Raw genomic sequence first — 904,755 nt, 5'->3', positions numbered from 1 at the left:
CCTGGTCGACGGGCAGCCGGTACCCGCCGATGCGCCAGTCGACGCGGACGCCGTAACCGTGCTCCAACTCGTCAAAGGCGGATAGCGGACAAGCAATTGCGGACATTTCTGGCGTCAAGTGCGCGGAAGCTGCCCGGACGGGGAAACCCGATCGGACGGCTTTTTCGCGCGACGACCGATCGATCGGTATGAGCGTCGGCGGAGCCCGATCCCCGGTCGTCCGCGTAGCGACCACGGCGGACCACGTCGCGGTCAGCCGCGTGCTCGACGGGGCGCTCCTCGAGGTCGATGGGCTGCGGACTCGCCTCGAAGACGGGACCGTCCTCGTCGCGACCCTGGAGGGAACCTCGGACGCGGTCGTCGGGACCCTCGTGGTCGCGCCGGAGGGCCCGACGAATCTAGACCCGCCTGCGGACTGGCCCGACGCGGCACACCTGCGTGCGATCGCCGTGCGGCGCAAACGTCGACGATCCGGGATCGGCACCGCGTTGCTCGACGCGGCGCGGGAGCGGTGGTCGCCGCTCGTCGCCGACTTCGACGCCGACGTCGAACCGTTCTACGAGGCGCTGGGTGCCGAGTGCCAGGAGACCCCGGACGGGCGCCGATGGGCGCTGCTCCGCGCTCGGTGACCGCACGGGAGCGCCGACGTCGCGGAATCGCCGTCGACGGACGAGACGTTTTTGCCGGCGCGCCGCGAGGCGTTCCCCGTGCGCGAGTTCTCCGCGGAGTACCTCACGAACACCCGACGTGGGATGTGGGCCGACTCGCGAGCCACGCTCGCGGACCTCTCGCTCGCCGAGCGCGATCGGGTGCTCGACGTCGGCTGTGGCACGGGCGAACTCACGCGCGTGCTCGCCGAGGAGACCACCGGCGAGGTCTACGGCGTCGACGCCGATCCAGCGCTCCTCACGGTCGCACGCGAGTACTCGCCGGTCGTCGCCGGGGACGCGCTTCAATTGCCGTTCGCCGACGACGCCATGGACCTGGTCGTCTGTCAGGCGCTCCTGATCAATCTTCCAGACCCCGCCGCTGCCGTCGAGGAGTTCGCTCGGGTCGCGAGCGACGCGGTCGCCGCGATCGAACCCGACAATTCGGACGTGACCGTCGAGTCCTCTGTCGAGCAGGAAGCCACGCTCACGGCGGAGGCGAGGGCCGCCTATCGTCGTGGTGTCCCGACGGACGTGGCCCTCGGCGGCGCGGGGACGCGAGCCGCGTTCGAGGACGCCGGACTGGCCGACGTCCGGACGACGCGCTACGACCACGTCCGGACGATCGAACCGCCGTACGCCGAGGCGGACCTCGAAGCCGTGCGACGGACCGCCAGCGGTGCCGGCCTGGCAGGGGACCGCGAGACGCTGCTCGCTGGCGGACTCTCCGAGGCTGCGTACGACGACCTCCGCGAGCGCTGGCGGGCGGTGGGTCGAGCGGCAATCGAGCAGGTCCGTGACGACCGGTATCGCCGGCGAGAGGTCGTCCCGTTCTACGTGACCGTCGGCACCGTGCCTCCAGGGGCCGACAGGTGACCGCCACCCGGATGCTGTCAGATAGACGATCGTTCGGCGCACTTCCATTCCGGAACGTACGAGCGGTTCGATCGGAGGATTCGACGGTGGTTCCACGTGCGAAGATGGAATGATAGCAAACGGCAGCGAGCGCGTCTTTATCGTCCGAATTCACGGTACGTACCTGGGATCGACGCAATCGTTATGCCGTGGGAGTTGGTAGCCACGTCCAATGAGCTCCGTCGTCGCCGTCGTCGGGACGATCGCGGGGGCCGGGACGACGACGGCCGTGACAGCACTGGGCAGCGCACTCGGCGAGCAACGCCAGCGCGTCGCACTCGTCGACGCGACCGAGGAGGGATCGCGGCTCACCGACGCGATCGACCTCGACGGCGCCGGTGACCTGACAGACGCGTTGCGTCGGGGAACTGCCGTCGGCGACGTGCAGGCCGCGGGACCCCACGACATCGCCGCGTTCCCGGCCGACCCCGACACGAACTGGGGCGCGATCCGCCCGAACGCGGTGGCGACCCTCTACGACCAGCTCCGCGATCGATTCGACGTCGTCCTCGTCGACTGTGGCGCCACCCTCTCGCCCGCCCAGAGCGCCTGGCTCGGCCACGCAGACGCTGTGACGATCGTCACCGATCCCGACGTCGCGGGTGCCGTTCCGGAGACCGTCGCCCTCGCGGGGGCGTTCGACGTGCCGGTCCGAGGCGTGCTGGCCAACCGCGTGCCACCCAAGGAAGTAGACGACGCAGTCGAGGCACTGGAGTCGACCGACCAGCCCGTGCTCGGGGTCCTCCCGGAAGACCCGACGGTCGGCGCCGCCGCCGAGGCTGGCGCCTCCGTCCTCCGGACCGAGCCCGACAGCATGATCGCGACCTGTGCCTGGGAACTCGGGCTCCGGTTCCGCGACGGGGACCACGACGAACCCGTACTCCCGATGAGCGGCGGCCCCTCGCGAACCGCGAGCACCGCCACGGACGACGGTGAGGCCGACGACGGCCAGGCCAGCGAGGAGATCGGCGAGACGGAACGCGAGGAGGCTCACGAACGCGAACCCGACGATTCTGCCCCGACAAGCGACGACGGGAACGATCGAGATGGGCAGACCGACCGGGACGGCGAGAGCGACGCATCGGCCAGCGGTCCGGCGCGATCTGACACGGCCGACGTGGTGGCCGAGGAGTCGGAATCCGAACCGCCGACGTCGACGGGGGCATCGGGCACGTCGACGCAGGGACCTGCCAAATCGGCCGCCCCGGTGAGCGTCGAAGGGGCGGAGACGGTCGCCTCCCGGGACGCTGACGAGTCACGGGCGGGCGGCGCGAGCAACGATCCAAGCCAACCACGAGAGAGCGGTACTGACGAAGCCTCGACGGCCGACGCGGAGGAGACGACCGGTGATGCGGCGTCGACCGACGATACGATTCCGACCGACGACGACCCGTTCACCAACCCCGAAGCAAAGCCGGCGGAACCGCCGACAGATGAGGCGGCGTCGAGGACTCCCTTATCTGCCGAGAAGCAGCAATCGGGAGCCACCGACGACGGGAACGCGTCGGATGGCGATGACGATTCGAAGCCCCTCGACGGCCTGCTGGGCGACGTGAAGGAACGGATCGATGACGATCGGCAGTCGAGAGACGGTGGGCAGAGCGCCGACTCGGCAACTGACGGCTCTTCACTCGACCTGGAGACGGAGGCCGACGACGATTCCAACGAGGACGACGCCGAACTCAGCGACGAGGAGATCGAGGCGGTGTTCAAGGAGACGATGTCGCGCGTGCAGGAACGTCGTGAGCGAGAGGACGGCGACTAGACCACGTCGCCACGAACGGTGACGCCGTCCTGGGCTTCGCGCCAGGAGTGGACCGCTTTCGCGGCGCGTTCTGCCTCGTCGTCTTCCAGGCCGAGTTGTCCGAGCGCTTCAGAGAGTGGCGGGAAGGGGAGCGCCGATTCGCGGAGCTTCTCGAAGGCGGTGTCGCTCCGGACGCCGTCGACCCACAGGCAGACGCCACGAGGGTCGAGCAGTTGCTCGTAGGCGTCACGAGCGACCGCGCCGCGGAGGCGCTGGGTGACGTTGTCTTCGAAGCCGGTGTTACAGACCTCGAGGTGGATCGGCTCGTCGTCGCCGAGGAGGTGCGCCGCGAGGCAGCGCTCGGGAGCGGCGTAGCCGTTGGGGTTCGCCCGGAGGTGCTCGGGGTGCTCCGCAGCCCAGTCAGTGCGGACGGTCGAGCCGATCCCCTCCACGCCGTGCTCGGCTTCGATCGCTTCTGGGTTCGGCGCACCATCCTCATCGAGGTCGCTGTCGTCCTCGAGCAGCACGTCCTTGGTCAGGTAGACGTCCAGACGATCGACGGGGTCCACGCCCAGAGCGAGGTCGCCGTACACCCAGACCTCTCTGACGGGGACGGGCATGCGTTCCGTGGCGACGGCGTCGACGAGGCGTTCGACCCGATCGACGGCCGCGTCGCGATCCATGCCCGCCGATTGACCGGCGAACCGCAAAACCCTCTCGTCTCGACGGCGTCCGAGGGCGACTCGCCAGGAGGATCGGGACCGATTCAGTGTTACCCGACCTGGAGGAAGACGCCGATCATCGTGCGGGTGAACCAGCCGACGGTCGCGCCGATCCAGGTGAGGAACACGAAGTGCATGTAGGCGTTCGCGCTGTTCCCGCCGTCTGCAGCGCGGATCATCAGCGAGGAGATCATCGCGTTTATCAGGACCAGCATGATCAGCAGGAACTCGATCAGCGGGATATTGTAGATGTCCGGGTAGATGATGTTCCCGACGGCCATGTTGTCCGGCGTCTGGAGGCCCGCGGACATCGCCGTGAGCACGTTGACGACCTCGAGCCCGATGAAGAAGGCGAAGGCCGCGGCCGCGGTGATACCGTAGAGGAGACCGACGAACGTGACCGTCGACTGGGCGCGCTGCTCGCGGAGCTGGAGGACCTCCGAGAGGTTCTTGGAGATGAGTTCACCGAGCACCTTCGGGTCACCGCCCATCTCGCGGCCGACGACGTACATCTCGCTGAACTTCTGGATGAGGAAGGAGTGGGACTCTGCGGCGAAGTAGTCCCACGCCCAGAGCGTGTCGATCCGGATGTTCAGCCGCTTGTACAGGTTGTCGATGGTGTCGGTGAGCGGCCCGAACTCACGCGTTCGCAGCGTCGAGAGGACGTTCGAGGTCGTGGACTGCTTGACGCTCTCGCTGGCGCCGAGCGCTCGGATGAAGCTCGCGAACTCCTCGTCCCGGCTCCGGATGCGCTGTTCCTCTCGACGGATGACGATCCCCGGAACGAGCAGCGGCGTGATCGGGATCGCGACGTAGAACGGCAGCGGGATCGACGCGTGGATCGACGGCGGCAGCGGGGGAACGCCCAGCGCCGAGAGGATCGCGAGGACCACGATCAGCAACATCAGGACGATCGCAATCGCGAGGCTCGCGACGACCCGGAGGTCGTAGGGGAGTCGCTTCTCGTCGTCCTGGTACCAGACTGGGTCGTTGGGCGTCATCACCCGGACGGCGTAGAGGAACCCCAGCTGGACGATGAAGAACATCATGATCACCGCGGCGACCATCACCGTCGGGTTCGAGCCGGTGAGGATCGGGAGGACGACCGCGAACACGAGTGCGAACGTCATCGACAGGATCATCGAGAGGTAGAGGTCCTTCAGCACCTCCAGGTTGTCCAGGCTGGACCGGTAGTGCGTGACGTAGTTCCGGATGATCATGTCCTGCTCGGCCAGCAGGAAGTCGCCAAGTTCCTGCCCGGCGTTGAGCGTGTAGGCCAACCGTTCGAGGAAGTCGGCGAGCGCGTCGTTGGGTACCTGTCGGGCGCGCATCCGACACGCGTCGTCGAGGCTCTGGTTCCAGGTATCGACGAGTTCGACGATCCGCCGCATCTCGTCGGCGAGTGGGCCGTACTCCTGTTCGTTCGCGAGTTTGCGAAACACGACGACGCGGTCGATGTTCGTCGTCGAGAGGATCGTCATGTGCGTGACGAACAGGTGGAGCCGGTCGCCGATCGCCGCTTTGGCCCGGTTCTGTGCGAGTTTCGGGTAGATGACAGCGGCGACGACGCCGAGGAAGCCGAGCCCGGGAATCGGCAACCGGAGGACGAGCGGCAGGGGCACCTGGAGGGTCGCGACGAGCGTGAAGACGAAGAAGGACGCCGCGGGCGCGATGACGAGCAGCAGGTACCGCTCCATCGGCATGTCCATCTCCTCGTAGGAGTCGAGGATCGCCTGCGCCCCGAGCAGGAGGTTGCCCTTCGTCGCGCCGGGGTTGCTGCCACTCGTGGACATCGTTCAGCAGGTCACCTCCCCACCACGGCGGACGCACGGTTCGGCGGTCTGTCCCAGCATCGCGATCACGTCGTTCTGGCCATGTCGAACGGGAGGCCCTCGATGCCGTCGCGCTGGAAGTCGGCGATGGCCTCGTTGACCTCGTGGTAGCCGAGCACGTTCTCCTCGATCATCCGGCGGATGAGATCCGCCCGGAACTGGAGTTCGTCGTAGATTTCGCGGGTATCCTCGTACCCGAGCAGCGTCGCGATCTGCTCTTCGAGGACGAAGGAGTTGTTCATTCCCTGGAAGACGATCTCGTCGGACGCGGGATCCCAGTAGAAGGACTGCCGGGTGACGACGCCGTCCATCTCCTTGGAGTACCCCTCGATCTCCTGGACAGAGGTGACCCGGCGCAGCACGTCGTCGCCCTGCTTGACCCGGTTCTGGAACAGCGCCACGTCGGCGTTGTCCATGAACGTCTCGGGGACGTTGATCGGATCGCCGGTGAACCGCTGGATCATGGAGACGATGTCGCTCGCGTGGAAGGTCAGCATGACCGGGTGGCCGGTCTGGGCGGCCTGGAACGCCATCCGCCCCTCCTCGCCACGAACCTCGCCGACGATGATGTAGTCGGGGCGAGAGCGCAGTGCGGCGGCGACGAGGTCGAACATGTCGACGTCCGAGTTGCCGTCGCCGCCCTCGCGAGTCAGGAGCTGTTGCCAGGTGTCGTGGGGCGGCAGGACCTCTGCGGTGTCCTCCGCGGTGTAGATCTTCGAGTCCGCGGGGATGAACGACATGATGGAGTTCAACGTAGTCGTCTTCCCGGACGCCGTCTCCCCGACGACGAAGACCGTCTGCTCGTTCTCGAGGCAGAGCCAGAGGTACGCGGCGAGTTCCGGGGAGAGTGTGCCCCACTTCGTGATCTGGAGGACCGACAGCGGGACCTCTTCGCCCTGGCGGATCGTCAGCGAGGAGCCCTGTATCGAGACGTCGTCGGAGTAGATGATGTTGATACGCGAGCCGTCGGGCAGCGTCGAGTCGACGATCGGGTCGGAGTCACTGAGTGGATCGCCGATTCGCTCGCCCATGTTCCGCAGCCAGTTGTCGAACTCCTCGTTCGAGCCCCACTCGACGGTCGTCTCGAGCATGCCGAACGTGTCGTGATCGACGAAGCACTGCTGGGGCCCGATGACGTGAATGTCCTCGTTCGCGGGGTCGCGCATGACCGGTTCGAGCGGCCCGAACCCGACGATGTCCCGCGTCAGCTGGTACCGGATATTCTCGTAGGTCTTGCGGTCGACCGTCTTCGGCCCGCCGCTGATCCGGTCGACGAGCTGGTCGATCGTACCGACCTCTCGACCCTCGATCGCGACCGTCTCGGAGAGCAGCTGGTCGATCCGCTGGTCGTACTCCTCCTCGGTCTCGGGAGCGGGTTTCGTCGCCGAGCGTTCGAGTAGCCGACGACGGACGTCGTTGTAGAGCCCGAGTTCGGTGTCGTCGAGCGTCGGCTCGATCGCGTAGTACTTCGTGTCGCGACCGAGGTCACCGTAGACGTGACAGTAAATCGGACCACCGACGGGATAGAGCACGTTCGGCCGGTGGGTCTCGTACTCGCCAGTCGGTTCCTCGATCAGCTCCGGGAACTCGCCCGTGATGCGTTTGAACTCCTTGAGGTGCTGGGCCAGGTGCGGGCGTCGCCCCGCGACCTTCCGAAGCTCCGGCGTGATCTGTTTGGTTCCGTGATCTGCCATGTCAGGCCACACTCCTGCTCTCGATGACGATTCCGATGCCCGACCGGACGGAGTACCCGACCGAGTCACCGACCTGTTCGCCCATGCCAGTGAATCGCTTCACCGCGATGTTCCGACGGACGTCGTTGCCGACCTCGATCATCTGGAGTTCCAGATAGACGTCGGCGATCGACCGGAACGGTCCCATCGCCTCCTCGTCGACGGCAGTCGGGTCGACGGTAAGGATGACGATCTTGCCCTTCGCGACGATTTCCCGGAAGAAGGAGATGATCTCGAGGGCCGCCTGTCGCTCGTCGCCCTGCCGGACGAGGTGTTCGAACTTGGGGTCGTTCCGGAGGATGGCGTCGAACGTGTCGAGGATGATCACGTCCGATTCCCACATCGTCTCGGCGTCCATCAGCCGCTTCAGTAGCTGCATCCGCTCGCCCTCATCCTCCTCGTCCCCACGGAGCGCGCTCGAAGAGTCGATGTCGCCGTGGAGAAAGAGGAGGCGCTCGTCGAGCAGGTGATCCTCGACGCCGTAGTCCAGCGAGTGCATCTGGTCGATGAACCCCTTGACGGTGAGTTCCGTCGAGAGGAAGGTGACCGTGTGGCCCTCCTCGCAGATGCCGTACGTGAACCGCTGGGTGAGCGCGGATTTTCCGGCGCCGTACTGGCCCTCCATGATGGCGATGCTCCCACGGGGAATCCCGCCGCCCAGCTCCGCGTTGAGTCGGTCTCGGTCGTCGAGACCGAGCGGTACGAGGTTTCGTCCACTCATACGCGGAATCGCAACACCTCCTCGTCGCCGTTTGCCGTCACCTGCACCCGGTGGTCACCGGCATCGAGCGTCGTCGCGATCTCGATCCGGACGACGGAGCCGGTTCGCCAGTCGAGCGGCTCGCCCTCCAGCGACGTCACAGTGACGTCACCGTTGCCGACGTAGGCGCCGTCGACGAGCACGTCGACCTGGTCGGCTGTCGCGTCCAGATTCAACGATCCCGTGTTCTTCACGAGCACTGTCACGGTTCCGTTGCCGCCGGACTCGTTGTACACCGCGTCGCTGCCGGCGTCGGAGATGATCGTCAGGTCGGTCCGTACCTCCTCGCTGGTGTCCAGGCTCCGATCCGTGACGGAGCCGCTGATGCGATCGACCCCGGTGACGAGTGCGCCGGCGACCGTCGCCGCCACGAGCAGACTCGCGATGAAGATCACGAGGTGCGAGATCGAGACGCTAGCCATGCCGGATCACCCCGATCGCCCGGCGACGAGCGCTCGGGCAGACTGTCAGCGCGTGGAATGGATCACGCACTGGCGTTCACCTCCGTCGAGATGGCTGCAACGCCGGTCCCTGTAATCACCTTGACCCGGTCGGGCCGGACGGACTGGTTCACCGTCATCGTGAGCACCTCGCCGGGCAGGAACACGTCTGTCGTCGCGTCGCCGTCGATCGCCGTGGTCACGTTCGATCGATAGGCGCCGTCCACCAGCAAGGACACGCGACCGACGACGAGCTCGGAGGAGCCGGTGTTCGTGGCGTTGACCGTCAGCGTCGAGGTACCGCTATCGTAGGTCGCGTTCGCGATTCCGACGTCGGAGTTCGCCTGCATCAACTGGCGGTCCTCGCGATCCTCCTGGGCCTCCGAGACGCGCTCGTACCCGTTGTTCACCGCGCTGAAGGCGAAACTGAACGCGATCAGGCCGCCGATGAGGATCACGGCAGTCGCGCCGCTGACGCTAAACCCCATCCGAACCCACCTCCCCGGATGCGAGTTCGGTCACGTACTGGAGACTGCGGAGGTGGTCCTGCAGGTCGAGCGCTGCCGGCGGCGTCCCGGCCGGAGCGGTCTCGCCTTCCTGGTGCTGCTCCCCGAGGCCCTCCAGGTAGCCGAGGAGGTCGTCCCTGACGTCCGCAGTGAGCCACTCGATCGACTCGTAGTACCGGATCGCGTGAGCGGCGGTCGCGCCGTCGGCCGCCGAGACCAGCCAGTCCAGCCACTCGAGGACGACGGCGTCGCCAGCGTAGCCGTCTGGAAGCGCTTCGAGGTACGGCTTCGCGAGTTCGGCGTTCGAGAGGTCGGGAGCGGCCGCACCGTCGGTCGGAAGGAGGACCTTCTCGAAGCGGAACTCGTCTGCCCCGTTGCCGGTCGGCAGGTCCGCCGTCGGGTCGTCCACGAAGCCATCGCGGAACTGGCGGAGCCGTGCCCCGACGGCGTCGGTCCGTGGATCGACGAGTTCTCGCGCCGGGTCGTGGTCGGCCGACGGCGACGGTGCGACCGTCGAGTCTCCGCCTTCAGGAGGTCGGCGGGGATCGCCAGCACCGCGATGGATTCCCGACGGGGGTTCGTCCGGGTCGAACGACGAACCCTTGGCGTCGGAGGTGGATTCCTGCGCGTCGGAGGTGGATCCGTTTCCATCGACGGTGGAGCCGTCCGCGGCGTCACCACCTCCGGTCGAGGCCCCGGGGTCGAGTGAGGGTTCGGCGTCAGGTGACTTCACGGCGCCGGGTGAGCGATCCGATTCGGGTGCGTTCGCTGCTTCGGAAGGGTGCTCGGTTTCGGAAGGGTGCTCGGTTTCGGAAGGGTGCTCGGTTTCGGACGAGCGCTCGTTCGAGGCCGAGCACTCGTCCTCGGACAGTGAAGGCTCGGATTCGGGGGAGCGTTCAGATTCAGCGGAGCGCTCGGCGTCGGACCCGGCGCGGGTTTCCGTGTCCGCGGTCTCGACGTCTGCGGCTTCGACGGCGGCACGTTCCAGGATCGCTTCGACGTTCGCCCCGTCGTCGCCGGAAGCAGCACCGTCGCGAGCGATCGCGATACCCCCGAGCACCGCGACGAGCGACTGCACGTCGGCACCGACGCCAGCGACCTCGCCTTTGAGGTCGTCCAGACTCCGTGCCACGTCGGCGATGCTCGATTCCAGGTGGAGGTGATCGGACTCGAGTGCCTCGATGCGGGCCTCGAGTTCGTCGAGGTGATCGGGGTCGATACCTGCATTCGGAGGTGACCCGTCCGCGTCCCGGGGGTCGGCGCCGCCTGCTGCGGCGTCGGAGTCCTCCTGGTCGGCGGCGGAAAACGGCGGCGCGTCCTCGGCCTCGGAATCGACGACCGCGTCCAGGATCGCGGTGCCGCGTTCGCTCTCGGCGTCCGATCCGAAGACGATCGGATCGTCGTCCGGCCAGGGGCTCTCACCCGGTGGCACGCCGTCGGCACCGCCATCGGTGACTGGGCGGGCTTCCTCGGATCCGATCGCCGGGTCGGCGCGCGAGGTGGCCCGTTCGAACGCCGGCTGGTCCGATCGCTCGGTACTCGACGCTGGTCGTGCGCCGCGTGGATCGCCACCGAGGCGTGCCAGCACGTCGGCAACGCGGCCGACGACGCCGTTCGAGTCCTCGTCGCCCATTTCTACCACCCCCGATTATCGTGCATTGTAATGTTCGCGTGTTCGCAACGTCCGCGTTGGTTCCTCGTGGATACCGTCCACGTAGAGTCGTGGAACTTCGTACACCGGGAGTTCTTAAAGGTCTTATTGCCGTGTATGCGCGAACGGTAAGCCAGCGGCCCAGCGACCTACAGAAGACAGATGGTACCCCCAATTATCTTCGAAGATAATTTTGTCGTAAGCCTCAAGTGACCCCTCGATCCCGGGCCCAGCGGGAAACACGGCTCCCGAGTGGTCTGTGGGTGCGATCGACGCACTCGAAAACTGGCGAGACCGACGGAAACGGCGAGTGCACGACGAAGCAACAGTCTGACTGCGGTTGTAACGGCAGCGTTACTCGGTTCGCGGCGGGAACACGACGCCACCGTCGTCCCGAGCCGCTTCGAGGAGGTCCCCGATCGAGTCGTCCGTCGAGAGTCCCTGGTTCATCACGAACTGCTCGAGCGTCTTGACGGGGTACTGGACGGGAACGCTCGCGTCGGAGAGGAGGATGCCGAGCACGGCACCGGGCGGCAGGTCCGCGTCGACGGTCCGGGCGTACCACAGCAGGAGGTTGTTGAACGCCATCGTCACGTCGTCGGAGTGGAGGGTGTGGTGATCGATCGCCGTCCCGGCCTTGAGCGAGAGGTGGTAGCCGTACGCGGAGGGAGACTCTCGAAGCTGGCGCTCGTGCCAGTCCTGAATCGCGGTCCGGTCCAACGAAGGCGACTCGGGGGATGCGGTCGGTGCCTCACCGGTCGTCGCCGCTACTGACTCCTCGCGAGCCGACGCTTCGACGTCGGCATCGTCGACGGACAGTTCGGTCGGAACGTTCGGATCGGTCCCGTCGGGCGAGACCACGAATCGCCCTTCCCCGAGCTGTTCGACCCCGTCCTTGTCGGCGAGTTCGAGCTCCTGGGGCGAGAGAACCTTCCCCTCCTCGTCGGTGGGGTCCCCGTCGGGTGCCATAGTCGAGATATTCAGTCGGCACATATAGGTTTGCGGGCGGGGCCAGCGGAAGCGCGATCCCTGGCATCCAGTCGCTGTAACCCGCGCGACGACGACGCGTCGTTGCTCCCGCACTCTCACGCGCACCCCCAGGCACTCGTTCACACTCACGCCCGCAAGCCGATCGGCCGAGAGTCGCTAACCGGAGCACCGCCGACACGCCACGTCACGTTGCGCGCCGCTGCTCGATTAAGGATCTCGACGCCACGGTGCAAAAACGAAGTGCCGAAGAAGACGGGCAGGGTTGCCCGCGATCACCGCTGTGATCAGCTACGCGCTATCGTAGTTCGACGGTCTCTCCCGGGTCGGCGGTGGCGAGCGAGTCCGGAGCTCTGAGCGTGACCACAGTCTGGGACCCCTGTGGCGTCGTAATCGTCACCTCGGCCTCCTCACTGGGTTCGAGGTTCGCCGTGCTGTTCGTCGCCGAGAGATCGAGCACGATCTCGTAGAAGTCACCGGACTGACTCATCACGTTGTCGCTGCCGTCCTCCGCAGAGACGGCGGTCGTCGTGAACGTGTTACTGACGCCGTCGTTCGTTGAGTCGTTGTGGATGAAGTTCGTACTGTTCTCGTTGTTGTACTGGATCGTCAGCTCCTCGAGGTTTATCGCCTCGGCCCCGGCAGCTGGCTGGACGCCCACGTGAATTTCGGAGATGTTGTCTCCGGTTCCGGCGTTGTTCACGATCCCCGTCTGGGTCTGAACCTGCAGATTGTTCGCGACCTGCGCGGTCGATTCGGTCCCTGTATTTTCTGCCTGGTCCTGCAGGAAGCCTGCCGTGTTGATCAGTACGCCCGCGGCGATCGCGGCGACCAGCACCATCGCGATGAACACGATGAGGGTGCCGATCCCCACCTGACCGCGGTCATCTTCGTTTGGAATCAGTTTCATTGGTTGACCAGCCCTGTTGCGAGGGCGTACCTGCAACCGGATGGACGACAGTGTATAAATCCAGTGGCGATATTTTCTCTGTTGATAACCCGGAAGACCGATCCAGGAATCAGTATGTTAAGGCTATTGGCCATATCGAGTAGATGGAGGCGAATTTCGCGAGTATATTCGTCTCTGAGCGGCACTACGCGCACGATACCGAGTAAATCTCTGATCAGATAAATGAGATAGATCGTGGTCTCACAGGAGAGAATACCATCTCTGTCGTTCTCAATATCGAAAAACGGCTACCGACTTGACGTTATTCGGCGACGAGGCTGAAGACGATGAAGACGAAGCCGAGGGTCGTCACGAAGTAGTTGACCGTCAACAGCGACTGGGGGTTCTGGAAGTCGTTGATGAAGGCACTGATCGTGGTCGCCACAGCTGCACCGACGATGAGCGTGAAGCCGATCGACAGGTGGACCATGTGGCGGCGTTGCGTCTCGGCGTATGCGCGGATCGCCATGCCGACCATGGTGAGACCCGCCACAGCCAGGGTACCGCTGAACGCCAGATAGAGGAGTTCGATGGATTTCATCGTGACACCCGCGTCTGCGGGACTGACACGACCTGGGAAGGAGACCACCATAAATCCACGGCGGGAATTCTCTGCTGTGATAGCCGCCAGATCGACGGGAGCGTCTCAGCCGCGAAGGTCGCTCCAAACGTCATTGAGCGCGTTCTTGGCCTCCGTGCGCTCGGTGGTGTCGACGTCGAGATCGTCGTTGCCCAGTTCGACGACGATCTCGTCGACGTTCCGGCGGTACACCTTTCGCTGGCGGCCTTCGTCGGAGAACTCCTTCCCCTCCTGCTCTAGCAGTCCCAGCTCCTGGAGCTGCTCGACCCGCCGGTAGCTCGTAGCGATCGGAATGTCGAGTTCCTCGCTGAGCTCCTGGGCCGACTTGGGCTCGTAAGTCGTCTGCAGAATCTCGGGATTGTACTTGTTCCCGAGCGTGCTCAACAGCTCCACCGGATCCATATCGAACTACTAACCGGAAACGACTCAAATAAGTTATTGCCGCGTCCCAGGCGCTTGGACCGCCGTTTTCACCCACAATAACGGGATTCTCACGCCGACGAAATCGCTCTGGCGGCCAGCATCGACCGTTTCGGGACGTCTCAGTGGGGCGAATCGCCATCCGGTGACGAGTCGACCAGTGCGTCTTCGAGTCCCCACTGCTCCGCACGTGCTCGCGCCTCCTCACGAGCCTCGCGACGAATCGCGTCGACGCGTTCCTCGTCGGTGAGAAACGCCTGAAGAGCGTCCGCGTCGGTTCGCTCGCCGATGCCCCGATCGGCGGCAGCCGATCGCGTCCGGTTCGCGAGGTCCGCGTCTCGCACCAGCCGATCAGCGGGAAGGCCCGGCGGAATGCGATTGGCTGGCTCCTCGACGAACGGCACCGGACGATGGCGCTCGTAGAGTTCGACGCGGCAGGGCCCGGGGACCGACAGCTCCGCGAGCGCCTCCCGGCCGACCCTGCCGGTCCCAGAGTGTCGGGCCGCGACGGGAACGCCAGCCTCGAAGGCAAGCACGCCGACGCCCTCCGCATCGAGCAGGAGGACATCCTGGGGTTCGACCGTGGCGTAGCCGGTGATCGAGCCGTCGAGGGCACGCTCGAGGACGTCGCCGAGGTCGGAGACCACCTTCGACTGGAGCAGCTGCCCGCCATGTGCAGTCATGGCGGATCCGGTACCACGGCGCTGGCGAAGCGATCCGCGACAGCACCCGGGTCGCCAGCCTCGACCGTCAGCGTCCGTGCCGCTTCCCTGTAGGCCGATGCTGCGGACGAATCGGGCGCGTGCGCGAGGAGAGGTTTGCCAGCCTCACGCGCAGCACGAACCGCCTCGGACTCGGGCACCACGCCGAGCACCGGCCCGTCGAAGTACCGATCGCTCGACGCCGATACGCGCTCGACAGCACGGTCGTCTGTCACCCGATTGAACAGCACGCCCGCGCCTTCGGTGCCGTAGGAGCGAGCGTACTCCCTGACTTTCAGGCCGTCGCTCAGGGCGGGCACCGTCGGCTGGAGCACGGTGATCGTTCGGTCCGCGAGGACGATCGGCAACACTGCGCTCTTCGAGCCGAGCGCAGCCGGCGAGTCGAGCAGAATGACGTCCGTGTCGTCGGCGAGCTCGGCCACGACGTCCCGAAGGCGCTCGGGATGCGCCGCGCTGAAGCCGGCGAGGCTCGTGCCACAGGGGACGACCGACAGTCCGTGACGCTCGTAGACGGCGTCCTCTACGGGCAACTCCGGGTCCTCCACGAGGAGATCGTGTAGCGTCGTGTCGACGTCGGCGAGTCCTGCGTGGAAGAGGAGGTTCGCCATCCCGGTATCCGCGTCGACGACGGTGACGTCGTATTCCTCGGCAAGCGCCATCCCGAGCGCGAGCACAGACGTGGTCTTGCCGGTCCCGCCTTTCCCGCTCGCGACGGCGAAGGCCTCAACCATTGGCTGCTACTGTGGAATCTTTCAGGCAAAAGAGTTCGGATCGAACGCGAGACGCTCGGTCCACCTTGCGCACCAATCGGTTTACTCCTCGTCGATCGGTTCGAAGGCGTGCTCCCCAGTCGGGAATTCGCCCGACTCGACGTCGGCAACGTAGGCTTCGACGGCCGAACGGATCTTCGAATCGAGGTCCGCGTACTGCTTCGAGAGTTTGAACGACTCGCCGCTCAGGCCGATGACGTCGTTCGTGACGAGCACCTGCCCGTCGACGTACCGCCCGGCGCCGATGCCGATCGTCGGGACGTCGACGGCTTCGGTGACGGCTTTTGCCGCAGCCTCGCTCACCGTTTCCAGGACGATCGAGAACGCGCCAGCAGCTACCAGCTCCTCTGCAGTATCGACGAGCGCTTGCATGCCCGCCGAGACGTCCCGGTCCTTGCCCTGGACGAACGCCCCTCCGATCTCGTTGTTGCGCTGGGGCGTGTAGCCGATGTGGCCCTGGACCGGGATCCCGAGTTCCGTGCAGCGATCGACGATCTCGATCGTCGTCTCGCCGTAGGGAGCGGTCTCGAGTTTCACCGCGTCGGCGCCAGCCTCCTTCATAAACCGGCCAGCGTTCTCGACGGACTCGGCGATCGAGGTGCCGTAGGAGAGGAACGGCATGTCGCCGATCACGAGCGCATCGTCGACGGCCCGGTCGACCGCGGCCGTGTTCGAGAGCGCTTCCTCGAGGGTCACCGGCAGGGTGTCGTCGTACCCCATGTGGTTGTCCCCGGCGCTGTCACCGACGAGGATGGCGTCGACGCCGCCACGATCGACCTGGCGGGCGATCGGCGCGTCGTAGGCCGTCAGCATCGTGATGGGCTCTCCGGACTCGTAGCGGGTCTGGAGATCCCGAATCGTCGTTCGCGACACAGGTCAAATCGGGCGGGCCGATGTGATAAATCTCGCGTCGAAATTGCGAATCTGTGTGTCCTTCGATGCGTGAATATGTGCTGTAGTGATTGCTGCTGATGGCTAGACATCGAACCGCTTGGAAGCCCCCTCCCGCTCGACTCGGGCGGCTCGTTGCGCTCCTCGCCTCAGTCGCTTCGCTCCCTCGGCTGTGGTGCTTACTACGCCGGCCTTCGTCGAGCGGTCGGCCCCTTCCAGTCCCACCCACGGTGGCTTGACAAATGGAGTCAAGCCATGGTGGATCGTCGAGGCCCACGACGCCCCGGTGGGGTGTGAAAGCTCACGTCGCGAGGTCGTCGACGTGCACTCCGTCCCTGCGGCTGGCAGGATCGACTCCTGTGGGCATCCTTGCCGGAGTCACGGACAGCGGCCGGTCGGACCGGTGTCTCAAGAGTTATCCGCAGCGACCGGAAAGCGACGGTATGACGAAGTTCGGCTGGTTCGCCTCGCTCGAGGAGTTCTCCCCGCAGGAGTGCCTCGATCAGGTCGACATCGCGTACGCGAACGACTTCGACTCGATCACGGTCAACGACCACTTCCACCCGTGGTTCCACACGGGCGCGGACGGCGAGGAGGCCAACTGCGGGAACTGCTGGTCCTGGATGCCGATCGCGCTCGACCGCACCGAGGACATGGAGATCGGGACCGGCGTCAGCGCGCTGCTCCGGCGCTACCACCCCGCGAACGTCGCCCACCGTCTCGCGACGCTCGAAGAACTGTATCCGGGCCGCGTCTTCCTCGGCGTCGGCACCGGCGAGGCACTCAACGAGTCACCGCTCGGTAATCCGCTGCCCGACTACGGCGAGCGAGCCAAGCGCACGGCGGAGGCGATCCGACTGATCCGCCGCATGTTCGAGGAGGAGTTCGTCACCTTCGACGGCAACTTCTACCAGACCGACGAGGCGAAACTCTACACCGGTCCCGACGAGGCGCCGCCGATCCACATCGCCGCGAGCGGCCCGACCGCGGCACGGATGGCTGGCGACCTCGGCGACGGCCTGATCACCGTCTACGAGGACCCAGAATTCATCCACGACACGATTTTCGCGCAGGTCCGCAACGGCGTGGAGAAGTCCGAGCGCAACGAGCACTTCGACGACGTCGAGAAGACGATCCACATCCACGTCTCGCTGGACGAGGACTACGAGGCCGCTCTGAAGCCAGCGCTCCCCTGGCGGGGCACCCTCGTCGAGCGGTTCTACACCGACGACGTGGCCGACCCCCGCGTCATCCAGGAGGCCGGCGAGGAGGAAGTCAGCGAGGAGGAACTCACCGACGCCTACGTGGTCACCGACGACCCCCAGGACGTCATCGACGTCACCGAGACCTACGTCGACTGTGGGTTCGAGCACATCGTCTACCAGAGCCACTCTCCCGACCAGGAGGCCTTCGCGGAGTTCGTCGCCGACGACGTGATGCCCTCCTTCTAAGCGACGACGGGGTTCCAGTCCCGGTCCGTGCCGCTCTCCAGGGAGCGTCGTGTGAGGTCGACCGTCGGCTGAACACAGCCTACGGCGTCCACTGTGTAGCTGGCCACAATGGTCTTCAATTGCGGGCCCATCCTCGCGATAGAGCGGATGCCAGCGATACTCCTCGTGGGGTCGATTTCGGAGACTGCGACCGCGACGCTTGCCGACGGCGGCTACACGGTCGAGGGCGTCGACGAGCAACTGCTGGTCGACCCTGCAAACGGCGGATCCGACCTGCGGGGAGCAGTCACGGAGCGCGTCGAGGAGGTGGACTGCGCGCTCGTTAGCGTCTGCGACTGGGACCTGGACGCGATCGAGATCCTCAGCGATACCGTGCCGAACCTGCCGATACTGTACGCGGTCGATGCGGAGGCTGCGGGTGCTGCCGGCGCCGCACTCGCGGCTGGCGCGGACGACAGAGTACTACTGAACGGCGATCGCGACGGTGACCGGATTTCACGACGGCTGACCGGCCTCGTCGAGTCCCCGGAGCGGTCAAACGGGTCGCTTCCAACGGGACAGAGACGGTCGGCGACCGGCCGCGACACCCCCGGTCAGTACGACGGAATCCACGACCACAGGATCGGGGCGCTCCTCGAAGGCGCTCAGGACTTCATGGCTGCCAGTTCGGCCGACGCCGTCGCCGAGACCGCGGTCGAGACGGCAGAGCGAGCGCTCGGATACGGCATCGTCGGAGTCTTTCTGCAGGACGAAGACGGCGAAACCACCAGACTGGCCGCGAAGTCCGCCCGAGCGGACGAACTCCTCGAGGGCGTGGAGACAAAGCCACTCGAAGAGAGTCTCCTTCGGGCCACGCTGGAGAACGAGCGGACGGTCGAACTCGATGCCGAGGCGCTCGCGGAGCAAACCATCGAGTCGCTCGGCGGTGCAGTACTCTTTCCGCTCGGGAGCCACGGCGTCCTCGGGTTTGGGTCGACGGACGAGGACGCCTTCGGCGAGGGCGACCGTAGGGCGGGCGAACTCCTCGCAGCGAACGCCCGCAGCGCACTCGACCGTATCGAACGCGTCGAGCGCATCGAGACAATCCACGGCGTGATGCGCGAGATGCTCGACGCACGCAGTCCCGACGAGGTCGCTGATTACGCAGTCGATGCGGCGCGGTCGATCCTCGGCTACCGGTTCGTCACGTGCTTCATGCACGACGAGGAGACGGAGCGGCTCCAGCCCGTCGCCTGGACGGCGGAGACGGACGCCTTGACGGACGGCGATATCCCATCCCCTTCCCCGGGTGACGGTGCGATGGAAGCGTTCCAGTCCGGCGTCGTCGTTCGTAGAGATAGTGCTGGATCGTCGGGCGGGATAGACGGCGGTGCCGATTTGCCGTTCACGAGTAGACTCCACGTTCCCATCGAGTCCCACGGGACGATCCTCGTCGCTACGCCTGGGGACGAACCGTTCGACGAGTCCGACGTGCAAGTCGCACGCTTGCTCGCGACGAATACCGCAAGAGCGCTCGATCGAGTCGAGCGAACCCACGAACTCGAACGGCTCGAGACAGTCTTCGACACGGTCAACGACATGGTGTACGTCCACGACGAGGACGGCTACCTGCTCCACTGCACCCCCGTCCTGGCCGACAGGCTGGGGTACGACCGCGACGAGTTGATCGGCGAGAACGTCGGGACGCTCATCGACAAAGAAGCGGAGGCCGAGGGCGTCAACCTGATTCAGGAGCTGATCGGCGAACCGCCGGGGGCGACGAAGACCCAGCGACTCGATCTCTCGACCAGCGACGGCGAGGAGGTCCCCGTCGAGCTGGACATCAGTCTCCTCCCGGGCGAGGAGTACCGCGGCGTCGTCGGCTCGGTTCGAGACATCAGCGACCTGCTGGCCGTCCGGGAACGGCTCGACTCGCAGCAGGATCGCTTCGAGTACCTCTTCGAGAACATCCCCGACCCCGTCGTCGAGGGCTACCTCGATGACGAGGCGACGGTCGGATCGGTCAACACGGCGTTCGAGGAGACGTTCGGCTACGAAGAATCTGAAATCGCAGGGGAAACGCTCAACGACGTGATCGTCCCCGAGGAGAACCTCGATCAGGCCCGCGAGCTCGACGAGCGGTCGGCAGCGGGGAAGGTCAACCAGGCGGAGGTCGAGCGGGAGACGCAGTACGGACTCCGCGAGTTCCTCTTCCGGGGCGTCCCGTACGAGGCGCCCGATGGTCGAATGCACGGCTTCGGCATCTACACGGACATCACCGAGCAGAAGGAGCGGGAGCGTCACCTCGAGGTGCTCCAACGGCTCCTCAGACACAACGTTCGCAACGAGGTCAACGTCCTCCTCGCGGGAATCGACCAGCTCGAAGCAGCCCGGCAGGACGACTCGGGAGAAATCGACGACGAGCAGGAAGCCGAACTACTCGCGACCCTCGACGAGACCGCGCAGGACCTCCTCACCATGAGTCAGAAGGCCAAGCGAATCAGCCGAGTCATCGACGCCGAGACCGACAGACTCGGAGAGCTCGACGCGGCGGCGATCACCCGCTCTGTCGTCGAGCAATTCAGGCATCTCAACACCGACGCGACGATCGAGGCCGACCTGCCCCCGGAGTGCCCGATCCTCGGATCGGGAGCGATCGAACGCGCTATCGAAGAACTCCTCGGAAACGCACTCCAGCACGGGGGAACGGCTCCGACCATCCGGCTGACGCTCACCTGTGACGACGACGGTGCGGAGCTGACCGTCGCCGACGACGGCCCCGGCATTCCCGAGGCAGAGCGGAACGTCCTCGAGGACGGAGAAATTACGCCGCTCCAGCATGGAAGCGGGCTCGGCCTCTGGCTCGTCGCCCACGCGACCGCCGCCAGCGGCGGCACGGTAACCTTCGACGAAGCGGCCGACGGCGCCCGAGTGACGCTCTCGTTCCGACGGCCGAACGACGAGGGCTGAACGACGCGGTTGAACGCGAGCTACGACGCCTTTCTGCGAACGAGACGACGGCTGAACGCGAGATATGACCTCTGTACGCGACTCCGAAAGGGAGGGTTGAAGGGACTGGACGGGCAGGATCGCTCATGGCCGATACGTACACGCTCACCATCGAGTCGGATTCCGAGCACGAGGACGAGACCGTCGAGGTCCCCCAGGGTGCGATCGACGCACTGGCACAGGACGACGATTCGCCGACCGTGATGGCCGGTGACCTCGTGATGCTCGGCCTGGCCCAGCAGCTCCACGCCAACGTCTTCCACTCCGAGCAGGCGCCCTCCGAGCAGATCCAGCAGGCCAACGAGGACCTCGACGAACTCTTCGAGGATCGGTTCGGCATGACCTTCGAGGAGATGGCTGGTCACGAGCACTGAGGCGGCTACTTCAGAGAGCCAAGCGCTTTCGCCGTCGAGTCCCCGACGTGGGGCGGCCCGAGGAACGGGGGACGGCTTCGACGACTTTTTATAGCCCATAACCATCGTTTCCGACGAGACAGGCTTCGCCTGTTTCACTGATCCGTAGGAGCCTAAGGCGCACTACGGAGGTGAACAATGGCAGATCAGGAGATCGAACTGGCAGTTTCTCGCGCACTCGAGGAGTCGCCGGACCGGAACTTTACCGAGTCCGTCGACCTCGCGATCAATCTGCGCGACCTAGACTTGAACGACCCGTCGAATCGTGTCGACGAGAGCATCGTCCTTCCTGCCGGCACCGGCCAGGAGACGAAGATCGTCGTCATTGCTGAAGGTGAAACCGGCGTCCGAGCCGAAGAGGTAGCCGACGACGTCCTCTCCGGCGACGACCTCGCAGACCTCGGCGACGACGACGATGCGGCGAAGGACCTCGCTGGCGACACCGACTTCTTCGTCGCAGAGGAGGCGCTCATGCAGGACGTCGGGCGCTACCTCGGGACGATCCTGGGGCCACGCGGCAAGATGCCGACCCCGCTCTCTCCAGACGACGACGTCGTCGAAGTCGTCGAACGGATGAAGAACACCGTCCAGCTCCGCAGCGGCGACCGGCGCACGTTCCACGCGCTGGTCGGCGCCGAAGAGATGTCCGCCGAGGAGATCGCCGACAACATCGACGTGATCCTCCGGCGTCTCTACGCGGACCTGGAGAAGGGCCCCCAGAACGTCGACACGGTCTTCGTGAAGACGACGATGGGTCCCGCCGAGGAGGTAGTGTAGATGAGCGCCGAACACCGCACCGAGACGATCCCGGAGTGGAAGCGCGAGGAGGTCGACGCGATCGTCGACATGCTCGACCAGTACGACAGCGTCGGCGTGGTCGACATCACCGGCATTCCGAGCAAGCAGCTCCAGGACATGCGCCGTGGCCTCCACGGCACCGCCGCGCTCCGCGTCAGCCGGAACACGCTGCTCCGTCGCGCGCTGGAGGAGTCCGATCGCGGACTCGACCAGCTCACGGAGTTCGTGACCGGTCAGGTCGGGCTCATCACGACCAACGAGAACCCCTTCGGACTCTACCAGCAGCTGGAGGAGTCCAAGACGCCTGCGCCCATCGGCGCCGGCGAGGTGGCTCCCAACGACATCGTGATCGAGGAGCAGGACACGGGGATCGACCCCGGTCCGTTCGTCGGTGACCTCCAGACCGTCGGCGCGGCCGCGCGGATCATGGAGGGCTCGATCCACGTCACCGAGGACAGCACCGTCGCAGAGGCCGGCGACGAGGTCTCCGACGACCTCGCGAACGTCCTCGGCGAACTCGGCCTCGAACCCAAGGAGGTCGGTCTCGATCTCCGCGGCGTCGTCGCAGACGGCGTCCTGTTCGAGCCCGAGGAACTCGAGATCGACGTGGACGAGTACCGCGACGACGTCGCGACCGCCGCGGCGCGCGCTCGCAACCTCTCGGTCAACGCGACGTATCCGACGGCGACGACCGCAGGGACCCTCATCGCGAAGGCGCAGGGTGAGGCCAAGAGCCTCGGTCTCCAGGCCTCCATCGAGAGCCCCTCGCTGGCCGACGACCTCGTGAGCAAGGCGGACGCGCAGGTCCGCGCGCTCGTCGCACAGGTCGACGACCCCGAGGCGCTCCCGGAGGACCTCCAGGACGTCGAAGCCCCCGCACAGCCGGCAGCCGAGGAGGCCGCCGAGGCTGACGAGGCGGGCGACGACGAGGCAGACGACGAACAGGCAGACGACCAAGCGGACGCGGAGGCCGACGACGAAGACGACGGTGACGACGACGGCGACGCAGCAGCGGAAGGCCTCGGCGACATGTTCGGGTGATTACAAATGGAGTACGTATACGCAGCACTCATCCTCAACGAGACCGGCGAAGAGATCAACGAGAGTAACCTGACGGACGTGCTGGAGGCAGCGGGCGTGGACGTCGAGGAGTCCCGCGTCAAGGCCCTCGTGGCCGCCCTCGAGGACGTCGACATCGACGAGGCCGTCGCGGAGGCGGCCGCAGTCCCCGCCGGCGGAGCCGCCGCAGGTGGCGCCGCCGAGGGCTCGGCCGACGAGGCCGAGGACGAGGAGGACGAAGAGGTGGAGGAGGCCGACGAGGACCTCCCCGACACGACGGACGACGACGAGGAAGAGGAGGCCAGCGGCGAGGGCCTCGGCGACCTCTTCGGCTGAACTCCGTTTCGAACGCAGTTCCGACTACATCCTCGTTTTATTTGGATTCGATAGCTGCAGCGCTGGCCGTGAAGAACTGCTCGACCGCTACAGCAAAGCAGTAGGAAGCCCCCTCCCGCTCGACCGGCCGCGGCTCGCTTCGGTCCTCGGCTCAGTCGCTACGCTCCTTCGCCTGCGGTCCTTACTTCGCCGGGGCCGGATCGAGCGGTCGGCCCCTTCCAGTCCCACCCTGTGAAATGTGAACAGGTCGTCGCCCCGGTGGATCGACGAGCAAGCTGTGACTGGCGGTCAATCCCGTCTCCGTAGCTGGTGGGAAATCCAACGCATTTCGCGCACCCGACATTACTCGCCGGGTGGGAATGGAAGGGGCCGAGCGCTGGCGGCTGGTACCGAAGTAAGCACCGCAGCGAACGGAGTGAGCGAGGAGCGCAACGAGGTAGCTGCAGCCAGCGCTCGGGGGCTTCCAAGCGGTTCGCTGTCCGGGCAGTGCTTCGGTCACTTGAGACGAAGTTCCCTGGCGTCAGACGCACGCTTATTAGCCCCGGGGCCGTCGGATCCGGCCATGCCCGAGATCGAGATCACGGAGGACCAGCACGAGTACCTAGAGGCCCTCCGGGAGGACATCCAGCAGGACGTCGTGGGGAAGTACGCCCACGTCCGGATGGTCGACGCGGTCCAGTACCTCATCGACAACCACGAAGGCGAGATCAACGCGACGGTGACCGCCCCCTCCGCCGGTCCGGAGGTCTCTGCGGAAAACGCGCCGGCGGCGGACCCCGTGGAAGAGAGCAGCGAGGACGACGCCGAAGACGATGCGGAAGCCGACGACGAACCGGAGGAGGAAGCGGATGCGGACGAGAGCGAGGACGCGGAGGAAACAGCGGAGGACGGAGCCGAGGCCGACGACGATGCTGAAGACGACGCCGACGCGGACGAGGAGGACTCCGGCGGCACGACCAGCTCCCCGCCGATGGCCGCGGCTGCTGGCGGCGACGACGACGGGATGCTCTCGGCGATGATGGCGCTGATGGACACCCACGACGACAAGTGGGAGGAGGCGTCGGGCGACACCGGCTACGAGGTCGAACTCCCCGATGGCTCGACGGAGAGCGCGGGCACGCAGGACGACGTCCGGGCGTTGCTGTTCAAGCACTACGAGTAGCGGCCGGGCAGCCTCGCCGATGGGAAAATGCGCCAGCCCGTCGACCGAAGACGCCAGTGATCGTTTGAGTCATCCCAGTTTTTACCACGCAAACGGCGGAAGAACCGGCCGTGGAGCGCCGAACCTACCTCGCCGGGATGGCTGGCCTGATAGCAGGAACGGCGGGCTGTCTGGACCTCGGTGGCCAGTCCGATTCGGTGAGTGACGAGCCGTTTTCGAGCTATACCTGTCCCCCTGAGGGCATCGACGCCGAGGGTCGCGAACTGTGGTGTTCGCACACGGCAGATGCCGACGACCGGGAACTCGTCCTCGAACCGTCCGTCGAGCAAAGCCCGAACCCGAGCGAGGTCCGCTTGCACCTCACGAACGAGTCGGAGACGTCGATGCGGTTCAATCCAGCAAGTTGGTCGATCTGGCTAGAGCAATCCGGCGAGTGGCGCGCGCTGGAGCAAACGTGGGTCGGCGACGGCTTCGCCGATCTCGGTCCAGGACAGACCCACGAATGGGGGTTCGAGGAAGTCATCGAGCTCATCAACGACCGGTTCGATCCAGAACCAGCGACCTATTTGGCCGCCATCGCGACCCCACGCGGATCACCGGCTGCACTTCTCCGGATAACAGACGACTAGGTGGTTGGAGCGTTGATAGATCGATTCGACGATCACGGACGGTCGGACTACCGTCAGTTACCGTACGCAGCGACGTAGTAGGCGGCCAGCTTCCTAATCTGCGGGTGGGAGACGGCGTACGGACGGTGGGCTCGCACGACGTCGTACGCTTCAGAGAGGTGACGACGTTCCTCCACCGCGACGGTCGCGGCGACGACGGCAGTGCTGCGGGAGATGCCGGCCTTGCAGTGGACGAGGAGATCCCCCTCCTCGCGGTAGCACTCGCAGGCCGCGTCCGCGGCCGATCGGAACTGCTCCCAGGTGGCCTCCCTGCTGTCGGGCATCGGCCTGTGATGGGTGGTCGCCGGTGCCGGATCCTTGGCGACGGTCAGGACCGCGTCGAACGCCCGGTCGCAGTACGCCGGATCCGCGGCGTGACAGTTGCCGAGGTAGAGCGGTCGATCGCCGATCTGCCTGACGATCGACGCCTCGGGGTGACAGCCGAAGGGACGCACGTGTGGGCCCTCCAGTTCGCGACCGTCGATCCGGAACTCGATTCGGGGGTCGTCCTGGGACGCCATCGTGCGATTAGGGCAAATCCGCAGCGATCCGCTCGATCGACTCGCTCAGCACGTCCACGCCGATGCCGATCGAGTCCTCGTCGACGTCGAACGTCGCGGTGTGGTGCCCGCCTGGGTGGTCGGTGCCGACACCGACGTAGGCAGCGAGGCCGCCGTTGTCCTGCACGGCCTGCATGAGGTAGGTCGCGTCCTCGCTGCCGGCGAGGTCGTCGCGATCGAGGACGCGCTCGACGTCCGCGTGGCCCTTCGCGACCGCGCCGACGACGTCGCGGAGTTCGTCGTCGCTCGTGGCGGAGGGCGCACGGCCGTCCTCGGAGATCGTGAGGTCGCACTCGTGCATCGTCGCGGCGCCCTCGAGCACCGAGCGCGCGCGGTCGTCCACGTACTCCATCAACGGCGTCGTCTCGCCGCGGACCTCGACGACGAGACGCGCGTACTCTGGGATGACGTTCGATGCGGTGCCACCCTCCGCGATCCCGGCGTTGACCCGCGTGGGGCCGTCCGAGTGCCGGGGAATCGCGTAGAGGTTCTGGATCGCCGCGGCCATCGCCTGATTGGCGTTCCGCCCCTGCTCAGGGCGGCCGCCCGCGTGGGCTGGTTCGCCCTCGAACTCCGCCTCGACCTGCGCGACGGCGAGGAAGCCCTCGACGCCCGCGACGATCTCGCCGGTGGGGTGGTCGAGCCCGAGGTGGATCGCGAGCAGGGCGTCCACGTCGTCGAGGTGCCCGGACTCGGCGACGGCCTTGGCGCCGCCAACCTGCTCCTCGGCGGGCTGGAAAATTACCTTGAGCGTGCCCGCGAAGTCGTCGCTCTCGGCGATCGCCCGGAGCACGCCGACGCCGATGGCTGCGTGGCCGTCGTGACCGCAAGCGTGCATCGCGCCCTCGTTCTCCGAGCGGAAGCCCTCGGCGGCGGGGACGTGTTCGGGGTCGTCGGACTCGGCCCGCGGGAGGCCGTCGATGTCGACGCGGAGCGCGACCGTCGGGCCCTCGCCGCGGTGGAGTTCCGCGATCAGACCGGTGTGGCCGCCCTCGAGCTGGGAGACGATCGCCTCGTCGGCGCCCGCCTCTAGCGCTCGGTCGGACCACTCCGAGAGCGTTTCGTCGTCGGGCACCGCCATCCGCGCATCGCTCGCGAGCGCGTCGGGGCCGACGTGGAGGTCGTCCACGCCGATCTCGCGGCACGCTTCCACGATCCGCGCAGTCGTGTAGAATTCGCGCCACGCCGGCTCCGGGTGGCGGTGGAGGTCTCGCCGGAGGTCCACCAGTCGATCGATTTCCGTCGCTGTCGCCATGGCTGGGCGTCCGTGACGAATCCACTTAACGGCTCGCGAGCAGGCGGACTGCGACGAACGAGCGCCGAGCAGTCCCGTCCCGTGGAGACGAAATCCCCATACGCCGTGGGCGCGGAGCAGCCACCAGATGGAACGCGGGTCGATCGACCTGGCGACGCTCCCCGGCGGTCTGGACCTCTACGCGACGCTCGAGAGTGGGCAGTCCTACGGATGGATCCGAGAGGACGGCCGCTGCTACGAGGGCGACGGTCCGCCACGCTGGCGCGAACCGGCGACGGCGTCCGAGGACGCAAGCACCGACGCGCGATCGGACTCTCCGTGGTACGTTCGGGTCGTCGACGGCGACGTGCTCCGGGTGCGACAGCGCGGTGGCGTCACCGACGGGACGCTCGAGTGGGAGGGCAGCGCGGACCTGGAGGCGGACCTCCGACGGCTGCTCCGCCTCGACGACGACCTCCCCGCGATCCTCGAGAGTGCACCGGACGATCCGCTGCTCGCTTCCGCCATCGAGTACGCGCCCGGGATGCGCCTCGTCCGGGATCCGCCCTTCGAGACGTTGATCGCGTTCATCTGCTCGACGCAGATGCGGGTCGCGCGGATCCACGGGATGGTCACCGCACTGGCCCAGGCGTACGGCGAGTCCGTCGCGTTCGACGGTCGCACCTACCACGCGTTTCCGGAACCAGCCGCGCTGGCCGACGCGACAGAGGCGGAGCTACGGGACCTCGGTCTCGGGTATCGAGCCCCCTACGTCCAGGAAACCGCCGAACTCGTCGCCAGCGGGGAACTCGAACCGACGGACGCCCTCGGCGAGTCCTACGAGGACGCCCGAGAGCTACTGACCGGGTTCGTCGGCGTCGGCGACAAGGTCGCGGACTGCATCCTCCTGTTCTCGCTCGGCTACCTGGAGGCCGTCCCGCTCGACACGTGGATCCAGACCGCGATCGCGGAGTACTACCCGGAGTGCGACCGCGGAAACTACGCGGAGACCTCTCGGGCGATCCGAGAGCGTTTCGGCGGCGAGTACGCTGGGTACGTTCAGACCTACGTATTTCACTGGCTCCGCGTCGGCCCCGAAGACGTCTAGCGCCCCGAAGGAAACGAGTCTGCGACGCCACCGCCAGCGGCGTCCGTTGAGCTTGCTCCGCTCCTCGATCCGACGGCGACGCCACGTGGAACTACAGCTTCTCGAGGGATAGCGTGTACCCACCGGTCGCCTGACCGGACAACGAACCGGGCCAGAGCGTGTAGGTACCGTCAGCGGGCAGCGTGGTCTCGAAGCCGCTGTTGAGCGTCGACATGCTGCGGTCGTCGTTCTCCACGACGAGGTTGTCGTTGCCGTCGACCACGAGCAGCCAGCAGTCGAACGCCTGGGAGTCCTGCGTTGCCCGGATGCGATCGCCCGAGGAGCCGCTGAACTCGTGGGGCGTCGCGAGATCGTTGTAGATCGGATCGCGCGGACCGTCGGCGACGATCTCGTCCTCGACGGTGTCGCCGTAGGAGAGTCCACCGCTGCCGCCGTCCCCACCGACGATTGGCAGCGACGAGCAGCCAGCGAGGCTCGCGGCGCTCTCCGAGGGCGTCGAACCGTGCGGCCAGCACGGCAGCTTCCACACCTTCGTCTACGACGGTCCCATCTTCGACGCGCCGGTCCCGTTCGAGGTCGGGAAGACCGAGACCCGGCCGGTCGGCGACGGAGCATTCCACTACGCCGTCCTCAGGCTCGCGGAGTAGGCGGACACCTTCCGTGGACACCGTTTTTTGCCGAGCCCCCGAACGGGCAGGCATGAGTGAGCAGACCGAGGATCGTCGTCGCGCACACGTGTTCGTGACCGGCCGCGTCCAGGGCGTCTTCTTCCGGGCGACGACGCGGGATCGAGCCGAAGCGGTGGGCGTCGACGGCTGGGTTCGCAACCTCGAGGACGGCCGGGTCGAGGCGGTCTTCGAGGGGACCGACGAGCAGGTGACGGAGATGGTCGAGTTCTGCCACGAGGGCAGCCCAGCGGCGTCGGTCGAAGCTGTGGAGGTCGAGCGCGAACCGCCCGAGGGACTCTCGGGATTCGACGTACGGCGCTGACCGGACAGGTGCACGAGCCTGCCGATCAGGTTCGGCCCCGGAGACGACGAATCCGGATTCCGACCGGGGCCCGATCGGGGATTGGGTTTAAGCCAATCCCGACCCCTACCCGTGTGCATGCAACTCAAGTCGGCACTCCGGTGGAGCCTCTACGACCGCGCGCTGGCCCTGCTTCCCTTCCTTCTCGGCATCGGAATCGTCGCCGCTGGCGTCTGGCTCGGAGCGGGCGCCTTTCTGAGCGAAATCGCCTTTGGCGATCCCTCCGACGCCGGCCAGCCCGCGAGTATCCCGATGATCGCCGGCGGATTCGTCCTCGGGCTCATCGTCTGGCAGCTGGGTCGCTCGGCGGTGCGCCACCACACCATGCGAAAGGCGATCGAGAACCAGATCGACGAACTCGTCGACGAGGAGCGGATCGCGAGTACCGCCGCGAGCAAGGTCGACGATCGAATCGCCGACGTCGAGGCGGACGTCCAGCAGGTGAACCGCAAGACGACGCGGCTCGAACAGCAGGTCCGTGGCGACGAACTGGGCAGCGACGAGTTCGGGAGCGACGACGGGAGCGCCGCTGGCGGCGCAGAACCCGCCAGTGCTGCCGCGGCTGGTGGCGCTGCGTCCGTCGACAGCACCGTGGACGAGTCCGGACCGGATGCGATCGGGACTGATGCGACGAGCGAGGAGGCGGTCGAGAGCCATACCGCTGACGATACGGGCGACGACGCGCAGGCTGCAGGAACCGGATCAGCAGCTGCCGGATCCGACGATCCTGCGGAGACGGAGGCCGGTTCCGAGGCTGGCGAGGACGGACCGTCGGACGGTGTGGAGGAACCGACGAGCGACGACGAGTCCGAAGCCGACGACGAACCCGACGACGGCTTCGAGTGGGAGGGCGATACCGATGACGGCGAGTACTACCGGAACTCCTGAGACGACTCGCTCACGCCACCAGTCGCAGCCCGATCAGGCTTCCAGGATGTCGTCGGACTCCATCTCGGGGACGCGCAACTCGCCGTCGAGCGCCAGCGCCCCGTTCCCGCCGACGCGGATTTTCTCGCCGGCGCGAACCCGCACCGTGCCGGGCCGCTCGACGTAGTGACCCTGTTCGATCAGGAGTTCCTCGGGGAGGTCGCCGTCGAACGCGCCGACGTGGCGGAGGAACGCGCCGGTTGCGCCACTGGCCGTTCCCGTCACGGGGTCTTCCGGGACGCCAGCACCCGGCGCGAAGGCCCGGGCGTGGACGTGCGCCTCGCGCTCCAGCGTGTCGAAGGTGAACGGATAGATGCCGACGGCGTCGACCTCGTCGGCGATCTCGGCGACGGCGTCGAGGTCCGGATCGGCATCACCGAGCTGTGAGAGGAAGGCGACCGGGACGAGCAGCCAGGGAAGCCCGGTCGAGGAGACCGCGAGCGGCAGTTCGGATTCGAGGTCCGTGACCGCGGAGGGCCGGAGACCGAGCGCCGCCGCGAGCCGTTCGCGGTCGAGGTCGACCCGCCGGATCGTCGGGTCGTCCTGCGTCATCCAGACGGAGCCGTCGTCCTCGACAGTCACCTCGAGGACGCCGACGGGCGTCTCCACCTCGACCGTTCCAGCACCGATCGCGTCGGTGGCGGCGAGGCCCGCGAACGTGCCGATGGTCGCGTGGCCACAGAGGTCCACTGGCTGCGTCGGCGTGAAGTACTGAATCCGGTAGTCCGCGCCGTCGCCGTTCGCCAGGAACGCAGTCTCGCTGACGGACAGTTCGCGGGCGATCGCCTGCCGCTGGGGTTCGGAGAGACCCGCGGCGTCGGGCACCACGCCGGCGGCGTTCCCCGAGAGCGGTTCGTCCGTGAACGCGTCGACGAGCAGGGTACGCACGGTCTGCATACGCCGGGCGAGGAGGGCCGGACACAAGACGTTGCGGGGACGCTGCAAGTGGGACGGGGTCGACGGGGTGTTCGACGGTGCAAGAGGGGACCGGCCCACAGACGCGTGCAGGGGAGCCCAGGAAGCGCGCAGGATCGGAAGGTATACCGAAGTAGGAAGCGGGCGGGAGGGCCCGAACGTCAACGGGCGGAGGGGGCCGAACGTCGCACGAGTGGAGGGCGAGCGCGTCAGCGGGACTCACAGCACAGCGCTCAACGCTGCAGCCAGGCCGCGAGGTCGGCGACGACCGACTCGGAGACCTGGTTGGGGACGGCGTATGCCTGCGGGACCGACGGGCCCTGGCCGGGGAGAAACGCGTGGTTGAGCGGGTCGTAGGCGGAGAGCGCGACGTCGTCCGCGTCGCCGAAGGCAGATTGCCACGCCGCGAAGTCGTCTTCGACGGTGACCTGGTAGTCGCGACCGCCCTGGAGGTAGTGCTGGGGGACGTCGAGGCCTTCGGCCGTCGCGACCGGATCGTAGCCGTCGAGACTCCGCCAGAGCGCCCCGGGATAGCCCAGCAGCGACTCGTCGTCCTCGAAGTTGCCGGTGCGAATCTGCTCGGCTGCGCGCTGCCACTGGTTGCGCTGTTGTTCGATTCCCGAGGGCGTGTGTTCGCCGACGGACGCGAGGTGGTCGACCTGGTCGAGGAAGACGTCCGCGAGCGGACGCGTCGGCGCGGCGAGGCCCACCGCCCCGGCGACCCGACCGTCCCGGCGTGCAATCTCCGGCGCCATCATCGCACCGAGGCTGTGCCCGACGACCGCCACGTCGTCGGCGAGGACGTCGTCGCGGTTGCGGAACCACGAGAGGGCGTGAAGCGCGTCGTCGACGGTCACGTGATCGACGGTGTGCTCCGCAGCCGCCACGTTGCAGGCGAAGGTGCGTTTCTCGTAGCGCAGGACGGCGACGCCGCGGCTCGCCAGCCCCTCCGCGAGGTCGCGGTAGGGTTTGTTCGCGCCCACCGTCAGGTCGCGATCGCTCGGGCCGCTCCCGTGAACGAGGACGACCCCTGGCGCCTGCTCTGCGTCAGCTGGTGTCGTGACCGTCGCGCCAAGCTGACACCCGCCGGGTTCGAGCGTGTGCTCCGTCGCGTCGAAGCGCCCGGCATCGGCGTAGCTGGCGCGCTCGTACTCCCCAGCGATGATGGCGGACCGGATCTGGACGTCCTGCGTGACCGTGACCCGGAACGGCGCGGTCGTCCGTTCGAGCTGGAGCGTCAGGTCGACCGCATCGAGCCCCGAGCGGACGCTCGTCTCGACGCCCGTAATCTCCTGGAACGCGCCACCTGCGGCGTTGAACCCGAGGCGGAGCCGCTCGAGGATCGCCGGCGTCGCCCGCGACTGGTACGCCTCCACGAACAGCGCCTGACCGGCCTCGTACTCGCCAGCGAAGAGGTGGTCGACGAGCTGTCGGGCGGCAGCCTCCGGCGACTGCGGTTCGTCCTGCGCACTGCCGTCCCCGGTCGCGTCGCCGTCGTCCGCTGCAGGGGCGTCGGTGGAGCCGCCGGTGGAGTCGTTCCCGTCGTCGCCCGAGCCGCCACCACCGTCGCTCGAACAGCCCGCGATCGCGGCAGCGCTGGCAGCGCCCAGTGCCTGCAATACACGGCGTCTGGTCGGAGCCATACGCCCCGGTCGTACCGCCTGCCCCCTAAGAAGTGCAGCAGTGTTGCAGTCGCTGCAACTGTGTGGAACGATCGTCCTGAACACGACGGTGCCGCGAACTCCCCGTGGCGATCAGCCATCGTCCTGCGGGACTGTTTTCCATCCACGCGTTCGAGTGCGGACATGGACGAACTCGGCGGAATTTACGCGCGCTCCGTGCCCAGCCTCGACGCCACGGTCCAGCTCGGCGTCGCGAGCGGGAAGCTCATCCAGTGTTCGTTCCCGGCGACGCCCGAGGCGAACGCCGAATCCGAACACGAACTGCTCGACCGGATCGAGGCCTACGCCGAACAGGAGACCGAGGACGACTTCCGCGACGTCGAGATCGCACTGACGATTCCGAGCGACCAGCGCGCCGTCCTCCAGACGCTCCGGACGGTTCCCTACGGTGAGACCACCACCGTCGAGTCGCTGGTCCGACGGACGCCGGGACTCGATCCGGATGGCGACGACGCCGCGGCCACCGTGCAGTCGGCGCTGTCGGCAAATCCGATCCCGCTCGTGTTACCCGATCATCGCGTCGACGACGGGCGCGGCGCTACACCGGGGGCGGTGCGGCGGCGCCTCCGTGCGATCGAGGGGATCGAATCGTAGGGATCGATCGAGGAAATCGACGCTCGAGACCGATCGACGGAGTCGACGATCACGGATCGACCGCGAAATCGGCGGAGAAAACTGCGGCGGCGACTCCGCGCCGTCGACGGTTACTGGTCGAGTTCGAAAGCGACGGTGACCTCTGCCTGGTACTCGCGGTCCGCGACGGAGGCGACCTCCACGCCGAGTTCGTCGACCTCGGCCCAGTGAATGTTGTCGAGGGTGTCTTCGGCGCGGTCGAGCGCGTCGTCGGCCGCGGCGTCGAAGCTCTCGGGGCTGGTACCGATCAGGGTGATTTTCTTGAACACCATGGACCTGATACGTCGGCAGGCGGGCAAATAAAAGCTCGCGCCGGCGCGGTGCGTCCTCCGGCCTGTGCGGTCAGCGGCCCCGAAGCGATCCTTCTTGGTAGCGAAAGCCCGCGTCCCGGAATAGCTGGCGAGCTGCGTCTCGGTCGAGTTGGCCGTCCTCGCCCGGGAAGCCACCGGTGACGCTCTCCCCGTCCCACCGTAGCTCCTCGGAGACGTACGCCGTGTCGTGGAGCGGTGTCTCCGTCGCCATGGCGATGCCGTCGAAGACGGCCTCGACGACGTGATCGCGGTCGATCAGTCGGCCGAGCGCCGACCGGAACGCGTAGTTCGAGAGCGGATGGCGACGGGTGTTGATGCCGATCAGGTAGTAAGAGGGCGTGGGCGATTCGAGGACGCGGACGTCGCTTCGATCCCGTGCGTCGGGCACGTCATCCACGGGGACTGTTCCGTCGAGCACCTGGACGCGACCCTCGGCGATGTCGTCGAGGACGACGCCGATGTTCGGCGCGCTCTCCGCAGAGAGCGTCTCGTAGGCTGGACCGCCCGCGAACGGCTGGAGGGCGTTCGGGAGATCGGACGTGGTCCGGAGGAAGTGGTCGTCGAACCGCTGGAGCGTGAGTGACTGTCCCTCCTCCGCGCTGTCGAACCGAAGCGGGCCACTGCCGACGGGAGAGGACACAGAGGCAGTGATGGCCCTGGTGAAGTACTCGTGCTGGAGCGAGGAGCGGCTGTTCCAGACGTGTTCGGGGAGCACCGGAACCGTCAGCGCCGTGGGGGCGAGCCCCACCCGCGTCGGGTGGAGTTCGATCTCGACCGTCGTCTGGTCCACGTCGCTCACGCTGCGCACGAGGCTCGTCTGCTGGCGAAATCGCGGTGCAGGTACGGGCGAGTCGGTCCCGCCGAGCGCCGTGTCCTTGCAGAACCTGTAGGTGAAGGCCACGTCCGACGCGGTGAGCGGCGTCCCGTCGTGCCAGCTCAGGTTCGGGCGGAGATCGACCGTGATGGTGTTCGACTGGCCGTGTACGGAGTACTCCGCGGCGAGCCACGGCACGTACTGGTCGCCTACGCGCTGGACGATCGGATCGTAGAGGAGATCGGTGAGCCGGTCGTGCAGACGGTACTCGACGGCGAGGACGTTCCGGTTCCTCGTGACGTTGGGGCGCTGGAGGCCGACAGTCAGCGTGTCGAGGTCCCCCTCGGGGCGGTCGACCGTGAGGTAGGCGAGGGACGACGCGAAGCTGACGCCGCCGCTGAACGTGAGGTCGGAGGCGACGGCGGTCGTGTGCGGCCTGGAGACGACCGTCAGAAACGGCTGTTGTTCCAGGAGTTGTCGTTGCAGCCGCTCGACGAGCATCGCTCGATCGTCGGTCGCGAGATTGTCGGATGCGGGATTGTCGGATGCAGGATCGTCGGTGCCCGTCGCCGGGCGTCGCTGAGCTTCGAGGAGGTCGTCGGTCCGTGGCGAGGCGTAGCCGAAGGGGTTCTGCATCCCCAGTTCCGGCGCGAACTGCGAGTGGAGGAGCGCGCGCAGTTCGTCGGGATCGCGATGACCGGGTATCTCGGTGACGAACAGGTCGTAGTCGTGGTTGAAGAAGGCGTCCCGCAACAACTGGACCTCGTCGATCAGATCGTGGGAGACGTCGATCCCGACCGTTTCGAGGTGGTCGGCGAGCTCCCTGCCGAGCAACACGGCGCTTGGATCCCGATCCGCCGGGACGGTCTTGACGCTGAGCGAGATGGGATCGGCGGCATCGTAGGTGATCTGAGACCGGAGGCGAGAGAAACAGCCTGCGGTCGCGGCGGCCGCGCCACCGCTCGCCGCCGTCAGGAGGGAACGGCGAGACAGGCCAGTGGAGGGCATTGCTTCGGGAATATTCGGCACGGCATTTAGGTGTTGGGTCATCGTCACCGCTCCTGCCTGCGCTTTCGGATACCCCAGATCACCCACTCGAATCGGTACGGAGCGCCGCCCACGACCGTCCGTCGGGCCAGAAACCAGTCGCTCGCTCAGGTCGGCGTCGCCGGACCAGGCGGCGCGCGAACGACCTCGTAGTCCTCGCCGTCGATCGCGATAATCGCCCACTCCTCCGAGTCCCCACCTGCCAGCCGACGACGGAGCGTGCCGACCTGCTCGCTCGGCGTCACGTAACAGTGCAAGCCCTCGTCGTCGGGATTGGCCTCGCCGTCGGTGGCGGTCACGCGGACGACTTTCCAGTCACGTTCCGCACGGAACTCCGACCCCTCACCCACGACGGTGTACCCCAGATCGTCGAAAATCGATCGCGCTCTGGTCGCGAGAGACGCGGTAACACTCTCCATTCGTGTTACTTGTCGGCACGCACCACCCTAAAACTTCGCGTACGACGGTCGTCGAAAGAATGTGCGGGAAGTTCGGTGATACGCACGCTGAAACCGCTCGGGCGCGACGCGTAGCCAGTTCCTCACTCGTGGGCGGCGTCCCACTCGGTGGGCTTTCGCTGATTGCCGCAATTGTCACACTCGATCCGGCCCATCGTGTCCATCATCGCGTCGAGGCTCCCGCAGGCACCACAGACCCAGCCGTAGCGCCGCGCTCGCTCCGGATCCCGGTAGGCGACGTAGAACGGACCGCGAGAGCCCCGGTCGCCCTCGTCGGTGGCGACGTAGAGCGTCTCTCCCTCGCCATCGGTAACCGTGTCCATGCTCGATCGGTGGAGACACCTCGCAAAAACGCTTGTCGTCCCCGCCGAACCTGCGACGGACGGTCGAGCGGGAGGGGCTTCCAAGCGGTTCGCGGTCGGGTTTCGCGGCAAGCGTGGTCTTCGCTAATCGAGTCGCTCCTCGAGTTCGGACAGGATCGCAATCGTCGCCGGACGATGCAACGGTTCGTTGCGGTTGCCACACTGGACGTCCATCAGGCAGGCCGGACAGCCCCGAACCCCGTCACAGCCACAGGTGTCGACGTGCTCGCGAGTCCGGGCCACCAGCGAATCGGCGTGCTCGTAGATCCCCCGCGCGTACCCGATCCCGCCGTCGACGCCGTCGTGGATGAACCAGGTCGGCACGCCGGTTTCCGGGTGGGGATCGATGCTCAGCCCGCCGATCTCGGAGCTGTCGAGCCGGAGTTCCAGCGGCGCGAGTTCGATCATCGCGTGCTCGGCGCCGTGGAGACCGCCGAGGAAGGTGTACTGACGCTGGCCCCGTCCGTACTGGGCGGGTTCGGCGAGGAGGTCCTCGGGCGGCACGTCCTCCAGCGCCGTCTCTCGCAGCGATTTCGGCGCCTCGACCCACGTCAGCTGGGTTCGCAACTCGATTGGCCCGAGGCCGGTCTCCTGGATCGGACCAACGAGGTCGCCGCTCTGGACGTCGCGGCGCTCGTAGTGCGCGTAGTGGACGCTGACCGTGCCGACGCCGAACTTCAGGTGCCAGCCGTCGCCGAGGTCCCGGCTGGTTCGCTCCTCGACGTCGGAGACGGACTTCGTCGAGTGGGTCCTGGTGTAGACGTCCTCCTCGATCTCCGCGAGAGTCACGCGGGGCTGGGGCAGGTCCTCCTCGAACTCCACGACCTCGTACTCGGTCCCGTCGTGGATCACGACCGCACCCGGGTGGTACTCCCGGTAGGCGCGATCCTTCCCGATCGGCGCGACGTCGATTTCGCCATCCGCGCACTCGACGAGGAACGTCTCCGAGTCCGTCGCGTACATCGAGACGTCGGCCTCCGGACGCGGCGGGCCGTCGTAGCGGACCTCGCGGTCGAGGTCGCCGACGAGCACGCCGGCCTCCTGCCACATCGAGACGGCGCGGTCGAGGCGGTCGTCGGCGTCCTGAACCTCACCCGCCGGCAGGGCACTCGCACCGAACCACCGCTCGTCGTCGCGGTCGATCGGCAGTTCGTTCGCGGCAGCCAACAGGTGCCGCGCGTAGACAGCGTCGTTGCCGAGGTCGATCACTGCGTCCTCGACGTCGTCCTCGAAGAGGAACTCCGGATGGTCGAGGACGTACTGGTCGATGGCGTCCGCTCGGCCGACGAGCACCGAGAGCGCGTCCTCGGTGCCCCGGCCGGAGCGACCGAGGCGCTGCCAGAAGGACTGACGGGAGCCTGGGTAGCCCGAGAGGACCGTTGCGTCCACGCTCCCGACGTCGATCCCGAGTTCGAGCGCGCTGGTGGAGATCACGGCGTCGAGGTCGCCGGACTGGAGGCGTTCCTCGATCTGTCGGCGCGTCTGCTTACCGTGGCCGGCGTGGTAGGGCGCGACGGAGAGGTAGCCGCTACCGGCTCCGGATCCGCCACCTGCAGGGTGATCACTGGCCGCTCGCTCCGCGCCCTTCGCCGTCAGTTCCGTCCCCTGCCGGGAGCGAGAGAACGCGAGCGTCTGCACGCCGTGAAGCCCGAGGTGGGCCACGATCTCGCCGGTTGCAGCGCCCGCACGCTTGACCGCACCGAGGTACTCGTCCATGCCGTAGTCCTCGCCGAGGTCGTCTTCCAGCGGCGGCTTCCAGAACGCGATCTCCCGGCGACCGTGTGGGCTGCCGTCCGCGTCGACCACCGCGTGCTCCTCCCCGGTCAATCGGAGCGCGTGTTCCGCGGGATTCCCGATCGTCGCGGACGTGCAGACGATCCGCGGGTCGGCGTCGTAGAAATCGAGGACGCGGCGGAGACGGCGCAGGACCCACGCGACGTGCATGCCGTGGATCCCGGACGCGGCGTGGGCCTCGTCGATCACGAGCAACGCGCAGTTCCCGAAGCACTCCCGCCACTGCGTGTGGTGGGCGAGGTAGACGTTGAGGCCAGCGGCGTTCGTCATGACGACGTCGGCGTTCTCGCGGATTTCCGGGCGACGATGGCCGGGCGTGTCACCGTCGTAGACCGCGACCTCGAAATCGAGTCCGAGTCGTCGGTACAGGTCGGCGATCGAGGCCCGCTGGTCCCGAGCGAGTGCCTTCGTCGGGTAGCAGACGATCGCGCGAGCGTCGGGATCCGCACGCTTCCGGAGGGCGACGTAGAGTGCGTAGACGAGCGTTTTGCCCGACGCCGTCGGGGTGGCGACCGCGACGTTCTCGCCGTCGCGGAGTCGCTCGATCGCGTCGGCCTGGTGGGCGTAGAGGTCGTGGCCGAGTCGGTCGGCGAGGTCGCTCGGGAGAACGTCGGCGGCCGGAACAGTCTCGGCGGATTCGGCGGGCTGGGTCCGGGTGTGGACGATCTGGTCGTCGTAGTCCGGGAAGCGCGCCTCGAAGTGCGCGGGGTCGAGGATCTCCGCGTGTTCGCTCCAGCCACCGTTCCGTCGGTCGGCATCGGAGCCGTCGTACTCGGTCATTCGTTCTCACATCGAAGGCGGGACACCCTCGCCGCGGCGAAGGGAACCAGTAGCTCACGCGCCGTCGGCCCGCCGTGCATCCCGATCTTGGGCACGATCCGCTCTGCAGCCGGATGCACGATCTTCCGCTCGGGATGCGTACAGACGAGATCACCGCACCGGCGCTGGAATGCTGACGACGGAGCCGGCCCGAAGAGTTCCACGTCGGTTACGGTCTCGTCGTCGAAAACGATCGCGCCGCGTGCCTCGAGCGTCCGCCGGACCGTCGCTCGCTCACCGTCGCGCACCGCGAGGTGACTGACGCGGTAGTCGCCCCACGGCGGGACGGGGTCGCCGTTCGGGCGTCGCTCGAGGGCATCGGCGACGGCCTGGATCGTGGTGGGGTCGAGACAGCCTTCGGGCCCGGGGTCGAAATCGACGAAGCCGTGGTCGGCGGTGACCAGCAGAAGCGTCTCCCTGGCGGTCGCAGCGTCGAGGTCGTCGTAGAGTGCGCGGGCGAGTGCCGAACAGACCGTCTCGAGCACCTCGTGGTACGCGGCCGAATCCGAGCCGCTGGTGTGGCTCACCGCGTCGACGTCCGGGACGTAGACGTAGGTGTACGACGGCCCCGCGCTGGATTCGAGCACCGACCGGAGCACCTCCGCACCGTCTTCGATCCCGTCGTACGGGACCTGGGTCGCGCCGCGGAACGTGGCGTTCGCGTAGGCCGTCCCCAGCGTGCCAGCCGGTTGCACTACCCTGGTTTCGACGTCGGCAGCTTCCAGGGCCGGATAGATGGGTTCCGACCGAACGACCCCGCTCGGGGGAATCGGCGGCGTCGTCTCCTCGACTCCGTCGCGGACGGCGTGCGGGAACGCCTCGACGATCGCGTCGTGCTCGGGAAGCCGGACGTCCCATCCCAGGACCCCGTGCTCGGCTGGCGGAGCGCCGGTGTGGAGCGTCGGGATCGCGGCGCCGGTCGAGGACGGCAACACCGAGGTCAACGGCGTGACGGATCCCCGTTCGAGGAATCGGCCGACGAATCGACGATCGGACGCGTCCCGGTGGAACCGATGCCAGCCCAGCCCATCGATGACGAGGACGACGACCTGGGAGAGGTCGGGGTGGGAGACGTCGGAGTGGGCTTCCGCAGGTGAGGACGCGCCCACTGCACCGCCGAGGGTTTCGGCGGGGAGGGACGCGCTGACGTCGGAGACGCCGCTCGGATCGGGCTGACCGACGTCGACGCCGAGGACGCCGGCAGCAGTTCCCGGCACGCCCTCGATGCAGTAGCCCCCGTAATCGGGATGCACGATCTCGTCGCGTCGGCAGCGTTCGAGCAGCGCCGCGCTGGCGTCGGTTTCGTACATCTCAGAAGTCACCCAGGCTCCCCTGGGTCGTCTCGGCCGTCGGTTCGCGAACTGCTCCACCGGAGTCTCCTGCCGTTCGATCCGCCGCGTCGATCGCGTCGTAGACGTGCGCCAGTGCCCGCACGTCTGCCTCGCAGTAGGCTTCGAGCGCTTCCCAGTCCGGCTCGGTTTCCGGCGAGGGGTCGGCCTGCCACGTTCGGTAGACTCTGGCGACCTCCGCGCCGTCCAGGGGCAGTGCGTTGGCGTGTTTCGTCGTTTCACCGTCGTCGAAGCCCAGCGCCGTGGCCACGTCCTCGAGCCGATTCGTCCGCGCCGGGAACGACGCATTGCCGTCTCGAATCGCCCAGGCGTAGGGGTCGAACGTCCAGGCGTCGGCCCAGACGGTACGGTACTCCGGGCAGTGCATCTCGATCAGTTCGGCGAGGACGGGGAAGTCGAACGGCTGACCGTTGTACGCGACGAGTGGCCGCTGGGAACCCTGATCGACGCGCTCCGCGTACCACGCGCAGAACGATTCGAGCGCTTCGACCGGCCGGTCGGGATCGGCTGCCAGGAACGAGCGATACGGCTGATCGGCCTCCCTGTCGAGCACCCCGATCAGCCACGCCGTCGACGGTGAGAGGCCGTCGGTCTCTATGTCGACGAAGATCGGTTCGGGGCCGGGGAGTCGCTCGTCGGTCCTGCGGCGAACCCGTCCGGCTTCGAACGCCCGCGCACAGTTGACGATGCTCGTTGCCGTCGAGCGAGCGAGGTCGTCGAGATCCGCGAGGGTCGCGACGTCCGCCTTCGCGAGCGCTTCGCGGTCGGGGTACCCGGCCTCCCGGAGCGTCCGGGCGCGCTGCTCGCCGACGCCGTCGATCGCTCGCAGTCCGAGCGAGGCCGCTCGGAGGTCGCCACTCGACACGGTGCCGTCCACGCCGAGTTCCAGGCTCGCGATCGCCGTCTCGGTACTGCCAGGGCCCCCGGACGGAGCGCCGTCGATCGAGCCCGGGGCGACCCCGCGGACGGTCAGTTCGCCCCACTCGCCGTAGTAGTCGGTCGGGAGGTTCGTGGAGAGATGGGTGTAGGACCCCCGGAGCGCGTGGTCGGCGTCGCGTTCGCCGGTCGCGATCGCGCGGCGGTAGGCCGCGACGCCCTGGCGAACAGTTCGGAGCTCCGTGGGGCGGACCGAGAGATCGAGCGCGTCCGTGAGGACGTAGGTGTGCGTCGTGGCGTCGATTTCGCCAGCGGTTTCTAGCGCCGCGAGATCGGCGACCGACGCCGTCGATCCGGCGACGGCCACCTGCACGTCGCCGACCGCGCCGATCGACAGTTCGCCGCCGGCCTGGTCGGATCCGGGCGCGACGACCGGCCGGTCGAACTCGGGTAGCGCAGACCGAAGTCGAATTCTCGTGTTCGGGGTGGTCGCGAGGAGTGCGTGCGGATCGGTGGCCGCTATCGCGTCCCGTAGCTGCGCGGTCGCCAGCCCGTCGAGGGCGTCCGAATCGACGACTGCGAGGCGACCGTGCTGCATCTGTCACGCCGGAGGTGCTCGGTCCGGAAAAGTTGCTCGCGCGATCGCTGCCGACCGCGCGTTTTTCCGCCCCCGTCGCGTAGGCGTTCCCATGTCCGAAACCGCGACCGACGATCTCCCCGAGACCGACGCCGAGTGGCGCGAGCGTCTCGACGAGGACGAGTACCACGTGCTGCGCAATTCCGGGACCGAGCCCGCCGGCTCCGGCGAGTACGACGACCACTGGGAAGACGGCCAGTATCGCTGTGCTGGCTGTGGGGTCGTCCTCTTCGACAGCGACGCCAAGTTCGAGCACGGCTGTGGCTGGCCGAGTTTCTTCCAGCCCGCCGCGGAGGATCGCGTCGAGTACGAGGAGGACACCAGCCACGGGATGGTCCGGACCGAAGTCCTCTGCGCGACGTGCGACGGTCACCTCGGTCACGTGTTCGACGACGGCCCGGAGCCCACGGGGAAGCGCTACTGCATCAACTCCGTCGCGCTCGACTTCGAAGCCGAATAGCGCACGCCAGGACGTCACTAACGCCGCAAGGAACGGCTCGATAGTCCACTCGGCACCGTCCCACCCATTGGCACCGTCTCTTCCAGCTCGGCGGTCGTCGGGTGAGTCCCGCCAAACCCGGGTGGATCGCGACCGCTCGCGTCGACCGGATTCGGGTGCTGTAGCGACCTGGGGAAGGTCGGTCCGCGACGACCGAACTATGGTCGGACGGACGGTAGGAACCGGCATGGAACCCGAGCGCGCCGTCGATTCACACAGCCTCACTGGCGAGGGACCCATGTGGCACCCGGACGAGCAGGTGCTCTACTGGGTCGACATCCCCGACGGCGAACTGTTCCGCTACGATCCCGAAGCTGGCGAGAACGAGCTCGTCTACGACGACCCCGACGCCATCGGCGGCTACACGATCCAGGCCGACGGGTCGCTCCTGCTGTTCGAGGACAGCGGTCGCGTCGAGCACTTCGACGACGGCGAGGCCGCCGTCGTGATCGAGGCGCTTCCTGGCGAGGCAGAGTCCCGGTTCAACGACGTGATCGCCGATCCCGAGGGGCGCGTGTTCGCGGGAACGATGCCGACCGACGACCACCTCGGGAGTCTCTACCGCCTCGATACCCACGGCTCGATCGGGCGCGTCTACGAGGACGTCGACGTTCCGAACGGGATGGGCTTCGCACCCGACCGCGAGACGATGTACTTCGCCGAGTCCGAAGCCCGTCTCGTCCACCAGTTCGACTACGACGCCGACAGCGGCGCCATCGACGAGGTCGACCCCTTCATCGAGGTCGATGGCCCCGAAGTCCCGGACGGACTCACCGTCGACGGCGAGGGCGACGTCTGGATCGCGTTCTGGGACGGCGGGCGCGTCGGGCGATACGCCCCGGACGGCGTCGAACGCGAGGTCGTCGAGTTCCCCGCGAAGAAAGTCTCCAGTATCACATTCGGCGGCGAGGACTACGAGGACGCCTACGTCACGACCGCGCTCGGAGAAGACGGGAACGCGCGCGAGGAGGAGGGCGACGGTGCGGGCTCACTGTTCCGTTTCGAACCCGGCGTCAGCGGGGTACCGGAGTTCCGTTCGCGAATCGAACTGTAACGACTCCCCGTTCCAGCGGGATTACTGCTGTTCCAGGGTGAGGGTGTATGGGCCCTCACCGCCCGCGTAATTGTCGAGCGTGAATGTCGTCGCCCAGATGGTGTAGGTGCCACTCTGCTGGAGCGTGTAGTTGATCTCGCTGTCCAGCGAGTAGCCGTTGTCGTCGTTCACCGCGACGCGTTCCCCGTTGGGGCCCTCGAGGATCAGGTACGTGTCGACAGGATCGGACGTCATGGAGATGACCACCGAGTCACCGGCGGAGCCCTGGAACTCGTAGGCGTCGGCGTTGGCGTCGCGCCACTCGCCCGCGACGCCGTCGTCTTCGGTGAGTTCAGCGTTGACGGTCTGGCCGTAGGAGAGCGTGCCGACGACCGGCGACGGGTTCGAGTTGTCGGTCGTCGAATCGCCGTCGTCGCTGGTGCCCCCGGTGCTGTCGTCGGTCGTTCCACCGGTGCTGTCGCCAGTCGTGGAATCGGTGCCATCGTCGGTCGTTCCACCGGTGCTGTCGTCGGTCGTGCCCCCGCTGTCAGTCCCGCCCACCATGCCGGAGAGGTCGACTTCGCCGACCTGGTTGCCGTGACTGTCGTAGTAAACCATCACCACGTAGCTCTGGTCCTCGTTGTAGAACAGGTCGACGCGCTGGTACATCGAGTTGCTGTCGCTCGGCGCCTCGTACCTGACCTGGCAGACGTCGTTCCCCTCGCGGTCGGTCATCCCCTGCACGCTGGCGGAGACGTTCTCGTTCATCTCGCCGCCGCTGGCGGACAGTTCCTGGAACGCGTTCTGGTGACACCAGTCCGGCGTACCGGAGCCACCACCGCCACCGAGGATGCCCCCGGAGCAGCCAGCCATCGTCACGAGCACGATCACCGCACCGAGTGTCAGTAGCTTCCGTTGCACGGCAGTACCCAGCGAGTAGTGGGGCATAACAACGGTATCTAGGTGCTTCGTGTCTACCGATTATTCCACGCTATCGAGATCGAACGGTGGGAAGACGGGCCAGCGGCGGCCGATCGAGGCCGTCGCCCATCGGTGGCTCTGATCCCCGTCGCACTGGTACCGATCGGGCCAGGTACTCCGGCGTCTCGATCCGATCCCGCCGGTGGTTACGCCTCGGGGAGGTGCTCGAGTGCTGCGAGTAGTTCCGCCTCCGTCGTCCAGCGCGTCACGCGTCCGTCGCGGTCGAGTACGTCCACGAACTGCGAGGGGAGCGCGTCGAAGTGCTCGTGCTCCTCGGCTTCCGTCGGGTACTCCCGCTTCAACACGTGGACCTTCGACCGGTATTCGGGGCCAGAGACGACGCCGAACTCCCACTCGTGGCTGCCGTCGGTGTCTTCGAGGACCGGGACGATCAGGTCCGCGCGCTCGGCGAGGATCCGGAACTTCGTCGGCCAGAACTCCCAGGCCTCCGGGACGTCCTTCATGAGATAGGCGAACGCGTCGTCGCGGTCGTTCAGCCGAGCTGTGACGGCCTCGAGGCGGGCCTCCGTCTCGTCGCCGTCGTAACGACCGAGGACGAAGTAGCTCGTCTCGGCCTGGAGGATTCCCTGAAATACCTCGCCGAAGACGGCGCGCTTGATGGCCTGGTACTCCTCGGGCGAGAGGGTCTCCTTCTCGGAGAGACTGCGGGTCTGCTCGAAGACGGCGGCGAGATCCGAGTCGTCGGCCATCGGTCTACTCCGGTGCTGCGCAGGCGTGGGTAATAATTCCGCCGCGTCTCACTCGACGATCGTCGAGCCATCTCGAGACCGTAGCGGCCGAGATCGATCCGTTCGCAATCGTTTCGGTCGTCACCCATACAGTTATTGCGCGGCGGTCCCTTGCTTCACGTATGGCAGCGATCGATCCCGGCGCGGACGACGGTTCGGAGGGGTTCGACACCTGGAAAGCGATGCAGGTAGTCACCCAGGAGACCCGCGCGAGCATCGTCGCCGACGTCGTCGGCCACCCGGAGGGAATGCCCTCCGTCCCCGAACTGGACTACGTCAACCCCGACGTCCACCGGAGCGCGATCAGCGAGCACCTCGACAAACTCGAGGACGCCGGCATCGTGGGTAAAGCAGAGATCCCCGTCGGCGAGCGCTCCCGGGACCTACCCTACGTGTTCTACTACGTGACCGACGACGCCCGGGCGTTCTTCGATCGGAACGGCATCTTCGATCCCGACACGTGGACGGACCAGTACGCCAAGGTCGAGAAGACGGACGCGATCGAGCGGATCGAGGCGATGGAGCGGCCGTCGCGGGAGTAACGTGATCCAACCCTTCACCGAACGGGTTCGCACCGCGAGCGGTCCGGGGTAATCGAGCTATTACTTTCCGCGTCGGCGGGGCAGAGCGTCCATGGACCAGCGGGCGGACCGGGCCAGCGGCCCGGAAACGGACGCGACCACCGACCCCATCGTCGTGGACGGGTTGACGAAGACCTACGGCGACGTCACGGCGGTCGCCGACGTCTCCTTCTCGGTGCGCGACGGCGAGATCTTCGGCTTTCTCGGCCCGAACGGCTCCGGCAAGTCGACGACGATCAAGGCGATGCTGGGGTTGCTCCACCCGGACACCGGTACCGTCCGACTCAACGACCACGACGTCGCGACGGACGGCAAAGCGGCCAAACGCGACGTCGGCTACCTCCCCGAAGCGCTGGGATTCTACGACAACCTGAACGCGGTCGATACGCTCGAGTTCTTCGCGCAACTCCGGGGCGTGACGGACCCGGACGTGCACGCCGCGCTCGCGGAGGTCGGCCTCGAACACGCGAAGCACCGCCCCGTCGATACGTACTCGAAGGGGATGCGCCAGCTCCTCGGGATCGCACAGGCGACGATCGGGTCGCCGTCGACGTACGTCCTCGACGAGCCGGCCTCCGGACTCGACCCACGGTGGGTCCGGAACGTCCGTGAGAAGATCTTCGCGCTCCGGGACGCGGGTGCCACGATCTTCCTCTCCTCGCACATCCTCTCGGAGATCCAGCGCCTCTGTGACCGAGTCGCGATCATCGACGACGGTCGCCTCCTCGTCGTCGACACGGTCGCCGCCGTCGGCAACCACCTCGAGATCACGCCCCAGCTCGAGCTAACGGTGCCGGGGCTCGACGGCGAGATGCCGCAGGTGCTCTACAAGCTCGACGGCGTGGAAACCGCCCGCGCGGACGGCGACACGCTCCTCGTCACCAGCACACCGGGGACCCGAGCAACGGTCGTCGCTCGCCTGGTACAGGCGGGCTACACCGTCGCAGACTTCCGGACGCTCGAACCGTCGCTCGAAGAGGCCTTCGTACAACTGATTGCCGAGGGCGACGATGACGGCTGGACTGGCGGGCCGAATCGCGGTGGAATCGGCACGGGCTCGGCGGATCAGGGGCAGCCGAGTCCAACGACGACGCAGCACGACGACTACGGACGGCGGGAGGCGGATCGAGAGTGAGCGTCAACGTGGCCGCGATCCGCGCCGTCGCACGGAAGGAGTTCGAGGACCAGATCCGGAACCGGTGGATCCTCGCGGTCACCGTCATCTTCGTCGTGCTCACGATCGCTGCCTCCTACCTCACGGGCGGCCAGACGGCCGGCAACGAGGTGTTCGGCGGCCTGGAGGGCACCGTCGTCACGCTCATCAGCCTCTCCTCGCTGCTCATCCCACTGATCGCCATCATGCTCGGCTACGCGACGATCTCCGGCGAGGTCGAAAGCGGCGCGATGGGACTCGTGCTCTCCTATCCCGTCTCTCAGGGCGAGGTACTGATCGGGAAGTACCTCGGCCTCAGCGCGGTGCTCGTCGTCTCGACGATCGCGGGTTTCGGTGCCGGCGGGGTCGTCATCGCCGCGGTCGCGGGCACGGCCAACGCTGGGGCGTACCTCGTGTTCATCCTGCTCGCGATCCTGCTCGGCCTGCTCTACCTCTCCCTCTCGATCTCCTTCTCCGCGTACTGCAAGCGCCGCTCGACCTCGATCGCCTCGGGTATCCTCCTCTTCTTCTGGTCGACGATCTACGGGACGATCGTCCTCGGGATCCACCTCTCGACTGGCGGTTCGATCGAGGACTTCTTCGGCCCGGAGGTCACGTTCCCGGACTGGCTCTGGCGGTCGCTCGTGTTGAGCCCGATGGACATGCACCAGCAGGCCGTCCTACTGGCCTTCGGCATCACCGAGACGTTCGGGTACAACGTCGATCCCCCGGCGTTCATCACGATCGAGTACCTCGTTGCGGTGCAACTCGTGTGGACGATCGTACCGCTGGGGTTGGCGTACATCTTCTTCCTGCGACGGGACATCTGAGCCGAAGCGGATGGTTCGTCGGCGAGTTTCGACGCCGACCGATCAGTACGGCCCGATCTCGAACTGCCTGGCGAACGATCCGCTGCCGGTCCCGAAGCCAAAGAGCACCGACTCCATCGTCCACTCGGCACGCACGTCGATCGTCGTTGACTCGTCCGTGTCGAGGCGGACGGGGAAAACGCCCAGCACGCTCGCCTCCTCGAAGACGCCGCTGTCGCTCGTCCAGGGAAGCGTCGCCGTGTCCCAGCGGTTCGGATCCACAGGCATCGGATCCTCGACGCCCAGCGAGGCAGAACGCTCGACCGGGTCGCCGAAGCCCCAGTGGAGGAGGTCGCCGATACCCAGCGCCATTCCGACGAACGGGAGGCTGCTCACGATCCGACCGGTACCTTCGTTGATCCGCTCTTCCGCCGCGGAGGTTTCGAGCGGCTCGTAGGACACGATCGAGGTGCCACCCATCGGAACCCCAGTCCTCGCGGGGTGGTAGACCTCGACGGGCAAGCGTGGGCGTTCCTCCCGGTCACGGCTCATCGACCCCTCGTGAGGCGTGCCGACCGACGCGACGTCCATCTCGCGGGGGTGTTCGACGTCGGTATACGCGCCGTAGCTGACCAGTACGTCGTCTTCCGGGTAGGAGAGGCTGATCAGCCCGTCTGTCAGGTCGAACGCTCGGGTGCCGACGTTGCTGGGCTCCGCGGCGGTGGCGGCGTTCGTCACCTCGACGCAGATCGTCTGGAGGGCGGGATCGGGAAATCCGATCTGCCGCCAGACGGAGACGACGCCCAGCGGCCCGGAGCCGGAGTCGGCGATTTCCGGGCCGTAGAGTAGCTCTCGGCGGAGCGGCAGGTCCTCGCCGTGGTTCTCAGCCAGCGATCCGCCCTCGAACGTGAAGCCGTCGAACCAGTCGCCGGAGCGTGCGAGGACGTGCACCCTGTCGGCTGCGCCGATCGATTCGAGCGTGCCCGCGTCGAGCGTGACCCAGCCACCGTCACCCACCTCACTGGAGGCGAGTTGCTCGTCGTCCTCGTCGCGGTAGACGCGGACCGTGCCGCCAGCCAGTGCGTTCGCCCGGGAATCGACGAGCCGCGCGGCGAAGGGTGCGTCGGGTGGGGCCGTCTCCGCCGGCGTCGAACCGCCGCTGCCGACCTTCTCGAGTTCCAGCTGGAAGGCCCCGGTGTCGGCTGGTTCGCTCGTCGTCACGAGGATCTGGTACGCTTTCGTTTCGGGGAGTTCGTACGGCCCAATCCGGCGGCCTTCGGCCTGGCCGTCGGTGAACTGCTCGCTCCCGACGACCGACTCCGCCTCGAGCACCAGGGTCACACCGTAGTCTGCTGCGGTGCTCGGTGGGTAGACCCGAATCTCGACCACGTCGCCGGCCTCGCCCTGGAACGAGACGGACTCGTAGTGTCCCCGGAGGCCCTCGGGGTCGTCCTCGTCGACCTCGACCCAGGTGACGGTCCCGTAGGAGATCGAGTCGGTTTCGTCGTCGCTCTGCGTCGACCTCGCGAATGCTGGATCGGCGAGCGAGGTGCCGAGGATCGCGGAGCCAGTAACACCGAGAAGACCGCGTCGGGACAAACCCGAACCCGCGTTCGATTCGTCGTCGTTCCGGCGTCGCTCGTCGCCTTGATCGTGCTGTGTCACGCGTTTCGTTCGGATCTATTCAGGTATCGCTGATAAATATCGATGAAGCGGCATCGTTCAGGACGCGCACCGAGGTATCGAACGGAAAGCCACGGCCCGGATTTGAACCGGAGGAAGACGGTCGGCCTCGCTCCGCTCGGCCGCTGCGACTTCCGGGGTTCATATCCGGCGGTGGCTTGCGCTCCTCACGTTCGTTCGTCGCAGCAAGCCACGGCCCGGATTTGAACCGGGGATGGGCGGCTCTGCAGGCCGCTGCGTTCGGCCGGACTCTGCCACCGTGGCGCAGGTACAAATCCGAGACTGGCCGGCTTATGCGTTGCGATGAAAACCACGCGAGGGGATGGGCGGCTGTCGCACGCGAGCGAAGCGAGGGTGCGACGCTGTCGGGCGAGCGACAGCGAGTCCGACAGAACTGCAGGCCGCTGCGTTCGGCCGGACTCTGCCACCGTGGCGCAGTTCAAAATCGGTCAGTGGTCGGCTTATGCATTGCGATGAAATCCGCAAGCTGGAACCGAGGCCAGTCAGCTACCCTGCGTCGGCTGCTCCACGAAAATCGCGTAGCCGATGCCGCCGGTCGCCGGCACGCTGCCGACCGCGAGCGCCGTGGACATCGCCAGCGTCGAGACTGCGCCGAGGACGCCAGCGAGGGCGATGGGGAGGGCGATCACCGCGAGCAGGAGGTCGTAGCGGGAGACCGAACGCTGCACGTGACCACTGTCTGTCGCGAGCTAATTAAATATTATTACAGCGTCCTGGCCCGCGCGACCCGCTGTAGCCTCCGAATCTGCCAGCGACCTCAGTACTCCGGCGGCGCGTAAACGTTGATCGTGACGAGGGGCTGGTCGCCCGTCGCAGTGATCTCGTGGGGTTCGCCCGGTTCGATGAGGACGAGCGTGCCCGCCTGCAGGTCGTGCGTATCGCCGTCGATCGTCGCCTCGCCGCTTCCCTCGACCACAAACAGCCACTGGTCGCTCTCGGCGTGGCGGTTCGAGGGACCGCCCGTCGATTGGCCCGGTTCGAGCGTCATCGTCGCCGCCTGCGAGCGATCCGTGCCGGCGACGACGTCGAAGAAGCCGGTCTGCGCCGTCGTGTCGATTCGCTCCATGGGAGAACGGAGTGCAGCCAGCGCCCTGGCTCTTTGGCTGGGCGATTAGCACGGGGCGGATGGGAGGGAAAAACGCGTTACTTCCCCCAGAACGGGTCGCGCTTCCGGTGCTTCTCGAGGTACATGTTCAGCGCCTCGATCTCGTCGCCAGGGAGGTCGTCGGTGAGTTCCTGCTCGAGGATCTTCGCGTGCTTCTCGGGGATCAGCGTCCAGAGTTCGTCGCCCTCGTCGATCTGGCGGCCGACCGTCGGGCCGTCGATCGCGACGGAGACCCGGTCACCGCGGCGGGCTTCCGAGACGTCTTCGCCCTGCTCCTGGATGCCGGAGAGTTCGCCGATGCGCTCGGGTTCGCTCCCGGTGAACCGGGCGACGGTGGAGTTGTTCTTGAGCGTGCCCGCGACGACCTCGACGCCGACGACGGCGGGATCGGACTGCCGGAAGGTGTGATCGGGGAGGATCTGGAAGCGCGCGGGGCGGGTGATGTTGTCGAGGATCTGCTCCTGCTGGGCCTCCTCGCGCGCGGTGACGAACTCCTCGTACTCCTCGATGAGCTGATAGATGACGTCGTCGTCGAAGATTCGGACCTCGGCGTCCTCGGCCTCGCGCGCGGCGTCGTCGAGCACGTCGACGTTGAACGCCAGGATCGCGCGGTGCATGGGATCGTCGGCGGTCTCGGCGACGGCGACGTCCCGCGGCGCGACGTCGCCGACTTCCGCCCGGACGATCGGGATCTCGGCCTCCTCCGTGGCGTTGGCGATCGCCTCGAGGCTGCCGAGCGTGTCGGCCTTGACGACGACGCCCTCCTCGCCGGTCGCGACGGCGACTTCCGCGAGTTCCTCCTGAACCTCGGCGATGACCTCCTCGACCGGACGATCCCGGACGGCCCGCAGTGGCGCACCCGCCATCGCCTTCTCGAGTTCCGGCGCAGCGACCTTGATCCCGGCCGCGGCGGAGACGGAGTCGACCTGCTCGAAGCGGCTCTCGGTGCGAATCTCGGCGAGCGGTTTCGGTTGCAGAAGCGCACGGACGTCCGTGACGATCGGCTCGTCCTCGCCGCCGACGACGATCCGGTCCCCGGGCCGGAGCTGGCCGTCGTAGAGCACGACGTCGATCGTCGTCCCGAAGCCCTTCTCCTCCTTCACTTCGAGGACGGTGCCCACGCCAGGACCCTCCGTGTCGATCTCCATTGCCTCGCGCATGTAGCGCTGGGAGAGCCCCATCATCACCGCCAGCAGGTCCGGGATGCCCTCGCCGGTTTCAGCGGAGACCGGAACGACGCCGACGTTCGCCTGGAAGTCCTGCACGCGCCAGTACATGTCAGCGGAGAAGCCCGCGTCCGAGAGCTGGCCGATGATCTCGTAGAGGCCCTCGTCGAGCATCGAACGAACGCGGTCGGATTGGGCCTCGTATCGCTGCTGAATCGGTGCGCCCTCCTCGGGGCGCCAGCCGGGCACCGTGTCGACCTTGTTCGCCGCGACGACGAACGGCGTCTCCGTCCGGCGGAGGATGTCGACCGCCTCCTCGGTCTGGGGCTGGAAGCCGTCGTTGACGTCGACGACCAGGACGGCGATGTCCGCGAGCGCGCCCCCGCGAGAGCGCAGCGTCGAGAAGGAGTGGTGCCCCGGCGTGTCGATGAAGAGGAGCCCGGGCAGGTCGAAGTCGTCCGGATCGACCAGCGCGCCCGCGATCCCGGAGATCGTGTCCAGCGGGACCGCCGTCGCGCCGATGTGCTGCGTGATCGCGCCGGACTCCCCGGCCGCGACCGCCGAGCCCCGGATCTCGTCGAGGAGGCTCGTCTTGCCGTGATCGACGTGCCCGAGCACGGCGACGATCGGGGTGCGAAGCTGCTCGTCGCCGCCCTCCGGTGTGGGTGTATCTGCCATCGTGAACCCTCAGAAAGTGCTTGGTGGAATCGAGCCCTGCAGCGGCATTAACTCTTTTCAAGTGCTGATTCGCTATGGAAGGGAGTTGCTTGGGTCGTTGGCTTGAACGCGACCGCAAACTCCTACGGAAGCCCCCTCCCGCTCGACGCAGCTAACTCGCTGTGGTCCTCGCCTCACTCGCTTCGCTCGTTCGGCTGCGGTCCTTACTTCGTTACCTGCGACGAGCGGTCGGCCCCTTCCGGAGCCCCACCCAGGGAGATAGTCGAGTTAGCCAAAATCCCGGCGGGTGCGGTGGCGCGCGTTTCGCGGCTGTTTCAACAGCCGCGTAGCGTGCGAGGGACGAGTAGCGCAGCGAGCGGAGCGAAGCGAGCAACGCAGGAGGCTGGGGAGGGCCGAGGATGCGGTGGGTGGGACATCGAAAGGGGCCGGGCGGTCGGTCGTTCCCGGGCGAAGCAAGCACCGCAGTGAAGGAGCGAAGTGACTGAGCGAGGAGCACAGCGAGCCCCGGTATGTCGAGCGCTCGGGGGCTTTCGAAGGCGATAGTGGACGGAAACCCACAGCAGCCACCAAGAATTTCGCCACCGTATCGAACTCCAACACCACCTGGCGAACGTTCACTCGGGAGCGAAGAATGCTGTTTAAGTGGTGGGGCGCCGCTGTGATGAGTATGTACTTCGCCGGCGTCGATCTGGGCGCCACGAACACGCACGTCGCCGTCGCGGACGACGAGGGCGAGATCGTCGGCGAGGACGTCCGTCCGACGCCACGGGGGCCGACCGGGATCGCGGTGACCGAGGAGATCCTCGACGCGCTCCGGACCGCGGCAGGTCGGGCCGGCGTGGCACCCGAGTCGATCGCCGCCGCCGGCATCGGCTCGATCGGGCCGCTCGACCTCGCGGAGGGGACGATCGAGGACCCAGCGAACCTCCCGGACAACATCGGCACCATCCCGCTGACGGGGCCGATCGGCAACCTCATCGACAGCGACGAGGTCCACCTGCACAACGACACCAACGCCGGCGTCATCGGCGAGCGCTTCTTCAGCGACCGGAACCCCGACGACATGGTCTACCTGACGATCAGTTCGGGGATCGGCGCGGGCGTCTGCGTCGACGGCAACGTCCTCGACGGCTGGGACGGGAACGCCGGCGAGGTGGGACACATGATGCTCGACCCGATGGGCCACCTCACCTGTGGCTGTGGCTCCGACGGCCACTGGGAGGCCTACTGCTCCGGCAACAACATCCCGAAGTACGCGAAGTTCCTCCACGAGGACGATCCGATCGAGACCGACGTTCCCCTCGACGACCCCGACTTCTCCGCCGCCGACGTGTTCGAACACGCCGGCTCCGACGAGTTCGCCGATCACGTCGTCGACCAGGTCGCCCACTGGAACGCGATGGGCGTGACGAACGTCGTCCACGCGTACGCGCCGATCGTCATCTACGTCGGCGGCGCCGTCGCGATCAACAACCCCGAACTCACGCTCGAACCGATCCGCGAGCGCCTCGACGACATGGTGTTCACGAACATCCCCGACGTCACGCTGACGACGCTCGGCGACGACGTCGTCGTCAAGGGCGCCGTCGCGAGCGCGATGACGGGTGGCACCGGGGATCGCCGACGGCTCCGGACCTGAGGCCGCAGCGCCGACTCGCGAGCCACCTCGCCAACCGCTTCACCCGCTCCATCCTCGCCCGCATTCTCCCCGCCCGCTGCATTCTCACCCGCTTTCTCCTCCCCCGCTCCCCCACACGCTTTCTCCTCACTCCGCTTCGAGTTCAGCGAGCCGGTTCAGCGCGTACGCGACGCGGAGCGTGTCCGCCGCGTGGCCGCGGTCGAAGACGAGTTCGTCCGTCGAGCGGACGTGTTCGAGGACGTCCGGCGAGGCGTGCTCGGGCGCGGCGGCGATCCCTGCGTCCTCCGTCGCTGCCCACTGCATCACGCGGAGGTCGGTCTTCGAGTCGCCCATGACGAGCGCGAACGGATCGTCGATCCCGAGCACGTCGTAGGCCGCGTCGACGCCGTCGGGTTTCGTCAGCTCGCGACTCGTGAGTTCGGCGGCGTCTGCCTCGTAGTAGGCGACGTCGATGCGTTCGAAGAGGGAAGCGAGCGCGGGTGGCGCGTTGCCGAGGTCGCGATCCGGGACCGCGTCGCGAGATTCGAGGACGCCCCGGATCTCGGGGTCCGCGGCGGCGTAGGTCGCCCGGGCCCACTCGCCGGCAACGACGGGATCGAGATCGAGGTCGCCGTCGAGTTGGTCGGCGGCGACTGCGCCGAGCACGTCGAGTTGGTGGACGAGCGCGTCGTCGATGAGCGCCCTGGCTCGCTCGCTGCCCGTGGCCGCGTTGGGCTTGATCGTGACGTTGAACTCGTTGCCCTGGAGGTGACAGCCCCGCCGCGTTTCGGGAGCGGCGTCGGAGAACACCCGGGAGCGGACGCCCTCGAAGATGGCGATGACGGTGTCGTCGAGGTCCTCGTAGAGGAGCTGTTTCGAATCAGCGCCGTGGCCGGGCGTGAACACGCCGTTGCCGGACTCGTAGACGATCGAGCAGGTGCCGGAGTGGACGAGTTCGCTGCCCAGCCCCTGGATTAGGAATCCCTTGACGTTCTCGAGGGTCTGGCCCGTGCAGATGACGATCGGGACGCCGGCCTCGTGGAACTCGGTCAGGAGGTGGAGCACCTCGCGTGGAATCTCGTTGTCCGTGCTGCCTGCGGATCTGAGCGTCTCGTCGACGTCGAGCACGAGGACGTTGACCGGACGCTCGTACGTTCGCAGCAGGTCGAGCGCGGTGAACGCCTGATCCCGCGAGGCCTTCGCGGCGATGTCGGCGTAGACCTGCCCGGCCTCCTCCGTGATCGCGGCGACGTCCGGTCGGGTCGCGAGCGAGCGCGGGGCGTCGGTCGTGAACGCCTCGACGATCTCGGCCCGCTGCTCGGCGAGCGCGTCGCTGACCTCTTGCCAGTGCTGGAGAGCCACCCGCGAGTCCAGCGGCGGAAAGAGGTCGACGAACGCCTGGTGATCTCGGAGCCGCTCCGTGTCGAACTCCGAGTAGAGTCGATACAGGCGGTCGTACTGCTCCATGGTTTGACGGTGGGGGTCCGGGGCAAAAGGGTTGCCACCGGCAACGTTGCTCCGGATGTGAGTACCACGGGTGTGCACTCGGCCGTCTCCCCCACAGCCGCGTTTCCCGTTTCGAAGCGATCCGGCGACGACGGCTCCGAGCGGGGGATTCAAGCGACTGCACGACCACCTCGGTTGTAGATGCGGCTCGACGAGTTCCTGGACGATTTCGATCGAGACCTCGACGCCGAGAAGCGTCGCCTCGCCCAGGAGAAGTCCTACGCGATAACGGACCACCTCGAAGACGTTGAGACGCGATTCAACGACGTGCTCTCCGACGACACGCTCGTCGGCTCCACGTCCCCGGAGATCTTCGTCGGCCGCGCCGGCTACCCGAACATCTCGACGGGCGTGCTCTCGCCGGTCGGCGACGAGGACGACGCGGAAGCGTACGCGACGAGCGGGCAGTGGTACGACAGTGGCCTCGGCGTCAGCGACGTCCTCCAGAAGCGGACGGGCCTCCTCAACTCCCAGCGCCGCACCAAGGTCCAGGTCGACGACGTCTGGGACGGGTTCGTCGGCGCACAACGCGAGGTCGCGATCGCCGATCGCCCGGTCGGCGTCGAGATCGGTCTCGACGACCGCCCGGAGATCGACCTGACGACCGACGACGTCGCGACGCCCACCGGGCCGAACGCGAAGGCCGACCGCGTCGATCTCACGGAGAACCCGTACGTCCCCCGCCCGGTCAAGAAGACCCTCGAGGACGACGACTGGCAGGCACAGGGCGCGATGAACTACCTCTGGCAGCGCGGGTTCGACGTCTACGAGATCAACACCATCCTCTCGGCCGGCGCGCTCGGTCGCTCGGAGAACCGGCGACTCGTCCCGACCCGCTGGTCGATCACCGCCGTCGACGACACGGTCGGGCAGTTCATGCGCGGCCAGATCCGGAACAGCCAGTCGATCGACGAGGTGGAGGTCTGGTACAACGAGTACGTCGGCAACCGCTACTGGGTCGTCCTCGCGCCCGGCCAGTGGGAGTACGAACTCGTCGAGATGAAGGGCCCGGGGAGCGTCTGGAACCCCGACGAGTCCGAGTACTTCCTCGCATCCGCCAGCGAGGGCTACGAGGGGCGCACCGGCTACGTCGACGAGACCGCAGGCGCGTACTACGCCGCGCGGATGGGCGTCCTCGAGGAACTCGTCGAGCGCGATCGGCAGGCGAAAGCGCTCGTCCTCCGGGAGGTCACCGACGAGTACTGGGCGCCCGTCGGGGTCTGGCAGGTCCGGGAGGCCGTCCGGAACGCCTTCGGCGACGGCGTGATGGACCGGCCCGCGACGGCGGAGACGTTCCACGATGCGGTGAAAGGGGTGTCCTCCGAGCTGCCCGTCGGTTGGAATCAGCTACGGCGGAAATCGGAACTGGTGGCGGGCGTGCAGTCCCAGCTCTCTGCGTTCGAGTAGCGTAGCGTCGGTCCGGTGTCCTCGAAGCTCGTCTCGTTCACGCTATCGAACGATCCATCCGAGCGGCCGATATCAGGAGGTCGTCGATCGGTTAGTGCGAGCGTCGACTGTAGAGGGCACCGACGAGGACGGCCCCAATCCCGAGCACGCCGAGTAATCGCACGAGGCCGCCGAAGAATAGCAACGGCAGCGCAACGAGAGCCAGAAATGTCAGCGATAGACGGACGGCCGCAGATCCTTCGACGGTGAGGTAGACAGTGCCAGCGACGACGAGTCCGATGCCGAGCGCCAGCAGGAGTGAACTGACGCCGACCGAGTCCTGGAACGTCAGACCGACCACGGCAAACAGCAGGCCGACCAGTACGACACTCGATTCGGAGAGGGTCGGTTTCGTCCAGTTCGTCTGGAGGGCATCCATAGACCAAATATCAAATACTGAACCGATGAAGCTTCTGGTATCCGGCGTCGTGCCGGTACGTACCCACCGGCTCCCAGGAGACGTACACGAGCACCCCATCCGATCCGAACCGCCAACGTATACAGTCCCCTGGTGAGCAGGGCCTTCTATGAACCAGCTCTACGTCGCGGCGGGCGGGGCCGGCCTGCTCGTACTCCTCGGATTCTTCCTGCTCGTGCTCAAGCGGCATCGATCGTCGGGCGCGGCGGCCTCCAAACGTGCCCACGAACAGGCCCAGGAGCGCGAACCGCCCGTCGAGATCGGCGAGACCTACGAGTTCGCGATCACGGAGTTCACCGACCACCACTCCGGCAAGCAGGTCGCGGTCGGCAAGGTCGAGGGGTTCGTCCTCTTCGCCGGTGACGTCCCCGGCAGCGCGAGCGAGGGAACCGTCGTCTGCGCTCGCGTCGACTCGTTCAACCGCGGTCGGACCTCCGCGGACGCGACCGTGGTCGGCACCGCCTGACCGACCGAGTTACCGCTCGTTCTCCCTCGCGAGCGCCCCGTGCGGTTCAAGTCCCCGCGGGGCAACGCGCAGGTATGCCCGACCTCGACGCCCGAGCGGATCGCCTCGACGCCTATCTCGACGCAGCGGACCTCGAGGCGGTCTGGTTCGCACGCCCGAACGGCTTCGCATGGCTCACTGGCGGCTCGAACGTCGTCGATCGCGACGGCGACGTCGGCGTCGCCGCCGCGGGGTACGACGGCGAGTTCCGCGTCCTCACCGACTCGATCGAGGCCCAGCGCATCGCAGACGAGGAGGTGCCCGACGCGTTCGAGGTCGAGCGCTTTACCTGGTACGAATCGGATCTCGGGGCGGCGCTCGCGGACCGCTCGCCGTCGCCGGCGGCCGCGGACTTCGACGTCCCGGGCTTCGAGGCCCTCCAGGCCAGCGAACTCCGCCAGCCACTGACCGACGACGACGTCGAGCGCTACCGGGCGCTCTGTGCAGACACCGCCGAGGCCGTGGAGGCCGTGTGTCGCAGGCTCGAACCGACGACGGTCGAGGCCGACGGCGCGACCGACCTCACCGCCGAACTCCGCCGGCGGGGCATCGAGGCACCGGTCGCACTCGTGGGCGGTGCTCGCCGTGCGCAGGCCTACCGCCACTACACCGCACGGGAGGACGAACTCGGCGAGTACGCGCTGGTCTCCGTCACCGCCCAGCGCGAGGGGCTCTACGCCTCGACGACGCGAACGGTCGCGTTCGATCCGCCATCGTGGCTCGCCGAGCGGACCCGGAAAGCGGCACGCGTCGAGGCCACTGCGCTCGCGGCGACGCAGGCTGCTGCGACGGGCGAGTATCCCCGGAACGCCGATGGCTCCGGCACCGCCGGCGACGTGTTCGGCGCGATCCAGGAGGCCTACGCCGCCGTCGGCTACGAGGGCGAGTGGGAGCTCCACCACCAGGGCGGCGCCGCCGGGTTCGCCGGCAGAGAGTGGATCGCTACGCCCGAGGCCACCGACCCCGTCCACGCGCCGATGGCCTACTCCTGGAATCCGACGGTCCAGGGCGCCAAGAGCGAGGACACCCAGCTGGTGACCGCGAACGACGTCGAGCCATTGACGATCACCGGCGACTGGCCGACGACGACGGTCGAGTCCGTGGAACTGCCGGGCGTCCCGACCGTCGAGCTGGAGCGTCACGTACCGCTGTGATCGATCGGCGTTCGATCTGGCGGCACGCACGCGTCGTCGAGAACTGCGAGGCGGGTTGGCTCCTGGGCTGAAACGATCCCAGAGATCGGTTCGAGAACACGTCTTCGACGGGTTCGGTCAGTAGGAACGCCCACCTCTGGGCTACGGGCCACCTAGCTAAACGGCGCCCCCACGAAGCCGACCTGCATGACCACAGTCAAGATCATCAAACTGCTCGGCACCTCCGAGGAATCGTGGGACGACGCCGCGCGGGAAGCAGTCGCGACGGCCAGCGAGACCATCGAGGACGTCCACGGGGTGGAGGTAGAAGACCGCACGGCGACCGTCGAGGACGGCGAGATTACGGAGTTCAAGACGACGCTCGAGGTCGCGTTCCCCGTCCACCATCAGGAACCCTGACCGGCCCTACTGGCCGGCGCGGCCTGGGCCGCGATCCGGGCCGTGGTTGCTCCCCCGGTAACCAACCGTATCCGAATCTACAGCAATCGTCACCGATTCTCCAGCAACCGGTTCGACGTGGTAGTGGGTTGCTACCCACCCCGAAAATAGCTTCTTACATTCACCCCGGTATGGGTGGATTACCGCGAGGACGAGCCACGAATGCCACTGAAGCCCGAGATCCTGTCGGACGAGCAGTTTCTCCACGAGCTGGCCGGCATCACCGGTCTCGGATGGACCGCGTCGACGCTGGGGTTCATCGGCTCGCTGATCTGGTACGGCGACGCTCCCGGGGGTTCTCACCCGCTCGAGTCGCGAGTGCTGCTCTATCTGGGGATCTGCTGTTTCGTCGCGACGATCGGACTGGACGCCCTCAGGACTGTGCTCGACGACGCGGGCGAGTAACCCGCGACGCTGCAGGAAATCGGGACAGAGCCCAGTATCCTGCGCATAGTGAACTCCGCCGCTGCCGTAGCGCGCAGCCGACGATGCAATTTACGCGTGACGAGTCGCTCGAGCGACTCACCGAAACCGTCGCGAACGAGGAACCGATCATCGGCGCGGGTGCCGGAACCGGCATGTCGGCGAAGTTCGCGGAACGCGGCGGCGTCGACCTGCTGATCATCTACAACTCCGGGCGCTACCGGATGAACGGCCGCGGATCCCTCGCCGGCCTGCTTCCCTACGGCGACGCGAACGAGATCGTCGTCGACATGGGTCGACAGGTGCTGCCCGTCGTCGAGGACACGCCGGTCCTCGCGGGCGTCAACGGGACCGATCCGTTCCGCCAGATGGACGTCTTCCTCGAGGAACTCGACCGACGAGGCTTCTCCGGCGTCCAGAACTTCCCCACCGTCGGCCTCATCGACGAGGACAGCCAGTTTCGGCAGAACCTCGAGGAAACCGGGATGGGTTACGACAAGGAGGTCGAGATGATCCAGGCGGCGTCGGACCGGGGGATGCTCACCTGCCCGTACGTCTTCTCCGAGGAACAGGCCCGGTCGATGGCGGCAGCCGGCGCCGACGTGATCGTCTCGCACATGGGGCTGACGACCTCCGGGGACATCGGCGCCGAGACGGCACTCGACCTCGACGACGCCGCCGAGCGCGTCCAGGCACACCACGACGCGGCGACGGCAGAGAACGACGACGTGCTCGTGATCTGTCACGGCGGGCCGATCGCGTGGCCAGACGACGCCCAGTACGTGCTCGAGCACACCGACGGCGTCTTCGGCTTCTTCGGCGCCTCCAGCCTGGAGCGGCTCCCCACGGAGCAGGCCATCGAGGAACAGGCCCGCGCCTTCAAGGAGATCGACGTCACATGAGCGACCCCGAGTACCTCGTCGGCCCCGACGACGTCGAGAGCCAGGTCTTCGACTGGGGCGTGCTGAAGTGGCTGAGCACGCCCGCAGTGACCGGCGGCGAGCGCTTCAGCGCCGGCATCGTGAAACTCGAACCGGGACGGGGCCACGAGCGACACACCCACCCTGACAGCGACGAGATCCTCTACGTCGTCCGCGGGGAGGGCGAGCAGGAGGTCGCCGACGAGACGTTCGACGTCGAGGCCGGCGACCTGGTGTTCGTCCCCGAGGGCGTCGAACACGGGACCGTCAACACCGACTGGGAGCCGCTGCTCCTGCTGGCCGTCTACGCGCCGCCCGGACCCGAGGAGGTCCTCGGGGACCTCCCCGAGTGCGAGATCGTGCCGCCTGGCGAGATACCGACGACTGACCGCGGCCGGTCGGACGGCGGAAACGATCCGGCCGCCAGTGAGGGAGACGAATGAGCGTCGTCATCGTCGGCACGCTCGACACGAAGGGCGAGGAGATCGCGTTCGCCCGGGACGTGATCGAGGCCGAGGGGCTGGACGTCCACCTCGTCGACGTGGGCGTGCTCGGCGACCCGGAGATCGATCCGGATACCCCTGCGAGCGACGTCGCTGCGGCCGCCGGGACGACGCTCGAACAGCTCCGCGAGGACGAGGATCGCGGGGCTGCGATGGAGGCGATGGGCGAGGGCGCGACCGCCATCTGCCAGCAGCTCTACGACGACGGTGTCCTCGAAGGCGTGCTCGGCCTCGGCGGATCCGGGAACACCTCGATCGCGACGACCGCGATGCGCAGTCTGCCGGTCGGCGTGCCGAAGCTGATGTGCTCGACGATGGCCTCCGGCGACACCGAGCCCTACGTGGGTGCACGTGACGTTGCGATGCTGTACTCCGTCGCCGACATCGAGGGGCTCAACCAGCTCTCCCGGCAGGTCATCGCCAATGCCGCGCTCGCGATGGTCGGGATGGTCGCGAACGAACCCGACGTGGAGGTCGAGGAGCGGCCGACGATCGGGATCACCATGTTCGGCGTGACGACGCCCTGCGTGCAGCAGGCCCGGGGGCTGCTCGAAGACCGAGGGTACGAGACGATCGTGTTCCACGCCACCGGCACCGGCGGGCGTGCGATGGAGTCGCTCATCGAGGAGGGCGTCATCGACGGCGTGCTCGACGTGACGACGACGGAGTGGGCCGACGAACTGGTCGGGGGCGTCCTCAACGCTGGCGAGGAGCGCCTCGAAGCGGCGGGCGAGGCGGGGATTCCGCAGGTCGTCTCGACCGGCGCCCTCGACATGGTCAACTTCGGGCCGCGCGACTCGGTTCCGGAGGAGTTCGAGGAGCGGCAGTTCCACGTTCACAACCCGCAAGTCACGCTTATGCGGACGACCGTCGAGGAGAACGTCGAACTCGGGGAGATCATCGCCGGGAAGCTGAACGACGCCACTGGACCGACCGCGCTCGTGCTGCCGCTCCAGGGCGTCTCGGCTATCGACGCGGTTGGCGAGGACTTCTACGACGCCGAAGCCGACGGCGCGCTGTTCGATACGTTGCGGTCCGAGGTGGCCGAGAACGGCGTCGAACTCATCGAAGCAGATGCACACGTCAACGACGAGGCATTCGCCCAGCTACTCGTGGAGACGCTGGATGGATACATGCAAGAGGTCGGCGCGGCTCCGACGGACGGTTAGCTGTGAGACGTCGTCGATGGAACGGCGGTCGTCGTGGCCAGGCTCACGAACGGATTCGGTCCAGAGAACGTGACTGCGCGGCGTCCGTCAGTCGCTGATGAACTTGTTCCGGCTGGATAGGTGCCTATGTATCATATAACATTCAGTTTCATAAGACACCAAATTGGCGACTCTATGCCCAATTATTTCAATATATTTATTGTTATAAGCTACCTTTCTCGGTCTTCCCCCTTGACGTTCTCCTGACGTAATTCTAACAACGTTCTCCCACCGAATTCCGGATGTATCCAGTAGGAATACCCGTTCAATGGCTTGTCCTTGTCTCGATCGACGAGACGGTTGAGAATCTCCCTCGTCAAGCCCGTAAACGAGTATATCTCTCCGTTCTCTAGCCACTCAACGTTGTCTTGCTGACCGGTCTCTCCAGTAATCCGGGCCCGCCAATAATCGCTCTCGGGATCCCACTCTTTGGACGAATCCGCAGGAACCTTTGATTCTTGAAACACAACGATATCGCCCTCCGTCAATACTCCCCGGTCCAGAAGCGCTGGAAGGGTATACGTCACCGAGGTTTTCTTCTGCTTCTCTTCTTTTTCACGCCGCTTGGTCAGATACTCTTCTGCTTCGGGAATGGGGATCACCTGCTGGCTATTGAGGATCACTCTGTCTCGATGTTTGTATGCCTCAATCCTCGTACAGGTGATGTCCATGTTGTACTCCTCCCTGAGCCACATTGCTGGCGAGGTGATCTCCGGTCCGAAACTACCAGCGACAAGCAGGATCCTCGGCCTATCATCCAACTCAAAATTCGCCCATCCCTCATCGGTGTATGACACCTCGTCAAGCACATCCTGCGGAAGGAAATCTACGAACTCTTCGCCAACATCCTCTGGCGTAAGATCAGTACCGTTACGCTCGTTCCAGAAGTTCCGATAATCCTTCTGTACATCCTCTGCCGTAAGCGTCGCACAGTAGCTGGCGTATTTGATCGCCTGCAAATCGGTGGTACGATCGGCCTTGTCACGCTTGAGTTCGATCGTGACTAGCTTCCCCTCCAAATCGAGAGCTAGAATATCCAGGCGTTCTCGTAAGTCTTGGAACTTGGCATACTCTGAAGCGATCACCAGAAGTTCTTCGCCCAGAATTCGAGGCTCCTCGATCGCCCACTCCTCCAGATGCTCGCGTTCGAGAATATCCAACTGTGCGAAATCTTGCCCCGATAGATATTGGAGCTCGTCGGTGTCTTGATCAACGGAGAAGATCATCAGGCCAATCTTGAATGTCGATAGCAATAGGTATTTCTTCAGTACTAATATGGCTGCATTGTGGATTGTTCGGCCGAAGCGGAGTTCTGGGATGGATTTAGTCCCAGGTGATGTGGTACCTTCTATTCATCTACGCATTCGCTCTGTCCACACCCGGATGGTAAGCTGAACTCTTCTCTTGTTCGTGCTGCCTGTTATCACTTCCCTCCTACTAATGAACGTAGCTTGTCTCAGACATACCGATGGCAGAGAGTATTGACCTTCAAAACGAACTTCGAGAGTTGCGCGAGAGTTTGGAGGCCATTCCAGCTGTCGAAGAGCCACCCCAGCCACTGCTCCGAGTGCTGGGTTCTGCACGGTCTGAGCAGTCCTGGAACACGCTCCTGACCTATTTTCTCGATCCGGACCAGCCGCATGGCTTCGACGCCTCCTTGCTCACGCAATTCTTGGATTTAGTGGACGAACACACGGTAGCGCCTCTCGATTACTACTACCGGGACCTTCAGACGGTTCGTGTCGATAGTGAGGTTTCCTCTCCGCAGAACAACCGGCCAGATATTGTAATTCGTGTCCCAGACAAGTGGTTCGTCTGCATCGAATGTAAGGTAGACGCACCGGAGGGGCAGAACCAGCTTCAGAGATACCTCAACGACCCAAATATAGGCGGTGAAGAGAAAGAGGATTATCCTGATGATGGGGACTTCTACGTATTTCTCTCTCGCCGTGGGGGGAACCACGCTGGCTCCGATGGTTTTGCTGATCTGTATTGGGAGGACGTCGCTACCGTCCTTCAGACGGAGTTGAACAGAAACCGAGGGCAGTATCCAGAACTGAGTGTAAACCAGTTGGCCGATTTCCTCAATACAATACGTGGAGTCACAAACATGGAACCAGACGATTTCACGGAGACACAGAAAGAGAAGATCCAGCTACTCGCCGAGTATCGCGACGAAATCGACGAGCTATTCGGTGCAGCTGATTCGCTCCGAAGTTCTCTTGCCAGAAACGGCGAGTGGGCGCCACCCTTCCTTGAGATCGCCGAGGAACGGGATATCTGGTCAGAGGAATGGCACGCCCGGCCTGACAAGTATGGCTGTCTATTCCGTGATGGCTGGTATCTAGACGGAGAAGGCGATCCAACTACGGAAGTGTCTGATACCCGGGAAGATGGTGGTCATCGCCTTCATTTGATCCATCTCATACGGAATGAGAGCTCTTTCCGAGACGGGGAACTGACGATGAAACTTCGGTCATCCACCAATAACGACATCCGCTCGGAGTTTCATCGCCGTTTCAATAGCGATCGGTGGCAGGAACAACTGAAGCCAATGCTTGGGAAGCGGGACATCACCAATAAGGGGAACAAACAGGATTACACCACAAAGACCTACGACGTAAATCAGTCGCGTCTACCGGGAAGTTACTTCGAGACGCTTGCAACAGCTTTTGAGGAGCATCAGCAAGTTGCTGAAATCGCTGACCAGATTCATCAAGAGGCAGTTGGGGGTGCATCCCTGGATTGACCGACTTCTTCGTGGATTAACCATATGAACTATTCACCCATCTGCTACCACTGGCGATCCCACTCCCCTCTGTCAGAATTCAAATTCAACTCACCCAACGGGCTTGGGCTAGGTCACTTACGAAACCCCCTCTGTTGATGTCGTTCCCAGCGTAGCATATCCATATGGACGAACACATTGCACGGATTCAGGAACACCAGCTTCGAACAGTGTGGGAAAACGAGGAGCGCGGCTTCACCCGTTGGCTCGGGGACAATATCGAGTTGCTCGGGGCAGAGCTAGGGATCGAAATTGAAGACGCTCGTACCGAAGAAACCGTGGGAGACTTCTCTTCGGACATTGTGGCGCGAGAAATGAACACCGGTGAAACAGTCGTTATAGAGAACCAGTACGGGAATACCGATCACGACCACCTCGGCAAATTGTTAACGTATTCCTCTGGGAAGGACGCCGGGTTCTCAATATGGCTCGCTGAACACTTCAGACCCGAACATCGGAGTGTCCTCGAGTGGCTCAACGAAAGCGGTCCCAACGATGTGAAGTTCTTCGCGATAAAACCGCGGGTGCTCAGTATTGCGGACACAGATGAGCGTGGCTTCGAATTCGAAATTGTCGTGGAACCTAATGACTGGGAGCGCGAAATTACAGATGAATCACTTTCGGAAACGGAACGGAGCTATCGGGAGTATTTCGCAGACTTGGTAGAAGCATACTCAGAACGACGGCCACGCTGGTCGGAGCTAAAACCTGGTCCTCGAAATTATCTCACCTTCAGCGCAGGGATCGCCGGAGTTAGCTTCGGATGGGTCTTTCACCAAGGGCCAGAGTACTGCGTTGAGCTATATATACAGACCGCAGACGCCGAGCAGAATTTAGCTATCTTTGAGGCGCTGAAAGAGCAAAGAGCAGAGATCGAGTCCAACCTTGACACGGATTTAGTGTGGCAACGGTTGCCAGAAAAGCGTGCCTGCCGGATCAAATGGTCGAAATCAATTGATGGGAAGATCACCGAGTTAGATGGAGATCAACAGGGGCAACTGATCGAATGGGGGGTGGACGCTATGGATTCATTCCAAGATGAATTCGAACCTCGAATTGCATCATTGGACCTTAGCTGACTTGAGTAGTGTCCGCTCCCACCCCTCTGCTATTACCGCACTGTCCTGATTGTAACCCCTTCACTTGGTATAGAATAGGCAACGAACACCAGATTGCTTACCCCAATATCGGCTACAGCAGGCGATCCTCAACGACTATCTCCTCCTCAGCAACTCCGTATTCCCGTTTCAGTGCTAATTTTCTCTTCTGCAATTGTTCCAGAGTTTCCGTTCGAGCTCTCCGTTAGAATCCCCCGAAATAGCCATGCCCTGGTATGATGATGAGACTCAGTTAAGCATTGCGCACGGCTATGATCTCAGCTCAATCACCGAACAATGTTGGCGGTTCAAGGCCAACTAGGTGTATAAGACCTAGGTAGCCTCAGTCCGAGATGAACTTGTTGTCCCGCCAGTTGACGCCACTCTGTGCGGCGTCCTCGTCGGCGGGGCCCTCGACCACTTCGATGCTGGAGGGGCGCTCGTCGCCCTCGACGATGCGCCAGGAGTCGAGTTCGCCGTCCTCGCAGGTGATCGCGGTGAGGGTGCCCTTCTCGGAGATGAGTGCGATCTCGCGGAGTACCTGGAACATCTCGTACTGGAGCTGGGTGTTCTGGAGGACGGTCTCGCGGTCGCCCTTGAACGCGGCGTACTCGACGAGTTCGGACTCGATCTCCTCTTCTTCCTCCTCGCCCCAGGAAGGACCGCCCTGGCGTCGGCGGACCTCCTCGGGGTCCTCCTCGTAGACGCGGTTCTCGACGACGCTGGCCTTGAGCTGCGCCGTGGGCGTGTACTTGCTGATCGAGGTGTCCTCCGCCGTCGCGCTGAGAATGAGCGTGTTGTTTCGTCGGGTCACGTCGACGTCCGCTACCCCCTCCGGAAAGTTCGCCTCGTCCACGAGATCGTGGACGTCCTCGAGTGGTAGTTCGAGTGTGGAGTGGAGCCGGTAGACGCTCGCTGTGGGTTCCGATGACATGGTTGGGTGAAAGCTGCGGCGGGTAAGCAGTCGGTCGATACTACGGCTCGGGAACTTATAGTGGCTACCATTCGTTGCGGTCCAGAAACCTTCGGAAAAAGCAAGCAGTAGCGAGCCATTCGTTCACAAACTGCACGTTCGTGCACCGGCGGGCAGGCCGTCGGAACGTCGCACAGTCCCTCGATTGGCTCGGCTTACTCCGTGCACGAGACGGTGCCCACGGTGACCAATGAGGCGGTGTTCCGGCGACCTCGCGGGCCAGGACGCACGAACTCGGCAGCGACAACCGTCGCGTCCAGTTCGGACGGGCGCGAGCCAACTGGGCGCGTTCGAGCGTGAGGAAAACCTCGCCGTGTGAAAGAGCGGCCGCAGGTAATCGCGTCGTGTGAAGCGGTAAGCCCTGGTGAACGGTCGCGAGCCCCGAACCCGCCGGTCCGGTGTCGCACTGTCGATTCGCGATTCCACGATACGGACGGGGCCTTCAGAGCGGTCGAGAACGGGGTAACGGGTGCGATCAGAACGAAGCACGATCTGAGCGGGATACGGTGGGAAGGAAGCACGATCTGAGCGAGATACGATGGGGACGAAGCACGATCTAAGTGAGGCGCGATGGGAGCAAGGCAGCAGAGGTAGAGAACGTCGACTGCCGACGTCATCACCGCAGAGGACCCCGTGGCGTTCCTCGATCTGCCGGTTCCGCACTCGGCTACTCGCCGGCGACGGAGAGGACCTGGAGCAGCGAGTGGACGGGGACGCCCTCGATTTCGTCGACGCCGCGCTTGTCGACGAGCACCATGCAGGCGACCGGCTCGCCGCCCTCGCTGCGGATCGCCTCGACGGTCTCGGTCATCGTCGTCCCGGAGGTGATTGTGTCGTCGACGACGTAGCACTCCCGGCCGCGAATGCCGGCGAAGTTCCGGGAGAAGGTGCCGCCGTGATCCTCGATGTCGCCCTCGTCCCACTGGTGTTTCCGCGGGGCGTAGGCGCCGAGGTCGGTGTCGAGGATCCGGGCGACGCTCGTCGCGAGTGGGACGCCGGCCTTCTCGATGCCGATGGTGAGATCGACGTTCTCGGCCTCGCTCTGGAGCATGTCGGCCATCGCCGCGCCGAGGTGCTCCAGGCGAGTGCTGTCCCGGCCGAAGGCGCTCCAGTCGACGTGAATGTCGCCGGCGGAGGAGCTGACGGCGGGCGCCGTGCTCGCGTTGCCGCCACCGCGTTCGACCAGCCAGCTCGCGGTCTCCCGGGAGACGTTCAGTTCGTCCGCGATCTCGCCCTTGGAGAGCCCCTGCTCGGCTAGCTCCGAGGCGGAGTCGATGAGGTCGTCGACGTTCTTCATCTCGTCGAGAGTTCGACGGCCGTTTTTATAGTCGTGTTGCTGTCGTCGAACGCCTGCTCGAGATCGTCCGTGCCGTACACCCCGGTCACGACGGCGTCGATCAGCCAGTCCGGCAGCGCCTGTAGATCTTCGATCGCGGTCTCGAAGTGCCGCACGTGGGAGTTCACCGAACCGATCAGCGCCTTGTTGTGGAGGACGAACTCCTCGTGAAGCGCGCCGCCGTCGATCTCGAACTCCCAGGAGCCGGGGATACCCAGTAGCGCACCGACGCCGTTGGGTGCGAGGGCGTCGATCGTCTGGAACGCGTGCGGGGCGTAGCCGGTCGCCTCGTAGACGAGGTCCATCGGCTCGACGGCCTCGGGCAGTTCGTCGACCGGCGTTTCCCTGGAGTCGACGTACTCCGCGCCGAGTTCCTCGATGATGTCGATCGTGGGATCCGGCCGATCCCGACGACCCAGACAGTAGCTCCGCTCGATGCCCTCGGTGTGCTCGAACATCCCCAGCGTCAACAGCCCGAGACAGCCGTTGCCCAGCACGATCGCCGACTCGGGGTCCCACTCGAACGTCGAGCGGGAAGCGTAGGAGAGCTCCAGCGCCTTCTCCGTGATCGACAGTGGTTCGACCAGAAAGCCGACGTCGGCGAGTTCCGGCGGAAGCGAAACCAGGTACTCCGCTGGACTGGTGAAGTACTCGGCCATGAACCCGTGGGCGCCGACGATGCCCCGCTCGTGATACATGCCGTCCGGCGCCATGTCCGGCTCTCCGCGTGCGAAGTACTCGTTCGGTTCGTTGGCGGCGACGGACTCGGCGCTTGCGCCGCCGTCGCTCCTGACCCGTTCGGGCGCCCGTCGAATCGTCGGCACGACGACGTCGCCCGCCTCGAAGTCGGTGCCGTTGGGGTCCTCGACCACGCCCACGGCCTCGTGGCCGAGCACGAGGTGGTCCTCGCCCTCCGGGAAGCCGCCGTGGCCACCGCTCAGCACTTCGTGGTCCGTTCCGTCGACGCCGACCCGGAGCGTCCGGACGAGCGCCTCTCCCTCGCTCGGTTCCGGGCATGGCTTCTCCATCACGGTCGGCGTTTGCTCCCCTTCGCGAACTGCGACGACCTTCATGCGACAGTGATGCACATGCCAGGGGATAAACACTCGTATTCACTTCGTAGTAAATCGGCAATCCGTTGCGGGTACCGGAACGACGCCGCTCTGTAGGATCGATCGCTACGCCTCGGGGAAGACCGCGGACGCACTCAGCGCGAGTCGCGCCACTCCCCGACCGTCGCGATCGCTCGCTGCCCGATCTCGGCGACGTCGGGATCGAGGGCACCGTCCTCGGCGAGGTCGTCGGCGTCGAACCACTCCCAGGCGTCTGCGGGTTCCTCGTCCGATGCTGGATCGATCGTCCGTTCGTCCGCCGCGGCGTAGTAGACCAGATCGACGTGCTGGTGGCCGACCTGTGCGTCGGCACTGCCCGCCTCGCCGTAGATATTCACGTCGGCGAGCTGGAGGTGATGGGGCTGTGGCAGCGGTTCGACGGTGGGCGAGCCGACGTCGTCCTGTTCCGCGACGATGGTCGCGTCGAGCCCGGTTTCTTCCTCGACCTCGCGCAGGGCGGCTTCGTGGGGAAGTTCGCCGCGGTCGACGTGGCCACCCGGCGGCAGCCACTTTCCGATCCGAACGTGGCGGTGCAACGCGACCGCACCCTCGACCACGACGTACGTCGTCGCAGTGAAGTGCCGCGTCTGTTCCATGCGGAGAGGTGAGCAGTCGGGTCCGATGGGTGTTGTGGTCCGCTCGCAGCAGCAGGGAAACCCGCAGGCAGCGCGCGTGCCGGACCCGAACGACCACGCCGACCCCGCATCGTCACCGTCTTGCCCGGCGGGTGGGAATCGGAGATCGTGACCGAATTCCGGGCCGTCCTCTTCGACATGGACGGCGTCCTCATCGACACCGAGCCCCACTGGAAGGACCTCTGGCGCAACGAAGTCTTCCCCGACGTCGCGGACGGCGAGCCGTCGCTCGAGGATGTGACTGGCCGGAGCTACACGGACTCGATCCCGGACCTCCACGAGAACTACACGCTCGCGAAGGAGCCACAGCACTACGTCGACCTCGTCGAGCGCCAGGCCGACGACCTCTATGCCGAGGCTGCGGACGGCGCACCGGTGGTCCACGACCTCTTCGACGTCGTCCGCGACCGCGGACTCGCGGTCGGCATCGTCTCTTCCGCACCGCCGGACTGGATCGAGACGGTCGTCGACCGGTTCGGCCTCGGCCCACTCGACCTCTGCCAGAGTGCGTTCGACGCGCCGGGGCCCGGCAAACCCGAGCCCGACGTCTACGAGTACGCCGCCGCAGCACTCGGCCTCGACCCTGCCGAGACGATCGTCGTCGAAGACTCGACCAACGGGGTGCGCGCCGCGGCTGCCGCGGGGGCGACCGTGATCCGGTTCGAGATCGGGGTGGCAGCCGACGCGATGGACGAAGCGACCGCCGTCGTACACGACGCCGCCGAACTGGAAGCCGTGCTGATAGACCTCCTCGACGGCGTCCAGTAGCATCCGCGTCCGGTCGGTCCGACGATCGGCACCAGCGGCTTCATCAATCGTCAGCCGGGACGGTGTCCGGGCGGAACTCCCGACTGACTGCTTTCCACTTGCCGGTTGCGAAGCGGTGGTAGTTCACCGCCGCGGGGACGACCGTCTCCGCGAGGATCGACGCGTAGATCGCCCAGAGTCCCAGCGGCGTCCAGACCCCGGCCATCGCGAGCGGGATGGCGAACCCGTAGCGACCCAGCAAGTTTGCGTAGAAGGGCCATCGGGTGTCGCCACTCGCCCGGAGCGGCCCCGTCGCCGCGCCACTGACGCCCCAGAAAATGACGCTCAGCGACGCGACCCGCACGAACGTCGTCGCGAGTGGCAGCGTCGACGCCTCGTTGACGAAGGCCATCGCAATCGGTCGCGCGAAGATCACCGCGCCGATCGCGCCGATCGCGTAGACGGTGACAGCGTAGCGGAGGATGTCACGACCGTACGCGCCGGCCGCCTGCTCGTCGCCGGCCCCGAGTTCCTGACCGACGAGACTCGACGACGCGAGGCTGAATCCCCACCCCGGCGTGTTCAACAGGTTCCGGACCTGCCGCCCGATGACGTACGCCGCAACCGTCGTCTCGCCAAACTGTCCGACGAGGAAGAGGAGCGGGAATCGGGCGGCATTACCGGCCGTGTTCGAGAGGACGAGGGGGCTCGCAATCCGCCCGAGATCCCGGAGGATTCCCCGGTCGAAGATCGGTGCGTCTCGAAGTGACACCGTCACCGGGAACTCGCCGATTACCGGGAGGCTGCCACGGAGCAGCCCCGCGGCGAACGTTCCGGCGACGAGGACGTTTCCGAGCACCGTCCCCAGCGCAGCGCCGGTGACACCCAGCCCCAGACCGAAGATGAAGGTCGCGTTCAGCCCGATGTTCACGATGGCGCCGCCCCCGCGGACGAGCATCGGCGTCCACGCGTCGTCGGCACCGACCAGCGCCCGGGACCCGATGAGGTTGAGGCCGGCGAGTGGAACGCCGATCGAGAGAATCCGAAGGTAGGTTGCGCCGTATTCGACGGACTGGTCGCCCGCGCCACTGCCGACGAGGCCGATGAGCGTCTCCGGAATCGCTGCGAAGAGGACGGCGATCGGCATCGTAATCAGGACGGCTGCGACGGCGGAACTGGTGACGACGGTGCTCAGTTCGTCGTAGGCTTCAGCGCCGTAGCGCTGGGAGACCAGCGAGATCGTCCCCCCGGCGACGCCGCCGCCGAGCGCGAAGGCGAGCCCCCAGAACGCCCCGCCGAAGCCGACGCCGGCGATCGCAGCGGGCCCGAGCGCGATGCCGACCATCGCGACGTCGGCCACGGACTTCGACATCCTGGCGAGGCCGGTGACGATCCGGGGCCAGGAGAGGTCCGTCGCCCGCTCGATCCGCTCGCGATCGACCAGGTCGAGGGCGGCGAGCCGCCGGCCGACCGCCAGCAGGAGCCAGCGGAGGGGGTTGGGGACCGACACGGACGGCGGTAGCCCGGTCCCGTATTAAGACGTTGGCCCCGCGGAAAGGGCTGCAGGGCCACCCGCCGCCAGCGACGGGCTAATCGTCGTCGAGTTCCTCCGAGAGCTGTTCGTGTCCGCCGACGGCCGTCCACTCGCGACCGTCCCCAGAGACTTCCCAGTCGAGCCCCTCGATGTTGGAGCCGTCGTGGAGGATGAACGGCCCCGCGGCGAGCGTCTGGAGCGTGACCGCCGTCGCTCGCAGCACGTACGACGTGAGCACCAGGTACGGCGCCAGCGCGACGGTGAAGGCGAAGGCGACGCTGAGCAACACCGGCGAGAGCCCGAACATCGACACCTGCGGGAATAGCTGTGCGTCCAGCGCGAGGATCACGTACGACGTGAACACGATGACCGGGAGGCCGACGTAGAGCAGTCGACTGGAGAGGAGGGCGAGTTCTCGCTTGTAGTAGAGGGACTTGAAGTACTCGCGACTGGTGCCGATGTGGGTGAGCACGTCGACGACGCCCTCGAGCGCCTGTCGCTCCTCGTCGGAGAGCGCGTCCCCGTGCTCGTGTCGCAGCCCCCGAACCGCGTGAAGGTGGCTCGAGTAGTCGTAGTTCAATCCCGCGAGCAGAACGTCGAACGTTCCCCACTCTGCGGCCTCGAGTCGCCGGCGCGCCTGCAAGACGTCGGTGGATATCCCCGACGTGAGAGCCGCGACGTCTTCCTTGAGCCGTTCGTTGCCGCCGGCGTCGACGGTCTCTTCGAGGACCTCGGCCTGCTGGTCGAGGCCGTAGAGCACCGCAGTCAAGAAATCCGCAGGTCGCGCCGGGGTGACCTCGGCCTCGATGTACTCCTCGATGCGGCGATGGTAGTCGAGCGTCGCCTGGATGCGCTGCTCCTGATTCTCGAGATCGGTGATCTCCTCCGAGAGGGTCACCGAGTTGATCGAAACGACGATGGACACCAGGAGAATCGCACCACTGAGGAGCGCTGTGAACAGTTGCTGGCCTGCAGTCTTCTCGTCGAAGAGGTCGTGCACCTTGACCGGGTCCAGTAGCGCGAGCGCGAGGATGGTGACGAACACGGCCAGCATGAGCGCCAGCGTGACGGAGAGCCGCCGGCCCGTCATGAGTAACCACCGCTTCAGTGGATTGTCGGTGTCAGACGCCAGCGGTGGCGGGGACGAATCCGATTCCTGTGCCATCGCGGGATCACCCCGTGGAATCGGCGGCCAGAGCCTGGAGCGCGCGAGGGACCCGGTCGTTCGGAGGACGATCGCACGAGTCGGTGGACCCCGGATCGGAGGAGCGGTATCTCACGACCCGTGACTGTGGCGTGGCACTATGTATCTTCATCTGATACGTCGCTTCCGGCGTTCGGACACGTACCCGCCGAATTCGAGAAGCAGCGCTTTAACACCTGTGAGGACGGAACCGAAAGGAGACGTATAACAGAATAGAGCTGTCCGGAATTACGTGGGAAGCAGGTGGCGACGATCGGTCGCCACGGGGCACGGGGGACGTTGCGAGTTCCAGCGGCATCGATTCGTGGCTCCGTCGGTCGATGCAAGGTGCTCCCCGACGAGAGACCGGTCCTGGCGGACGCCCGTGCGCGGCGCACTCACGGAGTCGTCACCTTCTTGTCCCGCGCTCGCACAGTATCGCCAACACGATGGTCTCCGTCGTCGGTGCGCTCGAAGCCCTCTCCACGTACTCGTGGCCACTCGCCTGGCTCTCGATCGTCGCCTTCTTCGCAGGGGCGATACTCGAAGTCAGCGAGCGCCGCGCGCTCGCGGTGCGCGTGGCCGCTGCCGGCTGGATCGCTTTCGGCGTCTTCTGGCTCTCGAAGTTCCACTACTTCTACGTCGAGTTCGGGAGCCCACTCGAAGGGGTCCTCAGTCTCGCGGCGCTCCCGCTGACCTGGTACGCGGCCTACCTCCTGCTCAGCGGTCGCGATTCCCTCCTCGTCGTCTCGCGGGCAGTCGCGGCTATGGGCCTCATCTACCTCCCGGTGGCGACCATCGAGCCAGTCAAGGTCTTCCTCATCGAGTCCGTCGCCCAGCAGTCTGCCTGGGGGATGGAGCTCCTCGGGTACGACGTGACGCTCACCGAAGGTGCGAACGGCTACCAGGGCCGGTTCACCTTCGCGAGTCGGCCGGAGGACAGCTACACGACGTACATCGTCCTCGCCTGCACCGGCATCGGTTCGATCTCGATCTTCGGCGGGCTCACCGCGGCCGTTCGAGCCCCGCTACGCCGGAAACTGAAGGGCTTCCTCGCCGCCACCGGGATCATCTACGTCCTCAACATTTTCCGGAACGTCTTCGTCGGCATCGCGGCGCCCTTCGGCTGGTTCGACGGGAGCGTCTCCGAGACCATCGCGACGACGATGGCCGGGGACGTGCACACGTCCTTCTTCATCGCCCACCACCTGATCTCGCAGTCGCTGTCGGTGGTCGCACTCGTCGCCATCACGCTCGTCGTGGTGCGGGTCGTTCCAGAAGTCGTCGACCCACTCGAGGAGGTCCTGTTCGTGATCACGAACACCGAGTACGACCTCGCCGAGGCGATCGGCCAGCCCCGATCGGGAGATGGCGACTCGAGTGCCCTCGGCAGTGAGGATCCCGACGGGGCCGACGACCCGGGCAGTCTCGGCGGCGCCGACGATTCCGGTGGTCCCGGCGGCGTCCACGGCACCCGGACTGACGACGTCCAGCCTGACGGTGGGACCGCCGGGGAATCGCAGGATGACGACCCCTGAACTCGCCGACAGAGCAGCGTACGTCGCCGACGCAGACGCCCTGGTCTGTGCCGACCTTCACCTCGGCCGCGACGCGAACTCGAACGTCGAGTTGCCGATGGGCGAGGCGAGCCGAATTCCCGAACGCGTCAGTGCTTTGCTCGACCGCTTCGAGCCTGGAACGGTCGTCGTCGCCGGCGACGTCCTCCACGCCTTCGACAGCGTGCCGGAGGGCGTCACCGACGCGCTCGTTGCGGTCGAGGAGGCGGTGGCGGACGCGGGTGCGGAGCTCCTCCTCGTCGCCGGCAACCACGACGGGATGCTGGAATCGGTCACCGAGAGTCGGGTCGTCGAGGCCGCCGACCTCGGAAACGGGACCGTCGTGATCCACGGCGACGAGCAGCCGAGTGCTCTCGAACTGGCGGACCTCGACGCTGACCGCTACGTGATCGGTCACGAACACCCGGCGATCGTCATCGAGGGGCAACGTCACGCCTGCTATCTGGAGGGTCCGGCGCCCGACGGCGACGCGTCGGTGTTCGCACTCCCGGCGTTCAACCGCCTCGCACGGGGAACAGTACTCAACGGGAGTCGCACCGGGGATCCCGCGTCGCCGCTGCTCGCCGAGATCCGTCGATTCCGGCCCGCGGTTCGCGATCCCGAAGCCGACGAGACGCTGTGGTTTCCACCCTTCTCTGAACTCCAGGCGCTGCTTTAGACTCGCCGGTGCGTCGGCGAGAATCGGTTCGATTACCCCACGGCTCCCCGCGAACTGTGGCGACGGCAACGGCCCCGAGAGCGCAACAGGTATACCAGTTCGGGCAGGACAGTGTTTCCATGAAGGAGTACAAGATGCGCCGCGGCGAGTACCTCGACGAACGGATGCCCGACCTGGAGGGCGAGATCGAGGAGTACTTCGGACCGATCACCACCACGGAGTCCTTCAAGGGGAACGACCTCAACGTCGTCGAGGAACCCGACAACCCCGTGTTCGAGCGCATCGTCGTCGGCAAGACCGAGTACGGGTCCAAGAAGGACAAGATCGCCGTCGAGTTCCACGAGCGCGACGTCGCGGACCTCGGCCCCGAAGAACTCGAGGCCGCCGAGGAGGCCGTCTCTCTGAAGAACGATTTCCTCGAGGCCGCCACCGGTCGCGACGCCAAGTCCCGCCGCGAGTCCCTCAAGCGCCAGGTCGAGGACGATCCCGACCACGACTTCGATTAAATCGGCTCCTTCCGGCCGCCAGTCGTCCGACGACACCCCGATTCGCACGCGTCGACGCCCGACCCGACCACATCCTTATTCCATTCACCCCCGTACTTGCGCGCGTGTGTACGATCGCGTTCGCGTGGCAGGTGCTCGACGACGCGCCGATCGCCGTCGCAGCGAACCGCGACGAGGCGCTGGACCGCGAGTCGCATCCCCCGCGCGTACTCGAGAGCGATCCGACCGTACTTGCGCCACAGGACGCCGAGGCCGGTGGCACCTGGATCGGCGTCTCCGAGCGTGGGCTGTTCGTCGGGATCACGAACCGCTGGAACCGCGAGGACGGCGCCCCCGACCTCGCCGGTGAGCGCTCGCGCGGCCTGCTCGTCCGGGACGCCCTCCGCGCGGACGACGCCGCCGCAGCCGTAGCGCTCGTCCAGGAGCAGGTCGCCGAGTTCGAGTACGCGGGGTTCAATCTCCTCGTCGCCGATCGGGAGGAGGCGAGCTACCTCGAGTGGGACGGCGACCTCCGCGTCCAGGTACTCGACCCTGGCGTCCACGTGATCGTCAACCCCGGAAAGAACGAGGCAGACGAGCGAGCGGTGCGGCTCCGAGGGGAACTCGCGTCCGTTGCTTCGGGGGCGGGAAACGCTACGGAGGCGGAAGGCGTTGCGGACGCGTCGTCACCGTCGACGTGGCTCGACGCCGCGACCGAGCGGCTCCGGGACCACGACTACGAGGTGTGTCTCCACCACGATCGGTTCGGCACGCGATCGTCGTCGCTCGTGACGATCGGCGCCGACGGCGCCACGACCTACGACTTCGCCGACGGACCACCGTGTGAAACGGCGTACGCGCCGGTGGAGATGCCAGCGGTACTGCGCGAGGCCAGCGGGTAACCTCGACAGGAGGGGTTAAGTAACTCCGCGGCGGTCTGTGTGCATACGTATGCTCAGCGACCGCGACTTCTCGGGTGGTGAGCCGTGAGCGCGACGGCCGCCGAGACGGAGCTCTCGGAGGACGAGCTCGCCGGACTGGAACTCGTCCGTGAGACCGGCGGGATCCACCAGAGCGAGTTCTGGAAGGAACTCGACGTCTCCTCGCGAAAGGGGAGCCGGATCGTCGAGTCCCTCGACGAGAAAGGGCTCGTCGACCGCGAGGAGGCCGTCTACCAGGGACACAACACCTACTTCATCGCACCTGTCGCCCGCGACCTCGACTTCTCGCTGTTGATGGCCGGCGACATGCTCTCACCCTTCATCGGCGAGGAAGAGATCGATCCACAGAGCGACGCCTTCTCGCAGTGGATCATGAACCTCGCGTACGAGGAGTAGGACCTCAGTTCGGACAAGAGGACCTCAGTTCGAGCTTCTGGATCCCGATTCGAGAAGCGCAGACGAGCCAGGCGAGCGGTGAGGCTCCTGCGCAACGACGAGTTAGTAGTCGGGCAGGTCGTCCGGTGCCTCGTACTCGCTCTCCCAGTCGATGTAGTCGGCCTTGAGCACGTCACAGACGATCTGGCCCAGCTCCGCGAGTTCCGCGTTGATCGTCGACGCCCGCTCCCAGGTGTCGAGTTCGGGGTGGATGTCCCGTTCCTTCCAGTTCTCGGGGACGCCGGGCGAGTGGTAGCCGACGCGGTCAGCGAAGGAGTCCCAGAAGAAGTCGAAGTCCTCGAAGAGGCCGAGATCCTCGACGACGGCGAAGGTGTCCTCGTCCATGTCGGAGTCCTCTCGCCACGTGTCGAACGACTCCTCCCAGGCGCCGTCCTCGAGGAAATCGCCGATCTCCTCTCTGCGGTAGTCCGTGTCCGAGACGACCTCGACGTCGTCGTACTCCTCGGGGTCGATCGGCTCCAGTTCGGGCGGCGCGGGAGTGCTCACGTCGAGTGCCATACCCGAACTACGGCTGGTCGGCGGATAAGCGTTGGCGGCACAGGCTCCAGGACCGACCAGGAATCGGCCGTCTGTGCCTCCAGCGAACGGGGAATCGAGGCCGCCAGCCAGCCATTGCAACCACGCTGGAGGACAGCGGGAAACGGTGCTGGCAGTTCCGGCGACGGTCGGAACTGGTACGACCGCTCGATCGTCGGAGTTTCGGAGGACGTCGTTCGTCGAGCCCAACGTCGGCACGCCTAAGTCCCGTGCGGCTGAGATCCAGGGTATGAGAGGCCGGTCCTTCGCGCTCGCCGCTGGTGCCGGAATCGCCGCGATCGGAAACCGGGCGCTCGGGCGCGCCGGTGGTGCGCTCCCGCCTGCGCTCGCCGGCGACCAGGACTACTATCGCTGGCGCGGGATGGAGGTGGCCTACGCCGCGCTCGGCGATCCGGACGACCCGCCGGTGGTATTACTCCACGACGTCGGCGTCGTGGGCACGAGCAGGGAGTTCGCGGGCGTCGCCGAGGCCCTCGCCGAGGATCACCGCGTCTACGCGCCGGATCTGCCGGGCTACGGCCGCTCGGACCGTCCTCCGCTGACCTACTCCGCGAGCATCTACGAGGCGTTCGTCGGCGACTTCCTCGCCGAGGTGCCCGATCACGACGCCGGTCGGCCGGCAGTCGTCGCGTCGGGACTGACGGCGAGTTACGCGGCGCTCGCCGCTCCGCGAGCCGACGTCGAACGGCTCGTCCTCGTCACGCCTGCCGCCGACACCGACGGGCGATCCGTCGCCCGGCGCGCACTGGTGCGCTCGCCCGTGCTCGGCACCGCGATCTACAACTGGCTGACGAGTACCGCCGGCCTGCGGAACGGTGCCGTCGGCGACCGATACTACGGTCGTCCGGACCAGGAGTACGTCGAGTACTGCTGGCAGAGCGCCCACCAGCCCGGCGCGAGATTCGCCCCGGCGTCGTACCTGAGCGGCTACCTCGACCCGACGATGGACCTCGAGACGGCACTCGCGGACGTCGACGCCGACGTGACCTTGCTCTGGGGCCGCGAGTCGACCGACCCCTCGCTGGCCGAGGGGCGCGCGCTGGCAGAGGCGACGGACGCGCGGCTCGTCGTGGTCGACTACGCGAAACGGCTCCCGCACCTCGAGCACCCGACGGAGACGCTCGCTGCGCTCGAACTCGGGCTCGTTCCTGCGAACGCGTGAGAAGCGGTCCGGCAGTCGGCCCGGATCGACCCGTGGTCAGGCAGGACGAAACACGACCAGCGGTTCGCCCGTCGTCTCCCGCTCGCTGACGTCCACCCGGACCGACTGACCGACGGCCACCTCACCCGGGTCGATCTCGCGGTACTGCCCGGTGATCCGGACGTCGCCGAAGGAGGCGATCGCGACGACGTAGGGAGCGTCCTCCTCGAAGCTCGGGATCGGGACCTGCGTCTCGGTGAAGGTCTCGACCGTGCCGCTGGCCGGGAGCGGCTTCTCGTCGAGTTCGCCGCTGCCGCAGTGGGGACAGCGCCGACGCGGCGGCAGTGAGCCGTGGCCGTTCTCGCAGGCCAGGTAGTAGCCCTCGCCGTCGGAAACCGCGGCGAGCCACTCGTCGTACCCCTCGTCGCCGGCGGCGTCCTCGCCACCATCGGTCAGGATCCTTGGCGACGCATCGTCGCTCATGCGTCCACCTCCACGACGTGGACGAACGCACTCGCGACGGTGCCACCCGCGTTGTGCGCGACGCCGACGTCGACGTCGGCGACGGCGTCGCTGTTGACGTGGTCACCTCGGAGGAGCTGCGCGAGTTCTGCGATCTGGGCGGCCCCGGTCGCCCCGACCGGGTGCCCCTTCGCCTTGAGACCGCCCGAGAGATTGATCGGACGGTCGCCGGTGGCGGTCGTTTCGCCCCGGCGTGCGGCGCCTATGCCCTCGCCGGGCTCGTAGAAGCCCAGCGATTCGAGCGCGAGCACCTCCGCGATCGTGAAGCAGTCGTGAACCTCTGCGACGCCGACGTCGTCGGGGCCGATGCCGGCGTCCTCGTAGGCCTCGGCGGCAGCCTCGTCCGCGGCCGGGGAGCGCGCGAGGTGCTCGCGATCCTGCAGCGCGAGGTTGTCGCCGCCCTGGCCCGACCCGGTGATCGTGACCGGTGCGTCGAGGTCGTTCCGTTCGGCGTACTCGTCGCTCGCGAGGAGCAGAGCGCTCGCGCCGTCGGTGATCGGACAGGCGTCGTAGAGGCCCAGCGGCGCGGAGACCATCGGGGCCTCGAGCACGGTATCAACGTCGATGCGCTTCTGGTACTGGGCGTACTCGTTCTCGAGAGCGTTCTCGTGGTTCTTGACCGCGATCTCGGCGAGATCCTCCCGAGACCCGCCGAAGGCCTCGAAGTAGGCGTTCGCCATCAACGCGTACGCACCGGGGAAGGTCACCCCGGCGCGGACCTCGTAGAGATCGTCCGCGGCGATCGCGAGCGCCTCCGTCGCGCCGCCCGTCCCGAGGTTGGTCATCCGCTCGGCCCCGCCGACCAGCAGGAGGTCGGCCTCGCCGTTCCGGAGCGTCTGCACCGCGCTCCGGACGGCCGCTCCGCTCGACGCGCAGGCCGTCTCGTATCGCGTCGCGGGTGCCTGAATCCCGGCGGCCTCGGCCATCAGCGGGCCCTGGTGGCCCTGGTGCTCCGCGAGTTCCCCCATGAAGTTTCCGTAGTACAGCGCCTCCACGTCTCCCCTCGGAACGCCTGCGTCCGCGAACGCCTCCTCGCTGGCCTCCGCGAACATGGCTCGCCCGGTCCGCTCGGGCGTCGTTCCGAACGGCGTGAGTCCCACGCCGACGATGCGTACCATGGCCTCTCGTAGCAGAGGGGTCAAGTAAAGCGCTCCGGGCTTAATTCCCTGACATGAATTCGTGAATTGCCGTAACGCGTACAGTCTTACAGCGGAACGGAACGACATGATCGGTCGGACTCGATGGGTCCGACTGTGATCCCCCGCGATGTGACTCGCTCACCGAGCAACCGGTAGCGGCTGGCTCACCGACCCAGAAGCAGTGACTGGCTCACCGACCGACCAGCAGCGACTCGCCGGTCATCACCGGCGGCTGATCGATCCCGAGCAACGCGAGGATGGTCGGCGTGATGTCTGCGAGTCGTCCACCGTCCCGGACCCGGAAGCCACCGGTGCGGTCGACCGCGGCTGGATCGCCCACGTCGGCGTCGGGATCGGCCGGCGAGGGCGCTACAGAGACGAACGGCACCGGATTCGTGGTGTGGGCCGTGTGCGGGTCGTCTTCGGTCCCCATGTCGTCGGCGTTCCCGTGATCGGCCGTGATCAGGACGTGTGCACCGTGGTCCTCGAGCATCCCGAGCAGGCGGCCGAGTTGCTCGTCGACGGTCTCCACGGCGGCGATGGCCGCGCCGAAATCGCCCGTGTGACCGACCATGTCCGGGTTCGCGTAGTTGAGGACCAGCACGTCGGGGTCCTCGGCGTCGACGATCTCGATTGCCTGGTCGGTGACTCCCGCGGCGCTCATCTCGGGCTGGCGGTCGTAGGTCGGCACGTCCGGCGACTCGACGATGTTCCGTAGCTCGCCCTCGTAGGCGACCTCGCGACCGCCGTTGAGGAAGTAGGTGACGTGGGGATACTTCTCGGATTCGGCGGTGCGAAGCTGCGTGCGGCCGTTGTCGGCGAGGGTGCTCCCGAGGGTAGCTTCGGGCTCGTCCGGCGGGAAGGCCACGGGGAAGTCGAAGGTCTCGTCGTACTCCGTGAGCGTGGCGAGGTCGATCTCGGGCGGGTCGAGGTCGTACTCCCAGTCGGGCTCCGTGTTCGTGAGCATCCGGACGAGCTGGCGGGCGCGATCCGGCCGGAAGTTGAAGAAGACGACCGCGTCGCCGTCCTCGAGAGCGGGCTGGCCCTCGATCAGCGTCGGCTCGATGAACTCGTCCGTCTCGTCGCGATCGTAGGCCTGGCTGACGGCGTCGAGCCCGCTCTCGGCCTCGTACTCGGCCTCCCGAGCCACGATCGCGTCGTAGGCTTTCTTGGTTCGCTCCCAGTTCGTGTCGCGATCCATCGCCCAGTACCGACCCTCGAGCGTGGCGACGTCGCCGGTGCCCGCCTCGGCGACGTGGGCTTCGAGTTCCTCGACGTAGCCCGCGCCGGAATCAGGGTCGGTGTCCCGGCCGTCGGTGAAGGCGTGCGTGACGGCCGTAGCGCCCCGTTCGGCGGCGAGGTCGATCAGCGCGTGGAGGTGTTGCTGGGAGGAGTGGACGCCGCCGTCGCTGACGAGGCCCATGAAGTGCACCCGGCCACCTCGGTCGCGTGCGCCGTCAATGGCCCCGAGGAGCGCGTTGTTGTCGTCGAGTTCGCCCGCAGCGATGGCGTCGTTGATCTTCGTGAACGGCTGCTTGACGACCCGGCCGGCGCCGATGTTCAGGTGGCCGACCTCGCTGTTGCCCATCTGGCCCTCGGGAAGGCCGACGTCGCGTCCGGAGACGTTCAGCGTGCCGTAGGCGCCCTGTTCGGCGACGCGATCGAAGACCGGCGTGTTCGCTGCCTTCACGGCGTCGCGCCGGTCGTGGTCGCCCAGGCCCCAGCCGTCGAGGATGATCAGCGCCGCCTGCATGGTCTACGTCGAACTGCGGCCGCCCGCGGTAACTACGTGTCGCTTGTTCGGTGATGGCATTGAATGGCATCAGATGGTATCGGCCCGCTTGCCGGCGGTTTTGTCCCCGTCGCTCGAAGGCAGAACAGTTGTCGGGCGCTCCGGCCGATCCGCGGCAGCGAAGCATCGAATAGCCACCGCTCCAGTCGCGAGCGATCGACCGAACCAAGAGCGTCGACGCCGAACCGAAAGCCATGCCTTACTGGCTCCGGGAGCACACCGCCGACGTCGCGGTCGAGGCCGAGGCCCAGACGCTCGACGGCGTCTTCGCCGCGGTCGCTGACGGCCTCGCGTCGACCATGTGCGACTCCATCCCGGAGACCGGCGGCGACCGCTTCCAGCTTTCCGTCGAGGCCGAGAGCCGGGAAGCGCTCCTCTTCGACTACCTCGACCAGTTGATCTACGAGCGGGACGTGCGCTCGGTGCTCCCGGTCGAGAACGACGCGACCGTCACCGAGGACGGCGACCGGTGGGCGGTCGATGCGAGCGCTCGTGGGATCCCGTTCGACGACGTCGAGGCCCGAGAGATCAAGGCGGTGACCTACTCCGACCTCGCGCTGGAGGAGACCGCCGACGGGTGGCGGGCGTACGTCGTCTTCGACGTGTGAACGACCCTTCGATGCTGGCCGCGAAGAGTAAGGCCCTTATCCCGGACCACAAAATCTGTGAGTGAGCGCCGGTGGTCTAGTGGGAGGACCTGAGCCTTCCAAGCTCATGGCCCGGGTTCAAATCCCGGTCGGCGCATGTCGCGGCGTCGTGTCGAACAGCGTGAGACACGGCTCGAAGCGGCGGAGCCGCTTCGGTGAACGAACGTGAGGAGCGACTGCGCCCGCCGGGATTTGAATCCTGCCAGTGGCAGCCCGCGCAGGGCCAGGGGCCCGAGCAGGAACCGCTGGCAATGGTTCAATTCCCGGTCGGCGTCCTGGCGAGCGCATGCGAGCCAGGGTTCAGGAGACGAACGAAGTGAGTCTCCAGGCACACTCCTTCCAGTCGTTTGCCGACCGACCCTCGCAAATCCGACGGATTTGCTCAGTCCCGGTCGGCGTCCTGGCGAGCGCATGCGAGCCAGGGTTCAGGAGACGAACGAAGAGAGTCTCCTGGCGCACTCCTTCCAGTCGTTCGCCGACCTTCTGGCGAGCACCGCCAGCAGCGACTGCACCCGCGCGATCCTCGACTCCGGTCGGGAAGAAGTAGCTCAGTCGAGGTCGACGAAGCGCGCGTGCCCGTTCTGTTCGACGGTGATACGATAGCCCTCGTAGCTGAACGTGATCTCGATCTGGGCCTCGGGCGACGGTGGCGTCGAGAAGATGTGATCGAGGACGCCGTCGACGCAGTCGTGCATGGTCGCGAGTGAGGTCGGATCCCTGTCTTCGAGGTCGCCGACGTGCTCCGAGATCCGGACTGCGGGCTCCTCCACGTCGGTATCGAGTCCTCGATGGACGATCTGGTCGTCGGTATCGCTGTCCATACGTTCGGTATCGATCTCGAACACTTTGTTAGGCAGAGCCATTCCAGTGCCAGCGGGAAGCGAGCAGTCGTGCGAGAGGGTCTCGTCACCAGATCCAGCGACACGTAACTACCTCCTGATATGTTCATCCTGCGAGACGGATCGCGGTCGCGTGCTGCCGAGAGGACGGCGCAGCCGACGACGAATCCTTCGGCAGTTCCTCGGTGCCCCAGGCCCGCGTCGATCCGACGAACCGTTCTACGAGAAATGCGGAATGATCGTTTCGCGATAGTGCTCGATCGTCTCCGTGAAATCGCCCTCCGGAATGATGACGAGTTCGTCCACGCCCGCGTCGACGAATCGCTCGATCTGTTCGATGGCCGACTCCGGCGTGCCAGCGATGAAGATTTCCAGGATGTCTTCGTACGCCACCTGATCCACGATGTCCTCGATGGCCGCCGTTTTCTCCTCGCCGTGGTCCATCTGCCACATGATCGGCGCCTCCTCGGCGAGGTCGGGGTAGCCGAGCGACTCGAGCAGCGGCGGGCGAAGCACGAGGTTCGACGCCCGCTTATCGACCAGGTCCTGCTCGACTTTCGCTGGATTCGTTTCGGAGATGGCGCTCGGGATCATGAGCGAACAGCGGATGTCGCTCGGATCACGTCCGCTCTCCCTGGCCGATTCGAAGATGAGGTCGAGGTCTTCCTCGTACTTCTCCGGCGTGTGGATCCACGGGAGCCACCCGTCTGCTACTTCGCCGAGGAACCGCCGCATCTTCGGCCCGTACCCACCGTGGATGAGCGGCGGGTGGGGTTCTTGCGAGGAGCGAAAGCCGAGATACGCGTCGTCGAGCTGGAAGTACTCGCCGTCGTAGTCGACGCGGTCGTCCTCGGTCGACTCCCAGAGGCGGAGCATGACTTCGACGTGCTCTTTGAACCTGGTGAACGGCTTCGACCAGTCGAAGTCCTCGATCCCGCGGAAGTTGAACGCTTCCCCCGCTCCCATCCCGATTCTCGCTCGGCCGTGCGTCGCCTGATCGAGCGTGACCGTGGCGTGCGCGACGTGCGTCGGGTGGCGACGAACGGAGTCGGCCACGCCTGGCATCAGGTCGATCTCGTCAGTTTCGGCCGCCAGGACTCCGAGCATCGTCCACACTTCCCAGTCGGGTTGTGCGTCCGAGAACAGGTGGTCGGGGAGCGAGAGCAGGTCGAATCCGCTGCGCTCGACGGTTTTCGCTTCCCGAATACACGTATCAATATCCTCCCCGTGACTGTTGAGATGAACCCCGAATTCGATACGAGACTGCACGACCGCACTAGCAGCGGGCACCGATATGAGTATTCGGTTACACGACAATTTGGTTCGACGACGGTCTGCACGGAGCGGATGGGATAGTGACGATTCGCTGGTCGTCCCGGTTACCAACCTATCCGACCGGCTATCGGCGGAGAAGCAGCGATTTCGCGGCCGCAGTGGCGTTCGTGACGGCGGCTGGGGATCGTCGTGGGAGGGCCGAGCGTCACCAGTTCAGGGCGTTCTGTCGTCGCTGGACGAGTGGGGAGGGCCTACTGGGCAGGGAGACCGGCGGGTGGGAGGAGATCCACGATCGACTGTCGGAGCATCACGTCGCCAGCGTCCTCGTCGTAGTGCACGATGCCCGCTTCCGCGAGGAGCGGGAGGTGCTGGTGGACGAGCGTGATCTTGACCGACGTCGGGTCGGCGACGTCCGACTCTCGATCGACGATCTCGTTCGCGAGCGCGTCGAGGTCCAGAGAGGTGCGCTGTTTCAGCACGTCGATCGCAGTGCGTCGTCGTCCGTCGGCGAGCGCTCTGTAGAAGCGATCGAGGTCCTGTACGGCGTTCGAGGACTCCGATTTGGTGGGTGAGGTCCGAGACATTGGTTGGTGCTTCCGGCCCCGCCGGAAGCGTACTTCCTTCGAAGACCCATACGGGGGTAAGCACTGGCTGTGAAATATGAGGCGGCGCTAATCTGGGACCACCAGCGAGATAGCACACATCGGGTATCGGATCGTAACGGGTACCGATGCTTCCATGCGATCCGGTTTTCGGGTGGCTACCACCTGCTTTCCGTCAGAGGCTCCGTTGACGGAGGCTTTAATCTTCGTGACCGATATACTCGTATCGATGTCGACCAGCGCGCTAACCGACGCTCTGGAGGAGACGCTCGCGGTCTTCGAGGGGCACACCGACGGCGAGCCACTGACCACGAGCGAGGTCGCCGATCGGCTGGAGATGGGCCGCCGGAGCACGTACGACCGTCTCGACCGACTCGCCGAGCGCGAGTACATCGAGACGAAGGAGGTCGGCGCCCGCGGTCGGGTTTGGTGGTTGCCGAGGGACCCTGCTGGTGGCGACGCTTCCGAGGTGGGCGAGCACGACCCAGGGTCGGGGAACGCTGGAGACGGACGCGAACGAGTGGCCGCCGATTCGACCGGGGCGATGGGCGACACCGCTCGATCGTTCGAGGCGCTCGTCGACGCAGTCGAGGAGTACGCGATCTTCCACCTCGACCCCGACGGGGTGGTGACGACCTGGAACGCAGGTGCGGAGAGCATCAAGGGCTACGAACGGGACGAGATCGTCGGGCGGTCCTTCGAGACGTTCTACACCGACGACGACCTCGCGGAGGCCGTTCCCCAGAACAACCTCGAGGCCGCCGCACGCGAGGGGTGGATCGAGGACGAGGGATGGCGCGTCCGGAAGGACGGCTCTCGATTCTGGGCGTCCGTCACGATCACTGCACTCTACGACGAGGGCGACCTCGCGGGCTACGCGAAGGTGACGCGAGACATGACCGAGCGGCGGACGTTCGAAGAGCGGCTACGCCAGCAGCGCGACGACCTCGAGTCCGAACTCGACGAGGTCTTCGAGCGCGTGGACGACGCCTTCCTCGCGCTCGACCAGGAGTTCGACGTCTCCTACGTCAACGACAGCGCGACCGAACTGCTCGAGACGACGGTCGGCGACGCGGTCGGGGCGCCGGTCTGGGATCTGCTCCCCGACCTCGCCGACGAACAGCACCGATCGCGGATCGAGGAGACCGCAGCCCGCGGTGAGTCCCTGGAGTTCGTCTGTTACTGCGATCTGCTCGATCACTGGATCGAGGTCAGAACCTACCCTTCCGCCAGCGGGCTTTCCATCTACCTCCGGGACGTCACCGAACGCAGGCAGCGCGAGCAGGAACTCGAGCGACACGAGGCCATCGTCGAGACGGTCGACGAGGGCATCTACGTCACGAGCAATGGCGAGTTCACGATGGTCAACGACGAGTACGCCGAGATGACCGGCTACGACCGCGAGGAACTGCTCGGTGCGCCCGTCTCGATGGTCGCCGACGAGGCCACCATCGAGCGGGCCCGGGAGTACGAGCGGGAACTCGTCGAGGGCGACCGCGATAGCGCCAGATTCGAGGCCGACCTCGTGCGGGCGGACGGCGAGCGGATCCGCGCGGAGGCGACCTTCGCGGTGCTCCCTGACGAGGCGACGCCCAATGGGGACGGTGCCGAATCGCCGACGGAACGCGTCGGCGTCGTGCGGGACGTGACGGAGCGGGTCGAGCGCGAACGGAAACTCCAGCGCCGTCGCGAACGCCTCGAGGCTCTCGACGACCTGAACGCCGTCGTCCGGCAGATTACGACCGACGCCATCGAGCAGTCGACGCGAGCGGAGATGGAGGAGACGGTGTGTGAGGGACTGGCTGCGTCGGACTCGTACCAGTTCGCCTGGATCGGCGACGTCGACGTCGGCTCCCAGACCGTCTCCCTCCGGACGGAGGCAGGCGTCGAGGGATACCTCGACGGCGTCACGATCTCGGTCGATCCCGACGACCCTCATAGCCAGGGCCCGGCCGGACAGGCGTTCCTCACCGAGTCGGTCCAGACCTCCCGGGACGCACAGGCCGAGTCCCGGTTCGAGCCGTGGGAAGACGTCCTCGATTCCCACGGGTTCCGATCCTCTGCTGCCGTCCCGATCGTGCACGAGGAGTCGATGTACGGCGTTCTGAACGTCTACACCGACCGCCCCAGTGCGTTCGAGGGAGAAGAACGCGACGTGATCGAACAGCTCGGTACGGTGCTCGGCCACGCCATCGCCGCGCTCGAGCGCAAGCGGGCGTTGATGAGTGACGAGGTCGTGGAACTCGAGTTCCGACTGTCCGACGTATCGTCGAAGCTCGAGCTCGGTGGGCCAGACCGTGGGCACTTCGCGCTCGATCGGACGGTCTCGATCGGAGACAGCCAGTTCCTCCTCTTCGGCACTGCGGACGACCCCGGCGTCGAACTGCTCGAAGCGCTCGTCGCGACGTTGCCCCACTGGGACGGAGTCGACGTGTTCGACGACCACGGCGACGAGCGGCGCGTCCAGATCCGACTTACCGAATCACCGGTGCTGGCCCCGATCGCATCGCGAGGTGGCATCGTCGAGGAGTTCCATATCGAGGACGACGACATGCACTTCCGCGTCCAGATGGCTCCGGGGGGCGAAGTGCGGGAGATCATCGACGTCATCCAGGACCGATATCCAGCGGCGAAGATGCTCTCGCGGCGACAGATCGGTCGGCCCGACCACGGATCCGCCCGATTCGACCGGACCGTCGAAGGCACGCTCACCGAGCGCCAGCAGGCCGCTCTCGAAGCAGCCCACGCGATGGGCTACTTCGAGCGTCCGCGGCGGAATTCGGGTCAAGAGATCGCCGAGACGCTGGACGTCACGCCGGCGACGTTCCACCAGCATCTCCGGAAGGCAGAACGAAAACTCATCGACGCTGCGCTCGACGGGTCGATGGAGTGAGGAAAGCGCGGTCGCTCCAGACGGGTAGCGGCGGAACCGGTCGGATGCGAGCCGACGATCCGGTCGCTACTGACGACCCCGGGCGATCTTCCGCGGTCGATCGTCGGCCCGTTCAGCACAGCGAATCGGCACCGGGTGTACCACCAACGCTATTGTTGTGGCATGTAAGTTGCTACCAATGCGTGGCCCGGTGCGAATCCTCCACGTCGACGACGAGGTCGGCCTCGTGGAGCTCGCTGCGACGTTCCTCGAGCGCGAAGACGATCGGTTCGTCGTCGAGACCGCCACGGGCGCGAGTGAGGGGCTCGAACTGCTCGACGACGACGTCGACTGCATCGTCAGCGACTACGATATGCCGGGGACCGACGGGGTGGCGTTCCTCGAGGCGGTTCGCGAGGACTATCCAGAGCTACCGTTCTTGCTGTTCACTGGCAAGGGCAGCGAGGAAGTCGCGAGCGAGGCGATTTCCGCTGGCGTCACCGACTACCTCCAGAAGGAAACCGGCACGAGCCAGTACACGGTGCTGGCGAATCGGATCGCCAATAGCGTGGAGCAGTATCGCTCGATGCGGGAACTCGAGTCGAGTCGACGACGGCTCGACCTCCTCTTCGAGCAGTCGCCACTCGGCGTCGTCGAGTGGAACGAAGCCTTCGAGTTCGAACGGCTCAACGACGCGGCCGAGGAGATTCTCGGGTACGATGAGTCGGCGCTCCTCGGTGAATCGTGGACCAGGATCGTCCCGGAATCACAGGAGAGGGAGGTCAGCGAAGTGACGGAGGCCGTGCTCCGAGACGAGGGCGGCTATCACAACGTGAACGAGAACCGCCGAGCGGACGGGACGGTGATCGTCTGTGAGTGGCACAACCGCGTGATCACCGACGAGGCCGGCGACGTGGTCACCATGGTGTCGCTCTTTCAGGACGTGACGGAGCGCAAGGAGCGCGAGTGGCAACTGGAGCGCCACCGGGAGAACCTGGAAGGGCTCCACGAGGCCGCCAACCGCCTCTACGTGGCGGACTCGGCGGAGGAGTGCTACGACGTCATGATCGACGCCGCCGTCACGATCCTCGGGTTCGACTGGTGCACGCTGGCCGCACCAGCCGAGGACGACGAGGAGATGTTCGAGATCCAGGCCATCTCAGATGGCGCGCCGCTCGAACTCGGCGACAGGCCCTTCGGGGTCGACGAAGGGGTCGCGGGCCACGTCTACCAGACGAAAGAAGCGAGCGTCGTCCAAAACGCGCAGGATTCCGACCAGGGCGAGCCGACCAACGACGAGATTCGGGCGGCCCTGACGGTGCCGGTCGCCGACTGGGGAATCTTCCAGGCGGTCGCGACCAGCCGTGGCGCCTTCGACGAACAGGACAGACGGCACGCCGAGTTACTAGTCTCCTCGATGCTCGCCACGATCGATCGGCTCGAACAGCAGACCGAACTCCGCGAACGGCAGCGCGAGCTCGAGCGACAGAACGATCGCCTCGACGAGTTCGCAAGCGTCGTCTCCCACGACCTCCGGAACCCGCTGTCGGTCGCAGACGGTCGGCTCGAACTCGCCCGTGATGCGATCGAGGCCGAGCAGCGGACGGGTGACCAGCGGATTGGCGACGACTGGGCAGCTGTCGCCGAACACCTCGACGCAGTCGAACGCTCTCACGACCGGATGCAGTCGTTGATCGACGACCTGCTCGCGCTTGCCCGCCACGGTGAAACGCCGACGGAGCTGTCGCCGGTCCACCTCGCAACCCTCGTCGACGATTGCTGGGCGGCCGTCGAAACGGCGGACGCGTCTCTCGAGACCGATATCGACCTGCGGATACGTGCCGAGGACACCCGCCTGCGCCAGCTGTTCGAGAACTGCTTCCGGAATGCGGTCGAACACGCCGGGCCGTCGGTGACCGTCACTGTCGGCGAACTCGACGATTCAGACGGCTTCTTTATCGAGGACGATGGGCCCGGGATCCGGCTCGAGGAGCGCGAACACCTGTTCGACTTCGGCTACTCGACGTCCGAGGAGGGGACGGGCTTCGGGCTGAGCATCGTCGCGGAGATCGTCGAAGCCCACGACTGGCAGATCGAGGTTCTCGATGGGAGCGACGGAGGCGCACGCTTCGAAGTGAGCGACGTCAGGGTCGCCGAGTGAATCTCGGTCCACGCTCTCTCTCTTCTCTCTCACCCGCTCGCTCTTTCGCGCGTCGCTCGCTCACTGCGACGAGGCGATCGGGCCGTTTCCTGCAGTGTAGTCGGTGCCAGAGTCCAACGCCAGTCGCCGGTTCCGGCGCTCAGGCCCCAAGCCACGAGTCGACCGGCACCGGATAGCCGTTCGACCGACAGAAGGTAGCGGCGCGGTGGCGGACACGCCGCGACGACGGGAGCGACCCCGTCTCCTCGACCTGCTCGACGATCCAGTCCGTCACCACTTCGATTCCCTCGTCATCGTCGTCGGCGTCGATCTCCGCGAGTTCGTGGAGGGTGTGCTCGTAGGCCGAGCGCCTGGACTCCATGCGCTCGACGCCAGCCGCTTTGCTCGCCGCGTCGATACGCCGCATCGCCGACGCGACCGTCGGACGTCCGATGCGTCGTTCGACGCTCCGGGGCGACGTGTAGGTCCCCGGCGTCGGCAAGAGGACGTTTTCGAGGGGCTCCTCCCCGGACGACGTCTCGACCGTCCGGGTTCCGTGTGCCGCGACGAGTTCGCGTTCCGTCATGGGGTAGTCGGCAGTCTTGATTTCTTCGTCGAGGTCGGCTTCGACGAACGGTTCCGGTTCCGGTGGCTCCGGTTCGTCCGCGCGTGCGAGGGCTTCGCGAAGCTCCCTGTCACGCTGTCTGCGATCGGCCTGTCGCGCCTGTGCCTCTCGGCCCCGCTTGTCGTCTGCCATTTTCCGAACCCGAGGCACCGGCCCCGAATTAGTAGCCGGACGGTACCGAACCGCAGTCGGCGGTATGGTTCGTCGTGCCGTGGAAAGACACCCTTATTCGCCCGGGGACCCCGGTGCTTCCCATGTACGAGGTGGAGGTGAAGGTCGCTGCGGAGCACGACGTCGTCCGCGAGCGACTTCCCGACGACGCCGAGGCGCTCGGGACTGTCGAGCAGGTCGATACGTACTTCGACGCACCCCACCGCGATTTCGCCGAGACCGACGAGGCCCTGCGACTCCGCCGGGAGCGACGCCTGCACAGTGGCTCCGCGGCTGACGAAGGGCAGCCGGACGGAGACGGCGGGTGGACCACGGAACTCACCTACAAGGGTCCACTCCTCGAGGCCGAATCGAAGAGCCGCGAGGAACTCGAGACGGAGGTCCTCGACGGCGAAGCGATGGAGGGAGCACTCGACCGTCTCGGCTTCGAGCCGGCAGCGACCGTCGAGAAGCAACGGGAACGGTACGCCGTCGGCGAGTTCATCGTCTCACTGGACGCTGTCGCCGGGCTCGGCGAATTCGTCGAAGTCGAGACGGAAATCGAGGCGACCGACGGCGTCGACGCGATCGACGGTCCCCGTAAGGAGGCGCTTGCCGTGCTGGAGCGCCTCGGATGCGATCCCGGCGAACAGATCCGGACATCGTATCTCGGGCTGTTGCTCGCCGACGATTCCTGACCGTCCGTCGAGCCGCAGCGATCGATGAATCCTCACGGTCGATTCGACGGCAGAACTACGTGAATCCCTCACGATCACCCGACGATGTCGAACTTCCCGCCCGAGTACTGCCCGTACTGCGGGAGCGAGCTCGACGAGGTCGAACCCCCGACGTCTCATTACTGTGGGCGCTGTGAGGATTACGTCTTCTACAACCCGACGCCGGGCGGAAGCGTGGCAGTAGTCGATGGCGATCGGTTGCTGCTCGTCGAGGACTTCCGGTACGAGAACGAGTGGAAGCTCCCGAGCGGCGTGCTGGAATCGGGCGAATCACCAGCCGAAGGAGCGATCCGAGAGCTGGCCGAAGAAACCGGGCTCTCCGTGGCTCCGTCCGACCTCGCCTACGTGACGAACAACGCGGTCGAACCCGTCGAGGGGAAACACCACGCGAACGTCACCTTCGCGGCCCGCCGGGCCGCGACCACGGGTACCGTCGAGGCGGGCAGCGACGCGACGGACGCCCGCTTCTGGAGCCCCGTGGAGTTCGCCGATGCCGAGGCACGGTTCACCGACGTCCACAGACGGCGGTTCGGATCGGACAGCCTCGCCTGGCTCCACGAGACCGTCGAGTCCGCACTGGTCGAGAGCGAGTGAGCCCGCCACGCTCGGCACTCCGCCGGCGAAATCTCGGAACCGCCGTCCATCGTCGCCACTATCGCAAGCTATAGGCGAAGGGATGCGGAATGGCAGTGCAATGACCGATCGGAACATCCGCGTCGAAGCGATCGATCGCGACGCGGTCGAGGACCAGGAGGTGGAGATCGTCGAGCGAAAGGGCATCGGCCACCCGGACTCTATCTGCGACGGGGTCGCCGAGCACGTCTCGGAGGCGCTCGCACAGGCGTACCTCGATCGCGTCGGCACCGTCCTGCACTTCAACACCGACGAGACCCAGCTCGTGGCGGGCGAGGCCGCACCCGCCTACGGAGGCGGCGAGGTCCAGTCCCCGATCTACATGCTGATCGTCGGGCGTGCGACGAAGGAGTACCAGGGCACCAAGATCCCGACCGAACGGATCGCCCTGGAAGCCGCCCGTGAGTACCTCTCCGAGACCATCCCCGAACTCACGCTCGGCTCGGACATCGTCGTCGACGTCAAACTGGGCGAAGGCAGCGGCGACCTGCAAGAGGTCTTCGGCGAGGACGGCGCCTCCGTCCCGATGGCCAACGACACCAGTTTCGGCGTCGGCCACGCGCCGCTCACTGAAACCGAGCGTATCGTCTACGAGGCCGAGCACCGCCTCAACACGGAGTACGCCGACACCAATCCCGAACTCGGCCCCGACGTGAAGATCATGGGCAAGCGCGAGGGGGACCACATCGACGTGACCGTCGCCGCAGCGATCGTCGACGAGTACGTCGGCAACCTCGACGAGTACGACGAGGCCGTCCGCGGCGTCCGCTCCTTCGTCGAATCCGTCGCCGACGAGATCACCGACCGCTCCGTCGACGTGTACGTAAACACCGCCGACGACTACGAGGAGGAGTCCGTCTACCTCACCGTCACGGGAACGAGCGCCGAGCAGGGCGACGACGGCTCCGTCGGCCGTGGAAACCGCGCGAGCGGCCTCATCACGCCCAACCGCTCCATGTCGATGGAGGCCTCCTCCGGCAAGAACCCGGTCAACCACATCGGGAAGATCTACAACCTCCTCTCGACGGAGATCGCAGAGGACGTCGTCGCGGAGGTCGGCGGGATCCGCGACCTCCGCGTCCGACTCCTCTCCCAGATCGGCCGACCGATCGACCAGCCACACGTCGCGGACGTCCACGTCGTGACCGAGGAAGACGTCGCCGTCGAAGACATCGAGGCCGACGTCGTCGATATCGTCGACGAGCACCTCGCCGACGTCACCTCGATCACAGAGCGCGTCATCGAGGGCGAGCTCTCGACGTTCTGAGACCGTCGACGGCGGGTCGGGCCGCTGGTCGTCGGGAGGCGTCCGCCTGGAACCGCCGACGGCGCCGCGAAAGGAATTTAGTAGGGAGGCGACCACTTCCCAACGTATGACCGCCGCCGGGACGGCAATCTGCGACGCCTGCGACCGGGAGGGGCCGGTACAGCAGCTCGCGGAAGTGATCCTGCCCAGCGGCCCGATGACCGTCTGTCCGGAGTGTCGCTACCACGCCGAGGAGCTCGCAGCGCGCTCGACCGTCGACTGCGAGGGCTGTGGCGAGACAGTGACGGCGACGGATCTCTCGCGGACGGCGCTCCCCGACGGGACCGACATGATCCTCTGTTCGAACTGCCGTACGGACGTCTCCGCGGGCGAACGGCCCGGCGACGCAGACGGGCGCTCCGAGGCCGACGGGAGCGAGACCCCGGAGGACACCACGGCGAACGAAGCAGGCTCGACGCCCGACGACGCGTCGGCGGGAGCCGGCTCGGAAACGGGTCGCTCGAAAAGGGCCACCGGCAGTGGTGGACCCAGCACCGCGCACGATCCTGGTGCCACTGGCGACGCGTCCGCAAGTGCGGGATCGGATGCCAGGACAGGATCGAACGGCAAGACGGGAACTGACGCCTGCGGATCCGCGGCAACCGGTGAGGCCGTCACCGACGGTGCGACCGGCAAGCCCGCGACGACGCAAACCGCCTGCGACCAGTGTGGCGGCCTCTACTCGATCGAACTCTACCGCGTGACGACCGTCGACGGCCGTACCGAGCGGTTCTGCCCGGACTGCAAGGACGACGGCATCGAACAGGGGATCGTCAGCGACGTCGAACTCCGTCGCGCCCAGGCCTACGAGGCGCTCGGGCTCGAAGGCAGCGCCTCCAGCGACGACGTTCGGCAAGCGTACCTCGAACAGGTCAAGGAGGTCCACCCCGATCGCTCCGACGGCAGTCGTTCCGAGTTCATGCTCGTCCAGCAGGCCTACGAGCGCCTTCGAGACGACTGAGCAGCGGGATCGACGCTTCCAACTCCGTCGCCAGCCTCGACGAACGCTTCCGCATGGTCGGCATCGCCCGTAGCGACGGACGCAACCGCCCGGGTCGACGCCACCAGTCTACTCCTCGACCAGGTCCCGGACGTACTGGCCGACGTGGTCGTCCATCCGCCGTTTGAACCCGTGCTGGCGCGCGAGTCGATCGAGTTCTCGCGAGACCAGACTGCCGTACTGAAGCGCCTTCTTGTCGCGAATGGCGACCGATTCCGGGAGCCGGTCAGTCGCGACCCGTCGGAGAGCGACCTTCCGCTCCTCGTCGCGAACCAACAGTGCCTCCGGGAGCGCGAGGGCGGCGCGGACGACCCGATCGTCGAGCAGCGGTGCGATCGGCTCGACGCCAGCCGCGCGAATCGCGAGGACGTCACGGGGAAGCTGCTCGGGGAGCGTCCCGAGTAGTTCGTCGCGTGCGCCGGCGACGCTGTCGGCCTCTACCCGGTCGTCCTCGGGAGCCTTCGCGACCTTGGCGTAGCCGCCGAACAGTTCGTCGGCGCCCTGTCCGACCGCGAGCGTCTCGTGGCCGTCCGCCGCGACCCGTTCGGCGACGAGGTACAGCGGGATCGCGATCGAGACGTCCATCGGATTCGTACGGCCGGTGGCCTCCGCGACCGCGTGAACGGCCCGCTCGATCGCGTCGTGGGTGAGTCGCACCTCCCGTAGCTCGCGGTCCATCGCCGCGGCAGCGTCGCGGGCGGCCTCGAGGTCGTGGCTCTCCGGGAAGCCGGCGACGAACAGCGGTCCGTCGGTCCCGGTCGCGACGAGGCCCGAGTCGACGCCGCCGGAGAAGGCGACCGGCGTCGCGTCGTCGAGGGCGCCGAGCGCTGCGTCGATCGCGTCGCGGAGTTCGTCGACCGCGGACCCAGGGACCGCCGCCGCGGAGCCGCCGACGTCGCCGACGCCGGAGTTCGTGGGGAGGCGGAGTCGGTCCCGTCGGCCCGCCTCGTCCTGGATCGCACCGGCCGGGAACAGCACCGGATCGTCGAGCGCCGTCGGGTCGAACGCCCAGGCGTCGTCCGCCGGGATGCCGTCTGTCGGCGCGTCCGCTTCGATGTACAGCGGCTCGCGGCCGAGCACGTCCCGGACGAGCGCACGGTCCCCGTCGGATCCCGGGGAGCCGAGGTCGACGAGGCCGGCGAAGCCGTTGGCGCCCGAGAGCGGGTCGCCCTGCCGGACCGCGAGCTCGACCGCTGCTGGATCGTCCGCGCGTAGCGTCTCCTCGGCGGGAGGCTTCGAGTACTCGTCGTCGGGCGCTCCTCCCATCCGCGATCACCCGAAGAACGCCAGCCGGCGCTGGATGCGCCGAGAGACGCCGCCAGCGAGCTGGCGGAAGCTGATTCGCCAGGGCGTTCGCTTGCCGTCGATCTCGGTGCCGCCAGCGCGAATGGCGTCGAGAATCGAGGGCACGGAGCGCTCGGTCGCGTCGATCAGCGTGCGGGCCTGCCCGACCATCTCGCTGATGTGGGCGTCGCTCCCGGCGACCATCGGCAGCCCGTTCTCCTGGGCGAACCGCTTCGCCTGCCGGTTCGCGCGCCCGGTGAGCAGTCGAGAGTTGTAGACCTCGATCGCGTCGGCCATCGCGAGCTGGTCGAGCGTGATGTTCGCCATGACGCCGTGGCGGGCCTCCTGGAAGGGATGTGGGATCACCGCGATCCCGCCGGCGTCCCGAATCAGGTTCAGCGTGTTCTCGTAGGGGAGCCCCGGCTGGATCTGCTCGTCGACGCCGAGGCCCAGAATGTGGCCGGCCCGGCTCGTCACCTCGATGCCGGGGATGCCGACCATACCGCGTTCCTCCGCGAGCTCCGCTGCCTCCAGGCTGGCCTCGATCTCGTCGTGGTCGGTGACGGCGAGCGCGTCGAGGCCGACCGCGTCGGCCTGCTCGACGAGGAGGTCGACGGGGTCACGCCCGTCGTGAGACAGCTTCGAGTGCGTGTGGAGCTCGCACGACAGCACAGGTCGTCGTTGGCGTGCTGTCGCCAAAAGGGGATCGGAACGCGAGGGGCTGGGCCGTAGGCGTTCGTTACCAGGGATCGGGCGGCAGCGTCGATGGTTTCGGCTCGTCGGAGGTCCCCAGATCTCGCCCCGACGAAACGCGTCTCACTCCGGCGGCGCGTCCCACTCCTCGCCCTCGTCCGCCGGCTCGTAGCCGATCGTTTCCTTCGCGTACTCGAGGTCGTCGAGCCAGCGTCGCTCGTTCGCGCTGACGCCGTAGAAGTGGTCCCACTCGACGGAGTCGTCGACCAGACAGCACTCGACGAGTTGGGCGATGTCCCGGCGGGACTGCCAGAGCCCCTTCATGCGCGCGACCATCTCGTCGTAGTCCTCACTGCCACGCTCCCAGCGACCCTCATCGACGCCGCGCTCGGCGTCGCCGAAGGGATGGTCGTAGGCGGGATCGCGGACTGCGCCGATCCGGAGCCCGTAGAAGCTGACGTCGTGGACCTCCGCGAGGAAGCGCCCGAGGTCCTCGCCGTAGCTCTTGGTGAGTCCGTACCGGGAGTCCGGGCGGTGCGGTTCGTCGTGGCCCGCGACGATTCCCTGGTCGTGGTAGACCTCGGGCTGGTTGGTGACCTCGACCAGCCCGACGGCGTGATTCGAGGAGGCGAACAGGAAGGAGTCGACGTTTGCGTCCTCGGCCGCTTTCGCGACGTTGTGCAGTGCCTCGAGATTGTCCGTCTGGGCCTGGTTCCACGGGATCTCGCGAGAGCCCGCGCCGCCGGTTCCGGGGATCAGCGCCAAGTGGACGACGGCGTCCTGGCCGTCGAAGTGGGGTCGGATGTCGTCGTAATCGGTGACGTCCGCAGTGACGACTTCGCCTGGCGGCTCGCCGTCGTAGACGCCGTCGGGCTCCGCGACGTCGAGCAGCGTGAACTCGAAGCGGTCGTCGTGTTCGAGATGGTTCGTTATTGCTGTGCCGACCGTTCCGTGCGCTCCCGTGATCAGGACGTTCATGATTCGACGGTTCGGCTCCGGCGTTGATAGTTCCCGGTTCCCCCTCCGAATTCGCCGGTGAATGGTGGAGATTTGATTATAGCCGCCTTCGGAAGCCCCCTCCCGCTCGTCGAAGCTAACTCGCTGCGCGCTTCGCTCAGTCGCTACGCTCCTTCGCTGCAGTGCTTCCGTCGTTACCTGCGACGAGCGGTCGGCCCCTTCCGGAGTCCCACCCGTATAGCTTTTCGAGGTGGTCGATACCCGGCGAAGGTGCAGTGGCGCGCGTTTCGCGGCGGCGAAGCCGTCGCGTAGCGTGCGAGGGACGAGCAGCGCAGCGGTGAGCGGAGCGAGCCCGAGCAGCGCAGGAGGTTGGGGAGGCACGAGGTGCGGTGGGTGGGACTTCGAAAGGGGCCGGGCGGTCGATCGTTCCCGGGCGATGCAAGGACCGCAGGGAGCGAAGCGACTGAGGACCGCAGCAAGCCCCGGAATGTCGAGCGTTCGGGGGCTTTCGGAGCACATCTTATAGCCCCCATTCTCTCACCGCGCCATCACAGCAATCGTTCCTAGCCGCCTCGCACATGGGAAGCCATTTATTCGGTCTACGGCAACTTCCGCCCAAGAATGCCCCTCGCCGAGGCAGACCGGGAACTCGTCGTCGACGAACTGGGTCGGGAGCCCACTCGCGCGGAGGCCGCGCTGTTCGAGAACCTCTGGAGCGAGCACTGCGCCTACCGCTCCTCGCGCCCGCTGCTCGGAGCCTTCGACTCCGAGGGCGAGCGGATCGTCGTCGGGCCGGGTGACGACGCGGCTGTCGTCGCGCTGCCCGATCCGCTGGCTGAAGAAGTAGCGGATGCAGCCGGTGACCTCTCCGACGCGCCCAACGGCGACGTCTACGTCACGCTCGGCATCGAGAGCCACAACCACCCGAGCTACGTCGATCCCTACGACGGCGCCGCGACCGGCGTCGGTGGGATCGTCCGCGACACGCTCTCGATGGGCGCGTACCCAATCGCGCTCACGGACTCGCTGTACTTCGGGGACTTCGATCGCGAGCACTCCCGCTACCTCTTCGAGGGCGTCGTCGAGGGCATCGCCGACTACGGCAACGCGATCGGCGTTCCGACCGTCGGCGGGAGCGTCGACTTCCACCCGGACTACGAGGGCAACCCGCTCGTGAACGTGGCCTGCGTCGGCCTGACGAGCGAGGACCGCCTCGTCCGCGCGGCAGTCAACGAACCAGGGAACAAACTCGTGCTCGTCGGGAACTCGACGGGCCGGGACGGCCTCGGCGGTGCGTCGTTCGCGAGCGAGGACTTAGACGAGGACGCGGAGACGGAGGACCGCCCCGCGGTCCAGGTCGGGGACCCCTACACGGAGAAGCTTCTCATCGAGTGCAACGAGCAGCTCGTCGACGAGGACCTGATCGAGGCCGCACGTGACCTCGGCGCCGCGGGACTCGGCGGTGCCTCCAGCGAGATGGCCGCACAGGGTGGCCTCGGCGCGGAGATCGATCTCGAGCAAGTCCAGCAGCGCGAGCCAAATATGAACGCGATGGAGATCCTGCTCGCGGAGAGCCAGGAGCGGATGTGCTACGAGGTCACGCCGGAGAACGTCGAGCGCGTCGAGGCAGTCGCCGATCGCTACGACCTCGGCTGCTCGGTCATCGGCGAGGTCACCGAGGGCAACTACGTCTGCACCTTCGACGGCGAGACGGTCGTCGACGCCGACGCGGAGTTCCTCGGCGACGGCGCGCCGTTCAACGACTTCCCGATGGAGGAGCCCGAATCCCAGCCCCGCGACCGGCCCGAGGGCGTCGACCTCCAGGACGCGTTCGAGGCCGTGCTCGCGAGCCCGAACACCGCGAGCAAGGAGTGGGTCTACCGGCAGTACGATCACGAGGTCGGTACCCGGACCGCGGTCAAGCCCGGCGACGACGCGGCTCTGATGACGATCCGAGAGGCCGCCGGCATCCACGAGGACGGCGACGCGAGCGGACAGGGCGTCGGACTCGCCATCTCCGCGGGCGCCGCCCCCAACTGGACCGACGCGAATCCCTACGAGGGTGCCCGCGCAGTCGCCGTCGAGAACGCGACGAACCTCGCGACGACGGGTGCGACTCCGCTCGCGGCGGTCAACTGCCTCAACGGCGGGAATCCCGAGAAGCCCGACGTCTACGGCGGCTTCGGTGCGATCGTCGACGGCCTCGCCGACGGCTGCGCAGCGCTCGATTCGCCGGTCGTCGGCGGCAACGTCTCGCTGTACAACGACTCCGTGGCCGGCCCGATCCCGCCGACGCCGACGCTCGCGATGGTCGGCACGCGCAAGGGGTACGATACCCCCGGCATCGCCGCCGAATCGGAGGGCAAACTCCTGCTCGTCGGCGGTCCCGCACTCGACGAGGACGGAGACGCGATCGAGCAGTCCGACGCAGGGCAGGACCTCGGCGGCTCGGAGTACCTCGCGCAGGTCGGCGGCACCGATCGCTTCCCCGCCGTGCCCGACGATCCGTCGGCGACCGTCACGGCGATCGCCGAGGTGGCTCGTCAGGACGCGACCCTCGCGGTCCACGACGTCTCCCACGGCGGCCTCGCCGTCACCCTCGCGGAGATGGTGACCGAGGACGCCGGTCTCGACGTCGCGCTTCCCGGCGAGGATCCCGCGGGCGAACTGTTCTCCGAGGCCGCGGGCCGCGCGCTCGTCCAGACGACCGATCCGGCGGCGGTCGAGGCAGCATTCGACGGCATCGCACCCGTCAGCCGGATCGGCGCGGGCAGCGACGACGGCCGGCTCCGGATCGCCGCCGGCGACCACGAGATCGTCCTCGCAGCCGACGAGATTGCCGGCCAGCGGTCGACGATCGACCGCGCGCTGGACTAAGCCTCCCGTCTTCCGGTGGTGCGATCCCACCGGAGGACCCAATCGAGACGGGCGACGGGTTAAAATATCGGGCCTTCGTGTAATCGCACAATGTATTGGTCCCTCGGTGATCGCTCGTGACCGGCGCGCGCCAGCCCGTCGTGCTCATCGTGGAGGACGAATCGGATCTGGCCGACCTCTATAGCGCCTGGCTCGGCGATCACTGCGCCGTCAGGACGGCCTACGACGGCGACGAGGCGGTCGAAGCGATCGACGAGACGGTCGACGTCGTCCTGCTCGACCGGCGGATGCCCGGCCTCTCCGGCGACGAGGTGCTCGACGCCATCGGGGAACGGGGGATCGAGTCCAAGGTCGCGATGGTCACCGCGGTCGAGCCCGACTTCGACATCGTCGAAATGGGGTTCGACGACTACCTCGTGAAGCCGGTCTCGCGGGAGGACCTCGTCGACACCGTCGAGCAGTTGCTCCTCCGCGGCGAGTACGACGACCGGATCCAGCAGTTCTTCGCGCTCGCCTCGAAGAAGGCGCTACTCGACTCGGAGAAGACCGAACCGGAACTGCGCGCCAGCGAGGAATACGCCCGACTCGTCGACCGCCTCGCCGTCATCCGCGAGGAGAGCGACGAGGCACTGCTCCAGCTCTCCGAAAACGAATCGTATCGCCAAGTGCTCGAAGACCTCTCCTGAAGCGCGTCGAGCAATCACCCGGCAACGGCCCTCGCGACCCGTTGCCACTCCGACAGAAGAGATATGCCGAATCCTTCGGAAGCGACGGCCATGACCGAGGAAGCCCGCGCCTGGTGGGAGGCGACCGCCGACGACTTCCAGCGAGAGCTGGATCTGCCGGTCGAACTCAACTGGATGGGCCTGGGCACCCACGTTCCACGGACCGGCGAGCACGGACCAGCCGACCTCGATCTCCTGCCCGACGTCGACGGTGCAGAGGTCGTCGAACTCGGCTGTGGCGGCGGCCAGTGCACCGTCGCGCTCGCGAAGCGGGGCGCCGACGGTACCGGAATCGACGTCTCGCCTTCGGAACTCGAGCACGCCCGTGAACTGGCCACCGAACACGACGTCGCGGAATCCATCGAGTTCGTCGAGGGCGATGTCCGCGACCTGTCGATGCTAGAACACGACAGTTTCGACGTGGCGTGCGACGCCTGGGTCTTCCAGTGGGTCGACGACCTCCGTGCGTGCTTCGAGGAGGCACGTCGCGTCCTTCGGCCCGACGGCCGGTTCGTCTTCTCGATGCCGCATCCGACGTACGACCTGGTCGACCCGGAAACCCACGAGGTCGTCGAGAGCTACTTCGGCGAGCCGAGGCAGGTCGAGGACGTCGAGGGGATGGAGACGCCGATGGTGACCTACCGACACCGGATCAGCGACGTCTTCGCCGATCTCCGTGCAGCGAACTTCGCGGTGGAGCAGCTCCGCGAACCGGGCACCGACGCCCCCGAGGCGTACGAGGACGGGCCGTGGGGCGAGTTCACCGCCGACCTGATGGCGAAGCTGCCGACGACGCTGATCGTGGACGCACGGCCGGCGTGAGCGATCGGCTCGGGATCGGAGAACGTCGACAGTCAGCAGTCACTCCTTCGTCGGCGAGAGCGTCGTCACGTCGGTGATCTCGAAGCGCATCCCGTGCTGTGTCGGATCGGCGGTCAACTCCCAGCCGTGATCCCGCGCGAGCAGGCGCGCGAGTTCGAGTTCGAGGCCGACCGTCACGTCGCCGGCGTACGGGTCGAAGGGCGGATCGCGGACCCGTCGGGGGATCACGTCGCCGTCGTCCTCCACGTAGAAGCCCGAGAGGCGGCGAACCCGCGAACTCGTCGCCTGGAGGACGCCCAGGCTGATCGCGCTGGCGTCGCGTTCCGTCGCGTTCCGAACGAGCGCCCTGAACAGTTCGAGCAGGTGATCGTGGTCGGCCCGGAGGGTGCCGTCGTGGCTGACGACGACGGTCGGGGACTGACGTTCCGTCTCGTGGACGGCCGTCTCTAGCGTTTCACCGAGCGTGAGCCCGGTGCGGGCGCTCGTGGCGTCCGGGCGGCTCGCGTACGTCCCGGCGACGTCGACGAGTCGGCGGCCGCGATCCACGGCGTCGCGGGCCTCCTCGATCGTGCCGGAGTCGAACGTCTCCTCGACCTCGTCGAGCGTCGCACTGATCGGCCCGGAGAGGACGCCTTCGAGCGACGCGAGCCGCTCGTTCTGGCGTTCGAGTTCGGTCGCTCGCTCCTCGAGGAGCTGCTCGCGCTGCAGCCGATCGAGGACTGCCTCGGTGTTGGCCGCGAGGATCTCGGCGAGTTCGACGTCGGTGTCGTCGAACTGGCCGATCTCCGTGTCGCCGGCCATGAGGAGGCCATGATTCCCAATCGGGACGATCAGCTCGCTCCGGATCGGCGTGTCGGGGTTGTAGAGGTCCGCCGTCGTGGTCACGTCGTCGAACGACATCACCTCGTCACGCTGGTAGGCCGTCCAGGCGTGCCCTTCGCCGTCGCCGAAGACGGGCAGCCCACCGACGACGTCGTGGGCGCCTGCGGTGGCCGCGACGGGTTCGAGCCGGTTGCGTTCTTCGTCGAGCAACCAGATGCCGCTGATCTGGAGGTCGAGCAGGTCCGCCCCGGTGTGAACGGCGGCCGCACAGGCGCCGATCGTGTCCTCCGCGCGGAATAGCTCTCGCGTAGCGGCGTGGAGCGAGCGGACGATCCGCTCGTGATCGCGCCGTTCGGTCACGTCCCGGATGACGGCAGCGACCCGATCGTCGTTTCCGGGCAGTGGCGAGAGCCGGACCTCGACGACGCCGGGGCGACCCTCGGTGTCGGGCAGGGAGAGCTGCAGGCTGTGATCGTCCACGTCGCTCGTCCGGACGTGCTCGATTCCCGAGCGGAGCGCCTGGACGTCGGCGTCGGTGAGCTTGGTCGCCGTCGAGAGCGCGTCCAGACTCGTCCCGAGCAAGGTCGTCCGGCTCGCGTCGAGCAGTCCGGTGATCGCGTCGTTGACGAGCGCCACGCGATCCTCGGCGTCGAACGCGACGACGCCGTCGGTCACCGCTTCGACGACGGTCGCGTGGCGCGGACCGTCCCTGTCGGGGAGTCGGGCGTCCACGTCACGGAGGTACACCTCGATGCCGCCGTCGTCCGTCGGGTAGACCCGGACGCGATAGGAGGTCTCGGTATGGGGCCAGAACGACTCGAAAGCGATCGACTCCCGCTCTGCCATCGCGCGCTGCCAGTGGTCGGCGAAGGTCGTCTCGACGACGTCTGGCGCCACCGACCACAGTTCCGCCCCGAGCAGGTCCACGCGCTCGCTCCCGAGCAACGCGGCGGCGTGGCCGTTGCACTCGACGACCCGCCACTGGTCGTCGATCGCGAGAAAGCCCTCGGTCATGCGATCGAGGAGCGAAGAGACGCGCGAGGAGCGGGCGGGCGGGTGCTCTGGCATGGTGGCGATACCGCTGGGTTGTGCTGGAATTGGGGCACCCCCTACTTACGTCCGGTGGCCGTCCCACCCAGATCGGCAGTGAAAAGAGGGGGACGGCGGTGCAGCGATGCTGTATTACTATCGGCAATCGTCGAAAGCAATCAGCCGAACTGGTTCGCCATCGCTGGCGGGCCTCGCTCGTGCGAGTGACCGGAAACTCCCCATTGCCGACGGCTCGGAACCCATTGCCGACGGATCAGAACCCAGCGCCGACGGCTCGGAATTGGCCGTACCAGCTTGGCCATCGGAACCCAATCGACCCTGTCAATCTGGCCAACGGAACCCAGTCGGCCCTGCCAGTCTGACCGACGGATCACAATCGTCACCCTCCCTGCCGCCGGATCGCCGTGCTTCCTGCCGCCGACGATGACGACCTACCCTGCAATCGCGCGGCACACCCTTTTGAACGATGCCGACGAATCTGTCGCCAGTGAAGACGATCAAGGACAGCGTCCACGACCACATCGACGTGCAGGGTATCGCCCGAGCCCTGCTCGACACGCCGGCCCTCCAGCGGTTACGCCGGATATCGCAGCTTGGAACCGTGTCGCTGGTCTACCCGTCGGCGAACCACACCCGCTTCGAGCACAGCCTCGGCGTCTATCACCTCGCCGACCGGGCGCTCGCTCACCTCCCCGCTCGACAGCAGCGCGCGAAGCGGGTCCGTGCCGCCGCCATACTCCACGACGTCGGCCACGCGCCGTTCTCACACAACGTCGAGGAGTTGCTCGCCCGCCGGACCGGGACGTACCACGACGAGGTCCACGATCGTCTCGATTCGGGCGAGGTCGGCGACGTGCTCCGCGAGTACGACGTCGATCCCGCCGAGGTCGCGGACCTCGTCGCCGGCGAGGGTCGCTACGGCCAGCTCGTCTCCGGCGAACTCGACGTCGACCGGATGGACTACCTCGTCCGGGACGCCCACCACACCGGCGTTCCTTACGGGACGATCGATCACAGCCGACTCGTGCGCGAACTAACCTTCCGCGACAATCGGCTCGTGCTCGGGGAGGGCAACGTCCAGACCGCGGAGAGCTTGCTGATCGCCCGGGCGCTGATGAACCCGACTGTCTACCGCCATCACGTCGCCCGGATCAGCAAGTCGATGCTCCGGCGGGGAACGGAAGCGCTCATCGACGAGGGCGAGATCGACGCCGAGGCCGTCAGCGAGATGGACGATCCCGAACTGCTCGTCGCGCTCCGGAACTGCGAACCCGCCGCCATCTACGCGCGCCGCCTCGACGACCGGGAACTGTTCAAGCGGGCGGTCTGGGCCGAACTCGAAGACGTTCCGGAGCACGTCGTCGACGCCGACCACGAGACCGTCCGGGAACTCGAGGGACAGATCGCCCGGAAGGCCAGCGTCCCCGAGGAGGCGGTGATCCTCGACGTTCCCGAACGACCCTCGATGCCCGAGAGCAGTTCCCGGGTCGTCGTCAATGGCGAGGTCCGACCCCTCGCCGAGCAGTCTCCGCTCGTCGAGGCCCTCAGAGCCGCCCAGCACTCCCAGGGGCGATTGGGTGTCTACGCGCCCCAGACACGCACCGAAGCCGTCGGGCCCGCCGCCGTCGACGTGCTCGGCATCGACGTCGACGACGTACTCGTCACCGAGGTCCGCGGCTATCCCGCGACGCTCTCGGAGTTCACTGGCGAGGAGTAGCGGAGAGCATCCTCGGCCGGGGTTCGCCGACGCACGTTCCGGGGTTCGCCGACGCAAAACCCCTTGACCCAGCCGTACGCAGCTCGATGCATGCCAGCAAACGAGAGCGGCACGTTCGACATCGGCGGCGACCTGACCGTCCACCGGCTCGGCTTCGGTGCGATGCGACTGACCGGCGAGAATATCATCGGCCGGCCAAACGACGAGGCCGAAGCCCGCCGGGTGGTCCAGCGTGCACTCGATCTCGGCGTTGACGTGATCGACACTGCAGACTCCTACGGCCCCGGCGTCAGCGAGCGCATCCTCCGCGAGGCCATCGAGGCCCACGACGAGTACGACCAGGACGACGTCGTCCTCGCGACCAAGGCCGGTCTGCTTCGGGAAGCCGGCGGCGAGTGGCTCAAGCACGGCGATCCGGACTACGTTCGGAATCAGGTGCTCGTCAGCCGGGACCGGCTCGGCGTCGACACGATCGACCTCTACCAGTACCACCGGCCCGATCCCGACGTGGACTTCGAGGAGGCCGTCCAGACGTTCGCGGAACTCAAAGACGACGGGTTCGTCGAGCACATCGGACTCAGCAACGTCTCCGTCGAGCAGCTCGAACGGGCCCGGGACGTCGTCGAGATCGCGACCGTCCAGAACCAGTACAACGTCGGGAACCGCGAGGACGAGGCCGTGCTCGAGGCCTGCGAAGACGCCGGCATCGGCTTCATCCCGTGGTTCCCGCTCGGCGGTGGCGACCTCGGTTCGAAGGAGTCCGTCGTCGCCGACGTCGCCGAGGCCCACGACGCGACGCCCCAGCAGATCGCGCTAGCGTGGCTGCTCGAACACTCGCCGGTGATCCTCCCGATCCCCGGCACCTCCAGCGTCGAACACCTCGAACAGAACGTGGCAGCCAGTCAGATCGAACTGACGGACGAGGAGTACGCGCGACTGAGCGAGTAGGGCGCACCCGGCGAACGACGCACCGAGGGAAGGACCGAGCGGAGCGAGGGACGACGGGACGTGGCACAGCGGGCAGCTCCGCGAGCGTCGGGTACTAAGCACCGGCCGCCGAACGGGCGGGCATGGAGCTGTCGGGGACGATCCTGCGCGGACGGGACTTCGAACCGGTCGAGGGGACCATCTACGTCGAGGACGGCGAGATCAGCGCGATCGAGGAGGCGCCGTCGAGCGACGGCGTCGATTCCGACCGGATCGTCCTGCCGGCGTTCGTCAACGCTCACACGCACCTCGGAGACTCCATCGCCAAGGGGGCCGGTGAGGGACTCTCGCTCGAGGAACTCGTCGCACCGCCGGACGGACTGAAACACCGACTCCTCCGCCAGGCCGACCCCGAGGAGTTGATTGCGGCGATGGAACGCTCCCTTCGGTATATGCAGGCCGGCGGTACGGGCGCATGCATCGAATTTCGTGAAGGCGGCGTCGCGGGCGTCGAACAGCTGCGGGCGGCCGCCGACGCGGAGGGCGTCGACCTCGAGCCGGTGATCATGGGCCGGGAGGAGATCGAGGTGCTCGATACTGCCGACGGTTACGGCGCCTCCGGCGCGAACGACGCGAACTTCGAGGCCGAGCGCGCCGCAGCCCGCGAAGCTGGGAAGCCCTTCGGCATCCACGCCGGCGAGGTCGACGCGAGCGACGTCGATCCCGCGATGGATCTCGACCCCGACTTCCTCGTTCACATGGTCCACGCGACGGATGACCACCTCGACCGACTCGACGACCGCCAGACGCCGGTGGTCGTCTGTCCGCGATCGAACCTCGTCACCGACGTCGGGCTGCCACCGATCGCCGACCTCGCCGAGCGGACCACCGTCGCGCTCGGCACAGACAACGTGTTCCTCAACTCGCCGTCGATGTTCCGGGAGATGGCGTTCACCGCGAAGTGGACCGGTCTCCCCAGCGCCGAGGTGCTCGCGATGGCGACCTACCGCGGGGCGGAGATCGCGGGCCTCGACTGGGGCGTGCTCGAGGCAGGCCGACCGGCGAAGCTGTGCGTGCTCGACGGCGACACCGACAACCTCGCGGGTGCGAAGGACCCCGTGCGGGCCGTCGTCCGGCGCGCTGGGCACGCGGACGTGGAGCGCGTCGTGCTGTGAACGCTGCTGCTCACCTTCGTTCGAACGGTGACAACCTCGGTCAGGTGCTCCCTGGGGATTCCGGTTGCAGTGAGCCCGGTTACCCGGAGCGCCCGCGCCGGACGTACCGCCGGTTCGACCACAACTGGGCTGCGATCGCGACGGCGAAGGTCACCAGCGACGCGATCGCCCAGAGCAGCGGGTCGACGCCCGCCACCGGGTCGACGCCAGCGAGCGCGGTCGTCACGAGCCCGAGTGAGCAGACGCCAAGCGTGCGGTAGAGCTCACTCCAGCTGATCCCGAGCGCCGAGACGACCTCCATGTACCGCTCGACGTCGCGGACCCGGTCCCGCCGGTAGACTGTCCGCGCGTCGTGATCGTACCGGACGATCTCGAGTTCGTCGAGCATCGGGAGATGCGTCTGGTGGAGCGAGTTGTACACGCTCTCCCTGGCGGCGGCCGGCGGTGGCGACGCTCCCGTCTCGCGTTCGGCGACCGCCGTGGCGAGATCCGAGAGCGGGATCCCGCGGTCCTCGGAGGACCGCGCAAGCGCGCGGAGCGTCGCGCGACGGCGATCGTTCGCCAGCACCTCGTAGATCTCGGCTTCGGGGATCGTCGACGTTCGGAACATCCGTGTGGTACCTGGGCTACTGGAGCGGCGGTCCTCGACGGAGAACGCGAACCTGCACGCGGCGGCCCGGTCTCCCTCCCACCCCAGTGGCCCCATATCAGTGGTCCCCTATCAGTACGATCCGACTACGCCCGTCGTAGACGCCTGCTTCGTTCCACTATGAGTACTGCGGTTACCAGGAACCGTCCGTCCGAGGACCGCGATGTCGCCAGAAGGCTGTTGGACGGATCCGCCGACGGCCCGAGCGGGTCGATGCCACCTGGACGACGACGGTACTGCTTCCGACCGTTCGAGGCGGACCTGCGATCGGGGTGACGTGCCGACAGCCCTATTCGTGGGAGTGCGTCGGGGAGCGGGTGCGCCCGTAGCCGCCCGTAGCCCGTGACAACCCTGGACAGAGGGACGCATCCAGCTCGGTGAATCGGCCGTTCACCCGTCGATGCGCTCGTCGAACGGTCCGTTCGACCCAATCGACGGTCGCCGAACGCGACGTTCGGACTCGCGAGGCCGCGTCGAACGACGGGTTCGGTCCGTGGATCAGATCGTGTAACAAAGGTGGTGTCCTCCGTTGGACGATCCAACCCGACGGCCGGAACCGACCGTTCCGGTCTCGATCGGGGCCAACCATGACCGACAAAGAGACCGTCAATCTGACCCGACGACGGGTGCTCGGCGGACTCGGCGCCATCGGCGTCGCGTCCGCGGGTGCTGCCGTCGGGACGAGCGCGTACTTCACAGACGAGGAATCGTTCGAAGACAACGTCATCACGGCCGGATCCCTCGACCTGCTGGTCGACTACTACTCGTACTGGAACCAGGGGCGGGCCGGCACTGGTCTCGTCTCCGGCACGGCCGACGGCAACGCCGTCACCGCCGAGCTCGACGACGTGAAGCCGGGCGATAGCGGTCTGCTCGCCTTCTGTCCCCGCATCGAGACGAACCCGGCCTACCTCTGGCTCTGCGGCCAGATGACCGCCAACTTCGAGAACGGCTACACAGAGCCCGAGCCCAGAGACAACAACGGGCAGGGCGAACTCGCCGAGAGCATCCAGCTCACGGTCAAGTACTGCGAGATCGAGGAGAACAACGACGGCGGGTTCGGACCAGATTCCGTCTCCGACTGCAACGCGGTCTGGAGCGGAACGCTCGCGGAGTTCCTCGCCCGGATCCGTACCGGCGTCCCACTGGACGGCCACGGTCGGGTCCAGGACGGCGAGAACGGCGGCTTCTTCGAACCCGGCAACCAGGAGTGCTTCAGCGGCACCGGATCGGAGTGGGAGAGTCCCTGTGTGTGCATCGACTGGGAAATTCCCACCAGCGTCGGGAACGAGATCCAGACGGACACCCTCGAGTTCGACCTCGAGTTCTACGCGCAGCAGTGCCGCCACAACGACGGCACGAACAACCCGTGTTTGCCCCAGGGAACCGTAGGCACCGGTGACTTCTCCGAGATTTCCTATAACAAGGCGTTCTCGATGCAGGCCCTGTCACGGGCAGGATCGGGTCGCGGCGAGATACAAATTCATGGCGACAGCGGTGGCGTCGAAAACACCACGTTGTGGGGATCGAATCCCGGCGATACGTTCCCCGCCAACACCGATGTGGACTTCATCGCAACGGTCGATCCGGTAGCTGAAACCGCCTCGCTCACCGTCAACGGAGAGACCGTCACCGACAACGACGTCACGGATGGGACCGCGAATGGCGCGTCCACTGGAGAACCGGAGTGGCCGGGTGGTGTCCCCAATGAGGTCAATGTCGCGCTGACCGCCTCCAGCGGCGACGCAAATGTGACGACCGTGGTGAAAGAGGTCGATCTCAATGGAGCTTCAGTCAACCCTGACAATATCGATGCCACGGATGGGCTCACATTCCTGGCCATCGAAAACGTTCCAGCGACGAATACGGTGACAGTGGAGGGCACCCTCCGGTTCGAGGGCTCCACGAGTGACTTCGACGGCCAGGACTTCGTCGGGATCGACTGGCAGTAGAAACGTCACGGCAGTGGAATCGCCGACGAACGACCGGCCCACTCGGAGCACGGCGGTTCGACTCCGCCGGTGGGTTTCCCTACGAAGGGATCACCAATGACCGACGACGACACCACGATCGAGCTGTCACGGCGGACGGTCCTCGGCGGACTCGGCGGCATCGGCGTCGCCGCTACCGGGGCAGCGCTCGGGACGAGCGCGTACTTCACCGACGACGAAGCGTTCGAGGGGAACAGCCTCGCCGCGGGATCGCTCGATCTCAAAGTGGACTGGCAGGAGTGGTACAACGGGACGAAGATCGAAGCGTACCCCGACCCGGACAACGACGGAGTGCAGGACGCCTTCGCGTCCGAGCCCGGGCAAACGACGGCGAAGGGAGTCGGCTACGTCTGCGAGGACGGCGCCGATACGCCGGCGGACCTGGACCCGGAACACTCCCTGCGGACGACGGTATCGGGAGAGACGTTCGGATCGGGGCCGCCGCTCCCACTCGTGCACCTCACGGACTTGAAACCGGGGGACTGCGGCGGGCTCACGCTGAGTTTCCACCTCTGTGACAACCCCGGGTTCGTCTGGATGAACGGCACCCTCACCGAGAACGCAGAGAACGACGTCACCGAACCCGAGTCCGCCGTGGACGACTCCGACGGTCAGGGCGAACTCGCCGACGCCATCCGGACGCGGCTCTGGTACGACGCTGACTGTGACGGCGAGCGTGACGACGGCGAGGTGCCCATCACGCCCGAACTCAGCCTCGCGGAACTCCTCGGCGTGCTGGGCAGCGACCACGGCATCCCACTGGACGGTGCACTCGGAGACGACGGCGCCACGATCGCCCAGGCACCGTCGCTCGGCCCCGGCACGTGCCCCGAAACGCCCTACGACGAAGTGACGACCGGAACCGAGGAGTTCCCGAACGGGACCACGCGACAGCGGATGAATCCGAAGTGTTCGGATTTCGGCCTCGTCGAGGCCGTCAGGATCGGGTCCGACGAGCCCGGCGGTCCGTTGCCGGCGCCCGGCGCTTGTGCCACCTACGAGACTGACTACGGCGACGTCCGGGTCTGTCGGGACGCGGACGGCACGATCACGTCGTGGGAAACCGACGACTCGCCCGATGGGAGCTTCGACGCCAGCGGCGACGGTTTCTGCGTGAGCAAGGTCGTCGTCAAGGGCGGCAACCAGGGCGCGAACATCTACCACTACGACCGAGACGCCGACCCCGTCGAGCGCAGCAGCGGTGACGAGGGCTCGTTCGTCACCCCGACCGGCCAGGACTACAGTCACGTCAGTGTCTGCGTGGATCTGGTCGCCGAGGACGGGAACGGCGACGACGGCCGCGACTGCTTCGAGAACTCGACGACCCACTGCGTCGGTCTCGAGTGGTGGCTGCCGGTCGACCGCGGCAACGAACTCCAGACGGACTCCGTCGGGTTCGACGTGGGGTTCTACGCCGAGCAGTGCCGCCACAACGACGATCCACCACAGACCCAACGGATCGAACTCGGCAAGGACGCAGCACGGAACACCGGCTTCGAGGCGGTCTCCGACGGCGGCTACTTCGGATCGGGCTACTGGAAGGACGATCCCACCCAGACGAACCAGGACGGCGGCACCTACGAGCAACTGTACCTGACGTTCGACCAGAGCTTCGGCCCGTACTACGTCAGCGCCCTGGCGCCGTTCACCATCGGGGACATTCAGTCGATCAGGTACCGGACGAACACGCCGTCGGGCGTGTCCCAGAACTACTTCCTGGAGATCTACACCTCCCCCGACGGATCGAACGACGACGCGAGTTGGTACGGTCGACTCCTGCAGGCGCTGCCCGGTGACGCACTCAATCGGACCGTCAGTCCGGACACCTGGGTAACCTGGCGGACCGAATCGGGCACGAACCAGCTCACGTTCTACGACCACAACCACGACTACGACACCACCGATTCGACGCCGGGGGACGCACCGAACGCGTACCTCGGGCAGGACACGGGCGTGACGCTCGCAGACCTGCAGTCGACCGACGCCTTCGACTGGTCGAACTACGTGTCCGACGCCGACTCGACGCCCAAGAACTACCGCGACGAGGAGGTTCGGGCACTCCGGTTCGCTACCGGCTCCGCCTGGGAAGACGACCACGAGGGATGTCTCGACGCCATCGAGATAACCCTCGAGGACGGGCGGAGCGCGGTGGTCGACCTCGAACCATAGCCTGACCCACGATGGCACCTCGGCGGTTCGACTCCGCCGGTGGGCTTCCCCAGGAGGGGATCACAAATGACACGCGAACCAACGATCGAACTGTCCCGACGGTCGCTCCTCGGGGGACTCGGCGGCATCGGCGTCGCCTCCGCAGGAGCTGCACTCGGGACGAGCGCGTACTTCACCGACGACGAAGCGTTCGAGGGGAACAGCATCGCCGCGGGATCGCTCGACCTCAAAGTGGACTGGGAGGAGCACTACTACGACGGGTCCAGCGGGAGGGACCTGGTCAGCTACAGCGATCCCGGCGGAGGCGCCGTGGGGTTTCCGGATCCCGACGATCCCCAGGTCTGGATCGCAGAAGACGACGTGGCTGCCTTCATGAACGCGACGGCCGTCGAGGCGTTCCCGGATCCGGACGACGACGGCTCCCAGGAGACGAGCACGGATTCCTTCGAGTACGTCCCCTGCGAGATGGGCGCCGACGTGCCCGCGGATCTGGATCCTGCCGGCTTCCGGACCGACAACGACGACACGAGGGCCGGCGACGGGCCCGCACCGCTGATCGACCTCCAGGACGTCAAGCCAGGAGACTTCGGGGAACTGACGCTGAGTTTCCACCTCTGTGACAACCCCGGCTACGTCTGGTTGCGAGCGGCAAACGTCGAGTCGGCCGAGAACGGGCAGACCGAGCCCGAGGCCGCCGTCGACCAGTCGAGCGGCGGCGAACTCGCCGACCACGTCCAGACGGTCTGGTGGTACGATTCCCGCGGCGACAACGTCCTCCAGACGGGCTGTGACGAGACCCTGTACCTGATCGACAGCGTCGGCGGTACGGGCACCGCTTCCGAGCTGTTCGAGGTCGACCTGACAGGCGGGAACGCCGAACTGACCAGCATCTACGTGGCGGGCGGGGGCAACTTCGACCAGACCGACGCGATCGCCGCCACGCCTGACGGCGACGAAGTCGTCTTCTACGACAAGGAGTCCACGCACCTCGGAACGTACGACGTCGCGGCGAACTCGTTCACGGACGACGGCCCGGTTTCGGGCGACCCCGGCGGGGTCGTCCTCGCTGGCTACTCGCCGTCGGGAGCGCTCTGGGCGGCGAGCACCAACACCGACGAACTCTACACCGTCGATCGATCGGGCCCCTCGGTGACTGCCCGGGGCGACACGGGTATCGACCTCGAGGGCGCGGATCTCGTCTTCGCGTCGGACGGGACGATGTACATCTGGACGGCCGCCAGCGCCGACCAGGGGCTCTACCGGGTGAGCGACCCCGCCAACGACGCGACGGCCGTTCCGGTCGACGCCAGCAACGTCGGTGGGCTGGACGTCCGCATCACCGGACTCGCCATCCGCAACGGCGGGACCGGGAATCTCGTCGCGTCGGACCGGGACAACGACGAAATCGTGGTCGTCGAACGGACGGACGGGACGATCCAGGATCGCTATCCGATGACCCTCGGCGGCGAAGCCTACGAGTACGACTACGGCGACATGTCTGCCGGCCGATACTGCGGCGAGGTGTTCCGACGGGGGACGCTCCGGGCGGACCTCGACGCGCTCGCCAGCGGGACGGGGATCCCGCTCGACGGAAACCGTGCGACCCCGTTCGACGAACTATCGGAGGATCCCGGGAGCCCAGACAGGGAGTGCTTCACGCCAGAACTGACGCACTACGTGGGCTTCGCGTGGTGGCTCCCGCCGGACGTCGGGAACGTCGTGCAGTCCGACTCGATCGGGTTCGACCTGGGGTTCTACGCCGAGCAGTGCCGCCACAACGACGGCTCGGGAGCGCCCGCGGACGGTGGGACCTGACGTGCGCGCGTCGCCGCCCCGATCCGATCGACGACCGACGGGACCGCCGCTGGGACCAGCGGCCCCGACATCGGTGGCTCGGCCAGCAGTTCGGCGATGCGACCCGGGCGCTGCCAACGTACCGCCGGTGATTGTCTCTCACTCGCCAGTAGGAATCTGCTTACGCGAGGTAAGCTGCTGGTATCCAGCCTATAGCTAAAATGTATGCCGGCCAACTACTGTCCGATTCGAACCGTCCGTCGGGGAGGGGGGAGATGGGCATGAACACGACAACAGTCGCCAACGCTCGTTTCGATCCTGCCGGAGCGGAGCTCCGGGCAGTAATATCGCGACGGTGGCCGCGAACGGAGGTGATCCGATGACGCAGGACGGTCCCGAACTCACGCGGCGGAAACTGCTCGGCGGCCTCACCGCCGTCGGCGCGCTGGGCGGCGGCGCCGGTGCGATCACGGCGGCGACGCAACGAGACGACGCGACCGTGGGAGACGTGATCACCGCCGGAGCACCCGGGATCGAGATCGAGTGTCTCGAAGCGGACTGTTCGGTCACCGACGGGACGCTCTCGTTCTCGGTCGACGGACTCGTTCCGGGCTCGTCCGGGGAGCGAACGGTTCGCCTGCGAACGGTCGACAACGCGCTCCGCGTCTGGGTTTGGACTGCGTGTCCCGCGGCCGATGACGAACTCGCCGACGCGTTGCTGGTTCGGCTCTCGATCGACCGCGGCTGCGACGGCACTCCCCGCCAACTGTTCCCGGAGTCGCTTGGGGAATCGTGGGGGACGCTCCGGGCGTTGCAGACAGCCTTCGCCGACGGTCGCCGTCTCGACGATCCCCAGGACCCCTGTCTGTCCCCGGGGTCGGATACCTGCCTCCGGCTCGACTACCGCCTGCCCGAGGGCGCCCGACCGGAGCCCGGTGCGGACTCGACGGTCGACCTCGAATGCTACGCGGAGCAGTGCAGACACGTCTCCGAATCGAGCGTCCGGAATCCGTACGAGGACGTTGCGTGCGAGCCAGCGCCGTGCCCGGCGTGCGTGCACCTGGGCCGACTCGAGGTCGAGGGCGACCGCCTCGAGCCCGGCACCTACGAGTTCGATGAACTCGCCGAGCGGTTCCGCGACGACGGACACGCGTACGAACTCGACGTGCGCGACGTGACGACCAAGGACGGCGGGGAGCCCGTCTGCGTCGATCTGGCGCTCCGCCGAGACGACGCGCCGGACGCCAGGCTCTGCGAGGTACAGCTCAAAGGCGGGACCGACGTCTGGACGTACGGGATCGAGCCAGCGCGCGCGAGGACCGCCGAACCAGTCTGCACGGGGCCGATCGAGTCGGGAGCGAACGACCGAGAGCGGCGGCCGGCGATCAGCTACGTCGACGCGTCAGTCTGCGTGGACGACGCCGGTGACGGGGGTGATGGATCGTGAACCGTCGGCGGCTCCTTCACGGGGTCGGGCTCGTGGTGCTCCTCGCGCTCGTGGTGCCATTCGTGATCTACGCCGTCCCGGGCGTCGTCGGTGCCGAGCAGAGCTACGTGATCCTCTCCGGGAGCATGGAGCCGGCGCTGTCTCCGGGTGACGCGATCGTCGTGGACGATACCGCCCCGTCCGCGATCGAGGAAGGCGACGTCGTGACCTTCAGACGCGACGGGCAGGAGACGGGGTCACGCACCGGGTCGTCGACGTTCGAGAGGAGAACGGCCAGCGGTCGTTCGTGACGAAAGGGGACGCGAACGAGGATCCAGACCCACAACCCGTGCCCGCGTCGAACGTGGTCGGAACCGCCGTCCTGACGATCCCACTCATCGGCTACGTGATCCACTTCGCGAACACGCCACTCGGGTTCGCCGCGTTCGTCCTGCTCCCGCTCGGATTGCTGGCGGTCACCGAGGCCTGGTCGATCGCCAGGCGTTCGGGGTCGAGTGGCGGAGCAGCCAGCGGCGGATCGCCCGAACGCGACGAGCCGACGAGCGAGCGTGCGGGGTCGATCCATGGGTCAGCGACGGGCGACGGCGCTCACGCACGGACGCCCGTCGACGACGGCGAAGGCCCCGCGGCGGAACCGGGAGCGACCACCGGCGGACCGATGGCCGACGGAACCGGGGCGACGGGACGCGCAATCGGCCCGACGGACCTCGCGGTGACCCTCCTCGTGCTGGTACTGTTGACACCCTACACTGCGTACGTCGCCCTCAGGCTCCAGACGCTCATGGCGTTCGCCGTCGCCTACGCCGTCGGATTCAGCGCGCTGGCACTCGGCGTCCTCGAGGGGACGCTGTTCTACAGAAGCGTCCGCACGGGCGATCGATCGAGGACGGAGAAGAATGGAGAGCGGGAGGAAGAAGGTGAGGAGGGAGAGGAGTTGATCCAGCGAGAGTCCGACCCGCTCACCGGCGTAGCCGAAGCTCCCGACCCCGAAGCCGGGCAAGCGGACGAACCACCAGCGCACCTCGGTGAACCGTCCCTGCAGGAGCATGGGTTCCCGGGTGAAGGGCCCACAGCGGACGTGAGCGACGCCGCGCCACCGGCGGGGCGGGAGGAAATCGATGACTGAACACCGTCTCGTGGCCGTGGTGGTCGCCTGCCTCGTCGTCGGCGCTGCCGGCGTCCTGGCGGGTGGCGGCGCGGTCGCGCTGTTCAGCGACGAGGAGACGGTCTCGGGATCCTTCTCGGTCGCCACCGACTACGACTCCGGGACCCCCGCGACGAACGTCACGACGCCGGGGAACGCGTCGACGCACGAGAACGGGACGTCTGCGAAGAACGAGTCGACGACTGCGCCGGGGAACGGGACCCGAAACGGCACGCACGATCGAGGCACCAACGATACCGCCCTCGAGGTGGCCGCAGTCTCGCTGTCCGGCGACGGGGAACTGACGACCGGGGAGGCGGCCACGGTCACCGTGCGAGCCGTCAACCGAGCAAACGAATCCAGGGAACTGGCCGCGACGCTCAGCGTCGACGGAACGGCGACGGCGACGAATACGACGACGGTGTCGCCGAACGAGACCGCGTCGCTGACGCTCTCTCGAACGCTCGAATCGCCCGGCAACTACACGCTCGCCGCGGCAGGACGGGTCGCGGGAACGGTGACCGTCTCTGCGCCGGTCGCCGACATCGACGTCACGGACGCCTCCGTGGCCCAGGGGGAGGTCCAGGTGAACGAGACAGTTCCGGTCTCGGCGACCGTCGCGAACGACGGCGGAGCGAACGGATCGGTCGATCTGGTGCTGCGTGCAAACGGCACCGCGATCGACAGTCGCGCAGTGCGACTCGGGCCGGGCGAGCGCGACACCGTCGAATTCGACCCCGCGTTCGAAGCTGCCGGGAGCTACGACCTGACGGTCGACGGCGTCGACGCCGGAACCGTCCTCGTCGAGAACGATACCGACCTGAACGACTCCAGCTGAGCAGCGTCCGCCGACGAATCAGGATCCGTCCCGAATCTCCTTCGAAGAGGTGCCTGCTGGATGGAGTATCACCAGGACACTGAGCCGGGGAGCGAAGCGGCGGTGTGCGCCACCGAACGTGCCACCCGTAGTAACGGTTACTCGGAGCGATCGCTGTGGGCGCGAGGCGGCGGCCCGGGGCGACATCCGACGCTGTCGGCAACCGCTTCGGCCACGACGTCGGGCCCTTCGATAGCGTCCCAGTGCTCGTCGCCGCGCCGAATGGTCGCGTCCTCGAACGTGATCGCGACGGCGACGGACTGGCCAGCGGCAGGCACGGCGAATCCGTAGACGATCAGCCGGTCGGTATCGTCGCGGACGACCACTTCGATCGCGTCGTCGCCGGGCACCTCGTCGGCGTCGACCGACGCGAGCGGGCGAACGTCGAGAACGGTCGGCGACCCGACGATCGGCGTCGCCGGCGAGCCACAGTCCGGACAGCGTCCGTTCTCGACGGTGAACGGGACGTACTCCGTGCCGCAATCGAAGCAGCGGTCGGTGAGTTCGGACATTGTGGAAGGCAGTGTGGGTGGGTAGGGCCTTCTTTCACACAGTGATGGTATTAAACTACCGCTGCGTGGGTGCTTCGGGCCCCAACGACACGTCCGTGACGTGGAAGCCGCGTCCAGTTTCACCGTCGGATGACCGAAATTCGATATCGCGTTGTAGGATATAGTATTTAAAAGACCGCAGTTTCGGAGTCGATTTCAGCGGGAGAGGTGATTTCCCCAGGTCAGGCATCCAGCCCACTCGACGGCTACTCGAGAAGCCGATTTGAGGTCGATCTGCTCACCGGCGGGGAGTCCAGTTCGCTTCGGCGTTGGACGTCTCTTCGTCCTGTTCACGAGATCGCAGGAAAGGCCCTGGGCGGATTCGAACCGCGTCGAGACGTGCTCACTGCGTTGAGCGCGTCTCGTCTGGTTCGAACCGCTAGGCTACTCGCTGCTCACTGTCGTTCGCAGGAGTAGCCCTGGGCGGATTCGAACCGCCGTCAACGGCTGGCTTCCGCGCACGGCCGTAACCGAACACGTCCAAAGGCCGCTATGATTGGCCGCTACACCACAGGGCTTCGGTAGATGATTTCACTGCCGCATACAAGTGCGTTACTCCTTTGACGGATCGGGAACTGCGATCGAACCCGTCTCCGCCTTGCGATGACAGGATCGACAGAGAGTGATCACGTTCTCGAGGCAGTGAGCGTCACCCGGATCGGGGAATTCCCGTACCGGGACAATGTGATGAACGTCCGGATTTCGCCCCATGTCCACCTTCGACGTGCCACAAATCTGGCATTCGTATTCGTCCCGAACGCGGGCAGCGCGGCGAACAGCCGACCAGCCGTGTCCGTATTCCGGACAGGAGCCCGTCCACTGATGGTGATCGGGACCGACGATGTGTTCCGACAGCCAGTCCCCGTAGCAATCGAGGCCACAGAACACGCCGCGTTTTCTGCGATCCAGCAGTGATTGGAGCACGCGAAGTTCCTCACCACAGGCGGGACACGAGATCACCACGCGATCGATGGGCTCCATCGGATTGTCCGGCAGTAGACCATCAGTTGCGTCGATACAGGACGAACAGTACACGCCGTCTTTTTCTGAAGGGTAGAACTCGAACCGGTCGCCGCATTCGCTGCATCTCGTCGTCTCCATGGCGCCGCTCCAGTTGCCGTTGTTCGATCCTGCGTTCGGGTTGCAGTCGTCACAGTACTCGAGCCTCGCCTTCGGGTCGTAGAACTGCGTTCCGCAACCACTGCAGGTTCGGTTCGGGAGCGGTTCGTCGTGGATCTTGCTGTGGTGTTGCCGAACACCTGCTTCGGTGAAGGAATCTCGTCCGCACGTCGGGCACTCCATGGAGGAGCTTCGCTCCGTATTCGATCAAAAACGTGTAGCCAAACGACGCCGCCCGATCAATCCGCTCGTTGCTCGACTTCGAGGAACTCACAGCAGTCTGCCTCGGCGTCGAAGCAGTCCGGGCACTCCCCGCGACGGTCGATGATCGTGTCGAGCCGTTCGGCGACGGTATCGTCGATGACGCTCTCGAGTGCGCGGGCCTCGCCGCGGAAGTCCTCGACCTCGAGGACGTTGTGGAGGAATCGCTCGATGATGCAGTAGGTCTGGAGCGTGTCCTCGGCGCGGACGATGCCATCGTCGGTGAGCGTCGCACCAGCGTACTTCTCGTGGTCGACGAGCCCGCGGGACTCGAGTTTGCCGATCATCTCGTTGACGCTCGCCGGCGAAACGTCGAGCATGTCCGCCAGGGTGCCGGTCGCCGCGGGACCGTCCTCCAGCCGCTGGGCGAGGTAGATGGCCTTGAGGTACTGATCAGCGGTATTCATCTGCGCTCCTCCATTAGTTCGGTGACCTCCTCGACGCCCTCGGCCTCCTCCTCGCGAATCTCGCGGAGGGTGTCGAGGACGTGCTCGCGATCGACGCTGAACTCCGTGTCGCTGCCCTCGATGGCGGCGATGAAGTCGTCGTAGAACTTGTAGGCGGTCTCCTCGTTGCAGAGCTGATCGTAGAGCACACCGTCGGTGTCCCCCGGAGCAGTGTATCGTTCTTCCACGAGCGCTTCGATTTCCTCGAACCCGGTCGCCTCGGCGTCGAGGGCGTCGACGAGCGCGGCGAGCCGGTCGCGGTGCGTCGCGGACTCCTCGGCAGCGTCGGCGAGCAGGGCCTCGACCTCGTCGTCGAGGGCCGCCCGCTCCCCGGGATCGAGCTCCGCGAGGTGACGTTCGGCGCGAGCCTCGACGACCTCCTCCAGTACGACTCCGATCTGGAGGAGCCGAGCGAGCTGGTGGTCGGTCGCGACACGCTGCCCAAGACTCATACCCACCGGTCAGGATGCCGTCCACTTACCGCTTCCCCTCTCGCGTGTGGCTGGCGGCCGACAGATCGGCGGACACCTGTACGGGAGCCAGTCGTGCTCTGGGTCGAAAGACAGCGAAAACGTGCTGCAACGGATTTACCCGCCCGCTGGCACAAGCAAGATACGTGCATCGGCCCGAACTCGCCTCCGATCTCCAGTCGGCCTTCGACGCGGATCCCGACGTCGCTCGCGTCGTCGCACGGGCCGCCGGCGACCTCTCGGACTCGGGCGCCTACCGTGACGACGTGGGCTCCGCTATCGACGGGACACTGATCGTCGCGGAACTGCAGGACGCACCGGCCGACAGCGACCTGGTCGAGCGCTGGAACTGGTGGATCGGCTCGCTCGAACTGGCGTACGGGGATTACGAGCAGTTCCTCGTCAGTCGGTGATCGCCCACGGCAGTCGGCGGTGTGGGACGTCGACCGGCCACGGCGGTCGGCTGTGAGGAACCGTCGATCGGCCTAGCGACCGGTGGTGGAGCAGGGTCGATATGCAGGCGCGGCTGTGCCGACCAGTCAGCCGTCGACCTCGATCCGATCCCCGTTCTCGGGCGCAGTCGCGTCGAACCCGTCATCGGCTAGCTCAGCAGCGAACACGGAGCAACGGTCACCGTGGTTGATCAGAACCTCGGCGTCACGATACTGCTCGAGGAGGGACAGCAGGCCGTCGCGATCGGCGTGCGCGGAGAAGTCGTACTGCTCGACCTGGGCGGCGACGGGCATCACGCGGCCGTCGATCTCGGCGCTGCCGGTTTCGATCAGGTCCCGGCCCGGCGTTCCATCCACCTGATAGCCCGTCATCGCGATCTTGTTGACTGGACGATCGCGGATCGCGGGGACGTACGTCATCGCGGGCCCGCCCGAGAGCATCCCGCTGGTCGTGACGATCACGGTGTTCTTGTCGGCGATGCGCTCGCGCTGGCCGTCCCGACCGTCGACGAACCTGGCGTGGGAGACCGCCCTGCCGAGCGCGTCGGCGTTCCGGACGAACGCTGGGTGGTCCTGGAAGATATCGATGACGTGGGTGCCCATCCCGTCGACGTAGCAGGGGAGGTCGTACGCCTCGCAGATCATGAGCATCTCCTGGGTTCGGCCGATCGCGAACGCGGGCACGACCACGGTGCCGCCCTCCCAGAGCGTCGTGCGGACGCTCTCCACGAACCGCTCCTCGACGACGGACCTGGCCTCGTGCTCGACGTCGGAGTAGGTGCTCTCACAGAGCAGGACGTCGGCGTCGGGCCGGGCAGTCGATCCGGCGACGATCCGCTGGTCGTCGGTGTGGAAATCGCCGGTGTAGAGCAGTCGCGTCTCGCCGTCGTCGATCAGGACGTGCGCACTGCCGGGGATGTGGCCGGCGTCGAAGAAGGTCACCTCGTGGCCGGCAGCCTCGAAGGATTCGCGATAGCCGTGGGTCTGGGAGACCTGCGTGACGCGAGCGATCTCGGTCTCGGTGAACGGGCAGCCGTACGTGCCGCCGTGGAGCTTCAGGGTGTCGCGAGCGAGGGTCAGTGCGAGCGCCCGGGTCGGCGGCGTCCAGTGGATCGGTGGTCGACGATCGCCGGAGAGCAGCGCGGGAATCGTGCCGACGTGATCGAGGTGGCCGTGCGAGACGACGATGGCTTCCGGCTCGATCGATCCGACGGGGAACTGGGGCTGGGTAGCGGGCTGCATGCCGTAATCCAGTAACAGCGACTCGTTGACGAGGATCGCGCTACGACCGACCTCGCCTGCGCCACCGAGAAACCGGAGCTCCATCGGATCGAGAGTGGCAGCGCCGCCGTTTGGATTCGTCGGTCCGTCGGTACCGGGGCGAGGAGGGCCGAGCAGGGCTTGGTAGAACCGGAGCGCATCGTGGCTGAACGGTACGGACACCCCGCAATTGCAACCTCAGTCGTGCCACGCGGGGTCCATCGATCGGTCGCCGCAGGCACCGGCTATCGGCCATCCCAGCAAAGTACGACCACGATAACAAGGACCTGTCCATCGGTGCGACTGGGCAATGGTTCACGAATCCGAGCCCGACTGCACCGTCGACGACCGAGCGTTGCCGCGTGGCATCGAGAAGAGCGCTGACGATGTTCGGCACTAGCGGCGTCCGAGGTCGGTTCGGCGAGGACGTGACCGCCGATCTCGCGCTCTCGATCGGGCGCGCGCTCGCGACCCACGGAACCGAGCGGATCGTCGTCGGACGCGATCCGCGGCTGACCGGATCGCTCCTCGCGGACGCCGTCTCCGCTGGCGCCCGGGAGTACGGTGCGGACGTCGTCCGGATCGGCGTCGCGGCGACGCCGACGATCGCCCGAAGCGTCGGCTGGTACGACGCCGACGCCGGCGTGGCGGTCACGGCCTCGCACAACCCGCCCGAAGACAACGGGTTGAAACTCTGGACTGACGAGGGGATGGCGTTCGGCGAGGATCGGCGCCGTCGCATCGCCGAGATCGTCGAGGAGGGGGCCGGCGAGCCCGTGGCGTGGGACGAGACTGGCTCGGAGACGAAGCGAACCGACGCGACTGATCGCCACCGCGAAGCGCTGACCGACGCAGTCACCATCGAGGAGCCACTCAGCGTCGTCGTCGACGTCGGCAACGGCGCCGGCGGCGTGACGGTTGGAGCGCTCCGCGACCTCGGCTGTTCGGTGACCACTCTCGGCGGCCAGCCCGACGGCCGCTTCCCGAGCAGGCCCAGCGAGCCGACGGGGGCGACCTGCGAGACGCTCGCGGCGCACGTCGCCGGCACCGACGCTGACCTGGGGATCGCCCACGACGGCGACGCCGACCGGACGATGGCGGTCGACGAGCGGGGCCGGTTCCTCGCCGGCGACGAGTTGCTCGCGCTGTTCGCTGGGGAGGCCGTCGCGGACGGCGCCCGGGTGGTCGCGCCGGTCGGTGCGAGCCTGGTCGTCGACGACGTCGTCGAGCGGGAGGGCGGCCGCGTCGAGCGCTCCCGCGTCGGCGACGTCTACGTCGCCGAACGAGCGAGCGAACCCGGCGTCAGTTTCGGCGGCGAACCAAGCGGCGCCTGGATCTGGCCGAAGCAAACGCTCGCCCCGGACGGCCCGCTGGCAGCCTGCCGGCTCGCGGCGCTCGTCGCTCGCGAGAGGCCGCTCTCCCAGCAGGTAGCCGGTTTGCCGGCCTATCCCGTCGAACGCGACCAGATCGAGGTCGACCCGACGGCGAAAGAGCGGATCGTCGATGCGGTCGCCCGCCGGGCGAACGAGCGCTACGACGAGATCGACGAACGGGACGGCGTCCGCGTCGAGACCGACAGCGGCTGGTTCCTCGTGCGCGCGAGCGGCACCCAGCCACTGGTCCGGATGACCGCGCAGGGCCGCACGGAAGATCGCACCGTCGAGTTGACCGAGACGGCTCGGGAACTGATCACGGAGGCCCTGCAGACGGCCTGAAGCGGCCGGCGTCGCTCTCTCTCTCTCTTCACCTGGGTCTGCTTCCACTTACGAATCCGCCGCCGACCTCTCCGTTCGTCCGCCAGCACTCGCGACCGCCCCGCGGAATCCGCCGACTGCACGTAGTTACGAGTGTTTTACCGCGTTGGACGATTGCGGGCAGTTAATTGCGCGCCTCGCGGCCGGCCAGTATGGACGCGATCGTCATCGCCGCCGGCGAAGGGACCCGCATGCGACCGTTGACCGATCGTCGACCGAAGCCCCTGCTGCCGGTCGGCCGAACCACGCTGATCCAGCGGATCATGGACCAGTGCGTCGACGCTGTCGACCGGTTCGTCCTCGTGGTCGGCTACCGTGCCGAGGCGATCCACGAGACCGTCGGCGACGACCACCGCGGCGTGCCCGTCGAGTACGTCGTGCAGTCCGAGCCCCGTGGCACTGCCCACGCGATCGGCCGGGCGAGCGACCTGGTCGATCGACGGTTCCTCGCACTGAACGGGGACGTGCTCGTGGACGACGGCGTCGTCGACGATCTGGCGGCGGCCGGGGGAACCGCTATGGCCGTCCGGGAAGTTCCCGATCCCGGGAACTACGGCGTCGTCGAGACCAGCGACGACCGCGTCACTGGGCTCGTCGAGAAACCACGCGACCCGGCCTCGAACCTGATCAACGCGGGCCTCTACGCGTTCGAGCCCTCGATCTTCGACGCCATCGAGCGGATCGGCGCGAGCCCCCGCGGCGAGTACGAACTCACAGACGCCATCGTGCGACAGGTCGAGGCGGGTCACGACGTGCGTGCCGTCGAGCACGGCGGCACCTGGCTCGACGTCGGGCGGCCGTGGGAACTCCTCGCCGCCACCGAACACGTCCTCGACGACTTGGGCCGGGCGCGAGACGCATCGACGCTCTCCGGAACCCAGGATCCGCCGGACGTGAAGGGAGCAGGTGATACCCACGCAGTCCGGCAGATCGACGGCACCGTCGAGGCAAACGTCCACGTCGAGGGGCCCATCGTCGTCGAGGAGGGTGCCCGCATCCGGTCGGGAACGTACGTCGAGGGGCCGGTCGTGGTCCGTTCCGGGGCCGACGTCGGGCCGAACGCCTACCTCCGCGGCGCGACCGTCCTCGGCCCGGGGTCGCGCGTCGGCAACGCCGTCGAGGTGAAGAACTCGGTGCTACTCCCCGGCGCCACCGTCGGGCACCTCTCCTACGTCGGCGACTCCATCCTCGGGGCCGACGTCAACTTCGGTGCGGGGACGACCGTCGCGAACCTCCGGCACGACGACGAACCGGTCCGAATGACCGTCAAGGGCGAGCGGGTCTCGAGCGGCCGCCGTAAACTCGGCGTCGTCGTCGGCGACGGCGCGAAGACCGGGATCGACACCAGTCTGAACGCGGGCGTGACCCTCTCGACGGGAGCACGGACGGGGCCGAACGAGACGGTGCTCGAAGATCGATAGGAATCGTCGGCGGTCCGTCCGGCAGGCACCGACTGAACTCGTGGTTTCAGCGTTGCTGTGGGTAGAATACGCACGCAAAAATCTGTGGATCGGCGACCATTCGAGCCCGATTAAAGGCCAGCCCGTGTACTGCCACGCAGGTATCCGGCATGGGTGACAATGGAGCGACTCCGGCCTCGGTTCGCGTCGTGCGATCCCTGGCCGACGCACAGGGTATGGACCCGTCGGAGTTGACGTTCAGGCTCGGTGACGTCATCGACACCGACGCACTCGACGCGATGGCAGCTCACGACGGGAACGGGTGGGAACTATCGTTCGAAGTCGAGGACCACGAGGTCCGCGTCGTTCCCGGAGAGCCGATCGTCGTCGACGGAACGGAGTATCACTGATTGTAAGCGGCGATCGCGACCGCTGATCCGGTCACCAGGAGCAATGTCCACTGCGGGCGGGTCCGTGTGACGGATTGCTACTCCGCCGGATCCGCGATCGATTCGCGCTCGACTTCACACCGCGGAGCGTCCTCGATCGCCGATCGGCAGTGCTTACAGAGTGCCACCGAGACGCGCTTTTCTTCCGCTGGGAAGCGGACCGTCACCGGCGTCCCGGCTCGATCGTTACAGTTGGAGCAGGTCATTACCGGAGACGCGGTGGCCGACCAGTTGAGTATGAACCGCCTACGATCGGATTTGTCGTCGGAACGGCTGAGAGTGGAGCAATCGTGAGGATGCATCGACAGGAATCATCGGCCTGCCGACTGTCCGGGGCCCGATCCACCGGGCCTGAACGGCGCGGTTTGGCGATCGAATGAGGCAAATACGTCACTGTCACTCGAAACAGTACAAAGACTCATTACCGAGGCGGACCTCCGAATCGATACTGACGATCCATCCGACGCTTTGGACGATCGGGAGCGCACGCGATGGGCCGTTGCTGCCAGCATGTCCGACCGAACACCCCCCGGCGACCGTGGCGAATCGAACGATCGAGGCGCTTCAGGATCGCCGCAGACGTTTCAGATGAGCAATGACGTCGAGCCGAGCGTCCGCGTCGTCGAGGCAGTCGCCGAGGCTACCGGTTGTGATCCGGCTGCACTCCCGACGCTCTACGACGCCGTCGACGTGGACGCTTTGAACCAGTTGCTTCGGAACGTCGACGCAGACGAGACGCTCAGTATCCGGATCGAGTACGCCGAGCGGATCGTCGAAATCGAGGCAGGTGGACCGATCCGCGTCAGTCCTCAGTGACCGGCTCCGGCGAGGCGCGCCGCTCGAGGAGATCCAGGAGCGACTCCACGAACTCGTCCGGACAGTACTCGACGACGTCCCGGTCCTCGTGGTACCGACAGAGCCCGACGTCTTCGAGTCGAGGAAGGTGTACGTGCCGCAGCTGGATCGCGATTTCACGACGCGATCGACGATCCGACGAGCGGGAGGTCGGTCCGTCGAGAAGCACTTCGGCGAGCGCGTCGACGGTCACCTCGGAAGCGGACGCATCCGCGAGTTCTCTGAGGACGTATCGCCGCTGGGAGTCTGCGATGGCCCGCAGGAGCGCGTCGGTCGACGCCTCGGAATCGGTTCGGTTCATCGATCGGGGAGACACGACACCGCTATCTCGAACGGTGCTGGCCGAGTCGTTCCTTGGTAGCACGACGCATGCAACTCACTTAATTACTGGCACTCTTGGAGCCGGTGGTGGCCACGTGGTAGCAGCCGGTGGTGGCACGGGGTAGCTGCCGGCGGCGGCCACGTGCTGGCTACCGGCGGCGTCCGTCGACGAAGCCGACGAATGCAGGCCTGGAAACGAGGCGCTGTTGGTGCAGCAGGGACGGCGACGGCGCTGGCGCCACCTGGGGCTGCGAGCCGCGGACTGTCGGACCTCCACGAGCGGGTTACACGAACAGTAGCAAGTGCGTACTCAGGGTAGGCGATTACAACTGGCGCCCGGCGTCGCCGGCGTGATCAAGTACCTCACTCGTGCGCGGACCCCAGACTCGGCCCTTCAGCGCCTTCGAATTAACCAGAACGTACGTTGTGCCAACGCTGACTGGTAGCTACACCTAGGTACGTGGCACTTAACTGGTAGCCCCACTCGCACAACGACGATACCGTCCGGCCGAAACGTGCCACTACGTTTACGTGAGTAACTCCGGCCTACCGGTGTATGGACCGACATCGCCGCTCCACGCGGCAGCCTACCGGTACAGATCGGGGTCGACGACCGTCCAGCACCACTGACCGACGACCAGTCGCCGGCCCGTCGAACCGACGGCAGCGGAGGGAGGCATGACGATGGCGCTCGAGGCCGAGTGGGAGGCGGCCCCGGACGATCCGCATCCCGAGCGCGACCTCGGCTACCACGGTGCGACCTGGGAGGTCATCTCCGTCGAGCAACGAGGGAGCGAACACAAACTGTTTCTCCCGCCGGAAGAGGAGTGTCTCTGGCGAGAGGAGTTCGTCATCGCCGAAGCGGAGCTAGTCCGTGACCTGCACGACGCCCGGTAAGCGCGGCATCACTTCGGTGGCTCGGCGTCGCCGATTTGCCGAGTAAAACCACACGACGGCGTAGCTGTACGATCGTCCTACCGGTGCTAGCCGCGGTATTACAAAGGCCGCGACCTCCACAGGATAGGCCGACTCTCGTGGCGGGACGCCACGCAGGCTTATCCATGCACGTTGATCATTCTCGGCGGACGAGCGCGGGGCCGACGAGGCGGGGAACGATCGAGAAGCTGGCGCTGGTCGTGGGCTTTTTCGCGTTCGCGTTCGCGATCGTCACCGCGTATCGATCGCCAGCCACCGGGTACGAACAGTCGATCTACCGGGCGACGCCGACGGCCTACTGGGCCGGGATCGCGGTGGCGTCGCTGCTGGGGATCGTCGTCGCCGTCATCGCGACGCACCGCCGGCGTGACGCCGCACACTTGCTCGTGGCCCTCGCCGTGCTCTCGGTTATCGCACTTCCCGCGATCCGTGGGTACTACTTCTACGGCGCGGGCGACTCGATGACCCACCTCGGCTGGGCGAAGGACATGCAGGCCGGCACCTGGGAGCCCCTCCAGAGCCTCTATCCGGGCGTCCACGTCGGCGGACTCATGGTCGAGCACCTCACCGGAGTGACGTTGCGGCGGGCGCTCCTCTTGCTCCCACTGGTCGTCTTCCCGCTGGCGTTCGTGGTGTTCATGAGCCTCGACGTCTCCTTCGTGTCCGATCGGCCCTGGGCGGCGACGATCGGCCTCCTTTCCGGGCTCCTGTTCCTTCCGATCAACGGGATCACGGTCCACCCGATGGCCCATCCGTCCAGCCAGACGATCATGCTGGTCCCCTTAGCGGTCTTCCTGCTGTTCCGGCACCTCACGGCGCCGCGGGACCCCGTCTCGCTGTTCTCACCGAGCAGCGTCGCCTTCGGCATCGCCGGCCTCGCCGTCGTGTTCTATCACCCACAGGAGACGATGGATCTCGTCGCCATGCTGATCGCGATCGCCTTCGTGCAGTACGCCTACCGCCGGTGGTACCCGGACCATCCGATCGCGAGCCACCGTTCGATCCGTGCGCACACGGTGGTGCTCGGTATCGCGTTCCTCGTCTGGACGTTCCGGCACCCGCGGGCACGCGCCAGAACGGAATACGTCATCGAACAGATGCTCGGGGAAGGACCCCAGACCGTCCAGCAGGCCGGCACCTGGTCGTCATCGCTCCAGGCCATCGGCGGCAGCGTCGAGGTCCTGTTCCTCAAGCTCTTCGCCGTGACCGTCGTGTTCGGTCTGCTGGCCGGACTCCTCGGACTCCGGACCCTCTTCGGTGGCAGCACTGCGACCACCCGCGACGCGCTCATCACCTACCTCGTCGCAGGACTCATCCCACCGACGCTCCTGATGGGATTCGTCTTCGTCGCCGACCAGGGTGACCACTACTTCCGGTTCCTGGGCTTCCTCGCAGTCCCGATCACGATCCTCGGAGCGGTCGCGATCGCAGAGGGCGTCGAGAGCGTCGGCGTGCGGACTTCGGGTCGCACGATCGCCATCGTGCTCTGTGGACTGTTCGCGGTGATGCTCATCGCACAGGCAGCCGCCTTCCACCAGAGCCCCTACATGTACAAGACGAACCAGCAGGTCACGGAGGGCGCCGTGGAGGGCTACGAGACCACGTTCGAGTACCGCGAAGCGGAGATGACGGTGATGGGAATTCGCGGCGGACCGAAGCGGTACGTCGACGCGATATACGGTACGGAGGTCGCCGACTCGACGCCAGCCCTCTCGAGCGCAACGGGCGGGGTGTCAGGGCCAGTGTTCAACGAGAACCTGACCACGGCATACGACGAGGACGTCTACCTCGCGATGGACGAGGGCGACTACCAGCGCGAGGTCGAACTCTACCGCGGACTGCGATACAGTGCATCCGGGTTCGAGCGCCTCCGAACCGACCCGCAGATCGATCACGTAATGGCCAACGGTGACGTGGACGTCTACCGCATCGACGGGGAGACGGCCTAGCGACGCCGCGTCGATCCGTCGAACGTCCTCCGCCTCGTATCGGTTCCATCGACGGGAGCGACTTCTCGTGGTCGGGGCTGAACCGCGAAGCTACGGCCCTGGCGTCCCTCGAACCACAGAGACCGACTCGCGTCGCCAGTCAGCGATTACCGATTCCACGACGACGGGCGTCAGGGGGTGACGAGCGCGTGGCGATCGAACGGCGCGATCGTGACGATCTCGGCGGGAGTACAGATCCTGGGGGTATCCAGGAAGAGATCTCGGGGGGAGTTCTGGACAAGCGTGCTACTGTGGGCGGGAGCGCTGCTCGGGAGGGGACTGCCGCTCGTGGCGTGAACGTCGGTTCAGCCGGCAGGAATTCACGTCAGTTCGTCGTCGGTCGTCCGATCGGTGCCAGGAGTGAATCGATCGGAGCGACCAGCGACGGGCGTACGCGCTCGGGGAGCAGTGCGTCGATCCACCGGCGGCCAGTCACTCGACGACTGGTGCGCCCGCCTCGTCGTGGGCGGCAGCCTGTCCCTCACAGAGCTCCGAGAGCGTCATGCACTCCACGCAGCCGTGGACCGTGGCGTCGTTGCCGCCGAAGACCTTGCGGAACCGCGTGCTCACCGAGGTACCACACCGCTGGCATCGCCCCTCCGAGGGGTCGTCTGGCTGGGACATGGCAGTTCGGTGGGGATGGTGGTCTTTCGTTATGCAGTACTTCCCGGACCGAACGGTACGCTACGGCCGAATTACCGGCGGTTCGGCACACGGTTACCCGCCCACGGTATGGTGCGTACCTGGCCGGTTGGCGGTGGTTACTAGACCAAGCTGGACGGAATACCAGTTGATACCACTCGACAACCGGTTCGTAACGAAGGTAGCGCCGGCCGGACTTTCTCGCGATTCCTCGTGTCACGGCTGCTCGACCGTCACGCCCCGTACGCCCTGCCGCTGGTCGTCGGACGACTCGCCGACACCGTGACGACCCTGTATGGACTCCGTATTGCCGGCATCTACGAACGAAACGCCGTCGTGGCCGCGTTGATGGAAGATCTCGGTCGCACCGAGGGGATGCTCGTCGCCAACGTCATCTCGATCGCGATAGTGCTCCTTACCGTCGAGATAGGGGTCGCGCTGGTGGCCAGCGACGACGGGCCGGGAGAACTCCAGTTGAGCGAACGGGTCGTCGTGGAGGTCGGCTACCTGCCGGCGATCGGCCTCTCCTTCGCGGCGGCGACCTACAACGTGGGCGTCATCGCGATGGCCTGAGTTGCGTCACGATGCTCAGAGCGTCGGCAGTCGGTGACCAAACAGAACGGATTGTGTGACCGCCGTCACTCGACGGTGACGCTCTTCGCGAGGTTACGAGGCTTGTCGATCGGCCGATCGAGCAGGGCGGCGACGTGGTACGAGAGCAACTGGAGCTGCACGTTCGCAAGCAGCCCGGCGAGTTCCGGCTCCGTGTCCGGGATCGGGAGCAGTTCGTCGGCCGTTTCGACCACGCTGTGGGTTTCCTCGCTCGCGATCGCGACTACCGGGGCGTCGCGAGCCTGGACCTCCCGAACGTTCGCGAGCGTCTTCTCGTCGTGCCGGCCCGTGAACACCGCGACGACCGCGGTGTCGGGGGTGACGAGTGCCAGCGGCCCGTGTTTGAGCTGAGCGGCGGCGAAGCCCTCGGCGTGCTCGTACGTGATCTCCTTGAACTTCAGCGCGCCTTCGAGGGCGACGGGATGGGCGACGTCCCGTCCGATGAAGAAGTGGGACGTGCGACCGTCTGCGCGACGGGCGATCTGCCGGGCGTCCGAGCTATCGACGACCGTCCGTAACTGGTCGGGGAGCGCCTGGAGCGCCGCGAGGACAGCTTCGGTGTCGTCGCTTCCGGCACCCTCCACGTCGGCGGCAAGTCGCTCGGCGAGGAGGAGAAGGGTCGCGACCTGCGAGCTAAACGTCTTCGTCGCGGCGACGCCGATCTCCGGCCCCGCGCGGATGAACAGCGCGTCGTCGGTCTCGCGAGCGATCGTCGAGCCGACGACGTTCGTGACAGCGAGCGTCCGGACGTCCGCGTCGGCGATCCGGCGGAGCGACTGGAGCGTGTCGGCGGTCTCACCGCTCTGGCTGACGCCGATGACCAGCGTTCCGGGTTCGAGGGTCGCAGCGGTTTCGGCGTACTCGCCGGCGCGGTGGGCCGTCGCTGGGATCCCGCGGTGAGCGAGCAGCCGCTGGGCGTAGGCCGCGGCGTGATAGGAGGTGCCACAGGCGACGAGCTGGACCCGCTCGACGTCCGAGAAGCTACCGGGGGGAAAGGCCTCCAGTTCGACGGCGCCGCACTCGGCGTCGATGCGACCCTCGATGGCCCGCTCGATCGCGCCGGGCTGCTCGTCGATCTCCTTGAGCATGTAGTGGTCGTAGCCGCGCTTCTCGGCGTCCTCGGCGTTCCAGTCCACGGACTCGGGCGGCCTGACGACCATCGACCCGTCGACGTCCGTTACCGTGTGCGTCGAGGCCGTCACCGTCGCGACGTCGCCGTCCTCGAGGTAGACGACGCGGTCCGTGTGCTCGAGGAACGCCGGCACGTCGCTCGCGAGGAAGTAGCCGTCGTCGGCGATGCCGAGCACCAGCGGGGAACCGGACCGCGTCGCGTAGACCGCGTCGCGCCCGGCGACCATCGCCACGATCGCGTAGCTGCCGCGGAGCCGGTCGATGGCGGCCCGGAACGCAGCTTCGGGACCGTCGCCGGCCGCCAGGCGTTCCTCGATCAGGTGCGGAACGACCTCCGTGTCGGTGTCGCTGGAGAAGGTGTGGCCGGCTGCGACCAGCTCCGTCCGGAGTTCCTCGTGGTTCTCGATGATCCCGTTGTGTACGACCGCCACGTCGCCCGTACAGCAGGTGTGGGGATGGGCGTTCTCGTCGGTCGGGGGGCCGTGGGTCGACCAGCGGGTGTGGCCGATGCCGATCTTCCCGCTGGGCGTGCGGCGGCGGACGTCGGCGTCGAGGTCGCTCGTCTCGCCCGCCTGCTTGAAGACCTCGATACCGTGGCCATTCTGGAGGGCGATGCCGGCGGAGTCGTAGCCGCGATACTCGAGATTCTGGAGACCGTCGAGCAGGTCGTCGACGGCGTCGTCGCGTCCGGTGCGCGCGGTGATCCCGCACATGGTCAGGGCACCTCCATAGCCGGAGTCGTCGGGGGAAACGGGTTCGTGATCATCGTGGAATGGGTCCGCAGGCCGGTACACCGGCCCGATCGGAACGCGCAAAGCGTAACGCGGACCCCGAATTGTTATAGAGTCGTTTGCCAGATCGGTGCCGAGTGCTGGTGCACCTAACCGATTGCTACGGGGTCCTGCCACCGACAGCCGGTATCCCGATAGCACCTCGCTACCGGACCGAGGCGCTGCCACGTGGCGAAGATCCCGAGTCGGCTGGCAGCGTGGTGAACGCGAGTCACTGATCGAAGCGAAAAGCGGAGCGCGAGACGGCGGCGGGGTCCGATCGCCGTGCGGGGTGACGACGTCGAGCCGCTGCGGACGATGGCGGGGACCGAACCACCGGGCAAGGTGACGGGGACCGAACCACCGAGCGGGGTGGCGGGACAAAACCGCCGAACGGGGACCGCTCCGTCGGTTCCGCCGGCCGGAATCGCGTCCTCGGACTGCCGAGCGGGGACCTCGTGTGGTCAGGGCCGCTCCGCGAGGAGGTGTACTCCAGCGAGTACGACGGCGCCGGCGACGAGCAGACCGACGACGAATAGCTGTGCGGCCATCGGGGCAGTCCAGCCAAGAGCGAGTCCGGCCAGGACGCCGCCGATGCCGTACAGCCCGTAGTACGTGGACCAGTCACGCGATTCGGAGTCGTCTTCCGCGGAGACGAGGTGACCGTACACTTGCTCGGCGTGCGTGCCGAGTTCCACCGTGCCTCGGTCACCGTCGAAGTCGACGACGCCCGCGTCGTCCATGCGTGGGAGGTGACACTGGTAGAGACCCACATACACTCGCTTCCGCTCCTGGGCGTCGAGCTGGGAGCGGGGTTTGTCGTTCTCTACGGCGGCGATGCGCTCGGCGAGGTCGCCGAGCGTCGTTCCCTCCTCGTCTTCGTAGAGGAGGTGGAGGACGCGTCGCCGTCGCGTGTTCTTTAGGATATCGTATACGACGTCGAGGGAGAGCGGCTCCGGTTCTCCCTGCTCCGCCGTGCCGGCATGGTCGTCGTCCGACGTGGTCAGCTGCTCGTCTGGATCGATCGGCTCCGACTCGGACGCGGTCGAACTCATGATGGACACTGGTATCGGTAACTGCGAGTAGGGAGGGTCGTTTCAACTGCAAGCCGGCCCCTTCGGGAGGACGGAGTCCCCGTCGAGCCGACCCCAGTGCGTGCGCGTACCCGGAGTGGACGCGTCTGGGACGGAGGTCGCTGGCCGTTTCCGGCAGCAACGAGCCGTTGTAGCCCGGAGCACCGATGACGTCGTTGTAACATTGCACATACCACCCGTGGCGGTAGTCTCAATACCACCAACCTGTATTAATGCCCCGTACTGTTCATCTGGCCTACTGGCTGTAAATAGATCCTACTGGCCCTAGGACAGTAATGGAAAATGGCACCGATCCCGTGAAACTAAATACAACCCAACTACTGTTGCTCTGGCGATATTCGCCGCTTCGGCCCGCCTGTTGGCAGTAGTTTCTGGTTATCGATCGGTCCTACCACTCGGCGATCGATGCGGTCGAACAATCTCCAGATGAAATTCTGGGTGGAGAAGGGGTGTGGGGGTGTAGCAAGTGGATACCGGAGCGACGAGCGTCTCGATCGCTCGGAACTGCAACTGATCGGGCACGAGTGGATACTGCTACCCGTCGACAATCGATACGGCATTGCAGTGCGACCGTGGCCGTTGGCCATTGCGGAGATCACGCGCGGAGTTCGGTGACGGCGATAGCTAGCTCGCGCCGGCGAAGCTCCAGGTTCGGTGCGGCGAGGTCGAAGCTCCGAAAGAGGCAGCTCGATCAGGTAGAGAGTAAAGCTGCTCGACCGGGGGCGAAAGTGACACTGGTCGACCGAGGTGGCGAAAGCGACACTGGTCGACCGAGGTGGCGAAAGCGACACTGGTCGACCGAGGTGGCGAAAGTGACACCGGTCGACCGAGGAAGCGTGAATGGGAACGTAGCGTCTGGGCGGTCGAAGGGAGTGCTATCGAGCACCGCAGGACGGCCGATCCGCCGTGATCAGTGGTGTTCGTGGGCCGTCGAGAGCGTCGCTTCGATCCCGGTCTCGAGATCAACCCGCGGCTCGAACCCCAGCCACGATCGTGCACGATCGATCGCGGCGAGACTGTGATCGACGTCGCCGTCACGCGGCGGGGCGTATTCGATCGGCAGATCGTCGTCTACAGCGTCGACGACGCGATGGGCCAGTTCGGCGATCGACACTCGCTCGCCAGTGCCGACGTTATAGGCTCGCCCGGTGTGTGGCGTCGTGGCCGCAGCGATCGTGGCACGGACGACGTCGTCGACGTGGACGAAGTCACGGGTCTGCTCGCCGTCACCGTGGATCACCAGCGATTCACCGGCATCGACGCGTTCCATGAAGGCCCGGATCACGCCGGCGTTCGCGTCGGCACCGTAGACGTTGAAGTACCGCAGGACGACGACCGGGACGTCGAATCGGGCGTCGTAGACCCTGGCGTAGTTGTCCGCGGCGAGTTTGTCGACGCCGTACGGCGACTCGGGTCGCTTCGGATCGGTCTCGTGGATCGGAATCGAGGCGGGATCGCCGTAGATGGCGGCGCTCGAGGCGAGCACCACGCGGGCGTCTTCACGACGGGCGAGTTCGAGCACGTCCAACGTCGCGGCGACGTTGGTCTCGCTACTTCGCTGGGGATCGTCGAGCGAGTCCTCGACGCTGACCTGGGCTGCCAGGTGGACGATCACGTCGACGTCGGTCACCACCTCGGAGAGCAGCTCTCGGTCACGAACGTCGCCCTCGATCGTGGTCACTGTCTCCGGGAGCCCCGCCTCGCTACCGGCGTCGAACCGGTCCAACACGCGAACGTCGTTGTGTCGAGCGAGCGCGTCGACGAGGTGGCTGCCGATGAAGCCGCCACCCCCGGTGACGAGCACCGAGCCGAGGTCTGGAACGCGAATGGGTTCACCTGTCACGTCCGCCACGACGGCTGCTGCGTCGTCGGGCTCCGGTGCGGGATCGAGTTCGACGGATCCGCCGTCGGGTCGGCCGGGGTCGTCGGTCATCTGCCGACACTCGACCGCCCCACGGGCATTGTAATGAAGCGATTTACCCACCGAAGGCGCCGACGTACCGATCGATTCGCTCCCGGCACTGCTCGCGGTGGTCCTCGAGGATTGCAGCGAGCGAGTGATCCTCACGGTGCCAGAGACCAGGATGGACGAGGAGCTGCATCGCGTCGGGCACCTCGTCCTCGAAGGGTCGTTGAACGCGCCACTTCCCCGCAGAGTCAGAGACGTACTCTACGTCGAGGAAGTACCGCGGCTCGTAGGTGCTCTGGAAGGCCTCGAACGTCGCCCCCAGCGCCCAGTTCGGAGGCTGGTGGATCGACGTCGCCACGACCGATACGCTCCGGTGGAAGTCGTCGGCGATGACCCGCGAGAGCGCGGAACGGTCGTCGAGGACTCGTAGCTCGAGGTCGTCGACGACCGGTTCCGACTCCCAGTAGTAGTGGGGATCGAAATGCAGGCCGACGTCGTGGCCTGCCTCGACGATCGTCCGGACGTGACGGCGGTTCTCCGGAACGAGCAGGTCGTACAGCGGTGCGGTCACCTGCAGACAGTACGTCGATTCGATACCGAGGGCGGCCTCGACGCGAGCCATCTCCGCGGCGCGGGACAGGGAGAGGTCGACGTCGTGTCGGAGCGCGATCTGTCCGTCCTCGATCGCCCCGTCGAAGCCGACGAACTCGTACCCGCGAGCGAGGAGCGTTTCGAGCAGGCCAGCGTAGACGTCGAGTTCGTAGGGGATGCCGGCGGCGTCGTCCGGGGCCTGGCTCCAGGGGTCGGCGGTCCCCCTGTCCGAATCGATCGACCGTGCCGTCGATGCGGTCGCGATTGCGGGGTCGGCACGGCCGTCCCGCTCGCCGTCCTCAGACGTCATCTGGCGCCCCCGATCCAGTGAGGTGGTTGCGGTGTTCGTATCGGTCGACGCGGTCGTGTTCGCCGCGGGACTCGAACTGGACGCCCGGTTCGGGTGCCCAGTCCTCCGCGTCCCACTCGCGGACGAGCAGGGTCCCGTCGGGCGTCGCGACGACGAAGTCGCCGGCCTCGAACGTCTCGACGATGGTGCCCGGTTCGACGCCGAACGCGAAGTCGTCGGAAAAGGGGATCGCCTCCCAGATGTCCACGCGCGTGCCGTCGTCGAGGGTGAACGCGCCCGGGTAGGGATCGGTCACCGCCCGGACGAGGTCGTAGATGTCCCGCGTGGTGTTCCCCCAGTGAATCGCACCGTCCTCGGGGTTGCGTTTGGGATAGTAGGTCACCTCGCCGCGTTGCTCGCCGTACTCGATCTCCTCGCGGAGCACCGGCCCGAGGCTATCGAACAGCATCTCCTCGATCGCCATGGTCACCTTGTGGTAGAGCGTCTGAATGTCGTCGTATGTGGTGAGGTCGAACTTCTTCGTCGCCACCACCTCACCGGAGTCGGGGCCGGGATCCAGCTGGATGATCGAGAGCAGGAAGCGGTCGAGGTCCTCGATCAACGACCAGTTCAGGGGCGAGCGACCGCGGCCACGCGGCAGTCCGAACGCGCTGCCGTGGTTGCCGAGGGCGCCGTATTCGAACGTCTCGAGGATCTCGCCCGGCACGAGGCGCTGCCAGCCGTTGACGATCATGACGTCCGCGTCGATCGACTGGAAGTGATCGAGGTCTGCCGGGTCGTCCATGCCGTACTCCTGCGGGTAGTAGATCGGCAGGTCGTGGGCGTCGGCGGTCTCGGCGAAGGACCGGTACTTCGAGGAGCTGCCGCGCCGCGCCATCTCCGGCGTGATCGAGACGATCTCCGTGATGGGAGCGTCGTACTCGAGCAACGTCTCGAGCACCTCGTGCCCCGGCCTCGTACAGCTCGCGTAGACGATCTCGGCGTCCTCGGGGACGTCGAGCGTGCGGTCGCCTGGGACGTACATCTCGCCCAGCACTGCCCGTGGATACGGCTTTGTTACGGAGGTCGTAGCAACGTCGTAGGACTGTGCTACGCCGCCCTCGGTCGGAGACGGCACTTCGGACGACTCACCTGTTGCGCCGAAGTTTCGTCCGGATCCCGTGAAGGAACGGCGCGGGATCGTCGAGCCGCAGGTAGTCGAACCGCGGTTCGACCAGACAGGAGCCGGCGATCGCGGCCGCAGTCCCGACGAAGGAGGGACGATCGACGAGCGGCGACTCGTCGGATCGCACGCTCATGAGGTGGCCGAGTTCGCCGTGGAGCAGGTGGCTTCCGAGACCGGTCCGGTAGGACGGCTCGATCTCGTCGCCCCGCCCGGTCGCCAGGAGGTAGTAGTACCACGGAAAGTCGGCACCGGCCCGGACCGTCGACGGCAACGACTGCCAGAATCGGGGGTTGATCTCCGTCAGGACGTACTCGCCGGTCCGGGCGTCGCGCATGTACTCGATGCAGGCCAGGCCGTGCCACTCGAGTTCGGCCAGCAGGTCGTGGGCGACCGACGCGAGTTCCGGGTCGCGAATCGAACGGCGATAGACGCCACCGCCGCCCGTGTAGGAGTCCCCACGGATCTGGAGATGTTGAAAGGTCGCGACGGGGTCGCCGTGGTCGTACAGCGCCGCGACCATGTACTCGCCGTCCTTCGGGACGAACTCCTGGACGATCGGCACGTGGTCGAACGCCGCGACGGTCTCCGCCCGATCGGGTTCGACGGCGGGCGGGAGGTGTTCGATCGCTTTCACCACGTCGACGTCCTCGGGCGAGCGGTCGGGGAAATACGCGTCTGCGAGGACGTTGTATCGGGACTTGACGACGTGTCGGCCGCTCCAGTCGTCGACGTCGTCGAGCGACTTCGTCTCGGGGACGGGGACGCCAGCGGCCTCCGCTGCCGCCGCGAGTGCGAGCCTGTCGTGGACTCGCTCCAGCGCGTCCATCGGCGGCACGACGAGCGAGACGTGCGCTTCGAACTGCTGGACGTACCGGGAGAGGAGGTACCCGTCCTCCGGGCGGAGCGGGTAGATCGAATCGACGTCGAACCGCTCGGCGAGCGCCAGCAACGCGTCGCGATAGGCGAGAAAATCATCGCGTGGGTCCGGAAGCGGCTCCGTCCGCTCGACGAACCGGGAGGCAGCCGCCGGCACGCCGCCTTTCTCCGAAACCACGATTGGCTCGATGCCCTTCGCTGCGAGCGATCGCACACACGCGTACGTGCTCGCCTCTCGCCCCGTCGGCAGGAGCACCGACGTCACTGTCTCTCCCCGCTCATAGTCGACTCCAACCACAGCGTCGTAAAGAGTATGAACTACCATTTGGGCGCAGGCGGACAGTAGCCTCTCGCTACACGACGGCCGAGCGCGGGCGAAGACCCGGAAGCGATCGATCGGTGCATCGGTGAGGCTGACTCGGGAGCGACGTAGCCGGCGGCGTCGAGCGTTCGACGTGTCGCACCGAACCGTCGCCGATCACGTCATCGGATGGGACCACCGAGAGGGCGGCGCGGAGCGGGCGCGTTCGGCGACGGTGCCGACGGTCGCCACGTCGACGCCCTCGTCGTCGCGGTAGTCGGCGACGGCACGACAGAACGATTCGAGGCGGGACTCGTCGCGGTCGTCGATCACGTCGATCGGACGCAGCCGGCAGTGGAACACGCCGTCGTCGCTGGCTGCCACGCGTTCGAGGCCGCGGTGGACTGCGGCGAGCGTCGGATCGGTGATCGCACGGCTGTAGAGCCGGCCCGCTGCGCTCTGGGCGGCCGAACAGTCGAGGGAGGTCGGGAGGGCGACCAGTCCGTACTCGTCGACCGTCGGGCGAACGATCGGTGGCCCCGCGACCGTGGCGTTCGCAAGCCGACGGGCAGAGCGCGCGATCGGGAGCTGCGTCGCCCTGCCGGGGATCCGCCCCCGATAGCACTCGAAGCCCCACTCCGCGAGGACGGCGCGATGACCGACGGCGTTGCATGGGAACGTCGCCGTTCGCGGAGACGGCAGGTCGTCGGGCAACGCGTCGAAGAAACCCACACACTCCGCGCGGGCGAGGTCCGAGGACACCTCGTCGTGGCCGAACTCGACGTGGGAGAATGGCATGAACGCGAACTCGTGACCCGCCGGTGCGTCGACGGTCTCCTCCACGAGATTCGGAGCGAATCGGAGTTCGGGACAGTCCTCCCACGCCTCGCGCTCGCGGTCGAACCAGCCGGGTGAGAGCGGGTGGTGTTCGTGCACGCCGTCGCAGTGCTCGAGCAGGAGGTGCCCGACGACGCCCCAGGTCGCGGGGAGGTCGTGGTCGTCGAACCGGTCGAGCAACGTTCGCCATCCCGAGCGCGCTGCTTCGACGCGCTCGACCGGTGGCGACTGACGATCGATGCAGCTCCAGCCGAGTGCGGCGTCGACCGAAATAACCACGGTGCCCATTGGCATCGGGAGTCGGCACACCGTCGAATAAACCCAGGTGACCGTTCTGGGGCTGTACGAGACGATTACCGGACGATCAGCCGCCGGGACCGGTCGTAGTACGTTCCTACGGCATCGAGAGCGTCGATGCCGCACGAGGAGGAGCCGACTACCGAATCGACACCAGGGTCGCTGCCAGTGATCTCCTTGGCGTACCGGGTGCACTCCGACGGCCGCAGCGACCGGGAGCCGGCGTCGCGAACCACTGTGTAGCGGAGCACGACACCGCTCGGAACGCATCGTATAACAAAGCGGATGCTCCGGGTGACTCCGGCTACGCCCCGCTTCGACGGGGGACCACCAGCAATGACAAGCGTGTCTCCCAGTATGACGGACGCGACAGCATCGATCGACGACTGGCCGAGTGAGCGATGGAACCGGAGGCGATTCGCGTGACGGACGCAGCGATGAGCGAGGACGCGGAGATCGCTCCGACTGCGACGCTCTCGCCGGCCGGCGTGGAGGGCGAGCCACCAGTGCTCGGTGCAGGCGCGACCGTCCGCGGTGGGACGGTGATCTACCCCGACGTCGTGATCGGCGAGGGGTTCTCGACTGGGCACGACGCGGTGATCCGCGAGGCGACCCGGATCGGCGACGACGTCCTCGTCGGCACCATGGCCGTGATCGACGGGCACGCACGGATCGGGGACGGCACCAGCCTCCAGACGAACGCGTACGTACCGACACAAACGATCGTCGGCGATCGCGTGTTCCTCGGCCCAGGTGCGACGCTGACGAACGACGCCACGCCCGTCCGCGACGAAGCAACCGGACTCGAGGGGCCGACGCTCAACGACGACGTGACGATCGGTGCCAACGCGACGATCCTTCCAGGCGTCGAGATCGGCGAGGGTGCGTTCGTCGCCGCTGGCGCGATCGTCACCGAGGACGTACCGCCGCAGACGCTTGCGGTGGGGACGCCCGCCGAGCACCGTGCCCTCCCGACGGACCTCGAGGGGAGGAACCAGCTATGAGCGACGTGTTCACCGTCGATCGGCTGTACGGCACGCTCGCACCGGCGGAGCACCGCAGTCGGTCCTTCCAGAACGGCGAAATTCCGGTCGCGGTCTACGGCCTCGGCAAACTCGGACTACCCGTCGCCGCGACGCTCGCGGAGGCCTCCGGGAACGTGATCGGTGCCGACGTGGATCCGGCAGTCGTCCGGGAACTGGAGCAGGGCCGCTCGCACGTCGACGGCGAACCGGGACTCGACGAACTCGTGGAGCGCCTGGTGGAGGACGGATCGCTCAGCGCCGTCCAGGACCCGAGCAAGGCAGCGGCGAGGGCGTCGATCCACGTGATCGTCGTCCCGACGCTGCTCGACGACGAGAACGAACCCGATCTCGCGGCGCTGATCGCGGCCGCCTCCTCGATCGCTGCGGGTCTCGACCCGGGCGACCTCGTCCTGCTCGAGTCGACGGTGCCGCCGGGGACGACCGCGGAGATGCTGGAGCCATCCCTCGCTGCCGCGAGCGGGCTCGACCCCTCCGAGTTCGGCGTCGCGTTCTGCCCCGAACGCATCAGCTCCGGGCGCGCCCTGAAGGACATCCGCGAGGCCTACCCCAAGATCGTCGGCGGAACCGACGAGGCGGCGACCGAGGCCGCTGCGCTGATCTACGAGCACGTGACCGACAACGAGGTGATCGAGACGACCGACGCGACGACCGCGGAGGCAGTCAAAGTCTTCGGCGGCGTCTACCGGGACGTCAACATCGCGCTCGCCAACGAGTTCGCCCGCTACGCCGACGAGATCGGCGTGGACGTCGAAGAAGTCACAGAGGCCGCGAACACGGTTCCCGTCACCTCGATCCTCGAACCGGGCATCGGGGTCGGCGGGCACTGCATTCCGGTGTACCCGCACTTTCTCACGAAGCCCCACACCGTCGACGGCCCGGTGATCCCCGCGGCCCGCGCGCTCAACGACGACATGCCGGCCTACGCCGTCGACCGCCTCGCCGACGAACTGGCAGCCGAGGACGTCGACCTCGGCGACGCGACCGTCGTCCTCTTCGGACTCGCCTACCGTGGCGACGTCGCGGAGACGCGGTACAGTCCGTCGGTCGACGTCGCGGAGCTGCTGGCCCAGTTCGGTGCCGAGGTCCTCGCAGTCGACCCCGTGCTCGACGACGCGACGGTCGCCGACGTGCCAACCGAACTGGTCTCCGTCGCCGAGGCCGCAACAGCCCGGCCCGACGCCGCCATATACGCCACGGACCACGGCGCGTTCGAGCGAATCGACTGGTCCACGTTCGAGCCGATGGTCGTCCTCGACGGCAGGAACGCCCTCGACCTCGCGGGAACCGAGCACCGGCAGTGCCGGCTCGGCGACGGTAAAACACCACCGCCAGCGTCGCACTGGCTCGCGAACGACCCTCGGCGAACCCAACCGTGACGGACCCGAAGCGGGGCGTCGACAGCGGATTCGCCAGTGCCGCTCGCGACGACCCGGAGCGTGACGGTGGGCCGGGCGTGGACGGCGATCGACCGATCGCCGACGCGACCGAGACGGCCTCGCAGACGTCGGACGCCAGGCGGCGCGCCGACGGCACCGCGACGGAGCAGCAAGCCGACATCCGCGTCCTGAACCTCGTGACGAACCACCGGGCGCGCTTTTTCAACCAGCAGGTGGCGGCGCTGGAGGACCGCGGCGTCGAGTGCACCACGATCGCAGTGCCGAACGACCACCAGCCAGGCGACGGCCGCTCCGTGCTCGACTACCTCCGGCTCCTGCCGCCGACGATTCGGGAGTCCTTCGGCGACTACGACTTCGTCCACGCGAACAACGGTCTGACCGCACCGGCTGCGCTGCTACAGCCGTCGCTCCCGGTGCTGGTGTCGCTGTGGGGGTCGGATCTCTTCGGCCGCTACGGCCCGATTACCCGCCGATGCGCTGCGCGTGCCGACGAGGTCGTCGTCATGTCCGACGAGATGGCCGACGCGCTCCCCTTCGAGCCCACGGTGATCCCCCACGGCGTCGACCTCGACCGGTTCGCCCCGCAGGAGCAACGGGCGGCCCGCGAGCAGGTCGGCTGGCGGACCGACTGCGAGCACGTTCTCTTTCCCTACGACCCCGGACGCGAGGTGAAGGATTTCCCGCGCGCCGAACGCCTCGTCGCGGCGGCACGCGAGCAGACAGACGTCGAGTTCGAACTCCAGACTGTCAGCGGCGTTCCACACGCTGAGGTGGCAACGTACATGAACGCCGCCACCGTGCTCGTGTTGCCCTCGAAGAGCGAGGGATCGCCGAACGCTGTCAAGGAGGCCATGGCCTGTAACCTCCCGGTCGTCGCGACCGACGTCGGGGACGTGCGGGAACGACTCGACGGCGTCGAACCCTCCGCAGTCTCCCAGGACGACGAGGTCCTCGCCAGCGCGATCGCCGAGATCGTCGAGCGTGGCGAGCGCTCCAACGGCAGGGAGCGCGTCGCCGCCGAGGTGAGCGTCGACGCGACGGCCGACCGTCTCTACGAGGTCTACCGGTCGATCGCGGACGCGGCGGAGTGAAACGACTGCTGGACGGCGGAGTGAGACTCCGACTAGGACGGCAGAGCGAGATTCTGCTGGGACGGCACAGTGAGACTCCTGCTGGGATGGCGAACGCGGACCTGCGGCGGTCTGGGTTACGTATCCGGGGAATCTGGCCACTGCCCGACGAAGGCGTTCCGATGCTCGTCGAGGAGTTCGAGGAGTGGTTCGATCTCCTCGAAGGCAGGGCCGCGACGGACCTCGAGCGGGGAGTCATCCCACTCCACGTAGCCGGACTCGGCGAGTCGTGGCAGGTGGACGTGGTGAAGCTCGATCAACCGGTGTTCGGGAAGGTCGCGGTCGATCGGGCCATCGCCGACAGCGCCGGCGTCGTCGGTGTCGAGGAGGCCGACCAGGATCCGGCGACGGACCGGGTTCTTGAGCGCGTCGAACTGCCGGCCCAGCGGGGTAGCGTCCGGCGGAAATGGCCCGTCGCTCACGATCGGTCACCCCGGTCGCGCAGCGTTCGAGCCCCGTTCCGAAAACAGACAGATTGACCAACTATTGTCACGCGCAGGGACGTCCTGCGTAGCCGTGATACCTCAACACACACGCTGATGCTGAAGGAGGATTTAACTTGCGTCCCGTCACTCGGCCTGGGAGTAGGTCGACGACACGGCTCGCTCGACCAGCGATTCGACGGCGACGCGGAGGTGTCGCGAGAGCGTCTGGGGCGCGACGCCGAACTCGTCGGCGAGTTCAGAGAGCGTGACCGATTTCGGCGTCTCGAAGTACCCACGATCGTAGGCGAGTTGCAGCGCCTCCCGTTGCTTCTCTGTCAGGTGAGAGAGCGACGACTGCTCTGTCTCTCCGGTGTGCAACTTTCTGACATCGACCGTGGCGCCTCTCTCCGCAAGCACCCGTTGAAACGATCGGAATCCGTCCCTGGTGGGGATCCGTATCTTGGCGTGAAAGCCGGTCACCGTTCGCCTGGTTTCGATGACGGTGACGTCGTGTCTGCGACAGAGAGGGAAAAAGAGTGGCTCTTCGGCTGGCCGGAGATCCGGTGTGACGACCCGGTAGAGCGTCCGGTTCTCGGCTTCGACGAGTCGTTTGACGTATTCGATCGTTTCGTCCGCCGCGACAGCAGCCTCGAACTGTTCCGGCGACGCACCGGTCACCCAGAGAAAGAATACGTACTCGACCGTAGTCTGGCCTGTGTTGACGTAGTGGGCGTCCTCGAAGACCAATTCGACGTCGGGCGTCTTCTCGAACGTAGACTCGAACAGAATCGGAGAAGAGATCGTCAGTTCCGCAATGACACTCATAGGCCGAGTCTGTCCCCACGACAAATGTGCGTAACGGCCCGACCATGTGAGGCTTTTTTGTCACAGACGGGTGCTTCCCCAGTACCTCGGGGCAGTCGCCTCGGACTCATCACGGTCAGTATCGATACGGCCAGGACCGGCACGGTGACCCGCGGTGACACGCGACGGTTGGGGAGACTACTCAGCGCCAGACGATCGCTCCCCTGCGCTCGGTAGCACCGCTATAACAAACTCCGGTGGACGCCGCCATCCTACCCGTTCGACCCACATGCGCGTTCACTTTGACGTCACGCACCCCGCTCACGTCCACCTGTTTCGACACGCGATCGAGTCGCTCGCCGCCGAGGGCCACGCGGTCGGCGTCACTGCCAGAGAGAAGGAGGTAACCACGGCTTTGCTCGACGCCTACGGCATCGAGCACGAGGTCCTCTCCCGCAAGCGCGAGGCGGCCTGGGCCCTCGGGCCGGAGTGGGGCGTGCGCACGCTCAGGACCCTGGATTACGTCCGGCGGTTCGACCCGGACGTCGTCGTGAGCCAGCTCAACCCCAGCGCCGTCGGCGCAGCGACGCTGACCCGGACGCCGAGCGTCGTCTTCCACGACAGCGAGACCGCTGGACGACTCGCGGACGTCCTCGCGCCGCTGACCGACGTCGTCTGCTCGCCGACCGGCGTCCAGCAGCGCCTCGGAGACAATCACCGCTTCTACGACGGCTTCCACGAACTCGCCTACCTTCACCCCGATCGGTTCGAGGCCGACCCCGACCTGCTCGCCGAGTACGGCGTCGATTCCGAGGCGTCCTACGCCGTCGTCCGGTTCGTCTCGATGGGCGCCTATCACGACGTCGGCGAGGCCGGACTCGCCCGGGAGCAGAAACGCCGACTCGTCGAGACCCTCGCCGAGCACGGTCCGGTCTACGTCAGCAGCGAGGGCGAACCGCCGGCGGACCTCCCAGGCGACTCCGTCCCGGTCCCGCCAGATGCGATCCACCACCTGCTCGCGAACGCCTCGGTGTTCGTCGGCGACTCCGACACGATGGCGATCGAGGCGGCGGTGCTCGGGACGCCGACGGTGCGCGTCGACTCCTTCGGCGACGGGGACGTCCTGGGTTGCTTCAACGAACTCGAGCGCTTCGACCTCGTCCACTCCACGACCGACGGCGACGAGGCCGTCGAGCGAGCGGCCGAACTGGCTGACGATCCGGCTGCAACCGACCGCTGGCGGCGACGGCGCGATCGGCTCCTCGACGAGACGGTCGACGTCTCGGCGTACATGGTCGACACCATTCGGGAGGTGGCAGGATGAGTGGAGAGTCCGCGGAGCGATCGGACGCGGACGGCCAGACCGTCGAGGACGAGGCGGGGCCAGCTCCGGACGCCAACGAAGCGTGGCCGCCGAGCGAGGTGCGGGCCGCCGACGAGGACGTGGAGGTCCAGCGCGAGTCGGCCGGGAGCGCCCCGGACGGCGTCGGCGCCGCCCGGATCGATCGCCCCGGCGTGCAGGAACCCCCACGGCCCCCGAACGAGGTCACGTCGCGGCGGGACGCGCGACCGCTCACCGGGGAACCGTCCCCGGTCGACGCGCCACCGGCCAGCGAACCGTCCGGATCGGCCATCCAGACGTTTACGCCGGGGACCAACCAGGACTGGACCGCCGGCGTGATCGCGGACGGCGATCCGCAGGTCGGCGATGACCTCCTGCCCGACCACAGCTTCGCGCTCTGTCTCACCCACGACGTCGATCGGCCGTACAAGCTGGCTCAGGCGTTCTTCTACGCCCTCCGGGATCGGGACCCCACCCAGCTGGCGTCTCTCCTGCCCGGTCGCCAGCCCAACTGGACCTTCGATACGATCCTCCAGATCGAGGCCAGGCACGACGTCCGATCGGCCTTCTACTTCCTCGACGAGCAGCGTCTGTTCCGCGACCGTCCGATGCGGGAGTGGCTCGACCTCGACGCCTGGCGGCTCTACGCCGATCGATACGACCTCGACGACCCCGCGATCGTCGAGTTGCTCCACCGTCTCGACCGCGGCGGCTGGGAGGTCGGGCTCCACGGCTCCTACGAGTCCTACGACGACCGGGAGCGACTCCGCGCGGAGAAGGAACGGCTCGAGCGCGTCCTCGGTACGCCGATCAGGGGCGGACGGCAGCACTACCTGAACCGGACGCTGCCCGAGACCTGGGAGCACCACGCCGCGATCGGCCAGGACTACGACGCGACGATCGGCTCCGCGAGCGAGATCGGATTCGGCTACGGCGACACGATCGGGCGGCCGTTCGACGACTCTTTCGTCGCCTTCCCGCTGACGATGATGGACGTCGCGATGCCCGATCCCGGGACGGACCCCGCGGCCGCATGGTCCGCAGCCGATCGCGTCCTCGAGGCCGCAGCCGAACGGGGCGCGATCACCACGGTGCTCTGGCACCCCCGCGTGTTCAACGAGAGCGACTGGCCGGGGCACACCGACCTCTACCGGCACCTGATCGAGCGCGCCCAGTCGCTGGGCGGCTGGGTCGGTTCGCCAGCGGAACTCTACGACGAACTCGATCACCCGGCGTAATCGCGGGGCGGTCCCGGAGCGACCGCCCACCGGTAGTCTCTGACCCTCCGACCACCTTCGGCCTCCTCCGACTGCCCCGACGCATCCCGACCACCTTCGACCGCATCCGATTGCCTTCGACAGCCACCCGACCCACTCCGAATTCCCCACGCGCCGCCTGCACCCCGGTAGCGCGACAGTAACAATCACCGCCTGTTGCGTGGTCCCGCGCGTTCGATGGACCTCCACCGACTCACGCTCGACGAGTGGGCCGACGCCCTCCCGAGCGGCGGATTCGAGCCGTTCCACCACCCCGACGCGCTGTCGGCGCTCGAGGCGCACAGCCAGGGCGAGTTGCGATGCTACGGCGGCTTCAAGGGCCAACAGCCGGTGGCGCTCCTCCCGGCGATCGTCCAGGACCGATCGGTCGGGCGGGCGATCCTCTCGCCGCCGCCGGGCAAGGGCATCCCGCGACTCGGCCCCGTGCTCGACCCTGCGAGCCCGAAGCAGCGCAAGCGCGAGAAGGTGAACCGGACCTTCGCGGAGCTCGTGCTCGACGACCTCGCGATCGACGGCCGCGGCACCCTCTTCCGGATGACCTGCAACGCGGACTACGTCGATCCGCGACCGTACGTCTGGTCGGACCTGGAGCTCGACACTTCCTTCACCTACCGGCTGGACACCGACGGTGAAGCGCCCGGGGCGATCCGGAAGAACTTCTCGAAGAGCCTCCGGCGCGAAATCGGCGACGCCGAGGACCTCCCCGTCACCGTCGAGCGCGAGGGCATCGACGGCGCGGAAGCGATCTACGAGGATACGCGCCGGCGCTACAACGAGCAGGACCGCCCGTTCAGGCTCTCCTGGCCCTACGTGGGCGACCTCTTCACTGGCCTCGGCGATCGCGCACGGGCCTACGTCGTCCGCGGACCCGACGGCGAGTTCCTGAGTGGGATCACGGCGCTGTACTCCAACGACGCCGCGTACTACTGGCAGGGCGGTGCTCGCGCGACCTTCGACGGCACGGCCGTCAACAGCCTCGTCCACTGGCGCATCCTCGAGGACCTCGCGACGAACGCGCCCCACGGCGCGACGACCTACGACCTGATGGGCGCCAACACCGAGCGCCTCTGTCGCTACAAGAGCAAGTTCGGCGCCGAGCTGGTGCCGTACTACGTCGTCGAGTCCGGCGGCGCCGGGATGGACGTCGCCAAGAAGGCCTACAGCCTCGTCGCGCGGTGAGGACGGCCCCAACGGCAGTCGCGTTCTCGAACGGCGCTCACCGACGCACACAGCGGCTGCAATCGATCGACGTTCGCCGAACTGGAGAGACGTCCTGCTCGAGCGCCACAACGGGCGAGAAATTTGACTGGCTGACTGCAACCGGAGGGAGCAGCCTACTCGACGTCGGCAGCGTCGGGGGGCTCGGCCGTTGGATTCTCGACGCGCGGCTCGGCGTCCTCGGGCACCCGCTCGGTGTAGTTTGACGTGGCGTTGGTCACCGCGTCGAGAAGCATGGCGGTGAGGAGCGAGACGACGCCCGCGACGGCGAGGAGGGCCGACCGGCAGACGCCGGCGTTGGTCGACCGTTGGGAGTCGGGCTGCGACGACGCCTCCGCAGGTGTAGCTGCGGACTCCGGGTCCCCAGCGATCGCGGTGAGGCCGGTCAGGATGATCCCGAGCAGGCCGCCCACAGTCGCCACCGCGCCGCCGACGAACAGCGCGAGCCGACCCCGACCGCTCGCGCCGTCGCGATCGACCCAGAGGCGGCGGAGGAAGGAGCGCAGGAGCATCCCCGAGACGCGGGGGACGTAGGTGCTGTAGGTGATGTGACTCTCCTCGTCGGCGTAGGTGAGCGGACAGGGGACGTCCGCCACGCGGAGGTTCTCGGCGCTCAGGCGGATCAGCAGGTCGTTGCAGTAGCCGAAGAACTCGTACATGTCGTCGACGCCCGCCGTCTCGAGTGCCTCCAGCGAGATCGCGGTGTAGCCGTGCTGGGGATCGCCCACCGACCAGTAGCCCGTCGCGATCTTCGTGAGGATCGTCAGCGTATGGTTGCCGACGAAGCGATGCCGGGGCATCGTCTCGTGGTGCTCGTCGAGGATCAGACGGTTCGCCTTGGCGTACTCCGCGCGGCCGTCGACCACCGGCTCGATGAGGTCTGCCATCCAGTCGGGGTCCATCTGGCCGTCGCCGCCCATCACGACCGTGACGTCGATGCGATCGGCCCGGGCGCGCTGGTAGCCGGTCTTGATCGCGCCGCCGACGCCCCGATTCTCCTCGTGACGGATCGGCACGACGCGGCGCCGGAACCCGGCGTGGGCCGCCGCACTTGCATCGTTCTCTGGATCGAAGTCCAGATCGTCGGGGAGAGCCTCGACGGCTGCGGTTGCGTCGGCCTCACCAGCCTGGAGATTGTCGCGCTCGACGGAATTCACGTCGTGCTCGACCCGATCCTGGACGCCCTCGTCGGGGGCGGCACCGGTCTCCGAGTGCTGGACGCCGCCGTCGGATCGAGGCTTGGCGGCGGCCGGGTCGCCGGATCGCGCACTCGCCTGGTTCGGCGCGGCCGATTCGTCGTCGATCCGGGCCGCAGTGTCCTGAATCTCCGTCCAGGTGCCGTCCGTCGAGCAGTCGTCGACGGGGTAGATGCGATCGACGAAGTCGGGAACCGTCTCGATCACGTCGCCGACGAACCCGACCTCGTTGTATGCCGGAATCACGACGCCGACGGTGTGGTCATCGTACATGTGCTGCTCGGCGAAGCGATCCGACGGCTCTCGGTTTGTTATGCTGGGGCTGGTTCGATCGGACGAGGGCGGTAAGCAACTGATACCCGGGGAAGCACCGAACCGGCGTCGACGCGGGAACGGCGGTCCGGCGTCGATGCGGGAACGGCGGTCCGGCGTCGATGCGGGAACGGCGGTCCGGCGTCGATGCGGGAACAGCGGTCCGGCGTCGATGCGGGGACAGCGACGGAGGGGAAAATTGTAGCGAACGGCGCAGGAGGCTCAGGGGCCCCGACCGGCGGCGCCGGCGATCCGCTCGACGGTCCGGAGGACGGCGAGGCCCTCCTCGCCAGTGACCACGGGGTCGGCCCCGTTTCGAACGGCGTCGACGAACCCCGAGAGTTCGCGCTTGAGCGGCTCGCCGTTCTCGACGGTCGGGCGCTCGACGACGTTCTCGCGCCGATACCTGAGGTCGCCGTCGGTCTCGACGTACTCCGGTAGGGAGCGACGATTGATCTTCACGGATTGCTCCATGTAGTCGACCGTGATCACGGAGTCCTCGGTCGTGATCGATAGCTCGCGGACCTTCTTCTGGGTCACACGGCTCGCGGTGAACGTGCCTACGACCTCGTCGTCGTACTGGACGGTCGCGGTCACGTACTCGCCGTCTGCGGCGGCACGAGCGTCGACGTCCTGAGCCTGAACGTCGAGGATCGACCGAACGACGTCGAGGTCGTGGATCATCAGGTCGTAGACGACGCCACTGGTGACGCCGCGTTCACGGTCGAAGGGCGGTCCGATCCGTCGGGCTTCGACGGCTATCACGTCGCTGTCGGCGAGGACGTCGGGCAGCGCACGAACAGCAGGGTTGAACCGCTCGACGTGGCCGACCTGGAGCGTGACGTCCTGCTCGCGCGCCGAACGCACCAGCTCACGGCCGGTCTCGACGTCCTTGACGATGGGTTTCTCGACGAGGAGCGCGGTCCCGGCGTCGATCGCCGAGCGCGCGAGGTCGGCGTGGTACTCCGTGGGAACGACGATCGAGACGAGGTCGACGGTCTCGAGCAGCGACTGGAGGTCGTGCGCCTCGGTGTCGTAGTCGTCGGCGATCGAATCGGCGCGCTCGCGGTCCACGTCGTAGACGCCGTCGAGGTCGACGTCCCGTAGTTCGTGGTAGACGCGTGCGTGGTGGCGGCCCATCGAACCGACGCCGATGACGCCTGCCGAGAGGTCGCTCACCTGCGCTCACCTCGGCGGGGGCCACTGGCGCCGGACGGGCAGCGGTGCCGGGGGCGCCACATTCCGAGCGTACCGGACGCAAGCCGACAGTTCATGGCTCGTACTCCCCGAGCAAGGTCGCGATCTGTTCGACCTCCGCGGCCGAGAGCCCGGGGTGAACCGGGATCGAACAGACCTCTTCGGTGGCCTGCTCCGCGACGGGCAAGATAGCCGCCCGGTCGTACGCCGGCTGGCGGTGGATCGGTGTCGGGTAGTAGACGCCGGTGTCGACGCCGTTGGATTCGAGGTAGTTCCGGAATCCATCCCTGTCGGGCGTCCGCACGGTGTACTGGTGGTAGACGTGGCGAGCGCCGGCCGGTTCGATCGGCGCGAGCACAGAGGGCGTCGCTTCGAGAGCTTCGGTGTAGCGCTCCGCTGCGCGTCGGCGCGCGGCGGTGTATCGGGGAAGCCGCCGGAGCTGCGCGCCGCCGATCGCCGCCGCGATGCTCGTCATCCGCAGATTGTGGCCGACGGACTCGTGGACGTGGGAGTCCGTTCGGCCGTGGTTCAGGTAGCGTCGTGCGCGATCGGCGACGTCCTCGTCGTCCGTGACGATCATCCCGCCCTCCCCCGTGGTCGCGTTCTTCGTCGGGTAGAAGGAGAAGCAAGCGACGTCGCCCAGCGAACCGACGCGCCGGCCGTCGAGTTCCGCGCCGTGGGCCTGCGCTGCGTCCTCGACGATCGGCACGTCGTACTCCTCGGCGATCGCACCGAGTTCGTCCATCGGTGCCGGCAGGCCGTAGAGGTGGACTGGCAGAAGACAGTCGACCTCGCCGCCGCAGTCCTCGATCGTCGCGCGGACGGCTGCCGGATCGAGCGTGTACCGCTCGGGATCCACGTCGGCGAACACCGGCGTCGCGCCGACCAGTCGCACGGCGTTGGCCGTCGCGACGAACGATAGCGGCGTCGTCACGACCACGTCGCCCGGACCGATGCCGATCGCCCGGAGCGCCGTCGTCAGCGCCGCAGTACCGTTCGCGACGGCGACGCCGTGGGTCGCCTCACAGTAGTCGCTGAACGCCGCCTCGAACTCGCGGACGGCGGGGCCGTCCGCGAGGCGGCCGTCTTCGATGACGTCCATCGCTCGAGAGAGTTCCCGGGCCCCGACGTCGGGGGCGGCGATCGGGATACTCACGTTCGATGCCCCGTTCCCGTGGCGGTAGTCGATGCAGTCGGTGCCAGGGCCTCGGTCGCGGAAGTGGCTGCGTTCATTGTGTCGTATCCCCGTACGGGCTGTGAGCGAGGTAGCGACGACCGGAGTATTGTTATAGCGACCCTTGCCAGGCCGGTATCAGGCGGCTACGAGCGGAGAAGTGTGGAGACCCGTTCGAAGGGCTGGGACCAGCAGGGGCGTGAAACCAGCCAAGCGTCGCTGATACAGCCTTGAGCCGCTGAAACCAGCCGGCGTTACGTTCCTCGCGGCTTCTCGCGTCCTGGTCGCATCCAGGACCAGATCGTTCCCGGTCCGGGGCGGCCGTCGAGGAGCCAGAGCAGCACCGCTGTACCGAGCAACGCGCCCTCGAAGACGACGTAGAGCCGACCGCGCGTCGTCTGGAGGAAGCCGAGGAATTCGACGAACAGGTGTTGGACACGGAACAGCAGCCCCGGCGTGTCAGTCGTCGGCTGCTCGACCAGCGGCCAGAGCAAGAACCGGTACGCGGCTGGCTGCTCGAGCGCCATCGGATAGACGACGTCACCCGCGAGGTGGCTGCAGTACCCGAGTGCGAACGCGAGGGCCACCCGACGACCCGTGAGGAGCGCCGAGAGCGCCATCGCTGGCACGGCGAACAGCAGGGAGTGCGCTAGCGACCGGCCGCTCGGCAGCAGGTGGAGTCCCCAGGCCAGCGGCTTATCGATCAGGTCGGGGAGCAACGCCGCGATCGTAACCGCGAGTACCGCGTCACCGCGAGGTGCTCGTCGGTACACGATCCTCGCGAACAGGGAGTACCCGAGGTAGGCGGCGGCGACGTGCTCCCACGGCCACATCTCAGGCAGCCTCGTCGCCGAGGGTCACCCAGAGGTGGCGATAGGCGGTCGACGCGTCGGGTTCGGTCGGCGCGTCGCCACGGTACAGATAGTAGTGCACGCGGAGTCGATCCCCATCCAGCGCCGGTCGCAGTTCGTGGCGTTGCGTCCAGCGCTGGCCGGGGGCGACCGTCGCGCTGTAGCGATGGAGTTCGACGGTCTCACCGGACGCGGTTGCGTCGCCGCCGGCGTCAGAGCCCGCCGCTGGGCGCCGTTCCATCGTCACCACGACGGTGTACTCGGTGGGGTCGCCCTCGTGGTTCTCGACGGCCGTGACGAGGGGCGCCGGGTCGTCCGCATCCAGTTCCTCCGGATACCCCCCGGCGACCAGCTCGTCGTCATCATTCTCGGAGAGGACGGCGAAGTCCGTGAACGACTGGCCGCCCTGGGGCATGGCGATCACGCCGCCTGCAGCGACGAGGGCAACGCCGATGCTCAGGAGCACGAGTGCGTTGAGCGCTCGCTTGGTGGGTGGACCACTCCAGAGAGCAGCCTGCACCTCACCGACCCAGCGATCGAGCGGAATGCGGAATCGATCCTCGGGCGGGAGCCGACGCCTGACGATGGCGGCCAGCAACCCGCCGATCACCACGAACGCGAGGAACGCGGCTGCGACCGTCTGGTCGGAGAAGCCCCAGGGCGAGACGGAGACGACGATACCGAGCAGTGGCAGTAGCGCGAGGCTCAGCCCGAACGAGAGGGCGAGCCGAACACGCCAGTTGACCCTATCGGGAGCCCCGATCGACGAGAGACGACCCGGGGCAGCGACCGATCCCCGGTGCGGGAACAACATGGCGACGAGTACGTATCCTGGCAAGACGACGAGTGCGGAGCCGCCGAACAGGACGCGTATCGCCTGGGGAGCATCGATCACGACTGCCAGGAACGTCGTCGCTGCGACCGCCCACGCGATGACGATGTCCACTGCGACGCGATCGGAGAGTGCCCGTTGCCAGCCGGGCATGCGAGACTCGCTGTACGTCATCGGTCGAAGATTGGTGGGTGTATCGCGACAGGATCGGCTTGCTCACTCATCGGTGAGCGGAACTCCGGTATCCGTGAAGTATTGTTATGGCTCGCATAGCGCGGGTAGGCGACGGTTCGGCGTCGTGGGGGTCCTGACGACGACGCTTACTCAGAAGCTGCGGTAGCGGGCGTCAAGCTGCGGTATTCGGGGGATGCGACCGTATACGCCCGGGGAAACCGGGTTGTAACAAAGTGCTAGACTCCGGAAGGGTCCGCCGTACCGAGCGGATCCCCCGCCGCCACAGCCGGCATATACACACGCCCCAGTCAATGTCAGAATCCGACCAAGAGTTGTCGTCGCTCGACACGATCTTCGACCTGCTCAGCAACCCACGGCGTCGCTTCGTGTTACACTACCTCAAGCGCGTTCAGGAGCCGGTCCAGCTAACGGAGCTGGCCGCCCAGATCGCGGCGAAGGAAAACGACGTGCCGGTCGACGAGCTGACGAGCCAGCAGCGAAAGCGGGCGTACGTCTCACTGTACCAGACGCACGTCCCGAAGCTCGAGGAGGTCGGTGTCGTCACGTACGACCCGGACACGGGCAACGTGGCGTTGACCGAACGGGCCGACGACATCGACGAGCAACTCGATCGGAACGGGGACGACGTCCCCTGGCAGTGGCTCTACCTCGGCGTCGCACTCACTGGCCTGGTCGGCGTGTTGCTGACCCCGCTGGCCGGCGGCGGGAGCGCTGACCAGTTCCGAATCGGCCTGTTCGTGCTCGGCGCCATCGCGGTGATCGCCATCGCGAACTACGTGTACGTGCGCCGATCGAAGCGAGACACCCTTGCCCTCATCGAGGAGGAGTGATCACGACCGTGACACCCACCACCGACGACAGACGGCGCGTGCCCGACCCGCTGACGCGTGAGCCGACACCCCGACGGAGCACCCGCTCGGCTGCTCCGACGACCGGATACAACCACGAGCACCAATCATGAACGACGAGTGGGACGAAATCGGCTACGTGATCAGTTCGAACTACCGCACCGAGGTGCTCGGCTGTCTCGCGAACGGGCCGGCGACGCCCTCGCGAATCGCCGACGAAACGGACATCTCCATCGCACACGTCTCGCGTGCGCTCCAGGAGCTTCGCGAACGCTCCGTCGTCGAGTTGCTCGTGCCCGAGGATCGACGCAAGGGTCGGATCTACGGCATCACCGAAAAAGGTGATCGGGTCTGGGCCGAGATGGACGCCGAGAACCTCATCGACTGACCGATCGATCCGTTCGTTCGGTCCCACGGGGCCCTGGCGCCGGAACACCGCTCGGATCCCCAGCGGCGTGCCGCAGTCTCTCGTTCTCTGTCCACTGGCGCCTCGAGAGCGATAGAAAGAGGAAAGCAGAGCAGAGGAGGGAAGAGCGAATAGAGGATACCAGAAGCGAGATGAGAGGGAGAAGCGAGAACGATCAGCAGCGTCGTCGTGGTCGCCGAGACGGACCTCCGCAGAGTTCCGACGGTGTCCCTCGGAGGCGCGGTCGTCGAAGAAAGTGAACGGGGACGGGAACGGAGGTGGAGACGGGGACCTGCATGCGGGCGACCCCGTGGCGCTGGGTTATTCCTCGGTCTCTTCGGGAGACAGCATCTCGGGCGATCGCTCGTAACCAGGTGTGTTTGCGAACTGTGAAATTCGCTCGAGTTCGTCGTCCGATAGCCACTGGGACATACAGTGACACCCCAAGATTCCTGCGGGTAAATAGTTACTGGACGCGGCCAAAGTAGTGTCGCTGCAGCTCTCGATATCGGAGAGTATGAGGCTCCTACATCGGTCGTAGCTCATTCATTCCTGGCAACCGAACGGGAAACGACGCCACCACCACTATGGACACTGATAGGTTTGACTCAGTCGATCACACCGCCAGTCAATAAGTGTTACGAGCTCGATACGATCAGTTCTCTGCCACCCTCTGCCACCGTGACGCGATGCCCGTCGACGTAGATCGTCGCCGAGAGCGATTCGTCGCCGGACGCGAACAACTGCCGCAAGGCGTCCGCGTCCACGACGTCGTTCAGCGGGTCCTCCAGCTCCATCGGGCCGACGCCCTTCGTCGCGGCGACCGCATAGACGATCGCTACGTCGAGGGGCTCGTCGGCTCCGACGGTGTACCGCCGGGTCGAGACGGTATCGAACGACTCGGAAGTAGTTGCCTCCTGTACGCCACCACTGTCGAGGTTTGCGTCGGATTCTCGCATTCTGGATCTCTCCCCGTGCCTCGGATGGGCAGTTGCCACGGTTGTATATATTCTTTGTGGGAATCTTGTCCACGTTTACTCGAATTGTCGTAAAATCGGCGCTTAGAAGCACTGAGACGCCACTGGTCGATCCCCGCTACTTGCCATTTATATTCGCGGTTCGGGGATCAGGTGCCGCCGACTGGGGGTCGCTCGATCTCCGATAGACGAAGCGAACCGTCGTCCGCGCGCTCGACGAGTCCGGCATCGCGGAGGTCCGCGACGACGGGATAGAGACTGAGCGAAGACATCTGGAGCGCCGAACGCAGCTCCGACGTCTTCGCGCCGTCGGTGACGGCAAGCGCCAGGTACAGCAGCTTCGAACGAGGTGATTCGAGTTGCTGCGGGACGGCCAGCTCGTCACAGCTAACCGTCGGCGGGACAGGGTTGGCCATCGCTGGAGGGTACTGCACCACCCTTCAAAAACGGCCGAGATCGTTCGCAGTTTCACGACGTGATAAGGCCGTCGTACCGCGATTTTCGAAATTTGAACGTCGCTAGACGGTCCGAGTAGGAGCGTGATACCGGGGAGTAGCCACAGCTTTATGCCCGAATCCGCAGCGAACGACCCCATGCCAGCACCACACCCCCTGCGTGGCGACGGCGGCGACGCGATCCGCGTGCTCGCTGGCGACTGCACCGGCCTCGCCGACGGCGATCGACGCGAGGAACGACGGGGCCACGTCACTGTATTAATTAAACCGGACGACACCGGAGATCTACTAGTAGATTCGAATCCGTTGCACAGTCCGACCTCCGGCCTTCATCCCCCGATTCCGTATCCTGGACACCTTCGAGATCAACAATCGAACCCCACATATCCGAGCCAATAAAATATATGTGTTTTCGAGGCGTAGCGTACTGTATGACCGACGAGCCACCATCTCCTGACGGCCCCGACGAGTTCCCCACCGACGAGGAATTACCGGACGAAACGGTAACCGTGGACGATATTACCCCGTTCACTGTCGATGACGACGACTTCGAGGACATCGATGAGTTCGCAGCCGCAGAGTGGAAAAACGAGACCACTGCGGACGAGCGAATTCGCACAGTGATCAACAGAACGACGGTTCTGAAATCGGCGGGCGACATCGCAGAGACAGCTCTCGTCTCGGAAACAAAAGCCAGAGCCACGCTCAACAAGCTCGCCGAAGAAGGCATTGTTAGCAGTCAGCAGACAGACTCCGGAAAACTGTACGCCCGAGACCCAGAGTGGCATCTCCTCAAACAGATCAGGCAACTCGCCGGTAGCGAAACGCTCGTCGATCAAATCCAGCGCGTAAAACAGGAAATCGCAGCGTACAACGCCAAATACGACGCAACCGATCCAGCGGAACTCTTGGTTTCAGACACGGAACTCGACCAGGATGAACTCGACGACGTCTCTCACTGGCGGACAGCAGAGCGGGAACTCGGCCACCTTAGAGCTGCATACCGCTTCAAAGAGGCAAAAGAGACGGCAGCCACCGTCACTGAACCGGGAGACAAACAGACGGGGAATCAGACAACGACCCCGGGCGGCAATCAGCCCTCACTCCAGTAATGGGGATGGGGAATGGCTCTCCAATCGATTCGGAAGCGATCGATGAGAGCGTGGAGCAGATGCGCCAGCAACTCGGCAGAGGGGTCGTCGAAGTCCGATTCCGGTATCGGAAAGGGAACCCGTTCACACAGCGGGAAGGAGAAGATATCAGAGCGGCACGGGTCACTGTCACCCCAGGGATTCACGAGCGAGGCGGATATTTCGATATTCAGTGGTGGGAAAATGGAGACAACAAATACCACTACCGGGAGGATGGACTAGAATTCAGGTTCGGCCGCGAGGCGGAGAATGAACCCACCGATACTCCGGAACGGCATTTTCACCCACCGGATAATCTCGATGCACATGAGCAATCCTGTATCGGAGTTGATCACCCTCCGAAACTCGTCACAATTGCTGTACTAAAGACGTGGTGGACAGCGGTGGAGAACTGTGATGGGAACCTGGTGAACGCGCAGAATGGCTTGCCGTAGTCTCGGAACGTATACGCAGTCACTCGGCTGTTCTATGATGTCGTTGTCCTGATTTGCGGCCACACCGGTGGAAAAATTCTTCCGCTCAATTCGCTAGTTGGAGGTAGCAGTTGGTCCATCGCCGGTCAACTGGTACGACAGCTCCTGCTTGCTCCTGCCAGAACGTAGTTGCCACGGCTCTCACAAGTCGCTGTCAGCAACGGTGAGTGGGAACAGGTGGTAGATCGACGACGACGCAGGCTGCTGGCAGCGACGGGATCGGTCGGACTCTTCGGGCTGGCAGGCTGCAGTTCTGGCGGTGATAGCGACGACGATCCCGACGGCACGCCAGCTGGGGACACGCAGTCAGGTGACTCGGGCGATCAAACTGACGACACGTCAGGAACCAATGGGGCCGACGACTCGTCTGGAACAGATGAGTACGCACCGGATATCCCGGACGAGTATATTCTTCATCTCGTTCCGGACCGGAACGAGGAGCTTCGGCAGCAGGTCCCCGACGACCAGCTCGAACGGTACAGAGAGGAGTTCGGAACGGATCTCATCGAGGACTCAAACGTGTTTGCCGACGATCCTGGCGAGGAGTGGCGACAGATGGAGGTCGATCTGCTGGCCCTGGAGTGGTGGCACGACAACGACTATCTGAATATTCAGCACGAGGAGGGGAGTCAGTTCGTCGAGTCGATTGGCACGGATTCGCCGGAGGAGAGTATCGAGTGCGAGGCCAAGAATACCCCGCCGCTAGTCCGCTATCCGAACTCGGAAGGTGAGTCGAACACGTACGGCCACTTCGATTATCAGGAATTCACTCAGACCGAGTCAGTCGGAGAGGCTCTCGACTGGCTGCAAAAGTATCTATTCAACTGGCAGATGCTCCATGACGACCCTGGCCCGATTTCGACCGAGGATGAGCTGTATGCTGCAGCACTGCAGGAATGTTTAGATGCTCACACCGATATCGAATCGCATTGCTGGGCGCTCGATCTCCCCGAAGCCAGCGCGAGTACCCACGGAAACGGGCTGATCTACGACGCCACGAATAACGAACTCCGGGTGATGGAAACAATCAATGGCCCGGAAACACAGACTGCTGGAAGTACAGATGAACAATATCACCCGCTCGGCGAGGACTCGAACTACCTCGATCCGAGCCACGAGGCCTACGACAGCTGGTGGCACCCACTTCGATTTGCAGACGACCACCAACAAGACACAGTAGAAGGACACGAAAGCCTAGACTTTGAAACACGGAAGAAGTCAGTTGCTTCTACTCTGATGGACATAGCAACTGGAGCGGACGAGGATGTAGAGATAGGAAGTCTCACTGATGTAGGTATAACTACTCAATACCTAGTTGACTTTACCGGTAAACTAGCTGATTGGAATCAAAATGAAGAATACGATGGAGAACTCTTTGAGGAAATCAAAAAAACCAGTCCAAAGTCTACAACAAATTAGCTTCAGAAGAAAACGAGAATTGCATAATGCATGGTACTATTGATGACCCTCATGATGCGAAGGTTGGATCAAACAGTACGATTGAAAGTGTCTGGAACGATCAGTCGGGACAGTACGACGATTTTACCCAGCACATCGACGACTTGGCGATCGCCAGGTGCCAGCCGTGAGATTGTGACGGCCCATCTGGTATAATCCCACCGGCAGATTCCGAGGATCGGGTCCTGCGTGTGGCTGAATCGGTCGCACAGGTGCATCCCCACGTTTATGACCGATCCCGCGACGAACCATCGCCATGCCGACCACCACCGACATTCTCGGCGACGGCGGCGACGCCATCCGGGTCCTCTCCGGGGACTGCACCGTCGTCGCGGACGGCGATCGACGCGAGGAACGGCGGGGCAACGTCTGTGTCGTAATCAAACCGGACAACACCGTGCTCGTTCACGACGCCGACGGCTACCAGCCCGTGGCGTGGCTCACTCGTGCAGAAGCAGTCTCGTGCTCGCGCGCCAGCGAGGGCGGACGGCCCACCGCGCCACGGACCATCACTGGCCGTCCGACGCGAGACGTGAGCGGTGGAAATCCTGCTGGCGGCCGCGAGACGAATGACGCGCACGCCGCAGCGCCGGGCACCGGCGGCGGAACGCCCGTTGGCGACTCCATCGAAGCGGGTGCGGCCTTCACCGTCGACGCCCGCGACGGCGACGAACGCCTACGAGTCGTCGCCCACACGGAGGACGGCTACGCGAGCTATCCGACGACCCGCGCGGGTCATCCTGTCGGCGAGTGCCCTGACTGCGAGGGCACACTCGTCCGGTCGGGCCGCTCGGTAAGTTGCATCGGCTGTGGAGACCGCTTCGGACTGCCCGACGGCGCGACCGTTCGGCGGGAGCGATGTTCGTGTGGGCTCCCCCGGCTCCGCGTCGAACGCGGTGCACCACTCGACGTCTGTCTCGACCGCGACTGCGACCCGCTGCTCGACGCGGTCGAGGAGCGCTTCGATCGCGAGTGGGACTGCCCCGAATGCGGTGCGGACCTCCGGGTCATCCAGCGCGGCGGTCTCCTGCTCGGCTGTGACGCCTACCCCGACTGCGAGACCAGTTTCGGCATCCCGACCGGCACCGTCGTCGACGACTGTGCCTGCGGACTCCCGGTGTTCGAACTGGCCAGCGGTCGGCGGTGTCTCGATTCGGCCTGCGAGCACCACTGATCGCGGTTCGAGGGGGCCAGCACGACTCGACGATCGCGACAGCGACGGGCCGGGGATCGTCGCATCTTTGCCCCCGGGCGTCGCCCACTCCCCTATGGAGGCCCGCACGGAGGACGGCCGCGTCGTGATCGGTGGGGACGCCCGCCAGCGATTCTACGACGCTCGGGGCTACGGCTACCCGCTCGAGGGCAACGAGATCGCGGTCTCCTGGGTCGAAGCCGCCCACCTGCTCCTGCGCGGTGACCTCGACGCCGTCGACGGCAGGGAGTTCGAAGCGTTCCTCCGGGACGGCGCCGGGGACGTGACTGGCGGCGATCGAGCCGCGCTCACGTTCCTGGTCTACCTCGACTTGCGCGAGCGGGGATTCTACTGTTCGCCCGCACGCGAGGGATGGATCGACGACCCGACCGACGTCGTCGACTTCGTCGTCTACCCCCGTGGAAAGGGGCCCGTCGACGACGCAGTCGCCTACGAGGTCCGGGTCGTCGGCGAACGCGAGTCGATCCCCGCGGCCGACCTCGGCGACTGTACCCTCGCCATCGTCGACGAGGAGAGCGAGGTCACCTACTTCGAGACCGGACGGCCATCCTGGGAGGGCACGGCGGCGTTCGAGCCGGGCGACCCGGTCGACGCGACGCTCCTGGCGGATCGGGCGGTGTGTTGGGACGCCCCCGAGGCACTCTACGGCCAGGCCTTCTACGGCCAGCCACTCGGAAAGCGCGACGAGGGGATCGACGCACTCCAGCTATCGCTCGTCGAGACCGCCCAGCTCGTCGCCGCCGGTGCGCTCGACGTGGAGGGCGGCTACGACGCGGTCGTCGATCGCGGTCGGGCCGTCGAGGGCGACCGCTTCGACCGCCGGCTGCAAGTGTACGCCGCGTTGCGCGAACGAGGCGTCGTTCCCAAGACCGGCTTCAAGTTCGGCGCGGACTTCCGGACGTACTCCGCGGTCGAGTCCGTCGACGACCTCGGCCACTCCGAGCGCCTCGTCCGAGTGGTCCCCGGCGACTTCGCGTTCGATCCCCGGGATCTCGCCCTCGACGTGCGACTCGCCCACGGCGTCCGGAAGCAACTGGTCGTCGCGTGGCCCGAGGACGCCAGCGTCGAATGGGTCTCGATCGAACGGCTGACGCCCTGAACGGCCACAGCTCTCTTCCGGACCGAGTAGTGCCCGAACGATGCACAGCCGTCGAGGGGAGCATTCGACAATTTTCGGTCTTTCCGGCCGATTGAGGCCGGTTTCCGCGTTTCTTCCTCGGCGATCGGTCCTTCGAGGTAGCAGTCGTTCCCACCGCTTGCAAGACCGTCCCGTGGTAGCTTCGAACAACGCAAGCTAATTACAGCGCGGCGTGCATACTACTCCACATGACTCAGCCCCACGTCGAAGTGTACACGAAGGACAACTGTTCGTATTGTGAGAAAGCCAAGGACCTCCTCGACTCGAAGGGAATCGAGTACGAGGAGTACAACGTCTCCGGCGACGACGAACTGTTCGAAGAGATGGTCGAGCGGGCAGACGGCCGGAAGACCGCCCCCGAGATCTTCGTCGACGACGAACTGATCGGCGGCTGCGATGACCTCTACGAACTGGAGGAGGCCGGCGACCTCGACCCCAAACTCGGGCTCGATCCCGCAGCCACCGACGGCGGCATCGAGGAGCACCGCCGCATGATCATCGCCGGTAGCGGGATCGCGGGCATGACCGCCGCCATCTACGCCGGCCGGTCGAACAACGACCCGCTCGTCATCGAGGGCGACGAACCGGGCGGCCAGCTCACCCTCACCACTGACGTCGCGAACTACCCCGGCTTCCCGGAGGGCATCGGCGGTCCCGAACTCATCAACCGGATGCGCGAGCAGGCCCAGCAGTTCGGCGCCGAGTTCGAGAACGGCATCATCGAGTCCGTCGACGCGGAGTGCCGACCGTTCCACGTGAAGATGACCAGCGGCGACCTGTACACCGCCGACGCCGTCATCGCCGCCTCGGGTGCCAGCGCCCGCACGCTCGGCGTCCCCGGAGAGGACGAACTGATGGGCTACGGGCTCTCCACCTGTGCGACCTGCGACGGCGCGTTCTTCCGCGACGAGGACATGCTCGTCGTCGGGGGCGGCGACGCCGCGATGGAGGAGGCCCACTTCCTCACGAAGTTCGCGGACACCGTCTACATCGCCCACCGCCGCGACGAGTTCCGCGCGGAGGACCACTGGATCGACCGCATCATGGAGAAACAGGAGGAGGGCGACGTCGAGATTATGTGGAACACCGAACTCGCGGAGATCCACGGCACTCCCGAGGACGGCGTCGACCACGTCACCCTCCTGCGCCACCCCGGAGGCCACCCGAAGGACAAGCGCGACGACCCCGAGTTCGCCGAGGAGGTCGAGGAGTTCGAGCACGACGTTGGTGCGGTGTTCTACGCCATCGGCCACACCCCCAACACCGACTACCTCGAGGGGACCGACGTCGAGATGGACGCCGACGGCTACCTGAAGGTCCAGGGCGGCTTCGGTGGCGGCCAGACCCAGACGGCCGTCGAGGGCATCTTCGGCGCGGGCGACGTCGTCGACTACCACTACCAGCAGGCGATCACGGCCGGCGGCATGGGGTCGAAGGCCGCAATCGACGCCGACGAGTGGCTCGAGAACGAGGCCGACCTCGCCGCGGCCGAGGGCGGAGCAGAGCCCGCCGCGGCCGAGAGCGACGACTGATCGTCCGACGACCGCCGGTCGTTCGATCCCTGCCCCCGATCCCGGCCATCGGGCGGGATCCACTCCTGGCGTACCAACCACGGCGTCCGAATAACCCGACCTTTCTGCGGCCGGGCGGCCTGCTATGTGCCGACTGTTATTCCACGGTCTCGGCTTTGATCCAACCATGCCAGCGTGTCCAGCGTGCGACACCGCGGTCCAGCCGGCTACCGCGGCCTGTCCGTATTGTGGACAACCCCTCCGTCACGAGGGGTCCCAAGCCCGGCTGGTGAGCGACGGTGGCGAGGAATCGTCGCATTCGGCGAGCAGTTCCTCTACGTACAGGAGTCGCACCCAGCAGTGGGGCCGGATCGCGATGGCGATCGGCTTCGCGCTCTTGCCCGCCCTCGGCGTGTACCTGTTGGCCAGCCTCGCGTCCTTCGGGGAACTCCTGTTGGCCGTGATTCTCTCGCTTCCACTGTTCGCGATCCTCATCTACAGAAAACGGACCGTTACGGGGATGGCTAGCGCGACGCTGTTCTGGCTCGCCGCCGAGGCCTTCTTCGCGCCGGTCGTCGCGTACGTCTACATCTCCTCGACCGTCGACGCGTCGAACAGCTCCGGCATCGACGAGGCAGTCGCGGGCATCCAGGGTGGGATCCTCCTGGTGCTGGCGTTCGTCGTCTGCATCCCACTGGGTATCGGCTTCTACGTGCTGTCGAAACGGGTACAGGAACGACCGACGGCAGAGGCCTGAATCACTGCCGACCCGGCGGAAGGCTCCCCGGCCAACCCGGTCCAAAACCGGGCTGCAGTCGCTGGTCGAACCGAAGCGGAACCGCAGAATAGGGCCTGCGCCGCTGGCCGGCGCAGTGGTTCCGGGTCGCTACCCGAACATCTGGCGCATCATCGGGTGCATCTCCATGAGCTGCTCCTCGGCGATCTCCTCGTACAGCTTGTACGTGATGGAGACTGTGAGCAGCAGGCCCGTCCCGGAGACGCCACCGATGGCGCCGAGCATGTTGGCCATGACCGCGAGCAGGCCGACGAGCGCACCGCCGATAATGGTCACCTGCGGGATGTACCGCTCCATGACCTTCTCGACGACGCCGACGTCCTGGCGGAATCCGGGGATCTGCATCCCTGAATTCTGAATCTGCTTCGCGGTGGCTTCCGGGCCCATGTCCGTGGTCTCGACCCAGAAGATAGCGAAGATCGCCCCGCCGCCGATCATGAAGCCGAGGTCGATCGCTACGCGGATCATGATTTGCCAGGTCTCGATACCGGCAGGCGTCTGGCCCGTGAACCACATCCAGTCCTGGGGCGTGTAGATCGGCGCGAGGTAGTACATCAGCCCGCCGATCGGGTCGCCGCTCTGCGTGTAGACGCCCAGCCAGTCGGGGCTGATCCCCTCGCGATTGAGCAGCTGGCCCAGGAACTGGATGTTCGCCTGCAGCGCGCGAACGAGGATCATCGGCAGGACGCTGGCGTAGATGAGCTTCACCGGGAAGCGACCACGCGCGCCCTTGACCCGGGCGTGGGAGAGCGGGATCTCGACGCGGACGGACTCCGCGTACACGACCACGACGAAGATGAATAGGGTGGTTGCGAGCGCGAGCAACTGACCCTCGCCGACGATGATCGTTTCGAGTCCGACGCCCGGAATTGGTCCTACCGCGATGTCACCGGTGAAGATCTTGAACCAGGTCACGAAGAACCCACCTTCGAGGCTCAAGAACCCCCCGACCAGGCGCTGGCTGACGCCGGCGATGATGAACAGTCCGACGCCGCTCCCGACGCCCCACTTCGAGACGATCTCGTCGAGGTAGAGGATCAGGAGCCCGCCGGTGACGATCTGTGCCATCAGCAGGATGCGAATGCCCGCGAGACTGACCCCGAGTTGACTCGCGACCTGTGGCGACGCCTGGATGAACCCGGCGTACACCATCGGCAGCGCGGTCAGGATCGTGACGATCACCACCAGGAGCTTCTGGAGTCCCTGGTAGAGGATCTGGTCTCGCGGGTCGTCGGTGTCGAGTCCGAGGAGGTTGGCGCCGCCCAGTAGCTGCAACACGATCGACGCAGTGACGATCGGTCCGATACCGACCTGCAGGATCGAGCCCTGCGAGCCGGCGAGGACGGTCCGGAACTGTCCGAACGCGTCGGTGTTGGTCGACATTCCCCACAGCGCGACGTTCGTGAGGAAGAAGTACAGGACGAGCACGGACGCGGTCCACGCCAGCTTCCGCTTAAACGGGACGTGGGACTCCGGTCGGCGGACGACCGGCATCCGTGCGAGCACCGGTTCGGCGACCTCCTTCCAACCCATTGCTTAGTCCCCGTCGGACTCCGGTGATACGTCTTCTGATTCGGCGGCCGCCTCGTCGGCGTCGCCGTCCTCGTCCTCGGCGGTCTCGGCGCGCTCGGAGAGGACGGCCTCGCCGCCGGCCTCCTCGATGAGGCCACGTGCGCTCGCGGAGAACGCGTCGGCGACGACGGTCAGCTCCCCGCGGACCTGCCCGCCGCCGAGGACCTTCACCGCGTCAGCTTCGAAGCCGTCCTCGACGATCTCGCGAGCGTCGAGCTCGTAGCCGCCGTCGGTCTCCTCGGCGAGGCCCTCCGCCGCGTACAGCGCGGCGTCCTCGTCGAGCTTGGAGGCGTTGATCTCGAGGACCTCCTCCTGGACGGACTGGGGTCGGCTGAAGCCGTGCTTGCCCAGCGGCTCGTAGTTGTGGAACTCGTGCTTGTCGCGGCCCGCGCGACCCCGACCGCCGCGGTGGCCGGCCCCACGCCGATTCTTGTGGGTACCGCCGCCGTGCGTGCGGGAGCCGCGCTGGCGTCGTTTCTTGCTCGTCATTGTTATCGCATCGCGGTGAGCAGCTCGTCGATCTGCTCCGTGCTGTGAACGCCGAGCTGGCCGCCCGTCGACGTGGGCTGCTTGATGCCCTCGTGACCGCCACGGGGCGGGTGCAGGCGCAGGACCGGGGACATCCCTTCCTCGCGGAGGGTCGTCTCCTCGGCGACCAGCGCTGCGGCCAGGTCGTCGGCGTCGTCGTAGTCGGTGTGCTCGTCGATCCACTCGTCGTCGGTGTCGGCGTCGCCCTCGAGGGGCTCGCCACGGGTACGGAGTAGCGTGGCGACGACCTCCTCGGACGGCTCGCCGTGGGCGACGACGTCGTGGACCTTCGTGATCATCCCCTCGTAGGTCTCCGTCGCGGGGACGAGCGTCGCGTGGTTGACGTGGTGGAGGTTCAGCATCTCGAGGGTGTCGACGACGTCCTCGGAGACGTTGACCTCGCCGCGGAGCTGGACGACCGCGTACATCACTCGATCACCTCGCGCTGTTCGAAGGCGTACTCGGGAACGCGGGCCTCCGCGGTCTTCCGGAGCGCGTTGAACGTCGCCTTCGCGAAGTTGACGGTGGTGCGGGTGTTCCCACTGGCCTCCGTCCACGCGTCCTCGATGCCGGCGAGCTCGAGCACCTTGCGGGGCGTCTCGCCGCCGGCGAGGCCCAGACCGCGCGGTGCGGGCTGGAGTTCGACGGTGACGGAGCCGGCCTTGCCCTCGGTGCGCAGCGCGACCGTGTGGGGACGGCCACAGCCACACTCCCAGGATCCACAGCCCCGCGAGACGTCGATGATGTTCAGCTTCGCGATCTCGATGGCCTTCTGGATCGCCGCGCCGACCTGGTCGTCGCGGCCTTCCGCGTAGCCGACGTAGCCGTCGCGGTTGCCGATCGCGACGACGCAGCGGAACTTCACGCGTCGTCCGGAGTCGGTCATCCGCTGGACCATGTTGATGTCCAGCACCTCGTCTTCCAGCCCGGGCAGGAGCCGGTCGGTCACCTCGGGCTCCTTCAGCGGGAGTCCCGAGTTGAGGGCGTCCTCCATCGTGTCGATTTCGCCCTCCTGGACCTGCCGGCCGAGCCGGGTGACCGGTTCCCAGCCGTCGTCGTTGTAGTTGTCTCCACTCATAGCAGCTCCTCGCGAAGTTCGTCGAAGTGCTCGGGCAGGTCCGCCGCGTCGAACTCGCCGCTGTAGAGCGGCTCGTCGAGCTGTTCGGCGTACTCGGCGATGTGCTCCCCGCGGTTGCGCTCCCAGTCGGGAAGCACCGCCTCGTTGTGGGGAATCTCCAGGCCCGCGTCGATCGCGCCCTCCTGGATCGCGAACACCTTGCTACCCGGTGTGGGGCTGTTCAGGCCGATGTCGAGCACGGCCTCCTCGATGCCTTCGTCGACCGCACGGGTTCCCGCGAGGAGCCCAGTCAGGTACGCGCTCGGAAGGTTCCCGGTCGGAGCCTCCCAGCCGTACTCGGCCAGGTCCGCGGAATGTGCGCTCACGACAGTCTCGTCGCCGTCGGGTCCGGTTGTGACCAGCTGCGCCCTGACGTGCCCGTTGCTCGTGCGCGCCACGAGTCGGGGCTTGCCGGATTTCAACAGGCGCAACCTCTGGTGGTAGTCCGTTCGGACCTCGCGCCGACGCCGCATCGGAACGTTGTATCGTGGTCCAGTTGCCATGCTAGTACTCACTCCTGTCTACGTCGATCTGGTATTCGTCCTCCGCGAAGTTGAGCAGACGGCGGACGTCGGGGAACTCGCCCCCGCGCGACTTGTTGTAGAGTGCGCGGTACTGGGCGGGCGTAAGGACGCCGTCGTCGCGAAGCTCGCGGAGCGTCTGTCGCTGGGCACGCGCGGTGCGTTTCCAGCGATCTTTCTCGGACTGGCGGCCGCCGGCCTTTCCCTTGCGGGAGCCGGCCCCGGTCTGGTGGCCGTACGCGCGCTTCTCGGAGCGCTCGCGGGCTTTGCCACGGGAGTTGCCGGACTTGGGCTTGGCACGCACCACGCCCTCGTCGACCAGCTCCCGGATGTCCTCCCGGGTGATGGCGTCGACCAGTTCGTCCTGTTCCTCGGGGTCGAGCCAGACGCGGTTCTCGCCGACGTCGAGGACGTCTGCCGCGAGCCGCTTCTGGGCGCTGAGGTCGGTCATTACTCGCTCACCTCGACTTCCTCGTAGGTGGGGTTGAGCACGCGGATGCCGGCCTCCTCGGCCTCGTCCTCGATGCGCTCGCGCTTGCGACCGCCGACGCCGGAGGCGATGCGTACCGCCTCGGTCTCGCCGTCGACGCCCTCGAGGTCGTCCGGGTTGTGGACGCGGACCTCCTCGAAGCCGCTCGGGTGGCGACCGCGGACCGCCTCGGGCGAGCGGAAGCCCGCCTCGACGGTGTCGCCCTTGCCCTTGATGCCGCGGCGCTGCTTCGAGAGCCCGCCGCGGGGCGCGCGCCAGGAAGTGGGCACGCGCTTCTTCTTGTGGTAGTCCTGGCGGTTGAACTGCGGCGTGGACACGGCGGCCCGACGCTGGAGGAGGCGCTCCTCCTCGTCGGAGAGGTCGGGCGTCTTGTCGGCGTGGCCACGGGGCTGCAGTTCGGTCTCGACGTCCTCGGCTTCCGCCTCGGGAGCCTCGTCCTCGACCTCGCCTTCCGGCTCGGCCTCGACGTCGAGGTCCCCGACGTCGGCCTTGATCCGGGCCGCCAGCGCGTTGCCGATGCCCTCCACGTCGGAGAGTTCGGACTGGCTGGCCGCGCGGACCTCCTGGATCGTCGTGTAGCCCGCGTCGCGCAGCGCGTCGGCCTTGCTGGCGCCGACGCCGCTGATGTCGTCGAGTTCGCGGTCGTCTTCCTCGGCCTCCTCGGCCGCGGCGTCGCTGGAGGCACTGTCCTCCTCGTCGGCCTCCTCCGAGGCTAACTCGTCGGACTCGACGTCGCCCTCGGGTTCGTCGTCGACCTCGAGGTCGCCGACGTCGTCCTTGATGCGGGCGGCGAGTGCGTTACCGATGCCATCGACCTCGGAGAGGTCGTCGGCGGAGGCGGCCCTGACGTCCTCGACGGACTCGTAGCCGGCCTCGCGCAGGGCGTCGGCCTTGCTGGCACCGACGCCAGCGATGTCTTCGATACTGGATGGGTCGCTCATTTAGGCACCCCCTTTGCTGGGCTTCTGCGTGATGTAGACGCCGTCCTGGAAGACGCGAACGTCCTTGTCGTTCACTCGCGTGAGCTGTTCGATGTCGGCGGCGGTCTGGCCGACGGCCTCCTTGTCGGGGCCGGAGACGGTGATCTCCTCTTCGTCGACCTGGACCTGGGTGTCGTCGCCGTGGATCGGCGCCCGTCGCGGGGCGCGCTCGCCGAGGAAGTTCTCGATGACGACTTCCTCGCCCTCCACGGAGACCTGCATCGGGAAGTGGTTGTAGAACACTTCCATCTCGTAGGTCCAGCCGTCGGAGACGCCGTGGAACATGTTCGAGACGTGGGACTCGAAGGTGCCCAGCGTCGACATGGTCTTGGCGTCGTCCGCGTCGCTCTCGATGACCACGGCGTCGACGGACTCGGTGTCCGGGTCCTCCGCGGACTCGTCGGCGCCGTCGGCCACGACCTCGACCGTCTCGATGGAGACCGAGACGTCGGGGTACCAGAGCCGCCGCGAAACGCTACCGTTGTCGCCCGAGACGCTGACGTCGAGGTGGTCGATCTCGACGTCGACGTCCTCGGGGATCGGGAGTTCTGTTCGTGGCATTAGTATACGTAGGCGATCACCTGCCCGCCGACCCCTGCCTCACGAGCCTCGTAGTGGCTCATGATCCCGTGACTCGTCGTCACGACGAGGGCGCCGTAGTCCCGAGCGGGGAGGAACCGCTTCTCCCACTTCTCGAACTCGTCGGCACCCGCGGAGTAGCGGGGCTTGACGGGACCGCAGTCGTTGATCGCGCCGTTCAGTTCGACCTCGAAGCGACCGGCCTTGCCGTCGTCGACGTGCTCGAAGCCCTCGATGTAACCGCGGTCGTAGAGGACCTCCAGCACGCTGCCGACCTCCTCGGAGGCGGGCGATACCTCGTGGGTGAGGTGCCCGACGCTCTCGGCGTTGTCGAGCCCCGAGAGCGCGTTCGCCAGTGGATCGTCTGCCGTCATTGTTATCGGTACTTCTTGAAGCCCATGTCCCGGGCGATCTCGCGGAAGCACTGTCGGCACAGCCAGATGTCGTACTTGCCGACGAGGCCCTGCTCGCGTCCGCAACGGCGGCAGGCCTCGAGCTGGCCGGTACGCTTCTCGGCGTGCTCGCCCGTGTCCTGGGACGTGTCTTGTTCGCTCTCGCTCATGCTGTCACCTCTACGTCGTAGGTCGACTCGACGAACGCAATGGCGTCCTCGGGATCGAGGCGGTGGTTCGCCGGGATCGAACGGGTCTCCGCGTCGCGCTTTGCGACCCGGTAGCCCGGTCGAACGAGGTTCACCGTCACGTCGAGCCCGAAGATCCCGATCGAGGGGTCGTACTCCTGGCTCGGGAACTCGGTGTGCTCGGCGATGCCGAAGCTGACGTTGCCGGTGTCGTCGAACTGCTGCTTCGAGACGTCGGCGATCGGCAGCGCGGTCTCGAGGAACTCGTGGGCGTCCTCGCCGCGCAGCGTCACCTTCGCGCCGATGGGGTCGCCATCGCGGATCCCGAACTCCGGCTCGGCGGTCTTCGCGACCGTCCGGACCGGCTGCTGACTCGTTATCTCGCCGAGGATGTCCTCGGCCAGCGCGAGCGGCTCACCGCCCTCGCCGACGCCCATGTGCACGACGACCTTCTCGACGGTCGGCTCGCGCATCTCGTGGAACTCCGACTGGCTCATTCGTCGTCACCTCCCTCGTCCTCGGCGGACTCGTCGTCCGCGTCGGCGTCGGAATCGCCAGTGGCCTCGTCCGCTTCGTCGGTCTCGTCCGAGGCGTCCTCGTCGGACACGAAGTTCTCGTCGATCACGACGACGTACTCCTCGACGGTCTCGAAGGTCTCCCCGTCGAGCGCGTCGACGACGACGCGGTTCGGGGAGCTCCCCGCGGCCACGTCGATCGTCTCCAGTTCGCCGATCTGGCCGGCGTGCTGGCCGCGGACGGCAGTCACGAGTTCGCCCTCCTCGTAGGGGAAGTGGGCGACGATCTCGCCGTCCTCGTTGTCGACGACCAGGGAGTCCTTGGGCGCGTAGTCCGCCCCGGCCTCGACGACGAGCGTCTCGCCGTCGTGGAGGGTTAGCTGGACGTCGCCGCCGGCGATGTCTCGCTTGCCGACGACCTTGCCGAGCTTCGAGCCCGCAGCCTCCTCGTCGATCTCGGAGAGGGCGAGTCGACCGCCCTCGTCCGGGAAGACGCGGTAGTACTCCTCGCGCTCGAGGAACGCCAGGATGTCGAACATCCCAATCGGGCGGCCCTCGTCGCTGACGCGGTCGCCGTTCACGCGAACGGAACCGGCGTCGAGTGCGTAGCGGGCCTCCTTGCGGGAGTCGACGTAGCCGAGGACGTCCCGCAGCAGGACGACCAGCGGCACGCCGTCCTCGCCGTGGGGGCCGGCGTCGGCCTTGACGGTGAACGTCTCGGTCTTTCGCTCGACCGGCCAGGACTTCGGCACCGAGAGGCGCTTCTGGTGGTTACTCATGCTTCGTCCTCCCCGCGAATGCGGGATTCTCGCTCGGGATCGCGGTCGACCTCGAGGCCAGTGACCTTGAGGTTCGATGCGTCGAGTGGTCGCGGGACCTCCTCGCCGTCGGCGGTCTCGACCGTGACGTCCTCGACGTGGACGACCGCGTCCTTGAGGTCGACGCGCAGCACCTCGCCGGACTCGCCGGCGAAGTCGCCGCGCATGACCTCGACCGTGTCGCCCTGGTTGACGCGCACGCGGCGCGTGCCGTACTCCTCCCGGAGATCGTCGGCGAGCGTCGAGCGAACCTGATCGTGGCGCTCGTGCAGATCCGCGTTCGCGGTCTGGTTTCGCTGGGTGCGTGGTTGCTTGCTCATACTATCACTCTCATACGATCATCGTCGCGGCGCTCGCGATGGTGCCGAACCGCTCGGCGACCTCGCGTGCGACGGGACCCTTGATCTCGGTTCCGCGGGGTTCCTCGTTCTCGTCGATGATGACGGCCGCGTTGTCTTCGAACTTGACGCGCTGGCCGTCGGGTCGCCGGATGGACTTGCGCTGCCGGACGACCACTGCCTCGAGCACCTGGCGACGCATCTCGGGCGTCCCCTTGGTGACCGACACGGTGATCTTGTCGCCGAGGCCCGCCTTCGGATGGCGGTTCTTCGTCCCGCTGTAACCGTGGGTACTGATGACTTTCAGCTCTCGTGCGCCGGTGTTGTCGGCACAGGTGACGATCGAGCCCTTCTCGAGGCCCTGGGTGACGTCGGCGTTGAGCGCCTCCATCAGGCGTCACCTCCGCTGACCACGTCGACCACGACGTGGCTCTTCGTCTTCGAGAGCGGTCGACACTCTGCAATCTTGACCGTATCGCCCTCCTCGATACCCTCGAGGACGCCCGGCACGTGGGCCGGGATCCGGGAGCGACGCTTCATGAGCCGGTCGTACTTCTCGACCGGGACGTCGTACTCCCGCTGGACGACGACGGTCCGATCCATGTCCGTCGAGACGACCTCCCCTTCGAGGACCTGACCCCGAACGGAGAGTTCGCCGTGGAACGGACACGTCTCGTAGTCGTAGTCCTCCGGGTTCTCTGGCTCCGGAGGCGCTGATACGTCTAATCCTATCGCCATGTGGAATCACTCCGTGTCTCCGTCCGCTCCGCAGGATGCGCGTGGAGCCGCGCTCCATCCACCGTAACGTGGGCCGCGCTCTCGCCGGCCGCCGCGGAGTCGGCGGCCAGTTTGAACGCAGTCCCCGACCCCTTGCGGGCGCCCTCGTTGGGCGAGCTCGCGCCGTCGGCAGCTTCATCTGTGAGCACGAATTCGAACGTCGTTCCACGCTTTGGGACCTGACGAACCCGCGTCTCCCCGCCGGCGGCCCCCTCGCGGTGGCCGCGGATCGAGAGCGTCGACGTCGTCTCGGCGACGACGCGACCAGCGATACCGGTCATGCCGGAATCGCTGGCGTCGGCTACCCGGACGGGCAGACCGACCAGCTCGTGTCGGGGAAGCGACGCGGGCGTCAGGCTCATTCGTCGAGGTCTCCCTCCTCTCGCTGAATCGTCTTGATCCGGGCGACTGCGCGCCGGAGCTCCTTGATGCGGCCAGGGTTCTCCGGTGCACCACCCGCTGCCTGGACGGCCTTGGCGTTGAGCAGCTCCGTCTGGAGCTCCTCGAGCTCGGCCTCCCGCTCGGCGGGCGTCATGTCCCGAACCTCGACGGGGTGAATCTCGGTCATTCCTCGTCACCCTCCTCGTCGGCGTCGTCAGCGTCGGCCTTCTCGGCCTCGTCGTCCGCTTCGGTGTCCTCGTCGTCGGATTCGGCCTCGTCGGCCTCCTCCATCTCCTCGACGAGCTCCTCGGCCGCTGCCTCGGTCTCCTCGTCCAGGTCTTCCTCGACGGACTCCTCGAGTTCCTCGAGCTCCTCGGCGACGTCGTCGTCATCCGGGATCTCGGGGTCCTCGAACTCCTCGCCCTCGACGACTTCTTCGGGGAGGTCAGCCTCACCCGTCGCCTCGTCGGCGTCGGCGGCTGCGTCCTCGAGTTCCTCGAGGTCCTCGTCGTCGGGCTCCTCGAGCAGTTCCTCGACGCCTGCCTCGGCCTCCTCTGGCTCGAGGCTCTCCGTCGAAGCGCCCTCGGCGATCTCGAAGTCGTCGGGCAGCTCCGCGCCCGGCGGGATGATCTTGACCGTCACGCCGATCGTGCCGAGCTTCATGACGGCGACGCCCTGGCCGTGGTCGACGACCTCCTCGGCGGGCTCGCCGTTGTGCTTGATGTAGCCGTCGGAGAACTTCTCGACGCGGCCACGTGCGCCCGTGACCTTCCCCGACAGGACGATCTCCGCACCGAGCGCGCCCGCGTCCATGATCCGCTCGAGCGTCGTGTGGCCGGCCTTGCGGAAGTACCAGCCGCGCTCGAGGGCGTTCGCGAGGCGGTCGGCGACGATCCGGGCGTTGAGGTCCGGTTCGTCGACCTCCTGCACGTCGATCTGGGGATCCTCGAGGTCGAACTCCTCCTCGAGAGTCGTGGTGATCGAACGGATGTTCTCACCGCCCTTGCCGATCACCATACCGGGCTTCTCGGCCTTGAGGACGATCTGGGTGCCCATCGGCGTCTTGGCGACGTCCATGCCGCCGTAGCCGGCGCGACCCAGTTCGTCGGCGAAGAACTCGTCGATCTGGCTCCGCTGGAGGCCGTCCTCGATGAACTGGTGTTCGTCCGCCATCAGGCGTCACCTCCGTCGTCCGTGCTCTCGGCGAGCACGATCTCGACGTCGACCTCCGGCGAGTTCCAGGCGCCCGCCCGCCCCATCGCGCGGGGCTTGCGACCCTGGGTCTCGCCGACCTTGTGGGAGGCGACGTGGACGATTTCCATCGTCTCGCCGTCGAATCCCTGGTGTTCGGCGTTCGCGATCGCGTTCTCGAGCAGGTCGAGGAAGCCCTCGCTGGCCTTCTCCGGGTAGCGGCCGGCGTCCCAGCCGTCGATGTCGGATCGGTGTCCGACGCCGCTGTTGTGCTCCCGGAAGGGGACCGACTGCTCGCCGGCCACGACGTCCTCGAGGTACGCAACCGCGTCCTCGGCCGTCTGGCCCTTGATCTCGCGGGCGATCGCCTTGCTGTGCTTCTGGCTCATCTGGCGCTCCCGGAGCATCGCTTTCGCCGTCGTGTCCGGGTCCGCGTCCACGCTGTAGCTGATTCCCATCCTGTCACCTCACTTGAGTGGTACGAACTTCGAGGACCGGGTGGCACCGATGCCTGCCTGGCCGTGCTCGACCTTGCCCCGGGTCTGCTGGAACTCGCCCAGGTAGTGACCGAGCATCTCGGGTTCGACGTCGACGCGCTCGAAGTCCTGACCGTCGTGGACGGCGAACGTGAGGTTCACCATCTCGGGCAGGATCGGCATGTCGCGCAGGTGCGTCCGGAGCGGCGACTGGGCCGTCTCCTCGGGCTCGGCCTCGCGGGCGTCCTCGAGGAGCTTCTGCTTCTCGGGGGAGAGCCCGCGCTCGATACTTCGCCGCTGGCGTGCGGGGAGCAGTTCCGCGACGTCCTCGACGCTCATGTCCTGCAGCTCGTCGAGCGTGTGGCCACGGAAGGTGAACTCGCCCTCGTGACCGGTTCTGTAACCTGATTCACTCATTCGTCACCACCTCGTCCCGTCCGACGAGACGCGATGTCGCCGACCTTGCGGCCCGGCGGTGCGTCCCGGGAGACGCTCTTCGGGCGCCCCGGGTGCTGTCGTCCGCCGCCACCGAACGGGTGGTCGACGGCGTTCATCGCGACGCCACGGACCCGCGGCCAGGTCATCGCGCGCGATTTGACCTTGTGGTACTTGTTGCCGGCCTTGACCATCGGCTTCTCCGTCCGGCCACCGCCCGCGACCACGCCGATCGTGGCGCGGCAGTCGGGGTCGAGGCGCTTGACCTCGCCACTCGGTAGCTGGACGACCGTAACGGATCGATCGTGCGTGACCACGCGTGCGCTCACGCCGCTGGCGCGCGCGAAGGTCCCGCCGTCGCCCGGGTTGGACTCGACGTTACAGACCGGCACGCCCTCCGGGATCTCCGCCAGGGGCAGCGTGTTGCCGGGCTCGATCGACGCCGAAATGCCGACCTGAATCTGGTCGCCGACGCCGACGCCCTCCGGCGCGAGGACGAGGCGCTGGTCGCCGTCCTCGAACTGGACCTGGGCGATCGGCGCGGAGCGGGCCGGGTCGTGTTCGATGTCGACGACCTCGCCGCTGACCAGGTCGTCGTCTTCGTTCTTCTTGTGCTGCTTGTCGGACTTGTAGCGGTGGGAGGGCGCTCGGAAGACCGAGCCGCCGCGTCCTCGCCGCTGTCCACGGATGCGTCGTCCCATTGTTAGAACACCCCGATGCGGGAGGCGACCTCGTCGGCGTCATAGTCCTCGCCGAGTTCGACGATCGCCTTCTTGTATCCCTTCATCGTCACGTGGGCGTTGACCGACGTGACCTCGACTTCGAACTGCTCCTCGACGGCCTCGGCAATCTCGGGCTTCGCGGCGTCGGTGCGAACCGCGAACTGGAGCTTGTTCTCGAAGTCCATGTCGTTCATCGCCTTCTCGGTGACGAGCGGATGCTTGATCACTGCCTTCCCGGAGTTCGCGCTCATCGCATCTCACCTCCTGTGAGATCGATGAGGTCGTCGCGCGTCTCGCGTGCGACGGAACTCATCGCTCGCTCACCTCCTCGAGTGCGGCCTCGGTGTACACCGTGAGCCGACCGGCGTGCGTGCCGGGTGCGAGGTCCTCGGCGTTGACCTCCGCGGCGGTTGCCACGTCGGCGCCCGCGAGATTGCGGGCCGCCTTCGAGGGACCGGCCTCGCTGGAGGTCACGAAGAGGATCGACTTGGGTTCCTGCGTCCGGCGGCCACGGGTCGTCCCCTGGCCGGCGCGGATCGAGCGACCCTCGTCGGCGCGCTCGACGTCGGCGTCGAGGCCCGTCGCCTCCAGGAAAGAAACGACCTCCTGGGTCTTGACGAGGTCCTCGAACTCGTCGTCGACGACGATCGGGGTCTCGAGTTCGTCGTCGAACTCGTGACCGCGCTCGCGCACGCGTTCGGCGTCCGCGGTGGCCGCGATGGCCGAGCGGATCGCCGCCTGGCGCTCCTTGTCGTTGACGTCGAGACCGCGATCTTTCTCCGCCTTCGGCGGGTGTGCGCTACGGCCACCGACGGTCTGGGGCACGCGGCGGGCCACCCCGTTCTGCTGGGGAACGTGAGCCATGCCGCGGCCACTACCCTGGGACTCCGCGGGCGTGCGGAGACCAGCGTAGTCGTCGGCACCGTAGTCCTGCGTCCGGTTTGCCTGTGCGGCGAGGACGGCGCGCTTGATGAGGTCGGGCCGGTAGTCGGCGTCGAACACCGACGGAAGGTCGACCTCGCCCGCGGCCTCGCCATCCAGGTCGTGTACTGTCGTCATTGATTATCCCTGGTTGGATGCCGTCGAGACGTGGCGCACCTCGGGGTCGAGGCGCGGCTGGTCTCCGGGGCGGACTGCCGGCCGGAAGCGGAGGAGCCGCTTGTCCGGACCGGGCAGCGAGCCCTTGACCAGTGCGTAATTGCCCTCGACCTCGCCGTAGTTGACGAAGCCGCCCTCGGGCGTGACCTCGTCGTCGCCGGCGTCGACGAGGCGCTTGTTCAGTTCGGTTCGCTGGTGGTACCCCGTCTGTCCCTGCTGGGGGACCGTCGAGCGAACGCGGGAAGGGTTCCACGGGCCGAGGTTGCCGATGCGTCGGCGCCACCCCTGGCGTGCGTGCTTGCCCTTCCGCTTCTGGACGCCCCAGCGCTTTACGGGGCCCTGGGTGCCCTTGCCCTTCGTGACGCCCGCGACGTCGAGGTACTCGCCGGCGCGGAAGACGTCGGTCATCGAGTGCTCGCCGCCCTCGGTGACCAGGTCGACGCCGTGGTCGACGCGGTCGGCGATCGAACCGCCGCCGATCCGCGTCTCCATCACGTCGGGGGTCGTCCGGGGGACGCCTTCGAGTTCGTCAGGGGAGGTGTGAGTGATCGCTCGCAGCTCACTGATCTCACCGTTTTCGGCGAGCTCGCGAAGCTCCTCGGCCTGGGCCTCGAAGTCGTGGCCCTCGGGGACGTCGAGCGCCCGCTCGAGTTCGGGGCGCGCGTCGTCGGTCCAGACCTCCGTCGTCGGACGGAGTCCGTATGGTGTGTCCTCGTACGCTCGCAGCGCGACCGCGTACATCGGCGGCGTCTCCACGACGGTGACCGGAACAGTCTCCTCCATCCCTTCGCGGGGGGAGCCAGACTGGTCGTTGATCACCACGACGTGGGACATGCCCGCCTTGTACCCGGCGAAGCCCTGCAGCGTCGGCTGTCCGTCGGCGTCCGGCCACGAGTTGAAGCGCGGGACCTCCGAGGCCGCGCGCTTGCGTGGACCGAACCCCATCGAGCCTTTGCGTGGTCGGCTGGGTTGTGGCATTGTGTCACTCCGTGAGCGTGCAGGTAGCGAGCGACGCGAACAGAGCCTCCTCCGTTCGCACCGTCTCACTGCCTTGGTTCGGGATCGTGTTGAGCCAGCAGTCGAACCCACCCGGCGTGGGGTCGACGTCCGCGTCGCCTGACGACTCGATCGCGCGACGAAGCGCACTCGGTGAGTCGTCGACCGAATCGGCGTCGACGTCGAGGATCTCCGGAAGCCCCCGCTCGGGCGCCCCCAGCGCGAGGGTGAGCCCCTCGGTTTGGAGATGTCCGACGAGGTCCGTCAGTCGGGTCGCGGTCAGCGGCGTCCCGTGGCGGGACGCGGCGATGCGACACGTGTTCCGGGAGTCCTCGATGGCCGTCGGCAGGTCCGCGCGATCAACCTCGAAGCCCGGGAGGGGCTCGTCGACGATCTTGGCGCGGACCGGTCGTCGCGAAGAGACCCTGACGGTCACACGCTCCCCCTCGCCGATGTCCCGTTCGTGGGGAACCGGCAGGGAGATCGGGTGTTGCACGCCGCAATTGACCCGTACGCGCCCATCAGGTCCGACCTCGGTCACGATACCCTGTCTCAACGACCCCGGACCGCTCGATCCGGAGCCGGTCCGTGAAGAGGCGTGGAGCGGCGGCAGGACGCCCGCGTACTCCAGTTCGTCCCGTTCCCCCCAGGCCTCCTTTCGGAGGTACGGGGGCGTTGCGGCGTACCGCAACACGGTGCGAACGAACCCGCCGTCCATCGAGCCGGTCTCGCCCGCCGGGTCGTCGAAGACGACCAGGCGATCCACCCGGTAGATCGTCGCCGCGCGGGCGACGTAGCCGAGCTTGCGAGTTGCCTCGCGTTTGTCCTCGGCTTCCCGGGCGAGGGACGACGGCACGAGTACGCTGACGTGCATGCCGTGACGCTTCCACGCCTCGCCACTAGACTGTAGCGATGTCTTCCTGATCCGGTATTAAAAGGGTGCCGCTTCCGATTTGGCGTGCGGCGGCGTCACACGGCTCGCATCGGGCAAATGGGAGTAGTTGGCGAATAGCCAGCTGCCAATCGAATAACGAACGGGCGGGAAAACCATCTTTACAAAGGCGCGAATGGGCTGGAATATGAGCGAGACGGAGCCGGCGGATACGAACGTGACCGAGCGGCAGGTTCCCCACGGCAGCGTGGTCGTGTTCGTGGGCATCGCGCTGCTCGCCCCGCCGATTGCTGGTATCATGGTAGCCGTCCACCCGTTTATCTGGTTCGCGGTGGGTCTGGGACTGATCGTCGGCGGCGCGTCGATGGACAGCACGCGGACGGTCACCGTCTCCGAGGAATCCCCCCGGATCAACTGCGAGAACTGTGGCGCCCGAGTTCCCGGTGACGAGCCTGTTTGTGAGTACTGCGACGAGCCGCTTCCGACGTCGACGGGCTATCAGCAGACCCTCGACGAGTGGGCGACCGAAACGGCGTGAGGAACCCAGACACACTCGGCTACCCTCGCAGGATGTACCGTCCGGACCCCCACTCTGCCACTCGGACTCCCAGCAAGCGGGAATGCGGCGGGAGGCTTTGAGCGTCGAACCCGAAGTGAGAGCGAATGACCACCGCAGACGCGCGGAGCCCGAGGTCTCCCGCCGTCGCACGCACGTTCACCGACCAGCGGGACCGCACGATACACCTCCGGCAATACGAGCGGGGGCTGGACCCGCTCGAAGACTTCTACGAGTACTTCGACGACGAGTCGCGCGCTCAGGGAATTCCGCCTCGATCCGCGCCACGGCGGAGCGCCTGGATCGAGGACCTCCTCGAAGGACACAACGTCGTCGCCTGGCACGAGGAACCGGAGGACGCACCGGATGCGACCGAGCGGATCGTCGGTCACGCGGTGCTCGTTCCCTACGGCGACGCCGAGGCCGAACTCGCGATCTTCGTCCGGCCGGACTACCAGTCCGCCGGCATCGGAACCGAACTCGTTCGGAGTCTCCTGGCGCTGGGCCGGTCGGAGGGCGTGGAGCGCGTCACGCTCGTCGTCGAACCGTCGAACACGATCGCCGTCAGCCTCTACCGGACGGTCGGCTTCTCGGTGACGGACAAGCACCGCGGCGAGTTCCAGATGGCCCGCGAACTGTAGCTGCGTACCTCTCCCTCAGGGCACCAGTTCGACGACGTCGCGGAGCGTCTCGTCCGGGTCGCCGGTCGCCGAGAACTCCGCGCCCACGTAGCCGTCGTAGCCGAGTTCGTCCAGCGCCGTGAGAATCCGCTCCATCGCCAGTTCCCCGGTCCCCGGCTCGTTGCGGCCAGGTGCGTCGGCGAAGTGGACGTGCTCGACGTGGTCGATCGTGGATTCGAACGTCGGGACGACGTTGCCGTGTTCGCGTTGCTGGTGGTAGACGTCGAGCAGGAAGCCGACGTTCGGCGAGTCCACCGCCTCCGCGATCGAGTAGGCCTCGCCGGGATCGGTGAGGAAGTACCCCGGGTGGTCGTCGACGGCGTTCAGGACCTCCGGGACGACCGTCACGCCAGCGTCCTCCGCGGCGGGAGCGACCGACCGGAACGTCTCGACGATCGCGCTCCGCTGCTCGTGGCGGGGCACCGTCGGCTGGCGCTGCCCGACGACGGCGAGGCAGTTCCGGGCGTCAGCGGCCGCCGCAGCCTCGATCGACGATTCGAGTTCCGCGATAGACTGCTCGACGCTCCCGGGATCGACGATCGCCGGCGCGACGTTGTCGATGCCCACGGTCTCGCCGCTGGCCTGCAGGACCGCGACGTCGATGCCGTGATCGGCAGCGTGATCGCGAGCCTCCTCGGGGGATAGCTCGCCGAGGTCGAGGATCTCGATGGCGTCCGCGCCCGCCGCGGCGACGCGTTCGATCTGCTCGGCGGTCGACGCCTCGGGGAAGAAGCCCCAGGGCACGACGGAGAGGTTCACTGGTCGGCCTCCCCGGCGTCGGTTCCGTCGTCGATCGCTGCGGGCTGGACCCGTCCGTCAGCGTCCAGCGCCTCGTTCGCGGCCATCGTGAGCGCGAACGTGTCGAAGGCGTCGTCGTACGTGGAGCGGATGGGAGACGGGTCGCCCGCAGCGACCGCCTCGACGAACGCGTCGACCTCGACGGCGTAGGGATTGACGTCGAAGGACTCCTCGATGTCCTCGCCGTCGACCGTGCCGGTGATCTCCTCCTCGGTGATCCGGAGCGTCGCGCCGTCGGCGACGACCTCGAGGTGTGCGTCGTGGTCCTCGGCGGCACAGGTCGTCGAGACGTGGCTGATCGCGCCGGACTCGTGCTCCATCGTGACGGACGTCGAATCCGCGAAGTCGACGGCGTCCACGAGGCGGTGAGAGCCTGCGCCCGAAACGGCCTCGACGTCACCAGCGAGCAGGCGCACGGTGTCGTAGACGTGCGTGGCCTGCTCGACGATCTGTCCGCCCGATTTTTCGAACTCGCGCCACCAGTGGCCGTCGTCGCCGGGGACGCCGCCCCACCAGCGGCCCTCGATGGTGGCGACTGTACGGCCGTCGAGGAGTTCCTGGGCGCGCTCGACGCCCCGGGAGTAGCGCCAGTCGTAGCCGACGCCGGCGAGCACGTCCGCGGCATCGATCGCCTGGTGGATCTCCCGCGCCCGATCGACCGAGAGTGCGAGGGGCTTCTCGACGAACAGGTCGATCCCGCGCTCGGCCGCAGCGATCTCGGCGGGGCCGTGCGCGAACGGCGGGATGCAGACGAAGACCGCGTCGAGGTCCTCGCCGTCGTAGAGCTTCTCGTGGTCGGTGTAGGCCGTCGCGTCGAAGCGCTCGGCGGCCTCGCTGGCTGCAGCCTGGTTGACGTCGCAGATGCCCGCGACCTCGACGTCGTCCCGTGCCTCGACGATGTCGAAGTGCTGCCACTCCGCGATGCCGCCGGCGCCGACGAAGCCGATGGTGACTGTCATCGATTGGGGATCCTGCGTGCTGACCCATGAACGGTCGGGCCGGCGAGCGGGTTGCCGGCATCCCCGGAGACATCGACCTGGAACCGCCGCGGGCGTCGAATCGCTTCCAGCCTCGCTCGCTGTTGCCTGGGTGCCCGTCGCCGGTCCTGGTCGATCGTTCCGGTCGACGAGACCAGAACGATTTTGTCTGTACCGTGGTGACGCGGCACGTAATGGTCGATCCGAACGGCCCGCTCGCGTGGGGATTCTTCGTCCTCGCGGCACTGTTCCTCTTCGCCGTGATGGGTGTCGACCTGGTGAGCGTGGTGATCGTCGGCCTGTTCACGCTTGGAGCGATGGGGTACTACGGCAGGGATGGTAGCTAGACCGCCGGTAGCAGGGAACCGGCGATCGAATCGGGGCCTTTCTCGACCGCACCACGAAACCCCTATCCCCGCCGGGGCGTATTCTCGGTACATGACGCTGGAGGATCTGGAAGCCGATGTGCAGGCCACATACGACGCGCTGAACGAGGACCTCGAACTGGCGCTCGACGAGGAGACGCGCCGCGAGCTGACGATGCTCCAGACCGTTCTCGACGCCGAGGACGCCGACGAGATCGTCAAGCGCGCGGTCCACCTCTTCTTCCAGTCCACCGTCGAGACGGGCCGGCTCGACTTCCACCTCCGGAGCACCTACGACGTGACCTACGACGAGTACCTCTCGGGCATGACCTACGACGAGATGACCGGGGCGGGCCAGTTCCCCCAGCCCGCGGAGAACGACGATCGACGCTACCAGTTCTGAAGCCCGTGCACTGCGGGGAGTTCAGTGCTCCCTGACGCCCCTGACTGCCTGCACGGCGTCCGCGAACGTATCGACGCCCATCGACACCTCCCGCTCCCGGACGTCCAGCGGCGGCAGAAACCGGATCGTACTGTAGCCACAGCCCAGGAGCAGGAGGCCGCGCTCGAAACACTCGCGGACGATCGCGTCGCGGCGTTCCTTCTCGTCGAACTCCACCGCGAGCATGAGGCCGCGGCCGCGGACGTCGACGGCACCCGGCAGGTCGGCGTCGGCGAGCAGGTCGAGGAACTGCTCGCCCCGGGCGGTCGCGTTCGCGAGGAGATTCTCCTCCTCGATGACGTCCAGCGTCAGCACGCCCTGGAGCGAGGCGAGCACGTCGCCGGCGCCCCACGTCGAAGAGAGTCGGCCCTCCGTCTCGGGGAACGTGTCCGAGTCCGCGATCGTCGCACCGACCCGGAGCGCCTTCGCAGAGGCGATCACGTCGGGCTCGATGGGGCCGTGGTCGACCGCCCAGAAATCGCCAGTCCGGCCGATGCCCGACTGGATCTCGTCGACGACGATCGGGATGTCGTGGAGCGCGGCGAGGTCGGACAGCTCTTCGAGGAACGGGTCGGAGGGGATGCGGTAGCCGCCCTCGCCCTGAATGGGTTCGACGATAATGTAAGCGACTTCGTCGGCCGGCAGGTGGCCAGCGTTCGGATCCAGTTTGCGACGGAGGACGGACGAGTCGCCACCGTCGACGAAGAAGCCGCAGTCGCAGGTCCCAGGATCGGTTCCGGCGTCGTCGCAGTACGGAGCGTCGACGATGCCGCCGACGTCCGGAAACGTGTGGCGGTGGACTTGCTTCGAACGGTTGAGCGAGAGTGCACCGAGGGTGCGGCCGTGGAAGGCACCCTCGAACGTGATCCCGCGCCGACCGCCGGTGTCGTCGTAGCAGATCTTGATCGCGTTCTCGACCGCCTCGGCGCCGGAGTTCGAGAGGAAGACGGTATCGAGCCCGTAGTCTGAAGACCGGTCGGCGAGGCGATCCTGGAGCTGGGTGGGACCGGGGAACTCGGGCTCCGCTGGCCCTCCCTCGCCACCTGCGACGTAGAAGTCCTGGCCAGCGATCTTCGCAGGGTCGGGAACGTCGAACGCGTCGAGTTTCTCGCGGATGCGGCGGTTCTCGTAGCCCAGTGGCGCGGCGCCGACGTGACTGGTGAAATCCAAGAGCACGTTGCCGTCGACGTCCGTACAGAAGGGGCCAGCGGCGGGCGCCGTGTGGTCCCAGACGAACTCGTAGACGTGCGTCGAGGGGGCAGCGTGTTCGTGGTGTGCCTCGACCCAGCGGCTCGCTCGTGCTCCCGGCACGCTCCTCACCGACGGCTCCGCGCTGGCGCGGTCCATGCCAGATGTTTACGGACGATCGTGAAAAATCCGGGGACAAGCGCCGCGACACTCCTGTACAGATCCGTCGATTAGAGCACGACGAACAGCGTCGCGACGGCGGCGACGACGAGCAAGATCGCGGAGCGGATCGCGACCTCGCGGGCGAACCGATGATCGCCGCCGAGCGCAGTGAGCCCGACCTTCACGACGATGGAGGCACCGGACGCGAGCAAGATACCGATCGTTGCAGTACTCGCGTCGATGGTTCCGGAGCGGTAGAGGATCACCGCCGAGGTCGCGGCACCGCCGGAGGACACGAAACCGGTGGCGGCCGTCGCGGCGTAGAAGCCGAGCTGGCCGAGTTCCTGCTCGGCGATGGAGCCGGCGACGAGGACGACCGCGAAGACGGCGCCGAAGCCGACGACGTTCCTGACCGAAAAGGGACTCTCGAGGTCGAACTCGACTGGTTCGGACCACTCGGCGGACCGTGCGGCGAGCAGGCCAGCAGCGAGGACGATCGCGACGAGCGGCACGGCGACGTCCACGAGCAGTCCCCGCCCGATGGTGAACGTGAGTGCGATCGCGAGGTTCCGGATCGCCATCGCGGCGACGGCGAGGAGAATCGCCGCGACGGCGTAGCCGCTGGCGTCCGGCCGCTGCCGGACGTAATCGACCATCGTTCCCACGACGGCCGTCGAGGACGCGAGGCCGCCCACGAAGCCGGTCATCGCGACGCCCCGGCCGCCGTAGGTCGTCACGATCGCGTAGTTGCCGATGCCGATGGCGGCGACCGTGACGACCATCGCCCACGCGACCCGAGGTTCGAGCGAGACGGTGACCGACTGGACGGCGAGTTCGACGGTCCCGGTCGGAAGGAGCGGATAGATCACGAACGCCAGGATCGCGAACTCCGAAACGGAGCGGAGTTCTGGGCGAGAGAGTCCACCCGCGAACGAGTGGAGTTCGCGCTTCTCGAGGAGGAGCAGTGACGTCACGACCGTGACCGCGACGCCCTCCAGGACGAACTCTGCGGCGACGAGCGCGCCAACCGCGTACGCGACGAACAGGGCGACCCACGTCGTCAGGGAGAGACCGCGATCCGGATCGAGCAGCCCCTGGATCGAGAGCATGGCGCCCTGGGCCAGTGCGAGGACGGCACCTAGCGCCAGCAGCCACGGTTCCTCGAGGAGCAGGAGCGACGCTCCCAGGAGACTGGTCAACGCAAACGTCCGGACGCCAGCAGCTTTCTCCGACCACTCGCGCTCGAGGCCCAGGAAGAGTCCGAGCGCCGCTGCGAGCACCAGCCGGACGACCGGCTCCTCGAGCGGGGCTCTCCCGAGCTGGAGGGCGATCGACACCCGCGGAAATTGGAGAGGCGGCTACTTAATCGTGGGCGTCGGGTGCGGCGTGCAGATCAGCTATCCACGAAGTAGCGACAGGAGCCGTACCGAAAACGCAACGCTATCGAGCGGGTCTGAGGCCCCCGGAGCTGACCCGCGGAAATCGTCCGAAGTCGCTGGCAGCGCGATCAGAGGTCGACGTACTGGTCCTCCCACTCGCGGCGCGCCTCGATCTCGCGCTTGCCGCGGCTGGTGAGCATGTAGTAGTTCGTCCGGCGGTCGAGCTGTCCCTTCTCTACGAGTCCCTTGTCGACGAGCGTGTCGAGGTTCGGGTAGAGCCGTCCGTGGTGGATCTCCTTCTCGTAGTAGTCTTCGAGTTCGTCCTTGATGGCGAGGCCGTGGGGCTCCTCCTTGCCCGCGATGGTGTAGAGGAGATCGCGCTGGAATCCTGTCAGATCGTACATGAGGCGAGTTCGGGAGCAGCTTATTGTCGGAATTAAATAAGTATATCGGCTTTCGACGGATCCGGGAGCGTACTGGCGTAATTCGGGCGACGCAACCGCCATATACGGCGTTCTATCACGAGTACGGTCAGCGTCAGACGTCCATCAGGATTCCGGCACTTCCGGAATCGTTTCCGGCACGCTGTCCCGTCGATTCGTGCCATCAGCGACCGATCAGGTGCGGGTCGGTCGGTCGATCGTGACACGTCCCGGAGTGAGGGAGCGGTGTGCGACAGAAGGTCGTGTGCACCGCCGTCGGGGCTCCGGGACCCATCACGATCGTCGACATCCACGTATTTGCAAAGGGAGTCGGAACTGCCAGCGGAAACCGGATCTGCAAACGGGAGTCGGAACAGTCAGTGAACGCTCGCACGTCGCAGCCGCTCGTCGGTATCGTACAACAGAAAGCAGGAAACGGCCGGACGAAAAATCCGGCCGTTTGCCGCCCTGAATTGGTCCCCGCTGACGCTTCGGCCCTCCAAGCGAAGCGTCACCTGAGGCAAATTGCCGTTCCCCCTTAAACGTATCGAAGTTATCAGTCCCGATACCGAGGACACGATGTCCAAAATTGGCAGACAGACCGGCGACGAACCGAGTACTGGTGGCTTAGATGTGCTCTTCCTCGAGTACCCACCCCAGGGCTCGCTTGTAGTGGGTGAAGAGCTCTCGCACGCCCTCGTGGCGCATGTCCTCGTCTTCGAGTTGCTCTGCCAGATACTCGTACTGCTCGCGGACTTCGTCCTCGGAGCGCATGGTACAACCCAGGCCCTCCAGTCCCGTCAGTTCCCCGAAAGTGAGCCCTGCTCTGCGGCGCGAGTCCCGAGTCCCACTGTCGACGGATCGGCGAGCACGACGATTCCAGGCGAACTGGTCTCGACCATGACCCCGAAACACACGCGACGGGCATAGCAATTCTGGCCCATCGAGATGCATCCCCGGCGACGATCGGGAGGCGGCCATCTCGTGCGTGGACCGATCGAACCGACAGTGAGTATTCGACCCCGGAACCGAGCAGCGGGAGTGTCCCTTTTGTCGCTCCAGGGTCTACCCGAACGCAGATGGCAGGAGAATTCGGGCTCGTGGAGCCAGACGCCGTCGACGAAGTCGGCGACGAGTGGCCCGAACTCGACGTCTCGGACACCGAGGCCGACCGCATCGCACGCGAACGGGACCGGGAGTTCGACGAGTTCCGCAAACGCATCCGCGACGCCGACCAGTTCAAGGTCGAGGCCTCGGTCTTCGACGACGCGACCTTCGCCGCGCTCTACAAACTGGTCCAGGACGGATACATCGCGGCGTTCGGCGGGCCGCTCTCGACGGGCAAGGAAGCCAACGTCTACGAGGCGCTCGCCGGCGACCGGGCCCGAAACGTCCTGGCCGGTGAGGACGTATCCGCGACCACCCGGACCGCGGGCGAAATCGAGGGATCGGCTCGACAGCGCGGACGCAGTGGCGAGGACCCCGCCGACGAACTCGCGGTCGCCGTCAAGGTCTACCGGATCAACGCCTCGAACTTCCGGGACATGCGCGAGTACCTCGTCGGCGACCCGCGCTTCGAGGAACTCGGCGACAAGCAGAAGATCGTTCTCGCGTGGACGCGCAAGGAACTCTCGAACCTCGAACGGGCCCGCAAAGCAGGCGTCCGGGTCCCCACGCCCATCGCCGCCGAACGCAACGTGCTCGTGATGGAGTTCGTCGGCGCTGCCGGCGAGCGCGGGCGCCGCCTCGACGAGGTCCACGTCGAAAATCCCGAGACGGCCTACGAGGTCGTCCGCGAGTACGTCCGCCGGCTCTACGACGCCGGCCTCGTCCACGGCGACCTCTCGGAGTACAACCTGCTCGTCCACGACGGCGAACTGGTCGTCATCGACGTCGGGCAGGCAGTAACGATCCACCACCCCAACGCCGACGAGTTCCTCGATCGGGACTGCGAGAACGTCGCAGCATTCTTCGCCCGGCAAGGGGTCGACGCTGACGGCGACGAACTCGCTGCGTGGGTCCGGGAGAACGCCGAGCCGGCGAACTGAATCGGGAGCGGAAAGACGAACGACGGAGAGATAGAGAGGCAAAGTGACAGCGAGTCAGCGAGACAGAGAGCAGAGAGGTAGAGTGAAAGAGCCAGAGAGGCAGGGAGCACACCACGAATCATGTACCTCGTCGAGATCAAGTCGTCCGCGCGGCGCCACAACGCCGCCGTCGGTGAGACGATCAACCGCGAGGGCGCGCGCCACGAGTTCGAGGATCGCGAGGCCGCCGACGAGTGGGCGCGCGACCTCTCCGCCGACGGCGAACACACCGTCTGGGTCCAGGACGCGCCGCCCCACGCCGACGGGCTCGTCGACGGGTACCTGATGAGCCGTGGATCGGTCCGAGTGGCGGTGGCACCGTTCGAGAGCCAGCAACGGGAGCTCTCCGCGATCGACGATCGGCGCTGAGGGACGGGGCACGGCCTCGCTACGCCGTCACCGGTCCATGCCCGCACCATTTTTCGTCCTGCCGCTTGCTGGCAGAATCTGCCATAATCGTTAATTGGCTGTTCGCGCAATCGCTTCCTACTCAATGCCGGATTCCGTCCCGTCGACCGGTCGACGCGCGTTTCTCGGGGCAGTCGGCGGCGGAGGACTCGCTACGGTTGCGGGGCGTCTGGACGCCGAGTGGCACCGAGCCGCCGCTGCCGACGAGCCCCTCGACGTCGTCGTGCGCTTCGAGGGCATCGACGACCCACGGTCGATCGAGGAGAACGCAGTATCGCGACTCAAACAGCATGCCGGCGCGTCCCACGACAACTTCCGTCGGTTCGCCGCGACCACGGCAGGAATCGAGATACGCCGCGAGTTCTGGCTCGCAGACGCAGTCCTCGCGCGGGTCGATCCCGGCGTCGTCACGCTCGAAGCGATCGCAGCAGTCGACGCCGTCAGCGAGATTCGTCCAAACGACGCGACGTCGATGACTGAGGGCGCGATTGATCGAGATTCGGCCGTCGGCAGCGACCTGCCTCGGGCCAAGGACCGAACTGACGGCGCCCGCCGCAGGACCGGGAGAGCGAAGAGCGCGACGACCGCCGGCAGTGCGCGGATCGGCCAGCAGGGCGACGGCGCAGGGCCCTCCTACGGCCTCGAGCAGATACACGCCCCAACGGTCTGGGACTTCTACGGTGCCCGCGGCGAGGGCGTCGACGTCGCAGTGCTCGATTCCGGCGTCGATCCGGAGGGCCACGAGGGGATCCAGTCTGCACTCGATCGCGGCGGCTGGATGGAGTTCGACGACGGCGGGGAGCGCGTGGAGAGTGATCCCTACGATCCGAACGGGCACGGGACCGGAACCAGTGGGCTCGTGGTAGGGGATACGACGGACGACGGCGTTCAGTACGGCGTCGCACCAGCGGCCGCACTCTACCACGCGAAGGTGGTTGGCGAGGACGGGCTGGCCTTCGCACCGATCGTCGCGGGGCTGGAGTGGGCCATCGAGCAGGGCGTCGACGTGGTCTCGATGAGCCTCGGTCCGCTGTCGTACCCCGCACAGCTGGTCGAGCCCCTCGAGAACGCCAGGGCAAGTGGCGTGCTCGTCGTCGGGGCAGTCGGGAACGCCGGTCACTACACCAGCGCCAGCCCCGGAAACATGCCCACCGTCGTCGGCGTCGGCGCGGTCGATCGGGACGGGACCGTCACCGACTTCTCGGGCGGCGAGCGGATCCTGACCGACCGATACTGGGGCGGAGCAGCCCCGGACGGCTGGCCAGACGAGTACACCGTCCCCGACGTCACCGCCGCGGGGGTCGAGGTCCCGAGCGCTGAGCCCGGAGGGAGCTACTCAGGGGCGGGCGGGGCGAGCGCCGCAGCACCCCAGGTCGCCGGCGCAGCAGCGCTGGCGCTTTCGGCCGCCAGAGCGGCCGACGCCGACGGCGTTGGCGTCGAGGACCTGGAGCGAGCCCTCGTCGACGCGGCGGTGCACCCGGACCGGGACGATCCCTTCGCCGTGGATCCGGGCGAGGACGACCGCTACGGAGCCGGCGTCGCCAGCGCGCTGTTCGCCGCGACGGAGCTCGTCGCCGGCCACACGATCACCGGCACCGTCTATCGACCCGACGGGTCGCCGATGCCCGGCGCACTGGTCGGCGCCGAGGTCGGGCGGCGGACGAGGACCGACGCCGAGGGGCGCTTCGAGCTAACCCTGCCTGCCGGTGAGCAGCCGATCGGTGCGGGCGCCATCGGGTACGAGGTCGACGCCACGATGCTCGACCCGGCGTCGACCAACGAGGTCGAGTTCACGCCCACCCCCGCCGACGGGCCAGCGGTGGGACTGACCGAGGCGCCGCCGGACCGGATCGAGGCTGGCGGGGCCGCGACGGCGACGTTCACCGCCGCGAACGTCGAGTTCGCAACCGTCGATGTGACGACGGAAGGGCTGCTCCAGCGAGCGGACCTCGGACTGCGCGTGAACGGGAAATCGGCCCAGTTCGGGGAGCCAGTGGAGGTCGACGCAGTCGATCGGACCCCCGAGTTCACCGTCACGATCGAGGTCCCCGAGGGGGCACGGGTCGGTTCGGTCACGGCCGACCTCGCCGTTTCGAGGAACGGGGAGGACCGGTTCGGCGAGCTTCCGACGGTACGGGTCCATTCGGATCCCCTCCGCGTCGGCGAGCGGGTCCCGTCGATCCAGGCACCCGTCGACCTCGTCGCGCCGGGCACGACGATCGAACTCGGCGACGCGACGTTCTCCGGGTCCGGCGGTGACGGCCCGAGCACCCTGAGACTGAACAAGCCAGTGTCGTTGGTCGCCGCTACAGATGCATCGCCCCGGATCGAGATCGACGGCGCGTCGGACCGCCCGGGAATCTACGTCGGCGCGAACGACGTCGAGATAGACGGCGTCACGATCGATGCACCGGGCGCGTCAGCCGGGGTGCAGATCGGCACCGAACCGCAAAATCGCGAGACGGACGCGCCTTCGGCGGCGACGATCCGGAACGGCACGGTCCGTGGCGGGGACACCGGCGTCGACGTTCGGGTCGCGCCAGCGGCCGTCGTCGAGGCGAACGACGTGACCGGCGAGACCGTCGGCATCTCGATCATCGGCCCAGGAGCCACGATCGTCCGCGGGAACGACGTCCACGACGTCGAGACGGGGCTCGCGCTCGACGGTCTGGCGAGGGAAGTCGCCGACAACCGGTTCCGCGGAATCGGAGGCACGGCGATCCGCGTCGGGACCCCACAGTCGAGACTGGATCAGCTCGACGCCGAACCGGGCCCGATTCGGAACAACGTCGTCGAGGGGGCAGCGATCGGGATCGAAGTGACCGACGGGGCAGCTGTCGGCGATATCTCTGGCAACGAGTTCCGCGAAGTCGAATCGGAGATCGTGGGCCTCGACGGCGCTGGCTCGGTCGAGGAGGACTCGGCGTGGCACCTCGTGCTCTACGGCGCCACTGGGCTCTCGCTGGTCGCACTGCTCGTCCCGTACGCCAGACGACGGATTACGAGGTGACCACCGTGCAAGAAAAGGACACCACAGGCATCGAGACCGCGGAGGCGACGACGGACGCAGACTCGACCGCAACACCTGCCGAGACGCCGATGATCCAGGCGCGGAACCTGACGAAGCGATACGGCGACCTGACCGCCGTCGACGGCGTCGATATTACCGTCGAGCGAGGTAGCATCCACGGGTTTGTCGGGCCCAACGGCGCGGGCAAGTCCACGACGATGCAGATGCTGACCGGACTCGTCTCGCCGACGGCGGGCGAGGTGCGCATCGGCGGCGATCCCGCGGGCTCCTACGCCGCAACTGCGAAGATCGGCTACGCCCCACAGGAGCCGGCGTTCTACGAGTCGATGACCGGCCGGAATTACCTGGTCTACATGGGTCGCGTCGCCGGGATGGGGAGGAACGAGGCCAGCGAGCGTGCCGACGAACTGCTCGAGTGGCTCGACCTCGCGGACGCCGCCGACCAGACCATCGGCGGGTACAGCGGCGGCATGGCGCGGAAGCTGGGGCTCGCCCAGGCGATGATCCACGACCCGGAGCTGCTGATCCTCGACGAGCCGACCGCGACGCTGGATCCGGAGGGGCGGGCGTCGATCATCGACTCGCTGCAGGACCTCACCGAGGAGGGGATGACGGTCTTCGTCAGCAGCCACGTCCTCGCCGAGCTCGAGCGATTCGTCGACACCGTGACGATCCTCGCCGAGGGCCAGGTCGCCCGCTCCGGACCGCTGGAGGCGATCCGGTCGGCCGTCAGCACCGAAACGTACGTCGTCGACACGACGGACAACGACCGGCTCGCGACGTTGCTCGCCGACCATCCGACCGTCGAACGAGTAGAACGACGCGACGGCGGGCGTGTGGCGGCCGTTCCCGCGGAGCCGGAGGACTTCACGATCGAGCTCCAGGGGATGATCGGGGACGCGGAACTGGGACTCAGGTCGATGGAACGGGAGGACGGGCTCGAGGAGGCCGTCCTCCACCTCATCGAAGAGACCCAGAACGGGACCGCCGCGGGCGGCGTCACCGGAGAGGCTACCCGTACTGCTGCCGAGGGCGGTGCCGACGCTCCGGAGGCGGCACCGGCGTCCGACGACCCAGGACGAGAGGGAGGTGACTGAGCGTGCGGTTCCACCTGATCCTCCGGAAGACAGTCGCGGACCTCGCGAGGCCGCTCGTCCTCCTCGGATACTTCCTCGTCTTCGGCGGCGTCCTCTTCTTCCTCGCGATCGGTTTCGCGAGCAACGACCTGGAGAACGTCGCGAGCGCCCCGCTCGCCCAGCAGGAGGCGGAGTTCTACCGGACGTTCCTCGGTATCTCGGTGCTCTGGGCTGGATCGATCCCGCTGATGCTCCTCGGGGCGATCGCGAGTGCGACCTCGCTCGCCAAGGAGGCCGAGCAGGGGACGCTACAGATCCTCCTGAGCAAGCCCGTTCGGCGCTGGGAGGTCCTGCTTGGCACGTTCGGAGCGATCGTGGGGTTCGTCCTGTTCGTCGGGATCGCGAGCCTGTTGCTCACCGGCCTCGCCATCTTCGAGTTCTCGGGTACTAGCGCCGCGGCGCTCGAGGAGGGACTCTTCGGTGCGCTCCCTGGATTGCTCGCGTTCGTCCTCCTGATCGCTGTGTTCGTCGCGGCGCTTGGGCTGACGCTGGCCGTCCGGACCGGCAACCGCCTGCAGACCGGGCTGGGGTCGCTAGTCGTCCCGGCCCTGTACTTCGCGTTCTTCCCGGTCAGGGCCCTCGCGGGCGCCACATACGAGGACTACTACCTCTACCTGCTGGACGTCAACTACCACTTCGGCAACGCCTTCGTCGTGCTGATCGAGACGGTCAACGGCGGGTTCGACGCCGAGACCCAGGCGTTCATCACGACGTTCACCGGCGTCTACGACGCGAAGCAGGCCGAGGCCGAGCCCGAGAATCTTCCCGAGTCGCTCGACCTCGCCGGCCACGTCGAGCCCGTGGTTTCGCTCCTGGCGATCGTCCTCATCTCCGTGGGACTGCTTGCGTACGCGACCTACCGCTTCCAGCGGATGGACGTCTCGGCCTGACGGGATGCCCCACCATCGGACGCCTTCGAATCCACGACACGACGAGCGATCAGCCGAGGGATCCTCGGACGGTCTGGCGAGGCCACGCTTCGCTGAGTCCGTCTCGGAAACCGAGTACCGGCCACCTCGCTAACGAGGACCAGACCGGGCGCCGATTCTCCTGGCAGGACCGCCGAGGGTGTTACTTCTGTTGTAGCGATAGTAAACATAGCGAGTAGAAAGAATTAACATAGATGGTTAGATATGTGTAATTAGCTACGAACGAGTCGATACCATGGTGGACCCACTAATCCTCGGCGTCGCACTGTTCGGCCTCACGATCCTCCCGTTCGGCACGTATCTGCTCCTGGAGTGGTCGAAGAGCGACGCGAACCGATCGGACGGACGCGCAGTGCCCTCGAGCACGACCCAGAACGCCCCGAGTCGGACGATTCCGGGGAGCAATGGTCGCGACGGCGATTGAAAAGCAGTTAGTGACAGCCTGATCGCCCGTCCGGAGTGGCCCCGACGCCAAACGTCCGGTGCTCCCTACCTCCCAGCCGTCGTGCGCAGAAGAACGCGTTCCCGCTGGTACTGATTCAATACGAGAAGTGGCGTTACGACACCGATTTCGAAACTATGCCTGTCTAGACGGTACGGAGATCGTAACAACGTGGTTGGAGCGCCAGGGAATCCTATGGTCGAATCGGTACTCCTGGCTGGAGCCTTCGCCGCTCTCCTGTTGCACCCCGTCGTCATCTACGGCCTCTACCGGTTGCTGACGCCGACTCCCGAAACGGCGAGCACGGACCGCGAGCGGATGGTTGCTGGCGCCGAGCGGGACCGACATCGCGAGCGGCGGATCCCCGGCGGCAACAACGACTGAGGCTGATTGACCGATCGTGGCGCTGACGCGGGCGGATCGAGGGGCGGTCACCAGGTTCCGTGGAAGGTGTCGAAGGAGAGGGAGTCGAGTGGCTCGTTGCCCACCGCGATCTCGTACTCGCCCGGCGTCAACATCGGCTTGTGGAACTGCGGGCCGTCGTCGGTCGTGATCCGCGGACAGCCGGTGTTGACGAAGGCGTCCATGTCGAAGTTCCGCAGGCGATCGGGCGTCACCTCGTCCATCGTGATGAGGTAGGCGTCGTCGTTGTCCTCGAGGATCGCCTCGGCCTGGTCCCAGCGGCCCTGGCCGATCTTGGTGCAGTAGATGACGCCCCACTTCTGGGCGTCCATCGCCTTGTGGACGGACGCGTAGCGCTGCTTCAGGAACTGCTCCGTGTCCGCGACCGTGACGACGTTGTTGACGGGGTCGGCGATCACGACGGTCTTCTCGGGGTGCTCCATCGCGAGGCCGAGCGGGTGGAACTTCCCGCCGCCGACATAGAGCACCTGGTCGGCGTCGACCTCGGCGGAGGCGTAGTTGCAGCCGAGGACCTGTCCCTCGTGGGTCAGCCGGTCGTCGCCCTTGCGCGTGTGGACCGAGTAACCCCGCTCCTCGAGCCACTCGGTCATCTCCTCGAAGCGGTTCATGTGCTGGGCCGTCGTCACGAGGCCGACGTCGGGATCCGCCGACTCGTCGGGTTCGGCGTCGTCCTCGGTCGGTGGCGCCAGCTCCGCCAGCGACTCCTCCATGATCGGGAACGGATCGACGTTGGAGAAGAGCGGGACGTAGATGATCTTCTCCGATTCCTTCATCGGCGAGTGGCCGAAGTGGACGAACACGTCCGATCGCTTCATCAGGAATGTGTCCAGGTCACAGGCGCCGTAGCAGGGCTGCCCGGAGAGCAGCACCGTCACGTCCGCGTCGATCAGGTCCCGAATGTCGTCGGCCACGGCCGGGCCGCGACGCTTCAGGCCCTCGGGAAACTGCAGGCCGACGGTGTCGGCGTCGCGCTCCTCGACGGCCGCCTCGATGCGCTCGAGTTCGTAGTCCCACTCCCGGTCGTGCTTGAGCGACATCCCCGTGTTTCGGAGGTCGCCCTCCGTCCGGTCGCTCGACTGCTGACTCATTGCACCGTCCTACCGGTCCGGAGCGGATAACGCCCGTGGTTTCGCGTTCGACCGGCGATTGGCTCGACGTCGTGGAGAACTGAGAGTCCTCGACGACGGTGGCCTGCGGAACCGTCCGGAGGGACATCCGAGCGGTTCGCCGGTAGCCAATCCCGGTCACTTCGCCGTGGTTTCGGCAGCTTGAAACGCGCTCGCCAGCTACTTCGGCGACATGAGCATCGACGCGGAGGAAGCGGGGGAGGCGAACGCGGACGCGGACGTCGAGGCGCTCGGGAGAGAACTCGGCGAGGCGATCACAGAGCTGCCAGCCTACGAGCGATACGAGGCCGCGAAGGCCGACGTCGAGAACCACGAGGAGGCCCAGGAGCGAATCGCCGAGGTCGAGCAGCTCCGTGAGGAGTTCATGCTCGCCCGGCAGATCGGGGAGGCGAGCCAGGCGGACCTCCAGACGTTGCAGTCCGCCCAGGAGTCCCTCCACGAACTCCCGGTCATGGAGGAGTACCTCGAGGCACAGGCCGACCTGACCGGACACCTAGAGACGATCAACGAGGCGATCTCGGAGCCGCTCGCGGATCTGGATTTCGGCGAGGAAGCCGGCGGGTGCTGCGTCGACTGATCGACTGGGACCGTCCTCTCGTATCAGGTCAGATTCATCAGTTTCTGGGCAGCGTCGTCGATCGTCGTGAGCGGATCCGCTCCCTCGTACTCGTAGACGTACCAGTCGGCTCCGATCTCGGCCGCTGCCTCGGCACAGGCCGCGAGGTCGACGTCGCCCTCGCCCAGCGGGACCGACTCGTCCGACTCGACGTCGACGTCCGCGAAGTGCACGAGTTCCGCCCGACCCTCGAGGCGCCGGAGCCAGTCGGCCGGGTCCTCGCCGGCACGGAGCGTGTGGCCCACGTCGAGTTCGATCGACACGTCCGTCGCCGCGAGGAATCCCTCGAACGCGAGGCCGCCCTCGATCTGCTGGAACTCCTGCGTGTGCGTGTGGTAGTGAAGCGTGCAGTCGGTGTCTTCGAGTGCGTCCGCGACGACTTCGAGCCGGCCGGCCGCCGTCGCGACTCCCTCCTGGCTCTCGAAGTGTCGCGGATCCATCCCGGGACAGATCAGATTCGTACAGTCCATGGCCTCGTAGCGTTCGGCCAGTCCGTCGGGATCGTCCTCGAGGTCCTCGATGCCGACGTGGGCGCCGGCGACCTCAAGCCCGTTCCGTGCGAGCATGTCGACGACCTCGTCGGGTTCGTACTTGGTCTCTCGTCCCGCGAACTCGACTGCGTCGAACCCGGCCGCAGCGACCATCTCGAGCAGATCGTCGAGCGAGCTATCGACCTCCCGGAGCGTGTAGAGCTGGATCGCCGTGCGTGCCATGCCAGCGCATAGGGGAGCCAGTGGAAAGTGCTTTTGCAGCGATCGTCGAGTGGGAACGTGAAATTCCTGCTCGGGCCTGTAGCCCTGCGCGGGCTGCCACTGGCAGGGATCAAATCCTCGTTACGACAGTTATCCGCTCACAGGTGCTCGTCGCTATCGCTCTTCGCACGTGATTCGCGGAAAACATGGGCCAACTCGGATTTGAACCGAGAACCTCCCGGTTATCAGCCGAGCGCTCAACCTGATTGAGCTATTGGCCCTCGCGGTCACCGCTAATCGGAGGTTGCTCAAAAGGGTTTCTAACTGACTGCCCGCGGGCGGGCGTCGGGTCAGCGATCGTCGTCTTCGACGTCGTACTCGTCGCTGCCGAGATCGACCGTGTCGTCACCGCTGGGCCCAGATCCGCCTGCCTCGCCGTTCTGGTCGGTCTCCTCTGTCGCAGTGCTGCCGAACGGCCCCGGCCCGCCGAGGTCGAAGTCCTCGGGATCGACGCCCTCGTTCTCGCCCGGTTGCGGGAAGCCGAACGTGTAGACGTTGCCGGAGGCGAAGCCACCGGTCTTCTCGTCGAGTTTCGGGACGATGATCCACCGTTTGAGCGCCCAGCGGATCGGCGCCCGCGTGACCGGGATCACGAGCAGGAAGCCGATCGCGTCGGTGACGACGCCGGGCGTCAGCAGGAATGCACCCGCGGCGATGAGCAGGCCGCCGTCGATCAGGCCGTCGGTGGGCGGCTCGCCCTCGGCGAGTGAACGCTGGATGCCACGGATCGTCCGGCGACCCTCGGCGCGGACGAGCAACCCGCCGATCAGTGCGGTGAGGACGACGAGGAGGACGACCTCCGCCCAGCCGAGCAGGGTCCCCAGCCACGCGAGGACGGCGGCGTCGACGAGCGGGATCGCGAGCAGGAGGCCCAGCAGCCACTTTCGCATGTCCCGAGGTACCGGCGCGTTCGGGAAAACCGTTGGCGTTCGTGCCGACGGACGTGCGAAGCCGCGAGGACCGGCCTGGAACTCGGGCGGTGCTGCCGTCTCCGCGGGGTTAAACCGGCTCGGCAGACTCCGGAGAAGCGAATGGCGACTGCCGAAGACGACAGCGTGTTCGAGCGCTACCGCGACCAGGTGGATCGCCCACTCTCGCGGCTGTTCCGCGAGTACGGACTCCCCGAGATCCGGTGGTTCTCCATCGGAATGGTCGCGAACGTGATCGCGCGATCGGCGAGCCTCCTGCCACCGCTTGTGCTGGGCGTCGCGATCGACGCGGTGTTCGTCGGCGACGGGCAGTACTCGTTGCCCTTCCTCCCGCAAGCGTGGGTGCCGACGAGCCAGTCCGGACAGTTCTGGTTCTCCGCGGCCCTGATCGTCGGCGCGTTCGTCGCGACGGGCGTGTTTACGTGGGTCTACGGCGTCGCAGCCAACGTCTTCGCCCATCGCGTGATGCACGAGGTTCGGACGGATACCTTCGCCCGGATGCAGCGCCTCGACATGCCCTTCTTCGACGACAAGCAGACTGGGGAGGTCATGAGCGTCCTGAACAACGACGCGTCGAATCTGGAGGTCTTCCTCGACAACGCACTCCAGAACTCGGCGCGGCTCGGCGTCATGCTGCTGGGGATCGCGGCGCTCCTCTTCTATCTCAACCCGCAACTCGCGCTGGTCACGCTCACCGTGATCCCGGTCATGATCGCGTTTACGCTGTGGTTCATGCGCGCGGTGGAACCCAGGTACGTCGCCCAGCGGTCGAGCGTCGGCGACCTCAACACCCGCCTCGAGAACAGCCTCAGCGGCATCGAACTCGTCAAGGCCTCCGCGACGGAGGACCGCGAGACGGAGAAGGTCACCAACGCCTCCTACGACTACTTCCAGCACACGATGTCGGTGCTGAAGCTCAACTACCTCTACCGGCCGGGGATGGAGTTGCTCGCCGGCATCGCCTTCGCCGCGACGTTCGTCGTCGGTGGAATCTGGCTGTTTTCGGGACCCCCGGCTCCGTTCTCCGGCTCGCTGAGCGTCGGCGAGTTCGTGACGTTCGTGTTCCTCACCCAGCGGATCGTCACCCCACTCGCAGAGGTCAGCAACATCGTCGACCAGTACGAGAACGCCAAGGCCTCCAGCGAGCGCGTCTTCGGGCTGATGGACGTACCCGTCCGGATCGAAGATCCCGAGGACCCAGTCGTCCTCGATGATCCCGCCGGACGCGTCGAGTACGACGACGTGGACTTCGCCTATCCGGAGAGTGCGCTGGCCGCTGCGGAAGGAACCGAGACCGCGGCCGCCGCGGACGGTCCTGGGGATGGATCGGAAATCGACGCTGAAGAGGCTCCCGAACGCACCGCCGACGATGCCGGACGCACCACCGACGACCTCGTCCTGGAGGGTATCGACTTCGCGGCCGAACCGGGCGAGACCGTCGCGCTCGTCGGACCGACCGGCGCTGGCAAGTCCACCGTGTGCAAACTCCTGCTCCGCCTGTACGACGTGACCGACGGCTCGATCAGGGTCGACGGCCACGACGTCAGAGCGTGCACGCTCGACAGCCTCCGAGAGTCGATCGGCTACGTCAGCCAGGACGTCGTCCTCTTCGATGGCACCGTCGCCGAGAACGTCCGGTACGGTCGCTTCGACGCGAGCCGCGAGGACGTCGTCGAGGCCGCGAAGATGGCCGAGGCGCACGAGTTCATCGAGAACCTGCCGCGGGGCTACGACACCCGGATCGGGGAGGACGGCGTGAAGCTCTCGGGCGGCCAGCGCCAGCGGCTCTCGATCGCACGGACCGTCCTGCGCGACCCCGATATCCTCGTGCTCGACGAGGCGACGAGCGCCGTGGACACGGAGACGGAACTTCTCATCCAGCGGTCGCTCGATCGGCTCGCTGTCGATCGCACGACGTTCGTCATCGCCCACCGGCTCTCCACGATCCGCGAGGCGGACACGATCCTCGTGCTCGAGGGCGGGCAGATCGTCGAGCGTGGGACGCACGAGGAGCTCATCGACCGCGACGGGCTCTACGCGTCGCTCTGGGGCGTCCAGGCCGGAGAGATCGAGTCGTTGCCCGAGGCGTTCCTCGAGGAAGCACGGGAGCGCGCAGCCGAACGGCCGCCGGCCGATCGATCCACGCGCGGCGACGACGACTGACGCCAGCGTGGCACCGCTTCCCCGCCGATCCGCCGTGCTACTGCGACGTCGGGCGATTACAGCGGCCGTTCTGCGCGGTACGCGAGTTCCATCGGGAGGCCGGTCGGATCGGTCGGCGGGTCGACAGGGAGCGTCCGCAAATCGCCGTTCTCCGGACGGGCAGTGTAGGCGAGGACGAGGGCGTCGAGCACCGCGTGAATCGGGACGGCTGCGCCCGCGACGGCTTCCGCGGCCGACTGGACAGTCGGTGGGCCGTCGCGATCGTGGTCGGCGAGGATGCGCATCCGCTCGGCGTACCCACCCGCGGTCGCCGGATCGTGAGCGAGTGGCTCGTCCGTCAACGCGCGAAAAGCGAGTTCCGGATGGCTCCCGCGGACCACGTGGCGAGACTCGGGCACTTCCTGCAGGAGTTCGTCGACGGCCGCGATCGCAGGTGCGAGGTCGAACGCAGCCTCCGACAGGTCGCCGCCCGTGGTTCGCTCGTGGACGCGCCGGGCCGCCGGATACCGGCGCCGGCGAGTCGCCTCACGCGACGGTGGTGTCACGATCGCGTCCGCGCGCTCGCCCAGGTGTTCGCGCGCGAGACGGTCGCACTCCCGTTGCGGAGCCCCGTTCTCGACGAGCCCGGTCGGGACGCCGACCACGATTCTGTCGGCGGTCTCGCCGTATCGGCCCCAGAGCGCACCGACTTCCTCGGCGACGACCGCTTCGACGAAGCCATCGCCGTCGAAGGCAACGGCTATCCAGGGGCTCCCGGCGTTTGCGATCCCGACGGAAGCGGCCGGTGCTGACACGCGAACCAGTTCGAACCACTGTGGCAAAAGTCCACGCCTGGGCCGGGTCGTCCTCGTCGGACTTCGGGAGACCCGCCTGTCGGTGGATCGTCGAATCGTGGGAGACGCTCACCCGGCGAGGACTGTCTCGGAAGCCTTATCCGGAGAGCGGGCATCTGATTGGTTGCAATGGCATCCGGTACGGTTGACTTCTTCAACGACACTGGCGGTTACGGCTTCATCGAAACAGAGGACGCGGACGAGGACGTTTTCTTCCACATGGAGGACGTTGGCGGCCCCGACCTCGAGGAAGGCCAGGAGATCGAATTCGAAATCGAACAGGCCCCCAAGGGCCCCCGCGCGACCAACGTCACCCGGCTGTAAGGCCTCGACGCTGAGCGCGATTCTTCACAGAACAACGACTTCGTAGCGGTAGCGTCGTCGACCACTCTCGTCGACGGCGCCGACCGAGCGCAGAGCGACTGCGCTCGCTGGGATCAATACCGTTTAGGCCACGAATCGGCAATCGACCCTCATGCAGTTGCTTCCCGAGAGCGACACCGGGTTCGCCCTCGTCATGGGGGCGTTCACCCTGCTCCTGTTCGTCCTCGCCGTGGGGATCGTCTCCGCGACGAGTCCCTCCGGGGTCGGACGCCTCGAGCTCGCCGGTTTCGCAGTCGGCTTCGCGCTGTTCATAGGGATCTACTTCTTTTCAATGTCGGCCGATCGGTTCTTGCGAGGGGACGACAAGGAGCAGTGAGTGTCGTCGCGACCATCCCAGACTGCGTAGCGACAGGGTCTGGCCGGGTCGAGGATCGCTGACGATACAAAAGCCGTCCGGTCCCCTTCGCATCCGTGATGGATAACAAAAATAATAACCCAGCGTCGGCAACCCTCTACCCGTGACCGCAACGCAGGTGACGCTGTTCCAGCTGGACAACTACGGCCCCTGGACCGTCACGCCCGAGCCCCGCCCGGAACCGGAGCTCCAGGCGCTCCAGGCACGGCTCTACGCAGACCTCGCCGACGCCGTCGGGGACCGTGGCGGCTACGTCTTCGTCACGCGCTTCGACAACGTCGTCGCCGTCACGAACGGCCTCGACCGAGAGGACCACGGGGCGATTCAGACCGCGATCGACGAGCGCTATCCCGTAACCGTCAGCGCGGCGATCGGCACCGACGAGCGCCCGGCCGCCGCCCTCGCGGAGGCGACGGCACTCCTCCAGGAGCGAGGCAGCGCACAGGACGCCGCACGGACCGAAGTGCTGGCTGGCCAACCGCTCGGGAGCAGCGACGACGGCGGCAGCACCGTCCGCGTCGCTCACTTCGACGTCGTGGACGTGACCGGCCAACTCACAGACAGCGTCGACGCCTACGGCGCCCACCTCGAGGTCCAGGGTGCGACGCACGCGCTCTCGACGCACCTCTACGAACGTCACGACGCCCTGGCTTTCTTCGTCGGCGGCGACAACGTCATCGCGATCTGTCCCGACCTCGACGCGAGCGACTACGAGGCCGCGATCGAGCACGTCGCCGACGAGGTCGGAGTCGCGTTTCAGGTCGGGATCGGCGAGGGTGCCACGGCGAGTGAGGCCGGGATGGAAGCGAAGTTCGCACTCGAGGCCTGTCGCCGTGACGGTTCACGAATCGAGGGACTCGCGGTGCCGACCGCCGACTGAACCTGTCGTCAGTTGTCTGTCCGGAGCGCCCCGGCAGCCATCACGAACGTCGATCTGATGGAATAGGTCGAAACTGGCAGTGTGACGTGCTCGCACGAACAGTGCTAACGGGACCCACTGCTGAAACGCTCCGGTAGTTTCTTTGCGTGGTTCGTCGAATTACCGTTCACCATGAGCATGGCGACCCAGGACGATCCGCGCCTCGAGCCGCTCCCCGCCGAGCTCGATAGTCCTCGTGCGAAGCTGGTCTACTTCACCCTCGCCGTGACGGGCGGTGCCTCCGTCGGTGAACTCCACGACGTGCTGGACGTTCCCAAACTGACGCTCCTCTCGGTCATGGACGCGCTCACTGGCCGCGACCTCGTCCAGCGGACGGACGACGGATTCGTCGCCGTTGCCTGAAACGACGACGCTGTCGTTCCCCGCGGATTTCGATCCCCTCCCAGTGAACGGGCCGAAGAGCCCGTTCGAACGGCCGACGCGGAGCCGGGGTTCGAAGGCTTTATTCGCGCGCTGGGTCTGAGCATTCGGTAGTAATCATGGTCGACAAGCCCGCCTCCATGTACCGGGAGATCAGCAAGCCCCCGTATACGCGACGGGAGTACATCAGCGGGATCCCCGGATCAAAGATCGCCCAGCACCAGATGGGAGACTCCTCGCGACAGCCCGAGGACTACCCCGTACAGATCAGCCTCCGGGTCGAGGAGGAGGTCCAGCTCCGTCACGACGCGATGGAGGCCTCCCGCCTCTCCGCGAACCGCTACCTCATCGAGGAACTCGGCGAGAACACCTACCGCATGGTGCTCCGCAAGTTCCCCCACCACGTCATCCGGGAGAACAAGCAGGCCACCGGTGCGGGTGCGGACCGCGTCTCCGACGGCATGCGCCAGGCGTTCGGGAAGGTCGTCGGGACCGCCGCACGCATCAACGCCAACGAGCGCCTCCTGACCTGCTACTGCGAGGTCGAGCAGGCCGAGGCCGTCAAGGAGGCCTACCGCCGTGCCTACAACAAGATTTCGCCGCCCTGCCGCATCGACGTCGAGCGCGGCGAGGAGCTGCTCGTTCAGTAACTCGCGATCACCTGCCCTCTCCGAGGGCAACTGCGTCGAGGCGGGCGGTCCGCAGCGGTTCACGTTTTCACTCACTCGCGACCGGATAGCTGCGGCGTCGGGGAACGAACAGCGACCGTCGGGCGGATCGCCCCGAAACGCACCTCAGTCGCTCGCGGACTGGGCGTCGGCTTGGTCGTCCTGTCTGGCCTCGACGCCGTCGGGAGACGGCGGCTGCGCCCGGGGCAGCGTCAGCGTCACGACGCTCCCGGTCGGGTCGTTGTCCTCGAACGAGATCCCGCCGTCGTACTGATCGACGATCCAGGAGGAGAGCCAGAGGCCGAGCCCGCTTCCGTGCTGGAGCGGCGTTTCCCGCTGCTCGCGGATCGCCTGTATCTCGTAGGGATCGATCCCTGGGCCGTCGTCCGCGACCGAGACGGCCACGAAATCGTCGGCCGTCGCCACGATGCTGATCGTGACGCTCGCTGCGCCCTCGTTGTGCCTGATGGCGTTGTCGAGGACGTTCTCGACGGCCGTCTCGACCAGCGCGCCCGCCTCGACCCAGAGGTCCTCCTCGGCGTCGACGGTCACGGTCGCGTTCGGATACTCCTCACGCACGTCCGCGACCACGGGCGAGACGAACGTCTCGACGGGACGGACGTCGGCGGAAACCTCCGCGTCGAGGGTGTCGTGGATCGCGCGTGCCTTCTCGCCGATCTCCACGAGCTTTTGGGCCTCGGCCTGAATCGCGTCGACGTGCTCGGATTCGGTGCTGTCGTCGTGCAGCATATCCGACCGGCCGAGGATGACGTTCATGTTGTTCCGGAGGTTGTGCCGGAGGATCCGGTTCAGGACGTCGGTCACCTCGTAGAGGCGCTCGAACTCCTCTTCGCGCCGTTCGAGTTCGTCACGCGATCGGACCAGATCGTCGATCGTCCGTTCGCCGACGGTCACGACGAGGAACGCAAACACGGCCCCGAGGAGCGCGAAGGCGCCAGTGATCGAGACGAGAAGGGATTGGCTCCCCACGAGCAGGAGGCCCGCGGCGAGCAGGTAGCCGACGAAGAACAAGGCGATGAGAATCCCTGCCGCAGCCCAGTACTGCCGATACCGTCGGCCGTCGAGCAGACGGAAGAGCGAGCGGACCTCCACCAGCGTGAACGACAGGACGAGCGCACCCACCACGAAGGGCGTGGCGAGCGCGACGGTTTCGGAGGTCACCACGGTAACGCAACTCCGTTGAACTGGTGGCCTCGATCACGGCATCCTCTCTGTACTAACACGAATCATCACTCCGTCGGTCGGTAGCGCGAACGAGGTGTTTTCGATCACCCTCCAAAACAGTTCGGGCCGTTCCTGTTGGGTACTTGTCCCGAATTGCTCCCACCGCGGGCAGCGATTCACTCCTCGGACTGGTCGACCATACCCACGATCTCCGAACCGTCGACGTCACCGATCGGCTCCCCAATCCGATAGCGCGTCTCGAGCGGGTACCGCTCGTGCCACGCGAGCACCAGGTGGACCGACACCGCGACCGCGAGCAACCCGACGTTCCAGAAGGGGTTGTCGTAATACACGACGTCCACGATCACGGGCTTCGTGTACACCGGCCAGAAGGGAGACAGCGGTGCCGCAATGTCCGGTGCGGAGGGCACGTCCGCGAAGATGTGGCTCGCGCCCCCGACGAACAGGCCTGCGGTTCCGAAGGCGAACACGATGTCCTCCGAGATCGTCGTGCTCCGGATCAACCGGTGGGCGTTGAACGAGTCGGTGAGCCACCGCGCGGCGAACGCCCCGACGAGGACGCTCACCAGCGCGACGAACGCGACCGTGTGGGTCACGCCGTGGTGCGTGACCGGGAAGTGGGTTCGGAGGACGAGGTCGACGTCCGGGAGCATCGCGGTCACGACCGCGAACGCCGTGAAGCCGAGGGCTCCGCGGCGACCCCAGATCGCCCAGGCCGGTGCGGCGAACAGGAGCGCCATGCCGAAGTGACCAGTGACGTCGACCATTGTGGGACTATTGAAAACGGGTGATGGTGGGAGGGGCGGAGATCACTGTTCGGAGGCCGGGGATACGGTTTGATAGCGCGACTGAGCCGAAGAGTAGCGCGCTGGTCTTCGTGTTACATTGGCGGTATCTTAGGGTGTGGTCGGCTGCAGTCGAGACAGCGCTGAGTCGAGTTGCGGAGCCTATTTTAAGTACAACAACAGGCGTTGATTTGGTGAGAAGCCGTATACGAATGTCCCCAGCCAGTGCAGGGGCTTGAAGTGCGGAGCGAATGTTTTGAGAATTCGATGAAGGACGTTGTTTGGGCTTTCGTTCCCTGAAGATGGCCGTAGATATGCAAACCGCAGTCGTCTTATCGTATAGAAATCCTGCGCAAAAGTTTCGTATCGTCTACTGACGAAAGTCGTTGTAGGCGATCTTGCAAGAGGGATTGAATATATTTTCGACCGGATCGCTCCGACCCGCCAGTAATCTCAAATCCGACGATCTAGAGCAGTAGCTTAAGAGCCAATGAGCGGGAAGAAGAGGGAAATCCCTCAGTTGAGAGTGTGAGTCTTCAGCTCCTGGGTGGAGTCGCCGTCAGGGGAACTCCACGTCAGAATAATCTGATCGCCGGAGGAAGTGCTTGAATACCCTACCGTCCAGGAGTCACCGACATCCATCGGGGAGCCGCCACCGTATGACGGGTCAGTGGTGTTGAGGCTGCCGGAGCCGTCGAAGTTCATACCGAGGACGTCGCCGGGCTCACTAATCGTGTCCCCTCCACCGTGTGAAAAGGTTACTTCGCCGTTTGGGGTGCCGGTATCAGTTGCTTCCCACTGAACGCTCGGCGCGGACGGTCCACCGCCGCCGAAGCCGAGCACGAAGGCACCGATTACTGCTGCCAGGATCACCGTGATCGCCACCATAAGGATCACGCCGATGACAGGCGAAACTGCGTCGTCGTCTGTGAATAGTTCTCGGAGACGCATTGCGAACGAGTCCTCTCACTATCCGTCCATAAAACCATCGGCCGTTCAGAAATCTCCCCGAGGGGAGCGGCGGCGACTATTCACAGACGTCCCTTCGCCTGCACGACAGGATACTGTTTCCACTGCTGTAAATACACTGGCCGACGAGATTCACACTCAGCCTAAGTGCAACGGCTTCGAATTTTGAAATATAATGTACTCCTACGTCTGTTCTGAGACTGAGAGAGCTCCGGCGGGCGTCTTCAGACTCAGAAAACACCCGGTTTTCGGTTATTCTAACCGAGAATCGAGGCGGTCTGGACGGACAGTTCCGTCGGTTAGTCGGGTCAGCACGTGCAATCGAGCTACTCATTTCTGGCGCAAGATCATCGATGAAGGACTACGCCGAGCGGTCCCGGAGTGATGGCAAGACGAATTCACGGCTCGAATCCGAACTGGCCGGTGGCCAGTTCCGCCCGGGACCGTACCTGGCTGGGAGTTCTCTGTTGCATTCGTTTGACGACTCGGGAAACCTGTTCGGCCGCTTCGATTCGAATGGCGGAAGACGATTTCGCTGGCCCCACTCACGGGTGCGCGTATTCAGGAGTCACATCGGCTCGGTGGGATTTCACTGCTCACGCCGTTCGGGAGAGAAATCCGCCCTCCCCGATTTGAACGGGGGACAAGTCGATCTACAGTCGACTGCTCTACCAGTCTGAGCTAAGGGCGGGCATCGATTTGTCCGCCGGACGTGGATAAAAGGCTTACTTTCCGCGGGAGTGCGATCACGTGACGAGTTGGGGATCGTCGACGAATGTGGACGTACCTTCGCACCTATCGACGTCAGCCCGACGCCACGTGTACTCGGCGGCGGAACTGAGAAGTGGGCAACCCGACCGACAAAGTATCACGGCAGGAAGAACCGGTCGGGCCGATCCGTTCCCGAGATGGTTCGACAATGCTCGATCGGCCGTGGAGAACGATCGTGGAACCAGATCAGCGGAGCTAGACCAGCGGGACGAGTTCGATCGAGACTGGGAGATCCTGGATCGCGGGGCGCGCACACGGGACTCGTATACGCGTGCCACGAAGGGTGTATCAGCGGCGATCTGTAAACGTCCGTTCAGGACGCGGAGACTTGTGAAAACGCCGAGTACGCTCGTATTACCAGACCGGTCCGACGACCGATTACTGGCAGCGCTGGATCGTTCGGGTGCCGGTTCCCCTCGTCAGAATGAGCATGTCCATAACCCGAAATAGTGATGCTATACCGGCAGTAAGGTGTGTTTACACCAGTGTGATACACCGGCGTTACCTTTATTATGGTTGCCTCTGAGGGTATGGCTGCGTAAGACGGTCGTCTTACACGCGACGGCATCCCCCAAATGCCGGCGCCCTACCCGGGTTTGCGCGTGACAGACTCGATGCGTGTACGACACGCGCCCGCCGTCTTACTCAAAACGGGGAGCTACAAACCATGGAGCGTGTGACACTCCGAATTCCGAAACAGCAGATCGAAGCGGTTGAACGAATGGTCGAGTCGGGAGAGTTCCCGAACCGGTCCGAGGCCATCAGGGCCGCGGTCCGAGACAAGATCAAGGACCAGGGTGAGCCGGTCCACGAGCGGACTCGAGAGCGCACCTGGGCGAAGGTGTAAACGATGCAAGACATCGTCCAGGACGCCCTCGAGAACGCAGAGCAGGAACAACGCGAGATGGAGGTCGACACCGACGGCGACGAGTTCGGGGACCCCCGGATCGTCATCGTCGGCGCTGGTGGTGCGGGCAACAACACCATCAACCGCCTCTACAACATCGGCGTCGACGGCGCCGAGACCATCGCGATCAACACCGACAAACAGCACCTGAAGATGATCGAGGCCGACACGAAGATCCTCGTCGGCAAGTCCCTGACCAACGGTCTCGGTGCGGGCGGCGACCCCAGCATGGGCGAGCGCGCGACCGAGATGGCCCAGGGCACGATCAAGGAGGTCCTCGGTGAGGCGGACCTCGTCTTCGTCACCGCCGGGATGGGCGGCGGGACGGGCACCGGCGCGGCGCCGGTCGTCTCCAAGATCGCGAAGGAGCAGGGTGCGATCGTCGTCGGGATGGTCTCCACGCCATTCAACGTCGAGCGCGCACGCACGGTGAAGGCCGAGGAGGGTCTCGAGAAGCTGCGAGACGAGGCCGACTCCATCATCGTGCTGGACAACAACCGGCTGCTCGACTACGTCCCGAACCTCCCGATCGGCAAGGCGTTCTCGGTGATGGACCAGATCATCGCCGAGACGGTCAAGGGGATCTCCGAGACGATCACCCAGCCGAGCCTGATCAACCTGGACTACGCCGACATGACGACGATCATGAATCAGGGCGGCGTCGCCGTCATGCTCGTCGGCGAGACCCAGGACAAGAACAAGACCGACGAGGTGGTGAAGGACGCGATGAACCACCCGCTACTGGACGTGGACTACCGCGGCGCGAGCGGCGGACTCGTCCACATCACCGGTGGCCCCGACCTCACGCTGAAGGAGGCCGAGGGCATCGCCGACAACATCACCGAGCGCCTCGACGCGAGTGCGAACGTGATCTGGGGCGCCCGGATCCAGGAGTCGTACAAGGGCAAGGTGCGAGTCATGGCGATCATGACGGGCGTGCAGTCCGCACAGGTCCTCGGTCCGAGCACCCAGCGCCAGGCCGACCGCTCTCGCGCAGAGCTGGAGGAGGTCGACTTCGACGCGGCGAACAACGTCGAGACCGTCCCTGCCGGCGGGGCACAGAGCGACGGGGGTCGCGACGTCCGCGACCGCGAGAACGGCGTCGACGTCATCCGATAGCGCTTCGTCGAGAGCGATCGCTGCCGGTCGTTTTTTGTGCAACTCCGGCGTGTAGCGACGGCCCGACCGTCCCCTCTGACGGAGACGGTTTGCGACGGAACTCGTCCGCACCGTCCCGCCGACACTTGATTTTGCTAGGGATCTCTTAATCGTGACCCGAACAGATATCAAAGAGGCCATCTAAGCCACCGCCGTACCATGACAAAGCGACACGTAACTCGCCGACGCATGCTTGCTACGACCGGTGTTGCTGCGGTCAGCGCTCTCGCCGGTTGTGGCGGTGGCGGCGGTACGGAGGAGAATGGGGACGGAGGCGGCGGTGGCGAGTCGGGTGACGCGACGGTCACCGTGGGTGCCGAGGGCGAGTCACACTTCAGTCCACAATCGGTAGAGATCGCGGTGGGCGAAACTGTCGTCTGGGAGTCGGTCTCGCCCGACCACCAGATCAGACCCCAGGAGACACCCGAAGGAGCCGATTGGTCGGGAATGGGGGCGTCCTTCCTCGGAGAAGGACAAACCTACAGCCACACGTTCGAAACGGCGGGAACGTACACCTACTCGTGCAGTACCTACCACTCTTCCGCCGAGCCCGGTACGGTCGAGGTAACGGAATAGGGACGCGGTTGCTGAGTCCTCCCGACGGTGTCATACAGTGTGACTAGTTCAGTGCAGGACACCGGCCAGCGAAGCCGGTCCGCGACGGCCCGGTGCGCAAGGACTTGCGTACTCGTCGAGTAAACACGAAGAGCGACGGCGGGGCGCTCGTGTCACGCTCTCGGACGGCCGCACACTGCCTCGATACCATCGAAGGTGCGTCCGGAGACCTCGCTTTGCTACGTGGCGTCGAGAGCCTCGAGCAGCGAACAGGTCCGACAAACGTCGCTGGCGGTCGGCGAGCCACACGACTCGCACTCGCCGAGGTCGCCGGCCGCCGAATCGCTCTCGTCCGCGTTACTCTCTCGAGCGTCGGCCGCGAGCCGAGCGAGTTCCTCGTACCCGGAGAGGATCGAGTGGCGGGTCCCCGGGTGGTCGTCTTCGAGCCCGTGGAGCAGTGACTTGATCTCGCCGCGGTACGCCTCCTCGGCGTGGGGACACTCCGCGATCTGTGCGGGGAGGTCCCGGAGGTGTCCGTACAGGGCGACTTCCGATTCGGGGACGTCCCGGAGCGGCTTCGCCCGGGGCACGAACTCGTCCTGCTCTGCCCGGTCGTCGAGCGGACCGAGCGACGCCTCGAAGTGCTTAGCGATCTGGGCGACGTCGCCCTCCAGGACGTTCATCAGCGCGGTCTGGGCCTCGTCGTCGAGATTGTGGCCGGTCAGGAGGAGGTCGGCCCCGAGGTCGTCTGCGTAGCGTTCGAGGACGTCCCGGCGGAAGACGCCACAGTAAGCACAGGGCGCCATGTCGAGTGGGTCGTCCGCAGCGACGTCGTCCATCCGAACGTCGAACTCGTCGTCGTACGCGACGAGTTCGAGCGGGACGTCGTACGCCTCGGCGAACGATTCGGCGGCCTCGACGCTCTCGTCCCGATAGCCGTCGATGCCCTCGTGAATGGTCAGTGCGAGGAGGTCGACCCGGGGATCCTCGGAAAACGTGTCCTGGAGGATCGCACCGAGGACGACGCTGTCCTTGCCCCCGGAAAGCCCGAGCACCCACGTCACCGGGTCCTCGGGGGTGGCGTCGTCCGGCAGCAGCCCGTCCTCCCGGACCCGGCTGCGCACTCGCTTCTCGACGGACCGCAGGAAGTGCGACTCACAGAGGTGCGTCCCTGCGTAGGCGACGTGGGTCACGGCCTCGCGATCGCACTTGCTGCACTGCATCGGCAGAGCATATCGGGGGGAGCGGGAATACGGTTGCGGTCGGATTCCAGATCGAATACAGAACTCGATTCCGGTGGGCTGGGGTGCCCAGGGACTCGATGGGGTCCGCCCGTGGACTCGATAGCGCCAACTCCGTGGATTCGATATACCTGAACCGGTTCGGACGAGTCGCCGCGCCGGTGAGAAAGACAGTTTACGATCCGTCGCCAGACGAGCCACATGGACGAGGTGACGCGGCGTCGGGGCCGATTGCTCCTCGTAGTGGTGCTCGCGGTCGCACTGTGCTCCGCCCCGGTGCTCGGCCACTCGGGCCACGAGTCCCACGAGAGTCGGGAAGATACGAGACTCTCGCCGTGGCCGTTCTTCTTCGTGTTCGGGACGGTGACCGCTGGCGGGAGCCTGCTCGCCGGCCACAGATTCGACGTGCCACGCCAGTACGCGATCGGGCTCGCCACCGGCGGCGGGGCGATGGCGCTCGTCGCGGCGGTCGTCTGGTTCGCATAGGCAAACGGCGTCCTGGCCTCGCCATTGAATTCTCACAGGCCGGGAACGGCGACCGAACTATTGGTGTCTCCTTTCCAAGATCTAACTGTCCATGTACGACCAGTTCCTCCTTCCGACCGACGGTAGTGACGGCACCGACAGGGCCATCGACCACAGCCTCGAGCTGGCGGGGACCTACGACGCGACGCTGCACGTGCTCTCCGTACTCGACGACGCGTCGCTCACGTCGGTGAGCGAGGAGGCCGCCACGGAGGTGTTGGCGGATCGCGAGGCAGCGGTCGAGGCGGTCGCCAACGCCGCTCGAGAAGCCGGCGTCGATGTCGTGACGAGCGTCCGCGAGGGATCGCCCCATCGCGAGATCCTGGCGTACGCCGACGAGGCCGCAGTCGACGTGATCGTCATGGGAACGCACGGCCGTTCCGGGGTCGGCAGGGTGCTGCTCGGGAGCGTCACCGAACGCGTCGTTCGCGACGCACCGGTTCCGGTCGTCACCGTCCGCATGGACGGTGGTCGGGGTGCCGGCGGCGAGACGGAACACGTGACCACGCCGGCTGCGGCGGAACGACGGGCACGAGCAGCGCTCGAAGACGAGGGGCACGATGAGGTCACCATCCCTGAGGACCCCTATCGGACGACGACGGCCTGGGTCGTGCCAGCGACGGCCGACGGTGGCACCTACAACGTCCACGTCGACGCCGACACGGGCGCGACCCGGATCGGACGCCTCGACCACTGACTGATCTCTCTCTCTCTCTCTCTCTCTCTCTCTCTCTCTGTTTCTCGCTTTTTCTCCTCTCACACGCACCGTGATGAGTGCAGCAGTTCCGAGGGCGTGCCGGCCAATCGAGTGTCGGGTCGATCCCTCGGCGCGTCGTTCCCGGACCTCGGGAACGCCCACCCGGTTATAGGGGTCTCGCGGCTGAAGTTGCAGGTAATGACGGCCACCGCCGACTCCACGAGCGCCGAACCGCTTCGTGCACGGTTGCGCGTCGAACCCCACGAGGCAGCCGGCTGTGCCGTGCTCGACGCCGGCGACCGTGGCGAGGACGTCGTCTGGACGGACTGCCGCTCCGCCGATGACGACGGGACGTGCCGGGCAGCGGTCACCGTCGAAGTCGGCGACCGACGAACCCGCGAGTTCGTCGAGGGATCGGTCGGCGAGTACTGCGTCTGTCACGCGTTCCGCGAGGTCGAGTGCGCCGCCGACATCGAGCGATTCTGCGACGGTGCACTCGTCGTCTCGGTCACGGTGCCCCGCCGCGGCGCGCTCCGGGATCTGGTCGCGGCCCTTCGGGATCGCGAGGCGTCGGTGCACCTCGAACAGGTGCTGCCGCTCGCGGGCGAAGACGGCGGTCGACAGCTCTGTCTCGACGCCGCGGCAGTCACCGAGAAGCAACGCGAGGCCATCGCGACTGCCGTCGATCTCGGATACTACGAGCGACCCCGAAGTGCGGACCTCGACGCGGTCGCCGAGGCGCTCGACGTCTCTCGGTCCGCGGCGTCCCAGCGACTCAACGCCGCCGAGACGACGCTGATTCACGCACTCGTCGAGACCACGGACATCGAGCGCGTCGAGAACGACGCCTCGGCGGAGGCAGTCACCGGGGCTGCGGCCGAGGAACCCGTCGCGGAGTAGCGCGATCGCCGGTTCGTCGACTCGTGGAGTGGCGCGATCGGCAATTTCTCACCCGATCGAGCCGTCTGCGGCGTAAAGGCCTACAGTATACAGGGAGGAACGGAGGGACCGGTGGATCCTATTATCGATCGTGATGGTACGAAACCAGCAGTCCATGGCCGGTGGTGAACCGCCGTGATCGCCGACGGGGTCGCCTACGAGGTGACGGTCGAGTTCGGCGACGGGGACCGGGATCGGTTCGAGTCCTGGTTCCCGAACGTCGTCCTCGACTGGACGACCCAGCCGGACATCCGGAGCTTCCGCGTCCACCGCGGCGTCGACGCCGACGGGGAACGGCTCCGGTTCGTATTCACGTTCGAGACAGAGGACGACTGGGAGCGCTTCGTCCAGCGAAGCGCACACCGCGAACGGATGGATCACCTCGAGTCCGTCGCGGAGACGGTGCGAACGACGCTGTGGACGCCGGGGGCGATCGCCCTCGGTGGCGACGGGCCCGCGATCGTACCAGCGACGGGTACCACCGAAACGACGATCGATCCATCCGATCGTGCCGAAGTTGAACCAGGGTTGTAGGTGCTCCGCGCAGGGGGCACCAGCGGGACTGTTGCTTATAAATCACTGTATAATTCGGACCAACGCGGACCGCGGTCGGACTCCAAGCAGTATCTGTAGGGTGAGATAACTGTGCCAAACGAAACGGCGACGGTCGACACCCGGCTCTTCGGTCGGGACGTCACGTACAGCTTCGACGGGCCGTGGGGTGCCTACTGGATGGTGTTCCTGCGGGTCATCGCTGGATGGTGGTTCCTGAACGCGGGTCTCGGAAAGGTCCTCGAGCAGGGACTGCTCTACGACACGACGGGCTGGCTCGAGTTCGGTACCAAGGGGAGCATCCTCTACCCCATGTTCGAGTGGTTCGCGGTGAACGCGGCGTTCGTGCCGAACTTCATGGTGCCGTGGGGCCAGATCGCGATCGGCCTTGGGCTGATCTTCGGCGTCCTCACGCGCCTGGCCGCAGCGAACGGGATGATCCTGGGCACGTTCTTCTACCTCGGGAACGCAGGCTGGGGCCACGGCTTCGTGACCAGCGAGCTGTTCGGGATCATGATCTTCGGGACGATCCTCGTGATCGGTGCGGGCCGTATCTACGGGGTCGACGGCTACCTCGAGACCACGAAGCTGGTCGAGCAACATCCGCGGCTGCGGTACCTGATGGGGTGACACGAAATGATGGACAACTACACCGACACGGCTGACCTGGTCGGAATGCTCGGTGGGGCGCTCGTCGCGATCGGCGTCGTGGTGCTCGGCGCACTCAACACGCTGACCCAGAACCCCCACATGGAACAGACCAACGACGCGGGTGCAGTGACCGCCGAGCCCCTGGTTCCGGCCGACATCCGGGCCTACATCATCCTGATCGGCCTGGCGCTGCTGCTGCTCTACGGCCTCTACAAGGTCGCGACGCCGCTGGAGCCGACGACGGTCCAGCGAACCGCGCCCGCCGACGACTGAGGCCCACGCCGTCCGCCGGGCACACGCCTTGCCCGTTGCGGAGGAATACGATTACCGCTGCGCGACCGACTGTTTTCGTTGGCGATACGTTCCCGTTCTTTTAGCGCCGCTGACGCGTTCGAACTGCACGAATCCACACGTTCGTAGCAGTCGGGATCCGGAGTAACGAACTGCTGCGCCTACCAGGGACCGTCAGTATCGAGATTCCCGTTCCCCGATAACCCGACCCCAGTTATATGGGGTCAGCCTGTGAATTACCATTTGAGGCATCAATCATGGCAGCAGAACGGAGTCCGGCGGAACGAACGCTCGACGCAGAACTGTTCGGACGTGACGTAACGTTCGATTACTCGGAGACGTGGGTCGCGTACTCGATCGTGTTGCTCCGGGTCGCGATGGGCTGGATCTTCCTCCAGGCCGGCCTGGAGAAGTACACCTCGGGTGGTCTCGACACCGTCGCGGACGACCCGCTGACCGGTGGCTGGACGGCCTCGGGCTACCTCGAGTTCGCCCTCCACCCCGACAACCCACTCAAGGACGTCTTCGCAGACATGGCCGGGTACGGCTTCATCGACCCCATGGTCGTCTGGGGACAGATCCTCATCGGCCTCGCGCTGCTCCTCGGCATCGTCGTCCGCTGGTCGGCGTTCTGGGGGGCAGTGATGATGCTGTTCTTCTGGCTCTCCCACCTGCAGGGCGGCCTGCTCGCGGGGCTTCCCCTGGAGCACGGCTGGGTGGTCGACGAGACGATCGTCTACGCGGCGCTCCTGTTCGGCCTCGGCGCGATCGGCGCCGGCCGGATCCTCGGGCTCGACGCGTGGCTGGAGGAGACCGAGTTCGCGAAGAACAACAGCTGGGTCCGCTACCTGACCGGGTAATCCCGGTCAGTCTCTCCGATCGGATCGCACCGAACGCCGCGGGTCGGTCGATCCGACGCCGCGGCGAATCGTTCCGTCAATCCCCGTTTTCGATCGCGGTCTCGAAGCCGTCACCGCTCCGAGCGACGCCAGCGGCACAGACGGCGTGCTCGAAGTCGAAGTCGTAGGCTTCGGCGGCGGCTTCGGCAGCAGCACTCGCTTCGAACTCGACGGGCCCCGGCGCGTCGCGCTCGTACGTCGCCACGAGCGTCGGCTCCTCCACCCGTTTCACGAGCACTGCGTCCTTGCGCACGATGCCGACGTGGGCGCCATCCTCGTCCAGCACGCCGGCCAGCCGCGGCGTGTCGTAGTCGTCCTTCTCATAGTCGAGCGCGAGGAGGGACTCCGCGAGGGCGTCGCGAGCGGGATACCCGAGTTCGATCTTCTCGAGGATGGGGTCGACCTGCGACCCGTTCCCGAGCACGGCGGCCGCGCCGTCGCGGGGCCCGGCGTCGGTCGTTCGCAGGCAGTTGTACTCGACGTACGGGTTGTCCGTGGGCGGCGCGTCGTCGGTGGGGCCGACGGTGAGCGTGCCATCACGGTCGCGGATCTCGCGGTTCGGAAACGATCGCGAGGAGACGCGATAGGCTGCGACGTCCGGTCCGACGACGACGAAACGTCCAACGTACATACAAGACGGTCTGCCGCGGCGTGGAATGTAGTTGTCGAACCGCGGAAGTCGCCCGGGTTGCGACGACCGTAGTCAAACAGGGGCGGGTGCGCGGAATTCCAGATTCGCCCACACGAGAGGGGCCGTCATACGGCCGTCAGACGACGATCGGGCGTTCCGACCGCTGTCGTGCGATTGTACTTCCGCGGCGCTTCGCCCATCTATAAGGGGGCGGACGTTCATCACCCGCCTGTGAGGGCCATTCCGCCCTCGCTTGTCACACGCTCCACCTGGGAACGCGTCGGGACCGCCCGACGGACCGTACCGTCCGGTGCGGGGCGGGGACCCCGCACCAGGGCGCGTCGCTTCCGACGACCCGAGCGACGGCGCTGCTCGGTTTCCGCACTCGCCCGAGCGAGGAGTGGCCAGGCATCGACCCACTCCGCTCTGCCGACGCTCACTCCAGCCGATCGAAGCCCATTCCGTCAGGTCGAACTCATTCTAAGCGGTCGAAGCGTCGGCAGGGCACCCCGTGGCGCTCGACGAGCGCCTCGCCGACTTCTGGCTTCGCCGTGAAGTAGACGATCTGCCAGCCGTCGGCGGCCAGCGTGCGGAGCGCGTCGAACCCGGCGGCGAGGCGCTCGGGATCGGCGGGGAGGAGCGGATCGTCGAGCAGCAGGAAGCCTGGCTCGCCGTGAAGGAGTCGATCCGCGAGCCCGATCCTGGCGGCGAGGTAGAGCTGATCGGTGGTTCCGCGGCTCAGAGCCCCTGCAGGGAGGGTCGTGCCGTCCGCCTGCTCTACGACCAGCGTCTCCGCGTCGGGGTCGTAGGTCACCGCCTCGTAGCGGCCGTCCGTGATCGATCGGAACGTCGCCGAGGCTGTGCTCTCGGGTCCAAAGAGGTCGGCGAGTTTCGCCTCCTCGTCGGCGCGGACGCCCTCGAGTGCGGCCAGCGCCGCCCGCGAGACGTCGGCGTTCCGCTCGAGGTCCTCGACGAGCGATTCGAGATCTCGGGCGGTCGCCGCGAGGCCGTCGACCGACCGTGCGGCGAGGGCGATCGGTTCCTCGCGGAATCGACCGGTCGGGAGTCGTCCGAGTTCGTCGTCGAAGCCGTCGATCGCCGCCTCGTGGTCGTCGAGTCGGGTGTCCAGTTCGTCGACGCGGGACTCGAGCCGGTCGACTGCCGCCGCGAGCGCGTCGCGCTCCTCCGGATCGAACTCCTCGGCAGCCACGTCGTCTCTCTGCACGTCGGTCCTGAGTCCGTCGAGTTCCCGATCCCAGTAGTCGATCCGTGCCTCGATGGATCCGCTGTCGTCGTTTGTATCGGCGGCTGGCGCTCCGAGACGCTCCGTGAGACTCGCAACCGCGTCGCGACGCTCCCGTTCGAGCGATTCGGCTTCCTCGACTGCGTCGCGATAGGCAGCCACGTCCGGAAGGCCAGCGTCCCGCAGTCGCTCGCGTCGCTCCCGGCGTAGCGTTCGCCGCCGTTCGATCGCGTCCTCGCGGTCCTCCTCGACGTCGCCGAGCCGTCGCTCGATCACCTCGATCTGTCGCTCGGTCGCGTCGATGCGATTCCCGAGCCGGTCCCGCTCGTCCTGGAGTTCCCGGATCGCCGGAGCGACGTCCGCGATCGTCTCGACCGCCAGTCCCGCGTCGCGAGCCGCGGCGAGCACCGATCGACGATCGCCGGCCGTCGCACGCGACCGGCGATACGAGACGACGGCCCAGATCGCTCCGATCGTCGCGACGATCGTCAGGCCGAGCGCGGCGACCGTGACGCCCGCCACTGCGGCGACGGCGGCACCGACGACGCCGACGACTGCGAGGATCGCGCCGTGCCGCTCGGGGGTGCCGGCGGGCGACGCGCTGCCGCCGTCCCGATACCCCTCCAGCGCCTGCTCGACGTCCTCGAGGTCGGCGATTCGCGCTTCGAGTTGGTCGCGTTCGGCAGCCAGGTCGTCGCGCTCGGACTCGCGGGTCGAGCGCTCCTCCCGGAGTTGCTCGCGGCGATCCTCGACGTCGGCGATGTCGTCATCGATTCGCTCGAGTTCCGCCTCGATCGCTTCGAGGCGATCGAGCCCCGACTCTGTGCACTCCCGATCCTGGAGCGCGGCGGTCGCGTCCCGAACCGTCGATAGCTGGTCGGCGAGCCGATCGTGGGTCGCGAGGGTCTCGGCGGCCCGCTGTCGGTCCAGCGCACGACGCTGCCGTTCGAGTTCCGTCGCCACCTCGACGCGCTCTCGCTCGGCGGACTCGATGCCAGCGTCGCGGCACTCGCCGACGTACTCGCGGATCCGGTCGGCCAGCGCCGCCGCGTCGTCGCGGACGTCCTTCGCGTTCCCGTGGTCTTCGGCCCGGGCGAGGTTGAGCGTCGTCGGAGTCAATCGGCCAGCGTCGACGATCCGCTCGCGGAGCGCGTCGAGCTCTGCGGTGTGGAGGTCGGCGAGCCGCCTGGCGGTCGCGTCGTAGAACTCGTGTTCGTCGCCGAGCCGGAGGTCGGCGTCGCGGACGACGAAGACGTTCCGGAGCTGTCGCGGGGTGACGGCGGTCACGTCGGTCAGGGTGGTACCGTCCCCGAGGACGTGCTCCGTGGTCCCTGCCGGGGACGGGCCTCCGTCCGTCGCAGCGTCCTCGGCACGCTCTGGTGCTGCGGTCGTTTCGATCACTGCGTGGCCGACCGGCGGCTCCCCGACGCGACCGACCTCCGGCACGACGTCCACGGCATCGGGCGAACACAGCCGGAGGAGAGCGTCGAGGAGGAGCGTCTTCCCCGACTCGTTCGGCCCGTAGCAGACCTCCAGGCCCCCGTCGAACTCGTGTTCGACGCCCGAGAGCGGGCCGTACCGGTCGACGCGAACCGACTGGAGTCTCACGATAGCTCCCCCTCCGCAGCGAGGTCGGCCATCGCGGCCAGGACCCGTTCGCGTGCGTCGTCGAGTAGCTGGTCGGGATCGTGGCCCTCGTTCTCGGTCGCGTCGAGCGCGGTATCCGCGTCGATTCGGGCCTCGAACTCCCGGTAGATCGGGTGATCGAGGAGGTGTGCGACGGATCGAGTCCGGTTCTCGAGGGGTACGTCGCCGGCAGCGTCCGCGAGTTCCGCTGCGAACATCGCCTCGTCGCGATCGACGAACCCCTCGATCGCGATCTCTGCCTCCACGTCGCGGTGAGCCCAGGTCGCGACCTGCTCCCGAACGGTTCCGATCGCGTCTTTGGCGTCGCCCGGACGGACGGTGAGTTCGAGTTCGTCGTAGTGGAAGCTGTCGAGCGGTTCGAGTGCGACGGAGGGCGTCGCCCCATCGTCCACGATCGCGATCGAGCGACGACCAGTTTCCGCTGTGGTGACCGAGGCGGGCGTGCCCGGATAGACGAAGGTGCCGCCGGCGTCGGCGGCATTCGATTCGGCACTGCTCGCCGGGAGACCGACGCGATTCGCGCCGTGGTAGTGGCCCGCGAGCACGGCATCGAACTCGAGTGCGCCGAGTTCGCTCCGCGTCACCGGTGCGTAGCGCGCGGCCTCCTCGTCGCCGGTATCCGCGGTCGCTGCGGGCGCTTCGAGACTGCAATGGACCAGCAGGTACTCCGGCCCGTCGAACGGTTCGCGGTCCCGGAGCGCGACGAGGAGGTCGTCGTCGAGTTCGCGGGTGTAAGGGACGCAGGTGATGCGGGAGACAAGGTCGTTACCGCCCGATCCAGCAGCGTCGCGTTCGACCAGGACGTGCTCGAACGGTTCGACGGTCGCTGTCCGCACGGCAGCGCCGAAGAACACGTCACCCTCGTAAGCCTCGCGATCGTGGTTGCCCGGAATCAAGACGACGGGGTAGGGTCGATCAGAAAACAGCGACCTGAGCTCCGGGCGAAGGCGCTCGGCAGCCACCTCGTCTTCGAACAGGTCGCCGCCGATCGTCACCGCGTCCGCATCCGTTGATTCCGCTCTGTCGAGCAGCGCTTCGAGCGCCTGGCGGCGCTCCGGCGCGTCCGGGTGGAGGTGGACGTCGGCGGTGTGGACGAGCCGGCCCATGGTTACGTTCGTGATCGCCCGACACCAAAGGGATTCGGGTCGAATGGCGCAGCGAAAGTTGGATTGATTGGCAGCAACAGCGGTACCGGTGCCTCGAAGGTCCGGGATCGATCGACGTGGCGATCGCAGCGTTCGTGCGACGGACGCTGCTCACTCCACGTCGGCCCAGGCGCCGTAGAATCGCTGTACGGCGGTGAAGTGTCCCACGATCGCGAAGAAGACGAGGAGCCAGCCGACGAGGGTGAGCGACTCGACCGCGTCCGGGTAGACGGTGGTGGCCGTCGCGACGACGCCGATGAGGACCATCCGATCGGCACGACCGATGAGGCCGCCGTACTCCCGTCCGAGGCCGACTGCCTGGATCTGGGTGCCCATGTAGGAGGTCATGACGACGCCCGTGACCGCGGCGAAGCCGATGGCGTAGCGCTCGATGCCGGCGGCGAGGCCGGCGATGAGGACGATGTCGGCGTAGCGATCGAGGACGTGATCGAGGAGGTCGCCCTTCGCGGAGGCGACGTCGAGTTTTCGGGCGAGTGCGCCGTCCACGATGTCGAGCCAGCCGCTGAGGCCGACGAGGACGCCACCGACGACGTAGTAGAGCGGTTCCGCGCCCGCGACGACGAAGGTTGCCCCGGCCGCCACGGCGACGGCGAAGGCGATGAGGCTCACGCCGTTGGGGGTCAGGCCGAGGCGCGCCGCGAGCCCGACCCACGGGGACAGCCCCTTGTCGGCCAGCGGGCGGAGCCGATCCAGCGTCATGGACCATTGGGGGTGACCCGGACACAAATAGCCTGTGAGTTCGGCACTGGACGACGCCAGATCGCCCGACGCGAGCCATCGTCGAACGGACCTCCGGAAACCCCCGCGCTTATACACCTCCCGGCCCTTCGACTGTCCAATGAGTCAGTCCGATACGGACGTCGTTCGTCTCTTCGGCGGACCGGGCAGTGGGAAGACCACGGCCCTGCTCGACCGCGTCGAGGAGATCCTCGAGGCCGACGACGTCGACGTCAACGACGTCCTGGTCGTCTCCTACACCCGCGCCGCGGCCGCCGAAATCCGCGAGCGACTCGCCGAGCGACTCGACGTGACGCCCCGCTCCCTCCAGGGCAACGTCTGTACGATGCACGCCAAGGCGTACGAACTCCTGAATCTCTCTCGTGGCGACGTCGTCGGCGAGTCCGACAAGGAGGAGTTCTGTGACGACTACGGCATCGAGTTCGAGGACGAGCACAGCGGCGCCGGCCGCCGCACCGCACGCTCGACGACGATCGGCAACAAGATCATCGCGACGAGCCAGTGGCTCCAGCGCACGCGTCGCGACGTCGCCGACTGGTACGACGTCCCCTTCCAGTGGGACGAAGAGGAGGTCCGCCTGCCCCCGGACATCGACCCGAACGCCCAGGAGGGCAACAAGTACACGCCGACGTGGCCCACCAGCGACGACCGGATCGACGTGCCCGAGGCGATCCGCGGCTGGCGCTCCTACAAGGGCGAGCACGACCTGACGGGCTTCGCCGACATGCTCGAGCGGGTCAAGCAGCGCTCCCTCCAGCCCGGCGTCGACTACCTGATCATCGACGAGTTCCAGGACATCACGACCCTGCAGTACGAGGTCTACGAGGAGTGGAAACCCCACGTCGAGCGCGTGCTGATCGCCGGGGACGACGACCAGGTCGTCTACTCCTGGCAGGGCGCCGATCCGGCGCTCCTGCTGGACGAGGACGTCGACGAGGACGTCGTCCTCCCGAACTCCTACCGGCTGCCCTCCAGGGTCCTGAACGCCGTTAACCGGGAGATCAGCCACATCGACGTGCGCCAGGAGAAGGACCTCGAACCGCGCATCGAGGGCGGTGCCGTCGAGGCGATCGACTCTCCGTCGATGCTCGACCTCGTCCGCGAAGTGCGCCGGACGGTCGAGACCGACGACGGCTCCCTGATGCTCCTCTTCCGGGCGCGCTACCAGATGTTCCGCTTCATCGACGAGTTCATCGGCGAGGGGATTCCCTTCGGCGTGATGACCGACCAGCGGATGTGGACCGATCGGCTCAACCAGTTCGTCGACGGAATCGAGGCGATCGACGCCGGCGAGCCCCTCTCCGCGCTGGAGGCCCGCCGCCTCGCCGACATGCTCGCGGACTCCGCGTTCGGCTCCAACGAGCGCGACGACCTCTTCGACGCGATCGACGAGCGCGAGGAGGAGTCCGAACTCGACGACCTCGCGGAGATCCAGGTCGAACCCGAGTTCGTCACCGACCACGTTCCCTTCATGCCCGGCCCCGCGTCCGCCGCGGACATGTCCCGGAAGATCACCAGCTTCCAGACGGAGAGCATGAAATCCTACTTCGGCGGCGACTACCAGGACGTCGCCCGCGATCGGGTCCGCGTCGGCACGATCCACTCCGCCAAGGGTCGCGAGGCCGACCACGTGTTCCTGGGCACCGACCTCACCGAGAAGGTCGTCGAGCAGATGGCCGCGACCGTCGAGGATCCGACCGACGTCGAGGGCTGTGACGAGTTCACCAAGACGACGAATCCCGTCCCCGTCCTGACCGATAACGAACGCCGCGTCTTCTACGTCGGCATGAGCCGTGCACGCGAGCGCCTCGTCATCATGGAGAACCTGGTCGGCGGCGCGCCGACGCTCCCGATCGACGTCCTGTTGACGAACGGGCCGAGCGAGCGCGACGTCGAGGAGCTCCTCGACGAAGCGAAAGAGCCCGTCCAGGCCGACTGACCGTCCAAGCGCACCGTTTTCATGTTTACTGGAATCGTCGAGGGTGTCGGTACAGTGGCGGAACGAACCGAAACGGCCGACGGGCTGCGCGTCCGCATCGCCGCCGACTGGCTGGACGTGCCGGACCGGGGCGCAAGCATCGCCGTCAGCGGCTGCTGTCTCACCGTCGAGGACCGCGGCGACGGCTGGTTCGAGACGTTCCTCGCCGAGGAGACCCGAGCGGTCACGTCGCTCGACGACCTCGCCGTAGGCGACGAGGTCAATCTCGAACGAGCGATGCCCGCCGACGGCCGGTTCGATGGCCACGTCGTCCAGGGGCACGTCGACGAGACCGTCGCCGTCCGCGACGTCGTCGCCGCCGGCGAGGACTGGCGATACACCTTCGACCTCCCCGCCGACGATCGCTACCTCGTGCCGAAGGGCTCGATCACGCTCGACGGCATCAGTCTGACCGTCGCGTCGATCGACGCCGAGGCCGGAACGTTCGACGTCGCAATCATCCCCGAGACCTACGAAGCGACGACGCTCTCGGAGAAGGCGGTCGGCGACCTGGTGAACGTCGAGTACGACGTGATCGCGAAGTACGTCGAGTCGATGCTCGACGGGCAGGGTGGGGACGAGCAGGACGACGCTGACGCTCACCCGGAACGGCTCGCTGGCGAACTACAGTAGCAGATCGCGGCAACGGTCCCCGGGACGCACAGCGCGTCGGGGACGCGTCGGCGGTCATCCTTCGAACCGATCATGCGTCGACGGCCAGCCACCGAATCGATCACGCGACGACGGCGAGCCTACGGATCGAACTCGGTGCGCTCGGGCAGGTGCTCTGTCTCGACGCGGCCCGCGTCGAATTCGTCAAACGCTCTGCGGTAGCGGTCGATCTTCAGGTACAGGTAGTAGCCGACGGCCGACTGGAAGGCGAGGACGTAGGCGACGAGTGCACCGAACTCCGAGACGGGAAACGCGGTCACGAGCACGCCGGCGCCGGCACCGACCGTGAAGTTGTACGTGGCGTGGAACAGCGCGGCGACGATCAGCCCCTTGACGACGATCGGGCCGGCCCGGTCCCGGTTGAACTTCGCGAGTCCGAGGTAGTACCCAGCGATGCCGGAGTAGAGCACGTGGCCAGGACCAGCGATCGCCCGCGAGGCGGTGATGCCGCCGAGTTCGCCGGAGGAACTCGCTGCGAGTCCGCCCTCTGCCTGGATCAGGTCCGTGATGTAGATCGCGTTCTCGATCGTTGCAAAGCCGAGGCCGGCGACGGCGCCGTAGATCGCGCCGTCGATCACGGCGTCGAAGCGCTCGTCGGGGTAGGCGTAGAGACGGACCGCCAGGAGCTTCACCGTCTCTTCCACGGGGCCGACGACCACGTAGAAGAAGATCCCGAGCGCGACGGCCTGGCCGAAGACGTCGGCGACGCCGCCCAGCCCGGCGAGCGCGACGGAGTTGATCACCGCAGCGAAGCCCGCGGTGACGGTCGCGAGCAAGAAGGTGATCGCCAGCAACCCGAACGGTTCGCCGCTCGTGACGTCGGCGTAGTGCAGGTAGACGAACAGAGCAAGTGCTGGAAGCACCGACATGCCGACCAGCGTGGTGACCGCCGGTTCGAGGACGAGATCCAGTCCGGAGAGACCGATGATCGCGAACGTGATCGCCAGCGCCACCAGCACGACGAGCCACTTCGAGCCCGCGACGACGCCCGCGTACGCCTGGACGGCGAACCGGTCGAGAAACGACCGGGGCTCCCAGTCGGTGACCTCGTAGATCTGCTCGCGTCCGGCGGCGCGTTCGACCGGATCCCGATCGCCCATCGTGTTAGCCCTCAGCACCGAACGGGAAATGGGTTTGTGCTCGACGGGGGTGCCGACGGCCCCGACCCGAAGAGCGCCAGCGCCACACAGTACGTTCTTTGTGGACGGGACCGCAACGGCCGCGCATGCACTTCGATCAGCGAACCCAGCGCGCGCTCCGGGATCTCGGCCTCGACGACGAAGACCTCCAGGATGCCGCCGAGAGCATCGGAACGCTCGTCGAGGCCGACGCCGTCGTCCTCGAGGAGTTCTTCGCCCAGCACGACGTGGTCTACTCGACCATGGATCAGGCCCACAGCGCCGACGAACTCCCCGAGCACGAGGTCAGCCATCTCGACACCTACACCCACGGCGACGAACTCCGTGGTTGGCTGCGGTTCGACTCCTGGGGCGCCTACGTCGAGGACGGCCGGGTCCTCGACGAGGATCACGTCGAACTGACGCTCGGGCCGACGGTCCACGACCGGATTCGGTTCGCCCCGTCGCGGGAGCGCCTCGAATGACGGCTCGTCCGGAAGGCCGATATCGGTCCGCCACCGAATCCCGTCGATGAGCGCCGTCCGGATTCGCGGCATCTACGCGACCGCCCTCACGCGGCGACTGCTCGACGCCGGCTTCGAAGTGGTTCACGCCTCCGATCCGATCGATCGGCGGTTCGACGCCAATTTCGGGACGAGGCCGCCCAGCGCGACGATCGACACGACGACTGATCGCCAGGGGATCGAGATCAGCGGCGATCCAGCGGCCGTCGCGGAACTCGGGGGGACGCTCGCCGAGGTCGAGGTCGACACGCTCACCTGGCCCGATCCAGCGCCCACGGGCAGCGTCAGCAACGCCGTCGTCAGTGGCACCCGTGGTGGCGGCGCCGTGCTCGACCTCCCGGGCGGCGCGACGGGTTACCTTCCCTTCGACGACGCCGACGGCTACGTCGAGACCGGCGATCGGCTCCGCGTCCAGGTCCGCGACCCGACCCCGCCCTGGAGCGACTACGACGCTCGCCTCGATTCCGACGTCCGCGTCGAGGATCCCGGTGGCCTCCTGCGACTGGTACGCGGCGAGGACGGCGTCCGAGCGAACGCTCCAGACGCCGACGCGACGGCACTTGCTCGGACGACCGAGCTACTCGACGTCGCCGTTCCGGAGGGATGGGGACTGCGCTGGCGACGGGCAGCCGCCGACGCCGGGCTGGACGAACGCGGCGACGCACTCGAAGCGGTCATCGAACGCGCCGAAACGATCGAGGACGCCCTCGCCGACGCTCCGGACCCCGAAGCGGCAGCGCCGCGGCCGATCGCGACGCCGTCGGCCACCACGTGGTGCTGGTTCGGCCGCGAGAGTCGGCTCGCCCTCGACGCGCATCGGCGGACGGTCGAAACGACGATCCCTGGACACCACCGGATCAAGGCTGCCGACGGCTCCGCGAGCGCCGGCGTCGACCTCGCGGAGTCGCTCGTCGACGAGCACACCGACGGGGTCGACGCCGACGAACTCCCCTTCGACGCGATCGCCCGCCAGTTCGGGCCGACCGACGGCGACGACCTCGCGATCCACCACGGCAAGCCCGACGGTCGCCGCCTGGTCCTCGGGACCGGCGACGTCACCGAGTACGATCCCGACGGCGCGGTCACGGTCCGGCGCGAGATTTCGAGTTCGGGCGAGTACGACGCCCTCGGGACGGAGCGGGAACCCGGCGACGTCGCGATCACGAAGCTCAAAGAGGGTCGCTGGTGGTACCCAACGATCTATCGCGGCGCCGACGGCGAGCGGAAGGGCACCTACGTCAACGTCTGCACGCCGGTGGAGCTGTTCCCCGACGCCGCGACCTACGTCGACCTCCACGTGGACGTGGTGAATCCGCCAGCGGGCGAGGTTCGGGTCGTCGACGATGACGAACTCGCCGAGGCCGTCGAGGAGGGGCACGTGAGCGAGGATCTCGCGGAGCGAGCCAGGAACGTCGCCGAACGGGCGCAGCAGGCGCTCTCAGACTAGCGATTCTTGCGACCTCGAAGAATGTTCTGCCAGGATGGTGCCAGCGTCCGCGAGCGAGCGAAGCGAGCGAGCGGTTCGCTGACAGCGAGGGGCGAAGCCCCGAGCTGTCAGGGTTTTTTGGTCCAGATTTTTTGGAGGAGGGTTCCCGTAGCGAGCGAAGCGAGCGAGGAAACCCTCCTCCAAAAAAAAGGTGGGTTAAAAGGAAGACTTGATCTTCTGCAGGAAGCTCTGATCCACTTCGATCTCCTCACCGCCGGCCTCGGCGAAGGCCTCCAGCGCTTCTTGCTGTTCCTCCGTCAGCGACTCGGGGGTGACGACCTGTGCGGTGACGTAGAGGTCGCCCTCGCCGCGGCGACGGAGTCGGGGCATCCCCTCGCCGGCGAGGCGGAACTCCTCGCCGCTCTGGGTACCGGCTGGGATCTCCAGTTCGACCTCGCCGTCGATCGTCGGGATGGTGACGGTGTCGCCGAAGACGACCTGGGGGAATGACAGCCCCTTGTGGTAGTGGAGGTCGTCGCCCTCGCGTTCGAACTCGGGGTGGTCCGCGATCGTGACGTCGATGAGGAGGTCGCCGTTGGGGCCCTGCGTCGGGCTGGGAGCGCCCTCCCGCTCCATCCGGAGGGTCTGGCCGTCTTGGATGCCGGCGGGGATCTCGACGGAGAGCGTCGTCTCCTCGCGAACGATCCCCTCGCCACGGCACTCGCTACAGGTCTCGTCGTAGATCTCGCCGTCGCCTGCACAGCGCTGACAGGTCCCGGTCTGCTGGACGCGGCCGAAGGGCGTCTGCTGGACCTGGCGAACCTGCCCGCGGCCGTCACACTCGGGGCAGGTCCGGGCCTCGGCGTCCGCCGGGTGGCCCTCGCCGCCACACTCGTCGCACTCCGTCGGTCGCTCGACGGTCATCTGTTTCTCGACGCCGTGGTAGGCCTCCTCCAGGTCGATCTCGAGACTGGTCCGGAGGTCCGACCCCTGCCGGCGTCGGCTGCCACCACCGCGGCCACCGCCCGCGCCGCCGAAGAACTGCTCGAAGATGTCCTCGACGCTGCCGAAGCCCTGGCCGCCGCCAGCGCCACCGCCGAAGGGCCCCTGGCCGCCCATCCCACCGAAAGGACCCTGGCCGCCCATGCCGCCAGGGCCCTGGTCGAAGCCGCCGCGCTTCTCGGCCTCCTCGAAGCGCTCGTGGCCGAGCTGGTCGTAGGCCTGGCGCTTCTCCTCGTCGGTGAGGACCTCCTTGGCCTTCTTGGCCTGCTTGAACTTCTCCTCGGCGTCGGGGTCGTCGGAGACGTCGGGGTGGTACTCCGCGGCCTTCTTCCGGTAGGCCTGCTGGATCTCGTCCTCGTCCGCATCGCGTGAAACCCCCAGAATATCGTAGAAGTCCTCGCTCATCAGTTATCGTTGGATAATCCGTTGAGCTACTTGAAAAGACCGGCATCGACTCGTCGGAACCGGCGAGGTTATCGTCGCGTCCAGGGCCGAGAACTCGTCCGGACGCCAGCGTTCAGTCGGCGGCGATCGGCTCGCCGGCGTCGTCGTACCGCGAAGCCGGCGGCGCGAGCAGCCGACCGACGGCGACGGCACCGAGTAGCTTGACCACGTCGCCAGCGACGAACGGGAACAGCCCGATGACGAGCAGCTCCCAGAGCCCGACGTCGCCACCGGTGACGAGGTTCGACCACGCGAACAGCCAGGGAAGCCCGACGACGTACACGAGGGCGTTCGCGACGGCGAGGAGACCGATCAGCGCCGAGAGGTGCTCCCGCACCGGATACCGATCGACGACGTAGCCGACGAGCAGCGTCGAGCAGAACATTCCGACGAGGTAGCCACCGGTCGGTCCAGCGAGGTGGCCGACTCCCGCGCCCATCGCCTGGAACCAGGGAACGCCGGCGACGCCCGCGCCGACGTAGAGCCCCTGGCTGAGGCCGCCGAAACGGGCACCGAGCACCAGCCCGGCGAGCAGGAAGGCGAACGTCTGGAGCGTGATCGGTACCGGGGTGAACCAGAGCGGGATCCGGACCTGTGCGGCGAGCCCCGTCAGCGCCGCGAACCCGCCGACGAGCAAGAGCCGCTCCAGCAGGTCCGCCTCCGTTCGAACCCGATGCAGATACCCGCCGGCCGCGGCGGACCGACGAAGCGAGTCGCGAGCAACGGTCGTGACGCCCGATGACATACGACCGGATCGAACGGCTGCCAGCAAGAAACCCCCGGATCCGGAGCGTCTGCGCGTTCGTCGAGCCGAGCGGGAGCGTCAGTCGAAACTACGGGACGGCACCAGCCCTGCTGGGCGGCGAAAACGGGAGAATGCGGTCAGTGGGATCGAGCGGCGGTTCAGTCGGCCTCGTCGGGGTCGACTTCCTCTGCGTCGTCGGCTCCGGCGTCCTCGGACTCGTCCGTGACGTCCTCGACGTCGGCGTCGACGTACTCCTCCCCCTCGTCTGCGCCGGCCTCGGGGCCGGGCGCGGGACCGCCGGCGGGACCGGCACCGGCCGGGCCGCCAGCGGGGCCAGCACCAGCAGCCCCGGCGCCGCCGGCCTGGGCCGCTCCCTCGTACATCTGCTTGCCGATCTCCTGGAGGACGTCCGAGAGGTCCTCGGTGGCCTCGCGGATCTCGTCGACGGTGGCGTCCTCGTCCTCGACGACGGCCTCGAGGTCCTCGACAGCGGCCTCGATGTCGCCGTGGAGCCCCTCGTCGATGTCCTCCTCGTTCTCCTCGAGGAGGGTCTCGGCGCGCTGGATCGACGCTTCGGCGTCGTTGCGGGCCTCGATGCGCTCGCGGCGCTTCTGGTCCTCCTCGGCGTGGGCCTCGGCCTCTTGCTTCATCTGGTCGATCTCGGTGTCGGAGAGACCGGTGCCGCCCTCGATCGTGATCTCCTCGGTGTTGCCCGAGCCCTTGTCCTCCGCGGAGACGTTGACGATGCCGTTCTCGTCGATGGCGAAGGTGACTTCGATCTGGGGCGTGCCGGCGGGCGCCGGCGGGATGCCGGTTAGCTGGAACTCGCCGAGCAGTTCGTTCTCCTCGGCGATCTCACGCTCGCCCTGGAACACGCGGATCTGGACGGAGGTCTGGTTGTCCGCGGCCGTGGTGAAGATCTTCGACTCCTCGGTCGGGATGGTCGTGTTCTTCTCGATGAGGCGCTCGAAGAGACCGCCCTTGACCTCGACGCCCAGCGACAGGGGCGTGACGTCGAGCAGGACGATGTCGTCGACCTCGTCGCCGAGCACGCCGCCCTGGAGCGCCGCGCCCAGTGCGACGGCCTCGTCGGGGTTGACGTTCTTCTGGGGCTCCTGGCCGACGAGTTCCTCGACCTTCTCCTGCACCTGGGGCATCCGCGTGGATCCGCCGACGAGCAGCACCTCGTCGACGTCGCCCTTGTCGAAGCCGGCGTCGTCGAGGGCCTGCTCGGTGGGTTCGACGGTGCGCTCGATGAGGTCGGACGTGAGCGACTCGAACTTCGCTCGCGTGATGGACTTCTCGAGGTGGATCGGGCCGTCGTCGGTCGCAGTGATGAACGGGAGGTTGATCTCGGTCTCCTTCCGGCTGGAGAGTTCGATCTTGGCCTCTTCGGCAGCGTCCTTGAGCCGCTGGAGCGCCTGCCGGTCCTCGGTCAGGTCGATGCCGTGCTCGTTCTCGAACTCCTCGGTCAGCCAGTCGATGATGGCGTGGTCCCAGTCGTCGCCACCGAGGTCGTTGTCACCGTTCGTGGCGACGACCTCGTAGACGCCGCCGCCGAGTTCGAGGATGGAGACGTCGAACGTCCCGCCACCGAGGTCGTACACGAGGACCGTCTGGTCGGAATCCTCGTCGACGCCGTAGGCCATCGACGCGGCCGTCGGCTCGTTGATGATCCGCTCGACCTCGAAGCCGGCGATCTCGCCGGCGTCCTTGGTCGCCTGGCGCTGACTGTCCGAGAAGTACGCCGGGACCGTGATGACGGCCTTCTCGATCTCGTCGCCGAGATACTCCTCGGCGTCCCGCTTGAGCTTCTGGAGTGTCATCGCCGAGATCTGCTCCGGCGTGTACTCCTCGCCGTCGACCTCGACGGTGTAGTCCTCCTCGCCCATGTGGCGCTTGATCGACTGGATCGTGCGCTCGGGGTTCTGGACTGCCTGGTTCTTCGCGGGCTTCCCGACGAGTTTCTCGCCGTCGTCGGAGAAGGCTACCACCGAGGGCGTGGTTCGCTCGCCCTCGCTGTTGACGATGATCTCGGGATCGCCGCCCTCCATGACGGCGAACGCGCTGTTGGTCGTTCCGAGGTCGATCCCCAGAATCTTGTCACTGGTCATGCTGAACGTGCTTTGTAGGTTGGACCGCTTAAACCTTGCTACACCCGATCATTGCACGGAATAAAATTCCTGCTCGGAGCGGGCGTAGACTATTCCGGCCGCCACTGGCCGGTCACGCGTCGTCGTCTTCGTCGGCACCAGCGTCCGAGTGTTATTCCTTGGATTCGGACGCATCGGCGTCGCTAGCTTTGGAATCCGCGGATTCGTCGGCGTCACCGTCCGCGGAATTCTCGCTGCTGGCTCCATCGCCACTCCCGTCGGTGTCGTCCCCGTCTCGGTCGCCGTCCCCATCGTCGGCCGGAGCGTCCGCTTCCTCGGAGACTGGCTCGGCTGCGATGGCGTCCTCGCTGGCGGGTTCGACCGGTTCTGCAGCCGGTGCCGGTTCCGCGGCCGTGGCACCATCGTCCGCTTCGTCGCTCGAATCGGCTTCGTCGGCTGCACCGCCCTCGTTGACGTCGTCATCGGCCTCGTCGACAGCGTCCTTGGCTTCGTCGACGGCGTCTGCGTCGTCATCGGGCGCATCCGCGTCGTCGGCAGCGGCCCCGTCGTCTGTAGCGCCACCCTCGCCGGCAGCGTCACCGTCACCGGCAGCGTCTGCGTCACCGTCGTCGGCACCGTCCTCGCCTTCGGCCCCAGCCTCAGTCTCCTCGTCATCGTCGGTCGCGTCGTCGGCAGGGCCATCGCTGACGGTGACCTGTGCGGTCTTGAGCACCTTGTCCGCCATCTCGTAGCCGGAGGAGTACACGTCGGCGATGGAGTCCTCGGGCTGGTCGCTGTCGACGCGCATCATCACCTCGTGGCGCTGGGGGTCGACGTCGTCGCCGAGGTCGGGGCTGATCTCGGAGACGTTCTCGTCGTCGAGGACGTGGTCGAACTCCCGGAGGGTCATCTCGACGCCCTCCTTCAGCGAGTCGACGTCGTCGTGGTCGTCCTCGAGGGCTCGCGTGAGGTTGTCGCGAACGTCGAGCAGGCGCTCGACGAGGTCCTCGGTGGCGCGCTCGCGAATGCGATCTTTCTCGCGGTCCTGGCGCTTCTTGTAGTTCTGGAAGTCCGCCTTCGAGCGGGCGAGCGCGCTCTCGAGGTCGTCGATGCGTTCGGCCTGCTCCTCGATTTCCTCGGCCTGCTCGTCCACCCGATTCTTGAGTTCGATGGCTTTCTCGACGACGAGACTGACCTCGCTCGCCAGCGACTCGTCGTACTGGGCGATCCGCTGCGTGAGGTCCTCGCCGATCGCCGGTGCCTCAGATTCGACAGCGGCCGCCTCGGCGGCATTCGATCCGGCGTCGCCGTTCGCAGTGGCGTCCGGCGACGCGTCGGCTCCAGCCGCCTCGGTGGATTCGGCGTCCGCGGCGGCTTCGGATCCATCCGACTGCTCCGTCGCCGCGTCCTCGGCGTCGTCCGGGTCCGCCCCGGCCGGGGCGTCGGCCTCGGTCCCGCTGTCGGGACCCTCGTCGTCGCTCATGTCCGTGAGCAACCGGTCGGGGAGCATAAGGGTTCATGATCGGAGTACCCACAGCGACTTGGCGGCGGGGTTCGTACCTCGCTCCGTGCGAGCCTACCTCGCTCACCGCGATCGCCTCCTGACGATTTCTGAAGCCGATGGAGCGGCGGCGATCGACAGCGAGCATCTCGAGGGCCGGACCGTCGAGTGCGTCGCCAGCCATCCGTCCGCACCCGGGCGAGCCTACGTCGGGACGTTCGACGCCGGGCTGTTCCGAACGACCGACGGCGGAGCGACGATCGACCGGATCGGCACGGCGATCGAACCAGACGCCGTGATGGCCATCGCGATAGCGCCCCGGGATCCCGACGAAATCTGGGTCGGCACCGAGCCGAGCCGGCTCTATCGCTCCCGCGACGGCGGCGCGACGTTCGAGCAGATCGAGGGCATGGACGCGGTTCCCTCCGCCGAGGAGTGGGCCTTCCCGCCGCGGCCACACACCCATCACGTCCGCTGGATCGAGCCCGATCCCGCGGATCCCCACCGCGTCTACGTCGGCATCGAAGCGGGCACACTCCTGGTGACGACCGACGGCGGCGAGACGTGGACCGATCGCCCACCGGGCTCCAGGCGGGACAACCACCAGCTCGCGACCCACCCCGACGCCCCGGGTCGCGTCTACTCGGCGGCCGGCGACGGCTACGCGGAATCGACCGACGGCGGCCAGTCGTGGACCCTCTACCAGACGGGGCTCGAGCACCGCTACGTCTGGAGCGTCCTGCCGGATCCCGGCGATCCGGACCGGGTGCTCGTCACCGCGGCCTCGGGGCCACGATCGGCCCACAGCATGCCCGGCGAGTCCTACTGCTACCGTCGGACTGGCCACGGATCGTACCAATCCTCCGCCGACGACGGCACCTGGGAGCGCCTCGACGGCCCGCTCAGCGGCGAGGGCGTCCTCCGGGGCGTGCTCGCGAGCGATGGCGAGGCCGGCCACGCGTACGCCGCGACGAACCGCGGGTGCTATCGAAGCGAGGACTTCGGCTCGTCGTGGACCCGGCTCGACGTCGAGTGGCCCGACGCCTGCCGCGAACAGACTGCACGAGGGCTCGCGGTCGTCCCGTCCTGATGCCGTCGATCCCGTGGACGTCGATCATCCGTGCCGAGGCTGCACGCGACCGATCGGGCAGGTCCCAGGCCCACGGCTCCCGCCGTCCAGCGTCGAAACACGTAAGCGCTGGCTCACGTAGCCATCGACGTGTACGACTTCGTCGTCGTCGGGCTCGGCCCGGCCGGCTCGCGCTTCGCCCGCCGCGCCGCCGAGGAAGGCTACGACGTCATCGGATTCGAGCAGGGACAGGTCGGCGAGCCGCTGGCCTGTTCTGGTCACGTCAGCACCGACGTCTGGGAGATCACGGGCGACGGCGCCCGCGAGGAACTGCTCCAGAACGAGGTCTACGGTGCGCGATTCCACGTCGACGGCCCGGCAGCGGATGGGGGCGCCGAACCGAACGGCGGCAAGGGAGCCGCGAACGCGGCGGGTGACGAACGGACGCCCGACGACAGCGCGCGAACGGAGGGCCACGACCTCGACGGCGCGTACCCCTTCTACAAGGACGAGCCAGTCTCGAACGTCATCGACCGCGTCGGACTGGATCGCCACCTCGCCGATCTGGCGCGGGAGGCGGGTGCCGACTGCCGCGAAGAACACACCGTCACGGCGGTCGAGGAGCACGCCGATCACGTGACGGCGACCGTCCGCGGCCCTGACGGCACCGAAACGTTCGACGCAAAGATGGTCGCAGGCTGTGACGGCCCCCGCTCCAGGGTTCGGGACGCCCTCGATCTCCCCGAGCCCGACGAGTTCCTCCACGGCGTCCTCGGCTTCACGGACGATCCGGACCACGCCGATTTCGTGGACGTCCACCTCACGCCGCCGCGCTTTTTCGCCTGGCGGATCCCCCGCGGCGATGCGGGCGTCGAGTTCGGGCTCGCGACGCCGCCGGACCAGCACGCCGGCGAGGCGTTCGAGTCGTTCTGCGAGGCCTACGGCGTCGAGGTGTCGCGGCGCTGCTCGGGTGCGATTCCGATCGGCCCGCCGTCGGAGGTCACCGGCGATCGGGGCTTCCTGATCGGCGACGCGGCGGGCCAGACGAAGCCGTTCACTGGCGGTGGTATCCGCTACGGCACGACCTGTGCCGACCACGCCATCGCGACGATCGATCCCGACGACCCCGGCACGCTGGCGGACTACGAAACTGCGTGGCGTGACGACCTGGCCCGGGAGATCAGACTCGGGCACGCCATCCGACGGGCGTACTCGCTCCCGACGACCGTCCAGCGCGCTGGACTCCGAGCGTTCTCCGGGGAGATCGGCGTCCACATGGATCGGCCGACGTCGCTGTTTTCGGCGAAGCAGCTCCGTGCTCTCCTCCCCTGAGCGACTGCCCGGTGGCGCTCTACCCACGGCAGCGCCACGGTTCGACAACGCCCCAGCCCGACGGCCCCACGGCCCGGCACTGCCCGCGACCAAACCGGTTCGGGACACCACTTACGTACCTCGAACCATAACGATCCCTCATGTCACAGAGTGCCACGAACCGCGACGTCGAAGCGGCCGACGAGGGACTAGCGAAGCTCATCGCAGGGATCACGATCGGCTGGATCGTCGTCTTCTTCCTCGCCAGTGTCGGGCTGGTGCTCTTCGGCGACGTGCTGATGGAAGCCTTCGTCTGACCGATCGGTCTCGCCGAGAACGGTCGCTGGGGAGAGTTGCCGTCGGCCGTGCTGACCGTGGTGTGAAATGGCATGACGAAGTCGGGGCGAACCGGCGTCGTTTTCCGTTCTGACGCAAACCTTCGAATAATGGCAGACGCTGCTACACAGGTCGACGAGGACTTCATGCGCCGCTCCGCCCGGCTCCTGGCGCTCTGGCTCGGCATCATCGTCGCGGCCGGCGTCGCGCTGATCTTCTTCAGCGACGCCTTCCTCGCGACGTTCGCCTGAGACCACCGCGGCCGATCGCGGTCACTCCCCCATGCTGAGCGAATCGCTCGTCCCGATCTCTCCGAACAACCAGTCGGCGTGTTCGAGCGCGTACTCGCGGTGGTCGTCCTCGATGGCGCCGATCGCGTCCTCGATCAGCACCGGGCGATAGTCCCGGAGGCCGGCCGAACCGGCGGTGTGCAGCACGCAGACGTTCGCGAGCGTGCCACAGAATGCGAGGTCGTCGATGCCGCGGGCCGAGAGCCACCCGTCGAGTTCCGTCTCGTGGAAGGCGTCGTAGGTGTGTTTCTCGACGACGTGGTCCACATCGCGGACGTCGATTTCCTCCACGATTTCGGCCTCCCAGCTACCATCGAGGACGTGCTCGCCCCACTGCTCGAACTCGTCGTAGTAGTGGGCGTCCTCGAACTGCTGGGGCGGGTGGACGTCCCGGGTGAAGACGACCTGAACGCCAGCGTCGTGGGCGCGGTCGACGAGGTCGGCGACCGGCTCGATCGCGGCCTCGCTGCCGGGCGCGTAGAGGCTCCCGTCGGGGTGACAGAAGCCGTTCTGCATGTCCACGACGACCAGTGCGCCGTCTGACGTGGAGAGATCCATACGTACGCTTGGTCGGCGGCGGCAAAAAGTCGGTCGCCGGTCGGGAGATCGCACTCACCCCCTGGCACGGCGGGCGGGAGCCGCTCCGAGTGCTCCGACCGGCGTCCGTCGAACGTCGAAACCGGCGCGCTCGCACGGGGAGCATACTTTTTACTCGTGGGTCCCCAGTTCGAATCCATGCGAACGGGCCCCACAGTCGCAGTCGCGCTCGTGGGCGTCCTGGTGGTGGCGCTCGTCGCCGGGAGCGGCGGCGCAACCGCGCTCGAATCCGGCACCGCAACCGCCGACGCTGGCAACAACATGGCCCCCTCCATCGAGTCCTGTGCGGCCGACTCGCCGGAGGACTTCGGGGCCCCAGCCGGCGGCGACGCAATCGGCTACGTCGACGGCTACTGGTACGACGAGCCGATCGTGCTCCCCGCTGCGGACGACGGCACCGTCGAAACGAACGACACCGATCCCAGTGGCGCCGACACCGACGACGGTGGCAACGAGACAACTGTCGATACCAACGGGACCGATACTGACGGCAACGACACCGACGAGGGGGGGAACGAAACGGACGCCGGTACGAACGAAACAAATGGCGGCGGCGAGAACGCGACGTCGAACGATTCGACTGACGCGAAACCGACGAACTCGACGAACCAGTTCGACGCCACCGACGGGCTGAACGATCGGGAACTGGAGGCCGTCGTCGCCAGGACGGCCGCACGGGTCGAGACCGTTCGGTGCCTGTCGTTCGCGTCCGTGCCGACGGTTCGCCTCGAGAACCGGAGCACGGTCCGGGCAACCCAGCACGACGCCATCGCCGACAGGCCCGTCAGCGCCGAGCGGTTCGACGACGCACGGCTCTCGACCGCACTGTTGCTCGGCGACGCGACGAGCGCGAACGAGGCCCGAGCCAGGACGACGGCGTCGGCGACGCTCGGGTACTACGATCCAGCGACGGATTCGATCGTCGTGGTCGTAGACAATGGGACCGCGTCGAACGTCGACGAGGCGACGCTGGCGCACGAACTCGTCCACGCCCTCCAGACCCGGCACTTCGAACTGGATCGCTTCGACGCAAGCCGAACCGACGCCGCGCTCGCCGAGAGTGCGTTGATCGAAGGTGACGCGTCGCTCGTGGCTCACCAGTACCGGATCCACTGCGCCGATGGCGACTGGGCGAGCGACTGTTTCGAGGGGCAGTCTACGGCAGGCACCAACAGCGAGTACCTGGGACTGCAGCTACTCCTCTACCAGCCGTACAACGAGGGTGGCGCCTACGCCGAGGCGCTCTACGCCGAGGGGGGCTGGGCGGCCGTGAACGACCGCTACGACGATCCACCCACGTCGACGAAGGAACTGCTCTACCCGACGACGTCGACTGCCTTCGAACCCGCGACCGTCAGCTTCCAACCGGTGACGGATCCAGCCTGGCAACGCGTCGATCCGGGCGGCCAATCCGACTTCGACGTGCTCGGCCCCGGGACGATCGGTGCGGCGATGATCGCGCCGACGTTCGACGCCGAGACGGACAACATCTACAGCGCCCAGCACGTCACGAACAACGTCGACCAGTCGACGCTCGATCCGCTCGAACCATACGACTACGCCGTCGACGCGACGGCCGGCTGGGAGGGCGGCCAGCTGGAGGTCTACAGCAACGAGGCGAACCAGACCGCGGCGCGCTGGCGAACCGAGTGGGAGAGTGCGACTGCAGCCGCGACGTTCCGCGAGCGATACGTCCAGCTCCTCGACACCCGGGGCGCCGCGAGCTCCAGAAACTTCGTCGGCACCTACCACTTCCCGCCGGAGCACGGCTACGACGGCCGATACGCGATCAGGCAGAACGGATCGACGGTCACGATCGTGCAGGGGCCGAACCTCACTGCGGTTCGCGCACTCGACCCCCTTGCAGCCCGCGAACCGAGTGAGGGATCCTCCTCGTCGATGACTAGCCTCGGCACGTCCAAACGCGTGGCCGAGGACGCGCTATCAGGGCCCGGTGGACTGGGGGCGGCCATCGGCATCCTCGTCGCGATCGGACTGATCGGGGTCGTCGCGGCGCGTCGTCGTTGAACCGTCGGTCTACGGGGCCGCCGGTCCGCGGAACGGCAGTACCGGGATTTTTCGCACCGGCGGTCGAATCCCCGCGTATGCCACGGCTGGATAGCCTCGATCCCGCGACGATCCGGGCGGGAGAGGCGACCGATGCGTACTTTCTGCGGACCGAAGAAGCGCTCGCAGCGGCGGGTCGTGATCCGACTGTGGTGGCAGAGGTGACGGCCGATCAGTTCCCGACCGGAGAGTTCGAGGTGCTCGCTGGACTGTCAGACGTCGCGGCGTTGTTCGAGGGCGTCCCGGTCGACGTCGACGCGCTGCCGCCGGGACAGTGCTTCGACGGCGGGCCAGTCCTGCAGATCGAGGGGCGCTATCGGGCGTTCGCACGGTTCGAAACGGCCCTGCTCGGCGTGCTCTCGCAGGCGTCGGCGTATGCGACGAGAGCGCTTCGTGCCCGGCGGGCCGCGCCGGACTCCCAGGTCCTCTCCTTCGGCAGCCGACACATCCATCCTTCGATCGCGCCAGTTCTGGAACGCGCCGCCCTCGTCGGCGGACTCGACGGCATCTCGAACGTCGCCGCTGGCGAGCGACTCGGCGAGGAAGCCGGCGGCACGATGCCCCACGCCCTCCTGATGATCTTCGGCGAGGGGAACCAGGCGGCGGGCTGGAAAGCGTTCGACGAGGGCGTCGGGCCCGACGTTCCGCGGGTCGCGCTCGTCGACACATTCTACGACGAGACCGTGGAGGCCCGCGAGGCGGCCGAGGCACTCGGCGACGCCCTCGACGCCGTCCGCATCGATACGACCGGTTCACGTCGCGGCGACTTCCGACACATCGTCCGGGAAGTTCGCTTCGAACTCGACGCCGAAGGCCACGAGGACGTTGGCATCTTCGTCAGCGGTGGCATCGACCGCGAGGCGATGGTGCGACTCCGGGACCACGTCGAGGGGTTCGGCGTCGGAAGCTATCTCACGAGCGCCGCCCCCATCGACTTCGCGCTCGACGTGGTCGAGGTCGACGGCGATCCGGTGTCCAAGCGAGGGAAGCTCCCCGGCCGAAAGGCCGTCCATCGGACCCCCGACGGCGGCCACCACGTCGCGCTCGCGGACGCTCCTGCACCCGAGGGCGGGAACTCGCTGCTGGAACCGCTCGTCCGCGACGGCGAGGTCGTCGGCGACGTCGACCTCGAATCGGCCACCGATCGAGCGCGAGCGGACGCCGAGCGGGTCGGATTCGGCGTCGAGGCCGGTTCGGGAGCGACCTGACGACGCCTCGCCAGTTCGTCACTGGGCCCCACGCCCTCTCCCGATCCGCAACCCTTATACGGCACTCGACGGAATATCAGACTGCGAAAGGCGTCGGTAGTGTAGTGGTATCACGTGACCCTGCCACGGTCGCAACCCGAGTTCAAATCTCGGCCGACGCACTTCCTTCCGCTCGTTACGACCTGAGCGGCTCCCATGATTTACGATGTGAGCGGCTGCCATGATTGCCGTCTCGGGCAGCCGCGAGCGCCTACCGAGACTGGATTTTTCCTGCCGGTGGATCCGTCACTCCACCGACCGTCCCGCCGACACTCGCTCGTACGTCCAGCGACCGTTTTTTGCCAGCCCACCAGTACGTCGTCGAGTGATCGTTTTCCCGTGTTACTCACACGTACGATCACCGTACCGTCGGTACGGTCCACGTTCTAATTGCCTCCCGTTGCCTCTCGGTTCGCACGATGCACCGCGTGGTTCACTTCGATATCATGGCGGACGATCCCCACCGGGCGATCGAGTTCTACACCGATGTATTCGGCTGGTCGATCGAGAAGTGGAACGGCGACGAGATGGAGTACTGGCTGGTGCGGACCGGCGACGGAGACGGTCCTGGCATCGACGGCGGGCTCGCCCGACGTGGCGACGACGCTCCCGTGGACGGGCAAGCGAACGCCTTCGTGTGTGCGATCGAGGTCGACGACGTCGAGGCCGTCGTCGACGACGTCGAGGCAGCCGGCGGTGTCGTGACGACGGAGGTCATGGACCTCGAGCGCGCCGGACGAATCGCGTACTGCCTGGACACGGAGGGGAACCAGTTCAGCCTCTGGGAGGAGGTTCCCTGAACGGGCCCGACCCGCTGTGGGGACCGAGCGGGGCCGTCATTCCGACGTGAGCCTGTGGACGGTCACGTCCGAGAACGTCGCAGTGCAGGAGTCGCGGTGGACGGCACTACAGACGGCCAACCCCGCGTGGACCGTCTCCCCGAGGGCGACCCGGCGTTGATCGATCGGGAACCACTCCGCACCGTCCGCCGAGACGAACGCGGTGAGGAGGTCGCCCTCCCGATCGAGGCGGAGCCAGTCGTAGCGGCCTTCGGTGTCCCCGATCTGCTGACTCCGGGTGCGTTCCCCGGCCTCGGAACACCACAGCACCTCGAGGGTGTCCCTCGTCAGGCCGACGTAGCCGAGTGCGCTGTCTTCGGCCAGATCGTCCCTGACCATGATACCGGTCTTCGAGAACTCGTTGCGGTCGAGCGCGTCCCGAAGACGGGCCTCGATCCGGACGTCGCCCGAGCACGTGGCGTGTACGAAGTGGAAGTCGTTCTCCCACCCCCAGATGTCCTCGCCGGCACTCTCTATCGTCCAGGTCTCGTCGTCCGGATCGAAGTGAGATCGGCCAGGCGTGCCCGGTTCGCCGACGTCTGCTCGCTCGGTAAGTTCGATCGACTCGCTAGGTGCAGCGATGTGATCGCGATCGGTGATCAGGAGACAGTTGCCGATCACGAACCGCGCGCCGCCGTCGGTGCCCGTCTCGACCTCCAGGTCCCACTCGTGAGCAGTAGCGACCTCGTCGACGATCGCCAGGCCGGTCCCGGTACCCCCTTTCGCCGTCGAGTACCCCTGTTCGAAGATCTCGTCGCGCTCGTCGACGGGAACGCCGGGACCGTCGTCCTCGACGTACATTCCGCCGTAGACCCGTCCGATCCGGACGGTGACGTCCTCGCCACCGTGCTGGAGCGCGTTCTTGAGGAGGTTCTCGAGCATCGAACGGAACTCCTGCTCGCCAGCGTACAGGACGGTTCCCTCCGGGAGATCGATCTCGAGCGTGGCCGTTTCGGGGGCGAGTACCGACCAGACGTTCCGGACGATCTCCACGACGTGCTGCTGGGCGGCCACGAGCGTCCCGTCGTCACCCGTCTGGAGCATCCGTTGTTCGCCGCGTGCGAGGATCTCGATGTCGTCGATCAGCTGTTGCATCCGTTCGATGGCGTCCTCCACGGCGGCCAGCGCTTCCTCGTCGCCCTCTTTGGCGAGTTCGAGGTAGCCCGTCGCGATCGAGAGGGGATTCTGGAGGTCGTGGGTCACGTACCCGGCGAAGCGATCGAGTCGCTGATTCTTGCGCTCGAGTTCCGAGCGGTCCTGCATCCGATCGGAGACGTCCCGAACGTGGCCCACGAGACCGCGAACGGTGCCGTCGTCGTCCCGGAGCGGAACCTTCGTCGTTTCGAGCCAGAACAGCGGCCCGTCACCGTAGGCAGTCACCTCGCCCAGGATCGGGTCGCCGCTGTCGAGTACCTGCTGGTCCTCGGCGTAGTACGTTTCGTTCACGCCGAACTGGTCGTCGTGCAGGACCCGGTCGGTCCGGCCCAGTGCGTCGGATTCCGACGGCCACTCACGGTTGCTCAGTAGCCGGAGGTAGCGGCCGTCGGCGTCCTTGATCTGGAAGACGTCTTCGATCGCCCCGAACATCGTTTCGACGGCCTCGAGCTGGAGTTCCTTCCCGAAGCGCTCCAGATACGACGACGCCACGTCGTCGACCGCGGCCGCGAGGCGGTCCTCGTGTTCTGCAGGAACGATCGCCGCGACCCCGTCCGTCGTGGCGAGTGCCACGGTCTCGTCGATTTCTCGGGGGACGAGCACGACGGGCGGCGAGCGCTCGCGATCGGCAATCCGGGCTGCGAGGTCGACGCCGGAACCGTCGGGAAGGGTCCCCGGCGTCACGACGCAGCTGACCGCCTCGTCGAGCCCGTCCGTCGCTGCTGCGATCGAGTCGGCGTTCGCGATTCGGTACCCGGACAACGACGCCTCGAGGACGGCTTGGATCGACCGCGCGGCCGCTCCGTCCGCGGCCACGAGAACTGTCGGCTCCCCCTGGAGGTAGCCTCGCGCGAATGTCACTACCTCAGGTTGCGATGCAACCGATATAAACGCTCTCGCCGTCCCGGGCCACGTGCCGCCACTCGACCATGACTGCAGAAGGCTTTCGGCGGTCGCGGTCTCTCGCCGACATATGGCTACCGTTCCCGAACGATCCGAACTCGACGACGCCGACACCTGGAATCTCGAATCCATCTACGCCTCCGACGAGGACTGGGAGGCTGCATTCGAGGACGCCCGGGACGCCGTCGCCGAACTCGACGAGTACGACGAAACCGACGTGACAGACGCGACGGCGCTCCTCGACCTCCTCGAACTGCGCGACGACACGATGCGTACCGTTTCGCAGGTCGTGACCTACGCCCGACTCCGGAGCGACGAGGACACGCGCGACCAGGAGTACCAGGCGATGCAGGGCCGCGCCCAGACCCTCTCCGCCGAGGCCAGGAGCGCAGCGAGTTTCCTCGAACCTGCAATCCAGCAGTGGAACCGCGACGACCTCGAGGACCTGATCGCCGACGAACCCGGGCTCGAACCCTACGAGTTCCACCTCGAGGACGTCCTTCGGATGAAGCCTCACACGCGATCGCCGGAGGTCGAGGAGCTACTCGCCGACCTCTCGGAGGTCACCGGCGCGCCCGGCGACATCTACCAGCTGCTCGCGAACGCCGATATGGAGTTTCCCACCGTCGAAGATCCCGACGGGGAGGCCGTCGAGATCTCGCAGGCGAACCTGACGAACCTCCTGAAGCGCCCGGATCGCGAGTTCCGCCAGACCGTCCACGAGTCATTCTACGAGGAGTGGGGGACGGTTCGGAACACCGTCGGTGCCTCCTACGAGAACAGCGTTACCGCCGACGTTCGACTGGCGGAGGCCCGGAACTACGACACCGCGCGGGAGGCCGCGCTCGACGGCTCGAACGTGCCAGTCTCCGTCTACGACGCGCTCGTCGAGACGGTGGAGGACAATCTGGACGTGCTCCACCGCCACGCCGAACTCAAGCGGGAGGCGCTCGGCGTCGACGACCTCCAGATGTGGGACATCTACGCGCCGATGACGGGCGACGACGAGCCCGAGGTCACCTGGGAGGAGGCGACCGATCACGTGCTCGCCGCCATCGAGCCACTCGGCGAGGCGTACCAGGATCGCGTCGCGGCCGGCCTCGAGGGCGGCTGGGTCGACGTCTACGAGAACAAGGGCAAGCGCTCCGGCGCCTACTCCGCAGGCACTTACGACACGCAGCCGTTCGTCCTGATGAACTACCAGGACGACGTCTCCTCGATGTTCACGCTGGCTCACGAGCTGGGGCACTCGATGCATTCGGAGCTGACGAACGACGCCCAGCCCTACGTCTACAGCGACTACGAAATCTTCGTGGCGGAGGTCGCCTCGACGGTCAACGAGACGCTCCTCACGCGGCACCTCCTCGATACGGTCGAGGACGAGGCGTTCCGGGCGCGCGTCCTCGAGGAGTACCTCGAACGGTTCCGCTCGACGCTGTTCCGCCAGACGATGTTCGCCCACTTCGAGCACGAGACCCACCGGCTGGTCGAGGAGGGCGAGTCCCTGACGCCCGACCGGCTCGACGAACTCTACGGCGATCTGAAGGCCGACTACTACGAGCCCACGGTGATCGACGACCACATCACCCGCGAGTGGATGCGCATTCCCCACTTCTACTGGGCCTTCTACGTCTACCAGTACGCGACGGGCATCTCCTCGGCGGTCGCCATCGCGCGGGAGATCGCCGCGGACTTCGACGCGGAGACGAGTACGCCTGGCGACGCCACCGAGGACTACCTCGAGTTCCTCTCCCGTGGCGGCCGCGGCTCCCCGCCGGAGCTACTGGAGATCGTGGGCGTCGACGTCGAGTCCGGCAAGGCGGTCGAGGCAGCGATCGCCGAGTACGACGAGCGCCTCGACGACGTGGCGGAGACGCTCTGAAGCAACCGCTTACCGACCACGTGGGAGCGTCCCACTCGCCGAAAACCGCCTGCAGTCTGCCGGGCGTCTGCCACCCGTCCGACGGTGTCGCCCCCTGCGAACATCACCGGACCCAAAAGGCACTTCTACGCCGCCCCATTATCGAAGATAACTGATGTCGCACAGTCCCTCGCTCCCGGACCGCCCGCGGCTGGAACTCGATCCAGAGATGGACGACGAGGAGCGCCTCTCCGCGCTCCGCGATCACTACGTCGAGATCCTCGAGGTCCACCGCCAGCTCCGCGAGCAGCTCGAAAGCGCCGACGAGCGGCGCCGCGAACTCCGGGAGGAGGCCGATCGGCTCGAGCGCGAGAACGAGACGCTCAAGACCACCTCGCTGTACGTCGCCACCGTCGAGGAAGTCGACGACGGCGAGGCGATCGTCAAGCAACACGGCAACAACCAGGAGGTCCTCACCGAGGTCTCCGAGCGCATGGGCGAGCGGATCGACGCCGGCGACCGCGTCGCCGTCAACGACTCCTTCACCGTCAAGACCGTCCTCGATCAGGAGACCGACGCGAGGGCGCAGGCGATGGAGGTCGACGCCTCCCCACAGGTCTCCTACGCCGACATCGGCGGCATCGACGAACAGGTTCGCGAGGTACGCGAGGCCGTCGAACAGCCCCTCGAGAACCCGGAGCAGTTCCACGAGGTCGGCATCGAGCCCCCGAGCGGCGTCCTGCTCCACGGCCCGCCAGGGACCGGCAAGACGATGCTCGCGAAGGCCGTCGCCAACGAGACCGACGCCACCTTCATCAAGATGGCCGGTTCCGAACTCGTCCGGAAGTTCATCGGCGAGGGCTCCCGCCTCGTGCGAGATCTCTTCGAACTCGCCTCCGAGCGCGAGCCCGCCGTCATCTTCATCGACGAGATCGACGCCATCGCCGCCAAGCGTACCGAGTCGAAGACCTCCGGCGACGCCGAGGTCCAGCGGACGATGATGCAGCTCCTCTCGGAGATGGACGGCTTCGAGGAGCGCGGCGAGATCCGCATCATGGCCGCGACGAACCGCTTCGACATGCTCGATCGCGCCATCCTCCGTCCCGGTCGCTTCGACCGCCTGATCGAGGTGCCCGAGCCCGAGGCCGAGGGACGCGAGAAGATCCTCGAGATCCACACCCGCGACATGAACGTCGCCGACGACGTCGACTTCGCCACGCTGGCCGCCGAGACCGAGGGCTTCTCCGGCGCGGACATCAACTCCCTCACGACCGAGGCCGGAATGTTCGCCATCCGCGACGACCGCACCGTGGTCAGAGAACAGGACTTCCACGACGCCCTCCAGAAACTGCAGGACTCGACGACGACGGACGCGATCACGTCGGACGGGTACGCGGACTACGCGTACTAACTCCCACCTTTTTTCTCGTCGGGTTTCCTCGGTCGCTCTTCGAGCGACCTGCGGGAACCCTCCTCGAAAAAATCTGGACCAAAAATAGCCGGTGGCTCGCTGCGCTCGCCACCGGGGAACCGCTCGCTCCCTGCGGTCGCTCGCGGACAGTAGTGCAACCGCCACCGTACCGCCGCAGTCCTCCGGTTCACCGATGAACCTTGTGAGCGGTCGCAAACTCCTCAGATCCGCGGTGCGTCAGGTATTTGCCCGCGGCAACCGATTCCTCGCGCATGTTCGGAGGCGGCGGCGGGTTCGACCCGCGCAAGATGGAACAGATGATGGAGCAGATGGGCATCGACATGGACGAACTCGACGCCGAGGAGGTCGTCATCAAGACCGCCGATTCGGAGTTCGTCTTCGACGCGCCTGACGTCACGAAGATGGACGCCCGGGGCCAGGCGACCTACACCGTCGTCGGCGATCCCGAGGAGCGTCCCCGCGGCGCCGGAGGCGACGCCAGTGCGGTCGAGTCCGCCGACGAGGACGCCGCTGCTGACGAGGGCGGCATCCCCGAGGAGGACGTCGAGATGGTCCAGATGCGGACCGGCGCGAGCGAGGCCGAGGCTCGCGAGGCGCTCGAGGACAACGACGGCGACCTCGCCGCCGCGGTCGCCCAGCTGGAGTAACGGTGCACGTGCTCCTGGTGCGAGACGATCGGGAGTACCTCCTCGCACCGGGGGAGCGACTCGAGACCGATCTCGGGATTCTCGAGGTCCCATCGGACCCCACGAGCGGTGAGACCGTCGAGACTCACATCGGCGAAGCGTTCACGATCCGCGAGCCCCGCCTCCCCGACTTCTTCGACCACTTCGAGCGCACCGGCGCGCCGATGATGCCCCGGGACGCCGGCCTCGTGCTCGGCGAGACGGGTGCCGGATCGGGTGATCGGGTGCTCGACGCCGGCACCGGCACGGGGGTGCTCGCGGCGTACCTCGCCAACGCTGGCGCGGACGTGCTCACATACGAGCGCGACGAGGGGTTCGCCGAGAACGCCCGCGAGAACTTCGAGCGCGCCGACCTCGCCGACGCCGTCGAGGTTCGCGCCGGCGACCTGACCGACGAAATCGACAGCCTCCTCGAGGAGGGGACGGCCGACGACGGGGACGCCTCGGTACCGTTCGACGTGCTCACCCTCGACACGCAGGACGCGCCAGCCGTCGTCGAGCGGTCTCCCGAACTACTCGTCGAGGGCGGCGCGCTCGCGGTCTACTCGCCCTTCGTCGAAGCGACCCGGGAGGTCGTCGAGGCGGCACGAGCAGCAGGCCTCCGGGAGATCCGGGCTCGCGAGACGATCCAGCGCGACCTCGACGTCGACGAGCGCGGGACCCGTCCGTCCACGCGCGGCGTCGGCCACACCGGCTACCTCGTGTTCGCTCGGCGGTAGCGGTCTTCTTGCGGAGAGCATCCGCGAGCGACCGCAGGGAGCGAACGGTTCCCTGACAGCGAGGAGCGAAGCTCCGAGCTGTCAGTCTTTTTTGGTCCAGATTTTTTCGAGGAGGGTTCCCGCAGGTCGCTCGAAGAGCGACCGAGGAAACCCGACGAGAAAAAAGGTGGGAGTTAGTGATCGTCCTCCCGCCACTTGTGCTCGCACTCCGTGCACGTCAGAAAGCGGGTCTCGGACTCGTCGGCGGCGCGGATCTGCTTCATCTCCCAGAATGCGCGGTCGTTGCCACACTCGGGGCAGATCGCGCCGGTCGTCGGCCCCATGTCCTCGACGTCGACGTCGGAGGTGTCGACGACCTGGGACTCCTCCTGGCCCTCCGTGGTGACCATCGCGGCCTCGGCATCGGAGTCGCGGGCCTCTTCGTAGCCACAACTGCCACAGACCCAGACACCGTCCTCGGCTTTCATCATCGAACCGCACTCGTCGCAGAATTGCATCGGTTGTCAGTACTGCGCCGGTGGCGCAGTTAAGCGGTCCGCTTTCTGGTGGCCCAGCGGAGCAACAAGCTGCGAGCGGCTCGTGCGGAGATTTAGGGCGGCATCGCGTCGGGAATGCGCTCCTCGATAGCCGCTTTGAGCTCTTCGGGCGTCTTGTAGGAGTCGGGACCGGTCTCGGAGATCATCGCACCGAGATTCAGCGTCTCGTCGCCGAAGTCGACGGTAACGTCCTTGAGTTCTGCCGCCGCGTCGGGCCGGAGGGCGGGGTAGGAGAGCTCCTCGAGGGTACCCTGCAGTGTTTCGGGAGTGATTTCGCGATCCATGCGCATTCGTTACACAGCCCTCGTACTTGGTCGTATCGTTGCTTATACTCACCACTTGCATACCACGTCGTCCAGACTGCCGGGCCACCAACCCTTATTCGGCCGTTGGTCGTGGGTTCGGTATGCCGACGCAGCTTCCAGCCAGCGAGTTTGCGACCCGCCTCGACGCCGTCCGCGACCGGATCGCCGACGCCGAGGTCGACGCCGGCGTGTGGGTCTCCGCGACGAGCATCGAGTACCTCACCGGCTTCGCGCACATCCAGACCGAGCGGCCGGTCGTCCTCGCGGTGACCCAGGATCGGATCGAGTTGACGGTCCCGCGTCTCGAGGTCGAGCGCGTCGAGTCCAACCCCCGCATCGACCACGTGCACCACTACCGGGACTACCCCGGCGGCAATCCGATCGGCGTCGTGGTCGAGATGCTCGACGGACTGGACGTGGAATCGATCGCCGCCGACGGCGAGGGCGCACCCGGCGTGATGGGTTACGCCGGCCCGAGCTTTGCCGACGCCTGGGAGCGGGCCGACGCGACGGACGGGAAACTAACGGTCGAGACGCAGGCCTGGATCCCGAAGATGCGTTGGGCCAAGTCCGACGCCGAGGTCGACCTCGTCCGGGAGTCCGCACGCTGGGCCAACCTCGCGCATCGCTACCTCGCGGACTACACCGAAGTCGGCGCCCATCCCGCTACGGTCAGCCAGCGCGCCTCGATGGACGGCTCCCGGGCGATGCTCGACGCCCTCGGCGAGGAGTACGTCGCGCGGACTCGCGGCGACGGCCCGGTCCACGCCGGCTACATCACCGACGAGCAGACCGCCCTGCCCCACGGACACACCGCGAATCGACGGCTGGAGCCCGGCGACGTGATGATCACCGGCGCGACCGCGAACGTCGACGGCTACTTCTCCGAACTCGAGCGAACGATGTTCCTCGGCGAGCCCGGGGAGGAGCAACGCCACTACTTCGAACTGGCGACGGAGGCCCAGCAACTGGCGATCGACGCGCTCGGCCCGGGGGTCGAGATTTCGTACGTCGACGAGGTCGTCGCGGAGTACTTCGAGGAGCAGGGCGTCGCCGACCTCGCCCGGCACCACGTCGGGCACAACATCGGCCTCGACGGCCACGAGCCGCCATATATCGACCTCGGCTGGTCCGAGCACTGCGAGAGCGAGGCCACCGACTACGATCCCGACGACGCGACGATGGAGTCGGGGATGATCTGGACGATCGAACCGGGGCTGTACACGGAGACGGCGGGGTACCGGCACTCCGATACTGTGGCGGTGACGGAGGACGGCATCGACCGGCTGACGACGTTCCCGCGATCGATCGAGGGCAACACGATTCGCATCGAGTAGCTGTCGAATTCGTTCGAAACAGTCTTGAGTACTGCTCCGTCCGAAAGTCCCCCAGACAGCCCACGTCCTCCCCAACCGACTCGCTCGCAAACAGCGCTCGCTCGCCCCTCGCACGGTGCCGCGCGACTGGCTGCTCGCCCGCATGGGGCTCGCAGCCTACGTCGGAGCGAGCTCCGACGAGGATCGCCTCGCTTCGCTCGGCTCACCGGCGCGAGCGCGCGCCGACGCGGACCACCGGGATTTCGTGATGCCCGGATTTTCATCCGGGTGGGACTGGAAGGGGCCGACCGGTCGCGGATTCTGAGGAAGTAAGCACCGCAGGTGGAGCGAACGAAGTGAGCGGAGCCGAGGAGCGCAGCGACTCAGCATCCGCGAGCGGGAGGGGGCTTCCAAGCGGTTCGCTGCAGTACCTGTTTCAGATGCAATTCCTGTCCCAGCGTCCCACGGAACGAAAACCGTTACGTGCCGACCCACCCACGATTCGAGCATGCAACCACGGGATCTGTCCTCGCACGCGGAGTACGTGCCCGGCGAGGGCATCGAGGAGGTCGCTCGCGAGCTCGGAATGGATCCGGCCGATCTCACGAAACTCGCCTCGAACGAGAACCCCTTCGGCCCGCCGGCGGACGCCGTCGAGGCCCTCCGAGACCACGCCGATCGGATCTCCGCCTACCCGACGTCGGCGCACTCGGATCTCACCGCCGCCATCGCCGCGCACTGGGACCTCGACGACGAGCAGGTGTGGCTCTCGCCGGGTGCCGACGGTGCGATCGATCTCCTCCACCGCGCCACGATCGAGCCGGACCAGGAGATCCTCGTCCCCGAACCGGGGTTCGCCTACTACCCGATGAGCGCCCGGTACCACCACGGCGAGGTGCAGACCTACCCAGTAGCGAAAGAGCGTGATTTCCAGGTCACCCCGGACGTCGTCCTCGACGCCTACGACGGCGAGCGCGTCGTCTACCTGACGAGTCCGCACAACCCGACGGGGGCGACCGTCCCGCTCGACGACGTGGAGGCGATCGCCGATCGCACAAACGAGGAGACCCTGATCGTCGTCGACGAGGCCTACGGCGAGTTCGCCGACGTCGAGAGCGCCCGGAGCCTGCTCGACGAGCGCGACGACGTGGCGATCCTCCGAACCTTCTCGAAGGCCTACGGCCTCGCCGGCCTCCGCCTCGGCTACGCCCTCGTTCCCGACGACTGGGCCGACGCCTACGCCCGGGTCAACACGCCCTTCGCGGTCAGCGAGTTGGCTTGCCGGGCCGGACTCGCTGCGATGGACGACGAAGCGCACGTCGAGCGCTCCGTCGAGACCGTCGAGTGGGCCCGCGAGTACATGGCGAACGAAATCGACGCGCCGACCTGGCCCAGTGGCGGGAACTTCCTCCTCGTCGAGGTCGGCGACGCCGGAGCGGTCGCGGAGGCCCTGAAACGGGAGGGCGTGATCGTCCGGGACTGCACGAGTTTCGGGCTCCGGGAGTGCATCCGGATCACCTGCGGCACCGAGGACCAGACGAGGGAGGCCGTCGAAACCGTCAACGAGGTGCTCGCGGCCCGAGGCGATGGCGGCGCAGCCGGAGACGCCGAAGCCGAAGCAGCCACAGACCGATGAGAGTCGCCGTCACCGGCACCCCCGGCACCGGCAAGACCAGCGCCGTCGACGCCCTCGAAGGGAGCGACGAGGGCGTCCCGAACGGCCTCGAGGTCGTCCACCTCAACGAAGTCATCGAGCCGGAGGGCCTCTACGAGGAACTCGACGAGGAGCGGGACAGCCTCGTCGTCGACTTCGAGGCGATCGCCGACTTTCTCGCCGACCGCGAGCACGTCCTCATCGAGTCCCACCTCGCCCACCACCTCGACGTGGATCGGGTGATCGTCCTCCGGTGTGCACCCGAGGAACTCGAACGCCGACTCGAACAGCGGGGCGAAGACGATCCCTCGAGGGCCGAGTCCGACGCCAGTATCGCGGAGAACGCCGAGAGCGAGGCGCTCGACGTGATCCTCGCGGAGGCCGTCGATCGCCACGGCCGCGACGCCGTCTACGAGATCGAGACCACGGACCGAACCCCGTCGGAGGTCGCAGGGGAGATCCGCGCCGCGATCCTCGGCGACCGCGAGCCCAGCGCTGGCACGGTCGACTACACTGACTACTTCTGAGCGGGGGCGTGGCTGCGTTACCGACACAGATTGACTACTTCGGCCGCGCGACGACGGCGAGGTGGTCGTCGTGGAACGGCTCCAGTCGCTCGGTGTCGAGCACCTCGTAGCCGTCTTCGAGATCGCCCAGCACGTCCTCGAACACGTCCGCGGGCTCGGCGGTCACGTCCTCGCTCCGGGCCTTGATAGCCGCGATCAGCCGACCGTCCTCCGCGAGGAACTGTCGGTTCTCGAGGGCGACGCGAGCCTGCCCCCGCGTCGCGACGTCCTGGACGATCGCGTCCAGGTCGCTCTCGACGACGTGGGCATAGGTTTCGGGTTTCCGTGCGTCCTTCAGGAGCGGGAACAGCCGGTCGCGATCCTCAGCGACACCAACGAGGTCGCGTGCCGGCCGCGGGGCGAACTCGACGGCGTAGGTCGGGCCGGCGAAGTCCGCGACGTGGCTCACCGTCGTCCCGCTCGCCGCGCCGAGGTAGAGAACCGAATCGCCGCCGTCGAGGCCGGTTTCCATGCCCTTCTCCAGGGTCGCACCGAGTTTCGAGCGGCGGGCGTCCCAGGCGCGCCACGCGCCGTCGGTCGGCTCGCCGTAGACCGACGGGCCACGGGTCGCGAGGCGTTCCTCGTTATCGAACTGTCGGCGTTCGACGCCGTCGGGGAGGCTCACTGATCGTCACCCCCGGACTCCGAATCAGCGTCGTCGGTCCGCGCGCGGATCCGCTCGATCCGGGCGTCGAGCTGTTCGTCGAGTTCGGGCTTGCGCTCACCGGAGTAGTAGTCGACGCGCGCGGCGAGGGTTAGCTTCCCGGCCAGGGCGCGTGCCGCCGAACCCCGGTTCTCGCGGGGCATCCCGCGGACCGCGTCGTGCGTGAAGATCACGCCGTGTTTCGGCGAGGGGCCCTGTCCGCGGAGGTGCGCGAAGAGGGCGTCCTCGGCGCCGAGGACCTGAACCGTCGAGGACGGCGACTTCGCGAGGTCCTCGAGGCCGCCGGCCAGCGAGATCAGTCGTGCAGCGAGCACCGGTCCCGCGAGTGCGCTCAGGTTCGGGGCGACCTGCGGTGCCGAGCGCTCGATCTCCGCGCGGAGCGCTTCGGCCTCGTCGTCGAGGTCGGCACAGCGCTGGGCGAGGCCGATCAGGCGTTTCTCGCCGGCGTCCGCACCGGCGTCGCCAGTTCCAGGATCGCGATTCGCGATTCTGCGGGCGAACCCGACGCCGCTGCCGGACTCGCCGAGTCGCGCGCCGGCCCACTCCGCGACGCGCTCGGCCAGTTCGTTCGCGATCCGGTTGCAGTCGTCCATCGCCCGCACGAGGTGGGCGAGTTGCTGGTCGTCTGCACCCTCCGCCTCGGCGACGGCCGATCGCGTCGCCGCGACGGTCGTCTCGTGGAGCAAATCGTAGTAGGCGTCCTCGTCGGGCACGGTGCCGGATTCGACGGCGGCCGCCGGCCAGTCGGCGGGTTCGGCCGCCGATCCGCGGCGAATCCGCTCGGCGGCACCGGACGCGTCGCCGGGATCGAGGCCCGCGAACCAGCCCGATCCGGCCGTCTCGTCGCTCATAGCCGCCCATTACACCGGGGGTCGCTTATGCGTTCGCGATGCGATCGCCGCGGCCCCGGTGACAGCGGGCTACTCCCCCGAATCCTCTCGGTCTGTTGCTCGCTCTCCAGAGTGCGGGGACTCCTCCTGCTCGTCCTCGTCTCCTGGTTCGGCCGCGGGTCGCTGGACGACGAGCACCGGCCCGACGGTCGCGGCCGCCACGCGTTCCTCGAAGTCGCCCAGCAGAATCGAGGACAGCGAGGGAGCGCGCTCGCCGACCACGACCGCGTCGTGGCCCGGCACCGCGTCGACGAGCGCGTCGAGCGGCGGGTCGTCTGCGGCAGTCACCGCGACGACGTCGACGCCAGCCTCCGCGAGCGCGTCCGCGACGGCCTCGATCCGGCCAGGGTCGGCAGTCTCTTCCTCGGTCGCCGAGAGCAGCGTCACCTCGATCGGTCGGTCGGCAGCGACCGCCGTCACGAATGCGACGATCCGGTCGGCGGCGACGTCGCCCGACAGCGAGACGAGCAGGCGCGTCACCTCGCCGGTAGTGCCCGTGATGGCGACCGCCTCGGCGTCCACCTCGTCGACGACGCGGTCGACGGTCTGCTCGCGATCGTGCGTGAACACGAGGCGGAAGTCGGCCTGGCCGCCAGCGGTCTGGAACTCGTCGGTGAGGTCCGCGAGCGCATCCCTCGCCCGCTCGCCGAACTGCGCTTGCATCTGCTCGGGCGTGGTCTGCTCGGGAACGACGTGGTAGCCGAGGACCGTGATGTCCGCGGACGCGAGGAGGCCGACGAGTCCCGCGGACACCGTCTCGCCTTCGAGTACTTCCACGGGGACGACGACGCGCACCACGGGCTAGAGCACCCCCTTGAGTTCGACGTCTCTCGCGTAGTAGGCGTACCACCCGGCGGTTGCGAGCATGATTCCCAGTCCGATCACTTGGGAGGCCAGTTGCATGAATGCGAGCATCCCGAAGCTCCCGATGGCCCCCAGGATCGGGACGGCTGGGTAGCCGGGCACCCGATACGCCGGATCGTACCACTCGGGCTCGTTCCGGCGGAGCGCGAGCAGCGCCACGCAGAGCAGTCCGTACATCACGAGGTGGAGGAAGGAGGCGACCTCCGCGAGCACGGTCACCTGGCCGGTCGCGGTCAGGAGGAGGATCGGGCCACCGGCCAGGCCGAGCGCGACGTGGGGCGTACCGAACCGGAGGTTGATTCGACTCGCCCACTCGGGAATCACGCCGTCCCTGGAGACGGCGTAGACCGCACGCGAGGTGCTGAGGATCGACGCGTTCGCGCTGGACACCGTCGCGAGCAGGCCGCCGAGGAGGATCGCGATCGCGCCGGCGGCGCCGAGGTAGTTGCGTCCGACCTCGACCATCGCCGTTTCGCCGAGGGTGGCGAGCCGTTCGCTCCCGAAGGCGCTGGTCGCCACGAACACCGTCGCGACGTAGAGCACGCCGACGATCACGACGGAGCCGACCATCGCGAGCGGGAGGTTCCGGCCGGGGGCTTTCATCTCGCCGGCGACGGTCGCCACCTGCGCGAAGCCGAGATAGGAGGTGAACACGAGCGCGGCGGTCGTGACGATCGGGAATGCCCCGAAGGGCGCGAACGTCTCGGGAGCGCTCGACTGGCCGGTCAGCCCCACGGCGTCGGCGATCCCCGCCCCCAGGAACACCACGAGCAGCGAGAGCAACAGGGCGACGACGCCGTTCTGGAGCTTCGCGGCGTTCTCGGTCCCGGTGACGTTCAGAACGGTCAATCCGGCGCCGAACAGGAGCGCAATCGGCACGACGAACGCGGCGTCGACGACGATGCCTACCTCGGCGAGCGAGTCGATCGCGTAGTAGCCGAAGCCGACGAGGTAGAACGCGGAGGCGAAGACCAGCCCGAGCCACAGGGAGAGCCCGACGACCGAGCCCGCCAGCGTGCCGAGCCCGCGGGAGATGAAGTAGTAGCCGCCACCGCTGCGGGGCATCGCGGTCGCGAGCTCCGAGGCCGGCAGCGCGACGAGCAACGCGACGACCGCGCCGATGGCGAACGAGGCGGCGGCAGCGGGGCCGGCCTCGCCGGCGGCGATGCCGGGAAACACGAAGATCCCCGCGCCGATCATCGTCCCGATCCCGATCGAGAGCCCGCCGGTGAGCCCGATCGTCCGCTCGAGTTCGCCCTCCTTCGTGTAGGTCGCCTCGTCCGTCTCCGCGACGTCGTCGGGGTCCGTCTCCCTGTCGGGAGCGATCCGCTCGTCGCGAGCGGCCCCCACCTCGGGATCCGACGGGTCGTCCGCCGCTTCGCGCCCGGGCTCCGTCATCCCCTGAACGTTCACGCGGGAAACTGAAGTGCGTTCTCACGGCAAGTGGATCGTGCCGGTGGGTGGATGCGGGCGCAATCCTATTCGAGTCCAAGATACGCACGAGCCCCGAACGCGCCGGTCGACGACCTCCCGGAGCCACGTGGCTCGCTACCACACCGATGGGCGTGGAAACCCTTATGCACGCCGTGGCACCCACAACGGGTATGAACGAGCGGGAGCTGCTCGACCTGCTGCTGGCCGACGCGCGTCGATCGACGGAGGACCTCGCCCGGATGCTCGACGCCGACGAGGCAGCAGTCGCCGACGCCATCGAGCGCCTCGAGGACGAGGGCGTCGTGGGCGGCTACTCGGCGATCGTCGACTGGGGCGAGGTCGACGAGGAGCGGGTCGTCGCACTCGTCGAACTCAACGTCACCCTCGACCGCGAGACGAGCTACGCCGACATCGCGGAGCGGCTCGCCCGCTTCCCGGAAGTCCAGACGCTCCAGCTGGTATCGGGGGACTACGACTTCGACATGCGCGTCGAGGGCGACTCGATGCGCGAGGTCTCCCGGTTCATCAGCGACAAGGTCGCGCCCGTCCCGGAGATCACGCAGACGGTCACCCACTACGTCATGGACACGTACAAGGACCGCGGCGTGAACTTCGGCGACGGCGACGACGACGAGCGCCTCTCCGTGTCGCCATGAGCGAGCAGGAAGACTCACGAAGTCGCGAAGAACCCGGCCACCAGTTCACCATCTCTCAGCGCGTCCAGAACACGCCGCCGTCGGGCATCCGACGTTTCTTCGAACTCGCGGAGGAGGCCGAGGACGTGATCTCGCTGGGCGTCGGTGAGCCGGACTTCTCCGCGCCGTGGGCGGCCCGCGACGCTGCGATCCACTCGCTGGAGCAGGGGCGGACGTCCTACACCGCCAACCGCGGGAAGCGGGAACTCCGCGAGGAGATCAGCCAGCACGTCGACGATTCCTACGACCTCCAGTACGACCCCGACGACGAGATTCTCGTGACGACGGGCGTCAGCGAGGCCGTCGACGTCGCGCTCCGGGCGATCGTCGATCCCGGCGACGTCGTCGCGGTCCCGGACCCGACCTACGTCTCCTACGAACCCGGCGTCCGGTTCGCCGGCGGCGAGTCGTGGCCGATCCCGACCGCGCAGGACGACTTCCGGCTCACGCCCGAAGCGATGCGCGAGGCCGGTGCCGAGGACGCCGACGTCCTCCTCTACTGCTACCCGAACAACCCCACCGGGGCGATTATGCCGGAGGAGGAACTCCGGGAAGTCGCCGAGTTCTGCCGGGAAAACGACCTCGTCGTCCTCGCCGACGAGATCTACGCGGACCTCACCTACGGCCAGGAGCACGTCTCGATCGCGACGCTCCCCGGCATGCGCGAGCGGTCCATCGTCCTCAACGGCTTTTCGAAGGCCCACGCGATGACCGGCCTCCGGCTCGGCTACGCGATGGGGCCGCCGGACGTGATCGCGGCCCTCAATCGCATCCACCAGTACACGATGCTCTCGGCGCCGACGACCGCCCAGCACGCCGCGATCGAGGCGCTACGCTCTTGCGACGACGAGGTCGAGGACATGGTCGCCGAGTACGATCGACGGCGGCGGTTCGTCCTCTCCCGATTCGAGGAACTGGGGATGGACTGCTTCGAGGCCAAGGGCGCCTTCTACGTGTTTCCGGAGGTGCCCGGCGGCGACGCGGAGGCCTTCGCCGAGGACCTCCTCACCGAGGCCGGCGTGGCGGCCGTCCCCGGCGACGTGTTCGGGGAGGGCGGCGCCGGCCACCTCCGGGTCTCCTACGCGACGGGGCTCGACGACCTGAAGGAAGCGACGAACCGCATCGAGGCGTTCCTCGACTCCTGAGACGGCCGGCCGTTCGACCGGCAGTGGGGCCCGTCCGGGTCACTCGCCGAACAGTCGCGACGCGATTCGGCTGACGAGCCCCTGCCCCGACTCCGTGGACTCCGCGTTCTCCGCTGCAGACTGATCGCCATCGGAAGCGGGAGCGGCCGTGGCGTCCGACGGCGCCGCGTCGTCGCTGGCGTCGGCCTGCGGGCCGTCGTCAGGCCGGAGGCCGCCGGCGCCAGCCAGCGGGCCGTCGTCAGGCCGGAGGCCGCCGGCGCCAGCCAGTGGGCCGTCCGCACTGGCACCCGTCCCGTCCTCGGCTTCGACCGCCGAGAGGTCGGGTGCCGGATCGCTACCCCGATCGACCGTCTGGGTGCCGCACCGGAGTTCGACGTCGTCGCCGTGCAGGTCGGCGCCGATGCCGTCACCACGCTCGGGCGCACCGGCGGTGTGATCGTCCGAGGATCTACTCGCTTCCGAGGTCGCGCCTGCATCGGCGGACTCGTTCCCATCGGAGGCACCGCTGACATCGGCAGACTCGGTCGTATCGGAAGACGCGCTCGCATCGGCGGCACCGCTCGCTTCGGGAGACTCGGTCGCATCGATAGACGGGCTCGCATCGGCGGCACCGCTCGCTTCGGGAGACTCGGTCGCATCGATAGACGGGCTCGCATCGGCGGCGCTGCTCGGTTCGTCGGAGGCCGTCGCGTCCTCGGCGTTGCCTCGGTCGCCCAGCGACGGCGACTCGGCATCGTCCGTCGGTGCGCCGCGATCGGTGCCGCCAGACGCGCCTTCGGCACCCCCGGCGTCACGGCGATCGTCGTGAGCGGCATCACTCGCCGAGCGTCTCGACGTGCTGACCACCGGCAGATCGCCGTCTCCTGACCCCTCGGCCACCGGCTCGCTGCCGCCGTCGCGAGCAGCGTCCTGCTCGTCGTCCTCCTCGGTCTCGGACGTCTCGGCGGCACCGATGTCCTCCACGCGGCGCGTCTGTGGACCGGTCGGGTGCTCGTCGTCCGCTGGGATGGCGGGTTCCGGCGCCGCGGGGTCGACCGTCGGCGGCGTAGCGCCACCGCGCTCGGTCTCGGAGTCCGACTCCGCTTCGGCGTGCTGGGGCCGTTCGGCGTCCTCCGCACGTTCGTCCGCACCGTCGTCGCCGCTGCCGGTCTCGACCTCGTCCTCGATCGCTTCCGGGACCCCGTCGGCGTCGGCGAGGACCGCGTCCGGGTCGGCCTCCCCTTCCTCGGCGGCGATCGAATCGAAGTCGTCGCTCCCCGTGGCTCGCTGGAGGATGTCGTCGGCGCTCGTGGACGAGACCGTCCGGGTCGGTCCGCCCGTGAGGCCCTGCGGCGTCTCGACGGGGTCGGTGCTCGATTCGTCTTCGTCGGTCGCGGCGTCGGTGTCGGCGTCTATCGAATCTGACATAGCTGTGTGGGCTGGAGCGTCGTCGGTCGTTCCGGACTCGAGCTTGTCGAACACGCCGTCGATTCCGCTCGTGGAAACGGTGCGCTTCGGGCCGCCGCCGACCGCCGGCGCGTCGTCGAGGCCGTCGTCCTCGATCGTGTGAGTCCGCGGACCGGAGTCCGCCAGTGCGGCGTCGACTGCTTCCGACGCAGGTCCATCCGCGTCGGTGGGGTTCGTCCAGGAGATGGCGTCCGCATTCCCGGGTTCGGTGATGGCGTCCGGGTTCGCTGGTTCTGTGGGTGGATCCACCGAGTCGCCGATGTGGGATTCCTCGGTGCGGTCCGCGATGGCATGCTCGAACTCGTCGCGGTCGATAGCGGCTTCGGGCGTCAACAGCGGATCGTCGAACGGTTCGATTCGCGGGCCGTAGCGCTCCGCCAGCGTCGCGAGTTCGCGCTTCTCGGCGACGAGGTGGCGTCCGTCGAGCAGCGCACGGAGTTCGATGCCGGCCGGGTCGAGGAGCGCAGACCGGAGCGTCCTCTCGGCGGCGTCTCCGTCCTGCGCCGTGTCGACGCGATCGGTGGCGCCGGTCACCGCGTCGGCGACGGTCAGCACGACTTCCTCGCCGCCACCGTCTGCGTCCGGGTCGGCGAGGTCGACGCGGAAGCCAAATCGAGCGAGCGCGTCGCCAAGGCCGGCGTCGTCGGCCGCGTCGAGCCCGTCCCGGAGGTCCAGCATGCGACCCGTTGCCGCGAGCGCGTCGAGGAGGTCCGCGGTCGGCGATCCGCGATCCCGGTCGATCGCGAGCCGAACGGGCACCTCGGCGTCCGCGTCGTGATGGCGTCCCAGTGCGGCGTCGGTAACGCCGAGCGTCCGGAGCACGTCGAGATAGGTGTCCGTCGGCCGATTCGGTGAGCGCGTCATTGGCTGGTGTGCCTACGAATCCCACCCGTATAATTATTACTTGAATCTCATAGATGAAAGAATAAGTGCCGAGTACTTTCCATCTCCGTCCAGAGCGGCGGGAAGGGGACCGAACTTCGGTAGTAGCCGAGCAAGTCTGGCTGGGAAGGGAGGAATTGGGCCGCGGTCGTCCTCGCTACGCCGTAGCCACGACGAGGAATCGCGCCCTTTTTGCCCGGGACGGCGGTAGCGAGGGGTATGAGCTTCGAGGAGGACGACGTAGTGGTCCTGCACGACGAGCACAGCGACTTCGACGGCGAGCAGGGGACGGTCACGCAGATCGTCGAGACGATGTTCGGCGACGCCAACTACACCGTCAGCTTCGAGGACGGCCAGGAGACCGGCGTGCCCGAGGACAACCTCGAAGCCGCTGACGAGGCCGAGGACGACGAGTCCGACGCCGACGAGGAGTAGGGGATGGCGAGCGTCCCGTTCCACTACGTGGACCTGCGGACGTTCGTCTACGCGACGGAGCACGAGCAGCGCGTCGAGGACGCCCTCCGGCACTTCCTTCCCGAGGACGCCGAACTCGAGCGGCAGGCAACCGAGGGCCACCTCGGAGATCGCATCCTCGTCCTCTCGACGCGATTGGAGAACGCCGACGACGTCCGGCACGTGCTCTCCGTCGTCGCCGAGAGCGACGACTTCGGGACGCTCGAGGACGAACTCGACCATCGCGTCACCGACAACTGCGAACTGTTCGTGAGCCTCGACAAGCAGGCTGCCTTCGGCGGCGAGACGCGCCTCGGCGACGGCATCACGCTCCGCGCGAAGGTCGAGGCCTATCCCGCGAAGCGCGAGGCCGCCGTCGAGAACGCCGCGGAAGCGCTCCAGCAGTTCCAGGACGCGGCCTGACTCGGTCCGTACCGCCTCGGTCCGCACCGCCTCCCTCGACCGTCTCGCCCGTCCCGCCGGATCACGACCGCCGCGCCCGTCCCCACCGACTCACGATCGCCCGCCAGCTGCAGCGTTCGTCGAAGCCTATCGCCCACGTCGGCCGCCCACGCGGCGGTTTCCAGGCGAAACGGTGCCCTCCAGCGACGTGTTCGTCGCACGTCGAATGCCGCCGCTGTAGGCCGGTTTCTCGCTGCACTCGGCCAGTGTGACAGGTGGACACAACGCTTATGCCGATTCCTGCCGTCATGTGTATCGCTACCACGCCACACGTGGAGCGGTCATCCGATGTACGAGTGTCCCTACTGCGGCTCAGAACTGCGCGGCAGCGGCACCGTCCGCCAAACCAGATCCAGCGGCGCTGGCCCCGCGGGAAGCTCCGGGGCCAAAGACACGGGCGCGTCGCTCGTGTCCTGCCCGGACTGTGACGGCGTCATCGACGGGTATTCGCCGCACTGACGGACGGTCCGATTCTCCGCACCGAGTGCTCCAGATAGCGCGTCGACTGCTCCCTACCGAACGACCGTCACGGGCACCGGCGAGCGACGCACGATCGTCTCCGCGACGCTCCCGAGGAGCAGCCGTGCGACGCCGGTCCGACCGTGACTGCCGGTGACCACCTGGTCGACGTCGTGTTCCTCTGCGTACTCGACGATCGAGTGGCCGGGTCGGCCGACGACGTGTGCCGTGACAAGTTCGCGGTCGCCCGCTCGCTCCTCGGCTTCCGCGAGGATGCGCTCGGCTTCCTCCGTGGCCTCGTCGTACCAGCCGTCGGCGACGGCGGGCATCTCCTCCGTCGAGGCGTAGGTGGCTTCCGCTGGATCCAGCACGCAGAGCACGTGGAGTTCGGCGTCGGAGAACTCCGCCAGCGCGTGGTCGAGCGCGGCGTCTGCTTGCTGTGAGCCGTCGTACGCGACGAGGACGCGTTTCATACGTGAACCGACGGACGCTGGTGGCTTAAAACCAGTCGCCGGACGGCAGTTTTCGGGAACGAACCGTGGCGTCTGCCGACGGACTCACTCGTGTTTGACGAGACAGTGTTCGAGACCGACGAGTTCGACTGGCTCGGAGTTGTCCGGCGAGTAGACGACCATCTGCCCCTGTTCCATGTAGGGCACCTTTTGTTCGAGCGCGGTCGGGATGTTCACCGCCGAAATGGCGTCCTCGTCGCCGAGGTTGAGGACGACGGTGGAGTTGATCTGCTTGAACACGGCGTCGTGGATGTCCTGGGGGTCCTGCGTGACGAGGAACAGGCCGAGGCGCTCCTTCCGGCCCTGTTTCGCGGCGTCGGTGAACGTCCCGATCACGCGCCGGGCCTGGACGCTGTCGGCGTCGGTGAGGTAGTTGTGAGCCTCGTCCATCCCGACGATCAGCGGGGTATCCTTGATCCGGTCGTAGGTCGGATCACTGGAGAGTTTCTCGTCGACGAGGAGCGTCGCGACGGCGAGCACGACGACCTCCGCAGCCCGGGAGTCGGAGATGTGGTAGGTCGGGACGACGGAGAGCCCGCCGGGACGCACGAGGTCCCGAACCTGGTCGGTGATCGGCCGGGCGTCCTGGTCGAAGACGTGCCCGAAGCCACGGACGCGCCGGAAGACGGCGTCGAACGTCGCCTCGTGGACGCGCCCGGTCTCGTCGAGTTCTTCGCGAAGCGCCGGGTCGTCCATGAATTCCGTGAACTGATCGTAGGTCCCATCACTGCCGTACTGGCCGAAGAATCGGTCGAGCAGTTCGTGGAGCGCCTGGTACTGATTGTCGTTGAGTCCGCTGCCCGCGACGAGCCAGGGGTTGCCCCGCACCATCGAGAAGGGGACGGTGAACTCCACCTGCTCGGCGCGGTGCCCGCCGCCGTCGTAGGTCGCCGAACCGACCTTCGGGACGAAGGCGAGCGTGTCGTCGTGGCCGCCGTTGGCGATGCCCTCCCGCTCGTACTGTCGGGCCGTGTCGGCGTCGAGATCGGGGTTGTCGTCGTGCAGTTGGGCGTACTCGTCCTGGGGGTCGAACTGCACGACGGCCGCCTGAACCTCGCGGCCGTCGCCCATCGGATACGTCCGCTCGTCGTCGAGGACCTGCCGGAGGACGTTCTTCGCGGCGTGGGTCTTCCCGGAGCCAGTGCCACCCGCGATCAGGGTGTGCCGGAAGAGCAGCGGGTCGCCGGCGGTGTAGTCGTCGTTGAGCCGGTAGTCGATGGTGGGCGGCGCCGCGGCAGTCGTCACGCGCTCGCCACCGACGGCGAGGTGGCCGAGGAAGATGCCGTCGCCGGGGATCTTCAGCCCGGTCTTGATCTCGTCGGCGTCCCTGGCGCGGTGGACGGTCGTCTCCGGTTTGGGGACCCGATCGGTCGCGCGACGCTTCTGCTCGGGGTCGCCGGTCTCCTCGTCGATGCCGTCCTCGTAGATGATCGCGACGGGATCGAGGTCGGCGAGGAACTTGTAGTCGGTCTCGTCGATGGCTCCCTCGCGCATCGCACGGCGAGCCCGGAGCTCCGTCGCGTCGTCGCTCTGGAACTCCTGGGCGTACTCGAGGCCGGCGACGCGACAGAACAGGCGCTCGCCGGAGGCCCCGGGATCGCCCCTCTCGGGATACGGAACGAGGACGTACGATCCCACGCGCACGTCGCTCCGGTTCGGCGCCGTAACGTAGGCCTGGAGTTCGGTCTCCTCGCCCGTCTCGTCGATCCTGAGCCCGCGCGAGGTCGAGAGGATGCCGAGGCCGTCCACCCGCTCGGGCGCCTCGGCGTCGGCCGTCTCGTAGGTGAGCCCCGCCGCGTCGTCGGCTGACGCCTCCGAGGCTGTGTGGACGTCGGTGGCCTCCTCGTCGGCGTCCCGCGCGCTCTCGTCCTCGACTGCGTCGCCCGACGCGTCGTCCTCGTCGGGATCGTACTCGGTGAAGTCGTCGAGGGCCATACGACCCCCGTAGCGATCCCTCGGCAAAGTCGTTTCCATGGCGACCCTTCTGGTGACAAACCGGAATCGATCTCGGTGAGTGCGGTGGTGGTCCCGCCGGGATCGCACTTTTCCCGACAGCCGTCGTAGCCGCGATCGATGTTCCCCACCGCTCAAACTGCGGACTCGCCGCCCTCCAGCACTGGCCGCAACGCTCTCGAGCGCCCGGGTGATCGCTGATGGCGTCGGTCCTGATGCTCTACGGTACGAGCGAGGGACAGACCGCGGCCGTCGCCGAGCGAATGGCAGGGGTCGTCGAAGCGACCGGCCACGACGTCGCCCTGCTGAACGCGAAACACCTTCCTGCCGATTTCTCGCTCGCCGACTACGACGCCGCGATGATCGGCGGTTCGATCCACATGGGTAGCCAGCCGGAGGCGATCAGGCGACTCGTCGACGAGGCGGTCGAGACGCTGAACGCGATGCCGACGGCCTTCTTCTCGGTCAGCCTGAGCGCTGCAGGCGACGAGGAGGGCCAGGCCGATGCCGAGGGGCTGATCCACGACTTCCTCGACGAGACGGGGTTCGAGCCGGATCGGACGCTCAGCGTCGCCGGTGCGCTCAAGTACAGCGAGTACGGCCTCCTCACGAAGTTCATGATGAAACGAATCGCTCGGAAGGAGGGCGGCGACACCGACACCAGCCGCGACTGGGAGTACACCGACTGGGACTCCGTCGAGGCGTTCGCTGCCGCGTTCGCGAGTTCGCTGGCGTAGTGCGTGATCGGCGTCCCTCAGGGGCCGAGAACTTTCGCGTCGATGCCGCGACGCCGGAAGTGCTCCAGACTCCAGGTGTGCGAAGCGATTGCGGGGTACTGCCACGTACCTGCGAGCACCCTGCGAGTCGACAACCGGAAACTTTCACCATCAATCCCTAGCCGCGAAGGGACACCTTGAAGGGCGATTCTCCCCTGGAAGTGGGTATGGCAGACGCCCAGACCGTCGATCTCACGTACGAGGACGGGGCACGGGCAGTCGAGCTCGCACGGGAGGCAGTCGAGCTCTACGTCCGGAACGGCCAGCGGGAACAGCCCGGAAGCATGCGCGACGCCTTCTACCAGCGCACCGGCGCGTTCGTCCGGTTGGAATCGACGCGTGGCCGCGGAAGCCTCCGTGGCTGCGCCGGCGGCTACGAGGCCAGCGAACGTCTCGGCCACGTCATCGTCGACGCCGCCATCGAGGCGGCCTCCGGCGACTCCGCGGGCTCGGAAGTCTCCCCGCCCGAGCTTTCGAACCTCACCGTCTCGGTCTGTGCAGTCACGAACGTCCTGCTCACCGACGACCCGCTCGCCGACCTCGAACTCGGCACCCACGGCGTCGCCGTCGACGGCGGCGCGGAGCACGGCTGGCTCTACCCGACAGTTCCGCTCGAACAGCGCTGGACCGAGGAGGAGTACCTCCAGCGCACGTGCCGGAAGGCCGGTCTCCCGCCGAACGCCTGGCAGCAAGAGGACGTCGTCGTCACGCTCTTCGAGGGCGAAGTCTTCCGCGAGCGCGAAGCCGAAGGAAGCGTCGAACAGCTGTAAGTCCGGCTCGCCGCGGGCGGCGCACCCACCGCGGTCGCTCTCCTACAGGATCCGTTCGCCGAGCGCACTCGCGACCAGCTCGCAGGCCAGTTCGGCCGTCTCGTTGTGCTGATCGAGGACGGGATTGACCTCCACCACCTCCAGCGACCGCGTCCGCGTCGACGCCGCGGCGACTGCCTCCAGTGCCGCGTGGGCCTCCCGGTAGGTCACGCCGCCGCGTTCGGGCGTCCCGACGCCCGGCGCCTCCTTTGGATCGAGCCAGTCGAGGTCGAGACTGACGTGCAGGCCGTCCGCGCCGTCGCTGGCGGCCGCAATCGCGGCCTCGACGACGTCGACGATCCCGTGCTCGTCGATATCGGACATCGAGAATGCCGTGACCGGCGAGTCCCGGATTGCCTGCCGTTCCGGTGGATCGAGGTTCCGGACGCCGACGATCGCGACGCGCTCGGGGGCGAGACCGGGCGCCTGGGCCCACTCCATCTCCGCGAACTCGTCACGGCCGAGCGCCGCCGCGAGGGGCATCCCGTGGACGTTCCCCGATGGCGTCGTGCTCGGCGTGTTGAAGTCGCCGTGCGCGTCGAACCAGAGCACGCCGAGGTCCGCGTCGCGGGCCGCGCCGGCCATCGATCCGATCGCGATCGAGTGGTCGCCGCCGAGGACCAGCGGGAGCGTGCCAGCCTCGCAGGCGGCAGCGACGCGATCTGCCAGTCGGTCCGCGACGTCTTCGATCTCGGCGAGGAACTTCGCCCGCCCATCCATCGGCGCGCGATCCGGATCGGTGCTCTCCGCGCGAACGACCTCCATGTCACCGTCGTCTAGCACCTCGTCGGCGACCCGCCGGACCGCCGCTTCGAGCCCCGCATAGCGGATCGCGGACGGGCCCATGTCGACGCCGCGGCGGTTCGCGCCGTAGTCCGTCGGCACGCCCAGGATGCGGACCGGTCTGTCCATGTCGTTCGTGAGGTTTGCAGTGGTGCGTGATAGTGGTTGGTGAAATCGCTAGGGAATAGTTTCGGACGCCGGGTTGCAGTCGACCGTACGGCACCCTCAACCGCCTCGAAAGCCCTGGATCGGCTCCGGTCGCGCGGCTCGCTGCGCTCCGCGCCTCACTCGCTACGCTCGATCGGCTACGTGCTTGCTTCGCCGTGCTTCCCGGACCCGACCTCGCCCTTTCAGTTTGCCAGAAGACGCAGTCTTCTGGCCGCCCGGAAATCTCTGATTTCCGCAGGCCACCAGGGACCCGGATCGTGTGGCGGGCAGACATTCGCGGCTGACGCCGCTGCCGGAGCCGCCGGCTCCACCGTCCAGCGTTGCCGAAGAAAAATCCGCGCCGCGAACCGGGTGGCGGTGCAGTCCCGCTACTGCACGTCGTTGTAGATCCCGGAGAACTCGTAGTCGGACTGCTGGACGCCGCTACAGGTCGCCGAGACCGTGCCGGTCGAACAACTACCGTTGTCGCGGTCGATCGACCAGAAGGAGACGAGCCCGATGCCCTTGTTCTGGACGAAGGTCGCGACCTCCTGGGCGTCGTCGAGGTGGTGCGCCCCGCCGGAGTTGTTCTCGCCGATCATCGGCGTCACGCCGAGCATGCTCCAGGCCTCGTCGCTGGAGATGCCCGAGAAGATCTCCTGCAGGTCGGAGTGGGTGCCGTTGGCGGAGTCCTTGACCGTGCTCGCGCTGGGCTCGACCCACCCGTAGTTCATCGTCATGATGTTGACGTACTGCAGGTCCACGCCGTGGTCGCGGGCGCTCTCGACGACGTAGGTGCCGTGGCTGGTGAGTCCGGTGGTCCGACACCGTAGCGTGTAGGACACATTCAGGTCCGAGCGCTCGGACTGCAACTCGGCGAGCGCCTGGTTCCGCCGATCGACGGCGTCCTGGTTCACCGACTCGATGTCGAAGTCGAGGTGCGTGACGCCGTAGGTGTCCATCACCTTCTCGTACTCCGATTTGATCTTCGCGATGTCGGTGGTGTCCTGGGCGATCATCGTCCCGACTGCGCCGCCGAAGGAGATGATCACCTCGCCACCGGTGTCCTGGTAGTCCTGGATCTCGGAAGCCAGTCCGAACTCGCCGACGAGCTGGTCGGGCGCGCCGTCCCACGCGGCGTTGCCGTTACCGTCCGAGAGGACGAACGCCAGGGTGAACGCGTCGTTGCTGGCCTGGTTGTAGTGGTCGACGAGGCTCGTCCCCGGCTGGGTCGTCATGTGGTTGTACGGTGCGAACGTCGAGGTGCCCGAGCCACCGCCGGAGTCCGTCTCGACGGAGACGGTGGTCGAGTCCGTCGCAGTCGCACCGTCGTCGTCCGTGACGGTGAGCGTGACCGTGTAGTCGCCCGTCGATCCGTAGCTGTGGGTGACGGACTGGCCGGAGCCCGAGGAACCATCACCGAAGTCCCACGAATAGGAGGATATCGAGCCGTCGGCGTCCGAAGAGTCGGCCGCGTCGAACGTGACGGTCTCGTCCGGCGCTGGCGCGTACGGCGAGGACGTGAAGGAGGCCGTCGGCGACTCGTTTCCGCCGCCCCCGCCGCCGTCACCGTCGCAGGCGCCCTCGAGCGTCCAGACGTTCTCGCTCTCGGCGGGTTCGGTGCCCTTCGTCCACCACTCTGCGGTCCACAGGGAGCCGTCGTGGGTCACCTGATCGCCGCCGGAGTAGGCGACGTCGGACTGCCACTCCGAGACGCCGTCACAGGCGCCACCGCTGCTACTCGACTGGACGGTCACCGTCGTGGCGTTGGAGTCGGTCGCTCCGTCGTCGTCAGTGACGGTGAGCGTCACCGTGTAGTCGCCCGTCGACGAGTAGCTGTGCGTGACCGACTGGCCGGTCGCGGTGGAGCCGTCGCCGAAGTCCCATGAGTACGACGAGATGCTCCCGTCCGAGTCCGAGGAGTCCGCCGCGTCGAACGTCGCGGACTCGCCCATCGTCGGTGAGGACGGCGACACCGTGAACGAGGCCGTCGGTGCCGAGTTCGAGCTGCCACTCGAGACCGAGACGGTCTGGGACGCCGAGTCGGTCGCGCCGTCGTCGTCCGTGACCGTCAGCGTGACCGTGTAGTCCCCGCTGGAGCTGTAGGAGTGGCTCACGCTCTGTCCGGAGCCACTCGAGCCGTCACCGAAGTCCCAGGAGTACGACGAGATGCTCCCGTCCGAGTCCGACGACCCGCTGCCGTCGAAGCTGACGTTCTCGCCGGGTTCCGGATTCGAGATGCTCGTCGTGAACGACGCGGTCGGCGCCGAGTTACTGCCGCCACCGCTGCCGTCGCAATCGCCGACGTAGTTCCAGTACGAGCTGGAACGTGACGGCTCCGCGTTCCGGGAGTCCAGTTCGGCCTCCCAGAGCGCGTCGATCCCGTCGCCGTCGGGGTGTTGCACCTGGTCGCCAGTCGAGTACAGGACCGTCTCGTCCCACGCGGGGGCCGAGCTACAGTCCGCTGCTGTTGCGAATCCGCTGGCGCCGACCGCCAGTGCGGAGAGTGCCGATGCCTTGCGAAGAACGCTGCGTCTGTTGAGATCCATGTGTCGTAGTAATCGGGTCGTGGTTGCGTGCTGTGTCAGTCGATCGTGTCGGCAGCCGTCCCGGCGCAGGCCTGTCGACGAGCGGGAGCGTGGGTGGTATGGCAGGGGTCGCTCCCGCACGCCGGGCCCGCACCGTCGTCTGGACGCCCAGGTGGCGCTGCGTTAGAGCAGGCCGTTGCTGAGCTCGCCGAGCAGGTGGTGCTCGACGGTGTCGTGTGACAGCGCCCAGATCATCGTGCCGCCGTAGTCGCTGTTGGCCAGCCAGCTCGCCCGTTGCTGGACCGAATCGGGCGTCGGATGGCTGATCATCAGCGAGTCGGTCTGGTTGTAGCTCCAGGTCGCCTTTGCGGTATCGTCGTAGCTGGTCGTCCAGTCCGACGACGAGAGGTCGACCTGACTGGTCGAGCGAGCGGTGCCGACCGTCGAGAGGTCCCAGTAGTCGTAGATGCCACTGGACTCGGTGTCCGGCGGGAAGGAGCCCCCGCCCGTGCCACTGAAGTTCTGGAAGAGGCCATCGTCTGTGCCGTTCCCGAGGTCGCCGCTGGGTGCCTCGACGCTGGAGAAGCTGCGGCCGTAGAACGGCGTCGCGATGTTCAGCTGGCCGGGGTCCCAGCCCTTGTCGACGTACCAGGACACGCCCGAGGAGACGTTGTAGGTCGACGCCTTGCTCGAGGGATCGTTCGGGTTCTGGAAGATCGGCGACGCGTGGCCGGTGTAGTCGCTGAAGCCACCGCGCATGTCGAAGGTCATGATCGAGACGAAGTCGAACAGGCCCGAGAGGGTGCCGTGCTCGAGCCCTTCGGCCTTCGATCCACCGGAGACCATCGCCGCGGTCAGCTTGTAGTCCTTGCCGTCCTCGGCGCCCGCGGCGTCGAGGGCGTCACGAACCGCCTGGACCAGTAGCGTGAAGCGTTCCTGGTCGCCGTCGCGAACGGTGTTGTCGGGGTGGCCGCCACCGCCTGGGTACTCCCAGTCGATGTCGACGCCGTCGACGCCCGCCTCGCGGACGATCCGCACGCACTCGTCGGCGAACTTCTGTCGGCTCGACTCCTCGAGGGCGACGTCGGAGAAGTTCTCGGAGTCGCTCCAGCCACCGATCGAGATCAGGCAGGTGACGTCGGTGTTCGAGGCGATGTCGCCGAAGCTCGTGACGTCGTGCCAGGACTGCGGGAACAGGTACTTCTGTGCGCTCGAGTCGCCGAGCCCGGAGATCGTGCCGTCGGACTCGGGGCGCATGAACGCGTACTGCAGGTGCGTGACCTGGTCCTTCGGGATGTCGGCGGGCACGTAGTCGCGGTCGTACTGCGCCCACTGCATCCAGTAACCGACGATGCGGTTGCCACCGGTTGAGCCCCCGCTAGCGACCGAGAGCGTCGTCGAGTCGGTGGACGAGCCCCCGTTGCCGTCGCTGACGGTGAGCGTGACCGTGTAGTCGCCCTCGCTGGAGTAGGTGTGACCAGTGGTCTGGCCCGAGCCACTCGAACCGTCACCGAAGTCCCAGCTGTAGGACAGCGAGTCTCCGTCGGGGTCGCTGGAGCCGCTCGCGTCGAAGGCGACCTGCTCTCCGGGATCCGGTGAGCTCGGGCTGCTCGTGAAGGAGGCGACTGGGTCGGAGTTGCCGCCCCCACTCGAGCTACAGGAGCCCTCGAGCGTCCAGACGTTTTTGGAGTCGTCCGGCGGGTCGTTCTTCGTCCACCACTCCGCCGTGAACAGGTCCCCCTCGTAGGTGACCTGGTCGCCGCCGGAGTACGCAACGTCGGACTGCCACTCGGAGACGCCGGAGCAGTCCACGCCGCCTCCACCACTGTCGGACTGGACGGTCACCGTCGTGGCGTTCGAGTCCGTCGCGCCGTCGTCGTCCGTGACCGTCAGCGTGACCGTGTAGTCGCCCGTGGAGCTGTAGGAGTGCGTGACGGACTGCCCGCTGCCGGAGGAGCCGTCGCCAAACTCCCAGCTGTAGGACGAAATCGAGCCGTCCGAGTCCGAGGAGTCCGCCGCGTCGAACGTCGTCGACTCGCCGGTCGTCGGCGAGGACGGCGACACCGTGAACGACGCGCTCGGTGCCGAGTTCGAACTGCTCGTGACCGAGACGGTCTGGGACGCCGAGTCGGTCGCGCCGTCGTCGTCCGTGACGGTGAGCGTCACCGTGTAGTCGCCCGTCGACGAGTAGCTGTGCGTCACCGACTGGCCGGAGCCACTCGAGCCGTCGCCGAAGTCCCAGCTGTACGACGAGATCGAACCGTCGGAGTCCGACGACCCGCTGCCGTCGAAGCTGACGTCCTCGCCGGGTGCCGGATTCGAGATGCTCGTGGTGAACGACGCGGTCGGTGCCGAGTTGCTGCCGCCACCGCTGCCGTCGCAGTCGCCGACGTAGTCCCAGTACGCGCTCGAACGGGACGGTTCGGCGTTCAGCGAGTTGAGCGCCGCCTCCCAGAGACACTCGATACCGTCGGTGTCTGGGTGCTGGACCTGATCGCCGCTCGAGTAGGAGACGTCGTTTTGCCAGTCCGATACTGAACTACAGTCCGCCGCCGATGCTGTCGCGCTCGCGCCGACCGCGAGCGCCGACAGAGCCGATGCCTTGCGTAGTATGCTGCGTCGTGATTCGTTCATGTATTCAGGTATTCCGCCGCACGAACTGGCCCGCGGCCGGTTCGCGTACCGACGTCCCCCTCGCAGTGGTGCGTCGCCACTCCCACACAGGTCCCCCATCTCCGCCCGTCGGACGGTGTCCAGACCGTCCGTCCGACCGTCGTGGTGTGGTAGCGCATGGCAGCAGTGTCGTCACCAAGCGTGTCACAGTTGGGCAAGGGTTAAAATTCTTTGGTGAACTATTCACATATAAAACAAAATATTGGCTCATCTGCCAGTAAACTTTTGATGGAAATAGGTCCGTTGACGGGCAGGTGTTCGAGATCGGGACGTAGAGCGTCGTCTTCTGTGTATCTCGGGTAGCACCCATTGCGTGTCAAGAGCGTACTCGAACACCATGGAAGACGGTAATACCCAATGTAGAATAGAAAGAACTCTGATGAGAAAAACGATTTACTCGTCACTGAAATTTGTTTTATGATAGTCGATCGCGTGGTAGAAACTCGATTTCGACGGCGCTTCCGTTGTCCAAACGATCGACGAGACGATCAGAAGTGGTTGTTCGGGTACGGCACGCGATCGGTGACCACGGACAGGTTGGCGCAACCCCATTTACTCCCGGTGTACGACGGAGCGAAATCGCCAGCGAGAACAGTACGGTTCCCGGTCCGCGTTCGTCGCTACTCGTCCTCGTAGAGCGATTCGACCGACTCCTCGTACCGTGAGAGGATCGTCCGGCGCTTCTTCTTCATCGTCGGCGTGAGCAGGTCGTTCTCCTCGGTGAACTCCTCGGTTGCGATCGCGAACCGCTTGATCGTCTCGTACTCCTCGAAGGGCTCGTTGACGCGGTCGACCTCCTCCTGAATCCGTTCACGAACGGCCGGATGGGCTGCGACTGCTCCGTCGTCCTCCGGCAGTTCGATCCCCTCGGAGTCCGCCCAGCTACGGACGGCCTCGAAGTTCGGGACGATCAACGCGCCGACGAACTTCCGTCCGTCGCCGACGACCATGCACTGTTCCACGACCTCGCTGGCCGCGAACCCGTCCTCGATCGGCCCCGGCGCGACGTTCTTCCCCGTCGAGAGCACGAGGAGCTGTTTGGCGCGCTCTCGGAACTCGACGTACCCGTCCGGTCGCTGGTGGACGATGTCCCCGGTCCGGAACCACTTGCCGGACTGGTTCCAGTCCTGGCCCGGCCCCTCGGTGGCACCCTCGGGCAACTCGTCGAGGAACGCTTCCTCGGTCTCCTCGGGCTTGTTCCAGTAGCCGTCCGTGACGTTCGGGCCGCGGACGAGCAACTCGCCGACGGTGCCCTCGTCCTCCGGGAACTGGCCCTCGGGGACCATCGACTCGTCCACCCAGACGTCCTCGTCGATGACGGGCGGCCCGATCGTGCCGACTTTCGGTTCCTCGGGCGGGTTGACCGTGATCACCGGTGCGGTTTCAGTGAGGCCGTAGCCCTCGAGGATCGGCAGCCCCATCCCGTGATAGAGCGAGCAGAGTTCGGCGGAGAGACTCCCGCCCCCGCTCAACAGGAAGTCGATCTCCCCGCCGAGCGCGTCGCGAACCTTGGAGAACACCAGTCGATCTGCGATCGCTCGCTTCGCGCGGAGCACGACGCCCGGCGAGTCGGCCTCGTGGTACTGCTGGCCGACGTCGACGGCCCACTCGAAGATCTGCTCCCTGCGCTCGGAGCTCGCGGCCTGCTCCCGGATCGCGTCGTAGATCTTCTCGTACACGCGCGGGACGCTCGTCGCGCTGGTCGGCTGCACGAGGCCGAAGTCCTCCTGGAGCGTGTCGGGGCTCTCGGCGTAGGCCACGCTGCCGCCGGCAGCGAAGATGACGAAGTGGCCAGCGAGTCGCTCGAAGACGTGGGCCAGCGGGAGGTACGAGACGGTCCTCGTCTCGGCGTCGAGCGCGGGGACGTCCTTGTCGGGCCGATCGCCGTAGCGGCTGAGGACCTGGTTGACGTTCGAGCGGAAGTTCCAGTGGGTCAGTTGGACGCCCTTCGGCTTGCCGGTCGTCCCCGAGGTGTAGATGAGACTGCAGAGGTCGTCGAGGTCGCGCTCGGCGACCCACTCCTCGTACTCCTCCGGGTGGTACAGCTCTGCGCCGCGGTCGTGGACCTCGGCCAGCGTGAGGACGTCGTCGCGCTCGTCGTGGACCGCCGCAGCGTCGAAGTCGTCGCTCGCGTTGCCGCTCCCGGGCCGGTCCATCTGCACGACGAATTCGAGATCGAGGTCGTCTTGGACGGCGAGCACGTGTTCGAGGTGCTCGTCGCCCTCGAGCACGACGCCGGTCGCGTCTGGATCGGAGAGGAGGTAGGAGACCTTCCCCTCGGAGGACTCCGGATACACCGTGGTGACGACGCCGCCCGCTGCGAGCACGCCGAAGTCGCTCTGGGCCCACTCCATCCGCGTGTGGGCGAAGATCGCGACCCGCTTGCCGGCGTCGACCCCCAGGTCGCGAAAGCCAGCAGCGAGGTGGTGGACGATGTCCCGCATCTCGTCGTAGGAGATCGACCGGAACTCGCCCGGTGATGCCGCCGGCAGCACGGTTTCGGTGATCGTCCGGTCGTACACGCCGCCCTTGTAGCGCTGGGCTGGACGATGCGCGTTCCGCTCGGCGGTCTCTTCGAACAGCTCCGGAATCGTCGACTCGCCAACGCCCGGTCCCTCGTACGTGCTTTCGGCCTCCCGCCAGTTCATGTCACGAACGATCGTCCGGATTTGGCATAAAGTCTCGTGAACAGGTGACACGGCGGCCGCGGTTGCTGTTGCCACTGTGAGGACCGAAGCAGCCGATAGCGATGGGACAGGTGCTCAGTCGCCGGCGCCGTGTCGAACGAACACCGCGACGCCCGTGTCGAAGTCCGCCATCGCGTCGGGGGAGAGTTCGGCACGCCCGACCCCGAGCACGTCGCCGTCGTACACGACGACCGCTTCGTCGCCGGGTCGGAGGTCAGGATCGACCGACCGGACGAACTTCGCGAACGCGTTGCGGCCGTCCCTGACGAACTCGACGCTCTCCTCGCCAACCTCCACGCGGTGGCGGGGGGCGTCCAGCCCCTCGACGATCCGGCGGCCGCCCTCGACGGAGAGGACGAACCGGCCGTTGGTCTCCTTGGTGAAGAGCCGGTCGCCGTCGTCGAAGCACTGCTCGACGCGGCCAGAGGCGGTGCGCGTGATCGTGACGTCGCCGACGGCTTCGGTGCCGCGGGGGCCGACCTCGGGGAACAGGGCCGCCGCACCCCCGTGACCGAACTGGAAGTTCGCCACCCGGCGGATGCGGTCGAGTTCGGTCGGCGTCGGCGGCTCGTCGTGCATCGGGCTCGCTTCGGATCGGCTCGGCGAAAGGGCTTCGCTCTCGATCCGCCCGATCCGGGCCCTTCCACGCAGGCCGTTCCAGGCCGCCCCGCGTGGGCCGTTCTGGACCGTCCCGCGGGGCGCTCCGGGCCGGTTTGCGCAGGGCGATCCGGCCAATCTCGGCCACGTCGACTGCGGCGATCTCAGGCCGCGTCCGCGACCTCGATGGCGCCCTGGAGGTTCCGCTTGGCTGCCGGTGCGATCGTGAGTCCGGCGGCCTCCAGCCGCTGCTTCGCCGAGCGGGCGAAGGTCGACCGGGCGGCGAACACCTCGCGGCGATCCGGCTCGTCGATCCAGTAGTGCACCCGCGCGACGATGGCGTCGCCACCGAACTCGTCCACGTAGACCTGCGGGCTGGGTGCGTCGAGACTCTGTTCGAGCCCTTCCGCAGCCGTCTCGAGTCCGGCGAGCGCTGCCTCCAGATCGTCGTCGTAGGAGAGACTGACGTACTGGACGACCTGGAAGTGGCCGTGCCCGAAGGGCCGGGTGATCTCCTGTTTGGTCAGCACGTCGTTCGGGATCGTCACGAGTTCGCCGTCCGGCGTCTGCACCCGGGTCACGCGGAGGGTGATCGAGCGAATCGTCCCCTCGCCGTCCGCCCACTTGACGTAGTCGCCGACGTTGAATTCCGGGTCGGCGACGAGCACCGTCCCGCTGACGAAGGAGCCGACCACGGACTGGGCCGCGACGCCGAGCGCAAGCGTCGCCGCGGCGATCACGATCGCAGAGTCGGTGAGAAAGCCAGTGAAGCCGGCGACCGCGGCACCGACGGCGATGCCGAAGACGACCACGATCAATCTGAGGTGACGAGCGATGGCCTGCTCGAGCGTCGGGTTGTTGCGATTGCGGTGGCGGACGATCCGGGAGACCGACGGCACGAGCAGGTACCAGCCCGGAACTGTGACGAGCAGTGCAACGCCGAGGAACCAGCCTAGCCGCTTCACGAGCGGCCAGTACTCGTCGATCAGTTCGGGACCGATGTCCGCGAGGCGATCCGCGAGCTGGAGCACGCCGGCGGCGAGGAGCGCGGTCGTCATGCTATTCAGTGACAACCGCCAGCCGGAAAAACGCGGGCGTCGATTCCCGGGATTCGGCGCGTCTGGATTCCCGCCACCAGGCAGACGACTTCGCCACCGCGAATTCGCGAACCCACATGATCCACCGGGGATTCGCCAGCTTGGAAAATCACCATCGGGCGGGACTGGAAGGGGCCGACCGCTCGACGAAGGACGACGAAGTAAGCACTGGACCGAGCGAACGAAGTGAGCGAGGGAAGCGCGCAGCGAGTCGCCCGAGTCGAGCGGTCGGGGGCTTCCAAACTGTTCTCGACAGGTCGATTCGGTCAGAACGACCGATACCAACTCCATTCGACCGAGAGTCCGAACGATGAAGGCCGTCCGCGACCGACCCGCGGTCATGACAGTCGTCGCGCTGCCGGCCGAGCCGCCGCGAGCGGGCCACGCCCTGAGTGACCTCGTCGAGGCGGACGTCTGTACCCCCGACGAGGCCGCGGCCCTGTACGAGGCGATGGTCCAGGATGCGGTCGCGACGGTCGCGCGCAGCGGCGGCGACCTGCTCGTGAACTACCCGCCGGCGGCGGACTATCACGACGCCGTCGATCCGGAGGCCGAACTGCGCGAGGTCGTCGGGACGGTGCTCGACGATCCGGATTCGGTTCGCTACGAGGTGCAGGTCGGCTCCACGGAGTCCGCCAGAATCGGCAACACGATTACGCACCTGCTCCGCGAGGAGGGCGTCGACACCGCGGCGATCCTCCGGCCCGAAGCGCCGCTCGCCGGACGCACGGCGATCGACGCCGCGGCGATGAAGCTCCGGAGCGACCCGGTGGTCCTCGGTCCCGCTCCGAGCGGCCGGGTGTACTACGCCGGCTTCGCCGAGCCGATCGACTTCGAGGACGCCTTCGCCGCGCCGGCCGTCGAGACGATCACCGACCGGGCTGCCGACGCCGACCTCGGCGTGAACTTCGAGGCGATGCAGCCGCTCCTGAAGGAGGTCGGAGACGTCGGGGATCTGCTGCCGATGCTCCGAGCGCGGATTCGCGCCGACGGGCTGGTGCCTGAGGCGACCGCGAACGTGGTGTCGGAGCTCGGGCTCGGTCAGGAGTAACTGCGGTCGATACCCGAAGCGAGGGTACTCGTACCAACAGTTGGGCGTTCGGGTGGATAGCTTCCTCGCAACCAGTCCGCATAGTCGCTCGAAGAGCGGAGTAATGGGCCCCGACGCTGTCAGGAAGTCGGGAACCCGCTGGAGCGTGTATCGCGACGGGGATCAGGTCAGCAGATCCGGGAGCGAGAACGCCACCGCACCGTCGTCGCTGACGATTGTCGCGTTTGCGTCGTCGTACTGGACCGTGAGCGTGCCGTCCGCGGCGGAGCCGAGTTCGACGTCGATGTCCACCGACTCGTCGGCCGTCAGGTTCGTCGGTTCGTCCCCGGCCGGATCGAGGGAACCGCCGTCCTCGACCTCGAAGTTGCCGTCAGCGGTGCGCTGGACGTCCATCGTCGTGGACTCGTTCGCCGTGAGCGGCTCGCGCACGTCGGTGAACGTGTCGGCACCGACGAGGTAGTTGCCGTAGACGCGCGTCTGCCCCGGTTCGTCGGCCGGCGCGACGGAGACCATCACGCGGTCCTCGTCGGCATCCGGCGCCCACAGGTCGAAGTGAACGTCGTCGGCGTTCTCGAAGTAGCTCCGGACCTCCTCGTCGGCCCAGGCGGCCTGGATCGCAGCCTCGACCTCGGCGTCGCTGAGGACCCCGTGGCGGTCCGTGACCTCGACGGTGTAGTCGTCGGGAAGTTGGTGCTCTGCTGTCGATTCGTCTGCGTCCTGTATCGCGGGATTCGCACCGACCGCGGCCGCCGCGCCGCTCGTGGCGAGGGCGACCGCTGCAACCAGTGCGAGTGCGACTAGCTTCGATCTCATTGGTGTGAACTCCGAGAGCGTTCCGCGGGACGTGATCGGCTCGGGCTGGAGGGCCGTTCGGGAACCGACGGGCCGGCGCACGGGCGATGGCCCGACCGGGCACGTCCACCGGATCGCTCTCGTATACCCCTTGGATGAAAGGCCAGAAAGTGTTTGATTGGAAACGTGTTCCGAAACCGATTTCGTCGGGCGTTTCGGACGCTGTAGAGCGTTACTGCAAGACGACGACGTTCCCCATCCCGCGGCGTTTCCGTTCGACCAGTCGCTTGCTCTCGAGGGTATCCAACGTCCGGCTGACGGTCGCCTTCGAGAGATCCGTCCTCTCCACGATGTCTCGTTGTGGGAGCTTCCCGTCGGCGTCGAGGACCACGCCGTAGACGGTCTTCTCGTTACCGTAGAGCCCCTCGTGCGCCGTTTCCCATTCCTCGCGTTCTTGCTGCTCGACGGAGAAAGTCGCCGCCGTGCTGCCCCCGTCCTCGACCACTCCGTCCGCGGGGGTCGCCGGAGCTGTCACCCCGCGTGAGTCGGTCGAGCCGGACTGGCGCGCCGACGGTTCGGACCGCGCTGCAGTCGGGCCCGTAAGGATGTACGTGCCGGTCGCTCCCACGAGGAGCGCGGCGCCGGCGATCGTTCCGACGTCGGAGTAGGTGAAATACTGGCCCAGCTCGTCGGTCTGGGCGCCGTTCTCCCCGACGGAGACCACCACTGGCGAGGGGTTGATCAACTGGACGGCAAGCACGAGGGTTGCGGCGACGAACACCGCTGCAGCCAGCAATCGCTTGCCGTGGAGGGCCGGCCGATCCATACGCACAGCTATCTCGAGTCCCCGTTTAATGCGTAACGCTCTCCCACCGTGCTCACCGCCTGAAACGGCCGAGAAACGCGTTTGTAATGCATTTCCAACGCGTTTCAGCACAGGATTGATCCGCTCTTTCACCCAATGAACGATCACATGCTCGCCGTCCTACGCTCCCGGGCGCTGCTGCTCGTCGTCTGTGCCGCAATCGGCGTCGGGATGGCGTTCGCCGGCACGTCCGTCGGAGCGACCGGCGCGCTCACGACGGACAGCACCGGCCCGAAGTTCGTCGTCTCGGACGAGAACGTCACGTTCCGGCACGCTGGCGGTCACGAGACCGTCGTCCAGAACGTGAGCGATCTGGAGCGAATCGAATTCGAGCAAGCCGAAGACGGGACGTTCCAGATCAACACCGAACGCGTCCAGCCGTTCACAGCCGCCGAACGCGAGACTGCAGTGGCTGTCGCACGCGATAACGCGAGCGTCCAACAGGCGATGGCGGAGCTAGGCGACTACGAGTTCTCCGTGGAGCCGATCCGGAAGTTGACCGTCAATGAGAATTTCTCGATAAACGCCACGCCTACCGACGAGCACGAGGACGCAATGACCGGCAACGCTACCTCGGAGACGTTCGTAATCGAAAGCGATCAGGAGGGCACGGTGACAGTCGATCGCGAGCCCGAGTACGTCGAGGACGAGGCAGTCGTCAGGATCGCAGACGAGAACGACGACACCCAGTACTCCGTCGTAGTAGATCTCGAGGAGGAGATCGTCGTCGACGGCATCGACTGGGAAAGTGAGTGATGGGCGGCCGATGGAACGATAGCTTCAACTTTCGCGTCCGCGTCGGTCAACACGACCCCCACGACCAGTCGGTACGCATTGCTAACTGGGGTCGATCGAAACTGGTGGGGTGGCAGAGCGGCCCAACGCGCCTGCCTTGAGAGCAGGTGTCCTCACGGACTCATGGGTTCAAATCCCATCCCCACCGTCCGTTCCGTCGAGCAACAACGACGAGCGGTGCGAGTCGTCTACGAGACGGAACGATGGCGGTGGGATTTGAACCCTGCGAGGAACGCGCAGCGAGTACCGCGAGCGAGCATTTCTCGCAACGGTTCAAATCCCATCCCCACCGTTCTCCGCTCGAACGAACACGGCGAGCGAAGCGAGCCGTACGTCCTTCGCCGCTCTCGAAACCCCCTTCCGCCGCCACCCACAACGCCCAGTCGATGCCAGCAGACGGCGACGTAGCCCCCGAGTTTACAGCACCGCTCGCAACCGGCGACATCGAATCGTTCTCCCTGTCCGACGCCCTGGAGCACGGTCCGGTCGTCCTCGCCTTCTTCCCCGGCGCGTTCACGAGCGTCTGCAGTCACGAGATCAGCGCCTTCGACGACCGCCTCGGAGAGTTCGAGGACGCCGGCGCACAGGTCGTCGGCGTCAGTCGCGACACGCCGTTCTCGCTGAACGAGTTCCGCCAGGAACTCGGCGTCGCGGTCGACCTCGCGAGCGACCTGAACCGCGACGCCATCGAGGAGTACGGGATCGAGATGGACTTCGACGAACTGGGCGTCTACGGCGTCGCGAAGCGCTCCGTGTTCGTCGTCGACACCGACGGCGAGATCGCGTACGAGTGGGTCTCCGACGACCCCGGCGTCGAACCCGACTACGACGAGGTCCTGGCGGCCGTCGAGGACCTGGACTGAGCCGATACCGCCGACGCTGCGGCAATAGCACGCCCGGAGACGCCGAGCGGCGGAATTCCGACCGGGCGCTGCCCTTTTGCGGGTCTCGACCGTACCTGGCTGCATGAGCGAGCAGGTCGAGCACGGAGACGGTGGTCACAGGTACGATCCGGACGCCGAGCACGCCTTTCCGGACGGGCGCGTCAACGACGTCCTGGAGATGCTGGAGAGCGACGAGGAGGTCCAGGCGTATCTCGAAGCCCAGAACGTCAACCCGGTCAAGCGCAAGCGGTACAACGATCACGGCACCAAGCACGTCCAGATCGTTCGCCACCGCGCGCTCTGTCTCTACGACCTGCTGAAGGACGCCGGCGTCGAGTTCAACGGCGCCGCAGACCAGGGCCTCGACGAGGCCGACGAGGCGGTGATCGTCGCGCTCGCCGCGACGCTGCACGACATCGGTCACGTCGTCCACCGCGACGAACATCCGTACTACTCGATCCCGCTGGCGGCGGACCTCCTCGACCAGTTCCTCCCGCAGTTCTACGACGTGGGGGACGCCGTCCGCGTCAAAGGGGAGACCCTGCACGCGATCCTCACTCACCACACTGAGGAGGAGCCCCTCACGCTCGAAGCGGGCGTGATCCGCGTCGCCGATGCGCTGGACATGGAACGCGGGCGCTCCCGGATTCCCTACGAGACCGGCGGCCGCGGGATCAACACGATCTCCAGTCGCGCGATCAAGCAGGTCTCCCTGATGCCCGGCGAGGAAGCGGCGGTGCTCGTCGAGATCCAGATGACCAGCGCCGCCGGCGTCTACCAGGTCGACAACCTGCTGAAAGCGAAACTCCAGAACTCCGGGCTCGAAGAACACGTCCGCATCGTCGCGATCAGCGCGCAGAGTGAGGAGGACGATCAGCTGGTCGAGCGGATCGAGCTGTAACGCCGTCCGTCGCCGTCGATTCCTCGGCCGCGATCAGGCCGGCGCGTAGACGGAGCCGCCGGATCCGCGGTCGACCTCGACGACGCCACAGTCGACGAGGGAGTCGAGCACCCCGTAGAGCGTGATGCGTGGCTCGCCGAGCCGGTCCTGTAGCTCCTGGACCGATGCGCGACCCTGCTCGGCCAGCGACAGGTAGACCAGCTTGGCTGTCGGCGACTCGATTTCGGAACACATCGCGCGGCGGGCCTCGGATTCCACGACTGCCATCACTACTCACTCTCGAGTTCTTCGACGACCATAAAACTCGGGTACGTTGCCCGTCGAAATCGAATGCGGGCAGAGGGTTTGGAGGGCGGATTGGGTCTTTGGGCAGCGATGAGAGCGCTGGGGAAGGCATAGCGAGCTAGTGATTCGACGAATCACGTTCCCGTTTGTACCGATCGTCGAACCCTGGACTCCGGACGTGTCAATCGAGAACGGAAATGAGAGCGGTTCTGAGACGTGAATTCGCTTCGACGGCTCGCTCCGCTCACTGCCTCAGAGAAACTACGAAAAACTCCCTGCGGTCGTTTTTCGAGCCTTCGCCTCGAAGCCTCGCTACGCTGCGGCTTCTTCGGCGAAGACGTCGTCGTACTCGCCCTCGTCGATCTTCTTCTTGAACTCGCGGGGGTTCTCGCCCTCGATGGTGACGCCCAGCGAGGTGCAGGTCCCGACGACTTCCTTCGCGGCGTTCTTCTCGTCGTACGCCAGCAGGTCGGTGAGCTTCTGCTGGGCGATCTGCTTGACCTGGTCGACGCTGATGTCGGCGACGAACTCGGACTGCGGGGTGCCGGAGCCGGTGTCGAAGCCGGCCTCGTCCTTGATCAGTTCCGCCGTCGGCGGGACGCCGACCTCGATCTCGAAGGAGCCGTCGTCCTCGTACTCGACGGTGACGGGGACTTCGGTGCCGTCGAATGCCTCGGTCTGGTCGTTGATCTCCTGCACGACCGCCTGAACGTCGACCGGCGTCGGGCCGAGTTCCGGCCCGAGCGGCGGGCCCGGATTCGCCTGGCCGCCAGGGACCAGCACGTCGATAGTTCCAGCCATGTAGGGCAGAACCGGCCAGCGAGAGTTAAGGGTTGCTTTTCGTCGTTTCTCGCTGCGCGCCGCGACGGGGCCGTGGTTCCGTGACCGAGAACAGCGCGACGCCGTCGGTCGTCGAACTATCGATCGGGATCCACAGCGACGCGAGAGGCCGTCGTCTCCGGGTCAGGCCCACTGCATCGGAAACTCGTCTTCGTTCTCGCTGAGCAACTCCACGAGGGGTGCAATTTCCTCCCAGTTCGGTCCCTTGACGATCGTCTCGTCCTCCGGGTTCCACTCGACGTAGCCGTCCGCCTCGAGTTTCGGGAGGTGCGTGTGGTGGATCGCGATCCTCGCGCGCTCGGGATCCACGAAGCCGTCGGTCGACTGCCCGAACGCGCCGTCGACGAACGAGGGATCCGTCGCGTCGAGTGGGTTCCGCTCGAGGAGGGCCGTCAGCACGCGGCGTCGATAGGTGTGCCCCAGCGCACCGAGTGCGGTTTCGAAAGTTCTCACATCGGTCACGTTTCTACGCTAGGGTGCTCGCCGCATCACGACCCTGCTTGGTCAGCAAAGTCGTTAATACGTGACATGGCGAGGCCGTCGTCGGGACGGGGAGGCGCCCGGACGACGCTCGTCACTCGACCGGGACGAAGCGCTCCTCGGAGTCTTCCTCCATGGCGATGAGCGTGTTCTGGACGAGACCGACGATCGCCCGTCGCAATCGCTCGGTGACCGCCTGGTCCGAGATGCCCAGTTGCTCGGCCAGGTCCTGCGTCGACATCTCGCGGGGGATAGAGTAGTAACCGCCATGGACCGCCCGCATGAGCGTGTCGCGCTGGGCCGCGGTCAACCCGTACCAGATCCCGGTCCCCGGGCGCGTCGGATTGTAGATGCGTCCGACCTCGAGGTCGATGTGAGCGCTGGCGCAGTAGTCCTGGAACTCGCTGAGGGTCTCGTGGGTGGGGAAGCGGATCTCGAACTCCCAGGTGCCAGCCGTGCCCGCAGCGCTCAGGAGTTGACCGTCGAGTTCGACGATTCCCTGGAAGAAGACGTCGCGGCCGACGTTCCAGTCGAGCGAGTAGAGCCGCTCCTCCTCGTGGCGCGTCACCTCCACGATGCGATCGACGGAGGGATGGTCCTGAACGTTCGCTTCGAAGTCCGCCCTGACTTCCTCGCTGACCGAGAAGAAGGGGACCGCCCGCTCACCGAGCGGGACCATGTTCTCCAGTTCCGCGGTGGTCCCACTCTCGAGCTCGAGGATGCGCCCGAGTTCGAAGGAGTCGGCAGGGATTCTGAGGTGAGCGATGACGGTCATTGCTCTCGGTCCTACTTGGGGTTCGAGCCGGGTAAATATGGCCTGCTTGGTATGCCAGGCGCTCAGATTATGCATGGTACACCAGGTATAACGCCAGGGCTTTGCGTCTGGGACTGGTCGGAATTGATGGACCGAACGCCCTGTCCGGAGATCGACCTCGAGCGAGACGAGGGGTCAGCCGACACTTCGCGTCGAGGCCGGGCGGCCCGCACCCACATGACAGATGACCACCGTCCAGACCGCTCGATTTCGAGCGCCGAAGAGTTCGAGGCAGCGCTAGCGGCCGTCGTCGAGGCCGCGATCCACGCCGACGTCGACGTTCGTGGCGCGTGGGAGTTCGAGACCGGCGGCTCGACTTACGACTGGGAAGTGCAGATCGTCGAACTCGCCAGAGACCTCGACGCGGACCGAGAGGAGGAGAAGGAGTAACGCCCAACCGGGGGAAGGGCCGGTCACGATCGGCACCGGGGTTCGGTGAACACCGCGCTGTGGCGCCGACTGACCGCGGCGACGAGCAGCGATCGATCGCGACGATGCCGGCGGTCGGGCGCGGACTTCCCACGACCGGAGAACTTTGAGGCCAGGCGCCGTCGCCTGGTCCTGTATGCCCGATCCCTTCGTCGCGATCGGTGGCGACGCCGCCGGCCTCTCCGCCGCGAGCAAGTGCAAGCGCGAGGATCCCGACCGAGACGTGATCGTCTTCGAGCGGGGGAACTGGGTCTCGTACGCCCACTGTGGCACGCCCTACTTCGTGAAGGGCGAGGTCGAGCACCTCACCGACCTCCTATCGCTCTCCCCGGACGAAGCCGAGGAGCGCGGCATCGACCTTCGACGCCGACACGAGGTCACTGCGATCGACACGGGGGAACAGGTCGTCAGCGTCGAGGGGCCCGACGGACGCTTCGACCAGCCCTACGGCGACCTCCTGATCGGGACCGGCGCCCACGCCATCACCGGACCGATCCCGGGCACGGACCTGGAGGGCGTGTTCTCGCTGCACGGACTCCCCGACGCCGCGGCGATCAGGGCGATGCTCGCCGACCCCGACTCCTTCACCGCTGCGGACCTCGGCGGCGACCCGTACCTCGACGAGGAGCGCGTCGCCCGCTTCGGCGATATGGCACCACCAGAGACGGTCGCGATCGTCGGCGGCGGCTACGTCGGCGTGGAAATGGCGGAGGCCTTCGACGCCCACGACGTCGACGTCCGCGTCTTCCAGCGCGACGTGGACCTGATCCCCGCTTTCGGCGACGCCGTCGCGGACGAAGTGGCCGACGCCCTCCGGGAGAACGGGGTGGAGGTGCACCTCGATACGGTCGTCGAGGCGCTCGAGAGCGAGGACGGTCGAGTGAGTGGCCTGACCTGCAGGGACGGGACCACGCTCGACCTCGACGCGGTTCTGGTCGGCATCGGCATCGCGCCCAACGTCGAACTCGTCGAGAACACACCGATCGAACTGGGCGACAGCGGTGCGATCCGAATCGACGACTACGGCCGCACCTCCGTCGAGAACGTGTACGCCGCCGGTGACTGCGCGGAGATGGAACACGTCGTCACCGGCGAGTCGGATTGGGTCCCACTCGGGCTGACGGCCAATCGCGCGGGTCGTGCGATCGGCGCGACGGTCGCGGGCGATCCCACCGACGTCGGCGGCATCGCCGGCACGGCGATGCTCAAGGCCTTCGAGATGGAGTGCGGTCGCTCTGGCATCGTCGATCACGAGCGAGCACGCGAGGCCGGGTTCGATCCGATCTCGAAGACGATCACCGCAGGTTCTCGATCGGGCTACTATCCGGGCGCGAAAGAGACGGTCGTCACCCTCACTGCCGATCGGGAAACGGGCCGGCTCATTGGCGGTACGATCGCAGGGGAAGACCGCGCTGCCGTGCGGATCGACACCGTCGCGACGGCGCTGGAGGCCGACTTGACGGTGGACGAAGTCGAGCGCCTCGACCTGGGCTACGCGCCGCCGTTCAGTCCGGTCTGGGACCCGGTGCTCGTTGGCGCAAAGGTGCTCGCGGGCGAGCTATAGCGGTCACAACGGCGTCGTAGTGTCGACGGTAGCCACGGATTCGTGGGCGTGACGGTAGCCAGAACGGAGTCGATCGGCGACGCCCCACCCCTATTGCGCTCGTCAGTACTCTTCGATCGGCGAGAACTCCCCGGTGATGTCCCACTCGTGGATGCAGTAGGGATCGCCGACCCTTCGCTCGCCGTCCTCCCGAACGATTCGCCAGACGCCGTCGTCCTCGTCCCAGGTCTCCTCGCGCCCGCATCGCTCGCAGGTCCGATCCTCGGGGGTCCGGAGCCTCGTGCCCATAGTGGGAGATTCACACGGTCGGGTATAAGCGTCCCGCCACGGCACCGGGCAGCGGGCCGAGATGGCCACAGCGACGCGGAACTTTCAGAGGACCGACGGAAGAAATTTGTGTGACGGGTTCGCACGCCAGGGCATGGCGGAAACCCGCGTCTTCGTCTCGCACGCGACGGCCGACCTCGACGTCGCACAGAACCTCTGTTCGTCGATTCGCAACCTGCCGCTGACGGTCGCGCTCGCCGGCGAAGAGGTCCAGCCCGGGCGCGTGCGCCGGAACCTCGAGGGGCAACTCCGGAACAGCGACCTCGCGATCGCGCTCCTGACCGACGAGGGCGCGGCGGACTACTGGGTGAACCAGGAACTCGGCTACGCCGTCGCGAAGGGGCTGCCGATCATCCCGATCGTCGAGGACGACGCCTACCTCCGGGGCTACGTCGAGGGGACGGACGGCGTGCAGTACGACGCGGAGAACCCCGAGGTCACCGTGTTCAACCTCCTCAGCAGGGTTCGTTCGGAACTCGAGCCGATCGGCACGCTGTCCTCCCCGAACTGGTACGTCGCCTTCCCCTGCAACAACGGCCAGTGCCGCGCGGAGGTCCAGCTGGAGATCGACCAGCTCCAGAAGGACCTCTGGCAGAAGTACGAGCACGGGAAGCTGTTGCGTGCGGAGTGTCCGGAGTGTGGCGCCAGCTACGAGTTCAATCCCGCGACGCTCGGGTTCGTTCGAAGCGTTCCACCGACGGCCGAGTGAGGACTGAAAGGTTCTGGCGTCGCCGCAAGGAGATTGCTGCCACACCGGGAACCGACCGATCGTCACACGACCGCATCGCCAACCGAGCCAGGTAGTCACACGTTTCGGTGCCGTTAACTGCGCGCGCGGGGGATTCCCGAGCACGTCCCACTATGAAACTCCACGAATTCCAGGCGAAGGAGCTCTTCGCCGACGCCGGGATCCCGACGCCGGACTCCCAGCTCGCAGCGACGCCCGAGGAGGTCGTCGCCGCGGCCGAGGAGATCGGCTATCCCGTCGCGGTGAAGGCCCAGGTGCAGGTCGGTGGCCGCGGGAAGGCCGGCGGCATCGAACTCGTCGAAGATGCCGAGGAGGCCCAAGCAGCTGCCGAGTCCATCATCGGGATGGACCTCAAGGGCATCCACGTCGACCGCGTGCTCGTCGAGGCCGCCGTCGACTTCGTCAACGAACTCTACGTCGGCGTGACGATGGACCGCGGCGAGGGCAAGCCCGTCGCGATGGTCTCGACCCGCGGCGGCGTCAACATCGAGGAGGTCGCCGAGGAGGACCCCGACGCGATCGTGCGAGAGCACGTCGACCCCGCCTTCGGCATGCATCCCTACCAGGCCCGGAAGGCCGCCTTCGAGGCCGGCGTCGACCGCGACATCGCGATCGACGTGGCCGGCGTCCTCCAGACGCTCTACCAGCTCTGGGACGACAACGACGGCGCCGACGCGGAGATCAACCCGCTGATGGTCACGAGCGACGACGAGGTCGTCGCCGCGGACGCCGTCTTCAACGTCGACGAGGACGCCCTCTTCCGCCAGCCGAAGATCGCCGAGTACGAGGAGGACACCAAGAGCGACGACCCCCTCGAGCAGAAGGCCGACGAGTACGACTTCGACTACGTCCGCCTCGACGGCAACGTCGGCATCATCGGCAACGGTGCGGGCCTCGTGATGACGACGCTCGACCTCGTCGACCACTACGGCGGCGAGCCCGCGAACTTCCTCGACGTCGGCGGCGGCGCGAAGGCCGAGCGGATCGCCAATGCGCTCGACATGGTCTTCTCCGACGACAACGTCGACGCCGTCGTGTTCAACATCTTCGGCGGCATCACCCGCGGCGACGAGGTCGCCCGCGGCATCAACGAGGCGCTCGGCCAGTTCGACGAGATTCCCAAGCCGGTCGTCGTCCGCCTCGCGGGCACGAACTGGGAGGAGGGCATGGAGATCCTCGACGAGAGCCTCGTCACCGTCGAACAGACGCTCGAGGACGCCGTCCAGCGTTCCGTCGAGTACGCCCAGGAGGTGGAAGCATGAGTTCCGTAGTACGCTCGCTCACTCACGACGTTCGTTCGCTCACGCACGACGACCTCATGCTCACCACGGGGTGGTTCGCATGAGCGTGTTCGTCGACGAGGATACGAAGGTCATCGTGCAGGGCATCACCGGCGGCGAGGGCAAGTTCCACGCCGGCCAGATGATCGACTACGGCACGAACGTCGTCGCGGGCGCCGTCCCCGGCCGCGGCGGCCAGGAGGTCCACGGCGTCCCCGTCTACGACACCGTCGAGCGAGCCGCAAAGGAGGAAGACGCCGACGCGTCCGTCATCTTCGTGCCGCCGGCGTTCGCCGGTGACGCGATGATGGAGGCCCTCGACGCACCGATCGACCTCGCGGTCGCGATCACGGAGGGCGTCCCGACCCAGGACATGGCGCGGGTCCGCAAGCGCCTGACCGAGGTCGACACGAACCTCATCGGCCCGAACTGTCCCGGGATCATCACCCCCGGCGAGTCCAAACTCGGCATCCTCCCCGGCAACATCTTCTCCGAGGGGAACGTCGGCCTCGTCTCCCGGTCGGGCACCCTCACCTACCAGGTCGTGGACAACCTCACGGAGCGTGGCCTCGGCCAGTCCACCGCCATCGGCATCGGCGGCGACCCGATCATCGGGACGACGTTCGTCGACGCCCTCGAGGCGTTCGAAAACGACCCCGAGACCCACGCCGTCGTCATGTGCGGCGAGATCGGCGGCGAGGACGAGGAGCAGGCCGCCAACTACATCGGCCAGTACATGGACACGCCCGTGGTCGGCTTCATCGCCGGCCGTACCGCCCCGCCGGGCAAGCGCATGGGCCACGCAGGCGCCATCGTCTCCGGGAGCGGCACCGGCACCGCGCAGTCCAAGATCGACGCGCTGAACGAGGCCGGCGCGCAGGTCGGCGACACGCCCGAGCAGGTCGCCGAAGCCATCGAGGACCTGGTGTAGGCTGCAGCGCCCGTCCCGGTCGCGTTCCCCGCCGATCCTTCTCGCGCTTTCGACTCTTCTCGCGCTTTCGACTGTTGGACGGAGCCCGTCGCACGAGCGCCCGAACGGGCCAGATCCGGCTTCGTCTCCGATTGCATGGAACGTTTCTCGCGTCTACCGAGTTCCGAGCGCCCTGTTGTCACGCGAAACGTGACGAGAGTAGCCAGCAACGATGGCACAAAGCGTTATACCGCCCCCGAATCAACGGAGTTGCAAGATACCCGTCACGCTCTATGCAACTCCACACTGTGGTCCCCGCCGCCATCCGACGGCGATACGGCGCGAAGGTCGCTGGCTGGTGCCTCCTCGTCGGGCTCGCCGTCGGCGCAGCGCACGCCGGGGTCGCGTACTGGCTGCTCGCCGGCGCGGACGGCGATGCCGTCACGACCGACGCCCTTCTGACCGGAATCGCCGGGATCGGCAGCGCGACGGCCGCGGGGCTCCTCCTGCTCGCGGTGGTGCTCGGGCGAGGAACCGGTCGCTCGCTCCGTTCGCTCGCCGACGACGCCGAGGCGATCGCCGCGGGCGACTACCAGCGGGACGTCGAGACCGCCAGGATCGACGACCTCGGCCGCGCCCACGACGCGATCGCCGAACTCCGGGACGGGACCGAAGCGCGGATCGAGGAACTGGAAGCCGAACGCCAGCACGTCGAGGCGGCGCGGCGCTCGCTGGAGGTCGACAACGACGAACTGCTCGCGGAGGCCGAGCGCTTCAGCGAGGTGCTCGACGCCTGTGCCGACGGCGACCTTACCCGACGACTGGACGCCCAGACGGACCACGAGGCGATGGCGAAGGTCGCCGGCTCGGTCAACCGGATGCTCTCCGAACTCGAGCGTGCCGTCGTGCAGGTCGCACGCTTCGCCGAGGTCGTCGACGACGCGAGCAGCGAACTCCAGGCCAGCGCCCAGGAGATCGGCGAGGCCAGCGACGCCGTCAGCAAGTCCGTCCGCGAGATCTCGGAGGGCTCCTCGCGCCAGACCGACGACCTCCAGGCGGCCGCCGGGCAAGTGCGGGAACTCTCCGCGACGATCGAGGAGGTCGCGGCGACGACGAGCACGATCGCGAAGGAGGCCGAGCGGGTCTCCGGACTCGCCGACGACGGCGTCTCGACCGCCACCACCGCGGCCGACCAGATGCACGAGGCCGAGGATCACACGGCCCGCGTCGCGAACACGATCGCCCGGCTGAACGAGGACGCCGAGCGCATCGCCGAGTCGATCACCTTGATCGACGACATCGCCCAGCAGACGAACATGCTGGCGCTCAACGCCGCGATCGAGACCGCCCGGACCGACCAGGACCGAACTGGCGACAACGGCGGCTTCGACGTCGTCGCCGACGAGGTCCAGGAGCTCTCCGCGGAGATCCAGGAGGCCGTCGACGAGATCCAGGAGACCATCGCGTCGCTCCAGGCCCGTGCGACGGAGACCGCCGACGAGATCGGCGCCGTCGAGCACCGGATCACCGCGGCCGTCGACTCCGTCGACGACCTCGAGGCCGAACTCGTGACCGTCAGCGACCGGGTCGAGAACGTCAGCGACAGCGTCCACGAGATCGACCACGTCAGCAACGACCAGGCGTCGACCGTCGAGGCGCTCGCAGGACTCGTCGAGAACGTCGCCATGGTCTCCGCCGAGACCTCCCGGGAGGCCGACCGCGTCGCCGACGCCTCCGCGGACGTCGCCGTCGAGATCGGCGAAGTGTCGGCGAAGGCCCGCTCGCTCGACAGCCAGGCCGACCGGCTGACCGACGTCGTCGGGCAGTTCGACGTGTCGACGCGCCAGCAACTCCAGTCCAGCGGCGAGGCCGTGCCCGCGCCGAGCGCGAGTCAGGACGGCGACGACTGAGTACCACCGGCGGTCCGACGGCGACGCTGGGCGAAGCGATTGCTCGGTGACGCTCCTACGAAGCCATTGCTCGAAGATGCTGCTCCGAACCGATTGCCGGGCGACGAAACTGCCCAGCACCGCCTACCAGGTGGCCAGCGGTGCTGCCTCGCGCTCCACCCGATCCCGGACGTCGGCGACCGAGAGCACGTCGTCGACCCCAGCGAATGCCAGCCACGGGAACGCCGGCGTGAGGTGGCTGGGGTCGCGACCGCGGGCGTCGGCGTCGCCGCCGTGGCGAGCGAGGACGCCGGCGTCGGAGAGTTCGTAGCAGAAGCGCCGAACCGTCCCGGCGGTGAGGTCCGTTTGATCGGCGATGTCGCGGGCGGCCTCACCGACCGTCGGGGCGGGATCGAGTCGGAGCAACTCGGCGAGCACCCGCCGACGGTTCTCCGGGAGCGCCAGGACGGCGTCGAGGTGGACGGTGCCTTCGGGGACCGCCGCGCTCGCAGCCGTCAGGTGCTCCCGGTCGATCGCGGAATCGCCCGCAGCCTCGGCGAGGAGTGCGGCACCCAGCGCCACCGCCAGCGCGTCGTGAGCGTTGCCCTCCTTGCGGGCGGCGATCGTCCGGAGGTCGTCGTGGTCGAAGGCGTCGGTCCTGGCTGCCCTGGAGCACCGATGCGCGAGGACGTCCGTCAGCGCGTGGTGCCGGTAGGGCTCGATCCGGACGGTCCGTTCGGCGTCGACCGGGGGAGACCGACCGACCCAGGTCAGCGACACGCTGTCGGCGACCGGGTCGAGGAGTTCACGGACGCTCGTCGGATCGAGATCCGCGGCTTCCGCGACGTGATCGACGGCGATCACCGCCCAGCGACCCTGGGGTCCGAGCTGGTCGATCACCTCCTCCCTTAACCGTGCGGTGCCGACGCCGTGTGCCGGTACCTCCGCGTCCCCGAGCTGGCACAGGAGCTGTCGGTAGAACCGGAACGGCGTCGGCGCGTGCCTGCAGTCGACGGTCGCGAACGACCGCTGGGGCGAGCCACCACGCGTGGTCGTCGCTATCGAGCCGCCGACGCCGAGGCGCTGGTCGAGCGCTCGAAACAGCGAGCCGACGACCGCGGACTTCCCGACGCCCGCCGGCCCCGCGACCGCGAGCGTCGGCGGGAGGCGTCCCTCGAACACCGGCTCGACGGCGTCGAGCAACGACTCGAGTGCGGGAGCGCGACCCACGGGCTCGTCGAGGTGCACCGTCGGGCTGAGAAGCGATCGATCGAGCAGGAGCCGATCGTCTCGGGTCCGCATCTGACGCCGTTCGATTCGTTCGCTGAGGTCCATCCTGAATCGTCGGTGGCTACGCGTCGAGCGACAGGTTCCCGGTCCGCCGACATGACCGTTCCGGCTGCGCGGTTCCCTCGCAGTCGGTACCGCCTTGAGCCGCCGCTATCGCAGGGCCCGCTCCCGCTGTGCTCGCGGTCACCACGCCTCGCCCTCCAGGTCGAGTGCAACGGCGATCAGCTGGAGCGTGTGGTTCACCTCGTAGCCCGTGCCATGTTCCATCTGCATCGCGCAGGTCGGGCACTCGGTCATTCCGGTGTCGGCGTCGGCGGACTCCATGTGCTCGAACATCTCCTCGCCGATCGCCATCGAGGTGTCGTAGTGCTTGGACTTCCAGCCGTAGGTGCCCGAGATGCCCGAGCAGGAGTCGCCGACGTCCTGGACCTGCACGCCGTCGATGGACGCGCCGACCTCCAGCGCCTGGTCGGCGAGGCCCTGGTTTCGCGCGTGGCAGGGCGCGTGGTAGGCGACGTCCGGGACGTCGGCGTCTGATTTGGAGAGCGCAGCCGAGAGGTCCTCGTTGATCCGGAGGTACTCCACGGCGTCGTAGGTGTTGGCGGCGACGCGATCGATGCCCTCGATGTCGAACAGTTCGGGGTACTCCTGGCGCAGCGCCATCGAACAGGAGGTACACGAGCAGACGACGTCGTAGCCCTCCTCGATCAGCGACGCGAACTCCGAGACGTTGACTTCGGCGGCGCGGCGCGCGTCGTCGAGCATCCCGTTGGCGAACATCGGCGTGCCCGAACAGCGCTGGCGCGGGACCGCGACCTCGTAGCCGAAGTCCTCGAACACCTTGACGAGGGCCTTGCCGACCTCGGGCGTGTTGTAGTTCGCGTAGTCGCCGTGGAAGTACGCGACGCGGCGACGCCGGCTCTCGACCTGGGCGCCGCCACGCTCCTCCCACCACGACCGGAACGTCTGGTCGGCGAACTCGGGGAACTCCCGTTCGTTGGTGATCCCGAGCACCTTGTCGCCGACCCACCGCAGCGCGCGATTGCTCAACGCGACGTTCGTGAGCCGCGGTACCATCGCGCCGATCCGCCCGAGTCGGCCGTAGTTCGAGAGCAGCTTCTTCCTGATGTACGTCCGCGAGTACGGCGAGAGCTGGTCGTCGACGTACTTCCCACGGGCGGTGTTGTGCATCTGCGAGAGCGGCACGTCGGTCGGACACGCGTGGTCACACCGCATGCAGTTCGAGCACTTCTCGATGGAGGGATCGACCTCCGGCGCGTCGCTCCGAGAGAGGCGCCACTGTTCCGGCCCCTGGAACTTCGGACCGGGGAACTCGTCGTCGACCTCCGCGACCGGGCAGTTCGTGTCGCAGGTCGAGCACTTGTAGCAGCTGTCGGCCCCCGGCCGGAGGTCCATCTCGTCGCTCTCGGGGAACACCTCGACGGGATCGAACTCGTCGGTCCCCTCCGCGCCGGCGCTGGCTGCGGCCGTCGAGCCGACCTCGCCCGGGACGCCGGAATCGACGCCACCGTCGGAGCGGGGCTCCGACGAGGTTCGCCTCGCACCTGGAGACTCACCGCCGTCGGTCGCGGGTGCCGGCGCGTCGCCGTCCGCCGAATCGGCGGCGTTCTGGGCCGAATCTCCGCCCGCCGGATCCGCGGAGCGGTGCGCCGCGTCCTCGGCGCAGCCGTGGTCGCATCGGTCGTCGTCCCCGTCCGCCGAATCGTCGCCCGCTGGTGGCTGTCCGTGCATGATCAGATCTCCTCCGCTGCCGCAGTCCCCGCCGCGTGCCCGGTCGCGATCGAGACGCCGGCGCCGGACTTCTCGGCGGCGAAGTCGTAGCCGCCGAGCACCGAGCCCGCAGCGCGGAGATTCTCGAACTCGATCCCGTCGTCGGCGTCCAGCGGCCGGAGCGACCGATCCACGTGGACGCCGAAGGCCGCGAACGGGTGGTCGCCGAACGCGTCGTCGGCGAACCAGTCGTACCGATCCTCGGGGTGGGGCACGTGACAGTCGAAGATCGGTTCGCGAACCAGGTCGCGTTCGGAGTCGATGCCCCGACCGACGAGCCCGCCGGTCGCGAGGACGTACTGCTCGGCCGACACTGGCGTCGTGCCACCGCCTGGCGTCTCGACCTGGAGTTGCTCGATCCGGCGGTCCTCGTCTCGTCCGTCGGTGGCCGTGAAGTCGACGACCGCCTGGCCGTCCGCGACCCAGACCTGGCGGGCTTCCAGCGCTTCGTGGAGCTGGTTCTCCAGCCGAATACCAGGCAGACTCGGCGGACCCGTCGGTACTTCGAACACCGGCATCCCAAGTCGATCCGACAGGTCGATGCGAACTGCGCTCGGACGGTCCTCGCCGAGGACGGCGGGGAAGCCGACGCGCTCGGGATCGACCGTCGCGTCGTCGATGGCGTCGTCGATCCGCTCGACGAGTTTGGCGCGGCAGGAACCGGTGCGCGTGCGGTGGACGGCGCCAGCGCGACCGCCTCCGGCCCCGCCACCAGTCCCACCGCTGCTCGTACCGCCTTTCGCCGCCGGAATCTCGTCGTTCTCGAGCAGGTCGGCGAAGCGAGTGGTCTTGGCGTCGGCGCGCAACTCGCCGGGGAAGGAGACGGTGACGCCCTCGACCGCGAACGGGACGCCCGCAGCCAGGAGGTGTTCGGCGGCCAGCGGCGCGTCGAAGTCCGTCAGCGACTCGAAGCCGACGAGGAGGGCGTCCCGGTCGTCGCTGGCCAGCCCGTCCGCGGTGTGGACCGGATAGCGCGCGGTCGGTTTGATCGCGCCGCCGTTGGTCGGGACGAGCGCGTTCGCGTCGGTGTGCTCCCCAGTGTACCCCTCGACGACCTCGTCGAAGGCGGCGAGGGCGTCGCGGACGGCGTCGACGCCGACCCGTTCGTATGGGTGGCCCTCGGGGAGGTCGGGGATGTGCTCGAACGGGTCGGCGACCGGTCCGCCGTCGGTACGGGCCGGCGCGCCGCGCTGGGACGCGTCCGTGCCCGCCGCGTCCGGCGGATAGCCCATGACGTCGATCAGACCGCTGGCCTGCCGGAGCGTGCTCTGGTTGGCGGTGACGAGGCGCGTCTTCGCGCCGGCGTCCGCGGCGGCGAGCGCGGCCGAGATGCCGGCGAGTCCGCCGCCGATCACGACGACGTCGGAGTCAATCGCCATCGTCCCGCCTCCGGTCGTCGCGATCGCCATCGGTCGGCGGGTCCCCCCCTCGACCTGTTCGTCGACCGCCGTCGGCGGCCGGCTGGGCGACCGTCTGGGTCGGGCCCCCGTCGAAGGCCTCGAAGTCGGGCGTCTCGCCGGTCCGCGCCGGATCGCGATCGAGGTTCATCGTCGTCGCGTGCAGGGCGTAGTTCAGCGCGGCCTGGGCGAGCTGGTCGCCCCAGAGCGCGTGGCGTTCCCCCTTCCAGCGCTCCTGGAGCAGTTCGTCGTGAGACTCGCGGATCGCGTTCGCCTCGTACCGGGGGTGGAGTTCGGCGGCCATCCGGTGGGCGCAGATGCCGCCCTGGCAGTTCCCCATCGAGGCCCGCGTGCGGATGCGGACGTCGTTGAGGTCCGAGCCGGCGCCCTCGATCGCGTGCTGGAGCTCCGCGCGGGTGACCCCTTCACACTCGCAGACGACGGGGTTCGGGGCGTCGGTTCCCAGCACGGCCTCCGTTCGAGAGCCCAGGCGCTCGGCGCTCCGGCGTGCGATCGGCGAGCGGAGGCCGTACTGCTCCATGGCGTCGTCGAGACGGCCAGGCTTCTCGCTCCCGGGAAGGGGAACGTCGGCGGTCCGGCACTCCGCGGAGACGCCGAGCAGGTCGCAGACGTGATCGCTGATCTGCTCGGCCATCATGCGGTAGGTGGTGAACTTGCCGCCGACGATGCTCGTCATGCCGGGCAGGTCGTCGCGCTCGCCGTGGTCGAGCAGGAAGAAATCGCGCGTGATGTCGGTGGTGTCCTGGGTGCCGGTGCCCGGCGGCTCGTAGAGCGGGCGGACGCCCCAGAACGTCCGGATCGTCCGGGCCTCCGAGAGGATCGGCACGAGTTCGGCGAGGTTGTCGATGAGCAGGTCGACCTCCCACTGCTCCTCGGGGTAGTGCTCCGGGTCGTCGACCGCCTCGTCGGTCGTGCCCAGGATCGCCGTCGTCTCGTGGGGCACGACGATGTCGGCGTCGCCCTTGGGACGGCAGTGGTTGACGACGGTGTCGACCTGCCGGACGTTCATCACCGTCATCGCGCCCTTCGAGGGCTGGACGGCGACCTCGACGCCCGCCATCTCGCCGAGTTGGCCGGCCCAGGCGCCGGTCGCGTTGACGACGTGGTCGGCGTAGATCCGCTCCGTCTCTTCGGCGACGCCGTGGGTCCGTGTCCCGGTGCCGCCGGTCTGGCGGACCTCCACGCCGACGACCCGGCGCTCGTCGGTGCCCTCTGGCTCGTCGATCAGGACGTCTGTGACCTCGGCGTGGGTCTGGATTCGTGCGCCGTGGTCGGTCGCGCTCTCGGCGTTCGCGACGCAGAGGCGGAACGGGTCGATCGCGCCGTCGGGCACCCAGATCGCCTTGTCGATGTCCTTGGCGAGGTAGGGTTCGACCTCGCGCGCCTCCTCGCCGGAGAGGACCTCCGCCGGGATGTCACACTCGCGACACCCCTCGAGTTTCTGCTGGAAGTAGTCCTCGCCGTCCTCGGGACGTTTCACGAACAGGCCGCCGGTCTCCTCGACGCAGTGGCTCGCGATGTCCCGCAGCACCCGATTCTCCTCGATGCACTCCACCGCGCTGGGCTGGTCGGAGACCGCGTAGCGACCGCCGCTGTGGAGGAGGCCGTGCATGCGGCCCGTCGTCCCGTGGGTCAGGTTGCCCTTCTCGACGAGCGTGACGTCGAGGCCGCGCATCGCCAGGTCCCGCGCGACGCCGGTCCCCGTCGAGCCGCCGCCGATCACCAGTACCCCCGTCGTCGATTCTATCATCTACCTCCGTGCTAGGCTCGACCACACTTTAGAGTACCGACGGTGGCCGAAGGGCAGTATAGATATGGATCGGTAAGGCAGAATTGCGCCGAGCCATCCAGCCGCGTCCCGGACGCCGCGGCTGCGGGAGGCAAACCACTCGCCGGCGAGTGACGACGTTATCACCCGCAGCGAGACCGTTCCGACCGACTCCGGCGGAGCCGGCTAGACGGCGGCTGCATCGATGGACGGGACGGCGGTCACTACCCAGGAACCCCGATGCCGACCGGCCAGCCACGGCCCATCAGTCGCCGTCACGTGGGTCTTACTGACCCGGTAGCCCGGCGCCAACGCAGGTATCGTTAACCTACCGTGGTACTAAGTCGCAAACATTTATGATAGAAGGTGTTGTTATCGCTGCTAGGCCTGCGCCAGTAGAGATACGGTGCGGGTTGGGTCCATGTCAGCAAACACCTACGTCGGCGCGATCGACCAGGGGACCACCGGCACGCGGTTCATGGTCTTCGACCACGGTGGCCAGGTCGTCGCGAACGCATACGAGACGCACGAACAGTACTACCCCGAGCCCGGCTGGGTCGAGCACGACGCGATGGAGATCTGGGAGACGACGAAGGAGGTCGTCACGGAGGCGCTCGAGAGCGCCGACATCGACGCCGAGCAGCTCGAGGCGATCGGGGTGACGAACCAGCGAGAGACGACCGTGCTGTGGGACGCCGACTCCGGGTCGCCGGTCCACCGGGCGATCGTCTGGCAAGATCGCCGAACGACCGACCGCATCGAAGAGCTGGAGTCCGAGGACAAGGTCGGCGACATCCGCGCGAAGACCGGCCTCGAGGCAGACGCCTACTTCTCGGCGACGAAGGCGGAGTGGCTCCTCGAGAACGCCGATCCGGTGAAGACCGGCCGCGCCCGGCCGGCGGACGTCGAGGAACGGGCCGCCGAGGGGCAGGTGATGTTCGGGACCATCGACTCGTGGTTGATCTACAACCTCACGGGCAACCACATCACGGACGTCACGAACGCCTCGCGGACGATGCTGTTCAACATCCACGAGATGGACTGGGACGACGAGCTCCTCGACGAGTTCGGCGTCCCCGAGGCGATGCTCCCCGAAGTCCGCCCCTCCAGCGACGAGGACACCTACGGCACGACCGATCCCGACGGGTTCCTCGGCGCGGAGATCCCCGTCGCCGGTGCGCTCGGCGACCAGCAGGCGGCGCTCTTCGGCCAGACCTGCTTCGACGCAGGGGAGGCGAAGAACACCTACGGCACCGGGAGCTTCTTCCTGATGAACACCGGCGACGAGGCCGTCGAGTCCGAACACGGCCTCCTGACGACGGTCGGCTACCAGCGATCCGGCGAACCCGTCCAGTACGCCCTCGAGGGCGCGATCTTCATCACGGGCGCCGCGATCGAGTGGCTCGAGGACGTCGACCTGATCGAGGACGCCGGCGAGACGGAGTCGCTCGCACGCGAGGTCGACTCCACCGACGACGTCTACGTCGTGCCGGCCTTCACCGGCCTCGGCGCGCCACACTGGGACGGCCGGGCGCGTGGCACGATCGTGGGGATCACTCGCGGGACGCGCAAGGAGCACATCGTCCGTGCGACGCTCGAGTCGATCGCCTACCAGACGCGTGACGTCGCGGAGGCGATGGAGGACGACAGCGGCGTCGAGATGGCGACGCTCCGCGTCGACGGCGGCGCGGTCAAGAACAACTTCCTCTGTCAGCTCCAGGCGGACATCATCGACACCGACATCGCCCGGCCGGAGGTCGACGAGACGACCGCCCTGGGCTCGGCCTACGCCGCCGGCCTCGCCGTCGGCTACTGGGACGACGTCGAGGGGCTGCGGGACAACTGGGTGGTAGACCGCGAGTTCGAACCGGATATGGACGCCACGGAAGCGGATCGGCTCTACGACCGCTGGGAGGACGCCGTCGAGCGCTCGCTCGACTGGGCCAGGGACGGAGGTGAGTGACCGTGCTGTTCCCCGTCGCGGACGTCCTCCTCCAGGTCCCGATCCTCGACATGAGCTGGGAGCACTTCGCGGTGCTCGTGCTCGCGGCAGCCGCGGGGGGCGCCTTCGGTGCCGCCGTCGGTGCGCTCCCCTCCTTCGTTTTTACCGGGTTCGTCGTCCTGCTGGGAGAGGGACTGGCCGCGCTCGGAGGCGAAGGATCAGAGTTCACCGAACTCGGGGGCGCCGACCTCGCCTCCGGCGTCACCGGCACGATCGGCTTCGGCCCAGTCACCGGCCCGCACGTCGCCTTCGCCGGCGGCGTCGCGGCGACCGCGTACGCTGGGTATCGATACCCGGAGATGGAGCCTGCAGACTGGGACTACCACTTCGGGAAGAACATTCTCTACGCCTTCGGCACGAAACCCGACATCCTCGCGGTCGGTGCGGTGGTCGGCGTCCTCGGAATGTTGATCGCTCGCTTCAGTGGCGCGCTGGACGCTCCCTACGACGGCATCGCGTTCGCCGTGTTCGCCACGGCCGTCCTCGTTCGGATTCCGTTCGGCTACCCGGTCGTGGGCGACCCAGTTCGGGGTGGGTGGCTCGACATGGGGCCGTTCGAACGCGAGGAAGAACGCGGCGACGGCAGCGGCCGCCTCGCCGTCGAGCCCTGGCTCCCACAGCAGTACAAGTGGTCGGGGGTCGCGGCGATCGGGCTCGTCGGCGGTGCGCTCGGTGGCTGGACGTGGATCATGACCGGGAGCATCTTCATGGCCTACGGCATCTCCGCCGCGAGCCTGCTCTTCCTCAACCTCGGGGTCGAGAAGTTCCCGGTGACCCACCACATCACGCTGGGCGGCTCGACGTTCGCCGTCGTCGCCGCGGCCGAACTGAACTCGGAACTGGGCGTGATGCTCCTCGCGATCCTGGGAGGGCTGATCGGGTCGCTGCTCGCAGAGTTCACCCAGCGGATCTTCTACGCTCACTCCGGAACCCACGTGGACCCGCCCGCGATGTCGATCACGATCTACACGCTCGCGATCGGCCTGCTCTACCTGGCCGACGTGCTGGATAGCCCCGGCTACCTCGGGATCTGACCGTCCCGAACGCCGGCGGCCGTTCGCCACGCTCCTCGACGCGTCGCACGCTGAAGGCCGATGCACTGCTACGATCGTCCCGGTTTTGTGGCGTCGCTCGAACGCGACAGCTAATTCTACCACGGGCTCCGTTGCTCGAACGATGCCCCCGTCCGACCGGCCGACGGTTGCCTTCGTCTGCGTCCAGAACGCGGGTCGCTCCCAGATGGCCTACGCCTTCGCCCAGCGCGCGGTGCGTGAACGGGCCCTCGAGGACGAAATCGACCTCCTGACTGGCGGGACCCGACCAGCCGACCACGTCCACGACGAGGTCGTCCGAGCGATGGAGGACGTCGGCGTCGACGTCGGCGATCGTACGCCCCGGGAAGTGACCTTCGAGGAGATTTCCGAGAGCGACTACGTCGTGACCATGGGCTGTTCGGCCGACGACGTCTGTCCGGCCGGCTGGGGCGGGGAGAACCGGGACTGGGACCTCGAGGATCCCGACGGGAAGCCACCCGAAGTCGTCGCCGGCATTCGCGACGAGATCGAGGCGCGCGTGGACGCGCTGTTCGACGAACTCGCAGACGGGACGTAATACCGCGTCCCGCTAGTGACGCTCGACTGGGTGGCGGCAAATCCACTCGGCCCGGTCCGGCGAGCGCGATCAGTCCAATATTCCGGTAGATCAGTCCAGTTTCCGGTAGTCGCGCGCCTCTTCCGCTCGCGCGAGGACTCCCTCGAGCGTCGCTTTCGGAGACGCCGCCGCGACCGCGGCGTTGAGCGCACCTTCGAGGATCGGCGCGTCGGCGAGTTGCACCGGGTAGTCGGCGTCGAGCGTATCGATCGCCAGTTCTGCGTTCATCACGGCGCTCCCGAGGTCGACCAGGACCACGACGCCGTCGGCCGATTCGTCGGAAGGATCGTCGCCGCTGGCGGCCCGTTCGATCGCGTCCTGGATCGACGGCGAGGTGGTCCCGATTCCGCCGTCGGGATCGCCGCCGACCGGTACGATCCGGGCGTCGCCGCCCATCTCGGCGGCGACCTCCGCGATGCCGAGCGCTGCTTGCTCGCTGTGGGAGACCACGACGAGCGCGATCATCCCTCGTCGGCCTCCGAGTCGTCCGCCTCGCTCGACGGTCCCCCGTTCTCCCCGCCCTCCGGTGGCCCGTTCTCCCCGCCTGCGGCCGGGCCGTCCCCCGCGGGCTCCTCGTCCGGGACTCTCGGCGAGGTCGCGTCTTCCTCGACCGGCCCCTCGAGGTGCTCCTCGGCAACGCCGAGCAGCGCTTCGAGAATGTAGAGCGTCGAGGTCGCTCCGGGGTCCTGGTGGCCGACCGACCGCCAGCCGAGGTAGGAGGCTCGGCCCTTCGACGCCCGGATCGGGACGGTGTAGTCCACGCCCCGGTGGGCGGCGTCGACGGCTTTCGCGAGCGCGGCCAGCGGCGGGAGGTCGTCCTGCTCGATCGACTTCTTGTACGTGTGGACCGCTGGCGTCAGCGCGTCGACCATCGTCTTGTCACCGACGTTCGCGCCGCCGCGGTCCTGCACCTTCTCGAGGAACGCCTCGCCGAAGGCGACCGTCGACTCGGCGGTGATGCCGTCGGCGAGTTCCTTGCTCGCGATCATCGCCGACCCGCCGTAGAGCGGGCCCGCCGCGCCGCCGACCTCCGAGACGATGGTCCGGCCGACGAGCTGTACGAGCGTCGCCGGATCGTCCTCGTCGGCGTCGGCGACGGCCTCGACAGCCGCCTGCATCCCGCGATTCATGTTCGCGCCGTGGTCGGCGTCGCCGATCGCGGAGTCGAGATCCGTGAGGTAGCGCTTCTCGTCGGCGAGGCGATCGGCGACCGCCTGGACGGCCGCCTCGACTGCCGCTCCCTGGTCGATCTCGTCTGTCATGGCTGCGTGTCCTTCCGCGGGCGTTCCAGCTCCGGCGCCGTCGTCCGCACGCCCCGGTCGTACCCCGTCCGTCGCTCCTGGCAACGGCTGACGGCGGAGACGCGATCAGTCACGGACCGTGAGCGCGGGCGTGTCAGCCGGCGCGGCGAGCAGTTCCTTGCGCTCCTCGTCGAGGGCACAGACCGTGATCGAGCAGCCCTCCATGTCCAGCGACGTCATGTAGTCGCCGACCCAGGCGTCCCACACCTCGAGGTCGTGCTCGTCCATGAGTTCGTCCACGCGTCGCTCCACGACGAACAGCTCCGAGAGCGGGGTGCCGCCCATCCCGTTGACGATCGTGAGGACCTCGGTGCCGGCGTCGAGGTCGAGGTCCTCGAGCACGGCCTCGGTGAGGTGGTCCGCGACGTCGTCGGCGGGCATCATGTCGACGCGCTCGGTGCCCGGCTCGCCGTGGATCCCGATCCCGAGTTCGATCTCGTCCTCGCCGAGGTCGAAGGTCGGTTCGCCCTTCTCCGGCGTCACGCAGGAGGTCAGGGCAGTGCCCATCGTGCCGACGTTGTCGATGACGCCCTCCGCGTGTTCGACGACGGTGTCGAGGTCGTCGCCGCGAGCCGCGGCGGCGCCGGCGACCTTGTGGACCAGGATCGTCCCGCAGACGCCCCGTCGACCGCTGGTGTACAGCGAGTCCTCGACGGCGACGTCGTCGTCCACGACGACCTGGCGAACGTCGACGTCCTCCATCTCGACCATCTCGGCGGCGGTGTCGAAGTTCATCACGTCGCCCTCGTAGTTCTTGACGACGCTGAGCACGCCCTCGCCGGCGTCGCATTCCTCGATCATGGCCTCGAGCTGGTCGGCCGTCGGCGAGGTGAAGATTTCCCCCGCGGCCGCACCGTCGAGCATCCCCTCGCCGAGGTAGCCGGCGTGGGTCGGCTCGTGACCGCTCCCGCCACCGGAGACCACGCCGACCTTGCCATCGACCGGCGCGTCGGCGCGAACGAGGACCTCGTTGCCCTCGAGTCGGCGGAGGCTGTCCGGGTACGCTGCTACCATGCCGTCGAGCATCTCGTCGACGACGTCCGCGGGGTCGTTGATCAGCTTCTTCATGCACCTCGATACCATGCCTCAGCTATTAAAACGTCGCATCAGTTATCGTATACTAATATCCAGATATTCCGCATATGCGGACGAAGAGAGTTTTAATTCCTACTTTCGATATAACATTATTTCTATACTATTCGATTGCCGGGTAGCTACCACTCTTGTCCGGCTGCACGCACGGTGGCAGCCAATTGGACCTCACCCAGCACGAGACTCATTGACGAGAACGGCCAAGTGGCTACATGGAACAGCATCAAGAGCCGCCGTCGCAGCAGGGAAGCACGTCATGCATCGCGTCGTAACCGTCCGACAGGAGGCCGGCCTCCACGCCAGGCCTGCGGCCGTGTTCGTGGAGACCGCCAACGAGTACGACAGCGAGATCACCGTCGGTCCGGCCGAGGGCGAAGACGGAGAAGCAGCATCCTCAGCCGTCGACGCCGGGAGCATGCTCGCCGTCACCGGGCTGGGCGTCGAACAGGGCGACCGCGTGCGCATCACGGCCGAGGGCCCGGACGCCGAGGCTGCCCTCGACGAACTCGCGGGCCTCCTCACCCAGAAAGAACCATGACGCGAACGTTCGAGGGCGTCGGCGCGACGCCGCTGTCGGGCGTCGGCACCGCACGCTGGTCGGACCCACCGCTCCCGGAGTTCGAGCACGAGAGCGACGACCCCGAGCGAGAGCGGGAGCGATTCGAGGACGCCAGAGACGCCGCGAGGGCGGCGATCCAGACCGAGCGCGAGCGAGCCGCCGAGCACCTCGGCGAGGAGGAGGCAGGGATCCTCGACGCCCACCGCCAGTTCCTCGACGACCCACAGATCGAATCGTCGGTCGAGACAGCGATCGAGGCGGGCCACACTGCCGAGGCCGCCGTCGAGACCGCCTTCGACGATCCGATCGAGCAGTACGAGGAGAGCGGCGGTCGACTGGCCGAGCGCGCCGACGACCTCCGAGACGTGCGTGACCGGCTCCTCCGGACGCTCGCCGACGTCGACGCCGTCGACCTCTCCGCGCTACCGGAGGGCACCGTCCTGCTGGCCGAACGCCTCGCACCGAGCGACGCCGCCCGGCTCGATCCGGACCGGGTCGCCGGACTGGCGACAGTCGTCGGCGGGCGCACTGCACACGCCGCGATCGTCGCACGAGCGCTCGGGATTCCGGCGGTCGTCGGCGTGGGGGACGACCTCCGCGAGGTCGAGGACGGCGAACAGCTGGTCGTCGACGGAGACGTCGGCACCGTCGTCGTCGATGCCGACGAGGCGACCCTGACGGCAGCGAAGCGAGGTCGCGAGGTCGATGTGATCGCCGAGCCGGTCGAGACCGCCGACGGCCACCCGATCGAGGTCGCGGCGAACGTCGGCCGCCCCGTCGAACTCGAAGGAGCCGTCGCGAACGGCGCCGACGGCGTCGGTCTCTACCGAACGGAGTTCCTCTACGTCGACCGGTCGACACCACCGGACGAGGACGAGCAGTTCGAGGCCTACCGGAACGCGCTCGATGCGTTTCCAGACCGCCGGATCGTGATCCGGACCGCCGACGTCGGCGGCGACAAACCGATCCCCTACCTCGACCTGCCGGAGGAGCCCAACCCGTTCCTCGGCGTCCGGGGCGTCAGGCGCTCGCTCGGGCCCGACGGCGACCTGTTCGAGACGCAGCTCCGCGCGCTGCTCCGCGCCGCGGGGGACGCTGCGGCAGGCGATGGGTCGCCGAACGACGCCGCGAGCGACGAGTCGACTGGAGCCCTCGCGGTGATGTTTCCGATGGTGACCGAACTCAGGGAACTGGAGGCCGTCCTCGAGCGGATCGCGGCGGTCGAGGACGACCTCGGCGACGCCGGCGAACCGGTCGCCCGGCCCGAACTCGGCGTGATGATCGAGACGCCGGCGGCGGTGCGGATGGCACCGGAACTCGCCGAGCACCTCGACTTTCTCAGCATCGGCACGAACGACCTCACGCAGTACGTGATGGCGGCCGACCGCGACAACGAGCAGGTGGCCTCGCTCCACGACCCGCTGCACCCGCCCGTGGTGCGGGCGATCCGGGCGACGATCGAGGGCGGCCACGAGAACGACGCCTGGGTCGGGATGTGTGGCGAGATGGCCGGCGATCCGTCGGTGACGGAACTCCTGCTCGGGCTGGGCCTCGACGAGTTTTCCGCGAGTGCCGTGACGATTCCACAGGTCAAGGCGAAGGTCCAGCAGACGACGCTCGAGGACGCCGAGGCACTTGCCGAGCGAGTGCTCGATGCCGCGACGCGCGAGGAGGTGCAGGCGATCCTCGACGGCGAAGGCTGAGTGGCAGACGTCGCAGAGGGAACGTGCCGGGAACGCCTCACGACGCACGCGACGCGATCCGGCTACTCCTGCAGTCGCTTCGTCGTCTCGATGAGCGGGTGACGGGCGTAATCGACGACCTCGATGTCGGCGATGCGTTCGAGCCCCTCCTGGCGCGCGGTGCGGAGCATCCCGAGTTCGACGAACTCGTCAATCACGATCACGTAGGCCTCCATCTCCTCGACGCCGAGTTGGTCGGCGGCGAGCACGCGGTGGTGGCCGTCGGCGAGCAGGAGCGTCCCGGCGTCGTCGATCACGACGAGCGGCTCCGCGAGACCGCGTTCCAGCTCGTAGCGCCGCCCCTCGAGTTCGTCGGCGTACACCTTCCCCTGCGTGGGGATGAGTTCGTCGAGCGCAACCTCGCGGCGTTCCTCGCGGAGTTCGACGTCGTGGATGCCCTCCAGCGTCCGGCGGAGCTTCCCGACCTTCTCCGGGGTCGCGCGCTCGATCTGACTGCGGATCACGTCCGCGTGGGAGATGATCCCGACGAGCGTCCCCGCGTCGTCGACGACGGGGAGCTTCTGGATCCCCGAGCGGAGGATGACGCGCGCCGCGTCGGTAACCTTCATCTCGGGATGGGCGACGAGGATGTCGGTCGTCATCACCGTGAAGATCGGCGCGTCGTCCTCGGCCAGCAGGAGGTCCGACGCCGAGACGAACCCCTCGACCTGGCGGCGTTCCGCGACGGGGAAGCCGCTGTGGTCTTCGGACTCGACGATCCGCTCGGCGACGGCCGCGACGGTCTCCTCGGGATCCACCGTCGCGACGTCTTCCGTCATGTACGCCGCAACGCGAGCGTGATTCGCACCCTCCGCGACGGTCATGGACGTGGCGACGGGCGGACAGGGGAAAAGCGTTCCCTGGCGACAGCGGGGCGTGTTCCACTGGTGGTAGAGAATCGTGTCACGATGAAGCGATCGCTGTCAGTCTCCTGTGTCGTCTAGCTCCGGCAACCGGGGAGCGTCCATGCGGACGTCAGGGAGAAAAGAGAGGCCGTCCCCGGCGAGGGCGTACCCGCCGGCGGCCGTCGAGCGGCTGGTCTCGAGGGCCTCGAGGAAGGCGTTCGTCAGGACCTCTTCGACGATCGCCACGGGGTCGCTGTCGTCGGCCTCCACGAGCATCCCGACCGGGAGCTGCGCGCCAGCCATGTCGGCGTGGCCGCCCGCACTGCCTAGCTGGCCGAAGGCCGATCGGAGCGTCGCACCGAGATCGATACCCGCGCCCCTGGCACGGCCCGAGACGAAGACGGTGTCGTCGATGATCCCGAAGACGAGCGTCGTCGAGATGCCCTCGAGGTCGAGGAGGCGGTCCGCGGCCTGGGCGAGCGCGTCGCGATCGGAGAGCTCCCCGACGCAGGCGGTCAGCGCGGCACCGTGTCGTTGCCGGCGCTCGATCGCCCACGCGAGGACTTCCATCGTCTCCTCGCTGACGCTCGGCGACTCGACCCGCTCGAGGACGCTCGTATCGACGTTCGGGACGAGCGTCGCCGCCGCCTCGAAGTCCGCGCCGGACACCTCGCGGGTGAAGTCGTCCGTGTCCACCCGAAGCCCGTAGAGCAGGGCCGTCGCCACCGGCTCGGTCAACTCCACGCCGAGGCGATCGAAGTACTCCGTGAGCAGCGTGCTCGTCGATCCGACGCCGCTTCGCAGATCGACGAACCCCGCCTCGTCCGGGCCGTGCGTCGGATGGTGGTCGATGACGACGTCGACGTGCGTGCCGTCTGGGAGCTGATCGTTGACGCCGGGGCGGGCGTGATCGACGAGGGCGAGGCCGCCGTACTCCTCGAGCTCGTCGAGTTCCTCGAGCTCGCGAAGGTCGAGGTCGAGCAGATTCACCAGTGCTCGGTTCTCCTGGTGGGCGATGGTTCCGAAGTAACAGACCTCCGCCTCGACCCCGACGGCCGCCGCGATCTCGACGAGTGCGACGGCGCTGGCGATCGCGTCCGGATCGGGATTGTCGTGAGTGAGGACCGCGATCGGCTGCTCCGTCTCGCGGAGCGTCTGGCGGAGTTCGAGCGCCCGGTGCCCGGCCTCGGACGCGACGTACTCGAGCACGCGGTCCGCGACGACGCCGGCCGGATCGGTCGTTCCCGCCGCGGCCGCAGTCTCGCCGTCCTCGCGCTGGACGCTGGGCTGGGAGAGTAATCGTGCATTCGGGAAGACCTCCCGAGCCGCGGCGGCGATTCGTGAGGTCTCGTCGGGCGTCCCCGTCGCGACGACGACGCTCTCTGGAGCGAGGTCGAGGCCGCGGAGGACGTCTGGGTCGGTCGGATCGGCCTCGACGACCGGCACGTCCCGCTCGGTCAGCCACTTGGCCTCTGCCCCGTCGTCCACCACGACGAGGAGGTCTCCGGCGGCGGCGAGGCGTGCCAGCAGCACCCGGTACTCGGGCCCACAGCCGAGTACCACCCGGGTCGGCATACCTGTGGTACTCGCCTTCTGCGGGAAAAAGGTACGCTCTCCGGCCTGGCAGGGGTAGCACTCGGAGCCGCCGGCTCAGACGTCGCCGCGCAGACAGTCGAACAGCCGCTCGGTCAGTTGGGGGACGTCCATGCCGGCAGAGGGCCCGATCCCCTCCATGTGATCGATCGAGAGCTGACCGCCGCCCATCCGGGCGTGACCGCCGGCGCTCGCCATCGGAACGCTCTCGACGGCCGCCTCCAGCGCCTCGCCCATGTGGACGCGGTCGTCCCGGGAGCGCCCCGAGAGGTGTAGCACCCCGTCGCGCTCGCCCATCACGACGACGGCGCCGACGCCCTCGAGACGCACCAGTTCGTCGGCGGACTGGGGAATCGTGTCGGCGTCGGTGATCTCGCCGACGTGGCTGACCGCGAACGAGCCGTCGATCTGGCGGTTCTGGATCGCCCGCGCCTTGACGTCGAGCGTCTCGGCGGTGACCTCCGGGTCCGCGATGCGTTCGAGCAGGTCGCTGTCGATCGACGGGTAGAGATAGGAGCAGGCGTCGAAATCGGCCTGCGTCGCTCCCTCCGTCAGCCGGTTCGTGTCGGACTGAAGCCCGAACACCAGCCCCGTCGCGAGTGGGGCGTCGACGTACAGTCCGCCGTCCTCCGGCGGCGTGTCCTCCGGGCCGTACCGATCGGCACCGAGGTCCTGGAAGTAGTCCGCGATGATGCTCGCACAGGAGCCGCGCTCGGGCCGCACGTCGGTGAAGCGCGTGCCGACGCCGTTGCCGGGGTGGTGGTCGACGACGGCGATCGGCTCGACGCCTTCCGCGCCCGGGAATCCCCTGGGCACGTTGTGATCGACCAGGACGACGTCGTCGCAGGCGACGTCGGATTTCGCCTCGATCTGTTCGGCCTCGAACTCGAGGACCGTTCGAAAGGCGCGGTTCTCCTGGTGACGGATCTGGCCCGCGTACTGGATGGTCGCGTCGACGCCCGCGAACTCGGCGATCCGCGCGGCGCCCATCGCACACGCCATCGCGTCGGGATCCGGGTTCGGGTGCGTGAGGATCGCCACTTCCTCGCTGCCTGCGAGGGCCTTCTGGAAGCGTTCGCCAGGCGACCGGCGGAACCTGAGGAACGTCCAGGACGTTACGGCGACCACGACCAGCACGACGACTACGGCCGCGGCGATGAGCAGCGGATCGATGCCGGAGACGGCGTCGACCTGCCCGACGACGCCCGCGGCCTGCTCGAACTGCATATACGCCTTCGAATCAGCGAATCAACTAAATCGTTGCCCCGATTCCGAGACATCGCAGGAGGCCGTTACCGACGGACACGACCGGATCACGCACCATAGGCCTCGATCGCCTGCCGATACCCCTCCCGGAACGTCGGATAGGCCAGTTCGTAGCCGACCTCGTGGAGGAGGTCGTTCGAGCAGCGCTTGCTCGTCCGCAGTCGGCGCTCTGCTGGCTCGGAGAGATCGCCTGTAGCGAGCCGCTCCTCGATGGTCCGCTTCTCTGGAGCGGGCTCGCCACACTCCTCGGCGAGCCAGTCCGCGAACGCCCACTTCGAAACCGGCTCGTCGTCGACCGCGAGGAGGACGTCGTTCGGGAGCAGCGGGTCCGGCCACGAGTCGCTATCACCGTCGCGTCGATCCGCGGTCTCCTCCAGCACGAACCGAACGATCCCCGCCGCGTCGTCACGGTGAATCATGTTCAGGTAGCCTTCGGTGACCGGCCCCTCGACGTAGCGCTCCAGCCGGTAGCGATCCGGGCCGTAGAGTCCGGCGAAGCGGACGACGCTCCCGTCCATCCCGTGTTCGGCGGCCACCTCCGTCGCGATCCGCTCGGCCTCCGCGAGCACGGCGGTCTTCTCCGTCGTCGGCTCGATCGGCGTCGTCTCGTCCACCCAGTCGCCGTCGTGGTCGCCGTAGACGCCCGTGCTGGAGGTGTAGAGAAGCTGTTCGGGCGTCGACTCGCGCCCGCCGAAGTGGTCGATCGTCGTCCGGAGCCCGTCGACGTAGATCTCCCTGGCGGCCTCGGCGCCGCGGCCACCAGAACTCGCGATGAAGACCACGGCGTCGACGTCGGGCACCGCCGCGAGCGCGTCGGAGTCCGTGACGTCGACCTGCACCGCGTCGAAACCGGCGTCCTCGATCGTCGCGACGCCCTGCGCCGACCGTCGAACGCCGACGACGTCGTGTCCTCGCTCGACGAGTTGGCGGCCGAGTTCGAGCCCGACGTAGCCGCAGCCGAGGATGGCGACCTGCATGCGCGATCGAATGGCGCGGCGAGGCAAAACGACGGCGGTCGATGCATTCGAGTCCAGGATCCAAGCCCTCGCTTGGCCGGTAGCGTCGACTCGTGCAGCCCACGTTCGGGATCATCGTCGGCTTTCGCTCGTCGGCTCCGCGGTCTACGTCGTCTCGTGCTCCCCGCTTCCGCGGTCAGCGTCGGTTCGCGCTTCCAGCCGCCGTGGTCAGCGTCGGTTCGCGCTTCCCGCCGCCGCAGTCAGCGTCGGTTCGCGCTTCCCGCCGCCGCGGTCAGCGTCGGTTCGCCACGAAGTGCTCGATGCGTGCGTACTCCGCGAGCGTCATCGGTGCGCGGCGTTCGATGCGCTGCTGGATCCCCTTCCCGGAGCGTTCGCCCTCGTACTCAGCGGCGATCGTGTCCACGTCGAGGACGGCCATCGACATCCCGAGCAGGAGGTGGTCGCACGCTTCCGCGTAGATCGCGTCCGCGTCGAGGGCGGAGTCGAGCGCCTGGATCGCGGCCGCGTCCTCGAGGTCGAGTGCGGCTGCCGCACGCTCGGCGTCGCCGTCGACGAGCGCGCGAAGCGTCGCCTCGTCGATCCCGGTGTCGGCAGCGACGTCGTCCACGCCGTGGGCCTCGACGATCGCACCCAGTTCCGTGCAGTACTCTTCGGCGAGTCCGGCGGGCGTCTCGGCGTCGACCGACGTCCGCTCCTCGTGTAGCATCGGCCGGGTGTTCGGCGAGCGCGGGCAAGTGCCTTTCTCACCCTGCCTCGTGCCAGGGATTCGAACACGAGTTCGGACTGGACTGGCCGACGCCACCGGGAGTTTGGGGGCAGTCGGGCCCGCGTCGAGTCGCGTTCCAGCCCGGACTCACGTCGACGAATCCGGTCCCCTCGTTCCCGACGCCACCGCCACCGGTCGGGACGACGACCGCGACGGTGGTGGACGCGTAGAACTGGATCCGGCTCGAAGCGCCGAGGCGCTCCGGACGGCCGTCACCGTCGACATCGACGTGGACCCCGCCGCCGTCCCGGACGTAGCTTAGCTGGCTCCCCCCGCTCGGACCGCCCTGCTCGGCTCGAACCGCGAAGCTCGCGTACGTTCCGTGGACCTCGACGTGCCAGACGTTCGCCGTCGCGTACCACCAGCCAGGGACCGGCGTGACGGGGACGCCCCGCGTCGGGAGGACGGAGAGCCCGGTCGCTCGCCTGATGCGATCCTGCGTCGCGTTGACGATCTGCTCGTTGGCCTGCTCGACGCCCTCCTGGACTGCGCTCTCGACGATCCGTCGGGCTGGCTCGGACGTTGACTCCACCGTGTCCAGCGCGACGTGGGTGCTGTCGTCCGAGAAGTTCTCCGCGACGGCGTCGCGCATCATCGTCTGTGCGCGATCGGCATCCGTCCTGGAGACGCCGTCCCGGCTCCCGGCAACCTCGGCGACCGCCGCCGTCGCGCGCCCGTCGTCGTAGGCGATCACGCGGGTCGCGTCGTCGCTCCACCGATCGAGCGCCTCGGTCACCACCGACGTAGCCGCCTCCTCGTCAAGCGACGTCTCGGCTTCGAGCGCGTCGACCGCCGCGTCGTTGACGTCCTCGAGCCCGCTCCCGACCGCGTCCCGTAGCTCGCTCCGGGGCTGGGCGAGCCCGCCGTCTGCTGCGCGTTCCTCGTCGATGGCGTCGACGCTGCGGAGCGTCCGGGCAGCCATCGGGAGCGGCGCTCGCTCTTCCCGTTCCTCGCCGAACAGGCCGGTGACGAAGTTCGCGATCTTCTGGGTGACGTGATCCGTGGGCAGTGATGCGATCGTCGACGTCCGCACGCCGATCGGGTGGTAGGGATCTCGTGGCGGTGGAACGGTCGTTTCCGTTTCCGCCTCGCGTGAGAGATAGCCCGGACCGGCGTCGACGGTGAGATCCAGATCCGGTGCGGGACGCTGGGCGTCGATCGTCGCCGGTTCGGGCCGCGCGTAGTTCATCCCGACGTCGAGCAGCGCGTCGAGCCCGGCGTCGTGGGAGGCACCGATCTTCTCGGTGACGGACTCGCGGACGCCGCTGGCACCCGAGGATCGCTCGCCGAGACGCCGGAGGACGTGGTCGAGATAGAGTCCTTCTGCGGAGACCACCGCTCGCTCCTCGAGACTGCCGTACTCGGCGGGAATCGAGCGGTACCGCTCGGCGTCGGCACGGATCCGTTCCCGCAGATCGGCGATCGGCGACGCGCCCGTGAGAGCGTGGGTGACGGGTGCCCGGGTCTGCACGTCCCGGATCGCTTCACGATCGGGAATCAGCGCGGCGTACGCCGCCCGCGAGATCGTCTCGGTTGCCTCGTCGTCGGGACTGACGGTGGCGTCGCCGGTGAGTTCGCCGGTCGCTGCGACCGTCCTGGCAATCTCGTCGACGCCACCTCGCTCCGCGAGCAACCGCGTTTCCGCCCGATCGACCAGGGCCTGGTAGCGGTCTCCGTCGGTCGTACCGATCGACCGCTCCGGGATCCAGGACCGCGGGAGTGGTCGGCTCCCGATCGCCAGCCCCACGTCGACCTCGCGGGAGTACCGATCCGCGCCGTTCCGGATCGTTCCGTTCTCGTGTCGGTAGCGGACCGTCTCGATCTCGGTCAGTTCGACCACCCGGGTGTGCTCGCGTTCACGGTACCAGCCCGCCTCGGATTCGGGAAGTCGCGCGTCACCCTCTCTGACGGCCTCGATGACTGGTTCCGTGTCCACGACGCCGACGCGAGTCCAGCCGCTGCCCGTCGGGCGCTCCCGATCGACGAGCGTGCGCTCGTGACGGACGCGTTCGGTGCGCAGCCGTGCGTCGATGGAGGCCGCCGTCTCGGCGTACTCGCGGAGGGCGTACTCCCAGGGCTCGGAGCCCGCGTCGTCGCCGACGGGCGTCGCATCGCCGTTGGACTCGCCGTCGAGAAGGTCCGCGAGCGCTCTGTCGGCCGTGTCGTTCACGCCGACGGTCGTCGAGCGATCCTCGGGCGGGTCGACGGACGGCTCGGCGAACTGCGTCGATTCGTTGTAGGGCAGGGCTGCGTCCCGGAACCCGCCAGCGATCGCACCGACGGCCTGTTCTTCGGCAGCGGCGACCGCTGCTTCGGCGAGCCGGCGTTCGCCCTCGCGATCGGAGTTCCCGAACACCGACCGCTGGACATCGAGCATCGCGAGGTTCGTCACGAGTTCGACGTGCCCGTTCGCGATCACGTCCTCGATCGGGAGGCCGAGGTACTGGCCGTAGCCACGCGTCCAGCCGAGCCCGTAGAGGCCACCGGTCAGCCCCCGACTCAGACTGCCGACCTCGAGCGTCTCGCCGCTGAGCCGATCGTCGAACGTCGTGGTCCGCTCGTGGAGCGTGAGCACCGGGGTCGTGACGTTCACGGAGAGCGTGCGGTGGCGGCGAGCGACGGTCGATTCGTCACGCTGGATCGCGATCGGAACGTCCTCGACCGTAACGGCGACGAGTCCGCGGTCCGTCGCCGAGACGGTCGTCGCCTCGATCGCTGCCCGGGCGCTAGCGGGATCCTCGATCGGCTGGAGCGCGACCGTCGCCGTCGCGTTCCCGACGCGCTGTGTCGTCCCGTCGAGGCGTTCGCGGAGCTCGATCGCGATCAGCAACTCGAGGTAGGAGCGATAGGGCCTGTCCTGATCCAGGACCTCGCCGTAGGTCGTCTCGGCCGGCGTGATCACGGGGTTCGCAGCCGCTCGTGCGCCAGCGTCGCGGACGGCGTCGCGAAGCGTCGTCTCTGCGGCCGCCTCCGCCCGATCCCCTGCGAGAGCCACGTTCTGGTCGATGCGACTGTCGTCGAGCTGGACGGTCGCGACGGCGACCGATCCCAGGAGGAGCAGGACGCCGATCAGGGCGAACGGGACCCGGCCGCGCTCGTCCTCGGCGAGTCTCACGGCGACCACGTCCTGACGGACACGGTGACGATTTCGGGCGCCGCTCGACTCGCGGCGATCTCGGGCGTCTCGTACCCCTCGCAAGCCGCCTGGAACGGCGCGGCGAGTTCGCCTGCGAGAAAGCCGCTCAGGTGGCGAACGTCGTCGTTCAGTGGCAGGCCATCCTGGCGCAAACCGAGCGCGCGTCCAGCCGTAACGTACCGCGTTTCGATCGCCTCGGCGGCGTTGCTCTCTTCGCGCATCGCGATCGCCGTCTGCTCAGGCGGGAACGCGGTGCCGACGGCGCGAGCCGCCAGCACGCCAGCGAGCCCGCGGCAGTCGCCCCGGGCTGTGACGGTCTCGAGCGACGTTCGACGGCCGAACCGGCGGTCGTCGGCGCTCTCGACAGTCTCGAGTTCGGTCCAGGGTGGTGCCGTCGGCGCGAACCAGTCGGGTCGCGCCGCCCCGACGGAGGTGCCAGTACCGACCGGGACTCGCATCGTCGCGGCGTGCACGTCCGCGTCGGCCGGCGGCGATGGGCCGACGACGATGCCGCCGCGGAGCCCGGAACCGGAGAGTGGCCGCCAGCGGGTCCGGACCTGCACCTCGACGTCACCGTCGATCCGCCGGATCGTCCGCCGTGTCGCGTTCCGGACGGCTGCCTCGTGATTCGGAGCGCGTGTGAACGCCTCCCCTCGAAGCTCGGCGTTCGCGACGGTCGTCTCCGCGAGCAGTTCGGTGATCGTCCCGCGGTCCGAGCGGTTGGTGGTCGACGAGTCGGCGTCACCGTCCGCTGTCGGCACGTAGTCGATCGTCGCGATCGAAGTTGCGAGCGTCGTCGTAGTCTCCGCCGCGACGTCGGGATCGGCCCTCGCATCGTCGCCAGTTTGTGGCACGGTATACAGCAGTCCGATCGCGGCACTGACGAGCAAGAGGAAGATCGCAGCGTCGAGGACCGTGCTGATCGCTCGATTCTGGGCGGCGCTCGGCGCAATGCATCGGATCACGATTCCCACACCCAGACAGTGAGTTGCGCCGGGATACGGTTCCGTCCCCAATCGAGTGTAATCGGTCTGGAGGCACTCGCCGCGCCGGGTGGAGCACGTGGACCGAGCGTCCAGACGAAACCGTCGGCATCCGTGATCTCGATACGCACAGTCTCTCCGGGTCGACCGAATCGCTCGGGGAGGACCGATCGATCGCCGTGATCGCTGAACACCCCATCCTCGAGAATCGCAGCTTCCACCCGCTGCATCGTCGCTTCGGCGTTCGTCCCGTCGCGACTCGGCGACTGGTCCGCAGCGACCCCGGCGTAGAGACCGAGCCCGATCGCGATCGCGAGCAGCGCGACCAGGGCCGCGATCGGCTCGGTCTGGCCACGCTGGTCGGCAATCACGGATCCCGCCACCCAGGAACGCACGATCCCGGACTCCCCGGCGTGGACGCTGTCCTCACGCCGTGACGAGCAGGACATTCGAGCCTCCGTAGCTGACTTTCCGGACGACCAGCCGATCACCGGCCGGTTCGACGATCCGTTGCTCCGACCGTGCGGCTTCGACGGCCTCGCCGAACGCCCACTCCGAAGCGAAGACTGACTCCGGCGACGCGCCGAGGGCGACCCGCCGGAGGTCGGTCCCGCGGGGCGCCGCCGCCATTCGGCCGTGATCGATCGTCGCACGCTCGGTGTCCTCGCCCTCCAGGACGAGCCGGTACTCGCCGATCCGAACGCGCTCGGCGTCGATGTCGTGCGTCGCGGTGGCGGGTGGCCGGCTCGAATCGACCTGTTCGATCGTCTCCGCCGCGGCCTCGGCGTTCGATAGCGGTTCGGGCGTCGCGACGACGGCCACGCCCAGCACGGCGAGCGAGACCAGCGAGACGCCGATCCAGACGTACCACGCGTCGATCGGTGGACCAAGCATGGCCCGGGTTCGCCGCGCCTTCCCACCTAAAGGCGTGGACGGCCGGAAGGGGGACGAAACGGACCGGAGGACGCGGACAGGAGCGCAACTCAGAACAGCAATCCCGCACCGAGGAAGCCGACGAGGAACACGACGGTCGCGCTAGTCGTCGCGAGTCCGACTCGGTAGCTCGCGAGCGGCCGATCCAGCCCGTGCTCGATCCCGGTCGCGAGCGTCGTCAGGACCACAGCGAGCAAGAGTACGTACGCGCCGACCGCGATGCCCAGCCCGGCCGTCGGCATGGTCCCGACGGCCTCAGTATCCGCGCCGAAGGCACCCATGCCGTCCGCCAGCGCGACGGTCGCCCCGGCGACGAGTGGTCCGAAGATCGCCGCGGTGTTCCGCAGGGTCCCGGTCAGCCTGGCGAGGGAGTGGCGGGCCTCGCGTTCGACCGACTGGAGATCCTCGAGGTGCCCGGCCATCGCGATAATGGCCTGCCCCGCCGGCGTTCCCTCCTGCGTCGCGAGCGTGAGGAGTTGTGCAGTCGAGTGGACCCGGCGACTCGGCACGGTCGCGAGGGCGCCGTGCTCGCCGCGGAGCGCGACGTCGGGACCAACGCCGAGCACGCGACAGCGCCGAGCAGCGTCGGCCAGGAGATCGCCCGTCGCGTCCGGTAGCTGCTCGGCCGCCAACTCCAGCGCTCGTTCGACCGAGTAGCCGTCGTCGACCCGGCGGCCGATCAGGTAGAGTGCGTCGGGGAGCCCGTTCTCGATGGCGCGGATCTCCTCGCGAACCGCGACGATCGGACGGGCGTAGACGACGAGCGCGACGCCGCCACCGATCCCGCAGAGGGCGATCGCACCGGCCCACTGTCCGATCAGGATCGTCGCGAGGACGGCGCCGATCCCGCCGACAGCGACGCCCGCCAGCGGCCCAGCCCACGGCCGATCCGGCACGTCCGGATGTGACCGGTCGATGGGAGGGGCCGGAAACGCCACGGGCCGTCGCACGAGCAACCAGCCGGCAGCCCCGACGAGGATGGCCGGCAAGACGAGGTCGTAGATCACCACCACGACCGGCAGGGTCACGGGCAATCCAGCGGCTCGCGCTCCGGGGACGACCGCCACGAGCGCGAGTGGCAGGAGGACGCCGAACGCGTAGAGCGCGGTGATCGGACCGCCCATCGAGGTGACGAACGACTGGAGGCGCTCGTGCGTGCCCTCGAGGACGGCTTCGAGCGATCGCTCCAGAGCGCGCTCGCGGCGGGCCGCCCCCGCCGAGCCCGCAGCAGCGAGGAGATGACACGCTCGCGCGAGCGCTGGGAACCACTCGCGCCACTCCGCGGCGAAGCCGTCGAGGCCGGAGCCCGCAGCACCGGCCGTCGCGCGGACGTGTCGCCGGAGACTCGCCGCGAGCGGGCCGTCGCCGGAGTCGGCGGCGAACGCGACGGCGGACTCCGTCGCCGGATCGACCCGCATCCGGAGGATCGCACGGCCGATCAGGTCAGGAGCGGCACCGAGTGCGCGGGACCGACCGAGTGCTGCGAGGGCGATCGGACCGCGGTGGACCGCGTGGACGACCCCGAGTGCGAGGCCGGTCCCGAGGACGAGCGCGATCGGGCGATACGCGGTCGGAGGGAGAAACGCGAAGGGGAGCACGCAGCACGCGACCACCGCTCCAGCGCCGTATCCGGCCCGGACGACGTTGGCCGGTGTGACACCCGCTTCGAGAAAGGAGAGTGCCCGGGCGAGGTCGTCGCTCGCCTCGACGTCCGCCGGATACAGCCGTGCGAGTCCACGGACGGTTCGGGTCAGCACGGCCCATCACCGCGACGAGCGTAGGCCGTCGTGACCGCCGCCGGCGCCGTCGTGCCACGGTCGGCGAGCGAGCCAACAAACTCGGCGCGCGCGTCGATCTGCTCCCGGAGCACGGCGTAGGATTCGCCAGGTCTCGTGAGTGCCTGCAGGAGTCGGCTGTTGCCGCGGTCGATTCGACCGGTCGGAACGAGCCGTGCTCGACCGTCTGTGGCAGACGCGGCTGTCTCGAGTTCGAACAGCGACGCGAACCGGACCCCGTCCTCCCCGCGAATGACCTCCTCGATCGCGGCCACCCTGCGGGCGCGCTCGCCGTCCGGCCGGCGGTAGGACTCGCAGGTGACGACGAGGTCGGTCGCGCCGAAGGACGACTCGGGGACGCCGACGTCTCCGACGACGCGCTCGCGAACGTCCTCCCCGCCGTCGCCGTGGATCGTGCCGAGGACGGTCTCGCCGCTCGCGCCAACCCGCATCGCCTCGTAGAGCACGGCAGCCTCTTCGCCGCGTACCTCGCCGAGGACGATCGCACTCTCCCCGAGCCGGAGGGCCGTCCGGAGGGCTTCGGTCGGCGTCACGCCGGGACCCTCCTCGAGAGTCGTGTGAAGTGGCTGGACGTCGCGGCCGCGATCCTGGTAGGTCGCGACTGGCAGTTCCGGCGTGTCCTCGATCACGATCGATCGCGTCGTCGCGGGCAACTCCCAGAGCAGCGCACCCAGCGCCGTCGTCTTGCCCGCACCTCTCGTGCCCGCGAGCAGCCCGGCAGCGCTCCGTCGGACCGCGACGGAGAGGAGTCCGGCCGCAGCCGGCGGGAGCGTCCCGTTCGCGACGAGCGCCGGGAGCGTGAACGCCTCCTCGCCGCCAGAGCGGAAGGCGAACGCGTGGCCTTCGGTGGCCGGATCGAGGACGCCCGCGACCCGGACCGTCTGCTCGGCGATCTCGGCGGTTGCATCGAGCGTCGGACTCGCTCTGGAGAACGATCGGCCGCTCCGACGTCGGAGCGTCGAGGCGATGGCGCCGACGCCGTCCTCGCCCAGCAGGATATTTGTCCGGAGTTGCTCCCCGTCGGCGACGACCCAGAGTGGAGTACCCGCCGCTGGACCGCTGGCGTAGACGTCGGAGACGGCCGGATCCGCGAAGCAGTCTTCGAGGACGCCGAATCCGCGGGTGTGTTTGCGCAACACCGCGGCGAGTGTGCGCACGTCGGCGTCGTCTGTTCGGGCGGGGTCGGCCGGAGCGGCGTCTGTTCGGGCGGGGTCGGCCGAGCCGTCGTCTGCCGGTCTACCGTCGACCAACGCGTAGCCACGGTCGTGGCCGTCACCGGTAGGGCTGCTGCGGCTGGCAGCCGTCCCGTGCTCCAGTGCGGACCGAACGGCCGCCACTGGTGCGGGCTCGTCGCTCCGCTCGGCCAGGAGTTCGTAGGCGTCCGCCAGGGTGGCGAGCGCCGACTCGTCGAGGTCGCTCTCGGCCGGATCCAGGTGGTAAGTGGCGGCACCCTCGCCAGGCGCGTCGTAAATTCTGACCGTCGCGCCGGTCGGCAGTTCGCGGGCGGTACGAAGCTGGGCGTCCGGGGGCAGCGCGGTCCGCACCCGGGCGTCGGCGACCGACGGGGCGATCGCGGGCTGGAACGGATCGGCATCGTCGTCCCTCACCGCGTCGAGCAGGCCGACCTCGGCCGCAATCGCTGAGATCGGCGGTGCCCGAGCGCCGGCGTCGGCGGCGGCAGCGAGCGGCTCGGTTCTGGCTCGCTCGGCGAGGTCGGGGTCGGCCTCCCGAGCGAGGGCGGCGAAGCGACCGGCGGCGTTCAACAGTCCGACGGCGTCCTCGTCGTAGTAGCGGTCCACGCCCGAGGAGCGGACGCGAATCCGCTCGACGTCGTGGGTACACAGTTCGTCGGCGATCGCCGCTCGGCACGCGGGAGCCGACGCGAGTCGGCCGTCGCAGTCAGTCGCGTCGACGGCGAGCGTCGCGCCGTCGGTGCTCACGGAGCAGGCACATCCGGAATCGAGCCCGGCGCCGAAGAGGCGGTCGAGCAGGTCTTGCATTGCCGGCGTTCGCCCCGGCATCAGTCTTGAACCCCCGGAGGGCCGGTCGCCGAAGCGCGCGTACCGCCGAGTGCACCGTCGCGGACGGCCTCGATGCGAGCGATCACGACGCGGCGCTCGCCCTCGACCCGGACGAGCGCGAGCACCAATTCGTGGGTGCCGGGTTCGCGGAGGACCAGCGGCTCGTCGCCGAGCGTGTGTACGGGGACGGTCCCGCGTAGTTTGCGCTCGCCCCGGCCCTCGACGCGAAAGCTGTAGCGTCGGTCAGTGCTCGATATCCGGACCTCCTCGACCGGCGCTGCCGCGATGCCGTCGGCAGCGAGCGTCACGGACACGGTTCGGCGGGCGCCAGCGGTTCCGGGGACCGCTTCCTCGGAGCGCAACAGCTCGGTCGCGGCCGTATCGATGGCCTCGATGTCTGCCCGGAGCTGGCGCTCGATGCGATCGGCAGCGGCGTCCTCGACCGCCGGCAGCGCCGCCGCGAGCAGGGCGATCGCGAGGAGCACGGTGACGACGACGCGGATCACAGCAGCGAGCGGAGCCGATCGAGCAGCGTCTCGGTGTTCGCGTCGGCCAAGCCGGGATCCTCCTCGGCAGTGCCACGACCGTCGCCGCTCCGGGAGCGATCGGCGTCGGGTTCGTCCACTCCAGACCCTAGTTCGCCCCAGCCGGAGACGCTCGATTGCGACGACGATGCCCGATGGGACCGACGTCCGGGTTCACGGGAAGTCGAATCACCGGGGCTGGAGGAGCCGGTGGCCTCGGGACTGGCCGGCGAGTTCGTCGTCCCCAGTCCCGGCGTCCCGGGCGGCTGGTCGGCTGCTCCCTCGATCGACTCCGTCGACGCGTTCCGTCGATCCAGTGGATCCTCCGACCTGCTGGAGATCGCCACGCCGCCATCGGGTGCGGAGTGCCGGGCGGCCGCGGTGGGAGGCGAATCGGCTGCCGACGGCGGACCCGCCGGGGCGTCCGAACACGTACACTGGCCCGGGGAGTCCGCCACCCTGTCGGGCTCTCGCTCGGAACTGGCGTCTCGTCTGGTCCCAGCGTACACCTGTCCGGTGCCATCGTCAGTAGGATCGACCGGCGCGTCCCCGGCGCCGACCGCTGCGAACTCGTCAAGTGGGTCGCCAGCGGCCGACTTGTCTCCGTCAGCCTGCCGCTCACCGATCCGATCCTCGAGTCCCTCCACCTCGTTCCGGAGGGCCGCCAGCGCTGCGTCCTGTTCGGCGAGGCGCTCTTCGAGGTCGCTGCCGTCGCCCCCGACGCGGGCCTCGAGGTGCTCCACCCGGGATTCGAGCCCGTCGGCCGTCGCGAGCGCGGCGTCCGCCCGCTGTTCGAGTTCCGCGTCGACGCGTTCGATCTCCCCGACGTAGCCCTCGACGGCCTCGACCGCCGCCTCGAGGTCGGCCAGGCGTTCGGCGAACGTCTCGATCCGGTCGGTCGCCTGCTCCGTCGTACCGTCTGCCGCCGCATCCGGATACGCCGCGTCGAGTCTGCGTTCGACAGCGTCGAGTCGCTCAGCGAGGTCGTCCTGGGACATGGTCAGGCGTCGCCGCGGTATCTGGCTTAAAGGTGTGGCGCGAGGCAGCGGACCCAGCCGGATCGGTGGGACCCAGAACGAGTGGCGAGCACAGTCCCGACGCCGAGGCGGCAGGCGCGACCGGGATCCCACCCCCGGACTTTTGGCGATCGGCGGCCCCAGCACGGGTATGGAGCCCGGAGACGTCGCGGCGGTCGAACTCGGGGACTGCGCGGGGATCAGCTACGTCGACACGGGGATGTACGACGTCGCTGGCTACGGTTCGGTGTACGTGATCGACGCGCCCGAACCGGCGGTCGTCGACACCGGCATCGGCGCGGACTACGAGCACGTCCAGGCGGCGATCGAGGCCGCGGGGATCGGCGAGGAGGACCTCGCCGCGATCGCCGTCACGCACGTCCACCTCGATCACGCTGGGGGCGCGGGTCGGCTCGCACGGGACTACCCGAACGCGACGGTCTACGTCCACGAGATCGGGGCCACCCACCTCGTCGATCCGGAACGGCTCGTCGAGGGCACCAAGCGCGCCGTCGGCGACCAGTGGCAGTACTACGCCGATCCGGTGCCGATCCCGGAGGACCGCATCGAGACGCTCACGGACGGCGATCGAATCGACCTCGGCGACCGGGAGCTCGTGGCCCACCACGCGCCAGGCCACGCTCCCCACCAGGTCGTCTACCACTCACCGTCCGACGATGCGGTGTTCACTGCCGACGCGGCGGGGATCTACGTGCCCGAACGCGACGCCGTCGAGCCGACGTCGCCGCCGCCGAACTTCGATCCGGAACAGGCGCTGGCGGACGTCGAGACGATCAGGGACCTCGATCCGTCGGTGCTCTGTTACGCCCACTTCGGGCCCGCACGGACCGCCGACCACCTCGCGGCCTACGAGACAGTGCTCGCCGACTGGGTCGACGCGGTCGCTGCTGCACGCGAGGAGCTTGGCGGCGAGGACGCCAGCGACGAGGCGGTGGTCGACCGACTGCTCGCGTCGGTCGACACCGACGAACTCTGGGGCGAGGAGAAGGCGATGGCCGAGACGGCGATGAACGTCCGGGGCGTCCTGGTCGCGCTCGATCGGTCGTGAGCGGCCGGTGCCGTTCGAGCGACAGCGACGCGGTAGCAGGCCTCGACGCGGGAGCTACTCGATCTCCGGCGGTTCCTCTTTGCCGATCCAGAGTTCGTGGGATTCGATGTCCTCGAGGGTCGCGACCTGGCCGCCGATCGTGACGGTGCCGTCCTCGGTCTCGACCGTGAGGCCAGCGACCTCCTCGGTGTGCTCGAACGTGATCTCGATGACGCGCCCGCGGACGACCCGGGGCTCGCCGGTCAGGACGTCGCGGCCGCGGACGGTGGCGTACAGCGGGCCCTCGACGGTCTGGAGGTCCTTGACGCAGCGACGGATCGAGGCGTAGATTCGGGGGAAGGAGCGGTCAGTCCCGTCGCTGATCAGTTCCTCGCTCGTGGTCCAGAGCACGGTGCCGTAGAAGCCAGAGAGGAGGAAGCCCAGCGCGGAGCGGTTGAAGATGACGCCGTAGCGCTCGCGATCGTCGCGGATCGCGTCCTGGGTGGCGTAGACGGAGTACTCGCCGTCGGCGACGGCGATGACGGGGGTCGTGATCCCGCGGCGGGTTCGGGCGTTCGTACAGACCGTCGTGTAGTCGTACTCGTCGGGGTCCGGTGCCTCGGCACCGGGCGTGACGATCAGGTCGACGCTGACGCCGTGATCGACGGCGCGGCCGAGCTGGGTCTCGAAGCGCTCGAGCAGGGAGGGCGTCAGCGAGAGCGCGAGTTCGTACTCGGCGGATTCGATGACCTCCTCGACGTACCGGAGGATCGTCGCACGGGAGCGAACCAGCGAGACGGCCTCGGTCTCGCGAGCCGGCGCGGTGTACCGGGCCTCGAGTTCGGCGATCATCCGGTCGAGCGAGCTCTCGAGCTCCTCGAAGGCCTCCGCGGGGTCGATCGCGACGACCTTCATCGGACGGGACTCGCGGAGTTCGACGAGCCCGCGGTCGCTGAGGCTGCGGACGGTGTCGTAGACGCGGGGCTGTGGGATGTCCGTTCGCTCTGAGATTTCGCTGGCGGTCAACTCGCCGTGTTCGAGGACGGCGAGGTAGGCGTCGGTGCCGTACTCCCCGAGGTTGAATCGCTCCCCGACCCGTTCGAGCGTCGTGCGCAAGTCGTCTGAGGCCATCGGTTGTGCTGGATTCACACTACCGGTACGTATTTATTGCGGATCGAGTACAACCGTGTTTCGTAAGCCCGTAGTACCCGCTCGACGAGAAACCGCCCGACTGCTCTGGGACGGACCTGACGGCAGGACGGATCGGTCGTCGTTACAACTGAACTACATGTACATCCGGTCTTCGGGCTGGTCGTCCTCGGCGACGGTCTGCAGGCGCGCGGAGAGTTCGCCGTAGTACTCCCGGACCTCCTCCGCGAACGTCTCCAGCGGGCCGGTCTCGACGTCGATGCCGTACACGTCGACGAGCCCCTCGAGGAGTCGAAGCGCCGCGTCGGCGTCGGGGACCTGCGGGTGCACCGGCGTCACCAGCACGCTCACCGCGAGGTCGGTGTCGATGCCCCGGTCGAGCAGTGCCGCGCCGACGCCGTCGAGGAAGCCGTTGCCCATCGGGTCGAGGTCGGTCTCCTCGAGGCGCCGCTCCCGGAAGTCCTCCGTCGCGATCCAGAACGCCCGGTGGTCCTCGGGGCCGTGGGGAACGGGAATGCCGGAGACGAGACAGAGTTCGTCGACCTCGGAGGCGTCGATCCACTCCAGCAGCGACTCGCCGAACTCGTCGGCCGCCCACACGGGGACGAACTGCTCGCCGACCAGCGCCGTCACCGGCACGTCGTTCGACGCGTGGAGACGGACCGGGTGGCGAGGCTCGCCGGCCGTGAACGGCGTGATCGAGGGCAGGCCGTCCGCCCGGACGTGGCCGACCGGCTCCATCTCGAACTGGGTCGTCAGGTAATCCACCGCGGTGAGCCCCGCGAGGCCGAACTCCGAGAACCCAGCCACGACCGGTTCCGTCACCGCCTGCTCCTCGTGGACTGACACCCGCGGACGCCGGCGCTGCTCGCTGTCCATGCTAGCGAGTACGACTGCCCTGGCCTTCAAGTTCGGGACGGCGACCACCGGGACGCCCGTCGTATCGAGGGACCATCGCCGGACCGGCGGACCGAATCCGACTGCACTGCGAAGGAAGACCTCGACGAATCGAGATCGCGCCGAAACGATGACGTGAGGAGCGCGAGAAGCCCAGGTATGTCACCGCCAGCCGACGTGCTCGTACTCAGCAAGGGAACCCACGGCGAGCCCGTCGAGGCCTACGGCGCGAAGCTCCGCGAACGGCTTCCCGACCACGACGTCGCCGTCGCGACCACGCCGTCTGAGGAACGAGAGCTGATCGAGGGCGTCCCCTACGTCACCGGTCGGGCCATCGACGAGGAACTGCTCGAACTGGCCGACGCGATGGAGCTGTTCGCATGCGGATACGCGGGGACCGACCACCTGCCGATGGACGCGCTCCGGGCGGCCGGCGTCACGGTCACCAACGCCTCTGGCGTCCACGGCCCGAACATGGCCGAGCAGGTCATCGGCGCGATCCTCGCCGCGGTCCGCCGGTTCGAGGCGGGCCAGCGCCGCCAATCCCGCAACGAGTGGCGGCACTACCAGACCCACGAACTGATGGGCGACACCGTCACCATCGTCGGCCTCGGCGCGATCGGCACCGCGATCGCCGATCGGCTGGACGGGTTCGGGGTCGACACTATCGGCATCCGCTACTCGCCGGAGAAGGGCGGGCCGACGGACGAGGTGCTGGGCTTCGACGACGAGGCAGCCTTCGAGGAAGCGCTCGCACGCACCGATCAACTGGTGCTCGCTTGCCCGCTGACGGAGACGACGGAGGGCCTGATCGGTCGCGACGAACTCGGGACGCTCCCGCCCTCCGCGTACGTGGTCAACGTCGCCCGCGGTCCCGTCCTCGACACCGACGCGTTGCTCTGGGCGCTGCGGTCGAACCGGCTGCGCGGCGCACACCTCGACGTCACCGATCCGGAGCCACTGCCGAACGACCACCCGCTCTGGGACCTCGAGACCGTCCGGATCACGCCGCACAACGCCGGCTACACCCCGAAGTACTACGATCGGCTCGCGGACATCCTCGCGGGCAACGTCCGGCGGTCGGAAGCCGGCGAGGAACTGGAGAACGTCGTCCCCTGAGGCAGTACGATCGGACGCCGTCGCCCATCGACAGGAGCGCACCTCAACCGACGTAGAACAACAGCACGCCGATCGCGAACAGCCCGACGAGCACGGTGAAGAAGGCGGCACCGAGTCCGATCCCCGCGGGGTTCGAGAGGTCCTCCGACTGCGCTCGGTCGTAGACCATTTTGCCGACGAAGGCAGGGATTCCGACCGCACCCACGATGGCGACGGCGGCGATCAGGAGGTAGAGGAGGACGAAGAGGGCGCTCCAGAGCAGATCCGTTACGGCGATTGCCATAGACGCGGCGTCGAGCGCTCCGGTAAAAAGCGGTTCGTCACGTCAGCGGAGATACGTCGTCGCCGAGACAGCCGGTGCTCAGAGCCGGTCGGCGATCGCCACGACGACGCCGAGGGTCGCGCCGTAGACCAGGTGGCCGGTCCCGCTCTTCGTTGCCCAGTTCGGCAGGTCCGGCGCGGGTAGCGCCATCGCGTCGAGCCAGAGCGGCATGATCACCCCGGCAGCGACCATCCAGAGCGCGACGCCCCAGGCCAGGCCCAGGAGCGCGATGGCGAGCGGGCCGAAGTCGTACTTCGCGAACGGACGCCACTGCAGCCCGATCGCGAAGAAGACGCCGAAGAGGACGGCGTGCACCAGGTGGAAGATCCAGCCCGCCGTGACGGATTCGACGCTGTAGAGGCCGCCAACGACCTCCATGATCCCCATCCGGTAGTGCATCAGCAGGCCCATCAGGACGCCGGCGAGCACTCCGCCGAGCGCACCCCCGACGAGCAGCTGGTCGTCGAACCCGATTTCCTCCGATACGTGCCGATCGTCGGCCTCCGTGGCTCCCATGACGGGTGCATCTGGCAGGCGATCGGTGATAGCCGTGGTCCGGTGGTGCTTCGCTCGTACACAGCCCCGCTGCTATCAAGTGTCGCGTCGTGGCTGGCCAGGTCGAATCGGGATCGAAACGGTCGCGAGGGGGCCGCCCGCTCAGAGGTAGCCGCGTTCGAGGAGGAGTTCCCCGTTGAGGACGCTCGCGCCGGCCGCGCCGCGGATCGTGTTGTGTGCGAGGGAGTCGAACAGGATGCCGTCGGGCGTCTCCTGGACCGGGCCGACGGAGATCGCCTGCCCGCCCTCCGCGTCGCGGTCGAGTCGGGGCTGCGGGCGGTTCGGGTCCTCGTGGACGTGGATCAACTGCTCGGGCGCGCTCGGGAGGTCGACGGACGGCATGTCGCGGAAGGCCTGCTCGGCCTCGGCAGGGCCGGCGTCCTCGGCGGTCTCCGCCCAGACGTTCTCGAGGTGGCCGTCGAGCGTCGGTACGCGGTTACACGACGCGGAGACCTCGACGTCGTGCCAGGAGAGCTCTGCGCCGTCGAAGCCGCCCAGGAGCTTGCAGGTCTCCGTCTCCATCTTCGTCTCCTCGCCGCCGATGTGGGGGAGGACGTTGTCGATGATCTCCATCGAGGTGACGCCGTCGTACCCAGCGCCGGAGACCGCCTGGAGCGTCGAGACCGTCACGGACTCGAGGCCGAACGCGTCGTCGAGGGCGGCCAGCGGCGGCACCATCGTGATCGTCGAGCAGTTCGGGTTCTTCAGGAGGGCGCCGTCCCAGCCGCGCTCGTCGCGCTGGACCTCGATCAGGTCGACGTGGTCGGCGTTGACCTCGGGGATGACGAGGGGCACGTCGTCGTCGAGCCGGCCGTTCGAGGAGTTCGAGGAGACCACGTAGCCCGCCTCGGCGAACGCGGGTTCGACCCGTTCGCCGACGCTGGACGGCAGCGAGGAGAAGAGCAGGTCGACGTCGTCGCCGACCGCCGACGGGTCGGTCTCGACGACCGTGACGTCGCCGACGCCGTCGGGGATCGGACCCGACGCCCGCCATTTCGCCGCCTCGGAGTAGGGCTTGCCCGCGCTCGACTCGCTGGCCGTGAGCGCCGCGATTTCGAAGTCGTCGTGCGGTGCGAGCTGCTGGATGAGGCGCTGTCCGACAGCGCCCGTTGCGCCGATGACGCCAACGCGTACTGACATTGGCCCGGTCTGGGGGGTGGGCAGCCAAAACGGTTTGGAAGTGATTTGCATGGTCGTCAGTGACGGACCAGATCGGATTGCCTCGATATCGGCAGACCGCGCTAACGCAGACCACCTGGAAGCCCCCTCCCGCTCGTCGCCGTACGCTCGCTGCGGTCCTCGGTCGCTGTCGCTCCCTGCGGTCCTTGCGTCGCCTACGGCGACGACCGGTCGGCCCCTTCCAATCCCACCCGATTGATTCCCTACAGAATCACTAAATCCCCGGTAGTCCACATCGGCGCGCGCTCGTGGAGGCCGTGAGCCCTCGTACGGGCGAACGGCCGGAGCGAGCAATCCGCGCGAGGGCCGAGCAGCACAGCGAGCAGTGCGACGTGAGGAGCGTCATCGTGAGCGAAGCGAACGATGGCTCGGAAGACGCAGCCCGCGCAGCGTAGCGAGCAGGACCGTCTTCCGGTGCAGAAGGCTGGGGAGGAATGAGGCAGTTTGGGTGGGCTTCGAAAGGGGCCGTACGGTCGAGGCGTCGTCGCGACGCAAGCACCGCAGGCCGAAGGGCGAGGAGCGTCGTTCGAAAGACGCAAAGCGTCTTTCGTGATCACGAGAGGGCTTCGCCCTCTCGGACGACAGCGAGCGAGGACGTTCGAGCGCTCGGGGGCTTTCGGAGCCCACTGCATCGATTGCAACCCCCCGAAATGGAGAAGCAGCCCACGGACTACCGGGAACGAACGACCGTCGAAAATCCAGAATCCCGATTCAGGCAGGCTGGGCGGCCTGCTTGCGCGCGATGTAGCCCGCGATCCGGTTGCGAACGCCCTTGGACTCGATGTTCGTCAGCTCGGTGACTGCCTCCTTGTTGTGCTCGAAATCCGTCGAGAGCGCCTCGGGGTAGCGCTCCATGAGGATCTCGCCCGTCTTCTTGACGTAGGCGGGTTTGATGGCCATACCGCCGGATACCGTCGTCTGCGTCTAAAAGGGTTCGATTCGCGGTCTGGGGGTCGAGGCTCGCAGACCCGGTGAACGCCGCTGCAGTTCGCGCGCGAAAAACAGCCGCCGGACTACCGGTACAGCGAAATCCAGAGCATCCCGAAACCGATGATGAAGGGCACCGTCTCCGCGATCGAGAAGAACAGCTCCAGCGACTCCACCTGGTCGCCCATCGACGTCATCGCGACGCCCATGCTGATGAAGGCGAAGCCGATGAATGCAGACTCGAGTCGCTTCCCGCCGTTCTCGCGGTAGGCCTGGAAGCTGATGATCGTCAGCCCCAGCGCGAGGGCGAACAGTGCGAGCCGTAGCATCATCAGGACTGCCTCCAGGACCTCGGTGTACGCCGCCATGCCCGTCCCGTGGGAGGGGAGGGTCTAAAACGCTCCCCTGTCGACGGCGAGAATCGCAGGAACGCAGTCGCTAGTCGACGGTCGATCGGTGCCCAGCTCGGACCCGTCACCGAGAGAGTTCGTCCCAGAGGCTCGAGAACCGATCGGGTATGTTCTCCTTGCGGTAGATGCGTACGTCGTACTCGTCGTCGCGCAGGCGAATGACGGTGCCGTCGAAGTTCGACTTGAACACGTCGTAGTGGTTCCCGTCGTCGGCGACGGCCGTCTCCGATGAGACGAGTTTGTGCTCTTTCAGCATCTCGATCCGTCGATAGACCGTGGGCAAGGAGAGGTCGCAGGCGTCCGCGACCTCGCTGGCGGGGCGTGGTTCCTCGCTGATCGCGGCCAGCACGTCCCGCGCGTGATCGTCCCCGATCGTATCGAGGATGTCCTCGATCGGCCGTTCGTCTCCCACGTCTCAACGCTTGGTTTCGCGTGGAGCATAACGGTTTCCCCCTGAAAGCGAGGCCGGCCCGCGTTACGACGGGCTCCGTAGCGGGCGTTCGATCGTTCGGCGACTTTCGATCCCCGACCCGAATCGTGGGATCCATCGTGACATCCACTCGCGTTTCGAACACTCACCTTTGATGTTTCGAACGCACCGGTGTACGATACGGTGCCACCCCGCTCAGGTACGGGGTTTTTTCCCGATTTGAAAACGCTCGTGTCCTGTTATAGTGGTAGCCTACTACGATCAAGTATGGCGACGACTGACAACTCGTTAAACGGGATGACCGAGCCCTGTGACGCTTGCGGGACTGACACGCTGCACGAAGTTTCCGTGCAGATCATGACGGAGGCCGAAGACTCCGATAACGCCCACTACTCCCGCGAGCCCTACCGGGTTCGGGAGTGCCAGCGCTGTGGCGAGCGGACGAGCCAGCGGATGAACAACGCGTAACGGCTGCTGCAGTAGTCGGGAGCTACCGCCGTCCGTCGCCTCACGCGAGTCCGCCTTCTCCTGGGAGAGGGGTGGCACGTCGGTGACGGTTGCCAGTTCACACGCCGCTTTGGCACCGTTTGGGGACGGTGTTCCGCTTCGTCCACTCACGAGTCGCAGCGATCCGTCCACTGCCCTCGTGAGACAGAGAGAGAGACCGCTCCGTTCGATTCACTCCCGAGTCACGACACGGTGCCGAGTCCTGGGCACCTGACTGACACGGAAAAAGCGACTCCACCTGCTCGACGAGGTCGTGTGGCTGCCAGCGCTACTCAGTCGCTGGCGTCGACCTCGTCCTTGATGTCCTGGACGATGTCGGGGTTCCGCAGCGTCGAGGTGTCGCCAAGCTCCTCGCCGTCGGCGATCTCCTCGAGCAGCCGACGCATGATCTTGCCCGACCGCGTCTTCGGGAGGTCGGGCGTGAAGACGATTCGCTCGGGCCGCGCGATCGGACCGATCGCGTCCTCGACGCGTTCGACGACACGCTCGCGCAGCGCATCGTCCTCGCTTTGCCCGTCCTCGGTGATGACGAAGGCGTAGACGGCCTCGCCCTTGACCTCGTGGGTGCCACCGACGACCGCGGCCTCGGCGACGCCCTCGACGTCGACGACGGCCGACTCGATCTCCATCGTCCCGAGGCGGTGACCGGAGACGTTGATCACGTCGTCGACCCGCCCGAGTACGGTGATGTAGCCGTCCTCGTCGATGGACGCGCCGTCCTCGGGGAAGTAGACCCACTCGTCGGTCTCCTCGTCGGAGTACTCGCGCCAGTACTCCTCGAGGAACCGCTCGTCGTTCTTGTAGAGCGTCCGGAGCATCCCCGGCCACGGATTGTTGACCGTGAGATAGCCGGCGTCACCGGGCTCGACTTCGTCGCCCTGATTGTCGACGATGCGGGCGTCGATGCCCGGCAGCGGCGGCCCCGCCGAGCCGGGTTTCATCTCGCCGATCCCGGGCAGCGTCGTCACCATCATCCCGCCCGTCTCGGTCTGCCACCAGGTGTCGACGACGGCGACGTCCTCGTGCCCGATGTGCTTGTAGTACCACTTCCAGGCGCGCGGATTGATCGGCTCGCCGACGGTGCCCAGCAGGCGGAGCGTCGAGAGGTCGTGCGAATCGGGGTACTGCTGGCCCCACTTCATGAACGCCCGGATGGCCGTGGGTGCGGTGTAGAACATGTCCACGCCGTACTTCTCGACCAGTTCCCAGAGCCGATCCTTCTCGGGGTAGTCCGGCGTCCCCTCGTACATCACCGTCGTCGTGCCGAGCGCGAGCGGGCCATAGACGATGTAGGAGTGGCCGGTGATCCAGCCGATGTCCGCGGCGCACCAGTAGGTGTCCTCCTGCTTGACGTCGAGCACGGACTGGGTCGTCCATGCGGCGTAGGAGAGATACCCTCCGGTCGTGTGCTTGACGCCCTTCGGCGTTCCCGTGGTACCCGAGGTGTACATGAGGAACAGCATGTCCTCGGCGTCGCGGGAGACCGGCGTGACGGAAGCGCCCTCGTGCTCGTCGACGAGTTCCTGGTAGTCGTGGGCGTTGTCGCCGAGGAAGTGCGTCAGTTCGTCGCCGAGACGGTCGACGACGATCACGGACTCGACGTCGTGATCGACCTGCTGGAGGCCCTCGTCGGCCTTCTCCTTGTGGTTCAGGGCCTCGCCACGGCGGTAGTACCCGTCGCAGGTGACGAGGTACTCGGACTCGGCGGCGTTCATCCGCTCGGCCAGGGCTTCGGCGGAGAAGCCCGCGAAGACGACGGAGTGTGGCGCGCCGATGCGGGCGCACGCCAGCATCGCGATCGGGAGCTGCGGCAGCATCGGGAGGTAAAGCGTGACGACGTCGTCCTCCTCGACGCCCTGCTCCCGGAGGGCGGCAGCGAAGGCCTCGACCTCGCGCTGGAGCTCCTGATAGGTGATCGTCCGCTCCTCGCCCAGTTCGCCCTCCCACTGGATCGCCGCACGATTCTTCTGGCCATTCTCGACGTGCCGATCGATGCAGTTGTAGGAGGCGTTGAGTTCGCCGCCGGTGAACCACTCGTAGAAGGGCTCGTCCGAGTCGTCGAGCACCTGGTCGTACTCCTCTTCCCAGGAGATCAGGTCCGCGGCGCGCTCCCAGCACTCCGGCCAGTTCTCCTCGAACTCGTCGTAGATGTCCGGGTCCGAGACGTTGGCCTGCTCGACGAACCACTCGGGTGGTTCGAAGGACTCCTGCTCCTCGAGCCGGGCCTCGAGCTCGGCCTCGGTGTCAGCGTCTGACATACACCGAAAATAATCGTACAACACCGGGTTAAGTGTTCTCATGCCGGAGACGGTCGCCCCCGCGCCATCATGTGAATTCGGGGGCGAGTGAATCTTTGAAGAGCCCGCTGGTCGGCGGAAACGACCCCGTAGCACGTTGCTACTGAAGTGAAGTCGTTCGATCCTCCTCGATCGCCGCGTCCGATCTACTCGGCGAGGTTCGTCACGGAGATCGTCTCCTCGAGTACGTCCGTCTGAAAATCCGCATCGTTGACGACGAGGTGGTCGCCAGTCGATCGAGCCGTCGCAGCGATCAGCAGGTCGCGGGGAGCCATCGGCTCGCCGTCGGCCAGCAGCGCATCCTGCAACCGAGCCGCCTCGATCGCGATGTCTTCGTTGAACTCCAGCGCGCGAACGCCGCCGAACTGCTGTCGTGCCGCCATCACGTCGGTGGTTCCGCTGCCGAGTACGCCTTCGAGGACTTCGAACACACAGATCGAGGACGTGAGATACGGCGTTCCGTGTGCCTCGACGCATTCGACGGTCCGCTCGACGCCGTCGAGCATGTCGATGATCGCGGAGGAGTCGAGAAACGTCATCGCCCGAAACTCTCACGTGACCGGTCGACCGCCTCCCGCGCCCTGTCCGCTGTTTCGTCGTCCCATGCACCGATCTCAATTGGCTCCGTTTCACCCGCCAGTCGGCGGAGCAACTCGTCGAACGTCTCGTCGTCACGCTTGAGCAGGTCGAGTTTCGCCTTGGTTTCCTCGGACACTCGGATGCTCGTGCTCATATGTATGCAGAGGGCATACATTCTGAAAGTCGTTTCGCCGAGCGGGACGAATCGGAACGAACGGGACGGATCGAAGCAGCCAGGGGTATTCAGGCCGGTCCGACTTCCCCCGCGTACTCCCCGTACACGTCCTCGAAGACCTGCATGATCTCGCCCATCGTCGCGTACTCCTTCACGGCGTCGACGATCGCCGGGATCGTGTTCTCGTCGTTCTCCGCGGCGTCGCGGACAGCGGCGAGCGCATCCTCGACGGCCTGCTCGTCGCGCTCGTCTTTGACGGACTCGATGCGATCCAACTGCGTCTCCCTCGCCTGCTCCTCGTCGACGTGGAGCGTGTCCGCGGCGGTCTCCTCTGCGATGGTGTACTTGTTGACCCCGACGACGACCTCCTCGCCGTCCTCGACGCGCTCCTGGTACTCGTAGGCCGAGTCCTGGATCTCGCGCTGGAAGTAGCCGTCCTCGATGCCGTCCAGGACGCCCTCGCGCATCGAACCGTTGCCCCGCTCGCGGATCGTCTCCATGTACGCCATCGCCTCGGATTCGACCTGATCGGTGAGCGCCTCGACCGCGAAGCTCCCGCCGAGGGGATCGATCGTGTCCGCGACGCCGGACTCCTCCGCGATGATCTGCTGGGTCCGCAGTGCGACGCGGACGGCCTTCTCGCTGGGCAGCGCGAGCGCCTCGTCGAAGCTGTTGGTGTGGAGGCTCTGCGTGCCGCCCATCACCGAGGCCAGTGCCTGGATCGTCACCCGGACGACGTTGTTCAGCGGCTGCTGGGCCGTCAGTGACTGCCCTGCGGTTTGCGTGTGGAACTTGAGCCGCCGGGAGTCCGCGGCGTCGGCGTCGTACCACTCGTCCATCTTCTCCGCCCAGATTCGCCGCGCGGCGCGGAACTTCGCGACCTCCTCGAGGAGGGAGTTGTGGCAGTTGAAGAAGAAGGACAGGCGCGGCGCGAACTCGTCGACGTCGAGCCCGCGCTCCATCGCGTCCTCGACGTAGGCGAAGCCGTCGGCGAGGGTGAAGGCCAGCTCCTCGACCGCCGTCGACCCTGCCTCGCGGATGTGGTAGCCCGAGATCGAGACGGGGTGGAACTTCGGCGTCTCCTCGGTCGCGAACTCGATCACGTCCGTGACCAGTTTCAGGGACGGCTCCGGGGGCACGACCCACTCCTTCTGCGCGATGAACTCTTTGAACATGTCGTTCTGGAGGGTGCCGCGGACCTGCTCGCGCGGCACGCCCTGCACGTCGGCGAGCGCGACGTACATCGCGTAGATCACCGGCGCGGAGGGGTTGATGGTAAAGGACGTCGATACCTCTCCGAGGTCGATGCCGTCGAACAGCACCTCCATGTCCCGGAGCGAGTCGACGGCGACGCCTTCCTTGCCGACCTCGCCGAGCGCCATCGGGTCGTCGGAGTCGATCCCCATCAGCGACGGCATGTCGAACGCCGTGGAGAGACCCGTCTGCCCCTCGTCGATCAGGTAGTGGAAGCGCTCGTTGGTCTCCTCGGCCGTCCCGAAGCCAGCGAACTGGCGCATCGTCCACGTGCGCCCACGGTGCATCGTCGGGTACGGCCCGCGGGTGTAGGGCGGTTCGCCGGGGAAGCCGAGGTCGTCCTCGTAGTCCAGATCCTCGAGGTCCGTCGGGTCGTACAGCCGATCGACCTCGAGGTTCGACACCGTGGCGAAGCGGTCCTTGCGCTCGCCGTGCCGGTCGAGGACCGGTTGGAGCGTGTTCGATTCCCACGCCTCGCGGGACTCCCGAAGAGACCGCAGTTCCTCATCATCGAACATGGTCGAAACGTTCGTCGGCGTCGTCCTAAGGGTTCGGGTGTGCCGGCAGCTCGAGGACGTACCTGCGGTAGGACGAACAGAAACGTATCAGGCCGGGTACTGCTATGCGATCGCACGAACGCCGGAGTCGCACGCCGTCGGTTCGTCAGTTGTTTCGCGGTGAACGGGCCTCCCGGACGTCGCTGCCGTCCCGGATCTTGTCCTCGCACTCCGGACAGACGCGGGGTTCGTCGACGCCGCGGGGCGTGAACACTCGCGCGTAGGCCTCGGTGACGAACGAACCGCAGTTCTGACATTCCGGCATTCGTATCTCCCATCCTTTGCAAGGAAATATCGTACCATAGTCCTTCCGGAACAGATGATTTCGTTGACAGAAATGGGCACCGATATCGCCGCCGTCGCGGTAATCGCCAGTAGCGATCTACTCGCCTGGCTGCCAGCCACACACCGTACAGTTCGTCGCGTCTACGTCGTGGATTCCACTGCACTCCGGACACCGCTTCTTGTTGTACTCGGTCTCCCACGTCGTCTGTTCGTGACCGCGGGACGCGAGGAATTCGTCGAACATGTCGTCGCCCGAACTGCCGGGTGCAGACGCCATACGTGGTATGCTATGGCGTGGCGCAGAGATAAAGGCTGGGGTCGGGGCGGTTTGCGCGGTCGCGACGGAGCACGCTCACCGACGACGAACCAAGCAGAATTCCCCCACGATCGAGCAGAACGCCGTCCACAACTGGGAGCAGAAAAGCGACGGGGTAACGGGATACGAATCGGACGAGAAACGAGCGCAGAACGCGGAACTGCGTCGGGCTTGACGGTTACTCGCCGGCCGCGAGGTAGCCTTTCTTGCACTCCGGGCAGATGTCGCCCTCGCGGAGGGAGCCGTCGCGGCTCGGGTCGCGGTAGCCACACGCCGGGCAGTAGAGTTCGGTGCCCCCGGTCGAGGGGGCGCTCGGCGAACTGGTCTCGCGAGCGCGCTCGAAGTCCACGCCCTCGTCGGCCGGCGGGCGCTCGGTCGCTGGTTCGTCGTCCAGGATCTCTGCAGCGTCCGCCGAGGCCTCCGCGTCGCCGGACCCGTCGCCCGGCGGCTCGGCGTCGGCGGAACCGGGATACTCGACGTCCGCTGCAGGCTCGTCGTCCGGCGTCGCGGCGTCGAACCCCTCGTCCGCCTCATCGTCGCTGTCGGGCCAGGGAGCGGGGCCGCCGTTGGCGTCCTCGTCGGCAGCGGCGGGATCGGCCTCCGCGCTGGCGTGGTCCTCCTCGGCGTCGGGCCACTCGCCGTACTCGCGCTCTGCCGGCTCCTCGTCGGGTTCGTCATCGAGGATGACGCCGTCGTCGGTCTCGGGGTCCTGCTCCGGTCCCGCTTCCGACGCGTCGGCTGCGCCTGCTTCGCCGCCCTCCGGGCCGGCGTCGACAGCCGCTTCCTCCACGGATTCCTCGGCCACCGTATCGTCGACCCCCGGCTCGGTGGGGCGCGGCTCGCTCGTCGGCGCCGCGTCCGCGTCGCTCGGCGTCGCGACCTCGCTGCCGGCGCTCTCGACCGCCGTCACCTCTTTGTTCTCGCTGACGACCGAGCGGTCCCCACACCGACTGCAGGTCTTGACCTCTCGAATCGTCACGACCGCTTCGTCGCCGCGTTCCTCGCGCTCGCGCTCGATCTCCGCCTCGCCGTACGCGTGCCCGAGCAACGTGCACCTGACGCCCATAGCCGGCGGGTACCCGAGGCTCGGGCTTAAGGATACTGCTTGGACGAGTGGGGATCGCACGGCGGCGTGGCCCCGATCTGGAACGGGTCGTGGAGTGATCCGGCAGGCATCCCGGCGCGACTCGGCAACCTACTGGATCGCGTCGGGGTGCCGAGGCGATTCGGCAGCCCCTGATGCGGTTCGGCCGAGATCGACCCCACACTCGCGTCGGTTCGCGCCACGGGTTTATGGCCGATGCCGCGGCGACCCGGCGGCGTGCTCCGACGAGACCTGCTCGCGACGCTGTTAGCACTGCTCCCCGCGTCGGCCGCTCGTTCGGCGTTCGAGGGGATCCAGAACCTCGCGCTCGAGGACGATTCGGACGGCGAGGGCGACGGCCGATCGCGCTCTGACGACTCTGGAGACTCCCGGCGCGACGACGCACCGGGAACCGCGGTCGTCGATCGCATCGAAGACGACACAGCCGTGGTGCTGTTCGAGGACGGCCGCGGACAGGAGACCGTCTCGACGGCCGTCCTCCCCGCCGCCGCACGGGAGGAGGGAGTCGTGTTGCGGGTGCCCCGCGGCGATTCGCTCGCGCTCGCGACGGTCGACCGGACGGCGACAGCGGCGCGACGCCGGAACGCGAGCGACCGCTTCGACGACCTCGCGAAACCGGGGCCCGAATCGGGGATGGCCACGAACGCGACCGGACCCTGACCGCGGTCCTCGGCGTCGAACGGCCGGCGCGCACTCACTCGCCGAACGCCGACAGCGTCGCGTCGCGATCGTGCTGGAGGTGCGAGCGGATCCGACCCTCGTTCCAGCCCAGCGGCGCGACCAGGCTCTCGCAGGCCCGGAGCAGTCGGTCGGCGTAGAACTCGGCGTCGTAGCTCGCTGGATCGTCGGTCGCTGCGCCTCCGGTGGTTGCGGGGGCACCGGTGGTTGCGGACCCCGCTCCGGCGTGCTCGTCGAGTTCGAACGCCAGCCGCACCCGCTCGGGTCCCGACAGCGCGTCGTCGACCACGACGTACTCGACGTCCTGCCCGGGCGATCGCGGGACGCCGACGGCTGCGGCGCGCTGGAGTGCCGCCTTCGCCCGCGTGGCCTGCTCGTAGTCGCCCGCCGCCTTCGAGACGCGCTGGGTGATCGCGAGGTCGGCCGAATCGACCGTACCCGAGCGAAGCCGCCGCAGGTGTCGTTCGAGGCGGTCGCACACTGGTTCGGGCGCACGCTCGCGGTCGAACGTCTCGAGGAGGTCCCGCTGAGCGTCGGCGACGAACTGACAGGTCGAGCGCTGGCGGGCCTCGATCCCGCGGAGTTTGAACGGGTCGTCGCTGGGCGACTCGTCGTCTCCAGCTGCGTCGAGTTCCGCGTCGGCCCAGCGGCCGAAGTAGCGCATCAGCGCCGCGCCGCTGGCGCGCTTGCGCGGGCAGAAGGCGACCCAGTCGAACTCGCCCTCGTACTCGAGTTCGATCCGGACCGCCTCGGTGATCTCTGTGGCGACCTCGCGGATCGGGCGCTGCTCGCGATCGGGCGCTGCGGTGACCCAGACGCTGTCGACGATGCCGTGGACGATGCGCCAGCCGGCGTCCTCCAGCATCGCCTTCGCGGTGAGCATGATCTCGCGGGCGTGGGCGTTGATCGCCTCGTGGACCTCGATGCGGCCGAACTTCGCGTGGCGGTAGCCCTGATAGCCGAAACAGGAGACGAGCACCCACTTGATCGCCTCGACGACGGCCTCGTCGGCGGCGGTGTCCTCGGTCGGTCCCGCGTCGCGAACCACCGCCTTGCGCTCCTGGCGCTCCTCGATGAGCGGTTCGAGCACCTCCGCGAGGAAGGCGTCGCCGTCGGGGCAGACGCTGTAGTCCAGTTCCGGCACCCGGAGGTCGGGATCGAGCGGCTCGGCGGATGCGTCGACGGCGGACACGTCGCTGGCGTCGTGGCAGTCACAGCAGACGGTGTCCGGCGAGACCCGGTACTCGCAGATGACGTTCGGGTACAGCGACGCGAAGTCGAGTTCGTGGACGTGCTCGTGAAGGCCGGGGTCGGGCTGAAAGGTGAACCCACCGCGGTCGGCGGCGTGGAGCGTGTCGAGGGGTTTCCAGCCCTCGGTCTGGCGCTTCTGCCACGGAGCGGGCACCCCATCGCGGCGGCCGGGAACCCGATCCACGACGCGCTCGCCGTCCCACTGCCGCGCGGCCCGGATCTCGATCGCCGTGAGCACGCCGCCGATGGAGTCCTTCGCGATCTCCTGGAGCGGCTTGCCCGCCCGTTCGACGAAGTACAGCAGTCCGGCGAGCGCGGAGTGACCCAGCAGGAAACTGTTCGAGCGGTTCACCAGCGCCCGCCCGGGGACGTCGTAGCGCGCCGGCGAGTAACCGACCTGGCCGTAGCTGACGAACGTGCTCTCGCCGGCGATCCGACTGAAACCGGGGCGGCGGCCGAGGTCCACGTCGGCGTCGGCGAGGAGCGGGACGATCTCGCCGGAAGAGAGCAGGAGGACGTCCGGGTCCCGGGCGTCGAGGACGGATTCGACGGCGTCGGCGACGGCGGCTTCGGCGGCCGCCGATCCCGCCCCGGTGCCGTCCGGCGTTGCGGGTTCTCCGTCGATTTCCAGCGGCCGGACGTCCCCGTTGGCGACCGCTGGCTCGGGCAGCGCGAGGTCGAGCGTCACCAGGTCTCGATCCGGCGTCGGGTCCAGCCCGCGATCGAGCACGTACCGGAACCCCGGATCGAGATCCACGTCGTACAGCTGGAAGGTACCGGGCAGGAACTGCTCGTGCTCGCGACGGCGGAGCTCGCGGGCGACCTGACGCACCTCGTCGAGGCGGTCGAGGCGGAGCTCGCACATCGGCGATCGCTCGTCGGCCCGGAGCGACCGGTAGCGCTCGACGCGCTCCACGGCCGCGACCTTCGGATCGTCGGCGAGCGCGTCGGCGAGCCACTCGAGCGCGCCGGTCCGGTCGTCCCGCGCCGCGACGTAGATCGCCGGCTGGTAGTCCGGATCGGCGGTGGGCGTCGCGCCGCCGTCGGGGTCGAGCTCCCAGCGGACCGGCGTGCCGTCGTCGCGGACGTCGATCGTGAACGCCACGGCTCAGGCGGAGGGCTCGGGGTCGGCAGCGACCGATTCGCCCGCCAGCTCGGCCACCCGCTCGTGCAGGGCGTCGACGTCGGCCGCAAGCCGCTCGACCTCCGCCTCGCGGTCGGCGAGTTTCTCTTCCAGGGCGGCAATCTCCTCCTCCCGGGCCGCGGTCGCCTGTTCCTGGGCGAGCAGGACGGCGAAGACGAATCCGCGCCAGGGGTCGGCAGGGTTCTGCTGGGTCGCGGCCTCGGCATGGCCGCGGGCGTGCTCGAACAGGCGATCGAACGCGGGCTGGTGGCGCCGGCGGAGCGACCGGCGAAACGGCATCCACTCGCGTTCGAGCGCGTCGAGTCGATCGCGGGTCGTCGCTCTCGTCCGGCCCATCTCAGATCCCCACCAGCGTGGTGTCCGCGGCGGGCGCCGAGCGCGCGGATGTCGCCGTGCCGAGCAGATCCACCCAGTAGGCGATCGTGGTCTGGAAGCCGCCCGCGGACCAGTAGACGTCCGTCTGGAAGTCTGGGCCCTCGACGCGGAGCCCGGCGCTGGTCCGGGTGGCGGTGAGGACGCGGTCCGCGGCGGCGCGGGCGCGGTCGGCGTAGGTCGACCCGGGAGCGGTGACGAGCACCGGCACGTCGAGGGCGGCCGCGACCCGCTCGAGCAGCGAGCAGACGACCTCGATCATCGCGTCCGCCTCGTACTCGGGCACGTCGTCCTCCGCGTAGAGCGCGCCGAGGTTCGGCGCGACGACGAGCGAGGCGTCGGGGTCGATCCGTCCGAGCAGTCCGCGGACGAGTTCGTAGTGCTGGTAGCCCGTGAACGCGCGAGCGACCCGGATCGATCGGGCGGCGCTGCCCGGTGCGTGCTCGCGGATCGTCGCGGGCGAGGCGGCGTTGCGCGCGTCGAGCCAGTACGCCGGCGCGCCGGGCTCGTCGGCGAGGTGGCGGCCGACGATCCGGTAGAGCGCCGTCGGGGCGTCGTCCGTTTCGAGGAGCGTCACCCCGGCATCGAGCGATGGGAGCTGTCGGTCCATGGTCGAACAGTGGGGCGCCACGGGGGTAATGCGGTCCCTGATAAGCACGGTGAAAGTGAAGCTGGGCAGGGACGACGCGAACCGGCGCCGTGGCGTGCCCGGGCGAACCGTTTTGGACTCCGCTGGCGAGGGAGGGTATATGACCGAGGGCATCTCGCTCGATGGCCGCACGCTCGTCGGCGTCGCGAACGACGACGCCGGCGAGGTCAGCGATGAGACTACATTCACCGTCGAGCAGACCGGCGACCGAATCAGCGCGCGCTACGCCGGCGGGTCGATCGTCGAGGGACACCTGCTCGGGACGATCGACGACGGCGAGTGGGACGTCCGCTACGTCCAGTTACACGAAAACGGCGAGACGGCGACGGGCCACTCCGTCGGCGAGATTTCGGTGCTGGAGGACGGTCGCGTGCGGATCGACGACGAGTGGGAGTGGGATCGAAGGACGGCGAAGGTGAATCCGTGCTCGAAGAAATCGGGGAGTGATCTGTCGGCGGAAATTCGGCGGAGGTGCGGTGGCGCGCGAAGCTGCGCGGCGAAGCCGCGCCGCCGCGCGAGGGACGAGCAGCGCAACGAGCGAAGCGACGTGAGCAGCGCAGGAGGTTGGGGAGGATTGAGGTGCTGTTGCGGGGCGGGACTTCGAAAGGGGCCGTGCGGTCGGCGGTCCCCGGGCGAAGGTGAGCCGAGCGGAGCGAGGCGAACGAACAAGCACCGGAGGCCGAAGGCCGAGGAGCGCAGCGAGCCCCGGGTCACCGAGCGCTCGGGGGCTTTCGGAGAACACGATGCAGAAACGAACACCCACAAACGCTTACCCCGATCCAGTGTCCACGTACGAGCATGAATGCGAAATCCATACTCCAGTCACGCGCACTCGGCAGCGTCGCGGTCGGCCTCGCCACGCTCCTCGCCGCCGTCGGCGTCCAGCAGGCCGCGAGCCAGGCGAGCGAGACGATGGTCCTCGCGCCGCTACTGATCGCGGTCGCGTTCGCAGGAATCGCGCTCCTCGCGGGCCGAGCGTCCTCGGGCGGCCGCAGAACGCCCTACTGGTAACGAGCAAAAACCCAACCGCGAACGAATCCGAGCCGACCGAACCACCCTACCGACTCCGCCGGCCCTTCGTCTGCCGATAGTCCGTCGCCATCAGCGCCGAGAAGTCGTGCACGAAGTCGTCGGCCTGCTCGTCGGTCATCGTCGCGGGATCGACCATCGGCACGAGTTCGAAGCCCCGCCCCCGGAGGCGCTCGCCGTGGGCGTCGGGAAGCGAGACGTCGTCGGGATCCGTCGTCGTGTAGTCCTCGACGAGCCATTCCAGCGCGCGCTCGCCGACGGGCACGAGGATCTCGGGGTTGATCATCCGGATCTCGGCGTTGAGGAACGGCTCGCAGTTCGTGATCTCCTCGTCGGTCGGCGGGCGTTCGGGGTGCCGGCAGCGCGTGAGATTCGTCAGGTAGACGTTCGCGAGTTCCGGCTCGGTGGAATCGACGGGTGACCCGCAGAGGCCGCAGCGGCGGAGGATCCCCAGCAGGCGCTCGCCCGCGGGGCCGTTGGTGAAGGGGACGCCGGACTCGTCGGCGCCGGCGTCGGGGCGCTCGCCGACGAACAGGAAGTCGCCGCCGACGTCGCCGTAGCCGTGGACGACCTGCGAGCGCGGCTCGACGAGGCCGGGGCAGTTCTCGCAGTCCTCGTCCATGCCGAAGGGGTTGGAGAGATCCTCCTGATTCGCGTCCACGTTCGAATTGTTGATTCGGGACAGCAAAAGGACCGGGATTGAATTCGAATGGACGTGACAGCGGAGTCCGCCAACGAGACCGCGGAAACGCGACGACAGCGAACCGCTTGGAAGCCCTCTCCCGCTCGCGGATTCTAACTCGCTGTCGTCCGAGAGATCGAAGATCTCTCGTGATCACGAAAGAGCTCCGCTCTTTCGAACGACGCTCCTCACTCGGTCGCTTCGCTCCCTCCCTGCGGTGCTTGCGTCGTTACAATCCGCGAGCGGTCGGCCCCTTCCAGACCCACCCGACGGTGGATCGTCACATCGAGCTACGTCGCGGTGGCGTGTGCAATCCCACGAAACCCCGGTGGAACGCGAACGCTCGCGGTACCCGGCGGCTCAGCGGGGCCACTCCATCCCGGTGGGCGAGGTCGGCGGTTCGAGGGGGCTCGCGGGCAGCGGGCCGTCGTAGTTCGGATCGTTGTAGCCGCGCGGTGCGACGTCGTTCGGGGCGTCGGGGCAGACCAGGGAGGCGAGCGCGTGGAGGTGCTCCCGGCCGGCGCCGAGTTCGAACTGGCCGCCGAAGTAGACGGCCTTGTCCTCACGGTCGGCGTGCTCGATCGCTTCGAGCAGGGACTCGATGGAGCCGAATCGTGAGGGTTTGAGATTGAGGCAGCCGGTCTCGGGGAGGTCCTCGAGGTCGGTCACGTCGTGGAACGGCGCGTCCCAGGAGAGACGGTCCCACTCGCCGTCGAGGATCGGCTCGGTCTCGGGCGTCACTGCCGGGTCCTCGACGATCGCCTCGGGGAAGCCGTCGAGAATGCGGCGGTAGAGGTCGGGGTCGGCAGGGCTGTCGACGTCGGTGCCCTCGTAGTGTCCCTTGAGGTCGGTGATCCGGACGGCGTCGGTGTCCGCGAGCGTGCGGACGAGGTCGTCGTCCCACTCGACCGTCGGATCGAGCTTGAACTCCCGGCTCGGATCGTCGGCGAGCAGCGACTCGACGCGATCGGCGGTCGGCGGCTCCCCGAGTCGCGTGCTGATCACGAACCGGACGGGATCGTAGCTGGCGTCGAGCGCCGAGGCGAGCGTCTCGCCGGCCTGCTTGAGTGCGAGGTCGAGCGCCGCGCTCTCGAATCCCCAGCGGCGGTAGTGTCTGAAGGACTCCCGCTCGGGCTCGTCGTCGGGGAAGAGGTCGAGGTCGCCGACGATCTCGGAGAACGTGTCGAGGTCGTACTCGCCCTCCATCGGCGGCGGACCGGTCTCCTGCAGTGATTCGTGGTGGCTGGTCTCGTAGGTGACGTCCTCGCCGACGCCGGTGTGGCCCTTGCCAGAGAGGTGGATCTCCGTCGAGACGCGGGTGAAGTCGGAGGTTGTCTCGCCCTCGAGCCGTCGGAGTTCGCAGTTCGTGATCGCGAGCGGGAGGTCGGCAAGCGCCTCGTAGCCGTTCATGGCCGTTCGTAGCCACCGGGGGCACCTAACCGTTGGTGCAGCGGTAGTGAGGCGGGCCAGGAGGCGTCGATGCGCGCGAGGGTTTGGGGCCCACGAGCACCGGCAGCGGGGCTCCAGCACCGGGCGATTCGAGACGAATTCTAGAACGATTTCGAACGGAGTTCGGTCGGACCTTGAAAATCGCTTATCCCCGAATCCGTTGCAGCCCCGATCGCAATGACGCGACACAGCGTGCTGGTCGGACTGGTGGTACTGTGTACGATCGCGATCCCGCTCACTGGCGGGGCGCTGGCAGCCGGAACCGACGCCGGCGGCCCGTCGATCGCGAGCGTCCAGGACGATAGCATGGGCAACGACTCGATGGAAAACGACTCCATGCAGAACGATTCGATGGACGACGGCGGGACGAACGACGCAATGGACGGCGCCGACTCGATGGACAGCGATTCGATGGACAGTGACGACTCGATGGACGGCGACAGTGGCATGAACGAGGAGGACGGAATGGACGAAGACAGCATGGACGACTCCGGGGGATCGGACGACGGACTGTCGACCCTCCAGCTCGGGGCGCTCGCCGTGGGCGGGCTCGCCGTCCTGGGCGGCGTCGGGATCTACGTCACGAGAGGGTAGATGCGCGAGACACTGCAGCCAAAGCGCACGGCGCTGTTCGCCACGGTCGCGGGACTCGCCGGGCTCGCGGTCGGCTACGCCAGCGGCGGCTGGACGCGGGACTACTACGCGGTCGTGATCTCTGACTGGGTCACGGAGCAGACCCCGGCGGCGATGATGAACTGGGCGATCCAGGAGCTCGGCTCGACGGCCGAGACGCTCCAGGTGCTCTCCGCCATCGGGCTCGCGTTCGCCGTCCTCGCCGCCATCGCCGCGGTCGGCCTCGTCGTCGGCTACTGGCACGCCGACGCGTTCCTCACCGGCGCCGCCCTCTCGACCCTGCTCGCCGGCGCGCTCGCGTTCGTCCTGACCGGCGACCTCCTCCAGACCGTTCTCGTCGCCGTCGGCGTCGGACTCCCCGTCGCCGTCGGCGAGTACGGCGGCACCGCGCTAGGCAAACCGCGGCCGGTGGATCCCGAGCGCCGGGAGGTCGTCGGCGTCCTGGGCGCGCTGCTGGGCATCGGCGTGATCTCGAAGGTCCTCGGCGACTTCCTGACGAGCGAGGCGTTCCAGATCGACGCCGAGCCACTCGCGGACGCCGAGTCGTTGCGCGAGCGGGTCGAGACGGCGCAGACGACGAGCCTCGGCATCGAGGGCGTCCAGCCGCCGATCAGCGAGATCGGTGACTTCTACAACGTCTCGAAGAACGCCGCGCCGGAGATCGTCCAGGAGTCGAACTGGCGGCTCCGGGTCACCGGCGAGGTCGACGAGGAGATCGAACTGAACTACCGCGAACTCCGCGAACACGAGTCCGAAGACCGGTTCATCGCGCTACGCTGCATCGGCGACTCGCTCAACGGCGATCTGCTCGACACAGCGCTCTGGACGGGCATCCCGCTCGCGGCCCTCTTCGAGGAGGCCGGCCTCCAGGCGAGCCACGTCGAGATGCACGCCGCCGACGGCTACGTCGCGAGCGTCCCCCGCGAGACGCTGGAGAACGGCTTCCTCGCGTACGGCATGAACGGCGATCTCCTGCCGCGCGAACACGGCTTCCCGGCCCGGATCCACCTCCCCGGCACGTGGGGCGAACTCAACGTCAAGTGGATCGAGGAACTCCACGCCACGAACGACCCCGTCGAGGGGTTCTACGAGGAGCGCGGCTGGAACGGCCACGCTCGCGTCCCCGCCGTCGCAAAGATCTGGACCCAGCCGACGAACGAACTCGAGGACGGCCGCCAGGAGGTCGGTGGCCACGCGTACGCTGGCGATCGCGGCGTCGAGACCGTCGAGGTGTCCGTCGACGGCGGCGAGACCTGGAACGAAGCAGAACTCGCGGAGCCGCTCCCCGGCGAGGACGTCACGCGCCAGTGGCGCTATCGTTACCGGAAAGAGGAGGAGCACGAGGTCGTCGCGCGCGTGATCGACGGCGAGGGGGATCTCCAACCCCAGGAGCGTAGCGACGCCTTCCCCGCCGGACCGAGCGGCTGGGTGTCGAAGACGGTGATACCGTGAGAAACGCGGGGGTAGCGCCCCGCCGTGGCGGCTCCCGAAAGGCGACCGACGCGGACCGGCGGTGGTCCGCGGCGGCGTCACCCAGACCCCCTGTACCTATCACCCCCGACCGTGAACGCCCGAGGCGAGACGTGTATGGAGCAGGCGCTGTGGTACCTGTTCGTCGGCACCCGCGGGGGCTCGACGCGCGTGGCGATCGTCCGCGCGATCGACGAACGGCCACGCAACGCCAATCGGCTCGCGGAGGCGATCGAGATGGACTACAACACCGTCAGGCACCACCTCGAGAAGCTCGAGGAGCACGACGTCGTCGAGCAGGGGCAGGAGGGCTACGGCGCGCTCTACTTCCTGACCGATCGCTTCGATGCCCACCGCGAGGAGTTCCACGAGATCGTCCGAGACGAGGTGGGTGAGTAACCATGGTCGATGCACTCCACGTCGCCACGGCCGTCTCGGCGCTGAACATCGCGATCCTGATCGCGCTCACCGCGGTCTGGATCAGGAACTACCGGGAGTTCCGCACGCCGCTGGTGCTCGCGCTCGTCGTCTTCGGGCTCGTCCTGCTCGCCGAGAACGGCGTGGCGATCTACTTCTTCTTCAGCATGAAGATGCTCTACGCCGCGGACGCCACGGTGCAATCCGCGGTGGCGGTGCTCCGGGGAATGCAGTTCGTCGCGCTCGCCTTCCTGGCGTGGGCGACGTTGCAGTAATCGGCCGCCGGTCCCCGCTCACTCGGCGGAATCGCCGCCGATCTCCGGGGACTCCGGTGCGTGCCCGTCTGCCTCGGCCTCCGCCGCGTCGGCTTCGGCTGCCGCCTCCGCCTTCGCGCGATTCGAGACGTCCCGTCGGCGGACGATCCCGACGTTGTTCGCGACCTTCCGCGTGATCTCCTGGAACGCCTCGGCGGCCTCGCCTTCCTCGTCGAGGACGATCGGCCGCCCGTCGTCGCCGCCCTCCCGGACCGCGGGATCGAGCGGCACGGAGCCGAGGAACGGCATCTCGTGGACGTCCGCGAACTGCTGACCGCCACCGGCGTCGAAGATGTCGTGCTCGCCGCCGCAGTCCGGGCAGACGAACGTGGACATGTTCTCCGCGATGCCGAGGACCGGCGTCTCGTGCTTGCCGAACATCTCCAGCCCCTTCCGGGCGTCGTCGAGCGCGACGTCCTGGGGCGTCGTCACGATCACCGACCCCGTGACGGGGACGGACTGGAGGAGGGTGAGCTGCGTGTCGCCGGTGCCCGGCGGCAGGTCGACGACCATGTAGTCGAGGTAGCCCCACTCGACGTCCTCCCAGAGCTGTGTCAGAACCTTGTGGACCATCGGACCCCGCCAGATGACGGGGTCGTCCTCCCCGACGAGGTAGGCCATGCTCATCAGCTTCACCCCGTACTGCTCGGGTGGGATCAGCGTCTCGTCGTGGGTCGCCCGCGGCGGCTCGTCGGCCTCGACCATCCGCGGCACGTTCGGCCCGTAGACGTCCGCGTCGAAGAGGCCGACCTGCGCGCCCATTTCCGCGAGCCCCGCGGCAAGGTTGACCGCGACGGTGGACTTCCCGACGCCGCCCTTGCCCGACGCGACCGCGATGACGTTCTCGACGCCCGGCAGGATCCCCTCTTGGGAGCCCCCGTCGTCGAGGTCGATGTCGGCGTCGAGTTCGACGGTCAGGTCCGTGTCCGCGAGCGCCTCGCGAACCTTCGCCGCCATCGCCGTCTCCGTCGGTGAGTACGGTGCGCCCAGCGCCAGCGAGATGTGCGCCGTGTCGCCCCCGACTTCGACGTCGTTGACCAGTCCGAGCGAGACGATGTCGTCACCGAGATCCGGGTCCTCGACGGTCGCGAGCCGCTCCCGCACCGCTTCCTCGTTCATGCTCGCTCGTAGGTGACGAGGCGGCGATAAGACTTGTCGTCTGGCCAGGGAAGCGGGCTGGTGGTCACACGAACGGTGCGGAGAGTGCCGTACACGCAAATCCGGACGCCAAACACGCACTTCCTCGCCTGGGGAATCAGTACACGACGTACAGCAGCAGGTAGACCACGACGCCGAGCGAGAAGGAGATCAGCCACAGCGACGCGGCGATCCGGCCGTACTTGGCGTGGGGACTCTGCCGAATCTCCGGCACCGTTCGCGTCGCCCCGAGCAGCCCGACGAACCACAGCAACGGGACGCAGACCATCGCCAGCAGGATGTGGATCGCCAGCAGCGGGAGGTAGACGTACAGGTAGACGGCGTCAGGGCCGGGGAAGCCGTGTGGCCCGAGCAGGGAGACGCGATAGAGGTAGAGGACCAGGAACGCCGCGAACAGGCCGGCGCTGGACACCATCAGCTTCCGGTGGCGATCCACCCGCCCGTTCCGGATTGCGCGCCAGCCCAGCGAGATCGTCGCGATGGCGAGCAGGCTGATCGCGGCGTTGACGTGTGGAATCGTGTCGAGGACGGCGTCGGGCGCGTCGGGGAGCAGCGCCGTCGGAATGCGCTGGCCCGCGGCGGCGAAGACGAGCGCGAGCGAGACGGTGCCGAGGACGGCCGTCGCCGCACGAACCCGGTCGCGGAGATACGCTCGCAACATTACCCGAGCGTTGCGACGCGATCGCCATGTGGCTGCCGATCCCGGTCGTCGACGCGAGCTCACAGCGGCCCGTGGAGGCCGCCCGCTTCCCGCGCTGCTCGTCCGCGCCGCTCGTCCATGCCGCTCAGAGGTACGCGGCGTCCCAGCGGGTGGGCTTGCGGGTGTTGCCACACGCGCTGCACTCGACGCGTCCCATCGAGTCCATCGCGGTCGCGAGGGTATCGCAGTGGCCACACTGGAACCCGTAGCGCTCGGTCTTGTCGGCGTCGGCGAAGACGGTGAAGAAGGGACCGAGGGAGCCGCGGCTGGCGTCCTCGAGATCGACGTAGACCTCGCGACCGTCGTCCTCGAGGACGGTCACGCGCTCGCGGCCCTCGCCGTGGTAGACGTGCTCGGTGTAGGGCGTGCCGTCGATCTCGACCTCGCGTTCGCCGACGCGCTCGAAGCCGAGTTCGCGATAGAATGCGTTGCCGTCGGCGTTGTTCGAGAGGACGAGCCCGCGGACGTGGTCGGCGCCGGCGTCGGCGAGCCAGTCGGTGGCGGCCTCGAAGAGTCGACGGCCGATGCCCTCGCCGCGGTAGTCGGGATGGACGTGGAGCCAGAGCACGTCGCCCGTGCCGGTCTCCGGGACGTAGGCCGCGTCGACGACGCCCACGATCGCGTCGTCGCGTTCGGCCACGAACACGGCCCGGTCGCCGTCGTCGCGCTTCTCCGCGAGCGCGTCCGTCCCGAACCACTCCCCGACGGCGGCCGTGATCGTTCCCGGCCCGAGCGAGTACGAGGAGAGCATCGATCGCTCCACGAGTTCCCGGACGGGGTCGCCATCCGCGGGTGATGCCTGGCGTACGTGCATGCCCTAAGGGTACGCCGAGTACCGGCAAAAAGGCAGGTGTCCGTGCGAATTGTTGCACGAACGTAAACCGGCGGCAGACGAACGGGAAGCGGTGGAAGGGAGCGGCTACGCCGAACGATCGGCGAGCGACACGTCGAGTTCACCGCGTGGAGCGCGAACGAAACCCACTTTGTCCGTCCGCTCCGTTCGTGTGATTGTATGCCACATCTCGATCGCCTGCGCCAGCCGGAGTACACTGGCGAGAACCGGTGTATGGCGTGCACCTACGTCAACGTCCTCCTGACGGTCTGTTTCACCGCGTTGCTCGTCGCGGTGGCGGCGCAGCTGCTCGGCCCAACGCCGGCCCTCGGCGTGGGTGCGGTGTTCGCAGTGCTCGCCGCGGGGAGCATCTGGCTCCGGGGGTACCTCGTCCCGAAGACGCCGACGCTGACGAAGCAGTACCTGCCGAAGTCCGTCCTCGAGAAGTTCGGCAAGGCACCGGATGTCGGCGTCGCGCCCGCCGGGGCACACGACGACCAGACCGCAGAGCGGGACGCCGCCGAGGAGGGCGTCGAGGCGTTCGACCACGAACAGCTGCTCCTCGACGCAGGTGCCGTCGAACCCTGCGAGGACGTCGACGACCTCTGTCTCACGGACGCCTTCGATCGGGACTGGTCGGCCCACCTCGAGGCGCTCCCCGACGAACTCGATCCGGAGACCGCCGCCGCGGAGATCGGGATCGACCTCGGGCGCGAGCACGTGCACGTCCAGCGCTACGAGAAGGGAACCGTCGTGACGGAGCACGATCGGCCGATCGTCGAGTGGCCCTCGGAGGCGGCCATGCGCCTCGACGCCGCGGGCGCCCGCACGCTCGCCGATCACTCCGCGCAGTGGGACGCATTCGACTTCCGACAGCGCGCCGCGCTCGTCGCCGGCCTCCGCGTGTTCGTCGAGGAGTGCCCGGACGGCCAGCCCGCCGAACTCAGCGAGGAGCAGGTCGAGTCCTGCTGTACGAGCCACACCGTGGTTACACTGGAGTGTGCCGACTCCGGCGCACGGCTGTTCGAGTGGCAGGTCGACTGAGCACCGGGGGAACCGCATCGAATCGCCTGCGGAGTGCGAGCGCGTCGACGCGACCGAACGTTCTCAGCTGACCGCGCCGCTCCGGTACTGCGCCTCCCAGCGGGGCCCAGCCCGCCGACCGAGCACGGTTCCGACGACCCCGAGCACCAGCGCCGTCGTCGCGACGCCGGCGAGCAGCCCCGGACCCGGCGAGGGCACGACGAGGGCGACGATCAACAGCGGCGCGAGGGGTACGAGCACCGCGAGCCCGAACGCAGCGAACAGGACGGTGTCGAAGAGGAACTCGTTGGGCTGGAGGCCGGCGAGGAACGCGGTGAGGCCGCCGACGTAGACGTGGATGCCGGCGAACAGCAGGAGGCCGAGTCCGGCGTCGACCGGCGTCGTCCCCAGCCAGACGAGCGCGACTGCGAGGGCGACGACCCCCACCGGGAGCCCGACGAGCGCGAGTGCGCGTCGCTTCGCGGCGACGACGTCACCGATCGAGAGCGGGAATCGGCGGTATGACGGCGCGTCCGCGGCCGTGGTCAGCCAGTTGTAGCTCGTGAACGCCGAGAGACCGAGCAGCGGGCCAAAGGTCAACCCCGCCTGCGGATCGACGCCGCCGATCCGGCTGACGAGCGCGACGACGCCGCCGGCGACCGCCAGGAGAACCGTCGCCGAGAACGCGATCGTGCCGAGTCCGCCTGCGGAGCGGGAGAGTTCGAGCAGCGATCGCGCGACGAGGCCGCGATCGTCGCCGATGCGATCCGCGAGCGCGCCCAGGGCTGGCTCCCGGGTTCGTGCTGGGCGAGGATCCGACCGGCCGAGGCCGGTGAACCCCACGCTCGCCGTGATCGCGATGCCGACGGCGGTCCCCGCGACCGCGAGCAGCGACGGATCGTCGTAGAGCCCGTACGGCGAGACGTCGGCGATGGGGAGTCCGGTCCAGATCGCGCCGCCGACGCCGGCGAGCAACCCGAGCACGAGGAGCGTTCCGGGGATGCCCCGCTGGACGAGCGCGATCAGCGCAGTCGTCGTCGCGAGTCCGAGTGCGAACGTCGCCGGCAGCGAGACGAGGAGCCTGGGTGCCGCTGCGAGCAAGGCGTCGTCGTAGAGCAGGCCCGCGGGGACGAACGCGACCGCGAGCGGGAGGAAGATCAGCCCCGAGTAGTAGACGAGGTCCCGGATCAGGAAGGCGGCGACGACCCGGCTCCGCGAGAGCGGGAGGTGGTGCCAGGTCGAGACGAGCAGGGAAATCTCGCCGAGCATCCGCTCCAGCGCGTCCTGGGCGACCAGCCCCATCGAGCCAGTCTGGAGGCCGAACGCGAAGACGAGCGCGTGGAGGCCAGCGATCGCCACGGCGACGTCGACGCCGGCCCAGGCGAGGGCGGCGACGGCCGACGCCGTGAGCGCAGCGACGACGATCGGGAACGCGGCGAAGCGCCAGCCCCCGAAGAGGCGGACGTGCAGGCGCCACTCCTCGCGGAGCATCGCCGCGAACAGCGCACGGTTCACAGACATGCTATCGCCCGCGATCCTCCTCGTCCGGGTCGTCCGCTGGCGATCCTCTGGCCTGCGGCGCCGCGGCCGAGACGCCTCCGGCACCGTCGGCAGCCGCGCTGGCACCAGCGCCGTCGTCCGCGATCCCATCGGCAGCGGCGTGGCCGTCCTCCACGGCAGCGAGGAACTCGTCGAGCAGCGTGCGATCGGGCGCGAGATCGCTCGGGTCGCGCTCGGCGACGAGTTCACCGCCGTGCACGATGCCGACGGTCGTGCAGACCTCCGCGGCGACCTCGACGTGGTGGGTCGAGAGCATCACCGCGTTGTCCCGTGCGTACTCGACGAGCGCCTCCTTCACGCGCTCCTGGACGATCGGGTCGAGGTTCGCGAGCGGTTCGTCGATGAACACCGCGTCGGGGTCGTGGAGGAAGGCCGCGGCGATCATGACCTTCTGCTGGTTGCCCCGGGAGAGGTCCGCGGCGAGCGTGTCGAGGTGCTCGGCCATGCCGAGGCGGCCGGCCCACTCCTCGACGCCCCGTTCGAGGGTCGCGTCGTCGATTCCCCGAACGCGGCCGACGAAGTCGAAGAACTCCCGCGGCGTGAGGAAGGACGGTGGTGCCTCCTTCTCCGGCAACACGCCGACGCGCTCGCGGACACCGATCGGCTCTGCCGCGGGATCGACGTCGAGCACGCTCGCCGACCCGCCGTCGGCCTCGAGCTGCCCGGTCAGGAGTTCGATCGCGGTCGTCTTCCCCGCGCCGTTCGGGCCGAGCAGCCCGTAGAGTTCGCCGGCCTCGACGGACAGCGAGAGCCCGTCGACGGCCGCGAGGTCGCCGAAGGACTTTCGGAGGGCCTCGGCCTGGATTGCAGTCATGCGACGTGCTGTGTACTGACAGCCGAAGTAACTCCCGGCCGCGGCGAAGGAGGCAGCGTGACGCGCCGGCAGAGCCGGGGAACGCTCCGCCGGATCGCTCTCGGGGGCGCTCCGTCGTCCTCAGGCCATCAGAAAGTAGAACGCCGCAACCGTCGCGCTGGTACTCCCGTTTCGATCCATGTGGTGCACGCAAACGGAACCGAGATAGTCTGATTGGCCGTTCACATCAAGACCAGTGCGCAAACCGCCAACAAGCATCCGCGCTCGCTCCCGCGGGAGCGAGCGCGGTTCCGAGCGGTGCGGCTAGGGGCGAAGCGGCCTTTTCCCCAAGTTTTGCGAGGAGCGGGTCGCACGCGACCCGCTCCTCGGAAAAGTGGAAGTGCGTGGGACCGGATTTGAACCGGAGGAAGACGGTCCGGTTCGCTCGCTACGCTCGCTGCACGGGCTGCGACTTCCAGGGTTCAAACCGGCCGCGCATACCTGCCGCTCGCGGTGTTGCTCGCGGTAGGATGCGTGGGACCGGATTTGAACCGGCGGACCCCTACGGGACAGCGCCCTCAACGCTGCGCCGTTGGCCTGGCTTGGCTACCCACGCGCAAGTGAATCGACGCAACCCAACCTTGCCGACCGGGTAGTAAAAGCACTTTCGTTTGGGACCGTTTCCGGATCACCGGACGGAGTGCCGGCGCTCGGGACCGCGACGGCGTAGCCTTAAATAGAGCGAGCCGATAGCGGTCACCATGGCGAAGTACTCGACGGGTGGCTCCTCGGGTTCGGGCGACGGCGACGCCTGCGAACTCTGTGGAGCGGAGACCGACGCCCTCCGGGAGGCGAACGTGGCCGGGGCGCAGCTGCTGGTGTGTCGGGACTGCGCGCCCCACGACGACGCGGCGAAGACGGAATCCCGGACGGGCGGCGGCCAGGACGCGGGGGGTAGCGACGACGACCAGGAGATCGACCGGACCCGACGCGCGGTCCAGAACACCGCCAAGGCCAACGACGTCTGGGACGGAGACTCCTCCCACTGGGAAGAGGAGGGCACGGACTACGACGACGACCCGCTCCCGTACCTCGTCTCCGGCTACGGCGAAGCGCTCACCGAAGCGCGCCAGGAGGCGGGCCTCCAGCGCGAGGAACTCGGCGAGGAGATGGGAATCGACGAGTCAACGCTGCTCGCGATCGAGCAGGGCCGAGCGACCCAGGCGGGGGTTCCCGGGTCGGTCGTCGAGGCGCTGGAGGAGCGACTCGACGTCGAACTGAGCGAACAGTAGGCGCGTTCACGCGGGCTGCAGGGGTTTTGCGTCAGCGGGCAGGGGCGCCCGACGAGCGGGGACTCGCCGAGCGTTACGATCGACGCAGCATATGCTCAATCGACAGCCGGGCACATAGTACTTGTCATTCCTCTTACCATAGACCGCTCCGGGCAGGCTGGAGCGTTCCTAACTGGCCGGGATACTCGGCGGCGAGGCGGCGGCCCGATTGCCTCGCCGTGATCGGTGGAGCGTTCCACCATAGCTATGTTCCGTCGGCAAGAACCGCCGGTGATGACCGGGGCTGTCGCCTTCGTCCTTGGTTCGGAGGCGCGACGGGAGGTGTTGGCACGACTCGCCGACTGCGACGACAGCGGGCGTGGGATCGTCGCCGCCTGTGACGCAAGCGAGTCCGCCGTGTACGACGCCCTCGGCCGACTCGAGGACCGTGGCTACGTCGAGGAGACGTCCGAGGGCGCGTGGCGGCTGACCGGGGCCGGCCGCCTCGTCGCGGACACCGTCGAGCGCTGCGAGCGTCTGGACTGCGTCATCGGCGGCGACGCGGAGTACTGGGCGGCCCACGACCCAACCGGGCTCCCAGCCGAGTTCCGTCGCACGATCGACCGCCTCGAGTGCTGCGAGGTCGTTCGCTCGCCGGACACCGATCCCTACCGCGCGGCACGCCGGGTCGAGCGGGCGATCGAGAGCGCGACCACCGTCGCGATCGTCGCGCCGATCTACAGCGATCGCCACGCCGAGGCCCTGCTCGAGACCGACGCCGAACGACGGCGACTGATCATGACGCCCGGGATGGTCGACCGGCTGCTCGAAGACGAGCCCGCAGGCCCGGACACCGAACTCGGCGACCTCCAGATCCGCGTCCAGCCCGCGTCGATCTCGATGACGGTGACCGACGGTTCCCTGCTGTTCTCGCTTCCGACCCCGGACGGTAGCTTCGATGCCACCTCCGAGGTCGTCGCGGAAGGCGACGCGGCGATCGAGTGGGGCCGACGCCTCTTCGAGCACTACTGGGAGCGAGGCACTCCGGTCGGCCAGTGGATCGCGGACGAACACCCCGAGGCGCTCGCCTCGGAGAACGTCCACGCACCTGACGTCCCCGACGAGGTCGCCGGGGAACGGTCGCCCGAGCAGGAGTAGTCCGACGTCCCACGAGAAGCCGTCCAGCGATCGCCGCATCGCCGCATCGATCCCCGGATCTGCCCGTCCGGGCGCCTCAACCGTTATGCCGCAGTCCGCGCAAGGGAGCCCATGCAGCTGACCGAGGAGCAACGGACCATGCGGGACGTGGTCCGCGAGTTCGCCGAGACGGAACTCAGGCCAGCCGATCGCGAGGGCGACGAGACGGAGACGTTCCCCGAGGGCGCCTGGGACGACCTGACCGAACTGGATCTGACTGGAATCGCGGTGCCGGAGGAGTTCGGTGGCATCGACGCCGACATGGTGACCTACGCCGTGTTGAACGAGGCCGTCGCCTACGGCTCGCTGTCGATCGCGACTGCGATGTCGGTCCACGGACTCGCCTGCGCCTGCATCGACACGTTCGGGAGCGACGCCCAGCGCGAGCGCTGGCTGCCCGAGATGGCGACCGGCCGGCCCGTCGGCGCGTTCGCCCTCTCCGAACCCGGCGCCGGTTCGAACCCCGCGGAGATGACGACGACGGCTCGGCGCGAGGGCGACGAGTACGTCCTCGACGGCGAGAAACAGTGGATCACCAACGCAACGCGGGCCGGCGTCGCCATCGTGTTCGCGAAGGCGGTGCCCGAGGACGCGGGGGCAGGTGCCAGCCCCGACGACACTGGCGAGACGGTCACGCAGTTCCTCGTGCCGACGGATCTCGACGGGTTCGCCGTCGGCGAGCCCGAGGACAAACTCGGCCTGCGCGCCTCCGACACCGCGCCGATCACGCTCGACTCGGTCAGGGTTCCCGCCGAAAATCGCCTGACAGAGGAAGGGCGGGGACTCGCGGCTGCATTCGAGATCCTGACGGGCGGCCGGGTTGCCATCGGCGCACAGTCCGTCGGACTCGCGGAGGCGGCCTTCGACGACGCCGTCGCGTACGCCCAGGAGCGTGAGCAGTTCGACGGCCCGATCGCGGACATCCAGACGATCCGGCACAAGCTGGCCGAGATGCGCACCGAACTCGAGAGCGCCAGGCTCCTCACGCGGGAGGCCGCCCGGAAGCTCGAGGCAGGGGCCGACGACGCTGCGGTGGCCGCGAGCATGGCGAAGTACAGTGCGAGCGAGTCGGCGATGTCGATCACGAACGAGGCCTTGCAGATCCACGGCGGCTACGGCTACGTCTCGGAGTTCGACGTCGAGCGGTACTACCGCGACGCGAAGATCACAGAGATCTACGAGGGGACGACCCAGATTCAAAAGGAGATCGTCGCGCGGCACGTCCTCGGCGAGCAGTGAGGGGACGCGGGCGCTGTGACACGGGCGAGTGAGGACTCCGGATCGCGAGTAGGAGTGACCGGAACGAAGAGGCAGAAGTGACAGCTACGAACGATCAGAATTGACGCCAGGAGCGGCGATTCCCGAGTGGATCGCCAGGGAGGTGCCCCTGGAGTCTAACGAGGTGGACCGACAACGCTTAGGCCATACTGGCAAGTAATTTCGAGCGTGTCACACGAGTTCGAGGCCCGGGTGTACGACCTCGATGGAACGCTGGTTCGTCTCGACGTCGACTGGCAGGAGGCGGCCAGCGACGTCGTCGCCGTGTACGAGGACGCCGGACACGACGTCGATCCGGATCGCGACCTCTGGAGCCTCGTGAACGAAGCAGGACGGTACGCCGTCCAGGACGAGGTCGAGGCCGTGCTCTCCGAGCACGAACGGGCCGGCGCGGAGGCCTCCGAGGCGCTGCCGCTCGCCGACGAGGTCGACTCGACGCGGGACCCGATCGGCGTCTGCTCGCTAAACTGTGAGGACGCCGTCGAGATCGCACTCGAAAAGCACGGTCTCGACCGGTACGTGAACTCGCTCGTAGGGCGAGACACCCTCAGGGAACAGAAACCGGATCCGACGCCGTTGCTGACGGCACTCGATCAGATCGGCGCGACGCCGGTCTCGACGGTGTTCATCGGCGACTCGGCGACAGACGAGCAGGCCGCAGAGCGCGCCGGGATTCCGTTCCAGTGGGTCGAGGATCGCGTCCAGCAGCACTACTGATCGTCCCCTACGGGGCGTTGGACCTCAGGACTCGGCGACCCGTCGCCGCTCCAGCAGGTAGACCGCGATCGAGGTCACGAACCAGACGATCGCGCCGATCCTGATCGCGAACGTCGCGCGATCGCCCCAGGTCGGCAGCGAGAACGGAATCGAGACGAGCGCAACCAGCGGCGCGCCGATCACGATCGTGTAGACGAAGGTGAGCTGCATCACCCGGCCGAAGTCGACGCCGTCCGGATCCGTGGTCTCGACGGGCTCGGGCACGCTCGCCGGTTGCACCCGCCAGTATATGGGTGATGCGTTTGCGGGATCGACTGCTCGGGCAGCAGTGCTTCGACCCACGAGACCGTCTCGGGCGCCAGCGCCGACGGCCGTGCAACGGCAGCAGCGGCGCAGAAACTATTTCCGTTGGACTCACCCAGCAAGGAGCATGACGACGCATCCGGGCCAGCGCGTCGCCGTCCTGGCGGACGCGCAGAACCTCTATCACACGGCCCAGAGCCTGCACACGCGGAACGTCGACTACGCCGCGCTTCTGGAGCGGGCGGTCGACGACCGCGAACTCGTGCGTGCGATCGCGTACGTGATCCGTGCGGACGCGCCGGAAGAAGAGAGCTTCTTCGAGGCCGTCGAGGAGATCGGGTTCGAACCGAAGATCAAGGACATCAAGACGTTCGGCGACGGCTCGCAGAAGGCCGACTGGGACGTGGGGATCAGCCTCGACGCCGTCACGCTCGCCTCCCACGTCGACACGATGGTCCTCTGTACCGGCGACGGCGACTTCGCGCGCCTCTGCTCGCACCTCCGACACGAGGGCGTGCGCGTCGAAGTCCTCTCCTTCGAAGCCTCGACCGCCGAAGAGTTGATCGACGCGACCGACGAGTTCGTCGACCTCGGGGGCGATCCGGACCGATACCTGCTGTAGCGCCGAGCGGCGACAGACGGCGTCTCGAACCACGATCGTTCGCTATCAATTCGCACGCCGAGCCGACAGTACGGCTATCGTTCACGAACGAGCCCTGATGGAGCGATACGCACCACCATGGAGAGATCTTAATACTGTATTAGGTGTATAATAATATCTCTGGCAAAGTTTATACTTCATGCCGTTGCAGTCACAGGTACGCATGGCCGCTACCAACGTCCCCTCGAACTGGTCCGACCCGTCGACCTGCCCGTTCTGTGGCGCCGGGCTCGCAGACCCCGGCGCTGGCTTCGTCGACCACCTCGCAGAGAGTCCCGCTTGCGAGAGCGGGCACGCCGACTGGAAGGAGAACGTCGCCGGCGACCTCGCCGGTGGGTGGAGCGGATGAGCGCGTCCACCGAGCAGAAGCTCGCCGGCGTCGCCGCCGCGGAGCTCGAGATTCCCGACGGCCTCGACACCGCCCAGTCGAAGCTGTGCTACCTCGCGCTCGACGCCGCGGGCACCGCGACCATCGACGAACTCGACGGCACGCTCGACCTCGGCAAGCTCTGTCTCCTGAGCGTCCTCGGGGAACTGGAGGACGCCGGCCACCTCCAGCGGACCGCCGACGGGCGGTACGCAACGCAGTAGCCTGTAGCAAGCGATCGACGCGGCCCCGGCCCTCCTCACTCCGGCGCGACGACTTCCACTTTGATACCCTCCGGATCCTCGCAGTACAGCGCGTAGTAGCCACCGGCGTGGGGATGTTGATCCGGGTAGAGCACCGACGCGTCCGAGCGCTCCCGGACGCCCTCGATAATCCGATCCACTTGCTCTCGCGACCCTGCGTGGAACGCGAGGTGGTTCAACCCCGGTGCGTTCCGATCGTAGGCAGGCTCCTCGTCCTCGGCCTCTATCAGCACGACGTACGTCGGCCCGTTCACCCAGGACCGGCCGCCGTCCCAGTCGTCCTTTGGTTCGTGCCCGAGTTCGCCGAGCAGCCAGCCCCAGAAGTCGGCCGACGCGTCGAGGTCCGACGCGTATAGCTCGACGTGGTGGAGTTGCCCCGCGTGGTCGGCGTCGGCCCAGTCGTGGCCCATGCAGTTCGCGTCGGAGCACGTCGGGAAAAAGGTGCGGTGGGCCTCACTATTGGCCGGCGTGACGACTGCCGCGAGCATCCGCGAGCGACTGCAAGGAGCGAGCGGTTCCCGCGGGCGAGGAGCGGCAGCGACGAGCCCGCGCCTTTTTTGGCGGAGATTTTTTGCGCGAGTGGTTCCCGCAGGCCGATCGAAGAACGGCCGAGGAAACCCGAGCGGAAAAAGGTCCTATCCCGTATTCTTCATCCCCGCTGCGATGCCCTTCACCGTCAGCCGGAGAGTACGCTCCTCGGTCTCCGTCCGGTGGGTCTGGGCGAGCAGGTGCGTCTGGAGCAGGTTCAGCGGGTCGACGTAGGGGTTACGCCGATCGAGCGACTCGCGCAGCCACTCGCGATCGATCGGGTGGTCGCGGCCGGTGATGTCGGTGAGGAGATCGACGGCTTGCTCGTACTCGTCCTGGAGCCGCGGGAAGAACTCCTCTCGGAGGTCCGGATGAGCGAGGTCGGCGTACTCCTGGGCAATTTCGAAGTCGGTGCGGCCGAGCGCCTGCGCGGCGTTGTCGAGGCGCGTCTGGAAGAACGGCCACTCCTCGTACATCTCCTGGAGCGTCTCGACGTCGCCGCCGTCCTCCAGCCAGGACTCGATGCCCGTGGCGATCGCGTACCAGCCCGGGAGGATGCACCGGGACTGCGTCCAGGAGAACACCCACGGGATGGCGCGGAGGTCCTCCACGTTGCGCTCGCCCGAGCGGGAGGCCGGTCGCGATCCCATGTTGAGGTCCTCGATGACGGTGATCGGCGTCGCTTCCTCGAAGTACTGGACGAAGCCATCGGTCTCGAGGAGGTCGCGGTACTCCTCGCGGGCGGCGTCGGCCATCTCGTCCATCGCGTCGTACCACGCTTCAGGGACGTCCTCGACGGGCTGTTCGATGGCACGGTGACGGGCCCGGACCTGTGCGTTGAGCATCTGCTCGATGTTACGCTCGGCGATCCGCGGGTTGCCGTACTTCTCGGAGATGGCTTCGCCCTGCTCGGTGAACTTCACCTGCCCGGTGATCGTCGAGTTCGGCAGGGAGAGGAGGGCGTCGTTCATCGGCCCTCCGCCGCGGGAGATGGAGCCGCCGCGGCCGTGGAACAGCCGCATCGTGACGTCGAAGTCGTCGCAGATCTCGGCGAGACGGCGCTGGTTCTTGTAGAGCGACCAGTTGGCGGCGAGGAACCCGTTCTCCTTGTTGGAGTCGGAGTACCCCAGCATGATCTCCTGGAGGCCGTCGCGGGCCTCCAGCGCCTGAGCGTAGGCCTCGTTCTCGAACAGCGTGCCCATGATCCGGCGGGCGCCAGAGAGCGCGTACTCCGTCTCGAGGAGGGGCACGATGTCGAGCCCGCAGTGGCCGGGCAGTTCGACGACGTCGGCGTGGTCCGCGAGGAAGAGGACCTCCAGCACGTGAGACGGCTCGTCGGTCATCGAGATGGCGTAGGTGTCGATCGCCTCGACGCCGAACTCCCGCTGCCAGTCGCCCAGCTTGTGGAAGCGTCGCGCGACGCGGGCAGCGGTGTCCGAGAGCCCCTCCCGGTCTTCGAGGTCGACGACCGGTTCGTCCTGGAGGATGCCGTCGGTCAGCACCTCGACGCGTTCCTCTTCGTCCATGCCGGCGTAATCGAGTCCCTCGCGTCCGAGCAATTCGGATATCGTCTCGGTGTGGTTGGCCTGGTGGTCGCGGAGGTCGAGCGACGCGAGGCTGAACCCGAAGGTGTCCACGCGGCGGGCGAGCGGCTCGACGTGGGCCTCGTCGACGGCGTCGGCACCGTTGCGCCGGAGGCTCTTCGCGACGTCCTGAAGATCCTCGTGCAGCTCGGTCGCGTCCTCGTAGCCACCGGGGCGGACGTCGCCGACGCGCTGGAGGCGCTCGCGCATCAGCTTGAGCTTCTGGCGGTAGGGCTCGCCGGGGTAGCGCTCCTCGGCCTCCTCCGCGATCTTGGGCAGGCGTTCCCGATCTTCCTCGAGTGACGCCTCGAACGCCTCCCCGACGTCGATGCGACTCCCGTCCTGGCTCAGGACGCCGGAGAGCGCCTTCAGGTCCTGGCGGTAGTTCTCGAGCACGACGCGTCGCTGGCGTTCGAGCGTGTTGGTCGTGACCTCGGGCGTGACGAACGGGTTGCCGTCGCGGTCGCTGCCGGCCCAGGATCGGAACTCGAAGAGCTTCGGCACGTCGACGTCGTCGAACTCGTCGTCGAGGGCGGCCTCGAACTCGTCGTAGACCTCGGCGACCACGTCGTAGAGCGTGTTCTCCAGGTACCACTGCACGTTCCGGGCCTCGTCCTCGGGTTCGGGGCGGCGGTTCCGGACCTGGGGCGTCTGCCAGAGGCTCGTGACCTCGGCGTCGACGTCGCGCTCGACGTGGCCCTGCTCCTTGTCAGTCAGGTGGCGCTCGTCGAGGGTCTCGAGGTGGTTCGCGACCGCGCGGAGCTTCGACTTCACCGTCTTCCGGCGGGCCTCCGTCGGGTGCGCGGTGAAGGTCGGCTCGATGAGGACGTCGTCGAGCACGGCCTCGACCTCGTCGGGGTCGAGGTCCGCGTCGGCGAGCTCCTCGGCGGCCTCCTCGAGGCTGTCCTCCAGGTCGTCGTCCTGGGAGCCCTGTCGGATGGCCCGGACGCGCTCGCGTTCCTCCGCGAGGTTGATCAGCTCGAAGTAGGTCGTGAACGCGCGAGCGACGACGCTGCTCTCCTCCGGCGAGAGGCCGTCGAGCACGTCGTGGAGGTGCTGGCGCGATCCGAGCTCCCCGCCGCGGTAGTCGATGGCCGAGGTCCGGAGGTCCTCGACGGTCTCGAAGTCGGCCGTCGAGGTCTGATCCTCGAGGACGTCCCCGAGCAGGGCGCCGAGCTCGCGGACGTCCTGCCGAACGGTCCTGTTGTGCAGTGGCATGCTATCACGTGGATTGTCGTGTCGTGGCTAAAACCCGTCGAACCGGAATTGTTCGGGATCTTTCAGTAAATAATCCGCTGTACATATCTATTCACCTCGATGGAGCGACGAATTGGCAGTGGTTCGCCGACGTAACGGCCGGCCGTCAGTTGTACTCCCGCCAGCGATACCCACACTCCTTACACTTGAAGAACCGCGTCGGCGGCTCGTCGGCCGCGCCGGTTTGCTTGATCGTGTACCAGGCCTCGGTGTGACCGCACTCGTCGCAGTGCACGTCGTTGGCGGTCGGTTTCCCCTCGAAGTCCGCGCCCTCCTCCGTCTCGATGACGTCGTCGGTGCTCTGTTCCTCGGTGCTGACGAAGGCTGCCTCCTCGTCGGCGTCGCGGGGCTGCTCGGCGCCGCAACTGGTGCAGACCATCACGTCCCCGTCGGCTTTCATCATCGAACCGCACTCCTCACAGAACTGCATGTAGCGACTGGATTGGGTGGCGGGCCACTAAGCCGTTGGCTCTCGAATTCGCGTTCGAACGTTCGGGCCGATGCTGGCGACGCAGACAGCTTGGAAGCCCCCTCCCGCTCGCGCCCGCCCGGTCGCTGCGCGCTTGACTCGCTCGCTACGCTCGCTCGTCAGCAGTGCTTACTTCCCGAGCGAGCGCGACCGGTCGGCCCCTTCCAGTCCCACCCGAGAGCGGCTGTTGAAAGCCCACGAAAACCCCGGTGGAACGTGAGATCGAGTGTCGTGCCGCTGTCGGCGGTCGCGCAGAAGCGGTGGAGTGGAGGAGTCGAGAAACAGGCGGTCGGCCTAGAGTAGCTCCGCGACGTCGTCGTAGTCCTCGATGTCGACGCCGTCGTCGGTGATCGTCGCGACGTAGATCCCGTTACCGGAGCCGGTGTCGCGCTCGGTGGCGGCGTGGACGCCGCGGGCCGCGAGCGTGACGGCCTCCTCGATGGACAGTTCCGGGTCGTACTCGCCCTCGATCGCACCGTAGGCGAGCTGGGTGCCGCTCCCGGTGACGACGTAGTCGTCCTCGAGGACGCCGCCTGCAGGGTCGATCGAGTAGACGTGGCTGCCGTCCTCGTCGACGCCGCCCAGGATCGGGTGCGTCGCGAAGAACGGGCCGCCACGCATCACGTTCCCGGCGAACGTCGCGAGCGCGGGGATCGAGAGGTCCTCGCCGCGGCGCGTGCCGTAGAGGCTCGTCTCCGAGCGCAGCGTCCGGATTAGACTCTGGGCGCCGCCGACGGAGCCCACGAGCGTGAGGGCTGCGGTCGGGTGGATCTGCTCGACCTTCTGGACCCGCTTGTTCGAGACGAACCGGCCGCCCAGCGAGGCGCGCCTGTCGGTCGCGATGACGACGCCGTCCTCGGTCGAGATGCCAATCGTCGTCGTCCCGGTCTTGTTCACGGTCTCGTCGTCGTGGTGCTGGGTCGCGTCGCCGACGGCGTCGTTCGGGACGAGTTCGGGTGCGAAGGGATCGGGATCCGACGTGGAGCCGTCGGGGACGAGTCCGTCACGCCCGCGTGCGTCGTCCATCATTCATCACCACCCTCCTCGGCGAGGCCGTGTTCGGTGACGATCGCCGCGACGGTGTCCGGATCGAGCGCGTCGAAGCGCTCGCTCTCGACGTCGACCGTCGCGATCTCGACGCCGTGGGGATCGAGGTCGCCATCCGAGGCACTCGCCAGCGCCTCGAGGGCGAGTCCGATGCCGTCGTCGAGGGTCAGCGACTCGCCGTAGTGATCTTCGAGGTACTCCTGAATCGTGTCGCGGCCGCCGCCGACGGCGACCGCGGACCACTCGTAGGGCGTGCCGGATGGGTCCGTCTCGAAGAGGCGCGGCTCGCCGTCCTCGATGCCCGCGACGAGGAGCGCGACGCCGAAGGGGCGTGCGCCACCCGTCTGGGTGTACTGCTGGATGTGGTCGGTGATCTCCTTGGTGAGCGCCTCGACGCCGAGGGGCTGGTCGTAGCGGAGCCACTCCATCTGGGCGCGACGCCGCGCGAGGTCGACGAGCTGTCGGGCGTCGGCGACGTGCCCCGCGGAGGCGATCCCGAGGTGGTCGTCGACCTCGTGGAGCTTCTCGACGCTGCTGGCCTCGACGAGAGGCGAACGCGTCCGGCGATCCGCGACGAGGACGACGCCATCGGACGTCCTCACGCCGACCGCTGCTGTCCCGCGCTTGACCGCCTCGCGGGCGTACTCGACCTGGTAGAGGCGTCCGTCCGGGGAGAAGATGGTAATCCCCCGGTCGTAGGCCTGCTGTTGTTGGGAACCTTGCATCGTGTTCACCCGAAGTAAGGGCCTCCGATACAAGTACTTTCTGCCAGTCCGGGCGAGGCTGACGGCAATCTCGTCAGTATCGGCTTAGTACGATCGGCGACTCACGCGACCGACTGCCGCCGACCGTGGACGTCTACGGATCCGTCCGGGCGAGGCATAGGGAGACGGACACCGGCGAATGCGGGTCGGACCGGGAAGCATTTAGCCGGATCGGCAGAAGGTTCTTGTACCTTCGTCCAAACCCGGCGAGTATGGCCGACGCCGACAGGGGACGCGGCATTCTCACCCCAGCGGACCGCCGATTTCTCAGGGGAGACGTGACGCTGGGCAGCGAGCAATCGCGCTACGACGCACGCTACCGGATCCGTCAGCGGACGCGCGACGCGATGCTCGACTTCCCGCTACTCGTCGAGCGACTCGCCGAGCGCGATCGCGAGCAGGTGTTCGACCCCGAGACCGGCGGGATCACCGACGCGATCGTCGACGCGATCGCGTTCTGTTATCTCGGTGCCGCCGACGTGGCGGCCGATCCCGAACGGCTCCTCGCGGCCGGCGTTCGTCGCGCAGAGCGCGAACGACGCGGTCCGGACTGTCCGCTCCTGGACGTGGACGTCTCCGTCGAGGCGACCGACGACGAGCGGGTCGACCACATCGCCCAGTGCGTCGGCGACGGCGCGATCCACGAACTCGACGAGCGCGACCTCCGGGCGCTCGCGCGGCTGCTCGCCGACCGAGACGACGTGTCACTCGCCGACCTCCTCGACGACTGAACCGGCTCGACCGCACCGGACGATCGACGACCGAGCCGAAGGCGACGAAGGCCGGCTTCGAACGCTATTTGACGGCGGCACTCGAACGGCCGGTCGATGGATCGCGGCTCGGCGGACGTGTTCACGGAACTCGGCACGATCGGCATCGAGGAGGAGTTCTACGTCGTCGACGACGCGGGACGCCCGACGGCCGGCACCGACGAACTCGTCTACGAGACCGAGCCACCCGAGATTCTCGAGGACCGGCTGGACCACGAACTCTTCAAGTGCGTTATCGAGACCCAGACGCCGACGATCGACCGGCTCGACGACGCTGCCGGGATTCTCGACGACGTCCGTGATGCCCTCGTCGAGCACGCCAGCGCGAACGGGTTCCAGATCGCGGCCGCGGGCCTCCACCCGACCGCGAAGTGGCGCGAACTCGAACACGCCGACAAGCCACGGTATCGCGCCCAACTCGATCGGATCCAGTACCCCCAGCACCGCAACACCACCGCGGGTCTCCACGTCCACGTCGGCGTCGACGACGCGGACAAGGCCACCTGGATCGCAAACGAACTGCGCTGGTACTGCCCGGTGATCCTCGCGCTCTCGGCCAACTCGCCGTTCTGGTGTGGCTTCGACACCGGCCTCCACTCCGCTCGCGCGAAGATCTTCGAGGCGTTGCCCAACACCGGGATCCCGACGCAGTTCGCGGACTTCGATGACTACCTGACCTTCGAGAACCGGATGATCGACAGCGACGCGATCGAGGACCGCGGCGAACTCTGGTACGACGTCCGGCCCCACTCCGCGCACGGCACCGTCGAGGTTCGCTCCCCCGACGGCCAGGCGGATCCGGCGCGCGTGATGGCGTTCGTCGAGTACGTCCACGCGCTCGTCCTCGACCTCGCGGACCGGTACGAGGACGGCGAGGACGGAACGGCCTACCGCCGCGAGGCCCTCGACGAGAACAAGTGGCGCGCGATCAGGTACGGCCAGGATGCGTCCTTCCTGCAACCGGACGGCACGACGGTTCCGCTGGGCGAGGTCGTCGAGCGCGAGGCCGACCGACTCGACGTCGATGGAATCCGCGACATCTACGAGACCGAGAGCGGCGCCGCGCGGCAACGGCGCCTCCAGTCCGACGCCGACGTCGACGCGCTCTGTGAATCGCTCCTCCTGCCAGGACAGTAAGCAGCGGACGCGAGCAGGTGACGGAGGGACGGCGCCCCGGGAGAGCGCGTTCGAGGCAAGCTTTTTACGCATCACCGACTTTCGTCGCTCCAGAGACGACTCATGTCTGCGGACGATACCACCGACGAGAGAGACGACGCTTCGGACGACGCCGAAGCGGGGGCTGGGGCCACACGGGCGGACGACGCGACCGACGATCGCTCGCGTCGCGACGAGCTCACCGACCGACTGAGCGAGGAGACGGACCGGGCCGTCGAGGAGTTCGACCAGCGCCTCGTGGACCTGCTCTCCTGGATGCTCGACACCGAGACGCGGGCGCGAATCTACGTCCACCTGCGACAGTCCCCCCACAGCACGAGCGACGAGATCGCCGAGGGGACTGGCCTCTACCCGAGCACCGTCCGGGAGGCACTCGCCGAACTTCACGACGAGGGAATCGTCGAGCGCCGCAAGCGACAGAGCGAGGGCGCCGGCAACAACCCCTACGAGTACGCCGCGATCGCACCTAGCGAACTGGTCGGCACTGTCGCCGAGCGCGTCCAGACCGAACTCAACACGGTGTTCAACCTCGATCGACACATCAGCGCTGGCAGTACCGAACCAGATCTGGACGAGGAGCCGGTGACGATCACAGTCGAGGACGGATCCAGCAGTGCGGAGGCGGCCGCGGCCGCGAGCACCGAACCAGCCGTCGAGGAGACCGACGAGACGGACGCGGACTCGCCCGACGACGAACTCCTCGGGGAAGACGACGAGTAGCGCGTTCCGGTCCGACTCATTTTTCCCGCGGGGCCGCGACCGACCGGTATGGACGTGGCGCTCGGTGGAACCTTCGACCCGGTACACGACGGCCACCGCGCGCTTCTCGAGCACGCGTTCTCGCTCGGCGACGTCGTCGTGGGGCTCACGACCGACGAACTCGCCCCCGAGACGCGAAACGTCGATCGCTACGTTCGGCCCTTCGAGGAGCGCAAAGCAGACCTCGAAGCCGAACTGGCCGCCATCGCGGAGGAACGCGATCGCTCCTTCGACGTGCGCCCGCTCGACTCGCCCACCGGCATCGCCGCCGAAGACCCCTCTCTCGAGTACCTCGTCGTCTCGCCGGAGACCGCGCCCGTCGGCGAGCACATCAACGAACTCCGAGCGGAGCGCGGCCTCGAACCACTCACGATCGAGGTCGTCGATCACGTCCTCGCCGAGGACGACGAGATCATCTCCAGCACCCGGATCGTCCAGGGCGAGATCGACGAGCACGGCACCCTGACGCCGGAGCGTTCCGGGCGTGACCCGCAGCGGGAGTGAGAAGCGGCCCTCGCCCGCTGCGACTCACCAGGACGGTGGCTCCATCCCGGCACTCTCGAGACGCTCCCGCCAGCGCTGCTGGACCGAAATCCGCGAGACGCCGACGGCGTCGGCCACGGCGGTCTGCGTCCGGCCCTCGCCTGCGATCAGCGTCGCGGCGTAAACGCTCGCCGCGACCGCCGCCGGTTTCGAGCGGTCGGCGTCGGGAACCGTCGACAGGAAGAGATCGACCGCGACGGAACCCGTTTCGTCGTCGAGACCGAGGTCGGTAGCCGCCTCCTCGATGGCCTCGATCCACTCCGCGTTGTCGCGGCGATCCTTCGCGCTGTGCACACCGAACGTGAGGACCCAATCCTACTAAGCCCTGTTGAGCACGCCACCAGGTAGCGGCTGTACAGGAGCGACAGCTACTTTTCCGGGTCGGCGGCTACGTTGCAGTGAGCGCGGGTAGCCAAGCCAGGAAACGGCGCAGCGCTTAGGACGCTGTCCCGTAGGGGTCCGCCGGTTCAAATCCGGTCCCGCGCACTGAACGGAAGCCGAGGAGCGTAGCGAGTCGGCTGGAGTGAGGGAGCAGGACCGGATTTGAACCCTGCAAGTCACAGCCCGCGCAGGGCAGTAGGCCCGAGCAGGAATGTCTTGCTCCGGTTCAAATCCGGTCCCGCGCACGCCACCGAAATCGGGATCGATGGACGGTCGATCGCACGGGCGGCACGCGTCGGCAGCTCCCGCCGCTACGTTCGGCCGACGCAACTCCTGTTTCCAATCAAACAGAAGTGTCGTTCTGGAATTAGTTAAGGCCCTGCCCGGGTACCATCAGGATATACGATGACAAAACAGGTGCCACGGGACGACGTCGACGAAACGCTCGAAGCGCTCGCGTCCTTGCCGACCCTGGCGCAGGCGACGGTATCGCCCGACGGAGATCGCATCGCGTTCTACCACGACGGGACCGGGCGGAACGAACTCCACGTGCTGGACGTCGCGACGGGCGAGGTCGAGCAGTGGAGCGACGGCGACGTGCCGCGCGATTCCAAGTCGACGCTCGAGTGGGACGCCGACGGCGACCGCATGTTCTTCCACCACGACCAGGCTGGCAACGAGCAGTTCGACGTGTACGCCATCGACGCGGCCGGGACCGTCGAGTCCGTGTACGAATCTGCGGGCCAGTCGGGGCTGCACGACGTCGGAGCGGACGGCGACGTCGTGCTCGTCGGTTCGAATCACGAGGGGCAGATGAACCTCTACTCCCACGACCTCGACGCCGACGAGACCACGACGGTCACCGAGTACGAGCGCGCCACGCTCGTCGGCCTCCTCTCGCCCGACGGCGAGCAGGTCGCCTTCGCGACGAACGAGAGCGACGAGTTCAGCAACGTCGACAGCTACGTCGCCGACGCGGACGGCGGGAACCCGCGGAACCTCCAGATCGGAGACACGGGCGCGGAGTGCGTGCCCGCCGACTGGCATCCCGACGGCGATCGGCTCCTCGTCGCCGACAACACGACCGACGTCGGACGGTGTGGGATCTACGACCTCGACGCCGACGAGGTGACGTGGTACGGCGAGGGCGCCGACGAGGAGATGGCCGAGTGCTTCCTCCCCGGGGGCGATCGGTTCCTGGCGCTCCGGATGCGCGACGCGACGGTCACGCCAGTGATCTACGACGTGGAAACCGGCGAGTCACGCGCGTTCGAGGTGCCCTCGGGCGTCTCCGAGTTCGGCCACGGCGAGTCGCCCGTCCTCGCCGACGGTCGCGTCGTGCTCACCCACGAGAGCCCGACGACGCGGCCGCGGATCATCGCCTACGACCTCGAGACCGACGAGTACGACGTGCTCCGCGAGGCGGAGTACGGATCCTTCGACCGCGAGGACTTCGTCGACGCCGAGTACGTCACGTTCGAATCCGACGGCGTCCCCGAGACGCCGGCGCGAGCGGTCGAACACGAGCCTTACGACGAACTCGAGATCGGCGCGCTCCTGTACGACTCCGGGGAGCGGCCCTCGCCCCTCATCGTCCACCCGCACGGTGGCCCGCGGCTCCACGAGACGAAGAACTTCGACGTGTTCACCCAGTTCCTCGCCTCGCGGGGCTACTCGGTGCTGCAAGTCAACTACCGCGGATCGACCGGTCGCGGCCGCGAGTTCGTCGAACGGCTCTACGACGACTGGGGCGGCGCCGAGCAGGGTGACGTGGCGACGGCAGCCGAACACGTCCTCGAGACGCGCGACTGGATCGACGAGGACCGCGTGATCGCGTACGGCCGATCGTTCGGCGGCTTCTCCGCGTACTGGCAGTCCGTGCAGTATCCCGACCTGTACGACGCCGTGATCTCGTGGGTCGGCGTCTCCGATCTCCGGGACATGTACGAGAACACGATGCCCCACTTCCGCTCCGAACTGATGGAGAAGTACATGGGCGACCCCGACGAGAACGCCGACCTGTACGAGGAGCGGTCGCCGATCACGCACGTCGAGAACGTCCAGGGACCGCTGCTGATGCTGCACGGCGCCAACGACACGCGGGTCCCCGTCTCCCAGGCGCGACGGTTCGACGAGGCGCTGCAGGAGGCAGGCTTCGAGGAGGGCCCCGATGGCGACTACGAGTACGTCGAACTCGACGCGGAGGGACACAGTTCCTCGGACGTACGGCGAAAGATTCGGGTGTTCTCGCTCGTCGACGACTTCCTGGATCGACGACTCTGAACCCGCCGAACAGTCGGCTCAACCGAGCTCCGCCGGCAGCGACGGCGGCAGCACGACCTTCGAGCCGTGCACGACGATCCGGTCGGCTTCCAGATCCTCGAACACGGCACCCCAGCCACCGACGAGGTGCGTCTCGCCCGTTTCGTCGGTGACCGCGAGCGTGAGAAAGGAGGACAGATCGCTGTAGGTAGGGACGTGTCCGCGTTCGAGCGACATGTCCGGATACCGGATCCCGGAGACGACGCCCGAGACGCGACGACTGTCGCGAGATTGCGGATCGGTCCCCTCGATCGTCACGGGGAGCATCGCTCCCTCGAGCCAGAGCGGGTAGACGTCCCGGACGAACTCGACCAGCGACACGTACATTTTGCCCTCCGAGTCGGCGACGTAGATCGGGTCACAGACCGACCAGAGGCAGAGCTGGAAGTACCACCTGAAGATGAAGGAGAGGATGCGGTCGTTGACGACGAGTCCGTAGTCCGAGGCCGCTCGATCGTTCGGGGAGAAGCAGGTGTACGTCCGATCGACGATGGCGACGAACGGGCCGGGAATCCCGCGGCGCCGCAGTTCGGTGACCGGCTGCGTGGCGTCGATCTGGCCGGGGGAGACGTCCTCGATGGAGACCCGAACGACGACGTCGTTGGCGTGGGCCGTCGCGAGCGCTTCGCGAAGCTGGTAGTACTGGGACGGGGTCGCCGCGACGTCGACGGACGTCTCCGCGTTCTCGATGAACGCCCGTGCTCGTTCGAGCGTCGAATCGACCTGTTTGACGAGGTTGACCTGGTGGTCGTCGATGCTGTTTTGCTCCCAGACCTCCTCGATGTCCTCGGCCGTTTCCGAGAGCTGTTCCCCGGTCTGACGGAGCACGTTCACCAGATCGGACGGCTCGGTGGCCTGGACGTACCGGCGATCCTCGCGCTCGAACGTGGTGACGTAGCCGTCGTGTTCGAGGTCGGTGAGCACGTCGTAGATGCGCGAACTCGGGATCCCGCTCTTCTCGGCGACGTCCACCGCCGCGAGCGGGCCGTGCTGGATGACGGCGAGGTACGCCTCGGACTGGTACTGACTCAGACCGATCCGCTGGAGGCCCCGCCGAACGCTATCCTCGTTCTCCATAGATCGATCGACCGTCCGCCTGAACGGTTCCGGTAGGAATCACAAAAACGATCATTAAATACCCGACGATACCGCGACGAGGAGCGATCGAGGGGATCTCCTCCCGCCGATGACTACCCTGGCGGGCCGAGGGAGATCAGCTTCCGTCCTCGACCTCGGTTGCGGTCGCAGTGTCGGTGTTGCCGTTCGCGTCGGTGACGACGCACTCGGCCTCGTAGGTGTGACCGTCGTTCTCTGCTTTTCTGGCGGAGAGGGTCTCGGTACCAGAGCCCGAGCTACCGCTGACGCTCACGGTCGTGGATCCCTCGACCTGGCCGTCTTCGGTGTCGGTCAGCGTCAAGTCGACGGACGACAGGTCGCCGTCGGCGTCGCTGACGGCGTAGTCGATCTGGAACTCCGCGTGCGGACTGCCGCCGCTGTTGTCCTCGCTGATCGAGAAACTGTCCACCGTCGGCGCGTTGCCGCTGCTGGTGTCCTCGCTCTCCGTGACGCTCGTCGTCGACGAAGCGGTGTTTCCGGTGCCGTCGGTGGCGACGAGTTCCAGCGTGTAGCTGTTCCCGGTGCCGTCGTCGCCGGCGGCGACGAGTCGGGTCGTCCCGGAGGCACTGCTGCCACTCACGCTGATCGAGGCGGAGTCCTCCGTCGTGCCGTCGCCGTCGTCGGTCAGCGTGAGGTCGACCGAGGAGAGGTCGCCGTCGCTGTCGCCGACGCTCCAGGAGACGTCGAACTCCGCGTCCGAGTCGCTCGTCTCGACCTCGCTGGCCGAGAGGCTGTCCACCGTCGGCGCACTCGACGAGCCGCCGCTGCCGGTGGTGTACCCGACCGAGTTGGCGGCCACGTCCAGGGACGTCCCGTCGGAGAAGTTCACCGTGGTCGTGGACGAGGACGCGTTGTAGGCGACGTAGGTCTTCGTCCCGGTGCTGCTGTCCTGGAACACCTGATAGAACGGCGTGTCTGCGCTCACCGTCGGATCGGGGATCCCGATCTCGTTGAGGTGGTGGAGGAAGTAGTAGACGTACGGCGAGGAGGTCCCCGTGGGGGAGATCGGCATCTCGCCGGCCATGTTCGGATCGATCGCTCGCGATGGGTTCGACATCGCCCGGTAACACCACGCGGCTGCCGCCCAGCCGTCCGGCCACCGCGAGTACGGATCGGGCCCACCAACGAGCTGGTCGCGAGCCGTGAGCAGGCGATCCCAGTTGTTCTCGTTGTAGGTCTGATCGTAGCCCAGGTAGAAGGAGTGCCCGCCGATCGGGAGATTGTTGATCCCGTACAGCTCGATCGGGTCCGAGGTGTCCCAGTAGACCTGTCGCCAGCTACCGACGTCCCAGGTCTGCGAGCAGTACTTGAACGGGCCGGAGCCCTCGGTGTCGAGTTCGTCTGGGCCGAGGTTGCTGCCGAAGTTGGCCGGGAGCGAATCGTCGACCTCGTCGAACCAGTACTCGCGGGAAGCGTTGACCTCGTGGGTGTACATCCAGATGCCGGCGTCCCTGAGTTCGGTGTTGCCGGTGATTTCTCCCCACTTGACCATCGCCGCGTACGCCGCGATGGCCTCGGAGGAGGACTCCTGGTTGTTCCCATAGTCGTTGCCGTTGATGCCGCCCGCGTAGGACATCCCCGCGTACGGCTCGAACGTCCGCAGGAACGGGAAGGAGTCCTTGGGATAGGTGGACGGATCGAGCGGGTTCGACGTGTCCGGGCGCTCCCAGTTCGCGTAGTCCCGAATGAGCAACTCGACCATCGGACCGTAGTTATCGGCCCACTTGGGATCCTGACGGGCGACTTCCGCCGCAGCGTTCACGAGGTAGCCGTAGTGGAAGTGGTGGTCGTTGACGGCGAAGGCGCCCCCGAACTCGCAGTCGGGATAGGACTGGAGCACGCCGAGGTCGTCGTGGAAGTAGAACACCTCGTCGGAGTCGGCAGTGGAGAAGCTATCACCGTCGACGGTCCAGGCGTTGTTGGCGACGTCCAGGTACGTCGAGAGTCGGCCACGGAGCGCCTGCAGGAAGTAGTCCTGCTCGGCGGTCAGGCCACGGACGTCCGCGATCGGAGCCACCTGCGTGTTCCGCATGAAATCCTTCCCGGACCAGTAGGCGCACGCTGGCACGCCCTGATCGGTGTAGGGACCGTAGTCGCTCCGGAGATCCTGCAGGTACTGGTCGAGCTGGGCGCCGTCGTACGTACCGACGTCCGGTTGGACCGGCAGGATCCCCGGGTACCGTAGCGTCGTCGAGAACGACGAGCCGGCGACGACTTTCATCCGGCCGCGTGGCGACCAGTACTCGTCGCCGGTGAACGAGGCGCTGGTGTGTTTCCACTGGGTCGGGAACAGCGCCGAGAGCGTCCCGCTCGTCGTACTCTCGGCCTTCTCCTCGAGCGTGTAGGCGTACGTGGTCGAGACGGCCGCGTTGGCCTCGTCGTAGTTCCAGTCGACCGTCGTGTCCCGGACGAAGTTGTAGGCGTACTGCTCGAACGCGTCGAGCGTCGACTCGGTGCCGTCGGGGAGGACGGCCACGGTCAGGTAGCCCGATCCTGCGAGCTGCGACGTGAGGGAGCTGGTACCGACGCCCGACCAGCTCGCGCCGTCCGGCGCGTAGAGGCCGAAGTGCTGGACGGAGTGCCCTGACTGCGTGGGTTCGACGGTGAGCCCGAGGACGTTGCCCTGGTCGGCGAAGACGGAGACGTTCGCGTTCGAGAGCGCCGCGTCGGTCTCGTCCAGCAGGGAGAGGTCGGCACCACCGCCGCCGTACTCGACGAAGACGAACGGGCAGCCACGGACCTGCGTGACGTCCATCGGTGCAGTCGTGCCGTCGCCCCAGCGGGCGGTGTTGAACCAGTCTCCGTGATCGTGCGTACGTGTGTCCGCGTACGAACTGACGTCCGTGTTGCCGATCACCAGCCGCGGCGTCTCCTGGTAGTCCATCCGGACGAAGTCCGCCTCCTCGATCGCAGCGGGCTGATTCTCCATGTCGTCCCAGGGATCCCGCCAGCCCTGCCACGTGCTCGGAATCTGGAGCCGGAACCCCTCCGAGCGTGCGTCGGCGTAGTAGGGATACGTGACCGTCGCACCGTTGCAGTGCTCGTGCCAGGTCTCGTCGTAGGGATCGTACGCGAAGTGCATCCCACTCCAGACGCCGTTCGTCGGGATCGGTTGGTCGACGTTGTCGGTGATCCGCAACTCGTCCGTGGTCGGGGGCATATCCCCGGTGCTGTCCCCCGGGTACTCCGTCGTGTAACTGCCGCTGCCCACGCTGACGGTGTTCGAATCGGAGAGTGCAGACGTGATACCACTGGCACCACCGATCGCGCCAGCAGCCCCGGCTGCCTGCAGTACCGACCGCCGCGAAACCGGCAGTCGCCCCCGTTCGTCGCTCGATTCGTCCGCGTCGTCGTGTCTGTCGTTGAAATCTCGTGATGTCATGTCCACGTGTTCCGTTGGTGATACCTGTGTGTTCCCACCACAGGCAAGTAGAAATCCGATGTAAGTACCATGAATTAACTCACCACGCGGCGAGTGACAAAGGTGGTAAAAATAACGTAGTTAGAGGCGTATTTATATATAATTTGTAGTAATTGGAAAGAAACCAATAGAGAACGTCGAAGAGAAGAACTCGTCAGTTGCAGATGGTGATATCAAACGGAAATCTTTTTTGGATACTTCAACCGTGCCGACGCAATTCCCCGGGTTTCGTCGATTTGCGGACGGGACGGGGCCAGCGGCCAAGCGAACGGGCGATCCCTGCGACCCAGTCCAGATTCGGCGTCGACGATCCGAGCGTGAGGCTGGCCGATCGCTGACTTCGGCGGTTCGGTCGGCGGCGAACATCGAGACGGTCGACGGGAAACGCGTGATCAGACCGACTGCGAGTCGGAGCCTGACGCCCCAGCCGTGTCCATCGTGGTGACGACGGCGTCGCTGACGGTACTCTGCGAGCGTCGTTCGTCGCTTCCGGACGCCGACGAGCCACCGACGCCGAGCGTGCCGAGCGCGGTGAGGTCGGCATCGATCTCCGACGCACTGCGGCGTCGGTCGAGGTCGGCCAGTCGTGCGTCGACGTCACCGGGACAGCAGTCACCGACTTCCTCCTCGAGGAGTCACTCGAGGCGGCGTTCGTTTCGACCATACAGGCATCTGAACCAACATTCAGGTAATACTACCGGGGCTCCGTCGGCTACCCGATTCGGTGAGACGAGCGCGTCGGCCTCGATCGCCCCGGCAAGAACCTTAATCTGTGATCGGGTCGGAGATAGCAGACGACGACCGGCCGTCCCCGTCGGCCCACCATGACTGCATCGCAGCCCATCGCACCTCGTTCGCACGCTCCCGGGGTGACCCCGGATGAGTGACGAGGACTGGTTCGAGAGCGCGGTCGGGAGTGACGACGACGGGGACGCCGACGACAACGGTGACGCGAGAGACGGAGACGCGGACGCCGAGCGAGTGGACGAGTCGGACGGCGCGGCCAGTGGTGATGAGGCCACGGGGGTAACCGAGAATGGTGCGGACGAGGAGGAACCAGACGCGCTGGAAACACCGGGATTCGCGCCGTCGTCGGACGAAGACGATCTGGACGATCGAATTCCCGACCTCGGCGACGATCTCGGTGATAGCCTCGGTGAAGAGCCGCTCTCCGCGGAGGACATCGACCCCGATCTCGCCGACGAGGAAGACGGCGGCGGACTCTTCGAGGACGACTTCACGGCGGCGCTGCAGGAGGCAGAGGACGAAGGGTTCGGGATGGGCGGCAACGCCGAACCGACCGATCCGGCGTTCTCGATGGGCACCGACGCCGGCGGTGGGTTCGGCGACGTCGGCGTCACCGACCTCGACGACGATCCGGACTCGGACATCCCCCGCATCGACCTCGGGATCGAGGGGCTCGACGAGATGATCCAGGGCGGCGTCCCCGAACGGTCCCTGATGGTCGCCATCGGATCGGCGGGGACCGGCAAGACGACGTTCGGCCACCAGTTCCTCTACGGCGGCCTCCAGAACGGTGAGCGCGCCGTGTTCATCGCCCTCGAGGAGTCCCGCGAGCGCGTGATCCGTTCGGCATCCGAGAAGGGGTTCCAGTTCGACGAGTACGTCGACGACGGACAGCTCGCCGTCGTCGACATCGACCCCGTCGAGATGGCCAACAGCCTCCAGACGATCCGTAGCGAACTCCCGCGACTCATCGACGAGTTCGGTGCCGACCGACTCGTCCTCGACTCCGTGTCACTGCTGGAGATGATGTACGAGGAGCGAGCGACCCGCCGGAACGAGATCTACGACTTCACCAGAAGTCTCAAGGAGGCCGGCATCACCACGATGCTGACCAGCGAGGCCAGCGAGGAGACGCCATACGCCTCCCGACACGGCATCGTCGAGTACCTCACGGACGCCGTGTTCGTCCTCCAGTACGTCCGCCCGTCGGACTTCCGGGAGACCCGGATGGCCGTCGAGATCCAGAAGATCCGCGACGCGAACCACTCCCGCGAGATGAAGCCCTACGAGATCACCAACGAGGGGATCGAAGTGTTTCGGCAGGCAAATCTTTTCTAGGACCTTTTTTTGCGCTCGGATTTCCTCGCTCGCCGATAGACGTTCCTGCTCGGCCTTCGGCCTGCGCGGGCTGCGACTATCGAGCCCTCGCTCGCTACGCTCGCGAGGACGCTTCCGCTCGCTGCGGGAACCGCTCGCGCAAAAAATCTCCGCCAAAAAAGGCCGCGCCTCGCTGTGCTCGGCGCGGAGAATCGCTCACTCGCTTCGCTCGTTCGCGAATGCAGGTGCCAGCTGGCCCCATGCTCCGAAAGGCGGAAGGCCGGCGCCTGCGACCCCGGTGGTATGTACGAGGCCGTCCACGCCGTGCCGGAGGGAGAGTCGACGGTCTCGCGGCTCGCGATCACGGCCAAGGAGTACGGGTACGAGGGGATCGTCGTCCGGAATCACGGCGACCAGCGCGCGGAGTTCGACGCGGGTGCTGTCGCAGCGGAGACGGGTGTCGACGTCGTAAACGGGGTCGAGATCCAGGCCGAGGACGCCCAGCAGGCGAGTGGCTACCTCGGGAACTTCCGCCCTGATTACACGCTCGTGGGGATCCACGGCGGGACGATCGAACTGAACCGCTTCGCGGTGGAGCAGGAGAAGGTAGACGTGCTCGCACATCCGATGGCCGAACAGGGCGACCTGAACCACGTGATGGCGAACGCCGCTGCCGAGCACGGCGTCCGGATCGAACTGAATCTGCGGCCCGTGTTGCGCGAGTCCGGCGGCACCCGCGTGCGGGCCATCAAGGACCTGCGGAAGTCCTGGGAGCTGATCGACGACGCCGGCGCGCCGTTCGTCGTCTCGGCGGATCCCCGCTCGCACCTGCAACTTCGTGCGCGTCGGGAACTCGAGGCGCTGGACGAAGAGATCGGGATTCCGGGTGAGGCGATCGAGGACGGCCTCGCGGAGTGGGGGAGGCTGGCCGAGCGGAACCGAGAGATCCAGTCCGAGGCGTTCATTGAGCCAGGGGTCGAAGCTGGTCGGTATGACCCAGACGCCTGAGGATCACGCGGCCCGGTTCACCGAGGTCGCCGAGGAGTACGACGACGATTCGAGCGAGGAGTACCGGGCCTGCGCGGGGGCGGTGATCGAGGGCGCTGCACCCGAGCCGGACCACACCGTGCTCGACCTCGGTGCCGGGACGGGAGCGATCGGCCTCGCCCTCGCCGACGCTGCCGAGCGCGTCGTCCTGCGAGACCTCAGCGAGGGGATGCTCGATCAGGCCCGCCAGAAGGTCGCGGATCGGGGGCTCGACAACGTCGAAATCGGCGAGGGATCCTTCCGCGAACCCAACTACGACGGCCCCGCCGACGTGATCGTCTCGAACTTCGCGCTTCACCACCTCAGCGACGCGGAAAAACGGGAGGCAATCGAAATCTGGGCCGAGTACGAGCCAGAGCGGATCGTCCTCGGCGACGTGATGTTCTTCGAGGAGCCCGACCCGAGCGTCCCCTTCTACTCGCCGGAGGTCGACGATCCCGCCACCGTCGGCACCCTCGTCGAAGCGTTCACCGACGTGGGATACGCCGTCGTCGACGTACAGCGCATCCACGACCAGGTCGGCGTGATCGTCACCCACCGGATCGGCGAGGGCGACGTCGTGCCTGGAGCGGAGTGATCGACGGCGAAGCCAATCCCGAGCCACACATACGGAATCAGACACGATGAAACACCTTCCGAAACACCTCCGGCCGCGGTATCGGTACCTCGCAGTGGGACTCGAATCCTGGCCGGACGCGTCGTTCGACCGGCGGGCGTTCCAGCGCGAGGTCTGGGACGCCACTCGGGCGCTGTGTGGCGATCCTGGAAGCGCGGCGATCGATCCGACGGTGCTCCGGTTCGATCGGGACGGATCGATGGGGCGTGCGATCCTGAAAGTCCGCCGAGGGACGGTCGATCGGGCCCGTGCAGCACTCGCGTGCATCGACGCCGTCGGCGGCGATGCGGTGGGCTTGCGAGTCCGGGGTACGAGCGGGACGGTCCGTGCCTGTGAAGAAAAGTATTTAGGCGGGCCACCGGAACCATCTGAGGAGAGAACCGTCGTGTACCAACGCCAGGAGCGCACCGCGACCGTCCGCTCGCCCCGGGTGGACGTCCGTACCGATGCGGGGTTCCTCGGCGCCACGGAATCCGATTGCGATCGAACGGATCGCGACGACACCGAACCCAACTGCGACACCGAATCCGACCGCGACTAACACTATGCAGGGACAAGCCCAACAGCAGGCCTACGACCGCGGGATTACCATCTTCTCCCCGGACGGACGCCTCTACCAGGTCGAGTACGCGCGAGAGGCAGTCAAGCGAGGCACCGCCAGCATCGGTATCCGTACCGAGGACGGCGTCGTGCTTGCCGTCGACAAGCGGATCCGCTCCCCGCTGATGGAGCGCACCAGCGTCGAGAAGATCCACAAGGCCGACGACCACATCGGCATCGCGTCGGCCGGCCACGTCGCCGACGCCAGACAGCTCATCGACTTCGCTCGCCGCCAGTCCCAGGTCAACCAGCTCCGGTACGGCGAGCCCATCGGCGTCGAGACCCTCACGAAGAACGTCACCGACCACATCCAGCAGTACACGCAGGTCGGCGGCGCCCGGCCCTTCGGCGTCGCGCTCATCGTCGGCGGCGTCGAGGACGGCGAGCCGCGCCTCTACGAGACCGACCCCTCCGGGACGCCCTACGAGTGGAAGGCGCTGGCCGTCGGTGCAGACCGCGGCGAACTCCAGGAGTACCTGGAGGAGCACTACGAGGAGGCCGAGGACATCTCCGGCGGCGTCGAACTCGCGCTCGAGGCGCTCGCCTCCGTCAACGACGGCGAACTCCGGCCCGAGGGCATCGGGATGGCCACCGTCGACGTCGAGTCCGAGAACTTCATCGAACTGACCGACGACGAGATCGAGGAGTACCTCGAGTCCAACGACCTGCTCGCGCCCGAAGAGCCCGAGGAGGACGTCGAGGACGCCGACGAAGACGAAGAGTAACCGATCGAAGCGCCGGCTTCGACCGCACGGCCCGATCCGTTTTCGAACTGCGACGCGTCGAGTAGCCGCCGGACCGCCCGCTTGCGATCGGTTCGGCCTCGATTCCGGCGGGAAAGGCATTTGGCCCGGGATGTGTTACCCGGTGGTATGATATCGCTCGACGAGGCGGTGACGGCACGGTTGGAGTCCCACGGGGAGCGATTCGAGGTGCTCGTCGACCCCGACGCCGCCCTCGAGATCAAGCGCGGGGAGTTCGAGGGCGACCTCGAGGACGTCATCGCCGCCGAGGACGTGTTCGAGGACGCCGCCAGCGGCGACCGGCCCGCCGAGAGCGATCTCGAGGATGTATTCGGCACGACGGAGGCCCTCGAGATCATCCCGCAAGTGATCCAGGACGGCGAGATCCAGATCACCGCCGAGCAGCGCCGCGAGATGCAGGAGCAGAAGCACAAACAACTGGTCGACCAGATCACGCGGAACGCGGTCAACCCCCAGATGGACGACGCGCCGCACCCACCGGAACGCATCGAGTCCGCACTGGAGGAGACAGACTTCCGCATCGATCCGATGGAGCCCGTCGAACCGCAGGTCGACGAAGCGCTCGACGCCCTCCGACCCGTGATCCCGATCCGCTTCGACGAGGTCACCGTCGCCGTGCAGGTGCCCGCGGACTACGCCGGCAGCGCCCAGGCCCGCATCCGGCAGTTCGGTGACCTCGAACGCGAGGAGTGGCAGCCCGACGGGTCGTGGGTCGGCGTGCTCACCTTCCCCGCCGGCATGCAGGACGACTTCTACGACCTCGTCAACGAGAACACCAGTGGCGAGGCCGAGACGCGGATCGTCAGGGACGAAGACGAGATCAGCACACGGTAAGCCCGAACCAGGCAGAGTTCGATCGCCGCCATCCGGCGGCCAGAACGAAAGTCCTTAAGCGACGGACTGCGCTACGTTCGCCTGCAGGAGCCAGGATGGCCGAACGGCAAGGCGCACGCCTGGAAAGCGTGTTCCCTTACGGGATTCAGGGTTCAAATCCCTGTCCTGGCGTTTCTCGACGCACAACGTGAGCGAGGAGCGACAGCGACGAGTGAACCGTGCGTCGAGACACCGGCGACGGCGGGATTTGTGCCCGGAAGACGCAGCCCGCGAAACGACCGAAGGGCGTGAGCAGGACCGTCTTCCTCCGGTTCAAATCCCTGTCCTGGCGTGATTTTCCGGCGACGTCGGCGAGTAGCGACGGCACCAGGGAGCCTCACACACTGTACTGCGATCGTCACGCCTACGTCCACTCGTCGCTCACCCCCGATCAATCAATGCGGGGAACGAACGGAGACTGGTCGCGGCGGCGGGTACTGATCGCTTTCGGGGGCGCAGGGGTCACGGGCATCGCAGGCTGCAGCGTCCTGAAGGACGACGACGGATCCAGCGATAGCGATTCCCCGCCGGGCACCGAGTTCGGCATCGAGTTCGATCCCGAGGCCAGCAACTACACGATCACCTACGAGGGGAACCAGGCGTTCACCGAGGACAACACCGGTCTGCTCGCCATCGATCACGTGACCGAGACTGGGACGGCGGACCGAATGGTCTGGTTCGGCGGCCCCGAGTTCGGGCCGGTGGAACCCGGGGAATCCACGCTGTGGGGATACGACACCGAGCGGGTCACGGCCCTCGAAGTCGTCTGGGCGCCACCGGAGTCGGCGGGGAGCGGGCGGGCGCCGGACGTACTCACGCGACGGTCGACGCCGTAGCAGTCGCGGAGCGACCATGCTGTAGACTCCAGGCATCCGCGCGAGCACCGAGGAGCGAAGCTCCTCGAGCCCTGTCTCGCTTCGCTCGACAGGACGAAGCGAGCGCGGTTCACTCGGCGCGAACGGAGTGAGCGCCGAGGAGTTTTTCCCCCAAGTTTTTACGAGGAGTGGTGCCCGCAGCGAGCGAAGCGAGCGAGGACACCCGACGAAGTAAAAAGTGGGCATGGGACCGCCCGAATTTGAATCGGGGTTGCAGCGTCCCAAACGCTGAAGGATACCAAGCTACCCCACGGTCCCGCACCCGTCGTTCGAGCGACCGGCGGTAAAGGGTTTCGCTGGGCTGCAGTCCGTGTGACAGCCCCCCACAGTTTTGGTGATCCGCGGGTATGTGACGGGCATGACGTTGCGGGAACCCTCGAAACTGGTGGGCTTCGACGCCGACGGCGCAGTCGACCACCTGCTCGAGGCGGCCGGCGACGACGTGCTGGTCGTCGCAGAGTACACGCCCGGTGACTACCGGTTACTGTACGTTTCCGACGACCTCGAAGCGATGTACGGGTCGGGAGAAGCCGTTGCCGAGGCCGCCGACTCGATTCACGAGTACATCGACCTGGACTTTCGCGAGCGGGAACTGTTCCTCGACCTCTACCCGACGATCGACGACGTGGACGGGCTGATCACCGTCGCGACGGACCGGAGCGTCGTCCGGGTCGTCACGCCACGCGACGAAGGACTGTACTTCTCGGTGCCGAACGACCTCGACGTCACCGCCCTGCTCGAGGCCGTGGTCGGGATCGTCGAGGGAAGCCGCTGAGCGGGTACGTCGGCGAATCGTCGATCCACGACGCTCACCCCTCGTCGGCGAGGATGACCCGTGCGACGATCTCGTAGGGGTCCTCGTCGTGGCGGATGCCCTCGAGGATCCGGAACGCGTCGTCGGGCGCGAGGAAGTGCGAGGTGACCGCCCGGCCGAGGTCGGTCGGTTCGAGCCCGTCGATGAACTCGTACTCGAGACACTTGCCGAGGGCGTGGGTCGTCGGGATCTGCCCGACCATCCGGTCGTTGAGCCGCTTGGCTGCGGCCCCGCCGACGACGACGTTCGCGAGCGTCTCCTCGACGCCGGCGGCCCCGTCGTAGCGGGTGCGGACCGGCTCCATCTCGCCTTTCAGTAGCTGGAAAGCGACCTCGTCCTCCGTGCGCTCCTGGGAGTTGTGGTAGGCGCAGTCGGGTTCGACGAGGACGTAGACGCGGCCGCGGTCGTGGTAGTCCGGACGACCGGCGCGGCCCAGCATCTGCTCGAACTCCTGGACGGTGAGCCACTCGATCCCCATCGCGAGCGAGTCGAAGACGACCTGCGAGGCGGGGAAGTCGACACCCGCCGCGAGCGCGGCAGTCGTCACGACGGCGGCGAGGTCCTGGTTCAAGAATCGCCGTTCGACGGATTTGCGTTCGCCGTAGTCGAGGCCAGCGTGGTAGGCGGCGGCGCTGTAGTCCAGTTTTCGGGCGATCTCGTGGCAGCGCCGCCGGGAGTTCGTGAAGATGATCGTCTGGCCGTGGTACCCCTTCGAGGACTCGTGGTCGTACTCCCGTTTGACCAGCGTGTTGGCGACGTCGGGCTTCTCCCGGCCGTCGGCGAACGTGAGGTGCCGTTCGATCGGCACCGGGCGCTCCTCGAACTCGACGAGCGAGGCGTCGAGGCCGGCCGCGAGTTCGCCTGGGTTGCCGACAGTCGCCGAGAGGTAGATCCACTGGGTGCCGGCGGAGGGATCGGCCGCCTCGGGCGAGTCTGCGCTCGCCCCACCGCTTCCCGTAGTGCGATTTGCGGCTCGCTCCTCGCAGTAGTACTTCAGCCGGGAGATCAGGCCGTCGAGCCGGTGGCCGCGGCCCTCCTCCGCGATGGTGTGGACCTCGTCGATGACCACGGTGCCGACGTCGCCGAGGTCCTTGCCGACCCGGAGCGAGTGGTCGATGCCTTCGTAAGTGCCGACGATGACGTCGGCATTCGGGTCGAACGCCTGCCCGCTGTCCCGGACGCGGCTGCCCCCGACCCGGAGCGTGACGTCGACGAGGTCGCCGTAGGCCTCCTGGAAGTCCTCGTAGGTCTGGTTCGCGAGCGCGACGAGCGGGACGAGGAAGAGGAGCTTCCCCTCGCCCCTGAGCACGCGGTCGATTCCCGCCAGTTCGCCGACGAGCGTCTTCCCGGTCGCCGTCGCGCTGACGACCAGTTGATCCTCGCCGTCCAGCAGGCCGGCGTGGACCGCGCGACTCTGGACGGGGAGGAGTTCGTCGTACTTGCCGTCGAGGTAGGCCTGGAGGTCCGGGTGGACGTCGAGATCGGCGACGGGAACGGGATCGACCGCCTGGACCGTGGCGTCCATCTCGTCGACCTTCGTCAGGTCCGGATCGAGCCGTCCTTTGAGGAGGTCGGTGATCCGGTCGAGGTCCTTGACCTTCCAGAGCAGTTCTTCGAGGCGCTGGCGGGCTGCGCCGGTCATCGACCCCTGGTGGCGCAGTTCGCGTTCGAGTTCCTGTTTCGCACAGCTGCGACAGATCGTATCGTCGCCGTGGCTGATCGCCGTCTCCTCGGTGATCGGCGAGTACAGGCCGGCCTGCGAGCAGTGACGGCACGTTCGAACGGTGGTCGCCTCGAGCTGGTAGCCCTCGAGACACTCGCGGATCCGCTCGCGGTCCCGGGGGCTCGTCTGTTCGGAGATGCGGATCCGGTCGGCTCGCCGGGCGATGTCGACGAACTCCATCGGGTCCCGCAGGTCCTCCTGGGCACCGTTCAGCACCCGGAATCGGCCAGGACGCGGTCCGGCGTCCGTTGCCTTGAGCTCCAGTTTCGCACGAAAGAGCCGGTCGCCGTCGCGGTAGGGGGCAACGAGGAACTCGTCGCCGCTGCCGTGGCAGAACAGCGTTCCGACCCGCATCGCCTGCTCGGACACGCAGGATCGTAGACGAGGGGAGGGCAAGAGTCGTTCGTCTCGTCGGAGTCTGGCCAACGGATAGCACGGCGCGTCGTGACGTAGGCCGCTGACGGAGCGTCCTACTCGACCAGTTCGATCGAGTCGTCGCCGTTGGGGACGCCACAGAGGAAAGCCGCGGTGGAGTCGCCGTCGTTACGGTACCAGTGGACGGTCCCGGCGGGGATCAGCAGGCTGTCGCCGGGACGAACCCGATGCTCGCCGTCGCCCAGGTCCGCCTCACCCTCGGTTCCCGCGAGGCCGACCACGTACTCGCCGGCGAGGACGTACTGGACGTGTTCGACGTCGTTCGTGTGCCGGGGGACGGTTGCACCCGAATCGAGCGTGAAGCGGCGGAGGGCGAACGTGGGCGCACCGCGGGACTCGTCGATCAGGACGCCCTTCTGGAGGCCCTCCGCGGCGTCGACGGACTCGTACTCGATCGAGTCACGGTCGCGGATCACTGGCGAATCGGCAGGCATACACCCTGCTCGGGTGGCCGGGACCATGGATCCTCCGCCGAGACCACGTGGCTGTGACCGAGGTCACGCGAATGCCGGCGAATCTGGGCCCCGCACGTGCAGCGATATCGACCGACGGCGCGAATTTCGGCCGTTCCGTTCACACCCAAATGTCGAGGTTTGGGGCCGCTCGTTGCCCTGCACCCCAAAACTTTGTTCGAGCGGTGCCAAGCTTGATACTGATGGGCGGCCAACGGTAGCAGTAGCCATGGATTGCAGGGTCGTCGTCGAGGCCGCGGTGCCGGTGTACGACGTGGAAACCCCCGACGAGGCCGTGCGAATCGCAATCTCGAAGACGGGCGAGATGCTGAATCCCGATCTCAATTACGTGGAGATCGAGATGGGAGAGCGGTCCTGCCCCCACTGCGGAGAGCACCTCGAGACGGCCTTCATCGCTGCCGACGAGGGACTCGTCGCCCTCGAACTGGAGATGACGGTGTTCAACGTCGAGCGGGAGGAACACGCCTCACGGATCGCTCGCAAGGAGATCGGGCAGTGTCTCGAGAACATTCCACTCGAAGTACTCGAGGTCGAAATCATCGAGGACGATGCGGACGGTCGTGACGACGAGGAGTCGAGCAGCGACGAGTCGTCCGACGCGGATGCAGAGGACGCAGACGACCCTTCACGCACGGACGACGAGCCAGCGGACGAACGCGAGGCGTCCGGCGACGACGAGGTCCTTCCGGAGTTCGAAGACCTGATCGAATAACGGGCCGCTGATCCCCGCACACGGCTCACGTCCGAAATTGCCCCCGACGGTACGGCTTGCTGGGCAGTGTCAAACGGTAAAGAGCGCAGAGCGTCGGCGAGACGGTTCTGCGGGAGAAGGATTTCGTCGCGAGAACGGCGTCGTCGAGTCAGTCGGCGGCAGCGGGGACGCGTTCCTCGACGTCCTCGCTCATATCGTCGGTGATGCCTCGAGCCAGGGCGAAGACGGCCGTCTTGTGATCCGTCTTCGATTTGTGGATCGATGTCGGGCGAACTCCCATCTCTTCGTAGGTGGAGAGATCGAGCTCGCTACCGAGGTGTGCTTCGACGTCGGCGGATACCTCCGCGAGAAGACCGTGGAGGTGGATGAGCTCCTGCTTCTTCATGAGCATCAGTGGCTAGAGACTGGAGGGTTATATTATTATCTTGAGTAAAGTTACCATGATCCGTGCGATTTGTACTCGTCCAGAATCGTGAGGAATCAGCACGTTCCTGTGCTCAGTCCCAGGAGCTGAAGTCTTTTTAGGAAGACCCTGCACGGTGTTCGTATGGACTACGAGGACAAACTCGACCGAGCGCTGGAGGAGACGCCCGACATCGGCGACGAGTCCGCGCGGCTCTCGGTGCCCGATCCGGAGGTACGACAGGAGGGCAACGTCACGGTCTACGAGAACTTCCAGGACACCGTGACCACGCTGTCCCGCGATCCCGAGCACGTCCTGAAGTTCCTCCAGAACGAGGTCGGCACCAGCGCGCACATCGACGAGAGCGGTCGCGCGCGGCTGACAGGTTCGTTCTCCGAACGGCGAGTCTCCGACGCCCTCGACGCCTACGTCGAGGAGTTCGTCACCTGCTCGGAGTGTGGCCTCCCCGACACCCGGCTCGAGAAGGAGAAAGGTACGCTCGTCGTTCGCTGTGAGGCCTGCGGGGCGCTCTCGCCGACGAGCGCCTGATCTTCGCGGCCGACGCGAGCCAATATAGCAGACGAGGCGGCGGTAGGAACCGCTTACGTCCGACGAACTGACCGATTTCGGCTCCGCGTGGCGCTACGCACCGAGTGACTTCATCGTCTCGAGGTCGCGGTCGGTGCGCGCGAACTCCGCGAGTCGTCTGGAGTTGTGACAGTTGGGACAGTGGAACACCGTGTCGTGGGCGGGAAGCCCGGAGGGCGTCGATTCCCACTCCTTCTTGCACTCGGGACACAACAGTCGAACGTACGCTTCGTTCATCGCATCGAACCCATGTGGGACGCACCCAAAAGTCTTGAGGGCAAATGTCACGCCATCTGGTAGCACGGCAACGCGCCGATCACGTAGCTCGGTCCTGCGATTCACACTGTTACCGCGAGAACAACGACCGCTCGGAGTGGCGGACCGCTTCAGGCGGGTGCGGCCGACCCGTCGCCTTCGGCAGCTTCGAGCAGCTCCTTGTAGCGGTTCCGGATCGTGACCTCGGAGATGTCGGCGACGTCGCTGACCTGGTTCTGCGTGACCTTCTCGTTGGTGAGCAGCGACGCAGCGTACACTGCCGCCGCGGCGAGGCCGACGGGCGATTTCCCGCTGTGAACGCCGACGTCCTGGGCGCGGTCGAGCAGCTGCCGTGCACGGCGTTCGACTTCTTCGGAGAGGCCGAGGTCGGAGACGAACCGTGGCACGTACTGCTTGGGGTCGGCGGGCTGGACCTCGAGGCCTAGCTCGCGGACGACGTAACGGTACGTCCGGGTCAGCTCCATCTTGTCGACGCGGGAGACCTCCTCGAGTTCGTCGAGGCTACGGGGCGTACCGGCCTGCCGCGCCGAAGCATAGAGGGATGCCGTCGCGACGCCCTCGATGGATCGGCCCGGGAGCAGGTCCTCGTCGAGTGCACGCCGGTAGATGACACTCGCGGTCTCGCGGACGTTCTCGGGGAGACCGAGCGCGGACGCCATCCGGTCGATCTCGCCGAGCGCCTGCTTGAGATTGCGCTCCTTCGAGTCACGCGTGCGGAAGCGCTCGTTCCAGGTGCGCAGGCGCTGCATCTTCTCGCGCTGGCGGCTGGAGAGCTGACGCCCGTAGGCGTCCTTGTCCTGCCAGCCGATGTTCGTCGAGAGCCCCTCGTCGTGCATCATCTTCGTCGTGGGGGCGCCGACGCGGCTCTTCTCGTCCTTCTCGCGGGAGTCGAACGCGCGCCACTCCGGGCCGCGATCGATCTCGTCGCTCTCGACGACGAGGCCGCAGTCTTCACAGACGGTCTCGCCGTGTTCCTCGTCGCTCCGGAGCGTGCCGCCACACTCCGGACAGTGGAGTTCCTCGTCGACCTCCTCGGTCGTCTGCTCGTCGGAGGTCTCGACCTGTTCGTCTCGCCGGGCTGTGCGGGTTCGGATATCGTCCTCTGTCATGGTGGTCGGATCGGGGACGGAGGGGTGAAGAAATGGGTCCCGAGAGTCCCTGATCTCTTAACCGTACGTTAGGTAGAAAGGCTTATAAATGTTTCGTCGAAGTATATAAGCGAATGGTGTGAAACGGTGCCACACGCCCCGGTCGCGGGGTGCGTGTGCGTGAATCGCTCACACGAATACGGATAAATTGTGGGGTCCGGTGGACGGTACTGTCCATTTCGATCCGACAGAAACGGCAAGGGGTGCCGGCACTGGGCCGGGACGCCGGCGCGGAGCCACTGAGCGTTCCGCTCGCGCACCCTCCGGCGCTCGAAGCGAATCCTGGAGGAAGGGCGTTCGACGATCCGTGAATTGACGCGCTCGATGCGGTCGTCGAGGGAGACGCGGTCAGCCAGGTGACTGCTGGCAGGTGCGTCGCTACTGCCAACTGCGCCGACGTCGATCAGTCGTCGCCACCGGCCGTACCGACCGAGTCGACGGAGACGGACTCCCACTCGTGATCGCCGTGGGCACCCTCGCGCTCTTTCGCACTGCCAGCGACGGCCACGAATTCGGCGTTGGCACGGGCCGCAGGGATCGTCTCGCCGCCGCAGTAGGACAACCCCGAGCGAATCCCGCCAGCGAACTCCGTGACTACCTCTGCGACGGGTCCCTTGTACGGCGTGTAGCCCGCCACGCCCTCGTCGGCAGTGGGGAGGTGGTCGTCGAGAGCGTCGGCGCCTGGAGCCAGATCGCCGTCGGTGGCCGCTCCGTCGTCGTCACCGGTCCCGCCCTTGTCGTTCCGGTCCTCCGCGGCCGCTGTCGTCGCCATCCCGCGCGATCGCTTGTACCGGGTGCCGTCGATCGTGACGACCTCGCTGGGCGCCTCCGCCGTCCCCGCGAAGAGACTGCCCATCATCACCGCGTCCGCACCGGCCATGAGCGCCTTCACGGCGTCCCCCGACGAGCGGATCCCGCCGTCGGCGACGATCCGGACGTCGACCGCCTCGGCTGCATCGGCGCATTCGTCGACGGCCGTTAGCTGGGGCACGCCCGCACCCGCGACCACGCGGGTCGTGCAGTGGGACCCCGGCCCGATCCCGACCTTGATCGCGTCAGCTCCCGCGGCCGCGAGGTCGCGAACGCCCCGTTTCGTGGCGACGTTCCCCGCGACGATCTCGGCGTCGGGAAAGGCGTCGCGAAGGTCTGCAACCGCGTCCAGACAGCGCTCCAGGTGCCCGTGCGCGACGTCGACGACCAGACAGGCTGCCCCGGCGTCGAGCACTGCCTCGGCCCGGGCCAGATAGTCCTCGTCGATGCCGATCGCCGCACCGCAGCGCGCGCCAGCGTCCGTGACCGCACGGACCTCCGCGGCCTGCGATTCGGCGTCCAGGAACCGGTGAATCGTCCCGAATCCGCCCGCCTCCGAGAGCGCGATCGCGAGTGTCGACTCCGTGACCGTGTCCATCGGCGCGGAGAGTAGCGGCGTCTCGAGTTCGATGCCGTCGGTGAGGTGCGTCGAGAGATCGACGTCGCTACGGCTCTCCACCGGCGAACGCTGGGGCACGAGCAGGGCGTCCCCGTAGGACAACCCCGTTCTGACGTCGTCCATCCGCTAGCAAAATTGGGCATGCTGAAGCAAAACGGTGCTGGTAATTCGAGGGAAATGGCTGGATGAAGTGGGATACTCGGGAATTCGTGCGAAAGAAGATCGACCCCGGATCGACGTCGGTCCGCACCCACAGTACCTTCACGACCACAGACGGACTCCGAGGACCGAAGCGGCGCGCAGATTGCTCGAACGGGGTCGTTCGCGCTCGCTCGGGCCGTCTCGGCCGACTCCGAAAGGCGAGCCTTAAGTGCCTCGGTCAGATACCCCGGTGTACTATGGCGAACGGCAAGTACGCAGGGCGAAAGCTCCAGCGGGACCGCCAGAAGCACCGGTGGTCCGACTCGGAGTACGCCCGACGCGAGCGCGGTCTGGCAGAGAAGTCCGACCCGCTCGAGGGCGCTCCCCAGGCACGTGGCATCGTACTCGAAAAGATCGGCATCGAGGCCAAGCAGCCCAACTCCGCGGTCCGCAAGTGTGTGCGGGTCCAGCTGATCAAGAACGGCAAGCAGGTCTCTGCCTTCTGTCCCGGCGACGGCGCGATCTCGTTCATCGACGAGCACGACGAGGTCACCATCGCGGGCATCGGCGGCGCGAAGGGTCGCGCCATGGGTGACATCTCCGGCGTGAACTACAAGGTCGAGAAGGTCAACGGCGTGGCCCTCCTCGAACTCGTCCGCGGGAACGCGGAGAAGCCGGTGCGATAACGATGAGCGAGACAGCGTCCCAGCCGCTCCTGTTCGGCGAGTGGGAGATCGAGGGCATCGAGTTCTCCGATCCCAGTACGGAACGGTACATCTCCATCACGCCCGTCGCGCACAGCATGGGCCGGCACGCGGACAAGCAGTTCGCGAAGAGCGAGATCTCGATCGTCGAGCGTCTCATCAACCGCCTCATGCAGACCGAGGAAAACACGGGTAAGAAGCAGCAGGCGACGAAGATCGTCCGCGAGGCGTTCCGCGAGATCAACGAGCGCGCCGACGAGAACCCGATCCAGGTGCTCGTCGAGGCCGTCGAGAACTCCGCGCCCCGCGAGGAGACCGTCCGCCTGAAGTACGGTGGCATCTCCGTCCCGAAGGCCGTCGACATCGCACCCCAGCGCCGCGTCGACACCGCCCTCGAGTTCCTCGCCCAGGGCACTCACAACGCCGCGTTCAAGTCCCCGACCGACGTCGAGGAGGCACTCGCCGACCAGCTACTCGGCGCTGCCAACGCGGACGTCTCCACCTACGCGGTCAACCAGAAGGAAGAGACCGAACGCGTCGCCGCCGCAGCGCGGTAACGCCGTTCGCCGCTCCGGATCTCCCGTCTGTTGATTTCTCGCACCGTCCCGAGCAACTGCACCTGCACACACTGATCGCGGGGCAATCGCTCCGCGGGCTGGGTGTCGGTGCGATTCACAGCAGCGTCGACGCCGGTTTCACTCCACGAGCGGCAGGAAGATGCCGAAGAGGAACGGCGAGATCAGCGCGGTGAGCACGCCGATCACTTCGAGGTCGAAGAAGAGCGTCGCCTCCCAGCCAGGAATCGACCCGAAGACGATCGGAACGAGCACTTCGCCGAGGACGCCGACCAGGAGCATCGCGAACCCGATGCCGAAGCCACCCTTCGCGAGCCGTGCATACTCCGCGGAACTCCGCGTGTGCATGGCTGGTAGGTTCGCAATCGGCTGCAATACCCGTTTCGGAGTACCGAAAGGTTCTCACGAATCGATCGCCCACGATCAGGCGATGAAAGAGCTACTCGGCGATTCGGTCGCGGAACTCCTCGCAGTCCTGCTGACGGCGGTCGGCTCCGGCGCGCTCGCGATCGGCGGCGCAGTGATCGAGTACGCCGCGTTCGGCAACCTGCTCACCGGCCACGCGACGATCGGTGCCTGGGAACTGGTCCTTGGCGGGCTGTTGCTCTACGCCGGCGTCTACCTGCTGGGCTACCAGCGGCTGGGCCGGTCTCTCGCCACGAGCAGCGAGTGAACCGCAGATAGGCAGCGACCGCGACAGCAGCTTCCTCAGATGAAGTCCCGGACCTCGGAGTAGTACATGTCGTGGTGGTCGAGCGCGCCGACCGCCCGCGCGATCTCCGCGGCCAGCGCGTGCCAGCAGAGCGCACGCGGGTCCTCGGGGTCCAGATTGTACGTCGCGTCCTTGCAGGTGCAGGCGCCGTCTTCGACCACGTACTCGTCGCTGTTGCCGACGACGACGGTGAAGTCCTGATACTGCTTGACGCGGCCCTCGCCGACGGCGTCGATGGCGCGGCTGCCCCGGTCGCCGTGAGCGGCGAGGACGTCCTCGACGACGTCCGGCGTCAGTTCGCCCTGGGCTTCGAGGCGGGAACGCCACTGCGGACCGTCGCTGGCGTCGGGGGCGTCACCGTCGCCTCCCCGATCGCGCTCCGAGTCCCGCGGCTCCTCGCTCACGGAACCCCCTCCGACAGCCACGCTGCCAGTGCCCCCGCGATCACGAACCGTGCTACGGCGCGCCGGGACTAAACCCGTTGGGGTGGTGCGGTCGGTCACTCCGCTCCGAGACCGTCGGCGAGTTCGGCCATCGTCCGACTGCGCGTCCTGGCCTCCCGCCGGCGCCGCTCCAGCGCGTCGCGTGCCGAGGTGGCCGCGGTCTCGTCCACCGAGAAGGACAGCCCCGGGTACGCGACGTCGGCGAGCACCAGGGGCTCGGCCGGTGCCGTCGGCACGCCGTCGCTCTCGGGGACCGACGAGCCGTCGAGCACCCGGTCGACGAAGGACGGCGCTCGCTCGCCAGTGGCGACCAGATCGACGAGCGAAGCAAGCCGGCGGACCAGGTGCCGTGGGAAGCCGCCAGCAGCGACCTGGATGACGAGGTACGGCTCCGCCCACGTGGCCCCGGTTTCGAGCGTCCGAACCGTCCCCGTGTCGTCGGTGGTCAGCGCCGCGAAGTCGTGCTCGCCCACGATCCGGTCGAGTGCGTCGGCCGCGAGGTCCGGATCCGCGGCCGGTGCGTGGAGGTGGTAGGTGTACTGGCGGCGGGTGGCGTCGTGGGTCGCGTGGAAGTCGGCGGGAGCGTCGGGATCGTCCGACGGGACGTCGGCGTGGGCCCAGGCGTGGACCGAATCGGGAAGCGCGCCGTTCAGCGCCCGCGGGGTCAGCCACGCCGGCGCCTCGAACGCGATCGTCTGGGCGAGCGCAGCGACGCCGGCGTCGGTACGACCCGCGGCGGCGTAGCCCGGCGGAGTCGGGCGAACGCCGACCCCGGAGTCCGCGTCTGGGTCCAGCACGTCCAGGGCCTCGAGTCCGTCGAGCAGGGCGTCCTCGACGGTCGGCACGTCGGGCTGGCGCTGGAAGCCGTAGAACGGTCGGCCGTCGTAGGCGATGCGAAAGGCGCGCACGATGAGCGGACGTTCGATGGCGTTCTCAGGCGAAGTCCTCGTAGGTCGGCCGCTCGAGGTCGCCCGGGAACGCGTCGACGGGCACCGTCGTCTGGTCGCCCGATGCCATGTCCTTGATCGTGTACTCGTCGTTGGCGAGGTCCTGTTCGCCGACGATGACGACCGTTTCGGCTTCGATCGAGTCGGCGTAGTCGAGTTGCGCGCCGAACCCGCGGTCCGCGACGTCGGACTCGACGACGTGGCCGCGGTCCCGAAGCTCGCGAGCGAGTTCGGCTGCCTGTGAGCGGGTGTCGCCGGCCGTGAGGACGTAGTAGTCCGTAGTAAGGGACTCCTCCGGCCAGACGCCGGCGCGCTTGCAGAGGAGGGACAGGGTGGCGTCGCCGGGCGCGAACCCGACTGCAGGGGTGTCCGGGCCGCCGAGGTCGCCGATGAGGTCGTCGTAGCGGCCGCCTCCGAAGACGGCGCGGGAGACCTCGCCGGTGGCGTCGAAGCACTCGAAGACGGTGCCGGTGTAGTAATCGAGGCCGCGGGCGGTCGACAGCGAGAGCGTGCAGTACTCGCGGACGCCGAAGTCCGCCGCGGCGTCGAGGACGGCCTGGAGGTTCTCGACGGCGTCGGCGATCCGTTCGTTCTCCGCGAAGGCGACGAGGTCGTCGAGGTCCTCCTCGGGGGTGTCCAGCAGGTCGTCGAACGTCCCGGCCTGGGACTCGGAGAGGCCGGCGGCGACGAGTTCGTCGATGTACTCCACGCGGTCGAGCTTCGCGCGCTTGTCGACGGCGCGGATCGCGTCCTCCGTGTCGATTTCGGTGCCGTCCTCGGCGTCGAAGGCCTCGAGCAGGCCGCCGAGCACGTCGCGGTGGGAGACGCGGAACTCGAAGTCCTCCGGTGCCAGGCCGAGGCCGGTCAGCATCTCCGCGGCGACCGCGAGGACCTCGGCGTCCGCGTCGGGCTCCGCGGAGCCGAAGATGTCGACGTTCGTCTGGTAGAACTCCCGGAAGCGACCCTGCTGGACCTGCTCGTAGCGCCAGAACTTCCGCGTCGAGAACCACTTGATCGGCTTGGTGAGCTCCTGGCCCCGCTCGGCGACCATCCGGGCGACGGTCGGCGTGAGTTCGGGCGTGAGCGCGACCGACCGGTCGCCCTGGTCCTCGAAGCTGTAGAGTTCCTCGACGATCTCCTCGCCGCTCTTGTCGACGTACATCTCCGTCCGCTCGAGGGCGGGCGTGTCGATCTCGCGGAAGCCGTAGCCCCGCGCAGTCGACTCGATGGAGTCGAACAGCCAGCGGCGAGCCTGCATTGCCTCGGGGTAGGTGTCCCGGAACCCCTTGATCCGGTCGTACATGCAGCCAGGTAACCGGGGGCTGCGCTTGAAACCAGCGTTCCCCCGACGGAGCGTGCCGAGGCGCTCGCGCAGGTCGACGGGAGCCTGGATCGGCTGATGCCGAACGCGTCAGACGTATCGTGTTGGCATCCACGCTGGAGATCCAGTTGCGCGCCCTAAGCGGGAGACAATTCGGCCGTCCAGATGCCGGACCGAAGGATGTCGGGTCACCTGGATTCACAACCGTTAGGGGCATCCGCCGTCGATCTTCGCCAATGTCGCTGAGCCCCGATCGAAAGCTCGACGCGCTCGGGGCCGTCCTGGTCGTCCTCGTGATTTTCGGCGTCGGACTGGCGGTCTTCGGCGCCATCGAGGTATCCGAGGACGACGGCGAGGCCACGCCCGAGACGAACTTCAGCGTCGAGCGGATCAACGACAGCCACGTTCGCCTGGTGCACGCCGGGGGCGACGTCGTCCGCGGCGACGAACTCGTGCTCACCATCGACGGCCGCGATCGGGTGCCCGTGCAGCCGTTCCCGCCGAGCGTCTCCGAAGGTGACGGGACCATCGTCCGCGTGAGTGAAGGACACACGCTGCGAGTCTACTGGACCGGCGGCCGCGGTACGCAAGAGCGGCTGGACTCGCTCGAAACCTGAGTCGAGGGTCGACGATCGAGCGTTCGTCCTCCGAGCCATGCTCGCCGGAAGCGGCGCCGCTGGGAAGCCAGGCGAGGCGACCTGACGGTGACAGCCCGGTCGCCCCAGCGATTTTCCGAGCATATCCCGTAAATCGGCGGCTACCAGCGTAACCCGGTCGGCAATTCGGCGCGCCCCGGCGGCGGTTCCGAGTCGCTGTGGAGTAAGATTCACCTTCGTCGGGACCGAGCAGGCGGTATGGTCGAACTAACCGGAGTCGCACTGATCCTCGGGGGCGGGGTACTGCTCGCCTTCGGGGCCGCCCTCTCCGTCTACGGCGTCGCGTTGCTGGGCGCGGTACTCGGCGGCGGTGCGGGCTACCTGGTCGCACCGACGATCGGCGGCGCGATCGGACTGAGCGGGGCCGTCGCCTCGCTCGCCGCAGTCGCTATCGGCGTCGTCGCTGGCGTACTCATTGCCTACACCGTCCTCTCGATGGTCGTCGCGATCGCCGGCTTCGCGGTCGGGAGCTTGCTCGGCGTGTACATCGTGAGCGACCTCGCCGGCGTCAGCGGGATGCTCCCGAAAGCCGGCGTCGCGCTCGGGACCGGGATCCTCCTGGCCTTCCTCGCGATGTTCCTGACGAAGACGGCGCTCATCGGCATCACCGCGTTCCTCGGTGCGTCGTTCGCGTCGACGCAACTCACCGTCGGGAGTTTCGAAACCGCCGCCTCGGACCTCACCGTCGATCCGCTCGTCGTCTCGCTCGAGAACCCGATCTTCCTCGGGCTGTTCGCACTCGGCGTGCTCACGCAGTTCGGCCTCTTCAAACTCGGATGGGTCGGCAAGATCGCCGGCGCGCTCCCTGGCGCCAGCGTGATCAGGGATCGCGGCGAGCAGGAGCCGGCGAGCTAACACCGGTCGCGAGCGAGCGATCCAGCCGCCCGCACGGACCGATTCTGCTGACGCTTCCGGGCCCCGACGCCAGAGCGACTGCTTCGGCGGTCGATCCAACGCGCAAGCGAAAAATGGCTCCCCGCCGAGGTTCGAGTATGACGACGACAGTCGGCACCTTCCTCGTCACGGAGGCCGATCCCGAGTCCGCGATTCTCCGGAACGTCGAGGACGGCCAGCTGCACACGCTCTCTACGAATCCGGATCTCGACGCCGGGGAGGTCGTCGAGGCAACGCTGACCGCCGAGCCACCGATGGAGGTGACCTGGACGGCCGAGATCGACGATCGGCGGACGATCGAGTGCGAGGTGGTCGATCTGGAACCGACCACCCGGTCGGCGGAAGCCGCTGCCTCGCTCGCCGAGGGCGAACTGGAACGCTTCGAACGGGCCGGCGAGGGCGAGGTCCACGTGCTCACGGTCGGCGCGGACGGCGTCGAGACGGCGGTGGACGACGTGCTCGACGACGAGGCGACGATCGAGCGAGCGGCGCGGCTCGGCGCGGTGCGCGTCGAGATCCGGACCGGCGACGAGTTCCTCAGCGTCCGCTACCTGCCGAAGTAATCTGGCGGCACCACCGAAAAACGCGACCCGCCGGCCGGGTGGGCCGAGGGGGCGGTCTAGTCGCGGAGTTGCTCGACCGTCGCCTCGAGTTCCTCGAGCGCCTCTCGGAACTCCGCTTTGGCCGACTCGTTGCGTTCTTCGGCCTCCCGAGCGGCACTGTCGAACGCGTCCATGACGCCCGTACCGCCTCGTCTGTGTCGCTACTCCGGGACATGGCCGCAGGCGGATGGTGAACCCGGGAGACTGAAAATCGCAGTGTCGGCGCGGTAGTTCTCGCCAGTACCGGCGCCACGGCGACGCGAATCGATTCGGCCCGGCCGTTTTGTCTCGGGCGACCGTACTCCCTCGCATGCCGTCCACTGGCGACCACGCCCCCAGATTCGACGCGACGCTCGGCACCAGCGACCACGAGGACTTCTCGCTCGCCGACCACCTCGGTGACGGTCCCGTCGTCCTCGCCTTCTTCCCCGGTGCGTTCACGCCGCCGTGTTCCAACGAGATGGTCGCGCTCCAGGAGCGCATCGACGAGTTCCACGCCGCTGACGCCACCCTCTTCGGCGTCAGCGCCGACTCGCCCTTCTGCCAGGGCGCCTTCCGCGAGGAGCACGGCCTCGCGTTCGACCTCGTCAGCGACACAAGCGGCGACGTCATCCGGGCCTACGACCTCGACATCGACATCCCCGACCTGGGCCTCTACGGCGTCGCGAACCGCGCGGTGTTCGTCCTCGACGACGACGGCGAGGTGGCCTACGAGTGGGAGTCCGCGGATCCGACGCACGAACCGCCGTACGAGGAGCTGTTGGAGGCCGTTCGATCGGTCTGAGTAGCGAGGTAGCTTCGGAGCCCACTGCCACGATTCGGCCCGAGCGCGGAACGCAGACGTAGTGTGCCTCTACGCTCTCGACGTATCTCCCGCTAGAGGCGCAGGCGACGAGAGTGCGCTACGACCCCTCCCCGATGCTCACGACTCGTGCTCGCGAGGACACGCTTCGACCCGGGTCGCCTCCGAGTCGTAGCGGATGACGCCGAAGTCAGCCATCATCGGAAGATGGGCGTGGTGGAGCGTGATGGCCACGTGTTCGACGTTGGTACCGTCGGCTCCGACGTCGTCTCCTTCGCGCGTGGCCACCGCTGCGGCCAGGCTCTCGAGGTCGACCGGTTCGGTCCAATCGGTCAAGACCTCGAGCGCTACCCGCCGACGTTCCGCCGCGAGTAACCGGTGACGGTCGTCGGGTGGGAGGTCGGCCGCACTCGTTACCGTATCCGTACTGTCGGTCGGTGACTGGATCATCGTGGGTTAGTGCTTGGGGCGCCGTGGTATCCGGCGTGTATCCCTGCGTCAGGCCGCTCGAAACCTAAGGCTGTACTAAAACTGATTAGGTACTCGTGGACCGTCAGACGTTGCAGATTGCGTACCAGATTATGAACAATATTTCACGTGAGATGACGCCGCGGAGGTCGCTCCCGTCCATTGCCCAGCCCGAGCTAGCCTCCAACGGCGGAGGGCTTACAAACGCAGGCACCGAGGAGGTGCCAATGGCGTCACCGTCCCTGACCGAGGCGCTACGCGAGACGCTCTCCCGCTTCGAGAGTCTCGGCGAACCGAGGACGACGACCGAAGTGGCAGATGCGCTTGACCTCGGTCGTCGGAGCACCTACGAACGGCTCGAACGACTCGTCGACCGCGACCGCCTCGAAACCAAGAAGGTCGGTGGAAACGGTCGCGTGTGGTGGCGGCCGCCGGCGACGGCCGACGTGCCTCCCGACTGGTCGGCCACGGCAGCGTCCCTGATTGACGACGTCCTCGACGGCGCCGAGGTGGGCATCTTCGTCCTCGACGAGGACTTCGAGGTCGCGTGGATCAACGACGCGACCGAACGCTACTTCGGCCTCGACCGGGATCGCGTTCTCGGCCGGGACAAGCGCCGTCTCGTCGAGGAGCAGATCGCGCCGGTCGTCGACGACAGCGAGACGTTCACCGACACCGTCCTGGCGACGTACGACGACAACACGTCCACCGAGCAGTTCGAGTGCCGCGTGACGGCGGACGACGAAGCGCGCTGGCTCGAACACCGCAGCAAGCCCGTCGAAACCGGCGCCTACGCCGGCGGCCGCGTCGAACTCTACTACGACGTCACCACCCGAACGGAGGTCGAACGGGCCCGCGAGCGGGACCGCGCCCAGTTCGAGTCCGTCGTCGACGCCGTCGAGGAGTACGCCATCGTGATGCTCGATCCCGACGGGCACGTGCAGACCTGGAACGAGGGCGCAGAGCAGATAATGGGGTACGCGGCCGAGGACGTCGTCGGCGAGCACTTCTCGACGTTCTACACCGACGACGCACGGGAAGCCGGGGTCCCTGAAGCTAACCTCGCCGCCGCGTCGAGCGACGGGCCAGTCGACGACGAGGGGTGGCGGCTCCGGGCCGACGGCTCACGCTACTGGGCCACCGTGACGATCACCGCTCACCGCGACGACGACGGTGCGATCGACGGGTACGTGAAAGTCACTCGCGACATGACCGAGCGCCTCGAACACGAACGGAAACTCCAGCACGAACGCGATCTCCTCGACCAGGTGCAGGAGGCGAGCCCGATCGGCATCGGCATCTTCGACACGGACGGCGAACTGTATCGGGGGAACCGACGGTTCACGGAGCTACTCGGGTGGAACGACGCCGATCCGTCGGGCTATTCACTCGGTGAACAGCCGCTCCTCGACGCCGACGGTGACGTGATCCCGTACCCCGAGCGGCCGGCGGCACGAGCACTCTCGACGGGTGACACCGTCACAGACCAGCGGATACGAGTCGACGGCCCCGACGGCCGGACGCGGTGGCTCTCGGTGAACGCCAAACCCGTCGGCGGTGAGGTCGACGGCGTCGTCGTCACGATGACCGACGTCACGCGACTCGAAGGCCAGGCCCGTCGCCTCGAACGCCAGCGCGACGACCTCCAGCACGAACTGGAAGACGTGTTCGAACGGATCGACGACGGGTTCTTCGCGCTCGACGCCGACCTCCAGTTCGAGTACGTCAACGAACGGGCCGGGTCGCTCCTGGACCGCTCCCCGTCGGAACTCGTCGGAACGCACGTCTGGGACGCGGTGGAAGCCGGGTCGAAGGCGGAGGCCGCATTCGAGGAGGCCCTGGAGACGCAGGAGTCGGTCTCGTTCGAAGAGTACTACGAGCCCCAGGAGACGTGGTTCGAAAACCACGTCTATCCCTCCGAGTCGGGCCTCTCCGTCTACTTCGAGGATATCACCGAACGCAAGGAGCGCGAACGCCAACTCGAACGCCAGCGAGAACTGCTCCGGCACACGGAACGACTCGCCGGGACCGGCGGGTGGGAGACGGACGTCCAGACGGGGAACCAGCGGTGGACCCAGGGACTGTTCGACATGCACGACGTGGACGTCGACGATCCCTCCCAGGAGCTGGTCCCGACGGCGGAGGAGTACATCTCGATGGTGGCCCCCGAACATCGGGACGCGTTCCGGGACGCCGCAGAGCGCTGTATGACGGAGGGCGAATCCTACGACGAGGAGATCCCCATCACCACCGCCGAGGACCGCGAGCGGTGGATTCGGACGATCGGCGTCCCCATCCACGAGGACGGTGACGTCGTCGCGCTCCGCGGTGCTGCCCAGGACATCACCGAGCGCAAGCAGCGCGAGCGCGAACTCGAGGAGTACCGACGCTGGAGCGAAACCCTCGTCGAGAACTTCCCTGCCGGTGCCGTCGCCCTCGTCGACCGAAACCTGCGGTACGTCACCTTCGCCGGCACGCCAGAAGGGGACACGGACGTGACGAGAACCGACCTCCAGGGGCGGCGCGTTCGCGACGCGTTGCCGGAACAGATCGCGGACACCGTCGTCCCGGCATACCAGGCCGCCCTCGACGGCGACCCGTCCGAATTCGTGGACACGATCGACGACAGGGTCTATCAGTTCCACTTCGTCCCGGTACGCGACGACGACGGCGAGGTGTTCGCCGCAACGGCGATGTCCCAGGACATCACCCAGCGAGTCGAGCACCAGCGGCAACTCGAACAGCAGCGCGAATCCCTCGCCGCGCTCAACAACCTCAACAGCGTCGTCCGTGACATCACCGAGGCGGTCATCGAGCAGTCCACCCGCGAGGAGATCGAACGGACGGTCTGTGAACGCCTGGCCGACTCCGAGTCCTACCTGTTCGCCTGGACCGGTGAGGTGGATCCCGCGTCCCAGACGGTGGACCTCCGTGCAGAGGCCGGCGTCGAGGGGTACCTCGACGGGGTCACGATCTCGGTCGATCCCGACGACGAACGGAGCGAGGGCCCGACGGGACGAGCGTTCCGGACGGGAGAACCGCAGGTCACCCAGGACATCCGTGCCGACGACCGCCACGACCCGTGGCGCGACCACGTCGAGCAGTACGAGATCCGGTCGTCGGCCGCGATCCCCATCGCGCACGAAGGAACCGTCTACGGAGTGATCAACGTGTACGCTGACCGGCCGCAAGCCTTCGAGGGACAGGAACTGGCGGTGATCAGTCGACTCGGGGAAGTCGTCGGCCACGCGATCGCCAGCGTCGAGCGCAAGCAGGCGCTGATGAGTGACGAACTCGTGGAGCTGGAGTTCCGGATCCAGGACGTGTTCGCCGGACTCGACGCCCCCGAGACGGACGGGACGATAACCTTCGATCAGGTAGTGCCGGTCGACGACGGCGAGTTCCTCGTCTACGGGACGATGGCGCCAGACGCCGTCGATACCATGACGACACTCACCGAGGACCTCCCGCACTGGGAACAGTACACCATCCGGTCCGACGGCGATCCAATGGGCTTCGAACTCCGGATGACCGATCCACCGGTGGTCGGGGTCGTGGCATCACACGGCGGCTACGTCGCGCAGGCCGCCATCGAAGACAGCGACTATCGGATGGCGATCCACCTCGCGCCGAGCGTCGACACTCGGCGGATCGTCGACGCCGTCGAAACGGCCTATTCGGACGCCGAGATGCTTCGACGTCGGCAAATCAGTCGGGTCCACGAGGACCGGAAGGACTTCCAGCGCAACGTCGTGAACGACCTCACGGACCGACAGCGAACGGCACTACAAACCGCCTACCACGCTGGCTTTTTCGAGTGGCCCCGCGACACCACCGGCGAGGAGGTCGCCGAGGCGATCGGGGTGGCGTCGCCCACGTTCCATCAACACCTCCGCAAAGCCGAGCGGAAAGTCCTGGACGCGATGTTCTCGTCGCCCCTCCACAGCGTCGGCTAGCCGACACGTTTCGACGTGTCGCGTCGACCCCATCGCTGTCGCTCCGGGGTGTGGCGCTCGGAAGAAGTCTAGGCCGGAATTTGAATCCAGAGCCAGACGGTCGCTCACTCCGCTTCGCTCCGTTCGCGCTGCGACTGGCAGGGATTCGAATCCCGCGTCCGGCGTATCTGCTCACCGGAACCCGTCGCTGACGCTCCGGATCGATGGTTCGCAGAAAGCCTAGGCCGGAATTTGAATCCGGGGTCTCGTCCTTACCAAGGACGCGCTTTACCGCTAAGCTACCCAGGCGCGCATCACCCTCTTGCCCGGAAAGGAGTTTGAACGTTTCGATACGCTGGGCGCGGCAACCGCAAGCAGGCGCGACGCTTTTCCTGACCGACGCCGATCACCAACCGTGCCCCGAGCGGTCGCGATCAACGTCGGCGCCAATAGCTCGCTGCCGGGCTTTCGCGGACCGGTCAATCCCGACGGCAGCGCCGTCTACGTGCCGATTCCCGAGCGCGAACCGATCGCTGCCGACGCGACGGTCCCGACCTACGCCGACCTCGGACTGCCAGTCGAGATTCCGGACGCCCACCGCGACACCGACCTGCACCTCGATCCCTCCTTCGCCGAGTATCCCCACTGCAGCGACTACACGTACGGCGACGAGCACGGCGTGAAGGCCGCGCCGCTGCTCGACCTCGACGCGGGTGACCTGGTGCTGTTCTACGCGACGCTGCGGACCGTCGAGCACGGCGCGGGCGAGGCCGAGCCGCCAGGGTCGATGCCCGGCGTGATCGCGCCGCCGACACCATCGAGCGCGACCGAGTCGAACGGCGCCGGGCCGCGGTGCGCCGATCCCGCCGACTGGCGACCACCGAAGTGGGGTGCGTTCGTGATCGGCGCGTTCGGGCTCGATCGCGACCCGGTGTCTGGCGAGGCATTCGACGAACTGCCCGCGGCAGACCGGGAGCGTCTGGCCGAGAACGCCCACCGGAAGCGCGCGGAGCCTGACGGGGCCGTCTACCTGCTCGGCGATCCGGAGCGGTCGGGGCTGCTCGATCCCGTCATCCCGCTCTCGAAGCCCAGCGGCGGGGCGGAAGCGAACGACGTCGTCACCGCGCTCTCGGCCGACTCCGGCAAGGGGCCGTGGTGGCGCCGGCCGCTTCGATTCGACGCCGGTGCCACGGCGAGTCTCGCGCCGACGATCGATGCCTCGATCTAAGCGATCGGGGCCGAGCCGGCCGTCAAGGCCCCGAGTTCCGATAGGACTTTGCGTGCTCGTATCCCTAGATGTAACCAACTGCTAGGCGGCCGTGATCGCGGCCGTCCCTCCACCAATGGACAACTCTGCAAAGTACCTCATTCACGCCGCGTTCGCTGCCGACGGCATCGTCGAGCGGAGCGACGTCGTCGGCGCGGTCTACGGTCAGACCGAGGGCCTCCTCGGCGAGGAACTCGACATCCGCCGGCTCCAGGAGTCGTCGAAACTGGGGCGGATCGACGTCGAGGTCCAGACCGCCAGCGGGCAGTCCGCCGGCGAGATCACGATCGCGACGAGCCTCGATCGCGTCGAGACCGCGACCCTGGCTGCCGCGCTCGAAACGATCGACCGCGTGGGGCCCTGCCGCGCCACGATCGAGGTCACCAACCTCGAGGACGTGCGCGCCGCGACGCGCCGGACCGTCGTCGATCGCGCCCAGGAGCTGCTACTCTCGGAGTTCGAGGGCGCCACGAGCGACGCGATCGTCGAGGAAGTCCGCCGCCGCGTCGCCACGGCCGACATCACGACCTACGAGGGGCTGCCCGCCGGCCCGAGCGTCGCCGACGGCGACGCGATCGTGGTCGTGGAGGGTCGGGCGGACGTGAAGGCGCTCCTCGCCGCCGGGGTCAAGAACGCCATCGCCGTCGAGGGCACCGACGTGCCGGAGATCGTCGCGGACCTCAGCCAGGAGCGTCGGACGACCGCCTTCCTCGACGGCGATCGCGGCGGCGAACTGATCCTCCAGGAACTCCGGCAAGTCGGCGATGTCGACGCCGTCGCCTTCGCGCCCGCGGACCGCTCCGTCGAGGATCTCTCCCGTTCAGAGATCCTCGCGGCGCTCCGCAGTACCGTCGACGTCGCCGCGCTGGGCGACGCCGCCAGCGCGAGCGACCTCGCCGACGCCGCGCGTGCTCGAACTTCCGGCGGGACCGCGATCGAGACGCCCGGCAGTGACGAGCAGGAGCCGTCGGCCGATCTCGAGACCATAGAAGGCGAGGAGGCGAACGTAGCCGAAGCGGACTGCACGAGGCCCGAGCGAGCGGAACCCGTTGGCGAGGACGGGGACGCGATCGAAGCGGGCACGCCAGCGGACGACGGATCTGCGGGTGCATCGGTAGACGACGTACCCGAGGCGGGATCCGAGCGCGATGAAGGATCCGAGTCCGAGGGATCGCCGCCCGAGGACGCCGACGAACCGCGGACGATCCACGACCACGTCGAGGCGATCCAGGGCACCGACGACGCGCGATTCCTCGACGCCGAGGGCGTCCCGCTCCAGACCGTTGCCGCGTCGGACGCCTTCGACGCCCTCGAGGCCGCCGACCACGTCCCAGTGCGGATCGTCCTCGACGACGCCCTCGAACAGCGGCTCCTCGACCTCGCGGCGCAGCGGGGCGTTCGCGAAATCGTCGCGACCGACCTCGGCGAGTTCACGAAGCGGCCGACGGACGTCCGCGTCCGGACCGCTGCGGCCCTGCTTGGCGAGTAGCGGTTCGTCGGCGTCCGGCAGTCACAGAACGGCACCTCAGAGTGCGAGTCCAGTGACCGTCACCAGCCCGAGCGCGACTGCGATGCCAGCCGCGGCGAGCGCACCGGCGAGCGTCGCGGCGAAGTTGACGCCCGCGTTGCCGAGGAGTCGGCCCTCTGCCGTAGCACCGAGGACGGAGTCCACGGTCATCCCGGTCGCGCCGCCGATCGCGACGACCACGGCACCGAGCATCGCGACGTCGGGGAACGCCACGAACGCGAGCACCCCGATCGTCGCGGTACCGAGTGCACCAGCGAGTGTGCCCTGCCACGTGACCGCGCCGTCGGTGCCCGGCGGGACCTTCTCGAAGGAGGTGATGAGCCTGGTTCCGTCGAAGGCGCCCCCGATCTCGCTGGAGAGCGTGTCGCCGAGCGCCGTCGCGACGGCGCCGGCGAAGGCGAACGGAACGAGCGCCGTCGGTGATTCGACGAGGCCGGCCTCGATAGCCGCGAGCCCACAGACCGCGCCGACCGCCACGAGCGAGTTCGCGAGCACGTTGACGCCGCCGCGGTTGCCGCCGTTCTCTTCGGCGACGCCCCGCTCGAGTTTCGTCTCGTAGCGGAACTTCGTCGCGAGGCCGCCGACGCCGAAGAACGTCAGGAGGAGCGCGAACCACTCGTAGCCCGCGAGCACGATCGTGACGAGGCCGAGGAGGACGCCGGCCAGGACGCCCTCCAGCGACGCCGTGTCGAGGGCGTAGGAGAGCACACCGAAGACGACCATCACCGCGACGGCGACGGCGACCGCCGTGGGGTCGGCGCCGGCGTCCACGGCGGCGAGGAACCAGAGGACGAGGCCGACGGTGAAGAGGACCGGCGGCTCGTCGCGGGGGAACAGCATCGAGCGAACGAGTGCGCCGACGAGCGCGCCAGTCAGACAGAGTAAGAGGAGACTACCGGCCGCGATCTGGTCACCGGCGAGGAGCGCCGCGCCGGCGATCCCGACGGCGGCACCCGCCGCTCCAGCCGCGAGGAAGCCCAGCGTCGGTGCGACCGACGACCGGACGGAGACGACCTCCGCGCCGAGGTTACCGATCGCGACGAGGAGAACGCTGCCCGCGAAGACGGTCACCGGGAGGTCGCCGAAGACGGAGAGTCCGCCGAGGACGGTCGCCGCGAGTGCGAAGTCGAAGAGCCCTCGGAGCCGGCCGGCCTCGCGATCTGCCGGCCGCGCGAACAGTTCGAACAGCGGCCCGTGCGTGATCGCGAGCGCTCCCGCTGCCACGAGCACGAACGGGAGGATCGCAGCCCGCCCCAGCAGGGGCGCGGCGAGCGCGAGGGCCCCGACGGCCCCGAAGGCCCCCGCTCGCCGCACGGTCGGGTTCACAGTACCGGGCCTTTCGCGGAGGATCACTTAACCCTCCCGAACGCCCGACTCGACGGTATTCGATTCCTACCGTGCGGCCAAACGGGGCGGGACAGGTAATTTTCGGGCGTGGTATTTCGAGAGGAATCGAGACGGCCCCGGCCGGGGACGAGCGGCGCTCGCGGACGCAGATCCGTCGGCACCTGCGGGCGCGAGTCCCGGGGCGCTCGGGTATGAGAATCTGGCGGCACTCCCGGACGAAGTTCCAGCGGCGCCCACGGACACCGATCCCCGAAGCGCTCGCGGATGCGAATCTGGCGGGACTCGCTGGCGCGATTCCCGCGGTGTTCGGGGATGGGGTCCGCTGGCGAGAACCCGGGCCGCTTTAGGCGGCGACCGCCGTCGGACCGCCCGTGGGACTGTACGATCGCTACCTCGCGCTCCGCGTCCGTGCCTCCGACGCCGAGCCACCCGAGCACGTCGCGCTCGTCATCACGGAGCGCGACCTGCTGGAGCCCGGCGCCTACGAGACGCTCTCCACCTTCCTCGAGTGGGCGTTCGCGTACGGGGCCGAGCGCGTCACGGTGTACGTCAGCGTGCTCGACCCGGAGGCGATCGAGGCGTTGCGACGCGGCCTCGACGCGGTCGACGCGCCGCGAGCCATGGCGGTTCACGGGCCGGACGAGTCCGCAGACGAACGTGCGACCTCGAACGCCCCGATCCAGGTGAGCGTCGGGCTCGGCGGCAAGCACGAGTTCACCCAGGCAGTCCGCTCGCTCGCCGAAGCGGCGGCCGCCGGCGACCTCGACCCAACCACGATCGACGAGGGAGACATCGAGGCCGAACTCGTGCTATCCGAAGAGCCGGACCTCGTGATCAAGACCGGCGCGGAGCGCCTCTCCGATTTCATGATCTGGCAGTCCGTCTACTCGGAGTTGTACTTCACCGACGTCAACTGGCGGGACCTTCGCAAGCGCGACTACCTCCGGGCGCTCCGAGAGTACGCCGATCGGAGCCGACGGTTCGGCCGCTGAAGGCAGCTCCAGAGGATCGCGTAGTCGGCGCGAGGCGGCCCAGGACCCCGAACGGCCACACAGTTTATCCTGTGTTCCACGCAATCAATACTCGTGAGCAGCCAGCGAACGATCGCCCTCGTCGAGGAGGACGACGGCTGGACGGCCATCGACGAGGAAACGGGGCTGGAGTGTCGTGGCGAGGAGCGCGAGACGGCGCTGGAGCGACTCGACGACGCGGTCGCGATCTCCTTCGACGGCGAACCCGACGGCGAGAATGACGCAGAACCTGCAGCCGACGAGGCGCTGGAGTGGTTCGAGGAGTGAGGGACGGCAGAATCAGGTAGGACCGTACGCAACCAGGGAGCGACCGCGACGAGCCGTCCGTGCTACTCGCCGGAGGGCGACGGATCAGCCGGGTCCGCGACGTCTGTCGCATCGGTCTCGGGGGCCGGACGCTCCGCGGCTGGCAGCGCGTCGCGGCAGCGCCGCACCGTCTCGCGAGCCTCGGCGAGTTCGACGCCCCCGAGCGCCCGGAGCAGCGCGATCCCCCGCCGAGCGCGGGTCCGACGCCAGGACTCCTCGCGGTGCTCGTAGGTTCTGAGTCCACGGAGGAAGTCGGCCCGCGAGAACTCGGGCCAGTACGGGGCGCAGAAGTACACCGCGGCCTCGTTGCCGTTGGCGTGCCAGGGGAGGAAGTTGCTCGTGCGCTGGACGCCGCCGGTGCGGACGATCAGGTCGACGTCGCGGACCCGGCGGTCGTACAGTCGATCGGCGACGGTATCGACGTCGATCTCCTCCGGATCGAGGTCGCCCTCGGCGGCCTCGGCGACCACGTCTCTGGTCGCGGAGAGCAACCGCTCCCGGCCGCCGTAGGCAAGCGCGACGTTGAGCACGAACTGGTCGTAGTCGGCGGTCCGCCGTTCCGCGTAGTCGATGGCGTCGCGAACGCGCTCCGGTAGTCGCGGGAGGTCGCCGATCGCGCGGATCGAGACCTCGTTCTCGTGGATCTCCTCGGCGTCGGCGAACTCGTAGAGCTTCTCCTCGGCGAGGTCGAAGATCACGTCGAGTTGTTCCTGCGGACGGTCGAAGTTCTCCGTCGAGAACGCGTAAAGCGTGAGCTCCTCGACGCCGAGTTGCTCACACCACTCGAGAACCGCCTGCGTCGTCTTTGCGCCCTCCCGATGGCCGTCGGTCGCCTCGTCGCCGCGCTCGCGGGCGTACCGGCGGTTGCCGTCCTGGATGACGGCGACGTGCTCGGGCGGATCGTCGATCGCTCGTTCGAGCTGGCGCTCGTAGGCCCGTTGGAGGCGGGTTCGAAGCCACTCGATCACGGGGACCACTCCGTCACGGTGGGTGAATCGAACGCACCGCATTTGTACGTTTCCGTCGGGCTCCCCGATCGCTGCGTCGCGGACGGCCGGCGCGACCGTCGCCAGGCCGACGGCACGCTCTTGCCCACGGATCCGGTAGCCACACCCGATGCGCAGCCTCCTGGCAGTCGATACCGTTCACACGGCGGCGGCAGCGGCCGACTATCTCGACGACCGACTCGATCGGGGAGACGACGTCGTCGCGCTCGCCGTGGTGGGACCCGACGACGCCGGAGCCGACGCGACGCGCGACGGCAAGGAGGCGCTGAACGTGCTGGGCGTCCGGCTGGCGACCGTCGATGTCGAGACCGTGGAACGACGGGGCGAGCCGTCCGAGGTGATCCTGGACCTCGCGGAAACACGTGACGTCGACCAGATCGTGCTCGGAGCGCGCGCTGGAACGCCGGACGCAGCGACCGACGGCGTCGGCTCGACCACCGTAGAAGTGCTCGAGGACGCGACCGTTCCCGTCGTCGTGCTACCGATCGGCGAGCACTGATCGGCGAGGGGAAATCGAGCGGGAACGATCGAGGTCACTGGCTGCTCGAAGGACGGCGAACCGGACCTGGTCGGGCAGGAGGTACTTGTAGGAGGGCCGGGTACCGGTATGCCATGTGCCGACGTGACGGGGCGTCGAGCGGCCTCACGAACGTACCAGCACGGCCGCGGTGGGAGCCATGAGTTCGACGACGGGCCGCCGACGCGTCTACGGCGTGGACTTCAGCGGCGCCCAGGACGCCGGACGGAACGTCTGGCTCGCGAGCGCCACGCGGCGGGCCGATTCGCTCGTCGTCGAGGGCTGTTACCCCGGCGAAGCACTCCCGAACTCCGGTCGGGAGCGCGACGCGTGCCTCCCCGCGCTCCGCGAGTTCCTCGCCGGCGCCGACGACGCCATCGTCGGTCTCGACTTCCCCTTCGCACTCCCCGCCGAGTTGATCGACTCGTCGACCTGGCCGGCGTTCGCCGCTGCGTTCCCGAACGGAGCCGAGGGACCCACGGAGTGGGCCGAGGCCTGCCGTGATCGGGCGGAGACGCTCGACCGGGACCGCGTGGAACTCAAACGCGCGACGGAGGACGAGACTGGCGCGCCGTTCTCGCCGTACAACCTCCGCATGCGCTCGAGCACCTACTACGGCATCTCGGCGGTCCTGGCACCGCTCGTCGATCGTGACGACGCCAGCGTGTTGCCGATGATGCCCCCGAACCCCGGCACAACCTGGCTGGTGGAGGCCTGTCCGGCGGTGACTCTCGATCGGCTCGACCTCGAATCCGAGGGATACAAGGACGACGACGAAGCCGCCGAGGAGCGTCGCGCCGAGATCGTCGACGCGCTGGCGACGGGCCCGGCGACCGTCGCGCCGGCCGTCCGCGACGCAGCGATCGAGGAGCCCGACGGCGACGCGCTGGATGCGGTGCTCGCGGCCGTCGGCGTGACGATGGCGGTCGACCGGGGGGAGCCGACCTCGCCAGGAACGGTCGACGCGCGGACCAGGATCGAGGGCAAGATCTACGCCTAACCACCTTTTTTCTCGTCGGGTGTCCTCGCGCGCCAGAGGCGCGCTGCGGGCACCCTCCTCGAAAAAATCTGGACCAAAAAAAAGCCGAGCCTCGCTTCGCTCGGCTCGGGGGAATCGCTCGCGCCTGCGGAGCTCGCGAATGCTGTTGAAAACCGCCTTCGCTCACTTCGTTCCGCTACCTCCACAGCCACGATCGTTGCCGCACCCATCCTTCGGCGCGGCCTCGCCGAGCACCGCATCGGCGAGCATCGGGAGAAAGGCGCCGACGTCGGTCACGAGTCCGATCGCCTGCGCGCTGCCCCGATCGAGCAATTGCGTGACCGTCGCCGGGTTGATGTCCACGCAGACGACCTTCGTCGTCGACGGGAGGCAGTTCCCGACGGCGACGGAGTGCAGCAGCGTGGAGAGCATGAGCACGAGGTCGGCCTCGCGGGCCTGCTCGCGGATCGCGTTCTGGGCCTCGATGGCGTCGGTGATCGTGTCGGGCAGGGGACCGTCGTCGCGGATCGAGCCCGCGAGCACGTAGTCCACGTCCTTGTCGATGCACTGGTACATCACGCCGGACTCGACGACGCCCGCCTCGACGGCGGGTTCGAGGCCGCCGCGCCGGGAGATCTCCGAGATCGCGTAGATGTGGTGTTTGTGCCCCTCGCGGGGGTGTTCCATCGTCTCGACGTCCATCCCGAGGGAGGTGCCGTAGATGTCCCGCTCGACGTCGTGAACGGCGAAGCCGTTGCCCGCCGAGAGCGCGTCGACGTACCCCTCCCGGACGAGCGCAGCGAGGTCGTCCGCGCCGCCGGAGTGGATCACTGCGGGGCCACAGACGGCGAGGACGTCCCCGCCCTGCTCCTGGACCTCCTCGAGGGCGTCGGCGACCTCCCCGATCAGGGATTCGGAGGGCCGCTCGGAGGAGACGCCGCCCTGCATGAAGCCGAAGGCGCCGCCGGATCCGCGGGGCCGCTCGGGCGGATCGACGCGGATGCCGGCGTCACCCACGACGACGAGATCGCCTTCTTCGACGCCGTTGAGGACGCGGGTTTCGGCGCGCGGTCCATCGGAAGACTCGCCGTCCTCGACCACCACGGCACAGTCCATCTCCGGGTACTCGACGTCGATCCACGCTCCCTCCCAGCGGATCTCCGTCGGGTGGTTCGTCGTCGAGTAGAACTCCGGCGGCACGACGCCGTCCGCCGGCGCGGGCTCGACCGTCACGTCGCTGGGGTCGGAGAGGTAGGCGCCGTTCTTGTTGAGTTCGTGGAGGATCTCGCGGAGGTCGGACTCGGTGTCGGCTTCGACCTCCATGCGGCAGTAGGACTCCTCGTCCTCGTGGCGACCGATGTCGAACGCCTCGACCTCGAAGTGGCCACCGAGGTCCATGACGAGCGTGAAACACCGCTCCATCGTCCCGGAGTCGATGATGTGACCCTCGAGCTCGACCGTGCGGCTGGGCATGCTACTAGCGTCGGAGAGTGACGGCTTCAGGATTGGGGGCAGTGTGGGTCGGCTCTGTGCCGTCGCTGGCGGAACGATAATCGGGAGAAAATTGTGCGGCGAAATGAGGGCCGCAGTGCGTCGGATACGATGCTCCGCAGCGACCGGTTTCAGACCGCTTCGGGACCGGTCGCGCCGGTGCGGATCTGGGTCGCCTGCGTCACGGGGAGGACGAAGACCTTCCCGTCGCCGGGTTCGCCAGTGTTGGCGCCGTCGCGGATCGCGTCGACGACGTCCTCGGCGGGAACGTCGGAGACGATGCACTCGATCTTGACCTTCTGGTGGAGGTCGACCGTGTACTCCTCGCCGCGCCACTGGCCCTTCTTCGCGGGCTGGGAGCCGCGGCCGGAGACGTTCGTTACCGTGAGCGACGGTGCGCCGACTTCGGCGAGCGCCTTCTTGACGTCGCCCAGCTTGTCCGGGCGGACGACCGCCATGACCATCTCGATGTCGGTGGCGAAGGAACCGCCGTCGGTGCGGAGCTGTTCTTCGGGAACGGGAGCGCCCCCGTCCGTGGCGACGTCGGGCTTGCCGAACTCGGGGTAGGTGTCGACGCCGTGTTCGGCGACGTCGAGGCCCTCCCGTTCGTGGGCGGGCGTGACGCGAGCCTGTCCGATGGCCTTGAGACCGCCCCAGACCGCCGCGGTCGCTGCGACCGTCCAGACCGTGATCATCGCGACGCCGAGGAACTGCGCGACGAAGGCGTCGGCGATGCTGGTGCCGCCCAGCGCCGCGTCGGTCGCGACGAAGGGGTACAGCAGCGTGCCGAGCACGCCGGCGGAGCCGTGGACCGGGAAGACCGCACAGACGTCGTCGATCTTGAGCGTCTTCTCGACGAAGCCGAAGACGAGGGGCAGCTGAGCGCCGGCGAGGCCGCCGACGACGAACGCGCCCCACCACGTCGCGACGTTCGGGATGGCCGTGATGCCGACGAGGCCGGCCAGCAGGCCGTTGGCGACGTAGAGCGTGTCGACCTTGCCCGTCTTCGCCCAGGCGACCGAGCCTGCGCCGATGGCGCCCATCGCCATCGCGACGGTGGTCGTGAGGACGACGCGGCCGAGCGTGTCACCGTTGAGCACCCATTCCCCGCCCTCCTGAACCACGACCGATGCCGTGCCGACGTTGAAGCCGTACCAGCCGAAGGCCAGCAGGAGCGTGCCGAGCACGGCGAAGGTCAGCGAGTGACCGGGAATGACGTTGACGCTGCCGTCCTCGTTGTACCGATCCATGCGCGGACCGAGTACCCAGGCCGCGGTGAGGCCGGCGATACCGCCCATGCCGTGGACGATCATGCCGCCCGCGAAGTCCTGGAAGAACGTGCCGAGGAACTCGTTGACCCAGTAGCCGGACCAGGTGAACGCGAGGACGACCGGGTAGATCACGGCTGCCAGCGCGATGGTGTACGTGACGTACGCGCGAAGCTTCGCGCGGCCGGCCACGGCCCCGGAGACGATCGTCGCCGCGGTCATGGCGAAGACGGCCCCGTAGAACCAGCCGGTTCCCCAGGACGCCGGCGAATTGTTCGGCGTGAACGACCAGCCGCCGGTCGAGCCGACGAGGTCGCCCACCAGTGGTGCGAGCCCCGCTCCGACGAGCAGGAAGGCCAGCACGCCGACTGACCAGGTCAGCAGGTTCTTCGTGAGCTGGTTCGCGACGTTCTTCGAGCGGACCTGCCCGGCCTCGAGCATCGCGAAGCCGGCGTGCATGAAGAAGATCAGGAAGGAGACGACGAGGATCCAGGTGTAGTTGATCGCACCCGCGGTCTCGGCGCCGATCTGCAGCGGCATCGCGCCTACCATACGGACGTCACCTCGGTTTCGGCCCGCCCGGTACTGCAGCCCGCAAACCTCCAATCGTACTCAATTTCACCTAATTCGTGATCGTTCGTATTGCGCATCACGAATAGTCTGCTTGATCCATACGGATATAAGACTTAGCGTTGTTATTTGTCCAATAATATCGTCCTATGCAGACGGCCGTCGGAGATCATAGTTCTTCTAGGGCGTATTAGGTAGTTGAGCGTCCACGAATCGACGCCCAGACCGCCCGAGAAGCGGCCGTTCGTCGAGTGGGAACGTTCCTAGAGATTGCCCATCTGGCAACAATTGCACCGAATCTCCGTCCCAGCGATCGAGCGCGCGGCAGGAATTGCCGCCGATCGGTGAACGCGTCGTCGAGTGGTGACCCGACCGTTCGACGACTGGGCACTACTGCCGCCCCAGTCGTGTGACGACCTTGCGACAGTACGGGACGGTTCCGGTGCGATCGCCACGGAGGAGGTCGACGGCGGCCACAGGAGTCTGCCAGTCAGTCGACGAACAGCCCAGCACTCAGCACGATCGCACCGAAGGCCACGAGCACGAGGCCGAGCGGGGAGGGGTAGATCGTGATAACCCCTGGAAGGAGCGCGATCGAGCAAGCCGCTCCGAGGAGCACCGTCGTCCCCGCGACGTGGGTCGCTTCCAACCGAGTCGTGTTCGCTCGGGGGAGTTCGGTCCGAAGCTGCACGCTCGTCCGGCCAGTCGTCCACGCCAGGACGATCGCACCACCTGCGGCGACGACCGACCAGGATCCGAGTCCGCCGGCGGTTCCGGGATCGCTCGCGGTCGCGAAGAGAAGCGCGGCGAACGACCCGGTACAGCCGAGCGTGACCGCGCCGATCCGGCGTCGGACGAGCCCACCCAGGAGCAGGGCCAGGCCCGCGCCGCCGAGCAGGGTCGGCCAGGTGCCGGTTCCCACGAGCACGAGCGCGATCGTACTGGCGAGCGTCGCGCACGCGCCAGCGAGTCGTCCCGTCACCGCGTCACCTCCCGAGGGATCGCACGCTCGAGCGGTCGGTCCGCCGGCCAGTCGACGACTGGAAGCCCGGCACCTCGGAGCGAGGCGACGCGGTGGCTGCGTTCGATCCCCGCCAGCGCGCGGCCTGCAGTGGCGTCGTCGGTGGGATCCGGGCTCACGACCGTCACTGGCGTCCCGGTCGCGTCGAGTCGCGTCGCTAGCTCGACCGCGTCACCGTCGAGGAGCGGCGAGAGGAGGAACAGTTCGGCGCGACTCCCGAGCCGCTCGCGGACCCAGGCGACCGTCGAGCTCCCCGACGGCGTTGCCGCGCCGGGCGACGTCACGCTCCTGGGCCGTTCGGCTAGCAGCGCCTCGATCTGGCGACGGTGCGCGGCGCCACTGCCCGGGCCGATCCACCGTCGATCCGGACCGAGTCGCGCCACGCCGACCTGGTGCCCGTCGGCGTCGAATCGGTCGGCGATCGCACTCGCGGCGTCGAGCGCGCGTTCGACGGCAGTCGGGCGATCGGAGGACGGTGCGCGGACTGCGACCGGGCGCGCGTCGACGGCGACGACGACTGACGCACCGCGATCCTGGCGGTAGTCGACCGTCGCGAGTTCGCCGGTGCGGGCGAATCGGCCCCAGTCGACCCGGCTCGGCGCGTCACCGTGGCGGTACTCGCGGACGCTCTCGAAGGCGATTCCCTCGCCACGGTCGTCTGTCGGGTGGTCGCCGGCGAACCGCGCCGAGCGCGTCCGGAGCGGCGGCGACTCGCGGAGCCGCGTCGTGGCGTCGGCTTCGACGGTCCGTCCGTCGTCGACGGGGAGCCGCGCCCGTCGCTCGACGACGCCGGCCACGTCTCGAACCACGGCGAACGGCCGTTCGAAGGCGTGCGTGCCGGATCGAACCGCGACGGTGTAGGTCGTGGTCGCAACGTCGCCTGGACGGAGGGTCGTGCCAATGCCAGGGGTTCCGTCGACAACCTCGATGCCCGCCGGGAGTGCATCCACGAGGCGAACGTGGGGCAGCGTCCGATCGCCGACGTTCTCGACAGTGAGCGTGACGCTGCGGTGCGTTCGGGCGTCAGCGCCTGCGGGACCAGTGCGACGATCGGATCCATCCCCGCCAGACGCCGGTACCGGCTCGCCGTCGTCTACTTCGCACGTGACGTTGCCCCCATCGGTCGCACAGTCGTCCGCGTCGTCGATCGTCCGTCGCACCGCGAGCGTCGCTGGCGGGGGCGCGACGAGCCGGGCGTACGCGAGCAGTGCCACACCTACGCCACCGACGAGCAACAGTGGCGGCTGGCGAGTCAGAAGGCCCAGCTTCGCCGCGACGACCGTCGCTACGCCGATGCCACGCCAGCGATCCGTGCGCTCGACCCCAGGCTCGAACTGCTCCCCGTTCACGGCTCTCGCTCCCGGTCGGCCAACTCGTCGATTACGCGGCGGGCACGGACCGCGAACGTCGGTTCGCCGGCGAGGACGCGTCGAACCCGTTCGCGGAGCGAGGGCGCGTGCTCGACCGAGTCTGCGAAGAACGCGACTGCCGCCCGGTCGTCCGTCCAGGTGCCTCGATCGATGCGCCTTCGAGCGGTCTCCCGCGAGCAGTCCTCGGCGTCCGCGACGACCTGGACCGCAGTGGCCGCCAGCCGGTCTCGGACCGGGGCGCGCTCTTCCTCGTCGACTCGGGCGGAGATCGACGCGAGCGTGCGATCGAACGCATCCCCGGGCGCGTCGACGGCGGTTCGATCGCGAGTATCGGCCAGCGACGTCGCTGCCGGGCGTTCCCGCGCCCGACGGACGGCACCGAGTCCGCCCAGTGCGAGTCCGAGCACGACGACGAGTCCGAGAGCGGGGACGACCGGCGGTGCGACCGGAGCGGACATCGGTGTGAGCACCAACGTCGCGCCCGCGGCCGTCGAGGCACTGCCGATCGCGAGCATGAGTCGGCGCACTATCGATCACCGCCGTTCGAACGAGACCGGGTCGTTGCGGTTGCGTCGCTCGTCGATCCCGCCGGCGTCTGATCCTTCGATTCCGGCGGCACCTGCTCCGTCGATTCCGCCTGCCCTTGCTCGTCGGGCTCAGCCGCGTCGATCCGATCTGCGGCTGCCCTCGCACGGCGCTCACGTTCGGGCGTCGCCGACGCGTCCCCGTAGCGGACGCACTCGAACAGTTCCGTCAGCGACGCGACGGCGTCGGCGGGGTACCCGGCCCCGATCGCTCGCCGGGCGACCTGGCGCGGAGAGGTCGAATCGACGTCGTGTAGATCGACGCCGTCGGCCAGTTCGCGCCAGGCGCGATAGACGTCGTTGACCGGCGGCGCGTCGAGCGATCGATCGGCCCTGCCCGCCGATCGAGCGGTGTGACGGATACCGGGCACGTCGTCACCGGTCGCCACCACGTCCTCGCTCCGGTCTCGTTCGCCGGATCGGAGCCCGACGGCGGTGAGACCGAGGACTGCGATGCCGAGGACGCCGAGCAGGAGCCGCGGATCGCCCGTGGGAAGCAGCGTGGCGACGTGCGAGCGGAGGTCGAGGACGGAACAGCCCGGACAGTCCACGGAAGGACCGCCGTCAGCGCTTTCGACACCGCCCCCGGAAGCGCCAGCGTTGGGATCCTCCGGATCGTCCGGGAGCGAACCGCCGTCGGCGGGTTTCGCGTCGGGGACGGTCGGGCCGAACGCCGCGGCGGCAAGTACGAAGGCCAGCACAGCCGTGATCGCGACCGCTGCAGAGCGGAGGGCGCGTCGGTCCACGGGCGTCGCTACTGGTGGGTGGCGAATAATCGTTTTCATCGGAGATGGGTGACCGGAATGATGCGAACAATCCACGCAAGATTGGTACACGTGCCGGCCAGCAGGACAGCGTGTTCAGAGCCGCCGCGCCACGTCCTCGGCGAAGTAGGTCACGATCAGGTCCGCGCCCGCACGCTTGATCGAGAGGAGTGACTCCGCCGCCACGTCCTCGAGGTCGAGCCAGCCGCGATCGGCGGCCGCGTGGAGCATCGCGTACTCCCCGGAAACGTTATACGCCGCCACCGGGCGGTCGAACTCCTCGTCGACGCGGCGGACCACGTCGAGGTACGGCAGCGCAGGCTTGACCATCAGGATATCGGCGCCCTGTTCAACGTCGAGGCGGACCTCCCGCTCGGCCTCCTCGCCGTTGGCCGGATCCATCTGGTAGTGCCGGCGGTCGCCGAAGGCGGGCGCGCCGTCGGCGGCGTCCCGGAACGGCCCGTAGAAGGCCGACTCGTACTTCGCGGCGTAGGAGAGGATCGGGACCGAGTCGTGGCCGTCGGCGTCGAGGGCCTCTCGGATGGCGCCGACCATCCCGTCGATCATCCCGGAGGGCGCGACCACGTCGGCGCCCGCCTCGGCGTGGGAGGTCGCGATCTTCCCGAGCAGGTCGAGCGTCGGATCGTTCGCGACGGTAAGGTCTGCTTCCCCATCCGGTTCGCCTGCTCCAGATTCGAGCACGCCGCAGTGCCCGTGATCGGTGTACTCACAGAGGCAGACGTCGGTGATCACCGTCGCGTCGGTTTCGCGCGTGATCGCCCGCGTCGCGCGCTGGATCACGCCGTCCTCGGCCCAGGCCCGGCTCCCCTCCGCGTCCTTCGACTCCGGAATCCCGAACAGCATCACCGCCTCGACGCCGGTCTCGAGGACCTCCTCGACCCGCGGGACTGCCTCGGCGATCGGCACGCGCTCGTGCCCGGGCATCGACTCTATGGGGACCCGCTCATCGGCGGTCGCGTCGACGAACACCGGCGCGACCATGTCCGACGCGTCGAGGGCCGTCTCGGCGACCAGCTCGCGGAGGCCGTCGCGACGGAGCCGACGGGGCCGCTCTGTCGGGTGCATGGCCGAAACTGGGGCGTGGGAGCGAAAAACTCCACCGGTCGCAGCTACCGCGACGACAACCGAGACAGTGGGATCGTCAAACCACCGCACCTGGCGGACTGAAAGGGCGAGGCGGAGTCGCGTGCGTCTCAGCCGGCCCTATCCGAAGGAGCGAAGCGACTGAGGATATCCGGCTGAGCGTGCGCGAGCCCGCCGAGGGCTTTCGAGAACGATGCTGTCGCTTTCCGTCGTTCACCTCCGCCCTTGCAGTGCCCGTTCCGACGAACGTTTACGTAGGATGGCGGCCTGACGTACTCCCAATGCACGTCGCCGACCTGCCCCTCGCCGCGGACCACGTTGCTCACTTCGAAGGGCAGGGGATCGAGGAGCTCTACCCGCCGCAGGCGGCGGCCGTCGAAGCGGGAATCTGCGACGGCGAGTCCGTCGTCGCCGCCGTCCCGACGGCGAGCGGGAAGACGATGATCGCCCAGCTCGCAGCACTCACGGCCGACGGCCCCGCCGTCTACGTGGTCCCACTCCGTGCCCTCGCGACGGAGAAGGCCGAGACCTTCGACGCGATTCCGGGACTCAGCGTCGGCGTCGCGACGGGCGACTTCGACGCGACGGACGAGGAACTCGCGGGCCACGACGTGGTCGTCGCGACCGCCGAGAAGGTCGACGCGGCGATCCGCCACGAGGCGGCGTGGGTCGATCGGATCGCCTGCGCGGTCCTCGACGAGGTGCACGTCCTCGACCAGGAAGGCAGAGGTCCGACGCTCGAAGTGACGATCGCGAAGCTGCGCCGGCTCAACCCCGCCGTCCAGCTCGTTGCACTCTCCGCGACCGTCCCGAACGCCGACGAGATCGCCGACTGGCTCGACGCCGCCGTCGTCCGCAGCGAGTGGCGGCCCGTCGAACTCCGGACCGGCATCTACGCCGACGAAACCCTCGTTCTCGGCGACGGCGTCGAGACCCAAGAGCGCCCGATCGAGCCCGGCGACCTCTCGGCGACGGGCGCGATCGTGCAGGACGCCCTGAATGCCGGCGGACAGTGTCTCGTCTTCGTCAGCTCCCGTCGGGAGGCCAGGCAGCTCGCCTCGACGCTCGCCGGAGCACTGGAAATCGGCAACGGCGCAACGGATCCCGGCGCCGATGGAAGCGTCGCAGACGGCGGGACGGCAATCGATGCAGACCGAGAACCCGAGGAGCAGGCCAGCGACGAAACGACGACCGCCGCCGTACTCCGGGACAGCGCGACGACGGTCACCGGCGAGGCGCTCGCCGACGTCGCGGAATCGGGGATCGCCTTCCACCACGCTGGCCTCACCGCAGAGCACCGGAGCCTGGTCGAGGCGGGCTTCCGCGACGGCGACCTCCGGGTACTCTGTGCCACGCCGACGCTCGCCGCAGGCGTGAACGTACCCGCACGGCGGGTGATCGTCCGCGATCACGAACGGTACGGCGAGTCGGGATACGAGCCGCTCTCGCCGCTGGAAGTACGCCAGATGTTCGGACGCGCGGGGCGGCCCGGCCTCGACCCATACGGCGAGGCGATCCTCGTCGCGGAGGACGCGTCCGAGCGAGACGAACTCCGCGAGCGCTACCTCGAAGCCGAACCCGCGCCGGTCACCTCGAAGCTCGACGATCCCGAATCGCTCCGGCCGCACGTGCTCGCCTCCGTCGCCGGCGGCGTGGCGGACTCCCGGGCGCAGCTTGCCGACCTGCTCGCCGAGACGTTCTGCGCCCACTGCGGTGGCGGCCCATCGCTCCAGGCCACGGCCGCCGACGCCATCGACCGGCTGATCGACGCCGGGATGCTCGTGGACGACGGGGCTGGGGACGCGGACGAGGAACGGCTGGAGGCCACCGAACTCGGCGCGCTCGTCTCTCGCGTCTACGTCGATCCGGCCACGGGCGCGACCGTCGTCGAGGCTCTCGAACGAGCAGACGACCTGGAGCGGATCACCCCGCTCACCGTCTGCGAGATCGTCTGTGACACTGCGGAGATGCCGACCCGGTACGTCGGGCAGGCCGAGGCCGGCCGCCTCAGCGAGGTCGCGATGCGCCACGCCGACGAACTCGCTCGCCCGATCGGGGACTTCGAGGGCGACTTCCACGCCTGGCTATCGGTGCTCAAGACCGCCCGCCTGCTCGCGGACTACGCCGACGGCGTCCCGCTCGATCAGCTCGTCGACGGCTACAACGTCGGTCCGGGCGACGTCCGGCGGTACGCCGAGCGCGCGGAGTGGCTGCTCGCCGCGACGGAGTCCCTGGCCGAGCACGTCGACAGCGACGCGACGGAACGGATCCGGGATACCCGGGAGCGGCTCGCGGAGCGAACCGGGTAACCGTCGAGTGGAGCGTCGGCTTCTCGAAGGGAACTCCGAGAGAGACGAAAGCCGGTTGCGGCCCCCAAGCCGCGACCGGCGTTCGTACGAAAGTGGGGAGTGCCACGGGAGTGGCCAGCGTGTGACAGCAACAGATCGTATGGGAGTGGGTACATTAACCGTTGGCCGAGCGCGGTGAAAGTGAAAATCACGGACGGCGTCGGGAAAATTTCGGCGTCAGACAGTCGACACACGGTCGTCTGACGGTCGAAACGGCCCCGATGCTGGGGTGATCGAAGCCGACGCGAACCGACAGAATTGGATTCCAAACCGCGCGGTGAGCGCCGACGACTCCGCATGGAATCACTCCTCGCTGCTGACGAGTTCGCCACCGATCTCGCGCCACTCGGTGAGGCTGCCCTCGTAAATGCCGACGTCCTCGAAGCCGAGCCAGCGGAGGACGACGTAGGTGTGGCTCAGGCGGCGGGCGGTGTTGCAGTAGAGCAGTACGCGCTTGTCCGGGGTGACGCCGCGCTCGGCGAAGAGCTCCTCCAGCGTCTCGCGGGATTTGACGCCCCGGGTCTCGGCATCGACGGCCTCCTGCCAGTCGAACCGGACGGCGCCGGGGATGTGGCCCTCGTCGAACTCGAACTGGTCGCGGGTATCGAGGAGGACGGAGTTGGCGTCGGGTTCGGGGCCAGCGCCACCATCGATCGCTGCTCGCACGTCGTCAGCGTCGACGAGCGGCGAGTCCTCGCCCTCGACGCGGACCGGTTCGACGTCGGTCGTCGGGAGGTCGACTCCCTCGTTACTGATCGGGTACTGCTGGCGCCACGCGCTCAGGTCGCCGTCGAGCAGGTGGACGTCCTCGAAGCCGTAGACGAGCGCAGTGACGAGGAAGCGGGCGGCGAAGACGCCGTTGGTGTCGTCGTAGGCGATGATGGTGTCCTCGCGGGTGAGGCCGTGCTCGCCGAGGAGGTCCGCGAACGCCTCGGCGCCGGGGAGATGCCCGACTTCGTCACCGTCGTCGAGGCCGTCCTCGCTCCGGAAGGCGTCGAACTGGACGTTGATCGCCGTCGGGAGGTGGCCCATGCCGTCGTACTCCCAGGCGTCGCGAACGTCGACGACGCGGACGGGCGGGTCCTCAGCTGGCGCACCCTCCTCGTCGAGGATACGCTCGGCCAGCCAGTCGATCGAGACGACGAGATCGGTCATTGGTCTCGCTTGGTCGGCCGCCGAAATGAGTGCCCCGAAACCGCACCGGTCCTCGGTACCGGATAATCTTGCCGAGTGCGGCCTCGATGATTCTCGGTGCCGCTCGAATCCCCACGGAGACTGCCCATAGCGGCCGTATGCACGCGTCGTCGTGTTGACGACCACCACACATTTCCCGGCAACACCCTCCGGTGAAACCGACGAGTGGCGGCTTTGTCCGACGGAGGTGGGCCTTTAGGAACGGACATCGTATGAGGCTGTGTATGGTCGACGACACCTACGCCAACGACGTGCTCGTCTCGCCCGACTGGGCGGAGGAGCGACTCAGCGAGTTCGAGAGCGACGACCCCGGCCTGCGCCTGGTCGAGGTCGACGTGGACACCGAGGCCTACGACGAGGCCCACGCGCCCGGCGCCATCGGGTTCAACTGGGAGACGCAGCTCCAGGACCAGACCCAGCGCGACATCCTCGAGAAGGCGGACTTCGAGGACCTTCTCGGTAGCCACGGCATCTCCGAGGACTCCACAGTCGTCCTCTACGGGGACAACAACAACTGGTTCGCCGCCTACGCCTACTGGCAGTTCAAGTACTACGGCCACCGGGACGTCAAGATCCTCGACGGCGGCCGCGAGTATTGGCTCGACAACGACTACCCGACCACGGACGAGGTCCCGGACTTCTCCGAGCAGGACTACACCGCACGCGGCCCCTTCGAGGGCATCCGCGCCTACCGCGACGACGTCGAGAAGGCCGTCGAGCGGAACATTCCCCTCGTCGACGTCCGCTCCCCCGAGGAGTTCTCCGGCGAGATCCTCGCGCCCCCGGGCCTGCAGGAGACCGCCCAGCGCGGCGGCCACGTCCCCGGCGCGAAGAACATCTCCTGGGCCGACACGGTCCAGGACGACGGTCGCTTCCTGCCCCACGACGAGCTGCTCGAGCTCTACGAGTCCGAGGGCATCACGGACGACCAGGAGGTCGTCGCCTACTGCCGCATCGGCGAGCGCTCCTCGCTGGCGTGGTTCGCGCTCTCGGAGCTGCTGGGCTACGAGGACGTGACGAACTACGACGGCTCCTGGACGGAGTGGGGCAACCTGGTCGACGCCCCGATCGAGAAGGGGAGCTAAGGCCGCGATTTCATTCGGCTGCTGCGGATTTTCTCTTCGAGGATCGCGTACCGCTTTGATCAGTCGACAGACTACGAAGAATGAATCTATTGCTCATCCGCTCTCTGATAGCCAACGGCGTGTACGCCAAAGACGTGGGCGAGTTCGCGGGAAGTGCCAGCGATGACGACGCTCCACTCGGTGAGCGGCTACGCGGCATCGCTGGCGACCTCGATCTCGATACCGTCGAGGCGATCCGCGACGTTCGCGACTGATTTTGGTGGCCCGAGCGGTTCGCAAAAGCAGGATTCCGTCGAGAAACGAGGGCTGATATGTTAAAGCGACAGTGATCGATTCGTCGCAGCTTTCACTCCTCTGTGTCGTCTGTAAGCCGGCGTTTCAGCATATACCCCGTGGCTCCGATGGCAGATATCGCGCTCCCTATCCCAAAGCCGGGAACTGAATTTCCATCTTCTGTCTCGGCATCCCCAGTGCTGTTTCCGCCCGTCTCGGTATCTCCAGTGCTGTTTCCGCCCGTCTCGGTATCTCCAGTGCTGTTTCCGCCCGTCTCGGCATCTCCAGTGCTGTTTCCGCCCGTCTCGGTATCTCCAGTGCTGTTTCCGCCCGTCTCGGTATCGCCGGTGTTGTCTTCCCCCGTCTCACTTAAGTCAGCAATGCCTGCGTCCACTGCGTATAGGTGGCTGTCGTTGCTGCCGACGAAAACCTTGCCATCCGCCACTGTCGGCGACGATTCGATCGAATCGCCGGTTTCGAAGGCCCACAGTTCGTCCCCCGTTTGGGCATCCACTGCGTACAGGTTGTGGTCCTTACTACCGACGAAGACGGTGCCATCCGCTACTGCCGGCGATGAGTCAACGAAATCACCGGTTTCGAAGGCCCACAGTTCGTCCCCCGTCTGGGCATCCAACGCGTAAAGATTGCTGTCGCGGCTGCCGACGAAGACCGTGCCATCAATCACTGTCGGGTCCGACCCAATCACATCGCCGGTTTCGAAGGTCCACTGTTCGTCCCCTGTGTCGGCATCCAGCGCGTACAGGTTTCCGTCGTCGCTGCCGACGAAGACCGTGCCATCTGCCACTGCCGGCGATGAATCGACGTAACCGCCGGTTTGGAAGGCCCAGATTTCGTCTCCCGTCTGGGCGTCCACCGCGTACAAGTGGTCGTCTGCACTGCTGGCGAAAACTGTACCATCGCTTATTGTCGGCGCAGAGGAAATAACGGCTTCGAAGGTCCACTGATAGTCCCCCGTCTGAGCATCCACGCCGTAGAGGTTCTCTCTACTGCCGAAGAAGATCATGCCCTCCTCCACTGTTGACGGTGACGTAACCGTACCGCGGGTTTGGAAATCCCACAGTTCGCCCCCTGTCTGGACGTCCACCGCGTACAGGTTGTCGTCGTAACTGTCGAAGAAGACTGTGCCATCTGCTACTGTCGGCGACGAATAAATCATATCGCCGGTTTCGAAGGCCCATTGTTCGTCTCCGGTCTGGGCATCCACAGCGTACATATACTGGTCGCGGCTGCCGACGAAGAGTCTGCCATCTGCCACCGTCGGCGATGAACCAACGGAACCACCGGTTTCGAATGCCCATCGTTCTTCCCCGGCCTCGGTCTCTCCTGTATTTTCTCTCGTCTCAGTATCTCCAACGTCGCTGGAGCCCGTACCGTCTGCATCCAGTGCGTACAGGCTGTGGTCGTTGCTGCCGAAGAAGACTGTACCATCCACCACTGTCGGCGACGATCCTATCTGATGGTGTGTCTCAAAGGTCCACCGTTCTTCACCTGTCCCGGCGTCCACGGCGTATAGCTTGCCCTCGTCTCCTGATCCGACGTACACCGTGCCATCTGCCACAGCTGGCGATACCACTACGAAGGGTATACGGCCGAGTTCGAAGAACCACTGCTCGTCTCCTGTCTGGGCATCTACTGCATAGAGGCCGCCCTCGTCTTGGACGCAAACGAATACTGTGCCATCTGCTACCGCCGGCGAACCAAGAATGAAATTGCTGGGTTCGAAGGTCCACTGCTCGCCCCCCGTTTGGGCATCTACCGCGTACAGGGCATCCACACTACTGACAAAGGCTGTGCCATTCACCACTGCCTGGCCGACAACTCCGCGGTTGGCTTCGAATGCCCACTGCTGTGCCCCTGTTTGGGCATCCACCGCGTATAGGTTGTTATCTTGGCTGCCGAAGTAGACTGTCTCGTCTACCACTTCCGGCGATGAAAGCACCGCATCGCCGGTTTCGAAGGTCCACTGTTCGTCCCCTGTGTCGGCATCCAGCGCGTACAGGTTGTTGTCGAAGCTGCCGACGAAGACCGTACCACCTACCACTGCAGGAGAGGTCGCCCAATCGCCAGTTTCGAAGGCCCACTGTTCTTCCCCTGCGTCCGCGTCCACCGCATAGACGTTGTTGTCTTGGGCGCCGACGTAAACTGTGCCATCCACCACTGTCGGCGATTCACTCACCCCATCGCCGATTTCGAAGGCCCATTGTTCGTCCCCCGTATCGGCATCCACGGCGTACAGGTTGCCGTCGTTGCTTCCGACGTAGACTGTCCCATCTACAACTGCTGGGGACGAATATATTTCGTCGCCAGTTTCGAAGCTCCATTTCTCCCTGCCATCAGTTTGTGCAACTGCGTTCTTACTCCCCAATGTGGCTGCAAGTCCAGCCACACCAACTGTTTTCAGCACCGTTCTGCGTGTGGAAGCCAGCGACCTACCGGTGGTATCGGCCATACGTTATGGGACATTTCTTTTTAAATAAAATTTGTGGGGTGAATGACACTCGTGCTCTCTCTTCACGGCAGGCAAAATGATCTATATCCTGTACGACAATAATGTCAATTGCGTGGCCATTGGGGTGTGTAGAGGGCGAAAAAGTCTGGGGATTGAAAAGTCACCACCCGTTGAGACCACAGAATCGCACCGGCCCAGCTTCGAACGTGGTTTCTGTGCCTATCGTCCCGCCACTCACACGACTCGAAACACACGAATCGTATCCCTCGAAGTAGGCTCCCGCAGCAACTGCGCGAACCCGCGCTCGGAAAAAACGGCCTTCCAGTCCCGGTGAAACAGCGGAAAGTCGTCGTTTACCATGCTGACGTCCTCCTCGCCGCGGCCGCGATCCGGACTGTTCCCCTCGTTCTCCGCGGTCACGAGCAGGTCCGTCGTGAGCCGTTCAAACTCGTCGAACACCCACGCGTCCTCTGGGGGCACGTGCTGGAGCGCCTCGACGGTGTAGACGACGTCGAAGGAATCGTCGTCGAACTCCGGAAGGAGGGTCTCCATCTCGCCGGTGAGGAAGGTTCCCGTTTCGGCCAGCCGCGGGTACTGCTCGGCCATCACCTCGAAGGACTCGTCGTTGATGTCGATCCCAGTGAGATTCGCAAAGCCGTGGTTCCGGAGGTGTTCGAGGTGCCGGCCGGAGCCACAGCCGACCTCGAGGATCCGCGCGTCGTCGGTGGCGTAGTGGCCGAGGACCTGCACGAGCGTCTCGCTGACCTCGTTCGGCCCGATTTCGGCGTAGTAGGCGGGCGAGTACTTCCCGGTGCGCTCGGCCCAGCCCTCGCGCACGTCTTCCGGGTCCATGGAACTGGTTGGGGTGGTGAGCGTCAAGAAGGTCGCGGAATTGTGGTATTGAGATGAGTGCGACCACCTCCACAGCATCCGCCTCGAAAGCCCTCGGCCGGCTCCGGTCGCGCGGCTCGCTGCGCGCTTCGCTCCCTGCGGTCGCTGCAGTGCTTACGTCGCCGTGATTCCCGGACCCGCCCTCGCCCTTTCAGTCCGCCAGGGCCGGTGGAGCGTTGATCCGGCCGTCTTGCTGTGGTTGCGTCGCAATTCAGATCCCGACGATCGGCTGGGGCTCGTAGGGCTCCTCGAGGTACTCGACGTCCGAGTCCGAGAGGTCGATCTCCAGCGCCTCGACGGCGTCCTCGAGGTGTTCGACGCTCGTCGTGCCGACGATCGGCGCGTCCACGTACTCGTTCTGGAACTGCCAGGCGAGCGCGATCTGGGCCATCGTCACGCCCTTGTCCGCGGCGAGTTCCTCGAGGCGGGCGTTGATCTCGCGGCCGCCGCCGCGCTCGTACTCGTCGGTGGGGTTGTGGAAGTTCTCGGGGTCGCCACGGGCGGTCTCCTCGAGCTCCGACACGGGGCGGGTGAGGAAGCCCTGGCCGAGCGGGCCCCACGGGATGACGCCCACGTCGTTGCGGTCACAGAGGGGCAGCATGTCCCGTTCCTCCTCCCGATAGGCGAGGTGGTAGTGGTTCTGCATCGTCTCGAAGGAGACGAGATCCTCGCGCTCGCTGGCGCGCAGGCGCTCGGCGAGTTCGTGGGCGAACATCGAGGAGGTGCCGACGTGGCGGACGTCGCCGCGCTCCACGAGGTCGTCCAGCGCGCGGAGCGTGGTCTCCGGCGGCGTGTCCGGATCGACGCGGTGGGTCTGGTACAGGTCGATGGTGTCGATGCCGAGACGCTCCTTGCTCGCGGCGACGGCCTGCTCGATCGTCTTCCGGGAGAGCCCGCTCGCGTTCGGCCCGTCGTCGCCGACGGGGAAGCGGACCTTCGTCGCGATGACCTGCTCGTCGCGGTCGTAGTCCGCGAGGACGTCGCCGAGGATCTCCTCGCTCTCGCCGTCGGAGTAGGCGTTCGCGGTGTCGAAGAAGTTCACGCCGAGGTCGATCGCCCGCTCGATGATCTTGCGGGACTCGTCCTCGTCGAGCATCCAGGGCTCCTCGCTGCCGAAACTCATGCAGCCCAGACAGATCTTCGAGACCTCCATGCCTGTCGAGCCGAGAGTGGTATACTCCATAGGCCGGAGTGCTCTGGCAGCCGGGTAAGCGTTTCTCAGACCCTCGGGATTGCCGTTTTCGACCCTCGATGTTGCGGGTTGCTGGAGCGTAGCGTCGGAGCTGCCGTCACCAGTCGGCGACGCTCCCGTCCTCGGCGCGCCGTTTCGGCAGGTGCGATCGCTCGTACTCGAAGGACGCGGCGGCGTCGAGGTCGACGTCGATTCCCAGCCCCGGTTCGTCGGGGACGTCGAGGCCGCCGACCGACGGGTCGAAGTTCGCGCCGCCCGCAAACACCTCGCCGACGGCGTCGCCGTAGCGCTCCTCGTAGTCCGTGAGTTCCTGGACGCCGAAGTTCGGGAGCGCGAGGTCGAGGTGGACCGTCGCGGCCTGGCCGATCGGCGAGAGGTCCGGTGGGCCGTGGAACGCCGTCTTTGTGCCGTTGCCTTCCGCGACGGTGGCGAGTTTGCGGGCCGCCGTGATCCCGCCGACGTGCGCGAGGTCGACGCGGACGAAGTCGATGGCGCCGTCCTCGATCAGCGGCTGCAGCGCGAAGGGATCGGTCGCGAGTTCGCCGTACGCGATCGGCGTCGTGGTCGCGTTTCGAAGGGCCCCGTACTCGGCGTCGTGTTCGGGCGCGAGCGGATCCTCGAGGAAGAAGAGCTCCGCGGGTTCGAGGCCCCGTGCGATCTGGCGGGCCTCCCTGGGCGAGGCGCGGCTGTGGACGTCGACGATGAGTTCGGGGTCCGGGCCGAGGCGATCGCGGACCTCGAGGACGCCGTCCACGACGCCGTCGAGGTCCAGGTAATCGCCCATCGGATCGCCGACGTTCACCCGGAAGTGGTCGATGCCACGATCGAGTGACGCCTCGGCGTTCTCGACGATCGCGTCGATCGAATCGTCGCCGCAGTGGTCGTAGACGGTGGCGTACTCGCGGGTCCGCCCGCCGAGGAGGTCGTGGACCGGCAGGCCGGCGGCCTTGCCCTTGAGGTCCCAGAGCGCCATGTCGACGCCGGAGAGCGCCGACTGCAGGACCGGGCCCCCGCGCCAGTAGGTACCCCGATAGAGCGACTGCCAGACGTCCTCGGCTCGGTGGGCGTCCCGGCCCTCGAGTTCGGGGAAGAGGTGCTCCTCCAGGGCGGCTTCGACCGCTTTCTCACGACCGTTGAGCGTCGCGTCGCCCCAGCCCACCAGGCCGTCCGCCGTTTCGAGGCGCACGACCACGTAGTTCCGGCCGGGGTTCGTCAAGACGACGTCGGCGTTTCGAATCTCCATACGCCCTGGTTCCCCGCCGGCCGGAAGAATCCTCGCGCACGGGAAGCGTTCGCTGGATTCGGGGTGGTTCACCGAGCAGGCGAGGCCTTCGGGCCCACTTGGATTCGGCCCGGATCCCGATGGGTACAAGCGACGCGAGGCCGTTCGTCCCGCCATGGAAGCCACCGACGTCCGCGACGCCGTCCAGGAGCAGAAGGCGACCGAACTCTCGCGGCTGGGCTCCTCGAAGTCGCTCTACGCCGCGACAGCGGGCGAGATGGAGTCCGAGGCGGTGCTCGCCGCGGCAGCGGACGCCGACCGGGCCGCTGCCGACTGCTTCGCGGCCTGGGCCGAGGACGAGAGCGACGAGGACGCGCGGGCAGCCTTCGAGGCGACGGCCGAGGAGGAGGACTCACACGTCGAAACGATCCTCGCGGAACTGGACGACTACGAGGCCAGCGCCGACGGCGACGAACTCGCCGATCACCTCACGGGCATCGAGGGCACGGCAGCCCGCGCCGGCGCATTCCTCGGCCGCGTCCTCGTCGCCGACGAGCAGAAGTCCCAGTACGTCGGCTACTTCGTCGGCAACGCGGACCCCCAGACCGCCTCCGTGTTCCGCGACCTTCGCGGCGACCTCGACGAGCAGGAAGGTCGCGCGATGGAACTCCTCGACGTAATCTGTGACAGCGACGACGACTGGGACACCGCCCAGGCGGCGGCGCTGGAGGCCGTCCAGATCGCCTACGAGGCGCACGTCTCGACGCTCGAGGACCTCGGCGTCGACCCGAAGCCGGTCTGCTGAGCCGGCTCGCTCGCGATCCGGCACCGCCAGCGGACGGACCGTGGTTCGCCGGTCCCAACGCTTCTTGCTCCTCGTGACCAATTCGTGCGCATGGATCGCACGCGGCTGGACCCCCTCCTCAGCCCACTCCGTCGTGCCTGGGAGGCAGTCCAGCCGCCGCCACGCCTCGTCGACTGGACGCTGTTCGCGATCGTCGTCTTCGAGACGGTCTCCGGGCTCTACTCATTCACCGTCGCGGACCATTCCGGCTGGTGGCTCTTCTGGGCGCATCGGATCGCTGGCCTGACGTTCGCCGTCTTTCTCGCGTTCAAACTCGCGAGAGTCCGGGATCGGCTGACGGATCCGGATCGATGGCTGCGCTCGATGGCGCTCTCGGTGCTCACCGCGATCGCAGCGATCGGCGCGCTCGCGACTGGGATCGTTTGGGTCGGCGGATCGGACGTCCGCATCTCGTACTGGACGCTGCTCTCGATCCACGTCGCCTTCGGCCTCCTGCTGGTGCCGCTGCTGATCGCTCACCTCACCTCGCGGTTTCGGCTGCCGCGTCCGCAGGACCTCGATCGCCGCCGGACCACGCTGCAGTACTCGGCCCTGTTCGTCGGCGGGGCGGTGGCCTACCGCGGACAGGAGTTCGCGAATCGCCTGCTCGGCACGCCGGGTGAGGATCGGCGATTTACGGGATCGCAAGTCAGGAAGGGAGAGGGTAACGACGCCTTCCCGCTGACCTCCTGGGTCGCGGACGATCCGGATCCGATCGACCGCGATTCGTGGACCCTCGACGTGCGCGGGGCGGTGGACTCGGAGCTCACGCTGGAATACAGCGACGTGGACTCCGACGCCGAAATCGAAGCCCTGCTCGACTGCACCAGCGGCTGGTACACCGTGCAGGACTGGCGTGGGATTCGCGTCGGTGACCTGCTAGAGGAGGTCGGTCCGGCGAGCGGGGCAGAGTACGTCCGCTTCGTCTCCGTGACGGGCTATCGCTGGTCGCTTCCGATCGAGGAAGCCCGGGACGCGCTACTCGCGACCCACGTCGGCGGCGAGCGGTTGAGCCACGGCCACGGCGCGCCGATTCGACTGGTCGCTCCCGGTCGGCGCGGGTTCCAGTGGGTGAAGTGGGTGGTTCGGGTCGACGTGCGAAAACGGAGCGATCCCGCGCAGTGGCTGGTGACCTTGATCAGCGGATTCGATTGAGGTATCTGGTGCTGGAGTGGAGGATACTGCACTGCAGCAGCAGGTGGAAGCCCCCTCCCGCTCGTCGGTTCTCACTCGCTGCGCGCGGCCTCGTTTCACTCGGCCGTGCTTACGTCGTTAGAACACGACGAGCGGTCGGCCCCTTCCAGTCCCGCCCGTTTCGGGTCCCGATAGGTTTTCGCTTCCGGTGGATCGTCGGGTCGCTGGCGTCGGCGGTCGATCCCCGGCTACGCAGGGGGATCCCCACGCATTTCGCACTCGGGAAACCGGCTCCGGGTGGGATTGGAAGGGGCCGACCGCTCGACCCAGCCCCGGCGACGCAAGTACCGCAGCCGAGCGAGCGTCAGCGAGCGAGGCGAGGAGCACAGCGAGCCGCGGCTGGTCGAGCGGCAGGGGGCTTCCAAGCCGGCTGTTGCGGTCGTAGTAATCACACTGCTTCACGAACCAATCCTGCCAGATCACCAACCCGAACACGAGTTCGAACGACATCTTTAGCAGGCACCCAGCCGAGCACTCTTCCAGTGCACACAGAGCGGATTCACGACGAGTTCCCCGCGCCCTCCTACCGCGGTCACCAGGAAGACGCCCTGGATCGGATCGCAGCGGCGTTCGACGACGGCAACGACGTGGTGCTCGTGCGCGCGCCGACGGGGAGCGGCAAGTCACTCCTCGCGCGAGCGATCTGCGGAACGGCCAAGACCCACGACGACACCGACCACGCCTCCGAAGCGGTCGGGTCCTACTACACGACGCCGCAGGTCTCCCAGCTCGACGACGTGAGCGACGACGACCTGCTGGAGGACTTCGCGATCATCCGCGGGAAGTCGAACTACGACTGCATCCTCCCGGAGGAGCGCGACACCCCGGTCGACCAGGCGCCCTGCGCCCGAAAGGCGGGCTACGACTGCTCGGTGAAGGATCGCTGTCCGTACTTCGCGAGCCGGAACCTCGCGGCCAACCGCCAGATCGCGGCGATGACGCTCGCGTACTTCATGCAGACCGCCGGCTCCGAGGTGTTCCGCAAGCGCGACGTCTGCGTCATCGACGAGGCCCACGGGCTCGCGGAGTGGGCGGAGATGTACGCGACGATCGACCTGGGGCCGTATACGGTGCCGGTCTGGGACGACCTCTCCGTCCCGAACCTGGACGAGCAGGACGCCGGCCCCGTCGAGGCCGCGTTCCACTTCGCCGAGACGGCCATCGCCGCGTGCGAGCACCGCAAGGACGCCCTGCTCGGGCAGGCGGAACTCTCCGCCAGCGAGGTCGCCGAGCGCGACCGCCTCCAGGAGCGCATCGGCGACCTCCAGTGGTTCCGCGAGGACTACCGCGACACCGACAGCGCGACGGAGTGGCTGATCGACCAGGCCGAGAACCGCGCGATCACGATCAAGCCCCTCGAACCGGAGCGGTACCTCCACCACACCGTCTGGGACCGGGCGAACCGCTTCGCGCTCCTCTCCGCAACAATTCTCGACAAGGAGGCCTTCTGCCGGCAAGTCGGGCTCGACCCCGCGAACGTCGCAATGGTCGACCTGCCCCACACCTTCCCGCTAGAGCACCGCCGGCTCTACGACGTGACCTGCGGCCGGATGACCACCGAGCACCGCGACGCGACGCTCCCGCGGATGGCCGAGACGATCGCTCGCCTGATGGACGAACACGACGACGAGAAGGGGCTGGTGCACTGCCATTCCTACGCGATCCAGGACCGCCTCGCGGAGTTGCTCAGGGACCGCGGCAAGGACGCCAGGCTCTGGACCCACGACAGCGAGGACCGCGACGGCACGCTCGTGGCCTGGAAGCGATCCGATGGCCCCGGCGTCCTCCTCTCGGTCAAGATGGAGGAGGCCCTGGACCTCGAGGGCGATCTCGCGCGCTGGCAGGTGCTCTGCAAGGCGCCGTTTCCGAACGCCGGCGACGCCCGCGTCGCCCACCGGCTCGAACAGGACCGCTGGGCGTGGTACTACCGCACGACGCTCCGCACCGTCATCCAGGGCTGTGGCCGGGTCGTCCGCTCGCCCGACGACTACGGCGCGACCTACGTCGCCGACGACGCGCTCCTCGACGTGTTCGAACGAGCGGGATCCGTCATGCCGGACTGGTTCCGCGAGCAGGTCGACGAGATGCGAGCACCCGACATTCCGGGGCTCCCCGTCGAGGCGAGTGGCAGTGCGGCCGCGGTCGCTGCCGGCGGCGACGCGACTGGCACCAGCGACGGTCGCGACGCCGGGACCGCCACCGCGAACGCGTCGACGAAGTCCGGTTCTGGCAGCGCTGCTGGAAGCAGTACGGACGGTGCAGCGGATGCCGCCACCGCCGACACTGGCCAGACCGACTCCAGCGACGACGACGGCGACGACTCACGGAGCGCGAAGGGTTCGCCGCTGGGCGACGTCTGGGGCGACGGCTAACGAGCGACGGATTCGCCCAGCGATCCGGACGCCGGTTACAGCGCCGAGGCGCCCGCCGCGACCATCGAGAGCACCATCAGCAGGACGAAGAACAGCGCGATGAATTGCTGTCGATCCATGCACGTCCATTGGAACTGCGCCGCAAATAAACCCTCGCTCAGGCACCGGCGCTCGCGGCGGCGACGCCCGCTGCCGGGGCAGACGACGGTCCAGCGACCGACGTGAACTCACCCGTCGGTTCCACGATGGAGTACTCGTCGCCCGACGCAGTGACCGTCGTCCCGGCGAGGAACGCTTCGGGACCGACCAGCACCGCCAGTGAGTCGTCGTTCACCCGAATCAGGTCGAACGAACGCCCGTCACCGGCGTTCCAGGTGCCGTTTGTGGCCTCCCAGCGGCCGTCGAGGTACTCTGTCATCGCCGACTCGAACGCGTCGGCAGCGGACTCGTTTCGACACTCCGTCACCCAGACGTGGCGGAGCGAGCGATCCGCGTCCGTCCCGCGGTCCGGCTGGATCGATCGGAGCGCACCCCACTGCCAGCCTGCGGCGACGTCGCGGGCGCGCTCGGGATCGACCTCCCGGGTCAGTGCGACCTCCGCGAGCATCGCGCCCGGCCGATCCCGGACCTCGCTGTGGTAGTCCTCGAGTGCCAACGAGAGGGTCCGGTTCGGCGGGCCGTCGCCGGGTGCGTCACCGCGCAGGATCGTCGCGGTCGTCTGCGGACGATCCTCGTAGATCCCCCAGAGCTGCTGGGGATCGTCGAGGCGCTGATCGAGGTAGACGAGGCCGCGGTAGTATGGCCACTGGCCGAAGCGGGCCGCCGCGGAGGTCCGGGGGTCGTTCCAGTACTGGCGGACGCGTTCGACCGCGGAGTCGTTGGTGTATGCGTCGGCAACCAACTCCGCGCCGCCCTCGACCATCGCGGTGTAGGCCGTGATCTCGTCGGTGGTCGCAGAGAGCGGACTGAGCTGGTTCTCCGCGAACGCCGGGGTCTGGAACTGGACGACGTGGGCGAACTCGTGGACGAGCAGGCCCTCGACAGTCCGACCCGTCGTGCCGTTTCGCACGGCGGGGAGCCGCGCCGCGTTGACGTTCACGTCCGTCGAGAAGGCAGTGACGTACGCGAGGAAGCCGCCGGGTGGCTGCTCGTCGGGATCGTCGTAGATCATGAGCCACTGGAACTCGGTGGCCTCCGTCTGGACCGCCGTGCCGCCACCGACGTCGCCGAAGTCCCGGATCACGACCGTCGGCGTCGCGTCCACGTTCTGGCCCATCGCCCGCTGGGTCCACCCCCAGAGCGCGGTCTGATCGGCATCGATTTCGCCGCCCTCGACCGCGACGGGATCGTCCACGTAGGACTGCGAACCGCCGACGTCGGCGGGCGTCGTCGGCGGGAACGCCACCCCGATCGTCAGGACGACCAGCGTGAACGCGAGGAGGCCGGCGAGCAGCCTGGAGGGCCTCATTACCACCTCGGTTGGGCCTGACGGTGGAATTAGGTTCCGATCACCTGCACGGACAGCGACGTCCCCGAACGGTTTTGTTCCTCGCGACACGACCGTCGAACCGACGTTGCACAGGACCCCTGGCTGATCTGATAGGCGCTCGCGACGACTCGTCGCCGCGCTTCGGGTCGGCTGGCTCGCCGACTGTGGGCGCGCCGTCGCCGCGTTCGGACCGCGAGAGGATCTCGGTCCCGGCGGCGCGTTCGCTGGACTCGGCACCCGACATCCACGCCCCTACGACGTGACAGCGGCTGCTCCGCAGGGCTGACGCCCCGGTCGCGGCCGCGCTCGTCGGCTCTTCTGGGCGTGGCTCGTCTCGGCTCACGACCGCCAGCCTGCCGACCCACGTCGAATGCGACACACCACACCCGACCGACCGCATCGCTGCCAGCACCCGCTGTGTCCCGATCCTACTGCTCCGAATCCCAGGGCTCCATCGCCCGGAGGTGAGTGGCCGTGATGGCGACGCGGCTGCGGACCCTCGCGCTCGAAGCCCGGACCGAGGGCGGCCCCGATCGCTTCGAGTTCACCACCGCCGACGGCGTCTGTTCGGCCGACGCGATTCGCACCGCGGAACTGCTCCTCGCCGAGGTGCTCTGGGATCGCGACCCAGGGAACCTCCTCGTCCCCGAAGCGAACTACGGCGTCGTCGGAACGCTGCTGGCCGACGTCGCTGCGAGCGTCACCATGACCGAATCGAGCGCGAGAGCCACCGAGTTGTGCCGGCGGAACGCTCGCGAAAACGGCGCCGACGCGCACGTCGCGCTGCTCGCCGAACTCGATTCGCTCGGCAGTGGCGACGGTGCCACCGAACCGGATCCGAACGGCCCGCCCTTCGACGTCGTCGCGTACGCCCCGAAACCCTACACGCCGATCGCGGTGGGTCGCCAGCGGATCGCCGACGCGTTTGGCCTGCTCGCACCCGGCGGCACCTGCATCGTCGCCGCAGAACCGACGACCGGACTCGACCGGTATCGCGAGACGCTCGAGGTAATCGGCAACTGCGTCGGAACCGTCTGCGAACGCGACGGCGTCGCCGTGATCGAAGCGAGACGGCAGGGCGCTGCCGACCCGGTCGAAGCGCTCGATCGGCGCCCGCTCGTCGAACCCCGGCCCCTGACGCCGACCGTCGACGGCGTGGACCTGGAACTCGTCTCCGGGCCCGGCCTGTTCGCCGCTGGCGGACTCGACCACGGCACTCGGTTATTGCTCGAAACGCTCGACGTCGCGGACGGTGATCGCCTCCTCGACGTCTGCTGTGGCTACGGGCCGATCGGAGCCTTCGCAGCGGCGACGGCCGACTGCTCGGTCGTCTTGACCGACGACGACCGCGTCGCGACGCAGTGTGCGGAATGCAGTCTCCAGCGGACCGACCTCGCGGCAGGAAGCGAAACGACCGTCGTGACGGGGAACTGCACCGAGGCAGTCGCGGACCGGACGTTCGACCTCGTGGCGACGAACCCGCCGACCCACGCCGGGAGCGGCGTGCTCTCCGAACTGTTCGCGGGCATCCGCGACGTGCTCGCCCCGGACGGTGCGTGCCTGTTCGTCCGGCACGAGGCGCTCGACCTCTCGGGCCACCTCCGCGGGTTCGACTCGGTCGAGACCGTGGCCGCCGGCGAGGAACACGTCGTTCGCCGCGCGACTCCGTAGGACTCCGATCGCGTCGTGCGGCGTCGGACCGCGGCCGACGCAGTGCGCAACCGGTTTGCCGTTCGCCCGTCTTCGCTCGGCCATGGACCCCGAGGAAGTCGCTGCGCTGATCGAGGACGCTATCCCGGACGCCACGGCGACGGTCGGTCGACCCCGCGGCGTCGACGACGACGATCACCTCGCCGCGGAGGTCGTCTCGCCGGCCTTCGAGGGCGAGACGGTGCTGGATCGCCACGAGATGGTCTACGACGCGCTCGGCGAGCACATGACGACGGACATCCACGCCGTCGAACTGACGACGAAGACGCCCGAGGAAGTCGACGAGTAGCGCAGCGCGTCGACTGCAGCACCCGCGCCGTGGGGAGCAGCGTAGGCCCCGCGAGCGTCCGTGCCACTGCAGAACGCATATCCCGCCCGAGCGGCTACCGACGGCCATGTCGTTCGAGCCCGAACCGTCGCTCTCTCCGGAGGAAGTCCAGGAACGCGTCGACGCCGCCATCGAACAGAACGAGGTCGTCCTCTTCATGAAGGGCAACGAACTGATGCCCCAGTGTGGCTACTCGAAGCGCGCGCTCGGCCTGATCGGCCAGTACCGCGACGACGTGGCGACCGTGGACACGCTCGAAGCGCTGGATGCCTACCGCGAGGCGCTGGAGGAGCACAGCGGCTGGACGACCATCCCGCAGACGTTCGTCGGCGGCGAGTTCGTCGGCGGCAGCGACGTGCTGGCCGAACTCGACGAGAACGGCGACCTCGAGGAGACGCTGAACGCCTGAATTCGATTCTCTCCGAAGTGTAATCCTGGTGGATATCGCATCGGTTGCTGCTAAATAGCGATAGCAAACCCCTTGGAAGCCCCCTCCTGCTCGACCGGCCGCGGCTCGCTGCGCTCCTCGGTTCGTTCGCTTCCGCTCACTCACCTGCGGTGCTTACGTCGCCGTGGCCGGATCGAGCAGTCGGCCCCTTCCAGTCCCACCCGGTGGCGATCTGTGGAGGCTCGCGAACCCCGGTGGACTGGGAAGGCTCGCGAACCCCGGTGGACTGGGAAGGCTCGCGGTATCCGGCGGAAGACGCGGCGTTCGCCACGGCGCGAGAGGTGTCGCAACTGGCAGAAAGCGAGATCATTCTGGCGAATATATTCGGCGAAACGTCCCTTCTGTCCCTTCCGGTGGGACAACGCTCATCAGGTCCGGTACCGAACGGGCACCCGTGCCCTCCCCGTACGACGTCCTGGGGATCGACCGCGACGCGGACGAGGAGACGATCAGATCGGCGTACCGCGAACGCGTCCTCGAGAGTCACCCGGACCACGGTGGCTCGCCTGCGGCGTTCGACCGGGTCCGCACCGCCTACGAGGAGCTACTCGGCGAGGGGCGAACGCCAGCACCCGAGCCCGAAGCGGTCGGTCCGGACCAGCGATCGCCCTGGAGTCCCACCGTCTCGTGGGACGACGAGGACGAAGCCGACGCCGACCCCGAACCGGCCCCGGAGCCAGAGCCTCACACCGTCGAGTACGTCGACTACGAGGTGCTCTCCGATCACGGCTGGTCGATCACCGACGACGACCTCTTCGAGAAGGCCAGCGAGGCCGACCTCGACCCCGGCGACTACGGCCGCTTCCAGATCGATCGCGGGGACACGCTGCTGGAAGGCGCCGAGGACGTCGGCTTCACCTGGCCCTTCTCCTGTCGCGGCGGTGCCTGCGCGAACTGCGCCGTCGCCGTCGTCGAGGGATCGCTCGCCCAGCCGGTCAGCCACATCCTCCCCGACGAGTTGACCGACGAGGGGATCCGACTCTCCTGCGTCGGCACGCCGGTCACGGACGACCTCAAGGTCGTCTACAACGTCAAGCACCTCCCCGAGGTCGAGGACCTCCTGTTACCGCCGGGGCCCTACAAGCGAGTCGCCTCCGACGACTGATCGCTGGCTCCGGCCGATCGGTCGTGAGCCGTCAATGCCCAGAGCCGCTACGGCGACGACACGCGAGCGTCCACGACCACGTGCCAGACGCCCTCGCCGTAGCTCTTGATACGCCGCAGGTCCACGATCGCGATCGACCGGCCGGCGTCGGCGGCTGCAGCTTCGAGATCCTCCCGCGGGTCGTCCGGCAGCTCCGGTTCGGCCACGACGGCGTGGTAGTGAATGACGCCATCGTCGCGGACGGCGTCGAACGCCGCGTCGAGGTACTCGGCCGCGTCCCAGTGGCCCATGAGCACGCGGTCGGCGTCGACGAACTCCGCGACCTCCCGACAGTCAGAGAGATACGCAGAAACCCGGTCGCCGACGTCGTTGAGCTGGGCGTTCTCGATCAGGTACTGGAACGTGTCGGGATCGATCTCTGCGGCGGTGACTTCCGCGCCAGCGACCGCCGCGGGGAGCGTGAAGTAGCCCACACCGGCGAACATGTCGAAGACGTGCTCTGCGGGGCCCCCGACCGCTTCGAGGGGCTCGCCGTCTGCAGGATCGAGCCCCGTGACGGCGTCCGGCACCGGATCGACGCCGCTCTCCTCCCCCAGCGTGGCGACCGGTCCCTCGGCCCCAGCGTCACGGCCGGCCGCCACGAGCGCAGCTATCCGGGCCCGCTCGGCCTCGTTCCCGGGCGAGAACATCACCTCGGCGAGGTCGAGGGCGTAGCGCACGCCGTGCTCTGCGTGGATCGTCTCGGTGTCGCCAGCCCCGGCGACGACTCGCTGCGTCGGGTCGCGGGTCTGGCCGTCGATTCCTTCGCGAGCGAGGACGGTGTCGGCCTCGCGATGGAGGTCGAGCAGCGCCTCGCCGACCGCAGCCTCGTCCGCACAGTCGTCGGGAATCTCGACGATGACGACGGTGCCGATGACGGCCCAGGAGCCCGGAGCCGTCTCGATTTCGGCGTCGGTCCAGCCGCGTTCGCGGAGGAGTGCCTCGAGGCCGCCGGCGCGCGGTTCGGGATCCTCCTGGCGCACGATTTCGTGGATGCCCAGCGTCACCTGGCGATCGGGGAGGGGCGCGGCGGTCACGGGAATCGCGATCGTGCCGTCGTCGAATTCGCGGATCCGCCGAGTGTCGTCGTACAGGTCGGCCTCCCGAAGGGCGCCGAGCGCGGCCTGGCTGCGGTCCTTCGAGACGATCGCGGCGAGCGGTGGCTGGTCGTCGGTTTCGAGAGCCGAGGACTCCGGATCGTCGTCGCCGTCGGTCATTCGTCGTCGGGAACGGCGTGAAGCCCCTCGCGGTGTTTGAACACCGGAATCTCCTCGGCGTCCGTGTCGACGAAGTCCGGCCGTGGGATCGTCGTCGCCTCGTAGGTCTCGGGGTCGAGCACCTGAATGGCGTGCTCGTCCTCGACGGCGACGAGCGTGGTCTCGGCGACGTCGGTGCGATCGCCGAGGACGGCGCGCTCCGGGAGGTCCTCGAAGTCGGCCTCGAAGTCCTCGCCGGAGGCGAGCCGCGTCCCCGAGAGCGTCTGGCGGGCCGATGTGACGATCACCGGGCCCTCGCCGTCGTCGGGATCGACGATATCGCCGATCGAGACGGGCGGGAGCCGGACGACGTGGGCGGTTCGATAGACGCGGTTGCCGTCGCCGTCCTCCGTGATCAGGCGTTCCGAGGAGTCGACGGAGCCCCCGTGGGCCTGGACGATCCGGTTGGATATCTCCCGGGCGAGTTGGGTCGTCGAGACCTTGACGTCGAGGCCGCCCTCGACCTCCGCGATCGAGGAGACGAACGCGTCGCGGTCGCCGCCGGCCTCCTTCTCGGCGACGTACTCGTTGGCGATGTCGCGGGCGTCGGCGATCTCGGTGTCGGAGGGCTCTCGGTCGGCGGACGCCCGGACCTGGACCGTCGCGGCGTAGAAGTCGCCGGCGATCAGGCCACAGCGACTGCACGTCCCGGAGGAGAGTTTGGCCGGGACGACGACGGTGGCCTCGACCGGCGTGTCGCGGACGACGCCGGAGAAGTGACAGGTCAGCCGGACGGTCGTCTGGTCGATCTGCTCGGGTTCGACGGCCCAGGAGATCGAGTCGGCGTCGACGTGCACGGAGAGTTCCTCCGTCACGGCGTCGATCGCGACGTCGGTGTAGTCCTTCGCGCCGACGTCCTCCCAGTGCTTGCCGCGCTTGACCGCACCGCACTCGCTGCAGTAGGTGACCTGGATCCGGTCGGGTGCGTCGACGAGTTCGAAGTCCTCGAAGTAGCAGGCGTCACAGAGCGCTGGCTCGCCGCGCTCGGCCCGGCGCTCGCGCGGGAGCTCGATCTCGTCGCCGCACCGCGGGCAGAACGCTCCCGAGTTGCTCATTGCGAGTCCAGAGGTCGGTTTCGCCCAAAAGGCGTGCGATCGGCGCCGAGGCGGCACGTCGACGATCGCCGCACCGAGGTTGCCGACGGGGGAACCCGCCACGTCGCATCACGTAATTGCGTCCTACGGCTACACAGCCTGGTCCTTCTTTTCGCGGTGCGCTACCAAGCCACACGACTGCCATGCAAGCAGCACGTCTCCACGAGTACACCGACGACATGAGCGAGGGGCTCACCGTCGAGGAGGTCGACCGACCGGCTGTCACCGGTGCCAACGACGTCCTGATCGAGGTGACTGGCGCTGGCTGGTGCCAGACGGACAACCACATCATCGAGGGGATGTGGGAGCCCTACGTCACCCAGCCCCTGCCGATGACGCTGGGCCACGAGAACGCGGGAATCGTCGCCGAGACCGGCGACGAGGTCCACATCGTCGAGGAGGGCGATCCCGTGATCTGCCACCCGGTCCAGACTTGCGGGACCTGTCGGGCCTGCCGGCTGGAGGAGACGATGTACTGCGAGAACCAGTCCTTCAACGGACTGACGACGGACGGCGGGTTCGCGGACTACCTCCTCACGGGCGAGCGGTCGGTGATCCCGCTGCCCGAGGGCGTCGATCCAACGGACATCGCGCCCCACGCCGACGCCGGGATCACCGCCTACCACGCCGCGAAGAAAGCCGTCCACGAACTGAATCCCGGCGACTACGCGCTGATCGTCGGCATCGGCGGCCTCGGCCACATCGGCGTCCAGTGCGTCGACGCGATGAGCGCAGCGGAGATCGTCGCCGTGGACGTCAAGGACGAGGCGCTCTCGCTGGCGGCGGACGGCGGCGCCGACCACATCGTCAACCCGACCAAGGGGGACGTCAGGGAGTTCGTCGACGAGGTCACCGACGGCCACGGCGTCGCGCAGGTGCTCGACTTCGTCGGCGCCGACGAGACCACGGCCTACGCTCCGGACGTCACGGCATCGGGCGGCGACCACCACGTCATCGGTTACGGCGGGCACGTCCACGCGCCCGCACAGTCGCTGGTCAACGGCGAGTTCTCCTTCGTGGGGAACATCGTGGGCCGGTATTCGGAGCTCCAGGAGCTCGTGGCGCTCGTCGAGCGTGGCGACGTCGAACTCACGACGAGTCGCTACGACCTGGAGGACATCAACGAGGTCGCCGAGCGCCTCGAACACGGCGAGATCGAGGGGAGAGCGGTCATCACGCCCTGAGCGACGCCCGGGTTCCCAGTGCACAGGAGAACGGTCCAGCCCACGCGAGAGGCGTCAGCTACTTTCCCGTATCGCGAGGAACTCCAGCCGTGACGACGTTCGCCGACGGGCCCGCGGAGACGCCGGAGTTCACGCGGTACAGCGACGTGCTCGAGTGGCTCGCACACGCCGATGAGCGAGGGCGGCGGGCGAGCCACGCGATCGACGGCGACGACGGCGTCTGGATCGTCGATCCGCTCGACGCGCCGGGCCTCGACGAGGAGCTCGATCGGTTCGGTGCGGTCGCTGGCGTCGCAGTGCTCGCGAACTACCATGCCCGGGACGCCGGTCAGATCGCCGATCGTTACGACGTACCAGTGCACGTCCCGAGCCACTTCGAGCGAGTCACCGAGCGAATCGAGGCGGCACCGGTCGAGCGGTTCGACTCGGCGCTCGGGGACTCCGCGTTCGCGTTCCGGCACGCGGAGCCGGCACCGGGCTGGCGCGAGACGATCCTCGAGTACGTCGACCTGCTGTACGCGGCGGATCTCCTCGGTACGGGGCCGACCTATACCGTCGACGAGGAACGCATCGGCGTGTACCTCCTGCGGCGACCCTTCCCGCCGCGGGACCGCTTTGCCGATGCCGAGCCCGAACGCATTTTCGTGGGCCACGGCAGGGCGGTCACGGACGACGCGAACACCGCACTGGCCGACGCCCTCGCCGGTGCGAGGCGGCGATTCCCCCGTGCCGCGATCCGACACGGCCCCGGACAGCTCAGGGCGCTCCTGAGCGCGCTCTGAACCGGGGCGGGTTTCGACGTACGGACCGGGTGCGAACCGGGTAGAGGGACCGAGCGAACGGAGTGGAGCGACGGAGCGAGCCGATTGCGACCCGGGCACCGCGTCGCCTTGCCGGCACCGCCAACACCGTCAAGTCGCTCGATCCCCTGCCTGTGATCGATGGACGTCCGCGTTCGCGGTCCAGCGTCGCCCGCCCCATTCCTCTCCGCGCGGGATCTCCTCGAGACCGAACACGACCTCGACCGACCAGTGGAGGTTCGCGTCCGCGAGAGTCCCGACGAGCGAACCTGGACTGCCCACGACGACGAGCGCCACGTGCTCAACATCTCGCGACAGGCCGCAACCAGCGCGATGGCGCGGCCGCTCGCACTCCACGAGTACGCCCACATGGTCCGGAACGAGGAGGGGCACGTCTCGCACGTCCAGTCGACGGACGAAGCCCTCTTTCTGGCCCTCTCGGGGCACTCGGTCGAGCGCCGGAAAGTGGCCCACTGCTACCAGATCGCCAACCACATGAAGGACATCTACGCCGACGACGTGACGCTCTCGGTCGGGCCGCCGGATCGCCTCGTCGCCTTCCTCGAATCCCGGCTGGCAGCCGGCGTCGCGGATCGGCCGAATCCGCCCCGCTCGGGTGCCCAGCCGGCGAGCGTCGGCGCGGATCCGGAACTCACTGCCGTCCACGCGGCGTTCGGACTCGCGATCGTCGAGCGCCACGGCCTCGTGGACGACGACCACAGGATCTACGACCTCGCGCACGCGGCCGCCAAGGACGCACCCGCCGTCCCGCTGAACCGATTCAAGCGCAGCTTCCGGGAGCTCGCGCCCGATCCGGGCGCCCGGGAGTACAAACAGGCGCTGGTCGACCTGACGCAGACCTACGCGACGGGAAGCGCACAGGCGGCGGACTGATCCGCGTTCCGATCGGTGGACGCGACGGGACCGCTGGCGACGAAGGGGAGGGCGACTGTAGCATCGATCCCCAGCGGAGTCTCGGGGTGGATCCCCCACCGAGTCTCAGAAACGATAATTCGGCCACAAATATTAAGCCACGGTGCTCCGGTATTCAACACAGCGGCAGTGCTGAAACCACGTGGCCATGCGGGCGAGGCCACCGTTTCGTGCATCTAAATAACTATTAGTTTATCTTATACTGTACTTCCCATTCTACAACTGGCAACAAATATTAAATATATGGCTAGGTAACATACGGGCGTAATGGTACGGAACGTGTACGACGACCGGATCGACGGTGTACTGCAACGCGTGTTCGGCGAAGACGACGGACCAGTCTACGTCGCCGACGCAACGGCGGCCGTCGTGGAGGCGGTCGTCGACGCGTTGTCGGCGATCGAGGACTGCCCCGAGGTGCGCCTCCTCGCCGAGGACGACGCGTTCAAGACCGTCTTCGCGGACTTCCTGGTCGGCAGTGAGGCCGCCGATCACGTCGCAGCGGGCCGACTGTCGCTGCGCGTGGCCGCTGAACCAGGTGCGAACCCGACGGTCGTCGCGAGCGGCCGCGTGACCTCACTCGTCGACGCCGGTGCGCGCGTCGGCGGGCTCCGCTCCGACGAGGCGGGCCTCGTCGAGGCCGCGCGAACGAACGTCGAGGAGCGCTGGAATGCTTCCGGGGAGTTCTCGCTACGGACGCCGCCGATGTCGACCGTGCGCGAGGAGCTCTCCACCGACCTCGACGCCAGCGTTCAGGAGGACTTCACGGGCATGCTCGACTCGCTCGAGACCGCCCGCGGGGACGACGAGGACCTCGACGAGGTTACCGTCAGCCTGCTGGCCGCCGCCAAGAACGAGTCGCTACTCTACGACATCAGCCGCTGGGGCGAGGACACCGGCGTCGCGAGCAAGGCGACGTTCTCCCGGACCAAGTCCAGTCTCGAGGACGCTGGACTGATCGAGACGGAGAAGGTGCCCATCGAGGTTGGCCGTCCACGGCTCCGGCTGACGCTCGCCGACGAGCGGCTTCGCGACGCCGAGCCCGACCAGATCGCCGCCGCAGCCCAGACGGTCCTGAACTGACGACGGCCGTAAGACGACCGACCCACGCTTCGGCCTCGTGGAATCGACTCCGCCTCCCCTGGACGTCGCGATCGGCCACTGACAAGACCTAAGTCGGCGCCACCGGAATCCCTGCACATGGAGACGACGCAGACGGACAAGGGAGTCGGCCTGGGCATCCTCTTCGTCCTGCTCGCACTCGCGGGCGCCGGCGGTATGCTCGCCTCGGAGACCTCGACGGAGATCGCCGCTGCCGGCTTCGCCGCCGCCGTCGCCGCTGGCAGTGTCGCGATCGTCGTGATCCACGCCTACGGCGAGTGACGCCACCGGCACGTGCCGGCCGCACCGCTGTGGCCCGGCCCACAGTCACCCGTATCCGGGGAACAAAGCGTTAAGCCGCTGCCGCTGCTAGTTATCAACCACGATGGCACAGTTCACAGAGGCCGAGCGGCGCATCGTCGCGTACCTCGCGGATAGCGCCGCTCGCGGTGAGCGGTACTTCCGCTCACGCAACATCGCGGAAGCGCTGGGGCTCTCCTCGAAGGAAGTCGGCGTCCGCCTCCCCGAACTCGACGAGAAGACCGAGGATATCGACATCGAGAAGTGGGGTCGCGCGCGCTCGACGACCTGGAAGGTCACGCCGCGGTAGCTGGATAGTTTTCGCGTTCGTACTCACAGTCCGATTGCCATTGCTCGACCGACGAGAGCGGAGCGACGGCGCAACCGACCGGGCATCCACCCAGCAGCACCAGTGAAAATTGGTCGTGTGAGCGTGTGAGGGATTGAGAGTTTGTGGGGTGAGAGTGTACGATGGTGAGAGTCTGTGGATCCGATTATACCGATACTCCCGGATATGAATCAGTTACAAATCCACCATTATACATACTTTCTGAAGGTAAATTATAAGCAGCTTCGGACGGACAATGGTACCAGATGTCGGAGCCACACGAGCTGCTCAGCGTCGCACCGAACGCGGACGACGCGACCATTCGAGCAGCCTATCGGGAGCTGTTGCTCGAACACCATCCCGACCAGGGCGGCTCCAAGAAGCGGTTCATGCAGATCAAAGACGCGTACGAGCGGCTCGTCGGCGACAGCCGGAGCGGTTCGATCACCGAGCCGCTCTCCGATGGCGGCGCGACGATCACCCCCGCAGGTCGCTGCATCGAGGTCGCGGGGAAGACTGTACAGGGAGCGGACGGTCTCGAACTCGTCGCCGAAGCCGACGGGCTCCAGGTTCGCCTGACCACACTCACTGACCGCCTCCCCACTGGTGCGATGCTCCCGAGTCACGTCGAGAGCGGCCGCCGCGTCGGGGCCTGCTTCCACGTGACGAACGAGTCGGGGCGCCCCGTTACCTGGATGGCTCGCCGGGTCCGTTTCGTCGGCTCCCAGGGAGAGCGATACCTCCCGACGGTCTATCGCCCCAAGCGCCGGAAACTCCCCGACCGCTGGCGGAGCGACGACGTCGAAATCGCGCCCGGTGACACCGCTCGTTCGTTTCTCTTGAGCCGCGCGCTCCCCGAAGACGTCGCTGTCGAGACAGTCGTCTACGACCAGCAATCGGGCGTCGGACCGGCACGTCGCGTCGAGTTCGAACTCGATCGGGCCGCACGGTCGGCGCTCGACCGCCCGCCGTTCCAGTAGCGGAGCGTCCCCTGACGACCGTCCGAGGCGGCACAGGTGCGACGATTACCGAAGCTCGAACCGGAGCCGTTCCACGCCGCCGCCCTTGCTCTCGCGGCCGGTCAGTTCAAACGTGCCGCACTCGCCGGTGTTCGCGACGTGCGTTCCCGCGCAAGCGGTCCGATCGAAGTCTTCGATTTCGACGATGCGAAGCTCCGTGATCGAGTCGGGGAGGAGTTCGATCCGCGTGCGCTCGGGATCGAGGCGCTCCTCGGCCACCTCGCGATCGAGTTCGTACCACTCGACGGGTCGCTCGTCCTCGATCAACTCGTTGACGCGGGTCTCGATCAGGGCGAGGTCGGCTTCGGTAAAGCGGTCCTGCTCGCAGTCGATCCGCGCGCCGTCGGCGTAGACCTGGTTGCCCTCCGTTCCGGCGTCGAACTCGTCGATCAGCACTCGGGAGAGCAGGTGCTGGGCCGTGTGGTGGCGCATGTGGCCGAGTCGGCGCTCCCAGTCGAGGTCGATTTCGACGGTGGCGCCCTCCGACGGCGTCGGTGCGGGGTCCGCCGGGGCGTCCGCGGCTGGGTCGAGGTGGTGGTAGATCGTGTCCTGCTTCTGGACGTCGGTGATCGCCCACTCGGCGCCGTCCGCGACGTCCGCCCCGTCGATCACCGTCAGGGTTCCGTGATCCGCGGGTTGCCCGCCGCCTTCGGGGTAACAGATCGTCCGGTCGAGCACGACCCGATCGTCGAGCGCGCGCTCGACGGTCGCTTCGATCGTTCGCTGGTAGGAGTCCTCGAGGTACGGCGTCTCCGTCATGGCAGTTGCTGGGAGCGCGGCGGACTTGAGAATGGCGTCGGTGCCGGTTTTCGAGAGAGCGGCCGTTCGACGACTGTGGACGGCGGCAGTTCAGTCGGCCTGCAGCCGGTCGCGATCGACCTCGACGCCGGGGGGCGCGACGATCAGGAACCCCCGGAAGTGGACGAGGTCGCCGTCGGCGTCCCGGACCTCGCGGGCGAATCCTGCGGCGAGTTCGTTGACGTCGCCCTCCACGTTCAGGACGAGGACGTTCCCGCCCTGGATCAGTTCCAGCCACTCCTCGTCGTCGGTCGAGCCGTCGAGCACGTCGAGGACGACCCGGCCGCCACTGCCGTCCTGCTCCTCCTCCGCTTCGGCCTCCTCGACGTGCTCCTCGACGGCGCGCAGGTCGAGGTCGAAGTCGCTCATGGGCAGAGGGTTGCGCTGGATCTGGAAAAAGGCTCCGTCGCTATTGAACTGATTTCGGGTATACGGAAGTGCTCTAACGGCAGCAAACAACTTGGAAGCCCCCTCCCGCTCGACCGTCCGCGACTCGCTGCGCTCCTTGCCTCGCTCGCTGGTGCTCGCTCGGCTACGGTGCTTACGTCGTCGAGGACGGATCGAGCGGTCGGCCCCTTCCAGTCCCACCCGATGGAGGCTGGTCCAGGCTCACGACACCCCGGTGGATTGCGCAGGCGACCTTCGCCCCGGCAGATGGCGCCGCGGTGGCGTCGATCACTCGGGGGCGAGCGCGTGGAGCGTGTCCCGCACCCGGTCGAGCGAGGCGCGGTGGGGGAAGCCGATCGAGACGGCGTCGACACCGTCGATCTCGGTGAAGCGCTGCAGGTCGGCGCGGGCTTCCTCGCGGGTGCCGGCCGCGGCGAACTCGTCGAGGATGTCGTCGGAGACGAGCGCGGCGGCCTCCTTCTTGTTGCCGTTGGCCCACTCCGCGGCGATCTCCATCGCGGTGTCCTCGTGGCCCTGCCTGGCGAGCGCGTCGCGATAGTAGGTGCCCATGCCGCCGACGTAGAACGCCATGTGTTCCCGAACGAGATCGCGGGCGCGGTCGCCGTCCTCGTGGACGCAGGTCGGCACGGAGATCTGGGTGCGGACGTCGTCGGGGCTCCTGTCGCCCAGCTCCGCGCCGCGTTCGAGGTCCTCCAGCCGGTCGCGGATGCCGCCGGGGCCGAGGACGATGCCGTGCCAGCCGTCGGCGAAGCGGCCGGCCATTTCGACGCCCTTCGGGCCCATCGCCGCGACGTCGACCGGCGGCGCGTCCGCGGGTGGCTCCGAGCGGAAGCGGAAGCCCGAGAGCGAGAACACGTCGCCGTCGTAGTTCACCGTCTCGCCGGCGGTGACGGCGCGGATGATCTCGAGGGCCTCGCGGGTTCGCCGGAGCGGTCGCTCGAAGTCGACGCCGTGCCAGCCTTCGATGAGGATCGGGCCGCTCGGGCCGATGCCGAGCCGGAATCGGCCGCCGCTGTGCTCCTGGAGGGTTGCAGCGCTCTGGCCGAGCAGGGCCGGCGATCGGGAGTAGACGTTCAGGATCGAGGAGCCGATGCCGATCTCGTCGGTACGTTCTGCCATCACCGTCATCGCCGCGACGCCGTTGGAGCCCCACGTTTCGGGCTGCCAGACGAAGTCGTAGCCGAGTCGTTCCGACCGGCGCGTGAGTTCGGCCACGTCGTCGATCGGGAGATCGGCGACGGGCAGGTGGACGTCGAGATCTGTCACGAACGTCCGTTTCGTCCCGAACCCCATAACGGTACGCCGGGAATCGCGACCGTGATCGGCTTCTCGACGCCCGCAGGCACCACGGTTAAGCCGCCGCGGTTCGCGATTCGGTGTATGGTTTCGCGGCGTCGCCAGACGGCGATCTACCTCGCCGTGCTCGTCGGCTCCATGCTGGCGTTCACCGCGATCTACTGGTACGGGATGGGAGCATTCGAGGATCGCTCGGTGACGGTCCTCCACTCGCTGCAGGTCGTCGTCGAGACGTACACGACGACCGGGTACGGGTCCGACTCACCCTGGGCGAGCGAGCAGATGAATCTCGTCGTGATCGCCATGGACCTGCTCGGGACCCTGCTGATCTTCCTCGCGTTGCCAGTTCTCCTCTTTCCGGCGCTCCAGGATGCGCTGGCGACGGCCGTGCCGACGAGCGTCGATTCCGAGTTATCGGATCACGTGGTCATCGTCTCGCGGACCGATCGGCTCGACCCGCTGCTCTCCGAACTCGGCTCCTGGGACGTCGAGCACGTCCTCGTCGAGCCAGACCGGGAGCGTGCGCTCGAACGCTACGAGGCCGAGGGCGACGCGATCCACGCCCAGCCCGACGAGATCGAGGGACTGGAGGCGGCCAATCTCGAATCCGCCCGGGCCCTCGTCGTCGACGTCGAGGACCGGATCGACGCGAGCATCGTGCTAACTGCCCGCGAAATCGACGAGAGCGTGCGCATCGTGAGCGTCGTCGAGGAACCCGACCGTGCAGCCTACCACGAACTCGCGGGCGCAGACGAGGTCGTCTCGCCGCGGCCACTCCTCGGCGAGCGCCTGGCGGGCCTCGTCACGACCGCGATCACGCCCGACCTCGGCGAGGCCGCCGGGCTCGGGGAGGACTTCCACGTCGTCGAACTCCCGGTGCCCCGCGACAGCGAACTGGTCGGCAAGACGATCGCCGAGAGCGGCCTCCGGGAGCGCGCCGGCGTGAACGTCGTCGGCGCGTGGTTCCGCGGCGACTTCGAGACGCCGCCACCGCCAGACGCTCGGATCACCTCCGGGACCGTCCTGCTCGTCACGGGTAGCGACGACGACATCCACCGCCTCTCTGAGCTCTCGACCGGATCGCCCCGGCCCTACACACGGGGCGACACGATCGTCGTCGGGCACGGGGAGGTCGGTAAGGCGGTCACGTCCGCACTCGCCGAGGAAGGACTCCCCTACACTGTCCTCGACGTTCGGGACGATCCCGACGTCGACGTCGTCGGCGAGGCGACCGATCCCGAGGCGCTCGAACGCGCCGGGATCGAGAACGCGACCTCGCTCGTCCTGGCGATCCCCGAGGACGAAGAGACGGAGTTCGCGACGCTCGTCGCTCGCGACGCGAGCCACGACCTGAACGTCGCCGCGCGCGCCGACCAGGCCCGGACGGTGCGGAAGATCTACCGCGCCGGCGCCGACTACGTGCTCTCTCTGGACACCGTCACCGGCAGGATGCTCGCCTCGACGGTCCTCGAGGACGAAGACGTGCTGGCGACCGACACGCAGGTCGAGGTCGTCCGGATCTCCGCAGGAACCCTCGCCGGCAAGACGCTGGAGGGCGCCGAGATTCGAAGCCAGACAGGCTGTACCGTCGTCGCCATCGAGCGCGACGACGAGGTCGTCACCGACCTCGGCCCCGACTTCCGGATCCAGCCCGGCGACGACCTCATCGTCGCCGGCACCGGCCCCGGCGTCAACGCGTTCACCGATCGCTACGAGTGAGCCGCGGCGTCTCGAACTCGCCACTCGCTACTGTACGAGTCCGTGCAACCGCCACGACAGTCAGGTACGCCCGTCCGATCACGCCGCGTTGGATGGATTTAGGTAGGCAGCTACACTCCCCTCGTACATGTCGAATCCGAGCGTCGGCGTCGACGTCGGTGGCACGTTCACCGACGTCGTGACGGTCGCCGACGGTGATCTCGCGGTCACGAAGGCCCCGTCGAACCCCGACGCACCCGAGGAGGGCGTCCTCGACGCGCTCGACCGGGCCGCCGACACCGAGGGGCTCTCGCTCCCAGCGATCGACTCGCTCGTCCACGGCACGACGGTCGCCACGAACGCCGTCCTCGAGGGCACCTGGGCGAACGCAGCACTGGTGACGACGGAGGGGTTCCGCGACGTGCTGGAGATCGGCCGCCAGGACCGGCCCGAACTCTACGACCTCACGGCCTCGAAGCCCGACCCGATCGTGCCGCGCGACCGCCGGTTCGAAGTGCCCGAGCGCCTCGACGAGCGGGGGGAGGTTCGAACGCCCCTCGACGACTCCGCGGTCGAGGCAGTTGCAAACGAGATCGCGACCGCTGGAAGTACCGCCGGCGGGTCCGACGTCGCGGCCGGTGGCGGCGACGTCGAATCGGTCGCGGTCTGTCTCCTCTTTGCCTACGAGAACGACGCCCACGAGCGTCGCGTCGCCGAGGTCCTCCGCGAACGCCTCGAGGACCGGAGCGGCCGAGCCGGCACCGGCGGCGATCGATCGGTCCCGGTCACCATCTCCGCAGACGTCCTCCCCGAACTCCGCGAGTACGAGCGAACGCTCGCCACCGCGCTCAACGCCGCGTTGCTTCCCGTCATGAGCGAGTACGTCGAGACGCTCGCCGACGGCGTGGCGAATCGAGGCTGCGAGGCGCCACTCGAGATCATGACCTCCGGGGGCGGGCTCGTCGGCACCGAGCACGCCCGGGATCGCCCGGTCGAAACGCTCCTCTCGGGGCCCGCTGCCGGGGTCCAGGGCGCCGCGTACGTCGCCGGCCTCCGGGACACCGACGACGCGATCACGATGGACATGGGCGGGACCTCCTGTGACGTCTCCCTGATCACCGGCGGCGAACCCACCGTCACGACCGAGCGGACCGTCGGCGACTACGCCGTCGCGGTGCCGGCAGTCGACGTCCACACGATCGGCGCCGGCGGCGGATCGATCGCCTGGCTCGACGACGGCGGGGCGCTCCGCGTCGGGCCACGCTCCGCCGGCGCGGAGCCCGGTCCGGTCTGCTACGGCCGCGGCGGCGCGGCGCCGACCGTCACCGACGCGCAGCTCCTCCTCGGGAGGCTCGATCCCGGCTCGCTGATCGTCGAGGACGGCGCCGATCGAGGGGCCGTCGAGGAGGCGATGCGGTCGCACGTCGCCGGCCCGATGGACAGCTCCGTCGAGGCCGCCGCTCGCGGGGTGCTCGAGGTCGCCAACGCGAACATGGAGCGCGCTCTCCGCGTCGTCTCCGTCGAGCGCGGCCACGACCCCCGGCAGTTCGACCTCGTCGCGTACGGCGGTGCGGGACCGCTGCACGCGACGGCCCTGGCCGACTCGCTGGAGATCCCCCGCGTACTCGTGCCCCGAACCGCGGGCGCGCTCTCCGCCCTCGGCCTGCTCTCGACGGATCGGCTCCACTCCCTCTCGACGTCGATGGTGCGCCCGCTGGCCGACGTCGAACCGGCGACCGTCGCCGACGTGCTCGCGGCGCTCGAAGCCGAGGGCCGGTCGCGCTTCGACGCTGGCGACCGAGACGCCGACGGCGGGTCGACGGATCCGCTCGTCGTCGAGCGCCGGCTCGACCTCCGGTACGTCGGGCAGGCCTCGGAGCTGACCGTCGAGCTACCGGGGGGTGGCGGTTCCGCGGACCGAACCGAGGGCGGGGCTCCCATCGACGACGATGCCCTGGCCGCAGCTGCCGATCGGTTCCACGACGCGCACGAGCAGCGCTTCGGGCACGCCGCCCGCGACGAACCGGTCGAACTGGTGACCGTCCGCGTCCGGGTCCGCGAGCCGATCGAGGCGCCGACGCTTCGCCCACCGACGACCGCGAGCGACGATCCCGACGACGCGATCGTCGAGGAGCGACCGGTCGCGTTCGGCGAGGACTGGCACGACGCACCGATCTACGACCGGGAGCTGCTCCCCGCCGAATCTTCCTTCGCTGGCCCCGCGATCGTCGAGGGGCCGGAGAGCACGGTGACGATCCGGCCGGGCCAGACCGCGACCGTCGACGAGCACGGCACGATCGTCGTGGAGGTGGGAACGTGAGCGACGAACCGGGGGCCGACGAGCACGTCGATGCTGCCGGGGGCACCGACGTCGATCCGGTCACGCTCGAGGTGCTCCGGAACGCCGCCAGCGCCGTCGCCGAGGAGATGAACGCCACGTTGCTGCGGACCGCCTACTCCCCGAACATCACCGACCGGCGGGACTGTTCCTGTGCGATCTTCGATCCCGACGGCGGGATGATCGCCCAGGCGGAGAACATCCCGGTCCACCTCGGCGCGATGCCGTTCTCCGTCGCCGCCGCGCTGGAGGAACACCCGCCGGAGACACTCGAGCCCGGCGACGGGATCGCCGTCAACGATCCGTTCCGTGGCGGCGCGCACCTGCCGGACGTGACGCTCGTGACGCCGGTGTTTCACGACGGTGCGCTGGTCGCGTTCGCCGCGAATCGCGCCCACCACGCCGACGTCGGCGGGGCGACCGCCGGCAGCGTGAGCGCCGAGTCGACGGAGATCTACGCCGAGGGGATCCGCGTTCCGCCGGTCCGCCTGCTGAAGGGCGGCGCGTTCGACGACGACCTGCTGGCCACGATCCTCGCCAACGTTCGTACGCCCGAGGAGCGCCGCGGCGACCTCCGGGCCCAGGCGGCGGCGAACGACGTCGGCCGCGAGCGGATCGGCGACCTGATCGCCGAACACGGAGCGGCGGGATTCGCCGAGGCCGTCGACGCGATTCAGGACTACTCCGAGCGCAGGATGCGCAACGCGATCGCCGACCTGCCCGACGGCGAGTACGCCTTCGCGGACGTGCTGGACGACGACGGTCACGGCACCGACGACGTCCGGATCGAGGCGACGGTGACGATCGACGGCGAGACGCTCGCGGTCGACTTCGCGGGCACCGCCGAACAGACGGAGAGTCCGATCAACGCTGTCCGCGCCGTCACCGCGTCCGCGACCTACTACGCCGTTCGGTGCGTCACCGATCCCGAGATCCCGCCGAACGCGGGCTGTTACCGGCCGGTCGAGCTTCGAACGCCGTCGGGGACCGTCGTCGACGCCGAGTCGCCCGCGGCCGTCGTCGGCGGGAACCTCGAGGTCTCCCAGCGCGTGACCGACGTCGTCCTGGGCGCGCTCGCCGCGGTCGCGCCCGAGCGGGCAGTCGCCGCCGGGCAGGGGACGATGAACAACGTGACGCTCGGCGGGACCGATCCCCGCGACGGGTCGGCGTACGCGTTTTACGAAACGCAGGGCGGCGGGTCCGGGGCTCACGCCGCCGGCGACGGCATGGACGCCGTCCACGTCCACATGTCCAACACCCGCAACACGCCGGCCGAGGTGCTGGAGACGGCCTATCCGCTCGCGATCGAGCGCTACGAGCTGCTGGCGGATTCGGGCGGCGCCGGCGAGTTCCGCGGCGGGCTCGGGTTGCGACGAGACATCCGCGTCGAGCGGGGCGCGGCCCAGCTCAGCCTGCTCGGGGATCGACGCGAGCACGCGCCCTACGGCATCGAGGGCGGCGACGGCGGCTCGCCCGGGACCGACGTGCTGCTGGAGAGCTCCGACGCGGAGGGCGTCGTCGGTCGATCGAGCGAGGTGCTCCCGTCGAAGTGCACGCGACGACTCGACGCTGGCGACGTGATCAGCATCCGTACGCCCGGGGGCGGCGGGTTCGGCGATCCGGCGGATCGGGATCCCGAATCGGTGGTGCGTGACGTCCGGCTGGGGAAGTGCTCTCCCGAACGGGCTCGCGACGTCTACGGCGTGGATCCTGGCGAGTGAACCGGGTGATTGCCGTCGATCGGGCCGGCTCTCGGATCGGTCTGCCAGCCGAGTTCCTCCCCACGTCGGAGCGTTCCAGGACGCCCCCGGCACCTCGGGTCCACTCGATTCCCAGCAGGTAGCCAGCTTCGAACCCCGCGGTAGACAGTGCCAAACCGCAAGACGTGACGGGGATGAAGTGTACGCTGTATCGAAATGGTTTTAACTGCATCGGGCAAAACAACCCGGTACAGCGCCTCTGCGCGCGAGCTGACCAATGAGCGACGACCTACCACACCAGAACCTGGCCATCATCGGCCACGTTGACCACGGCAAGAGCACACTGGTCGGGCGCCTCCTCTACGAGACGGGGAGCGTACCCGAGCACGTGATCGAACAGCACAAGGAAGAGGCCGAGGAGAAGGGCAAGGGCGGATTCGAGTTCGCCTACGTCATGGACAACCTCGCCGAGGAGCGGGAGCGCGGTGTCACGATCGACATCGCCCACCAGGAGTTCGAGACCGACGATTACTACTTCACCATCGTCGACTGTCCTGGCCACCGCGACTTCGTCAAGAACATGATCACTGGCGCGAGCCAGGCCGACAACGCGGTCCTCGTCGTCGCGGCTGACGACGGCGTCGCGCCCCAGACCCAGGAGCACGTGTTCCTGGCCCGCACCCTGGGCATCGACGAGCTGATCGTCGGCATCAACAAGATGGACCTCGTCGACTACGACGAGACCGACTACAAGACGGTCGTCTCCGAGGTCGAGGACCTCCTCAAGCAGGTCCAGTTCAACACCGAGGACGCCAAGTACATCCCGATCTCGGCCTTCGAGGGCGACAACATCGCCGAGGCCTCCGACAACACGGACTGGTACGACGGCGAGACCCTGCTCGAGGCACTCAACGCGCTCGAGGAGCCCGAGCCGCCGACGGACGCGCCGCTACGCCTTCCGATCCAGGACGTCTACACCATCTCCGGCATCGGTACCGTCCCCGTCGGACGCGTCGAAACCGGGATGATGAACATCGGCGACAACGTCTCCTTCCAGCCCAGCGACGTGGGCGGTGAGGTCAAGACGATCGAGATGCACCACGAAGAGGTGCCCGAGGCCGGCCCCGGCGACAACGTCGGGTTCAACGTCCGCGGCATCGGCAAGGACGACATCCGCCGCGGTGACGTCTGTGGCCCCGCCGACGACCCGCCGACGGTCGCCGAGACGTTCCAGGCCCAGATCGTCGTCATGCAGCACCCCAGCGTGATCACGGCTGGCTACACGCCGGTCTTCCACGCGCACACCGCACAGGTCGCGTGTACGATCGAGTCCATCGACCAGAAGCTCGACCCGAGCGGCGAGGGCGACGGCGAGGAGAACCCCGACTTCATCCAGTCGGGCGACGCCGCGATCGTCACCATCCGTCCCCAGAAGCCCCTCTCGATCGAGCCCGCGGACGAGATCCCCGAGCTCGGTAGCTTCGCGATCCGCGACATGGGTCAGACCATCGCGGCCGGGAAGGTCCGTAGCGTCAACGAGGAATAATGCAGCAGGCACGCGTCCGCCTCGCCGGTACGAGCCCGGAGGACCTGGACGACATCTGCGACGACGTCCGGGAGATCGCGGACAAGACCGGCGTCACGCTGTCGGGGCCGGTCCCGCTGCCGACGAAGACCCTCGAGATCCCCTCCCGGAAGTCCCCGGACGGCGAAGGGACCGCCACCTGGGAGCACTGGGAGATGCGGGTCCACAAGCGGCTCATCGACCTCGACGCGGACGAGCGGGCGCTACGCCAGCTCATGCGCATCGAGGTGCCCAACGACGTCAGCATCGAGATCGTCCTCGAAGACTGACGCGAACGGATCGGTCCGGGCCCGGCACCGCGCCGGTCGCCTGCTGACTCGCGCGCAGTCCTTTTGTCGCGCGTTCGCAAACTGGGTAGTGTATGGTACGGGCGACGCCACAGATCATCGCCATCTGCCTGGTCGTGTACGTCGCCCAACTGGGGGTCGCACTCGCCGTCGGTGCCGAGCAGATGGCCGAACTCTTCGCGCTCGCACTCCCACTCGACGCTCAGCCCTGGACGGTCGTGACGAGCGTCTACGCACACTCCGGGCCGTGGCACCTCCTCTCGAATCTCGCCCTGTTCGCGCTGCTGGGCCTCGCCGTCGAGCGCAAGGCCAGCGCGACCGGGGTCCACCTCTACGTCCTGGCAACGGGAGCGATCGCGAACGTCTCGCAGGTCGTCTTCAGCAATGTCGTGGTCTCTGTCGACGCGCACGTCCTGGGCCTCAGCGGTGCGATCTTCGCGCTGATCGGGTACGTCGTGACGGGCAACCGCCTCTCGGGGTTCATGCTCGATCGCTTCGAGGTGCCACACGGCGTCCAGCTCGTCGTCTACCTCGCGCTCGCCGTCGCCGTCACGCTCGCGACCGCCGAGCCCGGCGTCGCGATCGTCGGGCACTTCACCGGACTCTTCCTGGGGCTGGTCCTCGGTGCCGGCACCGTGCTCTCGGCTGATCGCCTCGCCGTGGAGGAACCACCCGAGCACCGATGACGAACGACTGCTCGGCGGACGTCGTCGGCCCACGGCCGCACACGTTCGCGTTCTCCGCAGAATGCTGCACGAACCGGTAGCGCTTTTCGCCGTCACTCGAATGAACGGATATGACTGAGGAGACGCTCTACGATCGCCTCGGGGGGCAGGACGCAATCGCGGCGGTCGTCGACGACTTCTACGATCGACTCGTCGCGGATCCCGACCTCGGCCCGTTCTTCGACGACGCAGACCTCGAGCGACTTCGCGAGACGCAGACCGACTTCCTCTGTGAGGCCGCCGGCGGCCCCGAGACCTACGACGGCCCGTCGGTTCGGGACGCCCACCTCGAGGTGCCGTTCGAACCCGCACACATCGAGCGCGCCGTCGAACTGCTCTACGAGAGCCTCGACGAGTACGACGTCGAGGGCGAGGACGCCGACGCCGTGGTCGGTGCCGTCGCGCAGTTCGAGGCCGAACTGCTCGCGAGTCCCGACGAGGAGTGACCGGTTCCTGGCTGTCTGGCGAGTGAGACCGCGTCACGTCCCTGATCGGCAAACGGAAGCCTCAAGTGCGATTCGGGCGGTAGAATGGTCTGCGGGCTCGTAGATCAGTGGCAGATCGCTTCCTTCGCAAGGAAGAGGCCCTGGGTTCAAATCCCAGCGAGTCCACTCCGATCCTTACTCGTTGCGAATTATCCGGCGAGCCAGGGCCGTAGCGCCTCGCTTCGGATTTTGCGATTCGGTTTCCCGCGTAGAAACCGGTGCTGAAAATCGAAGGAAAGCGGAACCCGAGTCCGCCCCCGCGTTATCGGGCGAAATATCGAAGGAAACGGGGGTGTCGCGGCGTGAGCGGAGCCCTTCAGACAGTCTCGTCGCCCCCGACCGCGTGCCTGTTCTGCGACGCCCACGTGAGCGAGCGATTCCGTCGCGTCTACGGCGACGACGACCGGCGGGCCCATCGCTGCCCATCCTGCGACTCCTGTAACTCAAATCAGTTGTAGCAACATCCCGTGAGCACAAGCTGATTTTCACTGTGGGCTGTGGGCCGGACGATCGAGCCGAGCAGCGGCGCGCGCCTCGCGCGGAGAACCGGCCGGGTTCCCCTTCGGCGTGTGACTAAGGTCACAGACCCAAAATACTCCGCAGCGGCGGCTGGCAGTGCAGTCGAAACACCCCACATTCTGCTGACGTATCGTATCAGGAATACACACTTTTTTGTGATGGACACGGTCTCAACCCGTATGGATAAAGAGCTCCCACGGCGGGTATTCCTCACTACAACAGTGCCGCTCGGAGGGACTCTCCTCGCTGGGTGCAATCAACCAACTGACACTGAGGAGGAGACACAAACTGAAAATACAACGCAAACGGATACACAAACCGACCAGCCCTCAGAAACCCCCGACCCTCTCGCGAACGCCGATTTCACGCTCTCTGAAACAGGTATCATTTACGGCGACTCCGTCGTTGTCGGCCTCGAGTTGGAGAACACTAGTGAGGCGGAACTGAACCGGACGCTCCCGCTCACGGTTGGCGGGCAGCAACTCGATAGAGCGCAATTGACCCTAGCGCCTGGCGAGTCGACCACGGTCGAGCTCACGGGCACGCCTGAGAAGACGGGCACACAGACCGTCGAAGTCGGCAACCACCACGTCGGGACAGTCGTCGTCCGTGCAGCCAAGCCTGACGCTGCTCGTGCTGTTGGTGCTCACTACTACCCGTGGTACGGTTCGCCGCTACACGACTGGCGCGATGGCGAGTGGAGTCGTGAATCGCCATCGACACCCGTATTAGGAGACTACAACTCCGCCGACCCAGCCGTCATCGAACAGCACATAGACTGGTGTCGGCAGGCCGGTGTGTCGTGGCTGAACGTCTCTTGGTGGGGGCCGAACAGCGTTCACGATACTCGCTTCCAGGAGGATATTCTTGGGCACCCTCGTGCAGACGAACTCTCTTGGTCGATTCTGTATGAGACAACAGGGCGGCTTGGGAGCGATCCCGTAGCCCTCGACGACGATTACGCGCTGGAACGATTCACCAACGATCTCCAGCATCTGGCGGAGACGTTCTTCAACCGGGACTCGTACAAACGAATCGACGGTCGGCCGGTCCTGTATATCTGGGTGGCACAGAACCTCCGTGGCGATGTCGAGAGTGCGTACCAATCGGCTGTCGAGGCCGCGGGTGTCGAGCCGTATCTCATCGTGGACATGCCGGTACGGACTTCACTGGCGGGCCAGCCCATGATTGAGGTTGCAGACGCTGTCACGACGTACAGCGTGTATAACCCAAACGAGCCGACTCGAGAGGCGTTCATTGAGCGGGCGCAATCGACGTATCGGTCGTGGTATCGTGCGGCTGACTATCTCGATGTTGACGTCATCCCGACAGCAGCGCCAGGCTTTGATGATACTGAAATCACGCACACGCAGCGCGACAACGAACCAGTCCCGTCAATGCCCGAAATCTACCAGCAAACGGGCCAATCCGCACGCCACTACGCCGATGGGCCAGTCCTTGTGACATCGTTCAACGAGTGGTATGAGGACACGCAAATCGAGCCCAGTGAGCAACATGGCACGGCATATCTGGATGCGACAGCCGAGATCATCGCGAGCGCGGAACGTGAGCCGCCGACGTTTGAGGGCGAAGTATTCAGACTGATTTTCGAGCGAACCGTCCCGGAGTCGGAGTTGAATCCGCAAGTTGAGGACGGACGAGATTTGACGTTTATGCTCTACCAGCTGACCATCGAAACCGATACCGGAGCGACTGTTCTTGACGCAGACATTGGGACGCGCCCGGAGGGGGTTGAATTCATTGTTGGATCCTCCGGCCCGGAACAGGCCGACTCGAACAGCTGGCAATGGCTCGGGGGAAGCCGCGAAACCGTCATCAGTGTGCCGTCATTGCCTGACCGCGGCCGTATCGATCTCACTGGGATCGGTGCCACGGATATGGCTGTCTCACTGAAAGTCGGGCACGAGCGGTTGGACACAACGAGAATCACCGACGAACTTGCGACGCAGACGCTACGCCTCGGGTAATAACGTACTCAACACGTGGCCTACCGCATGTGAATCGCTTGGACTGAGGAGGTTCCGACAGTTTCTGTGGGTGGTGTGTCACGAGTGGCGGTGATCATCTGTGGGCTTTGCCGGCCATGTCTCAGGAAATGGATACGCTATCCCAACGACGCCCTCGATACGTCCTCGATCGCACGCTTCGCTTGTTCGGTCCCGCGGTGATCACCGCCCCATGGCATTGGAGTGGGGCAGATCGGCAGCCTGCTGCACCCGGTCGGTGATCACCGTGAGCCCCGACCGCGTCGGGCGGTACACCACGAAGCAGTACCAGCCGTCGTGTCTCCGGAGCTTCTCGTGGTACGCTCGATAGAGCTTGAAGTTCCCCGGCTGGCCGTCGGAGTGCTCGATTCGAGGTGAGTGAACCACGCTCGCCTTGGCTCGCGCGGATGCTGCCGCGAACGGTACCGCCTTCGCGGATCCTATCCCTCGAACCCCGGCGGTAACCCGGTGTGGCGGTACCCCTCTCGCTCGTCGATCTCGAAGCGATAGACGGCGACGCCGCCGGAGAGGTCGGCGGCCTCCAAGATCGCCGGCCGCCAGGCGTTTTCGAGCGTGAGGTCGTCCCACTGCTCGCGTGGCACGGCGGCGATCGTGCCGGTCATCACGACGCTCTGCCAGTGGAACGGCGAGTCGGCGGTGTAGACGAGGAACCTCGCCGCGTCGGCGCGTTCGCTGAGGCGGGCCTTCTCGCTGTCCTCGCCGAGGACGTATGTGAAGTAGAGGGATCCCTCGCCGTCGTAGCCGAAGGACATCGGGAGCAGATAGGGCGCCGGCGTATCGGGTAGCGCGAGGACGCCCACCCCGTGCGTCGCAAGGAACTGGTCGATCGCCGCGTCGTCCATCGACTCGACGCCGATCTGCTGGAGTTCGCTCAGTGACATACGGTGGACTACGACAGCACCGGCGAAAAGGGAGCCGCCGATTCCCGGGATCGAAGGTCGCCGTTACCCGATGGGACCGAACCGGTTCGGGTGGTTTCCGCGGACCGATCCGATGTCACTGCAGCGTCGTCGAGCCGGGACCGTAGATGCCGAGCAGCCCCTACGACGGCGACACCGGCTCGCCTCGCTCCGCGCTCGCCATGAGGGCGTCGAGGACCCGTGCGTTCCCCAGGGAGTCCTCGCGGTCGACGAGCGGTGCCTCGCCGGCCTCGATTGCCTCGGCGAATCCCTCGGTCTCGAGCGTGTAGTGATCGACGGGGTCGAACGTCTCGGTGACCTCGCGGCCGTCGACCGACCACGTCAGCGACACGGACTCGTCGGGCTTGGGCCCGAACGCCCGTCGTGCCTCGAGCCAGCCGTCGACGGTCTCGACGCGGTAGCGCTCGACGTTCGGCGTGTCGAACCCGCAGTGAACCCGGCCGCTGACGCCGTCCTCGTACTCGAGGACGCCCGTGAGCTGTGAGTCGACGCCGGAATCGCGAGTGTCGGCAGCGACGGCGTGGACGCGTTCGGGTTCGCCGAGGAACCCTCGAATCGCGCTGACCGCGTAGCAGCCGACGTCCATCAGGCTGCCGCCGGCGAGGTCGGGGTCGAGCCGGAAGTCGTCCTCGTGCCCGGGCCAGCGCATGTTGAAGGTGAAGGACGCCGTCGCGGCGCGGACCTCCCCCAGTTCTGAGTCGACGATCTCGCGAGCGCGGACGGTCCGCGGGTGGTACCGGTACATGAACGCCTCCATCAGCGTGACGCCGGCGTCGTCGCAGTACTCGAACAGTTCGGCGGCCTCCGCTTCGTCGACGGCGAGTGGCTTCTCACAGAGGACGTGGAGCCCGTGGTCGGCAGCCCGCTTCGTCCACTCCGCGTGGAGGGCGTTCGGCAGCGGGTTGTAGACGGCGTCGATGCCGTCGTCGGCGAGCAGCGCCTCGTAGCTGCCGTACGCCCGCTCGATGCCGAGGTCGTCAGCGACCGTCCGTGCCGCCTGCTCGTCGCGAGAGCCGATGGCAGCGACGGTGTGGTCGCTCTGCTGGATGCCGGGAATCACGTCTTCCGTGCCGATGTCCGCGGTGGAGATGACGCCGAAGTCCATGGTGGAGGGACGGCGACGGCGAGGATAAAGCTACGCCGCGCCGACGGTGCTGCCGGTTCTCGACGGCGGCCGCGCCCCTGCCCGCACCTTCACTTTCACCCCACTTCAGGCTCTCATCCTTTAGCGTACGTACCGAACGCTCGCCCCATGCCCGGACGCGTCGACATCGAGATCGAGAACCGCCACGATCGCTGGCGCTACGTCTGCCCGATGGGCCATCGCTCCTGGGAGCCGACGAACCACCACTTCTGGTGCAAACTCTGTGCCAACCACGAGGACGACGACGGCACCTTCGACGCGCTGCTCGATCGGAAGACCGACGAACTGCTCCAGCGCGAGGAGGTCCGCCTGCTCACCGAGGCCGGGCCATACGACGGCGACGTCGACCGCCGGAACTCGGTCTGAACGCTCCCGGCGAATGCGATCCGGACGCGCTCATCGGCGGTCGATGCTGGCGTGGCGCTCCAGCCACCCGATCAGCCGGTCGTTCAGCGGTCGCGAACGCTCGACGGTGACGAGGTGTCCGGCGTCGGGGTAGTCGACGCGTTCGGCGTCGGGAAGCAGTTCTTCGAGCACGGCTGCGTTGTCGGGCGACACGACCCGATCGGCGCCGCCCTGGACGACGAGGGTCGGCTCGGTCATCTCGTACGGGGGCCAGGATCGCTCCCAGTCGGTGAACGCGGGCGCCTGTGCGTTCCAGCCTGCCCGGTCGGCGTCCTCGTCCGCTCGCCACTCGGCGATTCCCTCGATCACGTCGGGATGCTCGGCGCGGAAGGCCGCGGAGAGCGCGGGCGAGAGTGAGGCACGGAGCGCGTCGGGATTCCCCGCCGGCGCGAACAGCGCGTCGACGAGGTCGCGGTCGGTGCCGTCCTCGGCCCGGACGCGGCCCGGCAGGTCACCCTCTGGGAGCCCGGGCGTCGTGCCGATCAGGGCGAGCGACCGGGCCCGGTCGTACTGCGCGGCGTATTCCAGCGCGACGTGGCCGCCGAGTCCGAATCCCACGATGTGGACCCGCCTGACCCCGGCGTCGGCGAGGACGGCTTCGAGGTCGGCTGCGAGCGTCGCTACGTCGTAGGGGCCCGGTGGCGCGTCCGAGCCGCCGGTGCCTCGCAGTTCCATCGCGATCGCCCGGAACGGGCCGGCGACGGCGGGGAACTGCCAGCCCCACTGCCAGGCACCGTAGCCGAGCGTCGGGACGAACGCGACGGCCTCGCCCTCGCCGGCGGTCGCGTAGGTGACGTCGACGCCGCGGTTGGTCGCTGCTGCTCCGTCGATCCCGTCGTGCACGCTCGGTGGTTGCGGGCCCGACACCTTAAGCACGACAACACGAGCCACGCCCGCTGGCGGCCGGAGACTGCGGCGGACTCCTGTGGGTCGGCGCGAACGGTCGCCGCCATCTCGACGCGTTCGGGCGTTAGCAGAGATTACTTCGGATCGAGGGCCGCAGAAATCGGGGGCGGTCGATCGCCGACGAGGGAGCCGGTCGCCGTCGTCGACAACGCCGAGGATACCGGAGCAGGTCCCGTGAATAACGAAACGTATGCTCACCGTGGCTCCGCTGCCGGCAGCAATTTCCGGCAGTCCATGACCGATCCAGACACGACACACGACAGAGCAGAGTGCATCGCGACGTCGGTCCGTGACCAGTTCGACGACGAGGGGACCAGCCGTCGGAGCTTCGTGACTCGCTCGGCGCTCGCGGGGGGTACCCTGCTCGCGCTGGGCGGCGCGGCCGGGATGGGACTCGCACAGGACGACGGCGACGGCGAGACAAGTGGCAACGAGACCGAAGACGAGGTGCCGGCCTTCGAGAACCTCGACGGCACCGACCTGGAGGTGCTGAACTACGCGCTCACCCTCGAACAACTCGAGCGTGGATTCTACGAACGGGGCCTCGAGCAGTTCACGGAGGAGGACTTCGTGAACGCCGAGAGCCTGCAGGCCCAGCCCGAGGCGGTTCGCCAGGCCGTCTACGCGTACGTCCAGCGCCTCGGCGAGCAGGAGCGGATCCACGCCAACCTGCTCACCGAGGCCGTCGACCTGCTCGGCGGCACGCCCGCAGAGCCGGCGGCGTACGACTTCGGCTTCGAGACCGTCGACGAGATGCTGGTAGTGGGGCAGACGCTGGAGAACGCCGGCGTCGCGGCCTACGCGGGCGTCGCGCCGCTCGTCGAGAGCCCCGACCTGCTGAGTGCAGCGCTCGCGATCCACAGCGTGGAGGCCCGCCACGCCGCCATCTTCAACTACCTCCTCGGCGACTCGCCGTTCCCAGACCCCTTCGACCCAGCGCTGTCGCCCGACGAGGTTCTCGAGGCGGTGAGTGGATTCTACGAGACCGTGCCGGCGGAGGTTCCCGGCGACGTCGAGGGGAACCTGACCGACGGTATGGACGGCAACGTCACCGGCGGCAACGCGACGGGCGGGACGAACGGCGACGGAACGAACGGCAACGCGACCGACGAAACGGGCGGCAACGCCACGACCGGCAACGACACGGCCGACAGCGACACTGCTGGTGGATAGCTATACTGCTGGCTGAGAGCGAGTCGACCGTCGACGATCGGAGAACGGCACCGGACCGGCCGATCGGTCGAACGGTCAGTCGTCGTCGACCGGCGTCGGCGTCGAGTCGGTCTCCTCGTCGCTGGAGGCGACACCCGCCGCGTCGCCCGAGAATCCAGGTGGGGCCTCGTCCCCGACGCTCGGCCCATCTTCGACCGTCGGATCGAACAGCTGGAGGGCGGTCTGGATCGTGGTCCAGTCGTCCTCCGCCGCGGCGTCCCGGAGGCTACTCGTCGGGGCTGCGAGCAGCTTGTTGACGAGCGCGTCGGCCATCGCCTCGATGGCCTCGCGCTGGTCGGCCGAGAGGTCCCCGTCGGCCTCGGCCTGCTCGATGGCGCGCTCGACCTCGCCGCGCTTGATCGCTTCTGCCCCCTCGTACATGCCGGCGATGACCTCGTCGGCGCGCTTTCGCTTGTACCGCTCGAGCAGGTGGTCGAACTCGTCGTCGATGATCGTCTCGACGGTCTCCGCGGCTGCGCGACGCTGGCGGCGGGTCTGCTCGGTGACGTCTTCGAGGTCGTCGAGGTCGTAGACGGTGACCGGCGCCCGGCTCGCGACGCCCGGATCCACGTCGCGGGGCTGGGCGAGGTCGACGAAGGTCGTCGCGTCGATGCCGGCAACGTGGTGGGGTTCGATCAGCGGCTCCTCGCTGGCGGAGGACGTGACGACGACTGCGGCCGTCTCGAGCACGGTGTGGATCGACGGAAGCCCGAGTGCTTCCGCGTCGACGTCGACGGCAGTCGCGACGTGCTCGGCGTGTGGAACCGTCCGATTGACGACGAGCAACTCGTCGATCCCGCGGTTCGCGAGCGCCTTCGCGGTCGCGGTCCCCATCTCGCCAGCGCCGACGACGGCCGCCGTGGCGCCCTCGAGGTCGACCTCATCGGCGGCGAAAGCGGCGGCAGCCGAGCCCAGCGAGACGATTCCCTCGTTGATCGCGGTCTCGGTCCGGACCCGTTCGCCGACGTGGATTGCCTTCGTGACGGCCTCCTCGAGCGTCGGGCCGATGCCGCCGACGCCGCGTGCGTCCTGGTAGGCCTCCCGGACCTGCCCGAGGACGTGATCCTCGCCGAGGACGAGCGACTCCAGACCGGCGGCGACGCGCATGAGGTGGCGGAGGCTCTCCTCGTGGTCCATTCGCGTGACGGCCTCCTCGCGGACCGACGGCGCGAAGTCCTGGAGGGCTGCGCGCCCGTCCGCGGCGTCGGTCGTGACGACGTAGGCCTCTGCGCGGTTACACGTCTGGAGGGCGAACGCCTCCTCGACGCCATCCCTGGCGGTGAGGCAGGCGATTTCGGCGCGCTGGTTCTCGGCGCCAGCCTCGGCGATCTCGTCCACTGTGGCGTGTTCGTGTGCCACGCTGACACCCGTGATGACGCCGGTTCCTCCGAACATTATGTGTGTTCGACCCCCTGCATTACGGGTCATCGAGGACCTCCGCGAGGAGTTCCCCGGTAATCTCCTCCAGCTTTGAGTCGCCAGAACGTAAAGCTGTCCAAACGCGAGGCGACCGCACGACGGCCCGGACGGCGTCCCGTCGAGCGTCCGGATCGACGCCCTCGGCGCGCAGCCGCTCCCGGAGATCACCGGTCAGCTCGGCCATCGCGCCAGCCCCGTCGACCTCGGACTCGACGCGCTGGCGGAGCACCCGTGCTAGCGCCGGGCTGGTGCCGCCCGTCGAAATCGAGACCGTCACCGGCTCGTCGCGGAGCGTCGCGGGAACCGCCACGTCGTCGAGCGTGCGATCGCCGTCGCTGGCGTCGGTTTCGCGGTCGGCGGCGCTGTCGTCGGCTGCGCCGTCGCTGGCGTCGGTTGCGTCGTCGCTGGCGTCGATAGCGTGGTCGACGGCGCTCCGGTCGGCCCGGTTGACGAGCGCGCCGTGTGTCCGCGCCGCCGACGCGGCTGCGTCGTTGACGGACTCGTCGTCCGTCGCGGCGACGACCAGCGCCGGATCGAACCGCGCGACCCACTCGCCGAGGTCGTCGGGGGCTGGAACGGCCTTGATCCGGTCGCTGTCGCCGAAGTCGGCGTCGACGAACGCCGGGCTCACGACCACGACGTCGGCCTCGACGGCGAAGTGCCGGGCCTTCCGGGCGCCGACGCTGCCGCCGCCGAAGATCAGCACCGTCTCGTTCGTGAAGTCGTGGGCCAGTGGGATCATCGGGCGATCACTCGGAGCGTGCGGTCTGCGCCGACTCCTCGTCTCCATCCGCGTCCGCCGCCGCACGCTCGGCGACGTTGATGCCGGTCTTCTTGAGGATCTCCGTCGAGAACAGCGTGTCCCACTGCCGGACCTCGGTCAGGTCGGCGATCGTCTCGCGGACCGCCTCGATACGGGCCTCGCTCTCCGCCTCAGAGCGACCGTGCGTCATCGCGAAGAGGTTGTACGGCCAGACGCCCTCGTGGCGGGGCCGTTCGTAACAGTGCGTGACGTACGGCAGCGCCGCGACGGTCTCGCCGACCGCGGTAACGTCCTCGCTGGGCACGTCCCAGACGGTCATCCCGTTCTCGGAGTAGCCCAGCGCGTAGTGGTTCGGCACGACGCCGATCCGTCGGATCTTGCCCGTGGCCTCGAAGCGAGCGAGCGTCTCGCGGACCCACTCGGCAGGTTGGCCGAGTTCCGCGGCCACGTCGGCGTAGGGCGTCCGTGTGAGCGGCAGGCCGTCCTGGACCGCGGCGACGAGGTCGAGTTCCGCTACGGAGAGTCCGTCGTCCTCGCTGGCGTCGGCTTCGCCCGCGGCGGCAGCCGAATCAGCGTCGAACTCCGCACCAGCGCCGACGTCCGTGAGGTCGATGCCGTCGCCCTCCAGCGGGCCCTCGACGGGGAAGTGTGCCGACACCCGGAACTCCTGGAGCTTCGGGAGGTTGTACGGTTCCTGCCCGGTCTCGGCTTCGATCTCCGCGAGCACGTCGTCCACGCGGTCGGCGTCGGCGACCGACACCACGAACCAGACGTTGAGGTGGGGATGCTCGCGGGCGTAGTTGTGGGCGACCTCGTCGAAATCGTTGATCGCCTCGACGACCTCGTCGTACCGGTCCTCCGGGGCGTGGATCGCAACGAGCGTGGCGGTGCCACCGATCTCGTCGGCGTTCACCAGCGGGCCGAACCGGGAGAGCGTCCCGTCATCGTCCAGTTGGGCGATCCGATCGAGCAATTCGTCGGCGTCGATGTCCGCGATCTCGTCGAAGCCCGCTTCGGCGCCCCGCTCCCGGAGGGCCTCCGCGGCCGCATCGAAGGGATCCGCGACGACCGGGAAGCCGCCCTGGTAGGCGTTGATGATCGCCCGATCGCGCGTCGAGAGCCCCGTGTCCATGTGCGAACGGCAGTGGGCGAGCGGCATAAGGAGTGCGGCGCTGGGCTGACGACCGCCGGAACAGACCCCCAGTGTCGAGGGGCCCGCCAGTCGATGCGCCGATCCTCGCTCAGTACGGCGGTCCCAGATCGGTGCGACGGCCCCAGATCGGAGCGACGACCCGGTTCAGTACGACGACCCGGCTCGATGGGACCGCTACCGATCCAACAGGAGCGCGAACAGCCCGACGGCGAAGACGAGTACGACCGTCGCCGCGCTGGGATTTCCTGTCCGAGCGAGCACGAAGACGATCGCCGCGACGACCACGATCGTACTCGCGGCGATCGTGCTGGCGCCGACGTGGGCCAGGATGCCGCGTCGAGCGTACGCCTCGCTGCCGACCTGCCCGCCGAGCCCGATGGCGTGCTCGCCAGCATCCCACGCGATAATCGCGGCCGCACCGCCGATCAGCGCGAGGGCGGGCGGCGCGCCGGCGCCAGCGGAGAGCAACACGCCACCGAAGGCGAGCGCACCGCCCGTCGTGTGGAGTCGACGGGTCCCGCGACGGACGCCGACTGCCATCGACACGGTGCCGAGGAGCGCCAGCGCGGCCGCCGGGACCGCGACTGCCGCGGCGACGACCGCGACGGTCGCCGGCACCACTGTCGCCGACACACCGGGGGCTGGGGCACCGGAATCGAAGCCCGGCTCGCTCACGCCGACCACCGCCGGTTGGAGCGAAGGAGCGCACGTTCGAGCCGTTCCTCGCGCTGCCAGTCGATCGTCGGGAGGCCGCCGTGGCGCGCCTGCGTGATCCGGAGCGCTCGGGATATCGTCGCGGTCTGCTGGCCGACGGTGTCGGTCACGCAGGGGTCGGGGCTGACGACCGTCGTCAGGTGCCCGTGGGCGTCGAAGCGGTGGGCCAGCTGCGCGCCGCCGTCGTCGATCAGTGGCGAGAACACCACGACCTGCGTGTCGCTGGCGATGCGGCCGCGAATCTCCCGGCCGGCGCCGTAGACGTTGGTCGACTCCTCGGGCGGCCGGCGCGCGAAGGACTCGTGTTCGGCGAGCGTGGTGGTGATCGCAAGCCGGTGCTCGAGGCCATGCCCCGGCGTGATCCAGCAGGCCCGCGGCGAGACCGCGGTGAGCCCGACCGAGTGACCGTCGGCGAGCAGGGAGGCGGCCACCGTGCGCGCCGCGTCGACGCAGCGATCGACGCTCGTCTCGGCGTGTGGCTCGTGGGACGCGTACGCCGCCTTTCTGGCGTCGACGACGAGCATGACCGAGGCGGCGCGCTCGCGACGGTACTCGACGGTCGTGAGGTCGCGGGTCCGGGCCGTTCGCCGCCAGTCGATCCGGCTGAGCGGGTCGCCGGGCCGGTACTCTCTGGTCGCGTGGAACTCGACGCCGTCGCCTCCCTCCTCCGCCGTCGTCCGGCCGGTGTAGCGAGTCGTCTGGGCGCGCAAGGGGAACGACGGCGGATCGGCGGGTAGCTCCGGCGTGCAGATGATCCGATCCGGTGCGTCGACCTCGACGACGCGCTCGGTCGCGCCGGTGACGTCCCGCGTGATCGCGACGAGCGAATCGAACGCGTGGGCGCCGCGGGTCGCGACGACCTCGTAGGTCAGTTCGACGGCCGAGCCGGGCCGGAGCGCCGTCGCGCCACGCGGGGCGCCGTCGGCGACGGCCAATCCGTCGGGGACGCCGTCGACGAGCCGCAGGTCGGTGAGCGTGTCCTCGCCCTCGTTGGTCACGGTGACGGTGACGGGAACCTCGTCGCCGACTGCCGGCTCGTCGACGTCGATCGTTCGCTCGACGTCGAGTTCCGGGGTCGGCGCGGCACCGATCTGGCCGTACGCGGCGAAGGCGACGCCGAAGACGCCGGCGAGGAGCGCGGCTGGCTGTTCGAGCAGCAGGCCGAGACCGATCGCGAGCAGCGTGAGCCCGGCGACGCCACGCCAGCGGTTGGTGCGGCGGAGACCCCTCGGAATCTCCTCGTCGTAGCCGGGGTCGTCATCGGCGAGGGCCTCTGTCGGGAGCGTCCGGGCCGCCGCCGGAATGCTCTGGGCGGTCATCGCTCCACCTCCTCCGCAGCGGCGGGCCCGGTGGGGTCCCGCTCGGTCGCGGCAGTGCCGGTTGCGGTTGTGCCGGTGCCGGCGGTCTCGCTCGCAGGCGGTTCCGCAGTCCCCGCAGTGCGATCGGCGTCGGTCTCGGCCGAGCGGTCCGTCCCGGGCCCGGCGATCCGTGCCAGCGCCTCGACCGCCCGCCGAGCCCGTTTCGTGTGGGGATGTTCACCGCCTCGGCGGCGCCGGAGCGCGTTGTCGAGTTCCTCGGTCGCGCCGCCGTCGGTGCCCAGGCGGAAGAACTCGGCCGCCGTCTCGTCGGCCGTCCAGCTACCGCCGCGGAGTCGGGCGCGGGCCGTCTCCCGGTCGAGCCCCTGGTGGAGTTCGAGGACCTCGATCGCAACTTGCTGGAGTTCCTCACGGCTCTGCGATCTGAAGTACCGGATCGCCTCGGGGGACTTCGCGATCGCCCGGAAGCGCAGCAGGTCGTCGAACTCCTCGCCCGGAACGTCGACGGCGAGCACCCGCTCGCGTTCCGGCGGGCGGTAGCTCCCCGGATCGGTGTCGATCCAGCGCTTCGCGAGGAAGGCGCCGACGGCGATACCCGCGAAGCCCAGCAGCACCCGGGTCCGGTCCTCGTAGAGCCCGCTGAAGTCGAAGACGGTGCTGAACACGCTGGCGATGCCGACGACGGCGACCACGGCGGCGATCGCGATGCCGACGGTCGCCACGTCGATCCGACGGAGCCGATCGGTGGCGGCGCTCATCGGTCACCCGCCATCCGTGCCAGCGCCCGCTCGGCGCGCTGTTCGGTAGCCTCGTCTGGCTCTACACCGCCGTAGCGAACCCGCTCGAACAGGGACGTGATCTCTCGGGTCGCCGCCTCGTCGACGCCGGCTGCGACGGCCCGGTCGGCGACCTCGGCAGGCGTCTCGCGGCGTGCGTCGGCGTTCGCCTCCTCGGCGAGCGCGAGCCACGCGCGGTAGATCTCGTTGTCGGCGGGTGGGCGGCCGACGGTGGTACTGGTCGGGGTCGCGGTGCCGATTCCACCCGGGGACTCCTCGGGGTCGGGCGTCGCCGCGACGGCCTCGCCGTCCTCCTCGCTCCCGCCACCGAGGGTGGTCACCACGATGAACAGCAGGATCGCCGCGACGACGACGATGCCGACGACGGTCGGAAGCTGGAGTCCGGTGCTGGAGGCAGCCTCGCCGGCGGCCTCGACGTCCTCGCTCCCACCGCCGAGACCGGTCGAGCCGCCACCGTCCGGCAACCCATCGAAGAGCTGCATCAGGAGGTAGAAGCCGATGCCGACCAGCGCGAAGACGCCGACCTTGATCCCGGCGGAGAAGAGGTACTCCTTCAGTTCGTCCCAGTCCTTCTCGAGGAGCAGGAGCGTACCACCGACGAGGGCCGCGACGAGCCCCACGACCGCCAGGACGCCGATCGCGGCGGCCAGGATGCCGCCGTCGAAGAACGGGTTGAACTCGGGCGAGATCGAGGGAAGCCCGTCCGCACCGCTCCCGGCCCCCGATCCCGAGCCCTCGCCGAGTCCCGTCGATCCGCCACCACTGCGCCCGGAATCGACCGCCGCGCCGGCAGCGCCGAGCGCGACCACGGCGAGCAGGAGGACCAGTCCCGCTCGCAGACGACGCGTCTGCATGTGCCACGCCGTACCACAGCGCCCCGTTTGCGTCTTTCGGTTACGGCGACGCGAGAAGCGGATCGTCCCGCTGCTCGGCACGACGGCACTCGCGAGCGATCTCTCGCGGCCGGCCGAGCATCGAGCAGCGGGCGCTACTCGCCTTCGACCGCCGTCGTCGGGAAGCCCGTCTCCTCGCTCGCCGCCTCGGCGATGGCCTCGCGGTCGGCGTCGGCCTCGAAGTAGAAGACGAGGTCGTAGCTCCCGGCCCGCAGGAGCTGTTGGCACTCCCAGACGAACTCGTCGCCGTCGAGGGTCAATCCCTGGTGCTGGTTCGAGGAGAAGTCGGTGTCGTCGTTGCCGGAGTAGACGTAGGTCTCGTTCGGCTCGTAGCCGGCGTGGTCGGCGATGACGTCGCCGACTGCGAGCGTCGCGTCGAGCATCTCGATGTCCTCCTCGCTGGGCAGGTCGGTGTGGACGATCAGCCCGTCCAGTTCGATCTCGCCCGGTTCGAGGAGCCGCTGGGTCCGCTGGTAGAGGTCCGGATCCCTGACGTCGTCCATGTCCGATCCGTCGCCACGGGCGCCTTTACCGCTCACGATCCGCGACGGCCCGACTCCCACACATCCGCACGATCCGGGCTGGCCACGGCGGCGCTCCGCCGCCAGCCCACGGGATCCGCGAATCGTCTCCTTCCCGCCATGCCTGGCGGACTGAAAGGGCGAGGGCATTCGCGGCAACGCCGCGAAGTCGGGAGAGCAGAGCTCTCCCGGTATTCGAGGTGGTTGCGGTCAATAACACGGCACTCCAGCGCAGCCGCTCACCGGGGCAATAAACGAAGAATCGCAGTTCGCGGGGACGTCGCCGCACCCGGAGTCTGGACCGCTATCCGTGTCGGATTACAGGCGGGTCAGGTCCTTCGCGCGCGGGCCTTTGTCGGCCTGCACGATCTCGAACTCGACCTCCTGACCCTCCTCCAGGTCGGGACCGCCGACGTCCTCCATGTGGAAGAAGACGTCCTCGTCCGAGTCCTCGGTTTCGATAAACCCGTAACCGCCCGAATCGTTGAAGAAGTCGACCGTACCAGTCGGCATTGCGTTATCTCCGACGCTCCCCAGGTATATAAAACACGTGCAGAATGCACTCTCGCGGGCGCTGCACGTCGTAGCAGCGATATACCGCCCTGAGAAGCGGCCACGAAAACGCCGCTAGCGGGGCGCGGCGGAGCGGACGCTGTCGCCACGAGCCGTGGAGTAGCTACCAGCTACGGGCGGAATTCCGACCGGCCGCGCTGGCAATCACGGCACAAGGCTCAATCCTCGACGCGTGGTACGTGTAGGCATGGCGACCGACCGAGCGCCCGAGAGCGGCGCAACGCTCGACGACGAGACGGTGACGGCCCTCCACGAGGTCGAACTCGGCTACGAGTGGCTCCAGCGGGCCAACGGCCACCTGCTGCAGTTCCACCACGCGACCGGCCACGGGATGGACCACCTCGCGGCCGCGGAGGAGCACCTCCGCGCCGCCGGCCACGCCGACCTCGCGAACGCGATCCGGGACGACCTGCTGCCCCGCGGCGTCGTCGACGACGACCGCTGGTCCTACGACCTCGTCGAGGAGTTCCAGCACGGGATCCTCACCGACGTCGACGCGTTCGAACGCGAGGCCCGGGACGAGTTGGCCGCCGGCGACCGGCACGTCGCCGAGCGCCTGCAGGAGCGCCGCTGGAAGGAGCGCCGTCAAGGGGAGTGACGTCCACGGCTCGGATCACGCGACCCCGAAAAGCAGCGCCACTAAAGGCCCGGCAGCCGACAGTGAACCCATGATCGACGTCGATTGCTCCGGGCGGACGGTCCTCGTCACGGGCAGTGCTCGCGGGCTCGGTCGCGCGACCGCGCTGGCCTTCGCCGAGCGGGGCGCGGCAGTCGCGATTCACTACAACACCAGCGAGGACGCCGCAGCCGAGGCCGTCACCCAAGCCCGCGACGCCGGCGCGGCCGACGCGATCGCCGTCGGGGCTGACGTGACCGATCCCGACGAGGTGGAGCGACTGTTCGAGCAGATCGAGGCCGACCTCGGTCCCGTGGACGTGCTCGTCAACAACGTCGGCGCCTTCGCGCCGACCCATTGGGAGGAGATCGACCACGAGACGTGGCAGCGCGTGTTCGCCACCAACCTCCACGCGACCTACCTGTGCTCGAAGCGCGCGCTCCCCGCCATGCGCGAGCAGCCGGCGGCGGACGCGGACGGCGCGTCCGCGGGCGGCCGGATCGTCAATATCGGCTACGCCTCCGCGGAGAAGGGCCTCGTCAGCCCGAAGAACTTCCCGTACTTCGCCGCGAAGGCCGGCGTTCTCATGTTCACGCGGATGCTCGCCGCCGACACCAGCGACGACGGCGTCACCGTCAACGCCGTCTCGCCGTACGTGATCGAGAACTCCGACGAGTTCCCCGACGACCTGCCACGCGGGCGACCCGCTGCCTACGAGGACGTCGTCCAGGCGATCCTCTTCTTCTGTCACCCCGACAGCGACTACCTCAGCGGCGAGAACGTCGAGGTCGACGGCGGCTGGCTCCCCGAAAGCGTCTAACCGCCAGCCTCGACAGCGACCGTCCCCCGCGGTCGCGAACTGCGCCGTTCCGGCGTCGCGGCCCTTTTGCACTCGTGCAGCCAAGTCCGAGCGTGACTCGCCACGTCGCGATCGTCGGTGCGGGCGTCGCCGGCTGTGCAACCGCCTACGGCCTCGAGGACGCGGACGCCGAGGTGACGGTGTTCGAACGACGGACGGAAGCGGGCGGTCGGGCCGCGACCCGCCAGCGCGAGGGCTGCAGCTACGACGTCGGCGCGAACTACCTGACCGCCGCCGACGATCGGGTCCAGCAACTCGTCGAGGGACCGCTCGCCGACGACCTCGTCGCCGTCGACGGCGAGGTCTGGACGCTCGACGCCGACGAATCGATCGCACCGGGGCGCGACGACGGGGCGCCGAAGTGGACCGGCAGCCGTGGCGTCGCGGACATCGGCCCCGCGCTGCTGGACCCGACCGACAGCGACGTCCGCTTCGACGTGGACGTCGCCGGGATCGGATGCGACGACGGCACCTGGACGGTGTTCTCGAACAGCCTCGACGGCGGTGACGGCACTGGTGCCGGCGACGACGCCCGTGCTGGCCCCTTCGACGACGTGGTACTGACCCCACCGGCGCCGGTCACGGCCGAACTCCTCCGCGACGTCTCAGTCGCCGACTCGCTCCGGGCGGCAGCCCGGTCGATCGAGTACCGGTCGATCACCACCGTCGCCGCCCGGTACGAGGAGTCGTTCGAGTGGCCGTACTACGCACTCGTGGACACCTCGAAGACGCTGGATCTCGGGTGGATCGCTCGGGAGGAGGCCAAGCCAGGGCACGTCTCCGGGGACGGCTCGCTGGTGATCTTCCAGGCGAGCCCCCAGTGGTCGCAGCGGCACCAACACGCCGAGGACCCGGCCCTCGCCGACGCCGCGACCGACGCAGCCGCTGCCCTCCTCGACGTGTCAGCGCTCGCCGACCCGGTCTGGACCGACGTCGTCCGCTGGAAGCACGCCCTCACCGACGACGGAATCGCGACGAGTGTCCGGACCGATCCTGCCGACGCGGGCCTCCACGTGGCCGGCGACTGGGTGGCCGGCGAATCCCGGCTCAATGCGGCGATCGTGAGCGGACTCGAGACGGCCGATCGGCTGGCGGAACGAACGTAGCTGCAAGAAGCGGTTTCGGCGTCTCGGGGTCGCTTCAGTACCGTCGAGCCAGCGCAGCGACCGCGGCGAGTGCTCCGAGCAGCCCCGCGACGAGGCCGAAGCCGGGCGAACCGTTGCCGGTCCCACCGTCGTCGGACTCGTTACCGCCGTCGTCGCTGGCGCCCCCGTCGTCGGAGGACGACGGTTCGACCCCGGTGACGTTCGCGGGATCCGTGGTTCGATCCTCGAACTCGGCGGACACCTCGACGTCGCCCTCGCTGGGAATCTCCACGCGGGCGACGCCGTTCGCGTCGGTCTGGCCGGCTTGCTCACCGCCGACGAACACGGTCGCGCCCTCGACCGGGCGATCGTACTCGTCGGTCACCTCGACCCGGAGGTTCTCGCCGACGACGACGCGCTCGTTACCCGCTGTCAGGGAGATAGAGGGGACGCGCGTGACGTTGAACGTCGCCTGCGCGTCGCTCTCGCCGGTCTGCAGGCTCGTGGTGAGCTCCAGATACCCCTCTTTGCTGACGGTCACGTCGTAATCCCGGTTGACGTCGAGGACGACCGAGCGGTGGCCGTCGTCGTTCGTGGTCACACTGACGACTCGGTCGCCGTCCTGGGTGACGTCGACGTCGGCGCTGACCAGGCCGGGGCCTTCCGGCGTCGGGTCCTGGGTGAGCAGGTCGATGGTGACCTCGCCCTGCTCGATCTGGACGGTCGCGTTGGAGGCGCCGTCGAGCTGGACGGTCTGGCTGGCGTCGTAGTAGCCCGGTTCGCGGACGATCACGGTGTAGGTGCCCGCCTCGATCTCCGGCGACGCGAAGACGCCCGAGCTACCGGTGTCACCGCGGGCTGCGAAGGAGCTCTGCCCCTGCTTGCGGAAGCGAACCGTGGCATCCTCGACGGGGCCATCCGAGTCGACGACCTCGATCTCGCCCGTAGCAGGCTGGTACATCGTCGTCTCGACGACCTGGCCCGAAGCGGCGCCGCTGACGGTGTGCGGGACGTTCTTGACGTACTCCTCGTGAGCGAGCGTGATCGCCAGGTCGGCCCCGTTCGGTACGTCCGCGAACGCTCTGCCGTTCGACGTCGTGGTAGCGTTCGTGGAGCCGCCGTCCCACTCGATCGTCGCCTCGGCGTTCCCGATCGCCTCTCCCTGCGGCGTCGTCACCGAGAGCTCGATCGTGACGACGTCGTCCTGTGCCGCGCCGGCGTCGGCGATCGCCGTGCCCCCGACCCCCGCGAGGACGACGAGTGCGACGGCCGCCGCGACGAGCATCGTTCGCGTCATGTGCGAAGCCACTACTCGGCGTGACTTAAATTACGGCGCTCGCAGTCGAGCAGCGAGCGTCCGACGGACCGTCATCCTGCGGATCGAGTCCGGTCGGCACGCCCGGCGTTCGGATCCCGGGCCGTCCTCATCGATCCAGTCCGTACTCGATCGCAACGAGCAGGAGCGTCCCGACGACCGGAAAGAGCAGTCCGGAGAGGCGTGGGAGGCCGTAGAGCGCCTCGAGAACTGGCCCGAGGACGGGCTCGAGGACGCCGTCCGGGTCGTCGCGGAGGTCCGCCGGTGCCGAAACGAGCAGCGCGAGATAGATCGAGAGGACGTACGCGAACCCCGCGAGCCCGAACGCGAGCTGCCGCTCGGGGCGACCCTGGCGGTGCCGGCGCACGACGAGCAGCATCGGGACCACCATCGTTGCGATCACCGCGAGGCCGACGAGCCAGAGCAGCCCCAGGCCGACGCGATCGAGCGTCCCACCGCCGGACTCGGCGATCTCCATGACCCAGACGGGCAACGCGAGGACGAACATGAGTCCGACGAGGATCGCAAGCAGACTCCCGATCACGGCGTAGCTCCGGAAGACCCGAGAGTCGCCCTCGACGACGGCGTACTTCACGGCCCCGACGACGACGCTTCGCGATCGGGGTGGTCCGTCCCGCTCCACCTCACTCATCGGCCCGGAGTTCGGTCGGTCGGTGGTTAAGACCGACGATCGGCGGCGAGCGAACTGCGAGGCGATGCGCCCGTCGCCTCGGCCCTCGGCAGCAGTTCCGACACGCCTTTCGGCACCCGGTCCGGATCTGTGGTGATGACCCTGCGCGTGACGTTCCTGGGGACCGGCGGCGCGGTGCCGACGACTGAGCGCAACCCCAGCGCCCTGCTCGTCAACCGCGAGGGCGATCGGCTCCTCTTCGACTGCGGTGAGGGGACCCAGCGCCAGCTCATGCGCTTCGGCGCGGGGTTCGACGTGTCCCACCTGTTCGTCACGCACCTCCACGGCGACCACGTCTACGGCATTCCGGGCTTCCTCGAGACGCTCGACTTCAACGATCGCGAGGATCCACTGACGATCCACGTCCCGCCGGGAACGAAGGGGAAGGTCCGGAGCTTCCTCGAATCTCTCGGCGGTTGGCCATCTTTCCCGCTTCGCCTGTCCGAGACCAGCCCTGGCGCCGTCCCACTCCGGCGCGAGGACTACGAGGTCCGCGCGTTCGACGTCGACCACCGCACGAACGCCGTCGGCTACGTGCTCGAAGAGGACGACCGAAAGGGCCGCTTCGACCGACAGCGAGCAGAGGAACTCGGCGTCCCGGTCGGTCCGAAATTCTCGACGCTCCACGAGGGCGAGTCCGTCGAACTCGACGACGGTACGACGATCGAGCCCGAGCAGGTCGTCGGCGAGCCCCGGCCGGGCCGAACGCTCGTCTACACCGGCGACACCCGGCCCCAGGAGCGCACCGTCGAGGTCGCCCGGAACGCAGACCTGCTGATCCACGACGCGACGTTCGCAGACGACCGCGCCGAGCGGGCCCGCAAGACCGCACACTCGACCGCGCGGGAAGCCGGCGAGATCGCCCAGCGCGCCGACGTCCGACGGCTCGCACTGACGCACGTCTCCTCGCGGTACGCCCACGACGTCTCGGCACACGAGACAGAGGCCAACGAGGCGTTCGACGGCGAGGCGTTCGTCCCACACGACGGCGACGTCGTCGAGGTTCCGTTTCCCGACGGCGGTTCGTCCGGGTGAGCGGTCCTCCCGTGGTACCGTTTCGTCCAACCTGATGCTCCCCGTCGCCGCCGCGCGTTTTATTGAGCCAGAGCCACTAGACACTGTGTACCATGCCACTTGGCTTCGAGTCGGGCGCCTGGCTGTTTCTCGCAGCGGGAGCCTTCGTGCTGGGGCACCTCGTCGTCCTCGCGTACTTCCTCCGCGGGAACGCAGGACGCTCGGAGCCGGCGCTGGCCACGCCGCCCGACTTCACGGCGGAGGCCGATCCAGGGCGACCGACCGACGCGCCGCCGGAGTCCGTCGGCAGCGGGCGATCGAAGCGGTCCGGGAGCGACGAACTGCCGCCGATCGAACGCGACCAGGTCGTCCAGTGTCCACACTGTGGCGTCGAGAACGCTGCGGAGTTCCGCTACTGTCGCTTCTGCGTCGGGGAGTTGACCGGCGGGAGGACCGTCGCCGACGCGAGCAGTGCCTCCCGCGACGGGCAGGCGTTCTGAGCGTCCCCGGTCGATAGGCTTTCGCCGGTCGATACGAATCGGCGATCGGCAGTTCGAGTCACGCTCCTCGTGATTCGTTCACACTTCTATCCCGTCAAATCGCGCGACGGCGGCCGAGTCCGTCGGCGAGGCGATCACACAAAGCATTTTGGCGAGGCCGTAATTATATCTCATTACACGATGCCAGACTCCACGTCAGCAGTTCCCCAGGTCGACGTCGACTACGACGACGGCAGCGGCGAGGACCCGGAGAACTACCCGAACCTCCAGGCGAAGATCGAGAAGGCCATCGAGGTCACCCGCGAGGGCCTCGAGCAGTACGACAACCCCGCGGTGATGTGGACCGGCGGCAAGGACTCCACGCTCACCCTGTACTTCATCAAGGAGGTCGCCGAGAAGTTCGACCTCGAGGTGCCACCGGCGGTGTTCATCGACCACTTCCAGCACTTCGACGAGATCCACGACTTCGTCGACCACTGGGCCGAGGAGTGGGACCTCGACGTCGTCTACGCCCGCAACGAGGACGTCGGCGAGTACGTCGAGGCCGAGGGCCTCGAACCCGGCGACGACATCCCGATCGACGCGCTCTCCGAGCACAACCAGCACCACGTTCGCAACATCCTCGAGTACGAGGAGGACGACTTCCCGTTCCTGCTCGACACCTACGTCGGCAACCACCTGCTGAAGACCGTCGCGCTCAACGACGCCCTCGAGGAGTACGACATCGACGGCGTCATCTCCGGCGTCCGCTGGGACGAACAGGAGGCCCGCGCCGACGAGACGTTCTTCAGCGCGCGCCACGACCCCGACATCTACCCCCCGCACGACCGCATCCAGCCAATCCTGCAGTTCGACGAGCGCGCCGTCTGGGACGCCTTCTGGCACTACGTCGTGCCCGACACCGTCGAAGGCTTCCCCGAGGAGGGCCACGTCCCCCAGGACGCCGAGGACCTCCCCGAGGGTATCGAGTGGGAGGACATTCCGATCTCGCCGAAGTACGTCATGGGCTTCCGCTCCCTCGGCAGCGAGGTCTCCACGGAGAAGACCACCGAGGACCCCGCCTGGCTCCAGGACCTCGAGGACACTACCGAGCGCGCCGGCCGCGCCCAGGACAAAGAGGACCTGATGGAGCGGCTCCGGGACCTGGGCTACATGTGAACCTTTTTGCGAGTCGGGTTTCCTCGCGCGCCGGCGGCGCGCTGCGGGAACCCTCCTCGCAAAAACGTTCATGAAAAAGACCCGCCTGCTCGGGGCTTCGCCCCTCGCAGGCGGAGAAACGGCGGCCTTCGGCCGCCGTATGCTGACTGCAGCCGCACAGCACCGCTCCGCATCCGCACGGCATTCTTCCTACAGCAACCCTACAGCACCGCTCAGCAGGGTTGCTTCCCGAGAACGTCGTTCCCGATCCACCCTTCCTTTCCGTCCGGACCCCACTGTCCACCCATGAGCGATTCCGAGGACCTGAACGTGCTCGGCGAGCCGCTGACGCCCTGTAGTCTCGACCCCGAGACCGGCTACGAGCGCGACGGCTACTGTCGCGATATCCTCGCGGACGCGGGTCGCCACGAGATCTGTGCCGTGATGACCGAGGAGTTTCTCGCCTACACGGCAGCGCAGGGCAACGACCTGCGGTCCGCCCAGCCGGAACTGAACTTCCCTGGCCTCGACCCCGGCGACCGCTGGTGCGTCTGCGTTCCGCGGTGGCTCGAGGCCGAGGAGGCCGACTGTGCGCCGCCGATCGTTCCGGAGGCCACCGCAAAGAGCGTCCTGACACACGTGTGCCGAGACACGATCGAAGCCTACGCCGCCGACACCGAGTGACCGGCACACTGGCTACCCGTCCCGGTGGGTCTCGAAAGCGCCTGAACCCCCCAGTATGGAGGATGAAGCGGCTGAGTTGAGACGGAACCGCGATAAATGTTATCCCGAAGGGGCTAGACGCATTTATCGTGACAGAGGAGTCACCAGCGCCCGATCGGGCGGCTCCGAATCCCGAGGAGCTGTCCGCAATCGAGCGAGCCCTGGTCGAGCTCTACGAGATCAAACGGGGCGACGACGGGTTCGAAGCGAAGACCGAACAGCTACTGGAGGTGGCGTCGGCGTACCTCGGCGTCGAAGCGGCGCACCTCACGCGAATCGATCCGGCGGACGACTACTGGGAGGCGGTCGTGAGCACGGACGAGGACGACGGCCAGTTCCCGGCGGGGCTCGTCCTCCCGTACTCGACGACGTACTGCCGGCACGTAGTAGAGAAGGACGGTTCGGTCGCCCTCCACGACGCTACGGAGCAGGGAATGGCAGACGACCCGGCCGTCCAGACCCACGGTCTCAGTTGCTACCACGGGACCCCGATTCACCTCGACGACGCGCTCTATGGCAGCGTCTGCTTCGTCGGATCCGACCCACGCGACGAGCCGTTCTCCGAGAGCGACACCCTCTTCGCAGAGTTCGTCTCCAGAATCGTCGAAGCCGAACTCCAGCACGCCCACCAGCAGGCAGAGACCACCCGTCGTGCCAACTCGATCACCGTCCTCAGCCGCGTCCTGCGACACAACCTCCGCAACGACATGACGTTCGTTCGCGGGCGCGTCGCCTCGCTGATCGACGAAATAGACGCCGATTCGTCGGACCTCGAACAGTTGGTCGAGGCAGTGGACGAAATCATCGAACTCAGCGACAAGGCCCGGAAGCTCGAGATGGTGGTCTCGACGCAGTTCGAGCAGGAAGAGGTCGCGCTCGGGACGACGCTCGAACGGGCGATTACGAACGCCACGTCGACGGACGGGCCTGCCAGCGTCGAGCTGACGGGCGAGGTGACGACCAGCATCACCGCGATGCCGAGCCTCGAACTGGCCCTGACCGAACTCGTCGAGAACGCGGTCAAGCACTCGGGTCCAGAGCCGACCGTTACGGTGACGGTCAGCGCAGAGAACGGGACGGTCACGATAGCGGTTGCCGACGATGGCCCCGGCCTCCCGGAGAGCGAGCGCCGCGTGATCGCCGATGGCAGCGAGACCCCGCTGGTCCACGGCAGTGGGCTGGGCCTCTGGATGGTCTACTGGATCGTGGACAATCACGACGGGGCGATCGAAATCGACGTCGAGGACGGGACCACCGTTACCGTCACGCTCCCGCGGCGCAGCGATCCATCGAGTACTGGCGAGATGCGGCGGCTCACGAGAGGGTACGACCGATTCCAGGCGGTGTTCGAGAAGTCCTTCGACGCCATGGTCGTCGTCGACGACGACCGCCGAATCGTCGACGCCAACCCACACGCCGCGGAACTCCTCGGCGTCCGAAAGCAGGAGTTGCTCGGTCGGACCATTGGCGAGTTCGCGGTCGCCGAAATCGACAGAGACGAGATGTGGCGACGGATCCAGGCGGGCGGGAGCGGCGAAGGCACGTTCTCCCTCGTCGACGCCGACGGCAACCGCAGAACGATCGAGTACACGGCGACCGCGGACGTCGTGCCGGGGCAGCACCTCCTGGTGGGCCGGGACGTGACCGAGCGAATCGAGCGCGAGCGGCGATACGAAGCGCTATCGAAGGGGTTCCCCTACCTCTGTTTCATCATCGACGAGGGCTGCGTCTATCGGGACGTCCTGGCGAGCCCTGCCAGCGAGGACCAGCTCTACGCGGATCCGGACGAGTTCCTCGGCGAGTCCTGCGACGCAGTGCTCCCCGATGACGTGGCGGAGACGACGATGGAAGCGGTCGACCAGACGCTTCAGACGGGAACGGCCCGCGAACTCTCGTACGAACTCGAGGTCCCTGCCGGGGAGCGTCGGTTCGAGGCACGCACGTATCCGCTCTCGAAGCGGATCGAAGGGCGCAGAGCCGTCTCGCTCGTCGTCCGTGACGTAACGGATGGGGAACGGCAGCCCCGATCCAGCGTCGGGCCCCAGCAGTGATCCCCAGGGATCGGTGACGGGCCGCGATAGGCCGCGTTGCTCTCGCGATCGAGCAGCGAACTCCACCGTCGCGAATCGAACTCCACCGTCGCGAATCGAACTCCACCGTCGCGAATCGAACTACCACGCTCGTGAGTCGGCCTACCACGGTCGGGAATCCGAGGTCGTGAGTCGTACTACCACCGTCGCGAACCGAAACCCGTACCACGCCCACGGGAGATACACGACACAATGACGACCGACGACTTCCCGACCGACGAGCCAGCGGTGGTCACCTGCGGGCTCCCGTACGCCAACGGGGACCTGCACGTCGGCCATCTCCGGGGATACACCGCCGCGGACGCGTTCAACCGCGCCCTGAATCGGATCGGCCAGGACTCGATCTACGTCTGTGGCTCCGATATGCACGGCACGCCGGTCGCGGTCAACGCCTGGAAGGAGGGCGTCTCTCCCGAGGAGTTCGCCCTCGAGTGGCACGAGCAGTACGCCGAGACGTTCCCGAAGTTCGACGTCGACTTCGACAACTACGGCCACACCCACGACGAGACCAACACCGAACTGACGCGCGACATCGTCCGCACGCTCGAGGACGAAGGGTACGTCGAGGAGCGCACCATCGAGGTCGCCTGGGACCCCGAGGAGGACCAGGCGCTGCCCGACCGCTACGTCGAGGGGACCTGCCCCTACTGCGGCGAGCACGCTCGCGGTGACGAGTGTGACGAGGGCTGTGGTCGCCACCTCGAACCTGGCGAGATCGTGGATCCCGTCTCGACGATCACCGGCAACCCCGCCGAGTACCGCGAGCGCGAGCACAAGTTCTTCACCGTCTCGAAGCTCGCCGACTTCCTCACCGAGTTCCTCGACGGCCTGGAGGGCACCGACAACGCCCGAAACCAGCCCCGACAGTGGATCGAGGAGGGCCTGCAGGACTGGTGTATCACCCGCGACCTCGACTGGGGGATCGACTACCCTGCGGCCGAGGGAAGCGAGGCCGAAGGCGACGGCGCCGACGCCGACGACCTCGTCCTCTACGTGTGGGTCGACGCACCTATCGAGTACATCTCGTCGACGAAGCAGTACTCCGAACGGGTCGGCGCGGACGAGTACGACTGGGAGGAGGCGTGGAAAGGCAGCAAGCTGGACGGGGCGGACGGCGACGGCGAGGCCGGCGAAATCGTCCACTTCATCGGCCGGGACATCATCCAGCACCACACGATCTTCTGGCCCGCGATGCTCCACGTCGCCGGCTACGACACGCCGCGTGCGGTCTGTGCGACCGGATTTATAACGATCAACGGGAAGGGGCTCTCGACGAGCCGCAACCGGGCGATCTGGGCCCAGGAGTACCTCGACGAGGGGTTCCACCCGGACCTCCTGCGATACTACCTCACCACCAACGGCGGGCTCCAGCAGGACATCGACTTCGCCTGGGAGAAGTTCGCCGACCGCGTCAACGGCGAACTCGTGGGTACGCTCGGGAACTTCTGCTACCGCGGCACCCTGTTCGCCCACCGCAACTACGACGGCACCCCGGACGCCACCGTCTCCGAGGAAGTCGAGGCCGAGATCGAGGACGCCATCGAGGCGTTCCGGACCGCGGTCAACGAGTACGACGTCCGCGGGATCGGCACCGCGCCTGTCGAACTCGCACGCTTCGGGAACGAGTACATCCAGCGCAACGAGCCCTGGTCGCTGGTCGACGACGAGCCCGAGGCGGCCGCCCAGGTCATCTACGACTGCGTCCAGCTGGCGAAGGCCTGCGCGGTGCTCGCCGAGCCCGTGATGCCCGGCAAGGCCGAGGAGCTGTGGACCCAGCTCGGCGAGAAAGATTCCGTGCACGACGTGGAGCTCGAGGCCGCGCTCGAAGCGCCGTCCGCCGAGTTCGACGAGCCCAGCGAACTGTTCGAGGGCGTCGAGGACGAGCGCGTCGAGGAACTCGACGCGAAGCTCGCCGATCGGGTAGCAGCCGCGGACGACGCTGCGGATGCCGAGGACGCGGCGGCAGTGGAGACCGACGACGCCGACGCTGCGACCGCCGCCGACGGTGAGGGTGCAGCGGACGCCGACAGGACCGACGAGGAGGCCCCCGACGACCTCGAACCGGTGCTGGAGGATCGCATCAGCTTCGAGGAGTTTCAGGGCCTCGACCTCCGCGTCGGTCGCATCGAGACCGCCGAGGGCATCGAGGGTGCCGACGAACTCGTGAAGCTGACCGTCGACATCGGCGTCGAGACGCGCCAGATCGTCGCCGGCCTCAAACAGCTCCACGACGTCGACGAACTGCCCGGGACCAAGGTGATCGTCATGGCGAACCTCGAGGCGGCGGAGCTGTTCGGCGAGACGTCCGACGGCATGGTACTCGCCGCCGGCGAGCAGGCCGACCTGCTCACGACCTACGAGGACGCGGTGCCGGGCGAACGCGTCCGGTAGGAGCGATCGATGCGGTACCGGAGCGGGCTTGTTCTCCGCGTAGACAGGTCGGCGTCGTCACTCGGCGACCGTGCAGTCTGTGAAAGGAGCGTGTGAAAGGAGGGCCGACCGTCAGGCGGGCACGTTGGCCGCGCCGTGACGGGTCGCCGCGGGTGGATCGGGAGCGTTACGCGTCGGAGTCGTCGTCGCTGTCGTCCGAACCGTCGTCGGCGTCTGCGTCCTCGGCGTCAGTGTCCTCGGACTCCGTGTCGTCGGCGTCTTCGGTTTCGTCGGCGTCGTCGGTTTCGCCGTCCTCGGACTCTGCGTTCTCAGCGTCCTCGGTTTCCTGGGCGTCGTCCGAATCGCCGTCGTCGGACTCGGCGTCCTCGTCGGCGTCGCCGGCGTCATCGCCGACGATGTCGGAGATCGCGGCGCCGAGGTCGTCGACCTCACCGGTCAGGAAGTCGTTGATCGTCTGGTGGATCTGGACGACGTGATCGGGCACCTGCTCGGGCATGTCCGTGGGCGGGCCCTGCTCGCCGTCGGGGCCGGCGTCGGCGGGCGCGCTGCCGTTGCGGTGCTCGGCCGCGCTGTCGTTACCGTGCTCGGCTGCGCTGTCGTTGCCGTCGTACTCGGTGCTGTTGTCCGGCACGTCGGCGTCGGCCGACGAGTCGTTCTGTGCGTGGTCGTTCGCGGGTGATACGTCCTGGGGCATGGCGGCGCCCGAGGCAGCGACGCCACCCACGAGCAGGGTGGCGGCCAGGGCGACCGCGAGCAGTTTTCGTCCGATCATCGCATTCGATCCCTGTGGCCAGGGGATAAAGAGGGGGCCAGGCGCTGGCAGTGAATTCTTGCGTCTCGGCGCGTCTCAATCCCAATTAAGCCGAATTAAGCGGATGAAACGGTCGAACAGCGGCGGTCTGGCGCGACGGCGACGGTCATCGACCGCCACCGACGGTCGCGCGCGACGCACACCCGGTCTGCTTGGCGAAGGTCCAGCCAAATTGCCCGGTCTCGACTGCCGGCTGACCCAGGTTTATACTGGCCGCGACGGAGAGTGTGAGTCAATGACACCCGATATCGGTGCCTACTCGACCGCCGAACTGGCGAGCGCGATCCGTCGTGGCGAGGTGTCGCCGATCGCGGCCGTCGAACACTCGCTCACCCAGATCGACGAGGGCAACGACGCTCTCAACGCGATCGTCACGCTGCTCGACGACGAGGCCGTCGAACGGGCCGAAGCCGCCCAGCACGCGGTCGAGAGCGGCGACTCGCTCGGGCCGCTCCACGGCGTTCCGATCGTGATCAAGGACCTCTTCGACTTCAAGGCGGGCGTGCGCAACACCATCGGCTCCGCCGTCTTCGCCGATTTCGTTCCCGAGGAGACCGTTCCCTACGTCCAGCGCCTCGAGGACGCTGGTGCGATCGTCGTCGGCAAGGGGAACACGCCGGAGTTCGGGCACAAGGGCACGACGGACAACCAGCTATTCGGCCCCACGAGCACGCCGTTCGACCTCGATCGCAACGCCGGGGGCTCCTCCGGCGGCCCCGCCGCAGCGGTCGCGGCGGGCCTCGTCCCGGTCGCCCAGGGCACCGACGGCGGCGGCTCGGTGCGGATCCCCGCAGCGTGGTGTGGCGTCCTCGGATTCAAGCCGTCCTACGGACGCGTGCCGCAGGTCAGCCGCCCGGACGCGTTCATGAGCCACACGCCGTTCATCCACGCCGGCCCGCTCGCGCGGACGGTCGAGGACGCCGCCATCGTCGCCGACGTCATGTGCGGGCCGCACCCACGAGATCCGTTCAGCGTCCCCGACGAGGAGCCCGACTTCCAGTCGGCCGTCCGCCGCGGCGTCGAGGGACTGACGATCGGCTACAGCCCACACTTCGACGACTTCCCGGTCGATCCCCGCGTCCGGAGCGTCGTCGACGAGGCCGTCGACGCGTTCGAGACCGCTGGGGCGACCGTCGAGCGTGCCGGCCTCGACCTCGGCCACTCCCACACCGAGTTGACGGACCTGTGGATCCGGGAGATCGGCGGCCTCTATCACTCCGCCGTCGAGGGGTTCAAGGACGACGGCCTGGACCTGCTCGCCGACCACCGCGAGGAGTTGAGCCCCGAGTTCGCTGCGATGCTCGAGCAGACCCGCGACCAGACCCTGATCGAAGCCAAGCGGGACGACCACGTCCGGAGCGACGTCTTCGACGCCCTCCAGAATGCCTTCGAGCGCTACGACCTGCTCGTCACGCCGACGCTCGCCGTCCCACCCGTCGAGAACGCCGGCGAGGACGAGGGCGAGACCGTCGGTCCGACGGAGGTGGACGGGGAGCCGGTCGATCCGCTCATCGGCTGGTGTCTCACGCACCCGATCAACATGACGGGGCACCCCGCCGCATCCGTTCCCGCCGGGCTCACCGACGACGGCCTGCCCGTCGGGATGCAGGTGATTGGCCGCCGGTTCGCCGACGAGGACGTCTTCGCCGCCGCAGGTGCGATCGAGCGGGTCCGCCCCTGGCGCGAGCACTACCGCTCGGCACCGGGTGCGATCTAAACACCGCGAGAACGGCTGCGTCGTCGGTGTGAACGAGGCTGGGACGGGGGCAGCAGCTCAGGCGAGCTTCTGCCGGAGTTTGAACCACGCCAGCCGGAAGCGGTAGCTCGTCGACTTGAGGAGGTAGATGATCATCTCGCCGAACTCGAGGATGACGCCGGCGAGCCCACTCCGGTTGCTCGGGCGTTCGGGCGGCATCGGCCGGCTGGGTGCCGTCGGCGTCGGGGACGAGGCTTTCGACGACGGCGACGCGCTCGCCGACCCGGACGGCGACGGCGAGCCGCCCGCAGGGGCGGGTGCTGGCGGTGCCCGCTTCGTGTCGGTGCCGCCAGGCGAGGAGTCGGCGTCGAGGCCCCCGTCGCCGTCGGCAGCCGTCGCGAACTCGGGCTGGTCGGCGTGGTCGGCCGCGCGCTCGTGGTCGGGCTCGATGGACTGGAGCAGCGTCCGGAGCTCTTCGACCTCGCGCTCGAGGATCCGGTTGCGCTGCTGGAGGCGCTGGACGGCCTCGTCGGGATCGTCCTCGTCGACCTCGATCGGCTGGGTCTCCATCGGAGGGCCCGGCGGCTCTGCGGAGTCGGACGCGCTCGCGGACCCGTCTTCTGCGGCGTCGGCCGGTGCCGGATCCGACGTGTCCTCGGGAATCGTGAGATCCTCGAGGCTGCCGGTCTCGGGCTGGAGGTCGTCCTGCCTGGCGTTGGCCTCGGCCTCCGCCTTCGTCTGCTCCGAGGACTCGATCTCGTTGATGAGTTCGGTGCCGACGGTCTTCAGGTCGGGTCGATCGTAGGATTCGAGGCCGGGCGTCGCCCCCGCGTCGTGGGTATGTTTGCGGCGGAACTGAACGCGCTCGATCGTGTCGTCCCAGTCGGTGAGCAAGAACGCCTCGCCGGGGTCGAGGTCCGTGAGCGCCTGCTTCCGGTCGGAGCCGATGATCTTCGAGACGACCTTCACGTCGGCCTCCCAGGTGAGTCGGTGCCAGGCCATCCAGTCACACTGCGTGATGAAGTCCTTGTCCACCGAGGAGGGGCGCTGGGAGACGCCACACATCCCGAGACCGCGCTTGCGGCCACGTTTCGCGACCCGTTCGAGGATCTCGCCGAGTTCGCCGGCGCTGCCCTGCTGTGGCAGGTACTCCTGCATCTCCTCGACGACCAGCAGGAACGGTTTCCGGATCTTCTTCTCGCGGCGGAACAGCTCCTCGATCGTCCGAGTAATCAGCTCGCGGGACTCGTCGACGTCGTCGAAGCCGGAGACGTCGAGGATGATCGGCACGTTGCGCTCGAGCCCGATCTCCGCGAGCTTCTCGGCGTGGTTGGGACCCACCTGGACGTCGGCGAACTCGTCGCCGCCGACGTGGAGCAGCTGGTACTGCTCCTGGAGCCCGTAGTACTCGCCCTCTGTGTCGACGATGAGGAAGTTGTAACCGTTCTCGAGCAGCTCCTCGGCGATGACGCCGACGGTGTTGGACTTGCCACTCCCGGACTTCCCGGAAACGAACCCCCTGCCCGTGAGGAGTTCGACGACCGGGAGCGACCGTGCGTCCGTGGTGGGCACGATCCACTCGGCGTTGCTGCCCTGGGCCATGCGTCGTTCAGTAGCCTACCTGCGGCATCGTTAAATCCCTTGTGTCACCACGCCTTCCGGCAGACGACCGGCCGTGCCAGGAACGCACAACGGCGTGGAGAAGGATCGGCCTACACCCCCGAAACGGCTGCCTGCGTCTACGCGGGTAGCGAGCGCCAAACCATCTCGGCGATCGGACCTGTTCGACCACGGACGGACACGCTTATACCCCTGGTGTGCATGGCTGATCGATGTGCACTTTGCGGGACGTCCGGATACGTTGAGAGCCGATAATTCGCCGGACGGCGGACCGTTCGCCCCGGGGTGGGCGAGAGAGGGGACCTACGAATGAACGAGAACGACGCTTCCGCGATGGACGAGTCGGAGGACGCCGAACACGCCGACGGATCGGGTTCCGAGGGCGAAGCAGACGACCCGCTCGGCGGCGCGGGCGACGGCGATGGCCGCGCTGGCAGCGACGCGGTCGGCGACGGATCCGACGCCGACCGCGAGGAGTCGGGCCTCGCCGCGGCCACGGCGGACCTGCCGGCCGACGGCGCCGCGCCCGGCCTGGACGACGAGGGCGGTGGCCTCTTCGACGAACTGCTCGCAGGCGAGCGCATCTTCGAGGACAAGGAGGTGCTCCGCCCCTCCTACACGCCCAACCGCCTCCCGCACCGCGGGAGCCAGATCAACGAGATCGCGACCGTCCTCGTCTCCGCGCTCCGGGGCGACACGCCCTCGAACATCCTCGTCTACGGCAAGACCGGGACCGGCAAGACCGCGAGCGCGAAGTACGTCTCCCAGGAACTCGAGCGCTCGGCGTCGGAGTACGACGTCGACTGCGAGGTGGAGTACATCAACTGCGAGGTCACCGACACGCAGTATCGCGTGCTCGCCCAGCTCGGCAACGAGTTCATCGAGGACAACCTCGAGCGCGCGGAGGACGACATCTCGGAACTGACCGCGATCGTCGACGCCGTCAACGTCGAACGCGCCAACGAACTCGGCTTCGAAGACCTCGCCGCGGTCCGCGACCGCATCGAGGAGCTCCGAGCCTACACCGAGACCGCCGAGGAGATTCCGATGACGGGCTGGCCGACCGACCGGGTCTACCAGGCCTTCTTCGAGGCGATCGACCTCTACGAGCGCGTTCTCGTGTTCATGTTCGACGAGATCGACAAACTCGTCGAGAAGTCCGGCGACGACACGCTCTACAACCTCTCACGAATCAACTCCGGCCTCGACCGCTCGAAGGTCTCGATCATCGGCATCTCGAACGACCTCAAGTTCACCGACTTCCTCGACCCGCGCGTCAAGTCCTCGCTGGGCGAGGAGGAGATCGTCTTCCCGCCGTACGACGCCGAGCAGATCTCGGACATCCTCGACCAGCGCGCGGAGATCGCTTACCGCCAGGACGCCCTCGAACAGGACGTCATCCCGCTGTGCTCTGCCTTTGCCGCCCAGGAGCACGGCGACGCCCGCCGCGCACTCGACCTGCTGCGCTGTGCCGGGGAGTTCGCAGAACGCGACGGCGAGGACTGCGTCGGGGCCGAGCACGTCCGGCGCGCCCAGGACAAGATCGAACTCGACCGCATCGTCGAGGCCGTCCGCACGCTCCCGACCCAGTCGAAACTCGTGCTCCTCTCGATCATCGAACTCGACGAGGACGGCGAGTCACGCGTGACCACGGGCGAGGTCTACAACGTCTATCGCACGCTCGCCGAGGAGGCGGGGCTCGATCCCCTCACTCAGCGCCGCGCGACCGACCTGATCTCCGAACTCGACATGCTCGGCATCGTCAACGCCGTCGTCGTCTCGAAGGGCCGCTACGGCCGAACGAAGGAGATCAGCGTGTCGGTGCCGACCGATCGCACGCGGGAAGTCATCGAACAGGACGCGCGGCTGGGTGAGGACGAGTAAGTCCGTCCGGTTCTCCCCCGGAGCGGCAACCTTCACCGCCGCCCGCCCGCTTTATCCTCCGAACGTCCATTGGCCTCGGTCGGTATGGCCGACCTCGCTCACGTCAACTTCGCCTGTGCCGATCCCGCCGACCTCGCCGACTTCTGGGCCGCCGCGCTCGACGCCGAGCGGCTGGACCTGCTCGACGACCTCGGCCTAGAGATCGTCGAAGTACCCTATGGCCCCGAGCTGATGTTCCGGGAGGCGCCACGCGGCACCGACCGCGACCTGCCGATCCACCTCGACCTCCACGCAGAGGATCGCAAAGCCGAGGTCGATCGTCTGGAGCAACTGGGCGCTGCCGTCCGAGAGACGAAGACCGACGAGGAGCACGGCACCGTCTGGACGGTGCTGGAGGATCCAGCTGGGAACGGCTTCTGCGTTAGCGAGGGTGCGTAGCGGCGCGGAGCAGTTGCGGTTTGCACAACGCAATCCACCGCCAGCTCGGAGCGGAGCTCCTCGCTGGCGGCCTCCTCGCGAGCAACGTGAGCGAGGACTCGCGGGAGCTGTGCTCCCGCGGTGTTTTTTGGCGGAGATTTTTTCGAGGAGTGGTGCCCGCAGCGCGCCTTCGGCGCGCGAGGACACCCGACGAGAAAAAAGGTCCTTAGATGTAGTCGACGCCCTCGGGTAGCTCCTCCTTCATGCCCTTGCGCTCGCGAATCTCACCGATGATGTCGCGCTGGAGGTTGTCGGCCAGCACGCGGAAGCCGGCGTTCTCGGTGTTCCAGGACGCTCGGCCCTCGGTCGCGGAGCGGATGTCGCTGGAGAAGCCGATCATCTCGTCGACGGGCGCGACGCCCTCGACGACCATGAGGTCACCCTCCTGGTACATGTCGTCGACGCGGCCGCGACGGCCCTGGATCTCGCCGGAGGCGGCGCCCATGTGGTCGTTGGGCACGTCGATGCGGACCTCCTGGATCGGCTCGAGGAGGCGGATCTCGGTGTGGATCAGGGCGCGGTGGACTGCGTTCCGGACCGCGGGGATGACCTGCGCGGGACCGCGGTGGATGGTGTCCTCGTGGAGGCGGGCGTCGTGGAGGCGCAGGAGCGCGCCCTCGACGGGCTCGCCCGCGAGTGGCCCCTCGTCGAGCGCCTCTTCGAGGCCCTCGATGACGAGTTCCATCGTCTCGTTGAGGTGCTGGATCCCCTTCGTGTCGTCGACGAAGATGTTGGCGCCGTGGATCTCCTCGACGTTCTGGGAGGTGTCCTTGTCCATGCCGGCGTCCTGCAGGGCTTCACGGCGCTCCTGCTCGGGCATGTCCATCGACACTTCGCCCTTCTTCAGCGCGTCGATGAGTTCCTGGTCGAGGGGTTCGACGGAGATGTAGAAGCGGTTGTGGCGGTTCGGGGAGATCCCCTCGACCTCGCCGTCGGTGGGCTGCTGGGGCGCCTCGCGGAAGACGACGATCGGCTCGCCGGTCTTGACCGGAATCCCCTGGTTGCGCTCGATGCGCTGGGTCTGGACCTCGAGGTGGAGTTCGCCCTGCCCGGAGATGAGGTGCTCGCCGGTGTCCTCGTTGATCTCGATCTGGATCGTCGGGTCCTCCTTGGAGACCTGACGCAGCGTCTCGATGAGCTTCGGCAGGTCGTCCATGCTCTTGGCCTCGACCGCCTTCGTGATGACCGGCTCGGAGATGTGGTCGACGCTCTCGAACGGCGTCATCTCGACGGAGGAGACCGTCGAGCCGGCGATCGCGTCGGGCAGGCCCGTGACGGAGGCGATGTTCCCCGCGGGGACGCGATCCACTTCCTCGCGCTCGTCACCCATGAAGAGGCCGACGCTCTGGACGCGGTTCTTGCCCGCGGTTCCGGAGACGTACAGCTCCTGGCCCTCCTCGAGGGTCCCGGAGAAGACGCGACCGGTCGCGATCTCGCCGGCGTGGGGGTCGACGCCGATGTCAGTGACCATGAAGACCACTTCGCCCTCGGGGTCGACGTCGCGCATCGTGCCCGCGAGCTCGGATTCGGGATCGCCGCGCCAGACCCGGGGAATGCGGTGGGGCTGGGCGTCGATCGGGTTCGGGAAGTGCTCACAGACCATGTCGAGCACGACGTCCGCCAGGGGCGTCTTCTCGTGGAGCTCCTGGCGCTTGTCGGCGCGCTCGAGGTCGATGATGTCGCCGAAGTCCATCCCAGTGCGCTGCATCGAGGGCATCGAGACGCCCCACTTGTAGAGGGCGGAGCCGAAGCCGACGGTGCCGTCCTCGACGCCGACGGTCCAGTCCTCGTCGATGTCGTCCATCTCCTCGGTCATCCCGCGGATGAGCTCGTTGACGTCGCGGATGACCGCGAGCAGGCGCTCCTGCATCTCCTCGGGCCCCTCCTGGAGCTCGGAGATGAGGCGGTCGACCTTGTTGATGAACAGCGTGGGCTTGACGCCCTCGCGGAGTGCCTGCCGGAGCACCGTCTCCGTCTGGGGCATCGCGCCCTCGACGGCGTCGACGACCACCAGCGCACCGTCGACCGCGCGCATCGCGCGGGTGACGTCGCCACCGAAGTCGACGTGGCCGGGGGTGTCGATGAGGTTGATGAGGTAATCCTCGTCCTCGTACTCGTGGGTCATCGAGACGTTCGCCGCGTCGATGGTGATCCCACGCTCTTGCTCGTCCTCCTCGGTGTCCATCGCGAGCTGCTCGCCGGCGGTCTCGTCGGAGATCATGCCCGCGCCAGCGAGGAGATTGTCAGTGAGTGTCGTCTTGCCGTGGTCCACGTGGGCGGCGATGGCGATGTTCCGGATCTGCTCCGGATTGTCCATCAGCCGCTCGCACTGTTGGACGATCTTCTTGCGGCGTCCCATTGCAGACTGCTATCGGTAGCGGGGTCAAAAGGGTAGTGATACGCCGCGGAGCCGGGCGTCAGCCCGCGAAGCTCTCGATTGGTAATCGATTGCACGCCACGACCAGAAAGATTACCTGCAGACCACTCCGATCCGACGACTGTGCTCCGTCGACTTCTCGCTGCGGTTGCCGGCATCGGGCTCGCGGCTGGTGTTTCGTTCGGACTGTTCCAGGTCGTCCCGCTCCGGTACGCGCTCGCGGTCGGCGCCGGCCTCGGTGCCGGCGTCTTCCTCGTCGTCGACGGCTCCGCTGGTGCGGGCGAGGGCTGGGTCTACCACCAGGTTCGGCCCGTCGAGGCCCGGATCCGGGACTTCCTGTGGGCGGCCGGCCTCGGGACGGCGCTCGGACTGACGCTCGCCTGGGTAACCGTCGTCGTGGAACTCGGCCGGATTGGCGCCGGCATCCTCGTCGTGGTGGGGTCGGTCCTGCTCGCGAACCTCGTCTTCCTCTACCGACGGCCGAAGTACGAGGAGGCGCTGGAGGAGAGCTAGATAGTTGCGGTCGCTGCCCGAGCAGCAGCAAATCGTGCGCGAGCGGAGCGAGCGGTTCACCGCGACGAGGGAGCGCAGCGACTGAGTCGCGGCCGTTTTTGGTCCAGATTTTTCGAGGAGCGGTGCCCGCAGGCCGCTCGGAGAGCGGCCGAGGACACCCGACGAGAAAAAAGGTGGCTAGTCGTCAGCAGGCGCCGCACCGGAGCCGCCCTCGGCCTGCTGCTTCGTCCAGGCGAGTTTGCCGCCGGCGGCGAGCATGGCGCGCTCGCGTTCGGAGGCGTCGAGGGTCGCGGTGGCCTCCCAGTCGTCGTTCACGCGGATGGTGAACTCCTCCTTGCCGGAGGCGACGCCCTCGTGGACGTCGTCGACGACTGCGATGTCGTCGCCCTGCTCGATCTGCTCGTAGGTGTCCTCGTCGATCAGCAGCGGGACGAGGCCGAAGTTGAAGAGGTTCGCGCGGTGGATCCGGGCGAAGCTCTGTGCGAGGACGCCCTCGATCCCGAGGTACATCGGGCACATCGCGGCGTGCTCGCGGGAGGAGCCCTGCCCGTAGTTCTCGCCGGCGACGAGCCAGCCGCCGTCGGCGGCGGCCGCGCGGTCGGCGAAGGTGTCGTCGACGCGGGAGAGGGTGAACTCCGAGAGCTTGTCGATGTTCGACCGGTACATCAGGATGTCCTGGGTCGCAGGGATGATGTGGTCGGTCGTGATGTTGTCGCCCATCTTCAGGATGGCCGGACCGTCGATGTCGGCCTCGAGCGCGTCCTTGATCGGCACGTCGCCGATGTTGGGACCCTTGACCAGTTCGTCGTCGGGGGCCTCGTCCGGCGTGATGAGGTCGGTCTTGGAGCCGGTGTACTCCTCGGGGAGCTCGAAGCCGGGGTCCTCGAGGTCGCCGAGTTCGTCGGCGAGGTCCCGGGGATCGACGATTTCGCCCTTGATCGCCGCTGCGGTCGCGACCTCGGGGCTACAGAGGTAGACGTTGTCGTCCTCGATGCCGGAGCGACCCTCGAAGTTGCGGTTGAAGGTCCGCAGCGAGACGGAGTCGGAGGCGGGCACGTGACCGATGCCGATACACGCACCGCAGGTGGCTTCCGAGAAGTTCACGCCGGCGGCCATCATCTCGGCGACCCAGCCCTGCCGGGCCAGCATCTCCGAGGCCTGCTTGGAGCCGGGTGCGACGATCATCTCGGTCGTCATGTTGACCTCGCGGCCCTCGAGCATCTTCGCGGCGGGCAGGATGTCGGCGAAGGCGCCGTTCGTACAGGAGCCGACCATGACCTGGTCGACGTCCTGGCCCGCAACCTCGCGAACGGGGACGACGTTGTCGGGCATCGAGGGCTCGGCGATGAGCGGCTCGAGATCCGACAGGTCGACGACGATCTCGTCGGCGTACTCCGCGTCGTCGTCGGGCTGGAGCTCCACGAACTCCTCCTCGCGGTCGACCTTCTCGAGGTACTCGCGGGTGCGCTCGTCCGTCGGGAAGATCGACGACGTAGCACCCAGCTCCGTGCCCATGTTGGTGATCGTCATCCGCTCGGGCGCGGACAGGGTCTCGACGCCGGGACCGGTGTACTCGAGCACCTTGCCGACGCCGCCCTTTACGGACAGCCGTCGGAGGAGCTCGAGAATGACGTCCTTCGCGGTCGCCCACTCGGGCAGCTCGCCCTCGAGGCGAACGCTGTGGACCTCGGGCATCTCGATGTAGTAGGGCGCGCCGCCCATCGCGACGGTGACGTCGATACCGCCGGCGCCGATGGCGAGCTCGCCGAGCCCGCCGGGCGTCGGCGTGTGGGAGTCCGATCCGAGCATCGTCTTGCCGGGCGCCGCGAAGTTCTCGCGGTGGACGTTGTGACAGATGCCGTTGCCGGGGCGAGAGAAGTACGCGCCGTAGGTACCGGCCGCAGAGCGCAGGAAGCGGTGGTCGTCGGTGTTCTTGAAGTCGAACTGGTATGTCTGGTGGTCGCAGTACTGGGCAGCGATCTCGGTCTGGACCTCGTCAAGGCCCATCGCCTCGAACTGCAGCCACACCATCGTCCCCGTCGTGTCCTGGGTCAGGACCTGGTCGATCTCGATACCGATCTCCTCGCCGGGCGTCAGCTCGCCCTCGACGAGGTGGTCATCGAGAATTTTCTCGGTGAGAGTTTGTCCCATAGCGGACGGATCTCGTCTCCCCGCGGGTATAAATCCCGCGAGATAGCCGTGTACATCCGTTCGGAACCCCGTTTGTTGAGGCCAGTATTGCCAGCGCCCAGTTCGGGCGTCCGCTGGCGATCGGGCCCGTGCGGCCCGGCCAGCCCGAAACGCACTTGCCCGGCCCCGAACCACGACCACCCATGTTCCGCTCCGGCGCGTTCGTCGCCGACCACATCCGCCCGATCGACGAGGAGCAGGTCCAGCCCAACGGGGTCGATCTCACCCTGGATGCCGTGCTCGAACCGAACGAAGTCGGACGGATCGGCCGCGACGGCAAGACGGTGGCCGAGCGGACCGAGATCGAACCCGAGGGCGAGGATCGCGTCTTCCACCTCGACCCCGGCGGCTACGTCGTCCGCTACACCGAGACCGTCGGGATTCCCGAGGAGCACGTCGGCTTCATCCTCCCGCGGTCGTCGCTGATGCGCAACGGCACCACCCTCGAGACCGCCGTCTGGGACGCCGGCTACGAGGGCAAAGGGGAGGGCCTGCTGCAGGTCACCCATCCCATCGAGATCGAGCAGGGCGCTCGCTTCGGCCAGATCGTCCTCGCTGCTGCCGATCACGAGGGCCTCTACGACGGGTCCTACCAGGGCGAGCGTCTGGACTGAATTCGAACGTCGTTGCCGATTTTGACGACTTGACCGCAGCAAACCGCTCGGAAGCCCCTCCCGCTCGTCGGCCCTTTCCAGTCCCACCCGGTGCGTATGGATCGGTCGCAACGTGCTGTGGATCGTCGAACGGGCTGTAGCAGGCCGGATTCCCGACGCGGAACGCAGCCGGAATCCCCACGTCGTCGCTCAACTGAACAAAGTCTCCGGGTGGGGCTCCGGAAGGGGCCGACCGCTCGCCGCACGTAACGAAGTAAGCACTGAAGCGAGGCCGAAGGCCGAGCGAAGCGCGCAGCGAGTTAGGTGCGGCGAGCGGGAGAGGGCTTCCGAAGGCGGTCGCGGTTTCAATTGGTTCATCAGTTGTCACAGCACCCGATGATAGGCCGAAACCGGTTTTTGGGAGGACTCCAAGGCACCCGCATGGCAGGCGAGGCGGTCTCGGCGTTCGTCCCCGGCCACGTCACCGGGTTCTTCGCGGTCCACGAGGCCGACGACCCGATGGCGGCTGGCTCCACGGGCGGCGGAATCGCGCTCGCCGACGGCGTGACGGTGACGGTCCGGTACGGCGACCGCGAGACCTACCTCGACGACACGAGCGCACCGATCGCGCCGGTCGAGCGGGTGCGGGAGGCCCTCGACGTCGACGCGACCGTCCTCGTCGAGAGCGCGCTCCCGCCGGGGTGTGGCTTCGGCGTCTCGGGCGCGGCCGCGCTCGGGACGGCGCTCGCCGCCGCGAAGTCCTTCGAACTCGAGTACTCGGAGAACGAACTGATCTCCCTGGCCCACGGCGCGGAGGTAAAGGCCGGCACCGGGCTGGGCGACGTCGTCGCGCAGGCAAAGGGCGGCATCGTCCTGCGAACGGAGCCTGGTGCACCAGGCGAAGGATCCCTCGATCGCATTCCGGCCCGCGAGACCGTCGAGTACCTCGCAATGGACGAACTCTCGACGGCTGACGTACTCGATGGCGACACCGAGGAACTCAGCGAAATCGGCGAACAGTGCCTCCAGCTCGTGCGCTCCGAGCCGACCGTCGAGACGTTCGCGCTCGCTTCGCGCCGGTTCGCCCGCGAGGCGGAGCTGCTGACGCCCGACGTCGGGGAGGCGATCCAGGGCGCGAACGAGGCCGGCGGGGACGCGTCGATGGCGATGCTGGGGGAGACGGTGTTTTGCTTCGGAACTGGTCTCACGGATGCGGGCTACGACGCGGAACGGACGGAGATCGATCCCGCTGGCGCGAGCCTGTTACGGTAGCGCGACTCGCTGAATCGACGGGTCAGCGCGGGTCGAAATCGATCGGAATCTCATAACGCTTCTGGCCGTTTTTCCGTAAGCTGCCCGAACAGTTCACCATATCGACGACCACTCCTTCCAACAGCATTCGGGTAGTTTTCTGCGTTGTATTCGTGGAATTGCCGGGACGAAAACAGGTGCTGGGGTTTATGCTCCCGGTGGGAGCACGTTTCATCCCACCATGGCAGCATCTGACATTCAGGACGGGAAACTCGTCGAACTCTATCACCGCTACGTCGGCGAACCGGACTCCAAACGCGACGTGTACGGCTACTGGCTGTTCCTCATGGGCACGCTCGCGGGGATCCTCGGCTTTCTCATCTACGAGGTCGGCGTCGTCATGTCGGGACAGAACTGGGCGCTCCGGCGAATCGCGATCGTACTCGCCGCCTCCGGCGGCGTGTTCGGCTTGCTCGGGATCGTCACACTCCTCCCGGTCAGGCGACGCGCGATGCAGGCGAGTCTGGTCGGCGCGGCGGTCGCGCTGCTCTCGATGCCGGTGTTCTGGACCGTCTACCCCGGGAGCTGGAACGTCAACCAGGGAACGGACTACGCGCCGATCATCATCGCGGTCTACAGCCTCGGCGTCGGCGTCGTCGCGGGCGTCGCAGTGCTCGTCCCCGTCATCACCGGGGAGAAAGGACTGCTCGTCGAACCCGAACTCGGGATCGACTCCGACGCCTCGCCGGTCCTGCTGGGCGAGGAGAAAGAGGACGCCTTCTTCGCCGTGTTCGAACACCCCAGCAACGACTGGGCCTGGCGGATCATCCAACGCGACGCCCTCGGTGAATCAGCGGAACTCGCGCCGTCGGACACCGACGCACGGCTGGCGATCGACGACGTTCGGGAGACGATCGGCGACGCGGGGATGCTCGAGATCACGACCGCCGCCTTCCGGCTCTACAAGACCGACGAGGGTGGCTGGCGGTGGTCGCTCGTGCGCGACGACGGCAGCGTCCTCGCTCGCAGCGACGAACCCGCCGCGACGCGGGACGAGGCAGAATCCACAGTTACCTTCCTCAAGGAGGCCATCCCGGGAGCGAACGTCATCGAGATTCGCTCGGCCGCGTTCGACGTCTCCGAGGACGAGCGCGGCGACTGGCACTGGCGGCTGCTCGACGACCGCCGGCAGCCCCTCGCGACCGATCCGGGCGGCTACGACGACGAGGCGGCCGCCGAGGTCGCGACCGACCAGTTCGTCGAGGGCATCGACGGCAGCCGCATCCTCGCGTTCGAGGTCGGCGTCGAACTGGTGCCGGGCGACGGCGGCTGGCACTGGCGCATCGTCGATCGCGACGACCGGGCGCTCGTCACCAGCGAGGCCGCCTACGAGACCCGCCGGAGCGCGGAACAGGCCGCGAGCGACGCCGCGGAGCGCGTCGGCGACGCGACGATCATCCAGCGTGGCCAGCCGGGGTACGAACTGTACGCCGTCGGCGACGGCCACCGCTGGCGGCTCCGCGACGACGCCGACGACCTGATCGCGACGAGTCACGAGACGGTCGACGCTGCCGGAACCATCCAGCAGCGGGCCGAGCGAACCCGCTCCGTCGTCGGCGACGCCGAGACCGTCGAGGTCGAGGGAGCGGACTACGAGGTCTATCCCGAGTCCAATCCCGGCGTGGCGGCGGGCGGTGACGACGCCGCGGAAGCGGCCGGGGACGGCGGTCGAACCTGGAACTGGCGCCTCGTCTCCGCGGATCGCCGGCTCCTCGCAGACAGCACGGAGTCGTTCGCGGACAGCGAGGCCGCCGAGTCGGCCGCGAGCCGCGTTCGCGAGCAGGCCCTCGCGGCGGACCTCATCGAGTTCGAGCAGGCCGCCTTCCAGCAGTACGAGTCCGGCGGCGAGTGGCGCTGGCGGCTCATCGACGAGGACGGCCAGGTGATGGCCGACTCCGGCGAGGAGTACGGCTCCCGCGAGGAGGTCATGGACGGCATGACGACGCTGAAGGAGAACGCACCCGACGCCGAGGTGCTGGAGATCGACACCGCCGCCTTCGAGATCTACAAGACCGACGCCGGTGAGTACGCCTGGCGGCTCATCGACGAGGCGGGGAAGCTGATCGCGGAGGGCGCGGAGACCCATCCCTCGCGAGCATCCGCACGTGACGCCGTCGACTTCCTCACCGAGAACCTCGAGGACGCCAGGGTCCGCGGGATGGAGACCGCGATCTTCCAGCTCTCGACCGACGTCGAGGCCGACGTCTGGGACTGGTGGCTCGTCGACACCGACGGCACGATCCTCGCGGAGGGCACCGAGCGCTACCCGACCCGCGACGACGCCGTCGCGGCGATCGCTGACGTCAGGGAGGCCGGCGACGGCGCGGAGGTCGACCAGATCGGCGCGCTCACGCTCCAGCTCCGCAACGGCGGCGGCTGGCACTGGCGACTCATCGACCGCGACCGCGAGGCCGTCGCGACGGGCGACCGGACCTACGAGGACCGCGGCTCGGCGCTCACGGACGCCCACGCCGTCATCGACGGCGCCGCCGACGCGCCGGTGTTCGAACTCGGCGACGGCGTGATCTGGGTCGACGAGACCGACGACGGGTGGGGTTGGCGGCTCCTCGACGCGAACCGCGAACCAGTGGCGGTCTCCGCGGAGCGCTACGAGAGCCAGCACGCCGCCGTCGAGGCGGTCGAAGACGTCCAGTCCCGCGCGCCCGACGCCGGGACGCTCGAGTTCGATACGCTCGCCTTCGAACTCCACCGTGACGAGACCGACGGCTGGGCCTGGCGCCTCCTCGACGAGCGCGAGCGGGTCCGCGCCGTCAGCGCCGCGAACTACGAGGTTCGGGACGACGTGACCACGGCGATCGACGAATCCAAGGACGTCGTCGGGCAGGCGAGCATCCTCGAGATCGACGAAGCGGCCTTCGAGTTCCACGAGCGCGGCGGCGGCTGGATCTGGCGCCTCGTCGACGAGAACGGCCGCTCGCTCGCGGAATCGGTCGAGCCGCACCCGTCGAGGCAGGCGGCCCGCGAGGAGATGCTCTCCGTCAAGGAGCACGGCCCCGAGGGCGAAACCGTCGTGACCTGGTAGGGCCGTCCGCCGTTACTGCGCGCCTAGCGATTTTCGACCGCTCGTTTCGGCTACCGAGGCCCAGAGTCCGTAACTTGGCCGATACCCCGCTCCACCTGGTGGACTGAAAGGGCGAGGCCCGTCTGGCGTGCGCTCAGCCGGCCCTATCCGAGCGACGCGAGGATATCCGGCTGAGCGCACGCCAGCGGGCCGAGGGCTTTCGAAGCGGTTACGCTGGCGGGATTCACGGCAAATACTGAACCCCACCGAGCCGAGAGACCGGATTCCTTTTGCAGATCGGTTCCCCACCACCAAGCGTGAGCGACGAGGACCACGGATCCGCACAGCCCGGCGGCGACGGGGACGGCCCCGCCACCGACGGAGCCGGCGACGCAGCGACCGAGGCGGCGAGTCAATCCGCCGTCGAGAACGCGATTCCGGACGTTTCGAGCGCCGACGACGGCGCTGACGGCGGCGACGGCAGCGACGAACCCGACCACACGCCCGACGACCACCCGCGATCCGAGGACCTCGAGACGCGCCATCGGATCGAGGCCGGCGTGGAGAAGGGGATCACCCACATCCAGGGGATGCACGCGGAGGGCCGCGGCACGGCCTTCGACTACCTGCTCGGCGAAGAGACGATCCCGAGCGCCGACGACGCCGCCCGCGCGGCGGCCGCTCAGCTCCTCCTTGCGGAACACCCCGTGCTCTCCGTGAACGGAAACGTCGCCGCGCTGGTGCCCGAGGAGTACGTCGAACTCGCCGATGTCGTCGGTGCCGACCTCGAGGTCAACCTCTTCAACCGCACCGAGGAGCGGATGGCGGCCATCGCCGAACACCTCCGCGAGCACGGCGCGGAGGAGGTCAAGGGCCTGACCGGGGACGGCGAGGTCCCCGAGGTCGGGCACTACCGCGGGATCGTCGACGCCGACGGCATCGAGGACGCAGACGTCGTGCTCGTGCCGCTGGAGGACGGCGACCGTGCAGAAGCGCTGGGGAAGATGGGCAAGACCGAGATCGTGATCGATCTCAACCCGCTGTCGCGCTCGCCCCAGACCGCCACGATCCCGATCGTGGACAACGTCGTCCGGGCGGTGCCGACCATCACCGAGCACGCCCGGACGCTACGCGCCGACGGCGCGACGCGCGAGGAACTGGAAGCGATCGTCGAGCGCTTCGACGCCCAGGAGCACCTCCGGCAGGCGGAGGAGCAGATCCGGACGGCAGCCTGGGAGTAGGCGGCCGTCGCGGCACCGACGAATCGCCGATTCGCTCGTTTGGACGACCGCCGGGAAGCAACTGGAGAGAACTGCGGAGTTGCATCGCCACGAACCGGCGACGCCGCGGCTTCACGGATCACAACACCTAACCACCACGGCGTAGTAACACCGGGTGGTATGAGCGAATCCGATGCCGAGTTCGACAAGTTCAGCGACGTCGGCGAGGCGGAAGTCACGCGAGCGATCGGGCAGGAGTGGACCGAGGAGTTCATGGACTTTTCCGACTCCGACGTGATCATCGTCGGCGGCGGGCCCTCCGGCCTCATGGCCGCAAAGGAGCTCTCCGAGCGCGGCGTCCAGGTCATGGTCGTCGAGAAGAACAACTACCTCGGCGGCGGCTTCTGGCTCGGCGGGTTCCTGATGAACAAGGTCACCGTCCGCGACCCCGCCCAGCACGTCCTCGAGGACCTCGATGTCGACTTCAAGCAGTCCCAGGACTCCGAGGGTCTCTACGTCGCCAACGGCCCCGAGGCCTGTTCCGGCCTGATCAAGGCCGCCTGTGACGCCGGCGCGAAGATGCAGAACATGACGGAGTTCACCGACATCGTGATCCGCGAGGACCACCGCGTCGGCGGCATCGTCATGAACTGGACGCCCGTCCACGCGCTGCCCCGCGAGATCACCTGCGTCGACCCGATCGCCGTCGAGGCCGACCTCGTCATCGACGCCACCGGCCACGACGCGATGGCGGTCAAGAAACTCGACGAGCGCGGCGTCCTGAACGCCCCAGGCATCGAGGACGCGAAGTCCAACGCAGGCATGGACCAGACCAGCGACGACACCTACGGCGCGCCCGGCCACGACTCCCCCGGCCACGACTCGATGTGGGTCGGCAAGTCCGAGGACGCCGTCGTCGAGCACACCGGCCTCGCCCACGACGGCCTGATCGTCACCGGGATGGCGACCGCGACGACCTACGGCCTCCCGCGCATGGGGCCGACGTTCGGCGCGATGCTCATCTCCGGCAAGCGCGCAGCGCAGAAAGCCCTCGACGAACTCGGGGTCGACGCCGAACCCGTCGACATGACGAGTCGACAGGCGGCAGGCGACTGAGGAGGGCGTCGTTCGCCGGCCGCGATCGCTCGATCGAACCCGTTCTTTGCCGAGACGCCTCCTTTTGACTGCCTGGCCGCAGAGGTCCCACACATGCCCGAACTCCACACCACGCTGGGCGCCCTCGATCGCGAGGCCATCGATCTGATCCTCCCGCACGAGCACGTCTTCACGGACCTCGGCCCGATGGAGGAACGGGCCCACGAGACCGCCGACCTCGAGGAAGTCGTCGAGGTCGTCGGCCCCGAGATCGAGCGCGCGAAGGAGGCTGGCGTCACGGGGATTGTCGAACCGACGCCCCGCGGCGTCGGCCGGCGCGTCGACGCCGTGGAGGCGGTCTCCGAAGCGACCGACTTCCCGATCGCCGTCGCGACGGGGATCTACCAGGAGCCTCGCATTCCGGAGTGGGCCAGAGAGGCCGGCGAGGACGAACTCACAGAGTGGATGATCGAGGAACTCACCGAGGGCGTCGAGGAGGCGGAGACGCAAGCGGCCTTTATCAAGGTCTCCACGGACGACGACGATCCCGAGGCCCTCAGCGACGACGAGGAGACGATCCTTCGCGCAGCAGCCAGGGCGGGCGCCGAGACCGGCGCGGCGATCGGGAGCCACACGCTCTACGCCGACATGGTCGAGACCCAGCTCGACGTGATCGAAGACGCGGGCTACACCGCCGATCGGTTCGTCTGGATCCACGCCCAGGCCGAGGACGACCTCGATCGGCACGTCGAGATCGCCGAGCGCGGCGCCTGGATCGAGTACGACTGGATCGGCGGCGACGACCAGCCCGACGCGGCGTACGTCGAGCGCATCGAGCGGCTGCTCGCGGCGGATCTGGGCGACCAGCTCCTCCTGAGCCAGGATCGGGGCTGGTACGACCCGAGCGAGCCCCGCGGCGGCGAGGTGAAGCCCTACACCTACCTGACCGACGAGTTCCTGCCGGCGCTGCGGGAGGCGGGGATCGACGAGGCGACGATCCGACAGTTGACCGAGGACAATCCGTTCGACGCGTTCGCCCGATGAGCCGGGAACCGCCCGGGTAAGCCGAAGAGAGTCCGGCTGCGCCGGTGAACCCCCCAGGTGCCCTGGAACGACCCGAACTCCGGACTCGAACCCAGACGACAACAGCTAACTGACCCTCGCTCCAGACTCCGACTATGGGATTCTTCGGCCGCCTCAAAACTGGATGGAACCTCGCGAAAGACAGCACGCACGTGCTCCGGGAAGAGCCCTCCCTCGCCGTCTTTCCGCTACTCAGCGGGATCTTCGGCCTCCTCTTCATGGCCGCGTTGTTCGGTGGCACGTACGTGACGGCGGGTCTCGAAGAGGGACCGGTCACCTACGCCGTCCTCTTCGTCCTCTACTTCGGCTCCACGTTCATCGCCGCGTTCTTCAACGCCGCACTGGTCCACAACGCTCGCGAAGTGTTCCACGGCCGCGATCCGACCCTCGGCGAGGGGATGCGCGCGGCGTGGAGCCACAAGCGGACGCTCGCGATCTGGGCGCTGGTCGCCGCCACCGTCGGGATGATCCTCCGCGCGATCGAGGGCAGCGACAACCCGCTCGCGGAGATCGCCGCCATGCTCTTCAGCGTCGCCTGGGGTATCCTGACCTACTTCATCGTCCCCGTGATCGTCTTCGAGGACGTCACTCCGACGGAGATGTTCAAGCGGAGCGGCGAGACGTTCAAGTCGACCTGGGGCGAGACCGCCGGCGCCGGCTTCGGGGTCGGGCTGGTGACCGCGATCTTCGCGATCGTCGGCCTCGCACTCGCCGTGGGCGTCTTCTTCCTCTTCGGCGCCGGCACCTTCGGCGTCGTCGGCGGCGTCGCCGTCGGCGCGGTCGTCCTGCTCGCGGCGTACCTCTTCGGGAGCGCGCTGGGCTACATCGCCCGCACCGCGCTGTACGTCTACGCCACGGAGAACGAACAGCCCGAAGCCTTCCGGAACGTCGACTTCTCGCGGACGCACTGAACGGGATTGGCTCTTTCGGGGTGTGATCGATCGGTGCCGATACGATACGGAATACAGCTCCGCGGACACATTTGGAAGCCCCTCCCGCTCGCGCCCGCTGACTCGCTGCGCTCCTCAGTCGCTCACTCCGTTCGCTCCTTCCGGTGCTTGCTTCGTCACCGAACGCGACCGGTCGGCCCCTTCCAGTCCCGCCCGATGAGTCGTCGAACTGGTTCGGTGAACGGTCAGCATTCGGCGAAGCGACGCTGGGGAATGCCAGCCGGTCGGGGCGGTAGCGGAATCGAACTCGTCGATCAGAGCCCTTCCCGACCGCCTTCGCTCGCCAGCAACACGATCATCGAGAACCCGGAGATCACCATCAACAGGAGCGCCGGTACCACGGCGTACTGGTAGAAGTGGGAGTCCTGGGCGCGCCAGATCTGCGTCGCGATCGTCTCGAACTCGTTGGGTTTGAGCATGAGCGTCACCGGGAGCTCCTTCATCGTCGTGAGAAAGACGAGTGCGGCGCCGGCGACGATCCCGGGGACGATCTGTGGCAGAGTCACCCGGCGGAACGCCCGGAACGGCGAGTCGCCGAGCGTGCGAGCGGCCTCGACGAGCCGCGGATCGACCTGCAGCGTCGTCGAGCGGATCGAGCCGACGGCCTGTGGCAGGAAGCGGACGACGTAACCGAAGATGAGCAGCGGGAGCGTGAAGTACAGCGCGGGGACGAGCCGGGTGCCGAGGTACACCAGCGAGAGCCCGAGGACGACGCCCGGAACGGCGAAGCCGAGGTAGGTGCCACGCTCGAAGACCGCCGCGAGCCGGGAGTCGTGGTGAGCGGAGAGGTAGCCGATCGGGAGCGCCGCGATGGCGGCGATCAGTGCCGCGGCGGCAGCCACCTTCACGGAGTTCGTCGCCATGCTCCACTCGAACGCCAGCGACGGCCTGCGGGCCGTCGCGGAACTCGACAGCCAGAGGTAGAGGATCCACAGCGGGACGAGCAACGCGAGCCCCGCCACCAACGCCGGGAATCCCATCGCGACCCACCGCCAGCGTCCGAGGCTGACGGGGCGGTCGCGCGTCGCCTCCGATTCGCTCGCCGAGGCGTCCGGGACGATCCACCGCTCGATCACGAGGACGAGCGCGACGATCGCGAGCAACTGGAGGGAGAGCACGGCCTCCGGCGCCTGTCCGAGCTGTCCGAACTCGACGTAGATCTCCCGCGTGAAGACGGGGAGGCGCATGATCGCCGGCGTCCCGAAGTCCGAAATCGCGTAGAGTGCGGCGAGCAACGCGCCGGCGGCGATCGCCGGACGAATCTGTGGGAGCGTCACCCGCCAGAACGCGGCGAGTTTGCCGTGGTTGAGCGTCCGCGCCGCCTCGACGAGCCGGGCGTCGAAGCTCAAGAGTGCGGCACGCGTCGTGAGGTAGACGTAGGGGTAGGTGTAGAGCGTGATCACGACGATCGCACCGGGCAGCCCGTAGATCTCAGGGATCTGTTCGACGCCGAGCGGTTCGAGCATGTCCTGGAAGCGGCCCCTGGGCCCGAACGCCGAGACGACCGTGAACGCGCCGACGTAGCTGGGGATCACGAGCGGGAGCGCCGAGACGATCGTCCAGAAGCGGCGGAACGGCAGGTCCGTCCGGACGGTGAGGTAGGCGAGCGGCACGCCGAGCAGCACGGAGCCGGCCGTCACGCCGCCCATCAGCAGGAGGCTGTTCTTCAGGACCGTCAGCGTCTCCTCGCTCGTGGCGAGGTCCCAGGCCTCGCCGGGATCGATCTCTGCAGCCGTCACGAGCAGCCACACGAGTGGGAACACGACGACCAGCGCGATCGCGCCGCTGATCGCGAGCAGGCTCCGGGGAGGGCGCTCTCCGGCGTCGCCACTGCCGCCGATCCGCTGGCGAACCACCTGCAGCCGCTCCCGCACCGACATACCCCGATATCGGCGTTCCAACGAGTATAAGAATTAGGTTTGCCTAATCCGCCCGTGCAGCTGACCAGACGGGACGCCGTCGCGGCGCTGGCGGCGCTCGGCTCGGGCGGGGCGGTCGCACTGGGCGCGCGGGAGTGGCAGCGCTCCGGGGGCGATGCCGCGGACGACGCGAGCAGTGGCGATACCGTGGGCGACGGCCTCGCCACAGACGACCAGGTTCGGGACGCGATGGTCGCCGTCGCGGAGGTCGTCTATCCCAGCGACGTCACGGGAATCCAGACCTTCGTCGAGCGATTCCTCGCGGGGCGACTGGAGCGCGAGGGCCACGGCGAGGGCATCCGCCGCGCCGTCGCCGACCTCGACGACCTGGCTCGATCGTGGTACGACGCGCCGGTCGCGGACCTCGACCCCGCAGACCGCGACGCGTTGCTCCGCGAGGTCGGTGCCGACGTGGCCGACGAGGTCCCCGACGGCACGACGGCCGAGCGGATCCGCTACTACGTCGTGAACGACCTCCTGCTCGGACTCTACACGTCGCCGACGGGCGGCGAACTCGCAGGGATCGAGAATCCGATCGGGCACCCCGGAGGAATCGCGAGCTACCAGCGGGGGCCGAACGAATGACCGGGAGCGCTCAGGCCGACGGACGCGACGCCAGCGACCGAACGGCCGGCCGGAGCGCCGACCCCGATCGCTCGCCCGTCGCGAATGCGGACGTCTGCGTCGTCGGCGCGGGGCCCGCGGGAACGCTGGTAGCGGATCGACTCGCGGGACGGGACCACGAGGTCGTCGTCCTCGACGCCGGTCCCCGCTTCGACGAGACGGAACGCGTCGAGCGGATGGAGAAAGCGATTCGCCCCGCGTTCTCGCGACCGGACGTCTGGGACGTCGGCGGCGACCGCGACGCCTACGAATCGGTAGGCGATCGTCACTACCCGCTGAATCGAACGCGAGTCAAGGGGATCGGCGGGTCGACGCTCCACTGGCAGGGGATGGTGATGCGCCTGCACGAGGCGGATTTCGCCTCTGCGAGCGAGCGCGGCGTCGGCGCGAACTGGCCAATCGAGTACAGCGATTTACGACCGTACTACGCGGAGGCAGAGACCGGGATTGGCGTCGCGGGGGCGGACGACAACCCCTTCGCGCCGCCTCGGGAGGAGCCGTTCCCGATGCCGGCGTTTCCACCGAGCTACAGCGACTCGCTGTTCGCGGAGGCCTGTGAGGCGCTGGAGATTTCGATGCACTCGGTGCCGAACGCCCGGAACTCCGAGGGCTACGACGGCCGGAGCGCGTGTCAGGGCTACGGCTCCTGCCGACCGGTCTGTCCCTCTGGCGCGAAGTACGACGGGAGCGTCCACGCCGAAACGGCAGCCGCGAAGGGCGCGACCGTGATCGATCGCGCGCCGGTCCAGCGCCTGGAGCACACGACGGATCGGATCGAGGCGGCGGTGTTCGCGACGCCGGACGGAACCGAACACCGCCAGGAGGCCGAAACCTTCGTCGTGGCTGCCGGCGGCGTCGAGACGCCGCGATTGCTCTTGCTCTCGGACTCGGAGCACTACCCCGACGGTCTCGCGAACTCCAGCGGTGCGGTGGGACGCTACTTCATGGATCACGTGTTCGCGGGCGCCGGCGGCGTGCTCGAGGAGCCGACCCGCCAGAACCACGTCGGCTTCCTCACGAGCGAGTCCCACCAGTTCTACGACGAGGCCGACGAGCGGATCGCGCCGTTCAAACTCGAGTTCTTCAACTTCGCGGGGCCGTCGCCGGTCGGCATCGCGCTGACCGGGGAGGACTGGGGCGACGACCTCCTCGAGCGGATCCGCGCCGAGTACGGCAACCACGTCACCGTCGGCGCGCTGGTCGAGACGCTGCCGCAGGCGGAGAACCGCGTCGCGTTGCATCCGGATCGGACCGACGACCACGGTAACCCGGTCCCGGAGATCCACTGGTCGATCGACGACCGGGCGAAGCGGACGATCGAGCGAGCCAACGAGGTCCAGCACGAGATTCTCGACGAACTCGGCGCTTCGGAGCGCTGGACCCAGGGCGTCGAGGGCACGGTGCCGACGAACCACCACATGGGGACGACCCGGATGGGGTCGGACCCGTCGGCGAGCGTGGTGAATTCCTCGCTCAGGACCCACGACCTCGAGAACTGCTGGATCGCGTCGAGTTCGGTGTTCCCCACCGCCGGTGCGATGAACCCGACCCTGACGATCGGCGCGCTCGCGTTGAAAGCCGCCGACCACGTCGACGCGGCGCTGTGAATCTGGGCGCTGCAACGGGGTGCAGCCGCTGCAGTGGGATCGCTCCCCACTGTTTTAGGTAAACCTAAAAACTTAACCGTGGGCGGTCGCGAGGGGACGGTGATGAGCGAGGTAGCGCAACCGGACGGAAACGGCGCCCGCGATGGAGAGAGCGCCGAGGCCGCAAACGACGCGACTGACGCCGCGACCGACGGCGAGTACACCTTCGACGACCTCGCGGTCGTGATGGGCACCTACAACGAGGAAGAGGCCATCGCGACGGTGCTCCAGGACGTCGAGGAAGTGACCGACGGCAAGGCCGAAGTCGTCTGCGTCGACGGCTCCTCGGATCGCACGCCCGAGATCGCCCGGGAGCACGGCGCGACCGTCATCGGGCAGGAGCCCCAGGGCTACGGCGTTGCCGTGTCGGCTGCGATTCAGGCGCCCGATCGGCCGATCGTCGTCACGACCGACTGCGACGACACCTACCCGATGGAGGAACTCCCCGTCTTCCTCGAGGAGATCAACGACGGCGCCGACGTCGTGAGCGGGGATCGCATCTCCCCGGGTGCCGACGCGATGCCCGGGTTCAATCGTTTCGGCAATCAGGTGTTTGCGGCCGTCGCGAGCGTGCTCATGCTCCGCCGCGTCCACGACACCACGACCGGCATGCGGGCCTACCGAAAGGAGGTCATCGACGCGATCGAGTGGACCGAGAACACCGGGCTCTCCGCAGAGCTCCTGATTCGACCGCTGATGCGCGGCTACGACGTTCGCGAGCGACCGATCCCGTATCGAGAGCGCGCCGGCGAGACCAAGCTCGATCCGATCCAGGGCGGTGCCGCCATTCTGAAGTCGATTCTGAAGGTCTGCGTCCAGGAGCGGCTTCGATAACTGGCTATCGTCGGTCTGCGGGTGAAACGACAATCGAAATCGCAGTCCGCATGAAAGCGGCCGAGCAATCGACCTAGAAATCGACCACGCCGCACCACGGCGAACTCACTCCTCGAGAAGGTCGACCCGCTCGCGGAGCCAGGCCTCCGCAGCCGCGACCTGCTCGCGATCCGTCCCGGAGAGCTTCACCCGGACGTGCTCGCCGGGGTAGCTCCCGACGTCGACGTCGAAGGTCTCTCGGAGCTCTGCGAAGCGTTCGACCAGATGCGATTCGGGCTCGTCGACGGGGACCTGCACGACGAAGCGCTCCGGGCCCGAGAAGTTGTCCGCAACGTCGGCGAACATCGCTTTCATCTCAGCGGGCACGCCGGGGAGCACGTACACGTCGCCGATGACGCAGCCGGGAGCGACGCCGACCTCGTTGTGCAGCGGTTCGGCGCCGGCCGGGATCCCGGTCGTGCCGGGGTCGAGATCGTCCGCGGAGTAGCCGCCGTGTTCCACGAGCCAGTCCTCGGCGGCCTGGCTGTGCTCGACCTCCTGTCCAAACGCGGCGGCGACCGCCTCCATCGTCAGGTCGTCGTGGGTCGGGCCGAGCCCGCCCGTGATGACGACGGCGTCGTACTCGGCGCGATACTCGTTGACGACCCGGGCGATCTCGCCGACGACATCGGGGAGCGTGATCACGCGCCGGACGGAGACGCCGCGGTCGGTCAGCTCCGTGCAGAGCCAGGTAGCGTTCGTGTTCGCGGTGTCGCCGGCGAGCAGTTCGTCGCCGACGGTGACCACGGCTACGTCCATGGCCCCTCTTGCGCTGGCGGGGGCAAAAGGCTCGCGGGACGCCATCGGTACCCCGACGAACCGAGCGGATCGACCGGCGGTCTCGACGCCTGGGACGCTCGTTGCAGAGCGTGAGACTGCGCTGGGACATTTTTGGGCGCCGGCCACCATGGCTCGTCTATGCGAGCGACAGTCTCGACCCGGACGACCCGCTACGTCGGCGGCGGGCTGGTCCTCCTCGGCGTCCTCGCCGGCGTGCTGGCCTGGCCGGAGCTGCCCGCGACGATGGACGTCCACTGGAACGCGAGCGGCGAGGCCGACGGGACCGCGCCCCGCGCCGTCGGCGCCCTCCTGCTCCCCGCGGTGGCGGCGATCCTGCTGGGCGTCTTCGACCAGCTTCCGCGGATCGACCCGCTCGGCGAGAACGTCGCCGACTTCCGGGGCTACTACGACGGCTTCGTCCTCCTGCTCGTGGCGTTCCTGATCGGCGTCCACGGCGTCGTGCTGGCTGCCAACCTCGGCTTCGACGTGCCGCTCTCGCCGGTCGTACTCGTCGCGACCGGCGGCTTTCTCGCCTACGTCGGCCTGCTCATGCGCCACGCCGAACCCAACTGGTTCGTCGGCGTACGGACGCCCTGGACGCTCTCCAGCGAGGAGGTCTGGCGGCGAACGCACGCTCTCGCGGGTTGGCTGTTCGCGCTCGCCGGCGTCGCGCTGGCCGTGGCTGGAGTTCTGGGCTGGCTGCTCGACGCCGAAGGCGCGATGACGACTGCGGTGCTCGGGATCGTCCTCGTCGCCTCGTTCGTTCCCGTCGGCTACTCCTACTACCTCTATCGCTCGCTCGGCGGGCCGGAGGACGCGCCGGCGTGACGCCCCGGAACCGACCCGCCGACAGCCTGTGACGGGGCCGGTCAGCCCATCCCGGGCGGCGGCCGCTCGCCGTCGTCATCGTCCCGATCGAGGTCGAGCCCCTGGGCGGCTCGCCACTCCTGGATCTCCTGGATCTCCCGCCGGTAGTGGAGGAAGATCCCTGCGCCGACGACGGTGAGCAGACCGATCAGGCCGTAGAAGAGGTAGAAGTCCCGATCGCGGTAGAAACGCACGAGCAGCGTCTGGCTGTTGTCCACGCCGGTCCAGACGATCTGGGTGTGCCCGTCGACCGTGCGTGTGTTGTAGCTCCGGGGGGAGACGTCCGAGAGGAGGAAATCGCCGACGCTGTGATGCCTGGGCAGCGTGACCGTGTAGTTGCCGTCTGCGATCGCGGGGAGGCGCAGTTCCTTGTTGCGGCGGTCGCCGATCCACGCGAAACGGCCCGGGCCCTCCGGGAGCCGGACGCGGGTCCGGCGGGCATTCTGGTCGACGTCGATCGCCTCGTGGCCGACGACGGTTCCGTTGGGGTACTGGTACTTGACCGCCCGGATGTCCAGGGAGTGCGGGCGCGTGAATCCCCGTTCGGAGAACGTGACCTGCGTCCGGTTGCCGGTGTAGATCCCGTGATACGTGTCGTCGCCGAGGAAGCCGGCCTGGTTGATCTCGATCTGGACGGTGACGTCGTCGGGCCACTCGTCGGCCGTCGCCGACGTGTCCCACTCGTAGGTTGCGTTCCGGGAGAGTTCGCCCTCCGAGAGACCGGTACCGAACTGGCCGATGCAGCCCGAGAGCGCGAGCAACCCGACGAGGCCGAAAAGGAGCAGCAGTCGGCGACGGGTCGAGGTACTCGGTGACATCCTTAGACGACGGCGCGAAGCTCCGCGGGCAGGTACTCGCCGATCGACGCGATCAGCCCCGGCGGGTCGGTGTCCTCGGTGCAGACGATCGATTGCTCGAGCAGCCCGAGCCGCTCGACGGTGACGATGTCCTGGGCGTGGCCAGCTCGATTCACCGTCGCGCGGACTTCCGAGCGCGTCGCGGAGTTGACGGTGACCCGGCCGGGGCCGCGCTGCCACTCGTAGAGGCGGTCTCGCTCGGCGTCGGCGAGTGCCGCGACGAACGGTCCGTCCGCGTCGCCCTCCCAGCGCTCGCCCGTGACCTGGAACTGCATCGGCAGGTGCTGGACGAGGCCGAAGCGCTCGACGATCTGTTCGGGGTTCCCCGGACCGAGCTCGATCTCCGAGGGCGGAACGCGGACCGGAACGCCGGCGTCGAGGACGAACCCGTTCTCGTCCCACGACTCGAGTGTCCCGGTGTAGGTCTCCTCGGGGTCGAACGGCCCCGTCGCTTCCTGCTCCCCGTCGCCGCTGGCTCCATCCGCAGACGTGGGAATCTCGTCGAACGTCTCGGCGAGGAGGTTCCGCGCGACGACCGCGTCCTCGCCCTCGAGTGTGACGATCGGAAAGCCGTCCTCGCGCAGTTCGATCTCGAAACTCGCGTCGAGGTCCGAGAGGTGGTTGCCGATCTGTCCGCGCAGACTCCGGAGCGTGCGCTCCCGGGCGTCACCCGCGACGTAGATCTTCCGGGCGAGGACCACCGCTTCCGCCATTATGCGTCGGAGCCCTCGATGTGAAGCTCCTCGCGCAGCGAGCCGATCCGCTCGTACATCGCCTGGATCAGCAGGTCGTTGTCCATCGTCTCCAGGGGCGAGCCACACTCGGGGCACTCGAAGCCGAACTCCATCGCCTCGCCGAACTCGAAGCGGATCGAGCAGACCTCACAGAGGTAGAACTCGTGGTTGCGCTCGTACTCCTCCCGCTCCTCGAGCGCGTCGTGGAGTCGGTAGAGCTCCTCTTCGAGGTTCTCCGGGATGTTGTCGTACTGGAACGTCCAGAGGTAGGTCAGCCACCCAGAGTCCTCGTCGCGGAGCCGTCGATACGTCGCGAGGTCGTTCTCGTAGAGAATGAACAGCGCCCGCCGGACGTCGTTGAGCTCCATGTCCAGCTCCTCGGCGAGTTCCTCGTCGGTCACCTCGCCGTCGGGCGGTGCCGCGGCGACGGGCATGCCCTTCGGACCGACCAGCTCGTGGAGGTACTTCTGGATCACCGGGTCCTCGAGGAGATCCTCAAAAGCCATTGCCCGATTCTGGGGGCGTGAGTCGTTTAAACCCACCGGAGCGGGCGCGGTGGCGAACCCGGCGGCCGTCGCTGTGGCCGGCCCTCGACGATCGCCAAGGGTGCATCGCGGCCACCGGACTCACTCCGCCTCGGCGATCTCGATCTGGCGCCCGTCGGGATCGCGGAGGTACGCCGACCGTCCCCAGTCGTACGTTTCGGGGCCGCGGGCGATCTCGAGGCCGGCGTTCCGGAGGTCGGCGACGGTGGCGTCGAGATTCTCGACCTCGAAGGAGACGTGATCGTCCGGCGGGAGGTCGTCGCCCTCCGCCTCGTACTCCTCGTGGACGAGCACAGTCAGGTCGCCGACGGACACGATCGAGATCCCCTCGCCGGCCGCGACCTCCGTCGCGCCGGGCAGCGACTCGTAGAACGCCGACACTGCCTCCACGTCGTCTGTGAACCGCGTGAGTTCGTTGAGCTGCATGGCTCCGCAGGCGCTCGCCGCTGAAATAAATCGGTACGACCGTTCAATCGCTACCCGGCCCGACGGGTCGTCGGCCTGGCGGCGAGTAGACTCCGATCAGCCCTCGTCGCCACTGGCCCCATCGCAGCCATCGCTATCGGCACCGTCGCTCCCGGTCGACGCGTCCTCGGCATGCAGCTCCTCGACGAGCTTCCCTTCCGCTTTCGGTACGACCGCTCGCTCGGCGTCGTCCCACTCTCGGTCGAGTTCCTGCCCCTCGAACAGACGGTCGAGAAAGACAGCCAGCGCCGCGACCTCGGAGTGGGGCTGGTTCGTCACGCCGAGGTTCCAGTCGGCGTGCTCGTAGACGTCCCATGGAACCTTCTCCGCGCCCACGACGACGAGTAGCGGCTCCTCGCGATGGGCCGTCCGCACTTCCTCCTCGACGGTCTGGACCGGCTCGCCGTACATCGTCAGATGGGCGATCGAGCCCTCCCACTCCTCGAGGATCGAGATGGTGCGCTCCGTGGACTCGACGGCAAACGGGCCGCCGAACCGACCGGTGACGTCCGTGGCGGTGTCGTAGGCGTCCGTCGCGTTCGCGGGGAGCAGGACGCGATCTGCGCCGAGGGCGCGTGCCGTCAGCGCAACGTGAGTCGTCATCCGGTCGTCGCGACCGGGGCGGTGACCGAGTCGAAGGATGGTGACCTCGGGCTCGCCGTGCATGCCCGGAGCGACGAGGGGAGGGTGGTAGGATGTTTCGAAGCGCACTCGCCACCGTTGGCCGCCCGTGCGGCCGATCGATCACCCCGAGACGAACGGCGCGGGGTAGTCGAGGCGCAACGTTACGTCGAGGATCCGGCCCTCGCTCGCGAAGTCCACGGATTCGACGGTGTCCTCGGCACGAATCTGATCGACGTACGGCTCGATCGGTGCCGATCGACGGGCATCCACGTCCCGAAACGCCAGCAACGCCCTCACGGTCGAGCCCCCATCGGCGACGGTCGCAGACGCGCCAGTGGCGACGACGCCGCGGAAGCGTCCCTGCTCGACGTCCGTCTCCCGATCGGGATCCTCGAGTCGCACCGATGTCCAGTGCGTCGCGTCGAGACGGGTAGCTGCGGTGGCGAACCCGTCGTGGCTGTCGAGGAGCCGATCGCCGTCGCCCTCGCCGAGGTCGATCACCGATTCGACCAGTTCCCGATCGGCCTCGGAGTAGGCGTACCGGTCGACCTCGAGTACCCGGCCGTCGCGCACGGCGTGGAAGAAGAACCCGGCGCCCGTGCCGTGGATCTCGTAGCCTCGGTAGTCGCCCAGGTGCTCACGATCGTAGTTCGGCCGCTCGTCGAGCGCCGAGACGATCGTCGCGGGATCGACGTCGCCATCGAAGATCGCGACCGTGCGTGGCGAGGCGGCGCCGCCGGCCGAGAGGTCGATCACGCGCTCGACGTCGCTCGCCGCGAGGGCGTCCCAGGCGACGGACTCGTGGGGGACGCCCGGCGAGAGGTCGGCTGGCGTGATCTCGTCGCTTGCGGCGAGCACCGCGCTGGGTTGCAGCGCACCGATCTCGTAGTTGTACGTGCGATCGGGGTTCGGGTCACGGGCCGGTGCCCACCTTGCGAACGGTTCGGCATCGGAGCCGGCCGCGCTACCGTCACCCAAGATGCCGCTACAGCCCACGAGAGCGGCCAGGCCCGTCGCCCCCGTTCCCGCCAGGAACCGCCGTCGCTGCATGACCGGTCAGACCAATCCGACGCACTTTGCGTTTGGGGGCTCGTCCCGGTCGCAACCACCCAAACGACAAAGCAACTGCCGAACGACCGTCCAGCCATGCCACGCACAGCGATCGTCACCGGCGCGTCGTCGGGCATCGGCGAAGCCACTGCGCACGAACTGGCCGACGAAGGGATCGACATCGCGCTAGCCGCACGGCGGGCGGACCGCCTCGAATCCATCGCCGCCGACCTCGAATCGGAGTACGGCGTCGACGCCGTCGCCGTTCCGACCGACGTCCGCGAGGAGACGGCCGTGGAGGCGCTCGTCGAGGCCACCGTCGAACGCTTCGGCGGCCTGGACGTCCTGGTCAACAACGCCGGCCTCGCGCGCGGCCACCTCGTCACGGAACTCGACACGGACGACTACCGGACGATGACCGAGACGAACGAGGACGGCGTCTTCTTTGCGACGCGGGCCGCGCTGCCCCACTTGACCGAGAGCGAGGGGCACCTCGTCTTCGTCGGGAGCTTCGCCGGCCAGTACCCGCGGCCGTTCAACCCGGTCTACGCCGCCACGAAGTGGTGGGTCCGCGGGTTCGCCCACAGCGTCGGCGCGCAGGTCGGCGACGAGGGCGTGGCCGTGTCGGTGGTCAACCCCTCGGAGGTCCGCACGGAGTTCGGCGGCGACGACGGCGACTCCTTCGCGGAGACCTTCGAACCCGGCGAGGTGACCGAGCCGATCGAGATTGCGGAGGCCATCCGGTTCGCGGCGACGCGGGAGCGCTCCGGCGTCTCGGAGATCGACCTCTACCGTCGGGACAAGTTCGCGGATACGATCAAGTAGATCGGCGAACGAGTGCTTTTGCCGCTCCCAGCCGAACCACTCCACCGTGCCCCACGCCGGCCCGCTCCCCGACATCACCGTCCTCGGCGACTACACCTACCTCGCCACGGAGGTCGTCTTCGGGGCCGCCGCGATCGCCCTGCTCTATCGCGCCGACGCGTTCCGGCGGGCCGGCCTGACAGTGCTCGCGCTCTACCCGATCGCCTATCTGTGGGACTGGTACACGCTCCACGTCGGCGTCTTCTCCATCGAGGCCCGCACCGGGATCGAGTTCCTGTGGATCCCGATCGAGGAGCACATCTTCATGCTCGTCGTGCCGGCGCTCGTGATCGGCGTCCACGAGACGCTGCACGGCGACGGTGGGCCAGTGGACTCCGGCGGCGGGACAGGCGACGGCGCCGTAACCGACGACGAGTGATCGCTATCGATCCCAGTCCGCCGGCGCCGCGGGATCGATTCTGATCGCATCGGCGTCCGCGGCGTCGGTCTTCGCCCGCTCGAACAGGTCGGTCGGCTCCGTTTCGCGGATGCGCCCCAGCGAGCCACCGGTCTCGGCGTTGTCGGGCGCGAAGCGGTTGCACCCGGCGGGGATCGTCGACTCGGCGAACGTGTCGAGGGCGCGGGCCTGGTTCGAAATCCGATCCTTGTCCCAGGACAACAGCGGTCGGTGGACCGGTAGCTCGGTCGCGGCGTCGGTGATCGCGAGGTTGCGGACGGTCTGGGAGGACTTCTGCCCGATCGCCTCGCCGGTGACGATCCCGGCGGCGTCGTGCTCGCGGGCGATGGCTTCGGCGACGGCGACCGTGTAGCGCCGGAACGCGAGCATCCGGCCGCGATCCAGCGCGTCGGCGATCGCGGCGACGGACTCCCCCGCGGGCACACGGTAGAGTTCCCAGTCGTCCTGCGGCGCGTGCCATGCGAGCTTTCGGACCGTCTCGACCGCCCGCGCCTCGTGATCCGCGCCACCGTAGTCACCGAGGTCGAGGTACACCGGGACGATCGGACTGCCCCGGCGCATGACCTCGTAGGCGGCGACCGGTGAATCGATCCCGCCGCTGATCAGCGCGACGAGCGGCGCCTGCGTGCCGTACGGAAGGCCGCCCGGCCCCTCGATCCGGTCGAGGGAGACGTAGGCGACGGACTCCCGGACCTCGACCTCGAAGGTCAGGTCGGGGTCGTCGAGGTCCACCCGGGGCTCGACGCCCTCTGGTGCGCCCTCGCCGACCGCGTCGCCGCCGAAGCGCCCGACGTCCTCGCTCGTGAAGGGATGACCGTCGTGCGCCCGCCGGGCCTCGACCGCGAAGGTGCCGCCGTCGTAGTGGGCCGCGGCGGCCTCGCGGAGCGCCGATTCGATGGCCAGTTTCGTCGGTTCGACCGCGAGCGCGGGGCTCGCGGAGACCGCGCCGAAGACGTCCGCGGCCGTTCGGGCGACCGCCTCGACCTCCGCTGGCTCGGTATCGAGGATCGTCCGGGCGTGCCCGACGTCGATCGTCGCGTCGAGGTCGCGAGCGTCGAGCAGCGCCTCGAGGTGCCCGCCCAGTCGGTCGCGCATCCGACCCCCGACCGCGTGGCTCTTCGTCGTCAAGTCGCCGTAGCGGAGGAGGACCGTCGACGCGCCCGGGGGATGCATTGGAGCGGCGTAGTGGCGTCGGGCGTTTAGCTCCACCGCCATGGAACGGGGAAGTGGATGGTCGTCGAGTGGGGCGTCGTCCGACAGCCCCGATCGCTCGACGCACCTCACACGCTGTCGTCCGAGCGGGAGAGCTTCCTACCCGTTTTCCATGCGGTAACCGGCGCAAAGGACCCGCCGAACCGAATTCATCTAGCGGTTCAGCGTGTGGATCGCTTCCCCGCGAGCGTTCTCACAGGCCTCCATCACGGCCTCGGCCAGCGTCGGGTGCGTGTGGATCGTCGAGGCGACGTCTTCGAGGCGTGCGCCGAGTTCGATGCCGAGCGCGACCTCGGCGATCAGTTCGGAGGCGTCGGGACCGACGATCTGGGCGCCGAGCAGGAACTCCGTCTCGGCGTCCGCGACGACGCGAACGAACCCGTCGGACTCGTCGGCGGTCAGCGACCGGCCCGACGCGCGGAACGGGAACTCCCCGACGACGGGGTCGAAGCCCTCCTCGAACGCCTCGTCCTCGGTGAGCCCGACGGTCGCGATTTCGGGCTCGGTGAAGACGGCCGCAGGGATCGCCTGGTGGTCCAGGGCCGCCGGCTCGCCGGCGATGACTTCCGCGGCGACCTTGCCTTCGGCGGACCCCTTGTGCGCCAGCATCGGTTCGCCGGCGACGTCGCCGACGGCGTAGATGCCCTCGACGTCGGTCTGTGCCCGGTGGTCGGTCTCGAGGACGCCCTGCTCGTTGGGTTCGAGACCGACCGATTCGAGGTCGAGCGTGTCGGTGACGGGTTCGCGGCCGACGGCGACGAGGACGTTCTCCGCGACGAACTGCTCGGAGGTGGCAGCGTCCGCTTCGGTCGCCTCGGCCGCTTCGCCACCGTCGGCAGCCACCTCCGCACCGCCGCCGTCCATCGCCGCGGCGGTGACGGTCACTGTGCCGTCGCCGTTCTCGGTCCAGTCCTCCGCACCGAGCCCGAAGTGGAAGTCGACGCCGTGGGACTCGAGGCGTCGCTTTACGGGGCGGGCGAGGTCGTCCTCGTAGGCGGGGAGTGCCGAGTCGAGGAGTTCGATGATCGTCACGTCCGTCCCGAGTTTGGCGTAGACGCCCGCGAGTTCCATGCCGATGTAGCCCGCGCCGACGACGAGCATCGATTCGGGCACCGACTCCAGCGCGAGCGCCTGGCTAGCGTCGAGAATCGGGTCGTCGTCGAAGTCGAAGCCGGGGAGGCTCATCGGGCGGGAGCCCGTCGCGACGATGGCGTGCTCGAACTCGATGGTCTCGGAACCCTGGCCCTCGCCGCCGTGAGCGACGCGAGCGCGGCCCTCGCCGGCGAATTTCGCGGTGCCCTCGATCAGGTTCACGCCGTTGGCCTTGCAGAGCTTCTCGACGCCACCGGTAAGCTGGTCGACGACGCCGTCTTTCCACTCCATCATCGCGCCGAGGTCGACCGCGGGGTCGGCGTGGATCCCCATGTGCTCGGCGTCGCCGGCGCGATCCGCGAGGTCCGTCGCCGTGATGAGCGCCTTCGATGGGATGCAGCCGTCGTTCAGGCAGGTGCCGCCGTAGTCGCTCTGCTCGACGAGCGTCACGTCGAGGTCGAGCTGTCCGGCGCGGATCGCAGCGGTGTACCCGGCGGGCCCGCCGCCGATGACCAGTACCTCGGTGCCAGTCGAGACGTCGCCGACCACCATGTTACCCGGAGCGAGGGCCGCCGGCCGTATAAAGTCGCAGGAATTTCCGTGATAGTTGTGAGGGTGTGCCGCAGTACGCCCGCGGAGTGGTCACTTCGGCAGGTCGGTCGCGGTGGGCCTCGGTCGATCGCTCAGCGGGCAACTGGCAAGCCGGTCACAGTGACCTCGGGGGTCGGGTACAGTGGCTTCGGCAGATCGCTCACCGTGGCCGGTGGCAGGCCGGTCACCGTGACCTCGGCAGGCCGGTCATAGTAGCAGATCGCTCACTTCGGGACGTACACCAGCGGATTGTGCCGCCAGGCGGGATAGCGCTCGGCCGTCTCCGTGACCGACCAGACGCTCTGTGGCCACGTCCCGAGCACGTCGTGGATCCGCTCGTGGGAGAGGATGGCCTCGTCCTCGAGCACCGCGGCGAAGCGATCCTCGAAGCGCTCGGGATCCCAGGGCGCGGACTCGTCGAGGTGCGCGTGGGGGTCCTCGGCGATCCCCTGGAAGTGCGACTGCGCGAGCGAGTTGTGGTAGGTCAGGACGAGCGTGCCGCCGGGCGCGACGGCGTCGTAGAGCGCTTCGAGTGCCTGCTCGATCCGCGGAACGTAACAGAGCGTGTAGAACGAACAGACGACGTCGAAGCGTCGATCCGGGTCGAAGGAGGGGAGCGTCGCCTGCTCGAAGTCGGGCGTCGGACCGTCACGCTCGTCCGCGCGCCGCCGGTTCTCTTCGACGACCGGGTCCGCGGCGTCGTAGCCGGTGACGGTCGCGTCGGGGTACGCCTCGGCGACGGCGAAGGCGACGGTGCCGGTTCCACAGCCGACGTCGGCGAGGGAGTCGACGCCGCCGCGGTCGGCGAGCAGTTCGCGGAGCGGGTCGAGGACGTACTGCGCGCTGGGACTCGCGTCCTGGCGGTCGGCGTCGTCCGCGTCGGTCCAGTAATCGTTCCAGTCGATGGTCTGGTCGAATGGCATGAGCGTTGGGTGAACCGCAGTTCGGTCGGTGGCGATGCCGTCGGGGATCGTCAGCGGCCCGGCCGCCGCTAGCCGAGGATCAGTTCGAGGTCGTCGCCGGGACCGCCCGGCGGTACGTCGAGATGCTCGGGAACGCCGTCGAACCAGCCAGCGTACCACCGATCGCTGCCGGCGTCGGCCGACTGCTTGCAGTCCTGAATGTCCCCGCCGGCCGGTGTGGCGGTGAAGATCAGCCCATACGTGCTGGTGTGGACCCCGTCCTCGCCCGCGATCACGTGGTCGATGTCGCGAAGCAGTTCGATCCCGTCGAGCGCGATTTCGACGCCGGTCTGGGCCTCGATTTCGCGGCGAGCGGCGACCAGCCAGTCCTCGCCCGGCTGGACGCTACCGTGGGGCAGGAGCGCGACGCCGTGCTCCTCGTTGCAGAGCAAGAGGGTCTGACCGTCGTCGTTCGTCACGCCGACCGCGACCCGGCCGGCGATGTCGGTCGAGCAGTGGTCCGCGCTCTCGTGCTCCATCTCGTCCTGCGAGACGGGCACGTCGTCGCGCTCGGTGAGCGTCGCGGGGTCGGTGAGCGAGTCGATCTGGAGGCCGTCGTGGGACGAAGCGTCCCGGTCTGTAGCTCGTGTCACGTATCGTATGTCATCGGTCGATCGGCGCAGCCGCTCGTCGGTACTCCGCCTGCGAACGCCGGCGAACGGGGTGCTGACTGTGCTACTGCGGCATTCGAAGCGAGCGAGTCGCTACGGAAAAGACTTGTGGAGAATCGAGAATTTACGCTACACTTACAAATTCGTTCGCCGGGGACAAAAACGTTTCCCCCGATGGCGGCGGATAGCGGGCGTCGCGTCAGCGCGAAAGGGCCGATCCCGTAGATCGATGCCGAGAAATCGCCGATTTGCACCGGTCGTTCGCTCGGGCGCGCCCCGGCAGCGCGTGGGATCGGCGCGGAACTCCCGGCCGCACCTGCAGGGGAGCGCCCGCGTCGACTGTGGCCTTACTCGAAGTGCTCGACGACGGTCGCGTACTCGTCGGCGACCGCGTTCCAGTCGACGACCTCGAAGAAGGCGTCGACGAAGCTCCCGCGGTCGGGGCCGTAATCGTAGTAGTAGGAGTGCTCCCAGACGTCGAGCGCGAGAATCGGGTGGGCGCCCCAGAGCGCGCCCTGGTCGTGCTTGTCGACCGCGACGGTGCGCAGTTGCTTGGCAACCGGGTCGTAGACCAGCAGCGCCCAGCCGCCGGCGGCGGAGGCTGCGGCCTCGAACTCGCCCTTCCAGCCCTCGTAGGAGCCGAAGTCCGCCTCGATTCGCTCGCGGAGGTCGCCGTCGGGTTCGCCGCCGCCGTTGGGGTCCATGTTCTCCCAGAACAGCGTGTGGAGGTAGTGCCCGGAGCCGTTGTGCGTGACGTCGCCGAGCGCGCCGGCCGTCGCCGAGTAGTCGCCGGACTCGCGGGCGTCGGCGAGCGTCTCCTCGGCGGCGTCGAGGCCGTTCACGTAGCCCTGGTGGTGGGTGTCGTGGTGCCAGTGCAGGACCTGCTCGCTGATCGACGGTTCCAGTGCGTCGTAGTCGTAGGGAAGCGGTGGCAACTCGGGGTTCGAGCGTTCGGACATTGCATCGGATTGCACGCGCGGCTACCCCATAACGGCTCGCTGAAACGGATTTTTGGAAAGAAATCGACACGTTCGCCAGCCGGATCTGCGCCTGCCGCGACGAACCCGAACTCACTCCAGCAGGAGCAACTCGGGGTTCTCGAGGTACTGCATGACCTCGTTCGTGAACTGCGCCGCGATCGCGCCGTCGACGATGCGGTGGTCGATCGACAGCGAGAGCGGGAGGATCGACCGGGGCTCGATCGACTCGTTCCCGTCCTCGTCCTCGACGACCCGGGGCTTCCGCCGGATCTGCCCGAGTGCGAGAATCCCGACCTCGGGGTAGTTGAGGATCGGGGTGGCGTACTCGCCGCCGATGGCGCCGACGTTCGTGACCGAGAACGTCGAGCCCCGGAGCTCCTCCGGCGCGATCGTCCGCTCGCGGGCCTTCTCGACGAGTTCGTCCATCTCGGAGGCGAGCTGGAGGAGGCCCTTGCGGTCGACCCCCTGGAGCACCGGGACCATCAGCCCGACGTCCGTCGCGGTCGCGATGCCGAGGTCGTAGTACTCCTTGTAGACGATTTCGCCGGCGTCCTCGTCGAGGGCGGCGTTCATCACCGGGTACTCCTTGAGCGCCGCGGTGACCGCCTTCAGCACGAACGGCATGTAGGTCAGCTTGATGCCGCGCTCCTCGGCGCGCTCGGCGAGGCGCTGCTTGACGTCGACCAGTTCGGTGACGTCCACCTCGTCGTGGTGGGTGACGTGCGGGGCCGTGTACTTCGACTCCGCCATCGCCTCGCCGATGGTGCGCCGGACGCCGCGGTAGGGCTCGCGGCGCTCGGATCGTTCCTGGCTGGCCGGGGGCTGGGCGGTACCAGCCGCCTCCGTCGCACCGGAGGGGCCGCCGGCTTCCACCGCCTCCGCGTCGGCGGCCTGGGCCTGTTGCTGGGCCTCGGCGTACTCGACGACCGCCTCCGGCGTGACGAACGGCTCGCCGTCGCGCTCCTCGGTCGCGGGCACGGCGTCGAGGTCGACGCCCTGCTCCTCGGCGAGCCTGCGGGTGGCGGGTGCTGCGAGCGTGCGGTCGCGGTCGGCCGCGGCTTCCGGCTCCGCCGTCTGCTGGGTCGCTGCAGGACCGGTCTGACCGGTCGTGCCAGCGTCGCCTTCCATTCCGGCATCGACGGCTGCCTCGATGCCGCCCGCCGCTCCCTCCTCGGACTCCAGGGAGACCTCGGGCGTCTCGGCGGTGCCGGCGTCGCCCTCGGCGGCGGCCGGCTCCTCGGCCGCCTCGGCAGCGGCACGAACGTCCTGCTCGGTAACGCGGCCGCCGGGTCCGGAGCCCTCGACGGCGTGGATGTTCACGCCGAGTTCGCGAGCGATGCGGCGGGCACTCGGCGCGGCGAAGACGCGGCCGCTGTCGCTAGCGCTCGCTGCTTCGGCAGCTTCGGGCGAGCCAGCGGGTGGCGGGCTCTCCGCCTCGGGCTGGGCCGGTTCGCCACCGGATTCGCCGGCGTCAGCGGCAGCTCCGCCCCCTGCCGACTCGGCGGCGGACCCGGACGCCTCGCCGCCTTCCGTCTCGCCGCCTTCGGTCTCACCCGCGGCGATCGCCTCGTCGTCCTCGCCCTCGACGTTGAACACGAGGAGCACGTCGCCGACGGGGACGACGTCGCCCTCTTCCCAGCGTAGCTCGCGGACCGTGCCGTTGACGGAGGACGGCACGTCGACGAGCGCCTTGTCGGTCTCGACCTTCGCGACGGGCTGGTCCTCGGCGACGGTGTCGCCGGGCTCGACGAGCCACTCGACCAGCTCGCCCTCGTGGACGCCCTCGCCGACGTCGGGGAGTTTGAACTCGCGCGGCATGGGTTAGAACTCGAAGGCCTCCCGGATACCGTCGGCGATCCGCGCGGCCTCGGGCAGGTAGTAGTCCTCGAGCGCGTACAGCGGGAACGGCGTGTCGAACCCGGTGATGCGCTCGATCGGCGCCTCCTGGTACAGCAGGGCCTCCTCCTGGATCGTCGCGGCGATCTCGCCGGCCATGCCGCCGGTCTTCGGCGCCTCGTGGACGACCGCGGCGCGGCCGGTCTTCTTGAAGGACTCGACGATCGTCTCCTCGTCGAGCGGCGAGATGGTCCGCAGGTCGACGACCTCGACGTCGATCTCGCCTTCGAGGTCCGCCGCCGCCTCCAGCGTGCGCCGGGCCATCGCGCCCCAGGTGAACACCGAGACGTCCGACCCCTCCCGGCGGACCGCCGCCTCGCCGATCGGAACGGTGTACTCCTGGGTCGGGACGGGTTCGCGGAATGCCCGGTAGATCAACTTCGGCTCCAGGAAGAGCACTGGATCAGGGTCGCGGATCGCGCTCGCGAGGAGTCCCTTCGTGTCGTAGGGCGTCGAGGGCATCACGACCTTCAGCCCGGGCTGGTGGGCGAACATCGCCTCCGTCGACTCGGAGTGGTGCTCCGGCGCACGGATGCCGCCGCCGTACGGCGCCCGGATCACGAGCGGCGCGGTGAACCGGCCGCGGGAGCGCGTCCGGAGGCGGGCAGCGTGGGAGACGATCTGGTCGTAGGCGGGGTAGATGAACCCCATGAACTGCATCTCCGCGACGGGCCGCAGGCCGTAGGCGGCCATGCCGACCGCGGTGCCGACGATGCCGGACTCCGCGAGCGGCGTGTCGATCACGCGATCCTCGCCGAACTCGTCGTAGAGGCCCTGCGTGGCGCGGAAGACGCCGCCGTTCTCGCCGACGTCCTCGCCCATGACGAGGACGCTGTCGTCGCGCTGCATCTCGGTCGCGAGTCCGGCCTGTACGCCCTGGACCAGGGTCAGGTCCTCGGTCTCGACGGACTCGGGGTCGGGGGATACCGTCCAGTCGGATCGGTCGACGCCGTCGGTTGCCGCCGTGCCGGTCGCTTCGGTCTCGATGGGTGATTGATCAGTTGCCATGGTCACTCGAGCAGCGTCTCGTCGCCGTGCTCTGCGCGCAGTCGTTCGAGGTAATCGAGCTGTTCCTGGAGTCGCTTCGGCATGTCGGCGTACACGTCGGCGAACATCTCCTCGGGATCGGGTCGCTCGACGGACTCGGCGGTCTCGATGGCGTCCGCGACGCGCTCCTCGATCCGGGACTGGATCGCGTCGTCGCGCTCGTCGTCGAGCAGCCCGTGCTCTCTGAGGAACGACTCCATCCGCGGAATCGGGTCCAGTTCGCGCCACTTCTCGACCTCCTCCTCGTCGCGGTACACCGAGGGGTCGTCCGCGGTGGTGTGGGCGCCGTACCGGTACTGCACCGCCTCGATCAAGGTCGGGCGGCGAGCGTCGCCGATCGATTCGGCGTCGCCACGTGGCTCGACGGAGTCGGGGTCCTTCGCCTTCTTCACCGCGCGGCGAGTCTCCTGGTAGACCGCGAGCGGGTCCATGCCGTCGACCTGGACGCCCTCGAAGCCGTAGGCAGTGGCCTTCTGGGCGAGCGTCGCGCTCGCGGTCTGGCGCTCCCGCGGGACGGAGATCGCCCACTGGTTGTTGTTACAGAAGAACACGTTCGGGGTGTCGAACACGCCAGCGAAGTTCAGCCCCTCGTGGAAGTCGCCCTCGCTCGTCGCGCCGTCGCCGAAGTAACAGAGGAACGCCCGATCCTCCTCGTCCTGCAGCTTCGACGCCCAGGCGGCGCCCGTCGCGTGTGGAATCTGCGTCGCGATCGGGACGGCCGGGGTGAACACGTTCGAGCCCTCGGGCATCTTCGACCCGCGCTCGCTGCCCATCCAGTACAGCAGGATGCGCTCGAGTGGAACGTCCCTGATCTCGAGGGTCCCGTGCTCCCGATAGCTCGGGAAGATCCAGTCCTCGTCGTCGAGGGCGAACGCGCTGCCGACCTGGGCACCCTCCTGGCCCGACAGCGGCGGATACGTCCCCATCCGCCCCTGTCGCTGCAGGCTCACCGATCGCTCGTCGAAGTGTCTGGCGAGGCGCAGGTGTTCGTACATCTCGACGAGTTCGTCGTCGGTGAGGTCGGGAAGCTCCGCGCCCTCGACCACCTCCCCGGACTCGTCGATTACGCGTCTCCGGTCCTCCGGCGTCGGCTGTAAAATGCTCAAAACGAATCCCTCCGAAGCATACGCGAATCCTCGGCCGCTCGGCTAATAGTGCTTTCGTCATCATTGTTTACGATACACACAGACGGCGAAATTCGTGGACGAGAGCGGCCCACAGCCCCGATCAATGTGGACGACGGGAAGAAAACGCAGAAAGGAGTGAACGAACAGTCGGTTATGGGACGCAGATCGGCGGTCCGATATCCAATCGTCGAATCGACCCACCTCGTCGCTCCGGCGGCCGCTCCCGCGGCGCCGACGGACTGGTTCAACGGCCGCCCTGCGGCGACGCTGCTTGGACAGCGACCAGACGGGGCGACAGTCCGCTTCGAGGGCCACACCTGCGCCCAGACTGTTTCGATAGCGATCATGGAGCGCGATACGCCGTTTCGACGCCGACCTCGCGGCGGTGGCACGCCGCATCAGCGGCCGCGCCCGCTGCGGCGAAACCCTGCCAGGGCGTCGAAACGCGGCAATCCCCGTACGCGTAGCCAAATCACTTGTTCCGGACATCGATACTACTCGACACGTACATGGTAGACATCGACGAAGCGCAGGCGAAGGACGGAGCGATCGTGGGGGCAATCGCTTTCGTCGTCGGACTGATCGGATCGGTCCTGTTCGTGACCCCATCCAGCGGGGACGACGTCTTCAAGATCACTGCGAGCGCGATGGGACAGACCCAGAGTCAAACGATGACCTGGGGTAGCCTCGGTGGTTCGGGCACCTCGAAACCGGAGACCTGGAAGGTGGCTGGCTGGGTCTATCACAAGGCCCACTTCGCCTCGATCGACGTGAACTTCAGCGGGTTCTCCTCGATAGGGAGCAACGTCAGCGTCAACGGCTCGTTCGTCATGGACGTGCCGCTCCTGGTCCAGCTCCTGCCGATCGTCCTGCTCGGCGCCGCCGGGTTCGTCCTCGCAGAGCGCTGGGACGCCGACGACCCGAAGGACGCCGCGATCAACGGCGCCCACGTCGTCGCAGGGTACGCACCGCTCGCGGTGCTATCGACGTTCCTGCTGTCCTGGTCACAGAGCAGTTCCTCGAGCGGCATCTCGGCGAGCGTCACCGTCGAACCCGCGCTCGTCAGTGCGCTGCTGTTCACCGGCCTCGCCGCGCCGCTGGTACTGGGTGCGCTCGGCGGCGTCGTCAACCATGAGTTCGGCGACGACATCCTCGAAGCGATCGGGCAGAAGGGGTGAGCGAATCGTGAGCGACGGGGCCTGCCGGCGCAGGCCCTCCTACGACCGGTTTCTCGCAGCACGTCGCGCCTCAGCCAGCGTCGCATCCTCCCGCTGGAGCGCCTCGACGAACAGCTCCCCGGCGCGATACGACGAGCGAACCATCGGCCCGGAGGCACAGTAGAGGAAGCCCAGTTCCTGCTCCGCCACGTCCCGCCAGGTATCGAACACGTGCGGGTGGACGTACTCGCGGACTGGGAGGTGGTCGCGGGAGGGGCGGAGATACTGGCCGAGCGTGATCACGTCGACGCCGGCCTCGCGGCAGTCCGACAGCGCCTGGTACACCTCGTGATCGTGCTCGCCGTGGCCGAGCATGATCGAGGTCTTCGCGTGCGCGCCCGACTCGCTCGCGACCTGCTCGAGGACGGACAAGGACTGCTCGTAGCCGGCGCGGGGATCGCGAACCCGCTCCTGAAGGCGCTCGACCGTCTCGACGTTGTGCGCGATCACGTCGGGACCGGCGTCGACGATCTCGCCGACGAGGTCGGGGTCGCCCTGGAAGTCGGGAATCAGGACCTCGACGAGGACGCCCGGATCCCGACGCTTCAGTTCCCGGATCGTCTCGGCGAAGTGGGCGGCGCCCTGTCCCTCCAGATCGTCGCGATCGACGGAGGTGAGTACGACGTACTCGAGGCCGATCTCGGCAACGGCGCTCGCGACGTTCTCCGGCTCGTCCGGATCGAGCGGCTGGCCGCCGCCGGTGTCGACGTCGCAGAAGCCGCAGTTGCGCGTACACTGGTCGCCCAGCAGCATGAACGTCGCCGTGCCGCCGCGGTTCCCCTCGACACCAGGGGCTGCGGCGTTGCCGCTGGCGGCAGCGGGCCCGCCACCCTCCGCGCCTGACCAGCACTCGCCGAGGTTCGGGCAGTTGGCCTCCTCGCAGACGGTCGTGAGGTCGTGCTCGCGAAGCGTCGCCTTCACCCGGGTGAACTCCTCACCGGTCGGGATTCGCGACCGGAGCCACTCCGGCTTCCGCGAGCGGGACATATCGCCGTCTCCGGGTGCCACCGTGAAAACCGATGTGGTTGGCGGCCTGCTTCCCGTCGATCGTGCAGTTTCGACGGCGAGGACCGCAGGACCACGATAGCGGACGACCGGAGGACCGCAAAAGCGGGCGGCCTCGAGACCGCGATAGCGGGGACCTGGGGACCGCGATAGCGGACGACCTGGGACCGCGAAAGCTGACTATACTAATCCCCGTCGACGGCGGGGTAGCGGACACCGACATGGTAGCTCCATCCGACGGCGTCCGCCTCGACGACGGCGACTGGGAGCGAGCGTTCGAGCGACTCGACGAGCAGGGTGGTGGCGTCATCCGCGTCCCGACAGGGGTCACCGCCAGCGAGCCAGCGCGGATCGACCTCGCGGACTATCCGAACCTCCAGAACAACGTCTCGATCAGGGGCAGCGGCCTCGCCGCAAGCGTCGTGGACTTCGGCGAGGGCCCCGGCGACGGTCTGTCGCTCGTGGCGACGGACAGCGACGTGGACGACGGCGACGACCGAACGCACGTCTTCTACACCGAGATCACCGGCGTCGGGTTCCAGGGCGCTCGTGACGGCGTCCTGTTTCGGCTCGGCAGCGACGACTTCGCCGACGCCTGGAACAGTTGCGACCTCCACCTCGCGACGAACAACGGCTCGCCCGACGCGACGGCCGCCTGTCGGTTGAACTTCGTGCTCAACAGTCGGCACTTCGGGGTCCACAATACGACTGGCGGCGTCGCGCTCGACCAGCGACAGGTCCAGTTCGGCGGCCTGAACGGGGCGGTGAGCAGCAAGCAGGGCGTCTCGCTCCGCCTCGGGGGAGGCTCCTTCGCGAACGTGATCGAGTGGCTCAACGTCGAGGCCTGCGAGGACGGCGTCCTGATCGACGGCGACGAGGCGAACATCAATCGCTTCGGCATGCTCTACGGGGCCAACGTCGACGGCACGCTCTGGCGCCACGAGGCGCCCGTCGAGACGCGGATCGACGCCGCGTACGTCGCCGGTGCCGTCGAGACGATCGATCGATGCACGGAGGGTAGCTACTCAGTGGGGCTCTCGAACGAGCCGTTCGCGACTGCTATCGACTGGTGATCGAGTCGGTCGGATCGCGGGGAACCGCCGCGTCAGGACTGGATCTTCTCGACGATCTCGCTCGCCGCGGACTCCGCCTCCTGGGTATCGGACGGCGTGGGCACGAGCACGCTCTGGACGCGCCACTCGTCCTGGCTCTCGTCTCGACCCATCCGGACCTCCCCGCCCTCGACGACCGATTCCGCGACCTCTGCGGCCCAGTCAGGGGTCCGAATCTCCTCGAACTCGTCTGGATCGCGGTACCGGACGTGGAGGTACTCGTCGGATTCGTCGATCGACTGGATCGTGGGCGGTGCCATCGACTGGGGGTCGGTCCCGACGCCGCGTTAGTAGCCGCCGATTAGTCGGCGGGCAGCGGTCCAGCGGCACCGACGTTCGGCGATTCGGAGACAGTCGAGCCTCGGCGATTCGGGGGCCGGACCCCAGCGATTCGAAGACGTGACTCGCGGTGATCCAGCGGCAACCAACTCCCGGCAATCAAACGGCAGGAGACTTTCATCGATCCGAAGACAGGAAACTGCCCACGAGCCAACGATCGACGACGATCCGCGGGACGGCCGTCGCTCAGTCGGCGCTGGAGCGAGGCGAGAGTTCGCCGGAGGCCACCATCTCCTCCAGCGGGTTGTCCTCGATGTCGAGCGGGAGGTCGACGCGGCCCCTGCGGCGGACCGACTCGTAGCCCGCGAAGATGATCTCCGTCGCGTTGAGCGCGTTCCGGGCGGAGAGTTCCGATTCCTCGCCCGTCTCCACCGACTGCACGACGTCGGCGATCGCCCGGTCGATACAGGACTCGCCCTCACCAGCGAGGCCGTCGTACTCGAAGGACTCCGTCTCGTCGTCGGCCAGCGAGCGAACGCGGACGGCGACCTCGTCGGTGAGGTGGACGTCCATCACGCCCTCGGTGCCGACGAGACGCCAGTCGCCGTCGGCGATCTCGGAGGCGGGACCGGTCGTCGCCATGCCGTAGACGCCGTTCTCGTACTCCCAGGAGGCGAGCATCTGGTTCTCGTTGTGCGTGCCGAAGTAGACCTCCTCCTCGCGGTAGTCCAGTTGGCCGATGACCCACGACGGCGCGTACTCGTCGTTGAAGTAGTTGCACATGTCGATGGCGTGGGTGCCGTTGTCGTAGAAGTTGCCCCAACTGTACTCGATCCGCCGGAGGTCGCCGATGGCGCCGTCGTCGAGCAGCGCCTTCGCGTCGCGGAAGGGGTCGCCGAACCGGCGCATGTGGTTGAACGTCAGCGCGACGTCGGCGCGTTCGGCGGCCGCGGCCATCCGCTTCGCACCGCCCCAGGTCATCGCCATCGGTTTCTCACAGTGGATGGCGTCGGGGACGCCGCTCTCCGCCAGGCCGACGACGATGTCGGCGTGGGTCGCCGGCGGCGTGCAGACGCTCACGACGTCGGGGTCGACGGCCTCGACCATCTCCTCGTAGTCCTCGAAGACCCCGTCCTCGTCGATGTCGTGGCGATCGGCGAAGGCCTCCGCGTTCTCGCGGACGATGTCCGCACAGCCCACGAGTTCACAGTTGCCGAGTCGTTCGTAGGCGCTCGCGTGCTGATAGGCCATCGCGAACCCCTCGCTCGAGGGGTTCTCTGGATCGGCACCGGTGCCGACGAACGCGACCCTGTGGGTCGTCATGCGCCCTCACCCGCTGTGACGCCGTTGGATCGTGTGGGAGGATCGGTTCGAAAGCGGTGCTTACACGCTGCCTGGGGTCGATGATCCATCGCTGTACCCGGCGTAGGGGTGCAGGGGGTCATTCCCCTTTTTACGGAGTAACCAGCGGTTAGTTCGGGTAGCTATCGTCTTTGCTACCGAACGCAACTGCTTGCGAACCAGGTTACCGTGGGTGCGTGGCTGGCGTCACCCAGTTGCTGTATCCTGCACCGGGGCGGGCGGCCGAGTGGACCCGCCCGCGGCGAATGCGACTGCAGATCCACCGGCGACGAGAAGGCCGTCCACCCGGGATATTTCGGCCGCATTCGCGTCTGAGACGCGGTAAGGCCGGCTTTCCGGCCGGTCGTCGCCTTGCCTCTGCCGCGTCGAACCGACGCCGACCGGGGCGAGCCGTGGGACAGCCAGTGACGCGGCCCGACCGCCGTGAACGGTGCGAAGCCGCTCGGCAGGCAATCACGAGGAGTCGGGGAGCGTCCGGTACTCGAGGATGGAACGTCGCAGGCAGCCGTCCAAATCGGGAGACGACGGTGTGGTTCGGCGATCTTACCGCGAACAAGGTGGCGCATTACAGTATGGCGACTCCCGCATCTTCCAGTGAGGCGACTTTCACGCCCTCCCGAGTAGCCGGTCGTGAGCCGGCGCCGGGACATCGACGAATGACAACCACGACACCCATTAGTGACGGACGAGCGCGAGACGGAGTCGAAACTACCAGCACGTCGGTGACGACGATCGCCACACCGGGTGATGCGTCCTGTGGGATCGGTACCTACGCCCGCGACCTGCGGGCCGCCCTGGAAGACCTCGAGCCCGACCGACGGCGAGAACGGGAGTCGGGGGCGACGGTCAGCGGGAGCGACGGCCCCACGACCAGCGAGACTCCCGGAGCCTCGGGCGCGTCAGGGACGGCGGACGGACCAGCGGTCACGGACGAGCCAGGACGAACGGACGGGCTCACTACCACGGACGCGATCGATCTCGAACAGGACTACCCCACGGCGGGGCACTTCATCTCGATCGCACTCCGCGCCGCCGCCCGCGACTCGGACGTCGTCCACGTCCAGCACGAGTACGGACTCTTCCGGCGCCCGGGAAGCTCCTATCCGGGGCTGTACGGGCTGCTGTTCTTCCCCGTGCTCTGGCTCGCGACCAGAATCCGGCGGAAGGCCCTCGTGGTGACGCTTCACTCGGTCCTCTCGCCGGCCCCGGAGGAGGCGAGGTTCGCGAAGCGGTGCTACCTGCTCGTCATGCACGAACTGATCGCGAGAGTCACCGATCACGTGATCTTCCTCTCGTCGGACTGTGAGGAGCAGTTCCACGAGGACGTCGCGCAGGACCCCACCGAGTACTCCGTCCTGCCCCACGGCGTGAACGTCCGGGACTCGAGCCCGGCCGATCGGTCGACCGCCCGCGAGCGCTTCGGGTTCGATCCCGACGACGAGATCGTGGTGATCCCGGGGTTCGTTCGCCCGCCGAAGGGCCACGACATCTTCGTCGACGTCGCGAAGCAACTGCCCGACGTCGAGTTCTTGATCGCCGGCGGCGCACGGCCGAAGGGGTTCGACCAGGAGTTCGTCGACGAGGTCGAGGCCGACGCTCCGTCGAACGTGACGATCACCGGCGTGCTCGACGACGAGGAGTTTCCCATGGCGCTCGCGACGGCGGACCTCGCCCTCCTCCCCTACCGGGTCGTCACGCAGAGTGGCACGTTCAACTGGTGTGCGGCCGAGGAGCTACCGGTGCTCGCGAGCGACCGATCCTACTTCAGACAGATCGAGGCAGAGTGGGACGCCCTCGAGACGATCGGCCTCGACGACACGGCTGCGATCGCCGATCGCGTCGCGACGCTCCTCGAAGACGACGAGCAGCGGGACGCGCTCGCCTCGGGCATCCGGACCTACAAGGAGGCGAACAGCTTCGAGACCGTCGCCGCCGAACACCTGCAGATCTACCGGCGGATCCTCGCCGGCGTGCCGGCGCGACGCGTCGACGACGCCGAGGGTGGGACGACGAGGATTCCGGTCGAGGACGAGTCCATGCTCGCGGCGTGTAGCGCCCAGCGAGAGGCGACGGTGTCCTCGGACTGACGTCGGGACCCGCCGCCGAGGAGTTGCGAAGGGTCGTCGGGAAGGAGCGGATGATCGTCGAGGAGCGGCAGGGGTCGTCGGGGACTATCGATAGGTCCTCGGAGCGTAGTGAAAGGCGGCCGGTAGCGGAGAGAAATGCCACCCGAGTACAACTGCGCGACGGATCAGTACGTCCGCGCGAAGTACGCGGTCTCGGTCGATTCCTCGCCACAGATCGCGCAGTCGTCCTGGATCGGCTCCTCGTCGCGATCGAGGGGCACCATCACGATCTCGGCCGCGATCTCGTCCTTGATCACCGTCTCGCAGGCCTCGTCGCCACACCAGCCGCACTTGACGTAGCCGCCGTGCTGGCCGATCGTGCCGAGGATCTGACTGGGCTCGTCGGCCTCGCGGACGTTCTCCTCGAGGTTCTCCTCCGCCGCGGCGTAGAGTTTGTCGTAGACCTCGTCGAGGGCGTCCTCGACGTCGTCGACGGCGGAGTCGCGGTCGGCGACGACGGACTCGCCGTCGGGGCGGTGGACGAGGGTCGCTTCCTCGTCCTCGACTTCGTTGGGTCCGATCTCGATGCGGAGGGGGACGCCGTTGAGTTCGTGCTCGTTGAACTTGAAGCCGGGATTCCGGGTGTCGCGGTCGTCGAGGTCGACGCGCAGGCCGGCCTCCTCGAGGTCCTCGGCCAGTTCCTCGGAGTAGTCGAGGACGTCCTCGCGGGTGTCTTCCTGCCAGATCGGGACGATGACGACCTGGGTCGGTGCGATCGTGGGGGGCAGGACGAGGCCCTGGTCGTCGCCGTGGGTCATGATCAGCGCACCGAGCGCGCGCCAGGACAGACCCCAGGAGGTGGTGTGCGCGGTGGCCTCTTCCTCGTCCTCGTCGGTGTAGGTGATCTCGAAGGCGTCCGCGAAGGAGGTGCCGAGGTCGTGGCTCGTCCCGGCCTGCACGGACTTGCCGTCGGGCATGAGGGCCTCGACCGTCGTCGTGGTTTCCGCGCCGGGGAACTTGTCGTGCTCCGGCTTGCGCCCGCGGAGGACGGGGATCGCGAGGAGGTCTTCGTATACCGCCTCGTACTGGTCGAGGCGGAGCATCGTCTCCTCCCACGCTTCGTCGGCGGTCGCGTGGGCGGTGTGGCCCTCCTGCCAGCAGAACTCCTTCGTGCGGAAGAACGGCTTCGTCTCCGTCGCCTCCCAGCGCACGACCGAGCACCACTGGTTGAGGCGCATCGGCAGGTCGCGGTGGCTGCGCGTCCACTGCGCCATGAACGGGGCGATGATCGACTCGCTGGTCGGGCGGACGGCGAGTCGCTCCTCCAGTTCGTCGTGGCCGCCGTGGGTCACCCACGCGACCTCGGGGTCGAACCCCTCCACTATGTCCTTCTCCCGCTCGAGGTAGGACTCGGGGATGAACAGCGGGAAGTAGGCGTTGTCGACGCCGGTGTCCTTGAACTTCGCGTCGAGGAAGTCCTGAACCGCCTCCCAGAGCGCCCACCCACGGGGCCTGGTCACGATGAAGCCGCCCATGGGCGCGTAGTCCGCGACCTTCGCCTTCTGGACGACCTCCGCGTACCACTCGCCGGTGGCGTGCTCTTTCGATTCGGTGATGCCCAGTTCCTGGGCGTCGTCGTCGCTCATGGCCTGATGTGGTGGGGTTGCGGGCATAAACGTCCCGAAGGTACGACGGCGACTGACAGTGGGGTCCGTGAGTCGAGGTGTGGCGTGCTGGGCCGGTTGGACACGATTGATAGGAGACGGGCAGACCGCTGGCGTCCGCTTGGAAGCCCCCTCCCGCTCGTGCCCGCTCACTCGCTGCGCGCATCGGCTCACTTCGCTTCGCTCGTTCGCCTGCTGTGCTTTCGTCGTGAGCGAGCACGACCGGTCGGCCCCTTCCAGTCCCACCCGGTGTGGAGTTCCACCGATAGCTGAACTCCGGTGGACCACGTCGGCGCGCGCTACGCGATGGCTGCGAGCCCCGAAGCGGGCGAGCAGCCACTCGCAGACACCGTGCGAGGGCCGAGCAGCGAAGCGAGCGGAGCGACGCGAGCAGCGCAGAAGGCTGGGGAGGAATGAGGCGTCTGGGTGGACTACGAAAGGGGCCGATCGCTCGACGGTGCGAGGCGACGGTGAGCCGAACGCAGTGAGGCGAACGTCGATAGACGAGCGTAGCGAGTCTATCGGAACAAGCACTGCAGCGAACGAAGTGAGTGAAGCGCGCAGCGAGCCGCAGCCCTCGAGCGATCGGGGGCTTTCGGAGGTCACGAAACCTCAAGGATCCATCCGACCGACTATCCAGCCAACGCAATTCACCCCAGATCCACGCTGAAGGGGCTCTCCCCCTCCGTCCAGTCCCATCCAGGCAAGCGAGTCTGCACGCCGGCGGCCAGTCCGGCGTCGAGGTCGTCCATCCCAGCCGAATCCCCGGCGTGATGGACGATGTCAGCGTAGTGAAACGTCGCTTCGGCCAACAACCGCAGCGGCTGCTCGCCGGCGATCGTCGCCGCGAGTTCCCGCCCGAGCAGTTCGTCGACGACGAAGCCTGGGTAGTCGTCCTCGACGTCCATCCCGCGGAGGAAGGCGACGAGCGCGGCGACGTTCACGGCCCGGTCGCCGTCGGCGGCGGTCTCGACGACGACGCGCTCGTAGTCGGAGCGATCGATCGGATCGACGGTTGTATCGAACGCCGCGGCGAGGTCTGCGCGGACCTCGTTTGCGAGCGGGACGATCACGTCGCCGCGATCGAGGAGCCACTCGCACTCGGCGGCGACGCGCTCGGGCGTCAACTCGAGGTCGGGCGCTGGCGGGGCGGTCATGTGGCGATCTGCGCGGGCGATCGCAATGGCGTTTCCGGCGGCGGCAGGGCGTCTGACGGGACTTTTCCGGTATTGCCAAGGCTTTTATAATGGTGAGGGGATAGAACCAAGCAAGCGGTTTCTACCGCAGCGGTCACCGATTCAACTCGGCGAGTACGATGTCCTGTAACGGTATCACCGCCGGCACTGCCACGGACGACGCGTCCCGCACGCGGGTCGGCACCAGGCCAGCGCTTTCGCGCGGATCGGAGACCAATCGGTACCCCGCAGCTACATATGAGTGCTGTTGAGCAACAACTCGACGAACTGAAAGCAGAGATCGTCAGCGAACTTCCAAGTCACGTTTCGGTTTCGGAAGTCACCTACGAAGGACCCGAGCTGGTCGTCTACACCCGGGATCCCAAGGAGTTCGCCCAGCAGGGCGACCTCGTCCGCCAGCTCGCCTCGAAGCTCCGCAAGCGCATCACGGTGCGCCCCGACCCCGACGTGCTCCTGCGGCCGGAGGAGGCCCGCGAGAAGGTCATGGACGTCATCCCCGACGACGCCGGCGTCACTGATCTGGACTTCCACGCCGACACCGGCGAGGTCGTCATCGAGGCCGAGAAGCCGGGGATGGTCATCGGCCGCCACGGCTCGACGCTCCGGGAGATCACGAAGGAGGTCGGCTGGACGCCCGAGGTCGTGCGCACGCCGCCGATCGAGTCCTCGACGGTCTCGAACGTCCGGAACTTCCTCAAGCAGGAACGCGACGACCGACGCGACATCCTCGAACGGGTCGGCCGGCAGATCCACCGCGAGGAGCTCTCCGACGACGAGTACGTGCGGATCACCACGCTCGGGTGCTGCCGCGAGGTCGGTCGCGCGGCGTTCGTCCTCTCGACGCCGGAGACCCGAATCCTCATCGACTGCGGCGACAAGCCCGGTGCGGAGGGCGAGGTGCCGTACCTTCAGGTGCCCGAGGCCCTCGGCGCGGGCGCCCAGAACCTCGACGCCGTCGTGCTCACGCACGCCCACCTCGACCACTCCGCGCTCCTGCCGCTCATCTTCAAGTACGGCTACGACGGCCCGATCTACACGACCGAACCCACGCGGGACCTGATGGGCCTCCTCCAGCTGGACTACCTCGACGTCGCGGCGAAGGAAGGCCGCGCGCCACCGTACGAATCGGAGATGGTCCGGGAGACGATCAAGCACACCATCCCGCTGGAGTACGGCGACGTCACCGACATCGCGCCGGACGTCAAGCTCACGATGCACAACGCCGGCCACATCCTCGGCTCGGCGGTCTCGCACTTCCACATCGGCGACGGCCTCTACAACGTCTGCTTCTCCGGCGACATCCACTACGAGGACACCCGCCTGTTCAACGGCGCGCACAACGACTTCCCGCGCGTCGAGACGCTCGTCCTCGAGTCGACCTACGGCGGCCGGAACGACTACCAGACCGACCAGGCCGACTCCGAACGCAAGCTCAAGCGGATCATCAACGAGACCTACGAACGCGACGGCAAGGTCCTGATTCCGGCGTTCGCGGTCGGTCGCTCCCAGGAACTCATGCTCGTCCTCGAGGAGGCGATGCGCGAGGGCGACATTCCGGAGATGCCCGTCCACCTCGACGGGATGATCTGGGAGGCGACCGCGATCCACTCGACGTACCCGGAGTACCTCCGGGACGACCTCCGCGACCGCATCTTCCACGAGGACGAGAACCCCTTCCTCGCCGACCAGTTCAACCACATCGACGGCGGCGAGGAGGAGCGCCAGGAAGTCGCCGACGGCGGCCCCTGCATCGTCCTCTCGACCTCCGGGATGGTCGAGGGCGGACCGATCATGTCCTGGCTGCGCCACATCGGCCCCGATCCGGACTCCACCCTCGCCTTCGTCGGCTACCAGGCCCAGGGGACCCTCGGCCGCCGGATCCAGAACGGCTGGGACGAGATTCCGATGGACGACCGCGGCCACGACGGCGGGCGCTCGAACACGCTCCAGCTCGAGCTCGAGGTCGAGACCGTCGACGGGTTCTCCGGCCACGCCGACCGCCAGGGGCTCGTCAACTTCGTGAAGACGATGAACCCCCGGCCGGAGAAGGTGCTCTGCGTCCACGGCGACGAGAGTTCCGTCCAGGACCTCTCCTCGGCGCTCTACCACAAGTTCGACATGCGGACGTTCGCGCCGAAGAACCTCGAGACGTTCCGGTTCCTGTAGCTCGAGACTGCCGATTCCCCTAAGCGACGACCCACTTGCCGCGTCGCCGTTTCCGCCGTTCGTGCGACCGCCGCACACGACCGGGGAAGCTACCTTGTCGCGGCTCAACACACACGCAGTATGCGACGACGGTCGGTCCTCGCTGGCATCGCCGGCGCGGCGAGTCTCGGGACCGCGACGAGTCTGGCAGGCTGTCTGGACACTGGGAGCGGTGGCTCCGGCGGCCAACCCCTCTCCGAGCACCCCGCGTCGCGGAACCTGGACGGGCAGCCGTCGCTTGGCGACGTGCCGACGGCGGCAGAGAAGGTGATCGTCGCCTTCGAGGACCCGACCTGCTCGAACTGCGAACGGTTTCACACCGGCAGCTTCCAGGCGGTCAAACGCGAGATTCTCGAACCGGAGTCGGCGGCCTACGTGTACCGACCCTACCGCTACACCGGCCGCGGGTGGGCGACGCCCGCGATCCACGCGACGCTGGAAGTGACGGCCCGGGAGCCACCCGTCGCCTGGGACCTGCTGGATTTCTACTACGAGAACACCTACTCCATCTCGGGTGGCACCTTCGCCGACGAGACGCGCTCATTTCTCAGCGAGAACACCGACCTCGACGCCGACACGATCCTCGCCGCTGCGGAGAACCGGGCTCACCAGTCGGTCCTCGAGACGGCCGAAGCCGACGGCGACGAGGCCGGCGTGAACAGCACGCCGACGTTCTTCCTCTACAAGAACGAGCGTTTCAAGAACAAGCTCGTCGGCGTGCAAGACGTGACCGCCTTCCAGGCCGGCTTCGAAGTGTGATCTCCCTTCCCACCAGCCGCTCGGACTGGCGACTGCTCGGCCGGACGATCAGACTCGTGCTCGGCCATCCGAGCTATCTGGTGTTCGCGATCGTCGTGACGACCGCCGTCGCCATCCTCATCTCCGTCACGCAGAACCTCCGGTTCGTCGTCGAGGTGTTGCTCTCCGATAGCCTCGGACTCGGCTTCAAGGTCGAGTTCCTCACGGCGATGTTGCCGTTCCTCGGTCCGCAGTACGACGCGACGCACGGCGTCCTAATATACGCGGTCGCGGGGCTCACCGGTGCGAACGTCGCGTTGCTGGCCTACCACCTGCTCGAGCACGATCTCTCCGTGGAGGGCGGTGGCGGGAGCGCGGCGGGCGTCGTGCTCGGCACGCTCGGCGCAGGGTGTGCCGCCTGCGGCCCCGGCATCCTCGCGGGGATCGTCGGCATCGTCGGCGGCGCGGGGCTGCTCGCGAACCTGCCCTACGAGGGCCTCGAGTTCTCGATGCTGGCGGTGGTCGTGCTCGTGCTCTCGATGTACTGGCTGGCAGACGGGATGCGCGGCGGAGAGATCAGGGGATGCCCAGTCGATCCAGAGATGCTGAGGACGAAGGGCTAATTGCTCGGCTGGGAATCGCCGTTCAGTCCTCGGTAGCAGCCGCCGCGTCCGCCGGATCCACGACCACCCTAGACTCCGGATCCACGACCGCCCTAGACTCCGGATCCACGCCCACCCGATCGCAGCGATCGTACAGCGGACAGGCCTCCGGCCCGTCGAGACACGCCGGCTTCCGGGCCGAGCAGTACTCGCGCCCGAACTGGATCGAGGCGGTGTGGCCGAAGCCGCACTTCTCGCCGGGGACCTCCCGTTCGAGCACCGCACGGACGCCCTCGTGGTCGGCGTCCGGCGGCGCGATCCCGAGTCGGCGGTAGATCCGGTGGACGTGGGTGTCGACGGGAAAGACGCCCTGGCGTCCGGCGGCGAAGAGGAGGACGCAGTCGGCCGTCTTTGGCCCGACGCCGCCGAAGTCCAGCAGGGCGTCGCGGACGTCGGCGTAGTCAGCCGTCGCGACGAAGTCGTCGAAGGCCGCGGTGGAGCCGTACTCGGCGAGGATCCGCTCCGCTACGGTCTGGAGGACCTTCGATTTCTGGTTGTGGAGGCCGGCCGGTGCAATCGTCTCGGCGATCGCGACGCGGTCGGCGGTGGCGAGTGCCTCGGCGAGGTCTGCTGGGCCGTCGTCGCCGGCCGCGAACGCCAGATCAGGGTCGATCCCGTCGCCCCGCGCCGGATCGAACCGCTCGACCAGCGCGTCGTAGGCCGGCTGGCTCGCGACGTCGGAGGTGTTCTGGGAGAGGATCGTCCGGACGAGGCAGTCGAAGGGATCGCGGTCGCCGTATGTTTTCTGCCAGAACAGGTCGCCGAGGCGGTCGACGACGGCTTCGGCGCGCGTGCTCGGGTCGTCGGCCTCGAACCGGGTCTCCCGGCCGCCGCCCGACGCGCCACCGCTGATGTTCACGTCCGGCTCCTCGGGCATTGGCGTGTGGTTCGGGCTGGATCCTACGAAGGTCTGTCGGAGAATCGTATCGGGAGCGCTGCCTTCGAAGCCGCAACGGCCTTGGAAGCCCCCTCCCGCTCGACTCGGGCGGCTCGCTGCGGTCCTCGGCTCACTACGTTCGCCTGCGGTCCTTGCTTCGCCGGCCTTCGTCGAGCGGTCGGCCCCTTCCAGTCCCACCCGGTGAGAGTATCCACCGATCGCAGAGACCCGGTGGACCACGTCGGCGCGCGCTGCGTGTGGCTGCGAGCCCCGAAGCGGGCGAGCAGCCATCTGCGCGACACCGTGCGAGGGCCGAGCAACGCAGTGGTGAGCGAAGCGAACCCGAGTAGCGCAGAAGGCTGGGGAGGAGTGAGGGTGTCTGGGTGGTCTCCGAAAGGGGCCGATCGCTCGACGGAGCGAGGCGAAGTAAGCACCACAGCCAAAGGAGTGGCAGCGACTGGGGCGAGGAGCACAGCGAGCCGCAGCCCTCGAGCGATCGGGGGCTTTCGGCGGTCTCCGTATCGGCACCTGCTCATATTCCACCACCATTCCCTAGACCACAAACCACATTGCGAGTGGGGGCCAATCCCGCCCAATGGCCGAGTGCGACGCGTGTGGCAAGTCCGAGAACATGCCATACGAGTGCAAGCGGTGCGGGGGCACCTTCTGTACGGAGCACCGCCTTCCCGAGGCCCACGACTGTCCGGGGCTGAACGCCTGGAACGGGAGCGAGGGCGGTGGCGCGCTCGGTGGCGGACCGAGCGCCGGCGGCCCCAACGCCGGTCAGGGTCCCTCCGCGAGCGGCGGAATCGGTTCGATCGGCACGAGCGACGACGGCCTCTTCGATATGCCGACTGGGACCGGGGGCTGGCGGGGCTACTTCCGGAACAACATGACGTTCGTCTTCCTGCTGGGAATGTGGCTGACCTACGCCGCCCAGCTGTTCCTCCGGCTCTCGGGGAACGGCGGCGTCTTCGGACTCGAGGGCGACATATTCATCGCCAAAACCTGGGCACCCGAGGCCGTCTGGACCTATTTCACCTCGATCTTCGCCCACGGCGGGATCGCCCACATCGCGTTCAACTCGATCGCGCTGTACTTCTTCGGTCCCATCGTCGAGAAGAAGCTCGGGAGCAAGCGCTTCACCCTGCTCTTCCTCGGCAGCGGGCTGCTCGCCAGCGTGCTCTCCGTCGGCGTCCCGCTCGCTATCGGCGAGACGAGCGCCGGCCTCGGCGCCAGCGGGGCGATCCTCGCCGTCCTCGGCGTGCTGACGGTACTGAACCCGGATCTCCGGGTCCTGCTCTTCTTCGCAATCCCGATGCCGCTGTGGATCCTCACCATCGGCTACGGACTGTTCTCAGTCTTCGCGCTCGCCGCCGGCGGCGTCGGCGCGGGCGGGATCGGCCACATCGCCCACCTTTCCGGGCTCCTGATCGGCCTCGCCTACGGGCAGTACCTCAAGGAGCAGGGAATGACCGCGCCCCGCCAGCTCCAGTTCGGCGGCGGAGGCGGCGGAATGGGCGGCGGCCGTCGGCGGTTCTGAACCGCCGCGGACCGAGCGATCTCTCGTATGGTCTCGATCCAGCACCCGGAGTACGTCCCCGATCCGAGCCTCGACCGCGAGGACATGGAGGCGCTCCAGCGCGAGCTGGCCGCCGACGCCGTGTTCGGGGACGCGTTCGACTTCGATCCGACGGCGATCGGAGCTACCGCGACCGCGGACGCTCGTCAGACCGAGTTGGACGGCAAATCGTCGTCACCAGTGACCGACGAACTCCCGATCGTCGCCGGCATCGACCAGGCGTTCCAGGCGAGCGACGGCAGCCAGGCCGGCCCCGGCGAGTTCGACGAGGCCGTCAGCGCAGTCGTCGCCATGCAGGACGGCGAGGTGATCGAGCGCGTCTTCGCTGCCAGCCCGCTCGAAATTCCCTACGTTCCAGGATTGCTCTCCTTCCGCGAGGGGCGATCCATCCTCGCCGCGCTCGCCGAGCTATCGGTCGAACCGGACGTCCTCCTGCTCGACGGCAGCGGCCGGATCCACTTCCGGGAGGCCGGCATCGCGACACACATCGGCGTCACCGTCGACGTTCCGGCCGTCGGCGTCGCGAAGTCGCTACTCTGTGGCACGCCGCGGTGGGCCGACGCGGGCGTCGCCGGGGGCGAGCCGCTCGACGCCGGTACGATCGTCCCGATCGCGGCCGACGATTCGATGGAAACCCCACCGGGCACGATCGTCGGTGCTGCCGTCCAGACCCGGCAGTTCGCCTCGGGGAATCGCTCGATCAACCCGCTTTACGTCAGTCCCGGCCACCGCGTCGGCTGGGAGACCGCCGCCCAGATCGCACTGGCGACCGCCGGCGAGTACAAACTGCCCGAGCCGATCCGGCTGGCGGACCAGTGGGTCGGGGAACTGACCGCCGCGGAGTGAGGTCGGGCCGTCCTACGGGAGCACCACCGCTGGACCCACGGAAGTTAACATCCGGCGCGTGGACGTTCCGCCCATGCCGGACGATTCGCGTCGCGAGGACGCAGCCGAGCGCGATGGCGACGAGGGCCGCGACCCCGGAACCGTGCTGATCACGGGCTGTTCCTCGGGCATCGGCCGCGCGACGGCGCTGGCCTTCCTCGAGGACGACTGGACGGTCTACGCGACGGCGCGGGACACCGACGACATCGCCGAACTCGCCGAGGCTGGCTGTGCGATCGACGAACTCGACGTGACGAAACAGGCCGACGTCCAGCGCGTCGTCGGCCGGATCATGGAGGAGGACGGCCGGATCGACGCGCTGGTCAACAACGCTGGCTACGGCCTCTTCGGGCCAATCGAGGAGATACCCACCGAGGCGATGGGCCACCAGTTCGACGTGAACGTCTTCGGACCCCACCGGCTGATCCGGGAGGTCCTCCCCTACATGCGCCGGCAGCAACGCGGCGCGATCGTCAACGTCTCCAGCTTCTGGGGCCGGGTGAGCTACGGCGGTGGCGGCGCCTACGCGGCGTCGAAGCACGCCCTCGAAGCGATGTCGGAGTCACTGCGCCAGGAGGTCGACGCGTTCGGAATCGAGGTCTCCGTGGTCGAGCCCGGCCCCGTCGACACCCAGTTCACGGATCGCGCCGAGGACGAACTCGACGAACTCCAGCCGACGGGCGAGTACGAGTGGTTCGAGTCCGCGTTCGAGGACCTGAGCGCGATCGGCGGGAGCGGGCCAGCCGCGGTGTCGCCGGCGGAGGTCGCGGAGGCGATCCACCACGCGGCGAGCTGTGACGATCCCGAGCCGCGCTACCCCGTGGGCGTTCCCGGCTCCGTCGCGATGCTCGGCCGGTTTCTCCCCGCTCGGTGGCGGGACAGGGTCTTCTCGCTGGTGCGGCGGGTCGTTTCCTGAAAATAGCGCTGACATTCGCGAACGGATCGCCGTGCCCGGCACCACACGTTCATTGCGAATACCGCAGGAGCCGGGGCCGTGCCGAATTCGCCGGTTGGGTTCGACCTGCAGTACGTCGTCTCGCCGCCAGACGAGCGGTGTCGAGTCTGGATCGGGATCGACGTGTTCCGTGGCGACGTCCAGCGGTTTCTCGTCCAACTCCAGCGACGTTCGGCCGCCGAACGCAGAACCGTCGTTCAGATCGCTCGGATCGACCACAATCCAGCCGGACGCGACGGGCACGATCTCAGAACGGAAGGCGTCCACGTCGACGTCGTCCTGCGCGATGGCGATGAGCAGACAGTGTATCCACCTACGAACCCAGGCGTACAAACTGACCTCGGCGCCACGATAGACCAGGCGAAACGATACTTCCGACGGCACACGGGGTACTTCCTCCGGGTCCACTACGGAGAGATCGAACCGAACGATCCGCCTCCGTGGCCCTGAACGGCCGTCTGCGATCTGTTCTGACGGCCGCCACACACTTATTGGACGTCGACTCCCAACGACTATCCATGGAAGAAGCGCCCACTGAACCAATCGAGCTCTCTCCCGAGGAGTTCACCGAGGAACTCGCTCGGATTCTCGACAGGGATCCCGACGAACTCCGTGCCAAGACCCAGGAGATGGACTGGGGACCGCCCTGGGAGGCCGAGGTCGTCGAGACCAGGGACGCCGAATAGCCGTCTGCGCGAGGATTCTCGGGAACCCGACGGCAACTCGCTACTCCAAACACGCCGCGACCACGCGAAGCGACTGCTCCCCGCGAACCTCCTCGGCCAGCAACGGCACGCGCTCGATCGACCGGCCCCGGAAGACCTCCTGGGCCCTCGTCAGCGCCCGCTGCTGGACGTCCCAGCGGCGCTGGCAGAACTCGCAGTCCTCGAGGTTCGGCGTGACGACGTCGTCGGCGGGCACCTCGCCGGTGACGTCCGCGAGGTCCTCCATCACCTTGTTGACGACGACGGTCTCGACGGGGATCGAGAAGTCGTCGAGCTGGCGGAGCAGGCGCTCGGACTCGATGACGGAGAGCTCCTCGGGCACCATCACGATCCGGAAGTCGGTCAGCGCCGGATCGGTGAGCGTCTCGCGGAGGCGCTCGATCCGGTCGGAGAGCTCCCGGAGGCTCTGGGTGCCGGCCTCGGCGTCGGCGTCCTCACCGCCGAACATTCCGGAGAGCCCGTCGAAGAGCCCCGAGAGCTTCTCGCGCATCGAGAGGATGCGGCCGACCATCGTGTCCATCAGTTCGGGGAGTTCGAGCAGCCGGAGCGTGTGGCCCGTCGGCGCGGTGTCGACGACCACGCGGTCGAAGCGGTCGTCGTCCATGAACTCCACGAGCTGTTGCATCGCGACGGCCTCGTCCGAGCCTGGCATCGTCCCGCCGAGCATCGACTGGAGCGGGCTGTCGCCACCCATCATCGCGCCGAGGCCGCCCATCCCGCCTGCTGGACCCTGACCGCCGCTGGCGTCCGGATCGAAGGGGCCGCCACCGCTCGCGTCGGCTCCCCCAGGACCGCCTGCGCCCTCCGCACCGCCAGCGGTCGGACCACCAGCACCGCCGGTGCCCGCCTGGTCGCCGAACATCGACATCCCCTCCTCCATCGCGGCGTCGGGGTCGATCTCGGCGGCGTACAGCGGCAAGTCCCCGCGGAGTCTGGTCGGTTCGGCGCCGATCGCGGTCTCGTAGGTGTCCGACAGCGAGTGTGCCGGGTCCGTCGAGACGACGAGCGTCCGGGTCCCGGCAGCGGCGGACGCGAGCCCGGTCGCGGCCGCCATCGTCGTCTTGCCGACGCCGCCTTTGCCGCCGTAGAGCACGAACTCCGGCGTGTCGCTCGCGACTGGCGGGAGGCGATCGGCGTCGAGCGCAGAGTGGTCGGCCGGCGCGTCGGCGTCGGTCGAGCCGTCGCCAGGCGACGCCGGTCCGCCCTCCTCGTCGGTCGCGTCGTCCGGGCCGTCCGTCGCGTGCGGGTCGCCTGGGCCGTCGTCGTCCGCGTCGACGTCGTCGACGGGCTCCACGTCGATGTCCTTCATGCCCGTCGGTCGCCGCGCCGAACGGTTGAGGCTGCCGGTGTCCGAGCGGATCCGGGCGGCCGGCGGGGGAACTACGGACCGCTACGGAGCCCACTAGATCGCTCATAGCAACCGCTTTTCGGCGGACGACGAGTCGACCTGTATGGCCCAGCAGGCCGAACCGGTGATCGAGCGGTCGCTACGTACGCTGACCGAGACGGCGACGGAGTGCGTCGCCACGCTCCCGACCGTCGTGCACTGCTACGCCGAGGAGGATCCCGCACGGTCGGACGTCGTCGAGCGCGTCGGGACGCTGGAGTCCCGCTGTGACGAGCAGGTCCAGTCGCTCCGTCGAGAGATCGCGACCGTCGGCCCGGAGTTCTCGGACGCCTACCTCTTTGCGCCCGACCTGCTCGGACTGGCCTACGAGATCGACCGGATCGCCGGTGCGAGCGAGCAGTTCGCGACGGAGCTGGCGGCGATCCAGCCGAGGCTCCCGGCGGCTGCCGAGCAGTCGATGATCGAGCACGCGCGACGGAGCACGGCGGCCGGCGACCGCCTCCGACGTGGCGTCGACGCCGCCCTCGACGACGAACCGTGTGGGGAGGACGTCGACGCGATCCGGGCCGCGGAGTCCGCCTGCGACCGGCTGAAGTACGAGATGCTGGCGGACGCCAACGGATCGCCCGGGGAAGTCCTCGTGGTCAGACAGTTCGCGGTGACCCTCGACGCCATCCCCAACGCCGTCGAAGACGCCGCCGACCGCCTGGGCCAGCTCCGGGCGGGAGGCGTCTGAGCAACAGGCGTGTGAGCGGTCGGCGTCCGAGCAGCGAGTAGCTGAATGCCATGCGTTCGAAGCGATTCGAAGCGGTTCGAAGCGATTCGAAGCCGGAGCCACGAATCGAACGCGACGCGGGCCCTAGGCGAAGAAGGCTGCCAACCGGTCGGCCGCTTCCTCGACGCGCGGCGTCACGAGCGCGAAGCGAACCCACTCCAAGCGGGCGTCGCCGAAGGCCTCGCCGGGCATCCCCGCGACGCCGGCCTCGTCGACGAGCCGCTTGACGTTCTCGAGGGTCCCGGGGAAGTCCTCGAAGCGTGCCATGACGTAGAACCCGCCATCTGGTTCGGTGTAGTCCGCGCCAGCGGCGTCGAGCGCGTCCGTGAAGGTCGCCATCCTGTCGGCCATTAGCTGGCGGTTGCGCTGGTAGTACTCGGGGCCCGTCTCCCGGAGCGCGTCGAGCACCGCCTGCTGGGCGGGGCGGCTCGTCGCGACGTTCACCAGCATATGCCGGGTCCGCGCGCCGCCGACCATCGACTCGGGGAGGATCGCGTAGCCGACGCGGAAGCCCGTGATCGCCATCGACTTGGAGAAGGCGTTGGTGACGACGACGTTCGAGCGATCGAGCGCGAGCGCGCTCTCGAAGCGACCCGTGTAGTCGTACTTGTCGTAGACCTCGTCGGCGATCAACAGGGCGTCGTGCTCGGCGGCGATCTCGGCGAGTGCCGCGACCGTCTCGCGATCGTACACGGCGCCCGTCGGGTTGTTCGGCGTGTTGACGACGATCGCCACGAGGTCGTCGCCGCTGGCCGCGGCCTGCTCGCGGACGGCGTCCGGATCGAGCGAGCCATCCGGTTCGGCGGCGACGTAGCGCTTCGTCGCGTCGAGGAGGTCAGCCTTCCCGGGGTAGTAGGGGTAGACGGGATCGGTGAGCAGGAACTCGGGATCTTCGCTCGGGCTGCCGTCGGCTCGTTCCTCGAACAGATCCATCGCGCCGGCCATCGCGAGGTAGTTCGCCTCGCCGGCGCCGTTCGTGATAATCACGCGCTCGACGTCGACGTTCCGGCGGGCGGCGATCTCCTCGCGGAGCCCGCGCAGGCCCTCACTCGGCGGATACTGGAAGGCGTCGGGCTCCGCCTCCGCGTACTCCGCGAGGCCGCTCCGGAGCGCGGCGGGCGGCTCCCAGTCCGGCGAACCGCTCACCATCTCGATCACGTCCCGGTCGGCCTCGGCGGCGTAGGCCATGACGTGGTAGAACAGCGGCCGGTCGTAGTCCATTGCCGAAGCGGACGAACGGGGTCCACGTGGCTCTTACGACACGGTGGCGGGCGATGCGTCGGCCTCGACCCGCAGGGCCCTCGCCCGGACGCCGCGTTCCCGCAGGATCGCCGCGACGCCAGCAGCGTGCCGTGCGGGGACCACGAGCACTGGGCGTTCGGCGGTGCGATCGGTGCCGCCGGTTCCCTGGGAGTCGGCGGAATTGTCCTCGTCCGCCGCGAGCGCGTCGGTGACGGCATCGGCGAGTGTGTGATCGAACCGGCGGATCGCCGCTGCCTCCGCCGCGAACGCGAACCCGACCAGGAGCGCGAGGGACCCGACGGTCGCGAGAATTGCCAGGAGCCCGGAAAGCAAGTCCCCGATCAGCAGCCAGCGCGCGATCGATCCGAGCGACGCGCCGATCGCGAGGAGCGTGACGGTCCAGGCGCCGACGACCCACCGGCGACGCGACGACGCCGACTGGGTGCCAGCGTCGACGGTGAGATCCCGACGGGTGACGTCGCACTCGGCTGCGGCAGCATCGACGGCTGCGGCCAGTCCAGCGTCGTCTCCGGGGAGCGCCTCGTCGGGAAGGGTACGAAAACTGCCCCGGCCGGCGAGTCGCCGGGCGAGCGCGAGCAGCGCGACGGGCGGGGTAGAGGCGGATGCCCGCCCGGCGACGAAACGGTCGCTCACGTCGGGGACGCTGTAGAGTGCCGTCGCGTCCGCTGGCACCCAGCGAGGCACCTCGGCGAGCGCGCGGCCGTCGGCGGGATCGACGCCGAGGATCCCGAGACGGTCGGCTGCCGATGGACCGGCCTCGCGTGCCATACGCACCGAACGCGCAGCGACGGGCCTGAATCTGGCGCTTCCACGGAGCCAGGGGGACGAGCGCCGGAACGCGGCGCCTTACGAAGGTCTCGCGAGCCCGAGCCCCGGCGATGCACGTCGCCATCACCGGCGCTGCCGGGCAGATCGGTGAGATCGCCCGCGAGGCCTTCGAGCCAGCCGAACGGACGCTGTTCACCCACAGCGAACACGAGGGGCTCGACGCCACTGTCCTCGAGGTCACCGATCGCGAGGCAGTCGGCGCCGCCCTGGCCGACGCCGGTGCGGACGTGCTCCTCCACCTCGCCTGGGGGCCAGCCGGGCGCGACGACTGGGAGGACGGCCACGCCAGTAACCTGGAGGGAACGATCGACGTGCTGGAGGCCGCCGTCGAGCACGACCTCGATCGGGTCGTACTCGCCAGTTCGATCCACGCGGTCGGGATGTACAACCGCGAGCGCGCCGACGAGATGGAGTCGCTCGTCGCGGAACCCGCCACCGTGATCGGCCCCGACGATCCACCGCGGCCCGACTCCTACTACGGCGTCGCGAAGGTCGCCTGCGAGGCGATGGGCCGATACTACGCGGATCGATACGACCTGGAAGTCGTGCCCCTCCGGATCGGCTGGGTTTGCGATCGCGAGGAACTCCGGGCGGTCGCAACGGCGGCTTCGAGTGAGTCGGACCGGGCTCGCGGCCGCTTCGCCAGGGCGACCTGGCTGAGTCCCCGGGACTGTCGGGCGGTCTGTGAGGCAGCGGTGCGGGCGGATCTCGGGCCCGCGATGACCCCCGGACGGCCGCTCCCGGCGATCTCCGCGAACGCCGACCGGTTCCAGACGCTCGCCCCGACGATGCGAGCGATCGGCTATCGGCCGCGCGACGACGCGGCAGCAGTGCTGGACAAAGCGGAGCGCGGCGGCACCGCCGAGGAGGGGTAAGAGCAGCGAGTAGTCGGCCGGGAATCAGTCGTCGCGGCGGCTCCGAAGGCCCGCAGCGCCAGCGAGGCCGAGGAGCCCAATGACCACGCCGAAACCGGGCATGCCCCCGCCGCCGTCGCCGTCGCTGCTTCCGTCGTCCTCGCCGACCGTAACGGTCTGTTCGACCGAGACGGAGCGATCGTCCTCGGTCGTGATGGTCGCGACGAGCGTGTACTCGCCAGTCTCCTCGAAGCTCGTCTGGCCGCTGAACCCGGAGGCGACCGGGGAGCCGTCCACCGTCCAGTTCGCGGAGAGGAGGTCGGCGTCGTAGCCCTCGACGTCGATCGAGAGCGACGCCGCCTCGCCGGGCGCGACCGTGGTCGGTGCCACGCTCGTGGAGACGGCGTCGGGGTCGAGCGCCGTCGAGACGCGCGTGACGACCAGCTGGCTCTCGGCGCCGCTGCCCGTGCTACCGGCGACGTAGGCACTGCCGTCACCGGCGGGGACGACGTCGGCGTACGTCGAGGCGGTGTCGAACGTCCGGGCGAGCGACGGCGCGGAGAGGTCGCTCGCCCCGACGACCTGTCCGTACCCGTCGCCGGTCTGGCCAGCGAAGACCCAGCCGCCGCCAGCGACGGTTCCGGCAGCGCCCGTCAGCCCGGCGCCGAACGCGTCGTTGGATCCCTGCCAGTCCGCGGTGGCTGCGAACCCTGGCAGTTCCATCGCCCAGCCGCTGTCGCCGCCGTCGCCGGGAGCGGCGCCGACGACGAGGTAGCGGCCATCGCGCACCGCGAAGCCGTGGGGCATCCGATCGCTCTCGACCACCGGGATCACGCGGTCGGCGACGGTGCCGTCATCGGCGAGGCGTGCGAGCACCGGCTCCGTCGGCTGACCGTCGTCGAAGCCACGGACCGCGAGGAGGACGACGCCGTCGGCTGTCCGGCGGAGTTGGACCGGCTTCGCACCCGATTCGAGGCTCGTATCGTAGCCCCGGTTCCAGCGCCGCGAGCCGTCGGGTTCGTAAGCGGCGAGCGCCGTCCCGACGCCGCCCTCGTAGTCGGCCGAGGCGAGGACGTAGCGGTTGCCGACGGCGACGACGGTCGTCGGCCGAGCCGTCTGGAAGGTGGTCGGCGTCCCCTCGACGGGAGACGCCCACTGGACCTCGCCGCCGTCGCCGATGTGGACGATTTGCGGCACGACCTCGGTCAGCGAGCCGTACGGGCTGTACTGACGCTCGTAGCCCGCGATCACGTAGCCGCCGTTGACGCCCGGTTCGACGTCCCAGTACCAGTACTGGCGACGTTCGTACCCGGGGTTGCCGAGCGTCCCGATCGTCTCCAGTTCGCCCGACGGCGTCACTTCGACGAGCTTCGTCGCCATCGACGATTCGGCGTCGGCGAGGAGGTTACAGAGCGCGACGACGCCGCCGTCCCCACTCGGTGCGATGGCGGGGCAGTGCCAGCCGTACTCGCCGCCGACGACCTGGTCCCACTCGACCCGGAACGCCGGACCGCCGGACTGCCTCGCAGCCACAGCGCTGTCTCGGAACGAACCCCCCGCACTCGTCGCGCTCGCCGGTGTGACGCTCGCCGCTCCCGCAGCCGCCATCGTGGCGAGCGCACCACGTCGCGTCAGAGCCATGGGATCGTATCACACTCCTACCCTACTTAAGCGTACGTGCTGCAGGAGTGGAACATTCGTGCCGAGACGCGGCAGCAGCCCGGCCGAAGTAGGACGATCCTACTGTTCGGCGAGGTGGTGCTACTCCCAGCGAGGCGATACTACTGCCTAGCCAGGCGATAGCGCGTCACGGCGTCGTCGTCGCTCCGCTCGACCTCGCCGTCTTCGACGAGCGCTTCGAGGTGCGCCCACGCCTCGCCGGGGCCGTGCATGATGTGGATGTTCGAGAGGCCGCCGAACAGTTCGGCGGCGATCTCCCAGGGCGTCGCCGGGCCGAGGGCGTCGACGGCGTCGCGGGTCCGCTCCGTGCGCTCCTCGTGGTGGGTGAGGATCTCCTCGGCGCGCGTCGCGGGATCGTCGATCGGGTCGCGGTGGCCCGGGAAGGCGCGGTCGAGGTCGGTCGCGGCGAGCCACCGGAGGCTGGATCGGTAGGTGGCGAGGGGGCGCTCGACGCGAGGGTCCGCGCCGCCGACGTTCGGAGTGTACTTCGGGAGGATCACGTCGCCGACGAACGCCTCGGCGCGGCGCTCGAATGCGTAGGCAGTGAGTCCGGCGGCGTGGCCGGGCAAGTGGATGGCGCGGAGGACGTCCTCGTCAGCATCGCCGTCGTCCGTCGGCGCACTGCCGGCGCCGAGCGGGAATCGCTCGCCGTGGGTGAACGTCGTGACGTCCGCTGGCTCCCCGGCGAGACTGTCGTGCCCCTCGAGGAAGCCGGTGAGTTCCGCGAGTGGCGCCTCTGGGATCCCCCAGCGCTCGAACAGTCGGCGCTGGAGGTCCTGGTAGTCCGTGCGGCCGCTCCCGTCGACGAGCGGCGCGTCGTCCTCGTGGACGAACACGTCGGCGCCGCTGTCGGCCTGGAGTTCGCCGGCGAGGCCAGAGTGGTCCCAGTGCCAGTGCGTGAGCAGGATCCGATCGAGGTCGGCGATGGCGACGCCGGCGTCGGCGAGTCCGGCGCGGAGATCCTCGCGGACGGGTTCGGTCGGGACGCCCGCGTCGATCAGCGTCGTCGGGCCCTCCCGCGGGTCGAGCAGGTAGACGACGTTGTCGCCCTCGAAGACGGCGTTGTCGAGGCGAATCGCGTGCACGCTCGTCTCGAGGCGCCCCGACGACAAACCGCTCACGGTGGCGGACGCGACGAAACCGAGCACGGATGGGGAGCTTCGGACACCAGGGAACGGAACGGCGGGCACGGGCTGTGGAGCGATGAACGCCTGACGATGAAGCGGCGGGCGGCGGTCGACGGAACGGGGCCTTTGGGCTGCGGAGCGGCGGGCGGCGGGCACTGGACGGTGGAACGGCGAACGCTAGGCGGTGGAGCGCCGGACGCCAGTCGGCGAAGCGGCGGGCGCTGGACGGTGGAGCGGCGGAGGTCGGCCGAGGGAGCGGCGAACGCCGGGCAGCGATACGGCGCCAGTCGAGTGGACGAACGGTCACGAGCGAACGGATATGTGCAGAAGCGGCCAGGTATTGAAACAGCTTAAGGAACCTTATATGACATTATGATCCATTTAGCCGTTTAGGGTCACCCTCTTATCGGATGAGCGGCCACCTGCGTGTATGACCCAGCCACATGCAGCGGCGGATAGCGCTCGCGCCCGCGGGCTCGCAGACCCCCGGGACGGGCGCTCGAACTGCGGCGTCGGGGTCGTGATGGACCTCGACGGGGGGACCAGCCACGACGTACTCGCCGACGGTCTCACGCTCCTCGAGAACCTCGAACATCGCGGCACGACCGGCGCAGAGGAGAACACCGGCGACGGCGCTGGCGTCCTCATCCAGCGTCCCGACGCGTTCTTCACCGACGTCGTCGACGTCGACCTCCCCGATATCTACGCGGTCGGCTCCTTCTTCCTCCCGCAGTCCGAGGCGGCCCGCGACGACCTCACCGACCTCGTCGAAGCCGAACTCGCTGCCCACGACCTCGACGTGCTGGCCTGGCGGACGGTCCCCACCGACAACGCCGACCTCGGCGCGACGGCGCTCGACTCCGAACCCGTCGTCGCGCAGGCGTTCGTCGCACCCGCTGGCGATCTCGAAACGAACGGCGAGATCGACCTCGACGGGTTCGACCGCGCGCTCTACGTCGGCCGACGCGACCTCGAGACGACGGTCGAGGACGAGCAGCCCGCGGGCCACGAGCGGTTCTACGTGGTCTCCCTGGACCGCAAGACGGTCGTCTACAAGGGCCTCCTCAAGGGCGACCAGGTCGCGGATTACTACCCCGACCTCACCGACGAGCGGATGCGCTCGACCTTCGCGATGGTCCACGCCCGCTTCTCCACGAACACCCTCGGCGCGTGGCACCTCGCCCATCCCTACCGCGGGATCATCCACAACGGCGAGTTCAACACCATCCAGGGCAACATCAACTGGATGCGGGCCCGCGAGACCGACCTCGAGAGCGACGTGCTCGACGAGGACGGCCTCGAGGCCATCGAACCCGTCATCAACGACCCCGAGCAGTCCGACACCGCGAGCGTCGACAACGCCCTCGAACTCCTGATGGAGGGCGGTCGCGACCTGCCCCACGCCCTCCGGATGCTCATCCCCGAGGCGTGGCGCGGCGACGAGGCCATGGACGAGGCGCGCCGCGAGTGGTACGACTTCCACGCCTCTCTGGTCGAGCCCTGGGACGGCCCCGCGCTGGTCGCCGCCACCGACGGCGACCGCGTCGGCGCCGTCCTCGACCGCAACGGGCTGCGACCCTGCCGGTACGACGTGACCGGGGACAACACCCTGATCATGGCCAGCGAGGCCGGCGCGCTCGAACCGGACTTCGGCGACATCGTCGAGCGCGGTCGGCTCCAGCCCGGCCAGTGCTTCCTCGCCGACCCCGAGGCTGGCCGCATCGTCCCCGACGAGGAGGTCTTCGAGGACCTCACCGACGACCGCTACGGCGAGTGGGTCGCCGACCAGCAGGTCGACCTCGAGACCGTCGCGAGCGACGACCTCGAACCCGCGAACGCCAGCGCCGACGACGGCGGGCCGACGGACCTCCGCGAGCGCCAGGCGACCTTCGGCTACAGCCACGACGAACTCGAGAACCTCATCGAGCCGATGATGAAGGCGGGCAAGGACCCGATCGGTTCGATGGGCGACGACACGCCGCTGTCGGTGCTCTCGGACTACAATCGCCCGCTCTTTACGTACTTCAAGCAGCTGTTCGCGCAGGTCACCAACCCGCCGCTGGACTACATTCGCGAGGAACTCGTCACCTCGATGGAGACCCGACTCGGGTTCCAGCGCAACCTCCTCGACGAGTCCCCGAAGCACGCGAACCAGCTGGTGGCGGACTCGCCCGTGCTGACCGACGCGGAGACGGCCGCGATCAGGGACCTCGACGAGAACGGCCTCACCTCGCGGGTCGTCGACGTCACCTACGAGCCGCCCCACGACGGGGCGGTCGACGAGGCGGCTGTCGAGAACGCAGACGACGCACCCGACCCCGAGCCAGACGTGCTCACCTTCGATGGCGAGTACGGTGCCGCGCTGGAGGAAGCGGTCGAGCGCGTCCGCGAGGAGGCGACCGCTGCCGCGAGGGACGGCGTCGACGTCGTCGTGCTCTCCGATCGGAACACCGGCGAGGACCGGGTGCCGATCCCGAGCCTGCTCGCGACCGGCGCAGTCCACCACCACCTCGTTCGGAACGGACTGCGCAACCACGTGGGACTCGTCGTCGAGTCCGGCGACCCCCGGCAGGTCCACCACGTCGCGACGCTCGTTGGGTACGGCGCCGACGCGGTGAACCCCTACCTCGCGTTCGAGACGATCGCCGACCTCGTCGCCGGCGAGGACGGCGCGGACCTCGACGAGGCGATCGCCGCGTACGTCGGTGCGATCGAGGACGGCCTGCTGAAGACGATGGCGAAGATGGGCATCTCGACGGTCGAGAGCTACCAGGGCGCCCAGATCTTCGAGGCCGTGGGGCTCGATTCGGACTTCGTCGCGGAGTACTTCGAGGGCACCGAGAACCGCACGGGCGGCATCGGCCTCCCCGAGATCGAGATGGACCTCCTCGATCGCCACGCCGCGGCCTGGACCGACGCCGACATCGACCGCTACGGCGAGTTCGAACATCGCTCCGACGGTATCCACCACCAGTGGAACCCCGAGACCGTCGGCACGCTCCAGCGAGCGGTCCGCACCGGCGACTACGAGACCTACACCGAGTTCGCGGAACTGATCAACGACCAGGGCGACACGCTCCAGACGCTGCGCGGCCTCCTCGAGTTCGACGACGAGGATCGCGAGAGCATTCCGATCGAGGAGGTCGAGCCCGTCCACGAGATCGTCCAGCGCTTCTCCACCGCCGCGATGAGCCTCGGTTCGATTTCGCCGGAGGCCCACGAGTGCAACTCGATGGGGATGAACCGGCTGGGTGCGAAGTCGAACACCGGCGAGGGCGGCGAGCCGCCCGAGCGCTTCGGCACGGAGAAGGAGTGCAACGTCAAGCAGGTCGCGTCGGGCCGCTTCGGCGTCACTTCGCATTACCTCACCTCCGCGGACGAACTCCAGATCAAGATGGCGCAGGGCTCCAAGCCCGGCGAGGGCGGGCACCTGCCCGGCAAGAAGGTCAACGAGATGATCGCCCACGTGCGCTACGCGACGGAGGGCGTCGGACTCATCTCGCCGCCGCCGCTGCACGACATCTACTCGATCGAGGACCTCAAGCAGCTGATTCACGACCTGAAGGCCGCCAATCCGGAGGCCGACATCAACGTCAAGCTCGTCGCCGAGGCCGGCATCGGCACCATCGCGGCGGGCGTCGCGAAGGCCAACGCCGACGTCGTCCACATCTCCGGGCACTCCGGCGGGACCGGCGCCTCGCCGAAGACCTCGATCAAGAACGCCGGCCTCCCCTGGGAGCTCGGCCTCGCCGAGGCGAACCAGATGCTCGTGGAGACGGAGCTCCGCGATCGCATCCGCGTCTCCGCCGACGGCGGGATGAAGACCGGCCGTGACGTCGCCGTCGCCGCGATGCTCGGCGCCGAGGAGTACGTCTTCGGGACCGCGGCGCTGGTGACCGGCGGCTGCGTCATGGCCCGGCAGTGTCACAAGAACACCTGCCCGGTCGGCGTCGCCACTCAGCGCGAGCAGCTCCGGGAGCGCTTCCCCGGCCAGCCCGAGCACGTCGTGAACTACATGACGTTCATCGCCCAGGAGCTCCGCGAGATCATGGCGGAGCTGGGAATCGAGACCGTCGACGAACTCGTCGGCCGCGTCGACCTCCTCGACCAGCGCGACGACGTCGAGCACCCCAAGGCCAAGAACGTCGACCTCTCGGAGGTCCTCGCCGAGCCCGCAGGGGACCAGCGCCGGAAGGTCCGCGAGCAGACCCACGAGGTCGACGAACAGCTCGACTGGGACCTCATCGACGACGCCGAGCCCGCGATCGAGGACGGCCAGGCCGTCACGCTCGACGCCGAGATCTCGAACGCGGACCGGGCGGTCGGCGCGACGCTCTCGAACGCGGTCGTGAAGGAACACGGCGGCGACGACCTGCCCGACGACCTGATCTCCGTCGACCTCGACGGGACGGCGGGCCAGAGCTTCGGCGCGTTCCTCACGTCGGGCGTCTCGATGCACCTCACCGGCACCGCGAACGACTACGTCGGCAAGGGGCTCTCCGGCGGCAAGATCACCGTCTCGACGCCCGCCGACGCCGGCTACGACCCGACCGAGAACGTCGCGATCGGCAACGTCGCACTCTACGGCGCGACCCAGGGCGAGGCGTACGTCAACGGCGTCGCTGGCGAGCGGTTCGCCGTCCGGAACTCCGGCGTCCGCGCCGTCGTCGAGGGCGTCGGCGACCACGGCTGTGAGTACATGACCGGCGGCGTCGTCGCGGTGCTGGGCGACACCGGGCGAAACTTCGCCGCTGGCATGTCCGGCGGCATCGCCTACGTCTTCGACGGCGACGGCGACTTCGACGACCGACTCAACACCGGGATGGTCGAACTCGACCGCGACCTCTCCGAACGCGACGAGGCCATGCTCCGCCGCCTCGTCGAGAACCACGCCGCCTACACCGGCAGCGACCGCGCCGACGAACTCCTTGCCGACTGGGAGACCGTCGTCGACCAGTTCGTGAAGGTCATGCCCGAGGCCTACTCCCGGGTCCTGGTGGAGAACGACGCCGAAGACGTGCGAGACCACCTGCCGGAACCCGCGGCGGAACCCACGCCGACGGGCGACTCCGGGCTGGCCGCGAGCGACGACTAACTGCCGCCGCAGAACGCTCGGCAGTACCCGCTTTTTATCATCCACGTGGACGAGGGTCGGCACACGATGGCCGACTCCCTCGCTCCCAGCTTCGACGTCGAACGCGGTCCGATACTGGTGGGTGCAGTCGTCTTCGTGATCGGCGGCGTGATCGGACTCTTCGGCTTCCAGCGACCGGGCTACCTCCTCGCTGCGAGCCTGTTCGCCGGCGTCGCCGCGGGACTGCGCGGCGGGTACTACTCGCAGTCCTCGACCGAAGGCCTCGTCTCGGTGGTGGCGGGGCTCGTCCTCCTGTTCCCCGCGCTCGTCGTCTTCCGGGCGTTCTGGCTGAGTGCGTTCCCGAAGGCCGGCGACAGCGTCTACGAGTTCGCCTTCCTCGGCGTGGTCGGGGCGATCGCCGACGTCGCCGTCTTCGGACCCTTCTTCCTCCTCTTTGGCTACCTCGGCGGCAGCCTGGTCGGCAGGTTCCAGTCCGGGCCGGAGCGGTCGATTCGTCGCTCTGAGAACGAGTCTTGAATTTGGGGCGTTCATCAGAAGGCTTCTATCGCGCTTCGCGAGGCGACAATCAGCAGCAAGTGAAAGCCCTCACCCGCTCGCGGCCGCTGAGTGACATATCTTCGCTCGCGTCGCTCGCTCAGATAGGGGCCACTCAGCGACGCGCGAGACGGGGTCGCCCTTTCAGTCCACCAGGCATCTCAGGAGCGAAAGCCCACTGCGCATCCGGCCTCCTGGTGGACTGAAAGGGCGAGGCGGGGTCGCGGCGGCTCAGCCGGCCCTATCCGAACGAGCGTATGCGAGTGAGGATATCCGGCGGAGCGTGCGCGAGCGCGCCGAGGGCTTTCGAGGCGTGCGTCCCGAAACGTTTGAGGGCTGAGATTGGTGATTGTGAGCGTCTAAGCAAGGGCAAGCACTGCAAAAATCAGTCGTCTGCCGCAGGCTCCGCATCGACCGACACGTCCCCACTACCCTCGCTCACCCGCTCCCGCACGAGCCGCATCCGCTCGGGGATCGGCGGGTGGCTCTGGGTGAACGCGGCGTACCAGGGATGGGGGAACGGGTTCGCGAGGTTCTCGCTGGCGAGCGTCGCGAGCGCGCCGACCATCGGCTCCGCGGCGCCGAGCTGGTCGACGGCGTAGCCGTCGGCCTCGCGCTCGTGGGCGAGGGAGAGCTGGTTCAACAGGGGCGCGGAGAGTTCGAGGATCGGGTAGACGAACAGCAGGGCGACGATCAGGTGCGCGTAGGTCGCTTCTGCGGGCAGGGAGAACAGTTCGGGCACCCAGTCGGTCCCGAGCAGCCAGCCGAACACGGCGAACACCACGCCCATCTGGAGGGCGCTGGCGCCGACGCGCTTCCAGATGTGGTTGAACTTCCAGTGGGCGAGCTCGTGGGCGAGGACGCCCTCGAGTTCCGGCGTCGAGAGCTCCTCGAGCAGGGTGTCGAACAGGACGACGCGCTTCGTCGAGCCGAAGCCGATGAAGTAGGCGTTGAGGTGCGTCGAGCGCCGGCTCGCGTCCATCGTGTAGATGCCGGAAGCGGCGAAGCCGGCCTGCTCGAAGAGGTCCTCGATCGCCTCGCGGGCCGCCTCGTCCTCCAGCGGCTCGAAGTCGTTGAACAGCGGCGCGATGACGCGGGGGTAGAGGATCTGCATCAGCAGCCCGACGCCGATCACGAGCGCCCAGCCCGCGCCGACCCAGATCGGCGTCGCGAACGTCTCGATGAGCCAGAAGAGGACGCCCGCGAGCGGGAGCACGATGACGAGCCCGATGGCGAGGCCGAGGAGCTGGTCCTTGAGCCAGAGCCGCGGCGACTGCTCGTTGAAGCCGAAGATCTCCTCGATCGCGAACGTCGAGTACGCCGAGAAGGGCACGACGACGACGCGCTGGGCGACGAGCAGGCCGCCGACGAAGACGACGCCCTGGAGGATCGGGTCGAGACCGGTGTCAGCGAGCGCGTCGACGGCGGCGGTGAACACGCCCGCGTAGAGCGCCCCGAGCAGGAGCGCGAGGGAGACCCACGTCTGGAGCAGGGATGCGCCGGTGCGGGCGCGCTGGTAGCCGAGGATCTCCTCCGGATCCTCGACGCCCAGTTCTTCGGCGAGCCAGTCGGCGTTCTCCCGGATCGCCCGGGCACCGTAGCGGACGTTCAGGATCGAGAGCGCCGAGAAGAGCGCGGTCGTCCCCACGAGGAGCCCGACCAGGACGACGTGTGCGGCGAGCATACCGGCTATCTGGCGTGCGAGCCGGGAAACTGCTGCGATTTGATCGAACAGCGGCTTGTCTGTCGATGCAGCCTCGAAAGCCCCCGCGCTCTCGACTTCCGAGAGACGTTCCTGCTCGTCGCTACGCTTCTGCGCGGGCTGCGACTCTCGACGTCACACTCGTCGGAGCTTGCTCCGACGGTGGCGTAGCCGGCCGGGGCTTTCGAGGCTATGTTTGCGGAACAGATGATCGCCCAGAAAGAATCACCCCAAGCTACTCGCTAGAAACCGGGGCGAGAACGAACGGGAGTGAACGGAGCTGGTCTGTGAGCGGTGCCGTGCGCGATCGAGCAAACGCGAACGCCTAGCTGTGGATCCCCATCGCCTCGATCTGCTCCTGGTACCGATTGCGGATCGTGACCTCGGTGACCTGCGCGACGTCGGCGACCTCGCGCTGGGTCTTCTTCTCGTTACAGAGCAGGGAGGCGGCGTAGATCGCCGCGGCGGCGTAGCCCGTGGGCGACTTGCCCGACAGCAGGCCCTCCTCGGCGGTCTTCTCGATGATCTCGTTGGCCTTGGACTGGACCTCTTCGCTGAGTTCGAGTTCCGAGCAGAACCGCGGGACGTACTTCTTGGGGTCGACGGGCTTCATCTCCAGGCCGAGTTCCTGGGAGATGTAGCGATAGGTACGGCCGATCTCCTTGCGCTCGACCCGCGAGACCTCCGAAATCTCCTCGAGGCTGCGCGGGATGCCCTCCTTGCGGCAGGCGGCATAGAGGGCGGCCGTGGCGACGCCCTCGATCGATCGGCCGCGGATAAGGTCCTCCTTGAGCGCCCGGCGGTAGATCACGGAGGCGACCTCCCGTACGGAACGGGGCACGCCCAGCGCGGAGGCCATCCGGTCGATCTCGGAGAGGGCGAACTGGAGGTTGCGTTCGCCGGCGTCCTTGGTTCGGATGCGCTCTTGCCACTTCCGCAGGCGGTGCATCTGGCTGCGCTTCTTCGAAGAGATGGAGCGGCCGTAGGCGTCCTTGTCCTTCCAGTCGATGGTCGTCGTCAGGCCCTTGTCGTGCATCGTCTGGGTGGTCGGCGCGCCCACCCGCGATTTCTCCTGACGTTCCTGGTGGTTGAACGCCCGCCACTCGGGGCCGGGGTCGATCTGCTCTTCTTCGACGACCAGCCCACAGTCGTCACAGACGAGTTCGCCCCGGTCGGAACTCTTGACGAGATCCTCGGAACCACACTCGGGACACTCCCGTACGGTCTCTTCCTCAGAAGATTGCTCCGTCTCGCGCTCCCGTTGGCGGGTAGACCGTGTCATCGCACTTTTATAGTAGTATGATCTCCACACTTGAACCTTGCGCCGGTATCCGTTGGCTACTCCGAGGTCAGAAAGCGCCGGAATTTTCCCGAGTCCCCGCCCGCTGCGACATTGCCAACGGCATTCTGACGGCCGAACGGAAACGTTTTCAGCCAGAACCCCTCACCTGCGCTCAATGCCCGTACTGGAGTGCGACGTGGAGCGCGCGCGAGCCAGGCTCGCCGAGGCCGGCGCGACCGTCGAGTCCGGCAACACCGAGCACGAGCGCTGGCGCGCGACGCTCGGTGAGGCGACGGCGGTCGCCTACGACGACAAGGTCGTGATCCAGGGATCCCGTCCGAGCGACGTGCAGGCCGTCCTCGCCGAAGACGAGGGCGGCGCCGCGGAAGTCTATTTCGACGGTGCGAGCCGCGGCAACCCCGGTCCGGCGGCGATCGGCTACGTGATCGCCAACGACGGCGGGATCGTCGCGGAGGGCGGCGAGACGATCGGCAGCACCACGAACAACCGCGCGGAGTACGAGGCGCTGATCCGCGCGCTGGAGGTCACCGAGAGCTACGGCTTCGACGACGTCGACGTGTACGGCGACTCCGAACTCGTGCTCAAACAGCTCCGGGGCGAGTACGACGTGAACGTCCCGGAGCTCAGGGAGCGCCGGGTCCGCGCGATGGAGCTGCTCGAGAGCTTCGACGAGTGGGTCCTCCAGCACGTCCCCCGCGAACTCAACGACCGCGCCGACGCGCTCGCCAACGAGGCCCTCGACGATGCCTGAAGACGGCGGACCCAGCAACGAACCGAACGACGGCGACGAACCGGACCAAGCGACGGCCGAACCGGACGACTTCGAGGCGGACGACCAGCCCGCTGCCGACGCTCCGGCGGATCCCTTCGACCAGCGCGTCGCGCCGTACTCCGGCGAGTCCACCGTCGACGTCGACCCCGTGACGCCGCCCGAGCGCGGCGACGAGGACGTCGAACCCGACCTGCCCCAGGAAGCGATCGACGAGGCAGAACGGCTCACCCGACTGGCTCGCCGCGTGCCCGACGACGCGGAGACCGAGGCGTACCGCGAGCGACGGGCGACGCTCCTCGCCGAGCACGACTACGCCGCCCACGTGCGCGAGGATACTGACACCGGGGCTGGTGGTGCCGCCGGCGACGCCGACGGTCCCACGCTCGTCTGTCACCCGGTCGAGTGGCTGGACGGCGAGGGGTCGATCGATCCCGCCGAGATCGAGACGGTCGACCGCGCCGCGGAGGTCCACCTCGGTGCCGCCGGCGATCCCGAAGCCTGGGACGCCGTGGCTGGCAAGAACGATGCCGTCGTCGAGGCGATCCGCGAGTCCCACGGCGAGGACCACGGCGCCAACGCCGAGGCCTTCGCGACGTACGTCTCGAACCACCACGCCAAACCGATCGCGGCGGTGACGGCCGACGAACTCGCGTGGTTCCGCGAGGAGTACTACCCGCGGAACGTCTGGCCGACCGACGAGCAGCGTGCGTCGCTCGACCGGTCGCTGGAACTCGTCTACGAGGAGCTGGAGGTGCCCATGCCGGGCAGATCGTCGGAGGAATCCTGAGGAGCGGACCACTCGCTGGATGCAGCTTGCCGTACGGAGGACTATAGGTACTGCTCGGCAGTGGTGATCGTCGGAGTGGAGGCCGGTGCCGGAAGGCGGGGACGTTCCGTCGGAACGCCGGACGGCGCCCGACGGAGTCGTTTACTGTTCGAGTGCGTCGTCGACGATCGCGCGGACCTCGTCGGCCCGTTGCTCGTCGGTGACGATCCGGTCGAGCGACCAGGTGAGCTGGTCGATTACGGCGGCGTAGCCGGCGTCGGTCAGCTCGTACTGGTTCGTGCGCTTGTCGAGTTCGCTCTTGGAGACGAAGCCGATCTCGACGAGGTCGTCGAGGTTGGGGTAGAGGCGACCGTGATTGACCTCGTCGTCGTAGTACGCCTCGAGTTCGCGCTTGATCGCGAGTCCGTACATCGGCTCCTCGGCCAGGATCGTCAGGATGTGTCGCTGGAACGCAGTCAGATCGCGTGCCGTCGCACCGTCCACCGCCTGGGCCTCTGCCATGGATGCACTGTTGTGAGCACATTACTTAATATTCGTGTTTGAAACACGACGTGGCGACGACCATTGTGACTGGACCACAAATGGGCTCGCTGCTTGCGAATTTTCCTCCGCGTTCGGTCCGACTCCGTCCTGAATACTCACTGACGATTATGGGGAAAGTGGCGCCGTAGCGAACGAGATTCGCGGTCGAGACGACCGCGCCCGCGATGAAAAGGACTATCTGGAATCTGGGCCGATTTCGGACCGCATGGTCAATCTCTGGGAAGACCTCGAGACGGGGCCGAACCCGCCCGAGGAGATCTACGCGGTCGTCGAGTGTCTCAAGGGCGAGCGAAACAAGTACGAGTACGACAAGGACGTGCCCGGCGTGGTGCTCGATCGCGTCCTGCACTCCAACGTCCACTACCCGAGCGACTACGGCTTCCTCCCCCGGTCGTACTACGACGACGAGGACCCCTTCGACGTGCTCGTCCTCGTCGAGGACCAGACGTTCCCCGGGTGCGTCATCGAGGCCCGCCCCGTCGCGCTGATGGGCATGGACGACGACGGCGAGCAGGACGACAAGGTCATCGCCGTCCCCACCGAGGACCCACGCTACGACCACGTCCAGGACGTCGAGGACCTCACCGACCAGCAGAAGGCCGAGATCGCCGAGTTCTTCGAGACCTACAAGAACCTCGAGGAGGGCAAGGAAGTCGAGACGCTGGGCTGGGAGGACGCCGACGCCGCCAAGGACGCCATCGAGCACTCGATGGAGCTCTACGACGAGCACTTCGACAGCCCGCGCAACTGAGCCGCCTCGCTGTTTCATCCGTCACCGTTCGTCGGTCGACGCGGTCGCGACCGAGCGACAGCGCCGGGGGCAACCGTACCACCCACCGATCGTCGAACGCCACCGTTTTCTCGCGGGATTCCTAACGGTCGACCATGTCACAGCCACACGTCGTGGGCGTCGGCATGACGCGCTTCGACGCCCACGACCGACCGCTGGCGGAACTCTTCGGGGAAGCCGCGTTCGCGGCGATGGACGATTCGGAGATCGAGCGCGACGCGATCGACGCCTTCTACCTCGGCAACGCGATGGGCGGGCAGATCGAGCACGCGAGCCACCTCGCGCCGCAGCTGGCCAGCCACGTCGGGCTCGCGGGGATCCCCTGCCAGCGCTTCGAGGACGCCTGCGCGACCTCCTCGAACGCGTTCAAGCACGCCGTCGAGGCCGTCGAATCTGGGCGCCACGAGGCGGTCCTCGTCGGTGGCGTCGAGCGCTGCACCCCCGAGACCGGCATCGACACCGCCGAGATGACGACCCAGTTCGCGACGGCGATGCACGAGCTGTACGAACAGCCCGTCGGACTGTCCTTCCCGGGCGTGTTCGGCCTCCTGACCGATCGCCACATGCACGAGTTCGGGACGACCGAGGAGCACCTCGCCGAGGTGGCCGTGAAGAACCACTTCCACGGCTCGCTCAATCCCGACGCCCAGCACGGGCGCGAGATCACCGTCGAGGACGTGCTCGACAGCCCCGTGGTCGCCTCGCCGTTCCGCCTCTACGACTGCTGTCCGTTCAGCGACGGCGCGGCGGCGCTCGTCGTCACGAACGAGGAGACTGCCGAGCGCGCACACGCCGACGGCGGAGGGGAACCGATCGCAGTGCAGGGCGTCGGTCACGCGACGGATATCGTCCCGATCGCAGACAAGATCGAGCCGGGCGTCACCCAGGCCGCACGCGACGCCGCCGAACAGGCCTACGACGCCGCGGGCGTCGGTCCCGGCGACGTCGACGTCGTCGAACTCCACGACTGCTTCACCGGCGCGGAGATCCTCGCGACGGAGGCGCTGGGCTTCTTCGATCGAGGAGAGGGCGGCCCGGCGGCCGCCGAGGGCCGGACCCGTATCGGGGGCGAACTCCCCGTCAACCCCAGCGGCGGCCTGAAGGCCAAGGGCCACCCGATCGGCGCGACTGGGGCCGCCCAGATCGTCGAACTCGTCACGCAGCTCCGAGGAGACGCCGGCGACCGCCAGGTCGAGGATCCCGAGGTCGGCCTCGCGCACAACCTGGGTGGCGACACCGCCACGACGATCGTCTCGATCCTGGAGGTGGGAGCATGACCGCGCCACAGACCGACGGCGGTGACCGACCGGCGGGCGCGACCGATCCGAGCTACGAGGAGTGGCGCCGATCCCTCTGGGAGGACGAAACCATTCTCGGCCAGCGTTGTGGCGACTGCGGCCACGCCACCGCTGCGCCGAAGGCCGCCTGCGCACGGTGTGGCTCCCGGGACCTCGACCGGATCGAGCTTCCGACCGAAGGCGAGGTCTGGGCGCGCACCCGGATCGAGATCGCACCCGCGGATTTCGACGGACCCTACACCGTTGCACTGGTGGACCTCGGGGAGGCGAAGGTGCTCGCCCGACTCACCGACGAGTTCGCCATCGGCGACTCCGTGGCGCTGACGGACGTCTACGAGGGCGACCTCGGCCCCGCACCCGTGTTCGGCTGACCGCCCGATCGGTTGCCGTGCCTTTCGGCGCGTCGCAGAGCCTGCAACCCGACCGCGCGTTTGTACCGAACTGGTGCGAACGACGGATCGCATGTCGTTGCTCTATCGGTTCCAGGCCCTCCCCGCCGCACAGCAGCTGATCGTCTTCTCTGCGGTCCTCGATCCCCTCGGTCTCGCGCTGGGCTACCTGCTCGGCCCCAGCGCCGGCGTCGATCCGATCGTGGGCGCCGCCGGCGGTGCAATCGGCTCCTCGATGATCGTCTCCCTGTGGTTCACCGTGGGCAGGACGTGATCACATACCCCTGGGACCCGCGCCCGTCTCGCGTTCGACGCCCCTGGTTCGACACCCTTAATTGCCGAGCCCGATTTTCTCGATACGCGGGACCGTAGGGTAGTGGTATCCTCGGCGCATGGGGTGCGTCGGACCCGAGTTCGAGTCTCGGCGGTCCCATTTTCCACATCCCGAGCGACGGGTGGGGAAAATAGGAGCACGAGAACGAGCGAAGCGAGTTCTCGGCGGTCCGATATTCTCTGCGGAGCGAACGTACGTGAGCGACTGCAGAGAATTTGGACCTCGGAATGCGAGCGGAGCGAGTCTTCCGCTGGTCCCACTTCCACATTTTCCTTCGTCGGGTTTCCTCGCGAGCAGTCGGTTTGCTGCGGGAACTACTCATCGTAAAACGTGGGGAAAAACGACCGCACGTTGTTCGATCGGTGCGCGAACTCGGTGGCGCGGTGTACTCCTCGCCCTCCGATGGAGTGTAGCGATCGCGGAGAATTTGACGAGCGCGTCTCGCGATGGGGTCGCCGAACGGGGTCGTACCCTACAAACGATGAAGTAGACGGCGTCGGAAGGGGAGTTATGTCGCTCAGTCCATCTGGTAATCCGGAATGGTCCGAGCGGTGGGATCAACTCTACAGCGCTCTCGCGGCCGAAACGCGTCGGATGATCATTGCGTCGCTGCTGGAGGAACCGAAAGAGCGCCGGCTTCCGTTGCCCGATGCCGCCGAATCGCCGAACCAACCGATGGATTCCGAGACTCTGCGCATCAAGTTGCGCCATCACCACCTCCCGTTGCTCGCGAGGGCAGGGTACGTGCAGTGGGAGGAGGACCCGTTCGTCGTCCAGCGTGGGCCGCGGTTCGAGGAACCCGCAACCATCATTCGGATGGTGACCGAGTCGGTCGACGACCTGCCCAGGCCCCTGATCGACAACTGCAAGATATTCCAGGAGTGGGTGGAAAATGGCAGAAACTGACATCGTCGCCAGGGTCGTCGACGCGGTGGCCGCCGCCGACGGGGTGGAGGTAACCGACGTCGATCCGGTGTACGAGTACATGTACCCGGAAGTACTGCAGAAACTGTGCGAGCACGAGGGAGGGGAGTGGAGCCTCACGTTCCAGTTCGCCGACCACCAGATCACGGTCACCCACGAGTCCCGGATTTTCGTCGACGGAGTTGCGTACACCCACGATGCGTCGGTCAGCTAGTACGATACCCAGGAGTTGATCCACCGCGTCGCGCCGACTGAGCACGCTCGCTGTACTCCGCTACCCATTGCAAGTCGCAGGCAGGTGCCGTCGATCGGTGCTGACTCCCAGTCGCACCTGCAGCAAGTGAGCGAGACGAGTCCGTGGCAGTGCACCACCCAACGAGATTCGGCAGTCGTCCCAGGCGTCCGCTCGGACCGGCCAGGTGGCGCTCGCCGTCGAACGGCGGCGCGTCCGAACGGGGATCCCCGGAATCGGACGACCGCGACAGCGTCCCACTCGTGCGACGACGCACGTCGCCGCTGCCACCGGCTCGACGACGCTCTTCACCGCTGGCATCCGGAGCCCTCGCCTTCCCACAGCACTATCCGATTTCAGTGCGATCACTCGCTCATGGAACCCGACGTCGACGCCTTCGGCTCCCGCCGCTCCACCGTCTACGCCCCGGAAGGCATCGTCGCAACGAGCCAGCCGCTCGCCGCGGAGGCTGGCGTCGAAACCATGCGCCAGGGCGGCAACGCCTTCGACGCCGCGGTCGCCACCGCCGCCGCGCTCAACGTCGTCGAGCCGACCTCGACGGGCCTCGGCGGCGACGTCTTCGCGCTCTACCGGACCGCCGACGGCGACGTCGGCGCGATGCGGGCCTGCGGGGGTGCGCCAGCGGACGCGACCATCGAGAACGTCCGGGAGGCCGTCGCGGAGGGCCGGGGCGCGCCGGAGCAGCCGGAGGTCTCCGATCCCGCGAACGCGACGATGCCGGAGTTCGGGCCGCACGCCGTCACCGTTCCCGGAACGGCGCGGGGCTGGGAGGCGACCGTCGAGGAGCTTGGACGGCTCGATTTCGCGGAGACGCTCCAGCCCGCGATCCGCTACGCCGTCGACGGCTACCCCGTCACCGAGGTCGTCTCCGCGCAGTGGCAACACGGCGAGGACCGGTTCACCGACGAGCACGCTCGCGAGGCGTACCTCTTCGACGGCGAGGCCCCGGGCGTCGGGCAGGAGGTCACCCTCCCGAAGCTCGGCCGATCGCTGGAGCGGATCGCCGCGGAGGGCGCGGACGCCGTCTACGAGGGCGCGATCGGCGAGGAGATCGCTGCGGAGGTCCAGGAACAGGGCGGGTTTCTCACGACCGACGACCTCGCCGACTTCGCAGTCGAGTGGCCCGACCCCGTCTCCACGGAGTACCATGGTGCGGAGGTCTACGAGCTCCCACCAAACAACCAGGGGCTCCTCACGCTCGAAGCGCTCAATCTGGCGAGCGAGGTCGACGCCGGCGACCATCCCTACGACTCGGCCGAACGGGTCCACGCCTTCGCGGAGGCGATGAAGCTCGCGTTCGTCGACGGCCACCACTACGTCACTGACCCCGAATTCGAGGACGTGCCCGACCTCGCCTCGAAGCGGTACGCCGCCGAGCGAGCAGCGGAGATCGGGGATTTGGCGATCGAGGACGCCGACATCGGGTTTCCGAGGGACGCCAGCGCCGGAGGAGGGAACTCCACCGGCCACGACCCCGCCGAGGACGCCGACACCGCGTTGCTCTGTGCCGCCGACGCCGAGGGCAACGTCGTCTCCTTCATCAACTCCCGTTTCCACGGCTTCGGCTCCGGGCTCGTCGCCGGCGACACCGGCATCGCACTCCAGAACCGCGGCGCCTCGTTCTCGCTCGATCCCGAGCACCCGAACCGCCTGGAGCCCGGCAAACGGCCCTTCCACACGCTGATTCCCGCCGTCGCGAAACTCGACGAAGACGACTGGGCCGCCTTCGGCGTCATGGGTGGCTACATGCAGCCCCAGGGCCACGTCCAGGTGCTCTCGAATATCCTCGACTACGAGATGCCGCTCCAGGCCGCCCTCGACGCGCCGCGATGGCGCTACCGCGAGGACGGGTCGCTGGCGGTCGAGGAGCGACTACACGACGGCGTGGCGACGAAACTCGTCCGGAAGGGCCACGACGTGGGGATCCTGCCACCGGCACTCTTCGGCGGCGCACAGATCGTCCGGAACCAGGATGGAACGCTCTCGGGCGCGACCGAGCCACGGAAGGACGGACAGGTGGCCGGGTACTGAGCGGTCGGTCCGGAACCGTCGTCCGGGTTGCTGCTCAGGTCGTCGGTTCCAGTCAGCGTTTGTGCTCGACCCGCGTGCTGCCACACTTCGGACAGCGCGTCATCGTTCCGACGCCCGTCACCTCGATTTTGTCCCACTCGTCGCCGGCGGGTGCGCTGAATCGGCACGCGTGACAGACCAGCGTCGCGGGTTCTGCTGCAGGGGCACTCATGGCGGGGATCACCGCTATGAACTTCGATTGGATCGGACTAATAGATTGGCCCGCTAAGGATCGATGGAGACGTTGCTGGCTAGCTCGACCCGCAGAACCGCTTGGAAGCCCCCGCCCGCTCGCCCCCGCTGACTCGTTGCGCGCTTCGCTCAGTCGCTCCGCTCCTTCGCTCCAGTGCTTATTCCGAAAGACTTCGCTTCGCTCGTCTTTCGACGTTCGCCTCGCTCCGCTCGGCTCACCTTCGTCAGCTTCGGCGAGCGGGCGGCCCCTTCCAGTCCCACCCAATGATGGTTATCCGACTCTCGCGAAACCCCGGTAGAACGTCAAAATCAGTGTGCGGTCGGCGGCTGCGCCGCCGGCTCTCAGCGGTGGTCGACTCAGTCGCTGCGCGCGCCGGGGTTCGTGATCGCGCCGTTGGCAGCGGAGCCAAAGAGCGCGCCGTACTTCGCGAGGACGCCGCTCTCGTAGTTCGGTTCGGGTGGGGTCCAGTCCTCGCGGCGGGCGTCGAGTTCCTCCTCGGGCACGTCGACGTCGAGCACGCGGTCGGGGACGTCGATCGTCACGTGATCGCCGTCCTCCAGCAGACCGATCGGGCCGCCGTCGTGGGCCTCCGGGGCGACGTGGCCGATCGAGAGGCCCCGCGTCGCGCCGGAGAAGCGGCCGTCGGTGATGAGCGCGACGTCCTCGGAGTGGCCCTGCCCGGCGACCGCGGAGGTGACGCCGAGCATCTCGCGCATCCCGGGACCGCCGCGCGGCCCCTCGTTACGGACGACGATCACGTCACCGGTGTCCACGTTCCCCTCCTGGACGTACTCCATCGCGCCCTCCTCGTCTTCGAACACGCGGGCTGGCCCCTCGTGGTGCATCGTGCCGTCCTTGGCAGTTACCTTCAGTACGGCGCCATCCGGCGCGAGGGAGCCGGTGAGGATCTTGATCGCGCCCTCCTCGTGGATCGGGTCGTCGACCGGGTAGAGGAAGTCGACGTCGAGGGCCTCGATCGCTGGCGGGTCGATCCGCTCGAGTTCCTCGGCGATCGAGTTGCCGGTGACCGTCAGCGCGTCGTCGTGGAGGTAGCCGCCCTCGTACAGCGCGTTCAGGACGACCGGGACGCCGCCGACCTCGTGGAGGTCGTTCATCACCTTCGAGCCGCCGGGCTGGAGGTCGGCGATCTTCGGGGTCCGGCGGGAGACCTCGTCGAAGTCCTCGATGTCGAGGTCGATGCCCGCCTCGGCGGCGAGCGCGAGCAGGTGGAGCACGGCGTTCGTAGAGCCGCCGATCGCGACCTGCAGCGCGATGGCGTTCTCGAAGCTCTCGCGGGTGAGGAAGTCCGAGGGCGACCAGCCGCGCTCGACGGCGTCGACGACGAGTTCGCCGGTCTCGCTCGCGACGTCGTAGCGCCCCTGGTCCTCGGCGGGCGGGCTGGCGCTGCCCAGCGGCGAGAACCCGAGCGCTTCGGAGAGGCTCGCCATCGTGTTCGCGGTGAACATCCCGCCACAGGAGCCCGCGCCGGGACAGGCCTCGTGCTCCATCTCGACGAGTTCGTCCTCGCTCATGTCGCCGGTCGCGACCGCGCCGACGCCCTCGAACATGTTCTGGATCGTGATCTCCCGGCCCTCGTGCTCGCCGGGCATGATCGACCCGCCGTAGAGGAAGGCGCTGGGGAGGTCGGTGCGGATCATCGCCATCATCATCCCCGGCATGTTCTTGTCGCAGCCGCCGACGGTGACCAGGCCGTCCATGCGCTCGCCGAACGCGACGAGTTCGACGGAGTCCGCGATGACCTCTCGGCTGATCAGGGAGGCCTTCATCCCCTCCGTCCCCATCGAGATGGCGTCCGAGATGGTGATCGTCCCGAACTCGATTGGCATCCCCTCGCCGGCGTCGACGGCGTCGTAGGCCGACGCCGTCACGTCGTCGAGGTGGACGTTACACGGCGTGACGTCCGCCGCGGGGTTCGCGACGCCGATCATCGGCGAGGAGAGGTCCGCGTCGTCGTAGCCCATCGCGCGGAACATCGCGCGGTGGGGCGCCTTCTCGTAGCCTTCGGTGACTTCCGTCGACGGCAGGTCCGCCCGCTTCTCGGGCGTCTCGGGGGATCCCTGCTCGGGCTGTTGACTCATGGTCCGTCTCTGGGTCGTGGAGGGATAAAAAGCGTCCCGAAGGCGCGGGCGTTGCTGGCAGACGCGGCGATTGCTATGAGGTGGGACGACCGCGTCGGCGCGGGGTGCCGGCAGCCGCGAACGCGTCGTCGATCGAGCAGCCGGCAGCTACCGCGACGGGAGCACGTCGGCACTGCGCAGCGCCCGCGTCGAGGCATCGAGCACGTCTGCTGGCTCGATCGACGCGTCCGTCCACGCCGGCAACCGCGCATCCGGTCCCGGCGGCGCGATCGCGTCGACGTACGCCCGGACCTGGTCGCGCTCCGCCTCCCGGTCGTACGGCAGCCCGTTGTGCGCCGCGTCGGCGGCGTACTGCGCGACGAGTCGATCGCCGTGGGCGAGGTAGGCCTCGCACAGCTGATCGTACTCGACCTCGATACCCCGATCCGCCAACGCGCGAAACAGCGCCGCCCCGACCTGCTCGCTCATCGAGGCGAGGCCGCCCTCGCCGTCGACGCTCCGGTGGTCGTGGCGGTGGATCCCCAGGTCGACCTGCGCGGAGCCCTCCGGACCGGCGAGCCGGAACGCCTCCCCGAGCGTGCCGATCTCGAGGCCCCAGGCGCGCTGCGCGCGCATCGACTGGACCACGTCTGCCGTCGCCCCGAACTCGCCGGCCAGCGCGTAGCGGAATGCAGCGAGGTAGTCGACGATCCCACCGTTCGCGTCGCCGGTCGGTTCGTCGTGGAGGTCCTCGAGCGCGGCGACCAGGGGTTCGTAGAACAGTCTGCAGAGCCGGCCGTAGAGCCCGTCCTCCTCGACGCGGGCGTAGTACCCCTTCGTGAACGAGCACTCGGCGTTCGCGAGCGGCGCGGCGAGTTTCGGCACGTGGGCGGCGTCGTAGCTCGTCGCGTCGGCGTCGTGGACGACGACGTACTCCCCGCGGTCGGCGGCGACGCCGAGGCCGAGCCAGACGTCCGCGCCCTTGCCGACGGCGGGGGCACTGTCCGGGCCGGCGCTATCGCCGGTGTACGCGAGGCCGGCGTCCGCGAGCAGCTCCTCGACAGCGGGCCCGTTGCACCACAGCAGCTCCATTTGCAGATCGAAGCCCGCGAGCCAGTCGCGAATCTCGTCGATCCGCTCGGCCGGCGCGCGGACCGGCACCACGACGCATTCGAGGTCGTGGCCCGCCAGCGTCTCGAAGGTGTGCTCGGCCGCGGGCCGCCCGACCTCGCGGGGCATCACCGGCACGACGACCGCCGTCGAGGACAGCGGCGCGTCGGGGACGTGCCCGGCGAAGTCGTGGAGCGTCGCGACCCGCTCCTGGACGTACTCCATTGGGGAGTCGTCCGGGTTGCACGCCCTAAATCACCGCGGAATCGGCAGCGAACTCGGAAGTGGCTGGTGGGTACCGTGGGAAGGGTAGCGGCCGTCTCACTACCCAGCCATCGCCACTCGAAACCGCCCGAGTTCGTCACGTGGGCTATTGGCACGAACGGCGATGCTTCCAGAAACGCTTGCCGAGAGACCCTCCTTCGATTCGAAAGGCTTGCAGTGTCCCCGTCGGTACCAATCAGTAGATGCCCTCCAGGCGCGTGCAGGTCTTCGGTTCGCTGTGTGCGATGGTGTTTCTGGTCAATCTCGGCCGGGTCATCTTCGCGCCGCTGGTCCAGCCGCTGTCGGACGCCTTCGGACTGAGCGGCGGCTCCATCGGGCTGATCGTCACGCTCGCGTGGCTGGGTAGCGCGGTGCCGCGGCTGCCAGCGGGCTACGCACTGACGCGGGTTCCGCGGCACTACGTCATCCTCGCGGCGGGGATCGGCCTGACCGTCGCCGCCGTCCTCACCGCAGCCGCGCCGTCACCGATCGCCGTGGGGATCGGGGCGTTCCTGCTGGGCCTCGCGAGCGGGGCGTACTTCATCGCGGCGAACCCCCTCGTCTCGGAGCTGTTCCCGAACAGCGTCGGGCGGGTGCTGGGGATCCACGGCGCGTCGGCACAGATCGCCGCGGTGCTCGCGCCGCTGGCGGTCACTGCGGTCCTCGCGATCGCGACCTGGCGTGGCGTGTTCGTGGTGATCGCGGTCGTCGGCGCGCTCGGGACGGCGGCCTTCTTCGTCGCGGCACGTCGGGCGGACCTTCCCGACGCCGGATCAGAGGATCGGGAGATCCTCGCCGCAGTGCGCCGGCAGTGGCGGCTGATCCTGACCGGGATCGTCCTCATCGGCGTCGTCGGGCTGGTCTGGAACGGCGTGTTCAACTTCTACGCGACCTACCTCGAGGACGTCAAGGGGCTCTCGCGTGGCACCGCGAACCTGATGCTCACCGTGGTGTTCGCGGCGGGAGTGCCGGCCTTCTACGCCGGCGGGCAATTCGCGGATCGATTCGAACACGTCCCGGTCGTCCTCGCCGTGATGACCGGGTTTACCGTCGGCCTGTTCGCGCTGACCGCGGCCTCCGGACTCGCCGCGATCGTCGCGGCCAGCGTGCTGATCGGCTTCATCATCCACGCGCTCTTTCCGGCGATGGACACCTACATGCTCGACACGCTCCCCGACGAGCACCGCGCGAGCGCCTACGCCGTCTACAGCGCGACGATGATGCTGATCCAGGCCAGCGGCAGCGTCGTCGTCGGCACCCTCACGGACTACGGCGTCGGCTTCGACGCGCTGTTCCTGGGGATGGGCGTGATCGTCCTCGGGTTCGTCGCAGTGATGGGCACGCTGTACCTCTCGGGCCACCTCCCGACCGGCGGGAAGGCCCACCGACTGGAGGCCTGAGGCGATCCCCGGCCCGGTTCAGGACGATCGGACGGCCAGTTGCTCCCAGCATCGGTTTTTTGAGGGGCCCCTTCGTAGGCGTCGCCATGAAATCCGTCCGGAAGGGGCTGCGGGACAGCGACCTGGAGAAGGACAACTACGGTCGCCTCGCCTGTACGGCCTGCGACGAGGAACTGAAGTCCGAGAACGATCCGGACGAGGTCGGGACGGTCCGCGTCTGCCCCAGTTGTGGCGCGAAGTGGAAGGAGCTGAAGTAGCGCGTCCCTCCCTGCCGCTCGATCGGTCAGTGCGTCGCGAGCCGCCGGTGCGCTCCGGCGCTCACGCCGAATCCGAGGCGAACACCGCGTCGAACGCCTCCGCACCGAGCGGGTCGAACTCGCCGGCCCGCACGTTCTCGATCGCGTGCTCGCGGCTGCTCGCCCCGACCAGCGACGAGGTCACTCCCGGCGCGCTCCGCGCGAAGTTGATCGCGCGCTGGGCCGGCGTGTCGCCCTCGACTCGAACCGCGACGTGCTCGGGGACGCCCTCCGCCAGTTCGCCCTGCCCGATGCTCGCGCTCGTGAACACCGAGAGCCCGGCGTCCTGCGCGAAGTGCAATGCCGACTGCATCCCCTCCGGGCCCTCGTGGGCGGCGACGGTGAACGCGTCCGCCATCTCGGCGTTGAACGGAAGCTGGATCGCACGGAAGCCGGTCGTCTGCGCCCCGGCGGTTTCGGCTGCCCGCCGGGCTCGCTGGATGACTTCGGGAAGAGAGAGGTGCGAGTCGTGCTCGGGCGGCACCCGGAAGGCGTCCCAGCTTGCGACGCCGTAGGCGCGAATATCCCCCTCTGCGCGCCGCTCCTCAAGGCGCTCGAAAGCGGCTTCGAGCTGGTCGTAGACCGCCTCCCGCGACCGAACGTCGAGTTGCGTCTCGGGGTTGTGCACGTAGTACAGGTCGATCGTGTCGAGGCCGAGATTCGCGAGCGATCGATCGAGCTGGTCGTCGAGGAACGCCGGTGCGATCGCGTGTGCGCCGTGGGCGAGGTCCGCCGGATCGACGATGCCCGGTTCGACGAACGTCTCGCGAACGTACCGGCCCGGATCGTCGGGCCGCTCGCCGTCGAACGGCAGGAAGCCGCCCTTCGTCGCGACCAGCACGGACTCGCGCTCGACGCCCGAATCGGAGCCGGCCACGTCTGCGTCGGGGGCCGATTCGGCCGCGTCGGCGGTTTCCGGTACGTCCGCCTCGCCGCCGGCAGCGTCGCGCTCCGGAGCGCCAGCGTCCGCCGCCTCGGCGAGCGCCTCGCCGATCACCCGCTCGGAGCGCTGGCAGCGGTAGTTGATCGCGGTGTCGAGCACGTTGCAGCCCCGCTGCAGCGCGGCGACGATCGCCTCACGGTAGGCGTCGTCGACCTCGTCGGTCGGGTCGCCGAGGTAGGTGCCGAGGCCGATGCTCGAGACGACGCCCTCGCCGTGGCGCCGGAAGAAGGTCAGCCCGAAGTCGCCGCCGTGGCGATCGCGGTACGCCCAGGTCCCCTGCGCCGTTGCCATGCGTCCGCTTGGGGGTCGAGACGGTTAGCTGGACGGCTTCGCGGACGGCGCTCGACGTCGGTAACTGGGCGTCCGCGGTTCCTGGCGTCGCTGGTCGTCGCGATCAGTCCGGCAATCGGGTCTCGAAGGAGACGCCCGGGCCGTGAGCGTCCGGATCCTCCGGGAGGTAGGTGCCCTCCAGTCCGCAATCGTCGACCAGCGTGCAGACCGTGCGCTCTGGCGGCCAGATCACGGAGACAGACGTGCCCGACCGCCGGACGTCGACCTCCTGGCGGTAGGTCAGCGTCGAGCCGTCCGCCGCGACCAGTCGGACCTGGAGCGCGACCTCGTCGTACGCCTCGATCGGCAACTGCTCGCCAGCCGTGCCGTCGGGCCGCTCGAGTCGTGCGCCGCCGGCGCCGAGCGACCAGCCGACGGCGATCGAATCGTCCGGCTCGTCGACCCGGTAGGTCGCGAACGCGTCGCCGTCCGTCTCGAGGCGGACTGCCGCGTGATCGATCCGGGCGGGGACCCCGACGACCATCTGGCCGGTGAACGACTCGGCCGTTCGAACGTCGAGGCGCTGGATCCGCGGCTCGACCGGTTCGTCGCCGGGGGTCCACTCGCCGCGGTAGGTGTATCGATAGGGCGTCCGTTCGGGGAAGGCCTCGAGCACGGCGAAGTCGCTCGCTGTGTGGCGGTCCATCGCGTAGACGACCTCGCCGTCGAGCCGACCGTCGTTACGCAGCGGCTGGAACGGATGGTTCAGCCAGTCGCCCCACGGCGTCGGGACGAAGACGACGGCGTCGTCGAAGCTGCGCTCCTCGAAGGGCTCGTATGCCGATTCGAGGGAGTCCGTCCGCTGCTCGTGGCGATCGACCGGCCCCTGGACGAGCGCGGCGCTGGCCGCGCCGCCGACCGCGGCGAGGAGCAGCAGGCTCGCGAGGGCGACCGCGCGGAGCGCCCGTGGTGACGCGATCGCGGTCAGTCGGGCCGCGAGCCCAGTCGCCGCCGTCCGACCGCCGAATCCGGCACTCGCCGACGGATCCGGGTCCCAGGCACGTACCCATCGCCAGGCGCCGACGAGGCCCGCCGCTGCGAAGATCGACAGCGGCGCGACCAGGTCGAAGTGGTAGAAGGGACCGAACAACCCGAGCAGGCCGTCGGTGGGGTCGTCGAAGTCCGCGAGGATGTTGTGGTTGCCCCAGAACGCGACGTTGCCGGCGATAACGGTGACGAACAGGCCAGCGAGGAGCTGCTGGCCGGTGTGCTCGAACGGCTGCCGGTCGGCGAGCCGGCGGAATCGCTCCATCTCCCACCGGCGGGCTGCCATCGCGAGCCCGCCGATCGCCAGCAGCGTGCCGACCGGCCCCGCCGGGCCCCACCTGGTCGCAAGCCCCCAGAGCACGTGGGCGCTCGACTCGATGCCGAGCGCGACGGTGAAGTCGATGCCGTGGCCGACGATCTCGCGGTGGCCGAAGCCGGGGCCGTCCTGCGGCGCGAAGGCAGTGAAGGGAAAGCGGAACGGCGAGCCGGTGAGGACGACGTTGTACGCGAGCGTCAGGCCGACGAAGGCGAGGCCGACGGCCGCGGTCCCGGTGTTTCGACGGAGCGCTTCAGGGAGGGTGTGCCAGCGCTCGCGAACGGTCGTGCCCCGCAGGAGCGCCGTTCGGTCAGCCGCCCGAAGCGAGGTCGCGATCTGCCAGCAAGCGTGGGTGACGAACGGCGCCGCGAACAACAGGGCGGTGTAGGGCCGCCCGAAGAAGGCGAGACCGATCGCGAGGCCGGCGACGATCCCCCAGGCGACGCTCCGCCTTCGGTAGGCCCGGAGGTAGCAGACGGCGAAGGCGAGATTCAGCATCGTCGTCGGCGCGTAGGGCAGGAACACGGACGTCGTGAGCAGCGTCGTCGGTGTGGTCGCGAACGCCGCGGCCGCGAGGAGCCCGATCCGGCGGTCGAACGCCTGGGCGCCGAGGGCGTAGACGAGCGCGACGTTCGCGGCGGCGACGAACGCGAGCGCGAGTCGCGGCGCGCCGAACAGGCCCATCGGAATCGCGTAGAGCAGTGCGGGGTAGGGCTGGTACTTCGGGTAGAGCCGGCCGCCGTCCTGGACGAAGAACCACGGGCGGACGGCGTCGGCGACCGGGCCGGCCTGGAGGGAGAGTCGCCCGTCGAGGAACAGCGCGGCCTGCTGGAGGTAGACGCCCTCGTCGTGGTTCGCGGAGTGGTAGGGGAAGAGGTCGGTGGCGATCCAGAAGGTGAGGGCCCCAGCAGCGAGGGCGAGGAGGGCAGCGGCGAGGCGCTCGGGCGGCTGCTCGCGGAGGCGGAGTCGCGCGTGGACGTCACTGCGCAGCCGTGCGAGCAGCGAGCGGGCGCGATCGGACGACACGGGTGATGAAGGGTTCGGACAGGGAATCAGCGTGGCGATGCGACCGCGGGTCGGGCATCGGCCGGAAGTGGCCGGAGTGCCGCCTCGGTCCGAGGTGGTCGGAGTACCGCCGCGGTCCGAGACGGACGGAGCGAGTCCCTCAGAGTTCGACGCCGGCGGACTCCATCAGGTCGACGGTGCCGCTCATGTCGCCCAGCTGTGCGAGGTCGACGTCGGGCACGTCGAGTTCGTCGATTCGCGGCAGGTCGCCGACGGGATCGACGCCGGGGGCGAGCGGGTACTCGAACGTCTCGACGGCGAAGTAGGCCTGCGCCTCCGCGGAGAGCAGGTGCCGGACGAAGTTCTCGGCGAGCGTCGGGTCGTTCGCCTGATCGACGACCGCCGCGCCGGCGACGTTGAACGTCGCGCCAGCGTCGCCCTGGGTGAACGCCGTGGCGATCGGGGCGTCGGGGTTGCCGTCGAGGACGCGCTGGATGTAGTAGTGGTTCGTGAACCCGACGTCGATCTCGCCGTCGGCGATCGCCTGGTTGGCGACGAACTCGTCGGGGTAGGTCTGGATGCCCTGATCGAGCATGCCCTCGATCCACTGCCGGGTGGCCTCGTCGCCCTCGAGGATCCGCATCGCGGTGACGAACGCCTGGCAGGAGCCGTAGGTCGGCGCCCAGCCGAAGTCGGCGTCGAGGTCGGGGTAGGCCATGATATCGTCGGGCAGTTCGGACGCGGAGAAGGCGTTCGTGTTGTAGGGGACCGAGCGGGCGCGGCCGGAGGTCCCGATCCACTGGTCGGTGTGGAACTCGGGGCGGACCAGCTCGAGGAGGTCCGAGGAGAGTGCCTGTGTCCGGCCGGACTCTGCGAGCGAGCCCAGGGAGCCGGCGTTGACGGAGTAGAACACGTCTGCAGGGGTGCCAGAGCCCTCGGTGATGATCTGGTTGACCATCTCGCTGGAGCTCCCGCCGTAGCGGACCTCCGCGTGGAAGTCGTCGTACAGCGAGTTGATCGAGTCGATCAGGTCGCCGACGAGGAACTGGTGGCGGCCGGAGTACACCGTGAGTTCGCCCTCGAGGTCGGGCATCGCGGACATCGGCGTACCGTCCTGGCCAAGGCGGGCGCCGGGGCCGGAGCCGATCCAGTTGAACGGCTCGCTGTCGTCGTTCCCGCCGCCGGGGAAGTCGATACAGCCGGCGAGGCCGACGGCGCCGAGCGCGCCGGCGCTCGCGAGGAACGCACGACGGCTCGATCGGCCGTCGCGGTCGTCGGGGGCTCGTCCGATCGGGGAATCGCGTGGGGTGTCGGTCATGATTGGGTGGTGTCGTGGGTGTGGGAGGTGGTCGTCGATTCGCAGGATTGCGGTCTAGTCGTCGGCGGCGACGGGCACCGGCTCGGCTGCCACGGGCTCGATTCGATCGAGGCAGTCCAGCCAGTCGAGCATCGTCTCGCCGACCAGGTTCAGGAACTCGCCGTTGCGCCACTGGGAGTAGTCGCCGGTGGCGAGTTCGTGACCCATCGCCTCGAAGACGGCCGCGAAGGACTCGGGCGAGGGGACCGCGGCGGCGTCACGATCGATCGACCCCTCCGAGATGGCTGCCGGTTCCACGTCGTCGACCAGCTCCCAGACGTGCTCGTTGAGTTCCAGGCCAGCGACCTCGTTGTGGAGGTCGTCGAACGTCGAGCGCGGCGCCTTGTTGTGTTCACAGAGCGGCTGGCCGTTGTAGATCCGGGCGCCCAGCAGGTCGCAGGCGCGCTTGAGGAAGACGCCGCTCCAGATGTCGTCGAAGCGACCGACGGCCCACTCGTTGTCGTCCATCGGTAGCTGGTAGAAGGCCGGGATGACCTCGCGGCGGAAGCCGAGGTTCATCGAGCAGACGGTGAGGTAGTTCCCGTCGGCGGCGACGAAGTCCTCGCCGAAGTCCGAGAACTCGGTCCGTGTCTGGGCCTGGCCCTCGAGGTCGCCGTCCATCAGGATCCGGACGGCGTCGAGGTCCGGGACGTTCGTCCAGAGGCCCTGGGAGGCGACGACGGTGTCGACGTGGGCGGTGTCGGTCTCTACCGTCTCGTGCATCGCGGAGTAGGGGTAGCCACGGGGGTAGAGGCCGTGCTCGTCGGCGTTCTGGTAGAGGACGTTGACCCACTGCTCGTCGGAGGACACTTCCTCTACCTCACCCTCGAAGGCGAGATTTGCGAGGTGCTGGCCGAAGAAGTCCCACTCCTCGTGGGGCAGCGTGTCGTCGTCGACGAACACGCCGTACTCGAACTGGGGGTTCGCCCACATGTACAGCAGGCCGAAGCTCGTCTGGGCGTGACTGGCCTCGGGAATGAGATCCTCGTACTCGGAAATGCCCTGCTCTGCGAACCACGCCTCGCGGGCGGTGCCGTCGAAGACCTCGCCCGAGACCCCGAGGTCGTCGAGCATCGCCCGCATCGCGTCGGTGTCACAGAAGTCCTCGGTGACGAGGACGACGTGGAGCCGGTCGGTGTCGAACCCGTGCTGGTGGGCGTTCTCGACGTACGCCTCCAGACACTCGTACTCGCGGATCGTGGGGACGATCACGCAGACGTCCGGTTGCATTGTCAGCCTATCTTTTAGGCCAACCTAAAAGGTTGCCGGTTCGCGTCGAATCGCCCGTCTCGGACGCCGAAGAGCGGTGGAGGACGAGTCCGGCGAGCGCGCCGCCCGCCAGGGTGACGCCGTTCTTCAGCGCGTGGTCGAGCAACGCGGCCGCGAGGGCCAGGGAGCCAGCGATGGGCGAGAGCGCGACGACGGTCGCGGCGAAGGCACCCTCGTAGAGCCCGACGCCACCCTGCGTAAGCGGCAGGACCTTCGCGAGGTTGCCCGCACAGACGGCGAGGGTGCCGACCGCGAGGAGTGCGAGCGGGTCGGGGTTCGCGACGGCGGCAAGGACGAGGACCGCGGTGACCGCGTCGAGCGCCCAGATCGCGACGCTACCGAGGCCGACGGCGGCGAGGGCGCGGGGGCGACGGACGAGCACCGCGAGGTTCGAGGCGGCGGTCGCGACGCCGTCGCGCAGCCGATCGGGAAGCAGGTCGAGCGCCGCGCTGCTGGAGCGGTACGCGAGGACGGCGCCGGCAGCGAGCAGCAGTCCGATCCCGGCCGCCGCTCCCGAAAACAGGGCCACCGGGAGGTCGAGCGATCGCAGCCCGTCGAACACCGGCGCCGCGTCGCCCGCGAGGACGAGCCACGCGAGCGCGACGCCGCCGAGCGCGCCGATCGCGAGCAGGTCGAACGCCCGCTCGACGGCGAGGGACGCGACGCCGGTCGCGTAGGCCACGGCGCGGCGGCGCTTCAGGACGACCGCGCGGACGGCGTCGCCGCCACGGGCGGGGATCGCGAGGTTCGCGGTCTGGCTCAGGAGGACCGCACTCGTGAGGAAGCCGGTGCGAAGCCGGCGGTCCATCGGCGCGAGCACGTCGCCGTAGCGCCGGCCGCGAAGGGGCCAAGAAAGGGCGTAGACGAGGATCGCTGCAGCGAGGAGCAGCGGGTCGGCGGCGCGGATGGCGTCGACGGCTTCGCCGAGGTCGACGGTTCGGGCCGCAACGAGTCCGCCGAGGACCAGGACGGCGATCGTCCCGAGAATCGGCAGCCGGCGCCGGGAGCTACCGGGCTCCGACGGCTCCGGTTCGGGCGCTGGCTGCGCTTGCATGGTGTCGGCTCACGGCTACGGAAAGTTAAGCCCACCTAAAACTCGTGGGGCGGTGGGCGAACGGTAACGACGGTAGACCGCTCGGGAGCGCTCTCTAGTTCCGGTGCCGCTCGGAAACGTGCCTCGCGTCCAATCCTACCCGGACGCGTTGCGGAGGAGCACTTGATCGCGGCGTTCGAGGGCGATGCGCGCTGGTGAACCGAGCGTTGGTACGTACAGCGGTGTGGCAGACGCACGCCTCACTCCTCATGGTCCGTCGAGACGTCCTGCCACGACGACTCGCCGAAGAACGACTGCAGCGCCATCAGGGCGCCCACGTACGTGCCGAAGGCGACGACGAGGAACGGGACAACGAGTGCCACAATGATACTTCCCAGTGAGGTGCCTGCGATTGCCTGGAGGGCAGTCATATCGGTCGATAGCGGACATTCTTGCATAATATTGTCGGAATCGAGCACAACCAGTTTTCGGCTGTGACGCCCAGAAGTGACCACTCCGTGCCTCGTTTGCAAGACGACTGCTAGAAACGATCGCCACTTAAGGAATCGAACGAGGCCGCTCCTCCGGATTACAGCTCCTCGATCAACTGCCGCGTCGCCCGCCGGATCGCGTCGTCGCTCGATCGAGTCGGCTCCCAGCCCAGCGCGCTCAGCTTCTCGACCGAGAGGCACATCTTCGGCACGTCGCCCTTCCAGCCCCGCTCGCCGCCGGTGTAGCTGTACGCGGGGTCGACGCCCAGTTCCTCCGCGACGATCGCGGCGATCCGATCGACCGAGGTCGTGGTCCGGGTGCCGAGGTTGAACGTGTTGACCGGGTCGTTCGCCCGCGCGACGGCGTGTGCCATCCCGTCGAGGCAGTCGCCGACGGTGAGGTAGGACTTCTCCTGGCGGCCGTCGCCCAGAATTTCGAGCGTCGAGGGGTCGGCCTGGAGCTTCTCGATGAAGTCCGGGACGACTGCGCCCCGCAACCGGGGGCCGACGACGTTGGCGAAGCGGAACGTCCACGCGTCGAACGCTCCCGCGTGGGCCCGCGCGGAGAGGAGTCCCTCGTCGGCGAGTTTGCCCGCACCGTAGGCGCTGATCGGTTCGAGCGGCGCGTAGTCCTCCGGGGTCGGGCGTGGGGCCTCGCCGTACACCGTCGAGGAGGAGGTGAAGACGAACCGCTCGGCGTCGGCGGCTTCGGCGGCCGCGACGACGTGCTGGGTCATTCTGGTGTTCCGTGCGTACTGCTCGATCGGTTCGTCGTTGTCGACGTACTTGTCGGCCGCGAGGTGGTAGACGTCGGCTCCGGTCGGGAGGACGGCTACCAGATCGTCGACTGCACCGGGCGCAGCGAGGTCGAATTCCTGGAGGGCCGCCGCGTCTGGGACCCACTCCCTGTTCCCGCCGCGGAGGTCGTCGACGACGGTGACGTCGGCGCCGTCGTCGAGGAGTCGCTCGACGAGGTGCGAGCCGAGGAAGCCCGCGCCGCCGGTGACGACTGCGTCGCCGTCTGGGAACGACACGATGTGGCCCCCGTCGGGGAGCACGCCGGGGCGTCGGTCGGATCCGGGCGAGGCGTCGGACATGGCGAGAGCGTGGGCGACTCCGGGGAAAACGATTCCGGGTCGGCACGACGAGTGGCGCCCCGTCGTCGGCCGTCACGAGTACCGGCGTTCCTGACGGCCATCGGTGGAATTAGGTGGCTTCCCTCGGTTGGTGGGGGCGATGGAAGCGGCGCTCTGGTACGTGTTGACGGGCACGCGCGGGGGCACCAACCGGGTGCGCCTCCTGCGTGCCATGGACGAACGTCCACGCAACGCGAACCAGCTCGCCGACGACCTCGACCTCGACTACAAGACGGTTCGACACCACCTCGAGGTGCTGGTGGACAACGGGGTCGTGGAGAACAGCGGCGACGACTACGGCGCGGTCTACCTCCCGACGGACAGCGCCCGGCATCACTGGGACACGATCGAGGAGATCATGGAACAGGTGGACGAGTCATGACTGAACATACGACACAGGTACCGTACCGGCCGCTCACTGCGGTTGTGGGCCGCTCTTGGAACGAATTTGGGAAAGTGGTTATCCCTGCCCGGCGGAAAGGAGGGGTACGATGAGTGTGTGGTTCGACGTCGCGCGGCTCTCCGCGGGCGTCAACGTCGTCCTCCTCGCCGTCCTCCTCGCGATCTGGGGCCGGAACTACTACGAGCTGCGCTCCAAGCACGCGCTCGGCTTCACCGTCTTCGGCCTGTTCCTGCTGGCGGAGAACGCGACCTCGCTCTACATGTACGTGTTCCACGGGGTGCTCGCGGACTGGTTCGCGAGCAGCGCCGTCCCGCCGCTGGCCTGGAAGTGGATGATGGCGCTGCACGTCCTCGAGACGGTCGGGATCGCCTTCCTGGTCTGGATCACCTGGGATTGACCAGCCCGATCCTGGTCGTCGCCGCACCTGTTCCTCCGGTCGTTCTCCGCTCGCGTCGCCTCGGGTTCACGGGAGCCCACGCTCTCTCGGCTCGGATCGGGCGGGTACCAGCCGGGACCGACGCCGTCTGTTTATATGCGTAACTGGTATGCACCCGGGTCGTGGCTCGCGAGCACGGAAGCGGCAAAACCCACTGACGGAGCGAACTTTGGGGACGAAATTGGGTGAGACTCCGGGCCCAGTTCGGCAAATCCCCTTTAGGTAGTTCGTGGTCGCACTGTGTATGCCACGCAGCCTACCGGCACTGGCAATGGTTGTGGTACTCGTGATGGCGGCCATCGCGGGTGCCGCGACCGTCAGCGCGAGCACGACTACGACCAGCGCACAGGACGGGATGGACGCTGCGAGCGTCTCCTTCTCGAACCAGACGAGCGGCGGCACGACGGTCACTGTCGACGAAGTGACTCTACCCGAGGGCGGGTTCGTCACGATCCACGACGACTCGCTGACCGACGGCGACACGTTCGGCAGCGTCGTCGGCACGAGCGGCTACCTCGCTGCCGGCACGCACGAGAACGTGACAGTGACCCTCGAGTCCGGTCAGGCCTCCGGCACCTACCACGCCATGGCCCACCAGGACACGAACGGTGACCGCGCGTACTCCTTCGTGGCGAGCAACGGCGAGGCGGACGGCCCCTACACGATGGACGGAAACATCGTCATGGATGCCGCCGAAGTGACCGCGACCGCGACCGTTACGGCGAGCGACCAGCCGACGACCGGCGACTCGCTCATCGTCGACCGCGTCGAACTCGCCGAGGGCGGGTTCGTCACGGTCCACGACAGCTCGCTCGCAGACGGCGACGTCTTCCCGAGCATCCGCGGCACGAGCGCGTACCTCCCCGCCGGCGTCCACGAGGACGTCCGGGTCCAGCTCGATTCCCCGCTGAACGAGTCCGACCAGGTGTTCTACATGGCCCACCAGGACACCGACGGTGACGAGAACTACACCTTCGCAGCGAGCGAGGGCGAAGCGGACGGTCCCTACACTGACGCTGCCGGCGAGATCGTGATGGCGCCTGCACAGGCCACGGTCTCGACCACGGCATCCTCCACCTTCGACGCCCAGACGACGGGCGGTAACCACGTGGTCGTCGACTCCGTCTTCCTCCCCGAGGGCGGCTTCGTCACCATGCACGACTCGTCGCTCGGTGACGGCGAGGTCTTCGCGAGCATCCGCGGCACGAGCGAGTTCCTCGCGCCCGGCCTGCACCGCGACGTGACCGTGCTGCTGAACGACTCCCTGTCGGCCAACGACACGCTGTTCGCGATGGCCCACCAGGACACCGACGGCGACGAGACCTACACCTTCCCCGAGGGCGAGGGCGGCGAGGACGGTCCCTACACGAACGAGAACGGCGACATCGTGATGGACGACGGCACGGTGTCCGTCGCGGCCTCGGTCGACTTCGCCGCCCATAGTAGCGACGGGACGACCGTCACGGTCGAGCGCGTCGACCTCTCGGAGGGCGGCTTCGTCACGATCCACGACGAGACGCTGACCAACGGCTCGGTCTTCGGCAGCGTCCGCGGCACGAGCGAGTACCTCGAGCCTGGCGTCCACACGGACGTGACGATCACGCTCGACGAGCCAGTCGACGAGAGCCACACGTTCTACGCGATGGCTCACCAGGACACCGACGGCGACGAGACCTACACGTTCCTCGAGAGCGAGGGCGAGAACGACGGGCCGTACACCGCCGGCGGCAGCATCGTCATGACGGCCGCGATGGTCGACGTTCCGGCCCATGTCACGATCGGTGACCAGACGGCCGAGAACGGCGAGACGATCACGGTCGACGCCGTGACGCTGCAGAACGGCGGCTTCGTGACGATCCACGACGCGACGCTCGCCGACGGCGCAGTCTTCGACAGCGTCCGCGGCACCAGCTCGTACCTCGGCCCCGGCACGCACACGGACGTCGAGATCACGCTGACCACGCCCCTCGAGGAGAGCGGGAGCGTGTTCGCGATGGCCCACTACGACACCGACGGCGACGAGGCGTACACCTTCCTCGAGAGCGAGGGTGCCGCCGATGGCCCCTACGTCGCGAACGGCGCGCCGCTGATGGGCAGCGCCGCGATCGAAGTGCCGTCCGACGACGGTGACGGCAGCTCTGACGGCGGCGCGGACGACGGCAGCAGTGACGGCGACGACGGTTCCGGTGACGGGATGGACGACGGCAACATGGACGACGGGTCCGACGCCGATGACTCCGGCAGCTCCGACGGCTCCCCCGGGTTCGGGATCGCCGTCGCGCTGGTCGCACTGCTGGGCGCCGCACTGCTGGCCCGCCGCCGGGACTGAATCGCCGCTGCGACTGAATCGCCCCGTTCGATCACTCCCCCGGCGGTCATTTTTCGCGGCACGCGCTACGCCGACAGCGGCAGCCCTGGCGTCGACAGCAACTGCTCCGGCGCCGACAACGACAGCGCCGGCGCCGACAACGACAGCGCCGGCGCCGACAAACCCGATCGTACCCGGGCCTGCAGCGCGTTCGGTCGGGGAAGCGTTCGATCGGCCGATCGGACGTGGGGACCAGCTAAGCCGAGCGTATCGTGACGCGGAACTGATGAGACCATCGGCGAGCTGGAGCAGTTCCGGAAGTAAACCGGCTTGGACGGACCTAACACCGCGTTACGCGTCGATACTTCGCGAATAGCAATCCGTCGGGTGGCCGATGTGTTTCGTGCTATGTCGGACCCACCAGACGATCGACCGGCGATGCCAGAACTCGACCGGCGCTCCGTCGTCGGCGCGCTCGCGGCGGGGATCGGCCTCAGCGCGCTCGGCGGCACGGTCGTGACCGCACAGGACGACGGCAACGAGACGAACGGGAACGGCACGGACGGCGACGGGATGGACGGCGCGACGATGGTCGATCCCCTCTTCGGGTTCCCAGCAGCCTCCGCCGACGTCGAGCCGCCCGTCGAGGTCGACCACGAGGTCGCACTCGACACGATCGAACGCGAACAGCCGGGCGTCCCGATCCCGGAGTTCGTCTTCGATCCTGTCGGCCTGGCCGTAGACCCGGGCGACACCGTCCAGTTCTCGCTGGCCTCGCCACACCACACGATCAGCTCGTATCACCCCGAACTGGGCTACACCCAGCGGGTCCCCGACGGCGTCGGCCCGATCTCCTCGCCGGTGCTCTGGACCGACTCGTACTTCCTGTACACCTTCGAGGAGCCCGGCGTCTACGACCTCTTCTGTTTCCCACACGAGTTCGCGGGCATGGTGATCCGGATCGTCGTCGGCGAGGCGAGCGGCCCGGCGACGGAGGCGCCACCGGAAGCCGAGTGGGGCGAAGCAATCCCCAGCCCAGAATCGCCGATCCCACCGCAGGGACTCGCCGCGACGGTGCTCCGAGAGTCCGCCCTCGATCCGGAGACGATCGCCGACCAGGGCAGCGTCGCGTGGAGCGACCTCCCCGCGGAGAGCAAGACGCTGCCCCCCGAGTACTTCGACCCGTCGGACCCGGGGGCGACGACCGCTGCACTGAGCGCCGCGGACCAGGGCGTCTTCACCGAGGCCAGCGGCTGCGCTCGCGTCGTCCCGACGCCGGTCGGCCTCTTCTGGGAACTCCTGGTCGAGGACGTGGAGGGCGTCACGCAGGCCCACATTCACGAAGGCGGGGCGGACGTCGCCGGTCCCGTCGTCGCCCCGCTCGTCGTATTCAACGACGAACTCGACGGGAGCGGCGACGGCGAACTGGCGGACGCACTCCCGGAGGAGCCCATCGTGGAGTCCGGGTTCGTCGCCGACCCCGAACTCGCCCAGGCGGTGGGCGAAACGCCGTCGAACTACTACGTCAACGTCCACACCACGCAGCATCCCGGCGGCGAGATCAGAGGGCAACTGCGCCGGACGACGCCGATGGCGGAACGGCGTGGCGGCGGAGCGCCCGAGGGCGATGGCCCCGTGGACGAGGAAGATGCCGACGACAATGGAGGGGACGATCAAGACGACGGGGGAGCGGACGGACCACCGGACGACGGTGACGGGCCGCCGGAGGGGCCACCCGACGACGGCGCCGGGAACGAAACCGCGCCCGACGGTAACGTGAGTGAACCGGAGGGAAACGCGAGTGCGCCCGGGGAGAACGCGACTGAACCGGGCAACGAGACCACGGTCGATGGCAACGACACGATCGGAAACGACACCATCGGCAACGAGACGATGGGCAACGACACCGTGGATAACGACATGATGGACAACGCTACGAACGACACGGGGTGACCCTCCGTCCCGTTCAGATACGACGAACGGTGGCTGTATCCATCGAGCGGTAACAGGTGACCCGAGTAGGCTGTGAGAGACTGTCACTGTATCGATCACCTTGCGCGGCGGCCTCGACCCATAGGATCGCATTGCCCCACATCGTGGCGTCCTACTCCGTCGCCGTCGTCGGCATAACACCTGCGTACCCATTCGAACTCGGGCGAACGGTGTACCGGGTTTAATCCGTGCCCGATAGTCCCTCCTCCCGTCGAGGGAGGCTCCTCGGCGAACTTCCGATGGAACAGCACCCCTGGCAGGAGCCACAGCGCTCCGCGACGACCGGCGCAGCGCCGCCGACGCCCGGCAGTCGCACAGGCGGTACCGTCCCCACGGATCGCGTATCCTCGTACATCCCTATGCAGCAACAACCCACGCAGCAGTCCCAGCAGTATCGACAGCAGTACGCACAGCAGCCCCAGCAGCAAGCCCAGCAGTTCCCGCAGCAACAGCCGTCACAGCAGCAGGCTCCGCAGCAGTCACAGCAGCAGATGCCCCAGCAGCAAACTCCTCAGCAGCAATCTCCGCAACAGCAAATACCTCAGCAGCCGGTCCAACACGTGCCGCAGGGGCAGCTCCCACAACAGCCGTCCCAACAGGGGATCCCCCAGCAACAGATTCCACAGCAGCAGTCGGCCCAGCAGGTGCCTCAGCAGCACGGAGCCTCCACGCAGGGAGCCCTCCACCAGCAGGCTCCACAGCAACAGCTGCCACAGCAGGGGCTCGGCCAGCAGCAACCGTTCCAGCAGCAGTACCCACGACAGCAGAGTTCAACGCAGCACGTGACGGGCGGTCAGGCGCCCCAGCAGGGTAGCCAGCACCAGGGCATCGGGCAGAGCGGCCAGCAGCCCGCGTCGCAGTCGCCACAGCAGGGCTATCAGCAGCTCCAGCAGGGGCAACCACGGCAGCAGCCGTCCCAGTACCCCCAGGAGTCCCAGCAGCAGATGGGACGCCAGTCGGGACAGCTCCAGACCCAGCGGTACGGGCGACAGCGAGCACAGCCGACCGGGGTGGGATCGCAGCCCAGCCAGATCGGACAGCAGGGAACGGCTGGTTTCGCCCAGCAGAGCCAGCAGCCTGGCGCCGCGCAGCAGTACGGCGGCCAGCAGATGGCCGGCGGAGGCACGGGCATGGAGTCGATGCAGCCGTTCCTCGAGCAGGCCAACGACGTCGCCCAGCGGTTCGCGGAACTCGGGCAGGCCTTCCAGCAGGCGCAACTGGCACCGATCGCGTCGTGGCTGCAAGCCACGGGGATGCTCCAACCGACGACCGGCACCGAGCGTACGGGCGGTTTCGGACAGCCCAAGACCGGCCAGTGGGCCCAGCAATCATGAGCCAGCCCCGCGATGCCTGGTGGCCGACCGGGCAGCTCCGGACAGCGAGCCGCCTCGGCCAGCAATCAGCCGGCAGCGCGATGCCAGCACAGGCGCAGTTCGCGGGGCAGGCCGCGGCGGCAAGCGCCGGTCCGCAACCGCCCATGGGCCAGCCCAGTGGCATCGACGAGCCGACAGCGGCCGGGCAGCCGTCCGTCGTCGTACCGCCGATCGACGTCTACGAGACGGCCGACGAGGTCCTGATCCACGTAGATACGCCCGGCTTCGAGGAGGACGAGATCGAGCTACGGGCCGACGAGCAGACCCTCCTCGTCACCGCCGTCCGCGAGCAGGAGCCCGAGGAAGGACGCTCGCCGCTCCTGCTGGAACGGCCGACCCACCTCGAACGGGTCGTGCAGATCCCGCCCGGTGCCGACGTCGAGGGCGCGAAAGCGACCCACGACGACGGCGTCTGCACGGTGACGATCCCGAAAACCGAGTCGCGCCGTCGCCGGACGATCGCGTTCCAGTAGCGGCGGTCGCTTCCCGCTGACACACGGTCCCTCCACGCCGCAGTCGGTCGGCACGGTGCGGAACGACGCCGGCCGGGTCGGCGCCTCCCAATCGTGCGCGATCAGGCGGTCTGATCGCCCACGCGACGCTTCGGCCCTCCACCCGTTGCAATCCGCCGTTCGAGCGTTTCGTTCGGCTCCGTTCCCCCGTTCGGCTCCGTTCCCCCGTTCGAGCGGTTCGCTCCGTTCGGGACTTTCGTTCTGTCGGTCGGAGCGCTTCGGTTCATCATTCCGAGCGCTTCGTTCAGTCGTTCGGATGCTTCGACCCACGTACGAGCCCGGTACGTACCACGTATATACCATATTTCAATCACTATCTGCCTCTCCAAACTCCCGATCCGTAGTAAGCCGAGAAACACGGTGCAGGGAGCGGTATCTGCCGCGAGACGTTCGGCTGTATTGCCGCCGATTACCGAGGACGGCGTGTGGTAACTGTCACCTAAAGATTCAAATAGCGTCCGCCGTGAGAGATGGTATGCACACGGGAGACAGGTCGGGGGCCACGACGCCAGTCGGCCCCCGGGGAAGCAACTGGGGTCGGCAGTACCGGCTCGTCTCCGAGCTCCGACGGCCGGGCGAGCGGCTCTCGATCCCCGACCGCGCCGAGAACGTCTCGGTCGACGTGCTCTCCACCCAGATGGTCCGGGTCACCTACCTCTCGCCGCTCTACGAAGTCTCGTTCGAGGACGACGCCGAGGAGGACAGTGGCGCGGACCCACGGTACTTCGGTTGAGACCGGGAGCGAGGAGTGGTCCGACCTACTCGAAGACGCCCGCCGAGAGGTATCGCTCCCCGCTGTCGGGGAAGATCGTCACGACGAGCGGGCAGTCGTCGTACGCGTCGGTCTCGTGCGCCGCGTCGGGATCGCGCTTGGCATCGCGAGCATTCGTCGCGTCGGTGGCACCATTCGCGCCGTTCGAATTCGACGCGCCGCCATCGGAGCGCGTGCCGTCGCCTACGGCCTGGTCGGCCGATCGGGCTCCCGCTGGCGGGCACTCGAGGCTCGGCTCCGCGATCCGTTCGGCGACCTGTCGCGCCGCGAGGCTCGCCGCACCCGAGGACTGGCCCACCAGAATGCCTTCCTCGCGGGCGAGTCGGCGGCACTCCGCCTCGGCAGCCTCCAGTTCGACGGTGACGACGTCGTCGAGGAGGTCCACGTCGAGGTTCTCGCTGACGAAGCCCGGACCCATCCCCTGGAAGGCATCGTCGCCGGCTGGGTCGCCGGAGAGGACGGCGTTGTCTGCGGGCTCGACGGCGACGATCTCGACGTCGGGGAACGCCTCCCGGAGCCGCCGGCCGACGCCGGTGATCGTGCCGCCGGTGCCGACGCCCGCGACGAAGGCGTCGATCTCGCGGCCCTCGACCTGGTCGAGGATCTCCGGGCCAGTCGACTCGTAGTGGGACTGCGGGTTCGCGGGATTGCGGAACTGCTCGAGGAGGACTGCGCCCTCCTCGGCGATCGCCTCGGCGCGCTCGCGAGCGGCCGAGATGTCACCGTCGACGAGTTCGATCTCTGCGCCGTAGGCCCGCATCAACTGACGGCGTTCCTTGGACTTGGAGGCCGGCATCACGATCGAGATGTCGTAGCCGCGGGCGGCGGCGACCAGCGAGAGGCCGATGCCGGTGTTGCCGCTGGTCGGCTCGACGATCCGGTCGCCGGGCTCGAGTTCGCCGGCGCGCTCGGCCGCGCGGATCATCCAGAGCGCGGGCCGGTCCTTGGCGGAGCCGCCCGGGTTCGCGGACTCGAGCTTCGCGGCCACGGTCGCCCCCTCGGGAGCGTCGACCTGCACGAGCGGCGAGCCCAGCGTCTCCAGCACGCTCCGGTGCATACTCCGCCGTAACAGGGACGGGCCTTTACGGGTATCGACAGTGGCAGCGCTGGCAGGCGTCGGGGGTTCGGCAGACGTGCAGCACTCGAGCCCCGCACCTGTCCCTCCGGACCCACCTTCTTGACCCAGGCCTGCATATTGGGGGGCATGTACCAGCGGATCCTCCTCCCGACGGACGGCAGCGAGAGCGCTCACGCCGCCCTCGATCACGCCCTGGACATCGCCCGCCAGTACGACGCCGAACTCCACGTCCTCCACGTCGTCTCCGCCGCCTACGCCGAGGGCGGGCCGGGCCACGCGACCGCCGTGGAAGCGCTCGAGGAACACGGCGAAGAGACGTTCGAGCGAATCCGCGAGCGCACCGAGGCGCTCGACGTCGAGACGGCCTGCGAACAGCGCCACGGCGAACCCCACGCCGTCATCGTCGAGTACGCGGACGACGCCGACTGCGACCTGACGGTAATGGGCACGCACGGCCGGACCGGCCTCCAGCGCTACCTCCTCGGGAGCGTGACCGAGAAGGTCGTCCGGACTTCCGACGTCCCGGTGCTCACCGTGCGTCATGGCGGCTCCGGGGAGTAAGACCTCGTTACCGCCGCCGGGCCACCAGCCGAGCGGCAGGTTCGACCACTTGAGACAGGGTTAAGCGGCGCAGATGCCAACGAACGCCAATGAGTCTCGACACGATGCAGCCCACGCCGACGTGGGACCCCGACAGCCACGAGGCGACGGTGGAGACGTTCGAAGCGATCGCCGACGAGATCACGGTGAAGGTCTGGGGCGGCGACTGGTGCAAGGACTGCCGCGCCGCACTGCCGGACTTCGCCGCCGCGCTCGACGCCGCGGGCGTTCCCGAGGCGTCCATCGAGCAGTACCCCGTCGAGAAGGCCGAGGACGGCAGCAAGGTCGGCCCCGGCGTCGAGGACTACGGGATCGAGTACATCCCGACGATCGTCGTCGAGCGCGACGGCGAGGAACTGGTGCGCTTCGTCGAGAGCGAGGACGTTCCAGCCGCGATCTGGCTCGCCGATCGGCTGCGAGAGTCCGAACAGGTCGCGTGAACCGGAACGGATAGTTCACCTGTTTCGCTTCCTCGGAAACCTCCACCCAGTCGTGCCTGTGAGGGTGTAACAGGTCGCAAAACCGGGTTGACCACGTCGGCGCGCGCTGGCGTTCGGCCGCGAGCCCCAAAGCGGGCGAGCGGCCGTCGCCAGCTAGCGTGCGAGGGCCGAGCAGCGCAGCGGTGAGCGAAGCGAGCCCGAGCAGCGCAGAAGGGTGGGGAGGATTGAGGCTGCAGTAAGCAATGTCCGTGAGCGCCGGAGGCGCGAGCGGTTCACCGCGCCGAGCAGCGTGAGGCGCGGCCTTTTTGGTCCAGATTTTTTTCGAGGAGGGTTCCCGCAAGTCGCGCAGAGCGCGACCGAGGAAACCCGACGAGAAAAAAGGTCCTCTTAGTGGATCGTCGTGTGGTCGCTCTCCTCGTTGAGCGCGAGGTTGGCAGCGATCTCGGCGTTTCGCATGGCGTACTCCGCAGTCTGACCGAGGCTGACGAGCACCTCTCGCACCTGCAAGAGGTCCTCGTTGTCCATCTCCGGGAGGTCGTCGAGGATCTCGCTCTCGCGATCCCGGAGTTCCTGGAACCGCTCGCGAACTTCTATCGTGCGATTGTAGTCTCGCTCGACGGCGGCCTGGACGGCGATTTCGGTGATCTCGTCGACCTGGTCGGTGAACTCGCGGATGCGCCGCATCGCGGCGTCGTCGATGGCGAGCTGGTTGTCCTCGGCGTCGAGGACGATCTCGGCGATGTCCTCGGCGTTGTCCGCCGTCAGTTCGAGGTTCTTCGCGATCGAGCGGTAGCCGATCAGCGGGAAGCCCGAGTCGAGGTCGACCGCGCGGGCGAGGTTGGGGTTCTGGTAGGCGGTGAAGATCAATCGCAGGAGGAGCACGAAGATCTTGTTCGCCTGGCGCTCCCGGTTGAGCGCGCGCTCGGCGAGGTCGGGGTTCCCGCGAGCCAGCGCCTTGACGGCCTCGCCGCGCATCGTCGAGCCGGTCGATTCGAGGCGTTCGAGCAGATTGTCGAGCGTGAAGTCCTCCGGATCGACCGAGCACCGGATCGCGATCGATTCGGGCGTCTCCTCGATCACGCCCAGGCCCATCAGTTGCGTCTCCGCGCGGTACACGGCGTTGATCGTCTCCGAATCCAGCGCGCCCTCGGTCTGCTCGACGCGAATCACGCGGCGGCCGAGCACGTACTGCGCGACGATGGCGCGCTCGACGGCGTCCGCGCCGAGGTCGTCCGCGTGGATGATCGCCTCGGATTCCTCGCCGCTCGCGGACTCGGGCAACACGGTGAGGGTGCCCTTCCCGCTGGTCCGGAGCGAGACCTCGTCCCCTTTCTCGACGTTGTGCTCCCCGGCCCACTCCGCCGGCAACGTCATCGCGAGGGTGGAGGGCCCGAGTCGCTGCACTTTCCTCGTTTCCATGTGAGGCCATTACGTGCAAGGAGACCTTAGTCTTGACTATACGTATGCTATTACTCTCGGAAGTGTTAATACGATAGTGCAGGATCCGATTCGGCAAACGGACGCACGGCTCGCGCGGACCATCGGGGGTGGATCGGACAGCAATCGGCGCGAAACGCAACTCGCGTCAGCCGCCGAGTCGACGGCGACAAACAGGTCGACCACTCGACGGCGACGGGTAGTTCCGTTCAGCGACCGCGACGGGTGGTTCCGTTCCGCGATGAGTTGCTCAGTTACTCGACTGCGACGACCCGATCGGTCACTCGACGGCGACGAGGCGGTGTTCGACGCGTCCGACGCGAACCTTTCGCCAGCCGCGGAGCGACTCGTCGAGGTCGGGATCGTCTGTGTCGACGCGGAGCACCCCGACGCCGTCGAGTTTGCGACGGGAGCCGACGACGGCGAGGTCGGCGGCCCGGATCACGTCCGGCGCGATCTGCTGGTTGCCGCGGCCGAAGAGGAACCCCTGGCCGCCGATCGGCGAGACGACCACGACGACGTCAGCCGCGGCCGCATCGGTGCCGTCGTCAGCCGCGGCCTCGTCGTCTGGCGAGTCGGCAGCCTCCCCGATCGTCGCGGCGCGAATCTCGTCCGCGCTCCCATCGCGAACGAGCAGTTCGCCCTCGGGCGGCGCGTCGGCACTCGGCGGCCGATCGAACGGCTCGGGGGCTCGCCAGACGTCGACGCCGAGCGGCGAGCCGTCGATCCCGAGCGCGTCCTCGATCGCGCCGACCGTGCTCCCCGGGCCGAAGACGTAGGTCGTTCCGGGGGTGAGGTCGGCGAGGAACCCCTCGACGAGCCCCTCGACGCTGCCGCCGCCGAGCTGTTTGCTCGCCTGGACGCCCTCCGCGACCGGGACCGGTCGGACGGCGCGGAGTTCCGTCTCGACAGCGCCCTCCCGGTACGCGTCCTCGTCGATGTCGTTGATCTCACGGTCCTCGACGTGCTCGTACTCCGCGGCGATCCGGCCTGCCTCCCGTGGCGTCACCGCGAAGACGGAGGAGTAGACCTTGACGCCCGCCGGAACGCCGAGCATCGGCGTCGATTCGTCGGGTTCGGAGACGGCATCGCCAGCGACAGCCTCGGCGGCGTCCAGCGCTTTTGCTACGTCGACGGCCGTCCCGTCACCGCCGACGAACAGCACGAGGTCGACGCCGCGGTCGACGAGTGCCGTGACCACCGCCCGCGTGTCGTCGGCGGTCGTCGAAGCAGGGGCTTCCGTCGCCACGGGATCGACGTCTCCGACGACGACGGGGGTGAATCCCGCCGCCTTCGTAGCGGCGGCACCCATCTCGCCTGGACCGGCGAAGACGCTGGCGTCGGGGGCACGTTCGGCGAACGCAGCCATCGCTTCGGCGGCGCGTTCCGGTGCGCGGGGTTCCGCACCGCGTTCCCTGGCGGCCTCGACCTTCCCGTCGGTGCCCTTCAGGCCGACCCGACCGCCCATGCCGGCGACCGGATTCACGACGAGGCCGAGGCGCATGGGCCCGCTTGAACCCCACGTCACAAAGCCCGTCCGGAATCCTTAGGCACCGGCCGCGGAAACGTCCAGTCATGACACAGTCGCTGCCGCTCGAGTCCAGCCTGCCGACGACGGAAACCGCGCTCGTCGTGCTCGGCCTCGCGATCCTCGTCACGCTGCTCTGGCTGCTCGCCTTCTACCGGTAGCCGTCCAGAGAGCGAGCGGGCCGACCCGTCGCGAGGCGTTCCAGGACTCAGTCCGCTCGCCAGGACCAGCCGGGCTCCCAGTCGAGCAGCCGCTCGGCCTTCGCGGTCGTCACGAGCGGGTCGGTGCCCGTGATCGGTTCCCGACGCTCGGCGTGGTCGAAGAATTCTTCGACGAGTCGCTCGCTGTCGGTGCGGACGCAGGTGTCGCTGGCGACGGCCCAGAACCGCTCGTGGCCGTCGATGTCGGCCTCTAGTGCCCGTCGGGCGACCGACGCGGCGTCCTTGAGGTGGAGGTACGAGAAGAGGACGTCCCGAGTCGTGCGCGATCGCTCGCCGCGCATCGCGGCAAGATCGGTCGACCACTCCTCGAACGCGGACCGAAGGTCGTCGCCGTCTGCCACCCAGGGGTAGCGCAGCGACGCGATCGTCGGGCCGTCGGGACGGCGCGCGACGCCGTCGGCGGTGACCTCCATCGCGTGCTTCGCGACGGCGTAGGGATCCCGCGGGGTGACCGGGTGTTCCTCGTCGACCGGGAGATACTCGACTTCGATCTTCGCGTCCTGAAAGGCTGCGCCCATCACGTTCACGCTGGAGGGAACGACGACCCGGCCGATTCCCAGGGCCTCGGCGGCCTCCAGCACGTGGTAGGCCGACTGGACGTTCGACCGGTAGGTCTCGTGGCCGGGGTTGCGCGACGGACTCGGGATCGTCCCCATGTGGATCGCTGCGTCGACGCCGGTTCGAGCGAGCGACCCGTAGACGGCGCCGGCGTCGAGCAGATCGATCGACTGGTACTCGTCGGAGACCGCCTCCCGTCGCTTCCCGCGAGCGAGGTTCACGGTCTCGTAGCCGTGGTCGGCCAACTCCCGGAGGATCGCCTCGCCGATGTTCCCGTTCCCTCCGGTGACGGCGACCCGCTGGACTGCCATAGTCGGATGTCGCTCACCCGGCGGTTATACCTGCTGGGCGCAGGAGCGGCGACGCCACCGAGCCGTCGCGCCAGCGGTCGGCGGCGTCCTCGCAGTCCGGTCCCTGGAGACCGGCGACGTCGTACCGTGGGTCGGCTCAGTGATGCAACGCCCCGAGCGAGACGCTCTTCACGCCGTACTTCTCGCAGGCGCCACGAGCCCGATCCGACGTGAACTCGTACAGGGGGTTCTCGCGAACCTCCACGACGTCGAGGCCCACGGCTTCGATCGCCTCGCGGTACGTGTTGATCTGCATGGCGCCGCCGATGCAGGCCGCCCAGAGGTCGGCGTCCGTCTTGATGCTGTCCGGCATCGTCGTCTCGCTGATGATGTCGGAGATCGCCAGTCTGCCGCCGGAGCGGAGCACGCGGTTCGCTTCCGCGAAGACGGTCCCCTTCTCAGGGGAGAGGTTGATGACGCCGTTGGAGAGCACGACGTCGAATCCCTCCTCGTCGACCGGAAGCAGTTCCCAGACGTCCCGAAGCCGTCGTGTCGTCTCGAGGTCGTCGAGCAGGGACACGATCGAGTCGGCCACGAACTCGCCCAGTGGCGTCGCTTCGAAGCGATCGCCGTCGCGCTCGACCCACTCACGGTGCGCCATCGCCGTCAGCGTCCGTCCGACCGTCGTGCGCGAAACGTCCGCGAGGGCCTCGAGCTCTCGCCTGCTCTTCGGCCCGTCTGCGAGGGCCGCGAGTACCGCGACACGGTGATCGGTTCGGGCGAGAAACTCTGCGTCACCGAGCGACGACGCTGCCCGGCCGGATGGTGCGCCACCCGGTAGCATACGACAAAATACATCGTCCGGCGTCTTAGCGCTTCGGTACACCAGGGCGGCGTCGCCGACCCGGTGGGTCCTCACTCCCTGACGACCGTCACCGGAACCGGCGAGAGTTCGATGAGCCCCCGGGCGACGCTGCCAAGCATCTCGCGACGCCGTTCGCTCACCATCCTGTGGCCGACGATGACGCCGTCGATCCCCTCGCGGGTCTCGACGTACTGGGCGATCGCGTCGTCGGCGTCGCCGTACAGCAACACGTCCTCGACCTCGAACGGAACGGCCTCCCGGGCCTCCTCGAGGACCTCCTCGCCGCGGTTCTCGGCGTCCTCGATCCCCTCGAGGACGAGGGACTTCTCGCCCTCCGAGCGGGTCGAGATCGGCCCCTCGCCCGCCTGCTCGTACACCTTCGGCTCGACGACGTGGACGACCGTCAGCGATCCGTCCGTGGCGTCCACCAGGTCCGCAGCGTGTTCGAGTGCGCGATCACTCTGCTCGGACCCGTCGACGCAGACGACGAAGTGCATGCTTTGTGGTACGCTGGCAAGTGCAAAGACGATTTGGACGGCTATCGGTCGGCGAGAAACTGAAAACGGCGTGCGGTAGAAAAACGTCCGCGAGCGACCGATAGGGAGCGAGCGGTTCGCCGGCGGCGAGCGAGTGCGGTCTGCGAGCGAGCCGCCGGTCTTTTTTGGCGGAGATTTTTTCGAGGAGTGGTTCCCGCAGCGAGCGTCAGCGAGCGAGGAAACCCGACGAGAAAAAAGGTCCTCTTACATCGCGCCGCCCATGCCACCCATACCGCCCATGCCGCCCATGCCGCCGCCGGGACCGCCAGCGCCCTCGTCCTCTTCGCCTTCGGTGGAGAGGTCGCCGGCGGAGATGATGTCGTCGATCTTCAGCACGAGGTTCGCGGACTCGGTGGCAGCGGAGACGGCCTGCTGCTTGGCGTGGGCCGGCTCCGCGACGCCGGCGTCGAACGTGTCGACGACGTCGCCGGAGAAGACGTTCAGGCCGGCGCGGACGTCACCGTCGTCGTGAGCCGCGCGGAGGTCGACGAGGGTGTCGATGGGGTCGAGCCCGGAGTTCTCCGCGAGCACGCGGGGGACGAGTTCGAGCGCGTCGGCGAACGCCTCGACGGCGAGCTGCTCGCGGCCGGAGACGGAGTCGGCGTAGTCGCGCAGGCGTCGGGCGACCTCGACCTCGGTCGCGCCGCCGCCGGCGAGCACGCGGCCGTCGGAGACGGTCTGGGCAACGACCTCGAGAGCGTCGGAGACGCCGCGCTCGAGTTCGTCGACGACGTGATCGGTGGAGCCACGCAGGAGGAGGGTGACGCCGTGGGACTCGCCGGAGCCCGTCACGTGGAACGCCTCGTCCTCGCTGTCGCGGACGACGTCGCCGTGGCCGAGCGCGTCGGCCGTGGCGTCGTCGAGATCGGAGACGATCGAGGCGCCGAGCACCTCACGCAGGAACTCGACGTCCGACTTCTTCACGCGGCGGACCGCGAGGATGCCCTCCTTCGCGAGGTAGTGCTGGGCGAGGTCGTCGATGCCCTTCTGGCAGAGCACGACGTCCGCGCCAGTGTCGGCGATCTGGTCGACCATCTCCTTGAGCTGCTCCTCCTCGCGGTCGAGGAACTGCTGGAGTTTGTCGGGGTCGGAGACGTTGACGGAGGTGTCGACGTCGGTCTCCTCGACCTCGATCGGGGAGTCCAGCAGGAGAATGTTGGCGTCCTCGACCTCGGTCGGCATGTTGTCGTGGACGGGGTCCTTGTCCACGATGGCACCCTCGAGGAGTGCGGACTCGTCGGCGGCAGAGCCAGTCTGGGTCTCCGTCTTGAGGAACTCGAGGTCGACGACGTTCGAGCCGTCGTCGGCCTCGATCGTGACGGCCTGGACCGCGCGGACGATGAGGTCGGCGAGGTGCTCCTTGTTGAGCTCCGCGCCCTTGCCGGTCATCGACGTCTCGGCGACGGAGCGCAGCAGGTCCTCGTCGCCGGGGTCGACTTCCAGGGCCACGTCGTCGATCTCGGCGCGGGCCTGCTCGCTGGCGAGGTGGAAGCCCTTGATGATCGCGGTCGGGTGGATGTCCTGCTCGAGGAGGTCCTCGGCGTTCTTGAGGAGTTCACCCGCGATCGCGACGGCGGTCGTCGTGCCGTCGCCGGCCTCGTCCTCCTGGGTCTCTGCGACCTCGACGATCATCTCCGCCGTCGGGTTGTCGATGTCCATCTCCTGGAGGATGGTGACGCCGTCGTTCGTGACGGTGACGTCGCCCATCGAGGAGACGAGCATCTTGTCCATTCCCTTCGGGCCGAGTGTGGAGCGGACGGCCTCCGCGACGGCCTGCGCGGCGGCGATGTTGTAGTCCTGCGCGTCCTCGTCCTTGACGCGCTGGGAGTCCTCCGACATGACGATCATCGGCTGTCCCTGTTGCATTCGCTGACTCATAGACGGTCGAGAGTGAGGTAGTGCTTCTATAAAAATGTGACGAACAACCGTGACCACGCGGGCCTGGCCGAGTCGACGCTCGAACGGCCCCAATCGCCCGATAGGAGCCCACTGCGGCGGATCGACACCGACTGTGGACGACTCACACGACTGCGAATCCCGCCGCCAGCGGAACAGATTTAAATACCACATGGTCCAGCGGGCGACCGTCGCCGCCGGCACTCTGGCGAGAAGCCATTTTACCGGGAAGCGACGTCGCGATCGATCCTCGATTCACCCGCTCACCGGTTCGAGGAGGTCCGGGCTGTCGTTGCTCGGATCGTTGACGGCCCTCGAGACGCGGTATGCCTGGAAGTCGGGTGCAGCGAAGGGCTGGAGGAGGTCGGCCCGCTCCTCGGGGTCGTCAGCGTCGAGCCACTCCCGTTCTCGGTCTCGTGGGAAGATTACCGGCATCCGGTCGTGGAGGTCGGCGACCGGGCCGGTGGAATCCGTGGTGAGGATCGCGACCGTCTCGCGGACCTCCGTCCGCGGTTCGTCGGCAGCGTCGGCCGCGGTTTCGCCACCTGCGAAGTCGTCGAGCCCCGTCTGCTGGACCGGCCCCTCCCAGCGCTCCCAGATCCCGGCCATCGCGAACAGTCGGTCGTCCTCGAACGCGATGCGGTAGGGCTGGCGGCTGCCCCGGTCGCCGGTCCACTCGTAGAAGCCGTCCGCGGGGACGAGGCAGCGGCGACGTCGGACCGCAGTCCGGAAGGAGGGTTTGTCCTCGACCGTCTCGGCGCGAGCATTGACGTACCCGTGCTCGCTGGGGTCGTCGGCCCAGCTCGGCAGCAGGCCCCAGGTGCGGAACTGGAGCTGCTCGGGGGCGTCGTTGCCGATCACGGGCACGGACTGGCTCGGCGCGACGTTGTACCGCGGCGCGTACTCCGCGGGGACGTCCACCGAGAAGCGCTCGCCGAGTTCGCCCGCGTTCGCGAAGATCGTGAAGCGACCGCACATAACCGGTACTTGGGTTCGGGCGTGGAAAAGTGCGCTGCGTGGTGGAACGTAGTGTTGGGCGAGAACGGAGGAAGCACGCATGCAAACCGCCCGGAAGCCCCCTCCCGCTCGACGAGTAGGCGAAGTAAGCAGCGCAGCCGAGCGAAGCGAGGCGAGGAGCGCAGCGAGCGTACGTCGTCCAGCGGCCGGGGGCTTCCCGGCGGTTCGCTGCAGTTCTCGATCGAACAGCAGATCGATCAACACATCCAACGAAACCACGTCGCGTTCGCCCCTGCCAGAACCCTTTTTAAGTTTCTCGGCGATCCGAACGCATGGATTCGCGTACGATTGGGGTCCAGAGCGTCGTGTTCGGGGACCGCAAGCTCTCGGCAGTCCTCGACGAACTGGACGACGCCGACGTCGACGTACTGGAGCTCTGGGGGGACCACCTCTCGCCGAACGACCACGGCGCGACCGTGGCGGCGAGCGTCGCGGCGCTGAAAGCGACGATGGTCGACGTTCGAGGCTACGGCGTCGTCGACGTCGAGGAGCCCGAGGACGTCGAGGACCACGTCGCGTTCGCCGATCGCCTCGAGGCCGACTACGTCACGGTGAACTACCCGCCGATGCGCGACGACGTGACGGCCGAACTCCTCGAGCAGGCGGAGGCCTACGACGTCGACGTCGCGATTCACAACTACTCCTCGGTCCACCACGACGACACCTCGCAGGTCTTCTCCTCGCTCGCGGAGGTCCAGGACGTGCTGGAGCGGAACCCGCACGACCGACTGGGCGCCTGCGTGGACACCGGCCACTTCCTCGTCGAGGACGTGGATCCCGCGGACGTGATCGAGTCGCTCGGGGACCGGATCGTCACCGTGCACCTGAAGGACACCAGCGAAGCCGCGATCGAGGACGTGCCGGGCGCCGGCGAACTCGAACTCGAGACCGTGCTCGACCTGCTCGACGCCCACGCCGATCCGGACGTGCCGCTGATCGTCGAGTACGAACTCGATCCCGAGGAGGCGGTGGCCGACCTCCGAGAGGCAGTGGCGAACGTCGAGCGCGCGCTGGCGTCCCGACCGTAGCTCCGGCGGCGTCACACCCGCCGACGATCCGGGGGCAATGTCGGCACCCCACCGCAGTACTACGGTTCCCGGCTCCTTGGAATCGGATCCGTCGTTCCTGGCACCACGAGAGTTTTAATCCCGCACGTGCGACGTGTATCCGACCGTGACCACCCTCGTGGTCTGTCTCGATCGCACGGACGACGTCGGCGCCACCACCGGCATCCAGACGCCCGTCGCGGGCTGGGAGGCCGTCCAGGCGCTGGTGACAGACGTCGGACTCGCCGACCCCGAGGACGCGAGCGTGAACTCGATCCTGGAGGCACTGCGGATCACCCGCGAACTGCGGGACGACGGCGAGAACGCCGTGGTCGCCGTCGTCTCGGGAACGCCCGATTCGATGGTGACTGCGGACCGGACCGTCGCTGGCCAGCTCGACGACCTCGTCGCGGAGTACGATCCCGACTCGGCGATCGTCGTCACCGACAGCGCCGAGGACGAACGCCTCGTCCCGATCGTCGAGAGCCGCGTCCCCGTCGACTCCGTCGATCGCGTGGTCGTTCGGCAGGCCAGGGACCTCGAATCGACCTACTACCTGATGAAGCAGTTCCTCGCCGACGAAGAGCTACGCCAGACGACGCTGGTCCCGCTGGGGACCGCGCTGCTCGTCTTCCCGGCGCTGGCGGTGTTCGCCGGCCCCGCGGTGGCGGCCGCGACGATCGCGACCGTGATCGGCCTCTTCCTCCTCTACAAGGGCCTCGGCGTCGACGAACTCCTCGCGCGCGCGGCCCGGCAGGCCCAGAACGCGCTCTACTCCGGACAGGTCTCCGTCGTCACCTACGTCGTCGCTGCTGGGCTCACCCTCGTGGGCGTGTTCGCCGGTGCGCTCGGCATCTCCGCCCAGCCCGAGACCGAGGGCGTTCTCTTGCCGGTGATGCGCTTCGCCTACGACGCCGTACCGTGGCTCGCGATGGCCGCGCTCACCGCCTCCACGGGCCGGCTGCTCGACGAGGTCCTCCGGGACGACGGGATCCGGACGTCCTACCTCAATCTGCCCTTCGTCGCGCTCGCCGTCGCCCTGGTCGTCCGCGGGTTCTCGGCGTACTTCCTCGAGGAGGCCGGGACGCTGGGGCCACTCGAGATCCCCCGGCTCGAACTCGGCGTCCTGACCGTCGAGCCGTTCGTCCTCGAGGCCGGCCAGCGCCTCGCGCTCTACGTGGTCTCGGGCGTCGTCGTGAGCCTGATCGGCGTCCGGATCGCGGCGTACCTCGGCGGGGGCGACTTCCCCGGCGTGGACCTCGAAGCTGCGCCGGACGGCGGCGACGGGACGGCGGATCGCGACGGCGACGCCGAGAGCGAGACGGGTTGAGGTGGCTGCGGAGCCCCACAGTAACACCGCGGATCTAGCCGAGTGACACTGTGGAGCGACACAGGTGACGCTGCGGAGCGACACAGGTGACGCCGCCCTTCCACCCCGGCGCCTGGCCACGTCTCGAGCCACCGCCATGTCCGATCGCCCGTTGCTGTCCCCGCACCGCCGACGGAACCAACGATCGGGCACTCTTCACCGGGAAATCCCGCGACGCGTTGGCCAACCCAACCGATAGAATCAGGTGAGTGCCTCCTGAATCCGCAGCCATGTTCCGGAAGGTGCTGGTCGCGAACCGCGGCGAGATCGCGGTTCGGGTCATGCGTGCCTGCGAGGAGCTCAACGTCTCTACGGTGGCGATCTACAGCGAGGCCGACAAGGACGGCGGTCACGTCCGGTACGCCGACGAGGCCTACAACGTCGGCCCGGCGACGGCCAGCGAGTCCTACCTCGATCACGACGCGGTGATCGAGGCGGCGCGAAAGGCCGACGCCGACGCCATCCACCCCGGCTACGGCTTCCTCGCGGAGAACGCCGCGTTCGCCAGGAAGGTCGAGGAGACCGACGGGATCACCTGGGTCGGGCCCAGCGGCGACTCGATGGAGTCTCTCGGGGAGAAGACGAAAGCGCGGACGATCATGGCCGACGCCGACGTGCCGATCGTCCCGGGGACGAAAGACCCCGTCACCGAGGTCGAGGAAGTGACGGCGTTCGGCGAGGAGCACGGTTACCCCATCGCGATCAAGGCCGAGGGTGGTGGCGGCGGGATGGGCATGCAGATCGTCGAGTCGGCGGAGGAAGCCGAGGAACAGCTCAAGACCGCCAAGCGCGAGGGCGAGGCGTACTTCGACAACGACTCGGTCTACCTCGAACGCTACCTCGAGAACCCCCGCCACGTCGAGGTCCAGATCCTCGCCGACGAGCACGGCAACGTCCGCCACCTCGGCGAGCGGGACTGCTCGCTCCAGCGTCGCCACCAGAAGGTCATCGAGGAGGGACCGTCCCCGGCGCTCTCGGACGAACTGCGGGAGAAGATCGGGGAGTCGGCCCGACGGGGCGTCGACGCCGCGGACTACACCAACGCCGGCACGGTCGAGTTCCTCGTCGAAGAGGACACCGAACGCGACCCCGACGATCTGCTCGGTCCCGACACGAACTTCTACTTCCTCGAGGTCAACACGCGGATCCAGGTCGAGCACACCGTCACGGAGGAGCTCACCGACATCGACATCGTGAAGTGGCAGCTCAAGGTCGCCGACGGCCAGGAGATCACCTTCGAGCAGGACGACGTCGAACTCGAGGGCCACGCCATGGAGTTCCGGATCAACGCCGAGAACGCCGCCAACCAGTTCCAGCCCGTCGGTGGCGGCCACCTCGAGACCTACGACCCGCCGGGCGGCATCGGCGTCCGGATGGACGACGCGCTCCGGCAGGGCGACGACCTCCCCGGCGACTACGACTCGATGATTGCGAAGCTGATCGTCCACGGCTCCGACCGGGACGAGTGTATCGCCCGCTCGCTCCGCGCGCTCCGCGAGTACGAGATCGAGGGCATCACCACCATCATTCCCTTCCACCGCCTGATGATGGCCGACGAGGCGTTCATCGACGGCAAACACACCACGAAGTACCTCGACGAGGAACTCGACCACGCCCGCATCGAGGAGGCACAGGCCCAGTGGGGGCCCGAGGACGGGGCCGGTGACGCCGGCGACGACGAGGAGACCGTCACCCGTGAGTTCACCGTCGAGGTCAACGGCAAGCGCTTCGAGGTCGACCTAGAGGAGAAGGGCGCGCCGCCGATCACCGCCGACTCCGCCGGCTCCGGCGGTGCCCAGCGTCCCGACCACGTCGGCGGCGATAGCGGCGGAGGCGGCGCCGTCGGCGAGGGCGAGTCCATCGCCGCGGAGATGCAGGGGACGATCCTCGAAGTGAACGTCGCCGAGGGCGACGAGGTCGCCTCCGGCGACGTGGTCTGCGTGCTGGAGGCGATGAAGATGGAGAACGACGTCGTCGCCGATCAGGGCGGGACGGTGAGCGAGGTGCGGGTCGGCGAAGGCGACTCCGTCGACATGGGCGACGTCCTCATCGTGCTGGAATAACGGGCGAGCCCCGACCGCAACCGGGCCACCTGGATGAACAGTCCAGAAATCCGCGTGGGGCTGTCGGCTACTCGATTACGCAGGCGTACCCTGGTACTGGTAGTCGCCGAAGCCCAGCAACGGCCAGAAGATGAAGCCCAGGAACCACAGCCCGAGCGTGAAGCCAAGACCGTTCCCGAAGGCCTCTGCGACGCCCTTGAACATGACGTAAGCCGCGTAGATGTTGACGAGCGGAACCAACATGACCAGGAGCCACCACCACTCGTTCCCCCCGATTTTCAGCATGACGTAGACGTTGTAGATGGGGATGATCGCCGCCCATCCTGGCTCACCTGCCTTCGTGAACGTTTTCCACGTTCCCCCGATGACGATGGCGATGAACGCGAGGTATACCACCAGGAATCCACCAATTGCGCCTTCCTGCAGTATGGTAGTACCGAGTGCTTGAAGCATCATCCGTGTAGGTTACCGCCTTCCTAATAAATTTACCCCAAACGGCGTTCAGTTTGATATCATTTGGCCAGCGGGGGTTGCCCCGTTGCCACACCCAGGTAGCACGACCCTACGACCGCCGTTCCAGAAAGTCGGCGAGCGTCTCGAACAGCCGGATCTTCTGGTCGATGTCCGAGGACGCGTGGCCCTCCTCGCCGAGTTCGACGTACTCGAAGTCCTCGTCCGCCTCGTAGCCCAGTTCCTCCAGTCGGTCACGGAACAGCCGCGCCTGCGACACTGGCACCCGCCGGTCGTTCACGCCGTGGACCATCAGGGTCGGCGCGGCGAGGTTGTCGGCGTACTCGATGGGCGAGCGCTCGCGGTAGAGGTCGGGGTTCTGCTCGGGCGTGCCGAGGTTCTTCTCCATCAACTCGGTGCGGAAGTGGGGCATCGTCTCCTCGAACATCGCGTTCAGGTCGGTGAGGCCGATCCAGGCGATGCCGGCGTCGTAGAGGTCGGGGTACTGGACGAGTTGCCAGTAGGCGGAGTAGCCGCCGTAGGAGCCGCCGAAGACGACGACCCGGTCGTCGTCGAGGAAGTCGTAGCGATCGAGCGCGACCTCGGCAGCCGTCGCCACGTCGCCCTGCTCTGCGCCGCCCCAGTCCTCGTAAAGTTCCTCGACGAACGCCTTCCCGCGGCCGGTCGAGCCGCGGTAGTTGATCTTGAGGACGCTGTAGCCCTGCTGGGCGAGGAACTGCGTGTAGAGGTCGAAGCTCCGGGAGTCGGCGTGGCGCGGGCCGCCGTGGGGGTTGACGATGAGCGGAGAGGGACGCTCGCCGGAGTCGTAGAACAGCGCCTCGATCTCGAGTTCGTCGTAGGGGTCGTGCTCGACGGCGGCCTGGCTGGTCTCGGGGATCCCGTCGGACTCGAATCGGAAGTACTCCGCGTCGGCGAAGTCCTCGGGATCGAACGGACCGTACGCCGCTTCGAGGAGCACCTCGGTCTCGTCGGCGTCGAGGTCGTAGGCGAGCAGTTCGGGGCGGCGCGCAGGGGTGGTGTGCGTGAGCAATAGTCGATCCTCGGAGAGCAGTGGGGAACCCGCAGAGGCGCCCGCGCCGCCGCCCGCCGGAACGGTCACGCCCTCGGGCACGTCGAGTTCGCGGCCCTCGCCAGACTCCAGATCGTAGACGACCGGGACCTTCGCGGCGCGGCGGGTCCGCACGACGAGGATCCCCGACTCGTCGTCGGTGAAACCGACAGGCACCTCCTCGTACTCGGCGTCCCCGTACCAGGTGACTTCCTCGGCGTCGAAGTCGTAGACGCCGGCGCGGCTCATGTCCGCGACGTTGTCGGAGAGGAGCAGCTGCTCGCCGGCCTCGTCCCACTCCGTGGGAGCGGACTCGGAGCCGACCTCGCCGATCTCGAGGTTCCGGGGCTCGGAGCCGTCGGGGTTCGCGACGTAGACGTCGAGGTTGTCGTACACGTCGGACTCGTTGGTCGCGTAGGCGATCCGGTCGCCGTCGGGTGAGACTTCGCCGCCCCAGACGGCGCGCTCGTACTCGGTGAGCTGCTCGATCTCGCGCTCGCCGTCGTCCCGGGCGGCGGGCAGCTGTCGGTAGAGGTTCATCTGGCCGCCGGCCGTCGAGCCGACGTAGACCGTGCCGTCGTCGGCGACGGCCTCCAGGGAGACCTGACTGTCGAGTTCGACGACGGGCTCGGCCTTCTTGCCATCTCGATCGATCCGCCAGACGTCGTTCTGTTCGTTCCCGCCCTCGTCCTGGTGGTAGTAGATCGTCTCGCCGTCGGGGCCCCACTCCATCGGCCACCGGGCGTTCCGGGGAACCTCGCCGTCGGTCACGACGGTCCGCTCGCCGCTGCCGACGTCGATCAGGTGGAGCTCGTTGCGCCCGGTGTCGTCGTAGTAGACCGCCACCCTCTCGCCGTCTGGCGACGCCGTCGGGTGGTGGAACGATGGAAGGCTCGCAAGGGATTCGAGGACGTTCTCCGATTCGGATTGCTTCGACATATCCGTAGACTCGCCCGAGGACTCAATCAAGTCTTGGGAAACCGGCGGAACGTTCGTGCGGATTCCTGGGCAATTGTGTCGACGATCGTCCACTCGGAAGTGACGAGCCTCTGTTCGACAACGGCCCGTTCGGGAGCAGTCCGTTCGGCAGCGGCCCGTTCGACAGCGGCGAGCGTCCCCGCGATCCAGCCCGACTCAGGACCGCCAGGCCAGCGCGTCCGTGGCGTCCTGCTCGCTCGCCTCTTGGCGACGGATCGCGCCGACGACGCCATAGACGACCGGCGTGTCCAGCAACGCGATCAGGAGCTTCAGGAGGTACTGACCGACGATGAGTTCGAAGACGAGGTCCCACGACGTGACCTGCCCGACGTCGATGAGTCGGGGCAGGATCCCGAACGCGAGCACGACGAAGATCACGGTGTCGATCGCCTGGCTGGAGGCCGTCGACCCGATGTTGCGCGCCCAGAGGTACTCGCCGTCGGTCCGGTCGCGGATCCAGTGGAAGGCGAGGACGTCGTAGTTCTGGCTGACGACGTAGGCGGCGAGGCTGGCGATCACGATGTTCGTCCCCGCACCGAGGACGGTCTCGAACTGCTCGGCGGGAACGCCGTAGCCCGCCCACGGCGCGAGGATCGTCGACCAGACCAGCGCGAGCAGGACGAAGTTCATCCCAAAGCCGACGTTGACGAGCACCTGCGCCGGGCGACGGCCGTACAGTTCGGTGTAGCAGTCCGTCGCCAGGAAGGTGACCGCGTACGCGAGCGCGGCACCGGGCAGCACGATCGCAGCGCCGACGATCGGTAAGGAGACCGGCAGATCGAAGGCCAGCAGTTTGGTCGCCGTGAGCTGTGCGGTCACGAGCGACGTGACGAACAGCGCGATCAGGGCGACCTGACCGATCGTCGGTGCGGGCGTCTCGCGGCTCATTACCCGCGGCGATGCGGGCGCCCGGGAAAACCGATTCGATCCGGCGCGAGCGACTCCGGGCGAGGCAAATCCGACGCGAGCGAGTTCGCTGGGATCGGCATCCAGCGCACCCGCTCGCTCCACGCCTTTAGGTAGGAAGCCGCGGCGACCGGTGCCCATGTCGACACCAGACGACGATGCAGGCGCACGGACGCGAGACAGCGGCATCGAGATTCGCTCGCCGACCGCGATCCTCGAGGACGAACGCGCGATCGAGGGGCTCCCGATCAGGCTCGTCATCGCGTTGCTCGTCGGCGTGGCTGCGCTGTCGGTCATGATGACGATGATCGACGACGTGAACGGGATCGGGAAGACGGAACTCGACGCGGAGCCGGCACCCGATACGTTCGACCTCTCGAGCGACGCCAAGCGCGACGTGACGATCACGGTCGTCGACGACGACGGCGACGCGGTCTCCGGTGCCACGGTCGTCCTGCAGGGCGAGTCCGCACAGCTGGAAGGCGGTGCGAGACACGCCGAATCGGGGAACGGCGGCGACGTCACGTTCGACGACGTCGAGCCGACGCTCTCCGACAATCAGGACCAGGGGACGCTCTCGATCGACGTCCAGCCGCCGACCGACGGGAACTTCCAGGACGAGCGACCGAACACCGAGATCCTGGTGCTCGACGGGTAGCTGGTTCCCTGGATGCCGATAATGCGGGCGCGGAACGATCAGTCCCAGTCGATCCAGTCGTGCTCCCAGCCGGCGCGGCGCTGGGCCTGGCGATCCGCGCGCTCGCGTTCCTCCCGCGCAGTCCGGTTCCGCTCGACGGCGCCGGCCTGCTCGCCTTCGACGAGCAGCGGGGCGAACGCGACGCCACCGAGTGGCTCTCGCTCGCCGTCGGCGTGGACGATCGTCAGCGACTGCTGACCGGCGCCGAGCGGCATGACGAGCTGGCCGTCGTCTGCGAGCTGGCGAACCAGCGCGCGCGGCGGCTCGACGGCCGCCGCCTCGACGAGGATGCGATCGAACGGCGCGTACTCCGCCAGCCCTTCCGCCCCGTCGCGGCAGTCGACGAGGACCTCGGAGTAGCCGGCCGTGGCGAGGTTGCTGCGGGCCTCGAACACCAGCTGGCGGGTGATGTCGATGGCGTGGACGTGGCGCGCGCCGACGACTTCGGCGAGGACCGCAGCCGTGTAGCCGACGCCGGCGCCGACGACGAGGACCTCGTCGCCAGGTTCGGGGGCGAGGGCTTCGATCAGCCGCGCGACCGTGCTCGGCGCGAGCACTCTGGTCCCGTGGCTCCGCTGGGCCGCGTCCGCGTACGCGCCCTGCTCGTCGTCGACGAACTCGTGACGGGGGACCTCGCGCATCGCGAGACCGACTCGATCGCTGCGGACGACACCCTTGGACTCGTGTTCCAGGCTGTCGACCATGTCGTCGCGCAGCACCGCGGGTTCCATACACCGGTCTCCGTCGTGGAGGCTCTTGAATCGCGCGCCCTGAGGCTGGAAGTCGCACACCACGGAGCCGCGAGGTCGACGGACACAGCTTCAAGTGCGATTCGGCGGCGAAGCAGCCCATGGTCGAACTCGAGTGTACGACGGCTCGGCCGGGCGGCGTCACGCTCGTCGCCGTGCGTCTCGACAACCGCGTCGAGTCCCCGGGGGTCGACGTCCACCGAATCCGCCTCAGATCCCGAATCGACGGCCCGACGTGGCCGCCCCGCGTTCAGGGCGTGCCGGCAGCGCCATGGGACGGCGACGCTGCGGAGGTCGTCGTGCCGACCGGCCAGGTCGGGAGCATCGGCTTTGCGAGCCCCGAGCCGCCGGTGGAGCCGCCAGTGGAGATCGAGTCCGTCGAACCCGCGGATCCAGACGCCGGCAGTGGGCCGGGCGACGATCCGACGGCCGAGGACGTCCTGCGCGTGCTCGGCGATCCGTCGCCGCCACGTGACGCCGTCGATCCGACCGCGTCCCCCGGCGCCACCGCCGGGGCGACTGGGGGCACCGGACCGGAGGCAGGGCCGTGATCCTCGCGGTCGTCGGTGGCAAAGGAGGCGTCGGCAAGTCCACCGTCGCGCTGAACGTCGGCGCCGAACTCGACGGGGTCGTCGTCGACGCGGACCTCGGGATGGCGGACCTCCCGTACGGCCCCGGTCCGGACCTCCACGACGTGCTCGCCGGCCGCGCGGATCCGCTCGAAGCGGTCCGAGAGCGGGGTGGCGCCAGCGTCGACGTCCTCCCCTGCGGCCGAACGCTCGCCGGCGCCCGGGCAGCCGATCCGACGGCGCTCGTGGACGCCCTCCGTCGCGTGGAGTCACACTACGGCGCGGTGGTCGTCGACTGCCCCGCGGGCATGGCCGCGGACGCGGGACTCCCGCTCTGCGCGGCCGGTCGCTGTCTGCTCGTGACGACGCCCGACGGCGTCGCCGTTCCCGACGCACTCCGGACCAGGGCGCTCGCCCGCGTCCTCGACGCCGGAATCGAGCGCGTGGTGCTCAACCGCGCCCGTGACCCGCCGGTCGATCGGGTCCAGCGCACGCTCGGCGCGCCCGTCACCGTCGTCCCCGAGCACGAGGCCGTCGACCGAGCGCGAAACGAGGGACGGGCCGTCGCGTCGGTCGCGCCGGAGAGCGTCCCCACCGAACGTTTCAGCGAACTCGCCGGCGCGCTCCAGTGAGGACGCGGCCTCCGCTCGACGCGCGATGACGCGATCCACCGGGGTTTCGTGCGATTCGGCAAACCACAGATGGGCGGGACTGGAAGCGGCTGCTGTAGCGGTCCGTTCGGTACTCCTACGTCTAACACATCTCGCCCATGTCGCGCCAGTCGTCGGCGTGGATCGCGGCCTCAATTTCGAGGCCACACCCGGAGCAGTAGAACGCTACCCGGTTCTGGCCGGGCTGGAACTCCTCGGACTCGTCGTGAGCCGAACAGGTGACCCGGATTCCGCGCTCCTCTCCGGATAGCCGCTCGACGACGTAGCTCGCCTCGTCCATTGATTCGAGCCAGGTACGCGACGGCGAAACGTGTTGTGCTGGAGCGGTCACGGAATGTGCCGCTCGCCGGGGATCCTTACCGCAGCCGCTCGTGATGCAGCAGGTCGTCGTAGTCCTCGCGCCCGCGGAGCACGGACGCCTCGCCACCCTCTAGCCCGACCTCGGCCGGTTTGGGCTGGGAGTGGAACTGGTTGGCGAGTTCGATGCCGTACGCGCCGGTGTTGCCGATCGCGAGCAGGTCGCCCCGGCGGGGTTCGGCGATCGGTCGGCCCGTGCAGAACACGTCCGCGCTGGTGCAGAGCGGCCCTCCAACCGAAGCGGGAATTGCGGCACGCTGGGGTGCCGACACGTTCCGGATCGGGTGGTAGGAGTCGAACATCGCCGGGCGGATCATCGTCGCGAGGCTGGCGTCGACGCCGACGACGGTCGCTTCCGGCGCCTCCTTGATCGTGTTGACCGCCGTCAGGACGAGGCTTGCGTCCGCGACGACGTAGCGACCCGGCTCGACCTTCAGCCGGGCGTCGACGTCCGCGAAGGTCTCCGTGATCGTCGCCGCGACGGCGTCGAGGTCCAGTGGCTCCTCGTCCTCGCGGTATGGCACGCCGAAGCCGCCGCCGACGTCGACGAAGTCGAGGGTGCCGGAACCCTGTTCGGACTCGACCACTGTGGCCGCGTCGGCGACGCGCTCCAGCGCGCGACGGTGCGCGTGGAGGTCCTCCTCGGTGAGCATCCCGCTGCCGACGTGGGCGTGCAGGCCGACGAGGTCGAAGCGCTCCGCTGCGTCGGCCGCGGCCTCGGGGACGTCGCCGTGTGGAATCCCGAACTTCGCGTCCTTCCCGGTCGCGACCTTCTCGTGGTGACCCGCGCCGATACCGGGGTTGACGCGGATCGCGATTCGACCGTCGTAGCCCCGTGCTTCGAGGCGGTCGAGCGTGTCGGTCGCACCGATCGTGACGGTGAGTTCCGGCGCGTCGGTCTCCCAGAAGTCGACGACCCAGTCGAGGTCCTTCGCAGGCGGGTTGGTCGCGGTGTACTGGAGGGTGTTCGGCTCCGCGCCGGCCTCGACCGCGCGGTGGAGTTCGCCCGCGGCGGCGCACTCGATATTCGCACCTTCCTCGAGGAGCCGGCGCATGACGGCCTGGCCGGTGTTGGCCTTCGCCGCGTACATGCACTCGATTCCCTCGAAGGCGTCGTCGATCCGGTCGTAGTTCGCGGCGACCCGATCCAGATCCGTGACGTACAGCGGCGTGCCGTACTCGTCGGCGAGGCCAGCGAGTTCGTCGTGGTCCCAGTCCGCCAGCCGGCGGATCGGGGGCGAGGAATCGGTCATTGGCACGTGGGGAGTGGCTCCCCGGATTCAGTGGTTTCGGTGTCGCGTGAGTGGTTTTCATTCGGTACAGCGACCGCAAACTCCTCCGGAAGCCCCCTCCCGCTCGCGGAATCTAACTCGCTGCGCTCCTCGTTCACTCGCTCGCGCTCGTCCACTGCGGTGCGTGCGTCGTTACATCCCGCGACCGGTCGGCCCCTTCCGAATTCCCACCCGGCGGTGGTCGTCGCAGTGGTCGTCATTCCCGGAGGACGTCCTCCCGCTCCGTGGCTTCGAGGGTCTCCTCCTCGACGTGCGTGGCGACGACGGCGGGCTTGTACGCGCTGCCGGGGATCAGCTCCTCGTCGCTGACGGAGGACTCGACGAAGCGCTGGAAGGCGCGGCGTTCCGGTGGGAGTTTGCCGTAGTGGACCTCCCCGTCGACGAGGTCGTAGACGGGGATGCGCGGCGTGAGCAGGGTGTTCTCGCCGACGATGGAATCGTGGCCGACGACGAAGCCCGACGTCACGCGACACCCAGCGCCAAGCGAGACGCCGTCCTCGATCACGACCGGCGCGTCCTCGACGGGTTCGAGGACGCCACCGATCAGCGTGTTCGCGCCAAGCTTGACGTTCGCACCGATCTGTGCAGCGGAGCCGACCGTGTCACACGAGTCGATGAGGGTGCCGTCGCCGACGTAGGCGCCGATGTTGACGAAACTCGGGCTCATCATGATGCAGTCGGAGCCGAGGTAGCAGCCCCGACGCAGCACGGTGCCGTCGGGCGTGTTCCGGGAGCCGCGCTCGGCAAGGTCGTCGGTGCGGCGGAGCGGCAGGACGTCGGTGTAGGTGACGTCGCCGTACTCGTGGGCGACGTTTTCCCGGAGGCCGAAGTTCAGGAGGACGCCCTGCTTGACCCACTCGACGGCCTCCCACTCGGCGGTGGCGGAGGCGACTTCCGGCTCGCCGTCGCCGCCCACGGCGTCGGGGTCGGCAGGTTCGACCGGTTCGGCGGCGCGTAGCTCGCCGGCTTCGAGCGATTCGAGGAACGCCTCGAGGACGGCGAGGTCGTCCGCGCTCGCGCTGGCGGCGTCGACCGCGCCGTCCTGGTAGCGGGCCCAGAGGGCCTCGACGTCGGATTGCAGGCTCATGCGCGAGCGGACTCGGCCCCGGAGTAAAACCTCCCCGATCAGTCCCCGCCGAGCACGTCCCCGAAGTCGTACCAGCCCGGCGGCTGGCCGTCGAGCCAGACGGCGGCGTCGAGGGCGCCCGCGGCGAAGACGCCGCGATCCTCCGCGCGGTGGGTCAATCGAAGCTCCTCGTGGTTGCCGGCGAGTAGCACCTCGTGGATGCCCGTGATGTCGCCAGCGCGGACGGCGTGGACGCCGACTTCGCCGTCCCGGCGCGGGGCGTGGCCCTCCCGACCGTGGACGCGATCGCCGTCGGTCGCACCGTCGCGATCGCCACCGTCCCGGTCGCCGGCCTCGCGAGCGCCCTCGAGTTCGTGCAGGATCGCTTTCGCGGTGCCACTCGGTGCGTCCCGCTTGCCGTTGTGGTGGGTCTCGATCAACTCGGCGTCGTAGCCCTCCATCGCGCTGGCGGCCTCGCCGACGACCTGGAGCAGCGCCTGGACGCCGCGAGCGAAGTTCGCGGCCTTGAGCAGCGCCGTCCGCTCGCTGGCCTCCCGGAGCGCGGCGGTCTCGGTGCTGTCGAAACCCGTGGTGCCGACGACGACGTCGACGTCCGCGTCGGCGGCCGCCTCGACGGCCTCGATGCATGGCTCTGGGACGGTGAAGTCGACGAGCACGTCGACGTCGCGCTCGGTGAGGAGCGCGGGGAGGCCGTCGGCGCCGGCGAGTTCGACGCCCGCGATCGGGCCCGCCTCGGGCGAACGGGTCGTCGCGAGGACGACCTCGACGTCGTCGCGTCCGGCCGCCTCGGCGAGGAGTTCCTCGCCCATCCGGCCGGTTGCGCCGGGAATCGCGACGCGGGTCGGCTCAGTCATGCTCCCCCGCCGAGATCGCTGGAGCCGCCGCGACCCCCGCCAGCGCTTCCTCGCGGGTCGCTTCCAGTTCGTCGAGCAGGTCCTGCAGCGGTTCGCGGTGCTCCTCGGCGAGCCGCGAGAGCGGCGGCCGGATCGTCGGGCCGCAGTAGCCTCGCATCGCGGCGGCCTCCTTCACCGGGATCGGGTTGGTCTCGACGAAGAGCTCGCGGAAGAGCGGGCCGAGTTCGTGGTGGAGCGTGCGTGCAGCGGCGTAGTCCCCCTCCAGCGCGCTGTGGACCATCGCGACGGTGCGCTCGGGCTCGACGTTCGCGGCGACGGAGATCGTACCGGTCGCGCCCACGGAGAGCATCGGAAGGGTCAGGGCGTCGTCGCCGGAGAGCACGGAGAAGTCGTACTCCCGCGTCCGCTCGACGACCTCGGTGACCTGCCCGAGGTCGCCGCTGGCGGCCTTGTAGCCGGCGACGTTCGGGTGGTCGGCGAGCGCGACGACGGTGTCAGGCTCGACGTTGCGGCCCGTGCGGCTCGGGACGTTGTAGACGATCTGGGGCAGGTCGACGGTGTCTGCGATCTCCCGGAAATGGGCCTCCAGCCCGCGCTGCTCGGGCTTGTTGTAGTACGGCGAGATGAGCAGGAGTGCGTCGGCGCCGACGTCCTTCGCGGCGTGGGAGAGTTCGAGCGCTTCGCGAGTGTTGTTCGAACCGGTGCCGGCGACGACTGGAACCTCGTCGACGGCGTCGACGACCGCCTCGACGACGTCGACGTGCTCCTGGTGGGAGAGCGTCGCGCTCTCGCCGGTCGAGCCGACGGGAACGAGCCCGTCGACGCCCGCGGCTTCGAGCCGGCGGGCCTCCGCCCGTAGCTGTTCGTAGTCGATACTGCCGGTGTCGTCGAAGGGCGTGAGCATCGCGGGGTAGACGCCGCGGAACGGCTCGCCCGTCGACGGGTCGTTCGATCCGTCGTTCGGTGTGTCTGCTGTCATTGGTGTGAGGTCGCGTCCGTAGGGACGTAAGTCCACGCGTCTGGCCGTGAGCCTGGGCTGTCGAACGGTCGAAATCGCCCGGGACGAGGCCGCCAGACTCGCCGCGAGCGCGTCAGGGGCGGCGTTTACGGACTGCGCCGCTCGCGGAGAAGGAACCGGCGACGGAGGCGAGCGGGTGCATATCCAGGTGGGCGTGGGGCGACGGCTTGAAGCTTGCGCCATCGAACCGCCGAGCGATTGGAACCACCGGCTATTCGGCTCCTGCACCGTGGATTCCGTATGCGAGCCACCCACGTACCCATTTGTATCCGAAACGATTCGCGGTCTCGCTGTGAAAATAATACGTGGTAAATCGTGCGAAAATTTCTTGTGGCGCCGGTCGGTCTGTCCATCCCATGACACGCGCTCACGCATCGGACCGCACCGGCGATGGTGCGGTGTACGAGACGGAGGCGGCCACCGTCCGCGTCAGGCCGCGGCGGATCGACGAGGACCGCGACGCGCTGGAGTACGCGATCGAGACGGATCACCCGGCGCCGGTCCGCGTCCGCGTTCGCCAGCCGATTCCCGACTCGATGGCCTTCGAGGACCTCGGCTTCCCCGGCAACTGCGGCGAGGACTGGGAGCGCGACGCCGACGGACTCGTCTTCGAACGGGAGATCGAGCCCGGCGAGATTGCGTCCACCGCCTGGGGCGTTGACGGGGATATCGGCGCCGACCTGGAACCGCCGGTGGTGGAGGCCGCACCCGCCGCGACGGACGGCGAAGCGACGCCAGACCCCGCGGCTACACCAGAGCCGGTCGACGAGAACGCAACCGGGGAGGAACGCGACGAGGACGCTGCCGATGCGGGCGGCGACGGCAGTGCAACAGGGGCGGACAGCGACGGGCAGGCAGTCGATGCAGCGAGCGAGAACGAGGACGACGCGTCGCTGGAGCTGGACCTCGACGAGCTACCGGACCCGATGGCCGACGACGAGCCCGAGGCTGCGGCCCGCCTGCCGGGCGAGACGGCGACCGACGACGGTAGTGGCGGCGAGGAGACCGGATCGGACTCGGCCTCGTCGGCGACAGGTCCATCGACAGAGGGCACGGCGGAATCCGGGAGCGACGCCGTGGTACCGGGCGAGACCGCCCTCGACGAGGGTTCGATGGACGAGCAGTCGGCGGACGAGGGGGGCTCGGGAGGCGCGCTCGCCGACGACGTCTTCGCCGACGTCGACGCGGGTGCAAGCGACGGGGAAGCGAAGGAAGACCCAGTAGATGCGCCTGCCGGTACGTCGGCCGAGGACGCGAGCGACGACGCGACGGAGTCGCTCGTCCACCGGCTCGTGGGGGAACTCCACGACGAGTCGGTCGACGACAGCCACCGCGCGGCACTCGCCGACGCGCTCGAGGTGCGACTGTCGGACTCCACCAACGCCTTCGTCGAGCACGTCAGGGAACGCCAGCGCCGTCGCGCCGAGCGGATCGCCGACGACGTCGAGGCCCTCGAGGAGAGCGTGGAGGGGCTCTACGGATTGAAAGCCGACGCCAGCGACGTCCAGACGCTCAAGCGTGCTATCACCGACCTCGACGGGGCGAAGGCCGGCGACGCCGAACTCCGGGAGCTCCGGTCGCGCGTCGAGTCCCTCGGCGAAACTGCGGCCGACGCCGAGACAGTCGCTGCCCTTCGCGAGGACCACGAGTCGCTCGCCGACGCGCTCGAGGCCACGGACGACGAACTGGCCGACCTCGAGGCGACGTCCGAAGCCGATCGCGAGGCGATCCGCTCGGAGATCGAGTCCGTCGCGGACGATCTGGCGTCGCTCGAAGCGCGCGCAGCGACCGCCGAGCGACTCGACGACCTGGCCGACGACCTCGAGACGCTCCGGGAGACGGCTGCCACCGAGGCCGCACTCGACGAACTGGAGGAGACGGTCGAGGAACTGGAGGCCGACGCGGCCACCACCGAGGAACTCGACGGCCTTCGATCCGACCTCGACGATCGGGAGTCCAGCCTCGACGAGCGGATCGACCTGCTGACCGATCGCCACGACGACCTCGCTGCCGACGCGGCGACGACGTCGGCGCTGGAGTCGCTTCGCGAGGACCACCGCGAACGACTCAACGAGACGACCTCGGACGTGCAGTCGCTCCGCGAGACGGTCGAATCGGAGTACAGCACCGACGACGAGATCGAAGCCGAGATCCACCGCCGAGTTCACCGGGGACTCGCGCACCTCCTGGCTTTCGCGATCGGCGCGATCGGCCTCGTCTCGACCGCCCCACTGGCGATCGTCGGATCGTCCGCCGCGGCCGTCACGTTCGTGGGCGGTGCAGTGGCGCTTGGACTGTGGTGGCGCGCGGTCGGCCCCTCGGGCCTCGCTGACGGACCGTCGCTTCGGGAGCTGTTCTGAGCGCCCTCGGGGGATCGGCCGGCGTGGGCGAGCGGACACGAAAAATCCCACGGCGGTTCCTGACCCCTGTCCTTAAGGGTGCTCGCTGGCTATTATCGATCGATGAATCACAGGGGGCTCCAAGTCAGGATGGCTCTCGTGGGGACCATCCTGTTCGCGTTCTACCTGGCGATCGCGACGGTCGCCTACGCGGCGTTCAACATCCCACTCGCGATCGTACTGATCGGATCGTTCGGCCTCGTCGGCATCCAGTACGTGCTCGGCAAGAAGATGGCGCTCTGGACGACCGGCGCCAAAGACATGCCGGAGGACGGCCAGTACGCCCAGGTCCACCGGAGCGTCGAGCGGTTCTCGGAGGAGATGGGCATCGAGAAGCCGCGGCTCATGGTGGCCAGCATGGGCGTGCCCAACGCCTTCGCGACGGGCCGCCGCGGCGCCGGGGTCGTGGTCGTCTCGGAGGAACTCATGTCGATCCTCGACCACGACGAACTCGAGGGCGTCCTCGCCCACGAGCTCGCCCACATCGAGAACCGCGACGTGCTGACGATGACGATCGGCCAGTCGATCGCGATGATGGTCGGCATCGCCGTCCACTGGATCGTGCTCTTCACCGGCGAGCGCTCGCTCGCGAACTACTTCCTGGGCTACCTCGCCGGCATCGTCGCCCAGATGTTCGTGATGGTCTTCGTGATGGCGATCTCGCGGTACCGGGAGTACATCGCCGACGCCGACGCCGCCCAGGTCATCGGGACCGGCGACCCGCTCGCCAGGGCCCTCGAGAAGATCTCCCGCGGCGCCCAGGCGAGCGGCAACGAGGTCGACGACTCCGTCGCCGCCCTCTGCATCTTCGGCGGCGCGGAGCGGCTCCTCTCGACGCACCCGCCGACGGAGGAGCGCATCTCGCGGCTCCGCTCCTACTGACGCGGCCGACGCATTCGCCGCGTCTGCAACGCTGGCCCGATCCTTTTCAGGCACGCCCGCAGAGGAACGGCTATGCGCATCACGCTCTCGGAGGCTCGCGAATCGCCAGTCGCAGCAGCGATTTTCGGCCTCGGCGTCGCGGCTGCCGTCGTCGCCGTGTTCTTCGGAGACGGCGAATTCGACGCCGCGCTGGGAAGCCCGCTGTTCCTGGTCGGCGCGGGGTTCGCAGCAGTCGCCGTCCTCGTCACGCTCGCGTACCGCTAGCCTGGACGCGCTTGCGGAGTGCCGTCGTTTCGAGACGGCTACGCCCCGCCCCGCCAACCTTCAAGGGGTCGCCTGCCGTCCCTTCGAGCATGAGCGACGACTGTATCTTCTGTGCGATCGTCGACGGCGAGATTCCCGGCGAGATCGTCTACGAGGACGAGGACGTGCTGGCCTTCCTCGACGCGAATCCACTGGCCCGCGGGCACACGCTCGTGATCCCGAAGGCCCACCACGAGACGGTCTCCGACCTGCCTGGCGACCTGGGCGCGGCGATCGGGCGCGTGGCGAGCGACCTCGCGCCGGCGATCGAGTCGGCGGTGGACGCCGACGGCTCGACGGTCGCGTTCAACAACGGCGAAGCCGCGGGCCAGGAGGTGCCCCACGTGCACTGCCACGTCGTTCCGCGCTTCGAGAGCGACGGCCACGGCCCGATCCACGCCCTGTTCGGCAGCCGACCGGACCTCGACGACGAGGAGATCGCGTCCGTCGGCGATGCGATTCGGGACGCGCAGTAGCACGGACCGATCCCGACGTCGGGTACTTCCGGTCACGCGAACCGGTGCGCAGCTTTTTTACCGAATAGGATCGACGAACGCAGTAATGCAACCAACGACTGCCGCCGTGGTCAAAGCCACCGGCGGCGCCGGCGCGACGCGGACCAGCCTCGAACTCGCGGCGACGCTCGGTCGGGCCGGCCACGCGGTCGGCGTGCTCGACGTCGACTTCGCGACGCAGGGCCTCGCGGCACACGTCCCGGGCCGGATCGAGGCGGACCTGACGAACGTACTCGTCGAAGACGGGTCCCTCGGCGACGCGAGCGTGGATCTCGATCTCGACCCCCTTCGCGACGCCGGGGGCCGCGTTGCCGTCGCTCCCTCGCGGGCACCCTTCGAGCGCCTCGCCCGTGCCAAGACGCCGAGGGCAGCGCAGACGTTCGAGACGGTCCTCGACGACGCGGCGGCGCAGTTCGACTACGTCCTCGTGGACGCGCCGCCGGTCGCGACGAACCCCGCGGTCAGCGCAGTCACCACCGCCGATCGGGTAGCCGCCGTGACGCCGGCCAGCCAGCGGGGCGTCGACGCGCTCCAGCGGCTCCGCGAGCGCCTCGAGGACGTCGGCGCGGCGCCGGGACTCGCGATCGCGAACCGTGCCGACGGCGAGCACCCGGTGCAAGCCGCCGACGCTGCGCTGCCGACCCACGAGGTTCCGGAGGCTGCCGTGCCGAGCGCGGCGGATCCGGACCCCGCCTACGCGCCGGCCGTCGCTGAAGCTGCCGAGGCGCTATTCGACGTCGAACTGGCGCTCGAGTTTCCAGAGGAGGGGCTCATCGCCGGTCGGTTCGGGTAGGAGTCGACGAAGCAGGGGCGCTGCAGCGATCGACGCGCTTGTCGGCAACGAACGAACTGATCAGCGGACCGCACGGCCGGTCGACCGATAAACGAGGACCACTCGTCGACGGCGAACGGATCGCTCAGAGGAACTCCCCGGCGTCGGCCATCGTCTCCGCGAGCGCGTCGTCGGTCGACAGCGGCGCGTCGCCGGGGCCGAGCACGGGTTCGACCGCCTCGCGGGCAGCCGGGATCGGCTCGTGGGTCTCGAGGAAGGTCGTCAGCAGGAACTCGGTCTCGGACGCGCCAGCGAGTTCTCGGGCCTCGGTCCGAGGGAGGTCGCCAGCGATCCAGTCGGTGACGATCTCGCGGGCCACCGGCGCGAGCGGGCAGACGCCGTCGACGCCAACGAGGTGGAGGACCTTCGCGGCGGTGATCGGCGGGAGGCCGGCTGCCTTCCCCGCGCCGCCGACGCTCGCGCCGTCGGCGTAGGCGTCGACGAGGTCGGCCGCGGCCGCCGCCGAGCAGGGGAGGTCCTCCGCCACGGGCACGAGGCGCTCCGCGAGGTCGCCGTCGGTCTCGTCGACCGTCGCGACGCCCCGGTCGCGCTGCTCGGCCGTGACCTCGAGGTCCGCAGCGATATCCGAGAGCCCCATCGGCAGATAGTTCCGACTATCACTTGTTAAAATTTTCGTTCGTAGTTACGGTCCTTCGTCGGCGGCGGCCGACGAGTCCTCCCTGCGCCCACGAGAACGTACCGGTAACCGGTACGTTCGCCACCCCGCTTCCTGCGGGTTCGTTGCGCTGACAGCACGATTTAAATAACCCTTCCCTGCGTAGCTCCACTCGTGATGACGACGGACGACGGATGCCCCGAATGCACAGGCGCGCTCGCCCGGGAGGGTGACGAGACGATCTGCACCGACTGCGGCCTGGTCGTCGACGCCGACCGCCTCGACCGCGGCCCCGAGTGGCGCTCCTTCCAGGGCGAGGAGACGAACCGCGAACGCACCGGCGCGCCGCTGACGAGGAGCCGACACGACCGCGGACTGAGCACCGAAATCGGCCACGGCGATGGCAGCGGCTCGGTCCGGCTCACCGGCCGCAAGCGCCGACGGCTCGTGCGGATGCGCCGCGAACACAGCCGCGCACAGATCGCGACGAAGCAGGACCGCAACAAGGTGTACTCCTACACGGAGATCAGGCGACTCGTCGACCGCCTCGAGTTACCCCAGGACGTCTGCGAGCAGGCATGCGCACTCTTCGACTCCGCACAGTCCGCCGAACTCCTTCAGGGGCGCTCGCTCGAGGGGTTCGCCGCCGCGACCGTCTACGCCGTCTGCCGGACCCGTTCGATCTCGCGGACGATCGACGAGGTCGTCGCGGACGCTCGCGCGGACGAGAGCGAACTCCGGGCCGCCTACGACGCGCTGAACCGCGAACTCGGCCTGCCGACCGGTCCGATCGACCCGGCGGAGTACGTCCCCCGGTTCGCCTCGGCGCTCGACCTGCCGGACGCCATCGAGCGGCGCGCACTCGAACTCGCCGCGCTCGGTCGCGAGGCGGCGATCGCCGGCGGTCGCGACCCCAGCGGGTTCGCGGCTGGCTGTCTCTACACGGCTGCACAAGACTGCGGCCACGGGCTGACCCAGTGCGACGCGGCCGACGCCGCCGGCGTCTCGCCGGTGACGCTCCGGAAGGCCTACCACGACCTCGAGGACGCGAAAGCTACGGAGGTCACGACCAGTGACGGTGCGCCTGAAGACGGTACTGCCAGTGACAGCACGGTCTCGGACGATGCGGCCAGCGACGCCACGGGTTCGGAAGGGACGGCCGGCCACGCGACGCCCGCACACGCCACAGCGGGGGAAGCCGAGAGCTCGGACCCCGATGCCGACGTCACCATCGGCCAAGACGATCCAGCTGGCCGGTCGAAGCGCTCCGGAACGCCGGCGGCGATGCCCTTCAGCGACGACTGACGCGCGAAGTGGCGATAGACCCGTCCCGACGCCGACCACCGCGAGCGGCGCGTAGCGTTCTCCCGACCCAACGACTAAACGCCCAGCCGCCACTGTCCCGATATGAGCTATCTGGTCCCCTTCGACGACTCGCCGCTGTCCAGAACCGCGCTCCGCCGGGCCGGCGAGTTCGGCCGCGTCATGGACGAGCGCGTCGTCGCGCTGGTCGTCGTTCCGCCCAGCACGGACTACGCTCGCGAGAAGGGGTGGATCGATCCGGGCGAACCCTACGACGCCGACCGGATCGAACGGGGGCTGCGTGCGGCCGCCCGCGAGATCGCACCGGACGCCGAGGTCCGGGTCGAGACCACCGAGGAGACGGACTATCGCGCGTCGATGACGACGGACGTCGTCCGGCGAATCCGCCAGGTCGCCGGGGATCTCGAGGCGTCGGTACTCTTCATCGGCACCGCGAACGCCGGCTCCGTCGTTACCCCCGTCGCGAGCGTCGGTTCACCGGTCTCCGACGATCCACAGTACGACGTCCACCTCGTTCGCCACGCCGACGAGGACCTCGCGGACTGATCCTGTCGGAGCGCGGGCGCCCTGGATCGCGAGTGAAGGAAATCGGAGTGGGAGCAACCGAAATCGAAGCGCGATCGGTCAGGATCGGAACGCGAGCGTCTGAAACGACCACCGGGACGCGTCGCCCTTCCCTCACAGGTCCCGCCGACGGCCTTTGGGCACCATCGAGCGCAGTTCGCCGTGGACGTACAGCCCGACGCCGAGGATCGCGCGGTCGCCGGCAAGTTCGTGGGCGGCGATCAGGTATCCCCAGTCGCCGTCCCAGCGATCGATCGACTGGTCCTCGCCGGCGGCGAAGCGCCGGGCCTCCTCTCTTTTCAGTTCGATGACGTTCTGCGTGGCCGCGTCGCCGAACCGCTGGACGGCGTCGGTCGTGGGCTTCCAGTGCTCCTGGCGCGTCCGCAGGAACGTCATTCCGACGGCCTCGACGTCGCTGGGATCTGCCGCGTCGCCGGCCAGCACCCACAGCTTCCCGTTGCCCTTCTCCCAGAGCGTGTGCTCGGCGAAGGTCGCCGGCGGGATCCCGAATCGGTCGTCCCACCACTGCAGAACGGCCTCGCGGGAGGGCCGCCCGGCGACGGTTCGTTCGGCGTCCGTCGGCGCGAGGCGATCGAAGCGGTGGCTGACGTTCTCATCGAGGTCGGTTTCGGTTCTGTCGCTCGCGTCGGATGTGGTGTCGTGCTCGTCTGGAGCTGCCTCGCCCTCACCGAGCCCGAGGTAGGTCTCGTCGTCGCTCATCGGCCCACCTCCAGCGTCGCGAGGAAGAACCCGCCGGTGTCGTTCAGGTGCGGATACACGCGAGCGGCGCGCTCGACGCTCGGATCGAACGAGTCTCCCTGCCACTCCGTGACGCCGGGTCGGGATTCGAGGGGCAGTTCCTGCTCGACGATGCGACACGCCTCCTGTTCCAGAACCGCGTCGAGGACCGCCTCGTTCTCCTCGGGTGCGTAAGTGCACGTCGAGTAGACGACCCGGCCGCCGGGCCTGGTCGCCTGGATCGCACGGCGCAAGATGTCGGTCTGGACGCCCGACACGTCGGTGAGAAAGCCCTCGCTCCAGGTCTCGAGCGCCGCGGGATTCTTCCGGAGCGTGCCCTCGCCGGAGCAGGGCGCGTCGACGAGCGCCGCGTCGAAGGCGTCGACCTCGAGCGGGTCGAGCGAGTAATTCCGGGCGTCGCGGTTCGTGACGACGGCGTTCGTCACGCCGAGGCGCTCGGCGTTGAACCGGAGCGCCGACAGCCGACCCATGTTCCGGTCGTTCGCGACGATCCGGCCGCGATCGTCCATCGTCGCCGCGAGCTGCGTCGTCTTGCTGCCCGGCGCCGCGCAAGCGTCCCAGACCGTATCGGACGGGTCGGGATCGAGCGCGATCGGCGGCAGCGTGGAGACCGCCTCCTGCGTGTGGATCCAGCCGTGGAAAGCGGGCCAGGTCGCGCCAGGGCCGTCCGTGTCCACGGCGAGGAGTTCCGGGTTCCAGTCGGTCGGTTCGGCGTCGATGCCGGCCTCGTCGAACGCCTCCCGGACCCGATCGACGTCAGCCTTGATGGTGTTCACCCGGACGGTCTTCCCGAGCGGTCGCTCGATCGCCGCCGCGAAGGCGTCGAACTCGTCGACGATCGGTTCGTAGCGCTCGAGGACCTCGTGCATTCGGTTCGACCTCGGGAGTGGGCCGGGCTTGTGGGTGTCGGTTCGGGGGCCGATAGGGGCGGCGGCGTTGCGATGGGAGCGAGGTCGGTCGCGATCCAGGCGGGGACGCGTCGGGATCGGACGGGGCGAGCCCCACCGTGGCGCACCATTAAGCGGGTTCCCCTCCAAACGCCGCTATGGCAGGCATCACGGTTCAGGCCGACCTGGAACTCGACGCGCCGACGCTGGTCGAGGGGCTGCCGGGCGTCGGCCTCGTCGGCAAGATCGCGACCGACCACCTCGTGGAGACCCTGGGAATGACCCGCTATGCGAGCATCACCTGCGAGGGACTCCCCAAACTCGGCGTCTACGCCGCTGGCGAGCGTGACGTCAGACCGCCGGTCAGGCTCTACGCCGACGAGGCGTCGAACCTCGTCGCACTCCAGAGCGACGTCCCCGTCTCGCCGCAGGCAGCGCCCACCTTCGCCGACTGCGTCACCGGCTGGCTCGAGACCGATGACGTCACGCCGATCTACTGCAGCGGCTACGCCAGCGAGGATCGCTCGACGCCACCCGGGCTGTTCGGCGTCGCGACGGGCGGGGCGGGCGACCGCCTCGACGACCTCGAGATCGGGACGCCCGACGAACACGGTGCGATCTCCGGGCCCACCGGCGCGCTGGTAGCCGCCGCCTCCGAACGCGACGTCCCGGGCTACGGACTGGTCGTCGAGTCGAATCCCCAGTTCCCCGACCCCGAAGCGGCGCGCGTCCTCATCCGGGAGGGCATCGCCCCGCTCACGGACGTCGAGGTCGACACCGAGGCCCTCGTCGAGCAGGCCGAAGACGTCCAGGAGCGCCGCGAGGAACTCGCGAAGAAGCTCCAGGAGGCCCAGCAGGAGGCGAGTTCGGAGGCAAAGCCGCTCAGGATGTACCAATGAACCTTTTTGCAGCGCGCTCCAGCGCGCTGCAAAAACGTTCATGAAAAACAGCTCCCGAGGCGCTGCGCCCCTCGCCAGCGGTGTATAGCTCGCGCGTCCCCAGAGGCCGGAGTGAACGGTGGCCGCTACGTTCGAGGGAGTGGTCGCGTTCCGGGACCGCCCGACCGCTCAATCGAAGCGTACCCGACCGTACCAACGACGGTCGATCGAACCGCGCGGAGCCTACCGACGGAACGAGGACGAACCACTTCTTGCAGAAAATCGCAAGCAAGCGCGGCGTTACACGACCGTACCAAACGCATGAAGGGGGACACAGCCCTCCAGTGGAGTATGAGCGCCACTGCCGCGGCGTCGACTGCAAGTCTCTCCGACAAACAACACCAGATCCTCGGCTACCTCCGCGAGAAGGCGCCGATGAAGACGTACTTCAAGTCGCGGCTGATCGCTGAGGAGCTCGGGATGAGCGCGAAGGAGGTCGGCACGAACATGACAGCGATCGCGGACGGCGACCTCGACGTCGACGTCGAGCGATGGGGGTACTCCTCGTCGACAACGTGGAAAGTGACCGTGTAAGGGGCCCATCCGCGCCGACCCCTTTCCGTCGGAGTTTCACGTCGCTGTCGCGGTTTCGTTCCCCGGCGATCGGCGTTCGAGTCGGTGCCGTTGCCGGGGGTTTTCGTCCGGTCGGTAGTTTCGAATCTCGAATGGCTCCGGAACTTCGTCTCGGTGCTCCCTGCGATGACTGCTATATTTCGAGGCCGGTCGTTCGACCACAACGCAAGAAGTGAGTCGTGCGGAGAGCTACGGAGCCGACCCCACACGATATATCAATTATATATTCAACGGGCTAGCGCGTATAGAAACGAGTGGAGCACGTCCGAACCGGACCCACTGCGGGAGCCCACTACGACCCGAGACGGCGGCGTCGCGGCGACACCCGCTGTCCCGTGTCCGCGAGCGACTCGCGGGGATCCGCGAGGACCTCATAGCCCTCGACTCCACCGACGAACGCCCGCTCCGCCGCCAGATCGCCGCGCTTCGCGAGCGCTCTGACGAGGTCGACACGCGTCGTCGCAGCCACCTCGCGTCGCAGGCCGGAGGCTCCGACGACGACCCCGGGTTCCAGTCCTGCTGCTATAGCGACTGTCGCACCGAGCGACCAGTGCCGGCTGCCGTCGCGACGATACGGCGTGCGATCGGCGACCGACGGCGAGACCTCCACGGCGAGTCGAGTCGCCGAGCCGTCGCTCCGCGGGTGTTCGGTGGAGTAGGAAGACGGCTGCTGCCCGCTTCAGGGGTCGAACGCGATCAGGCCGTCGGCCTCGCCAGCGAGCGCGACGGCGTCGGCGTCGAATGAGTCGGCGTAGCGCACGACGAGCGCGAGGACGGTCTCGGGCTGCTGGAGCCGGTAGCCGTCGTCGCGTTCCAGGAGTCCGTCGGCCTCGAGACTGGCGGCCTGTCTGCTGATCGTCGGTCGCGAGACGCCGACGGACTCCGCGAGGCTCGCCCCGGACTGTCCCGGTTCACGGAGCAAGGCGAGGACCATCGCTCGCGGCGTCTCCTTCCGGAGCGCGGCGAGCGCCGTACGCTCGGGGGCCGAGAACGTCGCTGCGGGGTAGTACCGAGCGTAGTCGCCGTCGTCCTCGCGGACGATCGCACCGTCGTCGATCAGCTGGCGGAGGTGGTGCTGGGTCTCGCCGGTGCCCAGGCGGAGATCGTCGCGGACTTTCGAGAAGTGCGCGCCGGGGGTCGCCGAGAGGTAGCCGACGAGGGCCTCGCGAGCGTCGCTCCCCTCGGCGGCGGCCGACCCGGAGGCGGCGAGACCCGCCGGGATCGTCGCACCGAGGGCTGCGAACCGCCGTAGCGTGGCCCGCTTGTCCTCGTCGACGCCCCGGTCGGTCATGTGTGGAGTAGGGTGAGCGGACGGTTACGTCCGTTGCTTATGACCCGAGGCGCGTGGTAAAAAGGGTTGCGTCGGCGGAGGCGCGGTTCCCAGGTACGACCGACTCCAGGCCAGTTTGCTTCCGCCGGCCCGAAGCCGGACGGGTGGGGCTGTGGCCGCTGCGCTTAACACCGTGAGCAGAGAAGGTGCGTGACGCATACCGAACGTGTTCGACCCCAGCGCGCCGGAGGACGCGAGCGAGGTGCTCGACCGGTTCGTCGACAACCTGCCGGGGATCGCCTACCGCTGTGAGCCGGAGGCACCGTGGAAGATGACGTTCCTGCGCGGGCAAGTCGAGTCACTTACCGGCTACGACTCGGCCGAATTCGAAGCGAACGACGTCAGCTACGGGAGTCTCGTCCTCGCAGCGGACCACGACGACCTCGAGCGCACCGTGCAGCGTGCAGTCGAGGAGCGGCGCCAGTTTACGGCCAACTACCGAATCGAGACGCGGACGGGCGAGACGAAACACGTGTTCGAACGCGGCGTTCCCGTCGTCGAGAACGGCGGGACGACCGCGCTCGAGGGCATCATCGTCGACGTCTCCCAGCGCAAGGCCTACCAGGAGCGCCTGCACCGCCAGAACGACCTCTTCGCGCACACCCAGCAGCTGGCGAACGTCGGCGGCTGGGAACTCGATTCGACGAGCGAAACGCTCCGATGGACCGACCAGGCCAAGCGGATCCACGGCCTGCCGCTCCAGGCGTCGCCGTCGGTGGACGAGGCCATCGAGTTCTACCACCCCGAGGACCGCCCCGTGATACGGAACGCGGTCGATCGGGCACTGGCCGAGGGCGAACCCTTCGATCACGAACTACGGATACGCACCACGCACGGCGAGCAGCGCTGGGTCAAGACCCGCGGCGTCCCGCAGGTCGAGGACGGCGAGGTCGTTCGCCTCAGAGGCGCGATTCAGGACGTCACCGAGCGACTGGAGCGCGAACAGTCCCTGCGGAGCGAACAGGCGTTCACGGAGAGCATCCTCGAGGCGATTCCGGACCCCCTGTACGCGTTCGACGAAACTGGATCGTTCACTCGGTGGAACGATCGCTTCGAGGAGGTGACCGGCTACATCGACGCAGAGATCGCGGGGATGTCGCCACTCGATTTCGTCGCGGAAGCGGACCGGGATCGCGTCCGCGAACACGTGCAGCGGGTGCTCGAACGAGGTGAGGCCACGACGGTCCGGGCCGCACTCCGCACGAAGTCGGGGGAGGAGATACCCTACGAGTTGACGGGTGCTCCCAGAGAGACGGACGCCGACGCTCACGCAGAACTCGTCGGCATCGGTCGCGACGTGTCCGATCGGCTGCAGCGGGAGCGTCGGTTCGAGGCGGTGTTCAACAACACCTACCAGTTCACCGGGCTGGTCGACACCGACGGCAACATCGTCGAGGTCAATCAGGCCGGGCTGGCCTTCGCGGGTGCCTCGCGGGACGATGCCATCGGCACCCCACTGTGGGACGCTCTCGAGTTCACCGGCGAGGCCGACGAAGAAGCGGTGAAACGGGGATTTCAACGCGCGATTGACGGAGAGATCTTTCGCGACGAGTTACGGGTGGTCGGTCACGACCGCGTCGCCGTGATCGACTTCTCGATCCGACCGATCACCGACCGCGACGGCGAGGTGACGCTGCTCGTCCCCGAGGGGCGAGACATTTCGGAAATCAAGGAACGGGAGCGGCTCCTCCACGTGCTACACCGGCTCCTCCGGCACAATATCCGCAACGACCTCAATACGGTCCGTGGCTACGCGGACCTCGTCGCGGAAGAGATCGACGACGAGGCGACGCTCGACCACCTCGATCGCCTCACCGACGCCGCGACGAACCTCCTCACGACCAGCGAGAAGGCGAAGGTGATGATGGACTCGATCCTCGACCCCCACCGCGGCTCGGAGCCGGCCGAACTCCGATCGTCGATCGAGTCGGTCGCAAAGCGGCAGCGGTCGCAGTTCCCAGCAGCCACGATCGAGGTTCGGGTCGACGCGTCGGGCCCGCTCCCCGTCGACCCGCGAGTCGAGGTGGCCGTCGAGCAACTCGTCGAGAACGGCGTCGAACACAACGCCAGCGAGGCCCCGGCAGTGACCGTCACGGCGACGCGAGAAGGAGCGGACGCCGTCGTCGAGATCGTCGACGACGGGAACGGGATCGCCGACGACGAGTGGGCGATGGTCGACGCCGAGGTGCGCGACGAGCAGACACAGCTCCGTCACGGGAGCGGGATGGGTCTCCTGCTGACGCGCTGGATCGTCGACGACGTCGGCGGGCAACTGGCCTACGACGACAGGGACACCGAGGGAAGCGTGGTCTCACTCCGGCTGCCGCTCGCGGGGGGCACGGACGAATAGCGAGCGAATCGTCCCCTGCGGGGTCGACGACCGCCGTGAGGCGACCGAGAATCAGGACTTCTCCTCGAACTCGAAATCGTCGGCGGTCTCGTCGACGACCTCGTCGGGATCCTTGATGTCGGTGGCGGTCTGGCCTTCCTTGACGGCCTCTGCTTGCTCCTCGATCTCCTCGATCGCCCCTTGCATGTCGGCCTCCTCGTCGATGTTGGAGATGATCTTCTCGATGTCGTCGAGGCCGAGGAGTTCCCGGGTCTCGGCGTCGAACTCCAGCGAGTCGAGCATCTCGCCGTCCTGCTTGACGTCGGAGCCGGTGAGGTGCTTGCCGTAGCGGCCGATCAGCGAGGACAGCTCCTGGGGCAGGACGAACGTCGTCGATTCGCCCTGGCCGATCGACTCCAGGGTCTCCATCCCCTTCTCGATGACTGCGCGCTCGCCCATCGACTCGGCGGAACGGGCACGCAGGACCGTCGAGATCGCGTCACCCTGCGCCTCGAGGATCTGGGACTGCTTCTCACCCTGGGCGCGAATGATGTTGGACTGCTTGTCACCCTCGGCCTTCTCGATCGCACTGCGACGTTCACCCTGCGCTTCGAGGATCATGGCGCGGCGACGGCGCTCCGCGGAGGTCTGTTCCTCCATCGCCTGCTGGACGTCCTTGGAGGGGTTGACCTCGCGGACCTCGACCGACTCGACGCGGATGCCCCACTCGTCGGTGGGCTCGTCGAGTTCGCGGCGGATCTTCGCGTTGATCTCCTGGCGCTTGTTGAGCGTGTCGTCGAGTTCCATGTCGCCGAGCACGGCGCGCAGCGTCGTCTGGGCGAGGTTGGAGACGGCCCGCTTGTAGTCGTCGACCTCGAGGAACGCCTTCTTGGCGTTCATCACCTTGATGTAGACGACGGCGTCGGCGGTGACCGGCGAGTTGTCCCGCGTGATCGCCTCCTGGCGGGGGACGTCGAGGGTCTGCGTTCGCATGTCGAAGGTGTAGGTCTTCGAGACGAACGGCGGCACGAAGTTGATCCCCGGCTCGAGGAGCTTCCGGTACTCCCCGAAGACGGTCAGCGCGCGCTTCTCGTAGGCGTTGACGATCTCGATCGCGCTCGCGACCGTGACGACGGCGAGGATCAACAGGACGGCCCCGATGATCGTCGCCCCCTGCACGGCTTCTTGCAGCAGGACTGCGTCCACCATAGTTCGTTGTTGGCCGAGCCGAGTGAAAAATCCTTGCTGCCGCCCGATCGGCGGGCGCGTGCTCCTTGCGCCGTCGACGGCCGCCACGCCGGGCGGTGTAGACTGCGTGGCGCCACTCGCCGGACGCCACCTACCGAGATGGTGCTTCTGGCTGCTCGATCGCTGCCAGCCGATCGGCCGACCGATTCGGGGTCGTACAGTCCCGCCATTTCATTCGTCATCGAAACAATTTTGTCAACAGTCTGGCGTTCGTATGGAATGATGACAGGCGCGTCGTCGCCGCCCGAAGACGCGAGGAGGGCCTCCCGCTCCGTGGCAATCGACGGGGCTGAGCCCTCGTTTCGCGCCGTGAAAGCCGCTAGCGTGGTGCTCCTGCTCGGTGCTGTCCTCGATACCGCGGTCGGGCTGGGTGTGATCGGTACGAGTCCGATCCCCGGCGCACTTCTGCTCGGGATCGGCGTTTCGGAGTGCTATCTCGCGTACGGCCTCTGGCACCGCCAGCGCTGGGGACTCCGCGGGACGCTGCTGACCCAGGGAGTTGCGATCGTTCCGCTCGTGGTGCTCGGCACGATGCTCGCGACCGCTCCGAAGCTAGCCCTCCTCGGGTATCTCCTCTGGCTGCGTAACGCGGACTGGCGGTGAGCCACGTTCGGCAGGGGGCGTACAATCGGACGGCGACATCGCCGAACGGCTGTCGAAGTCTTCGATCGGCCGTGAAAGTCTCCGACTGGGCGGGAGAATTACCCAACGGACGAGGAGTCGTCCGAACGAACGGGGACCGAACCGTCCGAGGATCGAATCAGGCGCCGGTCTGGGACTCGCGTTCGCCGACGGGTTCGCCGCCCTCGGACTCCCGGGCGAGTTCGCGGTCGATCTCGTCGTCTTCGAGGCCCTCCAGCGCCGTGACGGTCACGACGTTACCGCCGCCGGGATCGACGACGATGATCTCCTCGCCCTCCGCGATTTCGCGATCCACGGTCCGCGCCTGGTAGAAGGGATTGAAGCCGCCGCCGTCGAGTTTGACCCGGCCGTCGGTCTCGGTGACGCGATCGACGACGCGGCCGGTGGCGCCCCGGAGCGAGTCGGAGTCGCTCGTCTGCTCGGCAGTGCCGCCGTAGATGTCGTACTCCCGGTAGAGGAAGAGCGCGAGGGCGCCGAACAGCAGGGTGAGCCCCGCCAGCGCGATCGGCGACGCCAGCGGCGCGACGACGAGGCCGAGCATCCCGGCAAACAGCAAGGCGACCCCGAGCACGATGAAGTTCGCTCCCGGTGCCAGCGCTTCGGCGATCATCAGGCCGAGCCCGATCAACACCAGGAGCAGCGGCAACTCGAATCCGAACACTGCCATACAAAGCCTTCCCGCCCCGGCCGATTAATCCTTCCGCCGCTTTTCGGGTCGAAATCGAGCCACGGCGACGACGGCGCCCGTGTGAACGTCAGTTGGCGTGCGGTGAGGATGGCTCGCGGATCAGCCCGCGAACACGGTGGCCGCACGGTAGATCACGAACAGGCCGAAGAGCACGCCGAGCAGCAGGAAGAGTGCGTTCTCGAGAGACGGGGTCTCGGGGACGATCTCCGGTCGTGGGGGCGCGTCCTCCGGGCGAGCGCCGAAGACCCCGGCGATGGACGGCTCGTACTCCTCCTCGTCGCTGGCGTCCTCGGAGCCGGTCGCAGTCCTGCCGGCATTCGCCCCGGCACCCTCGGACGGAGCATCCTCCTCGGCCGCGCGATCGGCGGCCGATTCCCAGCCGTCCGACCAGGCGTCGTCGGCCGTGCCGGTCGACTCGTCCACCGAGTCGTCGTCAGACCGGCTGCGATCGGACCGGCTGTGGTCGGACTCGTCGGTCATGTCTCCCCGTCGGCGCTCGCGATGCAAAAAGGCGCCGTCCCGCGCCGATCTTCCGCGTTAGACGCGCTCGGCCGAGTCCAGCGACCGGCCCTCGCGGTCGGCCCCTGGGTCGATGGCACCCGCGTACACGACGCCGCGCTCGGCGTCGAGCGTCACCTCGTCGCCTGGCGCCACCGACTCGGCCATCGGCGCGCCGCTGATCATGGGGATCTCGAGTTCGCGAGCGACCATCGCCGGGTAGCCCGTCATCCCCTTTCGCGCGTCGACGATGCCGGCGAGGCGCGCGGGGTCGCCCGAAAACTCCGCTTCGAACTCCGAGTCGAGGACGAGCACGGAGCCCTCGGCCACGGCGCCGAGGTCGCCGTCCGGTGCGGTGGCGACCGGCCCGGAGACCCGGCCGTCGACGACGGATCGGCCCGTCGCGACCGTCTCGGCAGCGACGTGCACCTTGAGCATGTTCGTCGTCTGGGCGCCCTCCAGTTCGGTCATCATCCCGGAGAGCACGACGACCGTGTCACCACTCTCGGCGACCGACGCGTCGAGGGCTGCGCCGACGGCCGTCTCGACGACCTTGTCCGCGCCACCGTCGACGAAGGAGCGAGACATCGGGATGACGCCAGCGGAGAGAGCGAGTTGGCGGCGAACCGCCTCGTTCGGCGTCGCCGCGACGACCGGCACCGGTGGCCGGAACTTCGCCGTCTTGAGCGCGGTGTAGCCGGACTCGGAGGCGGCGACGACCGCCGAGGCGCCGAGGTCGCGGGCGAGGAAGCGCGCCGAGCGGGCGATCGCGCCGGTCCGGCTCTCGCCGGCGGAGGGCACGCGCTGCTCGCGTAGCTCCGCGTACTCCCCGCTCCGCTCGGCCTGGCTGACGATCCGGTCCATCGCCTCGACGACCTGGACAGGGTGCTCGCCGACGGCAGTCTCGCCGGAGAGCATCACCGCGTCGGTGCCGTCGAGGACGGCGTTCGCGACGTCGGAGGCCTCCGCGCGGGTCGGGCGGCGCTCGTGAATCATCGAGTCCAGCATCTCCGTCGCGGTGATGACGGGGACGCCCGCGTTCCTCGCCTCCCGGATGATCCGCTTTTGGATGATCGGGACGTCCTCCATCGGCAACTCGACGCCGAGGTCCCCGCGGGCGACCATCACGCCGTAGGCGGCATCGACGATCCCACCGAGGTTGTCGACGGCGCCGGCCCGCTCGATCTTGGCGACGATCGGGACGTCGGCGCCTGCGTCCTCGGCGGCTTCGTTGACGGCCAGGACGTCGTCGCGGTCGCGGACGAAGCTCGCGGCGACGAAGTCGACGCCGGGGTCGGCGGCCAGTTCCAGGTCGGCGCGGTCCTTGGCGGTGACGACGTCGAGGTCGAGGTCGACGCCGGGGAGGTTGACGCCCTTGCGGCCGCCGAGTTCGCCGCCGCTGACGATCCGGGCGAGGACGCCGTCCTCGTCGACCTCGGAGACGACTGCCTCGATGCGGCCGTCGTCGAGCAGCATCCGGTCGTCGGCCTCGACGCCGTCGATCGGGATCGAGAGGCCGACGGTCTCGGGGGTCGCGGTCTCCCCCTCTACGAACTGGACCATCGAGCCAGTCTCGAGCTCGATCGGTTCCTCGAGTGGCGCGGTCCGGATCTCCGGACCCTGGAGGTCGAGCATGACCGCGACGGGGCGATCGAGCTCCCGGTCGACCGACCGGACGCGCTCGATCATGGCGCGGCGGTCCGCGCGGTCCCCGTGGCTGGCGTTGAGCCGGGCGACGGACATCCCGGCCTGAGCCAGCTCCCGGATGGTTTCGCGGGAGCCGGAGGCGGGCCCCAGCGTACAGACGATCTTCGCGTTGCGCATGGGAGAGCTATGGACGGACCCCCGGAAAAACACGGTGGTTACTCGCTCGCGAGTCAGCGTTCGCCGGGTGGCGAATCCGGTAGTCAGCGGCGGCGAGGACAACGGAAAGTGGGCGAACGTCCGCCCCGTCTCGATTGGTCTCACTCGAACCCGAAGGGAACCTCGCCGTCGTTGGCTCGCAGATACGCGACGCCAGCGTCGAGACTCGAGAGCCGAACGTTCGCCCGGTGACCACCACCATACCGTTCGACGACGCCGTCCTGTACGAGATCGTCGATCAGCGCCTTGCCCCGACCCTCGAGATGCGAGGGCAAGGGCATCCCCACGATGGTCGTGACTTGCTTCTTGTTTCCGCCGGTGATACGCTTGCGTACCATCGCGTAGACGATCTCGTTCTTGATTGCCTGGTCGTCCACGGGACGCTTCGCCGCGGTATCACGGATGAACCTTCGCGAAAAATAATTCACACTGACGGTATCCTACCACACACTTTTGTTGCATGGAGTTCGACGGTTGGCCATGGCCACAACCCAGGCACCCGACGAGGAAGCCTACGCAGACGGCACCCCAATCGTGGAACTCCTCGGGGATTCCGCCCGCGTGAAGCTCCTCTCCGTGTTCGCCGGGAAGCGTTCCCGCGAGTTCACGATCTCGGAACTCGCTGAGAACGCCGGGATTTCACGCAAGAGCGTTTACAACCACGTCGACGAACTCGTCGAGTTCGGCGTCGCCCAACCCATCGAAGCCGGCAGCGGCACGCGGTACAGGACCGCAGAGACCGCGGTCGCACAGAAGCTGTTCGAACTCGACGGCGTGACCCTCCAGCGACTCGTCGAGTAGCAGTTGAAACGTCCGATGCAGCCGTAATTGCTCGACAGCGGATTCGTCGCTACAGCAACAGGGTTCCCAACGATCCCACCCGGTTCACGCTCCCGGAGGGTCCCTCGTCGTTCCGAACGTGAATGGCGGACCACCCTGCCTGCTCGGCGGGGCCGATGTCCGTCTCGTACTCGTCGGCGACGAACACGTGCTCGGCGGCGTCGACGCCGTTCGCGCTGAGGCGATCGGCAGCCGTGGCGAAGATTTCCGGGTCGGGCTTGCGCGCGCCGACCTCGTTGGAGATGACGACAGCGTCGAAGGCGTCCGCGAGGTCGTGGGCGTCGAGTTTCGCGCGCTGGAGGTCGCCCTCGCCGTTGGAGAGGACGCCGACGGCCGCCGCGCGCTCGGCGGCCGCGTCGATCGTCTCGCGTGCACCGTCGGCGAGCGTCGTCCCGTCGACTTCGATTTCGCGATAGGCGTCGGCTGCCGCCGCGGTGTCGACGTCGATCCCGAGCTGTGCGTCGACGGCCTCGAAAGCGCGCTCGATCGGATCGTCCTCGCAGCGTTCCAGCGCGCCGAAGATCCGCTCGGCGAAGACGTCGTGGGCCTGCTCGGGCGGGTTCACCACCCCGCTCGCGACGAGGGCGTCCCGCACGAACGCGTCGAACGTTCGCTCGTGCTGGAGCAAAGTGCCGTCGAGGTCGAACCAGACTGCAGTCTCGGACATGCGGGTGGTTCGGAGGCCAGCGCACTTGCATTCGGCGGTGTCACGGCGGAGTTTCTTGGGTGAGGCCGTGGTAGAAGGGGGCATGGACCCTCCAGAGAGCGCTCCACGGTGCCTGCTGTTGCTCGGCGCGTCGCTCACGCTGCTCACGTTCGGGATCGGCTACGACCTGGTCGTCGGCACGACGTTCGCGGACTTCGCCATGGTCGTCACCGGGTTGTTCATCGGCTGGGTCGCGTTCTTCTACTGCCTCGGCCACCTCTCGGGGTGGGATCGATTCCCGGGCGGTCGTAGCGAGGAAGCCCCTGGAGAGGGATCGACCCGGGAGGGAGCGACCGAGGAGGAAGAACCCGGAAGTGTAGCGGTCCGCTCGGAAGAAACTCGCGCAGAAGATAGCCGAGACGAAGCGATTCGGGGGCAAGGGACCCGAGACGAGGCGGCCCGTGGAGACGAGCCTCCGAGCGAAGAGGCGCGAAGTGAAGCGTCGCGAACTGAAGCGTCGCGAAGTGAGGAGCGTCAGGACGCAGAGCCTCGAAGCGACGCGACTCGTGACGAAGAGGGCTGAAGACCGACGGGCGCAGACTCAGCGCTCCTCGACGTGTCGCACGTCGACCGCCACCCCGCGCGTACTCGCTGCCATCTCCGGGCCGGACATCGCAGCGCGCCCGACGCCGAACGCCAGTGGCCCCTCGACGATCACCTCGTCGCCGGGACGGATCTCGTCGTCAGCGTCGACGACCCCCGGCGCGAGCGCGCTGCCGTGCGGGACGAACTCGTCGATTTCGACGCGCTTCACCGGTGCCCCGGAGTTGGTCCACGCGCGAGCACCCTCCAGCGTGAATGCGAGGGTGCCGTACTGCGGGACGACGGCGGCGAGTTGGCCCTCGTCGGAGCGCTCGCTGGCGTCCGCACGGTCGACCTGGAGTTTCGGATAGCGACCGTGGACGACCACGTCGTCGAACACGTCGTCGCCAGCGCCGTCGCCGAGCATGTAGTCCGCAATCCCGCGGACGATCGAGCGGTAGCGCTGCCCCTTGCTGTAGCGGAGTTCGCCGTCGAGGGCAGCGTCGAGATTCCCCAGCGATTCCTCCGTCGTCGGGTGGTCGGCGACGGTGTACTCGACGGAGAGCGAGTCCGCGCCATCGCCAAGCTCAGCGATCGCCCGCTCCATGATCGGTCGGTAGTCCTCCGGCACGTGTGCGACGATCCGGGGGTAGTCCGCGCGCTCGAGGTAGGCTGCGAGGACGGTCGCGACGAACTCGACCTCCGTCGCCGACCACTCGCCGGTCACGACCGAGTCGTAGTGCTGGGCGGGGTAGGTGAGTTCGAGTTCGGCGGGGACCACGCCGATCGGACTCGTGATCGAGACGACGTGCCCCCGGTAGTCGATCGCGTCGTGGAACTGGCGGTGGCTCTGGGAGTCGCTGTAGGGCTTCGAGGCCGAGCAGGGGACTAGCACGAGCGGGTAGTCGTCGAATCTGGGGCGATAGCGCGACGTGACTCGATCCGCGTAGCGCTGGATCTCGACCCGGCGGAGCGTGTCCTCGGAGGCCGCGGTGATCTCGCCCCGCCGCACGAGGGGCGTCCGTTCCTCGAGGTAGGCCCACTGCTGGTCGAGCCGCCGGAAGGTGGCGGTGTGCCACTGCTCGTGGCGAGCCTGGCCCTCGACGTAGTCCCGGAGCGAGCCGTTCCGGATCTTCGCGCGGACGCGGGCGACCTCGGCGCGCAACGCGGCGACGTTGTGCTCGACGCAGTCCTCGCGGTCGAACGTGCCCGCGGGCTGCTGGCAGGCGGGGCAGGGGCAGGGCAGTTCGTCTGCGTCGTCGAAATCCTCGAGCCACGTCTCGCCGTCGGTCGTGAGATACCGGCCCTGCGTACCGCGGATCACCGCCCGGTCGGTGTCGAGGAGATCGACGCCGGCGTAGACGAGCGTCGCGACGTTGCCCGGCGTGGCGACCCCGGGGAGGTAGAGCGCCGAATCGGGTTGGATCGCCTCCCGGGTCTCGACGAGCGCTTCTGCGAACGCGGCGGCGTGGCCGACGACGCCCTGCGCACTCGAGAGCACGTAGGCGTCCTGCCCGAGATCAGCGGCAGTATCCTGGTGGACCACCGCGGCGCTGGGGAAGTCCACCTGGGGGTACTCGGGGGCGAACGAGGACTGGACCTCGGGGTCCGTGCCCGCGGGGAGCCCCCGGTGGGGCAGGATCGTGAGCGCGTCGTCCGTGCCCGCGGGCCCGTTGGCCTCCTCACCGGTCGGGAGCGCGCGATCCGCGCTCCACAGGCTGCCCGCGTCTTCGAGCACGTCGTCCACGAGCGCCGGTGTCCGCAGGGGGTCGGCCAGGCGAAGCTCGCCGAGCCGGGCCGCCCCGTCCCGCTCGTGGATCTCGAAGTACTCCGTCATACCCGATCTGGGCACCGCTCGGCGAATAGGCGTGTCGGTCTGGGTGACGCCGGAGCGCCGGCAGCGTCGGCACAGTCGCTGGCGCCCGCCGACCCCGAAAAAATCCGCGCCGCTGCCGCTCCGTGTTCGCTCCGTTGCCCTATACTCGCTCGACCTTGATCCCGCCACAGCTCCGGCACGTGTCGATCTCCATCTCGGGGTCGGAGAAGTACTCCTCCCCGCAGCTCTGGCAGACGTGTGACGGCGACTCCTCTGGGGCCGCCTCGACCTCGTCCTCGAGGTCGTTCGATCCGCCGAGCAGGCTCTGGACGGTGTCCTTGATGCTCATGGGCTGGTCCAACAGTATACTACGCGCCCGTTTGTGATAAATGTTCACACGCCTCGTGAAACGAGGTGGCGGGCGCGCCGCTCCGCCTACCGCTCGACCGTGGTCGACAGCCGGAGATCCTGGGCAGAGCGCCCGATCTCGACGGCGTACTCGCCCGCGGGCGTCGCCCAGCCGCCGACTTCGTCGTAGTGGGCGAACGCCAGGTCGTCGAGGTCGATCGTGACGGTCCGCTCCTCGCCTGCCGGCACGTCCACGGCTGTGAACCCGCCGAGTTCGCGTTCGGGCCGCTCGACGTCGGCCTCCGGCGGTCGGACGTACGCCTGCACCACTTCGCGGCCGTCGCGCTCGGCGACGTTCGCGACCGTCACCTCCACGGTCGACTCGTCGACGGCCGTCGCGTCGCGGTACTCGAAGGCCGCGTAGGAGTGGCCGTGCCCGAACGGATACGTCGCGGTGCCGCGACCGGCGTCGAAGTGCCGGTAGCCGACGAAGACGCCCTCGTCGTAGCTGGCGTGACCGTCGACGCCGGGGTACTGCTCGGGCGCTCGGGCGGGGTACTCCGACTCGGGTGCGAACGTGACCGGGAGTCGACCCGACGCGTCGACGTCGCCCCAGCAGACGGTGGCGAGCGACTCGCCGTCGGCCTGGCCGGGGTACCAGGAGGTGAGGATCGCGGCGACGTCCTCGCGCCACGGCAGTTCGACCGGGCCGCTAGAGCGGACGGCGACGACCGTGTTCTCGTTGGCGGCAGCCACGGCCTCCACGAGGTCGTCCTGGTCGCCGGGCAGCCGGAGGTCCGGACGGTCGAGCGCCTCGGTTGCCTGGTCGCGGACGACGACGAGTGCGACGTCCGCGTCCTCGGCTGCGGCGACCGCGTCGTCGATCGAGCCGTCGAACTCGGCCTCCTCGTCGTCCTCGCCGAGGTCGAAGAAGGAGAGGTCCTCGATGGGCGCCACGCCGCGGGCGACGGTGACGTCGCCACCGCCCTCGGACGCCCGGGCCTCCACGCCCTCGACGGTCGTCGTTGCCTCGATCGGCGTCGTCTCCGAGGAGCCACCGCCACCCAGCGTCGGTTCGTCGAGGTTCGGCCCCACGAGCGCGACGTCGACGTCGTCCGCGAACGGCAGGACGCCGTCGTTCTCCAGCAGGACCTGTCCGCGGCTGGCGATCTCGCTTGCGAGCTCGCGGTGCTCGTCAGTGTCGATCGCGCCGTCGGTCTGCTCGCCGTCGAGCGCGCCACAGGCAGCCATCTGCCCGAGGACTCGAGCGACCATGTCGTCGAGGCGCGACTCGGGCACCTCGCCAGCGTCGATTGCCTCGCCGAGCGGCTCGGCAAACTGGCCGTGGTTCTCGGGGTCGGGCATGCCGTCCTCGAACTCGCCGAGGTCGATCTCCTCGGGTGCGTCACCGGCGTCCGGGCTGGCTTCGTCGCCCTCGGCGGCCTCGTCCTCCGCATCGGCCCCGTCGTCTTCCATCGCGGGCCCCATCATCGCCTCCATCGGGATCCCTGGCATCTCGAGGTCGAGCCCCGCGTTGGCGGCGGCCACCGTGCTCTCCGTCCCGTACCAGTCCGAGACGGTGTAACCGTCGAAGCCGAACTCCTCCTTGAGGACGTCCGTGACGAGCCGCTCGTTCTCGGACATGTGCGTGCCGTTCACGCGGTTGTAGGAGGTCATCACCGAACCCGCGCCGGACTCGACGGCCGCTTCGAAGCCCGGCAGGTAGAGTTCACGAAGCGCGCGCTCGGAGACGTCGGCGCTGACGACGGCGCGGTCGGTCTCCTGGTTGTTCGCGACGTAGTGCTTCGGCGTCGCGATCACGTCCTGGGACTGGACGCCCTCGACCGACGCGGCGGCGAACGCGCTGGTCACGACCGGGTCCTCGCTGTAGTACTCGAAGTTTCGGCCGCAGTGGGGCATCCGGATCAGGTTCAGGCCGGGGGCGAGCAACGAGTCCTGCCCCAGCGCACGGGTCTCGCGACCGATGGCAGCACCCTTCTGGCGAGCGAGGTCCGGATCGAACGTCGCAGCGACGGCAAGCGGCGCGGGGAACGCCGTCGACGACTCGCCCGGAACCCGGACGCCGAGCGGGCCGTCGACGAGTCGGAACTCCGGGACGTCGAGGCGCTCGACGCCGGGGAGATAGCCCGTTGCGCTACGCGTCGGGTCGACGTGGCCGTGCACGAGCGAGAGCTTCTCCTCGCGCGTGAGCTGGTCGACCAGCTCCTGGACGCGGTCGGTCTGGTGGTCCATGACGGAGAACGCCCCCGAACTCGCTTGGGTGTTCGGGCAGCCGAAGGTCCTGCCTCGTTCGTGAGCGCGCACGAGAGATGGCATTTGGCTACCGTAGTCGGTGACCACCGAGCTTCGATCGGCGTTCGATCGCAAAACCGCGGTTTAGAGCGGGTAGAGCCCTGTAAGCACCCATTATGTACGCGTATTTGCATGGCATCCACCTGTCTTTCGTCGGAAAGTATTAGATAATTTTAATTTGGCACCGGCACTGTATCCAATTGCCATGTCCGATAGCAATGGTCGAATGATGCAGTACCTGGCGAACAACCCCCGAAAGATCGGCGTGCTGTTCACGCTGCTGCTGGCGCTCTCGCAAGTCGGGAGTGTCGCGGCAGACGGTGCGAATGGAACTACGATCGTCTAAAGATGCTCAGCAGAAAGTTCGTTACTCCACTCGAGCCAGCTGTTCCTACGGACTGGGAAGTTCTCGTTGTGTAAGAAAGAATCCAGTTCATCCCCAGTGACGACCAATTCAGTAATCGAGCCTGATGCCAGGTAGTACTCAGAGACGCCAGCGAGGTGAGGAGAGAACACCCCACCCATTCCAGGAGACGCGCCAAACAGGTCCAACGATAGTTTGTATTTCTCCCCCGTTTGCTCGATGTCTCCGAGATACGGAGTGCCACTCATCGGCTGCACGATTGAGAGCCCGCCGTCACCGACGACGATGTAGTGGCATCCGATGATACTCTCGTCGCGAGCAATGTCCAGCGCTGGACGGAGCGGAAAGCCAGAATTCAGCAACTGTGCTACCGCTCGACCGATTTTCACTGCTCCGAGATTGGCCACGTTCCTAACCGTGACAATTCCTCCAATTGCTCCAGCTTCGACGAGAGCGGTTCCCTGCTCGTAGGACTGGCAAGCGTTCAGGAAAAATGCGTCAACTCCTACGTCTTCGATCTGACTCGCGTCAAGACGGCCATCTGTGCAACGAAATCCATCGTCGTCGATATGCCCGATGTAGTGGAGAAAATCCCGTTCCTCTGCCAAAATATCGGTCAGTTCTTCGGAAGTCGTGTCTGAGCGAATCGTAATATCGAAGGGAAGTTCGGCTTCGGCACGAGACCCGTAGGCATCGTCCACGAGGTCCCCCTCTTCAGCCATCTCTTCAGCATTGCAGACGACCGAAATATCGATCGACCCGGTTGACAAGGATCTGCCAGTCCGATTTTCGAATGCTTCTGGGATGGCTTTCGATGCACCGATTGGTGTCCCATCACCGACCCAGGTTTCTTCAATCGTTTGGGCGGGATCTGTTGGATGGACATAGTCGGCTTCGGCAGTAACATCTCCCCGGACGATACCTGGGGCCGAGAGGTTCTGGAGACATTCAGGCCGTTGCTCGAATACCTTCGCATCGACTCCACGCACGAGGCCCTGCGTTGCCCCGGTTTGAATCGCATCGGATGAGACTGGTTCCGCTTCTGCAGTGCGTACCAGAGCGAGGTCATCAACGAGATAGGGTAGTGCTTCCGCACTCTTTGGACGGGGGGCCACGTGTGCAGCATGTTTCCAGTCCGGCACGACATCCTCGATTGAATCGAACGGGACGCTCAGGTAGGCTTCGACCCGCCGGTCGTGCCGCTCACCGTAGAGCGAAGGAAAGTCGAGATCGAGATGTTCTTCGAGCTGTTTGCGTTCAAACAAATCGATCTGATAGATCCCTTCCGTGCGAGTAACGCAGTCAAGCAAGAACAGTTTCTTGAGCGTTCGTTCGACGCCATGCTCTAAGCTACCATGGGATTCGAGCGAATGAGTCCAGGAGTCCCCGACGATTCTCGGAGGACCGTCCTTGACTGGAGCACCCAGATAGTACGCCAGTGGGGCAACAGCGAAAATGTCGGCAAATCGTGGAGGAACCTGTACCTCGATCCGATCTGACGGCGGTTCCAAACCGCTGGGCACATCCAAACTGTCACCGAGTTTCAGTTTCGGTGGATGTCCGCGATGGGTCGGGAAGGCCCTCTCAGGAGACTTTGTCTTCAGTGCAGAGCCAAATGCGGTTATGGCTGGCAATAGGTCCGATGGTTCTTCCGTTACCGTGATCGTGGTAGCAGGCCTATCGTGCGTGGAACAACTCCCAATGGAGACTGCGATCTCACCGTCGAACTGAACCTCAGTTGCGGACCCGTCTTGACGGATCTCAAGCGGACTGGTTACTTTGAGATATATTTTAATAATCCCACCAGGTTCAATGAAGTAAGTGCTCTCGGGAAGTGACCGTTTTGTTTCGAGTTGGACCTCTTCCAACATCCGGCCTTCGACATCGCGGATGCAAAGTTGCGATTCTACTGGAAGCACGACCCTCGATGTCTCGATCTCGACAGCGGACTCGACCGGCATCGGGAACCGATCTGGCGAGACGTCCGTCGGCGAGACCGGGCCGTCGGTCCGGATCGTCCGTCGCAGCCGCTCGATCGGATCGACGACGTCCAGGCCATGGTCGACCCCGAAGGACTGCGTGATGAGCGTCCCGGGAGAATGGGAGTCAGCCATGGCTGGTAGTGAAGAATAACTACGTAGCCAGCGACTAAAGTGTGCTGGCGTGGCGGCGATTGGCGGGGTGTTGTGAGAAAATGGCTCCTCTCCAGGATACAATTATCGTGATCCCCCAAGAATTATAAGGAGATCAACCATAGCCGGTCACAGTCCGCAAATGCGACTCCGCCAGCCAACCGATTTCCTGATTCTCGAAGCTCTGCACACCTACGGCCGAAACGTCGCGACGAACCTCGCGAAGGTGACTGGAAAGAGCCGCAAGAACGTCAACAACCGCTTGCCCGTGCTGGCCGACTACGGGCTCGCCCGGAAAGTGGGGCCCGCCAAGCAATCGGGGCTCTACGAGATCACGGAGGAGGGCCGCGCCGCGGTCGACCTCCGCACGCAGTACGACGAGACCGACGACTTCGAGGCCCTGATCGAGCAGCGTCTCGAGAACACGACCAGCGATTCGACGACCGTCGCGGCCCGTGGCGAGGTCGACGACGAGGACGGCGACGACGCGGACCTGTTCTGACGGGCGGTGTCGAACGCAGTCGGTAGCTGGTGTGCGAGTGCTCAATCCTGGCGTTCCGAGCGGCCAGTCCCCTGGTCTCCGGCAGTCACGTCGACCGCCTCGACCGACGGCGGCAGGTCGGCGATCACGTCGTCGGGCCAGCCCCGGTGGCCCACGGTGATCTCGACGTCGCTCGTGCAGGCGTGGAGCCGAGCGATCGCGTCGACGGCCCGCTCACGGGCCCGGCGGTCGGGGCGCTCCGGCGTTTCGGCGGTGAGCGGGTACACCCGGGAGAGCGCGGGCGGCACGGGGCCGAAGGGCGGGCGGAGGTCCCAGGATTCGTCGTAGCCGCCGCCAGGGTCGGCCTCCGTGACGAGGAGCGTATCGACGCCAGCCAGGTCCAGCCGTTCCAAGCGGTCGTGGTAGCGCTGAACCTCCGGCCGGTCGGCGCTCTCCGTGGAGGTGTAGAAGAACGTGTCCTTGACGATCGGGTCGGACGCCGCGAGCCACTCGGCGTGCTCGAGGAGCGCGCGGTAGCCCGCGAGGAGTGCAGGGTGGCTGCGAGCGCGGGTCTCGACGAGTTCGAGGAGGTTGCCCCGGCGGATGGCCTGGCGAACCCGCCGGATCTCCGCGAAGCTCACGGAGAGGTTGTGCTCCGCGAGCCTCCGTTCGCGCTCGCCGCCGGGAAGGTCGCGGAGCCCGTCGGCGTCGTACTCGGTGCAGACCGCGCAGTCACAGGGGAGGTACTCGAGGTCGTCGAGGTACTCGGTGCCGCGAACGGTCATGTAGCGGTCGTCGCGAGCGTAGAGGGCGTAGGCCGCGGAGTCGAAGAGATCGCAGCCGGCCGCTGCCGCGAGCGCGAACATCATCGGGTGGCCGGCGCCGAAGAGGTGGACCGGGGCGTCCTCGCCGAGCCCGCGCTTCGCCGCGGCGACGACGTCGACGACGTCCGCGAAGCGGTAGTCGCCGAGCAGCGGGACGACCGCGCCGACGGGAAACACGTCGAGGCCGGTGGCGTAGGCCTTGCGAGCGGCGCGCTCGCGGAGGTCGGGATAGGTCGAGCCCTGGACCGGCGCCGTCACGAGCATCTCGCCGGTGGCTGCGTCGTCGGCGATCTGGAGCCGGTCGAGCGTGGTCTCGAGTTGCCGTTCGGCCTCCTCGCGAGCGACGTCGGGCGGCGTCGGGAGGTCGACGGGCGTCCCGACGTCCGACCCGATCTCGCGCTGGAACTGGAGGATCTCCTCGGTCGTGACGTCGATCTCGCCGTACTCGGAGAGCTGGAAGGCACCCGAGTCGGTCATAATCGCGCCGGAGAAATCGAGCAGTTCGTGGAGGCCCTCCTGGAGGGCCTGCTCGCGGAGCCCCTCGTTGCCGTGGATGATGTAGGCGTTCGTGATGAGGATCTCCGCGCCGAACTCGGACTCCAGGTCGGCCGGCGCGACCGTGTCGATGTTGGGATTGATGACGGGCAGGAGCGCGGGCGTCTCGACGGTGACGTCCGCACGCGGGATCGTCAGCTCCCCGATGCGTCCCGCACCGTCGACTGCCTGCAACTCGAAGCACTCCCGCACGGGCGTGGACGCTTGCACGAGAGTGCATCGGGAAGGCCCGCGCCTAAGGGTTCCGTCTGGGCTGCGCTGCGACGACGGAACGGGCAGCGGCGATTGCAGACGGAGCGATGGCCCGCTCTCAGAGCCGGTCCTGCTCGGTGCCGGCCAGTCCCTCGTCGGTGATGCGGAACTGCGCGGTCTCGCCGGCGGGTTTGGCGCGGTGTTTTTCGAGGGTCGCCCGGCGGTTGCCGCCGCGGAATCGGTCGATGCGGAGAATCGTCCCGGTCCAGTGATCCAGGGTGTGGCCGCCGAGGGCGTGGATTCGGTCCTCCTCGGGGTCGGTGTAGACCTGGTTGGTGATGACGACCGCGAGGTCCTCTCGGCGCGCCAGCGAGAGAAGGTGGGTGATCTGGTCGGCGACGGCGCGTAGCGCCTCGCCGCCCTCCTGGTCCTTGTCGCGCTGGAGCCGATAGAACCCCGTCGCGCTGTCGAGTGCGATGAGATCGGCCTGTTCGGCGAACGCCTCGGCGTCCTTGACGGCCTCGCGCTGTTCGGCGAAGTCCAGCGCGTCCTGGACGACGATCCGCTCGGCGAGCGTCTGTAGGTCCTCGCCGGCTCCTGCATCGGCGGCTGCAACCGCGTCGTCGACCGCCGGTCCGTCGGGAGCGGTCTCCGGACGCGCTCGAGCGCCCACGACCTGCTCGAAGCGATCGATGGAGACGCCCTCGGTGTCGACGATGACCGTCGTGCCACCGTCGGCCGCGACCGCGGCAGCCGCCGAGAGCACGACGTTCGTCTTCCCGGCCGCTGGCGGGCCGTAGAGCTGGGTGACCGTGCCTCGCTCGAAGCCACCGCCCAGCAGCTCGTCGAGGGGCTCGCAGCCGGTCGGGATCGGGTCGCTCACTGGCGCGTGGTACGGGGGGACCCCGCAAAAGTGCGGTGATCGGTTCCGCCGGTCCGAGATTCCGTCCGAGCCTCGGCTTCGATGGGGCGACTGCTGGGGCCGACACCCCGGAAATCCGTCGCTCGCGTGCCGGTCGTAGAATGAAGAGTTAAATCGCCGCCCTGCGAAGCGGTAGCCATGAGCGACGAGGACGGCCCCGCCAGCGTCGAGGACATCCGGATGCCCGACGACGACGAGGTGTTCGCGGAGGTCCTCGAGATGCTTGGAGCGAACCGCGTCCGGGTGCGGTGTGCGGACGGCGTCGAACGGACGGCGCGGATCCCCGGCAAGATGCAAAAGCGGATCTGGATCCGGGAGGACGACGTCGTGCTGGTGGAACCGTGGGACTGGCAGGACGAGAAAGGGGACATCTCCTGGCGCTACGAGAAGTCCCAGGCGGAGACCCTGCGCGAGGAAGGCTACATCGGATAGCTCGGAGCCGACCCCGCTCGTTGCTGCACCGCTCAGGGCCGACCGGTCGGTTCCCGCGACCACTTTCACCCCGCTGCCCACGAGTTTATTGCCGTCCGACGGCGACCTGCCGGTATGTCCAACGCGAAAGGCGACCGCCGGGAGCGCGAGCTCGTCAACGAGCTCGACGCCACGGGGTTCGCCGTCATGCGAGCGCCGGCCTCCGGCTCCGCGACGGAGCGGGAGCTGCCGGACGTGCTCGCCGGCGACGGCGAGGCGTTCTACGCGATCGAGGCGAAATCGAGCGCGGGCGATCCGATCTACCTCACCGCAGAGGAGGTCGAGGCGCTGATCTACTTCGCGCAGAACTTCGGCGCGCGCCCCCGGGTCGCCGCGCGATTCGACCGCGAGGACTGGTACTTTTTCCACCCCGACGAACTGCACTCGACCGCGAGCGCGAACCGCCGCGTCAAGAAGGAGTTCGCCATCGAATCCGGCGAGACCCTCGAAGAACTCGCCGCGAGCGGGCCCACGACCGACGACGAGCCCTCCGTCGCGACGCTCGACATCTGCAACGCCGTCGCCGACGGCACCCTCGAACCCGAGGAAGGGGCAGAGATGATCGACGGCTGATCGGCTGGGGAGCCCCCCGGAAAGCCGGCGTGCAGGGCGGAGCACGGTGCCGCCTCGGGCGACGCGATCCGACGCCGCTTTGGGTGTGCCGGCAGAACCCCCTGGTAGTGAGCGGAAACGGCAGCGAGACCGACGCCACGGACGCCCAGCCGAGTGAGCGTCGGGACGAGGCCGAGCGTGGCGAATCGGCCGACAGCGGGGGACAGGTCGAGCACGAGGGCCCGGCCGACGGCGGGGACCAAGCCGACGGCGAGGGGCGGGCCGACGATGGGGTGCGGGCCGACCGGGGTCAGCCCGACGCAGCAGAACCCCACGACTCCCTGCTCGCCGCCCTCCACGTCACCCGACACCTCCGCGTGGGACTCGCCGTCGGAATCGGGCTCGCCGCCTTCCTCTATCTCCCTCGGCTCCCCGCGTTCGACAGATCGATCCAGGGGGCAGAAGGGTTCTACCTCGGGCTCGCGTTCGTGCTCGCCGCGACGACGGCCGGGCTGGTGACCGCGGCGCTGAGCATCAAGACGTTCCTCGAACCGGTGCTCGATCGACCGGCGTGGCTGCGCCGGGGCGGGATGGCGGCGATGCTCGGCGGCCTCGGCTGGGCCAGCACGCCGCTCCTCGCCGCAGGTGCGGACGCCGGGTCGATCGACGCGACGCTCTGGCGAAACGTGACGAGCCTCGCGGCCCTCGCCCTGCTCGTCGGGACCATCGGACTCCACTCCGCCGTCAAACAGGCCGTAGCGACCGTGAGCGAGCGGATCCGGCGAATCGAACGCGCGGCGTACTGGATCGCACTGATTGGACTCCTGATCGCCGCCGCGAACGCGACCGGTGACGCCGCGCCGGTGCGGGTCGCCGGGAGCGAGGACGTTGCGACGCCCTTCCTGATCGGGGCACTACTGGCGGCGGTGGCGGTGATTCCCTTCGCGGCGACGGCGGAGCTGTCGGGGCGCCTGCCTCGGTGGCGGATCCGATCGTTGCAGGTGGGTGGACTCATCGGCGCCGTCGGCACCGCGTGGCTCGTCTCGCTCGGCGGGTGGGACTGGCTGGCGCAGTTCGACGCCCCCGCGGCGCTCGGGCTCGCGGTAACGGTCGTGCCGGTGGGGCTCGGCTGGGCGATCGCTGGCCTGGGTCTCTGGACCTCGGCGAGGCAACGGGAAGCTGCCGCCTCGCCGGGTGAACCCGGAGACGGACTCGCGGACGAGTGACCATTCGTGCGAATCTCGGCCGGATCGCCGGCGACGAACGTGCACTTCATACCCGGATTGGCAACCCTTTTCAGGAACCGTCGGGTAGCTTCCGGCCATGCTAGAGGACGTGCAGAAGGGACTCGAAGGGGTGCTCGTCGCCGAGTCCGGGCTCAGCTCGATCGACGGTGACGCCGGCCGCCTGATCTATCGCGGCTACGACATCGAGACGCTCGCCCGGGAGGCCACCTACGAAGAAGTGCTCTACCTGCTCTGGCACGACGAACTGCCGACCGCCGAGGAGCTCGAGGCGTTCGCCGACTCCATCGCCGAGGAGCGGGAACTCTCCGCCGACGTCCTCGAAACCGTTCGGCGGCTCGCGGCCAGCGGCGAGGAGCCCATGGCCGCGCTCCGGACCGCGGTCTCGGCCCTCTCCGCCGACGAGCCCGAACCCGATGCCGACCCGGAGGATCTCGACGCCACGCTCCGCAAGGGCCGCCGCATCACCGCCAAGATCCCGACGATCCTCGCGGCTTTCGAGCGCTACCGGATGGACGAGGCGCCCGTCGATCCCCACCCCGACCTCGACCTCGCCGAGAACTTCCTCTACATGCTCACCGGCGAGGAGCCCGACGACATCGCCGCCGAGACGATCGACCAGGCGCTCATCCTCCACGCCGACCACGGCCTCAACGCCTCGACGTTCACGTCGATGGTCGTCGCCTCGACGATGGCCGACGTCTACTCCTCGGTCACCGCCGGTATCGGCGCGCTCTCCGGCCCGCTCCACGGCGGCGCCAACCAGGACGTCATGGAGATGCTCATCGAGGTCGACGAGAGCGATCGGGATCCCCTGGACTGGGTCAAGAACGCCACCGACGAGGGCCGGCGCATCCCCGGCTTCGGCCACCGCGTCTACAACGTCAAGGACCCCCGCGCGAAGATCCTGCAGGCCCGCTGCAAGGAGCTCTCGGAGGCCAACGGCGACGAGAAGTGGTACGACTACACCACGACGATCGAGGAGTACCTCACCGAGGAGCAGGGCCTCGTCGAGAAGGGCATCGCGCCCAACGTCGACTTCTACTCCGGGACCGTCTACTACCAGCTCGGCATCCCCGTCGACATGTACACGCCCATCTTCGCGATGAGTCGGGTCGGCGGGTGGGTCGGGCACGTCTTGGAGTATCAGGAGGACAATCGGCTGATCCGGCCGCGTGGACGGTACACCGGGCCGGAGGAAGCCGAGTGGGTCCCGATCGACGAGCGGTAGAATTTCGGTGCTGATTCTTCGGGCGTTTCTGCAGGTCATACCACAGCGACCGCTAGATCGCTCGTGACGAACCGCTTGGAAGCCCCCTCCCGCTCGTCGCAGCTAACTCGCTGTGCTCCTCGTTCGCGAGCTATCGCTCGCTCACTTCGGTGCTTGCATCCTTACCTGCGACGAGCGGTCGGCCCCTTCCAGTCCCACCCGTAGCTGATTTCGGGATCGCGAAACACGGCGGTGGTTCCGCCTGCAGATGCAGGGGACCGTCCCACGCGATACAGCCGTTGGACGATCCACCGCGCAGAGACGGAACCAGAGCCCACGGGTGGGGCTCCGGAAGGGGGCCGACCGCTTGACGAAGGACGACGACGCAAGCACCGCAGGCGGGCGGCTCCGCCGCCCGCCAAGGAGCGCAGCGAGGCGCCCGAGTCGAGCGGGAGGGGGCTTCCGTGGCGGTCTGCGGTGCTGTGTTCTTCGAACCACCGGCACTCAATATCGCCACGTTCGAGCGGAACACATTTTGAGCGGGTCGGCCAACGCGGGGACAGGGCACGTAGCTCAGTTGGACAGAGCGTCCGGCTTCTAACCGGACGGTCGTGGGTTCGAATCCCATCGTGCCCGTGATTCTGCGAGGAGCGGACGCGACGAGCGAATCACGTCGACGTGGGGTTTCGAACCCTGGAAGTCGCAGCCCGCGCAGTCCGGGGGCCGAGCAGGAACGTCTTCCTCCGGTTCGAATCCCGGAGCGGCGGAGCCGCTCCAAACTTCGCGAATCCTGCGGATTCGCTCAGTCCCATCGTGCCCGTTAGCCCGGCGAGCGACAGCGAGGCGTCTCCACGCAGACAGTAGCTCGATTTCGTCGACACGATTCACGATGTGATCGGTTTCGATGGTCGTTCTGCGGACATCAGTTGGATGCAGCAATGAATCGGGATACTCTCCACCACGTACCTCGACGGCCCAGTTCCAGCGGAGGAGACCACTGTGAATCGTTATCGTTCCGGCGGACCATCTGTACCGTATGGGATCGATCATTCAGTCAACGAGAGACACATTACGCTTTCCCGTGATCCGAGGTCTCTCACCGCTCTGGAAGACGCTCGTAGCGGTCGGCACGTACGCCACGTGGACAGCGCTCACGTGGCTACTCGAAGGTCGTATTCGCACACTGCAACGTCCAGATGTCGTGCTAGACCGCGTGGTATACACGGGCGTCGCGAACCTGCTCGTCGGGACGCTGTTGGCGATGCTACTCGTTCGGGAATTCGCCGCGTCTGGCTTCGTCTCCCGCTCACGGCTTGGATTTCGATCGATCGGCCGCACAGTCGTCGCCGTGCTGATCGGCGGCGGTCTCGGTTTCGCTCTCTTCGCTCTGCAACAGCCCCCTACGACCGATCCCGTCGTCGTGGCGAACGTGTTCGCGCAGGTACTCCCCGTTTCCATCGCCGAGATCGTCATCTGCTGGGTCGTCGTCGGGGGAAGCCTAGAAGCACTCTTGCGCCACCGGGGCCTGAACCGGTATCTCGCCACCGGAAGTGCGCTGGTCGTCTCCAGTGTTCTGTTCGGCGTGTACCACTTCGCCCATAGCCCCCCGTTCAACACAGTCGAAATGGTCGTCCTCCTGACGGTCGTTGGCGTAGGAACGGGCCTCATTTACTTCGTCGGTCGCTCGTTCTACGGGGCACTGGCTTTCCACAACTTCATGGCACTGATCGGTGTCGTTTCCTCGCTCGAGGAGGATGGGCAGATCGGATCCTATCAGCAACCGCTACCGCCACTGCTGGCAACGGCCCTCGTCGCAGTACTCGTCATGGTCGGAATTGAACGGCTCTTCGTCCGCGATACGTACGAGGAAGAGCCGGGAGATCACCGAGTCTGATTGCCGTTTCGCCTCTCGGAAGGACCGGCTGGATTCGCTACGTAAGTTCCCACGCTTGGTGTGCGGATCCCTCGTCCGCCGTCGCAACCGCTTTGCCCCCAGAGTCGAACGCTCCCCACATGGACGTCTTCGGGTCGAGCGGCGTTCGCGGCGTGGTGAACCAGGGGATGACCCCGGCGTTCGCCACGCAGGTCGCCCAGGCCGCGGGCACGGTCTGGGCTGCCGATCGGGTCGCGATCGCTCGGGACACCCGGCTCTCCGGGCAGATGCTCGCGGACGCGGTCGCGGCGGGACTGGCGAGCGTCGGCACCGAGGTCGAGCGGCTGGGCGTCGTGCCCACGCCCGCTGCGCAGGCCCACGCCGAGCGCGAGGGGATTCCAGCCGTCCTCGTGACGGCCTCGCACAACCCGCCGGAGTTCAATGGGCTGAAGCTGGTCGCCGCGGACGGCGGCGGGCTGACCGTCGAGACGCTGGAGGCCGTCGAGCGCACGCTGATCGAGGAATCCTTCGAGACGGCCGAGTGGGACGGGATCGGGGCCTGCCGACGCCGGACTGACGCCGCGGCGAACTACGTGGACGCCGTGGTGGAGGCGGTCGACGCGGAGCGCATCGCGGCGGCGGATCTCACCGTCGCGATCGATCCGGGCAACGGCGCCGGCTGCGAGACGAGCCCGGCGATCTTCCGGCGACTCGGCTGCGACGTGCACACCGTCCACGCCCAGCCCGACGGTCGATTTCCCGGGCGCGCACCCGAGCCGGTGCCGGCGGAACTCGGCGACCTCTCGCGGCTCGTCCGCGCGGCGGACGCCGACCTCGGGATCGCTCACGACGGCGACGCCGACCGGGCGGTGTTCGTCGACGAGCGCGGCGACCCCATCGACGGCGACGCCTCGCTCGCGGCGCTCGCGTCGGCGGAACTCGGCCAGGGCGACGCGATGGTCTCGGCGGTGAACGTCTCCCAGCGCGTCGTCGACGCCGTCGAAGCCGCGGGCGCCGACCTCGACCTCACGCCGATCGGCGCGACGTACCTCTCGAGTCGCGTGCGGGAACTCCAAGCCGCGGGCCAGTCCGTCCCGATCGCCGGCGAGGGCAACGGCGGCGTCTTCTTCCCGCCCTACCGCCTCGCCCGCGACGGCGCCTACGGCGCGGCGCGATTCCTCGAACTCGTCGCCGAGCGGCCGGCCAGCGAGATCGTCGCGCCCTACGACGACTACCACTTCGTGCAGGCGAACCTCGAGTACGAGGAGGAGGCCGATCGCGATCGGATGATCGCCGCCGCGACGGCGTGGGCGAAGGGCCAGGACGGCACCCTCGACACGACCGACGGCTACCGCGTCGACTACGGCGACGCGTGGGTGCTGATGCGCGAGAGCGGCACGGAGCCGCTGGTACGGGCGTACGCGGAGGCGCGGGATCGCGACCGGGCGGAGTCGCTGCTCGGAGAGGCGGTCGAGGTGCTGGAGGACGCCTGATACCCGAACGCAGCATCGCAGGGAAAACCGACCCGGTAGCAGCGCTACTGCTCGTACTGCGGCGGTTCTTCGGGTTCGTCGTCGAGTCGGCCGAGGAGTCGCGAAAGGAGCTGGGTGCCCGGCCCGCTCTTCAAACCGTGGCGTTTGGCCTTCTCCCGGGCTTCGTCACTCATGCACCTAACTTGTCACCTTCGGATTATAAACCTGTGGCGAGGACTGCAGCGACGATGCCGACGACGAGCATTCCCTGTGTCACAGTGAGCAACCACGCGTTCCAGTCGATCGTCTCAGCGTTTTCGGAGATGAGTCCGGTATATGTGACGATCACGTCCTCGTCCCAGCGACGACCACCGGTTCGATCGAGTCCGATCCATTCCAAGTACTCCCCGTCGCCGCCGACGTAGAGTCTCGACTCGTTGTACGTCACGATCCCGACGACCGTGGGAACCAGGAGCGATCCGAGCGCCACGTGAAGCAACGTTGCGTCGAACACGCGGGCACCAGCGAACCGAAACGCCGTCAGCAAGATCCCGATGAGGATCGCGTTGAAGCGGACCGTCTTCATCGCCTTAGCGTCGATATCGCTCAGCGTGGCTTGCTGTGCTTCGATGACTGCTCTCGTCTCAGCGTACACCGTTTCGAGCCGTTCACTCTCCCACGATTCGCCGTCTGTCACGTCGTCGCTTGGCCTCGCTATCCCACGTAAACGTGTGCTATTCACGCACCACCTGCCATCGGTTGCGGCGCTGCCATCCGCTCACGCCCCTCCGACACACTTAAGCCAGTGTACGGATTTGCACATTACAAGCCGAATCCATACAGTAGTGATCTTCCATGGAAGCATACATCGAACGCGCCGCCGACGGCGACGATCTAACGCAGGCGGAGGCACGCGAGGCGGCGACGGCCGTCTTCGAGGACGCGACCGAGGCCCAGATCGGGGCCCTCCTGACAGCCCTGCGAGCCAAGGGCGAGACCGAGCAGGAGATCGCCGGCTTCGCCGAGGGGATGCGCGCCGCGGCGAAGACGATCGACCCCGATCGCGAGCCACTCGTGGACACCTGCGGCACCGGCGGCGACGACTACGACACGATCAACGTCTCGACGACGACCACGTTCGTCGTCTCCGGCGCGGGCGTCCCCGTCGCCAAGCACGGCAACTACTCGGTCTCCTCTTCTTCGGGTAGCTCCGACGTGCTGGAAGCCGCCGGCGTCACGCTCGAGTCCGATCCCGACGCCGTCGAGGACCTGATCGAAGCCGAGGACGTCGGCTACATGCACGCGCCGGCGTTCCATCCGGCGATGAAGGCCGTGATCGGTCCGCGAAAGGAACTCGGCATGCGGACGATCTTCAACGTCCTCGGGCCGCTCACGAACCCCGCCGGTGCGAACGCACAGATCGTCGGCGTCTACGACCCCGACCTCGTCCCGACGCTGGCGAACGCCCTCGCGAACCTCGACGTCGATCGCGCGCTCGTCGTCCACGGATCGGGGCTCGACGAGATCGGGATCCACGACGAGACCGTCGCCGCCGAGGTCAGCGGCGGTGACGTCTCGGAGTTCGAGATCGCACCCGAGGAGATCGGCCTCGACCGCGCGCCGGTCTCCGAGATCGCGGGCGGCAGCCCCGAGGTCAACGCGAAAGACCTCGAGGGCATCCTCACCGGGGAGGTCACCGGTCCCAAGCGCGACGTGATCCTCGCAAACGCCGGCGCGGCGATCTACGTCGCCGGCGAGGCGAACTCCATCGAAGAGGGCGTCGAGGTCGCCGCGAACGCGATCGACTCCGGCGAGGCCGCCGCGCGCCTCGACGCGCTGCGCGAGGCCTGAGTCCGATGGCAGGATCCGACGCCACGATCGCCGACGGCCACGCTTCGATCCCCCGCGTGAAGATCTGCGGACACACCAGCAGCGACGACCTGGCAGCGAGCGTCGCCGCCGGCGCGGACGCAGTCGGCGTCGTCGCCGACGTCGACATCGAGACGCCCCGCGAGGTGACGGTCCGCCACGCTGCCGACCTGCTCGCCGCGGTGCCACCGATGGCGACCGGCGTGCTCGTGACGATGCCCGCCACGGTCGGCGACGCCGTCGAACTGATCGGGCGGACGAACCCGGACGCGATCCAGGTCCACGGCACGCTCGAACCGGATGCAGTCGCCGACCTTCGCCAGCGGGTTCACGTCGACGTGATCGCAGCGATCGGCGCCGACGACGAGTCGCTCGCCGAGTACGCCGCGGCCGCGGACGCGCTTCTCGTGGACACCCCGGCCGAGGACGGCGGTGGCGGCACCGGCGAAACCCACGACTGGGACGCGACGCGGACGGCGACCGCCGACCTCGACGTGCCGGTGATCCTCGCGGGCGGCCTCGATCCGGCGAACGTCGCGGACGGAATCGAGACGGTGCGACCGTTCGGCGTCGATGTCGCGTCGGGCGTCGAATCGTCGGGAGGAAGCAAGAACCACGAAGCGGTCCGCGAGTTCGTCAGCACTGCTCGCGCTGCGCCGGCGGACGGAGCGGTGCCGGCCGCGGAGGGGTCGCGATGACGCTCTCGATGGACCGCGAGACGTTCGTCGCCCACGCCGGGGACGTCCAGGGCGCAGAGGACGATGTCGACACCGGCGATCCGGCGGTGATCCGCGTGGCGACGGAGATCGAGAGCGAGATCACCCCGCTCTCGGCCTACGCCGCGCTGACCGGGCGGACGACCGACGCCGACGCCGCCGACCACGCCTTCCTGCTCGAGAGCGGCGGGAAGACGGCCGCGAGCGATCCGGACGGCGCCTTCCGGCCGAGCCACGCGACGACGGACCGCCACGCGCGCTACTCGTTCGTCGGGTACGACCCCGAGGCCGTGGTGACCGTCGGCGACGACGGGGCCGAGGTCGACGTGCTCGGGGACGACCGCTACGGCGACCTGATCGAGACCAACGGGGGCGACGTGGTCGACGAACTTCGCGCAACGATGCCCGACGTTCGGCGGGAAGGGTTCGACGACAGCGACCGCCAGCGCCTCGATGGCGGGCTCGTCGGCTTCCTCGGCTACGACGCCGTGTACGACCTCTGGCTCGACGAGGTCGGCGTCGAGCGGCCGGAGTCGCGGTTTCCCGACGCCGAGTTCGTGCTCGCGACCCGGGTCCTGACCTTCGACGACGTCGAGGACTCGATCGAACTCGTGTTCACTCCGGTGGTCCGGCCCGAGGACGACGCCGGGGCGATCTACGACTCGCTGGCGGCGGAGGCCGAGCGCGTCGAGTCGCTGCTGGCCGACGCCGAACCGCCGGAAACCGGCGGCTTCGACCGCGTCGGCGAGACCGCCGGCCCGCGCGAGGAGTACGAGGACGCGGTGCGGCAGGCGAAAGAGCACGTCCTCGACGGCGACATCTACCAGGGCGTGCTCTCCCGGAAGCGGGAGCTGTACGGCAGCGTCGATCCGATCGGGTTCTACGCCGCGCTGCGCGAGGTCAACCCCTCGCCGTACATGTATCTCCTCGCCCACGACGACTGCTCGATCGTCGGCGCGAGCCCGGAGACGCTCGTCTCCGTGCTGGACGAGTCGGTCATGGTGAACCCGATCGCGGGGACCTGTCCGCGCGGGGCCGGGCCCGTCGAGGACCGGCGGCTCGCCGGCGAGATGCTCGCCGACGACAAGGAGCGCGCGGAACACACGATGCTCGTCGACCTCGGACGCAACGACGTCCGGCGGGTCGCGGAACCGGGCTCCGTGCGCGTCGACGAGTTCATGGGCGTGCTGAAGTACAGCCACGTCCAGCACATCGAGTCGACGGTGACCGCGACGCTCGCCGAGCACCACGACGCGTTCGACGCCACGAGAGCGACCTTCCCCGCCGGCACGCTCTCCGGTGCGCCGAAGATCCGGGCGATGGAGATCATCGACGAACTGGAACGCTCGCCACGTGGCCCCTACGGCGGTGGCGTCGGCTTCTACTCCTGGAGCGGCGACGCCGTCTTCGCGATCGTAATCCGAACGGCCACGGTGGAGTCGGGGGTCGATCCGGCTGCCGTGCCGGACGCCGCCGCCGTCGACGCGGACGCTGCCGCCGCGATCGACGGCTCGCTCGACCGGATCACCGTCCAGGCCGGCGCCGGCATCGTCGCCGACAGCGACCCGACCGCCGAGTTCGAGGAGACCGAGTCGAAGATGGACGGGACGCTGGCCGCCCTCGAACGCATCGAGGACGGCGCGGCGCGGGGAGAGGGCGAGCGGGCTGCACCAGCCGACGCGACCGCAGAGAGGTCCGCGCAGGGCGGGGGCGACGGGGAGGGTCCCGCCACCGAGGACGGAACGTCCTCGGAAGGCGCGGGGCGATCTGCGGACGCGGCAGCCGACGACGAGGCGCACCGCGCCGAGGAGCCGGCCAGTGACCAGCGCGAACCGGCGGTCAGCGGAGACGACGCGGCTCGCGACGGCGGGTCGGTCGACGAGGAGCAGCCGGCAACCGACGACACCGCCGAGCAGGAGGTGGGCCGATGAGCGCCAGCGACCGAGGTGACCGAACGGCGACTCGACGCGGCGACGCCGACGCGACCACCACCGACGAGGACCGCCCGCTCGTCCTGTTCGTCGACAACTTCGACTCGTTCACCTACAATCTCGTCGAGTACGTCAGCGAGCACGCCGACACCGAGGTCGTCAAGAACACCGCCTCGCTGGCGGAGATCCGCGAGATCGACCCAGACGCGATCGTTATCTCGCCGGGGCCTGGCCACCCGAAGAACGAGCGGGACGTCGGCGTGACGATCGACGTCCTGACCGAGATCAGCACCGAGGTGCCGACGCTCGGCGTCTGTCTCGGCCTCGAGGCCGCGGTTCACGCCTACGGCGGCACCGTCGGCCGTGCGCCCGAGCCGATCCACGGGAAGGCGTTCCCGATCGACCACGACGAATCGGGCGTGTTCGCCGGCCTCGAACAGGGGATGCGCGGCGGCCGCTATCACTCGCTCGTCGCGACGGCGGTACCGGAGGACGAGTTCGAGATTACAGCGACCGCGGATCACGACGGCGAGGAACTGGTGATGGGGATTCGACACCGGGAGCACCCGATCGAGGCCGTGCAGTTTCACCCCGAGAGCGTGCTCACCGCTGCCGGGCACGACGTGATCGAGAACTTTCTGGGCGGGCTGTAGCTGGCTCGCGACGCCTCGGCCCGTTCGCCGCGAGCGGATCCCGGACGCTCAGACCACGCCGAGAATACTCAGTCCGAACAGCGCGCCGACCACGACGATCGCGATCCAGAGCAGCTTCCACGCGAGCGACAGCACCGCCCGGCCGACGACCACGATGACCGCGACGACCAGCAGCGCGATCAGCAGGCGACCGAACTGCGTGTCGAGGGGCTCCGGGATCGACTGGAGGAGCGTGAGTGGTTCCATGCCCTGGTCTGTGCAGGCACGTGGCATCTATCTTGTGGGGATTCGAAGCCCGCCTGGCGTCGAGCGGGCAGTTCCCGGATCGACCCCCGGTCGTCTGGTGCGTTCTCCAGTCGAAGCGAAGGGGGCAGATTGGCACGCCGTCGCCGATCGACGGGTTTTCGAGTCTGCGGTATCGACCCCGGAGCCTGCACGCGATCGTTCGAGATCCACGCCGGGTGCCTGCCAGACACGTCCACTTTCACTCTGCTTTCCAGAGCCTTATGTGCGAGGCTCTCGTAGTACCGATCAGAGCGGCGTCACCTTCGGGAGCGGGCAGGGGGCCTGAACCGCATAACCACCAGTATCTCCAGATCCCCGGCACGTGCTGCGATTTCGGATCTTCTGTAGTAAACATCTTTATGTGGTATGCTCCTGAAGCAAGTCTCCGTCAACGACACCCAGAATGATGTCCCTAACACCGCCCACAATCGGCCGACGGCACCGGATCGCTCGCGCGGGGGGCTCGGTATGAGTCAGCCCGACCACTCCGCGGACGAGGTCACGCTGCCGATCAAGCGCGTCGAGGGCGACACCCTCGAGGACCGCCTGACCGGCAACGCGTACCACAACATCCTGCCCGCCCGCTACCTCCGCAAGGACGCGGACGGGGAGCTGATCGAGTCCCAGGAGGACCTCTTCGACCGCGTCGCGAAGAACGTCGCGCTCGCGGAGGCCGTCTTCGAGGCTCGCAAGCGCGACGTCGAGATCACCGTCACGCCCGACCAGCTCAAGCCCGATCACCCGCGCCGTGACGAACTCGCCGAGGAGGTCTTCGGCAAGGGCGTCACCGCAGACAGCGACGCCGAGACGACGCTCTCGGAGTACAACGTCAACAAGTTCGCCTACGAGACGCTCGTCCCCGAGCTACCCGCGGACATCCGCGACCACGTCGAGTCCACTGCGGACGCCTTCCAGGACGCGATGGAGTCCCTCTCCTTCATGCCGAACTCGCCGACGCTGATGAACGCCGGCGACGAGCTCCAGCAGCTCTCCGCGTGTTTCGTCGACTCTCCCGAGGACGACATCGACGACATCCACGAGACCGCCAAGGAGGCCGCCCAGGTCTTCCAGTCCGGCGGCGGCATGGGCTACGCCTTCTGGAAGCTGCGCCCCTACGGCGATCCGGTCGGCTCGACCGGCGGCATCGCGTCGGGGCCGATCACCTTCATGCGGACCTACGACCAGATGTGCGAGACGATCGCCCAGGGCGGCGCCCGCCGCGGCGCGCAGATGGGCGTCATGCGCGTCTCCCACCCGGACGTCATCCAGTTCATCCACGCCAAGAACAAGGACGTCTCGCTGGCCAACACCCTCCGCCTGAACGACCCCGACGACTTCACGCACAACTCCTTCGCGGACGCGCTGGAAGAGGCCCGCGAACTCATCGACGACGAGGGCCGCGTCCCCGAGCACCTCCGTAACGCCGTCGAGGGCCACCTCTCGAATTTCAACATCTCCGTGGGCGTCACGAACGACTTCATGGACGCCCTCCAGAACGACGAGGAGTTCACCTTCACCAACCCCCGCACCGGTGAGGCCCACATCGCGACCGAGCAGACGAAAGAGCTCTACGAGATGTTCGGCCTCGGCGAGTACGTCGAGGTCGGCGAGGAGCTCTCGATTCCCGCCGAGGAGCTCTGGACGGACATCGTCGAGGGCGCCCACGAGAACGGCGAACCGGGCGTCATCTATCTCGAGCGCGTCAACGAGGAGCACTCCTTCGACGTCGAGGCCCACCCCGACCACCGCATTCTCGCGACGAACCCCTGTGGCGAGCAGCCCCTCGAGGAGTACGAGGCCTGCAATCTCGGGCACATCAACCTCTCGACGATCGCGGCCGAGGACGCCCCCGACTGGCGCGTCTGGTCCGAACGTCACGCCGACCGCTTCGACTCCGAGGCCGAGGCCATCGAGGCGTTCCTGGAGGAGGCCATCGACTGGGAGGAGTTCGACCGCCGCATCGCGCTCGGCACCCGATTCCTCGAGAACGTCGTCACGATGTCGGACTTCCCGGTGAAGAAGATCGAGGAGAAGGTCCGCGCGATGCGCAAGATCGGCCTCGGCATCATGGGCCTCGCGCAGCTGTACATCCAGCTCGGCATGGCGTACGGCTCCGGCGCCTCCAACGAGGTCGCCCGGCAGCTGATGACCCACATCAACCACGGCTCGAAGGAGGCCAGCCACGAGCTGGCCGTCCAGCGCGGTCCCTTCGCCGACTGGGAGGACTCGAAGTACGCCGACCCCACCCGCTATCGGGAGTGGTTCGAGCACCAGACCGGCCTCGAGGCCGACGACTGGGAAGACGGCTTCCCGATCCGCAACCACAACACCACGACCATCGCGCCGACGGGCACGACCTCGATGGTCGGCAACACCACCGGCGGCTGTGAGCCGATCTACAACGTCGCCTACTACAAGAACGTCTCCGACGACGTCCAGGGCGACGAGATGCTCGTCGAGTTCGACGACTACTTCCTGCGCGTCCTGGAGGAGAACGGCATCGACGTCGAGGCCGTCAAGGAGGAGGCCCAGGAGCAGATGGCCGAAAACGAGTTCGCCGGCGTCGACGGGCTCACGACGGTCCCCGACGCGATCGGCGAGCTGTTCGTCACCACGGGCGACCTCTCCGCCAAACAGCACGCCGAGATCCAGGTCGCCTGCCAGGCTGGTGTCGACTCCGCCATCTCGAAGACCGTCAACGCGCCGAGTGACTCCACCGTCGACGACGCCAAGGAGGTCTTCGAGTACATCTACGACCACGGCGGCAAGGGCGTCACCTACTACCGCGACGGCACCCGCTCCAAGCAGGTCCTGACCACGCGCGCCCAGAACGCCGAGTTCGCGGACATGGACGCCGAGGAGGTCCTCGCCCAGATCGAGGAGATCTTCGGCGGCCTCGAAGGGTTCCTCGAGGAGCCCGCCGTCCGCGAGGCCGTCGAGTCCGACGTCGCAGAGGTCCTCGACGTCGCACCCGATCTCGCCGAGCAGTACGCCGAGAAGCGCCCGCGGCCCGACGTCCTCCACGGCGTCACCCAGCGCATCGACACGGGCTACGGGAAGCTCTACGTCAACATCAACGAGGACGAGGACGGGCGACCGTTCGAGCTGTTCGCCAACATCGGCAACAGCGGGGGCTTCACCGCCTCCTTCACCGAGGCGCTGGCGAAGACCATCTCGACTGCGCTCCGCTCGGGCGTCGACCCCGAAGAGATCGCCGACGAACTCCAGGGCATCCGCTCCCCGAAGGTCGCCTGGGACAAGGGCGAGCAGATCCAGTCGATCCCGGACGCCATCGGCACCGCGATGCGCCGGTACCTCGACGACGAGATCAACAAGGCCTACCCCGACCAGACGAACCTCACGGAGCTCGAGCCGGGCGAGGAAGCCGACGGCGAGGCAGAGGCGCCAGCGCCCGAGACCGACGGTGGCGGCGTGGCGGCGTCCGGCGGTGCAGCGAGTGCAGACGCTGGCGGATCGGCACAGGCCGACGCCGGCGGCGACCAGCAGGCGCTCATCGACGCTGGTGAGAGCCCCGAGTGTCCCGACTGTGGCGCGCTGTCGCTGTACTACTCCGAGGGCTGCAAGACGTGCGAGTCGTGTGGCTGGTCGGAGTGCTGAATCGGTGAGGTAACCGCGGTCAGAGATCGACCCCTTCTCCTGCTATCCACACGACGTCCGATCGGTTACTGCGTGCTCTCGCGAACGCTCTTGCCCTGAGACGATGTATCACGGTTATGGCCGATCAACAGCCACGCCGTTCCGATCGAACCGTGACCGAGATCGACGAACTGCGAACGGTCGGCTTCCGTCTCCGGGAGATTCAGCGACTCCTGAGCATGCGCGTCGAGCAGGAGAATCGCCGGCTCGAAGCCGAGGGAATCGACCCCGTCACTGAACCCGGGATTGGGAGCGAGGAGGCGCGGTCGGGGCACGAACGGCAGGAGTAGCTCCGAAGGATACCCGCCTCCAGCATCCGCGAGCGACAACAGGGATCGAGCGGTTCACGCGGGCGAGGAGCGAAGCGACGAGTCCGCGCCTTCCTCGTGAGCGAAGCGAACGAGGGCTCGCGGGAGCTCCGCTCCCGCGGCGTTTTTGGTGCAGATTTTTTCGAGGAGTGGTGCCCGCAGCGCCGGAGGCGCGAGGACACCCGACGAGAAAAAAGGTGCTAGTAGATGAGCTCGTCGTCGCTCTCGACCATGTAGAGCGTCCGTGCGGCGATGTTGACGGCGTGGTCGCCCACGCGTTCGAGGTCGCGGATCGTCAGGAGGAGCCGGGAGACGTCCTGCATGATGCCCTCGATCTCCGACTGGGGAGCGTCGGGGCCGACCTCGCGCTCGATGAGGTCGCGGACGACGGTCTGGCTAGCGCGCTCACAGAGCGCGTCGATGTCGTCGTCGCGGGCGGAGATCTCGCGACAGGCCTCGACGTCTTCCTGGGCAAAGGCGGTCATCGTGTCCTCGATCATCTGGATGACCTGATCCCCGATGGACTGGATGTCGACGTCTGGATAGCGATCCTGTTCGGCGTCCTCGGCGTAGCCAGCGAGGTTGGTCGCGAGGTCGCCGATCCGTTCGAGATCGGTGATGATCTTGAACGACGAGGCGATGAAGCGGAGATCGCCGGCGACGGGCTGCTGGAGGGCCAGCAGGTCGATGCAGTCCTGTTCGAGGTCGAGGTAGAGCTGGTTGATCTCGTGGTCGCCCTCGATGACGTCCCGAGCGAGATCCTCGTCCTTGCGGTCGAGTGCGTCGAGGCCGTCGCGTAGCCGTTCGAGGACGAGCTCGCTCATGTACAGTACGTCGTCCCGGAGATCGTCGAGTTTCTGCTGGTAATCCTTCCGTGCCATGTGTTAGTGTGTCGTCTACCGTGATTGCGGGTATAGCTTGCCCTCGGTGCGTGTGTCAGCGACGCCGTCGAGCGGCCACGGTCACCCGAACTTGCCCGTGATGTAGTCCTCGACGCGCTGGTCCTCCGGGTTCTCGAAGATCTGCTGGGTGTCGTCGAACTCGACGAGTTCGCCTCCGGTGAGGAACACGGCGGTCTTGTCGGAGATCCGCGCCGCCTGCTGCATGTTGTGAGTGACGACGATGACCGTGTAGTCCTCCGCGAGTTCGGTGATGAGATCCTCGACCTTCGAGGTTGCGACGGGGTCGAGCGCGGAAGCGGGCTCGTCCATGAGGATGACCTCGGGGTCGGGTGCGATCGCCCGGGCGATACAGAGGCGCTGTTGCTGGCCCCCGGAGAGGTCGAGCCCGGAGGAGTCCAGCTGGTCCTTGACCTCGTCCCAGAGTGCGGCGCGTTTGAGCGCCTGCTCGACCTTCTCGTCGACGTCGTCGTCCTTGTCCTGAACGCGGAGGCCGTAGGCGACGTTGTCCCTGATCGACTTCGGGAACGGGTTGGGCTTCTGGAACACCATGCCGATGGTGCGCCGGAGAGCGACGGGATCGACGTCCTCGTCGTAGACGTTCTTGCCCCGGAAGTTGAGTTCGCCCTCGACGGTACAGCCGTCGATGAGGTCGTTCATTCGGTTGATCGAGCGCAGGAAGGTGGACTTCCCACAGCCCGACGGGCCGATGATCGCGGTGACGCGGCGCTCGGGAATCTCCATCGTCGTGGGCATGAGCGCCTGCTCGTCGCCGTAGTACACCGAGAGATCTCGAGTGTCGATGACGGTCTCGGCCTGGCGTTCTCCCTCGGTGACGTCGGTCGATACGTCGGTGTCGATCAGTGCGTCCTCGCTTCCCTCGTCCATTGTCCCCTCGGACGTCGCGGCCTCTGCTGTCGCGCCCTCGTCGTCGGAACCCGACGCGGACGCGCTCGGTGGTGCGGTGTCGGTCATTGTGAGATGCTTCCGCGGGACGTCCGCCATCGCTTCGGCGGAGCCGCCGCCCGCTTGCCCGCGCTTGTCTCTATCGCTCTAAATACGCTGCTATTAGCGCTCGATATCACTATATATTGCCATGGAGCAATATCAACCCCGACGTAGCTACGGCCCCAATTAGAGGGATTCGCCCAGTCTGGGGCAGGTATCTGCCGCTATATATGATTGCGTGAACTTATGGACCTGCAGTCCAACTGCCGCGTATGGAGACGCGAAAGGTCCAGCTCACGGGGGGTTCGACGTTTACCGTGTCCCTTCCGAAGGAGTGGGCGACCGAGAACGGCGTCGAGGCCGGGAGCGAGGTCGAGTTCCACCACGAGTCGAACGCGCTCGTACTCACGCCGCGTCGCGAGTCCGGACGGACCGAGGGAACGCTCGAGATCGGGGACCTCGAGGGCGATCGACTGACCCGCGCCGTGATGACGATGTACGTCAGCGGGTTCGACATCGTGACCCTCGAGGGCGACGCCATTTCGGCCGATCAGCGGCAGGCGATCCGCGACGCCGCCCAGGGGCTCGTCGGCGTCGAGGTCATCGAAGAGACCAGCGACCGGGTCGTCGTCCAGGACCTGCTCGACTCCTCGGAACTGTCCGTGGACAACGCGGTCACCAGGATGCGCCTCATCGCGCTCGGGATGCTCGAGGACGCCATCACGGGACTGCTCGAGAACGACGACGACCTCGCCGCGAGCGTGGTCGACCGCGACGACGACGTCGACCGCCTCTGGTTCGTCGTCTCCCGGGTCTTCCGGGCGACGCTCCGCTCGCCGAGCGCGACGGAGGAACTCGGGCTCCCACGCGAGGTCTGCTTCGACTACCACTCGAGCGCCCGCCAGCTCGAACGGATCGCCGACCACGCCGCGAAGATCGCGAAGCTCGCCGAACAGCTCGGCGACATCGACGACGAGGTCGCGGCGGCGCTGACGGAGCTCCACGACGACGCCGCCGACGTCATCGACACCGCGATGGACGCGCTGCTCGAGGAGGACAGCGAGCGCTCGACCACGCTGGCTCGCGATGCGACGGACTCGATTCTCGACATCGACCAGCACGCCCGGCACATCGACGAACTCCTCCGGGAACGTGACGCCCACGAGGCACAGCTCCTGGGGCTCGTCGTCGACTCCCTCTCCCGGAGCGCGGACTACGGCGGCAACGTCGCCGAGACCGCGCTGCAGAACGCCGCGCCGAAGCCGCCCTGAGCACGGGGGACAGCGACAGTACGGCGCGACGCCGTCTTTCCGGCAGTAATCAGCCCGATGCGTGGCGCTCCTAACAGTTCTCAGACCGGCGCGTGGAACTCGTTCCAGAGCAATCAGGCCGCGCGCGGAGCTTGTTCCGGCAGTGCTCAGATCGACGCGTGGAGTCGCTGCTCCACGACCGGCGCGAGGACCGCCGTGACCACGCCGACGACGACCATGCCCCCGGCGAGCACGCGCCCGTCGAACGCCGCACCCGCGATCACGTACCCCTGGTAGAGCACGCCGAAGCTGAGCGCGCCGACGATCGCCCAGAGGAGGGCAGACTTCCTGGCCGGGTCCATCACTCCACGGCCGCGATCGCTTCGATCTCGACGCCCGCGCCCTTCGGCAGGGACTCGACGCCGACGGCGCTCCGGGCGGGCGGCTCCTGCTCGAAGTAGCCCGCGTACGTCTCGTTCATCTCCTCGAAGTCCTCGATGTCGTCGAGGTAGACGGTGACCTTGAGGACGTCCGCTGGCTCGGCTCCGCCCTCGGCGAGCACGGCGACGAGGTTGTCGAGCGCCTGCTCGGTCTGCTCGGCGATCGACGCGTCGTCGAGCAGCCGTCCGTCCGGCGTCAGCGGAATCTGCCCGGCAGTAAACACGAGATCGCCGTTGCTCGCTCCCTGGCTGTACGCGCCGACAGCCTCCGGCGCCGCGTTCGTGTCGATGATCTGTTTCACGTCCGAGCGTCGGGCCGGTTCGGCCTTAAGCGCTGGTGTGGGGGCCAGCGAGGGGACTGTTTCGATCCGCTCGGCGCGGTCCGGGTCGCCACGTCTTTAGTCGCCTCCCGCCAAGCCCGATCCATGCGCGTGGAGTACGATCGCGACGTGTGTATCGGGATGTTCCAGTGCGTCGCGGAGTGGGACGCCTTCGAGAAGGACGAGGACGCCGGCAAGGCCGTGCTGGCCGAGAGCGAGGAAGCGGACGAGGACGTGTTCGTTCGGGAAGTGCCGGATGGCGCCGAACTCGACGCGAAGTTCGCTGCGCGAGCCTGTCCGGTCGACGCCATCGCGATCTACGACGACGACGGCGAGCAGCTGATTCCCTGAGCGGTCCCGTCACCGTTCTGTGGCCCCGACTTCGCAGCGACGAGCGGCCCGGCCGACTACCGACAACGCGTGACTTAACTGGAAACCGTGTATTGGCTGTGACCGTGACCGATCCGCTGCTCGTCCTCGGCGTGCTCGCCGCCGTCTTCGTCGGGTTCAACATCGGCGGGTCCTCGACCGGGGTGGCCTGGGGGCCCTCCGTCGGCGCGAAGATCATCAACAAGACGCTCGCGGCGACGGTGATGACGTTCTTCGTGTTCCTCGGGGGCTGGACGATCGGCCGGAACGTCATCGAGACGCTCGGCGGCGAACTCGTCCCCCAGTCCGCGTTCTCGCTGGAGGCGAGCATCGTCGTCCTCGCGTTCATCGGGCTGGGGATGCTCGCCGCGAACGTCTACGGCGTCCCCGTCTCGACCTCGATGACTGCCGTCGGCTCGATCGCCGGTTTCGGTCTCGCGACCGGGGACCTCGACATGGCCGTGCTGGGCGGCATCGTCGTCTGGTGGATCCTCGCGCCGATTACTGGCTTCTGGTGCGGCGGAGTCATCGGCCGGTACCTCTACCCCTACCTCGATCGACGGTTCTCACTCGATCAGTCCGAGGGGCCACTCGTCGACTACGACTGGCGGGGACCGATCCCGCTGCCCCACCTCGGGCCGGGCACGACCCCCAAGGAGTTCGCGAGTACGATGATCGTCTTCGCGATCGCCTGCTACATGTCCTTCAGCGCCGGCGCGAGCAACGTCGCAAACGCCGTGGCGCCGCTCGTCGGCGGCGGCGCGGTCAGCGTCAGCGCCGGCGTCTTCCTCGCGACGGCCGCGATCGGCCTTGGCGCGTTCACGATCGCCCGGCGAACGATGGAGTCCGTCGGCAACGACCTCACCGCGCTCCCGCTCCTCGCCGCGACGATCGTGATGGTCGTCGCAGCGTCGATCACGACGATCGCGTCCTGGCTCGGCGTGCCGATCAGCCTCGCGATGTCGACGGTCATGACGATCGTCGGGCTCGGCTGGGGCCGTGCCACCCGTACCGCTACGGCGAAGGAGATCGTGACCGGGGAGGCCGAGACGGCGATCTCCGTCGACGCCATCACCTCCGAGACGCCCGAGGAACCGTCGCGCATCGGCGAGGAGACGCCCGAAGATATGCAGGCCGTCGATCAGTTGTTCGACCCCGACGCAGTCGTCCGGTTCGTCTCCTTCTGGATCATCGGCCCCGGGATGGCGACCCTGCTGTCCTACGGCGCGTTCGCGATCGGCAATCGTCTGGGCGTGCTCTAATCGCCGGACGTCCGTCGAGATCGATTCCCGCAGGATCCAGATCGCCACGAGGACCCCAGTAGCGGATGTACCGCTCCTCAGGGTCGCAGCGGCAACTCGCCGTGGCCGTCGGTGCGCATGAACTCGCGGTTGCGCTCCGGCCAGTCGAGCAGCCGATCCCGGAGCAGGTCGCCGTCGTCGGTCATCGGATCCGGGCCGCCGAGTCGGGCGCTGAGCCACAGCAGGAGGCCGCCGCCGTAGCCCACGATCACGGTGACGCCAGTGAGGAGCACGATCGAAACGGCTAGCTGCCAGACGCGCGTCCGGAGCGGCTTGCCGTCCGCTCCGCCGGTCGATTCGGTCATGGTCGTCTCTGGCCCGGACGTTTCGTCCGGTCGTTCATAAACCGCCACCCACCGTCGCAGGGGCTGCAGCGCTACTCCCCGGCAGCGGGCACGCCCTCGGGCTCGACCTCCGCCTCGATCTGGAACGCCTCGAGGTGCTGGCGGAGTTGCCGGGTCTCGTGGGTCAGGGAACTCGCCTCCTCGGTGACCGTCGAGAGCGCGCTGGTCTGCTCCTCGGCGGCAGCGGCGACCCGGCCGGCCTCCTCGTGGACGGACTCGCTGAGTTCGGCGGCGTCCTCGACCATCGCGAGCACCTCCTCGGCGGAGGTCGCCTGCGTCTGGCTGGCCGTCGTGATCTCGTCCATCCCGTCGTAGGTCTGCTCGGCGTACTGGGCGACCCCGTCGAGCGCGTCGGTCGCCTCCTCGATCGTCTCGGCGTGGCTGGCGACCTCGCTGCGCGTCGATTCGATCTCCGCCGCGGTGGCTTCGGTCTGCTCGCGGATCGCCTCGACGAGGTCCTCGATCTCCGTCGCGGACTCGCGCGTGTCACTCGCCATCTCCTTGACCTCCTGGGCGACCGCACCGAAGCCGGCCTTGTCGTCCTCGGAGCCGGCCGTGCGGGAGGCCTCGATGTTTGCGTTGAGTGCGAGCATGTTGGTCTGGCTGGCGAGTTCGCCGATGGACTCGGCGATCTCCTCGACGCGCTCGAGCTGATCCCGGAGCTGGTCGAACTCTTCGACGGCGCGCTCGGCGTCGGCATCGATCTTCGACATCGCGCCGGAGGCCTCGCGTGCTGCGGTCTGGCCGGCCTCGCCGGTCGTCGCGGTCTGCTGGGCGAGTTCGGCGACCTGGTCGCTCTGGGAGGCGATCTCCTCCGTCGTGGCGGTCATGTCCTCCATCCGGGCCTTGACCGCGTCGTAGGTCTCGTGCTGGCGCTCGGTCTTGTCGGCGATCGCCTGGACGGAGACCGACACCTGCTTGCTCGCGCCCTCGACCTCCTCGGCGCTCGCGGTGACCTGCTCGCCGTGTGCAGCGACGCGATCGGAGAACTGCCGGATCTCGGCGACGGTCTCCTGAATCTCGTCGGTCATCTCGTTGAACTCGCTGGCGATGCGTTCCATGGACTCGTTGTCGACGTCCGCGTCCATCTCCTCGGTCAGATCGCCGTGGGCGGCCGATTCGGCGACGGTAGCCAGTTCGTCTGCCGTCGCTTCGAGTTCGTCGGCCATCGCCGCGACCTCCTCGCGGCGGTGCTCGGCGGCCTTGCGAGCCTCTTCGGTCTCCGCCAGCGAGTCGCGAAGCGAGACCCGCATGCCGTCGAAGGAGTCGTAGAGCTGGCCGATCTCGTCGGTTCGGTCGCTCTCGAGTTTCTGCTCGAGGTCGCCCTGCTCGATCGTCTCCGCTCCGGCGGCGAGTTCCCGGATCGATTTCGTGGTGTTCCGGCCGACGAGCACGCCGATCGCACCGAGACCGCCGAGGGCGACGACCAGCAACAGGACGAGCGATTTGGAAATCTCCTCCTGCAACGCGAACGCCTCGTGGGTCGGGACGTGGGCCATGAGCACCCAGTCGGTGCCCTCGACGCGGGTGAAGCCCATCCCCATTGCTTCCCCGTCCATCGTCATCTGGGTGTAGCCGGTCTGGCCGGCGAGCCCCTGGCGGACCGCCATGGAGTCCACGCTCAGTTCGTCTGCCGGCCCCATGTTCTGTTCGCCGATGCTGTGCCCGTGGTGACTCAGGACGACCGTCCCCTGCTCGTTCACGACGTGCGTGTGGGAGTGATGGGCGTCGGAGGGTCGCTCGAGCGTGCCCGAGACGGCCGTGAGGTTCGCGACGAGCACGACCGCGCCGTCGTCGCCGGTCCCAGCGACCGCGGCAACCGCGCTGTGGTGAACGCCCGGATCCTCGTAGGGATTGCTCATCGTCGTCCCGTCGGCGGGCGGGGACGACGACCACTCGGTATCGTAGGTGCGACCCACGGCGTCCGCGGCCGAACTGGCCTGGACCTGCCCGGTCTGATCGACGTAGTGGACCGCGGTGACCCCTGGTGGCGCGCGCTCGGCATAGTTCGCGAGCACGGACTCCATCGCTTCGGTGTCCCCGGCTGCAACCGACTCCTCCTGGGAGAGCAGGCTGGCGTGGTTCTCGGTGGAATCGACCCAGTTCGCGAGTGTCGAGGCCTGGAGGCTCGCCGTCTTCTCCATGCGTGTTTCCGCGTCGGCTTCGAGCGCGTCCGCCGTCTGTACGTAGATCAGGCCGCCGACGCCGCCGATGAGGAGAACCACCACGCCGAACAGCAAGAGGAGTTTGAGGAGGTAGCTTCCCTTTACTCGTCGATACGGTGCCGTAAGGATTCGAGTACTCATCCTATGGATCCTCAAACTGCATTGTGGTAATGATTTTGATCAAATTACTAACAAGGTTAATGAATTAAGTAAATGAAATGGACAACGAATCTCACTTCCTACCAGTGGCGTCCGTTGAGGGTATCGATTCCGGAGCGAAACCGGCAATCTGTGTTGGGAAATCGGTCAATTATCAAGTCATAATCAGGACGCCGACGAACGCTGCTCCCGTTCGGCCCGCGGGCGGCCTACACGCCCCAGATGCCCCAGATGCCCAGCACGGTGACGACCGCGAGCAACAACTGCAGGGGAGCGCCGACGCGGACGAAGTCCATGAAGCGATAGCCACCCGGGCCGTAGACCATCAGGTTGGTCTGGTAGCCCATCGGCGTCATGAACGCCGTCGACGCCGCGAACGTCACCGCGATCGCGAACGCGAAGGGGTCCGCACCGGTCGCCACAGCGACGTCGACCGCGACCGGAATCAACAGCACGACGGAGGCGTTGTTGCTGACGACGTTCGTCAGCACCGCGGTCAGCAGGTAGAACACACCGAGCAACAGGATCGGCGTCAACCCTCCTGCCGACTGGACGACGTGCCCCGCCAGGAACGCCGCCGCGCCGGTCTGCTCCATCGCGAGGCCGAGCGGGAGGAGCCCCGCCAGCAGCACGACCACGTTCCAGTCCACCGCGTCGTACACCTCGCCGGGGCGGAGACACCGGGTGACGACCATCGCGACGACGCCCGCTAGCGCTGACAGCGCGATCGAGGCGATCCCCAGCCCGGCGATCGCGACGACGGCTGCGACGATGCCGAGCGCGATCGGGAGCTTCTCCTCCCGGTACTGCGGCAGGTCGAACTCGCCCGCGACGATGAACTCGCGGTCGATCGCGAGCCTGCTGACCGTCTCCTCGGTCGCCTGGACGAGCAAGGTGTCACCCGCACGAAGCGAGCGTTCGTCCATCCGTGCGTGGATGATCTCGCCGCCGCGACGGATCGCCAGCACGGAGGCGTCGTAGCGCTGCCGGAAGTGGAGGGACTCGAGCGTCTCGCCGACGAGCCTGGAGTCCGGCGCGATCACCACCTCGACGAGTCGCTGGTCGTCGACGGCCTCCACGGCTTCGTCGTCGGCGGTGAGCAACTCGTCGGTGACGTCTTCCACCTCGAGGGCCTCCTCGACGAGTTCCTCGAGCGCGTCGTCGTCCACGCTGGCAGCGTCGGCGCCGACCGTCGGGGGTGCGGCGTCGCCCTTCCGTGCGTCCGGGGCGAGCTCCAGGCCCTCGTGTTCGATGATCGTTACCAGGCTCTCCCGGTCGGTCCGGAGCACGAGGACGTCGTCGGCCTGGATGGTCTTCCGGGCAAGCGGCTCGCTGAACGCGGCGTCCGTGCGGACGAGCTGGACGATGTCCGCGTCGACGTCGAGCTCGGCGAGACAGCCCTCGACGGTGTCACCGACGAACGTCGAATCCCCGCGCACGACGACCTCCGTGAGGTACTCGGTCATCTCGAACTCCTCGGTCAGGGGCTCCCGGGCCGGTACGCGCTCGGGGATGAGCCGCGGCGCGACGAGGAAGAGGTAGACCGAACCGACGGCGAGCACCAGCACCCCGAGCGCGGTGAACTCGAACATCGAGAAGGCGTCGTACTGCGGGCCGAGCTGGGCGTACACGTCGCTCGCGAGCAGGTTCGTCGAGGTCCCGATCAGCGTTAGCGTGCCGCCCATCATGGCCGCGAAGGAGACGGGCATCAGCAGTTTCGACGGCGAGGTCCCCGTGCGATCGGCCAGTTCGTCGACCATCGGGATCATCACCGCCACGACCGGGGTGTTGTTGATGAACCCTGCCGTGCCGCCGGCGAGCCCCAGCACCGCTCCCAGCTGCTTGATCGGGCTGTTGCCGTAGCGGTCGGCGATCTCCCGACCGATCACGCTGACGAGGCCGGTCCGCCGGATCCCCTCGCTCAGGATGAACATCGCGAGCACGGCGATGGTCGCCGGACTCGAGAAGCCCGAGAGTCCCTCCTCGATCGTCAGTTCCGTCCAGTCGCCGAGCGCGACGAGCGCGACCAGCACCGCGATCGCGGTGACGTCGATCGGCACCGGCTCCCAGACGAACAGGACGAGCGCCGCGAGGACGATACCGAAGACGACCAGCATGCCGGTCGTCAGTGCGGGCGGTTCGGCCGCGGCCTGGAGGACGATAGCGAACGCTGGCCACGCGCCCACGTGCATGGTCAGTCCTGCCGGTGGCGGCGGCAAAAAACGTTCTCGAACCCGAGCGGCGACGCCGCAGTGCGCTCGCGGTGGCTCGACTACTCGTCGAGGTATCGGACGAACCCGCGCTTCTCGTCGGGATCGAACCCGCAGTCCTCGTAAAATCCGAGCACGGACTCCGATTCCCGGCCGGTGAGCAGCATGACCTTGTAGCAGCCGGCCTGCTCCGCGACGTCGAACCCGTACTCGACTGCGGCCGTACCGAAGCCCTCGCCGCGATAGTCCTCGTGGGTCACCACGTTCTCCATCACCGCCCAGGGTCGCCCGTCGCGGGTGAGATTTCGCGTCACCGAGACCGTGCAGGTCGCGACGAGGTGGTCGTCGTGCTCGACCGCGACGATGGTCAGCGAGTCGTCGGTGCGCATCCGGTCGAACTCCTCGCGGAGTTCCGGGTCCGAGGAATCGAGCGACTCGTTCCGGCTGCTGAGCATCTCGTAGAGTTCCAGTAGCTCGGCGAGTTCGTCCTCGCGGATGGATCGGGCCGTGGCCATATGGCTGTAGGCGAAGCTGCTCGGTGAATCAGAAAAACGGTGCCGATACCCAACGGACGGAAAACGGCGCTGCGCTACCGCAGACGGCCGTTCACTGGAACCCGATCCGACTCCCGCGCCGCCCTCTGCCGGGCTCCGCGCTGCCGCCGCGGAACTCCTCCTCGACGGAGTCGTAGTACTCCAGCAGGTCCTCGGTGATCGTCGGGCGGACGGACTCCATGCCGGCCCGGAAGTGCTTCATCTGGACCTCCTCGGCGTCGTCGTCGTCCCGGAGCGCCTCGATGGCGGCCTCCCGGGCGATCGTCTCGAGGTCGGAGCCGACGTAGCCGTCGGAGCGCTCGGCGATCTCGCGGAGACTGACGTCCGCGGCCAGCGGCGTGTCGTCGGTGTGGATCCGGAGGATCTGCTCGCGGCCCTCCTGGTCGGGCTGGCCGACCATCACGAGGCGGTCGAAGCGGCCCGAGCGGATGAGCGCGGGGTCGATCATGTCCGGCCGGTTGGTCGCGCCGATGACCATGACGTGCTCCATCTCCTCGAGCCCGTCGAGTTCGGTCAGGAGCTGGTTGACGACCCGCTCGGAGACGTTACTGCCCATCTCCTGGCTCCGGTTCGGCGCCAGGGAGTCGAGTTCGTCGAAGAAGATGACGGTCGGAGCGACCTGCCGGGCCTTTCGGAACGTCTGACGGATCGCCTTCTCCGACTCGCCGACCCACTTCGAGAGCAGTTGCGGGCCCCGCACCGAGATGAAGTTCGCGTTCGTCTCGTTGGCGACGGCCTTCGCCATCAGCGTCTTCCCGGTGCCGGGCGGGCCGTAGAGCAGGATGCCCTTCGGCGGCTCGATTCCCATGCGGGTGAACCGCTCGGGGTCGCGCATCGGCCACTCGACGGACTCCTTGATGTCGCGTTTCGCCTCCTCGAGGCCGCCGACGTCGTCCCAGGACACCTTCGGTAACTCGACGAGCACCTCCCGCATCGCGGAGGGCTCGACCTCCGCGAGCGCGCCCCGGAAGTCGTCCCGCTTGACGATCATCCGGTCGATGAGGCTCGGCGGGATGTCCTCCTCGTCGAGGTCGATCTCGGGGAGGTAGCGCCGCAGGGCCTTCATCGCTGCCTCCTTCGTCAGACTCTCGATGTCGGCGCCGACGAAGCCGTGGGTCTCGTCGGCGAGGTGACCGAGGTCGACGTCGTCGGAGAGGGGCATGCCGCGAGTGTGGATCTGGAGGATCTCCTCGCGGCCCGTCTCATCGGGGACGCCGATCTCGATCTCGCGGTCGAACCGGCCCGGCCGCCGGAGCGCGGGATCGACGGAGTCGACGCGGTTCGTCGCCGCGATGACGATGACCTGGCCCCGCGATTCGAGGCCGTCCATCATCGTCAGTAGCTGGGCGACGACCCGGCGCTCCACCTCGCCGGTGACGTCCTCCCGTTTGGGCGCGATGGAGTCGAGCTCGTCGATGAAGATGATCGACGGCGACTCCTCGGTCGCGTCCTCGAAGATCTCCCTGAGCTGTTGCTCGCTCTCCCCGTAGTACTTCGAGATGATCTCCGGCCCCGCGATAGAGAAGAAGGAGGCGGAGGTCTCGTTGGCGACGGCTTTCGCCAGGAGGGTCTTGCCAGTCCCGGGCGGGCCGTGGAGCAGGACGCCCTGTGGCGGCTCGATCCCCAGCTTCTTGAAGATCTGCGGGTGCTTCATCGGCAGTTCGACCATCTCGCGGACGCGCTGGATCTCGCCGGAGAGGCCGCCGATGTCCTCGTAGGTGATGCCGCCGCCGGTCTTCTCGAACCCGGAGATGGGCTCCTCGCGGAGTTCGACGTCGGTGTCCTCCGTGACGAGGACGACGCCCTCGGGCTCGGTCTCGACGGCGATCAGCGGGATCGCCTGCCCCGGCGAGCGCATGAACGGGTGGTTCGTCGAGGACATCACCGGGACGATGTCGCGCTCGACGACCGGGCGCTTGAGGATCTGCCGCTTGACCATGCCCGCGGCGTCGGAGCCGAACTGCACCGACGCCTCCTCGGGCGGCGCGAGCACGAGCGAGTCGGCCTTCGTCGCTTCGGCCTTCCGGATCTCGACGCGCTCGCCGATCCCGACGTCGGCGTTCTGGCGGGTGAACCCGTCGATGCGGACGGTGTCGGTGTTCCAGTCCTGGCGGTCGGCGCGCCAGACCTTCGCCGCCGTGGAGTTAGCCCCCTCGATCTCGATGATGTCGCCGGGGGAGAGCTTCAGGTGGAGCAGCGTGTCCGGATCCAGCCGGGCGATGCCTCGCCCCGAGTCGTTGGGGTAGGCCTTCGCAACTTCGAGTTGGACTTCGTTCATCGGTGGAGTAGGTTGTCGCTTGCTCGGGGTCGGTGCCCGATAGGTCTTGTGCTGGTGCGTGCAAGCGTTGCCGTCCGTCGGGGGCGTCGCCGGTCCAGCCGTGGGCCGTCTCGCGTCGTAACGACTGCACGCACGGACGCGGACTCGCGTCCGGCGTGCGCGCCGCCACCCTGCTGTCCCTGATTCATGGTTCGTGCTAACGTGCCTAACTGCAACCCCCGTCACCTTAGGAATGTCGGCGTCCGTAGATCCGCTGGCCGACTGCAGGGTGGCACACATCGTAGCGATGAACCACGCAGGTCGGGTCGCGGCGTCGCATCGACCCGCCGCACCCGGACAATTGATAGGGAGCGGGCCCCTGCGCCGAACACGATGGTCTACACGGATCCCGACGAGGTGCCCTGGAGCGCGTACCTCGCGCTGGCAGGCGTCATGGCGGTGATCGTCGGCGCACTCCTTCCGTGGTACGCCGCACTCGGCGAGTCCACCACCGGCCTCCAGCACGAGGACGGCTACATCACTGCCGGCGTCGTGCTGGCCACGCTCGCGTTCGGCGTCACCTTCGAGTGGGACCTGATCGCACCCGTCGCCGCCGCGCTCGCTGGCGCGGTGACGGTGATCGTCGGCTACGACGCCTACTCGCAGGTCAGCGACCTCGGGACGCACGATCCGAAGGCCGGACTCTGGCTCACGCTGCTCGGCGGCGTCGTCCTCCTCGTCGCGGCGGGGTGGGGACTCCTCGAGGGGCGAGTGATCGCGACCGACGCTGGCGAGAACGTTCGCGGCGACGGCCCGGCGTAGCGGTCGCGGCCCCACCGAACAGTCCGGCGCTCGCTGGCCGTCTGCTCCTAACGCGAGCGCCCTGCCGACCACGGTGCTTTTCGGCACCGCCTGCGTCGGGTTCGACATGACCACGCTCGCGTTCGACGGCCGGACCGGTGCGAGCGGCGACCTCCTGCTCGGTGCCCTGCTCGCCGCCGGTGCCGATCGGGCGGTGCTCGCGCCGGTCGAGGACGCACTCCCGATCGAATACGACGTCGAGACCGTCGAGGAGGTAGGGATCTCCGCGACACGCGTTCGCGTGCTCCTCGACGATTCGGACGGCTCCGACGGAGGAGACGGCACGGATTCGTCGCACGGCCACCACGATGACGGAGAGCACGAACACGCACACCACCACGATCGGTCAGACGAACACAGCCACGATCACGGGGAGCACGATCACGGTCACGGCCACGACCACGAGCACTCACACCACCACGATTCCGGCCACGATCACGACCACGGTCACGACCGGTCCCACGACGAGGCGGCGGACGACGGTGACGCCACGCCCGCAGAGGGGCACGGTCCCCACCGCACCTACGCCGAGGTCCGGGAGATCGTCGCAGACCTCCCGATTCCCGAGGCCGCACGGGAGGACGCGCTGGCGATATTCGAACTGCTGGGCGAGGCCGAGGCGGCCGTCCACGGCACCGACCTCGACGCCACGCACTTCCACGAAGTCGGGGCCGACGACGCGATCGCCGACGTCGTCGGGGCGGCGCTCCTCCTCGACGACCTCGACGTCGATTCCGTCGTCACCACGCCCGTCGCTGCCGGCGGCGGCGAGGACGAATCGAGTCACGGCACCTACCCCGTCCCCGCGCCGGCCGTCGTGGAACTCGCCGAGCGCGCTGACTGGGAACTCGAGCACGGCCCCGTCGATCGCGAGCTGTTGACCCCGACCGGCGCGGCGATCCTCGCCCACGTCGCGGAGGGCCGCACCCGCGTGCCGCCGCTGCGCGTGGCCGGCTCGGGCTACGGCGCCGGCGGCTACGACCTCGGCGACCGGCCGAACGTCCTCCGCGCGATCGTCGGCGAGGAGCGCGGCGAGTTCGAGTGCCAGCCGATTTCCGTCCTCGAGACGAACGTCGACGACGTCGCGCCGGAGGTGCTCGGCGATCTGCAGGACTCGCTGGCCGCCGTGGGCGCCAAGGACGTGACGATCGTGCCGACGACGATGAAGAAGTCGCGACCCGGCCACCTCGTCAAGGTGATCGTCGATCCGGCGGACTCGGCGGCGGTCGCCCGCACACTCGCCGAGGAGACCGGATCGCTGGGCGTTCGAGAGGCCGGCGCTGCCCACCGCTGGGTCGCAGAGCGTCGAATCGAATCGGTGACCGTCGAGGTCGACGGCGAGTCGTTCCCGATCGAGGTCAAGGTCGGCACCGACGCCGACGGGTCGATCTTCGACGTCAGTGCAGAGTACGACGACGCGGCGGCGGTCGCCCGGGAGACCGGACTCGCGTTCCGCGAGGTCGCACGCCGGGCGGAGGCCGCGGCCCGCGCCGGACGGGAGGGCGAGTGAGTGCGGCGGACGATTTTCAGCGTCCGTCAAGATATCTCCGCTATTGGAGACTGGATACACCTTATATTCGTAGAATAGTCTGCATCCGTATCAGGGATAGCCTTATCAGTGGAAATGCGGACCGTTCGTGTGGATGCCCACCACAGACCACACACGACCCGGCGCCGGGCCGAATGCCCCCTCGGAATCGTCGCCGGCCACCGCCCCGACGACCTCCAACGTGCTGGCCGTGACGCCCGGTGCCGACGACTGCCCGCGGTGTGGCACCGCGACGATCAACTGCCACGGCCGCCTGGACTGCCCTGATTGCACCTGGACGGAGGCGCGATCCGCAGGGTAGGCCCCGTCCACGTCGCGCCGACCACCCTCGATCGCCCACAGTGCGATCCCACTTGTCTGGCATACGCGGTCCGGCCGACGCCATGCGGCCGGGCGGCCTTTCGTCGCTCGTCCGAACTCGACGGCGCACGCTCGAGTTCGGGGTGCTATCCCGTCAGAAACACCCGATCCCCCACAGCTCCGGCCGCGACGACTGCGGCTTCCCGAAGACTGCGGCTTCCCGACGACTGCAATTCCGCGACGACTGCAATTCCGCGACGACTGCAATTCCGCGACGACAGTAGCTCCGCCACGATTGCAACTCCACGACGACGACGATAGCTCCGCAGCTACCGCTCCTCCCGGTGCGTGTCGAGCGCTTCCTCCACGGTGAGTTCGCCGCTCGCGACGCGCCGGGCGAGGAGTTCGTCGATCGCCCGGTTGTCCTCGCCACGCTCGCGGGAGCGCTCCTGAATGCGCCGGAGTTCGCCGACCGTCGGTTCGACGTCGCGCTCTTCGATCACCTCGCCCTCGCGCTGGGCGATGTTGACGGCCGCGATCACGTCGCCGAGACCGCTCGCGCCAGCGCCGAGCGACGGCGTCGTCCCCGTCTCGTCGACGAGTTCGACGCGGACGTCGCCCAGGGCGTCGATCAGTCGCGAGCCCTGGAGGCGCGCGCCGTCGCCGATCCGCACGATCGGGTCCGGCGCGTCCGCGACCTCCTCGCGAACGATCTCCGCGACCTGCGCGAGCGGGACGTGGTAGGCGGCGACGACGGTGTCGCCGACGAGCACCGCGATCCCCGGCCGGTCGCCCGGATCGACGCCGACGACGAGCTGCCCGCCTTCGCTGCGGGCGAGCTGGAGCGCCGCCTCGACCGCCGTCCGCGCCTCGCCGGGCTCGGCGCCGACGACCTCGACCTCGGGGCCGAGATCCGGGTGCGCCGCACGGACGTCGTCCATCTCGTCGGCCGCGACGATGAGGACAGTCGCGCGTTCGGGGAGCGCCTCGCCGGGCTCGACCGTCGTGAAGGCGGCGTCGCGGTCGCGTAGCTCCGCCACGACGTCGTGGTAGACCTCGAAGTCCTCGGTCGCGACGACGATCACGGTCCGTTTTGGTACCTCGTCGGGTTAAGACCGCCGGGAGCGTCGGTCGCGACGAGTCGGTAGGTCCAGACGCCCGCGAACAACGCCGCCAGCGTCGGGTGCAGTTCAGTTCGCCAGTTCGACTTTATACCTGCCTGCCGCAGTCCCCTGCATGAAGCTGGGTATCCACGAGTCGGTCGAGGCGGTGTTCCCGCCCGCGGAGCTCCAGACCGCCCTCACCGAGGCGGGCGTCGAGGCCGAGTTGGTCGGCGACGATCCGATCGAACTGGGCGCTTGCGACGGCGTCGTCACCTTCGCCCACCGGGAGTACTTCTTCGACGCCGTCGAGTGGGTCCACTCGATCCAGGCCGGCGTCGATCGCTTCCCGCAGAACGAGTTCGAGGCCGAGGGGCTGACGCTCACGAACAGCACCGGGATCCACGGCGCGAGCGTCGGCGAGACGGTGCTCGGCTACATGACCGCGTTCGCCCGCAACCTCCACGCCTACCGGAGCGCCCAGGACCGCGGCGAGTGGATCGAGCCGGACTGGGACCGCCCGTTCACGCTCGAAGACGAGTCGGTGTGCGTCGTCGGGCTGGGTACGATCGGCCAGGCCGTCGCGGAGCGGGCGACCTGGCTCGGGATGGACGTCTGGGGCGTCCGGCGCTCACCCGACCCCGTGCCGATCGTCGACGAGGTCTACGGCCAGGAAGACCTCCACACCGCGTTGCTCGACGCGACGTTCGTCGTGCTCGCGGTGCCGCTGACGCCCGCGACGCGACGGCTCATCGGCCCCGCGGAGCTCGCCGCGATGGACGACGACGCGTACCTGATCAACGTCGCGCGTGGCAGCGTCGTCGTGCAGGACGCGCTCGTCAGTGCCCTCGAGAACGACGACCTCGCCGGCGCCGCCCTGGACGTGTTCCAGGAGGAACCACTTCCCGCGGACTCACCGCTCTGGGAGCTGGACGAGGTCATCGTGACGCCCCACTCTGCCGCTCGGACGCGAGACTACTTCCGCGACATCGCCGAGATCGTCCTCGACAACGTCGAGCGGCTCGAGGAGGGGCGCACCCTCCGGAACCAGGTCGTCTGATCGGGTGCAGCTGCCCGGGCGGCGTCGATCCGATACCGACGCTGCGTCCGACCGCGGATCAGCTGCTCGACTCGGGCCCGGGAACCTCCGCGAACGCCCGTTCCACCCGGTCCTGCCACTCCTCGACGTCGTCGAGTCGAGCACCGAACTCCTCGGCGTACTGGACGAGCAGTTCGATCGACTCCACGCACGCGTCGAGCCTGTCGCGGTCGGCCTCTAGCTCGTCGACCCGCTCCTCGACGGCCCCGACGCGGCTGTCGGTCGTCTCGATCCGCTGCTCGTGGTCGACGAAGCCGGTCCGGAGTTCGGCCAGCCCCTCGTCGTGCCGGTCGAGCGTGCTCCGCAGATCCTCTACGCGGCCCTCGTGCCGGTCCAGCAGCGTTCTGGCAGTGCCGCGCTCGTCGATGAACGCTTCCATCGCGTCGACGTAGGCCTCGAGGTCGGCAAGGTTCGACTGGAGGTGCCGGACGCGGACCTCGGTGCTCGTGGTCGTCTCGAGGCCCAGCGCGCTGCGGAGCCGGTCGCGCTCGGTCTCGGTGAGGTCGCGGCTGTCGACGGCGTCGACGAACCGGGCGAGGACGTCGTCCGGCGGCGACTCGGCGGCGGCCGGCGGCGATTCGTCGACGTCGGCCGGCTCGGAATCGGGCCCTGCGCCGTCGGTCCGGTCGGGCGCTGCGGGCGCTGGATCGTCGGTCTCCGCGGCACCCTCGCCGGGAGGGAGGGCCATGAGCTCCTCCAGTGAGAGTTCGTCCTCGGGAAACGCCCGGTTCACGTCGGTGCGAAACTCCTCGAACTCTTCGCCTTCGGCGACTTGTTCCCCACCGAACGGCACCGACGTGTCCTCGCCCTCTCCCCCCGACGATTCGTCGCCGGCGTCTGCCGTCGGATCACCCCGTGAGTGGTCTCCAACCATAGTGTGCTACTTGCTAACGTGATACCGGTATAAATCCTTGGTCTAGTTACTTCAGATCCGCCGTAGTGATGCGAGGGGTGAATCAATCTCGGTGAATAGCCACGTTTCCAAAGGCAGCTGACGGCGCACCACCATCGAGTCCGCGTCGAAGCGGGTCGGGTACCACATCGAGATCGATCGGGGAGCTCGCTACAGACACGGGGTTCCGGATCGCCACCCCAGCACGCGTGCCGCCACGAATTCTGGACGCGCGTGCAGGGCGGAACAGCAAGGTTGAACAGTGCGGGCGCTGAATTCCCGGCTGATGCCGACCGTAGAATACCTCAACTACGACGTGGTGGACGACGAGGGCTGGGACATGTACGACGACGACGTCTTCGCAGAGGCGGCCGATATGGACCTCAGTGACGAGGATTACGGCACGCTCGACGTCAACGAGGGCGAGTACATCCTCGAGGCCGCCGAGGCCCAGGGCTACGACTGGCCCTTCTCGTGTCGCGCCGGCGCCTGTGCGAACTGTGCCGCCATCGTCCTCGAGGGCGACATCGACATGGACATGCAGCAGATCCTCTCCGACGAGGAGGTCGACGAGAAGAACGTCCGCCTGACCTGCATCGGCAGCCCCGCTGCCGACGACGTCAAGATCGTCTACAACGCCAAGCACCTCGACTACCTGCAGAACCGCGTCATCTGAGGCCGCTCTCGGCAGGACGCCTGCCGAATCTGCGGACTCCCTCCTTCCGAGGACAGTACGCTCGAGCGGCAGCACCGCTCGGACGCACCCCGCGCTTTTCCGCATCGTCCTGGAGTCGACGGCCACCGACTGCTCGCGACAGACCTGTTTCGTGCGAAGCGTTACCTTCCCACGCGCCGTAGTAGTGCGCCCATGGCCCTCCGGCTGGGGCTGACCGGCGACGTCATGCTCGGCAGACTCGTGGACGAGGCCCAGCAGGACCGCCCGCCGACCGCCGTCTGGGGCGACGTGCTCTCACAGCTACGGGATCTCGACGGCCTCCTGCTCAACCTCGAGTGCTGTCTCTCGACCCGCGGGACGAAGTGGCGACGAACCCGCCGCGCCTTCCACTTCCGGGCGGATCCCGATTGGGCGATTCCCGCCCTCGAGGCCGCCGGGACGAGCTACTGCTCGCTCGCGAACAACCACGTGCTCGATTTCGAGGAGCCGGCGCTGTTCGACACCCTCGACCACCTCGACGAGGCCGGGATCCCCCACGCCGGCGCGGGGCGGACGGAGCAAGAGGCGTTCGCGCCGGCGACGTTCGAGATCGGAACGGCGGACGAAGTAGCTGAGGAAGGCACCGAACCGGAGGCGCCGGAGCCGCTCTCGGTCGCCGTCGTCTCGCTGACCGACAACACGCCGGAGTACGCCGCGACGGCGACCTCGCCCGGGACCGCTCACGTCGAGATCGACGTCGACGACGCCGAGACCAGAGCCGCGGTCGAGAGCGCGATCGAGCGGGCGAACGCGGCCGATCCGGACCTGCTCGTCGCCTCCTTGCACTGGGGCCCGAACATGGTGGCCGAGCCACCCGAGCGGTTCCGCCGGTTCGCCCACTGGCTGGTCGAGCAGGGGGTCGACCTGCTGCACGGCCACAGCGCCCACGTCGTCCAGGGGATCGAGATCTACGAGGGCGTCCCGATCCTGTACGACTGCGGTGACTTCGTCGACGACTACGCCGTGAACCAGACCCTCCGGAACGACCGGAGCTTCCTGTTCGAAGCCCGCGTCGACGTGGAGGACCGGTCGATCACGGCGCTACACCTCACGCCGACGGAGATCGAGAATCGAGCGGTTCGCGTCGCGAGTCCGGCGACGGCGCAGTGGCTCCGGGAGACGATCCGCGATCGCTCGGACGGGCTCGGAACGTCGTTCGTCCGACACGGCGAGGGGCTGGTCGTTCCGGTGAACGAGTAGTCGGTGGCGGACAGACCGGATCGGGGCTGTCGAGAGCTACGGAGAGCGCCCGCTACCGCTCGTTCAGAACCACGATCACGCGAAGATCGTTGACGTTTGTCCCAGTGGGACCGGTCCGGAGCAACGCACCAGCGTCGTCGAGCACCGGGTACGCGTCGTGGGCGTCGAGGGCGGCCCTCGCGGTGGCCGCGGATACCTCCTCGCCGACCGTGTCTCCGGTCACCAGCGCACCCGCCGCGTCGGTTGCGCCGTCGATGCCGTCGGTGTCGACGCTCGCGATCACCGTGGACGGATCGGCCAGGTCGAGCGCCGCCGCGAGCGCGACCTCCTGGTTTGGCCCGCCGGCACCGCTGGCGTCGCCGAGGGTCACCGTCGTCTCGCCGCCGGAGAGGAGGACCGCCGGCGGCTCGATCGGCCGGCCGCTCGCCCGGACCTCATCGGCGATCGCGGCGTGGACGGTTCCGACCTCCCGGGCCTCCCCCTCGATCCGCGTCGAGAGCACGAGCGAGTCGAAGCCGGCGTCGCGGGCCGCTTCGGCCGCAGCGTCGATCGCGGCGTCGTTCGAGGCGAGCACGTGTACGTCGACGGCGTCGAACGCCGGTTCGTCGGGACCAGGGGTTTCGGTCGGCGCTTCGGCGGCGTCGGAATTGCCAGCAGTCGCGTCAGAATCCCCAGCCGTCGCGTCGGTAGCTCCCACGGCCGCGTCGGTCGTTTCCGCGGCCGCACCGGTCGTTCCCGCAGCAGCGCCGCGGTCGAGTCGGCGGCGTATCGAGCCGGGTGCGTCGATCCCGTGCCGTTCGAGCACGGAGCGGGCCTCGGCATAGCTCGTCGGGTCCGGCGAGAAGGGGCCGCTGGCGACGGTCGCGGGATCGTCGCCGACGACGTCGCTGAAGACGAGCGTGGCAACCGTCGCGGGGGCAGCGGCCCGTGCGAGGCGACCGCCTTTCAGCGCCGAGACGTGCTTCCGGACGGCGTTGATCTCGTCGATGGTGGCGCCGCTCCGGACGAGCGCGTCGGTCAGGTCCTGGAGGTCGGCGAGGGAGACGTCGCCGGCGGGCGCCGGGAGGAGCGCGCTGCCACCGCCCGTGATCACGCCGAGCACGAGATCCCGTTCGGTGGCGCCGTCGACGAGGTCGAGTACCTGATTCGCGCCGTCCATGGCGGCATCGTCGGGGACCGGATGCGCGCCAGTGATCGACGCGACGCGATCGAGCGGAACCGGGTCGTCGGTCACCACGATCCCGTCGTCGATCCGTTCGCCGAGGACGCCTTCGAGTGCACTCGCGACGCGCCCGGCGGCGTTGCCGCCACCGACGACGAGCACCCGGTCGGCGGCGTCGAGGTCGTAGGTCGTCCCGTCGATCGCGAGCGTCGCGCCGTCGAGGGAGACGCGCTCGTCGATCACGGCGCTCGGCTGTGCGGCCTCGATGCCAGCAAGCAGGCAGTCGACGGCGAGGGCAGCCGCTGGCGACGCTTCGAACCGCTCGCGATCGCGAACGGCGATCGGCGACGACCCATCCATACGTCCACGGAGGACGATCGCGACAATGAATCTGGGGTCGACAGGCCGCTCGCGGGAGGCGAGGATCGGCTAACTTGCTGCGAGCGGCTGGCGGATCGAAGGAAGTGCCGGAGCGACGGAGGCGCTGGACCGACGAAGGCTCCGGATCGAGGGAGTCGCTGGAGCGAGGGATGCACCGGAGTCGCTGGACCGACGGATGCGCCAGAGCGTCGGAGGCCCCGGAGCGGTGGAACTGCCGAAGCAACCCTGAGCGCGGCGGGTAAGCTCCGCTTTCCGTCGAGTCGCGGCGACACGCACAGTATACTATTCCCGTCCCGGCGCGGAGTTTCGGTCGGTGTCCCCGATGAGCCAACGAATGAACCCCTTCACGGAACTCCAGCGATTCTTCGAGCGAATGAGCGAACAGTACGACGAGACCGCCGAGGCCTGGTCGTTCGACGAGCCCTTCGGCGAACTCGCCCTCGGTGCGGAGTCGATGGCGACCGACCTCGTTGAACGCGACGAGGCCTACGTCGTCGCCGTCGACCTCCCCGGCTTCGAACGCGACGACGTCGACATCCAGGTGACCGACTCCACGCTCCGCATCGACGCCGAGCGCGAGACCGAGGTCGCCGAGGAAGGCGAACGCTACGTCCGCCGGGAGCGACAGGAGCAGTCCGCCCATCGCTCGATCGAACTGCCGGCCGAGGTCGAGAAGGACGAGGTCACCGCGACGATGGAGAACGGCGTCCTGACGATCACGCTCCCCCGAGCGGAAGTCGAGGAGGCCCACCACATCGAGATCGAGTAGCGACGACGCAGCCCCGACCGTCGCTCCGATCACACACGTTCGGTCGGAACGAAGACACGACGCGAAGCAACAAGACGCCCCGCTCCTACCCGCCGTAGCCCTCCGACTCCACCGTCCCGCCGAACACCGAGTAGAGGTAGACGAAGTAGCCCCCGACGAGCACCAGCACCGGCAGCCCGAGGATCGTCATGAGGTTGAGCGCGATCGGGGACACCGCGGCGTCCGTGACCGTGAGTCCCGTCGCTGGATACACCTCCGGGTACAGCAAGACGGCGACGAGCAGGCCGAGCAGGACGGCGAGGCCGAGCGTGCTCGCGAACCACTCGCGGTGGCGCTCTCTGCGAGCGAGCGCGACGCCGCCGACCCCGAGCCCGACGCTCCCGAGGACGATGGCGAGCACGGGCGCCGAGAGCAAGTCGGTCGTGATCCCCCGGGGGTCGAGCGCGAACAGCACAGCGAGCAGGACCACGACGCCCGCGAGGTAGCCCGCGGTCGCGAACTGGCCGTACCGCGTCAGTTCGTCCCGGAGTGGAGCCGCTGTCTTCACCGCGAGGTAGGCCGCGCCGGTGGTCAGGGAGAGTGCGATCAGCCCGACGCCGGTGAGGATCGCCGGCAGGGAGAGCGTCCCCGTGCCGAACACCCAGCTACCGACGAGCGTGCCGAGCAGGAGGGGCGAGAGCGTGCTGCCCGCGACGAACAGCCGATCGCAGGCCCGCCGCCACCGCTGGTCCTCGCGTTGCTCCCTGAGTTCGGGGGCGACGCCCCGGAAGAGCAGGGCGGCCACCGCGCCGAGTGCCAGTAGGTAGTGCTCGCTGAGGAGGGCGGCGTAGGCGGCCGGGAACGCGCCGAGGAGCGTCGTCCCGAACGCGACCAGCCAGACCTCGTTGGCGTCCCAGACGGGGCCGAAGGCGGCGAGGAACTGCTCCCGGTCGTGCTCGTCGTCGCGGGTCGCGTACCACATGCCGACGCCGAAGTCGAATCCGTCGAGGGCGACGTAGGCTGCGAGCGTGCCGAGGACGAGCGCGAACCAGAACTCTGGCAGGCCGTCGAAGAGGTACTCGTCGGGGACGAGAAGCGGTGTGGGGCTGGCGGCTGCGCTACCGTCGAGCGCTGAAGCCTCGGCGACGCCACGCAGTGCGCCGCTGGCCGCCTCGGTGCCGACGGCTCCACTCACTCCGCCTCACCTCCCGCTACGCGACCGAGGATCGGAACCCTGCGCCAGACCGACGGATCGGTCTCCCGCCCCTCGACGCGGGAGAGTTCGGTCTCGACGATCAGCTTGACGACGTAGAGGAAGGCGCCGATCAGGAGGACGTACAGCACGACGAACCCCACCAGCGTGGCCGTCGCCTGTCCGGACGTGAGCCCGGTCGAGACGGCGTTCTCCGTGCGGAGGACGCCCTGCACGACCCAGGGCTGCCGACCGATCTCCGTGACGTACCAGCCGGTGACAAGGGCGGCGAATCCGAGCGGCGACGCGAGCATCGTGGCCTGGAGGTACCGGTCGCTGTCGGTCAGGCTCCGGCGCCAGGCGAGGATCCCGCCCCAGAGCGCGAGCCCGATGAAGAGGAACCCGAGGCCGACCATGAACCGGAACGACCAGAACACGATCGCCACCGGCGGGTTCTCCTCGTACTCGTTCAGTCCTTGCACCGGCTCGTCGAAGTCCCCGGCGGCGAGATACGATCCCAGCCCCGGCAGACTGATCGTCCAGAGGTTGTCGGCTCTCGGGTCCGTGATCGCAGACGGCTCCTTCGGAATCGCGAAGAGGTGGAGGTCGGCACTGCCGGTCTCGTAGTGGGCCTCCATCGCCGCGAACTTCTGGGGCTGGGTCTCCTCGACGTGGCGCCCGTAGGCGTCGCCGTGGACGGCCTGGAACGGCGCCGTGATCAGCAGGATGACCACGGCGACCCGGAGCGCGGACAGCCACGCGTCCGACTCGCGCTCTCGCCAGAGGAAGAAGGCCGAGACGCCCGCCACGACCAGCGCGACGGCGATCACGCTCGCGTTCATCATGTGGACGTACATCCAGGGGAACCGGGGGTTGAGGAACGCCGCCGCCGGGTCGGTCAGCTGTGCGACCTCCATCCCGTTGCGCTGGACCAGTTCGTACCCCCGCGGCGTCTGCATCCACGCGTTGACGACGAGGATCCAGAAGCCGGAGAGCCACGCGCCGACGCCGACGAGGACCGAGGAGAGGACGTACTGCCGGTCGGAGACGCGCCCCTTGCCGAACAGCAGGACGCCGAGGAAGACCGCCTCGAGGAAGAACGCCATCTTCGCCTCGAAGGCGAGCGGACCGCCGATGAGTTCGCCGGAGACCTCCGCGAATCTGGGCCAGTTCGTCCCGAACTGGAAACTCATCGGGATGCCCGTGACCGTCCCCATCACGAAACCCACGGCGAAGATCTTGAGCCAGAACTCCCGGAGGTGCGTGTAGCGCTCGGCGTCGCCGTACACCTCGCGATACGTGAAGTAGACGATGAAGGGAGCGAGGCCGATCGAGAGCGCCGCGAAGAGGATGTGGACGCTGATCGTCCACCCGAACTGCATTCGGCTCGCTAGCTCGGGGTCGAGGAAGACGGGAAGCGTCGTTCCTGCGGCGTCGGCTGCGACGAGGAGTGCGCCTGGCTCAGGCATCGCCGTGGTCGTGGCCAGCGGCGGTCGTGCGAGCCACACTCGGTGACGTTCTGACCGGGGGAGGGCTGCCGGGCGGTGCCGGACGGCGTGGGACCAGTTGGCGTTGCATCGTAGCCGTAGCTTCGGCTGGAACGCATTAACCGATGCCGGGATTCTCGGGCGCTAAGAACGCGTTCGGGAACACGTTCGGTGACGCGCAGGCGTCCGACGAGCACCTGAGCGCGATCGGAGAGCAGGCGGTTCGCACGCATCGCCATCCGTCCGGGAGCGTCGGTGGCGTTCCCACCGTAGCCGGAACGTTGAAACGCCTCCCCGTCGCCGTTCCGTCCGTGTTCCACGAGTCCCTGGTCGAGGTCGGACCGGTACTCGCCCGGCCCACGGACCTCCTCCGCCTGCTCGCGTTGCCGGCGTTCGCCTGGGCGGCGTGGACCGACGTCCAGATCCGGCGGGTGCCGAATCGGCTCTGGCCGCCGCTGGCGGTGCTCGGGTTCGTCCTGCTCGCGCTCGACGCCCACCACTACAGCCAGGTCGGTGGCAACACCTGGCGGTTGTTCCTGATCGGCGCGGGGCTGAGCGTCGGCGTCGTCGTCCCGCTGGTCTACGCGTTCTGGCTGCTCGGCGGCTTCGGCGGCGCGGACGTCAAGGCGTTGGCGACGCTCTCGATCCTCTTCCCGGTCTTTCCGGAGTTCTTCGTCGACGGCACCGCCTACCCACTGGTGGACACGACCGCCGGCGCGTTCGCCTTCACGATCCTCACCAACGCGGTCGTCGTCGGGATGGCGTACCCAGCCGCGCTCGCACTCCTGAATCTCGCGAAGGGGAACACCTCGCGCTGGATGGTCGTGGGCAAGAAGGTCGACTGGCGGGCGCTCCCCGGCGCCCACGGCCGACTGCTCGAGACGCCCGACGGGTTCAGCCGCGACGGCCTCGACCTCGACGCACTCCGGATGTACCTCCGCTGGCGGGGGATCGACCTCGCGGACCTCCGCGCGAACGCCGACGAACTCCGCGATCCGGCGACGCTGCCCGAGGATCCCAATCCACCGAGCGACGGCGCGGTGGCAGCGGAGGAAGCACTCGTGACCGACGGTGGTGCGGCGGCTGCGGATGGAACGGCGACGGACGCTGCGGATTCCGCCCCCGACGACTACGACGATCCCTGGGGAGCCCAGGCGTTTCTCGACGATCTCGACGGCGGCGCGTACGGCACCGATCCAGCAAAATTACGGGGCGGCCTCGACGTCGCCGCCGAGCGCGACGCGGTCTGGATCTCACCGGGCATCCCGTTTATCGTCCCCGTGTTCCTCGGACTCGTGCTCGCGCTGGTCTACGGCGACGTACTCTTCGGGGTGCTCTCTGCCCTCGGACTCGCCTGATCGGAGGGACGATCACGACGTGGACGGCGTCACGCCAGCAGCCGTGGGTTTACCCCACCGGCCGCACAACCACGGGTATGGTCGACTTTCAATCCCGGGACACCCGGCGCTCGCTCGGCGGCGACGAGAGCGAGGACCGGGACGACGCCGACGATCCAGATGAGACGACCGGGGAGGACCCCTCGTCCGACGGATCGAGCGAAACGGGGGACGACGACCCAGCCGAGGATGAACATGACCACGGCAGCGAACACGCCGACCACGATCACCACGCCGACGACCTCGAGACCGTCTCGGCCGCTGTCCTCACGGTCTCGACCTCCCGCTCGATCGACGACGACGCCTCGGGCGACGCGATCGTCGAAGTGCTGGAAGGCGAGGGGCACGAAATCGCGACTCGCGAACTCGTGAACGACGACTACGACGGCGTCCAGTCGGCGGTGAGCGCTCTCGTGAATCGCAAGGACGTCGACGCCGTGGTCACGACCGGTGGGACCGGCGTCGCGCCGGCGGACGTCACGCCCGAGGCCGTCCGGCCGCTCTTCGAGAAGGAACTGCCGGGGTTCGGGGAGCTGTTCCGGGCGAAATCCCGCGAGGAGATCGGCACGCGCGTCGTCGGCACCCGGGCGCTCGCGGGGATCGCCGACGGCGTTCCCGTGTTCTGCCTGCCCGGGAGCGAGTCGGCGGCGCGAACCGGCACGGCCGAGGTCGTCGAACCGGAGGTCGGTCACCTCGCCGGGCTGTCCAGACCCCACGACATCGAGGAGGAGTGAGGCGCGCCGCGGTCGATCCGGGAGAAGACCCAACCAGGGAAACTCGACACCCAGAACCGGGGGAACTCGACGCCCAAAGCTGAGGGAACTCAAAACCAGTTGTAAATTATCGCACGATGGTGGCGGGGTGGGTGGCCGTCAGGGCGAACTTTTAAGCCGTGCCGCCGCAGGTGTCAAACCATGACATTCTGGGCGGCGGGAACGGCGGTCTTGCAGTCCGGCGACGACGTGACGCGGCCGACCTTCTTCGAGATCAGCCACGTCGGGGAGATCCTCTTCTACCTGCTCGCGGCGATCGCGATCGGGATCTTCGTGCGCGGCGTCTACCTCCGCGTCAGCCGCTGGACTCGAGGGCGGGAGGATCCGCGGGACCGCCTCGCGAATCTCCCCGGGCGAATCCGTCGCGCCGTGACCGACATCGGCTCGAACGCACCCCTGTTCGATCGGGATCCCTACGCCGGCGTGATGCACACCTTCCTCCTCTGGGGCTTTCTCACCCTCTTCGTCGGCACTTCGATTCTCGCGATCGACATGGACGTGATCCAGCCCCTCATGGACACCTCCTTCTGGACCGGCGACTTCTACCGCGCTTACGAGGTCGTGATGGACGCGATGGGCCTCCTGTTCGTCGTCGGCGTCGCAATGGCGATGTATCGCCGCTACTGGATCCGCTCCGAGCGGCTCTGGGGCCCCCGCGTCTCCGTCGCCGACGACGCCTTCGTCTGGACGCTGTTCGTCCTCGGCGTCGGCGGCTTCCTCCTCGAAGCGCTGGGGATCCTCGGCCGTGGCGTTCCCGACTTCGAGGTCGTGAGCTTCGTCGGCTACGGGCTCGCGCTGGCCTTCGAGGGCGCCGGCCTCACCGCCGAGGACGCCGCCACGATCTACCCCGCCGTCTGGTGGATCCACGCCTTCCACGCGCTGGCGTTCATCGCGCTGATTCCCTACTTCAAGGCGTTCCACATGCTCTCCTCGTTCGCGAACGTCGTCGCGCAGGACGACGAGGCGGGTGCCCGCCTCCCCGGCATTCCGGCGGACCTCGACCACGAGAACGCCACGGACGTCGACCACTTCACCTGGAAGGAACAGCTCGATCAGGACGCCTGCACGAACTGCGGTCGCTGTTCCTCGGTCTGTCCCGCGAACGCCTCCGGCAGGCCGCTCGATCCCCGGAACGTGATCCTCGACCTCAAGAACTACCGCGAGTCGCTGGAGGATGGCGGCCCGGAGCGCCCGATCGTCGGGGAGTTCGACGGGCTCCGGGCTGATGGCGGGACGATGGCGGACGGGGGAACGATGACGGACGGTGGAGCCGCCACCGCTGACGCCGGTGGAGCGACCGGCGACCCCGAACCCGGGATTCCCGAGCACGCCTCCCCGACCACGGCCGGGACCAACCGAGAGCCGGTCGAGCCCGACGAGGACGACGCCGTCATCGACAGGGACGCCATGGAGTCCTGTATGGCCTGCATGGCCTGCATGGACGCCTGCCCGGTCGAGATCGAGCACCTCACCTCCTTCACGCGGATGAACCGGCAGCTCGTCGACGAGGGCGCGGTCGATCCCAACGTCCAGGACGTCTTCCAGGACGTGATGCAGAAGGGCAACAGCTTCGGCGAGTCCCAGTCCAAGCGCGCGGACTGGGCGGATCCACTCGACCTCGAGCCGACCGACGCCCGCGAGGAGTCCGTCGAGTTCCTCTGGTACGTCGGCGACTTCCCGAGCTACGACGATCGGAACAAGCAGGTCGCTCGCTCGCTCGCGAAACTCTTCGACGAAGCCGGCGTCGACTGGGGGATCGTCTACGACGACGAGAAGATGGACGGCAACGACGTCCGGCGGATCGGCGAGGAGTTCCTCTTCCTCGAACTCGCGGGCCACCACGTCGAGACCTTCGAGGACTGCGAGTTCGAGACCATCGTCTGCACCGACCCGCACTCGTTCAACACGATCAAGAACGAGTACCCGGAGGTCGACTTCGGCGAGTTCGCGGACGACCCCGTGATGCCCTTCGAGTTCGACGAGCAGTGGAACGCCGACGGCGAAATCGACGTGAAACACTGGACGCAGGTGCTCGCCGACCTCCAGGCGCGCGGCGACCTCGGCCTCGCCGGCGACGAACTCGACTACACCGTCACCTTCCACGACCCGTGCCACCTCGGGCGATACAACGGCGTCTACGAACCGCCGCGGGACCTGCTGACCGCCGCGGGTTGCGACCTGCACGAGATGCCGCGCAATCGCTCCGATTCCTTCTGCTGTGGCGGCGGGGGCGGCGGCGTGTGGACCGAGCACGACGAGGAGACCAAGCCCAGCGAGGAACGGCTACGGGAGGCGAACCAGGACACGGCCGCTGGCGACGCCGTCGAGAAGTTCGTCGTCGCGTGCCCGCTCTGTACCACGATGTTCGAGGACGGCCGCAAGACCGGCGGCTTCGAGGACGACCTGGACGTCGTCGACGTCGCGGAACTGCTCGTCGAGGCGCTGGGGCTGGAGGACGCGCGCGAGGACGCGAACGGCGACTGAATCCGCCGGGTCGACGGGTAGGATCAGCCTTCCGGTCTCTCGGCCGTGGTTCGAGGGGCAGCGACCCGCCGACGGAAATGGCAGACAGTACTGCGTTCGGGCAGATATCCCCACTCGTGGGCAGAAACCACCAGCAGGCGTTCCGGCAATGGCAGAAGACATATACGTCGCGGGGCGTAGACGACTGGGTAGCCCATGGACGAGAAAACGGAGGAGCTCCGCGACATCTTCATGGACGTCACGGACTCCGACACCGTCACCGAGTCCCAGGCCGCCACCAAGGGGTCCCTCACCGACGACGAGGCGGCACGAGAGCGCCTCGCCGACCTCGTCGCCGAGATGCGCGACCGGTACGACTTCGAGACCGAGCTGACCGACGGTCAGCTCTGCGAGCTCGCCGTGAGCTTCTACGACGGCGCGAGCGACGCCGACCTCGCCCGCGAACTCGACGTCGAACGACGTACCGTCTTCCGCGCTCGTCTCGACCTCCACCTCGTGCGCGAGCGCGACCTCGACGCGCCCTTCGACGTCGAGGCGTTCCGCAAGCGCGTTACCAGCGGCGGCGAGGACGTCGCCACGAGTGATCTCGCCGACGAGTTCGACGTCAGCGAGTCGACCGTCCGGCGCTATCGCCGCGTGGTCGAGGCCCAGGACGAATCGCGCCGTGCGAACGACCGCTATCGCGACGAGTTCGACTCCATCCTCGGCGACGCCGATCTGGCCGGCCCCCTCACGCAGGAGGCCAGGCAGGACGGTCTCGACGACGCGACAGAAGGGATGGAGACGGACGTGTCGTTCTAACCCACCTTTTTTCGAGGAGGGTTTCCTCGGTCGATCAAAGATCGACCTGCGGGAACCCTCCTCCAAAAATCTGGACCAAAAAAAGGCCGCGAGTCGACCTCGCTCCCGCCGGTCGCTCGGCCGCTCGCAGTGCAGTGCTGCTGGGATCGTCACCGCTCCCGCACCACTGTCGCAACCGCACTGGAGCAGCACCGGCCACAGCTTTATGCCCGATTCCGCGGCGAACGCGGTCCATGTCCGTCGCGTTCAGCGACCTCCGCGTCGCCGCATACTGCCCCCGAAAACTGTACTACCGCCGACGGGAGCCGGATCGCTCGCCGCCGGAAGTCGTCACCGAGCGTCGGGACCTCGCGACCTGCTATCCCGAGTTGCTGGCGGCTGACGACGCGACGTTGCGGGAGCTACCGATCGAGAAACCACCGCCGACGTACCGCAGGACGCTCCAGCGGACCCGCGAGCGACTCGACTGCTGGCCGGACGTCGTCGATCCGATCGCGCGTAACGTCCTCCTGACGGGGAAGGAGGCTCGCGGCATCGCGCACAAGCTCGTGGGCGATCCGCCGCGGCCCGCGATCGTCTCGCCGGGCGACCCGCCCCCGACCGGTGTGTGGGAACCCCACTCCGTGCAGGCCGTCGCCGCGGCGAAGGCCCTGGCGTGGGAGCGCCAGCGGCCGGTCGAATCGGCGATCGTCGAGTACCCCACCCACGGCGTGATCCGATCGGTGGAGCTGACGACCCGGCGGAAATCGCAGTACAGGTCGGCGTTGCGGGCGGCCGCGGAACTCGACGGTCCGCCGAGCAGGATCGAGAACGACGCCAAGTGCGAGCCCTGCGAGTACGCCGAGAGCTGCGGCGTCCGTTCGCGCTCGCTCGGGTCGCTGCTCGGCGACTGAATGCCGTCGGCACCTGGACTGAAAGCCGTCGATACCCGGCCGTGGAGTGAGCAGGAGGGGTGCGAAGAAGCGAGCGCGACGGGATTACGGCTCCAGCCGATATCGCGTCGTTGGCACGCCCTCGAAGCGCGGGCCGGGTCCGACGTCGGCGAAGCCCTGGTTCCGAGCCGCGTCCGCCACGCCGTCCTGTGCCTCCGACACGAGCAACTCGACGGCCATCGACTCCCGCTCGGCGAAGCGGACGGGCTCGGAGAGGAGAAGCTCGCAGGCCTCGTCCGTCCCGTCGAGCTGGGTGACGTGGACGGCGTCCTGCCTCGCGTCGAAGCTCACGAAGCCGAGGAGCTGGGGATCGCGGGCGCCGGCGTCTTCGTTGGGGTCGTCGTCGACGATGTCGGGTTCGGCGACACGCACCGTCCGGTCGTGGACGAGATTCCGCATCACGTCCTGTGGTGCGTCGGCGATCGCCGCCATCGCCGCCGCGTCGTCCTCGACGGCGTCGCGGACCTGCATTGCTGGCCCCTAGGGAGGGCCTCGAATAAAAGTCTGTGCCGGAGTGACACACGACCCGGTCTCGGTCGATCGGCCGCCGAACGATCGCGCGGCGCTACCGCGCCCCACGGTTTTTGGTCCGTGCCCACGACGTGTACTCGACATGAGCGACGAGTCCGCGCCGTCGTACTGTGACTTCTGCCGGCTTCCCCGGCCGGCGGGCACGATCGAGGCGGAGATCGGCGGCGAGAGGTACGTCTTCTGCTCGACGCACTGCCGGGACGCGATGGCCAGCGCGGACCGGGTGTTCACGCGCTATCACGGCCACCGGCGGTTCTCTCCTGGCGTCGAGGCCATCGATGCCGTGTTGCCCCAGGGCTGCCCGCGGAACGCCTTTCTGCTCTGTTCCGCCCAGGCCGGCACCCGCGTCGGGGCGCTGCAGGCCGAACTCGTCTGGCGAGCGCTCCAGCGCGACGAACCGGCGGTACTCGTCACGTTCCAGGAGCCCCCGTCGTCGGTCGTCGAGCGGTTCGTCACGCTCGACTGGAACGTCCTCCCCTACCTCGAATCCGGACAGCTCCGGTTCGTCGATTGCTTCAGCTACCGGATGGCCGACCACGGCGAGCCCCACGGCGCGGTGAGTCCCTGGAACACGCACCTCGCGACTGCCGTCGCACCCGCGACCGAGCGGGTCCGGGATCCGACCGACGCCGACGAGATCGCGAACAAACTCGAGACCGTCCTCGACGGCGACGGGGGCGCTGCGGCGAAGCTCCAGCGAGGTGCCTCGGCGGCCGATCCCGGCCGCGAGCCGATGGTCGAGACCGGAATCGTCGTGATCGACTCGCTGACGGAGTTCGGCTCGCTCGTCCAGCCAGTCCAGGCGTACGACTTCGTGAAGGACCTCCGGGCCGACGTCTGCAAGGCCCGCTTCGTCCCGGTCTTCGCCGGCGCGACGTACGGCGGCGACGCCGGCGCATTCCCCCACGATCTGGCCTACGTCGCGGACGGGCTGATCGATTGCAAGCTCGACGGCGAGATCGTTGCGGACGGCCTCGTCAAGCGCATGCGGGTCCGGAAGCTCGACGGGGTGCTCTCCTACCAGCGCTGGATCGCCTACGAGTTCACGGCGGGGCGAGGACTGGTCCCCTTCGATCCCGAGGCGCAGATCGAACGGGCCGGGGCGGACGCCGAAGCGAGCGATGCGGAGAGCGAGGAAACCGGAACGGACGAGGGCGACGCGAACGACGAGACCGAGGAGTCGGACGCCGCGGACGGCGGAGGGAACGGCGACGATGGGAGCGGTGCCGACGGGGAAGGTGGGGACGACGACGGTGAAAGCGGGGAAGACGTGCCGGACGGGACCGACGACCGGGCGAACGCCGAGGCGGGCGGCCCGGCCTCCGAGCAGTCGACGGTCTCGGGAGAGGATCGAGACGACCAGTCCCCGGACTGAGCGCGCCGGGGCCCGATCGCCGCCGCCCTCGGCGAGACGCGGGATGGACACAGTTATCCGGGGCCCCGGGATACACGGGGGCATGAGCACGGGACACACGGATTCGGGACAGACCGAAGCGGTGGTAGTATGCGCGTAGTCGCGAAGTTCGGCGGCACCAGCCTCGGTACCGGCGAGCGAATCGAGCGAGCAGCGGACACCGTCGCGAGCGCCATCGAGGAGGGCCACGAGGTCGCCGTCGTCGCATCGGCGATGGGCAGCACGACCGACGAACTCCTCGACGAGATCACCTTCGAGACCGACGAGGCCGACCGCGCCCAGATCGTCAGCATGGGCGAGCGGACCTCGGTGCGGATGCTCAAGGCCGCGCTGGCGTCTCGCGGCGTCGACGCGATGTTCCTCGAACCGGGCTCGGAGCTCTGGCCCGTCATCACGGACGCCCACGGCGAACTCGACGTCGAGAAGACGGAGGAGGCCGCCCAGGCGCTCGCGGCGGTCATGGACGGCGTCGTGCCCGTCATCACCGGGTTCCTCGCCGAGACCGTCGACGGCGACGTGACCACGCTCGGCCGCGGTGGTTCCGACACCACCGCCGTCATGCTCGGCAAGTACATGAACGCCGACGAGGTCGTCATCGTCACCGACGTCGAAGGCGTCATGACCGGCGATCCGACGGTCGTCGAAGGCGCCCGGAACGTCGGCGAGATCACCGTCGACGAACTTCGGAACCTCTCCTTCCGCGGCGCCGAGGTCGTCGCGCCCTCCGCGCTCGCCTACAAGGACGACCGCATGGACGTCCGCGTCACCCACTACCAGCACGGCGACCTCCTCCGAGGGGGTACCCGCATCGAGGGCGAGTTCCGCAACCTCGTCGACATGCGCGAAGAAGCGCTGGCCTGCATGACCGTCGCGGGCCGCGCGATCCGGAACAGCCCCGGCATCCTCCAGCGGCTCTCGACCGCACTCGGCGAGAACGACATCAACGTCGACGCGGTCGCCTCCGGGATGGACTCGATCACCTACTACGTCGACCAGTCCCAGGCCGAGGCCGCCGAGGCGGTGCTCCACGACGAGGTCGTCTCCCAGGAGCCACTCTCGAGCGTCACCGTCTCCGACGACGTCGCCGTGATCCGGGTCACCGGCGGACAGCTCCCGAACCGGCCCGGCGTGCTCACGGACATCGTCAACCCGCTCGGCGATGCCCACATCAACATCCGCGACCTGATCACCTCCGCGACCTCCGTCGCGATCTTCGTCGACTGGGACGACCGCGAGGAGACCCTCGAGATCGTCCAGCAGCAGTTCTGAATCGGGGCGCTCGTAGCAAGGTCTCGCCCGAACCGATTGTCGCCCGAACCGACTGGCTCGCTGGTCACCAGTTCGTCAGCTGTCGAGAATGCTCCGACCCCTTCGTTTCGAGTGGACAGCGTCGCTCAGCCGTCGGTTCTGGAGAGAAACCGTTCGACCAGCAACGCGAGGAGCAGGCCGATCGCGGCGCCGGTGACGAACCAGTACTCGAGCGACCCGGTCAGGATGCCGATTCCGGCGCCTGCGAGGGCTCCGAGGCCGGTTCCGACGAACGCAAACTGCAGCCCACCGTCGGCATCCTCGGCCCACTCCGGCCGGCCGATGGGCTCGTCGGGCGGCCGGTCCGGCAGGGCGTCGACGTCTGCCTCGGCGGCGTCGTCGGGGAGGTCGTCGACGCACTCGAAACAGAGGAAGTGATCAGTGCCGTCGGCGAGTTCGAGCTGGAGCCCGTCGGTCGTGGACCGCTCGAAGCTCCAGAGGTTCGCGATGCCCCCGGCGACGGAGACCGGCCGACCGCAGCCGTCGCAGGGCTGGGTTGCCATTGTCGGCGGGAAGTGGTCGCGTCGGTAATGCGTTGTGGTCGGGCGGCGGGGAGTGACCGCCGGGTCCGTGGATCGGCGCGGCGTCTCTGCCCGCGTCAGGGGTCCGGCGCGTCCGCCAGTGCAGTCTGGAGCGCCTCGACTGCCGCCTCGTGCTCGGTGAGTTCGGCTTCGACGGCACCGGAGCGGAGTCGCTCGCGAGCCTCCTCGTCCAGCTGGTGGCGGGCGACGGCGGCGGTCCGGAGTCGCTCGTACTCGTCGCCCTCGCGCGCCATTTCGGCGACGGATCGCAGCGCAGCGTTCGCCTCCTCGTCGACCAGGCCCGCAGCCGCACCCTGGAGCTCCCGGACCAGCCAGGGCACCTCGTCCGCTGGCGGTGGTGGCCAGCCGACCGTGAGGCCGTCGGCGTCGAGGCGTTCGAGGTAGGTGCGCTCGGTTGCCACCGCGCGGCGGAAGGCGCCGGGATCCTCGACGTAGTGATCGAGCTTCGACCGGGAGAAGTCGGCGTACTCCAGCAGGCGAGCGACGGGCTCCTCGCCCGGTGGGTTGGTCTGCACGTACTCCGCCAGTGGCTCCGGCGGCGCGTCGAGGTCGACGAGCGGGTAGCGCCCGGTGCGTTCGAGGAGGTCGAACAGCTCGCGGGCCGGCGCGTCGGTCCGCTGTATCCGGATGGCCTCGCTCACGGCGTCGTTCCACGTCTCGATCGGATCGCGGAGGTCCTCGACCGGCGCGTCGAGGTCGGCCTCGCCCAGTTCCAGGAGGCGCTCGCAGCGATCGATGGAATCCTGGTGAGACTGCTTCGCCTTGCGGGCGTCGGTGATCGCGGCGACGAGCCGATCGCGTGCGGCCGTCTCGTCGTCGAGGCGCTCGGCGAGCGCGGCGGCCGGTTCGAGTGCGTCGAGCGCGCGCTGGAAGTCGTCCTCGCTGAGGCGGGTCTTGTCTACCGCTTCGAGGGCGTGCTCGAACGCCTCTCGGCGCGGCAGGTCGTCGTCCAGCCCCTCGACGTGGTCGGTAAAGCGTTGCTTGAACGTCGCGAACTGGACGAACTCTTTGGCGCCCGTGTCGGTCGCCTTGTCCTGGAACTCGACGAGGAGGTCGTTCGCCGTGCGGTAGCGGTCGTCGAGCGTCTCGAGCGTGTCGCGACCGACGTCCTCGATCGCGGCCTTGGCGGCGCGGTAGTCCTCGGCGGCCGCTTCGAGTTCCGCGAGGGCGTCGTCGCTGACGGTCGGGCGCTCGACCGTGCCCGTCGTGCCGGCGTCGCCGGGGTGGTCTCGTTCGCTCATAGATCGTCCTCGGCTCGTGGATCGGATCGGCGTCGGCACACCGATCGGATCGGCGTGGATTCGGGAGTCGGATCGGAACTCGTCATGGCGTCACTCGTAGACGTCGTCGGGGTCGAACACCCGCTCGCCGACGATCTCGCCGTCGACGGTCCGGTAGAAGCAGGACTCGTAGCCGGTGTGGCAGGCGCCGCCCTCCTGGTCGACGAGGTAGAGGATCGCGTCGCCGTCGCAGTCCACGCGGATCTCCCGGACTTCCTGGGTGTGGCCGCTCGTCGCGCCCTTCTCCCAGAGCTCCTCTCGGCTCCGGCTGTAGTAGTGCGCCCGGCCCGTCTCGCGGGTCGTCTCAACGGCCTCCCGCGTGACGTAGGCGAGCATCAGGACCTCGCCGGAGGCTGCGTCCTGGGCGATCGCAGGGATGCGCCCGGACTCGCCGAAATCGAGTTCCGGCGGCTCCCCGCCGTCGGTCCGGAGGGCGTCGTCGTGCATGCTCGCCAGCAGGGCAGTGCCGGGAATAGGTCTTTTCCTCGATTGCAGGGCGTGGAACTGGGGCTGCCGTCCTCCCTCGGAGCGGATGCAGCGGGTTCGGGATCGCCTCCGGATTCCGGGAGCGCATCGCGCGCTCTTCGTCTTCGGCGGTCGCCGCGACAGCGGCAGCAACAGAATCCGCCACGCTAGAAATTCGAATCCGAGTTCCCGCATGGATTTTTCACACCTGCCCCCGTCACCATCTCCATGTCCCTCGAAGACGACTCTCTGGAGTACCACCGATCCGATCCCCCGGGCAAGATCGAGATCGCGACGACGAAGCCCACCAACACGCAGCGCGACCTCAGCCTCGCGTACTCGCCCGGCGTCGCGGGTCCCTGCCGGGAGATCGACGAGAACGTCGACGACGCCTACACGTACACCGCGAAAGGCAACATGGTCGGCGTCGTCTCGAACGGCTCCGCGGTCCTGGGCCTCGGCGACATCGGCGCGGCGGCGTCGAAGCCGGTGATGGAGGGGAAGGGCGTCCTCTTCAAGCGCTTCGCCGACATCGACGTGTTCGACCTCGAACTCGACCTCGACGATCCCGAAGCGATGATCGAGGCGATCGCGGCCATGGAGCCGACCTTCGGCGGGATCAACCTCGAGGACATCGCGGCGCCCGACTGCTTCGAGATCGAGGAGACCCTCCGCGAGCGGATGGACATCCCGGTGTTCCACGACGACCAGCACGGGACGGCGATCATCTCCGGCGCGGCGCTCGTGAACGCGGCGCGGGTCGTCGAGAAGGACCTGGGCGAACTCGACGTCGTCTTCTCCGGCGCTGGCGCGAGCGCGATCGCCACGGCCCGCTTCTTCGTCTCGCTCGGGGTCGACCCCGACCGGATCACGATGTGTGACTCCTCGGGGATCATCACGGCCGAGCGGGCCGCGGCCGGCGACGTCAACGAGTACAAGGCGGAGTTCGCGACGGAGCGCGAGGGCGGCGACCTCGCGGACGCAATGGTCGACGCCGACGCGTTCGTCGGTCTCTCCGTCAGCGGGATCGTCGACGAGGAGATGGTCCGGTCGATGGCCCGGGATCCGATGGTGTTCGCGATGGCGAACCCCGACCCGGAGATCGGGTACGACGAGGCCAAGGCCGCTCGCGACGACACGGTCGTGGTCGCGACCGGGCGATCCGACTACCCGAACCAGGTCAACAACGTGCTGGGCTTCCCCTTCATCTTCCGCGGCGCGCTCGACGTCCGGGCGAGGGACATCAACGAGCCGATGAAGGTCGCGGCGGCGGAGGCCCTGGCCGAACTCGCTCGCACCGACGTTCCCGACGCCGTGCGGAAGGCCTACGGCGACCAGCCGCTCCAGTTCGGCCCCGACTACATCATCCCGAAGCCGCTGGATCCCCGCGTCCTCTTCGAGGTCGCGCCCGCCGTTGCTGAGGCCGCGATCGAATCCGGCGCGGCACGCGTCGAGGAGATCGACTCCGAGGAGTACGAGGAGCGCCTCGAGGCCCGCCTCGGCGGTTCCCGCGAGATGATGCGCGTCGTGCTCAACAAGGCGAAATCCGATCCCAAGCGCGTCGCGCTCGCGGAGGGCGGCGACGAGAAGATCATCCGCGCCGCCGCACAGCTCGAGGAGCAGGGGATCGCCGAGCCCGTGCTCATCGGCGACGAGTCCCGCATCGACGAGACCTGCCGGGAGCTCGGCCTGCGCTACGACCCGGAGGTCGTCGACCCCGAGAGCAACGGCGGGATCGGCGCCGAGAAGCGCGAGGAGTACGCCGAGCGGCTCTACGAGGCCCGCCGACGCAAGGGTATCACCCGCAGCGAGGCCGAGGAGCTCATCGAGGAGTCGAACTACTACGCCTCGGTGATGGTCGACGCCGGCGACGCCGACGCGATGCTCACCGGCCTCACGCACCACTACCCCTCCGCGCTCCGGCCGCCGCTCCAGGTGCTCGGTACCGCACCCGAGGCCAACTACGCCGCCGGGGTCTACCTGCTGACCTTCCGGAACAAGGTCGTGTTCGTCGCCGACGCCACCGTCAACCAGGACCCCGACGAGGACGTGCTCGAGGAGATCACCCGCCACACGGCGGAGCTCGCTCGACGGTTCAACGTCGAGCCAAGGGCTGCGCTGCTCTCGTACTCGAACTTCGGTTCCGTGAACACCCCCGGCACCGTCAAGCCCCGCGAGGCCGCCCGCCGGCTGCGCGAGGACCCGGAGATCGACTTCCCCGTCGACGGCGAGATGCAGGCGGACACCGCTGTCGTCGAGGAGCTGCTCGAGGGCACCTACGAGTTCTCGGAGCTCGACGACCCCGCGAACGTGCTCGTGTTCCCCAATCTCGAGGCCGGCAACATCGGGTACAAGCTCCTGCAACGGCTCGGTGGGGCGGAAGCCGTGGGCCCGATGCTCGTCGGCATGGACCAGCCCGTGCACGTGCTCCAGCGCGGCGACGAGGTCAAGGACATCGTGAATCTGGCCGGCGTCGCGGTGGTGGACGCGCAGGAAGAGTGAGTTCGGGCGGCGATTCAGACGTCGCCTAATTAACCGCCTTCGGAAGCCCCCTCCCGCTCCGGTCGCGCGACTCGCTGCGGTCCTCGCCTCCCTTCGGTCGGCTGCGGTCCTTACGTCGTCGTGCTTCCCGGAGCGGTCGGCCCCTTCCGGAGTACCGGAAGAGCGGAGCTCTTCCGTGCCTCGCGAGAGCTTCGCTCTCGCTCAGCCCCACCCGGAGTGTAAATCGAGGGTGCAAAATCCCGGTGGAGGTGCGGTGGCGCGCGTTTCGCGGCTGTGAGCCGAGCGAAGCGAGGCGAACCTCGTCGGAGCTTGCTCCGACGTAGGCGTCAGCAGCCGCGTGGCGTGCGAGGTCTTCGTGAGCGAAGCGAACGAAGGCTCGGAAGGCGAGCGTAGCGAGTCTTCCGGTGGACGAGCAGCGCAGTGGTGAGCGAAGTGAACCCGAGCAGCACAGGAGGTTGGGGAGGATTGAGGATGCAGTGGGTGGGCATCGAAAGGGGCCGGGGCTCGGCGGTCCCCGGGCGAAGCAAGCACTGGAGCGAGCGACCAGCGGGAGCGAGTGAAGCGCGCAGCGAGCCCCGGGTCTCCGAGCGCTCGGGGGATTTCGAAGGACGTTGTCCCGCATATTGGTCCACCACTACAGTCCACAGATCCTTTCCCTAGGAACCAACGCCTTTGTAGTCCCACGTTCATCCCCGCGACATGGACGCAGCCACGCTGAAGCGTCGGGCGGGCGAGCGGGCCGTCGAGGCCGTCGACGACGGCGACGTCGTCGGACTCGGCTCGGGCTCGACGGCGGCCGCGGCGATTCGCGCGCTGGGCGAGCGGGTCGATTCTGGCCTGGATATCCAGGGCGTCCCGACATCCCACCAGTCACGGGAGATCGCACTCAACGTCGGCATCCCGGTCGTCGATCTCGATCAGGTTGAGGCGGTCGAAGTGGCGATCGACGGCGCGGACCAGGTCGCGACGGACGCGGATTCCGCATCCGCGATCGGGGCGCCGCCGCTGATCAAGGGCGGTGGCGGCTGCCACGCCCGCGAGAAAATCGTCGACGCCGCGGCCGAGGAACTCCTGATCGTCGTCGATCCCTCGAAGCTCGTACCGACGCTCGACGCCGCGGTGCCGGTGGAGGTCCTCCCCGCCGCGCGAACGACGGTCGCCGAGGAGTTGCGCGACATCGGCGGCGAGCCGACGCTCCGTGACGCCACGGAGAAGAGCGGCCCGGTCGTCACCGACAACGGGAACCTCGTCCTCGACACGGATTTCGGCGAGATCGACGACCCGCCGTCGCTCGCGACCGCGTGCTCCGGGATCCCGGGCGTGCTGGATCACGGGATCTTCGTCGACCTCGCGGACCGCGTGCTCGTCGGTCGGGAGGACGGCGTCGAAGCGCTCGAATACTGAGCTCCGGCCGCGAGCGCCGTGGGAACCGCTCGCGAGGAAGCGAACCCCTTTTAGCCGATCCACCGCCACGCTCGGGTATGCACCGCGAGTCCCCCGACTCGGATGCACAGCGCGACGACCGGAGCGACGCCGCCGCTCCGGCGTGGTGGCGGGGGACCGCTGACGCCGAAGGCGACGAGTCGCCTCGGGTTCTCACGGATGGTGGAACCGCGGAAGGCGCCGACGAGACCACCCTCGATCCGTGGGGCTCCGCGACGGTCTCGGACTACCGCAAACTGTTCGAGCAGTTCGGCATCGAGGAGTTCGACGAGATCCTCGACGAGGTGCCGAATCCCCACTACCTCATGCGCCGCGGCGTCATCTTCGGCCACCGCGACTACCGCGCCGTCGCCGACGCCATGCGCAACGACGAGCCCTTCGCCGCGCTCTCGGGCTTCATGCCCACCGGCGAGCCCCACATCGGCCACAAACTCGTCTTCGACGAGATCATCTGGCACCAGGAGCAGGGCGGCGACGCCTACGGCCTGATCGCCGACCTCGAGGCTCACAGCGCCCGCGAGATCCCCTGGGACGAGATCGACGAGCACGCGACGGACTACGTCCTCTCGCTGCTGGCGCTCGGGTTCGACCCCGAGGAGGGCACCCTCTATCGCCAGAGCGAAAATCGCGCAGTCCAGGACCTCGCCTTCGAACTCGGCGTCGAGGCGAACTACTCCGAACTCCAGGCGATCTACGACTTCCACGGCGGCACCGACGTCAGCCACATGCAGTCCGTCGTCACCCAGATGGCGGACATCCTCTACCCACAGCTCGTCGACGGCCCGAAGCCGACCGTGATCCCGGTCGGTCCCGATCAGGACCCACACATGCGACTCGCGCGGGACCTCGCAGCGCGCGTCCGGTACTTCGGCGTCACCGAGGCGTACGCGAGCTTCGAGGCGACGCCCGCCGAGCGCGAACTGCTCGACCGGGCCTGGGAAGCCCGCGATTCCTTCGCCGACGAGCCGGACCGGCCGCGGTGCGTCGAGGCCGCGGAGTGGCTCGAAGCCGCCGACGAGGCCGGCGACCTCGACGTAGCGGCACTGGCGTTCCAGGGCGGAGACGGTGACGGGGACTCCGGCGAACACGAGGTCCTCGAATCGATCGCCGGCAAACTCCGGAACGCCGGGAAGGAGCCGCTCCGGCCCCGCGTCCGGATCCTCGATCGCAACGCGACCGAGGAGGCATTCGACGCGCTGATCGAGGGCGTCGAGGGCGAGAAGCGCGTCTACGACGAGCACGTCGACGCCTTCGACCTCTCGCGTGAGGAGGCCGAGAAACTCTCCCGCGACGTCGAACTCGACAACGGCGGCTACGGCTTCCAGCTTCCCTCCTCGATCTACCACCGGTTCATGACCGGACTGACTGGGGGCAAGATGTCCTCCTCGGTCCCAGCCTCCCACATCAGCCTGCTCGACGACCCGGAGGAGGGCTACGACAAGGTCAAATCCGCGACGACGGGCGGCCGCGAGACCGCCGAAGAACAGCGCGAACTCGGCGGTCGCGCCGACGAGTGCCCCGTCTACGAACTCTACGCCTACCTGCTGGCCGGGGACGACGACGAACTCGCCACCGAGGTCTACGAGGAGTGCGTCGGCGGGGAACGCCTCTGTGGCGGCTGCAAGGAGCAGGCCGCGGAGCTGATGGAGGCGTTCCTCGAGGACCACCAGGAGAAGCGCGCCGAGTGGGCGGACAAACTCGACGAACTGGAGATCGAACTGGACAGTCCGCGGAAGCGGGCCTGAACGGCGCCCGAGCGAGATGATCCGCCGAGGCGAGGCTCACCGCTGTCAGGGCTCCGTCGCTGACTCCGCCGCCCCTTCCTGCGCGTCCGCGTCCTCGCTCGAATCGTTGGCGAGCGCGCCGAACAGGCCACCGAGCCCGCTGAGAACCAGCGTGAGGAGGAGCGCCAGGAAGTAGAAGACGATGACGAACCCGATGCCGTACCCGACCCAGGTCAACGAGCGGAGCCACAGCACGAACGCCACTGCGAGGGTCACGACGTAGAGGACGCCGGCCAGCAGTCCGGTGAAGACGCCGACGAGGGTGCCCCCGGGAGCGCGCCCGCCGGCGACGAAGCCACCAGCGAAGGGGGCACCGAAGATCACGGCGAGGGGCCCGACGAACACGCCGGCGACCGCGACGGCGACCATCACGCCGACGCCCTCGAGCGTCGCCCGGGCGATGCGACCGAGTGGCACCGTCTCGCCACCGTCGACCAGCGCGTCAGCGTCGACGTCCTCGCTGCGTCCGATCCAGCGCGCCGCGAGCCCAGACCCGAGCAGGCCGCCGATGCAGGCGAACACGATCGCGAACGGCGTCCAGGCGACCGTGAAGATCAGCCAGCTGCTCGCCGGCGACACGATCGGGCTCTCGAACAGGGACACGAGCCCCACGTGGAACGCGATCGCTCCGAGCCAGACGGCACCCAGGAGCGCGCTCCCGACGGCCGAGGAGCGGTTTCCGGGGAATCGAGCGCCAGCGACCAGGCCGCCAACCAGCGGTATCGCGAACAGGGTGGGCCAGCGGATCGTCTCGCCCACGATGGGAACTGCCGCCGCCCTGGCAACGACTATCCCGAGGGCGACAGCCAGGCAGAGCATGCTGGCGACGAACACCGCGCCCCAGCCCCCGCGTTCCGAGCGGTCGCCGTCCGACGACACGAGTTTCACATCTGAGGAGTGACAAATAACTGTTGGGGCCACCTGCCGCGTCGAGAACCGAAGCATCCACGCCGAGACCGGTGCGTCAGCCAAACGTCTGACGCCGCACTGCAAGTTCAATACCGTTTTCGAGAGGAACTAACGTCTGACAGGCGAAAATATTAACCCGGACGCCTACGAGTCCGCGAGTATGCAGCCCGGACTCTCGGAGGTGGCCCGCGACGTCGAGGCCGACCCGGCGGCCGTCTTCGAGGCCCACGACGCAGAGTCGGTCGAGGAGCTGGTCACCGGCGCCGGCGCACCGGAACGCGACGCCACCAGCGACCGGGCAGTGAGGCGGCTGTTCGAGGGCGACCTCGACCGGCCGGAGCGACGCTCGACGACCGAGGAGCCCTCGGGTGGCGTACCGTCGACTGGGGATCCGTCGAGCCGGGCGTCCGCTTGCGGGGTCGAGGACGGGTCCGCCGGCGAATCGACGACCACGCCGGCCGTGCTCGTCGAACTGGAGCGAGCCATCGACGAGGCCGAGGAGCCCGCGGCGGTCGACGGCGACGACTTCGACGCGCTCGACGACGAGGTCGCGGACGCACTTGCCGTGGCCGAGGAACTCGACGAGGCGGACGCCGGGGAAGCGGACCTTGAGTCGTCCGTTCCCGAGGAGTGGCAGGACGACTGATCCGGCAGATCGACTGTTCGACGCGGCGATCGATCCGCCAAATCGGCCGATCCAGCGCGAGGATCGGTCCAGCATAACGACCGATCCAGCGCGATGATTGACGCTTCCGATGTAGCAGTGGACAGCGGTGGCGGCCGTCGCGAAAGGAGTATCAGTCGGTAGTACAATCAGTCGATACGATGAACGTACTCGTCACCGGCGGTAGTCGCGGGATCGGTCGTGCAACGGCACTCGCCCTCGCGGGGGAACACGACGTCGCGATCGGCTACAACGAGTCTGCCGACGCGGCGGCGGACGTCGCAGCCGCTGCCCGCGATCGGGATGCGGCGGCCGTCACCGTACAGGCAGACGTCACGGACTCTGATGCCGTCGAGCAGATGGTCGATACGGCCGCCGACGAACTCGGTGGCCTCGACGCCGTCGTCAACAACGCTGGGATCGTCGATCCAGGCCGCCTGGACGACCTCGACGACGAGCAGTGGGATCGCGTCCTCCGGACGAACCTCACCGGCGCGTTCTACGTCACCCGGGCCGCCATCGAGTACCTCCAGCCCGGCGGCGACGTGGTCTTCGTCTCCTCGATCGGCGGCACCGCGGGCACCGTCGACGCCAGTTACGCGGCGAGCAAGGCCGGCCTCCACGGGCTCACCCGGGCGCTGGCCCGTGAGTACGGGGAGGACGGCGTGCAGGTCAACGCCGTCGCCCCCGGTCCCGTCGAGACCAGCATGAACGACGACATCCTCGCATTCCTCGAGGCAATCGAGTTCCGCGGCCACGAGAACCTCGACACCCACCTCCCGGAGTACGCGTGCGACCCCTCCGAGGTCGCGGACACGATCGAGTACCTGCTGGGCAACGAGTACGTCCAGGGCGAGATCGTCAACGTCAACGGCGGGATGCAGTTCCAGTAGCCGACCGCTCGGTGCCGATCAGCGTCGAACGGCCGCTGGATCCGCCGCAGCGACGCGTAACGCTTTTGCGTCGGCGATTCGAGGGGTCGGATATGCCGTCGAACCCCACGGATCGGCGTTCAGTGCGCCCAGCGACTGCTGCCGCGGGGTTCGCGTTTTTCCAGCCGGCGTGACGGCCGGCGGACTCCGGGACCCGGGCCCGAACGGCCCGCCCGGACGAAATCGGCTGCGATGGATTCGCCCGCCCCGACGCCCGAGCGCGTCGACGGGCGGCGACGCCGGCACAGCGTTCGAGTCACGATCGAAGCGATCCACAGCACACACCAATGGAACTTCCAGCAGCACAGGTCGCGGTCCTCAACGCCGCGAGCGCGAACGACGCACAGTCAATCGACGAAATCGCCGCCGAGACCGACCTCGCGCCGGAGACGGTTACGGGCGCGGCCTTCGCCCTCGAAGAGGCCGGCCTCGTCACCGTCGAGGCCATCGAGCGCGAGCGGGTCGCGCTGACCGACGAGGGCGAGACCTACCTCGCCGACGGCCTCCCCGAGGTCGCGCTCTATCGCGCAGCCCTCGACGCCGGCGCGGACGAAGAGCCGATCTCGCTCGGGGAGGTCATCGGCGCCGCCGGGCTCGGAGGGAACGCGGTCGACATCGCGCTCGCGAACTTCGCCCGGAAGGGCTACGGATCGATCGACGACGGCGCCGTGAGCGCCGATCCCGACGCGGATCCCGACGCCGACGAGGAGGCGCAGGCGCTCGCCGCGGTCGCGGGGGCTTCCGACACAGCGGACGACGAAGGTGACGACGCCGAGATCGGCGGCGCGACCGATCCAGAGTATAAGATGGAGGAGATCTCCGACGAGGAGTTCATCGATCAGATCGCGGAGGTCTCGGAAACGGCCGAGCGAACCTATCACGACGACCTCGACAACGATCCCGGCACAAGCAACGACCTCGACGTCGACGCCGACACGATCGACGACCTCGAACGCCGCGGCCTGCTCGAGCGCTCCGAGACGACCGAGCGCACCGTCCTGCTCACCGACGACGGCGTCACAGCGCTGATGGAGGGCGTCTCCGAGGCCGAGACCGTCGGGCAGGTGACGCCGGAACTCCTCACAAGCGGCGAGTGGGAGGCCTCGGAGTTCGCGGCGTACAACGTCGAGGCCGAGGCGGAGACGCCACACGTCGGCCGCACCCACGTCCTCCGCCAGACCATCGAGCGCGTGAAGGACGTGCTCGTCGGGATGGGATTCGAGGAGATGCAGGGCCCGCACGTCGACGCGGACTTCTGGATCAACGACGCGCTGTTCATGCCCCAGGACCACCCGGCGCGGACCCACTGGGACCGCTTCGCGATGGAGACCCCCAGCCGGATCGAGTCCCTGCCCGAGGACCTCGTCGAGCGCGTCGAGCGCGCCCACCGCGAGGGCGTCGGCGACGACGGCGACGGCTACCACTCGCCCTGGGACGAGGACTTCGCGGAGGCCCTCGCGCTCCGTGGGCACACGACCTCGCTGACCGCGCGGCACCTCGCGGGCGAGGCGATGGGCGACCTCGAACCGCCCCAGCGCTTCTTCAGCGTCGAGAAGGGCTACCGCAACGACACGCTCGACGCGACCCACCTGCTCGAGTTCTTCCAGATCGAGGGCTGGGTGATGGCGGAGGACCTGTCGGTCCGCGACCTCATGGGCACCTTCGAGGAGTTCTACGCCCAGTTCGGGATCACGGACGTCCAGTTCAAACCCCACTACAACCCCTACACGGAGCCGAGTTTCGAGCTGTTCGGGGAACATCCCGAGACTGGCGAACTGATCGAGATCGGCAACTCCGGGATCTTCCGCGAGGAGATGCTGGAGCCACTCGGCGTCGACTGTGACGTGATGGCCTGGGGACTGGCAGGGGAACGGCTCGCCATGCTCGTCACCGGCGCCGAGGACATCCGCGACATCCACGGCACGCTGACCGATCTGGACTTCCTGCGGAACGCGGAGGTGATCTACTGATGCCCGTCGTCGAGATCGATACCGACGAACTGCTGACGCTCGCCGGCCACGAGGACAAGCCCGAGGACGAACTGATCGACGACCTGTTCGCGCTCGGTCTCGAACTCGAGGGGAAGACCGAGGACGGCGACCTCGAACTCGAGTTCGCGCCGGACCGCCTCGACCGCCTCTCCGTCGAGGGGATCGCCCGCTCCCTGCGCTACCAGTACGGCGACGATCGCGGCGCGTACGTGCCGAGCGTGACCGATCCCGACTGGACGATCGAGGTCGACAGCGACGTGCCCGACGAGCGGCCCTACGTCACCGGTGCGGTGCTCCGGGACGTGAACCTCGACGAGGACGCGCTCGAGTCGCTGATCCAGTTGCAGGAGAAGCTTCACGCGACGATGGGCCGCGGTCGTGCGAAGGGCGCCATCGGCGTCCACGACCTCACGATGCTCAAGGGCGCCGTGGGTCCGACGGACGAAGAGGACGCCGCCGAACCGAACAACTCGGTCCGCTACACCGGTATCGCGCCCGACGGCGACACGTTCGTCCCCCTCGAGAGCGACCGGGAGATGACCCCCGGCGAGGCGCTCGAGTCCCACCACATGGCCAGCGAGTACGCCGACCTGGTCGCGGAGTACGAGCGGATGCCCGCGATCTACGACGACCTCGGCCTCTTCTCCTTCCCGCCGGCGATCAACGGCCGCCGGACGGAGGTCACCGCCGAGAGCCGGAACCTCTTCGTCGAGATGACCGGCACCGACCAGTGGACGATCGACCGGATGCTCGCGATCCTCTGCTACGCGATGGACGCCCGCGGCGCGACGATCGAGGCCGTCGACGTCAGCTACGCGGACGACGCCGGCGGCGAGTACGCCGGCACCACGATCGAGCGGCCCGACCTCTCGCTCGATCGCAAGACCGTCGCCCACGAGCGCGTCGAGTCCGTCGTCGGCGTCGACTTCGATCCCGACGAGGTGCTCGACCTGCTGGAGCGGTCCGGCCTGGACGCCGAACAGATCGAACTCCAGCGTGGCGACGCTGGCGAGGAGGGCGACGTGGCGGCCGGGTACGAGGTCGCGATCCCGGCCTACCGCGTCGACGTGCTCCACGCCCAGGACCTGATCGACGACGTCGGCCGCGCCTATGGCTTCAACGAACTCGACGCGAGCTACCCCGACGTCTCGACGCTCGGCGGCCGCCACGAGCGCTCCCGGCACGAGCGCGCGGTCCGCGATACGCTCGTCGGCGTCGGCTTCGAGGACATGCTGAACTTCCACATGACCAACGAGGCCGAGACGTTCGGGCGGATGGGTCTCCCCATCCCCGAGGTCGGCCACGTCGACCTCCAGGCCGAGGAGATGGAGATTTCGGGCCACGCTGGCGAGCACGCGGATCGCGAGGTCGCCGACGATGCCGTCGGCTTCGCCCCGGCGCCCACCATCGCGACCGCCTACAGCGAGGATTACACCGTGCTCCGGACGTGGGCGCTCCCATCGCTCCTACAGGTGCTCGAAGGCAACACCCACCGGGAGTACCCACAGGACCTCGCGGAGGTCGGCTTCGTCGCGCAGGTCGACCCGACGGAGCCGACCGGCGTCGCGGAACATCGCTCCGTCGCCGCGGTCGTCGCACGCCACGACGCCTCCTACGAGGACGCCCGCGGACGGCTCCAGGCGCTCGCGTCGGCGTTCGACGTCGAACTGGAGACGCCAGCGACCGAGCATCCGAGCTTCCTCGACGGCCGTGTCGCCGACGTCGTCGTCGACGGCGAGGTCGCGGGCGTGATCGGCGAAGTCGATCCCGCGGTCCTCGTCGAGCACGACCTCGAAGTGCCGGTCGCCGCGTTCGAGCTACGCCGGGACGCGCTGGCGTAGCGCGGCGGCTGTTGCACCCCAATCTACAGGTTTCGAATCAGCCCACTTCGGAGAACGTTGCATAATCTACTATGCCTGGAACAAACAGTGTCCGTGATATCCAGAGTTAACATCCTCCGAGAAAACAAGAATATAGATTAGATGCCTGCCAGAGAAACCAGTTATATGCCACCAAGATATAGCACATCGAGAAACCACATAATATTGTAAATTGGCCAAAGCTATTTTGCCCAGGAAGATGGACACTCAATCAGATGGCAACTACCGAACCCATAGAAGAGCGTGTGAAAAGGGAACTCCGTAGCAGAGAGCCTGTGGACCAGGACGATTTTGTGGCGGTTATGGAGCCAGACATGAGCCGCCAAAGGCTATTAAACGCACTCCGAAATCTAATGCAGGATGACGAGGTTTCCTACACTGTAGAGTGGGAACTTCAGGTTGAAGAATAGCTTCTCGCGATTTCTATGCCGCCGGATAACGAGGTACTTAGAAAGACAAGGATAGTATCAGGAAGTGCTGATGGCGACAACCGTACGCCATTTCAGCGAGATAGAGACCGGGTGCTCTATACCCCTGCATTTCGCCGCCTGGCCGGAGTGGCACAAGTTGTGCATGTTAGCACAGAACGAGGCTACCACAATCGATTAACACATTCGTTAAAGGTTTCTCAGGTGGGGCGGAGGTTGGCAGAATTACTCATTGATGATACGGATGAGACAGTTATTGAAGAAGCAGGTGGTCTGGATGAGGATGTAGTCGAGACAGCCTGCCTTGCTCATGATCTCGGCCATCCACCCTTCGGTCATGCAGCGGAGCAAGCACTTCGTGATAAGCTAGACAGAGAGGGAATTCCAGATAGTTTTGAGGGCAACCCGCAATCATTCCGGATTGTGAATAATATCGCGATTCATCACACACCATACGGGAGCACTCATAGTGGACTTGATCTAACATTGGCGAGCCTTAATGCGATTTTAAAATATCCTTGGAAGAGAGAAACAGCAGGGCACCGAAGTAAAAAGTGGGGGTACTATTCAACGGAGCAACATATTGTTGATGATGTAAGACAACTCCGGACGCCGGGCAGTGGTTCCGAGACAAAAAGTCTGGAGGCAAAAATAATGGATTGGGCAGACGATCTAACCTATGCGATTCACGACGTAGTAGACTTCTATAAATCCGGGCTGATCCCTTTGGGAGAACTCACAAGGGAGACACAAGAACAAGCTAAATTGATTGATGCATTTGAAGATTGGAGTGACGTAGATGTGGGAACATGGGATGCAGTATCCTTCCTATCAAATTCACTGCCAAAACTAGCCGATATCGCGGAACAGGAAGGTAGCAATCGCGGGGGGTCAAGCGGTCTCTTGGAAGGTAGATATAGTGGATCTAGTAAAAATATTGCTGCGCTTAGCTTCATGAGTTCCGAACTCATTGAAAGGTACTTGGGCCGCAATTCAGACACGACATTTCGTATTGATCCGTCCATAGCCGGTGGGCTAGAAATTGAAGAGTCACTCATTTATGAGGTCAAGCTACTCCAATTTCTGTGTAAATACTATGTTTTTGAAAATCCAGCCCTCGTGGCCCAGCAGCACGGGCATACGAAGTTGATAAAAGAGCTATATGATACGCTGTATGAGGCCTCTGCGGAGAACAGCATGTACGCCGATATGATTCCAGATCCCTTTGATGAGAAAATATCAATGCTTCATGAAGGGGAGCTCGGATATAGTGATATTGACGCGGGGACAATCCGTGCCCGGCTGGTTGCTGATGTCATCGCAAGTATGACTGAACAACAGGCGATGCAATTGTACGAAAGGGTTACCGGGCGTTCACCAGGGCTCGTCACAGACCGGATTATCTAGCTGGTTCTCACGTCACTTCGATTCCACCGAACAGGGCCACGCCCGTGACCACGAGATCGGGGCCGTCGCCGCGCCGAGGCGCCTCGTCAGGCCGCTTTCGCTCGTCGCTCGCGCCGCCAAAGAGCGGCAGGACGTCGAGTTTCACGTTCCAGTCGTCCGGCGCGAGGATCTCCGCGCCGCCGAAGAGCACGACGGCCTCGATGGTCGCGGGCGGGCGGTCGATCTCGGCGTCCGTGAGGTCGATCTCCGCGCCGCCGAAGGCGACGACGACCTCGCCGCCGGCGAACCGATCGGTCGTGATCCGGCGTTCCGAGCCACCGAAGATGGCGATCGTGGTGAGTTCGCCGTCCTCGCCGATCTCGGTGTGGATTCGGCTGCGACGCTGGCGGCCGATCAACAGGAGCACGCCGAAGAGGACGAGAAAGAGCGGCCACCAGGTGTCGATCGCCGACTCGCCGATCAGTTCCAGATTCCGCGCGAGGAACGCGCCGGCGATCGCGATCACCATCACCGGACCGGTGAGGTTCCGGAAGCCACTGGAGAGCAGCGCCCAGGCGCCCAGGAGCACGAAGATGGCGGGGACCCAGTCCCACAGCGAGTCCGTCGGCACCGTGTTCGTCGTCGAGAGGAGCAACAGGATACCGATCAGGATGACCAGCCCGCCAGTCGCGATTCGCCCCGTCAGGTTGCGCGCCATAGGGCGTCCATCGGCCGGTTTCGGGATAAGCGTAGGCGATTCTCCGGCGCCGAATGCGTGTGATCCTACCACACGCTGAAGTAGCCGCGGCTCCGTTTCCAGACCAATGGCAGGGAACGACGGTATTCCGGTCACGGTGCTCGCCGGACCGCTGGGAGCGGGCAAGACCACCGTGCTGAACCACCTGCTCACCGACGCCGGCGACCGGCGGATCGCCGTGCTCGTCAACGACATGGGCGAGGTCAACGTCGACGCCGACCTGCTGGCCGCTGGCTCGGACCTCGCCGCCGACGGCGGGGTCGCGGAGCTCTCGAACGGCTGCATCTGCTGTGAACTCCAGGACGACCTCGAGAGCGAGGTCGCCCGCCTCGCCGAGGAGCGCGAGTTCGACGTGCTGGTCGTGGAGGCCTCTGGCATCTCGGAACCGGGGCCCGTCGGCCGGCTGTTCGTCACCGACTCCAGGGCGGCGGCCGTCTACGACCTCGATACGCTCGTGACGGTCGTGGACGCCCCGCGATTCTGGGAGACCTTCGGGGGCGACGAGGAGGCTGCGGGCCACCCCGAAGGGGGTGCGAGCCACGCCGAGGAGAGTGCACGCGACGGCGAGGATGGTGGGAACGACGGATCGCTGGCGGGCCGCGTCGAGCGCGAGACTGCGCCAGGATCGACCGACCGGCCGCTCTCGGACCTCGTCATCGAGCAGGTCGAGACGGCGAACGTCCTGCTCTTGAACAAGTGCGATCTCCTCGACGACGAGCACCTCGGGCAGATCGAGGCGCTGCTCGGCGCGCTCAATCCGGACGCACCGATCCACCGGACGGTCCACGGGGACGTCGACCTCGATCTGATCCTCGAGACGGGCCTGTACGCCGAACAGCGGGACGCGTCGGCTGCCGGGGGACTCTCGGACGCGAGGACCGGTCTGGAGCACAGTAGTCCCGAGGAGGAGCACGGCCACGAGCAGGAGGGTCTCAGTGACGACAGCGGCCACGGTGAGCACGACGGTCACGACCACGATCACGACCACCACGACAGCCACGGCGACCAAGACCACCACGATCACGACCATCCCGAGGCCGTCTACGGCGTGGACTCCGTGGCGTTCCGACGCCGGCGTCCCTTCCACCCCCAACGCCTGCTCGCGGTGCTCGGCGACCTCCCGCCCGCCGTCGTCCGCTCGAAAGGGCTCTTCTGGGCCGCGGGACGGGACGATCTTGCGTTGCTCTACAGCCAGGCCGGACCGACCGGGAGCGTCGAAGGCGTCGGCCCCTGGATCGCGAGCCTCCCCGACGTCGAGGCCGACCTCTATCGCTCGAACACGCCCGACCTGCCCTGGGAGGAGCCCCACGGCGACCGCCGGAGCGAACTGGTGTTCATCGGCCGGGACGTGCCCGAGGAGGAACTGTTCGGAGCGCTGGAGGACGCGCTGGTCACCGACGAGGAGTGGGACCCGGAGGACGGCTGGCTCGGCGAGAACGACCCTGCAGACGCCGTCGGGCTGCCGGCCAGCGACGAGGACGACGAGCGCCTGGAGTTCTCGCCGCGGGAGTCCGAGGGGTTCGATCCGACGGCGTGAGGAAACCGATCGAGCGGAGGACGACGCCAGCGCGAGGACCCTGGTCGTTGGCGATTCAGACGTAGAGCAGCGCGATCAGCGCGAGCAGGATCAGGATACCCAGCAACATTGCGTAGAGCAGCGTCCGGAACCGCTCGCCGACGGGTACCTCCTCGCGGCGGTTGGGGTTCTCCGTCCAGACGAATCGGTAGAAGGCAGCGCCGACGGTGCCAACGGCGAGGACCCCCGAGACCCCGATGGCGAGGAGTTCCCCGAGGCCGTGGCTCTTGAGGTAGAGCGGGCCCCACGCCATCGCGACGCAGATGCCCAGTAGCGCGACGACCAGGAACGGCACCGGGTCGATCGGCGAGCCCTCGCTGTTCCGGAGCTCCATCGGCCGTGAATACGGCGTGTAGGGAGTTAACGATGGGCGCTGGTGAGTAAGGGCGGCACGGCGGCCCCGGAATCCACTCCCATCTCCCCTGCCGTCACCGCCGGGACTTAAGACGAATCGCGACACAGACCCGCCCATGCAGAGTCGCGGCGACCCGCGCGTTCACTTCGTGATGAACCTCGTGCTCTCGGGACTGTTTGCGTACATCGTCCTCTGGGGGCTGGACCTCCTCGGCGTCGTCGGCTTCACGCTCACGCGGCTCGCGACCGCGACGCTCCTCCTGATGGTCCTGACCTATATCATGACCCAGTAAGCGCTCCACCGGGCAGTCAGCCAGTTACCTGCGACGACCCGTCCTCAACAGGCACAGCCCGCGGTACCGGTCGAGCGTTCGAACTCCATGGACTCCCCGCAGGACGGGCAGTCCGGGGTGCTCTCGCCCTTTACGTCGACGTCGCGAACGCGTTCCTGGCAGTCGTGACACCAGTAGGCGCCCTTCGATTCGTCCGTGGTGGTCGCCTGGTTGGAGGCCTGGAAGACCTCCTTGACCGTGCCAAGGATGCTCATGGCCAGGCTTCGGCGTAGAGTGGCTTAAACGCCGGGGCGGGTGTGCGCGGCGGGTACAGAGCCGCTGGCGACGGGGTTCGGAAGCCGTGACACAGCCGCCCTCACACGTTTTCGGCCAGGGAATCGAACAGCCGACGGAGTTCGCCGCGGCGTTTCCAGGTCGCCATGCGGTCAGTGATCGGCCGAGGCCAGACGCCCATGCCAACCGTCGAGGTCGCGTCGATGCGCGTGCCCTCGTTCTCGGCGGCCCAGGCGAGTTCGGTCTCCATCGTCTCCAGCGGCGCGTCCTCGTCCTCGACCTGCTCGTAGTAGATGCCGTTCTCGCGGAGTTCGAAGCGGAAGGAGAGTTCGAGGCCCGTACCGCCCGCGATCACGACGATGGCGTCGTCGCGTTCCTCGACGGTCCGGACGTCGAAGCTCCCCTCGTACTCGACGATGGACGCCGGATCGAGGGCGCGCTCGACGACCGACGGCGGCGCCTGGACGAACCGGGAGACCTCGACCGTGCGCATACCCGCGCCTTTCGCGGCGGACACCTAAGCGTTCGGGGCGACGGAACACGAGCGGCGAAGCTACGTCTACAGCACCGACGCAGTCACTCGATTTCGGCCCGCCCACTCGTCGTGCTCCGGATGCGATCCCGGAGTCCAGCGGCCTCGCCGACCGGCACCGTGACCTCGAAGGAGACCCGCTCCTCGTACGCAGCGTCGAACTTGGAGTCGGCGGACTCGAGCACCGAGCGGACGGCGCCGGAGTCGTCGTACTCGACCGTGATCGAGAACCGGGCCTGTGGCAGGCGCTCCTCGACGCCCGCGGCCTCGATCGCCTCCTTCGTCGCCCGGCCGTAGGCGGAGACCAGTCCGCCCACGCCGAGGTTCGTGCCTCCGTAGTACCGCACGACGGCGACGGCAACGTTCTCCAGATCCTGACCCTGGAGGACGTTGAGCGCGGGCTTGCCCGCGGAGCCGGAGGGTTCGCCGTCGTCGGAGCTGTACTCCCGGAGGTAGCCCTCGTCTGTCCGGACGCGATAGGCCGGGACAACGTGGGTCGCGTCGGCGTACTCGGCCTCGATTTCCGCGAGGAAGTCGTCCGCAGCCTGCTCGCTCTCGACGGGCGCGACGTAGCCGATGAACTCGGAGCCCTGCACCTCGAAGGCGGCGCTGGCGCGCTCGCCGACCGTCTCGTAGGGCTCCGCAGTGCCATCACTGCCCCCGTCCGAACCGGCCACGTCCGGCGGTTCGTCGTCGGTCACGGCGCGTCAGCCTCGCTGTTCGTCTCGTCTGCGAGCGCGGCCCCGTCCTCGGCCGCGGTGCGCTCGTCCAGCCACAGGGCGCCGAGGACGAGAGCGAGCGTCGCCTCCGCCAGTTTGGAGACGAGGGCGAGGTGGTCGGCGGCGAGGTGCCGGTACAGCGTCTCGAACGGACCCCACCCGGGATGGGGATGGGACTGGTCGTCGACCCAGGGCAGCGCGGGCAGGTGGCCCATCAGGTGCCAGCCCCAGTAGCCGAAGAGGTAGACGAGCATGAGCGCGATGCCGAGCGCGTAGACCGGCTTCCGGCGGCCGCCGAGCGCGACGTACGCCGCGCCGGCGATGATGGCGGCCGAGGAGAGGACGAACAGGACCGGTCGGGGGTCGACGTAGACGCCGTAGCGAAGCTGCTCTGCGAAGCGATCGAGGCCCCAGTAGAGGTGCGTGGCCACGACGAGGCCGGCGAGCTGCAGGGCGAGGAGTTCCACCCAGGAGCGCGTCTCCTCGTGCATTGTCAGGCGTAGGGAGCAGGCTCATTTAGGCGCCACGTTAGCGGGCTGGCGGAGGGAACGGCGGCCGGGGAGCCCGTCCGGGAATCGTCGAGCGTGCTGCTCCAGGGACGCCGCTCGCTCGAGCGGCCGTGACGTACCACCGACGTCGCCAAATCGACTGACCGCGGCGACTCCGGGCCGAGTCCTACTCCGCACCCACGTTCTGGTCACTCTCGAAGGAGTCCGGATCGGGCTCGATGTCGGCGTACTGGACGGCGCGGCGACCCAGCACCAGCGTGCGCTCGTCGAGGTCGTCGTCGACGATCTCGCCATCGTCGATCGCGGCGTAGGCCTTCGGGATCGCGACCTGGTGGGGGATGACCCAGGCGTTGAGCGCGCGGCAGACCGAGCGGAGGTGCTCGAGTGCGGGCGTCGGGAACCCGCCGCCGGAGACGGCCAGGAGGCCGACGGTCTCGTCCTCGAACTCGTCGAAGCCACAGTAGTCCAGCGCGGTCTTCAGCGGCGACGAGTAGGAGCCGTGGTACATCGGAGTGCCCAGCAGGACGGCGTCGGCCTCCCGAACCGTCGTGGCGAGATCGGGAGCGTCGGCCGCGGCGTCGTGGTCGGCGTCGAAGATGGGGAGGTCGTAGTCGCGGAGGTCGACCAGTTCGGCGGTACCGCCCGCACGCTCGACGCCGTCGAGCGCACGTCGCGTGGCGGTTCGCGTGTAACTACCCTCGCGGAGGCTCCCTGGAATACCGACGACGTGTGGCGCGTCCATACGGGAGCCACGGCGACCGGTCACAAAAACGCCCAGTGCTTCGCACCACATGCTCGCAAGGTACCTTCAGTGTACCGCCACTATTCTTAACTATAGTCCCCAAAAATCACGGGCCATGTCCACACAGAGTGGGGGAGAGTTGTTGGATCGCGTTCCAATCGTTCAGAGCGCCGTCGCTGGCCTCGGTGCATACGTTGCGAGCTTCGCGCTCGTGGCAATCGTCGTCGCGGCGATGGAGGACGGCGACGACCTCGTCGGGGGAGCGGGGAACATTCTCTACGGCGCACACTTCGTCGACTCGAAGTCCACGGTCTCGATGATGGGCCAGACGCAATCGCAGACCTCGAACTTCGTCAGCGAGGCCTCGCTGGAGGCACCGGAGCTCCTCTATCAGATCATCCCGATCGTCGTGTTGGTCGGCGCTGGTATCGCACTCGTGCGCACCTTCGACATTCAGGACGAGACCGACGCCGCCATCGCTGGCGCAGCGACGGCGATCGGCTACGTCGTGTTGACCGTCGTCGGAACGTTCGTCTTCGAGATGTCCGAGAGCCAGCAGGGCATTAGCGTCGACGTCGCACCCGAACTCGGCCTCGTGACGGTACTCCTGATGGGCATCGTCTACCCCGCCGTCTTCGGCGGGATCGGCGGCTTCGTCGGCACGCGGCTGTAGCGAATCAGCGTCGTAGTTCGACGGTTCCGTTCTCGCCGAGCGTCACCAGTTCGTCAGCTTCGAGGTCCTCGACCAGCCCGCGGAGCCACTCGCGGCTGCCATCCCCATCACCCTCCGGCGCGTAATCCACTCGTACCCGTGGCCCCAGCTCGTCGAGTGCTTGCGAGCCGTGCTCGCTGAGCGCGGAGAGCACCCGGGCGCGCTTCTGCCGGCGGCTGCCCTCGTAGGGCGGCTGCGTCGGCACGTCCGGCGCGGTGAAGTCGCCGGTGCGGTAGGCGTGACACCACTGCCGCCAGGGACACCCCGCCTCGTCGCAACTCGGCGTCTTCTCACACGCCACCCCGCCGAGTTCCATGATCCCGTTGTTCCAGTCCCGGGACTCGCCGGCCGGCATGAGCTCCGCCGCCGCGGCCTCGAACGCCGCGTCGTCGTCCGGCACGTCGAAGGCGCGATAGACGACCCGCTTGACGTTCGTGTCGACGACGGCGTCGCCCTCGTTGAACGCGAAGGAGGCGACGGCGTTGGCGGTGTAGGGGCCGACGCCGTGGAGGTCCTGCAGGCCATCCGGATCCGTCGGGAACTCGCCGGCAGCGAGGTCGTCGCCGCCGGCCTCGCCGTCCGTGACCTGCCGCGCGGCCTCGTGGAGGTACTTGGCCCGGTTGTTGTAGCCGAGGCTGTGGTCGGTCCAGAACGCGACGACGTCGGCGCGGTCGGCGTCGGCGAGCGCCGCGGCGTCGGGCCAGCGCTCGAGGAACTCGTGCCAGGCCGTCTCGACGCGGGAGAGCTGGGTCTGCTGGCTCATCACCTCCGAGACGAGGATCGCGTAGGGATCGGTCGTCTCGCGCCAGGGGAACGAGCGGTGGTCCTCGCGGTACCAGGAGAGGAGCGCGTCCTGCACGGCGTCGAGGTCGTCGGGGAGCGAGACGCCGTCGGGGAGGTCGCGGTCGGCGCCGGTTGCGTCGGCGTCGCTGTCGGTCGCATCGCGGTCCGACGCCGCGTCCGGGTCCTCCTCGGTGCTCATTGCTGCCGGCTTGCCGACGGGGCCGCTTTACTCGTGTGGTCCGGGACGGGCTGGACCGGCGGGGCGAACGCATCGCCGGCGCTACCGGACGCCCAGCGCCGCGAGCGCGAGGATCGCGAGCACGGCGACGCCCGCGAGGACGGTCGAGCCGTAGACGGTCTGGTAGGCGACGAAGGCGCCGGCCAGCGCGACCGCTGCGGCGGCGAGGCGACGAACGCGAGTCGAGAGTGGGGGTGGATGGTCTGGCATGGCTGGGGCTCGGCGTGGTCCCGCGAGCGACCCAGGATCGGGTATCCGCTCGCGAGCGCAGCGAGTGACAGTCCGTTACCGTCGGTAACGGATAAGCGAGCGCCGGAAGCTCGGTGAAAGTGGAACGGGGCCGCATCGGGCGATTCCGTTCCGAGCGGCCCGGCTGCCATCGGCAGCGAGCGGCACGCTGCAGTGGCAACCGATCGACGCCCCGCTCCCGAGCCGCGGGGTTCATCCGGCTCCCTGGCGGAGTGGCGGTCATGAGCGAGACGCCGCCGGGCTGGGCCGACGAACTTCGCGCCAGCCGCGCCGAGAAGGACGAGTTCCTCGACACGCACCGCCAGTCGCCGATTCCGCCAGAGAAACGCGACGAGTTCGACGGGCTGGCGTACTTCGAGCCGGATCCCGAGTATCGCGTCGAGGCCGAGGTGACCGTCCACGACGAGCCCGAACAGCTCGAACTCGACACCAGCGACGGCCGCTCCGTGCGCTACGACCGCGTGGTGACGTTCGACTTCGAACTGAACGGCAACGACGTCGAACTCCACGGCTACCAGCAGCCCGACGAGGACCTCGCGGAGGCGCCGATCTTCGTCCCCTTCCGCGACAAGACCACCGGTCCCGTGACCTACGACGGCGGCCGGTACATGGACTTAGCGACCGAGCGTGCGCTGGAGACCGGCGACGTGATCCCGCTGGATTTCAACCTCGCGTACTCGCCCTTCTGTGCCTACAGCGAGACCTTTTCGTGTCCGCTCCCGCCCGAGGAGAACTGGCTCGAGGTCGCGATCGAGGCCGGCGAGAAGGATTGGCAGTAGCGTCGGTTCGATGCTCGGGCCCTGGATCGAACGGTCCCCGTCCTCGGCGAGCGGTGGCTAGATCTCCTCCACTGCCTCGACCTCGTCTTCTTCCTCGACCGGCTCCGCTCGTCGCCGAGGGAGCGTCACGTTCGCGGCTTGGACGCCGCGCTCGACGCCGTCGGCGATCACCTTGTAGAGCACGCCGAGGGCACCAGCGTAGACGATCAGACCACCGACCAGGCCGATGATTCCACCGATCGCCGTGAGCAGGTCACCGCCGGCGTCGATCAGGATCCAGCTGATCGCGCCGAAGACGATCGCGATCAGGACGACGAGGACGGCATAGATCATGATTCTGAAGCCGTACTCGATGCCGTCGATCGTGCTAACGTTGACCATTCCGACTTCGTACGACGGCGAGAACGAGGAAAAGTGTAGTTTCCACGGGGCGGCTCGCTCGCAGACAGGTCGGTCCGAATGCAGGCCCGACGCGGAGCAGTTGCTGGTGCCGTAGCTGCCGACTGGGGGCGAGTTGCAGCGAACGAACGAGCGGCAGCGAACCGGTGACCAGCTCAGGCGTCCACGACGGCCTGCAGGATATCGGGCGCGTCCGCCAGGGCGTCGTCCAGCTTCTCGCCGTCGGGACCACCGCCCTGCGCGAAGTCCGGCGGGCCGCCACCGCCGCCGCCGACGCGACCGGCGAGCTGGCTGACGACCTCGCCGGCGTTGACCGCGGAGCCGTCGGGGACGCCGACGACGAACTGGGCGCCCTCGGCCCCGCTTCCCAGCACGGCGATCTGGCCGTCCTCGACGAGCGCGTTGGCGGTCGCGCGGAGTTCGTCCATGTCGGCGTCGATCCGGCGGATCACGGCGGTCGCGTCGCCCACCTCGATCTCGACCGCGTCGTCGTCACCGCCCGCGGCGCGGGCCGCTGCGAGTTCCTCCTGGAGCTCCTCGATGCGCTTGCCCCGTTCCTTCCACTCCTCGAAGAACCGGGCGGCGGTCTCGGGGGCCGCCTGCGGGTCGACGTCGAGCGCGTCGGCCGTCTCGTAGAGGGCGTCTTCGGTCTCCTGGGTGGCCTCGATCGCGGCGGTGCCGGCGGAGAAGATCAGGCGCTCGACGCCGTCCTGGACGCGCTCGGTCGAGCGGATCTTGATCGCGCCGACGTCGCCGGTGCGGGCGACGTGGGTGCCTCCGCAGGCCTGGACGTCCGCGTCGACGGTGACGATGCGGATCTCCTCGCCCGGCGGCACGCCGCCCTGGTAGAGGTCGAAGCCGTACTCGGCCTCGGCGTCGTTGCGGTGGAGCCACTCCTGGCTCACCGGGACGTTCGCCATGACGAGGTCGTTCGCGACGGACTCGATCCGCTTGACCTCCTCGCGGGAGATCCGGGCGTAGTGGGCGACGTCGATGCGGGAGGAGTCGACGCCCTTCTGGGCGCCGGCCTGCCGGAGGTGGTCGCCGAGCACCTGGCGAGCGGCGTGGATCACCGCGTGGGTCGCGGTGTGGTTGCGCATGAGCTGGCGACGGCGATCGACGTCGATCTTGCCCCGGACCATGTCGCCCTTGTCGAGTTCGCCGTCGGTCCGGTGGCGGATCACGCCGTCCTCGATCTGCACGTCGGTCACGTCCACGGTGCGGTCGTCCGAGGCGAGCGTGCCGTGGTCCGGCGGCTGGCCACCGCCCTCGGGATAGAACATCGTCTGGTCGAGCACGACGTCGTAGCCCTCCTGGCGCTCGAACACGTCGAGGACGACGGCCTCGAACTCCGTGCCCTGCTGGTCGTCGTAGTAGAGTTTCTCCGTGGCCGGGAGGTCCGCGAAGCGCTCGTCGGCGTCCGCGGCGGAGATACCGCCGGTCTCCTGGTCGTGACGAGCGGCGACCTGGCCGTAGAAGTCCTCGGGCACGTCGACGTCGGCGCCCTGGGCCTCGGCGATGTCCTCGACCATGTCCGGCTGGATGCCGTGGGAGTCGTAGAGCTCGACGAGCTCCTCGGTCGGGATCGGCTCGCCGGCCTCGGCGTGCTCGGCGGCCAGGTCCTCGACGCGGCGGCGGCCCCGCTCCAGCGTCTCGCGGTACTTCTCGACCTCCGTGCGGACGACGTCGCGGATGTGGTCGCGGTTCTCGTAGCCCAGACGCTCGGCCTGCATGTCGACGAGTTCGTCGAGCGGCGCGTCGACGCCGACCTCGTCCACGAGCCGCTTCGTGCGGCGGAGGACCATCCGCGCGAGGTAGCCGGTGCCGACGTTCGATGGGACGATCTCGTCGCCGAACATGTAGGCGAGCGTGCGGCAGTGGTCCGCGATCGCGTAGATCGTCTCGAGGGGTTCCATCAGCGCCTCGAGGTCGGCGACGTCGACGCCGACCTCGGCGGCGATCTCGTCGCGTGCGGCCTCGAGGTCCTCGGCCTCGTCGATGTCCATATTGCCGGCGAGCGCGGCGGCGTCGTGGACGATCTGGGCCTCCTCGTCGGTGAGTTCGATCCCGGCGTTGTCCTTGAGGAATGCGATCTGGTCGGGGTAGATCGCCTCGTAGACCGTCGGCGTGCCCTGGCTGACCCAGGTCCAGCGCTCGAGGCCGTAGCCGGTGTCGACGACGTAGGTGTCCATCGGGGCGTAGCGATTCCCGTCCTTGAGTTCGTACTCGCCGTCGGGATCCTGCGTCATCGACATGAAGACGAGCGTCGCGAGCTCCGCGCCCTCGTAGATGACCTCGATCGCCGGCCCGGCGTTGCCGCCGCCGACCCACGGATCCTCGATGTAGGTGATCCGCTCGCGATCCGCGCCGAGTGACGCGAAGAACTCCTCGCAGAGTTCGACGGTCCGGTCCTTCCAGTAGACCTCGCCCTCGTAAGCGTACTGCTCCGCGTCCTCGATATCCTCCCGGGCGTTGAACGCGTGGTGGGCCATCATCTCGAAGGCCATCGTGTGCCGCCCCGTCGTCCCGACGTTGTCGATGTCCTGCATCCGGATGCAGGGCTGGCTGATGCACAGCGGGTTCGCCGGCGGCGGCGTCTCGCCCGACGTGACCAGCGGCTGGAAGTCGTAGATCGATGCCTGCGTGAGCAGGACGTCGTCGCGCCAGCGGTTCGCGGCGACGGGGTAGGGGTCGATGCGCTCGTGGCCGTGCTCCTCGAAGAAGGAGAGGAAGGCCTCGCGCATCTCCTCCAGGGTGTACTCCTCGGCGAAGCCGGGGTCGTCGATGAAGGTGTACGTCTCGCAGGGCGGCTCGCCGCACGTCTCGCGGTCGTGATCGCGCGTCCAGAAGTGGTCGCCACACTCGACGCACTCGCGGCGGACGAAGTCCTCCTCCGCGAAGTAGTCGAGGCGGTACTCCTCCTCGAGGTCGCTCATTGGGACCTACCTGCCGGTCGCCGTGCAAAAGGGTTCCGGGACGGTGGTAGCGGGCCGCCGTCGTGCGATCACGCGGGCCAACTCGCGGCCTCGGTAACTCGTTCGCGGTCGGCGAGGAGCCGATCGGTAGCAACCGAAGCCCCGATCGGGGTAGCCGACGATCCGATCGGGGGCAACCGACGATCCGATCGGGGGCAACCGACGATCCGATCGAGGCCGACCGAGCGTGACCGATCGGGCGAGAGCGACCTCGTCGAACGAACTGGGCTATCGCATCTCCGGCCGGTCGCCGGACACGACGCTCGCGAGGCCGGCGCCGAAGGCGTAGGCGAGCGTCGCAGCGCCGCCCTGGAGACGGCGGGGGAAGGAGCGCTGGGGCTCGAAGCGCTCGACCGTGACCTCGGAGGTGTCGAGGTCCTCGGCGACCGCGGCTTCCACGGCGTCGCGGTCGCCCAGTTCGTCGACGAAGCCCACCGCCGCCGCGTCGCTCCCGAGGTAGACCTTCGCCTCGGTGTCCCTGACGGCCTGCTCGTCGAGGTCCGTCGCGTCGGCGACCCGCTCGACGAACTGCTCGTACCACGCGTCCGAGAGCCCCTGGAGGTACTCTCGCTCGTCGTCCTCCAGCGGTTTGAACGGCGCGCTGACGGCGTCCTTGTACTCGCCGGAGACGATCCCCTCGTAGTTGATGCCCGTCTCCTCGGCGAACTCGTCGAAGCGGAGCTGGGAGAAGCGGACGCCGACAGAGCCGACGATCGATCCCTCCCGGGCCCATAGTTCGTCGCAGCCGCTCGCGATCCACATCCCGCCGCTCGCGCAGAGATCCGTGGTGTAGGCCACGGTGGGGCCGTCGAAGGCCTCGGCGGCCGCGCGAACGTCCTCGCTGGGCACCACCTCGCCGCCGGGCGTGTTGAGGTGGAGCAGGAGTGCGTCGACCGCGCCGTCGTCGTCCGCGCGCTCGATCTGCTCGACGATCTCGTCGGCGTCCGCGGCCGACGGCGCGGTGGGCAGCGGTGAGCCGCCGTCCTCCCGGACGATCGGCCCCTCGACGCCGACCTCGGCGACGTCGTACGGCGAGAGTGCGTCGTCCGCGATCGAGCGACCGAGCCGCAAACCGCCCACCGTCACGACGACCGCGAGCAGGATGCCGACGAGCTCCGTGCCCGAGGCCGGGAGGTACCAGAAGAGCACGATGCCCGCGGCGGCCGTGATTCCCGCGACGAGCATCGTGATCGCGAACCCGAGGAGTCCGGAGAGCGTGTCGTTCATCCGCGATCACCGGCTGCGTGGTGGCGCCTGCGCGTGCGTCGAGCTGGCATGACGCTCGAAGCGACGGTCTCCCCCGAGAAAAGCCTGGGTGGAACCGACGGAAGCCGCCGTCAGTACGGAGTCACGCGTCCTCCGGCGGATCCAGTCCATGGGCGTCCTCCAGCAGTTCGCGCAGCCGCCCCCCGAACCGGGCCGCGGCCGCACCGTCGACGACGTCGTGGTCGACGGTCACGGTGAGGTCGAGGATTTCGCGGTTCCGGAGTTCGCCGTCGACGAATCGCGGCTTCTCGTCGATCCCGCCGACGGTCAACTGCACGGTGTAGTTCGTCGGGCTGATCGCCCAGCCGCCGCCCGCCCCGAACATCCCGACGGAGGTCACGGCGACCGTGCCCGCCAGGCGCTTCCAGCGCCGGGGGAACACCTGCGGGAGCCGCCAGACGAGCCGGCGAATCGGACCCGGAAGTCGGAGTGCGATCCTGCCGGCCCAGGAGAGGTTCGTCGGGTCCGAGGACGCCTGCGCGCTCCGGATCTCGTCGTGGATCGACCGGACGGACCGCTCGTTCGCGCGCCGGAGCACGTGGGGCACGCCGACCTGCTCGCCGTCGATCGTCGTCTCGACCAGCACGTTCACGTCGACGTCCTCGAAGACGTGCACCCGCCCGCGCCAGTCCCGGTACGCGTTGACGTCGGGATGGTCCTCGATCGCCCGGGCGAGACAGGAGACGACGAAGGCGGTGAACGAGAGGGGCTCGCCCGTCTCGGCCTCCGCGTCGTCGATCGCCGCTCTCGCGTCCGTGACGTCGACCTCGACGAGCCCGTGGACGTTGCTCCGCCGGCCGGCCATCCGCATGTAGTCGACCGTCCCGCGACGGCGAGGCGACAGCGGCTCGATCCGGTCGTCGCCGCCGTTCATACGTCCCCTTCGGTGGTTCGCAGCATAGCCGTTGTGTCGCCGTCGAGTGCGCGGTCGACGTCGTCGCCCGATCCCGACCGATCGGAAGGCGTTTCACGACCCCCACGCAACCAAATCGCATGAGCGAGCCCACGAAGATCGTGCTGACGGTGGTCGCGATCGCAGCGGTCCTGACGCTTGCGCTGATCGGCGTCTACGTCGCCTGATGTTCAGCGAGCGCGCGCTGTCGGCACCGGTCGCCGCCGTCCGCGAGCGCCACGCTCCCGACGCCCAGATCCTCGACACCGAGCAGGACTTCGAGACCCTCGATCCCGCGGTCGCGGAGGACCTCGGCCTGCTGGTCGATCGTCTCGAACCGCATCGCTACCCGGCGGCGTGGCTGCCCCCGGACTCGCCAGCACTGTTGGAACAGTACGCCAGCAGCGACTTCACGATCGGTGCGCCCGGCGACGGCAGCGTCGTCTGGACGCGCCAGACCGAGCCGCCGACGATCCTGGTCAAACCGCGGATCGAGGGCTCTCCGGAATCCTTCGTCGACTTCCTGCTCGCACACGCGCTGGTACAACTGGGGCTGGATGTCTCGGTGCCGGGCGTCGAGGACGGGGGAGCGTCGGGCGACGGCGCTGTCGAGACCGGCGGCCCCGGATCGCCACCGTCCACGAGCCCGCCGCCCGAACACTTCCTCGGCTTCTTCCGGGAGCACTACCCGGCGCTTGCCGACGCCACGCCGCTCGATCCGGCGGGAACCTACCAGCTCGCGGCGGCGCTGTACGACGCCTGGCTCGGCCTCCACACGCGGGACGTGTTCGCGGAATGGGTCGGCGCCGATGACGAGGATCTGTCCAAGCTCGGCGACGCATGGCAGGACGCCGGCGATCGGCTCGAAGGGAGGCTCGACGGGCTTCCCGGCGAGGTGGCCCGGGGCGAGACCGACTTCCCCGACGCCGCGGAACTGGCCTGCGCTGCCGTGAAGCACGCACTGGAACTGCCCGCTCCGTACGCGGCGCTGGACACCGAGGCCTACCGAAATCGTGGGGCCCCGTTCGCGGTGAAGTGGGCGGAGAAGACCTTCGACGCCCTGGAGTGAGGGTTGAATTCGGGTGAACCTGGATCGGTCTGCAGTTGCGAGTCAGCACACGGTACCGCGACCGCAATCGCCTACGGAAGCCCCACCCGTCGATTGGATTCCGGCCAGCGACCGCGTTCGGAATCCAGTCGGCCGTAGCCTGCTCGGCGGTCCACCGCACTTAGACCCGCCCATGACCCACGGGGTGGGATTGGAAGGGGCCGACCGGTCGCGTTCGCTCGGGAAGCAAGCACCGCAGGTGAGCGAGTGGAACGAGCGAACCGAGGAGCACAGCGACCGAGCGGGCGCGAGCGGGAGGGGGCTTCCAAGCGGTTTACAGCGGTAACTCTCTTCCCGGCAAACCCAATCTAGTACGTCGGGTTCTCCTCTTCGACGCCCTCGCGCTGATTGACCAGCCGGGCCATTACGAACAGGAGATCGGAGAGCCGGTTCAGGTACACCATCGCGGCCTCGTTGGCGCCCTCCTTCGATGCGAAGTCCACGGCACGGCGCTCGGCCCGCCGACTCACGGCTCGCGCTTGATGCAACTTCGCGCCCTCCTCGCTTCCCCCAGGCAAAATGAACGATTCCAGGGGCTCCAGCTCCTCCTGAAACTCGTCGATCCACGCTTCGAGTTCGTCGGCGTGTTCTTCCCGCACGATCGGATCGTCCTCGTCGGGATCGGGGTTCGCGAAGTCGGCCTGCACGACGTGGAGGTGGTTCTGGACCGCGGCGAGGGCCTCCTCGACGTCCTCGAACGCGGAGGGACGGACCGTCCCGACGACGGCGTTGAGTTCGTCGACCGTGCCGTAGGCCTCGATCCGGGGGCTGGTCTTCGAGACGCGGGACATGTCCCTGAGGTCGGTCATCCCCTCGTCGCCGCGGCCGGTGTAGATCTTCATGGCCGGGAGGAGGGTGGGCAGTCACTTGGGTGTCCCGCCGAATACCCATCCGAGTTACCAAGAGGAGAGTTCTGGACGACAGCCCAAACGACTATTTTCTGAACCTTCGAAGCGGATCTATGATACCGGTTGGAGACCTGGGAGATGGGACAGGATACAGCGATGCGACCGGTCGACTCGCGGGTCGCGTGACGAGACTGTTTGGTCTCGCTGTAGTGCTCTTCGGCTTCTATACCCTGTTCAAGCTATACACCGATCTCGGCGTGCTTGCCCAGCGATACGTCATGTCTCTCGGGATGGTCTCGTTCACGTTCACTGAGCAAACCATCGAAGGCACGAAAATAGGTGTCGCAGTGCAGCTCACTGCATTCGCCCTCGTTTGTTTCTTCGTTGGCGGAATGACGCTCGTAGAGTCGACACGAATCAAGTCGACGATATAGGCCCCGCGCTCGGCTCAGAAAGCAGTCCACGGCAGACGGGGAAGGCTGTCTGAAAAGCGTCGATGCTAGACAGCTACCCATCGGCCTCGACCCGCGACAGCCGCATCGCGTTCCCGGTCACGCCGATGGTCATCCCGGCATCGCCCGCCAGGACGGCCAGCCAGATCGGCACCAGTCCGAACGGCACCGCGAGCGCCAATCCGGCCTTCACGCCGAGGCTCGCCACGACGTTCTGCCGGATGACGCCGTTCGCGTCGCCGGCGAGTTCGTAGAGGTAGGGCAGCTTCGAGAGGTCGTCGGAGAGCAGCGCGACGTCGGCGGTCTCCAGGGCGGTGTCGGTCCCCGCGGCGCCCATCGCGACGCCGACGGTCGCCGTCGCGAGCGCCGGCGCGTCGTTGATCCCGTCGCCGACCATCGCCACGCCGCCCTCCGTGTCTGCATCCAGCTTCTCCACCGCCTCGACCTTCTCCTCGGGCAACAGTTCGGCCTGGAACTCGTCGACCCCGACCTGCTCGGCGATCGCGCGGGCTGTCCGCTCGTTGTCGCCGGTGAGCATCACCGTGCGGTCGACGCCGAGGTCGCGCAGGCGCTCGATCGTACGCTTGGCTTCGGGGCGGACCTCGTCCGCGACGGCGATGACGCCCTCGAGTTCGTCGTCGGTGCCGACGAGCACGACGGTCTTGCCCTCGGCCTGGAGTTCGGGCACCGTCTCCTCCAGGAGATCGAGGCAGTTGTTCCGGTCACAAATCTGCCTGGCGGTCCGCGTCACAACGCCGCCGTCGGTCGTCGCGTGGACGTGGGACAGGTCGAAGCCGAGTTCGTCGAAGAGACCGGGCTTGCCCGCGAAGTGGGGCGTCCCACCGAGTTCTGCGCGGACGCCCTTGCCAGTGATCGACTCGAAGTCGTCGACCGCGCGATTGCCCGACGCCACGCCTGCCGCACCGGCTTCCGCGACGATCGCTTCGCCGATGGGGTGCTCCGAGCGGGTCTCGAGGCCGTGAGCGCACGCCAGCACGTCCTCCTGGGAGTTCCCGTTCAGCGGCACGACGTCGGTCACGGTCAACGCGCCCTTCGTCAGCGTCCCGGTCTTGTCGAAGGCGACGGCGTCGACGGCGCCCATCGCCTCGAGGTGATTGCCGCCCTTGATCAGGACCCCGTTCTTCGCGGCGCTGGTGATCCCCGAGACCACCGAGACGGGCGTCGAGATGACGAAGGCGCAGGGGCAGGCGAGCACGAGCAGCGTGAGACCGTACACCACGGCCGTCGGCCAGGTGACGCCCATCAGGAACGGCGTCCCGAGCGTCACGAGGATGGCGAACGCGACGACCGCGGGCGTGTAGTAGTCCGCGAAGCGCTCGACGAACTGCTCCCGCTCGGTCTTGTTCGCCTGCGCGTCCTCGACCAACTCCACGATGCGGGAGAGCGTCGTGTCCGAGGCCTCGGCGGTGACCTGCACCTCGAGATACCCCTCCTCGTTGATCGTCCCGGCGTAGACCTCGTCGCCGACGGTCTTGTCGACGGGCACCGACTCGCCCGTGATCGGCGCCTGGTTCACCGCGCTCTCGCCATCGGTCACCTCGCCGTCGGTGGGGACCTGCTCCCCGGGGCGCACGACGACGACCTCGCCGATTTCGAGTGCACCGACGGGCACCGTCACCTCCTCGCCGTCACGCCACACTGTCGCCTCCTCTGGCGAAAGTTCGACCAGCTCCTCGAAGGAGCTGCGGGCCCGCTGCATCGACGCGGTCTCGAGCAGTTCCGCGATCGAGAACAGGACGGCGAGCGTCGCGGCCTCGAAGTACAGCGCCTCGCCGAAGCCGACGCTCGCGACCAGCGCGCCGACGATCGCCGTCGACATCAGAAAGTCGATGTCGAGGTTCCGCTGCCGGGCGGAAACGACGCCGCCACGGAGGATCTCCTGCCCGCCGATCGAAACGGCACCGACGAAGAGGACGTCCGCGAGGTGAAGTTCGCTGCCCAGCACCGTCGCGACCTGCGGGTCCGCGCCAGCGACGACGAACTCGAGTCCGAGACCGATCGCGAGCAACGCACCGGCGATCCAGGTCTTCACCGCCCGCGAACTCGTCAGCAGGCGCTGCTCCGTGGCGGCGTCGGTCGCGTGATCGTCCGCCCCGTCGCCGTCCCGATCGGCAGCACCGCCGCCGCTCTCGGACGGTGCGTCGACGACCTCGTAGCCAGCCGCTTCGATCGACGCGACGATTTCCTCGATCGAGATCCCTGCGGAGTCGTAGGTGAGCTTCAGCGTGCCCGTCGTCGGGCGGGTGTCGAACGCCGCGACGCCGTCGATCCCCTCGATCGCGTGCTCGACCTTGCCCGCACACGAGGCGCAGTCCATGTCGGGGACCGACAGCCGGAGCTCGGCGGTGGCGTCGTCGCCACCGGCGGCCCCGTCGTCCCTGCCAGCAGCGCCGTCGGCAGCGTCAGCAGTCATCGAGTCGGCCTAGCCGATACACTGTTATTAACTTGGCTGCGAACATTCGGGTCGAATCTGACTAACCTTGGCAAAGGATAGCGTTCCAATTATTAAATCGACCTGCCATCGCCGTCATGGACGGGCCCGGTCGAGGCACCGATCGTCGAGCTGGCTCGTCAGTGCTGGCGGCGGAGGAGCCGCTAGATCGCGCCGAACCGGAAGATCGCCACGTACAGCTGCCAGACGCCGGCCAGCACCATCGTGACTGCCGCGACCGTCTGGATGGCACCGCTGTGCCTGCCCAGTCGCTGCCACTCGTCGACGCCGGCGCCCGCCAGCAGCGTCACGCCGACCAGCGGCGCGGCGACGGCCAGTGCGTAGACCCCCAGAACGAGTGCGGCAGGCCCGATACCGAAGCCCAGCGCCTGCGTCAGGACGCCGACGAACAGGGGAACGACGCAGCCGGCGGCGGCCACGGCGTAGGCGGCGCCGAAGACGCCGAAGCCGACCACCGACGAGGGGCGTTCCGGGAGCGCGATCCGCAGCTCCGGCGATCGGCCGAGCAGGATCGCGACCCCGAGCGCCACGAGGCCGATGCCGATCACCGGCTCGAGGGTCGGAAGCGCGGCCTTCACCGGCTGGCCGACGATCAGGACCACGGCGGCGACGACGGCGAGTGCGGCCAGTGCCCCGCCGGCTGCCGCACCGGCGGGCAGGACCATCGACGTCTCCTGATCGTTCTCGTGGACGTAGTAGCCGACGTAGCCTGGGAGGAGCGGAAACGCGCAGGGCGCGAAGAAGGTCGCCACGCCCGCCGTGGCGGCGAACGCCAGTGCACCGACGACGGTCTCGGCCACGCTAGACCAACTCGTCGAGTTCCCGTCGGAGGGGTCCGGCCTCCACCAGCCCACCGTCCTGGAAGCGGATCGACCCGTCTGCGTCGGCGATCGCGACGTAGGGGAGCCCGCTCGCGCCGAATGCGGCGAGCAGGTCGCTGCCCGGATCGAGCCCCAGCGTCCAGTTGCCGTCGTGGTCGTTCCACCACGCGGCGATGTCCTCGCGGGTGAGCGCGTCGCTCGGGCGCTCGTTCGTGACGGAGACGAACTCGACGGACGGATACGACGACCGGACGTCGTCGAGGATCGCGAGTTGCTCGTCGCAGGGCGGACACCACGTCGCGAACAGATCCACGACGGTCACGGAGCCGGGGATCGGGACCGGCGTCTCGCCCGCGCTCGATCCACGCGCGTCGAGGGTCTCGACGGTAATCGGTAGCCGGGACGCCGTGGATTCCCGGCCCGGGATGCCGTTTTTCGCGATCCACGCGCTCCCGCCGGTGAGCCCCAGGCCCGCGACCGCGGCCAGCGCCTGCCGTCGCCTCACGCGGATCTCACCGTCGCAAGGTCGTCGACGATTCGGTCCTGATCGGGCGATTGCGACCGGTAAGCGCGCTCGACGTAGCCGTCGGCGTTGACGAGCGTCGTCATCGCGCCGTGGGTGAACATGTACATGTCCATGTCCTCGGGGTGAGTGCGCTGGAAGACGACGCCGAACTGCTCGTCCACGACGGTCCTCGCCCGGTCGGGAGACTCGGGGCGGAGGAACTGCCAGTTCCCCGCCGAGAGGTCGACGTTCATCTGGTCGGCGTAGTCCTGCAGGCGCTCCGCCGTGTCGCGCTCGGGGTCGAACGTGATGGGGAGGAACTGCACCTCGTCGGCGTACCCGTTGGTCTGTGCGTGAGCCTGGACGTTCCGGAGCGTCGAGATCAACACCGGACAGACGGTCTGGCAACTGCTGTAGAAGTAGGTGAGCAGCGCCGGCTCGTCGAGTTCGCGAACCGAGACGGGCGATTCGCCCGGGATCGCAGGGAGGGTGACGTCGGGGACGCGTTCGCCCCAGGCCGGGTAGGGTACGTCGGCGCTCTCGAACTGGCGATCCGGTTCGTCGAGCACGACGTTCCCGTCGCCGCCACCGCCGTCGCCACCGAGACAGCCCGCGATTCCCAGGGTTGCCGCGCCGCCGAGTCGGGACAGCACCGTTCGTCGGTTCATTTGACGAAATTCCGGGCTGGAGCGTATTTGGGCCGTCTGGTTTCCGAACGCCGCCCGAACCAGTTCGTGCGATCGAGGAATTTGGTATCGCAGTATGTGGTTCAATACTTAAAGTGCCGCCGTCGAGACCGCCGAGCGCGCGGTGGGCGGGACCGAGCGGCGGCGCTACAGCCGCGAGAATCGAACCGTTGAAACCGTCCCGCGCCGGAACGACTGACGATGAGCGACGAACTCGAACTCGAGTGCCCCGAGTGTGGCGAGGAGCGGACCTTCTGGCTCACCGCACGCACGGAGGTCCACATCGGTCGGAAGCGCAAGTTCCGGTGTGCAGAGTGCAACTACGGGATCGTTCGCATCGACCACACGGTCGATACGTCGGTCCAGGCCTGAGACCGGTCACACCACGCCGCCCTCCGGAGCGCACGCGCTGGATCCGATCCTGGAGACTCCAGGGCAGCCCCGCTCTACGTGACGGAGAAGTTCTCGAAGACGACCTCGAACCCCTCGCCCTGGGGCGCAGCGGCCATCGGCCCGACCCGCAGCGTCTCGGCGTCGCTGAGGTAGCCCTGGCGGAGCAGCATGAACGCCTCGCCGTCGAGCGAGTAGGACACTTCCACGGCCGAACCGATCCGCTCGACCTGGATCCACACAGAGTCCGGGTCCTCGGCCAGCGGGAGCACGGACCAGTCCGACGCGTCGCGTGTGATCACCGCACCGGCCTGCTGGACGCCGTCGAGGAGTTCGACGCCGCACTTTACCCACGTGGTCTCGTCCTCGCGCACCATCAACCCGGCCTGGTCGTACTGGGCCGCGTAGTCCCCTGTGAGCTTCACCGTCGCGGTGAAATCGCCGGACACGTCGCGGTGATAGAAGTGGGCGTCGTCGGCGACGAAGTCGTGGAGCGTGTGCCGCCAGAAGTCGGTGTCGCCCTCGACGGCGACGGTGAGACGATCGTCGGTTTCGGACCACTCGGCAGGCTCGTTGTACCAGTCCATGCGTTGGCCTGGATCGGAGCCTTGCGGGTATCAACCCGGCGGACGGGGAACCGGGCTATCGATCCCGACGTGCGACGTAGTTCACGATGTCGTCGTCGGACGCGATCGGTTCTCGGTGAGCGATCTCGTATCCGAGTCGGTCGAACTCCGCTTCGATTTCGTCGTGCGAACCGCCCAGGTGTGGGTGCGCCTCGACTGTGAGCAGTCTGGGACGGCACTCCAGTCCGCGGAGCACGTCGAGTTCGGCACCCTCACAGTCGACGTCGAGCACGTCGCAGTCCGGAATCGCCGACGGCGGACGGACGTCCCCGTCGGCCCGGCCGAAGATCCGCTCGCTGGAGTCAGACACCGAGCCGATCGCTGCGTGCTCGAGCGTGACGACGTCGGCGACGCGATTGACCTCGACGGTCCGTCGAACGATCTCCAGCATCTCCGAGGCCGGTTCGAACGTCGTGACCTCGCCCTCGAAGTGCGTCATCCGAGCCGCCACGACGGTGCTCGTGCCCCAGCCACCGCCCACGACGACCACACGATCCCCGCGGCGAACGTGCCGTCTGAGGGCAGCCACCACCGTTTCTTCGTGGGTCGGATACGTGTCGACGCCCTCCTCGAGATCGGTGCTCGGGACGGCGACGCCGTTCAGGACGCGCGTCCGAACTGTCGCCTCCTCGGTCGCGTCGATCATACCGCGTCGAGCAGGTCCCCGGGCTTCAACGTTCGGCCCCTGTGCCAGCACCTCACGCGGGAGCAGCGTCGACGACAGGCGAAACCACGCCGGTCAGTCCCAGACCAGCCACTCGCCCTCGTGCTTCCGGAGTTCGTGCTCGTTGGTCAACTCCTCGTCGTTGACGACGAGGACGTACTCCACGGTCGCACGCGAATCGGTCTTCTCCACGAGCGTCGTCGATTCGATGGCGATGTGCGCGTCTCCGAAGCCGGCCACGGCCGGGTTCTCCGCGAGCGGGCCGTCCGGGTGGATGTAGGATCGCGCCTCCTCCGCGTTCCCCGCGTCGATCGCCGCGTAGAGATCCTCGACCGTCTGTTCGGGGGCGCTCTTGCCGCCGCCGTCGCCGCCGAGGAGCCCGGAACAACCGGCCATCGCCGCCGTGGTCGCTGCCGTCGCCGCCGACAGGAAACGTCGTCGTTGCATACGAGACGAAGCACCGACTCGTCCCGGAAATGAATACTGGAATCGGTGGCATCGTTCGAAACATAAGCTGGCGTAGGAGCCAGTACGACGTGCCCGGTGACGGCCCGGACGATCACTCGATCGCGTCGGCGAGACGCTCCAGGTCGGAGACCTCGAGTTCGGGCTCGTGGGGGAGTTCGACGCCGTCGTTGTGCGAGCGTCGGACGAACGCCGCGTCGACGCCCACGCGGCGCGCCACCTCGATGTCCTTGACGCTGTCCCCAACGTAGATCGCGTCCTCGACACCGATCTCGTCGAGCGCCTTGTTCAGGTAGAACGGTTCGGGCTTCTTGTTCGCGACGTCCTCGATCGTCGGCTGCCGGCCGTAGACGACATCGAAGTGCTCCTCGAGTTCGTAGTGGTCGACGATCGTCTCGACGGTCGCGTGCTGGTTGTTCGAGACGACCCCCATCGGGCGCGAGATCCGCGAGAGGGCAGCGACGTCGGGGAAGAGGCTCTTCCCACCGTTCCGAACCAGTTCGGACTGGTGCCGCGAGCCTGCGGTGTCGCGAGCCTCCCACAGCTCGTGGGGGTCGAGATCGTAGGCATCGGCGACGGCGTGGACGTCGTCGACCGTGACGCCGATCAGCCGCTCGACGTGCTCGTCGGCAGGCTCGACCACCCCGACCTCGTTGAAGGCCTCCCGGATGGCCGCCCGGATCACGTCCCAGTCAGTTGGCTCGACGAGCACCCCGTCGTTGTCGAAGACGACCGCGTCGTACCCCATTCGAATGCAGGTTGGGGCCGAGGCTGCTTGAGCGGTTTGGGATCGGCTCGGGGGCAGGCAGGGGAACAGCCACCCGAGACAGCCGCTCGACTACCTGCCGGCCCTGGTGTACTGAAAGGGCGAGGCGTGCGTGGCGGTGAAGCCGCCAGGTGCAGGCGGTCGGCCGAGCCGACCGCTCCTGTCGCGATCGCTCGGGCGGCCCAATCGCGCCGCGGGCGGTGCGGAGAGCGGCGGGATGTGCCGGCGAGTGACCGCGAGACCGCCGAGGGCGTTCGAAGCGGCTGTTGCAGATGCGGTCTCGGGGAGTACGGGCGCGGCAGCCGATGAACCACTATCCGCGATACGAAATCCAGGCCCACCACCCGAATTCACCCGACCACGCATCCGAAACCCTAACCCGGAACACGCGCCTACCTCGGCCCGAATGGACGTCGAGACGATCCCGGAGTTGCCAACCGGCGCCGCCGAGCTACTGCGCGAGGACGGGATCGACTCGCTGTACCCGCCGCAAGCGGAGGCGGTCGAGGCGGGCGTCACGCAAGGGGATAACCTCGTCGCGAGCGTGCCGACCGCGAGCGGGAAGACGCTGATCGCCCAACTCGCGATGATCTCGGCGATCGACCGCGGCGGGACGGCGCTCTACATCGTCCCACTCCGGGCACTGGCCAGCGAGAAGGCCGCGGAGTTCGAGCAGCTGGAGGCGCTGGGCATCGACGTCGGCGTCTCCACCGGGAACTACGAGGCCAGCGGCGAGTGGCTCGCGAGCAAGGACCTGATCGTCGCGACCTCGGAGAAGGTGGACTCGCTCGTGCGCAACGGGGCCTCCTGGATCGAGAACCTCGGCTGCGTCGTCTCCGACGAGGTCCACCTGATCGACGACCCCGAGCGCGGCCCGACATTGGAAGTCACCCTCGCAAAGCTCCGCCAGCTGAACCCCGGCGCACAGATCGTCGCCCTCTCCGCGACGATCGACAACGCCGACGCGATCGCCGAGTGGCTGGACGCCGAACTCGTCGACACGGACTGGCGCCCGATCGACCTCCGGATGGGCGTGCACTACGGCGGCGCGGCGCACTTCGACGACGGCGAGGAGGGCCACACGCGCGAAGAGCTTCCCGTCGGGGCCAGCGAGTCCGCGACCGGTGCGATCGTCCGGGACACCCTGGAGGACGGCGGTTCGACGCTGGTGTTCGTCAACTCCAGGCGGAACGCCGAGGCGGCGGCGGGGCGACTCGGCTCCGTCGTCGAACCGAATCTGGAACCCGAGGAACGCGCCAAACTCGCCACGCTCGCCGAGGAGATCCGGGACGTCAGCGACACCGAGACCAGCGACGACCTCGCCGACGCCGTCGCGAAGGGCGCGGCCTTCCACCACGCCGGGCTCGCGAGCGAGCACCGCAGCCTCGTCGAGGACGCGTTCCGCGATCGGCTCGTGAAGGTCGTTTCCGCGACCCCCACGCTCGCGGCGGGCGTGAACACCCCGAGCCGCCGGGTCGTCGTCCGAGATTGGCGGCGCTTCGACGGGAACGCCGGCGGGATGCAGCCCCTGCCCGTCCTCGAGGTCCACCAGATGATGGGCCGGGCGGGCCGGCCGGGCATGGACCCCTACGGCGAGGCGCTCCTGCTCGCGAAGGGCCACGACGAACTCGACGAACTGTTCGATCGCTACGTCGAGGCCGATCCGGAGCCAGTGCAGTCGAAGCTCGCCGCCGAGCCCGCGCTCCGGACCCACGTCCTCGCGACGGTCGCCTCCGGGTTCGCCCGCTCCAGAGAGGAGCTCCTCTCCTTCCTCGAAGAAACGCTCTACGCCAGCCAGACCAGCGAGGCCGGCCGCATCGGGCGCGTGGTCGAGGACGTCCTCGTCTACCTCCAGCGCAACGACTTCCTCGAGCGGGACGGCGGAACGCTCACGGCGACCAACCTCGGACACACCGTCTCGCGGCTCTACCTCGACCCGATGAGCGCCGCGACGATCGTCGACGGCATCGAGCACGCGCTGGTGGTCGACGACGGGAGTGCGTCGGGAGATTCGGCGGCAGAACGCCGCGACGAAACCAGTGAGGAGGTCCCGCTCGACGACGCCGAGGCCGCGCTCAACGAGGAGAGCGCCAGCGGCGGATTCACGCCGGCCAGCGAACTCGTCGATTCCGCCACTGCCGGTGACGACGCGGCTGATGGCGCCGAGAATGACGTAGAAGCAGCGACCGAACCGGCCGAGGACGCCGGCCCGACCTACGCCGACGACGTGCCCCTCACCCCGCTCGCGTTGTACCACCTCGTCTCGCGCACACCGGACATGTACGAACTGTACCTCCGCTCGGGCGATCGCGAGACCTACAGCGAACTCTACTACGAGCACGAGACGGAGCTACTGGGCGCCGCACCGAGCGAGTACGAGGAGGACCGCTTCGAGCACTGGCTGTCGGCGCTCAAGACCGCGAAACTGCTGGAGGACTGGGCGGAGGAACTCGACGAGGACAAGATCACGAACCGCTACGGCGTCGGCCCCGGCGACATCCGCTCGAAGGTCGACACCGCCGAGTGGCTGCTCGGCGCGACCGAGGAGATCGTCGCGGAACTCGGCGCGCCGGTCGTCGACGACGTCCGGGAGGCCAGGATGCGCGTCCAGCACGGCGTGAAGGACGAACTCCTCGAACTCGTCGGGGTACGGGGCGTCGGTCGCAAGCGGGCGCGGCGGCTCTATCGCGCCGGGATCGAGAACCGGGAGGCGCTCCGGACGGCGGACAAGAGCGTGATTCTCGGTGCCCTCCGTGGCCGCGAGGCGACCGCGGAGACCATCCTCGAGAACGCCGGGCGAGAGGACGCCTCGATGGAGGCCGTCGAACCGGACGAGGACGCGGAGGCGAGCGTGGAGGCAGCGAGCGGATCGGGCGGAAGCGGCGGCGGACCGGACGCCAGCGCCGACGACGACGCCAACGGCGACCAGGCGAACCTGGGTGACTTCTCGTGACCGAGCGCGGCGATCGGCGGGCCCGCCAGCTACCGCGTCGAGGTGGCCAGTCGTGAGACTCGTCGAGGGCTACGCCGACGTCGAGGACCTCGACGCGTTTCTCGAGTCCCTCACCGCGATCGGGGAGGAGCACGGCTGCGTCGTCCAGGCGTTCGACGCCCGCTACGTCGCCAGCAGGGGACACCTCGACCACGCTTTGCGGACGGCCCGCCGCGCGATCGATCGCGGCGAGGCGATCGCACGCGATCCGGCCGTCGAGGTGCTCTGCTACGCCGCCGGCACCCGCCAGATCGAGGTCGCATTGAAACTGGGCGTCGCCGAGGGACGAACGCCGGTCGTCGTGCTCGTCGCCAGACTCGACGACGATATCGATGCGGACGGCGTGAGTGGGAGCGAGGGCGACGTCCGGGCAGCCGAGACGGCGGCTGCGGACGCCGTCCGCGACCTGATCGAGCCCGCCGACCTGAAACGCGGTGCCGAACTCGGCGATCCCGAGCGGCTCCGGTCGTTCTTCGGGATCGACGAGGCCGAACTCGCCGCCAGCGACGCCGACCTCGCGACGCTCGTCAGGGAGCGGGTGGCGCTGCTCGCCGTCGAGCGGTAGCAACGAGACCTCAGGGACGATCGACCGTGACGTCGACCTCCTCTTCCCTCGCCATCGCGTCGAGCGCCTCGGCGAATCCCGCCTCGAAGGACCGGTGCTCGACGCCGAGTTCCTCGCGTGCTTTCCGGTCGTCGCCGAGGTATGTCGCACCGCCGAGGACCCGCAACGGTTCGGCACGGTAGTCGGGTGGCAACGTGACCGCGCGCTCGAGGAGCCCCGCGAGGCGAGACGCCAACCGGAACCACGCCGGCGATACCGAACGCGGCGCGGGGATTCCCGTCAGTTCCTCCGCAACCGAGAGGACCTCCACGAGCGTCATCGGGTGGCCCGCCACGATGTAGGCCTCGTCGGGTTCGCCCCGTTCCATCGCCAGCAGGTGTGCCCGGGCCGCGTCGTCGACGTGGGAGAAGCACCAGGCTGTCCGTCGGGGGACCGCCGGGAACTCACCGCGCAGGTAGTCCCGCCAGATGCCGCCGAGCTGGCTGGTGTCGCCCGGACCGTAGATCGCCCCAGGCATGACCGTCACGATCGGCACGCCGTCCGCCGCGAGTGCCATCGCGACGTCGTGGGCCTCGGCCTTCGTCCGATCGTACGCCGACAGGTGGGTCCCCTCGAAGCGATAGGACTCGTCGACCAGCTCCCCGTTCGTGTCGGAGTTCACGGCGAGCGTGGAGGTGTAGACGGCCTTCGGGAGATCCAGCGCCGCGACGAGGTCCAGGACGTTGCGGGTCCCCTCGACGTTGACGTCGCGCATCGTAGCGGGATCGTCGACGCCGAGGCGGTACATGGCAGCGACGTGGAAGACTCCGTCGACGCCCGACATCGGCTCGCGGAGGGTCTCGCGATCCGTGACGTCGCCCTGTACGACGTCGACGCCCAGGTCGCGGAGGTCGTCGGCGTCCGCTGGCGATCGGGCGAGCGCCACGACGTCGTGCCCGTCCGCAACCAGCTGTTGCGTCACGTGGCCGCCGAGAAAGCCGGTCCCGCCAGTGACGAAGTATTCCATGGGCTACAGAGTGGACCCGGAAGCAAAGGGATTCCGCGGGAGTCGGCCAACCCGCACGCGAGGCTCACTCGTCGTCGTTCACCAGCGAGTCGAGCACGACGTCCGGCGGCGCGATCCGCTCGATCGCGAACTGGGCCGCCCGCTCGACGTCGCCGGGGCCGTCGTAGGCACCGTCGAAGAGCTTCATCCAGTCGACGGCGAGGTCGGCGACGCGGTCCTCGCTCGTGACGGATCGCACCTCGCTGGTCGTCGCGAGTTCCGTGCCGGGATAGAGTGTCACGGTGAGGAGGTGGGCGTGTCGGTCGAGTTCTGGGTTCGGTGGCGCGATCCGGACCCGTACGTCGCCTGAGCTGTGACGGAACGCCACGAAGGACGGGCGACGATCGGTGTCGACGCCGCCGGGTCGTCGCTCGCGCTCCCAGTCGGCAGGCAGTGCCTCCTCGATCACAGCCTCCGATTCGGCGGGGGACCCCACGTACGTAGAGGTTCGGACAATTATCGCGATCGTTCCCCCCGTAATTCGCCGATCGTGAAGCAATGACGCAAGAATCCCCCTTTCAAACTGGGCATCCGTCTTGAATGCGACAGTCTGCTGTGCGAACGTCGCGTCGCGGGGGACTCGACAGCATCGGTGGCGTCGCTATCCGTCCGCGGACGAGCAGTGACGTCTGGAACTGCCCGGTCCAGTCACTGCTCGTCGTGCGTTGCCGGTTCCACCGTCGGCTCCCACGCGCCGGGCCAGTCTCCGTCGGACGACGCAGCGTCCTGCTCGTCGCCGTCGGCGGCCGTCGTTCGATCGGGAGCGTCGGTCGACGCGGCGGTCCGCTCGTCGCCGTCGGGACCGCCACCGGCTTCGTTTCGGGACGCAGCGTTCGGTGCCGCCGACCGGGCGCCACCGGACTGCAGCGGAGCGGGCTGGTCGCTGGCTCGCGGGCCCTCGCCCGCCGTCGACGCCTCGGGGAGCCAGCCACGGCTCGCCTCCTCGGGTTCCACGGCCGTTTGAAAGCGATCGAGCGCGTCCCGAAGCGACTGGGCCTCCGTCGAGAGTTGGCCCGTGCCGTGGGAGACCTCGGTGAGGGCGCTGGTTTGTTGCTCGGCGGCCGCGGCGACGGTGCCGGCCTCGGCGTCCACCTCGCGGCTGAGCTTCGCGGCGTGGTCGACCATCGAGACGACGTCGTCCGTCGCCGAGGTCTGCTCGTCGGTCGCCTCCGAGATCGCGAGGACGCCCTCGTGGGTCTCGTCGGCGTAGTCGGCGATCTCCGCGAGGGCGTCGATCGCTTCCTCGACGGTATCGCGGCCCTCCGTCACGGCGTCCCTGGTCGATTGCACCTCCGAGGCGGCGAGTTCGGTCTGGACCTTCACCTCGCCGACGAGGTTCTCGATGCGCTGGGCGGAGAACTTCGTCTCCGCGGCGAGGTCCTTGACCTCCTTCGCGACGACGGCGAAGCCCTCGTTCGCGTCGGCGGCCGACCGAGATGCCTCGATGTTCGCGTTGAGCGCGAGGACGTTGACCTCCTCCGCGACCTCGGAGATGAACTCCGCGACCTCGTCGATCTCGTCGACCAGTGCCTCCAGGTCCGCCATCTCCTCCGTCGCGCTGGCGGAACTCGCGTCGATCGACTCCATCGCCATCGCGGCGTCCCGTGCGGCCTCCTGCCCACGCTGGCCGGTCTCCGCGGTCCGCTCGGCCACGCGGGAGACGGTCTCCGCCCGGACGGCGATCGACTCGGTGGCGTCGGCGAGTTCGTCGATCCGCTCGGCGACCCGCTCGAACGTCCGCGACTGCGTCTCGGTCGTCTCGGAGATCTCCTGGACGGATGTCGAAACCTGCTCGCTGGCGTGCTGGACCTCCGCCGCGCTCGCGGTGACCTCTTCGCCGTGAATCGCGACGTCGTTCGAGAAGCGCTTGAGCCGGTCGATCGTTCGTTCGATCTCGGCGAGCATCGCGTCGAACTCGCCGGCGAGCGTCGCGAGACGGTCGTCGTCGGCCTCGGCCTCGATGCGGGTCGTCAGGTCGCCCGCAGCCGCTCGATCCATGGCGGCCTCGAACGCCTCGGCGTGGGCTGAGAGCGCCTCCGACAGGGCCGTGAGCTCCGCAGCGCGATCCTCGGCCCGGCGCTCGGCGCGCACCACCCGCTGCTCGGCGTCGGCGAGATCGGCAGTGAGTGACGCCATCGCCGCCGCGACCTGACCGACCTCGTCGTCGCGATCCGTGGGGAGGTCGGCTGGGCGATCGCCACGCTGGAGGTCGCGGGCAGCCTGCTCGAGCGGCTCGAGTTTGCCTCGCGGTACGGTCGTTGCGACCGCCAGGCCCACGGTAACCACGGCGAGTTGCCCACCGGCGAGCACGGCGAGGTTCGTCAGCGTGATCGAGCCACCAGTGAGCGCGATGGTCCCAGCCCAGACCGCGAGGAGACAGCCGGCGACGACGCCGACGATCGCGAGGACCGGTGGCGTGAGCACCCGAAGGGCCGAAGTCATGGTACCTGGCTTCCAGCGGAAACCAGATAAAACGTATTGGTGGTTTACTCGAATTTCTTCCTAGATACAACGACGAGGTGCTGGATTATTTTCCACCGTTGGATAGTATTACAGTACATATCAGTGAATGATTCTGCGAGCGTTCGCTGGCCTGTGGGGCAGCAGACTCGCGAAACCTGGCTGGACTGCAGACTCGCGATACCTGGCTGGCCTACAGATTCTCGATACCGCAGCGGCCTACCCACACAGGATTGTGCTAGCGCCCCCGACCGGGAGCGAAAGCGATACGCCCCAGGCCCACCCGATCCGAACCATGACGACCGACGCGTTCACCGTCGTCCCGGCGGTGGACCTCCGGGACGGCGAAGTCGTCCAGCTGGTCCAGGGCGAGCGTGGGACCGACCGCCGCTACGGCGATCCGGTCGAGGCCGCCGAGCGCTGGCTCGACCAGGGAGCGACGACGCTCCACCTGGTAGACCTCGACGGCGCCTTCGAGGGCGAGCGGATCAACGCCGACGCCGTCGAGCGGATCGTCGAGACCGTGCCCGAGACGGTTACCGTCCAGCTCGGCGGCGGGATCAGGACCGTCGACGACGCGGTCGAACTGCTCGACCTCGGGATCGATCGCGTCATCCTGGGAACCGCGGCCGTGGAGGACCCCGATATCGTCGCGGCGATCAGCGAGCGCCGTCCCGACAGCGTCGTCGTCAGCCTCGACGCGAAGGACGGCGAGGTCGTCGTCGAGGGCTGGACGGAGGGTACCGGTCTCGCACCCGCCGAGGCCGCCCAGCGCTACGCCGACCTCGGCGCCACGGGCATCCTCTTCACGAACGTCGACGTCGAGGGGAAGCTCGAGGGCGTCCGCACCGAACCGGTCGCCGACCTCGTCGACGCCGTCTCGATCCCGGTGATCGCCAGCGGCGGCGTCGCGACGATCGACGACGTGCTCGCGTTGCGGGAGGCCGGCGCCGCGTCGGTCGTCGTCGGCAGCGCACTCTACGAGGGCGAGTTCACGCTCGAAGCGGCGCTGGCTGCGCTCGACGCGGAGGACTGAGCACTGCCAGCACTAGCGGCTGGCGTCCGCGCGACGGAGCGTCACGGCGTTCGCCGCGAACGGCTCGTGGTAGGCACCGAAACCCCCGGAGAGGCCGCCGACGGAAATGTCGCCCTCGTCCGTCGCCAACTGGAGGGCACTCTCGACAGGGAATGCGGCCTCGGTCGGCTCCACCATGCTCTGGCGGACGCCGATCACCGGCACGTCGGTCAGTTCTCGCTGTCCGCCACCGTCGCCGTCGACGACGACCACGTCAGCGAGTAGCTCCGTTCCCGCCTGCCAGTGAATCGCGGCCGCGGTCACGCCGGATCGGAAGAAGTCGAACCGGGCGGGCAATGCAGGCGGTTCCGCCACGGCCCGCTGGTTCCCCATCGGCCAGACGTTCCCGAGCGAGGAGCCGTAGAACGCGCCGGCGACCTCCGGTTGCCCGAACGCGACCGCGTGGTCGAGTTCGTCCGAGCCAGGCGTGAGGAGCCCGTGGGCACCCATGACGCCGCCGGACCCGTCCCGGAGCACCAGCATCGGTGGCGTGCCGTCCCACGTTCGCACGACGGTCGCCCAGTCGGTCGCTGGACGGTTGCCCTCGAATGCGGTGTCGGGCTCCGGAGCGGTGAGCATGCAGTAGACGGTGACGCCACGGGCCCGTGCCTCGATCAGCAGGTCGCGGAGGTTCCCCAGTTCGCTCGCGGGGAGCACGAGGTACAGTTCCTCCTCGGCCCGCTCGATCTGTCGCTCGATCCGTCGGCGGACCGTCCGCGCCGAGCGGATCGTCTCGAAGCCGGCGTCCTCGGTGCCGGTCGCGGCGTATCGCTCGCTCGCCGCCCGCTCGAACGCCGAGAGCCGGGTCGAGAGGGCCTCGACTGCTTCGGCGGGCGGTCGCGCCCGGAGCATCGTCGGCGTCACGCTCTCGTCGACGGTGATGAGGCCCCTGTCGGCGAGTTCGCCGGCGATCTCGTAGACGTAGCTCTGGGAGACGTCCGCGCGCTCCGAGACCGTCCGCATGGTCGCCTCACCACCCTCGAGCACGACGAGGTACGCGTCGATCTCGGTGCGAGAGAGCCCGAGGTCGGCGAGCGCGTCGCGGAGCCGATCCGAAGCCATTGAACTGTCTTTCTTTTACTATTAGAAAAAGTTTTCTCGACGGGCTGCATCGGTCCACTCGAATGAGTGTACACCGAGTCTGCAGTAGCTCGATCCGCCCCGAACCAAGCGGGCGGATCGGGCAGGCCGCGCTGCCCTCCCGCTGTGGCGGATCCGGACGGAGGTGCAGGTCGGGTGAGTGACGCCGAATCCGCCGAGGCGAGCCAGCCCGAAACGACCCCAAAGGACGACGTGAACCGCGCGAACCGGCTGCGCTGGACGGCCGTCATCTTCGCGGCGCTCGCGATCGGCGGCGGCGCGATGATGGCACGCGGACCGGTCATTCCGGAGCTGGAGACTGCCTTCGGCGCACCGGAGTGGCAGCTCGGCCTCATCGCGCCCGCTGGGACGCTGGGCTACCTCTTCGCCGTGACCTTCGTCGGCTTCGGTGCCGGCCACCTGCGGGCGCGACTGTTGATCGCCGGCGGCCTGGTCGGCAACGCCGTCGCCCTGCTCGCGCTCGGCGCGGCGCCGATACTGCTCGTGTTCCTCGGCGCGGTCGTCGTGCAGGGCGCGATGATGGGCGTCGTCCGGGGGCTGAACCGCCCGCTCCTCAGCCACTTCTACCCCTCCAGACGCGGCCGGATCTATGGCTACTACGACATGACCTGGGCCGCCGGCGCGGCGCTCGCGCCGGTGCTCGTCGTCGCGGTCGTCGCGCTGGCGTCCTGGCGGTTCGTCTTCTGGATCTTCGCGGTCCTCCTGCTCGGACTGGGCGTCGTCGTCTGGCGCCTCGACGAGCCCGCCGTCGAGACCCAGGAGGAACCGCTCGCTCGCGAGGACGTCCTGAGCCTCCTCCGGCGCCCCGAAGTGCTCGGGATGGCGCTCGTGATGTTCTTCGCGACCGGCGTTGAGGGCGGCCTCTTCCTCTGGCTCCCCACGTACGCCGAGAGCCAACTGCCGAGCTGGATCGCTGGCGTCACGCTCTCGATCATGATCGCGGGCTACGTCCCCGGCCGCTTCGTCTACGGTCGCCTCTCCGAGCGCGTCGGCTACGTCCGGCTGCTCGTCGCGATCCTCGGCCTCCTCGTGCCCGTGTTCGTCGTCACGTTCACGCTCGCCGAGGGACTGTGGCTGCTCCCGGGGATCCTCGCCATCGGCCTGCTCATCTCCGGTGCCTTCCCGCTGCTGGTCTCCTACGCCACCGACGCCGCGCCGGAGTACAGCGGCCCCGTCACCGCCGTCGCTGCGATTTCCTCCTCGCTGGGCGTCGGCGTCATGCCCGCGATCATGGGCTTCGCGATCAGCGACGCCGATCCCGTCCTCGGGATGCAGCTCCTCCTGATCCCGCTCGGGCTGGCGCTCGTCACGATCGTGATCGCGCGGATCGCGGAGGTCCGCCGGACGCCGACCGACGACGCCGCCTGCGCCAGCGGCGACTAGGCGGCCTATTGACAGTCGACCGGGAAACGCGAGCGTGGGCGCTCCACCGCGAACCAGACCGATGAGTCAACCGTCTCTCCTGGCGGACTGAAAGGGCGAGGCCGGCTCCGGGAAGCACGACGAAGGTGAGCCGAGCGAAGCGAGGCGAACGTCGAAAGGCGAGCGTGAGCGAGCCTTTCGGAACAAGCACTGGAGGTGAGCGAGCGGTAGCGAGCGAGCCGAAGCGCGCAGCGAGTCGCGCGACTGGAGCCGGCCGAGGGCTTTCGAGGCGGCTGCCGGTGCGGTCCTGCCTGAGCGGTTCGTGCCTGCAACCACGACACATGGGAGCGCCAGCGATTTGTAGGGGCTCCGCCAACGAACTGCCCATGAGCGACCGAGCGGCGGCGGTCAGCCGCGAGACGGCGGAGACCGACATCGACCTGACGTTGGAAATCGACGGGGACGGGGAGGCCGAGGTGGACACCGGCATCGGCTTCTTCGACCACATGCTGGAGGCCCTCGCGACGCACGGCCTCTTCGACCTCACGGTGAGTTGCGACGGCGACCTCGAGGTCGACGACCACCACACGGTCGAGGACGTCGGGATCGCGCTGGGCGAGGCCTTCGACGAGGCGCTCGGTGAACGCGAGCGGATCGTGCGCTACGCCGACCGACGGGTCCCACTCGACGAGTCCGTGGCGTCGGTCGTCGTCGACGTCTCCGGACGGCCCCGCTTCTACTTCGAGGGGACGTTCTCCCAGGCGGCGGTGGGCGAACTGGCGAGCGACATGGCGCGGCACTTCTTCGAGTCGCTGGCGCTGAACGCCGGGCTGACACTGCACGCCGAGATCGAGGGCCGGAACGCCCACCACGAGATCGAGGCGCTGTTCAAGGCCGTCGCGGGGGCCATGGACGACGCGACGCGGATCGACGAGCGCCGGTCGGGGGCGCCTAGCACGAAGGGCGAATTGTAGAGCGATCCAGACGCTGGTGAACCGACGACGCTGGACGGCACTCAGCGGAGCGCCGCTCTGATTCGCCGGGCTTCTTCCGCGTCCCGAGCGTAGACGACGAACGAACCCTCCCACTCGCCGGTCTGCACGTCCCGAGCGAGTTCCGCGCCGACCTGGGCGCGATGGATCTCCTCGCCGTCGAGGACCGCCACGACCTCGAAGGCGTCGTGTCGATCCCCGAGCCCGACGCGCTGTGCGAGGTCGACGATCGTCGCCGTTCGATCCTCGGTCAGCGACACCGGCACGTACGGCGCCTCGTTCCCACGGGTAACTTCACCGACCGTCGCGACGCCGGAGCGGTCGAAGAGCCGGTACTCCTCGTCCGGGCCGACGAGGCGGACGACCAGGGATCCCTCGCCGTCGCCGGACTCGCTGGATCCGTCGCCGGATCGATCCGATCCATCCACGGACTGGTCCGATCCCCCGTTCGTGCCTGTGGCGTCACTGGACGTCGCGTCGGTGTCGTTCCCGCCATCGTCGTCACTCGAGAGACATCCGCCGAGCGAGAGCGCCAGGCCGCTGCCGATCGTCCCGAGCAACTGCCGTCTGGAGGACTGCATGCGCGATCGGTCCGTGGCCGAGCCCCATCGTTCTTTCCACCTATTTCTTCGTGCACAGACAATAGTTTGTCACCGTCGGTTGGCCCGACTGACCCCGAGTCGGCTTCGGATCGGATGGAGAATTCCTGGGTCGTTACGCGAGCAGGCGAAGGACCGGTTCACAGTCGTTTCGGAATCCGCGCATGGTGCCACGGGCGCTGTGGAATCCTCACGAAAAATCCCGCACCTTCAAAACCACCCGTGGCCAACGAAGGCGCATGTTCGACGAGATTTTGGAGAAGTTCGAGGGCAGTCCGAGTCAGCAGGCGGTGATCCGCCTCCTTCTCGAGCGGGGTTTTTCGGTCAACGACGAGGGGCGGGTCGTTTCCGGCGGCATCGAGATCCCCAATACCGGCATCGCCCGCGAGATCGACGTCGACCGGCGCGTCGTTGACTCGACGACGGACGCGATCCTGGAGGACGAGGAGCTCCGACGCATCTTCCAGAACATCTCCCAGGTGCCGAGCCTGATGGACCTCGCACCGGTGCTCGATCTGACGGTCCTGACCGTGGAGGTCGCGGAGGCCGAGGAGCACGGCATCGTCGCGGAGATCAGCAAGCTGCTCGCCGAGCGCGAGCTGTCGATCCGCCAGATCATCACGGAGGATCCGGAGTTCACCGACGAGGCGCGCTGTTACGTGATCATCGACGGCGAGGCACCGGGCGAGCTGCTGAACGTGATCTCGGACCTGCCGTTCGTCCGTTCGGTGGAAATCAAGTGAAAGCCGAAGAGGTTCGGTAGTTTCCGCCGAAACAGTCGCGGCTGGCAGCGAGCGAGTCCGTCAGGGAGCGACGCCGACGGTGAACAGCGTGCCGTACTCCCGATCGGATTCGCGGTACTCCGCCGGGCTGTCGTACCACTCGGTGGGGAATTCCGATTTCGGCGGAATCTCGCTCTCGGTGTCGGGGATCCGCGTCTGGCCGGCGAGATGGAAGCCTGCCTCGCGGAACGCCTCTCGGTACTCCGCTTCGCTCCAGCGCGTCATCGGGATCGAGATGTTCTCCTGCCAACCCTCGCTGTAGTGGTGTTCCTCCCAGTAGTTCACCCCACAGTAGAACGTGCCGCCCGAACGAAGGACGCGGCGCAGTTCCGCCAGGGCCTCGTGGGGATTCGCGGCGTAGTAGAAGGCCTCCATCGAGAACGCGTGGTCGATGGAATCGTCGGGGAGCGGCAGGTGGTGGAAGTCGGCGGCCACGAACTCGACCGGTTCCTCCGTGTCGGTGTACTCGCGGGCATTGCCCACCATCTCCGGCGCGCCGTCGACCCCGATCGCACGGCCGGCGTCGGCGGCCTCCCGGAGCGCACGAGCCGCGTAGCCGCTGCCCGAACCGAAATCGAGCACCGTGTCGCCGGCCTCGACCGGCATCGCCGAGAGCGCGTGCTTTGCGGTGTGCCAGTGGCGCTCTTCCATCCCCCGGTCGCGGCCCTCTGCGGCCCAGTCGTCGAACTCCTCGCGGACGCTCATACGCGAAACCAGCGGCGGAATCGGCATGGGAATTTCGACTGGTGGCGCTGGGGCGGCCGGCGGCATGGACGCATGCTGCGGTTGCCACAGCGGGTCGAAGCCTGTCACGGACTGTCGAACAGGAATTAAGGTCACTGCACCGCACTCGGTGGGTATGGACTACGAGCTCGCGGTCGACGGGGGGCCAGACTCGATTCCCGGGGGGACGAGCGTACTGCTGGTCCATCCGAGCACAGCCGAGACGGACCGCGTGGACACGGACTTCCTCAAAAAAGACACCGACCACTTCCTCGTGATCTCGACCCGGACCACCGCCCGGGAGGTCACCCAGAAACTCGACTACTACGACGTCGACGAGGACCGCGCAGTCATCCTCGACACCCTCTCCGTCGAACGTGGGTACTCCCGACGGACGCGGGACGACGTCCACTACGTCTCCTCGCCCGACGACACCGACGGCATCGTGGAGCAGACCAAACAGTTCCTCGAGTCCCACGACGGCAAGATTCGACTCAGCTTCGACTCCGTCACTGAACTCGCCTACTACGCCGGCGAAGAGGAGGCGCGCGACGCCGTCGAGCGAATCCTCGACCTGCTGGTCGATCACGACGCAGTCGGCCTGTTCCACCTCTCCACGGAGGTCCACGACGAGGACGTGCTGGAGGGATACCGGGACCGCTTCGACGTCGTGATCGACCTGGCCGAGGACGACTCCATCGACGTCCAGGACTGAGTTTTCGGATTTTCGTTCGGACGTTCGCGGTTGTGGAGCCAGCTTCGCCGTCTCGGACACCGCACTCCTGTCTCGAGTCAACAGACACTATCTCGAACCACCACACTCGCTTCGCTTGCGCGCGACTCGCGCTGCTCGCCGTCGGCCGAGAGCGAATCTGGATCGACGAGTGGGGGCTTCCAATCGGTTCGCAGTTGCCACTGCGCACCGGTTTTGGCGTACCAGTATGTTCCAGAATCCACCCGAAGAAGCCCCAACCACTGAATCACACGCGGTAACTACGCCGCTCCCAGTCCGACCATACCGGGCCCGGGAAGTGAACGTTTTTGGTGAACCCCGCCGTGGTGTTCCCACATGGACTACCGGGCAGTCGAGACGACGGACGAGTACGTCGCCCGGCTTTCGACTGGGGCAGACTGGCGTGCAGAGATCGAAGCGCTCGCCGAGGAAGTCGAGGCGGACGCGGGCTGGTTCACGGCGCTCGGTTCGGTGCGTGACGCCGAGATGTGGTTCTACGACCAGGAGAAGAAGGAGTACGAGCCGGTGTACTTCGACGAACACCTCGAGGTCGCGGCGTGCGTGGGCAACGTCTCCATCCTCGACGGGGAGCGGTTCGCCCACACCCACGCCGTGCTCTCGCGGCCGGACGGCACCGCGCTCGCAGGCCACCTCGATTCGGCGGAGGTGTTCGCCGGCGAGGTGCACTTCCGCAAATTCGCCGAACCGCTCGAACGAGCGCACCACGAACCGACGGACCTGGACCTGTGGCTGTGAGGTCGCGTCGCCGACGCTCGGCGCTCACGACCCGCGGCTCGCAGGCCGATAATCCACGGAATCGGAGGTGCCCACCGTGAAACCGGAGGACGAACAGTACTTCGACCGACTCGAGGCCGAACTCGACCGCGCGATGGCGATCGCCGAGGAGGCGAAGTCCCGCGGCGAGGACCCCGAGCCCGAGGTCGAGATTCCGACGGCGCGGGACATGGCCGACCGCGTCGAGAACATCCTCGGCATCGAGGGCGTCGCCGAGCGCGTCCGCGAACTCGAGGACGATTTCAGCCGCGAGGAGGCCGCCCTCGAACTCGTCGAGGACTTCGTCGAGGGCCGGGTCGGCAGCTACGAGTCCGACGCCGGCAAGATCGAGGGCGCGGTCCGGACCGCGGTCGCACTCCTGACCGAGGGCGTCGTCGCCGCGCCGATCGAGGGGATCGACCGCGTCGAGATCGACCAGAACGACGACGGCACCGACTACGTCACCGTCGCGTACGCGGGCCCGATCCGCTCTGCGGGTGGGACCGCCCAGGCGCTCTCGGTGCTCGTCGCCGACTACGCCCGGAGCCTGCTCGACGTCGGCGAGTTCAAACCCCGGGACGACGAGATCGAGCGCTACGCCGAGGAGATCGAACTCTACTCCAACGAGACGGGGCTCCAGTACACGCCCAAGGACAAGGAGTCGAAGTTCATCACGGAGCACTGCCCCGTCATGCTCGACGGGGAAGCAACCAGCGACGAAGAGGTCTCGGGCTTTCGCGACCTCGAACGGATCGACACCAACTCCGCCCGCGGCGGTATGTGCCTCGTGCTCGCGGAGGGGATCGCCCTGAAGGCGCCGAAGATCCAGCGCTACACCCGGAATCTCGACGAGGTCGAGTGGCCCTGGCTCCAGGACCTCATCGACGGAACCATCGGCAAGAACGACGGCGACGAGGAGGCGGACGAAGCCGAGAGCGGCGATAGCGCTTCCGAGGAGGAAACCGCAAACGCCGAAGACGAGGAAGGAGATGCCCACGCGGACGGGCCCGACGGGCCGCCCCGGATCGACGAGAACGGGAAGTTCCTGCGCGATCTCATCGCCGGCCGCCCCGTCTTCGGCCACCCCAGCGAGTCGGGCGGCTTCCGGCTGCGCTACGGCCGGAGCCGAAATCTCGGCGACGCGACCGCGGGCGTCCACCCCGCGACGATGCGGCTCGTCGACGACTTCCTCGCGCCGGGCACCCAGATCAAGACCGAACTGCCCGGGAAGGCCGCGGGCGTGGTCCCCGTCGACTCCATCGAGGGACCGACGGTCCGGCTTGCGAACGGCGACGTCCGCCGGATCGCCGACGACGCGGAGGCCAAGGAGGTCCGCAACGGCGTCGAGGCGATCCTCGACCTCGGCGAGTACCTCGTGAACTACGGCGAGTTCGTCGAGAACAACCACCCGCTGGCACCGGCGGCCTACGCCACCGAGTGGTGGGCGCAGGACCTCGAGGCCGCGGGCGTCGACGTCCAGGCGCTCGAGGACGACCCCGCGGTCGACCTCGCCGACCCCGATCCCGAGACCGCGATCGAGTGGGCCGAGGAATTCGACGCGCCGCTCCACCCCGCGTACACCTACGTCTGGCACGACGTGTCGGTCGGGGACGTCGATCGGCTCGCCGACGCCGTCGCTGTCGGAGAAGTTCGGTCTCCGGACGCCGGCCCCGGTGACGCAGTCGCTGACGGAGGCACCGCAGCCACAGCACCCACCGATGGCACCACAGGGAACGACACCGAACTGGTCCTCGAATTCGACCCTGAGGTAGCCCGGACCCTCGAAACCCTGCTCGTTCCCCACCGCCAGCGCGACGACGATATTTTCGTCCCAGCCTGGCGCCCGCTCGCCGCCTCGCTCGGGCTCGACGAGGATCGCCAGCGACCGTGGACCCTCGACGACCTCCCGAGCGAGGCGCGAGAGTGGGAGGACGGGAACAACGCCGTGAAGGCCGTCGACGCCGTCGCGCCCTTCGAAATCCGCGAGAAGGCGCCCACTCGCGTCGGCTGTCGGATGGGCCGTCCGGAGAAGTCCGAGTCCAGGGAACTCTCGCCCGCGGTCCACACGCTCTTCCCGATCGGGAACGCCGGCGGCGACCAGCGCGACGTCGGCGCCGCGACCCACCACGCCGACTCGCTCTCGGAGACGCCGGGCGAGGTCGCCGTCGAGATCGGCGTCCGGAAGTGCCACGACTGCGACGTGGAGACCCACGAGCCTCGCTGCCCCGACTGCGGCGAGCACATCGAGCCCCACTACACCTGCCCCGAGTGCGACACGGTGCTCGAACCCGACGACGCCGGCCGGGTGCAGTGCGACCGATGCGAGGTCGAGGGCTCCGCCGTCGAGGAGCGCCGCATCGACGTCGGCGAGGCCTACCACGACGCGATGGACGCCGTCGGCGAACGCGAGCACGCCTTCGACATGCTCAAAGGCGTCAAGGGGCTCACCTCACGGCTCAAGACGCCCGAGCCCATCGAGAAGGGCGTCCTCCGCGCCAAGCACGGCGTCTCGGCGTTCAAGGACGGTACCGTCCGCTACGACATGACGGACCTGCCCGTCACCGCGGTCAAGCCCGCCGAACTGGACGTCTCGGTCGACCAGTTCCGCCAGCTCGGGTACGAGGAAGACGTCCACGGCGACGACCTCCGCCACGAGGACCAGGTGGTCGAACTGAAAGTCCAGGACGTGATCCTCTCAGAGGGCGGCGCCGAGCACATGCTCAAGACCGCCGACTTCGTCGACGACCTGCTGGAGTCTTACTACGGGCTCGATCCGTACTACGAACTCGAGGACAACGACGACCTCGTCGGCGAACTCGTCTTCGGGATGGCGCCGCACACCTCCGCCGCGGTGGTGGGCAGGGTGATCGGGTTCACGAACGTCGCGGGGGGCTACGCACATCCGTACTTCCACGCGGCGAAGCGCCGAAACTGCGACGGGGACGAAGACTGCGTAATGCTCCTCCTCGACGGCCTCCTCAACTTCTCCAAGTCTTACCTCCCTGACCAACGCGGGGGCCGGATGGACGCCCCGCTCGTCATGTCCTCCCGGATCGACCCCCAGGAGATCGACGACGAGGCCCACAACGTCGACGTCGTCACCGAGTACCCCCGCGAGTTCTACGAGGCGACTCGCGAACTGGCCGACCCCGAGGACGTCGACGTCGAGATCGTCGAGGACACCCTCGGCACCGATGAGGAGTACTCCGGCTTCGGCTTCACCCACGATACGACAGACATCGCCGCCGGCCCCGATCTCTCGGCGTACAAGACGCTCGACTCGATGATGGACAAGATGAACGCCCAGCTCGAACTCGCTCGGACGCTCCGGGCCGTCGACGAGACCGACGTCGCCGAGCGCGTCATCGAGTACCACTTCCTCCCCGACCTGATCGGCAACCTGCGAGCGTTCTCCCGACAGGAGGTCCGGTGTCTCGACTGCGGCGAGAAGTTCCGCCGGGCCCCGCTCTCGCGGGACTGCCGGGAGTGTGGCGGCGACATCACGCTCACCGTCCACGAGGGCTCCGTGAACAAGTACATGGAGACCGCCATGGAAGTCGCCGAGGAGTACGGCGCCCGCAAGTACACGAAACAGCGCCTCGAGGTCCTCGACAGGTCGATCGCCCGGGTGTTCGAGAACGACAAGAACAAGGCGAGTTCGCTGGACGACTTCATGTGAACCTTTTTCCGGAGAGCAGGCGCTGGAGCGCCTGCTCTCCGCAAAAACGTCCATGAAAAAGGCCAGCCACCGCCACGGCCGCCGCATCAGCCCGCGACCGCTCCGCCGCCACTCCGCCACCGCCCCGCCACTGCTCCATCACCGCAACGCAACCGCTCAGCGACCGCATCCGCGATCGGTGCCAACACGGAGCCACGACGACCTTTTCCCTGCGCTCGTCGGAGAACGGGCATGCGACTGTTCGTCAGCGTCGACCTTCCCGAGGACCTCGCGGACGCCGTCGCAGACGTGCAGGAGCCGTTCGGCGAGGCCAGCGGGGTGCGGCTCATTGATCCCGAGCAGGCCCACGTCACGCTGAAATTTCTCGGGGACGTGCCGGAGACGACGGCCGGCGACGACCCGGACCTCGACGCGACGGTCGACGCGATCGCGGCTGGCGTGGCCGACGCCGACGTCGGATCCTTCGAGGTCGGGGTGCGAGGACTCGGCGCCTTTCCCTCGCCGGAGTACATCAGAGTGCTCTGGGTCGGGATCGACGAGGGCGCGGGCGAGCTGTTGGCGCTTCAGCGAGCCATCGAGGAGCGAACCGTCGGGCTCGGCTTCGATCCCGAGGAGCACGAGTTCACGCCCCACGTGACGATCGGGCGGATGGACCACGCGGGCGGCAAGGGACACGTCCAGTCCGTGCTCGAAGAACGATCGCCCGACGTCGGGACGTTCGAGGTCGACGCGGTCACCCTGACGGAGTCCACGCTCGAGGACGACGGACCGGTCTACGAGACGGTCGAGTCGTTCCCGCTGTGAGCCGCAGCGGACGGTGACGATCGGCGCCGGGTCGAGGGGCCGCCTTCAGCCCTGGAAACCGTCGTCCTCGACCTGCTCCGCGACCGGTTGCGGGAGCGTCCGTTCGAACCCGTCGCCCAGCGACGGTTCGAGCCAGCCGCCGTCGCAGTAGTGCGCGGGGTCGGCCTCGCAGCGCCCGGGTGATGCGTCCAGCTCCCCCAGGACGTTGTGGAGGAGCTCGTGGACGGCGATCGACTCGCGATCGTCGGCGGAGGCCCCGGCGTCGACGACCAGGAACCGCCCCGGCGTTCGCCCGTAGCCGACGGAGGCGAGGTCGCTCTCGAACGGGACGACGAGGATACCGCGAGCGACTCGGCTGCGATCGCCTCGGACCCGCTCGGACGCCGCCGCCAGCGCGTCGAAGTTCTCGCCGGTGTAGGGTCCGACCTTGAGCCGATCGCCGCGCTGGACCTGGAGATCGACGCCCGTCGAGCCGTCAGGATTCTCGATCGGCATCGCTGCGAAGTGGGCCGCGAGCCGCTCGGCGTCGGCGGCGCTAACGGGAGCTGCACCCTCGGCGTGATCGATCCGGACGTAGAGCGTCATCCTGAGCGGATCGGCGTCGGGTAGCGAGACGCCGTCGCGGGTCGCCCCGTCGACCTCCGCGCCGTCGGGGAGTCCATCCCCGTCGGTGTCGGCGAGGAACGGGTCAGTGCCAATGGCGACCTCGCTGCCGTCGGGCAGGCCGTCGTCGTCCGTGTCGGCCCGAGTCGGGTCCGTTCCGAGCTGTCTCTCCCGCCCGTCCTCGACGCCATCGCCGTCGGTGTCCGCGACCCGCGGATCCGTTCCGATGTCGTACTCGGTGGCGTCGTCGAGCCCGTCGCCGTCGGTGTCGGTGACGAAGGGATCGGAGCCACCCCACACTTCTGCCGCTGCCGGTGCGCCGTCGTCGTCGAGGGCGACGACGTTCGTGCCGCCGAGGATTGCCAGGAACGCGATCGGCACGATCGCGATCGCGACCAGCAGCGAGCGCCTCGGGATGGATGCCACGTACGGGCAGCGAACCAACCGACTGATAAAGCTTTCGTGGCCAAGCTACCAGCGAGCGGACACCCGGTAGGTCGGTCCTACCTCGAGGCTTCGACGGCCTGTAGCTGCGGCGACGGTCGCAGTCGTCGGTCGACACACCGCGTCGTCACCGGTCGGCCCCGCGTTCGAGCACGAACAGATGGCGCGTTCCCTCGTCGCGTTCGACCCGTCCGATCGACCACGACGTCGGTGCCACGATCGTTTCGAGCGCGTCCGGCGAGGCCATCAGGAGCGTTCGCCAGCGACCTGCTGTGCCGTCGTATCGCAGGCGAAATCGCCTCGTCGCGACGCCGTCGGCGAGCCAGCGACCGTCGAGGTACTCGCTGAGGTCCTCGGCTTCGACGGCGGTGGGATCGTACATGTCCGCGACGATCCGACCCCGGGGAGCGAGCACGCGATCGAGTTCGGCGAGCAGGTCGCGCAGGGCGGAGATCGAACCGCCCGTGCCGACGTGGGTGCCGAGGAAGAGTGCGGCGTCGAACGCGTCGCTGGCAAGCGGTGGCGTGGCCAGGTCGCCCACGATCGCAGGCTGCCCCGTCCACTCGCGTGCGACCTGGATCGCGCCCGGACTCTCGTCGATCCCGAGGACGTCGGCACCCCGATCCGCGAGCGGGCCGAGCGCACGGCCGGGACCACAGCCGGCGTCGAGCACGCGAGGCGTCGCACGGCTCTGACCGGGCGGTGCAGCCGCGCAGGCCTCGATCACCGTTGTTTCGAGCGATCCCCAGTCCTCGGGGCCGGCGAAGTACCAGGCGCACTGGGCGGTGGACTCGTCGCCGTCGCTGCGCTCGTACGTCGGTTGGCCGGCCAGGGCGTCGCGGTGGTAGTCCGCGACCATCCGCCCGAAGACGTCGGTCATCGACGAATCTGGGCACCGCGGCGCACTTCTGCCTTCCGGGGGCGTGCCAGTGGGACCCGTGGAGACGCCGTGCGCTTGCCGTCTCGTAGCCATGGCGTGTAGTGCTCCACAGCGCTTACCACGATTCACGGTGTAGGTGCGGGCCGTGTCACGGAGCCTCGGCGTCGTCGAGCTGATCCACTCGCTGCTCCCGGACCAGTCGGCACTGCTGTTGGGCCTCCTGACCCAGCTCGGCGACGTCTGGTTCCTCTTCGGCGCGACCGTCGTCACCTACCTGTTCCGTCCGCGCGACCGGGAACGCGTCGCCGTCGTGCTCGGCCTCGCGCTGTCCACCGCCGCGCTGGTCGAGGCGCTGAAGGCGGTCTTCGCGCTGCCGCGCCCGACCACGCCGCTGGCGACCGCGGAGCTCTACCCGGCCGCACTCCGGGGGATCTTCGAGGCGACCGCGACGGGCGGCGGCCACGGGTTCCCGAGCGGCCACGCCACGCTCTCGACGGTCGTGTTGCTGGGGCTCGCCGGCGCGGTTCGGGTCGGCGACGCCCGCTGGCGCTGGCTGCTCGCGGGCGGCCTGGTCGCGCTCGTCTCGCTCACGCGAGTCGCGCTCGGCGTGCACTACCTCGTCGACGTCGTCGCGGGCGTCCTGATCGGACTGACGGTGCTGGCCGGCGTCGCCTGGGCGACCGAAGCCTCGCCGCTGGACCGGCCGACGACGGCGTTCGTGATCGCAGCGACCGTTGGCGTCGCCGGCGTCCTTGTGACGGCACCGACGCTCGGCCTCGACGGCTCGGCGAGGCCGCCCCACGACTCGGTCGTCGCGCTCGGCGCCGCGCTCGGCGCGCTCGCTGGCTGGCAGGGACTGCGGCTCCGCGCGACCGGTACCGCCGATCCGGTCGCGCCCGACGGGGATCGACTCGATACCGAGCGGTGGCCACCGCTTCGCGCGCTCCTCGCCGTGGGGCCGATGCTCGCGTTGCTCGCGCTGGTGATCACGGGACTCGTGGTGGGTGACGAAGCGGCCGCGACCGCCGGACTCGCTGGCATCGGCTTCGGGTTCGCCGTCGCGCTGCCGGTACTCGTCCCCGAGTTCGACCGACTGGTAGCCGGGTACGTTCCGCAGTGGTTCCGTGGCGAGACCGCGTGAGCAAGGAGTACTGCTTCACCCAGTGCCCGGACGCGTTACTCCCCGCCGTAGGTCACGACCCGTCCCCAGCTGGTCGCCTTGCCCCAGAGCCCCGAGCGCATGCACTCGAGTTCGACGATCTGTGAGTTGTCGACGAACAGGTTGACGTTGGGGCCGAAGTTCTTGACGTACCACTCGAACATCTCGGGTCCCGGCGCCTCGAACACGAGATTCTCCATCCCCAGGGCGTTCTCGATCTCGTAGACGACGTCGGTGCGCCACTCGCGGACCTCCTCGGTGATCCCCTCGGCCTCGACCATCAGGTGATCGGCCCCAGCGTCGAGGTGCCGGCGGCCCTCCTCGATCGCCTGCTGGGGGTCCTGCTGGCCCTCACGCTCGAGTTCTTCGGGGTCGGACGCGCCGCCCGCGCCGAACTGGACGTTGATCTCGGGCTTGGGTTCCAGGCCGTGCTCGGCGACCAGTTCCGTCATCGCGACCATGTCGTCGGTGTCGATCGCGAGGAAGCCCGAGGAGATTTCGACGATATCGAAGCCGAGGCGGTCGCACTCCTCGACGTACTGTCCGACCGCGTCGTTGTTCCGCAGGAGGACGTTCTCGACGTACCCGCCGGTGTTCACGCGGACGTCGAACTCGTGGCAGCAGTCGATCATCTCGGTCACGACCTCCTCGGGCATCAGCGCGAAGGAGCCGCCGGAGAACTTGTAGATGTCCACGTAGTGGCCCATCGTCTCGAGAATGTCGCGGAGTTCTCGGGGACCCATCGGGTCGTAGTACGGGCCGCGGATCTCCGTGATGCCGGTCTCGCGGGGCTTCTCGGGGCGCTCGTTGGCGTGCAGGAAGTCGAACGGCCGGTCTGGATCTGCCATACCTCGACGACCGGTCGCGGGACGAATTGGTAGTCGGAGGTTAGTCGGGCGGTCGGCCGTGGACGGCGACGGGAGCCGGGACGGGAAGCGAGAGCGAGGGAGGGTGCCAGAGCGAGAGAGAGAGAGAGGAAGGGAGCGAAGCGCGCGATCCGAGCCTCGCTCAGTCGAGCAGTTCCAGCAGGTCGTGGACGGAGCGGTCCTCCAGGGACTGCACGCACTCGGTGACGTTCGCCCACCGGTGCTCGCCGTAGACGTCGGTCGCCATCGGGCGGAGCTTCTCGTCCAGATCGTCCCAGTCCATCGGGTCCGTGGGGTGCCCGCGGAAGGCGTCCTTCTCGACGTGGTGGACCGTCCCGTCGGCGAGTTCGACGTCGATCACCGCGGGCATCTCGCCGGCCTCGAACCGCTCGGTGAGTGCGGGGTCCTCCTCGACGGAGACCGTCCGGAGGAGGCGCTGTACGTCGTCGGATTGGATGCGTTCGGGCTCGTACTGCCGGGTGAGCAGTTCGCGGTCGATCGCTGCCACCGCGAGCATGTAGGGCAGCGAGTGGTCGGCCTGGGCCTTCGTCTCGACGACGTGGCGGTCGCCTTCCCCGCCGCCGATGATGAGCTTCGCGCCGTGGAACGTCGAGAGGTCGATCGACTCCACGGCGTCCGGATCGAGGGCGACGGTGTTCGCGAGTTCGACGATCCCCTCGACGGCGGACTGGGCGTAGGTCTCAGCGACGTAGCGCTTGCACATGACGTCGTGGAGCCGCGGGCAGGGGGGATCGAGGTCGAGGGCGAAGTCGCCGCCAGAAATCACCTGCTGCCAGCCCTTCTGGCCCTCGAAGAGGTCGGTCGGGCCCTCCATCCCGTTGCTCGCGAGGAGCGCGGCGTAGGTGCCGTTGCGCGCGGCGTTGCCGGCGGCAACGCCCTTCCACTCGTTGATGCCACCCGTTCGGGTGACCCGCAGGGCGTTGTGCGCCGTCCCCGCGATGCCGATCGCGTGCTGTAGCTGTTCGTGGTCGAGTTGCAGGAGTTTGCCCGCTGCAGCGGCCTGCGTGAGCACGGTGTGCGTGACGTGGTCGAACCCCCGGTCACGGACCGGTGCCGCCCAGGCGAGTTCGCCCTGGAGCTGGTAGGCGATCGCCGTCGCCGCGAGCAGGTCCTCCCCCGACGCGTCCACGTGCTCGCCGACGGCCAGGACGGTGCCGACGTTGTCACTGGGGTGGGGCGTCTCGCCGGGCGCGAGGAACGAGTCCATGAAGTCGAGGTAGCGCGTGAGCACCGTGTTGTACATCGCCGCGCCCGAGATCGACGCGCGGCCCTCCGAGGCCCACATGCAACAGTCCAGCCCGCCGTCCTCGTGCACCGTCCGGCGCACCGCCTCGACGGGCGCGGCACCCACGGCACCGAGCGCGATGCCGACGGAGTCGAGGATGCGGCGTTTGGTCGCGTCGACGACGTCGTCGGGGAGGTCGTCGAATTCGGTCTCGCGCACGAACCTCGCGATCTCGCCGGTCGTGGTCATGTGCTCGTGTTCGGTACACGGCCGAAGGAGCGTTGTTAGGAGTCTGTTACCCGCGGGACCTTCGCCAATCGAGAACGACGGGCACCGTCCTGCGTCTAACCCGGCGGACGGTCCAGCGGGCTGAAAGGGAGGGCAGGGAGAGACTTCCGAGCGGCTCGCCGCCCGATGCCAACTGTCAGGCTACTCCCGCTGCTCCTCCCGAACCACGGTCACAGTGACCGGCGAGCGACGCACCACCTTCTCCGCGACGTTCCCCAGGAGGACGCGCGAGACCCCTTCCCGACCGTGGCTGCCGATCACGATCCGGTCGATCTCCGGGTGGTCCTCGGCGTAGTCGACGATCGCTCGAGACGGCTGCCCGACGACGGTCTCGATCGTGAACTCGACGTCGGCGTCGTCGATCAGTTCCTTCATCGCTTCGGAGAGTTCCCTGGCCTGCTCGTCTCGTTCCTCTTTGATGCGCTCCTGCAGCAGGTCGACCCCCGCTGCGATCGACCCACTGGAGAGTTCCAGCACTCGGAGCAGTACGATCTCGTCGTCGTACACGGTGATCGCTTCTTCGACCGCCTCCTGTGCCGGATCCGAGCCGTCGTAGGCAACGAGAATCGCCATGTGGTGAATGGGTACCGGAGCGTCTTAAAATCACCACGGCTGGGGCCGGCAGTCCGCATTTTCAGCCTTTCACTCCCCTCCGGGCCGCCGACACTCGTGGCGGTCGATGGTCGCTCGTCGCCCGGATGCCGGTCCGAACGAGTGTCGTTTGGATAGCCGTCCGACCGATCAACGCTCGGGTGCCGGTCGATCGATCGTCACTCGGCGCCGCTCGGGCCGATTCGGTGCTGCAGCTGGAGCAGCAAATCGCCGTTGCTACTTGACATAGCTAAAGGCAGCGCATAATTCATACTGGGCATTAAGAAATTACAACGATACACTTACAATGTGGGAAAGGCAAACGTCGATCATGACTATCGACGCGACTGGGGGAGGGATGGCGGGATCGGCGGTGATCAACTCCTCGACCTGCGCAGAGGACACGCTCGCGGCCCATCTGCGAGCCGCACTCGAACGGACCGAGGATCCGGCGGCCAGATTCCACATCAGGGAGGCGTTGCAGCTACTGGCCGCCGAGTGAGCAGCGCTCCCAAGCGAGCGACGCCAGTGGAACGATTTCGTTATTCAGTCTCCCTCTAGCTTGACCCACGGCAGGTTTCACCTACCCGCCATTTCATTGCCCTCGCGTGCGTAGGCCGAGGTATGTACGACGACGTCCTGATTCCGACGGACGGCAGCGACGCGGTCGACGCGGCGCTTCGCCACGGGCTTCGCATCGCCGAGAACGAGGGCGCGACCGTCCACGGCCTCTACGTCGTCGACAAGCGGATCACCGACGCCGCGGACCCCGAGACCCGACCCGACGTCGAGGCCACGCTCACCGACGAGGGCGGGGCTGCGCTCGAGGCACTCTCGGCCGCAGCCGAGCGGAAGGGACTCCCGGTCGTCACCGAGCAGCGCCACGGAACGCCGTACAAGGAGATTCTCGACTACGCCGACGAGGAGGCGGTCGACCTCGTCGCGATCGGCTCGCACGGCAAGAGCCCCCGCGAGAAGCTGACGTCACTTGGCAGCGTCTCCGAACGCGTGGTCGACGGTGCCTCGATCCCGGTGCTCGTCGTCCGCAGTGAGGACGCGGCATCGGCTGACGGCGATTGAGCGGACGCCTTCGATCGCCGAGCACCGGTTCTGCCCCGTCTTACTCCGTCGCGTCCCAGGTGCCCCGATCGATGACCACACCGGGGAGCCGGGCGAGCCGCGGTCGCACGCAGTCCCACCACGCGTCGGCGTCGTCGAATCCTGCCTCGTGAGCGGGGTAGACGACCTCGCGGAGCTCTGCGGGATCGCAGGGACCTGTCTCGATCAGGTGTTCCCGGGCTGCCCGGACCGCATCGCGTTTCCAGTCGCGCATCATCCCGCTGGCACCGCCGACGTCCATCCGCGCGAGCCGCCGCTCGACGGGGTCGGCGTCCTCGGGCACGTCGCTGCCGTCGCGAGTGCCGACGGTCTCGAGTAGATCCTCGGCGGGACGGAAGTACAGGTCGAAGGGCTCCTCGAGGTCGATCTCGTCGTCGTCCTCGGCGTACTTGCGCTGGCGGATGTCGACGCCCCGAACTTCCGTCACCCGGAGGTCGCCGGCCTCGACGAGTTCCTCGAGGGCGTCCGTCACCGCGGGTTCGGGAACGTCGGCCGCCACGGCCACCTCGGCGGTGGTCAGTGGTTCGGCGTCCACGAACGCGCTCCGGACCCGCTCGCGCAGTTCGGGCCCGTCGACGTCCAGCGACATGGAGCGTCGTTTGCGGGCCGACCACTTGTGGCTACCCCTCGCGGCGACGGCTCGCACGGATCTGGTATGCAAGCGGCAATTACTCGACGGGTTGGAGGGCAGTCGCTGGTCAGCAGGACCGAAGCCAGGGCCCCGGCGGGGTCACGGCCGGGACCGTGGCGACGTGGGAGCCGTCCGCAGGGGCGGGGAACGTCGCGGGTGTGCCACGCACCGCATCGGGTGGATCGGTGCGTCCGGCGACGGAGGGCTGGAGGGCCGGGCGGGCACCGAGTGGCGCCCACGCTCGGCTACACACCGGTCCGAAAAGGTCGTGCCGAAGACTCAAACGCGCGTTTGACGCTCCCGAAGGTACCACGCGCCGACGGCGAGGGCGAGCAGGGTCGCGCCGACGACGAAGACGAAGAGCTCCGGTGGCAGCGGCGTCGCGTCGAGCGGCTCGGCCAGCCAGGCGAACTCCTGGGCGAACGGTTCGACGGTCTGGTCGCCCGCGGAGCCGTCGGTGGTGAGGGCGTAGTCCGCGGCACCGTCGCCGACCGCGTCGGCCGACTCCGTGGCCGTATCCCGTGCAGCGTCGTCTCCCTCCGCGGCACCGCTCGACCCCCCGTCGGTCGCCGGCGCCGCGGCGTCCCCACTGTCACCGGTCAGGTCGACCGTCGATTCGCGCTGGGCGGATTGCTCAGCGCCGGCCAGCCCACGAACCGCGAGGCTCGCGCCGGTGAGGACGCCGACGCCGCCGAGCAGTCGCCCGAGCGCGCGGTCGAGTAGCGTCTGGTCCTCCTCGTCGCCTGCGAAGAGGACCAGCGGGCGATCGGCCGGCGCGTAGACGTCCATCTCGCGTCCCTTCGCGGAGTAGGCCGTGTCGACGACCTCGACCATCCCGGCGTCCTCGAGCTTCGCGAGGTGGTACTGGACGTTCTGGAGCGATGTGTCGACCCGATCCGCAAGGGCGGATGGGTGGCCGGGGTCGTCGGTGAGGGCGGCGAACAGCTCCCGTGCGGTTTCCGAGGAGAGGGCCCCGAGTACGTCGTCTGCGTCCTCGTCGTCGAGGCCGACCACGCGCGGCTCGGCGTCGTCCGAGGCCGACGCGTCGGGGATGGAGGGCAAGAGGTCGGCCATGTGAACGGTCCATGGGCGCGGTCGTATATGGGCTTTCCGTCGAACGGAGGAGGACAGCATTCCGCCGTCGGTGGCACGCAGCCGGCGCGTTCGATCGGCTGCAAGGGTCGCGTCGGTTCGCCGAGTCGACGGGCGCGCACCTGCATCGTGGAGCCGTCAGCGACTGGCTCGCCCGGCCGCCGTCGCCCAACCAAAGGCCTAAGCACGTTCGTGGCCAATCCGGGCGTATGAGTACGGAGACACAGGAGGGCGACGACCTGGAGGAGCGCGTCGCGAACTTCCTCCGGCGGAACTTTCCCCAGATTCAGATGCACGGCGGCTCCGCGGCGATCCAGGACCTCGACCGCGAGACCGGCGAGGTCACCATCCAGCTCGGCGGCGCCTGCAGCGGCTGTGGCATCTCCCCGATGACGATCCAGGCGATCAAGTCCCGGATGGTTCAGGAGATCCCCGAGATCGAGCAGGTCCACGCCTCGACCGGCATGGACGGTGGCGGCCACGGCGGTGGCGGGATGAGTCCATCCTTCCCCGGCGAGGACGCAGGCGGCGAGGAGTCGACCGAGGACGAAGGCCCGCAGGCGCCCTTCTGAGGCGGCCAGCTTCGGTTTTTCGAGCGTCGATGTTCCCCTCGATCGCGCTGCTTCGATAGCGACGCTGCTCCGCGTCGAGCGGCCAGCCCTATCGCAGGTAGTTCGCCCGCTCCCACGCCCTGACGAGCGCAGTGAGCGTGCGCGCGACCGGCACAGAGACCTCGTGTTCCTCGGCTCGATCGACGACGGCGCCGGCCAGCTGGTCGATCTCTGTCCGTCGTCCGCGTTCGACGTCCTGGAGCATCGAGGAGCGGTTGTCCGCAGTGGCCTCGACGACTGCGTCGAGTTCGGCCGCCGCGTCGGCCTCATCGAGGTCGACGCCACTCGCCTGCGCGACGCGTGCGGTCTCGCGAGCGGCGGTACGTGCCGTCGCTGCGATCTCGTCCTCGGCGAGCGCGCCGTTATCGGCGCGAGCCAGTGCGGTGGTCGGGTTGATCCCGACGTTGACGGCGAGCTTTCGCCAGAGTCGCTCGGGCATCGCCGGGTCCACCAGGACGTCGAGTCCGGGCGGGGACTCGGCGTCGGCGTCGGCGTCCGTACCGCCGGTCGTCGCGGCGTCGGCGCCGGAGAGCGCCTCGCCATACTCCTCGGCGAGCGCCAGATCCGCCTCCGGCGTTTCCGTCTCCGGTCGCGGCCCGATCGCGACCTCACCGATCCCGGTGCAGGTCACGCTCCCGGGCGCGGACTGGTCGGCACCGTAGGTCGCCGTCCCGGCGAGCACTGGGACGTCGAGCGCCTCGGCGAGGGTCGCCTCGTTGCCGAGGCCGTTCTGGAGCGACCAGACCGCCTCGACGTCGCACTCGGTGAGCGTCTCCGCGGCGTCCGCCGTGTCGCCGGCCTTGACCGTCACGATCGCGAGGTCCGCCGACGCGCTCACCCGTTGGGGGATCGTCGCCGACGGCTCGACGCGCGTCTGGATCTCCCCGCCGATCGCGAGCCCAGCGGTGCGGATCGTGCTGACGTGTGGATCCCGACCGACCAGCGTCACGTCGTGGTCCGGCGCGAGCAGGCCACCGACGAGGCTCCCGAGACTCCCGGCACCGATCACGAGCACTTCCATGCCCGTGAGTGAACGGTGGTGGCTCATTTGCGTGACGGTCGGGCCGTTGCTGTGCTCGTTCGGGTCGCCGCCCAGTCTGCCCTGGCTACGCAGCGCCGGACGCGGTCACCGACGCAGCGATCGATTCAGAGCCCGACGGACGCGATCAGGCCGGCACCGGCAGCCAGCGAGGCGAGTCCGAGCAGCCCGTAGGTTCGGCAGAAGCGTCGGGCGTGGGCGGTGGCCGCCTCGGCAGTGAGCCGCGTCACGACGAACGGCGGGCCGTCGGGATCGGGGCCAATCTCGATCTCGCCGTCGGCGGTCTCGCGGGCAGTCCCCAGCACGTATACGGGATCGCCCGCGTCGAGGCGGCGCTCGCTGTACTCTCGCGGCCGGGAGCGAGTGCCCCGCGCCAGTTCGTCGGCGACCGGAACGGTGGTGCCCGGTTCGGCGGGGATGGTCCGTTCGAGGCCGTCGAGCGTCGCGCCTGCCGGGCTGAGTTCGACGAGGCGGCTCGTCGGGAAGAGCAGCGGGAACTCGGCGGCATCGGCGTCGACGGCGATCGGCCGGACGTCCGCCGGGAGCTCCACGTCGGGATCGTCCAGTTCCGCGCGGAACTTCGCCGGGAGTTCCCGGCCGTTCGTGGCCGCCTCGTCGTCGCCGACTCCCTCGATCGCCGCCGGATCGACGACGCCGAAGCGCGTCGCTCCCTCGGCGACGGAGACGGCCGACCAGGTGGAGGAGGCGTACCCCCTCCCGAGGACGGCGTACTCCTCCCGGGTGGAGCCACGGTAGGCCAGCGAATCGGTCTGCGTGACGGCGGAGGGGACGAACTCCCCGAGCGGGACGGCACGGCCCTCCAGCTGGACCGGTCCGGGCTCGACGGACGCCGGCGAATCGACGGGCAGCCGGCGGCTCGCGAGGTACCAGTCGAGGTTCGCGACGGCGATGGTGACGCCCGCGATGCCGAAGACGAGCAGGGTGCCGCCGAAGATCATCGCCAGCGGTGCTGCGGGCTCGAACGCGATCACGACGAGTGCGACGCTGCCGGCGAGTAGCACCCCGCCGACCGCCAGCGACGTCGCGTCGAGCCGGAAGACGGTCCGAGCGGTCCGGAAATCCTGGAGGACGGCGTAGTGGTGGATCACCCACGCGGCCGGCCCGAGCACGAGGAGCGCGAGGAGGAGCAGGGAGACGATCCCGCCGACGTCGAGTGCCATCTGAGCGAAATGTGGTGGGCCGACGGCGCTTCAAGCTTCCCTTCCGCGATCGGGCGATGGGTCGTCCGCGCCGCGGCGGCCGTCCGTGGCAGTCGCTTACGGGGCCGTCGCTGACCGATCCCCCGAGCGCCCGCAGTCCCGGATCGCCGCTTCGCCTGCCGGGCTCCTCCGCGCAGTCACCGGTGAGTCCCTCGTAGCCCCGTCGGTCTCTCCCGTCAGTCCTCCGTCCAGTAGTAGAGCTCCTCCGCGGGCGAGCCACAGGAGGGGCAGTGATCCGGCATCTCGTCGATCCGCCCGGTCTCGCCGCACTGCCAGCAGCGCCACATCAGATTGATCTCGCCGACCTCGCCGACGGTGCTGTGCTCCTCGGTCGTCGGCGCGTCCACGCCGGCTTTGAGCGTGACGTAGAAGCCGCTCGCGTCGAACCCGCGGATCGTGCCGACACGTTCGCCACCCTCGGTGTAGATGCCCTCGCCGAGCGACACGCTGGGTACGTCCTGTGTTGGCATGTGTGACACCAGGGCGGCGATAGGCATAAATCACCCGCAGGTGTGGGCCGGGGGTGCCGACGTGGTAACAACGTCGCCGCTGTCGGGCGTTCACCTACCGGAGCCCGTACTCGAGATTCTCGAGGAGACGGCCGACGAAGAGGCCGAGTCGTGGGGAGACGCCGTCGGCCTCGTCGTCGATGTCGTTGCCTCCCCTCGCCTCGTCGCCGGTGGGGTCGCCCCCGCTCGCTTCGTCGTCGGTATCGCCCCATCCGCCCTCCTCGTAGCCGATATCGTCGTCTCCGTCCGCTTGGTCGTCGATAGCACCACCCCCGTCCGCTGCGTCGCCCTCACCGCCGTGGCGAGCCGTGCTCGCACCGGGCTGGGCCGCGAGCGTCTCGACGAACGCCTCGCCGAACGTCATCGCGTTGATCGTGTCCACCACGTCGACCGTCAGTCCCTCGTCGGCCGTGTTCAGCTCCGGGTGAGCCTGTTTCTCGCGATCTGAGTACTCGATCGTCCAGGCGCGACCGCCGACGAGCTCGACGATCGTCGCCAGCTCGCCGATTTCGAGGCGATCCTCGTCGGTGGCGACGTAGACGGTCTCGTCCTCCACCACGGTCTCGTAGCGGACCATGCCGGTCGATTCTGTTGTGGCGGGCAACACACGTCAGTGTTCGGGCGGAATTCGGGCCGTCGGGTCCGGAGCGTCGACGCGACGGCCACGCCAGCGGCCCGAGAGCTCTCGAACGGCCGCAGCGAGTCACTGCAGCCACTCTTCGGGCTTGGTGTCGTAGTCCACGTCGTCGGCCGCGAGGTGGTCGACCTCGCTCCAGGGCATGTCGCGGTGCTCGATCGTACTCCCGTCGTACCGGAGCAACTTCCCGGACTCCTCGGGGTCCGGTTCGCGACTGCGCCGCCGAGCGACCTCGACGTCGTGCTCGTCGACCTCCTTGACGATCGTCGCGAGGTTGACGGGTCGGCCCCACAGTTCGAAGGTGCGCTCCAGCACGCGCTCGGCCTGCGCGAGGTCGAGCGCGACGCCGTTGTAGTGGTGACCGAGCAGCAGTTCGTTCCGGTTGCCGTAGTTGCCGTCCTCGACGGTGATCGTGGGCTTGCCGAGGTTGGTGAACTGGAGCAGGAGCTTCTTCTTGACGTCGGCGGGGTCGGTGCTCGCGACGCGGTGCTCCTCGGCGGCCCGGGAGTACTCGAAGGTGAAGTAGTCGTTCGTCGCCACGAACTCCTCGGTCAGGAACGAATCGAGGAACGTCACGTCGTTGTGGCTCTCACGGATCTCGCGCATCCGGTCCCAGCCGGCGGTGAAGTCGACGTCCGCGAGGGCGTCCTCGATCGTCGCGTAGCGATCCTGATCGAACACGTACCGGGCGATCTCCTCGAGTTCGTCCCGGGAGACGTCCCGCAGGAAGCGCCGGTGCTCGGGACGCACCAGCGAGTAGTGTCGCCGAGCCATCCCCTCGTAGCTCAGGAGGCGCCAGGACTCCTCGCTCGGGTCGAAGGCGCCCTCGCGAGCGGCCTCGATTTCCTCGCGGTCGATCAGGTGGTCCGGGAGCGCAGCGACGTCTTCGAGATCGGTGCCGCCAGCGGCGGCGACGGCCTCCGGCGGCTCCAGCGCCGCCTGGACGGCGTCCCAGTCCACGGTCGCCTCGAGGCTGCGCCAGTCGACGCCCTCGACGGCGAGCAGGCGCTCGAGGACCTCCTGGCGGTTCGTACGGTTCTCGACGTAGGTCCAGAGTTCGAGGCCGAGCGCGTAGGGGTTCAGCCCCGACGAGGCCAGCACCTTCGCCATGTGGTCGGCGTAGGTGACGAACTCGTCCGCGTCGGCGAACGTCTCGCCGGCCATCATGATCGACTCCCAGTAGGCCGCCCAGCCCTCGTTCATCACCTTCGTCATCCGCTGGGCCGCGAAGTAGTAGGCCTCCGCGCGCAAGAGTTCGAGCACCTCGCGCTGCCACTCCTCGAACTCGACGGCGCGCTCGGCCTCGGCGTCGTAGGCCATGCCGTGCTCGCGCAGGAAGGCGAGGACGTCGGCTTCGGGCGCGTCGCGGTCGAGCAGTTCCTCCTCGGCCTGGGCCTCGAGCCACTCCTCGTCGAAGACCTCCGCGCGCACCTCATCGCCGATGTCGAGGTCGTCGAGCTGGTCGGCGAGGTCGATCTCGTCGGCCGCGTCGCCGTCCGCGCCGAGGTCCCGCGAGAAGGCCCGCTGCTGGTCGATCGTGTCCGAGAGCGTGAGGACGGTGTCGATCCAGGACTCGACGGCCTCGCGGTCGATCTCGGGATCCTCCATGATCTCCCGGATGCGAGTGGCGTGGCGTTCGAGCATGGCCGTGGCACCGCCCTCCTCGCCGGGGAACAGGCCGAACCACTGGTTGTTCGCGAAGAAGTCGGCGTGGGCCTCGACGTGCGTGATGACGGCCTTCTGGTCGGCGAGCGGGTTGGACTCCTGGAGGAAGGCGTTGGCCGGGCTGTCGTTGTTGACGATCTCGAAGGCCTTCCCGCCGGTGTAGCGGTCCTGCTTCTGCTGACGGTCGTACTTCATCCCCCAGCGCCAGTGGGGATAGCGCGTCTGGAATCCGTCGTAGGCGATGAGTTCGTTCATCTCGTCGTAGTCGACGATCCAGTAGTTCACCGGGACGGGCTCCAGGCCGAGTGTCTGGGCCAGTTCGCGGGCCGCGGCGACCGGTCGCTCCAGTCTGCGGGCCTGCTGCTGTGCCTGGTAGCGGTCTGGCGTGCTCATTGTGAATCGTCCTCCGTCGAGAGGACCTCGTAGATCGCGTCGGTGACGTCCTCCTGGCCACTGACGTAGGCGACCGCCACGTCCCCCGAGTCCTCGCCGAAGTACGTCTCCACCTCCTCGGCGTGCGTCGCGTTGATCGCGTTGCCGCTGGGCTGGGTCTCGACGTAGGCGTGGAGGTTCGCGTCGATCGCTTCCATCAGCGGGATCACTGACTGTTCGGTGTCGTTGCTGGAGTTCTCCGAGTCGCCCGCGGCGAAGACGTAGCGGTTCCACTCGCTGTAGGGGTATGAGTCCAGGAGCTCCTCGGCGAGTTCGTAGGCCGAGGAGATCTTCGTGCCGCCACCGCTGCGGATACCGAAGAAGTCCTCGCGCTCGACCTCCCAGGCCTCGGCGTCGTGGGCGATGTAGACGAACTCCGCGGTGTCGTACTTGCCCTGGAGGTACCAGTCCAGCGGCGTGAACACCCGCTCGACGAGTTCGCGCTTGTTCTGGCGCATCGAGCCGGAGACGTCGCGGATGTTCACCACGACGACGTTGCGCTCGCGCTCCTCGATCACCTCGGGGTAGCGGTAGCGCTCGTCCTCGCGGCGGTAGGGTACGTGGTCGAGCCCCTGCTCGCGGATCCGCTGGCGGACGGGGGTGCGCTCGACGTTGGCCTCGACGTCGGCGATCGACTCCCAGGCGCCTCGCTCGTCGGCGACCTCGCCGTGGAGCTTCGCGACCGCTGCGTGGGACACCGGGACGTGCTCGTCGCGGGCCCACTCGAAGACGTCCCCGACGGTGATCCCCTCGACCTTGCACACTTCCCGCAGAAAGTCCTCGTCGAACTCCGTCGCGAGCTTGCGCTTGAGGCCCTCCGTGAACATCCGCTCGAAGTCGAGGGTGGAGTCGGGACCGGCGCGGGCGACGTCGGTGTAGTCGCCCTCGATCTCCTCGACGACCTGCTTGCCCTTCGGATCGAGGTCGAGGCCGAGTTCCTCGTCGAGTTCCTCGGCGAACTCCTCGGGATCCATCTCGTAGTACTCGTGCTCGCCGCCCTCCTCGCCGGGGTCGCCCTCCTCGTCGCCGGGCTGGGGCTCGGCGTCGACGGGCTGGCCGACCTCCGCGTCGCCCTGGCCGACGCCGCCCTGGTCGCGCTTGTCGTAGGCGAACTCCGGCAGGTCGACGATCTTGATCGGCACGCGGACGCTGTCGGCGTCGCTCGCGGAGAGGTCGCCGTAGGCGACGAACTCCTTGAGGTCCTCGCGGCGATCCTCGCCGACGGAGTGGAACCGCTCGAGGTCGTCGATCAGTCCCACTGTCAGGCACCTCCGTTGCGGTCCGGGAACTCGTCGCCGGTGTGGTCACCGGGCTGGTCGGCCTCCCAGTCGTCGGCGACCGTCTCCATGACGCGTCGGCTGGTCAGCTCCGCCGAGGCCACGGAGTAGCCCTGCTCGGCGACCATGTGCTCGATCGTGCGCTCTTTCACCGCCGCCGTCTCGGTGTTGGCCGGCGGGTCGGCCCACTGGCTCGGGTCGAACTCCTCGTGGCGACGTCTGACGTCGTCCCAGTCGGCGCCCTCGAGCACGTCCGCGATCACCGGGATCGCGGTGAGGTCGACCGCCTCGACGGCGAAGTCCTCGCCGCGGTGCTCCCATGCGTGACGGTTGAGGGCCGTGACGACCTTCTCCTGGCGGAACTGCGCGACCTCGTCGCTGGCCTCGTTGCCGGTATAATCGCCCTCGACGAAGCGCCCCAGCGACTCGATCTCGAAGACCTTCATCGTCAGCGGGTCGGGCTGGATGCGCTCGCCGCGGTCGTTCTCGATCGGCTCGCCGGTTGCCCAGCCGTAGACGTGCTTGACGTACTCCGAGACGGCCTCGGGATCGACGGATCGCTCGGCGGTGATCGCGTCGATCACGTCGTCGGTCTGGCGCTCCCGGACGTGCTCGCGAACCGGGCCCACGCGAGACTCGAACTCCGTGCGCTCGCCGGGCGAGAACACGGGCGCGGTCTCCAGCCCCGCGACCATCGCGTCGAGCACGTCCTCGGGCAGGACGACGTCCTCGACGGGAAGGTCGGGGTGGTGCCGGTCGCGGTCCGCCTGCAACAGCTCCGCGAGCACGTCCCGCGTGAAGGTGACGGGGACGCCGTGGTGGCCGTCCCGCGACCCGTCGACGTCGAACTCGTCGATCCCGACCCGCTCGTCGCCGTCGGTCAGGTAGCCGCGGTCGTAGAGCAGCGCCTTCTCCAGCAGGTCGAGGTCGGAGCCGGTCTCCTCGTCGGTCAATCGCGTGAGGACGCTGAACGTCGCGGCGGCCTCGATGGCGTGGGGAGCGAGTTCGACGTCGCGGACGCTCGCCACGTCGCGAACGCCGGCGTCGTCCCCGTCCCCGGCACTCCCTGCGATGACCGAATCGGCGCCGGCGAGCGCGCCCTCGCCGATGTGGTCCTCGGAGCTACCGGCGCCGTCGAGGTCCCCCGGCGCGATAGCGCCGGAGGTCCGTACCGACAGCGTCGCCGGTGCGCGCACCCGCTCGTCGCGGTCGGTGGCGTCGGTGCGAGTCCAGACCTCGTGCTCGCCGGTGAGCTCCCGGCGGATGAGCTGTGCCTCCAGCGACACGTTCGTCAGGTAGGTGAAGTCGTGGCGGTCCAGCCGCCGCTTGAGCGCCTTCAGGGGGTCGGCGTCGGCGCGCTCGGCGTGCTGGTTCAGCGTCGCCTCGAGGTCGGGGTTCGAGATGACCAGTAGCTGGGTGTCGAGGTCCATGCCGATCCCCTTGTCGAGTTTCACGCGGCCCTCGTCGGGAACCGACAACAGCTTCTGGAGCAGGTCGGCGTGCTGGGCGGCATCCTCCACGATCGTGACCAGTCCGTTGCCCTGGGCCAGCACGCCGTCGTAGCTGAACGCCTGCGGGTTCTTCCGCCCGCGTGAGTCCAGTTCCTGGAGCATGCCGGCCATCCAGGAGCCGACCAGGCGCTCTTTGGGCCCGCCGGTGTCCTCGGCGTGGAGGATGCCGATGCCCTGCCCGACGTCGACGACGTAGTTCTTGACCCGGAGGTGGTCCGGGTCCGTGATCGCCGAGAACAGGTCCTCGACGCCCTGTCGCCGGTAGTGCTCCTCGAGGTACTCGTAGGCCTCACGGGAGAACGGATCGAGTTCCGTCTCGACCCTGATCGGCACGTGGCCCTCGCGACGGTCGTTGATCGCCGCCACGATGTCGTCGCGGACGTCCTCCGGGAACACCGAGAGCGGGTGGGTCTGGACCGGGCTCTCGTGCCAGTCGTCCTCGTCGGCGGGTTCGTCGCCGCCATAAGAGAGGCCGCGGGTGTCGCTGGCGCCACGGACGTTCCACTCGATCGTGTACCGGCGTCCGGCTTCAGTCTTCGAATACTCCCGCAGGCCGTTGACGAGACAGCGCTTGAGTTCGGACTTGCCGGTCGCCGTCGGCCCTTCGATCCAGACGATCTTCTCGTGCTTGCCGCGGCCGGCCGCGATCGACCGGAGGTCGTCGACGAGCCGGTTCAGCGTCGCGGTGTTGCCGAGGATCGCGTGCTCGCCGTCGTTGTAGGGGTCGTCGAAGAACCGGTAGCGCTCGAACTCCTCGCCGCGCTCGATGACCGTCCGCGTGCCCGCGGCCTCGATTGCGTCCACGAGGTACTTCGCGGCGTGCCCGGCGAGGTCGGGCTGTTCGAGCACGAGGTCGACGTACGCCGCGAGGTCCATCGGCGGCTCGTAGGCCGCCGCGAGCGAGCGGTCGGCGGCGTCGACGTACTCCTCGCCGCTCATCCCGGATCACCGTCGGGTTGGGACGGGGCGTCGGGGCGGTCCCCGGTCGCGTGGGACTGCGACGCGTCGGACGGCGATCGATTCGCACGCAGCCGTCGCTGGTCGCCGGGACCGCGGATCGCACAGCGCCCGGGGTCCACCGGCAGTCGGCGCAGCGGGGCGTCCCGCGTCGCGACCGCGGTCGGCGTCCGGACCGGTGCTCCCCAGTGATCCGTCGCCATTATTCGTCCTCCAGTTCCGCCTTGGCCACCTCCGCGCCGGCGAACTCGAGGACCTCGCGAGCCCCTTCCTCGGAGTAGCCGAGGTCCATCAGCGAGTCGACCCACTTCGTCCGCTCGTCCTCGTCGAGGTCGTTGGCGCTGACCAGCGCGGAGAAGTTGATGTTGTGCTTCTTGTCCTCCCAGAGCTTCCGTTCGAGGGCGCGGCGCAGGCGTTCGTTGTCCGTGGGGTCGAACGCCTCGCCCTCGCGAGCGCGACGGGAGACCCAGTTGCTGACCTCCTGGCGGAAGTCGTCCTTGCGGTCTTCGGGGATGTCGAGTTTCTCCTCGACCGCCCGAAGGAAGGTCTCGTCCGGTTCGCTCTCTGCGCCCGTGATGTCGTCCTCGACGGTGTCGTCGTCGATGTACGCCATGACGTGGTCCATGTACTTCTCGCCCTGTCGCTGGATCTCCTCGACGTCGTAGGCCAGCGCGTTCCGGACGTCCTCGATGGCGCGTTCGCGGTACTCCTCGCGAACGCGCTCGAGGTAGCGGTAGTACTCGGCGAAGCGCTCCTCGGCGATCGAGCCGTGGTGTTCGAGGTTCTCCTCGAAGAAGGAGAAGACGGTCAGCGGCGAGAGGTAGTCCCGACCGCGGTGGGTCGAGTCCATGATCGCCTCGGCGATCTCGTCGCCGATGAACCGCGGCGAGACGCCCTCCATCCCCTCGCCGACGGCGGCGGCCGCCTGGGCCTCCTCGCGGAGCTTCTTGACGTCGACGTCCTCGAGGGCGTCGCCCTCGCCGTTGTAGGCCTTGGCCTTCTGGAGGACGTCGACGGTGTCGGCGTCGGGCTCCTCGATCCGGGTCAGGACGCCGAAGAGGCCGGCCATCTCCAGCGTGTGGGGTTCGACGTGGACGTCCGGGACGTCGGCGTTGCCCAGCAGTTTCCGGTAGATCTCGGCCTCGTCCTCGTAGGCCATCACGTAGGGGACGTCGATCCGCTTGGTGCGGTCGTTGAACGCCTCCATCTTCTCGTCGCCCTTCTTGTCCTTGTACTCGGGCATGTTCGTCCGCCCGACGATCACCTGGTCGATGTCGATCCGGGGGTTGTTCCGGGGCTTGATCGTCTGCTCCTGGGTGGCGTGCAGGAAGTCGTAGAGGAACTCCCGCTGGAGCTTCAGTAGCTCCTCCCCGGAGAAGATGCCGCGGTTCGCGTTACAGAACGCGCCGGAGTAGTCGAAGGCGCGCGGGTCGGACTCGCCGTAGACCGCGATCTTCGAGTAGTTGACGTCGCCGGTGAGCTCCGTCTCGTCCTGGTTCTTCTTGTCCTTGGGCTCGAAGGTCTCCAGGGCGCGACGCTTGTTCTCGTCGGCGACGAGCCGGACGACCTCGACGTGGTTGTCGAGCACGCTCTGGAGGTCGTCGTCGTAGTGGGCCAGGAGTTCGTCCATGTAGAACTCGCTCTCCGGGTCGAGGTTCTGCTCGTTCCGGATGGTGTAGGGAGCGTCGAGCGCCTCGTTGACCTGCTCGAGGATCGTGTCGCGCTGGGCCTGTGGCAGGAGGACCAGCGGATCCTGCTGCATCGGGGACCGGACGGTGTCGTCGGCGGGGTCCTGGTCCTCGATCACGTCCCGGAGGTTGGTCCACCGGAAGGTGTACATCCGGCCCGCGTCGCGCATCGTGTAGTCCTCGAAGTAGCGCCGGAGTTGCGCGTCGAAGGCGGACTTCCCGGAGCCGACGGGACCCAGGAGGAGCAGGATACGCCGCTCGGGGCCGAGCCCGCGGGCTCCGGACTTGACCTTGTTGACGAACTCGTGGATCGCTTCGTGGACGACGCGACCGTAGAACGTGTGCTCGCCGTCGTGGAGGGGATCCTCGCTCGCGAGTTCGTACTCGACGACGCCGCGGTCCTCGTCGTACTCCGCGCCGTAGTAGTCGAACATGTCGGCCACCCGCTGGTGGGCGGCACGGGCGACCGCGGGATCGGTCTCGAGCGTCTCGAGGTACCACTCGAAGGACCGCGGCTCGCGGAGGTCCTCCGGGATCGACGCCTGGTACTCGGCGCTGAGTTCCGCGAGCGTCTCCGTGCCGTCGCTCATGCGTCCACCTCCGTCGACCTCCGACCGGCTGGGCGGTCGGCGCTCGGTGGTGCGGCGGTACTCTGTCGGGCTGGCCTGGTTCGTGCGCGCACTGGCCGCCCGGAGCGGCCGGCGCGTCGATCGTTCGTTGTCATGGCTTGGCTTACCACACCCGACGGCGGCAGACACGTCGCGGGGCGAGGGACTCGGCGGGGACCGGCGGGCTCGATCGGTTCGGATACCGATACTCCTTTCATTACCAGGTTTCCAGCGACATAAGCGTGGCCCCAATAGATATATGTCAGCAATATTCTCCCCGTTCTCAGAACGTGAAATCGAGGGGCGGCAGTGTGGTCGGCGATTGGATGGCCCGGGCTACGGAGCCATTTATATAGGGTGGGATAGCCCGGGGCTCGATCGGCCCGCGGCGACGGACGGACGGACGTCGTCGGATTCGAGTCCGCACGGCTTTTCGCCGGGGCGACCGAACGAGGGGCATGGACGACCCGCCGGCGGGCTGGGAGGTCTGGAACGAGGGCGAGGACGGGCGATTGATCCTCGCCTACCGCCCGGACGTCTTCGACGGCGACGCGTTCCCCGCCGCGTGCATGCCGACGCTCTACTGCACGCGCGGCCGGCGAAACAGTCGACGGCCGGGCCCCGAACGCGACGCCGCGGCCGACTGGTTCGTCACGCTCTTTCTCGAACCCGAGGTCACCGTCGCGGAGGAGCGATTCGACCGACGCGAAGACGCCCTCGACCGTCTCCGGACCGTCGCGGCCGACTTCGCCGAGGGCGCGATCGACTATCGCGACAGCTATCAGGTTCCTCGCGACGACTACCTCGACGAACTCGACGCGCTGACGGAGTGGGACTGACGGTTCGGCGCAGGTAACGCAGTCCCCGGCGGGTAGACCGGGGTCAGCGCTCCGCCGGTCGTCCGGATCGACCGTAGCGCTGCTGACGAGTTGCTTCGAACAGGTCACTCACCAGGTGTCGGCGGCGATCGTGAACTGTGGCGACACCGGCAGCGGAGAAACGTCGAGCGTCCCGACGTCCTACATCAGGTAGAACATCGGGAACAGGAACACCCAGACGATGTCGACGAAGTGCCAGTAGAGCCCGAACAGCTCCACGGGTTCGTCGTCGTCCAGGTACGCCCCGTTCGTCGAGCGCCAGAACATGAATCCGGCGACCATCAGGCCGAGGATCACGTGCAGCGCGTGCATCCCGGTCGTCACGAAGTAGGACGTGTACCAGATGTCGGTCCACGGGTAGACGCCGTGGCTGAACTCGTAGGACCACTCCCACGCCTTGATGCCGAGGAAGACGATGCCCAGCAGCAGCGTCGTCCCGAGCGACGCCACGAGCCCCTTCTTGTTGCCCCGTTCGGCGTACACCATCGCCAGTACGACCGTGAAGCTGGAGGTCAACAGGACGAAGGTGTTGACCATGCCGGGCCAGAGGAACGGCGGCACGACCTCACCGTGGTGCCACTCCGACCAGCCGTAGGCGATCCGGCTGAAGAGGTAGGCGCCGATGACGGCACCGAAGACGATCACGTCGCTCGCCAGGAAGAACCACACGCCGAGTTTGTTCTTCCCGACGCCCTCGAACGGCCAGCGTTCGGCCACGTTGGCTTCCGGCGCGTCGAACTCCTCGAGCCCGAAGCCGAGCGCGGCGCCGAGGAAGATGAGGAGTCCGGTCCCCGTCAGCGCCGGGTAGAGCACGCCGCTGGTGGTCGTGAGCCCGGAGAGGCCGAGGAAGAGCACGAACATCCCCAGTCCGATCGTCGCGGGCCACATGCTGGCGTGGTCCGGATGGGGCTCCTCGTGGCTGTCGTCGACCTGCTCCACGGTGTCGAGCTGGCCGGCTGCCACCACGGCACCACCGTCGGTCGCCGCGGTGCCGCCGTCCGCTGCCGTCGCGCTGGTGCTGCCGCCCGCGTCGTTGGAACCGGGCTTGACGAACTCGAGGGAGCCACTCGCGTAGCTGACGCGGCCCTTCCAGTTCTCGAGGGTGGGCGGCGAGTCGATGGCCCACTCGGCCGTCTGGGAGTACTCCCAGGGGTTGTCGGGGGCCTCGGCGCCGTGCCGGTAGCTCTTCGCGAAGTTGTAGAACATGATGAGGAAGGAGAGTCCGAACACGAACGCTCCCACCGTCGCCATCTTCTGGAAGATGGCCAGCTCCTCGGGGTAGATGAAGACGCGTCGCGGCGTCTCCCAGGCGAAGAACATCGGGAGGTAGAGCAGGTTGAACCCGATGAAGTACGCGGCGAAGTGGAGCTTCCCGAGGTACTCCGAGTACATCTTCCCGGTCATCTTCGGCCACCAGTAGTAGAGGCCGCCGACGAGCGCGGTGACGCCCGCCACCATCACGTAGTGGAAGTGGGCGACGACCCAGTAGGTGCCCCGGAACTCGTAGTCGAGCACGACGGCGCCGAGGAAGACCCCCGTGATCCCACCGAGGATGAACAGGAGGAGCGAGCCGAGCACGAACAGGAACGGCGTCGCGAAGCGCACCCTCCCCTTGACCGTCGTGTAGATCATCGAGAAGACCATCAGGTCGAACGGCAGCGAGATCCCGATGGTCGTCGCCATCATCAGGGTCTTGATCTCGAGGTTGATCGCGGAGAGGAACATGTGGTGCATCCAGACGAGGAACGACTGGACGGCGACGAGCACCATCGCCAGAATGACCCACTTCCGGCCGACGATCCGCCGCCCCGTGAACGTCTGGAAGACCTCGAACATGACGCCCAGGGCGGGGAAGAAGACGATGTACACCTCGGGGTGTCCGAAGAACCAGAAGAGGTGTGCCCAGAGGAGCGAACCGCTCGCCTCCGGACCGAAGTAGTGGACGGCCTCCGCGCCGCCGAGTCCGGCTGCGATGACGCGGTCGTACGACAGCAGGAGGAGCGCCGCCAGCAGCGCCGCGAACGCGAACAGCATCATCCAGACGGTCAGCAGGATCGACCAGGTGAACATCGGGAGGTTCCAGAGTCCCATCCCCTCAGCGCGACCGCGGTGGATGGTCGTCAGGAAGTTCACCGTCCCGATGGTCGTGGACATGATGAACAGCGTGAGTCCGAGGACGGTCGCCGTCCCGCCGATGGTCGGCGTGTTGATCGGCATGTTGAGCGGTGCGTACATCGTCCAGCCGCCCGCGAAGGCACCGCCCTGGAAGAACGACACCGCGACGATGAGGCCGCTCGCGAGGTAGAGCCAGTAGCTCAGGGCGTTGAGCCGCGGGAACGCAAGGTCCTTCGCGCCGATCTGGAGCGGTACGATGTAGTTCGCGAAGCCGAAGGCGAACGGCGAGAGGAACCAGAACACCATCAGCAGGCCGTGGATCGTCACCGCCTGGTTGTAGTTGAGCGCGCTGAGGAACCCTCCGCCGGAGCCCCACAGCTGGATACGGAACAGCAGTGCGAGGACGCCGCCCAGCACGAGGAAGAACAGCGAGGTGGCGAGATAGAGCAGCCCGACGTCCTTGTGGTTGGTCGTGACGAGCCAGCGCCGGACCGAGGTCATCGGCGGGAGGTGCCCGCCCTCGTCGTGCGTCTCGGTGCTCATGCGCCGACACCTCCAGCGCTACCGGACGCCGAACCGCTCGCGGAGGCGTTCCCGGAACCGCTCGCGGACTGCACGTACGTGCCAGCCTCGAGCTGCTCGATTGCCGTATCGATCCCGATTACCTGTCCCTGATACCAGTTCTGATAGTCCTCGTTCGACATTGCGATCACCTGCGCGTTCATTCCGGAGTGGCCGGAGCCACACAGCTCGTAACAGGCAGCGGTGTACTCCCCTTCCTCCTCGGCGACGAACCACTGCTCGGACACCTCGCCGGGGATGGCGTCGGCCTTGACCCGAAGCTCGGGGATGCCGAAGTTGTGCCAGACGTCACCCGAGGTCGCGTCGATGTGAATCTCGCGATCGACGGGGATCCGGAACGTCCCGATCGCCCGGACGTTCGTCGAGACGTCCGAGGCAGCGACGGAGTCGTTGGAGGCCTCGTCCATGCGTGCGGCGAGCGCCTCCGAGTAGGACAGGCTTCCGTCGGATCTCGCCTCCCGTAACGCCGCCGCAGTTTCCTGCTGTCCGATCACCCCGACCGTGTCGTTGAGCTGGTCGCGGGGGATCGTCTCGTCGTCCATGTACTCGAACTCCCAGGCGAAGTTGTCCCCGACGACCTCGACCTCGACGCCGTCCTCGGGGACCTCGGCGCCGCCGGTCTCCACGTAGAGGAGCAAGCCGTAGGTCCAGGCGATCAGCGAGATGACGATGATCGCCGACAGCGAGAAGGAGAGGAACAGTTTTCGACCACCCTTGTCCGCCCCGGTCGGCAGTTCGCCGAGCTGGGGCCGCCCAACGTCGTAGTCGTGTCCGGCGCCGGCGCGATACTTGTACACCTTGTAGAGCGTGTACGTGACGACGACGGTGCCGACGATCGTCCCCAGGGCGAGGAAGACGAGGTAGATCTGCGAGAAGACGTCGACCCGCGTCATGCCGTCGTACCCGCTCTGGAGGAGCAGATCGACGGCGGCAGCCGGGTATGCGATGTCTGGTGCCACGTCTCTCCGAGGCTTTCGGGCTCACGACCTTGAACGTTTGGAGTTACGCGCACGACGCGCGGGCTCCGAATCCACGGGAAGGCCCCGATGTTACGGGCCGCCGAACGTGTTCGGAGCGGCTGTCACGAGCGGCCGACGATTCGGCACGCAGCCGTTCTACGACGCTGCTGAAGCGGGGTTAAAGCGAAAGAACTGAGTGCCTCCAGTTGGCCAGGCGGCCGGTTCGGTCGGTCACGAGTCGCCCCGGCGGACCCGCCCGCTGGGACCGTCGTTCCGCTGCGTCAGGTTGTGTTGGCGGGGCAGTCGCTCTCTTCGTTGTAGCAGCCGCAGTGGTAGCGGGGTAATCGGAAGCCGAGAAGGAGTATCGGAAGCCGAGAAGGGGTTAGCGGAAGTCGGGACGGGGTTAGCGGAAGTTGGGACGGGGTTAGCGGACCGACAGGACCTGCGCGTGGCGCGTGCCGCCCACCTCCAAAACGTTCTGCTCCTCGACGATCCCGGCCTCGATCGCCATCCCGACCGCGCGCTCGCCGACGAGGTTCGCGACGGTGGCACGGCGGAGGCTCGCGAGCGCAGCCTCGGCGGGGACGGCCTCGTCGCCGTAGAACTCCTCGGTCACGGTCAGCGAGATCTCGCCCTCCTCGAAGGACTCGCCGAGCACGTCGTCGTCGCAGATCGCGACGAGCAGCCCCTCCTTCGTCGATCGCTCGTTGCAGATCATCGTCCGTTCGTCCCCGTTCCCCCGGGCGTCCCCGGTCGGTCGATCGTCCCGGCGCTCTCGAGCGTCGTCGGCCATCACTCGATCATCTCCGCCTCCGCCTGCTCGCGGAGCTCCTGGGCCTCGTCGGCCAGTTCCTCGGCACGGTCGTACTCGCCGGCCTCCTCGAGCGCGCGGGCCTTCTCCTCGAGCAGCTCGGGGCTCCGCATCCCAAGGCGCTGGGCGTTGTCGAAGGCGTCGATGGCGTCCTCGGCGAGCCCGCGCTCGAGCAGGAAGAAGCCGCGGTTGTACCAGCCGCGGGCGAAGCGCTCGTCGGCCTCGACGGCGCGCTCGGCGTGCTCCAGCGCCTGGGCGGTCTGGCCGGACTCCCAGAGCGCGTACGCGAGGTTCGTCTCCGCGGACGCCTCGTGATCGGACGTACCGTCGAGCGAGAGCGCCTCGCGGTAGGCGCCGATCGCGGCGTCGTACTCCTCGAGTTCGGCGTGGGCGACGCCCTTGTTCGTCCAGGCCTCCTGCTCGACGGACTCGCCCTCGGCGTAGCGGGCGGCCCGTTCGAACGTCTCGGTAGCCTCCTCGAAGCGGTTGATCCGCACGTACTCGAGGCCGACCTCCAGCAGCGACTCGGCGTCGACGTTCTCGCTGGCGATCTGGCGCTCGTCGAGCGTGTCGGCGACGACCCGGGAGTCGACGGGGTCGACCTGGTCGGGATCCACGGCGAGTTCCGGCGGGTCGAGGTCGAAGCCCTCCGGAGACTCCGGCAGGCCCTGTCCCTCGGAATAGTCGTGATCCTCTCGGTCTGTCATTGGAGCGGTTTGGCGTCCGGCGATGTTAAGGGCTGCGTCATTTCTCTCGTCTCCTGAATGTCAAGGAAGACAGCTCAACGCAAGTGGGCAACGTTGTCGCGCCCACTAATGGTTCAAATCAGAAAGATGTCCGTGGCGTTGCAGGCTCTGGGTCGATGATCGGACGAATCGACCTTTGCGTGTGAGGCGGCCGAATTCATGAGGTTGAAATACACCGAAAGACACAGTATTCTGTAATCCCATAGATATCCGTATGCCCAGTATCACGGTCAACGTGGACGACGATCTCAAAGAGCGAATGGAGAAACACCCCGAGATTAACTGGAGCGAGGTCACGCGCCAGGCGATCCAGGACAAAATCGAGACGCTCGAAGTGATGGACGAACTCACCAGCGAGAGCGAACTCACTGAGAGCGACGTGCAGGAAATCGCGGACAAGATCAACGAGAGCGGGCGCAAGCGCGTTGACGAAGAATCGGCGTAGACTGGACGAATGAAGCTGGTCGTCGACGCCAACGTCGTCATCTCCGCACTCATCGCCGATTCGAAAACGCGGGAGCTCATTGTCACGCTCGAACCTGACCTGCTGACACCAGCGTTCGTCTCCGAAGAAATCGAGAACTACGAGGAGTTGATCGTCGAGAAGTCCGGGATGGGGCCGGACCGAGTGGCACAGTTTATCGACCTATTGTTCCAGTACGTCGAAGTCGTACCTGCTGCTGAGTTCTATCCGGCCATCGAGCGGGCAGATGACGCAATCGGCGAGACCGACCCCGACGACGTACTCTACCTAGCGTGTGCGATCGCCCGCGATGCGGCTATCTGGAGTGACGATTCCGACTTCGACGAACAGGACGTGGTCGAGACGTTCTCGACGAGCAATGTGATCGACTCGTTCGACACGATCTGACTCGGAGTACAGTTGCTCTCCCTTCTGATCGGTTTTGACCGTACGTGGATCACGTGACACCGACTAGCTCGTTCGACCATCGAACGAATCGACCGTTCAGGTGTGAGGCGGCCGAATTCTGCGGGCCCCATCCGGGATGATACACGCCGGGAAATGTATTCCTGATAGCCGCTCACGATCAAATCGACCGAGAGAAGTGCCAGTGGTGAGAGCCGATTCGCAGCTGAGGTCGAATGCCTGGCTTCCCCCAACGTATTTAGTATTCACTTCACTGACCTACGGTAACTGAATGGCGGGCGGGATTCGACGCCGGCGATTGCTCGGGGGCGTAGCAACGGCCGTGGGCGTCGCAGTGGCTGGCTGCTCGTCTGGCGGTTCCGACGACGATAGCTCCGCGGACGACACTGTCGCATCGGGAGGAGCTGAAACGTCGAATGCCGATGGCGGAACGGACTCCGACGGCGACGGAGAGGGCCCGTCGGAAGAGCCGCCTGCGGCGTATATCGTGGATCTGAAAGACGCGTCCGGGCAGAACATTGGGACGCGAAATACGGAGCAGACGTGGGACGATCACCGCTTCGACAGGGCAGCCCTCTACGAGAACTGCGTCTCGGAGTGGCACCAGGCCGCTGTCTACGATCAGGTGATTCAGGAGCTGGAGAATAACAACCAAGAAAAATACAACTGAAATAATCAAGGACTTTTGTTCTCCAACCATAATTCAACAGAAGGGTACGGCCACTGGGACAAAGAATGGTACTCAGAACTCACACAACTGGAACACATTATCGGCGACGCACAAAACGCAGTCAGGACACACCAAAGACACGTACACCCAACAGCATTCTCGGCCTGGAATCACAGATTCGCAGCAACAATCCAAGAAATAGCCAACACATTCAACCAAGAACTAAACCAATACCAGGAACAAAACAACGGAAAAGCATTCCGGGCAATATATGTTAATGAAAGTCAGCACGGCACAGCGATTGTCTACACAGATCTAGAAAATACAGACATAGACGGGGAACACCCATGGCAATTCGTAGACACAACCTCAGGCACAATTGCTCCTGTAACAGAAGATATCAACACCGGCGGAGTATTCAACCCATTTGTCGATGGCTATCAGCCGGAAGATCAGACCGGCCTCGGTTATGAACGAGAGAAAAAATCAGCTATCGGATCTCTGCAGGGTTTTATTGACCAAGATGCCGATGACCTGGATAACCTTCAGCGGAGAAAACTTGGCATCAGCAACAATCTTCTCGAAGAGATATTTAACGACCACATCCCGTCAGCAGGTTCGATCGGTCCGATACTGGACCTCATAGAGAAGGCTGCAGACGTTCAACTGGAAACCGGGAAACACATTCAAGCCTATGGCGAAAGCCTCGAACACTACCGTCTGGCTGTCGGAGATCAAGAACTCTACGACATGGGCATGACTCCTGGCTCAAACGTTGATGCGGAAGCTGTCGAATCGTATATTTCCGAAACTACGGGGTAGCGACCGCGGGCCAGTGACTTGCCGAGGCGTGGAACAATATAGGCAGAAGAATACCGCTTCGAGTCCGGTTCTACTAGTAGATTCCTGCTGAAGGTCTGCGTCACGAGAAAGCTAGCAGTAGATTCTATCCCGCCACGCAGCCCGAGGCTCCAGCCCTCACCCGCGGATTCCGCGTCGTCATCTCCCTCGATCGAGCAATTCGCGTGATTTTCCGCGCGCGAGGCGACTGCCGAATCAATTTTGACTGCGAAATTCCCCCGGAGAGAGCAGTAGCTGGCTGGTGAGTTCGACGCTGCAGAGTTCTCTGAATACTAGTACCTACGCATCAGCTACGCCGCCGAACGACCCGAGCGAGTTTGCTTCTCTGGAGCCACTCGTCGGAGAGACTGAGTGATTCATCTCGGTCGTTATACCGCCGCTCGTGGTCTCGTAACGGACAAACCAACTGCTGGTGGCAGTCAGAATTGTCCTCCACCCGCCCGATTCCTTTCTCAAGTGAGTGCACCCGATGTTCGAGACCCATCAGTGGTTGAGCCGCCGCTGACGCTTCGAAGAGGACCGCATCCTCATAGCATTCGCATCCAGAGTATTACTCTCAATAGAGTACCGAACGGACAACGGCACCGTTATCCGGGTACGAGCCATAGAAGTGGAAATGGTTCCCTCCAACAACCACGCCGAGCGTCAGCTGCCTCACAAGGCAACGCTCTATTGTCCGAACTGTTCACACGAAAGTCGCATCAACGGAGACTGGATCATCCACGTCCACGCCACCCATCTCGACTACGAGTGTCCCGAGTGTGGGCACGAAATCCAGTCTCGGTCGAGCAAACAGAATGTGATCACACCCGCATAAGGGAGCGACTCAGTTCGGATCCATCGATTGCCAGTTCGGTTGCCAGCAGGCGGGATTACTACACAGAAGGTTGTGAGTGGCTTCGCGCCCAGATTCGTACCCGACTGCCGAGCCAATATTTTGGATCGTCACCTCCACACCTGACGTTCGGATATAACAGTTCGTGCCGTACCAGTTGGAAGGCACATCTCTTGCAACGTCTTTCGGGGAGTGCTCGCCGGACTAAAGCGGTCGCTTCGCCCCGGAGAAAAAGGACTCCGATCGCTGCTCTCCGGTCAGAGGCAGACTCATTCGAGGTCGCCGGTGGTATAGATTCGTACCTCCTCGGCGCACAGTACGACCCGTTGGTCCCAAATGCGTGTGCTCAGGAAGACCGGGCGATCAGTCCAGTGGAGGGTTTCGAAGATGTCAGTACTGACCCAATCATCGAGCTCTGTCGGTTTGTCGAAGACATCGATATTGGCAGCGTGGAAGGCATTGATTACTGCCTCGGCCATTTCCTCATCACTGCCGAGAGAGTATGTCACTTGAAGGCCGGAGGTCCCGTCGTCAATCAACGGAATAGGGGCCAACCTCTATGGCAGTACCCTCATACAGATAACATAACGGTATTACACACCATGCAGCCGTGGTGGCAAATCACGTGAAGCGAGGGAGGGGGCCGGGGGAACAAGACCGACGGTTGTCATCGTGAGTTGGTGGGAGCCACGATCCACTCTCAGAATCCAGTGATGGAGATGTTGATTCCTCCGAGACGAAGTTGATCAACCACTTGCGAGGCTTCCTTCTCGACCTCCCCTTGGTACAGGGTTTTGTCGTTGTTCGAAGCCATCATTCCGAAGAGGGTTTCCTGTTTCTTCGACTACCGGAATCGACTGTTTCGTGACTATCTACTAGTAGATTCCTGCTGAAGGCCTGCGTCACCGATTCGACACCGAGCGAGGGGTCGCGTCGAAAAGATCGGGCTGCTCGCAGGGGATCAGTACGCGCGGAGGTCCTCGAGCACCGCTTCCGCCGAGCCGTCGGCGATCGCGTCGCGCGCCGCGTCGAGGCCGTCCTCCAGCGAGTCGACGTCGCCGCCGGCGAAGATCCTGAACGCCGCGTTCAGCGCCACTGCGTCGGCGAAGTGGTCCTCGCGCTCGCCAGTGACGACGGCCTCCGTGATCGCCGCGGAGTCCTCGGCGACGTCGTCGACCTCGAGGTCGGCTTCTTCGAAGTCCATGCCGTACTCGGCAGTCTCGATCTCGTAGTCGTCGAGGTCGGCGCCTTCCTGCCAGTCCGCGACCTTCGTGTAGCCGGGGCGGATGTCGTCGTAGCCCTCCATCCCCTGGAACATCACGACGCGGTCGGGCGTCCACTCCTGGCTCTCCTGGGCGGTCTCGACGATCTTCTTCGCGAACGCGAGGTGGTAGAAGCTCCCGAGGTGGACCGAGGCGTCCGCGGGGTTCGCGAGCGTCTCGATCGTGTTGACGAAGCTGCGGACGCCCATCTGGTCGCGGCGGTCCTCCAGGGCGTCGATGCCGGGGTTGAACGCCGGCTGGTAGTAGAAGCCGAAGCCGGTCTCGTCGACCATGTCGGCGCTTTCCTGGGGCTCGAGTTCGGTGCGGACGCCGAGTTCGTCCAGGACGTGCTTGTAGGCGTCCTGCTTCTGGGTCGGGACCCGGTCGCCGCTGTGGGCGACGACGGGCGTGCCCGCGCCGGCGGCGACGATCCCCGCGGCGACGCCGAGGATCGCGGAGCGACCCTTGCCGTCGTAGTTCGCCCCGCAGTCGACGGGATCGCACTCCGGCGCGACGGTGTCGACGCACTCCTCGTGCATGACGTCGACGTAGGCGCCGAGTTCCTCCGGCGTGTTGCGCTTCCAGCGGTTCGCGAGCCAGAACGCGCCGAGCGTCGTGTCGTCGGGTTCGCCAGCGAGGATTCGCTGGAACGCCTCCCGCGCCTGGGCCCGGTCCATGTCGTCGGCGGACTTCGGCCCCGAGCCGACCACTGCGGTCATCAGTCGCTTCAGGGGCCACTCGCCGAACTCCTGGGTCGCTTCTGCCATGCCCGCGCGTTCGTGGTTCGTCGGCAAAGGCCCGTCGTTCCCGCGTGAATCGCTGGACGAACGTGTTCGAACGCCGGGCGCGTTGCGGGTGGTACTGGGGGAGTCTTCCAAGAATCGCCACGCTCGAATTTCCGCGTCTGCGCGCGCTGGCGGTGAGCCGAGCGGTAGCGAGGCGAACCACGTCGGAGCTTGCACCGACGGCGATCGGTCGAGAACCGCTCGCCGGCGAGCGGCCGTCGCCAGCTAGCGTGCGAGCTTTCAGCCCAGACGTTCACGCCGACGGCCAGTCGGGATCGACGCCGACCAGGTCCGCGCTCACGTCCCACAACTGCTCCCGGACCGCGGGATCCTGCGCGTCGTAGTCCGGCGACTGCTCCTCGCCCTGATCGACGTACACCCCGTTTCGCTCGCCGTACTCCGGTGCCGCGAGGAGGTCGACCATCCGGTCGGCGCCGGTCTGGAGGTCCGTGCCGACGCCGGGGACCCACGCCACGAGCCACGTCAGCAGGCGCGAGCGCCAGGCGCTGCCGAGCCAGATGCGGGTGCCGCGGATGAAGCCGGGACTAAAACAGTTCGCGACGACACCGTCGGCCGCGGATCCCGCTCCACCGTCGTCGGGACCCATCCCAGCGGCGTCGAGGCGCTCTGCGAGTTCGACGGTGAAGACGGCGTTGGCGAGTTTCGATCGCGAGTACGCGTCGAGTCCGTCGTAGCCCGACTCGAACTGGAGGTCGTCGAAGTCCAGTTCGCCGCGGTACTGGAGGCCCGAACTCGTCGTGACGACGCGGGCTGGGCCGTCGATCGACTGCGCGCTCTCCCGGAGCCGGGGGAGCAGTTCGTGGGTCAGCAGGTATGGTGCGAGGTGGTTGACCGCGAACGTCAGTTCGACGCCGTCCGGGCTCTCGATGCGGTCGCCCCGGGCGAGGCCGGCGTTGTTCGCGAGGGCGTGGATCTCCTCGTAGCTCGCGAACAGTTCCTCGGCCAGTTCGCGGACGGCTGCCTGCTCGGCGAGGTCCGCGCGGTGGAACGCGACATCCCCTGCCGCGTCCGCCGCGGCAGTCTCGACCTCGCGGCCCCGCTCCTCGTCCCGGCCGACGGCGGCGACCATAGCGCCGCGATCGGCGAGATCGAGCGCCGCCCGGCGCCCGATGCCGCTCGTTCCGCCGGTGAGCACGACGGTCCGGTCGTCGAGGTCGGTGGTGCTCGTGGATGACACGACCGTCGGTTGCACCGTCATCGGCTAAGTCGCTTGGGCAGGCGGCGACGGAGTCAGTCGTTGAATGCGGGATCGACCCGGCTGCCCCGATATCGTAGGACGGGCGGTGACGGGGGCGACAGCGACGCGATTCCGGTCCCGAAAGCGATACACACCCCACTCACTTAGGCTGGCCAATGAGTGAGGCGACCGGGGACTGGCGGGCGTCGATCGACGACGTCGACGCGCGCATCCTCGACGGCTTCCAGAGCGGGTTCCCGATCGAAGAGCGGCCCTTCCGTGTCGTCGCGGAGGCCGTTGGCACCGACGAACAGGACGCCCGGGACCGGGTCGAGGCGCTGCTCGATCGCGGGCTCCTCCGACGGTTCGGCCCCGTCCTGAACCCGCCTGTGATCGGCGCGTCGACGCTCGCGGCGCTCAAGGTGCCCGAGGGGGACGGCGAGCGCACGGCAGTTGACGGGGAGCGAACCACAGGTGACGGCGACCGAACGGCGGACGGCAACGGGACCGCCGAGGACCGCTTCGCCGCCGTCGCCGAGGTCGTCAACGGCCACGAGCAGGTCAACCACAACTACCGCCGCGACCACGAGTGGAACATGTGGTTCGTCGTGACTGCGGGGTCGCTCGATCGTCGCGACGAGATCCTCGCGGAAATCGCCGAGGAAACCGGACTCGAACCGCTTGTGCTCCCGATGCTCACGGATTACTACATCGACCTCGAGTTCCCGGTGGTCAACGACGACCGCTTCGCCCGGGAGAGCGCCGCCGCGGAGGGCGTCGAGGCCACCCGGATCGCCGAGTCCGCCCGGGGCGACCTCTCGGCGTTCGACGCCGACCTCCTCCTCGCGATCCAGGAGGGGTTCCCCGTCTCGACGACGCCCTATCGCGACGTCGCCGCATCGCTCCCGGCCGAGCACGACGCGACAGTCGCCGACGTGCTCGCGGGGATCGAACGGCTCAGCGACGCCGGCTGCGTCAAGCGGATCGGTTGCATCGTCAACCACGTCGCCACCGGGTTCGACAGCAACTGCATGGTCGTCTGGGACGTCCCCGACGACGAACTCGACGATCGAGGCAGCGCCGTCGGGGGGCTCCCATACGTCACGCTGTGTTACCACCGGCCGCGACGGCCCGAGCGCGACTGGCCCTACAACCTCTTCACGATGATCCACGGCCGGGACGCCGACGCGGTCGACAGGAAGGTCGACGAACTCGCCGAGGAGTACCTTCCCGTCGAGCACGAGCGCCTCTTCTCGACGGAGACGCTGAAACAGACTGGCGCGCGATACGAGGCGTTGCTGGAGTAGCGCGGTGCGAGGCGTTTCCGTCCGTCAGCGTCGCTGTCGGAGTCGAACGGTTCCAGCACCAATCAGACACTGATCGCGAGCGCTGCCGTTACTCGTCGGACGTCAGATAGAGCAGCGGCGCCAGTACGAGCAACACGAACCCGAACAGCCGCCACTGGTACGCAGACGCGCTGATCGGCGTGATGACGAAGAGCGTGCCGAAGAGGCCGGCGTTGAGTGCGAATACCTTCCGAGACTGCAGCGGCAGGATGGCGAGGACGGAGAGGACGAACCCGACCAGAATTGCGTGGCCAATGTTGTAGGCCAGCAGGAAGTCGTTCATCCACTGGAGCGGTACCGGCGTCATTCCTGCTCGTATCTCCCCGAGTTGCACCCTTGAAAGTTCCGTTCCGGCCCCGGGATCGGCTGGTTCCTGGGCCGCTGGTTGTGGCGGCGCCGTCCCGGACGTGTCCCGGCAAGCGGGCCGACCCCCAGGATACGGGGGCATGCAGTGCGACCGCTCCCGGTTCGACAAGGAGCGGACGCACGGAATCCCATGGAGCGTGTGACAGTGGGCGTGCGTCCATCCGGATTTGGTGACGAGCACGTTTATGCCTGTTGTGAGGTTGGAGACCCGCTAGCGTCCGATTTCGGCCGATTGGACCTGTCGAGTTTCCGATGGGCTGGCGCCCACCACGCTCCGCCAGCCGATCCGTGACGGCACGTTTTTCTCCCTCCATCCCGCACCGACGCCAAATGGTAGATCCGACCTCGGACCTCGGGGAGGACGTCGATCCCGAGGACGCGCCGACCTGCGAGACCTGTGGCGATTCAATCCTGCAAGACCCCGAGCACGTCGTCGAGACGTGGGTCGAGGACGGGACCGTGCAATCGCGACACTTCTGCAGCCAGGACTGTCGGGACGCCGCGTAACGGCGGACTGGAAGCGGGCCGAACCGCTCGGGGGAATCAATCTGTAGAACAGGTGCTCAATCCGACGAGCCCTCGGCTTCCTCGCTCCGTACGGCGTCGCCGAGTCCGTCCAGCGGGCGGTCGGGGTTCGCGCGACGGGCCTCCGGCGACAGCCCGAGCTGGTACCCCTCGGGATCGGCCTCGTCGCGGAGGTGCGTCCGGCCGCGGTGGACGTGCACCTCGCCTTCGAGGTGGAGCCGGACGGCCTCGAGCAGCGCCTCGGCCTCGAGGGGCTGCCCGCGGCGTTCGAGTTCGTCGGTGCTCGCACCGTCGGGCACGTCGAACACCCGCTGGGTGATGATCGGGCCCTGGTCGAGGTCCGTCGTCACGTAGTGGGCCGTCACGCCACCGACGCGGACGCCCTCCTGGCGGGCCTGCTCGTAGGCTCTCGCTCCGGGGAACGCCGGTAGCAGACTCGGGTGGATGTTGATAATCCGATCCTCGTAGCGGAACACGACCTTCGGGGAGAGGATCCGCATGTACCGGGCCAGGACGATCAGGTCCACGTCGTACTCCGCGAGTAGGTCGAGCAGTTCGTCCTCGTCGGGCTGGCCGCTCTCGCCGCCGACGTCGTGGAAGGGGACGCCGTGGCTCGCCGCGAGCGGTTCGAGGTCGTCGTGGTTCCCGATGACGACGGAGACCTCCGCGCCGAGTTCGTCGTTCGCCCACGCGTCGAGGAGCGCTTCGAGGCAGTGTGACTCCTGGGTCACGAGGACGGCGATCCGTCGCGTCGCCCGCTCGGAGGGAAAGCGAACCTGCACCTCGACGCCGAGGTCGTCGCCCAGCTCCGCGAGGTCCGCACGCAGTTCGTCCTTCGTGCACTCCATCTCCGAGGTGTCGACGGTCATCGACATCCGGAAGAGGCCCTCCCGGACCGCCTGATCGAGGTCCTCGATGTTGATGCCGTGCTCGAAGAGGAGCGTCGTCGTCCGCGCGATCAGTCCCGTGTCGTCGTCTCCGATCACCGTGATCTCGGTGAACTCGCTCGTCATCGCTGCCACCTCCGCGTCGGGACTGTCGGCTGCATACTCGTTCCGTGGCAGGTCGGCGCGCAAAAGACTTCCCGTCTGGGCGGATGCTGCATTCCAGCGGTTTCACTAGCGAGAGCAGCATCCGACCAGTTCACTGAATCCGTCCCATAACAGAATGTATTTAGGGCAGTTACCCATGCAACAGAGCATGTCCGACCGACGCGACCGGCGCAGTGTTCTCCGCGCCGGGCTCGCCTGCTGTTCGTTTGGTCTCGCTGGCTGTCTCGATATCGTCGGTGACAGCGGTGACGATGGAAGCTATGCAGACGGTGAAGCCGACGACACCTCGGAACCGCCGAACGGGACCGATCCCGTTCCGAACGGCACCGACGGAAACGGGACCGACGGTAATTCGAGCGATCCAGGTGACGATGATCCGCCGGAACCCGATCCCGATCCGGTGACCAGCTGGCCGATGCAGCAGTACGACGCGCAGAATACGGCCGCCGTTCCCGCTCCATCGCCCGCGGGTGCCGAGTTGGATTGGCAATTCGAAACGGACAGCGGAATTCGGTCCAGCCCGGTCGTCGCCGACGGCATCGTCTACGTCGGTGACAAAGATGGGACCGTCTATGCCGTCGGGGAAGACAGTCAAACCCACTGGAAGGAATCAGTTTCAGGCGATAAAATTGACTCCACCCCAGCAATATACGACGATCTTCTGATCGTCCCGTTCCAGACCCATCTCCAAGCATACGACCGATTCGATGGCACCGAGCAGTGGCAGTATCCCTCCGAGTATGGCGTTGGGGAATTGACCGTGGCTGATGATTTGGTGATCTTTGGAGACACGACTTCCCGGGTGCAGGCAGTAGATGCGAAAAGTGGCGAAGGGGAATGGACGATGCCAAGCGGTGTGTACGGCAGTTCGTATTCTGAACCTCCCGCGGTGCTTGCCGGAGAAGTCATCATTCCTCGATCGCAGGGTGCCGAAAACGACTCACACGAACTCTCTGCAATCGATATCGAGACGGGTCACAGACGGCCCCTCGTACGGACGACAGATTACGACTTCCAAACTGGCGTTTCCGTCTCCAACGACCGAGTGTTCGTTGGCGCAAACGATGGGGTTCATTCCTTCGATTCGAGCGGTACAGAGGTGGGTGTCTTTCCCACAGATCGACCGATCGAGTCAGGTCTCGCTATTTCGGATGGAACCGTTCTCGCGATGTCAACCAATCAAAATTCTGGGACACTGTACGCTCTCGACCCATCGCTTGGGCACCAACAGTGGTCCGTCGAGACAAACAACTCGGTCAACACAGGACCGGTCATCAGTGGAGATTGCGTTCTCTGGGGCCACTATGGGCCAGAAATCGATAGCACGTTGAAAGCCGTCGAGATAGCAAATGGAGAGAGCGCGTGGTCGAAGACCTTGGATGAAATATCTGAATACCATCAATGGGCAGTAGCCAGGCAACGCCTCTACGCGGCTGGCTCAAAAGGATTCATCGTCGCATTGCAGATACAGTAGCGTCGGGCGTCCACTCGGTCAGTAAGCGAATACCGGGGAGTTCCCGAAATGTGCGGACTCATCCGAGGGCATATCGCCAATATGCTCGGGTACGTCGCCGATAGTCATCTCCGGAAATTCGGCAGATATCGACACCCTGCTTCGTTGACCCCGTCCATCCACGACGCTCACAGTGACAGACTCCGACCCATATGATCCGTCTGGGACCGGAACAGTCAGAATCCCCTCTGCATCTTTATCGAGAGGGCCGGTACCACCAGCCTGTGCTCCAGAGATCGATACCTCTAGCGACTCGACAGGATTGTATCGATCTTCGACATCGTACCTGATTGCGATTTCCTCCTCGCCCTGCGATAGGACGGAAGCATTGAGATTTGGCGCCGGATCCACGAGCACCCGCCGCTGCAACACGGACGCCTCACTCACGTTCTGCACGTAGTCCTGCGAGCTCACGTTGCTCGCGTCGTGATCCGCGTTCGCCACCGTCTCCGAAAACGTCACTTCGAGATTCGCCGACACGATGTTCGGCCCCGGCGAGAGCGGCGGCCGCAAGCGCGTGTCCGAATCGAAGTACCCGCCGGGTGCGCTCTCACCGTTGACCGTCCACGTGCTCTCGGTCACGGAACCGCGGTCGTTCGTCCGGACCACGTACGGCGTGCTCGAGTAGCGCCAGCCGCCGTCAGTCGAATCCGGCGCCCCTGTCACCAGCGCCGGCCCTTCGATCCGGGGGTAGTCGCCCGACGGCCCCGAGGGCGTCCAGGTGCCACCACCGCCCGGCGCGGTCCAGGAATCGCTCACCGTCTGATTCCACGAGTTCGTCACGACTGCACGATACGTCGTCCCGGGCACGACGTACGTCGAGCGGTTGAAGATCCCACCGTTCTCAGGCAGCGTCCGGTTGCTCAGTTCCCGATCGCCCTGGTACCAGGTGATATTCTCCACGTCGGCGTCGCCGGGCGCGACGGTCGCGGTGAGATTGCCTTCCGCCGCAGTCGCATTCGGCCCCGTCAGTTCCACGCCGAACCCACCGCGGGGCACCGTCGTCACGTACATCGTGTCGGTCTGCCGACGACCGTCGTCGTCCTCGACGGCGAGCAGCACCTCGTACTCGCCGAGTTCCGGCGCCTGAAAGCTCGCGAGGCTGCAGTCCGCAGAATCACAGTCCGGCGTGATCGTCCCGCCATCGGGCGTCGTCACGTACCAGACGTACTCGACGATCTCGCCGTCGGGAGCGAACGACTGCGAGCCGTCGAGCAGCACCGACGCGTTCCGCTGGACCTCCTGGTCCAGTCCAGCCTCCGCACGCGGGGGCTCGCCTGCTGTGGCGTCGGCCGGAGCAATTGCAGCGCTCACGGGCGCTACCACCGCCCCAGCGACGAGGAGAAGCACCAGACTGAACGAAAGAACGTCCGTTTTTCCTTTCATCTTATCGTGTAGAAGATTAACTCCCTCATCACTATTTAAAACTGTTCGACTCGGCCCATTCCCGGGGTTTCTTGCAGCAACCGAATCAGGCGCTAGCCAGAGATTCCGTTCCCGCCTCACCTGTACCGCCACTCAGGCCGCGCGTGCGCGCCTCTCGTCGAAACGCATTTGCGGTCCCCCGCGGTAGCAGCGCCTATGCAATCGACCCCCGCGCTGCTCGGCTTCGATCCGCTGTTCTGGATCCTGGCAGCGGTCCTCCTCGGCTTGATCTTCTTCGGGTTCCTCCTCTTCCGGCGGACCGTGATGGGCTTCAAAGAAGGGATGGACGACGCGAACCGCTGACTGCGGTCGCTTCGAAGCGGCTCGAACTCAGTCCTGAACGACGTCCGCGACGAGCGACAGCGCCTCGTCGACGTCGGCTTTGTCCACGTTCCGGTGGGTACAGAAGCGCGCGGTCGTCTCGTCCATCGTCGTACAGGCGACGCCGGCGTCCGCGCAGGCCTGCTTGAACGCTGCCGCGTCCTGCGCGGCGTCGCTCACGTCCACGAGGACGATGTTGGTCTCCGGAGCGACGACGTCGAGGCCCGGAAGGTCCGCGAGACCGACGGCGAGTCGGTCCGCGTTCCGGTGATCGTCGGCGAGCCGGTCGACCGAATCGAGGGCGAGCAGCCCTGGCGCGGCGACGATCCCGGCCTGGCGCATCCCGCCGCCGAGGAGCTTCCGGTTGCGGCGAGCGGCCTCGACGAACTCGGCGGATCCGGCGAGCATCGAGCCGATCGGCGCACCCAGCCCCTTCGAGAGGCATACCATCGCGGAGTCGACCTGCCGTGTGAACCGCTCGGCGGGCACGTCGTGAGCGACGGCGGCGTTGAACAACCGGGCCCCGTCGAGATGCACCGGTACGCCGAGGTCGTGGGCGGCCTCGGCGGCCGCGTCGATCCGCTCGGGGGCAATCGCGAGCCCGCCCCGCCCGTTGTGAGTGTTCTCGAGACTCACCAATCCCGTGCCGGCGCGGTGGACCGATTCCTCGACGTAGCCGGATTCGATCGCCTCGGGCGTGGGGACGCCGCGCTCTCGGCCGTCGCGGCGGACGGTCTCCTCGAACGGCCGGGTCTGGAGGCCGCTGTGGAGGGCGAGGCCGCCCACCTCCCAGTTGAAGACGTGCGCCTCCCGATCGACGAGGATCTCCTGACCGGGTTCGGTGTGGGTGCGGATCGCGATCTGGTTGCCCATCGTCCCGGTCGGGACGAAGACGGCCGCCTCGAAGCCGAGTCGGTCGGCGACCGCGGCTTCGAGTTCGTTGACGGTCGGGTCCTCGCCGTAGACGTCGTCGCCGACGTCGGCGTCCCTGGCAGCGTCGCGCATCGCGTTGCTGGGCGTGGTGACGGTGTCCGAGCGGAGATCGATCATGCCAGAGCGTTGGCAACGGGGCCTGATATAGCTGGCCTGCTTGCCGGCATCCGGCGGCCCGCCAGGACCACGATACACGGTACCTCGTCACAATTTAGCACTTCAGGCTGGAGTTCGTCGGTTCGAGCATGTCGCGACTCGCGACGCACTACGAGGCGCTCCGGGAGCGATTCGGAAACGGCCGGATCGATCGCGACTCGGCACCACACTGGCTCGGTCCGCTCCGACGCCGATTCGTGGCCGCGGACGGGGCGAGCGTCCTCGAGTCCGCACTCGATCGGCCGACGCTCGCGACGATGGGCGTCGGGATGACCGGCCCGCCGCACCTCGGCACAGTCGGCCAGCTCCTGACTGCGATCGAACTGCAGGAGGCCGGCCTGGACGTGCAGTTCGTGCTCGCGGATCTGGAGCCGTACCACGGCGGCGGAGACATCGAACGAATCGGTCGGCTCGCGGAGCGCTACCGCGCGTTCGCACTCGACCTCGGCTTCGACCCGGAGCGGGGTACCCTGCGGACGCAGTCGGAGGCGACGAACGCGATGGCGACCGGACACCGAATCGCCCGGTACTACCCGACGGAGCAGGGAGACGCCGGAGCGGACCGACCGAGGACGGACTGGGAACGTGCGGTCGATGCAGCGTACGAAGCGGCACCCGGAGACGACGCTCCGGCACCGACCTCCGCTGCCGCAGACGCCCACAGCAGCGTGCTCCACGGCGCGGACTTCCTCCACCCGCTCGTGGAGGGGAACTACGAGCAGCTCCTGCTCGTGTTCGGGGCCGACGAGTCGGATCTGCTCCCCTGGGCGCGTTCGTTCCGGGACGACGCCGGCATCTCGGGGCGCATCGGGGGTCTGTTCACCCGGATGGTGCCCGGGTTCGAGGGCGTGCCGAAGCAGTCGAAGTCCACCGACGCCGGGGTGTCGCTCGCCGAGGCGCCCGCGGCGATTCACGAGCGGATCGCCGCGGTACGGGATTCGGCGGACCCAACCGACTCGACAGTCTTTCAGTCGATGTGCCTCGCCTCGCGGTACGACGCGGAGCGTCTCGACGCGCTGGCGGAACGGTACGAGGCGGGCGGCGAGGCGTGGGAAGCCGCGCGACGCGAGTACGCCGAGTACGTGGCCGGGCTGGCCGAGCGGTGGCACGCGACTGCCACGTGAAGCGATCGTATCGGCGCGCAATCGGAACGGGTTTCACCACCGAAACATCACGATCCTCCATGGACCCGCGCATTCGGGAGCACGCCGAGATCCTGATCGATCACTCGGTCGGACTGGAGGAGGGAGACAACGTCGTCATCAGCGCGCCGCCGGTCGCTGAGGACCTCGTGGTCGCGCTCGTCGAGGTCGTCGGTGACCGCGGCGGGAAGCCCCTGACGCTCCTGGGGAGCGACAGGGTCGGCCGGGCGTACCTCAAATCCGCCGAGGAGTTCGAGACGCCCGAGCACACCCTCGCGATGGTCGAGGAGAGCGACGTCCACATCTCGGTGCGGGCCAACGAGAACGTCACCGAGACGAGCGACGTCGACCCCGAGACCAACTCCGCGCACACCCAGGCGATGATGCCCGTGCGCGAGGAGCGTCTCTCCAAGCAGTGGAACCTCACGCAGTTCCCGGCGCCCGCGAACGCCCAGCTCGCGGAGATGAGCACCGAGGCGTACGAGAACTTCGTCTGGGACGCGATCACGAAGGACTGGGAGGCCCAGGCCGCCCACCAGCAGCAGATGGTCGACCGGATGGACGACGCCGACGAGGTCCGGATCGTCTCCGGCGACACCACCGACGTGACGATGAAACTCGGCGACAACCCGACGATCAACGACGACGCCGAGCACAACCTCCCGGGCGGCGAGGTCTTCACGGCGCCGATCCCCGACTCCGTCGAGGGCGAGGTCCTCTTCGACCTGCCGCTGTACCACCAGGGCCGCGAGGTCGAGGACGCCTATCTGAAGTTCGAGGGCGGCGAGGTGGTCGAGCACTCCGCGGCCAAGAACGAGGAGGTTCTCACCGAAGTCCTCGAGACCGACGACGGCGCGCGCCGCCTCGGCGAACTCGGCATCGGGATGAACCGCGACATCGACCGTTTCACCTACAACATGCTCTTCGACGAGAAGATGGGCGACACCGTCCACATGGCGGTGGGGCGGGCCTACGGCGACACCGTCGCCGAGGGCAACGAGCAGAACAAGTCCGCCGTGCACGTCGACATGATCGTCGACATGAGCGAGGACTCCCGGATCGAACTCGACGGGGAAGTGGTGCAGCAGAACGGGACCTTCGTCTTCGAGGACGGCTTCGAGGGCTGAACTGCGTCCTTTTCGTTTCTGAGGAGCCGCGTTTGGTTTCAGTTTTCTTCGAAAGCCCCGACTGCTCCGGTCGCGCGGCTCGCTGTGCGCTTCGCTCCCTCTGGTCGCTCCAGTACTTCCTTCGCCGTGCTTCCCGGAGCGGTCGGCCCCTTTCGATGTCCCGCCCACCGCGCCTCGATCCTCTCCAACCTTCTGCACCGGAAGACGGTCCGGCTCGCTCCGCTCGCGGGCTGCGACTTCCGAGCCCTCGCTCGCTTCGCTGCACTCGCTGCGGTGCCTGAGGCGAAGCCACTGACTTGCCGGATCTTCGATCCAGCATCGCTCGGCCCTCGCACGGTGTCGCGCGACTGGCTGCTCGCCGGAAAGCGGCTCGCAGCCGGCGGCAGCGCGCCGACGTGGGGCACCGGGGTTTCGCGCAGCGTGGACCATTCACCGCGTGCGGTCAGGGGCTTCCAAGCTTTTCGCTATCGCGGTAATGGACAAATTCGATCCGAAAGCAACTCGTCCTCAGTTCCCTGCGTGTCGATCCGCCCTCGACGGCGGCGGGATCTGCTCGCCGTCGGCGAGGGGATCCGGCCCCGAACGAACGGAGCGATCGGACTCCTCGTTGACGTGGGCGTAGCTGTCGGGATCGTTCGCGAGCGGATGGGCCGGATTGACGTCGCTGTCGATTCGGGCGGCCCGAAAGCCGCCGAAGCCGGCGATCCGGGCGCGAATGCCTCGCCAGTGGTGGGCGGTCGCTGGCGGGAGCGTCACGTCGGGGAACGGATCCCGGGTGCGCGAGCCGTCGGCGAGCACGGTGGCGTTGACGTTGGCGGCGAGGTCGTCGTGGTCGATCAGGACGCCCACGCTGGAACCCCGCGGCACTCGCGCCGCCAGCACGTCGAGCCCGAGGTGGAGGGCCCGATACTCCGCGACGTTGTTGTCGGGAGCGGCGTCGGGGAGGGAGAGTCGGAGCACCCGATCGCCAGTGCGGGTTTCTGCGACGACGCCCAGCCCACCGCCCATCTCGCGAAAGGACCCGTCGGTCGCGAGGTAGTAGTCACGGTGGTGTGTTCGCGGCGGATGAGCAATGTGCGGGGTGGGTGAGTCGTCGAACAACTCGCGCAACGCCGGCCGGCCGTGAGCGGCCATGCCTCCGTTTGTAGCGGTTCGAACATGAATGCTTGGGTGGATCGGGCCGTCGCTGTCGGCCGATGCGGCCAGCATTCTCGTGGCGACGCCCCGATCGACGGCCGACGCGTTTCGGACCGAAACGGTTTGAACACCCCCGCTCGGACCTTCGAGCGTGTCCGCACGACGGAACGCGCTCCTGTTTCTCGCACTGGCTGCCGTCTGGGGATCGGCGTTCGTCGCGATCACCGCCGGGCTGGAGTACTTCCCGCCGGTGCTGTTCGCCGCGCTGCGGTACGACGTCGCCGGCATCATCATGCTCGCGTACGCGTACGCAACGACCGACCAGCCGCTTCCCCGTGGCCGCGACCAGTGGGCAGTCGTCGCGGTCGGGGCGGCGCTCCTGATCGCCGCCTACCACGCGCTGCTGTTCGTCGGGCAGCAACACACCACGAGTGCGACGGCGGCGATCGTCGTCAGCCTCTCGCCGGTGCTCACGACGGGATTCGCACGGATCGCGCTTCCACAGGAACGGCTCACGGTGGTCGGCCTGTTCGGGCTCGGCCTCGGCCTGGTCGGCGTGGGGCTCATCGCGCGCCCGGATCCCGACAACCTCCTCGCACCCGACGCGGTGGGGGTGCCGTTGATCGCGGGCGCCGCCGCGGCGTTCGCGCTCGGGAGCGTCCTCACCCAGCGAGCCGACACCGAACTGCCGACGATCACGATGGAGGCCTGGGCGATGCTCGGTGGCGCGCTCCTCATGCACGCCGTGAGCCTCGCGATGCCCGGGGAGTCCCTGGCCGGCGTGACGCTCACCGCGGAGGCGCTGCTCGCCATCGGCTACCTCTCCGTCGTCGCGAGCGCCGCCGGATTCTTGCTGTACTTCGCCCTGCTCGATCGGCTCGGTCCGATCGAGGTGAACCTCGTCTCCTACGTTGCGCCCATCGTCGCCGCAGTGGTAGGGTGGCTGCTCCTCGGCGAGACCGTCGACGCGGTGACGGTCGCCGGCTTCTGTACGATCGCCGCCGGGTTCGCGCTGGTCAAGCGACGTGCGCTGGCCGAAGAGGTCGTGGCACTCCGGTCGTTACTGCGGGGCGAGAAGCGGGAGAAGTCCTGAGACGTCGGGAGGACCAGCGAGTGGCGGTGCTCGTGAGTCGAAGGAACGGAGCCGCAGAAGATGGCGAGGGCCCCAGCGCTGGGTGGCGCGTCGGCGCCTCCTGGCAGGGGTCGGCCGAGCGAACTCGAACCGCGAGCCCGCGTGGGGCCACCCGGCGTTGGTCCCGCGTCCCAGGGTGGATGCGTTGGGGTTCGGGAGCAGTCGTGAAGCTGTGCGTCCCTCGGAGGGAGGGGTCAGTTTCGTCCGGGAGAGTGAGAGTGTCCCAGCGCGATGGCGACCACGTTGGCCGCCAGTAGCGCGAGGAACACGGAGAGTTCGGCCTCGGTCTCGAGGCCGGTGGCGACGAGCGGCACGTAGAGGAACGGGAGGGCGATCGCACTCCAGAACCCCGCGGCGCGCACGGGGGTGAACACGTGGCGTCGCGCGGTCTGGAGCACGGATCGGGCGCGCTCGTCGAACGATGCGTCTGCACCGTCGGAGGGAAGTTCAAGGTGGGATGGGGGACTCGACATCGTGGGCACCTCGCCTATTCACGACCAGAACGGCGACCATCATATAACGGGCCGAGCGTTGGGTCGTTTTCGAGTCGTTTTACGCGAGTCAATCCGCGTATACCGACGTTTTACGAGAGCCACAGCGGCGTGGAAACGTTTTATCGAGCAAGCTAACGGCACGAATCCGGAACTGCACGAACGTTCACTGGCGTCGGTCTGCGCGACGATCCCGTCGAGACTCGCGTTCCAGGCTGTCGACGCCGGTCGAGCGCGCGATCGGCGACGGGGCGGGTCACTCCTCGACGTCGATCGTCGCCTCGATCGACCCGTCGCTGCCCCGGACCCCGACGACCAGTTCGTCGGGCGCGTCCGGCGCCGTCGTCTCGAAGGAGAGCACAGTCCGGTTCCCCGGAGCGAGCGAAACGGTTCGGTCGGCGACGGTCTCGGCACCGGCCTGGAAGCGGAGGGTGTCGGTCCCCGCCTCGGGCCCGCGGTTCGTCGCGCGGACCTCGATCGAGAACGACTCGCCCGGGGCGACGGACGCCGGCGCGTCGAGGAGGTCGAGGTCGATCGTCGCGTTCGGCACCGTGATCGTCTCGGCGGCGGACGTGAACGTCTCCGTGGGCGTGTCCGGAGCGCTGGCGACGATCTCGACCTGCCCCGGAGACGCGACCTCGACGGTCGCCGTGCCGTTAGATCCGGTCTGGACGGACTGGCCCGCGACCGTCACCGTCCCCTCGATCGGCTCGCCGGTGTCCGTCCGCGTGACCGTGGCGGTGACCCTGCCACCGTCCGTGATCGCCGCCGGTGCGACGGACAGCGCGAGCGGGACCTCCCGTCGCTCGACCGTGACCCGCGCCTCACCGGGTGCGAAGGAGACGGCAGGCGTCTGCGCCGCGGTCGCCCGGATCGTCGCCGTGTCGGCCGCGTCGAACGGCACCGCGGCGCGCCCGTCCACGCCGGTCTCGATCGTCCGGCTGCCGACGGTCAGCGTCGCAGCGACGGGCTGGTCCGTGTCGGCCCGCCGGACGGTCGCGGTGACGGACTCGCCGGCGACGATCTCGCTCGGAGCGACCGACACGTCGAGCCCGACGGTTCGGCGTTCGACCGCGACGGTTCCCACGTGGGCATGGTAGGTCTCGCCGCCGCTGTCCTCCCGCGTGCCGACGACGATGAGTCGGCCCGCGCGATCGGGGACGACGACGGACTGCGAACCGTTGTGACGCTGGATCCCACCGGCGGGGAGGTGGTCGCCCTCCGCGACGAATCTGGTCGCGATCGACCCGCGCACCGCAGTCCCGATGTCGTCCCGGACGAGCGTCAGTGCGATCGGCTCGCCGGCGGTCGCCACCGAGCGATTGGCTCGCACGGCGAGTTGGACGGGTCGCGGTGCGACCGAGATTGCGACCTCGTTGCTCTCGCGCGTCGAGTCGTTGGCACCCGGTGCGGTCGCCGTCGCCGACAGCTGTCCGGCGCGGTCGATCAGGACGACGACCCGCCCCGACTCGTCGGCGGCGTAGGTCGCGCCGCCGATCGAGACGCTCGCGTTCCGTGCGGGCGTGTCGTTCCCGTCGGTGACGGTGAACGCGACGGGTTCGCCGATCTGTAGCTCCGACCGGTTCGCCTCCAGCGAGAGGGAGGTCCCATCCCCGCCGTCGTCGCCCGTCAAAATGTCGATGACGGGGAAGACGCCACCCCCACCGCCGCCGGAGAGCGCGGGACCGAACGTCGCGCCGCCGACGAACAGCGCTGCTGCGACGAGCGAGATCACCAGGAGGAGCAGGACGGTCGGGTCCTTCCACGGCGAGTAGCCCGGGCCGGCACGGACTGGGCCGAGCAGACCACCGCCCGCTGGCTCCGACGTTGGCGACGATCCCGGAACGGGACGGGGCGCTGCCCGTCGGTCCGCTCCCGGTTCCACGATCGTATCGCCACTGCGCACGATGGCGGAGTTATAGCCGGAGGGGCAAAGCCATGCGGGCCGAATCCGGGGTCTGGACGGGAAATTGGCGGCCGTCCGGGCGCGAATGTCTGCTGCTCGGCCGTCCGCCGGGTGCGTGCGGTTCGACCGTCCAAGGGTTTCGCACGACTCGATCATCCACCGCAGCTCCGCTCGATTCGACGAGCCACCATTGGGCGGGACTGGAAGGGGACGACCGGGAGGGGGCTTCCAAGGCGGTTTCCCTGCATTCCTCGCCAGAATGTTTCACCATTGCGTCTCCAATGGCACGATCACGAACACCTGGCGGGCGAACCACTATACGACTCGCCTGCTCACCCCAAATCATGCAGACGCTCCTACTGGACAGCGACGCGGTCGCGGCAAACGCGCAGATGCCGGACGTGATCCCGGCGGTGGAGGAGGCGTTCGCCGCGGACGATCGCGGCGACGTGCAGATGCCCGCGAAGTCCTACATCGAACTCGAGCAGTACAACGGCGACTTCCGCTCGATGCCGGCCTACCTCGACGTCACGGGCTCGGCGACGGCCGAAGAGTGGGACGCCGCGGCGGTCAAGTGGGTCAACGTCCACCCGGACAACCCATCGGACCACGATCTTCCCACTGTGATGGGGACGCTGATCTACTCCGATCCCGAGACCGCGTACCCGCTGGCGATCATGGACGGGACGGAGCTGACCCTCCAGCGGACGGGCGCGGCTGCGGCGGTGGCGACCGACCACCTCGCGATCGAGGGCGCGACCTCGCTTGGGATCGTCGGCGCCGGCGTGCAGTCCTACTCGCAACTCGAGGCGATCGCCGAGATTCGGCCGATCGAGACGGTCGTCGTCTCGGACGTCGACGACGCACGGGTGGCGGCGTTCGTGGAGGCCTTCGGCGACCAGTTCGACGTCCGCGGCGGCTCGATCGAGGAGGCCGCCAGCTGCGACGTGCTCTCGACGGTGACGCCGGTGCGCGAGCCGATCGTCCCCCGCGAGGCGCTCGGCGAGCACACCCACGTCAATGCGATCGGCGCGGACGCGGCGGGCAAGCAAGAGCACGAAGCGCAGACGCTGCTCGACGCCAAGGTCGTGATCGACGACTACGAGCAGTGCACCCACTCCGGCGAGATCAACGTACCCTGGGCCAGCGGCGAGTTCGGCGAGGACGATCTCTACGGCGAGCTGGGGGCGATCGTCACCGGGCACGTCGAGGGACGAACGGCGGACGATGGGATCACGCTGTTCGATTCTACTGGGCTGGCGATTCAGGACGTGGCTGCGGCGCACGTCGTCTACGAGCGGGCGACGGCCGATGGCGAGGGGACGCCGTTCGACCTGCTCGGGCTGGACTGAATGTGGGTTCTGGGTTTTGCGGGGCCGACTTTCGAGTGACTGATTCCTTGGAAGCCCCCGCCCGCTCGACCAGCCGCGGCTCGCTGCGCGCTTCCCTCAGTCGCTACGCTCCTTCGCTCCAGTGCTTACTTCGCCGGGGGCGGATCGACCGGTCGGCCCCTTCCAGTCCCACCCGACTGCACCCTCATTCCTCCCCAGCCTTCTGCGCTACTCGCGTCGCTGACGCTCGCTGCGTTGCCTGAGGCGAAGCCTCAGACTTGCTGGACCTCCGGTCCAGCATCGCTCGGCCCTCGCACGGTGTCGGCGATTGGCCGCTCGCCCGCGGGGGGCTCGCGGCCATCGCTCAGCGCGCGCCGAGGGGGTCCACCGGAGATTCGCGATACTACCCAAACACAATGGGCGGGGCTCCGGAAGGGGCCGACCGGTCGCGTTCGCTGACGACGCAAGGACCGCAGGCGAGCGTCAGCGAGCCGAGGACCACAGCGAGTCAGCGGGCGCGAGCGGGAGGGGGCTGTCGCGGCGCAAGCCGCGACGTCGGGAGATCGGAGATCTCCCGGAATCCGTAGGCGGAATATTCAGTTACCCCTCCACGATCCCTCCCTGCCATCCCTAGCCACAGAATGAAAAGCTATAGCACCGCCCAACCCCGAGACTGGGCCATGACCACCGGAGAGCCGGAGCCACAGGAGCGCCGGTTCGACCATCGCGAGATCGAACCTGCGTGGCAGGCGGCCTGGGACGACGCCGACGTGTTCCGCATCGAGGACGACGAGACGGACCCCGAGTACGTGCTGGCGATGTTCCCCTACACGTCGGGGAACCTGCACATGGGCCACGTGCGGAACTACACGATCACGGACGCCTACGCCCGCTTCGAGCGGATGCGCGGCGAGTCGGTCCTCCACCCGATGGGCTGGGACTCCTTCGGCCTGCCCGCGGAGAACGCCGCGGAGGAGCGGGACACGAACCCGCGGGACTGGACGCTGTCCTGCATCGACTCGATGAAGGAGCAGTTGAACCGGATGGGCTTCGGGTACGACTGGGAGCGGGAAGTCACGACCTGCGACCCGGACTACTACCGCTGGAACCAGTGGTTCTTCCAGCGCTTCCGCGAGGAGGGGCTGGTCGACCGCCGCGCCGAGGAGATCAACTGGTGTCCCTCCTGTGAAACCGTGCTCGCCGACGAGCAGGTCGAGACGCCCGACGGCGACGCCGGCAGCGGCGAGGGCGGCGTCACCGGCGAGGGGATCTGCTGGCGCTGTGACTCCGTCGTCGAGACCCGCGAACTGGACCAGTGGGTGTTTACGATCACGGACTACGCCGACGAGCTGCTCGAAGCGCTGGACGACCTCGACGGCTGGCCGAACAACGTCCGCGAGATGCAGCGCAACTGGATCGGGCGCCAGGAGGGCGACTCGGTCGAGTTCGAGCTGACGACCGGCGATTCGGTCGAGATCTTCACCACCCGGCTGGACACGATCCACGGCGCGACCTTCTTCGCGATGAGCCCCGGCCACGAGGTCGCCCAGCGGATGGCAGAGAACCCCGAGGAGTACCCGGAGGTCGCCGAGTACGTCGAACGCGCCGAGGCGCTGGGCGACGACGAGGAGCTGCCGGAGACCTCCGGCGCCTTCACCGGTGAGTTCGCGACGAACCCCGCGACGGGCGAGGAGATCCCGGTCTACGTCGCGGACTACGTCCTCGAGGACGTCGGCACCGGCGCGCTCTACGCGGTCCCGGCCCACGACGACCGCGACCACGCGTTCGCGGAGGAACACGAGATTCCGATCCAGCAGGTCGTGGAGCCCGCGGCGGACGCCGATGCGGATCCGGAATCCATCGACGTGCAGGAAGCGGCCTACACGCCGGATGGAATCCTGATCAACTCCGGCGAGTACGACGGCCTGGAGAGCGCGGCGGCTCGCGAGGAGTTCGTCGACGTGTTCGACGGCGAGCACCGGGTCGAGTTCCGCCTGCGCGACTGGCTGATCTCCCGGCAGCGCTACTGGGGCACGCCGATCCCGATGATCGACTGCGAGGACTGCGGGTACGTTCCGGTCCCCGAAGACGACCTGCCCGTCGAGCTGCCGGAGTTCGTCCACACCACCGGCAATCCGCTGGACGCCGCGGAGGACTGGAAGCACGTCGACTGTCCGGAGTGTGGCGGCGACGCCGTCCGCGAGACGGACACGATGGACACGTTCGTCGACTCCTCGTGGTACTTCCTGCGCTACTGCTCGCCGGACCTCGACGACGCGCCCTTCGACCACGACCGGGCCAGCGACTGGATGCCCGTCGACCAGTACGTCGGCGGCATCGAGCACGCCGTCATGCACCTGCTGTACGCCCGCTTCTTCACGAAGATGCTCGACGATATGGACCTGCTGTCGGGCACGCGCGAGCCCTTCACCAACCTGACGAACCAGGGAATGGTGCTCGGCGAGGACGGCAACAAGATGTCCAAGAGCCGTGGGAACGGCGTCTCGCCCCAGCGGATGATCGACGAGTACGGCGCCGACACCGCCCGGCTGTTCACGATGGAGGCCGCCCAGCCCCAGAAGGAGTTCGCCTGGAGCCCCGAGGGCGTCGAGTCCGCCCACCAGTACCTTCAGGGCGTCTACGACCTGGCGACCCGCGTCGAGGAGGGCGCCTTCGAGGATAGCGCCGACGGCGATGGCGAGGGCGTCGCTGCGTACGTCGAGCGAGAGACCGACGCGACCGTCGCCACCGCCACCGAGGAGTACGAGGCGTTCCGATTCAACCACGCCCTGCAGTCGACGCGGGAACTCGTCTCCCTGCTGCGCCGGTACGCCGACCGCGACGACGCCACCCAGGAGCCGATCGAGCGCGGGATCGACACGGTCGCGCGCATCCTCGGCCCCGTCGCGCCCCACGTCACCGAGGAGATCTGGTCGCTGCTCGATCGGGACGGCCTGCTCGCCGAGGCTTCCTGGCCGGACGCCGAGCCCCCGGCGGACTACGAGATCGAGGCTCGACTCGTCGAGAACACCCGCGAGGACGTCCGGGACATCGTCGACGTCGCCGACATCGAGGATCCCCAGCGGATCGAGGTGGCCGTCGCGCCCCAGTGGAAGCACGACGCCATCGAGATCGCCACGAACGCAGACGGCGACGTCGTCGGCGCCGTGATGAGCGACGAGGACCTCCAGCGCCACGGCAACGAGGCCGCCGACTTCGCGAAGGACCTCGCCGGCAACGCCGAGGCCATCGACGAACAGCTCTCGCCCGAGGGCGAACTGGCCGCGCTGGAGCGGGCCGCGTGGCTGCTGCGCGACGAGTTCGGTGCCGACGTGGAGATCCTGTCGGCGGCGGACGCCGACGACGACCTCGCGTCGAAGGCCGAACCCGGTCGGCCCGCGATCCACATCGAGGAGTAGCGGTCGAACGGTGTCGTTGGAGTCGTCGTGAGGGACGCTCCCTCCGAAAGCCCCGATCGCCTCGCCAGATAACAAGCCGTAAGAACGCCAGCGCGCTACGGGCGGAGTAATGACGGTTATCGCGACGGTCGGCCTCCCGGGCAGCGGCAAAGGGGAGGCGGCCACCCAGGCCGAGGACCTCGGCATCCCGGTCGTCACGATGGGCGACGTGATCCGGCAGGCGTGTCGCGACCGGGGGCTCGACCCCGCAGAGCACCACGGGGCGGTCGCACAGGCGCTCCGAGAGGAGAACGGCCCAGGCGCGATCGCGGAGGCGTCACTCCCGCAGATCGAGGCGCACCTGCAGGACGAGGACGTGGTCCTCGTCGACGGCGTGCGCAGCGGCGTCGAGGTCGACCAGTTCGAGGAGGCCTTCGGCGAGGACTTCGTGCTCGTCTCGATCGAGGCGCCATTCGAAGTTCGGAAGGATCGACTCACCGAGCGCGGCCGAGACAACCTCGACGGTGAATCCCTCGAGGACCGCGACGAACGCGAACTCGGATTCGGGATGGGCGAGGCGATGGAACGCGCCGACGTCCGCATCGAGAACACCGAGAGCCTCGAGGCGTTCCAGGAGCGGATCCGCGACGTGATCGAGACCGAGATCGACGGCGATCTGGGGGCTGCCGCCGGATCGGGGGACGGCACCACCGTGATTGACGAAGGGGGCACCGAGACCGACGACGACGCCACGACTGACGGCGGGAGGTCACCCACCGACGACGGAACGTCCCCGACCGACGGCGCCGTCTACAAGGTCGACGTCGAGGTCACCGCGCCGGTGTACCCGACGGAGGTGACCGACCGGGTCGCCGACGCCATCCACAACCTCTTCCCCGAGGCCGAAATCGAGCATCGCGAGGGTGAACTCGCCGGCACCGCCCACTCGATGGAGCGCTTCTCCGAACTGCTCCACGAGCGGGAGATCCTCGACACCGCTCGCGATCAGTTCTTTGCGAACCGTCGCGGCGACACGGTCAGTTTCGACCTCAAGAAGCAGGCCGCCTTCGAGGGGCTGGTGAACTTCGCCGTCGGCCAGCCCGACGAGGTGGGCGAGCTGCACGTCCGCGTCCGCGTGGACGAGCCCAGCGTCGAGGCCTACGTCGATCACGTCGCGCCGCGAACGGAGGACGGTCGGCCAGTGGGTTCGGAGTGATCGGTGCCCATCGAACGGTGGACGATCCTCTCGGACGGCGACCGCCTACCGGTGCTGACCTGTCGGCCGTCATTTACTTACCTGCAGCTAGTCTCTGTTACCGAACGGATAGCAACGCATGGGACGGCGACGACCGAGTCGATCGCGGGGCGGAGTCTCGCGGCGTCGGTTCCTGGTGGGAGGACTGCTGAGCCTCGGGGGCGTGTCGGTCCTCGGTGGCACGCAGGCCTTCTCACAGACCGACGCCACGAGGGGCACCGCCGTGCAGACTGCGGGCGACCGGAACGCGCTCCTCGGCGTCGATCCAGTCGCGTCCGTGCAGACGGGCACCGATGGGCAGGACCTCGTCACGCTGACGAACAACATCGACGCCGTCCTCGACGTGACGATCTCGCTCGACGATCCCAGCCAGGGGAGCGTCTCGCCGAGCACGGCCACGATCGCGAGCGGCGCGTCGACGACGATCACCGTCGACGTCGCCGCTGACAGCCCCACTGGCACCGACGCGCTCCCGTTCACCGTAAGCGCCACCGACGGCGGCGACTTCTCCGTCTCGCTGACCCGCACGGTGGACGTCGAGGCCGGGCCACAGCTCCTCCGGCACGTCGCCGACCAGTCCCGGAACAACACGGCCCAGTACACGGTCCAGTTCGACGTGAACGGCGTCTCGGACTTCGATCGCGTCGAGGTGTCGTTCGTGAGCAGAGACAACAACTGGGCGTCGGGGTCGAGCACCGCGACGACGCCCGAGGGATCGGTCTCGTACTCCGAAGGCGGTGCGATGGGCGACACCTACGACATCACCATCGACGTCTACGACACCTCGGGCTCGATCGTCCTCTCCGAGACGGTTACCGACGTCGCCGACGGCTCGAATCCGAGCGGGAACGACGACCTCGGTGGCCCGAACAGCCCTGAGCTCGATTCGTTCAGCCTCCAGGATACGACCAGGCGGAACTCGACCGACTTCGACCTCGACTACGAGGTGTCCAACCTCACGAACTTCCAGGAGGTCAGGGTCACGTTCGAGAACCGGGACAACAGCTGGGCGACCGACACGAAGACGGACACCAGCGCGCCGACGGGCAGCGTCTCCTACTCCGCCGGCGGGACGCAGGGCGATACCTACGAGATCACCGTCGCCGTGGTCAACGACAGCGGCATCACCGTCGATTCGGGCTCGATCACCCACGTCTCGGGGAGTTCCAGTTCCGCTAGCTGGCCCTGAGCGGTTCTGCCCTCGCCAGCCCGGTCGGACTTCAGATCACTGCACCGAGAGCGTCATCTCCACCGGCACGGGATCCTCGCGGCCCGAGACGTTCAGTCCCTCGACCATGAGCACGACCGTGACCGACTCGCCGCGCATATCGACCTGCTGCCAAAAGTAACTCCCCGCGCGGAACTGCCCGAGTTCGACGCCTGCGGTCTGCCCGCCCGCGATCGTCGCGTTCTGGTCGAGGTCGTACTGTGGAGCGTTAGCACCGATGCTGAGGCCGTCAGTTTGGTCGAGATTCCCGGTAGAGCTTGCTGGGATCGTGAGTTCGTCGCCGCCGCGCCTGACCCGACTTCCGGCAGAAGCATCGGCGATGTGTATGCCGGTCACGGCGACAGGGTCGTCGCCCGTGTTCTCGAGGTCATACGTAACGACGCTGTTTGCACCGAAGAATCCCTGAGTCGCGGCCGGTTGGCCGACCACCTGCAGATCGATTCGGGGATCCGTAATCGGGATCGGGTCGTCAGGCGGATCGCCGTCGCCGGCCCCCGCGCCGTCGCAGTTGAACGCGACGTTCTGGACGGCGATGGTGGCTCCCTGAACCGATACTGGATCACCGCTTCCGTCGACCGTGATCCCGACGGTCGCGTCCGTAGCCGTTCCCGATACCTGCTGGCTACAGCCGAGCCGAATCGGGACGGTGCCGTTCGTGGCGAGCTGTCCCGAGAAGTCGCCGTCGTTGCTGACCTCGAGGACGGCGTCGCTCCCGCCGCTCCAGTCGATCGACGCCACTCGCGCGTCGACGGTCAGCGGATTCCCCACGCGGTTCGTGACGTTTGCGACGGTCGCGTTGACGACCGTGTCGCCGAAAATGCCGTCGACGTACTGGATCTGGGTGCCGTCGTACGCCTGCTGGAGCCCGAGCTGGGCGTTCGGATTCGCTGCAGCGTCCGCGGAGACGCGCCGCTCGGCGTCGATCGAGTCGAACCCGAGCGTCGGCGCGACGAGCACCGCGGCTCCGAGCACGATCAGGGCGAGCCCGAGGCTTCGCAACCGGCGTATCCGCACAGCACTCCCACCAGCTATCCATGTGATACCCAGACGCTTACGTGTTCCTGCCCCTCGTCGTGCGGACCCGTGAAGCGACGGAACCGTCGAGAACCTCTCAGGGTGGCCGCTCGCGGTCGCCGAGTCGATGCCGCCGACTCGTGTAGGTGTGTGCCGCCGCCGACACCGCAAAGAGGCCGACGACGATGCCTGCCCAGCCGATCGCAGAAACCCCATCGCTGGGCAGAATATCGGCCCAGACGCCGCCGAGCACCGCGAAGCCGACCGCCGACAGGCCGAGATAGTAGATCCCCCAGGGAATCTCGCCCTCGGGAACGATGTCCATGTAGACCTCGAGCTTCCGGGCGTCGTCGGTGAGTTCGACCTCGTGGTCCTCGTAGGTGATCATCCCCGCGTCGGCGAGCGTCGGCAGGTGCGTTTGCTGGAGGGAGGTGTAGACGCGCTTGCGCTCGTCGGAGGAGAGTTCGTTCACCTCCTTGTCGAGTTCCCAGGCCGCGACCGTCTCGGCGAGGTCCGACGTCGTCACTGGCTCCTCTGCCTGCTTGCAGTAGTGCAGCGTGTAGCGCCGTCGGTGGTTCGAGAGCAGGTCGAACACCTCGTCCCGATCCGGGCCGTTCGCGCCGGCCTCGCTCGTGGCCACTGTGGTTTCAGGGGAAGCTTGCCCGACACAAAGTAGTTCCGGCCCGATCCGGAGAGGGCGGCGGGATTCAAGCAGTGCTTTCCACGATTTTGGCTGCAATGCGGCGGTATCAAGCCCACCTTGTAGCCGTTCAAGCGGCTCAATACGAAGGGGGAGGGGTAGTATGGTCAGGCTACACTGCGTGGACCGGGGGAGCGACCACGGACCGCGTGTGACAACCCAAATACGATCCAACCATGCAAGCAACTCGACGAAACGTCCTGGTTATCCTGGGCGTACTGACGATCGCGGGCGGCGCACTGTTCGGTACTGGCGCATTTACGCAAGTGGAAGCACAGCGTAGCGTCGACGTGAGCACGCAGGGCGACGCGAGCGCCCAGCTCGGTCTCAACATCACGGACGACAGCCTCGCCGGTGGTGGCCAGACGATCGAGTTCAACGAGCAGGACCTGAACCAGAACGCGACGACGCGGTACGACGCGTCGTTCGTCGTGACGAACAACGACGCGTCGACCACGATCAATTCGCTCACCATCGAGGACGGTAGTGGAAACTCGTTGGTCGGTAACACGTCGCGTGTGATGTACTTCGAAACCACCGGCAGCACGCCCCTGAACTCGGGTGGCGGCTCGATCACCTACGACGTCGTCTTCGACACCACGAACGGCGACATCTCCGAGGCGCCCAACGAGATCACGATCGTCGCGCAGAACTAATCGGCGATCCGCGGGTAGCTCCCCGTTTCCTGGGCGACGTACCGGCAGCAAACCGACGCAGACCGACTCCAGATAGATGTACTCCCGGCTCGCACTGGTCGCGTGCGCACTCGCGCTCGTAGCGGTGCCCGCGATCGTGCTGGCCGGCGGGGCAGGCAGCGCTGACGGCGGGCCCGGAACCGCAGCGGCGACGGTCGACACGCCCAACGGCTCGATCATTTCTCTCTCGCCGGCGACTGGTCCGAACGGCCAGTACGCCAGCGTGAACGGCGACGACGAACTCGAGCTGGCGTTCGGCGACCTGAATCGGAACGCGACCACGACCGCCGATAGCGTCTTCGTGATCAACGTCACGGCAGCGTCGCCGGTGGCGCTCCGGATCGAGGACGACGCGCCGGGGGTCGGCTTCTACTGGGCCGGAGATCCTGCCGCAAACGCGAACGAATCCCGGACCGTCCAGCCCGGCCAATCCGTCGCCGTGGGCGTTCGAGCCGACAGCGTCGGCGCGATCGACGACGGGAACTTCACAGTCGTCGCCGAGGAGCCGAGCCAGACCGGCGGCGGCGGTGGCGGCTTCTACGTGCCACCGGAGGACGACGGCGACCTGACCGTCGTCGACGCCGACGTCTCGCCCCCCGAGATCGCGGTTGGCGAATCTGCGACGGCGACGGCGACGGTCGTCAACGGCGGCGATTCGACGGCCAGCGGGACGGTCGAACTCGTGATCGACGGGACCGTCGTCGACCAGCAGACGGTGACTGTGGCGGGTGACGGCAGCGAGACCGTCAGCTTCGATCGCACGTTCCAGCAGACCGGCGAGTTCGCGGTTGCAGTCGACGGGCTGGATGCCGGCACGGTGACGGTCTCGGCCGGCGCCGAGGCGAGTGGCTTCAGCGTCGCGAACGCCTCGCTCTCACCGAGCGTGATCCAGCCCGGTGACGCGACGACGATCACCGCGAACGTCACGAACCACGACGGCGCGGCCGCGTTCTTCCGGGCGGAGCTGTCCGTCGGCGGCGTCGTCGTCGAGCAACGGCCCGTGCGAATCGGGCCCGGCGAGACCGTGCAGGTGTCATTCGAACGGACGTTCGATCGTCGCGGGGGCTACGAAATCGTGATCGGCGGGACCGAAGCCGGAACGCTCCGGGTCGAGGACTCGGCGACGACCTCGATGCGGCGGTACGGTAGCGAGTACGGCTGGCTGCTCGGCGCGGCGACGGTGCCGACGATCGGCGGCGCGTTCGTCGCGGCGCGACGACGGCGGCAGGTCCTCGACGACTGAGTCTTCCTCGGCGGCCGAGCGTGCTTCGGTGGCCGACCGTTCCTCGGTGGCTGGACGTCGTCGTCCGAAAGAGCGTCCGCGTCCGATAGAGCGCTCCGCTCCACAACCCCGCGTTTCTCGTGCCTTCTAGATCGCGGGAGGGAGCGGTGACGCCGGCAGCGACGCCGAAAGCTTAAGGCGGATGGGCAGCGTGGTGAAAGTGATGGATGGGGACCCCGAGGAGGGGATGCTCGCGTGGGACGAGACGGTGTTCCGTGACGAGCGCGTCTTCGAGATCGACTACGTGCCAGAGACGTTCGCGCACCGCGAGTCCGAACTCGAGAATCTGAAGTACGCGCTCCGCCCGGCGGTGCGGGGCGCGCGGCCGCTGAACGCGCTGGTGCGTGGCCCGCCAGGGACCGGGAAGACCACGGCGATCCACAAGCTCTTCGGCGAGCTGGGCGCCGCCGCGGACGTCTCGACGGTGCGGGTGAACTGCCAGGTCAACGACACCCGCTACGCCGTCTTCTCCCGACTCTTCGAGCACGTCTTCGACTACGAACCGCCGGCCTCGGGCGTCTCCTTCAAGAAGCTGTTTCGCCAGATCACCGAACGGCTCGTCGAGAACGAGGAGATCCTCGTCGTGGCGCTCGACGACGTGAACTACCTGTTCTACGAGAACGAGGCCTCGGACACGCTGTACTCGATGCTCCGGGCCCACGAGGAGCAGGGCGGCGCGAAGATCGGCGTGTTCGTCGTCTCCTCGGATCCGGACCTCGACGTGATCGACGAGCTGGACGGCCGCGTCCAGAGCGTGTTCCGGCCCGAGAAGGTCTACTTCCCGACCTACGGTCAGGCAGAGCTCGTCGACATATTGGGCGAGCGCGTCGAGCGAGGCTTCAACGAGGGCGTCGTCGGGCCGGACGTGCTCGACCGCGTCGCGGACCTGACCGCCCAGAGCGGCGACGTCCGGGTCGGCCTGGACCTCCTGCGCCGTGCCGGCCTCAACGCCGAGATGCGGGGCAGCCGCGAGGTGATCCTCGAGGACGTGCAGGAGGCCTTCGAGGCCGCGAAGTACGTCCACCTCACCCACAGCCTCCGGACGCTCTCGGACTCGGAGGCCGAACTCGTCGAGGTGCTCGCCGAGCACGACGGCGAGCAGGCCGGCGCCGTCTACGAGGCGTTCCACGACGCCACCGACCTGGGCTACACCCGTTACTCCGAGATCGTCAACAAGCTCGACGAGCTGGGCATCGTCGAGGCAGAGTACGCCGATCTCGAGGGCCGGGGACGCTCCCGCGAGCTCACGCTGGCCTACGACGCCGACGCCGTGCTCGACCGGCTCGAACGCTAAGGCGCCCGACGCGAGGACAGCCTACCAGCTTCGAACCGACGGACTGCATACGCTTGTTTACCGACAACATACCACACGGATCGGGGGCTTTTTAGCTGTTGTCGAGTAGACAGATACGTGCCGAAAGTTGCGTGTCCGGAGTGCGATCGCCAGATCGCGATGCACGAACTCGAAGCGAACACGGTAACGGAGTCCGGGGGCTTCTCGACGAGCTATCGATGCCCCTACTGTCGCGGGTCGATCGAGGACGTGGCCGACCATCTCGCCTGAGCGGGGCCGGCGGCCAGATACCACGCCGCGGTCGCAGGGAGCGCCGCGGCGCGTCCGAAACGGTGATACTGGATGGACCCCTGTAACGGGTAATGCACTCCGTCGTCGAACTCGCCGGCTCGCTGCTCGCGGCCGTCGCGTTCACCCTCGCGGGACTGTTCGTCGAACTCCAGAGCGTCCTCAGCTTCGCCGGAGGCGAGATGAGCACCGGCACCTGGTTCGCGGTGCTCGGCATGTTGCTCCTCTACGCCGGCGTCTACCTGCTGGGCTACGAGCGCGTCGTCGCGCAGCACGTCGCGACCGCCGAGTAGCGCTGACCGAACCGCGCGAACTACTCGCCGCCGTCCAGTTGCTCGGCGATCGACGCCAGCGAGTCGTCGGGCGAGGAGGCGGGCGCGTCGTACACTGCCGAGTCACCCGGCGCCCGGAGCCCGTAGGAAAAGCCAGCCTCGATCACGTCGAGGTGGACGGTCCGACCGACGGAGAGCCCGTGCTCGTCGATCCACTCGCGGAGTCGGTTCTCGCCGTCGCCGGGCGAGCGGACGAGGTCTGGCGTGTCGAAGACGCCGGTCGCGCGGGTGCCGCCGCCGTAGGCTTCGAACCGGCAGTGCCGGGTGTCGCCGTCGAGGACGAGTCGGACGACCTCGCCGGCGGGCACGTCGCCGTCCGTGCCGGTGTCCACGTCGTCCGGAAGTTCGATCGCCGGGCGGTCGATCGCGCCGTGGCCGACGAGGCTGGCGTCGATCGTCTGGAGAGTCTCGGAACGAACGCGGTCCATGGACGGCGGTGGGCACGCAGCGCGCAAAACGGTGGCGAAGCGGGATGCGGAGAGATCGTCGGCGACAGCATCGATCCGACCGTCACCGCTAAGCGATCGGAGCCGAAAGGGCTGCCAGTGTCGCACTTCGCGTACCCGTGTCCGGACTGCCGGTCCAATACGGACCTGCACGATCCGGACTGCTCCTTCGGCGGCCGCTCGCGCTCGGAGATCGAGCGCGCCTACGCCGACGTGCTGGCCGTGCTCTCGACGGGGCCGCGGCCCGCCACGGAGCTCCGGCGATCGGCCCCGGGCGAGTGGACGCCGCTGCACGACGGCGCGCTCGACCGGCTACGCCGCGAGCACCGGGTGCGCGAGGACGGGGACGCCCTGGAGCTGCTGACGCCCGAGGAGCGCACGGAGGCCATCTCGACCCCGACCCACGAGCCGCTGCGGACGGTCTACGAGCAGGGCTCGGTGCCGGGCTGTCACGACAACGCCGTCTTCGCGATGATCGCGTACTACGAGATGGTCGGGCTCTCCTGGGACGAGACGAAAGAGCGCGTCGTCGAGTGGCTCGAGGAGAGCGGCGCCTGGGCCCGCGGTGGCTTCGAAGAGGACTCCCCCGCCACGCTCGTCGAGGACAAGCGCCACGTGTACGAGCAGGGCTACGGCTGGAAGGAGAAGGCGACCGCCGCGAAGCGCGTCATCGAGCGGCGGGCCTGATCGTCGGGTCACGCGGGCCGAGATCAGGCGACACGCGGAACGAGACCGACTGCTCCCGAGCTACAGCCAGGCCGCGTCGGGATCCACGAGGTGCTCGGGGTCCTCGCCGTCGAGTGCCGCCAGCACCTGCCGTGCGACGGTCTCGTTGAGATCGCGCCGGGACGCCTCGGAGTACCAGGCTGCGTGCGCGGTCGTGACGACGTCGTCGCGATCGAGCAGCGGCTCCTCACCCGGTGGTTCTTCCTCGAGGACGTCGAGCGCGGCGGCCCGCAACTCGCCAGCATCCAGGGCCTCGCGCAGGGCGTCCTGATCGACGATGTCCCCGCGGGCGGTGTTGACCAGGACGGCGTGCTCCGGGAGCGTAGCGAAGACGTCCGCGTCGATCATCCCCTCGGTCTCCGCGGTGAGCGGGGCGTGCAGCGAGAGGACGTCGGCGTCGGCGGCAAGGTGGTGGAGGTCGTCGACCTTCTCGCCGCCGTGGGATTCGATCTCGTCGGCGTCGACGTACGGATCGTAGGCGAGCACGTCGAGGTCGAGGCCGCTGGCGTACGCGGCGGTCCGACGGCCGATCCGGCCGAAGCCGACGATGCCGAGCGTGGCCTCCGGAAGCCGCGGGACGGGACGCCCGACCTCCCAGTCCCAGTCACCGTCCCGGATGGCGCGGTCGCGCCGAGGGATCGCCTGCCAGACGCTCGTGAGCAGGCCGATGGCGTGCGTCGCGACCGCTTCGGTGCCGTAGGCCGGGACGTTCGTGACCGGAATCCCGTGCTCGGCGGCCGCCTCGAGGTCGACCGTGTCGACGCCGGTGCCCGCTCTCGCGATCAGCGCGACGTCCTCAGCGTCGGCGAGCACGTCGGCCGTGACCGGCGACTTGTCGTCGAGCACGAGGACGGCGGCGTCGGCGAGCGCGTCCGCGACGGCGGCCTCCGTCCTGGTGTGTCGGGCTTCGATCGCTGCGCGATCGCCGAGCTCCCGTTCGAGCAGTTCCGCGTCGATGATCTCCGTGTCGCTGTGGACGACGGTGGGCATTCTTGCCTGGGAGTTGGACCCTGGGGTCCTGAGACTGTGGGTACCGGCCAGGGAAACGAGCGGTTCGAGCCGCTGGCGCGCGATTCGCAGCGAGTGCGAACAGCCTGGAAGCCCCTCCCGCTCTCGCTCGCTCACTCGCTGCGCTCCTCGGCTCGGTCGCGCCGGGAGACTCGCTCCGCTCCTCTCCCGAGCCCTGTCTCACTTCGCTCGACAGGACTCCGCTCCTTCACCTGCGGTGCTTATTCCGAAAGACTTCGCTTCGCTCGTCTTTCGACGTTCGCCTCGCTCCGCTCGGCTCACCTTCGTGAGCGAACGCGACCGGTCGGCCCCTTCCAGTCCCGCCCGATAAGAGTGCGGAGGCTCGCGAAGCCCGCTGGAACGCCGAATCGATCGCGTAGGAGTCGGAGGCGTGCCCACGAACCGCCGACCTTTTGCGGCCATCGGCCCGAATGCGGCCATGACCGACGCACGTGCGGAGTTTCTGGCGGGCGAGCGGCCCGACGACGTCGCCCTGTTTCTGAGCGAACGGGTGCTCGACGACCCGGCTCCGCTGCTGGAGTACGGCGAGGAAGTGCCGGGCGGCGTCCTGCTCGTGATGGACGGCGAGACCGGCCGGAGCGTCTTCCAGTCCGCGACGGAGATGGACGCGATGGGCTTCGCCGGCAAGGCGATGAAGACCGAGGGCGAGATTGCGCGGGACCTGACCGACGCGACCTGCCCGAAGGCCGACGACGAGGAGACGCCCGACCCCGAGGAGCACCAGCCGCGATTCGTGTTCGCCTTCGCCGAGGAGGAGAACCCCGAGGTCGGCGGGCGGTACGCCGAGGGCGACGTCATTCACGCCTACGCCCACTGCAGTTGTGGCGCCGCCTTCTCCCAGAACTGGGTCGCCGGCGAGCGCGGGGAGACCTGATCCCGGGCGATCGATCGGGGCGGACCCCCGGAGAAAGACCTAACCCCGGCGCGCGCCGCCCACCGAGTATGGGTATCGAGCAGTTCCGGGTGCAGATCGAGGAGGCAAAGCGCCGCGCCGCCGAGGCGGAGGACGAGCAGGTCGCGGACCGATATCGCCAGCACGCCGACCTCCTCGAGAGCGTCGAGTCGATGCTCAGCGCCCAGCAGCGCCTCATCGACCGGAAGAACGAGTCGCTGGAGGCGCTGACCGGACTCCTCCTCACCTTCCACGGCCAGTACGGCGAGGAACTCGACGGCGAGGCGGCCGACCAGCTCGATCTGATCGCCGAGGCCGCCCGCGACGTCAAACAGAGCATCGAGAACGAGCAGAAAACCGTCGACTAGCGCTGCATCGGCCGGCGACCGAGACCGTCTCGGCGGGCAAGGATAGACAGCCGCCCGCTGCGTGACTCAGCAGGGATTGATCGCTCCGGTGTACATCTCGTACACGTCGCTGTCGGCGACGTTCTCGAACTGTAAATTGCCACACGAGAGGACGCCGCTGTCGGCCTTCGCGATGCCGTGGCCGGCGCTGTTGCGGATCGTCGAGTTTCGGATCCGGAGTTCTCCGTTGTCCTCGCCGCCGTAGACGAAGATGGACGCGTGGGAGTCCCAGTTCCCGGTCCAGAGGCCGTTGCCGGCGTTCTCGACGACCACGTCGTCGAGGCGGTTCTCGGAGGCGGCGGTGTTGACGCTGATCCCCCGCCAGTTCTCCTCGGCGTCGGCGGCGTCGGTGAAGGTGATTGGGTCGGCACCGCTGGCGTCCGCCGTCAGGTATCCCTCCGGCACGTAGATCCCCTTCTTTGCCGCGGCCTCGACCGTGGTGCCCGGCTCGATCGTCAGGCCAGCGTGGCACCGGCAGTGCCGCGTCAGTCGGTAGGGCACGTCGAGGGCCGCCCAGGTCGCGTCCGCGGTGACTCGCGTCGAGGACCCCGTCGCGCCGACGAGCACGTAGCTCCCGTCGTTGCCCTCGAAGGACTGGCTCGCTGCCACGCCGTCGACGAGGTCCGCACTCAGCCGCATCGGGACGGCGTTGTCCCGGAACGAGCAGCCCTCGACCGTGAGGTCGGCGCCGTCCTCGCCACCGCCGTCGGCGGTCAGCGCCGTGACGGCGTTGCGTTCGAACGTGCAGTTGCGGATCGTGACCTGGACGTCGGCGTTCTGGGCGTAGACGCCGGCCTTCGAGCGGTCGGCGCCGTGCCACAGCGAGTCACCGGCGCCGTCGACGACGACGTGCTCCAGGAGGTTGTCCGCGGAGACCGTGTTGACGAACCGGAGCCCCTGCCAGGTCCCGCGGCCGCTCTCCTCGCCCCGGACAGTGATCGGGTCCTCGGCGGTGCCCGGAGCCCTGAGCGTGCCGCCGTTGACGTCGAGCCCTTTGCCCGCCTTGAACTCGATCGTCGTACCAGGGTCGACCGTCAGGTACGCTTCCGTCGTCAGATTCTTCGTGACGTAGAAGGGGACGCCCGGGGACTGCCAGATCTGGTCGGTCGTGATCGTATCGCCCGAGCCGGTGCCAGCCGCCTTCACCCGATCGTCGTCGTTGTCCCGGACGACGTTGGAAGGTTCGAAGTCGCCGACCAGATCGGGGTGGAGGCGTGCCGGTCGCTCGTTGGCCTCGAAGACGGTGTTCGAGACCGAAAGGTCGACGGCACCGTCGGGGACCGTGAGCCCGGAGCGGCGGTGATTCCGGATCGTCGAATTGTTTAGCTCGATGATCGAGTCGCGGACGAACAGCCCCGCTCGCGAGATATCGCCGCCGTGCCACAGTTCGCTGCCAGCGTGGGCGATCACGGCGCTCTCCAGCAGGTTCGTGTCCGCCGTGCTCCCCTCGAAGCGCAGCCCCTGCCAGAAGCCACGCTGGGCGGTTTCCCCGACCAGGAACACGGGGTCGGCTGGCGTCCCGGTCGTCAGGAGCGTGCCGCCGGTGAACTTCAGGCCGGCGTCGGCCGCGAACTCGATGACGACGCCGGACTCGAGGGTGAGCTGCCCGCTGTCGATCTCGTGGTTCGAGTCCACCCGGTAGCAGCCCGCCGAGATCGTCGCGCCGCCGTTGAGGTCGTCCCGGGTCAATGTCTCCGGATCGGTACAGGTCGGCACCTGTACGTCGGCGGTGTGTGCCGTCCCACCGCTCCCGCCCTGGCCACCGGTGCCGCTCCCGGAGCCGCTACTACTGTTGTTGGGGCTGCCATCGCCCCCTCCGCCGCCGGAGAGGACGCCCGAACAGCCGGCGAGGAGGCCGGCCGCGCCTGCCGAGCCGATTCCCTTCAGGAGCGCGCGTCGTCGCGGACTACTGGGCATCGACGCCACCTCCTGCCACCGCCGGGGATCGGCGGCGGGCATCAGCTACTCGATCCAGTCGACTGGCGCCTTCGGCGTCGGTCGCCCGGGGCCGCCGGGACGGGCGTCGCGCTGTCATTGACGATACCCGGCCCTCGATCGGCAAGTAACCGGACCCTAGGTACGTCGTGCCCGCCAGGCACGGAGAGCTACCCTCGGGGCGGCATCCGGCTGCAGCGGCCCTCCGCTACCCGCTAAGCGGCACCCACTGCCCCAAAGTGGCCCTCGCTGCCTGCAAAGGAGCCCTCGATGCCCGCAACCGTTATTTCGAGCGGGCACGCTGAGGGAACCATGCCCGTCTACTACGTGACGTGTTTCGGCGATCGGATCGCCGGTCCCTTCGAGAGTCGCTCGGAGGCCCAGCGACTCGCCGACGAGGAGAACACCAACGAGATCGGCGAGAACTACGACGTCGAGCGCGCGGACGAGGGCGCCGCGACCTGAGGAGTCGACGCCGCGGGCCACCGCCAGCAGCGGGATCAGTCCGAGGTCGGGTAGTCGACGTCGAAGACGTCCTCGACGAGCGGTTCGTCGTCGCCGGCGGCCGTTGCCGCGTCGTCCTCCGCACCGGCCGACGCTTCGCCGGTGGGGCCGGCCTCCGCGGCGTCGTCGCCCGGACTGACGCTCCCCGTCTCGTAGCCCTGGAGGTCGAGCGTGACGTGATCGAAGCCCAGGTCGAGCATGTGCTCGCGGGCGGCCTGTGCGAACCCGGTATCGAGTGCGATCTCGAGTTCGTCTTCCCCGACCTCGATCCGCGCGAGGCCGTCGTGGTCCCGGACGCGGAACTGGTCGAACCCCCAGGTCCGGAGGAGGCGCTCGGCCTTCTCGATCCGCGTCAGGCGCTCCTCGGTGACCTCGAGGCCGGTCGGGATCCGCGAGGAGAGACACGCCATCGAGGGCTTGTCGGCGACGGGCAGGTCGTACTGTGCAGCGATCTCGCGGACCTCCTCCTTCGAGATGTCGTGGTCGAGGAGCGGCGAGGTGGCGTCGAGTTCCGCGACGGCCTCGAGGCCGGGGCGGTGCCCCTCGCCGGGATCGGAGGCGTTGGTGCCGTCACAGACCGTCTCGATCCCGAGTTCCTTCGCGTGCTCGTACATCCGGCCCAGGCGCATGGTCCGGCAGTGGTAACAGCGGTCCTCGTCGTTGGCGACGAAGTCCGGCGAGTCGAGTTCGGAGAACTCGACGACGTCGTGGCGGATGCCGATCGCGTCGGCGACCTCGCGGGCGTCGTCGAGCTCCGCCGCGGGGAGCGTCTCGCTCTTGGCGGTACAGGCGACGGCGTCGTCGCCGAGCGCGTCGTGGGCCAGCGCGGCGACGACGGCGGAGTCGACGCCGCCGGAGAACGCGATCAGGACGCCCCCGTCGCGCTCGGCGATGGACTCGCGCGCAGCGGCTGCCTTCTCTGCGGCCGTGGTCATTGGACACCGATCGGTGACGAGCGAGGAAAAGCCCGTTGCTCGTTCCGGGACCGGTAGAATCGCACGGCTCGACCGCTATTCGGGCAGCAGGTCGGTGGAGCGGCGGTGGCGCGGTGGTCGTCCTAGGCACGCGCCGTCGGCGGGCGAACCTATTTCTTTCACAGGTCCCGACGTACAGGATAGAATGGCGAGCGATACCGACGGACCGGCCGACCTGGTCACGCACAACGACGGAAGCTGGATTCACCGGGGCAAGGCCTCCGGTGCGATCAATTTCGCGGCGGTCGTCCTGGGGAGCTTCGGCAGCCTGGCGGTGCTCAACGCCGTACTCCAGGTCGCGACCGGTGGCGGCGTGGTCGTGTTCGAACTCGCGCCCGTCGCGATGGCCGCGCTCTCCGTCGGAGCGGGGGCACTCGGGCTGGTCGCCGCGGCCGGGCTGTTCGACGTGCGCCCGAGGAGCTACTGGCTCGGCCTCGCGGCGTTCGCGTGCTACTTCGTCCTGGGCGGGATCGTGAACTACGTGATCGCCGTCGTCCTCGCGTTCCTCGTGGTGCCGCTGGTCGTCCAGCGCCCGGCGTTCCGGGAGGCCGTCTGACGTGCGAACCGATGGCGGAGCGGGTCACCTGCCTGGCCGCACGACGTGGCGCAACCCTTCTCCGCGCTCCATCCGCTCGAACGCCGCCGGGAGCTCCCCGAGACCGATCTCGTCGGTAACGAGGGACGCAGTGTCGATCCGGGCGCGCCGGATGAGCTCCACGGCGCGCTCGAAGGACGCCTGCGTCAGCGAGTAGCTGCCCCGCAGGTCGACCTCCTCGAAGAACACCTCGAACGGCCTGACCTCCAATTTCGCGTCCTCCGGCGGGACGCCGAAGACGAGCGTGGCACCACCGGGCCCGGTCAGGTCGTGGGCCTGTTCGAGCGTCGCGACGCGGCCGACGGCCTCGATCGCGGCGTCGACCCGGCCGACCTCGGTCGCGATCGTCTCGACGGGGTCGGTCTCGGTCGGATCGACGACCAGGTCGGCGCCGAACTCGGCGGCGAGCGCGCGTCGCTCGTCGTCTGGCTCGGAAACCGCGATCGGCGAAACGCCGCGATTGCGGAGCGTCTGGACGAGCAAGAGGCCGATCGGCCCGGCGCCGATCAGCGCCGCGCTATCGCCCTGCTGGAGCCCGGTGCGATCCGCGCCGTGGACGCAACAGGCCAGGGGCTCCGCGAGCGCCGCCGCAGCCGCCGGCAGGTCACCGATCGGCTCGACGTTGCTCGCCGGCACCCGGACGAACTCGGCGAAGGCGCCGTCGATCACGCGGTCGGCGGCGCCCCCGATCGACGTGTTGTTCGCACAGAGGTGGGTGTCGCCGCGCTTGCACGCCGAGCAGGCGTTGCAGGCCACCGTCGGGTTGACCGCGACCCGCTCGCCGACCGCGGTGGCCCGGACGTCGTCGCCGACCGCGACGACCTCGCCGGCGGCCTCGTGGCCGGGGACGACCGGCAGATCGGCGGCGAACGTCCCGTGGTACATGTGGAAGTCGGTCATGCAGACGCCGCAGGCGCCGACCTCGACCAGGACCTCCTCGGGGCCCGGGACCGGTCGGTCGCGCTCCTCGACCGCGATGTCGCCGACGTCCGTGAGCGTCGCCGCGCGCACGGCTACGCGGCACCTCCCGGTCGCGTCGGTGGTCGTCCGGCGTCGTCGATCGATCGTCGGCGCGACTCGCAGGGGATCACTGGCTCGAACGACGGACCGGACGGTCTCAAAGCTGGCGCCGATGCGGGAACCCGGCAGCCGCCTGCAGCGGCCGCCGGCCCCAGCGATCGCCGTCGCCGACCGACTGCTCAGGACTGTTCGACGTCCCCGGTCCCGTCCCTGTCCCGGAGCACGAACGGCCCGATCGAGAGGGTCCGCTTCGCGACGGTCGCGATCCTGAGGACGTACGAGAGGAGGAGCGCGAAGGGAGCCAACGAGACGGTGACCGCCAGCAACACGACCCAGGACTGGTTCGCGACGCCGAACAGGGAGCCGCCGACGGAGCCGGCGTTGTCGAGCGTCAGGATGCTCGCGATCGTGACGACGAGCGCGGGGACGGCCGAGTAGAGCATCGCCCGGGAGAGGTCGACGAGCGCCCACTGGAAGTACAGCGTCTTGACGTGCTCGCGAGCGGGCCCGTACTGCTCGAGCAGCGTGACCACGTCGTCGAGTGCCGCCCGTGCCCGCTCGTCGAGCACCGCCTGGGCAGCGTCGCCGGATACCTGCGCGTCGTCGGGGCTCTGCGCATCCTCTTCGGGGCTCTGCGCGTCCTCTTCGGGCAGTTGCTCGTCGTCAGGCATCGGCTCGTCGTCGGCGCCGCCACCATAGAGCGCCCGGAGGCGCTTGCCCTCGAAGATCTTGAGCGAGTAGTTGAACCCCAGGGCTGCCTGGACGACATCGTAGGTGCCGAACTGCGAGCCCTCGAGGTCGTCGCCGACGGTGGCTGCGTTCTCGATCAGTTCGTCGGCGTAGTGCGCGATTTCGTCCCGGGCCTCGGGATCGGGACAGTCGGCGACGGCGGCGCGGAGTTCGCGGGCGCGGTCCGCGGTCGCTTCGAGGAGCGACCGGAGGAACGCGGAGGGTTCTGGCGGGCTGACCGGCTCCTCGAGCTGGACGGCCACGTCGTCGCGGAACTCGAGGGACCCCTGCATCCGGTCGCGCTGATCGCCGACGGCGCCGAGTTCCTGGGAGAGCACGAGCTGGTTGATCGTCACGACGAGCGTCACGCCGGTGACGATCGCCGTCAACAGTCCCTGGAACAGCGTCTCGACGGGATCGGAGCTCGCGATCGCCGACCCCAGCGACGCCGGGTCGAGCGCGACGAACAGGGCGAGGGCGGCGAAGATCGCACCCAGGAGGAGACCCGCGACGGCCCACCGGTTCGCGTCGAGCAGGAGCCAGAGTTTCCAGCGGCTCCCAGGCACGCGCGAGCGCATGGAGTCGTCGGTGGACATGTGTGGAGGGGAGAGCGGAGGGACCGACGGGTGCTACCGTAGCTTCCACGCCGACGTGGAAAAATGCCGGTGCCGACCAGATGGAGCGGCCGCCGGTGGCAGTACACTGCTAACCGGGATCGCCAGCGGTCCGACGACGGCGGTCGGTAGCGTCGTTACGCCCGTCGACGCCGAAGGATCCCGACGAGCAACAGCGCCGCCAGCGCCGTCATCGCCGTCAGCGCGCCGAAGCCGGGCACCGCACTCTGCGTCTCGCCGTTCCCGCCGCCGGTGAAGCGGGACCGCCTCGAGGCGTTCACCGTCTCGGTGACGTTCCCGAGGGTGAACCGGTAGGTTCCGGCCGTCGAGGTCATTTGCCGGAAGGTCACGGTCGTCCGCTGCCCGGGGGCGAGGGAGACGGTCTGGGTCGCCGCGACCACGCCGTCGCGGCGGAGCACGGCCTCGAACGCGCCCGCTCCGCTCCCGCGGTTGACCAGCGTCGCCTCGACGGTGACCGTCTCGTTCAGGCCTGGCTCGGCGGGTCGGGCCGAGAAGTCGGTGATCGTGACGACCGGGAGGGTTCGTCGGAGCCCGACGGCACCCACGGTGACGTTCCGCGTGCCGTCGATCGGTACCCTGGACTCGACGACGGTCTGTTCGCCTGGCGTGAGCGTAACCGTGACCGTCGCGAGTGGCTCGCCGTTCACGAGGATCGGCAACGACACGTCGCCGCGGTCGCTGCCGGTGTTCCTGACCGTCGTCGCGATGGGGAACGACCCGTCCGCGACGACGCCGGCCGTCCGGACGTCGCTGACGTAGAGCACCGGCCCGACTGCGCCGACGCCGAGTGGCGTCGTCCCGTCGACGGTGGTCGAGACGACGATGTCCGGCCCGGCGACGGACGTGTTCGTCTCGACCGACGTCCAGCCATCGTCGTCGGCGTAGACGGTCAGGTCGTCGGCAGAGACGCCTGCCGCCGACATCGTCGTGCGGTCGACCCCGACCTCGTAGCGGATCGACGCGAGGGACACCGAGGCGTTCGAGAGGAACGCCGGCGTGCGGACGAACCGGCCGGGGACGGCACGATCAGCCCGGGTGAACGAGACCCTGAGCGTCTCCGCGTCCGAGGTGGGCGTGATCTCGACCGATCGTAGCGTGACTGCGTCGAGGTCACCGGCAGTCGCGCTCGCGTTCGGGCTGCTGCCGTTGACGCCACCCGCGGCGTCCGAACTGTCGTTGGCGCCTCCGGTCGCGTTCGGACTGCCGGTGGCGCCACCCGTCGCGTTCGTCCCGGTCGTCAGGTTCGTCGGAACGTCGACGACGAAGGCCTCGCCGGCGTCGACGTGCTCGGCGATGACGACGATCGTCCCGTTCTCGACCGCGACCGAGGTCTCGAGTGGCTCCTCCGGTTCCGGCGGGTCCACGGGTGGGGGCCCGTACCCGCCACCGCCCCCGCCGCCACCGTCGTCCGAGTCGTCGCCGCCTCCGCCGGAGGAATCGTCGCCACCGTCGGACTCGTTCACCACGCTGACGGTCGCGTTCGCGTCGTCGGTGCTCCCGGCGTCGGTGACGGTCACGACGACCTCGTGGTCGCCGGCGGTCGTGAAGCTCGTCTGGTAGGTCGGCTCGCTGGTGGTATGCAGGACCTCGCCGTCGACGGACCACTCGTAGGTCGCGTTCGGGCCGGCCTCGGAGCCGCTGGCGTCGAGCGTCGCCGTCTCGTTGACGGCGACTTCGCCGGGCGCCGACAGTTGGGCAGTCGGACCCGGCGCGGGGGTCACGTCGACGGTGACGGTGGTGGAATCGGTCGCGCCGGTCGCACCGACGGCGGTGACCTCGGCGGTGTACTCGCCGGCCGCGGCGTACTCGTGCTCGACGGTGGCGTTCCCGTCTGCGATCGTGGCGCCGTCGCCGAACGCCCACTCGTAGCGGGTGACGTTGCCCGTCGAGGCGTTCGCGTCGAAGGCCACCGGTTCGCCAGCCGTGACGTTCAGCGGCGTGGCGTCGAGGCTCGCGTTCAGCGGTCGGTAGACGTCGATCGTGGCGCTCGCGCTGTCGAAGCCGCCGTCGTCGGTCACGGCCACGCTCACGTCGTGTGTGCCGCGCGCCGCGAATGCGGTTTCGTAGGTCGAGGCGTTGGTGACGTTCGCGGTCGTGCCGTCGATCACCCACTCGTAGGTCGCGTTCGGGCCGGCGTCGGTGCCGCTGGCGTCCAGCAGCACTGTCTCGTTGAGGGTCGCCTGTCCGGGCGCCGACAGGGAGGCGTTGGGCGGCGCCTGGCTCACGGTCACCGTCTGGTTCGCGGTCGCTTCGTGGTCCGACGGGTCGGTGACCGTCAGCGTGAGGTTGTAGACGCCCGTGCTGGCGTAGCTGTGCTCGACGGTCGCGCCGGTGGCGCTCGTCCCGTCGCCGAACGTCCAGGCGTAGCTGGCGATCCGGTCGTTGTCGCTGCTGTCGTTGCCGGAGATGGCGAGTTGCTCGTCGACGACCGCCGCGAGAGGCGCGTCGATCTCGGCGGTCGGCGCGGTGCTGTCGGTGACGTTGACGGCGACCGCGGCGGTGTCGGTCTGGCCGTCGCCGGCGACGACGGTGACCGCGACGTCGCGCTCGCCGGCCGACGCGAAGGTGTGCTCGAGCGTGGCGTCGCTGGTCACCTCGTCGGCGCTCCCGTTGCCGGTGAGGTCCCAGCGGTATTCGGTGATACCCGTCGAGGAATTCGAGTCGCTCGCGTCGAGGGGCACGCTCGTCAGGCCGGCCTCTGGCGTGGCGTTGCTCACCGCGAGGCTGGCGTTCGGCGGCGGGGCGCAGTAGCCGTCCTGGACCGTGACCTCCTGGGTGAGGCTGTCGAGGGAGACGCGCTCGAATCCGTCTTCGGTCGCTGTGATCACCTGCCAGTCGTGGACGTAGCCGGCGTACTCGTCGTCGTAGCGGAGGTCGGCGGACTCGTTGAAGGCGGGGTCGATGCCGATCTCGACGTCACCGTCGAGGCCGCGATAGGCGCCACCGTCGGTCCGGCCCCGGCTCCAGACCCAGTCGATCTCGCTGTAGGTGGGGTAGTGGTCGAACTGGTCGTCCTGTGCGTCGTAGTTATCGTCCTCGACGGCCCAACCGTCACCATCGTTCGAGATTCCGGTGACGTTGAACGTCGCCGAGCTGCCGTTCGTTCCCTCGGTGTCGGGCTCGTGGAGCTTCTCGTGGACGATCACGAGACTGGTGCCCTCCGAGCCGCGATAGAGCATGAGGACGCTGGTGTTGTCGGCCTGGTACGCCGTGGTGCCGTAGGAGCTGTAGGTCGTGGCGTTCGGCGTCGTGTCGGGGGACCGGTAGTCGTAGAAGTCGACGACGGTCTGGCTCGTGTTGGTGATCGGGTCGACGTCGACGCACTGGTCACCCTGCTCGATCACGTAGGGGTCCGAGCCGTTCGCGTGCGAGTCGGCGGTCACCGCGACCGGGACCGCGGCCAGACAGAGTGCGACGACCGAGATCGCTACCAGCGCGCCGATCGTCGACGCTAGATTCCGATCCCGCCGGCTGCGACGGCCCTCGGATCCGTCGCTCCCAGGGCGGCGCAGGTCGCTCGTCATGGTCCACACCGCCTGCGATCGGGGTATATTCTGTTTTCGGCGTCGGTACGGTCGGGGAAACCGGTGAGGGGACACATGGATGGAGCGGCAATCACTCGCTTCCGGGGAGCGACTGCGGGTACTCCGTGCACGCCGTGAGAGCGACTTTGTTATAGTACAGCAAACATGCACTGCGGGAGTCGGCGCAATCCGGGAGGTGACTGGAATGGACCCTGTGAGGATTCGACGAGCGAGCGTTCGTGATCGGTCACCTCGATGTGGGTACCGATCGTATCCTCACAGATCCTCGGCGGCAATATATCGGTTTAGAAGGATCCTACCGACCGAACGGCCTCACCGGAGCCGCTTGTACACTGCCTTGATCGCGTCCGTGGCCGGCGAACTCACTTCGAGACTGTAGTGGGTCTGCACAGCCGGGTTGAACTTCGCCTTGTAGCCACAGAGCCGCTGCTTGTTCGCCCCGATCAGGTCCATTCTGGTCAGCCCGCGCTCTCTGGCACGCTGCATGACCGTCCAGTCGAGGAGGTCCGAGACGGGAAGGTCGACGTCGAGGTCGGACGCCGTCTGCCAGCCGTAACAGGTCTCGTCGTCCTCGAGCGTCAGTTTGCCGCCGACGAACTCGCCGCGGAGTTCGCAGGTGTAGGCTCTGACGACGCCCTCGGGCATGATTCGCTGGAGATCCCTCGCGAACGCGGGCGTGACGTTGTAGGAGACGCCCTGCTCGGCGTGACGCTTCTGGACGCTCCGGACGATTCGCTCGACGGCAGCCGGTCCACCCTCGGCGATTTCGTAGTCGAATTCCTCGGCATTGCGGACGTTCCGCCGGACGTCGCTGCTGAAGGACATGAACAGGTCGTCGACGTCCGGCGTGAGGTCGACGTGGTAGGTGTAGCGAGGCGTCGGCTCGAAGTCGTTCCAGATGAGCGGCCGCGGATCGTCGTAGTCGGTGCCGGCGCGGACGTGGGCGTAGTGCGGACCGATCTCGGTCTCGATCTCGTCGACGACCGACTCCACGAAGCGGCGGTGCCGCTTCTCGGCCTTGCGCTGCTTGGCGCCGTGGCCGTCGAGCCGAGCGGGGCCGAGGTAGCTGATCTCCAGGTCGGGCGGCGGCGAGAAGACGGTCCGCAGCGGGCCCCTTCGGAGCGCGAAGACGGGGAACAGCCCGACCGGCTCCTGCCCCTTGTAGGCGGCGTAGGGGTACAGTGTCGTCCCGGAGTGGTCGGCGATCACCTCCAGGGCCTCGTAGCGGTGGAACGGCGTCGTCTCCTCCGATCGATCGACCAGCGCGTTCCACTCGGCGGGATCACGCAGGAGTGTCGACTCGACGCTCATCGTTCGAGATACCCCAGGTCGGCAAGTCGGTCCTCGACGGCCGATTCCTCGGTCGCGGCCGGCGCCCCAGCGGGCCCGTCTGCAGCAGGATCGTAGTCCGGATACCGTTCGACGCCCGCCGGTTCGACGACGGGGAGCACGTCGCCGTCCATGCGTTCGGCAGCGGGAAGACCGAACGTCGCGAGCACCGTCGGTGCCACGTCGAAGAGGTGGGCGGCTTCGCGATGGGTATCGCCGGTGGGAGAACCGTCACCTGCCGCGGGCGAATCGGCGGCGGTCCGAGACCCGTCGGCGGTGGCACGGAACCTGTCGGCGAGCGAGACCGACGTATCGACGTCGCCAGCGACCGCGATCAGCCCGTCGAGCTTGTGGTTCCACGGCTCGCTCGGTGGCCCGAACTGCTCGTCGTGGAGCGACGCCGAGAGGAACTGGTCGAACTCGTTCGGAACGACGACCACGTCAGGAGCGTCCTCCAGGTACGGGCCGTCGAACACCGCCTCGCGCGGTCGAACGGCCTCGAAGACGGGCTCGCCGTCGGGCGTCTCGACCGCGGACAGGGCGTCGACCAGTTCGGATCGGACGGCGTCGTACTCGGCGGGCGGGACGACGCCCTCGGGCTCGCGGCCCTCGAGGTTGATCCGGACGCCGAGTTCGATGCGGTCGCGGACGTAGGCCCGAGAGGCGGGGAAGTCGACCTGCTCGGCGGCCGCGCGAACCGCGTCTGCCGGCGCAATCCGCAACACGAGGTCCTCGATCCCGAGTCGCTTGACGACCCGCTCGATGCGCTGGCTGGTCACACCGACGCGAGCCGCAACGGCGAGGGAGCGTTCGAGTGCGGTCGCGCCAGCGGTGCCGTTTGCGGCTGAATTGCCGCTGGCGTCCGCGCTGCCGTCGGCATCCCCAGCACCACCGGCAGGGTCTCCCTGGAGCCGGTTCCGGGCGATCGAGGTCCAGCTGGGCATCCCGCCCTCGCCGACGGTGGTCGCCACGTCGCCGCGGTCGCGGAGGAAGCTGTTCGCGCGGAACTCGTGGCCGTCGTAGGGGCCGATCCCGTGGTCGCTGGCGACGAGCACGACGTCGGGGTCGCAGGCCTCGATCGTCGCGCCGATTTCGCGGTCGGCAGCCGCGTAGACGGCGTCGACGACCCGATCGTCCTCCGGGGATTCGTGAAAGACGGTGTCGGTCTGCTGGAACTGGAGAAAGCCGAAGTCGGGGTCGAATCTGTCCGCGAGATAGCGGAACGCTTCCCCCCGCGAGGCGAGCAGGCGTTCGTAGCTCTCGATCCGCTCCGCGCGATCGTCGCTCGGATCCGTCGAGTCGTCGTAGACGCGGTAGTCGCCGAGTTCGGCCTCGAGATCTGCGAGCAGTCCAGACGGGTGACAGGTCGGCGACTCCGGCGAGGTATAGCCCGGAACGAGCGCACCGTCGAACGCCGTCGGCGGGTGCGTGACGGGGACGTTGACGACGACGCTCGTGAAGCCGCGTTCGGAAAGCAACTCCCAGAGCGCGTGGGCCTTGACGTCGGCGTAGTCGACGACGTCCCAGTCGTACCCCTCGAAGGCCAAAAAGCCGTAGACACCGTGTTTGCCGGGATTGACGCCGGTGTACAGCGAGGGCCACGCGCTCGGCGTCCACGGCGGAATCTGGGACTCGAGTGCCCCCGAAGACCCCCGGTCGAGCAACGCGGTGAGATTCGGCACCACCGACTCGCCACGCTCGGCGAGCACCTCGTGGGACGCCCCGTCGATGCCGATCAGGAGCGTCCGTAGTCCATCGCAAGTTCCGTCCGACATGTACACCGAGCCAAGCAGGAACCACCCTTTGTTATGGCCGGTTTACGAACGTCTGCTTGCGATTACCTGTCGTTCAGGCGGACGGAAACCGATCGGGTCCGGCGATCGCCCTGGGATCGCCGCACGCACCCATTTGCAGGTGCGTCGATGATACGCGTGCAATTCGTGGCTCGTTGCTGGGCCGACCGTCGCTAGCACTGGCGGATCGTGGCCGATCACCAGGTCGTCGCCGCGGCCCGGATGGCGCTCGTTGCTACTCGAAGTCGGATCGGATGAGAGCCCGTCGAGTCGGTCCGGTCGATACAGCGCCAGTCGAGTCAACCCGGGGCGCTTCAGACCGCCACCCGCTCCCCGCGCTCGGCCGCCTCGTACACCGCCTCGATCGCTCGCATGTCCACCAGTCCGTGGGCGGCGTCGGCCTCGATTTCGCGGCCGTCGCGCAGACAGTCCGCGAAGTACGCGGCCTCGACCTGCATCTGGTCGACGGTGGGGAAGGTGATCGTCTGTTCGGAGATGCCTGCCTCGCCGGTCCGGTAGTGGAGCCGGGCGCGATCGTCGTTGAAGAAGGCGGGTTCGAGTCGGAGTTCGCCCTCGGTGCCGATGATGCGTAGCGAGCCCGAGAGCTGTGCGTGCTGGGAGGCGGTGTAGGAGCCCGTCACGTCCCCCTCGTACTCGATCAGGAAGTTCGCGACCTCGTCGGGGACGTCCTCGAAGGCCTCGTGGGAGGAGGTCATCGTGGCCTGGGCGGCGACGGGCTCACGGTCGAGCACGAACCTGGCGGTGTTGATCGGGTAGATACCGAGGTCGGTGACGGAGGCGCCCGGGCCGGCGAGGTCGGGGTTCAACCGCCAGCTATCCGCGCCGGCGATGTAGAGCACGTCCTGGGTCATGTGGCCCTGGACGGCGACGGGGTCGCCGATGGCGCCCTCCTCGTAGAGGCGCTTGGCGACCCGGATGGCGGGATCGGTGTGCATCCGGTAGGCGGTCATGATCGGGATGCCCTCGGCGGCCGCGACCAGCCGCTCCGCGCGCTCGGCGGTCGACTCGAGGGGCTTCTCACAGAGCACGGCCTTGTCCAGCTCCGAAGCCGTCTCGACGTAGGGCAGGTGGAGCGCGTTCGGCGTGCAAACGTAGGCGGCGTCGTACTCCTCGGCGGCCGCGCCGTCGTGGAAGGCGTCGTAGTCGATGCCGACGGCGTCGGTGTGCGTCTCGCTCGCGACGCGCTCGGCCTTCTCGGCGGTCGAGGAGACCAGGACGGTGGTCTCGATGCCCGGTTCGGCGGCGACGGCCGGGAGCATCTCTTCGACGGTCCACCAGCCGAGGCCGATCATGGCGAAGCGCAGGGGGTCGTCGGGATCCGGTTCGGTGCGCTGCCAGTCGCGCGCGGTGAAGTCGTCGGCGAGGTCGGCGATATCCATAGATGAACTACGAAGCGAGTACCAAAAGTCGTGTGGGCCGGCGAATGGCAGACAGCGGCCGCTCGCGACTCAGGTGTACCAGTGGCGGACGACGGCGCCGAGGCCGATGCTGCCGATGACGAAGCTCACGAGGCTGCCGACGCCGGGGATGGCGTTCAGCACTGCAGTGACGACCGCGGCGACCAGCAGCGCAACCCACCGCTCGTCGACGAACTGCTCGGTGACGGCGATGAACGCGAGGACGTTGCCGGCGATCGCGACGAAGACGAACACGAAGGCGAGCGGGATCGCGACGATCAGTCCGACGACAGTGATCGCGAGGAGCACGAACACGACGACGAATCCGATCATCGCGCCGACCCCCCACGCGAAGCTCGCGACCGGCTTGTTCTCGATGTACTCGGCGATCTCGGTGACGTAGTCGTTGGCAAGCCCGATCAAGAGCGCACCGACCACAAGCGTCGCGACGAAGGAGCTGCCAGGCGTCGCCCGGTTGGTGTACTGTTCCTGCTCGAAGCCGCCGGTGTTCTGGAGCAGTAGATCGCCCGACGCGAGCACGCTCGCGTCGCCCAGGACGGCTCCGAGCACTGGAAGTAGTTCCATGGAATGGCGATTTCTACCGAGCAGCATATTTTCTTTGGTAGCGCCGAGATATCAACCCCGTTCCCACAGGGACGGCCGGCGAAGACGCCCACATCGGTAGTTCGGGCACTGGAGCGAATCGCGGGGCGTCGCTGGCGCAGCCAGTGGGTGCAGATTGGCGAGATGGCTGGCGTGCCGATTGGCGAAGCAGCTAGCGTGGTGATTGGCGAGATGGCTGGCGTGCCGATTGGCGAAGCAGCTAGCGTGGTGATTGGCGAGACGGCCGGCGTGGCAAACGTGCGCGGACGACCAGCGACCCACCCGCTCCGAAACGGTTTTTGCGGCCCCCGACCCACCCTGAGTATGCCGACGGAGTCCACGACTGATTACGACCCCTCACTGGGGAACAAGTTCATCTTCGTCACCGGCGGCGTCATGTCGGGACTCGGCAAGGGGATCACGGCCGCGAGCACCGGCCGGCTCCTCAAGAACGCCGGGTTCGACGTCACCGCGGTGAAGGTCGACCCCTATCTCAACGTCGACGCGGGGACGATGAATCCCTTCGAGCACGGCGAGGTGTACGTCCTCTCGGACGGCGGCGAGGTCGACCTCGACCTGGGGAACTACGAGCGGTTCCTCGACGAGGAGATGACCTCCGACCACAACGTCACGACGGGGAAAGTCTACCAGCACGTCGTCGAGGCCGAGCGGGCGGGGGACTACCTCGGGAAGACCGTCCAGATCATCCCACACGTCACCGACGACATCAAGCGCCGGATCCGGGAGGCGGCGGAGGGCACCGACGTCTGCATCGTCGAGGTCGGCGGGACCGTGGGGGACATCGAGGGGATGCAGTACCTCGAGGCCCTGCGCCAGTTCGCCCACGAGGAAGACGAGGAGGACATTCTCTTCACGCACGTCACGCTCGTCCCCTACTCGAAGAACGGCGAGCAGAAGACCAAGCCGACCCAGCACTCCGTCAAGGAACTCCGCTCGATCGGTCTCCAGCCCGACGTCCTCGTCGGCAGGTGCGAGGATCGCCTCGAGGAGGAGACCCGCGAGAAGATCGCCCTGTTCTGTGACGTGCCGACCGACGCCGTGTTCTCGAACCCCGACGTCGAGGACATCTACGAGGTCCCGCTGATGGTCGAGGAAGAGGGCCTCGACGAGTACGTGATGGAACGACTCGGCCTCGCCGAGGCCGCGCTCCCGCCAGGGCAGCGCGAGAACGAGTGGCGCAACCTCGTGACTCGCGAGAAATCGGGCGAGATCGAGGTCGCGCTCGTCGGGAAGTACGGCCTCGAGGACGCCTACATCTCCATCCACGAGGCGCTCAAGCACGCCGGCATGGAGGCCGGCGTGGAGGTGAATCGGACGTGGATCCACAGCGAGAGCCTGGCCGACGGCGTCACCGACGAGCTCGACGACGTCGACGGCATCATCGTCCCCGGCGGCTTCGGCTCCCGGGGCACGCAGGGCAAGATCAACGCCGTCCGGTACGCCCGCGAGAACGACGTGCCGTACCTCGGTCTCTGTCTCGGCTTCCAGATGGCGGTCATCGAGGCCGCGCGGAATCTCGCTGGGCTGAAGGGCGCCCACAGCACCGAGATCGACGAGAACACGGACCACCCCGTCATCGACATCCTCCCCGAGCAGTACGAGGTCGAGGACATGGGCGGCACGATGCGCCTGGGCGCCCACGACACCGACATCGAGCCCGGCAGCCTCGCCCACCAGATCTACGGGACGACCTCCTGCACGGAGCGACACCGCCACCGCTACGAGGTGAATCCGGAGTACATCGACCGGATCGAGGAGACCGGGCTGAAATTCTCCGGGCGCTCGGCGAACCGGATGGAGATCGTGGAACTGGAGGACCACCCCTACTTCCTCGGCACGCAGTTCCACCCCGAGTTCCGCTCGCGGCCGGGGCGTGCGAGCCCGCCGTTCGTGGGGCTAGTCGAGGCGATCGTGGAGCAGGCAGACGAGGAAATCGGGACGAAGGAGGTCGAAGCATAATGGTCAACGCAGACGAATTCATCGACGAGAAGATCGCAGAGATCGACGAGGAAATCGGCGACGCCAACGCCGTCATCGCGCTGTCGGGGGGCGTCGACTCCTCGACGGCCGCCGCGCTCGCCTACGAGGCCGTCGGCGACCAGCTCACGCCGGTCTACGTCGACACCGGCCTGATGCGCAAGGGCGAGACCGAGCAGATTCGGGAGACGTTCGCGTATATGGACTCCCTCCGGATCGTCGACGCGCGCGAGCGCTTCCTCGAGGAACTCGCCGGCGTCACCGATCCCGAGGAGAAGCGCCACATCATCGGCGAGCAGTTCATCCGCGAGTTCGAGACGGTCGCGAAGGACGTCGACGCCGACTACCTGGTCCAGGGGACGATCTACCCCGACCGCATCGAGTCCGAGGGGACGATCAAGTCCCACCACAACGTCGGCGGCCTCCCCGAGGTCGTCGACTTCGAGGGCATCGTCGAGCCGATGCGCGACCTCTACAAGGACGAGGTCCGCGAAGTCGCCCGGGCGCTCGACCTGGAGGAAGTGGTCTCGGAGCGGATGCCGTTCCCCGGCCCAGGGCTCGCGGTCCGAATCATCGGTCCGGTCACCGAGGAGAAACTCGAGGTCGCGCGGGAGGCCAACCACGTCGTCGAGGAGGAACTCGAGGAGTACGAGCCCTGGCAGGCGCTCGCGGCCGTCATCGGAAAGGCCACCGGCGTGAAGGGCGACAACCGGGTCCACGGGTGGGTCGTCTCCGTGCGGAGCGTCGAGAGCCGCGACGGGATGACCGCGCGCGCCCAGGAGATCGACTGGGACACCCTCCAGCGGATCCAGTCGCGGATTACGGGGGAGAATGCGAACGTCTCGCGGGTGGTGTACGACGTGACCCACAAGCCGCCCGCGACGATCGAGTACGAATAACTGGCTGCGAGTTTTTAGTACGGCTGTCGTTCTTTCGAACTCCGAAAGCCCCCGAGCGCTCGGAATCCCGGGGCTCGTTGCGGTCCTCGCCTCGCTGCGCTCGGCTGCGGTCCTTACTTCGCCCGGGGACCGCCGACCGCCCGGCCCCTTTCGATGCCCCACCCAACCGCAGCCTCATTCCTCCCCAGCCTTCTGCGCTCCTCGGCCTCCGGCCTGCGGTGCTCGGCCCTCGCACGGTGTCGCGCGACTGGCTGCTCGCCGGAAAGCGGCTCGCAGCCAGCGGCAGCGCGCGCCGAGGTGGTCCACCGGGGTTTCGCGATCGGTGGGAATACCATCGGGTGGGACTGGAAGGGGCCGACCGGTCGCGTTCGCTCGGGAAGTAAGCACCACAGGCGAGCGGCAGCGAGCCGAGGAGCACAGCGACCGAGCGAGCGCGAGCGGGAGGGGGCTTCCAAGCGGTTTGCCGACGAGTGATCCCCGGCGGAAGCCAGAACAGCAGCGATGAGGTCGCGAGCAAACGAATCCCCACGACCCGAATTCGACCGTCCCTTCGAAAGCGTTTTGCGCGCAGCATTGGGATCCAGACGTAATGGCCGCGTTCACCGCGACGGTTACCGTCCGGCTGAAATCGGGCGTTCTGGACCCGGAGGCAGCGACGACCCAGCGCGCGCTCGAGCGTCTGGACTTCGAACTCGACGACCTCCGCTTCGCGGATCGCTACGAGATCGACGTCGACGCCGCCGACGCCGACGCCGCCGCCGAGCGGGCGGAGTCGATGGCTGAACGACTGCTCGCGAACCCGACGATCCACGACTACGACGTGGAGGTCGAAGCACGGGAATGACAGTAGCAGTCATCCGCTTCGGTGGCTCGAACTGCGATCGGGACGCCCTGCGCGCCCTCGAACACCTCGGCGCCGACGCGGAGATCGTCTGGTACGAGGACGGGCTTCCCGAGGACACGACCGGCATCGTCCTGCCCGGCGGCTTCTCCTACGGCGACTACCTCCGGGCGGGTGCGATGGCCGCCCGGACGCCGATCATGGAGGAGGTGCGGGAAGCAGCCGCGAACGGCACGCCCGTCCTCGGCATCTGTAACGGCGCCCAGATCTGCGCGGAGAAGGGCCTCGTCGACGGCGCGTTCACGGTCAACGAGAGCGCCCGGTTCCAGTGCGAGCCGGTGCACCTCCGCGTCGAGAACGCGGATACGCCCTTCACCCGCGGCTTCGAGGAAGGCGACGTGATCCGGCTGCCGATCGCCCACGGCGAGGGTCGCTACGAGGCCCAGCCCGACGCCTTCGACGCCCTGATCGAGGAGGGGAAGGTGCTGTTCCGCTACTGCGACGCAGAGGGCACCGTGACCGAGGAGGCGAACCCGAACGGCTCGAAGGACAACGTCGCGGGCGTCGTTGGCGAGGCCGAGAACCGCGCGGTGCTGATGCCCCACCCCGAGCGCGCCGTGCTGCCGGAACTCGACGGCACCGACGGTCGGACGATCCTCGAAGGGCTGACCGGCTGAGCGGCGCCAAACGACGACGGCCACAGAGAGCGAGCGACGCCCACAGACAGCGACCGACGGCGACGACCGATCACGAACCCGCTTCTCGGAGGCGACGACCCGCAGAGCGACTGGACTGGCCAGCGCCCTCCCGACCGCCGAGACGTACTCGGATCCGGAGGAATCGTCGCGACTCGGATGCCCGACGCCTCAAGACTCAAACCCCTACGAGTGTTACTCACTGGCATGATCGTCGCCGCCCTGATCGCCCTCCTCGGCCTCGCGATCGTCGCGGTGAGCGCCCGTCCCGGCGACGGGCGGGCAGAGACAGCGATCGCGGTGCCGCTCGTCGCAGCGGTCGCTGTGCTCGTACCCGTGGCGGCCGCAGTGCTCCTCGCCGGCGCAGCGCTCGCCTACGGCGTGCTCGCGGTGGTGACTTCCCGGACGCTGCTCTACGGTCGGCGACTTCGTGCGATCGCCGCCGTCGCGGGCGCCGTCGTCCCACTCGGCGCCCTCGCCGCCAACACCGCCCTCGGGTCGCCGCCCGGCTACCCGGAACTGCTGATCGTCGGCGCCGTCGTGCCGGGCGTGCTGGCCGACGACGTCCGCCGACAGCCGCGTGACCGTCGCGGGCCGATCGCGATCGGCGGCATCGCGACCCTGCTCGCGCTCGCGCTCTCCGGTCTCGTGCTGCGTGGCTCGCTGGCGGGTGCAGAACTCAGTTCGATCGTCGACGCCGACGCGGGGAGCACGCTGGGTGCTGGCTCGCTGGCCGTGCTCGGTGGCGTCCTCCTGCTCGCCGTGGTCACCGCAACGCTCCTTCGCTGGCGCTACGCGATCGGGGTCGGGCCGATCTCGATCCCGCTGGTCGCCGTCTGGTCGATCGACGGCGTCGCGGTGCCGGTGACCTACCTCCTCGCGGCGCTCGCGAGCACGATCGCGATCGCAGCGGTACAGCCACGACTCTGTCTGCCCGGCCGCCAGCTCTCGGCGACCGTCGGGCTCCTGGGCGCGACCGTCGGCGTGATCGCCGCGCTCGCCGGTGCGCCGGGGCTCCCGGCGATCCTCGCGGGGACCTTCGCTGCGGAGGACGCGCGGCTACTCAGACACCACGCCGGTGCGGATCTGCTCGACGCCGTCGCGCTCGACGGCGCGGGTTACGTCCTCGTGGTGGTCGCGCTGTTCGCGGCGGCCGGCGGGGCAGGGGTCCTCCCGGGCGTGCTGGGCGGGGTCGGTGCCGTCCTCGCGATCGTGACGATCGGCACGGTGCTCGCCCGCCGCGAGCGCGAGCGACCCGTCGAGGAGCGACTCCGGGCCGCCGAAGGGAGGTGGGTGCCGTGACCCGGCCACTGGACTCCGGCCGGACCGCGAGTCGGGGGGCGCTGCAAGCGACCGCACCGGTGATCGAACGCGAGGTGACCGGTCGTGTTTGAGCCGCCGTGGTCGGTGACGGACTGGAACAGCCCCCGCGAGCCCCAGCGCGGCGACGCCGGGTCGGGCGGTGGACTGCGAGGCTCGCTCCGGAGACTCCTCCGCCCACGCCGCGGCGCCGTGGAGGCTCGCGTGTTCGTCCTCGGCACCGTCGGCACCGACGCCGTCACCGATCGGCTCTGTGCGGTGCTCGATCGGCGCGGGCACGCGACCCGTGCGGTGACGATCGGTGAGGGGGACCCGGCGCTCCGCGGTCGCGGCGAGCGCGGCGCCGTCGAGACGCTGGTCGTGAACGCCCACGACGACAGCGAGGCGGTGCGGCGCGCCCAGGACATGCTCGGGCCGCCGGACGTGGTCGTCGTGACAGCAGCCGGCCGAGACAGTCGCGCGGCGAGGGGCCCTGGTCGCGGCGACGTCGTCCGTTCCATCGCCGGCTCTGTTCCCGCCGGTGCCCACGTCGTGAACGCAGAGGGGACCCCCGCCGTCCGGCGCTATCTCGCGACCGCGGTCGAGCGCCGGGGCGCGACGATTTCGCACGTCGGCGCGCACGACGCCGACGCGCCCGGCGCGGAGCTGGGGTCGGCGATCGACGGCGCGCTCGCAGCGCTCGAGGAGCCACCGATGCCCGACGAGGAGCGGGAGGCCTTCGCCGCGGCGTCCCACCCGGAGTGGCTCGACCTGCGCGCCGGCCGGTGTTACGACGCCCTCGGTGTCACGGACACCGTCGCGCTCGAGCGGCTCCGGTACGCGCTCTGTCCCGACCGGGAGCCGATCGAACTCGTCGTCGTGACCGATCGCGAACGGCGCGACGTCGCCGCCACGCTCGCGGACTACGCCAGCGACTGCCACGAACGCCGGCTGATTCCGACGGTGTACGCGATCGGGCCGCTCAGTGCGCAGTTCGCGGATCGCTGCACCGCACCGACCGTCGATCGCGGAGGCGACGCTCCAGCCGGGCGCGTCCTCGACGAAGCGCTGGCGGCGGGCCCGACGATCGTCGTCGGGCCGGAGGGGACGCCCGCCGGCACCGCGATCGCGGACTCGATCACCGAGCGGATCGAACGCTCGGGGACGGCCAGGATCGGGTGACCGGGAACGCCGAGGAGGGGGTGACTCGGGCGGCCGTTGCGGCCTGGCCGCCCTGGGTTCGGCCGTTCAGGAGTGCGTGGAGCCGATCGACCCCTCGATGCCCGCCGCGCGCCGCGAGAGCAGGATCGTCGCGAGTGCCATCGCGAGTGCGATCCCGAGGCCGAGCAGGATCGTCGCCTGGCCGGTGGCGTCGAGGCGGACCCGGCCGACGATCAGCGCGAGCGCGGTGGCGACGGCCCCGACGCCCGCAGCGAGCCGCGGCAGTTCGGAGTGGGTGCGCGCACCGAGGCTCGCGAGGAAGAGCGCGACGAACGCGCCGAGGCCGAGCGCGTTGTAGAGGAGGTGGAGTTCGAGGAGGAAGTCGACGAAGACGCCGGGCGTGAGCAGGAGGGCGGGCGGAAGCGCGAGCGCCGCGATCGCTGCCAGCCGATCGATCGAGGGGATGTCCTCGACCGTCCAGGCAGTGCCCGCGACGAGCAGCGCGAGGATCGTCAGCGCGGAGCCGAAGTGCAGCGCGAGGATCAGCCGCTCGTAGGTGGTGACGGTGAGGGCGCCCAGGACGATCTGGAGCGGCGTGATCACCAGTGCGAGCAGGAAAGCGGCGCGAACGCGGCGCTCGGCGCCGCCGCGCCATGCCGCGATTGCGGTGCCCATGATCGCGAAGCCTGTGATCATCGCGACGAGGCGGTGGAACCACTCGACGAAGCTCCCGAAGTTCGCGGGGAAGAGACCGAAGACGGCGCCGTCGCAGATCGGCCACCGGCCGTTGCAAGTCAGGCCGTAGCCGCCGACGGCCGTCCAGATCCCCAGCAGCATGAGGACGAAGGTGAGCGCCGTGGTCGCAACGGCGATCGACGCGAGAGAGGGCGTCGACGCCTCGAGGCGCGAGCGAAGAGTCATTGGTCGTCGCTCGGGCCCAGATACTAATGAGTCTGACCGTCGGCGGTCGCGAGGGGCCCGAATACTGCGGGATCGTGGCGTGGGGTCACGCGTCGGAAGCCGGATCGCCGATCCGGGCCCGCTCCGACCAGACCACGATCGACGCGAGGAGGGCGATCGCCTGGCGGGGCACCAACAGCGGGCGATCACGGCGGAAGTGTGTCAGGAGCGGCGAACGCGGGATAGTCGAGCGCGGAGCGGTAGTTCGATGCGTCCGTTACGGGGCACTGGCCACTGTTCCCGAGCACGTCGTTTGACCGAACGAGAGACCGGAATGTGGGTCGAGGACGAGGTCGACGCGCGGGTCGAACTGCGCGTCGTCATCCGTGCAGTCTGGAACGTAATGGTAGTGGTAGGTTTTGGCACCGCGCTCGCGATTGCGGACGCGTACTTCAATCCGACAGGGTCGTGCCGTGGCGAAGTCGTCCAGGCGCCACTGGTCGTCCCCGACCGAGTTCGCTGGGACTTCGACCCACTCCTGATACATGACGCCGTCACTCCGGTTCGAAGCGTCACGGGCGACGACCTCGATGAAGAGTTCGGCCGCTACGTCTCGATAATTCTCGACGGACAGATCCAGTTTCGGACGGGAGGTAAACTGACTCGAGCAGCCAGCAACCCCGAGGACTGCTACAGATCCGATACTCCGGAGCACCTTCCTTCGTTCCATGCTGCATGGAGTTGTAATAGCCCCAGTAAAAATACGACGGAACCGTCGTCCGCGGTCGCTGACCGGCGCGCGACGCGTCGAATCGCCACGCCTCGGCGCCAGCGACGGCACGAGTCCGGAGGGGAGGACGTCAGCCGGTGTAGAACACGGCGATTCGAATTCGGCGGCCGGCGCCGTGAGTCGACTGCAGCGCGTACCGACTGGCTGTTTCAGTGCAATCGTCGTCGAACGTGCGGGACGTCGGCGGAGCCACACTGCCGGCCCTCACTCCTCGCCTTCCAGCGCCAGCCCCGCGAGCATCGCCTCTAGCTGGATGCGCTCGTCGGCGCCCTCGACGATGCGGTACTCGGCCTCGCCGATGCGATCCATCAAGCGGACGGTCGCCTGCTCCTCGAGTTCGAGGTCCCAGACCGAGCGGTGGAGCTGATCGATGACGTCGCCGCCGGCGATCCCGCGATCGATCAGGAGCGACTCGAGGTCCGCGCGCGCGGCGAGGAAGTCGCCGTCGATCGCGTGCTCGACCATCTCGAGAACCTCCTCGGGCCGCGCGGTCGAGGTGATCTCGTAGACCGCCTCCTCGTCGACGACGGTCTGGCCGGTGGCGGCCGCGGCCTGCAGGGCGTTGATCGCCCGTCGCATGTCGCCGTCGGCCGCGTAGGCGATCGCGTCGTAGCCGCTGTCCTCGACCGTAATGTCCTCCTCCGCCGCGACGATCTCGATCTGCTCGCGGATCGCCTCGTCGGAGAGCGGCGGGAAACGGAAGACGGCACACCGGGACTGGATCGGGTCGATGATCCGCGAGGAGTAGTTGCACGAGAGGATGAAGCGGGTGTTGTTCGAGAACTGCTCCATCGTCCGGCGCAGTGCGGACTGGGCGTCGCTCGTCAGCGCGTCGGCCTCGTCGAGGAAGATGATCCGGAACCCGTAGCTGTCGCCGCTGAAGGAGGTCCGCGCGAAGTCCTTGATCCGGCCCCGGACGACGTCGATCCCGCGCTGGTCGGAGGCGTTGAGTTCGAGGAAGTGCTCGCGCCAGTCGTCGCCGTAGATCTCCTTGGCGATCGCGACGGCGGTCGTCGTCTTGCCGACGCCGGCGGGGCCGGCAAAGAGGAGATTCGGCAGGTCGTCGCCCGCGACGTACTGCTGGATGCGTTCCGTGATGGTCTCGTGGCCGACGACGTCCTCGAGGCGCTGGGGACGGTACTTCTCGACCCAGACGTCGTCCCGGCTCGCGACCTGGTCGTCGGCCGCGTCGTCCACTGCGTCGGCGTCGGCCTCGCTCATGTGCGACCGGAACGGCGGGGCGGGCTTAAATCGCGCGGGACCGGCTGAACTGTGGAGGGTGTTGGGGTGGCCCTGAGAGTTCAACCGCAGACGGAGCTCGTTTGGAAGCCCCTCCCGCTCGTTCGATTACGCTCGTTGTCGTCCGAGAGATCGGAGATCTCTCGTGATCAGGAAAGACGCGAAGCGTCTTTCGAACGACGCTCCTCGCTCCCGCTGGTCGCTGCGGTGCTTAGGTCGCCTAATCGAACGACCGGTCGGCCCCTTCCAGTCCCACCCGAACGCAGCCTCAATCCTCCCCAGCCTTCTGCACCGGAAGACATTCCTGCTCGCTTCGCTCGCGGGCTGCGACTTCCGAGCCCTCGCTCGCTACGCTCACGAGGACGCTGCTCGGGTTCGCTTCGCTCACCACTGCGTTGCCTGAGGCGAAGCCTCAGACTTGCTGGACCTCCGGTCCAGCATCGCTCGGCCCTCGCACGCTGGCTGGCGACGGCCGCTCGCCCGCTTCGGGGCTCGCGACCGCCCCAGCGCGCGCCGACGAGAACTACCGAGGTACCGTGATCGGTGAGACATCACACGGGCGGGGCTTCGGAAGGGGCCGACCGCTCGATCCGTCCCCGACGGCATAAGCGATGACGAGCGAAGCTCGTCAAGTGCCGGAGGGAACCTCCGGCCACCGCAGCGAACGAAGTGAGCGAGGAGCACAACGAGGCGCGGACGGTCGAGCGGGATGGGGCTTCCGTAGGCGGTAGCGGACGGCGTTGTGGTACCCAAACAGCCGTTCAGGCCGGATTCTGTAGGTAGATGGCAACCAATATGCAATGATTCGAACTACCGTTACATTCATTATTGGTACTATCTAACAGTGTGGTACACTACCATGTCAATGGGTGCCTATGACGAAGACGAACACGAACGCCGCGAGCGCAAGTCCAACACGGTGGACGCCGCTTTCGACGACGATCGGCACGAGTACGAGGGATCCATGGAGTACGACTCCGGGGACTCCGCGGAGGACCTCCTCGACCAGTTCGAGGAGATCAAATCGCAGTAACGCTTCCTCACGTCCGTAGCAATACGACCGACAGAGCCACGACTGTCGTTACGGCGACCACGTGGCCGATCAGCGCGAACAGCAAGAGCGGTCGGTCCCAGACGATCGGCACGAGCGCTAGCTGGAGCACCGCGAACGCGAGCGGCCACAGATCCGCCCGAGCGATGGCACGCGCGACCTCCGGGTCGAAGTCGTAGCGCCAGGAGCGCCAGAGTGCGGCGACGCTGGCCCACCAGGCGATGCCGATGCGGTAGATGACGTCCCAGGCCAGGAGGAGCGCGAGATACACCGCCGGCACCGGCGGGTCCTCACCCAGCGAGTCCGTCAACAGCGTCATCTCGGCGCCGACGGGATCCACGGCGAAGAGGTACGTCACGAGCGCGACGTAGGCCAGCACCGAGAGGACGATCTCGATCCGCGAGCCGAAGGCGAGCCTGCGGTACGCCGCCGGGACCGGGAGCGACCGAAGTTTGTCGCCCATCCGGAGCGTGATCGCACTGCCACCGCCGGCGACGAGCACGGCGAGCGTTCCCACGAGTGCCGCGTCCCAGAAGTCGTAGACGGCCGCCATGACGAGCACGGCGATCTCGAACCCGGCGATCTGGAGGGCGACGGCGATCCGGGGCGAGATCGAGAGCCCCGGAATCGCTCCGATCAGGCCCTCGTACGTCCAGGTCTCGCCGTAGGCGGGGAGGTCCGTCCGCTGCTCGGCGGCCTCGGTCGGATCGCCGTCGAACGAGTCGGCCTCGCCCTCCACGCCGCCGTCCTCCGTCGCCGGTCCCGAGGACGCCCGCCGATCGCCGCTCACGGCCCAGCCTCCGCCAGCGCTCGCCGGACCGCCTCGTCGAAGGGCGTCTTCTCGACGTCGACGTACTCGTCGATCGCCGGATCCTCGACGACGACCGGCGTCCGGAGCCCTTCGATCAGCGGCCGCGCGATCGACGCGTCGACGTCCGTGACCAGGCCCACCCAGTAGGAGGACAGCTTCGGGGAGAGCACCGGCACAGGAACGATAATCGGTCCGCCGCCGAGAATGCGGCCGACCCGCCGGAGCATCTCCTCGTAGGGGAGCACCTCCGGACCTCCGATGCCGTACGTTCCGCCGGCGGTCTCCGGCGCGTCGAGGACCCCAGCGAGGTACGCGACGGCGTCGGCGATCGCGATCGGCTGACAGGGCGTCCGGACCCAGCTGGGCGTCACCATCACCGGGAGCTTCGTCGAGAGCTGGCGGACGATCTCGAAGCCGGCGCTGCCCTTCCCGATGATGATCGCCGCGCGAAGGGTCGTCAGTTCGTAGTCGCCCTCCGCCAGGATCGCCTCGACCTCGCGCCGGGAGCGGAGGTGTGGCGAGAGGTCCTCGAGGGTCCGGCCCCGAGCGTCCGCGTCGCCGTCGCCAGACGCGCTACCCGTTCCCTCTCCGAGTCCGCCGAGGTAGATCACCCGCTCGATGCCGGCCGCCGACGCCGCGTCGGCGAAGCCCTGGGCGAGGTCGCGATCGAGCGCTTCGAAGTCCTCGCCGGCGCGCATGGAGTGGATCAGGTAGTATGCGGCGTCGCAGCCGGCGATCGCGTCGGCGAAGGTGGTCTCGGTCGCCCCTGGCTCGCCCGCGGCGTCGCTGGCGGCAGCGACGTCGTCACCGCCAGCGGTCGCTTCGGGGGCGGGTTCGAACACCGTCATGGCCGCTGGTTCCTGCAGGTCGCCTTCGATGACCCGGACGTCGTCGGGGAGGGTCACTGCCGATCGGTCGCGAACGAGCGCCGTGACCTGGTGGCCGCGGTCGCGAAGCTCGGGGAGGAGGTGGCGACCGACGAAGCCGGTCGCGCCGGTGAGGAGGACGTGCACACCCGCTATAATGGCGGCCGTCCACATGATACCGGCGGTGGCGGCGGGCGCAGCGGGGCGCGTCGGCCACTGCACGGCGTGCCCGTGCTGTGAACGAACCCTACACGAGCACGCCGTCCTGCAGCAACGCGATCAACACCGTGAGCGTCACCGTGCTCGCGAGCGTCGTCAGGAGGATAGCGGTGCTGACGAACTCCGGTGCAGTGACGCCCTCGCGATCGGTCCCGTACTCGACGACGAGCATCAGCGGCGTCACGGCCGCGGGCATCGCACACGAGAGGACGAACACGCGCCCGACGCCGGTCGGAAGTCCGAGCGGGAGCGCGATGAGGAGTGCGACCGCCGGGGCGACGAATAGTTTGAGCGAAGACGCGGGCACTGCCGACCGGAGGGCTGCGCCGTGACTCGTGTTCGCCAGCTGGATGCCCAGCATGATGAGCATGACGGGAATGGCGGCGTCCCCGGTGAGCTGGATCGCCTCCATCGCGGCGGTGTCGGCGTCTGGGACGACGGCGAACGCCCGGGCGAGCCACGCTGCGGCGAGCGCGTAGACCAGCGGCAGGGAGAGCACCTCGATCGCGGCCTCGCGCGGCGACGCGACGGCGCCGCGGGAGGCGAGGTACACACCGAGGGTGTACATCAGGACCGCCTGGAACACGATGTAGAGGATCGCGGTGGAGCGGCCGACGCTCCCGAACGCGAACGCGGCCATCGGGATCCCGTAGTTGCCCGCGTTGGGGAACGTGCTCGCGAGCACCATCGCGCCGCGGGTGCCGTCGGGCTGGCCGACGGCGCGAGCGACCGCGCTGGCGATCGCGACCATCCCGATCGTGAACGCTGTCACTCCGATCGCAAGTCTGACCGCGGTTTCGCCGCCAATCGGCGTCGTCGCGAGGCTGTGGAAGACGAGCGCTGGCGTCAGGACGTAGATCGTCACCGTCGCGAGAGGTTCGACCGCGACGTCGCGAATCCGGCCGAGCAGGTAGCCGGCGGTCGCGATGGCGAGGACTGGCAGGACGGCCTGGGTCAGCGCGTCGAGCAGCGACACGTCACCGGATCGGTGCGAGCGCTACGAAAGCGTTTCCGCTGCTTGCGGCCGGCCCTGCCGGTATCGGGTCGTCGGAGTGGAAAGCAAGGAGAACATCGGGTCGCCGTCGAGCGGGGACCAACTCGCTCGCGGGGACCGCCACGTCGGCTCGGTCCGGTTCGCCGCGTCGGCTCAGTTCGGTTCGATGCGCCAGGTCGTCGCGCTCGTGTACGACCACTTCTCGACGCTGATCTCGCGGGCGGAGTCGCTGAGCTTGACCATCAGTGCGCCGATCTCCTTGGGCGAGAGACCGACCTCGTCCGCGATGAACTTGCTCTTGAAGTAGACCACGCCTTCCTCGCGGACCTTCTCGGCGAGGTAGTCGCGCAGGCGCTGTTCTTTGGCGGGCGCACCGTCGTTGGAGGGCTGCGTAGTGGCGCTCATGCCTCGATCACGGCTATCCGTCACTACCTGTTATAAGCGACAGTCGCTTCGGGGATTTTCGGAGATTGTCCCCCAGATCGACGACGTTTCACACCTTTCACGACGATTAGCGGACCTTTCACGAACCGCCGAGAGGCGATTAGACATTTTACAAACCGATCTAAACTAGTTACCTCCAATCGAAACGTACCTGTCTGCATTCTGGAGCAAATCGCGTCAGTACCGGGCAATCGGCGGAGTCCGCGCCGCGCGCGCCGTCGTGCGCGGCGGTCGGTCCGGGCGAGATTGCAGGGAGACCGCCCTCGCACACAGTACCTCCTGCCCCTCACTCGCTATCTCACTCTCCTCTCGGCAGACGCTGAACAACGCTCGGCGACGCTGGACGAACTCGAGACGCCGCGGTCTTCCTCAGCGTTCGTGGCGCCAGAACTCCTCGCTCACGGTGACCTCTTTCTTGAACAGCGGCACCTCCGCCTTGAGCCGGTCGATGCCGTTCTCGACGGCACGGAACGCCGACTCGCGGTGGCCCGCCAGCACGACGACGAAGACGACGTGCTCGCCCGCCTCGATGATCCCGGTCCGGTGATGGAGCGCGACGGCGAAGACGTCCTCCCGAGCTTCGAGGTCAGCCTGGAGTGCATCAATCCGCTCCTCCGCGAGTCCGTCGTAGCGCTCGAACTCGAGGTACTCGGTGCGTTCGTCGTCCGGCGAGTCCTTCGCACGCACGCGCCCGGTGAAGGTCGCGATGGCGCCGGCCCGGTCGGCGTCGGCGGAGCGCTCGACCCGGGCCACGAGCGCCTCCAGGGTCTCGTGGGGATCGGTGGCCTCGAGCGTTGCGATGAGGGCCTCGAGGTCCACGTCGGCGGCGCGCTCGGCGCGCTGGAGGACCGTCCCGGCACCCTCGCGCCCACCGAGTTCGACCTGCGGGAGGTAGGCGTCGGTGTACCCCTCGACGACGGCGTAGTCGTAGTCCGGGGCGAGGTCGTCGAGCGTCGCCTCGAGCGAGCGATCGGCCCCCGTCGCGAACCAGCCCGCGTCGTCGGTCAGCCCGTAGGTGGCGTCGGCGCCCGCAGCGCGGTGTCTGGCGGTGTCCTTGCCCTCGGTGTCGAGGTCGGGGTCGTGCGAGCAGTGCTTGACCGTCGCGACCCGGCCGCGGTCGGCGAGCCTCGTTGCGAGCCGCTCCACGAGCGTCGTCTTGCCGCTGTCGGACGGGCCGACGACGCCGAGGACTTGCATGGGCGAGTGTGGGGCGGCGCCGGCTTTGTAGGTGTCGCCGGACGAGGCGCCGATGGACTGGTCGCTTGGCAAGCGGTGGGAGCATCGAGCAGAATCGGTCGCTGGGCGGCGCCCGTGGACGGCCGAGCGACGGTGGCAGTCCGACGCAACTGCGCGATTGGCCACGCAGCCGGGGTACGGCCTCCTCAGTCGGACTGGATGCGCGGTGCGAGCATGTAGGTCACGCGACCCTGGCCCTCCGCGATCTCGAAGTGCAGCTTGACCGGGAACTCCTCGCCGAGCTCCATCGTGACCTCAGCGTCCTTGGGGATCGCCTTCTGGATGTCGCCGAGGTAATCGAGGCTGAACAGGGAGTGAGCGTCGCCCGGCTGGAGACCGATGAGATCGCCAGTGTCGAGCTCGAAGTGGACGTCGTCGGTGTCGCCCTCGGCGTCGACGTAGAACAGGGCGTTATCGGGATCGACGCCCAGCGCGATGTGGTCGGAGACCATGTCTGCGGCGGTGACGGCGCGGCCGATATCGGCGCCCTCGAGGACGATCTCGGCGGAGAGGTCGAGATCCGGGATGTCCGGCTCCTGGCGGATCGAGTCGGGGTCGATCAGCGCGAGGGTGTACTCGAGCCCGTCGATCTGAGTGTGGAGCTTGCGAGTCTCCTCGTCGAGTTCGAGTTCGACGAGCTGGCCCTTGTCGGCCATGCCCGCGATGTCCTGCAGTCGGGAGAGGTCGACGCCGATGAGCCCGCCGTCGGCCTCGTAGGACTCGAAGGCGCTGGCGTCGAGTTCGAGGTCGACCATGCCTACGTTCGCGGGGTCGACCGCCCGAATAGAGAGCCCTTCTTCCTCGAGGTGGATCTTGCACTCCTCGACCAACACGCTCACAGAGTCGAGCGCGTCGCCGAGCGTCTCGGCGTCCACGATGGCCTTGAACATATCGTCCGTGCGTAGCCACCGGGCCCATAAAAAGCCACGCGGTTGCGCTCGCGGGCGTGCGAAGCGAGACCTCGAGGGATGACGCGAGCCCTGGAGACGATGCGGGTCCTGGGAAGTGACGCGGGCCTCGAGCGCTGGGGTTTCCCGCACGCCCTGCACACCGGATTGCCCGCACACTGGTTGCTTGCAAACTGGCTCGTCGACGGGACGGCGACCAGCCGCGTCGGCGGTACATTTTCGAGTGACGCCGGTCAAGCACCACGCGATGCCCTCGGTGCCCCAGTCCCGGCAGTTCGCGTACGCCGTTAGCTCGACGCTCGTTCCGTTCGTCGCCTGGGTGCAGTGGTTCCAGTCGTCCGACGGCGCGCTGGTCCTCTGGGCTGCGGTGGGGCTGTTCGTCCTGGCGGTGGCGCTGGACTGGACCTTGCAGCGGCAACTGCGAGCAGATCGCGACGCCGCTGCCTGAGCGTCCCGACGATCACCCGGCGCGCACGACGAGCGACCGGACCGCACGACGAGCGATCGGATCGCACCGACCCAGCACCTCCCCGAGTCGGAACGTACTTCCGACTCCCGGGCGGAACTCCGTGACATGAGTGTCTACACGGTCAGTGGCCGGTTCCAGATCCGCGAGGGCTGGCAGGCCTTCGAGACCGAGATCGAGGCGGCAAACGAGGACGTGGCCGAGGAGCACACCTACTCCGAGATGGGCTCCCGGCACAACCTGAAGCGTGCGCAGGTCGAGGTCGAGGAGGTCGAGGCAGCATGAGCGGACGTGGGGAGATGCAGGAGATCCAGGAGCAGATCCAGGAGGTCGAGCAGCAGATCGAACTCGTCGGCGAGGAGATCGAGGGGCTCGAAGACGAGCAGGACGAGATCGACGAGGCCGTCGAGGCCGTCGAGGCCATCGAGACCGGCGAGACGGTCCACGTCCCCCTCGGCGGGGACGCCTACGTCCGCGCGGAGGTCGAGGACGCCGACGAGATCATCGTCGGCCTCGGCGGCGGCTACGCCGCCGAACGCGACCAGGAGGACGCCGTCGAGACCCTGCGCTCGAAGCAGGACACCATCGACGACCGCATCGACGAGTTCGAGGCGGACATCGACGACCTCGAGGACACCCTCGAGGAGATGGAACAGCAGATGCAGCAGATGCAGCAACAGCAGATGCAACAGCAGATGCAGCAGATGCAGGGCATGGGCGGCGAGGGCGAAGGCGACGGCGAGTGAGGAGATAATCGATGTTTGAGGGGCTGAAGGACACGCTGGGCAGCTTCCGTGAGGACGCCGAGGAGGCTGCCGAGGAGAACGTCGAGGAGGTCGACCAAGACGAACTCGAAGAGGCCGAGGAGTTCGAGGACGCAGACGAATCTGAACGCACCGCTGGCGACGTCGTGTCCGAGAACGCTGGGCCGACGGACGAGACAGCAGCGGCCAGCGAGGCCGGCGTTGCCGAGGCGGAGCCGGCCGCGTCCGAGGAGGAGACCGACTCCGACGCGGACGACGAGCCCGACACCGGGTTCGCGCGGAAGGCAAAGAACCTCGTTCGCGGGCAGTTCGTCATCGAGGAGGACGACCTCGAGGGGCCCCTCCAGGACCTCGAGATGTCACTCCTGGCGAGCGACGTCGAGATGGACGTCGCGAAGACGCTGCTGGACAACATCCGCGACGAACTCGTGGGGGAGACCCGCACCGTCACGACCTCCACCGGCGCCGTCGTCGAAGAGGCCCTCGAGAACGCGCTGCTCGACGTCATCAGCGTCGGCCAGTTCGACTTCGAGCAACGCGTACAGGAGGCCGACAAGCCCGTCGTCATCATCTTCACGGGCGTCAACGGCGTCGGGAAGACCACCACCATCGCGAAGCTCTCGGAGTACTTCGCCGATCGCGGCCTCTCCAGCGTCCTGGCAAACGGCGACACCTTCCGCGCCGGCGCCAACGAGCAGATCCAGGAGCACGCCCGCCGGCTCGACCGGAAACTCATCTCCCACGAACAGGGTGGCGATCCCGCGGCCGTGATCTACGACGCCGTGGAGTACGCCGAGGCCAACGACGTCGACGTCGTGCTCGGCGATACGGCGGGGCGGCTCCACACGAGTGACGGCCTGATGGACCAGCTCGCGAAGATCGATCGGGTCGTCGACCCCGACATGACGATCTTCGTCGACGAGTCCGTCGCCGGGCAGGACGCCGTCAACCGGGCACGCGAATTCGACGACGCCGCGGCGATCGACGGGACGATCCTGACGAAGGCCGACGCGGATTCGGGTGGCGGTGCGGCGATCTCGATCGCGCACGTCACCGGGAAGCCGATCCTCTTCCTCGGGACCGGCCAGGGCTACGACGACCTCGAGCGGTTCGACCCCGAGTGGGTGGCGGAGCAGTTGCTCGGGGAGTAGTCGCGGAATTCTGGTGTTCGTGGATATCGAGCAGTCGTAGCTGCGGGCATCCCCGAAAGCCCCCGACCGCTCGAGGGCTGCGGCTCGCTGTGCTCCTCAGTCAGTCGCTTCGCTCCCTCCCTGCGGTGCTTGCTTCGCCTCGCACCGTCGAGCGATCGGCCCCTTTCGAAGTCCCGCCCACCGCACCTCGATCCTCCCCAGCCTCTTGCGCTGCTCGGGTTCCCTTCGGTCACCACTGCGCTGCTCATCCCTCGCACGGTTTCGGCGATCGGCCGCTCGCCCGCTTCGGGGCTCGCGGCCGTCACACAGCGCGCGCCGGTGATGGCCACCGGAGTATTGTGAAACTGGGCAAACGTCACCGGGTGGGACTGGAAGGGGCCGACCGCTCGCGTGGCCTGACGACGAAAGCACTGCAGACGAGTGAGCGTAGCGAACGAGTCGAAGCGCGCAACGAGTCAGGCCACGCGAGCGGTCGGGGGCTTCCGAGGCGGTGAAAAACAACTTCGGGATCGACTCCAGGAAATCCCGAATTCAGGCGTACTCGCAGAGCCAGACGAGGAGGCCCTTCTGGGCGTGCAGGCGGTTCTCGGCCTGATCCCAGACGATCGCGTGGTCGGATTCGAGCACGTCGTCCGTAATTTCCTCCCCGCGATGAGCGGGCAGGCAGTGCATCACGGACACGTCGTCAGCCGCGGAGTCGAGCAACTCGTCGTTGACCTGGAACCCGTCGAAGTTGGCCAGCTTCTCCTCGCGCTCGTCCTCCTGCCCCATGCTGACCCAGACGTCGGTGTAGATCACGTCGGCGTCGGCGACGGCGTCGGCGGGGTCGTCGACGATCGCGGGTTCGCCGCCGAGTTCCGCGGCGCGCTCCACGACCTCGTCGTCGATGCCGTAGCCCTCGGGCGTCGCGACGGTCAGATCGATCCCGGCCAGCGCCGCGCCGATCACGAACGACTGGGCGACGTTGTTGCCGTCGCCGACCCACGCGACGCTGGTGCCCTCCAGTCCGCGGGCGTGCTCCTGGATCGTCAGCAGATCCGCGAGCGTCTGGCACGGATGGGCGTCGTCGGTGAGCCCGTTGACCACCGGCACGTCGGAGTAGGCCGCGATCTCTTCGAGGGACTCGTGGTCGAACATGCGTCCCATCAACACGTCGACGTAGCGGGAGAGCGCTCGCGAGGTGTCCTTGAGGGGCTCGCCGTGTCCGAGCTGGATGTCGGAGTCGCCCAGGAAGATCGCGTGGCCCCCGAGCTGTGTCATCCCGGTCTCGAAGGAAACCCTCGTGCGGGTCGAGGGCTTCTCGAAGACCATCCCGAGGGTCTGGTTGTCGAGGTCGTCGTGGAGGACGCCCTCGGTCTGTTCGGCCTTGTACTCGGCAGCGAGGCCCAGCACCTCGTCCAGTTCGTCAGCGGTCAGGTCGTCGACGTCGAGGTAGTGGCGTGGTTCGGTGGTCATTGGGAGTCACCCTCGGGTTCGCTCGCAGCCGGGTCCGTACCGCCGATCGCGCCGGCTGTCATGCCGCATCGCCCTCCGCGAGGTCCGCTGCCGCGTCAGTCAGCACCGCGATCGCGCGGTGGTACTCCGCCAGCGGCAGGCGCTCGTCCGGCGCGTGGTCGAGGTCCGAGTCGCCTGGCCCGTAGGTCGCCATCGGACAGTCCCACTCGCGAGCGAAGACGTTCATGTCGCTGGTGCCGGTCTTGCGCAGCAGGCGCGGATCGCCCTCCGAACGGCGGATCGCGCCGCGAAGCGCGCGGGCGACCGGCGTGCGGGGGCTCTCCATCACCGGCGGGATCGGCGTGCCCCAGTTGACGGTGCCGAGATCGAGTTCCCCGTCGGCCAGTTCGCGGAGCGATCCCGCGTCCAGCGCCGGCGGAATCCGCAACTGGACGTCCATCGTCGCCTCGACGGAGAGGCCATCCTCGCTGGTCCCGCCGTCGATCGAGACCGGCTTGGCGGTGACCTGCTCGAAGACGGGATCGAACTCGTCGCCGCCGACCTCGCTCACGGCCTCGCGGACCGCCGCCCACCAGCTGGTCGCGTGCTCGATGGCGTTGGGCTCCGGACGCGAGGTGTGGCCGGACTCACTGGTCGCGACGTAGGTGCCGGCGATGAGCCCGCGGTAGCCCAGCGTGATGCCGTCCCAGCCGGAGGGTTCGCCGTTGACGACGGCGCCCGGCGCGTCGCGATCCTCCACCAGGAAGTGGGCGCCCGCAGAGTCGGTCTCCTCCTGCATCACGCCGACGAAGGAGACACCAGTTTCGACCGCCGCGACGGCCATCGCCGCGAGCGGGCCGGTGGCGTCGACGCTGCCGCGACCCCAGAGGACGCGGGTGTCCTCGTCGGCGGCGTCGCGATCGGAGAGCACCTCGTCGGCTGGATCGTCCTCGACGCGCACCGGGATCTCGCCGGGCACCGTGTCGACGTGACTCGTCAGGAGCACGGAATCGTCGGCGGGCGCACGAACGTTCCCGACCTCGTCGCGGAAGACCTCGCGATCGTGGGCCTCGAAGAAGGCGATCAGGCGCTCGGCCGCGGCGTCCTCCTCGCCGGAGGGGGAGGGCGTCTCGACGAGGTCGAGCAGGAGTTCCTCCGCGGCGTCGGCGTCGACCTCGTGGGTGGTGCTCGTTGCCATCGTCAGTCCCCTCCGGTGACGTCGGCGATCGCCGCCACGACTTCGTCGGCGTGGGACTCGTCGATCGTCAGCGGCGGGAGCAGGCGCAGCACGGTGCGGCCCGCCGGCAGCGCGAGGATGCCGTGGTCGAGGGCGAGTTCCTTGAGCAGGCGGTTCGCGCCGCGCTTGACCTCGATGCCGAGCATGAGGCCCTGGCCGCGGACGCCGCGGGCGTCGATCTCGCCGGACTCGATGCCGGCCTCGATCTCCTCGCGGAGGTAGCCGCCGACCTCGGCAGCGTTCCGGGGAAGGTTCTCTTCCACGATCACGTCGAGCGTCGCTTCTGCAGCGGCGCTGACGGTCGGCCCGCCCGAGAAGGTCGAGCCGTGGTCGCCGTGCTCCTCCGCGAGCCAGTCGGCGACGAGCGTCGCGCCCATCGGCAGCCCGCTCGCGAGCCCCTTGGCCGTGGTGAGCGCGTCCGGAACGACGTCGGCCCGTTCGCAGGCCCAGAGCGAGCCCGTGCGACCGAGGCCGGTCTGGATCTCGTCGATCACCAGCGCCGCGCCGTTGTCGTCAGCGACGTCGCGGGCCGCCTGGAGGTACTCGGCGGTAGCGGGGTGGACCCCGCCCTCGCCCTGGACGGGTTCGAGGATGATCGCGGCGGTGTCGCCGTCGACTGCGTCGGCGAGCTGGTCGGCGTCGCCGTAGTCGACGTGGTCGACGCCACCGATCAACGGCTCGTAGGGCGCCTTGTACTTGCCCTTCCAGGTGGTCGCGAGCGCGCCCATGGTGCGGCCGTGGAACGCCTGTTTCGTCGCGACGAGCTTCGAATCGCCCGTCGCCGCGCGGGCGAACTTCAGCGCGGCCTCGTTGGCCTCGGTGCCGGAGTTACAGAGCCAGACGTTCTCGAGATCGCCCGGCGCGATCGCGGCGAGGCGGTCGTAGAGCGCGTCGCGGGCGTCGACCGGATAGGAGCCCTGGACGTAGAGCAGCTGTTTGGCCTGCTCGACGACGGCGTCGACCACCTCGGGGTGGCAGTGCCCCGTCGGCGTGCATGCGTAGCTCGCGCCGAAGTCCAGGAATTCGTTCCCGTTGTCGTCGTAGAGGTAGGGTCCCTCGCCGCGCTCGATGCGGATCGGCTTTTCCGAGAAGACGAAGCCGGCGTTCCCCATTCAGGACACCTCCGCTGCTTCGTCGGATTCGTCGTCTGCTTCGGCGTCCGATTCGCCGTCTGATTCGCCGTCATCCAGCGCGCTCGCGAGGATGTGCGTCCCGCCGCCGTCGACGGCCGTTACGACCGGCTCGTCGACGTTCGCGTCGGCGACGACCACCCGCTCGGCGCCGCCCTCGATCGCCTCGGTGGCGGCCATGACCTTCTTCGTCATGAACCCCTCCGCGGCGTCCTCGATCTGTGCGAACTCCGCGGGCGTCTCGGCGGTCTCGATGAGCGTCGACTCGTCGTCGGGATCGGCCAGTACGCCGGGGACGTCGGTGAGGACGACCAGCGTCGCGTCGAGCGCGCCGGCGATCGCCGCAGCGGCGCGGTCGGCGTCGGCATTGACCGGAAGCCAGTCGTCACCGTCCTTCCCCGCCATCGGGACGGTCGCGACGGGCGTGTACCCGCCAGCGAGGAGCGTCTCCAGGAGGTCCGCGTTGACCTGCTTGATCGTCCCGGAGTGGTCGCCGCGCTTGATCTTCTTCTTGCCGTCCTCCTGGACGCGAACGGCGGACTTGCGCGGGCCGGCCAGCAGTTTGCCGTCGACGCCGGAGAGGCCGACCGCGTCGACGCCTTCGTTCTGGAGGCCGGCGACGAGGTCAGTGTTGAGCTTCCCGGGGAGCACCATCTCGAAGACCTCCATGGTGCGCTCGTCGGTGAACCGTCCGACGACGCCGCCGGGCGTCTCGACGTATGTGGGTTCCTCACCGAGCTGTTCGAGCGTCTCGTCGACGGCGGTGGAGCCGCCGTGCACGACGACGACGTCCTCGCCCTCGGCGGTCAGTTTCGCGACGTCGGCGAGCGCTCCCGCGGGGTCGACCGCGCGGGCGCCGCCGATCTTGAGTACGATGGTCATTGTATCGAATCTCGGAGTAGAGCGGTATGAAAACGGCGATCAGGGCGCGCCGACGGGGTGGAGCCCCGTCGCCTCCAGGCCGGCGGTCTCCTCGAGGCCCAGTGCGACGTTCGCGGCGTGGACCGCCTGGCCCGCGGAGCCCTTCATCATGTTGTCGATGGCCGAGAAGACGACGAGGCGCTCGTTCGAGGCGTCCACCTCGAAACCGACCTCGGCGACGTTCGAGCCCGCGACGGCCTTCGGCTCGGGGTAGCGGTACACCCCGCCACCGCCGGAGGCCATGCGAACGAACGGCTCCTCCTCGTAGGCGCCGCGATACGCGCCCCAGAGGTCACCCGTCGACACCGGCGATTCGGGGAAGACGTGGCACGTCGCGGAGGCACCGCGGATCATGTCCACCGCGTGGACGGTGAAGGAGACGTCGAGGCCGAGGTAGGCCTCAATCTCGGCCTCGTGGCGGTGGCCCGTCGGCGCGTAGGGGCGGACGACGCCCGAGCGCTCGGGGTGAGAGGAGGCCTCGCCGCCGCCGGCGCCACCTTCGGATGAACCGACCTTGACGTCGACGACGATCTGCTCATCGCCGGAGAGGATGCCATCGTCGACCAGCGGCTTGAGGCCGAGGATCGTCGCGGTGGCGTTGCAGCCGCCGCTGGCGATCAGGTCGGCGCCGGGCAGTTCCTCGCGAGTCAGTTCCGGCAGCGCGTAGACGGCGTCGTCGAGGTACTCGGGGGACGTGTGGCCGTCGTACCACTCGTCGTACTCCTCGGCGGTCGGCAGGCGGAAATCCGCGGAGAGGTCGACGACGGTGTCCGCGGCGTCGCGGAACGCGTCGATGCGCTCCATCGAGACGCCGTGGGGCGTCGCGGCGAAGATGACGTCCACCGACGCCAACTCCTCGGGATCGGTGAAGCGCAGGTCGAGGTGACGCAGGTTCGGATGCTTGTAGCCGACGGACTTGCCCGCCGTCGAGCGGCTGGTGGCCTCCTCGATTTCGAAGTTCGGGTGGCCATCGAGCAGGCGGAGCAGTTCGCCGCCGGTGAACCCGGTACCGCCGACGACGGATGCAGTAAGTGTCTCGTCAGTCATGTCTAACCTTCTCGTCTCAGGCGGTCGCCTCAACCGAGTCGTCGGCGACGGTCGCTTCGAGCCAGTCGATCACGCGGGACGGTACGTCCACGTCAGTGGCGTCGTCGAGCGCCTTGAACTCCACCGTGTGGTTGACCTCGTGGACGGTGTAGTCGTCGACGTTACCGTCGCCGTCCATCGTCTCCATCAGGTCGACGCCGAGCAGGCCGCCGCCGACCGCGTCGCTGGCCGTCTCGACGAGTTCGCGGGCGCGGTCGTCGAGTTCGAACTCCTCGACGTCGGCGCCCTTCGCGGCGTTGGTGAGCCAGTGATCCGAGGAGCGGACCATCGCGCCGATCGGCTCGCCGTCGGCGGCGAGCACGCGGATGTCGCGACCGGGCTTCTCGACGAACTCCTGGACGTAGAAGACCTTGTGCTCGTAGTGGCCCAGCGTCGCCTTGTGTTCGAGGATCGCCTCCGCAGCCGAGCGGGAGTCGATCTTCGCCATCAGGCGGCCCCAGGAGCCGATCACGGGTTTGAGCACGCAGGGGTAGCCGAACTGCTCGATCGCTTCGAGCGCGGAGTCCTTCGTGAACGCGACCTTCGTGCGCGGCGTCGGGACCCCCGCTCCCTGCAGCGCGAGCGAGTTCTTGACCTTGTCCGCGCAGACGTCGGCGGTGTGGGCGCTGTTGATCACCGGGACGCCGTATGCTTCGCAGAACTGCGTCGCGTACAACGAGCGGCTCGTCGAGAGACAGCGATCCAGCACCACGTCGAGCTCCTGCAGGGCCTCTGGCGCGCCGTGGACGTCGAAGACCTCCTTGCGGACGTCGATCTTGACGACGTCGTGGCCGCGCTCGCGGAGCTCGCTCAGCAGGAGCTTCTCGTCCTTGCGGATCCTGGAGTAGAGGATCCCGACCTGCACCTCACTCACCCCAGTCTTCTTCGAGCTCGGGGGCCGTCTCGAGCTCGACCGGGTCCACCCCGACGACTTCGAGTTCGGCGCCGCAGGTGGTGCAATCGACGATCTCTCCGACTTCGAGGTTCTCGTGCAGGGAGACCTCCGCCCCGCACTCGACGCATTCGGTCATCGTACACCCACGTCGTGGGCGCGATACCTTAAACCCATCGAACTTACCAGATTAGAAACAGTACCCAGACTGCCAGCTAATCGCACGAAGCACGTCGAACGACCGCGAATTCACGAGACCAGTGTCAGCTGGATGTGTCATTCGTCCCCGGAGTGGGGACGTCGGACGGGGCGCCGCGGTGGCGGCCCGGCGAGTGTGGACGGGGCTCGGATCTCAGACATACTCGCTCACCCCGGATTCGAGACGCTCCTGGGCGCCCTCGAGGCCCTTCCGCGTCGCGACGATCGCGATCAGGTCGTCCTCGAGACTCGCCTTCGCGCTCTCGATCGCGTCCTCGACCGCCGACGGGGCGGGACCACCCGCCGAATCGCGACTCGCGACGCTCTCGGTGGGGTCGAGCGCCGAGCGGAGCGCGGACTCCTCGACGGCGTCGGTGATCGACTCGCCGAGCACCGCGTGTGCCGCGTCGTCGAGCACGTCGATCGCCGCGTCGGGATCCGCGGCGCCGCCAGCAGTCTGGTCGTCTTCGAGCGCCGCCACGTCCTCCGCCGCGACCGCTACGACCTCGTGGGCCGTGCGGAACGGGACGCCGGACTGGGCGAGCAGGTCCGCGACGCCGGTCGCCGTCGAGAAGCCCTCGCCAGCGGCCGCCGCGCAGGTCTCCTCGTTCCACTCCGCCGTGGCGATCGCGCCGCCGGCGACGTCCACCGCGTCCGCGACGTCGTCGATCACGTTCCAGACGTGCGGACCGGCGCGCTGGAGGTCGCGGTTGTAGGAACGGGGCAGGCCCGTGAGCGTCGTCGCGAGCGCCTGGTGGGCGCCGGCGGCGTCGCCCGCGACCGCCCGTACCAGCTCCAGCGAGTCGGGGTTCTTCTTCTGGGGCATGATCGAACTGGTCGAGGCGTAGTCGTCGTCGAGGTCGACGAAGCCGCGATTGCTGTAGACGACGAGGTCCTCGGCGATCCCCGAGAGCGTCACCGAGAGCCCCGAGAGCGCGCCGGCGGTCTCCAGCAGGAAGTCCCGCGTGGAGACCGCGTCCATCGCGTTCTCGACGATGCCGTCGAAGCCCAGCAGCGCGGCCGCGTGCTGGCGGTCCACGTCGAAGGTGGTACCGGCGAAGGCCGCCGCGCCCAGCGGCGACTCGTTGATCCGCGTGAACGCGTCGAGGAGGCGGCTCGCGTCGCGGGCCAGCGCGGCCTCGTAGCTCGCGAGCCAGAACCCGACCGTGATCGGCTGGGCGGGCTGGAGATGCGTGTAGCCGGGCAGGAGCGTCTCGGAGTGCTCCTCTGCGGCCTCGACGAGCACCTCGCGCGTCTCCGCGACGGCTTCGAGGACCGCGATCACGTCCTCGCGCAGACGGTACCGAATGCAGGTCGCCACCTCGTCGTTGCGCGAGCGGGCGGTGTGCATCCGGCCGCCTTCCGGGCCGACGCGCTCGATGACGGCAGTCTCGATGGCCTCGTGGACGTCCTCGCCCTCGGAGAGGACGGCGCCGTAGCCCTCCGACTCGACGGCCTCCTCGATATCGTCGAGCGCCGCGAGGATCTCGCCGGCGGTGTCCTCCTCGATTATCTCCTGCTCGGCGAGCATCAGGGTGTGGGCGCGATCGACCGCGAGGTCCGCCTCGAAAATGCGCCGGTCGGCGTCGAGCGAGGACATGAACTCGCGGGCGGGCCCGCCGGCGAAGCGGTCGCGGCGGACGACGCCCTCCCCGGAATCGGCGCCGTCGCTGTCGGCGTCAGCCTGCTCGTCCGTCGTCGCGTCGTCCTCGCTCATTCGATTACTCCTCGTTCTCGGATTCGCCACCGTCCGTCACGGCGGGCGAGCGATCGAGCGCCTCGGCCTTCACGGAGTTCGCGAGACGCTCCTGGAGCCCGTGGTACTTCGCGACGCCCGTGGCGTCCTCCTGGGCGATGCCGGCGACGTCCTCGGTGTTGAAGGAGGCCATCTCTTCGGAGTACACCGCGTACTCGCTGTCGCGGGCGACCGCGCGGCACGACCCGCCCTGGACCTTGACGGTCGCGGTGCCGGTCACGACGTCCTGGGTCTCCTGGACGAACGCGTCGAGCGCGTCGACCAGCGGCGCGAAGACGAGGCCCTCGTAGGCCTTCTCCGCCCACTCGTGCTCGATGCCCTTCTTGAAGGAACGCTCCTCCTTCGTGAGGACGAGGTCCTCCAGCGCCTGGTGGGCGGCGAGGAGCACCGTCGCGGCCGGATGCTCGTAGTTCTCACGGACCTTCAGCCCGAGCATGCGGTCCTCCATGACGTCCGTGCGACCGACGCCGTACTGCCCGGCGTGCTCGTTGAGGTACTCGATGAGTTCGACGGGCTCCATTGCCTCGCCGTCGACGGCGACGGGGACGCCCTGCTCGAACTCGACCTCGATCAGTTCGGTGCCGCCGTCGGGCTCCTCGGTCCACTGGTAGATGTCCTCCGGCGGGACGTAGTTGGGGTGCTCGAGTTCGCCGCCCTCGATCGCGCGGGACCAGAGGTTCTGGTCGATCGACCAGACGCCGCCGTCGCCGGCCTCGACCGGGAGGTCGCGCTCGTCGGCGAACTCGATTTCCCACTCGCGGGTGAGGCCGAGTTCGCGGACGGGCGCGATGACTTCCAGATCGGAGCCGCGCCAGACGGCCTCGAAGCGGAGCTGGTCGTTGCCTTTGCCCGTGCAGCCGTGAGCGATCCCGTCACAGTCCTCTTCCTCGGCGACCTCGAGGATCGCCTCGGCGATGACCGGGCGCGCGAGCGCAGTGCCGAGCGGATAGCCCTGGTACGTCGCGTTCGCGGCGACCGCGTCGAGACAGAGGTCGGCGAACTCGTCCTTCGCGTCGACGACGTGGAGGTCCAGGCCGAGCGCCTCGGCGGTCTCCTCGGCTTCCTCGAACTCCGAATCTGGCTGGCCGACGTCGACGGTGACGCCGATGACTTCGTCGTAGCCGTACTCCTCCTCGAGCAGCGGGACGCAGACGGTGGTGTCGAGTCCCCCCGAGAAGGCGAGTGCAACGCGTGACATTGTGGTGTTTCAGGGAAACCGCTTCGAGGGGATAAATTTGTCCATATTAATTATGGAATAAATTGGGAGAGTGCCGACTAACCGACCGAAGGAAGGTGGATCGACGAACGAAACTGCGTCGTGGAGAGTGAAGTGTAGGTGGGCCTAGGGGGCCCGTCGTCGCGGTCGTCGTCGGAGAAGGGCGGCGGCGCCAGCGCTCGCGACCGGTGGGGAGCGGCCCGTGGCGGCGCTGGCTGTCCGCGTCATGTGGGCGTAGGTAGATGCGGGCCGTTACTAAACGCTTTCGAGACGGAGACGGCTCGAAGCGGCCGTACGCGGCGAGAAACGGCCCTCAGCCGTCGGCGTCGTCCTCGCTCCCAGCGTCGGTGTCAGTACCGCCGTCGCCGCCGTCAGCGTCGGACCCCGTCCCGTCGTCACCGCCGGTGGCGTCCCCGTCGCCGCTCCCGTCGGTCTCGTTGCCGTCGGCGTCGTTCCCGCCGCCGTTACCGGGACGATCCTCCGGGCCGCGTTCGCCCGGGAGTCCGTCCCCGCCGAGGCCGGGAATCTCGTCGGGGGCGCGATCGCCGGGCCCGATCCCGTTCCCGAGGTTGGGGCCCGCGATCGAGCGGGCGAGTTCGCGAACCTGCTGACCGCCGAGTTCGCTGGCCTGGCCTCGGAGCCGCTCGATGGCGCTTGCGTTCACGCCATTGGCCACGAGCGCGTCGGCGGGGAGCCGCCCCGTGGCGTTCTCGACGGCGCCGAGCTGTCGGGTCAGACTCGCGCGCTCGGCTTCGATCGCGGCGGCCCGTGCAGCGTAGGCGCCCCGCGAGATCGTGCCGTTCTCGTACTGGGCGGCGAGCGTTTCGTTGCGCGATTCGAGGTCGTCGAGGCGCTGCTGGATGTGATCGAGCCGCTCGCCGACCACGCCAGCCGCGGAGTCGTTGGTCTCCGTAGCGGCCAGCGCCGCGCCGAAGGAGCGCTCGCTGACCTCGCCGTCGAGTTCGGCCCGCTCGGCGCCGATCGCGCCGGAGAGGCGTTCGCCAGCGGTGAAGCTCTCGTTCGTCTCCTGGCCGCCGTCGGCGGCGTCGCCGCCGGCGAGCCCGGGGGCAGCGGCCGCTGCCAGCGGGGCCAGGAGGAGGCCCACCACGAGCAGCGAGACCGCGACGGTTCGTTTCATCGTATCTCCACCTCGGGGCCACGACCCCATATAGCGGCCACACGCTCGCGCCGGATCAACGACGGTTTAGCCGAATTCAACACCGTTTTTCGAGGCTGCCGTATTGCGATTCGTTCGAAACGATCGGCGGGCCGCAAACGCGGTGGAATCACAGGTCTGCCTCCCCGGGCAGTGCGAGCACGTTCTCCCGGCCGATGCGGAACACCTCGATCCGGTCGTCCTCGCGCATCCCCGTGACGACCTGGCTGGTCTTCGCCTCGGTCCACTCGAGTTCCGAGACGACCTGCTGCTGTTTCATCCGGCCGCCGTGGCCCTCCAGTAGCCGAAGCACCTGCTCCTCGTTGGAGAGCAGCTCCGGCGGCACGTCGGCTTCGTCCTCGGCCGGTTCGTCCGCCTCGGCTGTCGGCTCCCCGTCGCCGGGCTGTTCCTCGGCGGCGCCGTCTGCGTCCGATGGCGCCTCGCTGGCACCGGTGGCCTCGTGGCTCGAATCGTCGTCGGTCGGCGCCGCACCCGCTCCTGCGGAAGCGGATGCCGCCCCCGCACCGCCGCTGTCGGCGATTGCCACCTCGCCGTCGGCCTCCCTGCCGGATGAGCCCGGTAGCGAGAGGTGACCGCTCCACGCGAGGTAGCCGACCAGCGCGACGATCGCCGCGAGCAGGACGGCTGCGCCCACGAGCGGGAGCAGCGAGTCGTCCTCTGCGGCCGCGCTCGTGACGACGAGTCGGGGCTGCCCGGCCACGAAGTCCGTCTCACTGCCCTGCCAGATGGCCGCGGAGTCCGTGCGGTCGTTGGGCGACGGTTCGACGCTCGCCGTCCGGTAGCCCTCGGGCCAGGAGATCGTCAGGCGAGTGTGCTGCTCCATGAGGAACCCGTCGATCGCTGCGCCAGCGTGGAGTTCCTGGCCGTCGACGACCGCGAAGTTCGTCCACTCGAACTCGTAGGCCAGTACGCCGTAGCTGCTTGGGACGCCCTCCGTGCGCGTCGAGACGGTCAGGCCCTCGATCGTCATCTCGCGGCCGGTCGCGTCGCTCGCTGCGGTCACCGAGCCGTTCATCCGGCTCCGGAAGTCCGCGGTGTAGGACTCGCTGTCGTTGCGGACGTCGGCCTCCAGGCTCGCGAACGCCTCCTCGTCGGCGTCGTCCTCGAGGCGCGTCCAGAGTTCGACGGTCCAGGTCGCGTCGCCGTCTTCCTGGAGGTCGATCCTGATACGCGTGCGGTCCGCGTCGACCTCCTGGATGGCCGTCGATGCGTTCGTCGACGCGAGCGGTCCGGTCTCGGCGGTCGTCGCGCCGGCGGTGGTTGTGCCTGTCGTGGCGTCTCCCACCGCGAGTCCTGGCAGTAGACTCGCGAGCAGGAGGGCCGTCAGGGCGATCGCGGCCGCCCGGCGGACGGTCCCGCGCCGTAGCTCCATCGTTGACGGGTAGAATGGGCCACGCCCTAAATCGCTATGGCATCGGATCGGTGCGCCGACGGCTCCGCGCTACCCTGCGTCCCCATCTCCCCGCCGTCACCGAGTACGGAGCGACTACCGGCGACTACCGGCCGCAGAGACGCACAAGGCTTTTCCCGCGTGCAGGAGGAGCGCCGATTATGTTCGGACGACGGGGGAAGATCGATGTCGAGACGCTGCTCAAGATCGTGCTCGTCCTGTTGATCGTGATCCTCGCGCTCCAGCTCATCGGCTACTTCGTGGACCTGGTGGTCGGCATCGCTGGAAACGTCATCGTTCTGATCCTGATCCTCCTGCTGGTGCTCTATCTCCTCGACGAGATCTGAGGCGTCTCAGTTCGTCGCATTTCGGGCGGCAACTCATCGTCCTCCGGATCGACCGACACCACTATTCGCCCGGCTCGCCGATCCGCTGGCGTGTACAGTCTCAACGCCGCGGTCCCTGGACGCGTTCGCAGGATCGCCGGCGACCTGTATCCCCACCTCGCGAGCTTCGCGGACGTGCGCGAGGACCACTCGATCTGCGTCAAGCGGCTCGGCGACGACGAGCCCTACAAGACGCTCGCGGACCGGGCGCGGACCGTGCTCGCAGACGCGCCGGCCTTCGAGGTCGCGGTGACGGGAATCGACTACTTCGAGACGCCGACCGACGGGACCGACCCGGTGGTGTACCTGACCGTCGAGAGTCCCGGTCTGTTGCAGGTCCACAAGACGCTCGTGGAGGCGTTCGGTGCGTTACCCGGGCTGGAAGGGGACGAGTACGTTCCGCACGTGACGCTCGCTCGGGACGGGGAGATCGCAGACGCCGAGCGACTGGCCGAGCGCGAGATCGAACCCGTGACCTGGACGGTCTCGGAACTCGAGTTCACCGACGCGCACCACGACCACGCGATCGGCACGATCCCGCTCGGTCAGTGACTGAGTTGCTGTGCTAAGTTCGGTAGCTATCTCGAATCTATCGCTATCTCCGAAAGCCCCCGACCGCTGAGCGATTCTAACTCGCTGCGCTCCTCGCTCCCTCGGTCGCTGCGGTGCTTGCGTCGTTACAATCGCTCAGCGCCCGGCCCCTTTCGATGTCCACCAAAACTGCCTCACTCCTCCCCAACCTTCTCCCTCGCGCCGGAAGACGTTCCGGCTCGCTTCGCTCGCGGGCTGCGACTTCCGAGCCCTCGCTCGCTGCCGCTCGCGAGGACTTCGCTCGGTCGGCCCTCGCACGGTGTCCCGCGACCGGCTGCTCACCCGCTTCGGGGCTCGCAGCCGGCGCCAGCGCGCGCCGAGGAGGTCCACCGAGGTATCGCGATGCTGAGCAAATGCCATCGGGGGGACTGGAAGGGGCCGACCGCTGGCGGCTTGTAACGAAGTAAGCACTGCAGCGAGCGACCGACGGGAGCGAGTGAAGCGCGCAACGAGTTAGAAGCCGTCAGCGGGAGGGGGCTTCCAAGCGGTTTGTCATCGCGCGATCGCCGTCGGCGAGTACAAATCAATCTCCAATCCTCGGACGCAGACTCACTCCGGAATCGGCGGATCCCCGTCGTACGCCGCGTAGTCGGTGTAGAAGTTCCTGATCGCGAACTTCAGCTTCCCCGGCGCGACGTCGATCAGCTCCTCGCGCTCCTCGGGCGGGAAGGTATCGTGCACCGAATACTGCCCGAGCTGGCCCTGCCCCGCAGCGGTATAGCGCCGATCCAGCAGCACCCGGACGCCCAGATCCTCCGGCGATCTGAGCACGCGCCCGAGTGCCTGCCGCGTCTTCCGAACGGTGGGAATCTCGACGGCGTAGCGCCAGCCGGGGTCCGCGACGGGGCGATCCGCGAAGGCGAGGTCGTAGGCCTCCTGGACGGCTTTCGCGCGGTCGTCGAGGTGCGGATAGGGTACGCCGACGACCGCCACGCTGGTCGCGTCGTCGCCGTCGAAGCTCACGCCCTCGGTGAGGGTGCCCCACAGCGACGTGAACAGGACGGCGTGGTCGTCCTCGACGAAGCGCTGGCGGAGGTCCTCCGCGCTCGTGCCGGCGCGATCGAGGTAGGCGGTGGTGCCGTCGTCGAGCGTGATCGTGTCAGCCGCCGAGCCGCTCCCGTCCCCCGTCGCGCCGCCGACCAGGTTTCGCTCGCCGGTCAGTAGTTCGTGGTAGCGCTCGGCCTCGCTGTAACTCGGGAAGAAAGCGAGCGTGTTGCCGGGCGTGAACTCGACGGTGTCGCGCAGGGCGCCAGCCACCGTGGCCTGGACTTCGGGATCGTCGCGGTCCGAGGAGAACAGCGGCGGGGTGTCGACGGCGAACGTGCGGCGGCGCTCCTCGGGGAAGTTCAGCCCGTAGGCCATCGTCGCTGGATCGTCGAGACCGAGGACGTCCTCGAGCACGTCGAAGGGCCGGAGGGTGGCCGACATGAGGACGGTGGCGTGGGCGTCGGCGGAGAGGTCGCCGGTGACGGAGCCGGGGAGGCAGGCGTATAGCTCCGCGCGGCCGTAGATTTCGTCCGTGCCCTGATCGCGGCGCACCCCGAGCGTCGGGTAGTAGCCGGGTTCGGGAGCGTCCTCGAGCCAGGCGTCGACGAACCGGGCCGCCTGGAGCGTCTGGCACTCCTGTCGCTCGCTGGCCTCGCCCTCTCTGAATGCCTCCTCGTACTCCGAGTCGAGTTCCTCGCCCAGCGCGAGCGCGTCCTCGATGTCGTCCTCGACGCCGCGGCCGGAGTAGGCCTGGAGGAACGCCAGCGTGAGATCGTCCCGACGGTCGTCGTTGTCGATCGCGACGTCGCTCCAGTGCTCGCCGACGTCGCCGAAACCGAGATTCTCGTCGTAGGTCTCGCGGAGGGCGGCGAGAAACGGTGCGAGGACGTTCGCCGCCGCGTCGCTGCGCGGATCCGGCGTCGCCTCGAGTTCGTCGAGCGCCTGCTCGAGCGTGTTCTCGGTGCAGGTCCGGGTGGCGTGCTCCCGGGCGGCGTCGGCGACGTTGTGGGCCTCGTCGAAGACGACGATGACGTCCTCGGGGTCGCAGTCGAGCCAGCGGAGGAACGCCTCGCGGATCTGGGGATCGAGCAGGTGGTGGTAGTTACAGATCGCCAGGTCGACGTCGTCGACGCCGTCCTTGAGGAGTTCGTAGCCACAGAAGCCCGCGGCCTCCGCGCGCTCGTAGATCTCGTCTGGGGTGCGGACGTCGTCGTAGAGCCACTGGTAGAATCCGGCGGGGTCGCGCTCCAGATTGGCGCGGTAGTACTCGCAGGTCGAGGCGTCCTGCAGGTTCTCGAGTTCGGTCTCGACCCGTTCGAGTTCCTCGGTCACCGCCCCGTACGCTTCCGTCGCATCCTCCTCGCCGGCCTGTGCGCTCGCCTGCAGCGCGTCAGCCCGCCGTTCCAGTTCGGCCTGCTCCTGCTCCAGGTCGACGAGGTCCCGCGTCGCGTCCCGCAGGACCTGACACTCCTGGTAGTCCACGTCGACGTGGCACATCGACCCCTTCCCGCGGAATACGACGGCCTGGATGGGCTCCTGTTCGGTGATCCGCCGCGCCTCGCGGACGAACTGCCGTTGCTGCTGGTGGACGTTCGTCGTGATGACGACGGTCTTGTCGGTTTCACGGGCGTGCTCCAGCGCCGGCGCGAGCGCCGCGAGCGTCTTCCCAGTCCCGCAGGCGCCCTCGAAGGTGACGTCCTGGCCCCGGACCAGCGCGTTGTAGATCCGGTCCATCGCCTCTCGCTGGCCCTCGAAGGGTTCGTCGTAGGGGAAGAAGCGGGTGTAGCCGTTCGTCGACGCCACGGTGGTATCTGGCAGGCGTTCGGACGCCGAGCGGTAAAGAGTTCGCGTCCCCCGCGGCGAAAGTGATCCCCTCCGACCGCCCAACGCGAGCGAAACCCACCGGCGCCGCCGCGCTCGGCCGGTCCGTCCACCGGGGTGTCGCGAGCGTCGACCATGCACGATCGGGTGGGAATGGAAGGGGCCGACCGCTCGTGTTCGCTCACGAAGTAAGCACCGCAGGCGGAGCGAACGCAGTGAGCGTAGCCGAGGAGCACAACGAGTGAGCGGGCACGAGCGGGAGGGGGCTTCCAAGCGGTTCGCTATCGGCAACTCCCAGGCCACGCCTCATTCGCGTGAGGACCGAACGCCCAAGACGCTCGGGCGCCGAGGAGCCACCATGAGCCAGTTGACCCTCCTGGGAACGCGCCTCGCGGAGGAGGGCCAGGAGTTCGTCTACCACGGCGAGGCGTCTGGCTGCGAGGGCTGTCCCTACCGCAGCCAGTGCCTGAATCTCACGGAGGGCGTGAAGTACGAGGTCACGGAGGTGCGGGAGAACACCCAGAAACTCGACTGTGCCGTCCACGACGATGGCGTCCGTGCGGTCGACGTCGAACCGGCGTCGGTGACCGCGAACGTGCCGAGCACCGGCGCCTACGCCGGCAGCAAAACCGCACTCGCCGGGCCGTGCCCGCTCACGTCCTGTCCGAGCCACGAACTCTGCGTGCCGGACGGCGCCGACTTCGACGACTCCTACCGGATCGAGGAGGTGCTCGGCGAACCGCCCCACGAGCACTGCCACCTGGATCGGGAGTTGACGATGGTCGAGTTCGCGCCGCGGGAGGAGTGAGGCGTCTGTGCGGCGCTGTGCTGGTCACCGCGACGCCGTCCGTCCGCCGATTCAGCCCTCGATCGAGCCGACGTGCTCGGCGGCGTAGCCGAAGATGCTCTCGTAGCCCTCCGCGGACATGAGCACCGGGTAGAACGGCTCGTCCGCGACGACCTCCTCGCCACCGGCAGCAGCGAATGGTTCGCCGGGCGAGACGCGCTCGAAGTTCGCAGCGAGCAGGTCGTAGTCCGTCGCGGCGGCCTTGGGAACCGACCGGGAAAGCCGGTAGACCGGGAGGTGCTCGCGGCGCTCGACCTCGCCGGGCAGGACGCCTGCCGCTTTCAGGAAGGCGTCGACGATCAACGCGGCGTTCTCGGCGGCGCGCTCGCTTCCCTGGTGGCCGGCCTCGACCTCGATCACGTCCGCGACGTCGAGGAGCCTGCCGTCGGTGAACGTCCCGGCGGTGACGAGGGAATCCACCGGGAGCGCCGGGACGAACTCCCGCGCGAGGTCGTCGACCTCCCGGGTGATGGCGAACGGCTTCGGGTAGGACTGCGTGGAGTGCAGCGAGAGCGCGACGGTGCCCTCGAGCGCGTCGGTCAACTTGGCGGCGAGTCGGCCTTCGTGGGTGTCGGCGTCCGGGTCGCCCGGGAACGCGCGGTTGAGGTCCTCGTCGAGGTAGCGCTCCCCGGCTTCGAGCGCCTCCTCGTTGACGACGATCAGCTTCACCGGCCGCTCGACGTCGGGGGGATCCTCCATGAGCCCCTCGACGGCTCGCTGGCCCGACGGCTCGTCGCCGTGAATCCCCCCGATCACCGCGATCTCCGGTTCCCCGTCCCCCAGCGTCTCGATCCGCATTCGGACCGTCGTAGGAGCGAGGGGCTGTTAGGCCATTCGGTCCGCAGTTGGTCACGGCTGCCGGTCAGGAACGTCGGTTAAGCGGGGAGCAACGAAGCTATGCGGTGGGCGGTCCCAGCCCCACGCGATGAGCGATCCCGACACGATCGCCACCTACGAATCGGTCGCCGTGGAGTACCGGGAGCGTCACGCCGACCGCTCGGTGGTCGCCGAGATCGTCGACGCGTTTCTCGACGCCCTGACCGCCGGGACGGCTGCCGGCCCGGCGAGCGACACGAACGGCGGCGGCGAGCCAGACGAGCCACGAGTGCTCGACGTCGGCTGCGGACCGGGCTGGGAGTCCGCGACCTTCGCAGACGCCGGCCACGACGTGCTGGGCATCGACCTCACGAGCGAGTTCCTCGACGCCGCGGCGAACGAGACGGCCCCAACGGCCGACTTCGCGCGGATGGACATGCGTCGGCTCGGATTCGTGGATGCGACCTTCCACGGGCTCTGGGCCTGCGCCTCCTTCCTCCACGTGCCACGCGAGAACGCACCCGCGACGCTCGCCGGGTTCGAGCGGGTACTCACCGACGGCGGCGTGCTCGCGCTGAGCGTCAAGCGCGGCGACGGAACGCGGCCCGGCGACGGCTACGATGACGACCAGCGGGAGTTCGTGCTCTACCAGCCCGGGGAATTCCGAGAACTGGTCGAGGACGCTGGCTTCACCGTCGAGACGGTCGACGCTCGTGAATACTGGATCTTCCTGCTCGCCAGGTGCTGATTCGTCGCCCGGCCGCCGTCGCCGTCCCTGCCGTCAGTGCTCCAGCGCCTCGACGTACGCGTAGTCCCGTTCCTCGGCCACCACGACGGCGCCGTCGAGCCGGAGCTGCCAGCCCTCGATCGCCGTCGGGTCCTCCAAGGCCTGGGTCAGTTTCGTCCGCACGTCGAGCAGGTCGACGCCGTAGTAGTCACGCGGGAGCCCGGCGAGGTAGTCCAGCGCCGTCTCGAAGAGACTGCGCATGCCGGCGTCGTCCCGGAAGTCGTGGTGCTTGTACGCGCCGGCGGCGACCTGTACCATCCCGTGGAGGAACCGACTCTCGTCGGTACCGTTGCCGTAGTTGTACCACTCGTCCTCGAAGCAGTCGTGGGACTCGTGGAACTCGCCGGCGTTGAACAGTCGGACGCCGTGGACGAGCGCCCGGCGGAGCGTGGCGTGCTCCCACTGCTGGGCGGTCGCGTTCCAGCCCGTCGGGTCGCCGGAGCGGGGTGGCGAGACGTCGGGATCGCGAGTGTGGTCGTCCATCGACGTGACTACCGGCGTTCGGTGTCGCGCTGAAGCGCCCCGACCACGTCCTCGCCCTCCAGAAACGGGATGTCGTGTCGATCCGCGTACTCCCTCGCGCCGGCGACGGAGAGTTCCTCGCCGCTCGCGTCGTCGAGCATCTCGCAGACGACGACCGCCGGCGGGATCCCCGCCTCCTCGGCGAGCGCGACGGCGAACTCCGTGTGGCCCCGGCGTTCGTCAAGCAGTTCCGGCGCCGCTCGGAGGAGGTGGACGTGTCCGGGCACGCGAAACTCCTCGGCGAAGGCGTCGGTCGGATCGGCGAGCGTGCCGTCGCCGCCACCGAGCGCGCCGTCCGCCACGTCCGCGGCGAACCCGCCAAGTTCCGAGATCGTCAGCGCGCGGTCCTCGTCGGTGATACCGGTGTAGGTGCCGCTGTGGTTGACGGTCAGCGAGAACGATGGGCGGTCGCCGTATGCCGTGGCGCCAGTCATCGTGGCAGGGTGCTCGACGGCGTCGACGTAGTAGGGCAGGTCCGCGGCGTCGGCGACGTCGGCGGCGAGCGCCACGCAGACCAACCCGCCAGCGTCGTTGCGGAGCTGTGCGAGGGCGTCGGGGTCCACGGCGGTCGCGGGGTAGAGGATGTCCGTCTCGCCCTCGCGGTCGTCGGCGTCGTGGACGCAGATTGGCTCGCCGGCACGGAACGCCTCGATCGCTCGATCCACCGAGTCGGTCGCTCCACTCGCGCGGTGGTCGCCGCCCGTCTCCGCCGGCTCCTCCTCGCCGCGAACGTCGCTCCCGCCCATCTCAGGTCCCCCGCACCGTGACGGTGACGTGATCGTCGTCGTCGAGGCCGAGTTCGTCCCGGAGCTTGTCGGGGGCGATGACCTCCAGCTGGTCCTCGTCGTGGTGGGTGCGCTCGGGCGCGATGACGTGGGCGCCGTCGTAGGCGGGCGGGTCCTCGTCGCCGGCGTCGGGATCGCTCTTCGCGATCGTGGCCGGGTAGCAGACCGCGGGTCCGTAGGTCCGCTCGTCGTCCTCCCAGCCGTCGATCGGGACGGGGTCCATCGCCTCGAGGGCGCCGCGGCGGCGAACGCTCGCCTCCGTGAGGTCGACGTTCAGTGTGCCCGGGAACGGCTCGTAGGCGAGGCGCTCGCGGAACTGCTCCATGTATCCGGGGAGCGTGATGTAGTGGCGACCCTCGCCCATGCCGCCGGTGACCGTTCCCAGGAGGGCGACGCGGGAGACGCCCTCGAAGATGCGGCGGTAGTCCTCGTACTCGTTGCGGAGTTCGCGCTCGCCGTCCTCGGTCAGTTCGATCCACTGGCCGTCGCTGACGGTGTCGCGTTCGAGGAGGCCGGCGTCCTCGAGACGCTGCAGCCGCCGGGAGGCCGTCTGCGTGGAGGCGCCGACGGAGTCGCCGAGCGCGCCACAGGAGGTCTTGACCTCCCCGTCGAGCCCGCCCTCCAGGGCGAGCAGCTTCAGGACCGCGAGTTCGTCGTGTCCGACCGCACCAGCTGCGGCGTTGCTCATGCCCTACGCTTGCGTCCGATCGCGCATAAGCGTGCCGAATGCGTGATGCGTCCAGAAATTGGGACGCCCGATACGGCGGCCCTGGCGGCGGCCCGGATCCTGGGCCCGACATGCCTGGGCAAGACGGCAGGCCTGGACAACCCGCCTGATCTGGGCTACCCTCGCGGACCGTGGTAATCGACCGGGCCCTGGCAACGTAGCGGACCACACGTTGAAGTACGATACCGCGGCGAGCAGGTCGTGGTCCCCGCGTTCGACTTCGGCCCGACGGACGACCAGACCGCGACGGGTACGTGGATCGATCGCCAGAAGCGCTGGTGATCAGCCGCGCACTGACGTCTCGACGACGGCCCGACGGCGGATCGATCGGCCGGAGGAATTTCACTTTCACTTCCCTGTTAACGGGGGTTTATGTCCCATGGCGACCGAGCGAGTGGTATGGCAGCAGACGCTGACCTCGAAGATCTCCCGGGCGTCGGCCCGGCGACCGCAGAGAAGCTGACCGATAACGGGTTCGACTCCTACCAGGGCCTCGCCGTCGCCAGCCCCGGAGAGCTCTCGAACACGGCGGACGTCGGCGAGTCCACGGCCGCGGACATCATCAACGCCGCTCGCGACGCCGCGGACGTCGGCGGGTTCGAGACGGGCGCGACCGTCCTCGAACGCCGCGAGCAGATCGGCAAGCTCTCCTGGCAGGTCGACGAGGTCGACGACCTCCTCGACGGCGGCGTCGAGACCCAGTCGATCACCGAAGTGTACGGCGAGTTCGGCTCCGGCAAGTCCCAGGTCACCCACCAGCTGGCCGTCAACGTTCAGCTTCCCCAGGAGCACGGCGGGCTCCACGGCTCCGCGATCTTCGTCGACAGCGAGGACACGTTCCGCCCCGAGCGCATCGACGACATGGTGCGCGGGCTCCCCGAGGAGGCGCTGGAGGCGATGCTCGAAGAGCGCGACATCGAAGGCGACGTCGGCGACGACGAGACGTTGGACGCGCTCGTGGACTCGTTCCTCGAGTACATCCACGTCGCGAAGGCGTTCAACTCCAGCCACCAGATGCTGCTGGCGGACAAGGCCCAGGAGCTGGCCAGCGAGAACGAGGACGCCGAGTACCCCGTTCGCCTCCTCTGTGTCGACTCCCTCACGGCCCACTTCCGCGCGGAGTACGTCGGCCGTGGCGAGCTCGCAGATCGTCAGCAGAAGCTGAACAAGCACCTTCACGCCCTCGAGAAGGTCGGGAACCTCTACAACACGGCCGTCGTCGTGACGAATCAGGTCGCCTCCAACCCCGACTCCTTCTTCGGGGACCCGACCCAGCCGATCGGCGGCAACATCCTCGGCCACAAGTCGACGTTCCGGATGTACCTCCGGAAGTCCAAGGGCGACAAGCGGATCGTCCGCCTCGTCGACGCCCCGAACCTCGCCGACGGCGAGGCCGTCATGCGGATCGAGGGCGGCGGTCTCAAGCCGGAATAAGCGGACCGTTTTTCGAGGAGAGTTTCCTCGCTCGCTGACGCTCGCTGCGGGAACCCTCCTCCAAAAAATCTCCACGAAAAAAGGCCGACAGCTCGGGCTTCGCCCTCGCTCTCGGTGTCGTTCGAAAGGCGCTTCGCGCCTTTCGTGATGACGAGAGAGCTTCGCTCTCTCGAACCAAACCGCTCGCTCCCTCCGATCGCTCGCGGACGTTCAACAACTGCACGCGATGGCATCGCCAACCCCACCGGATAGGACTGGAAGGGGCCGAGCGGGGCCCCAAGCGGTTTGGTGCAGTGGAGGTACCGACTCCAGCGCGATTCTCCGGGACTTCTCAATTACCCCTCCAACAGTTCCAGGTCGATCTCGCCGTCGAGCACCTCCGCCCGGTACATCGTCGTACGATCCGTCGACGCCCCCGTCGCACTCCCCGGATTCAGCAGCCGCACGCCCGCGACCTCCGTATCGAGCACCTCGTGGCTGTGCCCGGAGATCCCGACGGCGTTCGGATCGTGCTCCCTGACGATCCCGGCGACGCGCTCCTCGTAGTCGTGGCGCGAGCCGGTGCCGTGAGTGACGACGAACGTCACGCCGCCGGCGGTCCGCGTCGCGACCCGCGGGAGGTCCATCCCGCGATCCATGTTGCCCGAGACGGCGGTGAGGTCGCCGGCGAGGTCCCGGATCGTCTCGAGGGCCTCCCGGCTGTCGAAGTCGCCGGCGTGAATCGCGAAGTCCGCGGCCGCCAGTTCCTCCCGAACGAATCCGGGCAGCGCGGCCCTGCGCGAAGGAATGTGCGTGTCTGAGAGAATCGCGATCCGTGGCATTGGCTGTGCGTTGCCCGTCGAGTGCCGTAGCCGTTTTCCTCCAGTGCTCGGGGCAGCGGTACGCGACCAGATCGATCCACCCATCGCACGTCGAAAGCGATAGGCCACGGCCGGCCGGAGTAACGCGCATGGACGAGGTCGCGGTCGTCACGGCGTTCCTGCGCCACGATGGCGAGGTGCTGGCCTGCCACCGGAGCGAGGACGCGCCGACGTATCCCGGACAGTGGGGCGGCGTCTCCGGCGTGATCGAGGACGGCGAGGATCCGGACCAGGCCGCACGTCGGGAGGCGAGCGAGGAGGTCGGCGCGACGGGGCTGATGCTGGTCCGAAGCGCCGAGTCGCTTCGCGTCAGGGCCCCGGAGTACGAGGCGGTGTTCGTGGTCCACCCGGTGCTGTTCGACGCACCGGACCGCGAACTTACGCTCTCCGACGAGCTGCAGGCCGCGGAGTGGGTTCCGGCGACGGAGCTACTGCGGCGGGACACCGTCCCGCGACTCTTCGAGACCTACCAGCGGGTCGCGCCGACGGTGCAGTCGGTCGCGGCCGACGACGAGCACGGTGCCGCGACGCTGTCGATACGGGCGCTCGAGGTCCTCCGGGATCGGGCAGGGTTGCTCGCAACGGAGGAAGACGCCGATCTCGACGAACTCCGCTATCTCGGCGACCGCCTGCGGGAGGCACGCCCGAGTATGGCCGTGCTCCGGAACCGGGTGAACCGGGCGCTCGCGGCGGCCGGGCTCGTCGAGCCGACAGAGAGGAGCGGCGACACCGGAAACGAAGGGTCGGCACCCGAAGACGTCGAGCAGGCCGCCGTCGACGGGATCAACCGTGCGCTCGCCGCGGACGCCGAGGCCGCGATGCGTGCCGCGGGGCTGCTCTCGGGCTGGCACGTCCTCACGCTCTCGCGATCGGGGACCGTCTTCGACGCGCTGGCAGCCGACACCGTCTCCGCGATCTCGATCGCCGAATCCCGGCCTGCGCGGGAGGGGATCGACGTCGCGGAGGCGCTGGCGTCCGGAAGCGGTGAGTCGAGCACCGACAGCGATGGCATCGAGGCCCCGATCACCGTCCACACCGACGCCGCGATCGCCCACCGGCTCGCCGTTGCTGACGTCGACGCTGTCGTCGTCGGTGCGGACGCGATCCTCCCCGACGGTCGGGTCGTGAACAAGACCGGCACCCGCGGCGCAGCCATCGCCGCCGCGCGGGAGGACGTCCCCGTTTACGTCGCGGCGGCGACCGACAAGGTCACGACCCGCGAGCAGGTCAACCTCGAGTCCGGCCACCCCTCGGCGATCTACGACGGCGACGCACCCCTCGACGTCGCGAACCCGACCTTCGACGTGACGCCGGCGGACGCGATCACCGGGATCGTCACCGAGCGGGGCGTGCTCGACGTCGAGGCGATCGCCGAGGTCGCCGCGGAACTTCGAGAACTCGAACCTGCCTGAGGGACCGGCGCTGTACCGTTGCCTTCGTACTGCCCGTGGTACCCGGAAGCAGCGCCCGTAGCATACGGGGGCGTGGTCGATGGGCGACGCCGCGACTAAGACACGGGCGGTGCAAGGGGACGTATGGAACCGACCATCGATACGGTGCTACTTGCAACCGACGGGAGCGATCCCGCAGAGCGCGCCGCCGAGCACGCCATCGCGCTGGCCGCGACGACCGAGGCCGACCTCCACGTCCTGGCGGTCGCCGACGCGGCCGCGAGTCGGATGGCCGAGGCGACGCTGGGCGAGCAGGGCGGCGACTCCGTGCTGAACGAGGCCGCGAGGGAAGCGACGGGGGCGGTCGCCGATCTCGCCGCGGACGCTCCCGCGTCGCCGGACGTGACGACGATCGTCCGGACTGGCCTGGCCCACAAGGAGATCGCGGCCTACGCCCAGGAGATCGACGCCGACGTCACCGTGCTCGGCACCGAGGGGCGCTCCGGCCTCGATCGCGTCTTGCTGGGATCGGTCGCCGAGAACGTCCTGCGGACGAGCACCCGGCCGGTCCTCCTGATTTCCCCCGGCACGCCGGCGCCCGACGCCGACCAGACGCCCTACGACGAACTGCTGTTCCCGACGGACGGCAGCGAGGGCGCCGATCGGGCGCTCGACTGGGCGATCGGCCTCGCAGCGCACTACGCGGCGCCGCTGCATGCCCTGTTCGCCGCCGACGCGTCGCCGTTCCCGACGACGGTTCGCTCGAAACAGCTCCTCCAGGCGCTGGAGTCCGCCGGGAACGACGCCATCGAGGCGGTCCGGGAGCGCGGCGAAGCGAGAGACGTCGAGGTGGTCGGCGCGGTCGCCAGCGGAGCACCTGGCCCCACGATCCTCGAGTACTGCGAGGACGAACCCATCGACCTCGTCGTCATGGGCACCCACGGCCGTTCCGGCCTCGATCGGTACCTGCTGGGCAGCGTCACCGAGCACGTCGTCCGGCACGGCGACGTCCCCGTGTTCTGCGTCCCGATGCGCGGCGAGGAGTGAGCACATCGGGGCTCGCTGGCAGCGCGTCGTCGCGCCACGAAAGGCCCATTGCACTCCCCGGTCGATAGCGGGCAGGGGCGGCGGTGACGAGAGTTACCCCCACCGAGCCCCGTGTGACGAAGGGTTTTCCCGAGCCGCCCCTCCTCGAATCGTGGTGCTTATCGGGCACGGCTGAGTCCGCCAGCACATGCTCAAGCATCTCGGCATTGGCGGTATCCTCGGCGTGTTCCTGCTCGTCGGCGGCGTCGCGCTCATCGGCTGGGTCAATCCGGTCATCGCGGCAGGGATCGCGATCTCGATCGCTGGCCTCGGCCTGATCGTCCGCTCGCTCGTCTCCTCCGCGCTCGGCGCGATGGGGATGGGCGGGCTGGTCTAAATTTCGTCGTTGTAATTTTGGAGTGCGCGCGGCCGACAACTCCGAAAGCCCCCGATCGTTCGCGGGCGCGAAGCTCCCGCGTGCTCGGGAGAGCTCCGCTCTCCCGGTGCTCGAGGGCTGCGGCTCGCTGCGCGCTTCGCTCAGTCGCTTTCGCTCCTTCGCTCCAGTGCTTGTTCCGAAAGATTCGCTTCGCTCACCTTTCGACGTTCGCCTCGCGCTGCTCGGCTCACCTTCGCCCGGGAACGACCGACCGCCCGGCCCCTTTCGATGACCACCCAAACCAGCCTCATTCCTCCCCAGCCTTCTCCCTCGCGCCGGAAGACGTTCCGGCTCGCTTCGCTCGCAGGCTGCGACTTCCGAGCCCTCGCTCGCTGCCGCTTGCGAGGACTTCGCTCGGTCGGCCCTCGCACGGCGTCGGCGATTGGCTGCTCGCCCGTGAGAGGGCTCGCAGCCATGCGCAGCGCGCGCCGACGTGGACCACCGGGGTTTCGCGATCCGCGGATAATCAATGGGTGGGATTGGGAGGGGCCGACCGGTCGCGGCTCGTCACGAAGTAAGCACTGCAGCGAGGCCGACGGCCGAGCGAAGCGCGCAACGAGTGAGGTGCCGCGAGCGGGAGGGGGCTTCCGAAGCAGTCGCTGCTGTAGCGACGATCCCAGCTACTGAAACACCCAAATTCAGGCTTCGTTGTCGCCGGCGCGGTGCTCGGAGATCAGCTGATCGACCATCTCGGCGGTCTGCTCGCGCTCGCGCTCTCGGGCGCGACGCTTCCAGTCGTCGATGACGGCGTCGACGTCGGCGTCTCTGGCGACGGCGAGTTCGTCGACCTCCTGCATCGCGACGTCGGCTGCGGGCCCGACCGGAATGTCGGCTTGAAACAGGACCGCATCCGCTATCTCAGAGAGGTTCCCCTCACCGAGCAGCACGACGCGGGGACCGATCTCGACGAGCGTCTCGGCGGTCGAGCGCCCCGCCCCGCCGGCATTGCGCAGGAAGATCACGTCGTCCTCGGCGAGACCGTAGGTCTCGTCGGCGGCCTCGATGGCGGAAGAGGTGAACTCGTCGATCGGCTTGACGGGTACCAGCCCGCGCTTCTCGGCGTCGACGTCGGCGAAGTTCGAGTGATCGAGCTTCCAGAGGGCCTTCAGGCGGTCGAGTTTGCCCTCCAGGGCCTCGATCGTCTCCTCCTTCGCATCGAGGTCACGCTGGAGCGCGTCGTTCCGGCGCTTCAGCCGGGTGACCGCCCGGGTCTCGCGGACCTCCTGGCGCTCGCGATTGCGGGCTGCCTCGAGTTCGGATTCGAGGTCGTCGATCCGGTCGTCCTTCTCGGCGACGGTCGCTTCGAGCGCCGAGACGTGGTCCTGGAGCCGGTCGACCTGCGATTCCAGGTCGCGAATCCGTCGCTCGTCGTCGCTGAGTTCGCGTGGCTGGTGGGCGGTCTCGTCCGTCGACCCGCCGCCGTCCTCGCCGTCGTCCTCCAGATCTGCGAGCACGGCCTCGACGGAGGTCTCCTCCGCGAGAACACGCGCGGTGACCTCGCCCCGATCGACGGTCCGGGGAACCTTCCGTGCGATCCGCTCGAACTGGTCCTCGTGGTCGTCGAAGGCGAAGAGGGCGGCGGCGATGGCGTCGCGCTCGTGGTCGTTGTCGTAGGCGTGGTCGGGGGCGCGGTGCTGCTTCGTGTCGATCGGGAGATCCGACTCGGGGATCCAGCCCGCGGCGTCGAAGCTCCGCCGGAGCTTCTCGACGGTCTCGGGCATCGGCTCGACGTCGGCGGCGACGAGGAGCGGCCGGCCGCGCTCGACGATCCACTCGGTGACGGCGGCAGTGTCCGCGGTCCTGGTCGAGAGGACGTCGAGCAGTTCGCCGTCGAGGCCGACGAGTGCGACGGCCGTGGTCGTGCCCGGATCGACGCCGACGACGACGTGATCCCGACGCTTCGCCAGCGGCTCGAACTCGATGCCGTCCCGGCGCTCCCGTTCGATTTCGATGCGCACGTCGCCGGAGCGCTCGCGACCGATCGGCAGTTCCTCGGGCGAGGCCTCGACCTCGAAGATCGCCCGGGAGTAGCCGCCGTACTTCTCCGTCACCGTCTTCTCGAACTCGAGGCCGGCTCCCTCGAGCGCGGACTCGACCTCCCGGCTCCGCCGCTTGACGGCGCCGTGGATCTTCCGGGTGTAGCGGTCCTCGCTCCACCCGCCACCGCCGCCGACGGAGCGGCCCCTGGCGACCTTCACGTTGGTCGTGTTGGTGAACGCGGAGACGACCTGGCCGACGTTCGCCGCCGCCAGCCTGGCCGACGCCTCGGCTTCCTGCATCGGATCCTTGCCGTAGGGCACGTCGTGGCGCTTGGCGACCCGCGAGAGCGGTTCTGGCTGCTCGGCGCCGGTGACCTGGACCAGCCGGGTCGCGTCGGGCAGCTCCCGGAGGAATCGCACGAGGTCGTCGGCGTCGGTCGCCAGTTCGTAGACGTTGTCCGTCGCGAGGAGGGCTGGCTCCGCCGAGGCGATCAGCCGGCGGAGCTTCCGGTGGGAGACGACGTCGCGCTCGATCGTCGGCCCGTCGATCGAATCGCCCGGCTCGCCACCCGATCCGCCGTCCGGCCCTCCCCAGTCGATGCGGACCAGCGCGTAGGACGGCGCGTCCCCCCGGACGTCCCCGCTGTGCACGTCGACGCCGAAGATGGTGTCGTCGAGTGCCCGCGTTCGTGAACTCACTGCTGGAAGCATGGGGCCCAGCGGGCAAAAATCCACGGCAGCGGCGGCGCAGCAACCGGAGGACGTCGCCCCCGGAGCGGCCCGTCGGTGGCCTTTTGTCCGCCGCCGGAGTAGCCGGCGAGCATGACCGCAGTCACGCTCGGCCCCGAGGGCACCTACTCGCATCGCGCAGCGCAGGCCGTCGACGACTCGGTCGCGTTTCGCGAGTCCGTGACGGCAATCGTCGAGGCCGTCGCCAGCGGCGAGTTCGAGCGGGGCGTCATCGCGATCGAGAACAGCATCGAGGGCTCGGTCACGGAGAGCCTCGACGCGCTCGCCGAGAACGAGGTCGCCGTCGTCAAGGAGATCGTGACGCCGATCCGGCACGCGATCCTCGCCCAGTCCGAGGAGTTCTCGAAGATCGTGAGCCACTCGCAGGCGCTCGCACAGTGCCGGGGCTACCTCTCCGAGCACTACCCCGACGTGACCCGCGAGGCCGTCGCCTCCACCGCCCGCGGCGTCGAGCACGCCCGCGAGAACCCCGACCTCGCAGCGATCGGCCATCCCGCCAACGCGGGAGACGGCCTGCAGGTGATCGCCGAGGACATCCAGGATTCGTCCTCGAACTCCACGCGCTTCTTCGTGCTCGCGCACCCGGAGGACGCGACGGAGGCCGGCGGCAAGTCCTCCTTCGTCGTCTACCCGAACACGGACTACCCCGGCCTCCTGCTCGAACTGCTGGAACCCTTCGCCGACCGGGACATCAACCTCACGCGCGTCGAGTCTCGGCCCAGCGGCGAGCGCCTCGGCGACTACGTCTTCCACGTGGACGTCAACGCGGGGCTCTACGAGGAACGGACCCAGGCCGCCCTCGACGACATCCGCGAGATCGCGTCGAACGGCTGGGTCCGGGAACTCGGGTCCTACGACGTCGAGACCGTGGTCTGATTCGATCGGGGGCGACGCAACGACGAAACGCCCGACCGACGGGACCGTAGCTGGTTTCTCCCCCAGCGTCCAAGCGGGTGCCATGTCACTCGATGCAGGCGATTCGGCACCCGAGATCGCCGCGGAGAACCAGGACGGCGAGGTCGTCCGCCCGTCGATCGACGGCCCGACAGTGCTCTACTTCTACCCCCGCGACGACACGCCTGGGTGTACCACCGAGGCCCGCCAGTTCCAGACCGAACTGGAGAGCTACCGCGACGCCGGCGTAGCGGTCTACGGCGTCTCGACGGACACCGTCTCATCGCACCGCGAGTTCTGCGACGACCAGGGGCTCGAGTTCGACCTCCTCGCTGACCCCGACGCCGAACTCGCCGACGCGTTCGACGTCGACACCAGCCGCGGTGCCGCAGCGCGAACGACGTTCGTCCTCCTCGACGGCGATATCTGGCGCGTCTACGAGGACGTCTCGCCCGACGGCCACGCTCGCGACGTGCTCGGCGACCTCCTCGACGCCGGCGTGGTCGAGCTGGGCGAGTAACGGCTGCCGGCACGACCGCCGGACACCGCGAGCGTTCGCACTCCACCGGAGTGCCGTCTGGTTCGACCCGCCACAGTGACCTCGCTGGACTTCCCGAACCACTCTCGGGCGGAACGGGCTTCCAAGCGGTTCGCCGTCGCCCCGAATCGCTCCGAAACGGTCCAGTTCACCAGCTGAGGCTTATTACGCCCCGGGTCGAAGGTCAGAACGTCATGGCACGCAACCCCTTCAGCGAACTCGAGCGGCTGTTCGACCGGATGGAATCGCAGTTCGAGGGGCAGGCCAGTTTCGGGAGCACCGTCGCCGTCGACGTGGTCGACGAGGACGACCAGTTCGTCGTCGAGGCGGAACTGCCGGGCTTCGAGGCGGGCGACCTCGAACTCACCTACTCGGAGGGCCGTCTCTCCATCGTGGCCGAGCGAGAGGAACACGTCGAGGCCGACTACGTCCGCAGCGAGCGCAAGCACGCCGTCGAGCGGACCGTCCGGCTGCCCGAACCGGTCGACGCCGACGCGATCGACGCGGACCTCGACGACCGGGGCGTCCTCCGAGTCACGCTCCCCAAGGAAGCGCCTGCGGAGGCGGGCAAGCGCATCGAGATCGGGGAGTAGGTCCGACCGCTAACGACTCGCTTCGAGGCGGTCGACGATCGAATCGACGGCAGCGTCGACCGCCGCGTTCCAATCCTCGGGCAACTCCCCACCGCCTTTCGGCGGGTCGATGGAGAGGTCGACCGGCCAGTACGCCACGTTATCGAGGTATTCGGCTGCGGCCGCGCCCACGAACGTCGCGTCCCTGCGCTTCGAGGACACGCCGCCGCTGGCCAGGTCGTAGTAGTTCGTAAACAGCTGGACGACGACCGCGTCGCGATCGCCGAGCACCGCCCGGAGCGCGCCGTCGTCGGCGAGGTGACGAAACAGCTTCGCGGTGTTGTTCGCGGGATCCGCACGGCGCCACTCGAGTTCGAGAAGCACCAGCCGGTCGGGAGTCTCGCCAGCGACGTCGACCGGGGTGCCGCCGACGGGTCGCTCGACGGACCACTCGGCCGCAGGCAGGGCTGCCGCCAGCCGGTCCGCGAGTCGTTCCTGGACCTGCCGTGCGTGCTCGCCCACGAGCTCGGGAATCGGAGCGGTGGGTACTGAACGTTGTGGGAGCGGCGCCGTCCGCCCCGAGGGGCTGACCGCTGCTGCGCGACGCCGGCAAGCCCGCCGGGCCGTCGATGGGCTTACCCGCCGTTCGCCCATAGCAGGCCCCATGCCAGCCGAATCGGCCGAGGAGCAGCCAGCGATCACGCTGTACCGGCTCCAGGCCTGCCCGTACTGCGAGCGGGTCGTCCGCCGCCTGCACGAACTCGACCTCGACTTCCAGTCCCGCTTCGTCGAACCCATGCACGGAGACCGGGACGTCGTCAAGCGCGTCTCGGGCGTCCGGACGGTTCCCGTGATCGTCGACCGGACCACCGGCGTCACGATGGCGGAGAGCGCGAACATCGTCGACTATCTCGACGGCACGTACGGCGCCGAAGCCGACGATGCGGACGCTGCTCCCGCGACTGGAGGTGACGCCTGATGGTCGACTTCGAGGTCGTCGATCTGCCCGAGACCGACCACGTCGCCGTGGGCGAGCAGGCGCCGGACTTCGAGCGCCCGCTCGTCAACGACGAGTTCTGGGAAGACGTTGCCCTCTCCGATCTCACCGCCGAGGGGCCCGTACTCCTCGTGTTCCACCCGATGGACGGCGCGTTCCCGGCGACGTACGTCTGGAGCGAGATCCGCGACCGGGAGTGGACGAGCGCGTTCGACGCCCAGATCGTCGGCTGTTCGATCTCCTCGCCCTACGAGCACAAGGACCTGATCGCGGACAGCGGGATCGACGCGTCGCTATTCTCCGATCCCGCCGCTGACGTCGCCGAAACCTACGGCGTCGAGAACGACCTCGACGGCATGGCCGGTATCACCGAGCACCGCCCCGCCGTCTACCTGCTCGACGAGGAGCGGGTCGTGCAGTACGCCTGGGTCGCCGAGCAGTGGCCCGACTTCCCGCCCTACGACGAGGTCGAGGACGCGCTGGGCGGGCTGTAGCACTCCACGACGGTATCGCGGACCCGGATCCCGATCCCGCTCGCTTTTCCCGTCGGACCTGCTGTGTCCTGCCAATGACTGGCGACGGTGCAACGGACGGCGCTCCGGTGGCCGACGGCGATCTCGACGCCGCCGCGGCCGCCATCGAGCGCGGCGAGTGCGTCGTCTATCCGACGGAGACGGTCTACGGCCTCGGCGCGAACGCGATCGACCCCGACGCCGTCGAGTGCGTGTTCGACGTGAAGGACCGCGATCGCTCGAAGCCGGTCTCGCTCGGCGTGCCCGACGTCGACGCCGCGCTCGAGTTCACCGCGCCGACCGCCCGTGAACGCCGATTCATGCACGAGTTCCTACCCGGCCCGGTGACGGTCGTCGTCGATCGCAAGGAGATGGTCCCCGACGTGCTGACCGCCGGCAGCAATCGAGTCGGCGTCCGAATTCCGGATCACGACGTCGCGCTGGATCTCCTCGAGCGGACCGACGCGCCGATTACCGCCACGAGCGCGAACGTGAGCGGCACCGGGAGCGTCCGGACCGTGTCAGAACTGAGCGACGAGGTTCGCGACGCTGTCGCGGTCGTCCTCGACGCCGGCGAGACGCCGGGCAGCGAGAGCACGGTCGTCGACGTCGAAGTGGGCGAGATCGTGCGGCGCGGTGCGATGGCCGACGAAATCGAGTACTGGCTCGAGGCGAACTGAACGGATTCCCGGCCTTGGCGCAGGCGAGAGCGAGGAGCTACTCTGGCTTTGCGACCGTCGCGTAGCAGTTCCCACTCGACACCTCGACGTCGAGTACTCGCACGTCGCTCGCCGCGAGGTCGGCCTCGAACTCGTCGGGATCGTAGACGTGGTAGTATCGATCGACCGTTTCTCCGTCGGGGAGTTCCCACGGGATCTCGGCGTCGAATCCCGCGTCGGCGTCGAAGCGGTCGGCCGCGACACTCCAGGCCGAGACGAGCGCCTGGCCGTCGGGCGTCAGGACCCGGGCGATCTCGTCGAGACTGCGGACTCGGAGGTCCCGCGTCGGGAGGTGGTGCAGCGTCGCGATCGAGACGGCCACCGCGATCGAATCGCTCCGGACGGGGAGCGTGGCGGCGTCGCCGGCGACGAGGTCGGCGTCCACGTTGGTCCGCTCGCGCGCGATCTCGAGCAGTTCGGTGCTCAGATCGAGGCCGATCGTGTGCTCGACGCGATCGGCGAGCGGGGCGAGGTGCCTGCCGTTCCCGCAGCCGACGTCGAGACCGAACTCCCCGGGTGGCGCGGCGTCGAGAAACTCGGTGACCTCCGGCCAGGGGTAGCGCCGCGTCTCGGCGAAGTGGGCGGCGATCTCGTCGTACACCGCCTGCGTCGCGGCTCGCGAGCGATCCATCGTTCGGCCGGACGATCGCGGCGCTGGCGGGTAAACGTCGGGGATCCGCCGCCAGGAAGGAGTCCCGGGCCGCTTTTTGCCGTGCCGCCCCTCCCACCGGGCATGAGCGACCTCGACCTCGGGCCGGAACAACTGGAGCGCTACGCCCGGCACGTGGTCATGGACGACGTCGGGCCGGAGGGACAGGCTGCCCTCCTCGATGCCTCGGTGCTCGTGGTCGGTGCCGGCGGCCTGGGCTGTCCGGCGATCCAGTACCTCGCCGCGGCGGGGATCGGACGGCTCGGCATCGTCGACGACGACGTGGTCGAGCGATCGAACCTCCAGCGCCAGGTCCTCCACGGCGAGGCCGACGTCGGGCGGCCGAAGGTCGAGAGCGCGGCGGAAGCGGTGGCGTCGCTGAACCCCGACGTGACGGTCGATCGCCACGAGACCCGATTCACCGCCGAGAACGCGATGGCGCTGGTCAGCGACTACGACGTGGTCCTCGACGCAAGCGACAACTTCCCGACCCGGTTCCTCGTCAACGACGCCTGCGTCCTCGCGGAGACGCCGTTCGTCCACGGCGCGGTCTACCGCTTCGAGGGACAGCTCACGACAGTCGCGGCCGGCGGCCGACCGTGCTATCGCTGCCTGTTCCCCGAAGCGCCGCCTGAAGGAACCGTGCCGAACTGTGCGACGGCGGGCGTGCTCGGCGTGCTCCCGGGCACGATCGGCGCGATGCAGGCGACGGAGGCGATCAAACTCGTCCTCGGCGTCGGCGATCCGCTGACGGAGGCGGTCGTCTACTACGACGCCCGGAACCCCGGCACCGAGACGGTCGACCTGCGGCCCAGACCGGACTGTCCGGTCTGTAGCGCCGACGCCGAGATTCGGGACGTCGCCGACGTGACCTACGAGGGCGGCTGTACGGTGGACGCGGACTGAGGCCGGCGAACGGACGGCCGACCGGGCGGTCATCGTCGGGGCGCAGGCAGCACCTGCCGATCGTAGTCCCCGCCTGCCCGCGAAAACGGGCAGAACCCCTAATTACGCGCACCGCCTTGCGCACGGTATGGCCGGCCACCACGCCGAACGCATCACGCTGGCCCGGCTCCCCGCTGGCACGGAGATCGCAACGACCGTCCACACCTACGAGGGCGCCGGCGATGGACCCACCGTCTACGTCCAGGCCGCCCAGCACGGCCAGGAAATCAACGGCACCGAGGTCTGCCGCCGCCTCGACGATCGGCTCGATCCCGAGGAGCTGTTCGGGCGCGTGATCGTCGTCCCCGTCGCCAATCCCCTGACCTTCGATCGCGTCTCCTACACGACGCCGGAAGCCCTCGACGGCGTCAACCCGAACATGAACCGGGTCTGGCCCGGCGACGCTGACGGCACGATCCACGAGCAGATGGCCGCCCGGCTCTGGGCGTTCGCGGGCGACGCGGACGCGATCGTCGACCTCCACACCGGCTCCGTGGAGATGCTGACCCACGCGGTCTACACGGCCGGCGACGAGCGCGCCCGGGACCTCGCGATCGCCTTCGGGACGGAGTTGCTCCTGGCGGAGCCCGCGGGCGAGGCAGCCAGCGACGAGTGGCACGAGCGCAGTTTCGACGGCAAGCTCCGGGTCGCAGCCGCCGACGCCGGGATCCCGGCGATCACGCCCGAACTCGCCCACAACAAGCAACTCGTCGAGAGCGCCATCGAGGTCGGCGTCCGTGGCGTACTGGGCGTGCTTCGGGAACTCGACGCCCTCCGCGGCCAGCGCATCACGAGCGCGGAGCCGACGATCGCCCGTAACCACCTCGGCCGGGTGACGGCCGATCACTCCGGACTGTTCCGCGTCACCGCCGACGTCGAACTCGGACAGCGCGTTCCGGAGGGGTTCCAGCTCGGGAGCGTCTATCACCCCACGACGTACGAGCCCCTCCAGTTCGTCGAGACCGATCGGGCCGGCGTGCTCTACGCGCTGACCCGTGAAGCGACGGTGAACGCCGGCGATCGGCTGGCGAGCGTCGCGATCGATCCGGAGTAAGCTCGCTTGCTTACTGTCGGTCAGTTACGGCCGCTGTCCGTCGACCCCAAGTACCTAGCGAGCGGTTTGATTCCCGATCCCCGTCTCGATTCGGTCGAGGCAATGAACCGCGATCGACCGAAGGCTCGCGATCACGCTGGCGCATCGACCGACGCAGATGACGACGACGGCACCGACCGTCGAGCGACCGACGTCTCCCGACGCCGACTGCTCGGCGCCGCCGGAACCGTCGCCGTCGCCGGACTGGCCGGCTGTTCGGGCATCCTCGGTGGTGGCGGAGGCGGCGGCTCCTCGGGGAGCGGACCGGACAACGTCCAGAACGAGGTCGACGGCATCGAGGTGACGGATGCGACCGCAGAGTCCAGCGGCGGCCGGTACTCGATCATGGTGACCCTCCGGAACACCGGCGGTGAGGACACGAGCGTCCTCGACTTCGGGTACGACGTCACGCTCTACGACTCCTCGGGGTCCGAAATCGAGACGATGGGCACTGCCGCCGCCAACCGCGACGGGTTCTACGACGGCAACCCCGGGAAGGTCGAGATCATTCCACAGATGCAGTCCGAGGCATCGGCCGTCGACAGCTTCGAACTCACGATCCGCTGTGAGGAAGGCCCTTACTGTCAGTAGCACGCGGCGACGCGACGGCGGTCGGCGATCCACTCACTCGATCTCCCGCACGACTTCGGCGGGGTTCCCCTGCACCACCACGTCGGCGGGGACGTCCTCCGTGACGACCGCGCCCGAGGCGATCACTGCCCGATCGCCGATCGTGACGCCGGGGTTGATCACCGCCTGCCCGCCGATCCAGACCTGGTCCCCGATCTCCACCGGCTTGCCGTACTCGACGCCGGAGGTCCGCTCCTCGGCGTCGAGTGGATGCGTCGCAGTGTAGACGTGGACGCTCGGCCCGAGCATGCACTCCTCGCCGATCTCGATGGGACAGACGTCGAGGAAGACGCAGTCGAAGTTCGCGTAGAATCGATCGCCGACGTGGATATTGTAGCCGTAGTCGCAGCGAAACGGCGGCGTGACGTAGACGCTGTCGCCGACGGTACCGAGGAGGTCGCGGAGGAGCGCCTCGCGGCGATCGTGTTGGTCAGGCTCGGTGTCGTTGAACGCCCGAGTGAGTTCCTGGGCGCGCTCGTGGTCCTCGCGGAGCTCCGGGTCCGTCGGATCGTACAGCTCCCCCGCGATCATCTTCTCCTTCTCGCTCATGGCGTTTGCGTACCGTTCCAGCCGGATACGTGCTCGGCTGGCGGTCATTTGGCCGTTCGTTTCGCGGGGATGATGGCCCAAGGAGTGAATGCGAGCGCACCCACCGCCAGAGCGGGAAGCGTCCGGCGTGCGGTGGCGGAGGGCACAGGCGGCTTTTCGCCACCGTCATAACTCCGCTCTGACGAGCCTTGCCTCACTTCGTTCGGCAAGACCACGTTTTTCGAGGAGCGGGTCGTTTCGCGACCCGCGACGAGAAAAAGGTGGAGTATCAATCCTTAAGCAGGCTGGCGGCACAGTCGCATGCGAGATGGCACGACGAGGCCCCTCGGAGGTGGCGCGATGACCGACGAGCAGATCGAACCGGAAGCCACGCCCGACGGGGGCCAGACAGGTGCCTACACAGTGCGCCTGGAACTCGCGGACGAACCGGGCGAACTCCTCAACGCGCTCCAGCCGATCGCCGACAACGGCGGGAACCTCCTCTCGATCTTCCACGAGCGGGGAAACATTACGCCGCGCGGACAGATTCCCGTCGAGGTGGACCTGGAGTGCCACCCCGAGCAGTTCGAGCGGATCGTCCAGGCGCTTCGCGAGGCCGGGATGAACGTCGTCCAGGCCGGTCGCGAGGAGTACGGCGAGGAACTCACCCTGCTGCTCGTCGGGCACGTCATCGACACGGACCTCTCGGACACGCTCGACCGGATCCAGACCGCCGCCGGCGCGTCGGTGACCGACCTCGCGCTCTCCGCGCCGGAGGGCACCGACGACGTCTCGAGCGCCCGGCTGCGGATCGCCACGTCCGCCGACCGGACCGAGGACGTGCTCGAAACCGTCCGCGACGTCGCCGCAGAGAAGGAACTCCACGTGATCGAACCGCAACTGGACAGCGGAGGTGACGCCTGATGCGTCTCGCCGTCCTCGGCGCCGGCGCAGTCGGGCGCTCCGTCGTCGAACTCGCCGGCGAGTACGGCCACGAGGTCGTCGCCGTCGCTGACTCCCGGAGCGCAGCGGTGGCCGGCGGCAGCGGCGGTGCAGGCAGCGACGACGCGCTCGACGCGTCGGCCGTCCTCGAGCGCAAGGACTCCGAGGGGGTCGTCGGCGACGCCGATCCCGAAGACGCGCTCGCGGCCGACTACGATGCGCTCGTGGAGGCCACTCCAACCACGCTCGACGACGCCGAGCCCGGCTTCGGTCACTGCGAGGCCGCGCTCGAAGCGGATCGGGACGTCGTCCTGGCGAACAAGGGCCCGGTCGCGGAACGGTACGCGGACCTTCGCGCCCTCGAAGCGGCAAGCGAGGGGACCGTTCGCTTCGAGGCGACGGTCGCGGGCGCGATCCCGGCGATCTCCACGATCGAGGACTACGGCCCGGAGACCGTCGAGGCCGCCCGCGGCGTACTCAACGGCACGGCGAACTTCGTCCTGACGCGGATGGCCGCGGAGGGTCTGGGCTACGAGCATGTACTCGCGGAGGCCCAGGATCTCGGGGTCGCGGAGGCCGACCCGAGCTTCGACGTCGACGGCACCGACGCCGCACTCAAGTGCGTCATCCTCGCGAACGTGCTCACCGGCGGCGAGCCGGAGTTCTCGCTGTCCGACGCCGAGGTCGAGGGCATCCGGAACGTGCCCGGCTCCGCGCTCGAACTCGCCAAGGAGGAGGGCCGGACGGTCCGCCTGATCGGCGAGGCCACCCGGGACACGGTCCGCGTCGGACCCCGGCTCGTCCCCGAGAACGGCGTGCTCGCGGTCACGGGTACCCGGAACATCGTCCAGATCGACACCGAGCACGCCGGTCGACTGAACATCTCCGGGCGCGGTGCCGGCGGCCCGGAGACCGCGACGGCGGTACTGGCCGACGTTGGGCGGCTGGAGTAGCGGTTTGTAGGCCACCATTTAGGGCGATCGCGGAGCAAGTGGATGGCGGCACCGCGCATGCGATCGCTCACGGAGTTCGGCGACCTGACGCCTCGCAACCTCACCAAGCGCCAGCGACTGGTGGGTCTGCTCGCGATCGCGATCGGGTCGGTCGTGCTCTTCTACACCGTCTTCTACTACCTCGGGATGCGCACGCTCGAGGACCGCCCGCGGTCGATCTTCCACTCCCTGCAGATCGTCGTCGAGACGATGACGACGACGGGGTACGGGGCGGACTCGCCCTGGGACAGCCCGTGGATGAACCTCTATATGGTGGCGATGCAGTTCTCGGGCGTGCTCATCGGGCTCGCGACCCTGCGCGTGCTCGTCATACCGCTGTTCGAACAGACGCCGCTCAACCTCGACGACCGCCTCACGCCCAAACGCGATCACGTCGTCGTCGCGGAGTACAAGCGTGACACCGGGGTGCTCCTCGACGAACTCGAGACGCTCGACGTCGACTACGTCCTCATCGAGTCCGACGAGGAAGAAGCCAAGCGCCTCTCCGACGACGGCTACCAGGCCATCAACGGCGATCCAGAGGACGCGAAGGACCTCGAGCGCGCGACGATCCGCAAGGCCAGCCTGCTCATCACCGACGCCGGGGACGCGACCGCGAGCGTCGTCCTGACCGCGCTGGAGATGAACGAGGACCTCCGGGTCGTGAGTTTCACCGAGTCGGCGCGGCGGACGGCCGCACTCGCGGAGGTCGGCGTTGATCGCAGCGTCGCACCGCACGCCCTGATCGGCAGGCGCCTCGCGGAGAAGGCCACGACGCCAGTCTCCATCGATGGAGGGCCAGGCGGCGAGCGCCTGAGCGAGGACGTCGGCGGCGAGCGAGACGCCGGTGGTGAGGCCCCGTCGGCAACGAGCGGCGTCGGCGTTCGCGAGATCCTGGTCCGCCGGGACAGCCCGCTCCACGGCGTGCTCGTCGGCGAGTCGCCCCTCGCTGCGCACCCGTCGCTCACCCTCGTCGCCGGCTGGTTCGACGGTCACCTGCAGGTGCCGCCGGCGCCCGACGCGAGACTGACCCCGAACGCCGTTCTCGTCGTCGCCGGCCCCGAGGACGAGATCGACGCCCTCGTCGGCGAGGTCGGCGGCGTCAGTTCGCCGCAAGCGGCCCGCCACGAGCGGATCGTCGTCGCAGGGCTGGGTGAGGGTGGCCGAAGCGCCGTCGAGGTCCTGCCAGCAACGGCAAATGCGACGACGATCGACGAAGATGAATCCCGCGAGCCCGACGTCGTCGGTGACGTCACGGAGCCCGGGACGCTCGAGGCAGCGGGAATCGACGACGCCTCCGCGCTCGTCGTCACCGTCGACGACGACGCGAGCGCGCTCCTGACAATCGCGATGGCCCGCTCGCTGGCGCCCGACGTCGAAATCCTGGCGCGGGTCACCGACGCAGCAAAGACCGCCCCAGCGTTCCGCGCCGGCGCCGACTACGTGCTCTCCGTACAGCGAGTCTGCGCCCGCCTCGTCGCCAACGAGGTGTACGGCGAGCGGGTCGTCGACTTCGCCAGCCAGCTCCGGATCGTCCGCGTCGAGTCCGCAGCGTTCGTCGGCGAGACCCTCGGCGAACTCCGGGAGCGGCGCGACCGGGGCTGGACCGTCGTCGGCGTCGTGCGCAGCGACGGCGTCCGGACCGACGCCGGGATCGAAGTCGTCGAGAGCGACGAGGTCCTCGTGGCGGGCAGCGACGAGGCGATCCAGGAGTTCGAGCGGGCGGTCGGGTAGGTAGTTCCCCCGTCACCGTCCGAACCGACGGACGGCGCCGCTGCTCACTTCGTCGTATCGATGCCCGCCGCCTGGTTGATCGGGCACCGCTGTGTCGTTCCGGTGACGAGGAGGATCGCACCCACCAGGAGCGCGACCGCCCCGATCACTGCGCCGACCGCGAGGGAGCCGGCGAACGCCGCGACGCCCGCCACGACGGCGATGATTCCGACGACGATGCGCCCGGACCGGTCGAGCCCGCCGACGTTCTTGTTCATGGTGTGTCACCACGTACCACTAGGCGAGCGACGCACATAATGGCCACTCCCGGAGCCACGGGTTCGTCGGAGCGTCGAGCGCCGGATCGACCGTCCGAGGGCCCGCTGCCGGCGCGTCAGGCCGTGCTGACGATCTTGACGACGTCGCCCTCCTCCAGTTCCTTGTCGTCGCCGACGTCACGACTGGAGCGAGCGTCCACGGCGTGCAGGTAGCCCTCGCCGATGTCGGAGTGGACCGCGAAGGCGAGGTCCCGCGGCGTGGCGCCGCGGCGGAGCAAGTGCGCGTCGGGCAACACCGTCCCGGTCGCGTCAGTCCACTTGCTCTGGTCCTCGACGGGGTAGGCCGTGATCCGATCGAGCATGCCGTAGATAGCCTCGTTCAGTGCCTCCTGGACGCCGGTGCCGTCGTACGTCCGGACGGTGTCCTGCAGGTCCTCCAGGGCGCCGCGTTGCTCGTCGCTGACGTCGCCGACGATCTCGAAGTCATCGTCGCCGGGGTCGTAGTCGACCAGGTCCGCCTCCGCGGCCCTGCGCAAGGCCAGTTCACCCTCCGCCGTGGTGGGCACGACCGGCCGATCGAGGTCGAGCAGTCGCTCCAGGTGCTCGGCTGGCGCGACGTCCATCTTGTTCGCGGCCACGAGAATCGGCTTCGTCTCCCGCCGGAGGTGCTCGGCGAGGGCGTGGCGATCCTCGTCGTCCCAGTGCTTCGGGTCGTCGGGGTACTCGATCGCGCGGAGACAGGCGGCGACGTCGGCCTCGCTCGCACCGAACCCGGTCAGCACGTCCGCGAGCGCGTCGTCCACGTCGAAGTCTGGCGAGCGGGAGCGGCGCTCGATCGTCTCCCAGTTGCGATCGAGGATGTCCGCGAGCCACTCGACGAGTTCGGACTCGACGAAGTCCACCTCCTCGACCGGATCGTAGCTCCCGACCTCGACGGGTTCGCCCTCGGCGTTCGTCGCGCCCGCGGCGTCGACGACCGCGATCACCGCGTCGGCGTTGGTCAGTTCGTCGAGGAACTGGTTGCCGAGCCCGCGGCCCTCGTGAGCGCCGGGGACGAGGCCCGCCACGTCGAGGAGTTCGATCGGCACGTACCGCTTGCCGTCTCGGCAGGTGTCGTTCCCACAGCGCTCCTCGCGGTCGAGGCAGGGACACCGCGTCCGGACGTGGGCGACGCCGTGGTTCGGATCGATCGTGGTGAACGGGTAGTTGGCGGCCTCGACGGGATCGCGGGTCGCGGCCTCGAAAAACGTGGACTTGCCGGCGTTGGGCTTGCCCGCGAGCGCGACGGTCAGCATGGTTCGTCTCTGCCCGTGTCGGGCAACTGCCTTTCGCTTCGTGGGGCGGCGACGTCGCGGCGGAGTAGCGACGGTGCCCTCAGCGCTGGCGGCGAACGAGCAGCCCGGCGCTCGCGATCGCTGCCAGTAGCGCCACAGCGATCCCGAACCCGGGGACCGGGAGCCCCTCGCCGCTTCCACCGCCCCCGCCGCTCCGGAGTGCTGGCGACACGTCCTCGAGCGCGTCGACGGAGGGCGCGGTGACGATCCGTACCTGGTCGCCCTCGACGACGATCGCCACGGCCCCCGAGTGGTCGCTCGACTGGTTGAACCGGAAGACGCCTTCGCGACCCTCGACCGCAGCGGCGTCGTGGATGGCCAGCAACTGCTCGTAGGCGTCGGCGAACTCCTGGGCCTCCTCGCCGTCGGTCCAGGCGGTCCGCCAGACGGTCGCGGTGCCGTTGCCTCGCTCGAAGACGGCCATCCGGCCGCCGCGCCAGCCCTCCACGGGCGGCTGGTCGTAGTTGAGGGGATCGAAGTCGGACACGTTCCCGTCGGGGCCGTAGTTCAGGATCCCCATCGGGGAGACGACGTTCCGGGCGCCGCTGGTCTCGTACGTGGGCGCGATCACCATCCCGCCGATGCCTGCTGGTCCGGGACGCTCGTCGGCCGGTGCACCAGGCACCGTCAGCCGTTCCCAGTCACCCCGGCTGTCGTTCGTGATTTCCGGCTCGACGAGTTCGACCTCGCCGTACGTCTCCGGCGAGATGACGTAGAGCGCGCTCCGGGGAACGTCGGCGTACGTCTCGTTCACGGCCGCCCAGCCGCCCTCCCGATAGATCGACCGGACGAACGTCGGGCCGTCGCTGTAGGGCTGGAACTGCTCGAGGTAGAGCCCCCAGTTCGGCGGCGCGCTGGCGCTCGCTCCGCCCGAGCCACCGGTACCGTTCCCGCCGGCGGACTCGAGGGTCACGCAGGATTGGGCCCAGCGACCGGCCTCGCAGCGGTCGAGGTACTGGTTCTCGAGCCACGAGACGTCGCCCTCGATCAGTCCGAGCAGGCCGTTGTCCCGGTCCATCGTCACGTTGGACGGACGTTGGATGTCGAAGTGCTGATCCTGGAG

Annotated in this window: 872 protein-coding genes, 15 tRNA genes and 4 pseudogenes (2 of these 891 cut by a window edge); 430 read left to right on the top strand and 461 right to left on the bottom strand. The window is 67.8% G+C overall.

What is annotated here, in order from left to right; translation table 11 throughout:
- The 4 genes from L593_RS12015 to L593_RS12000 form a co-directional block, all read left to right on the top strand.
- A protein-coding gene (locus L593_RS12015) for a ubiquitin-like small modifier protein 2 (RefSeq protein ID WP_020447241.1) crosses the window boundary here: on the top strand, positions 1–85 show its 3' portion. The gene continues 116 nt to the left of window position 1, outside the view; the window shows 85 of its 201 coding nt (coding positions 117–201); the start codon falls outside the window, past its left edge; it ends in the stop codon at positions 83–85.
- 103 nt (positions 86–188) lie between these two features.
- A complete protein-coding gene (locus L593_RS12010) occupies positions 189–629 on the top strand; it encodes a GNAT family N-acetyltransferase (protein WP_020447240.1) in 441 nt (146 codons plus the stop codon).
- A gap of 78 nt (positions 630–707) precedes the next feature.
- The gene (locus L593_RS12005; protein ID WP_049894116.1) at positions 708–1,523 is read left to right on the top strand and encodes a class I SAM-dependent methyltransferase; all 816 of its coding nucleotides are present in this window, start codon (positions 708–710) and stop codon (positions 1,521–1,523) included.
- Between the two features lie 211 nt (positions 1,524–1,734).
- Positions 1,735–3,327 (top strand): cell division ATPase MinD, archaeal, encoded by a 1,593-nt coding sequence (locus tag L593_RS12000; protein ID WP_020447238.1) that lies wholly within the window; start codon positions 1,735–1,737, stop codon positions 3,325–3,327.
- Here L593_RS12000 and L593_RS11995 read toward each other — a convergent pair.
- The 14 genes from L593_RS11995 to panB form a co-directional block, all read right to left on the bottom strand.
- Positions 3,324–3,989 carry a hypothetical protein gene (locus L593_RS11995; protein ID WP_020447237.1) on the bottom strand — a complete coding sequence of 222 codons (666 nt, stop codon included), beginning with the start codon at positions 3,987–3,989 and terminating at the stop codon, positions 3,324–3,326. The two genes, L593_RS12000 and L593_RS11995, sit on opposite strands and share 4 nt — an antisense overlap.
- Positions 3,990–4,078: 89 nt before the next feature.
- Positions 4,079–5,821 carry an archaellar assembly protein FlaJ gene (gene flaJ, locus L593_RS11990; RefSeq protein WP_020447236.1) on the bottom strand — a complete coding sequence of 581 codons (1,743 nt, stop codon included), beginning with the start codon at positions 5,819–5,821 and terminating at the stop codon, positions 4,079–4,081.
- 65 nt (positions 5,822–5,886) lie between these two features.
- A complete protein-coding gene (locus tag L593_RS11985) occupies positions 5,887–7,554 on the bottom strand; it encodes a type II/IV secretion system ATPase subunit (protein WP_020447235.1) in 1,668 nt (555 codons plus the stop codon).
- A 1-nt stretch (position 7,555) separates the two neighbouring features.
- Positions 7,556–8,314, bottom strand: coding sequence for an ATPase domain-containing protein (locus L593_RS11980; RefSeq protein ID WP_020447234.1), 759 nt, complete (start codon positions 8,312–8,314; stop codon positions 7,556–7,558).
- Positions 8,311–8,775, bottom strand: a complete 465-nt coding sequence (locus L593_RS11975; RefSeq protein WP_020447233.1) for a CARDB domain-containing protein — start codon at positions 8,773–8,775, stop codon at positions 8,311–8,313. The genes L593_RS11980 and L593_RS11975 overlap by 4 nt, the downstream gene beginning before the upstream one ends.
- 62 nt (positions 8,776–8,837) lie before the next feature.
- Positions 8,838–9,281 (bottom strand): flagellin, encoded by a 444-nt coding sequence (locus L593_RS11970; protein ID WP_020447232.1) that lies wholly within the window; start codon positions 9,279–9,281, stop codon positions 8,838–8,840.
- Positions 9,271–10,932, bottom strand: coding sequence for a FlaD/FlaE family flagellar protein (locus tag L593_RS11965; protein WP_020447231.1), 1,662 nt, complete (start codon positions 10,930–10,932; stop codon positions 9,271–9,273). The genes L593_RS11970 and L593_RS11965 overlap by 11 nt, the downstream gene beginning before the upstream one ends.
- A 372-nt stretch (positions 10,933–11,304) precedes the next feature.
- Entirely contained in the window at positions 11,305–11,919 is a 615-nt protein-coding gene (locus tag L593_RS11960; RefSeq protein ID WP_020447230.1) for a hypothetical protein, read from the bottom strand.
- Between the two features lie 316 nt (positions 11,920–12,235).
- Entirely contained in the window at positions 12,236–12,847 is a 612-nt protein-coding gene (locus L593_RS11955; RefSeq protein ID WP_020447229.1) for an archaellin/type IV pilin N-terminal domain-containing protein, read from the bottom strand.
- A gap of 301 nt (positions 12,848–13,148) precedes the next feature.
- Positions 13,149–13,427, bottom strand: a complete 279-nt coding sequence (locus L593_RS11950) for a hypothetical protein (RefSeq protein ID WP_049894476.1) — start codon at positions 13,425–13,427, stop codon at positions 13,149–13,151.
- A 105-nt stretch (positions 13,428–13,532) separates the two neighbouring features.
- On the bottom strand, positions 13,533–13,868 hold the full coding sequence (locus L593_RS11945; RefSeq protein WP_020447227.1) for a helix-turn-helix domain-containing protein: 336 nt from the start codon (positions 13,866–13,868) through the stop codon (positions 13,533–13,535).
- Positions 13,869–14,008: 140 nt separating this feature from the next.
- Entirely contained in the window at positions 14,009–14,569 is a 561-nt protein-coding gene (locus L593_RS11940) for a hypothetical protein (protein WP_020447226.1), read from the bottom strand.
- Complete coding sequence (locus L593_RS11935; RefSeq protein WP_020447225.1) at positions 14,566–15,339, bottom strand: AAA family ATPase; 774 nt, start codon at positions 15,337–15,339, stop codon at positions 14,566–14,568. Before L593_RS11935 ends, L593_RS11940 begins: the two co-directional genes overlap by 4 nt.
- Positions 15,340–15,420: 81 nt before the next feature.
- Positions 15,421–16,251, bottom strand: a complete 831-nt coding sequence (gene panB, locus L593_RS11930; protein ID WP_020447224.1) for a 3-methyl-2-oxobutanoate hydroxymethyltransferase — start codon at positions 16,249–16,251, stop codon at positions 15,421–15,423.
- Between the two features lie 461 nt (positions 16,252–16,712).
- Here panB and L593_RS11925 point away from each other — a divergent pair, with 461 nt between their 5' ends.
- The 8 genes from L593_RS11925 to L593_RS11890 all read left to right on the top strand — a co-directional run bounded on the left by L593_RS11925 (position 16,713) and on the right by L593_RS11890 (position 25,105).
- Entirely contained in the window at positions 16,713–17,720 is a 1,008-nt protein-coding gene (locus L593_RS11925; protein ID WP_020447223.1) for an LLM class flavin-dependent oxidoreductase, read from the top strand.
- Between the two features lie 147 nt (positions 17,721–17,867).
- On the top strand, positions 17,868–20,669 hold the full coding sequence (locus L593_RS11920) for a PAS domain S-box protein (RefSeq protein WP_049894114.1): 2,802 nt from the start codon (positions 17,868–17,870) through the stop codon (positions 20,667–20,669).
- A 125-nt stretch (positions 20,670–20,794) separates the two neighbouring features.
- A complete protein-coding gene (locus tag L593_RS11915; protein ID WP_020447221.1) occupies positions 20,795–21,082 on the top strand; it encodes a hypothetical protein in 288 nt (95 codons plus the stop codon).
- 177 nt (positions 21,083–21,259) lie between these two features.
- A complete protein-coding gene (locus tag L593_RS11910; protein ID WP_020447220.1) occupies positions 21,260–21,898 on the top strand; it encodes a 50S ribosomal protein L1 in 639 nt (212 codons plus the stop codon).
- On the top strand, positions 21,899–22,960 hold the full coding sequence (locus L593_RS11905) for a 50S ribosomal protein L10 (RefSeq protein ID WP_020447219.1): 1,062 nt from the start codon (positions 21,899–21,901) through the stop codon (positions 22,958–22,960).
- 6 nt (positions 22,961–22,966) lie between these two features.
- Positions 22,967–23,314 (top strand): 50S ribosomal protein P1, encoded by a 348-nt coding sequence (gene rpl12p / locus L593_RS11900; protein ID WP_020447218.1) that lies wholly within the window; start codon positions 22,967–22,969, stop codon positions 23,312–23,314.
- A 562-nt stretch (positions 23,315–23,876) separates the two neighbouring features.
- Positions 23,877–24,476, top strand: coding sequence for a hypothetical protein (locus L593_RS11895; protein WP_020447217.1), 600 nt, complete (start codon positions 23,877–23,879; stop codon positions 24,474–24,476).
- A gap of 110 nt (positions 24,477–24,586) precedes the next feature.
- On the top strand, positions 24,587–25,105 hold the full coding sequence (locus L593_RS11890) for a hypothetical protein (protein ID WP_049894111.1): 519 nt from the start codon (positions 24,587–24,589) through the stop codon (positions 25,103–25,105).
- 53 nt (positions 25,106–25,158) lie between these two features.
- Here L593_RS11890 and L593_RS11885 read toward each other — a convergent pair whose 3' ends face one another.
- Together L593_RS11885 and L593_RS11880 are read right to left on the bottom strand one after the other, a co-directional pair.
- The gene (locus L593_RS11885; protein WP_020447215.1) at positions 25,159–25,665 is read right to left on the bottom strand and encodes a dual specificity protein phosphatase family protein; all 507 of its coding nucleotides are present in this window, start codon (positions 25,663–25,665) and stop codon (positions 25,159–25,161) included.
- 7 nt (positions 25,666–25,672) lie between these two features.
- Positions 25,673–26,959, bottom strand: coding sequence for an amidohydrolase (locus tag L593_RS11880; protein ID WP_020447214.1), 1,287 nt, complete (start codon positions 26,957–26,959; stop codon positions 25,673–25,675).
- 127 nt (positions 26,960–27,086) lie between these two features.
- Here L593_RS11880 and L593_RS11875 point away from each other — a divergent pair, with 127 nt between their 5' ends.
- Entirely contained in the window at positions 27,087–28,046 is a 960-nt protein-coding gene (locus L593_RS11875; RefSeq protein ID WP_020447213.1) for a DNA-3-methyladenine glycosylase, read from the top strand.
- A gap of 91 nt (positions 28,047–28,137) precedes the next feature.
- On the opposite strand, the gene L593_RS11870 is transcribed toward L593_RS11875, so the two are convergent.
- Positions 28,138–28,575: a hypothetical protein gene (locus L593_RS11870; RefSeq protein WP_020447212.1), complete on the bottom strand. Its 438-nt coding sequence runs from the start codon at positions 28,573–28,575 to the stop codon at positions 28,138–28,140.
- Positions 28,576–28,745: 170 nt separating this feature from the next.
- Between L593_RS11870 and L593_RS11865 the strand changes: the two genes are divergently transcribed.
- Positions 28,746–29,036 (top strand): acylphosphatase, encoded by a 291-nt coding sequence (locus L593_RS11865; RefSeq protein ID WP_020447211.1) that lies wholly within the window; start codon positions 28,746–28,748, stop codon positions 29,034–29,036.
- 117 nt (positions 29,037–29,153) lie between these two features.
- Positions 29,154–29,963: a hypothetical protein gene (locus L593_RS11860; protein WP_020447210.1), complete on the top strand. Its 810-nt coding sequence runs from the start codon at positions 29,154–29,156 to the stop codon at positions 29,961–29,963.
- Between the two features lie 33 nt (positions 29,964–29,996).
- Here the strand turns inward: L593_RS11860 and L593_RS11855 are convergent, their stop codons facing one another.
- Both L593_RS11855 and L593_RS11850 read right to left on the bottom strand, forming a co-directional pair.
- Complete coding sequence (locus tag L593_RS11855; RefSeq protein ID WP_020447209.1) at positions 29,997–30,899, bottom strand: PhzF family phenazine biosynthesis protein; 903 nt, start codon at positions 30,897–30,899, stop codon at positions 29,997–29,999.
- A 251-nt stretch (positions 30,900–31,150) separates the two neighbouring features.
- Positions 31,151–32,560 carry an alpha/beta fold hydrolase gene (locus tag L593_RS11850; protein ID WP_144060757.1) on the bottom strand — a complete coding sequence of 470 codons (1,410 nt, stop codon included), beginning with the start codon at positions 32,558–32,560 and terminating at the stop codon, positions 31,151–31,153.
- Between the two features lie 162 nt (positions 32,561–32,722).
- Between L593_RS11850 and L593_RS11845 the strand changes: the two genes are divergently transcribed.
- A complete protein-coding gene (locus L593_RS11845; protein WP_020447207.1) occupies positions 32,723–33,193 on the top strand; it encodes an MGMT family protein in 471 nt (156 codons plus the stop codon).
- A 110-nt stretch (positions 33,194–33,303) separates the two neighbouring features.
- Here L593_RS11845 and L593_RS11840 read toward each other — a convergent pair whose 3' ends face one another.
- From L593_RS11840 to L593_RS11810, 7 genes are all read right to left on the bottom strand, one after another.
- Complete coding sequence (locus L593_RS11840) at positions 33,304–33,504, bottom strand: dodecin (RefSeq protein WP_020447206.1); 201 nt, start codon at positions 33,502–33,504, stop codon at positions 33,304–33,306.
- A gap of 70 nt (positions 33,505–33,574) precedes the next feature.
- Complete coding sequence (locus L593_RS11835) at positions 33,575–35,365, bottom strand: ABC transporter substrate-binding protein (RefSeq protein WP_020447205.1); 1,791 nt, start codon at positions 35,363–35,365, stop codon at positions 33,575–33,577.
- 146 nt (positions 35,366–35,511) lie between these two features.
- The gene (locus L593_RS11830; protein ID WP_020447204.1) at positions 35,512–35,823 is read right to left on the bottom strand and encodes a hypothetical protein; all 312 of its coding nucleotides are present in this window, start codon (positions 35,821–35,823) and stop codon (positions 35,512–35,514) included.
- A gap of 122 nt (positions 35,824–35,945) precedes the next feature.
- Positions 35,946–36,185: a DUF5816 domain-containing protein gene (locus L593_RS11825; protein ID WP_020447203.1), complete on the bottom strand. Its 240-nt coding sequence runs from the start codon at positions 36,183–36,185 to the stop codon at positions 35,946–35,948.
- Positions 36,186–36,308: 123 nt separating this feature from the next.
- A complete protein-coding gene (locus L593_RS11820; RefSeq protein ID WP_020447202.1) occupies positions 36,309–38,798 on the bottom strand; it encodes a DEAD/DEAH box helicase in 2,490 nt (829 codons plus the stop codon).
- The gene (locus L593_RS11815; protein WP_049894107.1) at positions 38,795–40,147 is read right to left on the bottom strand and encodes an alkaline phosphatase family protein; all 1,353 of its coding nucleotides are present in this window, start codon (positions 40,145–40,147) and stop codon (positions 38,795–38,797) included. Before L593_RS11815 ends, L593_RS11820 begins: the two co-directional genes overlap by 4 nt.
- Before the next feature lies 1 nt (position 40,148).
- A complete protein-coding gene (locus L593_RS11810) occupies positions 40,149–41,660 on the bottom strand; it encodes a ribonuclease H-like domain-containing protein (protein WP_020447200.1) in 1,512 nt (503 codons plus the stop codon).
- A gap of 91 nt (positions 41,661–41,751) precedes the next feature.
- Here L593_RS11810 and msrB point away from each other — a divergent pair, with 91 nt between their 5' ends.
- Both msrB and L593_RS11800 read left to right on the top strand, forming a co-directional pair.
- Positions 41,752–42,159 carry a peptide-methionine (R)-S-oxide reductase MsrB gene (msrB, locus tag L593_RS11805; protein ID WP_020447199.1) on the top strand — a complete coding sequence of 136 codons (408 nt, stop codon included), beginning with the start codon at positions 41,752–41,754 and terminating at the stop codon, positions 42,157–42,159.
- Between the two features lie 226 nt (positions 42,160–42,385).
- Entirely contained in the window at positions 42,386–43,252 is an 867-nt protein-coding gene (locus L593_RS11800) for an SMP-30/gluconolactonase/LRE family protein (protein WP_049894105.1), read from the top strand.
- 21 nt (positions 43,253–43,273) lie between these two features.
- Here L593_RS11800 and L593_RS11795 read toward each other — a convergent pair whose 3' ends face one another.
- Together L593_RS11795 and L593_RS11790 are read right to left on the bottom strand one after the other, a co-directional pair.
- On the bottom strand, positions 43,274–44,152 hold the full coding sequence (locus L593_RS11795) for a PPC domain-containing protein (RefSeq protein WP_144060756.1): 879 nt from the start codon (positions 44,150–44,152) through the stop codon (positions 43,274–43,276).
- A gap of 206 nt (positions 44,153–44,358) precedes the next feature.
- Positions 44,359–44,922 (bottom strand): hypothetical protein, encoded by a 564-nt coding sequence (locus L593_RS11790; protein WP_020447196.1) that lies wholly within the window; start codon positions 44,920–44,922, stop codon positions 44,359–44,361.
- Positions 44,923–45,083: 161 nt separating this feature from the next.
- On the opposite strand from L593_RS11790, the gene L593_RS11785 reads away from it, so the two are divergent.
- The 3 genes from L593_RS11785 to L593_RS11775 all read left to right on the top strand — a co-directional run bounded on the left by L593_RS11785 (position 45,084) and on the right by L593_RS11775 (position 47,525).
- Entirely contained in the window at positions 45,084–45,503 is a 420-nt protein-coding gene (locus L593_RS11785) for a helix-turn-helix domain-containing protein (RefSeq protein WP_020447195.1), read from the top strand.
- A gap of 91 nt (positions 45,504–45,594) precedes the next feature.
- On the top strand, positions 45,595–46,677 hold the full coding sequence (locus L593_RS11780; RefSeq protein WP_020447194.1) for an ABC transporter ATP-binding protein: 1,083 nt from the start codon (positions 45,595–45,597) through the stop codon (positions 46,675–46,677).
- Entirely contained in the window at positions 46,674–47,525 is an 852-nt protein-coding gene (locus L593_RS11775; protein ID WP_020447193.1) for an ABC transporter permease subunit, read from the top strand. Before L593_RS11780 ends, L593_RS11775 begins: the two co-directional genes overlap by 4 nt.
- A 42-nt stretch (positions 47,526–47,567) precedes the next feature.
- Here the strand turns inward: L593_RS11775 and L593_RS16090 are convergent, their stop codons facing one another.
- The 5 genes from L593_RS16090 to infB form a co-directional block, all read right to left on the bottom strand.
- The gene (locus L593_RS16090) at positions 47,568–49,169 is read right to left on the bottom strand and encodes a hypothetical protein (RefSeq protein WP_020447192.1); all 1,602 of its coding nucleotides are present in this window, start codon (positions 49,167–49,169) and stop codon (positions 47,568–47,570) included.
- A 206-nt stretch (positions 49,170–49,375) separates the two neighbouring features.
- Positions 49,376–49,451 (bottom strand) — tRNA-Cys (locus L593_RS11765).
- Between the two features lie 239 nt (positions 49,452–49,690).
- Positions 49,691–49,876, bottom strand: coding sequence for a hypothetical protein (locus L593_RS11760; protein ID WP_020447191.1), 186 nt, complete (start codon positions 49,874–49,876; stop codon positions 49,691–49,693).
- 89 nt (positions 49,877–49,965) lie between these two features.
- On the bottom strand, positions 49,966–50,274 hold the full coding sequence (locus L593_RS11755) for a cupin domain-containing protein (RefSeq protein ID WP_020447190.1): 309 nt from the start codon (positions 50,272–50,274) through the stop codon (positions 49,966–49,968).
- A 77-nt stretch (positions 50,275–50,351) separates the two neighbouring features.
- On the bottom strand, positions 50,352–52,157 hold the full coding sequence (gene infB, locus L593_RS11750) for a translation initiation factor IF-2 (protein WP_020447189.1): 1,806 nt from the start codon (positions 52,155–52,157) through the stop codon (positions 50,352–50,354).
- A 667-nt stretch (positions 52,158–52,824) separates the two neighbouring features.
- On the opposite strand from infB, the gene L593_RS11745 reads away from it, so the two are divergent.
- Positions 52,825–53,796 carry an ROK family protein gene (locus L593_RS11745; protein WP_020447188.1) on the top strand — a complete coding sequence of 324 codons (972 nt, stop codon included), beginning with the start codon at positions 52,825–52,827 and terminating at the stop codon, positions 53,794–53,796.
- A 126-nt stretch (positions 53,797–53,922) separates the two neighbouring features.
- On the opposite strand, the gene L593_RS11740 is transcribed toward L593_RS11745, so the two are convergent.
- The gene (locus L593_RS11740; RefSeq protein WP_020447187.1) at positions 53,923–55,242 is read right to left on the bottom strand and encodes an HAD family hydrolase; all 1,320 of its coding nucleotides are present in this window, start codon (positions 55,240–55,242) and stop codon (positions 53,923–53,925) included.
- Positions 55,243–55,422: 180 nt separating this feature from the next.
- Between L593_RS11740 and nreA the strand changes: the two genes are divergently transcribed.
- A complete protein-coding gene (gene nreA / locus L593_RS11735; protein WP_020447186.1) occupies positions 55,423–56,688 on the top strand; it encodes a DNA repair protein NreA in 1,266 nt (421 codons plus the stop codon).
- 91 nt (positions 56,689–56,779) lie between these two features.
- On the opposite strand, the gene L593_RS11730 is transcribed toward nreA, so the two are convergent.
- Positions 56,780–57,106, bottom strand: coding sequence for a hypothetical protein (locus L593_RS11730; RefSeq protein ID WP_020447185.1), 327 nt, complete (start codon positions 57,104–57,106; stop codon positions 56,780–56,782).
- Between the two features lie 148 nt (positions 57,107–57,254).
- Here L593_RS11730 and L593_RS11725 point away from each other — a divergent pair, with 148 nt between their 5' ends.
- The 7 genes from L593_RS11725 (at position 57,255) to L593_RS11695 (ending at position 62,257) form a co-directional block, all read left to right on the top strand.
- Positions 57,255–57,611 carry a TRAM domain-containing protein gene (locus L593_RS11725; RefSeq protein ID WP_020447184.1) on the top strand — a complete coding sequence of 119 codons (357 nt, stop codon included), beginning with the start codon at positions 57,255–57,257 and terminating at the stop codon, positions 57,609–57,611.
- Positions 57,612–57,685: 74 nt separating this feature from the next.
- Positions 57,686–58,804: a Xaa-Pro peptidase family protein gene (locus tag L593_RS11720; RefSeq protein WP_020447183.1), complete on the top strand. Its 1,119-nt coding sequence runs from the start codon at positions 57,686–57,688 to the stop codon at positions 58,802–58,804.
- Positions 58,805–58,990: 186 nt separating this feature from the next.
- Positions 58,991–59,203 carry a dodecin family protein gene (locus L593_RS11715; RefSeq protein ID WP_020447182.1) on the top strand — a complete coding sequence of 71 codons (213 nt, stop codon included), beginning with the start codon at positions 58,991–58,993 and terminating at the stop codon, positions 59,201–59,203.
- 201 nt (positions 59,204–59,404) lie between these two features.
- A complete protein-coding gene (locus tag L593_RS11710) occupies positions 59,405–59,647 on the top strand; it encodes a hypothetical protein (RefSeq protein WP_020447181.1) in 243 nt (80 codons plus the stop codon).
- Between the two features lie 83 nt (positions 59,648–59,730).
- Positions 59,731–60,567, top strand: a complete 837-nt coding sequence (locus L593_RS11705) for a phosphoenolpyruvate hydrolase family protein (protein ID WP_020447180.1) — start codon at positions 59,731–59,733, stop codon at positions 60,565–60,567.
- A complete protein-coding gene (locus L593_RS11700; RefSeq protein ID WP_020447179.1) occupies positions 60,564–61,028 on the top strand; it encodes a cupin domain-containing protein in 465 nt (154 codons plus the stop codon). The genes L593_RS11705 and L593_RS11700 overlap by 4 nt, the downstream gene beginning before the upstream one ends.
- Positions 61,025–62,257 (top strand): Tm-1-like ATP-binding domain-containing protein, encoded by a 1,233-nt coding sequence (locus L593_RS11695; RefSeq protein WP_020447178.1) that lies wholly within the window; start codon positions 61,025–61,027, stop codon positions 62,255–62,257. The genes L593_RS11700 and L593_RS11695 overlap by 4 nt, the downstream gene beginning before the upstream one ends.
- A gap of 209 nt (positions 62,258–62,466) precedes the next feature.
- Here the strand turns inward: L593_RS11695 and L593_RS11690 are convergent, their stop codons facing one another.
- Entirely contained in the window at positions 62,467–63,522 is a 1,056-nt protein-coding gene (locus L593_RS11690) for a hypothetical protein (RefSeq protein WP_020447177.1), read from the bottom strand.
- A 242-nt stretch (positions 63,523–63,764) separates the two neighbouring features.
- On the opposite strand from L593_RS11690, the gene L593_RS11685 reads away from it, so the two are divergent.
- Both L593_RS11685 and L593_RS11680 read left to right on the top strand, forming a co-directional pair.
- The gene (locus tag L593_RS11685; protein WP_020447176.1) at positions 63,765–65,045 is read left to right on the top strand and encodes a PD-(D/E)XK nuclease family protein; all 1,281 of its coding nucleotides are present in this window, start codon (positions 63,765–63,767) and stop codon (positions 65,043–65,045) included.
- 164 nt (positions 65,046–65,209) lie between these two features.
- Complete coding sequence (locus L593_RS11680) at positions 65,210–66,163, top strand: DUF4268 domain-containing protein (protein WP_020447175.1); 954 nt, start codon at positions 65,210–65,212, stop codon at positions 66,161–66,163.
- Positions 66,164–66,524: 361 nt separating this feature from the next.
- Here the strand turns inward: L593_RS11680 and L593_RS11675 are convergent, their stop codons facing one another.
- The 4 genes from L593_RS11675 to L593_RS11660 form a co-directional block, all read right to left on the bottom strand.
- Positions 66,525–67,115 (bottom strand): hypothetical protein, encoded by a 591-nt coding sequence (locus tag L593_RS11675; protein WP_020447174.1) that lies wholly within the window; start codon positions 67,113–67,115, stop codon positions 66,525–66,527.
- A gap of 706 nt (positions 67,116–67,821) precedes the next feature.
- Positions 67,822–68,451, bottom strand: coding sequence for a transcriptional regulator GfcR (gene gfcR / locus L593_RS11670; protein WP_020447173.1), 630 nt, complete (start codon positions 68,449–68,451; stop codon positions 67,822–67,824).
- A complete protein-coding gene (locus L593_RS11665) occupies positions 68,448–69,563 on the bottom strand; it encodes a glucose 1-dehydrogenase (RefSeq protein WP_020447172.1) in 1,116 nt (371 codons plus the stop codon). The genes gfcR and L593_RS11665 overlap by 4 nt, the downstream gene beginning before the upstream one ends.
- Before the next feature lie 134 nt (positions 69,564–69,697).
- Entirely contained in the window at positions 69,698–70,198 is a 501-nt protein-coding gene (locus L593_RS11660; protein ID WP_020447171.1) for an NUDIX hydrolase, read from the bottom strand.
- A 147-nt stretch (positions 70,199–70,345) separates the two neighbouring features.
- Between L593_RS11660 and L593_RS11655 the strand changes: the two genes are divergently transcribed.
- On the top strand, positions 70,346–71,005 hold the full coding sequence (locus L593_RS11655) for an HAD family phosphatase (RefSeq protein WP_049894099.1): 660 nt from the start codon (positions 70,346–70,348) through the stop codon (positions 71,003–71,005).
- 43 nt (positions 71,006–71,048) lie between these two features.
- Here the strand turns inward: L593_RS11655 and L593_RS11650 are convergent, their stop codons facing one another.
- Both L593_RS11650 and L593_RS11645 read right to left on the bottom strand, forming a co-directional pair.
- Positions 71,049–72,494, bottom strand: a complete 1,446-nt coding sequence (locus tag L593_RS11650; RefSeq protein ID WP_020447169.1) for an MATE family efflux transporter — start codon at positions 72,492–72,494, stop codon at positions 71,049–71,051.
- A 79-nt stretch (positions 72,495–72,573) separates the two neighbouring features.
- Positions 72,574–73,683, bottom strand: coding sequence for a hypothetical protein (locus L593_RS11645; RefSeq protein WP_049894098.1), 1,110 nt, complete (start codon positions 73,681–73,683; stop codon positions 72,574–72,576).
- A gap of 467 nt (positions 73,684–74,150) precedes the next feature.
- On the opposite strand from L593_RS11645, the gene artA reads away from it, so the two are divergent.
- The 5 genes from artA to L593_RS11620 all read left to right on the top strand — a co-directional run bounded on the left by artA (position 74,151) and on the right by L593_RS11620 (position 77,758).
- Positions 74,151–75,239, top strand: coding sequence for an archaeosortase A (artA, locus tag L593_RS11640; RefSeq protein WP_020447167.1), 1,089 nt, complete (start codon positions 74,151–74,153; stop codon positions 75,237–75,239).
- Positions 75,226–75,936, top strand: a complete 711-nt coding sequence (locus L593_RS11635; protein WP_020447166.1) for a metallophosphoesterase — start codon at positions 75,226–75,228, stop codon at positions 75,934–75,936. The genes artA and L593_RS11635 overlap by 14 nt, the downstream gene beginning before the upstream one ends.
- 119 nt (positions 75,937–76,055) lie before the next feature.
- Entirely contained in the window at positions 76,056–76,442 is a 387-nt protein-coding gene (locus tag L593_RS11630) for a DUF5611 family protein (protein WP_020447165.1), read from the top strand.
- Positions 76,443–76,546: 104 nt separating this feature from the next.
- Positions 76,547–77,323 carry an NRDE family protein gene (locus L593_RS11625; RefSeq protein WP_020447164.1) on the top strand — a complete coding sequence of 259 codons (777 nt, stop codon included), beginning with the start codon at positions 76,547–76,549 and terminating at the stop codon, positions 77,321–77,323.
- Between the two features lie 84 nt (positions 77,324–77,407).
- A complete protein-coding gene (locus L593_RS11620) occupies positions 77,408–77,758 on the top strand; it encodes a hypothetical protein (RefSeq protein ID WP_020447163.1) in 351 nt (116 codons plus the stop codon).
- Between the two features lie 102 nt (positions 77,759–77,860).
- Here L593_RS11620 and L593_RS11615 read toward each other — a convergent pair whose 3' ends face one another.
- Complete coding sequence (locus L593_RS11615; protein WP_020447162.1) at positions 77,861–78,316, bottom strand: hypothetical protein; 456 nt, start codon at positions 78,314–78,316, stop codon at positions 77,861–77,863.
- 268 nt (positions 78,317–78,584) lie between these two features.
- On the opposite strand from L593_RS11615, the gene L593_RS11610 reads away from it, so the two are divergent.
- Positions 78,585–79,517, top strand: coding sequence for an alpha/beta fold hydrolase (locus L593_RS11610; RefSeq protein ID WP_049894471.1), 933 nt, complete (start codon positions 78,585–78,587; stop codon positions 79,515–79,517).
- 36 nt (positions 79,518–79,553) lie between these two features.
- Here L593_RS11610 and L593_RS11605 read toward each other — a convergent pair whose 3' ends face one another.
- The 3 genes from L593_RS11605 to gpmI form a co-directional block, all read right to left on the bottom strand.
- Entirely contained in the window at positions 79,554–79,979 is a 426-nt protein-coding gene (locus L593_RS11605; RefSeq protein WP_020447160.1) for a Zn-ribbon domain-containing OB-fold protein, read from the bottom strand.
- A complete protein-coding gene (locus tag L593_RS11600; RefSeq protein ID WP_020447159.1) occupies positions 79,976–81,136 on the bottom strand; it encodes a beta-ketoacyl synthase N-terminal-like domain-containing protein in 1,161 nt (386 codons plus the stop codon). The genes L593_RS11605 and L593_RS11600 overlap by 4 nt, the downstream gene beginning before the upstream one ends.
- Before the next feature lie 211 nt (positions 81,137–81,347).
- Entirely contained in the window at positions 81,348–82,910 is a 1,563-nt protein-coding gene (gpmI, locus tag L593_RS11595; protein WP_020447158.1) for a 2,3-bisphosphoglycerate-independent phosphoglycerate mutase, read from the bottom strand.
- A gap of 233 nt (positions 82,911–83,143) precedes the next feature.
- On the opposite strand from gpmI, the gene L593_RS11590 reads away from it, so the two are divergent.
- Entirely contained in the window at positions 83,144–83,557 is a 414-nt protein-coding gene (locus L593_RS11590; RefSeq protein WP_020447157.1) for an archease, read from the top strand.
- A 65-nt stretch (positions 83,558–83,622) separates the two neighbouring features.
- Positions 83,623–83,693, top strand: a tRNA-Gly gene (locus L593_RS11585).
- Positions 83,694–84,144: 451 nt separating this feature from the next.
- On the opposite strand, the gene L593_RS11580 is transcribed toward L593_RS11585, so the two are convergent.
- The 3 genes from L593_RS11580 to L593_RS11570 form a co-directional block, all read right to left on the bottom strand.
- The gene (locus L593_RS11580; RefSeq protein ID WP_049894469.1) at positions 84,145–84,417 is read right to left on the bottom strand and encodes a HalOD1 output domain-containing protein; all 273 of its coding nucleotides are present in this window, start codon (positions 84,415–84,417) and stop codon (positions 84,145–84,147) included.
- Positions 84,418–84,654: 237 nt separating this feature from the next.
- The gene (locus L593_RS11575) at positions 84,655–85,704 is read right to left on the bottom strand and encodes an LLM class flavin-dependent oxidoreductase (RefSeq protein ID WP_020447155.1); all 1,050 of its coding nucleotides are present in this window, start codon (positions 85,702–85,704) and stop codon (positions 84,655–84,657) included.
- 257 nt (positions 85,705–85,961) lie between these two features.
- Complete coding sequence (locus tag L593_RS11570) at positions 85,962–86,294, bottom strand: hypothetical protein (protein ID WP_020447154.1); 333 nt, start codon at positions 86,292–86,294, stop codon at positions 85,962–85,964.
- 247 nt (positions 86,295–86,541) lie between these two features.
- Here L593_RS11570 and L593_RS11565 point away from each other — a divergent pair, with 247 nt between their 5' ends.
- Together L593_RS11565 and L593_RS11560 are read left to right on the top strand one after the other, a co-directional pair.
- Positions 86,542–89,205 carry a PAS domain S-box protein gene (locus L593_RS11565; protein WP_020447153.1) on the top strand — a complete coding sequence of 888 codons (2,664 nt, stop codon included), beginning with the start codon at positions 86,542–86,544 and terminating at the stop codon, positions 89,203–89,205.
- A 178-nt stretch (positions 89,206–89,383) separates the two neighbouring features.
- On the top strand, positions 89,384–91,345 hold the full coding sequence (locus L593_RS11560; protein ID WP_049894095.1) for a PAS domain S-box protein: 1,962 nt from the start codon (positions 89,384–89,386) through the stop codon (positions 91,343–91,345).
- Between the two features lie 139 nt (positions 91,346–91,484).
- Here L593_RS11560 and L593_RS11555 read toward each other — a convergent pair whose 3' ends face one another.
- Positions 91,485–92,081 (bottom strand): hypothetical protein, encoded by a 597-nt coding sequence (locus L593_RS11555; protein WP_020447151.1) that lies wholly within the window; start codon positions 92,079–92,081, stop codon positions 91,485–91,487.
- Between the two features lie 122 nt (positions 92,082–92,203).
- Here L593_RS11555 and cyaB point away from each other — a divergent pair, with 122 nt between their 5' ends.
- From cyaB to L593_RS11535, 4 genes are all read left to right on the top strand, one after another.
- Positions 92,204–92,797 (top strand): class IV adenylate cyclase, encoded by a 594-nt coding sequence (gene cyaB, locus L593_RS11550; protein WP_020447150.1) that lies wholly within the window; start codon positions 92,204–92,206, stop codon positions 92,795–92,797.
- Positions 92,798–92,881: 84 nt separating this feature from the next.
- Positions 92,882–93,430 (top strand): NUDIX domain-containing protein, encoded by a 549-nt coding sequence (locus tag L593_RS11545; RefSeq protein ID WP_020447149.1) that lies wholly within the window; start codon positions 92,882–92,884, stop codon positions 93,428–93,430.
- Between the two features lie 100 nt (positions 93,431–93,530).
- A complete protein-coding gene (locus L593_RS11540) occupies positions 93,531–94,736 on the top strand; it encodes a methionine adenosyltransferase (protein ID WP_020447148.1) in 1,206 nt (401 codons plus the stop codon).
- A gap of 106 nt (positions 94,737–94,842) precedes the next feature.
- Positions 94,843–95,736: a DnaJ domain-containing protein gene (locus L593_RS11535; protein WP_020447147.1), complete on the top strand. Its 894-nt coding sequence runs from the start codon at positions 94,843–94,845 to the stop codon at positions 95,734–95,736.
- Positions 95,737–95,844: 108 nt separating this feature from the next.
- Here L593_RS11535 and L593_RS11530 read toward each other — a convergent pair whose 3' ends face one another.
- The 3 genes from L593_RS11530 to L593_RS11520 all read right to left on the bottom strand — a co-directional run bounded on the left by L593_RS11530 (position 95,845) and on the right by L593_RS11520 (position 98,730).
- Entirely contained in the window at positions 95,845–97,041 is a 1,197-nt protein-coding gene (locus L593_RS11530) for an asparagine synthase C-terminal domain-containing protein (protein ID WP_020447146.1), read from the bottom strand.
- A 6-nt stretch (positions 97,042–97,047) separates the two neighbouring features.
- Complete coding sequence (locus L593_RS11525; RefSeq protein WP_020447145.1) at positions 97,048–97,731, bottom strand: PHP domain-containing protein; 684 nt, start codon at positions 97,729–97,731, stop codon at positions 97,048–97,050.
- Between the two features lie 144 nt (positions 97,732–97,875).
- Positions 97,876–98,730 (bottom strand): NAD(P)-dependent oxidoreductase, encoded by an 855-nt coding sequence (locus tag L593_RS11520; protein ID WP_020447144.1) that lies wholly within the window; start codon positions 98,728–98,730, stop codon positions 97,876–97,878.
- 600 nt (positions 98,731–99,330) lie between these two features.
- On the opposite strand from L593_RS11520, the gene purL reads away from it, so the two are divergent.
- The 3 genes from purL (at position 99,331) to L593_RS11505 (ending at position 103,133) form a co-directional block, all read left to right on the top strand.
- Positions 99,331–101,586 (top strand): phosphoribosylformylglycinamidine synthase subunit PurL, encoded by a 2,256-nt coding sequence (gene purL, locus L593_RS11515; protein WP_020447143.1) that lies wholly within the window; start codon positions 99,331–99,333, stop codon positions 101,584–101,586.
- Between the two features lie 116 nt (positions 101,587–101,702).
- Positions 101,703–102,272: a HalX domain-containing protein gene (locus tag L593_RS11510; protein WP_020447142.1), complete on the top strand. Its 570-nt coding sequence runs from the start codon at positions 101,703–101,705 to the stop codon at positions 102,270–102,272.
- Between the two features lie 90 nt (positions 102,273–102,362).
- Positions 102,363–103,133 (top strand): class I SAM-dependent methyltransferase, encoded by a 771-nt coding sequence (locus L593_RS11505; protein WP_020447141.1) that lies wholly within the window; start codon positions 102,363–102,365, stop codon positions 103,131–103,133.
- A 39-nt stretch (positions 103,134–103,172) separates the two neighbouring features.
- Here L593_RS11505 and L593_RS11500 read toward each other — a convergent pair whose 3' ends face one another.
- Positions 103,173–105,023 (bottom strand): PAS domain-containing protein, encoded by a 1,851-nt coding sequence (locus tag L593_RS11500; RefSeq protein ID WP_049894093.1) that lies wholly within the window; start codon positions 105,021–105,023, stop codon positions 103,173–103,175.
- A 469-nt stretch (positions 105,024–105,492) separates the two neighbouring features.
- Here L593_RS11500 and L593_RS11495 point away from each other — a divergent pair, with 469 nt between their 5' ends.
- From L593_RS11495 to L593_RS11485, 3 genes are all read left to right on the top strand, one after another.
- Entirely contained in the window at positions 105,493–106,722 is a 1,230-nt protein-coding gene (locus L593_RS11495; RefSeq protein WP_020447139.1) for an HD domain-containing protein, read from the top strand.
- Between the two features lie 90 nt (positions 106,723–106,812).
- Positions 106,813–107,670 carry an aldo/keto reductase gene (locus tag L593_RS11490; RefSeq protein ID WP_020447138.1) on the top strand — a complete coding sequence of 286 codons (858 nt, stop codon included), beginning with the start codon at positions 106,813–106,815 and terminating at the stop codon, positions 107,668–107,670.
- 122 nt (positions 107,671–107,792) lie between these two features.
- Positions 107,793–108,824: an amidohydrolase family protein gene (locus tag L593_RS11485; protein ID WP_020447137.1), complete on the top strand. Its 1,032-nt coding sequence runs from the start codon at positions 107,793–107,795 to the stop codon at positions 108,822–108,824.
- A gap of 79 nt (positions 108,825–108,903) precedes the next feature.
- Here the strand turns inward: L593_RS11485 and L593_RS11480 are convergent, their stop codons facing one another.
- Complete coding sequence (locus L593_RS11480; RefSeq protein ID WP_020447136.1) at positions 108,904–109,434, bottom strand: hypothetical protein; 531 nt, start codon at positions 109,432–109,434, stop codon at positions 108,904–108,906.
- 626 nt (positions 109,435–110,060) lie between these two features.
- Between L593_RS11480 and L593_RS11475 the strand changes: the two genes are divergently transcribed.
- The 7 genes from L593_RS11475 to L593_RS11445 all read left to right on the top strand — a co-directional run bounded on the left by L593_RS11475 (position 110,061) and on the right by L593_RS11445 (position 118,856).
- Entirely contained in the window at positions 110,061–111,425 is a 1,365-nt protein-coding gene (locus L593_RS11475) for a SipW-dependent-type signal peptide-containing protein (protein ID WP_020447135.1), read from the top strand.
- Positions 111,426–111,521: 96 nt separating this feature from the next.
- On the top strand, positions 111,522–113,633 hold the full coding sequence (locus L593_RS11470; protein WP_020447134.1) for a hypothetical protein: 2,112 nt from the start codon (positions 111,522–111,524) through the stop codon (positions 113,631–113,633).
- A 66-nt stretch (positions 113,634–113,699) separates the two neighbouring features.
- The gene (locus L593_RS11465; RefSeq protein ID WP_020447133.1) at positions 113,700–115,448 is read left to right on the top strand and encodes a SipW-dependent-type signal peptide-containing protein; all 1,749 of its coding nucleotides are present in this window, start codon (positions 113,700–113,702) and stop codon (positions 115,446–115,448) included.
- A gap of 358 nt (positions 115,449–115,806) precedes the next feature.
- Complete coding sequence (locus L593_RS11460) at positions 115,807–116,874, top strand: hypothetical protein (protein ID WP_020447132.1); 1,068 nt, start codon at positions 115,807–115,809, stop codon at positions 116,872–116,874.
- A complete protein-coding gene (locus L593_RS11455) occupies positions 116,871–117,164 on the top strand; it encodes a S26 family signal peptidase (RefSeq protein ID WP_049894090.1) in 294 nt (97 codons plus the stop codon). Before L593_RS11460 ends, L593_RS11455 begins: the two co-directional genes overlap by 4 nt.
- Positions 117,161–118,000 (top strand): hypothetical protein, encoded by an 840-nt coding sequence (locus L593_RS11450; protein ID WP_049894088.1) that lies wholly within the window; start codon positions 117,161–117,163, stop codon positions 117,998–118,000. The genes L593_RS11455 and L593_RS11450 overlap by 4 nt, the downstream gene beginning before the upstream one ends.
- The gene (locus L593_RS11445; RefSeq protein ID WP_049894086.1) at positions 117,993–118,856 is read left to right on the top strand and encodes a CARDB domain-containing protein; all 864 of its coding nucleotides are present in this window, start codon (positions 117,993–117,995) and stop codon (positions 118,854–118,856) included. Before L593_RS11450 ends, L593_RS11445 begins: the two co-directional genes overlap by 8 nt.
- 137 nt (positions 118,857–118,993) lie before the next feature.
- On the opposite strand, the gene L593_RS11440 is transcribed toward L593_RS11445, so the two are convergent.
- The 5 genes from L593_RS11440 to L593_RS11420 all read right to left on the bottom strand — a co-directional run bounded on the left by L593_RS11440 (position 118,994) and on the right by L593_RS11420 (position 121,724).
- Positions 118,994–119,407 carry a hypothetical protein gene (locus L593_RS11440; RefSeq protein WP_020447130.1) on the bottom strand — a complete coding sequence of 138 codons (414 nt, stop codon included), beginning with the start codon at positions 119,405–119,407 and terminating at the stop codon, positions 118,994–118,996.
- A 453-nt stretch (positions 119,408–119,860) separates the two neighbouring features.
- Positions 119,861–119,964: transfer RNA gene (locus tag L593_RS11435), tRNA-Gln, on the bottom strand.
- A gap of 34 nt (positions 119,965–119,998) precedes the next feature.
- Positions 119,999–120,547 carry an HNH endonuclease gene (locus tag L593_RS11430; protein ID WP_259369962.1) on the bottom strand — a complete coding sequence of 183 codons (549 nt, stop codon included), beginning with the start codon at positions 120,545–120,547 and terminating at the stop codon, positions 119,999–120,001.
- 257 nt (positions 120,548–120,804) lie between these two features.
- On the bottom strand, positions 120,805–121,233 hold the full coding sequence (locus L593_RS11425; RefSeq protein WP_020447128.1) for a metal-dependent transcriptional regulator: 429 nt from the start codon (positions 121,231–121,233) through the stop codon (positions 120,805–120,807).
- Positions 121,230–121,724 (bottom strand): hypothetical protein, encoded by a 495-nt coding sequence (locus L593_RS11420; RefSeq protein WP_020447127.1) that lies wholly within the window; start codon positions 121,722–121,724, stop codon positions 121,230–121,232. Before L593_RS11420 ends, L593_RS11425 begins: the two co-directional genes overlap by 4 nt.
- Before the next feature lie 164 nt (positions 121,725–121,888).
- Here L593_RS11420 and L593_RS11415 point away from each other — a divergent pair, with 164 nt between their 5' ends.
- Positions 121,889–122,155: a hypothetical protein gene (locus L593_RS11415; protein ID WP_020447126.1), complete on the top strand. Its 267-nt coding sequence runs from the start codon at positions 121,889–121,891 to the stop codon at positions 122,153–122,155.
- Positions 122,156–122,281: 126 nt separating this feature from the next.
- Here the strand turns inward: L593_RS11415 and L593_RS11410 are convergent, their stop codons facing one another.
- Positions 122,282–123,520 carry an MBL fold metallo-hydrolase gene (locus L593_RS11410; RefSeq protein ID WP_020447125.1) on the bottom strand — a complete coding sequence of 413 codons (1,239 nt, stop codon included), beginning with the start codon at positions 123,518–123,520 and terminating at the stop codon, positions 122,282–122,284.
- A gap of 320 nt (positions 123,521–123,840) precedes the next feature.
- Between L593_RS11410 and glmM (L593_RS11405) the strand changes: the two genes are divergently transcribed.
- The 3 genes from glmM (L593_RS11405) (at position 123,841) to L593_RS16085 (ending at position 127,018) form a co-directional block, all read left to right on the top strand.
- On the top strand, positions 123,841–125,169 hold the full coding sequence (gene glmM / locus L593_RS11405) for a phosphoglucosamine mutase (RefSeq protein ID WP_020447124.1): 1,329 nt from the start codon (positions 123,841–123,843) through the stop codon (positions 125,167–125,169).
- A gap of 191 nt (positions 125,170–125,360) precedes the next feature.
- Positions 125,361–126,629: a bifunctional sugar-1-phosphate nucleotidylyltransferase/acetyltransferase gene (gene glmU / locus L593_RS11400; protein WP_020447123.1), complete on the top strand. Its 1,269-nt coding sequence runs from the start codon at positions 125,361–125,363 to the stop codon at positions 126,627–126,629.
- Positions 126,630–126,778: 149 nt separating this feature from the next.
- On the top strand, positions 126,779–127,018 hold the full coding sequence (locus L593_RS16085) for a HalOD1 output domain-containing protein (RefSeq protein ID WP_020447122.1): 240 nt from the start codon (positions 126,779–126,781) through the stop codon (positions 127,016–127,018).
- Positions 127,019–127,095: 77 nt separating this feature from the next.
- Here the strand turns inward: L593_RS16085 and L593_RS16080 are convergent, their stop codons facing one another.
- A complete protein-coding gene (locus tag L593_RS16080) occupies positions 127,096–127,263 on the bottom strand; it encodes a hypothetical protein (protein WP_187292620.1) in 168 nt (55 codons plus the stop codon).
- Between the two features lie 382 nt (positions 127,264–127,645).
- On the opposite strand from L593_RS16080, the gene L593_RS11395 reads away from it, so the two are divergent.
- Entirely contained in the window at positions 127,646–127,873 is a 228-nt protein-coding gene (locus tag L593_RS11395; RefSeq protein WP_144060755.1) for a HalOD1 output domain-containing protein, read from the top strand.
- Here the strand turns inward: L593_RS11395 and L593_RS11390 are convergent.
- Complete coding sequence (locus L593_RS11390) at positions 127,860–128,213, bottom strand: hypothetical protein (RefSeq protein ID WP_020447120.1); 354 nt, start codon at positions 128,211–128,213, stop codon at positions 127,860–127,862. The genes L593_RS11395 and L593_RS11390 overlap by 14 nt on opposite strands.
- Positions 128,214–128,911: 698 nt before the next feature.
- On the opposite strand from L593_RS11390, the gene L593_RS11385 reads away from it, so the two are divergent.
- The gene (locus L593_RS11385) at positions 128,912–129,130 is read left to right on the top strand and encodes a hypothetical protein (protein ID WP_020447119.1); all 219 of its coding nucleotides are present in this window, start codon (positions 128,912–128,914) and stop codon (positions 129,128–129,130) included.
- 164 nt (positions 129,131–129,294) lie between these two features.
- The gene (locus tag L593_RS11380) at positions 129,295–131,118 is read left to right on the top strand and encodes a hypothetical protein (RefSeq protein WP_049894084.1); all 1,824 of its coding nucleotides are present in this window, start codon (positions 129,295–129,297) and stop codon (positions 131,116–131,118) included.
- Between the two features lie 471 nt (positions 131,119–131,589).
- Here the strand turns inward: L593_RS11380 and L593_RS11375 are convergent, their stop codons facing one another.
- Positions 131,590–131,781 (bottom strand): hypothetical protein, encoded by a 192-nt coding sequence (locus tag L593_RS11375; protein ID WP_020447117.1) that lies wholly within the window; start codon positions 131,779–131,781, stop codon positions 131,590–131,592.
- A 231-nt stretch (positions 131,782–132,012) separates the two neighbouring features.
- Here L593_RS11375 and L593_RS11370 point away from each other — a divergent pair, with 231 nt between their 5' ends.
- Positions 132,013–132,372 (top strand): hypothetical protein, encoded by a 360-nt coding sequence (locus L593_RS11370; protein ID WP_020447116.1) that lies wholly within the window; start codon positions 132,013–132,015, stop codon positions 132,370–132,372.
- A gap of 65 nt (positions 132,373–132,437) precedes the next feature.
- Here the strand turns inward: L593_RS11370 and glmS are convergent, their stop codons facing one another.
- The 7 genes from glmS to L593_RS16075 form a co-directional block, all read right to left on the bottom strand.
- On the bottom strand, positions 132,438–134,255 hold the full coding sequence (glmS, locus tag L593_RS11365; RefSeq protein WP_020447115.1) for a glutamine--fructose-6-phosphate transaminase (isomerizing): 1,818 nt from the start codon (positions 134,253–134,255) through the stop codon (positions 132,438–132,440).
- A 521-nt stretch (positions 134,256–134,776) separates the two neighbouring features.
- Positions 134,777–135,367 carry a hypothetical protein gene (locus L593_RS11360; RefSeq protein WP_020447114.1) on the bottom strand — a complete coding sequence of 197 codons (591 nt, stop codon included), beginning with the start codon at positions 135,365–135,367 and terminating at the stop codon, positions 134,777–134,779.
- A 949-nt stretch (positions 135,368–136,316) separates the two neighbouring features.
- Complete coding sequence (locus tag L593_RS11355) at positions 136,317–137,339, bottom strand: NAD-dependent epimerase/dehydratase family protein (protein ID WP_020447112.1); 1,023 nt, start codon at positions 137,337–137,339, stop codon at positions 136,317–136,319.
- Between the two features lie 43 nt (positions 137,340–137,382).
- A complete protein-coding gene (locus L593_RS11350) occupies positions 137,383–138,216 on the bottom strand; it encodes a hypothetical protein (protein WP_020447111.1) in 834 nt (277 codons plus the stop codon).
- Positions 138,206–139,240: a methionyl-tRNA formyltransferase gene (locus tag L593_RS11345; RefSeq protein ID WP_144060754.1), complete on the bottom strand. Its 1,035-nt coding sequence runs from the start codon at positions 139,238–139,240 to the stop codon at positions 138,206–138,208. The genes L593_RS11350 and L593_RS11345 overlap by 11 nt, the downstream gene beginning before the upstream one ends.
- A 103-nt stretch (positions 139,241–139,343) precedes the next feature.
- Positions 139,344–140,471 (bottom strand): carboxylate--amine ligase, encoded by a 1,128-nt coding sequence (locus L593_RS11340; protein ID WP_144060753.1) that lies wholly within the window; start codon positions 140,469–140,471, stop codon positions 139,344–139,346.
- 264 nt (positions 140,472–140,735) lie between these two features.
- Positions 140,736–141,683, bottom strand: a complete 948-nt coding sequence (locus L593_RS16075; RefSeq protein WP_020447108.1) for a polysaccharide deacetylase — start codon at positions 141,681–141,683, stop codon at positions 140,736–140,738.
- Between the two features lie 410 nt (positions 141,684–142,093).
- Here L593_RS16075 and L593_RS11325 point away from each other — a divergent pair, with 410 nt between their 5' ends.
- The 3 genes from L593_RS11325 (at position 142,094) to L593_RS11315 (ending at position 145,226) form a co-directional block, all read left to right on the top strand.
- On the top strand, positions 142,094–142,696 hold the full coding sequence (locus L593_RS11325; RefSeq protein ID WP_020447106.1) for an acyltransferase: 603 nt from the start codon (positions 142,094–142,096) through the stop codon (positions 142,694–142,696).
- The gene (locus L593_RS11320) at positions 142,693–144,114 is read left to right on the top strand and encodes a nucleotide sugar dehydrogenase (protein ID WP_020447105.1); all 1,422 of its coding nucleotides are present in this window, start codon (positions 142,693–142,695) and stop codon (positions 144,112–144,114) included. The genes L593_RS11325 and L593_RS11320 overlap by 4 nt, the downstream gene beginning before the upstream one ends.
- Positions 144,115–144,293: 179 nt before the next feature.
- Complete coding sequence (locus L593_RS11315; protein ID WP_049894463.1) at positions 144,294–145,226, top strand: glycosyltransferase; 933 nt, start codon at positions 144,294–144,296, stop codon at positions 145,224–145,226.
- A 116-nt stretch (positions 145,227–145,342) separates the two neighbouring features.
- Here L593_RS11315 and L593_RS11310 read toward each other — a convergent pair whose 3' ends face one another.
- Positions 145,343–145,687, bottom strand: a complete 345-nt coding sequence (locus tag L593_RS11310) for a hypothetical protein (RefSeq protein ID WP_020447103.1) — start codon at positions 145,685–145,687, stop codon at positions 145,343–145,345.
- Between the two features lie 147 nt (positions 145,688–145,834).
- Positions 145,835–146,515: a helix-turn-helix domain-containing protein gene (locus tag L593_RS11305; RefSeq protein WP_020447102.1), complete on the bottom strand. Its 681-nt coding sequence runs from the start codon at positions 146,513–146,515 to the stop codon at positions 145,835–145,837.
- 268 nt (positions 146,516–146,783) lie between these two features.
- Between L593_RS11305 and L593_RS11300 the strand changes: the two genes are divergently transcribed.
- The 3 genes from L593_RS11300 to L593_RS11290 all read left to right on the top strand — a co-directional run bounded on the left by L593_RS11300 (position 146,784) and on the right by L593_RS11290 (position 150,292).
- Positions 146,784–147,818: a DUF354 domain-containing protein gene (locus tag L593_RS11300; protein ID WP_020447101.1), complete on the top strand. Its 1,035-nt coding sequence runs from the start codon at positions 146,784–146,786 to the stop codon at positions 147,816–147,818.
- A complete protein-coding gene (locus L593_RS11295; protein WP_020447100.1) occupies positions 147,815–149,074 on the top strand; it encodes a polysaccharide deacetylase family protein in 1,260 nt (419 codons plus the stop codon). The genes L593_RS11300 and L593_RS11295 overlap by 4 nt, the downstream gene beginning before the upstream one ends.
- A gap of 216 nt (positions 149,075–149,290) precedes the next feature.
- A complete protein-coding gene (locus L593_RS11290; protein WP_020447099.1) occupies positions 149,291–150,292 on the top strand; it encodes a GNAT family N-acetyltransferase in 1,002 nt (333 codons plus the stop codon).
- A 155-nt stretch (positions 150,293–150,447) separates the two neighbouring features.
- Here L593_RS11290 and L593_RS11285 read toward each other — a convergent pair whose 3' ends face one another.
- The 5 genes from L593_RS11285 to L593_RS11265 form a co-directional block, all read right to left on the bottom strand.
- Positions 150,448–151,800 carry a glycosyltransferase family 2 protein gene (locus L593_RS11285; protein WP_020447098.1) on the bottom strand — a complete coding sequence of 451 codons (1,353 nt, stop codon included), beginning with the start codon at positions 151,798–151,800 and terminating at the stop codon, positions 150,448–150,450.
- Between the two features lie 261 nt (positions 151,801–152,061).
- Complete coding sequence (locus L593_RS11280; protein WP_020447097.1) at positions 152,062–153,018, bottom strand: Gfo/Idh/MocA family protein; 957 nt, start codon at positions 153,016–153,018, stop codon at positions 152,062–152,064.
- Between the two features lie 91 nt (positions 153,019–153,109).
- Positions 153,110–154,192, bottom strand: a complete 1,083-nt coding sequence (locus tag L593_RS11275) for a DegT/DnrJ/EryC1/StrS aminotransferase family protein (RefSeq protein WP_236608585.1) — start codon at positions 154,190–154,192, stop codon at positions 153,110–153,112.
- A 272-nt stretch (positions 154,193–154,464) separates the two neighbouring features.
- Entirely contained in the window at positions 154,465–155,043 is a 579-nt protein-coding gene (locus L593_RS11270) for a metal-dependent hydrolase (RefSeq protein ID WP_020447095.1), read from the bottom strand.
- Between the two features lies 1 nt (position 155,044).
- Positions 155,045–156,067: a DUF1616 domain-containing protein gene (locus L593_RS11265; RefSeq protein ID WP_020447094.1), complete on the bottom strand. Its 1,023-nt coding sequence runs from the start codon at positions 156,065–156,067 to the stop codon at positions 155,045–155,047.
- 311 nt (positions 156,068–156,378) lie between these two features.
- Between L593_RS11265 and L593_RS11260 the strand changes: the two genes are divergently transcribed.
- Complete coding sequence (locus L593_RS11260) at positions 156,379–156,918, top strand: hypothetical protein (protein ID WP_020447093.1); 540 nt, start codon at positions 156,379–156,381, stop codon at positions 156,916–156,918.
- Positions 156,919–157,045: 127 nt separating this feature from the next.
- Positions 157,046–157,324, top strand: coding sequence for a winged helix-turn-helix domain-containing protein (locus tag L593_RS11255; protein WP_020447092.1), 279 nt, complete (start codon positions 157,046–157,048; stop codon positions 157,322–157,324).
- Between the two features lie 656 nt (positions 157,325–157,980).
- Here the strand turns inward: L593_RS11255 and L593_RS16070 are convergent.
- Both L593_RS16070 and L593_RS11245 read right to left on the bottom strand, forming a co-directional pair.
- Positions 157,981–158,301 carry a HalOD1 output domain-containing protein gene (locus L593_RS16070; protein WP_020447091.1) on the bottom strand — a complete coding sequence of 107 codons (321 nt, stop codon included), beginning with the start codon at positions 158,299–158,301 and terminating at the stop codon, positions 157,981–157,983.
- 167 nt (positions 158,302–158,468) lie between these two features.
- Complete coding sequence (locus tag L593_RS11245) at positions 158,469–158,735, bottom strand: hypothetical protein (RefSeq protein ID WP_020447090.1); 267 nt, start codon at positions 158,733–158,735, stop codon at positions 158,469–158,471.
- A 470-nt stretch (positions 158,736–159,205) separates the two neighbouring features.
- Here L593_RS11245 and L593_RS11240 point away from each other — a divergent pair, with 470 nt between their 5' ends.
- The 7 genes from L593_RS11240 (at position 159,206) to L593_RS11215 (ending at position 166,475) form a co-directional block, all read left to right on the top strand.
- Positions 159,206–159,886, top strand: a complete 681-nt coding sequence (locus L593_RS11240) for a hypothetical protein (protein ID WP_020447089.1) — start codon at positions 159,206–159,208, stop codon at positions 159,884–159,886.
- Positions 159,886–160,359 (top strand): hypothetical protein, encoded by a 474-nt coding sequence (locus L593_RS15400; protein WP_201764626.1) that lies wholly within the window; start codon positions 159,886–159,888, stop codon positions 160,357–160,359. The genes L593_RS11240 and L593_RS15400 overlap by 1 nt, the downstream gene beginning before the upstream one ends.
- 216 nt (positions 160,360–160,575) lie before the next feature.
- Complete coding sequence (locus L593_RS11235; RefSeq protein WP_020447088.1) at positions 160,576–161,817, top strand: hypothetical protein; 1,242 nt, start codon at positions 160,576–160,578, stop codon at positions 161,815–161,817.
- A gap of 295 nt (positions 161,818–162,112) precedes the next feature.
- Positions 162,113–163,030 (top strand): topoisomerase DNA-binding C4 zinc finger domain-containing protein, encoded by a 918-nt coding sequence (locus L593_RS11230; protein ID WP_020447087.1) that lies wholly within the window; start codon positions 162,113–162,115, stop codon positions 163,028–163,030.
- 94 nt (positions 163,031–163,124) lie between these two features.
- The gene (endA, locus tag L593_RS11225; protein WP_020447086.1) at positions 163,125–164,168 is read left to right on the top strand and encodes a tRNA-intron lyase; all 1,044 of its coding nucleotides are present in this window, start codon (positions 163,125–163,127) and stop codon (positions 164,166–164,168) included.
- Positions 164,169–164,395: 227 nt separating this feature from the next.
- The gene (grxC, locus tag L593_RS11220) at positions 164,396–165,739 is read left to right on the top strand and encodes a glutaredoxin 3 (protein WP_020447085.1); all 1,344 of its coding nucleotides are present in this window, start codon (positions 164,396–164,398) and stop codon (positions 165,737–165,739) included.
- Between the two features lie 268 nt (positions 165,740–166,007).
- Positions 166,008–166,475 (top strand): hypothetical protein, encoded by a 468-nt coding sequence (locus L593_RS11215; RefSeq protein WP_144060752.1) that lies wholly within the window; start codon positions 166,008–166,010, stop codon positions 166,473–166,475.
- Between the two features lie 129 nt (positions 166,476–166,604).
- Here L593_RS11215 and secY read toward each other — a convergent pair whose 3' ends face one another.
- The 25 genes and pseudogenes from secY to L593_RS11090 form a co-directional block, all read right to left on the bottom strand.
- Positions 166,605–168,047 (bottom strand): preprotein translocase subunit SecY, encoded by a 1,443-nt coding sequence (gene secY, locus L593_RS11210; protein WP_020447083.1) that lies wholly within the window; start codon positions 168,045–168,047, stop codon positions 166,605–166,607.
- 3 nt (positions 168,048–168,050) lie between these two features.
- Complete coding sequence (locus L593_RS11205) at positions 168,051–168,575, bottom strand: uL15m family ribosomal protein (protein WP_020447082.1); 525 nt, start codon at positions 168,573–168,575, stop codon at positions 168,051–168,053.
- Positions 168,576–168,577: 2 nt separating this feature from the next.
- Entirely contained in the window at positions 168,578–169,042 is a 465-nt protein-coding gene (rpmD, locus tag L593_RS11200) for a 50S ribosomal protein L30 (protein ID WP_020447081.1), read from the bottom strand.
- On the bottom strand, positions 169,042–169,692 hold the full coding sequence (locus L593_RS11195; RefSeq protein WP_020447080.1) for a 30S ribosomal protein S5: 651 nt from the start codon (positions 169,690–169,692) through the stop codon (positions 169,042–169,044). The genes rpmD and L593_RS11195 overlap by 1 nt, the downstream gene beginning before the upstream one ends.
- Entirely contained in the window at positions 169,689–170,234 is a 546-nt protein-coding gene (locus L593_RS11190) for a 50S ribosomal protein L18 (protein WP_020447079.1), read from the bottom strand. Before L593_RS11190 ends, L593_RS11195 begins: the two co-directional genes overlap by 4 nt.
- Before the next feature lies 1 nt (position 170,235).
- Positions 170,236–170,703, bottom strand: a complete 468-nt coding sequence (locus L593_RS11185; protein ID WP_020447078.1) for a 50S ribosomal protein L19e — start codon at positions 170,701–170,703, stop codon at positions 170,236–170,238.
- Entirely contained in the window at positions 170,703–171,683 is a 981-nt protein-coding gene (locus L593_RS11180; RefSeq protein ID WP_020447077.1) for a 50S ribosomal protein L32e, read from the bottom strand. Before L593_RS11180 ends, L593_RS11185 begins: the two co-directional genes overlap by 1 nt.
- Complete coding sequence (locus L593_RS11175) at positions 171,684–172,283, bottom strand: 50S ribosomal protein L6 (RefSeq protein WP_020447076.1); 600 nt, start codon at positions 172,281–172,283, stop codon at positions 171,684–171,686.
- Entirely contained in the window at positions 172,283–172,675 is a 393-nt protein-coding gene (locus L593_RS11170) for a 30S ribosomal protein S8 (protein WP_020447075.1), read from the bottom strand. The genes L593_RS11175 and L593_RS11170 overlap by 1 nt, the downstream gene beginning before the upstream one ends.
- A 2-nt stretch (positions 172,676–172,677) precedes the next feature.
- Positions 172,678–172,863 (bottom strand): 30S ribosomal protein S14, encoded by a 186-nt coding sequence (locus L593_RS11165; RefSeq protein WP_020447074.1) that lies wholly within the window; start codon positions 172,861–172,863, stop codon positions 172,678–172,680.
- Positions 172,860–173,378, bottom strand: a complete 519-nt coding sequence (locus L593_RS11160) for a 50S ribosomal protein L5 (protein ID WP_020447073.1) — start codon at positions 173,376–173,378, stop codon at positions 172,860–172,862. Before L593_RS11160 ends, L593_RS11165 begins: the two co-directional genes overlap by 4 nt.
- Complete coding sequence (locus tag L593_RS11155) at positions 173,375–174,175, bottom strand: 30S ribosomal protein S4e (protein WP_020447072.1); 801 nt, start codon at positions 174,173–174,175, stop codon at positions 173,375–173,377. Before L593_RS11155 ends, L593_RS11160 begins: the two co-directional genes overlap by 4 nt.
- The gene (gene rplX / locus L593_RS11150; RefSeq protein ID WP_020447071.1) at positions 174,172–174,534 is read right to left on the bottom strand and encodes a 50S ribosomal protein L24; all 363 of its coding nucleotides are present in this window, start codon (positions 174,532–174,534) and stop codon (positions 174,172–174,174) included. Before rplX ends, L593_RS11155 begins: the two co-directional genes overlap by 4 nt.
- A gap of 10 nt (positions 174,535–174,544) precedes the next feature.
- Positions 174,545–174,943, bottom strand: a complete 399-nt coding sequence (locus L593_RS11145) for a 50S ribosomal protein L14 (protein ID WP_020447070.1) — start codon at positions 174,941–174,943, stop codon at positions 174,545–174,547.
- 2 nt (positions 174,944–174,945) lie between these two features.
- Positions 174,946–175,290: pseudogene (locus L593_RS11140) on the bottom strand (30S ribosomal protein S17); the annotation flags it as partial.
- Complete coding sequence (locus L593_RS11135; protein ID WP_020447068.1) at positions 175,281–175,691, bottom strand: ribonuclease P protein component 1; 411 nt, start codon at positions 175,689–175,691, stop codon at positions 175,281–175,283. The pseudogene L593_RS11140 and the gene L593_RS11135, both read right to left, overlap by 10 nt.
- Positions 175,688–175,897, bottom strand: a complete 210-nt coding sequence (rpmC, locus tag L593_RS11130) for a 50S ribosomal protein L29 (RefSeq protein WP_020447067.1) — start codon at positions 175,895–175,897, stop codon at positions 175,688–175,690. Before rpmC ends, L593_RS11135 begins: the two co-directional genes overlap by 4 nt.
- Positions 175,894–176,883 (bottom strand): 30S ribosomal protein S3, encoded by a 990-nt coding sequence (locus L593_RS11125; protein ID WP_020447066.1) that lies wholly within the window; start codon positions 176,881–176,883, stop codon positions 175,894–175,896. The genes rpmC and L593_RS11125 overlap by 4 nt, the downstream gene beginning before the upstream one ends.
- A complete protein-coding gene (locus L593_RS11120; protein ID WP_020447065.1) occupies positions 176,883–177,359 on the bottom strand; it encodes a 50S ribosomal protein L22 in 477 nt (158 codons plus the stop codon). Before L593_RS11120 ends, L593_RS11125 begins: the two co-directional genes overlap by 1 nt.
- A 9-nt stretch (positions 177,360–177,368) precedes the next feature.
- On the bottom strand, positions 177,369–177,794 hold the full coding sequence (locus L593_RS11115) for a 30S ribosomal protein S19 (protein WP_020447064.1): 426 nt from the start codon (positions 177,792–177,794) through the stop codon (positions 177,369–177,371).
- Positions 177,791–178,513, bottom strand: coding sequence for a 50S ribosomal protein L2 (locus tag L593_RS11110; protein ID WP_020447063.1), 723 nt, complete (start codon positions 178,511–178,513; stop codon positions 177,791–177,793). Before L593_RS11110 ends, L593_RS11115 begins: the two co-directional genes overlap by 4 nt.
- 2 nt (positions 178,514–178,515) lie before the next feature.
- Positions 178,516–178,785 carry a 50S ribosomal protein L23 gene (locus L593_RS11105; protein ID WP_020447062.1) on the bottom strand — a complete coding sequence of 90 codons (270 nt, stop codon included), beginning with the start codon at positions 178,783–178,785 and terminating at the stop codon, positions 178,516–178,518.
- Positions 178,786–178,843: 58 nt separating this feature from the next.
- Positions 178,844–179,593 carry a 50S ribosomal protein L4 gene (gene rpl4p / locus L593_RS11100; RefSeq protein WP_020447061.1) on the bottom strand — a complete coding sequence of 250 codons (750 nt, stop codon included), beginning with the start codon at positions 179,591–179,593 and terminating at the stop codon, positions 178,844–178,846.
- A gap of 3 nt (positions 179,594–179,596) precedes the next feature.
- Positions 179,597–180,610 (bottom strand): 50S ribosomal protein L3, encoded by a 1,014-nt coding sequence (locus L593_RS11095; RefSeq protein ID WP_020447060.1) that lies wholly within the window; start codon positions 180,608–180,610, stop codon positions 179,597–179,599.
- Between the two features lie 4 nt (positions 180,611–180,614).
- On the bottom strand, positions 180,615–181,502 hold the full coding sequence (locus L593_RS11090) for a putative RNA uridine N3 methyltransferase (protein WP_020447059.1): 888 nt from the start codon (positions 181,500–181,502) through the stop codon (positions 180,615–180,617).
- 205 nt (positions 181,503–181,707) lie between these two features.
- Here L593_RS11090 and L593_RS11085 point away from each other — a divergent pair, with 205 nt between their 5' ends.
- A complete protein-coding gene (locus L593_RS11085) occupies positions 181,708–182,058 on the top strand; it encodes a hypothetical protein (RefSeq protein ID WP_020447058.1) in 351 nt (116 codons plus the stop codon).
- Between the two features lie 125 nt (positions 182,059–182,183).
- Positions 182,184–182,717, top strand: coding sequence for an N-acetyltransferase (locus L593_RS11080; RefSeq protein WP_020447057.1), 534 nt, complete (start codon positions 182,184–182,186; stop codon positions 182,715–182,717).
- A 15-nt stretch (positions 182,718–182,732) separates the two neighbouring features.
- Here L593_RS11080 and L593_RS11075 read toward each other — a convergent pair whose 3' ends face one another.
- Both L593_RS11075 and L593_RS11070 read right to left on the bottom strand, forming a co-directional pair.
- Positions 182,733–183,515, bottom strand: coding sequence for a hydroxypyruvate isomerase family protein (locus tag L593_RS11075; RefSeq protein ID WP_020447056.1), 783 nt, complete (start codon positions 183,513–183,515; stop codon positions 182,733–182,735).
- The gene (locus L593_RS11070; RefSeq protein WP_020447055.1) at positions 183,512–184,513 is read right to left on the bottom strand and encodes a Gfo/Idh/MocA family protein; all 1,002 of its coding nucleotides are present in this window, start codon (positions 184,511–184,513) and stop codon (positions 183,512–183,514) included. The genes L593_RS11075 and L593_RS11070 overlap by 4 nt, the downstream gene beginning before the upstream one ends.
- 212 nt (positions 184,514–184,725) lie before the next feature.
- Here L593_RS11070 and L593_RS16065 point away from each other — a divergent pair, with 212 nt between their 5' ends.
- A complete protein-coding gene (locus tag L593_RS16065) occupies positions 184,726–184,878 on the top strand; it encodes a hypothetical protein (protein ID WP_187292619.1) in 153 nt (50 codons plus the stop codon).
- A gap of 91 nt (positions 184,879–184,969) precedes the next feature.
- Positions 184,970–185,299, top strand: coding sequence for a hypothetical protein (locus L593_RS11065; RefSeq protein WP_020447053.1), 330 nt, complete (start codon positions 184,970–184,972; stop codon positions 185,297–185,299).
- Between the two features lie 21 nt (positions 185,300–185,320).
- Here L593_RS11065 and L593_RS11060 read toward each other — a convergent pair whose 3' ends face one another.
- From L593_RS11060 to L593_RS16060, 4 genes are all read right to left on the bottom strand, one after another.
- On the bottom strand, positions 185,321–186,685 hold the full coding sequence (locus L593_RS11060) for an aminotransferase class III-fold pyridoxal phosphate-dependent enzyme (protein ID WP_020447052.1): 1,365 nt from the start codon (positions 186,683–186,685) through the stop codon (positions 185,321–185,323).
- A 71-nt stretch (positions 186,686–186,756) separates the two neighbouring features.
- Entirely contained in the window at positions 186,757–188,025 is a 1,269-nt protein-coding gene (locus L593_RS11055) for an MgtC/SapB family protein (protein WP_020447051.1), read from the bottom strand.
- 170 nt (positions 188,026–188,195) lie between these two features.
- Complete coding sequence (locus tag L593_RS11050; protein WP_020447050.1) at positions 188,196–188,471, bottom strand: PadR family transcriptional regulator; 276 nt, start codon at positions 188,469–188,471, stop codon at positions 188,196–188,198.
- 645 nt (positions 188,472–189,116) lie between these two features.
- Positions 189,117–189,263, bottom strand: coding sequence for a hypothetical protein (locus tag L593_RS16060; protein WP_020447049.1), 147 nt, complete (start codon positions 189,261–189,263; stop codon positions 189,117–189,119).
- A gap of 305 nt (positions 189,264–189,568) precedes the next feature.
- On the opposite strand from L593_RS16060, the gene rio1 reads away from it, so the two are divergent.
- From rio1 to L593_RS11015, 7 genes are all read left to right on the top strand, one after another.
- A complete protein-coding gene (rio1, locus tag L593_RS11045) occupies positions 189,569–190,537 on the top strand; it encodes a serine/threonine-protein kinase Rio1 (RefSeq protein ID WP_020447048.1) in 969 nt (322 codons plus the stop codon).
- A gap of 120 nt (positions 190,538–190,657) precedes the next feature.
- The gene (locus L593_RS11040; protein WP_020447047.1) at positions 190,658–190,945 is read left to right on the top strand and encodes a hypothetical protein; all 288 of its coding nucleotides are present in this window, start codon (positions 190,658–190,660) and stop codon (positions 190,943–190,945) included.
- 124 nt (positions 190,946–191,069) lie between these two features.
- On the top strand, positions 191,070–193,994 hold the full coding sequence (locus L593_RS11035; RefSeq protein WP_020447046.1) for a S8 family serine peptidase: 2,925 nt from the start codon (positions 191,070–191,072) through the stop codon (positions 193,992–193,994).
- 5 nt (positions 193,995–193,999) lie between these two features.
- Positions 194,000–195,112 carry an ABC transporter ATP-binding protein gene (locus tag L593_RS11030; RefSeq protein WP_144060751.1) on the top strand — a complete coding sequence of 371 codons (1,113 nt, stop codon included), beginning with the start codon at positions 194,000–194,002 and terminating at the stop codon, positions 195,110–195,112.
- 2 nt (positions 195,113–195,114) lie between these two features.
- Positions 195,115–196,041: an ABC transporter permease gene (locus tag L593_RS11025; RefSeq protein ID WP_020447044.1), complete on the top strand. Its 927-nt coding sequence runs from the start codon at positions 195,115–195,117 to the stop codon at positions 196,039–196,041.
- Positions 196,042–196,315: 274 nt separating this feature from the next.
- Entirely contained in the window at positions 196,316–196,504 is a 189-nt protein-coding gene (locus L593_RS11020) for a hypothetical protein (RefSeq protein WP_020447043.1), read from the top strand.
- Positions 196,505–196,717: 213 nt separating this feature from the next.
- Entirely contained in the window at positions 196,718–196,906 is a 189-nt protein-coding gene (locus tag L593_RS11015) for a hypothetical protein (protein ID WP_020447042.1), read from the top strand.
- Between the two features lie 47 nt (positions 196,907–196,953).
- Here the strand turns inward: L593_RS11015 and dph2 are convergent, their stop codons facing one another.
- A complete protein-coding gene (gene dph2 / locus L593_RS11010; protein WP_020447041.1) occupies positions 196,954–198,033 on the bottom strand; it encodes a diphthamide biosynthesis enzyme Dph2 in 1,080 nt (359 codons plus the stop codon).
- A gap of 211 nt (positions 198,034–198,244) precedes the next feature.
- Between dph2 and L593_RS11005 the strand changes: the two genes are divergently transcribed.
- Positions 198,245–198,649 carry a YlbF family regulator gene (locus L593_RS11005; protein WP_020447040.1) on the top strand — a complete coding sequence of 135 codons (405 nt, stop codon included), beginning with the start codon at positions 198,245–198,247 and terminating at the stop codon, positions 198,647–198,649.
- Between the two features lie 23 nt (positions 198,650–198,672).
- Here L593_RS11005 and L593_RS11000 read toward each other — a convergent pair whose 3' ends face one another.
- The 3 genes from L593_RS11000 to L593_RS10990 form a co-directional block, all read right to left on the bottom strand.
- The gene (locus L593_RS11000) at positions 198,673–199,401 is read right to left on the bottom strand and encodes a sugar phosphate isomerase/epimerase (protein ID WP_020447039.1); all 729 of its coding nucleotides are present in this window, start codon (positions 199,399–199,401) and stop codon (positions 198,673–198,675) included.
- A 186-nt stretch (positions 199,402–199,587) separates the two neighbouring features.
- A tRNA-Ile gene (locus tag L593_RS10995) sits at positions 199,588–199,661 on the bottom strand.
- A gap of 69 nt (positions 199,662–199,730) precedes the next feature.
- Positions 199,731–200,330 carry an FxsA family protein gene (locus L593_RS10990; RefSeq protein ID WP_020447038.1) on the bottom strand — a complete coding sequence of 200 codons (600 nt, stop codon included), beginning with the start codon at positions 200,328–200,330 and terminating at the stop codon, positions 199,731–199,733.
- A gap of 141 nt (positions 200,331–200,471) precedes the next feature.
- On the opposite strand from L593_RS10990, the gene L593_RS10985 reads away from it, so the two are divergent.
- Positions 200,472–202,532: an ABC transporter ATP-binding protein gene (locus L593_RS10985; protein ID WP_020447037.1), complete on the top strand. Its 2,061-nt coding sequence runs from the start codon at positions 200,472–200,474 to the stop codon at positions 202,530–202,532.
- Between the two features lie 56 nt (positions 202,533–202,588).
- Here L593_RS10985 and L593_RS10980 read toward each other — a convergent pair whose 3' ends face one another.
- A complete protein-coding gene (locus L593_RS10980) occupies positions 202,589–203,326 on the bottom strand; it encodes a DUF429 domain-containing protein (protein WP_020447036.1) in 738 nt (245 codons plus the stop codon).
- A 168-nt stretch (positions 203,327–203,494) separates the two neighbouring features.
- On the opposite strand from L593_RS10980, the gene L593_RS10975 reads away from it, so the two are divergent.
- The 5 genes from L593_RS10975 to L593_RS10955 all read left to right on the top strand — a co-directional run bounded on the left by L593_RS10975 (position 203,495) and on the right by L593_RS10955 (position 206,054).
- On the top strand, positions 203,495–203,689 hold the full coding sequence (locus L593_RS10975; protein ID WP_020447035.1) for a cold-shock protein: 195 nt from the start codon (positions 203,495–203,497) through the stop codon (positions 203,687–203,689).
- Between the two features lie 151 nt (positions 203,690–203,840).
- Positions 203,841–204,065: a hypothetical protein gene (locus tag L593_RS10970; RefSeq protein ID WP_020447034.1), complete on the top strand. Its 225-nt coding sequence runs from the start codon at positions 203,841–203,843 to the stop codon at positions 204,063–204,065.
- Positions 204,066–204,207: 142 nt separating this feature from the next.
- Complete coding sequence (locus L593_RS10965) at positions 204,208–204,984, top strand: GTP cyclohydrolase IIa (RefSeq protein WP_020447033.1); 777 nt, start codon at positions 204,208–204,210, stop codon at positions 204,982–204,984.
- A gap of 171 nt (positions 204,985–205,155) precedes the next feature.
- Entirely contained in the window at positions 205,156–205,386 is a 231-nt protein-coding gene (locus L593_RS10960) for a helix-turn-helix domain-containing protein (RefSeq protein WP_236608584.1), read from the top strand.
- Positions 205,387–205,523: 137 nt separating this feature from the next.
- Positions 205,524–206,054 (top strand): 50S ribosomal protein L16, encoded by a 531-nt coding sequence (locus L593_RS10955; protein WP_020447031.1) that lies wholly within the window; start codon positions 205,524–205,526, stop codon positions 206,052–206,054.
- Between the two features lie 144 nt (positions 206,055–206,198).
- On the opposite strand, the gene L593_RS10950 is transcribed toward L593_RS10955, so the two are convergent.
- From L593_RS10950 to L593_RS10935, 4 genes are all read right to left on the bottom strand, one after another.
- Positions 206,199–207,257 (bottom strand): sensor histidine kinase KdpD, encoded by a 1,059-nt coding sequence (locus L593_RS10950; RefSeq protein WP_144060750.1) that lies wholly within the window; start codon positions 207,255–207,257, stop codon positions 206,199–206,201.
- Positions 207,258–207,433: 176 nt separating this feature from the next.
- Positions 207,434–208,045, bottom strand: coding sequence for a metal-dependent hydrolase (locus tag L593_RS10945; RefSeq protein ID WP_020447029.1), 612 nt, complete (start codon positions 208,043–208,045; stop codon positions 207,434–207,436).
- 534 nt (positions 208,046–208,579) lie between these two features.
- Positions 208,580–209,014, bottom strand: a complete 435-nt coding sequence (locus L593_RS10940; protein WP_020447028.1) for a type IV pilin — start codon at positions 209,012–209,014, stop codon at positions 208,580–208,582.
- A 635-nt stretch (positions 209,015–209,649) separates the two neighbouring features.
- A tRNA-Tyr gene (locus L593_RS10935) sits at positions 209,650–209,723 on the bottom strand.
- A gap of 747 nt (positions 209,724–210,470) precedes the next feature.
- Here L593_RS10935 and L593_RS10930 point away from each other — a divergent pair.
- The 3 genes from L593_RS10930 (at position 210,471) to L593_RS10920 (ending at position 212,444) form a co-directional block, all read left to right on the top strand.
- Positions 210,471–210,650, top strand: a complete 180-nt coding sequence (locus L593_RS10930) for a ribbon-helix-helix domain-containing protein (RefSeq protein ID WP_020447027.1) — start codon at positions 210,471–210,473, stop codon at positions 210,648–210,650.
- Between the two features lie 3 nt (positions 210,651–210,653).
- Positions 210,654–211,829: a cell division protein FtsZ gene (gene ftsZ / locus L593_RS10925; RefSeq protein ID WP_020447026.1), complete on the top strand. Its 1,176-nt coding sequence runs from the start codon at positions 210,654–210,656 to the stop codon at positions 211,827–211,829.
- Positions 211,830–212,057: 228 nt separating this feature from the next.
- The gene (locus tag L593_RS10920; protein WP_020447025.1) at positions 212,058–212,444 is read left to right on the top strand and encodes a plastocyanin/azurin family copper-binding protein; all 387 of its coding nucleotides are present in this window, start codon (positions 212,058–212,060) and stop codon (positions 212,442–212,444) included.
- A gap of 218 nt (positions 212,445–212,662) precedes the next feature.
- Here the strand turns inward: L593_RS10920 and L593_RS10915 are convergent, their stop codons facing one another.
- Positions 212,663–213,646 (bottom strand): TIGR00269 family protein, encoded by a 984-nt coding sequence (locus L593_RS10915; RefSeq protein ID WP_020447024.1) that lies wholly within the window; start codon positions 213,644–213,646, stop codon positions 212,663–212,665.
- Positions 213,647–213,865: 219 nt separating this feature from the next.
- Here L593_RS10915 and L593_RS10910 point away from each other — a divergent pair, with 219 nt between their 5' ends.
- The 7 genes from L593_RS10910 to L593_RS10880 all read left to right on the top strand — a co-directional run bounded on the left by L593_RS10910 (position 213,866) and on the right by L593_RS10880 (position 218,179).
- Positions 213,866–214,150, top strand: a complete 285-nt coding sequence (locus tag L593_RS10910) for a hypothetical protein (protein ID WP_020447023.1) — start codon at positions 213,866–213,868, stop codon at positions 214,148–214,150.
- A 91-nt stretch (positions 214,151–214,241) separates the two neighbouring features.
- Complete coding sequence (locus L593_RS16490) at positions 214,242–214,886, top strand: universal stress protein (protein ID WP_020447022.1); 645 nt, start codon at positions 214,242–214,244, stop codon at positions 214,884–214,886.
- Between the two features lie 198 nt (positions 214,887–215,084).
- A complete protein-coding gene (locus tag L593_RS10900) occupies positions 215,085–215,786 on the top strand; it encodes a helix-turn-helix domain-containing protein (RefSeq protein ID WP_020447021.1) in 702 nt (233 codons plus the stop codon).
- A 174-nt stretch (positions 215,787–215,960) separates the two neighbouring features.
- The gene (locus L593_RS10895) at positions 215,961–216,359 is read left to right on the top strand and encodes an antibiotic biosynthesis monooxygenase (RefSeq protein WP_020447020.1); all 399 of its coding nucleotides are present in this window, start codon (positions 215,961–215,963) and stop codon (positions 216,357–216,359) included.
- Positions 216,360–216,470: 111 nt separating this feature from the next.
- Positions 216,471–217,007 carry a TQO small subunit DoxD gene (locus L593_RS10890; RefSeq protein ID WP_020447019.1) on the top strand — a complete coding sequence of 179 codons (537 nt, stop codon included), beginning with the start codon at positions 216,471–216,473 and terminating at the stop codon, positions 217,005–217,007.
- Between the two features lie 6 nt (positions 217,008–217,013).
- Positions 217,014–217,301: a hypothetical protein gene (locus L593_RS10885; RefSeq protein WP_187292618.1), complete on the top strand. Its 288-nt coding sequence runs from the start codon at positions 217,014–217,016 to the stop codon at positions 217,299–217,301.
- Positions 217,302–217,576: 275 nt separating this feature from the next.
- A complete protein-coding gene (locus L593_RS10880) occupies positions 217,577–218,179 on the top strand; it encodes a DoxX family membrane protein (protein ID WP_020447017.1) in 603 nt (200 codons plus the stop codon).
- 76 nt (positions 218,180–218,255) lie between these two features.
- On the opposite strand, the gene L593_RS10875 is transcribed toward L593_RS10880, so the two are convergent.
- The 4 genes from L593_RS10875 to L593_RS10860 all read right to left on the bottom strand — a co-directional run bounded on the left by L593_RS10875 (position 218,256) and on the right by L593_RS10860 (position 223,604).
- Positions 218,256–218,849, bottom strand: coding sequence for an IMP cyclohydrolase (locus tag L593_RS10875; protein ID WP_020447016.1), 594 nt, complete (start codon positions 218,847–218,849; stop codon positions 218,256–218,258).
- A 475-nt stretch (positions 218,850–219,324) separates the two neighbouring features.
- Positions 219,325–221,700 carry an ATP-binding protein gene (locus L593_RS10870; protein ID WP_020447015.1) on the bottom strand — a complete coding sequence of 792 codons (2,376 nt, stop codon included), beginning with the start codon at positions 221,698–221,700 and terminating at the stop codon, positions 219,325–219,327.
- Complete coding sequence (locus L593_RS10865; RefSeq protein ID WP_020447014.1) at positions 221,697–222,845, bottom strand: metallophosphoesterase; 1,149 nt, start codon at positions 222,843–222,845, stop codon at positions 221,697–221,699. Before L593_RS10865 ends, L593_RS10870 begins: the two co-directional genes overlap by 4 nt.
- 150 nt (positions 222,846–222,995) lie before the next feature.
- A complete protein-coding gene (locus L593_RS10860) occupies positions 222,996–223,604 on the bottom strand; it encodes a CDP-alcohol phosphatidyltransferase family protein (protein WP_020447013.1) in 609 nt (202 codons plus the stop codon).
- A gap of 139 nt (positions 223,605–223,743) precedes the next feature.
- Between L593_RS10860 and L593_RS10855 the strand changes: the two genes are divergently transcribed.
- Both L593_RS10855 and L593_RS10850 read left to right on the top strand, forming a co-directional pair.
- Positions 223,744–225,582: a UvrD-helicase domain-containing protein gene (locus tag L593_RS10855; RefSeq protein WP_020447012.1), complete on the top strand. Its 1,839-nt coding sequence runs from the start codon at positions 223,744–223,746 to the stop codon at positions 225,580–225,582.
- A gap of 21 nt (positions 225,583–225,603) precedes the next feature.
- A complete protein-coding gene (locus tag L593_RS10850; protein ID WP_020447011.1) occupies positions 225,604–226,254 on the top strand; it encodes a riboflavin synthase in 651 nt (216 codons plus the stop codon).
- A gap of 119 nt (positions 226,255–226,373) precedes the next feature.
- On the opposite strand, the gene L593_RS10845 is transcribed toward L593_RS10850, so the two are convergent.
- A complete protein-coding gene (locus L593_RS10845) occupies positions 226,374–227,393 on the bottom strand; it encodes a PrsW family intramembrane metalloprotease (RefSeq protein WP_020447010.1) in 1,020 nt (339 codons plus the stop codon).
- Between the two features lie 125 nt (positions 227,394–227,518).
- On the opposite strand from L593_RS10845, the gene L593_RS10840 reads away from it, so the two are divergent.
- Both L593_RS10840 and L593_RS10835 read left to right on the top strand, forming a co-directional pair.
- Positions 227,519–227,896 (top strand): hypothetical protein, encoded by a 378-nt coding sequence (locus tag L593_RS10840; RefSeq protein WP_020447009.1) that lies wholly within the window; start codon positions 227,519–227,521, stop codon positions 227,894–227,896.
- Between the two features lie 46 nt (positions 227,897–227,942).
- On the top strand, positions 227,943–229,382 hold the full coding sequence (locus L593_RS10835) for a DUF402 domain-containing protein (protein WP_020447008.1): 1,440 nt from the start codon (positions 227,943–227,945) through the stop codon (positions 229,380–229,382).
- Positions 229,383–229,577: 195 nt separating this feature from the next.
- On the opposite strand, the gene dnaJ is transcribed toward L593_RS10835, so the two are convergent.
- The 4 genes from dnaJ to L593_RS16530 all read right to left on the bottom strand — a co-directional run bounded on the left by dnaJ (position 229,578) and on the right by L593_RS16530 (position 235,128).
- Positions 229,578–230,768 carry a molecular chaperone DnaJ gene (gene dnaJ, locus L593_RS10830; RefSeq protein WP_020447007.1) on the bottom strand — a complete coding sequence of 397 codons (1,191 nt, stop codon included), beginning with the start codon at positions 230,766–230,768 and terminating at the stop codon, positions 229,578–229,580.
- Between the two features lie 112 nt (positions 230,769–230,880).
- Positions 230,881–231,552, bottom strand: a complete 672-nt coding sequence (locus L593_RS10825) for a biotin transporter BioY (RefSeq protein ID WP_020447006.1) — start codon at positions 231,550–231,552, stop codon at positions 230,881–230,883.
- A 158-nt stretch (positions 231,553–231,710) separates the two neighbouring features.
- Complete coding sequence (dnaK, locus tag L593_RS10820) at positions 231,711–233,666, bottom strand: molecular chaperone DnaK (protein WP_020447005.1); 1,956 nt, start codon at positions 233,664–233,666, stop codon at positions 231,711–231,713.
- A gap of 151 nt (positions 233,667–233,817) precedes the next feature.
- Positions 233,818–235,128 carry a nucleotide exchange factor GrpE gene (locus L593_RS16530; protein ID WP_081638774.1) on the bottom strand — a complete coding sequence of 437 codons (1,311 nt, stop codon included), beginning with the start codon at positions 235,126–235,128 and terminating at the stop codon, positions 233,818–233,820.
- A gap of 85 nt (positions 235,129–235,213) precedes the next feature.
- On the opposite strand from L593_RS16530, the gene L593_RS10810 reads away from it, so the two are divergent.
- The 4 genes from L593_RS10810 (at position 235,214) to L593_RS16050 (ending at position 238,113) form a co-directional block, all read left to right on the top strand.
- Positions 235,214–236,236: a hypothetical protein gene (locus tag L593_RS10810; protein ID WP_020447003.1), complete on the top strand. Its 1,023-nt coding sequence runs from the start codon at positions 235,214–235,216 to the stop codon at positions 236,234–236,236.
- A gap of 129 nt (positions 236,237–236,365) precedes the next feature.
- Positions 236,366–237,547: an FAD-dependent monooxygenase gene (locus L593_RS10805; RefSeq protein WP_020447002.1), complete on the top strand. Its 1,182-nt coding sequence runs from the start codon at positions 236,366–236,368 to the stop codon at positions 237,545–237,547.
- A gap of 140 nt (positions 237,548–237,687) precedes the next feature.
- Positions 237,688–237,843 carry a hypothetical protein gene (locus L593_RS16055; RefSeq protein ID WP_187292617.1) on the top strand — a complete coding sequence of 52 codons (156 nt, stop codon included), beginning with the start codon at positions 237,688–237,690 and terminating at the stop codon, positions 237,841–237,843.
- A 129-nt stretch (positions 237,844–237,972) separates the two neighbouring features.
- Positions 237,973–238,113 carry a hypothetical protein gene (locus tag L593_RS16050; protein WP_187292616.1) on the top strand — a complete coding sequence of 47 codons (141 nt, stop codon included), beginning with the start codon at positions 237,973–237,975 and terminating at the stop codon, positions 238,111–238,113.
- A 21-nt stretch (positions 238,114–238,134) separates the two neighbouring features.
- Here L593_RS16050 and L593_RS10800 read toward each other — a convergent pair whose 3' ends face one another.
- Positions 238,135–238,710, bottom strand: a complete 576-nt coding sequence (locus tag L593_RS10800) for a cysteine hydrolase family protein (protein WP_020447001.1) — start codon at positions 238,708–238,710, stop codon at positions 238,135–238,137.
- A gap of 177 nt (positions 238,711–238,887) precedes the next feature.
- On the opposite strand from L593_RS10800, the gene L593_RS10795 reads away from it, so the two are divergent.
- The 4 genes from L593_RS10795 (at position 238,888) to L593_RS10780 (ending at position 242,863) form a co-directional block, all read left to right on the top strand.
- Positions 238,888–240,777: an Hvo_1808 family surface protein gene (locus L593_RS10795; RefSeq protein ID WP_020447000.1), complete on the top strand. Its 1,890-nt coding sequence runs from the start codon at positions 238,888–238,890 to the stop codon at positions 240,775–240,777.
- Positions 240,778–240,854: 77 nt separating this feature from the next.
- Complete coding sequence (locus L593_RS10790) at positions 240,855–242,024, top strand: nicotinate phosphoribosyltransferase (protein ID WP_020446999.1); 1,170 nt, start codon at positions 240,855–240,857, stop codon at positions 242,022–242,024.
- A 90-nt stretch (positions 242,025–242,114) separates the two neighbouring features.
- A tRNA-Gly gene (locus L593_RS10785) sits at positions 242,115–242,185 on the top strand.
- Positions 242,186–242,482: 297 nt separating this feature from the next.
- The gene (locus tag L593_RS10780; RefSeq protein WP_020446998.1) at positions 242,483–242,863 is read left to right on the top strand and encodes a VOC family protein; all 381 of its coding nucleotides are present in this window, start codon (positions 242,483–242,485) and stop codon (positions 242,861–242,863) included.
- A gap of 36 nt (positions 242,864–242,899) precedes the next feature.
- Here L593_RS10780 and L593_RS10775 read toward each other — a convergent pair whose 3' ends face one another.
- The gene (locus L593_RS10775) at positions 242,900–244,918 is read right to left on the bottom strand and encodes an ATP-binding protein (RefSeq protein WP_049894073.1); all 2,019 of its coding nucleotides are present in this window, start codon (positions 244,916–244,918) and stop codon (positions 242,900–242,902) included.
- A 112-nt stretch (positions 244,919–245,030) separates the two neighbouring features.
- Here L593_RS10775 and pepF point away from each other — a divergent pair, with 112 nt between their 5' ends.
- The 4 genes from pepF to L593_RS10755 all read left to right on the top strand — a co-directional run bounded on the left by pepF (position 245,031) and on the right by L593_RS10755 (position 249,658).
- A complete protein-coding gene (gene pepF, locus L593_RS10770; protein ID WP_020446996.1) occupies positions 245,031–246,842 on the top strand; it encodes an oligoendopeptidase F in 1,812 nt (603 codons plus the stop codon).
- 154 nt (positions 246,843–246,996) lie between these two features.
- Positions 246,997–248,232, top strand: a complete 1,236-nt coding sequence (locus tag L593_RS10765) for a proteasome-activating nucleotidase (RefSeq protein WP_020446995.1) — start codon at positions 246,997–246,999, stop codon at positions 248,230–248,232.
- A gap of 272 nt (positions 248,233–248,504) precedes the next feature.
- Complete coding sequence (locus L593_RS10760; protein WP_020446994.1) at positions 248,505–248,900, top strand: nascent polypeptide-associated complex protein; 396 nt, start codon at positions 248,505–248,507, stop codon at positions 248,898–248,900.
- Positions 248,901–248,902: 2 nt separating this feature from the next.
- Positions 248,903–249,658 (top strand): tRNA (adenine-N1)-methyltransferase, encoded by a 756-nt coding sequence (locus L593_RS10755; protein ID WP_049894072.1) that lies wholly within the window; start codon positions 248,903–248,905, stop codon positions 249,656–249,658.
- A gap of 173 nt (positions 249,659–249,831) precedes the next feature.
- On the opposite strand, the gene L593_RS10750 is transcribed toward L593_RS10755, so the two are convergent.
- A complete protein-coding gene (locus tag L593_RS10750) occupies positions 249,832–250,155 on the bottom strand; it encodes a transcription factor S (RefSeq protein WP_020446992.1) in 324 nt (107 codons plus the stop codon).
- A gap of 92 nt (positions 250,156–250,247) precedes the next feature.
- On the bottom strand, positions 250,248–250,478 hold the full coding sequence (locus L593_RS10745; RefSeq protein WP_020446991.1) for a hypothetical protein: 231 nt from the start codon (positions 250,476–250,478) through the stop codon (positions 250,248–250,250).
- A gap of 122 nt (positions 250,479–250,600) precedes the next feature.
- On the opposite strand from L593_RS10745, the gene L593_RS10740 reads away from it, so the two are divergent.
- The 3 genes from L593_RS10740 to L593_RS10730 all read left to right on the top strand — a co-directional run bounded on the left by L593_RS10740 (position 250,601) and on the right by L593_RS10730 (position 253,996).
- Positions 250,601–251,836, top strand: coding sequence for a Xaa-Pro peptidase family protein (locus L593_RS10740; RefSeq protein WP_020446990.1), 1,236 nt, complete (start codon positions 250,601–250,603; stop codon positions 251,834–251,836).
- Between the two features lie 487 nt (positions 251,837–252,323).
- Positions 252,324–253,451 carry a histidinol-phosphate transaminase gene (hisC, locus tag L593_RS10735; RefSeq protein ID WP_020446988.1) on the top strand — a complete coding sequence of 376 codons (1,128 nt, stop codon included), beginning with the start codon at positions 252,324–252,326 and terminating at the stop codon, positions 253,449–253,451.
- Positions 253,448–253,996, top strand: a complete 549-nt coding sequence (locus L593_RS10730; RefSeq protein WP_020446987.1) for an adenylate kinase family protein — start codon at positions 253,448–253,450, stop codon at positions 253,994–253,996. The genes hisC and L593_RS10730 overlap by 4 nt, the downstream gene beginning before the upstream one ends.
- 34 nt (positions 253,997–254,030) lie before the next feature.
- Here L593_RS10730 and L593_RS10725 read toward each other — a convergent pair whose 3' ends face one another.
- The 4 genes from L593_RS10725 to L593_RS10710 form a co-directional block, all read right to left on the bottom strand.
- A complete protein-coding gene (locus L593_RS10725) occupies positions 254,031–254,660 on the bottom strand; it encodes a fibrillarin-like rRNA/tRNA 2'-O-methyltransferase (protein ID WP_020446986.1) in 630 nt (209 codons plus the stop codon).
- On the bottom strand, positions 254,657–255,550 hold the full coding sequence (locus L593_RS10720) for an NOP5/NOP56 family protein (protein WP_020446985.1): 894 nt from the start codon (positions 255,548–255,550) through the stop codon (positions 254,657–254,659). Before L593_RS10720 ends, L593_RS10725 begins: the two co-directional genes overlap by 4 nt.
- A gap of 69 nt (positions 255,551–255,619) precedes the next feature.
- Positions 255,620–256,387, bottom strand: a complete 768-nt coding sequence (locus L593_RS10715; RefSeq protein ID WP_020446984.1) for a universal stress protein — start codon at positions 256,385–256,387, stop codon at positions 255,620–255,622.
- Between the two features lie 3 nt (positions 256,388–256,390).
- Entirely contained in the window at positions 256,391–257,851 is a 1,461-nt protein-coding gene (locus L593_RS10710; RefSeq protein ID WP_020446983.1) for an APC family permease, read from the bottom strand.
- Between the two features lie 206 nt (positions 257,852–258,057).
- Here L593_RS10710 and L593_RS10705 point away from each other — a divergent pair, with 206 nt between their 5' ends.
- Together L593_RS10705 and L593_RS10700 are read left to right on the top strand one after the other, a co-directional pair.
- Positions 258,058–258,543 carry an Lrp/AsnC family transcriptional regulator gene (locus L593_RS10705; RefSeq protein ID WP_020446982.1) on the top strand — a complete coding sequence of 162 codons (486 nt, stop codon included), beginning with the start codon at positions 258,058–258,060 and terminating at the stop codon, positions 258,541–258,543.
- Entirely contained in the window at positions 258,540–259,727 is a 1,188-nt protein-coding gene (locus L593_RS10700) for a pyridoxal phosphate-dependent aminotransferase (protein ID WP_020446981.1), read from the top strand. The genes L593_RS10705 and L593_RS10700 overlap by 4 nt, the downstream gene beginning before the upstream one ends.
- A 39-nt stretch (positions 259,728–259,766) precedes the next feature.
- Here the strand turns inward: L593_RS10700 and L593_RS10695 are convergent, their stop codons facing one another.
- Entirely contained in the window at positions 259,767–262,037 is a 2,271-nt protein-coding gene (locus L593_RS10695; protein ID WP_020446980.1) for a hypothetical protein, read from the bottom strand.
- A 237-nt stretch (positions 262,038–262,274) separates the two neighbouring features.
- On the opposite strand from L593_RS10695, the gene L593_RS10690 reads away from it, so the two are divergent.
- On the top strand, positions 262,275–262,490 hold the full coding sequence (locus L593_RS10690; RefSeq protein WP_020446979.1) for a hypothetical protein: 216 nt from the start codon (positions 262,275–262,277) through the stop codon (positions 262,488–262,490).
- Between the two features lie 3 nt (positions 262,491–262,493).
- A complete protein-coding gene (locus L593_RS10685; protein ID WP_020446978.1) occupies positions 262,494–262,931 on the top strand; it encodes an RNA-binding protein in 438 nt (145 codons plus the stop codon).
- A 551-nt stretch (positions 262,932–263,482) separates the two neighbouring features.
- On the opposite strand, the gene L593_RS10680 is transcribed toward L593_RS10685, so the two are convergent.
- Complete coding sequence (locus tag L593_RS10680) at positions 263,483–263,902, bottom strand: universal stress protein (RefSeq protein WP_020446977.1); 420 nt, start codon at positions 263,900–263,902, stop codon at positions 263,483–263,485.
- Positions 263,903–263,986: 84 nt separating this feature from the next.
- Entirely contained in the window at positions 263,987–265,876 is a 1,890-nt protein-coding gene (locus L593_RS10675; RefSeq protein WP_020446976.1) for an ATP-binding protein, read from the bottom strand.
- A 218-nt stretch (positions 265,877–266,094) separates the two neighbouring features.
- Between L593_RS10675 and L593_RS10670 the strand changes: the two genes are divergently transcribed.
- Positions 266,095–266,631: a flavodoxin domain-containing protein gene (locus L593_RS10670; RefSeq protein ID WP_020446975.1), complete on the top strand. Its 537-nt coding sequence runs from the start codon at positions 266,095–266,097 to the stop codon at positions 266,629–266,631.
- A 206-nt stretch (positions 266,632–266,837) separates the two neighbouring features.
- The gene (locus L593_RS10665; RefSeq protein WP_020446974.1) at positions 266,838–267,440 is read left to right on the top strand and encodes a TIGR00296 family protein; all 603 of its coding nucleotides are present in this window, start codon (positions 266,838–266,840) and stop codon (positions 267,438–267,440) included.
- 42 nt (positions 267,441–267,482) lie between these two features.
- On the opposite strand, the gene rocF is transcribed toward L593_RS10665, so the two are convergent.
- From rocF to L593_RS10635, 6 genes are all read right to left on the bottom strand, one after another.
- Positions 267,483–268,391 carry an arginase gene (gene rocF / locus L593_RS10660; protein WP_020446973.1) on the bottom strand — a complete coding sequence of 303 codons (909 nt, stop codon included), beginning with the start codon at positions 268,389–268,391 and terminating at the stop codon, positions 267,483–267,485.
- Positions 268,392–268,798: 407 nt separating this feature from the next.
- The gene (locus L593_RS15395; protein WP_020446972.1) at positions 268,799–270,958 is read right to left on the bottom strand and encodes a PKD domain-containing protein; all 2,160 of its coding nucleotides are present in this window, start codon (positions 270,956–270,958) and stop codon (positions 268,799–268,801) included.
- 162 nt (positions 270,959–271,120) lie between these two features.
- The gene (locus tag L593_RS10650; protein ID WP_020446971.1) at positions 271,121–273,571 is read right to left on the bottom strand and encodes a PKD domain-containing protein; all 2,451 of its coding nucleotides are present in this window, start codon (positions 273,569–273,571) and stop codon (positions 271,121–271,123) included.
- 659 nt (positions 273,572–274,230) lie between these two features.
- Positions 274,231–276,258: a long-chain fatty acid--CoA ligase gene (locus L593_RS10645; RefSeq protein WP_020446970.1), complete on the bottom strand. Its 2,028-nt coding sequence runs from the start codon at positions 276,256–276,258 to the stop codon at positions 274,231–274,233.
- Positions 276,259–276,372: 114 nt separating this feature from the next.
- Positions 276,373–276,876, bottom strand: coding sequence for a PUA domain-containing protein (locus L593_RS10640; RefSeq protein WP_020446969.1), 504 nt, complete (start codon positions 276,874–276,876; stop codon positions 276,373–276,375).
- Between the two features lie 182 nt (positions 276,877–277,058).
- Entirely contained in the window at positions 277,059–277,952 is an 894-nt protein-coding gene (locus L593_RS10635) for a mechanosensitive ion channel family protein (RefSeq protein ID WP_020446968.1), read from the bottom strand.
- Between the two features lie 379 nt (positions 277,953–278,331).
- Between L593_RS10635 and L593_RS10630 the strand changes: the two genes are divergently transcribed.
- Positions 278,332–279,042 (top strand): hypothetical protein, encoded by a 711-nt coding sequence (locus tag L593_RS10630; protein WP_049894450.1) that lies wholly within the window; start codon positions 278,332–278,334, stop codon positions 279,040–279,042.
- A 162-nt stretch (positions 279,043–279,204) separates the two neighbouring features.
- Here the strand turns inward: L593_RS10630 and L593_RS10625 are convergent, their stop codons facing one another.
- Together L593_RS10625 and L593_RS10620 are read right to left on the bottom strand one after the other, a co-directional pair.
- Entirely contained in the window at positions 279,205–279,855 is a 651-nt protein-coding gene (locus L593_RS10625; protein WP_020446966.1) for a hypothetical protein, read from the bottom strand.
- Positions 279,856–280,066: 211 nt separating this feature from the next.
- Positions 280,067–280,660, bottom strand: a complete 594-nt coding sequence (locus tag L593_RS10620; RefSeq protein WP_020446965.1) for a MarR family transcriptional regulator — start codon at positions 280,658–280,660, stop codon at positions 280,067–280,069.
- A 135-nt stretch (positions 280,661–280,795) separates the two neighbouring features.
- On the opposite strand from L593_RS10620, the gene L593_RS10615 reads away from it, so the two are divergent.
- From L593_RS10615 to L593_RS10600, 4 genes are all read left to right on the top strand, one after another.
- A complete protein-coding gene (locus tag L593_RS10615; RefSeq protein ID WP_049894065.1) occupies positions 280,796–281,455 on the top strand; it encodes a hypothetical protein in 660 nt (219 codons plus the stop codon).
- A 103-nt stretch (positions 281,456–281,558) separates the two neighbouring features.
- A tRNA-Ser gene (locus L593_RS10610) sits at positions 281,559–281,642 on the top strand.
- 238 nt (positions 281,643–281,880) lie between these two features.
- Entirely contained in the window at positions 281,881–282,357 is a 477-nt protein-coding gene (locus L593_RS10605; RefSeq protein ID WP_020446963.1) for a redoxin domain-containing protein, read from the top strand.
- Positions 282,358–282,460: 103 nt separating this feature from the next.
- Positions 282,461–283,279: an HD domain-containing protein gene (locus L593_RS10600; RefSeq protein ID WP_020446962.1), complete on the top strand. Its 819-nt coding sequence runs from the start codon at positions 282,461–282,463 to the stop codon at positions 283,277–283,279.
- Between the two features lie 33 nt (positions 283,280–283,312).
- Here L593_RS10600 and L593_RS10595 read toward each other — a convergent pair whose 3' ends face one another.
- From L593_RS10595 to L593_RS10580, 4 genes are all read right to left on the bottom strand, one after another.
- Entirely contained in the window at positions 283,313–283,546 is a 234-nt protein-coding gene (locus L593_RS10595; RefSeq protein ID WP_020446961.1) for a helix-turn-helix domain-containing protein, read from the bottom strand.
- 330 nt (positions 283,547–283,876) lie between these two features.
- Positions 283,877–284,365 (bottom strand): 50S ribosomal protein L11, encoded by a 489-nt coding sequence (locus L593_RS10590; RefSeq protein ID WP_020446960.1) that lies wholly within the window; start codon positions 284,363–284,365, stop codon positions 283,877–283,879.
- Positions 284,366–284,527: 162 nt separating this feature from the next.
- Positions 284,528–284,866 (bottom strand): ArsR family transcriptional regulator, encoded by a 339-nt coding sequence (locus L593_RS10585; RefSeq protein ID WP_236608581.1) that lies wholly within the window; start codon positions 284,864–284,866, stop codon positions 284,528–284,530.
- A 112-nt stretch (positions 284,867–284,978) separates the two neighbouring features.
- Complete coding sequence (locus L593_RS10580; protein ID WP_020446958.1) at positions 284,979–285,659, bottom strand: helix-turn-helix domain-containing protein; 681 nt, start codon at positions 285,657–285,659, stop codon at positions 284,979–284,981.
- A gap of 126 nt (positions 285,660–285,785) precedes the next feature.
- On the opposite strand from L593_RS10580, the gene L593_RS10575 reads away from it, so the two are divergent.
- Both L593_RS10575 and L593_RS10570 read left to right on the top strand, forming a co-directional pair.
- The gene (locus L593_RS10575; RefSeq protein WP_020446957.1) at positions 285,786–286,088 is read left to right on the top strand and encodes a hypothetical protein; all 303 of its coding nucleotides are present in this window, start codon (positions 285,786–285,788) and stop codon (positions 286,086–286,088) included.
- A gap of 175 nt (positions 286,089–286,263) precedes the next feature.
- On the top strand, positions 286,264–287,691 hold the full coding sequence (locus L593_RS10570) for an FAD-dependent oxidoreductase (RefSeq protein ID WP_020446956.1): 1,428 nt from the start codon (positions 286,264–286,266) through the stop codon (positions 287,689–287,691).
- Positions 287,692–287,793: 102 nt separating this feature from the next.
- Here L593_RS10570 and L593_RS10565 read toward each other — a convergent pair whose 3' ends face one another.
- Complete coding sequence (locus L593_RS10565) at positions 287,794–287,979, bottom strand: HEWD family protein (RefSeq protein ID WP_020446955.1); 186 nt, start codon at positions 287,977–287,979, stop codon at positions 287,794–287,796.
- 133 nt (positions 287,980–288,112) lie between these two features.
- Between L593_RS10565 and L593_RS10560 the strand changes: the two genes are divergently transcribed.
- The 4 genes from L593_RS10560 to L593_RS10545 all read left to right on the top strand — a co-directional run bounded on the left by L593_RS10560 (position 288,113) and on the right by L593_RS10545 (position 292,866).
- Positions 288,113–288,727 carry a toll/interleukin-1 receptor domain-containing protein gene (locus tag L593_RS10560; protein WP_020446954.1) on the top strand — a complete coding sequence of 205 codons (615 nt, stop codon included), beginning with the start codon at positions 288,113–288,115 and terminating at the stop codon, positions 288,725–288,727.
- 152 nt (positions 288,728–288,879) lie between these two features.
- Positions 288,880–290,028 (top strand): ADP-forming succinate--CoA ligase subunit beta, encoded by a 1,149-nt coding sequence (gene sucC, locus L593_RS10555; protein WP_020446953.1) that lies wholly within the window; start codon positions 288,880–288,882, stop codon positions 290,026–290,028.
- A gap of 79 nt (positions 290,029–290,107) precedes the next feature.
- Positions 290,108–290,977 carry a succinate--CoA ligase subunit alpha gene (gene sucD, locus L593_RS10550; RefSeq protein ID WP_020446952.1) on the top strand — a complete coding sequence of 290 codons (870 nt, stop codon included), beginning with the start codon at positions 290,108–290,110 and terminating at the stop codon, positions 290,975–290,977.
- Positions 290,978–291,249: 272 nt separating this feature from the next.
- The gene (locus L593_RS10545; RefSeq protein WP_020446951.1) at positions 291,250–292,866 is read left to right on the top strand and encodes a methyl-accepting chemotaxis protein; all 1,617 of its coding nucleotides are present in this window, start codon (positions 291,250–291,252) and stop codon (positions 292,864–292,866) included.
- 123 nt (positions 292,867–292,989) lie between these two features.
- Here L593_RS10545 and L593_RS10540 read toward each other — a convergent pair whose 3' ends face one another.
- The 4 genes from L593_RS10540 to glpA all read right to left on the bottom strand — a co-directional run bounded on the left by L593_RS10540 (position 292,990) and on the right by glpA (position 299,094).
- Positions 292,990–294,180, bottom strand: coding sequence for an AAA family ATPase (locus L593_RS10540; RefSeq protein ID WP_020446950.1), 1,191 nt, complete (start codon positions 294,178–294,180; stop codon positions 292,990–292,992).
- Positions 294,181–294,318: 138 nt separating this feature from the next.
- Positions 294,319–295,887 (bottom strand): anaerobic glycerol-3-phosphate dehydrogenase subunit C, encoded by a 1,569-nt coding sequence (locus L593_RS10535; RefSeq protein WP_020446949.1) that lies wholly within the window; start codon positions 295,885–295,887, stop codon positions 294,319–294,321.
- A 2-nt stretch (positions 295,888–295,889) separates the two neighbouring features.
- Positions 295,890–297,305: a glycerol-3-phosphate dehydrogenase subunit GlpB gene (glpB, locus tag L593_RS10530; protein WP_049894445.1), complete on the bottom strand. Its 1,416-nt coding sequence runs from the start codon at positions 297,303–297,305 to the stop codon at positions 295,890–295,892.
- The gene (gene glpA, locus L593_RS10525; protein ID WP_020446947.1) at positions 297,295–299,094 is read right to left on the bottom strand and encodes an anaerobic glycerol-3-phosphate dehydrogenase subunit GlpA; all 1,800 of its coding nucleotides are present in this window, start codon (positions 299,092–299,094) and stop codon (positions 297,295–297,297) included. Before glpA ends, glpB begins: the two co-directional genes overlap by 11 nt.
- A gap of 439 nt (positions 299,095–299,533) precedes the next feature.
- Here glpA and glpK point away from each other — a divergent pair, with 439 nt between their 5' ends.
- The 3 genes from glpK (at position 299,534) to L593_RS10510 (ending at position 302,725) form a co-directional block, all read left to right on the top strand.
- Entirely contained in the window at positions 299,534–301,075 is a 1,542-nt protein-coding gene (glpK, locus tag L593_RS10520; RefSeq protein ID WP_020446946.1) for a glycerol kinase GlpK, read from the top strand.
- 50 nt (positions 301,076–301,125) lie between these two features.
- Complete coding sequence (locus L593_RS10515; RefSeq protein WP_049894442.1) at positions 301,126–302,148, top strand: hypothetical protein; 1,023 nt, start codon at positions 301,126–301,128, stop codon at positions 302,146–302,148.
- Between the two features lie 142 nt (positions 302,149–302,290).
- Positions 302,291–302,725 (top strand): low molecular weight phosphatase family protein, encoded by a 435-nt coding sequence (locus tag L593_RS10510; RefSeq protein ID WP_020446944.1) that lies wholly within the window; start codon positions 302,291–302,293, stop codon positions 302,723–302,725.
- Between the two features lie 90 nt (positions 302,726–302,815).
- On the opposite strand, the gene dhaM is transcribed toward L593_RS10510, so the two are convergent.
- From dhaM to dhaK, 3 genes are all read right to left on the bottom strand, one after another.
- Positions 302,816–303,229 carry a dihydroxyacetone kinase phosphoryl donor subunit DhaM gene (gene dhaM / locus L593_RS10505; protein WP_020446943.1) on the bottom strand — a complete coding sequence of 138 codons (414 nt, stop codon included), beginning with the start codon at positions 303,227–303,229 and terminating at the stop codon, positions 302,816–302,818.
- Positions 303,226–304,026, bottom strand: coding sequence for a dihydroxyacetone kinase subunit DhaL (dhaL, locus tag L593_RS10500; protein WP_020446942.1), 801 nt, complete (start codon positions 304,024–304,026; stop codon positions 303,226–303,228). The genes dhaM and dhaL overlap by 4 nt, the downstream gene beginning before the upstream one ends.
- 105 nt (positions 304,027–304,131) lie before the next feature.
- Complete coding sequence (gene dhaK, locus L593_RS10495) at positions 304,132–305,133, bottom strand: dihydroxyacetone kinase subunit DhaK (RefSeq protein ID WP_020446941.1); 1,002 nt, start codon at positions 305,131–305,133, stop codon at positions 304,132–304,134.
- Between the two features lie 280 nt (positions 305,134–305,413).
- Between dhaK and L593_RS10490 the strand changes: the two genes are divergently transcribed.
- Both L593_RS10490 and ptsP read left to right on the top strand, forming a co-directional pair.
- Entirely contained in the window at positions 305,414–305,695 is a 282-nt protein-coding gene (locus tag L593_RS10490) for an HPr family phosphocarrier protein (protein WP_020446940.1), read from the top strand.
- Positions 305,692–307,419 (top strand): phosphoenolpyruvate--protein phosphotransferase, encoded by a 1,728-nt coding sequence (gene ptsP, locus L593_RS10485; protein WP_020446939.1) that lies wholly within the window; start codon positions 305,692–305,694, stop codon positions 307,417–307,419. The genes L593_RS10490 and ptsP overlap by 4 nt, the downstream gene beginning before the upstream one ends.
- A 62-nt stretch (positions 307,420–307,481) precedes the next feature.
- Here ptsP and L593_RS10480 read toward each other — a convergent pair whose 3' ends face one another.
- The 13 genes from L593_RS10480 to L593_RS10420 form a co-directional block, all read right to left on the bottom strand.
- Complete coding sequence (locus L593_RS10480; RefSeq protein WP_020446938.1) at positions 307,482–308,282, bottom strand: CBS domain-containing protein; 801 nt, start codon at positions 308,280–308,282, stop codon at positions 307,482–307,484.
- Between the two features lie 99 nt (positions 308,283–308,381).
- Positions 308,382–309,878, bottom strand: coding sequence for a DHH family phosphoesterase (locus tag L593_RS10475; RefSeq protein ID WP_020446937.1), 1,497 nt, complete (start codon positions 309,876–309,878; stop codon positions 308,382–308,384).
- A 75-nt stretch (positions 309,879–309,953) separates the two neighbouring features.
- A complete protein-coding gene (locus L593_RS10470; RefSeq protein ID WP_020446936.1) occupies positions 309,954–311,123 on the bottom strand; it encodes a bifunctional oligoribonuclease/PAP phosphatase NrnA in 1,170 nt (389 codons plus the stop codon).
- Between the two features lie 86 nt (positions 311,124–311,209).
- Complete coding sequence (locus L593_RS10465) at positions 311,210–312,139, bottom strand: SDR family oxidoreductase (RefSeq protein WP_020446935.1); 930 nt, start codon at positions 312,137–312,139, stop codon at positions 311,210–311,212.
- Between the two features lie 271 nt (positions 312,140–312,410).
- On the bottom strand, positions 312,411–312,845 hold the full coding sequence (locus L593_RS10460) for a DUF5791 family protein (RefSeq protein WP_020446934.1): 435 nt from the start codon (positions 312,843–312,845) through the stop codon (positions 312,411–312,413).
- Between the two features lie 37 nt (positions 312,846–312,882).
- Positions 312,883–316,020, bottom strand: a complete 3,138-nt coding sequence (locus L593_RS10455; protein WP_144060748.1) for a hypothetical protein — start codon at positions 316,018–316,020, stop codon at positions 312,883–312,885.
- Complete coding sequence (locus L593_RS10450; protein WP_144060747.1) at positions 316,017–317,006, bottom strand: hypothetical protein; 990 nt, start codon at positions 317,004–317,006, stop codon at positions 316,017–316,019. The genes L593_RS10455 and L593_RS10450 overlap by 4 nt, the downstream gene beginning before the upstream one ends.
- The gene (locus L593_RS10445; RefSeq protein WP_020446931.1) at positions 317,003–317,473 is read right to left on the bottom strand and encodes a hypothetical protein; all 471 of its coding nucleotides are present in this window, start codon (positions 317,471–317,473) and stop codon (positions 317,003–317,005) included. The genes L593_RS10450 and L593_RS10445 overlap by 4 nt, the downstream gene beginning before the upstream one ends.
- The gene (locus tag L593_RS10440) at positions 317,451–317,918 is read right to left on the bottom strand and encodes a hypothetical protein (RefSeq protein WP_020446930.1); all 468 of its coding nucleotides are present in this window, start codon (positions 317,916–317,918) and stop codon (positions 317,451–317,453) included. Before L593_RS10440 ends, L593_RS10445 begins: the two co-directional genes overlap by 23 nt.
- An 89-nt stretch (positions 317,919–318,007) precedes the next feature.
- Positions 318,008–319,714, bottom strand: a complete 1,707-nt coding sequence (locus L593_RS10435) for a type II secretion system F family protein (protein WP_020446929.1) — start codon at positions 319,712–319,714, stop codon at positions 318,008–318,010.
- Complete coding sequence (locus L593_RS10430; RefSeq protein ID WP_020446928.1) at positions 319,708–321,753, bottom strand: ATPase, T2SS/T4P/T4SS family; 2,046 nt, start codon at positions 321,751–321,753, stop codon at positions 319,708–319,710. Before L593_RS10430 ends, L593_RS10435 begins: the two co-directional genes overlap by 7 nt.
- 20 nt (positions 321,754–321,773) lie before the next feature.
- Positions 321,774–322,280 (bottom strand): hypothetical protein, encoded by a 507-nt coding sequence (locus L593_RS10425; protein ID WP_020446927.1) that lies wholly within the window; start codon positions 322,278–322,280, stop codon positions 321,774–321,776.
- The gene (locus L593_RS10420; protein ID WP_020446926.1) at positions 322,277–323,296 is read right to left on the bottom strand and encodes a hypothetical protein; all 1,020 of its coding nucleotides are present in this window, start codon (positions 323,294–323,296) and stop codon (positions 322,277–322,279) included. Before L593_RS10420 ends, L593_RS10425 begins: the two co-directional genes overlap by 4 nt.
- A gap of 169 nt (positions 323,297–323,465) precedes the next feature.
- Between L593_RS10420 and L593_RS10415 the strand changes: the two genes are divergently transcribed.
- Positions 323,466–324,383, top strand: a complete 918-nt coding sequence (locus tag L593_RS10415) for an MBL fold metallo-hydrolase (RefSeq protein ID WP_020446925.1) — start codon at positions 323,466–323,468, stop codon at positions 324,381–324,383.
- Between the two features lie 54 nt (positions 324,384–324,437).
- Here the strand turns inward: L593_RS10415 and trmB are convergent, their stop codons facing one another.
- Both trmB and L593_RS10405 read right to left on the bottom strand, forming a co-directional pair.
- The gene (trmB, locus tag L593_RS10410) at positions 324,438–325,493 is read right to left on the bottom strand and encodes an HTH-type sugar sensing transcriptional regulator TrmB (protein WP_020446924.1); all 1,056 of its coding nucleotides are present in this window, start codon (positions 325,491–325,493) and stop codon (positions 324,438–324,440) included.
- Between the two features lie 153 nt (positions 325,494–325,646).
- Complete coding sequence (locus tag L593_RS10405; RefSeq protein WP_020446923.1) at positions 325,647–326,390, bottom strand: proteasome assembly chaperone family protein; 744 nt, start codon at positions 326,388–326,390, stop codon at positions 325,647–325,649.
- A 177-nt stretch (positions 326,391–326,567) separates the two neighbouring features.
- On the opposite strand from L593_RS10405, the gene L593_RS10400 reads away from it, so the two are divergent.
- Positions 326,568–327,527, top strand: coding sequence for a D-isomer specific 2-hydroxyacid dehydrogenase family protein (locus L593_RS10400; protein WP_020446922.1), 960 nt, complete (start codon positions 326,568–326,570; stop codon positions 327,525–327,527).
- Positions 327,528–327,570: 43 nt separating this feature from the next.
- Here the strand turns inward: L593_RS10400 and L593_RS10395 are convergent, their stop codons facing one another.
- From L593_RS10395 to L593_RS10370, 6 genes are all read right to left on the bottom strand, one after another.
- Positions 327,571–327,810 carry a hypothetical protein gene (locus L593_RS10395; protein WP_020446921.1) on the bottom strand — a complete coding sequence of 80 codons (240 nt, stop codon included), beginning with the start codon at positions 327,808–327,810 and terminating at the stop codon, positions 327,571–327,573.
- Positions 327,811–327,888: 78 nt separating this feature from the next.
- Positions 327,889–328,365: a hypothetical protein gene (locus tag L593_RS10390; protein WP_020446920.1), complete on the bottom strand. Its 477-nt coding sequence runs from the start codon at positions 328,363–328,365 to the stop codon at positions 327,889–327,891.
- A 141-nt stretch (positions 328,366–328,506) separates the two neighbouring features.
- Positions 328,507–329,544 (bottom strand): aspartate-semialdehyde dehydrogenase, encoded by a 1,038-nt coding sequence (gene asd, locus L593_RS10385; protein ID WP_020446919.1) that lies wholly within the window; start codon positions 329,542–329,544, stop codon positions 328,507–328,509.
- Positions 329,545–330,294: 750 nt separating this feature from the next.
- Positions 330,295–330,483 (bottom strand): 30S ribosomal protein S17e, encoded by a 189-nt coding sequence (locus tag L593_RS10380; RefSeq protein ID WP_020446918.1) that lies wholly within the window; start codon positions 330,481–330,483, stop codon positions 330,295–330,297.
- A 113-nt stretch (positions 330,484–330,596) separates the two neighbouring features.
- Positions 330,597–330,878 carry a hypothetical protein gene (locus L593_RS10375; protein WP_020446917.1) on the bottom strand — a complete coding sequence of 94 codons (282 nt, stop codon included), beginning with the start codon at positions 330,876–330,878 and terminating at the stop codon, positions 330,597–330,599.
- 106 nt (positions 330,879–330,984) lie between these two features.
- Entirely contained in the window at positions 330,985–331,332 is a 348-nt protein-coding gene (locus L593_RS10370; RefSeq protein ID WP_020446916.1) for a helix-turn-helix domain-containing protein, read from the bottom strand.
- A gap of 285 nt (positions 331,333–331,617) precedes the next feature.
- Between L593_RS10370 and L593_RS10365 the strand changes: the two genes are divergently transcribed.
- Positions 331,618–331,818, top strand: coding sequence for a hypothetical protein (locus L593_RS10365; protein ID WP_020446915.1), 201 nt, complete (start codon positions 331,618–331,620; stop codon positions 331,816–331,818).
- 311 nt (positions 331,819–332,129) lie between these two features.
- Here the strand turns inward: L593_RS10365 and acs are convergent, their stop codons facing one another.
- From acs to L593_RS10335, 7 genes are all read right to left on the bottom strand, one after another.
- Complete coding sequence (gene acs / locus L593_RS10360) at positions 332,130–334,115, bottom strand: acetate--CoA ligase (protein ID WP_020446914.1); 1,986 nt, start codon at positions 334,113–334,115, stop codon at positions 332,130–332,132.
- Between the two features lie 185 nt (positions 334,116–334,300).
- Positions 334,301–334,693: a PIN domain-containing protein gene (locus tag L593_RS10355; protein WP_020446913.1), complete on the bottom strand. Its 393-nt coding sequence runs from the start codon at positions 334,691–334,693 to the stop codon at positions 334,301–334,303.
- Positions 334,690–334,887 (bottom strand): antitoxin VapB family protein, encoded by a 198-nt coding sequence (locus L593_RS10350; RefSeq protein WP_049894438.1) that lies wholly within the window; start codon positions 334,885–334,887, stop codon positions 334,690–334,692. Before L593_RS10350 ends, L593_RS10355 begins: the two co-directional genes overlap by 4 nt.
- Positions 334,888–334,976: 89 nt before the next feature.
- Entirely contained in the window at positions 334,977–336,680 is a 1,704-nt protein-coding gene (locus L593_RS10345; RefSeq protein ID WP_020446911.1) for a methylmalonyl-CoA mutase, read from the bottom strand.
- Positions 336,681–336,825: 145 nt separating this feature from the next.
- Complete coding sequence (locus L593_RS16045) at positions 336,826–336,984, bottom strand: hypothetical protein (RefSeq protein ID WP_020446910.1); 159 nt, start codon at positions 336,982–336,984, stop codon at positions 336,826–336,828.
- A gap of 117 nt (positions 336,985–337,101) precedes the next feature.
- Entirely contained in the window at positions 337,102–337,281 is a 180-nt protein-coding gene (locus L593_RS10340) for an HVO_0416 family zinc finger protein (protein ID WP_020446909.1), read from the bottom strand.
- A 217-nt stretch (positions 337,282–337,498) separates the two neighbouring features.
- Positions 337,499–338,386, bottom strand: a complete 888-nt coding sequence (locus L593_RS10335) for a hypothetical protein (RefSeq protein ID WP_020446908.1) — start codon at positions 338,384–338,386, stop codon at positions 337,499–337,501.
- A 255-nt stretch (positions 338,387–338,641) separates the two neighbouring features.
- Between L593_RS10335 and L593_RS10330 the strand changes: the two genes are divergently transcribed.
- Positions 338,642–339,085, top strand: a complete 444-nt coding sequence (locus tag L593_RS10330) for a DUF3006 domain-containing protein (protein WP_187292615.1) — start codon at positions 338,642–338,644, stop codon at positions 339,083–339,085.
- A gap of 34 nt (positions 339,086–339,119) precedes the next feature.
- On the opposite strand, the gene L593_RS10325 is transcribed toward L593_RS10330, so the two are convergent.
- Genes L593_RS10325 through L593_RS10315 form a run of 3 tightly spaced genes read right to left on the bottom strand, consistent with a single transcriptional unit; the run spans position 339,120 to position 342,480 of the window.
- Positions 339,120–341,459, bottom strand: a complete 2,340-nt coding sequence (locus tag L593_RS10325; RefSeq protein ID WP_020446906.1) for a type B DNA-directed DNA polymerase — start codon at positions 341,457–341,459, stop codon at positions 339,120–339,122.
- A 3-nt stretch (positions 341,460–341,462) separates the two neighbouring features.
- Positions 341,463–341,834: a hypothetical protein gene (locus tag L593_RS16040; protein ID WP_020446905.1), complete on the bottom strand. Its 372-nt coding sequence runs from the start codon at positions 341,832–341,834 to the stop codon at positions 341,463–341,465.
- 1 nt (position 341,835) lies between these two features.
- Positions 341,836–342,480, bottom strand: coding sequence for a hypothetical protein (locus L593_RS10315; protein WP_049894061.1), 645 nt, complete (start codon positions 342,478–342,480; stop codon positions 341,836–341,838).
- Between L593_RS10315 and L593_RS16315 the strand changes: the two genes are divergently transcribed.
- A complete protein-coding gene (locus tag L593_RS16315; RefSeq protein ID WP_236608580.1) occupies positions 342,479–343,321 on the top strand; it encodes a hypothetical protein in 843 nt (280 codons plus the stop codon). The two genes, L593_RS10315 and L593_RS16315, sit on opposite strands and share 2 nt — an antisense overlap.
- Positions 343,318–343,530 carry a hypothetical protein gene (locus L593_RS10305; RefSeq protein WP_020446902.1) on the top strand — a complete coding sequence of 71 codons (213 nt, stop codon included), beginning with the start codon at positions 343,318–343,320 and terminating at the stop codon, positions 343,528–343,530. Before L593_RS16315 ends, L593_RS10305 begins: the two co-directional genes overlap by 4 nt.
- A gap of 46 nt (positions 343,531–343,576) precedes the next feature.
- On the opposite strand, the gene L593_RS10300 is transcribed toward L593_RS10305, so the two are convergent.
- Together L593_RS10300 and L593_RS10295 are read right to left on the bottom strand one after the other, a co-directional pair.
- On the bottom strand, positions 343,577–344,209 hold the full coding sequence (locus L593_RS10300; protein ID WP_049894059.1) for a uracil-DNA glycosylase family protein: 633 nt from the start codon (positions 344,207–344,209) through the stop codon (positions 343,577–343,579).
- Positions 344,210–344,590: 381 nt separating this feature from the next.
- Complete coding sequence (locus L593_RS10295; RefSeq protein ID WP_020446900.1) at positions 344,591–345,640, bottom strand: hypothetical protein; 1,050 nt, start codon at positions 345,638–345,640, stop codon at positions 344,591–344,593.
- A gap of 216 nt (positions 345,641–345,856) precedes the next feature.
- On the opposite strand from L593_RS10295, the gene L593_RS10290 reads away from it, so the two are divergent.
- From L593_RS10290 to L593_RS10275, 4 genes are all read left to right on the top strand, one after another.
- The gene (locus L593_RS10290; protein ID WP_020446899.1) at positions 345,857–346,273 is read left to right on the top strand and encodes a hypothetical protein; all 417 of its coding nucleotides are present in this window, start codon (positions 345,857–345,859) and stop codon (positions 346,271–346,273) included.
- The gene (locus L593_RS10285) at positions 346,274–347,764 is read left to right on the top strand and encodes a molybdopterin-dependent oxidoreductase (RefSeq protein ID WP_020446898.1); all 1,491 of its coding nucleotides are present in this window, start codon (positions 346,274–346,276) and stop codon (positions 347,762–347,764) included.
- 135 nt (positions 347,765–347,899) lie between these two features.
- On the top strand, positions 347,900–348,181 hold the full coding sequence (locus L593_RS10280; RefSeq protein ID WP_020446897.1) for a winged helix-turn-helix domain-containing protein: 282 nt from the start codon (positions 347,900–347,902) through the stop codon (positions 348,179–348,181).
- A 2-nt stretch (positions 348,182–348,183) separates the two neighbouring features.
- The gene (locus L593_RS10275; RefSeq protein ID WP_020446896.1) at positions 348,184–348,474 is read left to right on the top strand and encodes a hypothetical protein; all 291 of its coding nucleotides are present in this window, start codon (positions 348,184–348,186) and stop codon (positions 348,472–348,474) included.
- Between the two features lie 18 nt (positions 348,475–348,492).
- Here the strand turns inward: L593_RS10275 and L593_RS10270 are convergent, their stop codons facing one another.
- The 3 genes from L593_RS10270 to L593_RS10260 all read right to left on the bottom strand — a co-directional run bounded on the left by L593_RS10270 (position 348,493) and on the right by L593_RS10260 (position 351,185).
- The gene (locus L593_RS10270) at positions 348,493–349,632 is read right to left on the bottom strand and encodes an Mrp/NBP35 family ATP-binding protein (RefSeq protein WP_020446895.1); all 1,140 of its coding nucleotides are present in this window, start codon (positions 349,630–349,632) and stop codon (positions 348,493–348,495) included.
- A gap of 136 nt (positions 349,633–349,768) precedes the next feature.
- A complete protein-coding gene (locus L593_RS10265; protein WP_020446894.1) occupies positions 349,769–350,332 on the bottom strand; it encodes a DUF420 domain-containing protein in 564 nt (187 codons plus the stop codon).
- Positions 350,333–350,456: 124 nt separating this feature from the next.
- Entirely contained in the window at positions 350,457–351,185 is a 729-nt protein-coding gene (locus L593_RS10260) for a GNAT family N-acetyltransferase (protein ID WP_020446893.1), read from the bottom strand.
- A 198-nt stretch (positions 351,186–351,383) separates the two neighbouring features.
- Between L593_RS10260 and L593_RS10255 the strand changes: the two genes are divergently transcribed.
- On the top strand, positions 351,384–352,247 hold the full coding sequence (locus L593_RS10255) for a hypothetical protein (protein ID WP_020446892.1): 864 nt from the start codon (positions 351,384–351,386) through the stop codon (positions 352,245–352,247).
- Between the two features lie 63 nt (positions 352,248–352,310).
- On the opposite strand, the gene L593_RS10250 is transcribed toward L593_RS10255, so the two are convergent.
- From L593_RS10250 to L593_RS10240, 3 genes are all read right to left on the bottom strand, one after another.
- Positions 352,311–353,747 (bottom strand): hypothetical protein, encoded by a 1,437-nt coding sequence (locus tag L593_RS10250; RefSeq protein WP_020446891.1) that lies wholly within the window; start codon positions 353,745–353,747, stop codon positions 352,311–352,313.
- A 1-nt stretch (position 353,748) separates the two neighbouring features.
- Positions 353,749–354,600, bottom strand: coding sequence for an ABC transporter ATP-binding protein (locus L593_RS10245; RefSeq protein WP_020446890.1), 852 nt, complete (start codon positions 354,598–354,600; stop codon positions 353,749–353,751).
- Positions 354,601–355,110: 510 nt separating this feature from the next.
- Positions 355,111–355,195: transfer RNA gene (locus L593_RS10240), tRNA-Leu, on the bottom strand.
- Positions 355,196–355,340: 145 nt separating this feature from the next.
- Here L593_RS10240 and L593_RS10235 point away from each other — a divergent pair.
- From L593_RS10235 to L593_RS10220, 4 genes are all read left to right on the top strand, one after another.
- On the top strand, positions 355,341–355,871 hold the full coding sequence (locus L593_RS10235; RefSeq protein ID WP_020446889.1) for a multiprotein-bridging factor 1 family protein: 531 nt from the start codon (positions 355,341–355,343) through the stop codon (positions 355,869–355,871).
- Positions 355,872–356,144: 273 nt separating this feature from the next.
- Complete coding sequence (locus L593_RS10230; RefSeq protein WP_049894058.1) at positions 356,145–357,008, top strand: winged helix-turn-helix domain-containing protein; 864 nt, start codon at positions 356,145–356,147, stop codon at positions 357,006–357,008.
- Positions 357,009–357,119: 111 nt separating this feature from the next.
- On the top strand, positions 357,120–358,286 hold the full coding sequence (locus L593_RS10225) for an acyl-CoA dehydrogenase family protein (RefSeq protein ID WP_020446887.1): 1,167 nt from the start codon (positions 357,120–357,122) through the stop codon (positions 358,284–358,286).
- Positions 358,287–358,493: 207 nt separating this feature from the next.
- A complete protein-coding gene (locus tag L593_RS10220) occupies positions 358,494–359,042 on the top strand; it encodes an HAD family hydrolase (RefSeq protein ID WP_201764625.1) in 549 nt (182 codons plus the stop codon).
- Positions 359,043–359,066: 24 nt separating this feature from the next.
- Here the strand turns inward: L593_RS10220 and L593_RS10215 are convergent, their stop codons facing one another.
- Positions 359,067–359,306: a DUF5822 domain-containing protein gene (locus L593_RS10215; RefSeq protein ID WP_049894437.1), complete on the bottom strand. Its 240-nt coding sequence runs from the start codon at positions 359,304–359,306 to the stop codon at positions 359,067–359,069.
- Positions 359,307–359,472: 166 nt separating this feature from the next.
- Here L593_RS10215 and L593_RS10210 point away from each other — a divergent pair, with 166 nt between their 5' ends.
- The 3 genes from L593_RS10210 (at position 359,473) to L593_RS10200 (ending at position 360,597) form a co-directional block, all read left to right on the top strand.
- A complete protein-coding gene (locus tag L593_RS10210; protein ID WP_020446884.1) occupies positions 359,473–359,967 on the top strand; it encodes an NYN domain-containing protein in 495 nt (164 codons plus the stop codon).
- A 202-nt stretch (positions 359,968–360,169) separates the two neighbouring features.
- Entirely contained in the window at positions 360,170–360,355 is a 186-nt protein-coding gene (locus L593_RS10205; RefSeq protein WP_020446883.1) for a hypothetical protein, read from the top strand.
- Positions 360,352–360,597: a hypothetical protein gene (locus L593_RS10200; RefSeq protein ID WP_020446882.1), complete on the top strand. Its 246-nt coding sequence runs from the start codon at positions 360,352–360,354 to the stop codon at positions 360,595–360,597. The genes L593_RS10205 and L593_RS10200 overlap by 4 nt, the downstream gene beginning before the upstream one ends.
- Positions 360,598–360,632: 35 nt before the next feature.
- Here L593_RS10200 and L593_RS10195 read toward each other — a convergent pair whose 3' ends face one another.
- From L593_RS10195 to psmA (L593_RS10175), 5 genes are all read right to left on the bottom strand, one after another.
- Positions 360,633–361,046 carry a VOC family protein gene (locus tag L593_RS10195; protein ID WP_049894053.1) on the bottom strand — a complete coding sequence of 138 codons (414 nt, stop codon included), beginning with the start codon at positions 361,044–361,046 and terminating at the stop codon, positions 360,633–360,635.
- A 225-nt stretch (positions 361,047–361,271) separates the two neighbouring features.
- A complete protein-coding gene (gene ppc, locus L593_RS10190) occupies positions 361,272–363,965 on the bottom strand; it encodes a phosphoenolpyruvate carboxylase (RefSeq protein WP_020446880.1) in 2,694 nt (897 codons plus the stop codon).
- A 145-nt stretch (positions 363,966–364,110) separates the two neighbouring features.
- Complete coding sequence (locus tag L593_RS10185) at positions 364,111–364,434, bottom strand: transcription factor S (protein WP_020446879.1); 324 nt, start codon at positions 364,432–364,434, stop codon at positions 364,111–364,113.
- Positions 364,435–364,767: 333 nt separating this feature from the next.
- Positions 364,768–365,502, bottom strand: a complete 735-nt coding sequence (gene psmB, locus L593_RS10180; protein ID WP_049894052.1) for an archaeal proteasome endopeptidase complex subunit beta — start codon at positions 365,500–365,502, stop codon at positions 364,768–364,770.
- Entirely contained in the window at positions 365,499–366,245 is a 747-nt protein-coding gene (gene psmA / locus L593_RS10175; protein ID WP_020446877.1) for an archaeal proteasome endopeptidase complex subunit alpha, read from the bottom strand. Before psmA (L593_RS10175) ends, psmB begins: the two co-directional genes overlap by 4 nt.
- A 251-nt stretch (positions 366,246–366,496) precedes the next feature.
- On the opposite strand from psmA (L593_RS10175), the gene L593_RS10170 reads away from it, so the two are divergent.
- From L593_RS10170 to L593_RS10155, 4 genes are all read left to right on the top strand, one after another.
- Positions 366,497–367,015, top strand: a complete 519-nt coding sequence (locus L593_RS10170) for a hypothetical protein (protein ID WP_144060746.1) — start codon at positions 366,497–366,499, stop codon at positions 367,013–367,015.
- Positions 367,016–367,111: 96 nt separating this feature from the next.
- Entirely contained in the window at positions 367,112–368,191 is a 1,080-nt protein-coding gene (locus L593_RS10165) for a glutamate--cysteine ligase (RefSeq protein ID WP_020446875.1), read from the top strand.
- Positions 368,192–368,293: 102 nt separating this feature from the next.
- Positions 368,294–368,950: a winged helix-turn-helix domain-containing protein gene (locus tag L593_RS10160; RefSeq protein WP_020446874.1), complete on the top strand. Its 657-nt coding sequence runs from the start codon at positions 368,294–368,296 to the stop codon at positions 368,948–368,950.
- Positions 368,951–368,998: 48 nt separating this feature from the next.
- Entirely contained in the window at positions 368,999–369,493 is a 495-nt protein-coding gene (locus L593_RS10155; protein WP_020446873.1) for a phosphopantetheine adenylyltransferase, read from the top strand.
- Between the two features lie 24 nt (positions 369,494–369,517).
- Here the strand turns inward: L593_RS10155 and L593_RS10150 are convergent, their stop codons facing one another.
- Positions 369,518–369,826 carry a transcription factor TFIIB cyclin-like protein gene (locus L593_RS10150; RefSeq protein WP_020446872.1) on the bottom strand — a complete coding sequence of 103 codons (309 nt, stop codon included), beginning with the start codon at positions 369,824–369,826 and terminating at the stop codon, positions 369,518–369,520.
- A gap of 108 nt (positions 369,827–369,934) precedes the next feature.
- Here L593_RS10150 and L593_RS10145 point away from each other — a divergent pair.
- Together L593_RS10145 and L593_RS10140 are read left to right on the top strand one after the other, a co-directional pair.
- Positions 369,935–370,018 (top strand) — tRNA-Leu (locus L593_RS10145).
- Between the two features lie 300 nt (positions 370,019–370,318).
- A complete protein-coding gene (locus L593_RS10140; RefSeq protein ID WP_049894050.1) occupies positions 370,319–372,196 on the top strand; it encodes a prolyl oligopeptidase family serine peptidase in 1,878 nt (625 codons plus the stop codon).
- Between the two features lie 18 nt (positions 372,197–372,214).
- On the opposite strand, the gene L593_RS10135 is transcribed toward L593_RS10140, so the two are convergent.
- Complete coding sequence (locus L593_RS10135; protein WP_020446870.1) at positions 372,215–373,312, bottom strand: TrmB family transcriptional regulator; 1,098 nt, start codon at positions 373,310–373,312, stop codon at positions 372,215–372,217.
- 136 nt (positions 373,313–373,448) lie between these two features.
- Complete coding sequence (locus tag L593_RS10130) at positions 373,449–376,733, bottom strand: glycosyl hydrolase (RefSeq protein ID WP_020446869.1); 3,285 nt, start codon at positions 376,731–376,733, stop codon at positions 373,449–373,451.
- Positions 376,734–377,651: 918 nt separating this feature from the next.
- Here L593_RS10130 and L593_RS10125 point away from each other — a divergent pair.
- From L593_RS10125 to L593_RS10090, 8 genes are all read left to right on the top strand, one after another.
- Positions 377,652–378,857: a KaiC domain-containing protein gene (locus L593_RS10125; RefSeq protein ID WP_020446868.1), complete on the top strand. Its 1,206-nt coding sequence runs from the start codon at positions 377,652–377,654 to the stop codon at positions 378,855–378,857.
- A 282-nt stretch (positions 378,858–379,139) separates the two neighbouring features.
- Positions 379,140–379,844, top strand: coding sequence for an RNase P subunit p30 family protein (locus L593_RS10120; RefSeq protein ID WP_020446867.1), 705 nt, complete (start codon positions 379,140–379,142; stop codon positions 379,842–379,844).
- Positions 379,828–380,460, top strand: a complete 633-nt coding sequence (locus L593_RS10115) for a class I SAM-dependent methyltransferase (protein WP_020446866.1) — start codon at positions 379,828–379,830, stop codon at positions 380,458–380,460. The genes L593_RS10120 and L593_RS10115 overlap by 17 nt, the downstream gene beginning before the upstream one ends.
- A 46-nt stretch (positions 380,461–380,506) precedes the next feature.
- Positions 380,507–381,040 carry an Rpp14/Pop5 family protein gene (locus L593_RS10110; protein ID WP_020446865.1) on the top strand — a complete coding sequence of 178 codons (534 nt, stop codon included), beginning with the start codon at positions 380,507–380,509 and terminating at the stop codon, positions 381,038–381,040.
- 4 nt (positions 381,041–381,044) lie between these two features.
- Positions 381,045–381,824, top strand: coding sequence for an archaeal proteasome endopeptidase complex subunit alpha (gene psmA / locus L593_RS10105; RefSeq protein ID WP_020446864.1), 780 nt, complete (start codon positions 381,045–381,047; stop codon positions 381,822–381,824).
- A gap of 147 nt (positions 381,825–381,971) precedes the next feature.
- Positions 381,972–382,697, top strand: coding sequence for a ribosome assembly factor SBDS (locus L593_RS10100; RefSeq protein ID WP_020446863.1), 726 nt, complete (start codon positions 381,972–381,974; stop codon positions 382,695–382,697).
- 89 nt (positions 382,698–382,786) lie between these two features.
- A tRNA-Ser gene (locus L593_RS10095) sits at positions 382,787–382,868 on the top strand.
- 266 nt (positions 382,869–383,134) lie between these two features.
- Positions 383,135–383,572 carry a hypothetical protein gene (locus L593_RS10090; protein ID WP_020446862.1) on the top strand — a complete coding sequence of 146 codons (438 nt, stop codon included), beginning with the start codon at positions 383,135–383,137 and terminating at the stop codon, positions 383,570–383,572.
- A gap of 224 nt (positions 383,573–383,796) precedes the next feature.
- Here the strand turns inward: L593_RS10090 and L593_RS10085 are convergent.
- A tRNA-Pro gene (locus L593_RS10085) sits at positions 383,797–383,869 on the bottom strand.
- Between the two features lie 100 nt (positions 383,870–383,969).
- Here L593_RS10085 and L593_RS10080 point away from each other — a divergent pair.
- Positions 383,970–384,386, top strand: a complete 417-nt coding sequence (locus L593_RS10080) for a hypothetical protein (RefSeq protein WP_049894048.1) — start codon at positions 383,970–383,972, stop codon at positions 384,384–384,386.
- A gap of 34 nt (positions 384,387–384,420) precedes the next feature.
- On the opposite strand, the gene L593_RS10075 is transcribed toward L593_RS10080, so the two are convergent.
- Both L593_RS10075 and L593_RS10070 read right to left on the bottom strand, forming a co-directional pair.
- Entirely contained in the window at positions 384,421–386,517 is a 2,097-nt protein-coding gene (locus L593_RS10075) for a DEAD/DEAH box helicase (protein ID WP_049894046.1), read from the bottom strand.
- 101 nt (positions 386,518–386,618) lie between these two features.
- Positions 386,619–387,017: a cupin domain-containing protein gene (locus L593_RS10070; protein ID WP_049894045.1), complete on the bottom strand. Its 399-nt coding sequence runs from the start codon at positions 387,015–387,017 to the stop codon at positions 386,619–386,621.
- Between the two features lie 247 nt (positions 387,018–387,264).
- Here L593_RS10070 and L593_RS10065 point away from each other — a divergent pair, with 247 nt between their 5' ends.
- Positions 387,265–387,768: a DUF555 domain-containing protein gene (locus tag L593_RS10065; protein WP_020446858.1), complete on the top strand. Its 504-nt coding sequence runs from the start codon at positions 387,265–387,267 to the stop codon at positions 387,766–387,768.
- 148 nt (positions 387,769–387,916) lie between these two features.
- On the opposite strand, the gene L593_RS10060 is transcribed toward L593_RS10065, so the two are convergent.
- Positions 387,917–388,153: a UPF0058 family protein gene (locus L593_RS10060; protein ID WP_020446857.1), complete on the bottom strand. Its 237-nt coding sequence runs from the start codon at positions 388,151–388,153 to the stop codon at positions 387,917–387,919.
- Between the two features lie 162 nt (positions 388,154–388,315).
- Here L593_RS10060 and L593_RS10055 point away from each other — a divergent pair, with 162 nt between their 5' ends.
- On the top strand, positions 388,316–388,720 hold the full coding sequence (locus L593_RS10055) for a translation initiation factor IF-2 subunit beta (protein ID WP_020446856.1): 405 nt from the start codon (positions 388,316–388,318) through the stop codon (positions 388,718–388,720).
- Between the two features lie 93 nt (positions 388,721–388,813).
- Here the strand turns inward: L593_RS10055 and L593_RS10050 are convergent, their stop codons facing one another.
- The 3 genes from L593_RS10050 to L593_RS10040 form a co-directional block, all read right to left on the bottom strand.
- Positions 388,814–388,996, bottom strand: a complete 183-nt coding sequence (locus L593_RS10050) for a hypothetical protein (RefSeq protein WP_020446855.1) — start codon at positions 388,994–388,996, stop codon at positions 388,814–388,816.
- 149 nt (positions 388,997–389,145) lie between these two features.
- Positions 389,146–390,144 (bottom strand): transcription initiation factor IIB family protein, encoded by a 999-nt coding sequence (locus L593_RS10045; RefSeq protein WP_020446854.1) that lies wholly within the window; start codon positions 390,142–390,144, stop codon positions 389,146–389,148.
- 442 nt (positions 390,145–390,586) lie between these two features.
- Positions 390,587–391,735 (bottom strand): guanosine monophosphate reductase, encoded by a 1,149-nt coding sequence (locus L593_RS10040; protein WP_020446853.1) that lies wholly within the window; start codon positions 391,733–391,735, stop codon positions 390,587–390,589.
- A 275-nt stretch (positions 391,736–392,010) separates the two neighbouring features.
- On the opposite strand from L593_RS10040, the gene L593_RS10035 reads away from it, so the two are divergent.
- Together L593_RS10035 and L593_RS10030 are read left to right on the top strand one after the other, a co-directional pair.
- The gene (locus L593_RS10035) at positions 392,011–392,439 is read left to right on the top strand and encodes a 30S ribosomal protein S12 (RefSeq protein ID WP_020446852.1); all 429 of its coding nucleotides are present in this window, start codon (positions 392,011–392,013) and stop codon (positions 392,437–392,439) included.
- 2 nt (positions 392,440–392,441) lie between these two features.
- Complete coding sequence (locus L593_RS10030; protein WP_020446851.1) at positions 392,442–393,014, top strand: 30S ribosomal protein S7; 573 nt, start codon at positions 392,442–392,444, stop codon at positions 393,012–393,014.
- 138 nt (positions 393,015–393,152) lie between these two features.
- Here L593_RS10030 and L593_RS10025 read toward each other — a convergent pair whose 3' ends face one another.
- The gene (locus L593_RS10025) at positions 393,153–393,380 is read right to left on the bottom strand and encodes a hypothetical protein (RefSeq protein WP_020446850.1); all 228 of its coding nucleotides are present in this window, start codon (positions 393,378–393,380) and stop codon (positions 393,153–393,155) included.
- Between the two features lie 82 nt (positions 393,381–393,462).
- Here L593_RS10025 and L593_RS10020 point away from each other — a divergent pair, with 82 nt between their 5' ends.
- On the top strand, positions 393,463–393,705 hold the full coding sequence (locus tag L593_RS10020; protein WP_020446849.1) for a hypothetical protein: 243 nt from the start codon (positions 393,463–393,465) through the stop codon (positions 393,703–393,705).
- Between the two features lie 35 nt (positions 393,706–393,740).
- On the opposite strand, the gene L593_RS10015 is transcribed toward L593_RS10020, so the two are convergent.
- From L593_RS10015 to hisS, 3 genes are all read right to left on the bottom strand, one after another.
- Positions 393,741–394,040: an SWIM zinc finger family protein gene (locus L593_RS10015; protein WP_259369978.1), complete on the bottom strand. Its 300-nt coding sequence runs from the start codon at positions 394,038–394,040 to the stop codon at positions 393,741–393,743.
- A gap of 203 nt (positions 394,041–394,243) precedes the next feature.
- Positions 394,244–395,095: a tRNA pseudouridine(38-40) synthase TruA gene (truA, locus tag L593_RS10010; protein ID WP_020446847.1), complete on the bottom strand. Its 852-nt coding sequence runs from the start codon at positions 395,093–395,095 to the stop codon at positions 394,244–394,246.
- Positions 395,096–395,120: 25 nt separating this feature from the next.
- On the bottom strand, positions 395,121–396,437 hold the full coding sequence (hisS, locus tag L593_RS10005) for a histidine--tRNA ligase (RefSeq protein WP_020446846.1): 1,317 nt from the start codon (positions 396,435–396,437) through the stop codon (positions 395,121–395,123).
- 254 nt (positions 396,438–396,691) lie between these two features.
- Between hisS and L593_RS10000 the strand changes: the two genes are divergently transcribed.
- The 4 genes from L593_RS10000 (at position 396,692) to L593_RS09985 (ending at position 399,391) form a co-directional block, all read left to right on the top strand.
- Positions 396,692–397,072 (top strand): hypothetical protein, encoded by a 381-nt coding sequence (locus L593_RS10000; protein WP_020446845.1) that lies wholly within the window; start codon positions 396,692–396,694, stop codon positions 397,070–397,072.
- Between the two features lie 237 nt (positions 397,073–397,309).
- Entirely contained in the window at positions 397,310–397,966 is a 657-nt protein-coding gene (locus tag L593_RS09995; RefSeq protein WP_020446844.1) for a hypothetical protein, read from the top strand.
- Between the two features lie 137 nt (positions 397,967–398,103).
- Positions 398,104–398,568, top strand: a complete 465-nt coding sequence (locus L593_RS09990; protein WP_020446843.1) for a DUF5812 family protein — start codon at positions 398,104–398,106, stop codon at positions 398,566–398,568.
- A gap of 349 nt (positions 398,569–398,917) precedes the next feature.
- Entirely contained in the window at positions 398,918–399,391 is a 474-nt protein-coding gene (locus tag L593_RS09985; RefSeq protein ID WP_020446842.1) for a redoxin domain-containing protein, read from the top strand.
- A 138-nt stretch (positions 399,392–399,529) separates the two neighbouring features.
- Here L593_RS09985 and L593_RS09980 read toward each other — a convergent pair whose 3' ends face one another.
- The gene (locus L593_RS09980) at positions 399,530–399,859 is read right to left on the bottom strand and encodes a hypothetical protein (RefSeq protein ID WP_020446841.1); all 330 of its coding nucleotides are present in this window, start codon (positions 399,857–399,859) and stop codon (positions 399,530–399,532) included.
- Between the two features lie 245 nt (positions 399,860–400,104).
- Here L593_RS09980 and L593_RS16310 point away from each other — a divergent pair, with 245 nt between their 5' ends.
- A complete protein-coding gene (locus L593_RS16310; RefSeq protein ID WP_020446840.1) occupies positions 400,105–403,833 on the top strand; it encodes a PAS domain-containing protein in 3,729 nt (1,242 codons plus the stop codon).
- Positions 403,834–404,049: 216 nt separating this feature from the next.
- Here L593_RS16310 and L593_RS09970 read toward each other — a convergent pair.
- Positions 404,050–404,121, bottom strand: a tRNA-Thr gene (locus tag L593_RS09970).
- A gap of 106 nt (positions 404,122–404,227) precedes the next feature.
- Here L593_RS09970 and L593_RS09965 point away from each other — a divergent pair.
- Both L593_RS09965 and dnaG read left to right on the top strand, forming a co-directional pair.
- The gene (locus L593_RS09965) at positions 404,228–405,040 is read left to right on the top strand and encodes a hypothetical protein (protein ID WP_020446839.1); all 813 of its coding nucleotides are present in this window, start codon (positions 404,228–404,230) and stop codon (positions 405,038–405,040) included.
- 115 nt (positions 405,041–405,155) lie between these two features.
- Positions 405,156–406,568 carry a DNA primase DnaG gene (gene dnaG / locus L593_RS09960; protein WP_020446838.1) on the top strand — a complete coding sequence of 471 codons (1,413 nt, stop codon included), beginning with the start codon at positions 405,156–405,158 and terminating at the stop codon, positions 406,566–406,568.
- Between the two features lie 36 nt (positions 406,569–406,604).
- Here the strand turns inward: dnaG and L593_RS09955 are convergent, their stop codons facing one another.
- On the bottom strand, positions 406,605–407,933 hold the full coding sequence (locus L593_RS09955) for a DUF92 domain-containing protein (RefSeq protein ID WP_020446837.1): 1,329 nt from the start codon (positions 407,931–407,933) through the stop codon (positions 406,605–406,607).
- A gap of 392 nt (positions 407,934–408,325) precedes the next feature.
- Between L593_RS09955 and L593_RS09950 the strand changes: the two genes are divergently transcribed.
- Together L593_RS09950 and L593_RS09945 are read left to right on the top strand one after the other, a co-directional pair.
- Entirely contained in the window at positions 408,326–408,946 is a 621-nt protein-coding gene (locus tag L593_RS09950) for an undecaprenyl diphosphate synthase family protein (protein ID WP_020446836.1), read from the top strand.
- A 93-nt stretch (positions 408,947–409,039) separates the two neighbouring features.
- Complete coding sequence (locus L593_RS09945) at positions 409,040–409,252, top strand: hypothetical protein (RefSeq protein WP_020446835.1); 213 nt, start codon at positions 409,040–409,042, stop codon at positions 409,250–409,252.
- Between the two features lie 62 nt (positions 409,253–409,314).
- Here the strand turns inward: L593_RS09945 and uppS are convergent, their stop codons facing one another.
- On the bottom strand, positions 409,315–410,259 hold the full coding sequence (gene uppS / locus L593_RS09940; protein WP_144060745.1) for a polyprenyl diphosphate synthase: 945 nt from the start codon (positions 410,257–410,259) through the stop codon (positions 409,315–409,317).
- A gap of 148 nt (positions 410,260–410,407) precedes the next feature.
- On the opposite strand from uppS, the gene L593_RS09935 reads away from it, so the two are divergent.
- Positions 410,408–410,797 carry a universal stress protein gene (locus L593_RS09935; RefSeq protein ID WP_020446833.1) on the top strand — a complete coding sequence of 130 codons (390 nt, stop codon included), beginning with the start codon at positions 410,408–410,410 and terminating at the stop codon, positions 410,795–410,797.
- Positions 410,798–410,975: 178 nt separating this feature from the next.
- Positions 410,976–411,815: a DUF429 domain-containing protein gene (locus tag L593_RS09930; protein WP_020446832.1), complete on the top strand. Its 840-nt coding sequence runs from the start codon at positions 410,976–410,978 to the stop codon at positions 411,813–411,815.
- Between the two features lie 162 nt (positions 411,816–411,977).
- Here L593_RS09930 and L593_RS09925 read toward each other — a convergent pair whose 3' ends face one another.
- From L593_RS09925 to hemB, 7 genes are all read right to left on the bottom strand, one after another.
- Positions 411,978–413,267 carry a TIGR00300 family protein gene (locus L593_RS09925; protein WP_020446831.1) on the bottom strand — a complete coding sequence of 430 codons (1,290 nt, stop codon included), beginning with the start codon at positions 413,265–413,267 and terminating at the stop codon, positions 411,978–411,980.
- A 149-nt stretch (positions 413,268–413,416) separates the two neighbouring features.
- Positions 413,417–415,105: an ammonium transporter gene (locus tag L593_RS09920; protein ID WP_020446830.1), complete on the bottom strand. Its 1,689-nt coding sequence runs from the start codon at positions 415,103–415,105 to the stop codon at positions 413,417–413,419.
- 508 nt (positions 415,106–415,613) lie between these two features.
- Positions 415,614–416,105, bottom strand: a complete 492-nt coding sequence (locus L593_RS09915; RefSeq protein WP_020446829.1) for a hypothetical protein — start codon at positions 416,103–416,105, stop codon at positions 415,614–415,616.
- Positions 416,102–417,493, bottom strand: a complete 1,392-nt coding sequence (locus L593_RS09910) for a DUF58 domain-containing protein (protein WP_020446828.1) — start codon at positions 417,491–417,493, stop codon at positions 416,102–416,104. Before L593_RS09910 ends, L593_RS09915 begins: the two co-directional genes overlap by 4 nt.
- Positions 417,490–418,041 carry a hypothetical protein gene (locus L593_RS16035; protein ID WP_020446827.1) on the bottom strand — a complete coding sequence of 184 codons (552 nt, stop codon included), beginning with the start codon at positions 418,039–418,041 and terminating at the stop codon, positions 417,490–417,492. The genes L593_RS09910 and L593_RS16035 overlap by 4 nt, the downstream gene beginning before the upstream one ends.
- The gene (locus tag L593_RS09900) at positions 418,041–418,844 is read right to left on the bottom strand and encodes a DUF4129 domain-containing protein (protein ID WP_020446826.1); all 804 of its coding nucleotides are present in this window, start codon (positions 418,842–418,844) and stop codon (positions 418,041–418,043) included. Before L593_RS09900 ends, L593_RS16035 begins: the two co-directional genes overlap by 1 nt.
- A 114-nt stretch (positions 418,845–418,958) precedes the next feature.
- Entirely contained in the window at positions 418,959–419,948 is a 990-nt protein-coding gene (hemB, locus tag L593_RS09895) for a porphobilinogen synthase (RefSeq protein ID WP_020446825.1), read from the bottom strand.
- A 299-nt stretch (positions 419,949–420,247) separates the two neighbouring features.
- On the opposite strand from hemB, the gene L593_RS09890 reads away from it, so the two are divergent.
- Entirely contained in the window at positions 420,248–422,275 is a 2,028-nt protein-coding gene (locus L593_RS09890) for a DEAD/DEAH box helicase (protein ID WP_020446824.1), read from the top strand.
- Between the two features lie 342 nt (positions 422,276–422,617).
- On the opposite strand, the gene L593_RS09885 is transcribed toward L593_RS09890, so the two are convergent.
- The gene (locus tag L593_RS09885) at positions 422,618–423,469 is read right to left on the bottom strand and encodes a sulfurtransferase (RefSeq protein WP_020446823.1); all 852 of its coding nucleotides are present in this window, start codon (positions 423,467–423,469) and stop codon (positions 422,618–422,620) included.
- Positions 423,470–423,732: 263 nt separating this feature from the next.
- On the opposite strand from L593_RS09885, the gene L593_RS09880 reads away from it, so the two are divergent.
- Entirely contained in the window at positions 423,733–424,593 is an 861-nt protein-coding gene (locus L593_RS09880) for a sulfurtransferase (protein ID WP_020446822.1), read from the top strand.
- Between the two features lie 119 nt (positions 424,594–424,712).
- The gene (locus L593_RS16415; protein WP_255347050.1) at positions 424,713–424,847 is read left to right on the top strand and encodes a hypothetical protein; all 135 of its coding nucleotides are present in this window, start codon (positions 424,713–424,715) and stop codon (positions 424,845–424,847) included.
- Positions 424,848–424,939: 92 nt separating this feature from the next.
- Here the strand turns inward: L593_RS16415 and L593_RS15365 are convergent, their stop codons facing one another.
- From L593_RS15365 to L593_RS09860, 4 genes are all read right to left on the bottom strand, one after another.
- Positions 424,940–427,336: a PQQ-binding-like beta-propeller repeat protein gene (locus L593_RS15365; protein WP_081638694.1), complete on the bottom strand. Its 2,397-nt coding sequence runs from the start codon at positions 427,334–427,336 to the stop codon at positions 424,940–424,942.
- A 234-nt stretch (positions 427,337–427,570) separates the two neighbouring features.
- Entirely contained in the window at positions 427,571–428,188 is a 618-nt protein-coding gene (locus L593_RS09870) for a class I SAM-dependent methyltransferase (RefSeq protein ID WP_020446820.1), read from the bottom strand.
- Positions 428,189–428,438: 250 nt separating this feature from the next.
- A complete protein-coding gene (locus L593_RS09865; protein WP_020446819.1) occupies positions 428,439–429,410 on the bottom strand; it encodes an aldo/keto reductase in 972 nt (323 codons plus the stop codon).
- 106 nt (positions 429,411–429,516) lie between these two features.
- The gene (locus L593_RS09860) at positions 429,517–430,662 is read right to left on the bottom strand and encodes an enolase C-terminal domain-like protein (protein ID WP_020446818.1); all 1,146 of its coding nucleotides are present in this window, start codon (positions 430,660–430,662) and stop codon (positions 429,517–429,519) included.
- A gap of 154 nt (positions 430,663–430,816) precedes the next feature.
- Between L593_RS09860 and L593_RS09855 the strand changes: the two genes are divergently transcribed.
- From L593_RS09855 to L593_RS09845, 3 genes are all read left to right on the top strand, one after another.
- Positions 430,817–431,446, top strand: coding sequence for a hypothetical protein (locus L593_RS09855; protein ID WP_020446817.1), 630 nt, complete (start codon positions 430,817–430,819; stop codon positions 431,444–431,446).
- Between the two features lie 90 nt (positions 431,447–431,536).
- Positions 431,537–432,640 carry a molybdopterin-dependent oxidoreductase gene (locus L593_RS09850; RefSeq protein WP_020446816.1) on the top strand — a complete coding sequence of 368 codons (1,104 nt, stop codon included), beginning with the start codon at positions 431,537–431,539 and terminating at the stop codon, positions 432,638–432,640.
- 521 nt (positions 432,641–433,161) lie between these two features.
- Positions 433,162–435,051 (top strand): helicase C-terminal domain-containing protein, encoded by a 1,890-nt coding sequence (locus tag L593_RS09845; protein ID WP_020446815.1) that lies wholly within the window; start codon positions 433,162–433,164, stop codon positions 435,049–435,051.
- A gap of 157 nt (positions 435,052–435,208) precedes the next feature.
- Here L593_RS09845 and L593_RS09840 read toward each other — a convergent pair whose 3' ends face one another.
- Positions 435,209–436,519: a hypothetical protein gene (locus L593_RS09840; protein ID WP_020446814.1), complete on the bottom strand. Its 1,311-nt coding sequence runs from the start codon at positions 436,517–436,519 to the stop codon at positions 435,209–435,211.
- A 498-nt stretch (positions 436,520–437,017) separates the two neighbouring features.
- Between L593_RS09840 and L593_RS09835 the strand changes: the two genes are divergently transcribed.
- From L593_RS09835 to fer (L593_RS16440), 4 genes are all read left to right on the top strand, one after another.
- Complete coding sequence (locus L593_RS09835) at positions 437,018–438,211, top strand: methyltransferase (protein ID WP_020446813.1); 1,194 nt, start codon at positions 437,018–437,020, stop codon at positions 438,209–438,211.
- A gap of 82 nt (positions 438,212–438,293) precedes the next feature.
- Complete coding sequence (locus L593_RS09830) at positions 438,294–438,539, top strand: BolA/IbaG family iron-sulfur metabolism protein (protein WP_020446812.1); 246 nt, start codon at positions 438,294–438,296, stop codon at positions 438,537–438,539.
- A gap of 106 nt (positions 438,540–438,645) precedes the next feature.
- On the top strand, positions 438,646–438,987 hold the full coding sequence (locus L593_RS09825) for a glutaredoxin (RefSeq protein ID WP_020446811.1): 342 nt from the start codon (positions 438,646–438,648) through the stop codon (positions 438,985–438,987).
- Between the two features lie 433 nt (positions 438,988–439,420).
- The gene (gene fer, locus L593_RS16440; protein ID WP_020446810.1) at positions 439,421–440,131 is read left to right on the top strand and encodes a ferredoxin Fer; all 711 of its coding nucleotides are present in this window, start codon (positions 439,421–439,423) and stop codon (positions 440,129–440,131) included.
- A 47-nt stretch (positions 440,132–440,178) separates the two neighbouring features.
- Here fer (L593_RS16440) and L593_RS09815 read toward each other — a convergent pair whose 3' ends face one another.
- Both L593_RS09815 and L593_RS09810 read right to left on the bottom strand, forming a co-directional pair.
- Positions 440,179–441,387 (bottom strand): class I SAM-dependent methyltransferase family protein, encoded by a 1,209-nt coding sequence (locus L593_RS09815; protein WP_020446809.1) that lies wholly within the window; start codon positions 441,385–441,387, stop codon positions 440,179–440,181.
- Positions 441,384–442,481, bottom strand: coding sequence for a 60S ribosomal export protein NMD3 (locus tag L593_RS09810; RefSeq protein WP_049894036.1), 1,098 nt, complete (start codon positions 442,479–442,481; stop codon positions 441,384–441,386). Before L593_RS09810 ends, L593_RS09815 begins: the two co-directional genes overlap by 4 nt.
- A gap of 182 nt (positions 442,482–442,663) precedes the next feature.
- On the opposite strand from L593_RS09810, the gene L593_RS09805 reads away from it, so the two are divergent.
- From L593_RS09805 to L593_RS09775, 8 genes are all read left to right on the top strand, one after another.
- Positions 442,664–443,704, top strand: coding sequence for an NAD(P)-dependent alcohol dehydrogenase (locus tag L593_RS09805; RefSeq protein ID WP_020446807.1), 1,041 nt, complete (start codon positions 442,664–442,666; stop codon positions 443,702–443,704).
- 89 nt (positions 443,705–443,793) lie between these two features.
- Positions 443,794–444,486 carry a hypothetical protein gene (locus tag L593_RS09800; RefSeq protein WP_020446806.1) on the top strand — a complete coding sequence of 231 codons (693 nt, stop codon included), beginning with the start codon at positions 443,794–443,796 and terminating at the stop codon, positions 444,484–444,486.
- A 159-nt stretch (positions 444,487–444,645) separates the two neighbouring features.
- Entirely contained in the window at positions 444,646–445,398 is a 753-nt protein-coding gene (locus L593_RS09795) for a DUF5781 family protein (RefSeq protein WP_020446805.1), read from the top strand.
- 306 nt (positions 445,399–445,704) lie between these two features.
- Entirely contained in the window at positions 445,705–446,520 is an 816-nt protein-coding gene (gene tbsP, locus L593_RS09790; protein WP_020446804.1) for a transcriptional regulator TbsP, read from the top strand.
- 117 nt (positions 446,521–446,637) lie between these two features.
- On the top strand, positions 446,638–446,820 hold the full coding sequence (locus L593_RS09785) for a hypothetical protein (RefSeq protein ID WP_020446803.1): 183 nt from the start codon (positions 446,638–446,640) through the stop codon (positions 446,818–446,820).
- A gap of 12 nt (positions 446,821–446,832) precedes the next feature.
- Entirely contained in the window at positions 446,833–446,976 is a 144-nt protein-coding gene (locus tag L593_RS16525; protein WP_081638692.1) for an EspF repeat-containing protein, read from the top strand.
- The gene (locus L593_RS09780; RefSeq protein WP_020446802.1) at positions 446,924–447,148 is read left to right on the top strand and encodes a hypothetical protein; all 225 of its coding nucleotides are present in this window, start codon (positions 446,924–446,926) and stop codon (positions 447,146–447,148) included. The genes L593_RS16525 and L593_RS09780 overlap by 53 nt, the downstream gene beginning before the upstream one ends.
- 284 nt (positions 447,149–447,432) lie before the next feature.
- Positions 447,433–448,146 (top strand): J domain-containing protein, encoded by a 714-nt coding sequence (locus tag L593_RS09775; protein WP_020446801.1) that lies wholly within the window; start codon positions 447,433–447,435, stop codon positions 448,144–448,146.
- A gap of 45 nt (positions 448,147–448,191) precedes the next feature.
- Here L593_RS09775 and L593_RS09770 read toward each other — a convergent pair whose 3' ends face one another.
- From L593_RS09770 to L593_RS09760, 3 genes are all read right to left on the bottom strand, one after another.
- The gene (locus L593_RS09770; protein ID WP_020446800.1) at positions 448,192–448,944 is read right to left on the bottom strand and encodes an alanyl-tRNA editing protein; all 753 of its coding nucleotides are present in this window, start codon (positions 448,942–448,944) and stop codon (positions 448,192–448,194) included.
- A gap of 90 nt (positions 448,945–449,034) precedes the next feature.
- On the bottom strand, positions 449,035–449,352 hold the full coding sequence (locus tag L593_RS09765; protein WP_020446799.1) for a DUF5779 family protein: 318 nt from the start codon (positions 449,350–449,352) through the stop codon (positions 449,035–449,037).
- 306 nt (positions 449,353–449,658) lie between these two features.
- Complete coding sequence (locus L593_RS09760; protein WP_187292614.1) at positions 449,659–450,657, bottom strand: TIGR04024 family LLM class F420-dependent oxidoreductase; 999 nt, start codon at positions 450,655–450,657, stop codon at positions 449,659–449,661.
- 114 nt (positions 450,658–450,771) lie between these two features.
- Here L593_RS09760 and L593_RS09755 point away from each other — a divergent pair, with 114 nt between their 5' ends.
- From L593_RS09755 to L593_RS09715, 9 genes are all read left to right on the top strand, one after another.
- Positions 450,772–452,406 carry a TrkA family potassium uptake protein gene (locus tag L593_RS09755; RefSeq protein WP_020446797.1) on the top strand — a complete coding sequence of 545 codons (1,635 nt, stop codon included), beginning with the start codon at positions 450,772–450,774 and terminating at the stop codon, positions 452,404–452,406.
- Positions 452,407–452,533: 127 nt separating this feature from the next.
- Positions 452,534–454,705, top strand: a complete 2,172-nt coding sequence (locus tag L593_RS09750) for a hydantoinase/oxoprolinase family protein (protein WP_020446796.1) — start codon at positions 452,534–452,536, stop codon at positions 454,703–454,705.
- A complete protein-coding gene (locus L593_RS09745; protein ID WP_020446795.1) occupies positions 454,702–456,444 on the top strand; it encodes a hydantoinase B/oxoprolinase family protein in 1,743 nt (580 codons plus the stop codon). The genes L593_RS09750 and L593_RS09745 overlap by 4 nt, the downstream gene beginning before the upstream one ends.
- Positions 456,445–456,700: 256 nt before the next feature.
- Positions 456,701–457,969 carry a translation elongation factor EF-1 subunit alpha gene (tuf, locus tag L593_RS09740; protein WP_020446794.1) on the top strand — a complete coding sequence of 423 codons (1,269 nt, stop codon included), beginning with the start codon at positions 456,701–456,703 and terminating at the stop codon, positions 457,967–457,969.
- On the top strand, positions 457,966–458,277 hold the full coding sequence (gene rpsJ, locus L593_RS09735) for a 30S ribosomal protein S10 (RefSeq protein WP_259369977.1): 312 nt from the start codon (positions 457,966–457,968) through the stop codon (positions 458,275–458,277). Before tuf ends, rpsJ begins: the two co-directional genes overlap by 4 nt.
- A gap of 92 nt (positions 458,278–458,369) precedes the next feature.
- A complete protein-coding gene (locus tag L593_RS09730) occupies positions 458,370–458,981 on the top strand; it encodes a rhomboid family intramembrane serine protease (RefSeq protein WP_020446792.1) in 612 nt (203 codons plus the stop codon).
- Positions 458,982–459,091: 110 nt separating this feature from the next.
- Positions 459,092–459,466 (top strand): truncated hemoglobin, encoded by a 375-nt coding sequence (locus tag L593_RS09725; RefSeq protein ID WP_020446791.1) that lies wholly within the window; start codon positions 459,092–459,094, stop codon positions 459,464–459,466.
- Positions 459,467–459,559: 93 nt separating this feature from the next.
- Positions 459,560–459,631: transfer RNA gene (locus tag L593_RS09720), tRNA-Ala, on the top strand.
- A 572-nt stretch (positions 459,632–460,203) separates the two neighbouring features.
- Entirely contained in the window at positions 460,204–462,012 is a 1,809-nt protein-coding gene (locus L593_RS09715; protein ID WP_049894033.1) for a glycoside hydrolase family 99-like domain-containing protein, read from the top strand.
- 137 nt (positions 462,013–462,149) lie between these two features.
- On the opposite strand, the pseudogene L593_RS09710 reads toward L593_RS09715, so the two are convergent.
- The 3 genes and pseudogenes from L593_RS09710 to L593_RS09700 form a co-directional block, all read right to left on the bottom strand.
- A pseudogene (locus L593_RS09710) lies at positions 462,150–462,414 on the bottom strand (hypothetical protein); the annotation flags it as partial.
- A 56-nt stretch (positions 462,415–462,470) separates the two neighbouring features.
- Positions 462,471–462,932, bottom strand: a complete 462-nt coding sequence (locus tag L593_RS09705; protein WP_020446788.1) for a pyridoxamine 5'-phosphate oxidase family protein — start codon at positions 462,930–462,932, stop codon at positions 462,471–462,473.
- Positions 462,933–463,092: 160 nt separating this feature from the next.
- Positions 463,093–464,076, bottom strand: coding sequence for a Gfo/Idh/MocA family protein (locus L593_RS09700; RefSeq protein ID WP_020446787.1), 984 nt, complete (start codon positions 464,074–464,076; stop codon positions 463,093–463,095).
- Positions 464,077–464,223: 147 nt separating this feature from the next.
- On the opposite strand from L593_RS09700, the gene L593_RS09695 reads away from it, so the two are divergent.
- Complete coding sequence (locus L593_RS09695) at positions 464,224–464,481, top strand: hypothetical protein (protein WP_020446786.1); 258 nt, start codon at positions 464,224–464,226, stop codon at positions 464,479–464,481.
- Positions 464,482–464,511: 30 nt separating this feature from the next.
- Here the strand turns inward: L593_RS09695 and L593_RS09690 are convergent, their stop codons facing one another.
- Positions 464,512–465,363: an alpha/beta fold hydrolase gene (locus tag L593_RS09690; RefSeq protein WP_020446785.1), complete on the bottom strand. Its 852-nt coding sequence runs from the start codon at positions 465,361–465,363 to the stop codon at positions 464,512–464,514.
- Positions 465,364–465,660: 297 nt separating this feature from the next.
- Here L593_RS09690 and L593_RS09685 point away from each other — a divergent pair, with 297 nt between their 5' ends.
- Positions 465,661–466,599 carry a ferritin-like domain-containing protein gene (locus L593_RS09685; RefSeq protein ID WP_020446784.1) on the top strand — a complete coding sequence of 313 codons (939 nt, stop codon included), beginning with the start codon at positions 465,661–465,663 and terminating at the stop codon, positions 466,597–466,599.
- A gap of 75 nt (positions 466,600–466,674) precedes the next feature.
- Here L593_RS09685 and hemA read toward each other — a convergent pair whose 3' ends face one another.
- The 9 genes from hemA to L593_RS09640 form a co-directional block, all read right to left on the bottom strand.
- Positions 466,675–468,033, bottom strand: a complete 1,359-nt coding sequence (hemA, locus tag L593_RS09680) for a glutamyl-tRNA reductase (protein WP_020446783.1) — start codon at positions 468,031–468,033, stop codon at positions 466,675–466,677.
- A gap of 22 nt (positions 468,034–468,055) precedes the next feature.
- A complete protein-coding gene (locus tag L593_RS09675) occupies positions 468,056–468,799 on the bottom strand; it encodes a bifunctional precorrin-2 dehydrogenase/sirohydrochlorin ferrochelatase (RefSeq protein ID WP_020446782.1) in 744 nt (247 codons plus the stop codon).
- Between the two features lie 7 nt (positions 468,800–468,806).
- Positions 468,807–469,952 carry an Lrp/AsnC family transcriptional regulator gene (locus tag L593_RS09670; RefSeq protein ID WP_020446781.1) on the bottom strand — a complete coding sequence of 382 codons (1,146 nt, stop codon included), beginning with the start codon at positions 469,950–469,952 and terminating at the stop codon, positions 468,807–468,809.
- A gap of 195 nt (positions 469,953–470,147) precedes the next feature.
- Positions 470,148–470,648 (bottom strand): hypothetical protein, encoded by a 501-nt coding sequence (locus L593_RS09665; protein WP_144060742.1) that lies wholly within the window; start codon positions 470,646–470,648, stop codon positions 470,148–470,150.
- Entirely contained in the window at positions 470,645–472,006 is a 1,362-nt protein-coding gene (locus L593_RS09660) for a DUF58 domain-containing protein (protein WP_020446779.1), read from the bottom strand. The genes L593_RS09665 and L593_RS09660 overlap by 4 nt, the downstream gene beginning before the upstream one ends.
- A complete protein-coding gene (locus L593_RS09655) occupies positions 472,003–472,761 on the bottom strand; it encodes a hypothetical protein (RefSeq protein WP_020446778.1) in 759 nt (252 codons plus the stop codon). The genes L593_RS09660 and L593_RS09655 overlap by 4 nt, the downstream gene beginning before the upstream one ends.
- Entirely contained in the window at positions 472,758–473,654 is an 897-nt protein-coding gene (locus L593_RS09650; RefSeq protein ID WP_020446777.1) for a DUF4129 domain-containing protein, read from the bottom strand. The genes L593_RS09655 and L593_RS09650 overlap by 4 nt, the downstream gene beginning before the upstream one ends.
- Before the next feature lie 134 nt (positions 473,655–473,788).
- Positions 473,789–474,196, bottom strand: a complete 408-nt coding sequence (locus L593_RS09645) for a DUF5778 family protein (protein WP_020446776.1) — start codon at positions 474,194–474,196, stop codon at positions 473,789–473,791.
- Between the two features lie 336 nt (positions 474,197–474,532).
- Positions 474,533–474,727 carry a cold-shock protein gene (locus L593_RS09640; protein WP_020446775.1) on the bottom strand — a complete coding sequence of 65 codons (195 nt, stop codon included), beginning with the start codon at positions 474,725–474,727 and terminating at the stop codon, positions 474,533–474,535.
- Between the two features lie 247 nt (positions 474,728–474,974).
- On the opposite strand from L593_RS09640, the gene L593_RS09635 reads away from it, so the two are divergent.
- From L593_RS09635 to L593_RS09625, 3 genes are all read left to right on the top strand, one after another.
- Positions 474,975–475,385, top strand: a complete 411-nt coding sequence (locus L593_RS09635; protein ID WP_020446774.1) for a hypothetical protein — start codon at positions 474,975–474,977, stop codon at positions 475,383–475,385.
- A gap of 70 nt (positions 475,386–475,455) precedes the next feature.
- Positions 475,456–476,223 carry an SDR family NAD(P)-dependent oxidoreductase gene (locus L593_RS09630; protein ID WP_020446773.1) on the top strand — a complete coding sequence of 256 codons (768 nt, stop codon included), beginning with the start codon at positions 475,456–475,458 and terminating at the stop codon, positions 476,221–476,223.
- A 92-nt stretch (positions 476,224–476,315) separates the two neighbouring features.
- Positions 476,316–477,368 (top strand): NAD(P)/FAD-dependent oxidoreductase, encoded by a 1,053-nt coding sequence (locus L593_RS09625; RefSeq protein WP_020446772.1) that lies wholly within the window; start codon positions 476,316–476,318, stop codon positions 477,366–477,368.
- A 34-nt stretch (positions 477,369–477,402) separates the two neighbouring features.
- On the opposite strand, the gene L593_RS09620 is transcribed toward L593_RS09625, so the two are convergent.
- On the bottom strand, positions 477,403–478,644 hold the full coding sequence (locus L593_RS09620; protein ID WP_020446771.1) for a carboxypeptidase-like regulatory domain-containing protein: 1,242 nt from the start codon (positions 478,642–478,644) through the stop codon (positions 477,403–477,405).
- Between the two features lie 127 nt (positions 478,645–478,771).
- A complete protein-coding gene (locus tag L593_RS09615) occupies positions 478,772–479,314 on the bottom strand; it encodes a hypothetical protein (RefSeq protein ID WP_020446770.1) in 543 nt (180 codons plus the stop codon).
- Between the two features lie 135 nt (positions 479,315–479,449).
- Between L593_RS09615 and rnz the strand changes: the two genes are divergently transcribed.
- The 6 genes from rnz to metG all read left to right on the top strand — a co-directional run bounded on the left by rnz (position 479,450) and on the right by metG (position 487,208).
- Positions 479,450–480,388, top strand: a complete 939-nt coding sequence (rnz, locus tag L593_RS09610) for a ribonuclease Z (protein ID WP_020446769.1) — start codon at positions 479,450–479,452, stop codon at positions 480,386–480,388.
- Positions 480,389–480,480: 92 nt separating this feature from the next.
- Complete coding sequence (locus L593_RS09605) at positions 480,481–480,867, top strand: hypothetical protein (protein WP_020446768.1); 387 nt, start codon at positions 480,481–480,483, stop codon at positions 480,865–480,867.
- A 180-nt stretch (positions 480,868–481,047) separates the two neighbouring features.
- The gene (locus L593_RS09600) at positions 481,048–482,025 is read left to right on the top strand and encodes a phosphoadenosine phosphosulfate reductase family protein (protein WP_020446767.1); all 978 of its coding nucleotides are present in this window, start codon (positions 481,048–481,050) and stop codon (positions 482,023–482,025) included.
- Positions 482,026–482,310: 285 nt separating this feature from the next.
- On the top strand, positions 482,311–482,688 hold the full coding sequence (locus tag L593_RS09595) for a DUF2237 family protein (protein WP_020446766.1): 378 nt from the start codon (positions 482,311–482,313) through the stop codon (positions 482,686–482,688).
- A gap of 128 nt (positions 482,689–482,816) precedes the next feature.
- Positions 482,817–484,778 (top strand): ATP-binding protein, encoded by a 1,962-nt coding sequence (locus L593_RS09590; protein ID WP_020446765.1) that lies wholly within the window; start codon positions 482,817–482,819, stop codon positions 484,776–484,778.
- A 231-nt stretch (positions 484,779–485,009) separates the two neighbouring features.
- Positions 485,010–487,208, top strand: coding sequence for a methionine--tRNA ligase (gene metG / locus L593_RS09585; RefSeq protein WP_020446764.1), 2,199 nt, complete (start codon positions 485,010–485,012; stop codon positions 487,206–487,208).
- A 166-nt stretch (positions 487,209–487,374) separates the two neighbouring features.
- On the opposite strand, the gene L593_RS09580 is transcribed toward metG, so the two are convergent.
- Complete coding sequence (locus L593_RS09580; RefSeq protein ID WP_020446763.1) at positions 487,375–487,980, bottom strand: hypothetical protein; 606 nt, start codon at positions 487,978–487,980, stop codon at positions 487,375–487,377.
- Positions 487,981–488,254: 274 nt separating this feature from the next.
- Here L593_RS09580 and L593_RS09575 point away from each other — a divergent pair, with 274 nt between their 5' ends.
- Positions 488,255–489,736 carry an amidase gene (locus L593_RS09575; protein ID WP_020446762.1) on the top strand — a complete coding sequence of 494 codons (1,482 nt, stop codon included), beginning with the start codon at positions 488,255–488,257 and terminating at the stop codon, positions 489,734–489,736.
- A gap of 57 nt (positions 489,737–489,793) precedes the next feature.
- On the opposite strand, the gene L593_RS09570 is transcribed toward L593_RS09575, so the two are convergent.
- A complete protein-coding gene (locus L593_RS09570; protein ID WP_020446761.1) occupies positions 489,794–491,317 on the bottom strand; it encodes a helicase HerA domain-containing protein in 1,524 nt (507 codons plus the stop codon).
- Positions 491,318–491,644: 327 nt separating this feature from the next.
- Between L593_RS09570 and L593_RS09565 the strand changes: the two genes are divergently transcribed.
- Positions 491,645–493,219, top strand: coding sequence for a Cdc6/Cdc18 family protein (locus tag L593_RS09565; protein WP_020446760.1), 1,575 nt, complete (start codon positions 491,645–491,647; stop codon positions 493,217–493,219).
- Between the two features lie 84 nt (positions 493,220–493,303).
- The gene (locus tag L593_RS09560; protein WP_020446759.1) at positions 493,304–493,657 is read left to right on the top strand and encodes a VOC family protein; all 354 of its coding nucleotides are present in this window, start codon (positions 493,304–493,306) and stop codon (positions 493,655–493,657) included.
- A 205-nt stretch (positions 493,658–493,862) separates the two neighbouring features.
- On the opposite strand, the gene L593_RS09555 is transcribed toward L593_RS09560, so the two are convergent.
- Positions 493,863–496,055, bottom strand: coding sequence for an elongation factor EF-2 (locus tag L593_RS09555; protein WP_020446758.1), 2,193 nt, complete (start codon positions 496,053–496,055; stop codon positions 493,863–493,865).
- 141 nt (positions 496,056–496,196) lie between these two features.
- On the opposite strand from L593_RS09555, the gene L593_RS09550 reads away from it, so the two are divergent.
- Positions 496,197–496,586, top strand: coding sequence for a hypothetical protein (locus L593_RS09550; RefSeq protein ID WP_020446757.1), 390 nt, complete (start codon positions 496,197–496,199; stop codon positions 496,584–496,586).
- 177 nt (positions 496,587–496,763) lie between these two features.
- Here the strand turns inward: L593_RS09550 and L593_RS09545 are convergent, their stop codons facing one another.
- On the bottom strand, positions 496,764–498,737 hold the full coding sequence (locus tag L593_RS09545) for an aconitate hydratase (protein WP_020446756.1): 1,974 nt from the start codon (positions 498,735–498,737) through the stop codon (positions 496,764–496,766).
- A 182-nt stretch (positions 498,738–498,919) separates the two neighbouring features.
- On the opposite strand from L593_RS09545, the gene L593_RS09540 reads away from it, so the two are divergent.
- The 7 genes from L593_RS09540 (at position 498,920) to L593_RS09510 (ending at position 508,011) form a co-directional block, all read left to right on the top strand.
- Positions 498,920–499,390: a deoxyuridine 5'-triphosphate nucleotidohydrolase gene (locus L593_RS09540; RefSeq protein ID WP_020446755.1), complete on the top strand. Its 471-nt coding sequence runs from the start codon at positions 498,920–498,922 to the stop codon at positions 499,388–499,390.
- Positions 499,391–499,810: 420 nt separating this feature from the next.
- Entirely contained in the window at positions 499,811–500,641 is an 831-nt protein-coding gene (locus L593_RS09535; RefSeq protein ID WP_020446754.1) for a pantoate kinase, read from the top strand.
- Between the two features lie 220 nt (positions 500,642–500,861).
- Positions 500,862–503,723 carry a DUF1508 domain-containing protein gene (locus L593_RS09530; RefSeq protein WP_020446753.1) on the top strand — a complete coding sequence of 954 codons (2,862 nt, stop codon included), beginning with the start codon at positions 500,862–500,864 and terminating at the stop codon, positions 503,721–503,723.
- Between the two features lie 296 nt (positions 503,724–504,019).
- Positions 504,020–504,943 (top strand): phosphopantothenate/pantothenate synthetase, encoded by a 924-nt coding sequence (locus tag L593_RS09525; RefSeq protein WP_020446752.1) that lies wholly within the window; start codon positions 504,020–504,022, stop codon positions 504,941–504,943.
- A gap of 159 nt (positions 504,944–505,102) precedes the next feature.
- Positions 505,103–506,038, top strand: coding sequence for a sulfide-dependent adenosine diphosphate thiazole synthase (locus tag L593_RS09520; protein ID WP_020446751.1), 936 nt, complete (start codon positions 505,103–505,105; stop codon positions 506,036–506,038).
- Positions 506,039–506,131: 93 nt separating this feature from the next.
- Positions 506,132–507,061 carry a phosphotriesterase gene (locus L593_RS09515; protein ID WP_020446750.1) on the top strand — a complete coding sequence of 310 codons (930 nt, stop codon included), beginning with the start codon at positions 506,132–506,134 and terminating at the stop codon, positions 507,059–507,061.
- Between the two features lie 134 nt (positions 507,062–507,195).
- Positions 507,196–508,011: a DUF6159 family protein gene (locus L593_RS09510; protein WP_020446749.1), complete on the top strand. Its 816-nt coding sequence runs from the start codon at positions 507,196–507,198 to the stop codon at positions 508,009–508,011.
- 293 nt (positions 508,012–508,304) lie between these two features.
- Here the strand turns inward: L593_RS09510 and L593_RS09505 are convergent, their stop codons facing one another.
- Positions 508,305–509,930: an iron ABC transporter permease gene (locus L593_RS09505; RefSeq protein ID WP_020446748.1), complete on the bottom strand. Its 1,626-nt coding sequence runs from the start codon at positions 509,928–509,930 to the stop codon at positions 508,305–508,307.
- 54 nt (positions 509,931–509,984) lie between these two features.
- Here L593_RS09505 and L593_RS09500 point away from each other — a divergent pair, with 54 nt between their 5' ends.
- From L593_RS09500 to L593_RS09490, 3 genes are all read left to right on the top strand, one after another.
- Positions 509,985–510,554 (top strand): gluconate 2-dehydrogenase subunit 3 family protein, encoded by a 570-nt coding sequence (locus L593_RS09500; protein ID WP_020446747.1) that lies wholly within the window; start codon positions 509,985–509,987, stop codon positions 510,552–510,554.
- On the top strand, positions 510,551–512,200 hold the full coding sequence (locus L593_RS09495; protein WP_020446746.1) for a GMC family oxidoreductase: 1,650 nt from the start codon (positions 510,551–510,553) through the stop codon (positions 512,198–512,200). The genes L593_RS09500 and L593_RS09495 overlap by 4 nt, the downstream gene beginning before the upstream one ends.
- Positions 512,201–512,425: 225 nt before the next feature.
- Positions 512,426–513,073 (top strand): dolichyl-phosphate hexose transferase, encoded by a 648-nt coding sequence (locus L593_RS09490; protein WP_236608613.1) that lies wholly within the window; start codon positions 512,426–512,428, stop codon positions 513,071–513,073.
- 105 nt (positions 513,074–513,178) lie between these two features.
- Here the strand turns inward: L593_RS09490 and L593_RS09485 are convergent, their stop codons facing one another.
- Complete coding sequence (locus L593_RS09485) at positions 513,179–513,871, bottom strand: molybdopterin-binding protein (RefSeq protein ID WP_049894029.1); 693 nt, start codon at positions 513,869–513,871, stop codon at positions 513,179–513,181.
- Positions 513,872–514,030: 159 nt separating this feature from the next.
- Here L593_RS09485 and L593_RS09480 point away from each other — a divergent pair, with 159 nt between their 5' ends.
- Positions 514,031–514,720: an SdpI family protein gene (locus L593_RS09480; RefSeq protein WP_020446743.1), complete on the top strand. Its 690-nt coding sequence runs from the start codon at positions 514,031–514,033 to the stop codon at positions 514,718–514,720.
- 41 nt (positions 514,721–514,761) lie between these two features.
- Here L593_RS09480 and L593_RS09475 read toward each other — a convergent pair whose 3' ends face one another.
- The 6 genes from L593_RS09475 to L593_RS09450 all read right to left on the bottom strand — a co-directional run bounded on the left by L593_RS09475 (position 514,762) and on the right by L593_RS09450 (position 519,034).
- Entirely contained in the window at positions 514,762–515,577 is an 816-nt protein-coding gene (locus L593_RS09475; RefSeq protein WP_020446742.1) for a DUF5803 family protein, read from the bottom strand.
- 2 nt (positions 515,578–515,579) lie between these two features.
- Entirely contained in the window at positions 515,580–516,329 is a 750-nt protein-coding gene (locus L593_RS09470; RefSeq protein ID WP_020446741.1) for a DUF2110 family protein, read from the bottom strand.
- A complete protein-coding gene (locus L593_RS09465) occupies positions 516,329–516,856 on the bottom strand; it encodes a transcription factor TFIIE subunit alpha (RefSeq protein ID WP_020446740.1) in 528 nt (175 codons plus the stop codon). Before L593_RS09465 ends, L593_RS09470 begins: the two co-directional genes overlap by 1 nt.
- Before the next feature lie 120 nt (positions 516,857–516,976).
- A complete protein-coding gene (locus L593_RS09460) occupies positions 516,977–517,321 on the bottom strand; it encodes a VOC family protein (RefSeq protein ID WP_020446739.1) in 345 nt (114 codons plus the stop codon).
- Positions 517,322–517,417: 96 nt separating this feature from the next.
- Entirely contained in the window at positions 517,418–518,026 is a 609-nt protein-coding gene (locus tag L593_RS09455; protein WP_020446738.1) for a tRNA (cytidine(56)-2'-O)-methyltransferase, read from the bottom strand.
- Between the two features lie 78 nt (positions 518,027–518,104).
- Entirely contained in the window at positions 518,105–519,034 is a 930-nt protein-coding gene (locus L593_RS09450) for a hypothetical protein (protein ID WP_020446737.1), read from the bottom strand.
- A 96-nt stretch (positions 519,035–519,130) separates the two neighbouring features.
- On the opposite strand from L593_RS09450, the gene L593_RS09445 reads away from it, so the two are divergent.
- Together L593_RS09445 and L593_RS09440 are read left to right on the top strand one after the other, a co-directional pair.
- Entirely contained in the window at positions 519,131–519,859 is a 729-nt protein-coding gene (locus L593_RS09445; RefSeq protein WP_020446736.1) for an SDR family oxidoreductase, read from the top strand.
- A 46-nt stretch (positions 519,860–519,905) separates the two neighbouring features.
- Positions 519,906–520,277 (top strand): lycopene cyclase domain-containing protein, encoded by a 372-nt coding sequence (locus L593_RS09440; RefSeq protein ID WP_020446735.1) that lies wholly within the window; start codon positions 519,906–519,908, stop codon positions 520,275–520,277.
- A 3-nt stretch (positions 520,278–520,280) separates the two neighbouring features.
- On the opposite strand, the gene L593_RS09435 is transcribed toward L593_RS09440, so the two are convergent.
- The 8 genes from L593_RS09435 to pdhA form a co-directional block, all read right to left on the bottom strand.
- A complete protein-coding gene (locus L593_RS09435) occupies positions 520,281–521,489 on the bottom strand; it encodes a tRNA sulfurtransferase (protein ID WP_020446734.1) in 1,209 nt (402 codons plus the stop codon).
- A gap of 192 nt (positions 521,490–521,681) precedes the next feature.
- Positions 521,682–523,172, bottom strand: a complete 1,491-nt coding sequence (lpdA, locus tag L593_RS09430) for a dihydrolipoyl dehydrogenase (protein WP_020446733.1) — start codon at positions 523,170–523,172, stop codon at positions 521,682–521,684.
- Between the two features lie 263 nt (positions 523,173–523,435).
- Positions 523,436–524,134 carry a trans-aconitate 2-methyltransferase gene (locus tag L593_RS09425; RefSeq protein WP_020446732.1) on the bottom strand — a complete coding sequence of 233 codons (699 nt, stop codon included), beginning with the start codon at positions 524,132–524,134 and terminating at the stop codon, positions 523,436–523,438.
- Positions 524,135–524,202: 68 nt separating this feature from the next.
- Entirely contained in the window at positions 524,203–524,766 is a 564-nt protein-coding gene (locus tag L593_RS09420; RefSeq protein WP_020446731.1) for an NUDIX hydrolase, read from the bottom strand.
- A 365-nt stretch (positions 524,767–525,131) separates the two neighbouring features.
- Entirely contained in the window at positions 525,132–525,743 is a 612-nt protein-coding gene (gene sod / locus L593_RS09415; protein ID WP_020446730.1) for a superoxide dismutase, read from the bottom strand.
- A gap of 111 nt (positions 525,744–525,854) precedes the next feature.
- A complete protein-coding gene (locus L593_RS09410; RefSeq protein ID WP_020446729.1) occupies positions 525,855–527,582 on the bottom strand; it encodes a 2-oxo acid dehydrogenase subunit E2 in 1,728 nt (575 codons plus the stop codon).
- A gap of 3 nt (positions 527,583–527,585) precedes the next feature.
- The gene (locus tag L593_RS09405) at positions 527,586–528,668 is read right to left on the bottom strand and encodes an alpha-ketoacid dehydrogenase subunit beta (protein WP_020446728.1); all 1,083 of its coding nucleotides are present in this window, start codon (positions 528,666–528,668) and stop codon (positions 527,586–527,588) included.
- A gap of 2 nt (positions 528,669–528,670) precedes the next feature.
- Complete coding sequence (gene pdhA, locus L593_RS09400; protein WP_020446727.1) at positions 528,671–529,813, bottom strand: pyruvate dehydrogenase (acetyl-transferring) E1 component subunit alpha; 1,143 nt, start codon at positions 529,811–529,813, stop codon at positions 528,671–528,673.
- Positions 529,814–530,343: 530 nt separating this feature from the next.
- On the opposite strand from pdhA, the gene L593_RS09395 reads away from it, so the two are divergent.
- Positions 530,344–531,012 carry a hypothetical protein gene (locus tag L593_RS09395; RefSeq protein WP_020446726.1) on the top strand — a complete coding sequence of 223 codons (669 nt, stop codon included), beginning with the start codon at positions 530,344–530,346 and terminating at the stop codon, positions 531,010–531,012.
- A 39-nt stretch (positions 531,013–531,051) separates the two neighbouring features.
- On the opposite strand, the gene lipA is transcribed toward L593_RS09395, so the two are convergent.
- Entirely contained in the window at positions 531,052–532,038 is a 987-nt protein-coding gene (gene lipA, locus L593_RS09390; protein ID WP_020446725.1) for a lipoyl synthase, read from the bottom strand.
- 239 nt (positions 532,039–532,277) lie between these two features.
- On the opposite strand from lipA, the gene L593_RS09385 reads away from it, so the two are divergent.
- A complete protein-coding gene (locus L593_RS09385) occupies positions 532,278–533,129 on the top strand; it encodes a hypothetical protein (RefSeq protein WP_020446724.1) in 852 nt (283 codons plus the stop codon).
- A gap of 32 nt (positions 533,130–533,161) precedes the next feature.
- On the opposite strand, the gene L593_RS09380 is transcribed toward L593_RS09385, so the two are convergent.
- Complete coding sequence (locus tag L593_RS09380) at positions 533,162–533,428, bottom strand: hypothetical protein (protein WP_020446723.1); 267 nt, start codon at positions 533,426–533,428, stop codon at positions 533,162–533,164.
- Positions 533,429–533,693: 265 nt separating this feature from the next.
- Positions 533,694–534,770, bottom strand: coding sequence for a Gfo/Idh/MocA family protein (locus L593_RS09375; RefSeq protein WP_020446722.1), 1,077 nt, complete (start codon positions 534,768–534,770; stop codon positions 533,694–533,696).
- Between the two features lie 695 nt (positions 534,771–535,465).
- Between L593_RS09375 and L593_RS09370 the strand changes: the two genes are divergently transcribed.
- A complete protein-coding gene (locus L593_RS09370) occupies positions 535,466–536,896 on the top strand; it encodes a glycosyltransferase (RefSeq protein WP_144060741.1) in 1,431 nt (476 codons plus the stop codon).
- A gap of 164 nt (positions 536,897–537,060) precedes the next feature.
- Here L593_RS09370 and proS read toward each other — a convergent pair whose 3' ends face one another.
- Positions 537,061–538,521, bottom strand: a complete 1,461-nt coding sequence (gene proS / locus L593_RS09365; RefSeq protein WP_020446720.1) for a proline--tRNA ligase — start codon at positions 538,519–538,521, stop codon at positions 537,061–537,063.
- Positions 538,522–539,189: 668 nt separating this feature from the next.
- Entirely contained in the window at positions 539,190–539,696 is a 507-nt protein-coding gene (locus L593_RS09360; protein WP_020446719.1) for a hypothetical protein, read from the bottom strand.
- Between the two features lie 276 nt (positions 539,697–539,972).
- On the opposite strand from L593_RS09360, the gene L593_RS09355 reads away from it, so the two are divergent.
- The 3 genes from L593_RS09355 (at position 539,973) to L593_RS09345 (ending at position 543,301) form a co-directional block, all read left to right on the top strand.
- Complete coding sequence (locus L593_RS09355; protein ID WP_020446718.1) at positions 539,973–541,901, top strand: beta-CASP ribonuclease aCPSF1; 1,929 nt, start codon at positions 539,973–539,975, stop codon at positions 541,899–541,901.
- 120 nt (positions 541,902–542,021) lie between these two features.
- Positions 542,022–542,699: a thioredoxin domain-containing protein gene (locus tag L593_RS09350; protein WP_020446717.1), complete on the top strand. Its 678-nt coding sequence runs from the start codon at positions 542,022–542,024 to the stop codon at positions 542,697–542,699.
- Positions 542,696–543,301, top strand: coding sequence for a hypothetical protein (locus tag L593_RS09345; protein WP_020446716.1), 606 nt, complete (start codon positions 542,696–542,698; stop codon positions 543,299–543,301). Before L593_RS09350 ends, L593_RS09345 begins: the two co-directional genes overlap by 4 nt.
- Before the next feature lie 22 nt (positions 543,302–543,323).
- Here L593_RS09345 and nth read toward each other — a convergent pair whose 3' ends face one another.
- Positions 543,324–544,217 carry an endonuclease III gene (gene nth / locus L593_RS09340; RefSeq protein ID WP_020446715.1) on the bottom strand — a complete coding sequence of 298 codons (894 nt, stop codon included), beginning with the start codon at positions 544,215–544,217 and terminating at the stop codon, positions 543,324–543,326.
- A 595-nt stretch (positions 544,218–544,812) separates the two neighbouring features.
- Here nth and L593_RS09335 point away from each other — a divergent pair.
- The 5 genes from L593_RS09335 (at position 544,813) to L593_RS16030 (ending at position 548,325) form a co-directional block, all read left to right on the top strand.
- Complete coding sequence (locus L593_RS09335) at positions 544,813–545,760, top strand: rhomboid family intramembrane serine protease (RefSeq protein ID WP_020446714.1); 948 nt, start codon at positions 544,813–544,815, stop codon at positions 545,758–545,760.
- Between the two features lie 27 nt (positions 545,761–545,787).
- On the top strand, positions 545,788–546,645 hold the full coding sequence (locus L593_RS09330) for an endonuclease V (protein ID WP_020446713.1): 858 nt from the start codon (positions 545,788–545,790) through the stop codon (positions 546,643–546,645).
- Between the two features lie 73 nt (positions 546,646–546,718).
- Positions 546,719–547,600 (top strand): SDR family oxidoreductase, encoded by an 882-nt coding sequence (locus L593_RS09325; RefSeq protein WP_020446712.1) that lies wholly within the window; start codon positions 546,719–546,721, stop codon positions 547,598–547,600.
- A gap of 78 nt (positions 547,601–547,678) precedes the next feature.
- Positions 547,679–548,089 (top strand): hypothetical protein, encoded by a 411-nt coding sequence (locus L593_RS09320; protein WP_020446711.1) that lies wholly within the window; start codon positions 547,679–547,681, stop codon positions 548,087–548,089.
- A 68-nt stretch (positions 548,090–548,157) separates the two neighbouring features.
- Complete coding sequence (locus L593_RS16030; protein ID WP_187292613.1) at positions 548,158–548,325, top strand: hypothetical protein; 168 nt, start codon at positions 548,158–548,160, stop codon at positions 548,323–548,325.
- A 40-nt stretch (positions 548,326–548,365) separates the two neighbouring features.
- Here L593_RS16030 and L593_RS09315 read toward each other — a convergent pair whose 3' ends face one another.
- Entirely contained in the window at positions 548,366–549,673 is a 1,308-nt protein-coding gene (locus L593_RS09315; protein WP_020446710.1) for a TRC40/GET3/ArsA family transport-energizing ATPase, read from the bottom strand.
- 142 nt (positions 549,674–549,815) lie between these two features.
- On the opposite strand from L593_RS09315, the gene L593_RS09310 reads away from it, so the two are divergent.
- Entirely contained in the window at positions 549,816–550,448 is a 633-nt protein-coding gene (locus L593_RS09310; protein ID WP_020446709.1) for a DUF47 domain-containing protein, read from the top strand.
- A gap of 123 nt (positions 550,449–550,571) precedes the next feature.
- Here the strand turns inward: L593_RS09310 and L593_RS09305 are convergent, their stop codons facing one another.
- Positions 550,572–551,708 carry a pyridoxal phosphate-dependent aminotransferase gene (locus tag L593_RS09305; protein WP_020446708.1) on the bottom strand — a complete coding sequence of 379 codons (1,137 nt, stop codon included), beginning with the start codon at positions 551,706–551,708 and terminating at the stop codon, positions 550,572–550,574.
- Between the two features lie 33 nt (positions 551,709–551,741).
- Positions 551,742–552,518 (bottom strand): hypothetical protein, encoded by a 777-nt coding sequence (locus L593_RS09300; RefSeq protein WP_020446707.1) that lies wholly within the window; start codon positions 552,516–552,518, stop codon positions 551,742–551,744.
- 110 nt (positions 552,519–552,628) lie between these two features.
- Here L593_RS09300 and L593_RS09295 point away from each other — a divergent pair, with 110 nt between their 5' ends.
- The gene (locus L593_RS09295; RefSeq protein ID WP_020446706.1) at positions 552,629–553,453 is read left to right on the top strand and encodes an NAD(P)-dependent oxidoreductase; all 825 of its coding nucleotides are present in this window, start codon (positions 552,629–552,631) and stop codon (positions 553,451–553,453) included.
- 24 nt (positions 553,454–553,477) lie between these two features.
- Here L593_RS09295 and L593_RS09290 read toward each other — a convergent pair whose 3' ends face one another.
- Entirely contained in the window at positions 553,478–555,073 is a 1,596-nt protein-coding gene (locus L593_RS09290; protein WP_020446705.1) for a PGF-CTERM sorting domain-containing protein, read from the bottom strand.
- Between the two features lie 140 nt (positions 555,074–555,213).
- Positions 555,214–556,197 (bottom strand): MBL fold metallo-hydrolase, encoded by a 984-nt coding sequence (locus L593_RS09285; protein WP_081638771.1) that lies wholly within the window; start codon positions 556,195–556,197, stop codon positions 555,214–555,216.
- Between the two features lie 472 nt (positions 556,198–556,669).
- Here L593_RS09285 and gltB point away from each other — a divergent pair, with 472 nt between their 5' ends.
- Together gltB and L593_RS09275 are read left to right on the top strand one after the other, a co-directional pair.
- Complete coding sequence (gltB, locus tag L593_RS09280) at positions 556,670–561,334, top strand: glutamate synthase large subunit (protein WP_081638688.1); 4,665 nt, start codon at positions 556,670–556,672, stop codon at positions 561,332–561,334.
- Positions 561,335–561,400: 66 nt separating this feature from the next.
- Complete coding sequence (locus L593_RS09275; RefSeq protein WP_020446702.1) at positions 561,401–561,850, top strand: hypothetical protein; 450 nt, start codon at positions 561,401–561,403, stop codon at positions 561,848–561,850.
- A gap of 403 nt (positions 561,851–562,253) precedes the next feature.
- On the opposite strand, the gene L593_RS09270 is transcribed toward L593_RS09275, so the two are convergent.
- Together L593_RS09270 and L593_RS09265 are read right to left on the bottom strand one after the other, a co-directional pair.
- Positions 562,254–563,552 carry a M48 family metallopeptidase gene (locus tag L593_RS09270; RefSeq protein ID WP_020446701.1) on the bottom strand — a complete coding sequence of 433 codons (1,299 nt, stop codon included), beginning with the start codon at positions 563,550–563,552 and terminating at the stop codon, positions 562,254–562,256.
- A 343-nt stretch (positions 563,553–563,895) separates the two neighbouring features.
- Entirely contained in the window at positions 563,896–564,852 is a 957-nt protein-coding gene (locus L593_RS09265) for a transcription initiation factor IIB family protein (protein WP_020446700.1), read from the bottom strand.
- A 175-nt stretch (positions 564,853–565,027) separates the two neighbouring features.
- Between L593_RS09265 and rnhA the strand changes: the two genes are divergently transcribed.
- Both rnhA and L593_RS09255 read left to right on the top strand, forming a co-directional pair.
- Entirely contained in the window at positions 565,028–565,624 is a 597-nt protein-coding gene (gene rnhA, locus L593_RS09260; protein ID WP_020446699.1) for a ribonuclease HI, read from the top strand.
- Positions 565,617–566,432, top strand: coding sequence for a hypothetical protein (locus tag L593_RS09255; protein ID WP_020446698.1), 816 nt, complete (start codon positions 565,617–565,619; stop codon positions 566,430–566,432). Before rnhA ends, L593_RS09255 begins: the two co-directional genes overlap by 8 nt.
- Before the next feature lie 141 nt (positions 566,433–566,573).
- Here L593_RS09255 and L593_RS09250 read toward each other — a convergent pair whose 3' ends face one another.
- Entirely contained in the window at positions 566,574–566,933 is a 360-nt protein-coding gene (locus tag L593_RS09250) for a PadR family transcriptional regulator (protein ID WP_020446697.1), read from the bottom strand.
- 247 nt (positions 566,934–567,180) lie between these two features.
- Here L593_RS09250 and L593_RS09245 point away from each other — a divergent pair, with 247 nt between their 5' ends.
- The 8 genes from L593_RS09245 to ggt all read left to right on the top strand — a co-directional run bounded on the left by L593_RS09245 (position 567,181) and on the right by ggt (position 572,994).
- On the top strand, positions 567,181–567,726 hold the full coding sequence (locus L593_RS09245; RefSeq protein ID WP_020446696.1) for an inorganic diphosphatase: 546 nt from the start codon (positions 567,181–567,183) through the stop codon (positions 567,724–567,726).
- Positions 567,727–567,860: 134 nt separating this feature from the next.
- Entirely contained in the window at positions 567,861–569,042 is a 1,182-nt protein-coding gene (locus L593_RS09240; protein ID WP_081638687.1) for a thiolase domain-containing protein, read from the top strand.
- Positions 569,039–569,434: a Zn-ribbon domain-containing OB-fold protein gene (locus tag L593_RS09235; RefSeq protein ID WP_020446694.1), complete on the top strand. Its 396-nt coding sequence runs from the start codon at positions 569,039–569,041 to the stop codon at positions 569,432–569,434. The genes L593_RS09240 and L593_RS09235 overlap by 4 nt, the downstream gene beginning before the upstream one ends.
- 73 nt (positions 569,435–569,507) lie before the next feature.
- A complete protein-coding gene (locus L593_RS09230; protein ID WP_020446693.1) occupies positions 569,508–569,726 on the top strand; it encodes a hypothetical protein in 219 nt (72 codons plus the stop codon).
- An 88-nt stretch (positions 569,727–569,814) separates the two neighbouring features.
- Positions 569,815–569,885 (top strand) — tRNA-Pro (locus tag L593_RS09225).
- Between the two features lie 645 nt (positions 569,886–570,530).
- Entirely contained in the window at positions 570,531–570,692 is a 162-nt protein-coding gene (locus L593_RS16300; protein ID WP_236608579.1) for a hypothetical protein, read from the top strand.
- Positions 570,679–570,924 carry a HalOD1 output domain-containing protein gene (locus tag L593_RS09215; protein ID WP_020446691.1) on the top strand — a complete coding sequence of 82 codons (246 nt, stop codon included), beginning with the start codon at positions 570,679–570,681 and terminating at the stop codon, positions 570,922–570,924. The genes L593_RS16300 and L593_RS09215 overlap by 14 nt, the downstream gene beginning before the upstream one ends.
- Positions 570,925–571,317: 393 nt before the next feature.
- Entirely contained in the window at positions 571,318–572,994 is a 1,677-nt protein-coding gene (ggt, locus tag L593_RS09210) for a gamma-glutamyltransferase (RefSeq protein ID WP_020446690.1), read from the top strand.
- A 52-nt stretch (positions 572,995–573,046) separates the two neighbouring features.
- Here ggt and L593_RS16025 read toward each other — a convergent pair whose 3' ends face one another.
- The 3 genes from L593_RS16025 to L593_RS09200 all read right to left on the bottom strand — a co-directional run bounded on the left by L593_RS16025 (position 573,047) and on the right by L593_RS09200 (position 576,639).
- Positions 573,047–573,205 carry a hypothetical protein gene (locus L593_RS16025; protein ID WP_020446689.1) on the bottom strand — a complete coding sequence of 53 codons (159 nt, stop codon included), beginning with the start codon at positions 573,203–573,205 and terminating at the stop codon, positions 573,047–573,049.
- A 377-nt stretch (positions 573,206–573,582) separates the two neighbouring features.
- On the bottom strand, positions 573,583–575,325 hold the full coding sequence (gene ilvD, locus L593_RS09205) for a dihydroxy-acid dehydratase (RefSeq protein ID WP_020446688.1): 1,743 nt from the start codon (positions 575,323–575,325) through the stop codon (positions 573,583–573,585).
- A 147-nt stretch (positions 575,326–575,472) separates the two neighbouring features.
- Positions 575,473–576,639, bottom strand: coding sequence for a glycosyltransferase-like protein (locus tag L593_RS09200; protein ID WP_020446687.1), 1,167 nt, complete (start codon positions 576,637–576,639; stop codon positions 575,473–575,475).
- A 242-nt stretch (positions 576,640–576,881) separates the two neighbouring features.
- On the opposite strand from L593_RS09200, the gene L593_RS09195 reads away from it, so the two are divergent.
- On the top strand, positions 576,882–578,078 hold the full coding sequence (locus L593_RS09195) for an MFS transporter (protein WP_049894022.1): 1,197 nt from the start codon (positions 576,882–576,884) through the stop codon (positions 578,076–578,078).
- A gap of 86 nt (positions 578,079–578,164) precedes the next feature.
- Positions 578,165–578,335, top strand: a complete 171-nt coding sequence (locus L593_RS16020) for an HVO_0758 family zinc finger protein (protein ID WP_020446685.1) — start codon at positions 578,165–578,167, stop codon at positions 578,333–578,335.
- Between the two features lie 61 nt (positions 578,336–578,396).
- Here the strand turns inward: L593_RS16020 and L593_RS09190 are convergent, their stop codons facing one another.
- The 7 genes from L593_RS09190 to L593_RS09165 all read right to left on the bottom strand — a co-directional run bounded on the left by L593_RS09190 (position 578,397) and on the right by L593_RS09165 (position 587,139).
- Positions 578,397–579,608 carry an aldo/keto reductase gene (locus L593_RS09190; RefSeq protein WP_020446684.1) on the bottom strand — a complete coding sequence of 404 codons (1,212 nt, stop codon included), beginning with the start codon at positions 579,606–579,608 and terminating at the stop codon, positions 578,397–578,399.
- Between the two features lie 103 nt (positions 579,609–579,711).
- The gene (locus L593_RS09185) at positions 579,712–581,976 is read right to left on the bottom strand and encodes a glycosyltransferase family 39 protein (RefSeq protein ID WP_020446683.1); all 2,265 of its coding nucleotides are present in this window, start codon (positions 581,974–581,976) and stop codon (positions 579,712–579,714) included.
- A 139-nt stretch (positions 581,977–582,115) separates the two neighbouring features.
- Positions 582,116–583,273, bottom strand: a complete 1,158-nt coding sequence (locus L593_RS09180; RefSeq protein ID WP_020446682.1) for an extracellular solute-binding protein — start codon at positions 583,271–583,273, stop codon at positions 582,116–582,118.
- Between the two features lie 54 nt (positions 583,274–583,327).
- A complete protein-coding gene (locus L593_RS09175; protein ID WP_020446681.1) occupies positions 583,328–584,542 on the bottom strand; it encodes a hypothetical protein in 1,215 nt (404 codons plus the stop codon).
- A 7-nt stretch (positions 584,543–584,549) separates the two neighbouring features.
- Positions 584,550–585,635, bottom strand: a complete 1,086-nt coding sequence (locus L593_RS09170) for a lysylphosphatidylglycerol synthase transmembrane domain-containing protein (protein WP_020446680.1) — start codon at positions 585,633–585,635, stop codon at positions 584,550–584,552.
- Between the two features lie 239 nt (positions 585,636–585,874).
- Positions 585,875–586,045, bottom strand: coding sequence for a hypothetical protein (locus tag L593_RS16015; RefSeq protein ID WP_187292612.1), 171 nt, complete (start codon positions 586,043–586,045; stop codon positions 585,875–585,877).
- A gap of 158 nt (positions 586,046–586,203) precedes the next feature.
- On the bottom strand, positions 586,204–587,139 hold the full coding sequence (locus L593_RS09165; RefSeq protein WP_049894419.1) for an NAD-dependent epimerase/dehydratase family protein: 936 nt from the start codon (positions 587,137–587,139) through the stop codon (positions 586,204–586,206).
- A gap of 202 nt (positions 587,140–587,341) precedes the next feature.
- Here L593_RS09165 and L593_RS09160 point away from each other — a divergent pair, with 202 nt between their 5' ends.
- The 4 genes from L593_RS09160 to L593_RS09145 all read left to right on the top strand — a co-directional run bounded on the left by L593_RS09160 (position 587,342) and on the right by L593_RS09145 (position 592,341).
- Positions 587,342–587,623, top strand: coding sequence for a winged helix-turn-helix domain-containing protein (locus L593_RS09160; protein ID WP_020446678.1), 282 nt, complete (start codon positions 587,342–587,344; stop codon positions 587,621–587,623).
- A gap of 109 nt (positions 587,624–587,732) precedes the next feature.
- Entirely contained in the window at positions 587,733–588,041 is a 309-nt protein-coding gene (locus L593_RS09155; protein ID WP_049894020.1) for a hypothetical protein, read from the top strand.
- 310 nt (positions 588,042–588,351) lie between these two features.
- The gene (locus L593_RS09150) at positions 588,352–590,409 is read left to right on the top strand and encodes a PGF-CTERM sorting domain-containing protein (RefSeq protein WP_394296466.1); all 2,058 of its coding nucleotides are present in this window, start codon (positions 588,352–588,354) and stop codon (positions 590,407–590,409) included.
- Positions 590,410–590,796: 387 nt separating this feature from the next.
- A complete protein-coding gene (locus L593_RS09145; protein WP_020446675.1) occupies positions 590,797–592,341 on the top strand; it encodes a CHRD domain-containing protein in 1,545 nt (514 codons plus the stop codon).
- A 518-nt stretch (positions 592,342–592,859) separates the two neighbouring features.
- Here the strand turns inward: L593_RS09145 and L593_RS15655 are convergent.
- Complete coding sequence (locus tag L593_RS15655) at positions 592,860–593,117, bottom strand: hypothetical protein (protein ID WP_144060740.1); 258 nt, start codon at positions 593,115–593,117, stop codon at positions 592,860–592,862.
- 45 nt (positions 593,118–593,162) lie between these two features.
- On the opposite strand from L593_RS15655, the gene L593_RS15650 reads away from it, so the two are divergent.
- The 3 genes from L593_RS15650 (at position 593,163) to L593_RS09130 (ending at position 594,998) form a co-directional block, all read left to right on the top strand.
- Positions 593,163–593,714 (top strand): hypothetical protein, encoded by a 552-nt coding sequence (locus L593_RS15650; RefSeq protein ID WP_144060739.1) that lies wholly within the window; start codon positions 593,163–593,165, stop codon positions 593,712–593,714.
- The gene (locus L593_RS09135) at positions 593,711–594,226 is read left to right on the top strand and encodes an Hsp20/alpha crystallin family protein (protein ID WP_081638686.1); all 516 of its coding nucleotides are present in this window, start codon (positions 593,711–593,713) and stop codon (positions 594,224–594,226) included. Before L593_RS15650 ends, L593_RS09135 begins: the two co-directional genes overlap by 4 nt.
- Positions 594,227–594,740: 514 nt before the next feature.
- Complete coding sequence (locus L593_RS09130; RefSeq protein ID WP_020446672.1) at positions 594,741–594,998, top strand: hypothetical protein; 258 nt, start codon at positions 594,741–594,743, stop codon at positions 594,996–594,998.
- A gap of 25 nt (positions 594,999–595,023) precedes the next feature.
- On the opposite strand, the gene L593_RS09125 is transcribed toward L593_RS09130, so the two are convergent.
- On the bottom strand, positions 595,024–596,094 hold the full coding sequence (locus tag L593_RS09125; protein ID WP_020446671.1) for a PLP-dependent cysteine synthase family protein: 1,071 nt from the start codon (positions 596,092–596,094) through the stop codon (positions 595,024–595,026).
- A 147-nt stretch (positions 596,095–596,241) separates the two neighbouring features.
- Here L593_RS09125 and L593_RS09120 point away from each other — a divergent pair, with 147 nt between their 5' ends.
- Both L593_RS09120 and L593_RS09115 read left to right on the top strand, forming a co-directional pair.
- Positions 596,242–596,676, top strand: coding sequence for a universal stress protein (locus L593_RS09120; protein WP_020446670.1), 435 nt, complete (start codon positions 596,242–596,244; stop codon positions 596,674–596,676).
- Positions 596,677–596,765: 89 nt separating this feature from the next.
- Positions 596,766–597,155, top strand: coding sequence for a thioredoxin family protein (locus L593_RS09115; RefSeq protein ID WP_020446669.1), 390 nt, complete (start codon positions 596,766–596,768; stop codon positions 597,153–597,155).
- A gap of 387 nt (positions 597,156–597,542) precedes the next feature.
- Here the strand turns inward: L593_RS09115 and L593_RS09110 are convergent, their stop codons facing one another.
- The 7 genes from L593_RS09110 to L593_RS09080 form a co-directional block, all read right to left on the bottom strand.
- Positions 597,543–598,574, bottom strand: a complete 1,032-nt coding sequence (locus tag L593_RS09110) for a phosphate uptake regulator PhoU (protein ID WP_020446668.1) — start codon at positions 598,572–598,574, stop codon at positions 597,543–597,545.
- A gap of 298 nt (positions 598,575–598,872) precedes the next feature.
- Complete coding sequence (locus tag L593_RS09105) at positions 598,873–600,096, bottom strand: ATP-NAD kinase family protein (RefSeq protein ID WP_020446667.1); 1,224 nt, start codon at positions 600,094–600,096, stop codon at positions 598,873–598,875.
- A gap of 232 nt (positions 600,097–600,328) precedes the next feature.
- Positions 600,329–601,210 (bottom strand): NAD(P)-dependent oxidoreductase, encoded by an 882-nt coding sequence (locus L593_RS09100; RefSeq protein WP_020446666.1) that lies wholly within the window; start codon positions 601,208–601,210, stop codon positions 600,329–600,331.
- A gap of 136 nt (positions 601,211–601,346) precedes the next feature.
- Positions 601,347–602,033, bottom strand: a complete 687-nt coding sequence (locus L593_RS15355) for a methyltransferase domain-containing protein (protein WP_020446665.1) — start codon at positions 602,031–602,033, stop codon at positions 601,347–601,349.
- A 71-nt stretch (positions 602,034–602,104) separates the two neighbouring features.
- Positions 602,105–602,551: a universal stress protein gene (locus L593_RS09090; RefSeq protein WP_020446664.1), complete on the bottom strand. Its 447-nt coding sequence runs from the start codon at positions 602,549–602,551 to the stop codon at positions 602,105–602,107.
- A gap of 243 nt (positions 602,552–602,794) precedes the next feature.
- On the bottom strand, positions 602,795–604,456 hold the full coding sequence (gene thsB / locus L593_RS09085) for a thermosome subunit beta (RefSeq protein ID WP_020446663.1): 1,662 nt from the start codon (positions 604,454–604,456) through the stop codon (positions 602,795–602,797).
- A 285-nt stretch (positions 604,457–604,741) separates the two neighbouring features.
- Complete coding sequence (locus L593_RS09080) at positions 604,742–605,464, bottom strand: SOS response-associated peptidase (RefSeq protein WP_020446662.1); 723 nt, start codon at positions 605,462–605,464, stop codon at positions 604,742–604,744.
- A gap of 311 nt (positions 605,465–605,775) precedes the next feature.
- On the opposite strand from L593_RS09080, the gene L593_RS09075 reads away from it, so the two are divergent.
- From L593_RS09075 to L593_RS09065, 3 genes are all read left to right on the top strand, one after another.
- Positions 605,776–606,531, top strand: coding sequence for a sugar phosphate isomerase/epimerase (locus L593_RS09075; RefSeq protein WP_020446661.1), 756 nt, complete (start codon positions 605,776–605,778; stop codon positions 606,529–606,531).
- Positions 606,532–606,676: 145 nt separating this feature from the next.
- The gene (locus L593_RS09070) at positions 606,677–607,879 is read left to right on the top strand and encodes a DUF373 family protein (RefSeq protein ID WP_081638769.1); all 1,203 of its coding nucleotides are present in this window, start codon (positions 606,677–606,679) and stop codon (positions 607,877–607,879) included.
- A 269-nt stretch (positions 607,880–608,148) separates the two neighbouring features.
- Positions 608,149–609,981 carry an acetyl-CoA carboxylase biotin carboxylase subunit gene (locus L593_RS09065; RefSeq protein WP_020446659.1) on the top strand — a complete coding sequence of 611 codons (1,833 nt, stop codon included), beginning with the start codon at positions 608,149–608,151 and terminating at the stop codon, positions 609,979–609,981.
- 75 nt (positions 609,982–610,056) lie between these two features.
- On the opposite strand, the gene L593_RS09060 is transcribed toward L593_RS09065, so the two are convergent.
- The 3 genes from L593_RS09060 to L593_RS09050 form a co-directional block, all read right to left on the bottom strand.
- The gene (locus L593_RS09060) at positions 610,057–610,377 is read right to left on the bottom strand and encodes a DUF5684 domain-containing protein (protein ID WP_201764623.1); all 321 of its coding nucleotides are present in this window, start codon (positions 610,375–610,377) and stop codon (positions 610,057–610,059) included.
- 166 nt (positions 610,378–610,543) lie between these two features.
- The gene (locus L593_RS09055) at positions 610,544–612,439 is read right to left on the bottom strand and encodes a prolyl oligopeptidase family serine peptidase (protein ID WP_020446657.1); all 1,896 of its coding nucleotides are present in this window, start codon (positions 612,437–612,439) and stop codon (positions 610,544–610,546) included.
- A gap of 195 nt (positions 612,440–612,634) precedes the next feature.
- The gene (locus tag L593_RS09050) at positions 612,635–613,366 is read right to left on the bottom strand and encodes a queuosine precursor transporter (RefSeq protein WP_020446656.1); all 732 of its coding nucleotides are present in this window, start codon (positions 613,364–613,366) and stop codon (positions 612,635–612,637) included.
- Between the two features lie 157 nt (positions 613,367–613,523).
- On the opposite strand from L593_RS09050, the gene L593_RS09045 reads away from it, so the two are divergent.
- Positions 613,524–614,042, top strand: a complete 519-nt coding sequence (locus L593_RS09045) for a carboxypeptidase regulatory-like domain-containing protein (RefSeq protein ID WP_020446655.1) — start codon at positions 613,524–613,526, stop codon at positions 614,040–614,042.
- Between the two features lie 38 nt (positions 614,043–614,080).
- On the opposite strand, the gene L593_RS09040 is transcribed toward L593_RS09045, so the two are convergent.
- Positions 614,081–614,812, bottom strand: coding sequence for a protein-L-isoaspartate O-methyltransferase (locus tag L593_RS09040; protein ID WP_020446654.1), 732 nt, complete (start codon positions 614,810–614,812; stop codon positions 614,081–614,083).
- A 119-nt stretch (positions 614,813–614,931) separates the two neighbouring features.
- Here L593_RS09040 and L593_RS09035 point away from each other — a divergent pair, with 119 nt between their 5' ends.
- Both L593_RS09035 and L593_RS09030 read left to right on the top strand, forming a co-directional pair.
- Positions 614,932–615,381 carry a hypothetical protein gene (locus tag L593_RS09035; protein ID WP_020446653.1) on the top strand — a complete coding sequence of 150 codons (450 nt, stop codon included), beginning with the start codon at positions 614,932–614,934 and terminating at the stop codon, positions 615,379–615,381.
- Positions 615,378–616,031, top strand: a complete 654-nt coding sequence (locus tag L593_RS09030) for a MinD/ParA family protein (protein ID WP_020446652.1) — start codon at positions 615,378–615,380, stop codon at positions 616,029–616,031. The genes L593_RS09035 and L593_RS09030 overlap by 4 nt, the downstream gene beginning before the upstream one ends.
- A 121-nt stretch (positions 616,032–616,152) precedes the next feature.
- Here L593_RS09030 and L593_RS09025 read toward each other — a convergent pair whose 3' ends face one another.
- The 5 genes from L593_RS09025 to dapA form a co-directional block, all read right to left on the bottom strand.
- Positions 616,153–616,350 (bottom strand): hypothetical protein, encoded by a 198-nt coding sequence (locus tag L593_RS09025; RefSeq protein WP_020446651.1) that lies wholly within the window; start codon positions 616,348–616,350, stop codon positions 616,153–616,155.
- A 76-nt stretch (positions 616,351–616,426) separates the two neighbouring features.
- A complete protein-coding gene (lysA, locus tag L593_RS09020) occupies positions 616,427–617,680 on the bottom strand; it encodes a diaminopimelate decarboxylase (RefSeq protein ID WP_020446650.1) in 1,254 nt (417 codons plus the stop codon).
- Between the two features lie 235 nt (positions 617,681–617,915).
- A complete protein-coding gene (locus tag L593_RS09015) occupies positions 617,916–618,806 on the bottom strand; it encodes a 2,3,4,5-tetrahydropyridine-2,6-dicarboxylate N-succinyltransferase (RefSeq protein WP_020446649.1) in 891 nt (296 codons plus the stop codon).
- A 38-nt stretch (positions 618,807–618,844) separates the two neighbouring features.
- Positions 618,845–619,660 (bottom strand): 4-hydroxy-tetrahydrodipicolinate reductase, encoded by an 816-nt coding sequence (gene dapB / locus L593_RS09010; RefSeq protein ID WP_020446648.1) that lies wholly within the window; start codon positions 619,658–619,660, stop codon positions 618,845–618,847.
- Positions 619,653–620,639, bottom strand: a complete 987-nt coding sequence (gene dapA, locus L593_RS09005; protein ID WP_020446647.1) for a 4-hydroxy-tetrahydrodipicolinate synthase — start codon at positions 620,637–620,639, stop codon at positions 619,653–619,655. The genes dapB and dapA overlap by 8 nt, the downstream gene beginning before the upstream one ends.
- 395 nt (positions 620,640–621,034) lie before the next feature.
- On the opposite strand from dapA, the gene L593_RS09000 reads away from it, so the two are divergent.
- The 5 genes from L593_RS09000 to L593_RS08980 all read left to right on the top strand — a co-directional run bounded on the left by L593_RS09000 (position 621,035) and on the right by L593_RS08980 (position 625,570).
- Complete coding sequence (locus L593_RS09000) at positions 621,035–623,038, top strand: hypothetical protein (RefSeq protein ID WP_020446646.1); 2,004 nt, start codon at positions 621,035–621,037, stop codon at positions 623,036–623,038.
- Between the two features lie 102 nt (positions 623,039–623,140).
- Positions 623,141–623,959, top strand: coding sequence for a M48 family metalloprotease (locus L593_RS08995; RefSeq protein ID WP_049894015.1), 819 nt, complete (start codon positions 623,141–623,143; stop codon positions 623,957–623,959).
- Between the two features lie 72 nt (positions 623,960–624,031).
- Positions 624,032–624,223, top strand: a complete 192-nt coding sequence (locus L593_RS08990; RefSeq protein WP_020446644.1) for a hypothetical protein — start codon at positions 624,032–624,034, stop codon at positions 624,221–624,223.
- A gap of 89 nt (positions 624,224–624,312) precedes the next feature.
- Positions 624,313–624,738 (top strand): HIT family protein, encoded by a 426-nt coding sequence (locus L593_RS08985; RefSeq protein ID WP_020446643.1) that lies wholly within the window; start codon positions 624,313–624,315, stop codon positions 624,736–624,738.
- An 85-nt stretch (positions 624,739–624,823) separates the two neighbouring features.
- A complete protein-coding gene (locus L593_RS08980; protein WP_020446642.1) occupies positions 624,824–625,570 on the top strand; it encodes an AAA family ATPase in 747 nt (248 codons plus the stop codon).
- Positions 625,571–625,694: 124 nt separating this feature from the next.
- Here L593_RS08980 and L593_RS08975 read toward each other — a convergent pair whose 3' ends face one another.
- Positions 625,695–626,207: a hypothetical protein gene (locus tag L593_RS08975; protein WP_020446641.1), complete on the bottom strand. Its 513-nt coding sequence runs from the start codon at positions 626,205–626,207 to the stop codon at positions 625,695–625,697.
- Positions 626,208–626,402: 195 nt separating this feature from the next.
- Here L593_RS08975 and L593_RS08970 point away from each other — a divergent pair.
- Both L593_RS08970 and L593_RS08965 read left to right on the top strand, forming a co-directional pair.
- Positions 626,403–627,272 (top strand): annotated as a pseudogene (locus L593_RS08970) (transcription initiation factor IIB family protein); the annotation flags it as partial.
- 360 nt (positions 627,273–627,632) lie between these two features.
- Positions 627,633–628,094: a universal stress protein gene (locus L593_RS08965; RefSeq protein ID WP_020446639.1), complete on the top strand. Its 462-nt coding sequence runs from the start codon at positions 627,633–627,635 to the stop codon at positions 628,092–628,094.
- Between the two features lie 132 nt (positions 628,095–628,226).
- On the opposite strand, the gene L593_RS08960 is transcribed toward L593_RS08965, so the two are convergent.
- Positions 628,227–628,832 (bottom strand): hypothetical protein, encoded by a 606-nt coding sequence (locus L593_RS08960; RefSeq protein ID WP_020446638.1) that lies wholly within the window; start codon positions 628,830–628,832, stop codon positions 628,227–628,229.
- Complete coding sequence (locus L593_RS08955) at positions 628,829–629,740, bottom strand: RsmB/NOP family class I SAM-dependent RNA methyltransferase (RefSeq protein WP_020446637.1); 912 nt, start codon at positions 629,738–629,740, stop codon at positions 628,829–628,831. Before L593_RS08955 ends, L593_RS08960 begins: the two co-directional genes overlap by 4 nt.
- 176 nt (positions 629,741–629,916) lie before the next feature.
- Between L593_RS08955 and L593_RS08950 the strand changes: the two genes are divergently transcribed.
- The gene (locus tag L593_RS08950) at positions 629,917–630,657 is read left to right on the top strand and encodes a proteasome assembly chaperone family protein (RefSeq protein ID WP_020446636.1); all 741 of its coding nucleotides are present in this window, start codon (positions 629,917–629,919) and stop codon (positions 630,655–630,657) included.
- A 330-nt stretch (positions 630,658–630,987) separates the two neighbouring features.
- Entirely contained in the window at positions 630,988–631,230 is a 243-nt protein-coding gene (locus L593_RS08945) for a hypothetical protein (RefSeq protein WP_049894415.1), read from the top strand.
- Positions 631,231–631,561: 331 nt separating this feature from the next.
- Here L593_RS08945 and L593_RS08940 read toward each other — a convergent pair whose 3' ends face one another.
- Complete coding sequence (locus L593_RS08940) at positions 631,562–631,879, bottom strand: hypothetical protein (RefSeq protein WP_020446634.1); 318 nt, start codon at positions 631,877–631,879, stop codon at positions 631,562–631,564.
- A 69-nt stretch (positions 631,880–631,948) separates the two neighbouring features.
- Positions 631,949–632,560 carry a MarR family transcriptional regulator gene (locus L593_RS08935; protein ID WP_020446633.1) on the bottom strand — a complete coding sequence of 204 codons (612 nt, stop codon included), beginning with the start codon at positions 632,558–632,560 and terminating at the stop codon, positions 631,949–631,951.
- 205 nt (positions 632,561–632,765) lie between these two features.
- Here L593_RS08935 and L593_RS08930 point away from each other — a divergent pair, with 205 nt between their 5' ends.
- Positions 632,766–634,949: a PAS domain S-box protein gene (locus L593_RS08930; RefSeq protein WP_020446632.1), complete on the top strand. Its 2,184-nt coding sequence runs from the start codon at positions 632,766–632,768 to the stop codon at positions 634,947–634,949.
- A gap of 51 nt (positions 634,950–635,000) precedes the next feature.
- Here the strand turns inward: L593_RS08930 and L593_RS08925 are convergent, their stop codons facing one another.
- Positions 635,001–636,137 (bottom strand): SPFH domain-containing protein, encoded by a 1,137-nt coding sequence (locus L593_RS08925; RefSeq protein WP_020446631.1) that lies wholly within the window; start codon positions 636,135–636,137, stop codon positions 635,001–635,003.
- 258 nt (positions 636,138–636,395) lie between these two features.
- On the opposite strand from L593_RS08925, the gene L593_RS08920 reads away from it, so the two are divergent.
- The gene (locus tag L593_RS08920) at positions 636,396–636,779 is read left to right on the top strand and encodes a hypothetical protein (RefSeq protein WP_020446630.1); all 384 of its coding nucleotides are present in this window, start codon (positions 636,396–636,398) and stop codon (positions 636,777–636,779) included.
- Positions 636,780–636,936: 157 nt separating this feature from the next.
- Here the strand turns inward: L593_RS08920 and L593_RS08915 are convergent, their stop codons facing one another.
- From L593_RS08915 to L593_RS08900, 4 genes are all read right to left on the bottom strand, one after another.
- Entirely contained in the window at positions 636,937–637,485 is a 549-nt protein-coding gene (locus tag L593_RS08915) for an NfeD family protein (protein WP_020446629.1), read from the bottom strand.
- 120 nt (positions 637,486–637,605) lie between these two features.
- Positions 637,606–637,986: a hypothetical protein gene (locus L593_RS08910; RefSeq protein ID WP_020446628.1), complete on the bottom strand. Its 381-nt coding sequence runs from the start codon at positions 637,984–637,986 to the stop codon at positions 637,606–637,608.
- Between the two features lie 57 nt (positions 637,987–638,043).
- Positions 638,044–639,828, bottom strand: a complete 1,785-nt coding sequence (pyk, locus tag L593_RS08905; protein ID WP_020446627.1) for a pyruvate kinase — start codon at positions 639,826–639,828, stop codon at positions 638,044–638,046.
- A 140-nt stretch (positions 639,829–639,968) separates the two neighbouring features.
- Positions 639,969–640,244, bottom strand: a complete 276-nt coding sequence (locus L593_RS08900) for a hypothetical protein (protein WP_020446626.1) — start codon at positions 640,242–640,244, stop codon at positions 639,969–639,971.
- A 103-nt stretch (positions 640,245–640,347) separates the two neighbouring features.
- On the opposite strand from L593_RS08900, the gene L593_RS08895 reads away from it, so the two are divergent.
- Complete coding sequence (locus L593_RS08895; RefSeq protein ID WP_020446625.1) at positions 640,348–640,668, top strand: winged helix-turn-helix domain-containing protein; 321 nt, start codon at positions 640,348–640,350, stop codon at positions 640,666–640,668.
- A gap of 49 nt (positions 640,669–640,717) precedes the next feature.
- Here the strand turns inward: L593_RS08895 and L593_RS08890 are convergent, their stop codons facing one another.
- Complete coding sequence (locus L593_RS08890; protein ID WP_020446624.1) at positions 640,718–641,374, bottom strand: HAD family hydrolase; 657 nt, start codon at positions 641,372–641,374, stop codon at positions 640,718–640,720.
- Positions 641,375–641,456: 82 nt separating this feature from the next.
- On the opposite strand from L593_RS08890, the gene L593_RS16435 reads away from it, so the two are divergent.
- The gene (locus L593_RS16435) at positions 641,457–641,936 is read left to right on the top strand and encodes a hypothetical protein (protein ID WP_259369961.1); all 480 of its coding nucleotides are present in this window, start codon (positions 641,457–641,459) and stop codon (positions 641,934–641,936) included.
- 18 nt (positions 641,937–641,954) lie between these two features.
- Here the strand turns inward: L593_RS16435 and arcS are convergent, their stop codons facing one another.
- The 3 genes from arcS to L593_RS08870 form a co-directional block, all read right to left on the bottom strand.
- Entirely contained in the window at positions 641,955–643,772 is a 1,818-nt protein-coding gene (gene arcS, locus L593_RS08880; protein ID WP_020446622.1) for an archaeosine synthase subunit alpha, read from the bottom strand.
- 139 nt (positions 643,773–643,911) lie between these two features.
- Positions 643,912–644,112: a hypothetical protein gene (locus L593_RS16170; RefSeq protein ID WP_201764622.1), complete on the bottom strand. Its 201-nt coding sequence runs from the start codon at positions 644,110–644,112 to the stop codon at positions 643,912–643,914.
- A gap of 74 nt (positions 644,113–644,186) precedes the next feature.
- On the bottom strand, positions 644,187–646,352 hold the full coding sequence (locus tag L593_RS08870; RefSeq protein WP_020446620.1) for a glycoside hydrolase family 3 C-terminal domain-containing protein: 2,166 nt from the start codon (positions 646,350–646,352) through the stop codon (positions 644,187–644,189).
- A gap of 265 nt (positions 646,353–646,617) precedes the next feature.
- Between L593_RS08870 and L593_RS16010 the strand changes: the two genes are divergently transcribed.
- A complete protein-coding gene (locus tag L593_RS16010) occupies positions 646,618–646,758 on the top strand; it encodes a hypothetical protein (protein ID WP_187292611.1) in 141 nt (46 codons plus the stop codon).
- On the opposite strand, the gene L593_RS15645 is transcribed toward L593_RS16010, so the two are convergent.
- Positions 646,755–648,890, bottom strand: a complete 2,136-nt coding sequence (locus L593_RS15645; protein ID WP_144060737.1) for a hypothetical protein — start codon at positions 648,888–648,890, stop codon at positions 646,755–646,757. The two genes, L593_RS16010 and L593_RS15645, sit on opposite strands and share 4 nt — an antisense overlap.
- 160 nt (positions 648,891–649,050) lie before the next feature.
- Here L593_RS15645 and L593_RS08855 point away from each other — a divergent pair, with 160 nt between their 5' ends.
- Complete coding sequence (locus L593_RS08855) at positions 649,051–649,410, top strand: hypothetical protein (protein WP_020446617.1); 360 nt, start codon at positions 649,051–649,053, stop codon at positions 649,408–649,410.
- 41 nt (positions 649,411–649,451) lie between these two features.
- On the opposite strand, the gene tgtA is transcribed toward L593_RS08855, so the two are convergent.
- Both tgtA and radB read right to left on the bottom strand, forming a co-directional pair.
- Positions 649,452–650,960: a tRNA guanosine(15) transglycosylase TgtA gene (tgtA, locus tag L593_RS08850; protein ID WP_020446616.1), complete on the bottom strand. Its 1,509-nt coding sequence runs from the start codon at positions 650,958–650,960 to the stop codon at positions 649,452–649,454.
- A 118-nt stretch (positions 650,961–651,078) separates the two neighbouring features.
- Positions 651,079–651,843, bottom strand: coding sequence for a DNA repair and recombination protein RadB (radB, locus tag L593_RS08845; protein ID WP_020446615.1), 765 nt, complete (start codon positions 651,841–651,843; stop codon positions 651,079–651,081).
- A 177-nt stretch (positions 651,844–652,020) separates the two neighbouring features.
- Here radB and eif1A point away from each other — a divergent pair, with 177 nt between their 5' ends.
- The 7 genes from eif1A to glmM (L593_RS08810) all read left to right on the top strand — a co-directional run bounded on the left by eif1A (position 652,021) and on the right by glmM (L593_RS08810) (position 658,725).
- Positions 652,021–652,314, top strand: a complete 294-nt coding sequence (gene eif1A / locus L593_RS08840; RefSeq protein ID WP_020446614.1) for a translation initiation factor eIF-1A — start codon at positions 652,021–652,023, stop codon at positions 652,312–652,314.
- A 114-nt stretch (positions 652,315–652,428) separates the two neighbouring features.
- On the top strand, positions 652,429–652,926 hold the full coding sequence (gene hjc / locus L593_RS08835) for a Holliday junction resolvase Hjc (RefSeq protein ID WP_020446613.1): 498 nt from the start codon (positions 652,429–652,431) through the stop codon (positions 652,924–652,926).
- A 107-nt stretch (positions 652,927–653,033) separates the two neighbouring features.
- The gene (locus L593_RS08830) at positions 653,034–654,131 is read left to right on the top strand and encodes a hypothetical protein (RefSeq protein ID WP_020446612.1); all 1,098 of its coding nucleotides are present in this window, start codon (positions 653,034–653,036) and stop codon (positions 654,129–654,131) included.
- A 97-nt stretch (positions 654,132–654,228) separates the two neighbouring features.
- Entirely contained in the window at positions 654,229–655,380 is a 1,152-nt protein-coding gene (gene citZ, locus L593_RS08825; protein ID WP_020446611.1) for a citrate synthase, read from the top strand.
- A 541-nt stretch (positions 655,381–655,921) separates the two neighbouring features.
- Positions 655,922–655,995, top strand: a tRNA-Arg gene (locus tag L593_RS08820).
- Positions 655,996–656,395: 400 nt separating this feature from the next.
- Positions 656,396–657,253 carry a type II CAAX prenyl endopeptidase Rce1 family protein gene (locus L593_RS08815; protein ID WP_144060736.1) on the top strand — a complete coding sequence of 286 codons (858 nt, stop codon included), beginning with the start codon at positions 656,396–656,398 and terminating at the stop codon, positions 657,251–657,253.
- Between the two features lie 119 nt (positions 657,254–657,372).
- Positions 657,373–658,725, top strand: a complete 1,353-nt coding sequence (gene glmM / locus L593_RS08810) for a phosphoglucosamine mutase (RefSeq protein WP_020446609.1) — start codon at positions 657,373–657,375, stop codon at positions 658,723–658,725.
- 44 nt (positions 658,726–658,769) lie between these two features.
- Here glmM (L593_RS08810) and L593_RS16410 read toward each other — a convergent pair whose 3' ends face one another.
- Positions 658,770–658,898, bottom strand: a complete 129-nt coding sequence (locus tag L593_RS16410; RefSeq protein WP_255347046.1) for a hypothetical protein — start codon at positions 658,896–658,898, stop codon at positions 658,770–658,772.
- Between the two features lie 23 nt (positions 658,899–658,921).
- Positions 658,922–659,401 (bottom strand): hypothetical protein, encoded by a 480-nt coding sequence (locus tag L593_RS08805; RefSeq protein ID WP_020446608.1) that lies wholly within the window; start codon positions 659,399–659,401, stop codon positions 658,922–658,924.
- 158 nt (positions 659,402–659,559) lie between these two features.
- Here L593_RS08805 and trpD point away from each other — a divergent pair, with 158 nt between their 5' ends.
- The 4 genes from trpD to trpG are packed head-to-tail and all read left to right on the top strand — an operon-like array spanning position 659,560 to position 663,873.
- Complete coding sequence (gene trpD / locus L593_RS08800) at positions 659,560–660,555, top strand: anthranilate phosphoribosyltransferase (protein WP_020446607.1); 996 nt, start codon at positions 659,560–659,562, stop codon at positions 660,553–660,555.
- 5 nt (positions 660,556–660,560) lie between these two features.
- Positions 660,561–661,271, top strand: a complete 711-nt coding sequence (locus tag L593_RS08795) for a phosphoribosylanthranilate isomerase (RefSeq protein ID WP_020446606.1) — start codon at positions 660,561–660,563, stop codon at positions 661,269–661,271.
- Entirely contained in the window at positions 661,268–663,220 is a 1,953-nt protein-coding gene (gene trpE, locus L593_RS08790) for an anthranilate synthase component I (RefSeq protein WP_020446605.1), read from the top strand. Before L593_RS08795 ends, trpE begins: the two co-directional genes overlap by 4 nt.
- Positions 663,217–663,873, top strand: a complete 657-nt coding sequence (trpG, locus tag L593_RS08785; protein WP_020446604.1) for an anthranilate synthase component II — start codon at positions 663,217–663,219, stop codon at positions 663,871–663,873. Before trpE ends, trpG begins: the two co-directional genes overlap by 4 nt.
- Before the next feature lie 48 nt (positions 663,874–663,921).
- On the opposite strand, the gene L593_RS08780 is transcribed toward trpG, so the two are convergent.
- On the bottom strand, positions 663,922–664,119 hold the full coding sequence (locus tag L593_RS08780; RefSeq protein WP_020446603.1) for a hypothetical protein: 198 nt from the start codon (positions 664,117–664,119) through the stop codon (positions 663,922–663,924).
- Positions 664,120–664,626: 507 nt separating this feature from the next.
- Here L593_RS08780 and L593_RS08775 point away from each other — a divergent pair.
- Positions 664,627–667,776 carry an adenosylcobalamin-dependent ribonucleoside-diphosphate reductase gene (locus L593_RS08775; RefSeq protein ID WP_020446602.1) on the top strand — a complete coding sequence of 1,050 codons (3,150 nt, stop codon included), beginning with the start codon at positions 664,627–664,629 and terminating at the stop codon, positions 667,774–667,776.
- Positions 667,777–667,892: 116 nt separating this feature from the next.
- Positions 667,893–668,105, top strand: coding sequence for a hypothetical protein (locus L593_RS08770; RefSeq protein ID WP_020446601.1), 213 nt, complete (start codon positions 667,893–667,895; stop codon positions 668,103–668,105).
- Positions 668,106–668,323: 218 nt separating this feature from the next.
- Here L593_RS08770 and phoU read toward each other — a convergent pair whose 3' ends face one another.
- The gene (gene phoU / locus L593_RS08765) at positions 668,324–669,004 is read right to left on the bottom strand and encodes a phosphate signaling complex protein PhoU (RefSeq protein ID WP_020446600.1); all 681 of its coding nucleotides are present in this window, start codon (positions 669,002–669,004) and stop codon (positions 668,324–668,326) included.
- Positions 669,005–669,085: 81 nt separating this feature from the next.
- Positions 669,086–669,910 carry a phosphate ABC transporter ATP-binding protein PstB gene (gene pstB / locus L593_RS08760; RefSeq protein WP_049894412.1) on the bottom strand — a complete coding sequence of 275 codons (825 nt, stop codon included), beginning with the start codon at positions 669,908–669,910 and terminating at the stop codon, positions 669,086–669,088.
- Between the two features lie 332 nt (positions 669,911–670,242).
- Here pstB and L593_RS08755 point away from each other — a divergent pair, with 332 nt between their 5' ends.
- Positions 670,243–671,241, top strand: coding sequence for a phosphate uptake regulator PhoU (locus L593_RS08755; protein WP_020446598.1), 999 nt, complete (start codon positions 670,243–670,245; stop codon positions 671,239–671,241).
- 146 nt (positions 671,242–671,387) lie between these two features.
- Here the strand turns inward: L593_RS08755 and L593_RS08750 are convergent, their stop codons facing one another.
- Both L593_RS08750 and L593_RS08745 read right to left on the bottom strand, forming a co-directional pair.
- Positions 671,388–671,582 carry a hypothetical protein gene (locus L593_RS08750; protein WP_020446597.1) on the bottom strand — a complete coding sequence of 65 codons (195 nt, stop codon included), beginning with the start codon at positions 671,580–671,582 and terminating at the stop codon, positions 671,388–671,390.
- A complete protein-coding gene (locus tag L593_RS08745) occupies positions 671,582–671,962 on the bottom strand; it encodes a Rid family detoxifying hydrolase (RefSeq protein ID WP_020446596.1) in 381 nt (126 codons plus the stop codon). Before L593_RS08745 ends, L593_RS08750 begins: the two co-directional genes overlap by 1 nt.
- Before the next feature lie 123 nt (positions 671,963–672,085).
- On the opposite strand from L593_RS08745, the gene L593_RS08740 reads away from it, so the two are divergent.
- A complete protein-coding gene (locus L593_RS08740) occupies positions 672,086–672,331 on the top strand; it encodes a ferredoxin (RefSeq protein WP_020446595.1) in 246 nt (81 codons plus the stop codon).
- Between the two features lie 104 nt (positions 672,332–672,435).
- Positions 672,436–673,611, top strand: a complete 1,176-nt coding sequence (locus tag L593_RS08735) for an inorganic phosphate transporter (RefSeq protein WP_049894010.1) — start codon at positions 672,436–672,438, stop codon at positions 673,609–673,611.
- Positions 673,612–673,688: 77 nt separating this feature from the next.
- Here the strand turns inward: L593_RS08735 and L593_RS08730 are convergent, their stop codons facing one another.
- The 5 genes from L593_RS08730 to L593_RS08710 form a co-directional block, all read right to left on the bottom strand.
- A complete protein-coding gene (locus tag L593_RS08730) occupies positions 673,689–673,955 on the bottom strand; it encodes a hypothetical protein (protein ID WP_020446593.1) in 267 nt (88 codons plus the stop codon).
- Between the two features lie 71 nt (positions 673,956–674,026).
- The gene (locus tag L593_RS08725) at positions 674,027–676,300 is read right to left on the bottom strand and encodes a methyl-accepting chemotaxis protein (protein WP_081638683.1); all 2,274 of its coding nucleotides are present in this window, start codon (positions 676,298–676,300) and stop codon (positions 674,027–674,029) included.
- 227 nt (positions 676,301–676,527) lie between these two features.
- A complete protein-coding gene (locus tag L593_RS08720; protein ID WP_020446591.1) occupies positions 676,528–678,510 on the bottom strand; it encodes an SLC13 family permease in 1,983 nt (660 codons plus the stop codon).
- Positions 678,511–678,590: 80 nt separating this feature from the next.
- Positions 678,591–679,043 (bottom strand): GNAT family N-acetyltransferase, encoded by a 453-nt coding sequence (locus tag L593_RS08715; RefSeq protein ID WP_020446590.1) that lies wholly within the window; start codon positions 679,041–679,043, stop codon positions 678,591–678,593.
- A gap of 91 nt (positions 679,044–679,134) precedes the next feature.
- Entirely contained in the window at positions 679,135–681,360 is a 2,226-nt protein-coding gene (locus L593_RS08710) for a CDC48 family AAA ATPase (RefSeq protein ID WP_020446589.1), read from the bottom strand.
- Between the two features lie 372 nt (positions 681,361–681,732).
- Here L593_RS08710 and L593_RS08705 point away from each other — a divergent pair, with 372 nt between their 5' ends.
- The gene (locus L593_RS08705) at positions 681,733–682,161 is read left to right on the top strand and encodes a hypothetical protein (protein ID WP_020446588.1); all 429 of its coding nucleotides are present in this window, start codon (positions 681,733–681,735) and stop codon (positions 682,159–682,161) included.
- Between the two features lie 106 nt (positions 682,162–682,267).
- Positions 682,268–683,710: a nickel pincer cofactor biosynthesis protein LarC gene (larC, locus tag L593_RS08700; protein ID WP_049894007.1), complete on the top strand. Its 1,443-nt coding sequence runs from the start codon at positions 682,268–682,270 to the stop codon at positions 683,708–683,710.
- A gap of 668 nt (positions 683,711–684,378) precedes the next feature.
- Here larC and L593_RS08690 read toward each other — a convergent pair.
- Positions 684,379–685,134 carry a hypothetical protein gene (locus L593_RS08690; protein ID WP_020446585.1) on the bottom strand — a complete coding sequence of 252 codons (756 nt, stop codon included), beginning with the start codon at positions 685,132–685,134 and terminating at the stop codon, positions 684,379–684,381.
- A gap of 151 nt (positions 685,135–685,285) precedes the next feature.
- Between L593_RS08690 and ddh the strand changes: the two genes are divergently transcribed.
- Positions 685,286–686,209 carry a D-2-hydroxyacid dehydrogenase gene (ddh, locus tag L593_RS08685; RefSeq protein WP_020446584.1) on the top strand — a complete coding sequence of 308 codons (924 nt, stop codon included), beginning with the start codon at positions 685,286–685,288 and terminating at the stop codon, positions 686,207–686,209.
- A gap of 58 nt (positions 686,210–686,267) precedes the next feature.
- On the opposite strand, the gene L593_RS08680 is transcribed toward ddh, so the two are convergent.
- The gene (locus L593_RS08680) at positions 686,268–687,122 is read right to left on the bottom strand and encodes a hypothetical protein (RefSeq protein ID WP_020446583.1); all 855 of its coding nucleotides are present in this window, start codon (positions 687,120–687,122) and stop codon (positions 686,268–686,270) included.
- A gap of 304 nt (positions 687,123–687,426) precedes the next feature.
- Here L593_RS08680 and fer (L593_RS08675) point away from each other — a divergent pair, with 304 nt between their 5' ends.
- On the top strand, positions 687,427–687,816 hold the full coding sequence (gene fer / locus L593_RS08675) for a ferredoxin Fer (protein WP_020446582.1): 390 nt from the start codon (positions 687,427–687,429) through the stop codon (positions 687,814–687,816).
- 192 nt (positions 687,817–688,008) lie between these two features.
- Positions 688,009–689,055 (top strand): CapA family protein, encoded by a 1,047-nt coding sequence (locus L593_RS08670; RefSeq protein ID WP_020446581.1) that lies wholly within the window; start codon positions 688,009–688,011, stop codon positions 689,053–689,055.
- A 52-nt stretch (positions 689,056–689,107) separates the two neighbouring features.
- Here the strand turns inward: L593_RS08670 and L593_RS08665 are convergent, their stop codons facing one another.
- The gene (locus L593_RS08665) at positions 689,108–690,577 is read right to left on the bottom strand and encodes a glycerate kinase (protein ID WP_020446580.1); all 1,470 of its coding nucleotides are present in this window, start codon (positions 690,575–690,577) and stop codon (positions 689,108–689,110) included.
- A gap of 355 nt (positions 690,578–690,932) precedes the next feature.
- On the opposite strand from L593_RS08665, the gene L593_RS08660 reads away from it, so the two are divergent.
- Positions 690,933–691,367: an Hsp20/alpha crystallin family protein gene (locus L593_RS08660; protein ID WP_020446579.1), complete on the top strand. Its 435-nt coding sequence runs from the start codon at positions 690,933–690,935 to the stop codon at positions 691,365–691,367.
- Positions 691,368–691,452: 85 nt separating this feature from the next.
- Here the strand turns inward: L593_RS08660 and L593_RS08655 are convergent, their stop codons facing one another.
- The gene (locus L593_RS08655) at positions 691,453–692,502 is read right to left on the bottom strand and encodes a cytochrome d ubiquinol oxidase subunit II (protein ID WP_081638766.1); all 1,050 of its coding nucleotides are present in this window, start codon (positions 692,500–692,502) and stop codon (positions 691,453–691,455) included.
- A gap of 35 nt (positions 692,503–692,537) precedes the next feature.
- On the bottom strand, positions 692,538–694,007 hold the full coding sequence (locus L593_RS08650) for a cytochrome ubiquinol oxidase subunit I (protein WP_020446577.1): 1,470 nt from the start codon (positions 694,005–694,007) through the stop codon (positions 692,538–692,540).
- Between the two features lie 143 nt (positions 694,008–694,150).
- Between L593_RS08650 and L593_RS08645 the strand changes: the two genes are divergently transcribed.
- The 5 genes from L593_RS08645 (at position 694,151) to L593_RS08625 (ending at position 700,373) form a co-directional block, all read left to right on the top strand.
- The gene (locus tag L593_RS08645; protein ID WP_020446576.1) at positions 694,151–695,383 is read left to right on the top strand and encodes an A24 family peptidase; all 1,233 of its coding nucleotides are present in this window, start codon (positions 694,151–694,153) and stop codon (positions 695,381–695,383) included.
- Between the two features lie 77 nt (positions 695,384–695,460).
- Positions 695,461–696,156, top strand: a complete 696-nt coding sequence (locus L593_RS08640) for a molybdenum cofactor biosynthesis protein B (protein ID WP_020446575.1) — start codon at positions 695,461–695,463, stop codon at positions 696,154–696,156.
- Between the two features lie 180 nt (positions 696,157–696,336).
- On the top strand, positions 696,337–698,679 hold the full coding sequence (locus L593_RS08635; protein ID WP_020446574.1) for a (Fe-S)-binding protein: 2,343 nt from the start codon (positions 696,337–696,339) through the stop codon (positions 698,677–698,679).
- Positions 698,680–698,874: 195 nt separating this feature from the next.
- Positions 698,875–699,480 carry a hypothetical protein gene (locus tag L593_RS08630; protein WP_020446573.1) on the top strand — a complete coding sequence of 202 codons (606 nt, stop codon included), beginning with the start codon at positions 698,875–698,877 and terminating at the stop codon, positions 699,478–699,480.
- Positions 699,481–699,713: 233 nt separating this feature from the next.
- Positions 699,714–700,373 (top strand): Dna2/Cas4 domain-containing protein, encoded by a 660-nt coding sequence (locus L593_RS08625; protein ID WP_020446572.1) that lies wholly within the window; start codon positions 699,714–699,716, stop codon positions 700,371–700,373.
- 84 nt (positions 700,374–700,457) lie between these two features.
- Here the strand turns inward: L593_RS08625 and L593_RS08620 are convergent, their stop codons facing one another.
- Positions 700,458–700,883, bottom strand: coding sequence for a hypothetical protein (locus L593_RS08620; protein WP_020446571.1), 426 nt, complete (start codon positions 700,881–700,883; stop codon positions 700,458–700,460).
- 142 nt (positions 700,884–701,025) lie between these two features.
- Here L593_RS08620 and L593_RS08615 point away from each other — a divergent pair, with 142 nt between their 5' ends.
- Positions 701,026–702,318 carry an ATPase domain-containing protein gene (locus L593_RS08615; RefSeq protein ID WP_020446570.1) on the top strand — a complete coding sequence of 431 codons (1,293 nt, stop codon included), beginning with the start codon at positions 701,026–701,028 and terminating at the stop codon, positions 702,316–702,318.
- A 129-nt stretch (positions 702,319–702,447) separates the two neighbouring features.
- Entirely contained in the window at positions 702,448–703,626 is a 1,179-nt protein-coding gene (locus tag L593_RS08610) for an aspartate kinase (RefSeq protein WP_020446569.1), read from the top strand.
- A gap of 125 nt (positions 703,627–703,751) precedes the next feature.
- Here L593_RS08610 and L593_RS16485 read toward each other — a convergent pair whose 3' ends face one another.
- The 3 genes from L593_RS16485 to hisI all read right to left on the bottom strand — a co-directional run bounded on the left by L593_RS16485 (position 703,752) and on the right by hisI (position 705,934).
- Entirely contained in the window at positions 703,752–704,168 is a 417-nt protein-coding gene (locus L593_RS16485; RefSeq protein ID WP_020446568.1) for a hypothetical protein, read from the bottom strand.
- Positions 704,169–704,263: 95 nt separating this feature from the next.
- Positions 704,264–705,448, bottom strand: a complete 1,185-nt coding sequence (locus L593_RS08600; RefSeq protein WP_020446567.1) for a hypothetical protein — start codon at positions 705,446–705,448, stop codon at positions 704,264–704,266.
- Positions 705,449–705,538: 90 nt separating this feature from the next.
- Entirely contained in the window at positions 705,539–705,934 is a 396-nt protein-coding gene (gene hisI, locus L593_RS08595; protein ID WP_020446566.1) for a phosphoribosyl-AMP cyclohydrolase, read from the bottom strand.
- 246 nt (positions 705,935–706,180) lie between these two features.
- On the opposite strand from hisI, the gene L593_RS08590 reads away from it, so the two are divergent.
- From L593_RS08590 to L593_RS08580, 3 genes are all read left to right on the top strand, one after another.
- Positions 706,181–708,454 (top strand): NADP-dependent malic enzyme, encoded by a 2,274-nt coding sequence (locus L593_RS08590; RefSeq protein ID WP_020446565.1) that lies wholly within the window; start codon positions 706,181–706,183, stop codon positions 708,452–708,454.
- 699 nt (positions 708,455–709,153) lie between these two features.
- Complete coding sequence (gene rpiA, locus L593_RS08585) at positions 709,154–709,858, top strand: ribose-5-phosphate isomerase RpiA (protein ID WP_020446564.1); 705 nt, start codon at positions 709,154–709,156, stop codon at positions 709,856–709,858.
- A 77-nt stretch (positions 709,859–709,935) separates the two neighbouring features.
- Positions 709,936–711,642 carry a tryptophan--tRNA ligase gene (locus L593_RS08580; RefSeq protein ID WP_020446563.1) on the top strand — a complete coding sequence of 569 codons (1,707 nt, stop codon included), beginning with the start codon at positions 709,936–709,938 and terminating at the stop codon, positions 711,640–711,642.
- 45 nt (positions 711,643–711,687) lie between these two features.
- On the opposite strand, the gene L593_RS08575 is transcribed toward L593_RS08580, so the two are convergent.
- A complete protein-coding gene (locus L593_RS08575) occupies positions 711,688–712,560 on the bottom strand; it encodes a hypothetical protein (protein ID WP_144060734.1) in 873 nt (290 codons plus the stop codon).
- 190 nt (positions 712,561–712,750) lie between these two features.
- On the opposite strand from L593_RS08575, the gene L593_RS16005 reads away from it, so the two are divergent.
- From L593_RS16005 to L593_RS15340, 6 genes are all read left to right on the top strand, one after another.
- A complete protein-coding gene (locus L593_RS16005; protein WP_020446561.1) occupies positions 712,751–713,236 on the top strand; it encodes a hypothetical protein in 486 nt (161 codons plus the stop codon).
- A gap of 179 nt (positions 713,237–713,415) precedes the next feature.
- Positions 713,416–714,147: an SDR family NAD(P)-dependent oxidoreductase gene (locus L593_RS08565; protein ID WP_020446560.1), complete on the top strand. Its 732-nt coding sequence runs from the start codon at positions 713,416–713,418 to the stop codon at positions 714,145–714,147.
- 326 nt (positions 714,148–714,473) lie between these two features.
- Positions 714,474–716,156, top strand: coding sequence for a phenylalanine--tRNA ligase subunit alpha (locus tag L593_RS08560; protein WP_020446559.1), 1,683 nt, complete (start codon positions 714,474–714,476; stop codon positions 716,154–716,156).
- Complete coding sequence (gene pheT, locus L593_RS08555; protein WP_020446558.1) at positions 716,156–718,018, top strand: phenylalanine--tRNA ligase subunit beta; 1,863 nt, start codon at positions 716,156–716,158, stop codon at positions 718,016–718,018. Before L593_RS08560 ends, pheT begins: the two co-directional genes overlap by 1 nt.
- A 254-nt stretch (positions 718,019–718,272) precedes the next feature.
- Entirely contained in the window at positions 718,273–718,467 is a 195-nt protein-coding gene (locus L593_RS08550) for a hypothetical protein (protein ID WP_049894002.1), read from the top strand.
- A gap of 15 nt (positions 718,468–718,482) precedes the next feature.
- A complete protein-coding gene (locus L593_RS15340) occupies positions 718,483–719,892 on the top strand; it encodes a deoxyguanosinetriphosphate triphosphohydrolase family protein (RefSeq protein ID WP_081638682.1) in 1,410 nt (469 codons plus the stop codon).
- A gap of 7 nt (positions 719,893–719,899) precedes the next feature.
- Here the strand turns inward: L593_RS15340 and L593_RS08540 are convergent, their stop codons facing one another.
- Positions 719,900–720,589, bottom strand: a complete 690-nt coding sequence (locus L593_RS08540) for a LiaI-LiaF-like domain-containing protein (protein WP_020446556.1) — start codon at positions 720,587–720,589, stop codon at positions 719,900–719,902.
- Positions 720,590–720,695: 106 nt separating this feature from the next.
- Here L593_RS08540 and L593_RS08535 point away from each other — a divergent pair, with 106 nt between their 5' ends.
- Positions 720,696–722,165 (top strand): GTP-binding protein, encoded by a 1,470-nt coding sequence (locus L593_RS08535; protein ID WP_020446555.1) that lies wholly within the window; start codon positions 720,696–720,698, stop codon positions 722,163–722,165.
- Between the two features lie 55 nt (positions 722,166–722,220).
- Here the strand turns inward: L593_RS08535 and L593_RS08530 are convergent, their stop codons facing one another.
- Complete coding sequence (locus L593_RS08530; protein ID WP_020446554.1) at positions 722,221–722,538, bottom strand: hypothetical protein; 318 nt, start codon at positions 722,536–722,538, stop codon at positions 722,221–722,223.
- A 136-nt stretch (positions 722,539–722,674) separates the two neighbouring features.
- Here L593_RS08530 and L593_RS16000 point away from each other — a divergent pair, with 136 nt between their 5' ends.
- Entirely contained in the window at positions 722,675–722,851 is a 177-nt protein-coding gene (locus L593_RS16000; protein WP_020446553.1) for a hypothetical protein, read from the top strand.
- Positions 722,852–722,895: 44 nt separating this feature from the next.
- Here L593_RS16000 and L593_RS08525 read toward each other — a convergent pair whose 3' ends face one another.
- The 5 genes from L593_RS08525 to L593_RS08505 form a co-directional block, all read right to left on the bottom strand.
- Positions 722,896–723,105, bottom strand: a complete 210-nt coding sequence (locus tag L593_RS08525; RefSeq protein WP_020446552.1) for a zinc-ribbon domain-containing protein — start codon at positions 723,103–723,105, stop codon at positions 722,896–722,898.
- A 101-nt stretch (positions 723,106–723,206) separates the two neighbouring features.
- Positions 723,207–723,617 (bottom strand): hypothetical protein, encoded by a 411-nt coding sequence (locus tag L593_RS08520; protein ID WP_020446551.1) that lies wholly within the window; start codon positions 723,615–723,617, stop codon positions 723,207–723,209.
- Positions 723,618–723,700: 83 nt separating this feature from the next.
- Positions 723,701–724,357 (bottom strand): YigZ family protein, encoded by a 657-nt coding sequence (locus tag L593_RS08515; RefSeq protein ID WP_020446550.1) that lies wholly within the window; start codon positions 724,355–724,357, stop codon positions 723,701–723,703.
- Positions 724,354–724,866 carry a hypothetical protein gene (locus L593_RS08510; protein ID WP_020446549.1) on the bottom strand — a complete coding sequence of 171 codons (513 nt, stop codon included), beginning with the start codon at positions 724,864–724,866 and terminating at the stop codon, positions 724,354–724,356. The genes L593_RS08515 and L593_RS08510 overlap by 4 nt, the downstream gene beginning before the upstream one ends.
- 184 nt (positions 724,867–725,050) lie before the next feature.
- A complete protein-coding gene (locus tag L593_RS08505) occupies positions 725,051–725,626 on the bottom strand; it encodes an NADPH-dependent FMN reductase (protein ID WP_020446548.1) in 576 nt (191 codons plus the stop codon).
- Positions 725,627–725,741: 115 nt separating this feature from the next.
- Here L593_RS08505 and L593_RS08500 point away from each other — a divergent pair, with 115 nt between their 5' ends.
- Positions 725,742–726,299, top strand: coding sequence for a hypothetical protein (locus L593_RS08500; RefSeq protein WP_049894000.1), 558 nt, complete (start codon positions 725,742–725,744; stop codon positions 726,297–726,299).
- Between the two features lie 4 nt (positions 726,300–726,303).
- On the opposite strand, the gene L593_RS08495 is transcribed toward L593_RS08500, so the two are convergent.
- Together L593_RS08495 and L593_RS15995 are read right to left on the bottom strand one after the other, a co-directional pair.
- A complete protein-coding gene (locus L593_RS08495; RefSeq protein ID WP_020446546.1) occupies positions 726,304–727,320 on the bottom strand; it encodes an A/G-specific adenine glycosylase in 1,017 nt (338 codons plus the stop codon).
- Between the two features lie 81 nt (positions 727,321–727,401).
- Entirely contained in the window at positions 727,402–727,569 is a 168-nt protein-coding gene (locus L593_RS15995; RefSeq protein WP_187292609.1) for a hypothetical protein, read from the bottom strand.
- Positions 727,570–727,829: 260 nt separating this feature from the next.
- On the opposite strand from L593_RS15995, the gene L593_RS08490 reads away from it, so the two are divergent.
- A complete protein-coding gene (locus L593_RS08490; RefSeq protein WP_020446545.1) occupies positions 727,830–728,387 on the top strand; it encodes a DUF1684 domain-containing protein in 558 nt (185 codons plus the stop codon).
- A gap of 57 nt (positions 728,388–728,444) precedes the next feature.
- Here the strand turns inward: L593_RS08490 and L593_RS08485 are convergent, their stop codons facing one another.
- From L593_RS08485 to L593_RS08470, 4 genes are all read right to left on the bottom strand, one after another.
- Positions 728,445–728,768 (bottom strand): hypothetical protein, encoded by a 324-nt coding sequence (locus tag L593_RS08485; RefSeq protein WP_020446544.1) that lies wholly within the window; start codon positions 728,766–728,768, stop codon positions 728,445–728,447.
- A 173-nt stretch (positions 728,769–728,941) separates the two neighbouring features.
- On the bottom strand, positions 728,942–731,722 hold the full coding sequence (alaS, locus tag L593_RS08480) for an alanine--tRNA ligase (protein WP_020446543.1): 2,781 nt from the start codon (positions 731,720–731,722) through the stop codon (positions 728,942–728,944).
- Positions 731,723–731,989: 267 nt separating this feature from the next.
- Entirely contained in the window at positions 731,990–732,988 is a 999-nt protein-coding gene (locus tag L593_RS08475) for a S49 family peptidase (RefSeq protein ID WP_020446542.1), read from the bottom strand.
- Between the two features lie 121 nt (positions 732,989–733,109).
- Entirely contained in the window at positions 733,110–733,901 is a 792-nt protein-coding gene (locus L593_RS08470) for a 2-oxo acid dehydrogenase subunit E2 (protein ID WP_020446541.1), read from the bottom strand.
- Positions 733,902–734,106: 205 nt separating this feature from the next.
- Between L593_RS08470 and L593_RS08465 the strand changes: the two genes are divergently transcribed.
- Positions 734,107–734,988 (top strand): hypothetical protein, encoded by an 882-nt coding sequence (locus tag L593_RS08465; RefSeq protein WP_020446540.1) that lies wholly within the window; start codon positions 734,107–734,109, stop codon positions 734,986–734,988.
- 347 nt (positions 734,989–735,335) lie between these two features.
- On the opposite strand, the gene L593_RS08460 is transcribed toward L593_RS08465, so the two are convergent.
- Complete coding sequence (locus L593_RS08460; protein ID WP_020446539.1) at positions 735,336–735,869, bottom strand: cob(I)yrinic acid a,c-diamide adenosyltransferase; 534 nt, start codon at positions 735,867–735,869, stop codon at positions 735,336–735,338.
- 119 nt (positions 735,870–735,988) lie between these two features.
- Here L593_RS08460 and L593_RS08455 point away from each other — a divergent pair, with 119 nt between their 5' ends.
- On the top strand, positions 735,989–736,309 hold the full coding sequence (locus tag L593_RS08455; protein WP_049893998.1) for a hypothetical protein: 321 nt from the start codon (positions 735,989–735,991) through the stop codon (positions 736,307–736,309).
- Between the two features lie 73 nt (positions 736,310–736,382).
- On the opposite strand, the gene L593_RS08450 is transcribed toward L593_RS08455, so the two are convergent.
- The 4 genes from L593_RS08450 to L593_RS08435 all read right to left on the bottom strand — a co-directional run bounded on the left by L593_RS08450 (position 736,383) and on the right by L593_RS08435 (position 740,794).
- Entirely contained in the window at positions 736,383–738,761 is a 2,379-nt protein-coding gene (locus L593_RS08450; RefSeq protein WP_020446537.1) for a cation-translocating P-type ATPase, read from the bottom strand.
- Between the two features lie 182 nt (positions 738,762–738,943).
- Complete coding sequence (locus tag L593_RS08445) at positions 738,944–739,600, bottom strand: cytochrome c biogenesis protein CcdA (RefSeq protein WP_020446536.1); 657 nt, start codon at positions 739,598–739,600, stop codon at positions 738,944–738,946.
- A 1-nt stretch (position 739,601) separates the two neighbouring features.
- Entirely contained in the window at positions 739,602–740,126 is a 525-nt protein-coding gene (locus L593_RS08440; RefSeq protein WP_020446535.1) for a TlpA disulfide reductase family protein, read from the bottom strand.
- A complete protein-coding gene (locus L593_RS08435; RefSeq protein ID WP_020446534.1) occupies positions 740,123–740,794 on the bottom strand; it encodes an SCO family protein in 672 nt (223 codons plus the stop codon). The genes L593_RS08440 and L593_RS08435 overlap by 4 nt, the downstream gene beginning before the upstream one ends.
- 219 nt (positions 740,795–741,013) lie before the next feature.
- Here L593_RS08435 and L593_RS15990 point away from each other — a divergent pair, with 219 nt between their 5' ends.
- Entirely contained in the window at positions 741,014–741,184 is a 171-nt protein-coding gene (locus tag L593_RS15990) for a hypothetical protein (RefSeq protein ID WP_020446533.1), read from the top strand.
- Positions 741,185–741,258: 74 nt separating this feature from the next.
- Here the strand turns inward: L593_RS15990 and L593_RS08430 are convergent, their stop codons facing one another.
- The 4 genes from L593_RS08430 to L593_RS08415 all read right to left on the bottom strand — a co-directional run bounded on the left by L593_RS08430 (position 741,259) and on the right by L593_RS08415 (position 743,705).
- Positions 741,259–741,789: a DUF1349 domain-containing protein gene (locus L593_RS08430; RefSeq protein WP_020446532.1), complete on the bottom strand. Its 531-nt coding sequence runs from the start codon at positions 741,787–741,789 to the stop codon at positions 741,259–741,261.
- Between the two features lie 55 nt (positions 741,790–741,844).
- Positions 741,845–742,474 carry an FkbM family methyltransferase gene (locus L593_RS08425; RefSeq protein ID WP_020446531.1) on the bottom strand — a complete coding sequence of 210 codons (630 nt, stop codon included), beginning with the start codon at positions 742,472–742,474 and terminating at the stop codon, positions 741,845–741,847.
- 93 nt (positions 742,475–742,567) lie between these two features.
- A complete protein-coding gene (locus L593_RS08420) occupies positions 742,568–742,939 on the bottom strand; it encodes a hypothetical protein (protein WP_020446530.1) in 372 nt (123 codons plus the stop codon).
- Positions 742,940–743,051: 112 nt separating this feature from the next.
- A complete protein-coding gene (locus L593_RS08415) occupies positions 743,052–743,705 on the bottom strand; it encodes an HAD family hydrolase (protein ID WP_020446529.1) in 654 nt (217 codons plus the stop codon).
- A gap of 424 nt (positions 743,706–744,129) precedes the next feature.
- Here L593_RS08415 and L593_RS08410 point away from each other — a divergent pair, with 424 nt between their 5' ends.
- Positions 744,130–746,676: an ATP-dependent DNA helicase gene (locus L593_RS08410; protein ID WP_020446528.1), complete on the top strand. Its 2,547-nt coding sequence runs from the start codon at positions 744,130–744,132 to the stop codon at positions 746,674–746,676.
- 52 nt (positions 746,677–746,728) lie between these two features.
- Positions 746,729–747,280, top strand: a complete 552-nt coding sequence (cgi121, locus tag L593_RS08405; protein ID WP_020446527.1) for a KEOPS complex subunit Cgi121 — start codon at positions 746,729–746,731, stop codon at positions 747,278–747,280.
- 10 nt (positions 747,281–747,290) lie between these two features.
- Here the strand turns inward: cgi121 and L593_RS08400 are convergent, their stop codons facing one another.
- The 3 genes from L593_RS08400 to L593_RS08390 all read right to left on the bottom strand — a co-directional run bounded on the left by L593_RS08400 (position 747,291) and on the right by L593_RS08390 (position 750,767).
- Positions 747,291–748,286: an NAD-dependent epimerase/dehydratase family protein gene (locus L593_RS08400; protein WP_020446526.1), complete on the bottom strand. Its 996-nt coding sequence runs from the start codon at positions 748,284–748,286 to the stop codon at positions 747,291–747,293.
- A gap of 64 nt (positions 748,287–748,350) precedes the next feature.
- Positions 748,351–748,761, bottom strand: a complete 411-nt coding sequence (locus L593_RS08395; protein ID WP_187292608.1) for a hypothetical protein — start codon at positions 748,759–748,761, stop codon at positions 748,351–748,353.
- Positions 748,762–748,973: 212 nt separating this feature from the next.
- Complete coding sequence (locus L593_RS08390; protein ID WP_049893996.1) at positions 748,974–750,767, bottom strand: methyl-accepting chemotaxis protein; 1,794 nt, start codon at positions 750,765–750,767, stop codon at positions 748,974–748,976.
- Positions 750,768–751,080: 313 nt separating this feature from the next.
- Here L593_RS08390 and hisA point away from each other — a divergent pair, with 313 nt between their 5' ends.
- Positions 751,081–751,821 carry a 1-(5-phosphoribosyl)-5-[(5-phosphoribosylamino)methylideneamino]imidazole-4-carboxamide isomerase gene (gene hisA / locus L593_RS08385; RefSeq protein WP_020446523.1) on the top strand — a complete coding sequence of 247 codons (741 nt, stop codon included), beginning with the start codon at positions 751,081–751,083 and terminating at the stop codon, positions 751,819–751,821.
- A gap of 12 nt (positions 751,822–751,833) precedes the next feature.
- On the opposite strand, the gene L593_RS08380 is transcribed toward hisA, so the two are convergent.
- Positions 751,834–752,922 carry a TrmB family transcriptional regulator gene (locus tag L593_RS08380; protein WP_020446522.1) on the bottom strand — a complete coding sequence of 363 codons (1,089 nt, stop codon included), beginning with the start codon at positions 752,920–752,922 and terminating at the stop codon, positions 751,834–751,836.
- Positions 752,923–753,096: 174 nt separating this feature from the next.
- Here L593_RS08380 and L593_RS08375 point away from each other — a divergent pair, with 174 nt between their 5' ends.
- The gene (locus L593_RS08375) at positions 753,097–754,344 is read left to right on the top strand and encodes a sugar MFS transporter (RefSeq protein WP_020446521.1); all 1,248 of its coding nucleotides are present in this window, start codon (positions 753,097–753,099) and stop codon (positions 754,342–754,344) included.
- Between the two features lie 365 nt (positions 754,345–754,709).
- A complete protein-coding gene (hisB, locus tag L593_RS08370) occupies positions 754,710–755,297 on the top strand; it encodes an imidazoleglycerol-phosphate dehydratase HisB (protein WP_020446520.1) in 588 nt (195 codons plus the stop codon).
- Positions 755,298–755,338: 41 nt separating this feature from the next.
- Here the strand turns inward: hisB and L593_RS08365 are convergent, their stop codons facing one another.
- A complete protein-coding gene (locus L593_RS08365; protein ID WP_020446519.1) occupies positions 755,339–755,896 on the bottom strand; it encodes a hypothetical protein in 558 nt (185 codons plus the stop codon).
- A gap of 257 nt (positions 755,897–756,153) precedes the next feature.
- Between L593_RS08365 and L593_RS08360 the strand changes: the two genes are divergently transcribed.
- Entirely contained in the window at positions 756,154–756,657 is a 504-nt protein-coding gene (locus tag L593_RS08360) for an amino acid-binding ACT domain protein (RefSeq protein ID WP_020446518.1), read from the top strand.
- Positions 756,658–756,717: 60 nt separating this feature from the next.
- On the opposite strand, the gene L593_RS08355 is transcribed toward L593_RS08360, so the two are convergent.
- Positions 756,718–757,401, bottom strand: coding sequence for a class I SAM-dependent methyltransferase (locus L593_RS08355; protein WP_020446517.1), 684 nt, complete (start codon positions 757,399–757,401; stop codon positions 756,718–756,720).
- Positions 757,402–757,555: 154 nt separating this feature from the next.
- Here L593_RS08355 and L593_RS08350 point away from each other — a divergent pair, with 154 nt between their 5' ends.
- The 4 genes from L593_RS08350 to thpR all read left to right on the top strand — a co-directional run bounded on the left by L593_RS08350 (position 757,556) and on the right by thpR (position 763,409).
- The gene (locus tag L593_RS08350) at positions 757,556–758,134 is read left to right on the top strand and encodes a hypothetical protein (RefSeq protein ID WP_020446516.1); all 579 of its coding nucleotides are present in this window, start codon (positions 757,556–757,558) and stop codon (positions 758,132–758,134) included.
- A 354-nt stretch (positions 758,135–758,488) separates the two neighbouring features.
- Entirely contained in the window at positions 758,489–758,908 is a 420-nt protein-coding gene (locus L593_RS08345; protein WP_020446515.1) for a PPC domain-containing DNA-binding protein, read from the top strand.
- A 76-nt stretch (positions 758,909–758,984) separates the two neighbouring features.
- Positions 758,985–762,605 carry a DNA polymerase II large subunit gene (locus L593_RS08340; RefSeq protein ID WP_020446514.1) on the top strand — a complete coding sequence of 1,207 codons (3,621 nt, stop codon included), beginning with the start codon at positions 758,985–758,987 and terminating at the stop codon, positions 762,603–762,605.
- Between the two features lie 231 nt (positions 762,606–762,836).
- Positions 762,837–763,409, top strand: coding sequence for an RNA 2',3'-cyclic phosphodiesterase (gene thpR, locus L593_RS08335; RefSeq protein ID WP_020446513.1), 573 nt, complete (start codon positions 762,837–762,839; stop codon positions 763,407–763,409).
- A 45-nt stretch (positions 763,410–763,454) separates the two neighbouring features.
- Here the strand turns inward: thpR and L593_RS08330 are convergent, their stop codons facing one another.
- Together L593_RS08330 and L593_RS08325 are read right to left on the bottom strand one after the other, a co-directional pair.
- The gene (locus tag L593_RS08330; protein ID WP_020446512.1) at positions 763,455–764,438 is read right to left on the bottom strand and encodes a thrombospondin type 3 repeat-containing protein; all 984 of its coding nucleotides are present in this window, start codon (positions 764,436–764,438) and stop codon (positions 763,455–763,457) included.
- A gap of 145 nt (positions 764,439–764,583) precedes the next feature.
- A complete protein-coding gene (locus L593_RS08325) occupies positions 764,584–765,336 on the bottom strand; it encodes a bifunctional 2-polyprenyl-6-hydroxyphenol methylase/3-demethylubiquinol 3-O-methyltransferase UbiG (protein WP_049893993.1) in 753 nt (250 codons plus the stop codon).
- A 145-nt stretch (positions 765,337–765,481) separates the two neighbouring features.
- Here L593_RS08325 and L593_RS08320 point away from each other — a divergent pair, with 145 nt between their 5' ends.
- Complete coding sequence (locus tag L593_RS08320) at positions 765,482–766,477, top strand: phosphatase PAP2 family protein (protein WP_020446510.1); 996 nt, start codon at positions 765,482–765,484, stop codon at positions 766,475–766,477.
- Between the two features lie 35 nt (positions 766,478–766,512).
- On the opposite strand, the gene L593_RS08315 is transcribed toward L593_RS08320, so the two are convergent.
- The 3 genes from L593_RS08315 to L593_RS08305 form a co-directional block, all read right to left on the bottom strand.
- Positions 766,513–767,343: a phosphosulfolactate synthase gene (locus L593_RS08315; RefSeq protein ID WP_020446509.1), complete on the bottom strand. Its 831-nt coding sequence runs from the start codon at positions 767,341–767,343 to the stop codon at positions 766,513–766,515.
- 160 nt (positions 767,344–767,503) lie between these two features.
- Positions 767,504–768,856, bottom strand: a complete 1,353-nt coding sequence (locus L593_RS08310) for an MmgE/PrpD family protein (RefSeq protein WP_020446508.1) — start codon at positions 768,854–768,856, stop codon at positions 767,504–767,506.
- A gap of 180 nt (positions 768,857–769,036) precedes the next feature.
- Positions 769,037–769,468: a universal stress protein gene (locus tag L593_RS08305; RefSeq protein WP_020446507.1), complete on the bottom strand. Its 432-nt coding sequence runs from the start codon at positions 769,466–769,468 to the stop codon at positions 769,037–769,039.
- A gap of 349 nt (positions 769,469–769,817) precedes the next feature.
- Between L593_RS08305 and L593_RS15985 the strand changes: the two genes are divergently transcribed.
- Positions 769,818–769,988, top strand: a complete 171-nt coding sequence (locus L593_RS15985; RefSeq protein ID WP_187292607.1) for a hypothetical protein — start codon at positions 769,818–769,820, stop codon at positions 769,986–769,988.
- A gap of 122 nt (positions 769,989–770,110) precedes the next feature.
- Positions 770,111–770,566, top strand: a complete 456-nt coding sequence (locus tag L593_RS08295) for a universal stress protein (RefSeq protein ID WP_020446505.1) — start codon at positions 770,111–770,113, stop codon at positions 770,564–770,566.
- 40 nt (positions 770,567–770,606) lie between these two features.
- Here the strand turns inward: L593_RS08295 and L593_RS08290 are convergent, their stop codons facing one another.
- Together L593_RS08290 and L593_RS08285 are read right to left on the bottom strand one after the other, a co-directional pair.
- On the bottom strand, positions 770,607–771,194 hold the full coding sequence (locus L593_RS08290) for a hypothetical protein (protein WP_020446504.1): 588 nt from the start codon (positions 771,192–771,194) through the stop codon (positions 770,607–770,609).
- Positions 771,195–771,515: 321 nt separating this feature from the next.
- Entirely contained in the window at positions 771,516–772,310 is a 795-nt protein-coding gene (locus L593_RS08285; RefSeq protein WP_020446503.1) for a helix-turn-helix domain-containing protein, read from the bottom strand.
- 227 nt (positions 772,311–772,537) lie between these two features.
- On the opposite strand from L593_RS08285, the gene L593_RS08280 reads away from it, so the two are divergent.
- Positions 772,538–772,900, top strand: a complete 363-nt coding sequence (locus tag L593_RS08280; RefSeq protein ID WP_020446502.1) for an iron-sulfur cluster biogenesis protein NfuA — start codon at positions 772,538–772,540, stop codon at positions 772,898–772,900.
- Between the two features lie 88 nt (positions 772,901–772,988).
- Here L593_RS08280 and L593_RS08275 read toward each other — a convergent pair whose 3' ends face one another.
- The 9 genes from L593_RS08275 to L593_RS08235 form a co-directional block, all read right to left on the bottom strand.
- Positions 772,989–773,960 (bottom strand): ketopantoate reductase family protein, encoded by a 972-nt coding sequence (locus L593_RS08275; RefSeq protein ID WP_020446501.1) that lies wholly within the window; start codon positions 773,958–773,960, stop codon positions 772,989–772,991.
- A 125-nt stretch (positions 773,961–774,085) separates the two neighbouring features.
- Positions 774,086–775,159 carry a GIDE domain-containing protein gene (locus L593_RS08270; protein ID WP_020446500.1) on the bottom strand — a complete coding sequence of 358 codons (1,074 nt, stop codon included), beginning with the start codon at positions 775,157–775,159 and terminating at the stop codon, positions 774,086–774,088.
- A gap of 215 nt (positions 775,160–775,374) precedes the next feature.
- Positions 775,375–775,668 (bottom strand): rubredoxin-like domain-containing protein, encoded by a 294-nt coding sequence (locus tag L593_RS08265; protein ID WP_144060733.1) that lies wholly within the window; start codon positions 775,666–775,668, stop codon positions 775,375–775,377.
- 94 nt (positions 775,669–775,762) lie between these two features.
- The gene (locus L593_RS08260) at positions 775,763–776,284 is read right to left on the bottom strand and encodes a hypothetical protein (protein WP_020446498.1); all 522 of its coding nucleotides are present in this window, start codon (positions 776,282–776,284) and stop codon (positions 775,763–775,765) included.
- 126 nt (positions 776,285–776,410) lie between these two features.
- Positions 776,411–778,402 carry a SpoVR family protein gene (locus tag L593_RS08255; protein ID WP_020446497.1) on the bottom strand — a complete coding sequence of 664 codons (1,992 nt, stop codon included), beginning with the start codon at positions 778,400–778,402 and terminating at the stop codon, positions 776,411–776,413.
- Entirely contained in the window at positions 778,399–779,700 is a 1,302-nt protein-coding gene (locus tag L593_RS08250) for a DUF444 family protein (RefSeq protein ID WP_020446496.1), read from the bottom strand. The genes L593_RS08255 and L593_RS08250 overlap by 4 nt, the downstream gene beginning before the upstream one ends.
- 2 nt (positions 779,701–779,702) lie before the next feature.
- Positions 779,703–782,168 (bottom strand): PrkA family serine protein kinase, encoded by a 2,466-nt coding sequence (locus tag L593_RS16295; RefSeq protein WP_020446495.1) that lies wholly within the window; start codon positions 782,166–782,168, stop codon positions 779,703–779,705.
- On the bottom strand, positions 782,165–782,389 hold the full coding sequence (locus tag L593_RS08240) for a hypothetical protein (RefSeq protein WP_020446494.1): 225 nt from the start codon (positions 782,387–782,389) through the stop codon (positions 782,165–782,167). The genes L593_RS16295 and L593_RS08240 overlap by 4 nt, the downstream gene beginning before the upstream one ends.
- Positions 782,389–784,464, bottom strand: coding sequence for a PrkA family serine protein kinase (locus L593_RS08235; protein WP_020446493.1), 2,076 nt, complete (start codon positions 784,462–784,464; stop codon positions 782,389–782,391). The genes L593_RS08240 and L593_RS08235 overlap by 1 nt, the downstream gene beginning before the upstream one ends.
- A gap of 476 nt (positions 784,465–784,940) precedes the next feature.
- Here L593_RS08235 and L593_RS08230 point away from each other — a divergent pair, with 476 nt between their 5' ends.
- Positions 784,941–785,321 (top strand): DUF5820 family protein, encoded by a 381-nt coding sequence (locus L593_RS08230; protein WP_020446492.1) that lies wholly within the window; start codon positions 784,941–784,943, stop codon positions 785,319–785,321.
- Between the two features lie 180 nt (positions 785,322–785,501).
- Here the strand turns inward: L593_RS08230 and L593_RS08225 are convergent, their stop codons facing one another.
- The 4 genes from L593_RS08225 to L593_RS08210 form a co-directional block, all read right to left on the bottom strand.
- The gene (locus L593_RS08225) at positions 785,502–788,018 is read right to left on the bottom strand and encodes a cbb3-type cytochrome c oxidase subunit I (RefSeq protein ID WP_020446491.1); all 2,517 of its coding nucleotides are present in this window, start codon (positions 788,016–788,018) and stop codon (positions 785,502–785,504) included.
- Positions 788,015–789,016 carry a cytochrome c oxidase subunit II gene (gene coxB, locus L593_RS08220; protein ID WP_020446490.1) on the bottom strand — a complete coding sequence of 334 codons (1,002 nt, stop codon included), beginning with the start codon at positions 789,014–789,016 and terminating at the stop codon, positions 788,015–788,017. Before coxB ends, L593_RS08225 begins: the two co-directional genes overlap by 4 nt.
- Positions 789,017–789,440: 424 nt before the next feature.
- Entirely contained in the window at positions 789,441–789,734 is a 294-nt protein-coding gene (locus L593_RS08215; RefSeq protein ID WP_020446489.1) for a DUF424 domain-containing protein, read from the bottom strand.
- A gap of 74 nt (positions 789,735–789,808) precedes the next feature.
- Positions 789,809–790,534 (bottom strand): tetratricopeptide repeat protein, encoded by a 726-nt coding sequence (locus tag L593_RS08210; RefSeq protein WP_020446488.1) that lies wholly within the window; start codon positions 790,532–790,534, stop codon positions 789,809–789,811.
- Between the two features lie 253 nt (positions 790,535–790,787).
- On the opposite strand from L593_RS08210, the gene L593_RS08205 reads away from it, so the two are divergent.
- The 4 genes from L593_RS08205 to L593_RS15625 all read left to right on the top strand — a co-directional run bounded on the left by L593_RS08205 (position 790,788) and on the right by L593_RS15625 (position 792,954).
- Positions 790,788–791,018 carry a hypothetical protein gene (locus L593_RS08205; protein WP_020446487.1) on the top strand — a complete coding sequence of 77 codons (231 nt, stop codon included), beginning with the start codon at positions 790,788–790,790 and terminating at the stop codon, positions 791,016–791,018.
- A gap of 9 nt (positions 791,019–791,027) precedes the next feature.
- On the top strand, positions 791,028–791,444 hold the full coding sequence (locus L593_RS08200; protein WP_020446486.1) for a PIN domain-containing protein: 417 nt from the start codon (positions 791,028–791,030) through the stop codon (positions 791,442–791,444).
- 505 nt (positions 791,445–791,949) lie between these two features.
- On the top strand, positions 791,950–792,132 hold the full coding sequence (locus tag L593_RS15630) for a hypothetical protein (protein WP_144060732.1): 183 nt from the start codon (positions 791,950–791,952) through the stop codon (positions 792,130–792,132).
- 15 nt (positions 792,133–792,147) lie between these two features.
- Entirely contained in the window at positions 792,148–792,954 is an 807-nt protein-coding gene (locus L593_RS15625) for a hypothetical protein (RefSeq protein WP_144060731.1), read from the top strand.
- A gap of 1,143 nt (positions 792,955–794,097) precedes the next feature.
- Here L593_RS15625 and L593_RS08185 read toward each other — a convergent pair.
- The 3 genes from L593_RS08185 to L593_RS08175 all read right to left on the bottom strand — a co-directional run bounded on the left by L593_RS08185 (position 794,098) and on the right by L593_RS08175 (position 797,073).
- Positions 794,098–794,337: a hypothetical protein gene (locus L593_RS08185; protein ID WP_020446484.1), complete on the bottom strand. Its 240-nt coding sequence runs from the start codon at positions 794,335–794,337 to the stop codon at positions 794,098–794,100.
- 452 nt (positions 794,338–794,789) lie between these two features.
- Entirely contained in the window at positions 794,790–795,857 is a 1,068-nt protein-coding gene (locus L593_RS08180; protein ID WP_020446482.1) for an anthranilate phosphoribosyltransferase, read from the bottom strand.
- A gap of 271 nt (positions 795,858–796,128) precedes the next feature.
- Positions 796,129–797,073 (bottom strand): SDR family NAD(P)-dependent oxidoreductase, encoded by a 945-nt coding sequence (locus L593_RS08175; protein WP_201764621.1) that lies wholly within the window; start codon positions 797,071–797,073, stop codon positions 796,129–796,131.
- Between the two features lie 176 nt (positions 797,074–797,249).
- On the opposite strand from L593_RS08175, the gene L593_RS08170 reads away from it, so the two are divergent.
- Positions 797,250–798,380, top strand: a complete 1,131-nt coding sequence (locus tag L593_RS08170; RefSeq protein ID WP_020446480.1) for an Lrp/AsnC family transcriptional regulator — start codon at positions 797,250–797,252, stop codon at positions 798,378–798,380.
- An 88-nt stretch (positions 798,381–798,468) separates the two neighbouring features.
- Here L593_RS08170 and L593_RS08165 read toward each other — a convergent pair whose 3' ends face one another.
- Entirely contained in the window at positions 798,469–798,726 is a 258-nt protein-coding gene (locus L593_RS08165; RefSeq protein ID WP_020446479.1) for a hypothetical protein, read from the bottom strand.
- 389 nt (positions 798,727–799,115) lie between these two features.
- On the opposite strand from L593_RS08165, the gene L593_RS15980 reads away from it, so the two are divergent.
- Complete coding sequence (locus L593_RS15980) at positions 799,116–799,292, top strand: hypothetical protein (protein ID WP_020446478.1); 177 nt, start codon at positions 799,116–799,118, stop codon at positions 799,290–799,292.
- A gap of 56 nt (positions 799,293–799,348) precedes the next feature.
- On the opposite strand, the gene L593_RS08160 is transcribed toward L593_RS15980, so the two are convergent.
- Positions 799,349–800,323: a formyltetrahydrofolate deformylase gene (locus tag L593_RS08160; protein ID WP_049894397.1), complete on the bottom strand. Its 975-nt coding sequence runs from the start codon at positions 800,321–800,323 to the stop codon at positions 799,349–799,351.
- Between the two features lie 187 nt (positions 800,324–800,510).
- Here L593_RS08160 and L593_RS15335 point away from each other — a divergent pair, with 187 nt between their 5' ends.
- On the top strand, positions 800,511–801,836 hold the full coding sequence (locus tag L593_RS15335; RefSeq protein WP_187292606.1) for a PQQ-binding-like beta-propeller repeat protein: 1,326 nt from the start codon (positions 800,511–800,513) through the stop codon (positions 801,834–801,836).
- A gap of 18 nt (positions 801,837–801,854) precedes the next feature.
- On the opposite strand, the gene L593_RS08150 is transcribed toward L593_RS15335, so the two are convergent.
- A complete protein-coding gene (locus L593_RS08150; protein ID WP_144060730.1) occupies positions 801,855–803,189 on the bottom strand; it encodes a PKD domain-containing protein in 1,335 nt (444 codons plus the stop codon).
- Positions 803,190–803,456: 267 nt separating this feature from the next.
- On the opposite strand from L593_RS08150, the gene L593_RS15975 reads away from it, so the two are divergent.
- Complete coding sequence (locus tag L593_RS15975; RefSeq protein ID WP_187292661.1) at positions 803,457–803,603, top strand: hypothetical protein; 147 nt, start codon at positions 803,457–803,459, stop codon at positions 803,601–803,603.
- 27 nt (positions 803,604–803,630) lie between these two features.
- On the opposite strand, the gene L593_RS08145 is transcribed toward L593_RS15975, so the two are convergent.
- A complete protein-coding gene (locus L593_RS08145) occupies positions 803,631–804,671 on the bottom strand; it encodes a low specificity L-threonine aldolase (RefSeq protein ID WP_020446474.1) in 1,041 nt (346 codons plus the stop codon).
- 128 nt (positions 804,672–804,799) lie between these two features.
- Here L593_RS08145 and L593_RS08140 point away from each other — a divergent pair, with 128 nt between their 5' ends.
- Both L593_RS08140 and L593_RS08135 read left to right on the top strand, forming a co-directional pair.
- Complete coding sequence (locus L593_RS08140) at positions 804,800–805,834, top strand: hypothetical protein (RefSeq protein WP_020446473.1); 1,035 nt, start codon at positions 804,800–804,802, stop codon at positions 805,832–805,834.
- A 59-nt stretch (positions 805,835–805,893) separates the two neighbouring features.
- Positions 805,894–806,979 (top strand): aminopeptidase, encoded by a 1,086-nt coding sequence (locus tag L593_RS08135; protein ID WP_020446472.1) that lies wholly within the window; start codon positions 805,894–805,896, stop codon positions 806,977–806,979.
- Positions 806,980–807,486: 507 nt separating this feature from the next.
- Here the strand turns inward: L593_RS08135 and L593_RS08130 are convergent.
- The gene (locus tag L593_RS08130) at positions 807,487–808,113 is read right to left on the bottom strand and encodes a hypothetical protein (RefSeq protein ID WP_020446471.1); all 627 of its coding nucleotides are present in this window, start codon (positions 808,111–808,113) and stop codon (positions 807,487–807,489) included.
- A 154-nt stretch (positions 808,114–808,267) separates the two neighbouring features.
- Between L593_RS08130 and L593_RS08125 the strand changes: the two genes are divergently transcribed.
- The gene (locus tag L593_RS08125; RefSeq protein WP_020446470.1) at positions 808,268–809,209 is read left to right on the top strand and encodes a DMT family transporter; all 942 of its coding nucleotides are present in this window, start codon (positions 808,268–808,270) and stop codon (positions 809,207–809,209) included.
- Positions 809,210–809,442: 233 nt separating this feature from the next.
- Here the strand turns inward: L593_RS08125 and L593_RS08120 are convergent, their stop codons facing one another.
- Positions 809,443–809,721 (bottom strand): hypothetical protein, encoded by a 279-nt coding sequence (locus L593_RS08120; RefSeq protein ID WP_020446469.1) that lies wholly within the window; start codon positions 809,719–809,721, stop codon positions 809,443–809,445.
- A 274-nt stretch (positions 809,722–809,995) separates the two neighbouring features.
- Complete coding sequence (locus L593_RS08115; protein ID WP_020446468.1) at positions 809,996–811,645, bottom strand: hypothetical protein; 1,650 nt, start codon at positions 811,643–811,645, stop codon at positions 809,996–809,998.
- A 344-nt stretch (positions 811,646–811,989) separates the two neighbouring features.
- On the opposite strand from L593_RS08115, the gene L593_RS08110 reads away from it, so the two are divergent.
- The 5 genes and pseudogenes from L593_RS08110 to L593_RS08095 all read left to right on the top strand — a co-directional run bounded on the left by L593_RS08110 (position 811,990) and on the right by L593_RS08095 (position 818,818).
- Positions 811,990–812,997, top strand: a complete 1,008-nt coding sequence (locus L593_RS08110) for an alanine dehydrogenase (RefSeq protein WP_020446467.1) — start codon at positions 811,990–811,992, stop codon at positions 812,995–812,997.
- Between the two features lie 659 nt (positions 812,998–813,656).
- Positions 813,657–816,395, top strand: a complete 2,739-nt coding sequence (leuS, locus tag L593_RS08105) for a leucine--tRNA ligase (protein ID WP_020446466.1) — start codon at positions 813,657–813,659, stop codon at positions 816,393–816,395.
- Positions 816,396–816,504: 109 nt separating this feature from the next.
- Positions 816,505–817,074 (top strand): annotated as a pseudogene (locus L593_RS16155) (AAA family ATPase); the annotation flags it as partial.
- 12 nt (positions 817,075–817,086) lie between these two features.
- Positions 817,087–817,590, top strand: a complete 504-nt coding sequence (locus tag L593_RS16290) for an RNA-binding domain-containing protein (protein WP_394296465.1) — start codon at positions 817,087–817,089, stop codon at positions 817,588–817,590.
- Between the two features lie 175 nt (positions 817,591–817,765).
- Entirely contained in the window at positions 817,766–818,818 is a 1,053-nt protein-coding gene (locus L593_RS08095; RefSeq protein WP_020446464.1) for a hypothetical protein, read from the top strand.
- A 36-nt stretch (positions 818,819–818,854) separates the two neighbouring features.
- Here the strand turns inward: L593_RS08095 and L593_RS08090 are convergent, their stop codons facing one another.
- Both L593_RS08090 and L593_RS08085 read right to left on the bottom strand, forming a co-directional pair.
- The gene (locus tag L593_RS08090; protein ID WP_049893984.1) at positions 818,855–819,871 is read right to left on the bottom strand and encodes a hypothetical protein; all 1,017 of its coding nucleotides are present in this window, start codon (positions 819,869–819,871) and stop codon (positions 818,855–818,857) included.
- Positions 819,872–819,968: 97 nt separating this feature from the next.
- The gene (locus L593_RS08085; protein ID WP_020446462.1) at positions 819,969–820,511 is read right to left on the bottom strand and encodes a hypothetical protein; all 543 of its coding nucleotides are present in this window, start codon (positions 820,509–820,511) and stop codon (positions 819,969–819,971) included.
- A 350-nt stretch (positions 820,512–820,861) separates the two neighbouring features.
- Between L593_RS08085 and L593_RS08080 the strand changes: the two genes are divergently transcribed.
- The 5 genes from L593_RS08080 to L593_RS08065 all read left to right on the top strand — a co-directional run bounded on the left by L593_RS08080 (position 820,862) and on the right by L593_RS08065 (position 824,423).
- A complete protein-coding gene (locus tag L593_RS08080; protein WP_187292605.1) occupies positions 820,862–821,227 on the top strand; it encodes a hypothetical protein in 366 nt (121 codons plus the stop codon).
- Between the two features lie 76 nt (positions 821,228–821,303).
- The gene (locus L593_RS08075) at positions 821,304–822,509 is read left to right on the top strand and encodes a CARDB domain-containing protein (RefSeq protein ID WP_020446460.1); all 1,206 of its coding nucleotides are present in this window, start codon (positions 821,304–821,306) and stop codon (positions 822,507–822,509) included.
- 202 nt (positions 822,510–822,711) lie between these two features.
- Positions 822,712–823,842 carry an ORC1-type DNA replication protein gene (locus L593_RS08070; protein ID WP_020446459.1) on the top strand — a complete coding sequence of 377 codons (1,131 nt, stop codon included), beginning with the start codon at positions 822,712–822,714 and terminating at the stop codon, positions 823,840–823,842.
- A gap of 117 nt (positions 823,843–823,959) precedes the next feature.
- The gene (locus tag L593_RS15970) at positions 823,960–824,112 is read left to right on the top strand and encodes a hypothetical protein (protein WP_020446458.1); all 153 of its coding nucleotides are present in this window, start codon (positions 823,960–823,962) and stop codon (positions 824,110–824,112) included.
- 92 nt (positions 824,113–824,204) lie between these two features.
- Entirely contained in the window at positions 824,205–824,423 is a 219-nt protein-coding gene (locus L593_RS08065; protein ID WP_020446457.1) for a hypothetical protein, read from the top strand.
- A gap of 20 nt (positions 824,424–824,443) precedes the next feature.
- On the opposite strand, the gene L593_RS08060 is transcribed toward L593_RS08065, so the two are convergent.
- Positions 824,444–824,890, bottom strand: a complete 447-nt coding sequence (locus L593_RS08060; protein ID WP_020446456.1) for a hypothetical protein — start codon at positions 824,888–824,890, stop codon at positions 824,444–824,446.
- Between the two features lie 117 nt (positions 824,891–825,007).
- Here L593_RS08060 and L593_RS08055 point away from each other — a divergent pair, with 117 nt between their 5' ends.
- Positions 825,008–825,595 carry a hypothetical protein gene (locus tag L593_RS08055; RefSeq protein ID WP_020446455.1) on the top strand — a complete coding sequence of 196 codons (588 nt, stop codon included), beginning with the start codon at positions 825,008–825,010 and terminating at the stop codon, positions 825,593–825,595.
- Positions 825,596–825,655: 60 nt separating this feature from the next.
- Here L593_RS08055 and L593_RS08050 read toward each other — a convergent pair whose 3' ends face one another.
- Positions 825,656–826,624, bottom strand: coding sequence for a C-terminal binding protein (locus L593_RS08050; RefSeq protein WP_020446454.1), 969 nt, complete (start codon positions 826,622–826,624; stop codon positions 825,656–825,658).
- Between the two features lie 457 nt (positions 826,625–827,081).
- Here L593_RS08050 and L593_RS08045 point away from each other — a divergent pair, with 457 nt between their 5' ends.
- On the top strand, positions 827,082–827,537 hold the full coding sequence (locus tag L593_RS08045) for a DUF5807 family protein (RefSeq protein WP_020446453.1): 456 nt from the start codon (positions 827,082–827,084) through the stop codon (positions 827,535–827,537).
- Between the two features lie 68 nt (positions 827,538–827,605).
- Complete coding sequence (locus L593_RS08040) at positions 827,606–827,923, top strand: hypothetical protein (protein ID WP_020446452.1); 318 nt, start codon at positions 827,606–827,608, stop codon at positions 827,921–827,923.
- Between the two features lie 66 nt (positions 827,924–827,989).
- Here L593_RS08040 and L593_RS08035 read toward each other — a convergent pair whose 3' ends face one another.
- Positions 827,990–829,879 (bottom strand): hypothetical protein, encoded by a 1,890-nt coding sequence (locus L593_RS08035; protein ID WP_144060729.1) that lies wholly within the window; start codon positions 829,877–829,879, stop codon positions 827,990–827,992.
- A 330-nt stretch (positions 829,880–830,209) separates the two neighbouring features.
- On the opposite strand from L593_RS08035, the gene L593_RS15965 reads away from it, so the two are divergent.
- On the top strand, positions 830,210–830,362 hold the full coding sequence (locus L593_RS15965; protein ID WP_187292604.1) for a hypothetical protein: 153 nt from the start codon (positions 830,210–830,212) through the stop codon (positions 830,360–830,362).
- A 35-nt stretch (positions 830,363–830,397) separates the two neighbouring features.
- Here the strand turns inward: L593_RS15965 and larE are convergent, their stop codons facing one another.
- A complete protein-coding gene (larE, locus tag L593_RS08030; RefSeq protein ID WP_020446450.1) occupies positions 830,398–831,336 on the bottom strand; it encodes an ATP-dependent sacrificial sulfur transferase LarE in 939 nt (312 codons plus the stop codon).
- A 184-nt stretch (positions 831,337–831,520) separates the two neighbouring features.
- On the opposite strand from larE, the gene L593_RS08025 reads away from it, so the two are divergent.
- Entirely contained in the window at positions 831,521–831,931 is a 411-nt protein-coding gene (locus tag L593_RS08025; RefSeq protein ID WP_020446449.1) for a hypothetical protein, read from the top strand.
- Positions 831,932–831,955: 24 nt separating this feature from the next.
- Here the strand turns inward: L593_RS08025 and L593_RS08020 are convergent, their stop codons facing one another.
- The 7 genes from L593_RS08020 to L593_RS07990 form a co-directional block, all read right to left on the bottom strand.
- Complete coding sequence (locus L593_RS08020; RefSeq protein ID WP_020446448.1) at positions 831,956–832,981, bottom strand: alcohol dehydrogenase catalytic domain-containing protein; 1,026 nt, start codon at positions 832,979–832,981, stop codon at positions 831,956–831,958.
- Between the two features lie 188 nt (positions 832,982–833,169).
- Complete coding sequence (locus L593_RS16150) at positions 833,170–834,315, bottom strand: hypothetical protein (RefSeq protein ID WP_020446447.1); 1,146 nt, start codon at positions 834,313–834,315, stop codon at positions 833,170–833,172.
- A gap of 155 nt (positions 834,316–834,470) precedes the next feature.
- Positions 834,471–837,878 carry a PKD domain-containing protein gene (locus tag L593_RS08010; protein ID WP_020446446.1) on the bottom strand — a complete coding sequence of 1,136 codons (3,408 nt, stop codon included), beginning with the start codon at positions 837,876–837,878 and terminating at the stop codon, positions 834,471–834,473.
- A gap of 333 nt (positions 837,879–838,211) precedes the next feature.
- Positions 838,212–839,210: a GNAT family N-acetyltransferase gene (locus L593_RS08005; protein WP_020446445.1), complete on the bottom strand. Its 999-nt coding sequence runs from the start codon at positions 839,208–839,210 to the stop codon at positions 838,212–838,214.
- Positions 839,207–841,003, bottom strand: coding sequence for an alkaline phosphatase family protein (locus L593_RS08000; protein ID WP_020446444.1), 1,797 nt, complete (start codon positions 841,001–841,003; stop codon positions 839,207–839,209). The genes L593_RS08005 and L593_RS08000 overlap by 4 nt, the downstream gene beginning before the upstream one ends.
- Positions 841,004–841,335: 332 nt before the next feature.
- On the bottom strand, positions 841,336–842,421 hold the full coding sequence (gfo6, locus tag L593_RS07995; protein WP_020446443.1) for a D-xylose 1-dehydrogenase Gfo6: 1,086 nt from the start codon (positions 842,419–842,421) through the stop codon (positions 841,336–841,338).
- 69 nt (positions 842,422–842,490) lie between these two features.
- The gene (locus L593_RS07990) at positions 842,491–843,024 is read right to left on the bottom strand and encodes a hypothetical protein (RefSeq protein ID WP_020446442.1); all 534 of its coding nucleotides are present in this window, start codon (positions 843,022–843,024) and stop codon (positions 842,491–842,493) included.
- 342 nt (positions 843,025–843,366) lie between these two features.
- Between L593_RS07990 and L593_RS07985 the strand changes: the two genes are divergently transcribed.
- From L593_RS07985 to L593_RS07960, 6 genes are all read left to right on the top strand, one after another.
- On the top strand, positions 843,367–845,022 hold the full coding sequence (locus L593_RS07985; protein ID WP_020446441.1) for a CTP synthase: 1,656 nt from the start codon (positions 843,367–843,369) through the stop codon (positions 845,020–845,022).
- The gene (gene guaA, locus L593_RS07980; RefSeq protein ID WP_020446440.1) at positions 845,022–845,939 is read left to right on the top strand and encodes a glutamine-hydrolyzing GMP synthase; all 918 of its coding nucleotides are present in this window, start codon (positions 845,022–845,024) and stop codon (positions 845,937–845,939) included. Before L593_RS07985 ends, guaA begins: the two co-directional genes overlap by 1 nt.
- A 589-nt stretch (positions 845,940–846,528) precedes the next feature.
- Entirely contained in the window at positions 846,529–846,783 is a 255-nt protein-coding gene (purS, locus tag L593_RS07975; protein WP_020446439.1) for a phosphoribosylformylglycinamidine synthase subunit PurS, read from the top strand.
- Positions 846,780–847,457, top strand: a complete 678-nt coding sequence (purQ, locus tag L593_RS07970) for a phosphoribosylformylglycinamidine synthase I (RefSeq protein WP_020446438.1) — start codon at positions 846,780–846,782, stop codon at positions 847,455–847,457. The genes purS and purQ overlap by 4 nt, the downstream gene beginning before the upstream one ends.
- A gap of 225 nt (positions 847,458–847,682) precedes the next feature.
- Positions 847,683–848,777, top strand: coding sequence for a poly-gamma-glutamate biosynthesis protein PgsC/CapC (locus L593_RS07965; RefSeq protein ID WP_020446437.1), 1,095 nt, complete (start codon positions 847,683–847,685; stop codon positions 848,775–848,777).
- An 84-nt stretch (positions 848,778–848,861) separates the two neighbouring features.
- Positions 848,862–849,956, top strand: a complete 1,095-nt coding sequence (locus L593_RS07960) for a Mur ligase family CapB protein (RefSeq protein WP_020446436.1) — start codon at positions 848,862–848,864, stop codon at positions 849,954–849,956.
- 66 nt (positions 849,957–850,022) lie between these two features.
- On the opposite strand, the gene L593_RS07955 is transcribed toward L593_RS07960, so the two are convergent.
- Positions 850,023–850,856 (bottom strand): COX15/CtaA family protein, encoded by an 834-nt coding sequence (locus L593_RS07955; RefSeq protein WP_020446435.1) that lies wholly within the window; start codon positions 850,854–850,856, stop codon positions 850,023–850,025.
- Between the two features lie 973 nt (positions 850,857–851,829).
- The gene (locus tag L593_RS07945; RefSeq protein WP_020446433.1) at positions 851,830–852,846 is read right to left on the bottom strand and encodes a replication factor C small subunit; all 1,017 of its coding nucleotides are present in this window, start codon (positions 852,844–852,846) and stop codon (positions 851,830–851,832) included.
- Between the two features lie 877 nt (positions 852,847–853,723).
- Between L593_RS07945 and L593_RS15960 the strand changes: the two genes are divergently transcribed.
- Positions 853,724–853,897: a DUF5786 family protein gene (locus L593_RS15960; protein ID WP_020446432.1), complete on the top strand. Its 174-nt coding sequence runs from the start codon at positions 853,724–853,726 to the stop codon at positions 853,895–853,897.
- 7 nt (positions 853,898–853,904) lie between these two features.
- Here L593_RS15960 and L593_RS07940 read toward each other — a convergent pair whose 3' ends face one another.
- From L593_RS07940 to L593_RS07915, 6 genes are all read right to left on the bottom strand, one after another.
- Positions 853,905–854,555 (bottom strand): hypothetical protein, encoded by a 651-nt coding sequence (locus tag L593_RS07940; RefSeq protein WP_049894394.1) that lies wholly within the window; start codon positions 854,553–854,555, stop codon positions 853,905–853,907.
- Positions 854,556–854,701: 146 nt separating this feature from the next.
- Positions 854,702–855,739, bottom strand: coding sequence for an NAD(P)H-binding protein (locus L593_RS07935; RefSeq protein ID WP_020446430.1), 1,038 nt, complete (start codon positions 855,737–855,739; stop codon positions 854,702–854,704).
- Between the two features lie 100 nt (positions 855,740–855,839).
- Entirely contained in the window at positions 855,840–856,787 is a 948-nt protein-coding gene (locus L593_RS07930) for an AEC family transporter (RefSeq protein ID WP_020446429.1), read from the bottom strand.
- A gap of 171 nt (positions 856,788–856,958) precedes the next feature.
- Positions 856,959–857,210, bottom strand: a complete 252-nt coding sequence (locus L593_RS07925) for a hypothetical protein (protein WP_020446428.1) — start codon at positions 857,208–857,210, stop codon at positions 856,959–856,961.
- Positions 857,211–857,618: 408 nt separating this feature from the next.
- On the bottom strand, positions 857,619–858,446 hold the full coding sequence (locus L593_RS07920) for a molybdopterin synthase (RefSeq protein ID WP_049893977.1): 828 nt from the start codon (positions 858,444–858,446) through the stop codon (positions 857,619–857,621).
- A gap of 185 nt (positions 858,447–858,631) precedes the next feature.
- Entirely contained in the window at positions 858,632–859,375 is a 744-nt protein-coding gene (locus L593_RS07915) for a DNA polymerase sliding clamp (protein WP_020446426.1), read from the bottom strand.
- Positions 859,376–859,640: 265 nt separating this feature from the next.
- Between L593_RS07915 and L593_RS07910 the strand changes: the two genes are divergently transcribed.
- From L593_RS07910 to ftsY, 4 genes are all read left to right on the top strand, one after another.
- Positions 859,641–859,841 carry a hypothetical protein gene (locus tag L593_RS07910; RefSeq protein ID WP_049893976.1) on the top strand — a complete coding sequence of 67 codons (201 nt, stop codon included), beginning with the start codon at positions 859,641–859,643 and terminating at the stop codon, positions 859,839–859,841.
- A gap of 126 nt (positions 859,842–859,967) precedes the next feature.
- Positions 859,968–860,144 carry a 50S ribosomal protein L18Ae gene (rpl18a, locus tag L593_RS07905; protein WP_020446424.1) on the top strand — a complete coding sequence of 59 codons (177 nt, stop codon included), beginning with the start codon at positions 859,968–859,970 and terminating at the stop codon, positions 860,142–860,144.
- Positions 860,141–860,605, top strand: a complete 465-nt coding sequence (gene pfdA, locus L593_RS07900; RefSeq protein WP_020446423.1) for a prefoldin subunit alpha — start codon at positions 860,141–860,143, stop codon at positions 860,603–860,605. The genes rpl18a and pfdA overlap by 4 nt, the downstream gene beginning before the upstream one ends.
- Positions 860,606–860,616: 11 nt before the next feature.
- Positions 860,617–861,774 carry a signal recognition particle-docking protein FtsY gene (ftsY, locus tag L593_RS07895; RefSeq protein WP_020446422.1) on the top strand — a complete coding sequence of 386 codons (1,158 nt, stop codon included), beginning with the start codon at positions 860,617–860,619 and terminating at the stop codon, positions 861,772–861,774.
- Positions 861,775–862,305: 531 nt separating this feature from the next.
- Here ftsY and argF read toward each other — a convergent pair.
- The 11 genes from argF to L593_RS07840 all read right to left on the bottom strand — a co-directional run bounded on the left by argF (position 862,306) and on the right by L593_RS07840 (position 874,193).
- Entirely contained in the window at positions 862,306–863,229 is a 924-nt protein-coding gene (argF, locus tag L593_RS07890) for an ornithine carbamoyltransferase (protein ID WP_020446421.1), read from the bottom strand.
- A gap of 58 nt (positions 863,230–863,287) precedes the next feature.
- Positions 863,288–864,406 (bottom strand): [LysW]-lysine hydrolase, encoded by a 1,119-nt coding sequence (locus tag L593_RS07885; RefSeq protein ID WP_020446420.1) that lies wholly within the window; start codon positions 864,404–864,406, stop codon positions 863,288–863,290.
- Positions 864,407–864,408: 2 nt separating this feature from the next.
- Complete coding sequence (locus L593_RS07880) at positions 864,409–865,557, bottom strand: aspartate aminotransferase family protein (protein WP_020446419.1); 1,149 nt, start codon at positions 865,555–865,557, stop codon at positions 864,409–864,411.
- Positions 865,558–866,457: an acetylglutamate/acetylaminoadipate kinase gene (locus L593_RS07875; protein ID WP_020446418.1), complete on the bottom strand. Its 900-nt coding sequence runs from the start codon at positions 866,455–866,457 to the stop codon at positions 865,558–865,560. It abuts the gene before it with no gap.
- Positions 866,458–866,496: 39 nt separating this feature from the next.
- Complete coding sequence (gene argC, locus L593_RS07870) at positions 866,497–867,543, bottom strand: N-acetyl-gamma-glutamyl-phosphate reductase (protein ID WP_020446417.1); 1,047 nt, start codon at positions 867,541–867,543, stop codon at positions 866,497–866,499.
- A 16-nt stretch (positions 867,544–867,559) separates the two neighbouring features.
- Positions 867,560–868,447 (bottom strand): lysine biosynthesis protein LysX, encoded by an 888-nt coding sequence (lysX, locus tag L593_RS07865; protein WP_049893973.1) that lies wholly within the window; start codon positions 868,445–868,447, stop codon positions 867,560–867,562.
- Between the two features lies 1 nt (position 868,448).
- Positions 868,449–868,613, bottom strand: coding sequence for a lysine biosynthesis protein LysW (gene lysW / locus L593_RS07860; RefSeq protein ID WP_020446415.1), 165 nt, complete (start codon positions 868,611–868,613; stop codon positions 868,449–868,451).
- A gap of 213 nt (positions 868,614–868,826) precedes the next feature.
- Entirely contained in the window at positions 868,827–870,389 is a 1,563-nt protein-coding gene (gene argH / locus L593_RS07855) for an argininosuccinate lyase (RefSeq protein WP_020446414.1), read from the bottom strand.
- A gap of 4 nt (positions 870,390–870,393) precedes the next feature.
- Positions 870,394–871,626, bottom strand: coding sequence for an argininosuccinate synthase (locus L593_RS07850; protein ID WP_020446413.1), 1,233 nt, complete (start codon positions 871,624–871,626; stop codon positions 870,394–870,396).
- Between the two features lie 331 nt (positions 871,627–871,957).
- Positions 871,958–872,782, bottom strand: coding sequence for a hypothetical protein (locus L593_RS07845; RefSeq protein ID WP_020446412.1), 825 nt, complete (start codon positions 872,780–872,782; stop codon positions 871,958–871,960).
- A gap of 148 nt (positions 872,783–872,930) precedes the next feature.
- Complete coding sequence (locus L593_RS07840) at positions 872,931–874,193, bottom strand: hypothetical protein (RefSeq protein ID WP_020446411.1); 1,263 nt, start codon at positions 874,191–874,193, stop codon at positions 872,931–872,933.
- A 179-nt stretch (positions 874,194–874,372) separates the two neighbouring features.
- Here L593_RS07840 and L593_RS07835 point away from each other — a divergent pair, with 179 nt between their 5' ends.
- Together L593_RS07835 and L593_RS07830 are read left to right on the top strand one after the other, a co-directional pair.
- Positions 874,373–874,558, top strand: a complete 186-nt coding sequence (locus tag L593_RS07835) for a hypothetical protein (protein WP_020446410.1) — start codon at positions 874,373–874,375, stop codon at positions 874,556–874,558.
- A 90-nt stretch (positions 874,559–874,648) separates the two neighbouring features.
- On the top strand, positions 874,649–875,149 hold the full coding sequence (locus L593_RS07830) for a 2'-5' RNA ligase family protein (RefSeq protein ID WP_020446409.1): 501 nt from the start codon (positions 874,649–874,651) through the stop codon (positions 875,147–875,149).
- A gap of 588 nt (positions 875,150–875,737) precedes the next feature.
- On the opposite strand, the gene L593_RS07825 is transcribed toward L593_RS07830, so the two are convergent.
- Positions 875,738–877,978, bottom strand: coding sequence for an ATP-dependent DNA helicase (locus L593_RS07825; protein WP_020446408.1), 2,241 nt, complete (start codon positions 877,976–877,978; stop codon positions 875,738–875,740).
- A gap of 376 nt (positions 877,979–878,354) precedes the next feature.
- Between L593_RS07825 and L593_RS07820 the strand changes: the two genes are divergently transcribed.
- Positions 878,355–878,804, top strand: a complete 450-nt coding sequence (locus L593_RS07820) for a UPF0179 family protein (RefSeq protein WP_020446407.1) — start codon at positions 878,355–878,357, stop codon at positions 878,802–878,804.
- A gap of 51 nt (positions 878,805–878,855) precedes the next feature.
- Here the strand turns inward: L593_RS07820 and L593_RS07815 are convergent, their stop codons facing one another.
- Positions 878,856–879,641 (bottom strand): succinylglutamate desuccinylase/aspartoacylase family protein, encoded by a 786-nt coding sequence (locus L593_RS07815; protein WP_020446406.1) that lies wholly within the window; start codon positions 879,639–879,641, stop codon positions 878,856–878,858.
- A gap of 127 nt (positions 879,642–879,768) precedes the next feature.
- Here L593_RS07815 and L593_RS07810 point away from each other — a divergent pair, with 127 nt between their 5' ends.
- Positions 879,769–880,407, top strand: coding sequence for a class I SAM-dependent methyltransferase (locus L593_RS07810; RefSeq protein WP_020446405.1), 639 nt, complete (start codon positions 879,769–879,771; stop codon positions 880,405–880,407).
- A gap of 33 nt (positions 880,408–880,440) precedes the next feature.
- On the opposite strand, the gene L593_RS07805 is transcribed toward L593_RS07810, so the two are convergent.
- Genes L593_RS07805 through L593_RS07795 form a run of 3 tightly spaced genes read right to left on the bottom strand, consistent with a single transcriptional unit; the run spans position 880,441 to position 882,441 of the window.
- Positions 880,441–880,929, bottom strand: coding sequence for a DUF309 domain-containing protein (locus L593_RS07805; RefSeq protein WP_020446404.1), 489 nt, complete (start codon positions 880,927–880,929; stop codon positions 880,441–880,443).
- Between the two features lie 8 nt (positions 880,930–880,937).
- Positions 880,938–881,714 (bottom strand): 3,4-dihydroxy-2-butanone-4-phosphate synthase, encoded by a 777-nt coding sequence (ribB, locus tag L593_RS07800; RefSeq protein ID WP_020446403.1) that lies wholly within the window; start codon positions 881,712–881,714, stop codon positions 880,938–880,940.
- Between the two features lies 1 nt (position 881,715).
- The gene (locus tag L593_RS07795) at positions 881,716–882,441 is read right to left on the bottom strand and encodes a DUF120 domain-containing protein (protein ID WP_020446402.1); all 726 of its coding nucleotides are present in this window, start codon (positions 882,439–882,441) and stop codon (positions 881,716–881,718) included.
- A 438-nt stretch (positions 882,442–882,879) separates the two neighbouring features.
- Here L593_RS07795 and radA point away from each other — a divergent pair, with 438 nt between their 5' ends.
- Entirely contained in the window at positions 882,880–883,914 is a 1,035-nt protein-coding gene (radA, locus tag L593_RS07790; protein ID WP_020446401.1) for a DNA repair and recombination protein RadA, read from the top strand.
- A 335-nt stretch (positions 883,915–884,249) separates the two neighbouring features.
- Here radA and L593_RS07785 read toward each other — a convergent pair whose 3' ends face one another.
- On the bottom strand, positions 884,250–884,735 hold the full coding sequence (locus tag L593_RS07785; RefSeq protein WP_020446400.1) for a metallophosphoesterase family protein: 486 nt from the start codon (positions 884,733–884,735) through the stop codon (positions 884,250–884,252).
- A gap of 128 nt (positions 884,736–884,863) precedes the next feature.
- Here L593_RS07785 and L593_RS07780 point away from each other — a divergent pair, with 128 nt between their 5' ends.
- The 3 genes from L593_RS07780 to L593_RS07770 all read left to right on the top strand — a co-directional run bounded on the left by L593_RS07780 (position 884,864) and on the right by L593_RS07770 (position 887,588).
- Entirely contained in the window at positions 884,864–886,186 is a 1,323-nt protein-coding gene (locus L593_RS07780) for an NUDIX domain-containing protein (RefSeq protein ID WP_020446399.1), read from the top strand.
- A gap of 123 nt (positions 886,187–886,309) precedes the next feature.
- Positions 886,310–887,212, top strand: coding sequence for a universal stress protein (locus L593_RS07775; RefSeq protein ID WP_020446398.1), 903 nt, complete (start codon positions 886,310–886,312; stop codon positions 887,210–887,212).
- A 187-nt stretch (positions 887,213–887,399) separates the two neighbouring features.
- On the top strand, positions 887,400–887,588 hold the full coding sequence (locus L593_RS07770; protein ID WP_020446397.1) for a hypothetical protein: 189 nt from the start codon (positions 887,400–887,402) through the stop codon (positions 887,586–887,588).
- 677 nt (positions 887,589–888,265) lie between these two features.
- On the opposite strand, the gene L593_RS07765 is transcribed toward L593_RS07770, so the two are convergent.
- Positions 888,266–890,305, bottom strand: a complete 2,040-nt coding sequence (locus tag L593_RS07765) for a DUF460 domain-containing protein (RefSeq protein ID WP_049893970.1) — start codon at positions 890,303–890,305, stop codon at positions 888,266–888,268.
- Between the two features lie 123 nt (positions 890,306–890,428).
- On the opposite strand from L593_RS07765, the gene pheA reads away from it, so the two are divergent.
- The 3 genes from pheA (at position 890,429) to L593_RS07750 (ending at position 892,381) form a co-directional block, all read left to right on the top strand.
- Positions 890,429–891,232 carry a prephenate dehydratase gene (gene pheA, locus L593_RS07760; protein WP_020446395.1) on the top strand — a complete coding sequence of 268 codons (804 nt, stop codon included), beginning with the start codon at positions 890,429–890,431 and terminating at the stop codon, positions 891,230–891,232.
- 82 nt (positions 891,233–891,314) lie between these two features.
- Positions 891,315–891,770 (top strand): peroxiredoxin, encoded by a 456-nt coding sequence (locus L593_RS07755; RefSeq protein WP_020446394.1) that lies wholly within the window; start codon positions 891,315–891,317, stop codon positions 891,768–891,770.
- Positions 891,771–891,982: 212 nt separating this feature from the next.
- Entirely contained in the window at positions 891,983–892,381 is a 399-nt protein-coding gene (locus L593_RS07750) for an Hsp20/alpha crystallin family protein (RefSeq protein WP_020446393.1), read from the top strand.
- A 9-nt stretch (positions 892,382–892,390) separates the two neighbouring features.
- On the opposite strand, the gene L593_RS07745 is transcribed toward L593_RS07750, so the two are convergent.
- A complete protein-coding gene (locus tag L593_RS07745) occupies positions 892,391–892,882 on the bottom strand; it encodes a hypothetical protein (protein WP_020446392.1) in 492 nt (163 codons plus the stop codon).
- A gap of 142 nt (positions 892,883–893,024) precedes the next feature.
- Here L593_RS07745 and L593_RS07740 point away from each other — a divergent pair, with 142 nt between their 5' ends.
- From L593_RS07740 to L593_RS07730, 3 genes are all read left to right on the top strand, one after another.
- A complete protein-coding gene (locus L593_RS07740; RefSeq protein WP_020446391.1) occupies positions 893,025–893,339 on the top strand; it encodes a glutathione S-transferase N-terminal domain-containing protein in 315 nt (104 codons plus the stop codon).
- Complete coding sequence (locus L593_RS07735; protein WP_020446390.1) at positions 893,339–893,851, top strand: redoxin domain-containing protein; 513 nt, start codon at positions 893,339–893,341, stop codon at positions 893,849–893,851. The genes L593_RS07740 and L593_RS07735 overlap by 1 nt, the downstream gene beginning before the upstream one ends.
- Before the next feature lie 74 nt (positions 893,852–893,925).
- A complete protein-coding gene (locus L593_RS07730) occupies positions 893,926–894,549 on the top strand; it encodes an L-threonylcarbamoyladenylate synthase (protein WP_020446389.1) in 624 nt (207 codons plus the stop codon).
- Positions 894,550–894,586: 37 nt separating this feature from the next.
- Here the strand turns inward: L593_RS07730 and L593_RS07725 are convergent, their stop codons facing one another.
- Positions 894,587–895,219, bottom strand: a complete 633-nt coding sequence (locus L593_RS07725) for a class I SAM-dependent methyltransferase (protein ID WP_020446388.1) — start codon at positions 895,217–895,219, stop codon at positions 894,587–894,589.
- Positions 895,220–895,321: 102 nt separating this feature from the next.
- Here L593_RS07725 and L593_RS07720 point away from each other — a divergent pair, with 102 nt between their 5' ends.
- From L593_RS07720 to L593_RS07710, 3 genes are all read left to right on the top strand, one after another.
- Positions 895,322–896,143, top strand: a complete 822-nt coding sequence (locus L593_RS07720; protein ID WP_020446387.1) for a molybdopterin-synthase adenylyltransferase MoeB — start codon at positions 895,322–895,324, stop codon at positions 896,141–896,143.
- Positions 896,144–896,270: 127 nt separating this feature from the next.
- Positions 896,271–897,236 (top strand): succinylglutamate desuccinylase/aspartoacylase family protein, encoded by a 966-nt coding sequence (locus tag L593_RS07715; protein WP_020446386.1) that lies wholly within the window; start codon positions 896,271–896,273, stop codon positions 897,234–897,236.
- A 102-nt stretch (positions 897,237–897,338) separates the two neighbouring features.
- Positions 897,339–897,866: a hypothetical protein gene (locus L593_RS07710; RefSeq protein WP_020446385.1), complete on the top strand. Its 528-nt coding sequence runs from the start codon at positions 897,339–897,341 to the stop codon at positions 897,864–897,866.
- 33 nt (positions 897,867–897,899) lie between these two features.
- On the opposite strand, the gene L593_RS07705 is transcribed toward L593_RS07710, so the two are convergent.
- The gene (locus L593_RS07705) at positions 897,900–898,454 is read right to left on the bottom strand and encodes a maltose acetyltransferase domain-containing protein (protein WP_049893967.1); all 555 of its coding nucleotides are present in this window, start codon (positions 898,452–898,454) and stop codon (positions 897,900–897,902) included.
- Between the two features lie 339 nt (positions 898,455–898,793).
- Here L593_RS07705 and L593_RS07700 point away from each other — a divergent pair, with 339 nt between their 5' ends.
- Genes L593_RS07700 through L593_RS07690 form a run of 3 tightly spaced genes read left to right on the top strand, consistent with a single transcriptional unit; the run spans position 898,794 to position 902,101 of the window.
- Positions 898,794–899,357 carry an ACT-binding domain-containing protein gene (locus tag L593_RS07700; protein ID WP_020446383.1) on the top strand — a complete coding sequence of 188 codons (564 nt, stop codon included), beginning with the start codon at positions 898,794–898,796 and terminating at the stop codon, positions 899,355–899,357.
- A complete protein-coding gene (locus tag L593_RS07695; RefSeq protein WP_020446382.1) occupies positions 899,357–900,328 on the top strand; it encodes a homoserine dehydrogenase in 972 nt (323 codons plus the stop codon). Before L593_RS07700 ends, L593_RS07695 begins: the two co-directional genes overlap by 1 nt.
- Positions 900,329–900,385: 57 nt before the next feature.
- Positions 900,386–902,101, top strand: a complete 1,716-nt coding sequence (locus tag L593_RS07690) for a TrkA family potassium uptake protein (RefSeq protein WP_020446381.1) — start codon at positions 900,386–900,388, stop codon at positions 902,099–902,101.
- Between the two features lie 44 nt (positions 902,102–902,145).
- On the opposite strand, the gene L593_RS07685 is transcribed toward L593_RS07690, so the two are convergent.
- The 3 genes from L593_RS07685 to L593_RS07675 form a co-directional block, all read right to left on the bottom strand.
- The gene (locus L593_RS07685; RefSeq protein WP_020446380.1) at positions 902,146–902,358 is read right to left on the bottom strand and encodes a DUF2892 domain-containing protein; all 213 of its coding nucleotides are present in this window, start codon (positions 902,356–902,358) and stop codon (positions 902,146–902,148) included.
- Between the two features lie 116 nt (positions 902,359–902,474).
- Positions 902,475–903,653, bottom strand: coding sequence for a redox-regulated ATPase YchF (locus L593_RS07680; RefSeq protein WP_020446379.1), 1,179 nt, complete (start codon positions 903,651–903,653; stop codon positions 902,475–902,477).
- Between the two features lie 79 nt (positions 903,654–903,732).
- Positions 903,733–904,755, bottom strand: the 3' portion of a protein-coding gene (locus L593_RS07675) for an Hvo_1808 family surface protein (RefSeq protein ID WP_144060728.1). The gene runs 639 nt beyond the window's last position; only the last 1,023 of its 1,662 coding nucleotides appear in the window; the start codon falls outside the window, past its right edge; it ends in the stop codon at positions 903,733–903,735.

The sequence above is a fragment of the Salinarchaeum sp. Harcht-Bsk1 genome (assembly GCF_000403645.1).
Lineage (GTDB): Archaea > Halobacteriota > Halobacteria > Halobacteriales > Salinarchaeaceae > Salinarchaeum.
This window is presented reverse-complemented; position numbering and strand designations above follow the sequence as displayed.

Bases quoted from the DNA above. Each gene is read 5' to 3' on its own strand.
- L593_RS12010 (WP_020447240.1), top strand. From the start codon at position 189: ATGAGCGTCGGCGGAGCCCGATCCCCGGTCGTCCGCGTAGCGACCACG.
- L593_RS12000 (WP_020447238.1), top strand. From the start codon at position 1,735: ATGAGCTCCGTCGTCGCCGTCGTCGGGACGATCGCGGGGGCCGGGACG.
- L593_RS11995 (WP_020447237.1), bottom strand. From the start codon at position 3,989: ATGGATCGCGACGCGGCCGTCGATCGGGTCGAACGCCTCGTCGACGCC.
- flaJ (WP_020447236.1), bottom strand. From the start codon at position 5,821: ATGTCCACGAGTGGCAGCAACCCCGGCGCGACGAAGGGCAACCTCCTG.
- L593_RS11985 (WP_020447235.1), bottom strand. From the start codon at position 7,554: ATGGCAGATCACGGAACCAAACAGATCACGCCGGAGCTTCGGAAGGTC.
- L593_RS11980 (WP_020447234.1), bottom strand. From the start codon at position 8,314: ATGAGTGGACGAAACCTCGTACCGCTCGGTCTCGACGACCGAGACCGA.
- L593_RS11975 (WP_020447233.1), bottom strand. From the start codon at position 8,775: ATGGCTAGCGTCTCGATCTCGCACCTCGTGATCTTCATCGCGAGTCTG.
- L593_RS11970 (WP_020447232.1), bottom strand. From the start codon at position 9,281: ATGGGGTTTAGCGTCAGCGGCGCGACTGCCGTGATCCTCATCGGCGGC.
- L593_RS11965 (WP_020447231.1), bottom strand. From the start codon at position 10,932: ATGGGCGACGAGGACTCGAACGGCGTCGTCGGCCGCGTTGCCGACGTG.
- L593_RS11960 (WP_020447230.1), bottom strand. From the start codon at position 11,919: ATGGCACCCGACGGGGACCCCACCGACGAGGAGGGGAAGGTTCTCTCG.
- L593_RS11955 (WP_020447229.1), bottom strand. From the start codon at position 12,847: ATGAAACTGATTCCAAACGAAGATGACCGCGGTCAGGTGGGGATCGGC.
- L593_RS11950 (WP_049894476.1), bottom strand. From the start codon at position 13,427: ATGAAATCCATCGAACTCCTCTATCTGGCGTTCAGCGGTACCCTGGCT.
- L593_RS11945 (WP_020447227.1), bottom strand. From the start codon at position 13,868: ATGGATCCGGTGGAGCTGTTGAGCACGCTCGGGAACAAGTACAATCCC.
- L593_RS11940 (WP_020447226.1), bottom strand. From the start codon at position 14,569: ATGACTGCACATGGCGGGCAGCTGCTCCAGTCGAAGGTGGTCTCCGAC.
- L593_RS11935 (WP_020447225.1), bottom strand. From the start codon at position 15,339: ATGGTTGAGGCCTTCGCCGTCGCGAGCGGGAAAGGCGGGACCGGCAAG.
- L593_RS11925 (WP_020447223.1), top strand. From the start codon at position 16,713: ATGACGAAGTTCGGCTGGTTCGCCTCGCTCGAGGAGTTCTCCCCGCAG.
- L593_RS11920 (WP_049894114.1), top strand. From the start codon at position 17,868: ATGCCAGCGATACTCCTCGTGGGGTCGATTTCGGAGACTGCGACCGCG.
- L593_RS11915 (WP_020447221.1), top strand. From the start codon at position 20,795: ATGGCCGATACGTACACGCTCACCATCGAGTCGGATTCCGAGCACGAG.
- L593_RS11910 (WP_020447220.1), top strand. From the start codon at position 21,260: ATGGCAGATCAGGAGATCGAACTGGCAGTTTCTCGCGCACTCGAGGAG.
- L593_RS11905 (WP_020447219.1), top strand. From the start codon at position 21,899: ATGAGCGCCGAACACCGCACCGAGACGATCCCGGAGTGGAAGCGCGAG.
- rpl12p (WP_020447218.1), top strand. From the start codon at position 22,967: ATGGAGTACGTATACGCAGCACTCATCCTCAACGAGACCGGCGAAGAG.
- L593_RS11895 (WP_020447217.1), top strand. From the start codon at position 23,877: ATGCCCGAGATCGAGATCACGGAGGACCAGCACGAGTACCTAGAGGCC.
- L593_RS11885 (WP_020447215.1), bottom strand. From the start codon at position 25,665: ATGGCGTCCCAGGACGACCCCCGAATCGAGTTCCGGATCGACGGTCGC.
- L593_RS11880 (WP_020447214.1), bottom strand. From the start codon at position 26,959: ATGGCGACAGCGACGGAAATCGATCGACTGGTGGACCTCCGGCGAGAC.
- L593_RS11875 (WP_020447213.1), top strand. From the start codon at position 27,087: ATGGAACGCGGGTCGATCGACCTGGCGACGCTCCCCGGCGGTCTGGAC.
- L593_RS11865 (WP_020447211.1), top strand. From the start codon at position 28,746: ATGAGTGAGCAGACCGAGGATCGTCGTCGCGCACACGTGTTCGTGACC.
- L593_RS11860 (WP_020447210.1), top strand. From the start codon at position 29,154: ATGCAACTCAAGTCGGCACTCCGGTGGAGCCTCTACGACCGCGCGCTG.
- L593_RS11855 (WP_020447209.1), bottom strand. From the start codon at position 30,899: ATGCAGACCGTGCGTACCCTGCTCGTCGACGCGTTCACGGACGAACCG.
- L593_RS11850 (WP_144060757.1), bottom strand. From the start codon at position 32,560: ATGGCTCCGACCAGACGCCGTGTATTGCAGGCACTGGGCGCTGCCAGC.
- L593_RS11845 (WP_020447207.1), top strand. From the start codon at position 32,723: ATGGACGAACTCGGCGGAATTTACGCGCGCTCCGTGCCCAGCCTCGAC.
- L593_RS11840 (WP_020447206.1), bottom strand. From the start codon at position 33,504: ATGGTGTTCAAGAAAATCACCCTGATCGGTACCAGCCCCGAGAGCTTC.
- L593_RS11835 (WP_020447205.1), bottom strand. From the start codon at position 35,365: ATGCCCTCCACTGGCCTGTCTCGCCGTTCCCTCCTGACGGCGGCGAGC.
- L593_RS11830 (WP_020447204.1), bottom strand. From the start codon at position 35,823: ATGGAGAGTGTTACCGCGTCTCTCGCGACCAGAGCGCGATCGATTTTC.
- L593_RS11825 (WP_020447203.1), bottom strand. From the start codon at position 36,185: ATGGACACGGTTACCGATGGCGAGGGAGAGACGCTCTACGTCGCCACC.
- L593_RS11820 (WP_020447202.1), bottom strand. From the start codon at position 38,798: ATGACCGAGTACGACGGCTCCGATGCCGACCGACGGAACGGTGGCTGG.
- L593_RS11815 (WP_049894107.1), bottom strand. From the start codon at position 40,147: ATGTACGAAACCGACGCCAGCGCGGCGCTGCTCGAACGCTGCCGACGC.
- L593_RS11810 (WP_020447200.1), bottom strand. From the start codon at position 41,660: ATGCAGCACGGTCGCCTCGCAGTCGTCGATTCGGACGCCCTCGACGGG.
- msrB (WP_020447199.1), top strand. From the start codon at position 41,752: ATGTCCGAAACCGCGACCGACGATCTCCCCGAGACCGACGCCGAGTGG.
- L593_RS11800 (WP_049894105.1), top strand. From the start codon at position 42,386: ATGGAACCCGAGCGCGCCGTCGATTCACACAGCCTCACTGGCGAGGGA.
- L593_RS11790 (WP_020447196.1), bottom strand. From the start codon at position 44,922: ATGGCCGACGACTCGGATCTCGCCGCCGTCTTCGAGCAGACCCGCAGT.
- L593_RS11785 (WP_020447195.1), top strand. From the start codon at position 45,084: ATGGCAGCGATCGATCCCGGCGCGGACGACGGTTCGGAGGGGTTCGAC.
- L593_RS11780 (WP_020447194.1), top strand. From the start codon at position 45,595: ATGGACCAGCGGGCGGACCGGGCCAGCGGCCCGGAAACGGACGCGACC.
- L593_RS11755 (WP_020447190.1), bottom strand. From the start codon at position 50,274: ATGGAGCGAATCGACACGACGGCGCAGACCGGCTTCTTCGACGTCGTC.
- infB (WP_020447189.1), bottom strand. From the start codon at position 52,157: ATGGCAGATACACCCACACCGGAGGGCGGCGACGAGCAGCTTCGCACC.
- L593_RS11745 (WP_020447188.1), top strand. From the start codon at position 52,825: ATGTACTTCGCCGGCGTCGATCTGGGCGCCACGAACACGCACGTCGCC.
- L593_RS11740 (WP_020447187.1), bottom strand. From the start codon at position 55,242: ATGGAGCAGTACGACCGCCTGTATCGACTCTACTCGGAGTTCGACACG.
- nreA (WP_020447186.1), top strand. From the start codon at position 55,423: ATGCGGCTCGACGAGTTCCTGGACGATTTCGATCGAGACCTCGACGCC.
- L593_RS11730 (WP_020447185.1), bottom strand. From the start codon at position 57,106: ATGGATGCCCTCCAGACGAACTGGACGAAACCGACCCTCTCCGAATCG.
- L593_RS11725 (WP_020447184.1), top strand. From the start codon at position 57,255: ATGAACCAGCTCTACGTCGCGGCGGGCGGGGCCGGCCTGCTCGTACTC.
- L593_RS11720 (WP_020447183.1), top strand. From the start codon at position 57,686: ATGCCCGACCTCGACGCCCGAGCGGATCGCCTCGACGCCTATCTCGAC.
- L593_RS11715 (WP_020447182.1), top strand. From the start codon at position 58,991: ATGACCACAGTCAAGATCATCAAACTGCTCGGCACCTCCGAGGAATCG.
- L593_RS11710 (WP_020447181.1), top strand. From the start codon at position 59,405: ATGCCACTGAAGCCCGAGATCCTGTCGGACGAGCAGTTTCTCCACGAG.
- L593_RS11705 (WP_020447180.1), top strand. From the start codon at position 59,731: ATGCAATTTACGCGTGACGAGTCGCTCGAGCGACTCACCGAAACCGTC.
- L593_RS11700 (WP_020447179.1), top strand. From the start codon at position 60,564: ATGAGCGACCCCGAGTACCTCGTCGGCCCCGACGACGTCGAGAGCCAG.
- L593_RS11695 (WP_020447178.1), top strand. From the start codon at position 61,025: ATGAGCGTCGTCATCGTCGGCACGCTCGACACGAAGGGCGAGGAGATC.
- L593_RS11690 (WP_020447177.1), bottom strand. From the start codon at position 63,522: ATGATCTTCTCCGTTGATCAAGACACCGACGAGCTCCAATATCTATCG.
- L593_RS11685 (WP_020447176.1), top strand. From the start codon at position 63,765: ATGGCAGAGAGTATTGACCTTCAAAACGAACTTCGAGAGTTGCGCGAG.
- L593_RS11680 (WP_020447175.1), top strand. From the start codon at position 65,210: ATGGACGAACACATTGCACGGATTCAGGAACACCAGCTTCGAACAGTG.
- L593_RS11675 (WP_020447174.1), bottom strand. From the start codon at position 67,115: ATGTCATCGGAACCCACAGCGAGCGTCTACCGGCTCCACTCCACACTC.
- gfcR (WP_020447173.1), bottom strand. From the start codon at position 68,451: ATGAAGAACGTCGACGACCTCATCGACTCCGCCTCGGAGCTAGCCGAG.
- L593_RS11665 (WP_020447172.1), bottom strand. From the start codon at position 69,563: ATGAAGGTCGTCGCAGTTCGCGAAGGGGAGCAAACGCCGACCGTGATG.
- L593_RS11660 (WP_020447171.1), bottom strand. From the start codon at position 70,198: ATGGAACAGACGCGGCACTTCACTGCGACGACGTACGTCGTGGTCGAG.
- L593_RS11645 (WP_049894098.1), bottom strand. From the start codon at position 73,683: ATGGCACAGGAATCGGATTCGTCCCCGCCACCGCTGGCGTCTGACACC.
- artA (WP_020447167.1), top strand. From the start codon at position 74,151: ATGGTCTCCGTCGTCGGTGCGCTCGAAGCCCTCTCCACGTACTCGTGG.
- L593_RS11635 (WP_020447166.1), top strand. From the start codon at position 75,226: ATGACGACCCCTGAACTCGCCGACAGAGCAGCGTACGTCGCCGACGCA.
- L593_RS11630 (WP_020447165.1), top strand. From the start codon at position 76,056: ATGAAGGAGTACAAGATGCGCCGCGGCGAGTACCTCGACGAACGGATG.
- L593_RS11615 (WP_020447162.1), bottom strand. From the start codon at position 78,316: ATGGCACTCGACGTGAGCACTCCCGCGCCGCCCGAACTGGAGCCGATC.
- L593_RS11610 (WP_049894471.1), top strand. From the start codon at position 78,585: ATGAGAGGCCGGTCCTTCGCGCTCGCCGCTGGTGCCGGAATCGCCGCG.
- L593_RS11605 (WP_020447160.1), bottom strand. From the start codon at position 79,979: ATGAGCGACGATGCGTCGCCAAGGATCCTGACCGATGGTGGCGAGGAC.
- L593_RS11600 (WP_020447159.1), bottom strand. From the start codon at position 81,136: ATGGTACGCATCGTCGGCGTGGGACTCACGCCGTTCGGAACGACGCCC.
- gpmI (WP_020447158.1), bottom strand. From the start codon at position 82,910: ATGCAGGCGGCGCTGATCATCCTCGACGGCTGGGGCCTGGGCGACCAC.
- L593_RS11590 (WP_020447157.1), top strand. From the start codon at position 83,144: ATGCCTTACTGGCTCCGGGAGCACACCGCCGACGTCGCGGTCGAGGCC.
- L593_RS11580 (WP_049894469.1), bottom strand. From the start codon at position 84,417: ATGGACAGCGATACCGACGACCAGATCGTCCATCGAGGACTCGATACC.
- L593_RS11570 (WP_020447154.1), bottom strand. From the start codon at position 86,294: ATGTCTCGGACCTCACCCACCAAATCGGAGTCCTCGAACGCCGTACAG.
- L593_RS11565 (WP_020447153.1), top strand. From the start codon at position 86,542: ATGTCGACCAGCGCGCTAACCGACGCTCTGGAGGAGACGCTCGCGGTC.
- L593_RS11560 (WP_049894095.1), top strand. From the start codon at position 89,384: ATGCGTGGCCCGGTGCGAATCCTCCACGTCGACGACGAGGTCGGCCTC.
- L593_RS11555 (WP_020447151.1), bottom strand. From the start codon at position 92,081: ATGGCAGACGACAAGCGGGGCCGAGAGGCACAGGCGCGACAGGCCGAT.
- cyaB (WP_020447150.1), top strand. From the start codon at position 92,204: ATGTACGAGGTGGAGGTGAAGGTCGCTGCGGAGCACGACGTCGTCCGC.
- L593_RS11545 (WP_020447149.1), top strand. From the start codon at position 92,882: ATGTCGAACTTCCCGCCCGAGTACTGCCCGTACTGCGGGAGCGAGCTC.
- L593_RS11540 (WP_020447148.1), top strand. From the start codon at position 93,531: ATGACCGATCGGAACATCCGCGTCGAAGCGATCGATCGCGACGCGGTC.
- L593_RS11535 (WP_020447147.1), top strand. From the start codon at position 94,843: ATGACCGCCGCCGGGACGGCAATCTGCGACGCCTGCGACCGGGAGGGG.
- L593_RS11530 (WP_020447146.1), bottom strand. From the start codon at position 97,041: ATGGGAGGAGCGCCCGACGACGAGTACTCGAAGCCTCCCGCCGAGGAG.
- L593_RS11520 (WP_020447144.1), bottom strand. From the start codon at position 98,730: ATGAACGTCCTGATCACGGGAGCGCACGGAACGGTCGGCACAGCAATA.
- purL (WP_020447143.1), top strand. From the start codon at position 99,331: ATGCCCCTCGCCGAGGCAGACCGGGAACTCGTCGTCGACGAACTGGGT.
- L593_RS11505 (WP_020447141.1), top strand. From the start codon at position 102,363: ATGACCGAGGAAGCCCGCGCCTGGTGGGAGGCGACCGCCGACGACTTC.
- L593_RS11500 (WP_049894093.1), bottom strand. From the start codon at position 105,023: ATGCCAGAGCACCCGCCCGCCCGCTCCTCGCGCGTCTCTTCGCTCCTC.
- L593_RS11490 (WP_020447138.1), top strand. From the start codon at position 106,813: ATGCCAGCAAACGAGAGCGGCACGTTCGACATCGGCGGCGACCTGACC.
- L593_RS11485 (WP_020447137.1), top strand. From the start codon at position 107,793: ATGGAGCTGTCGGGGACGATCCTGCGCGGACGGGACTTCGAACCGGTC.
- L593_RS11480 (WP_020447136.1), bottom strand. From the start codon at position 109,434: ATGTTCCGAACGTCGACGATCCCCGAAGCCGAGATCTACGAGGTGCTG.
- L593_RS11475 (WP_020447135.1), top strand. From the start codon at position 110,061: ATGACCGACAAAGAGACCGTCAATCTGACCCGACGACGGGTGCTCGGC.
- L593_RS11470 (WP_020447134.1), top strand. From the start codon at position 111,522: ATGACCGACGACGACACCACGATCGAGCTGTCACGGCGGACGGTCCTC.
- L593_RS11465 (WP_020447133.1), top strand. From the start codon at position 113,700: ATGACACGCGAACCAACGATCGAACTGTCCCGACGGTCGCTCCTCGGG.
- L593_RS11460 (WP_020447132.1), top strand. From the start codon at position 115,807: ATGACGCAGGACGGTCCCGAACTCACGCGGCGGAAACTGCTCGGCGGC.
- L593_RS11445 (WP_049894086.1), top strand. From the start codon at position 117,993: ATGACTGAACACCGTCTCGTGGCCGTGGTGGTCGCCTGCCTCGTCGTC.
- L593_RS11440 (WP_020447130.1), bottom strand. From the start codon at position 119,407: ATGTCCGAACTCACCGACCGCTGCTTCGATTGCGGCACGGAGTACGTC.
- L593_RS11430 (WP_259369962.1), bottom strand. From the start codon at position 120,547: ATGGAGACGACGAGATGCAGCGAATGCGGCGACCGGTTCGAGTTCTAC.
- L593_RS11425 (WP_020447128.1), bottom strand. From the start codon at position 121,233: ATGAATACCGCTGATCAGTACCTCAAGGCCATCTACCTCGCCCAGCGG.
- L593_RS11420 (WP_020447127.1), bottom strand. From the start codon at position 121,724: ATGAGTCTTGGGCAGCGTGTCGCGACCGACCACCAGCTCGCTCGGCTC.
- L593_RS11410 (WP_020447125.1), bottom strand. From the start codon at position 123,520: ATGGAGCTCCGGTTTCTCGGTGGCGCAGGCGAGGTCGGTCGTAGCGCG.
- glmM (WP_020447124.1), top strand. From the start codon at position 123,841: ATGTTCGGCACTAGCGGCGTCCGAGGTCGGTTCGGCGAGGACGTGACC.
- glmU (WP_020447123.1), top strand. From the start codon at position 125,361: ATGGACGCGATCGTCATCGCCGCCGGCGAAGGGACCCGCATGCGACCG.
- L593_RS16085 (WP_020447122.1), top strand. From the start codon at position 126,779: ATGGGTGACAATGGAGCGACTCCGGCCTCGGTTCGCGTCGTGCGATCC.
- L593_RS16080 (WP_187292620.1), bottom strand. From the start codon at position 127,263: ATGACCTGCTCCAACTGTAACGATCGAGCCGGGACGCCGGTGACGGTC.
- L593_RS11395 (WP_144060755.1), top strand. From the start codon at position 127,646: ATGAGCAATGACGTCGAGCCGAGCGTCCGCGTCGTCGAGGCAGTCGCC.
- L593_RS11390 (WP_020447120.1), bottom strand. From the start codon at position 128,213: ATGAACCGAACCGATTCCGAGGCGTCGACCGACGCGCTCCTGCGGGCC.
- L593_RS11385 (WP_020447119.1), top strand. From the start codon at position 128,912: ATGACGATGGCGCTCGAGGCCGAGTGGGAGGCGGCCCCGGACGATCCG.
- L593_RS11380 (WP_049894084.1), top strand. From the start codon at position 129,295: ATGCACGTTGATCATTCTCGGCGGACGAGCGCGGGGCCGACGAGGCGG.
- L593_RS11375 (WP_020447117.1), bottom strand. From the start codon at position 131,781: ATGTCCCAGCCAGACGACCCCTCGGAGGGGCGATGCCAGCGGTGTGGT.
- glmS (WP_020447115.1), bottom strand. From the start codon at position 134,255: ATGTGCGGGATCACCGCGCGCACCGGACGCGACGACGCCGTCGACGAC.
- L593_RS11360 (WP_020447114.1), bottom strand. From the start codon at position 135,367: ATGAGTTCGACCGCGTCCGAGTCGGAGCCGATCGATCCAGACGAGCAG.
- L593_RS11355 (WP_020447112.1), bottom strand. From the start codon at position 137,339: ATGACCGACGACCCCGGCCGACCCGACGGCGGATCCGTCGAACTCGAT.
- L593_RS11350 (WP_020447111.1), bottom strand. From the start codon at position 138,216: ATGACGTCTGAGGACGGCGAGCGGGACGGCCGTGCCGACCCCGCAATC.
- L593_RS11345 (WP_144060754.1), bottom strand. From the start codon at position 139,240: ATGTACGTCCCAGGCGACCGCACGCTCGACGTCCCCGAGGACGCCGAG.
- L593_RS16075 (WP_020447108.1), bottom strand. From the start codon at position 141,683: ATGGGCACCGTGGTTATTTCGGTCGACGCCGCACTCGGCTGGAGCTGC.
- L593_RS11325 (WP_020447106.1), top strand. From the start codon at position 142,094: ATGGAACCGGAGGCGATTCGCGTGACGGACGCAGCGATGAGCGAGGAC.
- L593_RS11320 (WP_020447105.1), top strand. From the start codon at position 142,693: ATGAGCGACGTGTTCACCGTCGATCGGCTGTACGGCACGCTCGCACCG.
- L593_RS11305 (WP_020447102.1), bottom strand. From the start codon at position 146,515: ATGAGTGTCATTGCGGAACTGACGATCTCTTCTCCGATTCTGTTCGAG.
- L593_RS11300 (WP_020447101.1), top strand. From the start codon at position 146,784: ATGCGCGTTCACTTTGACGTCACGCACCCCGCTCACGTCCACCTGTTT.
- L593_RS11295 (WP_020447100.1), top strand. From the start codon at position 147,815: ATGAGTGGAGAGTCCGCGGAGCGATCGGACGCGGACGGCCAGACCGTC.
- L593_RS11290 (WP_020447099.1), top strand. From the start codon at position 149,291: ATGGACCTCCACCGACTCACGCTCGACGAGTGGGCCGACGCCCTCCCG.
- L593_RS11285 (WP_020447098.1), bottom strand. From the start codon at position 151,800: ATGTACGATGACCACACCGTCGGCGTCGTGATTCCGGCATACAACGAG.
- L593_RS11270 (WP_020447095.1), bottom strand. From the start codon at position 155,043: ATGTGGCCGTGGGAGCACGTCGCCGCCGCCTACCTCGGGTACTCCCTG.
- L593_RS11265 (WP_020447094.1), bottom strand. From the start codon at position 156,067: ATGACGTACAGCGAGTCTCGCATGCCCGGCTGGCAACGGGCACTCTCC.
- L593_RS11260 (WP_020447093.1), top strand. From the start codon at position 156,379: ATGTCAGAATCCGACCAAGAGTTGTCGTCGCTCGACACGATCTTCGAC.
- L593_RS11255 (WP_020447092.1), top strand. From the start codon at position 157,046: ATGAACGACGAGTGGGACGAAATCGGCTACGTGATCAGTTCGAACTAC.
- L593_RS16070 (WP_020447091.1), bottom strand. From the start codon at position 158,301: ATGCGAGAATCCGACGCAAACCTCGACAGTGGTGGCGTACAGGAGGCA.
- L593_RS11245 (WP_020447090.1), bottom strand. From the start codon at position 158,735: ATGGCCAACCCTGTCCCGCCGACGGTTAGCTGTGACGAGCTGGCCGTC.
- L593_RS11240 (WP_020447089.1), top strand. From the start codon at position 159,206: ATGACCGACGAGCCACCATCTCCTGACGGCCCCGACGAGTTCCCCACC.
- L593_RS15400 (WP_201764626.1), top strand. From the start codon at position 159,886: ATGGGGATGGGGAATGGCTCTCCAATCGATTCGGAAGCGATCGATGAG.
- L593_RS11230 (WP_020447087.1), top strand. From the start codon at position 162,113: ATGCCGACCACCACCGACATTCTCGGCGACGGCGGCGACGCCATCCGG.
- endA (WP_020447086.1), top strand. From the start codon at position 163,125: ATGGAGGCCCGCACGGAGGACGGCCGCGTCGTGATCGGTGGGGACGCC.
- grxC (WP_020447085.1), top strand. From the start codon at position 164,396: ATGACTCAGCCCCACGTCGAAGTGTACACGAAGGACAACTGTTCGTAT.
- secY (WP_020447083.1), bottom strand. From the start codon at position 168,047: ATGGGTTGGAAGGAGGTCGCCGAACCGGTGCTCGCACGGATGCCGGTC.
- L593_RS11205 (WP_020447082.1), bottom strand. From the start codon at position 168,575: ATGACGAGCAAGAAACGACGCCAGCGCGGCTCCCGCACGCACGGCGGC.
- rpmD (WP_020447081.1), bottom strand. From the start codon at position 169,042: ATGTACGCGGTCGTCCAGCTCCGCGGCGAGGTCAACGTCTCCGAGGAC.
- L593_RS11195 (WP_020447080.1), bottom strand. From the start codon at position 169,692: ATGAGTGGAGACAACTACAACGACGACGGCTGGGAACCGGTCACCCGG.
- L593_RS11190 (WP_020447079.1), bottom strand. From the start codon at position 170,234: ATGGCAACTGGACCACGATACAACGTTCCGATGCGGCGTCGGCGCGAG.
- L593_RS11185 (WP_020447078.1), bottom strand. From the start codon at position 170,703: ATGACCGACCTCAGCGCCCAGAAGCGGCTCGCGGCAGACGTCCTCGAC.
- L593_RS11180 (WP_020447077.1), bottom strand. From the start codon at position 171,683: ATGAGCGACCCATCCAGTATCGAAGACATCGCTGGCGTCGGTGCCAGC.
- L593_RS11175 (WP_020447076.1), bottom strand. From the start codon at position 172,283: ATGCCACGAACAGAACTCCCGATCCCCGAGGACGTCGACGTCGAGATC.
- L593_RS11170 (WP_020447075.1), bottom strand. From the start codon at position 172,675: ATGACGGCAGACGATCCACTGGCGAACGCGCTCTCGGGGCTCGACAAC.
- L593_RS11165 (WP_020447074.1), bottom strand. From the start codon at position 172,863: ATGAGCGAGAGCGAACAAGACACGTCCCAGGACACGGGCGAGCACGCC.
- L593_RS11160 (WP_020447073.1), bottom strand. From the start codon at position 173,378: ATGAGCCAGTCGGAGTTCCACGAGATGCGCGAGCCGACCGTCGAGAAG.
- L593_RS11155 (WP_020447072.1), bottom strand. From the start codon at position 174,175: ATGAGTAACCACCAGAAGCGCCTCTCGGTGCCGAAGTCCTGGCCGGTC.
- rplX (WP_020447071.1), bottom strand. From the start codon at position 174,534: ATGAGCAAGCAACCACGCACCCAGCGAAACCAGACCGCGAACGCGGAT.
- L593_RS11145 (WP_020447070.1), bottom strand. From the start codon at position 174,943: ATGGAGGCGCTCAACGCCGACGTCACCCAGGGCCTCGAGAAGGGCTCG.
- L593_RS11135 (WP_020447068.1), bottom strand. From the start codon at position 175,691: ATGAGCCTGACGCCCGCGTCGCTTCCCCGACACGAGCTGGTCGGTCTG.
- rpmC (WP_020447067.1), bottom strand. From the start codon at position 175,897: ATGACCGAGATTCACCCCGTCGAGGTTCGGGACATGACGCCCGCCGAG.
- L593_RS11125 (WP_020447066.1), bottom strand. From the start codon at position 176,883: ATGGCGGACGAACACCAGTTCATCGAGGACGGCCTCCAGCGGAGCCAG.
- L593_RS11120 (WP_020447065.1), bottom strand. From the start codon at position 177,359: ATGGGAATCAGCTACAGCGTGGACGCGGACCCGGACACGACGGCGAAA.
- L593_RS11115 (WP_020447064.1), bottom strand. From the start codon at position 177,794: ATGAGTGAATCAGGTTACAGAACCGGTCACGAGGGCGAGTTCACCTTC.
- L593_RS11110 (WP_020447063.1), bottom strand. From the start codon at position 178,513: ATGGGACGACGCATCCGTGGACAGCGGCGAGGACGCGGCGGCTCGGTC.
- L593_RS11105 (WP_020447062.1), bottom strand. From the start codon at position 178,785: ATGAGCGCGAACTCCGGGAAGGCAGTGATCAAGCATCCGCTCGTCACC.
- rpl4p (WP_020447061.1), bottom strand. From the start codon at position 179,593: ATGACGACAGTACACGACCTGGATGGCGAGGCCGCGGGCGAGGTCGAC.
- L593_RS11095 (WP_020447060.1), bottom strand. From the start codon at position 180,610: ATGCCACAACCCAGCCGACCACGCAAAGGCTCGATGGGGTTCGGTCCA.
- L593_RS11090 (WP_020447059.1), bottom strand. From the start codon at position 181,502: ATGCACGTCAGCGTACTCGTGCCGTCGTCCCTCGCCCGGGAAGCCGAG.
- L593_RS11085 (WP_020447058.1), top strand. From the start codon at position 181,708: ATGAGCGAGACGGAGCCGGCGGATACGAACGTGACCGAGCGGCAGGTT.
- L593_RS11080 (WP_020447057.1), top strand. From the start codon at position 182,184: ATGACCACCGCAGACGCGCGGAGCCCGAGGTCTCCCGCCGTCGCACGC.
- L593_RS11070 (WP_020447055.1), bottom strand. From the start codon at position 184,513: ATGACAGTCACCATCGGCTTCGTCGGCGCCGGCGGCATCGCGGAGTGG.
- L593_RS16065 (WP_187292619.1), top strand. From the start codon at position 184,726: ATGGTCGATCCGAACGGCCCGCTCGCGTGGGGATTCTTCGTCCTCGCG.
- L593_RS11065 (WP_020447053.1), top strand. From the start codon at position 184,970: ATGACGCTGGAGGATCTGGAAGCCGATGTGCAGGCCACATACGACGCG.
- L593_RS11060 (WP_020447052.1), bottom strand. From the start codon at position 186,685: ATGGACCGCGCCAGCGCGGAGCCGTCGGTGAGGAGCGTGCCGGGAGCA.
- L593_RS11050 (WP_020447050.1), bottom strand. From the start codon at position 188,471: ATGTACGATCTGACAGGATTCCAGCGCGATCTCCTCTACACCATCGCG.
- L593_RS16060 (WP_020447049.1), bottom strand. From the start codon at position 189,263: ATGCGCTCCGAGGACGAAGTCCGCGAGCAGTACGAGTATCTGGCAGAG.
- rio1 (WP_020447048.1), top strand. From the start codon at position 189,569: ATGGCAGGAGAATTCGGGCTCGTGGAGCCAGACGCCGTCGACGAAGTC.
- L593_RS11040 (WP_020447047.1), top strand. From the start codon at position 190,658: ATGTACCTCGTCGAGATCAAGTCGTCCGCGCGGCGCCACAACGCCGCC.
- L593_RS11035 (WP_020447046.1), top strand. From the start codon at position 191,070: ATGCCGGATTCCGTCCCGTCGACCGGTCGACGCGCGTTTCTCGGGGCA.
- L593_RS11020 (WP_020447043.1), top strand. From the start codon at position 196,316: ATGGTGGACCCACTAATCCTCGGCGTCGCACTGTTCGGCCTCACGATC.
- L593_RS11015 (WP_020447042.1), top strand. From the start codon at position 196,718: ATGGTCGAATCGGTACTCCTGGCTGGAGCCTTCGCCGCTCTCCTGTTG.
- dph2 (WP_020447041.1), bottom strand. From the start codon at position 198,033: ATGAGTCAGCAGTCGAGCGACCGGACGGAGGGCGACCTCCGAAACACG.
- L593_RS11005 (WP_020447040.1), top strand. From the start codon at position 198,245: ATGAGCATCGACGCGGAGGAAGCGGGGGAGGCGAACGCGGACGCGGAC.
- L593_RS11000 (WP_020447039.1), bottom strand. From the start codon at position 199,401: ATGGCACGCACGGCGATCCAGCTCTACACGCTCCGGGAGGTCGATAGC.
- L593_RS10990 (WP_020447038.1), bottom strand. From the start codon at position 200,330: ATGCGAAAGTGGCTGCTGGGCCTCCTGCTCGCGATCCCGCTCGTCGAC.
- L593_RS10985 (WP_020447037.1), top strand. From the start codon at position 200,472: ATGGCGACTGCCGAAGACGACAGCGTGTTCGAGCGCTACCGCGACCAG.
- L593_RS10975 (WP_020447035.1), top strand. From the start codon at position 203,495: ATGGCATCCGGTACGGTTGACTTCTTCAACGACACTGGCGGTTACGGC.
- L593_RS10970 (WP_020447034.1), top strand. From the start codon at position 203,841: ATGCAGTTGCTTCCCGAGAGCGACACCGGGTTCGCCCTCGTCATGGGG.
- L593_RS10960 (WP_236608584.1), top strand. From the start codon at position 205,156: ATGAGCATGGCGACCCAGGACGATCCGCGCCTCGAGCCGCTCCCCGCC.
- L593_RS10955 (WP_020447031.1), top strand. From the start codon at position 205,524: ATGGTCGACAAGCCCGCCTCCATGTACCGGGAGATCAGCAAGCCCCCG.
- L593_RS10945 (WP_020447029.1), bottom strand. From the start codon at position 208,045: ATGGTCGACGTCACTGGTCACTTCGGCATGGCGCTCCTGTTCGCCGCA.
- L593_RS10940 (WP_020447028.1), bottom strand. From the start codon at position 209,014: ATGCGTCTCCGAGAACTATTCACAGACGACGACGCAGTTTCGCCTGTC.
- L593_RS10930 (WP_020447027.1), top strand. From the start codon at position 210,471: ATGGAGCGTGTGACACTCCGAATTCCGAAACAGCAGATCGAAGCGGTT.
- ftsZ (WP_020447026.1), top strand. From the start codon at position 210,654: ATGCAAGACATCGTCCAGGACGCCCTCGAGAACGCAGAGCAGGAACAA.
- L593_RS10920 (WP_020447025.1), top strand. From the start codon at position 212,058: ATGCTTGCTACGACCGGTGTTGCTGCGGTCAGCGCTCTCGCCGGTTGT.
- L593_RS10915 (WP_020447024.1), bottom strand. From the start codon at position 213,646: ATGCAGTGCAGCAAGTGCGATCGCGAGGCCGTGACCCACGTCGCCTAC.
- L593_RS10910 (WP_020447023.1), top strand. From the start codon at position 213,866: ATGGACGAGGTGACGCGGCGTCGGGGCCGATTGCTCCTCGTAGTGGTG.
- L593_RS16490 (WP_020447022.1), top strand. From the start codon at position 214,242: ATGTACGACCAGTTCCTCCTTCCGACCGACGGTAGTGACGGCACCGAC.
- L593_RS10900 (WP_020447021.1), top strand. From the start codon at position 215,085: ATGACGGCCACCGCCGACTCCACGAGCGCCGAACCGCTTCGTGCACGG.
- L593_RS10885 (WP_187292618.1), top strand. From the start codon at position 217,014: ATGATGGACAACTACACCGACACGGCTGACCTGGTCGGAATGCTCGGT.
- L593_RS10880 (WP_020447017.1), top strand. From the start codon at position 217,577: ATGGCAGCAGAACGGAGTCCGGCGGAACGAACGCTCGACGCAGAACTG.
- L593_RS10875 (WP_020447016.1), bottom strand. From the start codon at position 218,849: ATGTACGTTGGACGTTTCGTCGTCGTCGGACCGGACGTCGCAGCCTAT.
- L593_RS10865 (WP_020447014.1), bottom strand. From the start codon at position 222,845: ATGGGCCGGCTCGTCCACACCGCCGACGTCCACCTCCACCCGGACGCG.
- L593_RS10860 (WP_020447013.1), bottom strand. From the start codon at position 223,604: ATGACGCTGGATCGGCTCCGCCCGCTGGCCGACAAGGGGCTGTCCCCG.
- L593_RS10855 (WP_020447012.1), top strand. From the start codon at position 223,744: ATGAGTCAGTCCGATACGGACGTCGTTCGTCTCTTCGGCGGACCGGGC.
- L593_RS10850 (WP_020447011.1), top strand. From the start codon at position 225,604: ATGTTTACTGGAATCGTCGAGGGTGTCGGTACAGTGGCGGAACGAACC.
- L593_RS10845 (WP_020447010.1), bottom strand. From the start codon at position 227,393: ATGGGCGATCGGGATCCGGTCGAACGCGCCGCCGGACGCGAGCAGATC.
- L593_RS10840 (WP_020447009.1), top strand. From the start codon at position 227,519: ATGCACTTCGATCAGCGAACCCAGCGCGCGCTCCGGGATCTCGGCCTC.
- L593_RS10835 (WP_020447008.1), top strand. From the start codon at position 227,943: ATGAGCGCCGTCCGGATTCGCGGCATCTACGCGACCGCCCTCACGCGG.
- dnaJ (WP_020447007.1), bottom strand. From the start codon at position 230,768: ATGAGCGAGGACTTCTACGATATTCTGGGGGTTTCACGCGATGCGGAC.
- L593_RS10825 (WP_020447006.1), bottom strand. From the start codon at position 231,552: ATGTCATCGGGCGTCACGACCGTTGCTCGCGACTCGCTTCGTCGGTCC.
- dnaK (WP_020447005.1), bottom strand. From the start codon at position 233,666: ATGACCAGTGACAAGATTCTGGGGATCGACCTCGGAACGACCAACAGC.
- L593_RS16530 (WP_081638774.1), bottom strand. From the start codon at position 235,128: ATGAGCGACGACGAGGGTCCCGACAGCGGGACCGAGGCCGACGCCCCG.
- L593_RS16055 (WP_187292617.1), top strand. From the start codon at position 237,688: ATGTCACAGAGTGCCACGAACCGCGACGTCGAAGCGGCCGACGAGGGA.
- L593_RS16050 (WP_187292616.1), top strand. From the start codon at position 237,973: ATGGCAGACGCTGCTACACAGGTCGACGAGGACTTCATGCGCCGCTCC.
- L593_RS10800 (WP_020447001.1), bottom strand. From the start codon at position 238,710: ATGGATCTCTCCACGTCAGACGGCGCACTGGTCGTCGTGGACATGCAG.
- L593_RS10795 (WP_020447000.1), top strand. From the start codon at position 238,888: ATGCGAACGGGCCCCACAGTCGCAGTCGCGCTCGTGGGCGTCCTGGTG.
- L593_RS10790 (WP_020446999.1), top strand. From the start codon at position 240,855: ATGCCACGGCTGGATAGCCTCGATCCCGCGACGATCCGGGCGGGAGAG.
- L593_RS10780 (WP_020446998.1), top strand. From the start codon at position 242,483: ATGCACCGCGTGGTTCACTTCGATATCATGGCGGACGATCCCCACCGG.
- pepF (WP_020446996.1), top strand. From the start codon at position 245,031: ATGGCTACCGTTCCCGAACGATCCGAACTCGACGACGCCGACACCTGG.
- L593_RS10765 (WP_020446995.1), top strand. From the start codon at position 246,997: ATGTCGCACAGTCCCTCGCTCCCGGACCGCCCGCGGCTGGAACTCGAT.
- L593_RS10760 (WP_020446994.1), top strand. From the start codon at position 248,505: ATGTTCGGAGGCGGCGGCGGGTTCGACCCGCGCAAGATGGAACAGATG.
- L593_RS10750 (WP_020446992.1), bottom strand. From the start codon at position 250,155: ATGCAATTCTGCGACGAGTGCGGTTCGATGATGAAAGCCGAGGACGGT.
- L593_RS10745 (WP_020446991.1), bottom strand. From the start codon at position 250,478: ATGGATCGCGAAATCACTCCCGAAACACTGCAGGGTACCCTCGAGGAG.
- L593_RS10740 (WP_020446990.1), top strand. From the start codon at position 250,601: ATGCCGACGCAGCTTCCAGCCAGCGAGTTTGCGACCCGCCTCGACGCC.
- hisC (WP_020446988.1), top strand. From the start codon at position 252,324: ATGCAACCACGGGATCTGTCCTCGCACGCGGAGTACGTGCCCGGCGAG.
- L593_RS10730 (WP_020446987.1), top strand. From the start codon at position 253,448: ATGAGAGTCGCCGTCACCGGCACCCCCGGCACCGGCAAGACCAGCGCC.
- L593_RS10720 (WP_020446985.1), bottom strand. From the start codon at position 255,550: ATGAGCGACGAGACGGCCGGATCGGGCTGGTTCGCGGGCCTCGATCCC.
- L593_RS10710 (WP_020446983.1), bottom strand. From the start codon at position 257,851: ATGACGGAGCCCGGGCGCGAAGCGGCGGACGACCCGTCGGATCCCGAG.
- L593_RS10705 (WP_020446982.1), top strand. From the start codon at position 258,058: ATGAACGAGCGGGAGCTGCTCGACCTGCTGCTGGCCGACGCGCGTCGA.
- L593_RS10700 (WP_020446981.1), top strand. From the start codon at position 258,540: ATGAGCGAGCAGGAAGACTCACGAAGTCGCGAAGAACCCGGCCACCAG.
- L593_RS10695 (WP_020446980.1), bottom strand. From the start codon at position 262,037: ATGACGCGCTCACCGAATCGGCCGACGGACACCTATCTCGACGTGCTC.
- L593_RS10690 (WP_020446979.1), top strand. From the start codon at position 262,275: ATGAGCTTCGAGGAGGACGACGTAGTGGTCCTGCACGACGAGCACAGC.
- L593_RS10685 (WP_020446978.1), top strand. From the start codon at position 262,494: ATGGCGAGCGTCCCGTTCCACTACGTGGACCTGCGGACGTTCGTCTAC.
- L593_RS10680 (WP_020446977.1), bottom strand. From the start codon at position 263,902: ATGAAACGCGTCCTCGTCGCGTACGACGGCTCACAGCAAGCAGACGCC.
- L593_RS10675 (WP_020446976.1), bottom strand. From the start codon at position 265,876: ATGGCCCTCGACGACTTCACCGAGTACGATCCCGACGAGGACGACGCG.
- L593_RS10670 (WP_020446975.1), top strand. From the start codon at position 266,095: ATGGCGTCGGTCCTGATGCTCTACGGTACGAGCGAGGGACAGACCGCG.
- L593_RS10665 (WP_020446974.1), top strand. From the start codon at position 266,838: ATGGCAGACGCCCAGACCGTCGATCTCACGTACGAGGACGGGGCACGG.
- rocF (WP_020446973.1), bottom strand. From the start codon at position 268,391: ATGGACAGACCGGTCCGCATCCTGGGCGTGCCGACGGACTACGGCGCG.
- L593_RS15395 (WP_020446972.1), bottom strand. From the start codon at position 270,958: ATGGATCTCAACAGACGCAGCGTTCTTCGCAAGGCATCGGCACTCTCC.
- L593_RS10650 (WP_020446971.1), bottom strand. From the start codon at position 273,571: ATGAACGAATCACGACGCAGCATACTACGCAAGGCATCGGCTCTGTCG.
- L593_RS10645 (WP_020446970.1), bottom strand. From the start codon at position 276,258: ATGAACTGGCGGGAGGCCGAAAGCACGTACGAGGGACCGGGCGTTGGC.
- L593_RS10640 (WP_020446969.1), bottom strand. From the start codon at position 276,876: ATGCACGACGAGCCGCCGACGCCGACCGAACTCGACCGCATCCGCCGG.
- L593_RS10635 (WP_020446968.1), bottom strand. From the start codon at position 277,952: ATGACGACCGCGCTCCTCGCCGCCGGCGTGCTCCAGCTCGCGGATCGC.
- L593_RS10630 (WP_049894450.1), top strand. From the start codon at position 278,332: ATGACAGTCGTCGCGCTGCCGGCCGAGCCGCCGCGAGCGGGCCACGCC.
- L593_RS10625 (WP_020446966.1), bottom strand. From the start codon at position 279,855: ATGAGATCGAAGCTAGTCGCACTCGCACTGGTTGCAGCGGTCGCCCTC.
- L593_RS10620 (WP_020446965.1), bottom strand. From the start codon at position 280,660: ATGGATCGGCCGGCCCTCCACGGCAAGCGATTGCTGGCTGCAGCGGTG.
- L593_RS10615 (WP_049894065.1), top strand. From the start codon at position 280,796: ATGAACGATCACATGCTCGCCGTCCTACGCTCCCGGGCGCTGCTGCTC.
- L593_RS10605 (WP_020446963.1), top strand. From the start codon at position 281,881: ATGCCAGCAGACGGCGACGTAGCCCCCGAGTTTACAGCACCGCTCGCA.
- L593_RS10600 (WP_020446962.1), top strand. From the start codon at position 282,461: ATGAGCGAGCAGGTCGAGCACGGAGACGGTGGTCACAGGTACGATCCG.
- L593_RS10595 (WP_020446961.1), bottom strand. From the start codon at position 283,546: ATGGCAGTCGTGGAATCCGAGGCCCGCCGCGCGATGTGTTCCGAAATC.
- L593_RS10590 (WP_020446960.1), bottom strand. From the start codon at position 284,365: ATGGCTGGAACTATCGACGTGCTGGTCCCTGGCGGCCAGGCGAATCCG.
- L593_RS10580 (WP_020446958.1), bottom strand. From the start codon at position 285,659: ATGACCGTCATCGCTCACCTCAGAATCCCTGCCGACTCCTTCGAACTC.
- L593_RS10575 (WP_020446957.1), top strand. From the start codon at position 285,786: ATGGACCGAACGCCCTGTCCGGAGATCGACCTCGAGCGAGACGAGGGG.
- L593_RS10570 (WP_020446956.1), top strand. From the start codon at position 286,264: ATGCCCGATCCCTTCGTCGCGATCGGTGGCGACGCCGCCGGCCTCTCC.
- L593_RS10565 (WP_020446955.1), bottom strand. From the start codon at position 287,979: ATGGGCACGAGGCTCCGGACCCCCGAGGATCGGACCTGCGAGCGATGC.
- L593_RS10560 (WP_020446954.1), top strand. From the start codon at position 288,113: ATGGCGGAAACCCGCGTCTTCGTCTCGCACGCGACGGCCGACCTCGAC.
- sucC (WP_020446953.1), top strand. From the start codon at position 288,880: ATGAAACTCCACGAATTCCAGGCGAAGGAGCTCTTCGCCGACGCCGGG.
- sucD (WP_020446952.1), top strand. From the start codon at position 290,108: ATGAGCGTGTTCGTCGACGAGGATACGAAGGTCATCGTGCAGGGCATC.
- L593_RS10545 (WP_020446951.1), top strand. From the start codon at position 291,250: ATGCAACTCCACACTGTGGTCCCCGCCGCCATCCGACGGCGATACGGC.
- L593_RS10540 (WP_020446950.1), bottom strand. From the start codon at position 294,180: ATGGACCTCAGCGAACGAATCGAACGGCGTCAGATGCGGACCCGAGAC.
- L593_RS10535 (WP_020446949.1), bottom strand. From the start codon at position 295,887: ATGCACGGACAGCCACCAGCGGGCGACGATTCGGCGGACGGGGACGAC.
- glpB (WP_049894445.1), bottom strand. From the start codon at position 297,305: ATGGCGATTGACTCCGACGTCGTCGTGATCGGCGGCGGACTCGCCGGC.
- glpA (WP_020446947.1), bottom strand. From the start codon at position 299,094: ATGATAGAATCGACGACGGGGGTACTGGTGATCGGCGGCGGCTCGACG.
- glpK (WP_020446946.1), top strand. From the start codon at position 299,534: ATGTCAGCAAACACCTACGTCGGCGCGATCGACCAGGGGACCACCGGC.
- L593_RS10515 (WP_049894442.1), top strand. From the start codon at position 301,126: ATGAGCTGGGAGCACTTCGCGGTGCTCGTGCTCGCGGCAGCCGCGGGG.
- L593_RS10510 (WP_020446944.1), top strand. From the start codon at position 302,291: ATGCCCCCGTCCGACCGGCCGACGGTTGCCTTCGTCTGCGTCCAGAAC.
- dhaM (WP_020446943.1), bottom strand. From the start codon at position 303,229: ATGATCGCGCTCGTCGTGGTCTCCCACAGCGAGCAAGCAGCGCTCGGC.
- dhaL (WP_020446942.1), bottom strand. From the start codon at position 304,026: ATGACAGACGAGATCGACCAGGGAGCGGCAGTCGAGGCGGCCGTCCAG.
- dhaK (WP_020446941.1), bottom strand. From the start codon at position 305,133: ATGAAGAAGCTGATCAACGACCCCGCGGACGTCGTCGACGAGATGCTC.
- L593_RS10490 (WP_020446940.1), top strand. From the start codon at position 305,414: ATGCATCGCGTCGTAACCGTCCGACAGGAGGCCGGCCTCCACGCCAGG.
- ptsP (WP_020446939.1), top strand. From the start codon at position 305,692: ATGACGCGAACGTTCGAGGGCGTCGGCGCGACGCCGCTGTCGGGCGTC.
- L593_RS10480 (WP_020446938.1), bottom strand. From the start codon at position 308,282: ATGACCGTCGCGGAGGGTGCGAATCACGCTCGCGTTGCGGCGTACATG.
- L593_RS10475 (WP_020446937.1), bottom strand. From the start codon at position 309,878: ATGCCGACCCGGGTGGTACTCGGCTGTGGGCCCGAGTACCGGGTGCTG.
- L593_RS10470 (WP_020446936.1), bottom strand. From the start codon at position 311,123: ATGCAGTTCGAGCAGGCCGCGGGCGTCGTCGGGCAGGTCGACGCCGTC.
- L593_RS10465 (WP_020446935.1), bottom strand. From the start codon at position 312,139: ATGCAGGTCGCCATCCTCGGCTGCGGCTACGTCGGGCTCGAACTCGGC.
- L593_RS10460 (WP_020446934.1), bottom strand. From the start codon at position 312,845: ATGCTACACGAGGAGCGGACGTCGGTCGACGCCGAGACGCCCGCCGGA.
- L593_RS10445 (WP_020446931.1), bottom strand. From the start codon at position 317,473: ATGTCCTGCTCGTCACGGCGTGAGGACAGCGTCCACGCCGGGGAGTCC.
- L593_RS10440 (WP_020446930.1), bottom strand. From the start codon at position 317,918: ATGCTTGGTCCACCGATCGACGCGTGGTACGTCTGGATCGGCGTCTCG.
- L593_RS10430 (WP_020446928.1), bottom strand. From the start codon at position 321,753: ATGCAAGACCTGCTCGACCGCCTCTTCGGCGCCGGGCTCGATTCCGGA.
- L593_RS10420 (WP_020446926.1), bottom strand. From the start codon at position 323,296: ATGTCCCAGGACGACCTCGCTGAGCGACTCGACGCTGTCGAACGCAGA.
- L593_RS10415 (WP_020446925.1), top strand. From the start codon at position 323,466: ATGGAGCCCGGAGACGTCGCGGCGGTCGAACTCGGGGACTGCGCGGGG.
- trmB (WP_020446924.1), bottom strand. From the start codon at position 325,493: ATGGCCTCAGACGACTTGCGCACGACGCTCGAACGGGTCGGGGAGCGA.
- L593_RS10405 (WP_020446923.1), bottom strand. From the start codon at position 326,390: ATGGACAGCGAGCAGCGCCGGCGTCCGCGGGTGTCAGTCCACGAGGAG.
- L593_RS10400 (WP_020446922.1), top strand. From the start codon at position 326,568: ATGTCACCGCCAGCCGACGTGCTCGTACTCAGCAAGGGAACCCACGGC.
- L593_RS10395 (WP_020446921.1), bottom strand. From the start codon at position 327,810: ATGGCAATCGCCGTAACGGATCTGCTCTGGAGCGCCCTCTTCGTCCTC.
- L593_RS10390 (WP_020446920.1), bottom strand. From the start codon at position 328,365: ATGGGAGCCACGGAGGCCGACGATCGGCACGTATCGGAGGAAATCGGG.
- asd (WP_020446919.1), bottom strand. From the start codon at position 329,544: ATGTCAGTACGCGTTGGCGTCATCGGCGCAACGGGCGCTGTCGGACAG.
- L593_RS10380 (WP_020446918.1), bottom strand. From the start codon at position 330,483: ATGGCCATCAAACCCGCCTACGTCAAGAAGACGGGCGAGATCCTCATG.
- L593_RS10375 (WP_020446917.1), bottom strand. From the start codon at position 330,878: ATGGCGGCGTACACCGAGGTCCTGGAGGCAGTCCTGATGATGCTACGG.
- L593_RS10365 (WP_020446915.1), top strand. From the start codon at position 331,618: ATGGCGACGACTGACAACTCGTTAAACGGGATGACCGAGCCCTGTGAC.
- acs (WP_020446914.1), bottom strand. From the start codon at position 334,115: ATGTCAGACGCTGACACCGAGGCCGAGCTCGAGGCCCGGCTCGAGGAG.
- L593_RS10355 (WP_020446913.1), bottom strand. From the start codon at position 334,693: ATGACGTTTCTCGACTCCTCCGCGATCATCGACATGCTCGACGGCGTC.
- L593_RS10350 (WP_049894438.1), bottom strand. From the start codon at position 334,887: ATGAGCACGAGCATCCGAGTGTCCGAGGAAACCAAGGCGAAACTCGAC.
- L593_RS10345 (WP_020446911.1), bottom strand. From the start codon at position 336,680: ATGTTCGATGATGAGGAACTGCGGTCTCTTCGGGAGTCCCGCGAGGCG.
- L593_RS16045 (WP_020446910.1), bottom strand. From the start codon at position 336,984: ATGCCGGAATGTCAGAACTGCGGTTCGTTCGTCACCGAGGCCTACGCG.
- L593_RS10340 (WP_020446909.1), bottom strand. From the start codon at position 337,281: ATGGCGTCTGCACCCGGCAGTTCGGGCGACGACATGTTCGACGAATTC.
- L593_RS10335 (WP_020446908.1), bottom strand. From the start codon at position 338,386: ATGGGCGTCAGGTGCACGTTGCTCGGGCACGCGTACGGCGAGGCGGAG.
- L593_RS16040 (WP_020446905.1), bottom strand. From the start codon at position 341,834: ATGGGCCGGACGAGAGCGACGACCCGCGATCGACTCGACGCGCTCGAA.
- L593_RS16315 (WP_236608580.1), top strand. From the start codon at position 342,479: ATGGTCGAACAGTGGGGCGCCACGGGGGTAATGCGGTCCCTGATAAGC.
- L593_RS10315 (WP_049894061.1), bottom strand. From the start codon at position 342,480: ATGGACCGACAGCTCCCATCGCTCGATGCCGGGGTGACGCTCCTCGAA.
- L593_RS10305 (WP_020446902.1), top strand. From the start codon at position 343,318: ATGAATGCGAAATCCATACTCCAGTCACGCGCACTCGGCAGCGTCGCG.
- L593_RS10295 (WP_020446900.1), bottom strand. From the start codon at position 345,640: ATGAACGGCTACGAGGCGCTTGCCGACCTCCCGCTCGCGATCACGAAC.
- L593_RS10290 (WP_020446899.1), top strand. From the start codon at position 345,857: ATGACGCGACACAGCGTGCTGGTCGGACTGGTGGTACTGTGTACGATC.
- L593_RS10285 (WP_020446898.1), top strand. From the start codon at position 346,274: ATGCGCGAGACACTGCAGCCAAAGCGCACGGCGCTGTTCGCCACGGTC.
- L593_RS10280 (WP_020446897.1), top strand. From the start codon at position 347,900: ATGGAGCAGGCGCTGTGGTACCTGTTCGTCGGCACCCGCGGGGGCTCG.
- L593_RS10275 (WP_020446896.1), top strand. From the start codon at position 348,184: ATGGTCGATGCACTCCACGTCGCCACGGCCGTCTCGGCGCTGAACATC.
- L593_RS10270 (WP_020446895.1), bottom strand. From the start codon at position 349,632: ATGAACGAGGAAGCGGTGCGGGAGCGGCTCGCGACCGTCGAGGACCCG.
- L593_RS10265 (WP_020446894.1), bottom strand. From the start codon at position 350,332: ATGTTGCGAGCGTATCTCCGCGACCGGGTTCGTGCGGCGACGGCCGTC.
- L593_RS10260 (WP_020446893.1), bottom strand. From the start codon at position 351,185: ATGCACGTACGCCAGGCATCACCCGCGGATGGCGACCCCGTCCGGGAA.
- L593_RS10255 (WP_020446892.1), top strand. From the start codon at position 351,384: ATGCCACATCTCGATCGCCTGCGCCAGCCGGAGTACACTGGCGAGAAC.
- L593_RS10250 (WP_020446891.1), bottom strand. From the start codon at position 353,747: ATGTCTGTGAACCGTGCGCTGTTCGCGGCGATGCTCCGCGAGGAGTGG.
- L593_RS10245 (WP_020446890.1), bottom strand. From the start codon at position 354,600: ATGACTGCAATCCAGGCCGAGGCCCTCCGAAAGTCCTTCGGCGACCTC.
- L593_RS10235 (WP_020446889.1), top strand. From the start codon at position 355,341: ATGGCGAAGTACTCGACGGGTGGCTCCTCGGGTTCGGGCGACGGCGAC.
- L593_RS10230 (WP_049894058.1), top strand. From the start codon at position 356,145: ATGACCGGGGCTGTCGCCTTCGTCCTTGGTTCGGAGGCGCGACGGGAG.
- L593_RS10225 (WP_020446887.1), top strand. From the start codon at position 357,120: ATGCAGCTGACCGAGGAGCAACGGACCATGCGGGACGTGGTCCGCGAG.
- L593_RS10210 (WP_020446884.1), top strand. From the start codon at position 359,473: ATGACGACGCATCCGGGCCAGCGCGTCGCCGTCCTGGCGGACGCGCAG.
- L593_RS10205 (WP_020446883.1), top strand. From the start codon at position 360,170: ATGGCCGCTACCAACGTCCCCTCGAACTGGTCCGACCCGTCGACCTGC.
- L593_RS10200 (WP_020446882.1), top strand. From the start codon at position 360,352: ATGAGCGCGTCCACCGAGCAGAAGCTCGCCGGCGTCGCCGCCGCGGAG.
- L593_RS10195 (WP_049894053.1), bottom strand. From the start codon at position 361,046: ATGGGCCACGACTGGGCCGACGCCGACCACGCGGGGCAACTCCACCAC.
- ppc (WP_020446880.1), bottom strand. From the start codon at position 363,965: ATGCCACTGCACAACAGGACCGTTCGGCAGGACGTCCGCGAGCTCGGC.
- L593_RS10185 (WP_020446879.1), bottom strand. From the start codon at position 364,434: ATGCAGTTCTGTGAGGAGTGCGGTTCGATGATGAAAGCCGACGGGGAC.
- psmB (WP_049894052.1), bottom strand. From the start codon at position 365,502: ATGATGGACGACGCACGCGGGCGTGACGGACTCGTCCCCGACGGCTCC.
- psmA (WP_020446877.1), bottom strand. From the start codon at position 366,245: ATGCAAGGTTCCCAACAACAGCAGGCCTACGACCGGGGGATTACCATC.
- L593_RS10170 (WP_144060746.1), top strand. From the start codon at position 366,497: ATGGCCGACGCCGACAGGGGACGCGGCATTCTCACCCCAGCGGACCGC.
- L593_RS10165 (WP_020446875.1), top strand. From the start codon at position 367,112: ATGGATCGCGGCTCGGCGGACGTGTTCACGGAACTCGGCACGATCGGC.
- L593_RS10160 (WP_020446874.1), top strand. From the start codon at position 368,294: ATGTCTGCGGACGATACCACCGACGAGAGAGACGACGCTTCGGACGAC.
- L593_RS10155 (WP_020446873.1), top strand. From the start codon at position 368,999: ATGGACGTGGCGCTCGGTGGAACCTTCGACCCGGTACACGACGGCCAC.
- L593_RS10140 (WP_049894050.1), top strand. From the start codon at position 370,319: ATGACAAAACAGGTGCCACGGGACGACGTCGACGAAACGCTCGAAGCG.
- L593_RS10135 (WP_020446870.1), bottom strand. From the start codon at position 373,312: ATGGAGAACGAGGATAGCGTTCGGCGGGGCCTCCAGCGGATCGGTCTG.
- L593_RS10130 (WP_020446869.1), bottom strand. From the start codon at position 376,733: ATGACATCACGAGATTTCAACGACAGACACGACGACGCGGACGAATCG.
- L593_RS10125 (WP_020446868.1), top strand. From the start codon at position 377,652: ATGAGTGACGAGGACTGGTTCGAGAGCGCGGTCGGGAGTGACGACGAC.
- L593_RS10120 (WP_020446867.1), top strand. From the start codon at position 379,140: ATGTACGAGGCCGTCCACGCCGTGCCGGAGGGAGAGTCGACGGTCTCG.
- L593_RS10115 (WP_020446866.1), top strand. From the start codon at position 379,828: ATGACCCAGACGCCTGAGGATCACGCGGCCCGGTTCACCGAGGTCGCC.
- L593_RS10110 (WP_020446865.1), top strand. From the start codon at position 380,507: ATGAAACACCTTCCGAAACACCTCCGGCCGCGGTATCGGTACCTCGCA.
- psmA (WP_020446864.1), top strand. From the start codon at position 381,045: ATGCAGGGACAAGCCCAACAGCAGGCCTACGACCGCGGGATTACCATC.
- L593_RS10100 (WP_020446863.1), top strand. From the start codon at position 381,972: ATGATATCGCTCGACGAGGCGGTGACGGCACGGTTGGAGTCCCACGGG.
- L593_RS10090 (WP_020446862.1), top strand. From the start codon at position 383,135: ATGCGGGGAACGAACGGAGACTGGTCGCGGCGGCGGGTACTGATCGCT.
- L593_RS10080 (WP_049894048.1), top strand. From the start codon at position 383,970: ATGACGTTGCGGGAACCCTCGAAACTGGTGGGCTTCGACGCCGACGGC.
- L593_RS10070 (WP_049894045.1), bottom strand. From the start codon at position 387,017: ATGCCTGCCGATTCGCCAGTGATCCGCGACCGTGACTCGATCGAGTAC.
- L593_RS10065 (WP_020446858.1), top strand. From the start codon at position 387,265: ATGGATTGCAGGGTCGTCGTCGAGGCCGCGGTGCCGGTGTACGACGTG.
- L593_RS10060 (WP_020446857.1), bottom strand. From the start codon at position 388,153: ATGAAGAAGCAGGAGCTCATCCACCTCCACGGTCTTCTCGCGGAGGTA.
- L593_RS10055 (WP_020446856.1), top strand. From the start codon at position 388,316: ATGGACTACGAGGACAAACTCGACCGAGCGCTGGAGGAGACGCCCGAC.
- L593_RS10050 (WP_020446855.1), bottom strand. From the start codon at position 388,996: ATGAACGAAGCGTACGTTCGACTGTTGTGTCCCGAGTGCAAGAAGGAG.
- L593_RS10045 (WP_020446854.1), bottom strand. From the start codon at position 390,144: ATGACAGAGGACGATATCCGAACCCGCACAGCCCGGCGAGACGAACAG.
- L593_RS10040 (WP_020446853.1), bottom strand. From the start codon at position 391,735: ATGGACGACGTCAGAACGGGGTTGTCCTACGGGGACGCCCTGCTCGTG.
- L593_RS10035 (WP_020446852.1), top strand. From the start codon at position 392,011: ATGGCGAACGGCAAGTACGCAGGGCGAAAGCTCCAGCGGGACCGCCAG.
- L593_RS10030 (WP_020446851.1), top strand. From the start codon at position 392,442: ATGAGCGAGACAGCGTCCCAGCCGCTCCTGTTCGGCGAGTGGGAGATC.
- L593_RS10025 (WP_020446850.1), bottom strand. From the start codon at position 393,380: ATGCACACGCGGAGTTCCGCGGAGTATGCACGGCTCGCGAAGGGTGGC.
- L593_RS10020 (WP_020446849.1), top strand. From the start codon at position 393,463: ATGAAAGAGCTACTCGGCGATTCGGTCGCGGAACTCCTCGCAGTCCTG.
- hisS (WP_020446846.1), bottom strand. From the start codon at position 396,437: ATGTACGACCGGATCAAGGGGTTCCGGGACACCTACCCCGAGGCAATG.
- L593_RS10000 (WP_020446845.1), top strand. From the start codon at position 396,692: ATGTCGCTGAGCCCCGATCGAAAGCTCGACGCGCTCGGGGCCGTCCTG.
- L593_RS09995 (WP_020446844.1), top strand. From the start codon at position 397,310: ATGGTCGAACTAACCGGAGTCGCACTGATCCTCGGGGGCGGGGTACTG.
- L593_RS09990 (WP_020446843.1), top strand. From the start codon at position 398,104: ATGACGACGACAGTCGGCACCTTCCTCGTCACGGAGGCCGATCCCGAG.
- L593_RS09985 (WP_020446842.1), top strand. From the start codon at position 398,918: ATGCCGTCCACTGGCGACCACGCCCCCAGATTCGACGCGACGCTCGGC.
- L593_RS09980 (WP_020446841.1), bottom strand. From the start codon at position 399,859: ATGATCCAGTCACCGACCGACAGTACGGATACGGTAACGAGTGCGGCC.
- L593_RS16310 (WP_020446840.1), top strand. From the start codon at position 400,105: ATGGCGTCACCGTCCCTGACCGAGGCGCTACGCGAGACGCTCTCCCGC.
- dnaG (WP_020446838.1), top strand. From the start codon at position 405,156: ATGGACAACTCTGCAAAGTACCTCATTCACGCCGCGTTCGCTGCCGAC.
- L593_RS09935 (WP_020446833.1), top strand. From the start codon at position 410,408: ATGCGCAGCCTCCTGGCAGTCGATACCGTTCACACGGCGGCGGCAGCG.
- L593_RS09930 (WP_020446832.1), top strand. From the start codon at position 410,976: ATGAGTTCGACGACGGGCCGCCGACGCGTCTACGGCGTGGACTTCAGC.
- L593_RS09925 (WP_020446831.1), bottom strand. From the start codon at position 413,267: ATGCCCAGCCGCACGGTCGAGCTCGAGGGTCACATCATCGACTCCGGG.
- L593_RS09920 (WP_020446830.1), bottom strand. From the start codon at position 415,105: ATGGTAGGCGCGATGCCGCTGCAGATCGGCGCCGAGACCGCGGGTGCG.
- hemB (WP_020446825.1), bottom strand. From the start codon at position 419,948: ATGCACCCGACAGAGCGGCCCCGTCGGCTCCGTCGCGACGGCCTCCGC.
- L593_RS09890 (WP_020446824.1), top strand. From the start codon at position 420,248: ATGCACGTCGCCGACCTGCCCCTCGCCGCGGACCACGTTGCTCACTTC.
- L593_RS09885 (WP_020446823.1), bottom strand. From the start codon at position 423,469: ATGACCGATCTCGTCGTCTCGATCGACTGGCTGGCCGAGCGTATCCTC.
- L593_RS09880 (WP_020446822.1), top strand. From the start codon at position 423,733: ATGGTCGACGACACCTACGCCAACGACGTGCTCGTCTCGCCCGACTGG.
- L593_RS15365 (WP_081638694.1), bottom strand. From the start codon at position 427,336: ATGGCCGATACCACCGGTAGGTCGCTGGCTTCCACACGCAGAACGGTG.
- L593_RS09870 (WP_020446820.1), bottom strand. From the start codon at position 428,188: ATGGACCCGGAAGACGTGCGCGAGGGCTGGGCCGAGCGCACCGGGAAG.
- L593_RS09865 (WP_020446819.1), bottom strand. From the start codon at position 429,410: ATGGAGTATACCACTCTCGGCTCGACAGGCATGGAGGTCTCGAAGATC.
- L593_RS09860 (WP_020446818.1), bottom strand. From the start codon at position 430,662: ATGGAGATTCGAAACGCCGACGTCGTCTTGACGAACCCCGGCCGGAAC.
- L593_RS09855 (WP_020446817.1), top strand. From the start codon at position 430,817: ATGGAAGCCACCGACGTCCGCGACGCCGTCCAGGAGCAGAAGGCGACC.
- L593_RS09850 (WP_020446816.1), top strand. From the start codon at position 431,537: ATGGATCGCACGCGGCTGGACCCCCTCCTCAGCCCACTCCGTCGTGCC.
- L593_RS09840 (WP_020446814.1), bottom strand. From the start codon at position 436,519: ATGAGGCCCTCCAGGCTGCTCGCCGGCCTCCTCGCGTTCACGCTGGTC.
- L593_RS09835 (WP_020446813.1), top strand. From the start codon at position 437,018: ATGGCGACGCGGCTGCGGACCCTCGCGCTCGAAGCCCGGACCGAGGGC.
- L593_RS09830 (WP_020446812.1), top strand. From the start codon at position 438,294: ATGGACCCCGAGGAAGTCGCTGCGCTGATCGAGGACGCTATCCCGGAC.
- L593_RS09825 (WP_020446811.1), top strand. From the start codon at position 438,646: ATGTCGTTCGAGCCCGAACCGTCGCTCTCTCCGGAGGAAGTCCAGGAA.
- L593_RS09815 (WP_020446809.1), bottom strand. From the start codon at position 441,387: ATGACCGACGGCGACGACGATCCGGAGTCCTCGGCTCTCGAAACCGAC.
- L593_RS09810 (WP_049894036.1), bottom strand. From the start codon at position 442,481: ATGAGCAACTCGGGAGCGTTCTGCCCGCGGTGCGGCGACGAGATCGAG.
- L593_RS09805 (WP_020446807.1), top strand. From the start codon at position 442,664: ATGCAAGCAGCACGTCTCCACGAGTACACCGACGACATGAGCGAGGGG.
- L593_RS09795 (WP_020446805.1), top strand. From the start codon at position 444,646: ATGGACGTCCGCGTTCGCGGTCCAGCGTCGCCCGCCCCATTCCTCTCC.
- tbsP (WP_020446804.1), top strand. From the start codon at position 445,705: ATGGTACGGAACGTGTACGACGACCGGATCGACGGTGTACTGCAACGC.
- L593_RS09785 (WP_020446803.1), top strand. From the start codon at position 446,638: ATGGAGACGACGCAGACGGACAAGGGAGTCGGCCTGGGCATCCTCTTC.
- L593_RS09780 (WP_020446802.1), top strand. From the start codon at position 446,924: ATGGCACAGTTCACAGAGGCCGAGCGGCGCATCGTCGCGTACCTCGCG.
- L593_RS09775 (WP_020446801.1), top strand. From the start codon at position 447,433: ATGTCGGAGCCACACGAGCTGCTCAGCGTCGCACCGAACGCGGACGAC.
- L593_RS09770 (WP_020446800.1), bottom strand. From the start codon at position 448,944: ATGACGGAGACGCCGTACCTCGAGGACTCCTACCAGCGAACGATCGAA.
- L593_RS09765 (WP_020446799.1), bottom strand. From the start codon at position 449,352: ATGAGCGACTTCGACCTCGACCTGCGCGCCGTCGAGGAGCACGTCGAG.
- L593_RS09755 (WP_020446797.1), top strand. From the start codon at position 450,772: ATGGTTTCGCGGCGTCGCCAGACGGCGATCTACCTCGCCGTGCTCGTC.
- L593_RS09750 (WP_020446796.1), top strand. From the start codon at position 452,534: ATGTCGAATCCGAGCGTCGGCGTCGACGTCGGTGGCACGTTCACCGAC.
- tuf (WP_020446794.1), top strand. From the start codon at position 456,701: ATGAGCGACGACCTACCACACCAGAACCTGGCCATCATCGGCCACGTT.
- L593_RS09730 (WP_020446792.1), top strand. From the start codon at position 458,370: ATGGTACGGGCGACGCCACAGATCATCGCCATCTGCCTGGTCGTGTAC.
- L593_RS09725 (WP_020446791.1), top strand. From the start codon at position 459,092: ATGACTGAGGAGACGCTCTACGATCGCCTCGGGGGGCAGGACGCAATC.
- L593_RS09715 (WP_049894033.1), top strand. From the start codon at position 460,204: ATGGATAAAGAGCTCCCACGGCGGGTATTCCTCACTACAACAGTGCCG.
- L593_RS09705 (WP_020446788.1), bottom strand. From the start codon at position 462,932: ATGTCACTGAGCGAACTCCAGCAGATCGGCGTCGAGTCGATGGACGAC.
- L593_RS09700 (WP_020446787.1), bottom strand. From the start codon at position 464,076: ATGGACTTCGGCGTCATCTCCACCGCGGACATCGGCACGGAAGACGTG.
- L593_RS09695 (WP_020446786.1), top strand. From the start codon at position 464,224: ATGCCCGGACGCGTCGACATCGAGATCGAGAACCGCCACGATCGCTGG.
- L593_RS09685 (WP_020446784.1), top strand. From the start codon at position 465,661: ATGACCGATCCAGACACGACACACGACAGAGCAGAGTGCATCGCGACG.
- hemA (WP_020446783.1), bottom strand. From the start codon at position 468,033: ATGTTCGGAGGAACCGGCGTCATCACGGGTGTCAGCGTGGCACACGAA.
- L593_RS09675 (WP_020446782.1), bottom strand. From the start codon at position 468,799: ATGATCCCACTGGCCCACGACTTCACGAACGAGACGGTGCTGATCTTC.
- L593_RS09670 (WP_020446781.1), bottom strand. From the start codon at position 469,952: ATGGACACGGGGCTCTCGACGCGCGATCGGGCGATCATCAACGCCTAC.
- L593_RS09660 (WP_020446779.1), bottom strand. From the start codon at position 472,006: ATGACCGCCCAGAGCATTCCGGCGGCGGCCCGGACGCTCCCGACAGAG.
- L593_RS09655 (WP_020446778.1), bottom strand. From the start codon at position 472,761: ATGAGCGCCGCCACCGATCGGCTCCGTCGGATCGACGTGGCGACCGTC.
- L593_RS09650 (WP_020446777.1), bottom strand. From the start codon at position 473,654: ATGCAGACGCGTCGTCTGCGAGCGGGACTGGTCCTCCTGCTCGCCGTG.
- L593_RS09645 (WP_020446776.1), bottom strand. From the start codon at position 474,196: ATGGACGACGTCAGGGATCCGGACCTCTACCAGCGGACCCAGCGGCTC.
- L593_RS09640 (WP_020446775.1), bottom strand. From the start codon at position 474,727: ATGCCGACTGGTACGGTCGACTTCTTCAACGATTCGGGCGGTTACGGG.
- L593_RS09635 (WP_020446774.1), top strand. From the start codon at position 474,975: ATGGCGACCGACCGAGCGCCCGAGAGCGGCGCAACGCTCGACGACGAG.
- L593_RS09630 (WP_020446773.1), top strand. From the start codon at position 475,456: ATGATCGACGTCGATTGCTCCGGGCGGACGGTCCTCGTCACGGGCAGT.
- L593_RS09620 (WP_020446771.1), bottom strand. From the start codon at position 478,644: ATGACGCGAACGATGCTCGTCGCGGCGGCCGTCGCACTCGTCGTCCTC.
- L593_RS09615 (WP_020446770.1), bottom strand. From the start codon at position 479,314: ATGAGTGAGGTGGAGCGGGACGGACCACCCCGATCGCGAAGCGTCGTC.
- rnz (WP_020446769.1), top strand. From the start codon at position 479,450: ATGACCCTGCGCGTGACGTTCCTGGGGACCGGCGGCGCGGTGCCGACG.
- L593_RS09605 (WP_020446768.1), top strand. From the start codon at position 480,481: ATGCCACTTGGCTTCGAGTCGGGCGCCTGGCTGTTTCTCGCAGCGGGA.
- L593_RS09600 (WP_020446767.1), top strand. From the start codon at position 481,048: ATGCCAGACTCCACGTCAGCAGTTCCCCAGGTCGACGTCGACTACGAC.
- L593_RS09595 (WP_020446766.1), top strand. From the start codon at position 482,311: ATGAGCGATTCCGAGGACCTGAACGTGCTCGGCGAGCCGCTGACGCCC.
- metG (WP_020446764.1), top strand. From the start codon at position 485,010: ATGACGACCGACGACTTCCCGACCGACGAGCCAGCGGTGGTCACCTGC.
- L593_RS09580 (WP_020446763.1), bottom strand. From the start codon at position 487,980: ATGATCGGACGAAAACTGCTCGCGGTCGCCCTGGCCGCCACCCTGCTC.
- L593_RS09575 (WP_020446762.1), top strand. From the start codon at position 488,255: ATGACACCCGATATCGGTGCCTACTCGACCGCCGAACTGGCGAGCGCG.
- L593_RS09570 (WP_020446761.1), bottom strand. From the start codon at position 491,317: ATGGCCCAGGGCAGCAACGCCGAGTGGATCGTGCCCACCACGGACGCA.
- L593_RS09565 (WP_020446760.1), top strand. From the start codon at position 491,645: ATGAACGAGAACGACGCTTCCGCGATGGACGAGTCGGAGGACGCCGAA.
- L593_RS09560 (WP_020446759.1), top strand. From the start codon at position 493,304: ATGGCCGACCTCGCTCACGTCAACTTCGCCTGTGCCGATCCCGCCGAC.
- L593_RS09555 (WP_020446758.1), bottom strand. From the start codon at position 496,055: ATGGGACGCCGCAAGAAGATCGTCCAACAGTGCGAGCGGCTGATGGAC.
- L593_RS09545 (WP_020446756.1), bottom strand. From the start codon at position 498,737: ATGGGACAAACTCTCACCGAGAAAATTCTCGATGACCACCTCGTCGAG.
- L593_RS09540 (WP_020446755.1), top strand. From the start codon at position 498,920: ATGTTCCGCTCCGGCGCGTTCGTCGCCGACCACATCCGCCCGATCGAC.
- L593_RS09535 (WP_020446754.1), top strand. From the start codon at position 499,811: ATGGCAGGCGAGGCGGTCTCGGCGTTCGTCCCCGGCCACGTCACCGGG.
- L593_RS09530 (WP_020446753.1), top strand. From the start codon at position 500,862: ATGGCAGCATCTGACATTCAGGACGGGAAACTCGTCGAACTCTATCAC.
- L593_RS09520 (WP_020446751.1), top strand. From the start codon at position 505,103: ATGAGCGAATCCGATGCCGAGTTCGACAAGTTCAGCGACGTCGGCGAG.
- L593_RS09515 (WP_020446750.1), top strand. From the start codon at position 506,132: ATGCCCGAACTCCACACCACGCTGGGCGCCCTCGATCGCGAGGCCATC.
- L593_RS09510 (WP_020446749.1), top strand. From the start codon at position 507,196: ATGGGATTCTTCGGCCGCCTCAAAACTGGATGGAACCTCGCGAAAGAC.
- L593_RS09505 (WP_020446748.1), bottom strand. From the start codon at position 509,930: ATGTCGGTGCGGGAGCGGCTGCAGGTGGTTCGCCAGCGGATCGGCGGC.
- L593_RS09495 (WP_020446746.1), top strand. From the start codon at position 510,551: ATGACCGGGAGCGCTCAGGCCGACGGACGCGACGCCAGCGACCGAACG.
- L593_RS09490 (WP_236608613.1), top strand. From the start codon at position 512,426: ATGGGCACCTACAACGAGGAAGAGGCCATCGCGACGGTGCTCCAGGAC.
- L593_RS09485 (WP_049894029.1), bottom strand. From the start codon at position 513,871: ATGGACGTAGCCGTGGTCACCGTCGGCGACGAACTGCTCGCCGGCGAC.
- L593_RS09480 (WP_020446743.1), top strand. From the start codon at position 514,031: ATGCGAGCGACAGTCTCGACCCGGACGACCCGCTACGTCGGCGGCGGG.
- L593_RS09475 (WP_020446742.1), bottom strand. From the start codon at position 515,577: ATGTCACCGAGTACCTCGACCCGTCGCCGACTGCTGCTCCTTTTCGGC.
- L593_RS09470 (WP_020446741.1), bottom strand. From the start codon at position 516,329: ATGGCGGAAGCGGTGGTCCTCGCCCGGAAGATCTACGTCGCGGGTGAC.
- L593_RS09465 (WP_020446740.1), bottom strand. From the start codon at position 516,856: ATGGCTTTTGAGGATCTCCTCGAGGACCCGGTGATCCAGAAGTACCTC.
- L593_RS09460 (WP_020446739.1), bottom strand. From the start codon at position 517,321: ATGCAGCTCAACGAACTCACGCGGTTCACAGACGACGTGGAGGCAGTG.
- L593_RS09455 (WP_020446738.1), bottom strand. From the start codon at position 518,026: ATGCACGGCGAGCCCGAGGTCACCATCCTTCGACTCGGTCACCGCCCC.
- L593_RS09450 (WP_020446737.1), bottom strand. From the start codon at position 519,034: ATGCAGCGACGGCGGTTCCTGGCGGGAACGGGGGCGACGGGCCTGGCC.
- L593_RS09445 (WP_020446736.1), top strand. From the start codon at position 519,131: ATGCCACGCACAGCGATCGTCACCGGCGCGTCGTCGGGCATCGGCGAA.
- L593_RS09435 (WP_020446734.1), bottom strand. From the start codon at position 521,489: ATGCATCCCCCGGGCGCGTCGACGGTCCTCCTCCGCTACGGCGACTTG.
- lpdA (WP_020446733.1), bottom strand. From the start codon at position 523,172: ATGGTGGTCGGCGACGTCTCGACTGGCACCGAGGTACTGGTCATCGGC.
- L593_RS09425 (WP_020446732.1), bottom strand. From the start codon at position 524,134: ATGCCATTCGACCAGACCATCGACTGGAACGATTACTGGACCGACGCG.
- sod (WP_020446730.1), bottom strand. From the start codon at position 525,743: ATGTCCGAACGCTCGAACCCCGAGTTGCCACCGCTTCCCTACGACTAC.
- L593_RS09410 (WP_020446729.1), bottom strand. From the start codon at position 527,582: ATGCCGCGCGAGTTCAAACTCCCCGACGTCGGCGAGGGCGTCCACGAG.
- L593_RS09405 (WP_020446728.1), bottom strand. From the start codon at position 528,668: ATGGCAACTGATCAATCACCCATCGAGACCGAAGCGACCGGCACGGCG.
- L593_RS09395 (WP_020446726.1), top strand. From the start codon at position 530,344: ATGGTAGACATCGACGAAGCGCAGGCGAAGGACGGAGCGATCGTGGGG.
- lipA (WP_020446725.1), bottom strand. From the start codon at position 532,038: ATGTCCCGCTCGCGGAAGCCGGAGTGGCTCCGGTCGCGAATCCCGACC.
- L593_RS09385 (WP_020446724.1), top strand. From the start codon at position 532,278: ATGGTAGCTCCATCCGACGGCGTCCGCCTCGACGACGGCGACTGGGAG.
- L593_RS09380 (WP_020446723.1), bottom strand. From the start codon at position 533,428: ATGGCACCGCCCACGATCCAGTCGATCGACGAATCCGACGAGTACCTC.
- L593_RS09375 (WP_020446722.1), bottom strand. From the start codon at position 534,770: ATGACGACCCACAGGGTCGCGTTCGTCGGCACCGGTGCCGATCCAGAG.
- L593_RS09370 (WP_144060741.1), top strand. From the start codon at position 535,466: ATGACAACCACGACACCCATTAGTGACGGACGAGCGCGAGACGGAGTC.
- proS (WP_020446720.1), bottom strand. From the start codon at position 538,521: ATGAGCGACGACGACGCCCAGGAACTGGGCATCACCGAATCGAAAGAG.
- L593_RS09360 (WP_020446719.1), bottom strand. From the start codon at position 539,696: ATGACCGCCCCGCCAGCGCCCGACCTCGAGTTGACGCCCGAGCGCGTC.
- L593_RS09355 (WP_020446718.1), top strand. From the start codon at position 539,973: ATGAGTGCTGTTGAGCAACAACTCGACGAACTGAAAGCAGAGATCGTC.
- L593_RS09350 (WP_020446717.1), top strand. From the start codon at position 542,022: ATGCGACGACGGTCGGTCCTCGCTGGCATCGCCGGCGCGGCGAGTCTC.
- nth (WP_020446715.1), bottom strand. From the start codon at position 544,217: ATGCCCGAGGAGCCGGACGTGAACATCAGCGGTGGCGCGTCGGGCGGC.
- L593_RS09335 (WP_020446714.1), top strand. From the start codon at position 544,813: ATGGCCGAGTGCGACGCGTGTGGCAAGTCCGAGAACATGCCATACGAG.
- L593_RS09330 (WP_020446713.1), top strand. From the start codon at position 545,788: ATGGTCTCGATCCAGCACCCGGAGTACGTCCCCGATCCGAGCCTCGAC.
- L593_RS09325 (WP_020446712.1), top strand. From the start codon at position 546,719: ATGCCGGACGATTCGCGTCGCGAGGACGCAGCCGAGCGCGATGGCGAC.
- L593_RS16030 (WP_187292613.1), top strand. From the start codon at position 548,158: ATGGAAGAAGCGCCCACTGAACCAATCGAGCTCTCTCCCGAGGAGTTC.
- L593_RS09315 (WP_020446710.1), bottom strand. From the start codon at position 549,673: ATGAAGGACATCGACGTGGAGCCCGTCGACGACGTCGACGCGGACGAC.
- L593_RS09310 (WP_020446709.1), top strand. From the start codon at position 549,816: ATGGCCCAGCAGGCCGAACCGGTGATCGAGCGGTCGCTACGTACGCTG.
- L593_RS09305 (WP_020446708.1), bottom strand. From the start codon at position 551,708: ATGGACTACGACCGGCCGCTGTTCTACCACGTCATGGCCTACGCCGCC.
- L593_RS09300 (WP_020446707.1), bottom strand. From the start codon at position 552,518: ATGGCACGCGAGGCCGGTCCATCGGCAGCCGACCGTCTCGGGATCCTC.
- L593_RS09295 (WP_020446706.1), top strand. From the start codon at position 552,629: ATGCACGTCGCCATCACCGGCGCTGCCGGGCAGATCGGTGAGATCGCC.
- L593_RS09290 (WP_020446705.1), bottom strand. From the start codon at position 555,073: ATGGCTCTGACGCGACGTGGTGCGCTCGCCACGATGGCGGCTGCGGGA.
- gltB (WP_081638688.1), top strand. From the start codon at position 556,670: ATGACCCAGCCACATGCAGCGGCGGATAGCGCTCGCGCCCGCGGGCTC.
- L593_RS09275 (WP_020446702.1), top strand. From the start codon at position 561,401: ATGGCCGACTCCCTCGCTCCCAGCTTCGACGTCGAACGCGGTCCGATA.
- L593_RS09270 (WP_020446701.1), bottom strand. From the start codon at position 563,552: ATGCTCGCCGCACACGTCGTCCTGGTCGGGCTCCTCGTGGGGACGACC.
- L593_RS09265 (WP_020446700.1), bottom strand. From the start codon at position 564,852: ATGACACGGTCTACCCGCCAACGGGAGCGCGAGACGGAGCAATCTTCT.
- rnhA (WP_020446699.1), top strand. From the start codon at position 565,028: ATGCCCGTACTGGAGTGCGACGTGGAGCGCGCGCGAGCCAGGCTCGCC.
- L593_RS09255 (WP_020446698.1), top strand. From the start codon at position 565,617: ATGCCTGAAGACGGCGGACCCAGCAACGAACCGAACGACGGCGACGAA.
- L593_RS09250 (WP_020446697.1), bottom strand. From the start codon at position 566,933: ATGGCAGAGGCCCAGGCGGTGGACGGTGCGACGGCACGCGATCTGACT.
- L593_RS09245 (WP_020446696.1), top strand. From the start codon at position 567,181: ATGGTCAATCTCTGGGAAGACCTCGAGACGGGGCCGAACCCGCCCGAG.
- L593_RS09240 (WP_081638687.1), top strand. From the start codon at position 567,861: ATGTCACAGCCACACGTCGTGGGCGTCGGCATGACGCGCTTCGACGCC.
- L593_RS09235 (WP_020446694.1), top strand. From the start codon at position 569,039: ATGACCGCGCCACAGACCGACGGCGGTGACCGACCGGCGGGCGCGACC.
- L593_RS09215 (WP_020446691.1), top strand. From the start codon at position 570,679: ATGGCAGAAACTGACATCGTCGCCAGGGTCGTCGACGCGGTGGCCGCC.
- ggt (WP_020446690.1), top strand. From the start codon at position 571,318: ATGGAACCCGACGTCGACGCCTTCGGCTCCCGCCGCTCCACCGTCTAC.
- L593_RS16025 (WP_020446689.1), bottom strand. From the start codon at position 573,205: ATGAGTGCCCCTGCAGCAGAACCCGCGACGCTGGTCTGTCACGCGTGC.
- ilvD (WP_020446688.1), bottom strand. From the start codon at position 575,325: ATGAGTCAACAGCCCGAGCAGGGATCCCCCGAGACGCCCGAGAAGCGG.
- L593_RS09200 (WP_020446687.1), bottom strand. From the start codon at position 576,639: ATGGAGTACGTCCAGGAGCGGGTCGCGACGCTCCACGACTTCGCCGGG.
- L593_RS09195 (WP_049894022.1), top strand. From the start codon at position 576,882: ATGCCCTCCAGGCGCGTGCAGGTCTTCGGTTCGCTGTGTGCGATGGTG.
- L593_RS16020 (WP_020446685.1), top strand. From the start codon at position 578,165: ATGAAATCCGTCCGGAAGGGGCTGCGGGACAGCGACCTGGAGAAGGAC.
- L593_RS09190 (WP_020446684.1), bottom strand. From the start codon at position 579,608: ATGGCAACGGCGCAGGGGACCTGGGCGTACCGCGATCGCCACGGCGGC.
- L593_RS09180 (WP_020446682.1), bottom strand. From the start codon at position 583,273: ATGACCGACACCCCACGCGATTCCCCGATCGGACGAGCCCCCGACGAC.
- L593_RS09175 (WP_020446681.1), bottom strand. From the start codon at position 584,542: ATGCAACCGGACGTCTGCGTGATCGTCCCCACGATCCGCGAGTACGAG.
- L593_RS09170 (WP_020446680.1), bottom strand. From the start codon at position 585,635: ATGCAAGCGCAGCCAGCGCCCGAACCGGAGCCGTCGGAGCCCGGTAGC.
- L593_RS16015 (WP_187292612.1), bottom strand. From the start codon at position 586,045: ATGACTGCCCTCCAGGCAATCGCAGGCACCTCACTGGGAAGTATCATT.
- L593_RS09160 (WP_020446678.1), top strand. From the start codon at position 587,342: ATGGAAGCGGCGCTCTGGTACGTGTTGACGGGCACGCGCGGGGGCACC.
- L593_RS09155 (WP_049894020.1), top strand. From the start codon at position 587,733: ATGAGTGTGTGGTTCGACGTCGCGCGGCTCTCCGCGGGCGTCAACGTC.
- L593_RS09150 (WP_394296466.1), top strand. From the start codon at position 588,352: ATGGTTGTGGTACTCGTGATGGCGGCCATCGCGGGTGCCGCGACCGTC.
- L593_RS09145 (WP_020446675.1), top strand. From the start codon at position 590,797: ATGTCGGACCCACCAGACGATCGACCGGCGATGCCAGAACTCGACCGG.
- L593_RS09135 (WP_081638686.1), top strand. From the start codon at position 593,711: ATGAGCCAGCCCCGCGATGCCTGGTGGCCGACCGGGCAGCTCCGGACA.
- L593_RS09130 (WP_020446672.1), top strand. From the start codon at position 594,741: ATGCACACGGGAGACAGGTCGGGGGCCACGACGCCAGTCGGCCCCCGG.
- L593_RS09125 (WP_020446671.1), bottom strand. From the start codon at position 596,094: ATGCACCGGAGCGTGCTGGAGACGCTGGGCTCGCCGCTCGTGCAGGTC.
- L593_RS09120 (WP_020446670.1), top strand. From the start codon at position 596,242: ATGTACCAGCGGATCCTCCTCCCGACGGACGGCAGCGAGAGCGCTCAC.
- L593_RS09115 (WP_020446669.1), top strand. From the start codon at position 596,766: ATGAGTCTCGACACGATGCAGCCCACGCCGACGTGGGACCCCGACAGC.
- L593_RS09110 (WP_020446668.1), bottom strand. From the start codon at position 598,574: ATGGAAACGAGGAAAGTGCAGCGACTCGGGCCCTCCACCCTCGCGATG.
- L593_RS09105 (WP_020446667.1), bottom strand. From the start codon at position 600,096: ATGCGCCTCGGCCTCGTCGTGAATCCGGTCGCCGGCATGGGCGGTCGG.
- L593_RS09100 (WP_020446666.1), bottom strand. From the start codon at position 601,210: ATGGCAGTCCAGCGGGTCGCCGTCACCGGAGGGAACGGGAACATCGGC.
- L593_RS15355 (WP_020446665.1), bottom strand. From the start codon at position 602,033: ATGCTACCGGGTGGCGCACCATCCGGCCGGGCAGCGTCGTCGCTCGGT.
- L593_RS09090 (WP_020446664.1), bottom strand. From the start codon at position 602,551: ATGCACTTCGTCGTCTGCGTCGACGGGTCCGAGCAGAGTGATCGCGCA.
- thsB (WP_020446663.1), bottom strand. From the start codon at position 604,456: ATGCAACAGGGACAGCCGATGATCGTCATGTCGGAGGACTCCCAGCGC.
- L593_RS09080 (WP_020446662.1), bottom strand. From the start codon at position 605,464: ATGTGCGGTCGCTTCACGATCTTCGCGAACGCGGGCGAACTCGGCGAG.
- L593_RS09075 (WP_020446661.1), top strand. From the start codon at position 605,776: ATGGATTCGCGTACGATTGGGGTCCAGAGCGTCGTGTTCGGGGACCGC.
- L593_RS09065 (WP_020446659.1), top strand. From the start codon at position 608,149: ATGTTCCGGAAGGTGCTGGTCGCGAACCGCGGCGAGATCGCGGTTCGG.
- L593_RS09055 (WP_020446657.1), bottom strand. From the start codon at position 612,439: ATGTCGAAGCAATCCGAATCGGAGAACGTCCTCGAATCCCTTGCGAGC.
- L593_RS09050 (WP_020446656.1), bottom strand. From the start codon at position 613,366: ATGAGCCGCGAGACGCCCGCACCGACGATCGGTCAGGTCGCCCTGATC.
- L593_RS09045 (WP_020446655.1), top strand. From the start codon at position 613,524: ATGTCGACACCAGACGACGATGCAGGCGCACGGACGCGAGACAGCGGC.
- L593_RS09040 (WP_020446654.1), bottom strand. From the start codon at position 614,812: ATGGAACCCGCGGTGCTGCGCGACGACATGGTCGACAGCCTGGAACAC.
- L593_RS09035 (WP_020446653.1), top strand. From the start codon at position 614,932: ATGGTCGAACTCGAGTGTACGACGGCTCGGCCGGGCGGCGTCACGCTC.
- L593_RS09025 (WP_020446651.1), bottom strand. From the start codon at position 616,350: ATGGACGAGGCGAGCTACGTCGTCGAGCGGCTATCCGGAGAGGAGCGC.
- lysA (WP_020446650.1), bottom strand. From the start codon at position 617,680: ATGACCGATTCCTCGCCCCCGATCCGCCGGCTGGCGGACTGGGACCAC.
- L593_RS09015 (WP_020446649.1), bottom strand. From the start codon at position 618,806: ATGAGCCTGCAATCCGACGTCGAGGCCCTCTGGGCCCGCTACCAGGAC.
- dapB (WP_020446648.1), bottom strand. From the start codon at position 619,660: ATGACTGAGCCGACCCGCGTCGCGATTCCCGGCGCAACCGGCCGGATG.
- dapA (WP_020446647.1), bottom strand. From the start codon at position 620,639: ATGACAGCAGACACACCGAACGACGGATCGAACGACCCGTCGACGGGC.
- L593_RS09000 (WP_020446646.1), top strand. From the start codon at position 621,035: ATGACACGCGCTCACGCATCGGACCGCACCGGCGATGGTGCGGTGTAC.
- L593_RS08995 (WP_049894015.1), top strand. From the start codon at position 623,141: ATGAATCACAGGGGGCTCCAAGTCAGGATGGCTCTCGTGGGGACCATC.
- L593_RS08990 (WP_020446644.1), top strand. From the start codon at position 624,032: ATGCGCATCACGCTCTCGGAGGCTCGCGAATCGCCAGTCGCAGCAGCG.
- L593_RS08985 (WP_020446643.1), top strand. From the start codon at position 624,313: ATGAGCGACGACTGTATCTTCTGTGCGATCGTCGACGGCGAGATTCCC.
- L593_RS08980 (WP_020446642.1), top strand. From the start codon at position 624,824: ATGCAACCAACGACTGCCGCCGTGGTCAAAGCCACCGGCGGCGCCGGC.
- L593_RS08975 (WP_020446641.1), bottom strand. From the start codon at position 626,207: ATGGGGCTCTCGGATATCGCTGCGGACCTCGAGGTCACGGCCGAGCAG.
- L593_RS08965 (WP_020446639.1), top strand. From the start codon at position 627,633: ATGAGCTATCTGGTCCCCTTCGACGACTCGCCGCTGTCCAGAACCGCG.
- L593_RS08960 (WP_020446638.1), bottom strand. From the start codon at position 628,832: ATGAGCGACGACGAGACCTACCTCGGGCTCGGTGAGGGCGAGGCAGCT.
- L593_RS08955 (WP_020446637.1), bottom strand. From the start codon at position 629,740: ATGCACGAGGTCCTCGAGCGCTACGAACCGATCGTCGACGAGTTCGAC.
- L593_RS08950 (WP_020446636.1), top strand. From the start codon at position 629,917: ATGGCAGGCATCACGGTTCAGGCCGACCTGGAACTCGACGCGCCGACG.
- L593_RS08945 (WP_049894415.1), top strand. From the start codon at position 630,988: ATGAGCGCCACTGCCGCGGCGTCGACTGCAAGTCTCTCCGACAAACAA.
- L593_RS08935 (WP_020446633.1), bottom strand. From the start codon at position 632,560: ATGACCGACCGGGGCGTCGACGAGGACAAGCGGGCCACGCTACGGCGG.
- L593_RS08925 (WP_020446631.1), bottom strand. From the start codon at position 636,137: ATGGTGGACGCAGTCCTGCTGCAAGAAGCCGTGCAGGGGGCGACGATC.
- L593_RS08920 (WP_020446630.1), top strand. From the start codon at position 636,396: ATGATGACAGGCGCGTCGTCGCCGCCCGAAGACGCGAGGAGGGCCTCC.
- L593_RS08915 (WP_020446629.1), bottom strand. From the start codon at position 637,485: ATGGCAGTGTTCGGATTCGAGTTGCCGCTGCTCCTGGTGTTGATCGGG.
- L593_RS08910 (WP_020446628.1), bottom strand. From the start codon at position 637,986: ATGACCGACGAGTCCGACCACAGCCGGTCCGATCGCAGCCGGTCTGAC.
- pyk (WP_020446627.1), bottom strand. From the start codon at position 639,828: ATGCGCAACGCGAAGATCGTCTGTACGCTGGGGCCCGCCTCCGGCTCC.
- L593_RS08895 (WP_020446625.1), top strand. From the start codon at position 640,348: ATGGCCACAACCCAGGCACCCGACGAGGAAGCCTACGCAGACGGCACC.
- L593_RS08890 (WP_020446624.1), bottom strand. From the start codon at position 641,374: ATGTCCGAGACTGCAGTCTGGTTCGACCTCGACGGCACTTTGCTCCAG.
- L593_RS16435 (WP_259369961.1), top strand. From the start codon at position 641,457: ATGGACCCTCCAGAGAGCGCTCCACGGTGCCTGCTGTTGCTCGGCGCG.
- arcS (WP_020446622.1), bottom strand. From the start codon at position 643,772: ATGACGGAGTACTTCGAGATCCACGAGCGGGACGGGGCGGCCCGGCTC.
- L593_RS08870 (WP_020446620.1), bottom strand. From the start codon at position 646,352: ATGGACCACCAGACCGACCGCGTCCAGGAGCTGGTCGACCAGCTCACG.
- L593_RS16010 (WP_187292611.1), top strand. From the start codon at position 646,618: ATGTCCGATAGCAATGGTCGAATGATGCAGTACCTGGCGAACAACCCC.
- L593_RS15645 (WP_144060737.1), bottom strand. From the start codon at position 648,890: ATGGCTGACTCCCATTCTCCCGGGACGCTCATCACGCAGTCCTTCGGG.
- L593_RS08855 (WP_020446617.1), top strand. From the start codon at position 649,051: ATGCGACTCCGCCAGCCAACCGATTTCCTGATTCTCGAAGCTCTGCAC.
- eif1A (WP_020446614.1), top strand. From the start codon at position 652,021: ATGAGCGACGAGGACGGCCCCGCCAGCGTCGAGGACATCCGGATGCCC.
- hjc (WP_020446613.1), top strand. From the start codon at position 652,429: ATGTCCAACGCGAAAGGCGACCGCCGGGAGCGCGAGCTCGTCAACGAG.
- citZ (WP_020446611.1), top strand. From the start codon at position 654,229: ATGCTAGAGGACGTGCAGAAGGGACTCGAAGGGGTGCTCGTCGCCGAG.
- L593_RS08815 (WP_144060736.1), top strand. From the start codon at position 656,396: ATGGGATCGATCATTCAGTCAACGAGAGACACATTACGCTTTCCCGTG.
- glmM (WP_020446609.1), top strand. From the start codon at position 657,373: ATGGACGTCTTCGGGTCGAGCGGCGTTCGCGGCGTGGTGAACCAGGGG.
- L593_RS16410 (WP_255347046.1), bottom strand. From the start codon at position 658,898: ATGAGTGACGAAGCCCGGGAGAAGGCCAAACGCCACGGTTTGAAGAGC.
- trpD (WP_020446607.1), top strand. From the start codon at position 659,560: ATGGAAGCATACATCGAACGCGCCGCCGACGGCGACGATCTAACGCAG.
- L593_RS08795 (WP_020446606.1), top strand. From the start codon at position 660,561: ATGGCAGGATCCGACGCCACGATCGCCGACGGCCACGCTTCGATCCCC.
- trpE (WP_020446605.1), top strand. From the start codon at position 661,268: ATGACGCTCTCGATGGACCGCGAGACGTTCGTCGCCCACGCCGGGGAC.
- trpG (WP_020446604.1), top strand. From the start codon at position 663,217: ATGAGCGCCAGCGACCGAGGTGACCGAACGGCGACTCGACGCGGCGAC.
- L593_RS08780 (WP_020446603.1), bottom strand. From the start codon at position 664,119: ATGGAACCACTCACGCTCCTCCAGTCGATCCCGGAGCCCCTCGACACG.
- L593_RS08775 (WP_020446602.1), top strand. From the start codon at position 664,627: ATGAGTCAGCCCGACCACTCCGCGGACGAGGTCACGCTGCCGATCAAG.
- L593_RS08770 (WP_020446601.1), top strand. From the start codon at position 667,893: ATGGCCGATCAACAGCCACGCCGTTCCGATCGAACCGTGACCGAGATC.
- phoU (WP_020446600.1), bottom strand. From the start codon at position 669,004: ATGGCACGGAAGGATTACCAGCAGAAACTCGACGATCTCCGGGACGAC.
- pstB (WP_049894412.1), bottom strand. From the start codon at position 669,910: ATGGACGAGGGAAGCGAGGACGCACTGATCGACACCGACGTATCGACC.
- L593_RS08755 (WP_020446598.1), top strand. From the start codon at position 670,243: ATGGAGACGCGAAAGGTCCAGCTCACGGGGGGTTCGACGTTTACCGTG.
- L593_RS08750 (WP_020446597.1), bottom strand. From the start codon at position 671,582: ATGGACCCGGCCAGGAAGTCTGCCCTCCTCTGGGCGATCGTCGGCGCG.
- L593_RS08740 (WP_020446595.1), top strand. From the start codon at position 672,086: ATGCGCGTGGAGTACGATCGCGACGTGTGTATCGGGATGTTCCAGTGC.
- L593_RS08730 (WP_020446593.1), bottom strand. From the start codon at position 673,955: ATGACCGAATCGACCGGCGGAGCGGACGGCAAGCCGCTCCGGACGCGC.
- L593_RS08725 (WP_081638683.1), bottom strand. From the start codon at position 676,300: ATGAGTACTCGAATCCTTACGGCACCGTATCGACGAGTAAAGGGAAGC.
- L593_RS08720 (WP_020446591.1), bottom strand. From the start codon at position 678,510: ATGCACGTGGGCGCGTGGCCAGCGTTCGCTATCGTCCTCCAGGCCGCG.
- L593_RS08715 (WP_020446590.1), bottom strand. From the start codon at position 679,043: ATGGCCACGGCCCGATCCATCCGCGAGGACGAACTCGCCGAGCTACTG.
- L593_RS08710 (WP_020446589.1), bottom strand. From the start codon at position 681,360: ATGAACGAAGTCCAACTCGAAGTTGCGAAGGCCTACCCCAACGACTCG.
- L593_RS08705 (WP_020446588.1), top strand. From the start codon at position 681,733: ATGGTCTACACGGATCCCGACGAGGTGCCCTGGAGCGCGTACCTCGCG.
- larC (WP_049894007.1), top strand. From the start codon at position 682,268: ATGACCACGCTCGCGTTCGACGGCCGGACCGGTGCGAGCGGCGACCTC.
- ddh (WP_020446584.1), top strand. From the start codon at position 685,286: ATGAAGCTGGGTATCCACGAGTCGGTCGAGGCGGTGTTCCCGCCCGCG.
- L593_RS08680 (WP_020446583.1), bottom strand. From the start codon at position 687,122: ATGGTTGGAGACCACTCACGGGGTGATCCGACGGCAGACGCCGGCGAC.
- fer (WP_020446582.1), top strand. From the start codon at position 687,427: ATGCCGACCGTAGAATACCTCAACTACGACGTGGTGGACGACGAGGGC.
- L593_RS08670 (WP_020446581.1), top strand. From the start codon at position 688,009: ATGGCCCTCCGGCTGGGGCTGACCGGCGACGTCATGCTCGGCAGACTC.
- L593_RS08665 (WP_020446580.1), bottom strand. From the start codon at position 690,577: ATGGATGGGTCGTCGCCGATCGCCGTTCGCGATCGCGAGCGGTTCGAA.
- L593_RS08660 (WP_020446579.1), top strand. From the start codon at position 690,933: ATGAACCCCTTCACGGAACTCCAGCGATTCTTCGAGCGAATGAGCGAA.
- L593_RS08650 (WP_020446577.1), bottom strand. From the start codon at position 694,007: ATGCCTGAGCCAGGCGCACTCCTCGTCGCAGCCGACGCCGCAGGAACG.
- L593_RS08645 (WP_020446576.1), top strand. From the start codon at position 694,151: ATGCCGGGATTCTCGGGCGCTAAGAACGCGTTCGGGAACACGTTCGGT.
- L593_RS08640 (WP_020446575.1), top strand. From the start codon at position 695,461: ATGGTCGACTTTCAATCCCGGGACACCCGGCGCTCGCTCGGCGGCGAC.
- L593_RS08635 (WP_020446574.1), top strand. From the start codon at position 696,337: ATGACATTCTGGGCGGCGGGAACGGCGGTCTTGCAGTCCGGCGACGAC.
- L593_RS08630 (WP_020446573.1), top strand. From the start codon at position 698,875: ATGGACGAGAAAACGGAGGAGCTCCGCGACATCTTCATGGACGTCACG.
- L593_RS08625 (WP_020446572.1), top strand. From the start codon at position 699,714: ATGTCCGTCGCGTTCAGCGACCTCCGCGTCGCCGCATACTGCCCCCGA.
- L593_RS08620 (WP_020446571.1), bottom strand. From the start codon at position 700,883: ATGCAGGTCCGCGACGCCGTCGAGGACGACGCGGCGGCGATGGCGGCG.
- L593_RS08615 (WP_020446570.1), top strand. From the start codon at position 701,026: ATGAGCGACGAGTCCGCGCCGTCGTACTGTGACTTCTGCCGGCTTCCC.
- L593_RS08610 (WP_020446569.1), top strand. From the start codon at position 702,448: ATGCGCGTAGTCGCGAAGTTCGGCGGCACCAGCCTCGGTACCGGCGAG.
- L593_RS16485 (WP_020446568.1), bottom strand. From the start codon at position 704,168: ATGGCAACCCAGCCCTGCGACGGCTGCGGTCGGCCGGTCTCCGTCGCC.
- L593_RS08600 (WP_020446567.1), bottom strand. From the start codon at position 705,448: ATGAGCGAACGAGACCACCCCGGCGACGCCGGCACGACGGGCACGGTC.
- hisI (WP_020446566.1), bottom strand. From the start codon at position 705,934: ATGCACGACGACGCCCTCCGGACCGACGGCGGGGAGCCGCCGGAACTC.
- L593_RS08590 (WP_020446565.1), top strand. From the start codon at position 706,181: ATGTCCCTCGAAGACGACTCTCTGGAGTACCACCGATCCGATCCCCCG.
- rpiA (WP_020446564.1), top strand. From the start codon at position 709,154: ATGGACGCAGCCACGCTGAAGCGTCGGGCGGGCGAGCGGGCCGTCGAG.
- L593_RS08580 (WP_020446563.1), top strand. From the start codon at position 709,936: ATGCACCGCGAGTCCCCCGACTCGGATGCACAGCGCGACGACCGGAGC.
- L593_RS16005 (WP_020446561.1), top strand. From the start codon at position 712,751: ATGCAGCCCGGACTCTCGGAGGTGGCCCGCGACGTCGAGGCCGACCCG.
- L593_RS08565 (WP_020446560.1), top strand. From the start codon at position 713,416: ATGAACGTACTCGTCACCGGCGGTAGTCGCGGGATCGGTCGTGCAACG.
- L593_RS08560 (WP_020446559.1), top strand. From the start codon at position 714,474: ATGGAACTTCCAGCAGCACAGGTCGCGGTCCTCAACGCCGCGAGCGCG.
- pheT (WP_020446558.1), top strand. From the start codon at position 716,156: ATGCCCGTCGTCGAGATCGATACCGACGAACTGCTGACGCTCGCCGGC.
- L593_RS08550 (WP_049894002.1), top strand. From the start codon at position 718,273: ATGGCAACTACCGAACCCATAGAAGAGCGTGTGAAAAGGGAACTCCGT.
- L593_RS15340 (WP_081638682.1), top strand. From the start codon at position 718,483: ATGCCGCCGGATAACGAGGTACTTAGAAAGACAAGGATAGTATCAGGA.
- L593_RS08540 (WP_020446556.1), bottom strand. From the start codon at position 720,589: ATGGCGCGCAACCTGACGGGGCGAATCGCGACTGGCGGGCTGGTCATC.
- L593_RS08535 (WP_020446555.1), top strand. From the start codon at position 720,696: ATGGCAGGGAACGACGGTATTCCGGTCACGGTGCTCGCCGGACCGCTG.
- L593_RS08530 (WP_020446554.1), bottom strand. From the start codon at position 722,538: ATGGAGCTCCGGAACAGCGAGGGCTCGCCGATCGACCCGGTGCCGTTC.
- L593_RS16000 (WP_020446553.1), top strand. From the start codon at position 722,675: ATGCAGAGTCGCGGCGACCCGCGCGTTCACTTCGTGATGAACCTCGTG.
- L593_RS08525 (WP_020446552.1), bottom strand. From the start codon at position 723,105: ATGAGCATCCTTGGCACGGTCAAGGAGGTCTTCCAGGCCTCCAACCAG.
- L593_RS08520 (WP_020446551.1), bottom strand. From the start codon at position 723,617: ATGCGCACGGTCGAGGTCTCCCGGTTCGTCCAGGCGCCGCCGTCGGTC.
- L593_RS08510 (WP_020446549.1), bottom strand. From the start codon at position 724,866: ATGCACGAGGAGACGCGCTCCTGGGTGGAACTCCTCGCCCTGCAGCTC.
- L593_RS08505 (WP_020446548.1), bottom strand. From the start codon at position 725,626: ATGGACGCGCCACACGTCGTCGGTATTCCAGGGAGCCTCCGCGAGGGT.
- L593_RS08500 (WP_049894000.1), top strand. From the start codon at position 725,742: ATGTCCACACAGAGTGGGGGAGAGTTGTTGGATCGCGTTCCAATCGTT.
- L593_RS08495 (WP_020446546.1), bottom strand. From the start codon at position 727,320: ATGAGCACCGAGGAGGACCCGGACGCGGCGTCGGACCGCGATGCGACC.
- L593_RS15995 (WP_187292609.1), bottom strand. From the start codon at position 727,569: ATGCCAGACCATCCACCCCCACTCTCGACTCGCGTTCGTCGCCTCGCC.
- L593_RS08490 (WP_020446545.1), top strand. From the start codon at position 727,830: ATGAGCGAGACGCCGCCGGGCTGGGCCGACGAACTTCGCGCCAGCCGC.
- L593_RS08485 (WP_020446544.1), bottom strand. From the start codon at position 728,768: ATGGTCAACGTTAGCACGATCGACGGCATCGAGTACGGCTTCAGAATC.
- alaS (WP_020446543.1), bottom strand. From the start codon at position 731,722: ATGAGCGACCTCGAGGAGGAGTACCGCCTCGACTACTTCGCGGAGGAG.
- L593_RS08475 (WP_020446542.1), bottom strand. From the start codon at position 732,988: ATGAACGACACGCTCTCCGGACTCCTCGGGTTCGCGATCACGATGCTC.
- L593_RS08470 (WP_020446541.1), bottom strand. From the start codon at position 733,901: ATGAACGGCGGCGACGACCGGATCGAGCCGCTGTCGCCTCGCCGTCGC.
- L593_RS08465 (WP_020446540.1), top strand. From the start codon at position 734,107: ATGTTCAGCGAGCGCGCGCTGTCGGCACCGGTCGCCGCCGTCCGCGAG.
- L593_RS08460 (WP_020446539.1), bottom strand. From the start codon at position 735,869: ATGAAGATCTACACCGGCCGCGGCGACGAGGGGATGACCGACCTCAGG.
- L593_RS08455 (WP_049893998.1), top strand. From the start codon at position 735,989: ATGATACCGGTTGGAGACCTGGGAGATGGGACAGGATACAGCGATGCG.
- L593_RS08450 (WP_020446537.1), bottom strand. From the start codon at position 738,761: ATGACTGCTGACGCTGCCGACGGCGCTGCTGGCAGGGACGACGGGGCC.
- L593_RS08435 (WP_020446534.1), bottom strand. From the start codon at position 740,794: ATGAACCGACGAACGGTGCTGTCCCGACTCGGCGGCGCGGCAACCCTG.
- L593_RS15990 (WP_020446533.1), top strand. From the start codon at position 741,014: ATGAGCGACGAACTCGAACTCGAGTGCCCCGAGTGTGGCGAGGAGCGG.
- L593_RS08430 (WP_020446532.1), bottom strand. From the start codon at position 741,789: ATGGACTGGTACAACGAGCCTGCCGAGTGGTCCGAAACCGACGATCGT.
- L593_RS08425 (WP_020446531.1), bottom strand. From the start codon at position 742,474: ATGATCGACGCGACCGAGGAGGCGACAGTTCGGACGCGCGTCCTGAAC.
- L593_RS08420 (WP_020446530.1), bottom strand. From the start codon at position 742,939: ATGCAACGACGACGTTTCCTGTCGGCGGCGACGGCAGCGACCACGGCG.
- L593_RS08415 (WP_020446529.1), bottom strand. From the start codon at position 743,705: ATGGGGTACGACGCGGTCGTCTTCGACAACGACGGGGTGCTCGTCGAG.
- L593_RS08410 (WP_020446528.1), top strand. From the start codon at position 744,130: ATGGACGTCGAGACGATCCCGGAGTTGCCAACCGGCGCCGCCGAGCTA.
- L593_RS08400 (WP_020446526.1), bottom strand. From the start codon at position 748,286: ATGGAATACTTCGTCACTGGCGGGACCGGCTTTCTCGGCGGCCACGTG.
- L593_RS08390 (WP_049893996.1), bottom strand. From the start codon at position 750,767: ATGACTTCGGCCCTTCGGGTGCTCACGCCACCGGTCCTCGCGATCGTC.
- hisA (WP_020446523.1), top strand. From the start codon at position 751,081: ATGACGACCGACGCGTTCACCGTCGTCCCGGCGGTGGACCTCCGGGAC.
- L593_RS08380 (WP_020446522.1), bottom strand. From the start codon at position 752,922: ATGGCTTCGGATCGGCTCCGCGACGCGCTCGCCGACCTCGGGCTCTCT.
- hisB (WP_020446520.1), top strand. From the start codon at position 754,710: ATGAGCGACCGAGCGGCGGCGGTCAGCCGCGAGACGGCGGAGACCGAC.
- L593_RS08365 (WP_020446519.1), bottom strand. From the start codon at position 755,896: ATGCAGTCCTCCAGACGGCAGTTGCTCGGGACGATCGGCAGCGGCCTG.
- L593_RS08360 (WP_020446518.1), top strand. From the start codon at position 756,154: ATGTTCGACGAGATTTTGGAGAAGTTCGAGGGCAGTCCGAGTCAGCAG.
- L593_RS08355 (WP_020446517.1), bottom strand. From the start codon at position 757,401: ATGAGCGTCCGCGAGGAGTTCGACGACTGGGCCGCAGAGGGCCGCGAC.
- L593_RS08350 (WP_020446516.1), top strand. From the start codon at position 757,556: ATGGACTACGAGCTCGCGGTCGACGGGGGGCCAGACTCGATTCCCGGG.
- L593_RS08345 (WP_020446515.1), top strand. From the start codon at position 758,489: ATGGACTACCGGGCAGTCGAGACGACGGACGAGTACGTCGCCCGGCTT.
- thpR (WP_020446513.1), top strand. From the start codon at position 762,837: ATGCGACTGTTCGTCAGCGTCGACCTTCCCGAGGACCTCGCGGACGCC.
- L593_RS08325 (WP_049893993.1), bottom strand. From the start codon at position 765,336: ATGACCGACGTCTTCGGGCGGATGGTCGCGGACTACCACCGCGACGCC.
- L593_RS08315 (WP_020446509.1), bottom strand. From the start codon at position 767,343: ATGGCAGATCCAGACCGGCCGTTCGACTTCCTGCACGCCAACGAGCGC.
- L593_RS08310 (WP_020446508.1), bottom strand. From the start codon at position 768,856: ATGACCACGACCGGCGAGATCGCGAGGTTCGTGCGCGAGACCGAATTC.
- L593_RS08305 (WP_020446507.1), bottom strand. From the start codon at position 769,468: ATGGCGATTCTCGTTGCCTACGACGGCTCGGATCCGGCACAGGAGGCG.
- L593_RS15985 (WP_187292607.1), top strand. From the start codon at position 769,818: ATGACTATCGACGCGACTGGGGGAGGGATGGCGGGATCGGCGGTGATC.
- L593_RS08295 (WP_020446505.1), top strand. From the start codon at position 770,111: ATGTACGACGACGTCCTGATTCCGACGGACGGCAGCGACGCGGTCGAC.
- L593_RS08290 (WP_020446504.1), bottom strand. From the start codon at position 771,194: ATGTCGCTGGACGTCGACGGGCCCGAACTGCGCGAGCGGGTCCGGAGC.
- L593_RS08285 (WP_020446503.1), bottom strand. From the start codon at position 772,310: ATGGCCGACCTCTTGCCCTCCATCCCCGACGCGTCGGCCTCGGACGAC.
- L593_RS08280 (WP_020446502.1), top strand. From the start codon at position 772,538: ATGAGTACGGAGACACAGGAGGGCGACGACCTGGAGGAGCGCGTCGCG.
- L593_RS08275 (WP_020446501.1), bottom strand. From the start codon at position 773,960: ATGGAAGTGCTCGTGATCGGTGCCGGGAGTCTCGGGAGCCTCGTCGGT.
- L593_RS08270 (WP_020446500.1), bottom strand. From the start codon at position 775,159: ATGGCACTCGACGTCGGCGGGATCGTCTCCCTGCTCCTCCTCGCGCTC.
- L593_RS08265 (WP_144060733.1), bottom strand. From the start codon at position 775,668: ATGCCAACACAGGACGTACCCAGCGTGTCGCTCGGCGAGGGCATCTAC.
- L593_RS08260 (WP_020446498.1), bottom strand. From the start codon at position 776,284: ATGGTCCGCTACGAGACCGTGGTGGAGGACGAGACCGTCTACGTCGCC.
- L593_RS08255 (WP_020446497.1), bottom strand. From the start codon at position 778,402: ATGAGCACGCCAGACCGCTACCAGGCACAGCAGCAGGCCCGCAGACTG.
- L593_RS16295 (WP_020446495.1), bottom strand. From the start codon at position 782,168: ATGAGCGGCGAGGAGTACGTCGACGCCGCCGACCGCTCGCTCGCGGCG.
- L593_RS08240 (WP_020446494.1), bottom strand. From the start codon at position 782,389: ATGGCGACGGATCACTGGGGAGCACCGGTCCGGACGCCGACCGCGGTC.
- L593_RS08235 (WP_020446493.1), bottom strand. From the start codon at position 784,464: ATGAGCGACGGCACGGAGACGCTCGCGGAACTCAGCGCCGAGTACCAG.
- L593_RS08230 (WP_020446492.1), top strand. From the start codon at position 784,941: ATGGACGACCCGCCGGCGGGCTGGGAGGTCTGGAACGAGGGCGAGGAC.
- L593_RS08225 (WP_020446491.1), bottom strand. From the start codon at position 788,018: ATGAGCACCGAGACGCACGACGAGGGCGGGCACCTCCCGCCGATGACC.
- L593_RS08215 (WP_020446489.1), bottom strand. From the start codon at position 789,734: ATGATCTGCAACGAGCGATCGACGAAGGAGGGGCTGCTCGTCGCGATC.
- L593_RS08210 (WP_020446488.1), bottom strand. From the start codon at position 790,534: ATGACAGACCGAGAGGATCACGACTATTCCGAGGGACAGGGCCTGCCG.
- L593_RS08205 (WP_020446487.1), top strand. From the start codon at position 790,788: ATGCCCAGTATCACGGTCAACGTGGACGACGATCTCAAAGAGCGAATG.
- L593_RS08200 (WP_020446486.1), top strand. From the start codon at position 791,028: ATGAAGCTGGTCGTCGACGCCAACGTCGTCATCTCCGCACTCATCGCC.
- L593_RS08180 (WP_020446482.1), bottom strand. From the start codon at position 795,857: ATGGCAGAAGCGACCCAGGAGTTCGGCGAGTGGCCCCTGAAGCGACTG.
- L593_RS08170 (WP_020446480.1), top strand. From the start codon at position 797,250: ATGAGTGAGGCGACCGGGGACTGGCGGGCGTCGATCGACGACGTCGAC.
- L593_RS08165 (WP_020446479.1), bottom strand. From the start codon at position 798,726: ATGACGCCGGTACCGCTCCAGTGGATGAACGACTTCCTGCTGGCCTAC.
- L593_RS15980 (WP_020446478.1), top strand. From the start codon at position 799,116: ATGGTAGATCCGACCTCGGACCTCGGGGAGGACGTCGATCCCGAGGAC.
- L593_RS08160 (WP_049894397.1), bottom strand. From the start codon at position 800,323: ATGACGAGCGAGTTCACCGAGATCACGGTGATCGGAGACGACGACACG.
- L593_RS15335 (WP_187292606.1), top strand. From the start codon at position 800,511: ATGTCCGACCGACGCGACCGGCGCAGTGTTCTCCGCGCCGGGCTCGCC.
- L593_RS15975 (WP_187292661.1), top strand. From the start codon at position 803,457: ATGCAATCGACCCCCGCGCTGCTCGGCTTCGATCCGCTGTTCTGGATC.
- L593_RS08145 (WP_020446474.1), bottom strand. From the start codon at position 804,671: ATGATCGATCTCCGCTCGGACACCGTCACCACGCCCAGCAACGCGATG.
- L593_RS08140 (WP_020446473.1), top strand. From the start codon at position 804,800: ATGTCGCGACTCGCGACGCACTACGAGGCGCTCCGGGAGCGATTCGGA.
- L593_RS08135 (WP_020446472.1), top strand. From the start codon at position 805,894: ATGGACCCGCGCATTCGGGAGCACGCCGAGATCCTGATCGATCACTCG.
- L593_RS08130 (WP_020446471.1), bottom strand. From the start codon at position 808,113: ATGGCCGCTCACGGCCGGCCGGCGTTGCGCGAGTTGTTCGACGACTCA.
- L593_RS08120 (WP_020446469.1), bottom strand. From the start codon at position 809,721: ATGTCGAGTCCCCCATCCCACCTTGAACTTCCCTCCGACGGTGCAGAC.
- L593_RS08110 (WP_020446467.1), top strand. From the start codon at position 811,990: ATGCAGACGCTCCTACTGGACAGCGACGCGGTCGCGGCAAACGCGCAG.
- leuS (WP_020446466.1), top strand. From the start codon at position 813,657: ATGACCACCGGAGAGCCGGAGCCACAGGAGCGCCGGTTCGACCATCGC.
- L593_RS08075 (WP_020446460.1), top strand. From the start codon at position 821,304: ATGTACTCCCGGCTCGCACTGGTCGCGTGCGCACTCGCGCTCGTAGCG.
- L593_RS08070 (WP_020446459.1), top strand. From the start codon at position 822,712: ATGGATGGGGACCCCGAGGAGGGGATGCTCGCGTGGGACGAGACGGTG.
- L593_RS08065 (WP_020446457.1), top strand. From the start codon at position 824,205: ATGCACTCCGTCGTCGAACTCGCCGGCTCGCTGCTCGCGGCCGTCGCG.
- L593_RS08060 (WP_020446456.1), bottom strand. From the start codon at position 824,890: ATGGACCGCGTTCGTTCCGAGACTCTCCAGACGATCGACGCCAGCCTC.
- L593_RS08050 (WP_020446454.1), bottom strand. From the start codon at position 826,624: ATGCCCACCGTCGTCCACAGCGACACGGAGATCATCGACGCGGAACTG.
- L593_RS08045 (WP_020446453.1), top strand. From the start codon at position 827,082: ATGACCGACGCACGTGCGGAGTTTCTGGCGGGCGAGCGGCCCGACGAC.
- L593_RS08040 (WP_020446452.1), top strand. From the start codon at position 827,606: ATGGGTATCGAGCAGTTCCGGGTGCAGATCGAGGAGGCAAAGCGCCGC.
- L593_RS08035 (WP_144060729.1), bottom strand. From the start codon at position 829,879: ATGCCCAGTAGTCCGCGACGACGCGCGCTCCTGAAGGGAATCGGCTCG.
- L593_RS15965 (WP_187292604.1), top strand. From the start codon at position 830,210: ATGCCCGTCTACTACGTGACGTGTTTCGGCGATCGGATCGCCGGTCCC.
- larE (WP_020446450.1), bottom strand. From the start codon at position 831,336: ATGACCACGGCCGCAGAGAAGGCAGCCGCTGCGCGCGAGTCCATCGCC.
- L593_RS08025 (WP_020446449.1), top strand. From the start codon at position 831,521: ATGGCGAGCGATACCGACGGACCGGCCGACCTGGTCACGCACAACGAC.
- L593_RS16150 (WP_020446447.1), bottom strand. From the start codon at position 834,315: ATGTCCACCGACGACTCCATGCGCTCGCGCGTGCCTGGGAGCCGCTGG.
- L593_RS08010 (WP_020446446.1), bottom strand. From the start codon at position 837,878: ATGACGAGCGACCTGCGCCGCCCTGGGAGCGACGGATCCGAGGGCCGT.
- L593_RS08005 (WP_020446445.1), bottom strand. From the start codon at position 839,210: ATGAGCGTCGAGTCGACACTCCTGCGTGATCCCGCCGAGTGGAACGCG.
- L593_RS08000 (WP_020446444.1), bottom strand. From the start codon at position 841,003: ATGTCGGACGGAACTTGCGATGGACTACGGACGCTCCTGATCGGCATC.
- gfo6 (WP_020446443.1), bottom strand. From the start codon at position 842,421: ATGGATATCGCCGACCTCGCCGACGACTTCACCGCGCGCGACTGGCAG.
- L593_RS07990 (WP_020446442.1), bottom strand. From the start codon at position 843,024: ATGGAACTACTTCCAGTGCTCGGAGCCGTCCTGGGCGACGCGAGCGTG.
- L593_RS07985 (WP_020446441.1), top strand. From the start codon at position 843,367: ATGCCGACGGAGTCCACGACTGATTACGACCCCTCACTGGGGAACAAG.
- guaA (WP_020446440.1), top strand. From the start codon at position 845,022: ATGGTCAACGCAGACGAATTCATCGACGAGAAGATCGCAGAGATCGAC.
- purS (WP_020446439.1), top strand. From the start codon at position 846,529: ATGGCCGCGTTCACCGCGACGGTTACCGTCCGGCTGAAATCGGGCGTT.
- purQ (WP_020446438.1), top strand. From the start codon at position 846,780: ATGACAGTAGCAGTCATCCGCTTCGGTGGCTCGAACTGCGATCGGGAC.
- L593_RS07965 (WP_020446437.1), top strand. From the start codon at position 847,683: ATGATCGTCGCCGCCCTGATCGCCCTCCTCGGCCTCGCGATCGTCGCG.
- L593_RS07955 (WP_020446435.1), bottom strand. From the start codon at position 850,856: ATGACTCTTCGCTCGCGCCTCGAGGCGTCGACGCCCTCTCTCGCGTCG.
- L593_RS07945 (WP_020446433.1), bottom strand. From the start codon at position 852,846: ATGAGCGAGGCCGACGCCGACGCAGTGGACGACGCGGCCGACGACCAG.
- L593_RS15960 (WP_020446432.1), top strand. From the start codon at position 853,724: ATGTCAATGGGTGCCTATGACGAAGACGAACACGAACGCCGCGAGCGC.
- L593_RS07925 (WP_020446428.1), bottom strand. From the start codon at position 857,210: ATGAGCGCCACTACGCAGCCCTCCAACGACGGTGCGCCCGCCAAAGAA.
- L593_RS07920 (WP_049893977.1), bottom strand. From the start codon at position 858,446: ATGCAAGTCCTCGGCGTCGTCGGCCCGTCCGACAGCGGCAAGACGACG.
- L593_RS07915 (WP_020446426.1), bottom strand. From the start codon at position 859,375: ATGTTCAAGGCCATCGTGGACGCCGAGACGCTCGGCGACGCGCTCGAC.
- L593_RS07910 (WP_049893976.1), top strand. From the start codon at position 859,641: ATGCCCTCGGTGCCCCAGTCCCGGCAGTTCGCGTACGCCGTTAGCTCG.
- rpl18a (WP_020446424.1), top strand. From the start codon at position 859,968: ATGAGTGTCTACACGGTCAGTGGCCGGTTCCAGATCCGCGAGGGCTGG.
- pfdA (WP_020446423.1), top strand. From the start codon at position 860,141: ATGAGCGGACGTGGGGAGATGCAGGAGATCCAGGAGCAGATCCAGGAG.
- ftsY (WP_020446422.1), top strand. From the start codon at position 860,617: ATGTTTGAGGGGCTGAAGGACACGCTGGGCAGCTTCCGTGAGGACGCC.
- argF (WP_020446421.1), bottom strand. From the start codon at position 863,229: ATGACCACCGAACCACGCCACTACCTCGACGTCGACGACCTGACCGCT.
- L593_RS07885 (WP_020446420.1), bottom strand. From the start codon at position 864,406: ATGGCAACGAGCACCACCCACGAGGTCGACGCCGACGCCGCGGAGGAA.
- L593_RS07880 (WP_020446419.1), bottom strand. From the start codon at position 865,557: ATGGGGAACGCCGGCTTCGTCTTCTCGGAAAAGCCGATCCGCATCGAG.
- L593_RS07875 (WP_020446418.1), bottom strand. From the start codon at position 866,457: ATGACCATCGTACTCAAGATCGGCGGCGCCCGCGCGGTCGACCCCGCG.
- argC (WP_020446417.1), bottom strand. From the start codon at position 867,543: ATGACTGACGAGACACTTACTGCATCCGTCGTCGGCGGTACCGGGTTC.
- lysW (WP_020446415.1), bottom strand. From the start codon at position 868,613: ATGACCGAATGCGTCGAGTGCGGGGCGGAGGTCTCCCTGCACGAGAAC.
- argH (WP_020446414.1), bottom strand. From the start codon at position 870,389: ATGAGCGAGGACGACGCGACGACGGACGAGCAGGCTGACGCCGACAGC.
- L593_RS07850 (WP_020446413.1), bottom strand. From the start codon at position 871,626: ATGTCACGCGTTGCACTCGCCTTCTCGGGGGGACTCGACACCACCGTC.
- L593_RS07845 (WP_020446412.1), bottom strand. From the start codon at position 872,782: ATGAAACGAACCGTCGCGGTCTCGCTGCTCGTGGTGGGCCTCCTCCTG.
- L593_RS07840 (WP_020446411.1), bottom strand. From the start codon at position 874,193: ATGGAGCTACGGCGCGGGACCGTCCGCCGGGCGGCCGCGATCGCCCTG.
- L593_RS07835 (WP_020446410.1), top strand. From the start codon at position 874,373: ATGTTCGGACGACGGGGGAAGATCGATGTCGAGACGCTGCTCAAGATC.
- L593_RS07820 (WP_020446407.1), top strand. From the start codon at position 878,355: ATGAGCCAGTTGACCCTCCTGGGAACGCGCCTCGCGGAGGAGGGCCAG.
- L593_RS07815 (WP_020446406.1), bottom strand. From the start codon at position 879,641: ATGCGGATCGAGACGCTGGGGGACGGGGAACCGGAGATCGCGGTGATC.
- L593_RS07810 (WP_020446405.1), top strand. From the start codon at position 879,769: ATGAGCGATCCCGACACGATCGCCACCTACGAATCGGTCGCCGTGGAG.
- L593_RS07805 (WP_020446404.1), bottom strand. From the start codon at position 880,929: ATGGACGACCACACTCGCGATCCCGACGTCTCGCCACCCCGCTCCGGC.
- ribB (WP_020446403.1), bottom strand. From the start codon at position 881,714: ATGGGCGGGAGCGACGTTCGCGGCGAGGAGGAGCCGGCGGAGACGGGC.
- L593_RS07795 (WP_020446402.1), bottom strand. From the start codon at position 882,441: ATGAGCAACGCCGCAGCTGGTGCGGTCGGACACGACGAACTCGCGGTC.
- radA (WP_020446401.1), top strand. From the start codon at position 882,880: ATGGCAGCAGACGCTGACCTCGAAGATCTCCCGGGCGTCGGCCCGGCG.
- L593_RS07785 (WP_020446400.1), bottom strand. From the start codon at position 884,735: ATGCCACGGATCGCGATTCTCTCAGACACGCACATTCCTTCGCGCAGG.
- L593_RS07780 (WP_020446399.1), top strand. From the start codon at position 884,864: ATGGACGAGGTCGCGGTCGTCACGGCGTTCCTGCGCCACGATGGCGAG.
- L593_RS07775 (WP_020446398.1), top strand. From the start codon at position 886,310: ATGGAACCGACCATCGATACGGTGCTACTTGCAACCGACGGGAGCGAT.
- L593_RS07770 (WP_020446397.1), top strand. From the start codon at position 887,400: ATGCTCAAGCATCTCGGCATTGGCGGTATCCTCGGCGTGTTCCTGCTC.
- pheA (WP_020446395.1), top strand. From the start codon at position 890,429: ATGACCGCAGTCACGCTCGGCCCCGAGGGCACCTACTCGCATCGCGCA.
- L593_RS07755 (WP_020446394.1), top strand. From the start codon at position 891,315: ATGTCACTCGATGCAGGCGATTCGGCACCCGAGATCGCCGCGGAGAAC.
- L593_RS07750 (WP_020446393.1), top strand. From the start codon at position 891,983: ATGGCACGCAACCCCTTCAGCGAACTCGAGCGGCTGTTCGACCGGATG.
- L593_RS07740 (WP_020446391.1), top strand. From the start codon at position 893,025: ATGCCAGCCGAATCGGCCGAGGAGCAGCCAGCGATCACGCTGTACCGG.
- L593_RS07735 (WP_020446390.1), top strand. From the start codon at position 893,339: ATGGTCGACTTCGAGGTCGTCGATCTGCCCGAGACCGACCACGTCGCC.
- L593_RS07730 (WP_020446389.1), top strand. From the start codon at position 893,926: ATGACTGGCGACGGTGCAACGGACGGCGCTCCGGTGGCCGACGGCGAT.
- L593_RS07725 (WP_020446388.1), bottom strand. From the start codon at position 895,219: ATGGATCGCTCGCGAGCCGCGACGCAGGCGGTGTACGACGAGATCGCC.
- L593_RS07720 (WP_020446387.1), top strand. From the start codon at position 895,322: ATGAGCGACCTCGACCTCGGGCCGGAACAACTGGAGCGCTACGCCCGG.
- L593_RS07715 (WP_020446386.1), top strand. From the start codon at position 896,271: ATGGCCGGCCACCACGCCGAACGCATCACGCTGGCCCGGCTCCCCGCT.
- L593_RS07710 (WP_020446385.1), top strand. From the start codon at position 897,339: ATGAACCGCGATCGACCGAAGGCTCGCGATCACGCTGGCGCATCGACC.
- L593_RS07705 (WP_049893967.1), bottom strand. From the start codon at position 898,454: ATGAGCGAGAAGGAGAAGATGATCGCGGGGGAGCTGTACGATCCGACG.
- L593_RS07700 (WP_020446383.1), top strand. From the start codon at position 898,794: ATGACCGACGAGCAGATCGAACCGGAAGCCACGCCCGACGGGGGCCAG.
- L593_RS07695 (WP_020446382.1), top strand. From the start codon at position 899,357: ATGCGTCTCGCCGTCCTCGGCGCCGGCGCAGTCGGGCGCTCCGTCGTC.
- L593_RS07690 (WP_020446381.1), top strand. From the start codon at position 900,386: ATGCGATCGCTCACGGAGTTCGGCGACCTGACGCCTCGCAACCTCACC.
- L593_RS07685 (WP_020446380.1), bottom strand. From the start codon at position 902,358: ATGAACAAGAACGTCGGCGGGCTCGACCGGTCCGGGCGCATCGTCGTC.
- L593_RS07680 (WP_020446379.1), bottom strand. From the start codon at position 903,653: ATGCTGACCGTCGCGCTCGCGGGCAAGCCCAACGCCGGCAAGTCCACG.